Here is a 922,746-nt window from a genome sequence, read left to right on the forward strand (position 1 = left end):
AGATTCTACATTTAGCATATCAATATCCTTCATTATTTTATATCTATTAACCCCATAATTTAGGCATACAAAAATAGATAGAAGCAAACACAGAAAAATAGGTTTGAAAATAGGTTGGCACTTAATAATTATTTTAAAGAAATTATTATACTTACCGCAGAGAAGATTAACATCAGTATGAGCGACATTTTCAGCCATAACTCGGAGCACATCGCAATATTGTGTTGATTGCCAATTGATAGCTTTACTGCTAGCCGGATAAAAGGTATTTATATGAACAGATGACAACCTTGAAGCATATATTTTTTCTAATATTTCACTACAAATTGAAAAGCCTGACATTTCACTATCTCTGATCAACCATTCATGGTCTAATTTTACCGCAAACCATTGTCCAAGACTAAATGGTAGAGCCAATACATCAGGCACAATAGTTTTTGCAGTGATATCAGCATCCTTTAACCATCCTATCCAGCGATTCATTAATTGATGTTCGACAGCGGCTACATAACAGAAATCATCATTACATTTTAAATTAATAGTATGAAATTTATCTATATCATCCACAATTGATTTCTCAAGTAAAAAAGAAATAACTTTCATATTTTTACTTGTTGCCACTCCTTTGATATCAATTCGTCTGAATATTATACAACTTGCTGGAACTAATATTTTAACGGTATATTTAGGATCTAATTTTAGATTTTTAATTTCAGTATGACTCTTGAGCTTACCATAACTACTCTTTTTACCATCATGCGTTTTGATATACCAATAAACAGAATCGTGCTCATAATTCCCGAGTCTAATCAGTAGAGTAGCCCGAGAGGCAACACTATTCATTATATGGTTCGCCAATACCATACATCCGCTGCAATACCGTAACTTGTTTCTTTTTAATATGAAGGAAGTTACTTAATTGATAATATTCATCCTTACCATCAAGACCAAATGATAATGAGATAAAATACTCATCTGTTGCAAAGTTTGACATGGAAATATCTCTTATCTTTTGTCTATCATTGATTGCCACCACTGAATTATTTAACATCGAATCAAAGAAACTTTCAACATTACCCCAGCCAGTTGCTGGTTTGGATAATATAACCCTGACAATATCTTCTTCACTAAGAGTATTCATGAGCATTGCCTGAACGAGCTTGGCATGTTGTATTTCAAGCGTATTTATATTAACTAATAATACGTTGTCATTTCTAGTACAGATCAGTGGTGTCAGTTGTAAAAGTAACTTATTACTATAATCGGGTAAAAAAACAGCTAAGTCATCATTGGAATTAGTATACTTTGGCCTAAGTATTGAACCAGTATAGATATTATATTTGTTATTTTCGCAACAATCACGGTTAATAAAACCAGAGATATATTCCATAATATTATTTATTTCTTCTTTTCCTCCCCCTGAATTAATTAACATATTTTTAAAAACCGTCCTGGCATAAGATTCCACTGTATTATTGCATGACTTATATTTAATAGAGTAAATATTTAAGCAGTTAGTTCTATCAACCAAATTATAATATATATCATTCTCGTTTATTTTAATGGTTTTGGGATGGGTCAAACTGTGACCTAACTCATCACCTATATATTTAGAATTTAATAGAGGCCCAATGATTCTGTTTAACATCTCACCTTCACTTTCTAATAATATCCATTTCTGTGACTTTCTTATTTCACTTATCTTAAATAGATTATATAAATCAGACCAGTGATAAAGTGACGTGAAAGCCATTGCGCTAATCAATAATAGAATAGATAATACTAGCAATAGTGCAGCACCATGCTGTGTCTCTAAACTATCCACAATTATAAAACTCCACTATTCAATAAAATAATAACTCGTCTTACCATGCCAATACCTTCCAATTCTATGGTAAATTCAACGGCGTAAGGTAAGACAACGTCGCTCCGCCACTCATTTAGCCATTTTCTTTCATGATATATCTGCATTCTAAATGCTGAGACTCCATCTATAGCATCTAAAATCTTGTATTCCGGATCTGCTATGCAACCAATTTTAGTATAAGATAATTTTTGTAAAACTTTATTTTTCAACCTATAGCCTATACTTTCTGGCATATAGTCAAAATCGTATTTTAAATTATCATTATTATTTAGTAAGAAATAAACCCCAAAATCATCACTTCCCAAAAGCCCCTTCCCTATTTGGAAGGAAACGCCTTGGTAATCATTTGAAATAAAATTTTGATATGTTATCGCGTGAGATATATCATCTTGAAGTTTTTCTATTACTTGGTATATTCTATATAATATTTTTTCCTTACTACTCGCGGCGGCACTTCCTTTCGCAATAACAATAACAGCCTGATAGATAGTTAAACTCATCATGGTAAAAATAATAACAGCAAGTAGTACCTCTAACAATGTAAAGCCATAAGATAAACGTTTAGTCATTAGTAATCCGGTGTCTTTGTACTATATAATTAGGATGTTCGCTATTTTCCTGACTACGAATTTCAACGATAACTTCATGATATCCTTTACTATGATTATATACTTCCTTCGTTTGCCAATACCAAAATTGGTTAAGCATAAAATGACGTCCCTTCGCCAAATCTCCGCTTTGTGTAACATTCATTATTTTAATTTCAGCTAAAACGTTATCTGCAACCCAAGAAGATGCCATCTTATCTTCTAACGCTTTGGTCAAAATTAATTGTTCACTAATATTTTTCATAATGCTGATACCCGCAATAGCAAAAATAGCTAATGAGATCATAACCTCTAACAATGTAAAACCTGTATAATATCGCAAGTAATTACCTATGCGTTGTCGGGACTCAAGTTACTACGTATATCTGTTTTAATTATGATGATACACTCCAGTTGCCAATATCATCTTCACTACCTATTTCTCTATCCGGTCCTGCAGAAAATATATCTATCTCTCCATTCTTTCCGGGATTACTCATTTGGTAAGCGTTTCCCCACGGATCTTGCGGTAATCGCCGAATATAACCATATTGAGGATAAATTCTCGGGATGGGTACCTCTGTTGGTTTGACAACCAATGAATGAATACCTTGTAACTCTGTAGGGTAATGGCCATTATCCAACTTATACATGTCCAATGCATTTTCTAAAGCAACAATATCGCTTAATGTCTTTTGCCGGTCAGCTCGGTTTTTATTAGACATCAGACTGGGTATCGTTAAGCTAGCCAAAACACCCAAAATCATGATAACCACCATAATTTCCAGCAATGTAAATCCATCCGATTTCGTCTCCTTCATCATCCATCCTCGATATATATTATGAAATTAGGCTGTTAATCTGCAATATTGGTTGAAATATTGACAAAACAATAAAAAAGATAAATGCAGCCATGAAAATCATTATTGCTGGCTCTAGTATTGTTATAAATATATTTATCTTAACCATCAGTTCATCTTCTTGGACAGCAGTCACTTTTTCCAACATAACATCCAATGTCCCAGTTCGTTCACCTGATGCAATCATATGTATTATCATAGGTGAGAATACTCGGCTAATAGTTAAAGAAGACGATAGACTACTGCCTTCGTTAATTAACTTAGCGGTGCTTTTTAACTGTGATTTAATATATTCATTTGTCAATGCAGAGTTGCTTATTTTTATTGCCTGGATTAAATCAACGTTATTGCCGTTTAAAATAGTTAATGTTCTTAAATAACGGGATATGTTCAACCTAATAATTACCTCTCCAACCAGAGGGATCTTCAAATAATAATATTCAAAGAGTTTATTTACCTTCTTTATTTTCAATATTCTATTAATTACAATTAACACAGAAGAAATTAACATTAAAATAGTCAATATGTTATTTTTTATCACGTTGCTAACTGTCATGAGAACTTGTGTAGAAAAAGGCAATGCATTACTCTCTAAGTAAAACTGCTCTACTATATTAGGGACAACTACCGATAAAAGGATAATAATCACACTGAGAGACATTAAAATTAGAACAATCGGATATATAAGTGTTTGTCCAAGTTTTCGTTTCACTTTCTGCGCTTGTTCTATATGGTCTGCAAGTCGAGACAACACCATACCTAAATGCCCCGATAGTTCACCAGCAGTGATCATTGACCTATATAATGGATTAAAAACATTTGAAAAATTTGAAAGTGAATCTGAAAATGAATAGCCTTCTATAATCTTCATCCTTATGTCATATATTATACTATTCATTACATTCATTTTATTTTGCTTCTCGATAATTGCCAATACTTCGTCTAATGGTATTGCTGCATTCACTAATGTCGACATTTGTCGAGTAACTAACACAAGATCATCATTATTAACAGTGTTAAAGTACTTCATTACTCTTGTAAAATAATTTAATTTTATGATATTAATCTTTAATAAATACCATCTTCTTTGATAGATAATATTCCTGGCAGCCAACATACTTTCGGCATCAATATTACCTTTTATTTTCACTCCGTCATTATTGATAGCGACATATTTAAATACAGGCATGCTTGTCCTCTAAGCTTATCCTGACCACTTCTTCAATTGTTGTTAAGCCAGTCATAACTTTATCCACCCCATCTTGTTCAATGCTGCGTATAGTTTGCTGCGCCAACTGGACAAGATCATGCTCACTATAGCCTTTATAAATACCTTCCCGTAAGCGATTATCAACAACTAAGAGCTCATGCAAAGCTATTCGCCCGCGATAACCGGCCGCATTACATTTGTCGCAACCTATCGCACGATGCGTATTTCCTGCTATGGTCATTCCATAATTTATGCCCAAGCTGTTTAGTTGCTCCGGCATAAATGTATACTCTTGCCGACACTCGATACATAGTCGGCGCACCAAACGTTGAGATAATACTGCCAATAATGAGCTTGATAGCATAAAGGGTTCGATCCCCATATCTCTCAGCCTGGTTACAGCACCAACAGCACTGTTAGCATGTAACGTTGATAAAACTAAATGGCCGGTTAAAGAGGCTTGTACTGCTATTTGTGCAGTTTCCACATCTCGTATTTCGCCAATAAGAATAACATCAGGGTCCTGTCGCAGTATTGCTCTTAGGCTTCGAGAGAAAGTCATGCCAATTTTTGAATGAACCTGTGTCTGAGATATACCATCAATATCAAACTCGATGGGATCCTCGACAGTCATAATGTTCCTTTCACCTGAATCTATTCCCATTAGAGCTGCATAGAGTGTAGTACTTTTGCCTGCACCCGTAGGGCCAACAATCAATATAATACCATGAGGCTTGAGCACCAGTTTTTTCATCAAGCCATAGTTTTTTGCTGACATATCTAAAGATTGTAAGTCCAACTTAATACTGCTTTTGTCCAGTAAGCGCATAACTACGCGCTCACCATGATTTGACGGTAGAACAGACACGCGAACATCTAAAACTCGCCCGGCCAAGTTCAGTGCAATACGTCCATCTTGGGGAATACGCTTCTCTGCAATATCTAATTTCGCCATAACTTTAATCCGAGAAACTAATAATAGTGCTACACTGTGTTTCAGTTCTAATATATTTTTTAATACTCCATCAATACGAAATCTGATAGCCAGTTTTTTTTCGAAAGATTCTATATGGATATCTGACGCTAAATTTTTAATTGCTTCTGTTAAAATGGTATTGATTAGTCTTATTACTGGAGCCTCATTATCTGAGTCAAATAGGTCTTCACTGTCAGACAATTCACTAGCAAATGAATAAATCGCGATCTCATCACTTATTGCATTCATTATTTTATGTGACTGCATTGAACTATTTTGATACGTGGCCGTCAGAGTATTATTAAACTCATCATCAGTAACAAAATCAAGGCCCATAGGTTGATAGGCGACTCTATTCCCTTCAAGTATTGCCTCAAGCGAAGCTGAATGGCGGCATATAATTTGATATCCATTTTCTACTGGGAGTAAGATAACACCATTATCTTTAGACCAATTCAATGTTAATGGTACTAACTTCTTCTCATCTTGGTTCATAACTCAATCCCTACGTCACGGTAAAATGCCCTTATATCCTTTTTAAGTTTATTGAAATCATCATGATTTCTTTTTTCTCCCCCCCTCTCCTTATAATACTTTAGAGCACTATTTATAAAAGGCTTATTTGTATTCCCATGATTATATTCAGTGTATTTCTCTGCGGTCACCAAGTTATAGTCATTTGTTTCCCTGAGTATTGTTGGCTTAATGAATAAGATAAGGTTACTTTTTTCAATTTTCTCTTTTTTCTGCCTAAAAAAACCACCAATAAAAGGAATATCCCCCAAGATAGGAACTTTATTTACTGTTTTATTTATCTTTTTATCTAATAGCCCACCCACAACAACCGTCTCACCACTTTTTACCAGAACTGCATTATTAACGACTCTCTTGTTAAAAATAGAGCCTAAATTATTAGCAGTGACGTCAGAACCGTCAGCAATACTTGATACCTCCTGCCGGATTTCAAGAAGAACCGAATCACCTTTGTTTATCTGTGGTTTCACTTTCAACATGACACCAACATTTTGCCTTGAGATTGAGTTATAGACCCTATCTGTAGATGTTGTTTGTGTCGATGTCAGTACAGGAACCTCTTGACCTACATTAAACTCAGCCTCCATATTATCCAACGTGACAATACTCGGTGTTGCCAGAATATTATTATTTGAATTAGTTGCCAGGGTAGTAAATAAACCACTCCAGTTACCTTTATAAAAGCCTGCAGTTAATCCTGTAATTGCCATGGGCAGTAGACCGTCACTATTATTTCTTGTCCTTCCTGAGTTTGGGATAAAGTTGACCCCACCAGAAAATTTATTTTCCCATTGTATGCCAAGGTTTAATCCCTCTCCATTTTGGGTCTCAACTATGATGGCCTCGACCAAGACTTGAACTCGTCTGATATCTAACTTTTCGATAACCAAGTCTAACTCTCTCATCATTTTCGGTTCAGCTGTAATGACCAAAGCATTTGTTTGATCATATGCCTTGATGGCAATATTTCCACTCTGTTTCTTGCCTGTCGAGTTTGTTTTTTTGTTACTGAGAAAACCTTGGCTAATGCCAGTTAGCACCTCCAAAAGTTTCGATGCTTGAGCATATTTCATATATATAACTTTTGTGTTTCCATAACTATTCTGTTGATGGTCAAGCTCCTTTATCATTTTAATGGCTTTTTTTCTGATATGGCTATCACCACTCACCAATACAGAGTTAGTCCTATCATCAGCAATCATTCTTCCTAAATTGAATGGCTCTTGTTTGTTGGAAGTTGTTTGATTTATGATTTCATTGACTAGTTTAGTCACATCAACAGCATTAGCATGTTTCAATTTATAGTATTCAACATCTATATCTCCGGCTTGGTCGAATGTATTGATTATCGAGTACAAGCGGTTTACTACAGCAGCGCGTCCCGTAATTAATATAGTATTTGATGGCTCATAGTGAATAATATTACCAGATTCAGAATTATCATTTAATTGGCGCAATAGTGGGGCAAGACTCTTGGCAGAGATATGTTTAAGTGGGAATATTCTATTGATAAGTTCATCCCCATAAGTTTCCCCCGATTCTCTTAGTGTAGGAACAACTGAACCTTTAGCTCGTTTTGATGGTATTACTTTCAAGATATTATTAGGCATTTCCACTACGGTATATCCGTAAACATCGAGTACATTAAGAAAGAATTGATAGTATTTATCTTGATCTAATAGTTCATAACTACGGACGCTAACCAAACCTTGAACTTTAGGATCTATTATTATAGTTTTATTGATATTCTTGCTTACTGTATTAATAAACTCTTTTATATCTGCATCTTTGAACAGCGCAGAGAAACTTTCACTATTTACACCTAGTGGTAAGAAAACTAGCACTATAGTTATTTTTGATAGTGTCAGTGATGTGATTTTAATAAAATAACAAAATATACGACCATATGCCAAGAAGACATTATTGATATGCATTCACACTCCCCTTACATTTTAATTCAGGGCGTACTCACTCCAATATAACCAGTGAATAATAAACCTCATCATCACTAATAATTACTTTATCCTTAAGTATTTTTACAATAATAACACTATTAGTACCGGCTACTTTATCATGAGTAAAGTAGGTTTCTTGTGCCACGCCAGAGTCTATTATGGCGATAGATTTTGACTCGTCTGCATGTTCGAGTATACCAACCAGTTTCAGCCTCCCCATATACAAAGGAGCATTAGCTATATCGTTAGTAACATTGTTTTTTTGTATGTTATCTTTAATGCCCTTGCTAAATAACTTTAACCTTTTGATCTCTTTTATCATTATTTCTTTATTTTTTACCTTATCATTCTCACCATTGTAACCTTTATATAATATTGGAACTGGCATTTCATTTTGACTTGACACTGCATTAATAAGCATTCCTAGGAAATATAAAATAAGTAAGATTAAGAGCACATCTAGCAAATTTATTTTATTACTAAACAGAGTTTGGCTGGGTGTTATAACTATCTTCTTAAAAAATGATAACACCCTAACCTCTCATTTATAATGAGGAAAACACAGATGTGACAAGTCTATTTTAGTAGCCAATAAACCTATCATTCATTTTGTTTGATACCATATTTTTTAATATCCCTGCATCTAATCTAAGACCGTATCTGTTTATGGTTTTAACAATGCCATCAGGTATCCCTGCACTTTTTAAATGTGCTCTAAACTTATGTATTAATTGATGATAATTATTATCTGAAATACTTTTATGATTTTCATACCATACTACTTTTATGATATCTTGTTTACGGTTGACATCACTAAATAAACACATTACCAATCTCTTTTGTTTTTCATTAATATCAATTGTTAGCTTTTTAGTATGAAAATGAATCTTGTTCATACAGCAATCCAGTGATATCTCTTTTTCATAATCAATCACTCCTTTCCCATTGACATCAATAAATTTACTGCCAGAGACAACAGAGACTGTATCGACATACATAAATAACCCCTCAAATACATTCACTCGGTTAATAAAGACCAATCACATACAACATTGATGTGATAAGAAAACAAGTGATTATTATTACTTTTGTTTAATGAATAAAACAAATTAAATTATATATTATAATTATATTTTATATTAAACGATAATTTAATACATATATATAATTCTTAACGAATAAAGTCACCAGATAATAATTGATCAAGTCAATAATTAGACAAAAACCATTAATCATGAAAATGCATTATTCATAGTAATAAGATAATACAGCATCATGATGGTATCATTCTTATTGAAAATGTTTGAAACTTGTTTTATTCATCCCAAAAGAAACATGCAACCACAGAGGTTAAAATACAATAAAGGCGAAAAACTTCAAGAGATAAATACTATTTAACAATATGAAAGCAAGTTATTTACTTAAAAACAAAATTATAACAATTATATGCTTTGCCTTTACAAATATTCATATACTTATTTTATTCACCCGCGATTCAATTTAAAAAAATAATCTTTACTAGACACTCTGCTATCAGACGTTGATTATAACACCGTCTCATTTATATAAGCATAAATACTATTCTTAGCCAAGCAGGTGTGTGTAATAAAAAAAATAACAGGATATCTAATTTAATACCCTATCAGAAGTAATTATTATTCCCCTTGACGTTTATCAAGGGGAATGGGATAGAATTAAAGCAAACATATTACATAATGAACTCGACCACACCACCATTTAAGTTGTACATGCTACCTACTATTTTTACTTTCCCTTCTTTTTCTAAGTTTCTAATTATTTCGCTATTTTTACGTATCTCATCTATGGTGTGTTTGACATTATTCTTCGCTACAGCATCGACGTATTTTTCATTTTTACTGCTTTTCTCTCCATCAAATTGCGTCGACTCAATTGCTGGCTTAATCTTATTAAGCAGACCAGTCAGGTTGCCAAGTTCAACGTTATCAATAGCTCCCTTGATTGCACCACAAGCCGTGTGCCCCATAACCAGGATGACTTTAGCTCCCGCAGCAGCACAAGCAAATTCCAGGCTACCTAATAAATCATCATTAGAGATGTTACCGGCAATTCTGGCATTAAAGGTTTCACCGATCCCCGTATCCAGCACTATCTCTGCTGGTGCGCGGGAATCAATACAACTCAAAATGACAGTGGTAGGGAACTGCCCTTCTGCACTACTGCGTTTTTGTGCAAGATAATCATGTTGTTGCATTTTACCAGAAACAAACCGCTTATTGCCCTGTTTTAAACTCTCAACTATTTGATCTGGCGTTAACTTATCACGTTCTTCTCTGGTCATAGCCGCTGCATATGATATTTGGGGTAGCCCCAAACCAATCCCACCGATGACGCTCGCAGCAGTGATACCCAATGCAGCTTTTAGTACATTCCGTCGGCTATTCGGGTGGTTATCTTCTGAACAACAACTTGGTATTTTACTCATACTCTCTCCTTGAAACTATTGTTGCCATTTTTGTTACTGCCGAATTAGTGAGCAGTCTTTTAAATGTAGTACATACAACTTGTATTACGCGACTGCCAATAGCGGAATTGAGAAAAAATAGGATCTTCTTGGCACGACAATAATCCTAGTCACTCCTTGCCCTTGAGGGCTTGATGATGGTCTCTCATCCATTGGGCCAACGAATCCAATGTTGGCTGTAATGTTTTGCCCAATGACGTAATTTCATATTCAACACGTGGGGGAACTTCGGCATAGATCTTGCGATAGACCAAACCGCGTTGTTCAAAAGCACGTAATTGCCGGGTAAGCTCTTTTTGGGTGATAGGCGCAATTGCCCGCTGCAACTCACCAAATCGGATAGGAGCCGCAGTGACGATCAAACGATAAAGAATTGGGATAGCCCACTTCCCCGCGATAAGTTCGACAAATTGCACCATCGGACACTTTTCTTCCACAATCGAATTGCCCGGCTCTAATTTATTTTTTGCTGTCAGCGGCTGATAGGTTGTCATTGCTTTCCTGTTGCATCATTAGTATCCAATTGGTACCTACTATACTTTAGATACTTTTGTATTAAAAATGGTCTTCCATTGTTATTAATGAGAAGACTCACCATGAATCGTTTAAATGATAAATATGCACTAATTACAGGAGGAACCAGTGGCATCGGGCTGGAAACTGCTCGTCAATTTCTGGCTGAAGGTGCAACCGTAGCAATCACGGGTAGAAATAGCGCAGCCTTGCAGGCCGCATATGAAGAGCTTGGCGACCAAGTTTTGCTGCTAAATAGTGATGCCAGTAATATTGCCGATCAATATCAGCTAGCGACAAAACTTACCCTGGTTTGGCCACGTCTCGATATCGTCTATATCAACGCAGGCGATGTTACTCATCGTTCGATAGAAGAGTGGGATGAAGAAAGTTTTGAGCGAGTATTATCAACTAATCTGAAAGGCCCTTTCTTCCTGTTACAAGCACTGTTGCCACTGCTGGCTAACCCTGCCTCGGTGATTCTTTGTGGCTCCGCCAGTGTTCATATCGGTTTACCGCAAAGCAACGTTTATGCCGCCAGCAAGGCGGGGTTACTCTCTCTTGCGCGAACCTTGTCAGGCGAGTGGGCAGACAGAGGAATCCGGGTCAATGGCTTGAGTCCTGGGCCGACACAGACGCCGGCACTGCAAAAACTGGGATTATCCGGCAGTGAACAAGAGCACCTTGCTGAACAAATCCGCCAACTGGTACCGATTAAGAGAATGGGAACATCTAGTGAGATTGCACATGCTGCGGTCTTTCTCGCCTCAGATGAATCCAGTTTTATCGTCGGAACAGAATTACGGGTAGATGGAGGCGTCAGCAGCCTTTAAATACCTTATCTAACAAGAAAATTAGTCACTTACTGGGCATATTGTCTTCATAATAAATTGGGTGCAGATTGGTGACTATTGCTAAATAGCACACTAATGTGAGGTGACACGATGAAGGCTGCAATAGTAGAGGCATTGGGTGAAGCGCCGGTTGTGAGGCAGTTTGTGGAGCCAACACCGCTGCACGGTGAAACGGTGATAAATGTTGCGGTTGCTGGTATCAAACAACTTGATCGCGGTATCGTTAAAGGCACCCATTATTCCAGCCCGAAAACATTACCTATCGTTCCTGGTACTGATGGTATCGGGCATTTACCTGATGGTTCACGTGTTTATTTTGCTTCATTTCGCCAACCTTTTGGTGCCATGGCCGAACGCACAGTAGCATCCTGGTATGTTCCGGTTCCGCCAGAAGTTGACAATGCGACTGCGGCAGCCTTGATTAACCCGGCATTGGCTGCCTGGTTACCGCTTTCCTGGCGGGCCAAGATCCAACCGGGTGAATCCGTGCTTATCCTTGGTGCGACGGGCACCTCAGGCAAACTGGCCATCGCAGCAGCACGTCATTTAGGGGCAGGCAGAGTCATCGCCGCCGGGAGGCGTCAGGATGTATTGGCAACACTGGGGGCCGATGCCACAGTAGACCTGACATTGCAGGGTGCGGAATTGACGCAGGCATTTACTCAAGCGGCGGGTCCCGCTGGGTATAACGTGATTGTGGATTATATCTGGGGGCCTGCTACCGAGGCTCTCTTCGCCGCACTGACCCATCATGACCTTGCCTCTCATGCTGGTGGCTCTGATCAAGGCATACGTTTAGTCAATGTTGGTTCCATGGCATCTCCAACACTACAACTCCCCGCCGCGGTGTTACGCAGCGCAAATTTGCACATACTGGGTAGTGGTACAGGTAATTTCCCAGCGATCCCTGAATTAAAACAAATTGTTTCAGATATTTTCGTTCTGGCGGCACAACAAAAGCTCGCTATTGAGACCCAGCTTCATTCACTGGATGATGTCACGGCAATCTGGGATATCAATAAAAACAGCGATATCCGCTCGGTGCTATCCATCGGATAATATCTGAGATAGAAAGAGCAAAATACGGGTTGGCCGAAATGGGCACAACCCGTGCTATCGCATTAAGATATCTGCAAGAAACGATCGAGCTGCCTGCGCAGTTGGTCATTTTCTTTCTTTAGCTGCTCAACCCTTTCCAGCAATGTTAGGGTCATTGCTACACCAGACCAGTCCAGATCCAACTCATTTTGTAGCCGCTGGGCGCGTTGAAGGCAACTCAGTGCATCAGCGTCAAAAATCCAGACGCTGTCAGCAGGCTCAAGTGGCACAATCACACCCAACCCGACCACCTCGACCAGTTCATCCTGCATTATTCCTGTTGACTGACATAATTCAGTCACGGTATAGGTGATTTCTATTTCAGCCATAATCTGTTACTCCCACCCGGTGCGAGGATTAAACGATGCCTGATCTGACAGTTGTTGCCAGAGCGCTCGCATTTTCTCGTCCGGTTTTGGCGGCATCACTACCTTGAGGATCGCGTACAGATCGCCGGTGCCTTTTTTGCTGACTAGCCCCTTGCCTTTGATACGCAATTTCTGACCACTTTGGCTACCTGCCGGGACCGTTAACGTTATTTTGCCCGTCAGTGTTGGCATCTCGACATTGGCACCTAATGCTGCTTCCCATGGGGCTAACGGCACCACTATTTGCAAATTCTGACCATCAACATCAAACAATGGATGCGGCGCAATACGAATAACCAGGAATAAATCGCCATTGGCTCCCCCGGCAAAACCCGGTGCACCCTGCCCTTTAAGACGAATACGCTCGCCATCTCCCACACCCGCAGGAATTTTCACTTTTAGCGTTTTGGCGGTCTCCGCTCCCGGATACCCCGAAGCATCAACTGTCGGTATTTTATAAGAAATAGAACGCGTCTGTTCCGCTAAAGTCTCTTCTAAAAAGATGGGTAACTCCATCTCAAGATCCTGGCCGCGTACACCGCGAGGTGATCGCTGAGAGGTGTGATGAGCGGAAGCACCACGGTTGGCAAAGAAAGATTCAAAAAAGTCTGAGAAATCTTGGGAACCGGCACCCGCACTGCTGTGCCATTGTTGATTACCTGAATTATAGGCAGCCTGTTGCTGTGTAAAACGCGGGTCATTACGGTGTAGCCTTAACTCGTCGTATTCGGCGCGCCGTTCAGTATCTTTTAATACCTCATAGGCCTCAGCGACCTCTTTGAACTTACTTTCAGCATCGGGTTCAGAGCTGACATCCGGGTGGTATTTACGCGCTAACTTGCGATAGGCCGTTTTAATATCTTTCAGGGAAGCGGTTGGTTCTACTCCCATCACGGCATAATAGTCTTTAAATTCCATGCGGTAATATCCTTAAATTCAATGTGCTATACCCAATAGATTTCAAGGTGCAGGAAGGTGGCAAGAAAAAGACAAATCGGTGGTGAACCGATTTGAACAACGTTGATACTCGCCCCGTCAGGTGAGCCTTAATCAGGCTCACTAATCCCGATCATGCTCACTCACGACAACTCAGTGATTAGGGGGACAAATCTGTCGGGAGCAGATTTGAACGCTGCTTGCAGCGGCCCAGAGGCAAGCCCATGAATGGGCCAAGTAACGGGAACAGCCAACCCACCTGCATTCTGAAAGATGACGGGTAAGATATAAGATATCCCCATCTGACTTATATAAAACTCATTTATGCATATTTCTCTCTTTGCCCGCCGTAAACAGTGCAAAGCTAACTGTAAACTATAGCGGTAATTGCTATTTTATGAGATAGACATTGATGATTTTCCATACTAAGAATTACAAATCATATAACTGATCCAATGGCTTATTTGCCGTAGACATCACTCTTTTCTGATTGACCTGCTTGACCGAAGCACGAGCCACTAATTTGCCCTGCAATAAGGTATTACTGAAGGGCGCATCTGGGCGTAATAAGCGTCGTTGCAATAACTGTATAGCTTCAGCCCCCAACTCATCTCGGGGAACATGCACCGCCGTCAGTGGAACATCATGAATCTCTGCCAGATTAAAACCATCCATACTCATAACGGATACGTTATCAGGCACGTTCATGTTCAGTTTATTCAATGCATTAACCGCACCAACCGCCATATAGTCCCCCCCGGCTAAAATGGCTGTCGGCAGTTGGCTCTTATCTTCACAACCTATGATAAAAGCGGTTAACGCTTGCTCAGCCTCTTCCGCGCCAAAGCCATGAGTGGTAATCAGATGCTGCCCATCATCAAAGCGCATATTGTTATCGGCGAAAGCCTCTTTTATTCCCACCAAGCGCAGTTCCATTGTGTTGCGGCGTAAACATTGCAGGGTCAGAATGCGCCGATGCCCTTGCTGTATCAAGTAGTTGGCAGAAAACTCACCAATCAGTTGGTGGTCTGGCGACACACTATCCAATGACATTTCTTTGTCACGGCAATTAATTAACACCGACGGCTTATGCACCCCAGCGGCTAATGTATGAATGCGTGGATCGTCGATACCAATAATGATTGCTGCTTCGGTTTGAGGATGGGTTATTTTTTCCAAAAATAACCCAATATCACAGTGAGTTTCAGATAATCCACAGTAGCGAATCATGACTTCATGTTGGCTGACCGCCTCAATAATCCCCTGAATAACTTTGTAGTAAAAAATATCGGTACGTACATCAAAGGCGCGATGAGGAGCAAATACCATAATATTATTTAGCATCAACCGCCCGCTGGACAAATTCTGCAATATCCCCTGCGACTGCGCATACGCCATTACCTGCTGTTTTGCTTTCGCACTGGTATTGGCTTTACCGGCTAATACTCTCGATACCGTGCTAATTGAAAGGCCAGTCTGATTAGCAATTTCTTGTATTTTTAGCTTTCCATTCATTTTGTGATCTCTCTCAAATTAGCAAATGAAAAAATTCTCATAGCCGGTGAATAGCTTATTCAGGCCGTTATTCAATATAAATGCTGAAATATTGCCCAGCTTATGAAAATCCTTTCAAAAAAATGCGTATTAAAGCCAATTTAAGCTAGCTACCTTGTTTTGGTAAACCAATTTTAAAAACTTATCAGTCCGGTTAACTTTGATTAAACATACAAAAAACAAATATTATCAATAAGTTGAGTTTTTTAAATCGAGTTTAATGTGAACGGAGTCACATTAAAACTCAGCGTAATCTTAATAACCGAGAATAGATCATACCAAAACAATAAGTTGGTCCGGTTAATTTACTGCCGACTAACATCAGGAGGCTGGGATGAGTGTTGAGATTAATCAATCCGCTAAAGTTGTCGAGCGGCGAAAAATAAAATCATTACGCTGGTGGATGCTGGCACTATTTCTACTCGGGGTCACCGTTAACTATATTACCCGTAACTCTCTGGGTATTCTGGCCCCTGAGTTAAAAACCAGCCTGAATATGACCACTGAACAATACTCGTGGATTGTGGCGTCTTTTCAGTTGGCTTACACCGTCTTCCAGCCACTCTGCGGTTGGCTGATTGATGTCATCGGCTTGAAAATGGGGTTCCTGATCTGCGCCAGTGTCTGGGCGGTGGTATGCATGATGCACGCAGGGGCTGGTACCTGGTTCCAATTGGCGGTGCTGCGCTTCTTTATGGGTAGTGCTGAAGCGGCGGCAACACCGGCAAACGCCAAAGCGATTTCTGACTGGTTCCCGAAAAAGGAACGCCCCATTGCTGCTGGCTGGGCGGGGGTGGGGTTCTCTATTGGTGCGATGTTAGCCCCACCAATTATCGTATTGGCTCATGTGGCTTTCGGCTGGCAAGGTGCATTCTTATTCTCCGGTGCTTTGGCTATGGTTTGGGTTGTGCTGTGGTGGCGTTTTTATCATTCACCTGACACCCATCCAAACCTGAGTAAGGAAGAGTTTGAACTGATTCACCAAGACAATGAACCGGTACTCCCTCGACTGCCTTTCCTTAAATCATTGGCTATTCTGAGTAAGAATAAGAAATTTTACGGTATCGCTATCCCGGCATTTTTAGCCGAGCCAGCATGGGCAGTATTTAGCTTCTGGGTTCCACTTTATTTGGCAACCGAGCGGGGCATGGATCTGAAACAGATTGCCATGTTCGCCTGGCTCCCCTTCCTGGCGGCAGATATCGGCAGTGTTGCCAGTGGCTATTTAACCAAACTCTACCAAAAATGGTTCGGTTGCAGTCGTATCAACTCAGTAGTTGCCAGCTCCGTAACCGGTGCCTTTATGATGGTTTCACTGGCCTTTGTTGCCATCACCAAAGACCCTTATCTGGCTATTGCTTTAATCTCTATTGGTGGCTTCGGTCATCAGGTTATCTCTTGCATGCTCAGTGCGTTAGTAGTTGATTCTTTTGATAAAAACCAAGTGGCCACCGTCAATGGTCTGCGCGGCTCTTCCGCCTGGATTGCCAGCTTCCTGTTTACTTTATTGATTGGGGCCGTATCCGACACCATTGGCTTTAACCCGCTGTTTATTGCTATGGGTTTCTTCGATTTGATTGGTGCTGTGTTCCTGGTTGCCCTGTTTGCTGAGCGCCGCAATAAAACACAACCGGTTGCCTGATGCTATTAACCCGGCAACGGTGCACCCGTACTGTTGCCAGAAAAAAGATGAGCTGTGATGAAAATATTAAAAAACTGGCAGTTAATAAATCAATATCCCGACCATTTGGAATTACTGGTCGATGATCATCATATATTTTGTCTGTATATATTAGAGCCAAACCTCTGCCGTGTGCTGATTAAAAAGAATGGTGAGCTGGCCTTAAACCGCACCTGGAGCATTGCCCCACAAGGCGACGTGCCATGGTCTGGCCGTGACCGACTTAGCCTGGACGGTTTCTCCATCCCAGGTTATCAATTGGAACACCATGAACAACAGTTGATAGTCACCACTGAATGTTTGCGAGTGACCATTTATCAACCGCTATATCTGGCATGGGAATATAAAAATCAGCACGGCGAGTGGCAGCCACTGGCGGCGGATCGGCCCACCAGCGCTTATTTACTCAGCCCCCATGGAGAAGCTATTGCTCACTATCAGCGGCGATATCCCAATGAGCAATATTACGGATTAGGTGAAAAGGCCGGTGATCTTAACCGTGCGGGTCGCCGCTTTGAAATGCGCAATTTAGATGCTATGGGTTACAACGCCGCCAGTACTGACCCACTCTACAAGCATATCCCGTTTACCATCACTCGCCGTGATGATGTCAGCTTTGGTCTTTTTTATGACAATTTAAGCAGTTGCTGGTTAGATTTAGGGAATGAGATTGATAACTACCATCTGGCCTATCGCCGCTATCAGGCTGAAGCTGGCGATCTCGATTACTATATGTTCCTCGGCCCGAAAGTGTTGGATGTCACCAAGGCATTTGTCCGCCTGACCGGCAAAACCAAATTTGGCCCCAAATGGAGCCTTGGGTACAGCGGTTCAACCATGCACTACACCGATGCTCCCGATGCACAGGTGCAATTGCAAAAATTCATTACACTCTGTCAGCAGCATGATATTCCTTGCGACTCTTTCCAGCTCTCATCGGGCTATACCTCAATCAACAACAAGCGTTATGTTTTTAACTGGAATTACGACAAAGTGCCGCAGCCCAAGGTGATGAGTCAGGCTTTCCTGCAAGCGGGCATTAAGTTAGCCGCCAATATTAAACCGTGTCTATTACAAGATCACCCACAATATCAGCACGTTGCCGAACGCGGATTATTTATTCGTGATGGCGAAAGCGGGTTGCCAGAGCGCTCTTCATTCTGGGATGATGAAGGCTCCCACCTTGATTTTACCAATCCGGCAACCGTGGATTGGTGGCAGGAGAATGTGACCAAACAACTGCTGGAGATGGGGATCGGTTCTACCTGGAATGATAATAATGAATATGAAGTGTGGGATGGTGAAGCGCGCTGCAATGGATTCGGTGAATCTATCGCTATCAAACATATCAGACCGGTAATGCCTTTGCTGATGATGCGTGCCTCAATGGAGGCTCAACAAGCATTTGCACCAGATATACGCCCGTATTTAATATCACGCTCTGGTTGTGCCGGTATGCAACGCTACGCCCAGACCTGGAGTGGTGACAACCGTACCAGTTGGCAAACGCTGCGCTATAACATCCGCATGGGGCTGGGGATGAGCCTGTCAGGGTTATACAACCTCGGCCACGACGTCGGTGGTTTTTCGGGTGACAAACCCGAAGCCGAGCTATTTATTCGCTGGGTACAAAATGGCGTGATGCATCCACGATTTACTATTCACTCATGGAATGACGACCACACGGTAAACGAGCCCTGGATGTACCCTGCTGCCACGCCGATGATTCGTGATGCTATGGCGCTGCGTTATCGGTTACTGCCCTATTTTTACACCTTACAGTGGCAGGCCACCCATGATGATGAGCCTATGTTGCGCCCTACTTTCCTCGATCATGAGCACGATAGTGGCACGTTTACAGAAAATGACGACTTTATGCTGGGTCGCGACTTGTTAGTTGCCAGTGTGGTAGAAGCCGGACAACGCCTGCGGGAAGTGTACTTACCTGATAATAGCCAGCCTGATAATAATGGCGGCTGGTATTGTTTCCACACCGGCCAATGGTATGGCGGCGGGCAAAAGATCATCCTTGATGCGCCACTGGAGCGTTTGCCACTATTGGTACGAGCCGGCGCAGCGCTGCCGCTGTCACGCCGCATCGCCTTTGTTAATGCCAAGTTGGACTCACAACGCGAGTTGGCACTCTACCCCACCAAGGGCGCGGGGCGATCGAGTGGAATGCTGTTTGAAGATGATGGCGAAAGCCACCGCTGGCAGCAGGGCCATGCATTGTGGCTGAGTTGGCAGGTGACTACCGATAATCACCGTATTGATATCACCTTTGCGCGCACCGGCAGCTATCAACCGGCGTGGCGTGAATTATCCGTTAGCCTGCCCGCAAATGAATATCGCAAGTTGTATATCAATGGTGTCGCCGGTAACGTATTGCAATTAAGCCAGTTAACTTAACCCACTGATAGCCAATAAAGAAACGGGTTCCATGCCAGAACCCGTTTCTTTTCCATTGATAACCTACCTGACTAGCGCAGCAGTTTTAACGCGCCAGTCAATGAACGAATCCATTTTTCTGGCCCGACCAATCCCAAACCATCGAGCTGTTCATCACAGAGAGAGTGTTGCGGGAACGCATCTGCATAATCCTGAAAGCTGTGCATTGCACGCGCAAATGCCGGGAAAGGCACAATTGCCCGTTCATTGGTCGCCGCCAATGCTTTCAACAGCACCTCTCTCATCTGCGAAGCATTTGCCTGTAAAATAGGTACCGGTAATTTTGAGCTAACATCAATTTCTTTCCCCCCTGAATCGGACAACATTGTCCCCGCCAGTTGCGGAAATTTTGCTGCTAAACCAATCCCTACCGCGCTGGTGGTATTGGCAATTAAACCAACAGGGAGTTCAGGGTTAACCATAATCGCGATCCGCATTTGCTCTGCCACAGCCACTGTCCTTTTACCGATAATATTTGCTCATAATCATATCCCTCGCTGGCAGGTAAGTGCTTTCTTTTATCACCTGAATTCAGCTAATATTGGTAATACATTCCCAAATAAAATAACAATCAGGTAGAAAATGCCATCATCAATCATAACACCGGCAGATATTAAAATACTGAAACAGTTACAGCATGCTGGCCGTATGACGAACCAGGAGCTGGCCGATAAAGTCGGGATGGCAACCTCCCCCTGCTGGCGGCGGGTAAAGCAATTAGAAGAGAGCGGAATTATTACCGGTTATCAAGCCAATATCGATCGACGAAAAATTGGTTTGGGAATCTTGGCATTTATTCGGGTGAAAATTGACAGCCACAGTGAAGAAGAAGCCAAGCTATTTGAAATGCAGGTAGGGGAGTTAACGCCGGTTATCGCTTGCTATGCTGTCGCTGGAGATGCTGACTTCCTGCTGCAAGTGGTCGCGGAAGACCTCGATAGTTTCTCCACTTTCGCCATGTCAGTTATCCGCCGATTATCGGGCATTAAAGAGATGCAAACCACCTTCGTCCTGCGCGAGGTAAAACCACTCGATCATTTGCCGCTGGAATAGATAAATGCTACGACCAGGCTATGGTGTTCGTATAGCGGCTAGTTATCGGTAAAGAGAGGTCAGCTAATCCCCCACTTATCGGCCTATGCCGCCAACACCCTATTTCGCCCTGCCGCTTTTGCACGGTAAAGAGCCTCATCCATGCGTTTGAATAAGCTATCAGTATCTTCGCCAGCCTGATGTTGTGCTACACCAATGCTTACAGTGAGTCGCGGCATATTGGGTTGACAGACTAACTGAACAGCCTCACGAATAGACTCCGCCACTTGTAATGCGCCCGCTAAATTGGTTGAAGGAAGCAGAATGGCAAACTCTTCGCCTCCCCAGCGGAAAATCATGTCACTTTCACGAATGCGAGATTCCAGGGTTCTTGCCAGTAATATCAAGACTTCATCACCCTTATGATGCCCGTGCAAATCATTTACTTGCTTGAAATGGTCTGCATCAACCAACATCAAGCTGAAGCCTTGTGCATAACGTTGGCTTTGCGCATTAGCATGTTCAACAAGATTAAAGAATTGCCGCCGATTCCCCAAGCCAGTCAGTGGATCCCGTAAGGCCGCATCTTCTAATGCCTGTTCAAGGCGTTTTTGTTCAGTAATGTCATGAATGATACAAAGCATTAACCGCATACCATCCAACTCAACGGGGCCGGCGTAAGTTTGCACGTGACGGGTATTTCCATCGGCTAATTTATGGATGAAGTTGAGAGGCTTGTGCCCACCAGGTAGCTTGGCCACTTCACGCATTACGGGCAAAACATCCTTACCCATGGTATTAATTTCCCAAGTATGTTTCATACACATCTCATCCCGGGAATAACCATAGAAACGGGTTGCTGCTTGATTAGCATCCACAATTTGGCCATCGTCCGATGGATCAATCAATAACATCGGGGCGGTGTTGGTGTCGAAAAATTGCTCATAAAAACCCCGTTCGTCGCGACAGTAGGGTTTAGAGCACAATCGACCGACATTGGGGCGAGTAACCTCCGCACCTGCAATATAAAGCCCTTCGAAAACAATAACGTCTCCGTGCGGTTCCAATTGTGTCAAAGAGAGCCGACAACTCAGGGGAAAGCTATTGCTTGCTGTTTGAATAGTCCAGATTTCAACGATTTGATCTTCTTCTGCCAAAGCCGGCAGGTATGCATCCAAATGCTGCTGTGCATGTGCTGAAAACCGGCCATTGCGCAGTAACTGGAGTGGGCTATCACCTGCAATTGTTCGGGCTTCCTTGTTAGCAAAAAGTATTTCCTGATTTTTGGGTAAAACGACCCAAACAGGCGTGCTCAAAATATTTAACGCATCTAAGTAGGCTATCAACATAGGGAATACCGATAGATATTTGGCATAAGAACAGAATACAGTTAATTACTTTGGTTTCACTACTTTTTAACGGCCGGCAAACAAACAGATCAGAGAGAATCACACTTCCTTCTTTTGTAGGTTATTCAGCGTAAAAACAATCACCTTCTAGCCGTAAATAGCGAGTGAATGTGATCTTTAAGCGATCTGATTCGTCACAGGTTAGTACCAACAGAACTGAACGTATCGGGTGTTTTATCGTTCCTAGTGTTTTGGCTGGTTTTGAAGTGAGGAGCATAAAGAATCGCTCCTTTCAGTATGGCGATATCTGCGTTAACGTGCTCACGGTATCGAGCGTAATTTCATATTCCGAGAAGAGGTTTATAAAATAAAACAATAAGTTAAAAATAAAAAATACAATCGAATCAGATTAATAATGCGTTTTCTCTCACATCTTTTCCAGAAAGTGCTCGCGTAGGCCCCTCTCCGTTGCCAAACTCGCTGAATATCCCAACAACTAGGGAGGGAATTCTCATGGGTGTGCCACAAACCAAATTAGAACTCCTATTAGCAATAGACAAAAACTTTAATAAATTGTCAGGTTATCTCGCATCAATTCCGCCCGAATCAGCATCAGATGAATCAATGGAAGGACATGCGAAAGACACTGTAATGAGCGTTTGCAATCTTGTCTCCTACTTACTTGGCTGGAACAATTTAGTTATCAAATGGATAACGCTTGATGAAAAGGGAAAGCCTGTTGATTTCCCGGAAACGGGTTATAAATGGAACCAACTGGGTCTTCTCGCCCAACGGTTTTATCGCGACTATAGCTATTTGGATTTACGCTCGCTAAGCAGCCAACTACAGAACGCTAAAAGCGAAATCGTTGAATTGATCAATAAGCGATCTGACGATGACCTGTATGGAAAAGCTTGGTATGGCAAATGGACCATGGGAAGAATGATTTCTTTCAATACATCTTCCCCCTACTCCAACGCCTGCGGCAGGTTAAGAAAATGGGCAAAGGAAAACAACCTCAAGCTATGAGGGAAGCTGCCGGGAAAGTGGGGCGCGGGAAGTGGTTCTTCTGGGTTTGGTACCTCCTCTCAGGTATAGCGTTCAAAAACTGCGACGACGTCCTTATCTCTGCACGACAAACTGGTTACCAGACTCAACCAGACGGCTATGTGCGCTTTGACTGGCGCGGTAAACCTATGGAAGGGGAGTTTTACCGGTATGAGTCGTTTGGCGCTGAAATTGATCCTAAACTTGGATATGTCCGGCCATTTGGTAAAGAGTTCAGACAGCAACTGGTTGATAATTTGCAGGTAACTCAGAGATAGCCTTAACTCCACACCATGACTTTTCATTACCCGGAATTAAAAACGTGCCAGGGAGGCTCCCGGCGGCGTTTGGTGCATGTCATGGGTTATGTCTGCAACGTGCATTGACGATATCTCCTCATCCGGCCCCTGCCAGAAAGCGGTGATGAAAATAGGATGGCCTGCCAGAAAAGCCAAGGCTAATTTTCCAACAGTGTGAAAACGAGCGATTGGAAGGTGCCGGAAAACGGTCGTTTGTTGGCATGACTTGCCCCACCGTATATGCAATAAACGATTGGGTTCCGTAAAAAACCACGGCTTACGAGTAAGTTGTATTACGCAGGAGGATTTTGTGTTGGAGATAAACGCTCCAACAAACTCTCAAGCGGAGAACCATCAAACACGAACTCAATAACGTTTCTGAGGCGGCCAGATTGCGGATCTTGCACTATGTTATTGCAAGCTTGAATAAAGTTATCCATAGCTGACCCGAACTGTTTCTCATATAATTCTTTATTGATGCAGATATCCATCATTTTTGAGATGAAAAAGCGCATATCTGGAATCGCACGATTTTTAATCGTAGCCTCCATGTCCTGCACTGTTGCTGACTTAAATGCAATGTTTTGACGCTCTCCCCAAGCATTGTGTTCAGCTAGATAGCAACAGGCGTCGTATACAGATGTCTTAGCTTGCACCACGCATTTAACCTTTTCGAATTCAGCTCGGATCAAAGGATGAAGATTGTTACCCTGATATAAATAGGGGAGTTCAGCGTCCTCTGAATTCTTGCGTCGGAAAGCCGAAATCCACTCAGTCAAGGTCTTATCCACTAGGGTAAGACCACCAGGAAGTTTCGAAATAGTTTCGCAAAGCGAGCTGACCACATTGGCAGCCATCAAATGTGATTTACTGGAAAGTTCTGTCGCTTCGGCGAACAGTTGTTCTTCTGTTAAATCACGGTCCCATACAAATCGCTCTAAGAATGTGTAGACCGCATGTTCGGCATTCATTACGTCAGTTTTCGCGATATAGTCACCAATAATTTCAGAAAGTTGGGAAGTATCGAATAAACCAGACTGCAAAAATTCGACCACCAAAAGTTCGAAATCATCACACTGTGAAATTTTGAGTTCATGAGTAAGTTGCCGCCATCTCGCATACTGCTTAATGTCTTCCGTTTTTTCGTTCGCTTTTTGTGTGTTGAAAAAGTTCCCTATGTTCCCAGTGCCTTGGTTGAGCACAAAGTCGAAGTCCGGGCCATCCTCGATACCCTTATAGTGGATTGCTGTGAGGAGGACAGTCGAAGGGATCACTCGCCAGAGCACAGCCTCTGTCAGTTCTTGTCTACCATCTAAGATGCTGTTGATTATTCTAATAACCTTTCGAATAATACGAATGTTGGTCAGACCGCAGGATATAACTGCGGGTCGAATTTGCTTTGCATAATCCGAAGTGGTCAATCCAATCGCGATGTCAAAAGCTTCAGATGTTGATGTTGTTAGCCTAAGCTCTTGATCGACAACCTTCTCACGAAGCAAGTCCCACACATCCCGTTTGGCGAGTTGGTCGCTATTGAGAATGAGCACAAAGCGACACTCATGTTGCTGGGTGAACTCATCGATAAAACCTAACACCTCGTCAATATTTAGTTTTTCATGCTTTCGTTCGATATCATCGAGGACAATCAACTTTTGCCGAAGTATCGCAGGGGCAAAGACCAGGCCGATATCATTCAGAGCACCAAATCCTTTGTGAAACCCTTCTAGCACCTTAACGCCCGACTTTACGGTTTGCTGCGCACTAGCCCACAATCCCGGATTGGCCTCGATCGCTGGCACTGCACTTTGAATTAGCTTCATTTTGACTTGATCCATCTCGGTTAAGCCAAAGAGAGAGGCATAAAGCGCCCCCTTGACCGTCTCATCGACGGACGATGTTTTGACCTGCTCCCACATGTAGCTCTTGCCAGTGCCCCATTTACCCGACAACGCAATGACCTTGTTGTCCTTTATCGCAAGCAAGTGCGTCAACCGTTCCTTTGTCGATTTCAATGACATATACCCCTCCCAAAACTGCGCTTTCCTTTCAAGATACATCAGGCGCACGGGGCTATACAGCGCACTAATTACCGTGCGATTTAGTGCGTTCAGAATATGAACGCAGTTATATGATATATGAAGCTTTTATTGAAATTCAGCGTGTGCTATGTTGGGCCTGACACCTACCTCATACGGTAAACCGGTCCGGGTTGGTGGAGCTTTACCGCGCATCTGCGGAAAACGTCAGGACGGGAACTCTGCAAAACGTTGATTGTGGTAGGTAGGGCGCGCAAGCGTTTGATGCAGCCAAGCAGAGGGTGAAAGTAGCTATCGGCGGATTCTTGAGTAACTACTTTTGCGCATAATGCATCTTTCAAGAAAGGTCGTCACACCACGAGGAAGACTTGTTCTTCATCTGGCGGGGGAACCGAGCAACCTACAGGCTATCTTCTCAGATGGCCTAAGGGTTGGTATGTCCGGCTTCCCCCCCGAGGAAGGGTTAACATCTTAAAGAACAATTTATGTTTTAATATTTTTAACAATTACGCTTTTCTCATTCTCGTTGTATTAAACCTTTCCCGTTAAAAGTAAACTTGCCGTTTTCCCACCTTCGCAACACACAAACCTGAACCGATAGCTGCTAACCAGAAACTGGTTCGCGGTGTAAACATAGCCAGATTAGCTGGACGCGGAAAAGTGGATCTCCTAGGGTTGCCAGCGCCCCTCTCAGGCATTGCGTTCAAAAACTTCGGCGGCAGCAGAATCATCCTTATAGTGGCATAATGGCTCGGATGATAGATTCTTTTAGTGGCAGGTGTTCTATGGAAAAAACGGTTATTTTTCTAAAAATCATGACCTTTTGCGTTGTCTTAATGTGCATTGGAGTTGCAATAGGCCTTTTTGTGGGCTTTCACTACGGTTTTAAGCCAACCGTTTCCGTTGTTGTATCCATGTCCATTTTCTCTATGTATTTAGGGTATTGGATCTACAGTAGCGAACGACGCGCGGATAAGAACTTTGCAAAGTTTAGGCATATGCAAGTCAAGCATGAGATGACAACCCTGCTATTGAACGAAGCGCTCAAAAACACAAATAGGGAATTAATTGACAAGGTTGCACCAGATGCACCTGACAGCACTTTAAAACAGCAATACCAGAGTCTAAAGAGGATGGAACAACTCTGGGGTTCAGAGAGTGAGGGCTAAAACTACAATATACTCAAACAGTAGTCGGCATATGTTTGAAGTGGTCAACAAAAACTGGCCACCGCGTTAGAGTTTTTCCAGTATCGATTTTCTGATTCGTTTGGTGGCAACCCACCGTTATATTCGTGCGGCCTGAGTGCGCTGTAATATCCAACGATATAGTCCGTTATGGCGTGAGTCGCATCGCTGAAGCTTACGTAACCTGTCACTGGCACCCATTCGTTTTTCAGACTCCGGAAGAAGCGTTCCATTGGGCTATTATCCCAACAGTTTCCACGCCGGCTCATACTCTGTCTGATCCGGTAGCGCCACAGTAACTGCCGGAACTGCCTGCTCGTATAATGACTGCCCTGATCGCTGTGGAACATCACTCCTGCGGGCTTACCCCGAGTTTCCCATGCCATTTCCAGTGCTTTCATGGTGAGTCTACTGTCCGGCGAGAACGACATTGCCCAGCCCACTGGCTTTCTTGCAAACAGATCGAGAACAACAGCGAGGTATGCCCAACGTTTGCCTGTCCAGATATAGGTCACATCACCGCACCACACCAGGTTTGGCTCTGTTACGGCGAACTGTCGCTCAAGGTGATTCGGGATAGCAACGTGTTCATGACCGCCACGCTTATACCGGTGAGTCGCCTGCTGGCAACTGACCAGCCCCAGTTCTTTCATGAGCCTGCCAGCAAGCCAGCGCCCCATCTGGTAGCCTCTCTGCGTTGCCATTGTGGCGATGCTTCTTGCTCCGGCCGAACCGTGGCTGATGCCATGTAGCTCAAGTACCTGACTTCGTAACACAGCCCGTCTGCCGTCTGGTTTTTCAGGACGGTTTTTCCAGTATTTATAGCTGCTGCGATGAACCCCAAACACATGGCAGAGAGTGGCCACAGGATAACGCGCTCTGAGTTTCCCGATTATCGAGAACTGTTCAGGGAGTCTGACATCAAGAGCGCGGTAGCCTTTTTTAATATTTCGTTTTCCATTTCAATACGTTGTAGCTTTTTCTTCAGCTCACGTATTTCGATTTGTTCCGGTGTTATCGGAGAGGATTTTGGTGTTTTGCCCTGACGCTCTTCACGCAGTTGCTTGGCCCATTTTGTCATCGTGGAAAGACCGACATCCATAGCCTTAGCGGCATCAGAGACGGTGTAGTTTTGATCGACAACCAACTGAGCGGATTCGCGTTTGAATTCAGGACTAAAATTTCTTCTTTTCATTGGAGCACCTGTGTTGTTCTGAGGTGAGCATATCACCTCTGTTCAGGTGGCCAAATTCAGTAAACCACTTCAGACAGATCATCCAACTTATAAGCAATCTTCAGACCTACTTCATCCGAACACTCTCTATTTTTAATAACCTGACCATTAGCGTTTGCAAATATAGTGTACAACTTATAGAAATCATTTATATTTTCATCGAGTTTACAATTTTCTAATACATCCGGCATAGGGAGAAGTTTAGAATTATCTATTTTAAAATTTAGACCTGCAAAAGCAGTTGAAGATAAAATGATATAGCATATTCCGCTCAGGAACATAATTTTGAGTCTATCTTTGCCCATATACTTAATTCCCTATAAATATTAGGCATTAAATATAGCTTATATCCCCATATAATTGGTACTAAATAAACGGATGCAAATCACAATTATCTAAACAAGATTTCATGACGAAATCCTCTACAGCCCCCGCCCTATCTGGCCTACATAATACCGCAACGGAATAGTTTCTTAACAGGATTACCCCTTAACCCCTCAAAACCATGCAAAAATGAAACTGCGACAACATTTTTTATTTGATTATCATTATTGTTTGTTGTTGATATGCATTCTCACTTACATATACATAACACCTAACCACCTCTTTGCTATCTGTTATGTCTGTTTATCATTTGGGTACACCCCAACGATAGGTTAGAAGTCATAGTGAAAAACCTATCATTTAGACCTTGATATAACCTATTTGATAAATTATCATTGAGATAACTTAAATGATAAATGAAGGTGTGATATGAAATATGGATACGCCCGTGTCTCTAGCAAAGGTCAAAATCTAGCACGACAGCTAGCCGTACTTGAGCCACTGTGTGACGAGGTAGTCACCGAGACTGAATCTGGCAAGACGACTAAAGACAGACCAGAGTTAAAGCGTCTCATGGCCTTGCTACGTTCTGGTGATGAGTTAACAGTTAAATCAATTGATCGACTTGCAAGAAACACCAAAGAACTCTTACAACTAATTGATGTGCTAATCGAGAAAAACGTTAAAGTCACTTTTATTGATAACAATCAGACGTTTGATAATAGTCCTACATCAAGATTGATACTCACTATGATGGGTGCTGTAGCAGAGTTTGAACGAGGGATTATTGCTGCTCGCCGTGATGAAGGGATTGCGATAGCGAAAGAAAAAGGGAAATACAAAGGCAAGCAGGCAAACAAAGAACTGCATGCAAAGGTCTTACGGTTACTTGCAGCAGGTAACAACACGATTGAAGAAATAGCCAAAATTGCACAGTGTGGTGTTGCTACCGTTTACCGTATCAAGAAGACTATGAATAACTAATCACACAATGCTAGCGCCTTGATAACCCTTGCATTAAGGCCCCTTGCGGGGCTTAGTCATACAAACCTACAGCTATACACAAACTCTTCTCTACAGCCTTTCTACGCGCTGTAAACAGCTATCGATATTTTGATATTATAAATGCGAATGATTCGCGTCTGGTTGAAGTGCTTAACAGTGCGGACACTTAGCAGGCAATATTTTAAGGCAAGAAAAGATAGAAAGTAGTCCCTTTTAAAAGAGGCCAGAATGGGGGGGAAGTAGAACTGTGGGCAATAGAAGCCATAAAGCCCCGTTGGTGATACAACAACCATAAGCGGAGCGTAGCGACTTCATCAGTATTCTCATTACACAATAACTTATCAGGATGCCTTGTGTACCATAATCGGAGCGTGGGCGAGACGCAGACAGAGCTTGCATAAGGTGTGCAAGTACCATCACCATAAACCTGTTTTGGCTATCATAGACAGCACATCGGGCTTAAATGCTTATTGTGTAGTGTTTTGGGTAAAGTTTAGAGCCTACATGGTTTGTGCGGCATAGATTTCTTGTTGTACTGTCGCGGTAAGACTCTGGAAGAACCGCCAGTGTATTGATATGCTACCCAAATTAACCACACACCAAAACGCGACAGGTGTTCGTGTAGTTCAATGGCAACAATTAGAGAGACTATGGATTTCTAACTTGTTGATTTAGCTGCGTAGTGTAGCTAAATGAGACAGTGGAGCGGGTGAAGGGAATCGAACCCTCGTATAGAGCTTGGGAAGCTCTCGTTCTACCATTGAACTACACCCGCTTCGGTGTGCGGTTTGCATTATAACCGGTTCTTTCTCGTGGGCAAGCGAAGATATGGTCTAAGCGCCGGTATTTTAAGCGATTAGATTAAACCAAGTATAACTATGGCGGTTTTTGCTTAGTAAAAAGGGTGCCGTAGCACCCTTATAGATTACCGCTACCACAATAAACTTATTTAACCGGACGCATCGCTGGGAACAGGATAACGTCACGGATGGTGTGGCTGTTGGTAAACAACATCACCATACGGTCGATGCCGATGCCCAAACCAGCAGTTGGCGGCAAACCATGTTCCAGCGCGGTGACGTAGTCTTCATCGTAGAACATCGCTTCATCATCGCCAGCTTCTTTAGCACTAACCTGATCAGCAAAACGCTGAGCCTGATCTTCAGCATCATTCAACTCTGAGAAACCGTTACCAATCTCACGGCCACCGATAAAGAACTCAAAGCGGTCAGTGATAAACGGATTATCATCATTACGACGTGCCAGCGGAGAAACCTCTGCTGGATATTCAGTAATGAAAGTAGGCTGAATCAGGTGGCTTTCTGCGGTCTCTTCGAAGATCTCGCATTGAACGCGGCCCAGGCCCCAGCTCTTCTCAACTTTAATGCCTAATGACTCGGCGATAGCCAAAGCTTTGTCCATATCGTCCAAATCTGCCACATTGGTTTCAGGGCGATATTTGCAAATGGCTTCTTTCATGGTCAGTTTGGCAAAAGGCTTACCGAAATCGAATGTCTGCTCACCATACTGCACCACACTGCTACCCAATACGGTTTCAGTCAGAGTGCGGAACAGCTCTTCAGTCAGCACGATCAGATCTTTGTAATCCGCATACGCCATATAGAGTTCCATCATGGTGAACTCTGGGTTATGACGCGGGGAAACTCCCTCATTACGGAAGTTACGGTTGATTTCGAATACACGTTCAAAACCACCAACAACCAGGCGTTTCAGATACAGTTCTGGCGCGATGCGCAAGTACATATCGATATCCAGCGCATTGTGATGAGTCACAAACGGACGCGCTGAAGCACCACCAGGGATCACTTGCATCATAGGGGTTTCGACTTCCATGAAGCCTTTTTCCACCATGAAACTACGAATACCAGACATCACCTGCGAACGAACTTTGAAAGTATGGCGAGATTCATCGTTAGCGATCAGATCCAAATAACGCTGACGGTAACGGGTTTCCTGATCAGCCAAGCCGTGGAATTTATCCGGCAGCGGACGCAGCGCTTTAGTCAACAGGCGCAGTTCGCTACAGTGGATAGACAACTCACCGGTTTTAGTTTTAAACAGCTTGCCACGAGCACCCAGAATATCGCCCAGATCCCACTTTTTGAATTCTTCGTTATAAACGCCTTCCGGCAGATCATCGCGGGAAACGTACAACTGAATACGGCCACCGACATCTTGTAGTGTGACGAATGATGCTTTACCCATAATACGGCGAGTCATCATACGGCCAGCCACGGTGACTTCGATATTCAGCGCTTCTAACTCTTCATTCTCTTTACTGCCGTACTCAGCATGTAGCTGGTCAGAGAGGTGCTCACGACGGAAATCATTAGGGAACGCAATTCCCTTTTCCCGCAGCAAGGCCAGCTTTTCCCGACGAGCTTGTAACTCACTATTGAGTTCTGGTTCTTGCGCTTGCTCAGCGACTTGTGGTTTTTGCTCTGACATCTCAGTTCCTCATAGCCCGGCTTTCAAACTTGCTTCAATGAATTTGTCCAGATCACCATCCAGTACCGCTTGCGTGTTACGTGTTTCCACGCCGGTACGCAAATCTTTGATACGGGAGTCATCCAGTACATAAGAACGGATCTGGCTACCCCAACCGATATCAGACTTATTGTCTTCCAGAACCTGTTTATCAGCATTTTTCTTTTGCATCTCAAACTCATACAGCTTCGCCTTCAACTGTTTCATCGCTTGATCTTTGTTCTTATGCTGAGAACGGTCATTCTGACACTGAGTCACGATATTGGTCGGAAGGTGGGTAATACGTACCGCAGATTCCGTTTTGTTGACGTGCTGACCACCCGCACCGGATGCGCGGTAAACGTCAATACGCAGATCTGCCGGGTTGATTTCGATATCAATATCGTCATCAACTTCTGGATAGACAAAAGCAGAACTGAAAGAGGTATGACGACGGCCACCGGAGTCAAATGGGCTTTTACGAACTAGGCGATGAACGCCAGTTTCAGTACGTAACCAGCCAAAGGCGTAATCGCCGATGATCTTAATGGTGGCAGACTTCAGGCCTGCAACATCACCATCAGATTCTTCGATGATTTCAGTTTTGAAGCCTTTTGATTCAGCCCAGCGCAGGTACATACGCAGCAGCATGCTGGCCCAGTCTTGGGCTTCAGTACCGCCAGAACCCGCTTGTAAATCCAGGTAGCAGTTGGCGCTATCATATTCACCAGAAAACATGCGGCGGAATTCGAGCTGGCCCAGCTTGCCGTCAAGGATCTCTAACTCGGCAATGGCTTCGTTAAAAGTCTCTTCATCGTCAGCTTCAATCGCCAATTCCAGCAAGCCGGAAACGTCTTCCATACCTTGATCCAATTGATCAATGGTCGAGACAATCTCTTCTAGCGCAGAACGTTCTTTACCCAGCGCTTGCGCACGCTCAGGTTCATTCCAGACGTCGGGCTGTTCCAGCTCGGCGTTTACTTCTTCCAGTCGCTCTTTCTTGGCATCATAGTCAAAGATACCCCCTGAGAACGTCTGTCCGATCAGACAGGTCCTGAATTCGGTTTTTTACCGGGTTTATTTCAAACATGGTTTTGAGTCTTACGTTGAGTCGTAGATGACGGAATGTCATTATACCCGTCATACTTCAAGCTGCATGGGTGTTGGCTGTCTTCGTTCACCCGGATCATTGACTGACGTCAACTCATCGGAATTTACTCAGTTGCCGCCTTCCTGCAACTCGAATTATTTAGGGCACAGAATTGGTAATTCTAACGGATCTGTCCGGCGGTTTATAGCTCGTTGACTATATTTCCTGCTTACTTGAAATCACAGTGGCGTTAACGCGACTTATTCACCCGAATCACTGGCCTGAGCCAGCTCATCGGGCTTCATTGGAATGTTGCCTAATAAGGCCACAAATGCTGGACCAACAACTGAACACTACGATTACCACGATATTCATTGATATCGAGTTTGTAAGCCAGCTTAACCTCACGCACACTGCTGTCCGGCCATAAGGTGGTATCGATATTAAACGCAATACCATCGAGTAGCGGACCGCCATTTAGCGGCTCAATCATCAGTTTTAGATGACGCTCCCCCACCAGCCGTTGCTGCAAAATACGGAATTTGCCATCAAATGCCGGTTCTGGGAAAGACTGCCCCCAGGGGCCACCATCACGCAACAACTCCGCCGTTTCCAGCGATAATTCGTTGCCTTTCAGTTCACCATCGGACCAAATAACGCCTTCCAATTGTGAGGCATCCATCCATTCACCGACTAAATCGGCAAAACGCTGACGGAACTCATCGAATTTATCTTGTTCCAATGATAATCCCGCCGCCATTGCATGGCCGCCAAACTTCAGCATCAATCCTGGGTTCAATGTATCCAGTCGCTCAAGAGCATCGCGCATATGTAACCCAGCCACACTGCGCCCCGACCCCTTCAGTAACCCCTCACCCGCTGGGGCAAAAGCAATGACTGGCCGATGAAAACGTTCTTTGATGCGCGAGGCTAAAATCCCTACCACACCCTGATGCCATTCTGGATGGTACATCGCAATGCCGTAGGGCAATGTCGTGCTGGTACGTTCCAGTTGGTCGCACAGTTGCAGCGCCTCAACCTGCATCCCCTGCTCTATCTCTCGGCGCGCCTGATTAAGAGCATCCAAATCGATTGCTAAAGCTCTGGCCTGAGCGATATCGTCAGTGAGAAGAAGTGCAACCCCAATAGACATGTCATCGAGACGACCAGCAGCATTAAGCCGTGGGCCAAGGGAGAAGCCGAGATCATTGGCAGCCAATTGACGGGCATCACGGTTGGCGACTTCCAATAGTGCACGGACCCCTGGACGGCATTTCCCCGCACGAATACGGCTTAATCCCTGATGGACCAGAATCCGATTATTGGCATCCAGTGGCACCACATCCGCAACCGTCCCCAGCGCCACTAAATCCAATAGTTCAGCCAGATTGGGCACGGCTAAAGCTCGTTGCTCAAACCAACCACTCTCTCGCAAACGGGCGCGCAATGCCAACATCAGATAGAAGGTAACACCCACCCCAGCCAGTGATTTGGAGAGAAAATCACAACCAACCAGATTCGGATTAATGATAGCTTCAGCCGCTGGCAAGGTTTCACCCGGCAGATGGTGGTCGGTAACCAGCACCTGAATGCCCAAGGCATGGGCCAAATCCACCCCGGCATGAGAAGAAATACCGTTATCAACCGTGACGATCAATTCCGCACCACGGGCAGCGACCTGTTCAACCACTTCCGGGCTAAGCCCGTAGCCATCGTCAAAGCGATTGGGCACCAGGTAATCAACATTACTGCCACCCATGCTGCGCAAAGCCAGTACTGCCAGTGCAGTGCTGGTGGCACCATCGGCATCAAAATCGCCGACAATCACGATACGCCGTTTGTCAGCCAGTGCTTGCTGTAACAGGGTAACCCCGGCATCAATACCATCGAGTTGCTGCCAGGGCAATAGACCTTTTACGCCTCGTTCCAGTTCTGTCGCAGTTTTAACCCCACGACTGGCATAGAGGCGGCGCAGCAACGGATGCAATTGCGCCGGTAAATGGTTGTCATCCGCCGCCTCACGACGACGAAGTTGAGTTTTGAGTGTCACGGGTGATTAACCCGCCGCTTTTAAGGAAGCCTGATGCTTATTCAGCATTGCCAACATCTCTTTCGGCTCCAGATAACCGGGAACGATAGTGCCGTTTTGCAGCACAATCGCAGGCGTGCCCTGAATACCAAACTGCACGCCGAGCTGGTAATGCTTGCTAATGTCTGTTTTACAGGTAGCCGGTGATATCTCGGTACCTTTCATTGCTTCATCGAACGCTTTATTACGATCAGCCATACACCAGATGGATCGCATATCTTTTTCTGCCTGAGAACTTAAGCCCTGACGTGGGAACGCCAGATAACGCACAGTAATGCCCAGCGCGTTATAGTCTTTCATCTGCTCATGCAACTTATGGCAGTAACCACAGGTGATATCGGTAAACACCGTAACAACATGTTTTTCCTGCGGTGCTTTATACACAATCATTTCACTGCTTAATGCTTCAAGTTTTTTCACCAACATCTGATTGGTCACATTGACTGGCTGGCTACCGCTCACATCATACAGTGGCCCTTGCAACAGATGCTGACCGTCGGCTGAGATATAAAGCACTCCGTTTTCGGTCATCACCGTGCTCAAACCTGGGATCGGCGAAGGCTGGACATCAGCTTGCTGAATATCTAATTTTTTTAGCGTCTGTTGGATAGCGGCATCATCTGCGTTAACCGGGCCGGCGAATGCGGCGATGAACACCGGCAGTAACAATAAACTTTTTCTCATTTATGAATCCTATCTCTTTCCACACAACATCGTTTTTCTACAAAACAATCATGCACGTGGATGATGCTGTTGATGTAGCTGTTTCAAACGTTCCGTAGCTACATGAGTATAAATCTGGGTTGTCGACAAATCGCTGTGGCCCAGTAACATTTGTACCACACGCAGGTCAGCACCGTGATTCAGTAGGTGCGTGGCAAAAGCGTGCCGTAATACATGGGGTGAAAGCCGTTCACTATCAATACCTGCAAGGATCGCATAGTGTTTGATGCGATGCCAGAAAGTCTGTCGGGTCATTTGCTGGCTACGATTGCTGGGGAACAGCACATCTAGTGACTGGCCATTAATCAACCATGGACGCCCATGCTCCATGTAGTTTTCAATCCAGTACACCGCTTCTTCGCCCAATGGCACCAGCCGCTCTTTATTTCCTTTACCAATAACTCGCACCACACCCTGATGCAGGCTGACATCACTGATGGTCAACCCCACCAGCTCCGATACCCGCAAGCCCGTGGCATAAAGCACTTCCAGCATGGCTTTATCGCGCAATTCTAGCGGAATATCAACATTGGGTGAGTTGAGCAGCCTATCAACCTGTGCCTCACTTAAATCTTTAGGTAAGCGTTGCGGCAATTTAGGTGATGAGAGCAGAGCCGTCGGATCATCTTCACGCAGCTTTTCGCGGTATAAATATTGGAACAGACGACGCATCGCACTGAGTAAGCGTGCCGAACTGGTCGCTTTATAGCCGCCTTCAATGCGCTCAGCAAGAAAGGATTGCAAGTCCTGCGAACCTGCACGCAATAAATCACTGCCGTGATGTTCTAACCATCCGGTTAATGCATGTAAATCCAGACGATATGACGCTAGTGTATTCTCAGCCAGGTTTCTTTCCAGCCATAAGGCATCAAGAAACTGTTCAATCAGCGGGTTATTTTGCTGTTGCATTGTTGTTTCTCTCTTTGATTGAACTCAAGCGCCATTATGCCTGATGACGAGACAAATCTGGTACACTCGATGCTATTCCTTATTAGTAATGCTATGGCTATACATCATGAAGATTGGTCTCTTTTACGGCTCCAGCACCTGCTATACCGAAATGGTGGCAGAAAAAATCCGCGATATTCTTGGCGAAGATTTGGTTGATTTGCACAACCTGAAGGATGCCAGCCCCCAGTTAATGGAAGCCTATTCCATCCTGATTTTAGGTATCCCTACCTGGGATTTCGGCGAATTACAGGAAGACTGGGAAGCCATCTGGCCACAGTTAACGCAGCTTAATCTGAAGGGAAAGATTGTCGCCATGTATGGCATGGGCGATCAATTCGGATATAGCGAATGGTTCCTGGATGCTCTTGGTATGCTGCACGATCATATCGCCCCACTGGGAGTGGAGTTTATCGGTTTTTGGCCGACGGAAGGGTTTGAATTTACTAGCCCAAAACCACTCAGCGCCGATGGTAAACACTTTGTTGGTTTAGCATTGGATGAGGTCAATCAATACGATTTGAGCGAAGAGCGCATCGAGCAATGGTGTGATCAAATTCTCTTAGAGATGGACGCGCTGCTGTAGTCAGCCAAACGGGCACCTGATGTGCCCGCTTCTGTATCCCTTGCGTTATATCAATCCCATAAGCGAAACGCGTCGGTACTGCTGCCCTCTACTGCTACCGGTTTATTCACCGTCTTATCGGTATTGGCTTCGGTCGATTTCTGCCCGGTCAATAGCTGTGGGTTAGCCACTTGATACCAGTCTAAATGCCGGGTTAACACCATCACTGCGGCCAGAATAATAAATAGCAACCCTGCGCCGAGTAACAATGCATTGTCTTCCGATTGCAGCAAGCCAAACAAAACCCCGTACAACAGCAATAAACCACCAGCAAACAATCCGCCTCGCCGCCACCCGCCCAGCACCGCACTCAGGTAGATAGCGATCAACAAGCTGCAACTCAAACTGGCGATAGTATAAGCCAGCGTGAAGCCAAGATGTTCAGAGAACGCCAGCAACATTAGGTAGAACAGCACCAGGGCGGCCCCCACCAGCAGATATTGAATTGGATGCACACGCAGTGAGGTTAGACTTTCAAACAGGAAGAAGCTGAAGAAAGTGAGGCCAATAAACAAAATGGCATACTTAATGGCTCGTTCGGTTAACTGGTAGTGATCGACCGGTTCAATCAAGCTGGTGCTAAAAGCGGGTAACTCATTGAAGTCGACATGTGGGTCATCACCCGCAAAGTTGATATTTATGTTGTTGGCCAGCCAGTCAGTGCTCCAATGGGCACGAAAGCCTTTTTCGTCCACCTTGCGCTGCAACGGTAAAAACTCGCCGACAAAATTAGGATGCGGCCAATTGCTTTGTAAGGTTAGCTCACTGCTACGCCCGATAGGGACTACCGACAGACTATTGGTGCCAGTCAGCGTCAGTGTAAAGCTAATATCAAATTTTTTCTGTTGAATTTGCGCTAATGAAAGCTCTGCATGAACACCTTGCGCAGTCCGCCCCAGGAAAGCACCGGGTTCGAAGTTAATTTTTTGGCTGCCCACCGTGAGTGGCGAAATTTGCTGTATACCCCGCGAATCGCTCAGCGCCACCACCAGTGACGGTCTGCCGATAGTGACGCCGTCATGTATCAAGTCGTCCAATGCCGTAGCGTCAAATTGCGCGTTGAAATTAAGCGCCCCCTGATAAACTTGCGCTTTATAAATACCCAATCGCCGCACATCAACATCCGGCGCACCGCTAACGGTCATGACCTCCGGCAGTATGTAGCGACTGCGATTAACCCACTCTCTCTTTTTTTTGCCATCAACTTCGCTTTCTACCCATTCGCTATAAGGCACCACAATTAGTGGACCAAGGATCTTCTGCGATCGGCTGGTGCTATCACTGACTTTATCGATAACACTTTGCCGATAACCACTGCGTTCAGAGATAACGTTCAGTAACATCTCTTTCGGGATCATCATCAATAGAATTAAGCCCAGCAATGTGGCTATTTTCCAAAACAGTACGGACTTGAACATGACTTGCGCTCCTTTTAAGGTCAGGAGAGCAGCTTAAGTCAGTGAAGTGAAAGCAGAATGAGGCTATGTGAAGTGAAGGTGAAGTCAGCCAATCATGTGGCATCCAGCGGCAACGTTAAATAGGCACTCACCCCTTGTGGCAAGCGGTTCTCCAGCGAAATCCACCCGCGATGAATAGCGGCCACCTCGCGCACAAAATTCAGCCCCAAGCCAGTACTTTTCGGGCTATCGGCCCTTGGTAATGAATAAAAACGGTCGAAAATTCTCTCTTGAGCGTAATCGGGAATACCGCTGCCATTATCTTCAACCGTTATCAGATACTCCCCCTCATGCCGATCGCCACTGAGTATCACGGCCCCGCCCAAAGGCGTGAAATCCAGTGCATTATCAATCAGATTGGTCAGCGCCTGACTGAGTAATAACCCATCCCCGGTTAATATTGCGCTATCGGCGCTTTTTAGTTGCAGGCAAATACCGCGGCTGACAGCCTGTGCCTCTTTCGCACTGAAGGTTTGTTTAAGTATGTGACTGATATCCAATGGTGAAAACTGTAAGTCAACCCGGCTCTCGAGCCGTGCCTGCACCAACATTTTATCTACTAGTTGCCGGATGCGTGCACTTTGCTGCTCAATATTAACAATAAACCGCTGGGCGGTGGCTGGCGGGGGCGACTCACGTAGCAGTTCAGCTGCACCGGTAATGGCGGCTAATGGGCTTTTCAGCTCATGAGTCATGGTGTGAACATATTGTTCGATGTAGGCTTTGCCATCCAATTTAAGACGCATACTTTCCAGTGCGCGGGCCAAATCATTCAACTCGCTACTGCCGATCGCTGGCAGCGCCACAACCTGCCCCTCGGCCACCCGCTCAGCGTAATCTACCAATTTGCCGATAGCGCGGTTTATCCACCATACGAAGCCCAAGCCAATCAGCAGAGCAATACCGAGCAAGACACCACCAGCCAACAAGATCTTACGCTCACTGCGTTTGATAACGGGCGCCATGGAAATATTGGGTTTACCCACACTGAGCACCCCAATGATTTTGTTTTCAGCAATGACCGGTGCCGCCACATACATTACCGAACTTTGTTCATCTGCGGGATTGGTACGGGTGCTGCGTGCGCCATATTCACCGCGTAGCGTCAGCCAAACATCATTCCAGCGCGAATAATCTTGCCCTACCGCTTTACCCGATGAATCAAAAATCACCCGTCCGTCGGTATCCGTCAGATAAACGCGATATTCGTTACGATCCTTGCGAATACCTTCAATATTGGCACCTATTGGCCGCAAATTTAGCGAAGCAAACGCTTGTGCCAATTGACCACTGGCAACGTTATCCAGCAGCATATCTTGCCGGGCAAACTGTGCCAGTAGTGTGGCGGTATCCACTAATGTGCCTTCGGTGGCGCGCCGGACGCCAGGTTTCACCTCTTGTACGAAAATACGAATAACAAAATAACCGGCAATGGCCACTATCAGAAAGTAACCTAGCAGTAAGCGCACGCCGATTTTCATCGCTGACTCTTCATCATCGGTAACTCAGACTATAGCCCAACCCACGATGAGTGCGGATTGGTGACTCCTCATCGTAAGCCATACGCAATTTTGAGCGCAGGGTTTTAATGTGGGTATCGACAGTACGGTCCTGACTCTCTTCTGCCTGCGCCCAAACAATATCCATCAGTTGCTGACGTGAAAATATGCGCTCGGGGGCCAGTAATAAGGTTTTCAGTAACAGATATTCATAGCGGGTGAGCCAGAGAGGCTGCTGATGATAGGTCACCCGCGCGCCGGCCTCATCCAGGGTGAAATCACCGAATTGATGCACCATAGCAGAGGCGGCCAGAATTTGTGATTTTTGTAAGCGCCGCAATACCGTGCGCACGCGGGCACTCACTTCACGGGGTGAGAAGGGCTTAGCAATATAATCATCGGCACCAATCTCCAGCCCGACAATGCGATCCAGTTCTTCACTACGGGCGGTAAGAAATACCACCGGCAGCGCGGGTTCGCGCGCCAATAGACGGCGGCACAGGTCAAAACCATTGATATCAGGTAAGCCAACATCCACTATCGCTAAAGCGGGCCGGCCATCCGCCAGTGCTGCCAGCGCCGGTTCCCCCCGGTCAAACCACCGGAGGGTAAAACCTTCGCTTTCTAAGGTATAAATCAGCGTATCAGCGATACTTGGTTCATCCTCTACCAGCCAGATTAAGGGTTTCATTGATTCATCCCCTCATCTGAGCCAAATGAATGCCGCAATAGCTGACATAATTGCCGCCACTCATCTTCTGACATACTGTCGGCGGCCAGCCACAACCGCTTACGGGCTGAACGGCTGCTCGACTGCTGTAGATTTAATAACACGCCATAACGGGTAATCCATGGCTGTTTGGCCACGATCCATTCGAGCCTTTTCCATAGTACCAAATTGCCGGGTTTCAACCGGATCTCGCCTTGACAGGACGTAATATTTTTCTGGCTGCGGATACACTCAAACACTACCAGCGTCAGCAATACCAACCACAATGCGGTATACCCTTGAGGCCAAGGCGCAACCAAGGTAAGTATCACTAAAACACCATGAGACAATAAAGAGAAGAGTTGAGTGTGCCAGGATACCCGCAAATCACATCGCCACTGGGCCACGGGCTTTATTTCGTGTTTGAATCAGTTTGACCATCTGACGCAGCTCGCTATCCTGCGGCTCCCCGTGATTCATCAGCCAGTTGAATAAGTCTGGGTCATCGCACTCAAGTAAGCGAATAAATGCCTGCTTCTCGTTATTACTCAAGCCATCATACTCATGTTCAAAAAACGGCATGATAGAGATATCAAGTTCACGCATACCACGACGGCACGCCCAGTGAATACGGGCCTTATTATCGATTTCCATGTCCTGATTGACTCCTCAGTGAAGGATATTATCCGAACCCGGCCGCCAATAAGCGCCTGATTCGGTGCGTTGCTAGAGTAACAATTTGATACATCCAACGGGAAGATTATCACCGTTGAATTGTCATTTTAAGATGCTAAATGCTCAGCAAATGCTGTTTTTTTCAAACACCTTTAACATGCTGTTGCAGAATCTGCGGTCATTGTACCTCAGATGTCGGTTAATTTAGATATTGGATAATAATGACCAATCCGTGGAATAACTGCTTGCAAAGCTACTCCGCTATTTTACCATTGGGACATAAGCTCACGGCACCGCCTTGGCAGGTGCTATTCATTGGCAGATACTTTTCATTTGCAGGTAAGCATGGCACATAACACTCCGTTCTCTGCACAACCACCGGTCGCCTCTTCCGGGCTGCCATTAACACTCATCTCGCTCGATGACTGGGCGCTCATTACCTTAACTGGCGCTGACCGAGTGAAATATCTGCAAGGGCAAGTTACTGCGGATATCGATGCTCTGTCCACCGACCAGCATATCCTGTGCGCCCATTGTGATGCTAAAGGGAAAATGTGGAGCAACCTGCGGCTATTTTATCGTGGCGAGGGGTTGGCATTTATTGAGCGCCGCAGCCTGCTGGATAACCAGTTAAGCGAACTCAAGAAATATGCCGTGTTCTCTAAAGTGGCTATTGCTGCACAGCCTGACGCCGTTCTGTTAGGCATTGCAGGGGCAGAGGCGAAAACTGCGCTGGCTGAGGTTTTTGCCGAATTACCGAGTGCCGAGCATCCGGTGACCCAGCAAGGTAATAACACACTGTTGCATTTCTCACTCCCCGCCGAGCGTTTTTTGCTGGTAACTGATGCCGCGCAAGCCCAGCAACTAGTAGAAACACTGGCCGACCGCGCGCAGTTTAACAACAGTAAACAGTGGCTGGCGCTGGATATTGAAGCAGGCTTGCCAATTATTGATACTGACAGCAGCGCGCAGTTTATTCCTCAAGCCACCAATATTCAGGCGTTGAATGGCATTAGCTTCAGTAAAGGTTGTTACACCGGGCAGGAGATGGTGGCCAGAGCCAAATACCGCGGAGCCAACAAACGCGCGCTGTACTGGTTAGCGGGTGCTGCCAGCCGTGTACCGGCAGCCGGTGAAGATTTAGAGTGGCAATTAGGTGAGAACTGGCGTCGTACCGGTTCCGTGTTAGCCGCAATTCAACTCAGTGATGGCACTGTGTGGGTGCAGGCGGTGTTGAACAACGATCTGGCGGCAGACAGTGTGCTACGAGTGCGCGATGATGTTGGCAGTGTGCTGACTATTCAGCCGTTGCCCTACTCACTGAGTGATGAGAAGTAGTCTTACTCGAACCAGAGGCCGGTTATCCGGCCTCAATTTATGCATGTGGCTACAGCATCAAACGTACAAATAGATCGCCATAAAGTGGCAGACACTGCCACCCAACACAAAACCATGCCAGATAGCATGACCGAAACGGATACGCTTAGAGGCGTAGAAAACCACCCCTAAAGTGTAAAGCAAGCCGCCAATAGTCAGTAATGCCAACCCGCCAATTTCAAGTTTCACCGCCAGCTGATAAATCACAATCAGTGATAACCAGCCCATCGTTAGGTAAGTCACGAGCGACAACACCTCAAATCGATGAGCAAAAGCCAGCTTAAATATCACACCGAACAGCGCCAGCCCCCAAATGACCGCCATTAACCCTCTGGCCAGTGGCGAATCCAATCCCACCAGCAGAAAGGGGGTATAAGTGCCGGCAATCAAAATATAAATGGCACAGTGGTCAAACTTCTGTAGCCAGAGCTTCGCCTTACGGTGTGGCACGGCGTGATACAGTGTTGATGCCAGAAAAAGCAAAATAATACTGCCGCCATACAAGCTATAGCTGGTTAGCGCTTTGGTATCAGCACCACTGTCTACTGCCTGCACCAAAAGCAACACCAGCCCGATAATTCCAAACACCACACCAATACCATGGCTAATGCTATTAGCTATCTCTTCTGCCCATGGATAGGCTGGGGTCGTTGTGGCCGGTGACAATATCGAGGGGGCCGCAGAAGTAGGTGGTGTAACTGTAGCAGAGGGTGTAACTGATTTATTATTCAATACTTATTATCCTGAATATTAGCTGTTGTATACCCAAAGACATTGGCGTTGCAGTCAAGCTGCAAGGTAATCAATCCCGATGAGCGGCACGGTAGGTAGCCAATTGCGCAAATATACTGCACTCAGGTTAACTGAGAATGATTCCAGTGTACACGTGTAAGCTTAAATATTCTGTCAATACATGTAACTCGCCATGTCTATCGCCAGATGAAGCAAAAAGAACAGAGTAATTGCAGATAATCAGGTAACGTATTACCGGTCTACCTTTATCTGATTTGAGGGTTGTTTGTTATGTCATTAACACTGCCAGTTCTGGATTTTGGCCCCCTGACCGAGACTGTCCAGTTTCTGATGGAAGTTGATAAGCTAAAAGATATACAGCGCCGCACCAAAGTGATTGCCAGCTTACGGCAGGAAAACTCCGCTGAGCACAGTTGGCATTTTGCGGTGGCGGCAATGAGTCTGGCCCCCTATGCAGGCCCGGATGTTGATATCAACCGCGTAATTCAAATGGCACTGCTGCACGATATTGTTGAAATCGATGCCGGTGATGTCATCGTTTATGATTTGGCCGCCAGAGCCGCCATTCATGAACAAGAAGTGGCCGCGGCTAAACGGTTATTCGGTATGCTCCCTCCCGCTTTAAACGCGCAATTTACCGCGCTGTGGGACGAATATGAAGCAGAAGAAACCGCCGATGCGTGCTTTGCGACCGTGCTGGACCGCATTTTGCCAATGCTGATTAACCTGCATACCGAAGGGCAAAGCTGGATAGAAAATGGTATCCGTTTGCAACAAGTGCTGGATCGCAACCAACGAGTCGCTGAGCGCTATCCTCAGATCTGGCAATATTTACTGCCCCAGTTACAGGCTGCGCAGCAAAAGGGCTGGCTGAAATAATCATGTTGAAGTACATGCGGTTAGGCCAGCTATGTCAATCGACTGGCAAACCGCATCTGTTTTATTTTCCGCCCGCCAGGTCCAATACACTGCCGGTGACATAAGAGGCACAGTCTGACAGCAACCAAACAATCGCCTCAGCAACTTCATGTGGGTGACCACCCCGTTTCATGGGTAACAAGCTTTGGATCCGGTCAACCCGCCCGGGTTCACCACCACTGGCATGGATATCGGTATAGATAACACCTGGCCGTACCCCGTTAACCCTAATCCCCTCAGCCGCCACCTCCAGCGACAAACCGATGGTCAGTGTATCAATAGCCCCTTTGGAGGCCGCATAATCCAAATATTCCCCCGGCGCACCAAGGCGGGACGCGGCAGAAGAAACATTAACAATTGCCCCACCATGGCCACCATGGCGCATAGCCATGCGTTTAACCGCCTCGCGACTGCATAAGAAATACCCTGTCACATTGGTCGTTAGCACTCGGTTAATACGTTCGGCGGTCAAGCCTTCAATACTGGTTTGTGGGAACAGAATACCGGCATTATTCACTAATGCACTGATTGGCCCCAGTTGCGCCTCAAGTTGTTCAAACAGCGCCACAACCTGTGATTCATCAGCAATATCCGCCTGTAACGCAATCGCCAACCCTCCCGCAGCCGCTATCTCCGCCACCACCTGCCGCGCGGCCTGCTGGTCATTGATATAATTGACCGCCACCCGATAACCATGTTTTGCCAACAGCAATGCGGTCGCACGACCAATTCCCCGGCTGCCGCCCGTCACTAATGCAACTTTCTTATTCATATCCCGGTTCCCTATGCTGCGATAAAGAGTTGCCAAACTAGCATGCCAATACTGGCGAGATAATCAACATAGCAAAAGGGCCGCATACGCGACCCTCAGATTCATGCACAACTTATCTCTATTTTAAATTACTCATAATCAGCAATTGGGACACATGAGCAGAACAGATTACGGTCGCCGTACACATCATCCAAACGTTTCACCGCTGGCCAGTATTTGTTCTCCATCACACCTGCAACCGGGAACACAGCCAGCTCACGGCTGTAAGGGTGCTGCCAGTCCCCCACCAGCTCCGCCTGAGTATGAGGCGCATTCACCAGCGGGTTGTCTTCCAGCGGCCATTCGCCTTGGGCCACTTTGTCAATCTCGCTACGAATCGCTAACATCGCATCGATAAAGCGGTCCAGTTCCACTTTGCTTTCTGATTCTGTCGGCTCCACCATCAGTGTTCCGGCAACCGGGAACGACATGGTCGGCGCGTGAAAACCGAAATCGATCAGGCGTTTAGCGATATCCATTTCACTGATACCGGTCGCCTCTTTTAGCGGACGAATATCCAGAATACACTCATGTGCCACACGGCCATCGTGACCGGTATACAACACCGGATAGGCGGCTTTCAGGCGGGTAGCGATGTAGTTGGCATTCAAAATAGCCACCTGACTGGCTTGCTTCAAGCCATCAGCGCCCATCATGCGAATATACATCCAACTGATAGGTAAAATTGATGCACTACCAAATGGCGCGGCTGAAACGGCACCTTGCTGAGTGGTCATACCGTCGATTTGCACCACACTGTGACCGGGCACAAAAGGTGCCAAATGGGCTTTGACGCCAATTGGCCCCATGCCTGGTCCGCCACCGCCATGTGGGATACAGAAAGTTTTGTGCAAGTTAAGATGCGATACATCAGCCCCGATATAACCCGGCGTAGTGATGCCAACCTGCGCATTCATGTTCGCGCCATCCAGATAAACTTGCCCGCCAAACTGATGAACGATTTGGCAAACTTCACGGATGGTTTCTTCATACACGCCGTGGGTTGACGGGTAGGTCACCATAATGCAAGACAACTCATCACCCGCGTCTTCTGCCTTTTGGCGCAAGTCATGTAAATCGATATTGCCTTGCTTATCACAGGCTACCACCACCACCGACATACCGGCCATTTGTGCTGACGCGGGGTTAGTGCCGTGGGCTGAGCTTGGTATTAAGCAGATATGGCGACTCGCCTGATTGCCACTTTCGTGGTAACGGCGGATAGCCAGCAAACCGGCATACTCTCCCTGCGCACCTGAGTTTGGTTGCATACACACTGCGTCATAACCCGTCAGTTGCACCAACCATTGTGACAGTTGACCAATCATCTGCTGATAACCGGCCGCTTGCTCCGGCGGGCAGAATGGGTGTAACTCAGCGAATTCCGGCCAGGTAATCGGGATCATCTCGGCGGCAGCGTTCAACTTCATGGTACAAGAACCCAACGGGATCATCGCCTGATTCAGTGCCAAATCTTTGCGCTCTAAACGATGCATATAACGCATCATTTCGGTTTCGCTGTGGTAACGATTGAATACCGGATGGGTCAGAATCGGCTCTTGGCGCAGCATCGTAGCCTGTATCGACTGGCTGCTCTGGCTGACTTTTGCGTCAAGCTGGTCAATATCCAGGCCGTGGCTATCACCGGCTAACAGGGCAAAAAGGGCCTGAATATCTTCGCGGGAGGTGGTTTCATCCAGCGTGATACCCACAGCGCCATGAATGTCAGTACGCAGGTTAATACCAAAACTCAATGCACGAGCCAATACCGTAGCTTTGTCTTTGACTTCAACTGTCAGGGTATCGAACCAGTGCTGGAAACGGAGACTCAGGCCTACTTGTTGCAAACCCGCAGCCAGGATATCGGTCATCCGGTGAATACGGCCAGCGATACGCTGCAAGCCCTGCGGGCCATGATAAACCGCATACAGGCTGGCAATATTGGCCAGTAGCACCTGTGAGGTACAGATGTTGGAGTTAGCTTTCTCGCGGCGAATATGTTGCTCACGGGTCTGCATCGCCATACGCAACGCAGTATTACCGGCAGCGTCGCGTGATACCCCAATAATGCGGCCCGGCATCGAGCGTTTAAATTCGTCACGGCAGGCAAAGAATGCAGCATGTGGGCCGCCATACCCCATCGGCACACCAAAGCGCTGAGCGGAGCCAAATACCACATCGGCACCTTGTGTCCCCGGCGCAGTCAACAGCACCAGCGCCATAATATCGGCAGCCACGCTGGTAATGATTTTACGTTTTTTCAGTTCAGACAGCAGCGCGCTGTAGTCATGCAGTTCACCAGTGGTGCCTACTTGTTGCAGCAACACACCAAAAACACCATCCAGCTCCAGCACTTTTTCAGCGCGGTCGACAATCACTTCAAAACCAAAAGTTTCAGCGCGAGTTCGCACCACATCCAGCGTTTGTGGATGAACATCATCAGCCACAAAGAAGCGATTAGCGTCCTTCAGCTTACTGGCTCGCTTGGCTAATGCCATCGATTCTGCCGCAGCAGTAGCCTCATCCAGCAAAGAGGCAGAAGCCAGATCCAACCCCGTCAGGTCTTGTGTCAATTGCTGGAAATTCAACAGCGCTTCAAGGCGGCCCTGAGAAACTTCGGGCTGATAAGGTGTGTAAGCGGTGTACCAGCCTGGGTTCTCCAGCATATTACGCAGGATAACCGGCGGGGTCAGTACCGGGCTGTAGCCCATGCCGATGTAGGATTTATAGCGCTGATTCTGGCTGGCAATCCCTTTAAGTTCCGCCAGCGCCTGGTGTTCAGTGGCGGCATCACCCACTTGTGGTGGGCTTGGCAATTGGATATCTGCCGGAACAATCTGCTGGATCAATGTACTTAACGAGTTGGCACCAATGGCGGCCAACATCTGTTGCTGTTGTTCAGCAGAGGAGCCGATATGGCGCTGAATAAAAGCATCGTTATGTTCAAGCTGGCTGAGATTCTGAGTCATTTGCTACACATTCCTGAATAGGGCATGGGACGGGAGATATTTGAGATTAACCGCGCCTTGGAGAGGTTTTAGAGATACTCACAAAGCCGAACTAAGGGGAAACACGTCGTTCGGGTCGTAGTGGCGTAAGCCACCGGAACGCCCGTAGACGTGGTCAACCCTTAGCTCATTGCACTTCACTCACCTCAGGCTTTTTTTCATTTATTCTTCAATGGTCGCCAAATACGCCTCGGCATCTAACAAACCTGCCAGCTCACCTTCATCAGAGGCTTTGATGCTGAACAGCCAACCATCGGTATAAGGTGCGCTGTTGACCAGTTCTGGTGAGCTTTCCAGCTCAGTATTAACCGCAACAATTTCGCCGCTGATCGGGGCATAAATGTCGGAAGCCGCTTTAACTGATTCAGCAACAGCACAATCACTACCAGCTGAAACTTCACTGCCCACTTCAGGCAAATCAACAAACACCATGTCGCCCAGTAGCTCTTGCGCATGCTCAGTGATACCGATGCTATAGATGCCATCGCCATCGGCACGAACCCACTCATGAGATGACGCATATTTTAACTCTGCTGGTACATTGCTCATTGCTGCTCCTTAAAAAGAGATAGAGCCAAAAGTTTAGGCTCTTATAATTCGGAAGACTTACAGCGCGACCGGCTTACCCGCCCGCACAAAACCGGGTTTTGTGACCCGCACTGGCATTTCACGGTTGCGGATTTGAACCACCGCACTCTCACCAATTCCCGCAGGCACACGGGCCAGCGCAATGCTGAAACCCAATGTAGGCGAGAATGAACCACTGGTTATCACACCGACATGTGAGTTACCCAGCGCATCAGAAAAATGCACGGGCAACTCATTACGTAATACGCCTTTTTCGGTCATGATCAAGCCGACCAGTTGCTCAGTTCCGTCCGCACGTTGCTTTTCCAGTGCTTCGCGGCCGATAAACTGACGGTCTTCTGGCAACCAGGCTACCGTCCAGCCCATATTGGCGGCTAACGGAGAAACACCTTCATCCATTTCCTGACCGTAAAGGTTCATACCCGCTTCCAGACGCAAAGTATCACGCGCACCAAGACCCGCAGGCTTCACCCCAGCGGCGAGCAATTGCTGCCAAAATTCAACAACTTGCTCTTTTGGCAGTGCGATTTCATACCCTGATTCACCGGTATAACCGGTAGTCGCGATAAAGAAATCACCCGTTTGAATACCAAAGAATGGTTTCATGCCCGCGATCGCCTGCTGCTGCTCAGGAGTCAGTAAAGTAGCCACTTTCTGTTGAGCCGTTGGGCCTTGTACCGCCACCAGGGCAAGATCGTCACGCACCGTCACTTCAACCTGGTAAGGTTCAGCATGCTGGATTATCCAGGCCAGATCTTTGTCACGGGTAGCGGAGTTAACCACTAAGCGGAAATAGTCTTCTTGCAGGAAATAGACAATCAAGTCATCGATAACACCGCCGGACGCATTCAGCATCCCGGTGTAAAGGGCTTTGCCCGGTTGGGTTAGTTTGGCAACGTCGTTGGCTAACAGGTAACGCAGGAACTCACGGGTACGGGCACCGTGCAGATCAACGATAGTCATATGAGAGACATCGAACATACCGGCATCTTGACGCACGATATGGTGCTCGTCGATTTGGGAACCATAATGCAATGGCATCATCCAGCCATGAAAATCTACCATGCGCGCACCGCACGCTACGTGCTGATCATACAGCGGGGTCTGCTTAGCCATCTACTCTCCCTCAATATACCCTTCGCACTTGAAGCCGTAGGGGCGTTGGCTACGTTCATTCACCCGAATCACTTACTGGTGTAAGCTCATCGGGAATTCATTCGCTTGCCGCCTACCTACAACTCCAATTGCTTTGGCTATAACATGTCATGAGTGTTTTATACCGGCTTCACCCCCCTAATAAACAGGCATGAATACCGTTACGCAAACGATACCTTTTGCCCAACGTTATCACCGAACTCATCAGGTAACCATAAGCTAAAATAGGCAATAGCACGCCCTAAGAGGACAAAAGGCAGGGGTATTGTGCAGAGTTTTCCACTGAAAAAATGCGCACAGAGGCACATTATTAACAATTAATCAGTAAAAATTGCGATGTTATATAACCAAATAACCAAAACCCTGTCAGTTTCAACTTTTCAGGCTTTGGTTATCAGTGAGAAAAACTAATGCGAAAATAGGGCTGAAATTAGATTATTTCAACTGAGGGAGGTTTAGTGACTCACAAGACTACTCATCTAGCCAATCGGGTAAATCATGTAATCCCATGGCCTGCCGCACTAACGGTGGTTTTATCCCCGGCAAGTTATCAGCCAGCGTTAAGCCAATATCACGCAGGAGCTTTTTGGCAGGGTTACTGCCCGCAAACAGGGAGCGGAAACCCTGCATACTGGCAAGCATCACCGCAGCACTGTGCTTGCGGCGACGTTCATAACGCCGCAGATAGAGATGCTGACCGATATCTTTGCCTTGGCGCTGTAAACGGCGCAGCTCAGAGACTAACTCAGCGGCATCCATAAAGCCCAGATTGACGCCCTGCCCGGCCAACGGATGCACAGTATGGGCAGCATCCCCCACCAGCGCCAACCGGTGTGCCGCGAAGCTACGTGCATAGCGCCCCATCAGCGGGAAGGTCTGGCGCTCACTCTCAAGCCGGCATTGCCCCAAACGCATATCAAACGCCATGCCCAGTTCGCGGTTGAATTGCTCGGCAGGTAGCGCAGCTAACTCGGCAGCACGCTCAGGAGGAAGTGACCAGACTATCGAACTCAAGTGTGGGGAGCTAAACGGCAGGAAAGCCAGAATACCATCACCATGAAATACCTGACGCGCCGTTGCCTGATGTGCTTCTTCCGTGCGGATGGTCGCTACCAGCGCATGGTGGGCATAGTCCCAAAAAGTCAGCGGGATATCCGCATGCTGGCGCAACCATGAGTTAGCGCCATCGGCCCCAACCACCAGCCGCGCACTGAGCATACGGTCATCAGTTAGCGTGATAAAAGCTTCGCTTTCACCCCATGCCACCTGTTTGAGGCTGGCCGGTGCCAACAGCGTAACCTCAGCTAATTGGCTGGCACGCTGCCATAGCGCCTGCTGAATCACTCGGTTCTCAATGATATGACCGAGATGGCTGAAGCCATATTCATCAGCATGAAACGCTATTTTGCCAAAACTGTCTTGGTCCCACACTTCCATGCCGCCATAGGGGCTGGCCCGTAGCGCCAAAATGCTGTCCCATACCCCTATTTTTTTCAATAAGCGCTCACTGGCAGCATTGATCGCCGAGACACGTAGCGCCAACTCATCAGTCAGCGGTGCAGTGAGAGGTTCTGGTGCGGGCTGATGCTCCAGAATAGCGATGCGCAAGCCACTGCCCTGTAAGCCACAGGCCAGCGCCAGACCGACCATTCCGCCACCGGCGATTACCACGTCATATGATTGCATGCCAATATATTCCCATTAAATACTAACGCTCTACCCATCCCAATGTCTGCCGGGCGAAAGTATCACGTATTGCAGGCATCAGCTCCATTGACATCAGAGCAAGGTTACGCCCAACCACCAGTGGCCCATAGCGATTGGCAAACAGACGAATTAAACCATCAGTGACACCAATAGTCGCCTGTTGATCCCCTTGTCGCCGCTGCTGATATTGGCTGAGAACCGCATACTCACCGGGGTCGCCCTCCGCCTGCGCGATAGTTTCAGCCAGCGACATCACATCACGCAGCCCTAGATTGAAACCCTGCCCGGCAATGGGATGCAGTGTTTGCGCCGCATTACCCACTAACGCCAGACGGTGACTGATATGGCGCGAAGCCGTCAATAATTGCAGCGGGTAGCTGTAGCGCTTACCCGCATGGAGAATTTTACCCAACCGCCAACCAAAAGCTTGCTGCAATTGCGCCACAAAACGGGCGTCATCCCAACTATCGACCTGCTGCTTTTCGTGTTTAGCGTGACACCAGACCAGCGAGCTACGCCCTTCAGACATCGGTAATAATGCCAGCGGCCCATTGCGGGTAAAACGCTCAAAAGCCCGACCTGCCGGTAGTTCGGAAGTCGTAATATTGGCAATCACGGCGATCTGTTGATAGTCCTGCTGCTGCCACTGAATATTACAAGCCCGCGCCAGTGCCGAATGAGATCCGTCGGCTGCCACTAGCAGCTTTGCACTCAGTTGTTGGCCGTTATCCAGCGTCACACCGGCTGATGCAACAGTACGAACCACATCTACCACTTTAGCCGGGCAATGCAGCGTCACTCCCGGCGCTTTCTGCAATAAGGCAAACAGCCTTTTACCGGCATCATGTAGCTCAATAACATTACCCAGTGCCGCAACACCATAATCAGCGGCGCGTAAGTTAACAAAACCCGAATGACCGCTATCACTAACATGAACATGTTCAATGGCGGTGGCACAATCAACCAGATGCGCCCAGATACCAATGCGCTCCAGTTGTTGGCAGGTGCCTTGTGCCAAGGCAATCGCTCTGGCATCAAAACCCGGATGCTGCCTGCTATCAGGAAGTTGTGCTTCAACCAAAGCAACCGGTACCCGCCCTTTGGTGAGGGATGAAATAGCCAGCGCCAGAGTTGCTCCGGCCATACCACCACCAACAATGATTACGCTCATCAGTTATCTCGCTGCCGCCATCAGGACTTCAATGGCATCGGGATCTTTCACCACACCGGCGGTCAGATTTTCATTGCCGTCAGCAGTAATCACGATGTCATCTTCGATACGAATACCAATACCACGGTATTCTGGCGGTACATCAGCATCTGGGGCGATATAGAGACCCGGCTCAATGGTCAGCACCATTCCCGGTTCCAAAATGCGGCCACGGTCACTATTGGTATAATCACCGACATCATGCACATCCAATCCTAACCAGTGGCTTAAACCATGCATAAAGAAGGGGCGATGCGCTTTTTCAGCGATCAATTGCTCGATATCACCTTTTAGAATGCCCAAACCAACCAGACCCGTAATCATAATGCGCGCCACCTCCTCGGTGACTTCGCGGATACTGGTACCCGGGCGGAACAATTCTATTGATTTATTAATCGAGGCCAGAACGATGTCATAAATCTCACGTTGTGCTGGCGTGAATTTGCCGTTAACCGGGAAGGTGCGGGTGATATCACCGGCATAGCCACGGTATTCACAACCTGCATCAATCAGCACTAACTCACCATCCTGCAATTCACTCTCATTTTCGGTGTAATGCAAAATGCAGCCATTCTCACCACCGCCAACGATAGTGTTATATGCCGGGTAACGCGCGCCATGGCGGGTGAACTCATGCAGAATCTCCCCTTCCAACTGATACTCAAACATACCTGGGCGACATTTTTCCATCGCGCGAGTATGGGCTAGCGCACTGATTTCACCGGCGCGGCGCATCACAGTAATTTCTTCAACTGACTTAAACAGGCGCATTTCATGCAACCATGGACGCCAGTCAGTTAGCGTGGCCGGTGCACGTAAATTTTTACGAAAACCGTTACGTAATCTTTCCAGCGCGGCAAAAACAATTTTATCTGCATAAGCATATTGCCCCTGCGCGTGATAAATCACATCAAGGCGATTGAGCAACAAATAGAGCTGTTCGTCGATTTCATCGAAGGATAATGCGCGGTCAACACCTAACTTGAGGGGGGCCGCATCTTGCCCTAAACGGCGGCCAAACCAGATCTCGGCGGTTAAGTCCCGCACCCGGTTAAACAACACGCTGTGGTTATGGGTCTCATCGCTTTTTACCAGAATCAACACCGCCTCCGGTTCATTGAACCCCGTCAGGTAGCTAAAATCGCTATTCTGACGATAAGGGTATTCGGAATCCGCACTGCGCGTAGCCTCCGGTGCGGCGAAAAACAGTGCTGCACTGCCCGGGGCCATCTTCGCCAACAGCGCCTGACGGCGGTTCTGGTATTCTTGCTGAGTCATCACACCCTCCTGGAACATCCGATTTAATCGACTTAATTCAACATATTACACCATATCATTTAATGTAGTGTTGGCTTACGCATCTCTGGTGCAGTCGGCTTCTGTTGAGTAAATTCGATATGGCACAAAATAGCCGCCACACGCACATACTCAATAACTTCTTCTAATGATTGAGCCAGCTCTCCTTGATCTTCATCTTCGTCGTAGCCTAATTGGGCAATATTACGTAAATCATCAATGGCTTCACCCACTTCATCTTTCACCTGCGCCAATTTCGGTTGCAACATACCCAAACCTAACAGGAAATGGTTGACCCAACCTGATAATGCGTCAGCACGGTCAAAAACCGAGATATCGTCCCCTTCAGGGATAAGCAACTGGAACATAAAACCTTCGTTCTCCAGCGCTTCTTGTGTTGCTTCATGTAACTGTTGTAACGGCAATCCCAACGCTTGTGAAAAGGCAACGCCCTCATTGGTCAGGTCATGTACCAGCGTGCGCCAGCCATTGTCTTTACTGCCACCACAGAGCATGCCGCTGATCAGGCCATGCATTTCTGCGGGGGTTAATGCTACCGCTTGCTGGCTTAACGCCAAGGCAAGTGATTGGTAAGTTGGTAATGTATTCTCTATAGACATGCGTATTGGTCATCGTTGGCAGGATAAGTTCGTGTTATGCTACCACCAAGAAAGGTCGCTATACCAGAAAACGCAACGCGCTAGACCCTAATACCCAACGGGTATTAGGGGTTGAATCTTGGTATCGAGATATATATAGTGACGCCCGCTTTGCAACTACGAGCATTTTGCCTCTGGTTTACAAGGTTGGCGCGAAAATTAGTCAGGAAGGTGGCATGTCTGCACAACCGGTAGATATTCAAATTTTTGGTCGCTCGTTAAGAGTCAATTGTCCGCCAGAACAACAAGACGCGTTGAACATGGCAGCAGAAGATCTTAACCAACGGTTGCAAGATCTCAAAGTTCGCACTAGAGTCACAAATACTGAGCAGTTAGTTTTTATCGCAGCATTGAATGTCTGTCACGAATTAGCTCAGGAAAGGTTGAAAACCCGTGACTATGCATCCAATATGGAGCAACGTATTCGGATGTTACAACAGACCATTGAACAGGCGTTGCTTGAACAAGGTCGCATCTCTGAACGTCAGGATGCACAGTTTGAATAAATCTCTGTTGAATGATAGATTCAGCAGTGAGTAAAAAATTTCTCTGAGGTGTTTGCCAGCGGGCCAGTCCCCTGAGCCGATATTTAATACCAACAGAATGTAGTGACTCCGTAACTGGTGCGCATGCTCGGTCCGCCGAGAAGCCTTAAGGTTGCGACGCTGCGTTCACCTTGAACCATGGGTTCAAGGGTTACAGCCTGCGGCGGCATCTCGGAGATCCCCTCTTTATCGATTAACCAGCATTTGGGGTTATCACGTTCGTTTTACATTGGCTGTCTACTGGCATCAGCAATATATCTTCCGAATCAATAAAATGTCTTTTTAATCAAAAAATTATCCTTTAAATTAACAACATATTTTTGAATAAATAATATGCCTTTGACTGCGCAATATGCCCTTGAGCGACAAAAGATTCGTAGTGAGATTCGTGAACGTCGGCGTCTGTTGACTGCGGAACAACAGCATCAGTCAGCGCATCTGGCGGCAAAGCATATCGCTGAGCATGACAGAATCCGTCAGGCTAACACCATTGCCGTGTTCCTCTCCTTCGATGGTGAACTCAATACCCGCCCCATTATTGAGCTGCTATGGCAGCAACAAAAACAGGTTTATCTGCCGGTTTTGCACCCTTTCAGCCCCGGTAATTTATTATTTCTGCGTTATCGCCCTGATAGCACGCTTATCCGTAATCGCCTGAAAATCCTTGAACCACAATTAGATGTGCGAGAAGTTCTGCCACTAAACCAATTGGATATGGTAATAACCCCGTTAGTGGCGTTTGATAGCCTCGGGCAACGTTTAGGTATGGGTGGTGGCTTTTATGACCGTACGCTGCAACACTGGCAGCAAGGGCGCCCTTATCCTATTGGCCTGGCCCATGATTGCCAATGGGTAGAGCACTTGCCCTGTGAGCTTTGGGATGTACCATTGCCAGAGATAGTGACACCAACAAAAGTGTGGCAGTGGTAAGAGATAATCCTGCAAAATAAAAAAACACCCGATATTTTATAGATAGCGGGTGTTTAGTCATTCAATACAAATAGTTATTAGTAAAGCAAACGAGCACGGATAGTTCCCGGGATCGCCTTCATCGCCTGCAATGCTTTTTCTGCATTTTCCGCATCATCAGTCTCAACATCAATGACGACATAACCGATTTCAGCACTGGTTTGCAGATACTGTGCCGCAATGTTGACATTCTGTTCGGCAAAGATTTTGTTAATGCTGGTCAGGATGCCTGGGCGGTTCTCATGGATATGCAACAGACGGCGGGTATTATCGCCGTGAGCAGGCAGAGAAACCTCAGGGAAGTTGACCGCAGACAGCGTTGAGCCGTTGTCGGAATACTTCGCCAGCTTACCTGCCACTTCATCACCGATATTTTCCTGCGCTTCCTGAGTGGAACCACCAATATGTGGTGTTAGCAACACATTATCAAACTCGCACAAGGGTGAATTGAACGGGTCCTTATTAGTTGCAGGCTCTTCAGGGAATACGTCGATTGCCGCGCCTGCCAAATGATTGCTGGCCAACGCATCACATAAGGCCGGGATATCGACCACGGTACCGCGTGAGGCGTTAATCAGCATCGCACCCGGCTTCATCAGAGCCAACTGTTCAGGGCCAATCATGTTTTTAGTGGAGTGGTTTTCCGGCACATGCAGGCTAATCACATCACTCATATTCAGTAGATCAGACAGGTGACGCACCTGCTGTGCATTCCCTAACGACAGTTTATTTTCGATATCGTAGAAAAATACTTTCATCCCGACACTCTCTGCCAGAATCCCGAGTTGGGTACCGATATGACCATAACCGATAATGCCCAGCTTCTTGCCACGGGCTTCATAGGAACCCACCGCCAGCTTGTTCCACTCACCACGGTGAGCTTTGGCGTTAGCCGATGGAATGCCTCGGAACATCAGCAGTAACTCGCCCAGTACCATTTCAGCTACCGAACGGGTATTGGAGAAAGGTGCATTGAATACCGGCACACCGCGTTTGGTAGCCGCTTTTAAATCAACCTGATTGGTACCGATACAGAAACAACCTACCGCGACTAATTTTTCTGCTGCCGCAAAAACTTCTTCAGACAGATGCGTACGCGATCGAATGCCGATGAAGTGAGCATCTTTGATCGATGCTTTCAGTGATTCGGTGTCTAAGGCACCTTTATGATATTCAATATTGCTATATCCGGCAGCACGCAGATTATCAACCGTGCTCTGGTGCACCCCTTCCACTAACAGAAACTTAATTCTGTCTTTCTCCAGTGATACTTTTGCCATGTCCCCGACCCTATTTTCAGACTTCAGATGTGGCTGCCGCTATCGAATGAATCCGGTCAGCACCCTGTCAACATAACAAATATTACGCGGGCAGCAATACAAACGATTGCCTGCCAGCCAGCATAACAATCAGTGTCAATGTTAATTTATGGAATAAAAAACTGGCGTGAAGAGGGTTAATGGCAGGTTAATAAAACGAAATGAAGAAATGTGATATATATCACCAAATTTAGCGATTTTAAGAAAAGATATTTAAAGGCAAAAAAACTTTCAGGATGAAGTAGCGAACCTCATCCTGAGAGCGAGTTAACCGATCACTTTAATTTTATGGTCTTAACGCCGTCGGCGGTGCCAATCAGTGCCACATCAGCCCCCCGATTAGCAAATAGGCCGACCGTAACGACACCGGCAATACCATTGATTTTATTTTCTAACGCAATGGCATCCAAAATACTCAGATTGTGGACATCCAAAATAACGTTGCCGTTATCAGTCAGGACGTTCTGACGATACTCCGGTAAGCCACCCAGCTTAACCAGTTCACGAGCCACATAAGAGCGGGCCATTGGGATAACTTCAACCGGCAGCGGGAACTTACCCAGTATAGCAACCTGCTTGGACGCATCCGCGATGCAGATAAACTGACGAGCAATAGCAGCAATGATTTTCTCGCGGGTCAGCGCAGCACCACCGCCTTTGATCATCTGCATCTGGTCGTTAATTTCATCAGCGCCATCAACATAGATATCCAATACATCCACTTCATTACAATCGAATACGTGGATGCCGTAACTTTTCAGTTTGGCAGTAGAGGCATCAGAGCTGGAAACCGCCCCCTCTATCTGGCCTTTGATGGAGCCAAGTGCGTCAATAAAATGTGCTGCGGTCGAGCCAGTGCCGACCCCAACGATGGTACCAGGTTTTACATAATCTAATGCTGCCCAGCCCACTGCTTTTTTAAGTTCATCCTGAGTCATGGTAAGTTCACGCCTTGATGTGAAAGAAAACCTGAGGTCATTATAGAGCATCCGCAGTGGTGATTGTGTGAATAAAGCCAACTCGCGTGGTAGTTAATTCTAGCCGGATCACAGTTATGCCGGTTTATTTGTGGCTGACACCTTGGCATCCTGTCATAACAAACTGGCTAAAATGTGGCATAGTGCTGTATCGACTTAATATTTGGAGAGATGACTCCGATGAAACGCCCAGACTACCGTACGCTACAAGCGCTGGACGCGGTGATCCGTGAACGCGGTTTTGAACGCGCTGCACAAAAACTTTGCATCACCCAATCGGCGGTATCTCAACGCATCAAGCAGTTGGAGAATCTGTTTGGACAACCGCTGCTGGTGCGCACCGTGCCACCACGGCCTACCGAACAAGGGCAGAAACTGCTCGCGTTACTGCATCAGGTTGAGTTACTGGAAGAAGAGTGGCTGGGCAATGATAATGGCGGAGATACACCATTGTTATTGTCGCTGGCAGTGAACGCCGACAGTTTGGCGACCTGGTTGCTACCGGCATTGAAACCGGTGCTGGCTGATTCCCCTATCCGGCTGAATTTACAAGTCGAGGATGAGACTCGAACTCAGGAACGGTTACGTCGCGGCGAGGTTGTGGGTGCTGTCAGTATCCAACCTCAACCGCTCCCCAGTTGTCTGGTTGATCAACTCGGTGCGCTGGATTACCTGTTTGTCGCCTCCAAACCTTTCGCTGAGCGTTATTTCCCTAATGGCGTAACCCGCTCGGCATTGTTGAAAGCGCCAGCGGTGGCGTTTGACCATCTGGATGATATGCATCAGGCGTTTTTACAGCAGAACTTTGATTTATCACCGGGCAGCGTGCCCTGCCATATTGTTAACTCTTCCGAAGCTTTTGTGCAGTTAGCGCGACAAGGAACCACCTGTTGTATGATCCCGCATCTGCAAATCGAGAAAGAGCTAGCTTCAGGCGAATTAATCAATCTGACGCCAGGATTACTGCAACGACGAATGCTGTTCTGGCACCGGTTTGCACCGGAAAGCAGAACCATGAGAAAGGTGACTGACGCCCTGTTGTCTTATGGGCGTCAGGTATTACGGCAGGATTGATTTATTTAGCGGTACTGGTCGCAGTTTGGAGTTCAAACACGACATCAACCTGATCATCAAAATGGATGGTCTGCTGTTCGTAAGTTTGTGCGGCATCGGTGGCTGGTGCCGCTTCAGCGCTTTTAAACATGCGTGCTACCGGCATAGGCTGGTAGTTAGCGACGTGGTAACGAATGCTGTAGACCGGCCCAAGTTTAACTTTGAATCCATCAGCCAATGATCCTGCCTGGCTGATAGCATTTTCAATGGCTTTTTTACGCGCCTGCTCACGGTATGTGTCCGGGTTTGCTACCCCGAGTTCCACCGCACGGATCTCGTTTAGACCAGACTTCAGCGCACCATCTAGCAGCTCATTCAACTTATCCAGTTGGCGTAATGTTACCTGAACCTGGCGCACGGCACGGTATCCCTTCAAGACCGCTTCACCGCTTTTCTGGTAATCGTATTCAGGTTGAGTACGAATATTGGCAGCATTGATATCTTTCTTTTCAATGCCACTTTTACGTAAGAAATCAAAATATTGCGCGACCCTGGTATCCGCCTGTTTTTTGGCATCTGCCGCATCTTTGGCAGATACACTGACTTCAATAGCGATAGTGGCAATATCCGGTGTCGCATCAACACTGGCGGTACCGGAGGTGACAACATGCGGCCCTTCTGGCACTTCGGCTGCCTGAACTTGTAGCGCCAAAGGTAACGTCCCTAATCCCATCATTGCGGCCAAAGCCAATGTCTTCAACTTCACAGTGCCTCCTAAGATATACATGGCAAATTATTTATGACAACTCAGTCGACCTCAGCTAGATAACCAGTGAATTCAATCAGCGACAAATACATTTGCAGTTAATTACACTCACTCGAATCTCATTGGCAGCGTGATTAATTTGCTGTCGGTAACCGGATTAACACATCAACCGTAGCATATCTTATGAATCATGGGATTCGGATTAATGATAAAAACTCACAGATTTAGTGCTTGTTGCGCTAGCTGAAAAGCAATAAACCACATTACCCCTCCGACCAACAGATTAATCACCCGCTGCGACGTTGGGCGGTTAAGCCACGGTGATAACCACGCAGCCAATAGCGCGAGGGCAAAAAACCAGGCAATAGAGGCACTCACGGCTCCCAAAGCGAACCAAGGCCGGGAGTCGGGTAATAACTGGCTGCCAAGGCTACCGAGCACCACAAAGGTATCGAGATAGACATGCGGATTGAGCCAGGTTACCGCCAGTAGGGTTATAACTATTGGCCAACGCCCTTGCGCGCCGGTTGCGGCTGCAGATGAGGAGCCCCCCCCACGCCAGGCTGCCATCAATGCGCCCCAACCGTACCACAGCAGGAAAGCCACACCGCCCCATGTGACCAGTGCCAGTAACAATGGCGAACGACTCAGCAAGGCACTGCCGCCAAAGATCCCCGCACAAATCAAGATAATGTCACTCAGCGCACAAAGTGAGGCACTCATCAAATGGTGCTGACGCTTAATCCCCTGGTTCATCACAAAGGCATTTTGTGGCCCGAGGGGTAAAATCATCGCAGCACTGAGGGCGAAGCCCTGTAAATAGACAGCTAACATACTGTTACCTTTAAATAATACTCAAAACGGGCCGAGAGAATTGGAGAGGAATTAGCAGCATATTACGGGGAGAGCGGCATCAGAGGAAATTGATATTTCTTATCAATAATAAGTAAAACTAATAATGGCTAAGCAAGAGGGAAAACAAGGATGGAAAAAGGAAAAAACGGGCCGATAACGACCCGATTTGACATGGCTATAGCCAAATTGTAAACAACACTACAGCTTCAGGTACGCAGACTAATCTGCCTCAGTTTTTGCTACCTGATGCAAATGCACGTCCATCTGCGGGTAAGGAATGCCAATTTTGTTAGCATCCAACGCACGCTTGAAGTTTTCCATCAGATCCCAATACACATCCATCGCGTCGCCATTGGTAGTCCAGACGCGCACCGTGAAGTTAAGGGAAGAGGCAGCCATCTCATTCAAACGTACGGTAACCCCTTTGTCATGCATGATACGTTTATCTGCGGCAATGATGTCACCCAGCACTTTCTTTACCACATCAATATCAGCATCATAGGCAACACCGATGACCATATCGGTACGGCGATTCGGTTCACGGCTGGTATTGATGATGTTATTAGCAATAATTTTGCCGTTGGGTACCACGATGATTTTGTCGTCGACCGTCCGTAGGGTCGTTGAGAAAATTTGCACCTGAACCACAGTACCGGCTACACCGCCCAGATCGACATATTCACCTGCCTTAAATGGACGGAAGGCCACCAGCAGCACTCCGGCGGCAAAGTTTGATAGCGAGCCTTGTAGCGCCAAACCAACAGCTAAACCCGCGGCACCGATAACGGCAATCACCGATGCAGTCTGCACACCCAAACGTCCCAGCACCGCAACGATAGTGAAAGCCAGAATGCTGTAACGCGCCATTGCTGCCAGGAAGTCTGCGACGGTGACATCAATGCCACGTAACTTCATGACCCGACCAAGCATCCGTGACGCAATTTTGGCGATGATTGAACCGACGGTTAAGATAAGTAATGCTGCGACCAGATTAACCGCGTATTGAATCAGCAAATCTTGGTTATTCACCAACCAGGTACTCGCTTCATTGATACCATCAACTACGTTTAATTCTTCCATTTGAATCATCCTACAAAAAGCTCCCTGCGGGAGAGATTACGCAAAAAAATCACCGCAAAATGCTGACGGCTACAACTGACAGCCTGTTTAGGGTAACTAACAATGAGCCTGTTGCCAATTTTGGCAGAGAAATTTACGCTGAAATATCAGACTACTCAGTCAATCAAGGCGGCGGAAATGAGGTTAGATTCGTTTTTTGCAAAGAAAAAAGGCCCCAAGGGGCCTTTTAAGTCGGTCAAAGCAGTATCGAATTACAGAACGTCTTTGGCGTTCAGTTCTTCAAAGGCTTTTTCCAGACGAGCAACCATAGTCACCTGTGCAGCACGCAGCCACGCACGTGGGTCGTAGAATTTCTTGTTCGGCTTGTCAGCACCTTCTGGGTTACCCAGTTGGCCTTGTAGATAAGCTTCGTTCTTTTTGTAGTAGCCCAGAATACCTTCCCACGTTGCCCATTGGGTATCGGTGTCGATATTCATTTTAACTACGCCATAGCTAACCGCTTCTTTGATTTCAGCAGCAGTAGAACCTGAACCACCGTGGAATACGAAGTTCAAGCTGTTGTGCGGCAGATTGTGCTTCTTGGAAACATAATCCTGAGAATCACGCAGAATAGTTGGGGTCAGTTTCACGTTACCTGGCTTGTAAACACCGTGTACGTTACCGAAAGAGGCAGCGATGGTGAAACGTGGGCTGATAGCGTTCAGTTTTTCGTAAGCGTAATCAACATCTTGTGGCTGAGTATACAGAGAAGATGCGTCCATATGGCTGTTGTCCACGCCATCTTCTTCACCACCGGTGCAACCCAGTTCGATTTCCAGCGTCATACCCAGTTTCGCCATGCGAGTCAGGTATTTGCTACAAATTTCGATATTTTCTTCCAGGGACTCTTCAGACAGGTCGATCATGTGAGAAGAGAACAGTGGTTTGCCGGTAGCCGCAAAGTGTTTCTCACCTGCGTCCAACAAGCCGTCTAACCATGGCAGCAATTTCTTGGCGCAATGGTCGGTGTGCAGAATAACAGGAACACCATAGTGTTCAGCCATCTGATGGACATGATGTGCACCAGAGATAGCGCCCAGGATTGCAGCACCCTGACCTTCTGCTTTAACGCCTTTACCTGCGATAAATGCTGCACCACCGTTAGAGAACTGAACGATAACTGGCGCACGCACTTTGGCTGCTGTTTCCAGCACTGCGTTAATAGAGTCGGTGCCGACACAGTTAACTGCTGGCAGAGCAAAGTTGTTCTCTTTGGCTACTGCGAACACTTTCTGAACGTCATCACCTGTGATGACACCTGGTTTTACGAAATCAAAAATTTTAGACATGTACGTTGTCCTGTTTCGTCGACTGAAGATAGCAGCTATCCGGTGAGGATAGGCCCTAAATGTAAATCGCCTATACCCGTCATACTTCAAACTGCATGTGCGTTGGCTGCCATCATTCACTCAAGTCATTGAGTTATCTCAACTCCTTGAGTTCATTTCGTTGCCGCCTTCCTGCAACTCGAATTATTTAGGGTATAAAGCCCGCGAGCTTCATTAGCTAAAAGCGAAACGGGCGGCTTTCGCCCCCCGTTATCTAAATTACTGCTTAGCGCGCTCTTCCAGCATCACCACCGCTGGCAGTTTTTTCCCTTCTACGAACTCAAGGAATGCACCACCGCCGGTAGAAATGTAAGAGATTTGGTCAGCAATACCGAACAGATCGATTGCTGCCAGAGTGTCACCACCGCCCGCGATAGAGAATGCGTCACTCTCTGCGATGGCACGAGCGACTATCTCGGTCCCTTTACGGAAATTAGGGAACTCGAATACACCAACCGGGCCATTCCACAGAATGGTTTTGGCATTTTTCAGGATCTCAGCCAGACGTTGTGCAGACTCGTCGCCCAGATCAAGAATTTGTTCGTCATCTTTGATTTGGTTAGCTGGTTTCAGTGTCGCAACAGCAGTTTCAGAGAATTCGGTTGCAACACGCACATCGGTAGGAACCGGGATATCACAGGTTTCCAGCAGGCGCTTGGCCTCTGGAATCAGGTCTGCTTCGTACAGAGATTTACCGACATTGTTGCCTTGAGCTGCAACGAAGGTATTGGCGATACCACCACCAACAATCAGTTGATCGGCGATTTTAGACAGTGCGCCAAGCACGGTCAGTTTGGTTGATACTTTAGAACCACCCACAATGGCAACCATTGGGCGTGCTGGGTTACCCAGCGCTTTACCCAGTGCTTCCAGTTCTGCTGACAACAGCGGGCCGGCACAGGCGATAGGGGCAAATTTACCCACACCGTGAGTAGAAGCTTGTGCACGGTGAGCAGTACCAAACGCATCCATCACATAGACGTCACACAGTGCCGCATATTTCTTAGACAGCGTTTCGTCGTCTTTCTTCTCGCCTTTGTTAAAGCGAACGTTTTCCAGCACAACCAACTCGCCTGCTGCAATTTCAACGCCGTCCAGATAGTCTTTCGCCAGACGTACCGGAGAAGACAGTTTGTCTTTCAGGTAGTTAACTACTGGCAGCAAGGAGAACTCTTCGTTGTACTCGCCTTCGGTCGGGCGACCCAAGTGAGAGGTAACCATTACTTTAGCGCCTTGCTTCAGTGCCGCTTCAATCGTCGGCAGAGATGCACGGATACGCGCATCAGAAGTCACTTTGCCATCTTTTATCGGAACATTGAGGTCCGCACGGATCAGCACGCGTTTGCCAGCCAGATCCAGATCGGTCATCTTAATTACAGACATGGTGAATCCTCTTGTTGATTCTCTTTAAAGTTGCATAAGCTGCACATCAACGCTGATATAACCGCAGTAAAACTGCGGAAAAACAAGACGTTAGCATGCCATACTAGAAACCACTTCGGGCCATCGCCAATGTCGTATCCAACATTCTATTGGCGAAACCCCATTCGTTATCGCACCATACCAAGGTCTTAATCAGGTGCTGCCCACTGACCCGAGTCTGCGTGCAATCGACAATTGCACTGTGCGGATCATGGTTAAAATCGGTCGACACCAAGGGTAATTCCGTATAGTCAACTATACCACGAAATGAACCTCTTGCTGCCTTTTGAAAAAGCTGGTTAACCTCAGCGACACCAACCGGGTTTGTCACGCTAACGCTTAAATCGATAGCGGTTACGTTGATGGTTGGCACCCGTACCGAGATAGCTTCAAACCTGTCACAAAACTTCGGAAAAATACGGGTAATCCCTGCCGCCAGTTTAGTATCAACCGGGATAATTGACTGACTTGCTGCCCGGGTACGGCGTAAATCCTGATGATAAGCATCGATAACGGGTTGATCATTCATTGATGAATGAATGGTGGTCACAGTGCCAGACTCGATGCCATAAGCGATATCCAACAACTGAATAATAGGAATAATGCAGTTCGTGGTACAGGAAGCGTTGGAAACAATCCGGTGCTCCGCCAGTAAATCTTGATGGTTTACACCATAGACTACTGTTGCGTCTAAATCATTGCCGCCAGGATGGGCAAACAGTACCTTTTTGGCACCGGAGGCAATATGAGCCTCGCCATCGGCACGGCTGCCATACACGCCGCTACAATCTAGAACAACATCAATTCCTAACTCACCCCAAGGTAACTGCTCTATTTCTGGCTGATGTATCAGCCGGATGATATCGTCACCGACGTACAAATTGTCACATTCCTGACGAACATCCCAGGCAAACCGGCCATGGCTGGAGTCATACTTCAGTAAATGGGCCATCCCTTGTGCATTAGCCAACTCATTAATAGCAACTACTGAAATTTCTGCCCGGCGACCCGATTCATACAATGCGCGTAAAACGCTACGGCCAATACGGCCAAAGCCATTTATCGCTATGCGGATTGTCATGTTACTCCCTGTTTCTGGTTATTATCATGCAACCCCATAGCGTACTGCACCGTACCCTAAGATGTTAATCGTCTTATCACAATTCAGCCAGAATACTTCCGGCTTTTTCCTCAGCTAATTTTACTGAAACTGAAAATCAATCATGACTGAAACGCTTCAGCCAGAATAAACCAAACTAATCATAAAAGGAATATCTGCCTGATAAAGGGCACAATACATCCATCAATTGGCGAAAAAAAAGACCGCAGAAGCGGTCTTTTAACAGGTGTATTACCGGGATTGTCATCACCGTTTACACCCGGTATACCCTTTGGCTTGGAACTGCTGGAATGCTAGCGGCACCACCAAGTTTTTTGGGCATATTTCATAGTAACGCAGTCTCTTATTTCAATAGCGCCTGAGCTTTCGCTACCACGTTTTCAACAGTGAAACCAAATTCTTTAAACAGCAATTCTGCTGGTGCAGATTCACCGAAGGTGGTCATACCAACCACCGCGCCATTCAGGCCAACGTATTTGTACCAGTAATCGGCAATACCGGCTTCAACGGCAACGCGCGCGCTAACCGCTGCTGGCAATACAGATTCACGGTAAGCGGCGTCTTGTTTGTCGAATGCATCAGTTGATGGCATAGAAACAACACGCACTTTGTGGCCTGCGCCGGTCAGTTGATCTGCTGCTGCCACTGCCAGTTCAACTTCAGAACCGGTAGCAATGAAGATCAGTTCAGGCTGGCCTGCACAATCTTTCAGTACATATGCGCCTTTAGCGATATTGGCTAACTGCTCAGCAGTACGTGGCTGTTGTGCCAGATTCTGACGGGAGAAGATCAGTGCACTCGGGCCATCTTTGCGTTCCAGCGCATACTGCCATGCCACCGCAGACTCAACCTGGTCACAAGGACGCCAGGTGCTCATGTTTGGTGTTACACGCAGGCTGGCCATCTGCTCAACCGGCTGATGGGTTGGGCCATCTTCGCCCAGACCAATAGAGTCATGGGTGTAAACGAATATGCTGCGGATTTTCATCAGAGCAGCCATACGCACCGCGTTACGGGCATATTCCACAAACATCAGGAAGGTTGCGCCGTAAGGAATGAAACCACCGTGCAGAGCAATACCGTTCATGATGGCAGACATACCAAATTCACGGACACCGTAGTGAATGTAGTTACCCGCCAGATCATCGCTCAGTGATTTAGAACCAGACCAGATAGTCAGGTTACTCGGTGCCAGGTCAGCAGAGCCGCCCAAGAATTCAGGTAATACTTTACCGAAGGCTTCCAGCGCATTTTGTGATGCTTTGCGGCTGGCAATCTTGGCAGGATTAGCTTGCAATTGTTCGATGAAATTCTTGGATTCAGTCGCCCAGTTAGCAGGCAATTCACCGCTGACACGACGTTTGAATTCAGCAGCCAGTTCTGGATAAGCTTTGGCATAAGCTGCGAACTTCTCGTTCCAGGCAGCTTCTTTTGCCTGACCGGCTTCTTTAGCATCCCACGCAGCATAGATATTTTGTGGGATTTCAAATGCAGGGTATTTCCACCCCAATGCTTCACGGGTAGCAGCAACTTCATCAGCACCTAATGGTGCACCGTGTGAGTCATGCGTACCGGCTTTCTTCGGTGAGCCAAAACCGATAATGGTTTTGCACATCAGCAGTGAAGGTTTGTCGCTAACTTTGTGAGCTTCTTCGATAGCCGCTTTGATTGAATCAGCATTATGGCCATCAACACCACGAACCACATGCCAACCGTAAGCTTCGAAACGAGCCGCCGTGTCGTCAGTGAACCAGCCTTCAACGTGACCATCGATAGAGATACCGTTGTCGTCATAGAAAGCGGTCAGTTTGCCCAGCTTCATGGTGCCAGCCAGAGAGCACACCTCGTGGGAGATACCTTCCATCATGCAGCCATCACCCATAAATGCGTAGGTGTGATGATCAACAACGTCATGGCTTGGGCGGTTAAACTGTGCGGCCAGCGTGCGTTCTGCAATGGCGAAACCAACAGCATTCGCAATGCCCTGACCCAGCGGGCCGGTGGTAGTTTCTACGCCAGCGGTATAGCCATATTCAGGGTGACCAGGCGTTTTAGAGTGTAACTGACGGAAGTTTTTCAGCTCTTCCATCGGCAAATCATAGCCAGTGAGATGCAGCAAGCTATAGATCAACATGGAGCCGTGACCATTCGATAACACGAAACGGTCGCGATCAGCCCAGTGTGGGTTGGTTGGGTTATGGTTCAAATAGTCACGCCACAAAACTTCGGCGATATCTGCCATACCCATAGGGGCGCCGGGGTGGCCGGAATTCGCTTTCTGCACTGCGTCCATGCTTAGTGCGCGGATCGCGTTGGCAAGCTCTTTACGAGAGGACATGTTTTACTCCAGGTCGGATTAAAAAAAAGCGTTCAAGTTTACCATTTTCTCAGACTCAGCATTGAAACGGCAATCACTAAAACTAAATGAGCTAAAACTTCCATATTTTCAGAATAAAGCTATAGCTGTAACGATTGAGTCGCGTTACCCTCGCTGCGTTTTTAGCCACACAATGAGTGTATTAACCACTCTGTCGGCTGGCAGTGTTCGTTTTTGCAAACAAACCGATATAAACCATACGTTGCCACGAATATTTCGGGCAAGACCTATTGCCGACAGAGTAGAACAACCGTCGTCGATTCAACAGCGATTAATGCAATAGTTAATAAGAATGCAACAGTGACTGTTGGCGAATAATGATGGATAGATAACGCAACTGATACGTTATCATCACGAAGAGAACGGTCCTCTCCAATAATAAAATGGCATAACCACAGGAAGAAAGTGTTATGAAAATTCGTACCTCAATGATTGCACTGAGCCTTACAGCGCTGCTTAGCGGCTGCCAGAATATGAATACTGATGGCTTAATGCAGTCAGGCGCACAGGCATTTCAAGCGGCAACCTTGAATGATGCTGATGTAAAAATGCTCAGCGAAAAATCTTGCGCTGAAATGGATCAGAAAGCGCAGATAGCGCCAACAGACAGTACCTATGCCAAACGGTTGGTGAAAATTTCAGCCGCATTAGGCGATAACATTAATGGTACGCCAGCTAACTATAAGGTGTATGTCACAAAGGATGTGAATGCCTGGGCCATGGCAAATGGTTGTATTCGTGTTTATAGCGGGCTGATGGATATGATGACCGACAATGAAGTGGAAGGTGTACTCGGTCATGAGATGGGCCATGTGGCATTGGGGCATACCCGTAAAGCGATGCAAGTGGCTTATGGCACAACTGCCCTGCGCACTGCGGCCAGTTCCGCTGGCGGGATTGCCGGGCAGTTGTCTCAGTCTCAGTTAGCAGATATTGGCGAGAAATTGGTTAACGCTCAATTTTCACAGAAACAAGAAAGCGAAGCGGATGATTACTCATTCGATTTGTTGAAAAAACGCGGTATCGATCCAAATGGTTTAGTCACTAGCTTTGAAAAATTGGCAACCATGGAAGCAGGCCGTACCAGCAGCATGTTTGACGATCATCCGTCATCACAAGCGCGGGCTGATCATATTCGCCAACGTATTGCTGCTGAGAAGTAAACCCCGTCAATTATCACTGTATAACGCCCGTGATTTTTGCGGGCGTTACTCTCTTATTACTAAATATTACCCGCCACTATCTACGTCCAGATTTACCTCAATCTGATCACCTTTAATGCGCACTGGATAGGTTGCTAAATCCCTATCGCCTGGCTCACGCAAGCACTGACCGGTCCGCACATCAAACAATGCACCGTGTAATGGGCACTCAACGGTTTCTCCATCCATAAAGCCCTGACTTAACAATGCATTGGCATGAGGGCAAATGTCTTCCATCGCAAAATACTCACCATCAATGACATAGACGCCAATCCTTTTATCATCAATCTGCGCTGAGAAAGGAAAATCGGGCTTGACGTAATTTACCTTACAAACACTGACCCATCCCATTCAAGCACCTCTCAGATAAGCATCATAAATGACCAATATTAGTGTGGTTGATATTTGGACAATCACCAGTGACAGGGGCAAACAAAAAGGGCAAACCTGAGTTTGCCCTTAATATAGAGAGACTTCTTGCGTTGAAAAAGCAGCCGTTAGCCGTTATTCATCTTCGAGATAAGTATAACCGTACAGACCTGCTTCGAACTCTTCCATAAACTGCGCCTGCAACTCGGTATCTAGATCAGTTTCTTTCACCTGATCACGGAATTGGTTCAACAATTTCTCTGGGTTCAACTGAACATATTCCAGCATATCTGCGACGGTATCACCTTCGTCAGTCTGCTCAACTTCAACCGTGCCGTCTGGGAATACATACACATCAACCGCGGCAGTATCACCAAACAAGTTATGCATATTGCCCAGAATCTCTTGATAGGCACCAACCATAAAGAAGCCCAACAATGGCGGGTTTTCAGCATCATATGGCGGCATCGGCATGGTGGTTGCTACCCCATCGCCGTCAATATAATGGTCGATAGTACCGTCTGAGTCACAAGTAATATCCAGCAATACCGCGCGGCGTTCTGGTGGCTTATCTAACCCTTCCAGTGGCAACACTGGGAATAACTGATCGATACCCCAGGCATCCGGCATAGATTGGAACAGCGAGAAATTCACGTACAGCTTGTCGGCCATACGCTCTTGCAGCTCATCAATGATTGGCCGGTGTGCACGATTGCTTGGGTCCAGTTGCTTCTGGATATCATTGCAGATACTCAGGTACATCTGTTCCGCCCAGGCACGTTGTGTCAGGTCCAGTATCCCATGGGCATATTGACTATGCACATCATGTAAATCCATTTGACTGTCGTGCAGCCATTCGCGCAGAGAGCGGCGGTTTTCCGGCTCTTGCATTTCCAGCCAGGTATCCCACAGGCTTATCAGCGCACGAGGTGCATCTTCTTCCGGTGGCTGTGGCTCATTAAATTCATTGCGTTCTACGCCGATCACATTGGAAACCAGCACGGTATGGTGCGCGGTGACTGCGCGGCCCGATTCCGTAATCACGGTAGGATGCGGCAGGCCATGTTCATTACAAGCATCACCAATACCCCAGATAACGTTGTTGGCATATTCATTCAGGCCATAGTTTACTGAGCAATCGGACTGAGAACGCGTCCCTTCGTAATCCACCCCCAAACCACCACCCACATCGAAGCACTGGATATTGACACCCAGCTTGTGTAATTCCACATAGAAACGTGCGGACTCACGAACCCCGGTGGAGATATCACGGATGTTGGATAGCTGAGATCCCAAATGGAAATGCAGTAATTGCAGGCTTTCGAGACTATTGGCGTCACGCAGCATATCAACCAATTGCAGCACTTGGGTGGCAGACAAACCAAATTTAGATTTCTCACCACCGCTGGCCTGCCATTTACCGGAACCTTGTGATGCCAGGCGCGCACGAACACCCAGGCGCGGAACCACATTCAAGCGTTCGGCTTCTTCCAATACCATTTTGATTTCTGACATCTTTTCGATGACCAGATAAACCTTATGGCCCAGTTTTTCGCCGATTAATGCCAGACGAATATATTCACGATCTTTATAGCCGTTACAAACGATAACCGAACGGGTCATACCTGCATGGGCCAAAACCGCCATCATTTCAGCTTTAGAGCCAGCTTCCAGCCCCAACGGCTCACCAGAATTGACTAAAGACTCAATAACCCGGCGATGCTGGTTTACTTTAATCGGGTAAACCAGGAAGTAGTCGCCTTCATAGCCAAATGACTCACGCGCACGTTTAAATGCACCGTTAATTGAGCGTAGGCGATGTTGTAAAATTTGTGGGAAACAGAATAATGCAGGCAGACGTTGCCCCTGCTCGAGCTGCATTCCTTTGACCAGTTGCGCCAGATCGACACGCGCCTCACGAACATCTGGATCAGGGCAAACGCTGATATGACCCAACTCGTTGACGTCATAATAGTTGCCACCCCAATAGGCGACGTTATACGTGCTCAGCATCTTGCTGGCATTACGGTCATTCATGGCAACCTCCTGCATAGAGCGTAAAGAAACATGTGCGCCCGCTGCTGACGGACGGCCAATCAAGTTATCATCAGACATAATTCGCCTCTATTGCGATACTGACGATAAAGTCAGCCACTATCGCAGCTACAACCAGCAAGGACAACCCACGTGGACGCCGAATCGGCAGAATATTACGCTGCAAAGCGCTATCCACAAGTGGTTTATCACTCAGCTATTCATTACCCAAAAGGGTAAAACACGTTTAAATGGAAAATACGTCCGACTGTAAATACGTATTGAGATTTTGTGAATCGGATTAGCCGCAAAGTGGTCAGGCTAGCCAAATTCAGTGCTTCAGGCGGCTGTTAACCTGCCCGCGAATCCTGAGACGCACCCATGTGGGTGTAACATCGCCTTGATGGAGTACAAGAAAGGAAGGTTGCAAAGGGGGATTGAACGTCAGAACGACGTAGCTGTTGATGTGCAGCAACCAGTTGACAACGGATCATTAATCCAACCACCTCCACGCATGCCGCTCAGATTGAACGGACAAGACTTTAAATAAACCCGTCATCTTTCAAGTTACAGGGGAAATAGCTGCATATTGAAATCTATTGGGTATAGACAGATTAAGTAACAGTTTGATGACGCCGCTATTTTCATGCCCATTCACGGTTAAACACCTGAGTGCAAAACTCTGCAAATGTAACAATGAGCTAATGTCATCCTCTGCCATCTTCATCATTGCATATCAAATAAGCTGCGCGCGCAGTTTATACCTATAACGCGAGCAAAATGCAAAATGAAAATAGCGTGTATACCCTAAATAATTCGAGTTACAGGAAGGCGGCAAGCGAGATAATCCCGATGAACTTACTGTCGCAAGTGATTCGGGTTATTGAGTGTAGCCAACGCACATGCAGCTTGAAGTATGACGGGTATAACTGTATCAAGCGGTAAATAAACACCATGACAACCAAAGCAAGAAATATCTTGATGCAAAAAGGGCTGGCATTAAGAGTAAAAGCTGACCTAAAATAGACGTCCAGATGTTAATACATCCAAACATTTTAATTGCTAGAATGCTACGTGTGCGACAAATCATGCAAGGCTTCTAAATTTATACGCCCAAAAAACTTGGCGTTGCGGGTGGGCAGCAGACGAACCAGCCCGATGAGCTTACTCAAATGAGTGGTTCGGAGGACTGCGTGCAGCTAACAACCAGGCGGCTTCAAGTACGAATGGGATCGACTGCTAAAGGCTTTGCCTAAAGAGGCGTTGTAAAACGTCAACGTATCAGAAGACCTAACCAAACGTAGGCTTCTGTTGCCTGGCACCCAACGCTATGCAGTGACTTTTCACTTGTATTCAAGGTAAAGAAAATAATGGCTAAACACTTATTTACGTCGGAATCTGTTTCTGAAGGGCATCCAGACAAAATTGCTGATCAGATTTCAGATGCGGTACTGGACGCAATTCTTGAGCAAGACCCAAAAGCGCGTGTTGCCTGCGAGACCTATGTCAAAACGGGTATGGTATTAGTTGGCGGTGAAGTTACCACTAACGCATGGGTAGATATCGAAGAGATCACCCGTAAAACCGTGCGCGAAATCGGTTATGTTAATTCTGAGATGGGTTTTGATGCTAACTCTTGCGCCGTTTTAAGTGCGATTGGGAAGCAGTCACCTGATATTAATCAGGGTGTTGACCGTTCAGACCCCTTAGAACAAGGCGCGGGTGATCAGGGCCTGATGTTCGGCTATGCCACTAACGAAACCGACGTTTTAATGCCTGCACCTATTACCTATGCACACCGTTTGGTAAAGCGTCAGGCTGAAGTGCGTAAAAATGGCACCTTGCCATGGCTGCGCCCGGATGCAAAAAGCCAGATTACCTTCCAGTATGATAACGGCAAGATTGTCGGTATTGATGCGGTTGTTCTGTCGACGCAGCATTCAGAAGATATCAGTCTGAAAGATTTACAAGAAGCGGTGATGGAAGAGATTATCAAGCCGGTTCTACCTGTTGAGTGGCTCACCGCAGCTACCAAATATCATATCAACCCGACAGGCCGTTTCGTTATCGGTGGCCCAATGGGCGACTGTGGTCTGACTGGGCGTAAAATCATTGTTGATACCTACGGCGGCATGGCTCGTCATGGGGGCGGTGCATTCTCCGGTAAAGATCCATCCAAAGTTGACCGCTCAGCAGCATATGCTGCCCGTTATGTAGCGAAAAATATTGTTGCGGCTGGCCTGGCTGACCGTTGCGAGATTCAGGTTTCATACGCCATTGGTGTGGCAGAACCTACCTCCATCATGGTGGAAACATTCGGCACGGGTAAGGTCTCTGAGGATCAATTGATTACCTTGGTACGTGAATTCTTCGAACTGCGCCCTTATGGCTTGATTCAGATGCTGGATCTGTTGCATCCGATCTATCAAGCAACCGCAGCTTATGGTCACTTTGGTCGTGAAGAATTCCCTTGGGAAAAAACCGACAAAGCCGCCTTGCTGCGTGAGGCTGCTGGCTTGAAATAAGTTTCAACCGTTAAGCGCTGAACAGCAAAAACCCCGCCTGGCGGGGTTTTTTATATCTAACGAGCACGCTCTAGTAGGCTAAATATTGCCATTCCCGCCACCATCGCGGCGACAAAGATAACCCCTTTGAACATCCCTGCGCCCAGCAATACCAGTGCCGGCCCAGGGCATATCCCCGCCAATCCCCAACCGACGCCAAACAACAGGCTACCGCCAATTAACCGCCGATCAATACGATTAGAGGTTGGCAATTGCAAGGGTTGCCCCAGCAAACTGACTTTACGTTTTTTGGCCCAGGTAAAACCGAGTAGCGCGATAGCCACTGCGGCTGCCATCACCAATGCCAATGACGGGTCCCATAAACCTCTAATGTCGAGAAAACCTAAGACCTTGGCAGGGTTGGCCATACCTGCAACTATCAGGCCCAAACCAAATATCAGCCCGGCCAACAGCGAGAAAAATAGATTCATATTCTGTTCCTAAGCAAATAGATGGCGAACCAGCCCCACAGTGATAAAGCCGGTAAACATAAAGCTCAATGTCGCCACCAGTGAACGTGGCGAGAAACGAGCTAGCCCACAGACGCCATGCCCACTGGTACATCCGGCACCATAGCGCGTCCCAATTCCTACCAGCAATCCGGCTAAAATCAGAGTGGGCAAAGCTGCATCAATTTGGATAACCGGTAACGCGGTAAACAGCGAATAAACCAAAGGTGAAATAACCAAACCAATGATGAATGCCATACGCCAGCCGCGATCCCCTGCTTTTGGCGAAAGTAAGCCCCCCAAAATGCCACTAATACCAGCAATCCGGCCAGTGGCTAACAATAGAAACGTTACTGCAACGCCCAATACTGCCCCTCCGGCCAGTGCACTGTAAGGGGTAAAGTTAATCCAATCGATAGTCATATTGCCTCCTTCTCTTGTGGGCAATAAAGCTGATAGAGCAGCTCCAACAGTGCCAAAACTTTACTATCGGCGATTGAGTAAAATATCCGCTTACCGTCGCGGCGAGTGTTCACTAGCCCATCACTACGCAGCACACCAAGCTGTTGTGATAACGTTGGTTGATGAATCCCCAATGCGGCTTCTAATTCACCTACTGCTTTTTCTCCCTGGCTCAATTGGCACAGTAAGAGCAAACGATCCTCATTTGACAGCACCCGTAATACATCACCAGCCGCTGCTGCCGCTTGCCTCATAAGATCCATGCTGATCATTTGATGGTTATTCATAAGCCCTTCGGATAACTAGATTTCATTATATATTTTTATATTATATGTTTTTATATAATAATCTACTCAAAATAGTCCTGCCTACTGGCTTGCATCTGCTTATCGACCGTTTTATTCTTCGGCGATATGAGTACACAACGAATCCCAATCGCGTTACAGCAAGCCGTTATGCGCTGCCTGCGCCACAAATTGCAGTTAGCGAATCAACATCTTGGCACCGCCTACTCGGAGCCGAAAATCAATTATCATCAACGCGGCACTAGCGCGGGTAGTGCCTATCTGCAATCCTTCGAGATTCGTCTTAACCCTGTATTGTTACTGGAAAATCAGCAGGACTTTATCGAGGAAGTGGTGCCGCACGAACTGGCTCACTTGCTGGTTTATCGCCAATTTGGCCGAGTTGCTCCCCATGGTAAAGAGTGGCGCTGGATGATGGAGCAGGTATTGCAAGTCCCCGCCAGCCGCACCCACCAGTTTGAAGTCGCCTCGGTGCGCAGTAAGACCTTCAATTATCAGTGCAAATGCCAGCAACATGCATTAACCATTCGTCGCCACAATAAAGTACAGCGCGGCGAGAGCGAATATCGCTGCCGCCACTGTGGTGAAAAGCTGCAATTTAACGCGCTAAAAAGCTGTTAGGAATTGGTGTTACTTGTTATAAAACAGCATGTTAATTTGCTATCCATCAGTATTATCTATAACCTGCCTGCTTTTCATCATCGGGCTGTTTTGAGATATGTTACGCAATATTCTATTCTTGCTGGTTTTATCCTCCTCGTTGCTTCCTCTGGTCAGTCACAGTCAAAGCATTAATAACTTTTCTCAGGCCAAAGCGGTCGCTGTAAAAATTAATCAGGATGCCCCCAGCAGTTTTTACTGCGGATGCAAAATTGATTGGCAAGGTAAGAAAGGTATTCCTGACCTGAAAAGTTGTGGCTATCAACCAAGAAAAAACGCCCAGCGAGCAGCAAGGATCGAGTGGGAGCATGTGGTTCCGGCTTGGCAATTTGGCCACCAGCGCCAATGCTGGCAACAAGGTGGCCGCAAAAACTGCACTAAAGATCCCATCTATCGTCAAATAGAAACTGATCTGCATAATCTGCAACCGGCTATTGGCGAAGTGAATGGTGACCGCAATAACTTCATGTATTCCCAATGGAATGGCGGCCAGGGCCAATACGGTCAATGTGATATGAAAATTGATTTTAAAAATAAACTGGCAGAGCCGCCAGCGCGTGCTCGCGGAGCAATTGCCCGCACCTATTTTTATATGCGCGATCAATATCAACTGCGACTTTCCAGCCAACAAAGCAAGCTGTTTGAGGTCTGGAACCGCCAGTACCCTGTCACCAACTGGGAATGCCAACGTGATGAGCGGATAGCGAAAGCTCAGGGTAATCATAACCCTTATGTACAACGGGCTTGCCAGCAGCAAAAAGGCTAATCTAGTATATGGGTTGATACTTCCCTGCCTCTGGTCTCCTTAGGCACTTATTTATTTCGCGTGGCACCACTCGCTGCGCGGTATGTTTTCGTTTCAGGACTTAGAGCAACCCATGCGCATACCCCGCATTTATCATCCACAGCCTTTGCAGGCGAATACCGAACTGGCGTTGAGCGATGAGGCAGCCAATCATGTAGGCCGCGTGCTCCGTATGGTTGAGGGGCAAAGCCTGCAACTATTTGATGGTAGCAATCAGGTCTTCGCTGCCGAAATTGTCCGCTCAGATAAAAAAAATCTGCGGGTTCGGCTTGGTGAAGGGCAATTGGAAGACCGTGAATCACCACTGAGCTTACATTTGGGTCAGGTGATCTCCCGGGGCGAGAAAATGGAATTTACCGTGCAGAAATCGATTGAGCTGGGTGTCAATGTGATTACTCCGCTGTTTTCTGAACGTTGTGGGGTTAAGCTCGATGGCGAGCGTTTAGTGAAGAAACTCCAGCAGTGGCAGAAAATTGCTATCGCTGCCTGCGAGCAGTGTGGCCGCAATAGGATCCCGGAAATCCGCAACGCCATGCAACTATCAGACTGGTGTGCTGAGCAGGATGATAGCCTGAAACTGAATCTGCATCCGCGCGCCAGCAACAGCATCAATACCCTTCCCCCTACACTCAACAACGTGCGTTTGTTGATTGGCCCGGAGGGCGGCCTCTCTGCCGATGAAATTGCCATGACCTCGCGCCTTGGATTTACTGATATCCTGCTAGGTCCACGAGTTCTACGTACCGAAACTACAGCTCTTACCGCAATCACTGCTTTACAGGTGCGGTTTGGTGATCTGGGATAAAATTCGTTCCCATTAGGAGAGAAGAATGATCAAGCTCGGCATCGTAATGGACCCAATCTCGTCCATTAATATCAAGAAAGACTCCAGCTTCGCCATGCTGTTGGAAGCACAGCGCCGCGGTTGGGAACTGCATTACATGGAGATGGGCGACCTGTACTTACAGGGTGGTGAAGGCCGAGCCAGTACCCGTCTACTCAGCGTAAAACAGGATAAAGAGAGTTGGTTCAGTTTCGGCGCTGAACAGGATATTCCCCTGCACGACCTTGATGTCATCCTGATGCGCAAAGATCCGCCGTTTGATACTGAATTCATCTACGCCACCTATATTCTGGAGCGCGCAGAAGATAAGGGCACACTGGTAGTGAACAAGCCGCAGAGCCTGCGTGACTGTAATGAGAAGCTGTTTACCGCCTGGTTCCCTGAATTAACGCCGGATACTCTGGTCAGCCGCAATAAAGACCGCATTCGTAAATTCCATCAAAAACACGGTGATATCATTCTGAAACCGCTGGATGGGATGGGAGGGACCTCAATCTTCCGTGTGAAACAAGATGATCCTAACCTGTCGGTGATTATTGAAACGCTGACCGAATTGGGCAGCCGATTCTGCATGGCGCAGAACTTCCTGCCCGCCATTAAAGAAGGCGATAAACGGGTCTTGGTGGTTGACGGCGAGCCGGTGCCTTACTGCCTGGCACGTATCCCGGCGCAAGGTGAAACCCGTGGTAATCTGGCGGCCGGCGGCCGAGGCGAAGCTCGTCCACTTAGTGAGAGCGACTGGGCGATTGCCCGCGCTGTCGCACCGGTACTGAAGCAGAAAGGCTTAATTTTCGTCGGGTTAGATATTATCGGCGATCGTCTGACTGAAATTAACGTCACCAGTCCGACCTGCATCCGTGAAATTGAAGCTGCCTTCCCGGATGTGTCCATTACCAAAATGCTGATGGATGCAATCGAAGCGCGGTTAGCTAATAAATAAACCAGATACCCTCCCCAAAGTCATTGGAGTTGCAGGTAGGTGGCAAGAGAGTAACAAATCGGTCAGGAACCGATTTGAACAGTATTTATGCTAGCCCGCAGGGTGAGCCTCAAGGATGAGGCTCATTAATCCCGATGAGCTTACTCAAGTAAGTGATTCGGGTGCGTGAACGCAGCCAACCCCCCTGCGGCTTCAAGGACGAAGGGGATCCGTGACTTTATTGGCATTTATCCGCATACTGACAAAAGTTCACCCCTTAACTCAGCGAATCCCCTATATAACATAATGAATTTACAGCATCATTTTCTTATCGCTATGCCTTCACTCCAGGACCCCCTATTTATGCGCTCGGTTATTTACATCTGCGAGCATAACCAAGAGGGCGCAATGGGCTTAGTGATAAACAAACCTATGGAACAGTTCACGGTAGAAACTGTGCTGGAAAAACTGAAAATCAGCCCTTCACCACGGGATCCAGCGATACGTCTGGATAAACCGGTATTAACCGGTGGGCCACTGGCAGAGGATCGGGGGTTTATCCTGCATTCACCACGGGAGGGATTCGGCTCCAGTATTCCTATCTCAGCCGATACGATGATAACCACCTCCAAAGATGTATTGGAGACTCTAGGGACGCCAGAACAACCTAAAAATCTACTGGTGGCATTGGGTTATGCAGGCTGGCAAAAGGGGCAACTAGAGCAGGAATTGCTGGATAACACCTGGTTGACGATTGAGGCTGATACCAACATTCTGTTCCACACGCCAATTGCAGAACGTTGGCAAGCTGCGGCCAACAAGTTGGGTATCAATATCTTTAATATTGCTCCGCAAGCAGGACACGCCTAATGGCTAATCGCACGATTGTTGCCTTTGATTTTGGGACTAAAAGTATCGGCGTAGCCATTGGCCAAGAAGTGACCGGCACTGCCCGCGCGCTAACGTCATTTAAAGCGCAGGATGGCACGCCAGACTGGCAGAAAGTCGAAAAACTGCTGAAAGAGTGGCAACCTGATTTAGTCGTTGTCGGACTGCCGCTGAATATGGATGGCACCGAGCAACCCCTAACTACCCGCGCGCGCAGGTTTGCCAACCGCTTACATGGCCGCTTTGGTGTACAAATAGCCTTACAGGATGAACGCCTCAGCACCGTAGAAGCCCGCGCCAACTTATTTGACAGTGGCGGCTACCGTGCTTTGGATAAAGGCAGTGTCGATGCTGCATCTGCGGTCATTATTCTGGAAAGTTGGTTTGATGAACAGGCTGGCTGAATAGGTTTTTATTCAGCTTCAGATACGGTTACCCAGATTATGTTTCCACCGTCTGGTTTGGCAATCCCCCGCATATCGTGACACCTGTACCCACAGGATTGTATACTGAACCTATGCCAATCAGCGGCTCAAATATTGCACACCCCATGCGGGTGTTTTTTACATTTATTGAGGTTTTCTCATGACAAAAGTGACTGTTGCTGCGACCCAAATGGCTTGCTCTTGGGACCTACCTAAGAACATTGAAAATGCCGAGAAACTGGTACGTCAAGCGCATGCCAAAGGTGCACAGATCATCCTGATTCAGGAGCTGTTTGCCGCACCTTATTTCTGTATTGATCAAAGCCCGGAACACTATGCACTGGCCCAAGAGCTGGATAGTAGCCCGTTAATTAAGCACTTCGCCAAGTTGGCAGCCGAGCTGGAAGTAGTGTTACCGCTGAGCTTCTTTGAGAAAGCCAACAATGCTTATTATAACTCGCTGGTTATGATTGATGCTGATGGCTCGGTGTTAGATGTATACCGTAAGACCCATATTCCTAACGGCCCGGCTTATCAGGAAAAACAATTCTTTATTCCGGGCGATACCGGTTTTAAAGTCTGGCAAACTCGTTATGCCAAAGTAGGCGTTGGCATCTGTTGGGATCAGTGGTTCCCGGAAACGGCCCGTAGCCTGGCACTGCTTGGTGCGGAAATCATCTTCTACCCGACCGCGATTGGTTCTGAACCTGCCTATCCTGAAATCGATAGCCAACCACACTGGACCCGCGTACAGCAGGGCCACGCCGCTGCAAACCTGGTGCCCGTAATTGCATCTAACCGTATCGGTACCGAGAAAAGTAAATTTATAGCGGGCCTGGAAATGACCTTCTACGGATCTTCGTTCATTGCTGACCAGACTGGCGCTCTGCTGGCTCAGGCCAACAAAACGGATGAGGCTGTTTTGGTACATGAATTTGATTTACAAGAAATCGCTGCCCAGCGCGCTTCATGGGGCTTGTTCCGCGATCGCCGCCCAGAAATGTATCAAGCTTTAGCCACTTCTGACGGCAAGACCCGGAGATAATTTATGTCTGCACAAGATGCGATTTTACAAGCTTCAGCTTCACAAGCCCTACCCGGCACACCACAGCAGGATGGCTTCTTTATGCCTGCCGAGTGGGCAAAGCAGGATGCGGTCTGGATGCTGTGGCCATACCGTCAAGATAACTGGCGTGGCAAGGGGGCTCCCGCTCAGCAGACGTTTGCCAAAGTTGCTGAGGCCATCAGCGGTACAACCCCCGTATTTATGGGCGTGCCAGCTGAATTTATGGCTCAGGCTAAAGCAACCCTGCCTGCTAACGTAACATTGGTCGAAATGGCCAGTGATGATGCCTGGATGCGTGACACCGGCCCGACGATGGTGATTAACGGTAGCGGTGAACGCCGCGCTGTGGATTGGCAGTTCAACGCATGGGGCGGCCTTAACGGTGGCCTGTATGCCAACTGGCAACAAGATGAGAAAGTTGCCGTTCAAGTGAGTGACTTCCTGCATAACGCCTATTACAGCGCCCCACTGGTATTAGAAGGTGGTTCGATTCATACCGATGGTGAAGGCACTTTGCTAACCACCGCTGAATGTTTGCTGAATCCAAACCGCAATCCGCATCTGAATCAAGCGCAGATTGAACAGTTATTGCGTGAATACCTGGGTGTTACACACTTCATCTGGTTGCAAGATGGCGTCTATAACGATGAAACTGATGGTCATATCGACAATATGTGCTGTTTTGTTCGCCCGGGTGAAGTTGCCCTACATTGGACCGACGATCAACAAGATCCACAGTACGCACGATCAGTTGCTGCTTTTGATGTGTTATCCAATGCGGTTGATGCCAAAGGCCGCAAGCTAAAAATCTGGAAACTACCGGCTCCCGGCCCACTGTATAACACCGAAGAAGAGACTTTCGATGTGCTATCCAGCGATGCGGTTCCCCGTACCGCTGGTGAACGACTGGCTGGCTCTTACGTCAACTTTTTGATCAGTAACCAACAAATCATTTACCCGTTGTTAGATTACCGTACCGATGGCGTGGCGCAAGATCTGTTGCAGCAGATGTTCCCAGACTTTGTGATTACCGGTGTTCCCGCCCGAGAGATCCTGCTCGGTGGGGGGAATATTCACTGTATTACTCAGCAGATCCCGTCAGCATAATTACCCTTCTTACTTGGAGCCGTGGCAGTGTTAGCGGCTCTCATTCACCCGAATCACTTACTGTTGGTTAGCGGCGCTATGTTAATTGGCTAACATTATTCTCTGCCAATATCCCCTGCCTCTCCCGCCGCACCATCCCTTGCTCAAAGGTTTGCATCCCCCATTGCGCGCCAGCTTGTATCACATTCGGGAGCTGATAGGATTTACCTTCACGAATCAAATGGCTGACGGCAGTGGTTTGTATCAGAATTTCAAAAACGGCAATGCGCCCACCGGCTGTTTTATTACATAACTTTTGTGCGATAACCGCACGTAAGCTCGCTGCCAATTGTGCCTGAATAGTGGCTTTCTCTGCCGCAGGGAAAACATCTACCAGCCGATCAATTGCCTGTGTTGCTGTACGAGTATGTAGCGTAGCCAGCACCAAATGCCCCGTTTCAGCGGCAGTCAGAGCTAAACGAATCGTATCCAGATCACGTAACTCACCCAACAAAATGATATCGGGATCCTGACGCAATGCTCCAGTTAAGGCATGACTAAAAGATTGGGTATGGCTCCCCAGCTCCCGTTGCTGGATCAAACATGAAAGACTGCTATGAACAAACTCAATCGGATCTTCAAGCGTAATGATATGACGAGCCTGATGCTGATTGATGGCACTGATCATCGCGCTTAATGTCGTGGACTTACCACTGCCTGTCGCACCAGTAACCAGAATCAACCCATTATCTTGCTCAACGAGTTGGTGAATAATCGGTGGGACATCCAACTCTTCCAGTGATGGGCATGCCGCAGAGATAATACGAAAAGCTACCGATTGCCCCTGCTGTTGCTGAAAAATATTAGCCCGTAGCCGTTGTCCACTAATTGTCGTATAAGCACAATCCACCTGCCCCATTTCCCGCAATCGGCGATACTGCGCCTCGCTTAATAAGTGCCGACTGAGCTTATTGAGCCAGTTGACACTCACCCGTGGCCAGTGAGTGAAGGTTTTCAGTACGCCATCAATACGTAATACCGGGTGATAACCGGTACAAAGGTGCAGATCCGATGCGTTATGATTTACACTAGCCGCCACCTTATTCGCGAAGTCCTGTTCATCAAAGCCATCATCGGTATGTTCGGGGCTTTCTAAGTCAATGCATTTAGCTGTGCCATCGCTAAATACAGGGTTATCCTGGTCTGTGTTTTTATCATCCAGACTGGTGAAATCCATATCAAACTCCTGGGTCCATATGAGCACAATTGAGCAGAATCTACAGGATGTCAGAGCGCGGATCGCAACAGTTGCACACAATTGCGCACGCTCTCCAGAAGAAGTGACATTGCTTGCAGTTAGTAAAACCAAACCTGTGAGCGCTATCGAAGAGGCCATCGTGGCAGGGCAATATGCTTTTGGCGAAAACTATGTGCAGGAAGGGGTAGATAAAATCCACTACTTTGCCAATAGTGCCGATCTTGAATGGCACTTTATTGGCCCGCTGCAATCCAATAAAAGCCGATTAGTGGCAGAAAATTTTGCCTGGTGTCATACCGTTGATCGGCTGAAGATAGCGCAGCGCCTAAGCACTCAGCGCCCAGCAGCAATGCCCGCACTGAACGTACTGATTCAGGTCAATATCAGTGATGAGCAAAGTAAATCCGGGATTGCCTTAACAGAGCTACCCGCATTAGCAGCCAGTATTAGTGAGCTGCCTAACCTGAATTTACGCGGATTGATGGCTATTCCGGCACCGGAAAGCGATTACCCGCGACAACTGGCGGTATTTGAGCAAATGCATCAGGCTTTCTTGACTTTAAAAGCCAGCTACCCTCAGATGGATACGCTTTCTATGGGCATGACAGATGATATGGCAGCCGCTATTAGTGCCGGAAGTACATTAGTGCGTATTGGTACCGCCATTTTTGGTACCCGCGCTTAACCCCCAAAGTCAGTAGCGTCAGAGCCGCTAATGTTAATTAACACCTTCGGGCTGCGGCTTTAAGTACCAAGGGCATAGGAGAAATTGATGCAACATCGCAACATAACATTCATTGGCGCTGGCAATATGGCTCGCGCAATTATTGCAGGGTTGGTTGCCGGTGGTTATCCCGCTAAAATGATCAGCGTTTGCGCACCTTCAGCTAAAAATCGTGATGCTCTGGCCGCTGAATTTGGTGTCATCAGTAGTGATGATAATAACACTCAAGCACAAAAGGCTGGGGTGATCGTCTTAGCGGTTAAACCTCAATTAATGGCCGATGTATGTCAGGCATTGCGAGATAATGTCGATTTCACCGGCAAACTAGTGCTTTCCATTGCTGCAGGTGTTCAGGTTGCACGTTTCTATGCGCTATTGGGGGATAAACTCAATTTGGTGCGTATTATGCCTAATACCCCATCTCTGGTGGGTAAAGGGATGAGCGGCCTATATGCACCAGAGCAGGTTTCACAGGACGATCGTAACTTTACCGCCTCGCTGATGAGCTCGGTAGGAAAAGTCTGTTGGGTGAATGATGAAAACGGCATCAACAACGTTATTGCCGCAGCAGGCAGTGCACCGGCCTATTTCTTCCTGTTTATGGAAGCAATGCAACAGGAAGCCGAACGGTTAGGTTTTGATAGTGAAACCGCACGCCTACTGGTGCAACAAGCCGCCTCTGGAGCGACTGCACTCGTGGAAGCTAACCCGCAATTGCCACTTTCGACACTACGTGAACAGGTGACCTCGAAAGGAGGGACGACGGCCGAGGCAATTAGGGTATTTAACGAGCAGCATTTACCAGAAACTGTTGCCAGCGCCATGCAAGCCGCTATCAAACGGGCGAAAGAAATGGAAAAGCTGTTCTAACTACGACAAAATTTACAAAATCCGACACTACCCTTATTGCTTTCTCGTTAAGATAGGGGCTTATAAAGTACGCTGATAGATTCTCTATTTGTGTATATCCAATATTAAGGATAAGGACTAAAGCAACTCATGCTAACGCTGACTTTTTTGGCCAAAACGGTCATTGACCTGTATGTGATGGTACTGCTGTTGCGTATCTGGATGCAGTGGGTTCACAGCGATTTCTACAACCCATTCTCACAATTTGTGGTGAAAATTACCCAGCCGATTATTGGTCCATTGCGTCGGATCATTCCTTCCATGGGGCCAATCGACAGCGCATCACTGCTGCTGGCATACCTGCTGATGACCATTAAGTTCCCACTGTTGCTGCTGATTGGTAGCGGTGCTATCTCACTCAACCCTTATAATCTGCTGTTTGGTGTTATTGCACTGTTTAAAGCTGCCGGTTACCTGATTTTCTGGGTAATGATTATCCGTGCATTGATGAGTTGGGTAAGCCAAGGCCGTAGTCCGATGGACTATCTGCTGTATCAGTTGACTGAGCCTTTAATGGCTCCGATTCGCCGCATCTTGCCTGCCATGGGCGGTATCGATTTTTCGGCGATGATCGTTATTCTTATCCTGTATCTGATCAACTTCTTAGGTATGGATATGTTAGGCGAGCTTTGGGTTATGCTGTGAGTGCAGTAACACCCTTGCTGGACGGGCTGGTTCTGAGGCTATATATTCAGCCCAAAGCCAGCCGTGATCAGATAGTCGGTTTACATGGCGATGAACTGAAAATCGCCATTACCGCCCCACCGGTAGATGGCCAAGCTAATACCCACTTGATCAAGTTTATCGCTAAACAATTTCGGGTAGCGAAAAGCCAGGTAGTTATCGAAAAAGGTGAACAGGGGCGGCACAAACAGATCAAAATTGTTAATCCGCAACAGATCCCGCCAGAAGTTGCGGCACTGCTCGAGTGATAGAGACTTCCGCAAGAATAACTGTCAGCTCTAATAAAATTCAGGATCCCTCCATGCAAAAAATAGTATTAGCCACCGGTAACCCCGGCAAAGTGCGTGAGTTGGCAAATTTGCTGGCCGATTTTGGTTTGGATGTGGTCGCACAAACCGAACTAGGCGTAGAGTCCGCCGATGAAACTGGCTTAACTTTTATCGAAAATGCCATATTAAAAGCGCGCCATGCCGCACAAATTACCGGTTTGCCTGCTATCGCCGATGACTCGGGCCTTGCTGTTGATGCGCTAGGTGGCGCACCAGGGATTTACTCCGCACGCTTCGCGGGTACTGATGCCAGTGATCAAGATAACCTCGAAAAACTGCTAGTGGCGTTGAAAGATACCCCTGATGTACAACGTGGTGCCCAATTCCACTGCGTGCTGGTTTACATGCGCCATGCAGAAGACCCAACACCTTTAGTATTTCACGGCCAATGGCCGGGTGTGATTGCCCATCAACCTGCTGGTGCGGCTGGATTTGGTTATGATCCTATTTTCTACATCCCGGCGTTGGGTAAAACCGCCGCAGAATTAACTCGTGAAGAAAAACACGCAGTATCACACCGTGGTCAGGCGCTGAAACTGATGTTGGATGCGCTGCGTAATGCTTAAGTTACCGCCGCTCAGTCTCTATATTCATATTCCCTGGTGTGTGCAGAAGTGCCCTTACTGTGACTTTAACTCTCATGCACTGAAAGGTGATGTTCCTCATCAGGAATATGTAGAGCACTTATTAGCGGATCTTGATGCCGACGTACCACTGGCCAGTGGTCGTGAAATTAGCACTATTTTTATTGGTGGTGGCACCCCGAGTTTACTCAGTGCCGCAGCGATGCAACAACTGCTTGATGGTGTGCGTGCCAGATTACCCCTTACAGCCGGTGCTGAAATCACCATGGAAGCAAACCCAGGCGCTGTCGAAGCTGACCGCTTCAGCGGCTATCAACGCGCCGGTATTAACCGTATCTCCATCGGCGTACAAAGCTTTAGCGCACAGAAATTAACGCGTCTTGGGCGGATTCATGGGCCAGATGAAGCTAAACGAGCCGCAGAGCTGGCAACCTCACTGAACTTACGTAGCTTTAATCTGGATTTAATGCACGGCTTGCCTGATCAAACACTGGAAGAGGCGCTGGATGATTTGCGCCAAGCTATCGCACTGGATCCGCCACATTTATCTTGGTATCAACTGACGATTGAGCCTAATACTGGTTTCAGTTCACGCCCGCCGGTTTTGCCAGATGACGATGCACTGTGGGATATTTTCCAGCAAGGACATCAATTACTTAGTGATGCCGGATATCAGCAGTATGAAACCTCGGCCTATGCCAAACCGGGCTACCAATGCCAACATAACCTCAATTACTGGCGCTTTGGTGATTATCTGGGAATTGGCTGCGGGGCGCACGGTAAAGTCACGTTTAGCGATGGCCGCATCCTACGGACGATAAAGACCAAACATCCCCGTGGCTTCATGCAGGGTAAATATCTGGATAAACAGTATGAAGTGGAAACGGCTGACCGGCCTTTTGAGTTCTTTATGAACCGTTTCCGGTTATTAGAAGCCGCACCACGGGCAGATTTCTACCACTTCACTGGTCTGGCTGAAAGCACTATTCGCCCACAGTTAGACGAGGCATTGGCCAAAGGGTATTTAATCGAAACAGAGGAGTACTGGCAAATTACCGAGAAAGGAAAATTATTCCTTAATTCACTGCTAGAACTGTTTTTGTAAATCTATGCGTAAAAAGCAGGTTCAGGCGAAGCCTACAACCTAAACCTGCTTTAGCTAACCCACAATGGATTGAATATCAAGGGGATTTAGTTCAGCGCCTTAAGTAAATCCTTACGCTGCTGCTCCAGTGTCGTCACCCGCCCACAGACTTCATGGCCAAACTGCTGGAACTCCTGTTCCTGATTATTCCATTCGTTCTGAATAGCCTGTTGTAACCCACCCAGATTGCCCATAATGGCTTGCAACGGATTATTACCACCACTACCACTAGTCGCCTGCTTAACCCCCATCTCGTTCAAGCTATCTTGCAACACACCGCCCATACTTTGCTGCACCAACTGGCGACCATCTTTTTCTACCTGATCGATGGCCTGATGATGGAAGGTTAAACCATCGCTACGTTTCTCAATGATACGGTTCATCTGTTGCTTTAGTTGATCATTCAATGTGGTGAGTCGGTTGCGCACATTACTGCTGCTCCCCAGTTGTTGAACAATCACTTTATCCAAAGAAACTCGTGCTTTTTCAAGATGCTGTTGCGCACCCTGATCTATCCACGGCAAATCTTTGCGCAACGCAGTCTGGTAGCGGAACGCCTGTTGGCGCTGCGCATCGGTCAGCGTCAGTGTTTTACCATTACGGGTAACATCGCCATCAGGCGAAATCTGCAAATTACCGCTGGCTCCCACTATCTGCACAGATTGCGGGCTGATAATCACATCATCCTGCGGTTTTACACTACACTGATATTCAGCTTGCACCTGTCCGGCAGTCAGCATCAATACCGTCAGGGCTGCCGTTCGTAATGCTTTCATTTTATGTAACATAAGACTCCTGAAGCGCTGTTTTAAAAAATGGAGCGGCCAATCCGCTGTGCCAATAGCTCTAAGGCAGCAGTTCCGGCAAGAGAGTTCCCCGCATGGTCCAATTCTGGTGACCACACCGCAATACACAGCTCATCCGGCACAATGGCGATAATGCCACCACCTACCCCGGATTTGCCCGGCATACCAACGCGGAAGGCAAATTCACCCGCCCCATCGTACATGCCACTGGTAATCATCAAGGCATTAATTTGCCGCGCCTGTATCGGCGTAATCAGCGGGCTATGCCTACCAATACTGCGCCCCTGATTCGCCAGATAGACAAAACAGCGAGCCAGTTCGACACAGCTCATGCGCAGGGCGCAGTAGTGGAAATAGGTCTGCAGTACCGTCAGCACATCGTTATCAAAATTATCAAAAGACTTCATCAGATATGCGATAGCCGCGTTACGATCTGAATGTTCAAACTCAGAACGAGCCACTCGAGGATCGTAGCTGATGCTATCATCGCTCACGAGCTGGCGCACCACTTCCAACATCCGCTGTTTCGGCGCACTCAAGCGGCTTTGTAACATATCGCATACCACCAGCGCCCCTGGATTAATAAAAGGATTGCGTGGTTTACCTTTCTCTAATTCTAGCTGAACCAGTGAGTTAAAGGGCTGGCCGGAGGGCTCTTTGCCTACCCGCTGCCACACCTCTTGCTCGCCGTAACGGGATAATGCCAGAGTCAGACTTAACACTTTCGAAATCGATTGGATAGAGAAGCGTTCATCAGCATCTCCGGCTTGAAAAATCTCGCCATCCAGAGTACACACAGCAATGCCCAGCTTATCTGCCGAGACCTCCGCTAATGCGGGAATATAATCAGCAACCTTCCCCTGACCAATCAGCGGGCGAACCTGCTGTAAGATATCTGCCAGTAAGGCATTATTTAAGATTGTTGCTACCTCTAAAATTTTTGCCAAAAAAATGCTCCCAATAGAACTTAGTAACAGCTTCCACTAGCCATGCCTGATAAAAACAAAGGCGCCTGCTTAGGCGCCCTTATTAATTATCTGCCGTTAAACCGGAAGATCAATCCCACCAGATATCAAATAACTCACTGGTTTCTACATTTTTCAACTTGCGAGCTTCCAGCCATTTAGTAACCAATGCACGGTGCTCATCAGTGCAATGACCGATCTCTTGCAGGCAAATCAAACCTTCCCACTGCAAGTAGCCACTACCATCAAATGCCAGACCATTGGCTTCAATGACTTCATCGATAAAAGCATCGACAGTTTTATCAATTACATCAACACCAGTCCCTTCAGGGAAGGTCCACTGTACGGAAAAACCCAATTCCTGAAACTCGTCGATATGCATCTTCTTGCGTAAACGACGACTACGATTGTTAGCCATTATTCTTTCCTATTTGATTTTAATGGTATTTTTAAGCGCGTAGAGTAAAATCTTAATTTCAACCTACACTTTAATAACCATCTGATTTTCAGTAGCTTATCAATATCACGAGTTTAGCAGATACTAGCAGCATGCGCCTAGCTTACCCTCACTCACTTGAGGTTGCCACTGTCACCAAGCCTTGATTCCATTGGAATCAATTTTAATCGACCTCTAAGGCTTTATGGCAACACCACCTGTTAATATCTACCCAAGGACCTCACTCACCCCGATTTCTGCGTGCTCATCGCGTTACACACTGCAGTTCAGGATAAATTTGTCACATCCCCAATGGCGGAACACCCTTTTCACATCCACTGGTTGGTTGACGGGGGATTTCGAGCATGAAGGAACCCATATCACTCATAGAGAGCGGCATCTATTCCAAGGGACAGGTCAGTCATATTTGGAGCGATGCATCGCACTCATCAGTTTTGTGATCATAACTACTAATAAATTTTCTTTTTATGCATAATTGAGCGGTTTTAGTTAAGAACTCTCACTAAAATTAAATAGGCAATATTAAATATAGTGTTTTTGTTAAGAATTAAAAGGAGAATATCTCTATTAAAAAGAGACATATATTATTTATCCTTGCCGATAAATGCCTATAATTGATTACGTTTTAAAATAAAAAACAAGACTAATTTACATAAGACTCTCATATCATTATGAGATTATTCCTATCCAAGAAATTAAATTAATCTATTGATATATAAAACTTAATTGTTAGCTCCTCGTCCGCCGTGGGATTATTCCTACAAGAGTAGTCTTTCTCTCCTATATATATGTATAACCCCGTACGTTTACTATAAGTACCAATAATGCAACATCAGATTTAAAGCATTCACCAGTGGCAGTTCACCAACACACTTACTTTTGGTTAAGTGAAAAATGTTGCTCGTTAATTATAACCCAAAATAAATAGAGAAAATTGAGCGTTTTATGAATCGAGTATTTAAAGTCATTTGGAATAGTGCCTTAGGTCGCTACGATGTTGCATCTGAGTTTTCTAAATCAGGAAAAAAGATTAAGTCATTTTGCTCAGGAGCAGAAACTGTCGATACAACTTTAGGTTTAACGACACCCTCTCGCCTGAACCAGATTGCCATTACCTTGATGTTTACATTAGGGACGAACTCTGCTTTTGCTGCAGATATAAGTGTTCCCGGATTTACACCTGAAGTTCAATTTGAACAGATCTCCACAGGTTCAGGTAATACCTTGTCGGGGAGCTTTGCGAACATAGCTAAAGGCCAAAACGGTTATATAAGCACGACCTTAGGGGCACTTGATCGGTCTCTGATTACATCTGGTGCGGAATTGATCGATTTCAATCGACTCATTATTGGTGCGCAAACAACAGCTATTGAATATGTTGACCCGATCACCGGCAAAAAAGTGAGTGTCAATGTTTACGATAGCAGTAAAATGCAAAGTGCCCCTGCTTCAGCGATTAATGTTACTACTTCACTTCCAGTCGGTGTTGATGGGCAATATGTCGATCGCCGATTCTTCGTGCTGCAACCTAATAGTGATATGACTGTAAATGTGGGTAGCACCGGCTCTAACTGGACATCAGACACTGCCAACTATTTTAATGCTATCTTAAAAGGTACGCAGAAGAAAACTGACACACAACAAGCAGCAACAACAACGTCAGTGTTCCATGTTGTCTCTGATAATACTTCGGTAAGTGATACGGTTCTTAACTATGATGGGAAAACTATTGTTAGCTTAGGCAATCGTAATAACAATATTTCCGATAGTTCAAGCTATGCGGCTTCATTTGTCATTGACGATTACACAGGCGAATTCACGAGTGTTATCGGTCAGCAAAACGTCACTAATTTTGCAGAATTAAAAGCCTATAATGAAGCGCTTATTCAGGCGATTAAAGATAACAAAGTAACATTGACTGACAAAGAGTATGCAGCTCAGTTGGCACTTGCTTTAAAAAATAATAATACCGCACAAAAAGTTATCTTAGATCCTAAAATCAGTGTTGATGACGCAGTTAATTATTTAGTTAATAAAGACCAGGTTGCCTTTATTCATGGCGAGGGTAAGCACTCTATTGTTAACGTAGGCACTGACGCAAATATTCAGGCATTCTACACTGATGCATCGTTAATCCGTTTAACCAACGGCGCAACATTGAACAATAATGGGACTATCGGCTCTGCTGCAGCTACCATTTCAGGTACCTATATTGTTTTCGCAACAAACAGCACGGTCAATAATAGTGTGACCGGGATTATAGATGCGGGTACCAATGACGAAATCAAAGACTTCGCTGCAACTCAAAAACGTGATGTGACAATCGGTGATCATACTGCGATTTTAGCCAATGGTAGCTCTGTGGTCACCAATGACGGCATTATTAACGTAGCCTCCCGTACCAGCAGTGCGAGCACTGCAGTGGCACTATTAAGTGATACCACCCAATTTACCAACAACGGTACTATTAATATGGCTTCCACAGCTGAGATTGGTGATGCGGCTGGTGGCTATTATAATCGTGGTATCGTTACTCAAGGTACTTCAACGTCTAATAATAATGGCCTGATTTATATTGGTCGTGAAGCACAGCGTCAAATTGGTCAGGTGGCAGATGATCTACTGATTAAAATGCGTTCCTATGCAGTATATCTTTCTGGCAACGGTACATTTAATAATAATGCCAGCGGACATATTATTATTGGAAGCAAGACAAGTAACAGCGTTGGTATCGATGCTCGCGGTGCTAATACTACTGTAAATCAGGCTGGTACTATTACTATCAATGGTGCAAGCAGCGATCCGACTGGTATTAACATTGGTATTTCCTCTACCGAGAAGACCCGTAACGTCAATAATACCGGTAAAATTATCCTCAATGGCACCAACTCAGTCGGTATCAAGGTATTTTCTGATGCCACAAAAGTGAATGATAGTGCTTCTGCCTCAAGCTCTGGTGAGATTGATATCAATGGTGGTGTCGATGCTTCAGGTCGGGCTAATTACGGTATCTGGGCCGAAGGTAATAATGCTGTAGCGAATCTGACAGGTAACGTTAACCTATATGGCGACGGCACCATCGGCGTCCATGCCCGTAATAATGGAACAATCAATGTCAGTGCTAATGGGCAGGTAGAATTTAAAAGTGGTAAAAACCAGATTGGTTACTATGCATTTGGCGCTGGTTCAACCATTAATAATAGCGCCGTGGGTAATGAAAAAGTCTCCACTGAAGGTTCGATATTATATCGTATTGATACCGGAGCCAGTTTCGCGGGGAGCAATGCTTCTACATTAGATGCTGACGGTATCAATTCAACACTTATCCAGGTTACCGGGGAGAACAGTACTTTTAATTCGGGTGCTTTGACAATGAACATCCTGGGCGAGGGCTCTACTGGGGTAAAAGTCGAGGGTGGCGCCAGCGGCACCATCACAGCAGATGCCAGCCTAGAATTGAGCGGTGATGGGGCTACTGCCGGGATCGTCGATGGCAACTACTACGGCCTGGATGGTATTGCCACCGGTGCTACCGGAAAATCTGTCTTAACCAGTTCGGCGGTATTGACTACCGGTAACACCGCATCTGGTGCCTATGGCTATATCGCCCGTAATGGCGGTGAGCTTATCCACAATGGCTCCATTGATTTTACACAAGCAGGCAGTACTGGCGTGCTGGTAGACGGCGGGATTCTGACCAACCAAAACCTCATCACAGTCAATGGGACTGCGGTCAATATTCAGGGCGCTAACTCTACCGTGAATAACAGCGGTACCGTTAACGCAACCGACGGCACCGCCGCTTATCTGTTGGGTGCGGGTGCGAGCCTGACCTTATCCGGTAACGGTGAAACCAAAGCGGGCGGCACTGCCCATGGCGTACTGCTTGATACCGGTGCCACAGCACTGACCGTGGATGGCGCAACCATCACCATGACGGCGGGCGGCACAGGTAATGCGATTGAAAACAAAGCGGAAATTACCGGCATTCAGTTAAAAAACACCTCGCTGACGGTGGGTAATGGTGCAGGTATTCGTACCGGTGCCTCCCTGGCGGCAACCAACTCTGGCACGATCAATGTCAACGGCAGCGGTACCGGTATTCTGTTTGCCAACACCGGCGACACCATCACCGATAATACGCTGGACATGTCCGACTCGGCCGGTCTGGTGATTAACGTCAATTCAGCCGCGGGCAAAGGGATTGTCACCAACTCCCGTCAGGATCTGAAAACCGGTGCCAGCGTAAACGTCAATGATGCCGCAGGCGGTGCAGCCCTGATTGTCAAAGGCACTACCGGCCGTGTCGAGCAGTCCGGTAACCTGATATCAACATCACTCACCAGCCCGGTGGTGGACATCAATAACGGTTATGTCACCAGCTTCGTCAACAGCGGTACCATTCAAGCCAACAGCGCCACGCAGCAGGCTGTCGTAACCAATACTGGGACGGGTCTGGCATTTACCAACGCCACGGGTGGCACAATTGTTGGCAAGGTGGATCTGTTAGCGGGCAACAACACCGTGACCCTGATGCAAGGCAGTAAAGGCACTGACTTCACCACCGGCAGCGGCGATGATGCCTTCATTCTGAAAGGGCTGACATTAGCCGATACCGGCGTGTTCAGCTCACTGAACGGCGGTACCGGCAGCGATACGCTGACGCTGGACAGTTCGCTGTATACCCTGAGTGATGCTGATGCCATCCAGAATATGGAATACATCAACCTGATCAATAACTCAACGCTGACACTGGACAATGTGCTGCTGGCGCTGGGTGACAGTCAGGATGACAATGCCAACACCGGTTTTAATCTGGGTGACGGCAGTCTGTTGCAGGTTAATAACCTGAATGCCGTGAGCTTTAACAGCAAGTTGAACGGCCTCGGCACGATGGCCGTTAATACCGCCGGTAATGCCTTTGATTTTACGGCCAATGCGGCACAGAACGCCTTTAACGGGGTACTGGCATTAGGTCACGCCACCTTTGAACTGGCGGCGGATAACACCGCAGCATTAGTGAATGCCACCCTGAAACTGGGCGCGGACAGTATCACCACCGTCGGTGACGGTGTGCAAACTATCGGTGGGTTGGCCTTTGACGGCGGTACGGTGAAATTTAACACCGGCACTCCGGGTGAGACGGTGGCGAAAAGCACTATCCATACCACCAAAGAGATGAACCTACTGGGCACCGGGACGGTGGTGGTGGACATCGACAGCGTCGACAACAGCCAGACGCCGGTCAATCCTGTGCTGCCCATCATGGAGCAGGATGACGCCAATACCTTGCTGCAACTGGCGGTGAGTGATGTGGCCGTGCAAGGCAATGGCGGCAATCTGGTGCTGAAAGACCAGAATGGTAATGTCATTACCGATGCCACCACGGCCGATATTGCACAGAATGGCACCACGGTCGCCAAAGGCACTTACGATTATCGCCTGAGCAGCGGTACGGGTAACGACGGTTTGTATATCGGTTACGGCCTGACCGAAGTTGAACTGCTGGGCAGCGGTGCAGATGCACTGGCGCTGTATGCCACCAATAAAACCGGTCCTGCGGCGGATTTGAGTGCCAAAGTGACGGGCAGTGGTGAGTTGGCGATTGATACCGGTGCAGGAAATACGGTAACACTGTCCAATCTGGACAATGATTACACCGGTTCTACCGATGTACGCAGCGGTACCTTACAGATGCTGAATGATAATGTGTTGGGGAATACCTCGCTGTTATCACTGGCAGCAGATACCGCCTTTGACATGAAGGGTCACAGCCAAACCGTGGGCGAACTGAACAGTACTGCGGGCTCAACGGTTGATCTCAATGGTGGCAGCTTAACCTTGAGTCAGGGCGGTGTGTCTGAGGGTGAACTGACCGGCAGTGGCGCGCTGACAATTGCCGCCAATGTGCTGAGCGTTAAGGGTGCCAATACTGGCCTGAGCGCGGTGACTAATATTGCCAGTGGCGCACAAGCGTTACTGAACAATGCAGCGGGTCTGGGCGATGGCAATATCGTTAACGCCGGTCTGCTGACACTGAAAGGGGCTGCGGGCCAGTTAGCAAATGCTATCAGTGATGCTGGCAGTGTGGTGCTGGAAGATAGCAGCGACATCACATTGAGCGGTGATAACAGCCTGTTCAGTGGCCTGTTTGCTATCACGAACGGCAGCCAGTTAACTGCTTCTCAGGCAGAACATCTGGGGACGGCGGCGGTCACCAACGACGGCGCATTGGTGCTCAATAGTGCGAGTGACTGGTTGCTGGCCAACAGCATTAGCGGCAGTGGCAGCCTGACTAAAAACGGCAACGGTACGCTGTCATTGACTCAAACGGCGGCCTATACCGGCCAGACAGATATCAATGCGGGTGGCCTGATGTTAGGCAGCAGTGCTGACCCCATGACGCTGGCAAGCCAGCAGGTGAATATAGCCAGCGGTGCCTTTATGGGCGGTTTTGGTGGCGTAGCGGGCGCGGTTGATAACCAGGGCGTGCTGTTTGTGGGCAACCCAGCGGCACCGATGGTACCGGCGATGGGCCGTCTGGCTCGCCTGGCGCCGGCCAGTAATATCTTTACCGTTGGCACTGACTTAACCAACAGCGGCACGGTATTTATCGGTAACAAGACCAGTGACGGCTCCGGCACCACCGGTAACCAGTTAGTGGTCAACGGTAACTATATTGGCAACAACGGTCTGCTGCACTTCAACACCGCGCTGGGTGACGATAACTCGGCCACCGACAGCATGATTGTGAACGGCAACACCAGCGGCACCACCAATGTTAGTGTGGATAATGCGGGCGGTACGGGCGCTAAAACCTTAAACGGTATTGAGCTCATTCAGGTGAATGGTCAATCCGACGGTGAGTTTGTGAACCCTGGCCGTATCGTAGCGGGTGCATATGATTACTCACTCGTACGTGGGGTGGGTTCAAACGCCAGTAACTGGTATTTGACCAGCCTGAGCAATTTGCCGATTGATCCAGAAAATCCGGTCGACCCGGAAAACCCGGCGGGTCCAGGCGAGGAAACTAAACGTCCTGAAGCCGGCAGCTACACCGCGAACCTGGCCGCAGCCAACACTATGTTTGTGACGCGTCTGCACGATCGTTTGGGTGAAACACAGTATATCGACGCCCTGACTGGCGAGCAGAAAGTGACCAGCATGTGGCTGCGTAACGAAGGCGGACATAACCGTTCACGTGACACCAGTGGTCAGTTGAAAACCCAAAGCAACCGCTATGTGATGCAATTGGGTGGCGATATCGCCCAGTGGAGCAACGATGGTCTGGACCGTTTACACCTGGGTGTGATGGCCGGTTACGGTAATAGCAAGAGCGACACCCACGCGAAATCGGGCTATAAGTCGAGTGGTTCGGTTGATGGTTACACCGCCGGGGTGTACAGCACCTGGTATGCCAACGACGAAGACAAGTCGGGCTTGTATGTTGACGGTTGGGCGCAGTACAGCTGGTTTAACAATAGCGTGCAGGGCGACGGTCTGGCGACGGAAGAGTATAAATCGAAAGGGATCACCGCGTCGGTCGAGAGCGGCTACACCTTTAAGATCGGCGAGAATAAGTCTAAGAACGAAACGTACTTTATCCAGCCGAAAGCCCAAATCACCTGGATGGGTGTGAAGGCTGACGAGCACCGTGAAGCAAACGGTACTCAGGTGAGTGGTCAAGGCGACGGTAATATCCAGACCCGTCTGGGGCTGCGTTCTTATATGAAAGGCCACCACGAAAGTGATAATGGCAAGGATCGCGAGTTCCAACCGTTTGTGGAAGCCAACTGGATCCACAACACCAAAGATTTTGGCACCAATATGAACGCCGTTGAAGTGAAACAAGCTGGCGCGAAGAATATCGGTGAACTGAAAGTGGGTGTTGAGGGGCAATTGAACAAGCAACTGAATGTCTGGGGTAACGTTGGCCAGCAATTGGGCGACAAAGGTTACAGCGATACTGCAGTGATGTTAGGGGTGAAATACAACTTCTAATCGTTATTAGCTCTCATCAATAACGGTGCTTCGGCACCGTTATTGATTCATGCAGATACAATAACTGCTCAAAGAAATTCAGCATTATATAAGCGGTACTGTTGCCAATGGCGGCTTTCATTCTTTGCCTACTTAAGTGTTTGCAGTTCAGCACCAGCCTGCGCTAGCGAGATATTAGGGAAGTGACCGATCTTAACTTGGGTGAGTTTGTGAGTTATGGGGCTGGTATAGCGGTAGAAGAAAGCTTTAATGCCGCTAGCGCACAAGTGATCCGTAATGGCGATTTTCGCCGGTATCAACTGGCCTTATCACCGGGTTTCATCGCGTCGATGGCTTTAGTTGATAGTGGTTTTTTTTCTGGTTTATCCACCTATTAGCGCCATGAGTGTCACTGTTATATGACATCCATTACACCACAGGTGGATTAACGAGCTACATTCTAATCTACAGTAAAATGTAGGATATCGTGGTTTTTAGTGTGATTTGATGAGATAACAAGAAACCCCACTAAATCACTTATTAATCAACAAAATAAAATAAACTTACTGTTAATTTCATCACGAATAATCAGATTGGAAACTATAATTAGCCATTATTCTTTCCTCTCAAACATCAGATCCCAAACGCCATGTCCCAGACGCTGGCCACGTAATTCAAATTTTGTCAGCGGACGCGAGTCCGGACGAGGAACATAATCATTTTGTTCTGAAAGGTTGCGGTATCCGTTTACACCTGACATCACTTCCAACATATGTTCCGCATAATGTTGCCAGTCGGTCGCCATATGGAACACGCCACCCACTTTTAATTTACTTCTCACCAATTCAACAAAAGGTATCTGGACGATACGACGCTTATTATGGCGCGCTTTGTGCCATGGGTCAGGGAAGAATAGCTGTACCATATCCAGTGAAGCATCTGGAATCATATTTTCCAGCACTTCAACCGCGTCATGACACATAATCCGCAAGTTGCTTAGTCCCGCCTCGTGAGCAGCCCCCAAACAAGCACCAACCCCCGGAGAATGCACTTCTATCCCCAGAAAATTCTGCTGCGGATTACTGGCAGCCATGGTCACCAGTGAAGTCCCCATGCCGAAACCTATTTCCAGTACCACCGGAGCTTCGCGGCCAAACAAGGCGTTTACATCAACTGGCGTTGCTTGATATTCCACGCCCATCACCGGCCAGTAGCTATCTAGCGCCAGTTGTTGACCTTTGGTCAGCCGCCCCTGACGACGGACAAAACTACGAATACGGCGTATGGCTCGGCCGTTTTCATCAAATTCCGGGGATATGACGTCATTTATCATGGTACTTTCTGTCTGTTGATTGCGTATGTGAACGCGCATTATGCAAAGATACGGTAGTTTATCAACTCTGGGCGTCATAAGTACAAAATTAAGCAGTAAATAACGTAGATATAACCAAAGTGGCCGATTAAAGTCAGTGATTCGGGTGCGTGAGTGCGGCTAACACAGTTGTAGCTTCAAGTACGAAGGGGGTTTACAGGGTGAGAACTCTATGCTGCAATCCAGCTCTAATTTATTACCTGCCGGATATTGATACCAACTTATGATGCAAGCGCAACAGTTCGCGCACGAGGTACTTGAGTGGTACCAACGCTTTGGTCGCAAAACCTTGCCGTGGCAATTGGATAAAACACCTTATCAGGTATGGTTGTCAGAAGTGATGTTGCAACAGACTCAGGTTGCGACCGTCATTCCCTATTTCCAACGTTTTATGTTGCGCTTCCCTGATATCAGTGCGCTGGCTGCGGCACCGTTGGATGAAGTTCTGCATTTATGGACCGGGCTGGGTTACTACGCCCGTGCCAGAAATCTGCATAAAGCCGCCCAAACGGTTGTTGAACGCCATCAAGGCGAGTTCCCTACTACTTTTGACGAGATTCTCGCACTGCCAGGGATTGGGCGCTCAACTGCGGGCGCTATTTTGTCGCTCTCGTTAGGGAAACATTTTCCTATTTTAGATGGTAACGTCAAACGAGTGCTGGCCCGTTGTTACGCTGTTGAGGGATGGCCCGGTAAAAAGGAAGTCGAAGGCCGCCTGTGGCAAATCAGTGAAGATGTTACGCCAGCCAAAGGCGTAGGTCAGTTTAATCAGGCGATGATGGATTTAGGTGCCACGGTGTGCACCCGTTCTAAGCCCAAGTGTGAGCTTTGCCCACTGAATACCGGTTGTATGGCTTATGCTAATCACAGTTGGGCACGCTACCCCGGTAAAAAACCCAAACAGACATTACCGGAAAAAACAGCTTACTTTTTGTTGATGCAAAACGGATCGCAGGTATGGCTCGAACAGCGCCCGCCAGTAGGTCTATGGGGGGGGCTATTTTGCTTCCCGCAATTTTCTGAACAAGCCGAACTGGAGCGTTGGTTGCAGCAACAAAGTATTGCCAGCAGCAGTTTGCAGCAGTTAACTGCTTTTCGTCATACCTTCAGCCACTTCCATCTGGATATTGTCCCCATGTGGCTGAATACGGCGTCATCCCGTGGATGCATGGATGATGGTGCAGGTCTCTGGTATAACTTAGCACAACCACCCGCGGTAGGATTGGCGGCCCCAGTTGAACGCCTATTACATCAGTTGGCAAAACAGCCGAGTGACCAACATAGCTAACCCCCTGCAACTTCAAGTATGAAGGGTATAGCGCCATAGAAGAGGATTTAGCATGAGCAGAACAATTTTTTGCACATTTTTAAAACATGATGCTGAGGGGCAAGATTTTCAGCTCTATCCAGGTGAGATTGGCAAACGTATCTATAACGAAATATCAAAAGAAGCTTGGTCACAATGGATAACCAAGCAAACCATGCTGATTAACGAGAAAAAACTGAGCATGATGAATGTCGAAGACCGCAAACTGTTAGAGCAGGAGATGGTTAACTTCCTGTTCGAAGGGCAGGATGTTCATATTGAAGGTTATACTCCACCGAGTAAGTAACCACACGGGGTCTGCGCTGGCCCCGTTGTTATTCCTCATCAAGATATGGCTTGTAAGATGAAGAAAATTTTAGCTTTGCTGATAATTGCACCATTGTTAGTGTCTTGCTCAGGCAATAAGAATCAAACAGAAAACGAAGCCTATGTCAAAGATACCAACGGTTTTGAGATTTTAATGGGCCAATTTGCCCATAACATTGAAAATATTTGGGGATTAAAAGAAGTCTTAATCGCGGGTCCAAAAGATTACGTTAAGTATACGGATCAATATCAAACCCGCAGCCATATCAACTTCGATGCCGGTACAATTACGGTTGAAACCATTGCCACGACAGATCCGGCGGCTCACTTGCGTCAGGCGATTATTACCACACTTTTAATGGGTGATGATCCTGGCTCTATCGACCTCTATTCGGATGTTAACGATATTCAGATCAGTAAAGAGCCCTTCCTCTATGGGCAGGTGCTAGATAACAATGGCCAGCCGATCCGTTGGGAATGGCGTGCGGCCCATTTTGCTGATTATCTGCTACAAACCAGAATGCAAAAACGCACTTCCGGCCTGCATGTTATCTGGTCGGTCACCTTGCAATTAGTCCCTAACCATCTGGATCAACGTGCCCATAAATACCTGCCACTGGTGCGCCAGTCAGCGGAGCGTTATGGCGTCGAAGAGTCATTGATCCTGGCAATTATGCAAACAGAATCTAGCTTCAACCCATATGCGGTCAGTGGCTCTGATGCGTTGGGCCTGATGCAAGTTGTACAGCATACTGCCGGGCGAGATGTGTTCAAAATGAAGGGTAAAAGTGGCCAGCCAAGCCGTAGCTATCTGTTTGATCCAGAAAATAATATTGATGCTGGTACGGCATATCTGTCAATTCTGCAAAATACTTATCTAGGCGGAATTCAGAATGCCACCTCACGGCGTTATGCTGTTATTACCTCTTATAACGGCGGAGCTGGTAGCGTATTGCGGGTATTCTCCAGCGATAAGAACCAGGCTGTTAATATTATCAACAATATGGCTCCTGGTGATGTATTCCAAACGCTGACCACTAAACACCCTTCAGGCGAATCTCGCCGTTATCTGGTGAAAGTGAACAGCGCGCAGAAGAGTTATCACCGCCACTAGTTTTATTTATAGCGGATTTTATAGCCCAAGAAATTGGCGTTGCAGGTGGCTAATCCCCCCTGCAACGCCAACCAAGGGAAAACTGAAATGACAGGCTCCACCCACAGTGTCATTTTTTATGTCTAAAGTGTGATTGCCCGACAAAAGTGCACATTTGAATAACAACCATTCTCAATAAAATGTTTATAGTATCGCTAATCATCCTATCCCTACTATCGGCAGATTGAACAAATGGACTTTGGACTTACCCTGTTTGAAATGGTGGTAATCTTCTCCACTATGGTCATCGCTTATATCATCTTTGGTATTACAGGATTTGGTTCTGCATTAATTGCCAGTCCGATATTAGCGCTATTTATTCCTGTCGCTAAGATTGTCCCATTATTGGCAATTGTCGATATGTTTGCAGCCATTACCAATGTAGCTCGCCATAGCCGTCATGCCGACCTTGCTGAACTTAAGCGATTAGTCCCACTAATGATTATTGGTAGTCTGATCGGCGCGACGTTACTGCTACGTACTCGCCCTGATATTTTGCTACTGGCGCTCGGCATATTTGTCATTTTATATGCCATTTACGCCCTTAGCCGGCGTAAACCACAAGGACAATTCAAACCTGTTGCCGCCATTCCTTTTGGCTTGATTGGCGGTATTTTCAGCGCGCTATTTGGCAGCGGCGGGTTTATTTATGCTATTTATTTATCCGGCAGAATAGCCAGCAAAGATAATTTGCGGATTACCCAGACCACGCTTATCGGCCTGAGTACCCTCACGCGAGTTATTTTGTTTACGCTGGCAGGGGTCTACATGGACCTATCTATTTTATGGATGGTACTACTGTTGGTACCGGGGATGTTAGTTGGTTTGGTTATCGCCAATAAAATCAGTTTGGGGATAAGTCGCGACCAGCTTATCCGATTAATAAATATCTTATTGCTGATTTCCGGCACAGTTTTAGTCGCACGCTATTTAGGTTATTGATAAGCCTAATTTGTAATAACTTATTGTGAGACAGCCGATGCTCTCATCGGCTGTCTATCAGTACCTCAGTTTACGGCGTAATGACATAACCAAAGATACGCCGCCACTCTACATCACCTTTTTCGATATAAACGCCCTGCAATTCAGGCGAGAAGCCGGGCAATAAATTAATCCCCTCTTCCAACGCCAGGAAATAACGCTGTACCGCCCCGCCCCACATTTCACCCGGCACCACGCACAATACGCCTGGTGGATAAGGGAGTGCGCCTTCAGCAGCAATGCGCCCTTCAGCCTCGGCAATAGGGATTAGCTCGATATTATCGCGAATAAACTGGATATTGGCATCTTGAGGGTTCATTAATACCGGCGGTAAGCTGGCTTTGCGGAACATATCCTTTTGCAGTTGTTTAACATCATAGCTGACATAGAGATCATGCATTTCTTGGCATAACTGGCGTAGAGTGTAGCCGCGATAGCGCTCTTCATTCTTACGGTATATCGTCGGTAATACATCACACAATAAAGCATCTTGCTCCACGTAGCGCTCAAACTGAACCAGCATATCAACCAGATGTGCCATTTTTGCTGGATTTTCTGCCGGTGTTAGCAGGAACAAAATTGAATTCAGATCGCATTTTTCCGGCACAATGCCATTTTCACGCAAGAAGGTAGCCAGTATCGCTGCCGGAACACCAAATTGGGTATATTGGCCGCTGTTAGCATCGATACCCGGTGTCGTCAGTAATAACTTACAAGGATCAACCAGATATTGGTCTTGGTTATACCCTTCAAATCCATGCCAACGTTCATTAGGCACAAAATTAAAGAAACGTGTGTCATTGGCAATAACGTCCGTATCGTAATCTTGCCAATTTTTACCACCGACAGTGGGAGGAATAAATGGCCGCAACATTGAGCAGCGTTCTAATAATAGTTTACGCGTATCGATGCCCAACTTGACACAATCCATCCACATGCGGCGGCCACTGTCACCAGAATGAATTTTGGCGTTAATATCCAGTGCAGCAAATAATGGGTAGAACGGGCTGGTTGAGGCATGCAACATAAATGCATTATTAAAACGTTTATGATTACAGTGCCGTTTTTTCCCTTTGATATGATTATCTTTTTTATGTACCTGCGAGGTTTGGGAGAAACCAGCCTGCTGCTTGTGCACTGACTGAGTCACAATAATCCCAGGGTCATTTTCATTTAAATCCAGCAATAGCGGTGAGAAATCCTTCATCATCGGAATAAACTGTTCGTAACCTACCCACGCAGAATCAAATAGAATGTAATCACACAAATGACCAATAGTATCAACCACCTGACGTGCGTTATACACCGTGCCATCGTAGGTACCCAACTGAATGATCGCCAATCTGAATGGCCGCGCCTCTTCTGCTCTTTCTGGGGCAACCTCCCGCAATTGCTGACGTAAATAACGCTCGTCGAAACAATGAGCATCAATACCACCAATAAAACCGAACGGGTTGCGGGCCGTTTCCAAATAGATTGGTGTCGCCCCAGCCTGAATCAGCGCACCATGATGGTTGGATTTATGGTTATTACGATCGAACAATACCAAATCACCACGGGTCAATAAGGCATTAGTCACGACCTTATTTGCAGCCGATGTACCATTCAAAACAAAATAGGTTTTATCCGCATTGAAGACCTTAGCTGCATATTTTTGTGCATCTTTAGCTGCACCTTCATGGATCAGCAAGTCACCCAGTTTGACGTCTGCGTTGCACATATCTGAACGGAAAATGGTCTCGCCATAAAACTCAAAAAACTGGCGACCGGCAGGATGCTTACGGAAAAACTCGCCACCCTGATGCCCTGGGCAAGCAAAAGTTGAATTATTCATCTCGACATATTTTTTCAATGTTGAGAAAAATGGCGGTAATAGATTTTTTTGATATTCACTGGCGGCAGCTTCTACCTGAGCATTGTAAAAAGCTTTGTTTGCTTCGCCGAGCGTAATAATCCCCTTAATCAGAGGCAAATAATCGGCAGAAACCGTCTGTTGTGCCGTGACAGCAACAAAAGTAGGAATAGCAAAACCCAGATCATGCAACTTTGACAATATACCGGCATTGGCATCTTCAACCGACATCACCACAGCGGCAACATCAGTAAAATCAGTTTGATTGAGGTATACCATTCCCCGCTGGCTTTCTATATAAGAAGCCAAACGAGCACTTGTTGCTATTTTTAATAGTGTCATGTCACTTACTCTCAAACGGTCAGGTATGAGGCTGCCATTTTGGCATGTATATGACATCGCATAAGGTGAAGATTTTATGCAATGCCGGCAAATTGATATCTATTACGCACACGATCACTCGCTCAAATAGAAGCTAGAATAGTGAGTTAACTGGTCTTCGCATCGACCAATAGACATCAGTAAAATCAGAGATCCAGCTCTATTTTTAATAATGCCTAACAGTGAACGACAGATAGCCTTACCGCATGGAAGTAACAAGGAACTTAACAGCAGATAAACAGGAGAAATAGCATGAGAAGCGCTCATTATGCATTGAATAGTCTACTATTGTCATAACCGCCTCCTGCTTACTTAATCGAAATGATATGGATTAGAGGGATGAATAGTAACGCTAAATTTTCGCAATAATTGCATGTTTTGCCCACAGGTTCAACCTTGCAGGCCAATAAAAATGCACTTTTAGTGAATATCTAAGCCATTGTTATTTAACACACTAAAAAATAAAAAATCTATAAATCAAGTAGATGAAATATGTAGATGCACCATAAAAATTCACTTCCCAACAGTTTTCTCGCTATTTTTGCATGAAAAGAGAGCAACCGATCGCCTTTATAAGAGAAACTCATTGACGACTTGCCGCCAATACGGTTTAATGCGCCCCGTTGCCCGGATAGCTCAGTCGGTAGAGCAGGGGATTGAAAATCCCCGTGTCCTTGGTTCGATTCCGAGTCCGGGCACCAAATTCATAACCTGCTTGTTAAGGACTAAGATTTTTAACAGGCATGACAAAGTACCCGAATCATCATCGTGAAAGTAGGCTGTAACTGCTACACCTTGGTTGAACATAGGGGAACAATAAACCGGAGAATGTCGATGACAAACTTCGGTTTTATTGTGTCTTAAGGCGGAGGAAATTGACAGTTTTTCAGCGCACCTGTCAATATTCTGTTAAGGAAAGCGGTAATTTTTTCTTTCTGTTATGCCGATTTTTAAAAAAAACCTCTTTTCTCTCAAAAGTCTCTTCCAACGCCAGTCTGAGGCTATCTATATCGCCCTCAACATATTCCAGCGTGACCGCAATACTTGAATGCCCTAGCAGGGTCTGAACCACTTTCAGATTACGATCCGGTGATTTCATCATCTCAGTGGCGATCGTATGCCGAAATCGGTGTGGGCTAATCGTACAGCGACATTCGACTGAAAGCCTGCGGAAGAAAGAACGTAATGGCGGATTATCCATATTCTCAGTGACGGACTCTTTTCTCCCGTCAAACCGACTGATATTGAATAACTGATCCGCCTGATTAGCCCCCTTGTCTACCGGCAGAACAATTTTATCTGTTGGCCGCTATAAAAAAATAGGCAGTGCTATTTTGCGGACCTCGATCTGTTAATGCGACATAACTGATCAGAATAGTGGTGTTTTGAGCCTCCAGATCAAAGATGATTGATGAAAAATTCAGCAATACTGACATTTTCCTAGACTGCCTTGTTAAGGCTACTACCTTATAAGTTAATAAAGCTTATGAAACGCTTAAATTTTTCTGAATATTAATTAACATGATATATCATGTTAATTATAGGAGAATCCTTAAAGACAATCAATATGAATATTATACAATGTTCATATTGTAAGTTATTCCATTTTATGAAAATTAATAATTTAATTCCTCGTCTAAATAGATTGTTTTTAGATGACGTATTAATCATTGCTCTATGTTAGTAAAAACACAATATAGAGGTATGTAATTACTGATACTTTTTGTATTTATTTCAATGTCGTTGATATTATGAGGTAGTCATGTCTAAAAGGTTAGCTGCTGAGTTTTTTGGTACTTTTTGGTTAGTATTTGGTGGGTGCGGTAGTGCTGTATTGGCGGCCTCGTACCCTGAGTTAGGTATCGGCTTTACTGGTGTAGCACTGGCATTTGGTTTGTCTGTTTTAACCATGGCTTACGCCGTAGGGCATATTTCCGGAGCGCATTTTAATCCAGCCGTTACTTTAGGTTTATGGGCTGGAGGCCGATTTAAAACTAAAGATATAGCCCCTTATATTTTTGCTCAGGTCATTGGTGGTATCATTGGGGCCTCTATTCTATTTTTTATAGCCAATGGTAAAACTGGTTTTGATGCATCAGTAAATGGTTTCGCCTCAAACGGCTACGGCGCATATTCTCCCGGTAGCTTCTCTATGCAGGCAGCCATTGTTGCTGAGGTAGTATTGACGGCATTTTTCCTTATCGTTATTCACGGAGTGACCGATAAACGAGCTCCGGTTGGATTTGCTCCATTGGCAATTGGCCTAACGTTGACACTTATTCATTTAATTAGTATTCCAGTTACTAATACATCCGTTAACCCTGCACGTAGTACGGCAGTGGCTATTTTCCAGGGCGGTTGGGCATTACAGCAATTATGGTTGTTCTGGATAATGCCTATATTAGGCGGCATTATAGGCGGCCTTATTTATCGTAACTTACTTAGTGATAAAAATTAGCTATTCATTTAACTTAAAGTGATTTAACCTAATTAGAATAGGTAGCCATTACTTTTATGGCTACCTATTCTAGTTGTTGAACCATTGGGCACTGTTGCAAATATCCAGTGGTGATAAACGATTGTGTCGCATTAAGGTGCAGTCCGGTAACATGCTGTTTTTTTGTGATGTTACCTGCCCATGTCTCTAATCCGAAACGCCTTCCGTCGACTGCATTACCCCGCTGATGTTATCGCTCAGTGTGTTCGCTGGTATCTCGCTTATACCCTGATCCTGCGCAATCTCGAAGAGATGATGGCAGAGCGCGGCATTATCGTTGACCATTTCCACATTTCACCGCTGGGTTAGCTGGGTTATCCGCCTGGTGCCGTTGTTGGATAAGGCGTTTCGTCGGCATAAGCGCACAGTGGACCGTCGGTGGCGCATGGACAAAACCTACATAAAAATCAAAGGTCAGTGGAAATATATGTACCGTGCGGTCGATACTGCGGGTCAAACCATTGACTTCCTGCTGACCGCCAGGCGAGACGCCGCAGCCGCATTACGTTTCTTTCGCAAGGCCATTAGACATCACGGCGAACCGGAAGTAGTGACCATTGATAAAAGTGGCACCAACACGGCAGCGCAACTTTTGCTGACTAGCCTACGTTAATACGGCACAACCCTATACTGCACTGGGGATTGAAATGAAGGGAAAAACCGCAGAAGCTGGGCTTTGTGTCGCTGATGAAACAATTTACGAATGTAGATCCGTACCAGTGTGTACTGTGTGATAGCCGGATGGTTTTTAACAGTGCGTGGGCCGGTATCCGGGCAGAAGAGTTGTTGCCCCGACGTCGGCTGGAGTTCAAAACAGAGCGATGATTACGATAGGCAGCATAGGGAAGATCTGCCTGAAATTTGGATTGGTTATCAAAATGGTGTTTATTTAAATCAATCGTCAACCTCACGCTACCTGATCTGATGAAACTCATGGCCCAGTCCCCCTCTTTTGATTCTGACCTAAGGGAAAAAAATGGATCCAACTTCCTAACCATCAAGCGGACCCCTTCAACGACACAACAGCCGCTCAGGTAAGCAAATTCTGACAATCTGAAAGCAGATAAAAAGAGATGTGATACTGGAAAGCTATTTGAAATACCGTGATTGGGGACTTTATATAAAAGTACCAAAATTCAATGGAGTAAAGGCCTTCGTCATTGAACGATGGCCTGAAATTAAATTTTTCTATAAAACATCAGTGAATACTAAATTTGATTAGCATTTTGTACCAAATGGAATCCATTTACTTTGCTGAGCAGTATTACCATTTTTATAATATACTGTTCGATAGCACGTAATTGATATAAACCCATTCTGGACCTTTTTCCAAGGACCATAGATGGTTTTACCACCGCCTCCAGCATTGAACGGAACATTTTGTGCGTAGGCAGGGCCAGATGCAGCGATGCCAAAAATCATCCCAGAAATTAAAATGGATAACAGTTTATTTTTCATTAAAAATCATCCTTAATTAATATATCTACTTATGATGCCATAATAAATAATGGTTAACTTCGTTCAACTGTTCGTTGCTCAACAAAATTGATACATGCGTACTATTTTATTTTGTGACGTAACGTAACGGCCATTTTTGTAATAGTCGCGACTACAATATCTCATAAGTGGCATGTTTTTCGATAAAACCACTCTTTTCCAGGACGTCCAGCCAGTTTTCCCCATTTTCCCGCTACTATCAAAAGGAACGTTCTGAGCAAAAACTGGAGCCATTGTCCCCATAATTACACCAGATACTAAAAGTGATAATAAAAACCCTCTCATCCTTGCCTCTTTTTCATCCAATTAAATTGTAAAATATAAAAACCAAAAAGAACGCGACTAATTTAAAACTAGAGTTTAAATTACAAAGCTAAATTTCAGTCGTATATTACCCTCCATTGGAAAGTTAAGCACTACACTCAACATGAAATAATTTCACTTATTGATAGGATAATGGCTATTAGATAATAATTCAGACAATTCCAATCTCTGCACTAAGCACTAGTTAAACTTTTATACGTCCCGTATAAATAGCTATATTTAAGATCGACGTATTCTTATTTTCCCCACGAACTGTGGATGAGTGACTAAGTGAAGTTATGTTTTTAAACTGTTTTGGCTCTGCTGGTTAGCCCAGTGGAAGCTAAGTGGCTCTGTTGCATGAAGCTGTCGTCGGTTAACATACAGTTTTAAGGTGTTATTTGAAATGTCTCTGATAAGAAAAGCCTTCAAACGTCTGCACTACCCGTTGATATTATCGCCCAATGTGTTCGCTGGTATCTCGCTTACGCCCTGAGTCTGCGCAACCTAGAAGAGATGATGGCAGAACGCGGTATTATCGTTGGCCATTCTACCCTGTATCGCTGGGAACCCCTTTGCTATATAAGGCTTTCAGTCGGCACAAGCGCAGCGTGGGACGTCGGTGTTTACGGCCAGTGGAAATACCTGTGTCATGCTGTGGACTCCAATGGCCAGACTATCGACGCTCTATTGACCGCCAAACGTGATGCCCCCGCAGCCCTGCGTTTCTTCGGCAAGGCCATTCGTCACCAGGATAAACCCTAGGTAGTCACTATCGATAAAAGTGGTGCTAACACCGCAGCTTTGCCCACGCTCAATGCCGACAAACCCGATGAGGAAGCGATTACCGTCAGGCAAAGTAAGATCCTGAACAACCTTGTCGAGCAAGATCACCGGAATATCAAACGTCGGATACGCACGATGCTGGGATTCAACTCCTTTCGACGGGCACAGACCTTGTTGGCGGGTATTGAGCTGGTACAGATGATACGCAAAGGACAACTTCATCATCCTGCTGGCGACGGATTGTCACCGGCAGAACAATTTTATCTGTTGGCCGCTATAAAAAAATAGGCAGTGCTATTTTGCCGACCTCGATCTGTTAATGCGACAGGGCCAATTATCCCACCCATCGATGAGGAGAGTCACCGGCTCTCATTATTTGCAACAAGCCCATGGGATCGTCGCCTCTATTCTTCTGCTGTCTGAGTAATAAACCAGCGTAATGAATTCAACACTTTAGTTTCAGACATCTTGGCTCTGTTCTCATCAACCAACTTCATTAATACTAATCTTGCAGTATAAATATCCAAATGCGCTTTATCAGCCAACTCTCTGGTTTTTGGCCAACTGCCCACTGGGGGGACAGATCCACCAAACTGTTCTTTCAGAACATTACAAGTTTCTTCCAATATGCCCATGACTTCTTCTTTACGTAGATTATTAGGTTTCATTGACCTCGCCTCAAACAATATATTTATTAAAAATGCATTGTTTTTATTATTTATATTTTCTATACCCGCGCAAAACATTCCCTGTAAATTTAAAAGATAACTTTCAAATCCAGCGAGAACTTAACTTATTTACTTCGCATGGCTTTGTAATGCTTATTTAATTGTCATGATTCCCAAATCAGAATTAACAACTAAGCACAGTTTTAGTACCAGCGTACAGACCAGAGAATAATAGCACTCTGAAAATGCCGACCTGTGAATGGGGTCGTGCTTTACTCCTTCGGCCAAAATGGAGATTTATCTTACCATCATCTTATTTTTGCAATAGTGCCGTATTGGATTTAGTAACTAATTAACTTTTTGACTAATTTTGTTCGATGAAATTTTTTAGGAGGTTCACTTGAAGTTAAAAAAACAATTAACATGTTTTTAATTGTTTTTATAGATGCTGTCTTACAAAGTATACAATCAGCCACAACGGACAAATAGCTATAGCCTCCCATCTTTTCATTTTTTCTACCAAGCACTATAATAAAAGAAAGGGGACTTGACTTCCTTATTTTTTCAATGGTTTTAAATGAATCAAAAAGAGAGCTATTATCTACATCCAGGATATATATATCTCTCTCATCTTTTTTTATATATTTGTTATCTATCAATACATATTTATCTGCATTAATACTTATTTGTTTTTTTTGGATTGACATTATTTCTTTAAGGATTATCTCTAGTGAAAAGCGTGTCAAACTACAATAGCCTGAAATAATAACCCGCATAATACGACGCATCCTTTCTCTACTATTCTATCTATATTAAAAATGGACTATAACTTATTTTCGGTGGATGAATAGTGGCACCGAAGTGCCACTATTCAGCTTGTGTCACTCTTATTAGAAGTTGTATTTCACCCCTAACATCACTGCAGTATCGCTGTAACCTTTGTCGCCCAATTGCTGGCCAACGTTACCCCAGACATTCAGTTGCTTGTTCAATTGCCCCTCAACACCCACTTTCAGTTCACCGATATTCTTCGCGCCAGCTTGTTTCACTTCAACGGCGTTCATATTGGTGCCAAAATCTTTGGTGTTGTGGATCCAGTTGGCTTCCACAAACGGTTGGAACTCGCGATCCTTGCCATTATCACTTTCGTGGTGGCCTTTCATATAAGAACGCAGCCCCAGACGGGTCTGGATATTACCGTCGCCTTGACCACTCACCTGAGTACCGTTTGCTTCACGGTGCTCGTCAGCCTTCACACCCATCCAGGTGATTTGGGCTTTCGGCTGGATAAAGTACGTTTCGTTCTTAGACTTATTCTCGCCGATCTTAAAGGTGTAGCCGCTCTCGACCGACGCGGTGATCCCTTTCGATTTATACTCTTCCGTCGCCAGACCGTCGCCCTGCACGCTATTGTTAAACCAGCTGTACTGCGCCCAACCGTCAACATACAAGCCCGACTTGTCTTCGTCGTTGGCATACCAGGTGCTGTACACCCCGGCGGTGTAACCATCAACCGAACCACTCGACTTATAGCCCGATTTCGCGTGGGTGTCGCTCTTGCTATTACCGTAACCGGCCATCACACCCAGGTGTAAACGGTCCAGACCATCGTTGCTCCACTGGGCGATATCGCCACCCAATTGCATCACATAGCGGTTGCTTTGGGTTTTCAACTGACCACTGGTGTCACGTGAACGGTTATGTCCGCCTTCGTTACGCAGCCACATGCTGGTCACTTTCTGCTCGCCAGTCAGGGCGTCGATATACTGTGTTTCACCCAAACGATCGTGCAGACGCGTCACAAACATAGTGTTGGCTGCGGCCAGGTTCGCGGTGTAGCTGCCGGCTTCAGGACGTTTAGTTTCCTCGCCTGGACCCGCCGGGTTTTCCGGGTCGACCGGATTTTCTGGATCAATCGGCAAATTGCTCAGGCTGGTCAAATACCAGTTACTGGCGTTTGAACCCACCCCACGTACGAGTGAGTAATCATATGCACCCGCTACGATACGGCCAGGGTTCACAAACTCACCGTCGGATTGACCATTCACCTGAATGAGCTCAATACCGTTTAAGGTTTTAGCGCCCGTACCGCCCGCATTATCCACACTAACATTGGTGGTGCCGCTGGTGTTGCCGTTCACAATCATGCTGTCGGTGGCCGAGTTATCGTCACCCAGCGCGGTGTTGAAGTGCAGCAGACCGTTGTTGCCAATATAGTTACCGTTGACCACTAACTGGTTACCGGTGGTGCCGGAGCCGTCACTGGTCTTGTTACCGATAAATACCGTGCCGCTGTTGGTTAAGTCAGTGCCAACGGTAAAGATATTACTGGCCGGCGCCAGGCGAGCCAGACGGCCCATCGCCGGTACCATCGGTGCCGCTGGGTTGCCCACAAACAGCACGCCCTGGTTATCAACCGCGCCCGCTACGCCACCAAAACCGCCCATAAAGGCACCGCTGGCTATATTCACCTGCTGGCTTGCCAGCGTCATGGGGTCAGCACTGCTGCCTAACATCAGGCCACCCGCATTGATATCTGTCTGGCCGGTATAGGCCGCCGTTTGAGTCAATGACAGCGTACCGTTGCCGTTTTTAGTCAGGCTGCCACTGCCGCTAATGCTGTTGGCCAGCAACCAGTCACTCGCACTATTGAGCACCAATGCGCCGTCGTTGGTGACCGCCGCCGTCCCCAGATGTTCTGCCTGAGAAGCAGTTAACTGGCTGCCGTTCGTGATAGCAAACAGGCCACTGAACAGGCTGTTATCACCGCTCAATGTGATGTCGCTGCTATCTTCCAGCACCACACTGCCAGCATCACTGATAGCATTTGCTAACTGGCCCGCAGCCCCTTTCAGTGTCAGCAGACCGGCGTTAACGATATTGCCATCGCCCAGACCCGCTGCATTGTTCAGTAACGCTTGTGCGCCACTGGCAATATTAGTCACCGCGCTCAGGCCAGTATTGGCACCCTTAACGCTCAGCACATTGGCGGCAATTGTCAGCGCGCCACTGCCGGTCAGTTCACCCTCAGACACACCGCCCTGACTCAAGGTTAAGCTGCCACCATTGAGATCAACCGTTGAGCCCGCAGTACTGTTCAGTTCGCCCACGGTTTGGCTGTGACCCTTCATGTCAAAGGCGGTATCTGCTGCCAGTGATAACAGCGAGGTATTCCCCAACACATTATCATTCAGCATCTGTAAGGTACCGCTGCGTACATCGGTAGAACCGGTGTAATCATTGTCCAGATTGGACAGTGTTACCGTATTTCCTGCACCGGTATCAATCGCCAACTCACCACTGCCCGTCACTTTGGCACTCAAATCCGCCGCAGGACCGGTTTTATTGGTGGCATACAGCGCCAGTGCATCTGCACCGCTGCCCAGCAGTTCAACTTCGGTCAGGCCGTAACCGATATACAAACCGTCGTTACCCGTACCGCTGCTCAGGCGATAATCGTAAGTGCCTTTGGCGACCGTGGTGCCATTCTGTGCAATATCGGCCGTGGTGGCATCGGTAATGACATTACCATTCTGGTCTTTCAGCACCAGATTGCCGCCATTGCCTTGCACGGCCACATCACTCACCGCCAGTTGCAGCAAGGTATTGGCGTCATCCTGCTCCATGATGGGCAGCACAGGATTGACCGGCGTCTGGCTGTTGTCGACGCTGTCGATGTCCACCACCACCGTCCCGGTGCCCAGTAGGTTCATCTCTTTGGTGGTATGGATAGTGCTTTTCGCCACCGTCTCACCCGGAGTGCCGGTGTTAAATTTCACCGTACCGCCGTCAAAGGCCAACCCACCGATAGTTTGCACACCGTCACCGACGGTGGTGATACTGTCCGCGCCCAGTTTCAGGGTGGCATTCACTAATGCTGCGGTGTTATCCGCCGCCAGTTCAAAGGTGGCGTGACCTAATGCCAGTACCCCGTTAAAGGCGTTCTGTGCCGCATTGGCCGTAAAATCAAAGGCATTACCGGCGGTATTAACGGCCATCGTGCCGAGGCCGTTCAACTTGCTGTTAAAGCTCACGGCATTCAGGTTATTAACCTGCAACAGACTGCCGTCACCCAGATTAAAACCGGTGTTGGCATTGTCATCCTGACTGTCACCCAGCGCCAGCAGCACATTGTCCAGTGTCAGCGTTGAGTTATTGATCAGGTTGATGTATTCCATATTCTGGATGGCATCAGCATCACTCAGGGTATACAGCGAACTGTCCAGCGTCAGCGTATCGCTGCCGGTACCGCCGTTCAGTGAGCTGAACACGCCGGTATCGGCTAATGTCAGCCCTTTCAGAATGAAGGCATCATCGCCGCTGCCGGTGGTGAAGTCAGTGCCTTTACTGCCTTGCATCAGGGTCACGGTGTTGTTGCCCGCTAACAGATCCACCTTGCCAACAATTGTGCCACCCGTGGCGTTGGTAAATGCCAGACCCGTCCCAGTATTGGTTACGACAGCCTGCTGCGTGGCGCTGTTGGCTTGAATGGTACCGCTGTTGACGAAGCTGGTGACATAACCGTTATTGATGTCCACCACCGGGCTGGTGAGTGATGTTGATATCAGGTTACCGGACTGCTCGACACGGCCGGTAGTGCCTTTGACAATCAGGGCTGCACCGCCTGCGGCATCATTGACGTTTACGCTGGCACCGGTTTTCAGATCCTGACGGGAGTTGGTGACAATCCCTTTGCCCGCGGCTGAATTGACGTTAATCACCAGACCGGCCGAGTCGGACATGTCCAGCGTATTATCGGTGATGGTGTCGCCGGTGTTGGCAAACAGAATACCGGTACCGCTGCCGTTGACATTGATCGTGCCAGAGTTGGTTGCCGCCAGGGAGGCACCGGTACGAATACCTGCACCATTACCCACCGTCAGCGAGGTGTTTTTTAACTGAATGCCGGTAATTTCCGCTTTGTTTTCAATCGCATTACCTGTGCCGCCCGCCGTCATGGTGATGGTTGCGCCATCCACGGTCAGTGCTGTGGCACCGGTATCAAGCAGTACGCCATGGGCAGTGCCGCCCGCTTTGGTTTCACCGTTACCGGATAAGGTCAGGCTCGCACCCGCACCCAACAGATAAGCGGCGGTGCCGTCGGTTGCGTTAACGGTACCGCTGTTATTCACGGTAGAGTTAGCGCCCTGAATATTGACCGCAGTCCCATTGACTGTGATGAGGTTTTGGTTGGTCAGAATCCCGCCGTCTACCAGCACGCCAGTACTGCCTGCTTGTGTAAAATCAATGGAGCCATTGTGGATAAGCTCACCGCCATTACGGGCGATATAGCCATAGGCACCAGATGCGGTGTTACCGGTAGTCAATACCGCCGAACTGGTTAAGACAGATTTTCCGGTAGCACCGGTGGCAATACCATCCAGGCCGTAGTAGTTGCCATCGACGATCCCGGCAGTAGCCCCATCACCGCTCAATTCTAGGCTGGCATCTGCTGTGATGGTGCCGCTGGCGCCACCCTCGACTTTTACCCCAGTAGAGCCCTCGCCAGACAGGACCATATCTAACGCGCCGGAGTTAAATGTACTGCCAACACCGGTGACTTGAATAAGAGAAGAATCTTTACCGGTGGCATTCATGGTTGAGGCAGTGGTCCCGATAAAGCTGGCACCCTTATCAACGCGATACAGTGTAGAGCCTTCGGTTGAAACCGTTTCATCACCCGTGGCAATGTTATTGACGCTAGAGCCGGTACCGTAAATCAGGTAGCCCACCTGTTTGGTGCCGGAGACAAACTCAACCTGGCCGGTACCGGAGACATTAATGGTACCTTTATCTTCAGCAACCACCCCGATAGCCCCATCGCCCGCCAGCTTTACCTCACCAGAGAGATTAGCCACCGCGCCCGCACCAACCGCCTGAATACCGTAGTTCGCCAGTTTAGTGGCAGCATCAAGCCCGTTATTTACATAAACGTTACCGGCGTTAGTGGCTGAACTGTTGGTCAGTACTTTAATACCGACGGTATTGATACCATTTATAACGATATCACCATTATTGAAGATATTCGTGGCGTTAGCGCTGGAAGAGATACCGATATTCTGTCCTGCATTTTGTCCAGATACAGCACCAGCACCGTTGAGCTCAATAGTGCCGTTTTGATTGACTACTGTTCTCGCTCCTTGTGCAGCAATAGCTGTAGAGTTTTCAGTTTTGCTGCCAATCACGATTTTACCGGTCGCACTATTGGTAAAGGTGGCGATATTGCTCAAGTTAACGGTATCTTGCAGTAATCTAACGGCATAAGACTGAGTCTTAATGGCCAGGTCAGTGACCACGTCAGTTAACGAACGTTGTGATTGACGGCCCACATAGACGGTACCGTTATTTTCAAAGGTAGAGCCTTTCTGAACACTCACCCCCTCATTCAAATAACCTGCTGCAGGAGACAAATCGATAGTTGAAGCAATATTGATCGCGCCGTTATTGACGAAGGATGAGTTGCCATCGATCACCGCCGCGCGAGTATAAGCGCTTGCCCCACGAGAAGCGGTATTAATCACACCATTGTTGGTAACTGACGAAGCTCCATTAGCTAAAATAGCGGTATGACTGCCGTTAGCTATGTACAACGGCAATGTTGAGGTAGGTGTGGGCTTGAAGTCCAGCATCTCAGGATTAGTCCCTGCATCCAGTACCCCAGTAGTGTCAATAATAACCGTACTGTCAGTGGCAAAAATAATATTGGTACCACGAACTGTTGCAGAAGTTGACCCCAAAGTCCCGGCGTTATTCAGGGTTGCACCGTCTTCCAGCCGCACCAGTGAAATATCCGTATTGAACGCCTGAATATTGGCATCAGCACCAATATTCACAATGGCATGCTGACCATCACCATGAATAAAGGCAACACGGTCAGAATCGACAATGTGATTTACGGCATCATTAGCATCAATCCCCATATCAAGATAGATCGGGGTGACTTTTGGTGAAGTATTGGAACCGTTAGTGAAATAGGCCCGCGCCAGCTCGGCTTGATAACCTTTGCTGTCCAGCACGATCGCACCACTTTTAATACCTGCAATCAAGTCATTGTTGTATTTTTGGAAATCAGCAAAATTTTGAACATTTTGGGCCCCTAAATAGGGACTGGTGAAGGTACCGACGAAGTCATCAAGCACCGAATTGGCCACCGCGGTACTACTATCGCGAATGTTATTATTGTTATTACCCAGGTTGACTACAGTTTTGGCGTTATAATTTAAGACTGTATTCTGGGCCGATGTAGTAGAGTCAACATAGAATCCTGAAGAAGTTGTTGTCGCCGCTTCACTTTTCAGGCTGCCTTTAAGAATGGCGTTAAAATAGTTATTGCTGTCATTAACCCAACCTGCGGCCGTGCTACCGACAGCCACGGTCAGATCACTGCTATCCTGCACATGGAATAAGTTGCGATTCACATACTGGCCATTTTCACCAACCGCATAAGAAACAGGTACCACAAAATCGGCAAGCGGTTTAATTGACATCGCAGTACTGCTATACACATTAATAGTAATTAATGCGCCAGTGCCTTTCGGGTCAAGGAAAGTTTCAGTAACCATCTCACCTAAGTTGAAAATGTTTTTACTGATCAGATTCTCAGCACCATAGAGGAAGTTCCCCGGGGGAATATCACCCAGTTTACTGTTTTTAAAACCAATATCGCCCTTAGCGATATTGCTAAAACTGCCTACTAAGGTATTGCCAGTCCCTGTGAAGGTCTGTTCAAATTCTACATCAGGCGTAAATACCGGTACGCTAATATCTGCGGCAAAGACAGAACTCGCCCCTAATGTGAACATCAAGGTGATGGCAATTTGGCTCAGGCGAGAGGGGGTCGTTAAACCTAAAGTTGTATCGACAGTTCCTGAGCAAAGTGACTTAGTTTTTTTTCCTGATTTAGAGATTTCAGATGCAACGTCATAGCGGCCTAAGGCACTATTCCAAATGACTTTAAATACTTTATTCATGGTGTACTCTCATTAGATTTAGGCCTGACAATTAGTCATACCTATAAATAGGTATGACTAATTGTCACAGGAAAAATTAGAATATCTCATTACTGCTTTTAAGCTATTCGATATCCTGAATCTACTTAATACATATAGATATTAATATAGGCGAAAAGGATGAATTTAGTAGGAAATTTCCCACAAGATGTATTTTTTTCAAATAAATTATTAATTTATTTGGAGTTTTTGTAATAACTCTGCATTAGTTCTCACCCCAATTTTTTTCATTACCGATCTCTTTTGAGCACTTACTGTTTTTTCACTCTTGTTTAGTATTTTTGCTACAGCATGTCCGGGTAAACCACACTTAAAATAAGTGATTATAATAACCTCTTGTTTTGTTAGATTTATTTTTTTTATGTAATTACTTAATGTTAAATCACCAAGTGAAAAACTTAACTGATTGGTATACTTTTTCTTTCGCTTAAGGACTGACATGATTTTTTTTTCTAAAATAGATAATGGATCATCAAAACAGAGAAGTGTAACCTTTCCTTTTGTTTCCATCTCAATGAAAAAACGATTAAAATCATAATCATACCTAGATGTTATGATGAATACTTTATCAAATAAAATACTATTAGCTGCACTACTCAATACATTAAATCGGTCAATGTTACTGACATCTATGAATAAAAAGTCATTTTCAGAGTAAAATTGAGGTTCTACATTAACAGCACCTTCATAGCCAGATTTTTGTAATACATGATTTAACAATTCGAATAGACCTAACTCTAAGTATTTATTATTAACGACAATAGAAAAATTCTGCATACATACACCTTACCTCCTCCCTCAGATAGCAAGGAAAGAAGCTGAATTAAAACATTCAGACCAGAGATTGGTTTTTAAAAATAGTTAAGCACTATAAAACATTGTTTAAAAAAGAGATACACCGACAACTTTTTAACTTAAAAAAATTAAATCCCGAACCAATCAAAAAAAATGAATTATATAACTTTCATTTCATTCTAGAGCAGGATTTAAAACCAAAAGCAAAGCCTTTAATATTGCAATTGAACTGTTAGGCATTATGGAGTGGGAATGTTCTTAAAAATCATTGGGCACTGAAAAAGAATGGCTGCATTTGGTGATTATATTAATAAAAAATATAGTTATTATGCAAATAGAGATAAGTATATCTTATGTATAGAAATACAGAATGATTCTTATAAATCAAGTTTTTTGCATTTTATTCAGGGTATTAATACATAATACTTTAGGTGTACCGACTATGTAGAAACCATTTTATGAAACTTTATTCTGGCAGTTTCTGGAGCCTGCTTGCATCCCCTATGACCTACTCCCCGTTGATTAGTACACCCCGATGTTAGTAATGTCTTCATTTTGACCCGCTATCTCTTGAGCCAGCGATTACAACAGGAAGGTACCATTCGCGCGATGACTGCCTCCCCGAATGACTCGCGTCTCATGGAGGAGGTACTGGATACCCGCAAAGTGTGTGACAAGACGACGTGGACACTGGCGAGCAGAACGGATGGCAGTGTGCAAGTGATCTATCAGTGCTATATGCCTGTGGCCTGGTTCCAAACGATGTTCGCGCAGCAACTGGAAATTGGAAGGAACAAGGACGGCGAACGCTTGCTGACATAGTGACCAGAAATAAAGTACTGAAAGCAACTGTGCGGGAGAAGAAAAAGCGGGAACCGCTATTGCTTGCAGAAGCCAACGCATTGTTTGAGCAACTTCAGGTCCGTGGCGACCTGGACCGCTATAAATCACTGGTCAAATATGCTTCGATGGGTAATCAGAGTCTGGGAACAGTGAAGGCCTTCTTTGACAGCGAAAATGGGCAGGCGTAGCTGGATACGTATCCCAGGGCCGAGGCGGCGCTGGGCCACCACTGCCACGGAACACAGCTCTTTCGGCATTACCGGCCAATGGCAAAACATTGGCCGCCGGTTGGTTAATTCGAAGGATTTCAAACAAGTGCGGTCACATATTGTGATCTATGAGCAGGGCAGTGGCACTGCATTTAAATCCTTCCAACACGCAGACCATAGCCCTGAACGTGCGTGTCAGCTGCGCGCGGGGCAAAACCGAACTCTTCCACCTCACAATCGCTCAGCGAATGCACAGTCAAATTGGCCACAGCTCCCGCGACATCATTCAATGGGTTGCTCAGTTCAGCACCGAGATTTCTGCTATCTCCGCGAGCTTTCCACCACCACAGTTGATAACAACTCGCGTCAGGTCACGACTCATGTCAGGTACTTCAGTCTTTACCGAATGGGGTGTAATCATCTGCGATACCATCGCGTCGGCGGGCGGCGGGACGACCTTCAGTTCCATCATTACGATAGCTGGATTGAGACCAGCCCCGCCACGCTCAAGCATGACCTCATATCCACCGGTAGAAGTTTCAACCTCGCCTGACACTATAAGCCTGGGCGGCTGCGCATATACAGATGCCTTCCACTCGCCGGATGACTGGATCCGGCATCCCGCCGGTATTTCAGCCGCGACTGTCACAGCCGATGGTATATTCTGTTCAATCGCCGTGGTCGGCAAGACCGCCTGCTCGCGGGATTGTATATTTCCAACCGCAGCAGTGCTGGCACCGGAATTCTGGTTACAGGCAACCAGCATCAAGGATGCCGTCAGCGCGCTAACGCGTAATAATGCAGACTTGTCCAACATAGTCGATGTCTCCCGTGCAATCGCGAGTGATTAATTTTGCAAACATATCATGATTGAACCAAATTTATTGCAAAAAAATGGCTTTGTAATGAAAACTTAGGCTATTCATCTATTATTCAGTGATCCCCATGAAACTCGCTACAGACATGTATCCCCCAAATGGGGAGCTGCGTCCAGATGGGGAAAAATTGCTTGGCTGGGTCTGATTGTGGGTTTATATCACATTGATAACTCACCAGTCTGGGACGTGTAAAAGTCATGTCCCCCTAACCGAACCTTCAAAAAGGGATAATCTCGTGACCAAAAGCATTAGGCTCACTGTCGCAATAACACTGCTTACTGCGACACTGCCCATATTAGCTAAAATGCCAGAAAATTTTGTCTATACCAGCTCTGGCGACCTCGAAGCGGCATCAGTCATTATCGCACGTAGCGATATTGGCGGTGCGCAGATCGTTTACAATTGGCGTTCACTCGAACCTGAGAAGAACAAATACAACTTCTCGCAGATTGAGAAGGACTTGGCTCGTCTTAAGGTAGCCAATAAAAAACTTTTCATCCAGATCCAGGATCGGTTTTTCGAACAGAATGCCCGGTACGTTCCTGATTATCTGATGAATGATGCCAGATACGGTGGGGGGATATCGCCACAATTTGATAATCCTGGCGAAGGAAAGCCGAGTGGTTCGGGTTGGGTGGCACAGCAATGGGATCCTGCTGTGCGCCAACGTTATCAGGCTCTGTTGGCAGCGATTGCAGAGCGTTTCGATGGTCGAGTCTATGGTGTGAACCTACCCGAAACAGCCATTGATCTTGACGAGAAAAAGCTACCCGAGGGATTTTCCTGCGATAACTATTTTGCAGGCGAAATGGAAAATCTCACCTTTGCGCGAAAGGTGTTCACCAAATCCCATGTGGTGCAATATGTCAATTTCTGGCCGTGCGAATGGAACAACGACCACAATTACATGGGCCGGCTGTTTGAGTTCGCGAGTGCCAATAATATTGGACTTGGCGGCCCAGATATTGTTCCCAACCGCAAAGCGCAAATGAAGAACTCATATCCGTTCTTCAACAAATACAAAAGTAAGCTAGCACTCATTGCCATGGCAGTGCAGGAGCCGACCTTGACCTACAAGAACCCCAATACGGGTAAGCCATTTAGCAAGGATGAGTTTGTACAATTTGCCGACAATTATCTTGGCGCAGATATCATCTTCTGGAGCACTACATCTCCCTGGCTGACTAAGAAATAGGTATCAATCGCTAGGGACAGAAAGCCTCACTGCGAGATCATGTATAGGTTCTTTTTCCGGATAAAATCGCGCCAGCCGTCGGACAACAGCACTGATAACCCGCGTAAGTAATGGTGCAGACTGGTTCGAATGTTGGCGCATTTACACAGCGGAAATTTCTGGGGTTCCAGCTTAGGCCCCCTCCTCGGGAACTGATTGCAACATTCAGTTGGGTTCAGTATGAAAGCACCAAGGTATAAATTTAAAACCCATTTTCAGCCCTAAAAATGCCCCAAATATTTAGGGCATTGAGTTCAGTTCGTTGCGGATTTTCTTTGTTAGCTAAACGCGTTGCCCACGCATCCAGGCCACGAGCTGGTATCCGGTTCATTACCAACTGATAGGATGATGCGAACTCTTACAAATATAGTCATACAGACGTTGAGTATCTTCCAATGAACAAAGGCGAGTGCCAAGATTAAGTGTTGCCGCGCTACCTGCTGCAACACCAAAACGTACAATCTCAAACAGGTCTGCACCCTTTGCCAGTTTCAGCGTCATTGCGCCAACCATACTGTCCCCTGCCCCAACGGTACTCATCTTCTTCACCGGCGGGGGAACGATTTGTACCCAGTTATCACGATCGACTGCCAATGCTCCCTGTGGCCCAAGCGACACCACGACTCGCTCGGCAGCGCCACGGTTAACCAACTCCTTAGCAGCATGGCGTACATCATCAGGATGCTTCAACTCCCGCCCTATAAGGGCCGATAGCTCATTCTGATTAGGTTTTACCAAGGCAAGCCCCCCCAAATCTAAGCTCGCTTTTAATGCATCGCCAGAGCTATCAATGATGCACTGCAATCCCATAGCTTTAGCCTGCTGAATCAGGTGAACTAATTTTTCAATACCAGTACCTGGCGGCAAACTACCGCTAATAACCAAAATCGATCCTGAAGGGATGTTTTGCACTTGTAGTACCAGTAGATCAAACTCAGCATCACTCAATCGTGCCCCTGGCATAACAAAACGATACTGTTCACCACTGTTGTCTACGTGGACATGCATGTTCTGCCGTGTCCAATCCTGCGTTTTCAGCGTTTTCGTCTCAATACCTTCCCGATCAAGCAATTCTTTCAAGTGCTCCCCTGTAGGGCCAGCAATAGGAAAAATTGCATGAGCTTGACCACCAAGATAAACAACAGCACGAGCGACATTAATACCGCCACCACCCGGCTCAAAAATAGGTGCCGTGCAACGTAGTTTTCCTTCAGGGTAGATTTTGGGCGTCGTTGTTGCGCTGTCTAGCGAAGGGGATAATGTTAAAGTGAAAATCTGAGTCATGATAATACAACCTTCCTTTTTGGTTTTTATTTCGCAGATTCGGCAAATAAAAATAGAAATTGTGTATTGATGACGGACTTAGAACAGCCACATTAGCGACCCAAAAGCCCGATAAATAACTGACTGTAACCTCAGTAAATACAATGACTACTCTAAGTAAAGCACATAATTCAGTACGTCGTAGTATTAAGATTCAATTGAATAATAGGCTTTATTTATCATTTTATCTGACCATAACGGGGGCTATCGCTGATAAACGATGAAATTAATCGCGATGTTAACATCAGTGAAATTGAGATAATGTTATACGCTATTGAGAATAACAAACGCTCTCATCGAGATTCGTCATCGTTGTTATTTACGCGACAGGATCAATCACAACACCGTGGCGAAAATATTAATAAATTGAATCGCTCCTTTCATCGTTAAATCTCCTCTTCACATACTTTACTCGATGAATTATTGCACCCAACAACAGAACGTTAGCTTTTCTTTTCAAAAAACAGTGTCACTTTGGCGACTTCAACACCAAATTTGCGCAGTGATGTCTGGTTGAACAAATGGGTATCATCCTGGCGATATAGCCAGTCATCAAAGTGTAGTTTTATGCTGCCGTTCTCTGTTTTCACGTCCATATCATAACGCCAGTTGAAAGCATTACCTGCGGTATAACCATGGGCCACGCCAATGATATCCCCTGCCGTCCCCTGATAGCTGCCATCAGCGTTTCTGATGATGCGCCAGATTCGGGTCTGGCGCTCGCCATCAGCAAAAACAAACTTCTCGTTGAGCGTCAGGGTATTGCCGACAACATCGCCCTGGATAACCACCTCAAAACGGCGAGTCTGTTTATTCTGATAATTCTGCAACATTCCCCAGGCGCGGGTTTCACCGCTGAAGTAGCCGAACAAATCGAAAGTAGGTTTATTGTTTTGATAGTCATTGATATCTGCACTGCATCCAGCCAGTACAAACAGGAAAGCCAGTAACAGGCTTTTGATTTTCATCAGATACCTCCAGTCAATTGTTGCCGCAAGTCAGGATATTGTGTCGTCGGTGACAACCAGATAGCGAGAAATGCATCTCGGAAAGCACGGTCGAAACGATCACCAATCGGCTTAATATATGGATTAGATGGCGCGCGATAATAAAATTGTCCGCCAGTATTATCACCCACGAAAGTGAGTTGGCTGCCAGAGGTTACTGCCGGCCATATCGTCGCTATCTGCTTGAGCCAACGCTGCTGCTGTGCTGCAGACACGCTGATTTTCATGGCTTGCCATTGTTCTTGTGTAGCGTTCACCAGCTCTTCTTGGGTAATAGAACGCTGATAGTTAATACTCAGTGCCTGCGGCCATCCCCCCTCCTCATAGCGTCCGCTCGGTGTACGCAATACTGAAAAATAAATATCAAAGGGCCCCCAACGTAGCGTGGCACTGCCTACCGTCGGCCACGTGCTCCAATCGCTGGCCTGTGCCACCTGAGTACTCAGACAAAGAAGAAAAGTTAACAGCATCTTCATTCAATTCTCCTGCGTAGTATTGGCCAACTGACAACTGGCAGATAAATAGCCCACCCTAAAGATAGGGTGAGGATCATCATTTCAGGTGCGATTTGTGGGGTCATCGCATTCAATTTCCAGCCGATGACATAGGCTAGTGGGCCGGTAAGCGCACCTAACAACACAACTGTTTTCACCGTCGGGATAATCCGTCTCAGTAGCCAATAAAACCAGCTAGTGAAAGTAAGCCACAATGCGCACATCCATATGGGAACACCGCCCCCGCCAGCAAATTTAAAGATATCGAGATAGCACCAAAACGCATCCATGGTAATACCCAGTAGCGCCGCTAACAGGACCCATATACGCTGTTGCCGCGGGGTAAATATCAGTGCCAGCGCAGCGCCCAGAAGTAGAAAAAGCATTACTTGTTCACGCCAAATAATGGCCAGCGTCCAATAGGCATCAAAACCGAGCGTAGTTAGCCAAAATCCGGTGCCCAATCTCATCGACGCTCAGCACTCAGTTGTACGGTGCTGATGGATCGCGCCAGAAAACCAGCTTCGCAATAGCACAGGTAAAATCGCCACTGGCGCTGAAAACGTTCGTCAAATCCCTGATTCTGTAATAAAGGCCAATTCTGCTCAAAACGCTCACGCCATTGTTGCAGCGTGCGGGCATAGTCACGGCCAATATCGAATAGGTCACACATCACCAGATCGCTATGGCGTGTGAGGGTATCGCACAGCGCGGTTATCGATGGCAAGAAGCCTCCGGGGAAGACGTAACGCTGGATAAAATCCACATTGCTGCTGTATTGCTGATAACGCTGGTCAGTAATGGTGATCACCTGTAACACCATTTTGCCTTTAGGTTTCAGTAACTGCTGGCAACATTTGATAAATAGAGGCAGAAAACGTTTGCCTACGGCTTCGATCATTTCGACCGAGACCAGTTTGTCATATTGCCCCGTCAGCTCACGGTAATCCTCAAACAACAGAGTAACGCGATCCTCTAATCCAGCTTGCTTAATACGCTGTTGGGCATAAACGTACTGTTCCTGCGAGATAGTCGTGGTGGTGACGCGGCAGCCATACTCACGCGCGGCAAATTCCGCCAGCGCTCCCCACCCAGTACCGATCTCCAACAGATGATCTTGTGGTTGCAGATCTAACTGTTGGCACAAGCGACGCATTTTAGCCTGTTGCGCCTGTTCCAATGTCATCTCCGTTTCACTGTACAACGCGCTGGAATAAAGCATTTCACTGTCGAGAAACTGCTGATAGAAGCGGTTACCCAGATCGTAATGTGCGGCAATATTGCGCCGTGCCTGCCGCCGACTATTATCACGTAGCAGGTGCACCAGCCGATGCCAAGGGGCGGTCAGCCAACTTAAACGGGCCTCCATCTTATCGACCAACTGCATGTTACTGGCCAGCAACTGAAGCAGGCGAGTTAGATCAGGACTGCTCCAATAACCGTCAATGTAGCTTTCTCCACCAGCAATGCTGCCACCCAACAGTATTCGGCGGTAAACTCGGGGATCATAAACCTCGATTTCAGCCTGTAGCGGAGCTTGGGTATCACCAAACTGGATTTCACCGACACCTGCTTCACGCAGCAATAATCCGCCCCCTTGCAACTGCTGTAGCAAGGTAAAAATAATGCGACGAGCACCTTTATTGTGACCCGAAAAAGGGGTGCTATCGGCGAGGGTGTATTCTGAGGAACTCATCGTTCATCCTTGCCGCCGGCGGCGGGGTGAGGGTAAATAGGGGTGCGTTTCAGCCATAACTTCAGTGCTTGCCAGTAAATGGCGGTGGCAGTTTTCAGTGTCATTAGAGGCAGAAGCCATAACTGTCGGCGCAACGTTGCCCGCGTTAGAGGGTGTCGATAAAGCAGTAATGTCGCGTCAAATTCGCGGCTGACACGGTGATTTTCGATATGAATGCGCAGTCTCTGTGCGGGGGCAGAGAGCCGCCAGTGGTAGGTCATGTCCATCGGGTTAAACGGTGATACATGAAAAACTTTATCTATGGTTGAGGTACCTTCTGGATTTACGGCATAGGTATGGCGTTCATTCCACGGGGTATTACGAACTTCGGCCAACAACCAACACAGTTTGTCATCATCGTTATACAAATAGTAAAAGTTGACGGGATTGAAGTAACATCCCAGATAGCGCAACTGGCACAACAGCATAACGCGGCCATTCAACTTTTCGCCGGTCAATTGTGCAATACGTTGCTGCGCTTTGTGTTTAATATCGCCACCACCCAGATAATCGCCACGATAAAACGACGCTGGGGCAAAGCGTTCCAACGCAATACCCAGCGCGGGCAATTGTGTCAGTTCATCAAGATCAATCAACGGCATGAAGATTTGGTAATCAAAGCTGTGTTGGACCGGGCTGAAGCGACGATGGCGCACATGTCCTACATAAAGGGCGCTATTCATGCGGCGTTCTCCTGCAACAAAACCTGCGTGACGTCCAGCGCACTGCGTACCCCATCCTCGTGGAATCCGTTATACCAGTAAGCGCCGCAGAACCAGGTATTGTGCTGCCCGTTTATCAGCGAACGCTGCTGTTGTGCCAGTACAGTAGTCTGATTGAATACCGGGTGGTGATAACTAAACTGGCGCAGAATTAGCGCCGGTTCAATCGGTTGCTGTGGGTTGAGTGTGATACAAAAGGTCTGTGGCGCATCCAAGCCTTGCAGAATATTCATGTTGTAAGTCACGCTGGCGAGTTGATTCTCTGCATGCTCGTCGCTGGCTGGTAAGCGATAATTCCAACTGGCCCAGGCACGGCGTTGGCGTGGCAGCAGACGAATATCGGTATGCAGGATGACTTCATTCGCTTGATAGCCCAACTGAGCTAAAACACGTTGCTCCTGCGGGCTGGCATCGGCCAGAAGACGCAGTGCCTGATCGGCATGGCAGGCAAAAATCACCTGATCAAAATGTTGTTGCCCCAAGGCGCTATGAAGTATCACCCCTTGTGGTTGGCGTTCAACCCGCAGGACTGGCATATTCAGGTGCAATGTCAGGTTGTCTGCCATTATGGCCAACATGCGGCGCACATATTCACGCGAGCCGCCTGGCACTACAAACCATTGTGGGCGGTTGGTGATGTCTAACAGACCGTGGTGATCGAAAAAGCGCAAAAACAGTGCTAATGGAAACTGGCGCATATCAGTCATTGAAGAAGACCAAATAGCGGCCCCCATCGGTAACAAATAATGCTGGGCAAAATAGGGGGAAAAACCTTCCTGTTGCAGAAAATCGTCCACCGTTTGAGCCGCAATACCACCATTCGCCAGGTTTTTCTTACATTGGCGATTGAAACGCATAATCTCTGCCAGTAGGCGATAAAAGCGTGGATTCAGCAGGTTACGGCGTTGGGCAAATAGAGTATTGAGCGTATGGCCGTTGTACTCCAGTCCACTGCGAGGATGCGTAACCGAGAAGCTCATCTCCGTGGCTTGCCCACTGATGCCCAATTCAGCCAACAGAGCAATAAATTGCGGATAGGTCCGCTCGTTATAGACGATAAATCCGGTATCGATAGCGTAGCTGCGCCCTTCCAGCGTGACGTCCACGGTCGCGGTATGCCCACCGGGATAATCATTGGCTTCAAACAGTGTAACCTGATGTTTTTTAGCTAACTTCCATGCACAGGTTAAACCGGAAATCCCGCTGCCGATAATGGCAATTCTCATTGGATTACCTCACCAAACGCTTGGCAAGCCAGCGTTGTAGAGCTTGTGGAAGTAGAGCTGTTAGTCGTAACAGCGCGGCGAACAGTGGGGGAAAAGCAATTTCAGCGGCCCCTTTTGCCAGACCACGGCGAATATAGTGCGAAGCCTGCTTAGGGGTGATTATCATCGGCATGGCAAAATCGTTGCGGTCAGTCAGCGGTGTGGCAACAAAACCGGGTAATATCAGCGAAACATTAATACCGGATTTTGCCAAATCCACGGCCAGGCTACGGGCAAAATAGGCAAGTGCAGCTTTTGAGGCACCATAAGCTTCTGCGCGCGACATGGGGATGATGCTGGCTGTTGACCCCACCAATGCGATCCTGCTCCCGGACGACAGTTGTGGTAACAGGGCATCTAAGCAATTGATCGGACCAAGAAAATTAGTATTAAGCACCCGTGCAACCCGTTCAGCCTCTACGACACCGTTATCAAGGTATTCACAGGTTCCAGCACACAAAATAACCAGATCGGCCGGACATTGCGCCAACGCGCTACGCGTAGCAGACAAATCGGTTATGTCGAAATGACGCGCCGTAATTGCCGAATTATGCGCGCCAAGTGCCATCAACCGGGCTTCATCACGTCCACAGGCGGTCACCTGCCAGCCCTCGGCGGCATAATCGAGCGCCAATTGCTGCCCAATCCCGGAACTGGCTCCGGTGATCACCACGTGTTTCATGCTTGTAGCCTCTTCTTCAATTTGACAACAATCCCGCCGAGTAGCGGTATATGTTCATACAGCATGGCACCCAGATCGTAGTAATCACGCTGATAGATAACCCGCTGTTCAGCAAAGCGTAACTGGCTGATACCCTCTAAACTGAGCAAGCTGCCACGGCGCAGACGGGGATGGGCATAAGTCATATGCCAGCACACAGAGGCTTGTTGGTCATGGTGCTGAATGTCAGTGAGGGTAAAGCTACAAGTGCTTAAGTTACTGAGCAGCAATTGAAAATAAACTTCAAGTGAACTCAATCCCTGATGTTCTCCAACGGGATCGATAAAGTGGATATCGCGATGATAAACATCAGATAGCTCGACCAGACGTGCTGTATCCAACGTGGTATAGAATTGTGAAAAACGTGCCAGCAGTGCTTCAGCGTTACTCATGGTAGTGCTCCGAAGCAAGGATTAGCAGAGCATGGTTATCGATAAGCGTAATATTCAAGCCTGCATCGCACCAAGCTGCTAATTGCCGCCGCTTGGCAGTATTGAGTACGCCATCGGTGCAGAGAAAGTAGCGTTCGGCCTTAAACATAGCCAATTGCGGAGCTTCCAGCGATCCCGGCAAAATATCGATATGCATATTGTTTTTCGCCAGAACGATGGCGGCCATCCACAACTCGGTAGGATCGATGTTTCCCCATCCCAGTAGTAATACATTCTCGCCTGGCTTCTTGCGTGCACCCAGCATACAAAAAGTCGCGTATTCAATGATCACGCCATCCAGCAGACGACTCAGCATGTGCAGCAATTGATGTTCATTCTTAAGCTGTGAACGTAATGGTCTTAGCACATATTCAATCAGGGCCTGAGGTGGATATTCGCGCCCTAATTCAAAGATACGACTACGGAGTTTATGCGGTGCGGGAGCCTGAATCAGCGCCAGTAACTGTTGTTGCAGTGTTACCCAGTTAGTGCTGTCGCCAGGTGCTGTGCCACCGTCGAGTAAAGGTTTGATCTGGCTAACTGGGACGCCGCGTTCTATCCAGCGCACAATAGTGCGGATACGGACAATATCGTCGTCATTGAACTGCCGATGGCCACCTTCAGTACGTTGTGGTTTTAACAAGCCATAACGCCGTTGCCAGGCACGCAGTGTTACTGGATTAATACCACAAAGTTGCGCCACCTCACTGATACTGTATGTCGCCATGCCATTTACCTTGCCGAAAACACCTATAGATTAACCATAGCGGGTTAATACAAACTTGTACAAGAAAATAATAATTGTACAAGTTTGAGCAAGAAACGAAGAAAGGGATTACGGTGGTGAAATTAGGCTGATGCAGCTTTCTACATGTTAAGCCAATTCGCAGCAGAGGAAGATGTATCTGTTACCCAATAACTCTTTTAACTAGCTGAAATGAAACGTTCTATTATCAGGATTACTTGTCAGATCCGCCCTATTCTGATTTCAGCTTGTGACTGAACCAAATAGCATGCCAACCCCCGATGATACCCCCATCGCAAGCGCACTCCAGAAGGTAATTCGAATAATACCTGGCCATATTGGCGCTCCGCCTGCTTTCGCGGCAATCCCCCCCAGAATAGCCAGAGAAGCCAATGCTGACAGGCTAATGGCTGGAATTGCCCAGTCAGCCGTGACAATAAACGCCACCAACAAGGGCAGTATTGCGCCCGCTGAGAAGCTCATCGCAGAAGCCCAGGCCGCTTGTAATGGGCGAGCGGTAGTGATTTCAGATATCCCCAATTCATCACGGGCGTGAGCACCTAACGCATCATGGCTCATCAGTTTTTCAGCCACTTGCTTGGCCAGTGCTACATCAAGGCCGCGATGAACATAAATCGAGGTTAACTCACGATATTCACCTTGAAAATCGGCGTTCAGTTCTGCTTGCTCTTCCGCCAATGCGGCCTTTTCTGTATCTGACTGAGAAGATACCGAGACATATTCCCCTGTTGCCATCGACATCGCACCCGCAACCAGACCTGCAATGCCGGTCAAAAGAATACTTTGATGTGTGGCATTGGCTGACGCGACACCCAATAACAAACTTGCGGTAGAGACAATCCCATCATTAGCGCCAAGAACTGCGGCCCGCAGCCAGCCTATCTTTTCGATACTATGCCGTTCTCTGTGCATCGTGGCGCTACCTTTTAGAGTGAAACTTCAGAGTTTATCAAGTCGCTGTTGAATGTCCTGATGACGGCCTTTATCTGCCAATTCTCGGCCTGAACGTGCTGGGGCCGCCAGTGCTTTTTGTAAATAGCCTTTTGCATCCGCTTTGCGCCCTTGCTCCAACAGGAAATCACCATAGAAATAGTTGGGATCTATGCCGGTTGGATTTACCTGTAACGCTTTTTTTAACAACAGTTCGGCTTGTTTTTTATCGCCAAAACCAATAGGCCAACCAGGAACCTGATAATAGAGGGTTCCGAGGCTGGTATAAGCAGAGCCATCCAACGCATTAGCATCGAGTTTTATTGCCAGCTCCAGCTTAACTTTCGCGTCCTTAACCAAATCCAACGCTCCCAGCCCCCCCTTCTCTCCTGCCCAACTGCTTTTAACGATAGCAGACCAAATTAATAGATCAGCACGTGATCCGTTGGCTGAACTGGCCTTATCTGCAATCGTACTGAGTTTTTCCAAACAGGACTCTTTCTGTTTTGCCACCACCTGATATTGGCAAACAGCCCATTGATTTTGGATATCGACCAACTCACTTTGGGCATAAACAGCGGTACTGCCAAAAACGGTAAGTAATAATACTAACGTCTTCATGGTGAATCCTTCTTATCACTGGAAGCCTGAGCATAGCGGGCAATAATAGCGTGTTGCTTCGCGAGAGCTTTATCAACAATGCTGGGGAAAATTGCATTTAATTTGACAAAGAACCGCTCCGGCCAGCCAAGCCAGCGCCGTGTTACTTCTTGATTCAGCGCAATAACTACCTGTTTAGCCACAAACTCGGCACTGTCACTTTTTGTCCCCAATTCTGCATTCATGGCATAAACAGCCGTTGAATTAAGCGTGGTTTGTGTGGCTCGAGGCGCAAAATAAAGAACATTGATGGCCGAACCGCTTAATTCACGGGCCAGTGCCTCACTAAAGCCACGAAGGGCGAATTTACTGGCGCAATACACGCTATATCCGGCATAACCAATACTGCCAAAGCTGGAACCAATATTCATAATAATGCCGGGATTACTGATATAGGGTAGTAAAGCTCGAGTCAGTAATATCGGCGCCTGAATATTCAGTGATAACTGCTGTACTATCTGTTGCTCACTTTGATCCTCAAGCCACGCAAAGTGATTGGTGCCAGCATTATTGATTAAAATATCAATGCTGGGTTGATCCCTAAGCACTTCAACCTGTTTTGCCAATGCCGCCGAGTCACAAAGGTCGGCTACCCATACTTGATGATCCTCGGGATTAGGTAATGCATTCAAAAGCTGTGTAAGGGCAATTTCATTGCGCCCGTGCAATATCAAACACGCGCCCTGTTTCGCCAATGCATGGGCCAGTGCCCGGCCAATACCGCCACTGGCCCCGGTCAGTAGAACTCGGCTATTATTGAGTTTCATTGCGGTTGATCCATCAGGCCACGCAGCATGTCCCCATAAAGCTGGTAAACCACCTTGGCAGAATGAATAATCGCCGCACGATCTTCGACTTTTTCAACCTGGTTCATTAATGATTCAAAAAAAGTCAGATGTTCTTTATCCAGTTCACCGTGTGAACTGAGGTAGCTCGTGGCTTTTTCCGGTAACCCCAGCCCTTGTTTGAGCTGTTGGGCAACCGTTGTTGCGATAGCAACACTGGTCCCTTCCAAGACGTGCACCATACCAAAAATACCCATCGGGTTAAGGCGGGAGGCATGATCGTAGAGAAACGCTATCATTAACTCTATCGCCAATACTGGCTGACCATGACGAACGGCCTGCGCATCACCGCCACAAGTGCGAATATCATTTAATATCCATTCCTGGTGCCCATATTCTTCATCAATATATTCGGCGATAGCCCCACGAACCCACTCATACTCTGAGCTCATCCGGCCACCCGCCGTCATCAGTAAAGGGACGGTATGGCTAACGTGATAGAAAGCCTGGGTCAAAAAGGCGATATACATTTCGGCGTTAATATTCCCACTACGACAAGCCTCTATAACCGGAGCAGAAAGGAGTTTCTCTCTATCCGCCGCAGTATCATGCTGTAATTGTTGATAGAAATTCATACCCTACCCCCTGCAATTAATTGATCGATACGGAGGTGATACTCGGACAGAATTTGCTGCCTTTTCGGACGCCCGTTATTGGTTAATAACCCGTTTTCTACACTTAGCTGGGCCAGAAGATAATGGTGAACCTGTGCGTAATCAGGCAGCCGTCTATTAAGTTGAGCTATTTGATCTGCAAGACTATTTTCATAACCGGGTGTCGGTTGGATCAAGGCGACATTGGCGGTTAACCCATCACCAAAGATGACAATACGAGATATCGCCGGAAAAACTTGGGCTTCGGCTTCAACCCATTCTGGGGAAAAATTCCGACCAAATGCTGTAATCTGAACATTCTTTTTACGGCCAGTAATATGCAGAAAACCTTGGTTATCAAAATGCCCAAGATCACCAGTCGTCACAGCTTGTGCCGGTGCCGGCTCGCCCAAATAGCCAAGCATTGTTGAACCAGAAATCAGAATTTCCCCATCTTGCGCGATGCTTATCTGACAATGCGCTAATGGTTTACCCACTGAGCCGGGCAACATATCCCCCTGCGTATTTAGGGCAACCACCGAACCACATTCTGATAACCCATATCCTTCATAAACCGGCAATCCTAATTGATGTGATTTAGCCACTAAATCCGTGGCAACCTTGCCCCCGCCAACAGCAACAAAACGTAAACTCTGTGTCAGATCTGGATTTATGGCACATAACATCACCAACAAGCGTAATAGCTCGGGTACCAGTACCAAGCTGTGCGGGCGCCACTGTTGAATTGCTTGGGCAAGGATCTGATAGGAGAATTGGCTGGAGCCGGTAAAACCCACTTCAGCAAGCGGCGGTATACGGCTACATGCCCCGCTTAACAGCGGAACATACAGTCCGGTAATGTTTTCAAGTAATGTTGAAAGGGGCAGCAATGTCAGATGCTGTTCAACATTGGCAGGAGCCACTCTGTCGATAAGCGATAGACTGACTTGCATCTGATGATCCCAACTCAGGCATACCCCTTTGGGATGGCTCGTGGTCCCCGATGTATAAGTGATTTTTGCGGTATGCGGTGGTAACTCGGGCACCGCTATCGGTTGGCGGCGTTGCAGAGCGTATTCAAATGATGTGGTAGTTATCCAATCCGCGCGTGCAGGGCCAATCAAAGCATCCGCACCGCTACTATCCAGTAGCCAATTCTGCTGTTCATTACTGAAAAAAACCGGCACCGGTATCATAACAATATTGGCTAATGCGCAAGCCAAATCGATAATGGCCCAGTCAATGCCGTTATCCAGCAAGAGTGCCAGTCGCGCTATTTTCTGGTGGCGGAACCTCTCTGCCAATGCCGCTATTTTGGGCAGTAATTCACCGTAGTTAATCACCTGATAACTATCGCACAATGCAGGGCGCAGAGGGTCTTGCGCCGCCATTTTCGCCAACTGTTCAAAAAGGATCATCGTTGTGTCCTCCTTTGAAAAGTAAAAATGCTGGGCATTGGCGCAAACAAGGAAAGTAATAAGCTGGTTTTACTCAGCACTTGGCGGCCCTGATTTAAGTCCCCCACCATCACACAGGGTTGGCTCTGGTAGTATTCCCCCCATGCAAAAGCCTCTTCACCGAGACGATTTGCCAGCGCAGGGGCCAGTTCCAGTGGTTTTAAATTCAATCGGTGAAAAATATTGCGTAATTTTCGGGTACCGGTAAACACCACGTAATCAAGCTGGTTCTCACATAACAACCGGCAAATAGCCGCAAACATAATTCGTGCATTTCCCGATTCCGAACAAGCAAAATTACCTATTTCAACCAAACGATTACGTAAAACTGAATGCCCTGTTTGCGTTGCAATGACCACCTCAATAGGTGCGTCCAAATAGTGCTCAAGATAAAGTGCCCCGAAATCACCACGATTCAAGCCACAGGCACCAATAAGGACACCATCGGCACGATATAGTCCTAATAAATGAGGTAAAAAATGTGGGATAGTGGCATTGAACTCACGGCTATACTCCCGCTGAATATATTGTTGCAGTTCGTTTTCTTCTTGCTCATTCTGAGCAAATAACAACTGGTAAGGTGCCTGAATATTCATGCTCATAATCGCTCCTTTTACTGATAATAAGGAGTGTAATGATGGATACTTAAGAAAAACTTAAATTGATAACAATATTGGGTTTAGCCGTTAAATGCCTTTATATCCCCAACCCGCACACGTGGGTTTTTCTCCTTAACTCATTGATACTCATACCACAAGAAATATCTGGAAATGCTCACTATTGAGCAATAGCAAGCTACATTCATAAGCACTATTCAGCTATTCCATATAGTGTCTAAATGAAAATGTACCAAAAATCATATTTGAGGAGATAAACATGTCACAACCCCCAATCAATCAATCAGATATTAAACATTCCAAACAACGGCGCTCACTATTAAAAACTGCGGTAGGAATGTCGGTGCTTGGTATCGCCAGTGGATTAACTCTAGCCACACCAGGGATATCTTACGCAGCAGCATTAACGCGTGAAGAGCGAGATAAACTCACTCCGGAGCAAATTATTGCTGGCATGAAAGAAGGGAATATCCGCTTTAGAGCAGGCAAGATGCAACAGCATGATTATTTGGCTCAAAAACGGGCCAGTGCTGAAGGTCAATTCCCCGCGGCGGTTATTCTCAGTTGTATTGACTCACGGGCTCCGGCGGAAATTCTTTTTGATACCGGGATTGGTGAAACGTTTAATGCCCGTATTGCCGGTAACATTGCCAATAACGATTTATTGGGCAGTATGGAGTTTGCCTGTGCGGCCGCGGGAGCAAAAGTAGTTCTGGTCTTGGGGCATACTTCGTGTGGCGCAGTTCGGGGGGCAATCGACGGCGTAGAACTCGGTAATCTGACCGGCTTGTTAAATCAAATTAAGCCAGCAATTGACGCAACCCAATTTAACGGAGAAAGAACCGGTAAAAATGATCAGTTTGTCGATGCCGTTGCTAAAACCAATGTTCAGCATACGATCAATGAAATACGGAGCCGGAGTAGTATTCTCAATGGATTAGAGAAAGAGGGGAAAATTAAAATAGTTGGCGCAATGTATAATCTCAATGGCGGGGCCGTTGAGTTTATTAGCTAATAGATTACAAGCTCCGGGCTTTATCGCTCGGAGCAAATTCATAATGATATCGAGCCGCTATTTTCTGTGGTGGTAGGCAACTAATAAGTGATGCCAGATTCCATTATCTATTGTTTAAACAACATGTTATACAGAAAAGCATCACCAAAGACACAGGATAAAAGAAAGTCGTGCTACGCTTTAATTAAGCGATAACGTTAATTTAGCTATTCTTTATGCTAATAGAATTCCTACACGAAAAAGTTCCTTAGCCTCACCGTTATCAGGAGCGTCACCATGAATCCTCCAATATATGTTTGTTAGCCCTATTTAAAAAACTTAAATAACAGATCACTATTTTACCTGTGTGGGGCCTCGATATGTTTCACTTTGATGCTTATGGTACGCTCGTTGCTGCAACGCTGGTGCTATTGCTAGGAAGGCAATGTGTCCAGAATATTCCTCTACTACAAAAATATGCTATCCCGGAACCTATTGCGGGTGGTTTGCTGCTCGCATTACTGTTTCTGCTTATTCATCAGACAACCGGTTGGGAAGCCAGCTTTGATACATCACTACGTGATCCGCTAATGCTGACTTTTTTTGCCTCAATTGGCCTTAATGCGAATCTGGCAAGCTTAAGGGCTGGCGGTAAGGTATTGATAAAGTTTTTTGTGGTCGTTATTGGTTTGCTGTTACTGCAAAATATGGTTGGCATCGGTATGGCCAAAATTCTGGGGCTGGAGCCACTGATGGGGCTGCTGGTGGGAACCATAACACTTTCTGGTGGGCATGGCACCGGTGCGGCTTGGAGTGCCGTATTTGCGGAGAATTATGGCTTAAGTAATGCTACGGAAGTTGCCATGGCCTGCGCAACTTTCGGTTTGGTATTAGGTGGCTTGATCGCCGGCCCTATTGCCCTTTATCTCATTAAACATTCCGCCACTCCCAATGGCAGAGCCGAAGATGCCTTGCAACCCACAACCTTCGAGAAACCCCAGTCAGGGCGGATGATCACTGCGCTGGTATTAGTAGAAACTATCGCCATGATTGCCATTTGTTTGATGGCTGGTCGCTATATCTCGGGGTTACTGGCGGGATCTCTATTTGAATTACCGATCTTCGTCTATGTCTTATTTGTCGGGGTTATTCTTAGTAATCTACTCACTTATACCGGGTTTTATCAGGTTTTTGACCGTGCAGTCTCCGTAGTCGGTAACGTAAGCCTCTCCCTTTTTCTGGCAATCGCGCTGATGAGCCTGAGATTGTGGGAATTGGCGTCTCTGGCATTACCGATGTTGGCGATTTTATTGGTGCAGACGCTAACCATGGCTCTGTATGCCATATTTGTCACTTATCGGATTATGGGAAAGAATTATGATGCGGCCGTTCTTGCTGCTGGGCATTGTGGTTTAGGTTTGGGGGCAACTCCAACAGCAATTGCGAATATGCAAGCGATTACCGAGCGTTTCGGACCATCTCACGTTGCGTTTCTGATTGTACCGATGGTCGGCGCTTTCTTCCTGGATATCGCCAATGCAGTAGTGATCAAACTGTCTTTGTTATTACCGATGTTTACGCAACTTGGCTAAAAGCCAGTATTCATGGTGGCATCAACCGGCCAGAAGACGGAAACCCAGTATAAGCCAGCACATACCCTATAGTATGTGCCGGTGTTTATTCACCAGTGCACCTCTAACGCGCTAAATCCCCTCCCCCCTCGCGCCATGCTCTTCTTAAGTGATAACTGTTGATCTAGCATTGATTTCATAAGGTATTGCCGGTATAACTAACAGCCATTTAGAGATATAGACGTCTAAACGGATAAAATATCATGCACTCACCTGTTCCCGTCGAAGGGCAGTTCAAACGTACAATGAAGGCCCGGCATCTGGTGATGCTCTCTCTCGGGGGCGTGATTGGCACCGGCTTATTCTTCAACACCGGCTATATAATATCCACCACGGGTGCCCTCGGCACACTGTTGGCCTATATGATAGGTGCTGTGGTGGTCTATCTGGTAATGCTCTGCCTGGGTGAACTGTCGGTAGCAATGCCAGAAACCGGGGCTTTTCACGTGTATGCTTCCCGCTATCTTGGCCCAGCCACTGGCTATACCGTTGCCTGGTTATACTGGCTGACCTGGACAGTAGCCCTCGGTTCCAGTCTGACCGCCGCTGGGTTCTGTATGCAGTATTGGTTCCCTCAATCACCGGTGTGGTTATGGTGCCTTATCTTTTGTCTGGCTATTTTTCTGCTCAATGTGGTCACTACCCGCTTCTTTGCCGAAAGCGAATTCTGGTTCTCACTGATCAAGGTCGTCACCATTTTGGCGTTTATCATTTTGGGCGGTGCGGCGATGTTCGGCCTATTACCGATGAAGGACGGCACACCTGCCCCCTTCCTGCACAATCTGACCCAATCTGACTGGCTGCCAAACGGCACCTTACCGATCCTGATGACCATGGTGGCGGTCAATTTCGCTTTCTCCGGCACCGAGTTAATCGGTATCGCTGCGGGCGAAACAGAGAAACCAGAAAAAGCGATTCCGTGGGCAATCCGCACCACAGTGATCCGCCTGAGTGTTTTCTTTATCGGTACGGTATTTATTCTGGCTGCGTTGATCCCGATGGATCAGGCCGAGGTTGTCAAAAGCCCGTTTGTACTGGTATTTGAACGTATCGGTGTACCCTATGCCGCCGATATCTTCAATTTCGTGATCCTGACTGCCATCCTGTCAGCCGCTAACTCTGGTCTTTACGCCTCTGGCCGCATGCTGTGGTCATTGGCCAATCAGCGAACACTGCCTGCTTATTTTTCCCACATCAATAAACGCGGCATTCCTATTAATGCGCTGATCTTTAGCATGCTCGGCGGCTTGTTGGCACTGTTGACCAGTGTTATCGCGCCAGATACGGTGTTTGTCGCACTATCAGCGATTTCTGGTTTTGCCGTCGTCGCAGTCTGGCTGAGTATCTGCGCAGCCCACTATGTTTTTCGCCGCAACTACCTACGCAGTGGGCTGCCAATCGAGGGACTGAAGTACCGCGCGCCGGGTTACCCGCTGACGCCGATCGCAGGCTTCAGCCTGTGCCTGTTAGCCTGTATCGGTCTGGCCTTCGATCCTGAGCAACGTATCGCCCTATACTGCGGGCTACCCTTTGTTGCCTTGTGCTATATCACCTATTACCTGACCCATCGTGCCGGGAAAAACCAACCATTGGGAGAGAGTCATGCCGGTTAACAACCCTATCTCTGCGCTCTTAAGCGCTGATCGCACATTGATTTTGGATGGCGCATTAGCCACTGAACTGGAGGCGCGAGGTTGCTCTCTTAGTGATCCGCTGTGGTCCGCTAAGGTGCTAATTGAGAATCCTGAACTAATTTATCAGGTTCACTTGGACTATTTTAACGCAGGGGCACAATGTGCCATCACCGCCAGTTACCAGGCGACCCCACAGGGTTTCCTGCGCCGTGGCCTCGACCAGCAACAATCGTTGGAACTCATTGCCAAAAGCGTTCAGTTGGCACAGCAGGCACGCAACGACTTTTTGAATCAGCACCCGCAAGCTGAGCCGCTGCTGATTGCCGGTTCCGTTGGCCCATACGGCGCTTATCTCGCAGATGGATCTGAGTATCGAGGCGATTACCGGCTGCCACAGGATGAGATGATCGCCTTCCACCGGCCACGTATCGCGGCACTGGCTGAGGCTGGGGTTGACCTGCTGGCCTGTGAAACACTGCCATCGTTCGATGAGTTGCAAGCGTTGCTAACACTACTGCAACAATTCCCTACTTTGGGTGGCTGGTTCGCATTCACGCTACGCGACAGCCAACACCTTAGTGACGGTACCCCCCTGACCGAAGTTCTGGCGCTACTGCGCGGCAATCAGCAAGTACTGGCCATCGGCATAAACTGTATTGCGCTGGAAAACGTGACCCCGGCGCTACAGCAGTTTGCTGCATTGGCTGACAAGCCACTGTTGGTGTATCCAAACTCAGGGGAACATTACGATGCTGTAAGCAAAACCTGGCATGCCTGTGGTGGCGAACACAACCACCTGATTGATCTGGTTGGGGAATGGCAGCGCCTGGGAGCACGACTGATTGGCGGTTGCTGTCGTACCACACCAAAAGATATTCGCATCATCGCTGAGCACTGTAAGCCGTAATCCCCCAGTGATATTGTAGCTAAGCGCCAACAGTATCACTGGATAAGCTTTGCCGCCTGATGAACTGCGGCAAAGCCTCTAAATATGCTGCTTCACCTGAGCGGCATTATTTAGTCGCCTAATTGCCGGAGTCAGGCTGGCGGCGATAGTCGCTATCACGACAGCAACGGCTGAAGCCAGCAAAACGGCCCGGCTGCCATAATGCATAGCGAGAGGCCCCGCAGCAAGTTCCCCGATAGGAATTGCCACAAATGACCCCATCGCATCATAGGCATAAACACGCGCGAGTTTCTCGGGTGGAATATGGGTTTGTAGAGAATGTGCCCACACAACACCGAATTGCCCAAAACCGACGCCGGCAATAAAAAATGCCCCCATAAGGATGGCAGTCGAAGACACCATACTAAGGAGAGTGATAGGGACTGCACAAAGTGCAACCAGAAGGACACCAATAAACAGATCGCGTCGTGGCCGCCAGCGGAGTGCAATAAAAGAACCGGCAATCAGGCCAATACTTTGTGCGGCAACAATAATCCCCCAACTGGCACGCCCAAATGAAGCATCAGCCACTATCGGGCCAAGGATCATCACTACGCCGCTAAAAGCGGCATTAACAATAGTGAACTGGGCAACAATAGTCCACACCCACGCACGAGCAATAAACTCCTGCCAGCCATCCCGTAGATCCTGCAAGATATTGGTTTTCGATGCGAGGAGCTGTGCCGAGGCAGTGCGAATCAAGAGATAAAGCGGTGCTGAAGCGGCAAACCCCAAAGCATCGACGGCCAATCCCCAGCCAGGCCCAATGGCAGCCGTCAGAACCCCGCCCAGTGAGGCGCCAATCACCGTCCCGCCATAGATGCCCAACTGGATAAAAGCGTTTGCTTCCCTGAGGTTACGTGCTGGTACTGTTTGTGGAACCATTGCTGAAGAAGCAGGAAGGGCAATACCCGCTGCCGCGCCGTTAATCGTCCCAAGGACCGCTAACCACATAATTGTGGCTGTTCCATCCAGCACCAACCAGGCAACAATCCCTTGAGATAAGGCGGCAATAACAGATGAAGACAGCAGAACCTTACTTCGCGAGTAACGATCCGCAAGTACTCCACCAATCAATAAGAAGGCAACATTGAAAACAGAACGTGCAGCTACCACCAGACCTAAATCTGCTGCGGAACCGCCGATATCCAACACCGCGAAAGCCAGTGCAATCGGTGCGATTCCATTACCTAATACCGTGAGGAGGCGGGCAAAAAACAAGTTTCGAAACGGGGCATAGTGAAATACATGTCGGGAAGATGGGACCGTGGCGTTCGCGTTCACTCACTTTTCTCCGCACTGATTTCAATACCTTGCAGGCTCTCACTGCTATCTTTCAATGGGGCTATTTCATACTTTTTTTGTTTATTCATTTTGGGCAACTTTTCATCACATGACGCGCTTGTAGCAGGGGGGCCGCCGTGACATCCTCTGCCTTCACAAATACCATTGCCAAATATGTGTCTTTATCTGTATGAATGCCAAGATTAATTGATTTGAATGTATAAAATTATTCAAATCATCTGATGAAAACCCTAACGTTGTCAGGTAGCAGATTTATTACACCGTTACCCCTAAGTTGCTATAGGGATAACGGCGGTCTCAGCTACGGGTGCTGTTCCGTATTGGGTAACGCCAGCAACGCATAGCGGTTCAGCAGTTGACTAAACCGACTGTCAATCTGTTGGCGCAGTGCCGATGACGGAGTCTGCCCTGACTCGGACTGTACCTGATACTGACGCAACAACTCTTCCAGCGGTAAGGTTTTTGCCAGCGGCTGTTGTATCGCAAACACCACCGTTTTCAGCTCCGAAACCGTCATATAGCGTCCCTTCTTTTCATCCAATCCATTCAGTCGCTCTGCCAGTTGCCGCAAACGCTCTTGTGCCAATGCATAGTGTTTCAACTCCACCAATGGCGCAGCACCGGCTTCTCGCTGTTGTTGCCATAATGCACTCAGTCGGTTGACTTCTTGACTGGCGGGCCACAGTTGCTGCGCTTGTGATAACACCCCATCCCCCCGCATTTGTGCCCATAACGGCGGTAACTGTGTCAGTTGTTCCAACTGTGTGCCACTGCCTTGCAATACCGGGCCAGCCAATCGTGCCAACTCAGCATCTGAGGTCTGTTTTCTCAGTTCATCGATTGATTTGGCTGCCAGTGGCGCAGGTAATGGCGCGACACGGATCAGCAATGCCTCGCGCAATGGATTAGATGACAGCGACTGCCAGATAAAGAAACTGCCCGTCATCAAAACGGCCATCAGCGATAGCCCGGCGACAAAACCGTGCCCCGCTTTCCAACGTGGTGGGGGCGGCAAAGGCGGCGACAACTCCACCTCAACACGTGCCGGGGCCGGTTCGTTGACAAGATAAACCAGTGGTTCGCTGACCGCAGCCGACGAGAATGTCGGTTGTGGCTGTCGTTGTGGTTCAGAGACACCGGCATGCCGTACCGGAATACTTAATCGGTCTGGCGTATCAGCGGCGGCCTCAGCGCTCTCCAGACGTAGTGCTGCGTTATGCAACATCAGGCGCACCCCATCCAATTTACTCAGATGTTTGAGCTCTAGCGTTTGCAACTGCGTGCACAACTGTTCCAACGCACGCTCTGCCCGGTACACCTGAGCCAGGTCACCGTAGCATAACGTCATGGTGCGCCAAACTTGCTGCAACCGGTCACTCAACCAGGCCAATAACGCCACCCGGGCATGTGTTTGCGGCGGCCATAATGCACTCCACTGATGAGACAGCAAGCCCGCCAACAGCTCCAACCCTTCACACAACCCGGCAAGACCGGCAATGTGCGTACGTGCCAAGGTAAAATCTACCGTGGTCTGCAACTCAACCCCGTTCTGGCGAAACAGCGCCAAACAAAGCTGCTCGACCCGCCCCCAGTCAACATCCGGGCGAGCTGGATGATGTAATTTGCCGATTTCGTCACGTAAGGCACTAAATTCAGCAAAATGGCGGGGGTCACCGCCGGTTTTAACCGTGCGCTCAGTATTCGATATCATGTGTTTGTCTTCCCTGAATAGGCGTTAAGATGACTCACCCGGATTGAGATAATGTTGTTGTTTAAGATGACGTATCAGCACCCGGCCTTCCGGCATAAATGCCGTGCCGTAACGCACCAGTCCTAGCCCTTTCAGTTCCGCCTCAATGGCATACTCCAGATGGCCAGGAGCGGATTGTGGCAGTAGCAGCACGTTGATACTTTTCAACCGTGGCTCATATTTTAGCAACGTGGCTGAGAGCGTAGTCAGCAGCGCGTGCGCACTGCCCGGCAATCCCTGTAGGATCTCGCTCATATCCGGCAGACCATAATCGGGCAGATGACTGAGTGTACCGGCGCGGCAGTTGAGAATGCGCTGCATATTGTCGAGCACCGAGAGAATGACCTGGTTAGCTTCACTGACCTGATGTAGTTCAAGCCCGCCAGTGAAATTGCCCAGCAATTGCTCATACAGTGACGGCGAGGAGGCGTCCGGCATTACTTTGTCTCCGCCCGCAATGTCAGGCTGTTATTACCCAATTCAAGGGTCCGAGGCTTATCGGGATGCAGGTCGTCCAGCGTCAGAATCAGACGCCAGTGGTCTTTGGCCATATCTGGATGGCGGAACAGCGCTACCACCGCCACAAACCGGGTATCTTTTTCCATCGGCATATCCAATGTTACCGCACCGCCCGGTTTCACTATCACGCTGCGGCTGGCCAGCAGGTCATCTTTAAGTGCCGCCTCCCCGTCGCTCGCCAGTTGTTGATACACCGTTTTTAAGAAGGTTTTATCATCACGTAACTGATAAACCCGCACCATCACCGGCTCCGATGACGAGTTCGCTTCGTGCTCATCGGTATTCAGAGCTTCACGGGCGGTAAAATCTAAATGCAGTACCTTTATCTGCTTATAAAACAGTGATTTTGTGGCCGATACGGTGCCATCAGTCACTGCTTGCGTCAGCCCACAGCCACTGAGCAATAAAACCAATGCTGAGATGCAGATTTTATTTTTCCAGGCGGCCCAAGTTTTATTTTTCGAAGTAATAGCTAACACGTCGGTTTCCTTCTTGGTATTTCTGTGGAGTCAGTCCACTGTAGTGTCCCAGCTCCACGGTATAGTATTCAGGTATATCGTCTGACAGCGTATCGTCATCCAGCCCCAGCACCCCGGTCAGTCCCAATCTTACCGGCGTCTCATCCAACACCAACGCCGGCAGCAACCGTGTTGCGACAGTCAGTTGAATACAGGCTCGATAGCGCCAGCCCAGATACACCCGCAACAGCACCAGAAAATCGGTATACAGCGGGCCATCCGGTAACCAGTCACCGGCCTCGTCGCGGTCTGCCGTCTGCAGAGAAATCAGTAACTGACTGTTGGCATCGATGGCCTCATCGCCCAGTACGGTGTAACCGTCCAGCCAGTTGCCCCCTTCGTCGGCAAATGTCATCTGTGAGGTCAGACGAACCGTACGCAGGCAATGGGGCGTCACATCAGCCTGCGTAAAGGGGGCCAGCAGTCGGACCAGTGCCTGTACCCCTTCGGCAGTTCGCCCCGGTTGACGCATCACCCCCAGCAGGGCCAGAAAGCGTGATGTCGGGGTGGCAAAATGCTGCTGCGAACCTGGAATACCCATGCCAATCAGCCCCAACAGGCTTTGGGAGGTGCTATCTTTGCCGCCCGACTCAAAAGTGGCCGGATAGGAATATTTGCGCCAAATGCGATAAAACTGCGTCATAAAACGATGGTTGAAAATATCGAGGAATCCTTCCAGCGCCTCATGCCCTTCCCGCTGCTGGGTGATATCGTCGATATAGGCCGTCGGCAGAGGCGAATCTACACCGTACAACCCCATAAAGGTGGTGCGCGCCGTCAGCGGGGCATCAGGCTGCGCCGGATCAGTTTCCAGCGCCTTCAGCTCACTGACCGGGAAACCCATGCCCGGATGCGGACGAAAGCGCACCGGATCATCCGCTGGGTTATTGGTACTCCCCAGCGGCAAGGTTCCCGGTTGTTGCTCCAGCAACTGACAGAAGCGGTAAAAATTGATCTGTCCGATATCCCGCTTAAGCCGAGTGATCAGCCGGGAATGCGGGTCGTGTGATTCTCTTCCCATTCCAAACGTTCTCCTGTCGGTTGCAGTATCAGAGTCAGACGATTAAACAGATGAATATCGGTATACAGGGAAAAGAAGCGACTGAGCATTTCCCCGAACAGACAAATATCCCCGGTACCGGTAAAGCCGTTGCTGTCGAGAGTGATTTCAATGTGCACCCCGCGCAACAGATAGCCCCGCTCAAAGCGTTCAATCTCGCTATGTTTAACCTCGGCGATAGCCTCCAGTCGACGTCGGTTCATTTCGTTGTCCGTCCAGTCATACAGCGCCAGCGTGCCGCGCAGCACTTCAGCGTTATCCATCATCCACAAAAAACTGCTGCCCAGATGGCTCAGTACCCGCCAATGAAAACGGTCACGGTTGGGCGGATAGCACGGCAACGAAGGCGCCGACAGATTACGCACCCGAACCTGGGCACCGGTAGACTTCACCACAGTATCCAGTACCGTGCTTTGTAGCGCTTTACGCGGTAACTGCCCATTGGTGCCGGTCAGGCTCAGTGACAAGTTTTCATTATCCGGTACGCTGTGGTTATCAAACGCCTCACCCCCCAGCACCAACCAGGTATCGTGTAACCCCGAAGGCCCGCGTTTGACCCGCGTATGGTAGTAATACTCAGGCGCATCATGGCGCAACATTCCGCCCTTGTGACGGAAACTGGTGAAAGGGACATAGACCTGATGCCCACTATGGCGGGAAGAAATCACTGAATCTACCGAATAAATTTCGGTATAGCCGTCCTGAATGCGCATCGGGCGCAGCTGATATTCGGTCTGTAATGAAGAGAGCGACAGTGGGTCAGATTCCAGCGGGAACAGGTTAATCACCGGCACACAATGCAGGCGCAGATTCTTTTCGGAGAATGAAAAATCATGTTCCCAGCGTTTTTCCAGCACCACATCAATCTCAAACCAGGGCAGTTCCGCTGGTAGTTCGACCCCCTCCAACCCCTTCAACGCAACAAACATAAACTTTTCGCGGAAGGTGAAATACTCCAGCAGGAGCTGATAACCACTGAACGCGCTGTCTGCCTTCGGCCACAAGGTATCCTTCTCACCGAACCCCAGCGGGGCAAAATAGCCGTCCAGCGGCTGGCGATCAGCCTGCCCCGGCAGACGGATACAGAGTTTGGCGGTATTCAGGGTCAGCGCCTCATGCAGGGCGCAAGCCAGTGGCGCATCGGCATCAAAATAGAGCGGCAGGCGGCTCAGGTTGATACGGCTCCAGTCGGCCAGTGCGCTGCAATCAAAGCGCAGCCGGATAACCGATCGGCCATCTGGTTCGCTGTCCAATTCGGCACGGCGTAGTGTCAGCGGGAGTAAGTCCATATCCTGCGTGGTGGTGTAGCGACAGCGGGTTTCCCGCTCCCCAATGGGGCGGGAAAGCACTTCAAAACCTTTGCTCACCCCCATACGCTCTTTCATCCCCTGCCATTGTGGGGTGAACTCCACAATAGAAAGCGACGGAATGGTACGCAGGTAGTGCGGCCACAGCAGGCTGACCAACCCTTCAGTCAGCTCCGGCAGGTCGTCATCCAGTTTTTCCCGCAGTCGGCCCATCAGGAAGGCAAAGCCTTCAAACAGACGTTCCACATAGGGGTCATGCGCCCCGACTTTATCCAGATTTAATCCGGCAGCCCGATCAGGGTGCGCACGAGCAAACTCTTCGCCCGCTTCGCGTAGGTAGCGCATTTCGGCGTCAAAATAACGCAGGGTTAAGTCGTCCATAATGATATTTTTCATTGTGCTAATGGAAAGGGTGAAATACAAGAAAACAGTGTTTCAGAAACAGCGTGGAGCAAGGAAAAACACGTTTTTTATGCAATATTTTTCTTTTCGGTTATCCGCATAATACGGCCGCACGGGCCGGGTCAAGGGCAATAAGCCCACTGAGCAGGCTTTCCATTTCGACATGCAGGCGGGTTTTGTCACTGTCGCTGCGTTGTGCTTTCATCCGCAGCAGCTTCAGACTTCGGGCTTTGACTTCAAACGCCAGCCCCGGCTCCCACTGCGGCAAGGTTAGCAATGCGCCGCTGCTATCAAGGTCAATCAACAGATGCAGTGCCATATCGTTCTTGCCGTACTGCTCCGCCACGCGGGCCATCACCAAACGCAGCAGCCACTGATGGCGGGCAGTGGTAATACCCGGACGGGATTGCAACCAGTTAAGTGCGGCTTCAATCCCTTCACTGTCCGCCTGAGCCAGAGCTTCTGGCTCCAGCAACAGAATGCCATCTTCACCGGATGACACCACGGCAGCAGACTCGCTGCCCCAGCCCGACACCGACTCCAGCACCTGCTGGTTTATCCACCCCAGCGTCACCTCATCAGCAAACGGCGTGCCGTCACTCCAGCATAGCCCTTCCAGCCCTGGTAGCCGGGTCAGTAACAGACGTAAATCCTGGGTGATACAAGCTGCCCAGCCATCGAATGGGGCTCCCGCTTTACTGAGTGCCTGATGCAGATACCACTGCACATCGAGCCAGAAATGGTTGACCCCTTCGGCAAATATCGATTCCGCCTGTTCCAACAACTCCAGCCAGTTTTGTTGCAGATAAAGACGCTTGAGCAGAGCGCGATATTCCGGGCGCGGCGGTACCAGTCTGGTTCGTCCACTCACATCCAACGGCGGTGACTGGTGTACCGTATCCCAGCGCACGCTCTTGATAAGATGATGCCCGGAGAGCCATCCCTGCGGCTGGTTACGCAGGTATTTTGCTAACGTTTTAGCCTGGTCGAGCAGGTCACGCCCCGACTGGACTGGCCGCAACTCCGGTGAAACCATAGCAGTCTGGCCCTGACTCCCTGCCGATGATGACCCGCTGCTGTTTTGTGGCACCACCGCATTCGGTCCACCGGACTGCGCCAGACGATGTTCCAAGGCAAGATACAATCCACCAAACTGCGGACGGGATGCGTCATCCCAGCAGCTAAGGCTCTGTTCGATTAACGCCAGTGCGCCAACGATGCGTGCAAAATCCGCATTATCCACTTCAGGATAGAGCGACAAACTGTCCAGCACGCGAGAACTCGATAGCCATTCCAGCGCAGTTTTCCGACTGGCTGCGCGCAACGGATGCAGGGTTTCACCAAAACGGCTGATAAGCCCGGCCAGCAGTGCCAGTCCATCCGCCAGCCCAGCCTCGCCATCACGGTGTAAACGCGCCCAAATGTAATAGGTTGCCACCCGCACATCTTTGCCATGCAGGGTTAACAGTTTTTCTGCCAGCTCGCTGGCTAACGTGGTATCAGCACCTGAGAGTTTATTGACCTCTTCACGCATCTGCTGGAAGTCGTCATTGTAACTGAGGTCTTCTCCACTGTGCTGGTCAGTCGTCACCGGCTGCAACCAGCGCTCCCAAAGTGTAACCTGTTGTTCTGCCTTTAATAACAGTGAATCAGGGGCCGCGGCACAGGCAGTGATCAGGGTATTTAACGTCGCCATCATGGCTCCTGTTGGTCAATATCAGGGGGTGACAAAAGAGATTAATCCTCTGCCATATCCTCATCATCGGTCCGATCAGATGCCGCTGGAGGGGCGTTCTGTATCAGAAAAATTTGCGCAGGCAGGGTGAAGTTACGCAGTTGCAGCAGACCTAATGGGCCTTTGCCCAGCTCGGTGCGTAATATCCATTGCAGTGATTGGTTATCCATGGTGGTGAAGGTCAGTTGATAACGCCCTTCATCCAGCTTTTTCTGTTTTGCCTGTTCCAGCCAGCGGATCAATCCCCATGTCCCCTGATAATCACCGTATAAACGGGCCCCGGAATTCACGCCAGTCCAGGTCAATAGCGTACCGGGTTTGTAGGTATCACCCGGCCAGCGGAAACTCTGCCAACTTTCCATCTGGTTGAAATAATGCAATTTCTGTCCATCAATCGCTAAATTGGTTTCCACCACATTCGGAACCGGACGTGCCAGTAGCTCAAAGCGCAGCCCCTGACTGCCGTCAGTGAACAGAATATCGGAGACTTGACTCAGTTGATTAATGGCCGCCAGAAAGTCCGGGTTAAACGTCAGCCCCTGGCTGTTCACTTTACTCGGAACCCAGCGTGTCCCTTCTTTATGCAGCACGCCACCCAGCTCACGGGTCAGGAAGCTGTCGATACGCCCGCTATCCTTACGAATAAATTCGGCCAGCATCGGCAGTGAAGCATCGCTTTTACTGGCGGCAAACGGGTAACGCCCGTCAAAGGCTGATTTCCAATTGGCCACCACCGCGTTTTTCCACTGGTCGTTAAGGCTGGCCGACGAAGGTTGCAACACGGTCTCCCACGCCTGAGTCAGCGGCTGAACAAACATCGTCTGCCCAAAACTGCTCCATTCCTCTCCCAGACTGGCGGCAATCAGGCTGCCGTACTCCTGCGTGTCCGTCAGGTCGACACTTTTCCCTTGGAAAACGGTCTGGGCCAGTACCTGAGTCATCTCTTGTGGGTTCGAGGCATTAACCACTTGCTGGAGCTTAAGCCGTACCCTAGTCACGCGGGTGAGTAACGTTTGCAGGCTCAGCGAGCTGTCGGACGACATCCTGTTTTGTGCATCACCTTTGCCCATCAATGCCAATAGCGGGCCAAAGGTCTCGTCCAGCGGGCCTACTGGCCCATCGGCACTCTGGTCAATGGCCGGGGTCTGATCTTTATGCATCAGCGCCTTGGCGGACTTCACCAGAGAATCCGATAACGCCTGATTCTGCTGCCCAGTCTGTCCTTGCCACGCCAGCGTGTTCATCAGCGCAATCAGCGGCGACTGGCGTACATCACTCATCAGCGTCAGTTGGTCAATCACATCCGACAAGTTATGCGCCTCATTCCAGTGCAAACTGTTGAGAAAACTCAGCCAACTCCCAGCAAAATCGGTGAAATAACGTTCCGTCAGCCGCTTTTTCAACGCTTCCGGTGAAATGTCTTCTGATATCGCACGGCGGTTATCACTCAATACCCAGTCAATTTCTTCGCGACGGGAGGCCACCGTTTTATCTATTGCCTGCTGAATTTGCTCATCCCAGGCCTTGCGGGTAAACATACCGGGCACAGATTCCGAGGTCTGGAACAGACGCTGAGCATCAGTGTCGCCGGTCATGTCCGTCAGCGTCATGTCGGCATAGTTGCGACGCACCGATAGCAGCATGTTTTCATACAGCGTACTTTCTGCATTGCGCTGACCAATCTGCCCCAGCAAGACCTGCCGTACCTGGCTTACCAACCCGGTATCCGGTTTAATTTTCCAGTCCGGCTGAGCAGGCAGATTTTGCGCATAAAATTGCCATAAGTCTGGGGCCAGACTCTGCCACAGACCAGGAGACACACCGGCACGCGCAGGCTCGGTGGTCTGCATCACCTGTGCATAAAATGCAGCATCGGCTTTTTCCGGGCGTGACATCATCAAATAGGCCTTTAACTGGTCATAGCCTGTTTTTGCCAGTGCCGCACGTTGCGGGCTGTTAGCCGGCAGTTCCGCCAGTTCACTGAGTTTCTGATGCAGGCTTTGCGCAGTGGCATCCCTAAGAATGCGGTTGTTGGCCTGGCCATACCACGGCATCAGGACCTCAAGCAGCGGCGCATTATGATCCAGGCCAAAGCGCTGATACCAAGGTGCCCCCTGCGCCACGCGAGATTGTAAGCGCCCGATATCATTGCGCAGGGCTTGTAGGGCCATGAGTTGCTGGTCAGAGACCGCTTGCGACTGCGCCAGTTGCTGTGCCTGCTGCGCGGCAGAGACCATTTGGTGACGGTTGACCGCAAATGACACCACACTGCCCACGCCCCACAGCACTATCAGTGCCAGCAAGCTGTAGCACACTGTCTGCTCCCACGGCAGCCCGACACGGCGTCCACGGGCAGAACGACAGTCATCTAGTACCCCCTGCCAGCGGTCAGATGCAGTCCAGTTTTTCTCGTGTACACGCACCGCCGATGTTGATACCTCCGGCAAACTGAACATCAACCCACGCAGGGGAATACGCGAGGCATACTCGGTAAACCACGGCGTCAGGCGCTGTCGCCAGCGGGTGGCATCGCCCTGCTCCAGCGACTGCGCCAGGCGCAACAAAAAATCGTGGTGTGGTTCGACAGAGAGCTGCTGCATCCCCTGCTCACGTAACTGAGGCAACAGAGAGCGCAGTTGAAGCTCAACCGCCTCTGGCGTGGCTTTCGCCGGGAACACCACCCCGACTGGCTGCTCCACCCGCGTATCCTGAGCCCACTCGCTGTCGCAGACCTGCCACAGATATACCGGTGGTTGATAATGCAAGGTGGCACCCATTTTTTCCAGGGTTCGCAGGCCGTTGTCCATCCACTGTGGATGACTACTTTGCGCGGCGGTTATCGCCCAAACAATGCCATCAAACGGGCGGCCACGGCGCAGTTTACGCCACTCACTCAGCCCGGTTTCATCGGCCGGATTTTGCACGCTACCACCGTGAACCAGCACCGTACGCTGCCCTTCCAACCAGCCCTGTTCCGCCAGTTGCGGGGCCAATGCGGCGATTTCATCAGGTTCACCCACCACCATCAGCAGCCGGACTTTGTAGCGCCAGAACAGACCGTAACGGCGGCGCAGACGGGTTTTTAGCTTAATGGATTCAGAGTAGGGTGTTTTCTGTCGAGTGGCTTTAAGGGTGCGTTTGGGGCCCTGAACTTTATCTTTGATGAGCTGACGGGCGGCAATAAAACCTAATGTCAGTACGCTCAGCGAGATAATCCAGATAAAGAGACATATCATCACCAGATTGCGCACCACGTTCCAGTCGGTGGATTTTTGCTCCCCCCAGAACCACCATGCCAGCCCTCCCAGAAAGATGACCAGCGTCAGCGTAGTGATAAAGATAACAACGGTAAGGGCCACTGATATTTCAGCAGGCTTATTTTCCTGATCCATAGGGTTTAACAATTCCAAGCGCGAGTGTGTGATTAGGATCGCGAGCCAGCCAGCCACAAGGCATTGCATGGTGTTCCGCGAAGAAGGCGGCAAGCGTTTGAGCCACCATCGATTCAATCTCAGCAAGCTCACCCCAGTTGAGATCCTGAACATGCTGAGTCACATTCCACCCCGTTTCGTTCAGGTCAGGAATAGGGGGTTGTGAAAATAAAAAGCTGGTATCGGGGGGCTGAGTTAATTCACTTTGATCTAATGCTCGCTGGGCAACAGCGACGATACTCTCATCAGGGGAAGGGTTAAAAACCTCTCCACGCGAGAATTGCACTTTACCTGTCTGGCCCAGTAGCCACAAAACAGCGGCTTCCCCAGCCGGTAATCGGCTTTCATGTGAAGCCGGGAGTGAGCAGCATCCCGCACAGAGAAAGAAAGACTCAGGTGCCGAATGCGTAAGCTCATCAATGATTTCTGTCATGCTTTCCTCACCTCGCCACACGACAGGGTGCGCGGGTAACACGACGTCGGGAAAGGACAAGGCCATTTGCGTGGAAAAAACTAACCAGGACGCCGCTGAACCTGACCAGTAACAACGCAGCGGCGTTATTGCCAGTGGCCCCTGATGCTGCTCGCGCCATTGTAATACCAGGGTTTTCGCCAGATGCTTTTCTCTTTCCGTGATATCGACGGCAAACGAGTGCAGTAAGCGCAGTGCCTTACCACCGGACTCAATACGGACGTCCGGTTGACGGTGATCGCGATTAATCAGCCGTTGCCACTGGGTTAACGTTGTTCCGGCCGGCCCGATTAAGACCGCCTCGGTCAACGCGATATGCTGGCAGTGCCGCGCCCACCATTGCTGCTGAACCTGTTTCACTTCATAGTGATATAACCGCGCGTTATGCGTCGCCATACGATAAAACAGGACGCGTAGCCCCCAGACCAACGCACTTAGCACGGTAATAAAGCCAATCACCATTACCACCTGGCCGTACCCTGCTTCCGGGTGACGTAGCAGTGCAGCGATACCGCCGGTCAGCAATAACACGGTTGCCCCGGCAGCCAGCCAGCGTTTACCTGTCGGCGGGCGGGCATGACGGTAAGCGGGAAAGGTTGGCTGGGGTCTCATTGCTCTATCCCGACATCGGGGAAAGAACTCACCAGCGTGCAGCCACAGGCGCAGCGATGCCCGTGTAACGCGACAGGCTGCCCGTCAACCTCTGAGATGGCACTGCCTTCCACAATGCGGGTCATACCGTGGCGGTGACACAGGGCTGCATCTCCTTTGCAGGCGATACCTTTACCAAAGCACTGGTAATGCCCCCCCAACACTTTGCCACCGTATTCCCGCAGGCTATCGCCCTGTCGTATGATATTTTTCATGGTTTAACTCCTGACTACGACGTCAGTAATGACTCCGCCTGTGCCCAGCGCGAGGCAATCATTGTTTTTGCCTGTTCGAGCTGTTGTTCACCGAGGAGCTCTTTCTGCAGACTGGCCACGGCACCAGGTGCCTGCGTGAATGCCGTCAACAGATCGGCTTCCGGCAACATGGGGAGTGGCTCTCCGGTAATTAAATCCAGCGCTTTGGCTTCCAGAGCCATCACACCCGCGGTACCTGCCAGTCCTGACAATTTTCCCGCCAGTTTTTTCTGTTTAAAGCTAAAGACAACTCCGCCTACCAGCGTGGCCACACCCACCACATTGCCCGCGATGGTCAGCAGTGACAGTTCTTTATTGCAGTTGTCGCCGAAGTAGACCATTCGGTCGCGGAAATAGCCGCCCCAGGGCTCGCGGCTACCAAAGGTGGCGTGCAGGAACCACGCACGGGAGTCATGAACTTGATCGTCATATAAGTCACGAAGTAAGCCACTGGGTTGCTCGGCATTGCTCGCTTCGCCCTGCGGCGGGAACAGCACCTTGACATGCGCGTCGCCATCGGTTTTCATCCGTTTGAATTCTGCCCGCTCGTCATCGGTATTGATCAGGAAAATGGCCGTTTGTGGGATTTTATCCAGCACCAACTGCCAGGTACTGGTCAGGCTGCGTGATTCGCCACGATAGTCATGACCAAACTCCTGAGCGGCCTGATAGAGCTGGGTTTTGGCGATATCTGGGTCAAAATCCTTCACCCCCGGAGGTAGGAGTGGGGCTGGGTCACCAGGGCGATGTTCAGCCAGTAATTTTTTCCTTTCTTTTTCCACATCCGCCTGTTTGGCATCGCGCGCATCTTTGGAAGCTTTGAGTTGCAAAGCGGTACCATCTTTATCATTTATTTGCTGATAAAACGGGGTGTTAAGCAGAGTAGCCCCAGCATAGCGATTAATACGCCAGGCAGTGATCCACCCCATCTGGTTATCCACCGCTTTTTCAAGCGTGACGCTGGCACGCACCGGTTCAAACTGTGCAGCCTGTTCAGCGGTTAACTCTTGTGGGGCTGGCGGCAGATTTAGTGTGACTTCACGCCAGGCGTTGAAGCGGGTGATGAGATCTTGTGCGATCGCAAATTGGCCTAGAACTTCAGCATCAAACGCGCGCCAAGAGTCTTTTTGTAAGTCTTTGGGTAAAATTTCAGCCCTAACTTTAAGAGGTGCACCGGCATTAAAAGCCGATGCATACAATTCATGTAGCGCAATTTGTGATAATAAGAAACGATCATTACTTCCATTAGCTTTCCCTTGATCGCCTGGCGGATAACCACCACCTAAATCGGAATGCATCCCCGGATAGACGACTTCCACACTGTTCGAGGGGTATTTACCGTCGGTGTGACGAATAGAATCCAACGGGAAGCATAACCGCTGCTCATTAGACGAAATCAGATGCACACAACGTTTGATAAATCCGCCATAGGTGGCCTCATCGGGCAGTTCCTGGGTACCGTCGGCCCAGGCCATATGCCCTTCGGCGACCGGTGCCACATGGGCAATACCCACCGATGCCACCGTATCCAATAGCCCAAGGAACTCGATACTCAATGGGATTTTTAAATCATTTATCGCCAGACATTGTTCCGGCTGCAGGCCTTCAGCTTCTGGTTTTGGCAACAACTCACTCAGCCAGCGGACAAAGGCGCGCGCCTCGGCAGCACCACGGGAAAAACCGTACACATACAGCTTGATGCCCAGCAACTTAGCCTTGCCCGGCTCGGCCGGTGCCAACGCAGTGCGCAGCTTCGATTCAAGCTGTTTGAGCTGCTTACTGAACTCTTCATAGCGGTTATGTGACCCGCCGAATCCAAGAGATGCCCAGGAGGTATTCATTCCTTTTATCGCCGACAAGCAGGCGCTATCATCCAGTTTACCCATGCCCATGGTCCGCATCAGGGCATCAATCAGCCGCAACAACCCCCAGTTGATCCGGTCTTCACCAAAGCGTGCCCCCGCCAGTCCGGTCATGCTGTATTCAAGGTCATTAATCTCAGGGAATGGGGTACCGACGCCGGGAATATAGTATTTGAAATATTTTTTGCTGATGCTGTCGCTGCTATCCAGCGGTTCTTTTTCCGCGCCCCCGGCATAGCCGGTGCCGATGGTGGCACGAAACAGCCGGGCAATATTGGTTGGGTGTTTCGGGTCTGACAAATACTGATCGTTGTTAAGGTTATTGCCGGTACCGTCGAAGAACAGGCTGATATGCAAAGTGTTACAGCATGGCGGTTCGACCCGCCGGTCTGCGGCCAGGCACAGCTCCTGCCGATAGGCCCGTTCTTGGCTATCCTGCTGATGGCAGTTTTTCCCCACCAGTGCCGCCTGGGTCGGTAACCGCCCTTGAGCCGGAAATTGCGCCGGATACCAGGCAATATCCTTTTCTGTGCTTATTTCGGACATACTTTAGGCTCCGGCATCTTCAACGGTTCTTTTATCGGGTAATTAGGGCTGTTGTAGGTGGCACAGGAAGTGGTGACTTTTACCTCATCACAAGGCATAAAGTGCACCGTGATACCGCAGGTTTTTTGCCCGGTGTAATCAGGTACGGGTACTACCTTGCTATGTTGGCGATGACTTGCTTTTATTTTTTCCTCCCATTCTAAGTACTTAGATTCATTTTCAAATCCCGGAAAATCCTTTGTAGAGGACTCTCCTGTCTCCCAGTCAATTCTGACTGTCATTCCCGGTCGCCATGGCCCCGGTACACCATAGCAGCAACCGCCGCCCCCTCCCTGATAAGGGCCGATGGCATCAATGCCGGACTGACCATCAACACTGAAGTTGTTGATGGCCCAATGGGTGTGGTTGATGGCTTCGATGGTACCGCCCCCGCCGCCCTGTGCTTCAGCTCCGGGCTGGGTACATGCTGAGAGCAGAAAAAGCCCTGCCAGCAGGCTGAATTTGTCGAGTTTCATGTCACTGTTCCTTCCGTTGAGGTAAGACTGATGAATAACACGTGGCTTAGGATTTACCGCTCACCAAGAAATCAGGAAATCATAAGCACCGTTTTATCAGTAGGTTAATAGGATGAAGAGTCCTCTGGGATACTTATTTCGGACATACTTTTGGCTCCGGCATCTTCAGCGGTTCTTTAATTGGGTGATTAGGGCTGTTGTAGATGTAACAGGAGGTGGTAACTTTTACCTCATCACAAGGGATAAAATGTACTGTGATACCGCAGGTTTCTTGCCCGGTATAGTCCGGCACAGGTACCACTTTGCTATGCTGCCGGTTATTGGCACTCATTTTTTTTTCCAGGCTTTATATTTAACTCTGTCAGCAAACCCTGGAAATCCGTCCATTTCACCGACACCACTCTCCCAATCAACTCTGACGGTCATCCCCGGGCGCCATACCCCCGAGACGCCATAGCAGCAACCGCCGCCACCGCCCTGATAAGGGCCGATAATGTCGATGCCCGACTGGCCATCGACGCTGAAGTTATTGATAGCCCAATGAGTGTGGTTGATGGCTTCGATGGTACCGCCCCCGCCGCCCTGTGCTTCAGCTCCGGGCTGGGTACATGCTGAGAGCAGAAACAGCCCCGCCAGCAGGCTGAATTTGTCGAGTTTCATGTCACTGTTCCTTCCGTTGAGGTAAGACTGATGAATAACACGTGGCTTAGGATTTACCGCTCACCAAGAAATCAGGAAATCATAAGCACCTTTTTATCAATGAGTTAAGCGTTCAGAAGTCAACCGAGACACTTATTTCGGACAGTCTTTAGGCTCCGACATCTTCAGTGGTTCTTTAATTGGGTAGTTAGGGCTGTTGTAAGTGGCACAGGAGGTGGTGACTTTTACTTCATCACAGGGCATAAAGTGCACCGTGATACCGCAGGTTTTTTGCCCGGTGTAATCAGGTACGGGTACAATCTTGCTATGCTGACGATTCAATGCTTTGATTTTCCTTGACCATTCTTGTTTTTGTTCGAAATATTTCTGCCAGAGATCAGAATTTTGCGGAGCAGAGACGGGGCGTTTTGGTTGTGGAATCTCAGGGACATCACTCGCAAACGCGACACCACTTTCCCAGTCAACTCTGACCGTCATCCCCGGTCGCCATGGCCCAGAGACGCCATAGCAGCAACCGCCACCACCGCCCTGATAAGGGCCAATAACATCAATACCGGACTGACTATCGACGCTGAAGTTATTGATAGCCCAGCGAGTGTGGTTGATGGCTTCGATGGTGCCGCCACCACCGCCTTGCGCTTCTGCGCCAGATTGGGTACAAGCCGAAAGCAGAAAAAGCCCCGCCAGCAGGCTGAATTTGTTGAGTTTCATGTCACTGTTCCCAAGAGGCGTTGCTTGACGGAATCCTCCCTTTCGTCATCCATCAATAACCCTGCCTCCGTGGCCGCCATCATTCCCTCGTAACAAACAGAGAACACTGTTTCCTGCCCCATTATTAAGGTATCTGGAACAGTGAGGTGTCTGAGTAATAGATTCACGTCACAGACACACATTAAATTTTCCAGTTGCCTGTCGTCGAGGATCAGCATAGATATCTCCTCCTCACGTTTGAGCAATGCGCCATTCCCTGCGATTTGACGGGGTTGGTTATCTCTGTCCAGCCAGCTCCAAAAAATAGCCGGGCGCAGAAGATGAGCTTGCTGGTTGGCATCGAGAATATGCGAAAATAGCAAAGGAAAAATTCGGGAGTCATAGAACCGAAAAATCCCCTCCTGGCTGCCACAGACCACGTTAGTACAGCGAGTTAAGTAATCAGCGAGACTGGCGAAGGGCCAGACCGAACAGAGCATTAATAATTGCCCTGTCCCGGCTAACTGCATGGCCAATTCAATCATCCATTGCCGCTGTAGCGTATTGTCGAGATCGATACGGATCAACAACGGCGCATCCTCCAAAAGTATTTCTTCAGGAAGGTCTTTAAACAGAGAGTCCCATTGAATGGCAGTTTCAAAGTTTGTGAGTGTCGGGAGCAACGAAAAGTCACTTCCCGCCTGATCGATAATCATATCGATGTGTTTTATTTTTAAATCGCTACAGGATGACTCAATTAATTCAACCCACTTAATAACCTGCTCGTTATTCATTGTTATGCGCTCCTTGGCACAAAGCCTTGCGCGAGTGCCTGTGCCTTTTTAAGGCACTCTTTACACACCGAATTGGGTAATTCTGGCAATGGGAAATCCTGGCTCGCCGGGGACTCCATTTTATGCATCCCTTTGAGGCTTAATAGTCCTGGCCCGTGGATTTCAATTTCACCCTGTGGTGTTAAACGGATATATGCCCCACCGCACCCCAGTGTAATGCCGTTCTTGGCGGTCAATTGCAGATGCCCTTGAGTTGACTGGACAGTGACATCTTTTAATGCTGTCAGGGAAAGTACATCGCCGTGTGACTCAACTTCTAATGGCCCTTTGCCTGAGACCAGCCGCATCCCTTCCTGTTGTGAAAGCAGAGAGACCGCTTGGGAGGCATTTGCCGAAAATCGCTGAGAGCTGGTCAGGTTTATTTCCCCCTGACTTTGCAGATACATTGCTTTGCCACTTTGCAGCAACAGACTTTCAGGCGTAACCGCGCCAATACCTTGTGGCGCACTCATCAACAGGACAGGACCTTTAAGCTGGGTTGAGTCAGTCAACAGCTGCTTCAAACTGCTGTTCTCTGGCGGGAAATTATGATGCGTCTGAGTAATGCTTCCCCATTCCGTCATCTGGTTTAGCGCACCTTTCATCAAACTGATAGGTTGCGCCATCTCCAGCACCTGCCCCTGGGCTTTGGCCTGACCGTCGGCACTGATAAAGAGGCCCTTTTCTGCACGCAATGCACCAAAACTGTCGGTACGCAGCTCAAAACCTTCACCCCGAGGCTGTTTCTCGTTATCAACTAAATGCCCCAGATTCAACTGGCTTTTGCCGCCGTATTCGGTGCTGAGCTTGATGTGCTCTTTACCTCGTTCATCTTCAAGGCGCAGTTTATTATTCGACGGAGTGCGCAGTACGTTGCGTTTGTAATTACTGATGGTGACATGGTCGCCGTGCGCCGAGTCGTGCAACACAGAGGCAATATACGGCCGGTCCGGGTTGCCATCCTCAAACGCAATCGCCACTTCGGTGCCCGCCAGCAGCGGCAGGTGCAGGCCGTAGGTGTCACCCGCATACGGGCGAGCCTGACGAACCCACAAGCTTTCGTAACCCGGCTCCCAACTGTCACGGTCGAACATCAGATTGACACGGTAACGCCCGTCTTTGTCGATATGACCATAAGTGTCGTTCGCAGTGGTGCTGGTCACCCGCGCCGGCAAGGTCCCGGCCATGGTCGGCTTGCGGATAAGTGCTGGACGGAAGCAATAATCTTCGGAGTAAGGGATGGCCTCAAAATGCACTTCATAGCTGCGGTCACGGCGGGCATAGCTGGTGATGCGGGTGATGACCACCCCTTTACCAAACTGTGCCGGTACATCGTTTCCGGTGACTTTCAGTTCCTGACCCGGCCCCAATGTCGCCGCATTGGCCACCCCCGAAAAGCGCGCCTGATTGTTCAGGTAGCGTTCATGGCGCAGGCGGGCATAAAACGCCCCACTTTCACTTTCCGGCTCACGCCCCTCGCTGCCTGCGGTCAGGTAGTTATCGGCGTAATGATAAGCTTCGCCGTAGGTGGTGGTATCACCCCGAGTGATATCGGCCCCGGCCATCATATCGGCAGTCGCGGTGCGATAGTTGTAATCGCCGGTACTGACCGATTTTTCAACCACCTGATGAGCACTGGACAAGTCCCAGACCGACTCCACGCCGCTGTCGTGCATCCCCGAAGGTGGCACCGCTTGTAGCGTCAGCCCTGGCGGGTAAAAACGTTGGTCATCGTAAAATTCCACCACATCAATATTGAGTTTGGGGTCAGCGGTAAAACGAAACCAGATCCCCACTTCCGCCAGCAGGCGGCTGATAAAGGTCAGGTCATCTTCGCCGTATTGCATCACCTGCTCGCGGCGCGGATATTCACGGGCCAGCGTGAAGACAAAATCCTGACCGCGCATGTCATGGCGCTCACGCAGAATTTTTTCCACAATCTGCGGCACCGACATGTCCTGATAAATCCCGTTCTGATGGCTGCGCGACAACAAAGCCAAACGCGGTTGCAGACTCAGTTCGTAACGGCATTCATCTTTTGAAGCAGACAGGCGTTTAAATCCGGTCACCACGCCGTGGATCACCCGCTGGGTCTGCTGAACCGTCACGCCAAAGGCTTCGGCCACCGGGGCCGCCAATGTCAGTGACGCGTCCTGCATCAGCATCGTGGCCGGGTCAATCGCCTTGTCTGCGCTGGTGAATTGAATGTCGTAACAGAACGGCTGGCTTAAACTTTCGTGACCTTCAAAGCCCAGTACATCAACAGAGGCCGTGCTGTCGCGGACCACCAGTTTGTGGTGGCTATGGTCAAACCGAATAGCAGGGAGAGAGGTATTCATTTTTCGCCTCCTTCAAATTCAAGGGTAATGCCGTCGGCTTCATCCCAGCCCAAGGTCAGCGAGGTGGTGCGCTGTTGCTCACTCATGCGGCTTAACAGTTGTTGGCTCAGCACCGGTAAAATCTGCTGATTGAGCAGGCTATCGATGTTGCGCGCGCCAGTGTCCGGCAGCAGGCAGGCGGCGACTAGCGTGTCGTACAGGCTTTCTTCAATCGAGCAGTGCAAGCCGTAATGTTTGTTCAGGCGTTTAGCGACCTGTGCCAGTTTCATCTCGACGATGGTACGCAACGCGGTGGCATCCAGTGGGCGGTAGATCAGGGTCTGGAAGCGGGCCAGCAAGGCGGGCTGGAAGTGGTCACGTAGGATCGGGCGCAGCAGTTCATGCAGATCGCTATGGGTCGCTTCCGGTTGTTCATCCAGTAACTGCATCAGATGATCACTGCCCAGATTGGCGGTCATCAGGATCACGGTGTTACGAAAATCAATTTCGCGCCCTTCACCGTCGCGCATAAAGCCACGGTCAAATACCTGATAGAACAGGTTAATGACATCAGCGTGCGCTTTCTCAACTTCGTCAAGCAGCACCACGCTGTACGGGCGCTTGCGCACCGCCTCGGTCAGAATGCCGCCCTGACCGTAACCGACATAGCCCGGTGGCGAACCTTTCAACTGAGAAACGGTGTGCGCCTCCTGATATTCAGACATGTTGATGGTGATCAGCGATTTCTCGCCACCGAACAGTGTGTCGGCCAGTGCCAGCGCAGTCTCGGTTTTGCCCACCCCACTGGGGCCAACCAGCAGGAACACCCCCAGCGGGCCATTTTCGGACGTCAGGCCGGTTTTGGCGGCGCGCAGGCGTTGCGCCATCTCAACCAGCGCCGCATCCTGACCGACCACCCGGGTCGCGAGGTGGTTTTCCAGTTGCAATAAATCGGTCTGTTCGTCTTTCAACAGGCTGCTCAACGGCACGCCGGTCCAGTCGGCGATAACCGTCGCCACCGTGCGCACATCAACATCCAGCGACAGCAGCGGCGCATTACCCTGAATCTGACTTAACTCTTCCTGCAACCTGGCCAGATGTGCCGCGTTGGCGATATCCTGACGCGCGTCGATAATCAGGGCGGTGAGGCGTTGCTCTGCTGCATATTGCTGTTCAAGCGTTTGCTGCCCAACCAGCAGTTCTGCGCGGCGTTGGTCAATCTCAGATAAGCGGGTTGAACCGATACTCGGCAGCAGGAGCAAATCCTGTTCGATGGCCTGTTGCTCCATCGCCAATGCAGCCAGTTCGGCGTTAATTTCCATCAGCGCGACCGGTAGCGTGTCGATGCTCATGCGCACGCGGGCACCGGCAGTATCGAGCAGGTCCACCGCTTTATCCGGCAGTTGGCGACCGGTCAGGAAGCGCCGCGACAGGGTAACCGCAGCGGTAATAGCAGAATCCAGAATATGCACGCCGTGGTGCTGGGCGTAGCGGCCCTTTAAGCCGCGCAGCATCAGGCTGGCTTTGGCGTCGTCCGGCTCGTCAACTTTCACCATCTGGAAGCGGCGTTCTAATGCGGCATCCCGTTCAAAATACTGTTTGTATTCCGACCAGGTGGTAGCAGCAATGGTGCGCAGTTCACCACGCGCCAGTGCTGGTTTCAGCAGGTTGGCGGCATCTGCGCCACCGGCCTGATTACCGGCACCGATGATGGTGTGGGCTTCGTCGATAAACAGCAACACCGGTGTTGGCGATTGTTGTACCGCCTCGATAACATTTTTCAGCCGCTGCTCGAACTCGCCTTTGACCCCAGCCCCGGCTTGCAACAGGCCCAAGTCCAGGGTGCGCAGGCTGACGGTTTTCAGGCTATCCGGCACGTTACCTTCGGCAATGCGCAGCGCCAGCCCTTCAACCAAGGCGGTTTTACCCACACCCGGTTCACCGACCAGAATCGGGTTGTTTTTACGGCGGCGCGACAGGATGTCGACCATCTGGCGGATCTCGGTATCTCGACCAAAAATCGGGTCAATCTGCCCGGTTTTCGCTTTAGCAGTAACATCGAGGGTAAATTTATCCAGCGCCGCTTGCAGGGCGTCATTGAGTTGCGGCTGGCCACTGGTAGAGGTAGTAGTCGCTGCCTCATTGGTCAGATTGACCGGGCTGTCTGCCAGTGCCGCTGCCTGCTGCACCTCAGGACGTTCATCGGATTGGCTGTCCAGCAAAGGTAACAGGCGGTGTAACTGGGTGGTGCTCAGGCTGAGCAACGGCCATCCCGCCTCTGCGGTCAATAATGATGGCGAATTTATCAGAGCAGATAACAGATGAACCGAGCGCACCGCATCGGCATCTTCCTGCAACGAGGCATCTAGCCAGGCACTTTTGATCAGTTGCTGTAACGCGGCTGACAACTGGGGTTTGCCCTGCACCGTGCGCGGCAAAGTATCCAGATGGGCCAGCAACCCCTGCCACAGGCTGTCCATGTCCCACTCATAACGACGGGCAATCACCGTAATATCGCCTTCACCCTGTTCCAGCAGTTTCAACAACCAATGTTCAACGGTTATCTCGGCATGGGCACGGGTCTGACACAGGGTTGCAGCACCGGCCAGTGCCTGCGCGCAATAGGGATTTAACCGACGTAATAAGTGTGCTGAATGCGTTGTCATAAATTCTCTTCCTTGTATGCGAAACCTGATACGTTAGCCGGTTTCACTGGCGTTATTGTCGCCGTCAGTTTGAACACGGACAGCGCGCAAGGCCCGGAACGTACACGCAGTACGTGATGGCCCGAGCACTGCCCAGGTGCAAAATGGCAAGTAAAATAGCCAGATGAAGCTGGCGTCGGGCACGCTACCGCCCATAGCCATAAACCAAGGCCCATAAGGTCATCTGATAAAATGTGTGTGCGTTTGGCTGAATACCGATACCCCGATACTGAGCTAAAAACACAAAAAGCAGACGGCGAACCGCCTGCTGCTGCGGGTTACCCTAAATAATTCGTGTTGCAGGCAGGCGGCAAATGAACGAATCCCTGGGAGCATAGATAACTATGTGACCCGAGTGAGCGAACGTAGCCAACGCACCTGCGGCGCGAAGAATGACGGGTAATTACGCGGTAGTACGCTCGTTCCAGGAATCGGAATGAATGATGTTGCCGTCTTTGTAAGTCCAGGTAATTTTTTCGTAACGCAGCTCAATAGCTTCGAGGTGATTGTGTTTCTCTTTGGCCGGATCCTTGATGTCGTGCATCTTCGGTGCCACTTTCACCAGTTTCACGTTCTCAAGCTTGGTATTGAAATATTCCACTTCCTGGCCCGCATCGTTAATGCGATACCATTTGAACTCAGCGGATTTCAGGGTCTGGCCGGTGGTTACCGCTTTGTACAGGTACGGGCTGGAAGAATCGATTTCCTTGGTGAACAGGAACGGGGTATGGATACGGGTGCCGGTCAGCTTGCCCGTGTTGTTGTCTGTCGGGATATACAGGTTATGTTCCTGTGCCACGATCTCAATGCTGCCTTCGCGATCTTTAACATCTACGGAACCTTTAATGTCCGCACCGCCATCATCTTTCAGCCACAGATATACTGGAATTGCCATGGGTTACTTCTCCATTTCTAGGTTAATCACTCATCAATCATTTGATGAGTCTTGGGGGCTGGTGCTTTGCAGGCATCAACCTGCGGCACCAAACTAATATCGACACGACGGTTGAGCGCACGGCCTTCCGCAGTGTCATTTGTTGCAATCGGGCGTGTCGCCCCGTAGCCCTGAACCGCAAAGCAGGTGGGTGAGACGTCGCTGGTTGAGAGCATCCAGTCGCGTAGTGCTTCTGCGCGTTTAAGTGACAGCGTCTGATTAGCGTCGGCATCACCCGTAATATCGGTATGCCCTGCAACCACTATCAGCCAGCCGGGTTTGGCTTTGATGTCGATAAGCGCGTTGACCAGCATTTTGGTACTGCCCGGTTTGAGCTGGAACTTGCCCGTATCAAATAACGACAGCGCGTCGAGGCGCACCGTTGTTGCTACGCCCACTTCCTCTATCGCTGGCGGTGGGATATAGGCTTGAACAGCATCGAGTAGAGGCTGGTGCAGACGTTCCCCCTGATACAGCCCCAATCCCATACGCAGTGGTTCACCATTACGGAACCACTCATTGAGCTGTGCAGCATCATGGCGTAATACCTCAACAGCTTTTGCTTTTGGGCCATAATCCGTCATGGCTATGCTGTGGTAATGGCGAATATCAAAACTCACACGGTGCAACAATTGTCGGTTTTGCCAGGCACTGCTGCACAAAGCCACTATTGCCGCCAGGGTCAGTAAAGTGACGCCATGGCGCAGCACCCGGCGACGTGACGACACACCACTGCCGAGGGGAAGTGTTGAAAAGACAAAATCTGGCAAAGGCAAGACGTCATGCGCAGCCGTCGACGGTGGATGCCAACCGGACACCTGTCTCAGCGAGGTATGGGCGGTTAGCCAATGTTGCCAGAGGGAGCTTTGCTCTATATCTGGCAGACCAGCAACCTGCTGCTGAATAATCTGCTGTACAGAGACCGGTGCCACATCCTCATTGCGCGCCTGCAACACCGGGAGCACTTGTGCTTTCAGCCAGTCATGATGGCAGCTGAACAACACCGTCTGTTTCAGTCGTTCCGCCTGTACAACATTGCTTTGTGCGCGCTGCCAGTCGGCCAGAGATCCCGGCGTCGAGATGGTTGACCAGAGCGTCAGCGGCGGAGTTTGCTGTTGTGACAACCAAACCGCATCATGGGCCATCAGTGTGGCCACCGTGCTACTCACCAATAAGGGAATGCGATGGCGGCTATCGCTACACAGTTGCATCAGTTGCCAACGCAGCTCCTGTAAATCGGCTGCCAGCTGGCGTTCATCGCTGCGTTGCTGCGGGTTCACCACCATCATCACTGTCAATTGAGCAGCCCATTCAGGCCGCTGCCACAGAAGCTGTCGGGTAAACAGTTGTAGGCTGTTTATCTCATCCACTCGCAGCCAGCAGCCTTGCGCAGTCTGCAGCATCCTCTCGGTGCCAAATAATGATGCCAGACCATCACCACAGACCAGCACCACCGGTAAACGGTGGTTTTCAGGTGGAAGCGGATTTTCGGATGGTAGGGAGAATAGCGGTTCAGAGAATGCCATGTTCGGTTGACGTCTAGCCCGCCCTATTCCCACCAAGCAAATAAGGGCAACCAGCAACAGCATAAGCCAGCCGACTAACAGAGAGAAAGGCAGGAACGCCAGACACAATATGCCCGCCAGAAGACCCGCCCATAGCCATAACCCATATCGCCACAGCGGACTCATCACATTGGCCCCGGTAACAATGTCGGTAACAAACCAGATAGCCAGTGGTCAAGACCCCACCACAGCAGCGCGACCATCAGCGCAGCCAACCCCAGTCGCACTGGCCAGTAACGCAGCCAGACCCCAAGACGGTTACGGGATGAGGCAGTTGCCAAGATCCCACGTGATGGTGAAAAGCTGAACGCCGGTACCCGTGCGGTCAGTTGGCTGACCAGTTGTTCCCGTTCAGGTACCGCAATAGAGCGATATCCCCCGAGGAACCCCAACATCAGCACCCGGTGAAAACAGGTCAGTACTGCACTATCTGGTGCGGGCTCACGCAACACGGTGCGCATCTGCTCATAAAGCTGGTTACCGGCATCTAGAGTGTTGAAAAAATGCGCCTGCAAGGGCGAGTGACACCACACAAAGTAGGCATCATCCTGTACACCGCGGCCTTTCACAGTTTCATCCAGCAGAGCACATTGTGCGTACCTGATGTGCTGGCAACTTTGTTCGCTGTGGCCGGCGTCTTTCAGCGCCTGATGGACACGTTCAATGTCTGCAACACAGCGTTGCCAAAATGCCTGCCCTTCACCTTCGGAGCAGGCCATTCCCTGACGCAGGCTGATCACCTGCAGCCAGGTATCCTGTAGTAATGCATCAATATTCCCCGTAGGGGAGTGTTCAGTTATTTGATGGTTCATGCGCGCAACACCGCAAACAATTCCAGTTGGATCTCACCCAGCGTACCAGGCACATAGAACACACAAGCCCCTGCCTCCATCATCTGCTTCGCAGCAGGGTGGCTGAGATCAAGGGAGAAATACTGATTTTCCAGGCGCAAGGGGATGGCGGCAGGGACATGGCTCAGGGGACGCAATGGGATCCCGCTCAGTGCAACATTCACCACATTACCGACATCATCCGGCGCTCCGGCTTTACACAACTGCGGGAACTGGGTTTGTAACTGCGCTGAAGACAGAGTGGAACGTACCGACAGATAGAAATCGGCCCCCTCACGCAAGCGAGGATCACGCAGGGTCGCTCGCCACTGATTGATACGCGGTTCATGCTCCAGCTCAATCGCCACCACCCGAGAAGGGAGGCTGGCTTCCAGCAGAATATTCAGCAAAGCAAATAAGGGAGGAAAGACGCGGGTCAGGTGTTCATGCTGATAGGCTGGGATCGCTGTCACCTCGTGTTCAAGGGAAAACGTCAGCAAACTGCCCGCCAGTCTTGCCAGTTCCTGATACAGCCGTTCTGGGTGGATCTGTGGATAACGCTGAAAATTCCCCAGCACCGGTTCAGCGCTGTTAAGGGCATTGAGCAGCCAGAACAGCGACACATCCGCGACAGCAAAATCGGCCATTCGTGCATTGCTTTCCCGGCGCATGCCCATCAGTCGCTGTAAACGCGCCCGAAGCTGCACCATCAGTAATTCCAACTGTTCGCCACACCAGGCACTGGCCTGCAGGCTCAGCATAGGCGGGATAAAACGTGGGTCCAGTGTCCAGCGACCTTGCGCATCCCGCAGCAAACGCGCCACCGGGCAGACCTGATAATCGCCGTTTTCCTGACTGTCCAACCGCAGGGTCAGTTGGTGGTACATCACCGCGACCTGCTTTTTATCATCCCCATACTGATTTTGTACATCGCGCCAGGCCTGACGATGGCGCACGGGCCGTTCGCCCCGCTCATCGGGTTGCAGACAGTTCCCCCCGTTGGCATACAGTTGTGGCATCGCCAGCATAACCGTGGCTTCGGTGGCCTCCGGCGGCAGATTGGCGGCCAGTGTCAGTGTCGGGGGCAACACATCAGCACAATCGGTGTCCACCAGGACACCGTCCTGAAAACGAAGGTGCAAACGTTCTGCTTTCAGGCGGCCCTGAGCCAATGCATCTAATGCAAAAGTGGCCTGAAGGACTCCCCAGGGATGCATGACGCCCATTTGTGCGATGCATTCATTGGTCCAGGCCTCCCAAGAAGCCTGTTGTTGAAATTGCTGCGGGGAAATCAAAACTCCGCGAGTCCACAGAGGACGTTCAATCTTCATGGGTACTTCCTTGCGTACAATCATGCCCGATAAATTTCAAATTACGGCAAGGGCATTCACCCCGGTCATTGACTGGGGTGAATGGGCGTAGCCAACAATGCTGCAGTTTGAAAAATGATGACAATCAGGCTTTCGCCTTCGGCATCTGGGAAACCAATGACAGATTCACGTCCATACCTTCAACCTGGAAGTGCGGCACGGCATACAGCTTCACGCGGAAGAAACCGGGGTTGTCTTCGATATCTTCCACCGTGACTTTTGCATCACGCAGCGGATGGGAAGCCTGCAAGTCATCACCCGGATCAGTCATTTCCGTCACCAACCCACGGATCCAGTTATTCAGCTCCAGCTCCAACAGACGGCGGTCTTTGGTGGTGCCGATGTTCTCGCGCTGAATAAGCTTCAGGTAATGGGCAATGCGTGACAGCAAGAAGATGTATGGCAAGCGGGCATTAATACGGCTGTTGGCAGTGGCATCAGCGGTGTCATACAGCGCAGGCTTCTGGGCAGAGTTGGCCGAGAAGAAGCACGAGTAATCACGGTTTTTGTAGTACGACAGCGGAATAAAGCCCAGATTGGCAAACTCAAATTCGCGCGTTTCCGGGATCATCACTTCTGACGGGATTTTGACCTGATTACCGGTACCCAAATCGTACAGGTGAATAGGCAGGTTGGTCACCGCGCCACCGGCCTGCGGGCCACGGATCTGCACACACCAGCCGTTTTTGATGAAGCTTTTCACCATATTGGCGGCAAAGGCAAACGAGGCGTTGGTCCACAGATAACGGTCATGGTCCGGCCCTTTCACCTGCTCTACGTAGTTAAAGCTGCGTACCGGCACCGTGTCCGGGCCGTAAGGTAAGCGCCCCAGCACGCGCGGCATGGTCAGGCCGATATAGCGGGAATCATCTGAGTCGCGGAAGGCTTTCCACTTGATGTATTCGGCACGGTCAAAGTAGTTACCGATATCTTTGATGGCGGCCACTTCTTCCATGTTCTCTTTACCAAAGAACTCTGGACCCACTGAGCCAATAAACGGCATATGGGCTGCCGCGGCGACCTTGGAGATATTGCGCAATAGCGCGATATCTTGCGGGCTACGGTCGAACTCGTAGTTGGAGATAGCGGCGGCAATCGGTTCGCCACCGGGGGTGTCGTATTCCTGAATGTAAGTCTGGGTGTAGAGACCGCTTTGCACGATTTCAGGGGCGTCTTCAAAATCCTGCACCAGATGATCTTTACTGATATCCAGCAGTTCGATACGCACGTTTTGACGGAAATCGGTTTGATCGATAAGGGATTTCACGCCACGCCAGGTCGACTCCACCCGTTGGAAATCAGGGTGATGCATCACCGCATCCAACTGGCGACTGATTTGATCATCCAGCGCCGCAATGTGGCCATCCAGCAGGGTTTTATCCAGCTTTTCCACTTTTTTCGACGACTGCTTCAGCAGGTCTAAAAAGACACTGACGGCGGCAGTGACACGCTCATCAGTAGTGGCATCCGCCATGGTATCGTTGTTCTGGAAAGCATCCAGACCCGTCAATGAGGAGACTGGGCTCAGGTTGATTTTTTCAAATAAAGAGGCATAAACCCCCTGGGCTACGGGACGGTTTTTCTCTAATACGGTCGTCGCAGTACCCTGCGCACTGTTTTCCTGTACAGACATCAGCATGTTCCTTTTCTTCTTTCTACAAGCAGCCAATCCGGCGATTAACAGTCTTTGGGGGCCAATGCCGCCAGTTCAGCACGCAGCTCATCGCTCAATGCTTCGTCTTTGAGGATGTTTTCCAGCTCACGGCGGAAGGTGGCGTTGTCCAGCAAATTGGACTTGAGATCACGCAGCAGATTGCGCATTGCCAGCAAGGCACGCAGTTGTGGGATTTGACGGGCGACACTTTCCGGCTCGAAATCTTTCATGTCGTTGAAGGTCAGAGATACGGCGGTATCGGTATTATCCCCTGCCAAAGTATCAGGCACCGCTAATTTCAGGCTCGGTTGGAACTCGGCCAACACGCTGTTGAAATTATTTTTATTGATATTAAGCTTTTCACGTTCGGACAGCGGACGCTGTTCCTGACCGTTGCTGTAATCGCCCATCACCAGAAGTTTTAAAGGTAGTTCGACTTTCTTCTGGGCACCGCCGGTGTGGAGGTCTAATTTAATATTAATACGCGCTTTGGGTATCTCATTTTGGAAGCTTGACGAGGCCATTGACTTTCCTTGTTAGAGGACGGGAATTTAGGAAATCCACCCCTGAAAAGATGCGTAAAAATAATCGGCATCACCTGGAACAATAGCCATCGCTCACCAATAAACCGTGGCAATGAAATTAAGGAAAATAATTGTTCGTAGATAACCTTCGCATTCGCAGGATGGCATAACACAGTATCTGACAGGTATTTTTCACACACATAAGTATATCGATTAAATACCCAGTGGCGGCAGTGTAAAAACATTAGCCAGGTAACACCAATGGGTTAAATGTTACAAAATGTAACTATTAGCATTTCAGAAAAAATGCAACATCACATTGAAGAATAAGAAGTTTCTTGTTAGGTAAGAAAAAATCCTTGTGCCTTAGCACGTTAAAAATCATCATGAAATTTAAACCAAGACTGCACGAAATGCATTGTAGGAATGGTCCTACATTTTATTTTTTTAAGAGTGTGATCTGACGCCAGAGTATTTCACAACAAAGAGGGATAAAGAGGAACCTAACGGTTATCACAATGAATCAGTTAACTGTTAATAACGTAAAAATGACTTATCGATATATAATTTCATTGAATGATACATGCAGTACCAGAAAATAGAGGTATGTGGCAGATTTATACCGATGAGAAACTGCTGTGCAGCGAAAAATACGATTATCAACGCAGTTGGTAATACAAGTAAAAAATGATATCCGAGAACAATCCGGTTTCGGTTGTACGGAGTTGACTCTCTCCAGCGTCAGCCACGCTAAGTGTATAGCTAGGTGATAAATGTATAAAATCAATTACATAGGTCAATAAGTTGATATTGATCACTTAATCAGCTCGCCTCAGCAAGACTAATCCTATGAAAATCATCACTGGGCGATCATTTTTAATACAGCCAAACCTGGCATTTGCCAGAAAAATCCGCCCCTCACTACTCCGATACCTATCAATTTACCTCGTCAGCATAATGCTGTACGGTCCGGTGGATTCAGAACGAAGGTTAAAAGAGAGCTGTACCATCGTAGCGACAAGTCCCAAATTATCGACAAAAAAACTCTCTTGATTTTGGCACCATCTAGATTACGCCAAACACGCCTCATTAATATGAAAACGATACGATTGTATTCTTTTTCCCATTTTTATCTTTTTCATTATTGAGTTATTATGTGCATTAACCGTTTTGATGCTGAGCTTGATTATCTGGGCTATAGTCACTGGGTTAATACCTAACTTTAAATAACACATAACGGTGCGTTCCTTGCCCATGAGTGCGTTCTCACTGGCCGGGTAACTCATTGCATTACTTTCAGCTTGTAACTCTTTTCCCTCCAGTAAACCAATAGTACTCTGGATTATATCGTCAATTATATTATTACTGTAATTACCATATATAATGTCTGGGTTATTATTAGGTAATTTACCGTCGGCAGCTAAACCCTGACTATCATTCAAGAACACAATAAATAATGTATGTTTTTGTTACCCTGAGTATCCCGAACATGGCGTTCACAATAGCGTTGTGTATCCTGCTTTGAAACCAGCTTTAATACTTGTGTTTTTTAGCCAGAATAATAGATGAATCATTAAGTATTAATTCAGTTATCTTATCTAAATGCTTGGATAGTTCAGATTGCAATGCTAAAGAGAAAAAGATATTTTTTTATGAATAACCACCATAACGCATTTGTTCATAAACCCTCTTGGGAGGTCTGCTGGTATCTCGGTAATTCTCAACATAAAAATTTAAATCGTATCGATGACACCTAAACACACCTAATGACAACTACAACAAACACCCTAAAAACAGCATTTATTCTATTTCAAGATCGACAATGCGGCGACATACGCCACAAATTAGCAGATATATAGTTTTTTACTCCAAAAATTAAATAAAGGAAGATGCTATACATCTTAAAATATAGCCAATAGTAGCTTGTACATTTTTTAATTTAGGAATTCAAAAAAAACTTAAACCGCACTCAGCCATTCCCTAAAAATACAAATTGACAATAAATTATTTAAAGTTTAAATATGCGTTCACTATAACTACATTCAAAATTTATTATAACTCGCTGAGATCATCATTAATAAGAAAAGCCATGTACTTGCCGGTAGAATTGGGAAATGTATGTTGTATGTTAAGAACAACTCCACCTATCCTGCCACTGAGCAGCTAATCAACCACGTTAAAAACGATTTACATTAAGATGAAATAGACTGCAAAAATGATAATAACGAGATTTTTTATCTAAAAGGAAGTAATTATTATAAATTTAATCAACTTACCTTTATTGGTATCTGTGCAAAAAAAGAAGACAGTGATTACCCTTCTTGCAGAACGATCAGGATTAACTCGGGAGAAGCACGATGAAAAAAAGGTTACCTTACCGTGGTTTACCTGATGATATTAGCTGCCGTCGCCATTTTCTGGGTCTATCAACTATTGCCTAAAGTTGTTTTACAGTGCGATTCTGAGCTATACCTGAAAAAAACATTAATACCTATGATTCTGTTTCATTACTGGCAGATATGAGTATCTTTTTATCCCGCAATGGTGATGGTTTTATAAAACTCACCGGAACGGCGCAGGATAAAACATCATCATATATATTAAATCGCGCTCTGCCATTCAACTACACCACCTTGGATAATAACGGTGTTTATACAGTCAACTTCACCACTCAAATTATAAGAGCTATTGATGATGTTCCAGATAATGTCTGGTCGAAATTCATTCAGACAACACGTGATGATGTACAGTATTTTGTCAGTGTAAAAAATATAGATAAAAACCTCTATGTCATTAATGGGTTATCATCTCCTGTGTTAATTTGTGCAACCCCCTGAATGACATCCCCTATCGCCAAAAGAAAGCCCCTTTATTTCTATGATTAATGAAGCAACTCAAGAGGTTGTGAGGTATTTGTCATTTTACCCATCACAAAAGCCAGATTGGCAGCGGCGACCAGCGAAGCGGCGTGGGCATCGGTACTCATCTGTTGTGCATTCAACAAGCCATTGGCCGCTTCGTTAGCGACCGTGATGGTACCTACACCATTACGATAAGATTCCAGTGCAGCGTCATAGGTGATAAATGACGTTTTCACCAGATTGAGTGCCGCCTGATTAGACTCAAGTGCCGAGTGCAAAGTATCCGCCGCCACCACGATTTCACGCACCGCCAACTCCTGAGTTTTCTTAAATCCTTCCGCTGCAACTGCCGCACGAGACTCCGCCTCTTTGACCCGCGCCGCCCGTATCCCGCCATCGTAAAGAGGAACACTGACCCCCACCAAAATGCTAGAGGATGAAGTCTGCTGGCTAATCCCAGGTAGACCCTGAATATCAAAGCGCCCATCACCGCCTGCGACTGCTCCGGCAAGATAGACTTTTGGCAAAAAGTCGGCCTCAGTGGCTTTGATACCTGCCTTGGCAGCTTCTACCGCCGCATAGCTGGCTAACACATCAGGCCGCTGGGAAAGGGCCAGACGAATCATATTTTCGGTCGGCGTGCTGGCAACATCTGGCAAAGCGCGGTCTTCGGCATAAGCGATGTTGATATCTAATGAGGGAGAAACCCCCATCGCCCCCAGTAATGCCTGATAAGCATCACGTTCCGTACCTTTTGTCATCACGCGGCGCAGTTCAGACTGTGCCACCTGTTGGCGCGCCAACGCCACTTCGACGGTGGTGGCAATACCATTTTTTTGACGTTGTTCGGCAGCATCTTGAATCTTTAAGCTATTTTTCAGCGTTTGCTCTGCTATCTGCCTCTGGGTCTGCGCGGCACCATATTGGAAATAAGTCCGTGTGACATCGTAGATTAGCTTCTGATGCATCCCATTAAAGCTAACATTGGCGGCATAAGAGGTTTGTTTAGCTGCGTCAAGTAATGCACTACGCTGCCCGAAATCAAAGATAAGCCACTGTAATGCCAGCGCCGGAACAACTGCGCTCCCAGAGGTATTGACATCCTTATGGCTGCCAATCGCGTAAGGTAACGGTGTGCTGGTACTCTGGTAGCCACCAATAACACTGGCTGAAATGATCGGTAAAAATACCGCCTCCCCCATGCCGACAGCCAATGCAGCCTGTCGCGCTTGCTGCCAGGCAATGCGGGTATCTGGATTCTGATTCTGGGCAATATCAATCAGCTCAGGTAATGAGTAAAGATGTCCGCTCTTTATTGCCGGTGGCTGAGGAAGTTCTGCCACCAGCGGATTAGCTGGCACAGAGAAATTACCCGCGCCCGCAGCACTGCCCGTATTGGCATCCGCGACCCAAGGTTCGGAATAGGAGGCTGGCGCGAGGTCAAGTCGCTCAGTGGCACACCCCGTAATCAATATGCATAAGCCAGCCGCCGTGCAAATAAGGCCCATTTTGGCTATCCTAGCCATCAGTACCGCGTGAGTCGTCATGTCATCAAGTTCCCAGAAGTTCCCCGAGTCTTTTTATACGTTGCCCAATAGTCAGTTCAACTGGCGATAACCCCTGCCATGAAGATTCTCTCTCTGGCACGTGCTCGCCTTGTTGCGCGGTAATGTCACCGACAAGCGAGAGCTGACGCAGTTGTTCCACATCAGACGCCGACTTTTCAGTCGGTAGAAACAGCACTGGGCACAATTTACTCATTTCTGCCAGTATCGCGTACAAGCGTGCGCACTCTTCTCGTGAAGGGCGTAATTGTGCTGGCTCAAAGGGAACCAGTGCCAGTTCTTCTCGCGCTTGGGTAATCTCCGCCTCAATGGTTGTCGCTTCTCTTAGTGCCGCAGGCCGTGCATCAGGCGACAGCGCTGCCAAATTTGTCAGTCCCGTCAACGTGTTACTAATATGTATGCGCACCGCATCTACAATAGCCACCGGCCACAACCGGGTAAAAATCAAATACACCACCAGATTACCCAGTAAGATCCCAAGCACCCTATCGAGGGCCACCCCCAGATCTGTACTTGGCCCGAAGCCTTGCAACACCGTCAGCAGGAATGCCAGCCCAACCTGCACACCGGCATAAGCGATACGCTCGCTGCCACAGGAAACCCAAGCGGCCAATAGAATGCAGCCAAACACCAGCGCCATCAATTGACCAATATCACTCAGGTAGGGAATAATGAAAATGATCGCCAGAACCCCCATTAACGCGCCGATCAAGCACCCGATAATCCGCAGTACCAGTTTATGCACTGTCTCACCGGTGGTACCTAACGCCGCGACATAGCAGGTGATCATGGCAGTATGGATATCCTGCCAATCCAATGCGGTATAGACCAGATAGCAAATAAGGGCGGCGGCAGTGGTCTTTAGCGCAAAACGCTGATGAGCAGGATTGGTCAGTGCATCTGCGGCAAAGAATGAGGATTTCGGGGCAGCCAAATCTTGCCCATTATCCGCATTCGCCAGTGCTAGCAGTGCGTTTCTGATTTCATTGATCTCATCACCCGCATTCTCAATAGCAAAGTGAGGGGTAACAGCAAGATTGCCCGCCGCTATCGCCTGTGCCGCATCGCAACAGTAGCCCGCGAGTTCAATACGCTCATTCTCTGGTGAGCCAGCAGATAAAGCTGACGTTGCCAATAGCAGGCGATAACTGCTTTTTACGGCACTTTCCAACCAGGCTGCTTCAGACGAGGGGCGTAGATGGAAGATACGTACAAAAAGCGCCCGCTGTTGATGCTCATTTTGCCCTTCCTGTAGTAGCTCAGTTAGCTTAGCCATATTGGTGGCATCGGGTTGGCGCAATGTCTCGGCTACGGTGAAAAGTCGCTCGGCTAAACTGGCCCGCAATAACGTCTGGGGTGCCCGGCCAAAGAAAAGGTTAAAGCCAATAATCAGCAACATCGGGGAAACCGCCATTAACCAGGCATACAACAGCCCCCGCGTTGCTACCTCACCCATGGGTATATCACTGAGCAGCGTCATCACAAACGCAATAACCAGCGCAATAATACTCCCCACCGGGCCGAGCTTACTGGCTGAGCCAAGATAGAGAAACAAAAACGAACTGACAATCAAGGCTGCCATGCGCAGTGGCGCGGCTTCCAACGTGAAATGAATAAGCAGAAACACCAGACCAACCACCAGCGACACCAGAATGGTGATAGCAATCGCCATCACCATGCTTTCTACGCCATCCGGTTTCATGACGAAAATAATCAGATAGCAACTGATCGCGGATTCCGGGATGCCATACACCATGGCAACCATAGCCATCAATGCACAGAGTGCAGCAACCCGCCAGGCCATCGCCACTCGCCCAGGGAAATAGGCTAAATCCGCTTTTGCCTGACGGATTATGCCACCGAGCGTACCGTCAGCAACCGTCGTCATTGCGCACAACAACCACAGCAGTCGCCCCGATTCGCATCAGGTCCTCCGGCGGTTTTTCCAGACTGATTCTCACTGGGAAACGCTGAACAACACGTACCCAATTTAATGATTTCGGGACATAAGGCAGACCACGTGGAATATTCAGCATATCCTCAGAGCTGACACCCCAACCAATCCCCTCAACTCGCCCCTGAATCGCACGCTGTCTGTCCGCCATGACATACACGGTAGCGCAATCCCCCACGTTGATATGCTTCAATTCCGTTTCACGGAAAAAGGCCGAGGCATGCCAATGTTCAGTATTGATAAGGGTAAAAATGGCCTGATCCGGGACGATAAACTCCCCGGCCGAGACCGTCAGCCCCACCACCCGACCATCATGGGGGGCACGTACTTGTGTATTCGCCAGCTCCCGTTCAGCAATAGCCAGCGCCGCGCGCCGTGCGACTACCAACGCTTCAGCGGCCGCAGTCGTGCTGACTAAAGCCTCCGCAGCAAATGACTGTTTTAATGCCTGTTTCAGGCTGACCTCGGCGTCGTGTTTCGCCGTCGCCGCATCATCGACCTGCTGGGCGGTGACATAACCTTTAGGGAGCAGAGGTTGTAGCCGGGCCAATGTCTGAGTCGCTAACTTGAGATTGGCTTGCGCCCGTACAATTTGTTCATTGGTAATCGCGGCATTGGATTGTTCAGCGACCACCGTCCGTTGCTGGGTATCGCGAGCAGCCTCTGCCATTTGCAATTCAGCTTGCGCCTGTGCGACTTGCAGCCGATAGAGATCCGGCTCGATGGAAAACAGCAGGTCACCCCGCCGAACTTTGCTGTTTTCCACGACATTAATCGAGATAATACGGCCAGGTACCGAACTGGCAACATGCACCACACTGGCCCCTAATTCTGCATCTTCAGATAATGGATTCAGTGTAGTCTGCCGCACGGAAAGCCAGCCTGATATCACTGCCGCGACGATGATAACGCCGGCGACGATGAGCGCCAGTTGCCGCTTACGCCCACTCCCTGATAGTTTATTCATATTCATCATTCATCGTGTAAACAGTAATAGGGAACTGATAAATGCCACAGCAAGCGCCAGGCAGACATACACCAACAGCCGCCATGGCAGCACCTCATCAATACCCATCCGAATAAACAGAATGCGAGCCATCACCGCCACAACTATTCCGATAAAAGCGCACGCCATCCAGGAAGGAAAGTAAGAGCCCACCAATGAAAATGAAGGCGCCGCTACGCCGGTGCAGCCGCTCAGAGCAATAACCGATAACAGAACTAACGACCCGCGCCATAAGTTCAGGTTGGTACTCGCTAACCCCCTGAAAAAAAACCACTCTGGCTTCCTAAGGGAAGTCATATCATTCATTATTCGGCCTCAGTTAATGTGGCGTTAACAGGCAGAAAAACAGCTATTCGATCATAAAAAGTCACTACAGATCGCTGCCCAACGTATTTTTGAAGATTTGCCCATCTTTCATAATGAGCCTGAATGCTTTCTCTGGCCGAGCAATGAGTTGAATATCACTCAGTGGATCACCATCAACCAGAATCAAGTCAGCCAGTGCGTCATTCTCTACCACACCCAACTTACCGGGATACGGGTTTCTTGGACCGGAGAAGGCACAGAGTTCAGCATTAACGCTGGTGGCCATCTTGAGAATTTCAAGCGGTGAGTACCAGCGAGTCAGCTTGGCCAATTGAGCACCCTGTCGGGTTGCCAGTCGGGCATCGAATAATGTATCGGTGCCCCACGCTGTCTTGATGTTATATTTTTTCGCCAACCTATAGGCCGTATCAGTACCGGCAACCATCTCAAGCTGCTTGGCACGTGATGCCGGACTGGCCATTGGCACCGCATCCTCGTCATCAAGGAAGGGTTGCAAGCTCCACCAAATGCCTTTTTCTGCCATTAACTGGACGGTCTCCTCATCCACCAACTGGCCGTGTTCGATACATTTAACCCCACCTTTAATCGCCATGGTGACCGCCCGTGCCGTATAAGCATGGACGGTGACATAGGTACCCCAATTCTCAGCCGCCGTAACTGCCGCTTGAATCTCTGGTACCGATCCCTCGGTCACACTGATAGAGTCATACATAGAGGCTACACCACCCCCTGCCATGTATTTGAGTTGCGACGCGCCTCGCATCAATTGTTCTCTGGCACGCAGTAACACCTGATCGGCACCATCGGCAATCGCCGTCATACCTACGCGTTCGGCATAACTCAAGGGGTCTGATGGCGTATGCGGTAATTCACCAATCAGACGGAAATCGCCGTGCCCACCAGTTTGAGTGATAAATGCGCCGGAAGGATAGATGCGTGGCCCGACCGTCACCTGCTCATCAATGGCGCGTTTCAAGCCAAAAACCGGCCCGCCCATATCACGCACCGTGGTGAAACCACGCATTATAGTCGCCTGCGCCTCTGCAATTGCCAGCGCCTGGATATAATTAAAATCTGCTGTCATCGCCGTCATCATTGATGGCCGAGCCATAATGGCGTGCCAGTGTGCGTCGATCAGCCCTGGCATCAATACACCGCCACCACCGTCTATCCGTTCCACATCCGGTGGCAATGCTTTATCAGCCGGCTCTACCGACTTGATCCTGTTACCTTCCACTAATACTTGCAACCCATCGCGCAAATGGTCTGAAACACCATCAAAAAGGCGAATATTAACAAAGGCCATCACACGCACAGTATTGGCCGCGACATCTCTTCTTTGCTGAGTCGCGCCTGGGATCGCCGCAGCAACGGTTGCCGCTGTTATAGGGGCAGAATGAGCAGCTTTCTGAGCAAACACCGTATTGATACGAACGAACGCCGGACTATGGCAAAGACAACAATCAGAATGAGTGTGGGGAAGCGCTATCAAAGGCATATGAGGCATTGTGTTCTCCTTATATGAACTCTCCCTCCATCAATAACTAGAGGGCCGGTTCTCAATCATAGAACAAATTTATTACGTAACGACTTATTTTAATGGAAAAAATCAACCAGAAATCGTGACAATGCTCTGATCCTGACATGATAAAGCGGATGTTGCCGTGATGAACCGACCTAAGCACGCCCTGCAAGTAGAACGTGCTTTTTACTCATTTCTGCTGTGCCGCCCACCAGGATAATAAGCGTAAACAAGAGGAGTAATAGTCTTCTTCTGGTTGTAATACTGCCGTTAATTGAGCAGCATCACCTAAGGTAAGATCCCGTATCGCCAGCATCCCAGGTGTCAGTGCATATTCCGCGGTAGCCCCCGTAACAACATTGACCCATGCCGGTGTTTTTAAACGCGAAAAACCTTGCCAATAGCCAATAAAAGGCGCCAATGTACTGCCATTATGTCCTCCCCAACTGAGATATAATGGAATACGCACCGCATCAAAACTAAAACGTGCAGGCCAACCATTGGCTGGTGCGAAACTACCATCCGACTGCAATGACACCCAATCAGTCGGCAAATTGACTTTGCCAAGCTTCATCGCTGATAACTGCTGGATAGCATCGTCATTCAAGTCTTTCCATATTTTCAAATGACTGTATTGGTAGAATGCATTCCAGGCTGGAAATATGTAATAAGACGGGTTGATCACAACATAACTGGTATGATTAAAACTTGCAGAGCCTGGCAATAATACATGATAACCGGCAAAGTTAATGACCGTGTGCTTAATAATAGCATTCTGTATCTGATTAGATTGACTCGTATAGTCGCGATTGTGCCATTTATCCCCAGCCAGTAATAATGCCCAAGCAATCAATATATCGCCATCTGTAGCATTATTTTTATCCGCAACTTTTACTTTAGCATTCGGCTCATAACGCCATGAAAATAATCCGGTATCTGCATTGTATAATGTCTTTTGAGTCCAACCCAATAATGAATCAAAGGTAGGCCGGTCATCATTGAATACGGCAAGTAGCATACCAAAACCTTGCCCTTCGGTATGGCTGATATCATGGTTACCCGTATCAACAATTCGGCCATCGGGCTTAAGAAACCGGCTTTTAAATTGTTCCCAGCCGGGCTGATAAGCCTGTACCCCGGTGGAAAACAGTAGGCCAAATAGCACACCGGCGGTAACAACAACACGCATGACCTTCATAATTAGCATAATATGCCTCAAATGCCGTTTTTATAACGGAACACTAATGGACCTTCGGTTTTATTATCCAGCCAACGGACATTCACTTCTGACTGCCCTCCCTGCTGCCTGAGCCACTCCTTATAAATACCTTCCAAAAATGTTGCAAATGCAGTTTTCCACTGCGACTGTTCAGTCAGATTGTCCGTGTCCGGCCATGCACAGTGACTTAACTGCATTTCCTGTTCATTCGCGGCAATGCGCAAAAATCCCCAATGATATCTGGACCATAGATGATTAATTTGATCTTCAAACTCACCCACGGTATGACTTATCGGTAAGGGGTTATGCTGTGCCAGTTGAGTCCCCATGTTGCGGATAAAAGCCCTGCCATCCGCACTGTCAGCATTAGCCTGAATACCTGAAAAAAGCACTTGCACCACATTTTGCCATCCCGGCTGATGCTGCTGCTGACGGTAATAATCCTGTTGTTCCGAAAGATAGTTATTCTCTTGCATGATTATTTCCCATCCAACAAATATCTGAAGTAGACCAAGGCGGTAGTTTCGGAGTAGTCGCCAAAAGTATCATAGCCAACCTGTCCGCCGATCTGCATATTCTTCTGTAAGTTGTAACTGCCATCAGCCTTGAAGTTATATCCGATGCCATTTTTACTTTGCGCAGCATAACGGGATTCAGTGCTATAACCATCGCGCACCAATTGCTCCAGTTGAGCCTGCAACTCTGGATTATTCGGGAAATATTTACTCTCATCCTGCGAATAGGATTGATAGCCTACCGCCCCACCCAATTTATAATTCCAGTTACCATAACGTTGGCTATACTCAACCGGGAAAGAGACACTGACATAATCTTGCGGGCTGAAATAGCCCCCTTGACCGTAACTGAAATAACTGAGATTTTTAGAGAAATTCATATAACTGATATTGATGCCCGTTTTTAATTCACGGTCATCATAGCGGTAAGGACGAATATACGCGCCGACTGAAGAGTTAATTGAACCATTACTCGGAACATTATCACCGATATAATTGTAATAATTTAATCCTGCATAAAGGCCGGCATCGCCATCGTCATAGCTCAGGTTTAAGCCACCCCCATTCTTAGTGACTGCCCCCCATCGCGATCCGCTGATCTTATCGGTTGCACCCACGTATGAAAGCAAGCTATCCGTCACTGGCCGACGTTCTACTGTCATCGCCAGTTTAGCGAATTCGCCAAGCTTAGGTGCCCATTGCACGCCGCCAATAAGGGCACTCATATCTTGCCCTAACGGCGTGGTACCAATGTCGGCTTTATAATCTTCCCCCGCCAAGGCCAGGGCCAGCTCTACCCCTGACTCACTTTGTGAGCCTGGGGAGTCGGCGGTGAAATCATTTGGACTAAAGGTTTGGGCTGTGACCAGATTATTAGCCGCCAGTTGTTTAGCACTGTTGGCATCATTTTCCACTACCCTGGCATCAACACAACCTTGCGTTCCAGCACCTGCGCCATTACACGCACTTTCTCTATCCGCCTGAGCCTGCAATTGAGCAGTTGTCGCCGCCGCTAATACCGCCGCTGAGTTAGTTGCGGCAAGTGCTGATGTCTCTGTCGCATTTTTAACTTCCAAACCCTGCTGCAATGCCCCGGTACCAAAACGATTACTGCCCGTACCTGAGGTTGAACCTGCATTGAGGGATACCGGCGTGACGGTAAAACTCAGGCGGGAGGTATCAAAAGGCACACCGGCAAAGGTGAGCGGGGCTTTGGCTTCAGTCAATTGACTCAGGCCCGATTCACCATCGCGACTGCGAATACTGATATTGGCCTGCGCCCAACTGGCAGTTTTATCCTGTAAAGTATCCAGCATCTGATCAACTTGCTTCAGGGTGCCGTTTTGCGCAACGTTAGCGGTAGGTGCCAGATTATTGACGCCCCCCATGGCAGCGCCTTCTGTGCCCGCATTTTGCCACGGCAACACCGCGCCATAGCTTGAATTGGTCCGCGGCTGCGTGCGGGTGGTCTGGTTAATAAACGGATTGTCGCTAAGTTGTAAACCAGCAATATTCGCGCCACCAACACTGTCTGCCCCTTCCAGCCCAATCATTTTACCTTTGGCGGAACGTAACAAAGCCAAAGCCTGCTCATGATCTCCTTCAGCTTCCGCGACCCGGGCAGCAAGCAATAAGCGCTCAGGGGTTCTTGGCCCGCGCATGCCCAACATCAATTGTCTGGCGCTCTGGACATCACCATTAGCCAGTGCCACGTTTACCGCCCCTACCCGCGCCCCTTCATTAGTAGGATCACGTTTTAATAAATAAGCATAAACTTTACCGGCTTCATCATTCATTTTACCGGATTGGTAAAGACGCCCCATCGCCAGCATCAGGTCAATATTTTGCGGATCACTTTGTAGCGCAACAATCAACTTGTCATACGCCGCAGCATACTGGCCTTGCTCACGCAATGCATCGGCCTGATTGATAGTGGTCCCTAGTCGTAATCGACTGATCTCTATCGGCGAACTGCCACTTTGAATCGCGGGATTACTCAATAAGGCTTCCGCTTCTTGCGTCAGGCCAGATTGCGTCAAGACACTGATTTGTGCCGCATAATCGCCCGCCTTGCCATGAATGCCGTTATTGATACTTTTACGCACTAAACTAACCGCCGTGGTGCTGTCACCGGCAGCCATCAAATCTTTAGCCAGATTACCGACATCGGCAGGGGCGGTAGGCGGATTTTGTGCCAGTCCGCGCAATATTGCCGCAGCACTGGCTGAATCACCCTTTGCCAGAGCCGTTTCTGCTGTCGCTATTTTTTGATTGAACTCCATACGGTCAGCGAGCGCACGGACCTCTTTAGTTTGGCGGGCTGGCGGGATCTGATTGAGTAAAGCATTACTGGTTGCCCAATCTTTGTTTTCAGCGGCAAACAAAGCGGCAGCATATAGATTATCCGCCGGTGCGCCGGGAGCCGAAGCTTCAGCCATCAGACTTTGCGCCTGGGCTGTATTTCCTTGTTGTTGCAGAATTCTCGCCATATCCAGACGAACCCAGATATTCGATGGCTGCTTAGTTAGCGCCTGTTGTAACAGATTTAATGCCGCCGTAGGATCATTACGTTGCAGCGCTAATGCAGCCTCACGGCGAATCGGATCAACATTGATCCCAGCGGGCGCGGCGGCGGGTTTGAGATTGTTTGGCACGGTTTGTAGCACTTGCTGTGCCTCGGCATCATTCTTTTGCTGCCGCAATACATAATACAGCCCCAATTTCGCATCATTATTTTGCTGTTGCTGCGCCAGGATATTGCGGTAAGCCTGTTCAGCAGCACTCAAATCACCTTTGCGCCGCAACAAATCAGCCCGGAACAGCGCCACCGCAGTGCCTTTGTCCCCTGTGGCCTGTGCCAATGGGGCGCTCAATGCCAGCGCACCGTCAATATTCCCGCTGGCAAAGGCTTTTTTAGCTTTATCCAACTCGCCGTAGAAATGGGCATCTTGCGCTTGCGCCGCCAGTTGTGCGCTGTTTGCCCCACCTTGTTTGGCCGCCTGAGTCAGGTAGTTTTCTGCATTGGCGAAATCACCACTGCGCAAAGCGATAAATCCCAAACCCGCTAATGCATCGCCATCGTTAGGGTTGATCGCCAGCACTGACTCAAACTGGCTTTTCGCATTGGTTAAATCACCGCGATTAAGTTCACTGTAACCCTGGCCTTTTGCTGCTCCACCGATATTCTTTTTATAGTAATCGGCGACAACCTGATCATCGGGATGGCGTTGTTGATAGGCCTGATAAAGCCCTTCATCTGCCGGTTGCGGTGTTATCCACATCAGTGCCTGGCGCAAAGCAGCATCAGCTTCGCGGTTAGTCGCCGCCAGACTATTAAGCATGGCAATACCATCACGGCGGGTTGTCTGTTGGTAGGTCAGCACTTTACCCAGCGCCACGCGGGCAGCAACATCATTTGGGGACTGTGCTACACGTTGCTGTAATTCGGCGATAGCTGTTGGTAACGTCGCCGCATCCCCCGCCATGGTCAAATAATATTCTACCGCTAAATTATCCAACGGTTTATTACCGTTAAATAAATTCTGATAACTCTCAATCGCCTTGGGAATATTGCCCTGGCTGGCAAACTGGCGCGCTGCCGCTAATTGGCTCGGCGAAATGGACTGCATGACTTTGGCATTATCTAACGACTGCAAACGTGGGTCATCCGGGGAGGCCGCATTTAATTTTTTACGCCATTCAAGCGACTCGGCTTTATCCCCTTTTTCAGAGGCATAAAGGGACATTAGATATAAAGCATCAACGTTGGTAGGATCGACCATCAGGATCTTTTGCAGCGCGTTAGTCGCCAGATCATTATGGGCTTTCTCATGCCAGTAGGTGGCCTGATCTAACAATGCCTTTATCGCTGGCGTATTCTCTGCCGCCTGTCCCCAGACAGGGATTGCAGCAAATCCGACCATCCCAGTAAGCAACAGGGCATTAATCAATGGTGACTTTACATGACTTGATTTCATATCAACCCCGCTCCATACAATAGGCCCACATCATCAACAGTTTTATTATCATTCTTCAGGATCTTTGCCTAAGCGTATTGCTGCACGGCGTTTTAATAACCCAAACATGCTCACACCAATGATGACTGAGATCAGTAAAGCAAGTAACGCCAAAATCACGATATGCTGACTGGCATACCAGATAACCATTTGATACCAAGGCAGCTCACCACGAGGGAATTGCTCCCCAACACTAAAACTGCGCACACCATTTTCATTGGTAATAATTGCCAGATCGCCACGCACGCCGGCATTAACCGTCGATAACTTCAAATCGCCGTGAATACTCGCTAATTGATCATCACCTGTTGCGGTTGCCAGCACCACGACTTTCTGCGGATTCCAACCAGAACGGAAACTCAGGAAGCCGCGCCAGTTATCGGTCGATGAAAGGTAGCGATCGGCCTCAACTTGCTGGCGGAACCAAACCCCAGTGAGGTAATCCGCCAACTTTTCTAACGTCGACGGTTCTTTCACTGATAGCACACCATTTTCCAGGCCAAATGATGTCGCGGTTAATAGTGTTTGGGTGAAATCAGCATGGTCTAATGTCGACACCACCAAAATATCGTTATCAGCAAACAGTGAAATATCTTTTTCATTTGCGGACACGCCCAGCTTCACCTTGACGTGGATAACTGGCTTTCCGGTTGAATTACCGGCACGAGCCGCAAGACCAAGTAATGTACGAACTTCTGTTTTGCTTGGTTTTTCGGGCAATAATACCAAGGTTTGTGAGAAATCAGCCAAGCGGGTGAAAGGGAAGGATGCGCCGACAAAATACGAAAGATTAGGCAACAGGGTAAAGTGATGGGTGTGACTCAAGTCAATATAAGAATCAGGTTCGATACGGCTCTTAATATTATTGTTGTTTAGTAGATTACAGGGGGTTCCGGCTTTCGGATTAATCGCGAAATAGAACTCTAACTGGTTATCACCATAAATCAGATAAGGAGCCAAACGCAGGGTATAACTCTCCTGACGAGTATCGCCACCAACCGCCCGCCACAGGGACTCAATCAACCCCTTCTTATTTACCGGCAGGTTATACAAGAAAATATTGTTAATCGATACGTTAAGTTGGGAGCTATTTTCATCAATCCAGTCTTCAATCGGGAAACGGTAGCCGATATGGATGGGTATAGTTTCTCCATCCCACATAAATAGATCGGGTGCCGCCCGGAAATCAACATGAATACCGTCATGATAAATACCATTAGCAGTCAAAGCATCGAGATTTGGCACTAAAGATTTAAGTAATACGGGATGTTCAGTATTAATCCAGCGTGGAGCGTCATAGGGAATGCTACGCGGGATAGCTTGCGCTTTAACACTTAGGCTATTCGCCTCTGGCGGTAATGGCCCGGAAGTTAAACGCCATGCAGCCTGACGCAACTCCTCCTCATTATTGCCAATAACCAAGAGTAATTTAGCCACCGGATTGTGCGGGTTATCAATCAATTGCAGACTTGGGCCGGTGCTTTGCGGTAACACAAAATCACCGATATGCTCACCCGGCTTACCAAATAAAATACCATTACCTTCGGGTAGTGAATCAAATTGTACCGGGAAATCAATATCACGGTAATTAGCCTGATAACCAAACCATGAAGCAACACCGGCGGCAGCACCAATCACATCAGCACGAATATTAGCCGGGAATGCCATAACCACTTTGGTCTCTTTCATCTGCATAGCATCAAAGAATGGCCGGGGGAATAGTCCCAAATTCTTACCAATATTCAGTTGTTGCCCTTCTAATTGAATACTTGAGGTCGGTAAAATACTGACCCAAAATTTATTCAATTGATCTGTTTCACACTGCAATACCGTGTTGTCACCAGTAATACTCATACTCAGATTATTGGTCGCGACCACCATCGCCGCAGGGACATCAACTTGGTATATCGCGCTGTTTTCACTTGACGGCGTTAGTGGCAATGTCCCTAACGGCTGCCCGTTCAGCATTAACTGTAAGCTGTAATTCTTACCAGCCAGCTCTGATGATAATTTTAGCGCCAGAGATAGTTTTGCATTGGTAATCACCAAATCATTGGGTAACGTGAAGACAATGCCTGATTGCAATTGACCGCCACTTAACAGCAACCCATTGGGCTGCCCCATATCTTTAATGGTAATCGTGGTATTCACTATCGCGTTGTATGAGGCCGGGCGGGTCACCACTACCGTGTTATCAACTACGGGTGTCGGTAGAGTTGAATCATACAAAGGGCGGTTTTCAGGGGCGCTGGCGATTTGCGGGTAATTATCAACCGCAGGAGCCACTGCCCCAGCGGTTGAGTCATCACTGTTCGGCCGAGGTAATAAAGGGAAATCTCCCGCGGTGGCTGCATCTTCAGTTTGCTGTTCCTGGCCCGCGATACGATTAGTGTCTACAGCAAACCCATTGATGGGAAAAAATGCCAGAGAGCACGCGGCCACCACACCTGTAAACCACAATGACGGCAATATCTTGCTCAATATCCCTTTCATGCCGCATTTCCTTTTTTCTGGAGGGCCAGCTTTCTTTTTCTAGCCCGACGTTGCTTCCACGGCAGATAAAAGAGTTCAAACGCACAACGAATAATGCTGAGTAATGAATGTAATGGTCGATCCTGAGGATAAGGCTCGGTAATCCAGGCATCTGCACGGGCCAACACAATACGAACCAGTTCCCGACGTTTAACCAGTGGAATATCACCAAACATCAACCGCACAGCACCGAGTTCAACATCAATAAGCGTGACAGGTAGACTGACAGCACCGCGTTGTAACATCAGCTCCACCTCTTCAATACCCTCAGTTGGGAAATGTTGGTCTTTAATCGCCAGACGAACCCCGCCCATTGACAAGTCCAGGGTGTGAGTACGCAGTGATATGCCATTACTATAATGAATAATGGCCGGTAACTGGACGTCAATGCGGATCGTTTTACGTGTCTGACGAGTCTCGCGCGCAACAGAAATAGCCGCAAATAATAGAATGACACTGAAAGTAGCCCAGGCGATATTAAGTGCAATTACATTCGGATTAACACCAAAATAATCTGGCAATGCTACGCGCACTAATCCCCATATAATGCCGAGCAACATCAGAACAACTGCAATAATATGCGGTCGAACAATATTGAAATCGAAATAACTCTTATCCAGTAGGTCGCCTTTATCCGTCACGTTAAACTTGCCACGTTTTGGTGAAATCATCGTAACGATGGTTGGAATAACCAAATGGAATGCCATTACGGTTTCATAAACTTCACCCCAGAAAGAGTAGCGGAAGCGGCCATTACTGCGTGAGTTGATGGCAATAGACATAATTAAATGGGGCAAAACATAGGCGAAAATCAATTCGGCTGACGAGGCAATAATACTCTGGTTAAAGAGAAGATAGCCCAGTGGCGCGAGTAAAAAGACCACGCGTGGCAAACCAAATTGGTAATAAATCATGGCGTTGAGATAACACAAACGCTGAGGAAGGCTCAGCCCACGCCCTAACAAGGGATTATCCACACGGAAAATTTGTGTCATCCCCCGCGCCCAACGGGTCCGTTGGATCACATGTAACGCCAAACGTTCAGTCGCCAGCCCCGCGGCGAGTGGGATGGAAATAAAGGCTGAGTTCCAACCTAAACGCTGTAATTTCAGCGCAGTATGGGAGTCTTCGGTGACTGTTTCTACCGCAAAACCACCAATTTCATCTAATGCCTTACGGCGAATAACAGCACAAGAACCGCAGAAAAATGCCGCATTCCAGTTATCGTTCCCTTGCTGAATAGGGCCATAAAAAAGGGCCCCTTCATTAGGAACAGAACGGCCTGTTGATAGATTGCGCTCAAACGGATCGGGGGAGTAAAAGTAGTGTGGCGTCTGGAGCAACGCCAACCGCTTATCAACCAGGAACCCACCCACCGTGGCCTGTAAAAAACCGCGGGTAGCTACGTGGTCACAATCAAAAACGCAGATTAACTCCCCCTGCGTAATCTTCATCGCATGGTTAAGGTTACCGGCTTTAGCATGACGGTTATCATTTCGAGTGATATAACCAACCCCTACATCCGCAGCAAATACAGCGAACTCAGTTCGTTTTCCGTCATCCAATACATATATTTTTATTTTTTCTTTTGGGTAATCAATACATTGGGCTGCCAGAATCGTATCTCTAACCACATCCAGACTTTCATTATAGGTAGGAATGTAAACATCAACCGTTGGCCATAAATCGGTATTCTCAGGCAGCGGTTCAATCGTTCGTTTTAATGGCCAAATAGTCTGTAAATAACTAAGACTTAGAATAATCCAGATGTAAAGTTCTGCACTATAAAGAAGTATGCCTAATATTGTCTCGGTTACAGAACCAAAATGAAGCGTTTCAGTCGTGCGCCAATAAATATATCGGGATGACATCAAAAATGACAATACTGTCATTACTATTGTTACTTTTCTGCTTTTACTTATGCCAAGTAAAAAGAACGCAGCAATGCTGAATAATGCAAAAATGTACTGCTTCTCACTGTCCATTGGTGTAACAACAACCAAGATAGCGATTGGCAATAACAGTAACAACAGAAGATAAAATTGAATTTTCTTCATCTTGAATTCAGCCAGTATTTAATAGAAGTCATGTTTAGGCGTAGAGTAAACCTCCCCCCCGCCGATCTTTATTCCCAAAATAGCTGCAACTTTTTTACTAATAAGCTCAATATCAAATGCGGCAGCTGACACGGGGCTGAAATCAATAATTGAACGTTGAGAAGCATTCGCTTCTGGCACACATTCATCCCGATGAATCATTCCTAACAATTTATCGCCCAGACGTTGCTCAAAGAATTGTGAGACATCATGGCTGAGTTGACGACGATTATCACTTTGATTAACAACAAAATAGGTTCCCATTTTGTTATCTAAAGGGGCGCCGATAAGTTTGCCTTTCTCTATTTGAGGTAATAAAGATAAAGATGCAGTGTCTGCCAACATCACCACCAAATGCATATCCGCAATCCCTTGCATCGCTTTTAACGCCGGGCTTGGTCCCGGAGGAAAATCAGCGATAACCACTAATCCAGGATAATTGAGGACTGAATGTAGCCCCCGTTGTAAAAAATGTGGATCAGCCGTTAATTCATGCTCGAAAGCCAGACGTTTCGCTTCATCCACCTCGCCATAAGGCAAGACAAAGGTATTCGTTCCCGCTTTAAGGATAAATTGGCTCCAGTCAGATGCATTACCTGACTCAGAAACATAACCACGTTCATCCGACAAAGGGACACCAAAGTGCAAGCGCAGAGCATTTTGTACATCGAAATCAATAAGTAGAACCTTGCTACCACTACGTGCCAGTGAGTGCGCCAAATTGGCTGCAAAAGTAGTTTTACCGACACCACCTTTCGGTGAACATACACAAACTAACGGCATAAGGCGATGCTCTCTAACAACGTTTGTAAAGGAATATCCCGCGATGACTCGGCAAAAACAACCTGCTCTTTTGGTGGTTCTTTTTGTGAAAAAATGTTTTTAAATTCAGTTTTTTTACCTGATTCCAACGGGCCAGTTGGTGAGGATGAAAATTGTGTCGTAAGTATAGGTTTAGAAACCGCTTGCGGTATAGCAGGTTCGTTTAAATTGACTGGCTGCGGAGCTAGAGTATGGGCAACCGGTGGCGCAGGAAACAGTGATCGCATTGCGGCTGGCCGGTTTGTTACCTCGGTATTTAGCAGAGGATCACTATTTATAGCGTGAGGTTCACTCATCACGTTTAACACATCAGGCTCGGCGAACTCAGTGGCTGAAACAAGCTGAGGTGTCGGCTGTATAGTTCGACCATTTTCTAAAAATGAATCATTGTCTTGTGAAGCCAACTGTTTAATAAGCGGCCATGAAAAAGCATCCGCTTGAACTTCTTTTTCAGAAATTTCTTTATAATCAATATCGTGCATGTCTATTTTATCTTTGAACTGCTTAATATCATCATATTTATTCATAAATAACACACCTATTTTGATACAAAGCTCTGCAAATAAATTTGCATCATGGGTTTATTTTTTAAGGGTCGCCCACTAAAAAACTCCCCTGAATAATCTTGTTGACTCTGGAACTGATGATTGGTATCGGTTTAATACTGACATTAGCATAATGTCAGTATTTATATAGGTTATTAATACATTACGCAGTTCGTAACATCGGTGTTTGCGAGGGGGAGAGGGAGAGATATTTGAAATTGTCACTGCCCCGCCATTTTTATGACGGGGATTGAATAACTGGCCCAGAGGGGGCTAATTTTGCAGGGGCATTTGATATAGCAAATTGATTAACACCAGTACGCCATAAAGTTTACGCAAGTACGGTCCAGACAGCGTTCACCAATCAGATAGCGGCGCAAAGCTTTCACTGTTGAGGATTCAGCCGCCACCCAGGCATAGAAACTACTGGTACCTTCGGCTCGCTCCCATAACACATCACCACCCAGACTATTCTCTGCTAATGATTGTGCCGCGACTTGCGCCGCAGCCGGAATTTGTACCCATTGACGTACCGCGTCAACTAACAAGCTGCCATGGGCGGGGTGATGCGGCGTATCACGTGGCAACCAGTAAACCTGCGCAAACGGAAATCGCTCAAGATTGATGCAATCACCCACCAGCGGTACCTCAAAAAAAGCTTGAACATGTGGAGGGTTAGCTTGTAATGCCAGCTGTTCCAAAATAGCCACCGCCGCCGGTAATGCTGTTTCGTCGGCAATCAGTAACGCCTGCATCATCTGCGCTGGCGGGATCCACTCATAACCGCCACTGTCAGATTGATACTCGGCATTCGGCGCAACAACCTGAATGGCATCGCCTGGTTTGGCATGTGTTGCCCAAGCCGATGCTGGGCCGGTCACGCCGTGCAAAACAAATTCCACGTCCATCTCGTTCTGCTCAGCACGCAATGCACGCAGTGTATAAGTGCGCATTATCGGTCGCTGCTCTTTCGGGATAGTTAGGTAATTACGATACCAATCGTCGCCTTTTGATACCTGAGTAATCAGACCGTTGTCTGCGGGCAATAGCAGCTTAATACGCTGATCTGGCGCTTCAAGTTTCATACGATTGACTTCTGGCCCTTCAAATACGCAACGTAACAGTGACGGTGAGATATTTTCTTTTACTTTCAATTTGATATCGAAAACTCGGTAGCTTGATGCGCCGGACATGACAGTTACTCTCCCGCAGAATGTGCTGTGACCCGATGCTGGCACCACAGCCAGCCACTTATCCCGCCCAACAGAACGGCCATCATCAGAGCCGCAGCAATCAACTGCGACTCACCGTAAAATTTTGCTACTAACGGCACCATCAACGCACTCATGCCATAACCCAATGTATGGCTGGTCGCTATCACCCCGGAACCTTTGCCCGTGGATAATTTATCGTTCAGCATCAATTGGTAACCCGGCGTTGCCATCGCCGCACCGAAAGAAGCTAGCGCACACCCCGCATAGAATAATACCAATGGCTGGGTACACATCAATCCTAAACCACCTACCATGAATAACGCTGCCACCAACAGAAGCTGAGAGGGGCTGAAACGTTGGGGGCGTACCACCAAAAACTGAGCCAACAAGGTACAACCTGCGGCCACGCTAAGCAAAATTGCCACATGGTGGCTCACCATGGTGGCTGAATGCCTGAATAATTGGTTTAAATGCGGTGCCAGACCAAGCTGCATCAGGCTGACAACTGCCGCCAGCAGCAGTGCACAGAGTAAATAGGGTAGCATGCTGAAACGTAAATGATTTTGTTGATGTGCAACCGGCGGCAATGGCGGATCATTGTATTGGCAACAGACCACCAACAGTGCGATCAATGGTGCTATTGCCATCAACCACAGCGGTGCCATTGGGTGTATTGAGAGGGCAAGAGCGGCACAAAGTGGGCCAAGAAGACGACCACAACTCAAGCCTGAACTAATGGTAGCTAATGCAGCCATGCGCTGCTCATACACTGCGCGCTGCAAGGCCCAGGTCTGGCAGGCGGGCACCATGCCTGAGACTGTCAGGCCATAGATAATACGTGCCACAATCAGCCCACCCAGCCCGACCATCTCCGGTAACCATCCCGCTGCTAAGCCCCATACCGCCAGCGTCAACAACACAAAACTTAGCAAGTAGCCAGCCAGCGCCATGATGACCACAAATTTACACCCACGAACCTCCGATTGCCGTCCCCACCACGGTGATCCGATCAAAAACAGCATGGATCCGAGGGTAAGTAAACCGGCCCACACCGACAGTGACAGATGTGTTCTGCTAACCAATACCGGTAACATGACCAATAAACCGTTCTGCCCAATCCCCAGCAAGCCGGCACAAAAGGCTAACGGCCAATTAGAAGAAGGTATATGCCCGCTTGAACGTGTTTCAGACTGTGATGAAATTTGCATTAAAAGTGAGTTAACCGTTAATAACATAGGGGATTTATGCATATTTAATAGAAAAACTGTATCATAAGTTAATTGATAATGATAAATATTATTGATATAAGAATGATTCTCAATTGAATCAAGAGTGGCATGGAATAATGACTATCCAGTTAGAAACCGCGACAACCGATGTGGCTGCGCAATGTTTCCTCAACGCATTGATGCGTGAAACCCGGGACTGGCAAATCCTTCCGACAGCAAACAATCAACCCTATCCACAGCTCCATATCCCTCTTTCATCGTCACAAGCTATTCGTATTGCTTTACGCCATATATCCCCAACACAACATCATCACTATCTGTTCCCAGCCTATCTATATCAGCAGGACGATGGTGCGGGAACGGCACTTGGCATGGAACAGTTGGTGACCTTGTTGTTGGATAAACCCGCAGTAAAAGGTGACCTGTCAGATGAGGTGGTTACACGTTTCCGCCAGCGGGTTCTGGAAAGTCATGACAACACCCAACAGGCTATCAATATTCGTCTGGATTGGCCGTCACTGCGTGATAAGCCACTCAATTTTGCTCAGGCTGAGCAAGGCTTATTGGTCGGTCATGCCTTCCATCCAGCGCCAAAATCCCATGAACCCTTCAATGAAAAAGAGGCCCATCGCTATCTGCCAGACTTTGCCGCTCGTTTTCCACTACGCTGGTTTGCCGTGGATAAACGCTTTTTGTGCGGTGAGAGTCTCACCCTGACACTGCAACAACGTCTGCAACGTTTTGCCAGCGAGAGTGCACCACAGCTACTGGCACACTTTACCGATGATATTTGGCTGCTGCCGATGCACCCCTGGCAGGCTGATCACCTGTTGTCCCAGGAGTGGTGTCAGCAGTTGGTACAACTGAAAGCACTGCAAGACTTGGGTGAAGCAGGTGAACGCTGGCTGCCGACCAGTTCCTCGCGTTCGCTGTATAGCCCATCAAATCGCGACATGATCAAGTTTTCCCTCAGTGTCCGCCTGACCAACTCGGTACGTACGCTATCGGTAAAAGAAGTTAAACGTGGAATTCGCTTGGCCCGCTTGGCTCAAACCCCGCGCTGGCAAGCACTACAAACGCGCTATCCAACCTTCAGGGTCATGCAGGAGGACGGTTGGGCCGGTTTATGTTCCGCTGATGGCACGGTGCAAGAGGAGAGTCTGATGGTGCTACGCGACAACCTGTTGTTCAGCCAGCCAGATGCTCAAACCAATGTGCTGGTCACCTTAACTCAGGCCGCGCCAGATGGAGGCGACAGTTTGCTGGTTGCCGCAGTGCGCCGTTTGGCGGCGCGTCTAAATCTTCCGTTACGCCAGGCCACCCACTGCTGGCTGGATGCCTATTGCCAACAGGTCTTATTACCACTGTTCAGCACCGAAGCTGATTACGGTTTGGTGCTATTAGCCCATCAGCAAAACATTCTGGTAGAAATGCAACAAGACTTGCCGATCGGTATGTTGTATCGCGACTGTCAGGGCAGCGGCTTTACCCAAGATGCCACACCGTGGCTGGAAGAAATTGGCGAAGCCGGAGCGGAAAACCGCTTCACTGAACAACAACTACTGCGCTATTTCCCCTATTACTTGCTAGTCAACTCCAGTCTGGCAGTAACCGCCGCATTAGCGGCTGCCGGTTTCGACAGCGAAGAGAATCTGATGATGCGGGTGCGCGACGCACTCCATAACCTGCGGGCTACGGCTAAAAATACCCTTTGTTTAGATTACGTACTCGATAGCACGCATTGGAACTGCAAGGGTAATTTCTTCTGTTATCTGCATGACCACAATGAAAATACCATCGTTGATCCGGCAGTTATCTACTTTGATTTCGCAAACCCATTTCGTTTCCCTCACCAAGAGCGCCTGGGAGTTGCCCAATGATGCCACAAGCTAAGTTGATGCACTCCGCAGGCAGTTTTCGCTGTGAACAGTTGGAAAAAAATCTGACCCTCAGCTTAGGGTTGGACGGCAGCGCGGTATTGCACTCACCCGGACCATTGCCACCAGGCTGGCTGGTACCGGCATTGGATCAGTTGTTCGTTGCTGCACCGCAATTAACCGGTATTGCGTTGCCCTATGCAGAGTGGCGGGAAGAGCCGCAAGCACAGGCCGTGTTTGCCTTGAGCTATGGCGACTATCTGGCACGGGATCTATTTTATCAACTACCACTGTGGCTGGGAGCGGAACGCCATCGGGCGACTGATCAGATGCAGTATGACGCCGAGCGAGATATCTGGTTCCCACAACGTGCTGCGCGCCCTAACGGCGAAGTTTATCGCCGTTTCGATCCGCACATTAAACATACCCTGAGCTTCCGCTTACCGGAAATTGATCGCGACACAGAGCAGTTTACCCGCTGGATGAACTTGCCGCGCGTAGATGCTTTTTGGGAAATGAGTGGCCCGCTTGAGGTTCAGGCAGCGTATCTGCAACGTCAGTTGGATTCGCATTATTGCTATCCGCTCTTGGGTTGCTTTGACGATCAACCTTTTGGTTATTTCGAAGTTTATTGGGCAGCAGAAGACCGGATTGGTCGCCATTACCGTTGGCAGCCTTTTGATCGTGGACTACACATGCTGGTAGGTGAAGAGCGCTGGCGAGGAGCGCAATACATCCGCAGTTGGTTACGTGGCCTGACACACTATCTGTATCTGGATGAACCACGCACAACCCGGGTAGTAGCTGAGCCACGCGCCGATAACCAGCGCCTGTTCCGCCACCTGCCTGCCGCGGGCTACCACACCTTGAAAGAGTTTGATTTCCCGCATAAACGCTCGCGGCTGATAGTGAATCAGCGCGCAGATTTCTTCCAAGAGGGTACGGTATGACCACTGACAATTACGCCAACTGGCAGCGCGTTAACCGTCAGATGATCGCCAAGATCCTGGCTGAACTGGAATATGAACGCACCCTGTGTGCCGCGCCAGCAGGCCAGGCATGGATCATCACCTTACCGGGCGCGGTTTATCGCTTTAGTGCCGAACGGGGTATCTGGGGCTGGTTGCATATTGACCCCGCCTCATTGCACTGCGAAGGAGTGCCGCTGACCGCTGACCATATGCTACGCCAACTGGCGCAAGTGTTGCAGATGGACGATGCACAGGTTGCTGAACACCTGGAAGACCTCTATGCCACGCTGCGCGCAGACATGCAGTTACTCTCTGCCCGTCAGGGCATGAGTGCCGAAGATCTGATTGCCCTTGATGCTGATGCACTACAATGTCTGCTGGCTGGCCACCCAAAATTTATCTTCAACAAAGGCCGCCGTGGCTGGGGTCTAACCGCCCTGCATCACTACGCGCCAGAATATCAAGGGCAGTTCCGCCTGCATTGGATCGCCGCCAAACGTGGCAGTTTTGTCTGGTGCGCGGATGCACAATTCCCGTTGGACAGGCTGCTCGACAGTGCGATGGATAGCTCGGAACGCCAGCGATTTGAGCGCCACTGGCAGCAGCTCGCGTTGAATGACGACTGGGTACCGGTGCCCTTACACCCATGGCAGTGGCAGCAAAAAATCGCCCTGCACTTCCTGCCACAATTAGCCGAAGGTGAATTGATCGAACTGGGTGAGTTTGGTGACCACTATCTGGCGCAACAATCATTACGTACCTTAACGAATGTCAGTCGCCGCGTACCATTTGATATCAAATTGCCACTGACCATCTACAACACCTCTTGTTATCGCGGCATCCCCGGTAAATATATCAGCGCAGGTCCTGCGGCTTCGCATTGGTTACAGCAAGTCTTTGCACAAGACCCTACGCTACGAGCAAGCGGTGCTGAGATCCTCGGAGAACCCGCTGCCGGTTATATGATGCACCAGACCTATGCCACCTTGAGTAAAGCGCCCTATCGCTATCAGGAAATGCTTGGCGTGATTTGGCGAGAAAATCCGTCCTGCTATTTACAACCGGGCGAACAGGCAATTTTGATGGCCACACTGATGGAAACCGATAATCAGGGGCATCCGTTGATTGCCGCCTATATTGCACGTTCGGGGCTGAGTGCCGAAGCCTGGTTAGCACAGATGTTTCGGGTGGTCGTGGTGCCAATGTACCACCTGATGTGTTGTTACGGTGTGGCACTGATCGCCCACGGCCAAAACATCACTTTGGTGATGAAAGACCACATTCCACAACGTGTGCTATTGAAAGACTTCCAGGGCGATATGCGCCTGGTTGATAAAGAGTTCCCGCAAGCGGCCTCACTGCCCAGTGTCGTGAAAGCCGTCACCGCACGCTTATCTGCCGACTACCTGATACATGACCTACAGACCGGGCATTTCGTCACCGTGCTGAGATTTATCTCACCACTGATGCATGTGTGTGGCATCAATGAACACCAATTCTATCAACTGCTGGCACAGGTACTGCAGCGCTACATGGCACAGCATCCAGACATGGCAGAGCGTTTCTCCCTATTTGATTTGTTTAAACCACAAATTATTCGTGTAGTCCTCAACCCGGTGAAACTCACCTATTCAGAGCAGGATGGTGGCAGTCGAATGTTGCCAAATTACTTGCAGGATCTGGATAACCCTCTTTATTTGGTCACCAAGGAGCTAGCCCAATGAATCAAACTTTAGATTTCATCGGCATTGGCATAGGCCCATTTAACCTCAGTATTGCCGCCCTCGGCAGCGAAGTTTCCGGCTTTAACAGCAAATTCTTTGAGCGTAAATCGCACTTTACCTGGCATCCCGGCATGATGGTGCCTGATTGCCACATGCAGACCAGCTTTTTGAAAGATTTGGTCAGTGCGGTGTCGCCAACCAATCCCTATAGCTTCCTTAACTACTTAGTCCAAAGGAAGAAATTCTACCGATTCCTGACGACTGAACACCGAACGGTTTCACGGGAAGAGTTTGCAGACTACCTCAGTTGGGCTGCCCATGGGTTGAGTTCGCTAGAGTTCAGCCAGGATATTCAGAGTGTGGATTTTGACGACCAGCAGCGCCATTTTGTCGTGACCACAACACGCAATGTCTACCATGCACGCCATGTTTGTCTGGGGATCGGCAAACGTATCAAGTTGCCGGAATGTGTCGGCGAGCAAAACGATCGCTGTTTCCATGCCAGTGAAATGGCACTGCGCAATCCCGATCTGGCTGGTAAACGTGTCACCATCGTCGGTGGTGGTCAGAGTGGAGCTGACCTGTTCCTCAACATCTTCCGCGCAGAGTGGGGCCAACCGAAACAGTTAGATTGGATTTCACGCCGGAATAATTACAACGCACTGGATGAAGCCGCTTTTGCCAATGAGTACTTCACCCCGGAATACGTTGACGGTTTCTATACTCTGAACGACAACGCCAAGCAACATATGCTGGCTGAACAGAAGATGACGTCTGACGGCATTACCAGTGAGTCGCTACTGGCTATTTACCGTGCTATGTACCATCAGTTTGAGGTGTTACGTGAAAAGCCTTGGGCGCGCCTGCTCCCTAGCCGCTCACTGACAGCGATGCATCCGCAAGGTAACGGTTACCAATTAGTCACCCATCACCATCTCGATCAGGGCAAAGAAACCTTTGACAGCGACGTGACTATCTTCGCGACCGGTTATCAACAGGAACGTCCGGCATTCCTTAAACCACTGGCCAGCCGCCTGATGACCACTGCCGATTATCAATACCGCGTGGCTCCCGACTTCACCCTCGATTGGCGCGGCCCACACGATAACTGCTTATTTGCAGTCAACGCCGGTATGCATAGCCACGGCATTGCAGAACCGCAGCTCAGCCTGATGGCTTGGCGATCGGCGCGTATTCTCAACCGGGTTTTAGGTCGTGAACAGTTCGATTTAACATCCACCCCAGCGGTGATCCAATGGCGCAGCCAGCCGCCGGCCGTTATTCCCCGCACAGATCCCCTCGTCCTTGAAACCGCAGGGGGGTTAGCTGCACGTGCGCGCGCAAATCACTTACTTGAGTAAGCTCATCGGGATGTGTTTGCAGGCTGCCTACCTGCAACTCCAATGAGTTTGGGTTTAAAACAATCGTTAAACCAACTTTAATTTTTAACATAACCTCCAATATGGGAAAAAGAGAATAACAATGAAACGCAGACACCTCTGGGTATTAAATCCGTGCCTGTTAGCTATGCTCGCGCCCGCAGCATGGGCAGAAGATCAAATGGTGGTTTCTGCCAGCCGCTCACACCGCAGCGTGGCCGAAATGGCACAAACCACCTGGGTGATTGAAGGTCAGGAACTCGAACAACAAGTTCAAGCTGGCAAGGAAATCAAAGATATTTTGGCGCAATTGATTCCTGGCATGGATGTTAGCAGTCAGGGCCGGACCAACTACGGCATGAATATGCGTGGCCGCTCAATGATGGTGATGATCGATGGCGTGCGCCTGAACTCTTCACGCAGCGACAGCCGTCAGCTTGACTCCATAGATCCGTTTAATATTGGGCATATAGAAGTTATCTCCGGTGCCACTTCGCTTTACGGTGGGGGTAGCACTGGCGGCTTGATCAATATTGTGACCAAAAAAGGTCAGGCAGAAAAACAGGTCGAACTACAAGTTGGCGGCAAAACCGGTTTTAACAGCCATAACGATCACGATGAGAATATCGGGGCTGCGGTGAGCGGCGGGAATGAGCAAGCATTCGGTCGTTTTTCTGTTTCCTATCAACGTTATGGCGGCTTGTATGACGGTAAAGGCGATGAGGTGTTGATCGATAATACCCAGACCGGCCTGCAATATTCCGGTCGCCTTGATGTGATGGGCACAGGTACCTTCAACATTGATGACCATCAGCAATTGCAGTTAACCACCCAGTATTTCAACAGCGAATCCGATGGCAAACACGGATTATATCTGGGGGAAAACTTCTCGGCAGTGACGGGTACCGGCCAGGCATCTAACAGCGGCAATCTGAACTCAGATCGTATTCCGGGCACTGAGCGCCATCTCATCAACCTGCAATACTCCAATACCGACTTCTGGGGTCAGGATTTGGTGGCACAGGTGTTTTACCGTGATGAATCATTGACCTTTTATCCGTTCCCAACCCTGAACAAAGCAGGTACTGCGGTAACCAGTATTGGTGCATCACAGCAGAAAACCGACTTTTACGGCGGTAAACTGACGCTAAACAGTAAACCCATCGACAGCCTCACGCTGACTTATGGTGTCGACGCGGAGCATGAAAGCTTCAACGCCAACCAGCAGTTCTTCAATCTGGCACTGGCACAGCAGTCTGGCGGGATGACCTTACAAAATGCCTACAATGTTGGCCGTTACCCAAGTTACACCACCACCAATCTCGCGCCGTTCCTGCAAACCAGCTATGACATCAACCCCATCTTTACCCTGAGTGGTGGCGTGCGTTATCAATACACCGAGAACAAGGTCGATGATTTCGTCGGCTATGCGCAACAACAAGCTATTGCTAACGGCAGCGCGACCTCCGCAGATGCAGTGCCAGGCGGGAAAACGGATTACAACAACGTCCTGTTCAATGCCGGTTTGCTGGCGCATCTGGCACAAAACCAGCAGACGTGGTTCAACTTCTCTCAAGGGTTTGAGATCCCCGATCTGGCGAAATATTACGGCTCCGGGACCTATCAGTTGGTCAACGGCCACTACCAACTGCAAAAAAGCGTCAACGTAAATGACTCCAAGCTGGAGGGTATTAAGGTTAATGCTTATGAATTGGGCTGGCGCTATACGGGTGATAACCTGCGCACTCAAATCGCCGGTTACTACTCACTGTCTGACCAAACTATTGCCATCAACAAAACAGACATGACCATCAGTGTGTTGCCGGACAAACGCCGGATCTACGGGGTTGAAGGCGCAGCGGATTATTTCTTCGAAGACAGCGAATGGAGTACCGGAGCAACATTTAACCTGATTAAATCTGAGACCAAAACTGACGGCAAGTGGCAGAAACTCACTGTTGATACCGCCAGTCCGTCAAAAGCCACCGCTTATGTTGGTTGGGCTCCGGGTGATTGGAACCTGCGGGTACAATCCCAGCAGACCTTCGATGTGTCAGACAGTAAAGGCCGTAAACTTGATGGTTATAACACGATTGATTTCCTGAGCAGCTACACCTTGCCAGTGGGTAAAATCAGCTTCAGCATCGAAAACCTGCTGGATAAAGAGTACACCACCGTTTGGGGCCAGCGCGCACCAATTCTGTATAGCCCCACCTACGGAGCACCTGATCTCTATACCTATAAAGGACGTGGCCGTACCTTTGGTGTGAACTACTCTGTGTTGTTCTAATCACGGGATAAAAACGGGCGTAAATATATAGTTACGCCCGTTTTTCACCTTAACGATAATAGACCGCGATATGCTGATCTTGTACTTTTTCGATACGGATTTTTATATCGAAAATCTCTTCAAGAATATCGGGCTGCATAATCTCTGCGGGTGCCCCTCGATAAATAACCTCACCATTCTTCATCGCAATAATGTGGTCAGAATACGCAGAAGCAAAATTGATATCGTGGATAACGAGAATAATGGTTTTGTGCAATTCATCTGCGGCACGCCGCAATTGTTTCATCATCGCAACGCAATGTTTCATATCTAAATTATTTAATGGCTCATCCAGCAGGATATATTTTGTATCCTGACAAAGCACCATTGCTACATAGGCGCGTTGCCGTTGCCCCCCCGAAAGCTCATCAAGATAGCGATCCTTCAGCGGCACCAGATTAAGAAACTCCATCGCAGCATCAATATACTGACGGTCATTTTCGTTGAGCCGCCCTTTTGAATAGGGATAGCGCCCGAAGCCAACCAAATCTGCTACAGTCAGGCGGCTGGTGAAGTGATTTTCCTGACGTAAGACTGACAAAATAGTCGCCAGTTTATCGCCAGAGGTTTTCGCCACATCCAAACCATTAAACAGCACACTACCAATATCAGGCGCCAGCAATCGGCTCATAATCGACAATAACGTAGATTTGCCAGCACCGTTTGGTCCAATGATTGAAGTAACACCACCAGAAGGAATGCTCTCATTTATATTATTGAGAACCGCTGTATCCTGGTATTTTTTATTAATGTCATTAATTTCAATCATACCGGAGCCTTTTTTATTAAAAGATAAATAAACAGCACACCACCGACAAACTCAATAACCACCGATAATGTCCCAGACATATTCAGTAAGCGCTCCAAAATCAATTGCCCACCAACCAATGTAATGGTTCCCAGCAGAAAAACACCGGGTAGCAAATATTGATGGCGGAATGAACCAACAATTGGATAAGCCAAATTAGCGATAAGCAAACCTAAAAATGTCAGCGGCCCCACCAGTGCTGTAGAGATGGCGACCAACAGCGAGACCAGCAGCAAAATAGTGGTTATCTTTTTCTGATAGGCAACGCCGAGATTAATTGCGGTATTTCGACCAAGGGCGATAATATCGAGACAATGGCGCATGCGCCAAACAATAAGGCCCACAATCACAACTATCCCCGTAGAAACGGCAATAATCTCTGCTGGCGCTCGGGTAAAGGTGGCAAACACCCTCCCCTGCAATATGGCAAACTCCCCCGGCGAAAGAAGACGTTGCATCAGGCTCGATAGACTGCGGAACAACGTGCCACAAACCAAGCCAACCAGCAGCACCTTATGCAGATTGATCCCCACACCGGTCAGTAACCAACGGTAAAGAAACACCGAGAACAATAACAGCAGTGCCGACTCACAGAGAAATTTCCCCGTAATACCTAGCACTCTGAAACCATTGGCATCAACAAAAAACACCAACATGGTCTGGATGAGAATAAACAGTGCTTCTAATCCCATCACTGATGGCGTCAAAATACGGTTATTGGTTACTGTTTGGAATAAGACAGTAGCAACTCCCGCAGCAAAGGCCACCAACAGCATGGTGGCTAGAATAAGACCGCGATGCACCAGAATATACTGGATGTTGCTTCCCAGATTAATTGTCATGAAGATGACAATCGCAGCGACTGCAATAATGCTCAACAGTAACAACCGCTTTGCCGGTATGCTTAATGCCCGATTTGCGCCCTGAAGCCAATTCCCTTTTGATGAATACTCATTAACCTGCATGGCGTTTTGTCCTAACAATTAATAATAGGAAAACCAGTGCACCAATCGCGCCCAGAATAACGCTGGCAGGGATTTCAAATGGATAGCTAATTAATCGACCAATAATATCGCATAACACGACCAGACCACCGCCACAAAGACTCACCCAAGGTATGGTTCGGCGCAGGTTATCTCCCATCGCCATACTGACAATATTGGGTACAATCAAACCGAGAAAAGGAAGCACGCCAATCACGACCACAACCACGCCGCTGATGATGGCTATAATAGACATTCCCGTCAGCATAACGCGTTGATAATTTAGCCCAACATTGACCGAGAAATCCCGCCCCATGCCTGCCACGGTAAAACGATCAGCGATTAGGCAGGCAATCAGCGTTAAGGCTCCCACTATCCACAACAACTCATAGCGACCCTGCAAGACACCCGAGAAATCACCAGACTCCCAACTGCCCAACGATTGCAGGAGATCAAACTCCATCGCCACAAAGGTTGTTACTGCACTAAATACCGCCCCCAGCATAATGCCGGTCAGCGGCACCATCAGCGCTGATTTCATCCGCATTCGCGCCAACAACATCATAAAAAGTGCCGTCCCCCCCATCGCGAATACCGTAGCCACCAACATTTTCACCATCACCGGAGCTGATGGACTGAAAACCATGACCAACAATAAACCAAGGCTGGCGGACTGGGTCGTACCCGCAATAGAAGGTTCGACAAAACGGTTCTGCGTCAGCATCTGCATGATGAGGCCAGCAACACTCATGGCGCTGCCAGCAAGGACTAATGCCAACGTTCGTGGCACCCGGCTAAGTATAAAGATGTCGCGCATATCGGGATCCGACCAGACATCGGCAAAAGTGACATGGCCGGCACCGATAAACAGGCTACAGATCATCAGGCCCAGTAAAATAACCAGGCCAACTAGAAAGCTAAGATTCTTCATCAGTGAGAATTACTGCGCTGGCGCTGATTTATCCAACACAGCACTGACCTTATCCATCAGTTTTGTATAACTCTGTACGCCACCGGCAATATAGAGCGAGGAAGAGTCGAGATAGATAACCTGATCATTCTGCCATGCTTTGGTTTTATGGATCAGTGGGTTATCAAGAATCTGTTGTGCCGATTGGCCTTCAGTACGCCCAATGGCATTGTCTCTATCCAGTACAAACAACCACTCAGGATTAGCATTGAGAATAAATTCAGAGGTCACTACATTCCCATGACTACCCGTTTGTTCGAAAGTGGCCGCAGGGGTGAAACCTAACTCATCAAACACAAAACCGAAACGGGAACCCGGCGTGTAGGCCGACATTTTCCCGCCGCTGACCATCACTACCATGGCTGATCCGGCATTAGCTGATTTTTGCTTTATCTCGTTTATCTGAGATGAGAATTTGCCCAGCAGTGCCTTCGCTTCTTCTTCTTTACCAAAGATAGAGGCCAGTTGCTCAGTACGCTGAGTCAGACTCTGGGTAAAGTGCTTGGTATCGACATCAAGTGCGATAGTCGGTGCGATAGCGCTAAGTTTGTCATAAGCATCATGAGCACGGCCACCGGCAATGATCAGGTCAGGTTTAGCCTGACTTAACGCCTCGTAATCGGGTTCGAATAATGTGCCAGCATTCAGGTATTCAGTGCCGCTGTATTTGGATAAAAATGCGGGTAGATGAGTACTGGTTTGCGGGACACCTGCCACCTTAATGTTCAGGGCATCGGCAGTATCGAGCACGGATGGGTTCAGTATGATGACTTTTTGCGGGTTTAGTGGAACCTGAGTGGTTCCTTGCGCATGCTCAATACTGATTTTGGCTGATTCTTCTGGCGCGGCAGATGAATCATCACACCCTGTCATCGCAACAGTTGCGGCCAGTAATGACGAAAATAAAGCTAGACGTAATTGCATTTTCTCTCCTGAAAAGTGGGGATGTAAATATCCTTGAGTGCTAACGCTAATGATTTGCATTACTAATGTCGGAATGATACCCATCTATGCATACGATGAACAGGTTCCGTCATCAAGCTTCTGATAAATTGACAGGATTAATAGATCGCTTAGATACATTTGGCAGGATTAATACACAGAAGAAAAAATCGTAAGATATTGTATTTACTTAATATAGTTACCAAATTAAATATGTTTATCATGACCTGATTATATTATGGAGAAATTATGAATTTTCTACGCCAATGCCACCAGTTCTCTTGCCCAAGGTAGATAGAGCTGCTCATCCGCCTATTCTTATCAGCACTAAAAATGGGCGAATGTCAGGCTTATAGGTCTATATTCAACGCGCAACAGCCTCTATTATCGATACGTAACTGCCGGTATTTATGATGCGGTTTAGTTTCAGATCGGCTCCGGCGAGTATCACTTTCAGCTCAGCTTCGGGGCGTTCTCTCCCACCGTCAAAGCTCCCCATCAAGAGCAGATCCATATTTTTCCCGAAGTGAGGGATATTACCTTCAGGAATAATGGTATCCATAATGAGGACTTTTCCATTAGGAAGCATGGCCTTACGACAATTATGGAGTATTAGTGTTGTCTTTTCATCCGGCCAGTCATGAGTGATATATTTTAATAAGTAAAAATCTGCCGGAGGACATGATTCGAAGAAACTGCCAGGCTGGAGCCTCCATCTTGAGTCATCCCCCAGTTCACCAAGACGATGTCTTTCCAGCACCGGAGCTTGATCGAACAAAATACCGTGCAGTGTCGTATTAGCCTGTAATACTTTTAGCAGCAATCCGCCTAACCCTCCCGCAATATCAACAACGGTGGCATGGTCTGGGAAATGATAGCTACGTACCAGAGCCAGGTTTTCCACCGCCGACATCCCGGTGTGAAAATCATATTCAGGAGAGCGAGTCTGTGGTTGCGACCAGTATTCGAAGAACGACACACCATACAGTTGTTTAAAAGCAGAGTGGCCGCAAACGCTTTCAACGATATTCCCCTGCGGGCCCCAAAATGTCTCATCGGTTAACATCAGTACAGCAGAACGAAGCGAATGCGAGGTCGCTGCACACAAAAACTTAGCCGCTGCCCGCAGTGATGAGTTGAAAAAGATGGAAAAGCTGACAGAGGTAATCATTATAGATTAAAATTTTTTCTCTATTTATCGCGTAAAAACTAATGTTCACATGCGATTATCTGGCAGATTGAGTCATCTCACCCAATAATAATCTCTGTAGGAATATGATGGCAAAGATTGTTATGGTGATGTTTATAAATGGTTATCTTATGTTTCGCTTAGTATACTTATTGGCATGTTATTCATAATTCTGGTGTGAGCAATATGTCGACTTATGCTGTGCGTAGTGTCATTTGGGTTGGGATATACCTTTTTTTTATTCTGGCCCCTCTGTTGGCATTATTAACCGGTACATTACCCCCAGCTCGAGATTTCTGGACGGAGTTTTCGATTGCCCTTGGTTATGCCGGATTGGCAATAATGGGGCTACAATTTGGTCTGACTGCCCGTTTTCGTTATGTCACCGAACCTTGGGGTGAGGATATTATCTATCACTTCCACCGCCGAATCTCTTTGATTGCAGTCGGGCTGGTTATCGCACATCCCTTAATCCTGTTTGTTGTTCGTCCAGAGTTATTGGCACTACTAAACTCCTTCGACGCGCCGTGGCGAGCCCGTTTTGCCGCCCTATCAACCTATGCATTAATTGCTTTGGTTATTACCGCATTGTGGCGAGTTCAACTAAAAATACGCTATGAAATCTGGCATTTATCTCACATTATTCTGGCCGTAGTGGCGGTTGTTGCCGGGGTCATGCATATGGTTGGCTGGGGGTTTTACCTCGACGACCCATTAAAAAGAGCACTTTGGGTTGGCCTGATTCTATTTTGGTTTGGTTTGCTACTGTATGTGCGGATAGTCAAACCGCTGTTTATATTGCGACGCCCCTATCGCGTGGTAGCAGTACGGCAGGAACGGGGTGATACCGCCACCTTAGTAATGATGCCCGATGGCCATGACGGTTTTCGTTTCACTCCCGGACAGTTCGGTTGGTTAACCATTTGGGGTAGCCCGTTTAACATTACCGCCCATCCGTTCTCTTTTTCATCCAGCGCACAGGTGAGTGACGGGCGCGTGGAAATGTCGATCCGCAATCTGGGGGATTTTACCTCTAACATACCTAAAGTCCCCATCGGGCAACGGGTCTATTTGGATGGTCCCTATGGAGCATTCACATTAGGAAATCCGGCAGACATGCATGTTCTGGTCGCCGGTGGTGTTGGGATAACGCCAATGATGAGTATGTTGCGAACACTGGCTGATCGCGGTGACCAACGGCCAGCCCTGCTACTTTATGGCAGCAAAGATTGGGAATCGATCACCTTTCGTGAAGAGTTAGAAGCATTAAAATCACGGCTTAATTTGGTCGTGGTTCATGTGTTGTCGAACCCCGCGCCAGACTGGACAGGGGAAAAAGGATTCATTGATGCCGAGGTGTTCAAACGGCACTTGCCCCCTCCCTATGCCAGTCACGAGTATTTTATATGTGGCCCCAATGTCATGATGGATGCTATCGAGTCTGCACTGAATGAAATCGGTGTTCCTATGTCGAAGTATCATTCAGAACGCTACAGTTTTGCCTGAGGAGTTTACCGATGCGACGTCTATTTGCTGAACGTTTAGTGATTGCCACGGCTGTGGTTGTGATTATGGTGGCGCTGCTATTTGCCTGGCTGCGGGTGGCTGGGTAACAGCATAAAAGCGGTCAAGAGAGCGCACGCCACCAGATGGCAAACCGCACCTTGGCCGCACTGTATTGTTACCAAAACCCACAACTGACGTCATTGGCAGCAAAAATTGCTATAATGGGGCATGTTTAGTGTCGATATCGTCTTGCAAGTCCCCTTTATCTGGGGAATGACCTTACATCTACCCCTAACTCACCCGCGTGTAGATGTCGGTCGCCCTGCACCACAAGGTAACCCTGTTAAAACACTGCAACATCCATCAACGGGCCGTTTTATCGTCAAATGGCCGTAACCTCAAACTGTACAGACTTAAATAGGATCTAACTTACACAGAGCCAGGCCCACCCGCCTTTTCAGGTGTGTTCAACCGTCGTTGAGGCAGTTCAACGATATGGGTCTTGCCACAACTGAGATTAACTATGCTGACTCTGCTTCATCTGCTTTCTTCTGTCGCCCTGCTGGTGTGGGGAACACACATTGTTCGCACCGGTATCATGCGTGTTTATGGTGCCGATCTGCGCCGGGTTCTGAGCGCCAGTATTCAGAAAAAACCCACGGCTTTTATCGCCGGTATTGGTGTCACGGCGCTAGTACAGAGCAGTAATGCTACCGCGTTACTGGTTATCTCATTTGTATCGCAGGGGCTTATCTCCTTGTCGCCGGCCTTAGTAATTATGTTAGGGGCAGATGTCGGGACGGCGCTGATGGCGCGGGTGCTGACATTTGATCTCTCCTGGCTCTCACCGTTGCTAATCCTGGGTGGGGTTATTGTTTTCCTCGGTCAGCGCAAAAGTCGGATTGGTCAGATGGGGCGGGTAGGCATCGGTCTCGGGTTGATTATTCTGGCACTGCAACTGATTGTCACTGCCGCCGGGCCGATTACGCAAGCAACCGCCGTGCAAGCCATTTTTTCATCTCTGACCGGTGATACCATTCTGGCATTATTGATTGGCGCACTGTTCGCCATGATCAGTTATTCCAGTCTGGCCGCAGTATTGCTGACCGCCACACTGGCCGCTACCGGTTTAGTTCCACTAAATATCGCTCTCTGTATTGTGATTGGCTCTAATCTGGGCAGTGGTTTGCTGGCACTGATCAGCAGCCGTGGGCAGAATGCCATCTCCCGACAAGTGGTGCTGGGCAGCCTACTGTTTAAAGTGATCGGCTGTATTTTAGTCCTCCCTTGGGTCAATATGTTAGGGCAATGGCTCATTAGCCGTAATTTGCCCGCCGCCGAAGTCGTCATTTACTTCCACGTATTCTATAACCTGCTGCGCTGCTTGTTGATGCTGCCATTTGTTGGAGTGATGACTCGTATCTGTAGCCGATTAGTCAGCGATGACCAAACTACCCTACAACCCTCGGCCCCGCGCTACCTTGATATTACCGCCATCGATACTCCTTCGTTAGCCTTAGCAAACGCAGTGCGGGAAACCCTGCGAATGGGTGATGTGCTGGAGCAAATGCTCGTGCGGTTTAAAGAAGTACTGGAGGGGAATAAACAGCAAAAGCATGAAGTCAGTTTGTTGGAAGATGAAGTCGACATGCTGTATAGCGCCATTAAACTCTATTTAGCGCAAATCCAGCAGGATGAGTTGGGTGAGATTGATTCCCGTCGTTGGGCTGAAATTATTGATACGGCGGTTAATCTGCAACAAGCCGGCGATATTATTGGCCGCATGACTGCTGATGTGGCAGCCAAGTCACTCAATGCTCGTAAGCCATTTTCGGCCGAGGGGTTTGAAGAGTTAAATACCCTGCACACCCGTCTGGTAGCCAATCTGGATTTAGGAATGTCGGTGTTTTTATCCCGCGATATCAATAACGCCAAACGCCTACGTCGTGCCAAGCATCGTTTCCGTTTATTAAATCGCCGCTATTCTCACTCTCACGTTGAACGCCTGCATCAACAAAATGTGCAGAGTATTGAAACCAGCAGTCTGCACATGGGGCTATTAGGTGATATGAAACGTTTGAATTCACTGTTCTGCTCAACCGCATACCATGTGTTAGAAGTGCAGGAAGAGGCATTAGATTAAGGTAATAGCGGGGTTTACATTGAGGAAGGGGGCTATATACCCCCTCCCCTGATAAGCTATTTAGCGGCAAACAAGCAGATAGTTCGGGTTAACTCATACGATTTTACAAAGGAGCTAATTGGCAAAAATTCAAACGGTGAATGGAAGTTATGGGCTCCGGTGAAATAGTTTGGTGTCAATAACCCCTGAGTCGATAACGCTGCACCATCGGTGCCGCCACGCATTGGGATCACCTTAGGTTCGATATCCAACGCGGCCATGGCAGAGAAAATCAAATCAATCGCCTGGGTATCTTCACCTATAGAGTTGCTGATATTGCTGTAAACGTCGGTGACTGAATGGCTGATTTTCGCTCGTGGATACTTCGCTGCAATCTGTGTAACCACCTCACCAATTCGCTGTTTGCGTGCCTCGAATAACGCATTATCAAAATCGCGAATCGCAATCTTCAGTTTGGCGTGATTGGGGTTGGCAACCACATCAGTAAACCAGACATACCCTTCCCGCCCTTCAGTATGTTCCGGTGTTTCCTGTGGGTCGAACTGACTGATAATGTCATAAGCTACGCGGATAGGGTTGATCAGCACATTTTTGGCAGACATAGGATGAGCCGTTACCCCAACAATATCAATTTCGGCTGAGGCGGCGTTAAAGTTCTCAAATACCACCTCCCCCAGTTCGCAACAATCAATCGTGTAGGCGAAATCAACATCAAACCGTGCCAGATCCAACGCTTTGGCACCGCGCAAACCAATCTCCTCATCCGGCACAAATGCCACCACGATATCCCCATGGCAATCATCGGCACTCAGGTTCTCCAACAGCGTCATCACCACCGTGACCGCCGCTTTATTATCCGCCCCCAACACGCTGGTGCCATCACCAAAAATAATTTCTTCATCTTGGTAACGAAGGATTTCCGGGTGCTCTGATGTGCGCAGATAGATACCCTGTTCAGGATTCAGGCAGAGATCACTGCCGGTAAAGCGCAACCGCTGCGGGTGGATATCAGGCGATAAACCAACATCAACGGTATCAATGTGCGTAATGAAACCAATTCGTGGTGCGGCGGGTTGGTTGCCGGGTTTACGCGCAGTTACCGTCGCATAGGCATCAATGACGATATCTTCCAATCCTAACTGGCGCAGTTCTTCTGCTAACATTTGCGCCATCTTATGCTGCCCGACCGTGCTGGGTAGCGTCATTGACGCGCCATCACTCTGGCTGCTCACCGCCAGATAACGGAAGAAGCGTTGGGTCAGTTGTTCTGAGAGTGCCATTGTCATTTCTTATTCCTTATAGACTTAATTCATATCATCAGCATTGCAGGTAAACAGGGGATTAACTGCCAGCCGGATAGGTATACCCACTCTGGAATCCTAGCGGGATACCCAACCCCCAGAACAGATATAGCATCAGGGTTAATACAATGGTCAGCCCAAGAGTATAAGGCAACATCATGGCACAAAGCGTCCCAACCCCGGTTTTAGAGCAATACTGACGGCAATACATAATGATCAACGGATAGAAGGCAAACATCGGTGTCGAGATATTCACCGTTGAGCTAACACGGAAACTGGCCTGGGTCAGTTCAGGGGAGATACCAACTGCCATCAACATCGGGACTAATACCGGTGCCAGAATCGACCATTTGGATGAAGCCGATGTGATAATAATATCTAAGGCGCAAGACAGCAGAATCACCCCAAGAATAGTGAAACCGGCTGGCATTGCCAGGGTGCGCAGGAAATCCGCCCCAGAGATTGCCAACAACGTGCCGATATTGGAATGGCTGAATGAATAAAGAAACTGGGCGCAGAAGAAGCTGAACACTAAAAACGAAACCAATGAACGGGTAATATTTTCCATGCTGCTGGTAACGTCTTTGGTGCTTTTGAAGGTACCGGCACTAAAGCCATAAATCAGCCCGGGAATGGCAAACATAAAGAACAACAAGGGTACTATCGCCTGCATAATCGGTGCATCAGGGCGGGTCAGGCTGCCCTCGGGCGAGCGCAATAAGGAATTTTCCGGGTAAAGCGCAGCCGCCAGGCCAATCAGCATCAACAACATGGTCAACCCGGCTTTTTTAAACGCTTTACTCTCTTGAGCTGTCACTTTTTGCAGTTCATCACTGTTGTGGAGCACGCTGAGATCGTCATTTAATGGCATCGACTTAACCAGACGTGGCTCAACAATTTTCTCGGTAATAAACCAACACACCAAAATCACCGCAAAGGTACTGCCAAAGCTCAGGAAATAGTTACACAACACATTGACGTTATAACTCGGGTCAATTATATGTGCCGCACCTTGGGTGAAGCCCTGCATGATCGGATCGATAATCGATGGCGTGTAACTGGCAGAAAATCCGCCGGCCAAACCCGCGAAAGCGGCGGCGATGCCCGCCAACGGATGGCGACCACTGGCATAGAACATCATGGCAGACACTGGCATCAAAATAACATACGCCGAGTCAGATGCGACGTGACTCACCACCCCGATAAATATTACTGCGGGTGTCAAAATTCGTTGTGGCGTGACGTTAAGCATCTTTTTCAGCATCACCTGAATAAAGCCACTGCCCTCAGCAACCCCGATCCCTAACGTTGCCACAATAGTGATAGCCAGTGGTGGGAAGTTGATAAAATTTTTGACCATAGTGGTAATAAAGGTCACCAACTCAACGGGTGCCAACATATTAGTCACTTTAATCTGATCACCCGTCAGAGGGTGGTAATAGTCGAAATTGATAAATGACAATGCAAAGGAGAGCGCCCAGCACACACCCAATGCATAAATAAATAACATAGTGATATCTGGCATCGCATTACCGATACGCTCGATGGTATTCAGTATTCCGGTCTGCCGGTTTTCCTGCGGTTCTATAGCTGACATATCCTGTCCTTTCCCTGTAAAGCGGCCGAGGCCAAAACGGACAAGAAATACGCGTGACTTCCTGTCGCGAGAGAGTGATTGCGGGGTGTGGGAGAAAACAAAGCCAATATCTAACGGGGTGAAAAACTGATAAACCCTGTCAATACAAAACCAAGAGATCAAACTAACTTAATGAATAATATAATATTTTTATATTCAATTTTTTATAACAAAAATCTTAAATCGTCAATTTAATTTCATTACACATTTAATTTAATGCAATATTAAATACCATAATTTAAATAATGATATTGATTTAGCATCGTACAATACAGGAAACTCAGCTTAATAAGCTGCCAACAAAATAAATTCAAAATATAAAACCAAAAGAATCAACTACAGCCACCACTGTCATTAATATTTTTCAGTACAGCTTTAACCATAAAAAAACGGCACATACCTGATGATATGTGCCGTTAATGGCTTATAACGGCTGGTTTCAGTTAGAAATTATATTTAACCCCTAACGTGATACTGCTGTCGCTGTAGCCATTATTACCCACTTGCTGGCCGACATTACCCCACAGATTCAGCTTGTTATTGATCTGGCCTTCGACACCCAATTTCAACTCAGCAATATTGGCTGCACCCGCTTGCTTCACGGTTATACCATCGAGGGTGGTGCCAAAATCTTTGGTGTTATGGACCCAATTGGCCTCAACATATGGCTTAAATGCCGGAACGTTGGCTTTTTCAGCGGTAGGTATTGGGCTGATAAAGGCCTTCACACCCAAGCGGGTTTGAATGTTGTTATTCCCCTCGCCGGAGACTACTGTGCCATTGGTTTCTGTATGAGAATCGGCTTTCACTCCCATCCACACCACTTGAGCTTTTGGCTGAATAAAGTAATTTTGGTTAACGCTCTGGCCCACTTTGAAGGCATAGCCACTCTCGACCGCAGCAGTGAACCCTTTCGAGTCATATTTCTCGGTGGTGAGATCTTGTCCATCAACCTGATTATTAAACCAACTGTATTGCAGCCAGGTGTCAACATAAGCACCGGTATTATCCTGACTATCAGCAAACCATGTGCCATATACCCCCACACTGTAGCCATCTACCGAACCGTTGGACCGATAACCGGTTTCCTGTGCCACAGAAGAGCTGCTGCTATTGGCATAACCCGCCATAACCCCGACGCGCCACAGATCTTGTGTGTTGCGGCTCCATTGCGCCACATCACCCCCCAACTGCATCACATATCGGTTATCTTGCGTTTTCAATTCGCCACTGTCATCACGGGAACGGTTATGGCTGCCTTCATTGCGTAACCACAGGCTGGTCGTTTTCTCTTCACCCGTAAAGACATCGGTATACACTGTTTCACCGGAGCGATCAGCCAAACTGGTTACAAACATTGAGTTGGCCGCGGCCAGGTTCGCGGTATAACTTGCCGGTTCAGGGCGGCGCTCATCTGCTTGAGTGCGCAGATACCAGTCACCATCGGTCGGCGAGCTAACACCACCTTGATACAAGAAGTACTCATAGGCACCCGCCACAGCACGACCATTCAGGGTAAACTGCCCGGCAGAATCGCCACCGACATCAATGATTTTGATGCCCTCAGAGGTCCGCGCACCATTACCACCAATATTGTTCACGGTGACAAAACTTTGCCCTGCGGTATTGCCAGTAATCAACAGCCGATCGGTTACTGATGAATCACCGGCCAGAATAGTATTGAAGACCACAGTGCCGTTATCGCCGGTATAATTACCATCAATAATGAAGGTCCCGAAATCGCCGCCGGTTAAGGCATTTGGCATAATCAGGTTGCCACGGTTTTCCACATTCCCTGTCACCTGGCCGTATCCACCTAATGAGCCGGTGTTAGTAATCAACACGTCACTGACCAGATTGACGACATTGGATGCCAGTGTGGCCACCAATGTACGGGCCAATGGTGACTCATTCACCGTCAGGGTCGAGGTGGCTGTTGAACTGCCCAGTTGCAGCAAACCGTTTTCAATCGTCGTCAAACTGGCACTGACTGTACCACTATCAATTTTTACCGTGCCGCTGCCACGTTTAACCAATGTACCGCTACCGCTGATCGCGTTGGATAAATTCCAGACTGACGCCGTATCCAAGATTAGCTCACCGTTGTTTGCAACACTGCTGCTCCCCAGATTGCCTGCATTATTGGCGGTCAACACCGTCCCTGCGTCAGTGGTAAATAAGCCCGAATAGCCACTATTGTCTGCGGCCAGTTGGACATTGGCACTGTTGGAAAGTTGGACGTTGCCGCTACCCGCCAACGCGTTCAGCAGCTCCCCGCTGGTATTATCCAGATTAAGCAGGCCGTTATTGTTAATCGCTCCCGAGCCTAGCCCTTGGACCTGATACAGATGTGCTGTCGCGCCACTGGCAATGTCAGTGCTGCCAGTAAAACCACTATTAGCTTGAGTGATACTCAGTAAACCGCCGGCCAGATCCAGCTCACCAACGCCCGTCAATACGCCATCAACCTGCCCGCCATTAGTGACGGTTAACTTGCCGCTATTGAAGTCCAATGTACTGCCGGTTTCAGTGGCTAACTGACCCACCGTCTGCTGAGTCCCGTTGAGATCCACATTCGTCGCCGTGCTCATCGCCAGCAGAGAAGTTTGCCCCAGTGCTGAATCCGCAGCCAGACGGACATTGCCTGCACGCACCCATGTCGCGCCGGTATAGCTGTTGGTCGAATTCGATAACGATGCAATGCTGCCGTCATTAGCGGAAACAAAGGCCAGGTCGCCACTGCCCGTCACCTGAGCGGAGAGATCATTAGCCTGTGTACCATTGTTTGCCAAGGTTGCCGTTAATATCAGCGCGTCATTACCTGTGCTCTGCAACTCCAACGCCTTCAGCCCATAATTGACGTACAACCCATCAAAACCGGTCCCGGTGGTCATGCCGTAATTAAACGAACCCAGTGCCGCCGGTGAGAGTGCACCAGGGTTAGAAATAGACTGATAAACGGTCGCACTTAACGGGTCACCAAGTGCATCAGATAACGTCAGCTCATGCCCGGTTCCGGTCGCAGCGCCGGAGGCCAAGGTCACAATGATCTCCCCTTCATCCAGTTGCATCACCGACAAACCGCCAAGATCTGGTGTGACATTCGCTGGTAAATTAACCCGAACCTCACCGCCACCGGTGGTATCGATATTATTCGCCGTGAGGGTTCCTAAGGAGCTGATGATACCTGAGTTATCCACCAGATTATTAAACAGCAACGTACCGCCATTGAGCGCCAGCCCACCGATATTCTGTACACCGTCGGCCACGGAGGCCAGACTGCCGCTGGATAATTTCAGTGTGGAATTCGTCAACGCTGTTGTATTCAAACCATCGATATTGAAAATGGTATTTTGCAAATTCACAATGCCGCTGAACGCACCGCCCACTGAAGAGCCGAAATCAAATGCCGTGCTGGCATCATTCTTCGCCACATTCAGTGTGCCGCTGCCGGTCAGTGCATGGTCAAACAGCGCGATATCAGCCAGATTCAAGGTGGCATCCGTGATATCCACCGTGACCGCATTGTCCACACTGTTGGTGTTATTCAGGGTCACATCACTGCTGTCGGTGACCTGCAAGATACCGCTGCCGGTGACCGTATTGCCAAAGATGCCGTTAAAGCCGCTCAGCGCCAGAATATCCTGTGCGCCCGCCAGGGCCACAGAGGAAGCAGCCCCCAGATTATTGGTTGAGGCCACCGTCAATTTACTGCTGTCCGCCAGCGCATACTGACCGAGGAAGCCACTGTTATTGCCGGTCAGCGACACATTCGCACCATTGTTGATATCAACAGTTGAATCCGCCACGCCGCTGAGAGCATTGGCAACCGCGCCGCTAAGGCCGTTCAGCACCAGATTGGAGGTGGCGGTATCCAGATTCACAGTAGCGGTTGAAGCGCCGAGATTACTGGCCTGCGTTACCGTTAATGCCCCTGTGGCACCGATATGGTGTGCGCCGCTAAAGCTATTCGTGCCGGTCAGGGTCACCGCAGCGTTGGTATTGATGTCGCCCGTGCCACTCAGCACATTGGCCAGTGCCGCATTGGCCCCGTTCAGGTTTAAATCACCCAGCACATTAATGGCACTGCTGCCCAGTGTACCGGCCCCGTTCAGGGTTGCCGACGCGCCCGACGCAATCAGGGTCTGGCCGCTTAAGCCGCTGTTAGCACCACTGACTGCCAAGTCACCGCCGTTGATGTTCAGAGTACCCGCACCAGTCAAACCGCCGGTCGCGGTTGATACTCCGCCCGCCGCCAGGTTCAGTGTGCCGCCCGCAATATTCAGGCTATTGCTGTTGGTCAGCGCCCCTGTACTACTCAGTACGCCGCCCGTACCCAACGTTACCGTACCAGCATTGGTCAGTGCGCCCACGGTTTGAGTGTGACCGTTGATGTTGGCGCTGGCACCGCTGGCGATATCCAGTAATGACGTCTGACCAAAGGCACCGTTAGCCCCCAGGATCAGCTCACCGGCATTGACCGTGGTCGTGCCCTGATAGCTGTTACTGCCGTTGGCCAGCGTCAGCGCCCCATTGGTGGCATCCACCTGCAAACCACCCACCCCTGATACCAGTGCATTCAGCTCTTTATTCGAGGTCGCGCTGCTGTCTGTTGCCAGCAACAAAGCATCGGCACCGTCCGTTAACAGTTCCAGCGCGCTCAGGCTGTAATTGACATACAAACCATTACCACCGCTGCCGTTGCTGCTGGTCAGACCGTAATTATGGGTGGCATTCGCTACCGTTGTCCCGCCCTGCAAGATGGCAGAGACCACGCCTTGCGCGGTGTCCGTGACCGTCGTACCGTTGATCATCAGATTAAGACCGCTGGCCGCCCCACTCACCGTACCGGCATTAATCAGCGCCAGCATAATATCGCCCCGATCCTGATCGAGGATCGACAGATTCGGTGCCAGCACCGGATTCTGGTTAGTCCAACTGTCAGTGCCCGTCACGCTGATGGTGCCGCTGTTCAGCGCCAGATCAGTGACCGTCACCACACCGCTGGCCTGTGACTGCGGCGCTGCCCCGTCAAAAATCAGGGTGCCGCCACTCAGATCCAAGCCGTGCAACGTGCGATCATCCGTACCAACGGTGGTCACGTTATTGGCTGAGAGTTTCAGTGTGGCATTTGCCAGCGCGGCTGTGTTGCCCGCGTTTAACGCAAAGGTCGAGTTGGTCAGGTTCACAATGCCACTGAATGCGCCGCCCACTGAAGAGCCGAAATCAAATGCCGTGCTGGCATCATTCTTCGCCACATTCAGTGTGCCGCTGCCGGTCAGTGCATGGTCAAACAGCGCGATATCAGCCAGATTCAAGGTGGCATCCGTGATATCCACCGTGACCGCATTGTCCACACTGTTGGTGTTATTCAGGGTCACATCACTGCCGCCGGTGACCTGCAAGATACCGCTGCCGGTGACCGTATTGCCAAAGATGCCGTTAAAGCCGCTCAGCGCCAGAATATCCTGTGCGCCCGCCAGGGCCACAGAGGAAGCAGCCCCCAAATTATTGGTTGAGGCCACCGTCAATTTACTGCTGTCCGCCAGCGCATACTGACCGAGGAAGCCACTGTTATTGCCGGTCAGCGACACATTCGCACCATTGTTGATATCAACAGTCGAATCCGCCACGCCGCTGAGAGCATTGGCAACCGCGCCGCTAAGACCGTTTAGCACCAGATTGGAGGTGGCGGTATCCAGATTCACAGTAGCGGTTGAAGCACCGAGATTACTGGCTTGACCGACGCTCAACGTACCGGCAGCACCGATATGGTGTGCGCCGCTAAAGCTGTTAGTGCCGGTCAGGGTCACCGCAGCGTTGGTATTGATGTCGCCCGTGCCGCTCAGCACATTGGCCAGTGCCGCATTGGCCCCGTTCAGGTTTAAATCACCCAGCACATTAATGGCACTGCTGCCCAGTGTACCGGCCCCGTTCAGGGTTGCCGACGCGCCCGACGCAATCAGGGTCTGGCCGCTTAAGCCGCTGTTAGCACCACTGACTGCCAAGTCACCGCCGTTGATGTTCAGAGTACCCGCACCAGTCAAACCGCCGGTCGCCGTTGATACTCCGCCCGCCGCCAGATTCAGTGTCCCACCCGCAATATTCAGGCTATTGCTGTTGGTCAGCACGCCGCTGCTCAGCACCCCGCCCGTGCCCAACGTTACCGTACCAGCATTGGTCAGTGCGCCCACGGTTTGAGTGTGACCGTTGATGTTGGCGCTGGCACCGCTGGCGATATCCAGTAATGACGTCTGACCAAAGGCACCGTTAGCCCCCAGGATCAGCTCACCGGCATTGACCGTGGTCGTGCCCTGATAGCTGTTACTGCCGTTGGCCAGCGTCAGCGCCCCATTGGTGGCATCCACCTGCAAACCACCCACCCCTGATACCAGTGCATTCAGCTCTTTATTCGAGGTCGCGCTGCTGTCTGTTGCCAGCAACAAGGCATCGGCACCGTCCGTTAACAGTTCCAGCGCGCTCAGGCTGTAATTGACATACAAACCATTACCACCGCTGCCGTCGCTGCTGGTCAGACCGTAATTATGGGTGGCATTCGCTACCGTCGTCCCGCCCTGCAAGATGGCAGAGACCACGCCTTGCGCGGTGTCGGTGACCGTCGTACCGTTGATCATCAGATTAAGACCGCTGGCCGCCCCACTCACCGTACCGGCATTAATCAGCGCCAGCATAATATCGCCCCGATCCTGATCGAGGATCGACAGATTCGGTGCCAGCACCGGATTCTGGTTAGTCCAACTGTCAGTGCCCGTCACGCTGATGGTGCCGCTGTTCAGCGCCAGATCAGTGACCGTCACCACACCGCTGGCCTGTGACTGCGGCGCTGCCCCGTCAAAAATCAGGGTGCCGCCACTCAGATCCAAGCCGTGCAACGTGCGATCATCCGTACCAACGGTGGTCACGTTATTGGCTGAGAGTTTCAGTGTGGCATTTGCCAGCGCGGCTGTGTTGCCCGCGTTTAACGCAAAGGTCGAGTTGGTCAGGTTCACAATGCCACTGAATGCGCCGCCCACTGAAGAGCCGAAATCAAATGCCGTGCTGGCATCATTCTTCGCCACATTCAGTGTGCCGTTGCCGGTCAGTGCATGGTCAAACAGCGCGATATCAGCCAGATTCAAGGTGGCATCCGTGATATCCACCGTGACGGCATTGTCCACACTGTTGGTGTTATTCAGGGTCACATCACTGCTGTCGGTGACCTGCAAGATACCGCTGCCGGTGACCGTATTACCAAAGATGCCGTTAAAGCCGCTCAGCGCCAGAATATCCTGTGCGCCCGCCAGGGCCACAGAGGAAGCAGCCCCCAAATTATTGGTTGAGGCCACCGTCAATTTACTGCTGTCCGCCAGCACATACTGACCGAGGAAGCCACTGTTATTGCCGGTCAGCGACACATTCGCACCATTGTTGATATCAACAGTCGAATCCGTCACGCCGCTGAGAGCATTGGCAACCGCGCCGCTAAGGCCGTTCAGCACCAGATGGGAAGTGGCGGTATCCAGATTCACAGTAGCGGTTGAAGCGCCGAGATTACTGGCTTGACCGACGCTCAACGTACCGGCAGCACCGATATGGTGTGCGCCGCTAAAGCTATTCGTGCCAGTCAGGGTGATGGCAGCGTTGGTATTGATGTCGCCCGTGCCGCTCAACACATTGGCCAGTGCCGCATTGGCCCCGTTCAGGTTTAAATCACCCAGCACATTAATGGCACTGCTGCCCAGCGTACCGGCCCCGTTCAGGGTTGCCGACGCGCCCGACGCAATCAGGGTCTGGCCGCTTAAGCCGCTGTTAGCACCACTGACCGCCAAGTCACCGCCGTTGATGTTCAGAGTACCCGCACCAGTCAAACCGCCGGTCGCGGTTGATACTCCGCCCGCCGCCAGATTCAGTGTCCCGCCCGCAATATTCAGGCTATTGCTGTTGGACAGCACGCCGCTGTTCAGCACCCCGCCCGTGCCCAACGTTACCGTACCAGCATTGGTCAGTGCGCCCACGGTTTGAGTGTGACCGTTGATATTAGTATTAGTACCCGCCGCGGTTGTTAATCCAGAGGTCTGTCCCAGCGCATTATCGCTGCCCAGATTCAAGATACCGCCATTCACCAATGTGCTACCGGTGTAATCGTTCGTGGCATTGTTCAGCGTCATTTCGCTGTTATCCGCGCCAATAGCTAAATTACCCGTACCAGTCACTTTCGCCAGCAAGGTGTGATCAGCATTCACCGCGCCCTGTGACGTCAGCGTCAAACTTTGGCCGGAAAGTAACGTCAACTGAGTCAGACTTGACGTCACACTTAAGCCACCGCCATTGCCCGATAATCCGTAGTTATAAAGTGCCTCAGCAACTATATTGCTCCCCTGAGTAATATCTTCAGTTGTGCCATTACCCAGGCTATTACCCAAACTGTCTTGTAATGTCAGGAGCGCCAACTCAGGTGTAGAGAGCGTATTATTACTGCTGATTAATTGGGCTGAACTGCCAGTGTCCTGATCAAGTAAATTCCCGCCAGTGGTGAGAGCCGGATCAACTTGGATGATACTGCTATTCGTCACCGCCAACGTGTCAGTGACGATTAAGCTGCCAGAGCCAAATACTGTCGTCGCACCATTTAGGGTAAAGTTACCCAGTATCTGATTGCCACTGCCTACGGTCATCAACGTACCGCCAGAGGCCACAAACAACGCATTGCCCAATGTGCTGGTATTATCGCCACTCAGGGCAAAAACAGTGTTTTCCATATCAATCGTACCGGCGAATGCCGTGCCAGTATTAACACCAAAATTGAAAATGTTATTGGCAGTATCAATGTTCAGCGTGCCAGTGCCGGTCAGTGCATGGTCAAACAGCGCGATATCAGCCAGATTCAAGGTGGCATCCGTGATATCCACCGTGACCGCATTGTCCACACTGTTGGTGTTATTCAGGGTCACATCACTGCTGTCGGTGACCTGCAAGATACCGCTGCCGGTGACCGTATTACCAAAGATGCCGTTAAAGCCGCTCAGCGCCAGAATATCCTGTGCACCCGCCAGGGCCACAGAGGAAGCAGCCCCCAAATTATTGGTTGAGGCCACCGTCAATTTACTGCTGTCCGCCAGCGCATACTGACCGAGGAAGCCACTGTTATTGCCGGTCAGCGACACATTCGCACCATTGTTGATATCAACAGTCGAATCCGCCACGCCGCTGAGAGCATTGGCAACCGCGCCGCTAAGACCGTTTAGCACCAGATTGGAGGTGGCGGTATCCAGATTCACAGTAGCGGTTGAAGCACCGAGATTACTGACTTGACCGACGCTCAACGTACCGGCAGCACCGATATGGTGTGCGCCGCTAAAGCTGTTAGTGCCGGTCAGGGTCACCGCAGCGTTGGTATTGATGTCGCCCGTGCCGCTCAGCACATTGGCCAGTGCCGCATTGGCCCCGTTCAGGTTTAAATCACCCAGCACATTAATGGTACTGCTGCCCAGTGTACCGGCCCCGTTCAGGGTTGCCGACGCGCCCGACGCAATCAGGGTCTGGCCGCTTAAGCCGCTGTTGGCACCACTGACCGCCAAGTCACCGCCGTTGATGTTCAGAGTACCCGCACCAGTCAAACCGCCGGTCGCCGTTGATACTCCGCCCGCCGCCAGATTCAGTGTCCCGCCAGTGATATCAAGGATACTGCTGTTGGACAGCACGCCGCTGTTCAGCACCCCACCCGTGCCCAACGTTACCGTACCAGCATTGGTCAGTGCGCCGACAGTCTGGCTGTGACCATTGATATTAGTATTAGTACCCGCCGCGGTTGTTAATCCAGAGGTCTGTCCCAGCGCATTATCGCTGCCCAGATTCAAGATGCCGCCATTCACCAATGTGCTACCGGTGTAATCGTTCGTGGCATTGTTCAGCGTCATTTCGCTGTTATCCGCGCCAATAGCTAAATTACCGCTACCAGTCAGTTGAGCAGTCAGCAGTTTATTGGTATCCAATGCGCCCTGTGACGTCAGCGTTAATGTCTGCCCGGAGATTATTGCCAACCGAGTCAGCACAGAGGTTATGCTCAAGCCGCTACCGACGCCGGATAAGGTATAGTTATAAAGGGCTTGTGCTACCGTATTCGCCCCCTGAATAACACTCATTGAAGTATCAGGACCTAAACTCGCACCCGACAAATCCATGAGTGTCAGTCGCGCCAAATCTGTTGCTGATAGGGTATTGCTACTGTCAATTAATTTGACTGAGCTGCCAGTGTCTTGATCGAGTATGTTTCCGGCGGTACTCATGGCCGGATCGACTCTGATATTGCTGTCGTTTGTTACCGCCAACGTGTCGGCAGTAATTAAACTGCCATTAGAAAATGCAGAGGTACCGCCGTTGAGAATAAAATTACCTATCGCCTGATTGCTATTATCCACCGCAACCAGAGCCCCCGCAGACGCAATAAAGGAGGCATTGCTCAATGCGGCTGTATTATCACCACTCAGGGTGAAAACAGTGTTTTTCATATCAATCGTACCGGCGAATCCCGTGCCTGTATTAGCACCAAAATTGAAGGTGTTATTCGCGGTATCAATATTTAATAAACCGGTTCCCAACAGGGAGTTGTTATACGTAGCCACACCATTCAAATTCAGTGTGCCATCCAGTGAAAGGTTACTCGTCCCCAACTGATTGCTGTTGCTGACTGTTAGAGTACCGCTCTGATTCACTTGCCAATCGCCAGCAAAAGTACTGGCCTGGCTCAACGAAACATTAGCACCGTTATCAACAATGGCTAAACCATCCCCGCCGGCAACATGGCCTAATGAGGCGTTCAGTGTGCTATTGAATGTGCTGCCAAAAAGTAACTCGCTACTCGCGCTGATATTAATTGCCCCGCTACCGACGTTATCGTCAGAATTCAGGGTAATTTGGCTATCGATAAGATTGATATTAGTAAAGCCCTGTAACGACGTACCACTCGCCAGAGAATCAAATGAGTTATTGAAGTTCAGGGTATTTGAGCCACTACCGGCATTTAGAGCACCTAAATAAGTGCTCCCCAGCGTCATATTATTAAGAGTAAAAGTATCGTCGCCTGTGCCTGTTGTAATGGAGGATACCTGTGCGCCATTCTCGATAGTGACATTGTTATTCCCGTCACCCAGATTAATCGCACCATTACTTTGCGATGTGCTACCAAGAGCTAATGTATCGCTGCCGGAACCTGTGGTTAATGATCCATTCAATATCGAGTTATTATTGATTATATTTGCCGCTGTTCCGGCAAATGTCACCGCACCATTAATCGTCCCGTTATTATTCAATGTCTTTGCAGTGGTGCCTGCGAAATTAATCGCCGTTGCACCCGTTGCATTGATCAGGGTATTCGCACCAATAGTGGTCGCCGTTACTGCACCATCGGCTACTTGCAGCCCGGTGCCAGCACTGTCGGTCACATTAATGTCCAAATACGCATTACTGAGATCGACCCCCACCAACAGAATTTATCCCGGTCCCCGCACCTGTCACATTAATAATATTATTGCCATTAACACTGTTGGCAAATGTCAGACCGGCCAGGCTATTTAGCGCAGTGCCCGTCACCGTGTTGAAGATGATATGGTTTAATGCCAGATTAACACCCGCCGCCTTTGAGAAAGCGGCACCGGTACCATTCAGATTAAGAATCAAGTCAGTCAAAACATGGCTATTGCTAGTGCCAGCAAAAGTTAAAGCATTCGCCGCACCCGTCGTGGTAATCGCCCCACCGACCATATTTAGCAACGCATTGGTTAGAACATTAATACCTGTTCCAACACTGGCACTCACTGTGCCACCAGTATTATCAATATTGATTGTTTGTGCCGTGGCAGCTGAAACTGCAATCCCCGCCGTGGTGCTAGTAATCGAACCACTGTTGGTCAAACTAGCCGTGCCACTGCCATTATGGGTAAGGACTATCCCGGCAGTAGTACTGTTGATCGTGCCCGCGTTAGTGACATTAACCGTCCCACTACCGGTATCAGTGACACTGATACCGGTTGCTTTTCTGATAGTACCCTCAGCCTCATTACGAACGACCACATTGCCCGATGAGGCAGCACTGATATTAATCCCAGTACCCGCGGTGGTATTTTGCGTGCCATCAGAGATGGTCGCCGCTGAACGGATATAAATATTCCCCGTCCCTGCAAGGGTTTTGCTGGCAATAATCCCATCATTGGCCGCTCCGGCAGCAACAACAAGATTTGAACCCGCGGCCAGATTGTAGATAACATCATTAGGCGAGGCCGGACCATTGTAAATATATGAAGTTGTTGTCGTACTGGGGGCATTACTGATGACATCACCCGCCAAGTTATTCATGTTAATCACTGCACCGGAACCAAATAATCCGGTAACCGGATTATAAGAACCTATCTGTACACCATAGTTAGCCACCCCTAACGGGTTTTGGCTATCGATAGTCAGGGTTAATTTGGCACCATCATCAATCATATAGTTATACGAGGCCACGCCAACACCAACAACACCGGGTCCATTAGTGAGCCGCGTGCCCGTAATATTAACATCGGCACCATTGGCAAAATGAAGCACGCTATTCGCTGCTGTATCATTACTCCAGAATACCGCCGGATAATCAGGGCTTGTTATCCCTGTTAAGTTGAAATGTCCCGTAAATGTAATATTACTGCCTAAAACTGATTGTCTATAAGTGCCAAAATTTAAGGTAATAGGCTGGGTAATATTGCCGAATATCACTCTACCGATCTTATTGGGTGCGACCGCAGCGCTATCAACACCCATCGCAACCAGTTTTCCATTGGGTACTGACTTGATGTTATCCAAAGTGACGTCTAACCGAGTCGTGTCGTCTTGTACATACACCAGTCGGGAAACTATGCCGCTTGTGATCGCAAGCGTTGACGTAATGTCGCCAAAGTTGACGAGTTGGAACGTTGCATTTTGCGAACTCCAGGCGGCATTGTTTGTGGTTCCTGCCGCCATGAGGAAAGCATAGTTCGCGTAGTTTAAGTTATAGCCACCACCATCAATCACCAGATTTTGCCGGGCATTTGCGGCTTGGTTTACTGTGATCCCCCCAGCATATGCGGCTGCAAGATTGATATCTGCTGTCAATAGGATCGTGGTGGCAGTACTTCCCGCCCCCGCACTACTTAATGCAGCGACTAAACCTGCCGCGGTTGATACCGTCACGCAGTTTGTGCCCATAGCAGCACAATCGCCGACACTGATAGCAAAAGCAGGTTGAATACCAAACACCCCCATCACGGCGGCGGCTACAATAGCTATTTTAGGAGAAAGATGTTTACCTGATTTCTCAAGTAAAGGTGTGGCTGTGGAGCCTCGCTGGGTAGTTTTTGATTTTTGTTTTCCCTTGGCAAACTCACCGACCGCAACCCATATACTCAAGGATATATTCCAAATAACTTTAAAAATTGCGTTCATATATATCCTTAAAAGATTAAAATCTTATTGAAAGTGTATTGATGGCATCGCACCTTACAAATCAGACGAAAGAGGAAAACGTCATAAACTAATGATTCAATAAGTAAGCGATTTTCGTTTAGAGGAGAGAGAGTCCCAGGCTATCAGTCGGCGAACACACCCAAGGTGCTTCGTTTTAAATCCAGCCATCTAAAGACTAAAATAAAGTTAACATCCAACATACCTTATCTATATGTCTTTATTTATACGTATATTTAAAAAATAGAACAAGATTTGTCCCATAAGAAAATATATTGAAATGGTTATTTTTATCGGAATAAAAAACTACATCTAAAGAAAAAGTCAGCATTTAAATCTAACTTAAGAAAAATATCAAAATCAATCACCAACTAGACTTCAATTTACAGATGTATATTTTTTATTGATTATCATCAAAAAAAGATTTATCACACAAAGAAAGAGAATAATCCTACAAGGAATTAGGAATTACATTACTTTAATTACAATGCATAGTCCCATTAATCTTATATAAAATACGCCATTCGTGTTCTATGAACACAAGATTAATTCTTGATATTTCTCTATTTTAAAGATAAAAAAACATGGATGGGTGATAAGAGAAAAGAATAATATCAGCGAACCTTACCAAATCATCAGTACCGTAGACGTAATCTGGATGGTGTTTACTTATTCCTACTCATCATTTTTATCTAGTGTATCGCATCAGACTATGGGCACACATCACCTAATAAAATAGTGCTAAGCGAGTATGCCCAGAGGAATTTAATCCAGCCAGTCAGCGAGGATCTGCTGCGTCGTTTTTACTGTGATACGGTTCCCCGGAATGGACAGCTCAGACCAAACCTCATTATGTTGCGCGATAAGCTGCTGAGCCGTGGCATATTTCCGGTCCGCAGTGGTATGGGCATCAGAAGCGATGGTCAGAGCATACCCTTTACTGGCGGCAATTTTGATGGTGGTATCAACACAGTAATCCGTGGCACAACCACAAATAGTCAGATGAGTAGCCCCTAGCTGGGCAATAATAGTGTCGAGCGAGGTAAGATAAAACGAATCACACGCTGTTTTGGTAACAGAAATAGCATTCTGCGGGTAATGTAATTCCGGTAGCAGTTGCCACAATTCACTCCCTTGTGTCATTTCATCTTCTGCATGCTGTATGAAAATGACTTGGTCAGCATGGTCGATCAACTGATTAATACGAACGACGCGACCTTCACGATCAAAACGTGGATTAGCAAAAACCCCATTTTGCATATCAATGACAATAACAACATGTTCTCTGGTCACCGCCAACCTCTACAATGTATGTGGACCCGCTGTTAAGCTACAAAGGCCTTAGGGGAAAAGCCTATGCTAAGTTAAAGATCCTGACTTACACAATGGCCTAATCATACAAAACCTAATGAAAAACAACTTGATCTCGACCACCATTCTTCGCTCGGTAGAGTGCTTTGTCGGCTGACTTAATCGCATCATCAAATGAGGTGTCTTTAACATATAAAGCTGCACCGATAGATATCGTAATGTTGAGAGAGTGGTTGTCCGGTGTAATAAACAGCGTATCGCGGATATGTGTAGTTATCCGCACCAAGATCTCACTGGCAATTCTGTTATCTGCGGTATGTATTAACAGCAAAAATTCTTCACCGCCATACCGCGCCAGAAAATCATTTCCTCTAATCACTGACGTTAGTTCCTGGGCGATATCATATAAAATTTTATCACCGGCAGAATGTCCATGATTATCATTAACCCTTTTAAAAAAATCTATATCAATCAGTGCAATAAAGCAGTCCTTATGCGTTTCTCTAAAATTATCCAAATGGTGATTAATACTGAATCTATTAGGTAATTTAGTCAGTTGATCCGTCGAGGATTGGAATTGCAAAATAGAGAATTTACTAAACGTTTTTTGAAAGCGGCTAAAAATAAAATAGAGTATCGAGAGTAAAATAATGCTCATCGCGGATTTAAATATTGAACGGGGAAGGTATCCTAAAGAGATTAGCCGTTCAAAATTCAAAGCAATATTTATACATTGTGGAATGAAAACCGAAAGGAAAAAAGTAGCATATCTTTTATTATCCCAAATTTTTAGCGCTATAGATAAAAACATGAAAGACATAATGAAAATATCATAAAATGGCGATAATCCAAATACAAATACCGCATGGATAGCATAGCTTATCAATAAGGGGATTGGGCCAAAAATTAATGCTGTCAGGACAATAGGACTAATGATTAACCCATAGAGTGTCGCACTGGTTTGGTTATGAAAATCAGCAAGATAGGTTGCAGTAAAACCGGCAATCACGCCCATTAGAATTTTATAATGTAACTGATTAGGTTTTTGTCTGGTAATAATATAAAGATAAGGTAATGATATGCAAAGATAGATAATACAGACCGCATTAAAGGAACTTGTCAAAACACTCTGCATCAATTGAAACATAATATAATCTTCTACACTTAATGAACTCGGCTATAGAGACAGGTAGCCAAGTAAACAGAAAAAGGAAAGTTATAACGTATGCGGATAGGTTTCCTTTAATTTTGCGTATTTTCACCATAAAGGAGCGAACTATATCGTAAAAATAATAATTTATAAATAATTATATTTCTCTTAGTCATTTCATTTAGCATAACGTAAACTTAATATCACTTACGCCAGATATTATCCCTCGTCATAAGGAGTATAAACAGGATTTAATAATTTAAAAAACACTCGAGAGTGGCAAGAAAAACATCTATTATTACAGCCACGAGGAAATAAAAAACCAGCCGCTAAGCTGGTTATTATTATTCTATCGATTGTTAAGATTTGCCGTTAAGTCGTTTATTTTTTTAGTTGCAATGTTGTCATGCAGGTTTGGCTTTCAGCTTGGGTCGCAAAAGGTGATACAGCTTTGAGGCCTTGATAACTCACTTCGATAGTCCCTTCAGTATTGCGTGGCAACCACACACCAATAAAACCATTCTGATAGCTGGTCAGTGTATCTTGCAGGATAACTTTCCCGGCTTTATCGGTAATTTTCACATCAAATGCGGTATTCGCCAATTCACCACGACAGCCAGACAAACTGTGATTGAAGCATGGGTGAGTTTGGTTTACATAGGGGGCGAATGAGAGATAGAACTTATCACCCAAGGGAAAAGAATACCGCTGTTGTTCATCGGATAAGGTGAGTTCCGCACTCGTTACCGAAGCTGAATATGCCAAAGGGCGTTCTTGTTTGGATTGATCGATGGTCTCAATCATTTGCTCAGTAGTTTTTCCCGCTAAGCCATGTTGAGTCAAAAATTCCGTTTGTGTCGTCGCCGCGGCGAAATGGCTAAAAGTGACTGCAGCTAAAGCAACAATAGCCAGTCGGGCTGTTGTTGCAAATGTCTTTTTCACTGTCATGGTATCCTTCCAGTAAGAGGAAATGTTCTAGATAAGTTGGAATAATGACTGATAATCTAAGCCCTCCCCTTGGGGGAGGGTCAAAGACAGATTTGAATAGAAAGGTAAACCATTGTATAGAAATGAATTTTATTGATATAAATCAAATTAACACTCTGACGTACCCCTCAAAACTGATTAATTAATATCAGGATGTTGAGCGATAAGATTCTTTCTCTTTTTCTCAAGTTCGGCTATTTCTTGATCAATATCATCAATGTTGTGTTCGATATGATCATGGTGTTCCTGCAATATCTCTCTGGCCTCCGCCCGATCAGACGCGGCTGGCGTCGCCCCTTTCAGTGGCATATTGGCAGTCTCTTTCATAAATATTCCAGTAACCAAACCAATAACCGCCACCACCATTAAGTAATAAGCGGGCATAAACAGATTTTGCGTTGTTTCAACCAACCACGCTGCGGCCGTTGGTGTCAGCCCTGCAACCAACACCGACACATTAAATGCGATAGCTAATGCGCTGTAGCGGATATGGGTTGGGAACATTGCGGGTAATATTGAGGCCATCACCCCCGTAAAACAGTTAAGCAAAATAGCCAGGATCAACAAACCACAAAATATCAAACCGATGATGCCGCTATTAATCAAAATAAAGCTGGGAATAGCGAGAATAAACAGCCCAATACTGCCACAAATAACAAAAGGTCTACGGCCGAATTTATCGCTCATTAATCCCATCACAGGCTGAACGAATAACATACCCAGCATGATTGCAATGATAATCAATACACCATGATCTTCAGAATAATGCAGACTATGGGATAGGTAGCTTGGCATGTAGGTCAGTAGCATGTAATAAGTGACGTTGGTGGCAATAACCATCCCGACACAGATAATCAGGCTTTTCCATTGTTTGGTTAAAATCTCACGGAAAGAAACCTTAGGTGGCTCGGCAATATTGTGGCGTGAATCATTATCAATTTTATCGACGTGCTGTTGAAAGGTCGGTGTCTCTTCAAGTGCATGACGCAAATAGATACCGATTAATCCTAATGGCGCAGCAACGAAGAACGGAATACGCCATCCCCACTCAAGGAAACTGGCTTCACCCACAATGCTGGAAATAAGCAGAACGACTCCAGCGCCTAATACGAAACCTGCAATGGAACCAAAATCCAACCAACTACCAAGAAAACCACGTTTTCTATCGGGTGAATATTCAGCCACAAAAATAGCGGCTCCGGTATATTCGCCACCAACCGAAAAACCCTGTGCCAGTTTTGCCAATAACAATAATATCGGTGCCCAAATACCTATCGAGGCATAAGAGGGAATCAGACCAATACAGAAGGTACTGACCGACATAATAATGATGGTGACGGACAGGACTTTTTGCCGCCCATATTTATCACCTAACGCACCAAAGAATAAGCCACCAAGGGGCCGAACCAAGAAAGGAACGGAAAAAGTCGCCAGCGCAGCAATCATCTGAATACCGGGATCAGCACCGGGGAAAAATACCTGACCAAGTGCAAAAGCGACAAAACCATACACCCCGAAATCGAACCACTCCATGGCGTTGCCCAGCGCCGCTGCGGTGATTGCCTTCTTCAGTTTGGCATCATCAATGATTGTAATATCATTGAGTTGCATAGGTTTAACACTCTTTCTTCGTAGTCCCATTGTTTCTTCCTTATGTTCCCAATAGCTCCACTGCATAAAGCATGAAAATGATGACGCGGAGTAATACCTGTTAAAAAATTCAAATTTAGTGAGATATTTATAAGAATAGTTGTAAAGCGAGGCGATGTGTAGGATAGAGCGGCCTGCAACATTTAGATAGAATAACTTAACATTATCCAAAATACATGTTAAAAGGCGAATTAAAAGCACAAAAAATAGCAATTTCCGCCATTAAATCGTAAACATCCAGACATATATACTACTCATGTTATCAGTGGGTAAATTGGCCTTACCCGCCCGTGCAATGCCGAGTTATCGCTTTCGTCCTTAAGCTGCACCCCCGATAAATGCCGTTGGAAAGATTGCTCCAACAACCAGGCTAACTTAAAAGCCGCCTGAGGATAATCCAAACCCTCTGGCCGGATATTAGAAATACAATTGCGCTCGGACTCCAACCGCCGCGTGTTCGGCCCCCAAGTCATATAAACCCCCAAACTATCCGGGGAAGAAAGCCCCGGCCTTTCACCAATCAACATGACAACCGCTTTGGCTTGTAAACACTCCCCTGCATCATCCCCTAATGCTACCCGTGATTGATGAGCCAACACTATCGGGGCCAGTGATAAGCCGAGCGTTTGCAAATAAGGTCGTAAGGCCATCACCAAAGGAATTGCCTGCCGGTGTACCGCTTTCGATGACAGACCGTCACCAATAACTAACAGAATATCGGCTTGCTTATCAGGCCATGCACACAACTGTTCACGGCTTTGCGACGATAGCTTTCGGCCAAGATCCGGGCGGCGCAGATAAGTTGCACGATCCGGCGCGGCACTGTTGACGGTAAGTGTCTGTAATCCTGAATCTGCCAGTTGATTAGCAAGATCCTCGCTGATAAAAGGCTGGTGCACGGCATCCCGTGCCTGCGCATGTGCCAAACCAAATTTCAACAGCTCTTCAGTAGGTAAGCTTGCTCCTGTACGGCCAAGAGCAATACGCGCCGCCGTGAACTGGCGCAAAACCGCCCACGAATTGCGATGTAACACCCCGTTTATTATCTCATTTCCGCTCATCAGAATGCCCCCATAGGTGGCAACTGCGCTAATAACGGATGATTGGCCGTGGTATCACGCAAGCGCCCCTGAGCATCCATAATATTCATTTTTTCTAGCCACAGACCAAACTCTGGTGCATGTTTCAGACCGAGCAATTGCCGGATATACAACGCATCATGAAACGACGTGCTTTGATAATTAAGCATGATGTCATCAGCTCCCGGCACCCCCATCATAAAGGTCAGTCCAGCGGTCCCCAGTAAGGTCAGCAAGGTATCCATATCATCCTGATCCGCCTCAGCATGGTTGGTATAGCAGACATCACAACCGAGTGGGACACCCAGTAACTTGCCACAGAAATGGTCTTCCAAACCGGCACGGATAATCTGCTTACCATCATAAAGATATTCTGGCCCGATAAACCCGACGACAGTATTAGTCAGTAACGGTGAGAAGCGGCGAGCAATCGCATAAGCACGCGCTTCGCAGGTTTGTTGATCAACCCCGAAATGAGCATTACCGGAGAGACAACTGCCCTGCCCAGTTTCAAAATACATCACATTGTCACCGACAGTGCCTCGCTTGAGGCTCAATGCCGCACAGTGTGCTTCTTCCAACAAAGCCAGATTGATGCCAAAACCGGCATTTGCAGCTTCACTGCCCGCGATAGACTGGAACACTAAATCAACCGGTGCTCCGCGTTCAATCAACTTAATCGTGTTAGTAACATGCGTTAATACGCAGGATTGAGTGGGGATCTCAAAGCGGCTTATCACGTCATCCAGCATATAATTAAGTTTTTCTAACAATGGCAAGCTGTCACTGGCGGGATTGATGCCAATCACAGCATCACCGCTGCCATACAGCAGGCCGTCAAGCATGCTGGCGGCGATACCCGGCAAACTGTCCGTGGGGTGATTGGGCTGTAGCCGCACACTTAAGTGGCCGGCAAGGCCAATAGTGTTACGGAATCGGGTAATAACACGGCATTTTTTCGCCACCAGAATCAAATCCTGATTACGCATTATTTTACTTACCGCGGCGGCCATTTCTGGGGTGATACCAGCACTGACTTGCGCTAGCGTCACACTGTCGGCCTGCTCGCTGAGTAACCAGTCACGAAAATCGCCGACGGTCAGATGCGCTATTGGCGCAAAAGCCTGCGGGTCGTGGCTATCAATAATCAGCCGTGTGACTTCATCCTGCTCATAAGGAATCAGCATTTGCTGTAAAAACGTTTTTAGCGGCAGATCTGCCAGCGTCATACGGGCAGCCATGCGTTCTTCAGCACTTTCTGCCGCAACGCCCGCCAGATAATCGCCCGAACGTGCCGGTGAAGCTTTAGCCATCAAATCGCGTAAATCGCCAAAGTGGTAACTACGATGGCTCAGTGTTGTCTGGTACATACTGCGTCCCTTAGTTGTTCAGGCTGCATAAACAGCCTGAACAATGATGACATTAATAGCAAGAATGGATCACTCGGCAGCACTGAGCTGTGGATCAAATGCGGCAGTAGCGCGTGAACGGTGGGTAAGACGAAAATAAATATAACCGACCAACATCATTCCAGCGAATATCAGAGCCAGCAGCGGGTTGTAATAGATCATCGCAATCAGACAGACAACCGCCAAAACTAACGCCAATGCTGGCGCAAACGGATAGAACGGCGCGGAGAATGGGCGAGTCAGGCGTGGCTCTGTTTGTCGCAGTTTGAATAATGACAACATTGAGATGATATACATCACGATGGCACCAAACACCGACATAGTGACAATATTTGCCGTCAGTGGCATGCCGCCAATAATAATCAACGAGTCAGAAAAAATAGCACCAATCCCGACAACACCACCAGCCAAAATCGCCAGGTGTGGGGTACGGAAACGGCGGTTTACTTTGGCCAGCGGCTTAGGTAAATAACCGGCGCGGGCCAAGGCAAAAATCTGGCGGGAATAGCCCATAATGATGCCATGGAACGAGGCTATCAGACCAAACAGCCCAAGCCATACCAGCATGTGTAACCAACCGCTGTCGCTGCCAACGATAATTTTCATTGCTTGTGGCAGTGGGTCGTTGATATTAGATAGCTTAGTCCAGTCGCCCACCCCACCGGCAAATACCATCACACCTAATGCCAGTAGCACTAAGGTCAAAATACCGCCAATAAAGGCGCGCGGAATGGTACGTTGTGGCTCTTTTGCTTCCTCTGCAGCCATCGAAGCCCCTTCAATCGCCAAAAAGAACCAGATAGCAAAGGGAATAGCGGCAAAAATCCCCGATAATGACCCGATACTGAATGTATCCGCGCCAGCCCAACCGCCTCTGACAAAGTTACTGATTTCAAAGCCTGGTGCGACCACGCCCATAAATACCAGCAACTCAAAAATGGCCAATATCGTCACCAACAGTTCGAAGGTTGCAGCAATACTGACACCCAGAATATTCAATGACATAAATATCAGATAGGCCCCAACCGCCACCCACTTTGGGTCAACTGCGGGGAATTGAACATTAATATAGGCACCAATTGCCATGGCAATGGCGGGAGGAGCAAATACAAACTCAATCAACGTCGCAAGACCAGCAATAAAGCCACCCGTTGGGCCAAAAGCGCGGTGAGCGTAAGCAAACGGCCCTCCGGCATGAGGAATAGCGGTGGTTAATTCGGTAAAACTAAAAATAAATGCCGTGTACATCGCGGCCACACCCAGAGCGGTAAACAGGAACCCTAAGGTGCCCGCTTGCGCCCATCCGTAGCTCCAACCAAAATACTCGCCGGAAATCACCAACCCGACGGCAATACCCCATAATTGAAAACTGCCCAACGTACGTTTTAATTCCGGTGCTTGTTTCGCCTGTGACATACCTTATCCCTATCAAAGAAATTTAATGGTAATAGTGCGGTCTATGGCTAAAGCAATGTTTGTACCAAATGCTAGATAACCGCTGAACAACGGAAATACCCGCACTTTAAGTAATGGGAAAAGGAGATGTAACGGGAGATAGCACTGTATGTGCGCTTTCCCCGCACTTTTTAGAGGCAAATGCACGAAGATGCAGCACCGCGAGGAAGGTACGCCTCATCCAGTCAAAAAAACATCGTTTTGCTGCTGGGAGTACAGCACTCACTTTAATTTTCACAAATAATGCATTACGCAATGCCACAAACAAGACGAAAATCACAAAATCAATAATTTATTAAAATTAAATATTTGAGATTAAATTCAAATATAGACTATTGCATTTTTATACAAATACTAATTTATATAAAATAATTGTGATCACAGTTACTGTTTTTCAGTGTTTGCATTTCATTAGTATCACAGATCACATTTTTTCATCGATTTGATTAAGCGCGTCGTCAAGAATAAGCTCAATTTCAGTTAATGCCCACGAGAATGAATTAATGGGTCGCCAAGATAAAATAATAATATAAGGACTCCCTATGCAGGCGCTTATCGATTTCTTTCCTGAAAATAGTATTGCGATATATCCTTCCGCCGAGCATTGGGAACACGCTATTGATTTATCAATGGCAAGCCTAATCGATAATCATGCGGTTAAACCTGAATATAGTCAGGCGATCAAAGATGCCACACGTGAGATAGGGCCTTATTATATTTTGGCACCAGAAATAGCTATGCCGCATGCCCGCCCTGAAAATGGCGTGAACCACACCGCACTCAGCCTGACATTGCTGCGTAAAGGCGTGATTTTCGACGCTGACAGTGAACCGGTAAAATTACTAATAGGCCTGGCAGCAAAAGATGCGGACTCCCATATTTATGCTATTCAGGCATTAAGTGAAATGTTCTGTGACGATGAATCTATTACATCATTACTGAATGCTGCCAACACCGAAAATATAAAAGATATCCTTAAGCATTATTAACCTATTCCGATAATACAATAACAAGGAATTAATATGGCTAATAAATCAATACGCGCCAAAGTACAATCCTTTGGCGGTTTTCTAACAGCAATGGTAATACCTAATATTGGGGCTTTTATTGCATGGGGGTTTATCACTGCATTATTTATCCCGACTGGATGGACGCCGAACGAACACTTCGGCAAGTTGGTCGGCCCGATGATTACCTACCTGCTACCGTTAATGATTGGTTCTACCGGTGGGCATTTGATTGGGGGTAAACGCGGGGCCGTGATGGGCGGTATTGGCACTATGGGGGTTATTGTTGGTGCTGATATTCCGATGTTTATCGGCGCGATGGTGATGGGGCCACTAGGGGGTTATTTAATTAAACATATCGATAAGCGATTGGAGAAACACATTCCAGCCGGTTTCGAGATGGTAATTAATAATTTCTCCCTCGGTATCAGCGGCATGTTGCTCTGCCTACTGGCCTATGAAGTGATCGGCCCGGCGGTGATGGAGGCGAATAATCTGGTCAAACAAGGCATCGAAGCACTGGTGTCTACTGGCTTCTTACCCCTACTGGCGGTGATTAATGAACCTGCCAAAGTGCTGTTCCTGAATAATGCCATCGACCAGGGAATCTATTACCCACTGGGAATGCAGGAAACTGCTATCCACGGCAAATCAATTTACTTTATGGTCGCCTCAAATCCAGGGCCAGGGTTAGGTATTCTGCTGGCTTTCTCACTATTTGGCAAAGGTATGAGTAAGAAGTCAGCACCCGGCGCGATGATTATTCATTTCCTCGGCGGTATCCACGAGCTCTATTTCCCTTATGTTCTTATGAAACCACTGATGATCATTGCCATGATCGCCGGTGCCATGAGTGGCATATATGTCTTTGAATTATTAGGTGCTGGCCTGGTTGCAGGTCCGAGTCCTGGTTCTATCTTCGCGTATCTGGCATTAACCCCTCGCGGTGGTTTCCTAGCTACCTGTGCGGGTGTCTTTACCGGTACTGCAGTTTCGTTCTTGGTGGGTTCCATCATCTTGAAAATGGACAAAGCCACCAGCGAAGAGAGCTTTGAAGAGTCGCAAACCGCCATGAAGAATCTAAAAGCCGAGGGCATATTGGCCAATCACCTCAACAATGATCATCCGGTACGGTTGATAGCCTTTGTCTGCGATGCCGGGATGGGGTCCAGCGCCATGGGAGCAACCACGTTTAGAAAAAAACTGGAGAAAGCCGGTTACCCGATTGCGGTAAAACATTACGCCATCGAAAACATTCCAACCGATGCTGACATCATTGTTACCCACGCCAGCCTTGAAGGCAGAGCACAGGGCGTGACGGACAAGCCATTGATTCTAATTAAAAATTATCTTGGCGACCAGGCTCTGGATATTTTATTCGAGCAATTGACTACAAGTGATAAGCCAAAGGAATCAGTATGAAAACGAAAGTGGCTGCAATATACGGTAAGCAAGATGTCCGCCTACGTGAGTTTGAATTACCCCCGATCAGCGATGACGAATTACTGGTTAGCGTCATTTCCGACAGCGTCTGCCTGTCGACTTACAAAGCAGCTTTGCTGGGTAGTGAGCACAAACGAGTACCGGGTGATGTGGCGCAACACCCTGCCATTACTGGCCATGAATGTGCGGGGGTCATTGTTGAAGTCGGTAAGAATTTAGCCACCCGCTATCGTGCTGGTGAACGTTTTGTGTTGCAACCTGCGATGGGGCTACCCAGTGGCTATTCAGCAGGTTACAGCTACGAATATTTTGGCGGTAACGCCACCTACATGATTATTCCCAAGCTGGCTATTGATCTCGGCTGTGTACTGCCTTATCACGGCAACTATTTTGCCGCCGCATCGCTGGCTGAACCGATGTGTTGCATTATTGGAGCCTATCACGCCAGTTATCACACCACACAATATGTTTATGAACACCGCATGGGCATTAAGCCCGGCGGTAATCTGGCCCTATTGGCTTGTGCCGGGCCAATGGGAATGGGGGCTATCGATTATGCCATCAACGGTGATATCAAACCGGCCCGCGTGGTGGTGGTAGATATAGATGAAGTCCGTCTGGCTCGTGCTGAGCAACTACTACCAAGAAAACAGGCAGCAGATAAAGGTATCGAACTGATTTACATCAACAGCAGCAAGCTGGATAACCCCATCGATACATTACGTCAACTCACGGGGAATCAGGGTTTTGATGATGTATTTGTCTACGCAGCTGTGCCAGCAGTCATTGAATTGGGTGATGATTTGCTGGCAGAAGATGGTTGCCTGAACTTCTTTGCCGGCCCGACAGATAAGCACTTTAAAGTGCCGTTTAACTTCTATCACGTCCACTACTCCAGTACGCATATTGTCGGTACTTCTGGTGGCTCTACCGGTGACATGGAAGAGGCACTTACGCTTTCTGCCCAGCGACGCATACAACCCTCTTTTATGATTACTCATATTGGCGGTCTGGATGCTGTACCTGAAACGGTGCTCAACCTCCCCCATATACCGGGTGGCAAGAAACTGATTTATAACGGCATTACCATGCCCCTCACCGCCATTGACGATTTTGCCGAACGAGGTAAAACGGATCCATTATTTGCGCAATTAGCCGAACTGGTCGCCGAAACTCATGGGGTCTGGAATGAAAAAGCAGAACACTATCTGTTAGCGCACTTTAACGTGGATATCGGAGTCGAGAGTGAAAACACTGGCATATGATATTTTCCGCACCACCGAACAAGCAGCAATGGCGGCCTGGCCACTGCTCGGCTGCGGTAACAAAAACCTTATTGATGGCGTTGCCGTCAGCGCCATGCGCGAGGCCTTAAATCAGATGACGATGCAAGGAAGCATTGTTATCGGAGAAGGCGAAATTGACCATGCGCCGATGCTGTATATTGGCGAACAACTCGGTGCCGGTGGACCACCTGTTGATATTGCTGTTGATCCTATTGAAGGTACCCGCATGGTCGCGATGGGGCAAGCCAATGCGCTGGCTGTGATTGCTTTTGCCCCACGAGGGATGTTGTTACATGCGCCTGATATGTATATGCGAAAATTAGTGGTAGGTGCACAAGCCAAAGGTTCCATTGACTTGCGCCGTTCACTGGCAGAAAACCTGCGCTGTGTGGCGGCTAAGTTAAACAAACCTTTAAATACGTTACGCATGATTACCCTCGACAAACCGCGCCATCAGCAGGCTATCGAACAGGCCAATGCACTCGGTGTTAAAGTTTATGCTATTGCGGACGGCGATGTGGCCGCCAGCCTGATGACCTGCTTATCCAACGGGCAGGCCGATGTGATGTATTGCATCGGCGGCGCACCTGAAGGCGTTATCTCGGCCTGTGCCATTCGTGCTTTGGGCGGCGATATGCAAGCTGAATTGATCGACTTTTGTCAGGCCAAAGGGGAAAGCGTGACGAATCGGGATATTGCCCTCACGGAGCACCAACGCTGCCAGCAAATGGGGGTTAACCTTAATCAGGTCTATTCTCTGACCGAATTGGTGCGCTCCGGGCAGATTATTTTTTCCGCAACCGGCATAACTCAGGGTGATATCGTCACCGGTATTAAGGAAAAAAATGGGGGCCAACTTCAAACCCAAACACTTTTGATTAACGGGCTGGATAACACCTGTAATATCATCAACTCCCTCCACTATCGATAATGGTGTTAAGGGTAGGATGACTGCATTAACTGAAGATGACGTACTCGAAAGGCTCGCCAGCCCTGAAAATCTCAATGATTTTCTGCTGAATGCCAATGAGATCTTATTTCAGGGTATTAAAAGCCTTCTGCCCTATTTATTTATCAATAATGATGAAGATATTCAGGAATACGCCGTCAAGCCTTTATTAGCCAAGTCAGGCCCACTGGACAGTCTGGATGTTTCTTTGCGCTTAATTTATGCGTTGGGGCAAATAACAAAAGCGGTTTATGCCGATATTTTGTTATTTTCTCAGCTCAGTGAGCATTTGCAAGAAACCGGAGATATTACTGAGTTTCATGACGATATCGTTTATGAATTTATGGGTAATCTCAATGCCGTGACCCAGAATAAAACCTTATTTCAAATGATTGAAAAGATGAAGTTTTCTGACTTCACCATTTTTAATCAGACCCGCTACGGGAATATGGTGAAAACCGGGCTGACGTTGGCAGTGACGTCATTATTACAGGAACTGACTTATGAGAGTGGAACTTAACATTAATGGGCTACAGAACAGCGCGCATTTTCCCGACCGCGATATTACTCATCTGCATCTGCCACTATTAGCCTCACTGTCTCAGCAACAACAGCAGCTTCAGCGCCGCATGGTGGTTTTTTTATGCGCGCCACCCGGTACCGGTAAATCCACCCTCGCCACATTTTGGCAATGGCTTTCCCAACGTGACACCACTCTAACACCGGTACAATGTCTGCCTATGGACGGCTTTCACCACTACAATCACTACCTTGATGCCCACCAGTTACGCAGTAAAAAGGGAGCACCAGAAACCTTTGATTTGCCTAAGCTACGTCAGGCTATCCACAGCTTGCAGCAACCTGGAGCGACCTGGCCTGCCTATGACCGCCGGTTACATGACCCGGTTGAAGATGCCATTATTGTCGACGCACCGATTATCGTGCTGGAGGGCAATTGGTTATTACTGCAACAACCCGGTTGGCAGCAGTTGAAAGCACTGGCTGATTACACTATTTATATTAATGCCGCCCCAGAATTACTGCGGGATCGCCTGATTGAGCGCAAGATCCGTGGCGGTTTATCGCCACAACAGGCCGAGGATTTTTACCTCGCCACTGACGGCCCTAATGTGTTCAAGGTATTGCAGTTCAGCCAGCCCGCCGACTGTCATTTAGTGATGGATAGCGATATGAGTTACCACAAAGCCTGAGCCACAATAAGGAAAAACCCGCCAGCGGCGGGTTTTCACTTTTACACATCGGCTCAAGGTTGCGGGTCGCTGCCAGAATCCTCTTTGCGGGTTTTCACCCATTCTCGCAGTCGCTGAATATGCAGATACAGTGCGGGAATAAACAGTATCCCTACCGCAGTGGCCATCAACATGCCACCAAACACGGTGATACCGATAATTTGACGGCTCATCGCCCCGGCTCCACTGGCAAAAACCAGTGGCATCACCCCGAGGATAAACGAAATAGCAGTCATCATAACCGCACGAAAACGCTGCTTAGCACCTTCCTGTGCCGCATCACGGATACTCGCGCCCTCTTCTCTGCGGGCTTTAGAGAATTCGACGATCAAAATCGCATTCTTAGCTGCCAGCCCTATCAGCAACACTAAGCCGATTTGCGCGTACACATCGTTGGCAAACCCCATTGTCGCCAGCCCTGCTACCGCCCCGCCTACGGCAAACACCACCGAGAGGATAACCACCAGCGGAATACTCCAACTCTCATATTGGGCGACTAAAAACAGATAGGCAAAGACCAATGCAGCAAGATAGATAAACACCACTTGCCCGCCGGTTTGCTGCTCCTGCCACGACATTCCGCTCCAGCTATAGCTGTAACCTGACGGTAAATTCTGTGCCAATAACGACTCCATCGCCGCCATTGCCTGACCAGAGCTGGCACCATCAGCCGCAGAACCGCTGATGGCTACCGAAGGGAACTGGTTGAAATTACTGATAAAGGGCGCACCCACCGAGGGGGTTAACGTCACCAGATTTGCCAGACTGACCAATGCACCATTGTCACTGCGCACATTCAGACTATTTATCTGCGCGGTGCGCTGGCGGAAATCCATATCATTTTGTAATTGCACCCGGAACATACGGTTATTCAGGGTGAAATCTCCCGCATTCATTCCCCCAAGTGACGTTTGCAAGGTTTGGAAGATTCGGCTGACCGGTACCTGTAGCAGCGCGGCGCGGTCACGATCGATACTCAGATTAGTTTCAGGCACCGAAGCGCTGAAGGTGGTAAATACCCGGCTGAGTTTCGGGTCCTGATTAGCGGCAAAAATAATTCCCTGGCTCACCTGCGCCAACTCTTGCGGTGACTGGCCTAACAGCGCCTGAATACGTAAATCAAATCCAGAAGCACTGCCCAACCCGGCAATAGCCGGTGGGTTTACTGCCATGATCATCGCCGAAGGGATAGCGGCCAAATTGGTCTGAATACTGGCCAGCACGCGATCAATATGAGGCCGTTGCCCCCAAGGTTTTAGCATCACAATGGCAAATCCGGCATTGGGCGAGTTGTTGCCGCTAAGCAAACTGAAGCCGGTGATTTTTATCACATCCTCGACGGCATCATTATCAGTAACCACTTGATACATCTGGTCCATCACCGTCTGAGTCCGATTAAGCGAAGCCCCATCTGGTAGTTGTAAACTGACAAAGAAGTATCCCTGATCTTCCTCCGGCAGGAACGAGGTGGGTAAACGCGTGTAACCCCACCAGGTTGCCAGCCCCACCAGCAGTAGCGCGGCGATACTGAATACCGCTCGGCTACTGATACGGCTGGTCAATGAAACATAACCGTCGCGGGCGCGATCAAGCCCACGATTAATACCGCCGAACAGACCGGTATCTGCCAATGTGCGCCGTTTCAGCAATACCGCACACAGCGCCGGACTTAAGGTTAATGCATTGATACTGGATAAAATCACCGCCGCCGACAGTGTTACCGCAAACTGCCGGTATAGCTCACCGATAATCCCTGGCAAAATGGCAATCGGCACGAATACCGCCATCAGTACCAGGGTGGTTGCGATAATCGGCCCGGCAATTTGAGTCATTGCCTGTCTGGTTGCTTGCGCCGGTGACAGATCAGGGTCATTCGATAATAAGCGCTCGACGTTTTCCACCACCACAATAGCATCATCAACCACAATGGTTAGCGCCAGAATAATGGCAAACAGGCTCAGGGTATTGGCCGAATAACCAAAGATATACAGTACAGCGAAGGTGCCGAGCAGGGAGACCGGAATGGTAAGCGCGACGATAAAAGTTGCCCGCATACTTTGCAAAAACAGATACACCACCGCCAATACCACAATTAAGGTTAACGTCAGTGACACTGCGATTTCATGCAATGTTGCGGTAACCGGCAGGGTGGAGTCGTAATTGATTTCATACGTCAGGTCTGGCGGGAAAGAGGCTGATAGCCGAGCCATTTCATCCCGTACCCCATTAGCCACATTTAACGCGTTGGCACCCGGTACCGGATAAACTACTAAAAATGCCGATTCAGTCTGGTTTTGCGCCGCACTGACCTGATAGTTCTGCGCCCCCAGCGCCACGCGAGCAACATCACCTAACCGAATCATGCCGCCCTGAGGATTACTACGAATAATCACATTAGCAAACTGTTGTGGGTCCGTTAGCCGCCCTTGTCCACTGATGGTCAGGGTTTGCTGCTGACCGGGCACCGACGGTGATGAGCCAATCTGCCCGGCAGCCGCCTGTACGTTCTGCTGTTGTAATGCTGCGACAATATCCTGCACGCTGACATTCAGTGATTCCATCCGTTGCGGATTGAGCCAAACCCGCATGCTGTAATCACGCGCGCCAAATACCTGCACATCGCCGACACCATTGATACGCGCAATGGCATCACGCAACTGAATACTGGTGTAATTGCTGACAAACAGCGCATCATGGGTTTGTTTCGGTGAAAAAACACTGACTCCCAGCAACAAGTTAGAGGCCCGTTTGCGCACGGAAATACCGTTTTCATTCACCTCCGCCGGCAGCTGAGCACTCACCTGAGAAATGCGGTTTTGCACCTCAACCGCCGCCATATCGGGGTCGGTACCACTGGCAAAGGTAATACTTAACTGATAACTGCCGTTATTAGCACTGGTCGATTCCATATACAGCATATTGCTGACACCGTTGACCTGCGCTTCCAGTGGTGAGGCCACGGCTTGTGCAACATCGCGGGCACTGGCTCCGGGGTAGACGGCACTCACGGAAACCACCGGTGGCGTAATATCAGGATATTGTTCCACCGGAATCACATACAACGACACCCAGCCAACAATGGTTATCACCAGTGCAATAACAATGGCAAACTTGGGCCGACGGATAAAGAAATGCAGCATCTGGCCTTCCCCTTAATTTACTGTCAGTGGTGTAGCAACGCTGGCGCTAACCGTCATCCCTGGCCGGACATGTTGTAGCCCTGCCACAATCACTCGTTCGCCCACTTTCAGCCCGTCAGTCACTTCATATTGTTGTTCAAACTGCTCACCCAACGTCACTTGCCGCACATCGACCTGATCTTTATCGTTCACCACCAAAACAAAGTGTCCCTGCTTATTCTGCTGCAATGCGGCAATCGGTATGACAGTAACCGGTTTTGCCATTTCTGCTGCCAGCGACACATTCACCACCCCACCGGGCAGTAATAAATGCCGTGGATTGGCAAAACGGGTACGCAGGGTAACGGTACCGGTCTGTTTATCAATTTGATTATCAACGGACTCAAAAACGCCGCGTTCCGGGTACTGCTTACCATTCGCCAGTTGAATACGAGGAGTAAAGTTGCCAAACGGCAATGTACTGCTGTCCGCAGAGGGACCTGCAACCGACAACTGATAGGTTGCTGTAATGTAATCTCGTTCATTCACTGCGATAGCTACCCGAATCGGATCAAGTTGGACAATATTGACCAACGTGCCGCTGGCAGGATTAATTAGGCTACCGACATTAAAACGGCTGTGACCAATCTGACCGGTTATCGGCGCGTAAATACGGGTAAAACTGAGCTGTAATTGCTGGATTTGCAGGTTCGCCTGCGCCTGAGCTACCGCCGCGCGGCTGATATCGCGCTGCGCTTGTGCTTCGTCAACTTCCGCCTGGCTGACCGAGCGATTACTTCCCAAACGCTGTAAGCGGGTGAGGTTCACCTGAGCATGATTAGCACTGGCAGTCGCACTGTCTAACTGCGCCTGGGCCTGCGTTACTGCGGCCTGATGCAACGCGGGATCAATTTCATACAATAGAGAGCCCTGCTTGACCATCTGCCCTTCGGTAAACAACCGCGCAGCAATAAACCCTTCGGTACGGGTCGTCACATCCACCGCCTGAATCGCCTCCACGCGCCCCAAATACTGTAACGCAGTATCCGGTGTGATTGAGGTTACGACCGAAACAGTAACCGCAGGCAGCGGTGCTGCTGCAAAAACCTGATGTGTCACAAGACTCAACAGCAAGAGCAAATTCAGCCGAGTCCGTAGGATTCGTGGCACGTAATTGATTAGCGTGGACCAAACCAAATTCAGTGTAACCATGGTCATTCCTTACTCTCGGCAAAAAGTGATAATTTCATAAAGAGCGCGCAACCTTTTGCGGGCCAAAGAGAAGGTAACGTATTACACCTATAATGATAAGAGACTAAGATTATATTCATGTTAGTTTATATTTCTTCTGAGTCTTCACTTCCTGCTGATTAAATGGATGTTTTATCCTATTTAGGATCAGCCTAAATTTTGTAAGTGCCAAGGGAACTCACTATGACGGACTCCAGCCAGCCAGAATCACCATCACGGGCAAAAGGAGATAATGTTTTCTTTGCAAAACAAACTTTACAGGCCATGGCCTTGCTGGTTGGGGCAACCATCATTATTGCAGCGGTAGGCATTATCTATATCGCCTCGCAATTAAATGAACGAGCGACATCTCAAAGTCGTTTTCTGGTAGAAAAAGCCTGGAAAATGCGGCAAGACTCAATAAAAACCCGAATAAAAGACAATGCTTTCTGGGGTGATGCTTATGAACATTTGCATGTAAAAGTCGATCCTGACTGGGCTTTTGTCAGCCAAAATCTGGGGCCGTCACTGTATAGCGACTTTAATTATGAGGGAGTGTTTGTTGTTGATGGGCTAGGAAAAACCCGTTATTCGGTCATCAATGGGCAACTGAAAGATATTAGCCTGCCCGATTGGCTCAACAAAGATATAACCCCGTTGATTGACGCCGCCCGAGCGCGGGCAGACAAACAATATATTGCAACTGAAACCATCGACGTGGCTGGGCAACCGGCCATTGTTGCGGCTGCGGCCTTAACTACTGGTAGTGATCCACGCGTTAAAACAGTGGCTGGAGCACCCTCTGTTCTGGTGTTTATCGATTTACTGACACAGCCCGAGCTAAATACCTTGGGCGAAGATTATGGTATTCATCAACTGCGTACCCCTGAGGATGAAAAAGACGCGGCATCCAGCCCGTCAGTTCTATTATCTGCCAGTGATAACAGCGCATTGACGCTGCATTGGAATCAGGATATGCCCGGCGCGCAACTGCTCAACATATTACTCCCACTACTGACGCTGGTTGCATTGATTCTTGGGCTGACCGGCTGGTTAGTTCTGCGGCGGGCGATGTCAGAAGCACGGGTAGCGGATGAAAACAAATCTGCTTTAATCGCCAGCGAAGAACGCTTTCGTCATGTCGCCGAAGCTGCTACCGACTGGTTATGGGAAACCGATGCCGATTTACGCATCACCTACCTGTCGCAACGGTTTTTGACCATTACCGGATTAAGTGTGGAGCGCTGGCTGGGGCGTAATCTTGATTCACTGTTAAATTGCGATATTATCCCGCTGCGCTCTTGGTTACAGCACACCCATCTGACTGAATCTCGCAATGAGTTGCAATGCACTTATTTCTCCGCCAAAGGCGATAAACGCATTTGCCGTATTTATGCCAAACCTATCATCCAAAACAACGAAACCATTGGGTTCCGTGGCACCGCATCGGATATCACCCGTGAAATAGAAGCACAGGAACGGATTCAGCACCTCTCTCTACATGATGCATTGACCGGTTTACCCAACCGTCTGCGAATGAAAGAATTCCTGGAAAATAAGTTACGCCATTTAGCTGCGGCCCCCCACCCGCTGGTTATCCTCAATGTTGACTTGGATAAGTTTAAACCTGTTAACGACACTTTTGGTCATGTTACCGGTGATCTGGTACTGCATCAGGTATCTGAACGCCTAAGAAGTTGTTTGCGTGATCAAGATTTAGTCGCGCGTCAGGGGGGAGATGAATTTGTTCTAATTATCACAGGTCTTGCGTCACGCAAAGAAATTGAACAGCTTTGTACGCGCGTTATCACCCGAATCGAAAGTCCTTACGTGATAAATGATCAGGATATTTATATCGGGGCCAGCATTGGTATTGCACTGGCACCTCAAGACTCAATGCAAGCCGAAGAGCTATTACGATTTGCAGATATTGCCATGTATGAAGCTAAAAACAGTGGCCGTAACCGTTGGAGCTTCTACTCCAGTGAAATGAATGAGCGCCTGATGCAACGCAGTGAGCTAGAGCGTTTTTTACGTCAGGCCGTTAAGCACAACGAATTTAACCTTTATTACCAGCCACGCTACCGTATTGAGGGAACACAACTGACGGGTGCTGAAGCCTTGGTGCGCTGGAACCACCCGATTTTGGGGCTGCTGATGCCGGATCAATTTATTGCGCTGGCCGAAGAGACGGGGCTTATCACCTCAATTAGCGACTGGACCATGCTACAGGCATGTCAGGATGCATCGACATGGCCCTCGTCACTGATTGTTTCCGTTAATATTTCTGCGGTTGAATTCAGGAACCAGCGCCTGATAGAACGAGTGCGCCAAGTCCTGCTGCTCACTGGGCTACCTAGCCATCGATTGGAGCTGGAAATCACCGAGCGGATAATGATTGAAGATGCCGATGGTGCCTTTAAAACCATGACAGCATTGAAAACCCTGGGTGTGCGCTTATCGATGGATGACTTTGGTACTGGATATTCCTCACTGAATTATCTGCGCCGCTTCCCGTTCGATGGATTGAAAATTGATAAGAGCTTTACCGATGAACTGGCCGAGTCACATGAAGGCCAATCAATTGTCGAAGGAATCATTAACCTCGGCCATGCGCTGTCCATGACGGTGACCGCCGAAGGGGTAGAAACCGCCGAGCAGCTCGGGCAGTTACAGACTCTGATGTGTGATGAAGTTCAGGGTTATTTCTTGGGTAAGCCAATGAAACTGGATGATTTATTAGTTCTTATCCGTAATACACATTATGATTGAGGGCCGTTCAGCCGCTGGCGCTCAAGGCTATAGGGCTGAGCGGTAACGCTATTTTTAAGAGGTTAACCGGGGAGAGGCTATACCAGATCGCTTATTTTCAGTTGATAAAGGCCATCTAGAAAAGCTGGAATAAAGCTACCAGGGCCTGCCACCTGCTGAGATACCTGCCCGCCGACTTGTGACATCACCCGGCAAGCCGTTGCCACATGATGTAAACGGTCGCCTTCCAGTGCGCAAAATGCCGCTACCACGGCAGAAAGTGCGCACCCCGTCCCCACTACCCGGGTCATCAGCTTATCGCCACCGGTCACGGCAAAATCACGCAGGCCGTCGGTGATATAATCCACCTCACCGGTAACCGCAACCACAGTCTGCACCTGTAGTGCCAATTGGCGAGCAGCAGGCAGTGCACTCACCGAAGAATCGACACTATCCACCCCACGCCCCATAGTCGCCATACCGCTTAATGCCATGATTTCCGAGGCGTTACCCCGTATTGCCGCCGGTTTTAGCGCTAATAATTGATGGGCAAAATCAGTACGATAGACAAACCCGCCGACCGCAACGGGGTCCAGCACCCAAGGGGTAGAGGATTGATTTGCCGCCTGGATTGCCGCCAGCATGGATTCGGCCTGAGCGCGGTGTAACGTGCCGATATTGATAAGTAAACTGTTCGCCATTGTACTAAATTGTGCGGCCTCTTCAGCTTCAACCACCATGGCAGGAAAAGCCCCTAATGCCAGTAACACATTGGCAGTGAAGGACTGTACTACCTCATTAGTCAGGCAATGGACTAATGGCGGTGTAGTTTGGAATTGTTGCAAACAGGCCGCCGCCAGTGCATCAGGGTACGGGAGAGGAGCGATTGAAAAGTCAGAGCGAATAGTATTCATGATATCCCCCACCGGCGAAGAAGAAGGGGGACCGTTGTTTATGGACTCAACAACGATACCGCGACTTCCCTCCGCTGGTATAATCCAGATCAGGTAATACGGGTAAAATCTCAGCCATTACGCATTTAGCGGCAGGCACCCCGAGTCAACGAGCTTTATTATTAACACAATTAGCGGTAATCAAACACCATTAGCCATAATCATCACTTATGGCATTTTGACGCAGCGGCAATCAGTGCTTGCCCTAGAGCCAGCCCACCATCACCGGCAGGCAGACGCTGGGGCAGCAACAGTTGGAAATCATGCAGTTGTGCGCTAAGTAACTCACGCAGTAACCGGTTATGTAGCACCCCACCTGAAAAGACAATAGTATCAATACGATAATACTGGGCCGCCTGCCGCGCCAAAGTAGCAAATCCCTGGGCCAGAGCAAAATGGAACGCATAGGCCCGCTCCGCCGGAGTGGCATTATAAGCCAACCATTGCTGCCAGAAAGTGGCTAAGTCCAGTTGGTTATCGCACAGCGGCATCGTCACTGGCGGCACTGAAACCGCACTTTGTCGCGCCAGTGCTTCCAACTGGCAGGCGGCTTCGCCCTCCCAACTTATCGATAGCGGGGCAAGATTGAGTGCAGCCGCTACTGCATCAAATAAGCGCCCAGTTGAAGAGGCCAACGGCGCATTAATCCCCCGCTCAATCGCCCGCGCCAATACCCTACCCTCCGGCTGAGGAATCACCGCACTCTCAGGCAAATGTTGCCAATTGGGGACATAGCGCTGTAACTGGGCCAGCAGGTTACGCCACGGTTGACGCGAGGCCAGATCGCCACCGGGTAGTGCCACTGCGGGCAAGCCACCAATATATTCACAGCTCGTATAATCTACTCGTAGGCATTCACCGCCCCACAATTGACCATCAGCGCCATAACCCAGCCCATCCAATGCCACACCAATCACCGCCCCACCCTCGCGAGGCCAGCCATGCTCTGCCAGACAAGCCACCAGATGGGCATGATGATGTAGCACGTCAACACAAGGGATATTCCACTGTGCTGCCAGGGTTTTCCCTAATTGGTGGCTGACGTATCCGGGGTGAGCATCCACCGCTATCACCTGTGGTGTGAAATGGTAAATATCACAAAACAGCGCCACTAACTGCTGCTGTTGCTGTGCGATATCGCGGTCTTCCAGATCCCCCAGATGTTGACTCAACACTGCATTACCATCACGCAGCAGGCAAAACGTGTTTTTCATATCCGCACCCAGCGCCAGAACTGCTGGCTGCTGGCTAAATCCCGGAGGTAACTCGAAAGCATCTGGCACATACCCTCTGGCTCGGCGTAGCATTTCAGCACTGCTGCCGGTGAGTCGCACTAATGAGTCATCGGCCCGCTGCACAATTTGCCTATCGTGCAATAACCAGTGGTCAGCAATATCTCTCAGGGCACCTAGCGCCTGCTCATTACTCAATGCCGGGGGTTTACCACGGCCATTACCGGAGGTCATCACCAGAGGCCGTCCGACCTGTTGCAGCAGCAAATGTTGTAACGGATTGGCGGGTAGCATCACGCCAATTTCAGGTAAGCCCGGTGCCAGCGCCGTACACAGCGGGCTATCAGCCCGCGACGAAACCAACACAATCGGAGCCGCAGGGCTACGTAACACGCGTAATAACGCGGCGCTATCGTTACTTTGCACGCAGCGTGATAACCAGTCGGCGTTCGGTAACATCACCGCCAGCGGCTTGGAAGGCCGTTGCTTGCGCTGCCGTAAACGGGCCACCGCAGCAGCATTGGTGGCATCTACCGCCAGATGGAATCCTCCCAGCCCTTTGACGGCAACAATATCTCCTGCCAACAGGGCGGCTGCGGCTTGCTCTAGCGCCGCAAAGTTGTGCGCAATCGATTGTCCCTCTCGCCCCGTTAGCCACAATTGCGGGCCACAATCGGCACAGGCATTGGGTTGGGCGTGAAAACGGCGATCGGCCGGATGGTCATATTCTGCCTGACAGGCGGCACATAGTGGGAATTCGCGCATGGCGGTATAAGGCCGGTCATAGGGCATGCGGTGAATAATAGTAAAACGTGGGCCACAATGGGTGCAGTTGATAAACGGGTAGCGGTAGCGACGATTGGCAGGATGGTTCATTTCAGCCAAACAGGCGTCGCAGGTTGCAGCATCCGGTACAATTTGCGTATCCATCTGCCCGGCACCGCTGTGATGAATCACAAAATCCAGTGGCGGCTGCGCCCAATGGTAGGGCGAGGTGGTGACACTATCAATTTGTGCCAATGGCGGGCAATGACGCGGCAGTGCCTGTAAGAAATCCGCCAGCGCCGGTGATTGCCACAAGTGAATCGTCACGCCCGCACTGTCGTTACTGACATCGCCCCTTAGCGCAAAGCGGTGGGCAAGCTGCCAGATATAAGGGCGGAACCCCACGCCTTGCACCTTACCTTTTACCCGCAGGCAGAGGCCATTTTTATCCACAGAAACTCCTTCACAAGGCTGCCAGCAACCTGTTTTATAGCTCGGAGATTGCGGGGCGACTGCACCGATGGGCGCTTCGACGGCTCACGCCGTTACGACCCATTCGGCACATTTCCCCACTTATCAAATAGTTAATCGCCTGTCACTTCAAGTGCGAATGGGTTCCCAAAAGTCATTGGAGTTACAGGTAGGCAGCAAGTAAGCAAATCCCGATGAGCTGACATCAGTCAGTGATTCGGGTGAGCGAACGCAGCTAACACCCCTGCGGCTTCAAGGACGAATGGGATCAGCAAATACGGGGCAATGGCTCATCCAGAGGCAAATCCAATCTACGCGAAACACCATACGCACCGCATAAGCGCACTTGTTTATTCTCAGTCACCTGCCCGATAACGGCGGCATCCTGGCCGAGTGGATGGTTATGGAGCGCTGTTAATACCACTTCTTGTGCCTCTGGTGACACCACCAGCACCAGCTTACCTTCGTTGGCAAAGTTGAGTGCATCCAGCCCCAGCAATTCGCAAATACCCCGCACCGCCGGTTTCAGGGGGAGATCTGATTCGTTGATCTCCATGCCGCAACCGCTGGCGGCCGCAAATTCATGTAGGATCGCCGTCACGCCGCCACGGGTAGCATCACGTAACGCCCGCACTCCGGGAATAGATCGCAGCGGAGCGATCAACGGTGCCAATAGTGCACAATCGCTCACCAGCTCTGCTTCCAGCCCCAGCCCTTCACGCAGGTTCAGAATGGTCGCGCCATGATCACCTAAAGTGCCACTGACAACGATCCGATCACCAGCACGGATCATCGCGGTTCCCCAATGGATATCTGCGGGGATCACGCCTATGCCGGTGGTATTGATAAAGATCTTATCCGCCGCGCCACGCTGCACGACTTTGGTATCACCTGTAACTATCTGAATCCCCGCCTGCCGCGCGGTAGCCGCCATTGATTGCACAATGCGCGTGAGAACATCCATCGGCAAACCTTCTTCCAGAATAAAACCGCAGGAGAGATAGCGTGGCGTTGCGCCACTGACCGCCACATCATTTGCTGTGCCGCACACGGCCAACTTGCCGATATCGCCGCCGGGGAAAAAGATCGGATCAATGACATAGCTGTCGGTGGATACCGCCAGCCGATCGCCCTGTACGGTTAGATCCGTCAGCGCGATACGCGCCTGATCTTCCCGTTCATTCAGCGCCGGATTGGAAAACTCCGCCAGAAACAGTGATTCGATCAAGCTCTGCATTGCCCGGCCACCGCTGCCGTGGGCCAGAGTAATCTCTTTCTTATTCATTTAGTTGTGACCTTATTAATAACCCAAAGTCATTGGAGTTGCAGGTAGGCGCTGCAAGCGAACGCAGCTCCCCTCAGCAGCTTCAAGTACCAAGGGTTATCGATACTGATAATAAGCGGCGCAGGCCCCTTCGGATGACACCATCAGCGCGCCAAAGGCATTGTCTGGCGTACACTCACCGCCGAACAGTGAGCATTGATCAGGCTTGCAACGCCCAGTCAGCACATCACCACAGCGAGATCGTGGAGAGTCTGCCACCTGCTGCTGCTGTGGTTTGAAACGTAATTCGGCATCAAATTCGGTATAGTCAGGGCTGAGTTGTACGCCGGAATCCGCGATTTCCCCCAAACCACGCCATTCGCTGCTGGCTTTAGCAACAAAAACCTCTGTCATTGCCTGTTGTGCCAGTAAGTTGCCGCTGTCCGGCACGATACGCCGATACTGGTTCTCTACCACACAACGCCCGCTGACCATCTGTTCAAGCAGCATTACTAGCCCCTGCAAGATATCCAGCGGCTCAAAACCGGTAACCACCAATGGCTTGTGGAATTGGTCGCAAATAAAGCCATAGGGCGTGGTGCCAATCACCATACTGACATGACCGGGAGCCAGAAAAGCGTCGATACGCACATCCGGTTGTTGCAGCAAGCTACGCAAGGTAGGAATGATGGTGATGTGCTGGCAGAACACAGTGAAATTGGTCAACCCGAGCCGTTTGGCTTGTTGCAGGGTTAAGGCACTGGCAGGCATGGTGGTTTCAAAGCCGAGGCCAAAAAACACCACTTGGCGATCAGGATTATGCTGTGCCAGCGTCAGTGCATCCAACGGCGAATAGACCACGCGAATATCCGCGCCGCGCCGTTTGGCATCCAGCATCGAACCATTGCGCCCTGGCACACGCATCGCATCACCGTAAGTGCAAAAAATCACCTCAGGATGCGTGGCGATTTCCAAACAGCTATCAATGCGGCCCATCGGCAACACACACACCGGGCAGCCCGGTCCATGGACAAACTCCAACCCCTCAGGCAGCAGTTGATCAAGGCCGAATTTGAAGATCGCATGAGTGTGCCCACCGCAGACTTCCATAATTTGTAGTGGCAAGCGCTGTTGATCCGCGATCTGCGGCAATAACTGTTCGATCCGTTGCAATAATGCGCTCACTAATGCGGGATCACGAAACTCATCAACGTAACGCATCGCGTGCCTCGCTTGCGGCGCTGGCATCCCAATCCAGCCCAACTGCCTGCATATGTTCCAGCGCGGCCAGTGTCTGTTGTGCCTCTTCTTCGTCAAGCAGGCTCATGGCAAACCCAACATGCACCAACACCCACTGACCTAGCAATGCCGCTGGGGTATCGTCGCATACCAGTGCGATATTGATTTCACGCTTCACTCCGCTCACTTCCACCCATGCCAGTTGGTGAATGTCTTCACCCACCGCCACAATTTTGCCGGGAACGCCTATGCACATCGCTGTGTCTCCAGCCATTCCAGCCACAAATCCATCCCCTCTCCGCTACTGGCAGACAGCGCAATCACCTGAATATCAGGATTCACCTGACGGGCATAGGCAATGCACTGTTCAATATCAAAATCCAGATAGGGCAGCAGATCGATTTTATTGATAATCATCAGGGTGGAAGCTGCAAACATATGGGGGTATTTCAGCGGCTTATCTTCGCCTTCAGTAACTGACAATACCGCCACTTTATGGCGTTCGCCCAGATCAAAGCTAGCCGGACACACCAAGTTGCCGACGTTTTCAATAAACAGCAGGCTATCATCAGCCAGAGCTAAACGGTGTGCCGCATCGTGCACCATCTGCGCATCCAGATGGCAGCCTTTACCGGTATTGACCTGAATCGCGGGTACGCCTGTGGCGCGAATACGTTCGGCATCATGGGTGGTTTGCTGATCACCTTCAATTACCGCGCAAGGCACTTGCCCGGCCAGCAGTTGCAAGGTCGAGGTCAGTAGCGTGGTTTTGCCAGAACCGGGGCTGGAAACCAAATTCAGCGCCAGAATATGTTGTTCGACAAAATGCTCACGATTATGGTGAGCTAACTGGTTATTTTTGCTCAGCACGTCTTGCTCGATTTGCAGCAAGCGGCGCTGACCCATGCCCGGTGCATGGCTGCCAGCCTCGCCCTGTCCGTAATGCAGCCCTTGTTGATCGGCATGCACTTGTGGCGCAAAGGTTTCAGCTTCCGGCTGAGCTGATTCCGGTATCGCTACCGGTTCAGGCGTTTTACCGTGGTAGTGATGATGAACATCGCCCTGATGGTAATAATAGTGATGATGGACAATGACCGGCTGCGTGCCTTTGGCAACATATTTATGTTTATGCTGAGTTTTTTGCGGCTGGGCATCGTTGGGGTGGTCATGATGGTGATCATCATGGTGGTGGCCATCGTGATGATGGTGGCCGTGACCATCATCATGATGGTCGTGGTCATGATGGTGACTGTCGTCGCCTTCGATCTTTGTTTCGCCGCTGGCGCAACCACAAGTCGTGCACATAGGAATTCACTCCTTCAGGATTATTCCACTTCTATCTGTTTTACCTGCAAACTGTCACCACTCTCCACTTGCAGAGCATGGCTGCCACAATGCGGGCACCCGGCATCGTGCCGTTCAATCTGAACACTGGCGCTACACTCCCAACACCAGGCTTGTGCGGGTAAGTAATTGATATGCAAGTGGCAATTAGCTGCCAATGTCTCACGGCTGGCCGCGTCAAAACTAAAACGCAATGCGCTCTCCTCAATACAAGAGAGCGCACCAATCTCCAGCCATACCGCCGTTATTCGTTTGGCCCCGTTAAGCCTGGCCTGTGTTTCAATCAGCTCCAGCGTACTGAGGCATAAACTGATTTCATGCATGCTGATTCGTCATTTGACTAAACAACGCCCGCCGCCGTGGATTAGCCGGTGCATCAGCATTGCTAATGGGCAGTGAAAGCACCATGCGAGCGCTCTGTTCTGCCAGCAGCAGCGCCTGTTCCGCTTGCAGCGTAGTGTCCAATGGCGACATCAGCGAGCGGCTCAGGTACTGGCCGCAACCGGCTATTTCGCCGAGCGTAAAACTGATGGTGCCGCATGGCAGTGCCAGCATCAAGCGCTCACCCACCACCCGACGCGGCCAGCTTTGCTGCGGCCCCGGTAATACCACTAAACTCAGCATCCACGGGGTTAATAACGCGCCCACCCATTGCTGCTCAAATAACTGAAAGCCACAGGCGCGTAGCGGTATGTGGTCACGGTAGAATGGCAAGCCGCGCATCTCATCCGCGGCAATCTGGCTGAAAACCTGCTCCAGTAAAGGAGCCGGGTTTTGCGTCAGCCCGATAATGCCAGCGTCATCAAGGAAGTCAGACATGGTCTTGCTCCCGCGCGTTGAGCGTAATTCCGCTTAAGCGCAATGCGGCCAGAATCTGCTCCAATGCTGGCTCCATCGCCTGTATCACCGTCGGTGTCAGGCCAATTCCTGGCGCCAGAGATTCTGGCACCACGCCCACCAATGTCAGTTGGCGCGGGGATTCACCGGTCAGTTGCAGTGCCATCAACACATCGCATAGCCCCAACTGGTGGGGCGAGACTTTGCGGCTGAACATAGCCGGTATCTCTTTATCATGCAGCACCGCGACACTGCCCGGAGGCTGGCCGGTGAATACCGCATCAGCAACAATCAAATGTTCGCGGTTTGCCATCGCTTCCATCAGCTCTAAACCGGCGGTACCGCCGTCCAACACCTCAACACCTGGGGGTATCTCAAAGCGTTGTTCCAATGCTTCAACCAGACGTACCCCCACCGCTTCATCGCTGAGTAATAAGTTACCTATACCTAATACCAAAATCCCCATCACAGCACCTTGACTTTGGTCACTTCGTTGCCCGTTGTATCAACAATATGTACGGCACAAGACATACACGGGTCGAATGAGTGAATGGTCCGCACCACTTCGAGCGGTTTGGCCGGATCAGCAACCGGTGTACCCACCAGCGCTTGTTCGTATGGCCCGGGTTCGTCATTGTAGTTACGCGGGCCGGCGTTCCAGGTGGAGGGCACCACCGCCTGATAGTTGGCGATTTTGCCGTCTTTGATGACCACCCAGTGCGACAACATGCCGCGTGGCGCTTCTTCAAAGCCAACACCGCGGATTTCGCCAGTTAACGGAATATTCGGTTTGATAAAGGTTTCTACGTCGCCGGTACCGATATTGGCCACCAGCGCCGTCCATTGCTGAGCCAGCGTTTCATGCAGCACGCAACAATGCACTGCGCGGCCAATGATGCGACCCAGCGTCGATGGCAGTTGATCTTGCGTGATAGCCTGCCCGCTCAATTTCTGATAGGCCGCGCCAATATCGCTGAAATGCTGTTTAGTCGGCGCGTGGTCAGCCGCCAGACCGCACATCAACCATGCCAGCGGCCCAACTTCTACCGTTTTGCCGTAGAAAGTTGGCGCTTTTACCCACGAGTATTTGCCCTCTTCCTGCCAGCCGGTGTAGTTCGGGTTGGTTTTGCCCTCCCACGGTGCCAGCGGCTCGTCATCTTGATACCAGGCATGTTTGCCGCTCTCGGCAATCCCTTTGATCAGATAAGGATCGTTATGGTTGGCAATCGGCCGGAAAGTACCCTTATCCAGATAGCCGCCCGGCAGCAGGAAAGTCTCCCCTTTGCGATCGGTCGGTAGCTCCGGCACGCTGAGATAGTAATCCGCCCCTTTACCCAGATTGAGCCAACCTGGATAGTGGGCAGCGATCACCGCCGTGTCCACTTTATAAACTTGCTCGATAAAACTGCCCAGTCGGTCGATGAAGGATTTCACCAACATCAAGCGCTCCAGATTAAGCACACTTGGCATATCCAGATTGATTGGATTGGCAACGCCCCCTACAGCCAGATTCTGAATGTGCGGTGTTTTGCCCCCCAATACCGCCACAATGCGGTTGGCATCGCGCTGGCACTCCAGTGCTTGCAAATAGTGCGCTACCGCAATCAGGTTCACTTCTGGTGGCAACGCCATTGCCGGATGGCCCCAGTAGCCGTTGGCAAAAATACCTAACTGCCCACTGGCCACCAGGTCTTTGATTTTCTGCTGTACACGGCTGAACTCTTCCGCGCTGTTCAGTGGCCAGCTCGATAAGCCACTCAACATGGCGGCCGCCTTCTGTGGCGAGGCTTGCAGCGCTGAGGTGACATCCACCCAATCCAGTGCCGACAGTTGGTAGAAGTGCACGATATGGTCATGGATGCTATGCGCGGCCAGAATCAAATTGCGGATATGTTGCGCATTGACTGGGACTTCCATCCCCAATGCATTTTCCACGGCGCGCACCGAGGCGATAGCGTGGATGGTGGTACATACGCCACAAATACGCTGCACAATCATCCAGGCATCGCGGGGATCATTGCCTTGTAAAATCTCTTCCATGCCACGCCACATGGTGCCGGAGGACCAGGCTTTAATGACCTTGCCGTCCTCAATTTCGCAGTCGATCCGCAGGTGTCCCTCAATGCGGGTGACGGGATCAATGGTGATGCGTTGGCTCATGCTTTACCTCTGTCTGATTATTCTTATGTAATTGCCCGTGAGCAGGCAGCACCGGCAATAGCCGAATCAATAAAATGTAGGCGCAGACCTCAATGGCGACGAAGCCAATTGAGATCAGGATTTCACTGGTGGTTGGGAAGTAGTTGTAGCCACCGCCGGGGTTAAAGGCCAGTAGCGAGTAGTTGAGCCGCCATAGCGCCGCGCCCGCAATCATGCACAGCGCGCCGATAAACAGTAAGCGGCTATCTTCTCTGGCCCGCCGGATACGGAAGATGATGAGCGGCAAAGTCATCAGTCCGATTTCAGCCCAAAAGGCGATAGCGTAGCGGTCGAAATGCAGCAGATAATCTATTTTGTGCCGCACTACCACTTCACCCAAGCGCAGCAAGACAAATAGCAGCAGGAATAGGTCGATAATGGTGGTCAGCCGGGTAAACAGCGGTGCTTCATTGGCACCTCGCCCACGCAGCCCGGCCTGCACCAAAGAGCCTTCAAAGATGACAATAGAGAAGCCCAGAATGGCGGCGGTGAGCAATGAAAATAGCGGTAACATTTCATAGCTTTGCCACAGCGGATGAATCTTCGCACCTGCGGCAATCATCAATGAACCCATTGAGGACTGATGCATAGTCGGCAGCAGCGCACCCAATGCAATGACGAAAAACATCACTTTGTTCAGCCGCTTGAGCGAAACCTTCCAACCGAGGCGTTCAAACAGTGCGGGGGCAAACTCCAGCGCCATTACACCGATATAAATGGTCATACAGACGGCGGTTTCGAATAATACCGAATTGACGTTAAAGTAACCGGGGATAAAGAAGTAAGGCAGGTTCCAATAGCGGCCAACATCAATGGTGATCGACAATCCCCCCAGCGCATAGCCAAATAAACTGGCTAACAGCGCCGGGCGTACCAGCGGGTGATATTCGCCCCGGTTAAAGACATAAACCGCCCAGGCCAACGCCCAGCCGCCACAGGCCAAACCGGTTCCCACCAATAAGTCGAAAGCGATCCAGATCCCCCACGGGAAGCCGCCGTTCAAATCACTGACTGAACCCAGCCCGAGCACCAAACGTTTAACTATCAGCAGCGCGCATAACACAACAAAAGGCGCTAGCAGCATCACCGGCCAACTGACCAGCCGCCCACCCAATGGACTGGATTTATGCATCGTCATCTGGACCGTCCTTTTTATCGTGCGTGTCGGCATCACTGTCTTTGCGCTCATCGCGGGTATTGCGATGCACCAGCGCCGTCACACCGGCCAGTACCGCCAGCGGCAGGATCATGCCTTTGTACAGGGTGTGCTGAACATGCTCCGAACGCGCACCGGTTGCCAGTTCTGCCAACGGTGGCAAATCAAGTTTCTCGGTCGGAATACCCGCCAGTACCAACACCTGCGTACCACCGCCCTCTTTTTCGCCGTATACGTGCGGATCATAATGGGCAACCGGATGCTCGTATGTGTCGTTGGCACTGAGTGTCTGACGTGGGAAACGATAGTTCTCACCCGGTGTTAACGTCAGCCGCCGTTTGGCTTCTGACAGCAACGCTTCACGGGTACCAAATATCACCGCCCCGGTCGGACACACCTCAACACAACCAGGCAAACCGCCTTTGTCGAGCCGCTCCACCCCTTTCTGATTACACAACTCACATTTATGGATCTTGCCAAAGGGATTATCGTAATCGTATTTCGGCACATTGAACGGGCAGCCAACCATGCAGTAGCGACAGCCGGTACAGATATCCGGGTCATAGTGAACGATGCCGGTTTTGGCATCTTTGCGCAGTGCGCTGACCGGGCAGACGGAAACACAGTTGGGATCAACGCAATGCATACACTGCTTTTTGATATAGGCGTAACCATCTTCCAACTGATCTTTATGGATACCTGCACCACTGGTCCACACCTGAATAATGTTGTTGGTATAGGGGCTAAGTTTGTCGTTATTTGACCAGATAGCATCACCACCGGCGTAGGTTTCACCGTGCGCGGCAAACTCGCTGTGATTAATCTGTTGGCATTTACTGACACACGCCTGACAACCGACGCATAACGTCGAGTCATACAACATGCCAAGCGCACCGGGGATCGGTGGTCGGTTTTGGACCTCAGCTTTACTGCTGGGGGAAAGTCCCGCCAGCAAGACACCGCCCGAGGCTAATTTGAAAAAGTGACGTCGGTTCACGGCTATTCCTCCCGCGATGAGTGATCGTCATCTTTACGGCGCTGCTTCTGTTGCCGCCCCAGCTCACGCACCGTCATCAGGCTGACACCGGCAACCAATCCCACCACCCCACCCAGCAACGCGGTGGCGGTGGTAGAAACCTTGCCACCTTCCACATTATGGATCTGTGGTTTTTCAGCGCGTGGTGTTGGGTTTTCGACATTGGCTAATTGAGCAATGCTTTTGGTAAAACCAATCCCCTCTTCGTTACAGCCGTAGCACGGATGACCGATGCCGACCGGCCAGATGCCACCACCAACATCGCAGAACTCTAGGGTTGGACAGTTACCGTAGGTCTCCGGCCCCTTGCAACCAAGGTGATAGAGGCACCAGCCCTGACGATGCCCTTCATCACCAAACTGACGGGCAAAACGACCGGCATCAAAGTGCGGGCGACGCTCGCAGTTTTCATGGATCAGACGGCCATAGGCAAAGGTAGGACGGTTCTTGGCATCCAACGCCGGCGGCCGCCCAAAGGTAATGATATGAGCGACGGTTGCCAGGAAGTTATGCGGATTCGGCGGGCAGCCGGGAATATTAATCACGGTTTTCCCCGGTAGCGCCGCTTGCAAACTGACCGCGCCGGTTGGGTTGCCACCAGTGGCTGGCACGCCCCCCCAGGCAGAACAGGAGCCAATGGCAATAATAGCTGCCGCATGTTCCGCCGCTTCGCGAATATGCTCGACAATAGGTTTGCCCGCCACCATGCAGTAAATCCCACCATCTTTCAGTGGGATAGAACCATCCACCACCAGTATGTACTTCCCTTTATGCTGTTCAATAGCGCGGTGCTTATTCTCTTCCGCCTGCTCACCAAATGCTGCTGACAGCACTTCGTGATACTCCATTGATATAACACTGAGCAGCAAATTCTCCAGGGTGGGATGCGTTGAGCGCAACAGTGACTCGGTACAGCCGGTGCACTCCTGAGCACCAATCCAGATGACCGGCGGCCGTTGTGGTGAACCGACCATATTGGCAATTTCTGCGGCAGCCTTACTGCTGAGCCCCATGGTGGCAGCCAGCGCTGCACAAAGCTTCATAAAATCACGACGGTTAACGCCATGCTGGGAAAGCATGTTTTTTCCCCTGTCATTATTATTATATTGTTCACATACCCGATACTAATGATGGGTATATCCCTATAAAAAGCATGGTCTTATATCCAATAGATTTCGAAATGCTGGGCGGCCGCAAACGAAAGAACCCCGATGAACTTACATAAGTAAGTGATTAGAGTAAGTGAGAGCAGCCAACACACCTGCACTTTGAAAAAAGATGAAGGATATTCTGTTAATAGTTTGTAACTCTGCAAATATAATTAAGTTGATCTTTATCAATGGATAATTGATTGAGTCTGAAAGGGGTAAATATCTGTGAACTAAAACCGTTTCAGCAAAACATTTCATTTGCCAGAAAATAAAAAATCTGTCAGGAGGTAATGCGGAGGATGCAGATGGAATTCAATATCATTAACCCAAAATAGTAAATTAATGTAATGACTTTAATTATATATTACTTACTTTAGTTATTTAACTGGAAATGGAAATTCCATCCAACTTAAAGATGAAATGCATCATTTACCTTTTTTAAGTGAATTTAATTGATCATCAGAATGTAATTTGCCATTGAAAACGTTGAATTAACACACTTTGAAATACGGTCAAAATGCGACAAACCCTTGCGGGGCCTGACGCTTGTCGATACTCACCACCAGCGGTAAAAATCTGTACGAAAAACAATCTTTAGGTCGCCATGTTGGTATCAATTATTAACTAAAACTGATTTTTTTAACATTTCATTAGGTCATTATTCTACCTAAAAAGTGTTAAGCATTAGCCCTTCCCTGAACATTTTATAAAAAATGAAACCAACCAGACCTGCGGATATAAATCATACAAGATGATTAGTTATTAATTTAATCATTATTCCTAGTGCGAATTGTTAAATCAGCCAGAAAATCGGATTCTTATCAATTTCATTCAGTTTGAGAACTCTAACAGACTGTTTTGTCATTTTTAATGATAAATCTTAATGTTACAAAATGGATCATGGCGATGACAGTGATAGCGAATACTTGCCAGAGGGACAATCTGTTATAGGTGTATTAGGTTATAAATTTCACTTAACGCAGAGTTAAATGTGTTTCCACTGCCGTGATTTTACTTTCGCCGGTAAATTGTCGGCCAGAGAGACGATAACATGCCCTCTGATTGGGGCTAATCGTCCTATAAAATTTGAGTTAACTCTACTTTTTATCTATCTATCAATTAATAAGCAAATAAGTCGTGCTATGATTATTTTACCGGTCAATATTCAATCGGTTATAAGTTAGCAACTTCAAGTAGGAAGGGTCTTTATGATAAAACCATTCATTGTTGTAACCCTCGCCATCGCCACTCTCAGTGGTTGCGCCAATAATAATACCCTTTCGGGCGATACTTTTAGCAGTTCTCAGGCCGGCCAGGCTCAAGCTGTAACTTACGGAACCTTGGTTTCTGTCCGTCCAGTCACTATTCAGGGCGGAGATGGGAATAATGTTGCGGGTGCGGTCGGTGGGGCTGTGGTGGGTGGTTTTCTGGGTAACACCATTGGCGGCGGTACTGGTCGCCGTCTCGGAACCGCAGCAGGTGCCGTTGCCGGTGGCGTAGTCGGCCAACAAGTCCAGAGTATGATGAATCGCAGTAGTGGTGTTGAACTGGAAGTGCGCCGCGATAACGGTACCACCTTCCTGGTGGTTCAAGCTCAGGGCGTTACCCAATTCCAACCGGGGCAACGTGTCACCATTGCTACCCATGGGAATACCGTCACTATCACACCACGTTAGGTTTTGCCGCCTGAACTCAGCGTGTAGGTATGGCAACTTAAGTTAAGTCATTGTATTAAAAAGCACCGCCCAGTCCTGAAGGTTCGAGGGTAGACTGGGCGGTGAAAAGATGAACATAACTATCCGGCTTTTTTCGCTGCCGGTTTCACTACATTCTCTCCGTGGTTGCCAAAGAACTGATATAAGGTGTCTGAAGCCGTTTTGGTTAAGACCATAATTTCAATACGGCGGTTTTTAGCCGCAAGAGGTTCGACTGAGTCCAATAGCATCTGATCAGCCATCGCATTGATTTGTAATACCCGACCGTCATCCAGCCCGCCTTTTACTAGCGCTTTATGCGCCATCAAGGCCCGCTCGCCAGACAAGTTCCAGTTGTTGTACAACACCTGATCACGGTAGCGGGAAGCATCGGTATGGCCGGTAATAATGATTTTATTGTCCATCTCATTAAATGCCGGAGCCAACTCAGCCAGTAGACGGCTGAAGAACGGCGTCAGTACAGCGCTACTGCGCTGGAACATATCGCGCTGCTTATCATCCTGAATCAAAATACGTAGCCCTTGTGGCACCACTTCCATTTGCAGGTTGGATTGCGCATCGTAGGCAGAAGTAATTTGCATAATGATGCGTGATAACTCTTCCATTTCTTTACGTGATTTATCCACCACCTCTTCCAGAGATTGCTCCGGTTCCGGCACCTCAACTGCCAGATTACTTTTGGTCTCTTTCGCTTGCTCCTTACCATCAATGCTGTCAGAGAACTTGCCGCCGCCACTTTTGCTTTTAGAGGGAATTGAAATAAAGGATTGCTGCGAAAAGATGGTTTGCCCATTCAGTTGCGCCACAATCTCTTGCCGCTCCTCTTCTGATACCACCCCGACAATCAACTTTGTGGTGGTAACCAAGGGTGCTGAGCGAATTTCTGAAGTGTCGGCCCGCTTTACCTTGGATGCACTGCCGGGTAAACAGATGGCGATTGATGCCGACCTTAATGCCGGGTTAATCAATCAGGAGCAAGCGCGCTTGCGCCGTAAAGAAGTGGCCAGCGAAGCTGACTTCTACGGTGCGATGGATGGAGCATCCAAGTTTGTTCGCGGTGACGCCATCGCCGGTATTATGATTCTGGTGATCAACGTGATCGGCGGTATCTGTATCGGTATCTTTAAATACGATCTCAGCGCCAGCCAGTCGTTTCAACAATATGTATTGTTGACCATTGGTGACGGTCTGGTGGCACAAATTCCGTCCCTGTTATTAGCAACCGCGGCGGCAATTATTGTCACTCGGGTGAGTGATGGCGGTGACATGACTGATGAAATTAAAGATCAGTTGTTGGCAAAACCGACTATCTTGTATGCTGCGGCATTCGTGATGTTCATACTCGCCATTGTGCCGGGGATGCCCCATCTTGCCTTTCTCAGCTTCACCGGATTACTCCTGTTCGCCGCTTGGCAGCAAAGTAAAAAAATTCAGCAAGCGGATGCTGAGCCCGATCTTACAATCCTCGACCAAGCCATTTCTGAAGATAATGCCCTGAACCTCAACTGGGAAAATATTCCGATAGTTGAACCTATCGGCCTGAATTTGGGCTATAAGCTGGTCACACTGGTCGATGAATCAAAAGGCCGACCGCTGATTCAGCGGCTGCGAGGGGTGCGGCAAATCATCTCCGAAACCTGCGGAATTCTATTACCGGAAGTCAAAGTACGGGAAAACTTCCGCTTAAAACCGTCCCAATACACCATCAATATTAATGGTGTCAAAGTCGCCGGTGGCGATGTTTATATTGATAGACTGATGGCGATTCCAACAGCGGAACAATACGGCGAGGTTGATGGTGTACTGGCAATCGATCCGACTTACGGCCTGGCCGTGGTATGGGTAGCACCGGAAGATAAGCCCACGGCACTAAACTTCGGTTATCAGGTGGTGGATTGTGCCAGTGTGGTCGCGACCCATGTGAATAAAGTGGTACGTGACCATTTATCTGAACTGTTTAATTATGATGATATAACCCTATTACACCAACGGCTTGAGTCGCTGTCGCCACGTTTGGCTGAAGATTTGGCTGGCGGATTGAATTTTAGCCAATTGCTGAAGGTGTATCGTCAGCTATTAACCGAAAATGTGTCGCTGAAAGATATTGTCACCATCGCCACCACCTTAGTAGAAAGTGCCACTATCACCAAAGATTCACTGCTCCTCACCTCAGATGTGCGTTACGCATTACGTACCGGTATCGTCAATGGTATCAATGGCGATGACAAAAACCTGGCGGTTTATACCATTAATAACGAATTAGAAAATATGTTGCTTGGCTCGTTGAATCAGGCGCAGCAAGCGGGGAAAGTGGTATTGGATAACTTCCCAGTCGACCCAAATATCCTGACCCAGTTGCAGCAGAATATGCCGATCATTAAAGAGCAGATGAAAGCAGAGAATCACCAACCTATTTTATTGGTAACCCCGCAATTGCGGCCATTAATTGCACGCTATGCACGACTATTCTGCAATGGGTTGAATGTGTTGTCTTATAACGAAGTGCCTGATGATATGGCGCTGAATGTGATTGGTACCTTAGAGTAAAAGTAGATGAGCCTCAAGAATGAGGCTCATTAATTCCTACCGCTTCAAAGGCAAAGGGGATAATTAGTTATCCATAAAGGTCTGCTGCCATTCAACAATCGTTTTGGGTCTTTTATCTTTATCTTCAGGCACATTGGTAAAATAGTGAACCCGCAGCGTGCCATTTTTTTCAGGCGCAACATACGCGGCCCACATCAAACCGGCACGGTTATACATAATGATTGATGCACGCTTATTGGCTGCACCTCGCACCCAGGTGGATAATACTTTTGCCTCCCGGTTATCCCGGTCATTGCTATAAATATAGACGTTGGCTGAGGCGACAAACTGGGCGTAATGGTCGCCGACTAACTCACGGAAAAGTTTATCGTTGTTGGTATCAGTAAAAATACCGACCGAGAGTAAGCTCGGAGTCTCACGCGGATCTTTTTCAGCCCGAATATACTGCCCGTCAATAAAGACATCTTTAGGCATCGAAATTCGGCAACCCCAACTGCCATTGCTGTGCACCTGAATTGAACCATCTTTTATCGGGATCAGTAATAACCGGCAGCTTGCTGTATTTTCAATAAGATCAACAACCGCCAACCCTTCAATTTTACGCGCTTCAGCTCTAAAATTACCGGTATTCTCACCGGACCAGGCGCGGCTATCGATACTAAATCCCCACTCAGCAACCCGGGTTATTTTGATAACGCCCCCCCGGTCATTCCCTTTGGTGACATTCCACCACTGCCCAGCCCAGTCAAATTTTTTGTCAATATCAGACATGGAGGCAATGCCCTGAAAATAGGCGCGCTGAATACAGCTATCACTGGTACAACTGTTAAGGGATTTTTCCCATATTTGTCGTTGCTGATACACTGTTTCTGTATCATATTTAACCAACATGGACTGATAGATATCGCTAAATGTCTGATCCAGCCAGTGTAAATCCTCATTACCACATACAGTATATTCAACCGGTGTCGCTGCACGCTGGCAGTTAATGGCAAAAGATGACGATGAAATAATCATCGCCAGTAAAAATAAAATGCTGCGAAAGTAAGCAATTCTCATTGTTTAACCCGATTAAAACATGAATTTTTTTATTATTGAAAGCTAATAACAACCTAGCTCACTATATCGTTTTTGTGGCTAAATACCTAAAACTGGTAATAGAAAACCACCAGACGGCGCTGACTCTTAGCGCAATCCGGTGGCTGTTCTCTACTATTTATTACGACAATAATTGTTATTTATTAAATTGAATCAAAGCGTAACTAAGAATGAGTGGCTTGCATATTATCTGATAAATTAAAAACAGAGACCGCTTCTGTCAGTTGCCGTGCCTGTTCTTCTAACGAGGCAGCCGCAGCGGCAGACTCTTGTACCAGGGAGGCATTTTGTTGTGTGACGCCGTCCATCTCGGCGACAGCTTGCCCAATTTGACCAATACCGCGGCTTTGCTCATCAGAAGCAGAGGCAATCTCGCCCATAATGTCGGTTACATTGGCCACCGCCTGCACGATGCTATTCATCGTCTCCCCTGCTTCAGATACTTGCTGTGAGCCAATATTCACTCGGGATACCGATTCACTGATCAACCCTTCGATTTCTTTCGCCGCTTGTGCACTACGTTGGGCCAAATTACGAACTTCACTTGCTACTACCGCAAAACCGCGCCCCTGCTCACCAGCCCGGGCCGCTTCAACTGCTGCGTTCAGTGCCAGAATATTGGTTTGGAAGGCGATACTGTTTATCACACCGATAATATCCGCAATACGGCGTGAGCTTTCCGTAATACTGCTCATAGTGGCAACGACATCGTTGACAATCCGCCCGCCATTTTTCGCTGTTGCAGAGGCATTCTCAGCCAACTTACTGGCTTGATGGGCGTTTTCAGCGTTCTGTTTCACCGTTGCATTCAGTTGTTCCATACTGGCTGCGGTTTCTTCCAGTGCCGCCGCTTGTTGCTCGGTACGGGAAGAGAGATCCGCATTTCCTGCTGCAATTTCACCGGCTCCGGTATAAATCGCATCGGTACTGTTGCGAATGGTTGATACCGTATTCACCAAACTATTTTGCATTTCACGTAAGTAAGGGATCAGTTGCCCGACGCAGTTACGGCCAAACTCAGGCATTGGCCGGCCTAACTGCCCTTCAGCTAAGCGTTTAAAGTGCACCTTGATCGACTCCAGCGGACGCACCAAATAACTGACGATATAGCGATCGGTTAAGAACAGAATGATAACACCGGCAATTAATGCAGCAAAAAGCGCCCGTTGACACCAGTCGACTAATGTCTCCACCCGCAAACTGGCAGCCTCTGTTGCAGTATCAACCGCAGAATTGTACTTCTCGACGGTAGCGCCAAACTCTCGGCTTAATGGTGGATAATCTTTGTTAAACAAATTGTTATAATCTTCGAAGCGATTCTCGGCCACCGCTTTAGCCATCGGTTCAATCCCATTACTCAATAATGTTGACCAGCTTTGAATAGTTTTATCTGTCAGTAATGGATCCATCGACTCATGAGATTGCAGTTTAAATTTCGCCAAACTCTCTTGGGTATTTTTTAGTGCTACACCGGCTGAAGCCAATTCACGATCAGCATCGGCAGTTGCCCCGCTTTGACGATATGCCGCGGCACGACTTAAACGAGTAACCACACGAAAATATTGGTCATTACCCCGATTAATAATATTAATGTTTTTTTGTTGGTTAGAACTCAAATGTAATGAATGCGTCAATTGGTTAAGTGAAAATAATGTAAAGGTCGAGACGCCTCCCCAAAGCAACAAAAATATAACAAGAATAGATAATAACGCCATCCTGATGGTGATATGTTTTAGAAAATTCACGGGAATACCCCTGTGTCTTATTTTTTTAGTTTATTTCCTTGAGATTTCAAGGTGTTTATCGCTGATAATCCCCGCAGGGAAAAAGGTTAATTATCAGGACTCATCACCAAAATAGCATGAAACCAACACAAAAGATCAAGATAACCGATCAATATTAAACAACCGATTGATTTCACCTATTAAAATGTAAATAACGTTCGATAATCTTGATCGAAAACTGATTAACAACGTTCAGTAGTTTCCACATTATATGTATTTATTCTGAATATAAATACAGCGCCCCATTACCTATTAACTCTTAGAATAGTTAGCCAATCAATTAATTTACTTACAGATAGAGAATTACCTGTTTTTGCAATTGCAGAATTAAATATCTTATTAAATGCGATTGGGCGAGATAAATAAAATAATAACAAAAATCCATATCAAACCATCAGGCACGCGATACAGCAAAATTTAACTATTTATTTGCTATGGTTGATTCTGTATTTTTTTAGCAAGGAAACCAGGCTGGGGAAATAACAATTTTATTCATTGCAATATAGGCATGTGCTTAGCACGGCGACGGTGATACTAAAAGAAGAGCGGCCAACGATCACTGGCCGGTATTATACCTTAATTCGCGCTAGCCGCAGCCCCCAGAGGCCGGCTGAATTGGCTTAAACCATGCTAATGAGTCATGGCCAGCATGCGACTGATCGTCCTCTAAATGGTTTGACTGGTGCGATATTTCGCTAGGTTTCCTGTCTTGAAGATGAGCACGCCAATCCTCCCTTTCACTCACCACATTGCAAATAGTAATAGGAATAATAATTACTACCATTCATTTTATGGCATGATAAATTACGACCTAGCACCGTTAAATAGAAAGAGAAAACGCCGTTATGTCCCACTATATGCCTGCCTGTAAAACATCCCGTTCTCTGCCTGCCCTACTGGGCTTGCTGTGTCTGACATTTTGGTTATCCGGCTGCAAACCCGCGGAGGAGAACAACGCATCAGCGGCAGACGACAACTCACCAGCATGGTCCCGGACGGTGGAAACGGCTAAAGGCCCGGTCACATTAACTCAGCAACCTACACGGATTGTTTCCACCAGCATCACCATCACTGGCACCTTATTGGCGATCAATGCGCCGGTGATTGCCAGTGGAGCGACCGCGCCCAGCTCCACCGTCGCAGATAATCAAGGGTTCTTTACTCAATGGTCGGCTGTCGCACAGGCAAAAAAACTGGTACCGATATATCAGACTGAGCCAAACGCCGAAGCTGTTGCCGGCATGAACCCTGACTTAATTATTATTTCTGCCACCGGGGGGGATTCGGCAGTGAAATTGTATGAGCAGTTATCTGCTATCGCACCAACCTTAGTGATTAATTACGATGATAAAAGCTGGCAAGAGTTAGCAATGATATTGGGGCAGGCAACTGGCCATGAAACCGATGCGAAAGATGTGATTGATAAATTTGCCAACCGGCTCAATGAGGTGAAACAGAGTATTACCTTACCGCCGCAGCCAACGTCGGCTTTTGTCTATCAAGCCGCCGGTAGCACCGCGAACTTGTGGACTGAAGACTCGGCACAGGGCAAATTGTTGCAGGAGCTGGGCTTTAGGCTCGCTGAAATACCTGAAGCCGTGAAAGGTAACACCAGTATGGGACATCGTAAGGATATTATTCAGTTAGGTGGCGAGAAGCTGGCTGAAGGTCTGAACGGTGAGACTATTTTACTCTTCTCCGGTGATCAACCGTCAGTTGATGCATTGAAAAGTAATAAATTTTTAGCTCATATTCCAGCGATTGAGCACAACCGTGTTTATGCCGTGGGTTATGACACTTTCCGCTTGGATTATTACAGTGCGAGTAATCTGTTAGCCCGAATTGAAGGGATGTTTAAACCTGCTCATTGATTGGGTAAGTCCCGCTTCTGACGTTGAGCGCATTCAGGAATGTGACCGAGCAGGCTAAATTTCCCCCTGCGTTACCACAGCGATGCATTCTAACAATAATGCGTGCTAACATATCTCACCAAAATAATAATGATAATCAAATCGATAACAATAATCATTTGTTAAAGAAGAGTTACAATGCCTGCTGATTATTCTCCAGATCAATATTCAATAAAACCGCTGACACTGGTGTCGACGTCAGAGGTACCAACAGCGCGCCGACGCGGGCTGTTGCTGCTGTTCAGCATTGTTGTGTTGCTATTGGTCATGGCTGCCAGCCTGATGCTCGGTGCCAAAGCCATCCCTTTCTCCGTGGTCTGGCAGAGTTTGCTCGGCACAGAGCACAGCGCCGATAGCATTTTGATCGTTGAATCACGTCTGCCGCGAACCTTGATTGGTGTACTCGCCGGTGCAGCGCTGGGGCTATCGGGTGCAGTCATGCAAGCCCTAACCCGTAACCCACTGGCTGACCCCGGTATTCTTGGCGTCAATGCCGGAGCCAGTTTTGCCGTCGCCGTCGGGATCATTTTTTTCGGCGTTAATGCCATCCAGGGCTATATTATTTCCGCTTTTATCGGTGCGATGTTAACCACACTGGTGGTGTATTGGGTCGGTGCTCAGGGCGGCGGGCGCGTTAATCCCCTGCGCCTGACACTTTCCGGTGTCGCGATTGGCGCTGTGTTAATGGGGATTTCCTCTGGCATATCACTGACACATCCACTGGTCTTTGATCGGGTGCGCTTCTGGCAGGCAGGGTCATTGGATATCCGCAGTATGTCAGTGGTATTGGCCGTCACTCCGGCAATCCTGCTCGGCGGTGTGATCTCCCTGTTGCTGGCTCGGCCACTCAATGCGATGCATATGGGAGAGGATCTGGCGGCCGCGATTGGGGCCAGAATTATCCAAACCCAATTTTGGGCGGTCATCGCCGTCACCTTGTTGTGCGGTGCCGCTACCGCAGCCGTTGGCCCTATCGCCTTTGTTGGCCTGATGGTCCCCCATATCGCCCGTTGGATTGTTGGGCCGAATCAATGTTGGATTCTCCCATTCACATTAGTGATGACACCTATCCTGTTGCTGGTATCTGACATTATTGGCCGCTTCTTGGTGCCGGGCGAGTTACGGGTTTCCGTCGTAACGGCATTTATTGGCGCGCCTTTGCTAATCTGGCTAGTTCGACGTAACAAAAGGATGACCGCGCTATGAAGTCTGTCACCTCGCCGTGGCTATTTGGTCGCCCCGATGGCGCGATAAATTTACGCATCCGACCACGCAGTTTAGTTGTTTGCAGCCTGCTGCTACTGGCCTGTTTGTTGGGCGCACTGCTGGCATTAATGGCGGGAACTCTGGCATTAATGCCTCAACAGGTACTTAATGCCTTGTTCGGGCAAACCCGCGGTGCAGTGGATATTATCGTCAATCAATGGCGCTTACCCCGCGCAGTGATGGCGCTTATTTTTGGTGCCGCACTGGGTATCAGTGGCGCAATATTTCAGTCATTAGTACGTAACCCACTTGGCAGCCCTGACATCATCGGCTTTAATATGGGTGCCTATACCGGTGCGTTAGTGGCAATTACGCTGTTCAATGGTAACTATTTCGAGATTGCCAGCAGCGCCTTGGTTGGCGGCTTACTGGCAGCTATTGCGGTGTATCTGCTGGCATATCGACAAGGGATTCAGGGCTTTCGGCTAATTATTGTCGGCATTGCCATTGGCGCGATGCTCACTGCATTCAATACCTGGCTGACAATCACGGCATCACTGGAGTCAGCGATGACTGCCGCGGCTTGGGGGGCGGGGTCATTGAATGGTCTGAGCTGGGCTAAGGGCCTGCCATCACTGATGTTTATCTTTGCCGCGACGATAGCCGCAATGCTGCTTAGCCGCCGCATGCCACTGCTGGAAATGGGCGATGATGCCGCTGGTGCCTTAGGGGTTCCCGTTGAGAAAACTCGCCTGAGCCTGATGGCGATTGGCGTCATTCTAATGGCCGCCGTCACCGCCGCCGCTGGGCCTATCTCCTTTATTGCATTAGCCGCCCCACAAATAGCACGGCGTCTGGCGGGCACATCTTCAGTGACGTTAACCACATCGGCACTGATGGGCGCCTTATTACTGGTTGCCGCCGATCTCTGCGCCCAACACCTATTTCCACCTAATCAATTGCCGGTCGGCGTGGTTACCACCAGCATCGGCGGCCTGTATCTTATTTGGCTTTTAATCCGGGAGTCCGGGCGATCATGAGTATTGTTACCCCTGCAGCCACCCTACACCACAGCGTTTTTTCCTCCCGCTTACAAGCCGACGCCCTAACACTGGGCTACGACGGTAAGATAATCAGCCAGAACCTGAGCATCTCCATTCCTGATGGTGAATTTACGGTGATTGTCGGCCCCAATGCCTGTGGTAAATCAACGCTGCTACGCGCACTGAGCCGTTTGCTGAAACCGCAAGCAGGTCAGGTAATTTTAGACGGCAAGAATATCGCCAGCATTGATACCCGGCAGGTGGCACGTCATTTGGGTTTGTTGCCACAAAGTTCGCAAGTACCCGACGGTATCAGCGTGTTAGATTTGGTGGCGCGTGGCCGTTATCCCCATCAGAAGTTATTACAGCAATGGACACAGGCCGATAAACTGGCGGTCAATAATGCTATGCAAGCCACCGGTGTCAGTGAACTGGCTGACCGATCAGTGGACGCATTATCTGGCGGGCAACGCCAGCGAGTATGGATAGCTATGGTATTGGCACAGCAGACGCCGCTGCTGCTGCTGGATGAACCCACCACCTATTTAGATATCGCTCATCAGATTGATTTATTGGAGTTATTCAGTAACCTTAATCAGCAACATAACCATACCTTGGTTGCTGTTCTGCATGATCTTAATCATGCCTGTCGTTACGCTACCCATATTATCGCCATGCGCGACGGGCAGGTAGTTACACAAGGTCACCCGCGCGAGGTGATCACAGCAGATTTGGTCGAACAGGTATTTGGTATGCCGTGTTTGATCATTGATGATCCGGTTTCACATACACCATTGGTGATACCGAAGGGGCGATTTAAAATTTAATCCACAAGCGAGCAGAGAGCGAGTCTGCCCTCTGCTCGCCGAAGGCGGTTAAAACTCAGTCGATCAGGTTAACAGACAGCGTAATCCATCAATCAAGCCCCCCCGCCAGCATAGAGCATCATGCCCACCCGCATAGACTCGATACTGCAACCGATGCCCTGCCTGACGAAGCGCTGCACTCATGGCTTGATTGACCTGATAAATCACATCTTCACGGCGACCTGCTTCCATAAAGATATTCAATGGCTGACTCGCCCCCAATCCCTGATACACCTGCTCGGTCAGCCAGCCCTGACGTTCAGCAGTCCCCGCCGTCAGTGCCTTGAAATTATCAACATCAGGCCACCAGAACGAACCGGACTGACTCAACACACAACCAAAACGCTGTGGCCAATGTAATCCAGCGTACAACGATGCCAACCCGCCAAAACTCTGCCCGGCCACTACAGTACGAGACGCTTGTTCCGTAAAAGCCTGTTGCAATGCAATCTGCGGCAGTAATTCTGTTTGCAATGCCTGCCAGAAATCCTGATTACAAGGCAGCTCTTGCGAACGATGAGTCTGGTCAATGATGTCGATCAACACATAGACGCTAGCAGGTAAATGCCCTGCGGCGGTTTCACTATCCAATATGCCAAACACCGGCTGCCTGAGTGCCCAATATTGGCCATCCAGCAAGATAGCCAATGGGCGTTCGGCTTTATCTTCAGCACCGGTTGTCGTTGAGTAAATCCACACATTGCGACTATTGCCCAATAACTGGCTGTGCCAACTAATCAGTTGTAAACGTTGCGGTTCGGCGGGCAGAATTTTACCCGCATCGATTGGCTGCCAGGCCGTTTGCGGCAAAGCATCGGCTAAATGAACCGCAGAAAGTGACATTCCGCGATAACTGCAATGCGCGGCAATCGGGTTTAACGGATCGTTCTCAGCGAGATCCATCAATGAGATCCACCAATCGCGCTGTGCCTGACGCTGTTCTTGCGGGCTACCGGCTGGCAAATTCAAACATTTCTCTGCTGAGACGGGAATAAAGCTGTAACTGCCACGAAAATCAGACTCTACCTCTGCCTGCCAATACCAAACATCCGTCTGGCCCAGCCGAGTGAGCGATTCAGGATTAACACTATGATGATCTGTCACGCCGTTAACATCGATATACACGCAGCTATATACCGAATCACGCGCCTTTCCTTGTCGGTCGCGCCACAGGAAAGTCAGCTTTACTTTGCCAGCTGCTGCCGGTTCAGTCAGGGGCGTTCCCCATTGTGCGATGCGCTGCCACCATGATTCACTGCCCGCCGAAGGATCCTGTAATAACTGCTGACTCTCTGGATATTCGCTCGCCACTCTCACACGCTGCCCTCTTTATGTCATCACACCGGTCACGGTCTATTTATGATTACGTCTTTATTCATTGATAGCGCGGCGACTGTGCGCCATCACAAATGGATATAAGACTTAATATATATAAGGTTATTACCTAAATACAAATAATATTGAGAAGTATTATTATTTGCAATAACATAGTAAGCATTCTCTCCAGTGTGCCAGCCTATCATCGTAATTTAGATATGGCCGATGTGCTATGCGACGGTTATTGGATTGGAATATAACGTTTTTTTGTAACAACCAAGCTAAATAGAGGCAAATAAAGCCCGGTTGGCATCAAGAACCTGACGTATGAGGTTCAAATACTTTCCATTATTGTACTTCCAGGTAGGGATAAATCATGTTTGATATTTCTGGCAAGAAGATACCAACAACATTGCCATTTCGCGCAGGCTGCACAGCAAAGACCTTATTATTCACCACCACCTTGATACTGATACCGTCACTCAACGCATTAGCGGCCACTGCGGCTAAAGAAGATAAATTAGTGGTTGTCGCCAAACCGGGCAGCGGCCAACAAGATGATGGTTTCGTCGCTAAAAACAGCGCCACCGCGACTAAAACTGACACACCACTGATCCGCACCCCACAATCAGTTTCAGTTATTACCCGCCAGCAAATGCAAGATCAAGGAGCGGCTTCTGTGGCACAGGCCCTGCGCTATACCGCCGGTGTCGTGCCGGAATACCGTGGCGGCTCGAATATGAATGACGAAGTGATCATTCGTGGTTTTGGCTATGCCCCGCGTTTTCTCGATGGCTTAAGCTACAACTCATTAGGTGGTGCACGCCGTGGAGGCCAGATAGACCCCTGGCTGCTGGAACGAATTGAAGTAATCCGCGGCCCAGCATCAGTGCTTTACGGCCAAGTGAACCCCGGCGGCCTGATCAATATGGTCAGTAAACGCCCAACAGCGGAAAGTATTCATAAAGTGCAGGTGGGTGCAGGCAATAATAGCCTGGCTGAAGCAGCATTCGACTTCGGTGGCGTGTTGGATGATGAAGGTAAAGTACTCTATCGTTTGAACGGGCTTGGCAGAACACAAGATGATGCCGTAAATACCTTTAAACAGGAGCGTTTTGCTATCGCCCCGGCATTAACCTTTATCCCGAACGAAGACACCACCTTTACCTTACTGACCAGTTATCAGAAAGAACCCAAAGCCGGTTCACGTAACTTCTTGCCAGCCACTGGAACCGTGTTTGGTACTGCATACGGCCATATACCTTACGATTTTAACGTTAGCGACCCGTCATTTGATCAGTCTGAACGCGAGCAGACCTCTGTCGGTTATGCCCTTGAGCATTATATCAATGACACCTTTAAATTCCGCCAGAACCTGCGCTACAGCTATAACAAGCAAGATTACAAGTATCTGGTCTTTATGAATTTGCTGCCAGATAACCGCACCATGACTCGCCGCCCGCAAATCGAGCGCCAGACCATGGCTGAGTTTGCCGTTGATAACCAACTGCAAGCTGATTTCTGGACCGGGCAGTTAAACCATACGGTGCTGACTGGGCTGGATTACAAACGTAGCCGTATTGATAGTCAGTTCTTTATGGGCACCGTGCAGACAAAATACAATCTGGATTGGGTATCACCTGTCTATGGTCTGAATATTAAAGAGAGTGACTTGTCACTCAATAGCAGTGATCTGACCAAACTCGATCAGGTGGGGGTCTATTTACAAGATCAAATTGAACTGGATAAGTGGAATTTCCTCTTATCCGGGCGCTATGACTGGTCACAGTTAAAAACGCTAAGCCGCAAAACCGCCACTCAGGATCAACAAGACGACCATGCCTTTACCGGCCGTGCTGGTGTGTTGTATGCCTTTGATTCAGGTATCTCGCCGTATATCAGTTACAGTACTTCATTTGAACCTAGCACCGCCAAAGGCGCGCCGGGGACTGGGGCATTGGACCCGGTTACCGCGCGTCAAGTTGAGCTTGGCCTCAAATACCAGATACCGGGCAGCAGCACCTTGTTGACGACCGCATTGTACGATTTACGCCAGAAAAATATCAGCCAATACGACCAGGCACTGGCCTACAACGTCCCAATTGGTGAAGTGCAATCTCAGGGGATCGAAACGCAGTTAAACAGTGAGATTAACGACAATATCAACCTGATTGCTGCCTATACCTACACCAAAGGGAAAGTGCGTGAAACCAAAACACTGGCTGAATTAGGCAAAATGCCAGCCCGCACACCAAGCCATTCCGCCTCACTATGGGGAATGTATACCTTTGATAAAGGAGTAGTCGATGGCTTATCCACCGGTGTTGGTGTCCGCTATATCGGCACCAGTTGGGGTGATGCCAAGAACAGCTTTAAAGTCCCAGCGGTGACATTGTATGACTGGATGATGCGTTATGAACTGGGACAAGCTCTGCCAGCGATGAAAGGCACCAGTTTGCAAGTTAACGTCAACAATGTGTTCAACAAAGAATATGTTGCCAGTTGTGCACAGATGGCAGCTTGCTTCTATGGCAGTGGCCGTGTTGCCACCGCTACTGTCAGTTATGCCTGGTAAGGCTTAGGCTTATTCAGCCCACGCCGATTGATGCATAGCGGTGTGGGCTAATAACTCAGCGGGCGTTGGATAATAACTTAAAGAAAAGTAAATATTTCTTCTAATCAACCCCCATTGCGACTTCAGATATCGAAATAAATAGAATAAATTCAGCATACTAACGTTTTGGTAACCTTTCATTTCACTCAGTGCAACCCGATAAAACCATTCTAAAAACAGGGAGATGGTCCTATACTCGCTGGCAGCATTATTTAATATCACCACACATTCAGGTTAAACATGCCAGCATTTAGGGGAGTACCACAGCTTATGCACCGGATGCGCGCCAGTAAAATGCGCATGTGCGGTATGCTGCTGGTTGCCTGCTGGCTGATTCTCAACGCGCAGTTGGCCATCGCCGGCCATCAGTGTGATATTGCCCCTTCTGCCTCGCCGGTATTTACCCAGCATCAAGGGCATATACAGCCTGACCCTTTAGCAACAGAAAACCAAATGCACGACATGCCATCAATGATGGATATGTCTCATGGTCAGGCGCAAAACTCCTTATGTGAAAAACACTGCATCCCTGACTCTGTCCAGTCTGACAGCGGCATGTTGGTGCTGGCAGCCTTACCCACCAATACGGAGTTAGTATTGGCTGATAGGCAACAAACACCACGCGTCCAGCGCGTTGACTGGCATACCCCCCCCATTGTCGGCCCCCCCACTGAAATCGCTTTCTGCCGCTTTAGAGAATAGATCCAGACATAAATAACCGTTTTCTTCAGGCCACTTAATCGTGGTGTGTTGTGCTTATTCTATGTTTTGGAGTTATTGCTATGCGTATCTTATTTAGCGCTGTATCTGCTGTATTACTGTTTTCTTCTCCGCTGTTCGCCGCCAGCCCGGCCATGAGTGAAAATAGCCCGATGTCTCATGATAGTCATACAATAATGGCGGATTCTGCGCCAGCAGAGAGCTATCACTCCCAGGGCCAGATAAAAACCTGGCATGCCACCCGCGTATCTATTGCTCATAGCGCCATTCCGGCATTGAACTGGCCACCGATGACCATGACATTTGACCTGCCGGAGAGCCTGGCCGCACAGCCATTACCCGCAGGTACATCCGTGACATTCAGTTTCCACCAGACCGAACGAGGCTATCAGCTAACTGCCATTTCAGCACAGCGGCCATAAGGCGGGATAATGATGACCCCTTTACTGAATCACCCACAGCAGGTGCGCCCCACGGCTGCGCTGCCATTCGGATTTACCGCACTGTTAATGGCGGCACTTTTCACGCTGCCAGCGGTGAGCTACGCGGCAGATATCACACTGGAACAGGCGTTGGCCTCCGCTGAACGCTACTCGGCTGAGCTGTCAGCTAATCAGCATCAGGTCAATGCACTGGAGAATATGGCCAGTTCAGCCACGCAACTGCCCGATCCAAAATTGAAGTTTGGTATTGAAAACCTCCCCGTCGGCGGCAGTAATGCCCGCCGCTTCACCCGCGAGGGCATGACCATGCAGCGGGTCGGTATCATGCAGGACTATATCAGTAGTGATAAGCGACAAAGAAAGGCTGATACCCTGAGTGCTGAAGCGCGCAAAACGGCAGCAGGCAGTGAAACTATCCGCACCAGGCTGCAAAAAGAGACGGCTCAGGCGTGGCTTGATCTCGCCCTGACCGAACAGGCGGTGGGCGCAGCGCAAGTGCTGGTAAAAGAAAGCGAAAAACAGGTCGCATTGCAACGGGCCGGTGTTGCCAGTGGTGGTGCATTACCCAGCAGTGTATTGGATGCGCGCCTGACGTTATCTGCCATGCAGGATAGATTGACCACCGCACAACGTGATGTTGCCTTGGCACAAACCCAATTGACGCAGTTGACCGGTGTAGAGGTCAAGCATATCAGCGGCCCGTTGCCTCCTTTCGCCCGCCTACCGGCGGATATCACCGTGTTGCGTGATGCCATCCAACAGCACCCTGAAGTATTGCTTGCCAGCCGTGAAGCTGACGTTGCCAAAGCCCGCTCCGCACAATCAGCCATTGCCGCCACACCGGACGTTGGGATCGAAGTCTATTACGCTAAACGAGCTGACGAGTATGACGATATGGCGGGCGTCATGATCACTGTTGATTTGCCACTATTCCGCTCACAACGTCAGGATAAAGACTATGCCGCCGATGTGTCGCGCTCAATGGAAGCCAACGACCAGCTTACATTACTCACCCGCGACCACCGGGCGCAACTCGATACTCTGCTGGCGCAATATCAGGCCACACAGCAATTATGGCAGCGTCAGACTGATGAAGTTATACCACTGCAAAAACAACGGGTTAAATTGGTTATGGCGCAGTATCAGGCCAATAAAAGCGATTTAAGCAGTGTGCTGGAAGCACGGCGCTCCCTGCTCGATAGCCAGCTCAATACCAGTAATGCCGCCAGAGAGTTAGCCCGTACCTGGGCTGCCATCCGTTATCTGACCCCGCAGGAGAGCATGCGATGAAAAAGCTATCTAGTTTGACGCTGGTGGCCGTCGCCGTGATCAGTGGCGTTGCCGGTTATCTGTTGGCTAAACCCACCTCAGAACACTCCACCACGGCAGCCATAGTGGTTGAAAAAACACCAGCAAAAAATAGCCGTAAGGTGCTGTATTGGTATGATCCTATGTCCCCCGGTCAGCGTTTCGACCAACCTGGCAAATCGCCATTTATGGATATGGAGTTGGTGCCGCGCTATGCCGATGAAGCCGTAGCGCAGGGCGGCGTTAGCATCAGCCCCCGCCAACAGCAGAATTTAGGCGTGCGCACTGCCGCGGTGGAAATGCGATCACTCAACTATCGTCTTGCCGGTTACGGCACAGTGGCAACCGATGAGCGCAGCGTGCAGGTTATCGCGGCGCGGGCTAACGGCATTATTGAACAATTGTATGTACGCGCCAATCAACAACCGGTCAGTAAAAATCAGCCATTGGCGCAATTATGGGTTCCCGATTGGAGTGCCGCGCAACAAGAGTATCTGGCAATCCGCACCTTGGGTGATAGCCAATTAACGGCCGCCGCTCGCCAACGGCTACAACTGCAATTTATGCCAGAAGAGGTGATTCGCAGTGTCGAAAAAAGCGGCCAGCCGCAAACGCGGGTCACATTACGATCTCCGTCTGAGGGTTATGTGAGTAAGTTGGATATTCGGGCCGGTTCACAAGTGACTGCGACACAATCACTGTTTGAGTTAGCCAGCCTTGATCCGGTATGGATAGTGGTGGACTATCCGCAATCACAAGCCAGTTTAGTCACTATCGGCAGTACGATTGCCGCCACGACCGCCAGTTGGCCGGGTGAAACCTTCCACGGCACCGTCAGCGAGCTATTACCTAATATGGATCTCGCTACCCGCACCTTAAAAGCGCGCATCGTCCTGGAAAACCCGCAACAAAAGCTGAAACCGGGCATGTACCTGAATGTACAATCCGCGCCAGCAGATAATCTAAAACCGGTATTGGCTATTCCACAAGAAGCCTTGCTGATGTCAGGCAATAGTAACCGGGTGCTGCTGGCTGAAGCTAATGGCTACTTTAAGCCGGTGGATGTCAGTACCGGGCAAACTCAGGACGGCTGGACAGAGATAAAATCCGGGCTAAACGCCGGTCAGTTGGTGGTGACCTCAGGCCAATTCCTGATTGATTCAGAAGCCAGTCTGCAAAGCGCTCTGCCACAAATGGAGGATACCCCCGCCTTAACTGAGAATACCACGCCAACAGCGAATAACACTGCCGTAGCACCTGTTGATATCTACTCGGTGCAAGGAACAGTCACCGCTATCAACGGCTCAACAATCACCTTATCCCATGGCCCGATCGCGGCGTTGAAATGGGGAGCGATGACGATGGACTTCCAACTACCGGCAGAGCCGTTATCACCGGAAATCGTTGCTGGTAGTCAGGTTAATTTCACTTTCACTCTCAATGAACAAGGGGCACAAATCCGCCAAATCCAGCCGGTAACAAGCAATAGCAGCACCGATACCCACAGGAGCCACCTATGATTGCCGCCATTATCCGCTGGTCACTGCGCAATCGGCTGTTGGTACTGCTTGGCGCGGTGATGATGGCCGCGTGGGGAATTTGGTCACTGCAACAAACCCCGCTGGATGCGCTGCCAGACTTGTCAGACACCCAAGTGATCATCCGTGTCAGTTATCCTGGTAAAGCACCACAAGTGGTCGAGGATCAGGTGACTTATCCACTGACAACCACCATGTTATCAGTACCTGGTGCTAAAACCGTACGCGGTTTCTCGATGTTCGGCGACGCCTATGTCTATGTGCTGTTTGATGATGGCACTGATCCTTATTGGGCACGTTCACGGGTGCTGGAGTATCTCAGTCAGGTGCAGGCTACCTTGCCGGCTGAAGCCAAAGCCTCGTTGGGACCGGATGCCACGGGGGTGGGTTGGATCTATGAATATGCCTTAATCGACAGAACCGGCAAACACAGTCTGGCCGATCTGCGTGCCTTGCAGGATTGGACACTAAAATTTGAGTTGAAAACAGTACCCAATGTCTCTGAAGTGGCCAGTGTCGGGGGCATGGTGCGCCAATATCAAGTCGTTCTCGACCCGGAACGGATGCGGGCGCTGAATCTATCCCATCAACAAATTGCCAGCGCCATTACTGATAGTAATCAGGAAGGCGGTGGTTCGGTGCTAGAAATGGGGGCGGCAGAATATATGGTGCGCGCCAGCGGTTACCTGAAAACGCTGGATGATTTCAGGAATATCGTGATCACTGCTCGTGCAGGTATTCCCATTTTACTGTCCGATGTCGCTACCGTGCGGATGGGGCCAGAAATGCGCCGTGGCGTGGCGGAACTTAATGGTGAAGGGGAAGTTGCCGGTGGCATCATTGTGATGCGCTATGGCAAAAATGCACTGGAAACCATTAACGGCGTGAAGGAGAAGCTGCAACAGATTCAGCGCAGCTTACCGGCTGGGGTAGAAATCGTACCGGTATATGATCGTTCACACCTGATTACTCAGGCCATCGACAGCTTATCATTCAAATTGCTGGAAGAGTTTTTAGTGGTGGCGGTGATCTGTTCACTGTTTTTGTTCCACTTCCGCTCAGCATTGGTGGCTATCATCACCCTGCCCCTGGGGATTCTCGGGGCGTTTATCGTCATGCACTATCAGGGGGTCAATGCCAATATTATGTCGCTGGGTGGGATAGCCATCGCCATCGGGGCTATGGTGGATGCCGCGATCGTGATGATCGAAAATATGCACAAAGTGTTGGAGCAATGGCGGCGAGATAACCCGGGGAAAACACCGGTCAGTCAGGATTACTGGCGCATTTCAGAGCAGGCGGCCATTGAAGTCGGTCCGGCGCTGTTTTGCAGTTTACTGATCATCACCTTATCGTTTATTCCGGTATTTACATTACAGGCGCAAGAGGGGCGGATGTTCTCTCCGCTGGCTTTTACCAAAACCTATGCCATGGCTGTTTCGGCGGGGTTAGCCATTACGTTAGTACCGGTATTAATGGGCTATTTTATTCGCGGCAAAATCCCTGATGAGAATGCCAACCCCATTAACCGTGGGCTAATCGCCCTTTATCATCCGGTGTTAACCGCCGTACTGGCGCGACCAAAAACTACATTGGCTATCGCGGGTATATTACTGCTGGCAACCCTGTATCCATTAAGCCGTCTGGGGAGCGAGTTTATGCCCGCGTTGGATGAAGGTGATTTACTGTATATGCCTTCTACACTGCCGGGGATTTCGGTACGCGAAGCCAGCCATTTACTGCAACAAACCGATCGTTTGATAAAAACCATACCGGAAGTAGCGACAGTATTTGGTAAAGCCGGGAGAGCAGAGACGGCAACAGATCCGGCCCCTCTGACCATGATCGAAACCACCATTCGTTTTAAACCCAAGGATCAATGGCGGCCTGGCATGACCATGGACAAATTGATCGAAGAACTGGACGCCACCGTTAAGGTTCCCGGTATTGCCAATCTGTGGGTGCCACCGATCCGCAATCGGCTGGATATGCTCTCTACCGGTATCAAAAGTCCGGTTGGGATCAAAGTGAATGGCAAAAATGTGCACCAAATTGAGCAGGTGGCACAGCAAATCGAACAAGTGGTGCGCAACGTGCCAGGTGTGACCTCAGCCCTTTCGGAACGACTGGCAGGTGGCCGCTATGTGGATATTAACATTGACCGTCAACGGGCCGCTCGCTATGGCGTTTCAGTAAAAGAACTGCAATCACTGGTGGCAACCGTGATTGGCGGGCAAAACATCGGTGAAACCATTGAAGGGCGTGAACGTTATCCAATCAACCTGCGCTACCCACGGGAAATACGTGATTCACTGCAAAAATTGCGTGATTTGCCGGTAGTGACTGCCGGTGGCGGGCAAGTCGCACTGGCGGAACTGGCCGGTATCAAGGTGACAGAAGGCCCACCGATGCTGAAAAGTGAAAATGCGCGCTTATCTGACTGGGTCTATGTTGATCTGCGCGGGCGAGATTTGAAATCAGCCGTTACTGAAATGCAGCAAGCGGTGGCACAACAAGTGGAACTGCCGGAAGGCGTCTCCCTTAGCTGGTCTGGGCAGTTTGAATACCTGGAACGGGCAACAGCAAAACTGAAAATTGTGTTACCGGTTACCCTGATGATCATTTTTGTCTTGTTGTATGTCACGTTCAGCAGTGTCCGCGATGCCGCATTAATCATGGCGACGCTTCCCTTCGCACTGATTGGCGGGGTGTGGCTGCTGTATGGCTTGGGGTATAACTTTTCCGTTGCCGCCGCGGTGGGCTTTATCGCCCTGGCCGGTGTGGCCGCTGAATTTGGTGTAATAATGGTGCTGTATCTCAATCAGGCGGTGAAAAAACATCAGCAACCCGGCATTGCTATGACGGCCAGCCAGATGAGTGCAGCTATTCATGAAGGCGCGGTGCTGCGGGTGCGACCAAAAGCCATGACTGTCGCCACTATTATGGCCGGCTTGCTTCCCATTATGTGGGGCGGCGGGGCAGGGTCAGAGGTCATGCAACGTATTGCCGCACCGATGATTGGCGGGATGGTGAGTGCACCACTGCTTTCGATGCTGGTTATTCCTGCGGTGTATATGTTGCTGCATAAAAAAGATAGTCAACAGCAATAAAACTCTCATCGCCCTTACTCTTGCCAGATAAGATTGAGGGCATTCTCACACTTTCTTATAACCTCTCAAATCAGCGAGTGCGACGGAAGGTTAAGTTAATTCGATAAGCGCCGGTCGTAGCGGAAAAACCGGCTTTCAATGGCAGTACACCGTGATAGTTCAAACGGGAAGGCCCACCCCAGACCACAACATCCCCTTCCGTTAATAAGACTCTCTGGCATTTAGCCTCACGCGTCAGCCCACCAAATTGAAATACCGCAGCTAGCCCCAGCGATACCGAGACTATTGGCTGACGCAGATCCAGCTCATCTTTATCCTGATGTAATGATAATTTAGCCCCTGCCTCGTAGCGATTTATCAGGCAGGCATCTGGCTCAAATTGAGAGAAACCCGCTTGTTGCGCGGCATCAACAGCTAATGTCATAAAACTTGCCGGAATGGCAGGCCAGCTTTTCTCAGTCAAAGGATCAACCGGGCTATAGCGATAACCTTGCCTATCACTCACCCAACCAACCTGACCACAATTACTCATGGCAACCGACATCCGGTAACCGCCGGGGGTGATGAGATGGCGAAAAGGCGCGGCAGTGGTGATAGCAATAACATCAGCAAATAATAATGCGGCCTGCTGCCGTGCATAATGATGTAAAACAACCGCACCGGGCGCTAACGTTTCAATCCAGGGATCATGAGGCAACTGATCAAATAAATCCATGGTCATAAAGGTACCTACTGTAGTTATCACTGTTTAGCGATTAAGACTTTAACAGTTTACTCTTCACCCCACACACTATCACTTGCGATCAATTCATATCGGTTAGCCCAGTTGTTATCGCCCTGCCAGAGAAATTTATCCTGCTAAATCATCGTCTATTAACTTTCGCCACCAATAAAAACAAATATTATATTTAATAGAGTAAAATTATAAAAATGAAAGACTAAAAGCAAAAACAGAAGAATAATAGCAAACTAAATTTATTTAACTCTTTAAATAAAAGGAAAAGAGAAATTCAGGTAAGAATATGTAATGAAACATAATAAACAACACCACAACAAAATAAATTAACTGCTTGTTAAGAATAATTATCAAATGCAAAAATACACACAAATAGCCTTTAAAGAAGATTGAGAATTAGAATAGAGACAAAGCATGGCACTCTTAATAATCTTAAATTACTGAAAGAACACATAACGTCTTATATAGGATAGGTAACCATCAGTATGGAGACAAATGAGATTATGTTTAAATTAGAAGGAACGGTGCTATTTTCCCCTACGCAACGTTGCTTAAATGGTCCTGACGGTTCGGTGGTAATATTAACTGAAAATAACCTTAGATTTTTACAACTGCTACTTAGTGGTGTAACAGAAAAAGAGCAGATTATTAATCAGGTATGGAAAGAACAGCGCGGAGCTGTAAGTGAAAGTAGCTACTATGGGCAGCTCTATATGTTGCGAAAAGCATTTCTTCAGGTCGGGCTGAAAGAATCACTTATACATACCATCCCACGTAAAGGTGTCCGCTATACCGGTTCTGTTAGTCAGATTGTCATCAATGATGAAGCTGAACAACAAATGCACGCAGACCCCCTTATCACTGCTGCATCTAATAAGGAGCAGCTTGCGCCAGTAACCCAACCATTCAAGCCAGGGGCTAGCGTAATATCACCTATCGCGACACAACAAAGTTTTTTACACAGTTACCGTTGGAAGAAACTTATTTCTCTGTTGGCCTTTTTCTCTTTCTGCTGGCTCTCATTTCTCTCAACGCTAATTATTATTATCTTATTTAGTGGGGATAAACCGCACTTCTGATAGTGATAATAAGATGAGGGTGATTTAAAAAGATTAAATGATGGTAATAAAAAGGCCAGCAAGCGAAAAAAAACGTTAAATAGGTGTCACTACCAGCAAGGCTGATTATATCAAGTCGGATAGTAGCTAAATAAAGAGCAGTGACTCTTTACATTTAAAACTTAAAAATGGGGAATACTCCCCTACCATTTAACAGGAAAACGAACATGATGGATTTAATCAATAAAGGTTGTGTTGCTACTCGACTTAAAACCCGAGGATTTCTGAAAGATACCCGTGGTTCTATTATTGAGTACGTTATGGTGATTGCATTAGCGGGCGTATTTATTACGTTAGCAAGGCCAACCCTAATCGAGTTAGTAAATGGGGCCGTTGCTAGTGCTAGAACAGCAGTATCAGCGCCAGGGGGCTAATAGGGGTAACAGCGTCGCACCGTCATTCTAATATTTATCAGGATTTTCACATGGCAACTTATCGTTGCCATGTTTTTGTTTTAGGAAAAATGATGGATATAATAAAATCATCCTTAATACTACTGCTAGCATTACAGCTACTGTTCGTTTGTTATAGCGATATATGTAATCGAATTATCAGTAATAAATTTATCATTTCTATTATATTCAGTTCCATAGCATTGGGGTATACAACAAACAGCACGGTTAACATCACCATTCCACTTTTTTCCTTACTAATGGGCTATATAATATTTCATTTTAAACTTATCGGTGGTGGCGATGTAAAACTCATTACTGCATTGCTGCTGGCACTCACCGCAGAACAATCACTAGATTTCATTATCTATACCGCCATTATGGGCGGTGTGGTAATGATAATAGGTTTATTGATTAACAAACACGATATTCAACAACGAGGGGTTCCCTATGCTGCTGCAATTACCTCGGGTTTTACATTGTCGCTATTCACCTAAAATATCAAGCCACATTAACTTAATAATGACACAAGGTTATTTTAATGAATCGTAAGTTTCTTTTATTATTTTCAATTTTGATTGTCGCCATCGGGGCTGCCGGCATTATGATCAATACCAAGCCTGATGTGCATACACCCTATAATTTCGTCGATTTAAATAAAGAAAAAGAAGTTGAGATTGTCCTGGCACAGTCAACACATGATCTCTCTTCAGGTACCCTACTCACTCAAAACGATTATGCACTAAAAGCCATCATGGTACCTGAATCAAGTGAATTAATAAAAAGCAACATATCAGGAAAAACAGATATCAACAGTCATTTATTGAAAGTAAACCTTGTAGCGGGTTCTTATATTACACCCGTAGTTTTGGCTTCACCCGATAGTAATGAATTCAATTACCTTAATTTAAAGAAAGGTGAAATTATTTATAAATTCACTATTAGTCAGAAAAATGGGTATTTGTTAGATACATTGCAAGTAGGTGATTCCCTCTCATTTCAATTAAGAGTGCTTGAGACAGATAAAAATAAAGGCATGAGTAGTGGCACAGTCATTAACACGAAAGAATTGAGTGATAAAAAAAGTCAAACCTTTTCGTTGAATGAAATCATACCCGCCATGAGAATAATAAGAATAAAAAAGAATTCGACAGACGAATTACCAGAAAAAAACAACAAAAATCAAAAGACCGGAGAAGTCGTAACTGGTTATATATCCGTCATAATTAAAAGAGAGGAACTTGACATCATTCATATCGCAGAAAAGTCGGGAGATATCGTTCTGGCGCCGAGTATAGTTACTGGCAATAATCAATCAACAAATATATATGACATCATACCTAAACTACGCATAACAAGAGAGCTAAGAGGATGAGAACACCCAGGCCAGAATATATCAGTTGGAATAAACTGTTTTTACTCTTCGCCATTGCAACCTGCCAAATAGTTGTCAATCATGCATATGCCAAGCCTGTTTATTTATCATCAGGCGAGTCATATATAATAAAAACAGATGAGGCGATTGATACTGTTTTTGTCTCTGCCGCTGCTATTGCTGATTATGAACTGATTGGTAAAAATAGCATTATTGTTTATGCAAAAAAAGAAGGAATAGCAGAGTTTATCTTATTTAATAAAGATAATAATCCAATGATAAAAACTGCCGTCATGGTAAATGACATCATTACTTCAGCATATCAGAGAATAAAAATTGAATATCCTGATAGCAACATAGAAATCAATAAAATTGGTAATGGCTATCTGCTGACGGGTAAGGCAGAGTCAGAAGAGGCGAAAGACACTATTGCAGCTATTGTCGGTGAAGCAATAAACAAGAAAAGAGAGAAAAATCGCGAAGACCAACATTTTAATAACCCTAATTACTTAGGGATAATTAATAAGATTAAACTCCCTGAATCTAACCAAGTAAATGTGAAATTAACCATTGCAGAGGTGACTAAAGACTTTAGTGAGAATATAGGGGTAGATTGGAGCAGTATCAACGAAGCATCCGTTGGCTCCTTTCAATTTTTAAAGTTCAATGCCACCGGAATTAGTACATTAGTTCATGCCATTAATGATGACTCAATTGCACGTATTCTGGCCGAACCCAATCTATCGGTACTGTCCGGTGAAAGTGCCTCATTTTTAGTTGGTGGCGAAATACCACTTTTTAATACCACCCAAAGCAGCACCGTAATTAAATACAAAACTTATGGTATCAAGCTAAACATTGCGGCCAAGGTAAATGAGAAAAATCGTATCCGCATTAGTATGGAAGAAGAAGTCAGTAGTGTAGATAAAGTCTTTAGCGTCGAAGGGGGTAATGCTTATCCTTCATTACGCACACGTAAGGCAGCGACCACATTAGAACTTGGTGATGGCGAAAGCTTTATTCTAGGTGGATTGATCAGTAAATCAGAGCGGGAATCCCTTAAAAAGATCCCCTTCATAGGTGATATTCCTATTTTAGGGGCATTCTTTCGCAATGCACAAACGCAAAAAAATCAAACTGAACTGGTGGTCGTCGCCACCGTCAGCCTGGTGAAGCCGGTTGCCGGAAAGGATGTGGAATTACCTGATTTTATGCACACATCAACATTGGAACGCTTATTTAATTTCACTCATATAATGGAAATAAAAAGGAAAAAAGTGGCTAAGGAATTCCTACGAAAAGGAGGTTTCATAAAATGAAACTATGGATAGTTAGCAGTGTTATTTTTTTCTCTAGCGTTGTGCATGCCTCATTTATTATCGAGCCAAATGAGAATGACCAAGCCTGTTCATTAGCTAAAAGAGACTTGTTAGCAACAGATAAAAACCAGTCATTATCTACACCTGTTTTGCAAAGAGATAACGAGCGACGATGCAAATATCAACGCAATGATTATCGGATGTCCCGGGATAGCGAAGTAGGATGCGCAGTAAATAAAAATAGAATTCTTTCAAAATAACGCAATCAAAGTAATTTCCTTTAATGGTGACATATGCAATTAATTCTTAACAAAGATGCAATAAACAAAAAAAATAATAAGATAAAAAACACCATTGCTATTATTTCCAGCAGGGAATGGCTGCGCGAAGAAACCGCGGAGAAAGTCAGGCTTGCCGATATTAATGATATTAAATCATTTGATGAGAGTATTTTTCTCGTGCCAAAAATAAATTTATCCGATAAAACCATTGGTGCTATTATTGACATCGGGAGTAATGATAATATTGAAAAAACATTAGATTTAATAAAAATTCTTATCCCGCGTGACTGTTGGTGTGTTTTAGTTGGCGATATTGATTCAATTGGTATCGCCCAACAATTCATTCAGCGTGGCATATTATACTTAAATATAAAGTCGCAGTTGTCTGAATTGACGCAACATTTACTCAAAGACATCCCTATCGAGTCTGAAAGGAAAGCCTTTTTTATCAGTATATTGGGCTGTAAGGGAGGCATCGGAACCACCCTGATCAGTTATCACTTAGCAACCGCGATCACACAGATAAAGCAATCACCAACTCTATTATTACAGGGCAATAATGGATCTCAGGATCTTGATCTTGTTACAGAAAAAAAGATGGTTACAGAAATAACCGAATATCAAAATAATTTATCTCTTATGTTTGGTAAAGGGCAAGATATAGCTGAAATTGATGGACACAGAGATATAAAGCACAATTTTATTGTATTTGATCAACCGATTCATAACGTACCGAAAGAAAAACTCACTGATTATATAGAACACGCTAATTGCATTATCGTATTGCTTGATAATAGTATGATGTCAGTCCGTGTCGCTAAAACGTTTATTGATATTTATGAAAAATTTAAACGAGACAACAGGCAAGCAACCCGACTATTAGTCTGTTTAAATGAAAGCAGACCAATAACAAGAGATATGCTGGATACTTCAGATATCCCGTCATTACTTGGGCGTAAGATAGATATACGAATCCCTTTCATACATAAAACAACGGAATCATTAAGTGATAAAAATTACTTTGGCCGAAAGAAAACCATAATAACCGAATTGGCTAAATACACATTAGGCATAACCATTGATTTATCAAACAAGAGAAAATCATGGTTAAGAAAGCTTCTAAAAGGTAAAAATTAAAAATGAACATATCATTAATCATCCAAGAAGAAATACGAGAAAAAATGCTGGCTAACATTGATATCGATAAAGTAGAACATCTGGTTGATGATTATGACAAACTTTTTGGTTTACTTTCACAAACCTACGATGATTTATTTAATGACAATGAATATAGATTAAATACTCAGCAGCAAAAAGATATTATTGCAACGATCGCCGATGAGATTACCGGTTTTGGCCCGTTAAGAGAACTGATGGAAGATGAGTCTATTAGCGATATTATGGTCAATGGCCCTGAAAAGATATTTGTTGAACGTTATGGGTTGCTAACCTTAACCAACCGCCGTTTTATTAATAACAGTCAACTGACTGATATTGCCAAACGCCTGATGCAAAGAGTCAATCGCCGTATTGATGAAGGTAGACCGTTAGCAGATGCACGCCTAATTGATGGTAGCCGAATCAATGTGGCAATCGGTCCAATCACATTGGATGGCACAGCACTTTCAATTCGAAAATTCAGTACCAACAAACGAAAACTAGAAGATCTGGTTAATATGGGTGCTATGAGCAGTGATATGGCTAATTTCTTGATAATTGCAGCCAGTTGCCGGGTCAATATTATTATCTCTGGTGGCACAGGTTCAGGAAAAACAACACTGCTCAACGCATTATCAAAATATATTTCTGAAAACGAAAGAGTTATCACCTTAGAAGATGCTGCCGAGTTAAATCTTGAACAGCCCCATGTGGTACGGATGGAGACACGACTCGCCGGGCTAGAGAATACTGGGCAAATCACGATGCGGGACTTAGTAATAAACTCACTGCGTATGCGCCCCGACAGGATCATTATCGGGGAGTGCCGTGGTGAGGAAACATTTGAAATGCTTCAGGCAATGAATACCGGCCATAATGGCTCTATGTCCACCTTACATGCTAATTCTCCCCGCGATGCTATTGCCCGACTCGAAAGCATGATCATGATGGGTCCAGTTAATATGCCCATATTTACTATTCGCCGAAATATTGCCTCCGCCATCAATCTTATTGTGCAAGTTTCACGCATGAATGATGGTTCACGAAAGGTACGCCATATTAGTGAAATTATGGGAATGGAGGGGGACAATGTCGTATTACAAAACATATTCTCATTTGAACCGTCCAAAGAGCGTGACGAACAGGGAAAAATCCAAGGAGAATTTATTAATCATGGTTTATTCAGCCGATCTGCTGTGAGGGTGAATGCTGATATATACAGCTTATCAAATGAACTAAGTAGTATTTTTTCCACGGTGAAATAATGATTTACAACATAATACTTTTATCTGGGATTCTATTACTTTTACTCATTAACTTAAAATGGATAAAAATAAAGAAGACCATAATTAAAAACCCAAAAAAAACCACTACCAATGATTTTTTCCTTACGTCATTACTAAAAAAAACAGCCAATGAATGGGTGAACTATTTATTAAGCATTGATATAAACAAAAATAAAATGCATATAGCCATACCTATCGGTTATGCAATATGCATTTACATTATAAATAAAACATGGGTTGGGATAAATACTCTGGTGGTATTGACATTTATTTTGTTCAGTATCATATTTTTTCAAATACACTTTTCGCGTAAAAATAATCACACGCTATTTAAAAGAGATTTCCCAGAGGTTTTGTTGATGATTAATATGGCTGCCAGTAGCGGTGCCAGCATTAACCAAGTATTAGAACGTTGTGGGAAAGAGGTAGGTGGGCCATTAGGGAATGAATTAAGCCTTATTTGCCGCCGATTGAATGTAGGTGAGTCTCCTGAAACTGTTTTTTATGATGCCTATCAACGCTTTCGTTACCCCGAGTTTTACTTTCTTATCACCATCATTTTGCTTAACTTGCAACAAGGTGGGCAATTAAGAGAACTGACCAGTCGTTTGTCCCAAGTGATCACAAAAAGCAAAACATCCGAACAGAAGAAAGCCGTTATGACGGCACAAACACGGATGTCAGTAAATATTCTCTCTATCATACCTTTTGTATTCTCTCTTTTTCTTTACTTTATGGATCCAACGATTATTGAGTCAATGTGGAACCATCCTACTGGTAGGATTATTTTTTATTATATTATCTCCAGCGAGATAATTGGGATAGCACTGATAAGGTCAATGCTTAGGAAAGCACTATGAATATAATTTTTATTGCCATGGTACTATTTGGTTTTATCTCATTACTCATTAGCAAGAAAAAATACAATAAGAAAGAAATATATAATAAAATTAACAATGACCATATTTTATCCTCTAAACGTGAAATAAAAAAGTCAAAAAATAAAAAAGAAATAGCGCTATCTTCTTTTATAAAATTACCTTATATACTTCATAAGGTGACTTATTTAAAGATATTGATTATTTCGCTATTTCTGATAGTGATGATTATATTGGTAAAAACTAGTTTCATAGCGACTAGTAGCATGAGTTTCCTTATGATTTGTTTGCTTATGCTGATAACAACTATATATCTACCAAAAGTTATTACCAGAAATATTGTGAATAAAAAAATAAAAAAAATGTTAAATTCGCTACCCTTTTTTATCGATATTACCGCTGCCTGTGTCCAATCAGGAATGACTATAGATAGCGCACTAAGCTATACGGCTAAAAGATTCAAATTAATAAATATCGATTTAAGTTTAATCGTAGAAAAAATAACTAAGCGCGCAGAAATTAATGGGCTAGAGAGTGCGATTAAAGAATTTCAACAACTATCAACCGAAACAGAAATAAAAATGTTTTGCAGTGCATTACAATATAGCATCAGTTTCGGCTCAACCGTTTATGAACAACTAATAAAACTCTCTCAAGATATGAGAGAAATGCAATTGTTAATCACAGAAGAAAAAAACAGTAAGCTATCAACAAAACTGACTTTCCCTATGTTTCTTTTTATTCTTATTCCTTTTGTTGTGTTAGTTATATCACCTAGCGTTTTGGAGTTACTCAAATATGTACAAACAATGTAAAAAAACTATTACCGTTTCACTTTTAATTTTTATGATAAGTGGTTGCTCCACGAATAGTGGCATAAGTAATAAAGAGTTTCTATATCGTGAGAGTATCTTGCTAAAGGCAAATAATCATGCCGGATTGGTCACTTTATACCGAACCAGATTAAAACAAAAAGAAGATGATGCGATAAGATTAAAACTGGCTAACGCCTACTATCTTACCGGCGACACAAAGTCATCTTTATATTATTTACAACCGATGATTAACAAACCGAGTGAGCCTGTATATATTTTGCAAGCCAAAAACTTGATTAACAATAATGACTCGACAAATGCTATAACAGTTATAAATAAATTATTAACTATTTCTCCTAATAATGCAGAAGCTCACAACTTACACGGCATTGTATTGGCTAATAGTGGTGAAGTGCATAAAGCAGAAGTGGCTATTGAAAAGTCGCGAGCCTTATTTATTTCTGATGGGACGGCAATGAATAATCTTGCTGTAGTAGCAATGCTTGATAACCGTTATAGCGATGCAGTGAGAATATTATTACCTGATTATTTGTCGGGTAAAAAAAACTCGTTAAGGTTACATAACCTGGTCTTTTCACTGATTCAACTCGGTGATACAACCTATGCAAAAAAAATCATTATTGCTGAAAAAATGGCTAAAGACCCGGATGAGTTAATACTCGCCCTAAGTCAAGTTCAGAGCCTTCAGCAAGAGAGATTAAGTGATAAAGGTGCGTAAATGAGTAAAATAAGAGAGCAATTCTCCCGTTCGAATGAGGGGTCGGTCACTATTGATTTTACGGTAGTCTTTGTTCTATTTTTATTGACGTTACTCTCTTGTGCAGAGATAGGCCGTTTGCTCTATATCTCTGCCAGTTTAGATCTGGCGGTTTCAGAAGCGGTAAAATCGACTAAGAATAGAGAGGGCAGTAATAGTGCCATATTGAGGCAAAGTTTAAATGCTCAGAATGGTATTTTAGGTGTTGTCATAACAAATAATAATGCGATTAATACTACTGTAGAATTTAGCAATAGTATATCTGACCTCAGTAGTCAGATATATTCAGGCTCAGAAACGTCGCCACTGGCCAAATACACAGTAACTTACATCTATCAACCTCTTTTTTTTCCTATCCCCTCACGCTGGGCTAATATCCAACTATCTCGCGAGGTGATTTTTGTACAAGAAAATAAATAACATAGACTTTATTGGAAATAATAATGGTTCAGCTATTATTGAGTTTTCATTTGTCATTTTCATAATAATGCTATTAATAAAACTATTTATTTCAGTGACTGAATATCAATCAACCGTAGGTAAACTAGACCGGATATCATATTCGCTTGCCGGAATAATTCGGGAAAGGAACAGGTTATATTCTGATGATGAAATACTAACTCAAAATAATGTTAATGATTTAACAACTCTGGCGAGCAATATGCTATTAACTTCGGGTATATTCAGTGATAATTTCGCGATAACAGTTGAAACATTACATTTTAATCCCGCTGAATCGGCAGCACCTGGTAATAAGATTATTAATGATACTAAGAGTGAAGAGTTTATCGTCGGTACTTGTCACCCCATTAGGTCATTGCGTGAAATGGCCGATTTATCACCTTACAGTAATCGTGGCCGATGGGTGCCACTGTACCAGGTAACCTTATGTTTACCTGCCCCCACAGGGTATCAAGCGTTGTTTAGCCAGATAGAACCCATCCCTATATTAAGGTCATCAGCGGTAACTATCGAGCGTTAATCCTAGCGAGGATGAACTTATTTATAAAAAAGGCTATTTATGATAAAAAATAGATTTACTCACATTAAAGTACGACTATTGGTGCCATTGATAAAGAATGAGCAAGGGGCTATCTTATTTCCCTTTATTATATTTTTGCCCTTGGTTATTGGGCTAATATTTTTTTCTTTTGAGCTCACTCATTTTTTACAGAAAAAAGCCAAACTCTCAGATGCAATGGAGCAAGCAACATTAGCACTGACAGTAGAAAATAACCATAGTACTCCGAGTTTAACTCAAATAGCGCAGAATGAAGCCATAGTGAGTTCTTATGCTCATGCTTATCTGCCAGCAGAAATATTTTCAACACCGACTATAGATATAATCAATAATAATGGCAGAATTGAGTATGCGGCTGAGATCAACATGAGCTACTTGGCTAGATTTTTAACTAACAATCCAGTAACCAATTTTAGTGCGATGATAAATGCAACAGATAGAGGAGCAGCAAGAAAAAATATAATCAGTGCACCGATAGAGAATATAGATGTAGTATTTGTCGCAGATTACTCTGGTTCAATGGATGATCATTTTAATCATAATGAATCCGAGCCAAAAAAAATAGATGCGTTGAGAGACATATTTAACCGCCTCAATAATAACATATTAAAAAATGAGAATATACATACCATAGGGTTTATACCATTTTCATGGGGGACTAAACAACGTATTGGGAACGGTGCACAAACGAAGGAGTATTGCCATTTACCTTTTGTGCCAAAGCAACATAGCCCAAATGGTGATTACCTTCGTAAATATACATTATCTGGGTTAAAAAAATTCCCTGGATTGGAGGGATTAGAAAATATTGACCATATCGCATATGGGAAAGTAACCAGCGAGATATATAATGACACTAAAAATAAAATTGATGAATTAAATATTGAGGATGCAGAGTCTGCTTATACATTCCTTTCCCGCTCACAAAAGATCCTCCAACAATTATATCAACTTGAAATAATAGGAGAGAGTATTGATTACGTTGCAACGATAAACTCAATACCACGCGACAGCGCAGTGATACCACCGAAAGCAATTAACTTTCCAGTTGATGACATATTCAATAGCTACGTTTGTTTAAATCGAGCAAACTCCTATTCATTAAATGAACATGATAGTAATGAGATTATCGATGATATGATTAATATGTCCCCTTTAGGCGGTACACTAATAAGTTCAGGGATATTATCTGCTAATAATTTATTTAATGAAATCAGCTCTAACACCAATAAAAAGCTGATGATAATTCTTTCTGATGGTAATGATAGCTTTGAAAGTGCACATAAAGAAAATAAAGGTTTTTATGTCACACAAAGCCTTATCAAAAAAGGTATGTGCAAAAAAATAAAAGAGAATGGGATCACCATGGTTTTCATCGCTATTGGATATAAACCTTTATATAACACCCGTTCGCCAAGATATATCGATTGGAAAGAGTGCGTAGGTGAGGAGAATTACTACGAAGCACAAAATACTCATGAACTGGAAGGCGACCTTCTACAAGCGTTGGGGGCGGTAGATACCAGTGAAGTGGGCCGTAATACGCCGAAAGATTAATGTCAGGCGCGGCAACCGTAACCGCGCCTGTGTTACAGGCTATTTTGCCATGCCCGCTTCCATACCGACTAAGCCAACCTTGAGATAACCTGATTTGCGTAGCGCATCCATCACGCTCATCAGAGTTTCATAATCCACCACTTTATCCGCCTGGAAGAAGATAGTGGTTTCTTTATTGGATTGCGTCATTTTATCCAACGCCGCGGCCAGAGTGTCGCGGTCAACCTGCTGGTCACCGACATAAAGCTGATTATCGGCTTTAACTGTCAGGAATACCGGTTTTTCCGGCCGCGGCTGTGGTACCGCTGAAGACGCTGGTAAATCCACTTTAATATCGACTGTTGCCAATGGTGCTGCCACCATAAAGATTATCAGCAGTACCAACATTACATCGATAAAGGGTGTCACGTTGATTTCGTGTAATTCACCGCTTTCATCAAGATTGTCATTCATACGCATGGCCATAAATCACCCCGCACGCAATTGGTGAGGATGCTTAGATGACTTTGCCTCAGCGCTGCTCGCCAGATCAAGATCGCGGCTTAATAGCAGCAATACTTGGGCGGCAACGTCACCCACCTGTGCACGGTAACTACCAATTAAGCGAGCAAATATATTGTAGATAACTACCGCAGGGATTGCTGCGACCAGACCTAACGCCGTTGCCAGCAAGGCTTCTGCGATACCCGGTGCAACAACAGCCAGATTGGTGGTTTGCGAATGAGCAATACCAATAAAGCTGTTCATAATGCCCCACACGGTGCCAAACAACCCGACAAACGGTGAGATTGCACCGATAGTAGCCAGGAATCCATTGCCTTTACCCATTTGGCGACCAATGGCTGCTACACGGCGTTCCAACCGGAAAGCCGTACGCTCTTTAATGCCATTGTTATCATTGGATTCTGTCGACAATAGGCGCTCGTTTTGCGCTTCTCGTAGCAGTAAGGCACTAATGCTATCGGTGCTAAAAGCCTCCGCCCGCTCAGACGCGGTATCCATATCAGTCACAGCCCCGATAACTTCATGTTCTTGCTGCAAACGGCGGCGAGCACGGAATAATTCAGTACCTTTGGAGAACAAAATAGTCCAGGTTACGATTGAGGCTAACACCAGACCAATCATCACCCCTTTAACGACGACGTCTGCATGCTGATACATGCCCCAGACAGATAAGTCCATTGCCAACCCTTGTGGCACAGGTGCCGCCAGAGGCTGGACCATAGGTGCTGGGTTTGCAGGTGCAACAGCTTGTGCATTTGCAGCGACCGGTGTGATTTCCGGTGTAGGTAGTGGGGTTGACGTTGCAGTTGTTGGTGTAGCAACAGATGCAGCGACTGCACTGCTGTTGCCTGGCGCGGCCTGTGCATGACCTGCCAAACCGGCCACCAGCAATAATGCCATTACGCCTGCTATCATCCGGCCTTGCACGAATGATTTATCTTTAATCTCTTTGCCAGCTATTTTCACGCTGTGCCTCCACCCAATATGCATATCAATTTAAGGACGAAATCAGGTGCCGATCATATCAAACAAATCGGGAATTGATAGTAATTATCATTAGTATTTGAGACGATTTTTTAAGAATGAAAGAGAATTATTCTGATTGAAACAATTATGTAAATTAATAGAAATGATAGCGACCTTAATTATTCCATGCCGATAACATTAGATATAAAGATAAGAAGTGATTGATTGAACTAAAGAACTCTCACCAAGACTCCTTAATAAATCCCTTGTTTTGCCACTTACACAGAATTTCTCCATTACAAACCGTCAGAAAACAGCGCGTCACTCTCTTTAGTTTTTTTCATGGTGAAAGCTGCCCCCACATAACAATCATCATGCTAACGTAAGGAATATATCTCTAAAATGAATGCTGGCTCTGGAACTACAGCATATCCTATATAAAGGTGACGACACGATCATGTCTGCAAACAAAGAAACGACAGAAAAACTGGAAACAGCCTTAGTCAGTGCGGGCAGAAGTAAACGATTTACTCAAGGCTCAGTGAATACGGTGATCCAGCGAGCTTCATCGCTGGTTTTCGACTCGGTAAAAGCGAAGAAGCATGCCACTATCAATCGGGGAAAAGGCGAATTATTCTATGGCCGCCGAGGCACCCTGACTCACTTCTCGCTGCAAGAGGCGATGACAGAGCTGGAAGGTGGCGCAGGTTGCGTCCTTTATCCTTGCGGTGCCGCGGCTATCAGCAACGCAATTTTGTCATTTGTCGCAACGGGTGACCATGTGCTAATGACCGGTTCTGCTTATGAGCCGGCCCAAAGTTTTTGCGATAAAATTTTATCACGCATGAATATCACCACGACCTATTTTGATCCGATGATAGGTGCCGGGATCGACTCATTAATTACCCCAAAAACCAAAGTGGTATTCCTTGAGTCACCCGGCTCCATCACCATGGAAGTACAAGATATTCCGGCAATGGTACAAGCCATCCGGGCCGTTTCACCAGACATCATTATTATGATGGATAACACCTGGGCTGCGGGTGTGCTGTTTAAAGCACTGGATTTTGGTATTGATATCTCTATCCAATCAGGAACTAAATACATCATTGGTCATTCTGATGCGATGCTGGGGATTGCCGTTGCCAACGCGCGTTGTTGGGAGCAACTGCGGGAAGACTCTTATCTGATGGGGCAAATGGTTGATGCTGACACAGCTTATCTTGCTAGCCGTGGATTGCGCACACTGGGCGTGCGTTTAAAACAACACGAGAAAAGCAGTATTGAAATTGCTAACTGGCTGGCTCAGCGCCCGGAAGTTGCCACTGTCTATCACCCTGCCCTGCCAAGCTGCAAAGGCCATGAATTCTATAAACGAGACTTCACTGGCTGTAATGGCTTGTTCTCTTTTGAATTAAAAGAAGAGTTAAGTCAGCAACAGTTAGAGGCTTATCTCGACCATTTCACCCACTTCAGTATGGCCTTTTCATGGGGCGGTTTTGAATCCTTGATTCTGGGTTATCAACCGGAGAATATCCGTGCCATTCGTCAGTATGAAGGGGACGGGATAAAAGGCACACTGTTTCGTCTGCATATTGGTCTGGAGAATGTACAAGATTTGCAGGACGATTTGGCCGCAGGATTTGAGCGCATCAAAACAGTGCAGTAAGGGTTTCTGAACGATTGATTTGTTAATGCGCGGTAACAATATCCGCGCATTAATCCTCTCTTACACAAATAGTCTCATCGACACGTATATATCCCTCAAAAATTCGATTATTGAGGATAAGATCAATGTGGATCCGCGCCATTACGGATACACTAGACCAGTCCTTACAACAATATCCTCACACGCTAGGCAAACAGGAACAGAAATGGATGTATTACGCGAAATCCTTCATGCCTTATGGCAGCAGGATTTTAGTAAACTTGCCGATCCGAATGTGATTTGGGTCATTTACGGCATTCTCTTTACCACCCTATTTTTAGAAAACGGTTTGCTACCGGCTTCTTTCCTCCCCGGTGATAGTTTGTTGCTATTGGCGGGTGCATTAATTGCCAAGGGAGTCATGGGGTTCTTACCGACCATGATAATTTTAACCACTGCTGCCAGCTTGGGTTGTTGGCTCAGTTACCTGCAAGGGCTGTGGTTAGGCGATACTAAAATAGTTAAAAGGTGGCTGTTACAGCTACCGGTTCATTATCGGCAACGCGCCCATACTCTGTTTGTACGCCATGGTTTGGCGGCCCTGATAATTGGCCGTTTTCTCGCTTTTGTACGGACTTTACTGCCAACGCTGGCGGGTATTTCTGGCCTGAACAGTGCACGTTTTCAGTTCTTTAATTGGTTAAGCGGGCTGCTATGGGTGGGGAGTGTCGTTGGGTTAGGTTTCGCGCTAAGTCATATCCCATTCGTTAAGCACTATGAAAACCAGGTGATGACAGCACTGATGATTTTACCAATAGTGTTGTTGCTGATTGGTTTGGTCGGCACACTGGTGTTGGTGTGGTGTAAACGTAAAAGTGTCACTGAGTAACCCTGTGTTTGCCTCGTGACTCAAGCAGTTAAACGGCGCTCACTGCGCCGTTTTTTATTGCCATTATTCGCTGGGCCGTAAAATCAGTTAGTCCGCAGTTTAGCGACCTCTTCACTGGGTGTGAGACCAAAATAGCGTTTAAACTCACGGCTGAACTGTGAAGCACTCTCATACCCTACTTTGTTGGCTGCGGTACTGGCTTTTAGCCCATCGTGCAACATCATCATTCGTGCGCGATGCAACCGGTAAGATTTGAGATATTGCAGTGGCGAGGTGTTAGTGACGGCTTTGAAGTTATGATGAAACGCCGAAACACTCATGTTCACATCTGCCGCTAATTGCTCAACATTCAGATTATCTGCAAATTGATTTTCAATACGCCGCAAGGTTTTGGTAATTTGATTAAAGTGCCCATGGCGGTTAACCAGCGCCTGCAAGGCTCCTCCGCATTGACCACACAGTACATAGTAGAGAATTTCCCGCACAATTTGTGGGCCGAGCACTCTGGCATCACGGGGATTGGACATCACATCCAATAAGCGCTCGGTGGCACACAGCATCTCTTCGGTCAGCGCCGATGAATTGACGCCAGAGGTATTACCGAACGGTTTATCCAGCTCATCATCACCGATATCTATCAGCAGATCCTGTAGCATCTGGCTGTCTATATGAATCGATATTCCCGCCAGAGGTATTTCAGGGCTGGCAAAAGTTTCACATTCAAACGGCAGTGGAACCGTCAGAATAAGGTAATTTTTCGGATCATACTGAAACACTTTACTGCCCAGATAACCCACTTTGTGCCCTTGGAATATGATGACTACACTGGGGGTGTACATTACCGGAGTGCGCGGCTGGTGCACTGTGGAGTACAAAATTTTCACCCGTGGCACAGCAGAGGGCGTTAAGCCATTCCCCTTAGCCAAACGTGTAATTTTTTCGGCCATCTGTACCTGAATATCATTAACCTCAACCATATACTCTCACTTACTGGAGTTATCTGAGATAATCTAGCAACTAAAACGATCAGATATAAATTGTGCAATATTTACCGCATTTTCTACAGTGCTTTGGAGAAATAGGCAAGAGCAAGGCAGAAATGTGCATTGAGGTATCGCGCTAAGTTGCCGACAATGGCTGCCAATGGTACGGCAATAAACAATCATTGCATCACCGGCTAATACGTCGCGTTTTGATTACCATAATTGTTCATCACCCATAAGCTGGAAGACAAATAATGCAAAACTTTACCCTCCATACCCCCACTAAAGTGCTGTTCGGTACTGGTCAAATAGCACAATTGAGTAAAGAAATTCCTGCTGATGCCCGCATCTTGATTACCTATGGCGGCGGCAGCATCAAACAAAATGGTGTGCTGGATCAAGTCCATCAGGCACTGAAAGGCTTTGATTTCCTGGAGTTTGGCGGTATTGAGCCGAATCCAACCTATGAAACCCTGATGAAAGCTGTTGCGCTTTGCCGGGCAGAGAAAATCGACTTCCTGCTAGCGGTGGGAGGGGGATCAGTATTAGATGGCACCAAATTCATCGCCGCTGCCGTCAATTACCCACAAGAACCATGGCATATTCTGCAAACCACTGGCAGCGATATTAAAGAAGCACTGCCAATGGGTTCAGTGCTGACTCTGCCTGCTACCGGTTCTGAAGCTAACAATGGCGCAGTTATCAGCCGCCGTGAAACTGGTGATAAGCAGCACTTCTTCTCACCCTTTGTCCAGCCACTGTTTGCCGTGCTGGACCCGGTTGTCACTTATACTTTGCCACCGCGCCAAGTCGCGAACGGTGTTGTCGATGCTTTTGTACATACCATTGAGCAATATCTGACTTACCCGGTTGATGCAAAAGTGCAGGATCGCTTTGCTGAAGGGCTGTTGTTAACCCTGATTGAGGAAGGTCCGAAAGCATTGGCGGAGCCAGAAAACTACAATGTGCGCGCCAATATTATGTGGAGTGCCACTATGGCATTAAACGGCCTGATTGGGGCCGGTGTGCCACAAGACTGGGCGACACACATGTTAGGCCACGAACTGACCGCCCGCCATGGTCTGGACCATGCTCAGACGCTGGCGGTAGTACTGCCCGCTCTGTTAGTGGCGAAGAAGCAACAAAAGCGCGCCAAACTGCTGCAATACGCGGAGCGTGTCTGGGGCCTACGTGACGGTAGCGAAGAGCACCGCATCGATGCCGCAATTGAAGCTACCCGTCATTTCTTTGAAAGCATGGGCGTTGCTACTCGCCTGTCGGCCTACAAACTGGATGGCAGTTCTATTCCTGATTTGATTAAAAAACTGGAAGAGCACGGTATGACTCAGCTTGGCGAACACAGTGATATCACTTTAGCTGATAGTAAACGTATCTACGAAGCTGCGGTCTAATAATAGCATCAGCCCAGTTTACAGTTTTCAACACAGAAGGCATCGTTGAACAGGATGCCTTCTGTTCAACATCTACTTACTCTTTTCACTTACCGTTAAAAGGGTGCTATCGTTATTAACTGCTAGGCTTTAGCTTATTACCACGCATTTTGCTGTTCATCTCTCAGTGGCAGATCGCCGATAGATCTGTGCACATTTTGATACTTCTCACACATGATTAATCGCTAGCAAGATCATAAATAGAATGATCACGACTAAACTTACATTACGGGTAAACAGGGCAAACACAGCCCAATCAGTCAGCGAAGGAGATAGACATGGCAACACAACCCATTATCAAATTGCACGATGGCAACCTGATGCCACAACTTGGCCTTGGCGTTTGGCAAGCAACGATTGAAGAAACACAGCTTGCTGTCAGCAAAGCACTCGAGGTGGGCTATCGCTCTGTCGATACTGCGGCAATTTATAAAAATGAACAGGGTGTCGGCTCGGCACTGAAGGCGGCGGGTGTGGCTCGTGATGAGCTATTTATTACCACTAAACTGTGGAATGACAGCCAGCAGGATCCGAAAAAAGCACTAGAAGAGAGCCTGAGCAAACTTCAGCTCGATTATGTCGATCTCTATCTGATCCATTGGCCCAACCCAACACAGGATCACTACGTTAGTGCCTGGCGTGAACTGATCAAATTGAAAGAACAAGGTTTAATTCGCAGCATTGGTGTCTGTAACTTCCAGATTCCTCATCTGCAACGGCTGATTGATGAAACGGGTGTGGCGCCAACCGTCAATCAGATTGAGCTACATCCACTGCTACAGCAGCGCCAGCTCCATTCGTGGAATGCCACCCATCATATTGCAACCGAATCCTGGAGCCCGCTGGCCCAAGGTGGTGAGGGCGTTTTCGATCAAACCGTTATTCGCCAGTTAGCGCAAAAATACAATAAAACACCTGCACAGGTCGTGATCCGCTGGCATCTCGATTGTGGGTTGATCGTTATCCCGAAATCGGTAACACCGGCGCGTATCAAGGAAAACTTTGAAGTGTTTGATTTTAAATTGCATAAAGATGAACTGACGGCAATTTCGAAGTTAGACAGCAATAAACGCCTCGGGCCAGACCCGGATGTTTTCGGGTCTGACAACTGAGTTCAAGGCGATGTATTCAGTTTAATGATGCTTAGCTTTGCCCTTTGCGCCGGCAGCCGTCTGATTTGCCGGGGATTTTCTCGCCCCAGTTTTGCTTACTGACGGTTTTGCCACTGGCGTGCTACTGGCAACCTGCGGTTTTTTGCTGATAGCAGACGTTGTGCTTCGGCTACCTGGCTGACGCTGGCGGGTGATAGCAGTGTGCTTCGTCAGGGCCGGAGTATGGTGGCGCAGCGCCCGACGAGCTTCACGTTGTTCCTCGATTGTCGCTGCCGGAACCAGGCATTCCCGGCGGCCGCCAATCAGATGTTGCAACCCCATCTCCTCTAATGCAGTACGGATCATTGGCCAGTTAGCCGGATCATGATAACGCAGCAAGGCCTTATGTAACCGCCGCTGGCGATCCCCTTTCGGTACAACGACGTCTTCACTTTTATAATCCACTTTCGCCAGCGGATTTTTACCGGTGTAATACATGGTCGTAGAGTTAGCCAGTGGCGACGGGTAGAAGTTCTGTACCTGATCCAGACGGAAACGGTTTTTCTTCAGCCATAGCGCCAAATTGACCATATCTTTATCCTCAGTGCCCGGATGGGCAGAGATGAAATAAGGGATCAAATACTGCTCTTTACCTGCCTGCTTGGAATAGGTATCAAACAACTCTTTAAAGCGTTGATAGCTGCCCATTCCCGGTTTCATCATTTTGGAAAGTGGCCCTTCCTCGGTGTGTTCCGGTGCAATTTTCAAATATCCACCCACATGATGGCTGGCTAATTCTTTGATATAGCGCGGATCTTCTACTGCTAAGTCATAGCGGACCCCCGAGGCGATCAGGATCTTTTTAATCCCTTTAAGATCACGCGCCCGGCGGTACAAAGAGATAGTCGGCTGATGGTTAGTATCCATATGCGGGCAAATCTCAGGATAAACACAGGATGCACGCCGACAGGTCTGTTCTGCCCTCGGCGACTGGCAGCGCAGCATATACATGTTAGCCGTTGGGCCACCAAGATCAGAGATAATACCGGTAAAACCAGGGACTTTGTCGCGAATCTCTTCGATTTCACGAATAATAGAATCTTCAGAGCGGCTTTGAATAATACGCCCTTCATGCTCAGTGATAGAGCAGAATGAACAGCCGCCATAGCAACCACGCATAATGTTGATCGAGAAGCGAATCATGTCATAGGCGGGGATCGGCGATTTGCCATAGGCTGGGTGCGGCACACGCTGGTAGGGTAGCGCAAACACGCTGTCCATCTCTTCCGTACTCAGTGGAATAGCCGGTGGGTTAATCCAAATATAGCGATCACCATGTTTTTGCATCAAGGCCCGTGCACAACCGGGGTTGGTTTCATGATGCAAAATCCGCGAGGTGTGGGCATATAACACTTTGTCTGCCTTCACTTTTTCATAAGAAGGCAGCAAGACGTAGGTCTTTTCCCATGGTTTGGGTTTGGCGGCACGAACAGTAACCGGTTTAGCTTCGGATTCAGGAATGCTATCAGTGGCGCACGGCAGATCTTCACCGTACGGATTGGGAATGGCTTCAATACGCCCCGGTTTGTCCAGGCGAGTAGAATCAACCCCACTCCAGCCCGGTAATGCAGTTTTGCGCATCACAACCGTGTTGCGAACATCCTGAATATCGGCAATTTTCTCACCCGCCGCCAGGCGATGAGCCACTTCAACCAAAGGCCGTTCGCCATTGCCGTAGACCAACATGTCCGCTTTGGCATCCACGATAACCGAACGGCGCACAGTATCAGACCAATAGTCATAATGAGCAATGCGGCGCAAGCTGGCCTCAATACCGCCGAGCAATACCGGCACATGGCTATACGCTTCTTTGCAGCGCTGGCTATAGACTAAAGTGGCCCGATCAGGTCGCTTACCGCTTTGATTATCCGGCGTATAGGCATCATCGTGGCGCAACTTACGATCGGCTGTATAACGGTTGATCATCGAGTCCATGTTGCCAGCCGTAACGCCGAAGAACAGATTGGGTTCACCCAACCGCATGAAATCGTTTTTATTGGTCCAGTCCGGCTGAGCAATAATTCCAACCCGGAAGCCTTGCGCCTCCAGCATACGACCAATGATCGCCATGCCAAAGCTGGGGTGATCCACATAGGCATCGCCGGTGACAACAATAATGTCGCAACTGTCCCAGCCCAATATATCCATTTCCTCCCGTGACATGGGTAAGAATGGCGCGGTGCCATAACATTCAGCCCAATAAGGCTGATAGGAAAACAGGTCACGTTCTGGTTGGATCAAGCTGGTACTCATGGCAACACTCTTTGAATTGAGGAAAGTTGAGGTGGTTCGGGTTAAGAAATCATCACCGGGCGGCGATTATACGCATTTCTCCACGTAAAGAGGAAGGATATATCTTTTGATTACCAGGCTCACACCATCAAGTGAGTGAATGTAGAGTGGATTAGGTTGCGGTTGATATTCGCTCTTTGCTCATCTGAGGCCAAGTAAGCACTAATCTTATATCAACCGAACCCGGTAACCCTTAACCTAACGCCTTACCCAAGTGTTGGTGCGGCCTGTGTCACTAACTGCCCCGCAGAGCCACGATCCGCCATCTCAAGTGTCTGGCTGTAGTACAAGAACGGGAAGTGCTCAGAGGAAACCTGATTGAAATACACCAGTAGCTCTACATCACCATCAACCCAAACAGTATCCTTCCAGCCGCGATCCTCGGCCATCGCCGGCGCGCCGTTGACATTCTTCACCAGGAAGGAGACCCCTTGAATATGGAATGCCTGTGGCATGTCGGCATACAGAGTCCAGCGCTCCCAAGTCCCTTGCTGGGCCTGAGCATCCACACGGCTCATATCCCAAATAGCACCGTTAATGCCCGGTAAATCATCACCCAAACGGAACTCACGGGAACGAATCACGTTGCCGTCCAAAATCTGGTCGGCTAATAAACGCATCGGCAGATTATCGGTCACCAGCGGCAATAAACCGGTTGGTTTTAATGTTAGCACTAGCGTAGAAATCAAAATACTTGAGGGTTCGAACAGCCCACGGAGCCTATCCATGATACCGGCAGATTCACCCGCCGTGATGGAGACTTCATTGCCTTGTGACATATCAATCACCACTTCGCGCCGCTCACCGGGAGCCAGCGAAAGCTGCTGTACGGCCACGGGCGCAGGCAAGAAACCCTGATCACTGGCAACAACATGCAAAGGGCGGCCATCACTGAGTTGCAAGATGTAGCGACGAGCGTTAGAGGCATTTAATAGACGTAATCGAACCCAACCACGAGAGACTTCGACAAACGGGCTTTGCACCCCATTGACCAGCAATGTATCGCCAACAAAGCCACCTTTGGCTGGCGGGTCATATTCAGGCACGCCAAAATTATCAAGCCGCTTGTCCTGAATAATAATCGGGAAATCATCGACACCATAATGACTCGGCAATGGCATCGCTTTACTGACTTCATCTTCCACCAGCCACATCCCTGCCAGCCCGTTATATACATGAGGTGCCATACGGTTAGGGGTATTGGCGTGGTACCAACAGGTTGCGGCCGCTTGCCGTACCGGCAATACCGGCGACCAGTCAACACCAGGGGAGATCATACGTGCCGCGCCACCCATTAGAGTACCAGGAACCTGCAACCCACTGATTGTCATGGATACCGGTTCAGCCAGACGGTTGCTATAAATCAGCTTCACATCATCGCCGCTGAAAACCCTGACTGTCGGCCCCAGATACATGCCGTTAATCCCCCAGACTGCGGCTTTTTGACCGCCACTGAATGCCCAATGTGCACGCTGTAGCGTCAAAAACAGCGGTTGCCCACGACGAGACTCCAATAAGGGTGGAACCGGTAATGGGGGTTGCTGGGTACTATTAGCCTGTGCCCTCAATGGCAGCGAACCTGCGCCTAGCGCTAAGCTCGTAGCCTGAATGAACTGGCGACGACTGAGTGACATATCTTCTCCGTGAAAACCACAATCAAACCTACTGCAAAATTTTGCCTGACTGCGAATAACGCTGAAGGACGGCAAAACGCTCACGACCAGAGTCGTTTAAATGGAAATCCAAAATTTACTTTAAGCAAAACAAGCCGCGCAATAACCTATCAATAAAAGCCAATAGTATTATTTTCCCGCCGCTTGCTGCTCTGCCTGTTGGGCAATTTCGGCATCGAGCTGCTCAATTTTAGCCAGCATCAGGTTGCGGCAATGTTCCGATAATTCACGCACGCGCTCTTTGCCATAGCCACTGGTATCAACGGGCGGCATTATCTCTACAATGACTTTGCCATTTGACCAGCGGTTTAAATTGATATTATTGGTGCTGGACACGCAAATAGGCACAATAGGCACACCAGCAGCTATAGCGGCATGGAAAGCACCGGTCTTAAATGGCAATAACCCACGGCCACGGCTACGTGTACCTTCTGGGAACATCCAGATAGAAACATTTCTTTTTTTGACCTGCTCAACCACCTGAGCAATAGTGCCATGCGCCTTGGCGCGGTTATCACGATCAATCAGCAAGTTACCAGTCAGCCAATATAGCGGGCCAAACAGAGGCACCCATAGCAGGCTCTTTTTACCCACCGTGACCGTACCGGACTGAACCACATTCGACATGGTGACCATATCGTAATTATTTTGATGGTTGGCGATATAAATACAGGTACCGTAGTCCGCCGCTTCCTTGGGGATACGTTGTTCAACTGTAATCCCGAACAATACCGACATCCGACCGAACAGATGCGCAAACGTCGCAAGATTACGTGGGTTTCGCGGCCTAAACAGGCAATAAATCGAACCAAACACACACACCAGAATACAATATAAAACTGCCAGCACCGTGCGCAAAATTAATAGCATAACAACCTCTTAAACACTCACTCTTAGACATGCGATCGACGCTAGTATAACGGCTTACCCACAAAATACCGCGCAGATTCATCGCCATAATTATGTAACGCGACAACGCACGCAAATTGCGCCTGCCATCGATTACATTCACGGGGTGATGCCTGACTAACAATATAATAATGACCACCACAGCAACTCAAGCCGGGTGGTCATTCATTTCTAGCGACGATTACTCTTCGGTATTGGTTGGTACTGACGGCGCATCAACATCAACCCGATCAATACGCTGCAAGCCACGTGGTAACGGCGAACCTTTCCGACCCCGCTCTGCCCGGAATTTCTGTAAGTCTTCTGGGCGCAAGGTGAACTTACGTTTACCAAAATGAAGAGTGATGGAGGTCTGAGGTGGCAGGACAAACAACCATGCCAGACGATCTTCACCCGCAGCCGCTTGTGCCGATGGGATGGAGACTATCTTATTACCCTTACCTTTTGATAACTCAGGCAGATCCGCGACCGGGAACATCAACATACGACCGGCGGCAGTAATAGATAACAACATGTCATCCGGCCCATGAATTTCTAACGGCGTCAACGCTTTGGCATTTTCCGGCAAGGTTATCATGGTCTTACCTGCACGGTTTTTAGCAACTAAATCATTAAAGGTACAGACGAAGCCATAACCGGCATCCGATGCCATCAATAATTTCTGGTCATCCGGTGCCATCAATACCTGTTCAATGGTTGCTCCCGGCGGCGGAGTCAGCTTACCGGTCAGTGGCTCCCCTTGCCCACGCGCAGAAGGCAAGGTCAGCGGATCCAATGCATAACTACGGCCAGTTGAGTCAATAAACACCACCGGTTGGTTACTCATACCGCGAGCCGCAGCACGGAAACTATCACCCGCTTTATAACTCAATCCACTCGGATCAATATCATGGCCTTTGGCACTGCGCACCCAACCCATTTCAGACAGTACAATGGTAACCGGCTCTGAAGGGACAATGTCATGTTCGCTCATCGCTTTGGCTTCACCACGTTCGGTCAATGGTGAACGGCGATCATCACCGTAAGCGGCCGCGTCAGCTTGAATCTCTTTCTTAATCAGCGTGTTGAGTTTACGTTCTGATGCTAACAATGCCTGTAGTTGATCACGCTCTTTGGCTAATTCATCCTGCTCGCCACGAATCTTCACCTCTTCCAATTTGGCTAAATGGCGAAGTTTCAATTCGAGGATAGCTTCAGCCTGCGTTTCCGAAATGGCAAAATGCTGCATCAGCAGTGGCTTTGGCTCATCTTCGGTGCGGATGATATGAATAACTTCATCAATATTAAGGAAGGCAATCAATAAACCTTCTAAAATATGCAGCCGTTTCAGTACCTTTTCCAAGCGGTAATTCAGGCGGTTACGTACCGTTTGGCGGCGGAATACCAGCCACTCAGTCAGGATCTCTAATAGCCCTTTCACTGATGGGCGATGATCCAGACCGATCATATTCATATTGATACGATAACTTCTTTCCAGATCAGTGGTAGCGAACAGGTGGTTCATCACTTGATCCAGATCGACCCGGTTGGTACGTGGAACTATTACCAGACGTGTAGGGTTTTCATGGTCAGATTCATCGCGTAAATCCTCAACCATTGGCAATTTCTTGGCGCGCATCTGGCTGGCGATCTGTTCCAGCACTTTGGCACCAGAAACCTGATGCGGTAACGCAGTAATTACCGCGCTGCCGTCTTCTTTCTTCCACAATGCCCGCATACGGACTGAACCACGGCCATTCTGGTAAATTTTACGAATTTCATCACGCGGCGTGATAATTTCGGCTTCAGTTGGGAAATCCGGCCCTTGTACAAACTCCAGCAACTCTTCCAGTGAAGCCGTGGGTTTATCAATCAGTGCCAGTACCGCCTGTGCAATCTCACGCACGTTATGTGGCGGAATATCGGTTGCCATACCGACGGCGATGCCCGTAGTACCATTTAGCAGAATATTAGGCAGGCGCGCAGGCAGCATTTTCGGCTCCTGCATGGTGCCGTCGAAGTTTGGCACCCAGTCAACCGTCCCCTGCCCCAGTTCGCCCAGTAAAACTTCAGCGTATTTGGATAAACGAGATTCGGTGTAACGCATGGCGGCAAAGGATTTAGGGTCATCCGGTGCCCCCCAGTTCCCTTGCCCATCCACCAGCGGATAGCGATAGGAGAAAGGCTGCGCCATCAATACCATCGCTTCATAGCAAGCACTGTCACCATGTGGATGGTATTTACCTAACACGTCACCCACGGTACGAGCTGATTTCTTGAATTTGGCGCTATTGTTTAGCCCCAGCTCGGACATCGCATAGACAATACGCCGTTGTACCGGTTTCAAACCATCGCCGATAAACGGCAACGCCCGATCCATGATGACGTACATGGAATAGTTCAGATAGGCGTTTTCAGTAAAGGTGTGCAGCGGTAAGCGTTCTGCACCGTCATGAGTCAAATCACTCATTACTCAATTATCCTCAGACTCTGGGATGGCGATCACTGGCTTCAGCGGATCGGCACCGCAAGTTCATTGTCGATTTCTGCCCGCGATAGTACCTCATCTGCGGGGTTACTGTCACAACCCACAGATAAACTCAATCTTTCAGCTTTACAGCATTATCTTTCAAGCTTGCAACATCTGCCGCCCTTTCTATCAACGGGGTAACAAAACGATATCATCATGTAGCCTACCGCTTCTCTTCCCTTCATATACTGGCTATGCGCTGGACTTCCTTCCACTTTTACTTGCTCCCCCGATAACGGTGGTTGGGACGACGGCGTGCAAATCAACACACAGCGACAATGTCGTTTTTGCTTGCAGTCAATGTCGTTTCGCTTGCAATAGAAGTAGGAGAATACCCATGGCATCACCCAACATTCTGCTGTTACGCATCGATAACCGGTTAGTTCACGGTCAGGTCGGCGTGGCGTGGTCCTCATCTCTTGGGGCAAACCTGTTATTAGTTGCCGACGACGGTGTCGCGCAGGACAAACTCCAACAGCAAATTATGTCGATGACCGCCGAGTCCATGGGGTTAGGGATCCGTTTCTTCTCCATCCAGAAAACCATTGATGTTATTGGTAAAGCCTCTGCTGAACAGAAGATTTTTATCGTCTGTCGCACACCGGATGAAGCTCGCCGCTTGGTTGAGGGCGGGGTACCTATCCGCGACGTGAACGTCGGGAATATGCATTTTTCGGAAGGCAAACGTCCGCTAACCAAAAAAGTGTATGTCGATGATAACGATCTGGCCAACCTGCACGCAATTCAACAGCATAACGTAAATGTCTTTATTCAGGACACACCGAGTGACGGCAAAGATAAAGTCCAGTAAAAAGCCGCCGCATCAGGGTATAGCAATCTGAGAGTCTCGGACTTAATCCGATAATACCCTGCCCTACAACGCCTTTGGTGACGGAATTATTTATGCATGAAATAACAATGATGCAAGGTATTGGGCTGGCAATCATGGCACTGATTGTCGGGATCGATTTTTGGTTGGAAGCGTTGTATATCTTCCGCCCGCTAATCGTTTGTACCTTAACGGGTGCCATTCTCGGTGATATCCAAACGGGTTTGATTACCGGTGCATTGACCGAACTGGCCTTTACTGGCCTGACCCCGATTGGCGGTACCCAACCACCAAACCCAGTGTTGGCAGGTATTATGACGACCGTGATTGCCCACAGCACCGGTGTCGACGCGAAAACGGCCATCGGACTGGGCCTGCCCTTTAGCTTCTTAATGCAATACATCATTTTGTTCTATTACTCAGCATTTTCCTTCTTTATGCAGAAGGCTGACCGTTATGCAGAAGAAGCTGATGGCGCAGCTCTCGGGCGGCTGAACTTGTTGTTAACCGCCATTGTTGCTGTGACTTATGCCGCCGTGACATTCTTGTGCGCTTACGTTTCACAGGGCGCGATGCAAAGCCTGGTACGATCAATGCCAGTCTGGTTGACTCATGGCTTTGAGGTTGCCGGTGGTATCTTGCCTGCGGTTGGTTTCGGCTTACTGTTGAAAGTTATGATGAAAACCCCGTTCACCCCTTTCTTTATTATTGGTTTCCTGTTTGTCACCTTTATACCGGTACAGAATCTGTTGCCTGTTGCGCTACTGGGAACGGCTTTCGCTATCTACGAATATTACAACCAACAGAAAAAAGCCGCCCATGCTGCTGCCGCTCCTGAGGAGATGAATGATGGAATCTAATACCTTGCCAACAACGACAGATACCAACACTGAACCAACCACCAAGTTGACGCGCCGGGATATCACCAAATTGGGTTTTCGGTCAGCACTGTTACAGTCCGGTTTTAACTACGAACGTATGCAGGCGACTGGTTTTGCTAGTGCACAAGCCCCGTTGCTGAAGAAGATTTATGGCAATGACAAAGCCGCTCTGTCTGCCGCCATGAAAGATAATCTGGAGTTTATTAATACCAACACCAATGCGGTTGGTTTCCTGATGGGGTTACTGATCTCTCTGGAGGAACGCCACGAAAGTCGAGACCTGATCAAAGGGTTGAAAGTGGCGTTGTTCGGGCCACTGGCGGGAATTGGTGATGCTATTTTCTGGTTCACTTTATTGCCGATTGTCGCGGGGGTTTGTGCCTCTTTTGCCAGTCAGGGCAGTATTTTGGGGCCAATCATCTTCTTCGTGGTTTATCTGGCGCTATTTTTACTGCGCGTGGTATGGACCCATCTGGGCTACACCTTGGGGGTAAGAGCCATCGATAAACTGCGTGCCAGTTCGGGGGCTATTTCCAGAGCAGCGACCATCCTTGGTGTGACAGTCGTTGGTGGGCTGATTGCTTCGTATGTCCATATTACCGTGGCGGCAAAAGTCGCGGTGACCGCGGGCCACGAGGTCTCTATTCAGGAAGCCTTCTTTGACAAAGTCTTCCCAAATCTGCTGCCCATGGTCTACACCTTGCTGATGTATTACCTGTTGCGCGCCAAGAAAGTCAGCCCGGTTACGCTCATTCTGGTGACTTTTGTATTGTCTATCGCACTGTCATGGCTCGGTGTGTTGTAGCACCTCAATCAGTCTCAATCTTTAATGCGCTGGCTAACGGCCAGCGCCCAAGGACCTTTTATGGTAAGCATTATCATCACCGGCCATGGGCGTTTTGCCAGTGGATTGTATAACGCGGTGGAACAAGTCATTGGCCCACAACCGCAAATCATTGCGGTCGACTTTCCGGTCGGTATGAGTACTCAACAGCTAGACCATGCGTTACAGCAGGCACTGGATACATTACCTGTTGAGCACGGTGTGGTGTTCTTCACCGACTTGCTCGGGGGTTCCCCATTTCGCAGTGCAGTCCAATTGAGTGTGCATCAACCTCAATTTGAAGTGATTACTGGTACCAATATGCAGATGCTGGCGGAAACAGTGCTAGACCGAGATGAAATCCCTACAGCCCGCGAATTGGTTCAACAGGCACTGGCGGCGGGAAAGCGGGGAATCGTTCATTTTGTCGTTGACAGTGAAACACCCAACAATGAGGAAAATGACGAGCCGGAGGGAATTTAATAATCCCATAATTCAAAATAGATCAGGGGGCTGAAACTCAAGCGACGGATTATCTTAAGACCCTGATGATCACCCGGTTGGCTTCAGACGCCAGATAATGGCGGCGCTAAATGGTTAACCATTTAGTTCGCGGATAAAATCAATAAACGCTTTGAGTGGTGAAGGGATAAGACGACGGTCGGGATAGTACAGATATGGGCCTGAAAACTGCTGCCACCAGGGGGTTAGAATTGCTTCAAGTTCGCCACGTTCAATCGCGGGTCGCAGCCACTCTTCAAATAGATAGATTATCCCACCGCCAGCAATCGCCGTTGCCACCGCAAGGTCAACGGCAGCACCAATGCTAACCATTAGCGGGCCATTTGGCTTAACTCGCACCACCTCGCCGTCTCGCTCAAACTCCCATTCAGGCACTATGCCGCTGGCATAACGGCCACGAATACAGAGGTGGTTAAGGAGTTCGCTCGGATGTTCCGGCCGACCATGCAGGTCGAGATACTCAGGAGCTGCGGCAACAGCAAAGCGCTGCTGACGTTTTCCTATCGGAAGCGCAATTACATCCTGCTCGAGACATTCATCATAGCGGATACCCGCATCGCAGCCATCACGGAATACGTCCTGCACGTTGCTTTCGGCCACCACTTCTAACTGAATGTCTGGATAACGTTTCAAAAAAGTAGGAACAATGGCAGGCAACACCAGCCGCGCAGCACTAACAGGGACATTTAGACGTAATGTGCCCGACGGGGTATCACGAAAGCGATTAACAATATCCAGTGCAGCATCAACTTCGCTCATCGCAGGCATTAACCGCTCCATCAGTGCTCTACCTACCTCAGTCAATGCCACCGTTCGAGTGGTTCGATGAAATAGCCGGACACCCAGTTGCTGTTCCACCCGCCGCACCGCATCGCTGAGATACGAAGGATTACTGCCTATCATGCGTGCAGCCTCACGAAATCCGCCCGCTTTTGCCACCGCGACCACCGCATGAAGCAGTGCAATATCAATTTGCATTGTCCGCCACTCCGTACAACTTGTCTTCATTTAGCCAGATAGTTGCACAGCTATAAGCCAGCTACAATCATTGCGTTACTTACTCAGGAGATATCCCATGTCACAACGTACTCTTACTTATCGACTTGGCGATCGGCAGATTAATCGCCTCGGCTATGGCGCGATGCAACTGGCTGGCCCAGGTGTATTTGGCCCACCCTCGAATGAATCTCAGGCGATTCAGGTGTTGCGCGACGCCATCAAATCAGGGGTCCAACATATTGATACCAGTGATTTTTATGGGCCGCATATTACTAACCAATTAATTAAACGAGCCCTCCATCCTTATCCTAATGATCTGTGTATTGTTACCAAGGTGGGCGCACTACGCGATAAGACGGGGAACTGGCTACCGGCATTCAGCGCCGATGAACTCACCCGCGCGGTCGAAGATAATCTACGTCACCTTGGGCTTGATGTGTTGGAAGTCGTGAATTTGCGTAGCATGTTTGCTGTCCACCAACCGGCAGAAGGTTCCTTGGCCGCCCCCCTTGAGACACTGGTCAAACTGCAAGCGCGAGGGCTGATTCGCCATATTGGATTGAGTAACGTGACAGCAAAACAGGTCGCCGATGCCCAAAAAATCACCCCCATTGTCTGCGTACAGAACTTGTATAATCTGGCAAATCGCAATGACGACCTACTTGTCGACGAGCTTGCTGCACAGAATATCGCCTGGGTTCCTTTTTTCCCGCTCGGTGGCTTCACACCATTGCAGTCGACACAACTCAGTGAAGTCGCACAGTCACTGGGGGCCACGCCAATGCAGGTTGCGCTTGCCTGGCTGCTGCAACGCTCTCCAAATATCATGCTCATCCCTGGCACGTCATCACCGCAACATTTACAGGAGAACCTGGCCAGTGCTGAATTGATACTCTCCGCTGAGGTGGTGGAAAAGCTAAATAGCATTGGCTAACATTGCTAACGGTCTAATTATTTTCGCACTCTCTAATTTTGCGCGTACTGCTTTGACGCCTTGAACTTAAGATTTTACCGCGATTAAGGCAGTATTGAGCTGCTGCACAGCCTGCTGCGGAGTCTGCTCTGGATGGATAAAAAAGGAGTTCAGTACGTGGAAGAAGATCTCTTTGGTTTGTGCATCTGTCGCCATCGAATGCGCCATACTCGGCAGCAATTTACCCGAGGCCTCCGCCTGGCGGAACGCCTTGCCTGACTGCTGCGCGCAGGAGTCAAAATCCTGCAAAGAAACATCCATTCGGGCGGGGATCGAGCCTTTTAGTTTATTAAACGTAACCTGAAACTGCTTATCCATCAGTACATCAGCCAAATGGCGCTGGCCCGATACCACGACTGGATTACCGTTTTGCTGCAAAATAGCAAAGCTGTCCGTGTTATAAATAAAATAGCCCTGAGTACCGGGAGCCAGCGCACACAAAAACGCTTGGCCGGGATTATCACCATCCTGCATCATCTCGCCTTTGGCCCAGTCGCCCATAATCATCATGGCAGCTTTACCACTGCGCAGCATTTCTACCGACTCATGCCACGGACGATTGGCGGCATCGGGGTCGATATAACCTTTAAGCTTGCGAAACTTTTCCAGCACTCGCACCATCTTCTCGCTGGTGATGGCACTACTGCGCTGTTCCATAAACACCTGGCGGTAGAATTCCCCGCCTTCCATGCCTAACAGCAGATTCTCAAACACCGTGGCGTCCTGCCATGCCTGCCCGCCATGTGCCAATGGAATGTACCCGGCAGCTTGTAACTTATCGGCTACGGCAAAAAACTCATCCCATGTGGTAGGTACGGCTAATTTCAATTTGGCGAAAGGTTTCGGGTTAATCCACATCCAATTGATACGATGTATGTTTACCGGTACGGCAACATACTCACCACGATATTTAATGTTGGCTTTGATGGCGAGAGGCAAAGCCTGATCCCACTCAACGGTTTGCTCCGGCGTATAAGGGCTAGAGAGAAAACCCAGTCTGGCCCACTCCTCAATAGCCTTACCTTCTAGTAACGCCGCCCCGGGAGGGTTACCGGCAATAGCACGCGTTTGCAATACACTGTATGCACTCTCTCCTGCACCACCAGCAACAGCAAAATCTTGCCAGTTATCCCCTTTTTCGGCCAGCGCCTGTTTTACCGATAACAGTGCCGCCTGCTCACTGGATGAAGTCCAATAATGCAGGACTTCAACGTTAACGGCAGTGGCATTGGTCGCGACCAACAGCAGAAAAATAAGAGATAGTGTCTTTAACATGCGTATTAGACTCAGTTATAGCGTTGTAAACGGACTTCAACTATCAGCCCACTGGCGGGATGATTACGTAATGTCACTTCACCACCATGTGCTCTGGCAATGCTACGTGAGATAGCAAGCCCCAACCCACTGCCACGGTTATCCTGTTGCAAACGATAGTAAGGCTTAAATACTTTCTCCCACTGCTCCTCGAGAATTCCGGGGCCAAAATCACGGATAAACAGCATGATGTAATCTCGGTGATCTGACAGGATTATTTCTACTCGCTGCCCATAGTTCAGCCCATTCTCCACGATGTTATTAAGTAGGCGCTTAATCGCCAGAGGGCGGCCAAAGATCGGGCTGGCTTTACCGGAAACAGTAACATTGAGATAGGCGTCCATCGTTTGCCTTAGCAAATTCATGATATCTATGGACTCCATATTTTCATGTAAATCAGTATCCTTCATACTTTGCAGTGCGCCTTTGACCATCATTTCCAAGTCAGCGACATCCCGTTCAAATTTTTTCCCCAAAGTCTCATCTTCTAGCATTTCTACCCGCAACCGTAGGCGGGTTAGCGGGGTTTTCAAGTCATGACTGATAGCGATAAATAGCATTTCACGATTATGCAGGTAAGCGCGCAGACGGCTTTGCATTTGATTGAAAGAACGGGTCGCGGTAACCAATTCTGCACTGCCTTCCTCTGGCAATGGTTCACTGTCCAGTGAACTATTGAGTTCAAGTGCGCCATGGGCTAGCCGTGCTAATGGTTTCAGTTCACGCCGAATCAGCCACCAGGTAAAAAGTAAAACCAGAAGCAAACTACACAGAGTAAAGCCGACCTGACGCAGGCTAAACAACGGGCTTTCTAACTGATCATAAGGCGGTGGCAGTGGTGCTGCCAGAAACAGCCATTCATTGGAATTCAGTTGTAACTGAATGACTAATACTGGCGCATCTTTATGGGATGTAGTGATACCAAAACGTACCCAGGCAGGGGGGAGATTATCAACCAGAACTCCAGCGTTAAAAACTTTTAGTTGATCTGCGGGTGTCAGGGAGATAATCGCCGCCTGCCGTTCCCCTAATTGTGTTCGCAGTTCTTGTTTTGCCTGCGAGACCACGGTTCTGGCGGCCTGACTGTTCAGCAATTGCACTTCATCCAATACATGGTTATTGATCGAAATAAAAAACTGCGAGCCACCTAACGCCAATTGTTGTTGCAACACTAAATGGCGGTAGTTATACGGCAGAGATGACATAAAGTTGTAGCTAGTCAGCATCCCTTGCACCAGCCCTTTGATAGTACTTTCCAGACTGGCCTGATTGCGCAGACTAAACTGACGATACCAAATTGAACCAGAGATACTTTCTGCCAGCAGCAGGGCAATCACCAGCATGCACAGCATGCGGCTCAAAAGTGAACGCGGCCAGAGTGGCCGGAACATATCCTGTAGCCAACGGACATAACGGCCCGAATCAATATTCACGGGTAACATCACAACACAGCATGTAACCCTGATTACGCAGGGTACGCAGTAGTAAGCGCTGGCTATCTTGTAGACGCTGACGTAAGCGGCTGATTTGCACATCAATCCCCCGCTCCAAAGGGTTATTTTCCCGTCGGCGGGTTATCTCAGAGATTTGATCCCGGTCGAGGATCTGATTGGGATGACGTAAAAATAACGAGAGCAACGTAAATTCAATCCCCGACAACGGCTCACTCTGCTTTTGCGGATCAATAAGCTCCCGCCGAACTAAATCCAGTTTCCAGCCGTTAAAACACAAAAATCGTGCCTCAGTGCCGGGGCTTTGCACAATTTGATTACGGCGTAATAACGCCTTAACTCGCGCCAGCAACTCGCGGGCACTGAACGGTTTAGCCAGATAATCATCTGCGCCTAGCTCTAACCCAATCACTTTGTCACTTTCATCAGATGCCGCCGTCAACATGATGATCGGCACTGCCGATACTTGCCGTGCTTTGCGGCAAAGGGTGAAGCCGTCATCACCAGGCAACATGACATCCAAAATGACTAAATCCACGGACTCCTGCTTCAATGTTGTCAGCAAATGTTCGCCATCAGGTAGCGAAAGCACACGAAAATTCGCTTTAGTGAAGTATTCCGTCAGCAAGCTGCGGATCTCTTCATCATCATCAATCACGAGCAAAGTATGAGGGGACATAATGGCGCTGACCTGAGTAAACGAGTGTCGCTAAAAGACAAGCAGTGTACCGCTATAACTTGGTACGCAGCTATATGCTACCAGGTATTAACTTCGTTCTGAGAGCTGCCTCAAAACTGTTGTTCTGCTGTTTCTGTCATATGAAATCCAATGCGGGGAGCTTCGCACATTTACAGCTTAAAAGGTTTAAATAGAGGGCTTTGTTGCTTATTTAGCAATAGTGTTGTGCATTATTGTCCATTTTTCTCTCGCGTAAAAACCATTAGCATACTCAGCATTCCGGGTAGGCCGCTGTTTTGGGTTATTAGCCCCCCGTTTCACAAGGATTATATCAATGAGTAATGTATTAATTATTAACGCCATGAAAGCGTTTGCGCACTCCAAAGGGGCGCTTAACCTCACGCTCACGAATGTCGCTGCCGACTTTCTACGTGAAAACGGCCATCAGGTGAAAATCACCACGGTTGATGAAGGCTATGATATTGAAAGTGAAATTGAAAAATATCTGTGGGCCGATACCGTTATTTATCAAATGCCCGGTTGGTGGATGGGTGAACCGTGGATTCTGAAAAAATATATTGATGACGTCTTTACCGCAGGTCACGGCAAACTGTATGCCAGTGATGGCCGTACCCGTTCTGATGCCACTAAAGGTTATGGTTCTGGCGGTTTGATTCAGGGTAAAACCTACATGCTGTCAGTCACCTGGAACGCACCACTTGCAGCGTTCAATGACCCGAAACAGTTCTTCCATGGGGTGGGCGTTGACGGTGTTTATCTGCATTTCCATAAAGCGAACCAATTCCTTGGAATGGAACCTCTGCCAACATTTATGTGTAATGATGTGATTAAACAACCAGACATTGAAGGTGACATCAGCCGTTATCGTCAGCATTTAGCCGAAAACTTTAACTATCAGGCCGTTTGATTTCCTATCAGAGATAAATAGAGGCAGTAATGATTACCGTTTTTGCAGAAATCAAAGTCAAACCAGGGCGCCGTCAGGCAGTATTACAGGCAATTGAGAAGCTTATTCCGGCGGTACTGGCCGAGGAAGGTTGTGGCGGTTATGTGCCGATGGTTGACGTTCCCACCCAGCTTGACTGGCAAAAGAACTCGCCGGACTCTATTTTCATGCTGGAGAAGTGGCAAAGTGTGCATCATCTGGAGTTACATTTGCAGATGGAACATATGCATCAACACCGTGAAGTGATTAAGGATGATGTGTTGGATGTGAACATTCACATTTTATCTTAGCCTTCTTACTTGAAGCTGCAGCGGTGTTAGCCGCTCTCACTCACCCGAATCACTTACTTGAGTAAGCTCATCGGGATTCATTCGTTTGCTGCCTTGCTGCAACTCCAATTACTTTGGCTAATACCCTTCTGGCTTGAAGCTGCAGCGGTGTTAGCCGCTCTCACTCACCCGAATCACTTACTTGAGTAAGCTCATCGGGATTCATTCGTTTGCTACCTTGCTGCAACTCCAATTACTTTGGCTAATACCCTTCTGGCTTGAAGCTGCAGCGGTGTTAGCCGCTCTCACTCACCCGAATCACTTACTTGAGTAAGCTTCATCGGGATTCATTCGTTTGCTGCCTTGCTGCAACTCAAATTACTTTGGCTAATACCCTTCTGGCTTGAAGTTGCAGCGGTGTTAGCCGCTAATATCTGAGCCAATGGCTCCCCTGCAACTGAATCTGCTCACTCACATAATCGAGAAAACAGGTAATCCGCGCGGCAAGTTGTGTATTGCGATAATACACCGCATTGATCGGTTGCCAGGTTTCCAGAGTTTGATCCGCCATAACTTCAACCAAATGCCCCGCCAGTTGATCTTTACGCGTCATAAAATCAGAGAGTTCGACGATCCCTTCACCCTGTAAAGCCAATAAACGTAGCGTTTCGCCGCTGGAAGCCGCTAAATTCGGGATAATCGACGAATGCCCGCCTGGCAAATGAGGTAGCGACCATTGATTAAGGAATTCAGGCTGAGTGAAACCGAGCAGACTGTGATTTGCGAGGTCATCAATAGTGTGCGGGGTACCGTGACATTGCAGATAGTCGGGGCTGGCAAGAATACGCACCCGGCTGGCACCCAGCAAACGTGCATGAATAGTGGAGTCGCGCAAAGCACCAATGCGGATCGCGATATCAGTACGTTGCTCCAACAGATCGATATTAAGATCGTCGGTATTCAGTTCAAGAATGATTTGCGGATATAAGGCGCGAAAGCCGCTGATCATCGGCACGATAACGTGCTGCATAAAGGGGGCTGCTGCATTCACTCGCAACCGACCAGCAGGCTTCAACCGCCGCAGAGCAATCTGTTCCTCAGCATCATCCACCGCGCCAAGAATCTGGCGTGCATGGCTGAGAAACAGCTCGCCCTCTTCGGTCAATTCCAACCGGCGGGTGGTGCGGCGTAGCAAAGTGGTCGCTAGCTTTTGCTCCAATCGGCTCAATGCACGGCTGATACCCGATGTGGTCTGGCTACGTTGCTCTGCCGCCGCGGTAATCGAGCCGCAGTCAACTACCGAGGTAAATGCCTGCAACTCTTCTAACGTCACTTTCATCTATTAAACCCTGCCATCGATCAAACTTCGATTTCAGCGGTATCCCCTTTCTCTTGCAGCCAATTGCGCCGATCTTCGGAACGCTTTTTCGCTAACAACATGTCCATCATTGCTAGCGTTTTATCAATATCATCATCACCAATGGTCAATTGCACCAGACGGCGAGTATTCGGATCGAGGGTCGTTTCACGTAACTGCAACGGGTTCATTTCACCCAACCCTTTAAAGCGCTGAACGTTGGGTTTACCGCGTTTACGCTTCAGTTGTTCCAGAACACCGGTTTTCTCTTCTTCATCCAAGGCATAAAACACTTCTTTGCCTAAATCGATGCGATACAGTGGCGGCATCGCCACATAAACGTGACCGTTGCGCACCAACGCCCGGAAGTGACGCACAAACAGGGCGCACAGCAGGGTGGCAATATGCAAACCATCGGAGTCCGCATCCGCCAGGATACAAACTTTACCGTAACGCAGTTGGCTCAAATCTTCGCTGTCTGGATCGATACCAATGGCTACCGAGATATCGTGTACTTCCTGCGAGGCCAGCACTTCATCTGACGAAACTTCCCAGGTATTTAGGATCTTGCCTTTCAGCGGCATGATCGCCTGATATTCACGATCACGTGCCTGTTTAGCCGAACCACCGGCGGAATCCCCTTCCACCAAGAATAATTCGGTCATGCTCAGATCCTGCGAAGTACAATCCGCCAATTTACCGGGCAATGCCGGGCCGCTGGTCAGCTTCTTACGCACCACTTTTTTTGCCGCACGCATACGGCGCTGAGCACTGGAAATGGCCAATTCAGCCAGTTGTTCTGCCGCTTGTATATTCTGATTCAACCATAGGCTGAAGGCATCTTTTACCACACCGGACACAAAAGCAGCACACTGACGTGAGGAGAGCCGCTCTTTCGTCTGGCCGGCAAATTGTGGGTCCTGCATTTTTACTGACAACACATAAGCACAGCGTTCCCAGATATCATCGGCCGAAAGTTTGACACCACGGGGCAAAATATTGCGGTATTCGCAGAAATCGCGCATGGCATCCAGCAAACCCTGACGCAAACCGTTGACGTGAGTTCCGCCCTGCATGGTGGGGATCAGGTTGACGTAGCTTTCTGTCAACAGTTCACCGCCTTCTGGCAACCACAACAGCGCCCAATCAATCGCTTCAGTATCACCGGCAAAAGAGCCGACAAACGGTGCTTCTGGCAGGGTAATCAAGCCATCAACAGCTTCCATCAGATAATCGGTCAGGCCATCGGCATAGCACCAACGCTGCTCGGTATTATTCACCAGATCTTTAAAGACGATTTCTACGCCGGGGCACAACACGGCTTTCGCTTTCAGCAAATGGGATAAACGCGAAACCGAGAAACGTGGGCTATCGAAGAATGAGACATCCGGCCAGAAATGCACGCTGGTACCGGTATTGCGCTTACCGCATGTCCCGATAACTTGTAGTTCCTGCACTTTATCGCCATTTTCAAAGGCGATACTGTAGATTTGGCTATCACGGCGCACCGTGACCTCTACTCGCTTGGATAAAGCATTCACAACTGAAATGCCTACACCGTGCAAACCACCAGAGAACTGATAGTTTTTATTCGAGAATTTGCCGCCTGCGTGTAACCGACACATAATCAGTTCAACGGCGGGAACACCTTCTTCTGGATGGATATCAACAGGCATACCACGGCCATCATCAGTCACTTCCAGCGATTGATCGGCGTGCAGAATAACGTCAATACGCCGGGCATGGCCCGCCAGCGCCTCATCGACGCTGTTATCAATCACCTCTTGACCAAGGTGGTTTGGCCGCGTGGTATCCGTATACATGCCCGGACGACGACGCACTGGTTCTAAACCGCTGAGTACTTCAATGGCATCAGCGTTATAGCTGGATTCAGTCATGGTTGATTAATATTCGGCTAATGGTTGGAAGGCTGGCGGTGACATGCCTGGTGGGCCATCTCGGCCCCAGTGCAATACCCACTGTAGTAACGATACCCAACGGTAGTAATACCAAAATTGTAGTAATACCAAACCTGCTGTATCGGTGGCACATATACGGCCTGTTATCAGGCAGTCGCTAGCCCTAAAAAAGTTACAATCGGGGAGAAATAGTGATCAAAGCCAACAAAGGCATGATTTCCACCTGATTCTACTGTTTGCCGGCAAGGGGTGTAATAAGCAACCGCTTGACGGTAATCGAGGATCTCATCCCCGGTTTGTTGCAATAACCAGAGTAAATCTGGGGATTCCAACTTTTCAATTTGCATGACCTTCAGGTCGTAAATATGTCGAGACTCTAACACATATTGTTGACCTGTGTAGGGGTTCTCATTCTCGCCCAGATAATCACTGAGCAGCTCAAAAGGCCGCACTGCCGGGTTAACAACCACCGCAGGAATGCTGAAACGCTGGGAAAGCCAGGTAGCAAAATAGCCGCCCAAGGAAGAACCAACAATACCAATAGATTGCCCAGCTTTATCCATCACAATGTTTTCCAACATTTCTGCTGCTTGTGCCGGATACGGCGGTAATTGCGGTGTCAGCATCTCAATATGAGGATGGTGCTGCTGCAACCAACTTTTAAAGGTGGTTGCTTTGAGCGAACTGGGGGAGCTATTAAAGCCGTGAATATAAAGAAGCGTACTCATCAATAACCATCCGAGTCCATGTCCGGGCAGAACTCATCACTGGCTAACCGACGAACCTCAGTTTCAAGTATTCCATCAGGCAGTAAGTCGAGGTAGCGCCATCCCGGGGCCACAGTATCAAGCGTAAAATTAGTACAGTGCGGTTTGAACTGCACACAAGTAGAAGGGCTGGCCAGCAGCCGTTTACCATACCAATCGAGATCCAAATCTTGATGGATATGGCCACACAATAAGGTGGTAACACGCGGATAACGAACCAGCACTGCCGCCAACATATGCGCATTACGCAGACTGTGTTGGTCAAGCCAAGTGCAGCCGGATGGCATTGGGTGATGATGCAATAAAATCAGCGTATAGCGTTCTGGGTAAGCCACCAGACAACGCTCCATCCACTCCAACTGATAATCGCTCAGTTCACCATAAGGAACACCGAATACCTGACTGTCCAATAACAGAATTTGCCAGTTATCACCAACCAGAACCTGCTTCGAAGGCGCAATGCCTGAATCCGCCAGTGCATCTACCATCGCCGGTTGAAAATCGTGATTACCGGGTAGCCATACGCAAGGCGCCGGCAAACGGGAAATACCCTTCGCAAAATTTTGATAGGCAGCAACCGAATGGTCCTGCGCCAAATCACCGGTTGCAACAATCAGATCAAATGGATGTTGCTCAGCAATAATCGCATCCAACACAGCGCGATAACTGCGGGACGTATTCACACCCAGCAAGGTCTCATGTTCACCTGCGAAGAGGTGGGTATCTGTTATTTGTAAAATTCTGACTTTGGCCCCACTCGCCATAGGCAGTTTAAACAGGCTTTCCAAATGGTGTCCTTGTTTTTGCACCCTTCCCAACCAGAATTATCACGATTCTTCACTCTCTGTAGGCAAGGTTATAAGTCTGTCTAACAAACCGGAACTGCCACCGCTCCATGCGCCAAACAATAGCGCAACCAGTCAGCAAGAAACTGGTTAATTTGATGCTTTTCGTCCCGCTGATGCAACTTTTTATTCGGATAATCATAACTTGCTTTGAAGCGGTAGATCTGCTGACTGGCACACACTTCCGCGACCTGTGCATCATGATAAAGCCGCACCACCATCGATGGCAGGCTCCAGTGACTCACCGCAGGCTCGGTTTGCACAATCTCTACTACCGAAGTGTAGCGGGTTGACTCAATAATTGTCAGCCTATAACTGCCGCCATTAACCTGATAAGCCACGTTTTCGCCCACTTCATCGACGCGAGGTATCAAACGACGCAATTGTGCGAAGTTAGTTTCACATATCCGCATCATCTCAGGGAAATCAGGTGTATAGCGCTTACTCATTATTTTTTCTCTTTATGACTGCCATTCTGCTCTCAGCGATTGATGGTGCAACGCCAACCATTGTAATGCAATGATTGAGGCTGCGTTATCAATAGCACCTTCTTCAACCCAACGACAAGCTTGTTCACGACTAACAACATGCACTCGAATATCTTCATTTTCGTCGGCCAAGCCATGAATGCCCTTCGCCGTTGTCGCATCAACTTCGCCCACCATAATAGACAAACGTTCGCTGGTGCCCCCGGGGCTGGCTAAATAGCTGAGCACCGGCTTACAGCGGCCAATGTCAATTTCGGCTTCCTCCTGCGCCTCGCGACGGGCGACCGCCTCAACGGTTTCACCCCCTTCAATCATTCCGGCTACCATTTCTAATAACCAAGGTGACGGGCTACTGTCAATGGCGGCAATCCGTAATTGCTCAACCAATACCACTTCATCACGCACCGGATCATAGGGTAACAACACCGCAGCATGGCCACGCTCGAAAATTTCACGCTTAACTTCACCACTCATTTCACCGTTAAACAGGCGGTGGCGGAATCGGTATAAATTCAGTGAAAAAAAACCACTGTAAAGTGTTTCACGTGCAATAATTTCCACATCATTCTTGTCAAAGGTCACCGGTGAAGATTGTACTGACGTCATTAACTGTTCTCCTTACTTAAGTATCCAAGCTTAATTGTGATTTTTGATGACAGCCAAACTACACAGGCTATACCCTAAATAATTAGAGTTGCAGGAAGGCGGCAATTGAGCGACAAATTGGTTGTAAACCATTTTGCACAGCGCCTGCGCTGGCCCGTAGGGTGAGGCTCATAATCCCCCATAAGCTTACATAAGTAAGTGACTGGGGTTAACGAAAGCAGCTAACGCACATGCAGCTTGCAGTATGACGGGTATACAGGATTTTAAAATAGCAGGCATAGAGTTAGCCGATAGAAATGATTTTGATAAAGATTATTTGCCCAAGATAGCTCGATACAGATGAGTTGTCTGAATACTCATTTAGCTTTGTGATAGATTTAAGTAAATTAAGGCGAGATGGCACAATCAGCCACCTTATCCCATTGGCAGACTCTGATAGAATCGGCAACAATATCGTCTATCGACAGCTACCATAGTAAAATTGCCGCACAAATGCTGCACAACAAGGACTGCAAATGAAGAAACTGCTCCCCCTTCTTATCGGGCTGAGTCTGGCTGGTTTCAGTACCATGAGCCAGGCAGAGAACTTGCTGCAAGTTTATAAGCAAGCCAGGGATAGTAACCCGGATTTACGCAAATCGGCTGCTGACCGCGATGCTGCATATGAAAAAATTAATCAAGCTCGCAGCCCGCTGTTACCACAGCTCGGTTTGGGTGCAGGTTACAGCCATACTAATGGTTTCCGTGATGCATCCGATAGCCCGGATAGCAACGCGACATTAGGCTCCCTGCAACTGACTCAAACTATTTTTGATATGTCTAAATGGCGCGCCCTGACCTTACAGGAAAAGGCGGCGGGTATTCAGGATGTCACATTCCAGACCGACGAACAGGCACTGATCCTGAACACGGCAACAGCCTATTTCAACGTACTCAGAGCGATTGATAGCCTGTCTTACACCGAAGCACAGAAGCAATCGGTCTATCGCCAGTTGGACCAAACGACCCAGCGGTTTAATGTAGGTTTAGTCGCAATTACCGATGTGCAAAACGCCCGTGCCAGCTACGATACCGTGTTAGCAGCAGAAGTGACTGCCCGTAACAATTTGGATAACGCGTTGGAAAACCTGCGCCAGATCACCGGTGTTTATTATCCTGAATTGGCATCACTGAATGTGAGTCGCTTGAAGACTGAGCGCCCACAAGCAGTTACTAACTTATTGAAAGAAGCTGAAAAACGTAACCTTGCCTTGCTTTCTGCCCGTTTGAGCCAAGATTTGGCTCGTGAGCAAATTAAGTCAGCAGAAACCGGTTATATGCCGACGGTCGATTTGACCGCCTCATCTTCTGTAACCAATACACGTTACAGTGGGGGGTCACCAACCAGCCAGCAAGTGAATAATGATGCTGGGCAAAACCAAATTGGTGTGCAACTGAGTTTGCCACTGTATAGCGGCGGGGCCACCAATTCTGCGGTGAAACAAGCACAGTACAATTTCGTCGGTGCCAGTGAACAGCTAGAAAGTGCGCACCGTAGTGTGGTGCAAACTGTACGCTCCTCATTCAATAATATTTCAGCCTCCATCAGTAGTATCAAGGCTTATGAGCAGGTGGTCATTTCCAACCAAAGTTCATTAGATGCCATGGAAGCCGGATACCAGGTGGGTACCCGTACTATTCTGGATGTATTGACTGCAACGACTAACTTGTATCAATCCAAACAGCAATTAGCTGACGCGCGTTATAACTATCTGATTAATCAGTTAAACATCCAATCCGCGTTGGGGACATTGAATATGGACGATCTGATGCAACTGAATGGCGTATTGGACAAGCCAGTGCCAACTTCAGCCACCAGTCTCGCACCGGACAATGCCAACCAGAATGCTTATGCTGATGGCGAAAGTGCTCAATCAGCACCGCGTGCTACTTCTGTAAGCCAACCAGCTACCGCAGCACCAGCAGCGGCGCGTAGTGGCAATCCATTCCGTAACTGATTTTTACGGACTCGGACTCTCCGGGTGCAGCATCAGGCTGTGCCCGGTTTCTATGCCCTACGTCTTCGCCGCCAAGCACTTTTTGCCAATGAAAAAAGCGAAGCTACTCGCAGCATTTCGTATAGCTTTGTAAAGTCTGCCGCTGGCAAGCCCCCACGCTTTAATTTCGTACATCTTTCCCCTATTCTAGAGCGTACTTACTGGGAAAGGGCACAAAAGCCCTGAAATGAGATAAATAATGATGAAACGGACTCAAAACATCAATCAAGAGACTTTCCGTAAATCCTGGCGCAATTACCGTCTTGCGCCCGTAGCTTTAGCTGTCAGTGCTGTATTTATGCTGGCTGGCTGTGAAAAAACCGATGAAACCGTCTCTTTGTATCAAAATGCTGATGATTGCTCTCAGGCGAATCCGTCCAAGAGCGCGGAATGTACCACCGCTTACAACACGGCATTACAAGAAGCGGCTAAAACTGCACCAAAATATGCGACCCGCGAAGACTGTGTGGCAGAGTTTGGTGAATCTCAGTGTACTCAGGCTCCTGCTCAAGCTGGCATGGTACCAACATCTTCATCATCTTCTGGCGAAACCACGGCGGCCGCACCACAACAAAGTGGCAGTATGTGGATGCCATTAATGGCCGGTTATATGATGGGCCGGATGATGAGCGGTGGTGCAAGCCAGCCACTATTCACATCGAAAGCGCCAAATAGCCCAGCGAATGGCAAGTTTGTTGATGCGACAGGTAAAAACTTTGGTTCAGCCACCACTGGCCGCACCATGAACGTGCCAAGAACCGCCATGGCACCCAAGCCTGCGGTAACCAACACTATCACTCGTGGTGGCTTTGGTGAGTCCGTGGCTAAGCAGTCTTCTATGCAACGTAGTGCCGCGACATCATCTAAAACCAGCACACGCAGCATGGGTGGTTAAGGTCTGATTAATGAAACGTTTAGCGATTAGCGAACGCCCAGACTGGCGCGAGAAAGCCACTGAATTCGGTTTCCGTTTCCACACCATGTATGGCGAGCCGTACTGGTGTGAGGATGCGTATTACGAATTCACACTGGCACAGATTGAAGAGCTGGAAGAAACTACCGCAGAATTGCATCAGATGTGTCTGCAAGTGGTTGAGAAAGTGGTGAATAGCGATCAACTGATGGCAAAATTCCGCATTCCAAAACACTGCTGGGATTTTGTTCGCAGCTCATGGAAAACTCATCAGCCATCGCTCTATTCTCGCCTTGATCTGGCCTATGACGGCATCAATCCAGCAAAACTGCTGGAAAACAATGCGGACACCCCAACGTCATTGTATGAAGCCGCCTTTTTCCAATGGTTATGGTTGGAAGATCAGATCAACGCAGGCAATTTGAGTCAGGATTCTGATCAATACAACAGCATGCAAGAGAAGTTGATTGAGCGCTTTGTCGACCTGCGTGATAACCATGGTTTTAGCTTACTGCATCTGGCCTGCTGTCAGGACAGTGAAGAAGATCGTGGCACGGTGCAATATTTGCAAGATTGCGCACTGGAAGCAGGTCTGCCAACTGAATTCATGTTTATGGAAGAGATCGGCTTAGGGGAGAAAGGGCAATTTACTGATCTGGATAATCAGGTTATCAGTAATTTATTCAAACTCTATCCGTGGGAGTTTATGTTCCGTGAAATGTTCTCAACCAAGTTGGAAGATGCTGGCGTGCGCTGGCTGGAACCTGCGTGGAAGAGCATAATCTCTAATAAAGCCTTATTGCCGCTGCTGTGGGAGATGTTCCCAAATCACCCTAACCTGTTGCCTGCTTACTTTGCCGAAGATGACCATCCGAAGATGGACCATTATGTCACCAAGCCGCTGTTCTCACGGGAAGGTGCCAATATCCAGATAGTGGAAAACGGTAAAGAAGTTGCCCGAGTTGACGGGCCATACGGGGAAGAAGGCATGATTGTGCAGCAATTCCATCCGCTGCCTAAGTTCGGCGACAGCTATACCCTGATAGGTAGCTGGCTAGTGAATGATCAACCCTGTGGCATTGGTTTGCGTGAAGACAGAGAACTGATTACCCAAGATCTGTCGCGTTTTTACCCGCATATTATTTTGGGCTAAGGCTGCGCATAACTTAAGGGAAAGCACTCGCTTTCCCTCAGACTGCTGACAAGGTCAAATGAAGGGGAAACACTCCGTTGGGGCCACTTTTAGTTTCAAATACAAGTGCGTAAACCGTAGGAGTGGTCAACCCTTGGCTCGCTGACTTTATCAGTTCAAACCTTTCTTTTTATAACGTCGAACTATCCAATTCTTACCGACAACATACTGAGCGATCCCATCTCAATCCCATCAGTGGGAATCGAAATCGGCTCGACGCCGTCCCAGCTCCCCAACACATACAAAAGTGGCAGATAATGCTCTGGTGACGGATTAGATAGCGCAGCCCCTTCATGTTGCATAAAGTTCACTAAAGGATGGTTATCACCTTGATAGTTAAGGTTGTCTCGCACAAATTGATTGAAAGATTCAGCCCAAGGATAAGGACTGCTATCACCCTGCCATCTAACCATACGCAAGTTATGCACGACGTTTCCGCTGGCGACAATCATCACGCCCTGCTCCCGCAGCACTGCCAGCTTGCGACCTAACTCATAGTGATAAGCCGCCGGTTGCGTACCATCAATACTCAATTGCACCACCGGAATATCAGCCTCAGGGTACATTTTAATCAATACCCCCCAGCTACCGTGGTCCAATCCCCATTCACTGGTATCAGCCCGCACAACGATAGGTGCCAATAATTGCTGAACTTGTGCTGCCAGATCCGGTGAACCCGGCGCTGGATATTCGGTATCAAATAACGCCTGAGGGAATCCACCAAAATCATGGATAGTCCGAGGTTGCTCCATTGCCGTCACTGCGGTACCACGGGTATACCAGTGGGCGGAGACGGCCAGAATCGCCTTAGGACGCGGTAAAGTCTCACCCAACGTACGCCATGCCTGAGTGTGACTGTTTTCTTCCAGCACGTTCATCGGGCTACCGTGGCCGAGAAACAGTGCAGGCATACGAGAGCTGTTCATAAGAAATCCTTACTGTTAAGAGAGAAAATGGCGCTTGAAATCATAAGAAATACATTACGCGCTTTTTTTTCATTGCACAGCCAGATAACAGTGATGAAGATATTCAATAAAATTGAATGGGGAAAGTCAGAGAAGGGTTAACTTAGGGGTCAAGACATGATAGGAAATAACCGGGCCGCACTCTATTCAGGAAAATAGAGACAACCCGGTGTTTAAACCAACACCATCAGCAGGCAATATCCATTGATATCGCCACTCTATTAGCTGGCTTTTCTTGCCTGAGACTGGAGGTAATCAGCCAGGTCATCAATTGTCACTACCGGCATATCATGCAATTTAGCAAACTCAATAACCTCTGGCGCATGGGCCATGCTGCCATCGTCATTAGTCAGTTCACACAACACACCTGCTGGCTTGTAGCCCGCCAGTGTTGCCAAATCGATAGAGGCTTCGGTATGACCACGACGCGATAATACGCCGCCTACCTGACCACGCAGCGGGAATACATGGCCCGGGCGGTTAAGATCAGCAGGTTTAGCGTTGTCAGCAATGGCCGCACGAATAGTCGTCAAACGGTCAGCCGCAGAAACGCCGGTCGTAACACCTTTAGCCGCTTCAATTGTCACGGTAAATGCCGTCTGGAACTGGCTGGAGTTATTGGTCACCATCATCGGCAAATCAAGCTGCTGGCGGCGTTCGTCAGTGATACACAGACACACAATGCCACTACCGTGGCGGATGGTCAGTGCCATTTGTTCAACAGTCATTGCTTCAGCTGCAAAAACGATATCACCTTCGTTTTCTCGACTTTCGTCGTCTAACACCATAACGCCACGGCCGTTACGCAGCGCGTCGACAGCACGTTCTACACGCTCAACAGGCGTGCCAAAATCTGATAGAAGGGTCTGATTCATGGTAAGAAACCTCATTAAAATTATGGATTACCAGAATCAGGGCGGTCTTGAGGAGTAAAAGGCCACTCTTTCATATATAACATTGCTTCATATATAAATAGAAATAGCCGAAATAACGCAAGCGAGCTATAAGCCCGGCAGATACCGTTACTCTCTCCCATCCGGACTATAACCGTCGGCCCCGGAATCACACCGGGTCTGCTGACCTCTACCTTGCCCTCTTTAACAAGAGAAACAACGTGAGCGCTCGCGGGCTTTTGCACCACGACACAGATATGCCGCACCACAATTTACCGCCGGTGGGGACTTGCACCCCGCCCTGAGAATAAGCCCTATGACTATAGCGCTATTGATTCGTCTGGGCAATTACCAAAATGTAGATGTTTGGAGGTTTATACAATCAACGTGAGGCATTACACTAATAAGCAGTAATCCACATCTCATTAGGGAAATATCATGATTGACCCGAAAAAAATTGAACAAATCGCCCGCCAGGTGCATGAGTCTATGCCGAAAGGAATTCGCGAATTCGGGGAAGACGTCGAAAAGAAAATTCGTCTGGTGCTGCAATCGCAATTAACACGACTGGATTTGGTTAATCGTGAAGAGTTCGACGTACAAACTCAAGTGTTACTACGCACCAGAGAAAAACTGGCGTTACTGGAACAACGCGTGACAGAGCTGGAAGCCAAATTCAACAACGTCCCAGCCGTTATTGATGATAACAGCGGTGATGACAAAACCGGCGAGTAACGCTTGGTCGCATGTCAGTAGTGATAATCAGGGCGCAGTTCGATATCGCGCCCTGAGTTTACGAGGATATCGCCGCTGGCCGCATTCTGGAAAGCAGCACCCACAATAGGAAAAACATCAGTAAAGCGTATAAGCTTTTCCAACCTATCATCACCAGCAATACACAACACAGAATACTGCCAATCACCGACATCACCCGCGAGCGCCCGCTCAATAAGCGAATCCCCGCCAGCATACATAGCAAATAAATCAGCACAAAAATGCCATTGGCATAAACAATCAGCAGGTCCAGTGGCAGCGATAGCCAATAAATCAGTAACGCAAATACCAGGCAACTCCCCACCACGGCAGTAAGTGCGTTAACCGGCGTTTGCCCGGCAGAAAGCTGCGCAAGTTTGCTTTCAGGCCGAACCTGCGCCTGCGACCACACCATGCGGGCAAAACTCTGGGTATAGATATTGACGCTGGCAAAACAGGCCAGATAGCCAATAATGCACGCTATCCACAGTGCATGCTGACCAAAAAGTTGCACTACAATGCCCGGCAACGACGCCGCAGCCGCCTGTTGTTCGCCATAAGCATGGAAATGCAACACCGCCACGGTACAGCCCCAATACACCGCACCAGCAACGAGTAAGCCAACGATCAGTGCGCGTGGGAAATCACGTTCGGGATGGCGGAATTCTGTCGCCAAATGTGCAAAGGCTTCTAATCCGACAAAACACCAGAACATTACGGCCAACGCGTTGAACATATTCGGCGGAGAAATATCTTGTAGCTCTGGCCAGGGTATCTGTGATGGTTGAATCGCCCCCTGCCACCAAATAGCCACCACCAGCGCAATGACCAGCAATGCTATCAATGTCTGTACATTAGCGCTGGAACCCGCGCTACGCGTGCCCAGCAGCCAAATAACCAGCAAAGTGACCAGTTGCACCATCAGCAACCCAGTATCGCTCCAGCCGAATGTTGCCTGCCAGAAACCGGCAGCAATTTGCAAGGCGGCGGGTAAACCAACCGGAATAACAGACAAGAATAGCCAACCAGTGACATTACCCAGCTTCGGGCCAAAGGCCATTGTCACGAAGTGGGCAGCCCCTGCGGCACTAGGGAAGTCGCGGCCTAGGGCAGCAAACGCGATAGCAATCGGAAAAACCAGTATAATTAATATCGGCCAGGCCCATAGACTGTCGTCTCCGGCCAGCATCGCCGCCAATGCAGGAACGGCAAAAACGCCCGTTCCCAGCAGTGAAGTGGACAGCAACCCGACTCCCTGTGCCAGACTCAACTCCTGTTTTAGTCCACCCACCTACTAGCCTCGGCCATTCTTGATTGACTGAATAATATTGGTGGTGGAAACTCCATCTTCAAAATTCAGTACTTTAACCTCACCGCCTGCGGCCCAAACCTCGGCACTGCCCGCGATCTCATCCGGCTTATAATCACCACCTTTTACCAGCAAATCCGGCAGAATATCGGCAATTAAGCGCTGCGGCGTATCTTCTTCAAACGGCACCACCCAATCCACAGCTTCCAACGCACCTAATACAATCATGCGCTGATCAAGTGGGTTAACTGGCCGTTTTTCGCCTTTCAAGCGTTTGGTAGAGGCATCGCTGTTCACTGCCACAATCAGGCGGTCACCCAGCTTACGGGCGTTAGCCAAATAAGAGACATGACCCGCATGGAGAATGTCAAAAATGCCATTGGTCATGACCACTTTTTCACCACGCTGACGGGCCTGCGCAACGGCTTTTTTCAGTTGTTGCTCATCCATCACCCCAAAACCGGTTTCCGCACGACCACGGATGGCATTTTCCAGCTCAATCGGTGAAACCGTTGAGGTACCTAACTTACCAACAACGACACCGGCGGCAGCATTAGCCAGGAAGCATGACTCTTCAAGCGTATTACCCGCAGCCAGTGCCGCAGCCAATACCCCAATCACCGTATCACCCGCACCGGTCACATCGAACACTTCCTGCGCCTGAGTGGGTAGATGTAATGGGGGTTTCCCCGGTTGTAGCAGTGTCATCCCTTGTTCGGAGCGAGTCACCAACAGAGCTGAAAGCTCAAAGTCAGCCACCAGCTTCATGCCACGGCTGACCAGTTCTTCTTCATTTTTACAGTGACCGACGACGGCTTCAAATTCGGATAAGTTAGGGGTTAACAGTGTTGCGCCGCGATAACGCTCAAAATCGCTGCCTTTAGGATCGATAAGTACTGGAACTTTCGCATTACGTGCCAGTTGGATCATCGGCTGCACACTGTTCAATGCACCTTTGGCATAATCGGATAACACCAGTGCGCCAATCTGTGGCAGCGCCTGCTGGATGCGATCAAAGATAGGTTGCGGATCAACACCGTCAAAACCTTCTTCAAAATCCAGACGGATCAACTGCTGATTACGGGAAAGTACCCGCAATTTGGTAATCGTTGGATGGGTAGGCACCGAAACAAAGTCGCAGCGCACCTGTACTTCATTCAGCTTGTTGGTCAGCGCCCGCGCAGCATCGTCGATGCCGGTCAACCCAACTAAACGAGAGATAGCGCCAAGGGATGCGATGTTCATCGCCACGTTTGCAGCACCACCGGGGCGCTCTTCGATGGTATCAACTTTAACAACTGGCACCGGTGCTTCTGGTGAGATCCGGCTGGTTGGCCCATACCAATAGCGGTCTAACATGACATCACCAACGACTAATACACCGGCGCGGCGAAAATCAGGCAGCGTGACTTTCATACGTTAGCCCCCCAAAGTGAGCTGTTATTAACCCCGAAAACACACATCTCTTCGCTCCAATTTTGTGTTTGTTATACTCTAAATAATTCGAGTTGCAGGAAGGCGGCAAGCGAGTGAATCCCGACGAGCTTACTTATTTCTTAAGGTCAAGACCAGTAAGTGATTCGGGCGATTGAGCGCGGCCAACACACATGCAGCTTGAAGTATGACGAATATATGTGGTGCCGGATAATATCACAGACACCTTGCATACTATTAATAACCGACGTACCCAGTCATAACGGGCACTGCTGCACTTTATCTTATTCGCTGGCAACAATATCTGACGTCACCAGCCATTTTCGCCAACTGGCAGCAACTTGCTCTCTTTCGGTGATAAAACTGTCAGCAGAAACCTTACTGGATAGCTCCTGCAATGCCAGGTGATGAATCTCATCACGCATGGTGACATAAGCACGGGTCAGTGCTGCTGCCTCTTGCGGTGCCATGATGTCGTAATTAGCCATCAACTCAAAAATGCGTACATTATCTGACCAACGGGTCAACCGTGGCTCGCTGGCCGCATAGCGCAACACCAGATATTGCGCGATAAACTCAATATCGGTAATCCCCCCCTCATCAGCCTTAATATCAAAGATACCACGCTGTTTGCTGCCCAGATGGTTGCGCATTTTCTCTCGCATTTCGCGCACTTCCTGCTGCAATTGTGGGTCTTCTCGGTGGCGGCACAGAATTTGCTGGCGGATGGTATCAAACTGTTGATGCAATTGAGGATCACCATAAACGATGCGGGCGCGAACCAGTGCCTGATGCTCCCAAGTCCAAGCCTCATGCTGTTGGTAATCGGCGAAAGCTTCAACGGTGCTGACCAGCATGCCCGCCTCACCTGATGGCCGTAGGCGAGCATCCACTTCATATAAAATGCCTGACGAGGTGCGGGTGCTGAACAAATGCATCACCCGCTGAGCCAAACGCAGGTAGAACTGACGGCCGTCGATGCTACGCTCGCCATCAGTCATCACATCCAGCGGGCAATCGAGCAAGAACACCAGATCCAAATCTGAGCTGTAACCTAGCTCCCAGCCCCCCAACTTGCCATAACCAATCACGGCGAAACCACGGCCTTCTCGCTGCTGTAGATGGCTCGGCTGGCCATAGCGAGCCACCATCTGCCCCCAGGCTTGCTGAATAACCGCATCAATCATGGCCTCTGCCAGATAAGTTAAGTGATCGCTCACTTTCATTACCGGCAGTGCCTCGGTGATATCACCAGCAGCAATACGCAATTGCTGGGCTTGCTTAAATTGACGCAACGCCTCGAGTTGCTGCTCTTCGTCATCCTCCGGCACCCGCAATAAGTATTGGCGCAATTCATCGCGATAAGCACCGGGTTCCAGTGGTTGATAGAACGATTGCGGATCAAGCAACTCATCCAATAACAGCGGGTAGCGGGCCAATTGACTGGCCACCATCGGCGAGGCAGAACACAGGCGAATAACATGTTTTAGTGCCGCATGATATTCCACCAGTAATTCGAGATAAGTGGTGCGGGTAAGGATACTGAGCAGCAACTGAATCAAGCGGCTGAGGGCGACATTGGCGTCCGGGCGCGAGCAAACCTCGGAGAACAAGCGCGGCATCAGTTGATCCAGCACCTCACGGCCCCGAGGACCAATGGTGCGTTTATCAACGTCATGGCGGAAATCATTAATCGTCGTCAACAACTGCCGGCGGGCTGGTTCGTCTAAATGTGGCGTCAAAGGGGCTAAATCACTCTCTTCGAGCACATCCTGCCATAAGCTTTTATACAAACCATGACGAGGATCTTCACCGATATCGGGAGTATCATCGCCAATCAGGTCGTCAAATACCAACCGTACCGCCTGCATATGGTGTTCCAGTGCAGCACTCATTTCTATCCAGTCGGTATACCCCATGCCCCAAGCCAATCGGGCCTGATTCAGTGCATCACCGGGTAACGTTTGGGTTTGCTCATCAGCAATAGCTTGCAGCAGATTTTCCAAACGGCGCAAAAACAGATAACTGCTGCTGAGGTCGTTCACTTGTTGTGGTGGCAATAAACCCAGCTCGGCGACTGCCTGCAACGTCGGCAGTAAAGCCCGCTCTTGCAGGCGCGGTTCACGGCCGCCACGAATAAGCTGAAATACCTGCGTGATAAATTCGATTTCACGAATACCGCCGGCCCCCAGCTTAATGTTGTCTTTCAGGCCACGCCGCCGGACCTCACGGGCAATCATCCCTTTCATGTTACGTAGCGATTGGATCACGCTGAAATCGATATAGCGGCGGAAGACGAAGGGCCGCAGCATCTGGCGCAGCTCTTTACTGTAGTGGTCTTCAGCCCCGCCCATCAAACGTGCCTTAACCATCGCATAGCGTTCCCAGTCGCGCCCTTGCTCTTGGTAATAATCCTCCAGCGCGGCAAAACTCAGTACCAGCGGGCCACTGTCACCAAACGGGCGTAGACGCATATCCACCCGATAGACAAAACCATCAATGGTTTGCTGATCCAACGCTTTAATCAGCCGTTGCCCCAAGCGGGTAAAGAACTGGGCATTATCCAACTGGCGACGCCCACCCTGGGTCTGGCCGTTTTCTGGGTAGGCAAAAATCAGATCGATATCAGAGGAGAAATTCAGTTCACCGCCGCCTAACTTGCCCATGCCCAAAATCAGCAGCGGCTGCGGTACCCCCTCGGCATTAGAGGGGGTACCGAACTCACGGCAACAAGCCTGGTACAGCCAATCGCGCGCCGCCAAAATCAGGCTTTCAGCCAACCCGCTCAGTTGTTGCAAGGTCTCAGTAGTCACACTGGTTTGCTGTGTTTGTGACCAGGCGATGCGTACCATCATCCGGCGGCGAAACAGCCGCAATGCGGCTAATAATGCCGCTTCGTCATGTACCTCGGCCAACGCCAGATTTAACCATTGTGGATAAAATTGCCACTCCTGCGGTTGCGGGGGTTGCTGATGCAACTCCTCCAGCCACTCAGGGTGAATCAGTAACATATCACTGACAAAATCACTCAACGCCAGCACAGAGATATCTTCCTCGTGTAAATCTGGCGGAGCCGGTAACTCATAAAAGCGCTGTCGTATATTCTGCGCCTGAATCTGTAAATCCGAAGAGAGTGGCAACATAAAGCATTCCTCAAGCTGCTATCTATTAACTAGCAGCACCGTTCAACCAAAAGGCTGCCTGCGCAAGCGCTTCCTTACGGGCGGTATCACGCCAGTGACCCTGACGGTGCATAATCTCCTGCTGTAAACCAAACCAGCCATCGATATACGGCAACCATTCACTCTGCGGATAGAAGCCTGAGAGCAATTGGAAAGACATGATCTGCCGGTTCAAGCGAGGGAGTTGCGCCAAATAACCATCGTCATCCAGATGCTGGCCAAAAGCGTCTTTCAGATCAGCAGCGCTGCGGCTCAACATGATGTCGCAGAAGCGTTTGAATGACCCTTCAAACTTGGTCTGTGCTTTGGCATCCATAAATGGCCGCCAGCCAGAGGTAACCAGCCAAGATGTGAGCGCTAACTTACATTTTAGGTAATCACTGCTATAGCAAAGCTGCTCAGCATCGACATTCTTCGGTTCTAACTGCGGTTCAAGCGCCAGCAGCCCGGCACGCAATTCAGTACTGGCTTTGCGCGGGACCAAACCACCAAAAATAGCTAATGACTGACGCACCATTGCCAATGCTTCAATGATCATAGCTTTAGCGGCCGGTTCGCCACGTAACCACAGCTCTTCATGGTATTGCCAATGGTCCAGGGCCATCTCCAGCCCTGCGACCATACCTTGCTCAACGGTGGATTTGGCCGCTGGCTGCAACACCAGTAACGGGCGCAATTCACGAGGTGGATTGCCTTGTGCTAAATGATAGCCACGGGCTGCTTTACTCAGATTGCCCTGCCGTAAACCGCCAATTTGTGCCAGTTCTGCGGCCAATGCCAGCAAATCTGCCTGATTGCCTTTTTTCAGTTCCAGCTCAATTTCGTGCAAGGGTTCCGACAGCTCACCGGCACTGATAGTGCCTTGATCAACAGCAAGCTCTATCTCGCTCTCGCCGTAAGTAATTACCCACTTCTCTCGAGTAAAATCCGTACGGAATAGCGGCTGTAGTTCTGCTTGTAATGTCTCAATCACCCAACCGTTCGGCCAGATATCGGCAGGGAAACGCGCCAAATCCAATTGGTCACTATCAATATCAACATTGTATTCAGGGCGTTGATGTAAACCACCGACCACTTTACCGCCGGTCTTAACCGTCATTTCGTAACGGCCATCATAACCACGGATACGTAAGCCAATATCATGTTGGCGCAGCCGCTTATCGGCAGTTTCAAAATAGATATTGGTCAGCGTCTGCGGCGCAGAATGCTGGCTTTGCCAGGATGTAAGCCGCTCGGGCAAAGCGGCAATGGCCGCAGGAGTAGCAATAAATTTTAATTCTATTTCAACGGTCATAATTTCATTCACACCGGTATGTTGCGAGTTTACGGGCATTATGCCTCTTTCGCGGCGGTTTGCCTGTTTTACACAGACTTCGCTATTTTACACAAAAAAACCGCGTGGCTACCCCGAGTCAGCCTCTATTTTAACAGGTCTGCCATAAGGCTTCATAAGACAAATTTTCAGCGTGGTTAAAATGAACAACAAAGTGGCTAAAGCCGCGCTGGCTATGAGAGTAAGATAGTTCTCATTCCGGTTTATGCGTTGCGTCGGCAAACTGAACACACTACTATCGTTCCATAAATTCACTCATAAATGACTCTCTAATGCTGAAAATACGCCTAATTTGCCTCGCGATGCTAAGTCTCAGTATCTCCTGGGGCGCGCACGCTGAAGAAAAACGCTACATCTCTGATGAGCTGGATACCTACGTTCATAGCGGTCCCGGTAACCAATACCGTATTGTTGGCACGTTAAAAGGCGGAGATGAAGTCGCCCTGATAAGTGTTGATGACAGCACAAATTACGGTCAAATCCGCGACAGTAAAGGGAAAACCACCTGGATCGCGCTGAATCAATTGAGTGAAACGCCAAGTCTGCGTATTCGGGTACCGGACCTTGAACAACAAGTCAAAATCCTGACAGATAAGCTGGCTAATATTGATAATAGCTGGAATCAGCGCACTGCTGAAATGCAACAGAAGGTCGCGGCCAGCGACAGCGTAATTTCCGAGCTGCAAAAAGAAAACGAGTCACTAAAGAATCAGTTAGTGGTTGCTCAGAAGAAAGTCAGCGCTGTGAATCTGCAATTAGATGACAAACAGCGTACCATTATCCTGCAATGGTTTATGTACGGCGGCGGTGTTGCCGGTATCGGCCTGCTCCTTGGTCTGGTACTGCCACATCTGATCCCAAGCCGTAAAAAGAACAATCGCTGGATGAACTGATAGCCGTTTAATAAGACTGTAAAATCGACGCGTTTGGCTGCCCGCCAGGGTGGCCTGGTTGTTTAATCTATTCTCATCCCCAACTATACTGAAACAAGCCTTTGTCGCCAGGCGGTAAAGTGTGATTCAAGTGAGCAGCTAACAACGCTGCAACGTCAAGAACGAAGGATTTATATGAAAATCTATCTGGTCGGCGGCGCGGTACGCGACAGCTTATTAAATCTGCCGGTCACCGAACAGGATTGGGTCGTGGTGGGATCCACCCCGGAACAGTTACTCACACAGGGCTATCAGCAGGTTGGTAAAGACTTCCCCGTGTTTCTGCACCCTGTCAGCCATGAAGAATACGCACTAGCTCGTACCGAGCGTAAATCCGGCGCAGGTTACACCGGTTTTACCTGCTATGCCGCGCCAGATGTCACGCTGGAAGAGGATTTGTTGCGTCGCGATTTGACCATCAATGCCATTGCCCGTAGCGCCGAGGGGGAATTGATTGACCCCTACCACGGCCAACAAGATTTGGAAAACAGAGTACTGCGTCATGTCTCCGACGCCTTTGGCGAAGATCCACTACGTGTGCTGCGGGTTGCCCGTTTCGCTGCCCGTTTTGCCCATTTAGGTTTTAGCGTCGCCGCTGAGACTCAATCATTGATGGCAGCAATGGCACAAAGTGGCGAGCTATCGGCTCTGACGCCAGAGCGAGTATGGAAAGAGACCGAGAAAGCGCTGAAAACACAAAGCCCGCAGATCTATTTTCAAGTGTTACGTGATTGCGGTGCGCTGGCGGTGCTATTTCCAGAAATTGAACGTTTATTTGGCGTACCAGCTCCCGAAAAGTGGCATCCAGAAATTGATACCGGTATCCATACGCTGATGACATTAGCCATTGCGGCTCAACTTAGCCCTGAGGTTGATGTCCGCTTTGCCGCTCTCTGCCATGATTTGGGTAAAGGTCTGACACCAAAAGAATTCTGGCCACACCATCACGGCCACGGCCCAGCTGGAGTTAAATTGGTTGAGCAGTTATGTCAGCGCTTACGGGTACCTAATCCGATACGTGACTTGGCGAAACTGGTGGCGGAATACCATGACCTTATCCATACAGTGAATAAGCTTCGCCCCGAAACTCTACTCAAACTGTTTGATGCCATTGATGTGTGGCGCAAACCGGAACGTCTTGAGCAGATGATTATGACCAGTGAGGCTGATGCCCGAGGCCGTACCGGATTTGAAGAAAATCCTTATCCGCAGGGCGATTATTTGCGCGCCGCATTCCATATTGCCAGCAGCGTATCAGTGCAGGAAGTAGTCGCCAGCGGGTTACAAGGATTGGCCATTCGCGACGAACTTAAACGTCGCCGCCAACAAGCATTAGTCCAATGGAAACAAACTCAAGTAATTGCGTCAGAATAAAGCCATTCATAACGAAAAAGCCCTGATTAATCAGGGCTTTTTTTATATTTCGCTGCACTTTTTATACCCTAAATAATTCGAGTTGCAGGAAGGCGGCAAGCGAGAGAACCCGATGAGCTTACATGAGTAAGTGATTCGGGTGATGAACGTAGCCAACGCACATGCAGCTTGAAGTATAACGGGTATGTTACATAAACACCCAATACACGGCTGCCGCGACCACAAAGCGATAGATGGCGAAAGGTACAAAAGAGATACGTTTAATCAGTGAAAGGAAGGTTTTGATAGCAATCAGAGCCACGATAAATGCCGTGATAAATCCGACGGCAAACATCGGTAAATCACCCAGCGTCAGGAAGTGCAGGCTCTTATAAAGATCCAGTCCACTGGCCCCGATCATCATCGGCACTGCGAGAATGAAGGAGAACTCAGACGCGGCATAACGGTTAACACCGACCAACATACCGCCGGAAATGGTGGCACCAGAACGGGAGAACCCCGGCCACAACGCCAGACACTGGAAGCAGCCAATCGCGAAAGCCTGACGGTAAGTAATATCATCCAAACCAACAGATTTAGGATTTTTAGGTTTGAACCATTCTGCGACTAGCAAAAGCACCCCACCCGCAACCAAGGCATACATGACATTTCTCGGATCAAACAGCGATTTGATGAGGTCATGGAATACCAACCCCAGCCCCACGGCGGGGATCATTGCCAGTAAAATATGGCCCAAAGTCAGGTGACCGCTGGTTTTCCCCTCATGAGGTACCGCGCCGAAATGGATACCAATCAGGCCAAATAACCGCCGCCAGAACACCACGACAACCGCCAGAATCGACCCTAACTGAATGATAACTTCAAAGGTTTTTGCCTTGTCGCCGGTAAAGCCCAATAGCTCACCGACGATAATCATATGCCCAGTGGATGACACGGGTAAAAACTCAGTCAATCCCTCTACCACACCTAAAACAACAGCCACAAACAGCGAATACATATCCGTCATCTACGATACCCAATGCCATGTAATAGAAAACACAAAAAACGGCAATGTTACAAAGCATAGGATTAACAAAACCATATGCTAAAAAAACAATGCCGTTCAAACTCGATAATTATCACACCAACCAATCAGACTACATTATCTATTCAGGGTTGCACTTTTATGTCATCACAACACACAAAAAATCAGTTAGGTCGTTGACCACGTTCAATGAGCACTCCGACATTACGGGCTTGTGCCACCGCCCCTGGTTTACTGACTTTAATCCGCACCCACGGCGATTGGAAACGGACTAATAGCAGCTCGGCTATCTCTTCTGCCACCCGCTCAACCAAGGCAAAACGCTGTGACTCTACATGTTGTATCACCGCATCACTGATATCTGCATAGCTCAAGCAATCATTCACATCATCGCTGGCAGCAGCTTTACGATTATCCCAACCCATTTCGATATCGAACACCAGCTTCTGCTGGATGGTCTGCTCCCAGTCATAAACACCGATGGTGGTTATGACACTAAGTTCTTCAATAAATACGATGTCCATCACGTCATTCTCTGTTTTTGCGCCTGCCGGATACCACTTCCAGCGGAATATGCGTATTATCCACTGATGTTGCGATTAAAACGATCATTATTCAACAGGGCGGTGTTATGAGTGCTATCGCGCTTGGCATGATTATCTTCGCGTATTTGTGTGGCTCTATTTCCAGTGCAATCCTGGTGTGTCGGGTTGCTAAGCTACCAGATCCGCGTGAACATGGCTCCGGTAATCCCGGTGCGACCAACGTGCTGCGTATCGGTGGTCGAGCAGCCGCAGCAACAGTGCTGATTTTCGATGTGCTGAAAGGCATGTTACCCGTTTGGATTGCTTACCTGCTGCACGTTTCCCCGCTGTATCTTGGCTTGACCGCTATCGCTGCTTGTCTTGGTCACATCTATCCGGTCTTTTTCCATTTTAAAGGTGGCAAGGGCGTTGCTACTGCTTTTGGCGCCATCGCCCCTATCGGCTGGGATCTAACCGGTCTGATGACCGGTACTTGGTTGTTGACGGTGTTATTGAGTGGGTATTCATCTTTAGGCGCAATTATCAGTGCGCTAATTGCGCCCTTCTACGTCTGGTGGTTTAAACCTCAATTCACCTTCCCAGTCGCCATGCTCTCTTGCCTGATTTTGATGCGCCACCACGATAACATTCAACGTTTATGGCGCGGCAAGGAAAGTAAAATCTGGGATAAACTCAGAAAGAAAAAGCAGAAAACCCCGGCCGAAGAAGCCGCAGAGTTGGAAGAGAAAGAAGATTGATTCTCCTCAAAACGAGAATGACTGAACGGGAGCGAGGCAAGGCGCAAGGAATGAAAAAACGGCGTGGACTCTCATCCATGAGCATTTTGAATGACTGCGGCAACAGCGCCGCAGCCTCGCTCAGACTTTCGGCACCAATCTTAGAATGGCTGAGCGGGAGCGAGGCAAGGCGCAAGGAATTGAGAGAGCGGAGCATACATCAGTATGTGAGCATCACGAGATGACGCGGCAACACCGCCACAGCCCCACTCAGACTTTCGGCAACTCGGCTAACGGCCAGCGCGGCCTAACCGAAACACTCAACTCACTGCTCACACCACTTTTCAGCCTGATCAACCCAGCATAGGCGATCATTGCACCATTATCAGTACAAAACTCTGGCCGAGCATAGAATACTTCACCGCCCCGTTTTTGCATCATCTCCGCCAATTTTGAACGTAAAGTGCGGTTTGCACTGACACCACCGGCAATGACCAAACGTTTGAAGCCGGTCTTATCCAGCGCTCGTTTGGATTTAATCGCCAACGTATCAACCACTGCATCTTCAAATGCACGGGCAATATCAGCACGGGTCTGATCATCGGTACCGTTAGCACGGATAGTATTTGCGGCGAACGTTTTCAAACCAGAAAAACTGAAATCCAGTCCAGGGCGATCGGTCATTGGCCGCGGGAAAGTAAAACGACCCGCCGTACCCTGTTGTGCCATACGCGACAGCATCGGCCCCCCAGGATAGTCCAGGCCTAATAATTTTGCAGTTTTATCAAAGGCTTCACCTGCCGCATCATCGACAGATTCCCCTAATAGCAGATACTCACCAATACCGGTCACGCTGATTAGCTGAGTGTGACCACCAGAGACCAGCAGAGCGACAAACGGGAACTCTGGTGCGTTCTCTTCCAACATCGGTGCCAGTAGGTGGCCTTCCATATGGTGGACCGGCACCGCCGGAACCCCCCACGCAAATGCCAATGCGCGGCCGACTGTCGCCCCGACCAGCAATGCGCCAACCAAACCCGGGCCTGCGGTATACGCCACACCATCGATGTCTTTAGCGCTCAGATTGGCTTCTTTCAATGCTGCCTGAATCAGCGGTACAGTCTTGCGCACATGATCACGGGAAGCCAGCTCAGGCACTACACCGCCATAATCAGCATGCAATTTAACCTGACTGTACAGTTGGTTAGCTAACAGACCGGCTTTATCGTCATATACTGCAATACCGGTTTCATCGCAGGACGTTTCTATACCCAAAACTCGCATTACATTTCCCATCATTCACGTGCGGCCGATAGTTTAGCATAACAGCGCCGCCAGTCATGATCTCTGACGGTAAAGACGGCATTTTCACGCTTTGAGCACCTAAATGTTGTTGATAGTGGTCATATTTGAAAAGAGTGTTGATTAATTCGATCAACAGCCTTGTTTAGTATATAATCAGCGGCCGTCGCACTCTCGGCACCAACTTTCTTGTAAAGAACGAGGGCGACATCACAGGGGCGTGCCTGTTTCAATTTGCTGTGGTGCTTTACAAAGCAGCATCCATTGAAGTAAAATTCCGCACCATTTTGAGAAGGCTGGCGATTGGCCAGCAGCAAACCGATTTCTATTGAGGTGAGAGGCACATGCCGGTAATTAAAGTACGTGAAAACGAGCCATTCGACGTAGCTCTTCGTCGTTTCAAACGCTCTTGTGAAAAAGCGGGTGTTTTAGCTGAAGTTCGTCGTCGTGAGTTCTATGAAAAACCGACTACCGAACGTAAACGCGCTAAAGCTTCTGCTGTAAAACGTCACGCGAAGAAATTGGCTCGCGAAAACGCACGCCGCACTCGTCTGTATTAATTCTTCGGGGGTAACCCCACCGCGTAGTTTTTTATGTTCTAAGAACGCGCAGATCGAGTAGTTGCATACGAAGGCCGTGCTTTCCGAAAGGAATGCGCGGCTTGTTCTCGTTTATGGACTGACCGAATAGGGGCTTATGGCTGGACGAATTCCACGCGTATTTATCAATGACTTGCTAGCGCGCACCGACATCGTTGATCTTATCGACGCACGGGTAAAGCTGAAGAAGCAAGGCAAAAATTACCATGCGTGCTGTCCGTTCCATCATGAGAAAACACCCTCATTCACTGTTAACGGCGAAAAACAGTTTTATCACTGTTTCGGCTGTGGCGCACATGGTAACGCTGTTGATTTCCTGATGAATTACGACAGACTCGAATTTGTCGAAAGTATTGAGGAATTAGCCACCATGCATGGGCTGGAAGTGCCTTACGAGGCAGGAACCGGCACCACCCAGATCGAACGTCATCAACGACAAAGTCTCTATCAACTGATGGAAAGCCTTAGCGGATTCTATCAACAGTCACTCAACGGCTCGAATGCCAATCAGGCACGCGAATATCTTAAGCATCGCGGTTTGAGTGAAGAAATCATCCAACATTTTGCTATTGGTTTTGCCCCCCCAGGTTGGGACAATGCCTTAAAACGTTTTGGCCGTGATGGTGAGAGCCGTACTGCGCTGAACGATGCAGGAATGCTGGTGACTAATGATACAGGGCGGACTTACGATCGTTTTCGTGAGCGCGTCATGTTCCCTATCCGCGATAAACGTGGGCGGGTTATCGCTTTTGGCGGGCGAATTCTGGGTGACGGAGTGCCAAAGTATCTAAACTCCCCAGAAACAGAAATTTTTCATAAGGGCCGCCAGCTTTACGGCTTGTATGAAGCGCAAGTGAATCATCCCAATCCAACGCGTTTACTCGTGGTGGAAGGTTATATGGATGTGGTAGCACTCGCGCAATTTGGTATTGACTATGCCGTTGCCTCGTTGGGGACCGCGACCACTGCGGAGCATATTCAATTATTATTCCGTGCCACCGATAACGTAATTTGTTGTTACGACGGTGATCGGGCGGGCAGAGATGCGGCATGGCGAGCATTAGAAACGGCGCTGCCCTATCTAAATGATGGCCGTCAGCTACGCTTTATGTTTTTGCCCGATGGCGAAGACCCAGACACTCTGGTACGTAAAGAAGGGAAAGACGCATTTGAACAGCGGATGGAAGGGGCACAGCCACTCTCAACCTTTTTGTTTGAAACGTTGATGCCACAGGTGGATTTGAGCAGCCCCGACGGGCGCGCCAAGTTAAGCACTCTGGCACTACCTTTAATCAGTCAGGTACCCGGTGAGACATTACGTCTTTATCTGCGCCAGCAGCTCGGTAATAAGTTGGGCCTGCTCGATGATAGCCAGCTCGATAAGCTGATGCCAAAACAGGCTGAAAACACGAATACCTACCAACCGCCCCAGCTAAAACGCACAACCATGCGTATACTTATAGGGCTACTGGTACAAAACCCACAACTAGCTACACTTATTCCCTCACTACAGGGCGTCGAGCAAGCCAAGTTAGCCGGTTTACCGTTATTTATTGAGTTGGTTGAGACTTGTCTGGCTCAGCCAGGGCTGACAACCGGGCAGTTATTGGAACTGTATCGGGATAATAAATTCAGCCAACAGCTTGAAACTCTCGCAACATGGAACCACATGATTGTTGAGGACATGGTCGAACCGACTTTTGTCGACACGCTAACGAGCCTGTATGACTCCATCTTGGAGCAACGTCAGGAAACCCTGATAGCGCGTGACCGGACACATGGATTAAACGCCGAAGAACGTAAAGAGCTTTGGTCTTTGAATCTGGCATTAGCCAGAAAAAAATGAAACACCCAACGGCTTAATTGCCGATAAATGTGGGGGCGACTCCCTACAATATGCCGCCATAGCGGGCAGCGGCGACAAAAAAAGGCCCCAAATGCTATTGTTGGCGGTTTCGCCGACCGACACCAACCCAAATACTCTGAAGTGTGGATACCGTCTTATGGAGCAAAACCCGCAGTCACAGCTGAAGCTACTTGTCACCCGTGGTAAGGAGCAAGGCTATCTGACCTATGCTGAGGTCAATGACCATCTGCCGGAAGATATCGTCGATTCCGATCAGATCGAAGACATCATCCAGATGATTAATGACATGGGCATCCAAGTGCTGGAAGAAGCACCTGATGCCGATGATTTGATGCTGGCCGAGAACACCACTGATACCGACGATGACGCGGCAGAAGCTGCTGCGCAGGTGTTATCCAGTGTTGAATCCGAAATCGGGCGTACTACCGACCCGGTGCGTATGTACATGCGCGAAATGGGTACCGTTGAGCTGTTAACACGTGAAGGCGAGATTGATATCGCCAAACGTATTGAAGACGGTATCAATCAGGTTCAGTGTTCAGTTGCTGAATACCCTGAAGCGATTACTTATCTGTTAGAACAATATGATCGCGTTGAAGCGGGTGAAGCCCGTTTATCTGACCTGATCAACGGCTTTGTTGATCCAAACGCCGAAGAAGATATTGCGCCGACGGCGACTCACGTTGGTTCTGAATTATCCACCGCAGAGATGGATGACGACGACGACGAAGATGAAGACGAAGACGAAGAAGAAGACGACAACAGCATCGATCCAGAGCTGGCACGCCAGAAATTCAGCGATTTGCGCGAGCAGTACGAAAACGCACGCATGGAAATCAAGAAAAATGGTCGTAGCCACGCCAATGCTGCTGCTGAAATTCTGAAGTTGTCTGAAGTGTTCAAACAGTTCCGCCTGGTACCGAAGCAATTCGACTATCTGGTCAACAACATGCGTACCATGATGGATCGCGTTCGTACTCAAGAACGTATCATCATGAAACTGTGTGTTGAGCAGTGCAAAATGCCGAAGAAAAACTTCGTTACTCTGTTTGCCAGCAATGAAACCAGTGATACCTGGTTTGCCGCAGCAATTGCGATGGGTAAACCCTGGTCTGAAAAACTGAAAGATGTCTCGGACGATGTTCAACGTAGCTTGCAGAAACTGCGCCAGATCGAAGAAGAAACCGGTCTGACAATTGAGCAAGTGAAAGACATCAACCGCCGTATGTCTATTGGTGAAGCGAAAGCGCGTCGTGCCAAGAAAGAAATGGTTGAGGCTAACCTGCGTTTGGTTATCTCTATTGCGAAAAAATACACCAACCGTGGTCTGCAATTCCTTGATTTAATTCAGGAAGGCAATATCGGTCTGATGAAAGCAGTAGATAAGTTCGAATACCGCCGTGGTTATAAGTTCTCAACTTACGCCACGTGGTGGATTCGTCAGGCCATTACCCGCTCTATCGCGGATCAGGCGCGTACCATCCGTATTCCGGTACATATGATTGAGACCATTAACAAACTCAACCGTATCTCACGCCAGATGCTGCAAGAGATGGGCCGTGAGCCAACACCGGAAGAACTGGCTGAACGCATGCTGATGCCGGAAGACAAGATCCGTAAAGTGCTGAAGATTGCCAAAGAGCCAATCTCAATGGAAACCCCGATCGGTGATGATGAAGATTCACATCTGGGCGATTTCATTGAAGATACCACTCTGGAACTGCCGCTGGACTCTGCAACATCAGAGAGCCTGCGCTCTGCCACCCACGATGTGTTAGCTGGCCTGACCGCTCGTGAAGCGAAAGTTCTGCGTATGCGTTTCGGTATCGATATGAACACTGACCACACCCTGGAAGAAGTGGGCAAACAGTTCGACGTAACCCGTGAACGTATTCGTCAGATTGAAGCCAAGGCATTGCGTAAATTGCGTCATCCAAGCCGCTCTGAAGTATTGCGCAGCTTCCTGGACGATTAATCGTTAGCGACAGCAGCAAACACACAAAAACCCCGGCGTGCCGGGGTTTTTCTTTTTGGTCCCAAACCACCGATTCTCAAGCCTGCATCCGCACGTAATTACCTGCTATGTGCGTAAAAAACCTTAATTTTGTGCATAAAACAGCCATCTGATTTATCAGCTCTAGACCGCAGTATAAAAACTACCGTATAATCAGCGCCCAAGTCTGGCCCCTTAGCTCAGTTGGTTAGAGCACGCGACTCATAATCGCTTGGTCACTGGTTCAAGTCCAGTAGGGGCCACCAAATTTTAGCTATTAAATCAGCACATTAAGCCAACTTTCGAGTTGGCTTTTTTGTATCTGGTAACCTGTGTCGCAGCATTTTCTAGGGTGGGTTGCCATTCATGTACTAAAAATTTTATATCTTAGGCTTTGTTAGATTCACGCCATTCAGTAACCATTTCCTTGGTAACTTCTTTTTTATAGCAAATGGGGGAATAACCACCTGCCCGACTCCACGCGCTACGTTTTCCACAACTACTTCCATTGCTGGCAGAGTTAAAAGGACATGGGCAGTTGCCAGGGTACGACTCTATAGACTCGTTGATAATCATCTGTTTTACATGGTCATCAGATGAATTAGTCACTTTGGCGGAAGTAGGGAAAGAGAATAAAACAAACGCTAATGCCAGAATTGATATTGAATATTTCTTAGGGAAAAACATTATTTTGTACTTCCTTGTGAAAAGGAGAGTATTTGACTATCAGTAGAAATCCTTATTGATTTAGATTAATAAATCATCAATTTGATTATAAAATCCTTGGTTACACAAACATTAAAGTGACGCCGCGCTATATTTGCTCAACTCAATGAAGCATAACTGCACAATCTTGAATAGAGACTGTTGAATGGAATCTCACGGATACAATTACACTTTATCTGATTTTATCTGTCTCAGTGGCTAGCCAATTTAAACGAAAATTGTTCAATGCGGATTGGCTGGATATTCTAGTAGAAGAAGAGAAAAGCACCTTGAAATGGCGATAATGTCATCGATTCAGGTTATAGCAATTTACTCATCCCCCAAGCCTCTCGCTTTACCTAATTATCTTAAGATATATAGGTCATTGCTATTTTCTTGCCGAATATTCAATAGACAGTCCCTTCGTTGATGAAATGTTTTAGTCGGCTAAAATTCAACGCTACTTAACGACCTACAATAATTCTCGTACTATAAAATAGCCATCTAACTCTCCGCTGAGATCTGAAAATGTCTGTGCTTACTCACTTTGATATGCTTTTTCAATACAAGGCCTGGGCTGATAAAGAGATCCTCTCCGCTATCGCCAATGTTGATACCGCGGCTTATAAAGATAAACGTCATCTTATGATTCGCCTGATGAATCATATTTATGTAGTTGATCAAATATTTATCGCCAATATTCAGGGAGTTCCCCACCGTTATACTGCGCTGAATACGGTTGAAACACCGCCTCTAGAGGTGCTGAATAACGCCTTTGCTATCAGTGATAATCGCTATCTCGAGTATCTTCACTCTCTGGTTGAACAACAATTGGATGAAATGATTAACTTCAAATTTGTCGATGGGGGAAAAGGGGCAATGAGTAGAAAAGAGATGTTTTCCCATGTTGAGCATCATGGTGCTTATCACCGAGGCGCGGTGGGGTGGCTGCTGTCTGAATGTGAGGTGACACCACCAAAAGATGTGCTAACCCTTTTCTTACGCGACACTTATCAGGCAGAGCAATAATCAATCCCAGAGGCAATTAAATACGTTATCAGTTGATAACGTATTCAGTATAAGAATGCTATGAATTGACCAATTACGTTCTTAAAGCATCAATGGCGGCAGTTGGCATCGATATTACGGATTTGAGACTATTTTCAATACGTTCAACAATTGCCACCCGCGGGCCAGCAAGCCAGCCGTCACTGCTGTAAAAACGTGCCTCAGCATTCACTAATGCCTCTTGACTGTCAAAGGCACGCATCAGGTAATAAGCATCTGGGTCGTGCAGCGATTGACCATAAGCGACGACGTCCATCCCCTCCCTGGCGTGCAAGGGAATGCTGATCTCTTGCATAATTCGGTGGAATTCCACACCACTACCTGGCTTCAATGTGTATTGCAGTATTTCCAGTATCCGAGAATCCATTTTGCCTTTCCTGTCATTAATATCCATTGAGATTATGTTTCCCGCCGCAGATACCTTCCTTACCGCTTAATCACTTTTCCCCGATGGCATTCGCTGGCATCCAATACCTTACCTTTTTGTGAGGATACTGTCAGCTTACTGATGGGATGTCCACTCTGATTATCAACTAAAATAGAGTGCTTTTCGCCAACAGCAAACAAGTGATCTTCGCCCCATTGGCGCAAGCTGACCACAATAGGGAATAATTGGCGGCCTTTATCCGTCAACACATATTCATGGTAAGCACTGCCATCAGAGGCCGGGACTATCATCAGAATGCCGTGTTCAACCAACTCACGCAGGCGACCCGCCAAGATATTTTTTGCCAAGCCAAGGTTATTCCGAAATTCACCAAAACGGCGGATCCCATCAAAAGCATCACGAATTATCATGAGTGACCAGCGATCCCCCAAAACCTTAAGCGCTCTGGCAACCGGGCATTCTTCTGCCCCTATCTGGCCTTCACTCGTTTTAGTCATTCTTTTACTCCGATCATTTGCTGGATAAGCTGGTTGCATATTAAAACCACCTCTGTTAAAAATCAATTAAGTGGTTTCAAATAAAAACCAGAAAGGCATCAGGTATTTTTATGTCCATCAGAAAAGAATCAGCAAAGAGTCGCACCCGGCGATTACCACAAACAGCTCTGGCACCACACCTCACATCAATAGTGGTGCCACTCTTGGCGATGGTATCCGCCATGGCGGTCGCCAATGTCTATTTTGCTCAGCCCCTACTCGATACAATGGCAACGGATCTTAACGTTAGTCCGTCGGCGATCGGTCTGGTGGTTACTCTGACGCAGGCAGGGTATGCCTTGGGGCTGATATTCATTGTGCCTTTGGGTGATCTGTGGGATCGCCGAAAATTAATTATCGGGCAGTTATTGTTATCTGCTGTGGCATTGATTTCGGTTAGCCTTGCCCCCACTTTTTCACTACTTTTGGTGGCGATGCTGATTATCGGCCTGATGGCTGTCGTGGTACAGGTGATTGTGGCTTTTGCTGCGGCACTGGCTCCAGAGCAACAAAGAGGCAAAATAGTGGGTAAAATCACCAGCGGTATCGTGTTGGGGATTCTACTCGCGCGCTTTATCTCAGGTACGATGGCCGACTTTGCCGGTTGGCGTTCCGTCTATTTTTGCTCCGCAGCAGTGATGCTATTGATGGTTATTATGCTTTATCGCATTATCCCACCCGTTGCCAAACCGGCTGTATCGTCATATCGGCAGCTACTGCTGTCGCTGTGGGGGTTATTTACCCGTGAGCGCGAGTTGCGTGTACGGTCTACTCTGGCCTTACTGATATTTATGGCTTTTAGTGTGCTGTGGACCGCAATGGTGTTACCACTCAGCAGCCCGCCATACGTATTATCGCCTAGTCAGGTAGGTTTATTTGGGCTGGCAGGTATCGCTGGCGCATTCGCCGCCGCTCATGCGGGGCAGTTGGCAGATCGAGGGTTGGGAGTGAAAACAACGCAAGTCGCCTTGGCGTTACTACTGCTCTCCTGGCTGCCGATCGCTTTTTTGCCTCATTCACTCTGGTGGCTGGTTATCGGTGTCGTGATATTAGATTTTGCCGTTCAGGCGGTGCATGTAACCAATCAGACCATCATATTGGCGCTACGTCCTGATGCCCAAAGCCGCCTGGTTGCTGGCTATATGTTGTTCTATTCCATCGGTAGCGCCATCGGAGCTATCAGTGCAACGATGGTATATGCGAATGCGGGATGGTCAGGTGTTTGTATTCTGGGGGGGATGATAAGTGCCACTGCAATGCTATTTGCACATCTGGCGTACAGGAAATATTCCACAGTATAATTAGTTGAATATCATTGATTTTATTTATACATCTATTGTTCGACCTATACTCATGATAGTTATCGATAACCTAGTTCAGACTATACAGGAGTCATCGTCATGCTGAATATAGATCGGAAATACCTTATGAGCCTTGATGAAAGTACCTTAAAAAAACAACGGATTATCATGCGGGTCATCGCAATCCTGCTATTACTGGGCGGGATCTTTTGCCTTATTAACCCACTGGCCTCCAGCGTTGTTCTCAGCAAAATTATTGGTGTCCTACTGCTACTCAGTGGGATTGCAATGATCGTGGGTATGGTAACCAACCGTTCCCATAATCTTTGGCCAATGGTGACCGGTATTTTACTCGGCATCGCATATATTGTGATGGGTTATGTATTTATTACCAATCCAGCAATAGGGATGATAAGTCTGGCAGTGGTGCTGGCGGTGCTGTTTGCCTTTGGTGGAGTGATGCGGTTGATAACCGGTTTTAGAACATGGGGAATGCCGGGGGCATGGCTACAAATCTTGCTCGGCGTCTTAGATCTGATTATTACCTATCTATTGGTGAGTGCTGGCCCACTGATGTCGATCACCATGGTTACGACTCTGGTCGGGATTGAGATGCTATTTAGTTCATTTAGCTGCTTTATGGTCGCTGGTTTATATAAACAGAATTAATAACACATTATTCGCAGCGGTATCCTGAATTGCGATACCGCTGTCCTGGAAATATTCTCATGTTCGCTACTGATTATCACTACTCAGTTTGTGAACTGCCACTGTGAAATAACAACAACCGACTAATTCTCTCACCCTAGGTAGGCTGCGTGAAACTAACTGATTTTTTAATTGCTCTATGCATTACCGCAATTTGGGGGGCTAATTTTTCGGTAATAAAACTTGGCCTGATTGCCGCAGACCCGCTTATTTTAGCCGGGATTCGCTTCACGCTCTGCGCCCTACCCGCAGTCCTTTTTATCAAAAAGCCTGATACTTCATGGCGATACATAATAGGTTACGGCCTACTGTTTGGTATCGGTTTATGGGGTATCGTCAATCTGGGTATTAAAGCGGGTGTCTCAGCGGGAATCGCTTCGTTAGTGCTGCAATTCGGCGCGTTCTTCACCATGATCCTTGGCGCATTGCTGTTTCGCGAAAAACTCTCAAGATATCAATGTATTGGTATCGCCGTTGCGCTCTTAGGGCTTATCAGTATTATTTTCATCAGTGATGGTTCTGTCACGCCTACTGGCCTGATATTGGTATTGTGCGGTGCAGTGGTATGGGGGCTGGTGAGTATTATAATTAAAAAAGCCAATACCAAACAGGTTTTTGCCTTTCTAGTTTGGTCGAGCCTATTTTCCCCTATCCCACTATTTCTACTGAGCTATTTATTTAATGGCTCCAGCGGTTTTACTGAGTTAGCCACCCAGTTCGATGTAACCACGCTGTTCTCTATTCTATTTCAGGTCTATCCCAATACGCTGTTTGCCTATTGGATTTGGAATTCATTACTGACCAAATACCCGGTTTCCGTTGTCGCGCCATTATCGCTGCTAGTCCCGATTTTTGGCCTGCTAGGTTCCGTGATGATTTTTAGTGAAAGCATTCCCGCCGCGAAAATTGTCGCGATGATACTGATTATCAGTGGGCTGATTATCGGCCTCTACGGTAGGCGGCTTATCGGCTTGCTACAGAGGAAATTCTCAATGGCTCCCTAGTTTTGCTGCCACCCAGTAAAATGGCCTGACTGAAGGTGCTATAGTCAGCTTTTATACTCCGACGAGAGCTATTATGTCCCGCAGCCAGCGTCTGCTTGACCTGATTCAAGTGCTACGCCGCCATCGCTATCCCGTAACAGGTGCTGCGTTGGCGGAGGAACTGGCTATCAGTGTGCGGACACTTTATCGCGATATTGCCACCCTACAACAGCAAGGCGCTGATATTGCAGGCGAACCCGGTCTGGGCTATGTGCTGCGCCCAGGTTTTATGCTGCCGCCCTTGATGTTCTCCGAAGAAGAGATAGAAGCACTGGTATTAGGGTCGCGCTGGGTCAGCCATCGTGGAGATACCCATCTGAGTGCCGCTGCCCGTAATGCTTTGGCGAAAATCGCAGCGGTTTTACCTACAGATTTACGTGACGAATTAGATGCCTCGACACTGCTCATCGGCCCTGTCGGCCATATGCCTGACTGTGAACTGGCGCTACCGGTATTGCGCCGCGCAATCCGTGCCGAGCGCAAAGTGGATATTACCTATCAAGACCTGAAAGGGGCTAACTCATGTCGCCGCATCTGGCCTTTTGCTATCGGTTTTTTTGAACAGGTGCGCGTAGTGGTGGCCTGGTGTGAGCTACGCCAAACCATCCGTAACTTTCGCGCGGATCGAATAAGCGCTATTTCTCTTACGGATCAACGCTATCCTCAGCGCCGACAGCTGTTGCTAAAACAGTGGCGGGAAGCGGAAGGCATCGATGATCAGTCGCTGCTGTCGACACCACCAAAACCGTAGTTTTTTATTGTCACTACAAATCAATAATCACTACTGACAGAAACTGTCAGTAGACCCCGCTAGGATAGCCCCCAGTTAAGCGATATTCGGTTAACAAAAAAACTATCCATTTGATGACATACCTAAAGTATTTGGAATTTCAGGCAAGGCCGGTCGAGCGCTGCGATTTCAAGTACTAAAGGGATAAGGGGAAAAACCATGGCAGATCCGAATTTCATTATTCTTTATGTTGATAGCCCAGCCAACAGCGCGACGTTTTACGCTGACTTGCTGGCAAAAGCACCAGTAGAGCTTCACCCAACTTTTGCCATGTTTGCACTGGATTCAGGGGTAATGCTGGGCTTATGGTCAAAACATACGGTTGAACCGGCGGCGACAGCCACGGGCGGTGGCGGTGAAGTGGCTTTTGCCCTGACCGATAAAGCGGCGGTGCAATCGTTATATAATGACTGGCAACAACGCGGCTTACCTATTTTGCAACAACCATTACAGATGGATTTCGGCTATACCTTTGTGGCTTTAGATCCTGATGGCCACCGCTTGCGGGTTTTTGGTGACTGATTAATAGCCAAGTTATAAATAGCCATCGCGAGAAACGAAGGGGATATACTTTATAGGTATAATTCCTTCGTTTAATACTTCATGTTACTGCCCCTTCCCTGATGTCATATTCATGACGGCTATCACAATCAGCACACTGCGATTTCCCAAGTTGCACTGCACCGTCTAAATTTGAATAAAAAATCTCATCCGACCACTTGCTGCATTCGGCCAGAGCGGCAGAGACATAACAATAACGGTTTGGTGATATTGCGCAGATTTACGTTGCTGCAATATAGCCAGAATGCACCCGATGGAGACTGCAATGTTAGCTTACCCTCACCTGCTCGCGCCCCTTGATCTTGGCTTTACTACCCTGAAAAATCGCGTATTAATGGGTTCGATGCATACCGGGCTAGAGGAATTACCCGATGGACCTCAACGTTTGGCCGCATTCTATGCTGAGCGGGCCGCCGGTGGTGTCGCCCTGATTGTCACCGGGGGTATCGCCCCCAATAAGCAAGGCGTGGTGTATCAGGGGGCCTCAGTATTAAATGATGCGGCGCAAGTCCCCCATCATCAAATCGTGACGGATGCAGTACATCAGGCGGGCGGTAAGATCGCGCTGCAAATCCTACATGCCGGCCGTTACAGCTATCAGAAACACCCCGTGGCTCCTTCCGCATTGCAAGCGCCGATTAACCCCTTTACCCCACAGGCATTGAGTAGTGATGAAGTACGGCAAACTATTGCCGACTTTGCCAACTGTGCACAGCTTGCCAAACAAGCGGGTTACGATGGTGTCGAGGTGATGGGATCTGAGGGCTATTTGATTAACCAGTTCCTCGCCGCCAGAACTAATCAGCGCGATGATGACTGGGGCGGGGACTTTACTCGCAGAATGCGCTTTGCCGTAGAAATTGTGCGGGCAGTCCGTGAGGCGACCGGAACTGATTTTATACTGATTTACCGCCTTTCGATGCTTGACCTGGTGGAAGAAGGTTCCAGTTGGCAAGAAATTGAACAATTGGCGCAGGCGGTTGAACAGGCCGGTGCCACCCTGATTAATACTGGCATTGGTTGGCATGAAGCACGTATTCCCACTATCGCTACCATGGTGCCACGGGCCGGATTCAGTTGGGTGACGCGCAAATTGATGGGGGCAGTGGCTATTCCGCTGATCACCACTAACCGCATTAATGACCCTGCGGTTGCTGAGCAGGTACTGGTTGATGGTTGCGCGGATATGGTGTCAATGGCGCGCCCGTTCCTCGCTGATGCGGCGTTTGTCCAAAAAGCAGCACAACATCGGGCCGACGAAATTAACACCTGTATCGGCTGCAATCAGGCCTGTCTGGACCAGATTTTCGAAGGCAAACTCACTTCATGCTTAGTCAACCCTCGCGCGTGCCGTGAAAGCGAAATGCCCATACTCCCCGCAGAAACACCAAAACGGTTAGCCGTCGTCGGTTCCGGGCCGGCCGGACTGGCTTTCGCCGTTACCGCTGCCAGCCGTGGTCATCAAGTGACGCTATTTGATGCTGCAACAGATATCGGTGGCCAATTCAACATTGCCAAGCAGATCCCAGGTAAGGAAGAATTTTATGAAACGCTGCGCTATTTCCGCCGTCAGTTGGTGCTCCATGGTGTTATTCAGCAGCTAAATACCTCGGTACAGCCACAGCAGTTGGCTGATTTTGATGAAATTATCCTCGCCTGTGGTATCCAGCCACGCCTGCCAGCTATCAAGGGGATTGAGCATCCGAAAGTCCTTACTTATCTGGATGTATTGCGCGATAAAAAACCGGTCGGTGAGCGCGTGGCCATTATTGGTGCGGGGGGAATTGGTTTTGATACCGCCGAATACCTCAGCCAATCCGGTGATTCCAGCAGTCTGGACAGTGCTGCATTCAGTCGCGAATGGGGCATCGATCTACATTTGGCACATCGTGGCGGATTATCCCCGGCGGGGTCCAAAGTGCATCCGTCACCTCGACAGATTTTCTTGTTACAACGGAAAACCAGTAAAGTGGGTGAAGGCTTGGGTAAAACCACCGGTTGGATCCACCGTACCAGCCTGGCGATGCGTGGGGTGAAAATGCTTAACAGTGTGAGTTACGACAGCATTGATGATGAAGGTTTGCATATCACCCGTGCAGAACAGGCGAGCTGTTTACCCGTCGATACCATCATTATCTGTGCGGGCCAGGAACCGCGTAGGGAATTACATCAGCCCTTGCTGGATATGGGAAAAACCGTGCATCTGATTGGTGGCGCGGATATCGCCGCTGAGCTGGATGCACGCCGGGCAATTGATCAAGGGACGCGTCTGGCGCTGGTTATATAAGCAGGAATAAGCAAAACAGGGGGTGGCATGACCCCCCCCTGCGGCTTCAAGCAGGGAATACCCAAAGTAAGTGGAGTCGCAGGTAGGCAGCAAGTGAACAAACCCCGATGAGCTTACATAAGTAAGTGATTCGGGTGAGTGAACGTAGCTAACACCCCTGCGGCTTCAAGTACGAAGGGTATTTAGAAATCGCTATACGACATATCAAGACTGCCGCTACCACCACCCTCGGAACGGGATGATGCCGTTTTCACTGCTTTCAGCACCATAAATTTCTGGTTTGAATCTAATGTTTCGCAGTTACCGAACAAACGTTTAAGTTTGTGGAAATAGTCCAGATGGCGATTACCCACAATCATCAGTTCCCCCCCCACCTTCAGACAACGTTTAGCATCACAGAACATCTGCCAGGCCACATGGTCACTGACCGCATGCTGTTGGTGGAACGGAGGGTTACATAGCACCAGTTGCAGGCTCTCACGCTCAACACCGGCCAAACCATGGCTTACCATGAATTCACAGCGTGGTAAGTCTTGTGGGCGGTTATAGGTGATATTCAGCTCACTGGATGCAACGGCCATATAGGACTCATCGACAAACAGCATTTCTGCCAATGGATTTTGTTCCAATGCAATTAAACCGACGACACCATTACCACAACCCAGATCCGCGATTTTGCCCGCCACATCATACGGCAGGATCTCCATAAAGAAGCGCGCACCGATATCCAAATTATTGCGAGAGAAAACGTTAGCATGGTTATGGATGACATATTCGGTATTCGCCAGCGGCCAATCGGTGGTTTCCGGTGCATCTGCCAGTGGAATATCTGCCACTTCGCAGTGAATCAGGCGGGATTTCTTCCACGCCAACGTGGTTTTGGTCGGGCCAAGAATTTTTTCGAACAATTGCAAAGTTGAATTATGCACATCGCGGGATTTCGCCCCAGCAATAATCACCGTATCTGGGGCTACGACCAGGCGCAATGCGCGTAATTGCTGCTCCAACAGCGCCAAAGCTTTAGGGATCTTAATCACCACCAGCTTAGGAGCGGCGGGTAACGCATCAATACTGCTTAATAGGGTAACGGCATTTTCATCTAACTGATTTAACTGCACGTTATGCGTCGTCGCCAACTGGCTCATATAAGAGTCACTGACACTGAATGGACGATAAGCATGTAAAGCGCAGGCCAGCGTTCCAAACTGATCATTAAATACCAGCACCGGGCGGCCATCAATTTGGCTTAAGTCAATGTTTTGTAGCAGATATTCATCTGCTGCTTCCCACGCCTGTAGGGTATTGGAATTTTCTTGTGGTGGAAAACGCTCAAGCTCAAGGCTTTGCGTTCCCAGTAAGAGTTGGCTCATCACCGCTCCTGAATAATAAATTTGGGCTGTTTATCCCCTAAAACGGGCGATCAGTAAAATGTTTTTTTGCTTAAATGACATTTTAGCAAGGCCAAAGCTAGCTAAAAGGCAGAAATGCCAGAGGCATGACCTGATAAGCAATCTGACCAATAGCTCAACATAGCTTAATCAATGGCGTATTTTACCCTGATACCAATCATTACCAAAGCTTACTTTCATGTTAACTCATTATCAAATGACTCAAATTCTTTTGGCTCAATATAAAATACCCAACCAGACGAACTTAAACAGTTTATTAATTATATATTATTATTTATTCACATAACAAATTAAATAATTAATATATCATTATTTAATTAAATCGCATCAAAAATTATATTTATTTTAACCAAATTCAAATGCAACACATTGAGAGGAAACCAATGTTTGTCGTTGGAAAATAATATATCTCGTCATTGATAAATTTTTAACATTAATTACCAGGAAGGTAAATAAAAAATGTATATGTCAAATATTACTCAGCCCGATAGTGGCAAAGAAACACTGCAACCTACTGACGCCCATTTATCACCTTATCGTATAACGCCTTGTGCTAAAGCTATTGGCGCTCTGTTATTAGTATTGGGTAGCACAACTGCCTGGGCTGATAGTAAAGATAGTTTATTCGATGAAGTAGGTGCTGTATTTACTGAAGCCAGCGATCTCTTCCAGGCGATAAAACCCGTTGCTGCTAAAGTGCTCTCCCCAGAGCCTATTGCTCAAAAACAACAGCAGCTACAAGAGAGAAAAAAACCGAAAGCAGGCATCAATATCCCACCAGCGGATATCGTAGACAATATAGCTAAATCAACACTTGTCATTGGCCACAATCCGCAAGCCGGTAGCTATCTTGCCAACCAAATGGCTGCACAACAGATGTTTATTACTGACGACCTACAGCATCGCCAAGGAGAAACTCCCTACATTGACCCAATGACGGGCGAGCAAAAAGTTACCGGCATGTGGTTAAACACCAATGGGGCGATAACCCGCTTTAGCTCCGGTCAGGACCAACTCCACACCAAAGGCACCCGCTATTCAACTCAATTAGGGGGCGAAATAAGCCAATGGAGCAGCGGTGAACATGATCTAGGAATTCTGGGAATAACTGCCGGTATCGGTAAAGCCAGCAGTCGTAGCAATTCCACCACATCTCAGCATCAAGCTAATGGGTCTGTAGTTGGCTATAACTTAGGGTTATATAGCGTCTGGCATGCCAACAACATCAGTCAACTTGGGCCTTATATTGGTTTACTTGCACAATACGGAATGTTTAATAATCAGGTTAAGGCACCAGAAGTCGTCACCGGTGCGAATTATAAGTCTTATATATTCACCTCGGCGTTAGAAACAGGTTACAAAATTCAATTGATCGAAAAAGAGAAGGCTAAGTTATTTGTACAACCGCAGGCGAAAGTATTGTTGCAACGTAGCAGTGGGCTGCAACATAAAGAACTCACCGGGCCACAGATAAAGATAGAAGAGCACAATACGGTTACGACCAAATTAGGATTACTTACAACGCTAGAACTTGGCACTGATACTTTATCTACTACTAACACCTTAAAAATCAAACCGTTCATTGAAACTAATTGGATAAATAGCAACGGGAATAAAGGGCTATTACTGGATGATGCCCATATTACACCGCAAGGAATTAACAACATTGCTGAGTTGAAACTAGGTGTTGAGGGCAAGTTCAATAACAACCTTAAGCTATGGAGCCACCTTGGTCAGCAGTTAGGTAAGCACAATTACTCAGATACCCAAGCGACTTTGGGTATCAATTACCAATTTTAAATTAGTTAGATACTAATTTCTTAACGAAAAACCAGTACCAGCAAAGTGTAACGTGATGCTGGTACTGATACTTTTTATTTAAGTCATTAGATTTGGCCCAACTGCACAATAGGATTTTGTCTAAACGATGGGAAAACGTTATTATCGGCCCATATCAGCCATCAATTGATTGCCTAACTTAGCCAGAGCAAATACATATGCAGGAACTGACTTATCTGCAAGGTTATCCCGAAAACTTACAGTCTCAGGTACGCCAACTCATCACCGAGCAGCGTCTGGGGAATGTATTACGTCAGCGCTATCCACAATCCCATGATTACAATACGGATAAGATGTTGTATCAATACACGGTTGATTTAAAAAACCAGTATCTACGCAACGCTCAGCCGTTAAGTAAAGTGGCCTACGACAGTAAAATTCAGGTGATGAAGCATGCTCTCGGCCTGCATACCGCAATTTCCAGGGTGCAAGGTGGCAAATTGAAAGCAAAAGCAGAGATTCGGGTCGCCACTGTGTTTAAAAACGCGCCAGAAGCCTTCCTAAAAATGATAGTGGTTCATGAATTGGCGCATTTGAAAGAGAAAGATCACAACAAAGCATTCTATAGTTTGTGCTGCCATATGGAGCCGCAATATCATCAGTTAGAGTTTGACACTCGCCTCTATCTGACTCATTTGGATCTGTTTGGTGCGATTTATTAGTATTTGATTTACAAAGCCATACCGAATAGATTTCAAGGGGCAGACAGGCGGCAAGCAAGTGAACATAGCGCCCCCCTGTAACGTCAAGTACGAAGGGAATTCGCCAAGAAAATCTCCCTGTGGGTGTAACCATCTGGCGGTTCAACGTGTTTTTCTTCTGTAGTAACGGAGTTCACTATGATTCGCTTCGCTGTTATTGGCACTAATTGGATCACCGCACGCTTTGTTGATGCCGCCCACGAAAGTGGCAAGATGAAACTGGTTGCCGTTTACTCCCGTAAGCTGGAACAGGCCCAAGAGTTTGGCGATGATTACAACGTTACTGACTGCTTTGATAATCTGGAAGCCTTGGCGACGAGTGACCAGATTGATGCGGTGTATATTGCCAGCCCGAACTCCCTACATTATCCCCAGGCAAGATTGTTCCTCAGCCATAAAAAACACGTTATTTGCGAGAAATCGCTGGCATCAAATCTGGCTGAAGTCGAAGCGCTGGTTGCCTGTGCCCGCGAACATCAGGTCGTGCTATTTGAAGCTTTTAAAACTGCCTATCTGCCTAACTTTATTCAGTTAAAGCAGGCACTGCCCAAGGTGGGAAAATTACGTAAAGTCACCATTAACTTCTGCCAATATTCATCACGTTACCAGCGCTACCTGAACGGCGAAAATCCCAACACCTTTAACCCGGCCTTTTCTAATGGCTCAATCATGGATATTGGTTACTACTGTTTGGCTAGCGCACTGGCATTATGGGGCGAGCCGAAATCAGTACTGGCCAGCGCCAGTTTGCTCCCCAGTGGGGTCGATGCCCACGGCACCGTCTGTATGAATTATGGCGATTTTGATGTGGTTCTCATCCATTCAAAAGTCAGCCAATCAGATATCCCCAGTGAAATTCAGGGGGAGGATGGTTCGCTGATTATTGAAAGTATCTCTGAATGTCTGTCTATCGCCTTTACCCCAAGAGGGGGCCATTCGGTGGATCTGACGCTGCCACAGCATATTAATACTATGCTGTATGAAGCTGAGGTTTTTGCCAATTTGGTGGAAAATGCGCAGGTAGAACACGCTGGTTTGCAGTTGTCGTTGCTCACCTCGCGTATTCAAACAGATATTCGCCGCCAGACTGGGGTTATTTTCCCAGCCGATACCCAGCCACCGGCTGTAAGTTAATTTACTTTCAATGATTGACCAGCAGCCCATTTTCCATTATTTTTGCGCGGCAAAGGGGAGTAACTTCATTGCCGGTCAGCCGTCATTACGGTGCGAAAGCACCCGGTTACCGGGCAACCTCATTATGTACTAGCACCTATGGGTGTTGTTACATTATCGGTGTTGTAAGTGAGACCTTGCCGGAAGGCGAGGTTTGCTTGCAGCTCAGACATAGCGGCTAGCGTCTTCCGACGTTGGCCGTTTTTGTTTTTAAGAGGTTTATGAATGATGAATACCGTGGGTACTCCCTTATTGTGGGGTGGTTTTGCTGTTATCGTGACGATTATGCTTGCCATCGATTTACTCCTACAGGGGCGTCGTGGTGCACAAACCATGACACTGCGTCAGGCTGCCTGCTGGTCTCTAGTGTGGATTAGTTTGTCTTTACTGTTTAATGCTGGTTTTTGGTGGTATCTGGCCGAAACAGTGGGGCGTGATATCGCCGACAAGCAAGCACTTGCCTTCCTGACTGGCTATCTGATCGAGAAAGCACTCGCCGTAGATAACGTCTTCGTTTGGTTAATGCTGTTTAGCTATTTTGCTGTTCCTGCCAATTTGCAGCGCCGGGTACTGATTTACGGTGTGCTGGGTGCGATTGTACTGCGTACTATTATGATCTTCGCCGGCAGTTGGCTGGTGTCGCAATTCAGTTGGATCCTGTATCTGTTTGGTGCTTTCCTGCTGTTTACCGGTATCAAAATGGCATTGGCAAAAGAAGACGATACTCCCATCGGTGAGAAACCACTGGTTCGCTGGATTCGTAATCACTTACGCATGACGGATGAGTTACATGGCGACCGCTTTACTGTGCGTAAAAATGGCCTGCTCTATGCAACACCACTAGTGCTGGTATTAATTCTGGTTGAGCTAAGTGATGTGATTTTTGCCGTTGACAGCATCCCAGCTATCTTCGCGGTGACCACCGATCCCTTTATTGTGTTGACCTCTAATCTGTTCGCTATTTTAGGTCTGCGTGCCATGTATTTCTTACTCGCAAACGTGGCCGAACGCTTCTCAATGTTGAAGTATGGTTTATCCGTCATTCTGGTGTTTATCGGTATCAAAATGATGATTATTGACCTGTTCCATATCCCTATTGGCATTTCATTAGGTGTGGTAGCCGGTATTCTGGCACTGACATTGTTAATTAATGTCTGGGTAAATCATCGTGCAGACCGCCGTTTAGCAGCAGATAAGACTATCCACAAGTAAGCTGCCTGACGCTACAATCTATTATGCGGGGGAGTAATAACCCCGCATTTATCCCGTATATTTCGCCACTCACCAAATGTTATTACGATCACATAAATGTAAACGAAATGTTATGCAATATTGATCCGTATTGGATTTTGCTGATTGTCTTTTTCCTCGCCAATAGATTCCCTTATACTGTCAAAGCAAACACACCCAGTTACAAATAATATTAAGTTACAGGTGTGAACATAAGCGCTCAGTCCCGTTCCGGTTTGAGTGCTAAATGGGTAAAAAAATAAAACAAGTTTAACTTGGGAAGAGGCATCACTGGAAAACTATGGAAAAGACACCATCTGGATTTATCGGGTTTATCGCCCGTGGTAGTTTAGTTAAACAAATACTGGTCGGTTTGGTGGCGGGTATCATTTTGGCCGTGGTCTCTACCCCTGCTGCTACAGCCGTTGGTCTGCTCGGTACATTATTCGTTGGTGCATTGAAAGCTGTTGCACCGATATTGGTTTTGATGCTGGTCATGGCCTCCATTGCCAACCATAAACAGGGGCAAAAAACCAGTATCCGCCCTATTCTGTTTTTGTATCTATTGGGTACCTTTTCAGCCGCATTGATTGCTGTGGTGGTTAGCTTTATGTTCCCATCCACCCTTATTCTGGCGACCAATACTGCTGAAATCACCCCTCCCGGTGGGATTGTAGAAGTACTGAAAGGCTTGCTGAACAGCATAATTGCTAACCCGATTCATGCGCTGCTCAATGCCAACTATATCGGCATTCTGGCCTGGGCCGTAGGCTTGGGTATTGCCTTGCGTCATGCTGCGGATACCACTAAAGCCTTAATTAATGATATGTCTGATGCGGTGACCAAAGTGGTACGAGTGGTTATCCGTTTTGCGCCGCTGGGTATTTTTGGCTTGGTTGCCTCCACCATGGCAGAAACGGGTTTTGGCGTGTTACTGGGTTACGCACAGCTACTCATCGTATTAATTGGCTGTATGTTACTGGTGGCATTAGTAATAAACCCACTGATTGTGTATTGGAAAATTCGCCGTAACCCATATCCACTGGTCTTTGCCTGCTTGCGTGAAAGTGGTGTAACCGCCTTCTTTACCCGCAGTTCAGCGGCTAACATTCCCGTAAATATGGAAATGTGTAAGAAGATGAACCTGAATGAAGACACTTACTCAGTCTCCATTCCATTGGGTGCCACCATTAACATGGCCGGCGCGGCAATTACTATCACCGTGCTGACACTGGCGGCGGTACATACGCTGGGTATTCCGGTTGATTTACCCACAGCGCTGTTGCTGAGTGTAGTGGCTGCGGTCTGTGCCTGTGGTGCATCCGGGGTTGCCGGTGGCTCGCTGTTGCTGATCCCATTGGCTTGCGGCATGTTTGGTATTCCAAACGAAATAGCAATGCAAGTGGTCGCAGTTGGTTTCATTATCGGTGTGTTACAGGATTCAGCCGAAACCGCCCTGAACTCCTCCACCGATGTGCTGTTCACTGCCGCAGCCTGCCAGGCAGACGATGCCAGATTGGCTAATCCAGATCCACTGGCGAACCGTAAAAGCATCTGAATCAGGATAGTGTCATAACCCGTGGGGGCGATTACAGCCCCCAGTTTTATTGGGCGGCGTCTTCTTTTACCGCTTTCTTCTCAACCCGGAAAGGGTCTATTCCTTTAAGTTGCAGGCGGCGGAAACGGATAATATTAAAACCGTTTAGCAGTAAGAAACTGCCTTCAATTAATGAGCCACCAATAGAGCCCAACCATACGTTATGGATAACCCAGCAGACGGTGGAGACCCACATCACACAACGGGTGGTCAGCCCATGGGTGCGAAACAGTGCCCAAGTACTAATTACCGTGCCAAAAATGGGCAATATTTCCACCGCATGTTGCATACGCCAAATACCAAAAGTCAGCGTCAGGATGATAAAGACCATCATCGCAATATTACTGCGCGTTTTAGCGGCTACCAGATTACGTAATGCGTTAAGCATGGCACTACTGCCGGCAGCACTGGCTCCCATCAGGAAGAAGTGGCAACCAATAATGGCACTGTATGCGGAAAGTTGAAGTTTGAAACGCCGTTCATCACGGTTGAAAAACATGGTGATACCGACAAAAAATGCCAGTACACCAATGGATTGAGCAAACCAATAGAAGGTCATGGTGGGGAGTCCTGAAGTGCAGTTACCCGCACTGAGTCTGACTGTTAATAATGAACCCCCTTCGTGCTTGAAGCCACAGGATTGTTAGCTGCCCTTTACTCGGCCCATCCATGGGCTTTATCTCGTTCAGGCCACTGCAAGCAGTGTTCAAATCAGCTCGGCAGATTTGTCACCCGAATCACTTACTTGAGTAAGCTCATCGGGGTTTATTCGCGGGCGGCCTACCTGTAACTCCAATTACTTTGGGTATCGGAGCTTATTTATAAAAAATAAAACACCGTTTCATATTATTCGAAAGACATACTATTTACAAGGTTACACCACTTTTAAAGATCGCCAGTTCGCGGAAATCATTCACTTCATTGCGCGCCGGTTTACCATTGGCAATGTCGACAATCAACTCGACAAACTCAGTCAACAAGGTGTCCATTGAGGTGCCGTGAATCAACTTACCAGCATCAAAATCAATCCAATGTGGCTTTTTCACTGCCAATTCACTGTTGGTTGCCAGTTTCACCGTCGGTACAAAACCACCGTAAGGTGTGCCACGACCAGTACTGAACAGCACCATATGGCAGCCAGCACCCGCCAAAGCACTGGTTGCCACCGCATCATTGCCCGGTGCGCTGAGCAGGTTCAAGCCGGGACGTTGCAAGCGCTCGCCATATTTCAGTACATCGACCACTTTGCTCTGACCCGCTTTCTGGGTGCAACCAAGGGATTTCTCTTCCAATGTGGTGATACCGCCCGCTTTATTACCCGGTGATGGGTTTTCATAAATCGGTTGGTTGTGAGCGATAAAGTACTGTTTGAAATCATTGACCATACTGACCGTCTTTTCAAAAGTCGCTTCATCGCGGCAACGGCTCATCAGAATACGTTCCGCACCGAACATCTCCGGTACTTCGGTCAGTACAGAGGTTCCGCCATTCGCAATAACATAGTCAGAGAAGCGCCCCAGCAGAGGGTTAGCCGTAATACCGGACAAACCATCAGAGCCGCCACATTCCAGACCAAATTTCAGTTCACTCAGTTTGCCCGGCACCCGTTGGTCATTACGCATCACCTGATAGAGCGCATGTAAATGCTCTAAACCGGCTTCAACTTCATCATCCTGCTGCTGGCAGACCATAAAGTGCACGCGATCTTCATCAACCTTGCCCAGCGTAGTTTGGAAAACATCTACCTGATTGTTTTCACAACCCAGGCCAATCACCAGCACCGCACCCGCGTTAGGGTGACGTACCATGTTTTGCAGCATGGTACGGGTATTTTCATGATCCTGACCCAGTTGTGAACAACCGAATGGGTGGCTGAACAGATAAACACCATCAATACCTTCTGCATCCTGAGTCTCTTTCAGGAAACGCTGCTGGATTTGGCGGGCGATGCCATTCACGCAACCAACAGTCGGCACTATCCACAATTCGTTGCGAATCCCCACATTACCGTTAGCACGACGGTAGATTTGTACCTCACGATCTGCCATTTGTGGTGGCAGGTCACTGAATTCCGGCTGATATTGATACTCATCCAGATCACTGAGGTTAGTCTTGGCATTTTGCGAATGAATATGTTCGCCCGGTTGGATGAGAATTAATGCATGGCCAATAGGCAAACCATACTTAACGATCATCTGACCCGGTTCGATCGCTGTTAAAGCAAACTTATGGCCACGGGCCACCGGCTGAGCCAGCTTAACGCTGAGCTCACCGGTTTCAATGACTTCATCTGCGGCCAGGTCTTGCAGTGCGACAGCAACATTATCCAGCGGGTGAATTTTTATAATACTTTGCATAGTTAAACCTTTAGCTATAGGCCGCTACCGCAGCTCTCATGCCACGATCAATGATTGTTTGCAGTTGCTCTGTCACCTGGTTGGCCAGTTGTGGAACGGCGGTCAAATCCTGCCCCCAATGGGTCGCATCAGACAGTACGCTGTTAACTAACTCAGCCAGAGTGATATCACTGTGTTTTACACCACTCCACAAGGTGGAAAAGCGTTCCAGCCAGTGAGCATCATCCTGCAACGGGTAAGTTTGACCCTCACGCTCACCACGGTAAAAGGCGATAAGGGCTGCCAGAGCAAAGGTCAGACGCGGTGGTAACTTACCTTGCTGCTGCTGGTAGGTTAGCAACTGTGGCAAAATACGCGTACGGAATTTAGTCATACCATTCAAGGCGATAGACAGCAGTTGATGCTGAATGAACGGGTTGCGGAACCGGCTTAATACCGCTTGCGAGAACGACAATAATTCGTCTTCTGGTAAATCCAATACCGGTACAATCTCTTCGGTAATGGTTTTCTCTACAAAGCTGCTGATTTGTGCGTCATCCATCGTCTGGCCGACAGTGTCCAGCCCAGAGAGGTATGCCACGGGTACCAGCGCGGTGTGTGCACCGTTCAGAATGGCAACTTTGCGTTCTTTATAGGGTTTGATGTCATCAACGATACGCACGTTCAGCTCAAGCTGATCGAGGCGCAGTTCCTGAGCCAGTTCTTTTGGCCCTTGAATAACAAACAGATAGAAGTATTCTGCGGTATCCAGGAAGCTGTCCTGATAACCCAGTTCGGTCTGTAAGGCAGCCACTTCATCACGCGGATAGCCTGTAACGATGCGGTCAACCAGCGTTGAACAGAAAGTATTGTTTTCCGTTAACCACAGGGTGAAAGCGGCAGGTAACTGCCAGTGACTGGCATAACGCAACACCAGTTCGCGCAGTGCTTCACCATTGTAATCAATCAGTTCGCAAGGCAGTAACACCCAACCTTTATCTGCGGCACCGGCAAAATGCTCGAAACGTTCAAACAGTAAACGGGTCAATTTAGCCGGGAAAGAGCTTGGGGGTGCGTCACTGAATTGGTCGGCTTCATTCCAGGCAATACCCGCTTCGGTGGTATTTGAGAACATAAAGCGGATATTGGCATCGCGGGCCAGCGCCAAATATTCATCGAACTGACGGTAAATATTGATCTCACGGTTAACTGAGCGGATCAGGCGGGATTCACGCACCGCTGCGCCCTGCTCATTCAAACCACGGATCACCGCAGTGTACAGACCATCCTGAGTACTGAGTGACGGTGGAAAATCAGTATCGATCGGGCGGATCACCACGATCCCGGCATTCAGATCGGTGTGTTCATTGAGTAAATCAATCTGCCAGTCAACAAAAGCACGCAGGAAGTTACCTTCGCCAAATTGAATGATCTTGTCAGGGTGGCTACGGCCGGGAAAGTCACGACGGTTTAGAGTTTGCATCAGGGTTCACCTCATAACGCATACAGCCATGGACCGGCATTACTGACAGTCCGTGCTTTGCAGGCAATCCTTTCTTTGTAGAGAAGGTCTTTACCGCAGTGCAGCCGGGCGTTAAATAAATAATGAGTTAGAGTTATACAGAGCCGCTAACCGGCCCTGTTATTTGTTATTCAAAGCGATTACAGCTCGATGGCAAAATATTGCTTCGCGTTATCGAAACAGATGTTTTTCACCATTGAACCCAGCAGTTCAATATCTGCCGGAGCTTCGCCATCTTCCACCCAGCGACCAATCATCTGGCACAGGATGCGACGGAAGTATTCATGGCGCGTATAAGATAAGAAGCTGCGGCTATCCGTCAGCATGCCAACGAAGCGGCTTAGCAAACCAAGTTGTGCCAGTTGGGTCATTTGGCGTTGCATGCCATCTTTCTGGTCGTTAAACCACCAGCCGGAACCGAACTGCATTTTCCCCGCAGCACCTTCGCCCTGGAAGTTGCCAACCATCGTGCCGATAACTTCGTTATCACGTGGGTTCAGGCAGTAAAGGATGGTTTTTGGTAATGCATTACGCAGGCCCTGAGCATCCAACAGACGGGACAGTGGCTGCGCCAGTGGTTGGTCATTGATGGAGTCAAAACCGATATCCGGCCCCACCAGGTTAAACATGCGGCTGTTATTGTTACGCAGAGCGCCGATGTGGTATTGCTGCACCCATTCACGGCGGTGATATTCGCCAGACAGGAATAGCAACACTGCGGTTTTAAACTGGGCGATCTCTTCAGTAGTGGGCTGATTACCGGCCAGACGGCGCGCCAGAATCGCATCCAACGTGGCTTCATCTGCTTCACCGTAGACCACGACGTCCAAGGCATGATCCGATACTTTACAGCCGTGCGCGGCAAAGTGGTCCATCCGTTTGTTCAGTGCCGTGCACAGATCGGCAAAGCGGCTGATAGAGGTATCAGCGGCAGCTTCCAAGCGTTGCATGTAGTCATTAAAACCAGCGGCTTCAATGTTGAAGGCCTTATCTGGACGCCAGCTTGGCAACACTTTGATGTTGAAACTGCCATCAGCAGCAATAGCTTTATGGTGGCGTAGGTCATCAATCGGGTCATCAGTGGTACCGACCATTTTTACATTCATCTGCTGCATAATGCCGCGCGCAGAGAAACTGTCCTGAGCCAGTAATTCGTTACCGCGTTGCCAGATCTCTTCTGACGTTGCAGGAGATAATAATTTACCTGTAATACCAAATGGACGGCGCAATTCAAGATGAGTCCAGTGATACAGCGGGTTACCAATAGTATGTGGAACCGTGGCAGCCCAAGCTTCGAACTTCTCACGATCACTGGCATCGCCGGTACACAAACGTTCTGCTACACCATTAGTCCGCATAGCACGCCATTTATAGTGGTCACCTTTCAACCAGATGTCATACAGATTCTTAAAGCGGTAGTTTTCTGCGATCTGTTCAGGGGGTAAATGGCAATGATAATCAAAGATCGGCTGATCTTTTGCGTAGTCATGATACAGACGACGGGCGAATTCGGTGTCCAGCAAAAAGTCTTCGGTCAAAAACTGCGACATATTAGGTTCCTCACTTGAGTACATCTTAGAGCACTGCTCTCTGTTATCGCGAAGTTATCACACCAATTTCATCTATCGTCCAGCATTTTTTTATCGATAGAGATCGCAAAAACCTAACAAAAAGAACAAATACTCAACATTTATAATCTATTTAGCCCCTTGCGGCACTAAGTCTGTCGGGTTCTATTATTCCCTAATTGAAAAGTGGTTTTTGTGATATCACTCAACTTTTAAATCTGTATGACAAGTTATTGTTGCGTCGCCCTCAGTCATCTCATCCGCATTGCTCTATCAAATGCGCTGATTTGACCCAAGCGGGAAGACACAAGCAAGAATGAGAGCAGCTACAGCACAGTTGCTCTCAATAGGAAGGGATACCCAAAGCAGTTGAAGCTCGTGACAGCACGTAGCCTCAACGCCAATAAGAAGGTATGACCCAACGTAATTGGTGTTACAGGTCGGCGGCAAACGAGTGAATCCGGCAAAACTGATTCCAGTCAGTGATGCGGGGGAATGAGAGCAGCTAACACCGCTGTAACGTCAATTAAGCAGGGTCGGGTACCACCACATGCACAGCGATGTAGGTTGGACCAAATTGCGCCATGAGACGCCGCTACAGGTCGCGCTTCATAGCAGTAATCTTAGACTGGGAGAAAGTTATAAATGATGCGTAAAATTAAAGGCTTACGCTGGTACATGATCGCTTTGGTCACCGTCGGCACCATATTGGGTTACTTAACACGTAATGCTATTGCGGTTGCCGCACCGACGTTGCAAGAGCAGTTACATATCACGACACAGCAATACTCTTACATCATTGCCGCTTATTCTGCTGCTTACACCCTGATGCAACCGGTAGCCGGTTATGTTCTGGATGTGATGGGCACCAAAGTGGGCTATGCCATGTTTGCCATTATGTGGGCCATCTTCTGTATGAGTACCGCGTTAGCCAGCAGTTGGGGCGGTTTAGCTATCGCTCGTGGTGCGGTAGGTATGGCAGAGGCTGCTATGATCCCAGCGGGCCTGAAGGCTAGTAGCGAATGGTTCCCGGCAAAAGAACGCTCCATTGCTGTAGGTTATTTTAACGTCGGTTCCTCTATCGGCGGCATGATTGCACCACCACTAGTGGTGTGGGCTATCGTGATGCACAGTTGGCAGATGGCATTTATCATCACCGGTGTGCTCAGTCTGATTTGGGCTATTGCCTGGTTAATCCTCTACAAACACCCGAAAGACCAGAAAAAACTGACTGATGAAGAACGTGAATACATCCTCAGTGGTCAGGAAGCACAGCACTCCACTGCTAACGCGAAAAAGATGTCTGCATTGCAGATTATCCGTAACCGTCAGTTCTGGGGCATTGCGATCCCGCGTTTCTTGGCAGAACCAGCTTGGGGAACATTTAACGCTTGGATCCCGCTATTCATGTTTAAAGCCTATGGCTTTAACCTGAAAGAAATCGCCATGTTCGCCTGGATGCCAATGCTGTTTGCCGATCTAGGCTGTATTTTGGGTGGCTACCTGCCGCCGTTGTTCCAGAAACACTTCAAAGTTAACCTGATTGTTTCCCGTAAGTTGGTGGTAACAATGGGTGGTCTGTTAATGATTGCACCGGGGACTATCGGCCTGTTCACTAGCCCTTATGCCGCTATCGCACTGCTGTGTGTTGGGGGCTTTGCTCACCAATCACTGTCCGGCGCACTGATTACGCTATCTTCCGACGTATTTGGTCGTAACGAAGTGGCCACCGCCAACGGGTTAACCGGTATGGCGGCCTGGACTGCCAGTACCATGTTCGCTCTGGTGGTGGGTGCGTTGGCAGACACCATGGGCTTCAGCCCGCTGTTTGCTGCACTGGCGGTATTTGATGTGTTAGCAGTAGTGGTTATCTGGACGGTACTGCAAAACCGCCCGGCGGTTGAACCTGCAATCGATCCGATACAACAGGCACCTGCCGGACAGAACTAATCTGACTAGTCATTATTGAGCCATTGGTTCGACTCCAGCCCGGTAATCATTTACCGGGCTTTTTACTTCTTCTTTGCCCTGAGTTTAGGACGTATTTTCCATCACAACTGTGATAGCAATGACTAGAACCCAATAGGGATAAGTGGTATAACAAGTCCAATTGTATCTCGTTCGGGATATCATGCCTTCCAGACAAAATGAGCCGCAAAATTTGCTGCCTCAATTGATCCCAAGAGCCTTAATCATGGAATTCACAGAAACCAGACGGTTGTACCAGCAGTTAGCCGCAGAGTTAAAGCAGCGCATCGAAGCGGGTGTTTATCCGGTGGGGGATAAATTGCCGGCAGAACGCTACATTTCAGAAGAGATGAATGTCAGCCGCACCGTGGTCCGTGAAGCGATTATCATGCTGGAAGTAGAGGGTTACGTCGAAGTGCGTAAAGGCTCCGGCATCCACGTGATGTCGAATCAGCAAAAGCACCTCGTGATGCCCAACCACAGCATTGAATTCGCCACCGCAGGCCCCTTTGAGCTATTACAGGCCCGCCAGTTGATCGAAAGTAATATTGCTGAATTTGCCGCCACTCAGGTTACGCGGCAAGATATCGTGCAATTAATCGAGATCCAAAAGCATGCGCGCCAGGAAGATCGCTTCCGTGATTCACAATGGGATCTGAAATTCCACGTGCAGGTTGCTCTGGCCACCCAAAATACCGCCATGGCAACGATTGTCGAAAAAATGTGGAGCCAGCGGGTACATAACCCTTACTGGATCAAATTGCATGAGCATATCGATGATAAATCGATCGAGAGCTGGTGCGAAGATCACGACAGGATCCTTGAGGCACTGATGCGTAAAGATCCTTACGCCAGTAAACTTGCTATGTGGCAACATCTGGAAAATACCAAGCAGATGCTGTTTCGTGCTACTACCGATGATTTTGAATTTAATGTGGATCGTTATTTATTCACAGAAAACCCCGTTGTTCATCTCGATAATCTGATGATGAATAACAATATGGTCGCGAATAGTAAAAGCTGATCCTTGCCCGGATTGTTGCAGGCCATGGGAAGAGAAACTGATTCTTTTCTTTCTCTTCCCGGTCTGATTATGCTGCTTTGTAGTCAGTAAATGTCGACTTCTGTCAACAAACGTCAGTATCAAGCCTATTTTTAAACCATTGCTTAATAAACACCCAGTAGGTCTCTATATTTCCCTGTTTCATATCCCGCTATTTTGCTAAAGTGGCAGCACTTTTTTACTTGGGTGCTTTGGGAGCGAAACGCAAAAACATGCGCTGGTTGTTTGCTCTATTTATTGCAGTGTCTGGCTGGGCCGGTTCGGTCTCCGGCAACCTGCTATCGCCCACTCATTCTACCCCATCCGGCATGGCGCTCTCAGCGCTGAGTTCTGTTTATCATGACCACCACGATGTTAGCGACACGCCATCATCTGTAAGTGCATTTTCACCTTACCTGCACCTGCAAAATAAGGTCATCTCCTCCCAATTACGTCTGATGGGTTTGCCGGTCAAAAAAACGGCCATAAAGAATCGGCTGGGTGCCACCAAGTTTACTGGCTCAGCCAATCCGTCGTTGGCCAATAACTCATGGTCTGGGGCATATCTGCCGATGTCTCGCAACAGTCGGGCGGATGAAATATACAAACAGCCGAGGCAATCACTGCCACTGCTTAACTACTCCAACTGGATGTTCCATGTATCGACACAGCAAAATCGTGTGGGTGGCTGGAAAGAGAGTAATATTCAATATAGCGGGATGCTTACCTACCACCATGATGGTCAGTTGTCGTAGCTGTCCAGGCAGTTACAGCGAGAAGTATATTTACCTATTGATATCAGCGAATTGGTTTGTTTTTAACACATTTATCAAAACCATCGCTTAAACACGAAAAGCCATCCGTTATTTTTGCGAGTCGTGTTTATAAACTAACGAATATACCCAAAGTAATTGGTATTGCAGTCAGGCAAAACGAACGAATCCCGCCCATTGATTAGCATCTCAGTGATTCGGGTAAGAAAGCGCCGCTGCAACGTCAGGTAAGAAGGGTATACAACAATGACGTTTTAGGAATACCAGATGGATATCATTAAAGAACTCTTACATGCTCTATGGGCACAAGACTATGAGACACTCGCGAACCCGTCTCTGGTATGGGCCATTTATATCCTGCTGTTTGTCATACTTTTCCTGGAGAATGGCTTGCTGCCAGCAGCCTTTTTACCGGGCGATAGTCTGCTGATTCTGGTTGGTGTACTGATTGCAAAAGGTGCAATGAGTTTCCCTGTGACCCTCGTGGTATTGACTACTGCCGCCAGCCTTGGATGCTGGGTCAGTTATATTCAGGGTCGATGGCTGGGGAATACGAAAGTAGTACAGGGCTGGTTGTCTCATCTACCCGCTCATTACCACCAGCGCGCCCATAATTTGTTCCATCGCCATGGTTTATCAGCCCTACTGGTAGGCCGTTTCTTGGCATTTGTGCGTACCTTGTTGCCAACTATTGCCGGGCTTTCAGGCCTGAACAACGCCCGTTTTCAGTTCTTCAACTGGATGAGCGGTTTCCTGTGGGTATTGATCCTGACAACCATGGGCTTTGCCTTTGGTAAAACCCCCGTATTCCTAAAATATGAAGACGAAGTGATGTTCGTCCTGATGTTATTGCCACTGGCACTATTGGTGATTGGCTTGTTTGGTTCTTTATATGTGCTTTGGCGCAAAAAAAATACGCCGCCGGTTGCCGATAGCAATGACAATAATAAAGGTAAGCCAGAGTGATCAACCTCAGGGGCCGTTTCGGCCGCCCGGTCTGGCACTATCTTATCTTGCCAGTTACAGCGTTGTTGCTGGCAGCCCTGTTGTTTACGCCGATCATTTTGCGCACAGAAAGTGCGTTGAAAATTCGACCTAACCAACAGGGGTTGTCCTTGCCTGATGGGTTTTATCTGTATCAACATCTCGATCAACGTGGAATTCGGATAAAAAGCATCACTCCAGAGGATGATAGCCTGGTGGTGAGCCTGGAATCCCCAGAACAGCAGAAAGAAGCCATTGTCGTTTTACAGGATATCTTGCCGAGTGGTTATGTGATTGTCTCGAGCGAGTCCAAGAAACGTCAGCGTCTGTTGCCTGCATTCAGAAATACCCCACAGAAAGTGGGATAATTATTGCTGCGGGGAGCGAAATCCCCGTAGTCATCTCTTGTTTTTCGTCCATTTATTCCGCTGATATCTGATTAATCTATAAAAAATCCTGTGGTAAACTTGGGTATCACATAATTCAGCGCTATGCTTAAACATTCACGGCAACCTGTTTCGTCCCTGACTCTTGCTGTAAAAGGAAGCAATACTATGTTGTTACGTCACTCTCTCCTGTTGGTTTTACCCATTGTCGTGTTTTGTAATGTTGCTCAGGCAGTGGTAGACAATGAATGCGATATAAAAGCCAAAGAAATCCAACAACAGATAGATTATGCCAAACAACATGGCAATACCCGCCGCGCTGCTGGTCTGGCAACAGCCTTAAAAGAAGTAAAGAGCAATTGCACGGCGGAGAGCCTAAAGGCCGAACGACAACAAAAAATCAGACAAAAGCAGCACAAAGTCACTGAGCGTCAGCAAGAGTTAAAAGAGGCTCAGCAAAAAGGTGATGCTAGCAAAATTACCAAGCAGCAGAAGAAGTTAGTGGAAGCACAAGCTGAGTTAAAGCAAGCTCAGGCACAAAAGTAGCAACTCCGGTTTTAAATACGAGAATGGCGACTCATCAGGGTTATTTAAGATTATTAACCTTTTAACCTTGTAAAATATTCGCTACGTTATGTATTCACCTCAGTTATGTTAAGGAGCTATTACATGCCACAAGATAAAACCTCTGAACATTTACGCGCTGAACTTAAGTCACTGGCAGATACTTTGGAAGAAGTGCTGCAAACTTCGACCGATAAGCCGAAAGCTGAGTTAGAAAAGCTGCGAGCCAAAGCGGAAAGCGCGTTGAAAGATACTCGCGAGCGTCTGAGCGAAACCGGCGATAAAATCGCAGCCCAAACTAAAGAAATTGCTGATAAAGCAGATACCTATGTTCACGACAATCCTTGGACTGGCGTAGGCATCGGTGCTGCTGTCGGCGTGGTGTTAGGCGTTCTGTTGTCTCGCCGCTGATTATGGCTGAGCTTCCTCACACTCAGGGCCCCGGTAAAGGGGTCCTCGATACTGTTCATCGTATCGCTACCATTGTGGTAGGCATGGTTGAAACCCGTGTACGTCTGGCTGCTATTGAGCTGGAAGAGGAAAAAGCAACACTGGTTCAGTTGCTGATGATGGCAGGGATTACCTTGCTGTTTACCGCTTTCGGGTTGATGAGTCTGCTGGTATTAGTCATATGGGGTATTGATCCTGCCTATCGTTTAATGGCGCTTGGCACTACCACTGCCGTGCTATTAGCACTAGCGATAATCGGTATTATCTGGACTCTCACCAAGGCGCGCCGCTCCACACTGCTGGGTTCTACCCGTAAGCAACTGGAAACGGATCGCGAGTTATTGGAGAAAGAGCGTTGAGCCGCCGTAAATTAGCACAGGAAAAGGCCGCATTGTTACATGAGATCCAGCAGCAACGTCTGGATCTCGCCAACAGTGCCACACATTGGCTTGAGGTCACTGCACCTTATGATCGCGGTTGGGCACAAATCGTCGGTATGCGAAAATATTTGATGATTGGCTCCAGCCTGGTCGCGCTATACGGTATCCGCCACCCGAGTAAATTCATCCGCTGGTCGCGTCGGGCGGTTGGGTTATGGGGAACTATCCGATTGTTTCGTAACACTTTTCTCTTACGTTAACCTGCCGTTACTTCACTTGGTGGCATATCGGTATCTCATGCGGGCTACTGACTGCCCTTCCCCATTTCTTATGCCTAAACAGACCGTTTTTCGGCTTTAATCTGCTTACACTTCAGTTTTTTTGATAAAAACAGACAGTTTTACTTGCTAACAACTTCTCAACTTCTCAACTAACATTCTCTCATCAACTCAGGGAGTTTGCGGGATAACACCGGCAAGCGACCACACACAAGCACCTTTGATTAACCATTAACGCCCGCAGATGCCAGGCATTAATAGAACAACTTTTTGGAGAAGTCGTCGATGAACAAATTACAAGATACTGGCCTGTTGGTAGCACGCATTCTGATGCCGATTCTGTTTATTGTAGCCGGTTACGGCAAAATGGGTGATGCCTATGCTGGCACGCAACAATATATGCAAGCGATGGGTGTCCCAGGCTTCTTCCTACCATTGACCATTTTGCTGGAATTTGGCGGCGGTCTGGCAATTTTGTTTGGTTTCCTGACCCGTACCACTGCACTGTTCACCGCGGGTTTCACTATTCTGACGGCACTTATCTTCCACACTAACTTTGCGGAAGGCGTTAACCAGTTGATGTTCATGAAAAACCTAACCATCGCTGGCGGTTTCATTGTGTTGGCGGTTGCCGGCCCGGGTGGTTTCAGTATTGACCGCCTGCTGGGTAAGAAGTGGTAAGGCTATACTATAAAATGCAATCCCCAAAGTAATTGGAGTTGCAGTCAGGCAGCAAGCGAATGACAAATTGGTTTCCAATTTGAACAGCATTTATAGGCTAGCCGTAGGGTGAGCCTCAAGGATGAGGCTCATTAATCCCGATGAACTTACTCAGGTAAGTGATTCGAGTGAATAAGAGCAGCTAACAACGCTACAATTTCAAGAACACGGGGGATTGGATGGGACAGCTCGTAGACGGCATGTGGAAAGACATCTGGTACGACACAAAATCTACCGGTGGCCATTTCAAACGCAGTACCTCACAGTTCCGCAATTGGGTGACTGCTGATGGGCAGGCGGGCCCACAAGGTAAAGCTGGCTTTAAAGCCGAAGCACACCGTTACCATCTGTATGTTTCTCTTGCCTGCCCATGGGCACACCGCACTTTACTCATGCGCACACTGAAAGGCTTAGAGTCACTGATTTCAGTTTCTGTGGTACATCCACTGATGCTGGAGAATGGCTGGACCTTCGCTAATGATTTCCCTGCCGCCACCGGCGACGAACTCTATCATCTTGACTATCTCTATCAGCTTTATCTGCGCGCCGATGCAAATTATAGCGGGCGGGTAACCGTTCCGGTGTTATGGGATAAGCAGCAACAGACAGTCGTTAGCAATGAATCTGCCGATATCATTCGTATGTTCAATACTGCTTTTGATGGCCTCGGCGCCAAAGCGGGGGATTATTACCCTACAGCGTTACGCAGTAATATTGATGATATCAACGGGTGGGTTTACGATCAGGTCAATAATGGGGTGTATAAGGCGGGATTCGCCACTACACAGGAAGCCTATGACGAGGCAGTTAATACCTTATTTGATGCATTGGCCAAGCTGGAACAGATTCTGGCGAAACAGCGATATCTGACTGGAGGCCAACTGACGGAAGCGGATTTGCGTTTATGGACCACATTAGTGCGTTTTGATCCGGTATATGTCACTCATTTCAAATGTGATAAGCGCCGTATCAGCGATTATCTCAGCTTATATGGCTTTTTACGCGATATTTATCAAATTCAAGGCGTCGCTGAAACAGTAGATTTTGCCCATATCCGCAATCACTACTATCGCAGCCACGGCACTATAAACCCTTACGGGATTATCTCCATCGGCCCACAGCAAGACCTGCTGGAGCCACATGGACGAGATACACGTTTCACTTTATTAACAGATTAACGCGCAGTAGCCATAACAGCTTAAGGCGTAGCGAGCTAAGTCAGACTAAGTGCGTACAGCGCGGAAAAACCGGAGCGTACACGTAGTACGTGAGGATTGTGAGCACTGCACAATCTCAGTATGACGACGCGCAGTAGCCGTTTACTTATTAGCGAACAATCTAGGGATTTCTCGCAGGAACCACGACTTAGCCTCCCCCATACTGTCGCGCCGCCATGCCATAATAATATCGGCCTCACGGCTGAACTCTGGCCCGACAACCCGTAAACGGCCCGCTTCAATGTCTTTTTCTACCATTTCATAGGGCATGGTCGCCACACCCAAACCAGCTAATAAGGCCCGCCGCTTATCTTCGATGGTGCTGACCGTCAAACGTTGCTGTTTATCCAGCAATTGCACCGTGATAACTGGCCGCTCACGAGCGGTATCCGCTACAGCGACACCACGGTATTTCACTCGGGTCAGTTCTGACAGAGGTTCTGGTTCCAAATGAATGGGGTGGTCTGGGCTGGCAACATAGACACTGGTCACTTTGTACAGTTTACGGCTGTTAATCTCTGAAGATGCACGGAAATGCATATCGGGCGCAATGACGATATCAGCCCGCCCTTGCTCCAACCGTTCCCATGCCCCGGCCAATACTTCGGTAAATATGGAGACCTGAGTATTAGCTTTGAGCGCCAGTTTGTCGATCAACGGGAACAGTTTCCATGCCGGAGACAATGCCTCACTGACAATCGTGATATGTGTTTCCCAGCCGCGCGCCAGTGCCTCAGCATCGGTAGTCAGTTTGTCTGCGGCCTCCAGTAACACCCGCCCGCGATCCAGTAGCATCCGCCCAACATTGGTAAATTTGGTGCGATGCCCGGAGCGGTCGAACAACACCACATCAAGCTCATCTTCAAGTTTCTGCATGGTATAGCTCAGCGCAGAAGGTACCCGTCCCAATTCATCAGCCGCCGCGGCAAAACTACCACGGCGGTCAATAGCATCCATTACTCTCAATGCTTCTAACGTTAGCGCCCGATCTTTGGCCATCATTTTCTCAATCAGGAAATTTGAATATAGCGACCAGATTAACTGGCTAACAATCCGTCGTCCAGACGCTTACCATCTCTTTATCAATTAATATCAGGATAGGGCAATCATTGTCATGATCACATGCAGAACAGCAAAACAGTGCGGGCAAGCTGACTATGGTTGGCTCCAAGCCCGTTATACTTTCTCATTCGGCCACTATTTTGACCCGAAGCTATTGGGTTATGCCTCACTGCGCGTTTTGAATCAGGAAGTGTTAGCACCGGGATCCTCATTTCAACCACGAACTTATCCGCAGGTTGATATTTTAAACCTGATTTTACAAGGTGAGGCTGAGTATCGAAATAGTCTGGGTAACTATGTGCGCGGTAAAACTGGCGATGTGTTGCTCTTTTCTGCTCAATCAGGTGTCAGCTATAGCGAGCATAATTTGAGTACTGATAAGCCATTAACTCGCATTCAGTTATGGCTCAATGCCTGCCCTGAGCAGGAAAGCAATCCCGCCCAGCACCTGTCATTATGCACGCAGCCACTAAGGCTACTAGCGTCTCCTGACGGTGAGCAGGGCAGCCTGAAACTGCGTCAGCAAGTATGGATTCATCATCTGGATTTAGCCGCGGGCGAACAGTACACCATTGACCTACACGGCCCAAGGGCTTATCTGCAATCCATTCACGGAACAGTAACGGTGGATGGGCCGCAAGCCAGTGAAACTCAGCGCCTGACCTGCGGTGATGGTGCTTTTGTACAAGAAGAACGGCATCTGGTGATTAAAGCTGAAACGCCGCTGCGTGCCCTGCTCATCGATTTGCCTGCGTGAATATGGGCGAGCACGCCAGCTAAGATTTAATGGGAAAAGTGCGAGGTTCCCCCCGCGTGACTCCCAGTATAATTACGGTTTTAACGACGCCATATCGATCACGAAACGGTATTTCACATCGCTTTTCAGCATCCGCTCATAGGCGTCGTTGATATCCTGAATCTTGATCATCTCTATATCTGAAGCAATGCCGTGTTCAGCACAGAAATCGAGCATTTCCTGTGTTTCAGCAATGCCGCCAATACATGAACCGGCCACCGAACGCCGTGCCAGAATCAATGGCATGGTGTTTATCATTGGGCTAAGATCACCAAGAAAACCAACAAATACCAGGGTGCCATCCACATTCAGTGTCGGCATGTACGGGTTGATATCATGGACATAAGGCACGGTATCGATAATCAGATCGAATTGCCCTTTGGTCGCGTCCATTTGTGCATCATCGGTGGATAACACAATATGATGTGCACCTAAACGACGAGCATCAGCCTCTTTACTCGGTGAACGGGTAAAGAGCGTCACTTCAGCCCCTAATGCATTCGCCAGCTTTAATGCCATATGACCCAAGCCACCCAGGCCAACTACCGCGACTTTACTGCCTTTACCCACTTTCCAATGGCGCAGCGGCGACCAGGTGGTAATACCGGCGCACAGTAGTGGCGCGGCAGCTTGCAAATCCAAACCAGCAGGCATTTTCAGCACAAAATCTTCAGAAGCTACAATGGATTGTGAGTAGCCACCATAGGTTGGTGTATGGTCGTGACGATCAACACCATTGTAAGTTTGCACATTGCCCTCTGCACAATACTGCTCCAGACCCTGTTGACAGGGTTGGCACACTCGGCAGGAGTCCACCATGCAGCCAATTCCGGCAAAATCACCCACCTTGAATTTCGTGACACTTTTACCCACGGCAGTGACTTGCCCAACCACTTCATGCCCGGGTACCAGCGGATAGCTGCTGAACCCCCAGTCGTTACGCGCCTGATGCAGGTCTGAGTGACAGACACCGCAATAGAGCACATCCATCACCACATCATCAGGACGCGGATCGCGACGGGTAAACTCGAGTGGGGCAAGGGGAACTTGTGCGGATTTGGCTGCATAACCGAGAACTTTTATCGTCATGATGTATCTCCGGTATCATAAACACTGTGATTTGAAGCTCGATAAACCTTAAAAAACGTCGAGGGTAAACGGTTTGAGTATAGGGAAAGTTAGTTTCAAGGAAATTGCTACCTAGAGAGTATAGGCCTGTAAAGTAGCAATCCTGCCTCTATTTCTGCTCTGATATTAAGCGAACAAATTACAATCCAGTAAGCTTCTCCAATGTTTCGGGATAGCGATCACCCATTATCGTTACTTGTGCAGCCGCGTTATTAATCTGTTGCAGATCAGCAGTGGTCAACTCTACATTCACCGCACCAATATTTTCTTCTAACCGATTCAGTCTGCGCGTACCGGGGATCGGTACAATCCAGGGTTTCTGCGCCAGCAACCAGGCAAGAGCGATTTGCGCAGGCGAGCTACCCTTTTGGTGAGCGACCTGCTGAATCAAGGTGATTAACACCTGATTAGCGGCCAAGGCTTCGGGAGTAAATCGTGGTAACGTGCTACGAAAATCATCACTGGCAAACTGGGTTGATTGATTCATGTTACCCGTCAGATAACCTTTACCCAGTGGGCTATAAGGCACCAAACCAATGCCAAGTTCTTCCAGCGTTGGTATGATTTTTTGCTCCGGCTTACGCCACCATAATGAGTATTCACTTTGCAGGGCGGTTACCGGCTGAACAGCGTGAGCTCGGCGAATGGTCGCCGCCCCAGCTTCAGATAAACCAAAGTGTTTTACTTTACCCTCTTTGATTAAATCCTGTACTGCACCGGCCACATCTTCAATGGGTACATTGGGATCGACGCGATGTTGATAAAACAGATCAATAACATCCGTTTTCAGCCGTTTGAGTGAGGCTTCCGCCACTTTTTTAATATGCTCTGGTCGGCTGTTTAAACCGATCCATTTTGGCCCGCCGTTCGGATCAGCCTGAAAACCAAATTTGGTCGCAATCACCACTTTATCGCGCAGAGGTGCCAGCGCCTCACCCAATAATACTTCATTGGTGTAAGGCCCGTAGACCTCTGCGGTATCGAAGAATGTCACGCCAAGGTCCACCGCTTTGTGCAACAAAGAGATCATCTCCTGTTTATCGGCGGCCGGACCATAACTGAAACTCATCCCCATGCAGCCTAAGCCCATGGCGGACACGTCGAGATTACTGCGACCCAATGTGCGCTTTTGCATTTCTTTTACTCCTACTTGTAATTTATTTGTCATTACGAGGCATTCATTAAATAAATGTCGGTAGCAAAAAAGGTAGCAAATGTCCGAGCAGAGGATTAGATGGATAAATGCGCATGTGTATATGAATTTAACTCATAAATTTAACTATACTGGAACACACAGGCAGATAAACAGGTATAGAGACTGATGTTAAAAGAGAATTTTAACGATTTAATTTCCTTTCTTATGGTTGCCAGGGAGCGAAGCTTCACCAAAGCGGCGGCAAAACTGGGGGTTTCACAATCGGCCTTAAGTCATTCCATTCGTGGGTTGGAAGAACGACTTGAGCTTCGCTTATTGACCCGCACGACCCGCAGCGTTGCCCCGACAGAAGCGGGCGAAAGACTGGCAAATAGTCTGGGACCACGTTTTGCAGAAATTGAGAGTGAACTGGATGCCTTAGGCGAAATGCGCGAGCGGCCTGCGGGGAATATTCGCGTTACTGCTGGCGAGCATGCCGTGGACTCGACCCTCTGGCCGGTACTGAAATCATTTCTCGCCGATTACCCGGACATTAATGTGGAAATCACGGTCGATAACACCTTAACTGACATTGTCAGCGGGCGGTTTGATGCCGGCATCCGCCTTGGAGAACAGGTAGCAAAAGATATGATTGCGGTACGGATTGGGCCGGATATGAGTATGGCTGTCGTTGGCTCACCTTCATATTTGGCTAAATATGGCATACCCACCACTCCGGCAGATCTGCAAAATCATCGTTGCATCAATATGCGCTTGCCGACAATGGGTGGCCTTTATGCGTGGGAATTTGAAAAAGAGGGGCATGAATTAAGAGTTCGTGTTGATGGGCAACTGACCTTTAACAGTTTGCGACAACGCATTGATGCCGCCGTCATGGGTTTTGGTCTGGCATTCGTACCAGAGGATGCGGTAAAAGCTGAGATTGCCAGTGGCAGCTTAGTCAGGGTACTGAAAGAGTGGTGCGAGCCTTTTCCCGGTTATTACCTTTACTACCCGAGCCGCCGGCAACATACCACCGCATTTTCGTTGTTCGTGGATGCCTTACGCTATCAGCGTTAAGATAAAACAGACATCCCGCAAACCATATCGCACAAAACAAAAACCCCGCCGAAGCGGGGTCTTGTGGAATGAGTGGAGTTGACCGGTAAGCCGGGTTCTGTCGTGGACAGTCATTCCTCTAGGCCAGCAATCGCTCACTGGCTCAAGCAGCCTACCCGGGTTCAGTACGGGCCGTACCATGTGAACCCCTATTTGGCCTTGCTCCGGGTGGAGTTTACCCTGCCACGAACTGTTACCAGCCGTGCGGTGCGCTCTTACCGCACCCTTTCACCCTTACCTGATCCCACTTACGCGGGCCATCGGCGGTTTGCTCTCTGTTGCACTTGTCGTAGGCTTGCGCCTCCCAGGCGTTACCTGGCACCCTGCCCTATGGAGCCCGGACTTTCCTCCCCTTCACCTGTCTCCCCCGAAAGGGACGGCAGCGAAGCGGCGACTGTCTGGTCAACTCCGCGGCGGATTATAATCACATTACTGTTGAATGTCATCTTCCGCTTGCTCTTGAGCACCATCTTGCAGCTCAAGTGCGTACTTATAGAGCGCATTCTTTTTCACGCCATGAATCTCTGCCGCCAACGCTGCGGCTTTTTTCAGCGGCAACTCTTTTTGCAATAATGCCAGAGTACGTAACGCAACGGCCGGTAAAGCATCATCGGCTTGTACTTTATGTCCTTCGACAATCAAGACCATTTCGCCTTTGCGGCGGTTTTCATCTTCCTGAACCCAAGCCAACAACTCGCCAACCGGTGCGCCGTGGATAGACTCCCAAGTTTTGGTTAATTCTCTGGCGAGTACCACATAGCGTTGTGGGCCAAGTACGGTTACCATGTCCTGTAAACTTTCCAACAAGCGATGCGTTGATTCGTAGAAGATCAGTGTTCGAGGTTCCTCAATCAGCGCTTGCAGAGTATCCTTACGTCCTTTGGTTTTCGCAGGCAGGAAGCCTTCGTAGCAAAAACGATCCGAGGCAATACCGGCGGCAGAAAGTGCTGTAATCGCCGCACAAGCGCCCGGGAGTGGCACCACCCTGATGCCCGCTTCACGACAACGGCGCACTAAGTGGTAGCCCGGATCGTTGATAAGTGGCGTACCTGCATCTGAAACCAGTGCAATACTCTGGCCTGCTTGCAGTTTCGCCAGCAAATGATCGGCTTTTTGTTGTTCGTTATGGTCATGAAGTGCAAACAGGCGGGCGTTGATCGCAAAATGCTGTAATAACAACCCTGTATGGCGTGTATCTTCTGCCGCAATCAAATCAACGCCTTTCAGTACCTCTAACGCCCGGTGGGTAATATCCCCTAAATTACCGATTGGGGTGGGTACCACATAAAGCGTAGATGCAGAAATCACTGCTCGATCGTGTTGATTCATTGTTTCATCCGAATTACCGATTTAATATTGAGCATCTTGAAAAAAACATCACTGGATACAGTATGCTTTCCTCAACATTCGTTCGTTCCAAAGCAGGGCTTGTCCCTGTAGTTCTGGCCGCACTGATTCTGGCAGCCTGTTCAGGCAGAGCGCCACAGACGCCGCCACCCGCAAATATACAGGACGAAGCAAGCGCGAACTCTGATTATTATCTGCAACAGTTGCAACAGAGTGGTGATGATAACAAGGCTGACTGGCAATTACTCGCCATTCGTGCCCTGTTACGTGAAGGGAAAACGCCTCAGGCGGCAGAACAGCTCGGTACACTACCGGCTAATCTGAGCGATACGCAACGTCAGGAACAGCAATTACTGACCGCAGAACTGCTGATTGCGCAGAAAAATAACCCTGCTGCTGCTGATATTCTTGGTAAGTTGGATGCGACCCAACTCTCGGCTAACCAGCAAGTTCGTTTCTATCAGGCGCAAATTGCCGCCAATCAAGGTAAAGCTACTCTGCCACTGATTCGTGCGTTTATCGCTCAGGAACCCTTACTGAAAGATAAAGCCCATCAGGACAATATTGATGGCACCTGGCAATCGCTGGCACAACTGACACCACAAGAATTGAACAATATTGTGATTAATGCAGATGAAAACGTGCTGCAAGGTTGGCTGGATTTACTGCGTGTGTATCAGGATAACAAACAAGATCCCGAGCTACTGAAAGCCGCTATTAAAGACTGGCAGAACCGTTATCCTCAAAACCCGGCAGCGAAAACCCTGCCAACGGGATTAACGCAGATCAGTAACTTCAGCCAGGCCTCGACGGCGAAAATTGCACTGTTGCTGCCACTCAGTGGCCCGGCACAGGTATTTGCCGATGCTATCCAGCAAGGTTTCACTGCCGCTCAAAATGGGTTACCGGTAGCCGCACCTGCTGCTGCGCCCCCCGATACAGCAGCAACCACGCCAACTGATACCGCCGCTGCAACACCTGCTGAGGTAGCACCGATTACCACACCGGCGCCGGTAGCTGCTCCTGTTGCCGCCAACAATGCACAGGTAAAGGTCTACGACACAACAACGCAGCCTATTGCGGCATTACTGGCTCAGGCCCAGCAGGATGGCGCGACTTTGGTTGTCGGCCCACTGCTTAAACCTGAAGTTGAACAACTGAAGGCCACAACAAGTACATTGAATATCTTGGCGTTAAATCAGCCGGAAGCCAGTACTAACAGTCCCAACATCTGTTACTTCGCCTTATCGCCAGAAGATGAAGCTCGCGATGCCGCGCATCATTTATGGGGGCAGGAAAAGAGAATGCCATTGTTGCTGACCCCGCGCGGTGCCTTTGGTGATCGCATCGCCAAAGCCTTCGCTGAAGAGTGGCAGAAACAGGGTGGGCAAACAGTATTGCAGCAAAACTTCGGTTCAACTGCTGAACTGAAACAAGCTATCAACAGTGGTGCGGGTATCCGGCTAACTGGCCAGCCAGTTGCCGTTTCAGGCACGCCTGCTGCGGCACCGGCATCTGTCACCATTGCAGGTCTGACAATCCCGGCACCACCAGTAGATGCGCCCGTCGTTTCCACTTCCGCTGGTGGTAACATTGATGCAGTTTATATCATTGCGACTCCGGCTGAACTGACACTGATTAAACCAATGATTGATATGGCCACCAGCTCGCGTAGCAAACCGGCGCTATTTGCCAGTTCACGTAGCTATCAGGCCGGTGCTGGCCCGGATTACCGTTTGGAGATGGAAGGCATTCAGTTTAGTGATATTCCATTGATGGCCGGTGCTAATCCAGCACTAATGCAGCAGGCGTCGGCTAAATATGCCAACGACTATTCGCTGGTGCGTCTGTACGCCATGGGGATCGATGCGTGGACATTATCGAATCATTTTGCGCAAATGCGCCAAATTCCTGGTTTCCAGGTCAGCGGTACAACCGGTGATTTAACGGCATCAGCCGATTGTGTTATTACCCGTAAGCTGCCTTGGTTGCAATACCGTCAAGGTATGGTAGTACCGGCGGCGTAAAGTGATTCGGGTGACAAATCTGTCTGGAACAGATTTGAACGCTGCTTGCAGCGGCCTCGCAGAGGCGAGGCCCATGGACGGGCTGAGTAACGAATGTAGCTAACAACCCTGCAACTTCAAGGAAGAAGGGAATATGAGCCAACGGAACACTGGCACACATTACGAAAATCAGGCCCGCAGCTATCTGGAGCGGGTTGGTTTAATTTTTCAGGCGGCTAATGTCACCTACCAATGTGGTGAGATTGACCTTATTATGCGCGACGGGGAAACTTGGGTGTTTGTTGAGGTTCGCTTTAGGCGTAATGCCCTATTTGGTGGCGCTGCTGCCAGCGTCACTCACAGCAAACAACAGCGGTTACTCCGGGCTGCCACCATTTGGCTGGCACAGCGAGGCGCCAGTTTTGCCACAACATCGTGCCGTTTTGATGTTTTTGCCATCACGGGTAGCCAAGTAGAGTGGCTGCCTAATGCTTTCAATACGGATTAACAATTTTTCCGGTTTACTACCGGGCTATGCCCTAAGACGTTGGAGTCGCTGGTTGCCGGCAAGAGAATGACAAATTGGTTGTAAACCATTTTTAACGTCACTTGCATTGCTCCACTGGCTGAGTCGAGTAACGAACGTAGCCAACACCCCTGCGGCTTCAAGTACCAAGGGCATATTAATTTTACTGAGTGGATTAAATCAACGTGCTGGATAGAATCAAAGGCTGCTTTACAGAAAGTATTCAAACCCAGATTGCCGCGGCTGAGGCTTTGCCTGATGCCATATCCCGTGCAGCAATGACGTTGGTTCAGTCACTGCTCAACGGCAATAAAATTCTCTGCTGCGGCAATGGGACTTCAGCGGCTAACGCGCAGCACTTTGCCGCCAGCATGATAAACCGTTTTGAAACAGAACGACCAAGTCTGCCTGCAATTGCGTTAAATGCTGATAATGTTGTTCTGACCGCTATTGCCAACGACCGTTTACATGATGAGGTCTATGCCAAGCAGGTACGAGCACTCGGCCATGCTGGTGATGTTTTGCTCGCTATTTCCACTCGTGGCAATAGCCGTGATATTGTGAAAGCGGTCGAAGCAGCTGTAACCCGTGATATGACCATCGTTGCCCTTACCGGTTACGATGGCGGTGAGCTGGCTGGCCTGTTGGGTCAGCAGGATGTTGAAATCCGTATACCTTCGCACCGCAGTGCACGCGTTCAAGAATTGCACATGCTCACAGTGAATTGCTTGTGTGACTTAATTGATAACACTCTATTTCCTCATCAGGACGATTAAAGGAGCACGAATGAAGGTTGGTTATATTTTTGCCATGCTATTCAGCGCCCTGCTATTGCAAGGCTGTGTCGGTGCCGTGGTTGTCGGCAGCGCAGCCGTTGCGACTAAATCTGCCACAGACCCACGCTCTGTCGGCACTCAGGTAGACGATGGCACACTTGAGGCCAGAGTCGTCAATGCGCTGAGCAAAGATCAGCAGATAAAAAGCCAAACACGCTTTGTGGTGACCGCTTATCAAGGGAAAGTTTTGCTGACCGGGCAGTCGCCAACCGCAGAGCTGTCTAACCGCGCCAAACAAATTGCCGCAGGTGTCGATGGCGCAACGGAAGTGTATAACGAGATGCGCTTAGGCAAGCCGGTTGATCTGACTACCGCCTCAATGGATACCTGGATCACCACCAAAGTTCGTTCACAGTTACTGACCGCAGATTCAGTTAAATCTTCAAATGTGAAAGTCACCACCGAGAACGGCGAAGTGTTCTTGTTGGGTCTGGTGACTCAGCAGGAAGGGCAATCAGCGGCACAGATTGCCAGCCAGGTTAGTGGCGTTAAGCACGTCACCACTGCGTTTACTATTGTAAAATAATCAATTAGTTAGAAAGAGAAATCCTATTATGGGCCGGGAGAAATCCAGGCCCATTTTTAGCTATCCAAAACATCAAGCCATTAATCTAAATCATTCGCCTGTATGAAGTCTTTCCCACCCAACTGCCGCATCTGGCGTAAAATCCACTGCTGGCGGGAAATAACATAACCTGATGGCGCATTAACCTTAAAACGCAGTGGATTAGGCAGGACCGCTGCCAGCAAGGCGGCTTCTGAAGCACTCAATTTACTGGCGGGTTTATTAAAGAAATGGCGTGCAGCGGCTTCCACACCAAAAATGCCCTCACCAAACTCGGCAATATTGAGATACACCGTCAGAATACGGCGCTTGGTCCATATCAGTTCGATACCGGCGGTCAATCCCACTTCCAACCCTTTTCGCACCCAGCTACGCCCGTCCCAAAGAAACAGATTTTTCGCTGTTTGCTGTGACAAAGTCGAGGCACCTCGGATACGATTTTGATTGCGCTGATTATGGGAGAGTGCCGATTCGATAGCACCCACATCAAATCCCCAATGCTCGGGGAATTTTTGATCCTCAGCCGCCATCACTGCTAGCGCCATGTAAGGCGAAATTTCATCCATCGGCACCCAGTCAGAGTGCGCTACATAGGAAAAATCACCGGTCAACCAAGCACCCAGTTGCCTTTCGATCATCACCATGGAAAAAGGGACCGGCAAAAAAGCGAAAATCAAAATGCCCGCCAACCACAGTGTGACGATGCCGATCACGCCCCGTTTTCCCCAATACCATAGCTGGTTTAATCTGCGTCTGGCTAACGTCATTCGGTTAAATCCAGTACCTTAGTTACCAACTTATCAATCCCTTTAGCCGCTTCAGAAATTGATGTTGCCAACATATAGGCAGGTGTGGTGACCACTTTATTCTCAGCATCGACCACCACGTCATCGGCAGGGCAAATAACATGCTCTCCACCCATAACTTCAATTGCATCAATAGTATCGGGATCGTTACCAATTGTCAGACGGATCGGTTTACCCAACAGTTTTGGCAACATCACTGGCGCAATACACATAAAACCAATTGGTTTACCTGACTTATGCATTGATTGAATAAGTTTATATAAATCTGGGTCAATAACACATTCAGAACCTTGAGTTGCAAAATCGCAGAGGTTCTTTGCGGCACCAAAACCACCGGGTACAATCAAGGCATCCAATTGCTCTGAATTGGCTAAAGAAAGAGGCTTAATCTGGCCGCGAGTAATGCGCGCCGACTCCACTAACACATTCCGTTTCTCGACCATTTCTTCGCCGGTAACATGATTAATAACATGCAGTTGTGGTTTATCGGGGGCGAAGAACAAAACACTTGCGCCCGCACGATCTAATGCCAGGATTGTTAAGACAGACTCATGTATCTCAGCACCGTCAAATACCCCACATCCACTAAGCACTACACCGACCGTTTTCATCACACCTCTCCTTTTCTTACTCTGTCAATCGCTTAACCCGTTCTAGTGACAAAGACGAATCTCTATCACAAATTTTAATGAATCTTGTAACAAGAGCGCTTACATTTGCTATGTTGTTGCTTGTATGATGTATGGAAGAATCCTTACAACCTGCGAATCCACTCGAAATCGAAATAATATACCCTAAGTATTTCGAATTACTGGAAGGCGGTAACTGAGCGAATCCCCAGCGGCTTACATAAGTAAGTGACTGGGGTGAATGAAATCAGCCAACGCACATGTAACTTGAAGTATGACGAGTATCGCAGGTTGACGATTTCCCTGGTGTTGGCGCAGTATTCGCGCACCCCGGCCTCGGTCGGGGTTATTTTTTTTCAGCTTCCGCCGCCCACTCACGTAACACCTGCACATCATTGCGCCATTCTAATTTTAATTCATCGACCCAATCTTGCACGTTATCCCACCATGCTGGCAGTGTCGGGGTTTGGATCTGCTGTGCAAGCTGCTGGATATGACGCAAACCGACAGAACCGGCAGCACCTTTAATCTTATGCGCCTCTTCGGTAATACCCTTTTGGTCCCGTGCCGTCATGTTTGAGTCCAACACCGACAAATAGCTGGGCATCATCTGTTCAAACATTTCCAGGCTTTGATGAATTAATTGTGGGCCAACCAAATCGATGTATTGCTCCAGCATTGCAGTATCAAGTAACGATTCATGGGTTTGCATCACTTTATGCTCCTGTTTTTTCGCCGAGGTTGAGGGCTTATGATCCCAAAATTGCTTAATCATCGCCGTGAGCGCAGGAACTGACAACGGCTTGCTCAGCACGTCATCCATCCCAGCATCTAAATACTCTTTTTTGTCTTTAAGTACGTTGGCGGTCAATGCCACCAGTGGCGGTAATGACTCTGCCACATATTCCGCCCGAATTTGGCGCGCAATGTCCAACCCGCTCATATCCGGCAACTGGATATCCAACAGCACTAAATCAAAATCATCAGGTTTAAACATCGCCAGTGCATCATGGCCATTCATTGCCACCTCAACGCTGTTGCCTAATTTCTCCAATACCGAGCGCGCGACAATGACGTTCAGCTCGATATCTTCCACCAGCAATACATGCAACGCAGGCAGAGGTATGTCATCGCCTGATGGCACACTCGCGGCTTGCTGCACCGCAGGTGCTTTAATGGTCAAGGTAAAGCATGAACCGGCCCCTTGGGTACTTTTCACCGTAATATCGCCCCCCATGCTTTGTGCCAAGCGTTTAGATACCGCCAGACCAATGCCAGTACCGGTTGCCGGGCGGCCACCATTGCGATCTTTCACCTGATAATACATGGCGAAAATCTTATCCTGTTCATCTTCGGGGATGCCCATACCTGAATCTTCTACTTCAAAGATCAAACGGTCACTCCCCTCACGCCGTACCCGCACCACAATTTTACCTTGCTGAGTAAATTTCACGGCATTGCCGATTAAGTTCCACAGAATCTGGCGCAAGCGGGTGCCATCGGTAATCACTTTCTCCGGCAGCGGCAATTGCGGTTCCATAATGAACTTCAACCCTTTTGGCTGAACCAACAGGCCCGAAAGGTTCTCAAGATCTGCCATAAAACCTGTAAAATCAATTGGCTGATTATCAAGCTGGACTTTACGCCTTTCCAATTTATCCATCTCAATAATATCGTTGAAGATATTCCCAAGAGTAATAGCACTGACATGAATGGTTTTCAGATACTTTAGCTGTTCGCTGTCTAATTCGGTATCAAGCAGGATACGGCTTAGGCCAACAATGCCATTAAGCGGCGTACGCAGCTCGTGGCTGATTGTTGAGATGAAGGTAGTCTTATCCCTACTGGCGTTCTCCAGCGCATCCTGATAGCGCTTACGCTCGGTTATATCACGCCCAAACCCCATCAATCCGTGCCGTTTACCAACACGATCATAAAAGGGCACTTTACGCAGTTCAAAGCAGGCTTTGCGGCCATCGGGATAAACCAGCCACTGCTCATAGGTAAGAGAGACGTTATGGCGGAAGACTTTCTCGTCGGTTTCCATCACTTTTTCGGCGATATCCGGCGCATAGACATCTTTGGGCGTCAGCCCAACCAGCTGTTTCTCACTCTTGCCCGTCAACAGCTCCATCGCCCGGTTGCAGCCAGAGAACTCATTATCTTCATTGCGGTAATAAACCAGATCTGGCGACGCATCCAAAAAGGATCGCAATAACGCCGACTGCTGCCCCAGCTCAACCTGCGCCTGCTCACGGTGCCCCATCTCTTCTTTTAGTTTATCAACCACTTGTAGGTGCGCTTTTTCCGCTTTTTCACGCTCAACAATTTCCTGATTGAGTTGAGCAATATTTTCGGTCAGTTGTTTATTCAGCTCTAAATCGCGATAACGCATCACTTCAAGCTTTTCAACCAGACGCGATAAGCGCTGGCGCGACTCTTCCAATTGCTCAACCACTACCGACAAGAAATAGACTGCCCAAGGCGTAATCAACAAACCAAAGAAAATGGAACGTACCAGATCGAGGGTTTCAACAGAGCCACTCAGCACCAACGTCACCGCCATCTGCACCACCATGGCCAGTAACACCAGCACAGAGGCCAGTAGCAGTGAGAAGCGAACCAGTCCTAACTTAACCATTAAATCAACATAGTACTGGGCTAATACCCTGATTTGCTTCATAGCAACCCCTGTCAGTGTTTCTGAATATGCCTTGGAATCTACACCCAAAGTCATTGGAGTTGCAGGTAGGCAGCCAGCAAGCGAATCCCGATAAGCTTTTTCATGTAGGGTCAACTACAAGTAAGTGATTCGGGTGAGCGAGCGTAGCTAACAACTCTGTAGCTTCAAGGACGAAGGGTATAAATCATACCGTAAAACCGCCAAGAGATAAGATGGCTTGCTTAGAAGTGTGGAAAAGATTGCAAATCACGGTGAGAGATTGGGAAATAAGCCGATTATCTGCCAACCGGCAGCTCGCAAAGGCCAGGGCGTAGCGCGCGAAAGTAGTTTGGGTGCAGCTACCGGAGCGTACACCTGCCCTTATAAATACCAGTTACGTGAGGATGGCGAGCACAGCCTAAACCCCGAATACGCACGCGCAGTAGCCGCTCACAACCCCGAGGCCTGCCCGCCATGGGCCAGCATATAATTATTCAGCTCATTCATACCGGTCCAGCGATTCTCGCACCACAACGGGGCCAACAACGTGGGTCTGCGCGCACTGGCAGAGATCCGATGATAGACAATCTGCGCTGGAGTATGGCGGATCATTTCACCCGCAGTCACAACATATTGTTCCAACGCCAGTTCCGCCAACCGCCCTGCCCGCCATGCTTTTCCCATCGTGCTACCTTCCACGATATGGAGCGGATGCAGTTTTAACCCATCAACACCGGTTGCCACCACTTGTTCTAGCGTTGCCATATTCTGTGGCTTATCTTCGCCGGGTAAGCCGACAATCAAATGACAGCATACTTTCAGCCCACGGGCACGGGCGCGGCGGGCTGTTTGCTGATAACAGGCGAAATCATGCCCACGGTTAATACGCTTGAGCGTTTTATCATTAGCGGTCTGTAGCCCCAACTCCAGCCAGACTTCATAACCTTGCTGGTGATAACCACTCAATAAATCCAATACCGCATCCGGGACACAATCGGGCCGGGTTCCCACACACAAACCGACAATGTCAGCTTCGGCTAAAGCCTGTTCATACATCACAGCTAAAGCATTAACCTCTGCATAAGTACTGGTATAGGCCTGGAAGTAGGCCAGGTAACGTTTTGCCCGATTAGTTTTTTTTGCCTGCGCCGCTAGCTGCTGCGCAATACTCTGTTGCTGCATGTTCTCATCGGCAAATGAAGCCACCTGACAAAAGGTACAGCCCCCTCGACCGAGTGTTCCATCACGATTAGGGCAGCTAAACCCGCCGTGCAACGTGAGTTTATGCACTTTTTCACCGTAACGGCGCTGTAAATCCGCACCAAACATATTGACTAATTTCTGCAACTGCATAATCTTGGCACTGCCTGTCAAAAAGAGCTTAAGGCTACCCGCTAGCGATGCAATTCGCGATGACAGAGATCAACTCCCACGCCCTTGGGTGCAACCTCGCATAACCATTCATTATAAATGCAAATAAAATCACTTGACCAATGATTAAATTTTCTTATTTCCACCAACCTGTTAGCGCTTCTATTACAATTCAGTGAAAAATAGTTTAATAAACCAATAAATATTTAAATAGCAGAGTTTAATTCTAACATCCCCGCCAGCACTAGCATGGTGCAGAGATTTGTCGATTGCACTATAGTGAGACAGCTCACAATTTCACGCCTATCTCATTGAGTATGAGATGGGTTAAAAGTACCAATAAATATATATTTTTCATTGTGATAACCCCATTTATTACCTTAAAGATATATCTTAAGCCTATATTTGACCTGAGTATTCTTTCTCGCTAAGTTGGAGGTCCGCTGGAAGCTTTCTAGACGGGCAAACGTCTAGTCATAATTATGCAGTAATTTAAGACTCCCTCTTAAAACAAGTCTTATACCACTTGTGAGAACCGTCACAAGAGGCCATTGGCGGAGGGCGGAAAAGCAGATTTGTCGCGAAATACGCGGCTCTCAGCCCACCCCGCCTGATGTAACCATGTCCTTCTGGAGTCGGTTTGTGAGAGTCTCGCAGAGCCTGGGGAGGTTCACTGATATGTTGTACGATAAATCCCTTGAGAGGGACAACTGTGGTTTCGGCCTAATCGCCCACATAGAAGGCGAACCTAGCCATAAGGTAGTGCGTACCGCTATACACGCACTGGCCCGCATGCAACACCGTGGCGCGATACTTGCTGATGGCAAGACCGGCGACGGTTGTGGCTTGTTGTTACAAAAACCGGATCGTTTTTTCCGGATGGTCGCTGAAGAACGCGGATGGCGTTTGGCCAAAAACTATGCCGTAGGCATGATGTTTCTCAGTCAGGACGAAGAACTCGCCAAGGCAAGCCGCCGCATTGTAGAAGAAGAATTGCAAAACGAAACGCTGTCGATTATCGGCTGGCGTGAAGTGCCGACCAACCCGGATGTTCTCGGTGAAATTGCCCTCTCCTCCCTGCCTCGGATTGAACAAATTTTTGTGAACGCCCCTGCTGGCTGGCGTCCACGTGATATGGAACGCCGCCTGTTTGTGGCGCGTCGCCGTATCGAAAAGCGTATTTCAGAAGATAAAGATTTCTACGTATGTAGTTTCTCTAATCTGGTGACGATCTATAAAGGCTTGTGCATGCCTGCGGATCTACCGCGCTTCTATCTTGATTTGGCTGATTTGCGCATGGAGTCGGCAATCTGCCTGTTCCACCAGCGCTTCTCAACCAATACCGTGCCACGCTGGCCACTGGCTCAGCCGTTCCGTTATCTGGCCCACAACGGCGAAATCAATACCATCGCCGGTAACCGCCAATGGGCGCGTGCACGTGCTTATAAATTCAAAACGCCATTAATCCCGGATTTGCAGGATGCGGCTCCTTTCGTCAATGAGACCGGCTCTGACTCCAGTTCACTGGATAACATGTTGGAACTGTTCCTCAGTGGCGGTATGGACTTGATTCGTGCCATGCGTCTGTTAGTGCCACCGGCCTGGCAGAACAACCCAGATATGGATACCGACCTGCGCGCCTTCTTTGACTTCAACTCCATGCATATGGAGCCGTGGGATGGCCCGGCCGGGATTGTGATGTCAGATGGCCGTTATGCCGCTTGTAACCTTGATCGTAATGGCTTGCGCCCTGCGCGCTACGTTATCACCAAAGATAAGCTGATCACTTGTGCTTCTGAAGTGGGCATCTGGGATTATCAGCCCGATGAAGTGATTGAAAAAGGTCGCGTCGGCCCCGGTGAACTGATGGTGATCGATACCCGCAGCGGTAAGATCCTCCATTCAGCCGAAACGGATAACGATCTGAAAAGCCGCCACCCGTATAAAGAGTGGATGGAGAAGAACGTTAAGCGTCTGGTGCCGTTCGAAGATCTGCCAGAAGATCAGGTGGGCAGCCGTCAGTTAGATGATTCGACACTGGAAACCTACCAGAAGCAATTTGGTTACAGCAGTGAAGAGCTGGACCAAGTCATCCGTGTGCTGGGTGAAATTGGTCAGGAAGCCACCGGCTCAATGGGCGATGATACCCCATTTGCGGTGCTATCCAGCGGCCCACGTATTATTTACGATTACTTCCGCCAGCAATTTGCGCAGGTCACCAACCCGCCCATCGATCCACTGCGTGAAGCACACGTTATGTCACTGGCGACCAGTATCGGTCGTGAAATGAACGTGTTCTGCGAAGCAGAAGGTCAGGCGCACCGGCTGAGCTTTAAATCGCCGATCCTGTTGTTCTCTGATTTCCAACAGTTAACCACGTTGGAAGGGGAACATTATCGTGCTGATCGTGTGGATTTGACCTTTGACCCTGCCGAAACTGACCTGGAACAAGCAGTTCTGAGATTATGTGAAGAAGCAGAGCGCAAAGTCCGTGACGGTGCCGTGATGCTGGTACTGTCTGATCGTGCCATCGCCCCTAACCGCCTGCCGGTACCCGCACCAATGGCTGTCGGCGCTATCCAGACCCGCCTGGTTGAGAAAAATCTACGCTGCGACGCCAACATTATTGTTGAAACTGCCAGTGCCCGCGACCCGCATCACTTCGCCGTGCTGCTCGGTTTTGGTGCGACTGCGATTTACCCTTATTTAGCTTATGAATCATTGGCTAAATTGGTTGATAGCCAAGCGATTGATAAGAAGTATCGCGATGTGATGCTTAACTATCGTAATGGGATCAACAAGGGCCTATACAAAATTATGTCCAAAATGGGCATTTCAACTGTGGCCTCTTACCGCTGTGCCAAGCTGTTTGAAGCGGTTGGCCTGCATCGTGATTTGTCTAATCTCTGTTTCCAGGGCGTGGTCAGTCGTATCGGTGGAGCTAGCTTCAGTGATTTCCAACAGGATCTGCAAAATCTGTCTAAACGTGCCTGGCTGAAACGCAAGCCGTTGGATCAGGGCGGTTTATTGAAGTTTGTTCACAACGGCGAATACCATGCGTATAACCCGGATGTGGTCAGCACCTTACAAAAAGCGGTTCACAGTGGTGAATACAGCGATTATCAGGTTTATGCCAAGCTGGTTAATGAGCGCCCGATTGCCACACTGCGTGATCTGTTAGCCATTAAACCGCAAGGCACCCCGATCCCGGTGGATCAAGTGGAACCGGCTGAATCACTGTTTACTCGCTTTGATACGGCGGCAATGTCTATCGGCGCACTTAGCCCGGAGGCCCATGAATCATTGGCTATCGCCATGAACAGTCTGGGTGGCTTCTCTAACTCCGGTGAAGGTGGCGAAGATCCAGCCCGTTACGGTACGAATAAAGTTTCTCGTATTAAGCAGGTGGCCTCTGGTCGTTTCGGTGTGACACCGGCGTATCTGGTAAATGCCGATGTTATCCAGATCAAAGTGGCACAAGGTGCAAAACCGGGTGAAGGCGGCCAGTTACCGGGTGATAAAGTCACACCCTATATCGCCAAACTGCGCTATTCCGTACCGGGAGTAACATTGATCTCCCCACCACCGCACCATGATATTTACTCAATCGAAGACCTGGCACAGCTCATTTTCGACTTGAAACAGGTCAATCCGAAAGCTTTGATTTCGGTGAAACTGGTATCTGAGCCGGGCGTGGGTACCATTGCTACCGGTGTAGCGAAAGCTTATGCCGACCTGATTACCATTGCTGGGTACGACGGTGGTACCGGTGCCAGCCCGCTCTCTTCAGTGAAATATGCCGGTTGCCCGTGGGAGCTGGGATTAGTTGAAACGCAACAAGCGCTGGTTGCCAACGGCCTGCGCCATAAAATCCGTCTACAAGTGGATGGTGGCTTGAAAACCGGCGTCGATATTGTTAAAGCCGCGATTCTGGGTGCAGAAAGCTTCGGCTTCGGTACCGGGCCTATGGTGGCACTCGGTTGTAAATACTTACGTATTTGCCACCTGAATAACTGCGCCACCGGTGTAGCAACTCAGGATGAAAAACTGCGTCGTGACCATTATCACGGCTTGCCTGAAAGGGTGGTTAACTACTTCCAGTTTATCGCGCGGGAAACCCGTGAAATCATGGCTGAGTTGGGTGTAAGCCAACTGGTTGATTTAATTGGTCGTACTGACATGCTGCTGGAGCTGGATGGCATCTCAGCCAAACAGAATAAACTGGACCTGTCGCCGATGCTGAAAACCGCTACGCCACATCCGGGTAAGGCACTATATTGTACCGAAAGTAACCCTCCGTTCGATAAAGGCATACTGAACAAAGAGTTACTGTCGCAAGCTGAACCGCACATTGAAGCGAAACACAGCAAGACGTTCTACTTCGATATCCGTAATACTGACCGTTCCGTAGGTGCCGCGCTGTCGGGCGCGATTGCCACTAAACATGGTGATCAAGGTCTGGCAACCGACCCCATCAAAGCTTATTTCTCCGGTACTGCCGGTCAAAGCTTTGGTGTCTGGAATGCCGGTGGCGTTGAGTTAACCCTGACCGGTGATGCCAACGACTATGTCGGTAAAGGGATGGCCGGTGGCCGTATTGCAGTGCGCCCTCCTGTCGGCTCTAACTTCCGCAGCCATGAGGCCAGCATTGTCGGCAACACCTGTCTCTATGGCGCGACTGGCGGCAAATTATTCGCCGCAGGCCGTGCAGGTGAGCGTTTCGCCGTGCGTAACTCTGGGGCTATCACCGTTGTTGAAGGTATCGGTGATAACGGCTGTGAATACATGACTGGTGGTATTGTCTGCGTACTGGGTCGCACTGGGATTAACTTCGGTGCTGGTATGACCGGCGGTTTTGCTTATGTTCTTGATGAAGATGGTGAATTCCGTAAACGTGTTAACCCTGAGCTGGTGGAAGTCCTGGATGTTGATCAATTGGCAATCCATGAAGAGCATCTGCGTGGGCTGATCACTGAGCATGTTCAGTTGACCGGTTCTAGCCGTGGCGAAGAAATTCTGGCTAACTGGCCAGAGTGGGTGACCAAATTTGCTTTGGTTAAACCGAAATCCAGCGACGTGAAAGCACTGTTGGGCCACCGTAGCCGTTCCGCAGCCGAGCTGCGGGTTCAAGCGCAGTAAGGGGTTGAAATGAGTCAGAATGTTTATCAGTTTATCGACCTACAGCGCGTAGATCCGCCAAAAAAGCCGCTGAAGATCCGTAAAATTGAATTTGTTGAGATTTACGAGCCGTTTTCGGAAACCCAGGCCAAAGCACAGGCAGACCGCTGCCTGTCTTGTGGTAACCCTTATTGCGAATGGAAGTGCCCGGTTCATAACTACATTCCTAATTGGCTGAAACTGGCCAACGAAGGGCGCATCATGGAAGCGGCGGATCTGGCCCACCAGACCAACAGCTTACCGGAAGTGTGTGGCCGTGTGTGCCCACAGGACCGTTTGTGCGAAGGGTCTTGTACCCTGAACGACGAATTCGGTGCGGTGACTATCGGCAACATCGAGCGCTACATCAGCGATAAAGCCATTGAGATGGGCTGGAAGCCTGATATGTCGCATGTTCACCCGACCGGTAAACGTGTCGCGGTGATCGGTGCTGGCCCTGCCGGGCTGGCCTGTGCCGACGTATTAGCACGCAACGGCGTACAAGCCGTGGTATTTGACCGCCATCCAGAGATTGGCGGCTTGCTGACCTTCGGTATTCCAGCCTTTAAGCTGGAAAAAGAAGTGATGATTAAGCGCCGTAAAATCTTCTCCGAGATGGGTATCGAATTCCAACTCAATACTGAAATCGGTAAAGATATCACCATGGATGCGCTGCTGAAGGAGTATGACGCGGTGTTCCTCGGTGTGGGTACTTACCAATCGATGCGCGGTGGTCTGGCAAATGAAGATGCCTCGGGTGTCTATGATGCGCTGCCATACCTGATTGCCAATACCAAGCAGTTGATGGGCTTTGATGCGACCGTCCACGAGCCATATATCAATATGGAAGGTAAGCGTGTCGTGGTGCTGGGCGGCGGTGATACCGCAATGGACTGTGTGCGTTCATCGATTCGCCAAGGGGCAACAGATGTGGTGTGCGCCTATCGTCGTGATGAGGTCAACATGCCAGGTTCCAAGCGGGAAGTGAAAAACGCCCGTGAGGAAGGAGTTGAGTTTAAATTCAACTTGCAACCATTAAGCATCGAAGTTAACAACAACGGCAACGTCTGTGGTGTGAAGATGGTTCGTACCCAACTGGGCGCACCTGATGCACAAGGCCGCAGCGTGGCTGAGCAGATCCCAGGGTCTGAACATGTGCTGCCAGCAGATGCAGTGATAATGGCATTTGGTTTCCGTCCACACAGCATGGAGTGGTTGGCGGCGCATGACGTGGCATTGGATAAGCAGGGCCGCGTAGTGGCCCCTGAGAGCACTGATAATGCGTTTCAGACCAGTAACCCGAAAATCTTTGCCGGTGGCGATATCGTCCGTGGCTCTGATCTGGTGGTGACAGCCATCGCCGAAGGCCGCAAAGCCGCAGATGGCATCATGAATTATCTGGAAGTCTGACAGTAAAAGTATCCTGCCATAGACTTAACACTAGAGGGCTGGTTATCCAGCCCTTTTTACTGCTTTTTTTCCACGCACATCCACTTCAACTCAAGATTTTGTAACAATCTCAACCACCTTATTTGCAGCAATTTATAGCTGAAGCGCTATAGTAAAGGCCGAGCTCCGATAGGTTTATGCTTTCCGTACTTATACTTTCTGTATCTATGTTTTTTGGCCTGACCCCATGGCTAGCCTTATTATTACGCCTTGTTTTAAATAAAGGATTATCTGTTATGAAATCTCACTTACTTTTTATTGCTGGCGGCTTGCTGGCGATCAGCAGCAGCGCATTGGCTATGTCTTTGAATTATCAAGAAGTTGGTTATAATATTGAGGCGCGTGGCGCGCGCGCTGTGGTAGCCGAGCTGGCAAAAGCGGGGCAACTGCCTGCGGTAGAAAATAATATTAAGCTGGGTGATGACAACTGGATTGCCATGGCCCCTAAACTGGTCGATGCCGGTAATGCGAATTTCACTGCTGGGGTGAAATCGGCACTCTCTTCTGCACTGATTTATAACCCGGCCGCAGTACTAAAAGCGGTGAGCGACAGTAAAACACTGACAGTATCAGATATTTGTACCGCACCGGCAGATGTCAAAGACAGTGCAGCCAAAGCCAGCTTCCAACAGCGCGCATCTCATACCTTATCGACTATCAGAAATAGCGATATGATGAGTCAACGTGATAGTTGTCTGGCTGAGTTGAAAAAACTGTCTTAATTATTGGTTATTTGGCAGAAATAATAAGGGCGGCTAATGCCGCCCTTATTGGGTATGGTAACGCTTGGTGCAAGAGAACAGTGTTGTTCGTTACTTAACAACCCGTAATGCTGGGCGACCACCGCTACGTGGCGGTTTTGGTGGCTCATCATCCGGGGAATGACTATCGTCCTGTGATACCTGAGTATCACCAGTGACTAATGTCAGGTTCTCAGCCGGTGCCGTCTCGCTGCCTTCCTCTGTGAAAGCCTCAAAATTGCCATCAGCATCAGAATCGTAAGCTTCTTCAGGCTCAAACATAGTGCCAGAGCCGTTTTCACGCGCATAGATAGCCATTACCGCAGCCATCGGCACGGTAACTTGACGAGGAACGCCACCGAAACGGGCATTGAAACTTACACCCTCGTTACCCAGCTCCAAATTACCCACGGCACGCGGTGCTACATTCAATACAATCTGCCCATCACGGGCAAATTCCATCGGCACCGAAACACCCGGCCGGGTGACATCCACAACCAGATGCGGAGTCAGTTGATTATCAATCAACCACTCGTAAAATGCGCGCAACAGATAGGGACGGCGCGGAGACATATCCGACATCTCCATAACAGTTAACCTCGGGTTTTCAGGTGCATTTCACGTTCAGCTTCAGTCAGGGAAGCCAGGAACGCATCACGCTCAAACACACGTGTCATATAACCCTTCAACTCTTTAGAGCCAGCACCGGTTAACTCGATACCTAAGACAGGTAAACGCCACAGCAGCGGAGCCAGATAGCAATCAACCAAGCTGAATTCTTCGCTCATAAAGAAAGGCATTTCATTAAATACCGGCGCGATAGACAACAGAGCTTCACGTAGCTGCTTGCGGGCTGCTTCAGCTTCCTGAGCATTACCTTGTTCGATCTTATGCATCAGGGAATACCAGTCTTTCTCGATGCGATTCATCATCAAACGACTGCTACCACGTGCAACAGGGTATACCGGCATCAATGGAGGATGAGGGAAACGCTCATCCAAATACTCCATGATGATACGGGATTCATACAATGTTAACTCGCGATCAACCAAAGTAGGAACGGTCTGGTAGGGATTGAGGTCAATCAGGTCCTGCGGCAGATTACCAGCTTCAACCTGCTCAATCTCAACACTGACACCTTTCTCCGCCAGTACGATACGTACTTGATGGCTAAAAATGTCGGTCGGGCCGGAAAACAGCGTCATTACCGAACGTTTGTTGGCAGCGACAGCCATGAAAACCTCCAAGATTATCTAGAAAACAGTGCGAATAGCCCACGGTTAGGTTGCTATCCTGAGTCGTTTTACCGCCGGTTCGTCATCTCGACAGCTGTTGCCGTAAATAAGCCTTGGTCGAGATAGTTATTCAGCCAGGGAGATACACGGACGCCAACAGTTCGCCGAACAGGCACAAAAGTGGGTGATAGTTTACCAGATTTTGCATGTTTTGTGGGGATGGTGCTGCGATTTCGTGATTAATTGTCTATCCGACAACGGTTTAGCAACGAAAATATAATATGTGATGCTATGGAAAGTGGTTTTTCAGGCATAAAAAAACCCGGTGAGACACCGGGTTTTTGCCATTAATCTGATGCCATAAAGGCAAAAAATTAACGTTTGGAGAACTGTGGACGGCGACGTGCTTTACGCAGACCCACTTTCTTACGCTCAACTTCACGCGCATCACGCGTTACGAAGCCAGCTTTACGCAGTTCTGGGCGCAGAGTCTCGTCATATTCCATCAGTGCACGGGTAATACCGTGACGGATAGCACCAGCTTGACCAGAAATACCACCACCTTTAACAGTGATGTACATGTCAAACTTGCTAACCATATCTAGCAGTACGAGCGGTTGCATAACAACCATACGGCCAGTTTCACGACCGAAGTACTCTTCGATGCTACGTTGGTTAATAACGATATTACCGCTACCCGGCTTAAGAAAAACGCGTGCAGCAGAACTTTTGCGGCGACCAGTGCCGTAGTATTGATTTTCAGCCATTGCCATAATCCCGATTAAATGTCCAGAACTTGCGGTTGCTGCGCCGCATGATTGTGCTCAGTACCTGCGTAAACTTTAAGTTTACGAAACATTGCACGGCCCAGCGGACCCTTCGGCAGCATGCCTTTAACCGCGATTTCAATCACACGCTCAGGACTGCGGGCAATCATCTCTTCAAAGGTCGCTTGTTTGATACCACCGACGTAGCCGGTATGACGGTAATAAATCTTGTCTGTACGCTTGTTACCGGTTACAGCAACTTTTTCTGCGTTCAGAACGATGATGTAATCACCAGTATCAACGTGCGGGGTGTATTCCGCCTTGTGCTTGCCGCGTAGGCGACTAGCCAGTTCAGTAGCGAGGCGACCTAAGGTCTTACCGTTCGCGTCAACAACATACCAGTCACGTTTTACAGTTTCTGGTTTCGCTGTGAAAGTTTTCATTATAAAAGCTTACCCAATTAATAAGTTACACGTTGGTGAACACCCAAACGTTCAAAAACAGTTGAGGCTCACACGACCATCAGTCCAGCAAACCTACCCCTTCGAATAGCCAATGCCGGCACTATCAAAGTTTTTGGGAAAAAAACTTTGTTGTAACGTGGGGTCGCAAGATTATAGAGAAGTCGACGTTAAAAATCGAACTGTTTTTGACGAGAAAGGTATAAATTAAACATGTTAAGTTAGGGCGAAGGAAAATCGCCCACCACAGAATAGCATTTTAGCGGGTCAGAAGTGAATAACGGTCGTGCAGATTATCCCTATGGCAGATGCGGTAAAGAGAGATACTCTTCACTTTGCATCTCTTGTAACCGCGATAAACAGCGTTGATATTCGAATTTAAGGCGCTCACCGCAATAAATATCGAACATTGATACTTCTGCCGCAATAATCAATTTTACCCGCCGTTCATAAAACTCATCCACGAGTGCCAGAAAACGCCTGGCCGTATTCTCATCTCGCGTCTCCATGCGGTGGACGTTGTGCAGTAATACCGTGTGATAGAGTTTGGATAGCGCAATGTAATCCAACTGGCTGCGGGCTTCTTCACACAATGTATGGAAATCTACCGCCAGAACACCCTGTGCTGAACAAATAGCAGGCAATGGCCGATGATTTACTTCCAGTATCGGCGCTTGGTCCCCCTCTTTACCGGCCAGTTTGACAAAAATATCGTCCATCGCCTGTTCAGTTTGTGGATTCAAGGGCGTCAGATAAAGATTTGCCTGAGTCAGGGTCCGCAGGCGGTAATCAATCCCCGCATCGACATTCATCACATCACAATACTGTTTAATCAATTCAATGGCTGGCAAGAAGCGGGCACGCTGTAAACCGTTATGATACAAATTATCCGGTGGAATATTGGAGGTGGTAACCAACGTGATACCTCTGGCAAAGAGTGCCTCCAGCAATGTCGCCAGTAACATGGCATCAGTAATATCCGAGACAAAAAACTCATCAAAGCACAGCACATCAGTCTGCGCTTTGAAACCGTCGGCAATAATCTCCAGCGGATTTTCATGACCTTGCAGCTCAGTCAGTTCTTGATGTACCCGTAGCATACAACGATGGAAATGCAGTCGCAGCTTGCGCTCACCCGGCAAGCTGTGGAAAAACAGATCCATCAGCCAGGTTTTACCCCGCCCAACACCGCCCCACATATATAGCCCCTGGGCGGGTCGTATGGGGGTCCGGGGTACAGCTCGCCCAATCAAACGGTTCAGCCGCCCGCGCAGACTCGTGCTGGTCGGCGCTATACTCTGGCGTTGATTTAGTTCCTGATAAAGCCTATCCAACCGTGCTACAGCACGCCGTTGTACCTCATCAGGTTGGTAGTCGCCAGCATCAAGTGCCTGCTGGTAAAGTGCTGTAGGTGTACTTGGTTGCATGTTTATCAACAATCCCTGATAAAATAGTTATCTACTTTTTGCGCGACTTTGTTGCTGATTTATCGGGCAATCGCCGCATTTACCGACACTGCCACTGCGAAGAAAGCCTGATAACCATAAGCAAAGTTGCATCAGGATTCCACTCCGACAAGGTTAACGGTTATAGTGGGTATTATTAAGTGAAAAAGTCCTGCTGAACAATGAAGTCAAAAAAGGAGTCATCATGACCTGGGAGTATGCGCTTATTGGGTTGGTTGTTGGTATCGTGATTGGCGCGGTGGCTATGCGCTTTGGCAACCGCAAATTGCGTCAGCAGCAAGTGCTGCAAAATGAGCTGGAGAAAAGCAAAACTGATTTGGAAGAATACCGTCAGGAACTGGTTGGGCATTTTGCCCGCAGTGCTGAGTTGTTGGATAATATGGCTCGCGACTATCGCCAGCTCTACCAACATATGGCGAAAAGCTCCAATAACTTATTACCGGACTTGCCACTGCAAGATAACCCGTTCCGCTACCGTCTGACTGAATCTGAAGCAGATAATGATCAGGCACCGGTAAAAATGCCACCTCGGGATTACTCTGAAGGCGCATCGGGGTTATTACGCCCGGAGCATCAGACCCGCGATTAAGCACACGTTTAGCTATCATACTGACTACGGTGGGGTGTATCTCACATTACCGTGGTCAGTACATTTACACTTCTATACTTACCTCTCCTTGAATTGCTTCATAGCGAGCCTTATATCAAGCCATATCTTAGGATGCTTATATTTAGGACAGCAGTAGCCTTTTGAAATAAGTGAATTTTTTAGCTAATCCAGAGTCTTAATTTACAACGGGCCTGTAACAGCCATCCATCCTATTCATTCACCGTTAGGTATTGAGAGAGTTTAAATCAATGAAGAAAAAGTCATTATTTCTTAGTGCGCTGGCATTGAGTGTCGGCTTAGGTCTCGCGTCTGTTCCAATGGTGAACGCAGCAGCTCTCCCAGCGGCAGTAGCCGGGCAGGCAGTCCCTAGCCTGGCACCGATGTTGGAAAAAGTTTTGCCCGCGGTAGTCAGTGTTCATGTGTCAGGAACACAGGCACAACAGCAACGTTTGCCAGAAGAATTCAAATTCTTCTTTGGCCCGAATGCACCCGCCGGTAAAGAAAGCAGCCGTCCATTCGAGGGGTTAGGGTCGGGTGTTATCATTAATGCCGAAAAAGGCTATGTGCTGACAAACAACCACGTTATCAATAATGCGGATAAAATTCGCGTTCAGCTCAATGATGGTCGTGAATATGATGCGAAGCTGCTAGGACGTGATGAACAAACCGATATCGCGTTATTGCAGTTAACCGATGCCAAAAATCTGACCGCGATTAAAATGGCCGATTCCGATAACCTGCGAGTGGGTGATTTTGCCGTTGCTGTCGGTAATCCATTTGGTCTGGGGCAAACAGCAACATCGGGGATTATTTCAGCCTTGGGTCGTAGTGGCTTGAATTTGGAAGGGTTGGAAAACTTTATCCAGACCGACGCCTCCATCAACCGTGGTAACTCTGGCGGCGCGCTAGTTAACCTCAATGGTGAATTGATTGGGATTAACACCGCAATTCTGGCCCCAGGTGGCGGCAACATCGGTATCGGCTTTGCTATTCCAAGTAACATGGCGCAAAACCTCAGCCAACAATTGATTGAGTTTGGCGAAGTGAAGCGCGGGCTATTGGGCATTCGTGGCAGCGAAATGACCGCTGACATGGCCAAAGCCTTTAATATTGATGCTCAGCGTGGTGCTTTTGTCAGTGAAGTGCTACCAAAATCAGCCGCATCTAAAGCAGGCATCAAAGCCGGTGATGTGTTGGTTTCTGTTGATGGGAAACCCATCAGTAGCTTTGCTGAGTTGCGGGCCAAAGTGGGCACCACGGGGCCAGGTAAAGCCATTAAAGTTGGCATGCTGCGCGATGGGAAACCGCTTGAAGTCACCGTAACCCTGGAAAACAGCAGCCCAACGTCAACTAGCGCAGAAACCTTATCGCCATCATTGCAGGGTGCATCCCTGAGCAATGGGGAAATAAAAGGGGGCAGTAAGGGCATCAAAGTTGAGAGCGTGACCAAAGGCTCACCTGCAGCGCAATCTGGTTTGCAGAAAGATGATGTGATTATTGCTGTAAACCGTGTCCGGGTTCAGGATATTACTCAGTTGCGCAAAGCCCTTGATGCGAAACCGGCGGTAATTGCACTGAATATTGTGCGCGGTGAAGAGAATATTTACCTGTTAATACGCTAATTTGCAGAAAAATCGGACACAGCACAATGCTGTGTCCGCCAAACTCATGCTATCCTCCTGTCATCCATTCATTTACGCCTTAAACCTCATGTTTCTTAAGCTATTGCGTTCTATTATTTTGGGGCTAATTATTGCCGGTGTCTTGCTGGTCGCAATACCTATGCTCCGTAGTCCGGGCCATATCTTTTCCGGCAAGAGCAATAGCATAGATGAAGAGGCTCCAGCCAGTTATAACCAGGCGGTACGCAGAGCTGCCCCTGCGGTGGTTAATGTCTATAACCGTAGCCTAAGCTCGACACAAGATGGACTGGCTATTCGTACATTGGGTTCTGGCGTAATCATGAGTGATAAGGGATATATCCTTACCAACAAGCACGTTATCAATAATGCTGAACAGATAATTGTGGCACTACAAAATGGCCGAGTATCCGAGGCATTACTCGTGGGTTCCGATGGCTTAACTGATTTAGCGGTACTAAAAATTGATGCGGTGAACCTACCAGTAATTCCAATCAATATTAATCGTGCCCCCCATATCGGTGATGTCGTGCTGGCAATTGGTAACCCTTATAACCTTGGCCAAACCGTCACCCAAGGGATTATCAGCGCCACTGGGCGTATTGGTTTAAGTGATTCCGGGCGACAAAACTTCCTTCAGACCGATGCTTCAATCAATCAGGGGAATTCTGGCGGTGCGCTGGTGAATACCTTGGGCGAACTGATGGGAATTAACACTCTGTCCTTTGATAAGAGCAGTAACGGCGAAACACCGGAAGGGATTGGTTTTGCGATTCCGACAGCACTTGCGACCAAAGTGATGGAGAAACTTATCCGTGACGGTCGAGTGATACGTGGCTATATCGGAGTTACCGGCGAGGAATATCCGCCCTTCAATGCCAGCGGCAATAGTACGGATCGGGTGCATGGGATTAAGGTCAATGACATATCAGCTCATGGCCCCGCAGTAGATGCAGGTCTGCAAATTGGCGATATCATCCTTAGTGTTAATAATAAACCGGCGACATCCGTTATCGAAACTATGGATCAGGTAGCAGAAATCCGCCCCGGCACCACCATCCCTATCTTATTGTTACGTAACGGCCAACAGATGACGGCACAAATCACTATCAGCGAGTTAGATCAAAATGCCGTGCTAGGTCATCAGACAACCCCACAACCGTAATAGTCATCTTGAAATTCGGGTAAAAAAGCAGCCAACTGCACTTACGTCGTGATAGAAGAAGAGTTTAGCCATAAAAAATGCCAGCGCGATATCATCGGCTGGCATCTGTTTTTCTTGCGTTTTAGCGGGTTTATTCGCCTTTTATACGCTCAATCTTGGCACCCAAGGCACGCAATTTATCTTCGATACGCTCGTAGCCACGGTCGATATGATAAATACGATCAACGATAGTTACCCCGTCAGCAATACAGCCCGCTAATACCAAACTGGCTGAAGCACGCAAATCAGTGGCCATCACCTGGGCACCTGATAGTTGCTCAACACCATAACAAATCACGGTATTGCTCTCGATTTCTGCATGTGCGCCCATCCGAATAAGCTCAGGCACATGCATGAAGCGGTTCTCAAAAATGGTCTCAGTGATAACACCGGTTCCTTCCGCCACCAAATTCAATAAGCTGAATTGAGCCTGCATATCGGTTGGAAAACCAGGGTGCGGCGCAGTGCGTAGCGTAACCGCTTTCGGACGCTGCCCGTGCATATCAAGGCTTATCCAGTCGTCGCCAATCTCAATATCAGCACCAGCTTCACGCAGTTTAGCCAATACCGCATCCAGCGTATCAGGCCGAGTTTGACGGCACACAACCTTACCACCAGAGATGGCCGCAGCAACCAGGAAAGTACCGGTTTCAATGCGATCAGGCAGCACACGATAAACACCACCACCCAAGCGAGCAACGCCCTCGATGGTAATTCTGTCAGTACCTGCACCACTGATTTTCGCACCCAGCGTATTGAGGAAATTAGCCGTATCGACAATTTCCGGCTCACGGGCCGCATTCTCAATTACGGTGGTGCCTTCAGCTAATGTGGCAGCACTCATAATGGTAACAGTCGCGCCAACGCTGACTTTATCCATGACGATATGCGCGCCTTTCAGGCGGCCATCGACGGACGCTTTAACATAGCCCTCTTCCAGCTTGATTTCAGCACCCAGTTGTTCCAAACCGGAAATATGCAAATCAACCGGACGCGCACCGATAGCGCAGCCGCCGGGTAAAGAAACCTGGCCTTTGCCAAAACGGGCAACCAGTGGCCCCAACGCCCAAATAGAGGCACGCATGGTTTTGACTAAATCATAAGGAGCGCAAAACTCATCCACACCGCTGGCATCAACAAAAACTGAACCAGAGTCATTACGCTCAATTTTTGTGCCTAATTGGCTGAGCAGCTTAATGGTGGTATCAATGTCTTTTAGCTTTGGGACATTTTGCAACTCTACTGGTTCTTCAGCCAGCAATGCAGCAAACATTATTGGCAATGCGGCGTTTTTCGCTCCTGAAATAGTGACTTCACCGCTTAGGCGAGTCCGCCCCTGCACACGAAATTTATCCATTGTGACCACTCTCTGTTGTCAATTCGAATTTACTGCCCGCCTTAGAACTGTCGACGCTTCGTTAAACAGCTCCCGGGCCAACAGCATTAAAAGCCGTTTAGTTTGCGATCCCGTTGCCACTCTTGCGGCGTATAGGCCTTAATTGATAAGGCATGAATACGGTTATCAGCGATATATTCCATCAAAGGCGCATACACAGCCTGCTGTTTTTTCACCCGGCTCATATCGGCAAATAACTCACCGACAGCAATCACCTGAAAGTGGCTGCCATCACCGGTAACATGCGCTTCTTGTAATGCTAATGCTTGCATCAGCACGTCTTTAATTTCGTTAGTATCCATAAGATTCATTCTATTTTAAGAGGATCGTTATTTTTAAGTGAAGCATAGCCAGCCAAACATATTAGTGGAATACGGCGAGCTCCGAAACTAAAGAAAAGCCCCTGTTTCGTTGTTACGCACAGGGGCCTTTGAATATCTTTGGCTTTTATACCCTTCTTACCTGGGTATAGCTTTTGGTATAGACGACACAGAAAGCCGCGAACTTAACTAACGAGCCATTTCTACCGGAATGATGTGCTGGAGGTTGTACAGCTCAATTAGAGTAGACAACCGATCACTGACACCAGTAATCGTTAATGAGACACTTTGTTTGCCTGCCGGTTCATGAAGAGAATGCAGTTCGCGAAAGTGCACCAGCAATGCCAGACCGGATGAGTCGACACGCTGTAATTGGCTGACATCAATATGAGTCTTACCCGCCAATAACGCCTCACGCTGCTGCCAAAGTGGTAGCAGTGTTTCACGATCTAATTCACCTCGCAGCACCAGCGTTTCTTGCTGTGACTGCCAGCTCAATTTATCTACCATAATTATTGCTTATCTAACGTAATTGGCTGTTTCGCGGCGATCAACAACTGCTTAGTCAGGCCATCAACCCCTTGCTGACGCAGGATAGAAGCCCACTCATTTTGCTTAGTACTAATCATGCTAACCCCTTCGGCTATCATGTCATACGCCTGCCAGTTACCGGTTTGGCTATTTTTACGCCATTGAAAATCTAAACGCACAGGTGGTCGGCCATTTGGATCAAGAATAGTCACGCGAATAGCAACAATATTGGCATCACCCAGTGGTTGGTCTGGTGCAACATCGTAAGTTTGGCCGTGGTACAGCGCCAATGCCTGACCGTAAGCCTGTTCCAGATATTGACTGAACGCATTGAAGTACGCTTCGCGCTGCGCAGGGGTCGCCGCTTTATAATAGCTACCCAGGACTAACGCACCGGCGTATTTGATCTGGACAAATGGCAACAGTTCTTCACGTACGATGGTGCGCAAATAGTCTGGGTTCTGTTTGATCTTAGGTTGTTCGGTTTTTAAGCGCGTGAATGTTCTTTGCGCGGCTTCATCCATCATTCGGTATGGATTAGTTTGATCGACAGCATTCGCCAGTGGTGCTACCACCAGCAACGCAACCATAAGTAAACGTTTAAACATTCAGAGACCCTCTTAAGGATGTTGAGTTGCAGGTAAGCTGCCGTTATCTGTCGGAGTGGGCGCCGCTGCCGTTGGGGCTACTGGCTCACTTGCTGGCGCATCAGAATTACCATCCCCGCCACTCTTGTACAAGAACTGGCCGATAAGATCTTCCAACACCAGTGCAGATTTGGTGTCTTGAATTATACCGCCATCTTTCAAAATAGTGGTGCCCATATCCGGGTCTTCAAAACCGACATTTAGTGCCAGGAACTGTTCACCCAATAAGCCAGAAGTGCGTACCGCCAAAGAGCTGGTATCCGGGATATGGTTATAACGTTGCTGAATATCTATCGCCACACGTGGGCTGTAGTTTTTGGTATCCAGCGTGATGTCAGCCACCCGCCCCACCACAACACCGCCAATTTTGACCGGCGAATTGGTTTTCAGACCACCCACATTGTCAAACGTTGCATAAATTCGATAAGTCGGCTGGTTGCCTACTGATTTGATATCCGCAACCTTCAGGCAGAGAAATACGACCGCCAGAATAGCAATCAGTATAAACAAACCTACCCAGACTTCACTTTTCTTCGTTTGCATCGACTCAATTCCCAAACATCAGTGCTGTCAGCACAAAATCCAATCCCAATACCGCCAGCGATGAATGCACTACGGTACGGGTCGTTGCCCGGCTAATCCCTTCAGATGTTGGGATCGCATCATAACCATTGAACAGCGCAATCCAGGTCACAGTAATAGCAAATACCAGACTCTTAATTAGGCAATTCAGTAAATCGGTACGCCACTCCACAGCATTTTGCATCGCCGACCAGAAGAAACCGCCATCGATCCCTTTCCAGTCAACCCCCACCACAGAGCCACCCCAGATACCGACGGCAACAAAAATAGCGGTTAATAATGGCATACTGATAAGACCTGCCCAGAACCGGGGAGCCACCACTCGACGCAGCGGGTCGATTGCCATCATTTCCAAACTGGAAATCTGTTCAGTGGCTTTCATCAAGCCAATCTCCGCGGTTAGAGCAGAACCGGCGCGACCGGCGAACAACAGTGCGGTTACCACTGGCCCCAACTCACGTAGCAGTGATAAAGACACCATCATCCCAAGACTGGCTTCAGCACTGTATGTGGTGAGGATCAAAAAGCCCTGTAACCCCAGAACCATGCCGATAAACAGACCGGAAACCACGATAATCAGTAGCGATTGCACACCGACGCTATAGAGCTGTTTAACCAATAATGGCCATTGTTTTCGCGGTTCAGGCCGCCCGACAAGGGCATTGAATAACATTAAACCCGCGCGACCAAAGGATGCGCTGACATTAATGCCCCTACGCCCTAAAGACGCTAACGCCTGTACTAACATGAATACTCCATCAGCCTATCTCCTTCGTATTTAAAGCTACAGGGGGTTAGCTACGATAACTCCCGAACCACTTAACCGAGTAAGTTCATCGGGGATAGCTCGCTTACTGCCTACCTGCAACTCCAATTACTTTGGGTATAACAGCTCAGTTTTATAATCACCGGCTGGGAAACGGAAAGGCACCGGCCCGTCGGCAATACCATCAAGGAACTGGCGCACCCGCATATCGTTATTGGCTTGCAACTGTTCCGGTGTTCCTTCGGCAATAACATGCTGATCGGCAACAATATAGGCATAATCAGCAATACTAAGGACTTCAGGCACATCGTGGGAAACCACCACACAAGTCACGCCTAATGCATGATTCAGCTCATCAATCAGTTTTACCAGCACCCCCATAGTTATAGGGTCCTGACCCACAAATGGCTCATCAAACATAATCAATTCAGGATCAAGGGCAATGGCCCTTGCCAGTGCAGCACGCCGCGCCATACCGCCGGAAAGTTCGGCAGGCATCAGATTAGCCGCCCCACGCAGCCCCACGGCTTCCAACTTCATCATCACCGTACTGTGCAGCAATTCCTCCGGCAAACGGCTATGTTCGCGTAATGGGAAAGCCACATTCTCAAACACGGTCAAATCAGTGAATAACGCACCAGATTGAAACAGCATGCTCATTTTCTTACGCACATCATACAAACGCTGACGTGAAAGCGCCGGAATATTATCACCATCAAACCAGATTTCACCTGCATCCGGTACAAGTTGCCCACCGATCAGGCGCAACAATGTGGTTTTACCAATTCCTGATGGCCCCATAATCGCAGTCACTTTGCCGCGGGGGACCGTCATGTTGATATCGGCGAATATCGGACGCTCACCACGGGTAAAACTCATCCCGCGGATCTCTATCAAATTCGACGACAATTGCTTCATTATCATTCGTCCCTTTAGGCCTTTAATTACTCATCCGAGCGCCAATGCTACATCAAATGGCGGCAACGAGCACAATGGGAAGTATTTTGGCAACTTATTGTCACTTTTTCGTAGCCAAAGTTGCCATAAGTTTTACTTTTCTGGCACTCACAGTCAAAATTAGGGTTAACTCAAAAAAGAGCGTAAAACGCTGTTAGTGGTTTTTACCCATGGGCTAGCTGTTTTCCACCGAAAATGGGTTACCAACAGTCAGCTTCTACCAACGGATCGGGATTATACCTAATAAAGGACTCTGCATGCCTCTTGCGATAACACTATTAATCATCGGCTTGGTCTTATTAGTGTATGGCGCTGATCGATTAGTTTATGGCGCCGCTGTGTTATCCCGTTCTTTCGGCATCCCCCCCCTTATTATTGGGATGACCATCGTCGGTATCGGCACATCGCTACCTGAGTTGATCGTTTCGGTGACTGCAGCACTGAATAATCAAACCGATATGGCGGTTGGGAATGTGCTTGGCTCTAATATTACCAATTTACTGCTGATTGTCGGTGGTGCAGCCCTTATACGCCCATTAACAGTACGATCAGAGATTTTACGCCGTGAATTACCGTTGATGCTGGTAGTGACGGTGCTATGTGGTTTCCTGCTGGCTGATAACCATCTCAGCCGTGGAGATGGTATTATTTTGCTGGTAGCAGCAGCGGCGTTTATTATTCTGATGCTGAAAATTGCCCGTCTGGCCCATGTGGAAGGCAATGACATCCTGACTCGCGAACAGTTGGCTGAATTGCCTCAAGACAGTAGCAATACCGTCGCTCTTTTGTGGTTAGTGTTAGCTTTCATTATCTTGCCACTCTCGGCCAAAATGATTATCGATAATGCCACGGTCATTGCCCGGGTCGCAGGTGTCAGTGAACTGGTTATAGGGCTGACTGTTATTGCCATTGGCACCAGTTTGCCTGAACTGGCTACTTTTATCGCTGGCGCGCTGAAAGGGGAAGATGATATGGCGGTCGGCAATATCATCGGTTCGAACATTTTTAATATTGTGATTGTGTTAGGTGTACCTGCTCTGCTCTCCCCTGGCGATATTAATCCAGAAGCTTTCCAGCGCGACTATTGGGTGATGCTCGGTGTCAGTGTGATATTTACCCTTCTTTGCCTGGGGCGTAAACATCGCATCGGTCATATGGCAGGTGCTCTGTTATTATGTGGGTTTATCGCTTATCTAGCGGTGCTGTTTTTTGCACCCTTTAATGTGGCATAACCATGTTCATTCAATGGGAACCAAGTATGTCTTCTTATGATTTACAGCCAGCAACTGATTCACCGTCGGGTATTAACTCATTGCCAAGAGTGGATTTTCAACAGGCGGGAAAACAGGTGCTGCAGATTGAGCGCGAAGGACTGGCACAACTCGATCAATATATTAATGACGATTTTGCCAAAGCCTGCGATGCAATATTTAACTGCCATGGCAAAGTTGTGGTTATGGGGATGGGCAAATCTGGCCATATTGGTTGCAAAATTGCCGCCACCTTCGCCAGCACGGGAACACCTGCCTTTTTCGTCCACCCCGGTGAAGCCAGTCATGGCGATCTCGGCATGGTCACGCCACAAGATATTGTGCTCGCCATCTCTAATTCAGGGGAATCTAACGAGATCCTCGCTCTCATCCCGGTTCTAAAGCGCCAAAAAATTCCGCTAATCTGCATGAGCAATAATCCTGAAAGTAGCATGGGTAAAGCGGCCGATATTCATTTGTGCATCAAGGTCCCACAAGAGGCCTGCCCATTAGGGTTGGCGCCGACCACCAGTACCACGGCCACCTTGGTGATGGGGGACGCGCTTGCAGTTGCATTGTTACAGGCCCGAGGCTTCACTCAAGAAGATTTTGCTCTCTCCCATCCAGGCGGAGCACTGGGGCGCAAGTTACTGTTGCGAATCAGCGATATCATGCACACTGGTGCAGAGCTCCCGCACATCAGTCCCGATGCGTCATTACGCGATGCGTTACTGGAGATTACTCGGAAGAATCTAGGTTTAACTGTCATCTGTGACGATTTGATGATGATTAAAGGTATCTTTACCGACGGTGACTTGCGCCGAATATTTGATTTGGGTGTCGATCTGAATAACGCGAAAATTGCAGATGTAATGACCAGTGGCGGTATTCGAGTCCCTCCAACCATGTTGGCTGTGGATGCACTCAACCTGATGGAGTTGCGCCATATTACCGCCGTATTGGTCGCAGATGGCGATCAGTTGCTGGGTGTGGTGCATATGCATGACATGCTGAGAGCCGGCGTGGTCTAACCGTGGACTGTCTGGTGAATAAAACAGCTAACAACGCCGCAACGTCAAGTAAGAAGAGTTTCCCAAATTAATTGGGGTTGCAGCTAGGCTGCAAACGAATGCATCCCGATGAGCTTGCATAGTCAAGTGATTCGGGTGAAAGAGAGCAGCTAACAACGCCGCAACGTCAAGTAAGAAGGGTTTCCCAAATTAATTGGGGTTGCAGCTAGGCAGCAAACGAGTGCATCCCGATGAGCTTACACTAGTAAGTGATTCGGGTGAAAGAGAGCAGCTAACAACGCTGCAACGTCAAGTAAGAAGGGTAAAATGAGCGACACCGTATATCAGGACACATGCTATGGACCAGTAGCCGACACTGTGATGTCACGTGCGGCGAAAATTCGCCTACTGATTTGTGATGTCGATGGTGTGATGTCCGACGGCCTGATTTATATGGGTAATCAGGGCGAAGAGCTGAAAGCTTTCAACGTGCGTGATGGCTATGGTATCCGCTGCCTGATAACCTCAGGTATTGAAGTAGCCATTATTACTGGCCGTCGCGCAAAATTACTGGAAGACCGCGCCAACACCTTAGGCATTACCCACCTTTATCAAGGGCAATCTGATAAGCTGGTGGCCTATAACGAATTGTTGGTAGCATTAGCATGCCAGCCTGAGCAGGTTGCTTATATTGGGGATGACCTGATTGATTGGCCGGTCATGGCACAAGTTGGGTTATCTGTTGCAGTCGCGGATGCCCATCCGTTACTTCTTCCCAAGGCACATTATGTGACGCGAATCCATGGCGGGCGCGGTGCAGTACGCGAGATATGTGATTTGATATTATTAGCTCAAGATAAACTTGAAGGTGCCAAAGGATTGTCGATATGAGTAAAACAAGACTATGGATAACATTATCCTTGGCACTGATTGCTTTGGCATTGATTGGCTGGAATATATCCGGCTTTAATCAGCAGGACACGCAAACCGTGGCCACTGATAATGAGCCCTCTTCGCAGAGCCAGCATACTGTGACCGTGGTATTCAATCCGGTCGGGCAATTGAATTATAAATTGGTGGCTGAAGACGTACAAAACTTCAGCACTCAAGAGTTAACCTGGTTTACCAAACCGGTCATGACTCTGTTTGCGGAGAATGCAGTCGCTACTTGGACAGTGCGCGCCGACCGCGCCAAATTGACCAATGATAAGATGCTGTATTTGTATGGTCATGTTGAAGTTGATAGCCTGACACCAGACGCACAGTTACAAAAAATTAAAACCGATAACGCCCAGGTTAATTTGATCACTCAGGATGTATCCTCAGACGATGAAGTTACCCTCTTTGGTGTTGGATTCACATCTAACGGCATGAAAATGCGTGGGAACTTGCGGGACAAAACCGCTGAGCTGATTGAAAAGGTTAAAACCTCTTATGAAATCCAAAAATAAACTTCGTCATTTTTTGCTTGCCAGTTCACTTTTGGCCGCAAGCCTGCCCGCTCTGGCGTTAACGGGTGATACTGATCAGCCCGTCACGGTTGACTCCGTTAAACAAGCGTTAGATATGGAGGCCAATACTGTCACATTTACCGACAATGTGGTTATCAAGCAAGGTACCATTGAGATTAAAGCTGATAAAGTCGTGGTTACGCGCCCAGGCGGTGATCAAAGCAAAATGGTCATTGAAGGTTATGGTAATCCAGTCACTTTCTACCAGATGCAAGACAGTGGCAAACCCGTAAAAGGCCATGGGCAGAAACTGCGTTATGAAGTCGCAAATGATTTTGTGGTGTTGACTGGCAATGCTTATCTGGAGCAACTTGATAGTAATATCAAAGGTGATCGCATCACTTATCTGGTGAAAAAACAGCAGATGGAAGCCTTCAGTGATAAAGGCAACCGCGTCACCACCGTGTTATTACCGTCCCAATTACAAGACAAAGGGCCAGCAGCTTCAGGCCAAAAGAAGAGTAAGTAATCATTTATGGCAACATTAATCGCAGAAAAGCTGGCTAAGGCGTACAAAGGCCGTAAAGTGGTCGAAGACGTAAGCCTCAATGTGAAATCCGGTGAGATAGTGGGCCTGCTTGGGCCGAACGGCGCAGGGAAAACTACCACTTTTTATATGGTCGTCGGCATTGTCCAGCGTGACGCCGGGCGTATTGTGATTGATGACGAAGATATCAGCCTCTTGCCTCTCCATGAACGCGCTCGTCGCGGTATTGGTTATTTACCGCAAGAAGCCTCTATTTTCCGCCGCCTGAGTGTATTTAACAACTTAATGGCGGTGCTGGAGATCCGTAAAGACCTCTCTGCTGAGCAGCGTGAGGAACGGGCTGATGAATTAATGGAAGAGTTCCATATCACCCATTTACGTGACAACTTGGGGCAATCGCTTTCCGGTGGTGAACGCCGCCGTGTTGAAATAGCCCGTGCACTGGCGGCAAATCCTAAGTTTATTCTGCTGGATGAGCCTTTTGCCGGGGTTGATCCGATTTCCGTTATCGATATTAAAAAAATTATTGAACATCTACGCGACAGTGGTCTTGGCGTTCTTATTACCGACCATAACGTGCGTGAAACGTTAGACGTCTGTGAGCGGGCTTATATCGTAAGCCAGGGTCATTTAATCGCTCACGGTACGCCACAGGAAATCCTGGCTGACGAACAAGTTAAGCGTGTTTACCTCGGTGAAGAATTCCGTCTCTGACCTTTTTCCAATACCCAATAGATTTCAAGGTGCAGGAAGGCGGCAAACAATAAAATCGGTCATAAATCGATTTAAACAGCATTTATGCTAGCCCGCAGGTGCGGCCAAGTAACCGGCAGCCAATACCCCTGCAATTTGAAAGATGACGGATATTCCTTCATCTATAAAGGAAAATTGATACCGCATTATGAAGCAAGGTTTGCAACTCAAGTTCAGCCAACAACTGGCTATGACTCCGCAGCTTCAACAGGCTATTCGCTTGTTGCAACTTTCTACACTTGAACTCCAGCAGGAGATTCAGTTAGCGCTGGAGAGTAACCCCCTGCTTGAGCAAACTGATCTTCATGAAGAGATAGATGCAAAAGAGACCGTAGACAGTGAATCGCTTGATACCCGCGAGGCGCTGGAACAAAAAGATATGCCCGAAGAGTTGCCACTTGATGCCACCTGGGATGAGATCTACACCGCAGGCACGCCATCAGGAATGGGCAATGATTATAGCGATGATGAGTTGCCGGTTTATCAAGGGGAAACGACCCAAACGCTACAAGACTACCTGATGTGGCAAGTGGATTTAACCCCATTCTCTGATACTGATGTTGCCATTGCGACCTCTATCGTGGATGCGGTCGATGAAACCGGTTACCTTACGGTGCCACTGGAAGATATTCTGGAAAGCATGGGGGACGAGAACGTCGCACTGGATGAAGTAGAAGCGGTGCTTAAGCGGATACAACACTTTGATCCTATTGGTGTCGCGGCACGTAACCTGCGTGAATGTCTGTTGGTACAGTTGTCACAATATGACAAAGATACCCCCTATCTTGCCGAAGCACGTCTGGTGGTTAGCGATTATCTGGATTTGCTGGGTAACCATGATTTCCGTACGATGATCCGCTTGAGTCGGCTAAAAGAAGATACACTTAAAGAAGCGATCGGCCTGATTCAGTCTCTGGATCCGCGTCCGGGTCAATCCATCAATACCGGGGAGTCCGAGTACGTCATTCCCGATGTTTTGGTGCGTAAAGACAAAGATCAATGGACGGTCGAGCTGAATGCCGATAGCATTCCACGCCTAAAAATCAACCAGCAGTATGCGGCGATGGGTAGCAGTACCCGCAATGACAGTGACGGGCAGTTTATCCGTAGCAATTTGCAAGAAGCAAAATGGTTGATAAAAAGTCTTGAAAGCCGCAATGAAACACTGCTGAAGGTGGCGCGTTGTATTGTAGAGCAGCAAGTAGCGTTTTTTGAGAATGGGCCTGAATTTATGAAACCCATGGTACTGGCCGATATCGCCCAGGCTGTGGATATGCATGAGTCGACAATCTCTCGCGTGACCACGCAGAAGTTCCTGCACAGTCCACGGGGTATTTTCGAGCTAAAATATTTCTTCTCCAGCCACGTCAATACTGATAGCGGAGGTGAAGCTTCTTCCACTGCAATTCGTGCACTGGTGAAAAAATTGGTTGCAGCAGAAAATCCTGCTAAACCTCTTAGTGACAGTAAGCTGACCACATTATTATGTGAACAAGGCATCATGGTGGCACGGCGTACCGTCGCGAAGTACCGAGAGTCGTTATCCATCCCGCCGTCAAATCAGCGTAAACAGTTGGTTTGACCTGAACTGAGAAGGAAGACACTATGCAGCTCAATATTACCGGACATCATGTCGAAATAACCGAAGCATTACGCGAGTTTGTTACCACTAAATTTGCCAAACTTGAGCAATATTTTGATCGCATTAACCAGGTATATGTGGTTTTAAGTGTTGAGAAAGTAAAACAAATTGCAGAAGCAACGGTACATGTGAATGGAGGCGAGTTGCACGCAAGCTCAGAGCAGGAGGATATGTACGCCGCAATTGATATTTTGGTTGATAAACTGGCCCGCCAGTTGAACAAACATAAAGACAAATTGAAACAACACTAAGAATCCTTGCGACTGTTATACCCAAAGAACATGGCGTTGCAGGTAGGCAGCAAACGAATGACAAATTGGCCAGAAACCGATTTTAATCGTATTTCTGCAAGCAGGCTTATTCATCTCGATGAACTGACTAAAGTCAGTGATTCGGGTAAGTAAACATAGCGAACAACCCTGTAGCTTCAAGTACAAAGGGTATATTCACCCATAAAGGTTCTACACTCGCTACATAACCGTTTCCAGCGTCGGGAGTGAATCCCCGCCGGAAACGGTTTAAAACAGCGCTTAAGTGAAAGATGAGATGATCAACGATCCAGCATTGCAATTAAGCTCGGTATTAAATATCGAGTGCACCAAAAGCTCCGTACATTGCTCAAGTAAAAAACGGGCTTTGGAAATTATCAGCGAGTTGGCTGCCAAGCAACTTAACCTACCTTCACAGGTGGTTTTCGATGCTGTCTTAACCCGCGAACGTATGGGCAGCACCGGTATTGGTAGTGGTATCGCGATACCTCATGGCAAGTTGGAAGAAGACACACTGCGTGCAGTGGGTGTATTTATCCGTCTGGAACAACCTATTGCCTTCGATGCTATTGATAACCAACCGGTTGATCTGTTATTTGCCTTGTTGGTTCCGGCAGATCAATGTAAAACTCACTTACACACTTTGTCTTTAGTGGCCAAGCGATTAGCTGATAAAACAGTGTGTCGGCGTCTGCGTGCAGCACAAAGTGATGATGAGCTTTATCAAATCATTACTGAATTACCACCGGAAACGGCGTAATTGGGAAAGTGGAAACTATTTTATCCGTTATGCCCGGATCTTGTAGCCGGAATATAGGGTTCTAATGTATACCCAATAAATTTCAAGATGTGGGCAAGCGCTCAACACGCCTACAACTTGAAAGATGACGGGGATAAATACCAAGGGGAGTTACTCACATGGTGCTGATGATTGTCAGCGGCCGTTCCGGTTCAGGGAAGTCTGTTGCTTTGCGCGCATTGGAAGATATGGGCTTTTATTGTGTCGATAACTTGCCTGTGGTTCTGCTGCCGCAATTGGCGAGTACACTTGCCGATAGGAATATCTCTGCCGCAGTGAGCATAGACGTACGTAATATGCCTGAATCACCTGAGGTATTTGAACATGCCATGACTCAACTGCCGGACAGCTTTTCACCACAGTTGCTGTTTTTGGATGCCGATCGCAATACCCTGATTCGTCGCTATAGCGATACCCGTCGCTTGCATCCGTTATCGACCAAAAACCTGTCATTAGAAAGTGCTATTGATGAAGAAAGTGACCTGTTGGAGCCTCTGCGCTCACGGGCTGATCTGATCATTGATACCTCTGAAATGTCAGTGCATGAATTGGCTGAGATGCTGCGTACCCGCCTGTTGGGTAAACGTGAACGCGAATTGACGATGGTGTTTGAGTCTTTTGGCTTTAAACACGGTATCCCCATCGATGCCGATTATGTTTTCGATGTGCGTTTCTTGCCAAACCCGCACTGGGACCCTAAATTACGCCCAATGACAGGTTTGGATAAGCCAGTAATCTCTTTCCTGGATCGCCATACCGAAGTACATAACTTTGTGTATCAGACCCGCAGCTATCTGGAACAGTGGCTGCCGATGCTGGAAACCAATAACCGCAGTTATTTGACGGTTGCCATTGGTTGTACTGGTGGTAAACACCGCTCGGTTTATGTCGCTGAACAGTTGGCCGATTATTTCCGCGCTCGCGGCAAAAATGTCCAATCACGCCATCGTACTCTGGAAAAGCGTAAATAATGACAATCAAGCAGACCGTTGAGATCAAAAACAAGTTGGGGATGCACGCCAGACCCGCAATGAAATTGTTCGAACTGGTTCAGAGTTTTGATGCTGAAGTAATGTTACGCAACGATAGCGGTACCGAAGCTGAGGCCAGCAGTGTTATTGCACTGCTGATGCTGGATTCAGCCAAAGGCCGTCAGATTGAGGTTGAAGCGACCGGCCCTGATGAAATTCAGGCGCTGGCGGCAGTGATTGAGTTATTTAATTCCGGCTTTGATGAAGATTGATTTTCACCGCTCAGGTGAGCGGTGCCCAAACAATCACTAATGGCTGAAGCACACCACCTTTGCTATTCAACATTTTCACACCTATCCCCCTTAACCATCGTCCACGCTGACCGATTCGCGTGATTATCGCCTTTTGGTGTTATCCCGGTCCTTTCAATTAAATACAGCGCCCACCCCTTTTCACTGCCAGAAAACCCATGATGCTAACTGATGGCCACCACCAACAGCATGACGCCCATACCAGCACAGATACTCCTCCCTTTCAGCGGCATCGATAAATCGTGGTGTTCTTGTCTGTTGGCCGATACAACCGAGTTTCCTGTTACATCAGTGCCGGTCACACCTGTTGCCCTCTATTCCCTATTGTTCCTCCATTTATAACTCGCTCTAGCTGGATTGATGTTTATTTTTGTGAAAATTTGAATTTTAAATCCACTTTAAATCAAAGCATTACATTACCTCCTTTACCTATTGTTAACAATTGTGAGTTTAATCGCATTTACTTGCTGAAAAAACCCTTACTTTTAACTTTATTAAACATTAAATAACTAAAATTAACATCCTCTATTTCTGTACAACGCCAGCGCGATAACCAAACGGATTTTCGCTGAACCTTGTTCCCCTGCAAATAACTAAAATAAGAGGCTCCATCATGTCTGAATCACCCACTGAACAATTAGTGATACCTAACGTGGTCCCCGCGGAGAACCATGCCTATCGCAAGGCTGCGTGGCATATTTTACCCTTACTGATGCTGTGCTATGTCGTCGCTTATTTAGATCGGGTTAACGTTGGCTTCGCCAAATTGCAGATGGCGGATGACTTACAATTTTCAGAGGCGGTGTATGGATTCGGCGCCGGGATCTTTTTTATTGCCTACTTCTTTCTGGAAATCCCCAGTAACCTGATGCTGCACCGCGTAGGGGCACGGTTGTGGATTGCGCGTATTATGATCACCTGGGGCATCATCTCGGCAGGGATGGCTTTTGTCACCACACCGATGTCATTTTACGTAATGCGTTGCTTGCTGGGAATTGCAGAGGCTGGATTCTATCCCGGCGTCATTCTTTATCTTTCTTATTGGTTCCCAACTAACCGCCGTGGCCGCATGTACGCCTTATTCGCCACCGCCGTTCCATTATCCGGCGTGATAGGCGCACCGTTATCGGGTTGGATCATGGGCGCATTTAATGGATTCCATGGCTTTGCAGGTTGGCAATGGATGTTTATCCTGGAAGGTATCCCATCCGTTTTAATCGGTATTTTGGTGATTTTTAAACTGACTGACCGTATCAGTCATGCCAAATGGCTAACCGACGAAGAGAAAAAGATCTTACAGACCAACATTGATAACGACACACAACATCATGTCCACAGCAGCCTGAAAGAGATTTTCCTGCAACCCCGAGTCTGGTTGCTCACGCTTATCTATTTCTGCCTGATTGCAGGTTTCTACACTATCGGCTTCTGGTTACCGACACTGATCAAAGAGAGTGGGGTAAAAGACGTACTGAGCATTGGTTTGTTAAGTGCCATTCCTTACGGTGCCGCCGCTCTGACCATGATCGTAGTATCACGTAGTGCTGACCGTTTGCGCGAACGGCGCTGGCATCTGGCTTTAACCGCGACATTGGGCGGGATCGGGATGATTATTTCCGCCAGTTTCAGTGACAACATCGTTATTGCCATGATGGGCTTAACTCTGGGTGCCATGGGGGCATTGAGTACCTTGCCACTATTTTGGAGCCTGCCAACTGCGTTCCTCGGTGGAACCGCAGCCGCAGCCGGCATCGCTCTGATTAACTCCTGGGGCAACCTGGCAGGCTTTGTCGCACCTTATATGATGGGCTACCTGAAAGACCTGACCCAAAGCACCACTACCGGAATGCTGATTATTTCCACCATGCTATTTATTGGTGCGGCGCTCGTATTTTTAGTCCCGGCCAAGACAGTAAACCGCTAACAATGCAGATAAAGGATAAGACGATGAACATAATGGTAACAGGAGCTGCGGGCTTTCTTGGTCGTCGGTTGATTGAACATTTACTGACACAGGATTATCTAACCGACCAGCAAGGTCAGCAGCGTCGGATCAGTAAAATTATAGCCTGTGATGTGGTGCCTCTGGAGGCGATTACAGATGAACGGGTACAGGTTTTTTGCGGTGATATCGCTGATCCGCACTGGCTTGCCAGCGTTTTTAATCAACACGTTGACACCGTTTTCCACCTGGCAGCGATTGTCTCCAGTCAGGCAGAAGAAGATTTTGATTTGGGTATGCGGATCAATTTTGATGCTACCCGCAGTTTACTCGAGCGCGCTCGTCAGCTTGGACACTGCCCTAAAGTGATTATCACCAGTTCAGTAGCGGTATTTGGCGGTGAGTTACCGGCTGTCGTGCCGGATGAACAGGTATGGTCGCCTCAGAGTTCCTATGGTACGCAAAAAGCATTAAACGATTTATTGTTAGCAGACTATAGCCGCCGGGGATTTGTTGATGGTCGTAGCCTGCGTATGCCAACCATTGTGGTACGCCCAGGAAAACCAAACCGCGCGGCCTCCAGTTTTGCCAGCGGCATTATCCGTGAGCCGTTGCAAGGTATTGACGTGGTTTGCCCTGTTAGCCTGCAAACACCGTTATGGCTGCTATCGCCGAAGATGGCAATTAATAATCTTATCCATGGTCACCAATTGGATACCAGTCAACTTAAGGGTGGGCGGGTGATTAATTTGCCTGGGCTATCTATTACCGTACAGCAAATGATTGATGCATTGCGGCGTATTGCAGGTGACGCTGTCGCTGATCACATTAAGATTCAGCAAGATCCCTTAATTGAGAAAATCGTAAGCTCTTGGCCTGGGGATTTCGCAGCACATTATGCCAAAGCATTAGGCTTTAAGAGCGATAAGGATTTTGACAGTATCATCAATGATTTCATCCTCGGTAATTTACCTGGCAAGCTAGTCAAATCACTTGAATAGCGGGCGACAAAATCAGGTTGTATTCCCTCTGGTGATAATGCCATCCAGAGGGCGGCCATTGGCGTTAATCATCAGATAATTGAAACCAATCCTGATGAGTAATCGTTTGCTAATCGCAAAAATGCGGCTTTTACCCCTTGCAGAGAAACCACACGCGAGTATAATTCGCCACAATTTGCCGGGAGATATGATGGAAAGCCAAGTGCGTTTTGTTGAAAATGACCCTCTCGATGGTCGACAAAATTGCCTGCCAACAGGCAGCCAACTGCCGTTCTTTCTCCCGTTGCTAAACCGATCCCGTAAGGCCCCTCGTTGAGGGGCTTTTTTTTGTCTGCTGATCGGTGCCGAATTAAGCATTATCACCAATTAAAATATATACCCTAAATAATTCGAGTTGCAGGAAGGCGGCAATTGAGTAAATCCCCAGGAGCTTATTTATTTTAAGGTCAACGACAAGTAAGTCACCGGGGTGAGCGAAAGCAGCCAACACACATGCAGCTGGAAGTATAACGGGTCATAGAGGAGAGCGAAAAATGGCCAACACGTTGTATCACAAACATATCATCTCAATTAACGATTTATGTCGCGACGAACTGGAGTTGGTGCTGCGTACCGCCGCCAGCCTGAAAAGTAGTCCGCAACCTGAGTTGCTAAAACACAAAGTGATCGCCAGTTGCTTTTTCGAAGCCTCGACCCGCACTCGTTTGTCATTTGAAACCTCCATACACCGTTTAGGTGCCTCAGTGGTCGGTTTTTCTGATAGCAGTAATACCTCCCTTGGCAAAAAAGGCGAGACACTGGCAGATACTATGTCAGTCATCAGTACCTATGTGGATGCCATTGTCATGCGTCACCCACAAGAAGGGGCCGCCCGTCTGGCCGCTCAGTTCTCGGGGAATGTACCGGTAGTTAATGCCGGTGACGGTGCAAACCAGCACCCGACGCAAACGCTGCTCGATCTGTTCACCATCCAGGAAACCCAAGGCCGGCTGGATAACATCAATATCGCCATGGTCGGCGACCTGAAATATGGCCGTACCGTGCACTCACTCACGCAGGCGCTAGCCAAATTCACCGGCAATCGCTTCTTCTTTATCGCCCCGGATGCTCTGGCAATGCCTGCTTATATTCTGCAAATGCTGGCAGAAAAAGGTATCGAATACAGCCTGCACGAAAGCATTGAAGAAGTGGTGCCAGAACTGGATATTCTCTACATGACCCGGGTGCAAAAAGAGCGCCTTGACCCGTCAGAGTATGCCAATGTCAAAGCACAGTTTATCTTGCGGGCGGCTGATTTGAATGGCGCGAAAGAGAATCTCAAAGTGCTACACCCGCTGCCAAGAATTGATGAAATAACCACCGATGTCGATAAGACCCCTTATGCCTACTATTTCCAACAGGCAGGTAACGGGATTTTCGCACGTCAGGCACTGCTGGCACTGGTTTTAAACGCAGAATTGGCTCTTTAAGGGGGATTGAACATGACTCAGGATTACAAACTACAGGTTGAAGCGATTAAATGTGGCACTGTGATTGACCATATTCCGGCACAAATCGGCTTTAAATTGTTGTCGCTGTTCAAACTGACCGCCACTGATCAACGTATTACTATTGGATTGAATCTACCGTCTAAACGGTCAGGTCGTAAGGATTTGATTAAAATAGAAAATACCTTCCTGACAGAGCAACAAGCCAACCAACTGGCGATGTATGCACCGGATGCTACCGTTAACCGCATCGATAACTACGAAGTGGTGAAGAAACTGACCCTAAGCCTGCCAGAGCAGATCGATGGCGTTCTCACTTGCCCAAACAGTAACTGCATCAGCCACAATGAGCCAGTCGACTCCAGCTTTAAAGTAAAAGCGCAACAAGGTGAAATCCACCTTAAATGTAAATATTGCGAGAAAGAGTTTGATCACCAGGTAGTGCTGCAAGCGGATTAATGCTCGGCTTAAGCGAATATTGCTGCCCGTTAATATTTACAATAGTGGCAATATTCGCAGCAATGCAACATCGCAAATTTGATTCGCGTGGGTTGCCGTAACCCACCCCGTCTTTATAATATAGAAATAATTAAACCCAATAGATTTCATGGTGCAGGAAAGCGGCAAACGCTGGCCCGTAGGATGAGGCTTATAGTCCCGATGAGCGCAGCCAATATACCAGCAACATGAAAGATGACGGGTTCCTTCCGCATTACGTAACCAGGAGTCAACATGTCACGCAATATCAGCACTGAGCTCGCCCCTGCCGCCATCGGCCCTTATGTTCAAGGTGTCGATCTGGGTAGTATGATCCTCACGTCAGGCCAGATCCCTGTTGATCCAAAAACAGGTTTGGTCGCCGATGATGTATCAGCACAGACGCGTCAGTCACTGGAGAATGTAAAAGCTATCGTTGAAGCAGCGGGTTTGAAAGTTGCCGATATCGTGAAAACCACTGTATTTGTGAAAGATCTGAATGACTTCACCACCGTTAATGCCACTTACGAAGCTTTCTTTACTGAACACAATGCGCCATTCCCTGCGCGTTCATGTGTTGAAGTTGCGCGTCTGCCAAAAGATGTGAAGATCGAAATCGAAGCTATCGCGGTACGTCGTTAATTCTGATGTCATTGCGTCTACGGCTGGTGATTACCAGCCGTTTTTTATTGTTATCCTGCTAATATTTTCTCTGTGCCTTTCACAATGCGCTATTGCAGATCATCATGATCATGATGTGGCAACTTTCTGCTCGGTAATAATGCACTACACTCACTAATTGCACCCTAATAGGGCTGAAATCGCTCTAATCCCCTTTATTTTGCCTGTTTTACGAGCTGGCACAGTTTATGCCTGATCACCAATACAGCCTGTTCTGTTAGCGAGGTGATAATGCTGAACATCGACCTTTCCGTATCACGATTTTTCGATGAAATGTTACTGGCTGAGGGGCAACACCGAGGCCATTACGATGCCTATTGGCAATGGTTACAACAGGCCGATCAGCTAACCATTGCGCGTAAGCGTGAAGAAGCTGCACTGCTATTTCACCGGGTAGGCATTACCTTTAATGTGTATGGTGACGATGATGGCGCAGAGCGATTAATACCGTTCGATAGCGTGCCACGCATTATTCCCGCCAGCGAATGGCAAATGCTGGATCGCGGCATTCGCCAGCGCGTACAAGCGTTGAATGCGTTCTTACATGATATTTACCATGAACAACATATCCTGAAAGCGGGCATTATTCCGGCCGAACAAGTGCTGGCGAATGACCAATATCAGCCCTGTATGCAAGGGGTGAACCTGCACCGTAATACTTATGCACATATCATCGGTGTGGATATGGTCCGCAACAACGATGGTCTCTATTACGTGCTGGAAGATAACCTGCGTACCCCGTCCGGCGTCTCGTATATGCTGGAAAACCGTAAAATGATGATGCGGCTCTACCCGGAGTTGTTTGCACAACAACGCATCGCACCTGTTGAGCGCTACCCTTCTCACCTGTTACAAACGCTGCGCGAAAGCACACCGGTCAACGACCCCACCGTCGTGGTGCTAACCCCGGGGCGCTTTAACAGTGCCTATTTTGAACACAGTTTTTTGGCTCAACAGATGGGGGTTGAACTGGTTGAAAGTGCTGACTTATTTGTCAAAGAAGGGGCAGTATTTATGCGAACTACCGCAGGCCCCTGCAAAGTCGATGTTGTCTACCGGCGGGTGGATGATGCCTTCCTCGATCCGCTGGCTTTCCGCCCTGACTCCATGCTCGGTGTCCCCGGACTACTGTCGGTATATCGCGCAGGTGGGGTGGTATTGGCTAATGCGATTGGTACTGGCGTCGCCGATGATAAATCCATCTATCCTTATGTCCCTGAAATGATTCGTTTTTATCTTTCCGAAGAACCTATTCTGGCGAATGTTCCCACCTGGCAATGCCGTCAACCCACTGATCTTTCATATGTATTAGCTAATCTGGATCAGATGGTAGTGAAAGAAGTTCATGGCGCCGGGGGATATGGCATGTTGATTGGCCCTGCGGCGACACAAGCTGAAATAGCCCAATTCCGCCAATTACTCTTGGCGCGACCACAAAATTACATCGCACAAGAAACCCTCGCCCTTTCTACCTGCCCGACCTTTGTGAATAGCGGACTTGCGCCGCGCCATATTGATTTACGTCCTTTTGCCCTGTGTGGTGCAGAAATTCGTTTAGTGCCTGGGGGCTTAACCCGAGTCGCACTGGCAGAAGGGTCGTTGGTCGTTAACTCTTCGCAAGGTGGCGGAACCAAGGATACCTGGGTATTGGAGGACGATGCATGCTAAGCCGAACTGCCAGTGAGCTTTATTGGATGGCCCGCTATCTGGAGCGGGCAGAAAACATCACCAGGGTGCTGGATGTCACCAACCGGTTATCGATGATGCCAACCAGCAATCGGGTGAATTTTGATCTACTGGTGCCACTCAGCCTGAGCAACACCCAGACACTGTTTATCGAGCACTATCCGCAGGTCTCGATGACCCACCTGTTGAATTTCTTCGTGCTCGACAGCAACAACCCCAGCAGTATTTTTAGTTGTTTGCAGATGGCGTGGAACAATGCCCATGCAGTACGCGGCAGCTTATCGTCCGAGGTTTGGGAAAGTATCAATGCCACCTGGATTGAGATGAAACAGCTACGCCGCCAAGGTATCAGCGCTACCGGAATTGATGCCTTTTTTGATTGGGTTAAGGAGCGCTCACATCTATTTCGCGGTGCGGTATATGGCACCTTGCTGCGCAGTGATGCACTGTATTTTATTCGATTGGGTACCTTGATTGAACGGGCTGACAGCACCGCGCGCCTATTGGATGTGAAAAACCAATTACTGGATAGCGACGATGACCCGGTACGCGAATACTACCGGATGGACACCTTATTACGCGCCGTCAGTGCTCGGGAGGCATACCACAGTTTATATAAGCAGCAACTGAGTCGGGAGGCGATTGCTGAGTTACTGATTTTACGCAATGAGATCCCGCGTTCGCTGCTGGCTTGCATTAACGATATGGAACAGCAGTTGGCGTTGATTGGTGGCAATCGTAGCAACCAACCTCGGCGGCTGGTCAATATTTTGCTTGCTGAGCTGCGATTTAGCAGCATTACGGATGTGATGGCCGACGGATTACACAGCTATCTGATGGATTTTTTAGGCAAGATCAACGCTATCGCTGACAGCATCCGCCAAACCTATCTGGAGGTCCAATGAGACTGAATGTCGATCACAGCACCCATTACACCTATGCACAACAGGTGCAACACAGCACTCAGTATCTGCGCCTGACCCCACAGGATTCAGCCCACCAGCGCATTTTATCCTGGCAACTGACCTTACCGGAAGAGGCCATTTGTACCACGGATGCCTTTGGTAATGTGCTACATGTACTCACCCTGGATAAGCCTCATCAAGCCATCACCATTCAAGCTCAGGGCGTGGTAGAGATTGCAGACAATGTAGAAGATGACAGCGGCGACCACCTCTCTCCACTGGTCTTTCTTCGCCACAGCCCATTGACTCAGCCAGATGCCGCCATTCGCCAGTTTGCTTCAGGTTATTGTCAGGGTGCTACCCACGCCGATGCGCAATTAGACTGCCTGACGCAAATGATGGGTGAATTGCTGGCAAAAATGCCCTATAGCCCCGGTACCACCACGGTACAGGACAGTGCGGCACAAGCTTTTGCCGCCGAACAAGGGGTCTGTCAGGATCACACCCACGTCTTTCTTGCCTGTTGCCGAAGTTTAAATATTCCGGCACGCTATGTGAGCGGCTATCTTTATACAGAATCCTCCAGTCATGTCGCGACCCACGCATGGGCAGAAGTGTGGCTGAATGGACACTGGCAGAGCTTTGATGTCACCAATAATACCTGTCAACCGAACCAGCATTTAAAACTGGCGGTGGGCATTGATTATCTGGATGCCTGCCCGGTGCGAGGTATTCGCCGTGGTGGTGGCTTTGAAGATATGCAGACCATCGCAGCCGTACATATGTTATCTAACCCGCGACGCGATATGTCGCAATAAAGCGCGTTGCTGGCAAATAAAATAGCTCTAGTGAGATAGGCTCTAAGGATAATGTGTTATGACCTACTGTGTGGCCATGCGGCTGTCATCCGGGTTAGTGTTTGCCTCTGACTCCCGTACCAATGCCGGGGTGGATCATATTTCCACTTTTCGCAAGTTACACCTGTTTCAGCAAGAGGGTGAACGAACGCTGGTGGTGCAAAGTGCGGGGAATCTGGCAACCACACAGAGTATTGTCAGTTTGCTGCAACGCCGCTGTCTGGACCCGGAACAAACTAACCTGCTGAATGTGCGCTCGATGTATGAGGCCGCAACACTTCTGGGCGAGACGGTGCGCGAGGTGATTAACCGAGACAGCGGTGCGCAGCAAAACAGCGGCGGAACCGATTTTAACTGTAACCTGTTGTTAGGCGGGCAAATTAAAGGTGAAGGACTGCGGCTGTTTCATATTTATCCGCAGGGTAACTTTATTGAAGCCACGCAGGACACGCCCTATTTTCAAATTGGCGAAAGTAAGTACGGCAAACCGATTATTGATCGGGTGTTGAATTACCACACCACGTTGGATCAGGCCATGCAGTGCGCGTTGATCTCGATGGACTCAACCTTGCGCAGTAATTTATCCGTCGGTTTACCGCTAGATGTGATGATCTATTCACTCGATAGTTTCAGTACCGAACAGCAATATCGCATCACCGAAGATCACCCCTACTTTATGATGATCCGTAAGGGCTGGGGCGAGGGGCTAGTGAGTATTTTTGCGCAGTTACCCGCGCTAAAGCTGGGAGAGTGATTTAGTTTTGGTGATGGATAGGCTCTGGTTTCGGTTGATATGCATTCAGTGTTCACCTAACCATTGCGGCCTCCATCCTCGTCGGCAATATTCCTGATTGCGCTCAACGTCAAAAGAGAGTCAGAATCAAAACCATAGCGTTTTGTTTTGAATTGGCCTTTGAAGTTAAAAGCACATTTGAGCTGCCGAGCAAGGAGAGAAGCCACTGATCTGAACTGAATCATTCCCTCACCCAATAAATCCCCTCATATGCCCGCAACACCATCTCCTGCGGCTGGAAAGCACTTTCGCCGTAGCTGCTCATCAACAATTGCCAGTTACCGTCCAGCGCAATCTCCTCTGGCTGCCACTGTTGCGGTTCACCGCTCAGGTTAGCCACCACCAACAACTGTTTACCCTGCCAGTGGCGCAAGTAGCACCACAACTCTGGATGTTGCGGGCAGAGATCACGATAGTCACCAAAAGTGAACACATCATGTTGTTTACGCAGGGCTATCAGATATTGATAGGCATAAAACACCGAGTCAGCATCAGCCAGCGCGCTATCAACATTAATTTCAGCATAGTTACTGCAGGGTTCGATCCATGGGGTTCCCTGACTGAAACCGGCATTACGGCTGCGATCCCATTGCATCGGGGTACGACTATTATCACGAGATTTGGCTGCCAGAATCGCTAATAACTCGTCAGGATCGCGATCTTGTGCACTCAGCTCAGCAAACATATTCAGACTTTCGACATCACGGTATTGATTAATCGAGGTAAAATTAGGATTGGTCATGCCAATCTCTTCGCCTTGGTAGATATATGGCGTACCTTGCATACCATGCAGCACCATTGCCAGCATCTTGGCCGCTGGCACGCGCAGTGCACCTTCGTCACCAAAGCGCGATACAATGCGCGGCTGGTCGTGATTACACCAGAACAACGCGTTCCACGCACGGTTATGCATCCCCTGCTGCCACTGGTTAAATATCTGTTTGAGTTCCACCCGATCCGGCGGCATTAGCGACCATTTGGCCCCATTAAGATAATCCACTTTTAGATGATGGAAATTAAAGGTCATCGACAGCTCATCCCCGCCCAATGCGGCATAACGCTGGCAATGCTCAAGGCGGGTGGACGACATCTCGCCAACTGTCATCAGGCCGCGCGGTTGAAACACATCACGGCTCATTTCTTGTAAAAATTCGTGGATACGGGGGCCATCGGTATAGAAACGGCGGCCATCACCCGCAAAATCATCCGGGAAGTCTTGCTGTTTGGATACCAGATTAATTACATCCAGGCGCAAACCATCCACACCAATATCAGCCCAAAACTCGCACACTTTCTTCAGTTCATCACGTACCGGCTGGTGCTCCCAATTAAGATCCGCCTGCTCGGTAGCGAACAGGTGCAGATAATATTGGCCGCTTTCAGCATGCCATTGCCAGGCATTACCACCAAATTTCGAGCGCCAGTTATTCGGTAAATTATCACCCTCACCATCACGCCAAATATAGAACTGACGGTACGGGCTGTTGCGCTCCGCTGATGCTTTAAACCAGGCATGTTCAGTCGAGGTATGATTGAACACCATATCCATTACGATACGAATACCCCGCTGATGAGCAGCCGCAACCAAAGTTTTGAAATCATCTAAGCTGCCGTAAGCAGGGTCAATGGCACAGTAGTCGGCAACGTCATAGCCGTTATCCACTTGTGGCGAGACATAAATCGGTGTCAACCAGAGGGCATCAACGCCGAGTTTGTGCAGATAATCCAACCTTTGCGTCACGCCAGCCAGGTCACCATAGCCATTACCGGTGCTATCCTGAAAACTCTTCGGGTAAATCTGATAAATGACGCCGTTTTGCCACCAAGGGATAGGATTATTCATAGCAGACTCTTATTCGTAGTAAAAACAGAGAAAATTAAAGAAACAGCTCCGCCACAGGATAACCTTTGGCGGAGGAATACGATTTAGACCGGTAATTCGCCACGACTCTCTTTACGTTTGTAAACCAGTATAGTCAGCACCAATGGCACCACGATCGCCACTAACATTGCCACAGCATAAATCGCCCAGAACTGTGGTTTGATGGATAAAATACCAGGCAGGCCACCGACACCAATACCGTTCGCCATCACCCCAGTCAGACCACAAATGAGGCCCGCCAACGCAGAACCAATCATGGCGCACAACATCGGGAAGCGATATTTGAGGTTGATACCGTACATTGCCGGTTCTGTGACACCCAGATAGGCTGAAATTGCCGCAGGTACCGATATTTCGCGCTCATTGATCTTGCGGCTAATGATAATAATGCCCAATACCGCAGATGCCTGTGCGATGTTAGACAGCGCAATCAGCGGCCATACCGGTGTACCGCCCATGCTCTGAATCATCTGCATATCAATGGCTAACGTGGTTTGATGCACGCCGGTAATGACTAGCGGCGCATACAAGAAGCCAAACAGTGCGGCACCAATCGGCGCGAAGCTGCCTGTCATAACAGCTTTCACTCCCCAGGCCACACCATCACCAATCATGCGACCAAATGGCCCGATAAGCGTATGGGCGAGGAATACCGCCAGCAACAGGGAAACTACCGGCACCACCACCAAATAAAGATAGGCTGGAATAATTTTCTTCAGATTAGTTTCAATCCAACCCAGCGCCAAACCCGCCAAAATTGATGGAATGACCTGTGCCTGATAACCTACTTTCTCAATGGTAAACCAGCCAAAGTTCCAAACTTCGGGGATCTGTTGCCCCAGCAGGTAGGAGTTCATCAGTTGTGGTGATACCAAGGTGATACCCAACACAATCCCCAATACTGGGGTGCCCCCCATTTTCTTCACTGTCGACCAGCAGATAGCCACCGGTAGGTAGAAGAAGATGGCTTCGCCCAGCAACCAGAGAAAGTCGTAAATGGTTTTCCATGCCGGATACATCTGTGCCAGCGTTTTGCCATCAGACATCGGAATATCGCCAATCACATTACGGAAGCCAAGAATCAAGCCTCCGCTTATCAGCGCTGGCAGCAACGGGAAGAAAATCTCGGCAAAGTGAGAAATACCACGTTCAAACCAAGTCATGTTCTGCCGTGCAGCCAGTTTGGTCTGCTCTTTATCCACTTCATTCAGGCCAATTTTAGCAATCAGCGCTTGATAGTAATCGTCAACTTCAGGCCCGATAACCACTTGAAATTGCCCGGCATTAGTAAAGCAACCTTTAACCATCGACAGATTTTCAATTTCTTTAGGTGAAGCTTTAGAGGGGTCATTCAACACAAAGCGTAGCCGGGTAATGCAGTGGCTGACGGTGGCAATATTATCTCTGCCTCCCACCAGTACGATCAATTGATCGATATCTTGTTGTTTTACTTTGCTCATTTCAACGTACCTTTCGTAAAGGTGAGATAACGTGCGACTTATTCGTTTTTCTTAATAAAAGCAGTAGGGTCAGTCTTAAAGAAAAAATACATCGATAGCCTGTTAAATATACAGCTCATTAAAGATTAGCTATGTATTGATTTTTATGGAATGGGAACGTTCCCAACTTGCGTTAGAGATCACAATTTGACAACTTTTTATGATGTTATTGGCCGTAAACCATGGGTTCGCCCATCACGCACTCCCACCACACAGGGTGGGATTTCAGATAGCATCACGTCGAGAAAAGAAGAATCAGGCCAGTTGACCAGGAATGATAATTTGTTGAATTGATTGACTATGATTAAGTTGATCAAGTAATTGTTGGGCGGCTTTCACTCCTGCGGTGCCATAACCCAGCTCGACTGACAGGGTATTTGGGAACAAAAAGTGCAACAGCGGTGTATTACCAATGCCGCAGACCTGAATGTGTTGCAGGCTCTGCTGTTGTAAATACTTACTCACCCCCATAGCGATAGTGTCAGAGGCACACACCAGCGCCGAGGTATCGGGTTTTATCACCTGAGGTGCGAGCTGGAAGCCACTTTGATAACTCAGTTCACCCAGTGCAACTGTCGGTAGCAGGCCATGTTGTTGGCTGTAATCAAGATAAGATTGATGACGACGCATACCGGTAGTGGCATCCGACGGCTGCACGCCAATATAGCTAATATGCCGATGCCCCGCGTGACGTAATTTATCCATTAACAAGCGCACTGCCCCGTCGTCGTCGTAGCATACGGAAGAAAAACCCGCATACTCGCGCGCCAGCACCACCATTCGTTCCTGCCATGGCGAGAGCATTTCTGCGGTTAACCCAGTGAAACCAAACAAAATGACGCCATCTACATGGCGCTGTTGCAACACATGTAAATGTTCACTGACTAATTCAGGATCAAACTGGCTCTCCATCAGGATAGGGTCATAACCTTGCTGATAGAACAGTGGCAGCATCGTGCGCACCGCCTGATTTTCAGATGGCGAATCCAGACGCGAGACAATAATACCCACAACTTTATCACTCTGACCCCGCATGGCTCGGGCTGATTTGGACGGGGTAAATCCCTGCTGACGGATGACAGCTTCCACTCGTTCACGAGTTTGTGGACTGACGCTACCTTCGTTATTCAATACCCGTGAAACCGTGGATTTTCCAACTCCACTCATGCGGGCAATATCCTTTATGGTCAAACGGTTTTGCATGGTTTACCTAATGTTTAGGTTTGGAAACATATAATAAACTGATTATTTATATTACCGAAGTTGTGGGAAGTCTAGCATGCGCAGAATCAGACTCAGCGCATGATATCCCAATGACTCGCAGCATATTACTGCCCTAACGGCATATCTTACCGTCGGGGTGGTCTTTGGCGTGGCGAGAACAGTGATGCGGTTTAATGTCTGTTTAGCTGTTAGACAGCCGCTAACAATCTTTAAATAAAACCGGAGGTTAATTACCCAGTGGACCCTGTTCCCTCGACCTACACCTTTTGGTGTGTCCGGTAAGGTAATTCCCCATTCAGGGTGGCTGCTTTATCGGATAACAATCTGATAAGCGGTCACTACGCACGTCCTTGCGTTAGTTTCTGCTGATGATGTTTTTGCCCTCTCTACGGCAGATTTGCCGTGGGCGCAACATAAAGACCGTCCGACAAACGGCTTTGTGACATGACAGTAAGGCTCAAACCATGCAAGTTAAAAATTTCACCCGGCAGTTGCTCAATGTGTTGAGCCGTAACCTGCCTCGCCGCCTAATTCGCCGGGAAACCATGTTAGATGGCTTGCCGCAGGGAAGTGCGACAAAAGATTTGCCCGCAGCGCTGACTCAACAACGTTTGCAGTGCGCGAATGAAACGCCACCACAACTTTATCTGCGTTTTCAGAGCCACCCCGAAGGGTTAACGGAACAAGAAGCAGCAGCCATTCGCCTGCAAAATGGCAGTAATCTCATTGAAAATCAGCAAGCTACCAGTTGGTGGGTCCACTTATGGCACTGCTATCGCAACCCGTTTAACTTGCTGCTCACCATTCTGGCTCTGATTTCCTACGCCACCGAAGACCTCACCGCCGCATTGGTGATTGGTGCCATGGTGTTAATTTCCACCCTGATGCATTTTATTCAGGAAGCACGTTCTAACCGCGCTGCGGATGCTTTAAAAGCCATGGTCAGCAATACCGCAACCGTGGTGCGCAGTGATGCCCATACGGGCAAGAGCGAGCATCGCGAGCTACCGATCTCTCAGTTAGTGCCCGGCGATATCATCAAACTATCTGCGGGCGATATGATCCCGGCGGATTTACGTATTCTGGTGGCCAAAGATCTGTTTATCAGTCAGGCCGCCTTAACCGGTGAGTCACTGCCGGTTGAGAAAGTGGCGCAATGCCGTGAGTGTGAGGAACAAAATCCACTCGAACGAGACACGCTGTGCTTTATGGGCACCAATGTCGTTAGCGGTTCGGCACTGGCTATCGTGGTGGGCACCGGTAACCAAACCTATTTCGGTCTGCTGGCAGAGCGTGTAACGCATCAGGATGAGCAACCTAATGCCTTCCAGAGTGGCATCAGTAAAGTCAGTTGGTTGCTGATTCGCTTTATGCTAGTCATGACACCTATCGTATTGTTGATAAACGGTTTTACCAAAGGTGACTGGTGGGAAGCCGCGCTGTTTGCGCTCTCTGTTGCCGTGGGTTTAACCCCGGAAATGCTGCCGATGATCGTCACATCGACCTTGGCAAAAGGGGCGGTGAAACTCTCCAGGCAGAAAGTGATCGTCAAGCGCTTAGATGCTATTCAGAACTTTGGCGCGATGGATATTCTGTGTACCGATAAGACCGGCACCCTGACGCAAGATAAAATTGTGTTGGAAAGCCACACCGATGTGTTCGGGGCCAACTGTGAGCGGGTGCTGCACTACGCCTGGCTCAACAGTTATTACCAAACGGGATTGAAAAATCTGCTGGATGTCGCGGTGTTATCTTCCATGGCTGAGTCAAAAGATTCAAAATCTCAGGCGGCCGATACGTTGGCGGGTTACCGCAAAATTGATGAGATCCCATTCGATTTTGAACGCCGTCGCATGTCAGTGGTGGTCAGTGATAAAGCGGATTATCACGAACTTATCTGCAAAGGCGCGCTGGAAGAGATGTTGTCCATTTGCCGCCATGTCCGCCAAGGGAGTGAAATTATCCCATTGACCGACGCGCTGTTGGCACGCATCCGCCGCATTACCGATGAACAGAACCAGCAAGGACTGCGGGTGGTGGCAGTTGCCACCCGTATCATGCCGGCTTATCAGCAAAACTATGCTGTTATTGATGAATATGACCTGATCCTGGAAGGGTATATCGCCTTTCTCGATCCGCCGAAAGAGAGCACAGCGCCGGCGCTACTGGCGCTAAAACGCAATGGCGTTAACGTCAAAATTCTTACCGGTGACAACGAGTTAGTTGCGCGTAAGGTATGTAAAGATGTTGGATTATCTGTCGAGCATGTCTTGCGTGGCAGTGATATCGAACAGATGACAGAGACACAACTGACTGAAGCCACCCGCACTACCACGGTGTTCGCCAAGCTGACACCAATGCACAAAGAGCGCATCGTACAGAACCTGCGTAATGCCGGTCATGTGGTCGGTTTTATGGGGGATGGCATCAATGATGCACCGGCACTGCGTGCTGCTGATATTGGGATCTCGGTAGATTCAGCAGTAGATATTGCCAAAGAAGCCGCCGATATCATCTTGTTGGAAAAGAGCCTGATGGTGCTGGAGCAAGGGGTAATTGAAGGCCGCCGCACATTTGCCAACATGCTGAAATACATCAAGATGACTGCCAGCTCTAACTTTGGTAACGTCTTCAGCGTCCTGATTGCTAGCGCATTTTTGCCCTTCCTACCCATGCTGCCACTCCATCTGTTAATCCAGAATCTGCTGTACGATATTTCGCAGATTGCTATTCCATTCGATAACGTTGATGAAGAGCAACTGGCAAAGCCACAACGCTGGAACGCCGGCGATTTGGGGCGATTTATGGTGTTCTTTGGTCCGATAAGTTCTATTTTTGACGTACTGACTTTTTGCCTGATGTGGTGGGTATTTAAAGCCAATACACCAGAAATGCAGACGTTGTTCCAATCCGGTTGGTTTGTTGAAGGGCTGCTATCCCAGACCTTAATTGTGCATATGATCCGTACCCGTAAAATTCCCTTCATCCAGAGCCGCGCCTCTTGGCCGCTATGTCTAATGACACTGGCGGTGGTGGTCATTGGTATCGGGCTAACCTTCTCTCCACTGGCTGGATTCCTGCAATTGCAAGCGCTGCCACTCTCTTACTTCCCGTGGCTGATGGTGATCTTAACCGGCTATATGGTGACAACGCAGTTAGTGAAAGGGTGGTTTGTGAGGAGATATGGCTGGCAGTGATTTGATTATTAACCGCGTGAGTGTTGCGCCATCCACGGTGCAGCGGCTTGTCTCCTGTCACTCCGCGGTTTCACCGGAAATGGCGGTGAAACTGACGGCAGTTCTGGGAAGCACTCCGGCAATGTGGCTCCGCCTCCAGGCGGCTTACGATCTAGGGAAAGCAGAAGAGAGCATCGATATTTCAAATCTGACTAAATTGTACAAACCAGAACCCGTATCACTACATAGCTGATACGCCCCAACGCCCCTCGGTTTTTCAACGGCTGTCTACCACTCACGGATAGCCTTTTCTATTCCATCGCTAGAAATTTGCTTTGGCATAACTCAAATTCGACTCAAACAATCAATCGCTATCGCCTTGAAGCTATCAAAATGCTGACTGCTCAATAAACGGCTCATTGAACGCTCTCGCACAAAAGTAACGAACAAGTCGTAAATCGCCATCGCTTCTTCATAGTCAGTTTTACTGATAGCTAACAGGAAAATGACATGGGCTACCTCACCATCACCCCAGGCAATGCCATTGGGAGCCAACAGGGTAACCACCACGGTCTTTTTGGCTAACAGGCCGAGTGAGTGTGGCAGTGCAATCCCCTCCCCCAGCATAGTGGAGACAATCGCCTCACGCTCCACCACCGATGGGTAAAAGTCCGCATCAACGAACCCTTCCTCTTCCAACTGACTGCACACTTTTTTAAATAACTGCTCTTGTGTCATCGGCTGGTCGATAATCATAAAATGATTACTGTCGAAAAACTTTTCCAACATATAAGGGCGAGTGCGATCCACTAGCACCAACTTACCCAGTTGTTCTAACTGATATTCAGTCGGAAACGGTGACATTACTACCACCGGCTTATTCTTTTCCGCCAGACGTGAATTAGAAATAATAAAATCTTCGTCGATATGGTCGAGATTTTCGTAATCACGCAGGGAAATGGTTTGTGTCATCACGATCTGCGGATACTTACGAGCAATCTGTGCCTGAATCATTCGGGTAGTGGAGTTACCGGTATCACACACCAACATCACCTGTGGGTGACGTTGATAACCAATATTGTAATGGCGTTCCAACCCAACACCGATGTGCAGTACCAGATAGCCTATCTCATTCTCACTCAAGCTATAAGGCGTATATTTGCCCCAACTGGATACCGCCGCCAGTGTTACGTCATAAGCCATCGGATAGTGCTGTTTAATATTGGATAACAATGGATTAGGGATAGTTATTTGATACTTCACCCGCGTAATCATGGTCTTGATATGGGTGAGTAAATCAATTCGTAACTGCTTATCGCCCTGCAAATTGTAGTTATAGTGGGCGTTGATATAAGAGAGGATGTAATCCACCAATGTCTCTTCATCATCGGCGTTGATTTCACTGGGGCGACTGGTACCAGGCTGACTGACTTGCACTCGGCGGGCGGCAATATTGACCCGCAAATACGCTTCTTCTGCTGCCGAAATGTCTTTGCCCGATAATAGTTTCAACTCATTTGCCAAACGGCCGGAGGCGAGTTTGACCGCCTCATCCACATCTTCGGCATCAAAATCTGATAACGGATAACCGTCGGCGATGCGTTTTATCGCCACAGCACAGTAGAAAATAAGGTAGTGCTCACCCTCATCAGTTAGCCGTACCGCATATTGCGCCAATAGCTCATGCAGCAATCCCGTTAATTCGGGGATAGTCTGAATGTTAAGAAACTCATTTTTTAATAATGGGTTATCAGCATCTTGCAGATGTAGCTGAAACAAAAGGTCGGTCAAACACGTGCGGACAGCCAACTCGGCACCAAACAATTTCATGCCGTAGCGTGGCTTGGTTTCAATCGTCAGATGGTATCGGTTTAGCCTTTCTCTCACCTCAGCCATATCATTTTGCAATGTGCCACGGCTAACGAACCATTCATCAGCTAAATCTTCCAGCTTCAATGAAAAAGCAGAGGTCAGAAAACGGATTAACAGGTAATGCACTCGCTCATTGGCAGTTCGCGGGGTTAGGTGCATTTTGCGGTTTTGCTGCTGTAGAGCACGAAAGCGTTCAGCATCATCGATCATCAATCGGTAGCCAAAGCCACGGTTATGGATAAAGTGCGCACCATAATGTTCAAGGATCTCATTCAACGCCGTAATATCTGCCCGCACGGTACGTGTCGAAACCGCAAAACGTTTCGCCAGCTCATCCTGAGGCAGCGTTTCCGATTGCAATGCATCGAACATGTAGGCCAGACGTTGATAGGGAAATCTCACTGCTCCACTCCGTTATTCAGGGTGTATGGGCATCCCCCCGCCACCATGGCCAGAGGGGGAGCGTTATCTCACACGGCAACACAGGTCTTCACCGCTAGTGATTTTATATAAGGTAAATCAAATAATTACGGTACTATTTTTTTCACGATAGCTAATAAGGTTCGCACATCTTCTGGGCGAGTATTGCCCGTTTTGCTGTCGATTATCGAACTGTAGATATGCGGGATAATTTTCGTTACCCCAGCATCCAGTGCAATTTGTACGATTTGTTCAAAATTATCCAGACTGATGCCACCGGTGGGTTCCAACCAGAAGCCGGTAGCAGCACAAGCCTCAGCCACAAAACGGTACTCATCGATAGAGTCCAGCCCGTTCATTGGGAAAAACTTTAGCGAACTGCCGCCCATATCTTTCAACATAGCAATGGCGGTGGTCACTGGAACAATCGCTTCCTTTTGCTGTGAACTGAGTGGCCCGGTGGAGATATTTACGTAACCCACTTTGCCGGTCGGCGAAATCAGGCCGTTAACCACCGTATCATGCTGCCCCAATAAAGCACGACTTGTGCCAACACCGGTGAACACTTGATTCACATGTTGCGGTTGAACCTGCTGCGCAATCTGGCTGACCATTGTTGATTGCTTCGGGTCTCCCGCGCCCAACCCTACCGACAGGGCATTATCGATAACAGCCGCGTATTCGCGCATATCTTTGACTGCGCTATCGACATCCGAATAGTTCTTCGATAACACTCCCACCAGAACATGGCCTTCAGCGGCTTGATAAATCTCGCGTGCATTCTCTTTTGAACCGGCCAGCACATTCAGGCACACCCGGTCACGGTAATAATTCGGGGTCAATTTCATCAGTCAGGCTCCCTTAGCCAGGCGGTTAATGCAGGTATAAATAATCTCGAGTTGCAATGGCGTGACACTGCGCACATCCACTTCAATTTTGCCTTCATTAGCTTTATAGGCGCGGAAGTAGATAGCAATATCGCCATTTTTCAGCGCATCCACCAGATCCGGTGTCGAGCGCCCCATTTTAGCTTCATCAAAACTGATTTCAGTACGGGCAATATCACGCCCGGCAGCATCCCAAACCACTTTCGCAGACACGCCGTCAATGGTATTTAACTGACTGATAAATGGTGCCATTTTTTCTACCATTTGCTGGCCGGTCTCTTTTTCCAGCGTCATATAGCTTTCAATAGCACGGGTCAGGCCGAGAATACCCTCTTTACCCACTTTCATCGCCCGGCCAATACCACTTGATTGCAACTTCACCCAATCAATATAGGTTTTCTTGCCTAACACCAGCCCGCTGGTTGGCCCTTCAATAGCTTTGGCACCGCTGTAAATCACCAAATCTGCACCCATCTGGTAATAACATTGCAAGTCTTCTTCTGCGGCCGCATCAACAATTAATGGCAATTGATGCTTGCGCGCAATCACTACCGCTTGCTCAACGGATAGAATGCTTTTTTGCACACAATGGTGGGATTTTATATACAAGATCGCCGCAGTATTTGGCGTGATCGCCGCTTCCAACTGTTCCGGTAAACATTCGTTGGCATAACCGGCTTCCACCACTTTGCCTCCCCCCAGCGTCACCATGGTATCGACCGGCGCACCGAAGTTAACGTTATGGCCCTTCGGCAGAACAATTTCGTGTGGCACTGCGCGCGGGGCAGCATGTAGATTAACCAGTAAATTGGCATCATCTTTCACGATCACCGCAGCGACCGACTGAGCAATACCGGCAGAAGCACAGGAGACAACCACCGCGCTCTCAACATTCAGCAAATCAGCAATGTAAGCACCGGTCTTATTGACCAAATCTTTCATTTCGAAGTAATGGTTTAGGCCCAAATCTACCGCCTCAACCACATCCTGCCGTGGCGTTGAAACGCCCAACATCGTCATGCGACCAGAAGCATTAATTACATGTTTTAACTGGTATTTTTCATAGACTGAAGACATCTTTTGACTTCCCTTCGTCAGTTAATACTACGTCACCAGCAACGACCGCCGCCAGTGGCACCAGATATGTCTCACCGGTAACCGATTTACCTTCTGAATCACTGAATAGCTGAGGTTGCTGTTTCAGCTCAAAAATCGTCAGGTCAGCGTCATAGCCCGTTGCCAGCATCCCTTTGTGAGTCAAATGCAGGGCTTGCGCGGCATTTTCTGTCACACAAGCAATAACCTGTTTAAGGCTCAAACCGAGGGTGAAAAATTTGGACATCACCGTCGCCAGGCTGTGCACTGGCCCATTAATACGGTTGCGACAATAGATGTCGGAGCTGATGGTGTGCGGGTAAATACCTTGCTTGATGGCCAGTTCGGCAACATCAAAGCTGAAACTGGCACTGCCATGCCCAACATCCAGTAATACACCGCGTTTCAATGCACGTTGGATAGAATCACGCAAGGTCCCGGCAGGGGTCAGAATACGATTGGGCTTACCGTTATAGCAGTGAGTAATAATATCGCCTTGCGTTAACAAGTCGGCAATCTCATCCAAGTCCGGCGGGTTATTGCCAATATGTACCATCAAGGGTAGCTGATTATTTTCTTGTTGAATCTCTTTGGCTCGCACCAACGGTTTAATGCCGTTTTTACCGACCACGCTGCTGCTCATGCGGGCTTTAATACCGATAATAAAATCAGGATTACGGGCAATAGCCTGACTGACACTTTGCTTATCAATCTGCGTCATATCCGCTAATTCGTTTTGCGTCACGATGCCGGTTTTCGCAATATTCAGAAAAGCATAAACATGGGTTTTGGCGGTACGGGTTAGGCGGTAAAAATCATCCACATCATTGGCACCAGTGCTGCCGGCATCCACCACCGTCGTCACGCCACTGGCGACTCCGACCAAATCAGCTTCGTCATGATAAATAGGAGATGCGGGGTAACAATGCACATGGGAATCAATCCAGCCAGCACTGATGTAATATTTCCCGGCCAAATCCAACATTTTTTTAGCGCAAGAAACTGAAGGCTCGGCTTGATTATTATCTTCAGTGGTAATAGCCGCATCGACGGCCACAATTTTTCCATCATTAATTACGATATTAACCTGACGGCCGTCAACTAATAGTGCGCGTGTGATAATAAAGTCATACATTATCTTTATTCTCCATTATGTCCTTCTTACTTGACGTTGCAGCAGTGTTAGCAGGGTAAATATCCGGTAATTTGAATATTTACCCCTGACATCATGAAATAGCGACTGGGAAAATAGACCCTAAAATCATGGCACCCAAAATCGCCCCGCCAGTAATTGGTTTATTCCACAGATAAAACAGTAAAGCGCCACCTAAAGAACCAATCCCAATTGGAATTGATGCTGTTATGGCTGACAGGATAATCAATGGCCCGAGGAAACGGCCAGAGGAGTTACCAGCCCCCATCATAACGTCGGCACCATAAGTAGAATTACTTTGGTTAATCGTAAATTTACGCGCCAAAATAATCAGATAGCCGATAGCTAAACCAATAATCAGGCCGGTTACCAGTGAGGCGGCAAAATTAGCCACCGGGAAGACAAATCCGGCGCCCAGTAATAATGCTGGCACACCCAGACCAACACCGGTTTGAATCGCGCCACCAATATCTAAAATACCGACAAGCGAACCTTCAATAATACGGGCGAATAAGAAGCTGGCACCAAATGCCGCCACCGCACCATAAACACCGGTATCCATACCAGCACGTAGCATTGAAACAAATGCCACTTCGTTAAATGCACCGATACCATATAAATAATACATATGAGTACCCGCAAATACGCCGGAGGATAATAATCCTACAAAGATCGGAAATGACCAGTCGGCATACCAGAAATTATTCTTGGTTTGTTCATCCATCATCAAGCTCCTCTCGTTGTATTATTTTCCGCTCAATGCGTTATGAATGGTATCGAGCCAAACCGGCGCGCTCAGGCTAAATGACTCCAGGAATTTCAGATCGAATCCGCGGAAGAAACCACTGAGCACAAATAACAGAACAATCACTGTCATCATGATCTTAGTCACTTTATTCCAGCCGCTTTCCTCAACACCTTTACCAATTAAAATACCCAACACTAGACCAGGTACAGCGTTACCCATAATTAGCTGAGCCAACCCGCCAAAAATAGTGGCCCAGAAACCAGAGCGACGCCCGGCATCAATAGCCGCCAGCCAGAAAATAACCGGCATCACGGTGTTAACCAGAATATTTGCTGCTGGTACCAATACTTTAATGGCCGTAACCTGTAATGCTGCTGGTACCGCAGAAGCAGTGGTGTTTAGGAAACTGACAACAATAACCCCGATAATCCCGCAGGCAATTGCCATCTTTTTCGGGTTATGCATGGTTTCCGCTACATTACGATTTTTAATCATTAATGCGGCGGCACCCCAGTTAGGAATGATGCGGTGGTCGACGTCCTGAGTAAAGGCACCTGCTGCCACCGAAGAGGCCCAGGCGTTGAAGAAGAAACCTAATCCAAAGGAGAGGTGCGATGCAGGATCTCCCTCGCATGAGTTCAGTTCGCCCAGGGTACGAAATGCCCCCATCCCCTGTATTGTCGGTGCATGAAACATACGGGCGGCCCCAACACCTACCCCCACACCGACCAGTCCGCCGATAATAATCGACTTAAAAAGAATGATTAGAAACATCAGTATATCCTTTTCATTTAGATATGAAGACGACCTTATCCGTATTAATAATTGTCACGTTCACGGTAATATCTAATTCAACGCTATATGTCTTTCTTTCACGCGGCAGGAAAAAGAATAAAAACTTCTCATTTTTAACTGATAATTCTGCGTTTAATACTTTTACGTCTTGTGGCTCAATCCGTAACAGAATATTTTGTGTCGATTTCAACACCGTATTCTGGACATTACCGAGTGCATTAGCGAAAGCTTTTTCCTTAGTATCGCCTTTACCTTTCACTTGCACCTGAGTGGTATATTGCTCTTTCATTACGGTTGACCGTATTTCTTGATATAAGCGTCGACTAATCTCTGGCCTAATTCTTCTTTATCCATAAATCCGAAGCCCAGCACTTTGCAGCCTTCATTTATTGCCGTCACGCCTTCTTCAACAGAACGCATGCCGTATTTTGCTTTGTAACCATATTTATTTTGCGCCGTAATAGCGCCCGCACCGCCACTGCCGCAGAATGAAATGCCAAAGTCAGCTTTTTCACTGTTCATCACATCACCCAATTTCATGTCTGCGGCAACACCGGGAATAACCACTACGCGGCCACCAGCCAATTCAACACCCTGGCCCACTTTTTGGCCTTTACCTAAACGGTCGCCAATCACAACGGTAATTTGACTCATAGTCACTTCTCCAGATCACTGTTTTATGGGTTATTGTCTTTCGCTACTTCAAAATGCACCGACAACAAATAGGCTTCTTCAATGGGCAAATTGGCAAATTTATCGACCACTTGCTGGGCCATTTGCATCGAATGTGCTGAAATCTCATCAAATAATGATTTATCCACTTCAGGTAATGGCTCACCAGTTATGGAACGCAATACCATGGCACGGATATGTGATGTCAACATTTGTTGCTGAACTTTATTGGTAAAAATATTTTCACTATTTAACATTGCGGTAATTTCAGCTAATACCCGCTCAGTAATAATCATTACCTCTTCTTTTCCAGGTTCCTCGGCGGCATTTAATGCGGCTACATCATTCACGCTGGCAATCCCCTATTTTTGCTATATCCGTCATACTTCAGGTTGTAGGGCCGTTGGCTGCGTTTTCTCGCCCTAGTGATTTACTTCAGGGACTCACTCCTTTGCCGCCTACCCACAACTCGAATTATTTAAGGTCTGTAACAACTTTCTGATGATAAAGATAAGTTCAGTTATCTTCTCTCTGCGCTGTAACATCACCCTACCTGCAAGCGGAATAGCTGTGTAGCGGCTTTTTTTCCAGTTCAAAGTGGAAATGTAATGTACCGGTGGGATCACTTTCGCAAAAAACGCCTGTTAGATAGTTAACTTAATCATTAACAACAAAATAACTTTTATATAAATACGTCAGTGCGGTTTGTAGTGGAAAAAAGTTCGTGATCCTGATCTCTTTCTTTTCTAGTCAGAAGCGCCTAATATCAGATCAATATTAAGCTATTTTCTAACACCCCCTCTCCTATGGCGTGGGGGTGTTGTTTTTATGTTTTGCTGAAATTGAATTGGAGAGTGGTATGACCAAGCCAACCATCACGATTAACGAGCTGGATGCTGAACGTTTGGATGCGTTACTGGCGCAACCGGCTTTTGCCGGTACAGTGGTCGCTCAAGCGCTCAATGAAGAACTGGATCGTGCAGAAATTCTACCACCAAACGCCATTCCGGCAGATGTGGTGACCATGAATAGCCGTGTGCGTTTTCGCGATCTGAATAACCAGGAAGAGCATATCCGCACGCTGGTGTATCCGGCATCGCTACAAGACAGTAACGAACAACTTTCCGTGATGGCTCCGCTGGGCGCGGCATTGCTGGGGCTGCACGTCAATGATGAAATTAGTTGGAAGCTACCAGGTGGGGATGAAGCCCGCATTACTGTGTTAGAACTGCTGTACCAGCCAGAAGCGGCCGGTGAATATCACCGCTAACACTATTACCAAAGCCATTGGCGTTACCGCCAGGCGGTAAATGGACAAGCCCCGAATCACTGACTCAAGTCAGTGATTCGGGTGAAAGGGATTATTAACGATACTTTTTATGGTAGGTATCGCGGGTCGGTTTAAAGTCTTGCGCTGCTTTTTTAGCTTCATCGAGCTTGCCTTGATTCGCTAATGCCAGCGCACCATCAATCTGCCCGATAAATAAGTCCAAACCATGACGGAAATCCTTCACCTCCGCGCTACCCTCGCCTTTACTCTTCAACTTGGTAGGTATGCCCTTTTGTGCATCCTGCGCCGCTGCACGCATCGCCTGCAAGCCTTGCTTCATCACATCAGTAGAGTCAGCCTTCAACACTTTGCCGTAATTATCAGCAATGGTTTCCATGTTATCAGCCACGCTGGCAGCCATCGCTAAAGTGCTGGCGCTGAGTAACACCGCCGCCATTAACGCCATCATTTTCTTACCCATGCTCACATTCCTTCTATACCCTTCTAACGTGGTGTTGCAGCAGGGTTTCGCAGCAAGACCAAATTGGGGATGGGATTATTGTTATTGAAATACTGATCATTAGTACATTGCTCACACTTAACATAGGCAATAGACACTGAAACTGACAATGATTTCTTGTAATCAATTAAGAAATGAGATGAGGGCTGAATAAAAATCAAAAAAAAAGCCAGCAACCAATGCCAGCTTTAGGTGTGAAGCTACACGATGTTATTCGCCCGCAATCTTCATCGCAGGTAATAAAACAGAGCCACACTGAATGTTACTGCGGGTTTCGATATCACTGCCTACGCTGACAATATTACGCAGCATATCTTTCAGATTACCGGCAATCGTTATCTCACTGACTGGATACTGAATCTCACCGTTTTCAACCCAAAAACCTGCCGCGCCGCGAGAATAGTCACCGGTTACGGTACTGACTCCCTGGCCCATCAGTTCAGTTACCACCAAACCTTTGTCCAATTGCTTCAGCATCCCGGCGAAATCCTGCCCCTGACCGGCAATACGCCAGTTATGGATACCACCAGCATGACCGGTACTTTGCAGCCCCAGTTTACGGGCTGAATAGCTGGTCAACAGATAGGTTTGCAGTACCCCATCTTTAACGATTTCCCGTTGTAAAGTACGCACACCTTCACTATCGAACGGGGTCGAAGCCAGACCACGCAGTAAATGTGGGTGCTCTTCAATAGTTAACCACTCAGGTAAAATCTGTTTACCCAAATGATCGAGCAAGAAGGTCGATTTACGGTAGATATTGCCGCCGCTGATCGCCGAAACCAAGTGACCAAACAAGCCGGTCGCCACTTCAGCGGCAAACAGCACCGGTGATTGCATGGTCGGCAGTTTACGTGGCGATAAGCGGGATAAAGTACGACGAGCGCACTCCTCACCAACCCATTCCGGGCTGGCTAAATCTTCCATCCGTCGGCCAATGGTATAAGCGTAATCTCGCTCCATATCACCATTATGTTCAGCGATAACGCTGCTGGAAAGCGAATGGCGACTTGAGCAATAGCTCTGTAACATGCCGTGGCTGTTACCAAACACCTTGATGCCATAATGGCTGTTAAAACTGCCACCTTCGGTATTGGTAATCCGCTTATCGGCCTGCAATGCAGCCTGCTCCGCCCGGGCGGCCAGCAAGATACCTTGTTCTGCATCCAAATCGCTCGGATGGAACAGGTCCAAATCAGGCGCCTCAAAAGCCAGCAGCGATTTATCTGCCGCGCCAGCGTAGGGATCAGGTGAAGTGTAACGAGCAATATCCAGCGCAGCCTGCACCGTGCGGGCGACTGCATCTGGATTTAAATCGGTGGTAGACGCGCTACCTTTACGCTGCTGGTGATAAACAGTAATTCCCAGCGCACCATCGCTGTTGAACTCCACATTTTCCACTTCACCAAAGCGAGTGCTGACACTAATTCCGGTGGTTTTACTTACAGCGACTTCGGCCGCATCAGAACCCACACGGGCCAATTCCAAAGCCTGTGCAACCGCTTGTTCCAGCGTTTTACGCTGTTCTGCAACTTGAGTGACTACTTTCATCAGTCTGCCATAATTAATGAGATAATCGTTCAGGAAAGAGTCGTAACACGACGACTTACACGGATACAATATAGAACGCCATGGTTCTGAGTCTATCAGAGATCTTTGTACTATTTCGCAGAAAGCCAACAACCTGCTACGATTAGCCTCTTTTTAAGGAATTTGACCATGAACAAACAGCCCGAAGATTGGCTAGATGAAGTCCCAGAAGATAAAGACGAAGATGACGATGAAATTATCTGGGTCAGTAAAAGTGAAATTAAACGTGATGCCGAAGCGCTGAAAGAACTCGGCACCGAGCTGGTTGAGCTGGGTAAAAATGCGCTGGAGAAAATCCAACTGGATGAAGATCTGCTGGCAGCCGTTGAACTGGCACAGAAAATCAAGAAAGAAGGCCGCCGCCGCCAGATCCAGTTAATTGGTAAAATGCTACGTGCCCGTGATGTAGAACCTATCCAAACCGCATTGGATAAGCTGAAAAATCGCCATAACCAACAAATCTCGCTGTTCCACAAGCTGGAAATGCTGCGTGACCGTTTGGTTGAAGAAGGTGATGTCGCGATCCCTACGGTGTTGGATCTATATCCAGATGCGGATCGCCAACAACTGCGTAGCCTGATACGTAATGCCCAGAAAGAGAAAGCCACTAACAAGCCACCGAAATCATTCCGTCAGATCTTCCAATATCTGCGTGAACTGTCTGAAAAGCAGCAATAATCGGGCGGGGCCGGGTCTGACTCGGCTCCCGACTCAAGAAGGCTAATTCACACTATATTGAAACGCAGGCTGCCTGCTAACTCCTCTTCCGCTTCCTCAAGCAGCAGCACAATCGCACCGAAGCGGCGTTTGTGGCGGTGATTGAAATGAATAAATTCAATCTCTACCGGTAAGGCTATCTCACCTGTGACCACATCCCACAGAGCATCCAGATTGGCGCCAAAATCTTCGCTCAGCGCAAATTTTTGGCAAAATGCGCGGTAAAATGCAGGAAGATCGGATATATGGTCAAAATCAAATACCACTTTTACCATCTTCTCACTCCATCCGAATGAAACGCTTGTAGTGATCCTGAGTTAGATAAATCAGGCCATCATTGGAGTACAGCAAACGATCGCTACCGCGATGCCCACAACGATAATTAACATCGGCTTCACGCCAGTTACGGCCTTTCGCCTCAGGCAGTTGGCGTTCACGGTTAGAAAAACGATCGCCGCCAATCGCTCTGCCTGGCAATACTTTACACAGATTGCCGTCTTTGGGATCCCAGCCCTGCGCACGCGCCTGCTGCTTGGTAAGGTAAAAATCCGGCAGGCGATGATGCACTTGTAGGTATTTAGCCACCTGCTGGTGCTGGGTCAATTGTTCAATCGATGCAGATGCCGATAAAGGTGGGCGTTCCAGATCCGCCGATTGACCGATATCACGCGCCGTGACACCGCCAATCCCCTGCAATGCCGCCACTGCCAGCAACAGTATTGCGCCCAGAATGGCCATAAGTCGTTTATTCATGGTTCTCCTTAACCCTCAGGCTGCCAATAGCTGTTGTGCTGCTCATTGCGATAACCCATGCCCACGTTTTATTCACCAATCCAATTTATAAATTACCCAAATGCAGGGTTTTGACTTCCATAAACTCATCTAACCCCAGCACTGACCCTTCACGGCCAAGGCCAGACTCTTTAACACCACCGAAAGGTGCCAGCTCAGTAGAAACTGAACTTTCATTGACACCAATCATACCGCTTTCCAACGCATCTGAAACCCGGAATACACGTTGCAGATTCTGAGTATAGAAGTAAGCTGCCAGCCCGAACGGCGTGTCATTAGCTCGTTTGATAACTTCCTCTTCGGTTTTGAAGCGGAAGCAGGCAGCCAGTGGGCCAAATGTCTCTTCAGAGGCGACTTTCATCTGCTCATTAGCATCGGCAATAACTGTAGGCTGGAAGAAATTTCCCCCCAGTTGATGACGACTGCCCCCCGCCAGCAGGCGACCGCCCTTCTCAAGCGCATCTTTGACGTGATCCTCAACTTTCTCCAGCCCGGCGAGATTAATCAATGGCCCCATATTGACGTCTTTATCCATACCATTACCAACATTCAGTTTTTTAACCTCAGTGGCTAAACGGCTGACAAACTCGTCATACACACCATCCTGAATGTAAAAACGATTGACGCACACGCACACCTGCCCGGCATTGCGGAATTTACACGCCATCGCACCAGCAACTGCGGCATCCAAATCAGCATCATCAAACACGATATACGGCGCGTTACCGCCCAGTTCCATGGAAATTTTCTTCATGGTGGCTGCGGCATTACGCATTAAGGTTTTGCCAACTTCGGTTGAGCCGGTAAAGGAGATTTTACGCACTTCCGGGCTGGCCATGATGGCATCACTGATGGCATGCGTATCGCCCGCAACACCATTGAGCACGCCAGCAGGCACACCGGCTTGCTCTGCCAATGCCAGTAAAGCAAAAGCGGATAACGGCGTGTTATTGGCCGGTTTAATCAATCCGGTACAACCGGCAGCCAATGCTGGCCCCAGTTTGCGGGTTAACATTGCCAGCGGGAAATTCCACGGCGTGATGGCCGCCACCACACCAACCGGTTCGCGAGTAGCCAGAATGCGTGCCCCCTCTTTGGCTGGCGGAATAATCTCACCATTGGCACGTTTGGCCTGCTCACTAAACCATTGAATAAAGCTGGCGGCATAGGCGATCTCGCCTAAGGCTTCTTTCAATGGTTTACCTTGCTCAGAAACCATTATCTCAGCCAATGATTGCTGATGTTCCATAATCAACAAATACCAACGCTGAAGAATTTCCGCCCGCTGCTTGGCGGGTGTTTTTCGCCAAGCGGGGAAAGCCGCACTGGCAGCCTTAATCGCGGCTTCAGTTTCTTGGGTACCCGATTTAGCCACTTTCGCCACCAACTGGCCGGTAGCAGGGTTATGTACGTCGAAAGTGTCCTGCGCCTGATGCCATTTACCACCAACAAAATAGCCGATATGGTACACACCGTCGCTGTGTCGTTGGTTTTGTAATGGATTGTGCAATGGATCGCGTAATAGATTTTGTGCTGACATCTTGTCGACCTCCTGAGGGAAAGGATGCCCCCATCAATGGAGGGCGAGGAAGGTTGCTTCACTATGAAGTATATACCCAAAGAACTTGGAGTTGCAGGTAGGCTGCCAGTGAACACATCCCGATGAGCTGACTCAGGTCAGTGATTCGGGTCAGTGAGCGCCGCTAACAACCCTGTGGTTTCACTCTAAAGGGGATACTCAAAGTCATTGGAATCACAGGTAGGCTGCCAGTGAATGCATCCCGATGAGCTGACTCAGGTCAGTGATTCGGGTAAGTGAGCGCCGCTAACAACCCTGTGGTTTCAAGGACGAAGAGTATCGCTAGATAAGCGCACTCTGATAACGATGCAACATATCCGCCAACCGCTTTACCGGGCGGATAACAGAATCAGGCGATTGATAATCGACTAATTTTTGCTGATATTGATCTAATTCCTGTAGTAAACGGGCGAAGTAATAGCGCCGCTTCTGGTCATTTTTGGCATTAATAACCCGATCGGCGGTATAGCGGATCTGTTTGTGAAAAGCACTCAATTCAGCATTAACTGGGATCTCGGTGTTATTGAGCCGCTGATGGGCGATGATCAGCGTCAATGCCAGTCGATACTTATCAATATCACCGGGGAACATCATCAATAATTGATTCAGTTGTTGATACAACGCCGGTAGATGGTTTTCGCTGCGGCGGGCTTTATTGGTGGTCAATGCCGATACCGCACTGTAAACAAAGCGGTTTAGCAAGGTTCTGCCGGTTCGGTCCTTGGCATTATCGCGGATCAACAACAGCACAATCAGAGAAACGAAACAGCCGACAATCTGCCCCAACGCACTGTCGAGGAATATACTGACATTAAACTCCATCGGGTTGCTCAACACCATGATATTGATAGTACTGGCCAATGTTCCCAGCGAGCCAAGACGGCGCTTTTGCACTTCGATACCAATAATAAATGCCAGTAATCCCAGACTGATGCACAGCAACAGCATACTTTGCTGGGTCGCAGGGATAATAAACATAAAATAGAGCGCCCCAATAGGCAGCGCCATAATCACCCCTAGCAGGAAGTCGATCGCCACCATCCGTGGATTGGGGGTGCGCATTGCCAGTGAGGTCACCACCGCAATCATGACCATACAGCCCGCCCCAGATGTCCAGCCAGTCCACAGCCAGAATAGGCCGCCGATCGCCGTAGCAATACCGGTACGCAAGCCATTGATCATCGCATGATGACCTTCGGCTGAAACATGTTTGATTGGCTCATCGCCGTCCAGAATACCCTCTTCCACCCGGCTGATACTGCTGTTGGTATGAATCCCTTTTGATAGCAATAAATAACGTGTCGCCGCCCCCACCCAACTGCTGATGGTCGCAGGGATCGCCGCACTGTGACTGCCGCCAATATATTGACGCAATTTCTTCATCTGCTGATGAATTTCAGCCGGCGTCTCTGCCGGTTCACTCAGCATCGCCTTCAGCTCGGCACTGAGTAAGTCGGGATGATTGATCAATACCAGATAGGTTTCGCAGGCTTGAGTGATCAGGGCTAATGACGCCGTGTGCAATACCCGTAAGCGGCGGTTACAGCGCTGCCAGCGGGAAGATTCCATCATCAGATAACTACGCATCCCATTCAGGGCCGTGGTATTTTTAACCAGATCATTCCAGGCCCGATCGATATCGTTTTTTTCTGCCGGACGAATACATAACTGCAATAATTTATATTGATCTACCAGCACCTTATCGACCAGACGATCAATATCCTGCTTGATCGATCGTGGTGAAAACAGCAGATCCGCCATCACCGCGCAGACGATCCCCAGCACAATCTCGCTACAGCGCTCGACAGCAAACTGCGGTGTCAGTAATGGCGTTTCACCGGTGGTGACAATGATAATCAGCGCAGTGTAACCCGCCAGCCCGAATGCGTAAGAGTTCTCAACCCGAACCAGTGAGGAGATCCAAGTACAAACGCCAGCCCACAAACAGCAAAGCATCAGGGTTAATACTGGTGCTCTGATAGTCAGAACGATGATAACCAAACCACCAATACAGCCGATGAATGTCCCGATAATACGTAACCAGCCTCGATGACGAATCGCACCAGAGAATGGCTCACCGCCCGCAGCAAATGCCGGGCCAGCAGCAACAATGGCCGCCGTCAGCACCGACCAACGTGGTGTTTCCAATTGCAGATGAAAGCCCAGAAACAGCGCGGCCACAATGGCAAAACTGAGTTTGAACGCAAAGCGCAGGCGAATAAATGTCGGGCTGTTCATCTTAACCAAACTCACGCAGGCGATGCATCAACTTAACAATCGGTGAAGCCTGATTAGGATTGCGATCAGTCGCCCCGGTTATCACCACGGTAGCCGTCGTCCCTGCGGGATAGGGATGCTGTTGATCTTCACTGTCCAAACGGATCTTCACCGGTACTCGTTGCGCCAACCGCACCCATTCCAGATTATTGTCAATCGTCGCCAACCCTTTGCTATCGACACTGCTGCTGCTGTTGGTGACACCGGCGGAGACACTGTCGACAGTACCGTGCAAAATACGGTTACTGCCCAGTGGGGTGATTTCCGCCCGATACCCGGCTTTAACCCCCTCCAGCTTGGTCTCTTCCAAATAGGCCAAAATATAGAAAGTATCTTTTTTCACCAGTGCAACAGCGGTAGCGCCACGGTTAATAAACTCCCCGGCATGAACATTCAGATTCGTCACCCAACCTTGTGCAGGCGCACGCACGGTGGTGCGTTCCAGATCAAGTTTGGCTAAATCTCGTACCGCGATAGCTTTTGCCAACTGATGCCTGGCGGTTTGTAATCCGTTGTTGGACTGGTCAATTTCTTCTTGTGACATCGCCTGAATCCCCAAACGTTGCCGCCGGCCGGATTCACGTTGTTTCTCCGCCGCCAGTGTTTGGTAATAGGCCACATCGGCCTCGGCTTCAGCCAACGCCTGCTGGTAGCGCGGTTGGTCAATAACAAACAAAATCTGCCCTTTCTGCACCAGTTGATTGTCTTTTACCGGCACATCGGTGATCAAGCCACTGACATCCGGTGCGATAGCCACCACATCGGCAGTGAATTTGGCATCACGGGTCCAGGGTGATTCGGTATAAAAAGCCCAAACTTTGAAAATAGCGATAACCGCCAGTAAAACCACCAATAAGGTGATGCCGATACGGATTATTTTTAATGAAAAAGTACTCACGGCGACCTCAGGAAAAAAGACGGGATATTAAATAGAAAAGACAACAATACAGCGCGGTATTAAAGAGTGCTGGATGCCAGACAAACTCATAAATACCAGTAGGTTGTAGCACACGGCGCAAAACAAAGAACAGCGCCAGCGAAAGGAGCAACTCAAAAAATATTGGCGGAAAAGAGAGGCCAAATATCACCATCACCGGAAGCAACGTCATTCTGTAGATCCTTTCTATTATAGGGTGCCGGTGAACCAGCCATAAGACTAACTTGTAGGTTAAACTTAACTAAGCAACATGACTGTAACCTTAGCGAGGCGAGATAACACTTCGACAGCGTGGCTTGCAAACCTAAAACGATTCTCCCGACAGCAGTATATTAGCCTGCTTATTATCACCTTATCTACGATGTGTGATCTAAATCACTTTTAAGCTACAGTTAACAATCAAGCGTTAGCAATCAACTCAGGGTGAACCATGGAAAGACTAAAACGGATGTCAGTATTTGCCAAGGTGGTTGAGTGTGGGTCTTTTACTGGCGCCGCACGGCAGTTAGAAATGAGTGTGTCGTCGATTAGCCAAACAGTGTCAAAACTGGAAACCGAGCTGAATGTTAAGCTGCTTAACCGCAGTACTCGCCGCATTGGTTTAACTGAGGCAGGCCGAATTTACTATCAGGGTTGTCGGCGCATGTTGCAGGAAGTACAGGAAGTCCATGAACAACTCTATGCCTTTAACAACACCCCAACCGGAACCTTACGCATCGGCTGCTCATCGACGATGGCACAAAATGTACTGGCAACGATGACAGCAGAGATGTTGAAAGAGTATCCCGGCCTATCCGTTAATCTGGTCACCGGCATTCCGGCACCGGATTTAATTGCTGATGGTTTAGATGTGGTGGTCCGCGTTGGTGCATTACAGGATTCGGGGCTATTTTCACGCCGCCTTGGTTCCATGCCGATGGTGGTCTGCGCCGCCAAAAGTTATTTAGCACAACATGGTACACCAGAAAAACCCAGTGATATGACCAATTTCTCCTGGCTGGAATATAGCGTGCGACCAGACAGTAACTTTGAGCTAATCGCGCCAGAAGGTATTACCACGCAAATATCGCCACAGGGCCGCTTTGTCACCAATGACTCACAAACCATGATCCGTTGGCTTAACGCGGGTGCGGGTATCGCTTACGCACCGTTAATGTGGGTAATAGAGGAAATTAAACGCGGCGAGGTGGAAATACTGTTTAAAAAATACCATTCAGATCCGCGCCCAGTATATGCGCTCTATACCGAGAAAGATAAAATGCCACTTAAAGTTCAGGTCTGTATCGACTATTTGACCGAGTACTTTAAACGAGTGGCTGAGGTATATCAGGGATATCGCTGAATATACTATAGCTATTGGATGCCCAGTTGAGAACTAAACTGAGCATCCAACTACCAACCCCTACGCCGTGCCACCCACCGTCAGATTGTCTAACTTCAAAGTAGGTTGGCCGACGCCAACTGGCAGGCTTTGCCCCTCTTTGCCGCAAACGCCGACACCTTTATCCAGCGCCAGATCGTTGCCGACCATCGAAATCTGCTGCATGGCTTCGATGCCAGAACCAATCAAAGTGGCCCCTTTCACCGCACGGGTGATTTTACCTTTTTCGATTAAGTAAGCTTCGGAGGTTGAGAACACAAACTTGCCGGATGTAATATCCACCTGACCGCCGCCAAAGTTAGGCGCGTACAGGCCATATTCCACACTGGCGATAATCTCTTCCGGTGTCGATTTACCGGCCAGCATATAGGTATTGGTCATCCGTGGCATTGGCAAGTGCGCGTAGGATTCACGGCGGCCATTACCGGTCGGTGCAACGCCCATCAGACGCGCGTTCAACTTATCCTGCATGTAACCTTTCAAAATACCGTTCTCAATCAGCACGTTGTATTGGCCCGGCACCCCTTCATCGTCGATGGCCAAAGAGCCACGGCGACCTTGCATGGTGCCATCGTCCACCACGGTACACAGTTCTGAAGCCACCAACTTACCCATTTGGCCGCTGAAGACTGAGCTGCCACGGCGGTTGAAATCACCTTCCAAACCATGACCGACCGCTTCGTGCAACAATACACCCGGCCAACCTGCACCTAAGACTACTGGCATAGCGCCAGCAGGGGCGGCAACAGCCGACAGATTTACCAGTGCCATTCTGACCGCTTCATTGGCAAAGTTATCAGCTCGCACTTCGCCATCCACAGTTTCGAGGAAGTAGTCATAACCAAAACGACCACCACCACCACTGGCACCGCGTTCGCGTTTGCCGTTGTCTTCCACCAATACGCTGACCGACAGCCGCACTAATGGGCGCACATCTGCCGCCAGCGTGCCGTCGGTGGCCGCGACCAGGATTTGCTCATAGACACCGGTCAAACTGGCACTGACTTCCTGCACCCGCTTATCAGCAGCACGGGCCACTTTATCGACCCGATGGAGCAGCGCAATTTTATCTTCGCGCGACAAGCTTTGTAGCGGGTCTAGCAAGGGATAAAGCGCCTGATAGTGAATCTCACCCAAGGTATGCACTTTACCGTTACCGTTATCACGCACAATACTGCGTGCGGCATGAGCACTTTGTTGTAAAGCATTCAGGGTGATTTGGTCGGCATAAGCAAAACCAGTCTTTTCACCGCTGACCGCGCGCACACCCACACCCTGATCAATATTGTACGAGCCATCTTTGATGATGCTGTCTTCCAACACCCAGGCCTCGTGGTAGCTGGACTGGAAATACAGGTCAGCATAATCGAGGCGGCGTTCAGACAACTGCCCCAACACTGAGAACAAGTCCTGATGGTTCAGCTTGTTAGCAGCGAGTAACTGCTCACTGACAAACGAGAGGCTCATAGTTTTCACTCTTTAATTAGATGATGGTTTATGCGATGACGGCAACGGAGACGGCAGGAAGCGATTGTGCTGCAATACCGGCATCTGATTACGGATAATGTTCAAACCTGTGGTTTCAATTTTTACTTTTAAGGCAGCAACCGCATCTGGGTTCTGCCCTAATATTTTACCCCAGGCATCAACCGCCATAGTGTGGCCCCAGGTGCGGCGGGTGGCGCCATGACGCCCTACCTGTGCTGCGGCCAGTATCACGCACTGGTTTTCAATCGCCCGTGCGCGCAATAAAATCTCCCAGTGAGCTTCACCGGTCATTTTGGTAAAGGCCGCCGGCACCGAAATAATCTCAGCCCCCTGCGCCCGCAAAGCTTGGAATAAGCCTGGAAAACGTAAATCATAACAAACCGTCATGCCCAAGCGGCCTACCGGTGTATCAACCACCGTCAGTTGTTCACCCGGCTGATAAGTATCAGATTCACGATAGCGGCCATGCATATCGTTAATATCCACATCAAACATGTGAATTTTGTCGTAACGAGCTTTAAGTTCGCCCTGGTCATCAAACAGCAAGCTACTGGTAGTGATAAGCTCCGGTGACTCGCGGCTTATCATCGGCATGGAGCCCACTTGAATCCACACTCCGTAATGGCGTGCCATCTCGCGAATTTGCTGTTGCAGCGGCCCGTCATTATGTTGCTCGGCATGGTGTCGATAAGAGGCAGCATTGGCAAATAACAGTGCATTTTCCGGCGTCATAACCAGTTTAATACCAGAGTTTAACTGTTTGATCTGCTGCTCAATTTGAGCCAGATTGTCACGGGTATTTTCACCGCTGCATAACTGCAATAATGCAACATTGGCATTTTTCATGGCGCCTTACTCTCCTTTAGCTGGCGTAATACTTCATGGATGGTTGGTTGATCCAAGCTACCGGTAATCTGGTAACGAATCAGCGAAACCTTGCTCCATAATGGCCCTAATATCTTCGAGGCAGCAAATACCGCAGCCCCAACCACTGGGTTGATCGCAAAGGCTGTTGCGACGCCGACAGTGGCAGAAATCTCTGGTGTAATAACCGCTTCCATGGCTATCTGGCGTTTAACCAAGTCCACATTACCACTCATGGCAATATCGGCCGCCAATCCATCCACCACTAAATCATTGGTGTGCATTACACCATTTTTAATATTTGCCGTGCCCCGAATAGAATCAAACGCAAAGTCACGACTAAACGTATCACTAAAATCAAGCTGGAGCTTACGTAATAGTGCGTCAAAGCTGACCAAACGCAGTAACTGACCGGCGCGCCCACCACCGAGATCGCTCAGTTGGCCTCTGCCCAATCTACTCTTTAATGTCCCATTCAGGGTATTAATCTGTGGCTGCCACGGAACTCCACGCCAGTTAACATCGGCATTGATATCAAAAGAGGCATCTTTTATCGGTGTTGTCAGGCCGAAGAATGAAATGGTTTCATCGATCTTCGGCCCGCTCAGCGCGATATTAAGCGCGGTTTTATCGCCATTGCTGTCTTGCTGCCATTGGCCGGAAACTTTAGCCCGCCCATTGCCAGCCTCAATCAAGCCGTTAGTTAACGCCAGCACCGAGCCTTTCGGCGTCAGATCTGCGTTAATACGCCCAACATTTTGCCCCAGAATCCAACAAGATTTGCAGCGTAATTGCAGCGCAGGCCAATCACGGAACGAAATTTTACTGGCAGTTTGTGGCTCCTGCAACGCAGCTTGCGCCAGGGGATCTTGTGCTTCGTGCGTGGTCCATTGCGGGTTGTAATAAAGATAATCGATATCAGCATGCCATGGCCCATGTTCGGCCATCAGCAGGCTACCATCCACTTCCTGACCTTTTGCCGTGACGTGAGTACCGGTTAATAATGGCTCAACCAGCAGTGTCAGTTGGTGCCAAGCCTGCCCACCAACCAAAAGCTGTGGCGTCTGTAAAGTCAGCCGGGTAGGAAGTATCACATTGGATTTATTGCCTTTTATTTTTGCTGGTACTGATGCGCTAAAAGGTGTGCTGACACTGGTAAACTCCGGTGCCAGCAACGCCAACCAACTCTCACCATCCAGTGCCGGTAGTTTAAGGACCAAACCTTTATCCTCCGGCAGTGACGGGACTTTTTTGCTGTCGGATTGCCAGATAGCCCGCGCCAGCTCTACTTGTTCTTTTTGCAACAACCATTGGCTGTTGAATGTATTGTTGCTGCCAGCACTGCCGGAGAGGGTAAACGCCTCCAGCCCCCCCACCACCTGTACATGCATGGGTAATGCCTGACCACTTGTTTTATCTAGTGGAGCAGGTAAGTGACTGCTTACTTTCTTCAGGTCAGCCGTCAGATCAATTTTATAGTCTGGCTTGCCATTTTTCGGTAATTGTACGGCGACTTTGCCTTGCCAATTGGCGCTACCACTGAGCAATTTCGCGACATCAGCGGGAACGCCGGGCAACTTGGCCGGTAACCAGTCACCACGCAACCCAACATTCACCAAAAAGTTTTTTGGCTGCTCTTGCGTAGTGAAATCAACCGTCAATGGCTGCCCAAACCAGTTAGCGGATAAGGTATCGCTATCAAGATTGCCATCGTTGAAGCGGAACTTGCCACTGATGTTTTCCAGTTGGCTTTGCAATGGCTTCACCAACAAGCTGTTGTTATTGAGCGTCACTTCGCCGCTGGCGTGGGTAATACGGTCTTCTTCCAACGGAATATCCAAATGTAAGCGCCCACTAACTTTACCGCCGACTTGCAGCTCTTCCAGAGTTTCCGCCACAGAATCATGCAGTGGTGTCTCCGTAAAGTAGTCATGAATATCACGCCCTTCGCCAACCACTTCGGCGTCGACATACAGCTTTTCTTTCAGATAGTCAGGGATAATCGCGCTGATATTACTGCCAGTGACCTTACCCAACATCGCGTGAGGGGCATCCATCCATAAACCTTCGTTGAGGAAATTGAGGTCGATTGCCAAATTCTCTAACGCAGGCCAATCTGGTTGGAATTGGAAGGTGGCGTTACGCAGTGGCACATAAACCTGGAACTGGCCCTCTTTATGTTTATAAGGAAAATCATGAGGATTGCCGTTATAAATAAGTGTTGCGTTGTCTACCTGCCCACCCTGTAACGCCTCGGTCAGATAATCTGCCAACTTCTTACCCATCAGCGGTTCAGGGAAATAGCGCCATGCATCGGCCGCATCATACAGGCGGATGCCGGTCAGGATTTTCAGCCATGGCTGCCCAATATCGGGTTGCTGATAGTGGAAGCTGCCGTTGCCCCACAGCGATTTAGCTCGGACATCGAGCTGGTCACTCCACAGTTCCCAGCCTTTATCATCAATCTGCCAGTTGACTGTACCACTGGCCTGACTAACTTCCAGCGGCGCGCGGAACATATCACCATAAGGTAATAGGCTGTCTTTGAGATTGATATCCAACCGCCCACGCGCTGCGGAACCACTCAGCGCACCGGCAAAATTATTAACCCCCGGCAACAAATCCCATTGTTGCCAACTGATATTGTGCCATTTAGCCTGAAAACGGGTTTTTTCTGGTTGGCTGATAGGAATGTCCAATGCCAGTGCATCAATATTCCCTTGTGGCCGCAAATCCGCCCAACGATTCATCAGCTCAGGGGTAAAAAGTGACAAGGTCGGTAACAGTGGCCCCACCCGCTCCAACTGAATATTGGCGGCGCGAATGCGTAACTCCTGGGATTGGTCTGGGCCAATAAACTGCGTGTTCTCCGGTAACCACAGGGCAGATAAATGCCCTTTAGGCCATGCCTGACCATCGGTTTTCAGTCTTAGCTCCGGCGCATCAACCTGCCAACCATTACCCTGACGGCGGCCTTCCAACACAAAATCATCTACCGCCAACTGATGTGATTTGCCCGCGACAGTCCAATTGGCCTGCCCCTCACTGAGTAACACATTGCCACTGTAAATAGTGCCACTCTTGATACTCAGCCAGGCCGCCAGACTAAATTCCGCATTGTCCAGCCCGGTATTGGTGTGCAGCCAGCGGCTGATCCACGGTTTCAGGTCGATCTTGTCGGCCTGCATATAGACCATGCCATTATTTAGGATGCCCTGATTATCGTGTAGATCCATCCGCACCTGCACCACACCGTGCTGACCATTAATGGTCGACAGGCTGATCTGCCCCTCGGCGCGATGCCGGTTCCGGGAGTTAAGCCAAGTGAGTTGTGGAATCTCTAATTCAGCGCGCGGGCCAGATGGGGTGAGGAATGAGACACGACTGTTACGCAGATCAAAGTGATCTAATTGACGCAGGAAGATATCAGTCAGATTACTCGCTTCAAGATTGCGGCTGCTGTTTTGCTGCATATCCAGTGTGGTGTTCAAATCTAACTGTAACTGATAGAAGGTCATATCGCGGAACTGCCAGCGCCAGTGCAACAGTGACTGCCACACATCAAGCGCAAGGGTCACCCGCTGCACCTGCCAATCGGCTTTCGGCAATTTAGCGCGAATATCGCGCAATTCCAACGTTGGGCCGAACGGTTCCCACGATCCCTGCATGAACCCCACTTCCAGTGGAATACCGCTGATGGACTGAACCTTGGCCACGATTTGCAGACGATAGTCGTTGATGAGAGGCAGCATCATGCGTAGCCCACTGACCAACAGTGCCACCACAACAATCATTGTGGCGCCTGTCGCAAATATTATCCTGGGCAGTCGCCTCACACATCTCTCCTTGCTATCCGCTGCAAGTGTGGCAGCGGGAAATCTTACATCATCACCACATCAAACTGTTCTTGGTTATACAGTGGTTCAATCTGCACTTTGACCTGCTTGCCGACGAAGATCTCCACTTCAGCCAGAGCATGCGACTCCTCACCTTTCAGTGCTTCTCCTACCGCTGGAGACGCATAGACCAGGAAGCGATCAGAATCGTAAGCGTGGTGCACTCGGACAATTTCACGCAATATCTCATAGCACACGGTTTCTACCGATTTAACGGTGCCACGGCCACGGCAGGTTGGACATTCGTTGCATAAAACATGCTCGATGCTCTCCCGCGTGCGTTTGCGGGTCATTTCGACTAAGCCTAGCTGAGAGAAACCATTAATACTGGTTTTTACCCGATCTTTACTCAATGCCTGTTCTAATGAATGCAATACACGACGACGATGCTCTTCATTACTCATATCAATGAAATCAATAATGATAATCCCCCCCAAATTACGCATGCGTAGCTGGCGGGCAATGGCCTGAGTGGCTTCAATATTGGTATTGAAAATAGTCTCGTCGAGATTACGATGCCCCACAAAAGCACCGGTGTTGATATCCACGGTGGTCATGGCTTCAGTTTGATCAATAATCAGGTAACCACCTGATTTTAGCTCAACTTTACGTTCCAATGAGCGCTGGATTTCATTTTCAACATCGTAAAGATCGAAAATTGGCTGTTTGCCCGAGTACAAATCCAGCTTTGCAGTCATTTCAGGAATGTATTCGCTGGTAAATTCCACCAGCAGGTCATAAGTCAGCTTGGAGTCGATTCGGATTTTATCCAGTGCCGCACCGGCAAAATCACGCAGTACACGTTGCGCCAGTGCCATCTCGCCATACAACTTATATTTGGTGATATTGCGTTTCTTCCGCTCCTGGACTTTAGTCCACAGGCGCTTGAGGAAGGCAGCATCGGCTGATAGCTCTTCTTCGCCAATTCCTTCAGCGGCAGTACGGATAATAAAACCGCCCTGTTCATCGCAGTAAGCCGCCACGGTTTTTTTCAGGCGTTCGCGTTCGACTTCACTTTCAATTCGCTGCGACACCCCAACATGGGCCGCTCCTGGCATGAGTACCAGATAACGAGAGGGTAGAGTGATATCCGTGGTCAAACGTGCGCCTTTGGTGCCGAGGGGGTCTTTCACCACCTGCACCATTAAATCCTGTCCCTGGCGCACCAGTTCAGCGATATCGCGCACATTGAAATTTTTCTGTTCATCCCCGGCCACGCATTCGGTGTGGGGCATGATATCGGAGGCATGGAGGAAGGCGGCCTTATCCAGACCAATATCGACAAACGCCGCTTGCATGCCCGGTAAAACCCGGCTGACACGACCTTTGTAGATATTACCGACGATCCCTCTTTTCGCTTCTCGCTCAATGTGTATTTCTTGCAAGATGCCACCATCAATGTAGGCAACTCGCGTTTCAGACGGTGTGATATTGACCAGTAATTCAGCTGTCATGTATTCCTCTCACATTACGTAGCGCAATGAAATTACTTAGTAATTCATGGGTTTCTACCAACGGCAGCCCCACTACGGCATGGTAACTGCCGGTAATGGTTCTGACGAAACAACCACCTTTCCCCTGAATACCGTAAGCGCCCGCTTTGTCCATGGGTTCACCGGTAGCAATATAGTCACTGATTTCCAACTGGGATAACACACGAAATGTCACATCTGTCACCACCATGGCAGATAATACATCTTGCCGATCAGCCAGAGACACCGCAGTAATCACCTGATGTTGCTGACCGGACAGCGCATTCAATATTCGCTGCGCATCGGTTTTATCCCGTGGTTTTTCTAAAACTTGCCCATTTAACACCACGATGGTATCGGCCCCTAATACCGGCAGATCCTGTGGTGCGACCTTCACCCCAGCCTGAGCTTTCTCCAACGCTAAGCGCCGGACATACTCTTGCGCACTCTCCTCTGGATGGCGTTGCTCTTCGACCTCGGTTTTCAGTACCTCAAAAGGGACATCAAGCAGGGCCAGTAATTCACGGCGACGCGGAGAGCCAGAGGCAAGATACAGGGCAGTCATGGGTCTTAAGTCCTTATTGCACCGCAAATTGGCGGCGAATTTTACGCATTAACAAGAATAGCCAAGGCCACAAAATACCGTTAATTACACTACTCCAGAATACTTCTGGGCGGAATGAGACATTAATCACTAAAAACTCAGACCAGAACACCACGACATCCATGGTGAGTGAAAGCAGCATCACGATGAGTGCCTGCTGCCACAGTGCCATATTGCGGAATAGTTGAAACTTAAAAGCGACCAGATAAGCAATAATACTGAGTGCCAGCGCTCGAACCCCAAGTGTTGAACCCAAAATAAGATCCATAATCAGCCCGAGAACAAAGCCGGTGCCAACATTCACACGGTGGGGTAATGCCATCACCCAATAAATTAATACCAATGCCAGCCATGACGGTCGGAACATATAAATCTGTTCCGGCCACGGCATAATTTGCAGCACCATGGCAATCAGGAAGGATAACCAGATAACCCAACGGCCATTGCTGCTGTAACGGTTCATGGCGATACTCCCGGCGCAGTCACTGCTGTTGGTGTGGCGGTTGTAGCGGCCGATGGTGCCGGTGGCCCCATAGCATCTGCGGCAGGCAGCACTTGTGACATCATCGGAGCCAGTCGTTCATTGGCTACGCGGCGAACTTCAGTTGGCGGCAATGGCATCTCGCCATTACGGTCGGCCCCCCACAATAACAACAAGTAGCGTAGGCGCTGTAAATCAGCGGTTGGTCGAGCCTGAATCACGGTATAAGCCCGCTGATTATCAACTTTGACAGAAGAGACCACCGCGACCGGATAACCTTCAGGGAAACGTCCACCTAACCCGGATGTCACTAATACATCACCAACGCGAATATCTGTATTACTGGGTAAGTGCTCTAGTAATAAATCATCGGTACAGCCACTCCCTGCGGCAATCACACGAATATCATTACGCAGCACCTGAATCGGTAGCGCATGGGAGGCATCACAAATTAATAATACACGGCTGGTTAGTTTACTCACCGCGACAACCTGGCCGACGACACCACGGTCACTGATAACCGGCTGGCCTTCGTATACCCCGTTGTTAGAACCTTTATCGATAACCACCTGATCACTGTAAGGATCTGTCCCGCTGGACATCACCTGCGTGACCATTTTTTGTTCATCCTGACGCAAAGGAGAACCCAGCAATTCACGTAAGCGGTTATTTTCCTGCTTAAATTGCCCGAGCAACTGAAGATCAGTATTTTTAAGCAACAACTCTTGGCGTAATGCACGGTTTTCCAACTCTAGCTGTTCACGGGTAGCCAGAGTTTCAGAAACGTTGTCGAGAACTTTGCGTGGCCCATTGGCCAGAAAATAGAAAGGGCTAACGGCAGTGTCCATATAGGTACGTATTTTGACAAACGTGCCCAATCGGCTATCAGCGATAACCAAAACAATGGCTGCAAGAACGGCAAAGAACAGTCGCAATTGCAGGGATGGACCCCGGCTAAAAATCGGCTTCATAAATTATGCGTATTCCTCGACGACAAAAGGAGGCGCTAAATCGGACGAATTTATCCTTCTTACGTTGAGTAAGCTGGATATCGATTCATCTGATCTAGTTCTCCTCCTTTTTGGCTGACTATTATTCTTCGCTGAACAAATCGCCGCCATGCATGTCGATCATTTCCAACGCTTTGCCACCGCCGCGAGCGACGCAGGTCAATGGATCTTCTGCCACCACTACCGGAATACCGGTCTCTTCCATCAGCAGGCGGTCCAGGTTACGCAGCAATGCACCACCACCGGTCAGCACCATACCGCGTTCAGAGATGTCAGAGGCCAATTCTGGCGGACACTGTTCCAGCGCAACCATTACCGCGCTAACGATACCCGTCAGCGGCTCTTGCAGCGCTTCAAGGATCTCATTGGAGTTCAGTGTAAAGCCACGAGGTACACCTTCAGCAAGGTTACGACCGCGCACTTCAATTTCCAGAACTTCATCACCCGGGTAAGCAGAACCGATGCTGTGCTTGATACGTTCGGCAGTCGCTTCACCAATCAATGAACCGTAGTTACGGCGCACATAATTAATGATCGCTTCATCAAAGCGGTCGCCACCGATACGGACAGAAGAAGAGTAAACTACGCCGTTCAGAGAGATAACGGCCACTTCTGTGGTACCGCCACCAATATCCACAACCATCGAACCGGTTGCTTCAGAAACCGGCAGCCCGGCACCAATAGCCGCAGCCATAGGCTCTTCAATCAAAAACACTTCACGAGCGCCAGCGCCCTGAGCGGATTCACGGATCGCACGGCGCTCAACCTGAGTAGCCCCGACCGGTACGCACACCAATACACGCGGACTTGGGCGCATAAAGCTGTTGCTGTGAACCTGCTTGATAAAGTGTTGCAGCATTTTCTCGGTAACAAAGAAATCGGCAATAACGCCGTCTTTCATTGGGCGAATAGCTGCGATATTGCCGGGGGTACGCCCAAGCATCTGTTTGGCATCATGGCCCACAGCCGCAACGCTCTTCGGTGAACCGGCACGATCCTGGCGAATAGCAACCACTGAAGGTTCATTCAGTACAATGCCTTGTCCTTTAACATAAATAAGGGTATTGGCGGTACCCAAGTCGATGGACAAGTCGTTGGAAAACATGCCACGAAATTTCTTAAACATAACGAAAGGATAATCCTGCAAGCTGGGGGCGGAAAATAAAATCCGCCTACTTTACCAACCACACGAAGCAGCGACAAGGCGCAAAAACGTCCTGATTCGGTGAAAAAGTAGCTGCGTTGTTGACATCTCGTTCCATCACGAACCCATGTCGCTTGAAAAGGTTGAATAAACCCTCGGCACAACACAGATTCTGCGTAACGACCGGCGTAACACAGCACATAAAATCTAACATTTAACCTGATTCTCGTCGGAAGTAAGCGCCCACCAACGATTTACGGAAATGACTGGCACATTCTACGTTAATTTTTGCTCAACGATCAGGCTAAACATAGCCCTAATACGAATATTTTTTCTTTCCGGGGTTCAAAAGTGTTGGCGGAGCAAAAAAATTGCCCTGTCCACCATAAATCCCCTTATCCTTCAGCGTTTGCCATTCTTCACGGGTAAGCACTCCTGCGGCAAAAACTTTTGTATCCGTCCCCGCACAGGCACCGGTCAGACTTTCCACAAACAACTGATTTTCATAACGTAAATTAATGCTTCTTACTAACCCAGGATGAAGTTTAATCATTTCAACCCGCAGTGATTTGATGTAAGAGGTGCTAACAACCGTTAATCCGGCCTGCGACACCATCACCTTGCAGCCCACGCCAAGCAATAAACGCATCATCGGACGGATTTGGTCGATATGTTGACACGCATCTGCCTCTGCAAGTTCAAAGATAATTCGCTTTCTATCAGACTTTCTGCATTGTAAGAGTGTATCACGCAGCCAACGCTGGAAAGAACGCTGCAATAATGAATCAACGCAGATAGAAAATGCCAGAGTTTCGTCCGGCCATAAAGCTAATAAAGGAATTATCCGATCAATTTTTTGACGGTCATAACGCTCAGCCAGACCGAGCAACTGCACTAATGGTGTAAATTCAGCAGCCAACAACTCTTGCTCACCATCATATATACGGCTGATTATTTCACGGTGATGAATTTTACCGTCAACAGTAATCACCGGCTTCTGATAAAGCCTTGGCCCGCCGTTAGCCAGCGTCTGCTCCAGCAAAGTGCGCCATTTGACACTACCACGCCCTTTTTCTGACACTTGAGTATCGAATACATACCAGCCATTCCCCCCATACATCGCCGCATTTTTAGTCGCTTGTCCAGCATTATCCATAATCTGTTCAACGGACTCACCACTGCGATACGCCACAATCCCCATATGCAGCAATGATTCGCGGTCAATAACATGGGGTTCAGGTAACGCCCCGACCGCATGAACCAATTGGGCAGCCATAACATCGGCATCTTTCAGCGTCTTATGGGGCAGCAAAATCGCGATATCACTCTGATGGTAACGCGCTAATAGTGCAGAGGGATGACGAGCAACAAAAGAAGAAAGCAAGTTAATCAACGAATGCATCAGTTCTTGTACCTGCTGATGGTCATCCGTATCATTTAAACTATCAAAATCAGGCAACTGCACCATGATTACTACCCCATGGGCGCCCTCTTCCTCCAATTGGGTAGTGAGTTGATTATCAAAAAACTGGCGATTACTGAGACCGGTTTTGGCATCTCGGGCGGCAAAAGCGCGAATCAGTGTATCAACACGGTTACGCTCCTCCCTCACCTCTATCAATTCGGCCAATAGCCGATCAATGGCACGACTGGCGCAAGGCGGCCATTCATGTCCGTCGCTACTGATAGCATATTCACGTTCGCCGTTAAGAATACGCCTCGCTCGGCGCTCCAGTTTTTCCTGGCCTGCGGTCTGATCACGCAACCAACGAAAACTTAGCAGTAGCATCATGGCAATCACCACAACCACCAGCGATAAAACAGCCGCAGCGTACAGAGAGCGGGCGTAGCTGCTCAAAGGGTCAATATAGGTGAAATGCATCGAAGCCCCGGGTTGATGCAGCATCGGTACCACCAGGTTGCGGTGCCTGCTTTCGCTATTCCAGGGTGTATAAATTGCAGGGAGCTTGAGATGATATAGCGTGTTGGCTTGATCCTGAATGCTAAGCTCCACCACACCAACTGTTCGCATCATAATAGGCAGCCACTCTCGCGCTTTATCCGCCGGTTGCAGCAGAAGCGACTGATCATAAGCTGTCACGATACTTTGGAGACGATGCTCCATTTTTTTCTGGCACAAATAGAAGAAACTTACCGTGCTACCCAGTAGCACTAAGCACATAGCCGAGACGACCAGTAGCGTCATAAACGCAGAAAGTTTGGTTGTAAATCGCATCCCTTAGCCTTGCGAAGCGCAATTAAGTGAAGAAAAGTCCTCATTTCCCTTGAGGAGCACACTATATGACAAAAATAGGCTATAAAACTGACTTTTTACTTCATAATGCGACAATAACACAATATTTTCGCCCCTTTCCCTGATGTTCGATTAATCCCTCTTCAAAGGATAGCCATGATAAAAATCAATGAATTGATTTTTGTTCTTGATCAGGCTCGAAGGTTGCTGTTACCGCTATATTAGCTCACTCTTAACCCATCCCTTTTTTGAATTATCCACACTATTTATACCCAACGTTATTGGCGTTGCAGAAAAATATATCGGGAGAGTGATACATGCGAGCACTTGTACTTGAGCAAATTGAAGGCCGTACTGTCGCCGAAGTGCGTGAAATATCGCCCTCGCAATTGCCAGCCGGTAATGTCACGGTTGATGTCAATTGGTCCAGCCTGAATTATAAAGACGCGCTAGCCATCACCGGTAAAGGGAAGATTATCCGCGAATTCCCTATGGTTCCAGGCATTGATTTTGCTGGCACTGTTCACAGCAGTGAAGACCCACGTTTTCATATCGGTCAGTCAGTGTTACTGACCGGCTGGGGGGTGGGCGAAAATCATTGGGGCGGTTTAGCCGAGCAAGCGCGTGTTAATGGCGACTGGCTGGTCCCCATGCCTGAAGGATTGGAACCCCGAAAAGCCATGATTATCGGTACCGCAGGGTTCACCGCCATGTTGTGCGTCATGGCTTTGGAAGACGGTGGTGTCACCCCTGAAAGTGGCGAAGTGGTGGTCACCGGGGCCAGTGGTGGCGTAGGTAGCACTGCAATTGCCTTACTGTCGGCGCTCGGTTACCAGATTGCGGCGATCTCGGGTCGTGACAGCAACAGTGACTACCTGAAAAGTCTCGGTGCGCATCGGGTGCTCTCCCGCAATGATTATCTTGATGCGTCGCGCCCACTGGAAAAACAGTTGTGGGCTGGTGCAATCGATACTGTCGGCGACAAATTGCTGGCCAAAGTGCTGGCACAGATGAATTACAATAGCACCGTTGCCGCCTGTGGCTTGGCGGGTGGCTATACTCTGCCCACCACCGTGATGCCATTTATTCTGCGCAACGTGCGCTTGCAGGGCGTGGATTCGGTGATGACACCTCAACCGCGCCGCCAGCAAGCCTGGCAGCGGCTGCTGAAAATCTTACCTGACAGCTTCTATCAGCAGGCATCACAGTCCATCACGCTGGCAGATGCGCCAACTATCGCCGCACGCCTGCTGGCGAATGAAGTCACTGGCCGGACGTTGGTTAAAGTTCGCTAATTATTGATTTTACAAAAGTCACCGGGTGGATATTGCTACCACCCGGCCCTATCACTCCGCTCTCAGAAATTTCATATTTTTCCCAGCAGCCTCGCACTTGTGTCCATAAGCCGCCATGATTAATACCATAATGGTCAGTATGACTCCCCTGCCCGATGGAGTAGGTCTATGCACAACTTGTTCTCTCATTCAAAAAATAGTCTCCGTGGTAGCAGTACCAAACCACGCAAGCTGACCGAAGCTGACGTCACGCCGGAAAGTATTTTCTATCAGCGCCGCAAGGTGTTGCAGGCGTTGGGGATCACGGCGGCGTCACTGGCCTTGCCCACCGCGGCACAGGCCGACTTGTTGGCATGGTTTAAAGGCAATGATCGCCCTAAAGCGCCCTCAGGTAAGCCACTGGAGTTTACCAAATCAACGGTGTACCACCCGGATCTGGCGATGACGCCGGAAGAGAAAGTGACTGGTTACAATAACTTCTACGAATTTGGTCTGGATAAAGCTGATCCCGCCGCCAATGCTGGCACGCTAAAAACTGAGGGTTGGCAGATACGTATCGACGGTGATGTGGCTAAACCAATGACACTGGATATCGATGACCTGATAAAACGCTTCCCGCTGGAAGAACGCATTTATCGTATGCGCTGCGTCGAGGCCTGGTCCATGGTGGTGCCATGGATTGGTTTTGAGTTAGGGAAACTGCTCAAGCTGGTTGAACCGACCAGTAATGCCCGCTATGTCGCATTTCAAACGCTGTATGCACCGGATCAGATGCCGGGACAGGAAGACCGTTTTATTGGTGGTGGGCTAAAATATCCGTATGTCGAAGGCTTACGACTGGATGAAGCTATGCATCCACTCGCCTTTATGACTCTGGGGGTGTATGGCAAAGCCCTGCCACCGCAAAATGGTGCCCCGCTGCGGCTTATCACACCGTGGAAATATGGTTTTAAAGGGATAAAATCTATCGTTCATATTCGCCTGACCCATGATCAGCCGCCCACCACTTGGAACCTCAGTGCGCCTAACGAATATGGTTTTTATGCCAATGTGAATCCCCATGTCGATCATCCGCGTTGGTCGCAAGCTACTGAGCGTTTTATCGGCGCCGGCGGTATCCTTGATGTGCAGCGCCAACCTACTCTGCTGTTCAACGGTTATGCGGACCAAGTTGCATCCCTCTACCGTGGCTTGGATCTGCGGGAGAATTTCTGATGCGCCTGAGTCTACGGCAGATTAAAGGGTTAAAAGTGGCTATCTGGCTGGCAGCAGTGCTGCCTTTGCTGTGGCTTATTTTATCGGTTAATCAGGGTTGGCTCAGTGCCGACCCCGCCAAAGATATTCAGCATTTTACCGGCCGCATGACACTGAAACTATTGCTAGCTACTTTAGTGGTCACGCCGCTGGCGCGTTATGGTAAACAGCCCCTGTTGATCCGCTGCCGCCGGTTATTAGGCTTATGGTGTTTTGCCTGGGGAACCCTGCATTTAGTCAGCTACTCCTTGCTGGAACTGGGCCTGAGTAATATTGGCCTGCTGGGGCGCGAGCTGGTCACCCGCCCCTATCTGACATTGGGAATTATCAGTTGGTTATTGTTACTGTCACTGGCAGTCACCTCCACCTTATGGGCGCAACGAAAAATGGGACCCAACTGGCAAAAACTGCATAATTTGGTGTATGTTGTCGCCATCCTTGCGCCAATTCATTATCTTTGGTCGGTGAAAACGCTTTCGCCACTGCCGATTATCTACGCCGTGGCAGCGATTATATTGCTGGCACTACGCTATAAAAAATTTCGGCAATGGTGCCGTTAGTGGCCGGAACTTATCATGATTCTCCCCGTCATAAATAATGCTGAACGCACAGTTCGCACTCTTTTCTATTGAATATCTTCGCTGATAAGACCAGTATTTAGCTGCTAATTGCTACGATATCATTATAATGCCCGACCTTAGTGCCGATCGCAGTGTCAAATTCGTCGTAAAAAGGTGACAAATCGGTGACATCAGGTTATTTTTTACGATGATGGACTAATTGCCGGAGATACCAGCACAATGTCGGATAAGTTGCACATTTTGCTTCTGAATGGCCCTAACCTGAATCTGCTTGGAACGCGTGAACCGGAAAAGTACGGTTACACTACATTGGCTGAGATTGTCAGTCAGTTAGAGGCTCAAGCTCAGGGATTGGATGTGGCGCTGTCTCATTTGCAGTCAAATGCAGAACACGCGCTGATCGATAGAATTCATCAGGCACGGGGTAATACCGATTTTATCCTGATCAACCCAGCAGCGTTTACGCATACCAGCGTGGCACTGCGTGATGCATTGTTAGGTGTACAGATCCCGTTTATCGAGATCCATTTATCTAACGTGCATGCCCGGGAGCCTTTCCGTCATCATTCATATCTCTCTGATATTGCAGTTGGCGTAATCTGTGGACTTGGCGCAGATGGCTACAACTTTGCTTTACAGGCAGCGGTAAATCGCTTGTCAAAATCCAACTAATGCAACACACAAAGAGTACGGAATCACACTCATGGATATTCGTAAGATTAAGAAACTGATCGAACTGGTTGAAGAGTCCGGCATTTCAGAGCTGGAAATCTCAGAAGGCGAAGAGTCAGTACGTATCAGTCGTGCTCCCGCCGCACCAAACTACCCAATGATGCAACAGCCATATGCTTTTGCTGCACCACAGCAACAGCCCGCACTGGCTGCCGCCGTTGCACCAGCACCTGCTGAAGCGGCTGCACCAGCAGCAATCAGTGGCCATATCGTGCGCTCCCCAATGGTCGGTACTTTCTACCGCACCCCGAGCCCGGATGCTAAAGCCTTCATTGAAGTAGGTCAGAAAGTTTCTGCTGGTGACACTCTTTGCATCGTTGAAGCGATGAAAATGATGAACCAAATCGAAGCAGATAAATCCGGTACTGTAAAAGCCATTCTGGTTGAAAACGGTCAGCCGGTTGAATTCGACGAGCCTCTTGTCGTCATCGAGTAACGAGGCGTTCCATGCTTGATAAAATCGTAATCGCTAACCGTGGTGAGATTGCGCTGCGTATCCTGCGAGCTTGTAAAGAGCTGGGGATCAAAACTGTGGCAGTTCACTCTACTGCGGATCGTGATCTTAAACATGTGTTATTGGCTGACGAGACTGTTTGTATTGGTCCCGCACCTTCTGTTAAAAGCTATCTGAACATCCCGGCAATCATTTCTGCGGCTGAGATCACCGGCGCGGTGGCTATTCACCCCGGCTATGGCTTCCTGTCTGAAAATGCTGATTTTGCCGAACAGGTAGAACGTTCAGGTTTCATCTTTATCGGCCCACGTGCCGAAACTATTCGCCTGATGGGTGATAAAGTTTCAGCAATAAGCGCGATGAAGAAAGCTGGTGTACCTTGCGTACCTGGCTCTGACGGCCCATTGACTGACGACACTACCAAGAATAAAGCCTTTGCCAAACGTATCGGTTACCCGGTCATTATCAAGGCATCAGGTGGTGGTGGTGGTCGTGGCATGCGTGTGGTTCGTCATGATAAAGATCTCGAGCAGTCCATCAACATGACCCGTGCGGAAGCCAAAGCGGCTTTCAATAACGACATGGTTTATATGGAAAAATACCTTGAGAACCCACGCCATATCGAAGTTCAGATTTTGGCTGACGGTCAGGGTAATGCTATCTATCTGGCTGAGCGTGACTGTTCTATGCAGCGCCGCCACCAGAAAGTGGTTGAAGAGGCACCAGCACCGGGCATCACCAGCGAATTGCGCCGTTATATCGGTGAGCGCTGCGCGAAAGCCTGTGTAGAGATCGGCTATCGTGGTGCGGGGACTTTCGAGTTCCTGTATGAAAACGGCGAGTTCTATTTCATTGAAATGAACACCCGTATTCAGGTTGAACATCCGGTTACCGAAATGATCACCGGTGTGGATTTGATCAAAGAACAACTGCGTATCGCTGCGGGCCAACCTCTCTCCATCAAACAAGATGAAGTGAAGGTACACGGCCACGCCGTGGAATGCCGTATCAACGCCGAAGACCCGAATACCTTCCTGCCAAGTCCGGGTAAAATTACCCGTTTCCATGCGCCGGGCGGTTTTGGTGTGCGTTGGGAGTCTCATATTTACGCCGGTTATACTGTGCCACCATATTATGACTCCATGATCGGCAAGCTGATCACTTACGGTGAAAACCGTGACGTGGCGATTGCTCGCATGAAAAATGCGCTGGCGGAACTCATTATCGACGGTATCAAAACCAACGTTGAGTTACAGCTGCGCATCATGAACGACGAAAACTTCCAGCACGGTGGCACCAATATCCACTATCTGGAGAAGAAACTCGGGTTACAAGAAACCTGATATTTCGCCCTCCATGCTGTTAGTCTTTTATATCAAGGCCGGTTAATCACCGGTCTTTTTTCTTTTGAGACTTTATTTCGACTTATCTATCTGAAGTTATTGGTGTTGTAGTCAAGCGGCAATCTAATGAAATCCGATAAGTAAATTCGGGTGGGTGAGAGCGGCTAACAATGCTGTCGCGCCAAGTACAAAGGTATTATTACCCACAGTAATGGGCGTGACAGCCAGGCAGCAAACGAACACATCCCGATGAGCTGACTCACGTCAGTGATTCGGGTGGGTGAGAGCGGCTAACAACGCTGTCGCGCCAAGTACAAAGGTATTATTACCCACAGTAATGGGCGTGGCAGCCAGGCAGCAAACGAACACATCCCGATGAGCTGACTCACGTCAGTGATTCGGGTGGGTGAGAGCGGCTAACAACGCTGTCGCGCCAAGTACAAAGATATTATTACCCACAGTAATGGGCGTGGCAGCCAGGCAGCAAACGAACACATCCCGATGAGCTGACTCACGTCAGTGATTCGGGTGGGTGAGAGCGGCTAACAACGCTGTCGCGCCAAGTACAAAGATATTATTACCCACAGTAATTGGTGTGACAGCCAGGCAGCAAACGAACACATCCCGATGAGCTGACTCACGTCAGTGATTAGGGTGGGTGAGAGCGGCTAACAACGCTGTCGCGCCAAGTACAAAGATATTATTACCCACAGTAATTGGTGTGACAGCCAGGCAGCAAACGAACACATCCCGATGAGCTGACTCACGTCAGTGATTAGGGTGGGTGAGAGCGGCTAACAACGCTGTCGCGCCAAGTACAAAGGGTATGGGGAGAACAATGGAAACAAGATTCATACAAGCCCACAAAGAAGCGCGCTGGGCCTTTGGTTTAACATTGGCTTATCTGGCTGGCTGGATATTGACTGCGTATTTACCCGGTAATATCCCCGGCATGACTGGCCTCCCGGCTTGGTTTGAAGCCGCCTGTATTGCGCTGCCACTGGTGTTTATTGTGTTGTGCGCTCTGATGGTGCGTTTCGTCTTCCGCGATATTCCGTTGGAGGATGAGAATGCAAACTGATGTTGTCCTGCCATTAGTGGGCTATCTGGCAATGGTATTTGGCTTATCAATTTATGCCTATACCCGCCAAAAAACCGGAAGTTTTCTAAACGAATACTTTATCGGCAATCGCTCGATGGGAGGATTCGTACTGGCAATGACCCTGACCGCCACTTATATCAGTGCCAGTTCATTTATTGGCGGGCCGGGTGCTGCCTATAAGTATGGCCTTGGCTGGGTGTTATTGGCGATGATCCAGTTACCTGCGGTCTGGCTGTCGCTGGGTGTTCTGGGCAAGAAGTTTGCCATTCTGGCGCGCCGCTATAACGCTGTAACCCTCAACGATATGCTGTATGCCCGCTATCAGAGCCGATTGCTGGTGTGGCTGGCCAGTATCAGTTTGTTGGTGGCGTTTGTCGGTGCCATGACCGTGCAATTTATTGGTGGTGCACGTTTACTGGAAACTGCGGCAGGCATTCCTTACGATACCGGCTTATTAATATTTGGTATCAGTATCGCGTTATATACCTCTTTTGGTGGTTTCCGCGCCAGTGTATTGAACGATGCCTTGCAAGGGCTGGTGATGTTGATCGGCACTATTTTGCTATTGGTTGCAGTGATCCATGCCGCAGGCGGGTTGCATAAAGCTGTCGATACACTACAACATATTGATCCAGCGCTAGTTTCACCGCAAGGTGGTGACAAGATCCTTGATTTGCCGTTTATGGCCTCGTTCTGGATCCTGGTGTGCTTTGGCGTGATTGGCCTGCCACATACTGCCGTGCGCTGTATTTCGTATCGTGATAGCAAAGCGGTACATCGTGGCATTATCATCGGCACCATTGTGGTCGCCATCCTGATGTTCGGCATGCATTTGGCTGGCGCATTGGGCCGGGCTATCCTGCCGGACCTGAAGATCCCCGATCAGGTGATCCCGACACTGATGATCACCGTGTTGCCGCCCTTTGCTGCCGGGATCTTTCTGGCGGCACCCATGGCGGCGATTATGTCGACCATCAATGCCCAGTTGCTGCAATCTTCTGCAACCATCGTGAAAGATTTATATCTCAATCTGTGGCCAGAAGAGTTGAAGAATGAACGCAAGTTGGCGCGTATTTCCAGCTTATCGACGCTTATTCTGGGACTGTTACTGTTACTTGCTGCCTGGCGGCCGCCAGAAATGATTATCTGGCTGAATCTGTTGGCCTTTGGTGGTCTGGAAGCGGTATTCCTCTGGCCATTGGTGCTGGGGCTGTACTGGGAGCGCGCCAATGCTCACGGAGCCCTTAGCTCTATGATTGTCGGTGCGGTATGCTATACGGTATTGGCCAGTTTCAATATTAAGATAGCCGGCCTACACCCGATAGTGCCGTCACTGGTGCTTAATCTGCTGGCGTTTTATATCGGTAATCAGTTTGGCGACAGGGCTAGAGCGCGGCAGCCCGTGGTAGTTAGCGCTGATTAGAAACGATTAATTTATATCAGCTCAATTATATACCCAATAGATTTCAAGATGCAGGAAGGCGGCAAGCGAGGGCATCCCGATGAGCTTACACAGTCAAGTGATTCGGGTGGCGTGAGCACAGCCAACACCCCTGCGACTTGAAAGATGAAGGGGATTGAGCTTTTGAGAGAAAAGTCATGCCTTGGATTCAACTAAAATTAAACACCACCGGCAATCAGGCCGAATCCCTTGGGGACGCATTGATTGAAAGTGGCGCGGTGTCAGTTACGTTTCAGGATACCCACGATAATCCGGTGTTTGAGCCGCTACCAGGCGAAACTCGACTGTGGGGCGATACTGATGTGATTGGCCTGTATGATGCTGAAACGGAGATGGCCGCAGTGATCGCCATGCTGGAATACAACCCGCAACTCGGTAAAGGCTTTATCCATAAGATTGAGCAGTTGGAAGATAAGGATTGGGAACGTGAATGGATGGATAATTTCCATCCGATGCGTTTCGGTGAGCGCCTGTGGATCTGCCCGAGCTGGCGTGATGTGCCGGACCCAACCGCGGTCAACGTGATGCTGGACCCCGGTTTGGCATTTGGTACCGGTACCCATCCAACCACCGCATTGTGTCTGCAATGGCTCGATGGCCTCAGCCTGGACGGTAAAACTGTTATCGACTTCGGTTGTGGCTCTGGCATCCTGGCAATTGCAGCGCTAAAACTCGGTGCAACGCGCGCTATTGGCATCGATATCGATCCGCAGGCCATTCAGGCCAGTCGTGATAACGCACAGCGTAACGGCGTTTCAGAGCGTCTGGAGCTGTATCTCGCCAAAGACCAGCCAGCAGACTTATCTGCTGATGTGGTGGTCGCCAATATTCTGGCAGGCCCCTTGCGCGAACTGGCGCCACTGATTAGTGTACTACCGGTAACCGGCGGTCATTTGGGTCTGTCTGGGGTACTGGCGACCCAGGCTGTGGGCGTCGCACAGGCTTACGAGGATAAGTTCACCCTCGACCCAGTGGCAGAGAAAGAAGAGTGGTGCCGTATTACCGGTATCAAGCAGTAAACGCGCAAAAACCGACTCCCCTGCCAGGGCTGTTAAACCTTAGCAGGGGCCATCACATCCCTTGCTGAGTTAGCATTTCTGGCAATCCACCACACTCTCTTTTTAATCAAAATGGGAGGTCTGACTCATTTCCATCTGTGCTTTATCATTGATTTGATGAATAAATCAGCACTTTCGACCAGACAGATGTAGCATAACTAGTCGATAATTGTGATGTTTAGGAGAAAATCCTGAAGCGCACAAATTAATCAATTTTAGTTAACACCATGTTATATATGAATAAATAATTAATTAGCACAGCTTGGCGGGTATTTTATCGCTCTTTTTTCATCAATTGGTCAAAGTTTGGCCTTTCATCTGGGCGCAAAAATGCGTAATATACGCGCCCTTACGGACACAGTGTGGTCATTCTTTGTCTATGCGTATTGGACACTTCCAGCTTACAAATTGCCTGATTGCCGCCCCGATGGCTGGTATAACAGACCGCCCCTTCAGAGCGCTATGTCATGGCATGGGGGCTGGGATGACGGTATCTGAAATGCTCTCCTCGAATCCCGAGGTCTGGCGGACGGATAAGTCACGTTTGCGTATGGTTCATAGCGATGAGCCTGGGATTCGTACCGTGCAAATTGCCGGTAACGACCCGGATGAGATGGCAGCAGCAGCCAGAATCAATGTGGCTAATGGTGCACAAATCATCGATATCAATATGGGATGTCCGGCCAAGAAAGTGAATCGCAAGCTGGCAGGTTCTGCATTATTGCAACATCCTGATTTGGTTAAACAAATCCTCTCCGCGGTGGTTAATGCGGTAGATGCGCCAGTAACGCTGAAGATCAGGACGGGTTGGTCGACCGAACACCGTAATTGTATAGAAATTGCCCAACTGGCCGAAAATTGTGGTATACAAGCCCTGACGATTCATGGCCGAACCCGTTCTTGCCTGTTTAATGGTGAGGCGGAATACGACAGCATTCGGGCAGTTAAGCAGATTGTTTCCATTCCCGTTATCGCGAATGGCGACATCACTGACCCGCATAAAGCCAGAGCGGTGCTCGACTACACTGGGGCTGATGCTCTGATGATAGGACGTGCCGCTCAGGGAAGACCTTGGATCTTCCGGGAAATCCAGCATTATCTGGACACTGGGGAGCTGCTGCCACCGATGCCACTTGGCGAAGTGCAGCGCTTGTTAAACGGGCATATACGGGAATTGCACGACTTTTATGGTCCAGGCAAGGGATTTCGTATTGCACGTAAGCACGTCTCTTGGTATCTCCAGGAGCACGCCCCTAACGACCAGTTTCGGCGCACATTCAACGCCATTGAGGATGCCAGCGAACAGCTGGAGGCGTTGGAGGCATATTTCGAAAATCTTGCGTAAACAGAAAAAAGAGCTGACAGAACTATGTTCGAACAACGCGTAAATTCTGACGTACTGACCGTTGCAACCGTAAATTCACAAGATCAGGTGACTCAAAAGCCTTTGCGTGACTCGGTTAAACAAGCACTGAAGAACTATTTTGCTCAACTGAATGGTCAGGATGTGAGTGACCTGTATGAGTTGGTACTGGCTGAAGTTGAACAGCCATTGTTGGACATGGTGATGCAATACACCCGTGGCAACCAAACCCGCGCTGCCCTGATGATGGGCATCAACCGTGGCACGCTACGTAAGAAATTGAAAAAATACGGCATGAACTGATACTAGTCAGTTAACTTGTTGTTTAAAAAGGCGTACTCCACACGGAGCGCGCCTTTTTTATTACGCAATCTCTACCCGATTGCGCCCTTGCTGTTTCGCTCGATATAGGGCTTCATCCGCCAGTTTGAGCGAATCTTCCAGCATACCCTCGCCATTCCAGTACGCCACGCCTAGCGAAATCGTAATAGGGCGAATGTCCGATATCACCATCCTTTCTACATTTTGACGCAGCCGGTTGGCGACCTGTGTGGCCACATCCAACGTAGTACCCGGCAGCAACATCAGAAACTCCTCCCCTCCGCTACGACACAAGATATCCGTGTCACGGGAGCTATCGCGGATTTGGACTGCCAATTGCTTAATAACCTCATCACCAACGTCGTGGCCGTAAGCGTCATTAATCGACTTAAAGTGGTCAATATCCAGTGCAATAACCGAAAAATGCTGCCCAAGCTGTGAGATAGGCTCGAGGGTGATGGCCAATCCACGCCGGTTAAACAGGCCAGTCATGGGATCAGTTTGTGCCTCAAACTTCAATTTACCGATTTTCTTTTGCAACAAACTGATGCCAATCAATAGCGCCCGTTTGAGTTGGGTCGATTCGAAATACCAGGAAGGAATTTCCTTGATGCTGCTGGCAATATCGGGCTTATCCATATGGTTGGCACTGCCGGCGAGCAACCACAGCGGGCGGGCAATTAACCGGGATAACAGCCAAACACCCAGCAAAGTGAGTAGCGCCAATGGCGTGATATGACCAAGCCCTTTTAGCATTAAACCTTCCAGTGGCTTCAACGTTGACGCTTCGGGCCGCAAGGTAATGATTTCCCAACCGGAGGGTTCGACAATGGCATAGCCCGCTAGCATTGATTCGCCGCTAGTACTGGTAACCATCAAGCTGCCGTTAGTGGAGGTTTTTATCGCTTCCGTGATGGGTTTAGGTTCAAGTATTTCCCCGATACGGCTGGTATCTTGGTGATAAAGGATGCGCCGATCGCTGTCGAGCACCACGATATAGGAGCCATCACGATAATAATGCTCACCCAATAGCTCATTTAAAATACTTTGCTTGCGCAGGTAAATAGTACCGCCGATATAACCGCGATAACGTCCATCCGGCGTAAAGATGGGGGTCGAGATATTGATAACCAGATTATTTGCTGCCGATACATAAGGCTTACTAATTACCGGGCGACGTAGTTTTAACGCCTCCACTGACCCTGGTGATGTCAATACGTGACCTAATAACTGGAGATTGTCCGGGGATGTTGCGCGGATAACACCATGCGCATCCGTTATTACCACCGAGTTAAAACTATCGGTTTGGTATTTTAGCCGTGCGGTTTCCGCTTGCAGCGCCTCATGATCATCAAAATTCTTGGCGACAATCATACTGCTGTAATGCAGTTGCTTTTGCGCGCTTCTCAGGAAAATATCCGTACTGGATGCCAGTTTAGTCGCATAGACACGATTGGCTTCGAGTGTGTTATCAATCAGTAGCTGCCGCTGTACCCGATAACTGGCATAGAAACTGTTCGCTAGCGTCACAAAAGCGCTCATTACAGCTAGAATAAGGATTAGTCGACCTAAGTCGAGGCGGAAAATTTTGGCGGCAAGAATAGAGCGTAGCAAGACAGCCTTCCTGAGTCGATAAATGACTATGTTTAGCATGACGGTAACATGAAAATAAGGCGAGAATCCGCCTATATGTACACTGCTATCATATTTATCTCCTCAGATTAAGAGTTCTCACGCTATAGTCATTGTTAACAATTATCTATACTCAAAGTAATTGCCGTTACAGTAAGGTAACAAGCGAATCTCGTTGAGCTGACCAAGGTTCAGAGTGAAAACAGCTAACACTGCTGCAACGTCAAGTAGGAAGGGTATTGCTGACGAAGTCTGATTTGTACCGATAATAGGGGTTTGATTATGAATAAGCTGGTCATTGCCGTAGCACTTACAGCGACAGTATTAAGTGGATGTGCCAACAACAGAACTGCGTCTGGTGATACTTTCACCGCCTCTCAGGCACGACAAGTACAGACCGTAACCTACGGCACCGTTATCTCTGCACGGCCAGTCACCATTCAGGGCGGCAGTGAAAATAATGTGGCCGGTGCCATTGGCGGTGCTGTAGTCGGGGGCTTCTTGGGTAACACTATAGGTGGTGGCCGTGGTAATAGCCTGGCAACGGCAGGTGGTGCGGTAGCCGGTGGTATGGCAGGTCAAGGCGTGCAAAGCGCCATGAACCGTAGTGAAGGTGTACAACTGGAAATTCGCCGAGATGATGGCAGCAGTATCGTCGTCGTACAGGCACAAGGGCCAACGCGTTTCAGTGCAGGTCAACGCGTCATGATTGCCAGTGACCGTAGCGGCACAGTAACAGTTTCTCCCCGCTAAATTAACCAGCCGGGGGGATCCCCCTCCGGCTATGAGCGCATTAACACAAAATATTACCCCACAATTTAGCAACAACTTTTATCGGTGTAATAGGCTGTTTAGTAACATAAAAGGCATTACGTCGCACCCCATTCCAGATGAAAAAACCATTGATACTGATTATGATAGTCAAATATTGTGTTGCCACGAGGAATGTGTTGTGGTTAAATAGCCTCATCGGTTTGGAACACAGACCTTATGAAAGCAGTTTTAGTAAAGCAGTCCTCAGTTCAAGCGTTATCCATAGATATCCCTTCTCCGTGAGTCTCCTCCTAAGTGCCCAAATAAGTAATCCGCTGAAAAACAGACCACGTTCGCCGCACTATTGTGGCAAAAAATAATTGAAGGAAGTATCCCTATGTCTAATAAAATGACTGGTTTAGTAAAATGGTTTGACGCTGGTAAAGGTTTTGGTTTCATCACCCCTGCTGATGGTAGCAAAGATGTGTTCGTACACTTCTCTGCCATCCAGAGCAATGATTTCAAAACGTTAGATGAAGGTCAAAAAGTTGAGTTCTCTATTGAGAACGGCGCTAAAGGCCCATCAGCGGTAAACGTAGTCGCTCTGTAATACAGCGTGATTAGGGGAGCAGGTTGCCGATAGCGATGACGGCCAGACCCGAGCAGTGTAACCCGCTCTCCAAATAAAGTAATAAGCAGTACCCGGTTGACAGTAACATTTATGCAAGCAGTTTTAGTAAAGCAGTTCTCCGTATTAGCGTTATCAGACAGATACCTCTTCTTCGCGAAATTCCTTCTAAGTGCCCCATAAGTTGTACCCAAGCCTATCCGTTCGCCTATGGCGGCAATCAAAAATAATTGAAGGAAGTATCTCTATGTCTAATAAAATGACTGGTTTAGTAAAATGGTTTAACGCTGATAAAGGTTTTGGTTTTATCTCTCCTGCTGATGGTAGCAAAGATGTGTTCGTTCACTTCTCTGCCATCCAGAGTAATGATTTTAAAACCTTAGATGAAGGCCAAAACGTGGAGTTCTCTATTGAGAACGGCGCTAAAGGCCCAGCAGCGGTAAATGTTATTGCGCTGTAACAGCCAATAATAGATACCAAAACTATTGGAATAACGTACGATAGATGAAGGTGATAGCTCTGAGCAGTTACGTTATTCTGAATAAAAAGAACCCGCCTTGGTGCGGGTTTTTTTGTTGCCAAAAATAGAGCTACACTCAGAATAATATTCAATTGTCAGTAGGCAAAAAGTAATAAATCCAATAAGCAACGTTTATGCATTAATCTTTACCAATAGATTTAATCTGTCCGACGTTCCTCTACTCAGATTTACCCTGGCTTTACCTTCTCGTCTATTAATGCAAAATCACGTTGTTTTAACAGATAAAATCCCGCATAGGATAATTAATAAAGTAGAGTAACCGCTAAATTCCGTCTGAATTGTTCTCGCCAGAATAATATATATCTCCCGCTACGCATCCCCATCCCGAACAATATAAGAATGACTTTGATCAACATGACCACGTTATTTTGTCTATACAGTTATTTCATATAATCACCGCCTTAATCATCTCATTATTACCGTTTTTTTCACTGGCGATGATTAACACTGCACATAAAATAGCATCAGGGTAAATAATCATGTCGATATTCAAAACACGTATAGGAAGGATGTTACTTATCCTATTTATTGGGATAGGTATCTGGTTTAGCCCCGTCCCGGAATCGGTAGACCCGCGCGCCTGGCACCTGATGGCGGTTTTTGCAGCGACGGTTATCGGCCTGATCTTGTCGCCATATCCGTTAGGCGCAATGGCGATATTTAGCCTGACGGTAGTCGCGGCTACAGGTTTGCTGAGCATCAAAGAAGTGTTAGCCGGTTTTGCTGACCCGACAATCTGGATGATCGCTTGCGCCTTCTTTATCTCACGCGGCTTTATTAAAACAGGTTTTGGCCGCCGGGTCGGTTATCTGTTTATCAGTAAGTTGGGCCACAGCTCGCTAGGTCTGGCTTATGGTTTGGTGCTGACCGATTTGCTATTCGCACCGGCGATGCCGTCTACCTCCGCCCGATGTGGTGGCATCATTACGCCGCTGTTTCGCTCAATTTCTGAAGCCTATGAATCGACACCAGAACGCGGTACCGAACGCAAAATCGGGGCATTTCTGGTGCAATGTATCTTCCAGTGTAATGCCATTACCTGTGCGATGTTCCTGACCTCAATGGCCGGCAACCCAATGATTGGCAAACTGGCCGGTGAAATGGGGATTACCATTACCTGGACCAGTTGGGCATTGGCCGCCATCGTCCCTGGTTTAATCTCTTTGGCAGTAATCCCGTTGTTGCTGTATCGCTTCTACCCGCCAGAAATAAAGAAAACCCCGGAAATGCGCGCCTTGGCAATGGTGAAATTGAAAGAAATGGGGCCAATGAGCCGCAACGAATGGATTGTATTATCGGTCTTCGTCGGGCTGGTGACGCTGTGGGTATGTGGCGCAGCACTGAATATTGATGCCACCATGACCGCCTTTATTGGACTGGCAATTCTATTACTGAGTGGCGCGCTGACCTGGGATGATGTGATTGCCGAGAAAGAAGCCTGGCATACGGTGATTTGGTTTGCGGTACTGCTAACACTCGCCAGCCAACTGAATAAGCTGGGTTTTATTACCTGGTTTGGCTCATCAATTGCCGGTTCAGTGCAGGGGATGAACTGGGTGCCAATGATGGGAATCCTGCTGCTGGCGTACTATTACAGCCACTATATGATGGCCAGTGCCATCGCCCATATCAGTGCCATGTATGCCATTTTTGTCTCCATTGCTATTGCAGCAGGTGCTCCGCCAATGCTGACAGTATTGGTATTTGGTATGTTCAGTAACCTGTATATGGCAACTACCCACTACTCTGGCGGCCCGGCCCCTATCCTGTTTGGTTGTAACTTTATCCCACTGGCGACCTGGTGGAAGATTGGTTTCCTGATCAGTCTGGTGGTTATCCCTATCTGGCTGATTATCGGTAGCGCCTGGTGGAAAGTGCTGGGTTTCTGGTAATACATTGAAATATTCAGAATAAAAAACACCGCGCGATGACACTGGCGCGGTGTTTTTTATCGGTTAATTACTGCTGTTTACGTAATTCGATACCCACATCTCCACCAGGGTGCACCGCCAGTAGGGCCTGTTTGGTAAAACCTCTGCGTGCCATCAGGCAGGCACAGATAGCATCAAACAGGGCTAATACCAGAACAATAGATGTGGTTGCTAACATATTCAGCGGGTCTATCTCTTGCTTCACATGTGTTTTCAGCACCAAGGCAGATACCTGCGCGATAGCCGACTGCTCGTTTTCCGTTACACTGATAATCTGCACTTGCTTGCGTTGCAGCGTTGGCAGCAACCGGGTCAGCTCATCGGAATTCCCGCCACGAGAGATCAAAATGATGATGTCCTGTGACCCGAGGAAACCCAAATCGCCGTGCGCTGCATCAGTGGCATTCAGGTAAATCGCCGGTTGCTCTACGCAAGCCAGCATATGAGCAACCTTTCGTGCGGCAATACCTGATGTGCCCACCCCAGTTACCGCGATTTTGCCACGGCACCCAGCCAACATCTCCAGCACCTGCAACCACACCTGCGGATCGACATTATCCTTTAACGCCGCCAACTCGCGGCTATAAGTCATCCATGCGTCACTGGCTATTTGCCATTCATCACTCTGGCTCATCCTTCCTCCTGCATCAGTTCCTGATAACGCATATGGTCGTGATACATCTGGTGGAACACGCGGTATTTACGGTCGTAATAGGCTTTGATTTTGTTAGTTTGCGGTGTGACCGTTTTACCAATGCGGCTCATGGCAGCCATCGCCTCCGGCAGCGACTCAAACACACCTGCTGCGACCGTGCCCATCATGGCGCTGCCGAGCAACATGGCTTCACTCTCTTCCGGCAGTAGCATGGCACAACCCGTCGCATTAGCGTGTTCTTGTACAAAGATCGGGTTTTTAGTTCCGCCGCCGCTGGCCATCATAGTGTCAATGCAATAGCCGTTCTTATTCATGGTTTCGATGATATGCCGCGTTCCCAGCGCCAGCGCCTGAATGGTCGCCAAATAGCGTAACGCCATATCTTCAAAGGTGGTAGACAGCTTCAAGCCGGTAATAATGCCCGTCAGATTCGGATTCGCGCGCGGTGAACGATTACCGTGGAAGTACGGCAAAATGTGAATATCTTTGGTGAGGAAGGCGATATTCTCCGGTTCACCGGCAAGCTGGCGCAGAATATGATTTAGCGCCTCGTAAATAGTCTCACCTTTGCTTTTGGCCTGTGCCAACAGCTCTGGGTAACACGGATGTGTTTGAATAATATGGTCAATTAATGCTCCCGTCGCCGACTGTCCGCCCTCATTTAGCCAGTACTCCGGTAGAATAGCCGAATAATAGGGTCCCCAGATGCCGCCAATAAAATGCGCGGAACGTGACATCGCCATATGTGCCGTTGAGGTACCACCAATCAGCGCAATGCGCCGATCAAAATTGGCATTTTCGCCAGTCACACCACTGGCACCGAGGATGCCAATAGTGCCAGCATGGGCATCAATAATAGAGACACTGACCGCAGTACCAGGGATCAATCCCATTTCTGATGCCGCCCGTTGGCTAAGTCCACGGCCCAACGGCTCGCCCATCGGTTTAACGCTAGCACCGATTTTCGCCGCATTGTTGTCCAGCAAATCAGCCAGCCCGACCAATTTAAAATAGGACGGATCCCAGCGATCCTCATGGCCCAGATAAGTCCATTTACACACCGTAGAACAAAGCGAACGGGTTTCGTCTTTAGTCGCTCGCCAGGTGAGAAAATCCGGTAAATCAAACAGATGACCGACATTGCTCCACGTGGTTGGCATATGCTGTTTCAACCACAGCAGTTTTGGAGTTTGCATTTCAGGTGAAATCACGCCGCCAACAAACTCCAATACCGGATGTTTGGTGGCATTAATTCTTTCAGCCTGGGTAATGGCACGATGATCCATCCAGACAATTACATTCTGTTCGCTGCGCCCCGACGGGCTAACGGTCAACGGGTTGCCTTCTTTATCCAGCACCACCAGCGAACAGGTGGCATCGAACCCCAGCCCTTTCACTTGGATCGGGTTGATATCAGCCTGATTCACCGCATCTCGTACCGCATTACACACCGCCTGCCAGATATTATCGGAAGACTGCTCAACAAAATCCGCCTTGGGCTTAAACATGGTAATTTCACGGCTGGCCTGCCCGACCATGCGGCCCTGCAAATCGAATACTCCGGCCCTTGCGCTGCCGGTCCCTACATCTACGCCGATAAAGTAACTTGCCATTGTTGTATCCCTCAATTCTTAAGCCTTACGATTCTGTAATGCGATAAAGAGGATCAGCACCCCACCCCATAACGCCATGGTCAGGTAGCTACTCACCCCCAGCAAATTCAGGCCACTTTCCAATAGTTGTAGTACCACCAGCGCCAGGATCAAGCCGATGATGCGACCAAAGCCGCCATCCGGGTTAATGCCACCCAATACCGATGCCAGAATGGTGACTAATAGATAGGATTCGCCGTAACCGGCTTTGGCCGAGTTAAATTTCGCCATCATCAGGATAGCCGCCCCCCATCCTAATATGGCTGACAGGATATAGACCGCGACCTGTACCCGATGGGTATTCACGCCACTAAAACGGGTGGCCTGCTCATTGGAGCCGACCAGATAGATGCTACGCCCCAAGGTCGTGTGTTCCAAAAGCACCCACAGCCCAGTGGAGACCAGTAAAAACAAGATCATCGCGACTGGAATACCGGCGATATCACCACTGCCAATGTATTGAATCACCGGTGGGAAATCAGAGATCACGTCACCGTTGGACAATAAAATATTCAGGCCGGTAATCAATGTCATGGTGCCCAACGTCGCCAGAATTGGCGACACCCCGACCACTGAAATCAGTAAGCCATTCAACGCACCAATCACCACCGCCACCAGCAAGCCAGCAACTAATGCCAGTAACAGGAACAGCGGCTGATCAGGGTGGCTGACAATGATGGCAGCCATGACTAATGAGCAAGCGTTCGCTCCGGCAATAATGGATAAGTTAATACCGCCGGTCAGCATGGTCAGCCCCATCCCCAGCGCCAGCATGCCTAAAATCGGCAACTGCGAGGAAATAGACTGGAAGTTACCCAAGCTGAAGAAGCGTTGGCCCAAGGTCAATGAGAAGGCCAACATCACTGCCACCAGAATCAATAATTGCAGGCGGATAATGCGGTCGTTAGGAATAATTCGGTTTAGCCAGGTCATATCAGTGCTCCCTCAGCAATTTGCGTTTTTCATTCCATGCGGTGGTACTGATACTCACCAAAATGATTGCGCCGCTGAAAACCGTATGCCAGTAAGAGGAGACACTCAGCAGCGTCAGACCGTTTTGCAAAAATGCCAGCAACATCACGCCGAGCACGGTGCCACTGAGGGATCCACGGCCCCCCGTCATACTGGTGCCACCCAAGACCACGGCGGCCAGCACGGTCAGCTCAAACCCCATCAATGAGTTAGGTGCCACTGACTGGGAAATCTGCGCCTGTACCACCGCCGCCACCCCTGCCAGCATGCCCATGTAGCCATAGACGTAGAGATGCAAACGCAGAATATTAATGCCCAGGCGGGAAGCCGCATCCTTATTGCTGCCCATGGCAAAGATCTGCCGCCCAAGACGGGTGTAGTTCATCAATACACCTGTGAAAATGATGGTCGCCGCCAGGCAGAACAGCGGTAGTGTCAAGCCATAGTCATAGCCGTCACTGCCGGTAAACGAGAACCAGTTAATCCCGGTCATAAACCAGTCAGGGAAACCGTACAACCAGGTACCGTTGGTGAAATAAACCAGCAGGCCATAGAACAGATTCAGTGTGGCAATGGTGATAATTATCGCTGGGACTTTCAACCAATACACCAGCAACCCATTGATCAGCCCCAGCACTAAACCAACTGACATGGCCAGAACAAACGCTAGCGCGAAGCTGCCGCCATGGGTAATCACCCACGACGCCATGACATATTGCGCAATAGCCGTTACCGCCGGAAAGGAGATATCAATACCACCGGCAATCAGCACCACAAACAGGCCACAGGCCAGAATACCCAAAATGGCATAACTGGTGGCGACATCGGTCAGATTCCCTAAGGTCAGGAACTCCGGGCTTTTTACACTCAGTCCGATGACTAACAGTAATACCAATAGCCCAAGATAAAACTCATGTCGCCCCGTCAGTTGCCGCAGTTTTAGCTTATCCATTGACCACCTCGGCTACCTGTTGTTCGGTGCACTGATGCGGGTAAAACTCGGCCACCAGTTCACCTTTGCGCATCACTAATATCCGGTGACTGTTGTAGTAAGCCTCCGGGATCTCGTCACAAATCATCAATACCGCCATCCCCTGCTCTGCCAAGGCTTTGGCAATATGGTAAATCCCTTCTTTGTTGGCGATATCTACGCCGACGGTCGGAGAATCGAGGATCAAAATACGCGGTTGCGTCGCTACCCATTTAGCAATAGCGATGCGCTGTGCATTACCGCCCGATAACGTTTTGACCGGCAGGGCGGTATCGGACACTTTGATGTTCAGATCTTGCACCAGTTTTTTCACCAGCGCTGCGGCTTTGGCATGATCCAACAACCCACTGCGGGTATGTAATTTGTCAAAAACGGACACGATGGTGTTGTCATAGATCGATTGTTCCATGATCAATCCCTGTGTCAGGCGATCTTCAGAGACATAACCGATCCCGTGGCGGATCGCATCACGGTTGTTACGGAAATGCACTTGTTCACCGGCGACCCACACCTCGCCACTATCGGGTTGGGTCATGCCAAACAGGCTCAGACACAGTTCAGTACGCCCCGCCCCCAGTAACCCGGTGATCGACACAATTTCGCCCTGATGTAGGGTCAAATCGATGTTACGAAACTGCTCGCCACGACTCAGTTTTTTGATTTCCAGCAACGGCGTGGCTTCTGCCGCCAGTGGCGGTAACTGGCTGTAGGTAAAGCGCTGGCCGGTCATTAGGAACGCCAGCTCATGGCTGTCCAGCTCGCTGGCCGGCCAGGTACCAATGAGTTGGCCATCGCGCATGACACTGATTCTGTCGGCCACTTCCATCACTTCATCCAGCCGGTGGCTAACAAACACCACGCAGATACCTTGTGATTTGAGATCACGTACCACGTCCAGCAAGCCTTTCACTTCCTGACTGGTTAGCGAGGCAGTAGGTTCATCCATAATCACCAAGCGGGCATCGGCAGCGATAGCGCGGCAAATCGCCACTAACTGGCGGTCAGCAATAGAGAGCTGTTCAACTTTTTTATCAGGATCAAGGGTGACACCCACTCGCTGCATGGCGGCTAACGCACGCTCACGCATACTTTTACGCTTCACCCAAAAATCACCACCTGGTAGATAACGGTGGACGGCAATATTTTCCGAAACGGTGAGATTAGGAAATAGCGACAAGTCTTGATATATCACCTGCACGCCATAGAAGAATGAGAGTTGCGGCGTAAACTGATGGAACAGCTTGCCGTCTATCAGGATACTTGCGCCTTTCTCTGGCTGATAAACTCCTGAAATCACTTTGATAATGGTGCTCTTGCCGCAGCCGTTCTGGCCTGCCAGACAGTGCACTTCTCCTTTATTCAGTGTGAGATTCACCTGATCCAGCGCCAGCACGCCGGGGAATCGCTTACTGATATTTTCAAGAGTGATAAATGCGTTGGCCTGAGTCATGACAATACCTTCCCTAACGCCATAAGCATGGCGCTATTTTTACAGCAATTCGGTGATGATGGTGAGGGCAACGGGGATGCTCTCCCGCTGCCTGATTTACTGCCAAGCACGGCTCGTTAGCCGGTAATTCCCTGGTGTGGCGTCTGAAAATCAGAAACCTAATGTTTTCGCATTATCTTTAGTGACTTCAAGGATCTTGTTGAAACGGATCACGCCTTTCTCGCTATCCACATCGGCTTTACCCAAGCCTTCGATGGTCAAGTCTGGCGTGATTTTTTGGCCTTTCAGTAATTGATCTGCAATCTGCACCACAGCAAAACCGGCGTCTTTTGGATCCCACAACAGGGCTTTTTTGATATCACCACGCATCAGGTATGGCGCTGCCTGTGCAGGCATAGCGATACCCACTACCGCGATTTGATCTTTCGCGCGTTTCTTAGCCACTGCTTGACCGGCACCAATTGGCCCCAGTGAACCAAAACCAATGATCCCTTTCATTTTCGGATAGGTTTTCATCAGATCCAGAGTGGTGGAGTAAGACTTATCAATGTTCTCAGCCACTGGCAGGCGTGGAGTGACTTCGAACATATCGGGGTATTTTTCTTTCTGGTATTTGATAGCATAATCCGCCCAAGCGTTATGCAATGGCACAGTCAGGGAACCCACATAAATCGCATAACCCCCTTTGCCCCCCATGGCTTTCGCCAGTTCGTCCATGTTGGCCTGAGCATATTTTTCACTATCGATGGTCTCAACATCCCACTGCCCGATACGTTGATCAGGAGATTCGTGAGTTAACACCACAATGCCTTTCTCTTGCGCTTTTTTCAGTACTGGTTCCAGCACTTTGGCATCGTTCGGCACCACAATGATGGCATCTACATTTTTGGCAATAAGGTCTTCAATGACTTTAACTTGTTGCGCCGGGTCTGGCGTGGCAGGCCCAACCTGATAAGCATTAACATCCAGTTTTTTTGCTGCTTCATTTACGCCAACTTCCATACGGGTAAACCAAGGAATACCGGTAACCTTCGCGACAACAGCAATTTCATATTTTTTCTCTGCCATCGTTTGCGTAGCGAACAGCATGCATGCGGAAACAACACATGCATTCAGTAATGCGAGATTAAGTTTCATAGCAATACCTTCTTGTTTTCTTTCAGATAACGGGTTGGTTGCGAGGTGAGAAGCCCGTAGTGTGACACCGTGACTGTTTTATTTTCATGTGACTGCTTTTCACACATATGAGATTAACAAAGGAACACAATAGGCTGCGCGACGAGTCAGAGTGAATTGTGATGAAAGCCCAAAAAAGTAAAATTTAATGATTTATTATGTTAATAATTGGTTAATTAAATATAAGAAAGAATAAATGTGATCAAATACAAAGATAATAAACACAAATAAACATCAAATTAATAACATTAAAAACACAAATTGAATTTATAACTCCCTCTGTGGCACGTCAATAACCCAAAAATAGAACAACGGTAACAATAATTAATCGAAATTGAGATGAGTCTCCCATTTTCCAGCCAGTTGACTTATTTTTCCTCGATTCTAAGGCACCATTTTCTGCGATATGCCGAACAGTAACGCAGTTTATATCGCGATAATTCCGCCAGCACATCTAGCGTTGATCTTTTTCTTTCATTTATCGCGAATATGGTATAATCCTCTGAAAGCCCCCATCGCTTATAGATAGCCTGCCTTCATGACCATCCCCTACGCGACCCCGCTTTTAATGTAAAAATTATGTCAATTGTCGTATTCACCAAAACGATAGTTGACCACCGGTGTCTGAAGAAATGTATCGCTATCGAGTTACATCCATATGCGTTACAAACCCGCACTTAACGCATAACGATAGAGTTCATATGATAAAGCCGCAGAAATTCCATATCTCACTGCTCCACCCGCGCTACTGGCTGACCTGGTTTGGCCTGGGGGTATTATTTCTGTTAGTCCAACTCCCCTACCCGCTGTTAAACAAGTTAGGAATTTGGTTGGGGCGTACCTCAATGCGCTTCCTGAAACGGCGGGTATCTATCGCCCGGCGCAATCTGGAACTTTGTTTCCCTGATATGGATAAGCAGACTCTTGAACGGACTATCGTCGGTAATTTTGAATCCTTAGGCATGGGGTTGCTGGAAACCGGCATGGCCTGGTTTTGGCCCGATGCGCGCATTAAGCGCTGGTTTACCGTGACGGGTCTGGATAACCTGAAAAAAGCGCAGCAAGGACAGCGCGGCGTACTGGTGATTGGCGTCCATTTTATGTCGCTGGAACTTGGCGGCCGCGTAATGGGGCAATGTCAGCCAATGATGGCGATGTACCGCCCGCATAACAATAAAGTGATGGAATTGGTGCAGACCTGGGGCCGTATGCGCTCGAATAAGGCCATGCTGGACCGTAAAGATCTTCGTGGCATGGTGCAGGCATTGAAAAAAGGTGAGGCTGTGTGGTTTGCACCGGATCAGGATTACGGCCCACGTGGCAGTGTGTTTGCACCACTGTTCGCCGTCAATCAGGCCGCGACCACCAGTGGCACTTTTATGTTGGCCCGGCTAGCCAAACCGGCACTGTTGCCATTGGTTTTACTGCGTAAAACAGATGGTAGCGGCTATGACTTGCTGATCCAGCCGGCATTAGAAGACTATCCGCTTGATGATGAGATAGCGGCCGCCAGCTATATGAACAAAGTTATCGAAAAAGAGATCATGCGCGCACCTGAGCAATATCTGTGGCTACACCGCCGCTTTAAAACCCGCCCAGCCGGTGCGCCATCGCTGTATTAAGCATCAACAAGATCTGTCATAAAAACCCGGCCTATGTCGGGTTTTTTATTAGCTAAAATCCACTCAATATCGCGGAGCTATAACTGCGCTTCAGCTTCATCGGGATCATCTATCGCATCGTCTGGTGTGATAAGCGCACGCCCTGGCAACGTTTTGCATGCAGGCCCACCGGTAGGAGGGGCTGTAGTGGGATAACTCTCCTGCGGCGAGACATAAACTGGCGTGGTTGCCACGAAGCCATCATTGAATGTGGCCTCGATAAAGGTCGCCTGCCAACCGGTAGCTGGCGTGCTAAGTGCAACTTCAAGGGTATTACCCGGGGCCACAGCCAACGGAAATGCGCTATATCTTACATCGCACGCATAGCGGAAATCGCGAGCATCGGGGTTAGCTGCGGTCCATAACAGCACCTTTTCTGGCGTCTCTGACAGACTAACCGCGACGGTTTGCACCTTATCTTTCATTACCAGAGTGGTATTCAACTGCGGCATCGGTGTGGCTTGCCGTAAACGGTTAACAAAGGTGATCAACGACTGTTCGCTAAATGCTTTAATACCGGAGTGACTAGAGTTAGGTGCCACCCGCAACGTTTTATCACCGGGTAATTTGTCATAATAAAAATGCGTATTATCAGGCACGTAGAAATCATCACCACTGGCATTAATAATGTATTTCGCAATACTGAGCCGGGGTTGATACTCGCTCGTCAGGTACTGTAGGGGATCCATAATCTGCATCAGTTTGGCGAAGCCGGGGGTACTCAGTTTCTTATCAATCTCTTCCTGATAGTAGGGGGTGAAGGCTATAGGCCAGTTGCCACCATAAGATTGATACATATGTTCCAATGCGGCGCGGGTATCCAGCAGATCAATCACAAAAGGCACAATAGCCTCCACACGTGAATCCGCAATTGCCGTCAGCCAACTAGTCCAGCCACGCTTGGATAAACCAGTGACAATAAAACTGTCTAAGGCTTTTTCCGGCAAGGCTTGTTGCGCCATGGTCATCGCCTGAGAAATCGCCGCCACCATCGGGACATGTAGCGGTAATATTGAACGGGCTTCTGGGGCATCTATAAATAAAGTCCAACTACGTGCAACACTATAATCTTCCTTACGCGGATTCCCATCTTGTTGATATTCAAGGTACTGATTGGGAATGGTGCTAATGGCAATCACCACCGTGTCAGTCGAGCGGGCAATATTTTGCAAGGTCTCGATAGCAAAATCGCTAGGACCGGAGGGAGGAATGGTTTCAGTACCATAGTTGGTACCATTATTGATGACCACCAGCGCCTTGGTGGACGTGCTATTTTCGGGAATAAAGATCTCCACTTCATGCTGCCATGCAGCAGGGGAGACCAAGCTCTCCGGCGACCAATTCTGCGAGGTCAGTTGGTAACGGCGCCACTCCAACCCCGGCAGGTTTTCCTGACTGAGCAAGTTATAGATAAGTGGCTCTGCGGCCAGCTTTTCTCTGTAACAAGACAGAACCTGAGTAAAATCGGTATCACTGCATTTTGCAGTTTCAATATTCACCTGTGCCAGACAACTGGCGGTAAACAGCAATGGCAGCCCGCACATCAGGGCGGTTAAATAACGAGGCATAATCCTTATCCTTCTCTCTAATGTGTTTACGTTAAAACACTCCCAAGAGGATTAGATAACGGATCAGAGATTTAAAAAATCCGAATTTCACCTGTCTATGCCGCTTTTTATGTTATTACATTGACGAAATGTATACCTCAGTCTGGTTCAATTACTCTTACCTCTCGTTCATCGCTGTATATAAGAATTTTCTGCACTAAAAAGTATCAATCCACCGTTAAATGCGCCATTTAAGTGCATCCTACCCGGTCAGAAATTACCTACAAAGAGTTAACGCTAAGTAATTACTCATATCATCAATGAAATGCAACTCTGGCATCCCATTTGCTAATACCAAACTGGCTACACGCCAACAGACAGCGACGGTGCATCACTGGTGCGCTACAAAATTAAAATAGGCTCGACTTTGCCTCACAGGACGCTTTCATGAAGAAAATAATGATTTCAACACTGGTTGCCACCGCCTCATTAGTGGCATTAGCAGGTCAGGCCCACGCGGGCACTACTTTGGATGCGGTGAAGAAAAAAGGTTTTGTACAATGTGGTATCAGTGATGGATTGCCCGGCTTCTCCTATGCAGATGCCAGCGGCAAGTTCTCTGGTCTGGATGTCGATGTCTGCCGTGGCGTAGCTGCTGCCATCTTTGGTGATGCAGAAAAAGTAAAATACACCCCGCTGACCGCAAAAGAGCGTTTTACCGCCCTGCAATCGGGTGAAGTTGATATTTTGTCACGTAACACCACCTGGACTTCATCCCGTGATGCTGGCATGGGGATGTTATTTACCGGAGTGAACTATTACGACGGTATCGGCTTTCTGACCCACAATAAAGCGGGGCTGAAAAGCGCCAAAGAGCTGGACGGGGCGACGGTGTGTATTCAAGCCGGTACAGATACTGAGTTGAACGTCGCTGATTACTTTAAAGCCAATAAAATGCAATACACTCCAGTTACCTTCGACCGTTCTGACGAAAGTGCCAAGGCATTGGATTCCGGCCGCTGTGACACATTGGCCTCTGACCAATCACAACTGTACGCACTGCGTATCAAGTTAGGTAAACCAGACGAATTTATCGTATTACCGGAAGTTATCTCTAAAGAACCACTGGGGCCGGTTGTGCGCCGGGGTGATGAGGACTGGTTCGCCATCGTGCGCTGGACACTGTTTGCCATGTTAAATGCTGAAGAGATGGGTGTGACGTCGAAAAACGTCGAAGCACTGGCAGCAAAACCAACCACACCGGATATGGCACATCTGTTAGGTCAGGAAGGCAACTATGGTAAAGATCTGAAAGTGCCTAACGATTGGGTGGTTAAAATCGTGAAACAAGTGGGTAACTACGGCGAAAGCTTCGACCGTAACGTCGGTTTGGGCAGTGAGCTGAAAATAAAACGCGGCCAGAATGCGCTGTGGAACAATGGCGGTCTCCAGTACGCGCCTCCGGTTCGCTGATTACTGATTACCTCTCCGGCAGGCCCGCCCTGCCGGATGTATTATCCAGACCGAGGCCCACACTATGTCACAACGCCCAACCGTCAAAGGTGTCTTTTCGCTGACCAATCCAGCGGTACGCGCCTGGTTGTATCAAATTATCGCGCTATTGATACTGATCGGATGCGGTGCGTATCTTTTCCATAACACCATTACCAACCTGTCGACCCGGGGCATCACCTCCGGCTTTGCTTTCCTGAATAACAGCGCCGGTTTTGGTATTGTTCAGCATCTTATCGATTATGAGCAAGGTGATACCTACGGCCGGGTGTTTTTGGTCGGGTTATTCAATACCTTGCTGGTATCAGTATTATGTATTTTCTTTGCGTCGATCCTCGGGTTCTTCCTTGGGCTGGCGCGTTTATCTGATAACTGGCTGTTACGCAAACTGTCCACTATCTATATCGAGACATTCCGTAATATCCCGCCCTTGCTGCAAATCTTCTTCTGGTATTTCGCGGTATTACGCAATCTACCAGGGCCACGACAGAGTCTGGATGCCTTCGGTGTGGCTTTTCTCAGCAACCGTGGCTTGTATCTACCATCACCGGAGTTTGCTGCCGGTTTTATACCCGCCATACTCGCTGTGCTGCTGGCCGTTGTTATCATCGTGGCGCTGTATCGCTATAACCATTTCCGTCAGTTACATACCGGTCAGTTTCACCGCACTTGGCCGATTGCCTTACTACTGTTGATAGCCCTACCAGCAGCGGCCCATTTTCTGTATGGCTCGGCACTGCATTGGGATCTACCGCAGTTACGCGGCTTTAACTTTAAAGGTGGCCTGGTTCTTATCCCTGAATTGGCGGCCTTGACCTTGGCACTGTCGGTTTATACCTCGACCTTTATTGCTGAGGTGATTCGTTCAGGCATTCAGTCCGTGCCCTATGGTCAGCATGAAGCAGCCCGTTCACTGGCGCTGCCCAACACCGTCACCTTGCGCCAAGTTATTCTGCCACAGGCGTTACGAGTCATCATTCCGCCACTCACCAGTCAATACCTGAACATCGTCAAAAACTCCTCACTGGCAGCCGCTATCGGCTATCCAGATATGGTGTCGTTGTTTGCCGGCACAGTGCTGAACCAGACTGGTCAGGCGATAGAAACTATCGCCATTACCATGTCAGTCTATTTGGTTATCAGCCTATCCATTTCATTTTTAATGAATCTCTACAACCGGCGGATCGCGCTGGTAGAGCGCTAAGGGAAGCGAATGACGATGACACTAACCCGTGAACCACCCAGCACAGTACGGCCGGGCAACCCGTTAAGCCGGATGGTGTTTTGGGCGAGAAAGAATTTGTTTTCCAGTTGGACTAATAGTCTGCTGACGCTGCTGTGCCTGTGGCTGATGTGGCAATTGATCCCGCCATTACTGAATTGGACTATTTTTAACGCCAACTGGCTAGGTACATCGCGCACTGATTGTACCCGTGAGGGTGCCTGCTGGGTGTTTATTCATGCGCGCTTTGGCCAATTTATGTATGGCCTTTATCCTATTGAGCAGCGTTGGCGCATCAACACCACCTTGATCATCGGATTGCTGACGCTCATTCCATTGTTCTGGCGCGCTATGCCACATCGAGGCCGCTATTTGGCGGTGTGGATGGTAGCGTACCCACTGCTGGTATGGTTGATGTTATATGGCGGTTTCCTCGGGTTAACCCGGGTTGAAACCCGCCAGTGGGGCGGCCTGACACTGACGCTGATCATCGCCGCAGTAGGTATTGCCGGTGCGCTACCGCTGGGGATTTTATTGGCCTTGGCCCGCCGTTCGAGTATGCCAGTGGTGCGTATTCTGTCAGTGGTATTTATTGAGTTCTGGCGCGGGGTGCCGCTAATCACCGTGCTGTTTATGTCCTCGGTGATGTTGCCACTGTTTATGACCGAAGGCACCAGCATCGACAAACTGATCCGTGCCTTGGTCGGGGTGGTGTTGTTCCAATCAGCCTATGTGGCAGAAGTGGTGCGTGGCGGGTTACAGGCCTTGCCCAGAGGACAGACCGAAGCCGCCGAGTCACTGGGGCTGGGCTATTGGAAAACCCAAGGGCTGGTTATTTTGCCACAAGCCCTGAAGATGGTGATCCCCGGGTTGGTAAACACCATTATCGCCCTGTTTAAAGATACCAGTCTGGTTATCATCATTGGTCTGTTTGATTTGTTCAGCAGCGTGCAGCAAGCCACCGTCGACCCTGCCTGGTTGGGGATGTCGACCGAAGGCTATGTCTTTGCCGCCGCTGTCTATTGGGTTTTCTGTTTCAGCATGTCGCGCTACAGCCAGCATCTGGAAAAGCGCTTTCACACCGGACGTTCCACACATTGAGGCATAACATGAGCGACAATCAGCCAACTCCAGGCGATAAAATGATGATTACGCTGGAAAACGTCAATAAGTGGTACGGGCAGTTCCACGTATTGAAAGATATCAATTTACATGTGCGCCCTGGCGAACGCATCGTACTTTGCGGTCCTTCTGGCTCAGGTAAATCTACCACTATCCGCTGCATCAACCATCTGGAAGAGCATCAGCAGGGGAAAATCATGGTGGATGGCATCGAACTTAACGATGACCTGCGCAATATTGAACGGGTACGTACCGAGGTCGGCATGGTGTTCCAACACTTCAATCTGTTCCCGCACTTAACGGTGATGCAAAACTGCACGCTGGCACCAAGCTGGGTACGTAAGATGCCCAAGAAAGAGGCCGACGAATTGGCAATGCATTATTTAGAACGGGTGCGGATTGCAGAGCACGCCCATAAGTTCCCCGGCCAACTTTCCGGTGGCCAGCAGCAGCGGGTGGCAATCGCCCGTTCGCTGTGTATGAAACCCAAAATCATGCTATTTGATGAACCAACCTCGGCGCTGGACCCTGAGATGGTGAAAGAAGTGCTGGATACCATGATCAGTCTGGCAAATGAAGGCATGACCATGTTGTGTGTAACCCACGAGATGGGTTTTGCCCGTACCGTTGCCGATCGGGTTATTTTTATGGACCGTGGGGAGATAGTGGAACAAGCACCACCCGCCGAATTTTTCTCTAACCCGAAATCAGAGCGCACCCAGGCGTTTCTGGCGCAGGTTATTCATTAACTAATTCATTACGTTGGGTTTTCCATTGAGTACTTGCGGGTGAGGGTATCCTCACCCTTTTTTTGCCTTACTCTGCCACAATATCGTCAAACAGGATTCGGTCACGAGTGATATGCGATTGCGGACACAAGAATATGAACTCGACGTCGGTTTTCGCTGCCAGTTGATGCGCGGTATTAGGGTAGATGCAAAATACAGAACCTTTAGCAAAAACATCTACACGCTTATTTTTTAATTCTCCATCAATGACATCCGCAGTCCAGATAGCACCTTCACCCGAGAGAATAATATACCACTCCTCATCTTGAGCATGACTATGGCAACTCACGCGCTTGCCTTGCTCAACGCGAGTTCCATAAGCCTGCAAACCTTCTTTCTTAAACATTTCTGCAATTGAGATCCCAACGACGGGATCTTCTATAGCATTATCATAATTAAAACCGGATATATTGATCATGTAACACTTCCTTGTGGAAAATAGAGTAAATAATAAACTAGACTGCAAAGGGTAATCGTTATTTAATAACTTAACAACCCCCATTAATACTAAAACATTACCAATCATTAAATAGTAAATTAATTAAATGGTGAAATAATGAAAACTAACTTATTAGATTCACTTAACGTTTTAATTCGCTTTTGGGCACAGAGTTCAGAGCCTTGGGGAGCGAAAGATAATAATTCAATATTTATTTATGCAAATAAAAAATACCATGAATTATTATCCTTACCGGATAAATTCAACGTAGAAGGACGACTCGATGGCGAACTCCCGGCATCAACATCGGAGTTTCAAAATGAATTTCAACAACATGACCGTAAGGTAGAGTTATCGCAAGATCGTATAACGTCAGTTGAAATACATGCATTTGAGGGGCACCCCTATTTTCAACCTTGGTTTTTTGATAAATATCCATTAATTGATGAAAATGGCGTATCTGTAGGAACTATTTTTCATGGTCGAGCGGTAGATAATATGATATTAACTCATTTAAATAAAATAAAAACACCCACATCTCTTGTATTCACACCACCATCTGACTTATTTTCCAGAAGAGAGTGGGAAGTGTTATTTTATCTTCTACATTCATTTTCCCATGTGGATATCGCCAGAAAAATTCATCTATCACCCAGAACCATCAGTAATACCATCCAAAGTCTCTATAGAAAAACAGGGGTTTCCAGCAAACGACAAATCATAGAATACTGCCATGAGAAAAATATCAATAATTATATTCCTCAGAGTTTCTTTGAATACACAGGTTCCTTCCCATTAACATAAAACCAATATCGAGTGACTCGTCCTTAAGGGTTGCTATTACCATAATAGAATATTTTATTGATTAGTGCGGGCCGCAAAGTTGATTCCGTTAGATAAACCGGCCACCGAACGGCAGCCGGATTTAAGAAGCGTTAACCCTCTTTTTCGATCAGTAACGCTTCCAGCAAATCCAAATCGTGCAGCAGTTTTTGCAGCGTTTCATTGCTGATTTTCTGCGTCGCACGCAGGTGATACAGTTCCCCACGCTCGGCTCGTAATGCGGTTAAACGAAAACGCCGCTCCAGATTCTCAACCAGCAAGGTGTTCTCAATTTCATCCTTACTGCCGGTACGCCGTCGCAATGTCCCGATAACTCGTGAACTGATCTCTTTTAGCAACTCCGGGTCAATATTCTCCTCGCTGCTGGCTGCCAGCCGCTCTTCCATTTTATTCAGGCTAACAATTGCCACCTCGGCAGTCGCCGCCCGAGCGAAACGCACTTCTTCACGGCTGGCACTTTTATCTGCTACCACCACACCACGCAGCAATGGCGGCAAAGCAATCACCCCGATAATAACCGACAGCAGAATCACGCCGGTGGCGATAAATACCAACTGGTAACGGGATGGGAAGGCTGAACCATCGCTGAGGAATAACGGAATAGAGAGGACACCGGCAAGAGTAATCGCTCCCCGTACCCCTGCAAACGATGCCACCCACAGTTCACGTGTGGTGTAATTGCCAAACTCCAGTGGCCGTTTGGTCAGGATGCGTTTACTGATTTTCTTCATCGACCATAGCCAGCTAAAGCGCAGTACCAACAACGCACCATAAATAATGGCAACATCCGCGAAGAGGTTCCAGGTTTGAATGGTTGGGTCCAGTTCAGCCTGTATGATTGATGTTTCCAAAATCCCCGGTAATTGCAGCCCCAACAGGATGAACACCATGCCGTTAAACACAAACTCCAGCATCGACCACACGCTGTCGGCACGTAACCGCATCGTCAATGGTGCGTTTCGGATAACCCCGGACTGACTGATGGTCATCCCTGCCGCCACTGCGGCCAGAATGCCGGAGACGCCAATATGCTCAGCAATCAGATAAGAAGCGAATGGCAACAGCAGCAGTAAGACAATTTGTGTTGCCGGATCATCACCACTCCAGCGGCTCATCAGGCGCAGTGACTTACTGTATAGCCAGGTTACCGCCACACCAGCCAGCAGGCCACCAATCGCCACTTTTAGGAACTCAAGTGTGGCACCAGACACGGTAAAGACCATCGTCCCCATTGCCACCGCAATGGCAAACTTTAGCGCAACCAGACCAGAGGCATCATTCATCAACGCCTCCCCTTCTAATACGCCCATAATCGATTTAGGTATGCGCCCTTTCCCCACAATGCCGGATAATGCCACAGCATCGGTTGGCGACAATACCGCCGCCAGTGCAAACGCGGCTACCAGCGGAATACCCGGCACCATCCAGTAAATCAGATAGCCGATACCCACCACGGTGACCAGCACCAATGCCAGCGCCAGACCAAATATCTCCCGCCCATGGTGAATAAACTCTCGTGTCGGTGTTTTCCAGCCGTCGGCAAAGAGCAGCGGTGGAATAAACAGCACCAGGAATAATTCCGGGTCAAAATCGACATGCAAACCAAAGTGGGGAAAGGCCAACAAGGCACCACAGACAATCTGCATCAGAGGAAGGGGGATTTGAAACGGCAACATCCGAGTGACAACGCCGGAAAGCGACACCACCAGAATCAGGATGAGGATTGTAAAAAAAATTTCCATGCTTTCCTTAGACTCAACTCAACACAACTCAATATAAGATTTAACCTCACCCGCCCGTAGACAGGGCCGGAGTTTAGCTTTTGATAGTAGATCACTTTTTTGTTAAACGGGGAAAAAACCTGTAACTGATGGCAGGAAAAAACAAAGAAAATAGGGTTATTAAAAACCGCTGTGGCATCGGGACAGCGTCACCCCGATGCCAGCAAAAACTCATCGCTTAGATTGCCCAGCCACCCGCATAGAATGCCACTAACGCGATAGCGATAATCACGGTACCGATATTCAGTTTACGCCATTCACCGGAACAGATACGGCCAATAACCAGCGAGCTGAAGCCCAACATAATACCGGTGACGATATTACAAGTCAGCACGATAAACACGGCACAAAGCAGGCCAGACATCGCATCAACAAAGTCTTCGAAATCCAGTTTGGAGACGTTGCTCAACATCAGCAACCCTACATACATCAGAGCCGGTGCCGTCGCATAAGCCGGAACCAAATAGGATAGTGGCGACAGGAACAGCATCAGCAGGAACAAAATACCTACCACGGTGGCGGTCAAACCGGTTTTACCACCAGCGGCAGTACCGGCGGCAGATTCGATATAAACCGCAGCAGGCGCAGCGCCCACCAAACCAGCAAAAATGCTGCTAACGGAGTCAGATGTCAGAGCTTTACCGCCGCTGATGATCTGGCCGTCTTTATCCAACAAATTAGCCTGACCCGCTACCGCGCGGATAGTCCCGGTGGCATCAAATACAGCAGTCATCACTAATGCCAATACACTTGGCAGCACCACAGGTTTCAATGCACCCATGATATCAAGGCTGAAAATCAATGAATTACCGTTAGCATCCGCCAGGCTAGGCATCGCAAACAGCCCTTGATAGGTCACACTCGGATCAAAAATCAGGCCGATAACCGAGATGGCGATGATCACCAGCAGAATGCCACCCGGCACTCGCAGTTTTTCCAGACCGAAAATCACCGCCAGCCCTAGCAAAGTCATTATGACCGGGAAAGAGGTAAATGCACCCAGTGCAACCGGTAAACCTTCAATCGGGTTTTTGATAACCAGGCCGACACCGTTTGCTGCAATCAGCAACAGGAACAAGCCGATACCGATACCGGTACCATGTGCCACGCCCATCGGCAAATTACGCAATATCCATGAACGGATACCGGTCACAGAGATAATAGTGAACAGCACCCCCATCAGGAATACTGCCCCCAATGCCACAGGAATACTGATGTGTTGCCCCAGCACCAAGCTGAATGCCGTAAACGCTGTCAGTGATATGGCGCAACCAATCGCCATCGGCAAGTTGGCCCACAACCCCATCAACAAAGAACCAAGACCGGCAACCAGACAGGTTGCCACAAACACCGCTGTTGGTGGGAAACCCGCTTTGCCAAGCATACTTGGTACAACAATGACCGAGTAGACCATGGCGAGAAAGGTTGTCAGGCCAGCCAGCACTTCCTGGCGTACATTACTGCCGCGTTCACTAAGCTTGAAAAATGCATCAAGCGAACCTTTTGGCGTTACTGCCCGGTTCACTTGAGGGTTGGTGCTAGACATGGTTATGTCCCCTGTGTGTCATTTTAAAGTAGTCAGCAAGTCAGGCGCCCTTCCCTACGTAATCGTTTCCGTTTTTGCCGATTAACTCGACAACGCCTCCAACATCTTCATGGTGGAGAAAATAGCAAACGATTAGCTGGAAGCACGCATGACTGAAAAAAATCGAAGAAAAACTACAATAAGCGTCTTTGTTGCAGGCAGTTTGGACGCGGCCAGCGCGCAAAAACCGGAGCGTACACTCGGTACGTGAGGATTTTTAGCACTGCCCAAGTTCAAAATGGCAAATAAAATAGCCTTATTGTAAGGCAAACGATTATCTAGCTATTCGTAGCGACTAATCAACACCAGATAGCGACATTTATTGCATTTTTTTACATTAATTTGTCGGGGGAGCATTAATTTGACGGGAAACAAAAGTGTGAGTAGCCTCACACTCATTTACTTTGCGTGGCAATGATGCCGAATCATCGGTTATCAGCCTTCCAGTTTGTAGGCTCCGCCCTTCTCAATCGCCTGTTGGTAGGCTGGGCGCTGATGAATGCGCACTAAGAAATCTTGCAGTTTCGGGAACCCCTCAAGACCACCACGGGTGTTGATTGCCTCGATAGGAAAACTCATCTGAATATCCGCCGCGCTGAAATCACTGCCAGCAAACCACTGATTATTCGTCAAATGCTGTTCCAGATAATCGCGGTGAGTAGCAATTTGCTTATTCAGATAACTTTTCTGTACGCCATCACCCAGAGCCTTGGCAACCGGGCGAATAATCCACGGCACAGGCGGCCCACCCAATCGGCTAAAGATAAGTTTCATCACCAGCAATGGCATCAATGAACCTTCGGCATAATGCATCCAGTAACGGAACTGTTGACGATCATAGTGACCGGTGGGCTTAAATAGCCCCTGTGCATCATAGGTTTCCTGTAAATACTCAATAATGGCACCAGACTCCGCCAAGGTGAGATCACCGTCAGTAATCACTGGTGATTTTCCCAATGGATGGATTTTTTTCAATTCTGGTGGTGCCAGTAAGCTGCCGGGGTCGCGCTGATAGCGCTTCAACTCATAAGGAACTTGCAGTTCCTCCAGCATCCACAAGATACGTTGTGAACGTGAATTATTCAGATGGTGAACCGTGACCATGACCAAGCTCCATATGATGAACATAAGAGTATTGATTATAGTGATAAAAGAATTTTTTGGTTTGCAAAGCTGCCAATACCAATTTTAAGAAAGCAAAACAGATATATCGAGGTATAAAAATCTCATCCCTCAGGCGCGGCTTAAAACCAACAAAAAGCCCCGCCAAGGCAGGGCTTTATTTTCCTAATCAGCACTGTTGTGCTTAAAAAACAGCGCAATCAGAACGGGATATCATCATCGAAATCCATTGGTGGCTCATTGCCGCCTTGTGGTTGTGCTGCTGGTGCAGACTGGGCCGGACGTGAAGTCTGACCGCCGCTGAACTGGTTACCACCTTGTGGCTGCTGAGGTTGACCCCAACCACCTTGCGCCCCGCCGTCTTGTGGTGCACCACCACCTGCCGGAGCAGCGCCGCCCTGACGGCCACCCAGCATTTGCATGGTGCCGCCCACATTAACCACAACTTCTGTGGTGTATTTCTCAACACCAGCCTGATCTGTCCATTTACGAGTTTGCAGTGCGCCTTCAATATAAACCTGAGAGCCTTTACGCAGATATTCACCCGCCACTTCTGCCAGTTTGCCGAACAACACCACACGGTGCCATTCAGTTTTTTCTTTCTGCTCGCCGGTGGCTTTATCACGCCAGCTTTCGGAAGTGGCCAGGGTGATATTGGCAACAGCTCCGCCGTTTGGCATGTAGCGGACTTCCGGGTCTTGGCCCAAATTCCCGACCAAAATCACTTTGTTTACGCCTCTGCTGGCCATGTGAACTCTCCTGATGAAGTAAATTTTGTACAGTATAAACGAGTAAGTTTAACACGCTAACTGCTAAACGGCACAGTAGATCATAACTGCGAAATGTGTTGCAGTTTTATCATGACATCTGCCTTAATTGCACTCGAATACTGGATATCCATTCAGGTTTTTTTGTGTCATAATTATCCGTTTCGTACTGGCTGTGTCCTTTTTTGACGTTGCAAAATGCGTCTATACATTACTCAAAGTAATTGGAGTTGCAGGTAGGCGGCAAGCGAGCGAGTCCCTATAAGCTTACAGCCAGTAAGTGATTAGGGTGAGTGAACGCAGCCAACAACCCTACGGCTTCAAGTACGAAGAGTAAAAAAGGGCGCGGGAGAGGCTCAGTTTACATCCGGGAAGTGTTTGAATGGATAATATAGAAGTTCGGGGCGCTCGCACCCATAATCTTAAGAATATCAACCTGATTATCCCGCGCGACAAACTGATCGTGGTCACCGGTCTATCGGGTTCAGGCAAATCCTCACTGGCTTTTGATACCTTGTATGCCGAGGGGCAACGCCGTTATGTTGAGTCTCTTTCCGCCTATGCGCGCCAATTTCTATCGCTGATGGAAAAACCGGATGTCGACCATATTGAAGGTCTGTCACCGGCAATCTCCATTGAGCAAAAATCAACTTCGCATAACCCACGCTCGACTGTGGGTACCATCACTGAAATCCATGATTATCTGCGTTTGCTGTTCGCCCGTGTCGGTGAACCACGCTGCCCAGATCACGATGTTACGCTAGCCGCGCAAACCGTCAGTCAGATGGTGGATAACGTCATCAGTCAGCCGGAAGGCCGCCGCTTGATGTTACTGGCTCCGGTGGTAAAAGATCGCAAAGGCGAACATACCAAAACGCTGGAAGGTCTGGCTATGCAGGGCTATATCCGGGCGCGGATCGATGGCGAGGTGTGTGATCTGTCTGATCCACCGAAATTAGAACTGCAAAAAAAACATACCATTGAAGTGGTGGTCGATCGCTTCAAAGTGCGTGAAGATCTGGCTCAGCGTCTGGCTGAATCATTTGAAACGGCACTGGAGCTTTCTGGTGGTACTGCCGTCGTTGCCGATATGGACGACCCTCACGCCGAAGAGTTGCTGTTCTCCGCCAACTTTGCCTGCCCGATTTGCGGCTACAGTATGAGTGAGTTGGAACCACGCCTGTTCTCCTTTAACAACCCGGCGGGGGCCTGCCCAACTTGTGACGGCTTAGGGGTACAGCAGTTCTTTGATCCAGACCGTGTATTACAGAATCCAGAGCTGTCGCTGGCGGGTGGTGCCATCCGTGGTTGGGATCGCCGCAACTTCTATTACTTCCAGATGCTGCGTTCACTGGCAGATCATTATAAGTTTGATATCGAAACGCCATTTAACTCGCTCGATAGCGCGATACAGCACGCCGTTTTATACGGTTCTGGCAAAGATACCATTGAATTCAAATACATTAACGATCGGGGTGATACCACCGTTCGCCGCCACCCATTTGAAGGGGTGTTGCACAATATGGAACGTCGCTATAAAGAGACGGAGTCCAGTGCAGTACGTGAGGAACTGGCCAAATATATTAGCAATCGCTCCTGTGCTTCATGCCACGGTACTCGCTTGCGCCGCGAAGCGCGTTATGTGTTTGTCGAAAACACCACTCTGCCCGAGATTTCTGAACTGAGCATCGGCCACGCACTGACCTTCTTCCAAAACATGAAACTAAGTGGTCAGCGGGCGCAAATTGCTGAGAAAGTGCTGAAAGAGATTGGCGATCGGCTGAAGTTCTTGGTTAACGTCGGGCTGAATTATCTGTCGTTGTCCCGTTCGGCGGAAACACTGTCTGGTGGTGAAGCGCAACGTATCCGTTTGGCCAGTCAAATTGGCGCCGGCTTGGTGGGTGTCATGTATGTACTGGATGAACCGTCCATCGGTTTGCACCAACGTGATAATGAACGGTTGCTGGAAACATTGATTCATCTGCGCAATCTGGGTAACACCGTGATTGTAGTGGAACATGATGAAGACGCTATCCGCGCAGCCGACCATGTGATTGATATTGGCCCGGGTGCGGGTGTGCATGGTGGTGAGGTGGTGGCCGAAGGGACCGTTGAGGCCATCATGGCTGAACCTAAGTCACTGACCGGTCAGTTCCTTAGCGGCAAACGAGAAATCGCCATACCTGCGCAACGCGTGCCGGGGGACCCAACCAAAGTGTTAAAACTGATTGGCGCCAGCGGCAATAACCTGAAAGATGTCACGCTGACACTGCCGGTCGGGCTGTTTAGTTGTATTACCGGGGTTTCTGGCTCAGGTAAGTCAACGCTGATCAACGACACCTTATATTGTATCGCCCAGCGCCAGTTGAACGGCGCGACCAGCAACGAACCGGCGCCATTCCGTGAAATTCAAGGCTTGGAGCATTTCGATAAAGTCATCGATATTGACCAAAGCCCGATTGGCCGGACGCCGCGCTCTAACCCGGCGACTTATACCGGTATCTTTACCCCCATTCGTGAGCTGTTTGCCGGTGTTCCTGAATCACGTACCCGTGGTTATACGCCAGGCCGCTTCAGCTTTAACGTCAAAGGGGGCCGTTGTGAGGCCTGCCAGGGCGACGGGGTGATTAAAGTCGAAATGCACTTCCTGCCCGATATCTATGTGCCATGCGACCAGTGTAAAGGTAAGCGTTATAACCGTGAAACGCTGGAAGTAAAATACAAAGGTAAAAGTATCCACGAAGTGCTGGCGATGACTATCGAAGAGGCTCGCGAGTTCTTTGATGCGGTTCCGGCATTGGCGCGTAAGCTGCAAACACTGATGGATGTGGGCCTGTCCTATATCTGTCTGGGGCAATCTGCGACTACGCTGTCGGGTGGTGAAGCGCAACGGGTGAAACTGTCGCGTGAATTATCAAAACGCGGCACCGGTCAGACGCTCTATATTCTGGACGAGCCGACTACCGGCCTGCATTTTGCTGATATTCAGCAACTGCTGGCGGTGTTGCATCAGCTGCGCGATCAGGGCAATACCATTGTGGTCATTGAGCACAATCTGGATGTGATTAAGACTGCTGATTGGATTGTCGATCTGGGGCCAGAAGGCGGTAGTGGCGGTGGCGAGATTCTGGTCGCCGGTACACCAGAGACTGTTGCAGAATGCGCCGCGTCACATACCGCACGCTTCCTCAAGCCAATGCTGCAACGTAAGTAGAGCATCAAATAATCTATCAGCATCCAAAATCATTGGAGCTGCAGGTTGGCAACCCGTGAACAACAAATCAGCCAGGCCCAAGGATGGGCCAAAATAATGAACCTGGCTAACAACCCCGCAACTCCAAGTACCAAGGGGGTATCAAACAGCCAGCTCCTGTCGCCTATGTTCCGGTAACCCCTGCAATACCAATTGATAAGAGCGGTCAATTAACGAGTAAAATTGTGAGTTCGGTAATTGTCCATCCAGAAACACCGTGTTCCAGTGCGCTTTATTCAAGTGTTCACTCGGCACGATCTCCGGATGTTGCTCTCGCAAACTCTCCGCCAACTCAGGGCTGGTTTTTACCGAAATAGAGGGCCGCCCACCAATTTCACCCACCATCGCAAACATCACATCGGCTACTTTAATCTGATTGGTCTGCCATTCCTCATGATCACTCTGCTCTGCCCCCGGTTTAGACATGCAGTATTCCAATAATGCTGAATTATTCATTGGGTTATCTCCTGTAATGGGCCAGTGCCGTCTAGCGAAAGGGCCTCATAGCGTATTCATTCCATCGGATACAGCAACATGCTGAAGTATTAGCTTGCACTTATAACAGAAGATTTACTGTGAGCGATGAATGATCATTGGGCATGGGTCTGCCACCTTATTTAGTATATTCTTTAATCGATTTACAGCCATTGGCGGAGGGCTAACCAGACAGGTTATGTAGATAAGTGACGGAAAGATGGTGGAAAAAATAAAGCAAAAAGGCGATATTTCTATCGCCTTAAACAGTTCGTCGTGTTAGATAACGCGATAACTAATTACTGTACTGCCGCAAACGCAGCCGCTACTCGCTGAACATTACTGTGGTTGACACCTGCCATACACATCCTGCCGCTGGCAATCAGATACACGCCAAACTCGTCACGCAGACGATCCACTTGTGCAGCACTAAAACCGGTATAGCTGAACATGCCACGCTGTTGCATTAAGTAATCAAAATTGCGATTGGGTAGTGCCGCCTTCAAGGCTTCCACCAACGTGCTGCGCATTTCAATAATACGCCGACGCATCTGCTCCACTTCAGCCTGCCATTGCGCCCGTAACTCGCTGTCATGCAGTACTTTTGAAACAACCTGTGCACCAAAGTTTGGCGGGCTGGAATAGTTACGCCGCACCGTGGCTTTCAGTTGCCCCAATACCCGACCAGCAGCTTCTTCACTTTCACATACCACGGAAAGGCCACCGACCCGTTCGTTATACAGAGAGAAGATTTTAGAGAAGGAGTTACTGACCAGACAGGGTAATTCCGCTGCCGCCATGGCTCGAATCGCATAAGCATCTTCATTCAGCCCAGCACCAAAACCCTGATAGGCAATATCCAGGAACGGGATCAGATCCCGGTCTTTAGCCACGCCAATAACCTGATCCCACTGTGCATTCGTCAGATCAGATCCAGTTGGGTTATGGCAGCAAGGATGGAGCAAAACAATGCTTCTGGCTGGTAACTGCTGCAACGTTGCCAGCATTTGATCGAATTTTACGCCCAGCTTGTCATTATCAAAGTACGGGTAGGTATTCACCTTAAACCCTGCGCCACTGAAAATAGCGACATGGTTTTCCCACGTAGGGTCACTGACCCACACCTGAGAATCTGGGAAATAGGAATGAAGGAAATCAGCACCCACTTTCAATGCACCGGAGCCACCAACAGTTTGGATAGTCGCTACTCGTTGCTGAGCCAGCATAGGGTGATCGCTGCCGAATAGTAGCTGCTGAATAGCAGTACGATAAGATTGCAGACCTTCCATCGGCAAGTAAACCGGTGTCCCATGTGGCTGAGCATTCAATTGGGTTTCAGCGGTATCCACTGCCTGCATTTGCGGGATCTCACCCTGCTCATTGTAATAAAGCCCGATACTCAGATTCACTTTATGTGCTCGGCTATCGGCTTTAAAACTCTCCATCAATGACAGGATCGGGTCACCTGCATAGGCATCAACATTTTGGAACACGGCGCTGCTCTCCTAGATTGATAATAATTGTCTATACCTTGATTAGTCAGCTTACCTTATTCCCCTAAATATTCCATCGCTACACGGGAGGTCAGCTTGGTGATCAATTCATAGGCACTGATACCGGTGTAAGCTGCGATCTTCTCAACCGGTAAATCCGCCCCCCACAACAGCACTTCATCACCGACTTTGTCGCTGCTATCTGGCCCAAGATCAACTGAAATCATGTCCATCGATACCCGCCCCACAATGTGCACTTCGCGGCCATTGACCCACATCGGCGTACCCGATGGTGCGCTGCGCGGATAACCGTCACCGTAGCCAATCGCCACTACACCCAAGCGCGTATCATGCTCACTAACCCAAGTACCACCGTAGCCCACTGGCTCACCAGCTTTATGTTCACGCACAGCAATCAGGCTGGATTTTAATGCCATCGCTGGCAGTAGATCAAAATGACTGGCATAAGGTTCATCCATCGGCGAAACGCCATACAGTATGATACCGGGACGAACCCAATCACGATGCGCTTGTGGCCACAGCAAAATACCGCCAGAGGCAGCAATAGACTGTTTACCCGGTTTGCCAATAGCAAAGGCGTCAAAGCAAGCAAGTTGCTGATGGGTGGTCTCCACTTCAGGCTCGTCGGCACGGCTGAAATGGCTCATAATATTGACGGGCTGAATAACGTTGCGGCAAGCACATAGGCGCTGGTAGAAAGCGTCGGCCTGCTCAGGGCGCACACCTAAACGGTGCATACCGGTATCGAGTTTCATCCAAACATTGATCGGTGCCGGGAGATCCGCCGCTTCCAGCGCTTCTAATTGCTCAATACTGTGTACTGCGGTTTCAATCCGGTTAGCCACCAGAATAGGCAAATCCTCTGCGGCAAAAAACCCTTCCAGCAGTAGAATAGGTTTTACGATCCCGCCGGAACGTAGCATCAGAGCTTCACCGATGCGCGCGACGCCGTAGCAATCGGCATCCTGCAAAGTATGCGCTGTTTCTAATAACCCGTGGCCATAAGCGTTTGCTTTCACAACAGCAATCAGGCGGCTTTGTGGCGCCATGCGCCGTACCTGTTGCAAGTTATGTCGCAGAGCGCGGCGGTCGATTACTGCTGTTGCCGCTTTCATTTCTTATCCTTAATAATTAATAGATGTTATGCCCAAAGTCATTGGCGTTGCAGCAAGGCAGTAAGCGAGAGGTGCCGCATGGGTCACCGCCGCTAACAACCCTGCAGCGTCAAGGACTAAGGGGAAACTATTCGTCGTCGTACTGTGGACCAGCATAGTTATCAAAGCGCGACCATTGACCGTTAAATTTCAGCCGGACAGATCCGATCGGACCGTTACGCTGTTTACCCAAAATAATCTGCGCGATCCCTTTCTCATCACTGTTCTCGTGATACACCTCGTCACGATAGATAAACATGATTAAGTCCGCATCTTGTTCGATAGAGCCGGATTCACGTAAGTCGGAGTTAACGGGCCGTTTATCAGCGCGTTGCTCCAAACTACGGTTAAGCTGTGATAACGCCACTACCGGGACTTGCAACTCTTTCGCCAGTGCTTTGAGTGAGCGCGAAATCTCGGCGATTTCCAACGTTCGGTTATCAGAAAGAGACGGCACCCGCATCAATTGCAGGTAGTCGATCATAATCAGACTCAAACCACCATGTTCGCGGAAAATACGCCGCGCGCGGGAGCGCACTTCTGTCGGTGTCAGACCGGATGAGTCATCGATGTACATATTGCGTTTTTCCATCAATATGCCCATGGTGCTGGAAATACGCGCCCAATCCTCATCATCGAGTTGGCCGGTTCGGATACGGGTCTGGTCAACATGTGACAGCGACGCCAGCATACGCATCATGATCTGATCGCCGGGCATCTCCAAACTGAAGATCAATACCGGTTTTTCCTGCATCATCGCGGCGTTTTCACACAAGTTCATCGCAAACGTGGTTTTACCCATTGATGGACGCGCGGCGACAATGATCAAATCTGATTTCTGTAAACCGGCGGTTTTTTTATCAAGGTCGGTAAAGCCGGTTGAAACACCGGTCACCCCATCATGGGGCCGCTGATAAAGTTGCTCAATTCGCGCGACCGTGGCTTCGAGGATTTGATCGACACTTTTCGGCCCTTCATCTTTACTGGCGCGGCTTTCAGCTATCTGAAACACTTTGGATTCAGCCAAATCCAGCAAATCTTCACTGCTACGCCCTTGGGGATCATAACCGGCGTCAGCTATCTCATTGGCGACCGAGATCATTTCACGAACTACCGCACGTTCGCGCACAATATCAGCATAGGCACCAATATTCGCCGCACTTGGGGTGTTTTTCGATAACTCTGCCAGATAGGCAAATCCCCCCACCGAATCCAGATCGCCTTTTTGCTCTAGCGACTCAGACAAGGTGATCAAATCGATAGGTTTGCTGTTTTCCAGCAAACGCTGCATTTCAGTAAAGATTCGGCGGTGCGGGCGGCTGAAGAAGTCATTGCTGGCAACGCGTTCTGACACATTATCCCAGCGTTCATTATCCAGCATCAAACCGCCCAACACGGACTGCTCTGCCTCCAGCGAATGAGGCGGGAGTTTCAGCCCTTCCATCTGGCGGTCTCGTGGCTCTGCCATATTGTTGGTTGGTTTTTTTGCGGCCATGAAGAGTGTTCTTTACCTTTGTTGCGATAGGAAAATATCGAATAGAAAATATAACGGCCTAGTATATACACAAAGTAATTGGAGTTGCAGGTAGACCGCAAATGAATGGAGCTGATGAGTTCAGAAAGTTCGCTGATGAGGAAAAAAAATGCCGCCCACATTGCCGCACCGTCTTATTCGCAGAGGTAATAATATTCCCTATTACATATCGGTATTAGCCAGATCTTGGCACTCCGTGCAGAACCCTGTAGGGTGAAAATACACCTATCTATAGGAGCTACCATGGCAAAGCATATCCAATTCAGTACCACTGGCGGGCCGGAAGTGTTGCAATACCTTGACTTTACCCCTTCTGACCCTGCAGCACATGAAGTTCAGGTAGAAAACAAAGCGATCGGTATTAACTATATCGATACTTATGTTCGCAGTGGGCTTTATTCACCATCACAGTTTCCCAGTGGGTTGGGAACAGAGGCGGCGGGAATTGTCACTAAAGTTGGTTCGTCGGTTAACACAATCAATGTCGGTGACCGGGTGGTATATGCCCAATCAGCTCTCGGGGCTTACAGCGAAGTGCATAATGTTGCGGCAGAGAAGATTGCCATACTTCCTGACAACATCTCTTTCGAGCAGGCCGCAGCATCATTCCTCAAAGGGCTGACCGTCCACTATCTGTTGCGCCAAACCTACGAGATAAAACCGGGTGAGGTATTCCTATTCCATGCGGCGGCGGGTGGTGTCGGACTAATTGCTTGCCAGTGGGCGAAAGCGCTTGGTGCTAAGCTTATCGGCAGTGTTGGCTCTGATGAAAAGGCCGAATTGGCAAAAGCCGCTGGCGCCTGGGCCACGATTAACTATCGTACAGAAAATATCGCCGAGCGGGTGGCAGAGCTGACTAATGGCGAGAAAGTGGGTGTGGTGTATGACTCGGTTGGGAAAAGTACCTGGCTGGATTCGCTTAATAGCCTTAAGCGCAGAGGCTTGATGGTGAGTTTCGGTAATGCCTCCGGCCCAGTGACAGGAGTAGATCTTGCCATCCTGAACCAAAAAGGCGGGCTATATGTTACTCGCCCCTCCCTCAACACTTATGTCACCAATCGGCAAGAGTTAGCAAGTGCCAGCCACGAACTGTTTTCACTGATTGCTGGCGGAGCCATTAATGTCGATGTGGCAAAAGCACAGCAATTCCCGTTGCGTGATGCTCACCGTGCCCATCAAACCCTAGAAAGCCGCCAGACCACAGGATCCAGCTTGCTGATACCCTGAGTTGTTTGGCCATTCCTAAGGTAATATTGTTGAAAAAACAAAGGGCTCCGATTAGGGAGCCCTTCTTTACAACGCTTTCTTTGATGCACATGTAGGGGTACAGCAGCGTATTCTGTCAGAGCTAACTGCCGTTTATACGGCTATTTTTACCTCTGGCAGGGATGAAAATGCGATACCAAATCGTATCGGTTAGCATCCTAGCAAGCACGCCCGAGAAAAAATACGTTTTCCCTCTGATTCGCCCCACTAATCTTTCAGGCTGTGATCGCTACCGCAAGAAAGGGAAATTTTAGTAACGCCGGACTATCGGTTTCTGCATCGAACGCCATATCCAGACGGCCACAACCGCCAGAATCAACCAAGGTAGCAGCTTAATCATCATGACGAATAAGCCCCCTACCATCATAAAAGCAGCAGCCACCAGTAATGCAGCGAAGATCCCTAACAGGGAAATACCGGTTACCATCAGCATGATAAAAAAGCCGATAACAAAGAGAATTTCAAACATGGCTGGCTCCTTAATAATTGTGTATGTCCCACAACCACATCATTAAATATAACGAACAAATCGGGGATTTTATAAGAAGTATTACAAGAAGCATGCCAACTTTAACATATCAGCTAATTCATTGAATTTAATGATTAAGTAATATTAACATCTACCAGAAAAATGGATATGCATGGTCAATTTGACTAACTTATAGCTAATTTACTATTCTATTATACTCAAAGTAATTGGCGTCGCAGGTAGGCAGCAAGTGAACGCATCCCGATGAGCTTACACAGTCAAGTGATTTGAACGCTGCAAGCAGCGGCCTCGCCTTGCGAGGCCCACCGGATGGGCCGAGTCACTAGCGTAGCTAACAACCCTGCGACTTCAAGGACGAAGGGTATAAGGCCGAGTGACCAGCGCTAAGGCTTGCTCTACTACAGCAACGCCAGCACCAGGCTTATGGGCATTTTCGCTTAGATGGCGACGCCATTGACGCGCACCAGGAATTCCCTGAAAAATCCCAAGAATATGCCGGGTGATGTGGCCCAAATAAGCGCCGCGAGACAACTCCTGTTCGATATAAGGATAAAGCGCTTCAATCGCCTTAATGCTATCGACCACTGGGGCATTTACATCAAATAGTTCGCGATCCACTTGGGTCAAAATGCTTGGATTTTGGTAGGCTTCACGGCCCATCATTACCCCATCAAGATGTTTAAGATGCTCTTTGGCTTCAGCCAGCGTTTTCACACCACCATTAATGGCAATAGTCAGTGTTGGGAAATCACGCTTGAGCTGATAAACCCGCTCATAATCCAGCGGTGGCACTTCACGGTTCTCTTTCGGGCTAAGCCCTGAGAGCCAGGCTTTGCGAGCATGAATGGTAAAGATATCGCATTCGCCACGGTCCGCCACCGTTTGCACAAACTCGCATAAGAACTCATAGCTATCCAGTTGGTCAATGCCGATACGAGTTTTAACGGTGACAGGAATAGAAACCACATCGCGCATAGCTTTAATGCAGTCAGCAACCAGTTCAGCCTCACCCATCAGGCAAGCGCCAAAACGACCATTTTGTACCCGATCAGACGGGCAACCCACATTTAGGTTTATTTCATTGTAGCCGCGTTGTTCAGCCAATTTGGCACAATGGGCCAGCGCCTGCGGGTCACTGCCTCCAAGTTGCAGTGCCACCGGATGATCCTGTTCGCTATAAGCCAGATAGTCAGCTTTACCATGAATAATGGCACCGGTGGTGACCATTTCGGTATATAACAAGGTCTGCTTGGTTAACAAACGATGAAAATAACGGCAATGACGATCGGTCCAATCGAGCATCGGCGCGACGGAAAAGCGTTGTAGAGGGTAGTGTGGCTTATTGGCCGGGGTGCTGGAAAAAGTCTGGGCTGCGTGCATTTACGGTGATTTCATCGGTTATTATTTCATCAAATACCCTTTAAAGTTGCCCGCCGAGCGAACCCTACAAAGGGATGGAATGAGTAATTATACCATAGAAGCTGACCATAGCTGCCTGTGTGATAATTGAACTCTACGACTGATCGTTCTGTCATCGAATCCTGTGAATTAACAAAAGTGTGATACCCACCTTCCCCTCGTTTTTTCACCTATCGGCGATTAACGCTAAATATGGTAAAATCATTTCAATTCAAATGCTGCGGGATGGATATCATGAAACCTATCGATGAGGAAAAGCTGCTGGCTCAGGCTGAAAGTCTGTGTCAACAACGTAACGTCCGGCTGACACCGCAACGTCTTGAAGTACTACGCTTAATGGCACAACAACCTGGCGCAATCAGTGCCTATGACCTGTTGGATTTGTTGCGTGTGTCTGAGCCACAAGCCAAGCCTCCAACTGTTTATCGCGCATTGGATTTTTTGCTGGAGCAAGGGTTTATTCACCGCGTCGAGTCAGCTAATAGTTATGTGCTATGTCATCATTTTGAAGAGCCAACCCATACTTCAGCTCTATTTATCTGTGATCGGTGCAAAATAGTCACTGAACGCACCACCGTGGGCATTGAAGAGGCATTGTCACAGTTAGCAAAACAATCAGGTTTTGTGCTGCGTCACAGTGTGGTTGAAGCGCACGGTTTATGTGCTGAATGCGGGGAAGTTGAAGCATGCGAAAGCCATGAGCATTGTGACCATGACCACTCTATTGTTACTAAAAAGAAATAGCTGCGTACCTAATTGAAGTTGCAGCAATGTTAGCTGCTCTCCAATTACTTTTGCCTTATACCCGTCATACTTCACGCTGCATGTGTGTTGGCTGCTCTCAATAACCCGAATCACTTACTCATGTAAGCTCATCGGGATTAATGAGCCTCATCCTTGAGGCTCACCCAGCGGGCTAGCATAAATGCTGTACAAATCGGTTACCGCCTTCCTGCAACTCGAATTATTTAGGGTATAGATAGAGATCCCTGGTGGGTATATATCGGTTAGCAAAAAGTAGACTGCCGCGAGCAATGCGACAGGGTAATAATTAATAATAAGGCACGTCCTTGTGCAGATGTAGATATAAATACAGGTGAGCTAGAATAGCTTTTATTAAAATAACCTCACCGCTTCAATATAATTGGAGTTGATACACCAATAACTAGACGGGGTTGATTAACAATGCATATTCTATGAAACGAGAGACCCGATTAATTTATATCAATATCAGTTTAATTCCATTTAATGCTGTTACCAGCGATATTTGCTGTGGTCTTCCCAGGCTTTGACTTCTTTCTCGGCTTGCTCTTTCTGATAGCCGTATTTCTCCTGGATTTTACCCACTAGCTGGTCACGCTTACCTTCGATTACCGTTAAGTCATCGTCAGTCAGCTTGCCCCATTTTTCTTTCACTTTACCTTTAAACTGCTTCCAGTTACCGTCGGCTTGATCTTTATTCATAATATCTCCGTTACCTTGGGATTAGTCAGTTTATTTAATTCAATACGATAAACATTCTCTATTGATAAAAACAACCACATTTAAATTAGTCACTCACAGTCATAATTTAAAATTAAACTTCGTTGTTTCGCTTACCGTACGAATAACTATAGCAGAGGATACTAGCAATTAAAGTCAGGATAATATTAATCACTGAGATTATAGCTATAAAGTAAAAATAAGCACTGATATTATTCAGTTAAAACAGTAGGTAATAACTTATTGTCGGAATCGTCTCAATCTAAATAACTTTTCCATACTTGGAGCTGTAGCAGGCTAGCTGTACTTGTTACTTGGCCCCTTCCCAGACATCACCTCTGAGAGGCCGCAGCAAGCAGCATTCAAATTTTCTCCCCGCAGATTTGTCATCCAAATCATCTACTTGTCGTTAGCATTGATCGGAATTAGCGAGCTTCTTTGCGGCTGCCTGCCTGCAACGTCAATTAATTTGGGCGTCTGAATCGTTTAATGGGGTCATTAATAATAAAAAGCCGCTCCTGAGCAGGAACGGCTTATCAGTTCAATATAAAACGCTAATGTTAGATCCAGTCACCATTACGGATAACACCGACGGCCAATCCTTCAATGGTGAAGCTTTGTTCGCGCAGATCGACAATAATCGGTTGGAACTCACTATTTTCTGGCAAAAGCTGTACGATATTACCTTGTTTTTTCAAGCGTTTTACCGTCACTTCATCATCAATTCGTGCCACTACAACTTGCCCGTTACGCACATCTTGCGTTTTATGCACCGCTAATAGGTCGCCATCCAGAATACCGATATCTCTCATCGACATCCCATTAACCCGCAACAGAAAATCTGCACTCGGTTTAAACATTGATGGGTCTACTTTGTAGTGCCCTTCAATATGCTGCTGTGCCAGCAAAGGTTCACCTGCGGCAACCCGACCAATCAGTGGCAGGCCATCTTCTTCTTCCATCAGCAAACGAATGCCACGGGAAGCGCCAGAAACAATCTCAATGACGCCTTTACGGGCCAGTGCTTTTAAATGCTCTTCAGCGGCGTTAGGAGAGCGAAACCCCAGACGCTGCGCAATTTCGGCACGGGTCGGTGGCATGCCGGTTTGCGCTAAGTGATCGCGAACCAGGTCATAAACCTCTTGCTGTCTGGTAGTAAGTGCTTTCATTCCACCCCCTGTTTGTTTATACAGTCTTGCTGTGAGTATATACAGGTAAGCGGGTGTTGGGAACCAAAGAGTGAATAAAAACAGGGATTAATCACAGCTTATTTCTGCGGCATTGTTCGTCATAACATTAACCGGCATGCTGGCAAAGTACGGTTATCCAAACAAATAACGCTAACAAGATAGCGAGGAATACCGCCGCGGACCCCATATCTTTGGCGCGCCCCGATAGCTCATGGAACTCACTGCCAATCCTGTCCACTACCGCCTCAATCGCACTGTTAATGACTTCGATAATTATGACTAAAACCACGCTACCAATTAATAAAAGGCGTGCGATAGCATCTACATCCAGCCAGAAGGCCAGTATGATAGCGATTATGGCAGCAACAGCTTCCTGACGAAATGCCGCTTCGTTTTTCCAGGCAGCCGTTAAGCCTTTCACAGAATAACCGGCCGCTTTATAGACTCGGGCCAGCCCTGTTGATTGATTCGCCATGTTTTATTGCCTTTATCTTAAGTTAATGATGATTTTTGCCGCTTTCTGTTGTCTTATCACCACAGATCTCAAAACCAGTTTCTGGTATCCTTGCGACGAATTGCTAACAAGAGGCTTCATGTAGTTATGTCAGGTTGGCGTAAAATATATTATAAGTTATTGAATTTACCACTTAAAATGTTGGTAAAAAGCAAGGTTATTCCGGCAGACCCTGTGACTGAGTTAGGGCTAGACCCCTCTCGTCCTATTCTGTACGTTTTGCCTTACAATTCTAAGGCTGATTTGCTGACTTTGCGAGCGCAGTGTCAAGCACAAGACCTGCCCGACCCATTGATTCCATTGGAAATCGATGGAGTGCAACTGCCCAGCCATGTGTTTATCGATAATGGCCCGCGGGTCTTTCGCTACTACGCGCCTAAACAGGAATCGGTAAAGCTGTTCCACGACTATCTGGATTTGCACCGCAATAATCCCGAGTTAGATATCCAGATGTTACCGGTTTCCGTGATGTTTGGTCGTTCGCCGGGGCGTGAAGGCCACGGAACACCCCATCTGCGCGTGCTTAACGGAGTGCAAAAATTCTTCGCGGTATTGTGGCTGGGTCGCGATAGTTTTGTGCGTTTCTCTACCACAGTTTCACTGCGCAGGATGGCCAGCGAGCACGGTACCGATAAAACTATCGCCCACAAACTGGCTCGCGTAGCGCGGATGCACTTCTCCCGTCAACGCCTGGCAGCGGTTGGCCCTAGTCTGCCTGCCCGGCAGGATCTGTTCAAAAAGTTGCTGACATCAAAGGCGATTGAAAAGGCTGTCGCCGATGAAGCGCGGACCAAGAAAATCTCCCATGAGAAAGCACAGCAAAATGCCATTACGCTGATGGAAGAGATCGCAGCCGACTTCTCATATGAAGCCGTGCGCCTGTCTGACAGAGTATTGAGCTGGACGTGGAACCGTTTGTATCAAGGTATTAACGTCCATAATGCAGAACGGGTGCGGCAGTTGGCGCAAGATGGCCATGAAATCGTCTATGTGCCTTGTCATCGCAGCCATATGGATTATCTGCTGCTCTCCTACGTGCTTTATCATCAAGGGCTGGTGCCGCCGCATATTGCCGCCGGGATTAACCTTAACTTCTGGCCTGCCGGGCCTATCTTCCGCCGTTTGGGCGCGTTCTTTATTCGTCGCACCTTTAAAGGCAACAAACTCTATTCAACGGTTTTCCGCGAGTATTTAGGTGAACTGTTCACCCGTGGTTATTCAGTTGAATACTTTGTTGAAGGAGGCCGCTCACGTACCGGCCGCCTGCTGGAGCCAAAAACTGGCACACTGTCGATGACCATTCAGGCGATGTTGCGTGGTGGCTCACGTCCAATCACTTTGGTGCCGATTTATATCGGTTACGAACATGTGATGGAAGTGGGTACCTATGCCAAAGAGCTGCGTGGTGCGACCAAAGAGAAAGAGAGCCTGTTGCAGATGCTGCGGGGCTTGCGTAAGTTGCGTAACCTCGGTCAGGGCTATGTCAACTTTGGTGAACCGATCCCGTTGACCACCTATCTGAACACCAATGTACCGCAATGGCGTGATGCCATTGATCCGATTGAAGCTCAGCGCCCAAGCTGGCTGACACCGGCGGTAAATGATTTGGCCGGTAAGATCATGGTGAGAATAAATAATGCGGCAGCAGCGAATGCCATGAACTTGTGTTCTACCGCATTGTTAGCCTCACGTCAGCGTTCACTCACCCGCGAGCAGTTGCTTGAGCAACTTGATTGCTATCTGCAACTGATGCGTAATGTGCCTTATGCGAAAGATGTCACTGTGCCGGATAAAACACCGGAAGAGTTACTTAATCACGCCTTGAATATGAATAAGTTTGAGGTGGAGAAAGACAACATTGGTGACATTATCATCCTGCCACGGGAACAAGCCGTGCTGATGACCTATTATCGCAATAATATCCAGCACTTACTGATGCTACCGTCACTGATAGCCAGCATGGTGATGTACCACCGCCGCATTACCCGTGACGAATTGTTGCGCCAAATCAGTATGATTTATCCGATGTTGAAAGCTGAACTGTTCCTGCATTACAGCAAAGAGCAGTTACCACAGACGCTGGACACGCTGATAGATGAACTGGCCCGCCAGCAGTTGATTTGTGACAAAGGGACCGAACTAGTGCTGAATCCGGCCCGAATTCGCCCACTGCAATTACTGGCCGCCGGTGTGCGGGAAACCCTGCAACGATACGCGATTACCCTGTCGCTGCTCAGTGCCAATCCGAGCATTAACCGTGGAGCGCTGGAGAAAGAGAGCCGTATCATGGCGCAGCGATTGTCTGTTCTGCACGGGATTAACGCACCAGAATTCTTCGATAAAGCGGTATTTTCAACACTGGTCGGTACCTTGCGTGAAGAGGGATATATCAGTGACAGTGGTGACGCGGTTCAGGAACATACGTTGGAAGTTTACAATATGCTGAGTGCGTTGATGACGCCGGAAGTGAAACTGACTATCGAGAGTGTCAGTATGCCAGCCGAAACCAGCAATCAACGGCCAGAATCCGAGGCAGAGGATAAATCAGAAGATTGATTCCTCAAGCCGCTAAACAAAAATGGCCGGATTCATCATCTGGCCATTTTTTTGACTGTTTTCCAGAAACGTATTTACTGCCAATAACTAATCAGAATCCCTAAAAACAACACCAGCCCTACGTAATTATTATTCAAAAACGCACGGAAGCAGGCGTCGCGGTCACGCTGCACAATCATCTTTTGTTGGTGGATAAACAAGGCACCCGCCAGCAGGATTGACCAATAGAATGCGCCGCCCAACCCCATCAGCCAGCCGATAGCAACCATCAACACCAGTGTAGCCAGTTGCAGTAAACCTATAATCAGCTTGTCATGTTGACCAAATAAAATCGCCGTGGACTTAACTCCAATTTTCAGGTCATCGTCGCGATCAACCATTGCGTATTGCGTGTCATAAGCGACGGTCCAGCAGATGTTCGCCAGCAATAACAGCCAACAAACCAAGGGTAAGCTCTCACTCACCGCAGCGAATCCCATCGGAATTGACCAACCAAAAGCTGCGCCTAATACCACTTGGGGTAGATGAGTGACCCGCTTCATAAACGGATAAATCCAGGCTAACGCCAGTGCTGCCAATGATAACCAAATGGTCATGCTATTAAGGGTTAACACCAGACCAAACGAGAGCAGTACCAAAACGACAAACAGGATTTTGCTCTCTCGTTCACTGATAATGCCACTGGGTAACGGGCGGGATGCGGTGCGTTTTACAAAGCCATCAATATTTCGGTCAGCATAATCATTGACGACACAACCAGCCGCACGCATAAAAAACACACCCAACACAAACACAATCAGTATTTTGGTTTCTGGGATACCCTGCCCTGCCAGCCATAATGCCCACAGCGTCGGCCACAATAGCAATAACGAGCCAATAGGCTTATCAATCCGCATTAAACGGCAATAAGCCTGCCATTTGGTCTGAACAGTACTTCCCTTCAATTTATCCATCTCCAAAATCTTACTACGGCTTAAACCGAATACAGTGGCGAGGCCGGTAAAAAAACTTCCGTCAGTAACAGGGGTTTGCCTGACAGACGCAGCAACGAGCGGCGCGCCCAAAGTTCATTCTGCCGCCCTACTTGAATATAATCACGGCTTAAATTGTCCCCACCAAATAAATAGCGCCCGAGTGGGAGGGTGCCCAAATCCACCAGCGCCCTATCCGGCCCAGACAATGTCTGCTCGGGGATAACCGTGCGACCAAGCAGCCAAGGCTCATTATCACCACACAAAATGATTTCCCGCAGCCAATAGCGTTCGCTTACAGGTAAGTGCTCCGCATCTTCCCCTAACTCATTACGCGTAATAAAGCATTCTCGCTGGGGTTCGACATGAACCCGTTGGCAATGCTGCTCAAAACGCCGGGTCATCGACCCCAACTCCATCAACCAATCAGCGATAGCAGTTGGTAAATTCGGCTGCTCAATGGCACACCATTGGATAGGTTTTATAATTGATGCATCGCCGGTAGACATGCAGTTTGCTCCCTGCTGGGAAGAAAATATCGCCCCCCGCTAATTCGTAGATAAGGGGGCATTGTAGCGCAGATTAGCTCCCCAGCGACATCAGGTTGCTTTTTTTAATACGGCTAACAAACTAAACTCTTCAATATGTTCAAAGATAAATCCAGCCCGCATTTTTATACCCCGATCTGGCTTGCCACTGTTCGGTTCACTTAGTGAATAATACCCATCCTCAGCATCACCGAAATCGATAGGGTAGAAAGTGTTGGTTTTTTCATCATATAAAACATTATTAAAATTCAAGTCATTATGGATGATATTGCAATAGCCTAAATTGTCCAGCATACGTAAAAAGCTTTCCTTCGCACCTGGCGGGAAAACTTTAGTATTAATCTCTGCCAACGTTTTGCCTGGCACTCGGTACATTCTTATATAATGTATATCACCCTTGCTAATTAACTCCGCAGCGCCTTCGCCGTAGTATCGATTAAAAAACTCAACTTCTTTCTTGAATACCTTATCTATAAGGTATGGATCTTTCGTACCTATTTTCTTGAGAAGAAAACCGGGGTTATTGGCATCAAGATAGATTTCAGCTGTCAATCCGCTGCCAATTTTCTTGCCTAATTTAATGGCAGGATTAAATTCAGGATTAGTCGCTTTTGATAGCGTTGGCCCGCCCCCTGGTAACCTGCCCTGCCGGCTAAATTCAGGGCCTTGTTTCAAGACAACACCCACGTCCTTACCGGTGGTTAAGTCGACTTCCCAATAGGTCGCGCCGCCCCCCTGTCTGACCCAAGCTTCACGCATTCCACCAGAGACGAGTGGATCTTTTAGCTCAACCCATTGCACTTCAACTGGCTTTCCAGGCGGGCTTGGTATCGTCTGACGCGTTGGTATCACTTCGCCTTCCGCAACCGGCAAACGGGAAGGTATAACAGGCCGTGACGGAGGAGCCAAAGGACCCGATGGCTTTACGCCAAGTGGCGAATTTTCAATCAATTTCACCCCGCGTTCCATTCCCCTGAGCTGACCCGCCTCCATCACCATAGCCACCATACCCGCTGCCATATTTTCATTTTCGTTACGGGAACGCGGACCTTCGACTCTGGCGATAGTACACATCGGGTTAGGTAGTGGGAGTTTACACACCCAACTCTCTTCTAACGATGTCCAGGCCGTGCGCCAAAAACGCGAATTTTCAGTTTCTGGCCGATAGTCCTTGGCAAGGGCATTGATTTTATCTTGTAGCGCACCACTCTCTGGCCGCTGACCTTTCTCAATTAATGTTTTGATTGCCTGAGAGCGGACTGCCGGATGCGATTTTATCCACTCATGGTATTCAGTTTTTTTCGCATCTAGCGTCTTATAAACATCAATCGACCTACCGTTCTTACCAGGCATCGACATATTGGCGACAAAGCGATTGCTTGCATCCCGACGCCGTTTAAATTCATTAACAGGTGAATCATTTTGCTTATGCGGGTCGCTATAACGGTAATAATAAGCTCTGGAATCATCGACTTTTTCCACCCCAGCCTCTGTCAGGATCTCTCTTATCGCCTGATCGTCATCAAAAGCGGCGGGAAGATGGCGATAGGCTAGACGCATATCGAGATAAGCGAGTTGTCGCTCTATTTTTTCTTGCGCTGTTTTATAAAGTCGATAATGCGCCAAAATATATAAGGGGTGGCTTTGCTCAGTAAGTTGAGCCAGCGATTTAAGGTCCGATACAAATCTTTCATGTTCCACGTCAATGGCTGTACCGGCAACGACGTTGTCTACCATTAGATTTATTCTATTAAAGGTGACTTGAGCTGACTCAGACAAATGGGACACATCGATTGATCCGGCTATTCTTTTGATGACACCAGCCGTTTGCTCTACGGTCAGAGGCTCGACTTCATTAGATTGGCTGAAGTGAGATAAGAAGATTGCCGTCGGACTGTAGCGCGCTCCACCGCTCTTATGTAATTGCTCTTCTTCCTGAAGTAATAATGTATACAGTTGCTCGGTATTCTTATCTACCAACTCATCAAAAGCCCTACCTTGCAATTGATAATGTAACTTAAGTGTAGTTTTGAGCGAAAACGCCAAACTGCCTACTGCGTGTTCGAAATCGATAAATTGAGTGAAATCCTGTTGGCTACAGGCATCAAATCCAATCTGTCCGCATCCGGTTAAAATCATTTCCCCCAATTCCAGCGACTCCTTTTTCAGATAGCTGCCCTGGGCATTTTTCGGTGCAAATCCATTAGCAAGATAGGCCTCTGGTGCTTGCAATATCGTAGGCTGAGCATCCATCCCTTCATGGATAACCCTTAACACCCTGACCGCTCTGGAAACCGCTAGTTCCGGCGAATCTAGATGCTCCAGCCCCCAATCGTTTAAATCCGCAGTGGAAATTCCTGCTGTTTCACCATAGCGATTGCCATAATGGGAATGGTTATAAAGTATCGCCGCCTGAAGCTTGGTCTCTTTATTTTCAGGCCGATAAACTGCCATGGATAATTCAGCCAGCGTGGGCTGATACTCTTGATTCAACCACCAGGCAAGACTCAGGGCGGCGAGTGGCGTCAGTTTTTCTGCTGTGGATAGTGTCAGGCTCTTTTGGCATAACTTAAACAGGATATCCCGCTCCAGGCTGATAACACGAGCTTTTTCATACCCTTGAGCCGCGGTTAACCCAGGCCTTAAATGTGATAAATCATCTAAACTATTTGCAAACTCCAATCCCTCTACAGCATGGAGTTGTAGATAAAAATCCACAATTCGCCCGACTCGGGCGTCACTGATTGCTGGAAATTGTTGCGTCCACGTTTTCTGATCCAGGACTCTGGCACTATCAATTAACTGCATCGCCTGACTGAAAACAGGATCCGACGTCGAACTTACATTGGGCAGCTCTTGTGCCATCTTTTCTAATAACTCATGGTCTCTTGCCGTCACCTTTAATGGCAATATCTTCTCTTCCTGAAGGGATGTAAACTGAGCCATGATAGAACTCATAGTTAACAATGAAAGATTATCTTCTGTGATCGGCGGGGCCCACGGTTGCGCCATAAATGGAATCGGCCACGACTGTAGCGTGGCCGATAGGCAGAGTTGGTTTTCCTTCGGCATCAATAGCACCTTAATTTGAATGGATAAACAATAAACCGTCATTCAATTTATGATATCGGCGCAAGCTCAATCGCATGCCTTTTAAATTCTCATTTAATCTTTTTCTTTCTAGCAAAAAACTAAATAAGTGAGTTTGAGATTTAAAGCAGAATTAACCAAAACAAGGTGTCGCGAAGATAACCAATAGCAAAACGAGGCGTTGCGAGCGGCAGTAGCTGTATATAAGACCCAACGAAAAAAGGTGCGCCAAAGCGCACCAACCATCTAGCCATATTCGGCAGTGCCGGGATTTAACCCTTGCCTTTTACACTACCAATAAAGGTTTTTCGGGCTGAAGTTGAGCCCAAATGTTCCGCCTCGTTCAACAATTTCAGCGCCTTATCGACATCACCGGCTTTCACCGCATCTTTAATCGCCTGGTTGAAGTAGTTTTCAGTGTCGCTCAGCATTGGCTCCGCAGGTTTTATCGGTGCGGGTACTGCGGCTGGCGTAGGTTGAACCGCACTGCCGACCACGACTGGAGCCGAAGCCGGTGCTGACTGTATTAAGCCAATCATAACGTTGCCCATCCCCTGCTCAGTAGTTGCCTTGATTTTCAGGTTGCCTGTCGGGGTGTGTTTCGCAATAGGATCTGGGATATCCGGTACCGCATTGCCGACACCCATGGCATAAGCTTTAGCCGGATCAAGTAACTTGGTGGTTTTTGCTAAATCGTCACGGGTGGTATAAACCAGCAGATAAATTTGTTTCTGGCCCAGTGCCGGGGTCAGTTTCATCACCCCTTGCAGACGATCACTGGTCATAATGCCCGCTTTTTCATAAGTGAAATAGCTGGATGGATAGTAAGCCGCTGGGCGCATTTGCTCGTCCAGCACTAAAACGCTAGGGGAAAAGAGCTGATTATCAGTCACTAAACTGCTAAGTGTAATCTCCATCGATCCACGATCGGCGGGTAAAGCAAAAGCGGCAACAGCCCCTTCAACATTCCCTTGAGAGATTTGTGGACTCGCCGCAGTCAGTTTGATGTCCTGCGTAGTCGGTGGCACTAATGGCTGCCATGGTAACTGCTGTAAGGTGGCGGTACTGATCGTCGGCGCGATAGAAACATTCGCCGGAGAAATAGTTGACTCTGCTTGCACCGCCAGAGGTGCTGTAACCCCTAAAGCCAATGCCAGACAAAGTGACAGTAGATTCTTTTTCATTGTTATTACCCTCATACATTGAGCGTCAGCGCTAACTGTGCACAGGCAAGGTCGGCAGAGTTAACCAAATCCCCGTCATACTTCAAGCTGCATGGGCGTTGGCTGCAACTCGAATTATTTAGGGCATCTCACTTTTCTTGTTTAAACAATCAAACAGCCGCCCCAAAGGGCGGCTGCATCATGCTGTTACCACCAAGCTTCGAATTGCGCACCAAAGGTGACTTCGTTGCTCTTACCGCGGCTATCAGTACCGATAGTCCCGTTTTGTGCCAGACCGTTGTCCGCGCTACCGCTGACATCGTTATAGCCCCACTTCTCATCCCAGTTGGCATAAGTTGCGAAGACACGAATTGCCGGGCGTGACCAGATGCTATCGCCTGCCTGCCACTGTTGTGCCAGAGTCAGTTTGTACTGGCCGTTACGGTCACCGGTACGTTGTGACTTAACATTATCGTAGCCCGCTTCCAGCAAGGTACTCATGATTGGGGTCCATTTGTACATCGGACGCACCCCCACGCTGTACCAAGTGGTGCCGTTTTGGTTGTCCCAGTCAGTGTCCTGATACAACGCGACGTACATCATGTCCCACTTCTCAGCCAGGTTGATGGCACCGTGGTCGATAACACGTAATCTGTTACCGTTGTTATTAACGTTTGCACCTTCAGAGTGACCTGATTGTGATGATGTCATTGAATCTGTTGCGTATTGCACCACGAACTTGTTAAAGCCACCCATCATGCTTTGGGTATGTTCAACCGTCAGCATGACACCATCTTTAGAGGCATCAGGAGCTAACGCGTAGTCGTCCTGAGTATTGGCGCGGCCATAATCCACACCAAACTCCAAAGTGCCGCCTGGGTTAGTTTCTAAACCGGCTAAACGCACATCGAACACATCATTAGCAGTGTGGTCAGCATCTTTACGGGCATTATCGATCCAGGCACTTGAACCACCCGCTTCTGAGTTACGGGTTGCTGCCAGAGATAACTTACCGAAGCCCAGATCAATAGCTTCTACACCTGCACCTGGACCTGAGATATCCCAGTAGTAGAAGTCAATCATATGGACGTCATGACGTTGATAGAAGCGTTTACCGGCCCACATGGTGGAACCCGGTAACCATTCGATCAGGTTTTTACCCTGCACGTTAGCCTCACGGAATGCAGGAGATGTTGACTCCCAGTCATTCTGTTGTGAAACGGAATACGCCACGTTGGTATCGAAGTAGAAGCTCTTGTCGCCTTCTTTCCACAATTCCTGGCCTAATTTAATTTCCGCATACGTTTCACACTCGTTACCCAGACGGTATTTACTTTGGGCGCCAGTGGCTTTGAAACATTGCTGTTCGCCACCGCTTCCTGTCCAACCGATACCGGAACGTGCATACCCGTGGAAATCAACAGCCATAGCTTGAGTAGAAAGAACACCAGCGGCAACAGCCAGTGCTATCGGTAACTTGCGCAGAGTAGTCATCAGTAATCTCCTGTTATATTTGCCTGTCGGCATGCGTGCTTTACATTCTGCTTTGGCTAGACGCCCAGTTCCTGGTACAACCGCTTACACGCAGTGCCGTCCTCACGGAACAGATGACAGCGTTGCGGCGGCAGGCCAATAGCGAATGTTGCACCTTCTTCTACCAGCACCACGTCGTTCTGGCGGTAGACCAGGTTCTGACGTATTGCCGGGATTTGGATGTGAATTTGAGTTTCATTACCCAGTTGCTCTACCACCTGAATCTCACCTTCCAGCGTGACTTCAGAGGCACTGCTTGGCAGCAGATGTTCCGGGCGAATACCCAAAGACATATTTGCACCGACCTGAACCTGAGTACCTTCCACCGGCAGCCACACTAACTGGCCATTTGGATTTGGCAGTTCAATCTGTACCTGACGAGGTTCAACGGCGGTCACTTTAACCGGTAAAAAATTCATTTTTGGCGAGCCAATAAAGCCCGCGACAAAGCGATTAGCTGGGTAGTGATACAGCTCCAGCGGCTTGCCGACCTGCGCAACATTGCCGGCATCCAGCACCACAATCTTGTCTGCCAGCGTCATCGCTTCCACTTGGTCATGGGTGACGTAAATCATGGTGCGTTGCAGACGCTTGTGGAGGCGCGAGATCTCAATGCGCATCTGCACCCGCAGTGCCGCATCCAGGTTGGACAGGGGTTCATCGAGCAGGAATACATCCGGCTCAGCGACCAGTGTCCGGCCAATTGCCACACGCTGGCGTTGACCACCGGATAGCGCTTTTGGCCGCCGGTCCAGCAGGTGAGCCAGTTGCAGCACTTCGGCTACCTGATTCACCCGTTGGTTAATTTCGGCTTTCTTCGCACCCGCCAATTTCAGACCGAACGACATGTTCTCTGCTACCGACAGATGGGGATAAAGTGCATATGACTGAAACACCATGCCAATACCGCGTTCAGATGGCGGCACTTCGTTCATCCGTTTGCCACCAATCAGCAACTCACCCGAGGTTATGTCCTCAAGACCGGCAATCATCCGCAGCAGCGTTGACTTTCCACACCCTGATGGGCCAACAAACACCACAAACTCACCGTCATCGATTTCCAGATTGATATCTCTGGAGATCACCGCCTCACCAAAGGCCTTATAAACGCCGCTCAGCGTTACATTAGCCATCTGTTACTCCTTTGCTTACGCAAACAACTTTTCATATGAACCTGAATGAAGAAAAATGGCGGAAGCAAACCCCGGCATAACCCATCCATTACTCCCAGCCCCTGATGACTCTCGCACTACGCGTCGTACCGCCATGCTTAGAGCAGGTTGCCTCGGACGACGTCGCGGCCTGAGTATAGGGCTGCACATTGCTTAACGCTTCAAGGTGCTGATCTGTCTGGGTGATAATTAACCGAACAACCACATTTTGTTGGCGACGGTGTTTCAATGCTGCCGATAGTGCGCGAGTGGCACTATTTGGTAATCATCCGTAACAAAGTTTTTCATGGGGGAGGAGATGGGAGGATGAGGGAACGACCCGCGTGGGCAGAAGTTCCACTGGAAAGACAAATACGTGATCTGGCTTGCAAATTTCGACCTGCATTAATGTGTCTGACACCACAGAATAGCCAGCAGTGTTAACTGGGTCACAATAACCTACTGGGGGGCGTAGAGGGGGGGAGGATGATGGTGTATCCGGTTGTGACTCAATATGTCGGCGTAGTGTTTTGGTCAGTGTAATAAATAATTTGCAGCCCAACATTTTTTGCAGCGCTGCCACACCCTCCTCACTTAGTGATTCACGGCTACACCAGCCTGAAAATGGGCTACAGAATTCGCAGCTAATGATTCACAAGAAAGTCGATACCCACAAAATTGGATAAAAGGATTGGATTATGACTCGCAGCTTCACAAAATCCGGCATTGGTAAGACCGCACGTGTTTTGGCTCTTTCAGCATTAGCCACGCTGGTGCTCTCTTCCTCTGCTTTTGCCAAGATTGAAGAAGGTAAACTGGTTATCTGGATCAATGGCGATAAAGGTTATAACGGGTTGGCGGAAGTCGGTAAGAAGTTCGAGAAAGATACCGGCATCAAAGTCACTATCGAGCATCCAGATAAATTGGAAGAAAAATACCCGCAAGTGGCTGCCACTGGCGATGGCCCGGACATTATCTTCTGGGCTCATGACCGCTTTGGCGGTTACGCACAATCCGGTTTACTGGCTGAGCTACACCCTTCTAAAGCCTTCCAAGACAAACTGTTCCCGTTCACTTGGGACGCCGTTCGCTTTAATGGCAAACTGATTGGTTACCCGGTCGCGGTTGAAGCACTGTCTCTGATTTACAATAAAGACTTAGTGAAAGAAGCACCAAAAACGTGGGAAGAAATCCCAGCGCTGGATAAAACCCTGCGTGCCAATGGCAAGAGCGCCATCATGTGGAACCTACAAGAACCGTACTTCACCTGGCCGGTTATCGCCGCTGACGGTGGCTATGCCTTCAAACTCGAAAACGGTGTATATGATGTGAAAAACGTTGGCGTGAACAATGCTGGCGCGAAAGCGGGTCTACAATTTATTGTCGATCTGGTGAAGAACAAGCACATCAATGCCGATACAGATTACTCCATTGCAGAAGCGGCCTTCAACAAAGGCGAAACAGCAATGACCATCAATGGCCCATGGGCATGGTCCAACATTGATAAGAGCAAAATCAATTACGGTGTGACCTTGTTGCCAACCTTCCACGGCCAGCCATCCAAACCGTTCGTCGGCGTGTTGACTGCCGGTATTAACGCCGCCAGCCCGAATAAAGAACTGGCAACTGAATTCCTGGAGAACTACCTGTTAACTGATCAGGGTCTGGCTGAAGTGAATAAAGACAAACCTCTGGGCGCAGTGGCACTGAAATCATTCCAGGAACAACTGGCAAAAGATCCACGCATTGCTGCAACCATGGATAACGCCACCAAGGGTGAAATCATGCCAAATATTCCACAAATGGCGGCTTTCTGGTATGCCACCCGCAGTGCGGTACTGAACGCCATCAGCGGGCGTCAGACAGTTGAAGCGGCATTGAACGACGCAGCAACGCGTATTACCAAATAACAGTTTCACCTGCAAAAGGGCACGATTCGTCGTGCCCAGCACCACTTGCTGTAACACTATAACAATACTCAAAGTACGAAGGGAATATTATGCAGTTATCCCACACCGAGTTCGAAAGTCGTAAAAAGAAAACCGCCTGGTGGCAGAGTGATGTGCTTAAATGGCTGATTATCGGCACATTAAGTCTATTCACCTGCTACTTGATCGTCTTGATGTATGCTCAGGGTGAATATCTTTTTGCCATCGTGACGCTAATTTTGGTGAGTCTGGGGCTGTATGTCTTTGCCAATCGTCGCGCCTATGCCTGGCGCTATGTTTATCCCGGCGTGGCAGGTATGGGGCTGTTTGTGCTGTTCCCACTGATTTGCACTATCGCTATCGCTTTTACCAACTACAGCAGTACCAACCAATTAACCTTTGAGCGTGCCCAATCAGTATTAATGGATCGGCAGTTTCAGACCGGTAAAACCTTTACCTTTGGCCTTTATCCCAGTGATAACCAATGGCGTTTGCAGCTTACCAACCCTGATGACAGCTCTGTTCTGATTTCCGCACCTTTCAGCCTTGATACGACGGGTGAGAAAAAAATCACAGTCGCCCCCACCAGCACTGAACAGACCGGCGAACGCGCGTCACTGCGTATCATTACTCAGAATCGCCAGGCACTCGCTGAGTTGGTGGCACTGCTGCCCAGTGGTGGCGAACTGCGCATGAGTTCACTGCGGCAGTTTTCAGCGACCAGCCCGCTCTATAAACTGGGCGCTGACGGTAAAGAGCTGCTCAATCAGCAAACCGGGGTTATCTATCGGCCAAACCCTGATGTCGGTTTTTACCAAGCCATTAACGCCGACGGCCAGTGGCAAAACGAAAAACTCAGTCCCGGCTTTACTGTCACTATCGGCTGGAAAAACTTCCTGCGGGTGCTGCATGATGAAGGGATACAGAAGCCTTTTATCTCCATCTTTATCTGGACCATTATTTTCTCGCTACTGACCGTGGTACTGACCGTTGCCGTCGGTATGGTTTTAGCCTGCGTGGTGCAATGGGACTCGTTGAAAGGCAAAGCGGTTTATCGCGTGCTGTTAATACTGCCCTATGCGGTACCGTCGTTTATTTCAATCTTGATTTTCAAAGGGTTATTTAACCAAAGCTTTGGTGAAATCAACCTGATGCTAAGTAGCCTGTTTGGCATCAAGCCCGCCTGGTTCAGTGACCCTATTACCGCGAAAAGCATGATTTTGATCGTCAACACCTGGCTCGGCTATCCCTACATGATGATTCTGTGCATGGGGCTACTCAAAGCGATTCCCGAGGACTTATATGAAGCCTCGGCAATGGATGGCGCAGGCCCGTTCCAGAACTTCTTCCGTATCACGTTGCCACTGCTGATTAAGCCGCTGACACCGCTGATGATTGCCAGCTTCGCCTTTAACTTTAACAACTTTGTGTTGATTCAGTTATTGACCAATGGCGGCCCGGATATGATTGGCACCACCACGCCAGCAGGCTATACCGACTTGCTGGTCAGCTACACCTACCGTATTGCCTTTGAAGGGGGCGGCGGCCAGGACTTTGGCTTGGCGGCAGCGATTGCCACCCTGATTTTCATTCTGGTCGGCGCGCTCGCGATACTGAATCTGAAAGCCAGCAAAATGAACTTTGACTAAGGAGGAGATGCAAATGGCAATGGTTCAACCTAAATCCCAGCGTTTGCGTCTATGGGGCACTCATTTTCTGATGTTGTGCTTTATCGCGCTGATTATGTTCCCGTTACTGATGGTAATTACCATCTCGCTGCGGCCCGGCAACTTTGCGACCGGTAGCCTGATCCCAGATCAGATTTCATGGGAACACTGGAAACTGGCGCTGGGTATGAGTGTGACTCACGCTGATGGTAGCGTAACCCCACCGCCGTTCCCGGTGATGTTGTGGTTATGGAACTCCATCAAGATTGCGGTCATTACCGCCATTGGGATTGTCACGCTCTCCACTACCTGCGCTTACGCCTTTGCCCGCATGCGTTTTCGCGGTAAAAGCACCCTGCTGAAAGGCATGTTGATCTTCCAGATGTTCCCCGCAGTGCTGTCACTGGTGGCGTTATATGCTTTATTCGACCGTATCGGACAGTATCTGCCATTTATCGGGCTGAATACCCACGGCGGGGTGATTTTTGCTTATATGGGCGGCATCGCCCTGCACGTCTGGACCATCAAAGGCTATTTTGAAACCATTGATAACTCACTGGAAGAAGCCGCGGCACTGGATGGCGCAACCCCATGGCAAGCTTTCCGACTGGTGCTGTTACCCCTGTCGGTACCGATTTTAGCCGTGGTGTTTATTCTGTCGTTTATCGCTGCTATCACCGAAGTCCCGGTGGCATCACTGCTATTGCGTGATGTGAACAGCTACACGCTGGCGGTGGGTATGCAGCAATATCTGAATCCGCAAAACTATCTGTGGGGCGATTTCGCCGCTGCTGCGGTACTGTCTGCCATTCCCATCACCGCAGTCTTCCTGCTGGCACAACGCTGGCTGGTAGGTGGCTTAACGGCCGGTGGGGTGAAGGGTTAACGATATCATCATTCTAAATTTCATCACCCAATACCCAAAGTAATTGGAATTGTAGCAAGGCAACAAACGAGTGAAGCCCGATGAGCTGACTTAGGTCAGTGATTCGGGTGAGAGAGTGCAGTAAACAAAGCTACAATTTCAAGTAAGAAGGGTATTTTTTCCCTCTGGTACTGTGTCTTTAGGGCGGCCGTAATGGCCGCCATTTTTATTCTCTTTTTAATCTTTCGGTATTCGCCAAATACAACGTCACCACCAGCAACAATATCGAACCAGAATAAATTAATGTATCGATTGGGTTTTCATGATCAACGATGATCAAGCGGATAATCGCGGTGATGCCGATATAGATAAAATAGCGCAACGGGAAGTGATAACCCGACTCAAAATACTTAACAATCAAAGCAATAAACTCAAAGTACAGGAAATAAATTACAATCCCTTCAATCAGCATGTAAGAAGATGCATCCTGATTATTGACGAATAAGACCTTACCAAGATGGAAGGTTTCTTTTATCAAAAAGACCACCAAAATAGCGGCCAATGCAATCAACCCCACATTCAGTAAACGCTGTAGATTTTTGGCTATCCATTGAGAACGCGAATTTTTGGCCATAAATACTCCCATTGAAAGTAGGTGAAATAATCCGGGCCGAAAAAAAGCCCCTTACTGGGTAAGGGGCTAATAAGCACGGATCAAAGAGCTTAAGCCCGCAAGCTTAACGCCAGTTCTTGAAACGGTTAATCAACGCATTGGTAGAACTGTCATGACTAGTTACGTTTTTATCATCTGCCAGTTCTGGCAAGATGCGATTAGCCAGTTGTTTACCCAGCTCAACACCCCATTGGTCGAAGGTATAGATATTCAGGATAATCCCTTGGGTGAAGATTTTGTGTTCATACAACGCAATCAATGCACCCAGGCTGAACGGCGTAATTTCACGCAGCAGGATGGAGTTGGTTGGGCGATTGCCTTCAAACACTTTAAATGGCGCGACATGAGCCACTTGCTCAGGGGTTTTGCCTGCCGCAGCAAATTCAGCTTCAACTTCTGCCAGTGATTTGCCAAATGCCAGTGCTTCGGTCTGGGCAAAGAAGTTCGACAGCAGCTTCGCGTGATGATCACTCAGTGGGTTATGACTGATAGCCGGTGCAATAAAGTCACAAGGAACCAATTTGGTGCCCTGATGGATCAACTGATAGAACGCATGTTGGCCGTTAGTACCTGGTTCACCCCAGATAATAGGGCCGGTCTGGTAATTCACTGGGGTACCGTTACGATCCACATACTTACCATTAGATTCCATATTGCCCTGCTGGAAGTAAGCTGGGAAACGGTGCATGTACTGATCGTAAGGCAGGATAGCTTCGGTTTCTGCACCGAAGAAATTGTTATACCAGATGCCGATCAATGCCAGCAGGATAGGCAGGTTGTGCTCCGCAGACGTTTCGGCGAAGTGTTTATCCATGGCATGCGCACCACTCAGCAGTTGTTCGAAGTGTTCGAAACCAACCGACAGCGCGATAGACAAACCAATGGCGGACCACAGCGAGTAACGGCCACCAACCCAATCCCAGAATTCAAACATATTGTTGGTATCAATGCCAAACTCACCCACAGCTTTGGCATTGGTCGACAATGCAGCAAAGTGTTTGGCGACATGTTCCACAGAAACCGCAGTAGACAGGAACCAGTCACGCGCACTGTGGGCGTTGGTCATGGTTTCTTGGGTGGTGAAGGTTTTTGATGCCACCAGGAACAGCGTGGTTTCTGGGTTCAACGGTTTCAACGTTTCAGCAATATGGGTGCCGTCAACGTTTGAAACGAAATGCATATTCAGATGATTTTTGTACGGGCGCAGTGCTTCAGTCACCATGTAAGGGCCGAGATCTGAGCCGCCGATACCGATGTTCACCACATCAGTAATCGCCTTGCCGGTATAACCTTTCCAGTCACCGCCAATCACGCGGTCACAGAACTGTTTCATTTTAGCCAGCACCGCATTCACTTCTGGCATCACATCCTTGCCATCCACCACAATCGGGGTGTTAGTGCGGTTACGCAAAGCAATATGCAGTACTGCGCGGTCTTCAGTACGGTTGATTTTTTCACCGGAAAACATGGAGTTAATCGCACCGGCCAGATCAGTTTCCTTCGCCAGAGCTTGCAGCTTTTCCATAGTTTCGCTGGTAATGCGGTTTTTGGAGAAATCCACCAGCATTTGATCATCAAAAGTGGCTGAAAACTTGCTAAAACGCTGGTCGTCCTCGGCAAACAGACTGCTGATGGTGACATCTTTCATCTGCTCAAAGTGTTGCTGTAACGCTTTCCAGGCAGCGGTTTGACTAGGATTAATATTTTTCATAGCGGCGCTCTTCTAGGCTTAAGGATAATGAAACGAATGGGTTAATTGTATCCTGTTCGGGTGTGATTGAGATCTCTTTTCTTGCGATAGGTGCTATCTCTCGAAACAACACTTGATCTCATCCCTGTTTTCGCAGTGTGTCATTGTCTAACAGTATCTATTGCCAAAGTAATGGTAGTGGCAGGTAGGCAGCAAGCAAACGCATCCCGATGAGCTTACTCGGGTAAGTGAACGTAGCTAACACTCCAGCAGCTTCAAGTACCAAGGGAATAGTCAATTTAGTGATATCACAGCGCATATTATTAAAGATGAAAATACCTCATAGCCATTTCATTGACAGAAAGTCGATAACCCGTTATTTCCTTGTACAGAGATAAATACTGATGCCCTCCAAGATGGCATCCCTGATACGAGGTTTTTTTAGATGATTCAAGCAGCACCCCAGCAGAGCCGCAGCGCCCCTTCTGCGACCGTGGTTGCCAAATTTGGTGGCACCAGCGTGGCAGATTTTGCTGCCATGAGTCGCAGCGCCGATGTGGTTTTATCGAACCCGGACGTTCGTTTGGTTATCTTGTCAGCTTCGGCTGGCATTACCAATCTGTTGGTCGCCCTTGCCGATGGCTGTGAGCCTGAAAAGCGTGAACTTCATTTAGCAGAAATTAGTCGAATTCAATCCGATATTCTAGCCAAACTCGGCAATCCGGTGGTTATCCGCGATGAAATTGAACGCATGCTGGAAAACATCGCCATGCTGTCTGAAGCGGCCAGTCTGGCAACGTCTGCGGCGTTAACCGATGAACTGGTGAGTCACGGCGAATTGATGTCTACACTGCTGTTTGTCGAGCTAATACGCCAGCGTCAGGTGGCAGTGGAATGGTTTGATGTACGTAAAATCATGCGAACCAATGACCGTTTTGGTCGTGCTGAACCGGATACCCAATTGCTGTCTGAATTAGCTCAAACGCAATTGGCCCCGCGTATCGCGCAGGCCATTGTTGTCACACAAGGCTTTATCGGCAGTGAAAGCAAAGGGCGCACCACTACCCTTGGCCGTGGCGGTAGCGATTACACCGCCGCGTTACTGGGTGAAGCACTGAATGTTGGCCGCATTGATATCTGGACAGATGTCCCTGGGATTTATACCACCGATCCACGGGTGGTTCCGGCAGCAAAACGCATCGATAAAATTGCTTTCGAAGAAGCGGCTGAAATGGCGACATTTGGTGCCAAAGTCTTGCATCCGGCCACCCTGCTGCCAGCCGTGCGCAGTGATATTCCAGTGTTTGTCGGCTCAAGCAAAGACCCAGCGGCTGGCGGCACCTTAGTCTGTAATGAAACCGAGAGTCCACCACTGTTCCGTGCCTTGGCATTGCGCCGCAAACAGACGCTGCTGACCTTACATAGCCTGAATATGTTGCATGCACGTGGTTTTCTGGCGGAAGTATTTAATATTCTGGCGCGCCACAATATTTCAGTTGATTTGATAACCACCTCTGAGGTGAGTGTCGCACTAACTCTCGATACTACAGGCTCGACATCAACGGCAGGCAGTCTGCTGACTACCTCACTGCTGACTGAACTCTCCTCACTATGTCGGGTTGAAGTGGAAGAGAATCTGGCGTTGGTAGCGATTATCGGCAATAACCTGTCACAAGCTTGTGGCGTCGGTAAGGAAGTATTCGGTGTCCTTGACCCATTCAATATCCGCATGATTTGCTATGGCGCCAGCAGCCATAACCTGTGCTTCCTAGTGCCAGGGAATGATGCTGAAAAAGTGGTGCAAACCCTGCATCACAATCTGTTTGAGTAACAATTTATTTGAATAATACGCTGTTTGAATAACACGGCTTGAGTCAGAGTAAAAACTAACTATACACTGCTAACAACAACAAGCTGATAACACTGACCGGGCGATTTCGTCCGGTTTTCTTATATCTGACACTGACGACTAAGGACTTTCGCTTCATGTTAGTAAAAATCACCCGGCTGTTCCCGCTGTGGGCGCTGCTGCTGTCAGTCGCGGCCTATTTCCGCCCGACCACCTTTATCGGTATCGGGCCTTATGTCGCCCCGTTACTAATGTTGATCATGTTTGCTATGGGGGTCACTCTGCGGCTGGATGATTTCAAGCGTGTACTCTCGCGCCCAGCACCGGTAGCCGCGGCAACTTTCCTGCATTATCTGATTATGCCGCTCACTGCCTGGATTCTGGCGATACTATTCCGTATGCCACCGGACTTGTCTGCCGGTATGGTACTGGTAGGCAGCGTTGCCAGTGGGACAGCATCTAATGTGATGATTTATCTGGCCAAAGGAGATGTCGCGTTATCAGTGACCATCTCTGCGGTTTCTACCCTGGTGGGGGTTTTTGCCACGCCATTACTGACCCGTTTATATGTCGACGCCACCATCAGTGTTGACGTCGTGGGAATGCTGAAAAGTATTCTGCAAATCGTGGTCATCCCTATTAGCGCAGGGCTGATTATCCATCACACCTTTACTAAAACGGTGAAACGCATTGAGCCTTATCTACCGGCGATGTCGATGGTCTGTATTGTCGCTATCATTAGTGGCGTGGTCGCCGGTAGCCAGAGTCATATCGCTTCAGTGGGTTTCGTGGTGATTATTGCGGTTATCCTGCATAACGGTATTGGCCTGTTAAGTGGTTACTGGGGCGGGAAACTGTTCGGCTTTGATGAATCTACCTGCCGCACACTGGCCATTGAAGTCGGTATGCAAAACTCAGGACTCGCGGCTACGTTGGGTAAAATTTACTTCTCGCCACTGGCTGCCCTACCCGGCGCATTGTTCTCGGTCTGGCATAACCTCTCCGGTTCACTACTGGCGGGCTACTGGTCAGGTAAACCAGTAGAGAAAGATAAAAAGTAATACCAAAGAGTATAAATGCCCGAACCATTCGGGCATTTTCAATTTTTCTGTTTCTTTTTATTCCCCGCTTTAGACAGAAAAACAACATCAATAACACCCAGCATTACCCTGATAATATTTAAAATAATTCTGAAAACAGTCACTCAATAACCGCTTAATATTAAAAAATTATTATCTTTCCCTTCTCTCTGAATATTCCTTAATTATTATCCTCAATCCGCCGTCTCTACTCTTTAGGGACGGTAATAGTGCTGCCCGTAAATTTGACTCAAGGACGGAAAGGACTGGGTCCACTCATCGCGTTATACCCAGGAAATTCCCCCCACAAACATCATGATAAAAAAACGTACCGCATTATGTTTTTTATTGAGCACGGGCGCTCACGCTAACATGACTCCGGGGGTAGATATTCCCTCTCCGATCAATGAGTCACGCCAGAACTTACAGAACAGCAGCACTGAAATTAATCACTTAATAGAAGAGCGTCGTCTGCCTCATGTTAAACAGCCTGAGGCAGAGATAGAAACGCCCGAAAATAGTGCACCTGAATTAGATGATAACGCGCAATGTCTTCCCATTAGCGGCGTCTATATTCAGGGTATTACCTTATTGACTGAGGCGGATTTAGAGACTTTAAGCCCAATACCGGAGCAATGTATTGGTAGCGAAAACATTAATCTGTTGGCGCGTGAACTCACTCAACTTTATCTTAACAAAGGTTATATTACCGCCCGCGTCCAGTTTATTCCTCCCGATAACGAGGGCGAATTGGGTTTCGATGTAACTGAAGGTTTTATTGAGAGCATCGAAAGTGTTGACCCAGAATTAAACGGTGAAAATGTTTTCCCCAATATGATCGGGGAACCATTAAATATTAAACAACTCGACCAAGGGCTCGATCAAGCTAACCGTTTACCCTCCAATAAAATAACTGTTGATATTTTACCAGGAAAAGAGGCGGGCGGCTCAATTCTCAGATTGAGTAATATCCGGTCAAAACCCTGGCATCTGACAACATCCCTGGATAATTATGGTAATAAAAGTACCGGTAAATGGTTAAGCCGCAATGCATTTTCTTTCGATAACCCCCTTGGGTTATCAGATTCTCTCAGCTTAAATATCAGCAGTACCACCGATAATCCACAGAAAAACCATAGCCGCGCCTATTCACTGTTTTATTCCGTTCCTTATGGCGCATTGACCTTTAGTGGGTTTGGCAGTTATTCCGAATACCTTTATCCGGTGCAGTTACAATTCAATACCATCGAACTACAAGGTAAAACCCAGCAGCATGGCTTACGCACCGATTATGTTTTCTATCGCGACCAAGACCAAATTAATGGCTTAAGCGCACAACTAACCTATAAACAGGCTGAAAACTACTTTAACGAACAGAAAATCGCCGTCAGCAGCCCGACACTGACGGTATTTGAATTAGGTATTAATCATCTGCACATCCTGCCCACCGGCATATTCAATGTGAATGTCAGCATTGAACAGGGATTATCCTTATTGGGTGCAGATCAAAACATATCAGCCAGCTATCAAGACAGCCAATTCACCAAAGCTAAAGCCGCTGTGACTTCCAATCAATATTTCAAACTGTTTGATGATTTCTATCTGTTTAGCAATCAGTTCTATGGCCAATACACCCGTGACCGATTACCGGGCGTTGAATGGTTGAGCGTCACCGACAGCAACGCTATTCGTGGCTTTAGTCGCAATACCTTATCGGCGGATCGAGGCTGGTATCTCCAGAATACCTTGTCGCGCAACTTTACACTCGGCAACACCACCCTAACCCCGCGGTTAGGGGCAGATGTGGGTCGTATACAACAATCATCGCCAGGCTGGAGCAGTGCTATGGGGTTAAGTGCCGGCATCAATCTCAGTTACCGCGATATCAAACTGGATATTGAAGCCAGCCGTGGCCACTTATTGTCCGGTAAAACAGAGAATAAAGACCCTACTCAGATTCTGGCGCGCTTCTCTTATTCCTTTTAATTAATCCGCTGCCAGCGAAAGCCAATTTTTATCAATACCAAACTATATGACAAAAATGGAGAAGTAAAAATGAAACAAAATAAGTTCAAGCTCTCCCCGGCAGGAAAGCTGGCGGCAGCCGTTGCTATTATTTCAGTATCAGTGGCCACCTGTTATGCTGCTGGGATTGTCGGTGCCGGTGATCCTGCCCACAATCCAGCAATTAATACGGTAAATGGCGTCCCAGTCATCGATATCGTAAAACCCTCAGCATCGGGGTTATCACATAACCAATATAATGAATTTAACGTTAACAAAGCGGGAGCCGTGCTTAATAACTCTCTCAGTACCGGTCAATCACAACTTGCCGGGCAATTATCTGCCAACCAGAACTTAAATGGTCAAGCAGCCAGTATTATTTTGAATGAGGTTATCAGCCGTAACCCTTCATTATTATTAGGTAAGCAGGAAGTCTTTGGCATGGCAGCTGACTATATTCTGGCTAACCCTAATGGAATTACCTGTAATAGCTGTGGTTTTATTAATACCAATCGAAACTCACTGGTAGTCGGTAATCCGCTAGTAGATCAAGGTAATTTACAAGGCTTTGATACTCGCAATAACACCAATTTATTAAATATAACAGGTTATATATCAACAGTTGGGCCAATAGACTTAATTGCGCCACGTATTAATATGCTGGGAGCTGTAGACTCCAGAGAGAGCATTAACATCATCCTCGGGCAAAATAAAGTTAGCGTTGACGGGGAGATATTAGAATCACAAAAATATGTGGATTCAGCATACGACAGTAAAATATTTGGTGGTATGCAGGCCAATAGAATTCGTATTGTTAACACCGCAGAAGGTAATGGGGTAAATATGTCAAGTGGGTATTCTGCCCGTGACTCGATAGAAATTTTAACACCGGGAAGATTGAATCTTGATGTTGATTCCGATCCAAATTTGAATTATAACCCGACCCCCGCCAACTTAAGCGGTAAAGATATCACAGTCAGCGCCGGTGATATCTTTACTTCAGGCGATATTATTGAATCATCTTCTGGCGGTTCGACAACACAGACACTCAAACGCACCAAAATTAAAGGCGCAAATATTTCAATTATTGCCAAGAAAAAAAATCATCTTAGTGCCGCCATCATTGATGGTAAAAACATCACTATTCAAGGTGGGGATATTAAACTGGATACAGAGAAACTCACTAATACACAGGCCAATGGCTATTCAGAAAAGGGTGGGTGGGGGCTACATAACTGGAGCAAATCTGAAGATAATAAAAACCAACAACAAACAGTTATTGGAACCACTATTATTGCGGAGAATAACATCTTTCTTAAATCAACCAAAGGGGATATAAAATTATCAAGCTCTTCTGTAAGGGCAGGCGATAATCTTTCAGTCAAAGCGGAAAAAGATTTACAACTCAAAGGCCAGATTGAACAAAGCTCAAAGCATGAAAAAGGCCATAACTATGTGCAAATGAGAGAGGATAAATCTTGGGACAATAAAGAAAACACTCAAACACTCAATAAAACCATGCTACAAGCCGATGGGAATTTGGGTTTAACGGCAGAAGGAAAAATTACCGGCAATGGTGTTAAGGCATCAGCTGGCGGCGATTTATTAATCAATGCCAATGAAGTCAAGATTGATGTGGAAAAGACCAAAAATCAGAAAACAACAAATGGTAAAAATGAACAAAATTTAGGGCTAGGGGGTATCGATCATAATAACAACAATAAGAATGCAGAAACCAATCACCGTTCTGAAATAATCGCTGATGGAACAATTCTAGTTATAGGTAATAAAGGTGTTTCCATTACCGGCAGTCAAGTCAAAGGTACCAAAGATGGTTATATTCAGGCAGATCAAGGCGGCATTAAGATTGATAACGCCATTAGTACCACCACCACTAAAATTGATGAGCGTACCGGTGTCGCCTTTAATATTACTGGCAGTTCCCATAAAGCCAATAATAGCGATGAAAAAGTTATCGGCAGCGAATTAGCGTCAGATGCTAATCTCAAAATAATCAGTAAAGATAATGTTGATGTTATTGGCAGTATGGTAGCAAGTGCCGGTGAACTGGGTATTGAAACGCTAGGTGAAGTTAATGTTAAAGCCGCTCAAGCCCAACAGAAAATTGATGAGCAGAAAAGCAAACTTACTATCTCGGGCTTTACCAGCGATGATGGTAACAACCAATACCAGGCAGGTTTGAAACTGAATCACAGCAGTGAGAGCGAAAAAACTGACAGCATCAAAAATCACGCTGCGTCACTGCAAGGTGGCACAGTCAAACTGGACGCCCAAAAAGACATCACATTTATCGGCTCTAACATCACTGCCACCAAAGGCGATGCAGAAATTAAAGGCGAAAATGTTTCATTTGTCGCTACGCAAGACACTCTCTCCAGCAATAAAACCAAAGAAACCGTTGGGGTTGATTTCCACTACACCGGCGGCATGGATAAAGCCGGCAGTGGTGTAAACGTAGGCTACGAAGATACCCAAACCAGCACTGACAAATCAACCTCCGTGGTCTCGGGTTCACAGGTAGCGGGTAATCTGAATATCACCGCAACACAAGACGTCACCAATCAGGGAACGGACCATAACGTCGGTGGCGCTTATCAGGCTCAGGGCAATAATATCCATAATCTGGCCGCTGAGAATAGTGAAAAAACGCATACCAAAACCACCAAGGTTGATGTCGGTTATGAGGCCAATATTGCTTATGGCGAAGTGACCCGCCCGGTTGAAAAAGTGATAGCCGATGGGCAAAAACTGGATATTGGCGGCATGGTTGAAGCGGTAGGCGAAGTGGGCGCGCCTAACGCTGGGATAGATCTTGCGGCTAAAGGTGGAACCAAAGAGACCCACCTCAACAGTAACCAATCTGTCGTAACATCAATCAAAGGCGGTAACATCGCGCTCAATGCCAACGGCGAAGTCAAAGATCAAGGCACAAAATATCAAGCGGACAAAGGAGCCATTACGCTGGATGCATCGCGTCATACCTTTGAAGCTACCGTTAATCGTGTTGACCAACATGTTACAGAAACCTTCGGCGAAGCAGATATTCGAGTTTACACCTCTACAGGCAAAGACATTACCCTTGATGGTAAGGGCAAAGGGGGATCGACAGATCAGCATATAAAAGGTGAAATTGCGCAAGTTGGTAGCATGAACGCAGCAAATGGTGTCAATATCAATGTGAAACAGGATGCGAGCTATCAAGGCACAAATATCAATGCAGGTAGTGGCAAAACTACGGTTAGCGCAGGCGGTAATATTGTTTTTGATCAAGTCACTAACCACACCAGTGAAAACCATAATAACGTTGAGGCTAATGCCAAAGCGAACCTTGGTACTAACGTCGGCAGTAAAAACTTCGGTGCCGGTTTAGGTGGCGGTAACAGTAAGGGGCAAAGCAGTACCTCCGTTGCCCAAGTCAGTCATCTGCAAGGCCAGCAAGGTATTGAGCTGAATGCAGGGAAAGATTTGACACTCACCGGCACCTCGTTCGGCAGTAAAGAACAAGCTACCGGTGATATTCTGCTGGCAGCCGGTGGCAAAGTCGATATTCTGGCCGCGCAATCACAGGGGTCGAAGCAGGATATGACCTGGTCAGCCAGTGCCAATGCGGGTATGAGTACAAGCAGTGGTACCGATAAAAATGGTAAAGGGATAAAGGCAGGCGCAGAAGTTAACGTTGCTAATAAAGACGAGTCAGCCACCAAACATCAAGGCAGTGTGATTAACAGCAATGGCGCAGTCAACATTAAAGCTGGCGGTCACGATAACCAAGCCATCCATATGCAAAATGCCAATATCACCAGCCAGCAAACCACACTGACGGCAGATAATGGCGGCATCATGCTGGAGTCAGCACAAGACCAGGAACACAAAAACAACTGGAACTTCACAGCCGGCGCCAATGGCAACCAAAATAGCTCTTTCAATAAAGATGATAAAGGGGTGGTCGACAAGCAAAGTAGCGAAAAACTCCATAATATCAGCGCTAAATTGGATGTCGGTGTTGAAAAACTGAATGCTGTAATGCAACAAAACACCCATATCAATAGCAACAATATCGCCCTGAATAGCGTCAAAGACACTGCTCTGGCGGGTGCTATGCTCAAAGCTAATGATATTACTGGCACTATCGGCGGTAACTTGAAAGTGCAAAGCCGTGAAGATGTCCGACAGGAAGTTAATGTCAACACTGGCTTGAGTTTCAATCACAGTAACGAGAAACAAGACAGTATGATTAATCAGGTAGCCGATGCGACCCCAATCGGCTCGGATAAAGTGAAAAAAACCCTGACCACTAAATCCAATAAGTTATTCGATAAAGTTAAAAAGCAATATGACCAAGTTTCAAGCTACTTTGGTTCTAAAGAAGAAGATAACGTACAACCCCTCAGCTATACCAAAAAGGGGAGCAATGAAACGCTAACCGAGTCTAAGGAAGAAGCAGAAACCGAAGATAAATGGTGGCAGAAAGGTGCCAAAGCAGCAGGCAAAAAAATCAAAAGTAATGTTCAGGATGAACAAGTCAAAGGTGGCAGCGGCAAAGCTAAAGTTGAAGTGGAAGTCGTTGAAAATAAAGCGGTTGAAGAACAATCAGCCATTAGCGGTACACAGTCAGTTAATTTGAACGTAGCCGGTAAAACTGAACTAATCGGTGGAAAAATAACCAATAGAGACAGCGATGTAAACTTACAAACCAATGGTCTGGAATTACAGGATATCAACGGCAAACACACCCAGGGCGGAGCGAGAGTAAATGCATCGTCTAAAGTTACCGAGATAATTGGTGGTGGCGTCAGTGAAATGATGGAAGGCAAAACACCGCTGCTAGGCGCTCATGGTGGCTCCGAACAGAAAAATGCCGTAGCCGGTGTGATGCGAGGCTAAAGCGCGCAAACCACTTGGTTAAAGAGCATTAAAAAAGGAGATAGTCATCACTGCTATCTCCTTTCATTTTACTTAACAACTAACTTAACTATCAGTCGGCATCATAACCCAAGTTCGGGGCTAACCAGCGCTCAACCTCCGCTACCGGCATCCCCTTACGGGCGGCATAATCTTCCACCTGATCACGCTGAATCTGTGCCACCGCAAAGTATTTACTGTCTGGATGGCTGAAATACCAGCCTGATACCGAGGCACCCGGCCACATGGCGTAGGATTCGGTCAACTTCATGCCAGTGTGAGTTTCTACATCCAGCAACTGCCAGATTTGGCCTTTTTCAGTATGTTCCGGGCAAGCCGGATACCCCGGTGCTGGGCGAATCCCTTGGTAGTTCTCGCGCACCAATTCCTCGTTGCTCAGGTTTTCATTCGGTGCAAAGCCCCAATACACCTTACGTACCCGCTCATGCAGATATTCTGCAAAAGCTTCTGCCAGACGGTCTGACAAGGCCTTAATCATGATTTTATTGTAATCATCATGCTGAGCATCATAAGCCTCGGCCAAGGCATCTTCTTCCAAGCCACCAGTGACAGCAAATGCTCCGTAGTAATCAATCTTGCCACTAGATTTAGGTGCAACATAATCTGCCAGGCAATAGTTCGGGAAGTCGGTCTTCTCGGTTTGTTGGCGCAGATGATGGCTGACCACCAGCACATCCTCACGCCGCTCATCGCGATAAACTTCGATATCATCGCCAACGCTGTTAGCTGGGAATATCCCCACCACGCCTTTCGGATGCAGCAAGTTTTCTGCCGACAATTTATCCAGCAGTTCATTGGCATCGGCAAATAGGCGTTTAGCCTCTTCGCCGACCACCTCATCTTCCAAAATACGTGGGTATTTACCCGCCAACGACCAGGTCATAAAGAATGGCGTCCAGTCGATATAATTGCGCAGAGTTTCGATACTGGCCTCGACAGGCTGCACACCTAATTTATGGGCAACTGGCGGCGTATAACTTTCCCAATCGATTACGGTTTGGTTATCCCGCGCGATTTGTAAACTGACCGGCGGAGTTCGCGGTTTTTTACGTGCATGCTGAATACGGACGGTTTCATATTCTTTGCGCGTTTTTGCTACGAAATCATCACGCTGCGTGTCAGATAACAACGCTGAAACCACGCCAACGCTGCGTGAGGCATTGGAGACGTAAGTGGTGGAACCACTGTAGTTCTGTTCGATTTTAACCGCGGTATGGGCTTTCGAGGTGGTCGCGCCGCCAATCAATAACGGCAAGGTAAAACCCTGTCGCTCCATCTCTTTGGCAACGTTAACCATTTCATCCAGCGACGGGGTTATCAGGCCGGACAAGCCGATGATATCGACCTTTTCCTCCCGCGCCGTGCGCAGGATTTTTTCGGTCGGCACCATCACACCCAGATCGATGATCTCATAGTTATTACACTGTAAAACCACACCCACAATGTTTTTGCCGATATCGTGCACATCACCTTTAACCGTTGCCAGCAGGATTTTGCCCGCGGTAGTGCCTTTCTGCTTACTGGCTTCAATATAAGGTTCGAGATAGGCTACTGCCTGTTTCATCACTCGGGCAGATTTTACCACTTGTGGCAGGAACATTTTCCCTTCACCGAACAGGTCACCAACCACATTCATCCCGGCCATCAATGGCCCTTCGATAACCTCGATTGGCCGCTCAGCCTGCTGACGGGCTTCTTCGGTATCCAGCTCGATAAACTCAGTGATGCCTTTAACCAGTGAATATTCCAGCCGTTTTTTTACATCCCAGCCACGCCACTCCGCTTGTTGAATTGCCACTTCACCACTTTTGCTGCTGCGATATTTTTCGGCCAGATCCAACAACCGCTCAGTGCTGTCGCTACGGCGATTAAGGATCACATCTTCCACCGCATCACGCAGCTCATCCGACAGATCATCATAGATCGCCAGTTGGCCAGCGTTGACGATCCCCATATCCATGCCATTACGGATAGCGTAATAGAGGAAAACAGCATGGATCGCCTCACGTACCGGATCATTACCGCGGAATGAGAAGGAGACGTTGGAGACACCACCTGAAATCATGGCATGAGGGAGCTCGGCTTTGATATCGGCGCATGCCTCAATAAAGTCGACCGCATAGTTGTTATGCTCTTCAATCCCCGTCGCCACGGCGAAAATATTGGGATCGAAGATGATGTCTTCCGGCGGGAAGCCGACAGTTTCGGTCAATATCTTATAAGCGCGGCGACAGATTTCGATTTTACGCGCACGGGTATCCGCCTGCCCGGTTTCATCAAATGCCATCACAACCATGGCAGCACCATAACGGCGCACCAGCTTAGCGTGATGGATAAAGGCAGCTTCGCCCTCTTTCATCGAAATAGAGTTAACAATTCCTTTGCCTTGAATACATTTCAGGCCTTTTTCGATCACATCCCACTTAGAGGAGTCGATCATGATTGGCACCCGGGCGATATCTGGCTCACCGGCAATCAGATTGAGGAAGCGCACCATCGCGGCTTCTGCGTCCAACATCCCCTCATCCATATTGATATCGATGATCTGCGCGCCGCTTTCAACCTGTTGGCGGGCTACATCCAGCGCTTCATCATATTTATCTTCTTTTATCAGCCGCTTAAAACGAGCCGAACCGGTGACGTTGGTGCGCTCGCCGACGTTAACAAATAGCGAGTTAGCATCGATAGTCAGCGGTTCCAGACCAGCCAGACGGCAAGCCACTGCAATATCCGGCAACGGGCGCGGAGTGACGCCAGCGACGGCTTTAACCATCGCCGCAATATGTCGTGGTGTGGTACCACAACAACCACCGACAATATTCAAAAATCCAGCCCGTGCCCACTCACCAATCTGTTCGGCCATCTCTTTGGCTTCCAGATCGTATTCACCAAAAGCATTAGGCAAACCGGCATTCGGGTGCGCACTGACATAATATTCAGAGATACGGGATAACTCCGCCACATATTGACGTAATTCATCCGGCCCCAACGCGCAGTTCAGGCCAAAAGAGAGCGGTTTAACGTGGCGCAGCGAGTTATAAAAAGCTTCTGTGGTTTGGCCTGATAATGTCCGGCCCGAGGCATCGGTAATAGTGCCGGAAATCATCACCGGCAACAGCACACCCATGGCTTCAAATTCAGACTCAACAGCAAAGGTAGCCGCTTTCGCATTAAGGGTATCGAAGACCGTCTCGATCATAATCAGATCAACACCACCTTCAATCAAGGCGCGGGTAGACTCCCGATAAGCCTCAACCAACTGATCAAAACTGACATTACGGAACGCCGGATCATTAACTTTAGGCGAGATCGACGCGGTACGGTTGGTCGGGCCAAGAACCCCGGCAACATAGCGCGGCTTTTCTGGGGTACGGGCGGTCCATTCATCAGCGCAAATCCGAGCCAACCGAGCAGCTTCATAGTTAATTTCGGCTGACAGCGACTCCATCTGATAATCCGCCATCGCAATGGTGGTGGAGTTAAATGTATTGGTTTCGAGAATATCAGCGCCCGCTTCAAGGTAGGCATTGTGAATGGCGATAATGACTTCCGGTTTAGATAGCACCAATAAGTCGTTGTTGCCTTTCAGATCACTTGGCCAATCAGCAAAGCGCGCTCCACGATAATCAGCCTCTTCCAGCCGATAGCTCTGGATCATCGTGCCCATACCACCGTCCAGCACCAGGATCCGTTGTGCCAGTTGCTGATGCAATTGCTTAACCTTATTGTTTAATACTGTGTCCACCACTGTCTGTCGCCTCTTTACCCTGTTGCTTTGCCATTACCCGACGCATCTTGGTTGTTTATTTGTATCAGACATGCTGAAAAATTCATCCCTATATACCCAATAGATTTCGAGTTGCAGGTCGGCGGCAACGAAATGAACCCAAGGAGTTGAGATAACTCAATGACTTGGGTGAGTGACGGCAGCCAACAACCCTGCATCTTGAAAGATGACGGGTATAAACCCGTCTGTCATCCTAGCACAAGTTATCAATGTAATGAGTCCGCTAGCAGTTGAGACTTTTTCAGGTAGAGAAACCGACTCATCGGATGAGCGTTTTCTATCGTTTGCATGCATAATTGAAAAACGAAAATGAATTCCATAAAAATAGATGAGAGGTGGATTTATGGCGTTACCGATTCCGATTAAACGGGGGAAAAAACCCAAGGCAGCTGCACAAACCACCCCGACAGCAACCGGTCAGGTTCAGTCATTAACGCGCGGGCTTAAATTACTGGAATATATTTCCGAATCACAAGGCAGTGTCGCCCTGACGGATTTAGCACAACAGGCGGGGTTGCCGAATTCTACCACTCATCGCCTGCTGACAACCATGCAACAGCAAGGTTTTGTCCGTCAGGTGGGGGATTTAGGGCTTTGGACCATGGGGGCTCACGCCTTTATTGTCGGCAGTAGCTTCCTGCAAAGCCGCAATTTGCTGGCCATGGTGCATCCGATGCTACGCCGTTTGATGGATGAATCAGGCGAAACCGTCAACCTGGCGGTACTCGACCATAGCGACTACCAGGCCATTATTATCGATCAAGTACAATGTACTGCGCTAATGCGCATGTCAGCCCCCATTGGTGGCAAACTGCCAATGCATGCTTCCGGTGCGGGTAAAGCCTTTCTCTCTACCCTGACAGATGATCAATTAGTGCAGTTGTTACATAAGAAAGGGCTGCACGCATATACCCAACATACCCGTACCAATCCAGCCAGCCTGAAAGAGAATCTGGCACTGACTCGCAAGCAAGGTTATTCATTTGATGATGAAGAACATGCCCTCGGCTTGCGTTGTATCGCCGCTTGTCTGTTCGATGAACACCATGAAGCCTTTGCCGCAATCTCTATCTCCGGCCCGGTATCACGCATTACCGACGACCGCGTCACCGAACTTGGCGCACTGGTTATTCATGCTGCGAAAGAAATCACTCAATCCTATGGTGGCGGGAATCGTAATTAGTTAAAAAATCGAATGCATAAAAACTTTTTCGTTCGGTGAGAACAGGCAGATGGTAAAGACGCCGTAGATTAAGCGCAATGATCAACGGGTTTACCGCGCCTCGGGGCGCTCCGGTCGCTTACGCGCTTGTATTCAATCAAGGCGTAGCGAGCGAAAGGAGTTTGGGTACGCCCTGCGCGCAGAACCCGGAGCGTATATGTAATACGTGAGGAGTTCGAGCACAGCGCAAACCCAAAATCCGCACGCGCAGTAGCCGTTAATTTAACGTCCGCTGGGAGAAGCGCTGCTTACGGCGATAGGCAAAAACATCCTCCACATGCCCGTCCTTAATACGCTGCTGCAACCCACGCCAATAGCTGGCGTGAAACAGGTCGCTGTGCATCTCCTCAAAAAAATGCCGTATTTTCAGATCAGTGCATAAGAAATGACGAAACTCTTCAGGGAATACATCATTGGGCGATACGCTATACCACGGCTCGCTGGCCATCTCATCTTCCGGGTAGCGCGCTGGCGGAATATCGCGGAAATTCACCTCTGTCATATAGCAAATTTCATCGTAATCATAGAACACCACGCGACCATGGCGGGTCACACCAAAGTTCTTAAATAACATATCACCGGGGAAGATATTTGCCGCAGCCAACTGCTTAATGGCATTACCATACTCCTCGATAGCATCCTTTAGTTGCTGATCATTGGCCTGCTCCATATAAAGGTTCAATGGCGTCATCCGCCGCTCCATATAGAGATGCTTAATAATGATTTGGTCGCCTAAATCTTCTAACTTTTCCGGCACTTCCCGTTGTAGTTCGGCCAGTAACTCCGGGCTTATCCGCTGCTTATCAATAACAAAATTCTCATACTCTTGAGTATCCGCCATGCGCCCGACGCGGTCATGCTCTTTAACCAATTGATAGCACTCTAAAACTCGTGCCTGGCTGACCTCTTTTTGCGGCGCAAACTGATCCTTAATGACCTTAAATACCCGATCAAATGACGGTAGGGTAAACACCAGCATCACCATGCCTTTAACCCCTGGGGCGATAATAAACTGTTCACTGGATTGATGAACAAAGGTGAGGTATTCACGATAACTTTCAGTTTTGCCGTGTTTCTGGCAACCAATTGCCATATACAGCTCAGCTGTCGATTTACCCGGTAATATTTCCCGTAGCCATTCCACCATTGCCGCTGGCAGCGGGGCATAAACCATAAAGTAAGAGCGAGCAAAACCGAACACAATGCTGGCCTCCGCTTTACCGGTGAGGCAAGTATCAATAAATAGGGCGCCAGATTCATTGTGATGGATGGGGAGCAGGAAGGGATAAACCCCTTCAGCCAACCGCAACTTACCGACTAACCAAGCCGCTTTATTGCGATAAAACAGTTCATTAGCGATTTGAAACCGTGCGCCTATCAGTTGCTCATCAGGGAATGCTTGCCGAAGAGCCTCTGTGATATAGCCGATATCACGCGGCAGATCTTCCCACGGCAAACGTAGCGGCAAATCACTAAGAACCATCTGCAACATGCCACTCAGATCCCCTTTTGGGGAAAAATCGCGCGCTAACGGGCGGGGGATCTCACGAAAGCGCCGCTCCGGTTGCGAGCTGAAAACAAACAGCTTATCCGGCGTTAAATCACGGTGCTTAAACAAGCGGCAGTAAACAGAATTAAAAAAACTCTCCGCAATTTCAAAACGCGGGTAATCCGGCAACAACTCGGTGTAGATCTCTTTTACCCGTGCCAGAAATTCTGCATCAAAACAGCGCTGATCGGTGATGTGCTTTAGTTGCTCAACCACCAGACCGACATGGTGGTCATAGAGGTGAATACGCTTCTTCATCGCCTGCTGAACGGCATGCCAGTCCGCCTGCTCAAAACGGTGTTGAGCGCTGGCAGTAACCTCTAGAAAGCGACCATATTGTGCATCGAAGCCCTGCAAGATTGTCTGAGCGATTAATCGTTCCAGTTTTACCGCCATACTCACCCCCGCCATACGGAACAGAGCCTGCATATGCAGGCTCCTGAAAGACTCGCGTTCAATCAAACCGCATTTAGAATTGCTGTTCTTCCGTCGAGCCAGTCAATGCCGTCACCGATGATTCGCCACCCTGAATGATATTGGTGACTTTATCAAAGTAGCCCGTACCCACTTCTTGCTGATGGGATGCAAAGGTATAACCGCGCTCAGCTGATGCAAATTCTGGCTGCTGCACTTTCTCAACATAGTGCTTCATGCCTTCGCCCTGCGCATAAGCATGGGCTAAATCAAACATGTTGAACCACATGCTGTGGATGCCTGCAAGGGTAATAAACTGGTATTTGTAACCCATCGCCGACAGATCATCCTGGAAGCTGGCAATCTGCTGGTCGGTCAGATTCTTTTTCCAGTTAAATGATGGCGAGCAGTTATAAGCCAATAATTTACCAGGGAATTTCGCATGAATCGCCTGCGCGAAGCGTTTAGCCAGTTCCAGGTCCGGCGTAGAGGTTTCACACCAGACCAAATCAGCATAAGGGGCATAAGCCAAACCACGGCTGATCGCTTGCTCAATACCGGCATGTGTGCGGAAGAAGCCTTCGGCTGTGCGCTCGCCGGTCACGAATTCACTGTCATATGGGTCGCAATCAGAAGTCAGTAAATCAGCCGCATCAGCATCAGTACGGGCAATCAACAAGGTTGGCACACCCAGAACATCGGCGGCTAAACGGGCAGCAACCAATTTTTGAATCGCTTCTTGAGTCGGCACCAACACCTTACCGCCCATATGACCACATTTCTTCACCGCAGCCAGTTGGTCTTCAAAATGCACCCCCGCCGCGCCAGCTTCAATCATAGCTTTCATCAATTCAAAAGCATTCAGCACACCACCAAAACCGGCTTCAGCATCAGCCACAATCGGCAGGAAATAGTCGGTATACCCTTTGCTACCCGGTTCAATATTATTCGACCACTGAATCTGATCCGCGCGGCGGAAGCTATTATTAATTCTTTTAACCACCGCAGGGACCGAGTCGACTGGATATAACGACTGATCGGGATACATGCTAGAGGCAGTATTCGCATCGGCGGCAACCTGCCAGCCCGACAGATAAATTGCCTCAACACCGGCTTTCGCTTGTTGCAGAGCCTGACCACCGGTTAACGCACCGAGACAGTTGATATACCCTTTGCGCGCACCACCATGCAGTAATTCCCACAGTTTATGTGCTCCGTGCTGCGCCAGCGTGCATTCAGGATTTACTGAACCGCGCAGTTTAATCACTTCTTCTGCGCTATATGGTCGGGTGATACCTTTCCAGCGCGGCGATGTCCATTCCTGTTCCAACTGCTGAATTTGTTGAGTACGAGAGGTAGTCATGGCGATATTCCTTATTATTCAATTTTGTAGGGTTAAATAGGGTGTGATACCCAAAGTCATTGGAGTTGCAGGTAGGCAGCAAGCGAACGAATCCCGATGAGCTGACACAAGTCAGTGATTCGGGTGAACGAACGTAGCTAACACCGCTGCGGCTTCAAGGACGAAGAGTGTTTTAGGCCAGTAATGCATAGCCTGGTAGCGTCAGGAAGTCGATAAGCTCGTCTTGTGTTGTAATTCGCTCCATCAGACGCGCGGCTTCTTCAAACCGCCCGCCATCAAAGCGCTCTGCGCCAAGCTCAAGCTTCACTACCTGCATTTCTTCACTCAACATGCTGCGGAACAGTTCTTTGGTCACCGTCTGGCCATTACTCAAGCTTTTCTGGTGATGGATCCATTGCCAAATAGAAGTACGCGAAATCTCTGCTGTTGCGGCATCTTCCATCAGGCCATAAATTGGTACGCACCCATTGCCAGAGATCCATGCCTCAATATATTGCACTGCCACCCGAATATTGGCTCGCATCCCTTCTTCAGTACGATCGCCAGTGCAAGGCTCCAATAACTCAGCAGCCGTGATCGGTTTATCCTGATCACGCGTGACCTCTAACTGATTTGGCCGTGAACCTAATACCCGATTGAAGACCTCCATCACGGTATCTGCCAGCCCTGGGTGCGCAACCCAAGTACCGTCATGGCCATTGCTGGCTTCCAACTCTTTGTCAGCACGAACTTTATCCAGTACCAGAGCATTCTTTTCTGCATCTTTATTCGGGATAAAGGCCGCCATGCCGCCCATCGCCAACGCACCACGCTTATGACATGTCTTGATCAGCAGGCGAGAGTAGGCACTGAGGAAAGGTTTCGTCATCGTCACTGACTGGCGATCCGGTAATACACGATCACTGTGATTCTTCAGCGTTTTGATATAACTAAAGATATAGTCCCAACGGCCACAATTGAGAGCAACAATATGATGGCGCAGGTGGTAGAGGATCTCGTCCATCTGGAATACTGCGGGTAATGTTTCAATTAATACCGTGGCTTTGATGGTGCCTTGTGGTAAATCGAAACGTTGCTCAGTAAAGTTGAAAACATCACTCCACCAGGCGGCTTCCTGATAGGATTGCATTTTTGGTAAATAAAAATAAGGGCCGCTACCTTTGGCCAGTAATTGCTTATAGTTATGGTAGAAATACAATGCGAAATCGAATAAGCCTCCGGGGATTGCTTCCCCTTGCCATTTAACATGTTTCTCTGGCAAGTGCAGGCCGCGAACCCTGGCAATCAATACGGCAGGATTAGGTTTTAACTGATAAATTTTGCCAGATTCATTTGCATAAGAAATTGTGCCTTTTACCGCATCACGCAGGTTAATTTGACCCTCGATAACCTTATCCCAGCTCGGTGCTAATGAATCTTCAAAATCGGCCATAAAGACTTTCACATTGGCATTGAGGGCATTAATCACCATCTTGCGCTCAACCGGCCCGGTGATTTCCACTCTGCGGTCACGTAAGTCTGTAGGAATACCTTGAATCTTCCAGTCACCATCACGAATGGAATTGGTTTCCGAAATAAAATCAGGTAAAGCACCCTGATCAATGGTCTGTTGCCACGATGCCCGTGCAGCAAGGAGTTTGTTCCTCGGCTCAGCAAACTTCACCACCAATTCGGTCAAAAATTCGATGGCCTCATCTGGCAAAACTTGCCGCTCAGCAGCATTAAAATGCGGTGTGAAAACTAACTCCGTGCCAACTAACTGTTGTGTCATTACCCTTCCCCTTACCAATCTCACTTCATTCACATCAACGCTAACGTAGCGTCACTCTTGGATTCTTATCGGGTAATGCCTTCCGGCTGGAAATTTAAGGCTGGATTTCATGGTTATTTTTCACCCCGACAGGACTAAGAATAATCAATTAATCATTAAAATCAAAAACGATTTCCATTTTTATTTAAAATATTTTTTTAATCTTTATTTATCATATTGTTAACATAGGTATGTGTTATAGACAGATAGGAATAGGCTTCCATTACTAGCGTTTTTCGAAGATAACTCATTGTTTAGCAAAGAGATCAGACCAGTTTATCGAAGGGGAATAAGCTTTTTTACTGGGGAATAATAGACAGGCGGCATCGATTCAGCCGCCTTTATTAACATTTGAGGTGATAAAAAGTCAGTCGAGCGTAGGATTCATATGGCGCAAATCAAATGGGGTGATTTGGTACACGTAGTAGTTCAGCCAGTTCGCAAACAGCAGATGACCGTGGCTACGCCACGATGCTTTTGGTGGTAAAGAAGCATCGTCATCAGGGAAGTAATTGAGTGGAACTTGTGGGTTAAGACCGGCGGCCACATCACGCTGATATTCACCCGCTAGCGTGTCGACGTCGTATTCAGGATGACCGGTAACAAAAGCCACTCGCTTATCTTTACTGGCAAACAAATAAGCTCCAGCCTCTTCTGATGAGACCAGGATATCCAAATCTGTATATTGCTTAAGCACCTCAAGTGGGAAATCGGCATAGCGAGAATGAGGTGCCAGGAATGTTTCATCAAACCCTCGGGTGAGCAGTGCCAGTGGCTCTCGAGTTTGGTGCTGGTAAATACCAGAGAGTTTGGCCTCGCGAGTCATCTTAGGAATGCCATACAGGATATTTAAGGCCGCCTGTACCGCCCAGCATACGAACAAGGTTGAGGTCACGTGGTCCTTTGCCCAAGCAATAATACGCTCGATCTGTGGCCAGTATGCGACGTCACAAAAATCAACTAAACCGAGAGGTGCGCCAGTCACGATCAACCCATCAAAATTCTGATCCTGGATATCTTCAAAGTCACAGTAGAAGTTATTCAGATGCTCTGCTGGCGTATTTTTTGACTCACGGCTATCAATGCGCAGCAATTGGATATCAATCTGTAAGGGTGAGTTAGAGAGTAAACGTAGGAATTGATTCTCCGTCTCAATTTTTTTAGGCATTAGATTCAGAACCAACACCTTCAGGGGACGAATTTCCTGAGTTTTCGCGCGCGATGAGGTCATCACAAAGACATTCTCATTGCGTAAGAAACTCACTGCGGGTAATTCATCAGGAACCCTAATTGGCATGCCTATATCCTCAATATATCCGTTTATACGTTTAGACTTCTAGATGCCTGAAGATAGCGGGTTTTCAGTAAAAAGTCGAGTGATCTGCCACAACCTGAAAATGTTTCATTACCACCATCTCAATAGCACTTAGTGCAGTGAACAGTCGGCATATATTTTCGATACTGCCAAAATGCAAAAACCCTCTACAAATGCAGAGGGTTATCATTTTCTATGACTCTATTTTTGAGGGCTATCTGTGATTTAGCTACATTTTCAGCATACAACAAACTCGTCACTAACATCTATTTTCGGATAGCACAAAAGCAAAAACCCCACGCTTTTGGCATGGGGTCTTTACTTGATTTGATACCTGGCAGTGTCCTACTCTCGCATGGGGAGACCCCACACTACCATCGGCGCTACGGCGTTTCACTTCTGAGTTCGGCATGGGGTCAGGTGGGACCACCGCGCTATTGCCGCCAGGTAAATTCTTTTCTACTACTACCGAACTTTAGCCCATGTAACTGGTGCTGATACCCAGAGTCGAACTGGGGACCTCACCCTTACCAAGGGTGCGCTCTACCAACTGAGCCATATCAGCACAACTAAATTTGATGCCTGGCAGTGTCCTACTCTCGCATGGGGAGACCCCACACTACCATCGGCGCTACGGCGTTTCACTTCTGAGTTCGGCATGGGATCAGGTGGGACCACCGCGCTATGGCCGCCAGGCAAATTCTGTCTAAACTAACCCGCTATGCAATCCTGCACACAGCCAGCCAGCCCAATCTCGGAACTTCGCTGAAAATTTCTATCTCTCAAATCTAAAACACCTTTGGTGTTGTAAGGTTAAGCCTCACGGATCATTAGTACTGGTTAGCTCAATGCATCGCTGCACTTACACACCCAGCCTATCAACGTCATAGTCTTTAACGTTCCTTCAGGGGGCTTAAAGCCCCAGGGAAGACTCATCTCGAGGCAAGTTTCCCGCTTAGATGCTTTCAGCGGTTATCTCTTCCGAATTTAGCTACCGGGCAATGCCATTGGCATGACAACCCGAACACCAGTGATTCGTCCACTCCGGTCCTCTCGTACTAGGAGCAGCCCCTCTCAATCTTCCAACGCCCACGGCAGATAGGGACCGAACTGTCTCACGACGTTCTAAACCCAGCTCGCGTACCACTTTAAATGGCGAACAGCCATACCCTTGGGACCTACTTCAGCCCCAGGATGTGATGAGCCGACATCGAGGTGCCAAACACCGCCGTCGATATGAACTCTTGGGCGGTATCAGCCTGTTATCCCCGGAGTACCTTTTATCCGTTGAGCGATGGCCCTTCCATTCAGAACCACCGGATCACTAAGACCTACTTTCGTACCTGCTCGAGCCGTCACTCTCGCAGTCAAGCTAGCTTATGCCTTTGCACTAACCTCACGATGTCCGACCGTGATTAGCTAACCTTCGTGCTCCTCCGTTACTCTTTGGGAGGAGACCGCCCCAGTCAAACTACCCACCAGACACTGTCCTCACCCCGGATCACGGGGCCGAGTTAGAACATCAAACATTAAAGGGTGGTATTTCAAGGTTGGCTCCATGCAGACTGGCGTCCACACTTCGATGCCTCCCACCTATCCTACACATCAAGGCTCAATGTTCAGTGTCAAGCTATAGTAAAGGTTCACGGGGTCTTTCCGTCTTGCCGCGGGTACACTGCATCTTCACAGCGAGTTCAATTTCACTGAGTCTCGGGTGGAGACAGCCTGGCCATCATTACGCCATTCGTGCAGGTCGGAACTTACCCGACAAGGAATTTCGCTACCTTAGGACCGTTATAGTTACGGCCGCCGTTTACTGGGGCTTCGATCAAGAGCTTCGCCTTGCGGCTGACCCCATCAATTAACCTTCCAGCACCGGGCAGGCGTCACACCGTATACGTCCACTTTCGTGTTTGCACAGTGCTGTGTTTTTATTAAACAGTTGCAGCCAGCTGGTATCTGCGACTGGCTTCGGCGCCGGGAGCAAGTCCCATTACCTAATGCCAGCGTGCCTTCTCCCGAAGTTACGGCACCATTTTGCCTAGTTCCTTCACCCGAGTTCTCTCAAGCGCCTGAGTATTCTCTACCTGACCACCTGTGTCGGTTTGGGGTACGATTTAATGTTACCTGATGCTTAGAGGCTTTTCCTGGAAGCTTGGCATCAACTACTTCACCACCGTAGTGGCTCGTCATCACACCTCAGCGTTGATAAGCAACCGGATTTACCAAGTCGCTCCGCCTACATGCTTAAACCGGGACAACCGTCGCCCGGCTAGCCTAGCCTTCTCCGTCCCCCCTTCGCAGTAACACCAAGTACAGGAATATTAACCTGTTTCCCATCGACTACGCTTTTCAGCCTCGCCTTAGGGGTCGACTCACCCTGCCCCGATTAACGTTGGACAGGAACCCTTGGTCTTCCGGCGTGCGGGTTTTTCACCCGCATTATCGTTACTTATGTCAGCATTCGCACTTCTGATACCTCCAGCAACCCTCACAGGTCACCTTCAACGGCTTACAGAACGCTCCCCTACCCAACAACACCTAAGTGTCGCTGCCGCAGCTTCGGTGCATGGTTTAGCCCCGTTACATCTTCCGCGCAGGCCGACTCGACCAGTGAGCTATTACGCTTTCTTTAAATGATGGCTGCTTCTAAGCCAACATCCTGGCTGTCTATGCCTTCCCACATCGTTTCCCACTTAACCATGACTTTGGGACCTTAGCTGGCGGTCTGGGTTGTTTCCCTCTTCACGACGGACGTTAGCACCCGCCGTGTGTCTCCCGTGATAACATTCTTCGGTATTCGGAGTTTGCATCGGTTTGGTAAGTCGGGATGACCCCCTAGCCGAAACAGTGCTCTACCCCCGAAGATGAGTTCACGAGGCGCTACCTAAATAGCTTTCGGGGAGAACCAGCTATCTCCCGGTTTGATTGGCCTTTCACCCCCAGCCACAAGTCATCCGCTAATTTTTCAACATTAGTCGGTTCGGTCCTCCAGTTAGTGTTACCCAACCTTCAACCTGCCCATGGCTAGATCACCGGGTTTCGGGTCTATACCTTGCAACTAGACGCCCAGTTAAGACTCGGTTTCCCTACGGCTCCCCTATTCGGTTAACCTTGCTACAAAATATAAGTCGCTGACCCATTATACAAAAGGTACGCAGTCACCCAACAAAGTAGGCTCCCACTGCTTGTACGTACACGGTTTCAGGTTCTATTTCACTCCCCTCGCCGGGGTTCTTTTCGCCTTTCCCTCACGGTACTGGTTCACTATCGGTCAGTCAGGAGTATTTAGCCTTGGAGGATGGTCCCCCCATATTCAGACAGGATGTCACGTGTCCCGCCCTACTCATCGAGTTCACAGCAAGTGTGTTTTGGTGTACGGGACTATCACCCTGTACCGTGCGACTTTCCAGACGCTTCCACTAACACACAAACTGATTCAGACTCTGGGCTCTTCCCCGTTCGCTCGCCGCTACTGGGGGAATCTCGGTTGATTTCTTTTCCTCGGGGTACTTAGATGTTTCAGTTCCCCCGGTTCGCCTTGCATGGCTATGTATTCACCATGCAATAGTGCAACGAATTGCACTGGGTTTCCCCATTCGGGTATCGTCGGTTGTAACGCTTCATATCAGCTTACCGACGCTTTTCGCAGATTAGCACGCCCTTCATCGCCTCTGACTGCCTAGGCATCCACCGTGTACGCTTAGTCGCTTAACCTCACAACCCAAAGGTGTTTCTTCTGTTCAAGTCGGTTGCGCGTCGTGAATACAGCGTTGTGCGGTACTCGGAATGCTCATGAACATGAAGTTCACTCCGCTTCCTCCGTGCCGTACGCCTTGCCTTCACTTAGCTCACGCGACTCTCTTCATCAGAATACACATTGGCATTGCGATTATTTGAGAGACTCTAATACAGGTTAATCCTTACCTCAGTAATTCTACGGAGAGATAAGTTTCAGCTGTATTGTTTCAATTTTCAGCTTGTTCCAGATTGTTAAAGAGCAATATTTCACAACACACTGTGCCTTACGGCCGCAGTACGTTTTGAAATAGTTTTTTTATATGGTGGAGCTAAGCGGGATCGAACCGCTGACCTCCTGCGTGCAAGGCAGGCGCTCTCCCAGCTGAGCTATAGCCCCATATAAAAAGCAAAATACCTTATCGGCATAACTCATTCTCAGACAAGGTGCAGTCACGCGACGTTTATGGGTATAAACGAGTGTGTCTGTAACGCACTATGAGGATGAGTTGGTGGGTCTGAGTGGACTTGAACCACCGACCTCACCCTTATCAGGGGTGCGCTCTAACCACCTGAGCTACAGACCCAACAAGGTACTAAAGCCCGACTAATCTCTCAGTCCGGCCTTATTTGCTCGTTACTTTCTATCAGACAATCTGTGTGGACACTGCGCAATGCGTATCGTTAGGTAAGGAGGTGATCCAACCGCAGGTTCCCCTACGGTTACCTTGTTACGACTTCACCCCAGTCATGAATCACAAAGTGGTAAGCGCCCTCCCGAAGGTTAAGCTACCTACTTCTTTTGCAACCCACTCCCATGGTGTGACGGGCGGTGTGTACAAGGCCCGGGAACGTATTCACCGTAGCATTCTGATCTACGATTACTAGCGATTCCGACTTCATGGAGTCGAGTTGCAGACTCCAATCCGGACTACGACAGACTTTATGTGGTCCGCTTGCTCTCGCGAGTTCGCTTCACTTTGTATCTGCCATTGTAGCACGTGTGTAGCCCTACTCGTAAGGGCCATGATGACTTGACGTCATCCCCACCTTCCTCCGGTTTATCACCGGCAGTCTCCCTTGAGTTCCCACCATTACGTGCTGGCAACAAAGGATAAGGGTTGCGCTCGTTGCGGGACTTAACCCAACATTTCACAACACGAGCTGACGACAGCCATGCAGCACCTGTCTCACAGTTCCCGAAGGCACCGAAGCATCTCTGCTAAGTTCTGTGGATGTCAAGAGTAGGTAAGGTTCTTCGCGTTGCATCGAATTAAACCACATGCTCCACCGCTTGTGCGGGCCCCCGTCAATTCATTTGAGTTTTAACCTTGCGGCCGTACTCCCCAGGCGGTCGACTTAACGCGTTAGCTCCGGAAGCCACGCCTCAAGGGCACAACCTCCAAGTCGACATCGTTTACAGCGTGGACTACCAGGGTATCTAATCCTGTTTGCTCCCCACGCTTTCGCACCTGAGCGTCAGTCTTTGTCCAGGGGGCCGCCTTCGCCACCGGTATTCCTCCAGATCTCTACGCATTTCACCGCTACACCTGGAATTCTACCCCCCTCTACAAGACTCTAGCTTGCCAGTTTCAAATGCAGTTCCCACGTTAAGCGCGGGGATTTCACATCTGACTTAACAAACCGCCTGCGTGCGCTTTACGCCCAGTAATTCCGATTAACGCTTGCACCCTCCGTATTACCGCGGCTGCTGGCACGGAGTTAGCCGGTGCTTCTTCTGCGAGTAACGTCAATCAACCGTGCTATTAACACGATTGCCTTCCTCCTCGCTGAAAGTGCTTTACAACCCGAAGGCCTTCTTCACACACGCGGCATGGCTGCATCAGGCTTGCGCCCATTGTGCAATATTCCCCACTGCTGCCTCCCGTAGGAGTCTGGACCGTGTCTCAGTTCCAGTGTGGCTGGTCATCCTCTCAGACCAGCTAGGGATCGTCGCCTAGGTGAGCCATTACCCCACCTACTAGCTAATCCCATCTGGGCACATCCGATGGCGTGAGGCCCGAAGGTCCCCCACTTTGCTCTTGCGAGGTCATGCGGTATTAGCTACCGTTTCCAGTAGTTATCCCCCTCCATCAGGCAGTTTCCCAGACATTACTCACCCGTCCGCCGCTCGCCGGCAAAGTAGTAAACTACTTCCCGCTGCCGCTCGACTTGCATGTGTTAGGCCTGCCGCCAGCGTTCAATCTGAGCCATGATCAAACTCTTCAATTTAAGATTTGTTTGATTTGCTGCTAATAAAAGCAGCGATGCTCAAAGATTACTTTCTGCAAATAAGCATTCGAACCGAAGTTCAAATGTGTACTGCTTTGGTCACTCTTCAAGACTTTGATATTTCTTCTGCCTGCCGAAACAGGCTTCGATATCGTCTTGCGAGTGCCCACACAGATTGTCTGATAAATTGTTAAAGAGCAGTGCGTTAGCAACCGGTGGTTGGTAACGCGAGGTGCGCATATTACGCTTTCCTCATTCAGAGTCAACTACTAATTTCGTTGAATTTCTCTGTTCTCTTTGCCGGTCACTTAACTACTTGATTCGTTGTGTGCCGTCTCGATGGATGCGCATTATAGGGAGTTCCGCGCCGCCCGCAACCGCTAATTTCAATAAAAATGACTGTTTGCTGCATTCCACAGCAAAACCCCGCTTTATACCCAGTTGTGCACAAACTTATCCACAGATTGAATCTGCACTCAAAATTGACGAGCATCACGCAATCGTTTTCGCTACAATTCCCCGCGGCGAAAAAGAGTGACCTTGTCGGCAAAATATCGATGACATGATGTGATTTTTTATAAAACTGGGGAATACCACTCAGGATAAAGCGTATTTTATTGTGGTAGAGGATGAATCGCCCTGCTGAAAGCAGCAAAGAGTGGCATTGCTCCCTATTTGGGACGTTATCTGAGTTTGTTCCTCTCTATATAGTTATCTATATAAGAAGGTAGGATTCAGATAACGCTCTATTGAATGATTGCGAAGAATAACTGCGACTCCAAAGCCAAGGGATAAAACCATGCAACAACGCCGCCCAATCCGCCGTGCTCTACTCAGTGTGTCTGACAAAGCCGGTATCATCGAATTCGCCGCCGCACTTTCTCAGCGTGGCATCGAGTTACTTTCCACCGGTGGAACTGCCCGCCTGCTGGCCGATGCGGGTCTGCCCGTCACTGAGGTTTCTGACTATACCGGTTTCCCGGAAATGATGGACGGACGCGTTAAAACGTTGCATCCAAAAGTGCATGGCGGCATTTTGGGCCGTCGTGGTCAGGATGATGGCATCATGGCTCAACATGATATTCAGCCAATTGATATTGTTGTCGTGAATCTATATCCGTTCGCTCAGACAGTTGCTCGCCCGGATTGCTCACTGGAAGATGCAGTTGAGAATATCGATATCGGTGGCCCTACCATGGTGCGCTCCGCCGCCAAGAACCATAAAGATGTCGCTATCGTGGTCAAGAGTAGTGACTACCCCGCCATTATTACTGAGCTAGATAATAATGAGGGTTCGTTGACGTATCCAACCCGCTTTGATCTGGCTATCAAGGCGTTTGAACATACCGCCGCCTACGACAGCATGATCGCCAACTACTTCGGCGCGCTGGTGCCAGCTTATCATGGTGACACAGAGCAACCATCAGGCAGCTTCCCACGCACACTGAATCTTAACTATATAAAGAAACAAGATATGCGCTACGGTGAAAACAGCCACCAGCAAGCGGCTTTCTATATAGAAGAAGAGGTTAAAGAGGCATCTGTGGCTACCGCACAGCAATTACAGGGTAAAGCGCTCTCCTATAACAACATCGCAGATACCGATGCGGCGTTAGAATGTGTGAAAGAGTTCAGTGAGCCTGCCTGTGTGATCGTCAAACATGCCAACCCATGCGGCGTGGCGATTGCTGATTCTCTGCTCGCCGCTTATGAAAAAGCCTATAAAACTGACCCAACCTCTGCTTTCGGCGGCATTATTGCCTTTAACCGTGAATTGGATGCCGAAACCGCCAGCGCCATTATCAGCCGCCAGTTTGTTGAAGTCATTATTGCACCCGCGGTCAGCACTGAAGCACTGGCATTGCTCGCCGCCAAACAAAATGTCCGTGTTCTGACCTGTGGCCAGTGGCAGGAGCGTGCTACCGGTCTGGACTTCAAACGCGTCAATGGTGGTTTGCTGGTCCAAGACCGCGATTTAGGTATGGTGACTGCAGCCGATCTGCGTGTGGTGTCCAAGCGCCAGCCGACGGAGCAAGAACTGCGTGATGCACTGTTCTGCTGGAAAGTAGCCAAGTTCGTAAAATCCAATGCCATTGTCTATGCGCGCGACAATATGACTATCGGTATAGGCGCAGGCCAAATGAGCCGTGTCTATTCTGCCAAAATCGCTGGTATCAAAGCAGCGGATGAAGGATTAGAAGTGGCCGGTTCTGCCATGGCCTCCGATGCTTTCTTCCCGTTCCGTGACGGTATCGATGCTGCTGCATCTGTCGGGATCAGTTGTGTTATCCAACCGGGCGGTTCAATCCGTGACGATGAAGTCATTGCTGCGGCTGATGAGCATGGCATCGCTATGATCTTTACCGACATGCGCCATTTCCGCCATTAATTAACCCGCTTAACGGAGTCATCTGATGAATATTTTGATTATTGGTAATGGCGGGCGTGAACATGCGCTGGGCTGGAAAGCAGCACAGTCGCCTTTAGCGGGCAAAATTTATGTCGCACCGGGCAATGCCGGCACAGCGCTAGAATCTGGTTTAGAAAATGTCGATATCGCGGCAACGGATATTGCGGGTCTGTTGGCCTTTGCCCAGAACCATGATATTGGCCTGACCATTGTCGGCCCGGAAGCACCGTTAGTTATTGGTGTGGTTGATGCTTTCCGCGCAGCCGGTTTGACCATTTTTGGACCAACGCAAGCCGCGGCTCAGTTGGAAGGATCTAAAGCTTTCACGAAAGACTTCCTGGCGCGCCACAATATCCCAACTGCGTTTTACCAGAACTTCACCGAGGTGGAGCCTGCTTTAGCCTATGTTCGTGAAATCGGTGCACCGATCGTGATTAAGGCAGATGGGCTGGCCGCCGGTAAAGGCGTGATTGTTGCGATGACGTTGGAAGAAGCAGAAACCGCCGTTCATGACATGCTGGCAGGCAATGCCTTTGGTGATGCAGGCCACCGTATCGTGGTGGAAGAGTTTCTCGACGGCGAAGAAGCCAGCTTTATCGTGATGGTTGATGGTGAAAATGTATTACCAATGGCCACCAGCCAGGACCATAAGCGGGTTGGCGATGGTGATACCGGCCCGAATACCGGTGGTATGGGGGCATATTCCCCGGCACCGGTAGTCACTGATGAAGTTCATCAGCGAGTGATGGAAAGTGTTATCTGGCCGACAGTGCGCGGTATGGCGGCAGAAGGTAATGTCTATACCGGCTTCCTCTATGCCGGTCTGATGATTTCCGCTGACGGGCAACCAAAAGTGATTGAGTTCAACTGTCGCTTTGGTGACCCGGAAACTCAACCCATCATGCTACGCATGCGTTCAGACTTGGTTGAATTGTGCTTAGCCGGTGCGCAAGGCAAATTGAATGAGAAGACCTCTGACTGGGATGAGCGTCCATCGCTGGGTGTGGTGTTGGCCGCTGGCGGTTATCCGGCAGATTATCGCCACGGTGATGTCATTCATGGATTACCACAGCAGGAGGTAGCTGACGGTAAAGTGTTCCACGCCGGAACCAAACTGAATGGCAATAATGAAGTCGTCACTAGCGGCGGTCGCGTATTGTGTGTAACTGCGCTGGGTGCCACCGTCGCCCAGGCACAGCAAAACGCGTATCGGTTAGCTGAAAATATTCAGTGGGAAGGGGCTTTCTACCGTAAAGACATTGGTTATCGGGCGATTGCTCGCGGTAAATAAATCTACCCTTGTATTCTACGGGCGCAGCTTGCTGTGCCCTGCTTCTTATCAGGTCTTACAAACTACCGGCTGTCGGCTCCCAGCGGCAGAAGTCCTGATTGGCAACCAACAGCAATTGCTGACCCTCCGACGAATCCAACCACGCGACGCCCAGAGGTTGCGCACTGCCCTCTCCCCGTTTGCTCAGCCATGCCTGTGAGTTATCGTCAACTTTCAATCGCAACGTCTTCTTATCACAGGTGGTAACCACACCATCTCGCCACTGTCCCTGAATTAACCTGACATTTCCGGCGCGCAGTGCACTGCTCTGTTCGAGAATTCGTTTCGCTTCCAACTGATAGACCGCGATATTATCCGCAGAGAGCTGCTCACGCCGTTCGGCCAACTGGCGCTGCATAAAACTCACCTGTCCTTGTTCATCAAAACGCAGCTCGACGCTCTGCGGGTTATGACCCAAATCGTTGCGCCGAATTTCCCGCAAAATGCCATTTTGATATTCGTAGAAGGTTACGCGAGTGTTGTCCCCGGAATAGGGGCTGTAGACGCTCATCAGCACTTGTGGCTGCTGCTGCGCATTATCCTGACGCCATAAACGAACGACACCGCTATCGGCGATATATCCGCTGGCACTAAATTGAGGGGAACCTGACTGACTGCTACAGGCGCTGAGACCAAAGGCTAAACCGAGGGTCATCAGCACCCGCTGCATAAACAAAAGGGGCTTTGCCACCCCCCTGCTTATTATTTTCACTGACACACTATTAAGATTTAACAGAATCTTTCAGTGCTTTACCAGAAACAAACGCTGGCACATTAGCTGCAGCAATTTTGATTTCTTTACCAGTCTGTGGGTTGCGGCCAGTGCGCTCATTACGATGGTTTACCTTGAAAGTACCAAAACCAACCAATTGTACTGGATCACCGTCTTTCAGAGATTCGGTAATTGCAGCCAGTGTGGATTCCAAAGCAGCTTTAGCTTGTGCTTTAGAAAGGTCCGCTTTGTCCGCGATTACGTCAATCAGTTGAGTCTTATTCATAAGTTATCCTTACAGTGTGTTTATCGTTTGCAAAGCATCGAGTGCGACGGATATGCCGATGGACAGCACTCTCCTGCATACACGCACCGATAGCCACTTTTTTTCGCCCCCCAAATGTAGAACAGACAGGGGGCAGATGTGAAGCCTTAAGACGTGACAAATCAGGCGTTAAATCACGTTTTCTTGCCTTATTGCGTTAAATTTATGCCAATGTTGCTAACAGCCGCTTCCCGCAGGTCAGATCGTAGCCCTTTTATCAGATCTAAGTCGCGCTCTTCACAGTCAGCTAACAGACGGAAAATCTCCCATTGGATATCCCATTCTTCTTCAATCGCAGGCAAAATTTTCAGTTCTTCATCGGTCATTTCTTTACCGGCCAACGTCATTTCCAACATTGCAACGGTACGAATTGATGCTTCGCTGATAGCGACAGCATGTTCCAGTGTTTCACCACTCAAACGCGAATGGATGGCCTCGCCCAATGCAATACAGGCATCGATGGCAGGATAAACACCGTAGATAGCATAGTCATCGGCTGAAGGAATTGCCTCTTCCAGCTTCTCTAACTGGCTATCAAAGTTAACTTTTGCGTCTTTTACGACCAAAGTTTCCCAGATCAGGTCCAGAATGCGCCGGTAAACAGCCGGGTCGCCAAATTCAGTTTCCAGACAAAATTGCTGATAGTTGGGATACATCCGCTCGCATAAGCAAGCCATGAAAGTCAGGTGTTGCCAACTTTCCAGCTTCTCGAGACGTAGATGAATCGGATTACGTATCATTATAAGTTCTCATTATTCATTATCTGCGCGGCAGTGTACCCGAAATTAAATCATATCCCTATGGTTGCCAAGTAAATCAGGATTTTTCCGCACCCAACGCTGAAATTGCGGGCGGTTTGAGGCGATAGCATCAGCCCAACGGGTTGGCTCAGGCAAACGGTAGCCCGCCATGCAAGCCTGTACCCACGCCAAAGCACTGCTAACACTGACCCGATGACCGGGCGAGATAAACAGTGGATTGCAACGGACTTTGCTACGCCACACCCAGCCAAGTTGCTCATCACCATCAATGAGTGGTTGTAATGCGCCGTTATCGCTCTCTAGCGGCAGAGAGTGCCCACACAGGCGACTTTTGGCGACACCAATGGTCGGGACATCAACCAACAGCCCAAAATGGCTGGCAACGCCTAAACGACGCGGATGTGCGATACCTTGCCCATCAACAAACACCAGTTGAGGCCGTTGCTGCAACTGCCCCCAGGCGGCTAATAATGCAGGATATTCACGGAAAGAGAGTAAACCGGGGATATACGGCAGTGAAGTTGCCACGCGGGCAACCTGATATTCCACCAGTTCTAGCGAGGGATAACGCAAAATCGCGATAGCAGCACGGGTAATCTCCCCCTGCTGCTCAAAACCAACATCCGCACCGGCAATAAAGTGCACTGACCCACTATCAAAATCATCGTGAAGAATAATTTCAGATGCTCGTTGTAACTGTTCTGCCCGTAACGCTTTGGTATCTATCATCGGCCAACCTCCCTCGAGCTTGAAGCTACAGTACGGTTACCTGCCGCCCCAATGACTTTGGGTATAAGCGATTAGTTTTGATGATAAGGCTTTGATAATGTATGCACTGCATCAACAAAAGCCCCTGCATGTTCTGGCGGGACATCCTGATGAATGCCGTGCCCCAGATTAAACACATGCCCTTCACCCTGGCCAAAACTTGCGAGAATAGTACTCACTTCCTGCTCAATACGGGCAGGTGGTGCGTATAGCACAGAGGGGTCCATATTGCCTTGCAGAGCGACCTTATCACCCACCCGACGGCGCGCATCGCCGATATCCGTGGTCCAATCCAACCCTAATGCATCACAACCGGTAGCAGCCATTGCTTCCAGCCATTGCCCGCCACCTTTGGTGAACAAGGTCACCGGCACCCGACGCCCGTCGTTTTCACGGATCAGGCCATCGACGATTTTATGCATGTAGTTCAAGGAGAATTCAAGATAATCACGCCCAGTCAGTACCCCGCCCCAAGTATCAAACACCATCACAGATTGAGCGCCAGCTTTGATTTGCGCATTGAGATACAAGATGACGCTATCGGCCAGTTTATCCAGTAGCAGATGCAGAGTTTGCGGCTCGGCATACATCATTTTCTTCAGTTTGGTAAACGCTTTGCTACTACCACCTTCAACCATATAGGTTGCCAGCGTCCATGGGCTGCCGGAAAAACCAATTAATGGCACCGCACCTTTCAGCTCACGGCGAATGGTTCTTACCGCGTTCATCACATAACCTAATTCCTCTTCTGGGTCGGGAATGGGTAACTTTTCGACGTCGGCGCGACAAGTAATCGGGGATTGGAAGCGTGGGCCTTCACCGGTTTCAAAATAGAGCCCCAGCCCCATAGCATCGGGGATGGTCAGAATGTCTGAAAACAGAATCGCGGCGTCCAATGGATAGCGACGTAATGGCTGCATCGTCACTTCACAAGCCAGTTCCGCATTTTTGCACAGCGACATAAAATCCCCGGCAACCCCACGGGTAGCTTTATATTCCGGCAAATAACGGCCCGCCTGACGCATCATCCATACCGGCGTTACATCTACCGGTTGACGCAATAAGGCTCGCAGATAGCGATCGTTTTTCAACTCATTCATGGTGGAGCTCCCTTAATTATCTGGCGGCCATCTTTTAGCGGACCATATTGTAGCATGTCAGATAATACTTTCCTGCTAACTGCCGCCGCTATTAAGGGCGTGATAATGACTCACTCTCGTGGGGTTTAAACTGCGTCGGCTATGAGGTTAGCGCTTCAGCACTCCCTTCTGATTAGATCAACTCACGGTGCTCGCGGCATAACACCACGGTATCTTCAATTAATCGTCGTGCTACGGTGCCTGGCGGCGGCAGTAATGGCAATTGGTCATAACGATACCAACCGGCATTTAGCAGCTCTTTAGGGTCATGTCGCAATTCACCACTGTCATACTCGGCCATAAACGCCATCATCAGTGAATGGGGGAACGGCCAAGGCTGTGATGTTACGTAGCGCAGATTTTTAATGTGAATATTACTTTCTTCTAAAACTTCACGGGAAACCGCCTGCTCCAGAGTCTCACCCACTTCGACAAAGCCTGCCAATACGGTATTAATGCCGCCACGATGCCGTACATGCTGCGCCAATAAAATTTCATCATCACGGCGAATGGCAACAATCACACAAGGGGCGACTTGTGGGTAATAGCGCTCACGGCAGTGATTACACAGACAAGCCCACTCGGAACGGCTGGCCTGCATTTGGTGACCGCAATAACCACAAAAACGGTGAGAACGATAAAACTCTGCCAGTTGCACACCACGCCCAGCCAATTGGAACAAGCCGCGATCCACATCCAGTAATTGCCGCACGGAACCCATATCAGTAGACATCATCTGACGGATCAACCATACCGCCTGCCCTTGCCATTCACCGATTTGCCTTGCCGCTGCGCCCTGCAATGACCAATTAGCGGCATTACCTTGTGGTAACTCCCCTTTCGGCAACCATAATTTGTTTTCATGACTGACAATCCACCAGCCACTTTCTTTACCTGTAAGTTGTAGTTCCATATCGTTGTTGCACAACCTCGACTTCACTGGCAATCTAGAATCCGGCTTGTTACATTTTTGTAACCCACTATTACTTTTCCTTACTCACGGAGTCGTTCATGCTCAACCGACTAGAAAGCCTGACTCAACGCGTTGGCGGCAGTAATGAATTAATTGATCAATGGCTTCATGCGCGTAAAGAACTGTTAGTTTCATATTGCACAGTGATCGGTATTAAGCCGCAAAAAGAAAAGCATACCCCGCTTAACGAAAAAGCGCTGGAGAACTTTTGCCATAATTTAGTGGATTATCTCTCTTCCGGGCATTTTCATATCTATGACAGAATTATCAAACAGGTGGAAGGCGCGTCTAGCCCAAAAATGGCGCTGACGACCAAAGTGTATCCTGCGTTAAAAAATAATACTCAAACGATCATGACATTCCATGATCGTTATACCAACATTGAGATCGATCAGGACAGTTGTATCGAGTTTCAACAAGCATTATCTGATATCGGCGAAGCCCTTGATGCCCGTTTCCGCTTGGAAGATCAATTGATTCAATGGGCAGCCGAGTCATGGCAAGCCGCCCAGCCAGTTATTCAAACAGGGCCGGTAAAATAGCCCGCTGAACAGCACGGGCTTGTAGTTTTAATTCAACCTCATATACTGGGGTTTCTTGTCGGAGTGCCTAGCACCTGTTTTCTTAGGAAAGCAAACGCAGGCTGAGACCGTTAATTCGGGATCCGCGGAACCTGATCGGGTTAATACCCGCGAAGGGAACAAGAGTAATTTATCGCTACAGGCCCGGTCTTTATCCTTACAGGTAGCTGCCGGTTACTGGCCAACATCGTTACTCCCGCCAAGCTCCAGACAAGCAATTTTCCCTATAAACCACACTGGTAGGAATTGCTATGTCTAATAATACAACCACTAAAAGTTCATCACGCCCACGTAAACCTATTCCACGTAAACAACTTCCACGTAAACAACAACGTGAACAAGCTCAACAGTTTATTGATACTTTGCAAGGTGTCACTTTCCCCAACTCCCAACGTATTTACCTACAAGGCTCACGGCCAGATATTCTGGTACCGATGCGCGAAATCCAGCTCAGTCCGACACTGATTGGCGGTGGCAAAGACGCACCACGCTATGAAGATAACGAAGCCATCCCGGTGTATGACACTTCCGGCCCATATGGTGACTCAAATGCCAAACTGGATGTTCACAGCGGGTTACCCAAATTACGCGATAGCTGGATAGCTGAACGCCAGGATAGCGCCGCACTGACCTCTGTCAGCTCTGGCTTCACCCAACAACGTTTGGCCGACGAAGGCTTGGATCATTTGCGTTTTGAGCATCTGCCACACCCGAAGAAAGCCATCACAGGCAAATGCGTCACCCAACTGCATTACGCCCGTCAGGGTATCATCACGCCAGAGATGGAGTTTATCGCGCTGCGAGAAAATATGGGCCGTGAACGTATTCGTGGTGAGGTACTACGCCAGCAGCATCCAGGACAGGCTTTTGGCGCTAACCTGCCAGAAAATATCACTGCCGAATTTGTACGTCAGGAAGTGGCGGCGGGCCGAGCTATCATTCCCGCCAATATAAACCACCCAGAATCTGAGCCGATGATTATTGGTCGTAACTTTTTAGTGAAAGTGAACGCCAATATCGGTAACTCTGCGGTGACCTCCTCCATCGAAGAAGAAGTAGAAAAGCTGGTGTGGTCAACCCGCTGGGGTGCCGATACCGTGATGGACCTGTCCACTGGCCGCTATATCCATGAAACCCGTGAATGGATCCTACGTAACAGCCCGGTCCCTATTGGTACCGTTCCTATCTATCAGGCATTAGAAAAAGTAAATGGTGTGGCTGAGAACCTAACCTGGGAAATGTTCCGTGACACGCTGTTGGAGCAGGCCGAGCAAGGGGTGGATTACTTTACTATCCATGCCGGTGTGTTGCTGCGTTATGTGCCGATGACTGCCAAACGCTTGACCGGTATCGTCTCCCGTGGCGGTTCAATTATGGCGAAGTGGTGCCTTTCCCATCATCAGGAAAACTTCCTGTATCAGCATTTTCGCGAAATCTGCCAGATCTGTGCTGCCTATGATGTCTCACTGTCACTGGGTGATGGTCTGCGCCCTGGTTCCATCCAGGATGCCAATGATGAAGCCCAGTTCGCTGAACTGCATACCTTGGGTGAATTGACCAAAATCGCCTGGGAATATGATGTGCAGGTGATGATTGAAGGCCCCGGTCATGTGCCGATGCAGATGATTCGCCGCAATATGACGGAAGAGTTGGAACACTGCCATGAAGCACCATTCTATACCTTAGGCCCGCTAACCACGGATATTGCGCCGGGTTATGACCATTTCACGTCAGGTATTGGGGCGGCCATGATTGGCTGGTTCGGTTGTGCCATGCTGTGTTACGTCACACCGAAAGAACATCTTGGCCTGCCTAATAAAGAGGATGTGAAACAAGGACTTATTACTTATAAAATCGCCGCCCATGCCGCAGATTTGGCCAAAGGCCACCCCGGTGCGCAGATCCGCGATAATGCCATGTCGAAAGCGCGCTTTGAATTCCGCTGGGAAGATCAGTTCAATCTGGCGCTTGATCCAGAAACCGCACGAGCCTATCACGACGAAACCCTGCCGCAGGAGTCCGGCAAAGTGGCCCACTTCTGCTCAATGTGCGGGCCGAAATTCTGCTCGATGAAAATCTCTCAGGAAGTCCGCGACTATGCCGCTACGCAAGAACAGGCTGTGACGCAAGAGCTAGCAGCGACACAAGAAACAGCAGCCCAACCGATCGAAATTTTACAATCAGGTATGGAACAGATGTCAGCGGAGTTCCGCTCTCGCGGCAGCGAGCTGTATCACAGCCCCGTTAACCTCAAGAGCGAGGCCAATAATGAACCTGTCTAATCATGCCTCATTTTCTGCAAAGAAAGGTTTCCCTGCGACGGTACAGCGTCTTGGTCTCTATCCCGTCGTCGATAGCCTACTTTGGATAGAGCGCCTGCTTGCCGCAGGTGTAACCACAATACAACTACGTATCAAAGAGTTAGATGATGCGCAGGTAGAACAAGACATTGCCGCTGCCATAGCGTTAGGCAAACGCTATCAGGCACGCTTATTTATCAATGATTATTGGCGGCTGGCGATTAAGCATGGTGCCTATGGTGTTCATCTGGGTCAGGAAGATTTGGAAACAGCCGACTTGGCCGCGATTCAGCAAGCTGGATTACGGCTGGGCGTATCAACCCATGATGAGCAGGAACTGGCGATAGCTAAAGCTGTCCGGCCCTCTTATATCGCCATGGGCCACATCTTCCCCACACAAACCAAGCAAATGCCGTCATCACCACAAGGGTTGACGGTACTCAAGCAGATGGTCGACAACACGCCAGGCTACCCGACCGTTGCCATCGGCGGTATCAGCATTGAGCGCGTACCGGCGGTCCTGGCCACGGGTGTCGGTAGTGTAGCGGTCGTCAGTGCCATTACCCTGAGTGACGATTGGCAGCAGGCAACAGCACAATTACTGCACCTGATTGAGGGCAAGGAGCTGGCTGATGACAAACAAGTATGAGTTGAGTGACAGCGAATTCTTGCGCTACAGCCGCCAGTTATTACTGGAGGATATCGGCCCTGAGGGCCAGTTGAAGCTGAAAAGTGCCTGTGTGCTGATTATCGGCCTTGGCGGCCTTGGTTCGCCTGCTGCGCTCTATTTGGCGGCAGCCGGTGTCGGTAAGCTATTACTGGCTGATGATGACCAACTGGAACTGACCAATTTACAGCGCCAAATCCTGTATCGCACCACAGATATCAGCCAAACATCCTCAGCTAATCAAAGTAAAGCACGGTTAGCCCAACGTCATTTGCAAAGCCTCAATCCGTTGATTGAAATTGTCCCATTTGATACGCGGCTGCTAGGTGCGGCATTGGCCGATGCGGTAGCTAACGCTGATTTGGTGCTGGATTGCAGCGACAACATGGAGACGCGCCATCAGGTAAATTCAGCCTGTATCACTGCACAAAAACCATTAATTAGCGGTAGTGCCGTGGGATTCAGCGGGCAATTGCTGGTGATTGAACCGCCTTATTCTCAAGGCTGCTACGCCTGTCTATATCCCGATAAAGAATTACCACAACGTAACTGCCGTACTGCTGGCGTATTGGGGCCGGTGGTCGGCGTCATTGGTACCTTGCAAGCACTGGAGGCCATCAAGATGTTGGCAGGACTGCCGTCGGCACTGAGCGGGAAATTACGCTTATTCGATGGCAAGCAGCAGAGCTGGAGCACCCTGCAACTGACTCGGGCCAAGCATTGCCCTGCCTGCGGAGGTGCACAGTGAAAACGGGTTATATACAGATTGTGCTCAATGATCAGCCATTAGAAGTGGTGAGCAATATCACTGCGGCAATGCTGCTCAATCAGCTCAAACGCCACCAGCCGGGTACGGCTCTGGCAATTAATCAGGTCATCGTCCCCCGCACTGACTGGGAAAAATGCCAGTTACACGCGGGTGATAACATTTTGCTATTCCAAGCGATTGCCGGGGGCTGACATGCTGAAGATCGCCGATACCACTTTTACCTCACGTTTATTTACCGGTACGGGAAAATTCTCCACCCCGGAACTAATGCTGGAAGCATTGCGCGCCTCGGGGTCACAACTGATTGCTATGGCGATGAAACGGGTTGATTTACGGGCAGGGAACGATGCAATTCTTGCGCCCTTGCAACAATTAGGTGTGCGTTTGCTGCCTAATACCTCGGGGGCCAAAACTGCGCAAGAGGCTGTATTTGCCGCCCGTCTGGCGCGTGAAGCGCTGGGTACCCATTGGATAAAATTGGAAATTCATCCCGATGTGAAGTATTTACTGCCTGACCCAATAGAAACCCTGAAAGCCGCCGAAATACTGGTGAAAGAGGGATTTGTTGTTTTGCCTTACTGTGGTGCGGACCCGGTATTGTGCAAGCGGCTGGAAGAAGCAGGCTGCGCTGCCGTCATGCCATTGGGTGCACCGATTGGCTCAAATTTGGGCTTACGTACCCGCGACTTTCTGCAAATCATTATCGAGCAGGCCAAAGTGCCCGTGGTAGTCGATGCTGGAATTGGTGCGCCAAGCCATGCGCTTGAGGCAATGGAATTGGGAGCTGATGCCGTGCTGGTCAATACCGCAATTGCCGTGGCACGCTCACCCGTACACATGGCGCATGCTTTCCGTTTGGCGGTTGAATCCGGTGAATTGGCGCGTCAGGCGGGGCTTGGCAACCAACAGTTTGGCAAGGCCATTGCCACCAGCCCACTGACTGGCTTTCTCAGCCAGTTAGAGGAGGAGCATCATGTCTGAAGATTTCAGCCAACACTGGCAACAATTAGATTGGGATGATATTTCTCTGCGTATTAACAGTAAAACCGCCGCTGATGTTGAACGGGCCATTAATGCCGTCAAACCGAATCGCGGCGACTTAATGGCGTTGATTTCGCCCGCAGCACTGGCTTATCTCGAACCGATGGCGCAGAAGGCTCAACAATTAACCCGCCAGCGTTTTGGTAACACGGTGAGTTTTTATGTGCCGCTCTACCTTTCTAATCTGTGTGCTAATGATTGCACTTATTGTGGTTTCTCGATGAGCAATCGCATCAAGCGCAAAACCTTAGATGAAGCAGAAATCATCCGTGAGTGTGATGCTATCAAAGCGCTAGGCTTTGAACATCTGCTACTGGTCACTGGTGAACATCAGGCAAAAGTAGGAATGGATTACTTTCGTCGTCACTTCCCAGTCATCCGTAGCCGATTCAGTTCACTGATGATGGAAGTTCAACCATTGGCGCAAGAAGAGTATGCGGAGCTAAAAACGTTGGGATTAGACGGTGTGATGGTTTATCAGGAAACCTATCACCCAGCGACTTACCAGCAACATCACTTGCGCGGGCACAAGCAAGATTTTCACTGGCGACTGGCAACCCCAGATCGTCTCGGTCGGGCTGGGATCGACAAGATCGGACTAGGTGCGTTGATCGGGCTGTCTAATAGTTGGCGCACGGACTGTTATATGCTGGCGGAGCATCTGTTTTATCTGCAACAGACCTATTGGCAAAGTCGCTACTCTATTTCGTTTCCACGACTACGACCTTGTGCGGGCGGTATCGAGCCTGCATCTCTGATGAGTGAGCCGCAACTGCTGCAATTGATCTGTGCTTTTAGATTGTTTGCCCCGGATGTGGAACTGTCGCTATCTACCCGTGAATCACCTTTCTTCCGCGACAATGTCATTCCGGTCGCGATTAATAATGTCAGTGCGGGTTCCAAAACTCAGCCTGGTGGGTATGCAAATAATCATCCAGAACTTGAGCAATTTGCTCCGCATGATAATCGCACACCGGAGCAGGTAGCACTGGCATTGACACAGGCGGGGTTACAGCCGGTGTGGAAGGATTGGGATCGCCATTTAGGGCGTTCTCTGCAATAAACCGGCCGTTTAAATCCTAAAAAAAGCAAAAAAAAACCGCCCCGTAAGGAGCGGTTTTTACGTTGGTGAACAACAAAGAGATTAGTCTTTGCTGTTACCAAAACCGGCATTAAGCAATTCAGCCAGGTTAGCCGTTGCTTCATCCGCGCTAACTTGCGGTACAACGGGAACTTCACCCAGAGCTTTACGGCGTGCACGATCCTGATGATAAGCGTAACCGGTACCGGCTGGGATCAGACGGCCCACGATTACGTTTTCTTTCAGGCCACGCAGTTCATCACGTTTACCGGCAACTGCCGCTTCAGTAAGAACGCGCGTGGTTTCTTGGAACGAAGCCGCAGAGATGAAGGACTCGGTCGCCAAGGATGCCTTGGTGATACCCAGCAGGTCACGCGTGAACGTAGCCTCGATTTTGCCTTCGGCTGCCAGCTTACGGTTAGCGATTTTAACGCGAGACATTTCTGCCTGCTCGCCTTCCAGGAAGTCAGTGCTACCTGAATCAACGATGGTGCCTTTACGCAACATCTGACGAACGATAACTTCGATGTGTTTATCGTTAATCTTAACGCCTTGCAGACGGTAAACTTCCTGCACTTCGTTAGTGATGTAACGGGTAACTGCGTGAACGCCACGCAGACGCAGAATGTCATGTGGAGATTCTGGGCCATCGGAGACCACGTCACCGCGTTCTACAATTTCACCTTCGAACACGTTGAGCTGACGCCATTTCGGAATCATCTCTTCGTATGCATCGCTACCATCCAACGGTGAGATAACCAGACGACGTTTGCCTTTGGTCTCTTTACCGAACGAGATGATCCCGCTGATTTCAGCCAGGATTGCAGGCTCTTTCGGACGACGTGCTTCGAACAAGTCAGCAACACGTGGCAGACCACCGGTAATATCCTTGGTACCGCTTGATTCCTGAGGAATACGCGCCAGGGTATCACCCGCACCGATCTGAATGCCGTCTTCCAGCTGTACAATCGTTTTACCTGGCAGGAAGTATTGAGCAGGCATATCAGTACCTGGGATCAATACATCGTCGCCTTTGGCGTCAACGATTTTCAGTGCCGGACGCAGGTCTTTACCGCTACCGGTACGCTCTGCACTATCCAGTACTACCAGAGAAGACAAACCAGTCAGTTCGTCGGTCTGGCGGGTAATGGTCTGGCCGTCAACCATGTCCGCGAAGCGAATGAAACCGCTCACTTCGGTCACAACTGGCATGATGTGCGGATCCCAGTTAGCAACGGTTTCGCCGCCCTGGACTTCTGCGCCATCGCCTTTAGCCATTACAGCACCGTAAGGCACTTTGTAGCTTTCTTTAGTACGGCCGAATTCGTCGATCAGCTTCAGCTCGGTATTACGAGAAGTAATAACCAGCTTGCCCGCTGCATTGGTAACGAACTTGACGTTGCTCAGTTTCAAGCTGCCTTTGTTCTTAACCTGAATGCTGGACTCTGCTGCCGCACGAGATGCCGCACCACCGATGTGGAACGTACGCATCGTAAGCTGGGTACCCGGCTCACCGATTGACTGCGCTGCAATAACACCAACTGCTTCACCTTTGTTGATGATGTGACCACGTGCCAGGTCGCGACCATAGCAGTTTGCACACACACCAAAGTCAGTTTCACAGCTTACTACTGAACGAACTTTAACGCTGTCGACGGAGTTTTCTTCTAACAGATCACACCATTTTTCGTCCAATAGGGTGTTACGCGGAACCAGAATATCAGCCGTACCCGGCTTGATAACTTCTTCTGCGGTCACACGACCCAGAACGCGATCGCGCAGTGGCTCTTTAACATCACCACCTTCGATAACCGGGGTCATCACGATACCGTTATGGGTACCACAATCGTCTTCGGTTACCACCAGATCCTGTGCCACGTCAACCAAACGACGGGTCAGGTAACCGGAGTTCGCAGTTTTCAATGCGGTATCCGCCAAACCTTTACGCGCACCGTGGGTTGAGATGAAGTACTGAAGTACGTTCAAACCTTCACGGAAGTTCGCAGTGATTGGCGTTTCAATGATCGAACCATCTGGCTTGGCCATCAGACCACGCATCCCTGCCAGCTGACGAATCTGTGCAGCAGAACCACGCGCACCGGAGTCGGCCATCATAAAGATGCTGTTGAATGACACTTGCTGTTCGACAACGCCGTCACGGTTGACAACATCTTCTACAGACAAGTTATCCATCATCGCCTTGGCAACACGTTCGTTAGCCGCGGCCCAGATATCGATCACTTTGTTATAACGTTCGCCTGCGGTTACCAGACCAGATTGGAACTGCTCCTGGATCTCGGCAACTTCAGTTTCAGCTTCTTCGATGATCCCTGCTTTCGCTTCTGGGATAACCATGTCATCGATACCTACAGAGGCGCCTGAGCGTGCTGCGTAAGCAAAACCGGTGTACATGATCTGGTCAGCAAAGATAACCGTTGGCTTCAAGCCCAGGATGCGGTAACAGGTGTTCAGCATCTTGGAGATAGCTTTCTTGCCCAGCGGCTGGTTCACGATAGAGTAAGGCAGGCCTTTCGGGACGATCATCCACAAAATAGCACGGCCAACTGTCGTATCGATGATGCTGGTACGCGTAATGCTTTCGCCTTCGACATTACGAATTTCTTCAGTAATACGCACTTTTACGCGAGCATGTAGCGATGCCAGGCCACCACGATAAATACGTTCAGCTTCTTTCGGGCCAGTCAGAACCATGCCTTCGCCTTTGGCGTTAACACAGTCGCGGGTCATGTAATACAGACCCAATACAACGTCCTGAGAAGGAACGATGATTGGCTCGCCGTTCGCTGGTGACAGGATGTTGTTGGTAGACATCATCAACGCACGCGCTTCTAACTGAGCTTCCAGTGTTAGCGGTACGTGAACAGCCATTTGGTCACCATCGAAGTCGGCGTTATATGCCGCACAAACCAATGGGTGCAACTGGATTGCCTTACCTTCGATCAGAACCGGTTCAAACGCCTGGATACCCAAACGGTGAAGGGTTGGTGCACGGTTCAGCAGCACTGGGTGTTCGCGGATAACTTCATCCAAGATATCCCAAACCACAGCTTCTTCACGCTCAACCATCTTCTTGGCGGCTTTAATGGTGGTAGCAAGACCACGCAATTCCAGCTTGCCGTAGATGAACGGTTTGAACAGCTCAAGAGCCATTTTCTTAGGCAGACCGCACTGATGCAGACGCAGGTATGGACCAACGGTGATAACCGAACGACCTGAGTAGTCAACACGTTTACCCAGCAAGTTCTGACGGAAACGACCTTGCTTACCTTTGATCATGTCAGCCAGTGACTTCAACGGACGCTTGTTAGAGCCGGTAATCGCACGACCGCGACGGCCGTTATCCAGCAATGCATCTACTGCTTCTTGCAGCATACGCTTTTCGTTACGTACGATGATGTCAGGAGCCGCCAAGTCCAGCAGGCGCTTCAGACGGTTGTTACGGTTGATCACGCGACGATACAAATCGTTCAGATCAGAAGTCGCAAAACGACCACCATCCAACGGAACCAATGGACGCAAATCTGGCGGCAACACAGGCAGCACGGTCAGGATCATCCACTCTGGCTTATTGCCAGACTGTACGAACGCTTCCAGCAGCTTGATACGCTTAGTCAGCTTCTTACGCTTGGTTTCAGAATTTGTTTCGTTCAATTCTTCACGCAGGATCTCGCACTCAGCTTCCAGATCCATGTTTTTCAACAGGGCCTGAATCGCCTCGGCGCCCATTTTCGCGTCGAACTCATCACCAAACTCTTCCAACGCGTCCAGATACTGCTCTTCAGTCAGGATCTGACGACGTTCCAGGTTGGTCATACCGCCTTCAACAACCACATAGGATTCGAAGTACAGTACACGTTCGATGTCACGTAATGGCATATCCAGCAGTAAACCGATGCGGGATGGCAGCGATTTCAGAAACCAGATGTGCGCAGTTGGAGAAGCCAGTTCGATGTGACCCATACGCTCACGGCGCACTTTGGTTTGAGTCACTTCAACGCCGCATTTCTCACAAATAACACCACGGTGTTTCAAACGCTTGTACTTACCGCACAGGCATTCGTAATCTTTTACTGGGCCAAAGATACGGGCACAGAAAAGGCCGTCACGTTCTGGTTTGAACGTACGGTAGTTAATGGTTTCCGGCTTTTTAACTTCACCGAACGACCATGAACGGATCATGTCTGGCGATGCCAGAGCAATTTTGATCGCATCAAACTCTTCGGTCTTAGTTTGCGCTTTCAGAAACTTTAATAAGTCTTTCACGGATTGGCTCCTGTCGGAGTTAGACCTGATAGGCGCTCAAAACGAAATTTGAGCGCCCCTGTGACCAGTGCGAACCACCAGCAGACTCCCGGCTGTAAGAGTCTGCCGTCTGGCGAAGAGTTACTCTTCTTCCAGCTCGATATTGATGCCCAGCGAGCGGATTTCTTTCAACAATACGTTGAAGGACTCCGGCATGCCTGGTTCCATACGGTGATCGCCATCCACGATGTTTTTGTACATCTTGGTACGGCCGTTTACATCGTCGGACTTGACGGTAAGCATTTCCTGCAATGTGTACGCGGCGCCATAAGCTTCCAACGCCCACACTTCCATCTCACCGAAACGCTGACCACCGAACTGAGCCTTACCACCCAGCGGCTGCTGAGTAACCAGGCTGTAAGAACCGGTAGAACGCGCATGCATCTTGTCATCAACCAAGTGGTTCAGTTTCAGCATGTACATGTAGCCGACAGTAACCTGACGTTCAAATTGCTCGCCGGTACGGCCGTCAAACAGAGTAATCTGACCAGAAGTTGGCAGACCACCTAGCTGTAACAGTTCCTTGATCTCTTTCTCTGTCGCGCCGTCGAAGACTGGTGTTGCAATTGGCATACCTTTTTTCAGGTTCTCAGCCAGACGCAATACTTCGTCATCGGTGAAGGTGCTCAGATCAACTTTCTGACAAACGTTGTCGCCCAGATCGTAGGCTTTCTGGATGAACTCACGCAGTTTGGCAACTTCTTCCTGCTTCTTCAGCATGGCGTTGATTTTCTCGCCAATGCCTTTCGCTGCCATCCCTAAGTGGGTTTCCAAAATCTGACCGATGTTCATACGCGATGGTACGCCCAGCGGGTTCAGAACGATGTCTACCGGCGTACCGTTTTCATCGTAAGGCATATCTTCGATCGGGTTAATTTTGGAGATAACACCTTTGTTACCGTGACGACCGGCCATCTTGTCACCCGGTTGAATCTGACGTTTAACCGCCAAATACACCTTGACGATCTTCAGCACGCCTGGTGCCAAATCATCACCTTGGGTGATCTTACGACGCTTGGCATCCATCTTCTTCTCGAATTCGGATTTCATTTCGTCGTACTGCTCTGCCAACTGTTCCAGTTGGTTTTGCTTGTCTTCGTCGGTCAGGCCCAGTTCGAGCCAACGATCACGTGGTAACTTGCTCAGCTTGTCAGCTTCGATGCCACCAGAAACCAGTACTGCATGGATACGTGCAAACAGGCCCGCTTCCAGGATCTGCAACTCTTCAGTCAGGTCTTTCTTAGCCTGCTTCAGTTGCATCTCTTCGATTTCTAACGCACGTTTATCTTTTTCTACACCGTCGCGAGTAAAGACTTGTACGTCAATAACCGTACCGGAAACACCGTTTGGTACACGCAGAGAAGAGTCTTTAACATCAGACGCTTTCTCACCGAAGATCGCACGTAACAGCTTCTCTTCTGGCGTCAGTTGGGTTTCACCTTTAGGTGTTACCTTACCAACCAGAATGTCGCCGCCAGTCACTTCAGCACCGATATACACGATACCGGACTCATCCAGTTTGGACAGTGCAGCTTCACCCACGTTCGGGATATCAGCCGTTATCTCTTCTGGCCCCAGCTTGGTGTCACGGGACACACATGCCAGTTCTTGAATGTGGATGGTGGTGAAGCGATCTTCTTGTACCACGCGCTCGGAGACCAAGATGGAGTCTTCGAAGTTGTAACCGTTCCAAGGCATGAACGCTACGCGCATGTTCTGACCCAATGCCAGTTCGCCCAGATCTGTTGATGGGCCATCTGCCAGCACGTCGCCGCGCTCGATTGGCTCACCCAGATTCACACACGGCATCTGGTTGATACAGGTGTTCTGGTTTGAACGGGTGTATTTGGTCAGGTTATAAATATCAATGCCTGCTTCGCCCGGATACATTTCGTCTTCGTTAACTTTAATAACGATACGGGATGCATCTACGTATTGAACCGTACCGCCACGTTTGGCTACAGAGGTTACCCCTGAGTCAACCGCTACTGCACGTTCCATACCAGTACCCACCAGCGGCTTATCAGCACGCAGAGTAGGAACCGCCTGACGTTGCATGTTCGCACCCATCAATGCACGGTTGGCGTCATCGTGTTCCAAGAATGGAATCAGAGAAGCACCAACAGACACCACCTGTTGAGTGGAAACGTCCATATAGTCTACTTGGTCGCGGCTAAACAGGCTTGATTCGCCTTTGCTACGACAAGTGACCAAGTCTTCAATGAAGCGGCCGTCTTCGTCCAGGTTGGAGTTCGCCTGAGCGATAACGAAATTGCCTTCTTCAATAGCAGACAGGTAGTTAATTTCATCGGTCACCACACCATCGCGTACGCGACGATAAGGTGTTTCCAGGAAACCATACTCGTTGGTCTGTGCGTAGACAGACAAGGAGTTGATCAGACCGATGTTTGGACCTTCTGGCGTTTCGATTGGACATACGCGACCGTAGTGAGTCGGGTGTACGTCTCGAACTTCAAAGCCAGCACGTTCACGGGTCAAACCGCCCGGGCCCAATGCAGAGATACGGCGTTTATGCGTAATCTCAGACAACGGGTTGTTCTGGTCCATAAATTGTGACAACTGGCTGGAACCGAAGAACTCTTTCACCGCCGCCGAAATCGGCTTGGCGTTGATCATGTCCTGAGGCATCAGAGTGTCGAGGTCACCCAGAGACAAACGCTCTTTAACTGCACGCTCAACACGAACCAGACCTACACGGAACTGGTTTTCAGCCATTTCACCAACGGAACGAATACGACGGTTGCCCAAGTGGTCGATATCATCCACTTCGCCGCGACCATTACGGATATCGATGAGCTTTTTCATCACTTCGGTGATGTCTTCTTTGCTCAGGATACCGGAACCTTCGATTTCGTCACGCAGCAGGGAACGGTTGAACTTCATCCGGCCAACCGCTGACAAATCATAGCGGTCTTCAGAGAAGAACAGGTTCTCAAACAGATTTTCAGCAGCTTCACGTGTTGGTGGCTCACCAGGACGCATCATGCGGTAGATCTCAACCAAGGCGCTCAAACGATCGCTGGTTGGGTCAACACGCAGGGTCTCGGAGATATAAGCACCGTGATCCAGGTCGTTGGTGAACAATGTTTCGATATGCTTGTGGCCAGACTGGCTCAGTTTAGCCAGTAAATCCAGTGACAGCTCCATGTTGGCTGCACAGATAAGCTCACCGGTGTTCGTATCGATATAGTCTTTTGCAACCACTTTACCGGCAATGTATTCAACCGGAACTTCGATGCGATCAATGCCGTCTTTTTCAAGCTGGCGAATATGACGCGCAGTAATACGACGCGCTTTCTCGACGTAAACTTTGCCATTCGCTTCAATATCAAAGGATGCCGTTTCACCGCGCAGGCGCTCTGGAACTAATTCCATCTGCAGCTTGTTGTCACGAATCTCAAAGACCACTTTCTCGAAGAACAGATCCAAGATCTGTGCAGTGGTGAAACTCAATGCGCGCAGAATGATGGTTGCAGGCAATTTACGACGACGGTCAATACGGACAAACAGGTTGTCTTTCGGGTCAAACTCGAAATCTAACCATGAACCGCGGTAAGGGATGATACGTGCGTTGTACAGCACTTTACCCGATGAATGGGTTTTACCCTTATCACTGTCAAAGAATACGCCAGGGCTACGGTGTAGCTGAGATACGATAACCCTCTCAGTACCGTTAATGACAAAGGTACCGTTTTCGGTCATGAGTGGAATTTCACCCATGTAGACTTCTTGTTCTTTGATGTCTTTGACCGTACCTTCAGGAGCTTCGCGCTCATAGATTACCAGACGCAGCTTAACGCGTAGCGGTGCGGAATAGGTCACACCACGGATCTGGCACTCTTTAACATCAAATACAGGTTCACCAAGACGGTAGCTAACGTATTGCAGCTCCGAATTGCCACTGTAGCTCTGAATTGGAAAAACAGAACGGAATGCTGCTTCCAGACCGTGCTGCCCTTCGGGATCTTGCTCGATGAATTTCTGGAACGAGTCAAGTTGGATAGAAAGGAGATAAGGTATGTCCAGAACTTGTGGACGTTTACCAAAATCCTTACGAATACGTTTTTTCTCGGTATAGGAGTAAACCATAGGGTTCCTCAGCTCGCTGAAAAGTCGACCCACTCTGTCTGCCCCGAACATAGGACAGTTCATGCAACACTATTATTTAGAATGAGAAGTTGAAACACTTCTCGAAATACTCTTTTCTATCACTCTTAAACCATTTCATCGCGTTACTTTGACTACCGAGCTACCCGAGTGGGTCGTAGCTGAGAACGCAGTATATTAAGTCGTAAATAGAAAGGAATATTGGGGGGTTAGTCAGCCGCTAAACAGTGTGAAATGCGACTAACGCCCTACAGCGCAAAAAGGCTGATGACTAAAAAGTCACCAGCCATCAGCCTATAAGTTAGGCTGCGAACTCAAAGCTAAACTTACTTGATCTCAACAGAAGCACCAGCTTCTTCCAGAGATTTTTTCAGAGACTCAGCTTCGTCTTTGTTCACGCCTTCTTTCAGAACTGCAGGTGCAGACTCAACCAGATCTTTAGCTTCTTTCAAGCCCAGGCCAGTTGCGCCGCGAACAGCTTTGATTACTGCAACTTTGTTGTCGCCGAATGAAGCCAGAACAACGTTGAATTCAGTTTGTTCTTCTACAGCTTCAGCAGCAGCAGCAGGACCTGCAGCAACAGCAGCAGCTGAAACGCCGAATTTCTCTTCCATAGCAGAGATCAGTTCAACGATTTCCATTACAGACAGAGCTGCAACGCCTTCCAGAATTTGGTCTTTAGTGATAGTTGACATAACAAGTGTTCCTAAAATACAGAAATAGTTTATACGTTAAAAAGCAGTGACTGACAAAAGTGAGGGCGATTAAGCCGCTTCAGCTTCTTTCTGATCACGCAGCGCAGCCAGAGTACGAACCAATTTGCCAGCAGCGGCTTCTTTCATGGTTCCCATCAGACGTGCGATTGCTTCTTCGTAGGTTGGCAGAGTTGCCAGGCGGTCGATCTGAGCCGCAGGGATTAACTCGCCTTCAAAGGCTGCTGCTTTAACCTCAAATTTTGCATTATCTTTAGCAAATGCTTTGAACAGACGAGCAGCTGCGCCCGGGTGTTCAGAAGAGAATGCGATCAAGGTTGGACCAACAAACGTGTCTTTCAGGCATTCGAATTGAGTGCCTTCAACAATGCGGCACAGCAAGGTGTTACGAACAACTTGCATGTGAACGCCAGCTTCACGACCTGCTTTACGCAGTTCAGTCATTTTGTCAACGGTAACGCCACGAGAATCCGCAACAACCGCAGACAGCGCACCTTTGGCTACTTCTTTAACTTCAGCAACAATCGCTTGTTTGCCTTGAAGATTTAGTGCCATTAGTTCTTGCTCCTGGATTAACCGGAGAGTAATTCCCCGGAACTCACGTCACCCAATCCACTACAAAATGCAATGAACGGGCGTTGAAACACGGTGAGCAGAATTCAGCAAGGACAATTCTTTATAGGAAAGAAAAAATGCTTTAGGTTCTGTCACCGTCTACGCAGGAAATTAAGTGTCTTACGACACACCTGCGGTCTTGGACGGAGGCTTGGATAAGGCCAAGCTCCAACCGAAAATTCTGGTGTTCTGCTGATAAGTAACCCCATCAACAGAAGCATGGGCGTAAGATTCTAGACAAACCTTACGCCCACGTAAAGCGATAAAATCAATTCGTGATTAGATCACTACTGCTGACAGACCGCTTTGATCGATTGCAACGCCAGCACCCATGGTGGTGGAGAGGCTGATTTTCTTGATATAAACGCCTTTCGCTGTAGCAGGTTTAGCACGCTTCAGCGCAACAACCAGAGATTCTAAGTTTTCTCTCAACTTATCTGAGTCGAAATCAACTTTACCAATGGTAGTGTGGATAATACCGTTTTTGTCGTTGCGATAACGAACCTGACCTGCTTTAGCATTCTTAACTGCTTCAGCAACGTTAGGAGTAACAGTACCCACTTTAGGGTTAGGCATCAGGCCACGTGGACCCAAGATTTGGCCCAATTGACCTACAACGCGCATTGCATCTGGGGAAGCAATAACAACGTCGAAGTTCATTTCGCCTTTCTTGATCATATCAGCCAGATCTTCCATACCTACCAATTCAGCGCCTGCTTCTTTCGCAGCTTCAGCGTTTGCACCCTGAGCGAAAACAGCAACGCGTACTGAACGGCCAGTACCATGTGGCAACACAGTTGCACCACGAACGTTCTGGTCAGATTTACGTGCGTCGATACCGAGGTTAACGGCAACGTCTACACTTTCTACGAATTTAGCAGTAGCCAGCTCTTTCAGCAGGGCAACAGCTTCGTTGATATCGTATTGCTTAGTCACATCAACTTTGTCACGGATCACGCGCATGCGCTTGGTCAGCTTAGCCATTTATTAACCCTCCACTACCAGGCCCATGGAACGAGCAGTACCTTCGATTGAACGCATCATGTCGTCAATTGAAGCACCAGTCATATCCGCAGCTTTGGTTTCTGCGATTTCACGGACCTGAGCACCGGTCACAGTCCCTACTTTGTCTTTGTTCGGCTTGCCAGAACCAGACTTAATACCTGCCGCTTTTTTCAGCAGAACTGCTGCTGGCGGGGTTTTAGTAACGAAAGTGAAAGAGCGATCAGAATAAACAGTAATAACAACAGGGATCGGCAGGCCTTTTTCAATGCTTTCAGTCTTAGCATTGAACGCTTTACAGAATTCCATGATGTTAACACCCTGCTGACCCAAAGCTGGACCAACTGGTGGACTTGGGTTCGCCATACCAGCTGCTACTTGCAGCTTGACATAGGCTTGTACTTTCTTAGCCATTTACGATTTCCTCGATTTGGGTAGTATCGCCTCGCGTTCGAGGCTCCCCGTGTTTTGTCTCGCTATTATTTACGATGAAATAAGTTGCCACGGATGACAAAAAGCAAGACATCTAAAAACAAAAGGCGCGAAATTATATTTTAATTTCGCGCCTAAGACAAGACTCAAATTTCAATCACTGCTGAAAAATGAATCAGCCTTTTTCTACCTGACTGAAATCCAGCTCGACCGGTGTTGCACGGCCAAAGATAGAAACAGATACTTTCAGGCGGCTCTTCTCGTAGTCCACTTCTTCAACAACACCGTTAAAGTCGGCAAATGGACCATCGCTGACACGCACCAGTTCACCTGGTTCAAACAGTGTTTTAGGACGTGGTTTATCACCCACTTGTTGAAGACGATTCATAATCGCATCAACTTCTTTATCACTGATTGGTGCAGGGCGATCGGATGTACCACCGATAAAGCCCATTACACGTGGCACGCTACGCACTAAGTGCCAGCTGGCATCGTTCATCACCATCTGGACCAGTACATAGCCTGGGAAGAATTTGCGTTCACTTTTACGACGTTGACCACCACGAATTTCGACGACTTCTTCCGTTGGAACCATGACTTCGCCAAACAGCTCTTCCATGTCATGTAACTTGATATGCTCACGCAGCGATTGAGCTACGCGGCCTTCAAAACCGGAAAACGCCTGAACGACGTACCAACGCTTTTTTGGTGCTTCAGACATCTTAGAACCTCAGGCCAGTAATAAATGATACCAGGCGGACTAGGATACCATCTAGCCCCCATAGAATCAGTGACATTACAGCAGTTACCGCAGCAACGATTAACGTTGTATGCAGAGTTTCCTGACGGGTAGGCCAAATCACTTTACGCACTTCCGTGCGTGCTTCACGAGCAAACGCTACAGTGGCTTTACCTTTTGCCGTCATCAATGCAACAGCACCGGCAACAGCGATAATTACTACAACTGCCAACGCACGCAACGGCAGGCTGTAATCACGGAAATAATAGTTACCAACAATAGCTGTAACTAATAATACAGCAACGATTAGCCATTTAGCCGTTTCCAGGCCGCGTCCGCTCCCTGGAGCCTCGGTATTCGCACTCATAAACCAACCTGTCACTATGATTCAGAACAACAACTTTGCTTCGCATCGCAAAGCAAACCAAGCCGAAGGATGCTCTAGAGACTCTCTAATCGGCACCACTCGGCACTATTCGCCGTATTTCCAGAGCCCATCTCACCAGTAATTATGATGAAAAAACCACTGATGAGATAGGTTCTAGCATGACAACGTAGAAAAAGGGCATCAAATGATGCCCTTTTATCGCATGTCGCGTCAAATCTTATTCAATGACTTTAGCAACAACGCCGGCACCTACCGTACGGCCGCCTTCACGAATTGCGAAACGCAGACCATCATCCATTGCGATAGGCGCAATCAGGTTAACAATCATTTGAATGTTATCACCTGGCATCACCATCTCAACGCCGTCTGGCAATTCAATAGTACCGGTTACATCCGTTGTACGGAAGTAGAACTGAGGACGGTAACCTTTGAAGAACGGAGTATGACGGCCGCCTTCGTCTTTGCTCAGAATATAAACTTCTGATTCGAATTTAGTATGTGGCTTGATAGAACCTGGCTTAGCTAATACCTGTCCACGCTGTACGTCATCACGTTTAGTACCACGCAGCAGAACACCAACGTTCTCACCCGCGCGGCCTTCGTCCAGCAGTTTGCGGAACATTTCAACGCCAGTACATGTTGTTCTAATGGTATCGATAATACCAACGATTTCAACTTCTTCACCAACTTTAACAATGCCACGCTCTACACGGCCAGTGACAACTGTACCACGGCCTGAGATAGAGAATACGTCTTCGATTGGCAGCAGGAATGGTCTATCGATTGCACGCTCAGGCTGTGGGATGTAGCTATCCAGTGCCTCAGCTAATTCAATAATTTTTGCTTCCCATTCTGGCTCGCCTTCTAACGCTTTCAGCGCTGAACCACGGATAACGGGAGTATCGTCGCCAGGGAAATCGTATTGAGACAGAAGTTCGCGGACTTCCATTTCTACCAATTCCAGCAATTCTTCATCGTCAACCATGTCACACTTGTTCAGGAAGACCAGGATATAAGGAACACCAACCTGACGACCTAACAAGATGTGCTCGCGAGTCTGTGGCATCGGGCCATCAGTTGCAGCAACAACCAAAATCGCGCCGTCCATCTGAGCAGCACCGGTTATCATGTTTTTAACGTAGTCGGCATGCCCTGGGCAGTCAACGTGCGCATAGTGGCGCGACGGGGTGTCATATTCAACATGTGACGTGTTGATGGTGATACCACGCGCTTTCTCTTCCGGAGCGTTGTCGATCTGGTCGAATGCACGAGCACTACCGCCGTAGGTTTTAGCCAGTACGGTGGTGATTGCAGCAGTTAGGGTAGTTTTACCATGGTCAACGTGGCCAATAGTACCCACATTAACGTGCGGTTTTGTACGTTCAAACTTTTCTTTAGACATCGATTGTCCCTCTAAGACACGGAATCGGTGGTTTCACCACATCAACCAAGCGCATGCTTGCTGAATCCATAACACAGAAAGAAAATCAGGGGACGAGAGAATGAGAAATGGTGCTGATAGGCAGATTCGAACTGCCGACCTCACCCTTACCAAGGGTGCGCTCTACCAACTGAGCTATATCAGCACATCTTGGAGCGGGCAGTGGGAATCGAACCCACATCATCAGCTTGGAAGGCTGAGGTAATAGCCATTATACGATGCCCGCATCTTAGAACTCGGCTACCTGACTTAATCTGCAGAAATTTGAAAGGAAGGGCTTGGCCACTTCACTCTTCATCGAGAGCGGTGCTCTCGCCTTGAGTGTGTATTAGGAGTTCGATCTTCTGAATCACCCTGAGACTCAAGGTTAAATATGGTGGTGGGGGAAGGATTATTCGTCACTTCGCTCCTCACCCTTCGGGCCGCCGCTGCGCGTCGTTGACTCGCTACGCTCGGCTCGAACCTTCGTCGAAGGTTTTCACCTTCCCCTTAAGTAACTCATTTAGATTCATGACACTGAATCGGCTTGAGACTCAAGAGTAAATATGGTGGTGGGGGAAGGATTCGAACCTTCGAAGTCGATGACGGCAGATTTACAGTCTGCTCCCTTTGGCCGCTCGGGAACCCCACCTAAATTTTAGTACTTGAATGGTGCCGGCACCAAGAGTCGAACTCGGGACCTACTGATTACAAGTCAGTTGCTCTACCAACTGAGCTATGCCGGCATCAAGTGCAGCGCATTCTAGGTAGAGCGAGCTTATGATGCAACAAAAAAATTGCATAAGTCGACCTTTCGCTCACAAAACAGCCACTTTTTAAAAGCCAGATGTATTATTAACCATAGTTAGCTCATTTCACATCCAGCACACCCGCTTTTGTAATCAACGCCATGAATGAAAAATTCCCCCTTAAATGAGTTCACCTCTCATTGTGCCACCAATTTTAGTACCACTGACTGAGTATAAATTTAGTTTTGCGCCTCAAAAAAGGGAGAGTGCCCCAATTGAGTGCATCTCGTCTAAAAAAATATTGCTCCAATGAGGGTAATCACACTACTCATATTTGGCTTGTTTATTGCTTAAACATAGACATAAGCATAGACCAGCAGCGGTTGAGGAGTTTTATCATGAAGATAGTTTTACTTAATGCGGCAACATTGCCTATATATCGCAGTGAGCTGGCAAGTTTACTGATTGATGCCGTAGCTCATGGGGCATCTGTAGGCTATGACTCCCGCTCTCTGTCGCAGAAAGAAGCTGAGAGCTATTACGATGGTCTGCGCCCGGCCATCGCCAAAGGAGCATTACTATTATGGATAGCACGCGATGAGATGGGGATTACTGGAACTATCCAATTAGACCTTTGCCAAAAGCCAAATGGTTTAAATCGAGCCGAAGTGCAGAAATTATTGGTGCATAGCCGTAGCCGTCGTACTGGTATTGGGCACAAATTGATTCTCGCGATGGAGAGTACCGCGGTTCAACTACGCCGTGGATTGCTATATCTCGATACTCAAGCAGGTTCTCCTGCTGAATCTTTTTACCGTGCACAAGGTTATCGTTGCATGGGAGAAATTCCGGATTATGCCTGCACACCCGATGGCAGCTATCATCCGACCGCAATCTATTTCAAACGTTTATTTTCAGTAAATCAATCACATACTGCCATAGCCAGTTGATGACCGTGATTGTTATCTATAAAAAGGGTAGAACCTACCATCTGTGTTCTTAATTGATTGGAATAGCAACGTACATCAAATAAATCACTCACTAAGCACAAAAATGTCTACGCCAAAAAGCAAGCTGCCTATAATATGCAGCTTGTTTCTTATCTGGAGTTGGCGTCCAGCGCCTTTCCCAACCTGCGTTAACAGGCAGAATTTGGCTTATGACAAAAAGAGATCAATCTTTAGCGACGCCTTATCTACAGTTCGATCGTACTCAGTGGGCAGCCTTGCGCGACTCAGTACCATTGACACTAACAGAAGAAGAAATCGTTAAACTCAAAGGGATTAACGAAGACCTTTCATTAGATGAAGTGGCACAGATATACCTGCCACTTTCGCGCCTGCTTAACTTTTATATTAGTTCTAATTTGCGGCGACAGGCGGTTCTGGAACAATTCCTTGGAACTGATGGCCAGCGTATTCCCTATGTCATTGGCATTGCAGGCAGTGTTGCTGTCGGTAAAAGCACCACCGCGCGCTTACTGCAAGCGTTACTGAGCCGCTGGCCGGAACATCGCAGTGTAGAACTGATTACAACAGATGGTTTTCTTTATCCCAATAAAGTCCTGAATGAGCGTGGGCTGATGAAGAAAAAAGGATTCCCACAATCCTATGATATGCATAATCTGGTGAAGTTTGTCTCAGAAGTAAAATCAGGGACAGGTTATGTTACGGCGCCGGTTTATTCTCATTTAATATATGATGTTGTCCCTGACGGTAATAAGATCATCAAGCAACCTGACATTCTCATATTAGAGGGCTTAAATGTTCTACAAAGTGGAATGGATTACCCTCATGATCCGCACCATGTATTTGTCTCTGATTTTGTAGACTTCTCTATATATGTCGATGCCCCTGAAGATTTACTTCAAAGTTGGTATATAAACAGGTTCCTTAAGTTTAGACAGGGTGCATTTTCCAATCCTGATTCTTATTTCCATAATTATGCTAAATTGCCTGAAGCAGAGGCAATCAAGATTGCCACTCAATTATGGAAAGAGATTAATGGATTGAATTTAAAGCAAAATATACTACCAACGCGTGAGCGTGCCAGTCTGATAATGACTAAAAGTGCCAACCATGCCGTTGAGAGTGTACGTTTGAGAAAATAGCCAAAGTGGGAGGTTCTAGCCTCCCATCTATTATAAGATTAAACGCCACGTAGAGATATTTCACCGCCAATATAAGGTTTTACATTGCCATTTTGCTCTAATAATAATGCACCTTGTTGGTCAATACCTCTAGCAATACCAAATATCTCTTGATTGCCAATAATCAATTTCACAGGGCGATCAAGGTAATTGTCCATTTCTCGCCAACGAGAAATAAAAGCAGATAAGCCTTCGTTTTCAAATTTAACGACTGCAAGTCGTAATTCAGATAACAGTTCAGCCGTCAGTTTATTACGATCAATATTAACACCCGCTTCCTGTAAGTTGATCCAATCCTGACTGATGACGTTAGTCGTTGATTCACGCATTGTTAAATTAATGCCGGCACCAATTACCAACTGAGCAGCATCTCCTGTTTTCCCTGTGAGTTCTACCAATATACCTGCCAGTTTTTTATCATTTAAATACAGGTCATTTGGCCATTTTACACGAACCTGCTCAGCTCCGAGTTTACGTAGAACCTCAGCCATAACAATCCCAACCACCAGGCTTAATCCCATTGCAGCAGCAGGGCCTTGCTCCAGCCGCCAGAACATAGATAAATAGAGATTCGCACCAAAGGGAGAGATCCACTGACGTCCCCGTCTTCCTCGCCCTGCATGTTGGTATTCAGCCACACAAGCATCGCCAGACTTCAATTCAGTAATGCGGTCTAATAAATATTGATTCGTCGAGTCGACGACAGGCAAGATAGCCACCTGGCCTGCGGGGAGATAATTTAATATTGTTTGTTCATTAAGCAGTTGAATAGGTGCAGGTAAACTATAGCCCTTACCAGGGACAGTAAAGACATCTAGTCCCCACTCTCTGATAGTTTGCATATGCTTGTTAATTGCGGCACGACTCATCCCAAAGGTTTCGCCTAATTGCTCTCCTGAATGGAAAGCACCATCAGCTAATATGCCAATCAACCGTAAAGGGATTTTAATATCTTTCACGACAAACACTCCACAGCATTAACCTCACCATTACTTGCGATAAATCGCACTTCTGGTTCCAACCAGATTGCAAATCTCTTAGCAACTTGCTGACGGATATAACTGGCAAGGCCTATCACATCCTGACCTGTCGCTTCTGCTAGGTTAATCAACACTAGCGCCTGCTGCTGATGCACCGCCGCACCGCCAATCTGATATCCCTTAAGCGCACATTGATCGATAAGCCAACCAGCAGCCAGCTTAACAGACCCATCGGGTTGCAGGTAATGGGGCGCATTGGGGTAGCGCTTTACAATCTCTTCAGCTACAGCGGCATCCACAACTGGATTCTTAAAAAAACTGCCTGCATTGCCGGTCACTGCGGGATCGGGTAGCTTACTACGCCGCATGGTACAAATTGAGTTGAATATCTCTTCTGCTGTAACTGTCGATGGATCCATTCGCGTTAGATCACCATAGCCCAATGTTGGGATCCATGATTTTACCAATTTAATGCCTACGGCTACGATGGCAAATCCATGACCATAGTGATGCTTAAAAATGCTGTCGCGATAGCCAAATTGACAATCTTTAGCGGAAAGGCGTAGCACTGTACCCTTATCCATATCAAGTAAATCAACGTATTCGCATACCTTTTGCAGCTCAACACCATAAGCACCAATATTCTGAATGGGTGCAGAACCGACACAACCTGGGATTAACGCCAGATTTTCTAGGCCTGGCATGTTATTTAGTAATGAATAACAAACCAATTGATGCCAATTTTCTCCAGCCCCAACATGCAGGTGCCAGGCAATATCATCCTCAGTAGAAGTGATACCCTTAATCCGATTAAGTAATACTGTTCCTGAATAGTTTTCAATAAACAGCACGTTGCTGCCTTCGCCAAGTAAAAGCACTGGCTGATGCTTAGAAACAGACTCATGCCAAGCATTAATCAATTCTTCAGGTGAGTTAACGCTAATTACTTTGCTCGCATAAGCTGCTAATGCAAAAGTATTGAGATGTTTTAGCGGGGAATGTTGATTCGACATGACATTGGATACTCATTCTAACTAGTTCTGGCGCTAGTCTAACCGATCATAATACTCATATTGTATTTTGTTTTAACTGAAGGTAAAAAAAGCCACCTATCAAGGTAGCCTTTTATTTTATTCATCGCTGTGACCGCCGGATTTGACTCACCTGCCCCTGCAATATTTGACTCGTCTGACTATGAGCCCTGCGACGCAACCACTCTAAGGTCACTATTTATACCTATTTCACTATTCTGCCCATAGCAAAAACCCCACGCTTTTGGCATGGGGTCTCGGCTTTATTTGATGCCTGGCAGTGTCCTACTCTCGCATGGGGAGACCCCACACTACCATCGGCGCTACGGCGTTTCACTTCTGAGTTCGGCATGGGATCAGGTGGGACCACCGCGCTATGGCCGCCAGGCAAATTCTGTCTAAACTAACCCGCTATGCAATCCTGCACACAGCCAGCCAGCCCAATCTCGGAACTTCGCTGAAAATTTCTATCTCTCAAATCTAAAACACCTTTGGTGTTGTAAGGTTAAGCCTCACGGATCATTAGTACTGGTTAGCTCAATGCATCGCTGCACTTACACACCCAGCCTATCAACGTCATAGTCTTTAACGTTCCTTCAGGGGGCTTAAAGCCCCAGGGAAGACTCATCTCGAGGCAAGTTTCCCGCTTAGATGCTTTCAGCGGTTATCTCTTCCGAATTTAGCTACCGGGCAATGCCATTGGCATGACAACCCGAACACCAGTGATTCGTCCACTCCGGTCCTCTCGTACTAGGAGCAGCCCCTCTCAATCTTCCAACGCCCACGGCAGATAGGGACCGAACTGTCTCACGACGTTCTAAACCCAGCTCGCGTACCACTTTAAATGGCGAACAGCCATACCCTTGGGACCTACTTCAGCCCCAGGATGTGATGAGCCGACATCGAGGTGCCAAACACCGCCGTCGATATGAACTCTTGGGCGGTATCAGCCTGTTATCCCCGGAGTACCTTTTATCCGTTGAGCGATGGCCCTTCCATTCAGAACCACCGGATCACTAAGACCTACTTTCGTACCTGCTCGAGCCGTCACTCTCGCAGTCAAGCTAGCTTATGCCTTTGCACTAACCTCACGATGTCCGACCGTGATTAGCTAACCTTCGTGCTCCTCCGTTACTCTTTGGGAGGAGACCGCCCCAGTCAAACTACCCACCAGACACTGTCCTCACCCCGGATCACGGGGCCGAGTTAGAACATCAAACATTAAAGGGTGGTATTTCAAGGTTGGCTCCATGCAGACTGGCGTCCACACTTCGATGCCTCCCACCTATCCTACACATCAAGGCTCAATGTTCAGTGTCAAGCTATAGTAAAGGTTCACGGGGTCTTTCCGTCTTGCCGCGGGTACACTGCATCTTCACAGCGAGTTCAATTTCACTGAGTCTCGGGTGGAGACAGCCTGGCCATCATTACGCCATTCGTGCAGGTCGGAACTTACCCGACAAGGAATTTCGCTACCTTAGGACCGTTATAGTTACGGCCGCCGTTTACTGGGGCTTCGATCAAGAGCTTCGCCTTGCGGCTGACCCCATCAATTAACCTTCCAGCACCGGGCAGGCGTCACACCGTATACGTCCACTTTCGTGTTTGCACAGTGCTGTGTTTTTATTAAACAGTTGCAGCCAGCTGGTATCTGCGACTGGCTTCGGCGCCGGGAGCAAGTCCCATTACCTAATGCCAGCGTGCCTTCTCCCGAAGTTACGGCACCATTTTGCCTAGTTCCTTCACCCGAGTTCTCTCAAGCGCCTGAGTATTCTCTACCTGACCACCTGTGTCGGTTTGGGGTACGATTTAATGTTACCTGATGCTTAGAGGCTTTTCCTGGAAGCTTGGCATCAACTACTTCACCACCGTAGTGGCTCGTCATCACACCTCAGCGTTGATAAGCAACCGGATTTACCAAGTCACTCCGCCTACATGCTTAAACCGGGACAACCGTCGCCCGGCTAGCCTAGCCTTCTCCGTCCCCCCTTCGCAGTAACACCAAGTACAGGAATATTAACCTGTTTCCCATCGACTACGCTTTTCAGCCTCGCCTTAGGGGTCGACTCACCCTGCCCCGATTAACGTTGGACAGGAACCCTTGGTCTTCCGGCGTGCGGGTTTTTCACCCGCATTATCGTTACTTATGTCAGCATTCGCACTTCTGATACCTCCAGCAACCCTCACAGGTCACCTTCAACGGCTTACAGAACGCTCCCCTACCCAACAACACCTAAGTGTCGCTGCCGCAGCTTCGGTGCATGGTTTAGCCCCGTTACATCTTCCGCGCAGGCCGACTCGACCAGTGAGCTATTACGCTTTCTTTAAATGATGGCTGCTTCTAAGCCAACATCCTGGCTGTCTATGCCTTCCCACATCGTTTCCCACTTAACCATGACTTTGGGACCTTAGCTGGCGGTCTGGGTTGTTTCCCTCTTCACGACGGACGTTAGCACCCGCCGTGTGTCTCCCGTGATAACATTCTTCGGTATTCGGAGTTTGCATCGGTTTGGTAAGTCGGGATGACCCCCTAGCCGAAACAGTGCTCTACCCCCGAAGATGAGTTCACGAGGCGCTACCTAAATAGCTTTCGGGGAGAACCAGCTATCTCCCGGTTTGATTGGCCTTTCACCCCCAGCCACAAGTCATCCGCTAATTTTTCAACATTAGTCGGTTCGGTCCTCCAGTTAGTGTTACCCAACCTTCAACCTGCCCATGGCTAGATCACCGGGTTTCGGGTCTATACCTTGCAACTAGACGCCCAGTTAAGACTCGGTTTCCCTACGGCTCCCCTATTCGGTTAACCTTGCTACAAAATATAAGTCGCTGACCCATTATACAAAAGGTACGCAGTCACCCAACAAAGTAGGCTCCCACTGCTTGTACGTACACGGTTTCAGGTTCTATTTCACTCCCCTCGCCGGGGTTCTTTTCGCCTTTCCCTCACGGTACTGGTTCACTATCGGTCAGTCAGGAGTATTTAGCCTTGGAGGATGGTCCCCCCATATTCAGACAGGATGTCACGTGTCCCGCCCTACTCATCGAGTTCACAGCAAGTGTGTTTTGGTGTACGGGACTATCACCCTGTACCGTGCGACTTTCCAGACGCTTCCACTAACACACAAACTGATTCAGACTCTGGGCTCTTCCCCGTTCGCTCGCCGCTACTGGGGGAATCTCGGTTGATTTCTTTTCCTCGGGGTACTTAGATGTTTCAGTTCCCCCGGTTCGCCTTGCATGGCTATGTATTCACCATGCAATAGTGCAACGAATTGCACTGGGTTTCCCCATTCGGGTATCGTCGGTTGTAACGCTTCATATCAGCTTACCGACGCTTTTCGCAGATTAGCACGCCCTTCATCGCCTCTGACTGCCTAGGCATCCACCGTGTACGCTTAGTCGCTTAACCTCACAACCCAAAGGTGTTTTTCGTTATTGGTGTGGCTGTGAACACACTCGGCTATGTTGTGCAGTGCGCGCAATCCTCATGAACGTTAAGTTCACTCCGGTTGCTGTGCGCTGTACGCCTTGCTGAGTGTCTTCTCGCTCACACTGCAACAATGATTACCCATTGGCATTGCGATTATTTGAGAGACTCTATTACAGGTTACTCTTTATCTCAGTACATCTACGGAGAGATAAATTTCGGCTGTAATGTTTCAATTTTCAGCTTGTTCCAGATTGTTAAAGAGCAATATCTTAAACACGACTCGTTAAAGTCATCTTTAAGATATTCAGTTGATAATGTCTTTCACACATTATCGGAGTGGCGTCCCCAAGGGGATTCGAACCCCTGTTACAGCCGTGAAAGGGCAGTGTCCTAGGCCTCTAGACGATGGGGACACAAAAATTTCTACTGAATCACTGATTCAGTATTTTTGTGTAAAGGTGAGAATGTGGTGACACATTCGAACGACTGATGCAGTAAAAACTCGATACCGAGGTCTTATTGCACAATCATCACCCTCATCAACAGGTGCTCTTGCTCATTTACATTCATCAGACAATCTGTGTGGACACTGCGCAATGCGTATCGTTAGGTAAGGAGGTGATCCAACCGCAGGTTCCCCTACGGTTACCTTGTTACGACTTCACCCCAGTCATGAATCACAAAGTGGTAAGCGCCCTCCCGAAGGTTAAGCTACCTACTTCTTTTGCAACCCACTCCCATGGTGTGACGGGCGGTGTGTACAAGGCCCGGGAACGTATTCACCGTAGCATTCTGATCTACGATTACTAGCGATTCCGACTTCATGGAGTCGAGTTGCAGACTCCAATCCGGACTACGACAGACTTTATGTGGTCCGCTTGCTCTCGCGAGTTCGCTTCACTTTGTATCTGCCATTGTAGCACGTGTGTAGCCCTACTCGTAAGGGCCATGATGACTTGACGTCATCCCCACCTTCCTCCGGTTTATCACCGGCAGTCTCCCTTGAGTTCCCACCATTACGTGCTGGCAACAAAGGATAAGGGTTGCGCTCGTTGCGGGACTTAACCCAACATTTCACAACACGAGCTGACGACAGCCATGCAGCACCTGTCTCACAGTTCCCGAAGGCACCGAAGCATCTCTGCTAAGTTCTGTGGATGTCAAGAGTAGGTAAGGTTCTTCGCGTTGCATCGAATTAAACCACATGCTCCACCGCTTGTGCGGGCCCCCGTCAATTCATTTGAGTTTTAACCTTGCGGCCGTACTCCCCAGGCGGTCGACTTAACGCGTTAGCTCCGGAAGCCACGCCTCAAGGGCACAACCTCCAAGTCGACATCGTTTACAGCGTGGACTACCAGGGTATCTAATCCTGTTTGCTCCCCACGCTTTCGCACCTGAGCGTCAGTCTTTGTCCAGGGGGCCGCCTTCGCCACCGGTATTCCTCCAGATCTCTACGCATTTCACCGCTACACCTGGAATTCTACCCCCCTCTACAAGACTCTAGCTTGCCAGTTTCAAATGCAGTTCCCACGTTAAGCGCGGGGATTTCACATCTGACTTAACAAACCGCCTGCGTGCGCTTTACGCCCAGTAATTCCGATTAACGCTTGCACCCTCCGTATTACCGCGGCTGCTGGCACGGAGTTAGCCGGTGCTTCTTCTGCGAGTAACGTCAATCAACCGTGCTATTAACACGATTGCCTTCCTCCTCGCTGAAAGTGCTTTACAACCCGAAGGCCTTCTTCACACACGCGGCATGGCTGCATCAGGCTTGCGCCCATTGTGCAATATTCCCCACTGCTGCCTCCCGTAGGAGTCTGGACCGTGTCTCAGTTCCAGTGTGGCTGGTCATCCTCTCAGACCAGCTAGGGATCGTCGCCTAGGTGAGCCATTACCCCACCTACTAGCTAATCCCATCTGGGCACATCCGATGGCGTGAGGCCCGAAGGTCCCCCACTTTGCTCTTGCGAGGTCATGCGGTATTAGCTACCGTTTCCAGTAGTTATCCCCCTCCATCAGGCAGTTTCCCAGACATTACTCACCCGTCCGCCGCTCGCCGGCAAAGTAGTAAACTACTTCCCGCTGCCGCTCGACTTGCATGTGTTAGGCCTGCCGCCAGCGTTCAATCTGAGCCATGATCAAACTCTTCAATTTAAGATTTGTTTGATTTGCTGCTAATAAAAGCAGCGATGCTCAAAGATTACTTTCTGCAAATAAGCATTCGAACCGAAGTTCAAATGTGTACTGCTTTGGTCACTCTTCAAGACTTTGATATTTCTTCTGCCTGCCGAAACAGGCTTCGATATCGTCTTGCGAGTGCCCACACAGATTGTCTGATAAATTGTTAAAGAGCGTTCGTTACCCGTTTGCCTTTCGGCGAATCTTACGGTAACGCGGGAGGCAGATAATACGCTTTCCCGCTGAAGAGTCAAGAATTTCTTTGGTTTCTTTCGAAGTCAAAATCATTCTTTTCGCTTCCTGACCCGGCGAAGTCTGTTTCGTTGTTCCCGGTCAGTGGAGGCGCATTATAGGGAGTTCCTGACAGCCTGCAACCCCTAATTTGAAAAAACTTTTCAACCGCGTTTTATTTCAACGATTTGCCGTGATAAACGGCATTATTGCTATTTTTTGTACTGTAGCGCCAAGAAATCCTGAGAAAAACTGCTTACCTGTTGCCAATCCGTATATTCAACTTCTTTACTGGTATCCGTTTCGCCGCCCGTCATACGCATAATAAGTTGAATCATCACCCGGTCTATCCAGCGATAACGGGGATAACGCAAAGCGCCCGCAAATACCGTACATAGCGTTGGCTGCCACGGGGTACTGAGTAAGAACTTACGCACATAGGCATTGGTTTGCGGGGATCGCTTTTCCGGCTTGCGTGCTGTCAGATTCACTGCAAAGAACGCACTCGGCATCTGATTAAGTTGTTCAACGTGTTTGTTGACGAATTTACTCAATACTGGGCTGAAGTGCCCATAACGCACCGACGCACCAATCATGACTTGCTGGTATTGATTCAGATCGATTTGCCCTACCTGCGATAAGTCCTGTATTTCACAGGTAGCTGCCGCTGATAACTGTTTAGCTATATAAGAAGCAATAGTCTGTGTTTGGCCATCTCGGCTGGAGTAAAGAATCAGAACTTTCATTGCAATGTTCCTTATGCAGAATTACTCACGCCAGAATGTTGGAGTGAATAGAACCAGCAGGGTGAAAACTTCTAACCGACCAAATAGCATGGTGATCACCAATATCCACTTAGCGGCCGGGTTCATCGACGTGAAGTTATCAGCTACCACCCCCAGACCAGGGCCAAGGTTATTCAGCGTCGCAGTCACCGCTGCGAAAGCAGAGAACTCATCAACACCGGTCGCGATAATAGCCAGCATGCTAATAATAAATACCAGAGCATACGCGGAGAAGAATCCCCAGACCGCCTCCAGGATTCGTTCCGGCAGCGCCCGCCGCCCCAATTTGATGGTATAAACCGCATTCGGGTGGACCAGTCGCTTTAACTCACGCGAACCTTGCAGGTAGAGCAACAGAATACGGATAACTTTCAGGCCGCCACCGGTTGAGCCCGCACAACCACCAATAAACGCAGAACATAATAAGAGTATCGGCAGGAACAACGGCCATTTTGAAATACTGTCAGTGGTGAAACCCGCAGTAGTAGCCATTGATACTACTTGGAAAAATGCCTGATTTATCGTCTCCAGACCGGATTTATAGACATTATGATACCAAAGCACCAAGGTACACACGGCGACCAGTGTCAATTGGACAAAGATAAACATACGGAATTCAGGGTCACGCCAATAAACTTTTAAACTGCGCCCACTCAATACCGCGAAGTGCAAACCAAAGTTACAACCAGAAATCAGCAAGAAGATAGCGATAATGGTGTTAATAGTTGGGCTGTTGAAGTAACCGATACTGGCGTCATGGGTCGAGAAGCCGCCAATCGCAATTGTCGAGAAGCTGTGGGAGATTGCATCAAATACCGACATCCCTGCCCCCCATAAAGACAGCGCGCAAGCAATGGTCAGTAAGACATAGATAAGCCACAGGGTTTTAGCTGTCTCCGCAATGCGGGGCCGCATTTTATTATCTTTCAATGGGCCAGGCATTTCCGCCCGATAGAGCTGCATTCCCCCGACCCCCAAGATAGGCAGGATAGCCACCGCTAACACGATTATCCCCATACCGCCGAGCCATTGCAGCATTTGGCGATAAAATAGAATGGCTTTCGGCAGTGAATCTAACCCTACTAATGTGGTCGCGCCAGTAGTAGTCAGCCCGGAGAATGATTCAAAGAATGCATCCGTTAATGAAAGATTAGGCCGCTCTGAGAATAAGAAAGGTAATGCCCCTACACTGCCCAGCACCGTCCAGAACAGAACCACGATGAGAAAGCCCTCACGAGGCTTTAACTCATGCTTCTGTTTTCGGTTCGGCAACCAAAGAAAGAGGCCAATTGCCAGAGCAACAAAAAAGGTTTCGCTGAAGGCACGGCCGGCACCATCACGATAGATCAATGCCACCAGTCCGGGAATAAACATTGTTCCAGAGAATAAGATGACCAGCAGACCAACAATACGGGTTATGGCACGAAAATGCATTCCGGCACGTTCCTTAGCAATTCACTTGGATGGGGATTATTGCGAAATGGGCGTCAATTGCAACGTACCACGACTGAGATCACGCAATTTGTCCCCAACCTGACTGGCTTGAGTTGCTGGCAAAGAGAGATGAAGCGTTACGAATTGTGCGTACTCACTCCGTATAATCTGGCCTTCAACCTGCTGTAACAAGGTTTCTACTATGGCAAGCTGCCCATAGTCACACTGCAAAGTATATTCTACCTGTGGGACTTTATATTTTACTTCGATCTGTTTTAACGCTTGTTGAACACCGCTACCATAAGCCCTTACTAACCCACCAGTACCGAGTTTGATGCCACCATAATAGCGCACAACTACTGCGGTTATCTCACCAATGCCACTCCCCATCAGTTGAGCCAAGATAGGTTTACCCGCAGTACCTGAGGGCTCACCATCATCAGAAAAACCTAATTGCTGCGAATCCGTCGGCTTGCCGGCAACAAAAGCCCAGCAATGATGCCGGGCGGTGGGATGCTGCTGCTTAACCTGCTGAACAAAATCTTTCGCTTCACTCACCCCACTGGTATGGGCCAGCAAGGTGATAAAACGACTTTTTTTGATCTCTTCGCTGATAGTCACCGGACTTGCAGGGATTAGATAAGGCTGCATCAGGCCAGTTTCAGGTCACGTGTCATGTTCTCAACCCGGTTATCGTGAATAACGATATTATCTTCTATACGAATACCGCCATAAGGCTTCAGCGCATCAATACGTTCCCAATTGAAATACTTGCTGAACTCACCGTTACGCCAAGGTGCCAGCAGAGATTCGATGAAGTACAGACCCGGCTCAATAGTCAGTACCATACGCGGTTGTAAAATACGCGTACAACGCAAGTAAGGATATTTGGATGGTGCGCCAAGATGGGTGCCTTTATCATCTTGCATAAAACCAGCAGTATCATGCACTTGTAGCCCAAGAGGATGGCCTAACCCGTGCGGCAGGAATGGGCAGGTAATGCCTTGTTCGACCATGGCCTCTTCACTGATACCGGTAACCAGATGATGCGTACGCAATAACTTCGCAATGCGCTGGTGCATCTGGATATGGTAATCGGTATAGCGCTCACCACTTTTAATGGTTTTGATCAGTTCAAGCTGCTCGGTATTAAGGTCATTAACCAACGCGGCAAAATCGCTATCACTGTTTGCGGCGTAAGTGCGAGTCAGATCTGCGGCATAACCGTTATATTCCGCACCGGCATCCATCAAGAAACTACGCATTTCTGCCGGAGGCTGATGTTCGAACGTGGTGTAATGAAGTACCGCCGAGTGTTCATTCAGCGCAACAATATTATCGTAAGGGACATCAGTATCACGATGACCGGTAGCCATCAGATAGGCCAGATTGATATCGAACTCACTCATACCGGACTGGAATGCTTCATGTGCTGCACGATGACCGACAACTGCCGTCTTCTGTGCTTCACGCATACAAGCCAGTTCATAATCCGTTTTATAAGAACGATAGAAATGCAGGTAATCCAATACTGGTTGCGGGTTAATGTTTTCAGCACTAAACCCCAGCGCCTGCGCACGTTGTTGGGCATAACCGATATAGGCCACACGCTCCCGTTGCACCGGTAATTGCTGGGCAATATCATCTGCATTGGCTAATGGCTGGATATCGATAGCCTTGGTCCAGAAGCTATCTGGTAATGGCTCAACACTGTGCCAATAATCAACTGGGGAATAAAACCATAATTTTGGTGTATTAACCCCATCGACCCATAACCAACAGTTTGGTACTTGAGTGACCGGCACCCAAGCTTTGAACTGCGCATTGGCTTTAAAAGGATAGTCGCGGTCATCGAGAAAAATACGTTGTAACTCACCGGAATGAATCAGTAAAGCGTCTAACTGATGGCGTTCCAGCACATCGCGGGTGCGCTGTTGTAGAGTGGATAAATGTTCGTTATATAAAGAAGCCAGCGTTTCCATCACAGTACCCTTTGCTATTAGAACTTAATTTTTTTCATCTTATCATAGTCGCCAGAATCATGTTTTAGCGACCGCTTATCTGCCTATCAAATACATTACCCGCCCCCCAAAACTGAATATTTCCCCCTCCAATCCACTGCGAATAAATATGATAGAAATCAATTACCCCATCTGAATGACTGTGATCTTCACTGCAAAAAATCAATCTCTTATTTGCAATTCGTTAACAAAATATCCACACTTCCTGAATATCTGGTCATACCAGATCACATGCGCTTATTCAGGAGATAGATATGCTCTACCAAAGCGAAACACTACAGCTTCACTGGTTGGAAAACGGCATTGCCGAGTTGGTGTTTGATGCACCGGGTTCAGTAAATAAGCTGGATACTAAAACTGTAGCCAATCTGGGTGAAGCCCTAACGGTGTTAGAGAAACAAAGCGAACTCAAAGGGTTGCTGTTGCGCTCCGCCAAAGCGGCCTTTATCGTCGGTGCCGATATCACCGAATTTTTATCCCTGTTTAATGCCCCACCAGAAAAGCTGCACCAGTGGTTGGTTTTTGCTAATGATATTTTCAACCGTCTGGAAGATTTACCGGTTCCGACCATTTCTGCGATCAATGGATATGCATTAGGTGGTGGCTGTGAATGTATTCTGGCCACAGATTTCCGTGTTGCCTCGCCAGAAACACGGATCGGTCTGCCGGAAACCAAGTTGGGCATCATGCCAGGCTTTGGCGGTTCTGTGCGGTTACCACGTTTGTTAGGTGCGGACAGTGCATTAGAAATTATTGCCGCAGGCAAAGATGTGAATGCCGCTGAAGCATTAAAAATTGGTTTGGTTGATGCCGTTGTCACCCCCGAAAAACTGGCCGATGCCGCCCTAATCATGCTGAAACAGGCGATTGACGGCAAGCTGAACTGGAAAGCCGCGCGTCAGCCGAAACTTGACCCACTGAAACTCAATTCAACTGAAGCGGCCATGTGCTTTACCATTGCTAAAGGCATGGTGATGCAAGTCGCCGGGAAGCACTACCCAGCACCACTGGTTGCAGTAAAAACCATCGAAGCTGCCGCTAAACTTGGCCGAGCTGAAGCATTGAAACTGGAAACCAACAGTTTTGTCCCGTTGGCAGGTTCCAATGAAGCACGCGCGTTAGTTGGGATATTCCTCAACGACCAATTTGTGAAAGGGCAGGCGAAAAAACTGTCGAAAGGTGTTAGTGCACCGAAACAAGCAGCAGTTTTGGGCGCCGGGATTATGGGGGGTGGGATTGCCTATCAGTCAGCACTGAAAGGTGTGCCAGTCATTATGAAAGATATTAATGACAAATCCCTGATTCTGGGGATGAACGAAGCGGCCAAATTACTGAATAAACAGTTGGAACGCGGCAAAGTGGATGGCCTGAAAATGGCAAACATTTTAGCGACTATCCAACCCACTCTGGATTACACCGGCATTGAGCGTGCTCAGGTCATTGTGGAAGCGGTAGTGGAAAATCCCAAAATCAAAGCTGCGGTGCTGGCAGAGGCTGAAGCACTGATCGGCGAAGATACGGTACTTGCTTCTAATACCTCTACAATCCCTATCGACCAACTCGCAAAATCACTTAAACGCCCTGAGAATTTCTGCGGTATGCACTTCTTCAACCCCGTGCACCGCATGCCGTTGGTTGAAATCATTCGTGGCAGCAAAACCTCAGATAAAACCATCGCTGCGGTGGTGGCATACGCCACACAAATGGGTAAAACACCAATAGTGGTTAATGATTGCCCAGGCTTCTTCGTTAACCGCGTGTTATTCCCTTATCTGGCTGGCTTTGGCATGTTGGTTAGAGACGGTGCTGACTTCCGCCAAATTGATAAAGTGATGGAAAAACAGTTTGGCTGGCCGATGGGACCAGCCTATCTGCTAGATGTCGTGGGTATTGATACCGCACACCATGCACAAGCCGTGATGGCCGTTGGCTTCCCTGATCGGATGAACAAAGATTATCGCGATGCGGTTGACGTGATGTTCGATAACCAACGATTTGGCCAAAAAAATGGCCAAGGCTTCTACCGCTATACCCAAGATGCAAAAGGTAAGCCGCGTAAAGAAAATGACGAAATTGTGGATAACTTGCTGGCAACAGTTAGCCAACCGATTCAGAAATTCAGTGACGACGATATTATTGCCCGCACCATGATACCGATGATCAATGAAGTGGTGCGATGCCTGGAAGAAGGCATTATTGCCAGCCCAGCCGAAGGTGATATGGCGTTGGTATATGGTCTTGGCTTCCCTCCTTTCCACGGGGGCGTGTTCCGTTATCTCGATACTATCGGCAGTACAAACTATGTCGAAATGGCCCAGCGCTATGCTCACCTTGGCGCGCTGTATCAAGTCCCCGCAGGGCTGAGAGCCAAAGCTGAACACAACGAAAGCTATTATCCTGTGGCAGCAGCGCTGCTTGATGTTTCTACCAGTCAACCGGCATGAGGTCTGAAAATATGGAAAATGTAGTCATTATTGATGCCGTCCGTACACCTATGGGCCGCTCCAAAGGGGGCGCATTCCGTCAGGTTCGGGCTGAAGATCTCTCCGCTCACTTAATGCGTGAGGTTCTGAGCCGTAATCCTGGGCTAAACGCGGCCGAAATTGACGATATCTATTGGGGTTGTGTGCAGCAGACATTGGAGCAGGGTTTTAACATCGCTCGCAATGCTTCTTTACTGGCAGAAATCCCCCATAGCGTACCAGCCGTTACTGTTAATCGCCTGTGTGGTTCATCAATGCAAGCTTTACATGATGGTGCCAGAGCCATCATGGTGGGTGATGCACAAATCAGTTTGATTGGTGGCGTAGAGCATATGGGTCATGTGCCAATGAATCACGGTGTGGACTTCCATCCAGGTATGGGCCGAACTGTGGCTAAAGCCGCCGGAATGATGGGATTAACTGCTGAAATGCTGGCAAAAATCTACAATATCAGCCGCCAATCTCAAGATGAATTTGCTGTTCGCTCTCACCAACGCGCTTATGCCGCGACTCAGACGGGCCATTTTGCCAGTGAGATTGTCGCCACCAATGGGCATGATGCTGATGGTATCCTGAAACGTTTTGATTTCGATGAAGTTATTCGCCCGGAAACTAATCTCGCAGGTTTGGCAGCATTGCGCCCAGCCTTTGATCCGGTCAATGGCACGGTGACTGCCGGAACATCATCTGCATTATCCGACGGCGCTTCTGCCATGCTTATCATGAGTGAATCCCGAGCTAAATCATTAGGTTTAAAACCGCGAGCCCGTATTCGCTCAATGGCCGTGGTGGGTTGCGATCCGTCAACCATGGGTTATGGCCCCGTGCCCGCTAGCCAATTGGCATTAAAACGTGCCGGGCTAACCTTGGAAGATATTGGTTTATTTGAATTAAACGAAGCGTTTGCAGCTCAGTCGCTGGCTTGCATGAAAGGGTTGGGTCTGCTGGAAAGCATGGATGACAAAGTGAACCTGAATGGGGGCGCTATTGCATTAGGCCATCCACTGGGTTGTTCAGGTGCTCGTATCTCTACCACCTTACTTAATCTGATGGAACGCCGTGACGTGCAGTTCGGTTTGGCAACCATGTGTATCGGTTTAGGCCAAGGCATTGCGACCATTTTTGAACGCGTATAACCTCCAAACGAATTAATCTGAAAAATATTAAGGGCCTGAATACAGGCCCTTATAACCGCTGTACCTGGTGTTTAGTTGCCGTTTTCCCGCCTGTCAGGGGCGGGCTTTTTTTATCCGCGATACAAACAACAATATGGATAAAATTTTAATATACCCAAAATAATTGAAGTTGCACTAAGGCAGCTAACACCGATGCAGCTTCAAATATGACTGGTATATTAGATAAAGGCGAAAGCATCACCATAGATATGCGCTTCCTGAGCGCCGCGCTCAGCACAAAAACGCTCACGAGCAATTTTAGCCATTTCAAAACGGCCAGCGATATAGATATCTTGCTCAGCAAGAGAGCCATAGTCTTGTAATACAGCACTCAATACCGTTCCTGTGCGGCCACGCCACCCATCTTCCGGCTGCTCTACCACTGGGATAACTTTCAACTGTGGATACTTAATTGACAGCGCTTCCAGCTCGTTTAGATCATATAAATGCACGGCTTCGCGCCCACCCCAATAGATAGATACTTCACGGTCAGGTTGCTCGGCTAATGCCGCCAATAAAATTGAACGCACATAGGAAAAACCAGTGCCGCCAGCAATCAGGACCAATGGACGTTCACTACCCTCACGGAACCATGCTTCTCCGTGAGGAATATCCACATCCAGCGTTTTCTCTTTCAGAATACGGTCCATCACTGCCATGGCGTACAGATTCAGTTCCGACGCCCCGATATGCAGCTCGATAAAGTCTTGCTGCAACGGCGTGGATGCCATAGAGAATGGGCGCTTATCACGCTCGTCCATTACTACCATCAAATACTGCCCAGCACGGAAAGAAAACGCAGATGCAGGCACCAATTGCACCCGGTACACCGTATCGGTAATGGCCTCTACGGAGGTTACTTTACAGCTTAAAGTTGTCATGCCTTCCCTCTGTCGGGTCATCAAATGCAAAACCAAGGACAAAATCGACGCCGGTTAGCGTTTCGTCTCTTTGTCACTGAAAATGGCGAGCTCATCCCAAATAGCATCAATACGGGCGCGAACGTCTTCATCCATTTTAATTGGACGCCCCCATTCACGCGAAGTCTCAGCAGGCCACTTATTGGTGGCATCCAGCCCCATTTTCGATCCTAAACCGGAAACCGGTGAAGCGAAATCCAAATAATCTATTGGTGTATTTTCAATCAACACCGTATCGCGGGATGGGTCCATTCGGGTCGTAATTGCCCAAATGACATCATTCCAATCACGAGCATTAATATCATCATCACAAACAATAACAAATTTTGTATACATAAACTGACGTAAAAACGACCAAACCCCCATCATTACGCGTTTAGCATGCCCTGCATATTGTTTCTTGATGGTTACAACAGCCAGCCGGTATGAGCACCCCTCGGGCGGAAGATAGAAATCAACAATTTCCGGGAATTGCTTTTGTAAAATAGGAACAAACACTTCATTCAGCGCAACCCCCATCACCGCAGGTTCATCCGGTGGACGACCCGTATAAGTGGAATGGTAAATTGCATCTTTGCGCTGAGTAATATGTGTGACCGTAAAAACAGGGAAGCTATCTATCTCATTATAATAACCCGTATGATCACCATAAGGGCCTTCTGGCGCCATATCACCCTGCTCAATATATCCTTCCAATACAATTTCTGCACTCGCAGGAACTTCAAGTGAGTTGGAAAGGCACTTTACGACCTCTGTTTTATGCCCGCGCAACAAACCGGCAAAAGCATATTCAGACAGCGTATCGGGAACCGGGGTTACCGCAGCCAGAATAGTCGCAGGATCTGCGCCCAAGGCGACGGCGACGGGGAAACGTTCACCGGGGTGTGCTTCACACCACTCTTGATAGTCCAAAGCGCCGCCACGATGGGATAACCAGCGCATAATTAATCTGTTTTTACCCAACACTTGTTGGCGGTAGATACCCAGGTTTTGTCGTTCTTTATGCGGGCCACGCGTAATAGTCAGCCCCCACGATACTAACGGAGCTGCATCCTCAGGCCAGCAATGCATAACTGGAATGCGGCTAAGATCGACATCATCGCCCTGCCAAACTTGCTCCTGACAAGGAGCCGAACTCAAGCATTTCGTTGGCATATTCAACACTTGCTTAAATTTCGGCAGTTTATCGAATAAATCACGGAAACCTTTCGGCGGATCCGGCTCTTTCAGGAAAGCCAACAACTTGCCAACATCTCGCAGGGCGCTGACATCTTCTTGCCCCATGCCCATGGCAACCCGTTTGGCCGTACCAAACAAGTTACACAATACGGGCATTGTGTAACCCTTAGGGTTTTCAAACAGTAATGCAGGCCCACCGGCGCGTAAGGTACGGTCGGCAATTTCTGTCATTTCCAGATAGGGATCAATGGGCTGGCTAATACGTTTAAGTTCACCCCTCTGTTCCAGCAACGAGAGGAAGTCACGTAAGTCACGGTATTTCATGCTGATCATTTCGGCGGCTATGTGATGCGCCATTATAGGCTGTCTTTATAGCAGTTGCTGTCTTTTTGTTAAAAATGAATACAGGCTCACTCAAAAAAATATCATGCTGCAATTTATCGCTAATTATCATCAGTACAAATATGATTTTGTCGATATAAAATAGACTAAATCTTTGTATAACAAACTATATATCCTGACTGATGTATTCTTCCTCTCTATATATATCCTTCTACTTTTGTTATGCTGCCAAGTAGTACTTAAAGGCATGTGAAATTATGAAACACTGGCATTTATTATATTGTAAACGTGGTCAGCTTTTGCGCGCCAAAGAACATTTAGAGCGGCAAACTGTGGATTGCTGGACACCGATAGTGACTATCGAAAAGATAGTGCGAGGGAAACGCATTGAGGCGACTGAGCCCTTATTCCCTAACTATCTGTTTGTGGAGTTCGATCCTGAACATATTCACACCACAACAATCAGCGCAACACGTGGTGTAAGCCACTTCGTCCGTTTTGGCGCACAACCCGCTGTGATCCCAGCAATTGTTATTGCCGAGATGCAATCTCATACAACGGATAAAATCATTGCTCCAGAGGTGCCGGTTCCAGGCGATATCGTGACGATCACTGAGGGTGTTTTTGCTGGGTTACAGGCGATTTATACTGAACCAGACGGTGAAGCGCGCTCAATGTTGTTACTGAACATGCTTAATAGCCAAGTGATGCAAAGTTTGGATAATCGTCAATTCGAAAAGCAATAATATATCTGCCAAGGTAGGCACGCTCGGTACCTACCTTATCAACAACCATCCCCATGGCTTAACGTTGCATATGATCGTCATGTAACCATTGTGCGACTTGCTTGGCGAAATAAGTTAATACCCCATCAGCACCGGCACGCTTAAAGCACAACAGAGACTCCATAACGGTTGGTTTCTCTTGCAGCCAGCCATTCTGGAAGGCAGCCATATGCATAGCATATTCGCCTGACACCTGATAGGCGAAGGTCGGCACACCAAAGGTATCTTTCACCCTACGTACCACATCCAAATATGGCATCCCCGGCTTAACCATTACCATATCAGCACCTTCCTGCAAGTCCTGAGCAATCTCTTGTAAAGCCTCATCACTGTTGGCCGGGTCCATCTGATAGGTTTTCTTATTCCCACCTTTCAGATTACTGCTAGAGCCAATGGCATCACGGAATGGGCCATAGTAGCAAGACGCATATTTCGCTGAATAGGCCATAATTTGCGTATTCACCAACCCTTGTAGCTCTAGTTGATCGCGCACTGCACCGATGCGTCCATCCATCATGTCGCTTGGCGCGACAATCTCGGCACCAGCCTCGGCGTGTGATAACGCCTGACGGACTAAAATCTCTTTAGTTATGTCATTAATGACATAACCATCGGTATCAATTACCCCATCTTGCCCGTGGGTTGTATAAGGATCGAGAGCAACATCAGTAAGGATACCTAACTCTGGTACTGCGTCCTTTAACGCACGCACGGTTCTTTGTACTAAGCCATTCGGATTATAGGCTTCTTCGGCATGTAATGATTTCAAGCTAGATTCAATAACTGGAAACAGCGATATGACCGGCACACCTAGCTTAGCTATGGCCTCAGCTTCTTTCACTAGCAGATCGATCGTCATACGTGAAACACCCGGCATTGACGGGACGGCTTGCTGCTGGTTGGTCCCCTCCATAACAAACACCGGATAGATCAGATCATTGACTGTCAGCTGATTCTCTGCGACCAGACGACGACTGAAATCATGACGGCGCACACGGCGCATACGGCGACCAGGGAAGGTGCCCGGAAATGCATAGCTCATCTTGTTCTCCTAACTCAAACCAACCGGAAAATCCGGCGGGCGTTTTCATCAGTTTTCTGCCCCAGCCATTTAGGGTCTTCTTGTCGCCAGACAGCAACCTGCTGGACGATATGGGGTAGAAAGCAGGGTTCATTGCGGCGGGATGCCGGCTTAGGATGTAAATCCCTTGGCAATAAATAGGGGGCATCTGTTTCTAGCAACAATTGCTGAACAGGAATACGTGGCAGTAACGCCCGCAGCTCAAGACCACGACGCTCATCGCACACCCAACCGGTAATACCAATAGATAAGCCTAATGCCAGACAAGAGTCCAACTCATCAGCCGTGCCAGTAAAACAATGCACAACCGCAGCGGGGAGCTTATCTAGCCAAGGCGCAAGCAAGGCAATGAAACGTTCGTGGGCATCGCGGCAATGTAAAAATACCGGCAGTTCGAGTTCGGCAGCCAGCGCCAGCTGTGCAGTAAATGCGACTTCTTGTGCTACTGGAGTAGAAAAATTGCGGTTAAAATCCAGTCCGCATTCACCAATAGCGACTACTGCCGCATTCGCTGCTAATAATCTGATTTGCTGTTCAACATCTATTTGCCAACAACTCGCCTGATGGGGATGAACACCCGCAGTTGACCAGCAGTAGCCGGGATAGGCAAGGGTAAGCTCCAGTGCCGCCTGACTTTCTTCAGCATCAGTACCAGTAATAAGCATACCGGTAACTGCAGCAGTTTTGGCTCTGTTGACCACTTGATCGTAATCTTTGGCAAATTGCGCGCTGGTTAAATTCACACCAATATCAAACATGAACGTTCCAAAACAGAAGCCGCCTCAAAGGGCGGCTAAAATATCCAGGCATATACCCACAGATTTAAGGTACTTTCGGATGGCTATCCGCTTCTTCATCCTCTTCGTCAATATCTACCCGGCGTTGCTTACCCGTATAAAAACGAGCAAAGAACACCCCAACCTCAAAGAGCAGATACATCGGGATCGCCAATAATGTCTGAGACAGTACATCTGGCGGGGTGAGAAGCATGCCGACAACAAAAGCGCCGACAAATACATAAGGGCGTTTTTTCTTCAATGCCTCGGGCGTTGTAACCCCTGCCCAGCACAGTAGAATTATCGCAATTGGGACTTCAAAAGAAATACCAAAAGCCATAAAGAGCGCCATAACAAAATCAAGGTATTTAGTGATATCCGTGGCAATCAGCACGCTTTCCGGTGCTGTTTTGGCAAAAAAACCAAAAGCTAACGGGAAAACCACAAAGTAAGCAAATGCCATACCCAGATAAAACAATAGGCTGCTGGAGATAAGCAGCGGCACCATCAGACGGCGTTCATGCTTATATAACGCTGGGGCAATGAAAGCCCACACCTGATAAAGGATCATCGGTGCGGAAACAAACACCGAGACCATCATGGTCAATTTAATCGGGGTAAAGAAAGGTGATGCAACATCTGTTGCGATCATACTGGCACCGGCGGGCAACTGTTTGATTAACGGTGCTGATACCAAGTGATAAATATCATTGGCAAAAAATACCAATACCAGAAAAACCACCAAAATAGTGATTATGCAATTCAATAGCCGCTTACGCAGTTCTATCAAATGAGTGATTAAGGGTTGGGTATCATCAACAGCCATGTTTACCGATCGCCGCCAGGTTGGTGAGTTCGAGATTGTTCAGTACTGAATGAATCAGTGCTATGGGAGTCAGTTGCGGTAGTTTGGACCTTGGTTACGGATGGATTCGTAACAGTCACAAGATCCCCGGCTACAGTAGGAATAGGCTTAACAGATTCCTCAACCTGAACTACGGGTTTCTCAACGCCAGCAGGCACAGTTTCAACAGTTGGTTTAATTGTCACCAACGCGCCCGCATTATCGACATCAGGAATTTGCGGTGATGCCGAAACTTGAGTTGCGGACTCCGCAGGCGTAACACCATCATGAATCGCTTCCGGCTCAGTCACCAGTGGATTATGGATAGTATGCGGTGCCTGGGAGCTAACGTCTGAGTGATAAGAACGTTTCAGCGCTTCTGCGGCTTCCTTAAGTTCATCCATCGAAGCTTTCAACTCCGGTGTCAGATTCTGCAAGCCAGCCTGTTCTGCTTTTTTCAGGCTGTCTTGCAACTCTTGAATCTTAAGTTCTTGTGCCAACTCGTTTTGTACGGTTGCCGCCAGTGAACGTAGTGTACGAATCCAACCGGCAACCGTTCTTACAGCAACCGGTAATCTTTCCGGCCCAAGCACGACTAGGCCGATCACAAGTACCAGCAGCAGTTCACTAAACCCGATGTCGAACACAGCTTATCCCTGCTCTTTGTCGTGACTCTTAGACTCTTCAGCTTTAACTACCGGCTGCTGTTTTTCAGTAATCGATTTTGCAAAATCAGCATCATTGCTGGTTTTATCAGTGTTAGTTGGAGGAGTCTGTGGATCATCACCAATTGCCTTTTTAAAGCCTTTGATGGATGCACCCAGGTCTGACCCCAAAGTCCGCAGTTTGTTCGTGCCAAACAGCAGAACGACAATCACGGCAATGATTAACAACTGCCAAATACTTATACCGCCCATCACATTCACCTCTATATTACAGGGGTTATTCCACAGAGGGCCGCATTATACGTCATACTGCCTCTTTGGATACTAATCTAACTTACCGCATTTTGAACTCGCGCATAGCGTTTTTAACTGATGAATGACTTCTTGAACAACTTTTACATAACACTCATACATAACGCCCAAGCTATGCTCTCGCCCATTAACCGGCACTCTTAGCAATAAACAAATTAACTGGTTCGTCGCCAACCGATAAACCAAGCCAATGCGCCTGCGATAATACATCCCGTAGAGATTTCTACCGCATCCGCCAAAAATAAAATGGTACCACTGACTAATAGTGTAGCGCCAACACCGAACAAATACCGTGACTGACCCTGACGTTGTTGCTGACCTTGCATCTGGGTGGTTAGTTTATCAACACTTTGCTGTAATAATTTATGTTGCTGCAAGCTGTCGTAAACCAATTCCGGCAACTCAGGAAATTTTTCTGCCCAAAAAGGTGCCTTTTCTTTCAATGCCCGGATAACAGCAGGCAGACCGACTTGATCCCGTAGCCAGCTTTCCAGGAACGGTTTCGCTGTTGTCCAGAGATCAAGCTGAGGATACAACTGACGACCCAAGCCTTCGACATACAATAAGGTTTTTTGTAGCAGAACCAACTGTGGCTGCACTTCCATATTAAAGCGGCGCGCAGTGTTAAAGAGATTCAACAACACATGTCCAAACGATATTTCGGCCAGTGGTTTTTCAAAAATGGGTTCACAAACAGTGCGAATAGCGAACTCAAAATCCTCAACATTGGTATCACGGGGAACCCAGCCTGAATCAACGTGCAGTTCCGCAACCCGCCGATAATCCCTATTAAAGAAAGCAATAAAGTTTTCAGCCAAATAGCGCTTATCTGCTTTGTTCAATGAGCCTACAATACCGCAGTCAATACCGATGTAAAGTGGATCATGAGGATGCTCATAGCTGACAAAAATATTCCCCGGATGCATATCTGCATGGAAAAAACTGTCACGAAAAACTTGGGTGAAGAAGACTTGAACCCCACGTTCGGCCAGCAACTTCATATTGGTACCTTGGCTTTCTAAAGCCGTAATATCAGATACCGGAATGCCGTAAATACGCTCCATCACCAATACACTTTCCCGGCAATAATCGGAATAGACTTCGGGAATATAGAGCATTGGGCTGTTTTCAAAATTACGACGTAATTGGATAGCATTAGCTGCCTCACGCAGCAGGTTCAGCTCATCAAGCAGGGTTTTTTCGTATTCACGCACCACTTCGCGTGGCCGTAATCTACGTCCATCAGGCAACAACTTAGGTACCCAGCCAGCCAGCCGGTACATCAAGCGCACATCTGCTTTGATAATCGGCAAGATATCAGGGCGAATCACTTTCAGGACCACTTCCTGACCGTTCTCTTTTAAACGCGCCGTATGTACCTGAGCAATTGAGGCGGAGGCCAAAGCTTGCTGATCAAAATCGTCAAACCAGGTTTCTAATGGCCCACCCATTGCTATTTCAATATACTTTCGTGCGAGTGCGCCATCAAATGAAGCAACCCGGTCTTGTAATAGGGCAAGTTGATCGGCAATTTCCGGTGGGAAGAGATCACGGCGAGTAGACATCATCTGACCAAATTTGATCCAGACTGGTCCTAATTCTTGTAAGGCAAGGCGTAAACGCTCACCCAATGGCTTATCTTTATGTCGATTCGGCAACCAGAAAAACAGATGACGGCCAATACGTAGTGGTAACGTCAAACGGATATTCGGGATTAACTCATCTAACCCGTAGCTCAAGAAAACCCGAATAATTAGATACAGGCGCCGAAGTTCTCCTGGCGTCATTATTTTTTCTCCATGGTTGCCAATCTGGCATTCAATGCCTCAGTTGCACGGGCTGTGGCATCAACCTCTTCGTTAAACCACACCACTTCCAGCGGTGCTGGAGCCACTTTCCATTCTTCGGTTATTGCTTCAGCCAGATAGTGTTGTTGCTGCTGCAATTGTCCACTCAGAAAATAGCTACTTTTATGCGCAACCTGCCCGATGGTTTCCGCGGCAATATCACCGATATAGGGCGCCAGCCACTCAGCCGGATCCCACTCAGCAAGATCCAAAAGCGCGACAACTTGCTGAACCACTTGTATATCGCCTTCAACAATCAGTTTACCGCTACGCATCAAAGGTGAAAGTTGCTGGCGATCCCGCAGTTTTGCCAACACAGCAACTTCCGTTTTAACTATGCAATCCGCATCACCATCCCATTGACTTAACACGTCAACCTGCCGTTCACTAAATACCAACAGCAAAGGAAAATTGATCTCACGTAACTCGATCCGCAGGACTTTCCCTACCAAGCGTAAACGTGCAGCCTTCATGCTTTTATCGCGAAACAGCACACTGTTTAATGATGTTTCTATCGCAGCAGTAATGAGTTGCGACAGCAACATAGGTTTCAGTGAGAAGGATTTAGATATCAGTGATTTTAGCGGCATAGCCATATTCCTGTTAAAACTTAAAGCCCCGATGTAACGCAACAATGCCACCGGTTAAATTGGAATAGGTTACGTTTTCAAACCCGGCATCTACCATCATGCCTTTCAGCGTTTCTTGATCGGGGTGCATCCGAATAGACTCCGCTAAATAACGGTAACTTTCAGAGTCCTGGGCCACAAGTTCGCCAATCTTGGGCAAAATATGGAAGGAATAAGCATCGTAGGCTTTGCTCAAAGGTTCCAGAAGTGGTTTGGAGAATTCGAGAACCAACAAACGACCACCGGGCTTTAATACCCGAAACATAGAGCGTAAGGCTTTTTCTTTTTCGGTTACATTTCGCAGGCCAAATGAAATGGTAATACAATCAAAGTAATTATCAGGGAAAGGTAAAGCCTCAGCATTAGCCTGCACATAACTGACATTACCTACAATACCTTTGTCACGTAGCTTTTCTCTACCCATACGCAACATCGATTCATTGATATCAGCCAGAACCACTTCACCCTGCTCACCCACAAGGCGAGAGAACTTGGCCGTTAAATCTCCGGTGCCACCCGCCAGATCTAATACCCGTTGACCGCGCCGAACACCACTACAGTCAATGGTAAAACGCTTCCAAATACGGTGAACACCGAACGACATCAGGTCATTCATCAGATCGTATTTGGCGGCTACGGAATGAAAAACTTCTGCCACCATGCCTTCTTTCTGTTCTTTGGCTACGGTGCGGAAACCAAAATGAGTGGTTTCCTTCTCCTGATCTACCATTTTCTGTGCCTGCTTTTCAGTCAATCTTTCGAGGAAGTGTACCAGAACTCCGATGAAAGCCCCACCTCACCTGGTATTAAGGTAACTGCTTATTCGCAGTATTCTCAACATCATACAGAAGAGGACCATGCAACTAACCCTGATACTTCAGCGGTGCCGAATCATTTATATCCTTCTTACACAAAACTACAGCGGCATTAGTAGCTCTCATCCGCGTCACTGATTATAAGCTAACTCAGCGGTGCCACTCATGTTGCCTTACTGCAATCCTGATTGCTTTGGATATGTCTCTGACTCAGCATCATCAGATAGCGCTAAATCGCCTTCTGGTTGATGCTCAGCGCTGGCTCTTTCTGCCAGTAATGGGCTAATAGGCCGTTTTACCTCGACCCCCAGAGTGCGAAAACTTTCTACTTGCCCAATCAGGTTACCACGGCCTTGCGACAGTTTGTTCATTGCCTGACGATAACTTAGGTGCGCTTTATCGAGGCTTTGCCCCAACGACTCCATATCATCAACAAATAAGCGCAACTTGTCATAGAGTTTGGCTGCCCTATCGGCAATACGCTGTGCATTCTGGCTTTGATGCTCGTAACGCCATAAATTAGTAATCGTCCGCAAAGCCACCAGCAATGTTGTCGGGCTAACCAACATAATATTGTGCTGTAGTGCTTCACTTATCAACTCTGGCTGGCGATCAATGGCCACCAGAAATGCAGGTTCCACCGGAATAAACATCAATACATAATCAAGCGACCGCAACCCCGGAAGTTGTTGGTAATCCTTACGGCCTAACATTCTAATATGGGCGCGCAGCGATGATAAATGCTCATTGAGTGCTACTTCTCGCTCAGCGTCATCTTCGCTATTAAAATAGCGCTCATATGCAACCAACGACATTTTAGCGTCAATCACCACATCTTTACCCTGTGGTAAGCGCACAATGACATCTGGCTGCATACGACTGTTGCTATCAAGCTTTACACTTACCTGAGTTTGATACTCATAACCTTCACGCAGCCCAGAAGCTTCAAGCACTTTAGCCAGAACGACTTCCCCCCAGTTCCCCTGCGTTTTATTATCACCTTTCAGTGCTTTAGTCAGGTTTAGTGCTTCTCGCGCCATTTGAGCATTCAATTGTTGCAGACTGCGTATTTCATGGGTCAGCGTGTGGCGCTCTCTGGCTTCTTGTCCAAAGCTATCCTGAACCTGACGGCGGAAACCATCCAACTGTTCCCGTAAAGGCAGTAATAAGCGGTCCAGACTTTGTTTATTTTGTTCGTCCGCACGACGGCCAGTTTGTTCAAAGATGCGGTTCGCCAGATTTTCGAATTGTGTGGTCAGCCGCTGTTCACTGTTAATGAGAAGTCGCTGTTTTTCCTCGCCAGTCAGACGTGTTTCTTCCAAACGGATAGTGACTTCGCGCAGTTCCGCCTCTTGGGCGCTATTCACTTCTCTTTGAGCACGGAGTTCTTGATTGAGTTGATCACATTCATTACGCCAATGAGCTAACTGTTGCAGTTTTTCAGCATTTGCTGCCAATTGGCTGTGCAAACTACGTTGTTCCAATTCATCTTGCCGTAATTGCTGCTCATTGCGCTGTAAAGCAGTTTGTAGCTCGACAATATTCTGCTGCGCCTGCTGTAAGGACTGCTCTAGTAATCGCCGTTCTATATCCTGTTGCGCTTTATTCCGTTGCTGGTACAAGCTGGCAATTAGCCAACCAATAAGTCCACCGATAAGGCAGCCTGCCAGTCCATAAAATAAACTGATATCCACGGTTATCTCCCCATTAACCTATTGTCAGTCAAGGTAAGGGGATACTGTATGGATGTCCAGAGTGTTTTTCCGTTACATGCTATCTTGCGAAGCTGTGCGCATAAATAACACACAGTCCAAAAAACGCTCACCTTGCGACCCCAAATAGGTTAAAACAGCTATCCATTGACGAACGGCGTGCCACTTACGTACTTAATCTATCCAGTGAGATAGCCATTGAATGCCGAACGCGCCCGGAGCCAGAATACCGAAGGCCCAAATTAGAGCGGAAGTGATGTTGGCTAACTGAAAGTAGAACTTTGGCATAGCACAGATCCCGGCAACCAAAGGAACAACTGCGCGTAGTGGGCCAAAGAAGCGGCCAATAAACGCGCCAAAGAATCCCCAACGCTCAAAGAATGCATGGCCACGAACGAGTAACTGAGGATTGCGAGAAAGTGGCCACAAAGTGCCTACTCGGTCTTTGTAATGGACACCAACCCAATAGGAGAGCCAGTCGCCAAAGAAAGCACCTGCCGCAGCAGCGGCCCAAATGGGCCAGAAAGAGATACCACTTTCACCAATTAGCGCCCCCAATCCGAGCAAGATGACCGTTGCAGGTAGCAGTAAAGAAAGAAAAGCTAGCGACTCACCAAAAGCCAGGATAAAGACGATAGGAATCGCCCATGCTTCGTGTTCACGAACAAAATCGATAACGATAGTAATGACATCATTCAGGGTCACATGCATTTTCCTGTTAGCAACATAGTTGCTATTAGCATACCCAATGTGTCGTGATCTTTGTTTAACAAAAAATAAACGGCCGGAAGATTCCGACCGTTTATAGACTCAAGATCATTGCCGTTACAGCAAGGCTGCCAACGAACGAATCCTAATAATCTGACTCAAGTCAGTGATTCGTTTAAGCCGGAGCCACTAGCCACACTGCAACTTCGAGTAAGAAAGAGTGCAGGTTAATGCAATGAATCAAAGATATCAGGCGTTAGCCGTCACTACTTTATTGCCAGCTATTTCAGCAGAGCGGCGGATCCACAATTCACGCCATTTTTTCAGTGCTGATATCAGGATAATGACGCCCAGTGTCATCATAATAATCGAGATGATGCCATTGAACAGATTGTAGCCCTTAGCTGCTGAGTTGAAATACACGTGAGTGATCATCCAGTAACCAGCATAGTTTACGGTTACAAACAGATAGGCCAGTGGAATAACACAGGTCAGCATGTAAATACGTTTGGTTGCCAACCGCAGAATAATAGTGGCACCAATGATTAAACCAACAGAAGCCATTAATTGGTTTGATACGCCGAATAACGCCCAGACAGAGTTGATATCACCTGAGTTAAGCAGGTAACCCCACAGTGCGCAGGCAATAACACTGCATGCCAATGTACCTGGTAACCAATCAGTACGTTTCAGTGGTGCCCAAATATCACCTAAGAAGTCTTGCAGCAGATAACGAGCAACACGCGTGCCGGAGTCAACAGCGGTCAGAATAAATACCGCTTCAAACATAACAACAAATTGGAAGAAGTAAGCCGCCAGACTGCTGAACCATGGCACACGAATGAAGATATCCGTCATACCAACAGCTAAGGTTACCGCACCACCGGTACGACCATAGAGATCCAGGCCAATTTCCTGACTCAGTTTTGGCAAGTTCACCACTTCCATACCGAGCATGCTCCAGGCTTCAGCGGAAGAGTTAATCGCAAAGTAGTCAGCAGGATGCAAGGAGGTTGCCGCGATCAAGGCCATAACCCCAACCATACATTCGGCCAGCATCGCACCAAAGCCGACGGGTAAGATATCACTCCATTTGTCGATCTGTTTTGGTGTTGTCCCTGAGCCGATAAAGGCATGGAAACCAGAAATGGCACCACAGGCAATGGTAATAGAGATAAACGGCCAGACTGGGCCTGCCAACACCGGGCCTCCACCATGAATAAACTGGGTCAATGCCGGGAATTGAATTTCAGGGTTAATAAATACAACTCCAACAATCAACGCACCGAATACACCGATCTTCATAAAGCTGGAAAGATAACCACGAGGGGTTAATAGCATCCACACAGGGAGGGCGGTCGCAAAGAAAGCATACATTGGCAGGATGATACTGACGGTATCCGCTTTCAGCATTAACCAATCGCCCAGCCAGGTTCCTTCAATATAAGGGCCGACAAATACGCACACCATGATAGCAGCGATACCGACATAAGAAGCGCCCTTCATGCTGCCAGTCATGCGCTCCCATAAGCCAACGCAGATAGCGATAGGGATTGTCATGAACACGGCGAAAGTACCCCAAGGGTTACGTTCCAGTGCATGTACCACCACCATCGACAACCCGGCCATGGTAATAGTAATGATGAACAACATTGCCAGACCAGTACACCAGCCAGCAACCGGACCAAGCTCTGATTTTGCCACTTCCGACAGGGATTTCCCCTGATGTTTCATGGAAGCAAACAGCACAACCGTATCGTGAACCGCGCCGCCGATCACACAACCGATCAGCAACCACAGAAAACCAGGTAAATAACCATATTGGGCTGCCAGCACAGGGCCGACCAATGGACCAGCCGCAGCGATTGCCGCAAAGTGGCTACCAAAGTTCACCCATTTTTTAGTTGGAACGTAATCTTTACCATCTTCGAAGGTGTGGGAAGGTGTTACTTCACTGTCATCGACGCGCAAAACCTTACGAACAAAAAAGATACCGTATAAACGGTAGCAGATCATAAGGATACACGCTGAAGCGATAACAAAGGTAATCGCATGTTGCATGAGCATTCTCTCCAGGGAATTTGTCAGGCGTTAACATACGCCTGACCCCTAAGAGAAATATCAGCGATCTGGTTAAGCGGTAGTTTGTATCATTAAGCGGTTAAAAAGAGCCACCCAGTGGTGACTCAATATCATAAAGATCAGAAAGAGTGCGGGTAGATAAACCACTACTCTAAAAAATAGGACTGTAACTTTTTGCGCTCAGCGCTACCCAGGCCGAACTCCTGTTGCAACCACTGTTCACGACTACCATAACGCTGTTGAATACTACGCAGAGCAGTTTGAATAAACTCTTCTTTGGCCGATAAGACAAAAGCGAATTGCCCTAACGCTTGGTCATTCAGTTTGAGTGCCAACTCTGCCAGCATATGCTCACGGAAAGGGGCCAGAGTGGTTTCAGTCAACAGATAATCTTCCAATACCGTCGATTCATCGGCACCCAAGGCAAATAACACCAGTGCAGAACCAATACCAGTACGGTCTTTCCCGACAGCACAATGTTGTACCACACCCGCAGCAGCATGCTCCGAAGATGCGCAATTTTGCAACAATCCAACCAGTTGTTTATAGGCTTGATTATTAAAAGGCAGCCGGCGATAAAGCTCTAACATAAAACCACGGGCATCAAATGCCGCTAATGTCTCGTTAGTCAGTTTTTCCAAATTGGCATTGACTTCACTGCTCAGCGGGTTGGCCGGAATATTGTGATAACTGGCGCCAGTCCACACCACATCTGGTTTAGCCTGAACTTCATCGGCATCGCGATAATCAAGAATTTGAGCGACGGAGCCACTACTGAGGAAATCACAATCTCTGGTACTTAAGCGGTCGAGTGAACCTGAGCGGAACAGCAATCCGCGCTTGATACACCGCCCATCAGCAGCCTGATTACCGCCAAGGTCACGAAAATTAATACCGCCATCAAGTGCGATTAGGGAGGGATGGGATAGAGCAGTTTTCGTCATATTTTCCTCTTATTATTGTTCTTTATAAGAGTGATGACCTTAGCAGATAAACCGGAAAAATAAAAAACGGGCCAGAAGACTGACCCGATAACAGACAGTTTGTTGACTCGCCAATCGTCGCTATTAGCTCAGACGGCGGGCCTAGATCAAATGACGAGCTGCTTCTACCACAATTTTCACCGCGTCACTTTCAGTCGCTTTCATAGTTTCTTCGTTTGGGATCTCTTGCTGGGTGCGATTTACAATTACCCCTGCGACCATGCCGGCGCGCAAGCCCTGGCTGGCACACATGGTGAGCAAGGTTGCAGATTCCATTTCATAATTCATCACGCCCATAGATTGCCATTCTTCCATGGAGCCTTTAAAACGGCTGACAACACGACCAGAGAAGGTGTCATAACGCTCCTGCCCCGGATAGAAGGTATCGGAAGAGGCGGTCACACCAATATGAGTAGTCGCCCCCACTGATTTGGCAGCATTAACTAATGCAGTGGTACAGGTAAAGTCAGCCACTGCTGGGAACTCCATCGGCGCAAAGTGCAGGCTGGCTCCGTCTAAACGCACAGCGGCGGTGGTAACCAACACATCACCAACATTAATATGTGGCTGAATAGCACCAGTGGTACCAATACGTAGGAAAGTCCGTACACCAAGCTGTGCCAGCTCTTCAACCGCAATAGAAGTCGATGGGCCACCGATACCCGTTGAGCAGACGATCACTGCTTTGCCATCCAATTCGGCGCGCCACGAAGTAAATTCACGATGAGAGGCCAAATGTACTGGGTTATCCATCAATTTAGCGATTTTCTCAACACGCTGTGGATCACCCGGAACGATAGCCAGAGTCGCCCCTTGCAGATCATTTTTAGTCAGGCCCAAGTGAAAAACGTCAGATTTAGCCATGTGTGAGAGTCCTCTTTCATGAGAGATGTTGTAGGGAGGTGCAAAGAAATACTTTACTCAAAATTATCACTTTATTTCGTGATGACAGTCACCTTGCCAAAAGAAATGAATTACACGATACATTTTAAATGTGACAAAAATCACATTTAATGGCAGTTAAGACTATTTTTTAGACAAAGCTGGCGAGAAATGACAATTATACCCAAGCTGATTACAGTTGCAGCTAACACCACTGCAACGCCAAGTACGAAAGGTATATTTCTCTATAAGCAGGAATGATAGACCAATATCCTGCTATCAATTGCTAACTGCTATCAATTGCTAACTTCTATCGATTGTTAAACTCTATCAACTATTAGTCTGAGTTATAAAATTCAAGATATGAATCACCAAAAATTATAATTACAAAAAACCTGATCTCATTAATCTCAAAGATTACCTATAGTTAAACTCGGCAATAGCAAAAATCGGGGAGTAATGGGTAATTCAACTCGGTAATTTTTTCTCATATCGCAAGGAGACTACAGTGAAAACTGATCAACTTATGACTCCCAGGCAGGCGGCAGACGGTTTCACCTCTGCGGTAGGCCCACTGGCCTCGACGACCCGCCATACCGATCAACAAGGTATTCACTGCACAGAAACCACCATTCCGTCTCAGGGCGATGAATTACCGGCCTATATTGCCAAACCGGCCCAGCAAAACGGGTCATATCCGGTGGTTATTGTCGTGCAAGAAATCTTTGGCGTACATGAGCATATTCAGGATATCTGCCGCAGACTAGCTAAACAGGGGTATCTGGCCATTGCACCTGAGCTGTTCTTCCGCCAAGGCGATGCCAAAGAATATGATGACATCAATGCATTAGTGAAAAATCTGGTGGGTAAAGTGCCAGACCGTCAGGTTATGGTGGATCTTGATCATGCAGCGCATTGGGCATCACGCCATGGTGGGGATACCAGTAAACTGGCCATTACCGGATTTTGCTGGGGTGGACGGATTGCGTGGTTGTATGCGGCCCATAACCCACAGTTAAAAGCGGCAGTGGCTTGGTATGGCAAACTGGTCGGTGAAAAAACCTTACTGTTACCCAAATCTCCGGTTGATGTCGCGATTGATCTCAATGCTCCGGTGCTAGGGTTGTATGGCGGCAAAGATGGCAGTATTACGCAAGAACATATCGATACTATGCGTCAGGCATTACGTGCAGCAAATGCCGATGCAGAAATCATTGTTTATCCAGATGCTGGGCATGCTTTTAATGCTGACTACCGCCCAAGTTATCACGCCGAATCCGCACTGGATGGCTGGCAGCGGATGCTCGATTGGTTTGATCAACATGGTGTTGCCGCCAATCCCATATCTGAATAAGTGAAATAACGGCAATAAAAAGGGCGCGAGATGCGCCCAGAATTTAACGATTAGACTGAGATAGCATCAGAGTTGTTCTGCACGCAAACGCTGCGCAGCCAGTACCATGTTTGCCAGTGCCTGACGGGTTTCTGGCCAACCACGGGTTTTCAAACCACAATCCGGGTTAACCCACAAACGTTCTGCCGGGATACGTTGAGCGGCTTTACGTAGTAATGCTTCAATCCACTCCACACTTGGCACATTCGGTGAGTGAATATCATAAACGCCGGGCCCAATTTCATTCGGATAAGCAAAATCTTCGAATGACTCGAGCAATTCCATATCGGAGCGAGAGGTTTCAATGGTAATCACATCGGCATCCAGCGCAGCAATGGAATCCATGATGTCATTAAACTCGCAATAACACATATGAGTATGAATCTGGGTGTCATTCTGCGCGACAGCCGCATTCAGTTTAAAGGCATCGACGGCCCATTGTAGATACGCTTGCCAATCGGCACGGCGCAGGGGTAAGCCTTCACGCAGCGCAGGTTCATCAATCTGGATGATACCAATACCGGCTTTCTCCAGATCTTCCACTTCATCACGCAGCGCCAGTGCAATTTGTTTGGCGATGGTTTCACGGCTAACATCTTCGCGCGGGAATGACCAACACAGGATAGTGACCGGGCCGGTCAACATGCCTTTTACTGGTTTGTCCGTCAGCGATTGAGCATATTTGGCCCATTCAACCGTGATAGCTTGCGGGCGGCTGATGTCACCAATAATCACTGGCGGCTTAACACAACGGGAACCGTAGCTCTGCACCCAACCATTTTGGGTAAAAACGAATCCATCCAGATGTTCGCCAAAATATTCAACCATATCATTACGTTCTGCTTCACCATGAACCAATACGTCCAGACCTAAACGCTCCTGTTCAGCAATGGCTTGCTTGATATGTTCGCTGATACCTGTGCGGTAGTTTTTCCCATCCAAACGGCCTTGCTTGAAGTCCAGACGCAGGCCACGGATCTCAGTAGTTTGCGGGAATGAACCGATAGTGGTGGTTGGCCAGGCTGGTAAGTTAAAGCGCTTACGCTGCGCTTCAGCTCGGCCTTCATAAGGCAATTGACGTTCAATATCCTGCGCAGTAATGGCCGCCAGACGTTGTTCCACCTGCGGATTATGTACACGGCTGGAGGATTGACGGACACGGATCGGTGCACTGTACGCTGCCAGTTCGGCCAATTTGGCTTCGCTCGGCGTGTTTAACGCTTGTGTTAATAATGCCAGTTCAGCGCATTTTTGCAGCGCAAAGGCAAACCAGCTTTTCACTTCTGCATCAAGACGTGTTTCTTCACTTAAATCAATCGGGCTGTGTAATAAGGAGCAAGAGCTACCCAACCATAATGGGCGACCATTAACCTGTGGTTGCAGGCGCTCGAACCAGTTGCTAAGGTCAGCACGCCACACGTTACGGCCATTAATCACCCCCAGCGAGAGCAGCCACCCTTTTGGCAATTTTGTATCCAGAACAGCAATATCATCTTTGCCTGCAACCACATCAACATGCAGACCTTGCACTGGCAACTCACGGATAACGTCAAGGTTATGGCCGATGCTGTCGAAATAGGTGGTCAGCAACAATTTAACCTTGCCTTCCAGCACCTGATAAGCCGACTGATAAGCGTCCAGCCACTCTGGTGGTAACTCCAGTACCAGTGCAGGTTCGTCAATCTGTACCCACTCAATGCCACGTTTCGCTAATTCAGCCAGCACTTGTTGGTACACCGGGAGGATATCTTGCAGCAGAGAGAGACGGTCAAACTGCTCGCCTTTAACTTTACCCAGCCACAGATACGTTACCGGGCCCAGCAATACTGGTTTGATTTTGTGACCTAATGCCAGCGCTTCGTCCACCTCATCCAGCAGTTGAATCCAGCCCAGTTTGAACTGCTGACCTAGTTGGAACTCTGGCACCATGTAGTGATAATTGGTGTTAAACCATTTAGTCATTTCCGCCGCTGCCGCAGGCTTACCGGTTGGTGCACGGCCACGGCCAATACGGAAGAGCGTATCCAAATCAATAGAACCATCCGTATTTTGATGGCGCTCTGGGACGTTGCCCAACAGCAGGCTGGTGGTCAATACATGGTCATACCACGCGAAGTCACCGACCGGCACCAAATCAATACCTGCTTGCTGCTGCTGTTGCCAATGGCGGGCGCGCAATTCACGACCCACATTGAGCAGTTCTTCTTGCGTGGAGTTGCCTGCCCAGTAACTTTCTTGTGCTTTTTTCAGTTCACGTTTCAGACCTACACGCGGAAAACCCAGTGTGTGATTTAAAATTGTCATCGTCATATTTCCCATTTAGCCATCCAGATGTTTACACATCCATAATCAGCAGGTACTGTATAATCCACAAGCGCATTTTGTTCACTGTCACTGTGAAGGACTCTCATGATCGAACTGAAACACTTACGCACCCTGCAAGCTTTGCGTAATACCGGCTCGCTGGCGGCGGCGGCAACGCAACTTCATCAGACACAATCGGCCTTGTCTCATCAATTCAGCGATCTGGAACAACGTCTGGGCTACCGTCTGTTTGTGCGTAAAAGCCAGCCGCTACGTTTCACTACGCAGGGAGAGATCTTGTTACAACTCGCAGAACAAGTGCTGCCACAAATTAAACAGGCACTGCAAACCTGCAATGAGCCGCACCAAACTGCGCTGCGCATCGCCATCGAATGCCATAGCTGTATTCAGTGGCTGGCACCTGCCTTGGATAACTTCCACAAAAACTGGCCGCAAGTGGCGATGGACTTCCAATCAGGCGTGACTTTCGATCCTCAACCCGCCTTGCAGCAAGGGGAGCTGGATCTGGTGCTGACATCAGATATCTTGCCGCGCAGTGGTCTGCACTATTCGCCAATGTTTGATTTTGAGGTGCGTCTGGTGCTGGCACCAGACCACCCATTAGCCAATAAGGCCCGCATCGAGCCGGAAGATTTAGCGCAAGAAGTGTTAATGATTTATCCGGTACAGCGGCAACGGTTAGATGTCTGGCGGCATTTCCTGCAACCCGCGGGGGTAAATCCGCCGCTGAAGAATGTGGATAATACTTTGCTACTGATTCAAATGGTGTCAGCACGCATGGGGATCGCCGCCCTACCACATTGGGTGGTAGAGAGTTTCGAACGTCAGGGATTGGTCGTCACTAAAACGCTGGGAAATGGTTTATGGAGCCGGTTATACGCGGCCGTCCGTGATGGAGAGCAGCGCCAACCGGTTACTGAAGCTTTTATTCGTTCGGCCCGGCAACACGCTTGCGAGAGTCTGCCGTTTGTAAAGAATGCGGAGCGACCCAACGCCGGTGTACCCATAGCGAAGCCATTATCACAATGGCCCCAATGATAAAACTGGGCCAATGGGGCTTTTCTTGCCAAATCGCCAGATTCACCAGCAGCCCAGCCGGAACATGCACGTTATTCATGATCCCCAAGGTGCCAGCATCGACTTGTGTCGCGCCATAGTTCCACATGAAATAACCTAGCGCAGAAGCCCCGACGCCCAGCCACACCAACACGCCCCACTGCAATTGCGTCGTGGGTAGTTTTTGTGGGTTACCAAAGGCAAACCAGGCAACAACCGCGACGGCGAAAGCACCAATATAGAACCATGAGAATGCCACATGCTGTGGGATCGGGTGGACTTCCATCAAGCGTTTGTAGCCCACTTGTCCGATGGCAAAACAGAGGTTTGCCGCCTGAACCAGCAGTAACCCCCACCAAAAATGCTCGCTCAAATGGTCGTAGCGAATGATAGCCGCCCCGACTACTGCCAGTAACGCACTCAGAGCATAGCCCCAGCGCAGACGCTGGCGGCGCAGTAAATCATAGATCAAAGTGACATACAGCGGGGTCATCACCGTGAACAGCAAGAATTCCGGTACCGTCAGGTAGAGATAGGCACGGAAGCTGAACAAGTACATGATACCTAACTGAATTGAGCCCACGGCCATGTACAGCAGAATCACCCGCCAGTGGATGTTTTTCCAGCGCAAGAACGGCAAAAAGACCAGCGCGGCTAGCCCAACCCGCATTAGCACAGAGAACCAACTATCCACCTGTCCTGCCAGATATTCGCCAATCAGGCTAAATGAAAATGCCCATAAAATGGTGGTAACGACCAGTAACAACACGATAGTTTGGCTCATTGAGAATGATAAAGTGCAATTGTAGCGGAAGCCACAACGCAACTTTGCACAAACTAGGTTTACATCTGCTCGTATTTAACCCAGTCGAACTATCTTCATCTCAGGTACTATTCCAATAATCACCTAAGAGTTACATTCCCACGCCGATAATGGTCAGGATTAACGGTGTTGTGACCGCGGCAAGCACTGTAGACATCACCAAACTGGCGGCGGCTGGGCCAGTCAGTACATTAAACTGGCGTGACATCAGATACACATTCACGCCGGTAGCCATTGACCCCAGTAATACCACCACCTGCGTTTCCAGCGCTGGCAGGCCCATCGCCCATGCCAATGCCCAGATCACCATCGGCTGAACAATCAATTTGAGAAAACAGATCGCACTGCTGATTTGCCAGCCTTCCGTGACGCGATATTCCGCCAGCCCCATTCCCAATACAATCAGCGACAACGGCGGTGCTACCTGCCCTAACATGGTTACAGGTTGATCAATAAACTGCGGTAATTGCAGACCAGTCAGGCTGAATAAAGTGCCGGAAATAATTCCTATAATCAGAGGGTTAGTCAGCACGCTACGAGCAGTTTTCGCAAAGCCCTCCAGTGTTGGCGAGCCATTGCGCGCCCACTCCACCGAGATGGTGACTAATGTCCAGAGGATCAGGCCGTTAAACACCAAAACCAGCGCCACTGCTGGGATAGATTTCTCCCCCAACATAATGGTGGCAATAGGCAGGCCCAGCATCACGTTATTAGAGAAAATGCCGCCGAGGGCAAAAACGGAACCGGACACGCCATCCAGATGAAATATCCGGCTGGCAACAATCCGCCCGATAACAAACACCACTAGACAACTACCAAAAAAGGCAATCAGCAGGCGTGCATCCACCGCTGGGCGCTCAGAGAAATCGCACATCATACGAAACAGCATAGCGGGCAATGCGAGGGAGAAAACAAAGCGGGTCAGGCCATCAGTTATGGCAGAGGGCCACTTACCAAATCGTACCAAACAGTAACCCAGCGCAAGCAGCACAAATAACGGTGAAGACAACACAATCTGGTGCCAGAGCGAAATAACAAAGGCGGGCATGGTTCACTTCCTGTCAAGCCGGGCCAGACCAGCCCGTAAATGTAAGAATGGCTGACCTACTCTGTTTCCTGTTTTATTTATATCAAAGTCATTGGGGTTACAGGTAGGCAGCAAGCTAACGCCCCTGTAGCTTCAAGGACGAGGGCATATCAAATCTATACGGTCAGTACAGATACAGTCAACGCCCCACTTTAACAATTCCTGCGCACGCGCTGGTTGGTTGACGGTATAGACCAAAATACGCAGCCCGGCGGCTTTGAGTAACGCTACTCGCTCCGCGGTCAACTGTTTGTAGTTAATGTGCAAAGAGACACAATCCAACTGACGGGTCATCGCCTGCCAGTTGTCATCCCATTTATCCAACAATAAACCACGTGGCAGCTCAGGTGCGGCCTGCTGGGCTGCAGCTAATGCATCAAACGAAAAAGAGGACAATAACGGCGGTATCGCCTGACCTTGCCACAACAAGCGGGCAGCCAGTGCAATAGCTCGGCCAGTGGCTATTTCAGTGCCAGTGGTGGGTTTAATCTCGATATTAGCAGCCATATCATGCTGTGCACAGCGAGCTGCCACTTCGGATAAAAGAGGCAGGCGCTCACCACGAAATGCTGTGCTATACCAGTCTCCGGCATCTAATTGAAAAAGTTTTTCCCATGACAAATCACCGGCAACTCCCCAGCCATTACTGGTGCGTTCCAGCGTATCGTCATGCAATAGAAATATCTGGCCGTCGTGCGATAATTTTACGTCAAACTCAATCATCTTGTGGCCATAACGAGCGCCAACATCAATGGCTGCTAAGGTGTTTTCCGGTGCCAGTGAACCACCACCGCGGTGAGCGACGATCGAAGGGTAAGGCCAGTTTTTACTCATGATTCCATCCGTAGTCCGCTATCTGAATCAAAAAAGTGCAGCGCCGTTGGTGGTAAATATAAATGTAATGTACTGCCCACCACAGGCATTTCCTCGTGGGATAGGCGGGCAATAACACTCTGTCCACCCCACTGACCATGTGCCAGATTATCTGCACCCAACAATTCCAGCGTCAATAGTGGCATCGGTATACCCTGCGCCGAAGTTACCTGCTGAATATGCTCCGGGCGAATGCCGAGGGTCAAGCGCCGATCCGCCCATTGTGGCCGAGGCTGTTCCAACGGCAGAGTTAGGCTATCAGATAAAATAAAGGCGTGCCCATCTGGGCTGACAGTGCCAGCTAACAGGTTCATCGCCGGTGAACCGATAAAACTGGCCACAAACAGTGTCGCTGGCCGTTGGTAAACCTCGCTTGGCGTACCAATTTGTTCGGCAACCCCTTTATTCATCACAATCACCCGCTGAGCCAATGTCATCGCCTCAACCTGATCATGGGTCACATATAGACTGGTGGTTTTTAGTCGGCGGTGCAACTGTTGCAGCTCAAGGCGCATCTGCACCCGCAGTTTGGCATCCAGATTGGAAAGTGGCTCATCAAACAAGAAAACCGCCGGTTCACGCACAATGGCCCGCCCCATTGCCACCCGCTGCCGCTGGCCGCCAGATAGTTCACGCGGTTTACGTTTTAGTAGCGGTTGCAGTTCCAGAATACGTGCGGCTTCATCCACTCGCTGGCGGATCTGCTCTTTGCCAAAACCACGAATTTTTAGGCCATAAGCCATGTTGTCAAACACACTCATGTGGGGATACAGCGCGTAGTTCTGAAACACCATCGCGATGCCACGATCTTTGGGTTCCATATGGGTAACCCGCTGATTATCAATATAGATATCACCACTGGTGGTGCGCTCCAATCCAGCAACCATACGCAGCAGCGTCGATTTACCGCAGCCAGAAGGGCCAACCATTACGATGAATTCACCGTCGGCGACATCTAAATCAATTTGTTTAATCACTGGCGTGACGCCGTCATAAGATTTGGTTACTGCCTGAAGTTTTAAACATGCCATATCAGATTACTTCTCACTGTCTACCAGGCCGCGTACAAACCAACGCTGCATCAGAAGGACCACCGCGACCGGTGGAATTAAAGTCAGGATCATCGCTGCCATCACCTGATTCCATTGGGTTGGCGCACCTGAGCTAGAGATCATGCTCCTTATCCCAGCCACCGCGGTGCCCATAGAGGTATCGCTGGTAATCAAAATTGGCCAAAGATATTGGTTCCAACCATAGATAAAAGTGATCACAAACAGCGCGGCCAAATTAGTTTTAGATAGTGGCAATACGATATCCAAAAAAAAGCGCATCGCCCCGGCACCGTCAATGCGCGCCGCTTCCAATAGCTCATCGGGCAGGGTCATAAAGAACTGGCGGAATAAGAACGTTGCAGTGGCTGACGCCATCAGCGGCAGGGTCAACCCGGTATAACTGTCGAGCATATTCAGGTTCGCAATCACCTGAATTGTTGGGAAAATACGCACTTCCACCGGCAGCATCAGGGTCAGGAAAATCAACCAAAAAAACAGGTTACGTAGCGGGAAGCGAAAGTAAACGATGGCATAAGCAGACAACATCGACACGGTGATTTTGCCAACAGTAATCGCAAACGCCATCACGAAACTGTTAAACAGCATCAACCCGAAAGGCGCACTGTTATTCCCCACCCCGACATGCCAGATGTGGCTAATGTTCTGCCACAAATAGGGCCCGGGGATCAGGGTCATCGGCACCTGAAACACTTGGGTGTCATCCAGCGACGCGGCAACAAAAGCCACATACAGTGGGAATAAAATCAGTAACACGCCGATAATCAGCATGACGTGACAAAAAATGTCCAGCCCACGACGATTCTCAATCATTGGTAACGCACCTTACGTTCAACAAAACGGAACTGGATAACCGTCAGGCCAATCACCAGTAACATCAGCACCACCGACTGAGCGGCAGAGCTAGATAAGTCCAGGCCAGCAAAGCCTTCGCGATAAATTTTATAAATCAGGGTCGTCGTGGCTTGCATCGGCCCACCGCCCGTCGCCGCATCGATAACGGGGAAAGTATCGAAGAAGGCATAGACCAGATTCACCACCAGCAGGAAGAAACTGACCGGTGAAATCAGCGGCAGCACCAGATTAAAGAAGCGGCGTACTGGTCCGGCGCCGTCAATTGCAGCGGCTTCAACCAATGAGCGCGGAATGGATTGCAGCGCGGCAAGGAAAAACAGGAAGTTATAACTGATTTGCTTCCATACTGAAGCCAACACCACCAAGAACATGGCCTGCCCGCTGTTTTGCGCGTGGTTCCAGTTGTAACCCAATGTGGCAAGGAAATGTGTTATCAACCCCAGCCCCGGATTAAACAGGAAAATCCACAATACAGCAGCGATAGCAGGGGCCACCGCATACGGCAGAATCATTAAGGTTTGATAGATACGGCTGCCGCGCAGAACGTAATCCACCATGGCGGCCAGAAACAGCGAAACAATCAAACCAATACCAGCCACCAACGAGCTAAAAATCAGCGTGGTATAAAACGAAGCCAAATAGTATTCATCCTGAAAAAGCTGAATAAAGTTACTCAGCCCGACAAATTTATTGGAGAGGCCAAAAGGGTCCAACATTTGTACCGAGTACCACAGCGCCTCCCCGGCAGGCCACAGGAAGAAAACAGCGGTAATGGCCAGTTGGGGCAATACCAACAGGTAAGGCAACCAACTACAGGAGAAACCGGGACGGGAAGGTGACATAAAATTAACCGTTTCTCAGATGTGATATTGATTACACCAGCGTGCTAATTGAAAACGTGACGCCCTAATTTAATACCGCACAGCACTATTTGTTGGCGTTATTGGCGCAGGCAGTTTGGGTGCGAACAGTGCACCCAAACTGGCAAGTAGAGTAGCCAAATAACCTTATTGATTAGCTTGTTCAAAGCGGCGTAGTAACACATCACCACGTTTAACGGCGCTATCCAACGCTTCTTGAGCTGTCTTCTTACCGGTCCACACCCCTTCCAACTCTTCATCTACCACGGTACGGATCTGTGGCATGTTGCCCAGACGCAAGCCTTTGGTGTACGGCAATGGCGGTTTGTTCAACATCTGGCGAGTCGCCACGTCAGCACCTGGGTTCTTATCATAGAAACCTTGCTGTTTAGTCAGCTCATAGGCTGCCGTCGTAATCGGTAGATAACCCGTCTTCTGATGCCATTCAGCAGCAATTTCCGGTTGAGCCAAGTATTGCAGGAATTCAGCGACACCTTTGTAAGTATCTTTATCTTTGCCATCCATCACCCACAGACTGGCACCGCCGATAATGGCGTTTTGTGGTACATTTTTCTCGTCAGAATCGTAAGGCATCATGCCAACGCCATAGTTAAATTTGGCGTAATGGCGAATATCCGCAAGGGAACCTGAAGAAGCAGTGGTAATGGCACAATCACCGTTATAGAACTTGGCAGTGGACTCATCTTTGCGGCCAAAATAGGTGAAATCGCCTTTTTTATTCATATCTGACAGCAACTGGATGTGCTTAATCTGTACTGGCTTATTGAATTCCAGTACCGCATCGGTGCCATCAAAGCCATTGTTACGGCTGGCAATAGGTTGGCCGTGCCAGGCACTGAAGTTTTCAATTTGAATCCAACCCTGCCAGCCGCTGGCGTACCCACAGCTTGAACCCGCAGCGCGCAGTTTTGCAGTATCGGCCGCCAATTCCTGCCATGTTTTTGGCGGTTGATCCGGGTTCAGCCCTGCTTTCTTAAAGGCATCTTTGTTGTAGTACAACACGGGAGTGGAACTGTTAAATGGTTGAGATAATAAGTGACCGGTTTTGGCATCGGTGTAATAACCGGCCACTGTTGGCACAAACACCGATTCATCAAATTTGATATTGGCATCTTTAAATACTTGGAATACCGGCTTAATCGCCTTGCTGGCCATCATGGTGGCAGTGCCCACTTCATACACCTGCAAGATTGCGGGGGCTTTACCCGAGCGAAACGCGGCTATCCCTGCCGCCAGGCTCTGTTCGTAGTTCCCTTTATATACAGGTACGATTTTATAGTCGCTATGGGACTGGTTAAATCGGTCAGCTAATGAATTAACCTCGACACCTAACTCCCCTTCCATCGAATGCCAAAAAGGAATTTCAGTCACTGCCATCGTATTGGCACTAAATGCCAATGTCAGCGCAATACCAAGCGATGTCTTACGAATGATTTTATTAAACATATTGGCCCCTGAATAAATCCGTATAGCTCACATCAATGAATTACTGTGGACAAGTGAGCGAAATAAATCAGTTTTTGTTCGCAAGCAAACATGACACCCTTTCATGACGGAAATATAACAATTACATGACATAAAAATAAACAAGACATGTCAACATCATTAATTACCCCAATAACACAAACCATTATAAAAATAAAATTACCACCATTTAAAAAACAATATTAAATTAAAAAAACTTAAAAACCCACACGTAAACACTAAAAATTCCATCAAGAATAAATATTAATAATATTACACCAGCCATCCATAACAATATTAAATGAAATATAATCAGCACAATAAAATAGGACTAACTCTTACTTGAAAAAATACCATTTAAAATGTTAGTGTTCTTTCCGGCTTATGTGGAAGTGTATTAACATGACTTTTAACACCCTCATTATCATCACCATAAAAGCCACAAGCATCATTAATCCCTTTCCAGTTGGATAAGGATTTTATATATAACGGACTATCAGGTATTTAATAATGAAAAAGACGCTACTTTCTATTATTACTATGGCGATATTAACCACCAGTGTTAGCGCCAATGCGAATGTAATGACAAGTTTACAATCTGGTATAAATAACGCTCAAATTCAAGGTATTCAGAGTATGAATCAGTCTGATCAGAGTGTATATTTCAAACCTGCATTAACGAAAGAGATTACGGTTGAATTAGAAGTACCTCAAATAGTCAAATTTTCCAAATCAAATGGTGACGAACTGAGTTTAATTAAACTTAGCATGAACTCCACCATGAACTCATACAAGGCGACAGAGAACATCCGAGTAGAATCTAATGGCGACAGTAAAGTTCGTATTGGCCTTGGAAAACCATTTGATTTAGTGTCTAACAATGGTTCAAGAATACAATCTACCCCTACCGTAATGATAGGTAATACGATGCTGAGTAGAGCTGCTAATGTTGGGCTTGGTGGTCATATGGCAACATTCCCCTTAACTAACTCAGTACTCGATACCACTCTAGACATTAGCGTAAACGGCAACGGACTTAAGTCTGCCGAAGTATACACTGGCACACTTAATCTAGTTATTGAAACGGCTGCATAACTCAGTAAAACATTATAATTTCCTTATTATTAACACATACAGTCAGGGGGTAAACTCCTGGCTGCATGCTCCTTTGAACCAAAAACATAACGTAATGGTGTAACCAGAACCATTACCATAGAAATATATTATTCAAAGGGAGAAGGCATATCGCAATAGTAGTTAACAGTGGAATGGAATCCTATGACAAACAATCTAATAATTAATAAGGCCACTTTACTTTTTTTATTACTTGCTACAATTATTTCAGCACAGGCAGAAGAGATAACGATCGAACAATTAATACCTGTTGGTTTTTCCGCTGTGGAAGAAAATAACACACTACAATTACTGGGTATATTAGAGGGCAAAACATTACCCAGTCCATTTTTTTTCTCGGAAAAAAAACAGCAGTTAAGTTTTGATCAACAACAATATCGCAACAACCATATTGATGAACAATCAATTATTCTATTAGAAAATATTTTACCCCAAATACCTTATTTGCAATGCCAGAATGGCTGCGATTATATCTTATCTAATCATCGCGTCACCGTAGATAAGGTCAATAATGTAGTAACGGTAACCAATAACAGCAACCGTTATTTAATGCCTGTCACCACTTGGGGATTGGTCCATAATCAATCCTTTGACCTGCGTATGACTGCAGAAAATTACCGCGCTATTTCAGGCCGAGGGCAAGGATATATTGGTCTACCCTTGCAATCTTTTGGCTTCGCTAATTGGTTTTATAACACTAGCCGTTCAAAAAACAGTTATCACGCCACACACCAGCCCCAATATCAACAGCAAACTCAAATAGGTATCGATAGTTGGTATTTGCAAAAGAACTTCCAAGCACACTACCTACGGGCAGGTAAACAAAATAATCTGGATAACAGTGCTGGCAGCATTCATACCCTGATTAACCCTGCTTTAGACCAATTCGTGACGCTGGGTAGCCAAAGTTACTTAACTATTAATAAGCCCTCCGCGGGCAGCTTAGTGCTATATGCCACCAGCGATGGCGATTTCGAAATCTATCGCGATAACCAACTTATCCGCCGAATCCCTGCCCAACTGGGCCGTAATGAAATTGATTACAACCAACTTCCCGGCGGCTATTACAACGTTGAGGTCCGGTTAGTCGACCGTACAGGGAAAGTCGTCAGCCAGGAAAGCCAAACCATCAGTAATATTAACACTCAAACCAATAATGGCTGGTTCCTGACTATGGGTAAAGGAATAGCGCGTAGCCATAGCTCTCCCCACCTGATGCAGTTTGGCCGCAGTATGAACCTGCAAAGCGTGCAAGCTAATATCACGCTACTCAAAGATAGCGCCAGCCACTGGGCAGCAGAAGGGAATATTTCGCGCCCCTTTATTTTTTCTGATCTCGACCTTACCCCTGCTCTGGGCGTGATGTCTGGCGAAAAACGTGATGGCGGATATCTGCGCATAACCGGTGGAAGCACCGTACTAGGATATGCCTCTGTATCCCGTTATCAAACACCAGGTGTGTCTATATACGCACCAAATGCGGGTAGCACATCAGCTTCTTATAGTCGCCAATTGGGGCCAATCCAACTGAGCTATCAATTCAATCAATTTAGCACCAGCCAGCAGCACCGTATCCAAAGCCGCTGGGACTGGCGACGGCCGCAATATAACCTTGCGCTGTCCCTTGGTGTACAAAAAGGCGGGCAATGGAACAACCAGAATAATTACGGTGTATTTCTTAATACCACACTCTCCTTTCTCAAAAGCAGCGCCAGCATCAACAGTGCCTATGATCAGCAGCAGTTGGTTACCAGTGCCAGTTATCAAAAAGAATTTAACGATAACTATGGCAACAGCACCTTGGGTATTGATGGCAGTGCCAGTGGGAAAACATCCAGCATCGGCAGCTTTGCTCATCGCAGTGGCAGCCGTGGTGATGTATCGGCACGAATGGGAGTTGATAACAAGATAGCCAATGGCAGCATCAGTTATAGCGGCATGCTGGCTATCAGCCCGCAAGGCATGGCATTAGGCCGCAGCAGCTACAGCGGAACCGCATTACTGATAGAGACACCGGACTTAGCTGGCACGCCATATAGCTTCAATGCGGAAGGCCATCCGATAACCGGCGCGGGTACTTACGCTATACCGATTCCACGGTATCAGGACCGTTTCTTTGTGCAAACACATATCGAACGCAATGACCTGGATATGAATATTCAGTTACCCGTCAATATTGCTCGCGCCCATCCTGGGCAAGTTTTTTCCAGTAAGGCCGATATCACATTGAACCTGCTTTACAGCGGTTTTCTCAAGGATGAGCACGGGCAACCTGTTAGCGGGGTTATTCAGGAAACTGGAGATACCGTCCACCCCAATGGACTATTTTCTATTCACTCTCGTGCCAAGCTGAAAAATATTCAGGTTCAAAACCACTTAGCCCGTTACCGCTGCAATATGAGCCAGCAACGCGATCATATTTATCTTTGTCACTTAGATTAATACCAACAGGAATTGTTATGAAATATGCCTATTTACTCTCCACTATCGCCTTCTTGTTGGTACCGATTACCGCCACTTATGCGCAGTTAGTGGCTATCCCTACCCGTACCACAGTGGAATCACTGGACCAACACCGGACAATCCAAGTCTATAACAGCGGTGATAAGCCACTGTATCTGGATATCACACTACAACGAGTAGATAACCCTGGGGTGCATCCTGAACAGAAAACACTGATAAGTGATATCTCGCAGCCTGAAATGATTTTTAACCCCAACCGGATTACTTTAGGACCGAAACAGAAGCGTAATATTAGACTATTGCCCTTAAAATCTCCGACGCAGGAAACGCTGTATCGGCTGTATATCAACCCGGTAGTCGATATCAAAGCTGTCGGTCAGCATGAGGACAAAAGCAAAATCCATGCTCCCATGACCATCAGTATTGGTTATGGTGTGTTGATTCATCATGTACCCCCTTTAACTGCACAGGCTCGTCACTGGCAGCATCAATGCTTGCCGGGCGGTCATCTCATGCTTACCTCCAGCGGCACGGTTCATAGCAAATTTGAGCAACTGAACTCCGGCGACAAGACAGATAGCCTGAATCTATATCCCGGAACCCCCATCACCCTGTCAACCAAACGACTCAGCGGTAAGGTAGATAATGAAACGTTTACTGTTCATTGCGGCTAGCCTCCTGCCGCCCTCGGTTTTCAGTGCCATAGATATTCAGCCACATGTGCTGGAAATAGAGCAGGAAAGTACAGTGGTGACAGTAACTAATTACGGTTTAGACCCTGAGTACGTGACAGTTCAACTGTACCAGCTTAATAACCCAGGTGAGTCGCCAGAACAAGAATCACTAACCTCGGTAGGCGAACAGCAACATCCCGCACTGTTTGCATTCCCAGCAAAACTGACTCTGGGACCAAAGCAGAGTGGGAGAATATTTCTTAAAGCACTTAGCACGCCGGATAAAGAGCAGGTATATCGACTCGCAGTAGTACCGGTTAATAACTTGCAAGTTACCGGTGGCCATACTGCCGTGTTGGGGGTGCAGTTAAGTTATATGGGATTGGTCAGGCATCTGGCGGCATCACCGCAACCCCAGTGGGCACACCGCTGTCTTGACGGGGGGATGGTGTTGGAGAATACCGGTAACACCCGCCTACAGTGGCGTCAGTTGAAAACCCAGGAACAGGATATAGAGGACTTTAATCTCTATCCCGACCAACATCGGCAGCTGGCGGTCAGTGATGTACGAGGAATGATCGAGGATAAGCCCTTCAACTTGCGATGTATCGCAGGGTAAAGATAAGGAACATTATGAATATCATAAAAATCATCGCCCTATCCCTATTACTCCCCTCACAGGCAAGGGCAGATTCAATTCCTCTGGGGAATATCGATGTCAGGTTAGAAGTGACAGCACACCCCAGGATCGAGGTTGAAAAGCCACAAGGGGGTTGGTATAGCAGTATAAAACTGGAAAGTAGCCCCGAAAATCACTTGCTGTATCAAAAGGAACTCCCAGTAGTCGTCAAGCTACGCAGGCAAGAAGGATTTCGAATTTCGGTGAAAAATCCACTGATACTGACTCGTCACTCTACTGTATTGACGGGAGCAGATCAGGCATTCTCCCCCGCGCAAGTGCGCTGGGGCACGGATCGCGCCAACCTGCGCGTGTTATCAGCCATCCCTGAGACATTCAACATAACCCAGGGTAGAACCCGCCAAACCAGTACCGACTATATATTACATATTTCAGCATTAGCGCCCAGTGGGCCAAATTCCGCAGGGAAATATCATGGGCAGCTAACATTAATATTTGAAACGAATAGCTGAAATAAATAACTGATAGTCATGGAGAGATAATCAAGTGAATGTTAAATACAGACTATTCCTTATGGGGCTATTATTGCTAATAATTCAGCCTATAGCTATGGCAAACCTCTATTTTTATCCCTACACCCAACAATACTCTAATTGCAAAATCAAACTAAACGCTGATGACAGCGTGGAGGTTTATTTTCGGGCGATGCTGAAAGATTTATATTCCTCATCAGGAACAATGGTAAATGGAAAGCATATATTAGCCTGGGGAAAATTACTAAATATCCCAACTGATGAGATGAGAAATATCGGGTTACCTAACCGGCGTGCGCTCCTGTCACTTTATTTCTATAAAGCTGATGGTTCACGAGATTTCAGTATTCAATTTAATGATATCACTAATCTTTCGCTCAATGGCGAAGCGCCCTCAGATTCGAATGATAATACTCAGGAAATACTGTTCAACCGTGATCTCAAATCATCACCCTTTGACAAGAAGTATTACTATGTTTCATTCAAGGTTGCCGCACATGTCCTCAAGGATATCAGAATCGGTGCAACTGTAGGAGGTGCGATCCATTACAAAGGGCAATATCACTCATTAATGTCATCTACTGGCGTTTCCTTTGGTCAGAATGGCAAACAATGCACACTCTTTAATCCTCAGGCAGACGTGGCACCAGAAGCCCTTAAAATTGATCCTAAATTCCGTATGGACGCAAAAACATGGCAATTGAAGTCTTTCGATTTAGATGAATTACTTGAGAAAATTGAGCACGGCGCTAAAGGGAAAAGCGTACACGCGCCATTGATTAATCCAGTAGGTAACCGTTTTTGTATCCGCTATCGCGCCACCGGGATTCAACGGACGCGTTATATGATTAGCGCCACCAACCGAAATGGATTAGCAGCAAACACTGTACATTTTCAGTTAAAGGAAGCTGAGAGTGATAAGACCATCGGTTATACCGTGGAATTTCAAAGCCAAGCAGGTAATACGAAAAACTTTTTACTGCCAAAAGAGAAAAAGTTTATTCAGTTGAGAAATGATAATAACGGTGAGATGTGCTGGTCACCACGCATACGGCTTTATAATACCAAGACAACCGATAAAGGAAGTTATAGCGATACACTCAATTTCACTATTACACCACAGGCATGATGCCGAACAGCTAGAAGCTAGCTTTATGATTAGCTAATAACTAAGGCCCGGAAACGGGCCTTCATAGATAATGAAAAACGACGATTTAACCGCCCAGATAAGCTGAACGCACGGCTTCATTAGCTAACAACGCAGCCCCCGTGTCTTCCAGAACAATACGACCATTCTCTAGTACATAGCCACGATCTGCTAACTTCAAAGCCTGATTCGCATTCTGCTCAACGAGGAAAATAGTCATTCCTTCTTCTCGTAATTGTTGAATAGTATCAAATATTTGCAGAATAATTATCGGTGCTAATCCTAATGAGGGTTCATCCAGTAACAGTAATTTTGGCTGGCTCATCAGGGCACGGCCTATCGCCAACATCTGTTGCTCGCCACCAGACATGGTTCCTGCTCGCTGAGCCCGACGTTCAAATAATCGCGGGAACAAGTCGTAAACCCGTTCAATACGTTGCTGATATTGCTGACGATCAGCGAAAAATCCCCCCATCGCCAGATTTTCTTCAACCGTCATCCGGGAAAATACCCGTCGGCCTTCAGGAACAATCGCAATCGCCTCACGCATAATGCGTGCGGTCTGCCAATCCGTAATATTCTGCTCACCAAAAACAATACTGCCCTCGGTCGCACGAGGCTCACCACACAATGTCCCCAACAGTGTGGTTTTACCCGCACCGTTAGCACCAATCAGTGTAACGATCTCACCTTGTTGAATATGCAGGCTAACCTGATGCAATGCCTGAATTTTGCCGTAATGGGCTGAAACGTTATTAAATGACAACATGTTATGTTTATGCCTCGCCCACTTTTTATTTACCCAAAAATACTTCTACTTAAAAATAAGTTATTCGCCCAAATAGGCCCGGATCACATCCGGGTTATTACGGATTTCGCTGGGTGTGCCTTGTGCTAACGGCGTTCCCTGATTGACCACATAAATGCGATCAGAAATTCCCATCACCAGTTTCATATCATGTTCGATTAACAATACCGAGACTTGGTGTTGGTCACGTAACTCCATAATCAACTGATTCAGTTCATCAGTCTCTTTGGGGTTCAATCCCGCAGCGGGCTCATCTAACATCAATAGCTCAGGGCGAGTCACCATGCAGCGGGCAATTTCCAGACGACGCTGCTGACCATAGGCCAAATTCCCCGCCTGTCGGTTTGCCAGCTCTAATAGGCCGACACGCTCCAACCAAGTGGCTGCACGCTCCAACGCGTCGGCCTCTGCTCGCCGAAAACCGGGGGTTTTCAGCAAACCGGCAAAAACCCCACTTTTAAGGTGCTGATGCTGAGCCACCAGCAGGTTCTCCACCACCGTCATTTCACGGAACAGACGCACATGCTGGAAAGTACGAATCACCCCCATTCGGGCAATCATCTGGCCGGGCAGCCCTTCAAGATGACGATCACGTAACTTAATCGTGCCGCCAGTCGGGCGGTAAAAACCGGTTAGGCAGTTAAAAATTGTGGTCTTACCTGCCCCATTAGGGCCAATCAGCGAGACAATCTCACCCTGATTGAGGGTCAGACCCACATTGTTCACCGCCAGTAACCCACCAAAACGCATGGACAGCCCTTCAACTGCTAACAAAGGTTGCGTATTCATACCTGCTCCCCTTTTTTAGCTTTTATCTCTGCGACTTTTAGCTTTAGCTGTGGCCGTTTCATTGGCAGCAACCCTTGTGGACGCCAAATCATCATCAGTACCATCAATGCACCTAACAGCAACATACTGTAAGCATTGAGGTCACGCATTAATTCCCGCGAAACCACCAGCAATACCGCCGCCAGGATGACCGCGAACTGCGACCCCATGCCACCTAACACCACAATCGCTAGCACGAAAGCCGATTCAACAAAGGTGAAGGATTCAGGACTAACGAAACCCTGTCGGGCGGCAAACAAAGTACCGGCAAAACCAGCAAACGCGGCACTGATAGTAAATGCAGTCAGTTTGATTTTGGTTGGGCTAAGGCCCAATGAGCGGCAGGCGATTTCATCTTCACGCAATGCTTCCCATGCTCGGCCCAGCGGCATACGCAGCAGTCGATTGATCACAAACAAGGTCAGGATCACTAATAACAACGCCACCATATACAAGAAAATGATACGGTCACTAGGATCATAAGTCAGGCCAAAGAAGTTGTGGAAAGTATCCCAACCGCCATCCTTCGCAGTGCGGCTGAACTCTAAACCAAATAGTGTTGGTTTTGGAATTTGGCTAATCCCATTCGGGCCACCGGTGATTTCCGTATTATTGAGCAGCAAAATACGTACAATTTCACCAAAACCCAAAGTGACAATCGCCAGGTAATCCCCCCGCAAACGTAATACTGGGAAGCCCAACAAGAAGCCAGACAGTGCTGCGACTATGCCAGCCAGCGGTAAACTCTCCCAAAAACCTAAACCGTAATAGTGATTCAACAGCGCATAGGTATAGGCACCAATGGCATAAAATCCACCGTAGCCTAGTACCAGCAGGCCAGATAGCCCCACGACAACGTTCAATCCCAACCCCAACATGACATAAATCAACGTCAGGGTCGCAATATCCACTGAACCTCTGGAGACCAGGAACGGCCAGGCGATTGCGGCGATAATAATTGCTGCGGCTAATAGTTTTTGACGGGGGCTGGTGCCATCAAAACTAGGCAATACCCATGCCGGACCAGAGACTTTTTTAATACCTTGCTGGATGTACGGGCGCACCAGTTGGAAGAAAAACACCACGATACAACCCGCGCCAATCCACAGCCAGCGGACTTCTGCCGCCCCTTGCACAATGAGTTTGGTGCCGTCTAACTGCAACTGCAAACCCATTACAAACGAGGCAAGGACGAAGAGCACAAAACTGGAAATAATGGCATTAACAAAGTTGAGTTGTTTCATACTTTTTCAACCTCTGGACGGCCTAAGATCCCAGTAGGCATAACAAGCAGCACCACAATCAGCAATGCGAATGAAACTGCATCTTTGTATTCAGTGCTTAGATAAGCAGAAGTTAATGCTTCAGCCACACCCAGAATCAAGCCACCGATCATCGCGCCAGGAATACTACCAATGCCACCCAATACGGCTGCGGTGAAGGCTTTCATACCGGCCATAAAACCAATATATGGGTTGATAACCCCATAGAACTGGCCAAGTAATACCCCTGCCACGGCGGCCATCAATGCCCCGATAACAAAGGTCAGCGAGATAACCCGGTCAGTATTAATACCCAGCAGGCTCGCCATTTTTAAGTCTTCAGCACAGGCACGGCAGGCACGCCCCATACGGGAATAGCGGATAAATAAGGTTAATGCCAGCATCGCCAAGAAAGTGACTACCCAGATGGTCAGTTGCATGGTGCTGATGGTCGCGGCAAACCCATTGGTTTCTGCCAAAGTCCATTGCCCAGTAACCAAACTCGGTAGTGCTAAATCCCGTGAGCCTTGCGTCAGGCTGACGTAGTTTTGCAGGAAGATTGACATCCCAATCGCCGAGATCAGTGCAATCAAACGCTTGGAGCTACGAACCGGCTTATAGGCCACCCGTTCAATACTCCAACCATAAGCACTGGCGATCACGATAGAGACGAGAAAAGCAGAGCCGATCAATAACCAGCTAGCGTCGATCCCCATCATCATCAATGCGGCGATCACGATAAACGAAACGTAGCTGCCGATCATATACACTTCGCCGTGAGCAAAGTTGATCATGCCGATAATGCCGTACACCATGGTATAACCAATGGCGATCAGCGCATACGTGCTGCCCAACGTAACACCGTTGAACATCTGTTGCAGAAAATAAAGAAACTGCTCTGACATACCCTAACCCTTTGATTCACTTGCCTGGCTGCCCTAGCCAACTGCGCCAAATCTACTGTGTGCAGAGAGGAAAATCCCCCCGAAACATGGGGGGGATGCAGTTGGTAAAAGGGGCCGGGTTGCTGCGGGAGCAACCCTACAACTTAATGATTCTAATATTATTGTTATTTGACCGCAGTTGAAGAACCATCTGCGTGCCATTCAAAAATACCGAATTCAAACCCTTTCAAATCGCCTTTTTCATCCCAACTCAATGGCCCCATCACTGTTTCAACCGGCTTACCGGTTTTCAGATCTTTGACCAAATCAGCCGGCTCTTGGCTGCCGCTACGTTCCATTGCTGTGGTTAGCGATTGCAATGCAGCATAGGTTGTCCAAACAAACGGACCGGTTGGGTCAAGTTTCTTCGCTTTCAGCGCATCAACAATAGGCTGGTTAGTTGGCACCTGATCATAACGTTTCGGTAATGTCACCAGCATGCCTTCAGAAGCGTCACCAGCGATATTAGATAGTGAGGAGTTACCAACACCCTCTGGCCCCATAAAGCGAGCTGTCAGACCTGCTTGCTTCGCCTGACGCAGGATCTGCCCCATCTCTGGGTAGTAACCACCAAAGTAGACGAAATCGACATTCTCTTTCTTCAGACGAGCCACCAACGTAGAGAAATCTTTATCACCCGCGGTCACGCCTTCAAACAGCACCACTTCGGTACCTTGCTTTTTCAAGCTGTCACGTACAGAACGCGCCAAGCCTTCACCGTACTGCTGCTTATCGTGTACCACTGCAATACGTTTAGGCTTAATAGTCTCAATGATATATTTGGCAGCGGTTGGGCCTTGATCAGAATCCAAACCGGTGGTGCGCATGATCATTTTGTAACCACGCGTGGTCAGATCGGCATTGGTTGCAGCAGGAGTGATCATAATCACACCTTCATCTTCATAAATGTCTGAAGCAGGCTGAGTTGAAGAAGAGCACAGATGGCCGATAACATAACGAATACCGTCGTTAATGACTTTGTTGGCAACGGCGACAGCTTGTTTCGGGTCGCAGGCATCATCGTACTCCACGCCAACCAGTTTATCGCCTTTGATTCCACCTTTGGCATTGATATCAGCAATAGCCTGACGTGCGCCGGTAAATTCCATGTCACCATATTGGGCAACCGGGCCTGACATCGCGCCAACAATGGCGACTTTAATGTCTTTAGCCAGTACAGAGTGGCTCATCGCCATTGCTATACACCCAGCCAGCAACACTTTACCTTTTGTTAATTTCATCCGCGAATTCCCCATCTGTCATTGTGAACGTGCTTGTTGTGTCGGTCTTAACGTTTTATCGAATGTAACGTTTTATTCATAAGTAATAATGATTTAGTCTCAAAAGTAATAGATTTCTCTAATAAGACTTTATTTTTCATGTCATTAAACAGGAGTTTTATGCTGCAAATCAACTAGGACAAGCAGAAACAAGCGGTGTAAACAGCATAAAATTAGGATTAAATTGAATGGGTTTTACTCAAATGATAGTGGGTTGTGCTGGTTATGTGATCTTTTACTCCGGTAAAACTCGGAAAATGCAGTAGCGAAAAAACATTTTCCGCCGTGAACGTACAGAAAAACTTACACAACGCTCTGGTCTGTGATCTAGTACAATAAACCACAGCCCCATTACCCTTACTTTTTTGTGGTCTCTCGACGATGAAACTGACTATTGAACGATTAACAACCCTTACTCATCAGGATCTTATCGATTTAGCGAAGATCTGGCCTGAACAACAGCCAACGCTCTGGCAGCAGTGGATTAACGATGGTAAGCCGCTGTTTGGCGCGCGTTTTAACGAGCGTCTATTAGGTGCAGTCAAAATCACGGTGAATGGTCAGCAGGCTGAGTTTCAGGATTTGTATGTCAGAGAGGTGACTCGTCGCCGTGGCGTGGGATTATATTTGATCGAAGAAACGCAGCGTCAGTTACCGACAGTACAGCACTGGCAACTTAAGGATGAGCAGGTTATAGCCGAACAACATGAGGCGATGGATGGTTTTATGCACGCCTGTGGTTTTAGCCGTGGCACACAAGGCTGGCACAAATAGCCAGTATCAATAAAATAGCGATCTCAGCTCATTTGGTTTTGCTAGATAAAGCGGGTTTTGCTAAATAAATTTTGTTGATGAAGAGTGCCAAAAAAGCAAAAGGGCGACATTAATAAATAATATCGCCCTTCATGTTACGTCATATCCCGTTGTAACCTAACATCACAGTTGTGTTTAGCTGCAATGCTAATGGTTTTGGGTATATGTATTAGGCTTCAATCGCCATGCGTAATTTTTTCATCGCGTTTTTTTCAAGCTGACGCACACGTTCAGCAGATACACCGTACTGATCGGCCAGTTCCTGCAACGTTGACTTGTTGTCATCGTCCAACCAACGGGCGCGAATAATATGCTGGCTCCGCTCGTCCAATCCTTCCAACGCATAAGACAATTTATCTGCCGCATGGTTATCCCAGTTATCCTCTTCAATGCCATCAGCAAAATCAGAGGTTTTATCCTGTAAATACAGGACCGGCGCCATGGATTGGCCATCACGTGCTTCGTCATCTGGAGATGGATCAAATGTCATATCCTGTGCGGACATGCGTGATTCCATCTCGCGAACATCTTTACTGGTCACACCCAGTTCTTTGGCAACCAGCTCGACTTCATCCTGATTAAACCAACCCAGACGCTGCTTGGTTTTACGCAGGTTGAAGAACAATTTACGCTGAGCTTTGGTGGTTGCGACTTTGACAATTCGCCAGTTACGCAGAACATATTCGTGAATTTCTGCTTTGATCCAATGTACCGCAAAGGACACCAGACGTACCCCGACTTCAGGGTTAAAACGGCGAACCGCTTTCATCAAGCCAATATTACCTTCCTGAATAAGGTCAGCCTGTGGCAAACCATACCCGGAATAGTTGCGGGCAACATGAGCGACAAAGCGCAGGTGAGACAGGATAAGCTGTTTAGCCGCTCCCAGATCGCCCTGGTAATGCAGCCGTTCAGCCAGCTCCCGTTCTTCCTCTGCGGTCAGCATCGGATAGGCGTTGGCGGCCCGAATATAGGCTTCCAGACTACCTTGGGGTACTAAGGCTAAAGTTTGCATTTCTTTGGTCATTCAAAACCCTCTCATTGCATGTTTAGTGCAGTTTTGTCTCAGCGCAGATATTTTAGCATCTGCTTAAACAGATTCAAGCGCTGGGCACATTATCATTTCACTGTGTTATTGGACTGGTTATTGCCGTAAAAGTTCATACTAGATCACACTTTTTGACTCTGGATCTTAGCAGATAACCGGTCAAGCGGATCAAGAAGTGTAGATGGAATTCACTACAGCAAATACCTCTTTCCCTGCTTTAGTTCAACACCGCAGGGAAAGAGTATAACAAACATTCTTTACTGCGGTGTAAATCGACGTAAATGTTGGACCGTTGCCAGCCACGCTGCAATCCAGCCGATCATGGCAGAGATCAACACCAGCAACAGGCACTCATCCCAGCTCAAGCCATGTAAGGTAAATTGGGTACCGAACACCGCTGCCACCTGCGTAACCACCGAGCCAAGCTTCCATACCAGCCCTTCTGATAGGATCAGAGATAACACCGCACCACCAAATCCCAGCATTGCCCCGCCGTTCAGGAACGGCCGCAGAATGAACCCATCCGTTGCACCAATCAACTTCATAACATTGATAGTATCGCGGCGGCTAAAGATACTCAGACGCACACTGTTACCAATTACCAGGAACACGGCAACCACCATCAAAACACCAATCATGGCCGCGACCTGCCCGACCAGGCCTGTCAGCGCGGCCAAACGGGCAAACCAGCTATCATCCATGCGGACTTCAGCCACCCCTTCCACCTTACTAACCCGATCACGCAGGGTATCCAGCGTCCCTGAGCTTTGGAAATCCAATTTAGGGGTGATGATGGCAACAGCGGGCAGCGGATTTTCTTCCAGCATATCCAGCGCTCCACCAAAACCGGACCAGTTGCGGAACTCACCCATCGCTTCTTCCCGCGACAGATAATTAACCTTCTCCACACCTGCTTCCGCTTTCAGCGTAGTCACCACGTTCTCAGCTGCGTTATCGTCCAGTGCTTTATCTAAATAGACCGTCAGTTGTGGGGTTGGATACCATTGATCTGCCGCCTGACTGACGTTCTTCCACACGATATAGCATACGCTTGGCAGTGTTAACGAAATGGCAATCACCATCACCGTTAACAGTGTCGCCAATGGCTGGCGCATCATATCGGCAATGGCATTAACCCACGAATAGCGCCACTGTTCACGCCAACCGCCTTTTAGCGCTTTGGTTTTTGCTTTCTGTGCGTTATTCGCCATGATGCGCTCCTAACATCCGCCCCTGACTCAATGTCAGAATCGGGTAGCGCCGCCGGGCAATCAACGACGTATCGTGGGTTGCCATCAACACGGTAACGCCCACACGGTTAAATTCTTCAAACAAACGCAAAATACCTTCGGATAATGCATCGTCCAGGTTACCCGTCGGTTCATCAGCCAGTAATACTGCCGGTTTATTCACTACCGCCCGAGCAATGCCTACACGCTGTTGCTCACCGCCGGAAAGTTGAATTGGGAAGTTTTTCGCCTTATCCAACAACCCTACTTTATCCAGTGCTGCGGATACTCTGCGGCGAATATCTTCAGTGCTGGCACCAGCAATAATCAATGGCATAGCGACATTGTCATATACCGTTCTGTCCAACAACAGGTGATGATCCTGGAAGATCATCCCGATCTGGCGACGCAGGAAAGGTACTTCTCGGTTTTTCAAGCGACTTATATCGTGACCACCAAACCATATATGACCGGCACTGGGGCGCTCGATACCACAAATCAGTTTCAGCAGGGTGCTTTTCCCTGCACCGGAATGGCCGGTCAGAAACGCCATTTCCGCTGGGCGCAGATGAAAATCGACCCCTTGGAGCGCCTGTCGTCCGCCCAGATAAGCTTTACTGACCTGTTCAAAGCGAATCATCCGTATTAGTCCTCTCGGGCAAAAAGAGCCTCAATAAAATCGTCAGCCTTAAATGGCCGCAAATCTTCTATACCTTCCCCAACACCGATATAACGGATTGGGATTCCGAACTGATCTGCGATGGCAAAAATCACCCCGCCCTTGGCGGTACCATCCAGTTTAGTTAGGGTAATTCCGGTCAGACCGACTGCTTCATTAAACAGTTTCGCCTGACTCACCGCATTTTGTCCGGTACTGGCATCTAACGTCAGCATAACCTCATGGGGGGCGTCGCCGTCCAGCTTTTTCATCACTCGGACAATCTTCTTCAACTCTTCCATCAGGTGGGCTTTATTTTGTAAACGCCCGGCAGTGTCCGCCAGCAGCACATCAATACCTCGGGCTTTCGCTGCCTGAATAGCATCGAAAATCACCGAAGCAGAGTCTGCACCGGTATGCTGTGCCACCACGGCAATCTTGTTACGATCCCCCCAAACTTGCAGTTGTTCTACCGCAGCCGCGCGGAAAGTATCACCCGCCGCCAGCATGACAGATTTACCTTCAGCCTGGAATTGACGCGCCAGTTTCCCGATGGTGGTAGTTTTCCCCACACCATTAACGCCAACCATTAAGATAACAAAGGGATTTTTGCCACTGACATCCAATGGCTTGTCTACTTTAGACAGAATTTCAGACATTTCCTCTTTAAGCTTGCCATATAACGCTTCGGCATCTTTTAGCTGCTTACGACTGGCATGTTCGGTTAGAGAGGTAATAATTTTACGGGTAGTTTCGACGCCAACGTCGGCGATCAGGAGCTGTTCTTCTAACTCTTCAAACAGATCGTCGTCGATTTTCTTACCACTAAACAGCCCCATAAAACCGGAGCCAAGATTCTGCTTGGTTTTAAGTAAGCTGCGTTTTAAACGAGCAAAAAAACCTTCTTTGGTTGGGCGTTCTTGTTCCTGAACCGCTACCGGCACAATTTCGTTTACCGCTTCAAGCTCTGTTTGTGACTCAAATTCTTCTTCAATTACTGCTGTTTCGCCGCTAACCTCGACCCACGGCTCTTCCACAATAGCTTGTGGCGTAGAGACATCGAGAACCAGGTTATCTTCTGTCAATGGCAGTTCTGGCGCACTGACGGTGCCTTCATCCCATTGAGCAACATTATCGTCTTCATTCTCATGTTGTGAGAAATGATGTTGTAAATACTGAGGATCAGAAGAGAAATCTATCGGTTCTTCAACCCCCTGCGCTGTAGGGTCTACATCCAGCTCAGGCAGAATTTCAGCCGCGGCTTCACTGACAACGGCGCTATCCCATTCACCCGGTGCGGCAGTGACATGCTCTTCTACCTCAACAGGTGGGTGCTCAGATGCTATCTCAATCTGTTTCTCACTGATGGCTTGCTCTTCAGCATGCTCAGCAACACCTTCTTTTTCAGTAGCCAATGGCTCTGTTGGTTGTTCTTCATTCTGACGGCCAAGGCCCAGCCAGGAAAAAAAACCACGTTTTTTTTCTTTTGCCATTTGCGACTACACTCCTCGCGGTTTAATCATGGCTTTACCCTTATGACTTCGGGTTTGCATAAAATAAGATAATAGTTTGCAAGTCTATCACTTTCCCCTGAACAGCAACACGCGCACGATGCTGGTTTCTATTGTGAATTCAGTCAACAAAGGTTTAACGTTTCCCCCACACAGCAGTCGTAGGTAGAATAGCGATTAACTCTTTTATTCAGCGCTGCAATACTGACCAACTTTCAAGCAAAGCAATCTATGGCAAAACGACCTACAACACGATCGACAACCCAACGATCTAGCGCAAAACCGGCAGTACATCAGGCAGCGGGGCAGATCCGCATCATTGGTGGCAAATGGCGAGGCCGTAAATTGCCCGTGCCTGATAGCCCAGGGCTACGCCCAACCACTGACCGGGTCAGAGAGACACTGTTTAACTGGCTGGCACCGATGATTCAGGGTGCCCGGTGTCTGGATTGCTTTGCTGGCAGCGGCGCATTGGGGCTGGAAGCGCTATCCCGTTATGCCGGTGAAGCCATATTATTAGAAGCCGATCGGCATGTCGCCAAGCAACTTGGCAGCAATCTGGCATTATTGAGTGCCGAGAATGGTCAAGTAGTGAATACCAATTCTTTGCAGTGGCTGGCTCAACCGGGGCAGCCTTTTGATCTGGTATTCCTTGATCCCCCTTTCCGTAAAGGCTTGTTAGCTGAAACCATCACACTGCTGGAGCAATATAACTGGCTGGCAGAACAGGCTTGGATTTACGTTGAAGCTGAGGCTGAAAGTGCCGCTGCGGATGTTCCCGGCAGTTGGCAGTTACATCGCGAGAAAATTGCCGGTCAAGTGGCCTATCGTCTCTATATTCGTAATGAACAGACTCACCAACACGCTGTATCAGCGGAAGAACTGGAGCAACACCATGTGGATTAATCTCGGCCGGTTATTGATGTTAGGGGTATGGTTTTTCTTACTGCTAAATCTGTTCCAACCCTTCCCTAAACCATTGAGATACTTTATTAATGTTGCCATGATATTTATGGTTTTGATGCATGGTTTGCAACTGGTTCTACTCAAATCTACACAACCTAAAGATCAACCGATCAGTGGCTTGCAGCAACTTAAAATCTTTGTGTTCGGTGTCTTTGAATTACTGGCCTGGCAAAAGAAGCAACCATCATTGCCTAAAAAATAAACTTATCTGCCGCCTGCAACTTCAAGTCTATTGGATATACCTTGGTTGTAGCGGCAAATTGTTGATTGCAGGCTGACTTATTTGGCGACAGATTTAGTCGGGGACTGACGTCGGGGTAAAACCAATATAGCGGGAGCCTTGTAAACGTAACGTTCCCTGTGCGCCTTGTACAATACTATTATACGCCTGCTGTGGCAGTATCACTTTGATTTCACGGTTACTTTTCACCTCAATACTACTGATAAGTGGCTGGAAAGTAACTTCATAGCGTTTTTCTTCTGCGACAATTTCTTCGCGCTGCCGTGAGCGACGATTGGGCGCTAATACTTCTCGTTTATTAATGACTTCAACTTGTAAACTGCGCACCAGCGCTCGGTTATTTTCTGTATCCTGCCGTTTTTTTTGCCAATACTGACGGGTCGCCAATACGGCTATCAGTACCACCACAGCAATCAATAATAACGGAGGTTTATTCATACACTACCCATCAGGACTTATTGCCCGGCAGATAGGGGAAACTCATCACATTACTGCCCAATTCAGAGATCCGAGCGCTGCCCTTTTCCGTCACGGCATCGATACGAATCACCGAATGAAGAGGAATATAGCTGCGGTTAACACCTGAAAATTCTGTTTTCAGTTTTTCAGTTGAAGGGTCCACCAGCAATGTTGATTGACTATCAAAGACAAAATCAGCAATTTCAATAAACCCAAACAAGTTACTCGGGCCTACCTCACGGACATAGAGCTGATAATTCTTACCGTTATTTATAAATTGAATACGATAAAGCAATTGTTCATTGGCCATGGCGCTACTGCCTCTATCCCTTGATTTAGCGAAAGGAAATCGGCCTTAACATAACATGTGGGCCAAACAACACCAAGATCTCCGCTGGCGGATGGTGCCGCTAAATCTGATTATGCGGACTGTTACGCATTAAGTGGCACAAATCATGCAAATCACAATAGCGTCGCTATCGCTCTTGGCTTCCATCCCTTACACTTGATGAATGTATACTCGGAGTCATTAGCATTACGGATTATCATTACAACACAGGTACTTTCACTAAAACCTGCATAGAAAAAAGGATAAATAATGAGCTGGCCATTCCTTGCCGTATTTTTTTCTGGTTGGTTGTTTGTTGATGCAACTTACCGAGGCCCACGCTGGCAGCGTTGGGTATTCAAACCTGTCACCCTGTTACTTTTACTGTTACTTGCCTGGCAAGCACCTATTCTTGGTCCTGTCGGCTATCTCATTGTCTTGGGCTTACTTGCGACTCTGGTAGCTGATGCATTATTACTGCTACCCAGTGAGCGCTTACTTTATGCTCTGGGCGCATTCTTCCTTTCCCATTTACTCTATACCATCAGTTTTGCCAGCCAGATGACATTCACGCTGTTCTGGCCTCTTCCGTTGGTGTTGATCGTGATTGGCGCATTACTGATAGCCACTATCTGGACACGGCTGGAAGATATGCGCTGGCCAGTGATCGCTTTCGTTGGCATGACGTTACTGATGGTCTGGATGGCGGGCGAACAATACTTTGCCCGCAGTACAGATTTAAGCTTCTCTCTGCTGGCAGGTACCGTGTTACTGCTGGTTTCGCATAGCATTTGGCTACTGAATCGCTATCGTTTTTCATTCCGGGCTTCAGATGCAATTGTCGCTGGCTGCTACTTTGTCGGGCATTTCCTGATTGTCCGGTCGCTGTATTTGTAACTAAATCAGTACCGCAATACGTTTTTAGCCGTTTGAGCTGCGTGCTCCACCAAAGGGGCGCGCATTTCAATGCGCTGGATACGCTCACTTTAGTCATACCCTGCCAGGTAGCAAAAATCCCATTTAGCAATTACTCTCATTTCCCTCTTGACTCTGGAGTTGACTCCAAGGTGTAGAGTGCTGCAATACCTGTTACATGCTTTCCAGGAGGCACCATGCATTCACATTCTGAACATCAGCATCCAACGGATACACACAACAACTGTGGCTGTGGTCACACTCATGCCAAACAACAAACCGGTTGCAGCAGCCAGAAAACAACCAGTGCCAGCAATGACAGCTCAGACTCAGTGAGTGAACACTCACATAATGATGGGGGTTGCTGTAGTCAGGGCCAAAGCGATGAGGGTGATGACGAAAGCGACATACTCGCGCCAGAGATATCTGCAGATAACCAGCGCTTCAGTTGGCAGGTCAAAGGGATGGACTGCCCAAGCTGTGCCCGAAAAATTGAAAATGCCGTCAGTAATCTGGTCGGGATTGAAAATGTAAAAGTCCTCTTTGCCACAGAAAAATTAGTGGTTGATGCACGCATAGATATCCGCCCTCAAGTCGTGAATGCAGTCACTCAGGCTGGATTCACTCTGGTCGATACCCAATCAAGCGCAGGAAGTAAAGCCGCTGCGCCAGAATCACGCCTGCGCGAATACTTACCTATCGCATTATTAACCACACTGATGCTTATCAGTTGGGGGATCTCGTTATTCAGCCTTGAACTAAGTGAGTTTGCCTTCACTGCAACCACCATTGTCGGTCTGATCCCGATCATCGCCAAAGCCTGGAAGCTTATCCGCTCTGGGACTCCCTTCGCCATTGAAACCTTGATGAGCGTGGCAGCTATCGGGGCGATGTTTATTGGCGCAACCGCTGAAGCGGCCATGGTATTACTGCTGTTTATGGTCGGCGAACTGCTCGAATCTTATGCCGCAAACCGTGCACGCCGTGGGGTAACTGCCCTGATGGCACTGGTGCCAGAAGAGGCACTGTTGTTAAAAGACGGTGAGCGTAGGCAGGTTCCTGTCGCCAGTTTGCGCCCCGGCGATATCATCGAAATCTCGCCCGGTGGCCGCTTACCCGCAGATGCCGAACTAATGACCCCTTTTGCCAGTTTCGATGAAAGCGCCCTCACCGGAGAATCTATCCCTGTTGAGCGTCAGCAAGGCGAAAAAGTTGCGGCCGGGAGCTTATCGGTCGATCGCGCCACTGAAATGCGAGTTATCTCAGAACCCGGCAATAATGCTATTGACCGTATTCTGCAACTAATTGAATTAGCAGAAGAACGCCGAGCACCCATTGAGCGTTTCATTGACCGCTTCAGTCGTATTTATACGCCAGCGATCATGCTGCTTTCAGCGCTGGTCATGTTAGTACCGCCTTTGGCTTTCGCCGAACCTTGGGAAACCTGGCTGTACCGCGGCCTGACACTATTACTGATAGGTTGCCCATGTGCGTTGGTTATCTCCACACCTGCGGCAATTACATCTGCATTAGCGGCGGCAACCCGCCGTGGTGCATTGATCAAAGGGGGAGCAGCACTGGAGCAGTTGGGCCGAATTCAAACGGTTGCCTTTGACAAAACCGGCACCCTGACCGAGGGCAAACCTAAAGTTACCGATATTCTGCCTATAGCCGGTGTGAGTGAAACCCGCCTGTTAGCGTTGGCCGCCGCCGTTGAAGCTGGCTCCCACCATCCGTTAGCGATCGCTATTATGCAACGCGCACAGCAAAACACCCCAATATTGCCACTGGCGAGTGAGCGTCGAGCTCTGGCGGGGGTGGGTGTTGAAGGTGTGGTTAATGGTCTGACGGTGCGCGTCAGCGCCCCCAGTAAGTTGCCCCCACAGTTATTGACTGCTGAGTGGCAAACACAGCTCGACCAGTTGGAAAGCAGCGGTAAAACAGCCGTCGCCGTGCTGGAAGATGAAACGCTAATTGGTTTATTGGCATTACGTGACACGTTACGAACTGATGCCAGGCAAGCCATTGATGCGCTGAAGAAGTTAGGTATTCAGGGGGTGATGCTCACTGGCGATAATCCACGAGCCGCAGCGGCAATTGCCGGTGAATTGGGGATTGATTACCGCGCCGGATTACTGCCCGCCGATAAAGTGCAAGCGGTTATGGCATTGAATGCGGCACAACCTACGGTGATGGTCGGTGATGGCATCAATGATGCTCCGGCGATGAAAGCAGCCAGTATTGGTATTGCCATGGGTAGTGGCACCGATGTGGCATTGGAAACAGCCGATGCCGCGTTGACCCACAACCGGTTAACCGGATTAGCAGAAATTATTCTGTTATCACGGGCGGCCAACGCCAATATCCGCCAGAACATTACTATCGCACTGGGCCTAAAGGGAATCTTCCTGGTTACCACACTACTGGGCTTAACCGGTCTCTGGTTAGCAGTATTAGCAGATTCCGGTGCTACCGCCTTAGTAACAGCCAATGCGTTACGGCTACTGCGCAAGCGGGATGTTTGAATCAAGCATCGGTTCTGATAATTGGGGCAGAGGCGGGTGTTACTGCGCTTTTGCCCCTTTCTTGACTAAATACCGATACGGCGTCTGCCCGATATCTTGTGCCAACAACTGATGGTCCATAAAACGGCAAAAACCGGGAATATCGCGGGTGGTGGCAGGGTCGTCAGCAATAATCAGTAGAGTTTGGCCATCTTCCATGTGCCGGACCGTTTTTCGCACCATCATCACCGGCTCAGGGCAGCGCAGGCCCAGTGCATCAAGTGTTTTGTCTGGATTGGCAAAAATATCGGTCATGGTGAGTCTCTTGTTGGTCGTTATGGGTTTGCTAGCAGTATAAAGATAAAATATAAGCCCGTGTGCGAAGGCGGATAGTTTACCCCGTCGATTTTTAGGCGCAAGCGACGCTAACGTTTGCGTTAAAATTAGCCATTGCATTCGTTGCGCAAACGCGTATTATGCCGCCGCGTCGCAGAAATTGCGGCACATTCTGTTTGGGTTCCCTCACCCCAATAACCAAAAAGGTCACATTTATGTTTTCGTTTACTGCCCAACAGCGGATGACCGCTTTGGTATGGCTGTCGCTATTCCATATTGTCATCATTACCTCCAGCAACTACCTGGTGCAATTACCGATCGCTATCTTCGGTTTTCATACCACTTGGGGCGCTTTTACTTTTCCGTTTATCTTCCTTGCCACTGACCTGACTGTACGGATTTTTGGTGCTCCTTTGGCGCGCCGGATCATTCTGTCGGTTATGGTGCCAGCGTTGCTGATTTCATATCTGATTTCAGCCCTGTTTTATCAGGGGAGTTGGCAGGGGTTACCGGCATTAACCAGCTTTAACTTGGTGGTAGCCCGTATCGCGATTGCCAGCTTTATGGCCTATGTACTCGGCCAGATTCTGGATGTTCAGGTATTTAACCGCCTGCGTCAGCGCAGTGCCTGGTGGGTTGCCCCTACTGCTGCCATGTTCTTTGGCAATATCAGTGACACCATGGCGTTCTTCTTTATTGCGTTCTATCGCAGTACTGACCCATTTATGGCTGCAAACTGGGTAGAAATCGCTTTGGTGGATTATAGCTTTAAGCTGCTGATCTGCATGTTGTTCTTCCTACCCGCCTATGGCGTGATGCTCAATGTATTGCTGAAATATTTTGCCCGACAGACCGAACAGCAAGCACTAAAGCAGGCTACTGCCACTGAACAATAGATTGCTTTTAGCGTCTGAATAAGGTGCGATAAGGCCATACCCAGATTAGTTGGCGTTGCAGGGGTGTCACTAACCCCCTGTAAGTTCAAGTAACAAGGGGATATTAATCATCAATAAAGGGATTCCCATGCATAAAATAACCAAATTTCTTGCTGTCGGTCTGTTGGTTGCAGGATTAAGTGCTTGTGATGGCAACAGCAATAGTAACGTGGGCCAACCGGTCAGCCTGCTGGAAGGCAAAGTGGCCTTCAGCTTGCCGGCAGACTTGTCTGATCAAAGCGGAAAGATGGGCAATCAAGCGAATAACATGCACGTTTACGCCAATAAAACCGGCGATAAAGCAGTTATCGTGATTTTAGGTGATAACACCAATGAAGAACTGGAAGTACTGACAACGCGTTTAGCAGACCAGCAACGCGCCCGTGATGCTAACCTGCAAGTCGTCACCAATAAAGCCATTAAAATTGACGGACAACCGTTCCAGCAGTTAGATAGCATTATTACCAGTGGCGGCCAGAAAGCCTATTCGTCTGTGTTGATGGGTAAAGTCGATAACCATTTGATGACAATACAAATTACGCTGCCCGCAGATAATCAGCAGCAAGCTCAGACTGAAGCCGAATCGATTATTAGCACGCTCAAGCTAAAATAGTATTCCTTAACAGAGCGCGGCTCATCAGCGCTCTGCCTGCATTATCCTTTTCCAAAATTAAGCTAAAGCCAGTGCCAATAAAGTGATGGGATGTTCGCATTTTTTGCTGGTCGACATTTCAATCTGCCACTTACAGGTTTCACAATCGGTAATCACCAAATCAACCCCACTCTCCTCGATTTGCTGGAACAGTGAGGCACCAATCCCTTGCGATGTTGCGTAGTTCTCTGATTTAAAACCGTAAGTTCCGGCAATCCCGCAACACTGCGAATCCAATACCACCAGCTCAATACCGGGGATACGCTGTAGCAAAGCCAGGGTATAGGCCGTCCAGCCCATTTTCTCCATATGGCAAGGTGTGTGATAGGCAATACGCAACGGCGTATTGTTTGCCGAGAACAGCGCTTTCAACGGTAAGTCGCGCCCCTGATCCAATAAGCGGTAGAGATAGCGTGTCGCCAACTCCACTTTGTCGCGCACGGGTGCAGTATCAACATCTAACAAGTGCGGATACTCATCACGCAAGGTAAAGGTGCAACTTGATGAAGTTGCTACTACCGGGATATCCCGCCCGATAACCGCATCAGTCAGGGATTCCAGATTCACCCGTGCCTGTTTTTTCGCCTGCTCAATAAATCCATTAGCAATCAGGGGTACGCCACAGCATTTTTCCCGTTTAAGTAATTGAACGCCAATGTTCATCGCATTGAATACACTGACTAAATCTTTACCTAACTGGGGATGATTGTAATTTACGAAGCAGCCATGGAAAAATGCCACCTGTTCGCTATATTGCTGCTGTTTTTCAGCTTGTTTACGATACCAGCGGCGAAAGGTACCAAACGAGTATTTTGGTAATTCACGCCGATGATCAATTTTCAGCGCTTTATCCAACAAGGCACGCACCGGTTTCAAACCGGTGACCGCATTCACTACCGGTGCAAACGGTGTTGAGAGGGTGCCCATGATATCGGTATGACTGAGGATCGCATCGCGCAGTTTGGGTTTATTGCTGCTGTAACTGGCTTTAGCACGTTGGATGATGTCGCCGATTTTAACATCGGACGGGCATGCCACTTCGCAACGTTTGCAGTTCGTGCAATATTTCAATGCATCGTCATACAGTGCCGGATCTTTCAAACGTAAGCGCTCACCATCAGGGCCAGCCTGCTTCGGCCCCGGATAAAGCGGGTTAACCTTGGCGACCGGGCAATAAGTGGTGCACACCGTACACTTAATACAACTTTCAAAACTGTTATCCCGTGCCAAGTGTTTATCCTGCGGCAAATGTTGATTCTGAGAAAAAGTGTTGCTGTCTCCGTTCTGCGGTAACCACGTCATAATGTCACCTCCATTGCGTTGACAATCTGCTCTGCAACAAACAGTGCGCTGGTTAGTGAAACCCCTGCGCCACAGCCTTGTTGCAACGGATCGTATCCCCCCAGTACCGCACCGATAACATGTAGATTATCCAGTGCAATACCCCCACGTAGCGCCCGTAACCGGTTATCAGTGTTAACCCCAAATTGCAGATAAGGCTGGGGCGCAAACATATTGCTGCGGCTCCAGTCGGCACGGTTCGGTAGCGATAAAATATCCAGATCCAGTATCGGTTCGTAAACATGCTCAAAAGTGGCCACTAACCCATTGCTAAAGAAGCTACCGCTGGCCAGCACCATCTGGGCGGCACGCAACGGAATATCGCCATGGTTACGGCTATAAAGCCCAGTAATCCGGTCCCCCACCAGCTCAGCACGTAATACCGCATCACCGGGCATGACAATGCCCCCCAATTGCTGGAAGCGATGGCGCAGAGCCTGATGTAATCGCATACCAAGTAACGACGGTGGTAGCGTCGGCAGCAGTTGAATGGGTTTCCCGACTGCGGCTCGCAATGCTTCCAGTGGCGCAGACACATCCAGCCCGATACAAGCTGGCAGCAAAATCATTTCTGCTGCTGATGACAGACGGGATAACTCATCCGCCAGCGGTTGCAGGTTTTCTGGTAAATCCAGCACACGAGCAATATTGACCGCACGAAATTCGCTAGGGTTATCCCGCAGACGATCAAGCGCCGGTAAATGCAGATAATCTGGCGTCGCATCAACACCTTGCTCTTGTAAGGCGCTGGCAACCATTTGTGGTTGGAAATCGAGGAAACCTTCAATACCAATTACCGCGACTTTTTGCCACGGCAGCGGGCCTTCCAATGGTGCAACCGGGATATCCGCCGGGCTGAGCCAGGTTGGCCGGCAACTGCCCAACGGCGTAAGCCGCAGGTGGTTCTTCGCCGCGCTGCCCACCAATTTCAGGCCGCACCGCTGTAAAAGAGATTCAGCTTCTTGTGCTAATTCACCCACTTGTGCCACTTGCCCCATCTTGCTATAGGGGTGTTCAGGCGCTAATTCAGCCAAGGTCGCGAGTGCGGATAACGGCTGGCTGACTGCCTGCCCATCCGGTAATTTTGCCAATAGATCCAAAGAGCCGGAGGAAAAGTGCAGCGCATTTTGCCCAGCGCTGACAATCGCACAATATTTGCCTTGCTCAGCCAGGCGGATACCGCACGCCAGACCAGCCAAGCCACCACCGATGATAATGACATCAAATTTCATCTGGTTTCTCCTGAACGTTGGCCGCAGGCGGGGTGTCATCCAGACCACACAGCCCTTGATAGACCCAGTGCGTAAATTCACTCTCCCGCAAAGCATCGCCCCAAGCTATCGGGCGCACACCTTTCCAACGCTCATTAAGAAATTGCACCAGCTGTTCACGGGATTGCTGCGGCGTGGTCACTTTAAAGCGGCTGAGTAAACCCGCGGCCCGGCAGGCACAGAGTTCACCCTGACAGGTCCCCATGCCAACACGGGTACGACGACGTAAATCCAGTAGGTTATTGACCGATAGCGATTCAATCGCATAGCGCACTTCGCCGGCAGTCACTGCCTCGCATTCGCACACCAGGCTATTATCCAGCCGGTTTCCGGCCAATAGTTGTGTCGCGCGATCCCCATGGCGATAAACCGCTGAGCCACGAATACTGGCAGGCAGAGAAATGACTTTGCTGAGAGTTTGCTCCGCTGATTGCTGTGAACCGGGTAGTGGCGCTTGGGCGGTGGTACAGGCTGCGGTAATACCTAATTTTTCACACACTTTATCTGTTGCCCACTCCGCCATCAGACGGTAGGTCATCAGCTTGCCACCGGTAATGGTGATAAAACCTTCCAGACCATCGCGGTTAGCATGATCCAGTAACACAATGCCACGGCTGACATTGCGCCCCGACGGGTCATCATCACTGGCAACCAGCGGCCTGACACCGGCGTAAGCACGTAAGATGCGCGTTTGCGCCAACTGGGGTGAAAGTTTTGATCCTTCGCGGATTAAGGTATCCACCTCTTGTGCCGTTACTACCATATTATCGATTTGATCGTATTCAATATGGGTTGAGGTCGTCCCGATCAATGAGATGGTGTCGCCCGGAACCAAAATATCAGCATCAGCCGGTTTACGACAGCGGTTGATCACCATGTTGTTGATCCGATGACCCAAGATCAACAGAGCACCTTTTGCCGGAAACATGCGGATACGAAGATCAGCATATTCAGCAATATGTTGCCCCCAGATCCCCGCAGCGTTGACCACTATTTGTGCATGAATATCATACTGGCGCTGATTCTTATGATCGAAAACGCGCACGCCGCTCACCCTATCACCGTGGCGTAGCAAGCCAATAACTTCGTGATAAGTCAGTACATTCGCACCGTGCTCACGCGCATCCAGCATATTCGCGGCAGTTAAACGGAAGGGATCGACGGTACCATCTGGCACGCGGACGGCAGCAATCAACGTCGGATTAGCAGCAGGCTCCAGCCGTAAGGCCAGCTTTGGATCAATGGCTTCGGCCTCGATACCGGCGTCCTGGCAGCGCGCGATAAATTGCTGCTGATATTCCAGCGAGTCTTCCGGCAACGTGATAAACAGGCCATCCGTTTGCTCAATACAATGGCGTGCAATACGTTTCAGAATACGGTTTTCTTCAATACATTCGCGGGCAGATTCGCCATCAGTTACCGCATAGCGTGCGCCGCTGTGTAGCAAGCCATGGTTACGGCCAGTCGCACCAGTGGCAATGTCATGCCTCTCCAAGAGCGTACAGGCTAAACCACGGCGAGCGCAGTCACGGGCAATCCCGGCACCGGTCGCACCACCACCAATGATGATGACATCCGTTTCTGTGTAAGGAGAACTGTTCGTCATGAAGGACCCCACATTATCAGACAGCCGCCTGGCGGCTAATTATGCGTCTATTGAGCCACAATCTTTAAGGTTATTGTTTGATAAGGAACAAAAACGAACGAAAAACGAAAGCAATGTGGTGTTTAAAAACCATGATTGTGATCAAAGTCACAGGTAATTTGTCATTGTGGGTTTCAAAATGTTAACCAATCGCTCAAAATTGCCGCCGCTTTCATATAACTGTAACAAATGAGCCATCACTCACAGATAAGTTATGCGAATTTATCTAGCATGGCGCTCGTTATGGAACATAAACGACAGCAAGTTAGCCGTTTAACTACCGGGTAGATACCAGGCTATACCGGGGTCAAAAACTACAAAAAAGCCATCGGAGGCACTCATGTTGAGTATTTTTAAGCCCGCGCCGCATCAGGCCCGGCTTCCAGCAGAACAGATTGATCCCACCTACCGCCGCCTACGCTGGCAAATCTTTATGGGCATCTTTTTCGGTTACGCCGCCTACTATCTGGTGCGTAAAAACTTTACTCTCGCCATGCCGTATTTGATCGAACAAGGGTTCTCTCGCGGGGATCTGGGCTTCGCGTTATCGGGTATTTCTATTGCCTACGGTTTCTCAAAATTCATCATGGGTTCGGTTTCTGACCGGTCTAACCCACGGATATTCCTCTCTGCCGGTTTGATTCTCGCCGCCGCCGTGATGCTGTTTATGGGCTTTGTGCCTTGGGCAACATCTAGTATCGCCGTGATGTTCGTGCTGCTGTTCTTATGTGGCTGGTTCCAGGGTATGGGTTGGCCGCCATGTGGCCGTACTATGGTGCACTGGTGGTCGAAGAAGGAACGCGGCAGTATCGTGTCAGTCTGGAACTGCGCCCATAACGTCGGTGGTGGCTTACCACCATTACTGTTCCTGCTGGGGATGGCGTGGTTTAACGACTGGAAAGCTGCACTCTACATGCCTGCTTTTGGTGCCATTCTGGTGGCATTGATTGTCTTTGGTCTGATGCGTGATACCCCTCAATCCGTGGGCTTGCCGCCGATTGAAGAGTACAAAAACGACTATCCAGATGACTACAGTGAAGAAGCAGAAGAAGAACTGACCGCTAAACAGATCTTCATGCAATACATATTGCCCAACAAACTGTTGTGGTACATCGCGATTGCTAACGTTTTTGTTTATTTACTGCGTTACGGCATCCTCGACTGGTCACCGACCTACCTGAAAGAAGTGAAACACTTCGCACTGGATAAATCCTCATGGGCTTATTTCCTGTATGAATACGCTGGTATTCCAGGGACGCTGTTGTGCGGTTGGATGTCCGACAAAGTGTTTAGAGGTAACCGCGGGGCCACCGGTGTGTTCTTTATGACTCTGGTGACTATCGCTACCATCATTTACTGGCTGAACCCGGTCGGTAACCCAGGTATCGATATGGCCTGTATGATCACCATCGGCTTCCTGATCTATGGCCCGGTAATGTTGATTGGCTTACATGCGCTTGAATTAGCACCGAAAAAAGCAGCAGGGACCGCAGCGGGCTTCACCGGCTTGTTCGGTTATCTGGGCGGCTCGGTAGCAGCGAGTGCCATCGTCGGTTATACCGTGGACTACTTCGGTTGGGACGGCGGCTTTATGGTCATGATCGGCGGCAGTATCTTGGCTGTTCTGTTACTGATCGTTGTGATGTTTAGTGAGAAAAAGCATCACGCAGAGCTGGCTAGAAAACAGGGCTTATAAGTTCATCTAGTTACGTTTTTTCAGGCTGTGTCGTTATTGATGGATTTATAGCGACATAGCCTTTTTCATACCCTGAGATTGATAAATGGAGCACTATCAATGCAAACCCACATCAAAACCCTGTTGGCGAGTATTATTCTGGCATCCTCAGTTACCGGTATGGCTCAGGCCACCGAGCAGTCATCAGTAGTCACCAAACCGTCGGCAAGCAAAGTTGTCATCGCACATCGTGGTGCCAGTGGTTATCTGCCGGAGCATTCACTGCCCGCTAAAGCCATGGCCTACGCACAAGGTGCGGATTATCTTGAACAAGATTTGGTGATGACCAAAGATAATGAGTTGGTGGTTCTGCACGACCATTATCTGGATCGCGTGACCGATGTGGCTGAGCGCTTCCCCGATCGCGCACGCAAAGATGGCCGCTATTACGCCATTGATTTTACGCTACCAGAAATTAAATCACTGAAATTTACCGAAGGCTTTGATATTGATAAAGACGGTAAGAAAGTGCAGAGCTATCCGGGCCGTTTCCCGATGGGCAAATCTGACTTCCGTGTACATACCTTCCAGGAAGAGATTGAATTTGTTCAAGGTTTGAATCATTCGACCGGTAAAAACGTTGGGATTTACCCAGAAATAAAAGCACCGTGGTTCCATAAACAAGAAGGGAAAGACATCTCAACCAAGGTGTTGGAAGTACTGAAACAGTACGGTTACACCACCAAGGGCGATAAAGTTTATCTGCAATGCTTTGATGCCAATGAATTAAAACGCATCAAAAACGAGCTGGAACCGAAGATGGGTATGGACCTGAAACTGGTCCAACTGGTGGCTTATACCGACTGGAATGAAACCTACGAACAGAAACCTGATGGCAAATGGGTCAATTACAGTTACGACTGGATGTTCAAGCCAGGAGCGATGAAGCAAGTAGCACAGTATGCCGATGGCATCGGCCCTGACTACCATATGCTGGTGGTTGAAACCTCTACGCCGGATAACATCAAGCTGACCAATATGGTCAAAGATGCGCATGCCAACAATATGATGGTTCACCCGTACACCATCCGTGCGGATAAGCTGCCGAAATACGCGACTAACGTCAATCAGCTATTCGATATTATCTACAATCAAGCGCAGGTTGACGGGGTGTTTACTGACTTCCCGGATCAAGGTGTGCAGTTCCTGCAAAAACAGGGGCAACACCAGTAAGTTGATGCTCTGAGATAACGGAATAAACCAGTGGCGCAATTATGTTTAATGCGCCACTTTTTCGTTTACGAAAAATTTAATTTACTTCGGTAAATCAGTTAGTTATCTGTTCCTAAAAACATCTTACGCAAATAGTGTGGTACTGCATCATCGGCGTTTGAACCTATCACTTCCAGATTCGGTAACATGTCTTTTAGCCGTTGATGCGCATCACGCATGATGCAGCCTTTGCCAGACATCGACAGCATTTCCAGGTCATTCATACCATCACCAAAAGCGATACATTCTTTCAGTGAATAACCGATAATTTTGGCAACTTGATCAAGCGCATGCCCCTTAGAGACACCGCCGCCCATCACTTCCAGACAGGTTGGGAAAGAAAAACTGACATTAACTCGATCGCCCCAACGTGCATTGATGGCTTCTTCTAAAATCAACAACTTGTCATGATCTTCACAGGTGAAGTAAACCTTACACACACCATCGGTTGGCAGTAATGCAGGTTCAAATACCTGATAATTAAATACCGACTCACGGAAAAATTCTTTCTGTGCCGGGCTTTCACGGTTCATAAACCATTCGTCGTTCAGGTAGACGTTGGTCAGGATATCCGGGTTATTGTGCTCAATATTGTACAAATCACGCGCAATATCTGCATCAAGGTTATGACTAAAAATCAGCTCTCCCGCCGTGTTGTGCACCCGTGCGCCGTTGGAGGTAATCATGAAGGCACTGATTTCCAAGCTATCGCGGATTTGTGCCACATCGATATGATGGCGACCAGTGGCAAACACAAAATGCACGTCGCGCTGCGTCAGCAACTTGAGTGTTTCTTTAGTATATGGCGTTAAAAGATGATCAGGTGATAGCAGGGTGCCATCTAAATCGGAAGCAACAACATGATACATAGCGGTATGTTCTAACCTCTGGTGGCGTCGGAGCCATAATGGCCGACTGATGATTGATGTTGCGCGAAAAAGCGCAATATGGCGCTCAGCGCCTCGGCACGAAGCTGGTCCCGCTCGAACAGGATCTCATGGCGTGCACCTTGAACTCTCTTAGGTTGTCCCCCTTCGCAAGGGTGTCCTGCCAAAGTCATTGCCTGAGAAAAAGCATCATGAGCCGGGTTATGTACTACCCGATCCTCACTGGCTTGTAATAATAGAACCGGCGTGGTTATCTTTTCTGCTTGCGCGATAATTTGCTCGCCCACCAGCAGACTTTCTCGGATCCAATGATAGGTTGGCCCACCAAGACGTATTTCCGGTGTATCCGCATATTGGCGTAAATAGCGGCGATATCGCTCACGGCTATGGGTTAACACATTGACCAGATAGGGCAGTGGCCGCCACTGGCCGGTACCAATAGCATAATAGTCGCGCAGCGTTTGATGCCTTTCGGCCCAGTCGACAATGCGGTGAGCCAACCAGCCGGGCATCGGTAAGTGGATACCAAACATCGGAGCACATAATGCTACCGCATTAAACACATCCGGTTCTCTGGCCAGAAAACGCGTTAGAATTGCACCACCCATTGAATGAGCCAGGGCAAATCGCTGCTGATAATGGCTATCAGTTATTTCGCGCTGCACTAACTGCGCAAAATCCTCAATATAATCATCAAACTTAATCACATGACCACGGTTACCATCCTCAAGCAAGCGACCCGACCGCCCTTGCCCACGATGATCCAGCACTATCACATCATAGCCTTGCTGAAACAGATCATAAGCCACTTCAGGATATTTAACGTAACTTTCAATGCGGCCGGGCACCACCACCACCACTCGAGTGTGTTGTGGTGCACGAAAGCGGACATAGCGAATCGGAATATCATCGACGCCGATAAACTCATCCTCATCTCGCTGTTGCCAAAAATCTAACAGCGGCCCGTTAACAAAAGCAGCAAACTGCTCTTCACGCGTTAACCAGCTATTGTCTAACGGCATAGCGTGGCTCGATATAGCATGACCTTGTAAATCATGACTGATGACATCCTTTGACCGGAATTGCTCAATGTTCAATACACCTGATATTCTGGTAAACCCAGTCGTTCTGTGAGCCATAGCACAACTATTAGCAATAGAGTATTGTGGCATAAATTTATGCATTCAGGGAGCTTTGCCGATGACCTTAGACTGGTGGTTAACCTATCTACTGACCACATTGATCCTCAGCCTGTCCCCTGGTTCTGGGGCCATTAACACCATGAGCACCGCCATCAGCCACGGTACGCGCGGGGTTGTGGCCTCAATTTGCGGGCTGCAATTGGGATTAGCCGTGCACATTGTATTAGTTGGCGTGGGGTTGGGTGCACTGATTTCACAATCCTTGCTGGCATTTGAAATACTAAAATGGCTTGGTGCGGCTTACTTAATCTGGCTTGGGATTCAGCAATGGCGCGCTGCCGGTGCGCTGGATCTGCATGCGCTAGCCAACAGTATGCCGCGGCGAAAACTGTTTAAACGCGCGGTGTTTGTTAACCTTACCAACCCAAAAAGCATCGTTTTTCTAGCGGCATTATTCCCACAATTTGTGCTGCCACATCAACCGCAAGTGGCGCAATATCTGATTCTCGGCACCACCAGCGTGGTGGTTGATATTATTGTGATGATTGGTTACGCCACCCTCGCTACCCGAATTGCTGGCTGGATTAAATCACCACAACAAATGAAATTACTGAACCGGATATTTGGTGGCTTATTTATGCTGGTAGGCGCGTTATTGGCAACCGCCAGAAAAGTGTAATGCTAATTCAAACAAATGATTACCCAACCGGCATCATCTGCCAGTTGGGGCATTAATTAGCGCGATAAGATCAAATGGATACCAAAACCGGCAAACAGTACCCCCGCCAGTCCATCAATCCATTTTGATAAACGCTGATAGCCACGGCGCATCACCGGCAAGGCAAATACGCAGGCGACAATAGTGAACCAAACGAAGGTTTCACCAACAATCAGCACAAACAAGCCCCAGCGCGCACCCGCACTGACGTCATCGCCAACAAATAGTGAGAACACACTGCCGAAATAGATAACGGCTTTCGGGTTCGATAGATTAGTCAGGAAGCCGCGCAGGAAGGTCCGACCACGGGCGGGTAATGCAACTTGAACCTCCCCCTCGCTACCATGACGTTTGGCTCGGGCAGATTTCAGCAGTTGCCACCCCATCCAGCACAGATATAGCCCACCACCGACCATAATAATCTGATGTAACCACGCCATTTTCTGCAAGATAAGGTTCAACCCCATCAGCGCCACACCAGCCCAGATAACAATTCCCAGCGAGATCCCGACCACCCCCATCATCGCCTCACGGCGCGAACGGCTGGCTGCAGTTTGCGAGACAAAAAAGAAATCCGGCCCTGGGCTCATTAATGCAACCAGATGGACCAGCGCAACGGTAAGGAATAGCATCAACATGATAGATTCTCATATACCCTGCGAACCGAAAATCGCAGCGGCGTTAGCGAAAGGCGACCGGTTAGTCGTCGTTGTTGTCTACATGGTCGCGGATCATCGCCATAAACGGCGCGCCAAAACGCTCCAGTTTGCGTTGCCCAACACCATTGACGCTCAACAGCTCGCTGGCAGTAATCGGCATCTGTTCCGCCATCTCCAGCAAGGTAGCATCGTTAAACACCACATAAGGCGGAATATTGCCTTCGTCAGCGATAGATTTACGCAACTTGCGCAATTTGGCGAACAACTTGCGATCATAATTGCCGCCATAAGATTTTTGATTAGCGCTACTGCGCACTTTCAGGCTCTGAATACGCGGCACTGCCAATTGTAACGGCAATTCAGCACGCAGAATCGGGCGAGCGGCCTCAGTCAGTTGTAACGCTGAAAACATTGCGATATTTTGGCTCAGCAACCCGAGATGGATAAGCTGGCGCAATATACTGACCCAGTGTTCGTGGCTTTGTTCGCGGCCAATCCCATACACTGATAACTTGTCATGACCCATTTCACGGATACGCTGGTTATTCGCCCCGCGCAGTACCTCGACAATATACCCCAGACCAAACCGCTGTCCGACACGATAAACACACGAGAGGGCTTTTTGTGCATCAGCCAGCCCATCGTAGCGCTTCGGCGGATCGAGGCAAATATCACAGTTACCACACGACTGCTGTTTACCCTCACCAAAATAGTTGAGCAGCACCAGACGACGACAAGTCTGCGCCTCCGCAAAAGCGCCCATAGCATTTAATTTATGCCGTTCAATATCTTGCTGTGCCCCTGCTGGTTTCTCTTCCAGACAGCGACGTAACCACGCCATATCCGCCGGATCGTACAGCAACATGGCTTCAGCAGGCAGGCCATCACGCCCGGCACGGCCGGTTTCCTGATAATAAGACTCGATAGTGCGCGGGATATCAAAATGCACCACAAAGCGGACGTTGGGTTTGTTAATCCCCATACCAAAGGCCACGGTCGCGACCACCACTTGCAGATCATCGCGCTGGAATGCTTCCTGCACCTGTCCCCGACGCTCGTTATCCAGCCCGGCATGGTAGGCCGCCACACTTAAGCCACGGCTCTGCAAACGGGCGGTGGTGTCTTCCACTTTTGCCCGGCTGTTACAATAGATAATGCCACTTTTGCCGCGTTGGTCTTGCACAAAACGCCATAATTGATCGAGCGGTTTGAACTTCTCTACCAAGGTGTAACGGATATTGGGGCGGTCAAAACTGCTGACTTGAATCAGTGGCTGATCCAGATTAAGCAGACGAACAATATCCCCCCGCGTCGCGTCATCCGCCGTGGCAGTGAGCGCAATAACCGGTAAATCAGGGAAACGTTGCTTTAACTGGCCTAGAGCACGATATTCCGGGCGGAAATCATGACCCCATTGAGAAATACAGTGCGCCTCATCCACCGCCAATAAAGCTGGCCGCCACTGATACAATTGATCGAGGAAACTCTCCATGACCAAGCGTTCTGGAGCAATATACAGCAGCTTAATCTGACCGCTACGGCAACCGTCCATCACGGCTAACTGTTGTTCACGCGTTTGCGACGAGTTTAAGCACCCCGCACCAACGCCGTAGGCCAGCAGTTGGTCGACCTGATCCTTCATGAGCGAGATCAACGGAGAGACTACCAGCGTCAACCCATCCGTCACCAGTGCCGGAATCTGATAACACAAGGACTTACCACCACCGGTAGGCATCACTACCAGACAGTCTTGCCCTGATAGGGTGGCGTTGATAATTTCCTGTTGTCCGGGCCGGAATTGCTGATAGCCGAAAGTATCTCGCAATACCTGCACTGCCAGTAATTCCCTATTTATCACTGCTGCGGTCGACACACTCTTCCCCAACTATAAGATCTGCACAGGCCGGTTAACCGGCCTGTGTCTGAAACTTTTCTAACGCCGGATGACGTTAAAGGACATCGTTTAACATGATACCCACACCCACCCGTGTTTGCCTAAAGTTATAGTCAATCATTGACTCACCATAGCCACTGAACACTTGGGTATAGAAACGAACATGCTTGGTGATAGGATAGCTCCAGCCCATTTCTGCGCCGCCGTAACCGGTATTCCAGTTATAATGGCCATCCACGCTGAATACACTGTCACCCAAGGCATAACCGACTTTCAGACGATAATAACCCATGTATTTATTGATATCCGGGTTGTCATCTTTCTCGTCGCTTTCTGGCAGACGATACCAAGGCTTCAAGTCAATTTCTAAATTGCCACGCTGTGCCATCACACGGGTGTATACACGATCCCAGCTACGTGAGGTTGGATCCGCTTTACCGTTAGACTGGTGGTTATAACCAAACTCTACTTCACGGAAAGTCCAGCCCGCCAACTCGTAATCAGTTGCCCATGCCAGGAACAGTTGCGGTTCATAGTTTGTTTCGCGGAATGGCGAGGACTCATCACTATTGGATGCCTGCCACCAAGAACGTTGCGTATAAGAAGCACCCAGTAATGAGTTATCACCGGCAATACCACGCCAAATAGGGAAACCTAAACTCAGTTGGAATTTAACTTCATCCCTCTTGGCATTTTCAGCCCAATCATAAGAGCTGATAGCATCTTTATTGATATTACTGGTATAGGTATATAACAGATAGTTTGTTTCATATGGATAAAGCAGAAACGGATTATCGTGATCCTGCAACATTGCCGCAATAATACTACCACGCACCTCAGGTGCATCATGAATCTTCTCAACCGTTGCAGCTTCTGCCTGTGCCAACGTTGGCACCAGTAACAGCGCTATCAGTATCCGCCAAAATCTTCCCATTATTCCCCCATCACCTTACGGATTATTTCTATTTGTAATGAAAACAGCTCATTCTACACACAAATGTTATCTGATATTAGTGTTGTTTATATTTATGGCTTAACGGCTGGAAAACAACAAAACAGAAGCATAAAATAAACAATTCGTTAACTTGCACTATGATTGCTTATCGGCAACCAAGAAGAGAATAGGGAAAAATGCCAGTAACAACTTTAACGTTAGAGGATGCTCGCCGCGTGATTGGCGAAGTATTTGTGTATCACATGCCATTTAACCGTGAGCTTGGTCTGCGATTAACCCGTTTCGAGCAAGATTACGCCGAGATTGCTTTCGATAATAATGACAAGTTAGTTGGCAATATTGCACAACGAATTTTGCATGGTGGCGTTATTGCCGCAGTGCTGGATGTTGCTGCCGGACTGGTGTGCGTTGGGAATAGCCTGGTACGCCATGAACCGCTCATTAAAGAACAATTGCAAATGAAGCTGGCTAAAATGGGCACTATCGATCTGCGTGTTGACTATCTACGCCCCGGCCGAGGCGAGCATTTTATTGCCAGCAGCAGTATTTTACGCAGTGGCAATAAAGTGTCGGTTGCCCGGGTTGAGCTGCATAATGAAAGCCAAATGCATATCGCTAGTGCAACGGCAACTTATCTGGTTGGCTGATTTGCCCGTCAGCGGTGATGATTCGTAACGCGAAGTTAAGTACACTCACCGCATCTCCTTTCTTGTCCCGAGCTACACCATGGATAAACAACGAACCCGTCAGGGCATTTTATTTGCTCTGGCAGCCTATTTTATTTGGGGTATTGCCCCAGCTTATTTCAAGCTCATCCAGCAGGTGCCGGCTGATGAAATTTTGACTCATCGGATTATCTGGTCATTTTTCTTTATGTTGATTCTGCTAACTGTTAGCCGCAATTGGCCACAGGTACGCAGTGCCTGTAGAAACGGCAAACGCCTGTTATTGCTAGCAGTTACTGCTGTGTTGATTGCCAGTAACTGGCTGTTGTTTATCTGGGCGGTAAACCACAATCATATGCTGGAAGCCAGTTTGGGCTATTTCATTAACCCGCTAGTAAATGTGTTATTCGGCATGTTGTTTCTGGGTGAGCGCTTTCGTCGCATGCAGTGGGTTGCGGTGGCATTAGCGTTCGGCGGGGTATTGATTCAATTATGGCAGTTTGGCTCGCTACCGATAATCGCCCTGGGACTCGCGATAAGCTTTGCTTTATACGGTCTGATTCGTAAAAAACTCGGGATAGATGCCCAAACCGGCATGCTGGTGGAAACTATGTGGCTATTGCCGATAGCAGCGGTGTATCTGTTCTTTATTGCCGATAGCCCAACCAGCCACATGAGCACCAATGCGTGGTCGCTTAACCTGTTATTGGCAGCAGCCGGGGTGATTACCACTATCCCGCTACTGTTCTTCACCGCCGCCGCCACTCGCTTAAAACTATCGACATTGGGCTTTTTCCAATACCTCGGGCCAACGTTGATGTTTATTCTGGCGGTAACCTTCTACGGCGAAACCATTGGCAACGATAAAATGGTGACTTTCGCCTTTATCTGGGCGGCACTGTTGCTGTTCACATTGGATGCGCTCTACACCCAACGTAAGCGCCGCGCCTAGATAGCAAGCCGACAAAAATGCCCGGTTACTCATCGAGTTATGATATTGGTAACCAAATAACTTGAAGTTGCAGGTAGGCTGCCAGTGAACTCATCCCGATGAGCTTACACAGTCCAAGTGATTCGGGTGCGTGAACGCAGCTAACATCCCTGCAGCTTCAAGGGCGAAGGTTAGGTTAGGTTAGAGCCAGTTCTTGCGTTTGAAATACAAGTACGGTGCTAAACCCGCGATAATCATCAAACTGATCGCGCCCGGATAGCCAAATGACCAGCGCAATTCCGGCATAAACTCAAAGTTCATCCCGTAGCTGGATGCCACCAGTGTTGGCGGCAGGAACACCACCGATACCACCGAGAAGATCTTGATAATCCGGTTCTGCTCGATATTGATAAAGCCCATTGCTGCCTGCATCAGGAAGTTAACCTTCTGGAACAGGGATTCATTGTGTGGCAATAGGGATTCAATATCGCGCAATACCTCACGGGCTTGCTCCAGTTGACCACTCGGCAAGCGGGCTTTACGTACCAAGAAATTCAGTGCTCGCTGGGTATCCATCAGACACAAGCGCACTTTCCAGCCGATATCTTCCTGTTCCGCTAAGGTAGACAACGCGGCGTCATATTCATCACCTTGCTGCCCTTCCATAATGACGCGACTTAAGGCTTCCAAATCGCTATAAATGTTTTCGATTTCATCGGCTAGCTGCTCAATTTTGGTTTCGAACAGATCCAGCAACAGCTCATAGGCATTGCCATCAACCAGTGTTTGGTTACGCGCCCGCATCCGATATAAACGAAAAGCCGGTAACTCGCGCTCACGCAGGGTATACAGGCGACCATCACGGATGGTAAATGCCACGGTTGAGTTACCCGCATGGTCTTCAGCATCTTCATAATAGAAGAAGGAGTGGATATGTAGGCCATCCTCATCTTCAAAGAAGCGGGCGGAAGCCTCGATGTCGTCCAACTCTGGCCGGGTCGCCAGGCTTTGCCCTAACTCAGACTGGACGCGTTCGCGCTCCCCTTCTTCCGGTTCAACTAAGTCGACCCAAATTGATGAGGTCAGATCATCTGACTCATCTGATTCATCCAGCTCCAAACGGGATAAGCGATTGTTACTTAATTTAAATGCGCTCAGCATGTGCCAAAACTCCCTTGCGGTGATGGATAGGGATAACGCATTGAAGCACAGAAACAGCGAGGTATTGATAAATACTCTATGTTTCAGACCATAAGGAGATCTGACTCACAGCGACGGCTTAGCGGGGCCGCTGACAACCACGAAGGCTATCAGCAAATATGAGGATAGCCTTAGAAGTTGCACCATATGAACAGGTTATTGAGCCAGTATCTACTGGGTGTGTCCAAGGCGAATGTCCTCATCAAGAATAGTGCGCGCATGTTACGCCGAGAAGAAAAAGACTGTCAACCGGTTAAAAGTAGTTAATAGGTGAGCTTTATTTTTAGTTGTTACAGACACAACAGGCGATAACACATCTTGGCGGCAGCTATCTGGCATGAACTGGCTAAAAAGCAAAAAAAAACCGAAGCCAACATCGACTTCGGTTTTGTGTATCCTGCATCTTCATTTAGCCAAAAACCGGCAAAATTCACAAAACAGGCTTTCCCTTTGGTATTGGCAAAATATCAACGCTTTATATTTTTAAACTGTTTGGTGGTGTCCGTTAGTGCAATTTCAGTCGGCAGACGTTCCATCGAACTGGCACCATAAAAACCGTCACATTGCGGGCAGTTATCCATAATGTATTGGGCATCTTCTGGTGAGGAAATTGGCCCGCCGTGACACAGCACAATGATATCTTCACGTACCGCTTTTGCCGCCGCAGCCCAGTCATTAATCAGAGGCACACAGTCCGCCAGTTTCAGTGCCGTGTCCGCACCGATGTTACCGCCAGTCGTCAGCCCCATATGTGGCACAATAATGTCAGCACCCGCTTGTGTCATGGCAACCGCATCGGCGGCACTGAAAACATATGGGGTGGTCAGTAAATCTTTTTCGTGAGCCAGGCGGATCATATCCACTTCCAAGCCATACCCCATGCCAGTCTCTTCCAGATTGGCACGGAAGTTACCGTCAATTAACCCAACGGTTGGGAAGTTCTGCACGCCAGAAAAACCCAATGCTTTCAATTGGTCCAAAAAGTGATCGAACTGACAGAATGGGTCAGTACCATTCACTCCCGCCAGCACTGGCGTATTTTTGACTACCGGCAACACTTCTTTGGCCATATCGACCACGATTTCATTGGCATTCCCGTAGGCCAGCAAACCTGCCAGCGACCCACGCCCCGCCATACGATAGCGGCCTGAGTTATAGATAACGATAAGATCAATTCCACCAGCCTCTTCACATTTAGCTGACAGCCCTGTGCCCGCACCGCCACCGATAATCGGCTCACGGCGGGCAATCATTTCCCGAAATTTGGCTAAAATGGCCTGGCGTTGAAATTTTGGCATATATCTCTCCACGAATAAAATGGCCCTAATGGGATGGGCTCTTTGTTATTTCTTTAAAGTTTTCTACTGCGGCCTGGGCAAATTCTGGGTCATTGATGTTGAACGGATAGTGCACTAAGCGGCGTTTATCAGTTTGAATGACGGTCTCTTCCAGCGTATCAATAAAGGCTTTCAACGCTTTTTCATCCCAGAATGGCTGGCCCGGCGCATCCAATGCTGAGAATCCGCCGGCTGGAATTAAGAAGCGCACTTCACCCTGACAACGATTGAGCTTTTCACCAATCCAGCGTGCCATTTGAATATTCTCTTGCTCGGTGGTGCGCATCAGTGTCACTTGGGCGTTATGTTTATAGAACAAGCGATCGGCATATTTAGCCGGAATAGTTGCCGGGCTGCCGAAGTTGACCATATCCAATGCACCGCAAGAGCCGACATACGGGATGTTGCTGTGAGCAATAGCATCGAAGCGTTCCGGCCCACAGGCCAATACCCCGTCAAATAACAGGTCGCAGACCTCGGTGGTGGTCAGATCAAGTGCCCCCGCCAGCAATCCACTTTCGGCCAGTTTTTCCATAGCTTTGCCGCCGCTACCTGTGGCGTGGAACACCAAACAGTCATATTCGTCTGATAATGCGGCACTGACGGCCTGAATACAGGGAGTTGTCACACCAAACATGGTCAAGCCCAGCGCCGGTTTATCATCAACCAGTAACTCTTCTTTGGCGAAATAGACTGCTCCGGCAATCTGGTGAGCGGCATTACTCAGTACACGACGAGAAATGCGGTTAAGCCCGGCAATATCGGTGACGGAATACATCATGGCGATATCACTGGCACCGATGTAACCTGAAACATCACCAGAAGCCATGGTAGATACCATCAGTTTAGGAATACCAATCGGTAAGCTTTGCATCGCCGGTGTAATCAGCGCGGTGCCGCCGGAACCTCCCAGACCTAATAACGCGGCCACATCATCACGGCTGGCAATAAAACGCTCAAAAGCGACGGCCATTGCACTTATCGCCCGCCCCCTATCACCACAGAACACCGCCTGACGCCCATCGGGGTGATGGCCCGCTACTGTCTCGGCAGAGATATCTGCGCCACTGGCTCGTTGTCCTTCTTTAGTCGATAAATCCACCGTGACCGTTGTTAGCCCGGTTGCTTTAATCAATTCACTGACATATGTCAGCTCTTCGCCTTTGGTATCTGTGGTAGTCGCGATAAAAATATGACGAGGCATCTGAACATCCTTCTATGAATGCGCGTGTAGCTCACTTCTTTTTATTGGAAGTTTATTTTCTACTTACAGCCGAACAACGAAGCGAGTTGGTTAAGATAGAATCATATTGAGACTAGAGTATCATTTTCGCAAAGGATACTGCTGATTTTTGAGACTAGAGTCTCAAAATTAGTTTGCAGGTGAAATGCATTCATGGCGATTTGTGCGGTCGGTTTGTTATAGTGAGCGCAGATACTCGTTATTGACCATGGAGTGACCGTGCATAATCAGGATAAACAGGAGCGCGTCTCTCCATCACTGACCACCATCAAAGCCAGAACCCGACGGTTACTGATCGATACGGCGATGTCGATGTATGAACAAGGGACATTTCCGTCGATAACAGACGTAGCAAATGCGGCGCAACTCTCGCGCGCTACGGCTTATCGTTATTTCCCGACGCAAAGTGCGTTGGTTTCTGCCATGGTCGATGAAAGCCTTGGGCCGATATTGGCATGGCAGCCTACCCAACCAGATGCTCGGCAACGCATTGCAGAACTACTCTCTTTTGCTTATCCACGCATGTTGCAACACGAAGGTGTACTTCGTGCCGCGCTGCATCTGTCATTGCAACAATGGGCGGCTGACCGCAGCAATCCTAACAGTGAAGAAAAGTTGGTGCGTGGTAACCGTAAGCGGTTATTGAAGCTGGCTGTCGAGCCGCTGGAAGGGAAGTTGTCACCGGAGGCCTTGCAACGGGTGATCTATGCTTTCTCGTTAATCTATGGCTCAGAAGTGTTTATGGTGCTGAAAGATATTTGGCATTTGGATGATGCGGGTATTCAGGATGTGACGCAGTGGATGGGGAAAGCGATTTTGTTGCAGGCTGAAACCGATGCCAAGCAAGCGCCTCAGGATGAGAGCCGCTAATGCCGCGGCTACATTAATTACCCAAAGTTATTGGCGTTGCAGCAAGACAGCAAATGAACGCATCCCGATGAGCTTACACAGTCAAGTGAGAGCCGCTAACACCCCTGCGGCGTCAAGACCGCAGGGTAAATTTATACGGCTTCTAATCGGGCGTAAGCCGCGACCAACCACTTAATCCCCTCTCCGGGGAAAGCAATTTGCAACCGGCTGTGTTCGCCGCTACCTTCCAGATTAACCACGGTACCTTCACCAAATTTAGGATGACGCACCCGCTGACCCAGTGAGAAACCACTGTCATTTTCATTCATCGGCGTCCCCATATTGCGGTGGTTAACCGGGCGAGAAACCGTTGCACGTAGCCGTACTTCTTCGACGCATTCCTGCGGCAGTTCGCCGATAAAGCGGGATGGCCGATGATTCACTTCTTTGCCGTACAGACGGCGGCTCTCAGCATAGCAAAGTGTCAGTTTCTGCATCGCGCGGGTGACCCCGACATAGGCCAGTCGGCGCTCTTCTTCCAAGCGGCCACCTTCATCCAGTGACATCTGGCTCGGGAACATCCCCTCTTCCATACCCACAATGAACACCTGTGGGAACTCTAAGCCTTTCGCGGAATGGAGAGTCATTAATTGCACTGCATCCTGATAAGCATCGGCCTGCCCCTCTCCCGCTTCCAGCGCTGCATGAGACAAAAATGCCTGTAGTGGCATCAGGTCCTGATCTTCATCCTGATAACTGTATTGGCGGGTCGCATTGACCAGCTCTTCAAGGTTCTCAACGCGCGCCTGACCTTTTTCACCTTTTTCCTGTTCGTACATCGACCACAAACCGGAATCACGAATTACTCGGTCACTTTGGACATGCAACGGCATATCCGCCGTTTCATGAGCCAGGGAGTCGACCAGCTCAACAAACCGTTGCAGCGCAGAGGCTGCACGGCCTGCCAGCACTTTTTCCTGCAACATGGCACGGGTTGATTGCCACAGCGTTAGCTGACGGTCACGGGCGGTTTGGCGCACCACATCTAAGGTGCGATCGCCAATACCGCGAGTAGGTGTATTGACCACTCGCTCAAAAGCCGCATCATCATTGCGGTTGGAAATTAGCCGCAGATAAGCCAGTGCATCTTTAATCTCTTGACGTTCGAAGAAGCGCTGACCGCCATAAATACGGTACGGCATCGCGGTCTGCAATAGTGCTTCTTCCAAAACACGCGATTGGGCGTTGCTACGATACAAGATGGCACAATCATTCAGAGCACCACCGTTGTCCTGCCAGGCTTTGATGCGGTTAACCACAAAGCGCGCTTCATCCAGCTCGTTAAAGGCGCAATAGAGTGAGATCGGTTCGCCTTCGGCACCGTCCGTCCACAGGTTTTTCCCCATGCGGCCATCATTATTGGCAATCAGAGTATTTGCTGCCGTCAAAATATTGCTGGTAGAACGGTAATTCTGCTCCAACCGGATGGTTTCAGCGCCGGGGAAATCTTTCAAGAAGCGCTGGATATTTTCCACCTGCGCCCCACGCCAGCCATAGATTGATTGGTCATCGTCACCGACAATCATCACATTAGAACGGTCACCTGCCAGCAGACGGATCCAGGCGTATTGGATATTGTTGGTATCCTGAAACTCATCCACCAAAATGTTGGTGAAGCGTTCACGATAATGATTAAGAATATGGGGTTTGTTTAGCCACAATTCGTGTGCTCGCAGCAACAGCTCGGCAAAATCTACCAGACCGGCGCGGTCACAAGCTTCCTGATACGCCTGATAGATACGCAGCCAGGTGGCTTCAACCGGATTGCCATAGCTCTCAATATGCTGTGGCCGTAATCCTTCGTCTTTTTTGCCGTTGATGTACCACATCGCCTGACGCGGTGGCCATTGTTTATCATCTAAATTCAGTGCTTTAACCAAACGTTTTAATAACCGTAGCTGGTCGTCGCTGTCGAGAATCTGAAAATCCTGCGGCAAGTTAGCATCCATATGGTGAGCGCGCAGCAAGCGGTGCGCCAACCCATGGAAAGTCCCAATCCACATTCCGCCCTGACTGGTGCCAATCAAGTGTTCAATACGGTGGCGCATTTCGGCCGCCGCTTTATTGGTGAACGTCACTGCGATAATTGAGTACGGAGACGCATTTTCTACTGATAACAACCAGGCAATGCGATGAACCAGCACCCGGGTTTTGCCACTGCCTGCACCGGCCAGGACCAACAGGTTGCAGCGTGGCGCAGCCACGGCTTCGCGTTGTTTTTCATTCAGGCTGTCGAGCAGATCAGAAACGTCCATAGGCACCGTTTATCGGGTAAGGGAAAATAGCTAAATCGCCGAGTATGCGGGTATTTTGCCACCATTCCACTGTGAATTTATACAGATTTATTGCAGGGGATTATAGCAATGCTGTCAGGGAAGCCAACTGAGAAATCTCAATATGTGGCAATAAGCGGCTATCACTGGCCGTCATCAGGTTCTGTTGACGGTCATTAATCCAGCAAGCCTGCATACCGCAACGTAGCGCACCAGCGACATCGGTGGTCAAATCATCACCCACATGCAGAATCTGTTTGAGTGGGATATCCAGATGGTTTGCCGCTTTATGGTACATATCGCGGAAAGGCTTGGCACGGCCATGGGGGCCGGAGCGCAGCACAAACTGGAAGTATCGATCCAGACCACAGGCTTTAGGGTCGGCATTACCATTGGTGATAGCCACCAGCGGATAATGCTCCGCCAGCGCGCTCAAAGTGTCATGGGTGGCCGCTGGCACATAAATACGGCTACGCCATAGGGCAAAGTTCTCCATGGCTGCATCAGCGCCACATTGCGCCTCAGACTTACTTAAGCCATGACGTATCAAGCCCAGTTCAATCGCATGCCAACGCCACTGGGTAACATCGTGATAGATGCCCGGGTCCTGCGCCAGCAATTCAGCGCGAAAACGGTGAAAATCAGCAGCCTGTAACTGCGCCAGATTGGGATGATACTGCTGTAAGAATGCCACCGACTCTTGTTCAGTGCGGGTAATCACTGGCCGATTATCATACAGGGTGTCATCCAAATCGAAGCTAATGGCGGAAATACTCTCGAGTGGGCGATAAAAATGCATCAGGATTTGCCTCGTTTGGCGCGTGGATGAGCAGCATCATACACTGTCGCCAGATGTTGAAAGTCGAGATGAGTATAAATTTGTGTGGTCGTCAGATTGGCGTGGCCCAGTAGCTCCTGCACCGCACGCAAATCACCACTGGATTCCAACATGTGAGTGGCGAAAGAGTGGCGCAATTTGTGTGGGTGAATATGGCTGCTGACACCTTGCTTTACACCCCATTCGGCAAAGCGTTTTTGCACATTGCGCGCTGAAATTCGCTTACCGGTATTGGCTAAAAAGATAGCATCGTCACCAGGTTCAAATAACTCGCGCAGTTCCAGCCAATGCTCTAACCAGGTCACTGCGGTCCTGCCAATCGGCACTTTACGCTCTTTACTGCCTTTCCCCATCACCCAGACTTCACCGCTGGCTAAATCTACGTGTTTGCAGTTCATGCCAACCAGTTCGGATAGACGCAAACCCGCGCCATACATCACTTCCAGCATCGCCCGATCACGGACTGCCAAGGGATCATTGAGGTCGATATCCAACAGTTTATCGACCTCATCGACATCAATATTTTTTGGCAGATGGCGGCCTGAACGTGGTGTACTCACCCCTTTTGCGGGGTTGGCCTGCAATACGCCCTGACTCACCAGCCAATCAAGAAAGCTGCGCAAAGCTGAGAGGCGCAGCGCAAGGCTTGAGGAATGTAAACCGGCACGTTTACTGCGAGAAACCAGTGACCGCACCTGAGCCGCGTCAAGCTGCTGCCAGTGCACCAGGCCCATTTGCTCGCCCATTTCCATCAGTGCCTGTAGCTGGCGTCGATAACTGGTAATAGTCAATGGACTGAGCTGACGCTCAACTTTGAGATAACGCAAGAAAGCCTCTACCTGCGGGGCAAGTGAGGCACTGAATTCGGTCATACCGGCTCTATCCAACGCTCCAGCAGGCTCGGCAATAACGTTGATAACTGATTCAGCATCACGGTACCCATGCCCTGCTGATAATGTTGCGTATCACGGCTGCTGAAGATAATGACACCTAGATCGCCATCTTTGCCCAGTAACGAGAGTGCGACCGACCCTACCTGCTTGGCCTGAGGCAATAACAACAGCAGTTCCGGCCCGTTCAAACCGCCCAGATAATGGTTATCGCTCCCCAAACGCTGAATGCGTAGTGGCTCGAAGGCGTGACGGGCAAGTGCCAAATGGGTGAAATCAGACGGCGCTCCAATATGCCAGCGGTCACTGAATAAGCGCACATTAGCACCTGCCAAGCCGAAGTCGCGTGCCCAGCGCTGCAAGCGATTAAGCATATCTTGCAAGCTGCTGGCCGCAGCCAAATTGCTTTGTAGTTGCAGCAAGCGATTAAACAACACTTCATTCAAGCCCGCCTGCTCCATTAGCAAGGTGATCTCTTCTTCCAACTGACCAATCTGATTACGTTGTCGCCCTAGCTGCCACTCCACCAGCGAGACACTGCCGCGAACAGGATGAGGAATATGCATCTGTTCGACCAGACGGGCATTGCGGATAAAAAAGTCAGGGTTTTGCAATAAGTACTGCATGACAGCATCGTCGTCCAACTCGATGCCAGCTAACGCCTGCTCCTCATAACTTTTCATTTAACACCCGTTCCTATAGCCAACGTAATTGGAATTGCAGGTAGGCAGCCAGCAAGCGAATCCCGATGAACTTACTTAAGTAAGTGATTCGGGTGAGTGCGCGCAGCGAACAACCCTGCAGTTTCAAGTACGCAGGATATTATAAATGAATGAAGCCATCATATACATGTGTTGCCGGCCCGGTCATATACAGTGGGTGGCCCGGCCCTTTCCAACTGATATGCAAACTGCCGCCTGGCAGTTCAACATGAACCTCTTCAGCCAACAACTCTTGCTGGATCCCCACCGCCACTGCTGCACAAGCACCGCTACCACAGGCTTGCGTTTCGCCAGCACCACGCTCATACACCCGTAAGCGAATATGCTCGCGGCTAACCACCTGCATAAAACCAATATTAGCCCGTTCGGGGAAGCGTTCATGGCTTTCCAATACTGGACCCAGCAAGGCAACATTAGCAACCGAAACATCATCAACCTGCATCACACAGTGAGGATTGCCCATTGATACCACGCCGCACAACACCGTATGTTCCGCCGCGCGTAAAATGTAGGTTTTCTCTGCTTTAGTTGCTCTGAAAGGCACCGTTTGCGGGTCAAAATTGGGCTCGCCCATATTGACACAAACCAGCTCGTCTTCAGTAACACTCAATATCATGCGGCCAGTTTGGGTACTCACACTGATATCACGTTTATTGGTCAACCCTTTCAACCGAACAAACCGAGCAAAACAACGTGCACCATTGCCACACTGAGAAACTTCGCTGCCATCGGCATTAAAAATACGGTAGTGAAAATCCAGCTCAGGATCATAAGGCGGTTCAACCACCAGCATCTGATCAAAGCCCACGCCAGTGTGCCGGTCTGCTAATCGACGAATTAACTCCGGCGAAAAGTAAACATTTTGGGTAACTGCATCGACAACCATAAAGTCGTTGCCAAGACCGTGCATTTTGGAGAACTGCATTTCATACTCCGCTGACTTTCATTTACCGGCTAAATTTGGCACGGGCAAATTAAATACTGACTCAATCTGGCTGCGATAAAAATAATTACTGCGGCCCGGCAATAGATTTTGTCTGGTTGGTACCTGACAGGTCCTGCTGGTTTCGCTCTACCTGACCACTATCCGGTTGCGCGGTTTCTACTTTTGGTTTGTCAGCGGGTGGAAAATATAACGGGCCTTTCAAGCCACAACCCGCCAGTGCGAATACCATCATCGCCGCCAGCGGCCAACATAATTCTTTTTTCATTTTTAACGCCTGTAAATTGTTTTAGCACCTATTATACCCAAAGAATCTGGCGTTGCAGGTTGGCCGCAAACGAATCCCAATGCACTTACATCGGTAATTGATTCGGGTGAGTGCACACTGCTAACCCCTGCGGCTTCAAGTATGAAGGGTATAATCGCATTAATACTTGTGATTCATGCGTCCATGCTCTCTATAATCGCAGGTGGATCATGAAAAGCAATAGGAATTGAATATGAACGATAGCGAGTTTCATCAGTTAGCCGATCAATTGATGCTTTACATTGAAGAGACACTGGATGGTTTTAGCGGCGATAGTGATGTCGATTATGAAACTAATGGCGGAGTGATGACCCTGACATTCGAAAATAGCAGTAAGATTGTTATCAACCGCCAAGAGCCACTGCATCAGGTATGGTTGGCGACTAAAGCGGGTGGTTACCATTTCAATTATCGTGAAGGCCACTGGTATTGCTCACGCAGCGGCGAAGAATTCTTCGCCAAATTATCGCAAGCGGCTAGTGCGCAGGCGGGTGAAGAGGTGAGTTTTATCTAGGCGCATGCGGCTTCAAGGACACAGGTCATTCCCCAAAGTCATTGGAGTTGCAGGTAGGCAGCCAGCAAACGCATCCCGATGAGCTGACTCAAGTCAGTGCTTCGGGGGACAAGTCTGTCGGGAGCAGATTTGAACGCTGCTTGCAGCGGCCTCAACGAGGCGAGGGCCACGGATGGGCCGAATAACTAGCGCAGCTAACACCCCTGCGGCTTCAAGGACACAGGGGAAATTAATGTAACTGCAACTGCTGCGCAGGCTGGCTTGGCTCTTTGTCGACGATATATAGATGGGATAACGTGTTGCTGCGAAAAGGGATCACTTGGGTACGGCCATCTAATTGCACAATTTGGTAGAACTGCGGCAGGTTGAAGTTAATAAAGCTGGAGCCGTAGGTAAAACGGTCGTGAGACGATGAATAAAAACGGCTGACATCTCGCACCAACTCCTCTTTACTGCCCTCACAGTGGTGATAAACCTCAACGCGGTTTGATTCATCCAAAATATAAATGTTAAAGCCTTTTTCATCTGCGGTGCCTTCGAAGAAGAACTGAATGATCCCTTCGCTGGCAAAACCGTCCACCACTGGCGGCAGATGAATTTGATCGGTTTCTACCTGAATCGATAACCCATGCAGTTTGTTATTAGAAATCGCACCGTAAAATTCGACCGCATTTTCCAATTTTTGAACGGAAACACTCAGGCGTTCAAAGAACAAACCCCAGGTCTGGCCGGAAACTCGTACCGCTTTAAAACGGCCCGGTTCCTGACGGGTACTGGATAAGCGCAACTCAATACACTCGGAAACCAACTGCTGAATGCGGGTACGAATCAAACCACGCAAATGCTGGCTGTAACAGAACACATCCACTGACTCCGGCGGAGCCGCATCCTGATGCATTTTGCCTAAAATGGTTTTCAATGCTTCCAACACTGCCTGCTCACCACTGAAATGCAAGGTTCGAACTTCATTCCAGGAGTTGCGATACAGCAAATCGATACTGCCCACCAGACACTGCTGCTGCTCGCCAAAACTGAATACATCCAGTTTACGGAAATCAAAATGCACCACCTGATTGCGGAAAGCCGCTGTCGGGTCATGCTCTAAATTGACGATAATCGCCAAATGGCGAATCTCACACGGGCTATAGAGTGCTTTAGGTGTCGGTGCAGGCAAGCGCAACGGGAAGTGGTGAGAGATATCCGTCACCAATTCTTGCAATTTCACCGTATCGCACAGATTGGCGCTTTTAATATGTAGCCGTGTCTTGCTGGTCAACAGGCCGTTGAAATAGGCCCAGGACACCAGTTTGTTCAGGTAACGGTTATATTCCAGCGGCTGGTGACTCACAATCGCATCCATAGAGGGCGCTTGATTATATAAGTACCAACCCGCGCGGTTAGCACGACCGGCCGGAACATGAATGAAAGTCAGATGTTCTTCCGATAAATCCGGTGAAATTTGCGGGTTAACCAGCGTCACTTTGCCAGGTAAAGCTTCAAATGCCGCGTACAGTTTACGGGTCAAAACGCCGATATCCTGCGGACTGGCACTGACACTCAGATTGTTGCGCCGCGCGAAACGGATCAAATTGCGATAACTCTGCATCATCGCATCCAACAGCTCGTTATGCGCTTCACGTACCCGCTCAATCTTCCAGTTAGCACGGTTATCCAGCACCGCCAAACTCTCGTCACTCCAACCCCATTCACTGACCAGTTGGCTGAGGATTTCACGCCGCCAGCCGACACTCGCCGGGCTACGGGACAGTTTTTCGCACACTTTCAGATAGAAACAACGCCGCACCAAATTCAGACGGGTAGTGTCATTGATTTGGGTCAGATAGCGAGTGACGCGATCAAGCATCATGCAATAAGCATCAAGACCGAAGGCCACAATTTCACCGGCATGCAGGCGCTGTTTGATCTCCATCGCCAGCAATTGAGAATTGGGGTATTCCCACGAATACGCTTCCAGCAATAAGGTTTTCAGCACCGCCTTATAGGGCGAATCGATACTTTTATACAATTGCCACAAACTGGCACCGAAATACTCTTCGGCTGACAGGGTGCTCAAACCGCCCAAATCCAGCCACTCATTCGGTGTTAATACGCCCTGCGCATAGAGCGACAGTACGTAATCGTCATAATTATTTTCTTCTTCAACCGGAACCATATTCCACAGAATACGTTTCCCTGCCAGACGAACCGCGCTGCGGTAAAACTCATCCAGCAATAATATGTGTTGGGTTGAACCGCAATCTTCGCCCCCCAAGCTGCCACTGGCATTATGGCGGAAACGGTTTTCATCTATCAGGAAGAAGCTGACTTCAACACCCATTGATGCAGCCCATTTTTCCAGCAAACTGCATTTTTGTTGCAAGCGGTTACGCTCTTCAGAATCGAGCCAGGCCTGATGGCACACCCAAACATCAAGATCTGAAGTATGGCATTGCCCAATAGAGGAAGTGCTACCCATAGAATAGACGCCGGTAATCGGCAGTTCGCCGCCGACACTCTGTTGCAAAGGTTCGCCCCACTTGGCTTCAACCTCAGACAGATAATCCTGTTGCGTTTCATTGGACGTAAAAAGGCAGACGCCATGGGGAACGTTACCATCAAGGTAACCCGGCATCAGTGGATGATGATGATGTAGTAGGGTCGGTAGCAGACTGTAGACCTTTTGGAAGGCTGGCCCCATAGCCGCCAAGGCGCGATCGACTCGTAATTGGTTGATCGCATCCAGTCGCTGTTTCAGTGTCTCGATGTAGAGGTACAAGACGTCTCGCCTGGTTATTCCGGTGCTTAGAATTGTTCCGGTGCTTAGAAAAAAACCCGCGTCCCAGATTCGTTTATTACTTTTTTTGACTTTCAGCGAAAAATGTACTTTTTGTTGTACTGACCAAAAAACATTTTGTTTGAAGACATTTTGTTTGAATAACAATTAACGAATTATTGCTGGAAACGTGATCAATCTAACACCTTGCCGATTGACCGTAAAGCTATCCCTACAATTGTAATGTCTATCTATCCCTTTCTTAGCTGACATTCACAGGTAGCTTGGCTGATAACGACGCCGTGGTATTAAGGAAGAAGTTATCCCGCCATGTATTTGTTACAATAGCTGCTTTCTTGTGCTCTTATCCGTCGTCTTTATGTGGCTATCGCACTGACAGCATTCACTGGTCAATGATAGGATGGGCCGCAAAATATAAAACGGTAACAAGCAATGTTAGACAAAATTATTCGAATTGCCACGCGACAAAGCCCGCTCGCCTTATGGCAAGCACATTATGTTCAACATTTACTGCAAGCCAATCACCCCGGCTTGCAGGTTGAGTTGGTCCCAATGGTTACCCGTGGGGACATCATTCTGGATACCCCACTGGCAAAAGTCGGTGGTAAAGGCTTGTTCGTCAAAGAGTTAGAGCTGGCCCTACTGGAAGACCGTGCGGATATCGCCGTCCACTCCATGAAAGATGTGCCTATCGCCTTCCCTGAGGGCTTGGGTCTGGTCACCATTTGTGAACGCGATGATCCGCGTGATGCTTTTGTATCGCCACATTTTGCTCATCTCGATGATTTACCTGCGGGCAGCATCGTCGGCACCTCCAGCTTGCGTCGCCAGTGCCAATTGCGCGAGCGTCGCCCGGACCTGATTATCCGCGACCTGCGGGGTAATGTAGGCACTCGCCTTGCCAAGCTTGATAACGGCGATTACCACGCGATTATACTGGCGGTTGCGGGCCTCAATCGCCTGGGATTGGCATCGCGGATTCGCTACGCCATGCCCGCCGAGGAGTCGTTACCGGCTGTCGGTCAGGGTGCAGTTGGCATTGAATGCCGCCTGGATGACGATTTTACCCGCCAACTGCTGGCACCACTCAATCATCGTGCAACCGAGCTGCGAGTGTGTGCCGAGCGAGCCATGAACACCCGTCTCGAAGGAGGCTGTCAGGTGCCGATCGGCAGCTATGCTGAGTTAGAAGGCAACACGCTGTGGCTCCGTGGATTAGTCGGTGCGCCGGATGGTAGTGAGATCATTCGCGGTGAGCGCCGTGGCCCTGCTGAGAATGCAGAGCAAATGGGGATTGAGCTGGCCGATGAGTTACTATCACGTGGTGCGCGCGCAATATTGGCCAATGTTTATCAGGATAACCCCCCACTATGACCATTTTGGTAACCCGTCCATCTCCTGCTGGAGAGCAGTTAGTCAGTCGCCTGCGTGCGCTGGGCCGGGTTGCCTATCATGCGCCATTGATTGATTTCTCTCCGGGGATAGACCTGCCTAAACTACCGGCATTGCTCCAAGATATGCAAGCTGGCGATCTGGTATTTGCGTTATCACAGAATGCTATCCGCTACGCTAACCCACTGTTAAAAAGAAATAACCTGTTATGGCCAGCACAGTTATCTTATTATGCTATTGGCCGTACCACCGCATTGGCATTGCATACTGCCAGCCGTTTGCATGTCACCTTCCCCCCGATGGGGGAGACCAGCGAGATGCTGTTATCATTACCAGACCTGCAAACACTGTCCGGTAAAAAGGTGCTGTTACTGCGCGGTAACGGCGGGCGGGAACTGCTAGGCGAAAGCCTGGCACAGCGAGGAGCGGCAATTACCTACTGTGAATGTTATCAACGCAGCCCCATCTTTTATGATGGCAGTGAGCAAAGTGCGCATTGGCAACGTGCGGGGGTCAATATTCTGGTAGTGACTAGCGGCGAAATGTTACAACAGATCTATACTTTAGTTCCTGATTACTATCGTTCTTCGTGGCTGCTACGCTGCCGCCTGGTTGTAGTGAGTGAGCGTTTGGCTGCCCTGGCCGCCCAAATGGGCTGGCGTGATACCCGGGTGGCAGAAAATGCGGATAATGACGCGCTGATCCGCGCGCTACAAGACTTTCAATAAACCTGAAACCTGACTATGGGATGCCCAATATGACGGAACAAAATACCCCATCCGCACCAGTGGAAGAGACAACCACTGCGGTTGAGAGGCACCAACAGCCAGAACCTGAAGGCCGCCGGGAGAAACGAACCGGCCCAATTCTGGGTGCCATTGCTATTGCATTGGCTATCGCGCTGGGTGCCGGGCTTTATTATCACGGACAGCAGCAGGCTCAGTTACAAGATGTGGCGAATATCGCGCTACAAGAACAGTTGGCTGAACTAAAACAGAGCCAATTGCAGGAAAAACAGCAGCTTGAGTCATTACTACAACAGCAAGGCAAAGCGCTGGAAGCAGCAGATCGTCAGCAAACCTCGCTGATCCGCCAACTTAATGAATTACAGGAAAAAGTCGCTACTATTTCGGGTAGCGATGCCAAAACATGGCTACTGGCCCAGGCGGATTTTCTGGTGAAAATGGCGGGGCGCAAACTGTGGAGTGATCAGGATGTCGCCACCGCAGCGACTTTACTGAAAAGTGCCGATGCCAGTCTGGCTGACATGAATGACCCAAGTCTTATCGACGTACGCCGCGCACTCACCGAGGACATCAGTACCCTTTCGGCGGTAAGCCAGGTGGATTTTGACGGCATTATCCTCAAACTGAATCAGCTGTCGAATCAGGTGGATAATCTACGTTTGGCTGATAATAATACCGATGATTCGCCGATGGATGCCGATAGCGATGAGCTGTCCAGTTCATTAGCCGAATGGCGTCAGAATCTGACCAAAAGCTGGCACAGCTTTATGTCTGATTTTATTACTATCCGCCGCCGTGATAGTAGCGCAGAGCCACTGCTGGCACCGAATCAGGATGTTTATTTACGTGAGAATATTCGCTCCCGCTTGCTGGTCGCGGCTCAGGCAGTCCCTCGCCATCAAGACGAAGTGTACAAACAGTCACTGGAGACTATCTCCACTTGGGTTCGCGCTTATTTCGATGTGAATGACCCGAGCACCAAAGCTTTTCTGGATGAGCTAGAGAGCCTGAGTCAACAGTCAATCTCAATGGACGTACCTGATCAATTGAAGAGCCAGCCAATGCTGGAAAAATTGATGCAAACCCGGGTTCGTAACTTACTGGCACAACCGCCAGTTGCCGCTCAGGGGGAATAAGTATGCTGCGAGTTTTACTGTTATTCCTTATCCTGACCGCTGGCATCGTCCTCGGCCCCATGTTGGCTGGGCACCAAGGCTATGTATTGATTCAAACTGACAACTATAACGTTGAGACCAGCGTGACCGGTCTGGTGATTATATTGGTGCTGGTATTGGTCGCGTTCCTTATCATTGAATGGATACTGCGCCGTATTTTCCGCACCGGTGCCCGTACCCGTGGTTGGTTTATGGGCCGCAAACGCACCCGCGCTCGTAAGCAAACCAAAGCTGCATTGATCAAACTAGCCGAAGGGGATTTCAAGCAGGTTGAAAAGTTGCTCACCCGTAATGCCGATCATGCTGAACAACCGATGGTGAACTACCTGCTGGCTGCGGAAGCTGCCCAACAGCGTGGCGATGAATTCCGTACCAATCAATATCTGGAACGAGCAGCAGAAGTTGCTGATACAGATCAGTTGCCGGTAGATATCACCCGAGTGCGCATTCAACTGGCGCAAGGCCACGTTCATGCGGCCCGCCATGGGGTGGATCGTTTATTGGATCAAGCTCCACGTCACCCAGAAGTGCTGCGTCTGGCTGAACAGGCTTTCCTGCGTACCGGTGCTTACAGTTCATTGCTGGAAATTTTACCCGCGATAAGCAAAGTGCAGGTCCATACGCCAGAAGAAATCGCCGCATTGGAGCAGCAAGCTTATATTGGCATGATGAATCAATGTATGGCGGAAGAAGGCAGTGATGGTCTGAAACGCTGGTGGAAAGATCAAAGCCGTAAAGTCCGCAATGAGATCCCGCTGCAAGTCGCACTGGCAGAACATCTAATTGAGTGTGACGATCATGATGTCGCCCAGCAAATCATTCTGGATGGCCTGAAGCGTCAGTATGATGAGCGCTTAGTACTCCTGATCCCACGCTTAAAATCAGGTAACCCAGAGCCGCTGGAGAAAGCATTGCGCCAGCACATCAAGCAGCATGGCGCGACCCCGCTACTTAATAGCACCTTGGGCCAACTCATGCTAAAACACGGTGAATGGGAGAAGGCCCACGAAGCCTTTAAAGCAGCGCTTGAGCAGCGTCCAGACGGTTATGACTATGCATGGCTAGCTGATGCCCTGGATAAACTGCATCGCCCTGAAGATGCAGCGCAGGCGCGTCGTGAGGGGTTACTGTTGACCTTGCGGCAGAATGGTGAATCGCTCTGACCATTAGCAAAACAGCAATCTAAAGGCTCCTACGGGGCCTTTTTTCTGCTCCTGATTCGGGGGACAAATCTGTCGGGAGTAGATTTGAACGCTGCTTGCAGCGGCCTCAACGAGGCGAGGCCCACGGATGGGCCGAGTAACTAGCGCAGCTAACAACCCCGCGGCTTCAAGTAGCAAAGAATACCCAAAGTAATTGGAGTTGCAGGTAGGCAGCCAGCAAACGCATCCCGATGAGCTTACTCAGGTAAGTGATTCGGGTAAGTGTGCGCAGCTAACAACCCTGCAGCTTCAAGTACGAAGGGTATGCAAAAAAAAACGCTTGCCGGAAAGGCAAGCGTCTAAAATTTTCAGGTCTACAGACAACAATGTCGGCGCCTCACTCAACGTTATGCCCGGTATGTGATGAAGATATTCGACATCGTTTACATGGACAATAGGCACCCTAAAATCGGCTCTGCATCATCTCTGGGTTTATGAAGCTAATTTGGCTATAAACACCACGCTATCATAATAAGTGAGATGAGCATCTACAGGGTAGATATTGCACTTAGCGTGCCAACTCCATCTAACCGAGAGCAATTTCATCTAATTACCCGCAAGTAAGCGTTTAATTGACTGATAAATAATAAATTTATTTTCATCCTAATAGATGATGCGATACAACGCACCAGCCATCGCGCGACCAATACTGTCTAAGTGATCTGTCGCTACAAAACGACGTTATAACTCATCATTGTTTTTCTTTATGTTTATCATAATCTTATATGTCTCTGTTTGGAGACAAAGCCTCTGCCTTTTGTCGCAAAAAACCAACACCTATTCTTTTACCTGATAAATCACCAGTCTGGTCACCCTATAGGACTAATTTGATCAAAGGGTGCCAACAAAGGTTCTAATACAAGGAGGACAGACTGTGAGGTCGGATTAGCGACCGTCAATACAACAGGATGAAAAAAGAGGGCTATGATGGGGAATCGATATTATACCGACGAAAAAAAACCCCGCATTTCGGGGTTTCTTCTGAAATTGGTCGGCGAGAGAGGATTCGAACCTCCGACCCACTGGTCCCAAACCAGTTGCGCTACCAAGCTGCGCTACTCGCCGATTTCTTACTGTTGACTCTACATGGTCTTTCGACCTATGTCCATGTAAATATTAATGAATATCTACATGTTTGTGTGGTGCGAAGGGAGGGACTTGAACCCTCACGTCCGTAAGGACACTAACACCTGAAGCTAGCGCGTCTACCAATTCCGCCACCATCGCATGTTCCACAAAATTTGGGGTGGCTAATGGGGCTCGAACCCACGACAACTGGAATCACAATCCAGGGCTCTACCAACTGAGCTATAGCCACCATAACTTCTTTACAGCTTACTTCGTCGTACGCGGCAATCTTACCACCGCAGCTCTTGCACACAAAATTAATGGTGCGCCCGACAGGATTCGAACCTGAGACCTCTGCCTCCGGAGGGCAGCGCTCTATCCAGCTGAGCTACGGGCGCTTAGCGCCGTTGCGGGTGAGGATACTACGGTTTTAATACTTGGCTGTCTAGTGCTTTTTTAGAAGAAATGGTGTGTTTGCTTACGCTTTGCACACTCTGCCGCAAAAGTTAGCCATTAATAGCCCCCCCTTGCCTTGTTCGCTGGTTTTATAGACGTTTTATCCCCTTCATACTTGAAGCCGCAAGGATGTTCACTGCTCTCGGTACCCGACCCTTCCATGGACCGGGCCTCTACAAGACTACTTACTGCAAACAGCATTCAAATCGGTTCCCAGCAGATTCGTCATTCGCTTGCGGCCTACCTACAACGCCAATTACTTTGGAGATGTTTCAGCAACGTTGTGTTTATGCATTCTCAGTCCGAAATAACATGCCGACACCAATCCAAGGAAAATCACCCCGACTAACAAAGATAAACGGGTATCAGGGTTAATCCCCATCCCGACCAGTACACATATCAAGAAAGCGATAGTTAGATAGTTTACATACGGGAACATGATGGATTTAAACGGATGCTGCTTTAACGCTTCTTTATGTACCTGGCGGAAACGCAGCTGGCTAACGAGGACCACAAACCACGGCACCATGCCCGGTAATACACTGGCACTGTAAACATAGACAAACACCTGCTGTGGATTTGGAATAATGTAATTAAGGCTTGACCCCACCAGCAGACACAGAATCGTCACCGCAATACAGTAAACTGGCACACCGCTGGCCGACAGCTTAGTCAGGCAGGCCGGTAACTGGCGGTTTTTCGCCAGTGCATACAACATACGCCCGCCGCTATACATACCACTGTTACAGCCTGACAGTGCCGCAGTCAGCACCACGAAGTTAATAATACCCGCAGCTGAAACTATCCCAATCTTGGCAAATGTCAGGACAAACGGGCTGCCTTCCGTGCCGATACCATTCCACGGGAAGATAGTGACAATGACAAATATCGCGCCAACATAGAAAATCAGGATGCGCCATAAAATATTATTAATGGCTCGCTTTAATGTCACTTGCGGGTTTTTAGCCTCACCGGCGGTGATACCCACCAGCTCAACCCCCTGATAGGACGCCACCACAATACACAAAGCAAACATGAATCCTTTCCACCCGCCGGCAAAAAAGCCGCCATGGGCTGTCAGGTTATCAAAACCAATCGCTTGTCCGTGATTACCAAAACCGAAGAAGATAACCCCCAACCCCACCAGAATCATCACAATGATGGTGGTAACCTTGATCATCGCGAACCAGAACTCCAGCTCACCATATAATCTGACCGCCGCCAGATTAGCCAGCGCCACTATGGCCACCCCGGCAATCGCAGGTAGCCATTGTGGAATTTCTGGGAACCAAAACTGAACGTATACCCCAATCGCGGTAATTTCTGATATCCCTACCGCTATCCACATAAACCAATAACCCCAAGCCGTTAGATAGCCGAAATAGGGGCTAAGATACTTATGGGCATAGACGGCAAAGGAGCCGGCAACCGGCTCCAGATAAAGCATTTCGCCCATGGCCCGCATAATAAAGAATACAAATAAGCCAGCAATGATATAAGCCAGCAATACCGAAGGCCCGGCCCATTTTAGGGTGCTGGCGGACCCCATAAACAACCCGACGCCAATTGTCCCACCTAACGCTATCAGTTCGATATGCCGGGCTTCCAACCCACGGTGTAATCCTTTTTTCTCTTCGTTATCTGCCATATATCCTCTGTGAACTGATGATGTGTCTGCTCCGGCTTTCCCGGTTGTTTTTATTAATTAATCTATTGTTTTTATTAAAAATAGACGTTTTTCACACAAAAAAATCTAACGACTGCACCAACGTGTTCAGCCTAATGATGACTACTTTAATTTATGCAAGTTAACGAATAGGGAAACCACCCACAATAAAAGGCGATTATGAGCACATAACCCTAACCGGCCGGTATCCTTCCGTATCTGGGTCAGATTAGCAAACAGGAAACTAAAACTTTATGGAATAAAAATTAAAGAATCGATTCCAAAATGGAATTAAGGCGTGATGATATTGGTAGAAGGAATAAATGCGAGAGGTTTTATAACAGCAGGGTTGGTGAAACCCTGCCCAAAAGACAATATTACAGACGGCCGCTGTAATAATAACCAACAAACTTAAGCAACTTGAACTGACGCCGGATACGACTTGGTTGCGCCAGCAGGCGATAAAGCCACTCCAGCCCCATGTTCTGCCATATCTTAGGTGCACGTTTGACATGACCGGTAAAGACGTCATAGGTGCCACCAACGCCCATATACAGTGCATCGGGATAGAACTTACGGCAGTCACGCATAAACATTTCCTGTTTAGGCGATCCCATGGCGACAGTCACTATCGCCGTGCCACTAGCCGCTATTCTCGCAAACAGGGCTTCGCGCTGCTCTGGTGTAAAATAGCCATCCTGGCTACCCACCAGATTCACATTCCATTGCGCGCGTAATTTAGCTTCAGTTTCTGCCAACACGTTAGGTTTACCGCCCACCAAAAAGACCGGCGTCCCTTGCTGCCCGGCACGCTGCATGAGTGCTTCCCACAAATCTGCACCCGCTACCCGTGACAGCTTCGCCTGTGGGTATTTACGACGAATCGCACGCACCATACTGATACCGTCGGCATACAGATATTCAGCCTCGGTGATCAACTCACGCAACGCCGCATCATCCTCAGCTTTGAGCAGTTTCTCTGCGTTCATTGCCACCAGCGTTCCGGTCTTCACCGGGCCGCTGCTTAGCAAATGATCCAGCGTTTGAGCCATATCACGAAAGCCCCAAATCTCGAAACCACGGACATTATATTTTGGAATAACAGTATTCGGTTCCATTACGATCCTTACAGTTGGCGGCCCGTTTCAGGAGTGGATGAACGCTTCGGCTTGTTAACCCGACGCTGTAACTGTTGCGTTATCAAACCCGCGGTATCGAACAACCAATACAACAATTTTGCCAGTACCAGACAGGCACCAAAAATCACGCAGAAAAACACCACGCGTGACACAAACGAATCTAATCCTTCCCGTGCCAATACAATGATGTTAAATACCGCACCAAAACAGAAACTTTGCAGAATTGCCGCTTTATAACGGTTGTTTTCTGCTTTGCCTTGTTCGTAGAGCCAATCGAACCATTTAATGATTAATCCTACGACAATAGCACCCAGTGGAATAAACAGCACCCCGCCCATTACCACCAAAGAACCGATCAGGGTTGGAGAGATAGCCAGCCCGGAGTGATTATCCAGCACATCCCAAGTAAAGTAATTGGCGGTATTAAGTACCAAGTCTGGACGCTCCGGCCAAAGCGAACTGGGAATAAAGACATAAAAATCACGAATAATCGGTGCCAGCCCTTGGAAATCTATTTTGTCGTAGTTTTGTAGCAGCAGCCCTAGGTTTTCCCACGGCGAGAAGGTATCCCGTGTCAGGTAGAGGAAAGTGTAAAACGCCTCTGCGCCGTTCACATCCAAACCATAGCGTTTCAGGGCCAGCCAGAACATACCAACAATCCCAAAGACACCTGCCGCAGCCAACATCCACAAGGTTATCCAACCGCGAACGATACCGATAAACAGGAATAATGAGAACGCGATAATGATATTAGCGCGGGTACCGCCGACGATAACATAGGTCAGGATGCCAAACGCCACCGTGCTTGCCAGGAAGAAAAACCAGGCGCGCATATCTTGTTTCAAGAAATAGACCACCAACATCGCCGGGATAAAGAAGTAGAAAAAGCGCTTCAGTGCCACACCCGAAACATCACTGGAGAAGATTTTGCTGTAGGAATCGAGCTTAAACAACAGGAAACCATTTTGCATAAAGAAGATGCCGACAGTGCCAATAGCCACCAGTGCCAACAGTATCCAGGTCAGATTAGTTTCCACCCGATTCATGGTGAATACCGGCGCCCGTGGCTGGCTGCGCGGCTTAGTCAGGCGAGTTTTGTAACTCACATAATAAATGCCATAAAAGGCCGTGGCCGACAGCATTGCATACAATAAGTACTCAACCGGCACCACCGCGACCCCGAACTGAAACACCAGCATACAAGTCAATGGGAAGCCAAAATAGAAAGTCAGCAGGTAAAGCATTGAAAACAGCACATTGAAGTTAAAACGAACCCGCCGAAACTCCTGATAGGTTAATGTCAGGATAAAAATAACTGCCATCAGATAGACGCAGAAAAGACCACCAAATTGCCCCAGCGTCATGGGTGTTCTCCTGCGGCCAACGCCAGCGCCTGCTGCCAACCTTCGATATAATTTGGATTAAAGAAAGCGATAGATTGCTTATCCAGCCCGGCTAATTGGCGTTGTGCCTCACGGATCAACGGCTCATCCAATGAGTCACCATAGAAAAGTACCGGAATATGCTGCTCAGCCAAGTCTTGCCAGAAAGGGTTTTTGCGACTCAAGACAAAAGGCACACCAAATTGCGTTAATAAACATAAGGTGCCGATACCTTGCTGCCGATTAAAAATAAAATAGCCCAAATCGCATTCACGCAGGATATTCAGATAATCATCGAACGGGATCTGTTCTGTCAGGAGACGCAGATTTTCTGCGGCAAACAGCGCCAGCCCAGCTTGCCTGACCTGCTCGATATACAGCTCATTATTAGCCGGATACCCCATCGGCAGAATAACCCGGGCATCAGGGCCAAATTGCTGATGAATGGCCTGCAACGCCTCGATATGACGATTGGTGGTATCACCAGAGTTCCCCACCAGAATAGTCATCGGGCCAGCTAACGACTTTTCGATGTTAACCCCCGTCAATGCCGGATCCATACGGGTTGGGAAATAGAGCAACGATGCGGGCACCCGAGGATGACGCTGCTGAAAATGGATTAAGTCGCCACGGGTCGCAAAAACATGACCAACCCGCCCTTGAGCAATACGGCGCAATAGGTAAAACAGGCGAAACTTCCAGCTTTTGGCATCTTCATATAAATCAGCGCCCCAAATATGCCAGTAAACCTGGCGTGGCTTGATTTTGCCACTCAGTAGGGCCAGCCACAGGGTGGCATTAAACTGACCATGCCAGAAGAAGCGCGTGCTGCGATCAGCTTGTGCACGGGCGATAACCGCATCTGCCAACGCTTTCTTATTGCTGTGCGTTTCGATATCCAACTGAGGGAATGACGAAAAAGGTGCTGTCTCTTTTGCCGCGACCATAAAATGCCGCACCTGTTCTATCGGCGCACGCGTTGCCAGCACGTCATTAAAGAAGCGCAGCACAGTCAGATTATGGTGCGGGATATCAGATCCCAGTACATGAATCAGGGTTGTCATTTTTTTCTACTGTAAAGAGTGTCTACGGTGATGAATGTCTACGATACATAATGAATACGCAGCTACAGAGCGCAAAATAGACGATATAAGTTGCCATATAGGCCTGTGCTGCACCTAAAGAGCCATTCATTGGAATTAACCAATGGGCAAACCCGGTCAACAGTAAGAACTGACTCACTTCCGTCAGAATGTAAAAGCGCAAAGAGGCTTTGGCAATCACCAGATAGCCAAACACATACGACCCGACTTTCAACACATCGCCCACCAACTGCCAGGCAAAAAGGTCACGCATAGCGGTAAACTGGTGCGAAAACAGCAGCCAGATAGCAAAATCACGTAACAGCCACACCATCAAACTGGCGGTCGCCACTGCCGGTAAGACAAACTTCAGTGAGCGCAGGATTTCACGAGAGATATCCGCTTTAGCTTTGAGCCTTGAGAGTGTGGGTAGCAAATAGACCGTAAATGAGGCCGTAATAAATTGTAGATAAGCATCTGAAATACTGCTTACCCCCTGCCAGATCCCGACGGCATCCCAACCATACTGATCTGCCAGCAAGTTACGCATCATCACATAGGCGACTGGCAAGGTCACTGAGGTAATCAGTGCCATGATGGTAAACTTACCTAAATGGCTGGCTAATGCCTTGTCCCAGCTAAGTTTAAGATAACTTAGGGGGATAGTCTTGCGGCGAATCAGCATGGCTGCCGCAGGTATCACCACCAGCGCGGGGACTAATGCCAACCCCACTAATGCGCCGGGATAACCGCCGATACGAAAGCAAAGATAATACGCCACGACACCAATCAGACTGCCGCCTATCACCGCCAGCGCATTACCCATGGCGTCGCGATAGCCTTTGAGGATCGCCAGAAACAGGTTGGCGTAGGCAATACCCATCTGGATAAGCGCCACTGCGCGCACCACATTCTGGTAATCCCCATGGCCGAATAACGCAAAACTAACAGGTTTAGCTGCCAGCAAAAAAATTAACGCCAGCAGAGTGGAGAACCCCAACACTATCGCTGAAGAGGTACCCAGCACCGCACGTAAACGTTCAGGTTGTTGATGATATTCAGCAACATACTTAGTAATACCGTTAAAGATACCCGCGCCGGAGAGCACGCCTAATACCGTAATTAGCTGGCGAAAATTACCTGCCTGCCCAACGCCGCTGGGACCAAAGGTCACCGCCAGCAGCTTAACCACTAACAACCCTACGCCGATTTTAATCAGCGTAGAGCCAGCAGTCCAAATCGATGCTTTTGCCAGAGACATATCAGGCGAAGAAACTCAGAACAGTATTAATGACCGTTTTCTGATTCACATCAGTCAGGTTAAAGAAGATAGGCAAGCGAACCAGACGCTCACTCTCCTTGGTGGTAAAGCGGTCTTCACCCGCCATACGGCCAAATGCCTCACCTGCCGGGCAACCATGCAACGGAATATAATGGAATACCGCCATAATCTCAGCTTCTTTTAAGTAGCTGATAAAATTAGAACGATCGTCAATATCGCGTAGTTTGATATAAAACATATGCGCATTTTGCACCACATCACCGGGGATCACTGGCAAATCAATGCGCCCAGCATCAGCCAACGGTTTGAAAGCATCATAATAGGTCTGCCACAGCGCCAAACGGCGTTGGTTAATCTGTTCTGCGGCTTCCAACTGGCCCCACAGATAAGCAGCCTGTAAGTCAGACATCAGATAGCTAGAGCCGATATCACGCCAGGTATATTTATCTACCAATCCACGGAAGAACTGACTACGGTTGGTGCCTTTTTCGCGAATCACTTCAGCACGATCTATCAGTGACGGGTCGTTAATTAGCGTCGCGCCACCTTCACCGCCAGCCGTGTAATTCTTGGTTTCATGGAAACTAAAGCAGCCGATATGGCCAATAGTCCCCAACGCTTTGCCTTTGTAGGTGGACATCACACCCTGAGCGGCATCTTCTACCACAAACAGATCATGCTTTTTCGCCAATGCCATAATGGTATCCATCTCACAGGCAATACCTGCATAATGGACCGGTACGATAACCTTGGTTTTATCAGTAATCGCGGCTTCAATCTTGGTTTCATCGATATTCATGGTATCTGGGCGGATATCGACAAACACCATTTTTGCTCCACGCAGCACAAAGGCATTCGCGGTGGAAACAAAGGTGAAACTCGGCATGATCACTTCGTCGCCGGGTTTGATATCCAGTAACAACGCAGCCATTTCCAGTGAGGCGGTGCAAGAAGGCGTCAGTAAAACTTTCGGGCAACCGAAACGCTGCTCCACCCACTGCTGACAGCGACGGGTAAAACCGCCATCACCGCATAATTTACCGCTAGCCATCGCGGCCTGCATATAACCAAGTTCGGAGCCTACTACTGGTGGAGCGTTAAATGGAATCATCTCATCCCCTGCATAACCAATACGCGGTGCTCTCAATAGCAGCACCACTGCGAATATAAAGACGTAAAGCAGCAATATTGCTCATCTGTGTGGCTACCCGTAACCGCTGTAACCCATGACTATGGCACCACTGCTTTGCCGCCGACATTAACGATGAACCAACACCTTTACCCTGTGCCTCGGGGAATACCGCCAACAAGCCAATACGCGCACTGCCATCTTGCAGGTCTCGTAGCGTCACAAACCCCGCTAGCTGGCCCAACGTATCAGTCACCAATAAACATTGATGGTCGAACGTACCCAATACGGCTTTTTCTGCCCACAATGCATAAAATCGGCCGCTGTCCTGCGGGTCATACCACGGCGCACGGAAACGACTTAATGCAAAGGCATTGGTGGCGACGCTGCGCAATTGCGGGATATCCGCCGCCGTTGCAACTCGGTGTCTGGATACAGTGACATCTGCCTCAGATAAAGCATTTTCCGTGCCAATTACATTTTTTACATCAATGGCTAACGAGAGATCGACTTCTCCTTCCACCAGATGGAAATCAAGTTGACCAAGAGAATCAATGAGATCAAGGCGATGGGTAGGTACTTTAGCTTGGGTAAGCGTAAAAGCTTCCAACTCAGCCGAATTAAGCAGCGGGGCTGAGTCGGAGAAAATCAGTTTTGCACTGTGGCGCTGGAAAAATTCACTTTCCCAGGCCAAGGGTTCAATACTGGCGTGGACGGGCATGTAACAGATCCAATAGATATTTGCCGTAACCGGTTTTGGCTAGCGCAGTCGCCGCACGCCTGACACCCTCATCATCCAACCAGCCATTGCGCCAGGAGATCTCTTCCAGACAGGCAATTTTGAAACCTTGCCGTTTTTCAACGGTTTGCACAAAGGTACTGGCCTCAATCAGGCTGTCATGCGTCCCTGTGTCCAGCCAGGCAAAACCACGGCCCAATAACTCAACCGTCAATTCACCACGTTCCAGATACATCTGGTTGATACTGGTAATTTCCAGTTCACCACGCGACGATGGTTTAACTTGTTTAGCAAAATCAACAACTTGATTATCATAAAAATAAAGCCCGGTCACCGCCCAATTGGATTTAGGCTGGCTTGGCTTCTCTTCGATAGATAACGCGCGGAAATTGTCGTCAAATTCCACTACGCCAAAGCGCTCGGGATCCATCACCTGATAACCGAAAACGGTTGCCCCTTTGGTCCTTTCCGCTACATGTCTCAATTTCGGACTAAAGCTTTGACCAAAGAAGATATTATCGCCAAGAAGCAAACAGCAAGACTGATTATCGATAAATTCTTCCCCGATAATAAATGCCTGTGCCAGCCCGTCGGGACTCGGTTGTTCGGCATAACTTAGATGAATACCAAACTCATCGCCATTGCCCAGTAAGCGCTGAAATGATGGTAAATCCTCTGGGGTGGAAATAATCAGGATGTCACGGATCCCTGCCAGCATCAGCACTGACAGCGGATAGTAAATCATTGGTTTATCATAGACGGGAAGCAGTTGCTTAGAGACGCCACGGGTGATGGGGTGCAAGCGGGTACCGGAACCACCAGCCAGAATTATGCCTTTCATACGATCTCCTGAAACATACAATCTCCTGAAACTATCAGGCAGACGTTATACACAGGCAAAACATCATGCAAACTACTGGATGACGTTATCCCAATGTTTAATAGACTTCAAACCTATCGTCAGTCGCTTAAGCCCAAACGCTCACCGGCATAAGAACCATCCTGAACCCGCCGCCACCACGATTCATTATTCAAATACCACAATACGGTTTTGCGGATGCCGCTTTCAAAGGTTTCCTGTGGCCGCCAGCCTAATTCCCGCTCAATTTTGCCGGCATCGATGGCATAGCGCATATCATGGCCTGGACGGTCTTTGACATAAGTAATCAGGTCACGGTAATGCACAATTCCGGCCGGTTTGGCGGGGATAAGTTCATCCAGAAGTGCACAAATGGTCTCAACCACTTCAATATTTTTGCGCTCATTATGGCCGCCAATATTGTATGTCTCGCCCACCACACCTTCGGTAACCACCTGATACAAGGCCCGCGCGTGGTCTTCGACATACAACCAGTCGCGAACCTGTGCACCATTGCCATACACCGGCAACGGTTTACCCGCCAGTGCATTCAGAATAACCAGCGGTATCAACTTCTCAGGGAAATGATATGGACCATAGTTATTTGAGCAATTAGTTACCAGCGTCGGTAGGCCATAAGTCCGCAACCAGGCACGAACTAAATGGTCACTGGACGCCTTAGACGCTGAATAAGGGCTGCTTGGCGCATAAGGTGTAGTTTCAGTAAACAGATCATCCGTACCATGCAGATCGCCATACACCTCATCAGTTGAGATATGGTGGAAGCGAAATGCTAATTTCGCCTCAGCGTGCAGTTGCTGCCAATAATGGCGCGCCGCTTCTAACATAGTGTAAGTGCCCACCACGTTAGTTTCGATAAAATCTGCTGGACCATCAATCGAGCGGTCCACATGGCTTTCTGCTGCCAGATGCATCACCACATCCGGCTGATAGTGCGCAAAAACCCGATCCAATTCGGCGCGATCGCAGATATCTACCTGTTCAAATGCATAACGTTCGCTCTGGGCGACAACAGCCAGTGACTCCAGATTACCGGCGTAGGTGAGCTTATCCACCACCACTACGCTGTCTGAGGTACCATCGATAATATGTCTTACCACTGCAGAGCCGATAAAACCGGCCCCACCAGTAACTAGGATACGTCTCAACGCCATACTCCTTTAGTATCAACAATCCACAATTGCTTCACATCTTCAGGTTTAATTGCTTTGAATTGGCGGTGATCGACCAACATCACCAGCACATCCGCTTGCTGCAACGCAGTCGCGGTGTCTTTCAGTGTCACGTGACCTGCCAGTGATTTTGGCAGTTGCTCAACATTAGGTTCAACTACTAATGTTTCGCCGATATGCCATTCGGCGATCAAATGGGCAATTTCGACTGCCGGGCTTTCACGCAGGTCATCAATATTGGGTTTAAATGCCAAGCCAAAGCAGGCAATTTTCACTTCAGAAGCACGTTTATTGGTGGCTGCCAAACAATCAGCAACGGCGGCTTTAACCCGATCCACCACCCACAATGGTTTGCCGTCATTCACCAAACGTGCCGTGTGGATCAAGCGTGCCAATTGTGGATTCTGTGAAACGATAAACCATGGATCAACCGCGATACAGTGACCGCCCACACCTGGACCTGGCTGCAAAATATTTACGCGTGGGTGACGGTTCGCCAGGCGAATCAGTTCCCACACATTGATGCCCTGCTCATCACAAATCAGTGACAACTCATTGGCAAAAGCAATGTTAACGTCACGGAAGCTGTTTTCCGTCAGCTTACACATCTCAGCGGTGCGGGAGTTAGTCACCACACATTCGCCTTCGAGGAAGATTTTATACAACTCACTGGCACGGGCGGAGCATTTCGGCGTCATACCACCGATAACACGGTCATTCTGAATCAGTTCAACCATGACCTGACCGGGTAACACACGTTCAGGGCAGTAGGCGATGTTGATATCAGCATCTTCACCGGCTTGCTGTGGGAAGCTCAGGTCCGGGCGCACTTCAGCCAGCCATTGGGCCATTTGTTCAGTCGCACCAACTGGAGAGGTGGATTCCAGAATGACCAGATCACCTTTTTTCAATACTGGGGCGATAGATTTAGCGGCTGATTCAACATAAACCATATCCGGTTCGTGATCGCCTTTAAACGGTGTCGGTACGGCAATAAGAAACGCATCAGCTGCCAGCGGTTTGGTCACCGCTTGCAGGTAACCGCCTTCAACAGCAATCTTCACCACTTTATCTAAATCCGGCTCCACGATATGGATAGCACCGCGATTAATGGTTTCAACAGCATGGGCGTTGACATCAACCCCAATCACTTTCTTCTTGCGCGACGCGAAAGCAGCAGCAGTTGGCAGACCAATGTACCCAAGACCGATAACAGAAATAGTTTCAAAACTCATAACGTCACCTGATGATTCTTTAAAGCTTCAAGGATGCGTTGACAGGCATGCCCGTCACCGTAAGGATTATGCGCCCGTGTCATTTGATGATAGGCAGTTTCATCAGTGAGCAAGCGGGTCACTGCATCGACAATTTTATTAATATTAGTGCCAACCAACAGAACCGTACCGGAATCGACTGCTTCCGGGCGTTCGGTGGTATCACGCATCACCAGCACCGGCTTACCTAATGAAGGCGCTTCTTCCTGAATACCGCCAGAATCGGTCAGGATCAGGTAAGCGTGGTTCATCAGATAAACGAATGGCAAGTAATCTTGCGGGTCAATCAGAATGATATTATCAATACCCTTCAAGATACGATTGACCGGCTCACTGACATTCGGGTTGAGATGCACCGGATAAACCACCTGCACCTCGGGGTGCTTAAGGGCAATTTCAGCTAACGCACTGCAAATCCGCTCAAAACCACCACCAAAGCTCTCACGACGGTGACCCGTGACCAAAATCATCTTCTTACTGGTATCAAGGAACGGGTAGCGTTGCGCCAGGCTGGAGCGTAACTCCGGGTTATTCATCACCCGATCCCGCACCCAGAACAGCGCATCGATCACCGTATTGCCGGTGACAAAAATGCGGTTCGCCGGCACCATCTCACGGAGCAGGTTTTGGCGGGAATTCTCGGTCGGCGCGAAATGGTACATAGCAAGATGCCCCGTCAGTTGACGGTTGGCCTCTTCCGGCCACGGAGAATAGAGATTCCCTGTGCGCAATCCAGCCTCGACGTGGCCGACAGGAATACGGTGATAAAATGCTGCCAGGCTGGTTGATAGTGTCGTGGTCGTATCGCCATGAACCAAAATAACGTCTGGCTTAAATTCTGCTAGAACAGGCTTTAACCCTTCCAAAATACGGCAGGTTATTTCCGTCAATCCCTGTCCCGGTTTCATGATATTTAAATCATAGTCCGGTTGAATCTCAAATAAGCGTAACACTTGATCCAGCATCTCGCGATGCTGGGCCGTCACGCAGACTCTCGATTCAAAGGCTTCATCCTGAGCCAAGGCATGCACCAGAGGAGCCATCTTAATGGCTTCAGGCCGGGTGCCAAAAACAGTCAACACTTTCACAGTGAATCTCTTTAAGGTCAGTTAGCCGCAGACAACGCCTGCAAGTTGGGCGCACAATGCGCCCATTAACGATTTATACTCTTTTTACCTGGCGCTGCTACATGGCCGTTTTACCCGACGGCAACGCCAATGAATTACGCTGGTATACTGGTACGACGAACCAACACCACCCCAGCCCCAACCAGTGCACCAATCGCACCCCACATAATCAGCAGGAAAATACGGCGCGGACTATCACGGGTAACTGGATCTTCCGGTGTACGTAAGTAGCGATATGTCTGGAACGTTTTATCCAACGTTGGACCGACGTTCAATGTTGCCAGCATGGCACGGTTCTGATCGTAATCAATATCAAAACTTGGTCCGGTAGCCTGTAATGTTTCCAAACGGGCTTCAAGCATCGGTTTACCCAGCATAAACATCTTGGAATCTGGTAACTGCTCTGCCGGAGTATCTGTTTGGTTTCGGTTAATTCCTTGCTGACCTGCGACTTTCAATGCTTGCTTAACTGCCGTCACTTCACGATCAAACACCGCTTGAGCGACCGCTTCTTGCCGTTTAACTTGTGCTTTCATCGATTGAGTACGAGCCGCCCATGCCCCTTGAATCTCATCATTCAAATGGCTAGCTGCACGCTGACTGGCAAAATCAATATAACCACGGAGTAATTTATTGGAATCACTGGCCGTTTCTGCCGTCAATTTAATGCTGTCATTCAGCATTTTCTTGTCATCGCGTGGGGTGAAAACAATATTGTTTATCAGCTCATCCAGTAATGCGGCATCAGCCTTGGCATCACCTTCCAGACGCTGTTTGTAGTAATCACTTTGCAGCCAGAAATCACGACGGGTATCGTAAGCCGCAAGTTGGGTAATAAACTCACCATAAGCTTCGTCAGAGATACCGGGTTGCTCACTGGCAACTCCGCTATTGATGCGAGTATCCAGATTACGTAAAAACTGCTGCTGAGAATAAAAACCACCCAAATTATTGACTGTTGGCCGGTCAGTAATGGCTGTTGCACTCCACTGTTGTTTCACCAGATAGGAAACACCCAGCGCGATTGCAGCAAAAAGAATTGCCATACCGATAATCCACACCTTACCGCGCCAAAGAGTACGGAACAGGCTGCGGATATCTAATTCGTTATCCACAGTAGGCTCATTATGGGTAGACCCTGTTTTATCAGTCGACATCGATTCTGGTTTCATCACTGCCTAAAAGCCTCAGGTTAAGATTCATGCTTATTTTGCGATGCACGACGCATCCGACGCTTCATCCGTTTGATAAAACGTGCCACACGCCATGCTCGTTTAATGCAGTAGCCATACAACAGAAATGCAAGCAAGAATAATGCCAACATCACCCATTCAGGGACAAATGTCAGCCTTTCGCCAATAACACCAATCGCCGCTAACAACGCTGCCGCCAGTGTAATTAAGACAAATGCCTGCCGTGAGGTAAAACCGGCACGCATAATCAAGTGGTGGATATGTTGACGGTCTGGTGAGAAAGGACTCATTCCTTTACGTAAACGTCGGTACATGATGGCAATCATATCCATCAATGGAATTGCAATAATCCATAATGCAGTCACCGGGTTAATCGGATGGGAATTCCCTTGTGTGGTTTGCAGCAACATCCAAATAGCGGTGAAGCCAATTAGCGTACTGCCCGCATCACCCATAAAGACTTTATAGCGACGCCCTAATAACCCAAGGTTTAACAGAATATAAGGCAAGATAGCGGCTATCATGGCAAAGCACCATAATGCCAATGCCATCAGCCCGCTTTGATACAATAGAATACCCATGGCACCGAAAGAGACACAAGACAACCCCCCCAGTAAACCATCAATACCATCCACCATATTGAAAGCATTTATCGCTGCCCACACCGCGAACAGTGTGACGACATAGCCAAATGGCCCTAATGACATCTCCCACGGACCAAAAGCATGTCCCAGGCTCCGCAAATAGAGCCCTGCGACTACCATCATGGCGATACCCACCAATGCCTGAACAAAGGCACGGATTTTTACACTGATATCAAAGCGATCATCTAAAGCACCAATGAACACCAATAAACCGGCGCAACCGAGATAGAGTCGGAAATGAGGGATCTGCTGATTGGTTATCAGAAAGGTAAAACAAATACCCGCAAACACAGATATTCCGCCCACTAATGGAATCAACCCTTGGTGGCGTTTGCGGTAATTAGGTTTATCAACAAGTCCGATTTTCTTGGCAACTTTGCGAGCAACAAATAAAAATGCCAGAGAAAACAGGAATATAACAAATATCTCAGTACTCATAGTGAGTAAGTTCACGTTTAACCGCTCTCTGCAAAAATGATACGACAGCTTAGCATGCGGCTTGGCACATACCATGCCTTCCCCACGCTTTCAGTTATTTCCGAATATGATGACAGCCTTGCTTGTTATTCCCAACTCTATTTTTTGCTATTTTCTCATTGGTAATGAGAATAACTACCAAAATAGCCATAAATTATGGAATGCCCATCACTTAATGGATAACAAACCCAACTATCGTATATTCCAAAAGCAAAAAACGCCACGACTGTGCGTGGCGTTTTGACTGATTTTACTCGACTTACGAACGTCTCATATTATCGAAGAACTGATCGTTAGTTTTCGCTGTTGCCAGTTTACTGATGAGGAACTCCATCGCATCGATTTCACCCATTGGATGAAGAATACGGCGCAAGATCCACATTTTTTGCAGCTCTTCAGTGGTGGTCAGCAGCTCTTCTTTACGTGTACCAGAGCGGTTGAAATCGATGGCTGGGAACACACGTTTTTCGGCAATTTTGCGCGATAAATGCAGTTCCATGTTGCCGGTACCTTTAAATTCTTCATAGATAACTTCATCCATTTTAGAACCGGTATCAACCAATGCCGTGGCAATGATAGTCAGGCTACCGCCCTCTTCAACATTACGTGCAGCACCAAAGAAACGCTTAGGACGATGCAAGGCGTTAGCATCCACACCACCTGTCAGCACTTTGCCTGAAGCAGGAACTACGGTGTTGTATGCTCGGGCCAGACGAGTAATGGAGTCCAGCAAGATGATAACGTCTTTTTTGTGCTCAACCAGACGTTTCGCTTTCTCGATAACCATTTCAGCTACCTGAACGTGACGGGATGCTGGCTCATCAAAAGTGGAAGCGATAACTTCACCCTTAACCAGACGTTGCATCTCAGTCACTTCTTCAGGACGTTCGTCAATCAGCAATACCATCAAGACGCAATCAGGGTGATTGTAAGCAATGCTGGTAGCGATGTTCTGCAACAGCATAGTTTTACCCGCTTTAGGCGGTGCCACAATCAGACCACGTTGACCGCGACCGATTGGCGAGGCCAAATCAAGTACACGGGCAGTTAAATCTTCCGTCGAACCATTACCACGTTCCATGCGCAGACGAGAGTTGGCATGTAATGGGGTTAAGTTTTCGAACAGGATTTTGTTACGGGCGTTTTCCGGTTTGTCGTAGTTAACTTCGTTAACTTTTAACAATGCAAAATAACGCTCACCCTCTTTCGGCGGACGAATCTTACCGGCAACGGTATCACCAGTGCGAAGGTTGAAACGGCGAATTTGGCTTGGGGATACATAGATGTCGTCGGGACCGGCGAGGTAGGAGCTGTCTGCAGAGCGGAGGAAACCAAATCCATCCTGCAATATCTCCAATACACCGTCACCGAAGATATCTTCTCCACTTTTCGCGTGCTGCTTAAGAATAGAGAAAATAATATCTTGTTTACGCATCCGGGCCAGGTTTTCCAGCCCCATATTTTCGCCAAGTGTTATCAGATCAGAAACCGGCGTGTTCTTTAATTCGGTAAGATTCATAATGGTGGGTTCTTAAACTCGGGGTATGTCTCGAACTATGGTCGTGAATGGTATGGCAGCGTCATCCGTGCCTGTTTAATGGGACATTCAATCACCGGTCTTGAACAAACTACGCAAGTAATGACTTACGCGAGATTTGCGCGACACAACGGTCAAAAGATTGAAGGTGCCTTAGACTGATTTGTAAAACCGTTAGACTGTCAAAAAACTGATTGAGTTCATAATCATTCTCAACACACATTGTTTCGACATAGAGTAATGCTTTAGATTCAAACTATTTAGGTGCTACAGACTATTTATTAGATGCTAAAGAGTAAATTAGATACTAAAGAATAAGCTAGATGCTATAAACCCGGACACGATACACAGGAATGTTCTATATGCAGTGGAGTAAACTTAACACGCTTCTTTGCAGGCGTCTAGCGGTCAGTGTGAGAAATCACAACTGCCGCTAAACATACCCTACAGCCTTGGAGCCGCAGCTATGCTAGTGGCTCTTCTGACCCGAATAACTGACCTGCGCCAGCTCATTGGGTGAATGAGCCTCATCCTTGAGGTTCAGCCTGCGGGCAGGCATAAATGCTGTAACGCCAATGACTTTCATCATTGACGGCTAATACCGCTTACAGATTTGCATCCAAGAAGGCTTTAAGCTGGCCTTTAGACAAGGCACCCACTTTGGTGGCCACTACTTCACCGTCACGGAATAACAACAGTGTAGGGATACCACGGATACCGTATTTCGGTGCCGTGCCCTGATTATCATCAATATTCAATTTAGTGATGGTCAGTCTGCCTTCATACTCTTCAGCAATTTCATCCAAAATCGGAGCAATCATCTTGCACGGACCACACCATTCAGCCCAGAAATCGACCAGAACCAGGCCGCTGGCTTTCAGCACGTCAGTGTCGAAGCTGTCGTCACTCAGGTGAATAATTTTATCGCTCATGTTCTACTCCAAAGGATTGTGTCTACCTCGTTGGTGTAGCATTAACCAACAATAGGATGACTTTATTTCACCGGATACGCTTTCGTAAAGCAATAGTTAGCTGATATTCTACCACACTATGAGCAAAACACACTTGACCGAACTGAAGTTTTCCGACTTCGCCCTGCACCCGCTAGTTATAGAAGCTCTTGAAAACAAAGGGTTTCATAACTGTACGCCGATCCAGGCGTTAGCATTGCCACTCACCCTCTCTGGGCGTGATGTAGCGGGTCAGGCGCAAACAGGTACCGGCAAGACGCTGGCATTCTTAGCGTCTACTTTCCATTATTTGCTTTCTCACCCGGCTGAAGAGGGTCGCCAGACTAATCAACCACGCGCATTGATTATGGCACCAACGCGTGAATTAGCAGTACAAATTCACTCCGATGCGGAATCACTTTCCCAGATGACTGGCCTGAAATTAGGCTTGGCTTATGGTGGTGACGGCTACGATAAACAGCTTAAAGTGCTGGAAAGTGGCGTTGACATTCTGATCGGTACTACTGGCCGTTTAATCGACTACGCGAAACAAAATTATATTAACCTCGGTGCGATTCAGGTTGTGGTTCTGGATGAAGCTGATCGGATGTACGATCTGGGCTTTATTAAAGATATCCGCTGGCTGTTCCGCCGTATGCCTTCCGTTGATAAACGTTTAAACATGTTGTTCTCTGCCACACTCTCGTACCGGGTACGTGAATTGGCATTCGAACAAATGAATAACGCTGAATATGTTGAAGTGGAACCGTTACAAAAAACCGGCCACCGCATTCAGGAAGAGCTGTTCTACCCTTCAAATGAAGAAAAAATGCGTCTGCTTCAGACGTTGATAGAAGAAGAGTGGCCAGACCGCTGTATTATTTTTGCCAATACCAAACATCGTTGTGAAGAGATCTGGGGTCACCTGGCTGCTGATGGTCATCGTGTTGGTTTACTGACCGGTGATGTGGCACAGAAAAAACGCCTTCGTATTTTGGAAGATTTTACCAAAGGTGATTTGGATATTCTGGTTGCTACCGATGTTGCCGCCCGTGGCTTGCACATTCCACTGGTCACCCATGTGTTCAACTATGACCTACCTGACGACTGTGAAGACTATGTTCACCGCATTGGCCGTACCGGTCGTGCTGGCGAAAGTGGTCATTCTATCAGCCTGGCATGTGAAGAGTACGCGTTAAACTTACCGGCTATCGAGACCTACACCGGTCATAGCATTCCGGTAAGCAAATATAATAGCGATGCGCTATTAACTGATTTGCCGGCGCCAAAACGTCTGGCCCGTACCCGTACCGGGAATGGTCCACGCCGTAACTCTGCCCCACGTCGCAGTGGTGCACCACGGAATAACCGTAAGCGACCGAGCTGATAAATGATGCTAAGTTCCACCTCACTTTATGCTGCCATCGATCTTGGCTCCAACAGTTTCCATATGTTGGTAGTACGTGAGGTGGCAGGCAGTATCCAGACGTTGGCCCGAATCAAGCGGAAAGTCCGTCTGGCTGCGGGTCTGGATAGTCAAAACCATTTATCACAAGAAGCGATGGAACGCGGCTGGCAATGTCTGAAGCTCTTTTCAGAACGTTTGCAGGACATTCCTTTGGACCAGATCCGGGTGGTTGCAACTGCAACCCTGCGTCTTGCCTCAAATGCTGAAGAGTTCCTGCAAACTGCAATCGACATTCTTGGTTGTCCGATTCAGGTCATCAGTGGCGAAGAAGAAGCTCGTCTGATTTATCATGGTGTGGCACATACCACTGGTGGGCCGGAGCAGCGGCTGGTGGTGGATATCGGCGGTGGTAGCACCGAACTGGTCACCGGCAATGGTGCTCAAGCGAACATTCTCGTCAGTTTATCAATGGGTTGCGTCACCTGGCTGGAACGTTATTTTAGCGATCGCAATCTGGCAAAAGACAATTTTGAGCGTGCGGAACTGGCTGCTCGTGAGATGATCAAACCGGTCGCGAACCGTTTTCGTGACCATGGCTGGCAAATTTGTGTTGGAGCATCGGGTACGGTTCAGGCCCTACAAGAAATTATGGTTGCTCAGGGCATGGATGAACTGATCACGCTGGCCAAATTACAACAGCTCAAGCAGAGAGCCATTCAGTGCGGCAAGTTGGAAGAACTGGAGATTCCCGGTTTAACACTAGAGCGAGCGCTGGTTTTCCCCAGTGGTTTGTCTATCTTGATTGCGATATTTCAGGAACTGGCAATTGACAGTATGACACTGGCTGGCGGCGCGCTGCGCGAAGGGCTAGTCTACGGCATGCTTCATTTACCGGTCGAGCAAGATATTCGTAGCCGGACAGTGCGCAATTTGCAGCGCCGTTATTTACTCGATATCGAACAAGCCAAGCGCGTGAGCAAGTTGGCCGATAATTTTTTGCTACAGGTAGAAAAAGAGTGGCAACTCGATAGTCGATGTCGGGAGTTATTGCAAAATGCCTGTTTGATTCATGAAATTGGTCTAAGTGTCGATTTTAAACATGCTCCCCAACATGCTGCTTATCTGATCCGCAATCTAGACCTACCCGGTTTTACCCCCGCGCAAAAGCTATTACTGTCCGCATTGTTGCAAAACCAGAGTGATACTCTCGATTTGTCCCTGTTGAATCAGCAGAATGCATTGCCGGTGAATATGGCACAGCGTCTGTGTCGAATCCTGCGTCTGTCGATTATTTTCTCCAGCCGTCGGCGGGATGATACCTTACCAGCCGTCAGGCTTCGGGCCACGGGCGAGGTTCTTTATGTGCTGCTACCCCATGGCTGGTTACAACAGCACCCTTATCGAGCAGAGGCGCTGGAACAGGAAAGCCATTGGCAAAGCTATGTCCAATGGCCACTGTCATTAGAAGAACTTAATTAAATTCTTTGCTGTTGGGCGGCCTGAGTCGCCCTATCCCCTCATCCTTCACACTGAAATCTCTACAAAACCATCAGATTGTGATCATCCTCAGCTTAAAAAAGAAACATTGTGTGTATTTTTATAAAACGACGTTTCTTTTTTGGAAGAGGTAACAATGCGAGCACAGCTTCAACGTCCACATAGCTTGGCTATGTTGGTAATGATGTCCAGTCTGATAGCCAGCACCCCAACGGCAATTGCAGCTAAAACAAGTGCCCACGATGCCCCTCAACAGCTTCAGGTTCCTACTCTCGCTTATGATGAGAGCACTATTGTATTAGTGTGGAAAGCACCAGAAGACACAGGTAAAATTGTCGATTATCAAATTTATTCTGCTGGAAAGCTGCTGGGTAAAGCCAGTGATAACAATAATAAATTCTCTCCCGCCAAGCCCTATATCGATCACTTTTATGCCAATGATAAAGATAATTTCCAGCATAAGATTGTGCTACAAAACTTCACCGTTGATGGCCTGAAACCCGATACCCGCTATCAATTCACGGTAAAAGCCCAATATGCTGATGGCTCGTTATCCGCTGCCAGTAATCTTGTTACGGCAAAAACCAGCGCCAAACCACAAATCGTCAACGTGCGCGACTTCGGCGCAGTTGATGATGGCAAGACATTGAATACCAAGGCGATCCAACAGGCAATCGATAGTTGTAAGCCAGGCTGCCGGGTTGAAATCCCCGCGGGTACTTTCAAAAGTGGCGCGCTGTGGCTAAAAAGTGATATGACCCTCAACCTGCAAGCAGGTGCAACACTATTAGGCTCAGAGAACCCTGATGATTATCCAGCGGGTTACCGTTTATATCCCTATTCCACCATTGAGCGCCCAGCCTCACTGATCAATGCCATTGACCCGAATAAAAGCACACCAGGGACTTTCCGCAACATCCGTATTACCGGTCCGGGGGTGATTGATGGTAATGGCTGGCAACGGGCAAAAACGGCTGAAGTGACCGATGAGCTAGGTCATCCATTGCCACAATATGTGGCGAGCAAAAACAGCAAAGTGCATGAAGATGGGATTCTGGCTAAAAATCAGGTTGAGAAGGCTGTTTCTGATGGTATGGATTTGAAAAATGCCTATGGTCAACGTCGCTCCAGCCTGATGACATTGCGCGGTGTAGAGAACGTCTATCTGGCAGGTTTTACCGTACGTAACCCCGCATTCCACGGCATTATGAATCTGGAAAACCACAACGTGGTCGCCAACGGTTTAATTCATCAAACCTATGATGCAAACAACGGTGATGGTATCGAGTTTGGTAATAGCCAAAATGTAATGGTGTTTAATAACTTCTTTGATACTGGCGACGACTGCATCAATTTTGCTGCCGGTACTGGAGAAAAAGCACAGCAGCAAGAGCCGATGAAAGGTGCATGGCTGTTTAATAACTATTTCCGTATGGGCCACGGTGCCATTGTAACCGGTAGCCATACCGGTGCCTGGATTGAGGATATTCTGGCGGAAAACAACGTGATGTATCTGACCGATATTGGCCTGCGTGCCAAGAGCACCAGCACCATTGGTGGTGGCGCCCGTAACGTGACATTCCGTAATAATGCCATGCGCGATTTGGCCAAACAGGCGGTAGTGATGACGCTGGACTATGCCGACAGTAATGCCAATATCGACTATCCACCAGCTAAAATACCGGCTCAATTCTATGATTTCACAGTAAACAATGTGACATTAGATAATATAACCGGCAAAAACGCTGCGATTGAAATCAAAGGCGATACGGCAAACCAAGCCTGGCACCGTTTGGTACATGTCAACAATGTGCAATTGAAACAGGTAAACCCAACCGCTATCAGTGATTTACGTGACAGTGAATTTAATAACGTGGTCTTTACTGAGTTACGGGGTGATACCCCTTGGCACTTCAGCGACGTGAAAAACGTGACTGTCGATGGCAAACCCGTAACGCCTTAGCGGGGTAAAAGCGGGCAGACCAAGACACTGCCCGTTACTGTTTTCGCCTTCGTGGCAATTCTTAGCTTTCACTACTGTTTCTTCGCATTCGCTAATTGCGCACGAATATTGGCCAGATGACTCTGGCCTTTCTGCATCCGCTCTTCCGGGCTAACAGCTTTGCGCTCATCTTCCCATTTCAAGTCGTCTTGCGGTAACTCCATCAGAAAGCGACTGGGTTCCGGCCGAATCAGCTCACCATACTGCCGCCGCTCTTTGCACAAGGTAAAGAACAACTCACGCTGGGCGCGGGTGATACCCACATAGGCCAAGCGCCGCTCTTCATCTACATTATCTTCATCGATACTGCTTTGATGCGGCAGCAAGCCCTCCTCCATGCCAACCAAAAACACATAAGGGAACTCCAGCCCTTTGGAGGCATGCAAGGTCATTAATTGCACTTGATCCACTTCTTCATCACTTTCTCCCCGCTCCATCATGTCGCGTAGGGTAAAACGTGTAACGACCTGAGTGAGTGTCATCGGCTCATTCAGCTCAGAGCCTTCCAGCATTTCAGTCATCCAACTGAATAAGAGATTAACGTTCTTCATCCGCATTTCTGCTGCTTTTGGGCTGGGAGAAGTTTCGAACAACCAACTTTCATAATCGATGCCGTGAATCAGATCGCGTACTGCCGCCACTGGCTCACGTTCTACCAACCGAATAATACTATCTATCCAGTGCGTGAAACGCTGCAATGACTCCAGACCACGGCCTTTCAGATGCTCGCCTAATCCCAAATCAAAACTGGCTCGAAACAGGCTTTTATTACGTAAATTGGCCCATTCCCCCAGTTTTTGCACGGTCGTTGAACCAATCTCACGCTTGGGTGTATTCACGATACGTAAAAATGCACTGTCATCGTCCTGATTGGTCAATACCCGCAAATACGCCAATAGGTCTTTGATCTCTGGCCGCGAGAAAAATGAATCGCCTCCCGAAATACGATAAGGGATACGGTTTTGCATCAGTAGCTTTTCGAACAACCGCGACTGATGGTTACCGCGATACAAAATGGCGTAATCACTGTATTGAGTCTTTTTGACAAAGTGATGGGCGATAAGCTCACCGATCACTCTTTCCGCCTCATGATCTTCATTATTGGCAGTGATCACTTTCAGCTCATCGCCATAACCCAGCTCAGAAAAGAGTCTCTTTTCAAAAACATGGGGGTTATTGGCAATCAGAATATTTGCCGCCTTTAGAATACGGCCCGAGGAGCGGTAATTTTGCTCCAGCTTGATCACCTGCAATTGCGGGAAATCTTCATTCAATAAGACTAAGTTCTGTGGTCGCGCTCCGCGCCATGAATAGATAGATTGGTCATCATCACCGACTACGGTAAAACGCGCCCGGTTGCCCACCAGTAATTTAACCATTTGATATTGGCTGGTATTGGTATCTTGGTATTCATCGACCAGTAGGTATCGCAGACGATTTTGCCAGCGTTCGCGCACGTCCAGATTGTTTTGCAGCAGCAGTGTCGGCAGGGTGATAAGGTCGTCGAAATCCAACACATTGCAGGCTTTCAAATGGGCGTCATATAAGCCGTAGCAATGCACAAACAGCTTATCACGCTCGGATCGCGCCAGTGCCGCAGCCGCCGCTGGCGAGAGCAGATCATTCTTCCAGTTGGAGATCTGGGATATCAATTGTTGCAGTAACGTTTTATCGTCTTCCAACCACTTGTGGGTCAGATCTTTCAATAGCCCCAATTGGTCCTGTGCATCAAACAGCGAGAAGTTGGATTTCATCCCCAACGCCACATACTCTTTTTTGATAATCTCTAATCCCAGAGTATGGAAGGTTGCTATCATCAAGCCACGTGCTTCTTTACGCCCCAATGTTTGCGCCACACGTTCTTTCATTTCACGCGCCGCTTTATTGGTAAAAGTCACCGCCGCAATATGTTTCGGTTGATAGCCACACTGGCGGATCAAATGGGCAATCTTGTTAGTGATAACTCTGGTTTTGCCCGATCCCGCACCGGCCAACACCAGGCAGGGGCCAGTAACGAATTCGACGGCTTGTTGTTGGCTGGGATTTAATCGCATGGCACTCGGAAGCTCAGTGGGTTAACGGGGGAACAGGATTGTAGCAGAAAGCGGTCGGCGAAAAAAAACCACCTGCTGTTTTTGATTTGTAAAACGCTCGCCGCAGTGGCCCCATTACGACCAAAATACGCTACACTGGCGCGCTTCAAGCCCTATTGAAGATAACCTTCGTTCAAATAACTATGTAGTCTAAATAACTTAGTGGTGATTGTTACTATGGCAAACAAAGCTTCTGCACTGCACATTTTGGTTGATGATGAAAAGCAGGCAAACGATATTCTGGCGCAATTGAATAACGGTGCAAATTTCCAAGAGTTAGCGAAAAAATTCTCTAACTGCCCGTCAAAACGTAATGGCGGCGATTTGGGCGAGTTCAATAAAGGGGATATGGTCCCAGCTTTCGATAAAGCGGTATTTAGCTGCGAACTGCTGCAACCTTATGGACCGGTTAAGACCCAGTTTGGATATCACATTATTAAAGTGTTATATCGTAACTAAGTTAGTGATGCGCCACCTTTCTGGCGGCGCAATAACTCAGTTTTAGTCCAGTGGCTCTCATCTGACGTAATCCTCATGCTATAAGGTTATTTTTAATAAATAATATTATGGATATTATATCCCTCATGATTTTATCTATACTTTCTATACAAATACTCCACTAAACTTTACAAAATAACCAGTAAAATTATATTGAAAAGCTATTTTTAGGTGCTAGAAAACAGCAAAACCAAGATTTTTTAACAAAAACAACAAGAAAGATCCCATTAGTTGTTTTATTTTAAATAAAAAAACCATTTAAATACAATAAGTTGAGATATAATTTATAGATACACAGTTTTTGTAGGAATATTCCCACATAGATTGGTTCGTTTATCTGATGTGAAGTTAAGACAGCTTTCTATATTATCTCCCTCATCAAGTAACAGACGTGGCGGAATAATTACCACCGATTTACTTAAACGAAAAGAATGTGGAAAGCTGACAAGTATAATCGAATAACATTCGCACATATAGTCATTAACCCACTTCATATCTATTAAGTTAAGTATTCATTCATATTTAAATTCGAATGAATGCTCACCCACATTTAATTATTATATTGGAGTTTTAAATGAACAAGTTAACTTTGGCTATGGCGTTATTCTCAGCATCTACAACTATTGCAATGGCAGCAAGTAATAATACAATTACTTTCCAAGGTGAAGTCACAGCACAAACCTGTTCTGTTACCGTCAACGGCGTTGATGCCAACCCAATGGTATTGCTGCCAACTGTATCCAGCAGCGATTTGGATGCTTCAGGGAAAACAGCAGGTAAAACGGCCTTTACCCTGGGTGTATCTGGTTGTGCAGTTGGCCCTGATGATATTGATGTCAAAACTGTTTTCGTCGCTAACCAAGTCACAGCTTCCGGTAACTTAAAAAATACCGGCACAGCAGCAAACGTTGAGCTTCAATTGCTGAAAGACACAACAACGACTTCGGGTATCGATCTGAATAGTGGTTTGGCGCAAGATGGTATAGTGTTAAAGGCTGGTGATACAGCAGCAGAGCATGATTTTGCAGTTCAATATTTTGCAACTGGACAAGCAGGCGCTGGTTCTGTGATAGCATCAGTACAATATGCAGTTTCTTACCTGTAATACCTGCTTTGCCGAATAGGATATACTTTAACTAATTGGCGCTGCAATCAGGCAAAGTAAATGACAAATCGGTCATAGACCTTTTTGAATAGCATTTATGCTAGCCCGCAGGGTGAGCCTCAATGAGGCTCATTAATCCCGATAATCTTCACAATAGTGATTCGGGTAAAGTTCCCCGATGTGTATTCAGCAGCTTCAAGCACCAACAAAATAGCTATTCGGCCAGTTTCATTCAGAGGGTATCCCCATGATGGTTAACATACATAGCTACAGTTATCGTTATCTGTTCATCGCGTTATTAATTCTTATGGGCATCTCTTCTGCTAAAGCCAGCGTCATCATGACGGGTAGCCGAATTATATATTCGGCGGGCGAAAAAGAGCACAGCGTACAATTAACAAATAAAGACAACTTCCCCAATGCGGTTCAGGTCTGGCTAGACAGTGGTGATGCCCAATCAACACCAGAAACAGGCAAAGCACCCTTTATCGTCACACCACCGTTCTTTCGCATGGAAGCCAATGCGGGACAAACATTGCGGCTGAAATATACCGGTAGCGGCCTGCCAACAGATAGAGAATCCGTGTTCTATCTTAATTTTTTACAGGTGCCTCCCGTCAACAAAGCAGAAAAAAGTAATAAAATGTTAGTGTTGATGCGTAACCGCATTAAAGTATTTTATCGACCTGAAAGTATTACTGGCCGTGTTGATCAGGTCTCCAGCGCACTGACTTTCAGTGTGCGCCAACGTGGTAAAGATGTTGTTGTAACAGGGAAAAACCCAACAGGATTCTATGCCACTATTGCCAGTGGTGAAGTTGTTGGCAGTGGTAAAAAACTTAAAATGAAATCCGAGATGATTTCACCGATGTCTCAAGCAGAATGGGTTATCCCAAATTCATCTGTACCTTCTAATGCTATTGTTAATTTCCTGATAGTGAATGATTTCGGCGGGCAAGATACCGGAAGTTATCGTATTTAGCCGGTAAAGGAAGATTTATGAGGCTTGCACGCGCTTCTGTGAAGAGAAAATTCTTTGGACGCAAGAAAGCATTAACACTATGTATTGCTTTAATCTTACATGTTGATACGGCTTTGGCTCAGGATGAGCCACAAAACCTCGAGTTCGATGAATCTCTGTTTTTAGGGACCAATTTTGCTTCAGGTTTGAATCAACTCAATAAAGAGAATTCTGCCACAGCCGGAAATTACGATGCTGTCGATGTCTTGGTTAATAACAAACCGTTTAAACGCACTACCATTGAATTTATTAAGAACGCTGACTCATCAGAGGTTTACCCCTGCCTGAGTGATGAATTCTTAACTGCGGCTGGCGTTGTTCTTACTGGCAAAGACAGTACTGCAACCAAAGAACCTAATACGCTCAAAACAGAATCCGCCCCCTCGGATACTGCGGCTTCGTCTACAGAACAATGCAAGCCGCTGGCTGAGCGGGTAAAAGGTGCCTCTTTTCACTTTGACCAAGCCAAACTTCGTCTAGAATTGTCGATCCCACAAGCTTTGTTGCAAAACCGGCCCAGAGGTTATATCGAGCAAAGTGAATGGCAGGAAGGCGAAAAGCTCGCATTCATTAACTACAGTTCCAACTTTTATCGCAGTGAGACGCAGTCTCAGCAAAACAACACCTCTGATTACGGCTTTGTTGGCTTAAAAAGTGGCCTCAATCTCGGATTATGGCAACTGCGTCAACAATCAAACGTACGTTATTCCAGTAATGATAATAGCAGCGATACCCAATGGAATAATATTCGTACTTATGTCCAGCGCCCTATCCCCCAATTGGATAGTCAATTAACGCTGGGCGAAACCTTCACCGACAGTACATTATTTGGCACCATGTCGTTTCGTGGCGTTAAAATGGCAACCGACCAACGTATGTGGCCAGAATCCATGCGTGGCTTTGCCCCTGAAGTTCGTGGTGTTGCCAGTACCAATGCGCGGGTGGTTGTTAGCCAGAATGGGCGTGAAATTTATGAAACTACGGTTGCGCCTGGCCCATTCGTTATTAACGATTTATATAGCACCACCAGTCAGGGTGACCTCAATGTTGAGGTGATTGAAGCGAATGGTAGCCGTTCGACATTTACCGTGCCATTCAGTGCCGTCCCGGACTCAATGCGCCCAGGTGTTAGCCGTTATAATGCGGTGGTCGGCGAATCTCGTGATTTCACCAATATTGATAACTATTTCACTGACTTCACCTATGAGCGCGGTCTTACCAATCAGTTAACTGCGAACAGTGGCCTGCGTTTAGCGCAAGACTATACGGCACTCCTTGTCGGTGGCGTATTAGGTACCCCCATCGGGGCCTTTGGCCTCAATACTACCTACTCTCATGCTAAAGTTGAAAATGATGACACGCAGAATGGCTGGCGGATGCAAGCAACCTATAGCCAGACATTTAATCAAACCGGGACCACATTTTCATTGGCCGGATATCGCTATTCAACCAAAGGATATCGCGATTTAAATGACGTTTTTGGTGTGCGCTCAACGCAAAAAAATGGCGGGACATGGGATTCAACAACCTATAAACAACGCAGCCAGTTTACAACCTCAATTAACCAGACGTTGGGCAATTATGGTCAACTCTCTGCATCAGCGTCGACCAGTGATTATTATAATGATACGCAACGAGATACGCAGTTACAGCTAAACTATTCAAATAGCTACCAAGATGTCAGTTATAACCTTGCCATTAGCCGTCAGCGCACTGTTTATACCTCAACCCAATATAATTGGGATGACGATACGACGAATCAGACGACAACGCGCTACGGTAATACTGAAAATATTGCGACGCTAACGGTGTCTATCCCACTCAATATTGGAAATAAAAATCAATATTTATCGATGTCCGCTAGCCGTAATCCCAAAAGTGGTAATAGCTATCAGACGTCATTATCAGGTACCGCCGGTGAACGAAACAGCTTTAACTATTCAGTGAATGCCGGCTATGACGACAGCAATATCAGTAGCAGTTCAAATAACTGGGGGGCAAATGTGCAAAAACAATTCCCTAATGCGACCGTCAATGGCAGCTATTCCCGCGGCAATAATTACACCCAATATGGTGTTGGTGCTCGCGGAGCCGCAGTAATACATAGTAAAGGTATGACACTCGGACCTTATTTGGGCGAGACCTTTGGTTTAATTGAAGCGGATGGTGCTCAGGGTGCAACAGTACGAAATGCACAAGGGGCGAGAATTGATAATAACGGATTTGCCTTGGTGCCATCATTAACACCCTATAATTACAATACGGTGGGTTTGGATACTAAAGGTATTAATCGCAATACTGAACTGAAAGAGAATCAAGGCCGCGTCGTTCCTTATGCCGGGGCCGCAGTGAAAGTCAAATTCGAAACTCTGAAAGGCTATGCTGTGTTAATTCAAACCCAAACCAATGACGGCGGAGGGTTACCACTGGGTGCCGATGTTTATAACAGCAAAAATGAAATTGTCGGGATGGTAGGTCAAGGGAATCAGATCTACGTACGTGTAAAAGACGACAAAGGCTTACTTTATGTGCGCTGGGGTGAGAACAGCAGTGAGCAGTGTGAATTACCTTATACTTTTGATGGTCAAGATACCGAGCAGGATATTATTCATATAACAGGCAGTTGCCACCGTTAACAATTATGAGAAAAATAATGTTAAGAACAACAGAGCAGTTAATATCTTGCAAACTATCACGGCCAACAGCCACTGCCGGTCACCGCCGCCAGCGTATTGCGGCTGGAATGATATTATTTATAGGGTTATGCAGCACCTCAGCATGGTCAACCTGTACCCGGATTACGATACAAAGTCAGCTTGGTGTTGGCGATGGTACGGCAAGTGACTGGGCGGGTTCTCTGGATTATAATAATGGCTCACTCGGCTTGCCGGGCCTTATTGACCTTAGCACGGCGGCGAATTTTCAACCCGATGGGACATTATTAGCCGCAGGTACCTCTGACTTCACCACCTTTGCCCTGAACACCGGTTATGACCCTAATCGGGTGCTATTTCGCTGCGCTGCGGCCGATGTTGATCAACTCTTCGAAATGTATGCTACTAACGGAGATAATGACTTTGGTGGTAAAAATGAAGATGGTGCCATTGCCGGTAATGTTCCCTCTGGTTTTGCCACCTATGTCCGCAATGTTGTTATCAGGCTTACAAATCTATCCACTGGCGAGTATTACTCGCGCTTATGGAAAGGGCGGCGCTTAACCGACCTGGATAAAGACAGCAGTGGCCGTATTTTAGTCAAAGCCAAGAATTTCAGTAACCTGTATACCGAGCTGTTTCGTATTGATTATGCCCGTGCCAGCACTAACAATGCAGCCTCTTACCTGTATGCCTATACCCAACCCAATGCTTATATCGCGTTTAAAGGGCCAGGGATTAGTGGCCCTATTGAAGGAACTGACTCAGTATCAAACTGGCCCGGCTGGTATGCTACCTGGCCTGCCTCTATTGGATTGTACAATTATGTCACTTTCCGTCGCACCACGATTTGTGCGGTAACCAACTTTACCCCCACAGTGATATTACCGAGAATTTCTGTGGCAGAGCTGAACAGTGGCAGCACCACTTCTGCTGAATTTAAAGTAGACTTTCAGTGCCAGACCGGTGTGACATCAGGTGTCACTGCTGGCACGGTAGCGATGGGCTTTCTGGTACCAGCAGCAAATGCCGCTAAAGCGCAAGCTTTGGGATTAATGAACGGCAGTGGCGGGATCAGCCACTTGGTGTCAGATAGTTATGGTTCTGCCGGAACAGCAAGCGGTGTAGGCATCCGTATCTACCGCAATAATAGCCCGATTTATCTGCTATCAAAGAATGTAACTCAAACCGGTAATAACGCCGGCTGGTATGGCATCTTCCAGGGCGCCCAAGAAATAACCGGCACGGTGAGTGGGGGTAACAGTTACACTGAGAACTTTCGGGCTGAGTTAACTAAAATCAGCGGGCAAACTGTGACACCAGGAGCGGTGAATGCACATGCGCAAGTGGTTATACGTGTCCAATAATATGTTTTTCAGACACATAAATAGTGGGATTGGTGGGTTACTTTTGTTGCTTATGGTTACCAGTATACCGGCCACGGCAAGTGTCATTGCGGAAAGAACACGTATTATCTTCAGTGAAGGTAGCACCGAAGAGTCACTACAACTGGTTAACAGCAATAGCTATCCGGTGGCAGTGCAGGTCTGGGTGGATGACGGTGATTTGACCGCAACACCAGAGAAGTCTATTTCACCGGTATTAGTGTTGCCTCCGCTATTTCGGCTACAACCACAGGCACAACGTAGCCTGCGATTGATCTTATCGGGGGCCAGTAAATTACCCGTTGATAGGGAGTCTGCATTTTGGCTCAATGTTTACGAAATTCCACCGAAGGTGACCCCTAAAACTGAGGATGAATCTTTCGTCACGCTGGCCTTGCGCATGCAATACAAAGTATTTTACCGCCCTAAAAACTTACCAGCCCCAGGAGATACTTTAGGTAAGGCGTTAACCTTTACTCTTGAGACAAAAAGCGATACCGCCCTGATTCAAGTTGATAACCCGACGCCTTATTATGCATCATTAGCCTCACTGACATTAGGCTCAACTGAAAGCCTGCCAGATATGGTTGCTCCTTTTTCGAAGCTCGATTTTTCGCTCAATCGTTTACCCCCAGCAGGCAGCAAGACGGTCAATTTTGTCTTAATTGATGATTTAGGTAACCGAAAGGCATTTAGCAGCAATTTAAAATAAAAAATTAATGAATATAAACTGTCGCAGAGACAGTTTATATTCTGGTTTCTAATTACCACAACCAGTCATATGCCTTGCCCCGCCCTATTCCACGTCTGATTCAAGTCTAATTACCGATAATAAGATCTATTCTTGATTGCTCTATTCTATTAAAGCTTATCATGTTTATAAAAAATCACTCCACCTGCATTTCCAGTGAAATACCCAATTGCATTATGCATCCTTCAATAAAACTTTCAGCAACTTGTAATTGACGTCGAATCTCCCGTTCATTACATTTTTTCAATCGGGCAATAGAGGCTTTAGATTGCCCATACACATAATGTCGAAGGATAAGCTCCAGTTCTTTTTCTCGCGAGGCCCGCTGTAAATTTCCTATTGTTTTATCAATGGCTAATCCGTCATTATCGCAACATGACTCTACCTGTCTATTGCTCGTCACCAATCCCTTAAACCCGCTAGCGATATGAGGATAATCCAGATGAGAGTTATCCCTAGCCCATACACCCCAACGCGTCAAAACAGTTTGGATATCACTCATTACTGCTCTCCTTTTATATTTAAATGCCTTTTCATTTATTTGATTAATATCACCCACAAAAAAGACCTCACTAATTAGCAAGGTCTATTAATTAATAATATTGAGAAACAATAGATATACCCATAATGTGTATAACCACGATTAACACCTTACAAGATTTTTTTCGGGCCGGGATAGGATTAATTTAATAAATCTCACTCCCATGAAATACATAGGCATTAAGATAGAAAAGTTAACACATCCTCATCCGAACTTAGAGCTATTTATATCATATAACCGACTCATTAATTACAGAATTATAAATCATGCAAATATAAACCACCATAAAGACGGCCCATATTATTAATTAACGATATAAGTTACTCTTTGAATCCAGGCTTGCCGTTCTCGGCTCGCCATTTTTTTATCGCTTTTAGAAGCCCCTCAGGGCTATCTTCCTGATCTGGACTAGGATAAAAAATGATATCTGTACCGTCAGGATGTTCTGATAAGCGAACAAATTCACGCACGGCCTCATTGGCCTCAGCTTCAGTTTCATAATCTGCGTTACATACTTTCTTGGCAAATTCTAAGAAATCAGCCTCAGTGTAATCTTCTAATTTATGTTTTGATGTCATCCTACACTCCCTTTTTTGAATGGATTTCAATATGTCGCTTCGGTGTTACTACACGCAAATTATCTACATCGTAAACTGCCCCGCTATCCTTAATTGGATTGACATGATGAAGTTCAAACTTACCCCGATTACCGATCTGTTCTTTCCGTTGAGGATACGGGGCATAACCTTTATGAATAAATGCTGCATTACGCAAATTAAACTGCCCAGATAGCTCAGGATCATTCGCAACCTCCTGCCAAAACGCTGCCCTAAATCTATCAAAACTACTGAACGTCCTGCCACGTAATTTATCGGCAATCTGTACTGGGATCGGAGCTCCCAGCCACTAATAATCTGAGGACCAAATGATATAATAAATGAGTGTTTATATTTTATTAACTAATTAATAAAATATAAACCGCCAGAAAGGCGGCCTATATTTTTACTTAACGATATAAGTTACTCTTTGAATCCAGGCTTGCCATTTTCGGCTCGCCATTTTTTAATGAACTCAAGAATACCTTCGGGACTATTATCAACGTCTGAATCGGGATAAAATAGCAATCCATTCCCGTGAGGATGCTCAGTGAGCATTACAAAATGATGAATAAGAGCATCATGTTCCTTCTCTGAAACATCTACGGCCCAAATTTTTTTTAAAAAAGCTAAAAATTCCAACTCAGTATATTCACTTATACTATTTTTTAATTCCATTACTCGCCTCCAGTCTTTGAGTGAATATTTACATGTCGTTTTGGTGTCATTACCCTTATATTTTCAATGTCATAAACTGCACCATCATCACGAATAAATTTAATATGATGAAGCTCAAATTTCTCTCTTCCTCCTACTTGCTCAGTTGGTATTGGATATGGAGCATAACCACGTTTCATTCTATTCTGGTTTAAAGGTGAGAACTGCCCAGATAGCTCAGGATCATTCGCAACCTCCTGCCAAAACGCTGCCCTAAATCTATCAAAACTACTGAACTTCCTGCCACGTAATTTATCGGCAATCTGTACTGGGATGGGTGCTCCCAGCCCCTTACCCGCCTCTGCCAACCAAACGCCTGCAACTTGCTGCCCACGACCGGTTACTTCACCCGGCTCATCCCGTGGCGTTTTAAGATAAATATACACCGGTTCCAGCCCCGACGCTGCCGGGAACCAAATGATGTAATCGTGGAAATCACCCTCTTCCAGAGCCAGAAATATTAAGCTCGGCTTGGTAGCCAGGAAGGTGATATCAGCCCCAGTATGCGACGGAACAACCGGTGCACTGGGCGGTTGTGGCAATACCGAGCTGATATCCATGCCTGGCGGTTTTGCTGGTGTAAAAATAAAGGTGCGTGGCGGCTGGCTGTCGGTGGTAAAAGTATAAACACCTTTTGATTGATCAAATTGGGCAGTGGCAACCTTTACCTTAGCGGCAATATTTGCGGCACCGGTTTTTACTGCATAAACATCCGTCCAATCATCCTGATCCGTCATCAGCATTCTGACAGGAAGATCAATTTCACCTTGCTGCGGTAGCGGTGTTGCAGGGGGTAACCCCATTTCGCTAAGCGGGAAGCTACCCACAAGTGCAGGTTTATCTGGCCCTCCCCCTACCTTGGTTGGGTAGAAACCAGAACCAACAGTCATTGCTATTGGTCTAGCTAACAAGGGGGGAGCAATCGTACTGAATCTCGCCAATGCTGTCCGTAACGTGGCGCTAAATCCTCTGGCTACCGGGGAACTTAAGGCAATCGTCCCCATTCCTACCCCGGCAAAACCAGGCGTCTGGGTACTTCCTTTCGGATGAGCGGGTAAAGAAAAGCTATTGTGGCGAATAGCTATTTGCTGTTTAGCAAAGCCGTCTGCCGCTTCTGCCGCCAGTTGCTCACGTTCAACGCGCTGTTGCCATTCAGCTATCTCTATTGCCCGCTGCTCATCTTTAATTTGCCACCGTTCTGTTACTTCGGCATTCCATTGCTCAAACTCAGCAGGTCGCAGCCATTCTGCGGTTTCTGCCGTCAAAGATGCATTCTCAACATTAGCTCTAACCTGAGTTAAATGCTGCTCAGCATTATTGACGGCATTTATAGCCATATCTAATTGGTGTTGAATAGAATCTAAAGCCAACTGAGCCGTGTTAATATTAGCCTGATAAGCCAACAGGTGTTTACGCAACAGATCATAATGCCCAATCGTTAACGCCTGCATGAGCAACCCAGCATGATATCCATAGTATTCCATCTCTTCTGGACTCATGCCATCAGGGAAGGGATCAAAGGCTTCACCGCCAATATTTAATAGATTCTCCAGCTCCTGGCGGTTCTTTATCTCAATGTCGAACATAAAACGGTATCTAGAACTACTCGATATAGAGATGAATTCTTCGATTTCATCTCTAAAAGGGTATCGATCAGGATCGTCTAAAAGACGCCCTTCCCAGGTCCCCTTAAGCTCATCCAGTGCCGCCTGATAGGGTACAATATTATTCTGTTCCAGGGCCAAAGCGTCATTCGCTTGGCTTACCTGGTATTCCGCCGCTTCAACCGGATAATTGGTATCCCATTGTGCTTGTTTTTGCCGATTTTCCTCCTCCACCTGTTTAATCTGCTCTGGTATTAGCACTGTCGTGACTGAAATATAGACAGGGTCAGTGTTCGCTTCTGCGGGGAAGTAGACAATCGCGTCATGGCTGTTACTTCCCAGTGGAGAAAATACCGGTGTTACAGGGCTATCCCTCACCTCACTGACACCGCTTGGTTGCGTTGCCGTGGGAGGGGAAGAACTCGTATCAATATGGATGTGGATAGGTGGCATCTCATTGAGGATCTGAGCGGTAAATACCCCTGTCCGATCAGTGGGTTTAGCCTGTACTACTGGCACCGTAATCGGCACATGTTTGGATTTCACTACCGCGATTTTCTGCACACCATCCTGTACCACATCATGCAGCCGGACATTAGCCACTACTGCTGATTGTGTGGGTAATTGTGCCAATGGCACGCTGATGATGCGCTCGGCAGGCAGGGTGACGACCGTGCGCCGGGTCACTGACATATCATCTTTCGCGATTTCAGAGGGTGCCAGCAACATGCCAACTACCCCGGCGAACCGCCCGGCATAAGGTGCCGCATCCACGGCAAACATCGCCATTCGCGTCAGAGCCAGATCAAGTGCCGCAGCAACTACCTTTGGTTTAAGCAGCGTAAACCCCCATTCACCAGCAACCAGTGATAGGGGAACGGCAACACCAGGGACTATTGCTACTTGTAGCTCTGGCCTTTGTGCCAGATTAGGGGGACTTGGAGGATTGCCGCGATGACGTGAACGGTTATTGCCACCTCGATTACCGCCAGAACGGCTACCGAACTTGCTTGGATTATAATTGCGAAGAGGTCCGTAGGGTGTTTGTGATACTCCCCATCCCTTGCCACTATTGGGGTTTCCGCCACCAAATCCTGTCGAGCCGCCCTTGACACCACCGGTTGGGCCACGAGCACCGTGGCCTGTGGTATTACTGTGTCCTTCTCCCATATCTTATTTCCTTATTTAAGGTTTTTATAATTAACGAGAATATTTACTGCTAAATCTATTGGTCTTTTCTCACCTCCTTAACATTATTTAAATGCCATTATTTTTTATTATTCAGCTTTGCCAGACCCACAAATAAAAACACCTCGCTAATTAGCGAGGTGCGTGATTACCTTCATAAGAATATTGTGATTGATAGCGTTTAATACTGCATTTGTCTGCGATGTGTTAAACCACGATTAACACCTTACTGGATTTTTTTCGGGCCGAGATAGCATTAATTTAATTAATTTTTGTATTCGAGAAATGTACTAAATTTGAGATAAAAAAAAGCCGCTGCCATTATTTAATGGCAGCGGCCTGTTTCACGCAGAGTTAAACGCCGCTAACAATGCCGCGGCGTCAAAGACAAAAGGGACTTAGCCCGCAACTGCAATACGCTTCATATCGGTCATATAGCCACGCAGTTTGTGACCTACGGCTTCAATTGGGTGGTTACGAATGGCTTCATTCACATCACGCAGTTGCGCGTTATCAACCGCAGTACCGGCAACGCTCTTACCCAAATCCCCTGCTTGCAGTGAATCCATGAATTTGCCTTTCAGCAACGGAACCGCCGCGTTCGCGAACAGATAGTTACCGTATTCAGCCGTATCAGAAATAACCACGTTCATTTCATACAAGCGCTTACGGGCAATGGTGTTGGCGATCAATGGCAGCTCATGCAGTGATTCATAATATGCAGACTCTTCGATGATACCGGAGTCAACCATAGTTTCGAATGCCAACTCAACACCGGCTTTCACCATGGCAATCATCAATACGCCGTGGTCGAAATATTCTTGCTCAGAGATTTTGCCTTCAAACTGTGGCGCATTCTCGAATGCTGTTCTGCCGGTCTCTTCACGCCAGCCCAGCAATTTAACATCGTCTTGCGCCCAATCAGCCATCATACCGCTGGAGAAAGCACCGGAGATGATGTCATCCATATGCTTTTGGAACAACGGAGCCATGATTTCTTTCAACTGTTCAGACAGCGCATAAGCCCGCAGTTTAGCCGGATTGGACAGACGGTCCATCATCAGCGTAATCCCGCCTTGTTTCAGCGCTTCGGTAATGGTTTCCCAACCGAACTGAATCAGTTTCTCAGCATAAGCCGCGTCAGTACCTTCAGAAACCAGCTTATCGAAACACAGCAATGAACCGGCCTGCAACATACCACACAGGATAGTCTGCTCACCCATCAGATCAGATTTTACTTCCGCAACGAAAGAGGACTCCAACACACCCGCGCGATGGCCACCGGTTGCTGCCGCCCAAGCCTTGGCAATCGCCATGCCTTCGCCTTTAGGATCGTTTTCCGGGTGAACCGCGATCAGCGTCGGCACACCAAAACCACGTTTGTATTCTTCACGAACCTCAGTGCCAGGGCATTTCGGCGCTACCATCACAACGGTGATGTCTTTACGAACTTGCTCACCCACTTCAACGATATTGAAGCCATGAGAGTAACCCAGTGCTGCACCATCTTTCATCAGTGGCTGAACTGCCTGAACCACTGCGGTGTGCTGTTTGTCTGGTGTCAGGTTAACCACCAAATCAGCCTGTGGGATCAACTCTTCGTAAGTGCCTACTTTGAAGCCATTTTCAGTCGCTTTACGCCATGAAGCACGCTTCTCGGCAATCGCTTCTTTGCGCAGAGCGTAAGCCACGTCCAGACCAGAGTCACGCATGTTCAAGCCTTGGTTCAGACCTTGTGCGCCACAACCGACGATCACCACTTTTTTACCGTTCAGGTAGCTTGCTTCATCGGCAAATTCGTCACGTGCCATAAAGCGACACTTACCTAATTGCGCCAACTGCTGACGCAGGTTCAATGTGTTGAAATAGTTAGCCATGGTATTACTCCGTTCGGGTTCTGTTTTGTGGGTGCAGCTATTTATTTTGGTTACTGCAAACGAATATTGTGTTTGTGTAGCTAATGTTGTGTGTTGCTGTTTTTCACATCCCCTGTCTGGTCCGGGGATTATCTTGGATTCACTATATGACAGGAAACACATTGCTGAAATTGATATATTAACAATGTGACGTTGCAAATTCTGCAATACAGTTTATTTCTTATGCAATACAATAGCTCTTCTCACCTAAGAGGCTGTCTGTTATGGATTTACGTGACCTGAAATTGTTTCTGCATTTGGCTGAAAGCCGCCACTTTGGCCGCACGGCTAAAGCGACACACGTCAGTCCATCCACCCTATCGCGCCAGATTCAGCGGCTGGAGGAGACGCTCGGACAGCCCCTGTTTTTACGAGACAACCGCACGGTGCAACTGACCGATGCCGGTACACAGCTCAAGGCTTTTGCTCAACAGACATTGCTACAGTACCAACAGCTGCGCCATGCCTTGGGTCAGCACGGGCCATCACTCAGTGGCGAACTGCGGCTATTTTGTTCAGTCACCGCCGCCTATAGCCATTTACCCCCCATTCTCGATCGTTTTCGCGCACGTCATCCGTTGGTTGAAATCAAACTCACTACCGGTGATGCCGCCGATGCGGTAGATAAAGTGCAATCGAATGAGGCTGATCTCGGTATTGCTGGTCGCCCTGAAGTGCTCCCCACCAGCATCGCCTTTACCCAGATTGGCGAGATTCCGCTGGTTTTGATTGCGCCAGCCCTGCCTTGCGCAGTGCGTTCACAGGTCTCGGTGGAACAGCCCGATTGGGCCACGGTCCCCTTTATTTTGCCTGAGCATGGCCCATCACGAAAACGCATTGATTTGTGGTTCCGCCGCCAGCGCATCAGTAACCCATTGATTTATGCTACGGTTTCCGGCCATGAAGCAATTGTATCAATGGTAGCATTGGGCTGCGGTGTGGCACTGATCCCATCAGTGGTGGTGGATAACAGCCCGGAACCGGTGCGCAACCGCATTTCCTTGCTGGATGATATCTCGTTGGTCGAGCCATTTGAGCTGGGTGTGTGTGTGCCCAAAAAACGGCTCAATGAGCCGTTGATCGAAGCATTTTGGGGGCTGCTGTAGTTTACAATCGTGAAGCGTAATTTATGGCGGGAACAAGATTCCTCGGCCCCAGAGTTAAAGGATTACACATAGTCGCCTCCACAGGAGCAGGAGCGCTCTCTTTGGTAGGGAAACTGTTTATCGAATCGGTCAGTTGGCAGGTGTCGCTTTGCAAGTTGTTGGTAATGTTTACGTTGGGATAGGTATCAACCAGGTTATAAGTGATTTCACCAGCAGCATTAGTTTTCTGTTCAGCGCGGTGCGTTATATTATTTTTAGCATCGAAACTTTGTTTTACTACCACTGTTTCGCTCAATTGTACTGCCTTTTTAACTGGGTCATAACTAAAACTTTCAACGACCCTCTTAGTCATATTATTGTTAGAATCAAAGTGCTCGATAGCCTGATTTATCGTATTGGTAGCTGCATCAAAGGTTTTCATTTTAACCGTCTTATTGCTTGCAGCATCAATGTATTCTCTTGTTACAATTTGCCTAACGATCTCCCCTTTGCGACGCGTTGTTTCAATTGTTGTCGTCCCATCACGCATTGAATAAGACCGAATTGAGTTTTGCAGGGGATTCAAACGGTTACTTAGCGGTGTAGGGGGGATGTAGTCAGGCGCCGATGATTTAATTGATGCTTTAATCAAGGCTAATGTTTCACTCATATAAAAACTCCATATATTATTCAAACCATGAAAAATAATCATTCAACGACATGGTTATTAACTGCGATATTATTCATCTCAATTAATAAATCCACAGATGATATTACACTGCACTAATACTGAATTTCATTTGGAATGCTTATTTTTGAGAATATATAAGAAGATTAAATATAACTAAGTGGAAATAAAAAACTCAGCGCTTATTAGCCCTGAGTTTTATTGTGGTTGATAGGTATTCACCGCCACTTCATCCAGCCAAAACTTAACCCGCCAAAAAGAACTTAAACGCCGGGTTGTTGGTTTCATCATGGCAATCATAGCCCAAAGCGGCCAAGTGCTCTTCAAATTGCGGCTCAGAATCTGACAACTCAAACCCTGCCAATACCCGACCAAAATCAGTGCCATGGCTACGATAGTGGAACAAAGAGATATTCCAGTGCGTACCTAATGTATGCAAGAACTTCAGCAATGCGCCCGGTGATTCAGGGAATTCAAAGCTGTACAGCCGCTCACGCAATGGTTTGGAAGGTCGACCACCCACCATATAACGCACATGCAGTTTGGCCATCTCGTCGTCAGATAGGTCCACCACCTGATAATCTTTTGCCTGTAGCTCAGCCAATATCTCTGCCCGCTCGGCATAGCCGCGCGTCAAACGTACCCCTACGAAAATGCAGGCATTATCGGCATCCGCATAACGGTAGTTGAATTCAGTGACCGAACGCCCCCCCAGCAACTCGCAGAAACGGAGAAAACTGCCTTTTTTCTCGGGGATAGTTACGGCCAGCAAAGCTTCACGCTGCTCGCCCAGCTCACAACGTTCTGACACATAGCGCAGGCCGTGGAAGTTCACGTTAGCACCGGACAGCACATGGGCCAGACGTTCGCCTTTGATATTATGCTGCTGAACATACTTTTTCAGGCCCGCCAGCGCCAAAGCACCAGAAGGTTCGGCGATGGCACGCACATCTTCAAATAAATCTTTTACTGCCGCACAGATAGCATCACTGTCGACGGTTATCACCTCGTCCAAATACTCTTGGCACAGGCGGAATGGCTCATCGCCAATACGTTTAACGGCGACACCCTCGGCAAATAACCCAACACGGGCCAGGTCAACCGGCTTGCCCGCATCCAGTGCGGCACGTAAACAAGCTGAGTCTTCCGCTTCAACCCCGATCACTTTAATCTGCGGCATCAGTTGCTTGATAAGCACCGCCACACCGGCCACCAGCCCACCGCCACCGACCGGGACAAAAATCCGATCAAGGTGTGCGTCTTGCTGGAGTAACTCCATCGCCAGCGTCCCCTGCCCGGCGATAACGGCCGGATGGTCAAACGGCGGCACAAAGGTATAACCCTGCAGCTGAGATAACTCGATAGCTTTGCCTTTGGCTTCATCGAAATTGGCACCGAACAGCAGCACCTCACCACCAAAACCGCGCACGGCATCCACTTTGATGTCAGCGGTTGCTACCGGCATCACGATAAGTGCCTTGATACCCAGCTTACTGGCTGAGAGGGCGACACCTTGCGCATGATTACCGGCAGAGGCGGTTATCACACCACAGGCTTTCTGCTCTTCTGTCAGACCCGCCAGCATCGCATAAGCACCACGCAGCTTAAAACTGTGCACTGGCTGGCGATCTTCACGTTTAACCAAAATAGTATTAGCCAGGCGGGAAGAGATTTTTTCCATCACTTGCAACGGGGTGACTTGCGCCACCTCATACACCGGCGCGCGCAATATCGCCCGCAGATATTCTGCCCCGCAAGGGGCAGCAGATAAGGGTTGTGATACCGCCATGGGTATTAGCCTCCCAGCTTACTTTTGTCGCGCACAGCACCTTTGTCGGCGCTGGTTGCCAGCAGAGCATAAGCGCGCAGTGCATAAGAAACCTGACGTTCGCGGGCTTTAGGCGACCAGGCAGCATCGCCACGGGCTTCTTCAGTTTCACGACGAGCGGTCAGCTCAGATTCGCTCACATCCAACACAATGCCACGGTTCGGGATATCGATATCAATGAAATCGCCATCCTGCACCAGACCAATCAGGCCGCCACTGGCCGCTTCTGGTGAAACATGACCAATCGACAAACCAGACGTCCCGCCGGAGAAACGGCCATCAGTCAGCAAAGCACAGCTCTTGCCTAATCCCATGGATTTCAAATAGGTGGTCGGATAGAGCATTTCCTGCATCCCCGGCCCACCTTTTGGCCCTTCGTAACGGATAACGACCACGTCACCCGCCACAACTTTACCGCCGAGAATCGCTGCTACCGCATCATCCTGACTCTCATACACTTTTGCCGGGCCACGGAAGGTCAGGCTCTCTTTATCCACACCGGCGGTTTTAACAATACAACCGTTCGCGGCGATATTGCCGTACAGCACAGCTAAACCGCCGTCTTGGCTGTAAGCATGTTCGCGAGTACGGATACAACCCTCTTCGCGGTCAGTATCCAGTGATGGGAAGCGGCAATCCTGCGAGAAGGCTTTAGTGGTACGAATACCCGCCGGGCCCGCGGCGTACATCTGCTTGACCCCTTCGTCACCGGTAAGCATCACGTCATAGGTTTCCAGCGTATCGGTCAGATTCAGCCCCAACACATTACGCACCTCGCGGTTAAGCAAGCCAGCCCTGTCCAGTTCGCCTAAAATACCCATAACCCCACCTGCACGGTGCACGTCTTCCATATGGTATTTCTGCGTGCTCGGCGCGACTTTACACAAATGAGGCACCTGACGAGATAAACGGTCGATATCGCTAATATCGAAATCAACCTCCCCTTCCTGTGCTGCGGCCAGTAAGTGCAGCACGGTGTTGGTCGAGCCGCCCATCGCGATATCCAGCGTCATAGCGTTTTCAAATGCGGCTTTGTTCGCGATGCTGCGCGGCAAGGCACTAACATCATCCTGTTCGTAATAACGTTTAGTCAGCTCAACAATGTGCTTACCAGCATCGAGGAACAGTTGTTTACGGTCAGCATGGGTCGCCAACAGTGAACCGTTACCCGGCAGCGCCAGACCCAGCGCCTCATTTAAGCAGTTCATCGAGTTGGCAGTAAACATCCCCGAGCAGGAACCACAGGTCGGGCAGGCAGAGCGTTCAATCTGCTCACTGTCGGCATCACTGACATTCGGGTTTGCGCCCTGGATCATGGCATCCACCAGATCCAGTTTGATGATTTTATCGGACAGCTTGGTTTTACCCGCTTCCATCGGGCCGCCGGACACAAAGATCACCGGAATATTCAAACGCAGAGACGCCATCAGCATCCCTGGGGTAATTTTGTCGCAGTTAGAGATACACACCATGGCGTCCGCGCAATGAGCGTTAACCATGTATTCTACGGAGTCGGCAATCAATTCACGTGAAGGCAGTGAATAGAGCATGCCGCCGTGGCCCATCGCGATCCCATCATCCACCGCAATAGTGTTGAACTCTTTAGCCACGCCGCCAGACGCTTCAATTTGCTCCGCTACCAGCTTGCCTAAGTCGCGCAAATGAACGTGGCCCGGTACAAACTGGGTAAATGAGTTAACCACTGCAATAATCGGTTTGCCGAAGTCATCATCGGTCATACCGGTAGCGCGCCACAGTGCACGAGCGCCGGCCATATTGCGGCCATGAGTGGTGGTATGGGAACGGTACTTAGGCATTGTCTCTTCACTCCAATGTATTCTGTGTTGCAGGTGGCGAACGAACCACCTGCTGATTCTGTCTGTCAGTTTTTATTGATTATTGATTGATTGGATCCAGCCAACCGTACTTATCTTCAGTTTCACCGGTGAACAGGCCAAAGAATGCTTGTTGGATCTTGGTGGTAACCGGGCCACGTTTACCAATACCGACTTGAATACCATCCACGCTGCGTACCGGGGTAATTTCTGCCGCAGTACCGGACATAAAGACTTCATCCGCCAAATAGAGAGATTCACGTGACAACACTTGCTCACGCACTTCCAGACCCATATCTTTCGCCAGTTTGATAATCGCATCACGGGTGATACCCGGCAGGGCTGAAGAGGTAAACGGCGGCGTGAACAGGATGCCATCTTTTACTTCAAATAGGTTTTCACCCGCACCTTCAGACAAGAAGCCATGAATATCCAGCGCAATCCCTTCCTGATAACCGTGACGGCGTGCTTCGCTGCCCACCAACAAGGAGGACAGGTAGTTACCACCGGCTTTTGCCGCAGTTGGAATGGTATTTGGTGCCACACGGTTCCATGAGGACACCATGGCATCAATGCCTTGCTCCAACGCTTCCGCACCCAGATAAGCACCCCATGGGAACGCGGCGATTATCACATCTGTTTTATAGCCATCTGGCGGGTTCACACCCATACCGACATCACCAATAAACACTAACGGGCGGATATACGCGCTGGTCAGATTGTTTTTACGCAATGTCGCACGGCAGGCTTCCATCAGCTCATCAACCGACTGGGAAACCGGCATACGATAAATTTTAGCTGAGTCATGTAAACGCTGCATATGTTCGCGGTGACGGAAAACTACCGGCCCTTTGTGGGAGTCGTAGCAACGGACACCTTCGAAGACTGACGTGCCGTAGTGTAACGCGTGAGACATCACGTGAACTTTAGCCTCTGCCCACGGAACCATGTCACCGTTAAACCAAATAAAATCAGCTTTCTTCGTCATTCTTTTCTTTCCTTGTGGCGCATCAGGCGCGTATCTGTAATGTATTAGGTTGTAGGATCTCGACGCAGGCGACATCCATAAGCTTACTTAACTGAGAAGACAGTAAATCGACAGGTCGCCCGCTGGCAACGGTCAATTCAATATTAATATTCTCAGCATTAATCATTGGCGACATATTCATAGCACAAACCTGGAAGCCACGGTGCCGCACAACCCGCAATACACGCTCTAACATTTCAGGGCGGAAGCGGGCTTGGATAGAGATTTGATGTTGGATAGAGGATTGATGGTGCATCATGAGATTTTCTCCAGCATGGTTTCATTACCTGCGCCTGGCGGCACTAACGGCCAAACGTTTTCGAGTTCGTCGATGGAAACCTGGAGCAGATAAGGGCCTTCGCTGTTAAACAGCGCATCCAGAGCGGCGTCGACTTGGTCTTTGCGGGTGATACGTTGGCCGGGGATATTAAACGCACTGGCCAGTGTGATGAAATCGGGGTTATCAGAAAGATTGGTTTCGCTATAACGTCCATCAAAAAACAGTTGCTGCCACTGTCGAACCATACCCAATCGCTGGTTATCTAATAATACGATTTTCAGCGGTAACTGTTTTCGTTTTATCGTGCCCAACTCCTGAACATTCATCATAAACGAACCGTCACCGGAGATACAGATAACCATGTCATCAGGACGGGCCATTTGTGCGCCAACCGCGGCCGGCACACCAAAACCCATCGTGCCCAAACCGCTGGATGTGATGAAATTCTCAGGTCGGGTAAAGTTCATATGCTGCGCCGTCCACATCTGGTGCTGGCCCACATCGGTAGTCACTACCGCTTGTGGTGCTTTGCGTTCAGATATCTGCTTCAGTAACAACGGAGCATAAATTGCCTGGCCAGGGTGATCGTAGCGCCAGCTATGCTGGTGTTTCAATGCCATGACCTCATCACGCCACGGCTGGATATCCAACGGTTGCTGTAATGCGGGCAGCAATACTTTCAAATCGCCCTGCAACGCGACATGCGCCTGACGCAATTTACCCAATTCAGCCGGGTCGATATCCATATGGATAACTTTTGCTTTTGCGGCGAATGTATTCAGCTTGCCGGTGACACGGTCATCAAACCGCGCGCCAACCGCTATCAATAAATCGCAATCCTGCACCGCAAAGTTTGCGGCTTTAGTGCCATGCATCCCCAGCATACCCAGATAGCACGGATGATTAGTATCCGGTGCGCCTAAACCCTTCAGAGTGGCAACCGCAGGAATACCCGTTACCTCGATAAAAGCACGTAAAGCAGGAACGGCCTGTGCCATGCCAACCCCGCCACCGACATACAACATCGGTTTTTGCGCGGTTGCCAGCATATCCCAGGCTTGTTGTAACTCGGCAGCAGAATCAACAAGATGCTCTTCAACTGGCATCAGGTGCGGGGTTAAATCACCCACAGCTAACTGAATATCCTTCGGAATATCGATTAAAACCGGTCCAGGACGGCCACTGGTAGCAATGGCAAACGCCTCCGCCATGATACCAGGCAACGCCTCTAATGATTCAACCAGAAAACTGTGTTTGGTACAGGCAAGTGACAAACCCAATACGTCAATCTCCTGAAAAGCATCAGTACCGATTAAAGCAGACCCCACCTGACCGGTGATAGCAATGACCGGCACTGAATCCAGCAATGCATCAGCCAAACCGGTGATCAGATTAGTGGCTCCAGGTCCAGAAGTGGCAATACACACCCCGACTTTACCGGTTGCACGGGCATAGCCAATGGCAGCAATCGCAGCACCTTGCTCATGGCGGCAGAGCAAATGCTCGACACCACCATCATACAAAGCATCGTAGACAGGCATTATTGCTCCACCCGGATAGCCGAATACCGTATCAACACCCTGCGCACGCAACGCTTGAACCACCCACTGAGCACCATTCATAGTTATTTCCCCGACCTTTTGCGGGAGGCACAGGATTTTATTCTGTTGTGCATTTTATGTTCCTCGCGTCTTTAACGTACCAATAAAAAAACCCCCGGACCTTTCGGTGCGGGGGTTCTCTTGAGATTAAGGCTTGATTTTTATGCCTTTATTCGTCCAAGTGCAGCCCCGCACGGTGGGATAATAATCACCACCACGCTAATTAGGACTAGGTTAATCACTTGGACAATCGCTTTCATAATTAGGTTGTTCATCTGTCAGTGTCGAACGAATACCTACAGAGTTATCACAGTTATTGGTTATCTGACAATATTTATTTAAATTATTATTCTGTGAGCCGCTACACGATATGACACAAATATATTATTTATCAATTAGTAATACTCATATCAGTAGTTTGGCCATTTTTTGCGTACCGTATCGCAATTTTTAATTTTGATACTTCCCTTGCATCGAAATTTCTCGCGAGCGTTCGCAAATCAATTCTTTTTCGCTGTACTCAAAAAAGACCTAGGGCACACTGCTGCGGCTACCTCATATCTCAGCCCGGTCGATTAATAAAAGTCCCGGTAGCCCTAAGGACACATCACGGCAAAGGAAAGCAGCATGTCACTGGCAACCATTCATACCCGCGCCACATTAGGCATTCAGGCCCCACCGGTTACAGTAGAAGTTCATATCAGCAATGGGCTCCCCGGATTGATTTTGGTCGGATTACCGGAAACCACCGTAAAAGAGGCTCGAGATAGGGTTCGGAGCGCATTAATCAACAGTGGATTCACCTTTCCGGCGAAACGTATCACTGTTAGTTTGGCACCGGCAGACTTGCCGAAAGAGGGTGGCCGCTATGATCTCCCTATCGCTTTAGCAATACTGGCAGCGTCAGAACAGATTCCTGCGGATAAATTAACCCACTATGAGTTCTTGGGTGAGTTAGCCCTATCAGGGGCGCTAAGGCGGGTTAGCGGCGCAATTCCGGCAGCACTCGCCAGTAGCCAAGTTCAGCGGCAATTAATTCTTCCGGTCGCGAATAATCTTGAGATAGGTCTTATTCCACAAGGTAACAGCCGGGTTGCCGATCACTTGTTAGCCGTGTGCGGTTTTTTACAGGGTGAAAATACCCTTGCTCAGGGCCAGCTAGTTGAATCTACACCAGAGTGGGATAGCAGCCTCGACCTGCAAGATATCATTGGGCAGTCACAGGCTAAGCGAGCCTTAGAAATTGCTGCGGCGGGGGGCCATAACCTGCTATTACTCGGGCCACCAGGAACGGGCAAAACGATGCTGGCAAATCGGTTAACTGGATTATTGCCGCCGCTGACGGATCAAGAGGCATTAGAGGCCGCGGCCATTAACGGTCTACTGCACAGTAACGTGCTACCCGCCCAATGGCGTTGCCGGGCTTTTCGCGCCCCCCACCATAGCGCCTCAATGGCGGCACTGATTGGCGGTGGTTCTATTCCACGCCCCGGTGAAATCTCATTGGCGCACAATGGTGTACTCTTCCTGGATGAATTACCTGAATTTGAACGTCGGGTGCTGGATTCACTGCGCGAGCCACTGGAATCAGGCGAAATTATCATTTCTCGTGCAGCGGCTAAAGTGTGCTTTCCTGCCAAAGTGCAACTGATTGCCGCAATGAACCCCAGCCCCAGCGGCCATTATCAGGGTGTCCATAACCGTACACCGCCACAACAGATTCTGCGCTATCTGGCAAAATTGTCGGGGCCGTTTCTGGACAGGTTTGATTTGTCGATAGAGGTGCCATTGCTGCCATCAGGTATGCTGGGGGCTCAGAAACATCAAGGGGAAAGCAGTGAAACGGTCAGGCTACGAGTATTGCAGGCAAGGCAGAGGCAATTGGATCGAGCAGGGAAGATAAATTCTCAGCTTAATAGCCAAGAAATTGCCGAATATTGCTCCCTCACTCCTGAGAATGCGGCCTTTCTGGAGCAAGTCCTGCTGACGCTGGGTTTGTCGGTACGCGCCTGGCACCATATTTTAAAAGTAGCGCGGAGCATTGCCGATCTCGCTCAGGAGAATTACATCCAAAGAAATCATCTTTCGGAAGCACTGAGCTATCGTTGTATGGACCGGCTGCTGTTGCAGTTACACAAGAGCCTGATGTAAATAGGGGAGAAAAAAATCCACTATTATCAAACACCTCTCTGATATCCAAAGTCATTGGAATCGCAGGTAGGCAGCAAGCAAACGCATCCCGATGAGCTTACTCAAGTAAGTGATTCGGGTAAGAGCGCGCCGCTAACACCCCTGTGGTTCCACTAACGAAGAGTATTATCCAAAGTCATTGGAATCGCAGGTAGGCTGCAAGCAAACGCATCCCGATGAGCTTACTCAAGTAAGTGATTCGGGTAAGAGCGCGCCGCGAACACCCCTGCGATTTCAAGGACGAAGGATAAGAGGGGATTAATCGTCGCTATCGGTATAATCTTCCACCGCATCCATCTGCGGCTTGCCGCCTGATAGAGTATGGAATCGTTTAGGACGACGAGTTCGGGTCACATATTTGGACCAGACTTTCTCCTCGGCACTGACGGGCTCACGTTCGCCGCGACAAACAGCAACAAACAACTGTTCTTCTTCCGTTACAGGCTGGCGTTTTCCGAGATCGAGTTCGTTGAAGGCGTAGCCATGGCGCTCTAGTAATTGCGCCTCTTTAATGGTGAAATCGCCGTGGCGCGAGAACCCGCGAGGATAATGCTTATTATCAAAAAAACGATTGGTCGTGATGAAGCTATCCGCCATCTGACACGCTCCTAATTCTCTCATGGTCGTGCTGTTTATGGCGCGGAGTATTAGATAGGCTTGACAGCGTGTAAAACAAAACATTTAAATCTTAACGACAAAAAAAATTGGAGATGGGTTTGGATACCGAATTACTGAAAACCTTTTTGGAGGTCAGTAGGACTCGCCACTTTGGTCGCGCTGCTGAATCTTTGTACTTAACACAGTCGGCGGTAAGTTTTCGTATCCGTCAGTTGGAAAATCAATTAGGTGCAAATTTATTCACTCGTCATCGCAATAATATTCGTCTGACACCTGCGGGAGAACGTTTGGTGCCTTACGCAGAAACACTGATGAGTACCTGGCAACTAGCCAAAAAAGAGGTTGCTCACTCACTACAGCATACCGAGTTGTCCATTGGTGCAACCGCCTCACTGTGGGAGGCATACCTCACTCCGTGGTTGCAACAATTATATAAACAACGAGAGGCATTGCGCCTTGAGGCGCGGATTGCACTGCGGCACTCGCTGGTGAAACAGTTGCACGAGCGGCAACTGGATTTATTGATAACGACCGAACCGCCTAAAATGGATGAACTGGCAAGCCAACTGTTAGGGCATTTTTCGCTGCGACTATTTTCTTTTGAGCCGATTGATTTATCGAAAGAAACTGAGCCAGACGCCGAGCATAAAAATGCAAATGAGGCACCTTACATCAAGCTTGAGTGGGGAGCTGATTTTCATCAGCAAGAGAATAGATTGCTGGAGAGCGAGCAAATGCCGGTATTAACGACCACATCGGCACATTTGACCCGGCAGCTATTGGAAACCACCGGTGGCTGTGCTTTCCTGCCCGAACACTGGCAAAAAGAATACCCTCAATTGGCCATGAACGCTGATATGCCAGCTATTGTGCGGCCACTGTATGCTGTTTGGTTGCAAAACAGTGACCAGCAAACATTGATTCGACAACTGTTAAAAACACCGATGAATAACGCAGCTCAGAGCGCTATACGGGATTAAGTGGCGGCGACTGAGGGCGAGCACGCCGGTTCAGATAAAAAGCACTCATCGCCTTCTGAATCGCAATAAAGCTAAATAATAATATTCCGATGACAATTTTGGTCCACCATGAGCTAAGTGTGCCATCGAATGTGATATAGCTCTGAATCAACCCCTGAATCAAGACGCCAAACAGCGTGCCGAAAACTGTCCCGATACCACCGGTAAGTAATGTGCCACCGATAACGACTGCGGCAATGGCATCTAGCTCAACACCACTGGCTGCTAATGCATAGCCAGCAGAGGTATAGAGTGAGAAAACGATTCCCGATAGCGCGGCTAACGTGCTCGATAACATATAAATTTTAATTGTCGTTTGCCTGACAGGAACACCCATCAGTCCAGCAGAAACGCTATTACCGCCAATGGCATAAACATTATGACCAAAGCGGGTTCGATGAGCCAACAGAATGCCAAATGCCACAACCATTAGCATGATGAAGGCTAATAATGTGAATCGCCCGCCACCAGGAACTTTCCAGGCATAATTCGCCAGCGTGGCATAAAGTGGGTGATCAATAGGTATCGACTCTTCAGAGACGATAAAACTCATACCACGAACGAAGAACATCCCAGCCAGAGTAATAATAAACGCAGGGAGTTTCAGAGAATCAATAATCCATCCCATCAATGCACCAAACATCGCCCCCATAACTAAGACAATGGCAAAAGCATACATTGGGTGAATACCATAAGTTCCGATTAACTTAGCCAATAACACGCCGGTAAATGCAATTACCGACCCAACCGATAAATCGATGCCGCCCGATAGAATAACGAAAGTCATCCCTACAGCGACGATGCCCAGAAAAGCATTATCAGTCAGTAAATCACACCACACTCGGGTGGAGGAGAAACTGGGGAACTGACTGAGACAAAAAGCGTATCCCAGAATAAAAACGGCGATAGTAATCAGCAAAGGAATATTGCGCTTTAACATTATTTTCGCCTCGTGAAGATATGGCTAAATGAGATCATCGGTGACTGCACAATCAAGACGGCTAATACCACAATAGCTTTAAGGACCAGGTTAAATTCTGGCTGATAGCCTGAAAGTAAGATCCCTGTATTCATCCCTTGAATAATCAAAGCGCCAATAACCGAAAGCAAAAGATTAAACCTCCCTCCCATTAAAGATGCACCACCAATGACTACCGCCAGAATTGCATCCAGCTCCAGCCATAAACCAGCATTGTTAGCATCGGCACCACGAATATCTGCCGTCACAATAATGCCAGCGACCGCTGCACAGATACCACAAATCACATACACGGCAATCAGCACCAAGCGAGTACTCACTCCCGCATTACGTGCTGATCGTAAGTTGATACCAACGGACTCAATGAATAGACCCAGTGCTGTTTTTCGGGTCAATAACCACACTATAATCAACATACTAAATGCGATGACTACTGACATCGGCAAATACATCAGCGTGCTGCTACCCAACTTCGCCAAGCCACCTGTATCAAATGTAACAATCTGCCCCTCAGTAATAAGCTGGGCTATCCCCCGTCCTGCCACCATTAACATTAAGGTGGCCACAATCGGTTGGATTTGTAATACCGCCACTAAGAAACCGTTCCATAAACCACATAACGCGCCAACCGCAAGGGCGGCGACTAATACCGTGGGTAAAGGATATCCAGCACTGGTCAGTGTGGCTGCAGTTGCACCGGCTATTGCCATTACCGCACCAACCGACAAATCAATGCCGCCAGTAGCAATGACCAGTGTCATACCTAATGCCAGTAAAGCAACGGGAGCACCGCGATTTAGAATATCGATGACACTGCCAAACAACCGTCCATCCTGAATATGGATCGAGAAAAAGTTCGGGGCGACTAAACTATCAATCAATAAAATGACCGCCAGAGCACCAAATTGAGTGGCACCTTTCGGCAAGACCCATTTAACTTTGCGCGGTCGTTGCGGCATTGACAGGCTCCTATTAACCATGAAGTAACTCCTTATTGCACCGCGATCGCCTGCATGATGGCAGGAACGGAAATCTCATCGTGACCGAGTTGTGCAATATGTCGACGGTCACGCAGAACAATGACGCGATCGGCATAACCTGCCAATTCCTCTAATTCGGAAGAGATAATTAACAGTGCCAGCCCTTCATCACACAGTTTCTCAATCAGCCGAATAATTTCAGCATGCGCCCCCACGTCAATACCGCGCGTTGGCTCATCTAAAATCAAAAATCGAGGTTTTGTGGCAAGCCAGCGCGCTAATAAAACTTTTTGCTGGTTTCCACCGGAGAGATACTGAATTTGTTGCTCAGGGCCAGGAGTACGAATACCAAGCTGCTGAATGAATTGCTCAGCAATTTGCGTTTGTTCCCGCATTGAAAGTGGCCTTAGCCATCCGCGCTGGGCCTGTAAGGCCAGAATAATATTCTCCCGAACTGTTGCAGCACCGACGATGCCATCAGTTTTACGATCTTCTGGGCAATAGCCAAAACCGAATTTTGATGCCGTGCGTGGTGTTCGGATCTTAACGGGCTTGCCTTGTATTTTGGCCTCCCCAGTATCCGGTGTCGTAACACCAAAAATTAATTGCGCAGTCTCGGTGCGCCCAGACCCCAATAGTCCAGCAAGTCCGACAATTTCACCAGGAGAAACAGCCAAATCGAAGTTTTCCACCACACCCCGCCGACCATAGTTTTTAAACTCAACCAGTGGGTTGCTTGCCACAATATTATGTTCACCACGTTTGAGTAATTGCTCATCAAAGCTATGACCCAACATCATCTGAACCAATTCGATACGGGGAAGTTCTGCGGTTGTTTTAGTGCCAACAAGTTTGCCATTGCGTAAGACAGTAATACGATCACTGATCCGATAAACCTGATCGAGGAAATGCGTCACGAATACCATACCGATACCCTGATCTCGTAACTGACGCAAAATATCCAGCAACATACTGACTTCTTTAGCATCTAAACTTGCCGTTGGCTCATCCAGAATAAGTACTTTTGCTGATAGATCGACCGCACGAGCAATGGCGACAATCTGTTGTATTGCAATAGAAAAGTTAGCTAACGGTTGCTGCACATCTAATGTAAGACCATAGCCCGTTAGCAGCTTTTCTGCCTGTAGATTCATTGTGCGATGGTCAATTAGCCCCCAACGTAATGGCTCACGGCCAATGAATAGATTTGCCGCAACAGATATATTGGGCAGCAAGTTGACCTCTTGATAAACAGTGCCAATCCCCAGTTTCTGGGCATCCGCAGTATCAAGGGGACAAATGGCCTTACCATCTAAATAAACTTCACCGGCGGCCCGCTTATAGACCCCAGTTAATGCTTTGATTAAAGTCGACTTTCCTGCACCATTTTCCCCTAACAATGCGACAACTTCACCGCGAAGCAGAGAAAAATCGACAGAGTCCAATGCCTTAACACCAGGAAATTCAACTGACAAGCCACGGACTTCTAGCAGTGTTTCCATCAGATGTACCCACGTTCAAAAACGACTCAGATATTGCCCAAATACAGGTGACGAAAGCAGGCGGGGCAAGCCCCGCCATTTGAATCAATAACCAAGGCTCTTCTTGGATTCGTATTCCTGTTTAGCCGTATCAGGCTGTAACAGACGAGATTCTGTCTGGATAAACTTAGGCGGTTGGGTGCCATCTTTCTTCAGCGCAATTAATGCATCGAAAGCAGGGCCTGCCATATTCGGTGTCAACTCAACAGTAGCATTAGCCTCTCCGCTACTCATCGCTTTAAAAATATCAGGAACGCCATCGATGGATACAATTTTGATCTCTGAACCCGGCTTCAACCCGGCTTCTTTAATGGCTTGAATGGCACCTATCGCCATATCATCGTTATGTGCATAGACAGCACAGATGTTCTTACCGTTTTGCTCCGCTTTAATGAAACTCTCCATTACTTCTTTGCCTTTACTCCGTGTGAAATCCCCGGACTGAGAGCGAATTATTTTTACGTTAGGTGCCGACGCTATCCCGTCAGCAAAACCTTTCTTACGGTTAATAGCCACACTCGAGCCAACAGTGCCTTGTAGTTCAACAACATTACAAGGTTTACCTGCCACATCTTTCAGTAGCCACTCACCAGCGACTTTACCTTCATATACACTGTCTGAAGCCACTGCGGCGGTGTACAGGGAGGGGTCATTCACCTCTATCATTCGGTCAAGCAGGAATACCGGGATTTTAGCTTCTTTCGCTTCCTGCAAAACCGGTGTCCAACCCGTTGCAACCACAGGAGCAATAAAAATGGCATCAACACCCTGAGCAATAAACGATCTAACAGCCTTGATTTGGTTCTCTTGTTTTTGTTGAGCATCCGCGATTTTTAATGTAATACCGCGCTTTTCAGCCTCTTGTTTAGAAACCTTAGTTTCCGCAGAGCGCCAACCGGACTCTGAACCAATTTGAGAAAAACCCACGACTAGCGGAGCCGCTTGGACTGCACTACACATTGCCGCTGTTACAGCTGCTGCTAACAGTAAACGCCTGTACATATTTCTCTCCTCACTTGTCATCGTCGAGCCGCTGACTCACTACCATTCCGAAGAACAGTTAAGGTAATCATTCAGGTCATTTACTGTCCTGAGCATCGGCCAATTTGCAAATTATGTTGTTCTAAAAGCATATGATGTTTTTTAAGGTGAGCTTCCTGATAGCTAAAATGTTAATTAGTTTTAGTACATTTTGTAAAAGTAATAATGAGCAACGTCACACCACAGAATAACAATCGTTTTGTACATAAATTCAGCTAAATAGGTATGCATTGGGAACGTTACCTTTTAAAACTTTGTCAGGTTTAAAAAAGAACTGTTGTTAATGGCAGAATATTGTTCGAACAAAAAGATCTTTTCGGAATTGGTAAAATGGATGGAAAATATGAGGGAATAGAGGCCAGAACAGAGGTCAAGATAAAAGCAGAACTATGTTAAAGAAGTAGTGTAAGTGTATCGACGTATCATAAATGTACTAATTACGATTTTTGGGCATAAAAAAACCCCTCGCTTTCGCGAAGGGCTATTTATATGGCAGGGGCGGAGAGACTCGAACTCGCGACACCCGGTTTTGGAGACCGGTGCTCTACCAACTGAGCTACGCCCCTAAATTATGCTTAACATTATGCCTGCTAAGATAAGCAGGCATAATTTAAATAAGTGGCGGAACGGACGGGGCTCGAACCCGCGACCCCCTGCGTGACAGGCAGGTATTCTAACCAACTGAACTACCGCTCCACCGATTCTTTTACGCGTATCTTCCCGATACTTACCCTTGACAGGGCCAGCGCTCCGCGCTGTGCAAAACCGCTCTAAGCGATTTTGTTAGTTACCAGATGTCACTCTGGTAACTCGTGTTTGATGCCTGGCAGTGTCCTACTCTCGCATGGGGAGACCCCACACTACCATCGGCGCTACGGCGTTTCACTTCTGAGTTCGGCATGGGATCAGGTGGGACCACCGCGCTATGGCCGCCAGGCAAATTCTGTCTAAACTAACCCGCTATGCAATCCTGCACACAGCCAGCCAGCCCAATCTCGGAACTTCGCTGAAAATTTCTATCTCTCAAATCTAAAACACCTTTGGTGTTGTAAGGTTAAGCCTCACGGATCATTAGTACTGGTTAGCTCAATGCATCGCTGCACTTACACACCCAGCCTATCAACGTCATAGTCTTTAACGTTCCTTCAGGGGGCTTAAAGCCCCAGGGAAGACTCATCTCGAGGCAAGTTTCCCGCTTAGATGCTTTCAGCGGTTATCTCTTCCGAATTTAGCTACCGGGCAATGCCATTGGCATGACAACCCGAACACCAGTGATTCGTCCACTCCGGTCCTCTCGTACTAGGAGCAGCCCCTCTCAATCTTCCAACGCCCACGGCAGATAGGGACCGAACTGTCTCACGACGTTCTAAACCCAGCTCGCGTACCACTTTAAATGGCGAACAGCCATACCCTTGGGACCTACTTCAGCCCCAGGATGTGATGAGCCGACATCGAGGTGCCAAACACCGCCGTCGATATGAACTCTTGGGCGGTATCAGCCTGTTATCCCCGGAGTACCTTTTATCCGTTGAGCGATGGCCCTTCCATTCAGAACCACCGGATCACTAAGACCTACTTTCGTACCTGCTCGAGCCGTCACTCTCGCAGTCAAGCTAGCTTATGCCTTTGCACTAACCTCACGATGTCCGACCGTGATTAGCTAACCTTCGTGCTCCTCCGTTACTCTTTGGGAGGAGACCGCCCCAGTCAAACTACCCACCAGACACTGTCCTCACCCCGGATCACGGGGCCGAGTTAGAACATCAAACATTAAAGGGTGGTATTTCAAGGTTGGCTCCATGCAGACTGGCGTCCACACTTCGATGCCTCCCACCTATCCTACACATCAAGGCTCAATGTTCAGTGTCAAGCTATAGTAAAGGTTCACGGGGTCTTTCCGTCTTGCCGCGGGTACACTGCATCTTCACAGCGAGTTCAATTTCACTGAGTCTCGGGTGGAGACAGCCTGGCCATCATTACGCCATTCGTGCAGGTCGGAACTTACCCGACAAGGAATTTCGCTACCTTAGGACCGTTATAGTTACGGCCGCCGTTTACTGGGGCTTCGATCAAGAGCTTCGCCTTGCGGCTGACCCCATCAATTAACCTTCCAGCACCGGGCAGGCGTCACACCGTATACGTCCACTTTCGTGTTTGCACAGTGCTGTGTTTTTATTAAACAGTTGCAGCCAGCTGGTATCTGCGACTGGCTTCGGCGCCGGGAGCAAGTCCCATTACCTAATGCCAGCGTGCCTTCTCCCGAAGTTACGGCACCATTTTGCCTAGTTCCTTCACCCGAGTTCTCTCAAGCGCCTGAGTATTCTCTACCTGACCACCTGTGTCGGTTTGGGGTACGATTTAATGTTACCTGATGCTTAGAGGCTTTTCCTGGAAGCTTGGCATCAACTACTTCACCACCGTAGTGGCTCGTCATCACACCTCAGCGTTGATAAGCAACCGGATTTACCAAGTCGCTCCGCCTACATGCTTAAACCGGGACAACCGTCGCCCGGCTAGCCTAGCCTTCTCCGTCCCCCCTTCGCAGTAACACCAAGTACAGGAATATTAACCTGTTTCCCATCGACTACGCTTTTCAGCCTCGCCTTAGGGGTCGACTCACCCTGCCCCGATTAACGTTGGACAGGAACCCTTGGTCTTCCGGCGTGCGGGTTTTTCACCCGCATTATCGTTACTTATGTCAGCATTCGCACTTCTGATACCTCCAGCAACCCTCACAGGTCACCTTCAACGGCTTACAGAACGCTCCCCTACCCAACAACACCTAAGTGTCGCTGCCGCAGCTTCGGTGCATGGTTTAGCCCCGTTACATCTTCCGCGCAGGCCGACTCGACCAGTGAGCTATTACGCTTTCTTTAAATGATGGCTGCTTCTAAGCCAACATCCTGGCTGTCTATGCCTTCCCACATCGTTTCCCACTTAACCATGACTTTGGGACCTTAGCTGGCGGTCTGGGTTGTTTCCCTCTTCACGACGGACGTTAGCACCCGCCGTGTGTCTCCCGTGATAACATTCTTCGGTATTCGGAGTTTGCATCGGTTTGGTAAGTCGGGATGACCCCCTAGCCGAAACAGTGCTCTACCCCCGAAGATGAGTTCACGAGGCGCTACCTAAATAGCTTTCGGGGAGAACCAGCTATCTCCCGGTTTGATTGGCCTTTCACCCCCAGCCACAAGTCATCCGCTAATTTTTCAACATTAGTCGGTTCGGTCCTCCAGTTAGTGTTACCCAACCTTCAACCTGCCCATGGCTAGATCACCGGGTTTCGGGTCTATACCTTGCAACTAGACGCCCAGTTAAGACTCGGTTTCCCTACGGCTCCCCTATTCGGTTAACCTTGCTACAAAATATAAGTCGCTGACCCATTATACAAAAGGTACGCAGTCACCCAACAAAGTAGGCTCCCACTGCTTGTACGTACACGGTTTCAGGTTCTATTTCACTCCCCTCGCCGGGGTTCTTTTCGCCTTTCCCTCACGGTACTGGTTCACTATCGGTCAGTCAGGAGTATTTAGCCTTGGAGGATGGTCCCCCCATATTCAGACAGGATGTCACGTGTCCCGCCCTACTCATCGAGTTCACAGCAAGTGTGTTTTGGTGTACGGGACTATCACCCTGTACCGTGCGACTTTCCAGACGCTTCCACTAACACACAAACTGATTCAGACTCTGGGCTCTTCCCCGTTCGCTCGCCGCTACTGGGGGAATCTCGGTTGATTTCTTTTCCTCGGGGTACTTAGATGTTTCAGTTCCCCCGGTTCGCCTTGCATGGCTATGTATTCACCATGCAATAGTGCAACGAATTGCACTGGGTTTCCCCATTCGGGTATCGTCGGTTGTAACGCTTCATATCAGCTTACCGACGCTTTTCGCAGATTAGCACGCCCTTCATCGCCTCTGACTGCCTAGGCATCCACCGTGTACGCTTAGTCGCTTAACCTCACAACCCAAAGGTGTTTCTTCTGTTCAAGTCGGTTGCGCGTCGTGAATACAGCGTTGTGCGGTACTCGGAATGCTCATGAACATGAAGTTCACTCCGCTTCCTCCGTGCCGTACGCCTTGCCTTCACTTAGCTCACGCGACTCTCTTCATCAGAATACACATTGGCATTGCGATTATTTGAGAGACTCTAATACAGGTTAATCCTTACCTCAGTAATTCTACGGAGAGATAAGTTTCAGCTGTATTGTTTCAATTTTCAGCTTGTTCCAGATTGTTAAAGAGCAATATTTCACAACACACTGTGCCTTACGGCCGCAGTACGTTTTGAAATAGTTTTTTTATATGGTGGAGCTAAGCGGGATCGAACCGCTGACCTCCTGCGTGCAAGGCAGGCGCTCTCCCAGCTGAGCTATAGCCCCATATAAAAAGCAAAATACCTTATCGGCATAACTCATTCTCAGACAAGGTGCAGTCACGCGACGTTTATGGGTATAAACGAGTGTGTCTGTAACGCACTATGAGGATGAGTTGGTGGGTCTGAGTGGACTTGAACCACCGACCTCACCCTTATCAGGGGTGCGCTCTAACCACCTGAGCTACAGACCCAACAAGGTACTAAAGCCCGACTAATCTCTCAGTCCGGCCTTATTTGCTCGTTACTTTCTATCAGACAATCTGTGTGGACACTGCGCAATGCGTATCGTTAGGTAAGGAGGTGATCCAACCGCAGGTTCCCCTACGGTTACCTTGTTACGACTTCACCCCAGTCATGAATCACAAAGTGGTAAGCGCCCTCCCGAAGGTTAAGCTACCTACTTCTTTTGCAACCCACTCCCATGGTGTGACGGGCGGTGTGTACAAGGCCCGGGAACGTATTCACCGTAGCATTCTGATCTACGATTACTAGCGATTCCGACTTCATGGAGTCGAGTTGCAGACTCCAATCCGGACTACGACAGACTTTATGTGGTCCGCTTGCTCTCGCGAGTTCGCTTCACTTTGTATCTGCCATTGTAGCACGTGTGTAGCCCTACTCGTAAGGGCCATGATGACTTGACGTCATCCCCACCTTCCTCCGGTTTATCACCGGCAGTCTCCCTTGAGTTCCCACCATTACGTGCTGGCAACAAAGGATAAGGGTTGCGCTCGTTGCGGGACTTAACCCAACATTTCACAACACGAGCTGACGACAGCCATGCAGCACCTGTCTCACAGTTCCCGAAGGCACCGAAGCATCTCTGCTAAGTTCTGTGGATGTCAAGAGTAGGTAAGGTTCTTCGCGTTGCATCGAATTAAACCACATGCTCCACCGCTTGTGCGGGCCCCCGTCAATTCATTTGAGTTTTAACCTTGCGGCCGTACTCCCCAGGCGGTCGACTTAACGCGTTAGCTCCGGAAGCCACGCCTCAAGGGCACAACCTCCAAGTCGACATCGTTTACAGCGTGGACTACCAGGGTATCTAATCCTGTTTGCTCCCCACGCTTTCGCACCTGAGCGTCAGTCTTTGTCCAGGGGGCCGCCTTCGCCACCGGTATTCCTCCAGATCTCTACGCATTTCACCGCTACACCTGGAATTCTACCCCCCTCTACAAGACTCTAGCTTGCCAGTTTCAAATGCAGTTCCCACGTTAAGCGCGGGGATTTCACATCTGACTTAACAAACCGCCTGCGTGCGCTTTACGCCCAGTAATTCCGATTAACGCTTGCACCCTCCGTATTACCGCGGCTGCTGGCACGGAGTTAGCCGGTGCTTCTTCTGCGAGTAACGTCAATCAACCGTGCTATTAACACGATTGCCTTCCTCCTCGCTGAAAGTGCTTTACAACCCGAAGGCCTTCTTCACACACGCGGCATGGCTGCATCAGGCTTGCGCCCATTGTGCAATATTCCCCACTGCTGCCTCCCGTAGGAGTCTGGACCGTGTCTCAGTTCCAGTGTGGCTGGTCATCCTCTCAGACCAGCTAGGGATCGTCGCCTAGGTGAGCCATTACCCCACCTACTAGCTAATCCCATCTGGGCACATCCGATGGCGTGAGGCCCGAAGGTCCCCCACTTTGCTCTTGCGAGGTCATGCGGTATTAGCTACCGTTTCCAGTAGTTATCCCCCTCCATCAGGCAGTTTCCCAGACATTACTCACCCGTCCGCCGCTCGCCGGCAAAGTAGTAAACTACTTCCCGCTGCCGCTCGACTTGCATGTGTTAGGCCTGCCGCCAGCGTTCAATCTGAGCCATGATCAAACTCTTCAATTTAAGATTTGTTTGATTTGCTGCTAATAAAAGCAGCGATGCTCAAAGATTACTTTCTGCAAATAAGCATTCGAACCGAAGTTCAAATGTGTACTGCTTTGGTCACTCTTCAAGACTTTGATATTTCTTCTGCCTGCCGAAACAGGCTTCGATATCGTCTTGCGAGTGCCCACACAGATTGTCTGATAAATTGTTAAAGAGCGTTCGTTACCCGTTTGCCTTTCGGCGAATCTTACGGTAACGCGGGAGGCAGATAATACGCTTTCCCGCTGAAGAGTCAAGAGTTTCTTTGGTTTCTTTCGAAGTCAAAATCATTCTTTTCGCTTCCTGACCCGGCGAAGTATGTTTCGTTGTTCCCGGTCAGTGGAGGCGCATTATAGGGAGTTCCTGCCAGCCTGCAACCCCTAATTTGAAAAAACTTTTCAACCGCTGAATCTTTAGTCAAAACGCCTTTAAATTGGCAGTTTTTGCAGCACCGGGAAGCCATAACCCTGCAAAACGGGTAATAAAACGTCAGTATCTGCATTCAACGCCATGCAGTAAGCAATATTATCTTCCTGAGAAGAAACTACATTTTCTTGAGAAGAGATGAGCCAGGCAGTGCGACGAGCAATTGCGGCACCGGAATCGACCATGCGAGTACCTTCAGGCAACACTTGCGCCAACTCTTCTACTAATAGAGGGAAATGAGTGCACCCCAATACAATGGTGTCCGGCGGCTCACGCATTGCCAACCATGGGTGGAGGATTTTCTTTAATGTTTCGATAGGTACAGCACCACCATGCAACTTGGACTCTGCCAGTTCCACCAGCTCAGATGAACCCAGCAATTCAATTTTGCAATCGGTAGCAAAGCGCTCAATCAAGTCCCGTGTATAGGAAGCATGTACCGTGCCACGGGTAGCCAATAAGCCAACAACACCATTGCGGGTTAATCGCACCGCCGGTTTGATAGCAGGAACAACCCCAACCACAGGGAATGCAAAGCGTTCACGTAAAGCAGGAAGTACTACTGTGCTGGCGGTGTTACAGGCAATGACGACGATTGCCAGCGGATGGCGCTGCTGCACCGCAGTGACAATTTCCAGAACGCGTTCAACGATAAACTCACCGGACTTCTCCCCATAAGGGAAAGCGACATTGTCGAAAGCATATATATAGTGGAGATCCGGCAACAACTGCCGAATCTCTTGATAGACAGATAGCCCGCCAACACCTGAGTCAAAAATCAGTGCTGTCGGGCGAGGGGCAGTATCAGCCTTAGAAGTTATAGCTTCCGGTGAGGTAATACTCTCGTCCAGCGGTTTTATAGCCATAAGCCGTTTCGTAATCTTTATCAAACAGGTTAGCAATTCTACCACGAACTGTAAGATGAGAAGTAACCGGATAACTCGCTGAAACATCTACCGTGCTATAACTCGGTAATTCACGTTGAGTCGAGCTATAGGCTGAGGTGCTATTGTCATAGCGTTTACCGTAGTACTGATAAGAAACGTCCATATCCAGATTGAACATTGTCCAATCTAATTGATACTTGGCTTGCTGTTTAGAACGACGGGCTAAAACTTCATTATTCTTATCATTACGCGGATCCATATATTGCAATGTGATCTGGTGATTGAAAATGCCGGTATCGACGCTACCTGTCCATTCAACCCCTTTTATCGTTGCCGAATCAACATTGTAATACTGCCCTTTGTATGTATTTGGGTCGGAGAAGTAATCGATCAGGTTTTCAATTTTGTAGCGATAAGCAGACAAACGCCAATCAAGTGGGCCAGTCAATCCTTCCAGACCTGCCTCCCATTGGCGGGACTCCTCAGGTTTCAAATCACTGTTTGATATGATATCAAAGCGCTGCGAACCATACTGCTGACCCAGTGACGGGGCCAAAAATCCTGTTCCATAGGATAGTGTCGCACGATAATCGGGGATAAATTCCCAACCTGCGGCGGTTTGCCAGGTCTCATGCCAGCCAAACTGCTCATCTTTATCTTCACGGCCCGAGGCTTCCAGCGTCACACTACCTATCTTCTGCTGCCCGCTAAGATACAAACCGGTATTATCCCGCTTATATGTATCAGAGATAGTGGTACTCGATGAGGTCAAACGCTGTTGCTGCCAGTCAACGCCAGCACTCAGCGTTGCACTCTCAAAACTGTATGTATTACCCCATTGCACGTTACGCTGATCCATATCGTCCAGCGTAGTCGCCTCGCCATAACGCCCATATTGGCTGCTGTAGTTATAATCTTTGTATTTCTGATAGCTACCGATTAATTGAGAGGAGAAAGCCCCCGCAGCATAACGTAGCCCTGCGTCATAAGTATGGTTATATAATCGCTCCTCATCGCCACTGTAAGCAGGGGAAGAAATACTGCCAACATCGTAATCAGTATTGTTGGTGTAACCATAACCTCTGACGAAACCGGATATATCTTGGTTGAACTGATGCTCTAGCCCTGCCCAAAAATTTTTATTACGAAAACCATCCCGATCGCTATCCACTGGATTAGGTGAGTCGGGTTTAATGTTAAAACCGTTCGTGGTTTGATAGCCGCCCGCTATCGTCGCTAAAGTATCACCAAAACGTTGGCGAACGCTGCCGTCATATTGCTGGTAACCTTTAGAACCAACCCCGGCATTAATCTGCCCACCTTCCTGGTCTGACTGTGTAATCACGTTAATTACACCACCAATCGCCCCAGAGCCATATACGGCAGAGCGAGGCCCGCGAATATATTCAACACGTTGCACCAGAGAGAGAGGTATTTGATTAAAGTCGACACTATTGATGATACCGGTTCGCGCCAGAGGAATGCCATCGATCAGCACTAATACATGGCGGGCTTCGGTACCACGGATATACATAGAAGAGCCTTGGCCTAGCCCCCCGGTTTGGGCAATATCCACGCCAGGTAGCCGGCGCATCACTTCATTGAGGCTTTTTGCCTGCCAGCGGTCGATATCATCACGCGTTACTACATCGGTGGGTGCCAATACCGTGGAAACTGGCTGTTTGAAACGGTTGGCGGTAACCACCATTTCGTCTTTATTACCTGTTGTGGTGCTGTCCTGGGCCCATCCAGAAAATGCCGTCACAGAAAGGGCTGTGATCAGCGTATATTTTTTAATTGTCATGAATACAAGCATCCAAACTCAATTGGCGGATGCCGCAGTGCCATGGCCGATAGTTCGCGACGACCACGCATATTGCGACGTAATACCGGCAGGTCTTCGGGCTTGGGATCTCTGATGTCACGTCTTCTTCATTACTTAAATGAATTAATACCGTGAAATAGAGCTGGCGATGACTTCCCGCCCTTGCGGACAGTGTCTGGTTGAAACCTATCGCCGTAACTTCCCCTTACCGCTGCGCGTCAGCTCCGGATTTACACCGGATTCCCTTTTAACTCGTAGGTGTTTAAGTAACAGCATGAGGCCGGACCGCAATGCTACGATCAAGTAAAATAGATGTCTAGACTTCCATCCTCGTTATAGGGAATAAACACAACAAAACTGGACATCACTCCCACTTTCCCTACAATCCGCAGCAATACCTCTCTTTTATAATGGCCAGACGAGAAGAAACATGACTCCCGACATCCTGCCAACAGACAGTTACGACCAACAACTGGCGGAAAAATCTGCCCGTATTCAGACGATGATGTTGCCGTTTCAGGCACCTGCTGCGGAAATATTCCGTTCTCCGGCAGAGCATTACCGCATGAGAGCCGAGTTTCGCGTTTGGCACGATGAAGATGACTTGTACCACATCATGTTTGACCAGCAGACCAAACAGCGTATCCGTGTTGAACAGTTCCCGGTGGCAAGTTTGTTGATCAATCGTCTGATGAGTGCGCTGATGACGGCCATCAGGGCCGAACCGATTTTGCGGCGTAAACTGTTCCAGATTGATTACTTATCTACCCTAAGCGGTAAATTGATCGCCTCTTTGCTGTATCACCGTCAATTAGATGAAGAGTGGCAGCAGAAGGCGCTGGAATTGCGTGAAAAGCTACGCGAACAAGGTTTTGATCTGCAACTGATTGGCCGGGCATCGAAAACTAAAATCATGCTAGATCACGACTATATCGATGAAGTGTTACCGGTTGCTGGGCGTGAAATGATTTATCGTCAGGTGGAGAATAGTTTCACCCAACCGAATGCAGCGGTGAATATTCATATGCTGGAATGGGCGATTGATGCCACTAAAAACGCCAGCGGTGATTTATTGGAGTTGTATTGCGGTAATGGTAATTTCTCGTTGGCGCTAGCACGCAATTTTGCACGGGTGTTGGCAACAGAAATCGCTAAACCCTCAGTGGCAGCAGCACAATACAATATCGCGGCAAATAATATCGATAACGTGCAAATTATCCGCATGTCGGCTGAAGAGTTTACCCAGGCAATGCAAGGTGTACGCGAGTTTAACCGTTTGAAGGGTATTGATCTGAGCAGTTATAACTGCGAGACCATTTTTGTCGATCCCCCGCGCAGCGGGCTGGATAGCGAGACAGTCAAGCTGGTACAAGGTTATCCGCGTATCCTTTATATCTCCTGTAACCCTGAAACGCTGTGCGCCAATCTGGAACAGTTACAACAGACACATAAAATCAGCCGATTAGCACTGTTCGATCAGTTCCCCTACACCCATCATATGGAGTGTGGGGTATTGCTGGAAAAGCGCGGCTGACAGGCAATAGATAAGTAAAAGGGCAACGCGATGTTGCCCTTTTTCGTTTTAAAACATATCGCTTTCAGGTTATTGCGGCTGCTGGTTATCCGAATTATCTGGCTCAGATTCTGATTGCACCAACTTACGTGCTTTTAGCTTAAACAAGATCCAGAACACCAACACGACACAGAGAATAGAAGGAACGAAATTAGAACCAATTGCCGGATGCTCAACCCGAACAATCGCGCTATACAGCAAAATCCCGAGCAGGAAACACGCGGAGGCCAGTACTGGCAAGCCATGTGGCATGGCGAAATTGAGGTAGCGCTGATGCAAACAATATACGGCTAATATTAACGTTAGCAGCGGAAAAACTGAAAAAGGCACAAACGCGCTGAATAACGTGTTAAATGAACCATTTATTGCCAGGCCAGTAATCAACGCCAGCAGCAGGGTGCCGATTTCACGGCGAGACTGTTCCATCATTTTCCTTACCTTATTAAGTGCGAGATACGGCGAGTTTTTCCTGCTCGCGGCGATACCAATAATAAGCGCCCTTGGAGATCATCCGCAGTTGTAAGACCAAGCGTTCCTCTAACTGTCGCCGTTGTTCAATATCCACGTCCAGCACTTCTGCACCAGCACTGAAGACAATTGTCACCATGGCCTCAGCCTGAGCTTCAGTGAAGCTGCGTGGCATGTGGTTTTCCAATTCGAGGTAATCTGCCAGCTCAGCAATAAAATGCTGAATTTCACGTGCCACTGCGGCACGAAATGCGGCGGACGTGCCGGAACGCTCGCGCAGCAATAAGCGAAATGCATTCGGGTTATTACCGATAAATTCCATAAATGTAGATACGGAGGTACGGATAACACTGCCGCCCTTGGCAATCCGCTGGCGAGCCTGACGCATCAGTTGGCGCAACATCAGGCCGCTTTCATCGACCATTGTCAGGCCAAGTTCGTCGACATCGCGAAAATGCCGGTAGAAAGAAGTCGGTGCGATACCAGCTTCGCGAGAGACTTCCCGCAAGCTAAGGCTGGCGAAACTCCGCTCAGCGCTCAGTTGGCTGAACGCCGCTTCGATAAGGGAACGACGAGTCCGCTCTTTTTGTTGTGCTCTGACGCCCATAATCGTGCCCAAGGGATATCCAAATTCTCAATCTAAGATATATAGTCAGCAATATACCAAACTTTATAGTAACAACCGTTATACAAACGTATCATCCCAATACTGAATTGCCGCTTTACAACACACATCACGGTGATTTACCCATGGTTGATTGATTTATACCTGTCATCTTTCAATTTACAGATGTGTTGGCTGCATCTTGAAATCTATTGGGTATCTGGTTGGGATGATGTTAATGTATCGTTGTAATTTTGTATAAGAATAGGTCTCTCCTACATGCAACAGCACTTCCATTTTGATGCCATTGTTATTGGCTCGGGTCCTGGCGGTGAAGGTGCCGCTATGGGGTTGGTCAAGCAAGGTGCCCGTGTTGCCGTAATTGAACGGTATAATAATGTGGGCGGTGGATGTACCCATTGGGGCACTATCCCTTCCAAAGCTTTGCGCCACGCCGTTAGCCGTATTATCGAATTCAACCAAAATCCACTCTACAGCGACAATGCCCGAACCATCAGTTCTTCTTTCGCTGATATTTTAAACCATGCTGATCGTGTTATTAATCAACAGACACGTATGCGTCAGGGTTTTTACGATCGCAATCACTGCCATATGTTTTCAGGCGATGCCAGCTTTATTGATGCCAATACTATCAACGTGCGTTATGCCGATGGCACCAACGATACACTACGCGCTGATAACATTGTTATTGCTACAGGTTCACGCCCCTATCGCCCGGCGAATGTTGATTTTAGCCATGAACGGATTTACGACAGCGATACCATTTTACAGCTCAGCCATGAACCTCAGCACGTCATTATCTATGGCGCAGGGGTTATTGGTTGTGAATATGCTTCAATCTTCCGTGGTTTGAGCGTCAAAGTTGATTTAATCAATACCCGCGACCGCCTACTGGCCTTCCTTGATCAGGAAATGTCAGATGCCCTCTCTTACCACTTCTGGAATAACGGTGTCGTTATCCGTCACAACGAAGAGTTTGAGCAAATTGAGGGAACCCTTGATGGGGTTATTGTCCATCTGAAATCAGGTAAAAAGGTCAAAGCAGACTGCTTGTTGTATGCCAATGGTCGTACCGGTAATACCGGCGGTTTAGGGTTGGAAAACATCGGCCTGGAAGCTGATAGCCGTGGTCTGCTGAAGGTCAATAGCATGTACCAGACAGCGCTGCCCCATGTGTATGCGGTGGGTGATGTGATTGGTTATCCGAGCCTGGCCTCTGCGGCCTATGATCAGGGGCGTATCGCGGCACAAGCGATGATCAAAGGTGAAGCCAACGTTCATTTGATTGAAGATATTCCGACAGGTATTTATACCATCCCGGAAATCAGTTCTGTTGGTAAAACCGAGCAAGATTTGACCGCGATGAAAGTGCCCTACGAGGTCGGCCGGGCGCAATTTAAACATCTGGCGCGCGCGCAAATCGTCGGGATGGATACCGGTAGCTTAAAAATCCTGTTCCATCGAGAAACCAAGCAGATCTTGGGTATTCATTGCTTTGGCGAACGTGCAGCGGAAATTATCCACATCGGACAGGCGATTATGGAACAGAAAGGAGAAGGCAATACTATCGAATATTTCGTTAATACGACCTTCAACTATCCGACGATGGCTGAAGCCTATCGTGTGGCAGCACTGAACGGTTTAAATCGCCTGTTCTAGCTTTTCCTTGATAACATCTGGATTCATACGCGGTTGCATGTGTTCACGTATCGCCTCCGCCAGTTGCTCATAGCGGCCACGCAGTGGGGAACCGGGGCGGTACACCAACGCGATAGTGCGTTTAGGCACAGGCTTGTAGCACTCCAGATAGCATACACCATCACGCTTGCGCTCATTCGGTACCGCCAACGACGGCAGCAAAGTAATGCCGCTCCCCGCAGCCACCATATTACGCAGAGTTTCCAAACTGGTGGCGCGGAAATGGGTGTCTTCCTCTGCACCGGCCTGGAAACAGAAGCCCATCGCCTGATCGCGCAGGCAGTGGCCATCTTCCAACATCAATAATTTCTCACCCGCCAGCTCATGCATTTGCACTCTGTCACGATCGGCCCATGGATGATCGGCATAAATAGCCAGGCTCATCGGCTCATCAAATAGCGGAACTTCGATAAAAGCTTCGGTCTCTTTGACCAGTGCCAGAATGGCACAGTCCAGCTTGCCACTGTCCAACTGAGCCAGAAGATTCTGGGTTTGTGCTTCATGCAGATACATTTCCAGTTTCGGGAATGCCTTATGCAACATGGGAATGATTTGCGGCAACAAATAAGGCCCGACAGTAGGTATCAGGCCGATATGCAGTGGACCGGACATGCTTTCGCCCTGCAAGCTGGCCATCTCTTTCAGTACCTTTACTTCTCGCAATATAGTTCTGGCTTGTTCCACTAGCAACAGCCCAGCCTGCGTAAACAAGACCTTACGGCTAGTGCGCTCCAGCAACATCACGCCCAACTCATCTTCCAGCTTACGAATCTGACCACTTAATGTGGGTTGGCTGACATGGCAAGAGTCGGCAGCACGCCGGAAATGCCTGAATTCAGCCAGCGCCACCAAGTATTCTAAATCACGAATATTCATCTGTGCTCCGCTTTATGATAGCCATTGACGATAGATAAGATAGCAATCAGTGATTAGATCTATCAAGTGATAAAATGAATAATGTGCCCCAACGAAAAGATATTCATAAAAATTTAAATATTTTATTTTTTAATTAAGGAGTTACAGATGTTTACTAGCCAAGAAGGTAAAAAAATCCCACAAGTAACTTTCCATACCCGTCAGGGGGACCAGTGGGTTGATGTAACCACTGACGATTTGTTCAGCAATAAAACAGTGATTGTATTTTCACTACCGGGTGCATTTACCCCGACTTGTTCTTCCAGCCATCTGCCACGCTATAACGAACTGGCCGCTGTGTTTAAACAGCACGGTGTTGATAGCATTCTGTGCGTATCAGTCAACGATACCTTCGTGATGAATGCCTGGAAAGCTGATCAGCATGCTGAAAATATTACTTTCGTTCCAGATGGTAACGGCGAATTCACCAAGGGCATGAACATGCTGGTTGAGAAAGCTGATCTGGGCTTCGGTCCACGTTCATGGCGTTACTCGATGCTGGTGCGTAACGGTGTGGTTGAGAAAATGTTTGTGGAGCCAAATAAGCCGGGTGACCCGTTTGAAGTGTCCGATGCCGATACCATGCTGAAATATCTGGCACCCGACTTTAAAGTACAGGAATCGGTATCTGTCTTTACCAAACCGGGCTGCCCATTCTGTGCCAAAGCGAAACAAATGCTGCAAGAACGCGGGATTCAGTATGAGGAGATCGTGCTGGGTAAAGATGCGACAACCGTCAGCTTGCGTGCTGTCACTGGTCGTGGAACTGTGCCACAAGTATTTATCGGTGGCCGTCATATTGGTGGCAGTGATGATTTGGAAAATTACTTATCTGCTTAATAATATTAATAGAGTGAAGATAATGTGAATACCCAAAGTCATTGGAGTTACAGGTAGGCGGCAAGTGAACTCATCTCGATGAGCTTACTTATTTTTAAGGTCAAGACCAGTAAGTGATTCGGGTGACAAATCTGCCGGGAGCAGATTTGAACGCTGCTGGCAGCGGCCTCGCAGAGGCGAGGCCCAAGGATGGGCCGAGTAACAAATGTAGCCAGCAACCCTGTAGCTTCAAATACGAAGGGTATACTTGGTAGGCTTCGGCCTACCCTTTTTATGTTAGGAGCAGACATGAAAACCTTAAACGTTGATGTCGCCGTAATTGGCGGCGGCACTGCCGGACTTGGCGCTTATCGCGCTGCCAAACTGTCAACCCCAAGTGTGGTGATGATTGAAGGTGGCGAATACGGTACCACCTGTGCACGCGTTGGTTGCATGCCATCCAAACTGCTGATTGCAGCAGCCGAAGCCGTACATCATATTGAAAAAGCGCCTAAATTTGGTATTCACCCGCAAGGCGATATTCTGATTAATGGCCGTGAAGTGATGAGTCGTGTTAAACGTGAGCGCGACCGGTTTGTTGGTTTTGTGCTGGAGGGTGTAGATAACATTCCAGCCGCGGACAAAATTCAAGGCTATGCCCGTTTCATTGATGATAATACGCTACAAGTTGATGATCATACGAGTATTGTTGCGCAGCGTATCGTGATTGCGACTGGCTCCCGCCCAACCTGGCCCACAGCCTGGGATGAGCTGGGTGACCGACTGATAGTTAATGATGATGTGTTTAGCTGGGATGACCTACCCGAATCTGTTGCGGTATTCGGACCTGGTGTTATTGGTCTGGAACTCGGTCAGGCACTGCACCGGCTGGGCGTTCAAGTAAAAATGTTCGGTGTCGGTGGTGGTGTTGGCCCACTGACTGACAGCATTGTACGTAATTACGCCGCGAAAACCTTGGGTGAAGAGTTCTATCTTGACCCAGACGTGAAAGTGGAAGTCATGCAGCGTGAGGGGGATAAAGTCTTTATCCGCTATCTGGATAAAACCGGTAAACCGCAAGAGACCATGGTTGATTACGTGTTAGCTGCCACTGGTCGTCGCCCTAATGTGGATAAACGGGGTCTGGAAAATACGTCCCTCATTCTGGACGAACGAGGGGTTCCGCAAGCTGATCGACTTACCCTGCAAACCAGCGTGCCACATATCTTTATCGCCGGTGATGCCAGTAACCAATTACCATTACTGCATGAGGCTAGCGATCAAGCCCGTATCGCCGGAGTGAATGCAGGTGGATTCCCTGAAGTGGTTCCCGGCTTACGTCGCAGCCCTATCTCGGTTGTTTTCTCTGACCCACAAATTGCGATGGTAGGCTCAACCTTCCGTGAGTTATCACAAAAATTCAGTGCATGTGGTTGTTTTGAAATCGGTGAAGTCTCTTTTGAAAATCAGGGGCGCTCGCGTGTCATGCTGAAAAACAAAGGTATTTTGCGCGTTTATGGCGAACAGGGAACCGGCCGTTTCCTCGGCGCCGAGATGATGGGGCCGAGTGCCGAACATATCGCACATCTGTTAGCTTGGGCACATCAACAACAGATGACCATCAATCAAATGCTGGATATGCCATTTTATCACCCAGTCATTGAAGAAGGCTTGCGTACTGCGCTGCGTGATTTACAGTCCAAGTTAAGGTTGGGTACCGATGAGGCTGAACGCTGCCTGCGCTGCCCAGGTGACTAATTTAACTCGCGGAAGTTTTTTTGTTTTCCCACACCGGGCTTTATGCCCGGTTTTTTATTCCTTATTTTGCGCACTGCTTCCATGAATTGAATCATCCCGCTTGGCATCTGAAGCCGTAATGCCCACTATTTGTTCAATTCTAGTCGTTTTAAAACGGCACTAGTGGGTCTATCACTATTGATTTGATACCACTAATGATACTAAAATGGAGGCACTATGAAAGACATGGACAGTCGGGTTGCTCAGATTAAAGCTAACCCCGCTGGGGTTAAATTCCGCGAACTCGTCAAAATCTGTAATTTTTACTTTGGCTTTCCCAGGCATTACTCCAGTAGTCATCATGTCTATGGTACTCCCTGGCAAGGAGACCCTCGGATCAACATTCAAAAGGACAGCAGCGGAATGGCCAAATTTTATCAGGTAAAACAGGTGATCGCTGCATTGGCTAAACTCGAGGAAATGGATAATGGTTAACATCGAACACTATACGTATCGGATTACTTGGTCGGCAGAAGATAATGAGTTTGTTGGTTTGTGTGCGGAATTCCCTGGCTTGTCATGGCTTGCAAAAGAGCGCTTCGAAGCCTTGGCAGGTATCACTGCGTTGGTTGCCGATATTCTGCGCGACATGCAGACTCATGGTGAAATACCACCACAACCCTTGGCAGAAAAGCATTATAGCGGGAAACTGGTTCTTCGCTTACCACCGGAACAGCACCGGCGTCTGGCAATTAATGCCTCGGAGGAAGGAATTAGTCTAAACCGCTATCTGTGCGCTCGGTTGGCTATCTGAATAAGACTAAACAGGGCGAAGTTTATCCCCTGTTTAGCCAAACTACTCGCCTTATAGATTGCCGTGCTCGTTACCGCTATTACTCGCGTTTATTTTTTAAATCAAAACCAATGGGCAGAGCTAATGTTATTTGCCCATGCAATAACAACTCGGCAGGTGGTTTAGGTAATGGCTGAGCACGTTTAATAAGTGCCAATGCTTCATGATCTAAAATAGCGGCCCCACTGCTTTTTATAAGCTGAGCAGATAGAACATGCCCATCTTTATTGACCACAAAACGGATAGTGGCGATGCCTTGTTGTCGCTGTTTTCTGGCTCTGGGTGGATAGCGTTTAAACTCCACCAGATGCCCTTGCAAGCGGCTTCGCCAATTCATTTTAACCTTTTGTTTATGCACGGAATCACTATTTGCTGCGGCAGCAATTTGATGGCTCTCGCCAGATAGTGTTGTGCTGGCTACGGCTGCTGGCGGAGAAGGCTTATTGCGGTTTTCTGGTGTTTCCTCAATGACAGGTTTACGCGGTTTCATTACTTGCTGTTGTGGACGTTTTATTTTCACTGGTTCTTCTACAGGTTCTTCTTCAGTGATTTCCACCTCTTTCTCAACTAGCAGTACAGCATTAGGTTGCTCAGGTGCTGTCAGCAAATTACTCACGTCTTCTGGTTGAGCTTCCTGTTGTTCAACCTGCGGTTCGTTAAAAGTCTGTTGTATTCCCACCACCGGATTTTGTTCCACGTTTTGGGTGAACTGCGTTTCTGCCGACAAGGTAAGCATCACTGCCGCCGGGGCGTCATCAGGATGTTTAACCAGTACAGATTCGGTACTCAGCAACCAGAGCAGGTACATATGGGTGCTGCTGGTAAACATGGCACTCCCCCACCAAAGAAGAGTGCGGGTATTATTTTTTCTTATCATCATGAATTAAATCGCCATATTCCTTTATCTTCCATGAGTTACCAACAGTGACTCGCCAAAAGCGTTATTCTTCAGCAAATGCTACATGCAGGCGATCCGCTAACGGTTTAAACAGATAATTGAGTAATGATCTTTCCCCGGTTCGGATAAAGACATCAACAGACATACCGGGCCGGATGGCCAACTCGGTTTGAGACATATCAATAGCGACGGTTAAAGGGTAATAAGGCTGTGAGGTTTGCGGATGCTGTATACGGTCGGCCCCAACATGTAATACAGAACCGTATAATTTAGGGGTATTACTCTGATTAAAAGCAGAAAAATTGAGATCAACGGGTAAGCCTGCTCTGGCCTTATCAATTAGCTCTACTGGTAACTGGGCTTCAACTAATAATGGTTGCCCACTGGGGACCAGTTCCATTAATGTTTGCCCGCTACTCACCACGCCTCCCACCGTATGCTGAGCCAGAGCAATAACCGCACCACTGACTGGGGCATATATCCGGGTATTATCCAACTCATATTCTGCTATGCTCAAACGCTGCTTCAAGTCTTGGGTATTTTGCTGCGCTTTCGCTAATTGCTCACGATTCTCACTTTGATACTGTTCACGCCGTTGTGAAATATGCTGTTCGGTTTCATCAATTAGTTTATGAGCCTCTTCAATATCACTGGTATCCTGCTCTACCCGTGCATGGAGTGATATCGCCTGACGCTCCATATCCAGTAACTGATTGTTAGCAACATGACCATTTTTCGCCAACAGTTGAACACCTTGTAATTGTCGTTGGAATAAGTCCGATTGACGCTGATTATTACGCCGCATCGCCTGCAAGCCATTCAACCGGTCTTGATGACGCGTAATTTGCGCAGATAGCCGAGCAATCTCACTCAATTGAGCCTGGCGACGGTGATGGAAAAGTTGTTGCTGCAAGACAATATTACGTTCAACCAGCGGTTGGGTTGGATGCAGGAGTAATGTTTCAGGAAAAATAATTTCACTCACACCATCCTGCTCAGCGGTTAAGCGAGCCTCCTGCGCCAAAGCACTTAAGTACTGATTTTTCAGGCTATCCCGCTGACTACGAATCACTGAATCATCCATGGTGATGAGTAATTGCCCTATGGTTACCTCTTCCCCTTCAGCAATATGTAACTGTTGGATACGCCCCCCTTGCAGGGGCTGGATAACTTTGCGATTTTCAGCAACCACAACCTGGCCAATAACCGCAATCCCTTTATCCAGTGGTGCCAGCGCAGCCCAAAGTAAAAAACCAATAAAACCACCGACAACCAGTAACCCACCAAGATTTAGATAGTAGCAACTATTTATCTGTGGCCGTAATCGGTTTTGCTGCTGATGGTTTTCATCAGTAACTGGAAAACGGCTTGATTCAGGTAGCATTGTTTTATCTCCCTCCGTGGTGTTTATTTTTGTGATGCGGTGCGAATGGGAGCAACGTCATATGACACCCCACTACCCCAGCCATTACGCGTGTTAAATGCTTTGGTCTCAGGTTCAACTGCTGCTTTATCTTTTATTTTCAATATGCTCTGAGTACGATCAAACAGCTCTATTTGCCCACTTTTTAAAAACAATAAGTAATCACTACCCGATAACAGTTCTGGTTTATGGGTGACCATCACAATCGTGCTGCCCTGCTGTTTTAGCTGGCAAATGCCAGCTAATAAGGCTTTTTCACCTTCTTTATCCAAACTGGCATTTGGCTCATCTAATACGATAAGCCTTGGTATCCCATACACAGCCCGCGCCAAGGCGATTCGCTGCCGCTGGCCGCCGGATAACCCTTCGCCTTCGTCTCCTAGCTGAGAGTCATAGCCTTGCGGTAGATGCAGAATCAAGTCATGCACATCGGCTAATTGTGCGGCAGCAATAACTTTTGCATTATCAATCGGGCCAAAACGCGCAATGTTTTCAGCAATTGAACCGCGAAATAGCTGAATATCTTGGGGTAGATAACCAATAAAGGCCCCTAAATGGCTTTTATCCCACTGAGAAATGTCTGCACTGTCTAGACGAACCGAGCCACTGAATGCAGATTGGCTTGCGACCAACAACTTCGCCAGAGTGGATTTACCACTGCCTGACGGCCCCAAAATGCCAAGCACATCACCGGGTTGCAGTTCAAAGTTGATAGATTGCAATACCGGAATATGTGTTCCCGGTTTGCAAACTGTAAGTTGTGTGACGCTTAATTTGCCCTGTGGAGGCGGCAAAATCATACCAGTAGCGGGTTGAGGCTGTTGCGCCAACAGATAAGAGAGACGTTGGTAGGCCAGTCGCGTGTGACTCCACTGTTTCCAAACCGCAATCAGTTGATCAATTGGCCCTAACACCCGACCGACCAAGATAGAGCCAGCAATCATCACACCTGCGGTAATAGCACCATCGATTACCAACAACGCGCCTAGCCCCAACATCATAGATTGCAACGCCTGACGGCTAGATTTGGATAAAGCCGTCACGCGGCTGCTTTTATCGCTGGCAACATTTTGCTGATAGAGAAATTGAGAGTGTTGCCTCAGCCAGCGTTCACGTAAGGCTTTTAACATCCCCATTGCTTGGATGGCATCTGCATTGCGCAAATTCGCATTAGCATGCTGTGTTGCTTGTGCCGTGATTATTGAGGCTTCTTTTAGCGGCTTTTTACATATCCAATGATTGAGCCAAGCCAAAAATATCAATATACAAGCGCCGGCGGCTGCCAGTGCCCCCAGCCAAGGGTGGAGGAGAAAAATCACCAGCAAATACAACGGGAACCACGGCGCATCAAAAAAGGCAAACAAAGCACTGCCCGTCGCGAACTGGCGCAGAGAAGTTAAATCATTCAATGCCTGAGCCGCAGGTGTTTTATGGCCCATAAGTTGGGAAGCAAAAGCAGCATTAAAGACTCGTTGATTAAGCTGCATATCAATACGTGTGCCCAGCCGAATAACTACCGCACTGCGAATCCATTCTAATAGTCCAATAAAGGCAAATATGCTCAATACTAGAATCGTCAGCATTAATAGCGTCATGGTATTCGCTGAAGCGAGAACACGATCATAAACTTGTAGCATGTAGATTGCGGGTGCCAACATCAGCAGATTGATTACAGCAGTAAATAGCCCTATACCCCAGAGACTTTTTTTATGATGGGCCAGAGCTGAGAATATCGTTGGCGATGCCGACGAAGAGCTAGCGTTTTTGCTTGATTCCATGGCATCAATTTCCATACAGAATGTATATTCTTCGTAATAATTCCTGCGACTGATATTAAATTAAAGTAATATATATTTATCAGAACAGATTGATGTTCAAAAGAAAGTCATTTTCAGAAAAGCAACAAAATGAACTACCGCCTATATAGTAATAAAAAGTGAATTAGAGAATATGGCGGTAGTATTATTTTTCTAACCAGAAAGTCATTTGTCGGTTGTCTTTATTACGCGGCTAATAATATGTCACTCCCGTCAGTTACACCAATAGTGTCAATAACCGGCATATCAACAATAACGTCAAACTGAGTGGCAGTCGCCATATCGTTAAGTGGTATGTTTACATCAATACCTTGGGCTTTGAGGAGTTCCAGCATAGGGGTAGCATTACCTCTCAATAAATTGTAAATGCCTTCACCCTCGCCACCTTGGTAAGGTTTTCCTGGCTCTGCATGCATCGTTCTGGACAATGAACATACCGAATAATAAAAATCACCGTCAATACTTAAACCATCTAGTCTCAACTGTACTTGATCAAGCTGCTTAGGGGTATTAGAGGTGTTATCTGCATTAGGAACAAATGAATTACCAAATTCTAAGGATTGGATGTAATTCCCCCGTTCCATGAAGCCATTATCACCCAATAGAGTTCCACCAATAATTAGCGCGGCTGGCCCATCTGGGTTTTGAAATTCAGCCAGAGCGATTCTATTATTATCCATATCAGTGCCGCTGGAAAAAGTATAATTATCATGGATGTTGGGTATGTTAATTAAGTCACCATAAGCCGCAGCCCACTGGTGAGCATAAGAGGAAATAGTTTCATATTTAATTGATTCATTGTATTTTAGAGTTACTGTCATAATGATATCCTTTTAATTTTAAATAATACTTTATCATTGAACAATCTTTACTACTGAATAAATTATTTAATCCACTTAAATAATTTTAAAGTTAATATACAACACTAACTTTGTTAAACGTTAAGCGGCTAATAATAGCTCACTGCTATCAGCCACGGTGTCAATGACGGGTATATCAACAATAACGTCAAACTGACTGGCAAGCGCCAAATCTTTGAGTGGCGTGTTTACATCTACACCTTGGGATTCGAGTATTTTTAGTATGGAAGCGTTATTGCCCCTCAGCAGGCCATAGACACCAAGATCCATATCACTCGGATAGCTATTATCTCTAAGCATTGCATAAAGGATCTCTAAAAAAGAGATATCAATATCATTTGAGATATCTAATCCGCTGAATTTCAGTTGCACTTGCTGGAGTTGAAGCTGATGAAACTGAGGATCCTCTAAGTTAATATCAGGAATAGGAATTAAATTCGCACCAAATTGCAGACTTTCGTTTTCACCGGGAATGATGGGAGACACTTCGGATAACTTCACTCCGTGAGCTTCCATAACCATCGCCGCGTGTACTCCCTTAGATTCCATCACTATTGCAGCTTTACTTTGAGGGGAGCTATTTTGAATCGCGAGTTTTATACCAACGGTGGGCGAATTTGGACCAGCCGAGTAAATACTATATCCTCCGTCACCCGACTTTTGAGCTATATCACCAAAATCAGTGGCCCACCAGTAGGTATAAGAAGAGATAGTTTCATTTTTAAATTCTTCATGATACTTAATCGTCACAGTCATATTAAAATCCCTTTAATTAAAAATATCACTCATCATTAAGTTATATTATTCTGTAGGTAAATTAATCTGCGAATTTTAATCTAATATTTAAAATATCAATATGAACCACCGCCGCAGCCAAGAAGAAACCAGATCTACCAGAGTACGGTGGTGGCGCACTTATACTCATTACAAATACACTGACACATATTACACAGCAGCGAGAATCAACCAGAAAATCCTTTCCCGGCGGTTCTATTTATTAAGCGGCTAACAACATATCGCTGCTTTCAATCACACCAACGGTATCAATCATTGGTGCATCTGACGCCATAACGTCAAATTGGCTGGCGATTGGCATATCCTTCAGTGGGGTATTCACATCAATACCCTTAGCGGCGAGGATTTCCAACAATGGTTCTGCATTGCCTCTCATCAAACCGTAGGTGGCTTTATGCATATCCCCTTGATGGTTTTCTACCATTGTTTTGGTAGGGTCAAATTCACCGGTCAGATCTATGCCACTCAATTTCACTTCCACTTGGTCAAGCTGTTTACCAGTGATATCTGAGTTATCTTTCAAGTTTTTACCCAACTCCAAGTTTGCCATTTTCCCGTGGAAGGTATGGTGGGCCATATTATAGTTCAAATCACCCTCTACGATCATTGCAGTACTAGCACCACTATGAGAGCTGCCAATTGAATATTGGTTACCACTAAACCACCCCCCGCCAGAAAATTGACCAACGTCCTTGGCATAGCCTGGTGCCTGCGTGTCTTTTATATCACCATGAATGGTAGCCCACTGCTGAGTATAAGAGGTTAGAGTGTCGTTACTGAATTGGCTTTGATATTGGATCGTTACTGTCATGATAAATTTCCTTATTGTTAACAACCATTATATGACTCATCACTGAGTCAGTGTGACTACAGACGAAGTTATTATTCCATCTGAAGATTTTAAATTCATATTTAGTATGTTTATTTAAGGCTTCATATTTAACATTGATAACTAAAATTTATATTCAAAACCGCCCTGAATAGTTCGACCACGATTTGGCGCAAAAGAAAGTGAATCACCATAACTGACTATATAAGCGCGATTAGTTATATTTTCTATTGTGCTACGCAAAGTTAAATTATTAGTTACCTTATAACTAGCATAAAGATCAAATAAGGTATATTTCGGCCAATCCGCAACATAAGCGGTATTAGCGTGGCCGTAGCTATTAATAACCGATGCGTCTTGATGTCCTTTGTTATAGCGAATAATGGTGCCGAGATCTAGCTTTTTATCAAATAATCTTCCACCTAAAGTTAAACTGCCACGATCACCGGGCAAATAAGCAGAAGAACCAAATAAGTTATTCCCCGCCAAGCAATCAATCATATTGTTCATGTTATCATTTTCGAGAGGATAAATACCATCCTTATTAGATGTAAAGGTTTGCGCTCCACCTAACCAAGCCCTTTTAGAACAAAAGTTATTAACACCAATCATTCTGGTATAATTTAAACTGGTATAAAAAAAACCCATGTCATAGCTTAATTGATATTCAAGACCACGAAAACGGGCTGCCAATAAATTATTAATGTAGGTAGCATTTGCAAAGGAACCGTAACCTAGCAGTGGTTTGGTCTTGGATAATTCAAGATTAATATAATTGCTGACGCGGGTATCAAAGTAGGCCATTTTGGCCACCAGGCGGTCTTGTTCACTAAACAGATTACTGTGTTGAATATTAATGCCCGCTTCCCAGGCTTTGGAATGCTCTGCGGCCAGAAACGGATTGGGCAAAATCCAGCCGTGACCATGTGCACTGCCGGTCGCCAGCACTTCGGTAATCGCCGGTGGCCGCCAGGATTTGCCGTAATTACCAAAAAACTCCAGCCACTGCACACCAGGTTTGATACCGATAGCCAAGGTGGGCGAAAGCTGTTGTTCACGGCGATCCACATCCCAGGTCATTTTGACCGTGTTATTATAGGAGCACCGCCTGTTTTCAGCGAGATGTTGCTCATGTATCTTTGTGTTGCATGGGTTTTCACGGGAATAGTTGCTAAGGAAAGATTTGCTCTGCATCCAGGTATTACCCTTTAAGCGAAATTGATCATAACGCAGGCCACCTTCCAGCCGCAGCCAGTCTGCATGTTCGTAATTCAACTGGGCAAAGGTGCTGGTCATGGTGCGCTTGCCGGGTGGGGTGACACCCAGCATTGTTTCTTGAGTTGAGTTGCCGGTGGAGCGGTCACTAAACCACTCGAGGCCATATTTGACTTGTAATTGATGGTGGTCGGCGAAGGTAAAGTAATTGGTATTTTGCAGTTGTAAACCACGGGTGTTCAAACGGGTTTGAGTCCAAAACTTTTTACAAAAAACGGCATCAGAACACAGGGTATCGGTTTCATCATTGGTATCAACGTAATAGATTTTAGCCGCCACATCCAGCCAGGCAATATGTTCAGGCTTGAGGCTATAATCCAACCCTATACTACGGTTCAGCACATCACTTACGCTGCTCTTTTTCCAGCCCATTTTAATTCTACGGTAGGGATCTGACTTATCGACAATCTGCGTTAACATACTGGCATTGGGGCTATTTATTTGCGTTTGCAAATAGCTGAGTACCAGCCGTTGGTCGGCGGGCAAATTCCAGCCCAGTTTAGCGAGCCGTGAGCTCATTTTATAGTTGGCAAATTCAACTTTGTTATTTGTAATTTCTCTGCCTAAAACTGGGGCGGCTTCTCTGCCAAAACGAAGAGCACCAATATCCCCTTTATTGCCGGGCCAATAATCTTTTAGATTGCGCTCACTGGCAGCAATTAATAGATCACCATATTCATTACCCAGCGCCAGGACACCACCACCAATAAACTGAGTGCCATTATCACCGGTCATGGCACGTATTTGCCCCCCCAGTTCTTTGCCCGGTTCGAGGAAATCACTGGCATTGACTGTATTAAAGGTGGCAACCCCACCAATGACGCCAGCACCGCCCATACCGCTGGTGGCCCCCTTTTCAATCACAACACTACTCAATATTTCTGGATCGATATACATCACACCATGGCGCTGACCATGACCGCTTTTCATAAAGTTTTGCCGCATGCCGTCAATATTCATATTGACGCGGCCGTAGTCTTGGATACCACGGATATTCACGGAAAGCGCGGGGTCTTGCTGGCTGACGCTGGAATAGACACCGGGAGTTTGTTCCAATATATCTGCCGCATGGCGGGCAGGGCGATTATCCAATTGTTCGCGAGAGATTTCACTGACTGAGTGCAGCTCATCATATACCCAGTCACCGTCCTGGGAGTTATTCGCTCCTTCTACCTTGAGTTTATCCAATAGCATATCATTTTCAGCCGAAGGGGTTACCGTTGCCTCCGCACGAACTTTGCCAGAATAGCCTTGCGCTGTTGCCAGAGCTATAAATATACCAAGGGCAATTTTATTCATTGAGGTTATTATTTTTCTTTTATCTCTCACTATATTGTCCATTTATTAGATTTCATCCTTACGATATGAATATAATTAACCTGTTAACTATTTTAGTTCTTGAATAGCAGACGTGATAATGGCCAGCAATAAATCTAATGCCGGATAACCAGAGATGTTTGAACAAAGGAAAGTCATTATCTATTAACGATATGACTGACCTTTTTCAAAATAGAAAAATCATAAAGAATTAAATCTAATAGCAGCCCAGCCACTTTATTAATGGATCAGGTAATGCAGGAATAAAATAGGTTTTCGGCTATTTTGAATTATATGTCTCTATTTTTAATCTTAGTAGAGGTTTCACTACAACGCCACTGGTTGATAATGATTATCATAATCACTAAGAGGTATAAACTCAACTGAATATTAAAATTAAAATCTTATTAGGCTGAAAATATTGGTTTTATAACGTAGATTAAATAAGAAAAATAATCGTTAGAGTAACGTCAATCAAAATAAAACAATATGAAAAATAACATGTAAATTATTTCAAATACGTTTAAATGTAAAATGGGCCACTATAAAGCGGCCCATTATCAATATTAATAGCTAACTAATTAAATTAGGCGTGCTTTCGCTTCGACAATAGCAGAAGCCACTTGCTGTGGTGAGACCCCACCTTTAGCAACACGTTTATCCAGGCAAGATTGCAATGCCAGAATCGGATAAACATCATCGCCAATCACTGCGCTGAACTTCTGCAAATCAGCCAGCAAGAGTGCTTCCAGCGCTTTACCCTGACGAATAGCTTCAACGACCGCTTCACCAACAATATGGTGCGCCTCACGGAAGGGTACGCCCTTGGCGACCAGATAATCAGCCAGTTCAGTGGCATTGGCGTAACCCTGTTCTGCCGCTTCTTTACAACGTGGCCGTTTTACCTGAATACCGTCTAATACCAGCGCCGCCATATGCAGGCAATCGAGCCAGGTATCCAACGCATCAAACAGCCCTTCTTTGTCTTCCTGCATGTCTTTGTTATAAGCAAGAGGCAAGCCTTTCAACGTCATCATCATTCCGGTCAATGCACCTTGTACCCGGCCACATTTACCACGGATTAATTCCAACGCATCTGGGTTTTTCTTCTGTGGCATCAAGGAAGAACCGGAGGTCACACGATCCGATAAATCAACAAAAGCCGCTTCGCCACTGTTGAAGAAGATCAGATCCTCAGCAAAACGAGACAAATGCACCATGCCGATGCTGGCATCAGACAGTAGCTCTAAGACGTGGTCGCGGTCTGAAACACTGTCGAGGCTGTTGCGAGTGGCAGAGGCGAAACCTAACCAGCTAGCCAGTTGTTCGCGATCGATGTCATAGGCAGTACCTGCCAATGCCCCACTGCCCAATGGGCTGACATCCAAGCGCGTCAGGGTATCTTGCAGTCGGCTTTGGTCACGCGACAGCATTTCTGCATACGCCAGACACCAGTGAGCAAAAGTCACCGGTTGAGCACGTTGCAAGTGGGTATAACCCGGCATGACGGCATCCTGATTCGCTTCGGCTGTGGCAACCAGCGCCTGCTGCAACTGCTTAACCGCAGTTTGTAATTCAGTAATCTGGAATTTGCACCACAATTTCAGATCGGTCGCCACCTGATCATTACGGCTACGGCCGGTATGCAGTTTTTTACCTAAATCGCCAACTTTATCAATCAGTTTGGTTTCGACCCAACTGTGAATATCTTCAGCATCACTGTGCAAGATAGCCTGCGGATCGGCCTGCACTTCTTTTTGCAATGCATCAAGTGCCTGTTCCAGTTGTTGCTGTTCGGTAGCCGTTAATACCCCAACCGTCACTAGCGCTTTCGACCAGGCAACAGAACCGATAATATCCTGCTCCGCCAGCCGATAATCAAACCGCAGTGAATCGTTGAATTGCTTGAAACGCTGATCTGCCGCCTGACTGAACCGCCCGCCCCACAATGCCATAATCTTTCTTCCCTAGTTTCAGAATAAAAACTCATAATATACCCAAAGTAGTTGGAGTGGCAGCAAGGCAGCAAACGCACGAATCCCGTTGAGCTGACTCAAGTCAGTGATTCGGGTGAGTAAGAGCCGCTAACAGCGCTGCAACTTCAAATAAGAAGGGTATTTAGGCCAGAATACGTGTGCCAATTGGCTCACCATTAAACAGTGCCGGTAACTGATCCGCATGACGCCAACTGGCAATATCTACCGGGCGGCCTAGTGAGCGTGCTGCATCCAGTGCTGCGTTCACTTTAACTACCATACCATCGGTGATGATGCCTTGAGCAATGAGTTGCTCGGCCTTTTGCGCCGTCATTTCAGCAATCCGTTGGCCTTTACCATCCAGTATGCCACTAACATCAGACAACAAGATCAAATCTGCCCCAAGGGTGGCGGCTAACGCGGTGGCTGCCTGATCGGCATTCACATTCATCAGTTGGCCGTCGGCAGTAATACCAATGGAGCTGATAATGGGCATGTAATCCGCAGCCAGCAAGGTATTCACCAAAGTAGGTGATCCCGGCTGAGCATTACCCACATGCCCCAGCTCGGCATCCAGTAGCGTTACCGAGACGGTTCCACCATCGCCCAGACACAAGCCAACAGCATTAATATTATGTTTCACCGCCCAAGACAGCAGGGTTTTGTTAGCGGTGCCAGCCAGTGCGCCGGTAATGATATCAATCTGATCAGCAGGGGTGACGCGTAAGCCGTTTTTCTTCACTACTGGCAAAGCGAGTTTTTTCATCAGAATGTCAACCAGACAACCGCCACCGTGCATAATCACTAGCGGGCGCTCATGCTTTTCGCGATAAGTCACCAATGCAGTAAACAGGCGTTCCAGCGCTTCTTCGCTGTCGAGCAACACGCCACCTAATTTAATGACTAACGGATTCATCATTTTTGCGCCTTATTTAATCGGGTAAAATTTATGGGTTTACAGGCATGACCGCAACCAGCAATTTCGGCTAGTGACTTACCTTGCCCCACAACAGAGACTCGGTTTCTGTAAAACCAAAACGTATATTCATGCATTGTACAGCCTGAGCTGCCGCACCTTTCAGTAGGTTATCTTCAGTAGCGACAATAATTAAATGTTCGCCTTGCACCGAGAAACCAATATCGCAGAAAGGCAAACCAACCACCGCTTTCAACGCGGGAACACCCTGCTGATACAACCGCACCAGCGGTTTATCCTGATAAGCATGGTGATACGCGTCGGCAATATCTTGCGCCGTAATACCCGCGTTCAGACGGCAGGTAATGGTCGCCAAAATGCCCCGGGCGAAATTACCCAAGTGCGGGGTAAAAATAACTGGCGTGCCAAGGTGAGCCACAATTTCTGGATGATGACGATGATTAAACAAGCCGTAGGGCTGTAAACTCACTTCACAGAAACTGTTGCCGATACTGGCCTTACGCCCTGCGCCGCTGACGCCACTGACCGCATTAATCACCGGCCACTGTGCTTCATTCAATAATTTGCTATCAACCAACGGCTTAAGCGCTAATTGCGATGCGGTTGGATAACAGCCTGGTACCGCGATCAACTGTGCCTGCTTAATCTCTTCTGCCTGCCATTCAGCAAGCCCATAGACGGCTTTATCCAGCCAATCGGGATGTTTATGTTCAAAACCATAATACTGACGGTAAAACGCCGTATCTTTAACCCGAAACGCACCGGAGAGATCGAATACTACACAACCGGCAGCTAAAAATTGCGGCGCTAAATCATGGCTGACCTCGTGGGCGGTAGCGAGGAACACAACATCAACCCCTTTTGCCGCCTGAGCCACATCCACCAAGGGTTGCAGCGGGAGATCAATAATGCCTTTTAGCTGCGGATGCAGGTCAGAAAGTAATTTTCCTGCATCTGCACTTTGCGCTGAAACCGTTAAACCGGTTATGTTCATATGTGGGTGACGACTCAGGTAAGCCGTAAGCTCCGCTCCGGCATAACCACTGGCACCAACAATTAGCGTATTCAACATGGGTTCAGTTCACCTTACCCTGCTTACTTGACGTTGCAGCAGTGCTTATTACTCACTTGCCGCCTACCTGCAACTCCAAGTACTTTGGGTATAAAAATGTAATTCGGTATAAAGACATAAGTAGTCAAAACCGGTATTTGGGTTTTCAGCAAGGTTTTGCTGTTCCCCTCGTGATTGAGCGTTGACATTTTCGTAAATTTAAGGGTGTTTTTCGGTTCCCTTACGCTCAAGCTTAATGTATTTTTATTCATAATTACTGCATGAATATTGATACTATCCTAACCAAAGGCTGTCAACAGTGAAGATGAAATTACCTCCATTTATTGAGCTGTATCGGGCGTTAATCGCGACGCCATCGATCAGCGCAACCGATAGCGCTCTCGATCAAAGTAATGAGGCGTTAATCAACTTGTTGGCCGGATGGTTTGCAGACTTGGGTTTTCGTGTCGAGATCCAACCCGTGCCCGATACACGCCACAAATTTAATCTGCTTGCCAGCATTGGAGAAGGCAATGGTGGATTATTGCTGGCGGGTCATACCGATACAGTGCCTTTTGATGAAGGGCGTTGGACGCGCTCACCGTTCACCCTGACCGAACATGACAATAAGTTGTATGGTTTGGGTACCGCCGACATGAAAGGCTTTTTCGCCTTTATTCTGGATGCGGTGCGCGATATCGATGCCAGCAAACTGAGCAAGCCGCTGTATATTCTGGCAACCGCCGATGAAGAAACCACCATGGCAGGCGCGCGCTACTTTGCCGCCTCCAGCCAGTTGCGCCCAGATTTTGCCATTATCGGTGAGCCAACCTCGCTGCAACCGGTGCGGGCGCACAAAGGGCATATTTCCAATGCTATCCGAATTACCGGTCAGTCTGGGCATTCTAGCGATCCGGCACGTGGGGTGAATGCCATTGATTTAATGCATGAATCTATCACTCAATTGATGAAGCTACGCACCAAGTTGCAAGAGCGTTATCACAATCCGGCGTTTACTATTCCGTATCCCACCATGAATTTTGGTCATATTAACGGCGGTGATGCGGCAAACCGTATCTGTGCTTGCTGCGAATTGCATATGGATATCCGCCCGTTGCCGGGCCTGACATTAAGTGATCTGAATGAGTTAATGACCGAAGCGCTGACACCGGTAAGCCAGCGCTGGCCAGGCCGTTTGAGCATTGACGAACTGCATCCACCGATCCCAGGCTATGAATGCCCAACCGATCACCATATGGTAGGGGTTATCGAGAAATTATTGGGTGAGCGTACCGCGGTGGTGAACTACTGCACCGAAGCGCCGTTTATCCAGCAAGTGTGCCCAACTCTGGTGCTGGGACCCGGTTCGATCGATCAAGCCCATCAGCCAGATGAATTTATCGATATGGCCTTTATCGAGCCAACCCGCGAGCTGATTGGTCAGTTGGTTGACCATTTCTGCCAGCAGTAATTACCTCTTATGGGGTAGGCGATCAATTTTGCCTATTAGGAAGACTGATAACCTGACCTTGGTAATTAAATTTCAGCAATATCCCTAAAATTGATGTTTTTTTGCTAAAAATAGTGTCAATTGGAGTATGGAATTGAACGTGGCGAGTGGAATTGTCCATCTCGGCCTTTTGGGTGAAATTAATTTACAAAAAGAAACCATAAAAGTTTATACCCAAAGTCATTGGCGTTGCAGGTAGGCAGCAAGTGAAAGACAAATCGGTTGAAGACCGATTTGAACAGCATTTATGCTAGCCCGCAGGGTGAGCCTCTTTGAGGCTCATTAATCCCGATAAGCTGACACCGGTCAGTGATTCAGGTGAGTAAGCGTCGCTAACCACCCTGCGGCGTCAAGGGCGAAGGGGATATGGGTCAGGGGTCATATGAACGAACAATATTCCGCAATGCGAAGTAACGTCAGTATGCTCGGTACGCTACTCGGGGACACCATCAAAGAAGCGCTTGGTGAACACATCCTTGAAAAAGTAGAAACCATCCGTAAATTATCCAAATCTTCGCGTGCTGGTAATGAAGCGAGCCGTCAGGAACTGCTGACCACGCTGCAAAATCTGTCCAACGACGAGCTGCTGCCGGTAGCCCGTGCTTTTAGCCAATTCCTCAATCTGACGAATACGGCAGAGCAATATCACAGTATTTCACCACACGGTGAAGCCGCAAGTAACCCAGAAGCTCTGGCCCAGCTTTTCACTCGCTTAAAAGATAAAAAGCTGAGTGAGAAAGATATGCGCAGCGCGGTTGATGAGTTATCCATTGAGTTGGTGTTAACCGCTCACCCAACCGAAATTACACGTCGCACCCTGATCCACAAACTGGTGGAAGTGAATACCTGCCTGAGCCAGTTGGATCACAATGACTTAGCCGATTACGAACGCAACAAGATCATGCGTCGTTTGCGCCAGTTAGTTGCACAATCGTGGCATACTGACGAAATTCGTAAAATACGCCCTTCCCCAGTAGATGAAGCCAAATGGGGCTTTGCCGTGGTTGAAAACAGCCTGTGGGAAGGTGTGCCCGCATTCCTGCGTGAGTTTAACGAGCAGTTACAAAACTCGCTCGATTACCGCTTGCCTGTAGAGGCCGTGCCAATACGCTTCACCTCTTGGATGGGGGGGGACCGTGACGGTAACCCGAACGTTACCGCTGAAATTACCCGCCATGTGCTGTTACTCAGCCGTTGGAAAGCCACCGACCTGTTCTTGCGTGATATTCAAGTGTTGGTATCAGAGCTGTCCATGTCGGAATGTACCCCGGAACTGCGTGAATTGGCCGGTGGCGAAGAGGTGGTCGAACCTTATCGCGAATTAATGAAACGCGTCCGTACCCAGTTGACCAATACTCAGGCTTATCTGGAAGACCGTCTGAAAGGCGAACGTGTCTTGCCACCGACTGATTTGCTGGTGAGTAATGACCAACTGTGGGACCCACTTTACGCCTGTTATCAGTCTCTGAAAGCCTGTGGCATGGAGATCATTGCTAACGGCCAACTGCTGGACACCCTGCGCCGCGTACGCTGTTTTGGTGTGCCATTGGTGCGTATCGATGTACGCCAGGAAAGTACCCGCCACACCGATGCCATCGCTGAACTGACCCGTTATCTGGGCCTCGGCGATTATGAAAGCTGGTCTGAGGCGGACAAACAAGCCTTCCTGATCCGCGAGCTGAACTCCAAGCGCCCACTGGTTCCGCTGAAATGGGAACCGAGTGCTAATACACAAGAAGTGCTGGAAACGTGCCGGGTGATTGCCGAAGCACCACAAGGCTCTATCGCCGCTTACGTTATCTCCATGGCTAAAGTGCCATCAGACGTGCTGGCAGTACATTTACTGCTGAAAGAAGCGGGTTGCCCATTCACGCTGCCAGTTGCGCCATTGTTCGAAACCCTTGATGACCTGAACAATGCCGACGAAGTAATGACCCAGTTGCTAAATATCGACTGGTATCGCGGCCTGATCCAAGGCAAGCAGATGGTGATGATTGGCTATTCCGACTCGGCAAAAGATGCCGGCGTAATGGCAGCATCCTGGGCGCAATATCGTGCGCAAGATGCGTTGATCAAAACCTGTGAGAAGGCCGGTATCTCTCTGACACTGTTCCACGGTCGTGGCGGTTCTATCGGCCGTGGCGGTGCGCCTGCACATGCAGCCCTGCTCTCTCAGCCTCCGGGTAGCTTAAAAGGCGGCTTACGCGTCACTGAACAAGGCGAGATGATCCGCTTTAAATTTGGGCTGCCGGAAGTCACTATCAGCAGTCTGGCGCTGTATGCCGGAGCGATTCTGGAAGCCAATCTGTTACCGCCGCCAGAGCCGAAGAAAGAGTGGGTTGAGGTGATGGACATTCTATCGGACGCTTCCTGCGATATGTATCGCGGCTACGTGCGTGAGAATCCTGAGTTTGTCCCTTACTTCCGCGCCGCGACCCCAGAGCTGGAATTAGGTAAGTTGCCATTGGGTTCTCGCCCGGCAAAACGCCGTGCGGATGGCGGAGTCGAGAGCTTACGTGCCATTCCATGGATTTTCGCTTGGACACAAAACCGCCTGATGCTACCTGCCTGGCTGGGTGCAGGGGCCGGTTTGCAAAAAGCGATTGATGCCGGTAAGAAAGAAGTATTAGCCACGATGTGTCGTGACTGGCCATTCTTCTCTACCCGTATCGGGATGCTGGAAATGGTGTTCGCCAAAGCTGATTTGTGGCTGGCGGAGTATTACGACCAACGTTTAGTGGATAAATCACTGTGGCCGTTGGGTCAGCAATTACGTGACCAGTTAGCCGCGGATATTAAAGTGGTGCTGGCTATCGCCAACGATGACCACTTGATGGCTGATTTACCGTGGATTGCGGAATCGATCGCGTTGCGTAATGTGTATACCGATCCACTGAACGTGCTGCAAGCTGAGCTGTTGCACCGTTCGCGCCAGCATGAGCACCCAGATGCCCGTGTTGAGCAGGCATTGATGGTGACTATCGCCGGTGTCGCTGCGGGCATGCGCAATACAGGTTAACCATTGATTTTGGGGGAAGCGATTCCCCTGATTATCTTTTGTTTACTTGATGATTATGATGAAAAGGGGCCAGCGCCCCTTTAACAACTTACGGCCTCACCCCAAGAGTATGGCAAATCGCATAACTCAACTCTGCCCGATTCAAGGTATAGAAATGGAAATCCTTCACCCCTTCACGGCTTAAAATCTTCACCATATCCATCGCCACTGAGGCACCCACCATTTTGCGCGTCTCAGGATCATTATCCAGCCCTTCGAAAATACTGGTCATCCAGTGTGGTACCCGCACGTTGGTCATGGTGGCAAAGCGCTGAAGCTGTTTAAAATTGGATACCGGTAAAATGCCCGGCACGATTTCAACGTCGATGCCGGTAGCCACACAGCGGTCGCGAAAACGCAGATAGCTCTCAACATCAAAGAAGAACTGGGTAATTGCCCGGTTAGCACCCGCATCAATCTTACGTTTGAGGTTGATCAGGTCAGCTTGCGCGCTTTTAGCTTCAGGATGGACTTCTGGATAAGCCGCCACCGAGATATCAAAATCCCCTACGTCTTTCAGCAAGGTCACCAAATCAGATGCGTACATTTCTGGTTTACCACTATCCGGTGGCAAATCCCCTCGCAGAGCAACGATATGACGGATACCGCTGTTCCAGTAATCGGTAGCAATATCACGTAACTGAGTCGGTGAAGCATCAATGCAGGTCAGATGTGGTGCGGCTTCCAGGCCAGTGCGCTCTTTTATCCCTTTGATGATGCTGTGGGTACGATCGCGCTCGCCAGAGTTCGCGCCATAAGTCACCGAGACAAACTTGGGTTTCAGGGTGCTCAGACGATCAATCGAACTCCACAGGGTCTCTTCCATCTCGCTGGTGCGCGGCGGGAAAAACTCAAAAGAAACATTAATCTGACCCTGCAACTCTGACAGACTTTGATTCAGCGCTTCCCGCTGGTTGGCGTGGAAAAAACTCATACCCTGTTACTCCATTGTCGTTATGACGACTTATGTTATCTGTTACCGCTCATTTATGAGCGTCTATACGTTTAGACGGCTAAATAGAAAATGACGGAAGTTGGCTAAAGAGTCAACTTTTAAATAAGTTTAGGGTGATGATTAATCTTCACACGCCATACGCGGAAAATTCATGTAGACCTCTAACCCTTGAAGTTACAGGGGTTCGCGGTATTCGCTTACAGCCTGTCAGCAATATGCGCTCTTGGGGACCGGCATTAAAGAGGGGATGGGTTAAAGAGGCAGTTTCGCCTCCTCCGCTTAAGCAGAAGAGGCGAGTTAATGCAAATTACAGCAATTGAGACAGGCGGTTTAAATCAGACTGAATTGCACCAGCAGTAACATCACGCCCGGCACCTGGGCCACGAATGACCAGTGGGTTATCGCGATACCAACGGCTCTCAATGGCAAAGACGTTATCGCACGGCAGCAATGAGGCCAGCGGATGGTCAGCACGGACTGCTTCAACGCCCACTCGAGCCTTACCATTAGCATCAAAGCGTGCCACGTAACGTAACACCAACCCCATCTCATTCGCGGCTTCTAAGCGCTGAATCATTTGCTGATTCAATGCTTCGCCATTTTCAAAGAACTGATCTACCGACCCCACATCAGCACCAGCAGGCACCAGCGACTCCACCCGCACCTGATTCGGTTCAATGTCATAACCCGCTTCACGGGCCAGAATCACCAGTTTACGCATCACATCCTGGCCTGAAAGATCCACCCGTGGATCTGGCTCAGTCAGACCTTGTTGCCAGGCTTGATCTACTAATTCGGTAAAGGGTACCGTGCCGTCAAATTGCAGGAATAACCACGACAGCGTGCCGGAGAAGATACCACTGATCGCCAAGATACTGTCGCCGCTATCACGTAGATCACGCACCGTGTGGTTAACCGGTAAGCCAGCGCCCACCGTGGCGTTGTACAGCCAGTGGCGGCCGGTTTTGGCAAAAGCATCGCGAATTTGGCGGTAGTTATTGCTACTGGATGCTCCGGCCAGTTTGTTGGCGCTGATAACGTGGAAACCGTAGCTGGCGAAATCCAGATATTGTCCGGCCAGCGACTCACTAGCGGTCACATCCAGCACCACCAAATCATCAAACGGGTGTGCTCGCATCCATAAAAACAGCGACTCTTCATCCTGCTCTTTGGCTTCGTCATCATAAAATGCCAATGTCCGACTGGCATCCAGCCCATCGTAACTTAACAGGCTGCGGCGGCTATCCACCACACCTGCTAGCACAAACTCAAAACCACTGCGCGCCGAGATATTCTTCTGCTCGCGGGCGAACAGTTCCAGCCAGCGGGCACCAATATTACCTTTGCCAAACAGCATCAGACCAATGCGTTTTTCTGCACGGAACAGTGACTGGTGCAAGCCCTGAATCAGGTGTTCAGTCGGACCAAGGCGCAAAACGGCCACCATGCTGATCCCATCTTCTGCCTGCCAAATAAACTCAACTGGCTGATCTTTTAACTGTTGGTAGAACCGGTGGCTGTGCAGTGGGTTCTTGCAAACCCCCGCGCCCACCAGTGCGACCAGTGCCAGCCCTTCGCGTAGGGATAATTTACCCGGCAGCGCGGCATCTTCCAGCACTCTTAGTGCACTGTTAACTACTTCGGAGGTATAGCAGAGTTGCAACAGATTGCGATCGGGATGAATACCGGTGGCTAGCGGTTTGATTTGCGCACGTTTGAGTAGCAAATCAATCTCTTTCTGCGCCAGCGAGAAATCGTGATGACCGGCAATCTGCAATTCGATCAGGCAGACATCATCATGGCTGGTAACGATTTTCGCCCCCGAACCTGATGCCAGTACGCGCTCAATGCGGGTTGAACCCTGCTCTGGCTGATAACTACAACGCAGTTGTAAATCGATATCGCTGCCTGAAACCGGCTGTAGCGTGCGGGTATGCAGCACCGGTGCTGCCAGACGGGCCAATTCACTGGCTTCATCCAATCGTAGCAACGGTAACAGACAGGCATCTTTTACTTTGCGTGGGTCAGCACTGTATACCCCAGCAACATCACTCCAGATGGTCACGCGCTCGACACCCGCCAGCGCCCCGACTTGTGTCGCCGAGTAGTCACTGCCGTTACGCCCCAGCAGCACGGTTTCACCGGAATTACTGCGCGAGATAAACCCTGTCACCACCAAACGTTGATGTGGGTGCTGGGCCATTAATTGTTGTAACAGCGGGTAAGAACGGCCTTCATCGATTTGTGGTTGTGCCGCACGCTCTGCACGCAGGAAACTACGGGCATCCAGCCAGGTGGCGTTCATATCCTGCTTGTTCAAAACCGCCGCCATCAAACGGGCGGACCAAATCTCACCGTGCCCCACCACTTCGGCGTAAATTGCATCGTCGACTTTGTTATCCAGCAGGCCCGCCAGACGCTCCAAATCATGGATAAACTCACTAATCAGCGGTTCGGCCATTTCTGGAGACAATAAACCACTGATCAGATCATGTTGATAACGACGTAAATTTTGTTGCACCTGATGAGCAGAAAGACGATCACTTTGGCTCAGTTTCAACCAGCTAATCAGTTGGTTGGTGGTACTGCCTGCCGCAGACACCACCATCAGATCACCAGGATGACTGTAATTGGCCATAATATTGGCCACCCGCAGGTAACACTTCACATCCGCAAGGCTACTACCACCAAACTTATGCAGTTGACGGCCGGTCACCGCCGCTGCTACCGCTGTTGCATTCATGCTTACCTCGTTCCCGCCAACTGGAAAGCATTTTCCAAATCGGCAATCAAATCTTCGCTGTCTTCAATACCCACGGAAATGCGCAACAAGCTGTCAGTAATACCTGCGGCAATGCGCGCTTCTGGTGCCATACCGGCATGGGTCATGGTCGCTGCATGGGAAATCAGACTTTCCACACCGCCCAAAGACTCCGCCAGAGTAAATAACTCAAGGGCTGAGAGGAAGCGACGCAGTAGCTGTTCATCACCATCAAGCTCAAAACTGAGCATCGCACCGAAACCAGACTGCTGACGGCAGGCAATTTCGTGGCCGGGATGTTGTGGCAGAGAAGGATGATACAGCTTTTTCACCAAAGGCTGCTGCTGTAAATAACGAACAATCTCATCCGCGTTACGTTGCTGCTGAGCCATACGTGGCGACAAGGTACGCAAACCGCGTAATAACAGGTAGCTATCAAATGCTGCCCCCGTTACCCCGATATTATTCGCCCACCATGCCAGCTCAACCGCCAGCTCAGGATCTTTGGCAATTACCGCACCAGCGACCACATCAGAGTGACCATTTAGGTATTTAGTACAGGAGTGAACCACCAAATCCGCCCCTAAAGAGAGTGGCTGCTGCAAGGCAGGGCTGAGGAACGTGTTATCACAAACCGTCAGAGCACCTACTGCATGTGCCGCCTTGCAGATAGCGGCAATATCTACCACCCGTAGCAGCGGATTACTGGGTGTTTCAATCAATATGAGCTTGGGTTTTTCCGCCAAGGCCCGGCTCAATGCCGTTTCATCACCCTGATCGACAAACAGCACCCGATAAGCACCGCGCTTGCTCAGACTATCGAATAAACGATAACTGCCGCCGTAACAGTCGTGTGGGGCGACCAGCAAGTCACCCGGTTTTAGGAATGTGGTGCAAACCAAATGAATCGCCGACATCCCGCTGCTGGTCATGACTGCACCCGCACCACCTTCCAGTTCCGCCAGTGCACGCTGTACCACATCGCGCGTCGGATTCCCGCGACGTGAATAATCATGTGCGCGCGGCTGATTAAAATCGATAAAATTATAGGTACTGGAGAGGTGAATCGGGGGGACAACGCAGCCGTATTGCTCGTCATCGTTCAACCCGCTACGGACTGCTATTGTTGCCTGTTTACGCGTCATATGGATTTCCACCAGCCGGTTATCAAGAAAATGTTACGCCAGATTAGACGCACAAATTACGGACGTCAATACATCTGGACATCTAAACTTCTTTGCGTATAGATTGAGCAATGGAATAATAACCGCTAAAATTGTAGAGGCTTTAACTATCTTAATGATGTCAGTGAGTTTTCGGTGGTGTTTTGTTTAACCGCAAGGACCGTATCGAAAGGTAACGGCTATCAATAAGTAGTAAAATGATTAAATGGGTGATGTTGCTCTAGTAAAATCGACATTTATTTAGTGAGAACAGCGAAGATCGGGCATAATTGGCCGGTTTTCAGAATTTTGTATTTTCCCGACAAATTTAAGGTGTCCCATGGCTGAGTGGAACGGCGAGTATGTCAGCCCTTACGCTGAACACGGTAAGAAAAGCGAACAGGTCAAAAAAATTACGGTATCCATTCCGCTGAAGGTGTTAAAAATCCTCACCGATGAACGGACCCGCCGTCAGGTGAACAACCTGCGCCACGCCACCAACAGTGAATTGTTGTGTGAGGCCTTTTTGCATGCATTTACCGGCCAGCCGCTACCGAATGACGAAGACCTGCGTAAAGAACGTAGCGATGAAATCCCGGAAGCCGCGAAAATTTTAATGCGTGAGTTGGGTGTTGACCCCGATACCTGGGAATACTAATCCCCAGCGACCACTCGGTTCATTAGTCATAGTGAACCTGAAATGTAGAAACAAAAAAGGCACCCGAAGGTGCCTTTTTCATCTGACGGGCAATAATTACTTCTTAGCGCCCGGCATGCTGAAACGCTTGTTAAAGCGGTCAACACGGCCACCGGTAGCAACATCACGCTGCTTGCCAGTGTAGAACGGGTGGCATTCGCCGCACACGTCCAGATTCAGGTCATGACCAACAGTAGAGTTGATCTTGATAACGTTACCGCAAGAGCAAGAAGCAGTAACTTGTTCGTATTTAGGGTGGATACCTTGTTTCATGGAAAACCTCTATATTTAGGCCGTGTCGCTATCCAGCCCTGTTCCGCCAGACACCACACGATTGATAAATAACAATTTGATTGTTAACGAACAGCTGCGGATAAAGTAAGCAACGGTTGTTAACAGGATTTGATATCGAATTATACCAAAGGCGGCGAATCATACAGAATTTGACCAAACCGCGCAATCGAATCCGCACATTGTGAAGCACTCAGTGTAAACTGTTCAATCTTTATTTAGACCCGTCATACTTCAAGTTGCATGTGCGTTGGCTGTGCTCAATAACCCGAATCACTTACTCATGTAAGCTCATCGGGATTTTCTCGCTTGCCGCCTTCCTGCAACTCGAATTATTTAGGGTATAGGCCAATTGTACTTATTTAGACCAATTTTAGTTATCAGGATGAAAACACATGTCCGTTGTTCAAGTGGCATTACCCGTACCGTTGGCCCGTAGCTTTGATTACCGTTTAGACAGCGCCATGGCCTGCCCGGTGGTCGGTGCTCGCGTTAGTGTGCCATTTGGTAAACGCAAAGCCATCGGAATTGTGGTGGGTATCAGTGATACCAGCACATTCCCCCTTGAACAACTGAAAGCCATTGACGCCGTTCTGGATGAGCGCAGCTTATTCCCACCCAGCTTGTGGCGCATTCTCTGCTGGGCAACCGAGTATTATCATTACCCGATAGGTGAAGTGCTGTTCCATGCTCTACCTATTCTGTTGCGCCAAGGGAAGCCTGCCCAATCTGCGCCGTTGTGGCAGTGGTTCGCAACCGAACAAGGGCGAGCCACACCACCGGAAAGCTTAAAACGCGCCCCGAAGCAGCAACAAGCGCTTGCCGCATTATTGCAAAAACCGGTCTATCGCCATCAAGTTAATGAAATGGCACTCACCGAAAGCGCATTGCAGGCATTACGCAGTAAAGGGCTAATTGACCTGCGGGCACAGGAAATCGCGACTACCGATTGGCGCAACGGCTTCGCCGTTCTGGGTGAGCGCCTGCGGCTGAATACCGAGCAGGCAACCGCCGTTGGGGCGATTCGCAGTGAAGATACCCAGTTTGCAGTCTGGCTGCTGGCTGGGGTGACCGGCTCCGGTAAAACAGAAGTTTATCTGAGCGTGCTGGAAAATATTCTGGCACAAGGCCGCCAGGCGTTGGTTTTAGTCCCTGAGATCGGCCTGACCCCACAGACTATCGCTCGTTTTCGCGAAAGGTTTAACGCCCCCGTTGAGGTGCTCCATTCAGGTTTAAATGACAGCGAACGTTTGTCCGTCTGGCTACGGGCGCGTAACGGCGAAGCCGCAATTGTTATTGGTACCCGCTCGGCACTGTTTACGCCGTTTTCCCGCCTCGGGGTCATTATTATCGATGAAGAGCACGACAGCTCTTATAAACAGCAAGAAGGCTGGCGGTATCATGCCCGGGATTTAGCCGTATTTCGGGCCCGTGAAGAAGGCATTCCTATCGTGATGGGCACGGCGACCCCGGCGCTTGAGACCCTGCACAATGTGCAAATGGGTAAATATCGCCAGTTGACGCTATCTAAACGGGCGGGGAATGCCAAACCCGCCGTACAGCATTTGCTCGATTTAAAAGGCTTACCGCTTAAAGTTGGCCTCTCTCAGCCACTGCTAAAACGGATGAAAACCCATTTACAGGCCGATAATCAGGTAATTTTGTTCCTGAACCGCCGTGGCTATGCTCCCGCGCTACTGTGCCATGAGTGTGGCTGGATTGCTGAATGCCAGCGTTGCGACCACTATTACACCTTGCATCAAAATCACCGTCAGTTGCGCTGCCACCATTGCGACAGCCAGCGCCCGGTGCCTCAGCAATGCCCAAAATGTGGTTCAACCCATCTGGTCTCTGTCGGTGTTGGCACTGAACAGTTAGAGAACGAACTGGCTCCTCTGTTCCCGGATACTCCCATCACTCGAATTGACCGCGATACCACCAGCCGCAAAGGCTCGCTGGAACAGCATTTGGCTGATGTCCATCAAGGGGGAGCGCGCATCTTGATTGGTACCCAAATGTTGGCTAAAGGGCATCACTTCCCTGATGTCACGCTAGTGGCCTTGCTGGATGTCGATGGCGCACTGTTCTCGGCAGATTTCCGTTCGGCAGAACGGTTTGCCCAGCTTTATACACAAGTTTCAGGTCGTGCCGGGCGCGCGGGTAAGCAAGGTGAAGTTATTTTACAAACACACCACCCTGAGCATCCACTGCTGCAAATTTTGCTGCAACAGGGCTACGATGCCTTTGCCAAACAGGCCCTAGAGGAACGTAAAAGCGTATTTTTACCGCCTTATACCAGCCATATCATCGTGCGCAGTGAAGATCACGATAACCAGCAATCCGCGCTGTTCCTGCAACAATTGCGTAATTTACTGGAAGCCAGCCCACTCAAAGATGATGCATTGTGGATTATGGGGCCAGTGCCCGCATTGCAGGCCAAACGCAGTGGACGCTTCCGTTGGCAATTGCTGTTACAGCACCCTTCACGGCAATTGCTACAACGGCTGATTAAAACCTCTCAGCCGCTAATCAATACATTGCCGCAGGCACGTAAGGTTAAGTGGACGTTGGATGTTGACCCAATAGACAGCTAATTCCCCGCCTTAATTAATGCCAATAACGTTGAGTACTCTCTCTTTCACTTGGGGAATTTATTGTTTGATCTGTGCCACAAAGCAATCGATTACCCCGCTTTCTGCGAGCCAGTTCGAAAAAACCTACTTATGTCACACTTTTTATGCAAATTAGGTAACAAATTACCCCCACTATCTGTATAGAATGACGGAAAGCCTGCATTAAGCATCAGTGCTGGCTCGGAGCCAGAGCAAGGAGAAAGGCGTTGGAACATAAGAAAGAATTCACGATGGCTACCATGAAAGACGTTGCTGAAATGGCAGGTGTTTCAACTGCGACGGTGTCACGCGCACTGATGAACCCGGAAAAAGTGTCAACAGTAACCCGGCAAAAAGTGGAGCAAGCTGTTCTGGCGGTGGGTTATTCTCCTCATGCTTTGTCCCGCAATATTAAACGTAATGAATCGCGCACGATTCTGGTTATTGTACCGGATATTAGTGACCCGTTTTTTGCTGATATCATTCAAGGGATTGAGTATGCGGCAGCCCAGCAAGGTTATCTGATCTTAATTGGCGATTGCGCACAACAAACCCAGCAAGAGCGTAGCTTCGTTAACCTGATCATTACCAAGCAAATTGATGGCATGTTGTTGTTAGGTTCCAATCTGCCTTTTGATGCCAGCAAAGAAGAGCAGCGCAATTTGCCGCCAATGGTGATGGCAAACGAGTTCGCTCCTGAACTGGAACTGCCAACGGTACATATCGATAATCTGACTGCCGCTTATGAAGCGGTTAATTATCTACATGAATTGGGGCACAAACGTATTGCCTGTGTTGCCGGGCCGGAAAGTTTGCCGCTAAGTCATTATCGGCTCCAGGGCTATATTCAGGCACTGCGTCGTAATGGTATCGCTGTCGACAGTGACTATATTATGCGCGGTGACTTTAGCTATGAAGCTGGCGCAGAAACCTTTGCGGTGCTGATGGCATTACCTCATCCCCCAACAGCAATATTTTGTCACAATGATGTGATGGCGATAGGCGCGATGTGGCAGGCAAAGAGAATGGGACTACGTATCCCGCAGGATGTCTCGCTGGTAGGCTTTGACGATCTGAAGTTGTCACAGTATTGTGATCCCCCTTTGACCACCGTGGCTCAACCACGTTATCAAATTGGTCAGCAAGCCATGTTACTATTACTTGAGCAGCTACAAGGGCATTCAGTACAAAGTGGCTCCCGGTTGTTAGACACCGAGTTAATTGTCAGGGAAAGTACTGCTGCGCCTAAACGCTAGGCAAATATTCAGGGGTTCAGTAACATGACGGACTTATTCCATCATCAAGACGCAGCGAAACGATAGTGGCACAAAGAGATTATGTAAGCCGAGGGCGCTCAGGAGCGCGGCGCAAAAGCACCAGCCGGAAAAAACGCAGTGCTCCAGCAGTATCTAAAACCGTGGTGGCGCTGGCCGTCGCGCTATTAGTGGTATTTGTTGGTGGCCTCTATTTCATCACCCATAATAAGCCGGGTGAGCTTCCGTTATTGCCCAGCCATGATCCTCGTACCGGTAATGGGTTACCGCCCAAACCCGAAGAACGCTGGCGTTATATTAAAGAGCTGGAAAACCGTCAGATTGGCGTCCCAACACCTACAGAGCCCTCTGCTGGTGGCGAAGCCAATTCTAAAACGCAACTGACTAATGAGCAGCGCCAATTGCTAGAGCAGATGCAGGCAGATATGCGCCAGCAGCCAACGCAGTTATCAGAGGTTCCGTATAACCAAGGGATGACGGTGCCACGCTCTGCTGTGACCATCAAACCACCGGTCACGACCCTGCAACAGCAGCCGCTAACACCGCCGCGCCAGACTACCGCGCCGGTACAGCAGCAGACGCAGGTACAATCGCCTGTGGCTACCCCACAACGCGCGCAACCGGCAGCTCCGGTAACACCGGCCGTTACACCGCCGAAACCGGAAAAAGAGAAAGAAAAAGCACAACGTTGGATGGTGCAGTGTGGTTCATTCAAAGCCATCGATCAGGCCGAATCTATCCGCGCCCAATTGGCATTTGGCGGTATCGAAAGCCGCATTACCAGCGGTGGTGGCTGGAATCGTGTGGTCCTTGGCCCTTACAGTACCAAAGCAGCCGCTGATAGTACCTTGCAACGTTTGAAAGGCGCGGGTCAATCAGGATGCATTCCCCTCGCTGTAGGGGGTTGAAAAGTCGCAATCCTCCCCCATTTATAATCTCAATATACCCCGTGCTGTTTTTTGACAGGCAGTACGGGGACTCATTCAGTCTGCAACGAGGGTCCGCTCGTGACAACAATTGTAAGTGTACGTCGTAATGGTCATGTCGTTATTGGTGGTGATGGCCAGGTCACTCTGGGTAATACCGTAATGAAGGGTAATGCCAAAAAAGTACGCCGCCTTTATAACAATAAAGTGATTGCGGGCTTTGCTGGCGGTACTGCCGATGCCTTTACGCTGTTTGAGCTGTTTGAGCGCAAACTGGAGATGCATCAAGGCCACCTGACTAAAGCGGCTGTCGAGTTAGCCAAAGACTGGCGTACTGATCGTATGTTACGCAAGCTTGAAGCACTACTGGCTGTAGCGGATGAAACAGCATCACTCATCATTACCGGCAACGGCGATGTTGTTCAACCAGAAGACGACCTGATTGCTATCGGTTCCGGTGGGCCTTATGCCCAATCTGCCGCGCGCGCGCTGTTAGACAATACTGAATTAAGTGCCAAAGATATCGTTGAGAAGTCTCTGAGCATTGCGGGGGATATCTGTATCTATACCAACCGCTTCCAAACCATCGAAGAATTAACGTATAAAGCGTAAGGATAGAGTGACATGTCTGAAATGACCCCACGCGAAATCGTCAGCGAACTTGATAGCTACATCATCGGCCAGGATAAAGCTAAACGTGCGGTGGCAATTGCCCTGCGTAACCGCTGGCGCCGTATGCAGCTCAATGAAGAGTTGCGTCACGAAGTTACCCCTAAAAACATTCTGATGATCGGTCCAACCGGTGTCGGTAAAACTGAAATTGCTCGCCGTCTGGCAAAATTGGCCAATGCGCCATTTATCAAAGTTGAAGCGACCAAATTCACCGAAGTGGGTTATGTTGGTAAAGAAGTGGATTCTATTATCCGCGATCTGACCGATGCGGCTGTGAAAATGGTTCGCCATCAATCAATTGAGAAAATGCGTTACCGGGCTGAAGAGTTAGCCGAAGAACGTATTCTGGACGTGTTGATTCCACCGGCCAAAAATAACTGGGGCCAGCCGGATGAAACACAAGAGCCATCCGCTACCCGCCAGGCTTTCCGCAAAAAATTGCGTGAAGGGCAACTGGACGACAAAGAGATTGAAATCGATCTGGCTGCTTCGCCGATGGGGGTTGAAATCATGGCACCTCCTGGCATGGAAGAGATGACTAACCAGTTACAATCTATGTTCCAGAACATCGCCGGTCAGAAACAAAAACCGCGTAAAGTCAAAATCAAAGACGCATTCAAACTGCTGATTGAGGAAGAAGGCGCGAAACTGGTCAATCCAGAAGAACTGAAACAGCAAGCGATTGATGCCGTTGAACAACACGGGATTGTGTTCATCGATGAAATCGATAAAATCTGTAAACGCGGTCAAACGTCAGGCCCGGATGTGTCCCGTGAAGGGGTACAGCGTGACTTGCTGCCATTGGTCGAAGGTTGCACCGTATCAACTAAACACGGCATGGTGAAAACTGACCATATCTTGTTTATTGCCTCCGGCGCATTCCAGGTGTCCAGCCCGTCAGATCTTATCCCGGAATTGCAAGGCCGCCTGCCAATCCGCGTTGAATTGCAGGCGCTGACCACCGATGATTTCGAGCGTATCCTGACCGAGCCAAGTGCCTCATTAACCGAGCAGTACAAAGCGCTGATGGCTACTGAAGGGGTTACCGTTGAATTTACTCGCGAAGGTATCCGCAAAATTGCTGAAGCAGCATGGCAAGTTAACGAGCGCACCGAGAATATCGGCGCACGCCGCTTGCATACCGTGCTGGAGCGTTTGATGGAAGATATCTCCTATGACGCTAGCGAAAGTAATGGTCAATCCATCACTATTGATGCTGTATATGTTGGTAAGCATCTTGATGAGCTGGTAGCAGATGAAGATCTGAGTCGTTTTATCCTATAATTCGCTTTATATCTTTATGCTGGATAAAATAGTCCGCCAGGACAATATCGAGTGGGAGGCATCGCCTCCCACTGTTGTTTTTTGACAGACATAATGTTTTTAACACGCCGATATGGGCGGACCAGACTCCTAATATAATAAAATGAAGCGAAACATGAGCCTATCAACCAACACCAGCCAGACCCAGGCTTGGCTGGAAAGCCTGCGACCACGAACCCTGCCACTGGCCTTTGCCTCAATCGTTACCGGTTCAGCCCTTGCTGTCTGGCTCGATAGTTTTAAACCTGCCGTAGCACTCCTCGCCTTATTAACTGCTGGCCTGCTGCAAATTCTATCTAATCTGGCTAATGATTACGGTGATGCCATCAAGGGCAGTGATACTGAAGAGCGTATCGGGCCATTGCGCGGGATGCAAAAAGGGATGATTACCCGCCAGCAGATGAAAGTGGCGCTGATTGTCACCGTTATTCTGACGATTATTTCCGGTATCGCACTCATTGCTGTGGCCTGTGAAAAACCCAGCGATGTTTTAGGCTTTTTATTGCTTGGGTTAATGGCAATTGTGGCAGCTATTACCTATACCGTCGGTAGCAAACCCTATGGTTATATGGGGCTGGGTGATATTTCAGTACTGGTCTTCTTCGGCTGGCTGAGTGTCGCGGGGACTTACTATCTCCAGGCTGGGCACTTTGACACTATCGTGATGTTACCCGCCACGGCCTGCGGTTTACTGGCAACGGCGGTTTTGAATATTAATAATTTGCGCGATATTGAAAACGACGCAGCTAATGGTAAAAACACGTTGGCAGTGCGTTTGGGGCCGGTGGTCGCACGTTATTATCATGCCATATTAATCGCGGCAGCAATTTTGTGCCTGGCAATATTCACACTTCAGAATTTGCATAGCTGGGCCGGCTGGATCTTTATTCTAGCCGTTCCGTTACTGGTCAAACATGCGCTGTTTGTACTGCGTGAGCCTACTGCTGCGGGTATGCGCCCAATGCTTGAGCATATGGTTAAAGCCGCATTACTGACCAACGTTCTGTTTGCTGTCGGTCTGGTATTCAGTTAATCCCAGCGGTTTGTTCTTCAAACCTTCTCCGGGCCACACCCCATAAAGGCCAGCCCGGATAAATTTAACAATTGATGATTTTGCCAACAGCAGCCAGAAAGGGATATACTTAATCTCCCAGCCGCAACCAGACGTTAATCCTATGAAATATGATACTTCCGAACTCTGTGATACCTATCATGAAGAGGTAAATGTGGTAGAACCACTGTTCTCCAATTTTGGGGGGCGCACTTCATTTGGTGGCAAGATTACTACTGTAAAATGTTTCGAAGATAACGGCTTGTTGTTCGACCTGCTTGAAGAAAATGGTCTGGGCCGTGTTCTGGTCGTCGATGGCGGTGGCTCAGTGCGCCGTGCATTAATCGATGCTGAGTTAGCTGAATTAGCATTGAAAAACGAGTGGGAAGGCATTGTGGTTTACGGTGCTGTGCGTCAGGTAGACGATCTGGCGGAGTTAGATATCGGTATTCAGGCAATGGCTGCAATTCCGGTAGGTGCGGCAGATGAAGGCATTGGTGAGAGCGACATCCGTGTGAACTTTGGCGGTGTAACATTCTTCTCTGGTGACCACTTGTACGCAGATAACACTGGGATCATCTTGTCAGAAGAACCACTGGATATTGAATAATATCCCTCTGATTTTCATAAGAAAGGGCGATATTGATATCGCCCTTTTTGCTACTTCGTATTTGCAGTAGCTACGTGACAAGCCGCCTTCAACAACCGATTACGGTTGCGTTAAGCCAGCTAGCACTTAGACTTCTTCCATCTTTCCCAACAGTGCCCGCAGACGATCCTGCCAAACATGCTGCTCTTGTTTTAGTTGCTCATTTTCGCGCACTAAGGCTTCACGGCCACCAGCAGCATCCTGAACTTCTTGGGACAGGGTGTTATTCTTCTCTTTCAGCTCTTCAATTTCCATCTGTAGCAAAGTGATGGTATCAATCGCCTGCTGAACTTTAACTTCCAATTTCTCAAATACTTCAAATGACATTCTTCGGTCCCCTTATGGTAGCAAGGCGTACATCTTTTGGTCGCAGTCATCATTCTTAGCCGACGTCGCCGTATTAACTAAGTCACCGTATCTACTGAGCTGACACTCGGCAGATGAAACTGCTGTGAATACTTATCGCGCTATATATCCATCGAACTAGGTGTAACAAGCGCTATGTTCTAACGCGTTCCTTTGCAGAGGCAACGCAGCTTGATAAAAACGATGCTCTTGATAAACCGATTGTATGTAGCCAGCCCCCCCCTGTCTAGCGCCATACCGGTACAAACCACACTCTGTAGCAATTTCGTGTCAGTAACTATCAGCAAAAACCGAAAAACCGCTATGACCCATCCTGTAAAATTATACATGCCTTTAACAACTGATAGCGAAACCACTGGTCTGATCACACTTTCAAAGTCCCTTAACAGCCGTGAATAACGCGAAATCGCTCATTTTTATGACACACCACACACATTTTGATTTCGCTATTTCTCGTTTGTGCTCGTTAACGATAAATTTACATCACTCCCTTCGCGGTTCGAAGGGCAAAAATAAGAAATACCCTATAAATCTCTGTCTGTAGGACATCTACTATGAGCCAAACCGCTAGTTCGACGTTGAAGGGCCAGTGCATTGCGGAGTTTCTCGGTACCGGTCTGCTGATCTTTTTTGGTGTAGGCTGCGTTGCTGCATTGAAGTTGGCTGGAGCCAGTTTTGGGCAGTGGGAAATCAGTATCATTTGGGGCCTGGGTGTTGCCATGGCCATCTATTTGACAGCAGCAATCTCAGGTGCACATCTTAATCCGGCCGTAACCATTGCATTGTGGTTATTCGCTTGTTTCGATCGCCGTAAAGTTCTCCCTTACATTGTGGCGCAGGTTGCCGGCGCATTTTGCGCTGCCGCGTTAGTGTATGGCCTCTATTACAACCTGTTTGTCGATTTCGAACAAACGCACCAAGTGGTTCGCGGTAGCGCCGAGAGCCTGAATCTAGCCGGAATCTTCTCAACTTATCCAAATCCACATATTTCTGTGTTCCAGGCCTTCCTGGTTGAAACAGTGATTACTGCCATTCTGATGTGTCTGATTCTGGCACTGACCGATGATGGTAACGGTATTCCACGCGGCCCACTGGCTCCTCTACTGATTGGTATCTTGATTGCCGTTATCGGTGCATCTATGGGTCCATTGACTGGGTTTGCATTGAATCCAGCACGTGACTTTGGTCCAAAGGTATTCGCTTATCTGGCAGGTTGGGGCGAAATTGCCTTCACTGGCGGGCGTGATATTCCTTACTTCCTGGTCCCTATTTTCGGGCCTATCGTCGGTGCATTACTCGGTGCTTTCGGTTATCGCGCCCTGATTGGCCGCCATTTACCGTGCGATGTGTGCGTGGTTGATGATGAAGAAACCACGGTAACGACCACAGAACGTAAAGCATAAATAATAGATACTACCCAATAGATTTACGGCAACTTAAAAGTAGGCTAACTATGACAACTGAAAATACTACTCAAAAGAAATACATTGTCGCGCTTGATCAGGGAACCACCAGCTCCAGAGCCGTGGTGCTGGATCATGATGCCAATATCGTGAGTGTTTCTCAGCGCGAATTCACTCAAATTTACCCTAAAGCCGGTTGGGTTGAACATGACCCGATGGAAATCTGGGCGACGCAAAGCTCAACACTGGTTGAAGTACTGGCAAAAGCCGGTATCAGTTCTGACGAAATCGCCGGTATCGGTATTACCAACCAACGTGAAACCACCATTGTTTGGGATAAAGTAACTGGGAAACCAGTGTATAACGCCATTGTTTGGCAATGCCGTCGTACTGCTGATATCTGCGAAAAACTGAAAAAAGAAGGGCTGGAAGAGTACATCCGTTACAACACCGGCCTGGTGGTCGACCCTTACTTCTCCGGCACCAAAGTGAAATGGATCCTTGATAACGTCGAGGGTGCCCGTGAGCGCGCTGAACGCGGTGAGTTACTGTTTGGTACGGTGGATACCTGGCTGGTATGGAACATGACCCAAGGCCGCGTACACGTTACGGATTACACAAACGCATCACGTACCATGATGTTTAATATCCGTACCAAAGAGTGGGATGACCGTATGCTGAAAGCGCTGAATATTCCGCGCGCTATGCTGCCTGAAGTCCGTCCATCCTCAGAAGTTTACGGCCAGACCAACATTGGTGGTAAAGGCGGGACCCGTATTCCAATCGCAGGGATCGCGGGTGACCAGCAAGCGGCCTTGTTCGGTCAGCTTTGTGTACAACCCGGCATGGCTAAAAATACCTACGGAACCGGCTGTTTCTTGTTGATGAATACCGGTACAGAAGCCGTTCAGTCTACTCATGGCCTGCTGACTACTATTGCCTGCGGCCCACGAGGTGAAGTTAACTATGCACTGGAAGGCGCGGTATTTATTGGCGGCGCATCTATCCAGTGGCTGCGTGATGAGCTAAAACTGATCAGTGATGCTACCGACTCCGAATATTTCGCCACTAAAGTGAAAGACAGCAACGGCGTATACGTAGTGCCAGCGTTCACCGGCCTCGGTGCACCTTATTGGGACCCGTATGCCCGAGGTGCGATTTTCGGCCTGACACGTGGGGTTAACAGTAACCACATTATCCGTGCAACCCTTGAATCGATTGCTTACCAGACGCGTGATGTACTGGATGCGATGCAGGCAGATGCCGGCGAACGTCTGAAATCACTGCGTGTGGACGGTGGTGCGGTGGCGAATAACTTCCTGATGCAGTTCCAGGCCGATATTCTGGGTACCCGCGTTGAACGCCCAGCGGTTCGTGAAAGTACCGCTCTCGGTGCTGCGTTCCTGGCAGGTCTTGCGACTGGCTTCTGGAGTGATCTGGATGAAGTGAAAAGCAAGGCAACGATTGAGCGCGAATTCCGCCCAGGGATTGAAACCACTGAACGTGATGTTCGCTACCGTGGCTGGAAGAAAGCCGTGGCGCGTGCCCAGGCATGGGAAGAGCACGAAGAGTAACGGCCCGCTTGTTTTACACTGTTTTTTGTAAACCAAAGGCGCCATCATTCCTGATGGTGCCTTTTTATTGTGAAAAATCTCATCCCGCCAAAAGACACCCCTACGGCTTTACTTCGCAAAGATGGTAGAATTCCTGCTTACATCCTTCTTCTATTACCCTAAATAATTCGAGTTGCAGAAAGGTGGCAAGCGAGAAAAGCCCCAAGAGCTTACATTAAGTAGGTGACTGGGATGAAAAATCTGCTTGCAGCGGTCTCGCCTTGTGAGGCCCATTGACGAGCCAAGTAACGAGCGTAGCCAACGCACATGCAGCTTGAAGTATGACGGGGATACAGGTCTAACCATGAAACGTGAACTAGCCATCGAGTTTTCCCGTGTCACCGAAGCTGCCGCGCTGGCAGGCTATAAGTGGCTGGGCCGGGGCGATAAGAATGCCGCCGACGGCGCTGCCGTACGGGCCATGCGTATTATGCTCAATCAAGTCAATATTGATGGGCAGATTGTTATCGGTGAAGGTGAAATCGATGAAGCACCGATGCTTTTTATCGGTGAAAACGTGGGGACCGGTCAAGGTGATGCGGTTGATATTGCGGTTGACCCGATTGAAGGCACCCGTATGACCGCCATGGGCCAGGCAAATGCGCTGGCGGTGCTGGCGGTGGGAGATAAAGGGACATTTTTACATGCCCCGGATATGTACATGGAAAAGCTGGTAGTTGGACCAGGAGCCAAAGGGGCTATCGACCTTAACCTACCGCTGGAACAAAACCTGCGCAATATCGCCATCAAGCTCAATAAACCCTTGAGTGATTTAACTGTTATCACACTGGCTAAACCACGCCATGACGGTATCATCGCTGAAATGCAGCAACTTGGGGTGAAAGTGTTTGCCATTCCAGATGGCGACGTGGCAGCGTCCATTTTGACCTGCATGCCAGAAAGCGAAGTCGATGTGATGTACTGCATCGGTGGTGCGCCTGAAGGTGTCATTTCTGCTGCGGTGATCCGTGCACTGGATGGCGATATGCAAGGCCGCTTGTTGCCACGCCATCAAGTTAAGGGCGATAACGAAGATAACCGCCGTATGGGTGAACAAGAATTGATTCGTTGCAAATCCATGGGTATTGAAGCAGGTAAAGTGCTGTTATTGGGGGATATGGCCCGTAATGACAATGTGATTTTCTCTGCAACCGGTATTACCAAAGGCGACTTGCTGGAAGGGATTTATCGTAAAGGCAACATGGCGACCACTGAGACACTGCTGATCCGGGGTAAATCCCGCACTATCCGCCGTATCCGTTCGACCCATTTCCTTGATCGCAAAGACTCAGCATTACACGAGTTCTTGCTGTAAACCGCCCCGTGAATCTTTTTCGTCCTCTTTGAGCAAAAAATAAAACGGGTACCGCATTAAATCAGTACCCGTTTTTATCTGCCGACTTAAGCATGATGCTCTTGTGGTTGCATCCGATGAGATAACGGCCACCAACACAGCAAAATCAGAATTGCCATGGCAAACATCAGTAGCCCCAAACTAAATTGCCCGGTTTGTGGCAGCATAGCTGACAACCAGGTAGCCAATCCTGATCCCATATTCTGCAATCCCCCCACTAATGCCCCTGCCGCACCGGCCAGGTATGGAAACGGCTCCATGGCACCGGTAGTTGCCAGTGGGAACAGCATTCCGGCGCCAAAGAAGAACAACGCTGCCGGTATCAGCAGTGTCCAGATATTCATGATGCCGAACCAACCAGGGATCCACATCATCAACCCGGCCAGCAGGCAACTGATAACCGAATGCCACATCAGGCTGTGAAAGGTTTTACCTTCGCGCCCGGCATACCATGCACCGAAAAATGCGGCTGGGATCGGCAAAATAAACAGAATACTGACCATCATACCGCTCAGCCCCAGCACCCCCCCCATCAACACGCCGGCACTGGCTTCAAATACGGCAATCCCGGCCAACGCTCCAATCAACATGATTAAATAGCAGCTAAAGGCCCGGTCAGAGAGTAACAGGCGGAAGCTGGCCAACATTCGCCGCTTTTCAGTTTGCTGTGGCCGAGTCTCCGGCAACCAGCGGAACATACAAAACGCCACACCACCACACAGAAATAGCAAGAACGCATAGCAAGCGCGCCAGCCAAATAGACTGGCCAGCACTCCACCGATAACCGGTGCCATTAAAGGGCTGACTAAAATACCCATATTTAACATACTGTTGGCGTAGCGTAGCGCCGTACCGGCATATAAATCCCGTGGCATGGTGCGTGCCATCACACCTGCAACTCCCGTCCCCATCCCCTGCAAAGCGCTGGCAGCAACCAACATGGTCAGGCTATCCGCCAGCCAAGCCCCAAGCGCCCCCAACATGAATATCATCATACCAACCAGAATCACCGGCCGGCGACCAACCCGGTCTGATAGCGGGCCATAAATCAATTGTGAAAAACCATAGGTCAATAGATACGCTGCCATCACGCGCTGCACCACTCCGGTGCGAACCGATAAATCACGGGCGATATCCGAGATAACCGGCACATAAATGGTTTGCGCCATCTGACCAACGGCAACCAGGAGGATCAACATAACCAGCAGGTGGAAATTTTCTATTTTTCTCATTGTCTTAACTAGTCTATTAGCCGGACTACGTGCCACATTGATATTGAAAAAGTGACACACCTCACTATTGGCGCATAAGCTAACAAATCTAGAAATTTTAGCGAGCCAGCACGACATATTGCCAAATAGCCAACTGGCAGATAAAAACACCATGGCCGTAAAGTAAACTGTCCAGATGAACCTTGATGGAGAAGAGATGTGTTTAAATATTGGAAAATAATTATACGATAAGCCTGTTTTTTGAACAGAACAGATCGTTATATTAGGGTGCTCCAGCGCAGTAAAGCATTTATGCGGCAATCGTGAATAATGGCATAACCTAAAAGCAATACATGGAGAGAGATAATTTAAAAGCGGTAATCATTGACGCTAAATAAATCTGTTGCGTATCGATAGTGGTTAAATAATGTTCTAAACGTACAATAATTTCCGTTTCCTGAGCGGACCTCAAAATTAGCAATTGTATTAATAGAGTTCTGAATAAAAATGTGACTAAAAAATACTATAAAGACCCCACAAAATAGTCTATACCAATTAATATCCCCCCGGTATCATTCAGCGAGTTTTATATTTACTGATACACTTTGTTTTTTATTAAATTATTTTTCATACAATAACATCATATTATGAGTAACAGGATTTAAAATCACCGGTTGAATAAGCCAAATCATCAATATAAGATTTATTTGCACCACTCATGGCTAATAAAGTCGATGGGTGAAATCTCAACCTAAAGAGGTGATATATGTCTAACTGGAATGATATAGCAAGTATATATAAATTAAGTATTTATATTTCCAATGGTGAGAAATCGACTTCTATCTATGCCAATGGTAATAATCAAATACCCGTAGATATAATTATTGAAGCTAGAGATAAAAAAAATAACCCAGTATTTTTATCCAGCGATGAAATATACGACCATATTAATCTCGTCGATTATAAAAATACGCCTATTCCCAGCAGGATATTAACCAAATCAAAAGTGGCTAGGGAATATGTTTATCCTGTTCTCAAGCAAATATCACGAGACAATCCCGGTAACCCTTGTCACTTCTATTTATCTGTTCCTAAAGTTTCAGAGTCCCCACTCAAAGTATATGTTCAGGTTTTCATTAACGATCCCAATACTGAGACCAAAATAGAGTATACAACGGCACAAATAAACAATAATAACAATGCAATACCTGACTATATATCAATGAGAATTCTCCCGGCGAGAATATTCACTGATAATGATTTGGACATTTTGACTAAACAAGAAAACCGTGTTGACGGCTATAACAGTATCTTGAGAAAGTATTACGTCCGATTTAAATCGACAGATAATACCATTACCCATGATGCTTTATGTGATCAGAGATACTGGTTCTATTATAGACAGCAAGGCAACTATAAAGGCTGTTCTACCTCAACTGATAGCTCAATTGATATTAGCTCAGCTAACTATACTGCCAAATTTCAAGTGTCGAACTCCTGGACCATTAGCGTTACCTCGAAAAATCATGAGGAACGCGGTATCTGTTTCTGGTCTTATCGCCTATGGTACGGTGCGCTATGGTCTTATAACGATTGGTCTAAATCTCTGCATTTCTTCTTACATGACCAATACGGTAACAGAGCTGATATTGACGTAAAATCTAATGGCGACCAGGACATATCCTTCCATGTCTTGGCTTAGTTCACCTTGCATTCATCCCATTGCTTAACCGTGATTTATTATTAAAAGTAGTTTCAGTTTTACCGACTGGGCTACTTTCATTTCAATATTAAAAAAACTCAATGGAGGTCATTTATATGACTCAAGTGGCTAACTATTTCACTCAGAGTGGTAATTTCATCAGTGCAGCCTTAGGCGGCGTTGACCCGAGAACCGGTTTATATTCATTTTCTTTTCCTATTGCCAGTGTGGTGGCTAATAACAATTTAGGGCCGGAAATAGATGTATCACTACATTATAATATGTTTGATAATAATAACATTGGCCTTGGCATGGGGTTTTCATTTTCTTTCTCACAGTATGATGCACTAAATAAAGTTTTGTATTTATCAACAGGTGATAAATACCATATTTATGAAAGTGCTAACGGCGTAGAAATTGAGCAAAAAAAATTAAGCTCTTTTAAATTCGAGCGTAATAATGATAACTATATTATTACTTATAAATCAGGTGTGGTCGAAATATTAGAAGGCAGGAATTCAGGTCAAAATATTAAAAATGTTATTTCAGTAATTTCTCCGTTAGGGCATGAAGTTCATTTTAACTGGATATTTAAAGGTTTCAAGCGTCTAGCCAGCATCCGAGATGCCAATAGAGAATTACTTAAAATAAATTACGACGATGCGATATTCCCTGAAATTACTATTTTTTCAGGGACGCAGGAACAGCGCACGCTACAATTTCAGTTGTTCAACAAACGATTGCAAAAAATAACCTTAGTTGATAATAAGTATCAATGGGTTATGGCCTATACTGGCGAGGGTTATATTGAACAGGTGACTTATCCATCCGGCTTAATTGAAAACGTTGATTACCAAAATAACTTGATGCGCTTTCCTGAGAATGCCGTGCCCGCGTTGCCTGCCGCCGTCAGACACACTATCACCCCCGGAACTGGGCAGCAAAAGTTGGTCACCCTCTACGAATATACCAACACGAACTATTTAGGCTTTGCCAGTGGCGTGAATTTCTTACCAAATAGCGATAATGCTTATCGGATCCTGACGGATTACCAATATGGATCAACGGAAACTCAACTCGGTGATAAGCACAATATTGTTATTACCCGTAGATACAATAATTTCCATCTGATTACGCGGGAAAGCACCCAACAGGGCAGCTGTTCATGTACCGTAGAAACTGAGTATTATGCCAAAAAAGGCATCCCTTTTGGCCAACAGCCCGCACAATTTCAGCTCCCCAAACAAACCACAACGACGTTTCTTGATACCAGCAAACCAGCAACCGAACAACGCCGCGTTGAAATAACGAAAACTGAATTTGATCTCTGGGGCAACCCAACGAAGGAAGAAAATCCTGATGGTTCGGTGGTAGTGACCCGTTGGTACGCCAACCAGGGGGAGGAAAACTGCCCAGCGGAACCCAATGGTTTTGTGCGATTTATGAAACAACAAAAACTCATCCCTGCCGAATCCGCTTATACCACGCCAATCCGGACCTGCCGTTTTACCTACCAAAGACTCGGCAATACTCCGTATGTGGTGCAAGAGAAGAAATTCTTTTATCGCGACGACCAGTTGTTGTCGCAACAGAACCTAATGTCAATAAGTGACGCTAATGACGCCGAGTTTGGGCGAATTATTGCCATTAACGAGGACATGTATGAGCTGTCAGATAGCGGCAAGCAATTCACCAGCACTCAGCGTTTTACAACTCAAATACAAAGTGGTTTATTAACTCAAATAGCAAAATTTATCGGCTCTGACGGTGTAACCAGTACGGTAACTCACACTCGCTCCGCTTATACTGGGCTGTTGTATGCAAAAACCGATGCTCAAGGTATTACTATGCATTATCAATACGATGAAATGGGCCGTCTTACCTCCAGAGTTACCTGCCCTGGCACTCGCTATGAAAATACGACCCGTTGGGACTACCTGATCGATGGCGAAGGGAAGCTTTCCACTACTGAAACAGATGCCGCAGGTAATAAGCTTCGCACCTATTTTGATGGTCTGGGTCGCACATTACGCCAACAGCAGTCGAATGCGGGAGAGACACCTTCTTGGTATGAAATTCAGTCTTATAGCTATAACCTGTTAAATGAAATCACCGCAGAGAAAAGCAGTGATTGGTGGATAGCGAAAAATCAGCGGCCTGAACAATATGCCATTAACTCGGCTCATACTTATGATAATTGGGGGGAAATAACTAAAGCCGCTGGCAGCGACGGCATTACGCGTTGGCAAGTGAATGACCCTATTCAGCTTACCCAAACTCTCCACCAGAGTGGTAACAACAATAACCGTGAGATCGACAGTGGTAGCAGCAAAATTCAATACGATATCAATCTACGCCCTCTGAGCACGACCCGTATTGACACTGCCGGAAAGCCACAGGGAGTGTGCCACTATGCTTACGATGGACTGGGCCGCTTATGCCGAGAAGAAGATGAACTTGGGCATGTCACTTTACATACCTATGATGCTTACGACCGGCTAGTCAGCCAAACTACAGCAGACGGCAGCATAGTAACCCGCACCTACCCCGGCTATTTAAAGGGCAATTGTGTAGCCTCACTCACCCTTACGGGTAAGAATTCAGCAGGAAAAACCCAGCATTGGCTACTAGGTACTCAGAATTTTGATAGCCTGGGGCGGCTGATCGAAAGCTCCAGCTGTGGCCGAACTACGTCCTATCGCTATCAGGAAGCATCACCCGTTCCGTTCAGTATCATCACCCCTGAGAAGGAAGTGATTAATCTATCTTACATTCCCGAACTGAATAATTCGGTGCAATCTCTCAACGCAAACGGTGTCACCCAAGAGTTTAGCTATGACCCTATTAGTGGCCGGCAGTTGGACGCCAAAGAAACTGACAGTGTCGATACTCAATTTTCCTGGCACCCTTCCGGCAGTTTGAAAACCGAAACAGTGATCCATCACCAAGATTCCCCCCGTGCCAGTCATTATCGCTGGACGCTGCGTGGTAGCAACACCACTTTTACCGATATCACCGGCGCACAAACCCGCTATAACCGAAATACTGACGGCAGAATAATTGAAGTTGCGGATGATGATCTGAATGCACGGCTAAGTTATAACCCGTTAGGCTACCTTGCCAGCTTGCTGATTACCGATGGAACAACGCAGAACAGCCTGAAAACTCAGCTAGCTCACGATGATTTTGGCCGGGAAACATCCCGTAAGGTGACTGATAGCAAAGGCATAGAAATCATCATATTACAAACATGGCTGGCAAACGATCAGTTGGCTACTCGTATCACCAAACACAATAATATCACCATTCACACTGAAAATTACGGCTATGATAAACGTAATCGTTTGGTCAGCTATGTCGCGACCGGAAGCAACCTGTCACCCGCGCCTAATGGCATGATGTTATCTGCACAACGCTACGCTTATGATGCTCTGAATAATCTGACCCACCTGGAAACCACTTTCTCCGATGGCACTACCGACAGTGTAGTGTACCGATATCTCAATGATGACGATCCCACACAATTAACCTCAATAACTCATACGCATCCTAATTATCCCGCCAGTATTACCCTCGACTATGATGCCAATGGGCGCATGATTAAAGATGAATCGGGCCGCACGCTCACCTACGACGTAACCGGTCGTCTTATTGGCATAAACGGAGAGAATATCGCAGGCGGTAGCTACAGTTACGATGCACTGAACCGACTGGTGGCCCAGAACGTCAGTGATGGCGATAAGCGAGTGTTGTATTACCAAGGAAATGAGTTAGTCAACGAAGTCATAACATATCAGGCAAGTAATAATCGATTGATTAAACTGGGTCATGCCTGTCTGGGGGTAAAAGAGCTCAGCCATCTTACCCTGACGGCCACCGATAACCATGATAATTTGCTCTGGTCACGAGAGGTAGCTAACAGCAGCGGTACTCTCAACACTTGGTCACCCTACGGCTATGGCTACACGCCTTCCCCGTTACCGGGGTTTAATGGCGAACGCCTCGATCCGGTTAGTGGAAGCTACCATTTAGGTAACGGTTATCGTGCCTACAACCCTTTACTAATGCGATTCAACTGCCCGGATAGCCTCAGCCCGTTTGGCGCTGGCGGCATTAATCCATATGCTTACTGCGCAGGAGATCCTATTAATCGCCTAGATCCAAGCGGTCACCTGAGCGGAAGCGCCATTGCTGGGATCGTGTTGGGCTCTCTGGGATTATTGGCAGCTATATTTAGCGCCGGTGCATCAATAATTGCCGCTGGCAGCGTGATGACAGCAATCAGCTCAGCTTCAGCAATATCACTGGTGGTTGGCTCGATGGGCGTTGCTTCAGATGTAATATCTATTGTGAGCAACGCTATTTCCGATAGTAATCCCGAAGCATCCTCAGTATTGGGATGGATATCACTGGGAACAGGGATTTCCGGGCTGGCAGGAGGCGTGGGCCGTGGCGTTTATAAAGGTATCTCCCGCGCCACATCGGGGCTGAGAACACGAACTGCTAATATTCTGGAAAAAGGCTTATCAGGCCGTGGTAGCCCAGTTGCGGCCAGAACATGGGCTTCTGAAGATCTGATGACGTTTTATCGCGGTGACGATCGTTCACCGGAGGCCATCAGAAAAGCGGGTGGATTCTACCCCAGAAGCGGTGATTCCTCGAAAGACGTGCTTACGCGATTTAAAAAAGCCTTTAGTGAAGACGCCGCTGGGCATTCCCAGGCGCATGTACGTCAAGGCAATCCTGATTATATTTCCTTTGGTACCGATCTCGATTCAGGCGGCTATGCTGACACCCGCAGCTATTTTTATGAAGTTAAAATTCCAGGCATGCGTCAGCAAAACATTACCGCTGAGGTGATCGGCACTCAATCGGTTAGAACCGGCCCCAAAGTCAGTGCGCCGCGATTGCTGCTTGACGGTCATTCGGTGGATACGTCTAATTTTGTTGCCATGTTACCAGCACGTACCGTCGAGGCCACTTTCGTAACACCAGTACCGATACAATTCATTAGCCGTTATCGAATGAAAGGTGGTAGTTGGATGAGTTTTTGACCTGAGATAGTAATATGATGCCCCTATCAATTTGGATGAAACGGCAGTTCCTGCAAGACAAGGGGGACGCGATGATAATACCAGTAGAAATCATAGCCCAGTGTCATTTTCAGAATGATGACAGAGGTCCAAGGACGAAAGGCATAACATTTTATCGATAATGTTTTTCAACCAAATGCTCTAAAATATCGCCATCGCTTTAGGCATCACTTCAGATAAGTATATGATGGGAAAGAATTATGGCTGAATGGGTTAGTGGCAAAATTACTCACATCGAACACTGGACCGACTCGTTGTTCAGTATTCGGGTCAATGCGCCAATTGACTCCTTTACCGCCGGTCAATTTGCCAAGCTGGCATTAGATATCAACGGCGAGCGGGTACAGCGGGCTTATTCTTACGTTAATGCGCCAAGTGACGACAATCTGGAGTTTTATTTGGTCACAGTACCGGAAGGCAAACTCAGCCCACGGCTGGACCAGTTGCCCGTAGGCGGTGAAGTGATGGTTACCAAGCAAGCGGCGGGCTTCTTTGTGCTAGAAGAGATCCCCGATTGCGATACCTTGTGGATGTTAGCCACCGGCACCGCGATCGGCCCCTATCTGTCAATTTTACAGGAAGGGCGTGATTTAGAACGCTTCAAAAATCTGGTGTTGGTCCATGCGGCACGTTTCGCCCGTGATCTCAGCTACCTGCCACTGATGCAACAACTTGAACAGCGCTACAACGGCAAGTTACGTATCCAAACAGTGGTGAGCCGTGAAGAGTCCCACGGTTCATTGACCGGCAGAGTTCCGGCCTTGATTGAGAATGGCTCACTGGAAGCCGCTGTCGGCCTGAAAATTGACGCGCATGACAGCCATGTAATGCTATGCGGTAACCCGCAAATGGTACGAGACACCCAGCAATTGCTGAAAGAACAGCGTGAGATGCGTAAACATTTACGCCGCAAACCGGGGCATATGACCAGCGAGCAATATTGGTAATAGACAGTATCGTCAAAGCTAACTAACTGATAATAAAGGGCCACATGGCCCTTTTGGCTTTATCAAACCCTATTCACTGTGGTGTTTTATCAGCCAGAAACTTCACCGGTACCGCTTCTGGGCCAAAACGATTGTCACCCTCGGTACCGAGAAATGCGCCACAATCAATAAACATCATGACAATAATTAGTGTGGGAATAAACCGCCCAACACCCCATTGCCAGATGGGCGCTAGCATCTGCCAGTTACCGGCCATCAGCATCCAGGCCAGTACCACCAAAAATGCCCACCAACCGGCTTTATTACGGTCATGAAGCCGTTTAACCACCACTGCCGCCGTTGGCCACAGCAAAAAAACAATCGCAAAAGCCGCAGTCTGAATGGGTAACCAATCCTTACCTGCCAGCGTAAAAACAACCAGCATCGCCAACAGCCACAAACCAATCCAGATCCAAAAGTCCCGCCGCCCGATACGGCCTTTAAACGAGAAACACCACTGCTGTATTGTCATCAATGAACCGATCCATTTACCTGATATAATTTACAGTTGATATATACTCAATAGAGTACCCCAATGCCGCAACTAACCTATAATCTTTGCAGTGAATTTTGACAATCACACTCAATTACCGCTTTAATCCCCTACACACACTTCTAACGACGGCATAAGTCATGAGAAAAGAGAGAGTCGCGATACTGGCAATACTGCTGCTAATAGCAACAGTTAGCCGCGCTCATGCCGACCCCGCAGACGACAGCGGTCAGCCAACGGAAGAGGCTCAGCCGACCGCGCCTTATCTACTTTCTGGCGCGCCAACTTTTGATTTAACACTGGTCAAATTTCGTGAAAGCTATAACCGCACGAATCCAACACTGCCTCTCAGTGAGTTTCATGCGATTACAGTAAAAGATGATCTGCCCCCACTGACTCGGGCTGCCAGTAAGATTAATGAGAATCTCTATGCTTCAACCGCACTGGAAAAAGGTACCGGTAAGATTAAGACCTTACAAATTACCTATTTGCCGATAAAAGGGAGTGAAGAGAAAGCGGCCCGACTAGTGGCTGTCAATTATATGGCAGCCCTGATGCGCCAGTTTGAGCCCACACTCACGCTCCAGCAAAGTCTTGATAATGTGCAGCAACTGCTGACACAAGGTAAAGGTTCGCCTTTCTATGCCCATCCGGTTGGCGCAATTCGCTATGTGGTAGCGGATAACGGCGAAAAAGGGCTAACTTTCGCTGTTGAACCGATTAAGCTGTCACTATCTGAAGCATAGTCTTGCCGCAATTAATGACGAAAAGCAAAGCCATTGCCACTAATCATCTCTATACTGTTGGACAGGTAAACTGCCTGTCGGGCAGTCATTATTATTGACCCTCGCGTCCCCTTGTTGGAGGAAGAAACATGCGTCATCCATTAGTTATGGGTAACTGGAAGCTGAACGGTAGCACTAACATGGTCAAAGAGCTTATCGCTGGCCTGCGTACAGAACTGAGCACCGTTGACGGTTGTGGTGTTGCTATTGCCCCACCGACTATCTATCTGAATCAAGCTAAGCACGAGTTGGCAGGTAGCCGCATCGCTCTGGGTGCACAGAATGTTGATGTGAACCTGTCTGGTGCATTTACCGGTGAAACCTCTGCTGACATGCTGAAAGATATCGGTGCGCAATACATCATCATCGGTCACTCTGAGCGCCGTACTTATCACAACGAAAGTGATGAATTCATCGCCAAGAAATTTGGTGTATTGAAAGAAGCCGGTCTGATCCCCGTTTTATGTATTGGTGAATCCGAAGCAGAAAACGAAGCGGGCCAAACTGAAGCAGTCTGCGCCAAACAACTGGATGCCGTGCTGACTACTTTGGGCGTAAAAGCGTTCGAAGGCGCAGTCATTGCTTATGAACCAATTTGGGCAATCGGTACTGGCAAATCAGCCACTCCGGCACAGGCTCAGGCAGTTCATAAATTCATCCGTGACCATATCGCGAAACAAGATGCCGCGGTTGCAGCACAAGTTATCATTCAGTACGGCGGTTCTGTTAACGACAAAAACGCAGCAGAGCTGTTCACCCAGCCTGATATCGATGGCGCACTGGTTGGCGGTGCATCACTGAAAGCGGATGCTTTCGCGGTTATCGTGAAAGCAGCAGCGAAAGCTAAAAAAGCCTAATTCAGGTTCTAAGTTACTGATTAAGCTGGGGCAGATGATGCTCCGGCTTTTTTATTAAAATTTTCATGAAACTCTTTTTTATATAAATCAATTCCGTCAGTGCCAATTGGGCCAAGAAATTTGCTTATCTCCGCGCTTTTTCCTGCAATATTATTAAGGTGACATTCAACATAAGTCTTTTTCTGCGCATCAAAAAAATGAATAATATTACTGCCTTTAAATTTAATCACATTACAGGCATGCCCTTGTGTCGCCCCCGGTAACATGCGCAACATAGCTGGCCGATGAATCACAAGGACACCATTTAACTCGTCAGTGGGTTGATATTGCTGTAGCTGAGTCAACAGTTCATCAACAGACTTAGCACTCTTATCTAGCAACCCCATATTCCCTTTGACATCCCCACCTCTCAGTTCGGGTATTGCAAGATAAACCGTATTCTTCTCAAATGTTTCAGCCACGGCGGTGGCACAAGAAGCACAGTTAGTTTGCCCAAAACCATGAATGCCGAAGTATGCCAGCAAAGCAGCGAGTGGTCGTAGTAACAGAGGCGGCTTACCCTTACTATTGCCTATATTTAACAAATAGCCTGTTAGATAATTCTCTTTGGTACCAAAAATGGAGTAGTTACTGGGCTTAATGCCAAAGGAGGCTTTCTCATTTGTTATGGCTAATGTTGGTGGTGTATAGCTCTCAGTGATAACTGCTGAAGCGGCATCCCATTCATCAGGTTCACATATAATTGACACGTTACTATACAGTGATTCAGTACTCCCACCCCTCGATAATGCCCTCAATGGCGGACTTAATGGGTCCAAACCTGGATTATCTATCAAGCTCGTACTTGAAACGCCACGAATGCTCATAATTCTCTCCGCATAATTTGCCACATTTATTAGACCAAATAACTCAATAGCGCATTTAACACGTGCTGGCGAATTACGCGGTTTTTATCTGTAAGAAAGAGATGAATTGTGAAAATAATCAGAGGGTTAAAATGGTTAATAAAACAAAGCGCCCGCAAGCATTAACCTACGGGCGCTGAGTCTACTACGGCTATAAAAATGTTATTATTTTATCGTTTACTTATTTCATCAAACACGCCACCAGTGGCGAAATGTGTCTGCTGTGCTTTGGTCCAGCCACCGAACACTTCATCGATAGTAAACAACTTCAATTTCGGGAACTCGTTGGCGAATTTAGCCGCCACTGCCGGATCCCGTGGCCGATAGTAATTCTTGGCAGCAATAGTCTGGCCTTCTGGCGAATAGAGGTATTTTAAGTAAGCATCCGCCACTTCCCGGGTACCACGCTTATCAACCACTTTATCCACTACAGATACCGTCGGTTCAGCTAAAATAGAGACACTTGGCGTGATGATATCAAACTTGTCTTTACCTACTTCATTCACCGCCAGCAGAGCTTCGTTCTCCCAGGCAATCAGCACATCGCCAATACCGCGTTCAACAAAGGTATTCGTGGCACCACGCGCGCCGGAGTCCAACACTTCCACATTCTTATACAGCGTTTTAACGAATTCCTGCGCTTTAGCCTGATCATTATTGTTGTGTTCTAACGCATAACCCCATGCCGCCAGATAGTTCCAACGCGCGCCACCCGAGGTTTTCGGATTAGGTGTAATGACCGAAATTCCTGGTTTCACTAAATCTGACCAGTCATGAATCTGTTTCGGGTTCCCTTTACGCACCAAGAACACGATAGTTGAGGTATACGGCGCAGAGTTATCAGGCAGGCGCTTAATCCAGTTTTTATCAATACGACCACGCTCAGCAATAGCATCGACATCATATGCCAGTGCTAATGTCACCACATCAGCTTCAATACCATTAATAACCGAGGTCGCCTGCTTACCGGAACCGCCATGTGATTGACGCACCGTCACCTTATCACCGGTTTGCTGTTGCCAATGCTTACTGAATGCCTGGTTATATTCCTGATAGAATTCACGTGTCGGATCATATGACACATTCAGTAGTTGGATATCTTTTGCCATGGCACCTGATGCCAGCAGCAGTAATGACAGACCTACACCCCATTTACGCATTGACCCGCTCCCATAAATATTGTTATTAATTAAATAGTTATTAACCTATACCCTAAATAATTCAAGTAGCAGGAAGGCGGCAAGGGAGATAATCCCGATGAGCTTACATAAGTAAGTGATTAGGGTTATTGAGTGTAGCCAACACATACGCAGCTTGAAGTATGACGGGTATAAATTGTAATCAACTAAATTGGTTGACCTGATACTGAGCGTGCCAGAAACTTCCCGCGCAATTAAAGAATAAAAAAGTTTTGATTATATCAATACGAAATATACAGGCAGCACGACCAATAAATATCAAGCAATCGACACACCGGTGGTCTGAGAAATAGCAGGCATAAATGCAAAAAGCCCCCGGCATGCGGAGGCTTTTATATTGGATAGCAGACTGTTTTAGAACAGTTTTTTAGCTGTGTCGTACCAATCTTCTTTAAATTTACTTTTCTTGTTCTCTGGCGCGATACAAACAGAGATAAGTTCATGCACCATTTTCTCGTTTTGTACGCCAACGCAGAAACCACCTTGCGTATAGTCGTGGTCTTCCAACAACAAGTCGACGGCATAAGCACCCATACGGGAAGCCAGAATGCGGTCATAGGCTACTGGTGCACCACCACGCTGAATGTGGCCTAATACGGTGCCACGGGTTTCACGGCCGGTTTCTTTCTCGATATATTTAGCCAATTCGTCGATATCATCCAGTTTTTCAGTAATAGCAACGATAGCGTGCTTTTTACCTTTCGCGATGCCAGCTTTGATTTCATCAACCAAATCATCACGTTTGAATTCGACTTCAGGAATAGCAATAAACTCACAACCACCAGCAATGGCAGCCGCCAAAGTCAGGTCACCACAATAACGACCCATCACTTCAACGATAGAGATACGTTGGTGTGAAGAGGAGGTATCACGCAGACGGTCAATCGCTTCAACCACGGTCCCCAGTGCGGTGAAGAAACCGATGGTATAGTCAGTACCGGCCACATCGTTATCGATGGTGCCCGGTAAACCTACACAGTGGATACCACCCTCTTTGGTCAGCAAGTCTGCACCGGCATAAGAACCGTCACCACCGATAACCACCAGGCCATCGATACCCCGGTCTTGCATGTTCTTCAGGGCCACTTTACGTTTTTCTGGATCACGGAACTCAGGAAAACGTGCAGAACCCAGGAAGGTACCACCACGGTTAATCATATCGGACACGCTATAGCGGTCCAGTTTTCTCATGCGATTTTCATACAAGCCCAGGTAGCCATCTTCAATACCGTAAACTTCTAATCCTGCTGACAAAGCGGCACGAACAACCCCACGAATGGCTGCGTTCATACCTGGCGCGTCACCGCCGCTTGTTAGTACACCGATTTTTTTGACCATGACTACCTCTAAACTTGTAGATGCGATTTTTAAAATTCTTTATTTGCTAATTTTGTCTTGCACAAGAGACCCGTACAGAAAACCAGCTTTATGAGATTAATATCGGATATTATAGCAAAAACACCAAGCTGAATTGATTCAAGTCATGCCATCTGGCGGTATTTTCTTCAACACTGAACCATAATGTAACCACAGTTTACCTGTCGTTAATGAAGAAATTATAACTCCCAATGCGCATGGCGCTCTTTCGGCACCACAGAGCAGGGATCTTGATGGATAAGTACATCGGCACCGGGGAATCGGTGCAACAGTGCGCGTTCAACTTCCTCAGCTAAGATATGTGCTTCCATCAATGGCATCATATCTTCCATTTCAAGATGAAGTTGAATAAACCGTGTTGGCCCCGATTGGCGGGTACGCAGGTCATGAGCACCAATCACGCCCGGCCATGACATCACAATATCAATAATCTGCTGGCGCTCGTCATCAGGCAATGCCCTGTCCAGCAAGGCTTGAACCGCTTCATATCCCATACGTAACGCACTATAGAGAATATAAACACCAATACCCAATGCAAACAACGCATCAGCCCAGTGAAAACCATACCAACTTAATGCCAATGCAATAAGAATAGCACCATTCATCATGACGTCAGATTGATAGTGCAACATGTCGGCGCGAATGGCCTGGCTGTGGGTTTTTCGTATCACCCACCGCTGAAAAGTGACTAATATCAATGTACTGAATAATGCAATTAAGGTGACCCAGATACCTATACCTGGATCTTGCACTGGTTGCGGTGACGCCAAATGCTGAAAACCCGTCAGGAACAGGAATAACGCCGAGCCGGAAATAAACATGCTTTGTGCCAGTGCGGCCAGTGACTCAGCCTTGCCATGACCAAAAGTGTGCTCTTCATCGGCGGGTTGCAGAGAGTAACGCACCACAAAAAGGTTTGTCAGAGAAGCGGCCAGATCCACCAGAGAGTCAACCAACGCCGCCAACAAACTTACCGAACCGGTATGCCACCAGGCAAAAATTTTAATAATCAGTAAGGTTGATGCCAGCCCTGTCGCACTGAGCGCGGCAGCTTTAACCAAACGCGCATATTGCGGATCCATAACTTATCCTAAATGATATTTTAGAATTATGAGTATACGGAAATGGAATAAAAAAAGCCCTCCATCATGGAGGGCGAAAGACAGGGATGGTGTCTATGGCAAGGAAAACAGGGTATTACAGGGTACTACTTACTTCTGGGCAGAAGAGGGTTGTGCTGCTGGCGCCTGCTGCATTTTCTCAATGCGCTGCTGGTGCTTTTGGTTCAAGACAGCTTTTTGCTCTGGAGTGAGCAAGTTAAACATTTGGTTACGAACTTTGGCCATTTCGACCTGACGTTCAATCTGGTCCTTGGACATTTTCTCAGCCTGCGCTCTTACCGCAGCTTCATCGAATTTATCGGCGGTAATCAGCTTGTGCATTGCGTCTCTGTCCGCCATATCAAGGCGTGGCTGGCCTTGGCGAGACTGGCGCATCAGGTCACGCATTTGCTGACGCTGTTGTTCTGTCAGATTGACGCCGTCAAACATGTTATGGTGACCGCGACCATCTTTCTTGTTCATCATCGCACTATCACCGTGGCACCAGCTATCAGTGGCCCCGGTCTTATCGGCGGCGAAGGCGGCTTGAGAGCCTAGAACTAACATTGACGCCATGATTAACGTTGTTACTTTAGTTACTTTGCGCATTATTAACTCCTGGGTTCTGTCTGCTAAGCGATTTGCTGCTATGCGATTCAATGTGAAGCAGTCTATCGCTCCTGCTGCAAACAAGCGTCAGCGCATGTAAAACTGGGGTCAGTGCATGTAAAGCTAAGTAAAGTCATGGAATACCGGCAATTGTTAACGTATTTTGCGTCAAGAGGAGAAATAACCATGCATAAAATCCTATTAGTTGATGATGATCGTGAATTGACGTCGCTGTTGAAAGAATTACTGGAAATGGAAGGCTTTAATGTTGTTGTTGCCTATGATGGCGAACAGGCGTTAAACCTGCTAGATAACTCTATCGACTTGTTATTGCTAGATATTATGATGCCGCGTAAAAACGGTATCGAAACTTTGAAAGAATTACGTCAACATCACCAGACCCCTGTCATTATGCTGACTGCTCGTGGCAGTGAATTGGATCGGGTGCTTGGCCTTGAGCTGGGCGCTGATGATTATCTGGCAAAACCGTTTAATGATCGTGAGCTTGTGGCGCGTATCCGTGCCATTTTGCGCCGCTCGAACTGGAGCGAACAACAGCAAAATGTCGATCAAGGTGCGCCAACACTGGACGTTGATTGCCTGCAATTGAATCCAGGCCGTCAAGAGGCTACCTTTGAAGGCCAATCGCTGGAATTGACCGGGACTGAATTTACCTTGCTCTACCTGCTGGCTCAGCATCTCGGTCAGGTAGTCTCGCGGGAGCATCTCAGCCAGGAAGTGCTGGGGAAACGGTTAACACCTTTTGACCGTGCTATTGATATGCACATTTCAAACCTGCGCCGTAAGCTGCCGGATCGCAAAGACGGGTTACCTTGGTTTAAAACTCTGCGTGGTCGCGGATATCTGATGGTATCAGAAACATGATTAACAGTTTAACGACGCGAATTTTTGCTATTTTTTGGTTCACCTTAGCACTGGTATTAATGCTGGTATTGATGGTGCCAAAGCTCGACTCGCGTCAACTGACTGCCTTGCTCGACAGTGAACAGCGCCAGGGAACAATGCTCGAGCAACATATCGAAGCTGAACTGGCCAGTGACCCCGCCAATGACCTGATGTGGTGGCGCAGGCTTTATCGCGCCATCGAAAAATGGGCACCACCGGGCCAACATCTCGTGTTAGTCACCACTGAGGGCCGTGTCATTGGCGCTCAACGTCACGAAATGCAAATTGTCCGTAATTTTATCGGCCAGTCTGATAACTCAGATCAGCCGAAAAAGAAGAAATATGGCCGTGTCGAGATGGTCGGCCCCTTCTCTATCCGCGATGGTGAAGATAACTATCAGCTCTATCTGATACGCCCGGCCAGTAGCCCGCAATCTGATTTTATCAATTTGATGTTTGACCGCCCGCTGCTGCTATTGATTGTCACCATGCTTATCAGTGCGCCACTGCTGCTATGGTTGGCTTGGAGTCTGGCAAAACCGGCTCGTAAGTTGAAGAATGCCGCCGATGATGTGGCGCGGGGTAATTTGAAACAGCACCCTGAGCTGGAGTCCGGCCCACAAGAGTTTTTGGCCACCGGTGCCAGTTTTAATCAGATGATCAGTGCGCTCGATAGAATGGTTGTGGCCCAACAACGGCTGATTTCTGATATCTCCCATGAGTTGCGCACGCCACTTACCCGCCTGCAACTGGCGACCGCGTTGATGCGACGTCGTCATGGTGAGGGGAAAGAGCTGGAACGTATCGAAATGGAAGCACAGCGACTGGATAGCATGATCAATGATTTACTGGTGTTATCCCGTAGCCAACATAAAAACGAGCTACATCGCGAACCCATTAAAGCGAATGATTTATGGTCTGACGTGCTGGAAAATGCCCAGTTTGAAGCAGACCAAATGGGCAAAACTCTGGAAGTCACCGCACCTCCCGGGCCATGGACCCTATTTGGCAATCCCGCAGCACTTGATAGCGCGCTGGAGAATATCGTGCGTAACGCACTGCGTTACTCTCATCATCACATTGCGGTGGCATTCAGCTCTGATAATCAGGGTATTACTATCACTGTCGATGATGATGGCCCCGGTGTTAGCCCGGAAGACCGTGAACAAATATTCCGGCCGTTCTACCGCACTGATGAAGCGCGGGATCGCGAATCAGGTGGTACGGGTTTGGGATTGGCGATTGTCGAAACAGCCGTCAATCAGCATCGCGGATGGGTGCGGGCTGAAGATAGCCCATTAGGGGGCTTGCGCTTGATACTGTGGTTGCCGCTGCATCCACTTAAGTCTTAATCTATCGTACCTCTGCCCGATCATCTGGGATCGGGCAGATCTCTGCTATCACGGTTTGCTGACCTCTTCTCCCTGCCCCTCTTTTTCCAGCAACAGCTTTTTGCGCTCAATACCCCAACGATAGCCTGACAACGTGCCATCCTGGCGAATAACCCGGTGACAAGGAATAGCAATCGCCAGCATATTGGCAGCACAGGCACCAGCTACCGCACGCACCGCTTTGGGCGAACCTATTCTGGCGGCGATATCAGCATAACTGGCGGTCTCACCTACCGGTATTTCCCGCAGTGCCTGCCACACCCGCTGCTGAAAAGCGGTGCCCTGAATATCCAGTGGCAAATCTAGCCCGAGCTGAGGAGCCTCAACCAACCCCACCACCTGCGCGAACCATTGCTCAAACTCAGCATCGCCGCCAATTAACTCTGCTTGTGGAAACTTATCCTGTAGCTGCTGCACCAACAGCGCTGGGGAGTCACCCAGCAAGATGGCGCAAATACCCAGCTCACTTTTTGCCATCAGAATCGCACCGAGAGAACTTTCTCCGACGGCAAAATGCAACGTGACATCACGCCCGCCACTGCGGTAGCGGGTCGGTGTCATCCCCAACAACTGATTCGATTGCTCATAAAATCGGCCATTAGAGTTATAACCGGCTTCAAAGATAGCGTCAGTTACCGAGCCTTGCCCCGCTAATTGTGCACGAATACGCGCACTGCGCGTTGCACTGGCATATGCCTTAGGGGTCAACCCGGTAATGGCTTTAAATAAACGATGGAAATGAAAAGCACTGAGATTCACCTGCGCCGCTAGCTCATCAAGCTTAAGTGGCGTTTCGGCCTGCTCAATTAAGCGACATGCCCGACTGATTTTGTCTGCATGCTGCTGTGACAGTGGTAATTCAGTGGGCTGACATCGTTTACAGGGCCGATAACCGGCCTGTTCAGCAGCATGATTATCGGCAAAGAATTCAACATTCTCTGCTTTAGCCTGACGGGACGGGCAAGAGGGGCGACAATAAACACCGGTCGTTTTCACTGCATAAACGAACTGGCCATCGGCTGTTTTATCCCGATTAACGATCGCATCCCAGAATGTATCTTTCGTCCGGATCATGGTAAATACCCCGTTGGTAGTGACTGTGGTAATCAGCATATAAAACCGCCACTGCTTACACTCTCCGCTGCTTGCTTTTAAATTATTGTGCGTGCTACTGACATTAGCAACCGCTGCACAGAGGGGAGGTTTCTGATATCCTGCGCCCCTCATTATTGGGGGACATATGCTTAATATCGTTTTATTTGAACCTGAAATTCCGCCCAATACCGGTAATATCATCCGGTTATGTGCGAATACCGGCTGCCAGCTCCATCTGATTAAACCTTTAGGTTTCACCTGGGATGACAAACGCTTACGCCGTGCAGGTCTTGATTATCATGAGTTTGCCAGTATTAAGCATCACCATGATTATCAGGCCTTTTTAGATTGTGAAAATCTCGACAGTGCGCAGCCTGCCCGATTATTTGCACTAACCACCAAAGGGACGCCAGCCCACAGTGCAGTAAGCTATCAAGCTGATGATTACCTGTTGTTTGGCCCTGAAACCCGTGGCTTGCCCGCCAGTGTTTTGGATGCGTTACCTGCTCAACAGAAAATCAGGATTCCGATGCAAGCCGATAGCCGTAGCATGAATCTGTCAAACGCGGTGTCAGTGGTGGTGTATGAAGCCTGGCGGCAATTAGGTTATCCGGGTGCGTTACTGAGAGAGTCGTTGTTTTAGCCAAAATGTGTCGGTGATCAGCTAGCAACCCAATAGAAAGGTGTATATCCAAAGTAATTGGAGTTGTAGCCAGGCAGCAAACGAACTCATCCCGATGAGCTGACATAAGTCAGTGATTCGGGTGAGTAAGAGCAGCTAACACCGCTACAGCTTCAAGTACGAAGGAGATGATCAGATGCCGTCGCCGTACTCAAACCCATGGGTAATCCCATTGAAATGCTGGTCCATATCCAATGACGGCTTATCACTTTCGGGTTTACCAACGATGCGGGCAGGTACCCCTGCTGCGGTGGTATGAGCGGGAACCGCCTGCAATACAACGGACCCGGCACCAATTTTCGCACCGCGTCCAACCTCGATATTCCCCAAAATTTTTGCCCCAGCCCCAATCATCACACCTTCACGGATCTTCGGATGACGATCACCGCTGGTTTTACCGGTCCCCCCTAAAGTAACCGATTGCAGGATCGATACATCATTCTCAACTACTGCCGTTTCGCCAATAACAATACCGGTCGCGTGGTCCAACATGATGCCGCAACCAATGGTAGCCGCAGGGTGGATATCAACCCCAAAAGCAACAGAGACTTGATTTTGAAGGTAAATAGCTAACGCTTTACGATCCTGCGCCCACAACCAATGACCGATACGATAAGCCTGTAAAGCGTGGAAACCTTTGAGATACAGCAGTGGTGTAGAGTATTTATCAACGGCCGGGTCACGCAGCCGCACCGCCAGAATATCCCGCGCGGCCGAAACTATCATCTGAGCATCTGCACGATAAGCATCCTCAACCACCTCACGGATGGCAATAGCAGGCATGATCGGATTAGCCAGTTTATTCGCGAGAATATAACTCAGGGCACTGCCTAAATTCTCATGCTTCAATAATGTCGCGTGAAAAAAGCTCGCCAGCATGGGTTCACACTCAGCCAGTGCTCTTGCTTCTGATTTAATGCTACTCCAGACCAGTTCTAACTCTTCTGACGACATTACCTACTCCTGCCCATAAAAAATTGCCCAAGGGAACGACCAAGGCAACTATACCCATATTCGTTGAGGTCACCGCAGTGTTAGCGGCAACACCAATGACTTTAGGTATGTAGTTATTATTTTATTCCGCCAAACCCGCGTAACCGATCAAATGCCGCTTTTCTCATCTTTTTTGGTCCGACCCAATAAGGTCAATGCCGCTTCACGGGCATTTTTGTGACAATAGAGCACTTGATAGATCTGTTCAGTTATCGGCATTTCAACACCATGGCGCTGGGCTAATGCCAGAACTTCTTTGGTATTGCGGTAACCTTCAACCACCTGACCAATCTTGTCCTGCGCTTCTTGTACCCCTAACCCTTGGCCCAGCATAATACCAAACCGGCGGTTACGAGATTGGTTATCTGTGCAGGTTAGCACCAAATCACCCAAGCCTGCCATGCCCATAAAGGTGGAAGGGTCGGCACCCAATGCAGAACCCAGCCGCGTCATTTCGGCCAAACCTCGGGTTATCAGTGCAGTACGGGCATTCGCACCAAAACCAATGCCATCGGACATCCCGGCACCAATCGCAATCACGTTTTTCACCGCACCGCCAAGCTGCACCCCGATAAAATCAGCATTACTGTAAACCCGGAAGCTTTTGCCACAGTGCAATAACTGTTGCAGGTCTTCGCTAAATTGCGCATCGGTTGATGCCAGCGCAATTGCCGTCGGTAACCCTGCTGCCAACTCTTTAGCAAAGGTTGGGCCAGACACCACCGCCAGCGGGATAGTTTCACCCAACACTTCGCGCGCCACATCCGCCAGCAAGCGGCCAGTTTCGGCCTCAAGCCCTTTGGTCGCCCAGACGATACGTGCATCTTTGCGTAAATGTGGTTTCAACTCATGCAATACCGCACCGAAGACATGGCTAGGTACCACGACTAACACATCGCGGCTGGCTGCCAGCGCACGTGCCAGATCGGTTTCCAGTAATAAGGTATCTGGGAAAGGAACATCGGGTAGGAAAGCTTGGTTACAACGATCACGTTGCAAAACCTGAATATGCTTAGGGTCATGACCCCATAACACGACTTGATGGCCATTACGCGCCAGCGTAATGGCTAATGCGGTGCCGTAAGATCCGGCACCGATTACAGTCATTGAAGCATTGATGGTGTTCATCAGGCATCCTGACGTTGTTCAGCACCTTCGCCGTCAGCCTGCTGTTGCAGATAGTTCATGAACAGGGCATCAAAGTTAACCGGTGCCAAATTAAGCTGTGGGAAAGTACCACGAGAAACCAGGCTGGTGATGCATTCGCGAGCATACGGGAACAAAATGTTCGGGCAGTATGCACCTAAGCAATGCGCCAACTGGGTACCATCGATACCCGCGATGGAGAAGATACCACCCTGCTGAACTTCACACAGGAATGCAGTTTCTTCACCCAAAGAGGCGGTTACCGTCACTCGCAGTACCACTTCATACACATCTTCAGCCAGTTGACTAGAAGCAGTATCAAGATCAAGTTTAACTTCTGGTTGCCAATCCTGCTGGAAAACCTGCGGGGCATTTGGTGCTTCGAAAGAGATATCTTTGGTGTAGATACGCTGGATCTGGAAAGCCATCTCTGTGTTGTTTTGTTCGGACATGTGTATAAATACCCTAAGTTAGACGTCTGTATTAAATAGCACTGCCGCCGTGGGCTCTGTCCATCAAATTAATGGGACCCACTGACGAGTTAAAGCAGCGGATCAAGCCCACCGCGCGCATCCAGGGCGTGTAAATCATCACAGCCACCGATATGCTGCCCATCAATAAATACCTGAGGCACAGTCGTCCGCCCACTCCGAGCAATCATCTCTTCGCGTTTGGCCGGATCACTATCAATTGCGATTTCATGGAAAGCAGCACCTTTGTGGTTCAGCAGTGCTTTGGCACGATGGCAGAACGGGCAGGTTGCTTTGGTATAAATCTCAATCTTCGCCATGGATACACCTCAGTTAACATTATAATTTATTGATATAGCGAATTTTTATAACAAATACGGGTACAGCTCAATACTCATATCACTAAAACGCAGGCAATATGATTACTTGCCGCGCGCCAGTGGTAGATTCTCGCCACTCCAACCGGAGATACCTTCTTTCAAGGTAAATACGCGTTCAAAGCCTGCTTTGTTCAGCAGTTCAGCCGAAGCACGAGAGGTTGTCCCAGTAGCACAAACCACAATGATAGGCTGTGTTTTGTGTTTTTCCAATTCAGCCAAATTACCGTTTTTAATGTCGCTTGGCAGCAAATTAATAGAACTGGCGATATGGCCTTTGCGATAATCATCACGTGTGCGGATATCAACCACAACCGCATCTTCTTTGTTAATCAGACGCGTCGCTTCACCACGGGTAATCTCTTTCACTTTAGAGAGAGAGGTTTTAAAGCTGGTGAAAATTACGGCGACGAACAACGCCACCCAAGCCAGACTCAAAACCGGATGCTGGCTAATGAATTGCATAATTTCTTGCAACATGGGGGTAAAAACTCCCGTTAGTTAGGGGATAATATTCAAGGTCACAGAGTATACCTGCGCGTTGCGGCAAATACAGCCAATATGCAAGTGCTATTGCAGAAACTGCGAGCCATTTCGGAAACTTTTGTCGTCTAAATGATGACAATTACGCAAAACCCCACGCCAATGTTGATCTCTTTGGGCTATTTTTAACCGGTTTTGTAGTAAATTACCGCCTTCGTTCTGGCGGTGTAAATACGTTAACGTAAATAGCCGAGTGTACATAGCCGCGCATATCGTTGGATGTTCGCTGCTATTTGACACTTGGACTTATAAGAAAGAGGTTATGCAATGTCGAGCACTAAAAAACCACTGGTACTGACTATTCTTGATGGCTATGGTCACCGCGAAGAGCAGCAGGATAATGCCATTCTGAATGCTAAAACGCCGGTTATGGACCGTTTATGGCAGCAACAGCCTCATACTTTAATTGCCGCGTCCGGTCTGGATGTTGGCCTGCCAGATGGGCAAATGGGTAACTCTGAAGTGGGCCACGTCAACCTGGGAGCTGGTCGCATTGTTTATCAGGACTTGACCCGTCTCGACAAAGAGATCAAAGACGGCGACTTTTTCACTAACTCAACCTTAACAGCAGCGATTGATAAAGCGGTTAAAGCAGGCAAAGCGGTCCACATTATGGGTCTGTTATCTGCCGGTGGTGTACACAGCCACGAAGACCACATTCTGGCGATGGTTGAACTGGCCGCCAAACGCGGTGCGACGGCTATTTATCTGCACGCATTCCTCGATGGACGTGACACTCCGCCGCGCAGTGCGGAATCTTCACTGAAACGATTCACTGAGAAATTTGCCGCGCTGGGTAAAGGTCGCATCGCTTCTATTATTGGTCGTTACTATGCGATGGACCGTGATAACCGCTGGGATCGCGTACAACTGGCTTACGATTTGCTGACTCAGGCAAAAGGTGAATTCACCGTCGATAACGCCGTCGCAGGTTTGCAAGCAGCTTATGCCCGTGATGAAAACGATGAATTTGTCCGACCAACTGTCATTCAGGCGGCTGGCGAAGCCGATGCGGCGATGAACGATGGCGACGCGCTGATCTTCATGAACTTCCGCGCTGACCGCGCCCGTCAAATCACCCGCAGCTTTGTTAATGCCGATTTTGACGGTTTCAAACGCGATAAAGTAGTTAATTTCGGCGATTTCGTTATGCTGACCGAATATGCAGCGGATATTAAAGTGGCCTGCGCTTACCCACCAGCATCACTACAGAATACCTTCGGTGAGTGGCTGATGAAGCATGACAAAACCCAGTTACGTATTTCCGAAACTGAAAAGTATGCTCACGTCACTTTCTTCTATAACGGCGGCGTTGAAGAACCATTTAAAGGCGAAGACCGTATCCTGATCAACTCACCGAAAGTTGCCACTTATGACCTGCAACCGGAAATGAGTTCAGCAGAACTGACTGAGAAACTGGTCGGCGCTATCGGCAGTGGCAAATATGATGTGATAATTTGTAACTATCCGAACGGCGATATGGTTGGTCATACCGGTGATTACGATGCTGCGGTGAAAGCAGTAGAAACACTGGATAATTGTATTGAACAAGTGGTTGCTGCCGTAAAAGCCGCCGATGGCCAATTGCTTATCACCGCCGACCACGGCAACGCTGAGCAGATGCGCGACCCGGCAACCGGTCAGGCCCATACCGCCCATACCAGCCTGCCAGTGCCACTGATTTATGTCGGCAATAAAGGGGTTAAAGCGGTGGAAGGTGGCAAACTTTCAGATATCGCACCAACCATGTTGTCACTGATGGAAATGGAAATCCCGCAAGAGATGACTGGTAAGCCGCTGTTCATCGTGGAATAATCCTTCGTTATGAAGGAAAAGGCGTCATTTGCAAAATTAATGGTTACGGAAGATGCCATTACCACCAGCCGAGATACAGTTTCTCGGCTGTCCGGTCAGTTGGTGCGTCGCCCGTGGTCAGCACTGTACGCCAGCGTTTTTTGCGCTGGCGTATTGCTATTGCCATTATCCGGCACGGCAGCAGATGCCCCCGTTACAGCAAAAACCGCACAAAGCAAAGACCAGTTGAAGACCATTCAGCAGGATATTGCCGAAAAAGAAAAAAGTGTTCAGCAACAAAAGCAGCAACGCAGTTCATTGCTGGATCAGTTGAAACAACAGGAAAATACCATTGCTCAGGCCAGCCGCAGCCTGCGTGACACCCAAGGTACCCTGACTGAGTTAGACCAAGAAATATCCCGTCTCACCTCCTCGATTGAGAAACTCGAGAGTAAACAATCCCAGCAACAAAATATTCTGTCTAAACAACTTGATGCTGCCTTTAAACAGGGCCAACACAGTGGTTTACAGCTTATTTTAAGTGGCGAAGAGAGCCAGCGCAGTGAGCGTATTCTGGCTTATTTCAGTTACCTCAATGAAGCACGACAGCAATCTATTGAAGAGCTGAAACAGACTCGTACCCATCTCTCTGCCGAGAAAAAAACGCTGGAGCAAAAGCAAAATCAGCAAAAAACCGTGTTGAATGAGCAGAAAACTCAGCAGCAAAAACTGGAACAAGCACGTACCGCACGCAAGAAAACCCTGACCTCGCTGGAAGCTTCACTGGAAAAAGATCAGCAAGGCCTGGCTGAGTTAAAACTAAACGAAACCCGCTTGCGTGATCAAATAGCCAAAGCAGAACGAGAAGCGAAAGCTCGCGCCGAACGAGAGGCCAAAGAAGCCGCTCGGGTACGCGAACAGATAAAAGTTAAAGAACAACAAGCCAAGAAAACCGGTTCTAGCTACAAACCAAGTGAAAGTGAGCGCTCATTAATGGCACGCACTGGCGGCCTTGGTCGCCCGGATGGGCAAGCTGTCTGGCCGGTCCGTGGTAATGTAACTCATCGTTTCGGTGAAGCCTTACAAGGTGAACTACGCTGGAAAGGCATGGTTATCTCTGCACCAGAAGGCAGTGAAGTAAAAGCGATCGCCGATGGCCGTGTCTTATTGGCTGACTGGCTGCAAGGCTATGGTTTGGTTGTGGTTATCGAGCATGGTAGAGGGGATATGAGTTTGTATGGCTACAATCAGAGTGCACTAGTCAATGTGGGTGCTCAGGTGAAAGCTGGTCAACCGATCGCCCTTGTTGGTACCAGTGGCGGCCAAGGTGAGCCATCACTCTATTTCGAAATCCGCCGTCAGGGACAAGCTGTTAACCCACAACCTTGGTTAGGACGATAGCGAACAACCTTAGGGAACTTGTATTGCACTATTTCAACACACGTCGATTGATCATCGTAAGCACCCTACTCATCTCTAACGCCGCACAGGCGGGCAAACTTTCTATTGTGATTGATGACTTTGGTTATCGCCCCCAGAACGAAAACAAGATTTTACAGATGCCACTGCCTATTTCGGTGGCTATCCTGCCGAATGCACCTTATGCCAGAGAGATGGCCGTCAAAGCTCATAATCAAGGGCGCGAAATACTGATTCATTTGCCGATGGCTCCCCTAAGCAAACAACCGCTGGAGCGCGATACATTACAGCCATCAATGAGCAGCGAAGAGATTCAGCGCATCATGCGCCAGGCGGTGAATAATGTCCCCTATGCCAAGGGCATGAATAACCATATGGGCAGCGCAATGACCTCCAGTTTCTCCGGCATGCAGAAAGTGATGCGGGAGCTGGACCACTATCAGCTCTATTTCCTCGATAGCGTGACCATCGGTAATAGCCAAGCGAGCCGTGCCGCAGAGGGGACTCAGGTTAAGGTCATTAAGCGCAAAGTCTTTTTGGATGACTCACAAAATGAAGCGGCGATCCGCCAACAGTTTAACCGTGCGGTAGAACTGGCTCGTCGTAATGGTTCGGCTATTGCTATCGGGCACCCCCATCCGGCCACCATTAAAGTGTTGCAACAAATGTTGCCTCAGTTACCTGCTGATATCGTATTAGTCCGGCCAAGTGCACTTCTCAATGAGCCGGTACAAAACAATACGCAAAATAACAGTGGCGGCAGGTTGTCGGGTAAAACCAAACTACCTGGCTCAACCCAAGGCGATCGCCTGAAAGCTATCAAGCAATGCAAAGCGAAAGAGGGCTATGTAGCGGAGAAAATCTACGCAGACAGGATGTTTAGCATCATAGGTGAGAGCTTGATGCAAAGCCCTGCGGTGGTCTTTGTTCAGCGGCATTGGCAGCAATACTTCCCGCCAGTAGCGCCAGTTATTCCGGTGGATAAACCAAAATCGAATAACCAAGACGGCGATAAACCGAAAGCGGATAAGCCTTAATAAAACGGGGCAATCATCACCTGACTGCCCCGCTCTCAATCCTGCAGCTTCAAGGCCGAAGGGAATTCCCAAAGTCATTGGAGGTGCAGGTAGGCGGCCAGCAAACTCATCCCGATGAGCTTATTCATGTAAGGTCAACTACAAGTAAGTGATTCGGGTAACAAATCTGTCGGGAGCAGATTTGAACGCTGCTTGCAGCGGCCTCGCAGAGGCGAGGCCCATGGATGGGCCGAGTAACGCGCGCAGCCAACACCCCTGCAACTTCAAGGCCCGAAGGGAATATTTTAGTCCCAGCTTAAAACCACCTTACCCGACTTACCCGAACGCATCGCATCAAACCCTTGCTGGAACTCATCAATAGAGAAACGATGAGTGATTATCGGGGTTAAATCCAAGCCAGATTGAATTAGTGCTGCCATTTTGTACCAGGTTTCAAACATTTCACGGCCATATATTCCTTTGATAAACAGCCCTTTGAAGATCACCTGATTCCAGTCGATAGACATATCAGAGGGAGGTATCCCCAGCATTGCGATACGCCCACCATGATTCATTGAGTTAAGTAATGAACGGAACGCCGGTGGCGCACCTGACATTTCCAGACCGACATCAAACCCTTCAGTCATGCCCAGTTCAGCCATCACATCCGTCAGATTCTCTTTACTAACGTTAACGGCACGGGTTACACCCATTTTACGCGCCAGATCCAGGCGATATTCATTCACATCAGTGATAACAACATGGCGAGCGCCAACATGCTTACACACGGCTGCAGCCATGATACCAATCGGGCCAGCACCGGAAACCAGCACATCTTCACCCACTAAATCAAAGGATAACGCGGTATGCACCGCATTACCGAAGGGGTCAAAAATAGCGGCTAGCTCATCAGAAATATTGTCTGGAATTTTGAACGCATTGAAGGCAGGAATGACCAAATACTCAGCAAAAGAACCAGGGCGGTTAACCCCAACCCCCACGGTATTACGGCACAAATGAGTACGACCACCACGGCAATTACGGCAATGACCGCAGGTAATATGACCCTCGCCAGACACCCGATCACCAATATTAAAGCCTTTCACTTCCTGACCAATGGCGACAACTTCACCAACATATTCGTGGCCAACCACCATTGGGACGGGGATCGTTTTTTGCGACCATTCATCCCAATTATAAATATGCACATCGGTACCACAGATAGCGGTTTTGCGAATTTTGATCATGATATCGTTGTGCCCCAGCTCTGGTGGCGGCACATCGGTCATCCAGATACCTTCTTCGGCCTTCAGTTTAGACAATGCTTTCATGAACATTCCTTACGCAATAACGTTAAGTTGTTTGCCGATACGCACAAAGGCTTCAATAGCCCGCTCGACTTGCTCTGTCGTATGATCCGCCGACATTTGGGTACGGATCCGCGCCTGGCCTTTCGGTACCACCGGATAGAAGAAGCCGGTAACGTAAATACCCTCTTTCAGCAAGGCATTGGCAAATTTTTGCGCAAGTGCCGCATCACCGAGCATGACAGGAATGATGGCATGATCAGCGCCAGCCAATGTGAATCCGGCGGCACTCATTTTCTCGCGGAATAAACGCGCATTCGACCATAAGCGATCACGCAGTTCAGCGCCGTCTTCCAATAGCGATAACACTTCAATAGAAGCCGCTACTATTGCTGGAGCCAATGAATTTGAGAACAAGTAAGGCCGTGAACGCTGGCGCAACCACTCAACCACTTCTTTGCGGCCAGCGGTATAACCGCCTGACGCCCCACCCAGTGCTTTACCCAAAGTACCGGTGATAATATCAACGCGATCCATTACTTCGCAGTATTCATGAGTGCCACGACCATTAGCCCCCACAAAACCCACAGCATGGGAGTCATCGACCATCACTAATGCCTGATACTCATCCGCCAAATCACAAACACCTTTCAGGTTGGCAATGACACCATCCATGGAGAACACACCGTCAGTGGCAATCATAATATGACGCGCACCATCTGCTTTGGCTTGTTTGAGTTGGACTTCCAGTTCGCTCATATCGTTATTGGCATAACGGTAGCGCTTGGCTTTACATAACCGTACACCATCAATGATTGAAGCATGATTCAGCGCATCAGAAATAATGGCATCTTCTGGCCCCAGCAGGGTTTCAAACAAACCGCCGTTAGCATCAAAACAAGAAGAGTAAAGAATGGCATCTTCCATACCGAGGAAACTGGCTAGCTTCTGCTCTAACTCTTTATGTGTGTCTTGGGTACCACAAATAAAACGAACCGACGCCATACCAAAACCATGAGTATCCATGCCTTGCTTAGCGGCTGCGATCAACCTTGGGTGGTTGGCCAGGCCCAAATAGTTATTGGCGCAGAAATTAATAACACGGCTTCCATCAGCTACAGCAATGTCTGCTTGCTGGGCGGTGGTGATAATTCGCTCGTTTTTATACAACCCTTCAGCACGGGTAGTTATGAGTTGTTGTTCTAATTGCTGATAAAAAGGGTGTCGATTAAATGGCTGGGACATTCAGTTATCTCCAAGATGGGCAATTTCACAGTACATTTTACTGATTAGTGAGTGAACTGACGAGGAACCTTGTCTTATATTATAAAAAATGCAGTACATATCACGGTGAACAATCCTAAAGCGCATAGAAACCGTGAGATTAAGCCCCTTGCGGCTGTGCGCTATCCTATGAAATGTTATGATAACGCCAACTAGAGTGTGGGGCATTGTGCCCGACCAAGAAGATTAGCAAGGGTGAACCTGATGATTATCGTCACTGGCGGCGCCGGTTTCATTGGCAGCAATATCGTTAAGGCACTGAATAATATCGGTTATAAAGATATTCTGGTTGTTGATAACCTGAAAGACGGCACTAAATTCGTCAATTTGGTTGATCTGGATATCGCTGATTACATGGATAAAGAAGATTTTGTCGCCAGTATCGTTGCCGGTGATGACATGGGTGATATTGATGCTATTTTCCATGAGGGTGCCTGTTCTTCCACCACCGAGTGGGATGGCAAGTACATGATGGATAACAACTATCAATACTCTAAAGATATCCTGCACTTCTGTCTGGATCGCGGCATTCCGTTTTTATATGCCTCTTCTGCTGCCACTTACGGTGGGCGTACCGATAATTTCATCGAAGATCGTCAGTACGAACAACCACTTAACGTTTATGGTTATTCCAAATTCTTGTTTGATCAGTATGTGCGCGAGATTCTGCCGCAAGCTGATTCGCAAATTTGTGGTTTCCGTTATTTCAACGTTTATGGCCCACGCGAAGGGCACAAAGGCAGCATGGCAAGCGTTGCCTTCCACCTGAATAACCAGATCAATGCGGGTGAGAATCCTAAACTCTTCTCCGGCAGTGAAAACTTCAAACGCGATTTCATCTATGTGGGTGATGTGGCTGACGTTAACCTGTGGTTCTGGCAAAACAATGTCTCCGGCATTTTCAACTGTGGTACCGGTCGCGCAGAATCTTTCCAGGCTGTTGCCGATGCGGTAGTAGACTTCCACCACAGTGGACCTGTGGAATACATTGAATTCCCTGAAAAACTGAAAGGTCGTTATCAGGCATACACCCAAGCTGACCTCACCAAGTTACGTGCTGCGGGTTACGAAAAGCCGTTCAAAACCGTCGCTGAAGGCGTCAACGAATACCTGGCCTGGCTCAATCGCTCAGTCTAAATTACTTGCTGCAAGGAATTGATAAACGGTATGAAAATACTGGTCATCGGCCCTTCTTGGGTTGGCGATATGATGATGTCGCAAAGTCTTTACCGTACCCTGAAGGCCGAATATCCGGCAGCAGATATTGATGTGATGGCACCTGCGTGGTGCCGTCCGCTTTTGGCCAGAATGCCAGAAGTGCGTCATGCAATCCCCATGCCCTTAGGCCATGGGGCTTTTGCTTTTGATGAACGTCGTCGCTTGGGTTTAGCCTTACGTGAAACCGGCTATGACCGTGCCTATGTGCTGCCAAACTCATTTAAATCCGCCCTGATACCTTATTTTTCAGGGATTAAGCAACGCATTGGCTGGCGTGGCGAAATGCGCTACTTCTTGCTCAATGATATGCGTATCTTGGATAAACAAGCCTTCCCTATGATGGTTCAGCGCTATGTCGCACTGGCCTATGATAAAGAAAAAATCCATTCAGCCGACGATTTACCGCAACCTTTGCTATGGCCGCAATTGCAGGTTCGGGATGAAGAAATTGCCGAGATTACTGCGTCATTCAATTTGACTGATAACCGGCCAATCGTGGGTTTCTGCCCAGGCGCTGAGTTTGGTCCGGCAAAACGCTGGCCACATTATCACTATGCTACGCTGGCCCAGAAACTGATTGATACCGGCTATCAGGTCGTCTTATTAGGTTCAGCTAAAGATAACGAAGCCGGTGAAGAGATCCGCCAGACTTTGGGCGAAAATTCCCGCGAATTCTGCCTCAATCTGGCGGGGCAAACCTCGCTGGAACAAGCGGTGGTATTGATTGCAGCCTGTAGTGCGGTAGTCAGTAATGACTCCGGTTTAATGCATGTTGCTGCTGCATTAAATAAGCCATTAGTGGCCTTATATGGCCCAAGCAGCCCGGATTTCACCCCACCACTGTCCGATAAAGCTACGGTCATTCGCCTCATTACCGGCTATCACAAAGTGCGCAAAGGCGATAGCGCGCAAGGCTATCATCAGAGTTTGATTGATATCCAGCCAGAACAAGTGATGGCGGCCCTTGAGAAACAATTATCGGCTCGCCAAAGCACTGTCAGTGAGGCCGATTAATGCATGTATTGATCGTTAAAACCTCTTCAATGGGCGACGTTTTACACACGTTGCCCGCACTGACCGATGCGATGAATGCTATGCCAGAGATTCGCTTTGATTGGGTGGTAGAGGAAGGGTTCAGCCAAATACCCAGTTGGCACCCGGCGGTGGATCGAGTGATTCCGGTTGCCATCCGCCGTTGGCGTAAGAATTGGTTTGGTAGTGATACCCGGCAGGAACGCTGTGATTTTAAACGTGTTGTGCAGCAGCGCCGTTATGATGTGGTGATTGATGCTCAGGGGCTAATTAAAAGTGCCGCACTGATTACCCGTATCGCCAAAGGGGTTAGACATGGCCCAGATTGCAAAAGTGCCCGCGAACCCTTTGCCAGTTGGTTTTATAACTGCCGTCATGAGATTGATACTAAACAACATGCTGTTGAGCGCATACGCCAACTGTTTGCCAAAAGCCTTGGCTATGACAAACCTGACAGCTATGGCGATTATGCTATCGCGCAGCGCTTTTTAAGCCAATTACCCAGCGATGCTGGCCAGTATTTGGTTTTTCTGCACGCAACAACCAGAGACAGCAAGCACTGGCCTGAAAGCCATTGGCTGCAATTGATCGAGCTGGTTGCACCCACCGGTTTAAAAATCAAGTTACCATGGGGGGCGGAACATGAGTATCAACGCGCGTTACGATTAGCGGAGCATTTTCCGCATGTTGAGGTCTTGCCTAAACTCAGCCTCCAGCAGGTGGCAGAGGTTCTGGCTGGTGCAAAAGCCGTCGTTTCCGTTGATACCGGCCTCAGCCACCTAACCGCAGCGTTGGATCGCCCCAATATTACCCTGTTCGGTCCAACTGACCCTGGGTTAATTGGTGGCTACGGGAAAAACCAGATTGCGGTGATTTCCGAACAAAAAAGCATGGATACTATTACGGCTGAAACTATTATGGCGCGATTGGAAGCACTGATTTCATAAGCGACTATTGTTTGTTTTCCGTGATTTATTCATGCCAGGAATTCTATCTGCCAGTATTTATCATGTAATAACAAGCGACTCTGGTAATTATCAGATTCGCTTGTTATGGGTTGTCTGATTATCTTTCTAACCTATTATCCAACAAGAGATGGCGGCTAATACATAGCTTCAATTAACATCAACACCTGACTGTTAAGAATTTCTAATTAATTATTTAAATAATTAATAACGCGACTCACTGATATCCTCCAAATAACGGCTCACCAATTTATCGGTCACACCATTAATTACTAAATATCATTCCATCAAAGTAGAGGCTTCAATAAATAGCGATATACCGCCAAAAATAGGAATATTTCCAGATAAAAATATCGCCAAATAATAACTTACTGGTATCTATGGCTATACATTTAAGCGCAACAAGAAATAATGATAATCACTCTCATCTTTAAGCACGCAAAATCAATTTTATCGCTGCCCAATTACTGAAATTTGTTAAAAATTATATTCTTTTTTATGAATAGTCTGGCCCTACTCCGGCTATCAGGCTGGCCCAGTTGAAAAGAGCCTTTCTTGCTCAAATATGGTATTATTCTTAATAATCCATATTAATGAAATTGATAGAATGTTGCTGCGTTTATATCAGGTACTGCTCTACCTTATTCAACCTTTGATTTGGCTGCGGTTGCTGTTACGTAGCCGTAAAGCCCCCGCTTATCGCAAGCGTTGGAGGGAACGCTATGGTTTTTGTGCCGGTAAAGTTGTCGCTGGCGGTATCATGCTGCATTCAGTTTCAGTCGGTGAAACACTGGCCGCGATCCCTTTAGTCAGGGCATTACGTCATCGCTACCCATCACTGCCCATTACCGTGACCACCATGACACCTACCGGTTCTGAGCGTGTCCAATCTGCGTTTGGTAAAGATGTTCACCACGTTTATCTGCCTTACGACCTCCCCGGCTCGGTGAACCGTTTTCTTGATCAGGTCAATCCTAAGCTGGTCATTATCATGGAAACAGAACTGTGGCCGAATCTTATCAATGCGCTGCATCGTCGCAAGATCCCACTGGTGATTGCCAATGCACGTCTTTCTGCCCGTTCTGCCGCTGGCTATAAGAAAATCGGTAGTTTTATCCGTAATATGCTGCAACGCATCACACTGATTGCTGCACAAAATCAAGAAGATGGCGACCGTTTCATCGAACTGGGCCTAAGACGTTCTCAGTTGACGGTAACGGGCAGCCTGAAATTTGATATTTCCGTCACCCCTGAATTAGCAGCCAGAGCCGTAACATTACGCCGCCAATGGGCACCGCATCGCCCGGTGTGGATTGCAACCAGTACTCATGACGGCGAAGAAGCCATTTTGCTGGAGGCTCACAGCCAATTGCTGCAACACTTCCCGACATTATTGTTGATTTTGGTACCTCGTCATCCCGAACGTTTCCCGAAAGCGGTTGAACTGACACAGAAAGCAGGGCTGAGTTATACCTTACGTAGCAAAGGTGAAATCCCTTCTGGCAGTACACAGGTTGTGATTGGCGATACCATGGGTGAACTGATGCTGCTATATGGTATTGCCGATCTGGCCTTTGTCGGTGGAAGCCTGGTTGAACGTGGTGGTCATAATCCATTGGAAGCCGCGGCCCATGCCATTCCGGTGTTGATGGGGCCACATACATTTAACTTTAAAGACATCTGTGCCAAGCTGGAACAGGCTGAAGGGTTGATAACCGTAACAGATACCCTATCGCTGGTAAAAGAAATCACCGTGCTGCTAACAGATGAAGATTGCCGCCTCTATTATGGTCGCCATGCAGTTGATGTGTTGCATGAAAACCAAGGTGCACTACAGCGGCTATTACACTTGCTGGAGCCTTATCTGCCGCAACGGAGCCACTAAATGAGTGCAAGAAAACGCCTGTCAGTGGTGATGATTGCCAAGAATGAAGCCTCATTGCTGGCGGATTGCCTGGCATCAGTGAGCTGGGCTGATGAAATAGTGGTATTGGATTCAGGCAGTGAAGATGAAACCATCGCGCTGGCTCAGCAATATGGCGCTAAAGTCTACTGTAACGAGCAATGGCCGGGTTATGGTAAACAGCGGCAATTAGCTCAACAGTATGCCAGTGGTGATTATATTCTGATGCTGGATGCCGATGAACGAGTAACCCCTGAGCTTAAAGCAGCTATTGAAGCGGTACTTATCGCACCGGAGGAAGGCGCGGTTTATAGCTGTGCACGGCGGAACCTGTTTTTAGGCCGTTTTATGCGCCACAGTGGCTGGTATCCAGATCGAGTAACCCGGTTATATCCGCATCATCAGTTCCAATATAACGATAATTTGGTGCATGAATCGCTCAATAGCGGCTCAGCAAAAGTTATCCCGTTGAGCGGTGATTTATTGCATCTAACTTGCCGTGATTTCTTTGCTTTTCAACGTAAACAACTGAGTTATGCAAAGGCGTGGGCCACTCAGCGCCATCAGCAAGGTAAGAGTTGCAGCTACTTCTCTATTCTCAGCCATACTCTTGGGGCTTTCTGTAAAACATGGTTATTACGTGCAGGTTTCCTCGATGGTAAACAAGGGCTATTGCTGGCAGTCGTAAACGCGCAATATACCTTTAATAAATATGCGGCTCTGTGGGCATTGAGCCACCAATATCAGAAAAGCGAGAACTCATGACCACCAAAGCCATCTATCCGGGGACATTTGATCCCATAACCAATGGGCATTTGGACTTAGTGACACGTGCCGCTGCCATGTTCAGCCATGTCATCCTGGCTATTGCCGACAGTTCCAGCAAAAAACCGATGTTTACACTGGCAGAACGCGTGGCATTGGCCAAAGAAGTGACCGCACCTTTGAAGAATGTAGAGGTTTTAGGATTCAGTGAACTGATGGCTGAGTTCGCCAGAAAACACGATGCTAATATTTTGGTACGAGGCTTACGCTCAGTATCAGACTTTGAGTATGAATGGCAACTGGCCAATATGAACCGTCACCTGATGCCAAAACTGGAAAGTGTGTTCCTGATGCCATCAGAAAAATGGTCGTTTATCTCTTCCTCATTGGTGAAGGAAGTGGCGCGCCATGGGGGAGATATCACGCCGTTCCTTCCGGTACCGGTCACCAAAGCGCTAATGAGTAAACTGGCCTGACTCTTTATTTACGCGATACCCTATATAGCCAAAGTTAATTGGCGTTACCGGTAGGTGGTAAGCGAACATAGCTCACAACCCAGCGGCTTCAAATACGAAGGGTATACGATTAATGCTGGCAGTGGCGGCAAAAAAACGTGCTGCGCTGCCCATGTTTCGCAATTTCAATCAGATGCCCACAACGGCGACATGACTCGCCTGCCCGCCCGTACACCTGCAACTCCTGCGCAAAGTAACCAGGCTTACCGTCTGACTGTAGAAAGTCGCGCAATGTAGTGCCCCCCTGCTCAATGGAATGCAGCAACACGGCTTTTATTGTGGCCACTAGCAGTACAATTTCAGCGTTGGTTAATGAACCGGCGGCACGGTCAGGCAAAAGACCCGCGGCAAACAAGGATTCACTGGCGTAAATATTGCCAACACCAACTACCACTTTATTATCCATCAGCCACTGTTTAATCACGGTGCGCTTATTACGTGATTTATCAAACAGATATTGGGCAGAAAATTCATCGCTCAGTGGTTCTGGCCCTAAATGCGCTAATACATTGCTGGTTTCAAGGTCTTTTGCCCACAACCAGGCACCAAAGCGCCGTGGGTCGGTATAACGCAATATTTTGCCATTACTGATCACCAAATCGACATGATCGTGTTTTTCAGCTTCAGTTTCGTCAGACAATATCCGTAAGCTACCTGACATTCCCAGATGGACGATAATCCAGCCAGTTGGCAGTTCTATTAGTAAATACTTGGCCCTACGCTGAACACTGAGCACCGGCTGATCACTCAAAGCCAGAATTTCATCGGATACCGGCCAACGCAAACGGGCATTTCTAACCACCGCGTAAAGAATAGTTTGGCCGACAAGATAAGGTTCGATCCCGCGTCGGCTGGTCTCAACTTCTGGTAATTCAGGCATGTAACCTCCCTAAACGTATCTCACTGAACTTTATATAATAAAAAACCCGGCCGAAGCCGGGTTTTCATAATCCACCAAAATTAAAATTATTTAATTTTAGCTTCTTTATAGATCACGTGTTGACGGACAACTGGATCGAATTTCTTCAATTCCAATTTTTCCGGCTTAGTACGCTTGTTCTTCGTAGTGGTATAGAAGTGACCAGTACCAGCAGAAGAAACCAGCTTGATCTTCTCGCGAACACCTTTAGCCATGATTCAGTTCCTTAATACTTCTCACCGCGGGCACGAATTTCGGCCAAGACCGTTTCGATACCCTTCTTATCAATAACACGCATACCTTTAGCAGATACACGCAGAGTTACAAAGCGCTTCTCGCCCTCAACCCAAAAACGGTGAGAGTGAAGGTTCGGCAGAAAACGGCGTTTGGTCGCGTTCATTGCGTGGGAACGGTTGTTACCGCTCACCGGGCGCTTGCCAGTAACTTGGCAGACTCGGGACATGTCTATTCTCCAAAAATCAAATCAGCTCGAGCTTCGTATAGGATTTGGCCGCCTCGTCAGGCTTTAGAGCCCATCTCAGCAAATTCACTGAGAAGACTCACTGTCATCAGGTCAGAAACCCCTGCCACCAGGCTATAAACCTGCTGAGATAGGCTCTTCACGCCAAACCCAAGATTCTCAAAGGTGGCGTAGTATACGCTCTGAAGCGTAAGTGCTCAAGTCCCGAACAGCTAAAGATCCTGAAAGGATCAATTATTATTGCTCTAAAGCCATCCCCGTTCAGCAAATGAGACACATTCACCCCGGCCAACCACTAAATGATCGAGCACACGAATATCTAATAATGAGCAGGCTTTTATCACCTGCGTAGTAATCAAACGGTCGGCTTGGCTCGGTTCAGCCTTACCCGAGGGGTGATTATGCGCCAGAATCAGCGCGGCGGCATTAACCTTCAGCGCTTCACGCACAATTTCTCTCGGATGGACCTCAACGCTGCTAATGGTACCAGTAAACATCTCCTCATGGCGAATAACACGATGCTGGTTATCCAAAAACATGACTAAAAAAATCTCTCGTTCGCGGTGGGAAAGAATATTTTGTAGAAACTTTTGGGTAATTTCGGGATTTTGCAGAACACTTTCCCGCATCAGGTGGGATGAAAAACAACGGCAGGCTAGTTCTGCAATAGCTTGAATTTGGCTGTATTTAGATGCACCAATCCCTTTTTGAGCACATAACGTCTGATAATCCGCCGACATCAGCCCATGAAGTGAGCCAAACTCTTCAATCAGATATTCAGCCATCTGCATTACGTGTACTCCCGGAATACCGGTACGCAGAAAAATAGCGAGTAACTCGGCATCGGTCAGCATGGCTGCACCGTATTTCAGTAATTTCTCCCTTGGGGCTATCTGCCCATACCATTCATCCATCCTTTGGCTCCTGTAATCCCAGAACAGCACATGCAGCATGACAGAAGGCTTTCTGCCTGGCGAACTCATGATTAAGTGCATGCGAAACGCTTCGCAAATTTGATGATTGATGACATCAAGCGACAGCCCGATAGCTAATCTACTCAGTGGTTATGCTAAAATATTGCCTCTTACAGCTTTCATTCGGACAATCATGATGACGGGACTTTCCGGCAAACATATTGTGCTCGGGATTAGCGGAGGTATTGCCGCGTATAAATCTCCTGAGCTGGTACGCCGCTTGCGCGACAAGGGCGCAGAAGTGCGTGTGGTGATGACGACCGCCGCCAAAGCGTTCATTACGCCGCTCACGTTGCAGGCAGTCTCGGGCTATCCCGTCTCAGATGATTTACTCGATCCGGCGGCAGAAGCCGCCATGGGCCATATTGAGTTAGGTAAATGGGCTGATCTGGTCATCATGGCTCCGGCTACGGCTGATTTGCTGGCCCGGGTTGCTGCGGGGATGGCAAATGACCTACTGACCACGGTTTGCCTGGCCACGGCAGCCCCTATTGCGGCTGTTCCGGCCATGAATCAACAGATGTACCGTGCTACGGCCACCCAAGCGAACTTGCAGACTCTCGCTAATCGCGGAATGTTGCTGTGGGGGCCGGACAGCGGCAGCCAGGCTTGTGGTGATGTGGGGCTGGGAAGAATGCTGGACCCGCTGGAAATCGTCGCACTGGCAGACAGTCATTTTTCTGCAAAACAAGACCTGCAACATTTGAGTGTCATGATTACCGCAGGGCCAACGCGTGAAGCACTTGATCCGGTGCGCTTTATCAGTAATCAAAGTTCGGGCAAGATGGGCTTCGCAATTGCTCAGGCCGCCGCCGCGAGAGGCGCTAAAGTCACGCTGATTGCAGGCCCGGTGAATCTCTCCACGCCGACGGGTGTTAATCGCATTGATGTTGTCAGTGCTCTTGAGATGCAGCAGGTCGTGCAGAACACCGTAGCCCAGCAGAATATTTTTATTTCTTGTGCTGCGGTAGCAGATTACCGTGCAGAGCAAGTTTCTGATGAGAAAATAAAAAAACAGGGTGATGAAATCACCCTTAAGTTGGTGAAAAACCCGGATATTGTTGCTGGCGTGGCTTCGATGGCTAAAAATCGACCATTTGTGGTTGGATTTGCTGCCGAAACCCAGAATGTGGAAGAATACGCGCGACAAAAACTAGTGCGAAAGAAGCTGGATCTGATTTGCGCTAATGATGTATCGCTCGCAGAGCATGGTTTTAACAGTGATACCAATGCCTTGCACCTTTTTTGGCTGGCTGGAGAGAAACGTTTACCGCTCAGCGATAAACACCTCCTCAGTCAGCGTTTAATAGACGAGATTGTCAGCCGTTATGATGAAAAAAATCGACATTAAAATTCTGGACCCACGTGTTGGCAATGAATTTCCTTTACCAACCTATGCTACAGAAGGTTCTGCCGGGCTGGATTTACGTGCCTGTCTGGACGAGGCAGTTGATTTACTGCCGGGGCAAACCACATTGTTACCTACCGGCTTAGCCATACACATCGGTGATAGTGCTTTAGCCGCCGTCATTCTGCCGCGCTCCGGTTTGGGGCATAAGCATGGCGTGGTATTAGGTAATCTGGTGGGACTGATTGATTCCGATTATCAAGGGCAATTGATGGTGTCAGTCTGGAACCGTGGTCAACAGGCTTTTACCATCGAACCCGGTGAACGCATCGCTCAGATGGTATTTGTTCCCGTAGTACAAGCAGAATTCAATTTGGTTGAGGATTTTGACCAAAGTGAACGTGGTACCGGTGGTTTTGGTCATTCTGGGCGCCAATAACCTACCCTAGACCTCAATATCGTAAAAAAGCTATCACATAAGCCGCCGGGGCTTGGTACCCAGTGCGGCCGATATTTGGGTTTTTGTTATTAAGTCATTTTTAGCAAGGGTCTACTCGGACATGGCAGAAAAACAGAATACGAAAAGGAACAGGCGCGAGGAAATTTTGCAGGCTTTAGCGCAGATGCTGGAATCCAGTGATGGTAGCCAACGCATTACTACCGCTAAACTTGCCGCCAATGTGGGGGTTTCTGAAGCAGCGCTTTATCGACATTTCCCCAGTAAAACGCGGATGTTCGATAGCCTGATCGAGTTTATTGAAGATAGTCTGATGTCCCGCATTAATTTGATTCTGCAAGATGAAAAAGAGACGTTTAATCGCCTCCGGCTAATCCTGCTACTGGTATTAGGGTTTGCAGAACGCAACCCCGGCCTGACCCGAATCATGACCGGGCATGCACTGATGTTTGAACAAGATCGTCTGCAAGGGCGGATTAATCAACTATTTGAACGTATTGAAGTGCAATTGCGTCAAGTTTTGCGCGAGAAAAAACTGCGTGATGGGCAAGGTTTTATACATGATGAAGCGCTATTGGCGACTCAACTACTGGCATTTTGTGAAGGGATGCTTTCGCGCTTTGTCCGTTCAGAATTCCGCTACCGGCCAACACAAGAGTTTGACGCCCGCTGGCCACTGATTGTGGCGCAGTTGCAATAAGCTCAGTCGCGGCAGTCAAAAAACCTATAAAAAAAGGGCCTGATGGCCCTTTTTGCTGGCTTAGCAATAGAGTGGCTAGATACCGTACTCCTTGCGATATTCACGCACCGCGGCCAGATGATCAGCCATTTCTGGTTTTTCTTCCAGATAACTTATCACATCACTCAACGTCACAATCGCAATCACTTTGCAGTGATAATCACGTTCAACTTCCTGAATCGCTGAAATCTCACCACGGCCACGTTCCTGACGGTCCAATGAAATCATTACGCCAGCCAGGGTCGCGCCCTGTGCATTGATAATCTCCATTGATTCACGAATAGCAGTACCAGCGGTTATTACATCATCCACCAGCATGACTCGGCCTTGTAACGGGCTACCTACCAGACTGCCGCCTTCCCCGTGATTTTTCGCTTCTTTACGGTTAAAACAGTAAGGCACATCGCGTTCATGATGCTCTGCCAATGCAACAGCCGTCGTCGTCGCAATTGGGATACCTTTGTATGCTGGCCCGAACAACAGATCGAACTCCACACCACAATCTACTAAGGCAGCGGCATAAAAACGCCCGAGTTTTGCCAGATCCAGCCCGGTATTAAACAATCCGGCATTAAAGAAATAGGGGCTAATCCGCCCAGACTTCAGGGTAAATTCGCCAAACTTCAACACCTGCTTGTTAAGCGCAAACTCGATAAAATCGCGCTGATAGGCTTTCATGGGTACTTCTCCTCTCCAGATTGTGACTGTTCTTGTTAACTGCTTTATTAACTGACTCGATATCTAAATTGCAGGCAAAAAAAAGGCGACTAGCAAGTCGCCTTAATCAATTATTGTGCTAACACTGCTTTCTGCGCCTGGAAAATAGTCTCTATTCCCCCACGGGCCAGAGCCAGCAACGACAAGAGTTCTTCGTGACTGAATGGTTCGCCTTCTGCGGTGCCCTGCACCTCAATCATCCGGCCATCTTCCATCATCACCACATTCATATCCGTTTCTGCGGCAGAATCTTCTACATATTCCAGATCGCAAAGGGCCTCGCCTTTAACGATACCGACAGAAACCGCAGCAACCAGACCTTTCATTGGGTTCGCTTTCAATTTACCCGCCGCGACCAGTTTATTAAGTGCATCGGCCAGAGCCACACAAGCACCACTGATTGAAGCAGTACGGGTACCACCATCAGCCTGCAACACATCGCAGTCTAAGGTGATAGTGAACTCACCTAATTTTTTCAAATCAACCGCAGCACGTAAAGAACGGGCAATCAGGCGTTGAATCTCTAAAGTACGGCCACCTTGTTTACCTTTCGCGGCTTCACGGGCATTACGGCTATGAGTAGCACGCGGCAACATGCCATATTCAGCAGTTATCCAGCCCTGCCCTTGGCCTTTGAGAAAGCGCGGAACACCCTCTTCGACCGTGGCGGTACACAATACTTTGGTATCGCCAAACTCAACCAATACTGAACCTTCAGCGTGTTTCGTGTAATTACGGGTCAGGGTGAGTGGGCGGACTTGTTGTGCTGCTCGGTCTGCTGGACGCATGGGCTTTCTCCGGCTTTAAATCGATATTGGTCGCGCATTATACGGCCTTAGTGATGTAATGCCTATCCTGCCTGCGCCTCGGAGGCTATAATCGCTGCATCTTTTCTTTAAAACGGGTACGCAACAATGATCCGCAGCATGACCGCTTACGCTCGGCGTGACATTAAGGGTGAATGGGGTAGCGCAGCCTGGGAGCTGCGTTCCGTTAACCAACGCTATTTAGAAACCTATATTCGCTTACCTGAACAATTTCGCAGTCTGGAACCAGTTATCCGCGAACGCATCCGTGGCCGCTTAACGCGCGGCAAAATTGAGTGCAACCTGCGTTTTGAACTGGATGCTAACGCACAAAGCTCTCTGATCCTTAATGAAAAACTGGCAAAGCAGTTAGTTGAGGCCGGTAACTGGGTCAAAATGCAAAGTGATGAAGGCGAGATAAATCCGGTGGATATTCTGCGCTGGCCGGGTGTCATGGCCGCTGAAGAGCAGGATCTGGACGCAATCAGTACCGAGCTAATGCAAGCATTGGATATCGTGCTGGATGACTTTATCGTTTCCCGCGAAACAGAAGGTGCGGCACTGAAAACCCTTATCGAACAGCGCCTTGATGGTGTTAGTGCGGAAGTGATTAAAGTCCGTGCGCATATGCCAAATATCTTGCAGTGGCAACGTGAACGCTTGCTCAATAAGCTGGAAGAAGCGCAAGTCCAACTGGAAAATACCCGTCTGGAGCAGGAATTGGTGCTGATGGCGCAACGTGTCGATGTTGCCGAAGAGCTAGATCGCCTGGAAGCGCACGTTAAAGAAACGCACAATATTCTGAAGAAGAAAGAAGCGGTAGGCCGTCGCCTTGATTTTATGATGCAAGAATTTAACCGCGAATCGAATACGCTGGCATCAAAGTCTATCAATGCCGACGTGACCAACTCCGCTATCGAACTGAAAGTACTAATCGAGCAAATGCGCGAGCAGATTCAGAATATCGAGTAAGCCTTCACAAGCTATCACTAGAACGCAAAAAACCAGCAAAGCCCGCATATATACGGGCTTTTTTATTATCATGAGCTATCATAAAGACGCATTAAAGCGCATTATTACCGTGTACACAAAGGTGTACCCAATGCGTTTTGTGTACATCACTTTGGGTACACCATTCTATTAAATGTTCAGGTAGTCGTTATGGCAAAACTCACAGACATGCAGATTCGGGCTTGGATAAAGGCCGGAGAACGATTTGAAGGCCGGGCAGATGGCAATGGGCTGTATCTGCGATACAGGGAAGCTGACAGATCACCAAGCTGGCGTTTCCGCTATAAGTTCTCTGGTAAGTCCCGCATCATGCTCATTGGTTCATATTCTGAAATATCACTGTCCAAAGCCCGTGACATAGTAAAAGAGCTATCAGCACGTGTATCGCTTGGCTATGACGTTGCCGGAGAGAAACAAGAGCGGAAAACGGAAGCGCTGGCGAAGATGGAAGCCGAAAAGAACGCCATGCGCGTTTCAGAGCTTGCCGCTGAATACTTTGAGCGCCAGATCCTTCCTCGCTGGAAGCACCCAGACATTTTGCGCCGCCGTATCGACAAAGATATAAACCCGCATATTGGCAGCATGAAGGTAGAAGATGTAAAGCCACGACACATTGACGACATGCTAAAGGCCATCGTAGACCGTGGAGCACCAACCATAGCCACAGATGTTTTACGTTGGACGCGGCGCATATTCGATTACGGTATCAAGCGTCACGCATTAGAAGTCAACCCATGCTCAGCCTTTGAGGTGGCAGACGCTGGCGGGAAAGAAGTGAGCCGCGATCGCTGGCTAACTCGTGATGAATTAATCCGGTTATTCCAAGCTATGCGCATGGCTAAAGGGTTCAGCCGTCAGAATGAAATAACATTTAAGTTATTGTTGGCTCTATGCGTGCGAAAAATGGAGCTATGCGCCGCCCGTTGGGAGGAATTCGATCTCGACGCTGCTATATGGCATTTACCAGCAGAGCGTAGTAAAAATGGTGACGCTATCGATATTCCATTACCACCACCAGCGGTTGAGTGGCTTATAGAGCTTCATACATTCTCATGCAACAGCGCATGGGTACTGCCAGCCAGAAAAATGCAAAACAGGATGATTCCCCATATCCAAGAAAGCACATTACCCGTGGCGCTAGCTAAGGTTCGGGCAGAAATGCCGGACGTTGACAATATCACTATTCACGACTTCCGACGCACTGCCCGTACACATTTAGCCGCGCTAGGTGTTGACCCTGTAGTAGCTGAACGGTGCCTAAATCACCGCATAAAGGGCGTTGAGGGCATTTACAACCGGCACCAATATTTTGATGAGCGTAAGGCAGCACTGTCACAGTGGGCAGCGTTACTGACAGCCTTAGAGCGCGGCGAAGAATATAACGTAACTCCAATTAAGAAAGTGAAGTAACCGAACAGATTGAGTCTAGCTCGACGGAGCGAAAAGCGGAAAACCTTACCGCCTGGCTCAATCTACTATTTAAGGTATAGCGTAAAAGGTGACGCTGTGAAATTACCAGAACATAGATATTACACATTAGAAAAAGCGGCAAAGACTGTAGGGTGTGATGTATCAGACCTAATTCATTTTGCCGCTATTGGTGTCCTGCAAATTTGTATAAAAATGCCTATGATTGATTTCTTTTTTAACCTGAAAGATAAGGGTGAAGAAGATGCTGATCCAGAATTACTAAAAGTAGAGTCAACTAGTATATTGTTGATAAATGAAGTCGAGTTACAACAAGAAAAAACAAATAAAGACAAGATTCCCGACATCCATTGGCTTAGATTCTCATATAAATCTGATTATTTTTCTATTACTGAGAGATATGAAGTTAATAAGAGAGAGAAAGATATAGAAAAATGGAGTGGCATGTTGGCTATTCCACAAGAATTTATTGAACATGAAGAACAAGAGCTATCGCTATGGGATGATTGGGATATTTCCATCTGTGAACTATACCCACCTCGATGCGATATGGTATCCCATGATCCCAAATACCTAATTGGCGATTTTTATATTGATGGTTGGTATGAAATAAATCGTAGGGGTATGTATATAACCAGCTATGAGCTAGGTTTACTTTCTACTGGTGGGAAAAATATAAATGCTGAAGGCAATACGAGCGAAAAACTCAAGTCAGAGCCCGCTAATGTTGTCAGCCTACAGGTAAACAAAAGATCAGAAAGACACGCGGCGAATAGAGAAAACTTACTTAAATCCGCCATATATATACTAAGTCATTATCCTGAAGAGTGCCGTGGTGAAAGAAAGGAGATTAGCCCTGAGAAATGGCGAGACTGCTTACTTAAGCGAAAAAATGAAGTTCCTCCATTAATGATCACAAATGAAGAAGTAATTCTAAAACACCTACGAACAGCTGTTAATGGGAAAGGGTAGAGTTAACTTATTGTAAGGGTACAGTGAGTTAACTCTCCCTTATGCTTTCATGTTTACAGAATTAATCTTGCCCGTAACGACGCATAAACCATCAACAAAAGGTTACGGGCCATATGAAAATAGAACAAGCAGCACAAGCTACCATTCCCCAATCTGGGTATATCCGGCGCTTTCGCCTTGCAGAAATGCTAGGCGTTAGCGTTTCAACAATAGACCGTAAAGTTAAAGATGGATCGCTACCACGACCTATTAAGCTGGGCGAGAAAATCACAGCATTCAGCGCAGTAGAGATTAATAACTGGCTGGCAGCGCAAGGCGGGGAGGCTGCATAATGAAAAAGAAAACCCGCGCAGAGGCGGGCATTATCGGACAGGTTAGCTCCAACGATAATACCGCCGTTCATCATATTAAGCCATCGCCGAAGAAACACCGCGCGCGCTGCTACATGATGCGTACCGGCGTTAATGGCTTCACTGAAAATGAAATACTCTATTATTGCCATCTCGCTTCAGGCCGTAATTATGCAACTGAATTAGAGCGCCAGCTTGATATTCAGTTAGAACGTATTGATGAACCTAACCCTGATGGTATTGGTAGCCACTTCCGTTATCGCTTTATGGGCCGTGGTGATGTACTCCGTGTCATTCAGCTCGTTAATCACAATGCTACCGCTGGTGGTTATTCACCGCTATCACAGTGGCAGATTAACGACATCTTGAGCCTTTACCCAGATATCTCTACCGCCGCATAACGGAGCATAAAAATATGACCATTCAAAACATGGCAAATAGCCGTGACGGATACCCCTACGCCAAAAACATGGCGAGCGATATTAACGGTAATGACTTTGCCGCTATTGTGCCGGTTATTCCCGGTCAGATTGGCGGGCGTGAAAGCAATATCGTGAGCGCAAAGGCATTACATAAAGCGCTAGGCGTGGGCAATGACTTCTCCACCTGGTTAAAACTCCGCATTGATGAATATGGCTTCGTGCTTGGCACTGACTATGCAATTTTTGATTCCTCAAATTACAGGAATCAAAGCGCAGATATTGACCAACAGGAAAGCGGATGGGTATCCAAGCGCGGGGGAGATCGTCGCAGTAAGGATTACGGCTTATCATTGGGGATGGCTAAAGAGCTGGCGATGGTGGAGCGTAACGAACAGGGCCGCGCCGTTCGCCGTTACTTCATCGAGTGCGAAGAAGCATTACAGCGTAGTGCGCCAGAGATAGCCTCTCGCCTGCGCCGCCAGCTTAAAGCTCGCATTGGTGCCGCCAATATGTTTAAGCCGATGTGCTCCGCCTTAGATGTTGCCCGCGCAGAGCAAGGCAAACAGACACTGCCACGACACTACACCAACGAAAGCAATATGCTAGCCCGCATTGTCTTGGGTGGGCTAACAGCCAAGCAGTGGGCGCAGGTAAATAATATTGACGGTGAGCCGCGCGACAGCATGAACACCGACCAACTAGATCACCTGGCCTATTTGGAAAGCACCAATATCACACTGATTGATATGGGGATGGACTATCACCCACGAAAGGCTGAACTTGAGCGCCTCTCTCAGCGCTGGTTAGCTAAACGCTTAGGGGTAGGCCATGTATAACCTCACCGTCCAGAATGAAGCTCTTACCCTGGCTGGCTACTTGTCAAAAGTTGACATTGAGAATGCCTGTAACCTGTCAAAACCTGACATTGAAAGCGCTATTGCTCGTAGCTCTACTCATATTAACGAAGGTTTTATTGGGGTCACTACGCGAGACGGATTGAGTTTCGCGACAAGTACGCGCGATGAGTTTTCGGACTCCATAAAAAAGAGTAGCACTGCGAATGCTACCCTTTGGCCCTACGTTGAAAAGGTTCAGTCTTTTGGCTTTTTACGTTGGCGTAGTTTGATTTCACTCTGCGCTACATCAACGATGGCTCTGATATTTCCCCCTGCTTTTGTACCGATATCTTCGATACGAGCCAGTGCCTCTAGTGCGCTATTGAGGTTGGACAGCAACTTATTTTCATCGCTCTCTTTGAGCTGGCGGCGGGCTATCTCACCCTGCATAGCTGTAACGATAAAACCGGCATTACTTTCACCGTCAATTTTTACCGCTTCCATTTCGTCTAGCACTTCATGTGGTATGCGTGCGGTTACTGATTGCGATTTTGCATTACTTGAACCTGTAGCCATTAATCTACCCTCAGTCAATTGGTGTATTACAGTATACATAAAAAGTAATTACACAAAAGAGTTGATATGTAAGACACTTGTATTTATATTTAATTACACCTTATCCACAGGTAAAGCACAGGAAGCAAAAATAACAACGCCTCGGACTGTTGAAGCAGTTCCGAGGCGTCTCACCACCAACGTTAACGTAAGTAACGAGGTAGCTATGTTAAATCATACCCCAACTCGCTTTAAATTTCTCTTTCTCGCCGTGTGCCGTTCTGACCTGAACGCCAAGCCGCACCGTGAATCAGTCACTGCCCATTCTGAACAAGATGCCCGCCGCTCTCTGGCTGGTCAGTTCGTACTTTCCTTTGCTGGTCGAATCCCCAACCGGAGGGTAATGGCATGAGTAGTAAGAAAATCACCCTAGATGATGTCATGTGCCGCATCCAGCAGGCGCAAACCGTGCTTCACCTCTGGCTAGGAACCTTAACCACAGATGATGGAAATACCCCCGATATGGTTGATTCAGTTCTGACCATTCTGGATAACCTGCCTGATGCGATAGCTAATCAAACGGAGCGTAAATAATGGCGCATGAAATCACATTAGAAAAAGCGGCAGAAATGGCACGTCAGGCTGAGTTAGTTTGTCTCTTGCTTGAGAGTCATCCCCATGAATTACAAGACAGTGATGTAGTAGATATTGCAAGCCTAGTAGCCAAGCTGGCTGGTCATGTTGCTGGGTGGCTAATCGAGGAGCAAGCGCAGCGGGTGGCGAATCATGACTAAGGTAAACGTTTTGGAGCTATCAGCAATCTTTGATGATATTGCCAATTTATTAGACGCCTCAGAAAGGCTCCGTATCCGTGGTGGTAGTGATGGTGAGTCATTAGCTAATGAGATTACAGCCTATGTAATCAATCTTGCTGCTGTTGCCGTACGTGAATCAGAAAGGGCCGATCATGAAATCTAACCAACTGGAAGATGTCACCTGTCAGGTAAAGCAAGCGCAAGCGGTCTTAGCAATGTGGCTTGAACTTGCCACCAGCAACAAGAACGACATCTCTGACAAAATCGGCGCAGTTATAACTCTGTTAGACGGTGTGCCAGAAGTCATGATCGAGGCCAATAATAATCTATGTGATTACGCCATGCGGGACTTTCGGGAGGATAAACAATGATCAAGCCTAGTGTATCCGTGATGTTGGGTTCGGCTGAATGTCTCGCTGAGCAAGTAGACGCTGTTTTAACTATGTGGTTGGAGTTGTGTAAAGACAAAGATGAGTCGGCGGCTCTAGGCGCATTAGTTACGATCAACCACGAAACGTTAAAGACTATTCGTGCAGCAATGCTAGAGGTGGCTGCGTGAACAATATTATTCCATTCACTAAAAAGCCGGAGCAATCCGGCAAATATTACGCAGAAGCCACCCCAGACGGTATCAACTTCATGACCCGCAATGACGAAGGCAATTACCAACATTCGCGGCTGGTGGGTTACTCCGCGAGTATTCAGCAACTAGATACCGGGCAATTCGATAGCAAGCTATCTGATGGTTTGCGGGTAATGGCTGAAATCTATCAGGGCAACGTTAACGGCTGGTTCAGGCAATCAGATGAGCAAGCTGTAACGTGCTGGCGCTGGATAGTTGCCACGCTGTTTATTAACGAGCAGTTGGCGCAGCACGGCACCATTGAAGCGACCAAAGAGGACGGCACAACAGAACGCGCAGCCGTTTACCGTGGTCAGCATGGCGGCATTGTTATTTACCCAGCAACAGAACGTTTTGCACTGGCTAATAACGTGGAGGGACTGGCATTCGAGAAGTTTGGCGCTGACGCTCATAGAAAGGCGGTCATGATTTATCAGTCCATGACTGTGGCAGACAGCAACGGCGGCAATCTGAGGCTATCACCGTGGGGGCGTGACTCTATGGCACTGCTACATGATGGCTTTATGAAAGCCTACATAACGGAGGGTTTGCCCGATGAAACACATCATTAATCAGGAAAGCGAAGTCACAATCAAAGATGCTGATGAGGTATTGATTAGTGGTGTACCTGTTAACTCGATCCCTACTCGCGTGTTGTCTGGTGAATGGCCGGTATTCATTGCTGGTGAGCTTATCAGCGCATGGGCTGGATCTCATGGCTGGGATAACCCCCAAAAGATGGTAGAGCTTTACCGCTGGCGTACAGGGGCGTTATGGCTGGAAACCTTGCCTGACAACGGTAAGGGCCGCGCGTTTACTCATGCGGGGCAAATCTGGTTAATCAGCCTTGATATGGTACTCATGATACTCATGGAGGGTGTGGAGTCAGCGGTATATGCCAAATTGGGTGCTGACCGCCACGCAGAGGTGGAGATTGCGATGATCTACAATCGCAGCCTTAAGTTTTTGGATTACTCAAGAGTAACAGGGCTGACAGAGGAAGCCACTAGCCACATCAACTACCTATTTAAAATGGCTACAGAACATCTTACACAGCAAGGCAATGCCGAGCCAATAACGCACTGAGGAATATATGAAAATTATCACTAAGAATTTCCGACTCAATGCGCTGGCTAACCAGTATTCGGCAGCAGTGTATGACCATGTGACGCAACAGAACGGCGGCGATTTCTTCATTGTGGACTCTGGCGGGCTTTCCCTCCGAATTGACATTGTAGGCGGCGTGTCCGGTGTCCGTGGGCTGGTAGATGCCTACTATCTGGAAGCCTTAAGGCTGAATTACCCTCAATGGGAAAAACTGGCAATCGAAGTGCTGACTAACTGCCTGAAAGAAAACAACGCTGTCACAGATGTAGGCATTGAAATCTGGCAAAGCATGGGTTCCGACATCGGTTCGACAGTGACAGGCAACGGAGGCCCTTTCAATGCGTAACATTGACCTTATACGCGAAGTAACCACCTCAGCCGCTGGGCGCTGGCCTGATGTGCTATCACTAGCGGGCATTACTGTACCGCATTCACCCCGCCAACATTCTGAATGTCCGGCGTGTGGTGGCACTGATCGCTTCCGGTTCGACGATGGCGGGCGCGGTTCCCATTTCTGCAATCAGTGTGGCGCGGGTGATGGGCTGGATTTAGTGGCGAAGGTCAATCATTGCGATACCACCGAGGCCGCCCGTTTAGTGGCTAATGTGTTGGGTATTGATTACCGGACAACAACGGAAACGGCCCCCCAGCCCACCAGCCAAGATAAGGCTGTAATGGAGGCAGAGCGGCAGCACCGCAAACAGCAGGTCGCAGCGGAACAGGAACAGAAGCGCCAGCAGTTCAATCGTCGTTATACCACGTTATACAACAGTGCTACGCCGGGCGAATCGGAATACCTCACCGCCAAGGGGTTGACCGGCTTCACATTCCCTATGTTGACAGATGGGCGCTTGCTGGTGGCATTAACCGACGAAACCGGCACCGTGACGGCGGCGCAGACTATTACAACCACTGGAGAGAAACGGCAGGTAACGGATGGCACTAAGCGGGGCGCATTCTATGCTGTAAACGCGTCAGAACAGCCGCAGGTGGTGATTATTAGCGAGGGGCTGGCAACCACGCTAACCGCTCACTTAATGCGCCCTGATGCGTTGACAGTGGCGGCTATTGATGCCGGTAATTTGTTGCCCGTTGCGGAGGTGATGCGCCGCCGATATTCAGAGGCACAAATCATCATTGCCGCAGATAACGACTGGCACGAACCGGGCGAATGTGACGAAAAAGGCAAACCCAAGCAGAATATTGGCGTTATTTCCGCTGAAAAAGCCGCTATTTCCGTTTCTGGCTGGGTAGTCACGCCACCGACTCACCATAAAGCCGACTGGGACGACTACCGCCAACAGAACGGTACGGAAGCCACTACACGCGCCTTTACTCAATCACTGTACCAACCAAAGGGGGCGAGTATGTCCGTTCAGCTCAAGGCGATAGAGGGCGGCAAAAAAGACCGACCACAGACTGACCCGCTCAAGCCTCATATTATTAGCCGGAAAGACGGCGTTTACTGGATCACGCCAAAGGTGGACAAAGAAAGTGGCGAGATTATCAGCAATGAAAGTTGGTTATGTTCGCCGCTGGAGGTGATTGGCACTGGTAGGGACGATAAAGACCAATACCTGATTATCCGCTGGCTGCCGATAGGTGAAGATATACCGACTACAGCAGCGATTCCCCTGGCTGATATTGGAGAGCGTGAGGGCTGGCGCACTCTAAAGGCTGGAGGGGTGAACGTGACCACCAAAAGCACACTCAGGGCGATATTGGCCGACTGGCTACAGCGTAGCGGCTCCCTTGAGATATGGCGTGTGGCTCAGGCTACCGGTTGGCAGTGCGGCGCGTACATCATGCCAGACGGTGAAATCATCGGAACACCCGAAAAACCGGTACTGTTCAATGGTCGCAGTGCTGCCGCTGCCGGGTACACAGTGAAAGGAACGCCGGAAAGCTGGCGTGATTCGGTAGCAAGGTTGGCGCGGGGCAATCCGTCCATGATGGCGGGGATAGGTGCCGCACTTGCCGCACCGTTAATTGGCCTTGCCGGTGCTGATGGGTTCGGTATTCACTTTTATGAACAATCGAGTTCAGGAAAAACCACCACGGCCAATATTGCCAGCAGCCTATACGGTGAACCGGATGCCCTGCGTTTGACATGGTTCGGAACGGCTTTAGGTATTGCCAATGAAGCCGCCGCACACAATGACGGGCTGATGCCGCTGGATGAGGTAGGGCAAGGCGCTGATCCTGATAGCGTGGCTAAGTCCGCCTATACGCTGTTTAACGGTGTTGGCAAGCTCCAAGGGGCCAAAGAAGGCGGCAACCGTGATTTAAAACGCTGGCGAACGGTAGCAATCAGCACCGGGGAAATGGACTTAGAAACGTTTATCGCCAGTTCAGGACGCAAGGTGAAAGCCGGTCAACTGGTTCGCTTGCTAAATATCCCACTGGAGAAGGCGCACCAGCATCATGATACACCCAACGGCAAGGCCCACGCTGACGCTCTGAAAGATGCCTACCAGCACAACTATGGAGCCGCAGGGCGTTACTGGATTAAGCACCTTGCAGACCACCAGCAACAGGCCGTAGCCGCTGTTAGAGAAGCGGAAAGCCGTTGGCGCTCATTGATACCGGCTGATTATGGGGAACAGGTTCACCGTGTAGCGGCTCGTTTTGCAGTTCTTGAAGCAGCATTGCTGTTTGGGCGGGTTGTCACGGGTTGGGATAAGCAAGAGTGCCGGGATGCGGTACAGCATAATTTCAATGCCTGGATAAAAGAATTCGGTACCGGCAACAAAGAGCACCAGCAGATTATAGAGCAAACAGAGGGATTTCTGAACGCTTACGGCCTGAGTCGGTTCGCGCCACTGCCTTATGACCCGCAGAGCCTCCCTATTCGCGATTTGGCGGGGTATCGGGACAAAGGCAAGCATGACCGTGACGCAATGGTGTTCTACACCTTCCCGGCTGCGTTCGAAGATGAGATAGCACGGGGCTTCAATGTAAAACACTTTGCCAAAGCATTAGCGGGCGCAGGGATGTTAACCCCACCAGCAAGCGGGCGAGGTTATCAGCGTAAGTCACCGCGTATTGATGGCCGTCAGATTAATGTTTACGTGATCCAACACATGCCGGAAAGCAGCCAGCCAGAAGAATAATATTTATCACATGCGAGGTTTTTATGTTGGTTCAGTTAGTTCAGTTGGTTCAATTTGTAAATATGTTTGTTTTATAAGGAATTTAATTTCCATTTTGAACCAACACTGAACCAACAAACAGGGCTTTTGAACCAACATTAGAGGCTGCGAACTGTGAGATGTCTTCACTGGCTGGCTAAGAATTATACAGGGCGCCCACTGAACCAACACGAAAGTAGCGTTTGTTGGTTCAAAAATGGCATTTGTTGGTTCAGGGATTCATATTTTTTCTTTTAAAAACAAGTGTCTTTACAAATTGAACCAACTGAACCGACTGAACCAACACCCTTTTGCTTATATACATAAAAAATGACAATCAAGAGATAATAAATTGGGCACATTACAGGCGCGTCCGTAACGATAATTATTTTTTACTTACGCTGCGCTTAATAGAAAATAATTCCCTTAAAAATACAATTTGGAGAAATTTATTGGTGTGTTTTGTGTGCAAGTGCGATAATGGATAAAATCACAGCACTGAGTATATGCACATGAAAACACCTCGCCTTAACCCCAAGCCGATCCTTATCGATAATGATTGTATTGAAGCCATGAAACGAATTCAGGAACAGGAACGCAACAAATCCGCTATTGGCGTAGCACCATCCCTCCAAGAAATAGCCCGTGGACTGATACGAAAAGCCCTAACGATTAACGGAGCACAATGATATGAAACTTAATCTAATGATTGATACCCGCACTATTGGTAGACCAGGCGAGCGAAAAGCGGAGGCATTCAGAAATGACCTTATTGAAGCGCTCAAACACCGCTTTGGCGGTGAGTTACCTGATAGCCTAGGCGCACGTCTTGAGGCTGTATCGGTTGAGGTAGGAGACTATTCCCACATCGACATCGAAGGCCATACCACCAGCAACGAAGCCATAATTAAGCGGGTGGTTCACGATGTAATTAAAAGCACTACCGCCCAAGCTGATTGGCAGCGTTAATCACCACTAAAGGAAAATAATATGACGGTATTTGCACAAGAAATAATGACACCGATTGAATTTAGTGGGCCGCTAGCTAAAAAGTTTGGACGTAACCATCAGCGGTTGATTAGCCATTCAAAAGAGGTATTTAAAGCGTTGGGGACAATACCCGAATTTGAACAATACATGATGCATGCTCACAAGCGAGGGCTAACCTTTGCAATATTCAAAGGCAAGCGTAACGTAGGCATGGATGAACTTGAGCTTGCCAGTGGTGGCCAGGTAATTCGTATTGTCCCTGTAATCATCGGCAGTAAACGCGCTGGACTATTTCAGACTATTTTGGGCGTTGCGCTTATTGCTGTAGCAACATTCGCTACCAGTGGATTTGCGGCCGGATTTGCAGCAAGTGGAATGTGGGGATCGGCGGCAATGGCGGGCGGAGCAATGGCTGCTGGTGGTGTAATCCAGATGATATCACCTCAGCAGAGTGGGTTAGCCATGAGGCAATCACCGGACAACAAGCCGAGCTATGCATTTGGTGGCCCTGTTAACTCCACGGCTCAGGGTAATCCGGTGGGTGTGCTGTACGGCAAGCGTAGAATTGGCGGGGCGGTTATCTCTGCTGGTATCTATGCCGACGATGCACAATAATTATCTTTCTCTTTGTTTAAAGGAATTAGACGTGAAAAAGTTTCTGCTTGTTGCCTCGGTGGTGTTGGCGGGGTGCGCTTCCAGCCCTCAAAAGCTCAAATCACAGCCGCCTTATGCTGATTTTAAATCAACAAAAACCGTTAATGATTTAACAAGTTGTATCTCCAGCAAGCTGGAAGAGCGGAGCTATGGGCTAAGCCCCCTGCAAACGTTTATTAAGCCTGTTGCTCACGGGCAAGCTATAACAACCGTAGGGAACGCTGAAATTATCGAAGTGAAACAGCAAGGACAAAATTCCAAGATTAACTATTATTCAGTTTTCCCCGGCAGACTTGGGGCTAACCAAGATAGAGTTGATGGTATTAAAAGTGATATTGAATCTTGCCTATAGTTACTCATATCACGATTATCCTTATCTACAGAACTGCGCAAAACGGAATAAAATAACTTTGTGTAATGCGCAGTTCTGATTCGCAGTTGATAAAGCATAAATATTTAATTGAAAGTCTTACTGTAGGCCGCCTCCATCTCTGAAAGAAGCCTTTTCCCTGGCTGGCGCTGCCCCTCACGAAACCTCACGCTTAAATACGAAATAAACTGCGAATTGCGCAGTTATAAAAATCCCCCGAAAACGAAACCCGAATCCAATGCGCAAAATAGCCTGTAACCGTTGCCAGCTCTGCTATCACGGTACGCAATTCGCAAAATAAATTCACAATTCGCAGTTAAATACGCATATTATTTCGTATTCAGTTTGCGCACGATTCGCAGTTTATGCGCAATGATCCGCAGGAGTAACGCCAGTGAGAGACAGAACGCGCAGCTATACAACGGATTTACCCCGTATCGGTCTGCCATTCCTGGCTAATATGCGGCGCAGTTTGGCAGATACAGCACCGGGTACGCAGATTAGCTGTCAGACTGAGAGTGGAACGCTTTATTCATTCCGTCAGGCAGATGGCTACGCTATGACCATTAACGGCGTTACGCGGGCAATCCGAATCACCACTACACAGGCAGGTTACGGCATCCGGCAATGGTATGTTTGCCCTCACTGTATAAAGCGAGTGGCAAAGTTGTATATCGGTTCAAAAGACATTGGCTGTCGTGAATGCTGGAAACTCCACTATAAAAGCCAGAGCGGGGACAGGTTAGACCGTATGCGGATGAACATACGCCGCCAGCGTGTCGCGATATGGGGCGGCGGTGAACGGGTTCTGAACCTGTTTAATCACCCGGAAACACTCCCAAAGCCAAAGGGAATGAGATTGGAAACGTTTGAGCGAAAGCTAGCCCGGTTGATAGCAAGTGAGCAGGTATATTGGCGGGCGTTCAGTCCATTAGTGGATAGGATAACCGGGCGTATACGGTAAAAGTCTTTTATGAAATGTTCGATATCAACTAATATCGATGACTAGTCAGTCAGTTTTATCCCATAACACTATATTCCAGCCGATGGTGATACATGTGAATATTATTAATGCTCGGAACATTAAGAACTTACCTTTATCTAATTATCTGAACTTCAAAATTAAAATTGTAGGCATATCCAATCGTAAAGGCACCAGCAACAGCACTAATTGTTCGGGTTTCAATATCAATAAATACATCAAAGATGGTATGACCGTTCAGGAATACCAGGATATGGTAGAGCAGCGATTTGATCATGATAATGACCGTCAATACTCACTGACAAAGCACTTAAGATACGATATTGAAAAAGGGCATATTGAGCTTCATAGTTCTGTAATCTAAGATAGATTGACGAACATTTTGCATTCTCATATTACCGAAATATCTGACTGGTAATACAATACCGATATTATCGGTGGAAGGAGTCATGTATGACCCCACGCGAGATAGAGTTGCTCACCATTGCCAAGTTAGAGCATGAAGGCCACCAGCTCACCCAGGCAGACCAACGAGAGATACACCGCTCAATACAGAGCAGTATCGCGTACAGCGCTAAATACCGCAGCATGATGACCAGCCCAGCCTACCAGTGGAAGAAGCCTGCTCTGAGACGCTGAGGTGAAATACTTAATTCTACTCTTCTTAACATTTAAGATGGATTCATAAAAAATTTGAATGTACTATTTTTTATGAAGAAGTCAGCCGTAATGTATATTTCGCCCAAAAAACGACTTGATCTTGTGTCAATTGGGAGTTAGTGTATTAACTGAACCCTGACTCCCGAGCTTCATGTTGTACGACATGCGGCGCTCTTAAGGAGGCAGGGTTTTTTATGGGATAAAGCTATGGCAAAGTATCAAATTTTTGCTGATGAGGCATGGACTCATGGCACACCTCCGCCCAACCGCTATCACTGTTTTTTTGGCGGGATTTTAGGTTCGGAATCAGATGTAGATAGACTACAAACTGATCTAACTAAAATAAAAATGAGAAATGGAATAACTCAAGAGGTGAAGTGGTCTAATGTTTCACCTGAAAACGTGACTTACTATCGTGAGTTAATTGATTGCTTTAAATATCATATATTGAACCACAATATTAAGTATCGCCAAATGTTTAGGGATAGAGCACATCATCCCGTCCATGACCCATTGCAACCACCTCAGACCGAGTTAGATGTACAATTTCTTATTTACTATCAATATCTAAAACACTCGTTTGGTTGTAAGCATCTCCCTATCGATCCTGCTGGTACGACTATATTAGTCAGGTTGGACGGGCACTCAAGTGAGCGTCACAAAACCACCCTAACTGAATTTTTGGAGCGCCTGCCAGATACTTGGGGGAGAAAGGATATTACGGTTAACGTAACTTATGAAAACAGCAAGAACTCAATTCGATTGCAAGTATGCGATCTATTTATGGGGGCCGCTGGTTACTATGGTAATAAATTTCATTTGCGTCGCCCAAACAATAGGCGTGGCATGTCAAATAAGCAAAAAATAAAATATGAAATGTCATCATATATTTATAATGCCATAAGAGAAATTGATAAAATTTCTAGAGGTTCTAAAGCATTCAACTGGTTTGAGTCTACAGGAGCATCTGGTGACACAAAGAATTATTTTGATCATTGCCTAAGGATTTGGAAGTTTATACCAGAGAGGCATGTGATAAATAAAGGTTGGCAAAATGACAACCTTGACAAGCAAGGCCGTTTTGTTAGGGATAATTTTTAAATATAAACTTTAATTTTAATAGTTTGTTGGGTTTACATTAAAGCATTAGCCCGCCGGATGGGCTGGTGCTTTATAGATGCCATGCTGTGTCGCACAAAATCGTTATTTATTATTAGCTTTCTGACGCTTCCAAGCGCTGTAAATGTCCTTATCCCACGCCTTGCCCGCTTTAGTCTGATAACCAGCCTCATTGAGCCGTTCAGCAATAACACGGCCATTGTCGAATCCTTCCCGTATGGTGCCAGTGACTATCTGGATCACCGCCGCTTCATTGTAGGGACGTGGGGGAATGCCCTGTTTACCGCCAACCAGCGCAGCAGCAGCCGTCTCCATGCGTTCTACCAACGCCAGCATACGCGAATCAGGATTGTTACCTTGCAGGCTAAGTTTCTGGCGTACAGCATCAATAAGCCACGCCGTTTTATCTGAGCCGGAATCGCTCACGGCAATAGTAAATGATTCAACCAGCTCAGGGGGAAGGCGAAAGGTTAACGATTGGGATTTACTCATAATAACCACCAGCATCAAGGGAATATAAAACCATTTTACTGCTGTAAGACAATGTAAGACAGCATTGATATGCTACATGTGGGATTATCCCGTATGTAGACTTTGCAAGTCAGCAATACTGACACACAAATGTTAAAGCTCAGTCTGGTAAGAGGGGCATATCTACGGCGAAGCTGAATAAAGACCGCGAGAAGTACGGGTGTTGTGATATCGCAATACCTTACCGAGAAGGTGAAGAGCGTGCTGAGGATTTGGTACGCAAAGAAGAGGTACGCAAGCAGGTACGCAGCAAAATCATGCTTTTGAGTGCGTCACTTAAAGCGGGCAACCGTCATGAATTTAAGACTGTTTAGGACGGATTAGAATCCTAAACTTACGCAAACCTGCATACACCAAGGTTTTGTTGCAAACTGACGATAACTCACGTCTTAAATTTTATGTGGGTTATTGTAGCGGTTCATTGCCGCATGATTAGTTATATTAAGATTGTCATTTCGAAAGCATCAATAACCTGCCGCCTATTGGTGCGCATGGCTTTAATGGGAATTTCTACTAGCATGACAGCAAACTAAAATCGGTATCCATTGGCGAGGTATCCAAACTGGTATCCACCGAAATGCATAGTTTCCACTGGTGAGGTTTCCACGGAGGTTTCCAGCAAAAAGCACCATTAAAACCTGCAACCTCAATTCAGGTTTGGCTACCACGGTTAATCAATCCGCACCACTTCCCCCTCAATGGCTTCACGCTTCCCACCATCATCACGCATAGCCACACAGGAGCCAGGCAAGGCATAACGCGAGACGTTACACCATACGCCTTTCCCATCACCAGACTGAGTTGTGTCCTGTCTTTGCTCATAGCTCGTTATCTTTTCCAACAAGCCAGCCTTAACCATTGATTCCAGCGTTCGCCGGGTTGATTCGAGCTGGTGGCGCTTATCGAATGACGTCATGCCATTAATCAAATAGGCCACACCGGAAACATCAAGTGGAGGTGCGCCAATCTCACCCGTTACCCATTCGAGGTTGCCCGGTTCGTAATAGCTCAATATCTCTTTTTTGCGGCTGGTCATTCTCATGGCGGGATAATTCCTTAATGTGGGATACATCTATCCTACATTAATATTATCGACGGAGAGGTAACAATGTTGGTAGCTGTTATACATATAGAATTCCGCAAAGAAGTAAAGCTATCAAATTCACTATAGAATGATATTTTATGAATATTCATGCTTCCTCTTAAGGCGACGGATATGGCTAAAGACCTAACTACCTCCGAACATGATAGGCAGAACATCCTTAATAACTCCTATGCACTAACTCATGCAGCGAAACACATGTCTTTAGGAGGGATTGAATTTAATGGTGAACGGCTATTCACCAAAAGTCAGTTAATGGAGATATTCGGCATTAGTGATGCGACAGTTGAAAGGTATATCTCAAATTATAGTAGTGAGTTGAAGAACAATGGTTACCGGCTCATAAAAGGAAAAGAGCTTAGAGAATTCAAAAACTTACACCATGTCTCCCTCATCAGTGAGGGTAACAAAGCACCCACTATCGGAGTGTTTAATTATCGGGCCGTTCTCAATTTCGCAATGTTACTTGTAGAGAGTGAGCAGGCGAAAATCATTCGAACACGATTACTTGATATCGTAATCGATACCCTAGCGGAGAGGGCTGGCGGACATACCAAATACATTAATCAACGGGACGAAGATTATCTGGTTGCGGCATTTAAAGAAGAAAGCTACCGCAAAAAATTTACAGACGCTCTCGATGAGTATGTTGAAGATAACGGCTGGAAGTACGGGAGGTTAACAAACTTAATTTATCAGAGCATCTTTCACGAAAACGCGACTGAGTACCGTAGAGTCTTGAAGCTTCACCAGCATGATAAAATTCGCGACACAATGTATTCAGAAGTGCTGACCCTAATTGCCAGCTTTGAAGCGGGTTTAGCACATGAAATGAAGCAAAAATGTACCAGTTTAGGGCGAAAAATAACCTGCAAAGAGGCAGAGTCAATTTTAGGTGTAATGGAAAAACACCCTCTTTACGAACCAATGCTTGTAGATGTCAGAACTAAAATGGCAAGTCGTGACCTCTGCTTTCGCGACGCATTACACGAAAAACTAGAAGCATATGTAAAAGCCGTACCAGCTGGTGACTTCGAGCGTTTTCTTGGAGAGAAAAGTAAATCTTTGGAAGAACGATTGAATGACCCCGAAACACTTGAAGTCTTTAAAAGACTGAAAGATCGCTAGGGATAACCATGGACGAAATACAGCTTAATTACTTTGAAATTAACCATGCAATTCAAGTGCATGATTGGATTATAGAAAACTCTGGCGGACTTCATGGAATAAAAGATATTGGTGTGCTGGATAGTGTTTTAGAACACATACAGAATGATTGGTACTATCCAACTTTCGTTGAAAAATTGAGCCATTTGTTTTTTGCCATCAACAAATTTCATGCTTTTAACGATGGCAACAAACGATCAGGAATTGCCCTATCAACATATTTCTTAGAAATTAATGGGTTTGAACACTGCGTTCAGCTATTTGTAAGAGAAATGGAGAATATCGCTGTCTGGGTAGCTGACGGTGCGATAGGTAAAGACCTGCTTAATCAGATAATCCATGACCTGATCCTTTGTGAAGAGATGATGGAAGGAACTAAGTTAGAAATAGCTTTAGTTGTATCTGCTCATCAACGCTAATTAACTAGCACTCTGTTTTATCGTGTACACAAGGGTGTACCTAAAGAAAAATCGCATTATCACAAACCAATATACCACAAGACATATAGCCACCTACTCTACAAACAGATTCAATATCGAGTAAGTTATCACGCTAGCACTCACTAAGTCTCACTGCCCCTCGAAGTACACCTCAAGCCCGTGTCACTACGGGCTTTTTTAGCGCTATAAATTTTTATGGTCGAATACTTTCTACAACCATATATTCCCCCTGGGGTTGATTGAATTTTCAGCAATGGAAATGTAAATTTAAGAAGTAACAACATGCGTACATATGCCTCAATCCAAGCCAGAGCCAATACTTCAGAAGTTCTGAACTCTGCAACTCACGATGAACCGATGGGAATTGCTTGCAAAGAGAGTAGCGCCGTAGTGGTGAAAAGGTTATTTAATGGTTTGTGATATACACTAACCACAGCTCATGCTTAGTATCACCCGTCCTAGGTTACTATTCAGTCTGAGTCAGGTGAATCAATGGGAAAGGTTTCCCCTCGCCATCCAATTCTGAGCGACCGATTTTTATAAATCCGCATTTTAGATAAAAAGTTAATGCCGCTGGATTTTGCTCATTCACATCCACACGCAACTTTCCCTTTAAATGCTGAGCATGAACCAGCAACGCTTTACCAATACCTTTACCGTGATAAGCGGGATCAATAAACAACGTTTCTACTTTGTTACTATCCAGGCCGATAAATCCTACGATCTCGGTACTATTTTCAAATAACCACACCTCCAGAGCAGGTAAATAGATATCCCGCACCTGTGGCAAATAAAACTGAATATCAGTTTCGGTTAAGAATAAATGTGTTTCTCTTACTGCGAGTTCCCAAACCTCAACCAAACGGGATATATCCGCAAGTGTCGCCTTTCTTATCATCTATACCTCAAATTTTCACCTCAGAGACAAGCGTAATTATCACTGACCGTAGAAGGATGAAACAAGACCGTATTTGTTCCAAACAACGCGAGGTGAGCACTTTTTTCCCTAGCCATCAGGTGTATGTTGAATAAATATAATCAGTTACTGATTAATCGCTTAACGATAGTCGCAAATAATACTCATGTCAGTGTAGAGTATGTAGGTAAGGAGAAAACATGCAGTTAACCGTATTAGTTGATAATAATACCTTGATAGATAAGTACCTTACCGCCGAACCTGGTGTCTGCTATCACTTACGAATTGACGAAAAATCATTTCTTTTTGATACCGGTTACTCCGATGTTTTTCTGAGTAATGCGGCCATTTTAGGCATTAACCTGACTGAGATAGACAGTATTGTCCTTTCTCATGGGCATAACGACCATAGCTGGGGGCTAAACCACCTTGCACAGCATCTTGATCGGGTAAACCATCAATATGCCAAGAAAATAAAGATTGTTGCTCATCCCAATGCTTTTCTGCCGAAATACTATGAAGATAAATCTATAGGGGCTAATTTACCGGCGGATGGTTATCCGATGCTTTTCGAACGGGTCGAACAGCCTGGGGTATATTACCTTACCGATAATTTACTCTTTTTAGGGGAGATTGCGCGTAACAACGATTTCGAAGGGCTAGAGCCTATTGGCGAAACTGTCGATTGCTGCGGCCATAAAGTTGAAGATTTTGTTACCGATGATAGTGCAATGGTTTATACCAGCCCTGAAGGTATCGTAATAATCACAGGCTGCTCTCACTCTGGTATCTGCAATATTATCGATTATGCTATTAAAGTTACCAACGATAAACGTGTGCGTGCAGTTATTGGCGGCTTTCATTTATTAAATGCCAGTAGTGAGATTCTATCCAGAACATCTGACTATTTTAAACAACTCAATGCTAAAGCAGTTTATCCCTGCCACTGTACTGATCTTAAAGCCAAAATAGCCCTAGCTAATACAGTTAATATTGAAGAAGTCGGCGTTGGCATGATACTGAACTTTTAGTAATTAAAGTGCCCAATTTGAGCAGTAATAACGAGAATCATCTGATTATTATAATTCCATAATATTTGTAAGTGTTTGTGTATGGCAAGAGGTTTAAAGCTAATGCATAATCCCTGCTGGAATTTTAACGCTCAAATAAGAAGGATTTCGTAATGCTTAAGAATGTACTTTTTTTCGATGCTTTGCTAACACCAAAAATTCTTACTGGTTTATATTGGCTTTTACTGGTGCTCATCATTATTTCCGGCGTATTTGTAATGATAAATACCAGCGTCATCGGCGGCTTTTTTAGCATCCTTGCTGGTGGCCTTACTTCTCGAATCTGTTTTGAAATGATCATGATCGCATTCAAAAACAATGAATATCTGAAAAGAATCGCAGAAAAACCATAATTGGGATTTGGGTATTCTTACTTCATTTGAAATGGAATACCCTAATTGCTCACCATTTTGCTGTTGTAGTGATGTTAACCCGCCCAAAGTCACACTTCTCTCCCTCGAACAAGCGGCTCTTCTTCATTATTTTATCAATTAAAATATTTTGTACAAATCAATGTAACAATATAAAAAATATGATGTTTTTTTATTTTTTCCATGCTTACCTTTCTTCTTATGCCACAATTTGAGAGCAGAAAGGGCATTTAATATGTTTATGACTACTATCTAATATCAGGTATGAAGAAATTACACATATACTTTATTGGTTGGTCGGTCTAGACAGGGTCGTTTTATAAGGGCCAGAATTACCACCATCACAGGGTAAGCCAGAAATAGCGTTGCTTAAATTTTCTGGCTAAGGTAAGTAAAAGACACATATACACTTTTAGGGGATCGCGTATGTTCGAAGACCAAAACACATCGATCCTTGATACCTATTTTGGTACCCATAGCCCTTTTTGGCGACTGGCTTTTGATAGTCAAGCTTTAGAGTTGTCAGCGATTAAAGGGACTACAAATATTGCTATTCCCCTTAATTCAGTTCAAACAATGAAAATTCGGGGCTTAACCGGCATTACTGCCAGTTTAGATATTGAAATCGAGATTTATGGTAATCCACTTCATTTACATCTGGTGGGCCGTAAAGTTAATGACAAAGAATGGGGCGGAACGGCTTCCGCGTACGCGGATACTGAATCAGTAGCGCGCGATTTAGTAATGGGGCTTTCCTTTGCAGAACAAGTGGTTTCTGAAGCTAACTCAGTCATTGTGATTCTCGATAAAGATGGTTATGTACAGCGTTTCAATCACCTTAGCGAAGAATATACCGGTAAAAAAGAACAAGATGTCATTGGTAAAAATGTTTACGACTTGTTTATGACAGCCAAAGAGGGAGCCTCATCACGTAAAAATATTGAGGGCTTCTTCCAGCGCGGTGCATCTTACGAAGTTGAGCGTTGGGTTAATACCGTAAAAGGAAAACGTCTCTTTTTATTCCGCAATAAGTTTGTTCACAGTGGCAGTGGCAAAAACGAGCGTTACCTTATCTGTTCTGGTACCGATATTACTAAAGAAAGGCGTGCTCAAGAGCGTTTGCGGATTTTGGCTAATACCGACATGATTACTGGCCTGCCTAATCGCCACGCTATTCATGAACGTATTAATAGCGCGATCCTAACTCGTGGTGATTCTTCGGTGGGGATTATTTACCTCGATCTCGATAATTTTAAAAAAGTGAACGACCATTACGGTCATATGTTTGGTGATCGCTTACTGAAAGATGTCTCACTCGCCATTTTAAGTTGTTTGGGTGAAAGTGAAATGCTTGCCCGGTTAGGCGGTGATGAGTTTATTGTTCTGGTCGAGAATGCCTCGATGAGCTTACTGGAGGCAACTACACAGCGTATTCTCAACCGCATGAAATTGCCCTTCCGAGTAGGATTGATTGAAGTATATACTGGGTGCTCTATCGGGATAGCACTGTGCCCTGAACATGGCGATACACTAGAGAATATTATCCGTAGCGCAGATACTGCCATGTACACCGCAAAAGAACATGGAAAACAGACCTATTCGATTTTTTCACAAGAGATGAATAAGAAAGTATCTGAATACGTCTGGCTAGATACCAATTTACGTAAGGGTTTAGAACAACATCAATTACAAGTTTTTTACCAACCCAAGATATCTGCCAAAACGGGTAAAGTTCATAGTGTCGAAGCATTAGTCCGATGGTTATCACCTGAGCGTGGTTTAATCGCCCCACTTGAATTTATCTCCTATGCCGAAGAATCCGGGTTGATCGGACCATTGGGAAAATGGGTACTGCAAACCTCAATGCAACAAGCGGTAAATTGGAAAAAACGTGGAATTAACTTGCGGGTGGCAGTCAATGTGTCAGCCAGGCAATTAATTGATGAAGCTATCGTAACCAGCTTTATTGAGTCTCTTGAATCCAGCGAATTAGAATCAAGTTTGGTTGATGTTGAATTAACCGAAAGTTGCTTAATTGATGATGAAGATGCAGCTATCAATATCATGAAACAACTACGTCACTTGGGTGCTCAGGTTCATTTGGATGACTTCGGCACTGGCTATTCTTCACTTTCTCAATTGGCCCGTATCCCTATTGATGCCATTAAATTGGATCAAAGTTTTGTTCGTAATATTGATAATAATCCTATTTCACAATCTCTGGTTAAAGCCATTATCGTTGTCGCTGAGGCACTTAAAATGCGGGTGATTGCAGAAGGTGTGGAAACTAAAGGGGAAGAAGAATTCCTAGATTCTATTGGCATTGATGAAAAGCAGGGATTTCTTTACGCCAAACCAATGCCCGCAGATGAACTGGAGCATTGGCTGGTAACACAACACCCTCACCTTTCATTGGATTAGGTGCATAACGTTATATTGCTTTTGGCATTGCCGAAGTATGCCGGTCTTGTAACGTAACCAACCGTTCGATATAGGCAATATCTTTCGGCTCAATAGAAAATGCAGAATCAACCCAATCCTCAGTGATATCCATCAGTTCTGAACGCGTTAATTGTAAAACACGTTGCCGGACCCTAATCATCGCTCTCATACCATTTAACTTCGGCCTGATCGTATCTATAAAGGTGCGAGTAGCAAGATAAGCATCTCCCGGCTGAAATAACTTATCAACTAAGCCACGACTCTCATACCATTCCGCTGCATGAGACTCACCCGTCCAAATCAATTGTTCAGCTACCCTCATTCCTGCTTTTCTGGCAACAAGCGAATACCCCCCCATGCCAGGAAATAGATTAAATGCAATTTCTGGGAATCCCATTCTGGCTGTAGTTTGTGCCAGAACAAAATGATGGGCTAATGCTGCCTCAAAGCCGCCACCTAACGCGCTGCCCTCAATCATCGCAATAGAGATAGCACCAGTATCAAAGCCACGGGAAGCCGCATGAACACAATCTACGCATGCACGCGCATATGCCATTAACGCTTCTCGTTTGCGGTTTTTGATCATATGCGCGAAAAAGTTTAAGTCCCCCCCTACATTAAACATATTGGGCACCACCGAACCCGTCACCCAAAAATCAAAAGGTAACTTTGATTCTTTAGCAGCTTGCGCGAGTGTCATAATATTTTCAATTAACTCCAGATTAAAACAAGGGCGCGGATGAGCGCGCAACAACATCCACATGGTATTACGCTCTTCTTCGTAATAGGCCGATATTTGAGATAAGTGGCCAGCCTCAGTAAAAGGGCGGCAGCTAGGAAGATTAATCATATTCATATTCCATCCAATGAGTTAGTTAAACACAAATAGTGCTATTTCTGCCGGATCCTCCTTGAGGACGCGCTAAACTTGCCGGAGTGATGGCAACTTAAGCTGGCAGATAAATAGTGAGTCACTCAATGGATAAATGATGAGAAAAGCAGTAAAAATTTTAACAATACGCATGTTTAGAGCTGTGTTAAGGCGCTAAATAGAATATATATTGCCAAGGCGGTAGAATTTCAGATGAAAAAAGCCTGCCGTTATGGATAAAATACTGGCTGAACTTTATCCCTGACGGATTTTTTATGCTGCAAATTCTGCACTTTCTTTTAGCGTTGATGACTATTGCAATACTGGCGTTGTTAGCCAGTCGTGACCGAAAAAATATTAGACTGCGCTATATTTTTCAGTTATTGGTTTTAGAAATTGCACTGGCTTATTTCTTTTTACACTCAGAAAATGGCCTGGGTGCGATAAAGTATTTTGCTGGATTATTCGAAACACTGATGAAATTTGCCTCAGTCGGTACTAGTTTTGTTTTTGGGGGAATGAACGAACAAGGCTTAGCATTTATATTCATGAACGTTCTTTGCCCGATCATTTTCGTTTCGGCACTGATTGGGATTTTACAGCACTTTCGTATATTGCCACTCATCATACGGGTGGTGGGCACGTTGTTATCCAAAGTAAATGGCATGGGGAAACTGGAGTCTTTCAATGCCGTAAGTACATTGATTTTAGGACAATCAGAGAATTTTATTGCTTACAAAGGGATTATTGCTGATATATCACCACGTAGAATGTACACCATGGCAGCAACGGCGATGTCAACAGTGTCCATGTCGATTGTAAGCGCTTATATGACTATGCTTGAGCCAAAATTTGTAGTAACTGCATTAATATTGAATATGTTTAGTACTTTTATTGTTCTTTCTATTATTAATCCTTACCCTGTTACTGAAGAACCCGAATTAAAGCTAAACAAACTTAATGAAGACCAAAGTTTTTTTGAGATGTTGGGGGAATATATTCTGGCTGGTTTTAAAATCGCTATGATTATAGCCGCGATGTTAATCGGGTTTATTGCCATAATTTCTGCTATTAATGCTTTATTTAGTAGCTTATTCAATATCAGTTTCCAAGAAGTGCTGGGATATCTATTTTATCCGCTTGCTCTGCTGATTGGCATTCCTACTCAGGATGCGTTACAGGCGGGGAGTATTATGGCTACCAAACTGGTGGCAAATGAGTTCGTTGCCATGATTGAATTAAAGAAAGTAGCAGCCGAAATGTCTCCACGTGGCTTAGGCATTCTTTCTGTCTTTTTAGTATCTTTTGCTAACTTTGCCTCAATTGGTATTGTTGCTGGTGCCATCAAAGGGCTGAATGAGCAACAAGGGAATATCGTTTCACGATTCGGATTAAAATTAGTCTATGGTTCAACCTTGGTCAGTTTACTTTCTGCCGCCGTTGCAGGACTTATTTTGTAATAAGGCAAGCTTTCATTCTAAGCCAAAAATAGTGCTATCAGCCTTTTATCTCTCGTAAATTGGAGATAAAAGGCTTGAAATGAATGTTAGAAATCTACGCACACAGTAGTATCAACTCGCATGACAGATTCTTGTGAAAACTGCTGTTTATAGCGGGAGCGCAGAGCTTCAATGGCGTCTTCTTTGCCATCTTTATGAATAAGGACTAATGCCTTACTGCTTTCTTTGGCAACTTTCCCATCATTTCCCAACCATTGCCCCTTGGCATCAATTACGGTCAAGCCTTCATCGAAGCGGCTAGTCACATCATTATCGACAAAAGACTGCCATTCAGTGATAGAAATAGCGGGGCCATGAGGCCGATTCAAACCGAAGTAGAGTGTGGTTTGTGTCATTGACTCACCTTTAATACAGGTCGGAGGTACAACTTTCACCGCTACAGTGTTTGCATGACCAGCGTTATCAACACAACCGCCCAGTAATACCCCGATAGCAACCATACCGGCAAACAATGCCCCACGATAACGCAACGGATTAACACGATTGTCCATGAACAAATCTCACTGAAATAAAAGATAAAAACTACCATCCCCTGAATGACTCTGCAATCACGCAAGAGGATCATACAAGCGTACTAATGTACTCTCACAGAGCTTTAACCTACTATTTTTACCCTACAATTATTCATGCCTAATTATTAATACATTCTTTTTTTATTTATATTTATTAGATATATAATTAATAAATTGATTAGTTAAAGTAATCTTAAATATATGACTTAGAAAATCTCAGTCGCGACAACCAGCCTTAGTCACTACTCTGCGGCCTTTACTGCCCTTAAGAAATTTGATTCATTATGCTACTCAGTGTTCTTTATATTATTGGTATTACAGCTGAAGCCATGACCGGGGCACTGGCTGCGGGCCGCCGTCAAATGGATATGTTTGGTGTCATTATTATTGCATCTGCAACGGCAATTGGTGGTGGTTCAGTCCGAGATATGCTGCTGGGCCATTATCCGCTGGGTTGGGTTAAACACCCGGAATACATTGTTATTGTCGCCGTTGCTGCAATCGTCACAACTTGGATGGCACCACTAATGAAGCATTTACGCCATTTGTTTTTGGTGCTTGATGCAATTGGGCTGATTGTTTTCTCTATTATTGGGGCACAAATCGCTCTTGATATGGGCCACAGTACGATAATTGCCGCCATTGCGGCCGTCATTACCGGCGTTTTTGGCGGCGTCCTGCGCGATATGTTCTGTAACAGTATCCCCTTGGTATTCCAGAAAGAAATCTATGCTGGTATCTCATTCGCTGCCGCCTGGATCTACATTGCTCTGCAATACACACAACTGTCACATAATTGGGTTGTTATCATTACACTCGTCACCGGGCTAAGTGCACGACTGTTAGCATTACGATTCCGGCTGGGCCTGCCAATCTTCAAATATGACCATTCAGAGCATTAAGTCAGGTACGTGAAGGTTTACTCCTCAAGTTGGAACCCGCTAATATTCTGTTGCGATAAAAAGTCAGCCATAGCTTGCACCTCTGGGTGGTGTAAGAAATGAGTAATCTGTTTTGCTCGAATCGGCCCAATACCCGGTATTAAACTCCACTCGGCGATACTGCGTTGTTGTAGTGACCGCCATTGAGAATTGACAAGTGTACCCTGCGCAAAACCCAATGCCTGTAGCCATTGGGAAAAGGGTTTTTCCCTTGTGCTTTGAAATTGCTGATAAATATTTTCAGCACGGGCTATCCCTATGCCAGGAACATCCGCTATTTGGTCTTTCGTGAGAGATAGCCACCCCACCAAATCATTGATCAGCCCATGATGGATCAGCTCTCGCCAATATCCACTACTAACACTTTGTATATCTAGTCCTTTTTGGCCACTAAGCCATGTCAAACGAGAGAGAAGTTGCGGCTCACATTCAGGAGGGATAAGGCGAAAACAGCTCAATTGATGAAATTGATCCTCTGCTGGAGGAGTGAACGTCTGCCGTTGGCTTACCCGCCAAACAACACTATCCAACCGTGGAATACCATGCCCGGCCAGTGCGATAACGATTTGATCGCCAGATGTAATATCCCACTGCCGCCAACGCGCGACCGAGCCAACATTCACTCGCCGAATCCATTTGTCATCAATTTTTACTGGTGAAACCTGTAAAACGACTGTCACTCTACCAGTGCGGCCTATCGTGAAATGTATATCTTTAATTTCAGCAAGTTGCTGCTGTGGTGGGTATTTCCACGCCACAACCCAGTGCCCCGGAACGGCCTGCCAGTAGCGTCCGGCTGGCTCCTGTTCCTGACGGATAACAACGCCATCAGTTACAAAAGGCAGCGGTGTTTGCAACCAGTGTTTGCGAAAGTGTGCAACATCGCGACTTGATACTATTGGTTTGCTGTATTTAGCGGTCAAGGGGAAGCCCATCGCTTGCAATAGTGTCCCTTTCTCCACCATGCTGCTTGGTCCATCAGGCCATGCCCATATAAAAATGCCCAATTGGGGTAGTAATGCCGCTGGAGACTTACGCATAAGTGCGCCAGCAACTGTCGCCCTGGCATTGGCACCACCAGACGATGCTTGTTGATGGTCGTCCATTTGCAGGAATAGCTCCCCTTGCAGCGTTAACCAGGGAGGAGCGGTAGCAATATATTGAGGAATAGCAGTAATAAATGGTGCTTTGTCAGTCCAGTTCTGGCCTTTCAAACCATTTCCTCGACTGAGAAGTTGCATCAGTTTTCCATCCTGATACACCAGTGTTACTGCAACGCCATCTATTTTAGGCTGCACCCAGAGATTTTTCCGCCCCACCATCCAATCAGCCAGTGCAACTTCATTTTTAAGTTTTTTTAGTCCGGTATGCGCAACCGGATGAAGAAACTTCCCATTACCAGGAGTAAGTCTGTTTTCCTGTTTGTCCGGCAATAAATGGCATGACTGCCATAACTGCAATTTTTCCTGCAATTGATCGTAAACATCATCGGCATGCACGCTAATACCTTGCTGATGGTAAGCCACATTCCACTTATCCAGTTGTTTCTTGAGTGAGTTAATTTCAACCGACATTCTTTCTGGCGGCCATTCAGGGCAGATAGCTTCCGCTCTGGAGGACCAATGTATAAAACTGACTATCAACAGAACAAATATTTTTAAATTCAGCATGCTCATAAGTCCCTTTCCTTGGTGGCCGGAAGTAAAACCTGAAATGTCTTATCCGTCGAAGACCAAAAAAATTAAATGCGGGCGCTACCGAAAAATAGTTTTCTGCTTACAGCAACAAATGAAAATTACGCAATCTTCGCCGCAAAATCAGAAAATCGAGCTGTTTACAGACGAAACATTCAGGTGAAATGTGTTGTAACGCTGCATGACGCGTAGCAGCCGTGTATACTGTGCGGAGATTCACACTTCTGCTTTCTATATACACCCAAAGTAATTGGTGTTGCGGATAGGTAGCAAGCGAGCAAATCCTGATGCGCTGACTAAAGTCAGTGTTTTTGGAGAGAGGGCTGCTAGCGCCGTTGCAACGTCAAGTAAGAAGGGTATATCAACCTAATCAACTGAAACGTCATCATGGTCCAAGGCACGCTATACATCGTTTCCGCGCCCAGTGGGGCAGGGAAATCAAGCCTGATTCAGGCTTTGTTAAAAACACAACCGCTGTACGACACGCAGGTTTCTATTTCCCATACCACGCGTGCAATACGTCCGGGTGAGAATCACGGTGAACATTACTTCTTCATTTCTAAAGAAGAGTTTTGCCAGATGATTGATGACGATGCTTTCCTTGAGCATGCCAAAGTATTTGAAAATTACTATGGCACCTCACGTTTGGCGATTGAGCAGGTTCTTGCAACCGGTGTCGATGTATTTTTAGATATTGATTGGCAAGGTGCGCAGCAAATTCGCGCAAAAATGCCCACTGCACGCAGTATTTTTATTTTGCCGCCATCCAAGGAAGAATTGGATCGCCGCTTGCGAGGCCGTGGGCAAGATAGCGAAGAGGTTATCGCTAAGCGAATGGCGCAAGCTGTCGCCGAGATGACCCATTACGCTGAATATGATTATTTAATCGTAAATGATGATTTCAATCTGGCTTTATCTGATCTGAAAACCATTATTCGCGCAGAACGACTGCGTTTAGGCCGCCAGAAACAGCGGCATGACGCTTTAATCACCAAATTATTGGCAGACTGAACCGAGTTTCAGTATCATGCCCCGTCATTTCGTCACCTGTGGAGTAGCAGAATTATGGCACGCGTAACTGTTCAAGACGCTGTAGAGAAAATTGGTAACCGTTTTGACCTGGTGTTGGTCGCTGCTCGTCGGGCACGTCAAATCCAGTCCGGCGGTAAAGACGCACTGGTTCCAGAAGAAAACGATAAAGTTACTGTGATTGCGCTGCGCGAGATTGAAGAAGGCCTGATTACTAATCAGATTCTCGATGTTCGTGAACGCCAAGAACAGCAAGAGCAGGAAGCCGCAGAGATCCAAGCGGTAACCGCGATTGCTGAAGGTCGTCGTTAATTAGACAGCGAGTCTGCCTTGTACCTGTTTGAAAGCCTGAATCTGCTGATTCAACGTTACCTGCCAGAGGAGCAGATTAAGCGCCTCAAACAGGCATATCTTGTTGCACGTGATGCTCACGAGGGTCAGACACGCTCCAGTGGTGAGCCTTATATCACTCATCCTGTTGCTGTGGCCTGTATTCTCGCGGAGATGCGGCTCGATTACGAAACCTTAATGGCGGCGTTATTACATGACGTCATTGAAGATACTCCTGCTACATATCAAGATATGGAGCAGTTGTTTGGGAAAAGCGTAGCCGAGCTGGTCGAGGGTGTTTCTAAACTCGATAAACTGAATTTTCGTGACAAGAAAGAAGCTCAGGCGGAAAATTTCCGCAAAATGATCATGGCGATGGTGCAGGATATCCGCGTTATTTTGATCAAACTGGCTGACCGCACACATAACATGCGAACGCTGGGTTCCTTACGCCCAGATAAACGTCGCCGCATTGCACGTGAAACCCTTGAAATATACAGCCCACTGGCCCATCGGCTGGGTATCCATCATTTAAAAACCGAGCTGGAAGAGCTGGGTTTTGAAGCGCTCTACCCCAATCGCTATCGCGTAATTAAAGAAGTGGTGAAAGCCGCACGTGGTAACCGCAAAGAGATGATTCAGAAAATCTTGGCGGAGATTGAAGGGCGTCTGACTGAGGCCGGTATTCCTTGCCGAGTCAGTGGTCGTGAAAAGCATCTCTATTCCATTTATTGCAAAATGAACCTGAAAGAGCAGCGTTTTCACTCCATCATGGATATCTATGCTTTTCGGGTAATAGTCAAAGAAGTCGATACTTGCTACCGCGTGTTGGGTCAGGCTCACAGCCTGTATAAGCCACGCCCCGGTAGAGTGAAAGACTATATTGCCATCCCTAAGGCTAACGGCTATCAATCGTTACATACCTCATTAATCGGCCCTCATGGGGTTCCGGTCGAGGTACAGATTCGTACTGAAGATATGGATCAGATGGCCGAAATGGGGGTTGCTGCACACTGGGCTTATAAAGAGCAGGGTGAGTCTGGCACCACCGCACAAATTCGCGCTCAGCGCTGGATGCAAAGCTTGCTGGAGTTACAGCAAAGTGCAGGCAGCTCATTTGAATTTATTGAAAGCGTAAAATCTGATTTATTCCCTGATGAGATTTACGTTTTCACCCCAGAAGGGCGCATCGTTGAATTACCCGCCGGTGCGACACCTGTCGACTTTGCCTATGCCGTGCATACCGATATTGGCCATGCCTGTGTAGGTGCGCGTGTTGACCGTCAGCCCTACCCGCTTTCTCAGTCACTGAACAGTGGCCAGACCGTTGAGATTATTACCGCTCCGGGTGCTCGGCCAAATGCGGCCTGGCTGAACTTTGTTGTCAGCTCGAAAGCGCGAGCTAAAATTCGCCAGTTGCTGAAAAACCTGAAACGTGATGAATCGGTGAGCCTTGGCCGCCGGTTACTGAATCATGCGTTAGGAAATGGTCGAAAACTGTCTGATATTTCTGAAGATAATATCAAACATGAACTGGACCGTATGAAACTGGCGACGCTAGATGATTTGCTAGCAGAAATTGGCTTGGGTAATGCGATGAGTGTGGTAGTGGCCAAAAACCTGTTGGGTGACCTATCAACGCTGGCTACCTCTGGCACCCGTAATCTGGCAATCAAGGGTGCCGATGGTGTCCTTATTACCTTTGCCAAGTGCTGCCGTCCTATTCCTGGTGACCCGATTATCGCTCATATCAGCCCAGGCAAAGGTTTGGTTATCCATCATGAGTCTTGCCGTAATATCCGTGGCTACCAGAAAGAGCCTGAGAAATTTATGGCGGTTGAGTGGGATCAAGAGACTGAACAAGAGTTCATTGCTGAAATTAAAGTCGATATGTTCAATCAGCAAGGTGCTTTGGCAAATCTGACTGCGGCAATCAATGCAGCCGAATCTAATATTCAGAGCCTGAATACTGAAGAGAAAGATGGCCGGGTATACAGTGCCTTTATTCGCCTGACTACCCGTGACAGGGTCCATCTGGCTAACATAATGCGTAAGATTCGTATCATGCCAGATGTGGTTAAAGTCAGCCGTAATCGTAACTAACGCCTATGAATCCTCAACGCTATGCGCGGATTTGTGAAATGCTGGCTACCAGGCAGCCGGACCTAACGGTTTGCCTGGAGCAAGTACATAAACCTCATAATGTATCCGCTATCATTCGTACAGCTGATGCTGTCGGTATCCATCAAGTACATGCAATTTGGCCAACGACTCAGATGTATACACGACTCTCTTCCGCGGCCGGCAGCAACAGTTGGGTACAAGTCAAAACACACACTCATATTAGCGATGCCATTGCTCATCTGAAATCACAGAACATGCAAGTTCTGGCAACGCATCTGTCTGATAATGCTGTCGATTTTCGTGAAATAGACTATACCCGCCCAACCTGTATTTTGATGGGACAAGAGAAGACCGGTATATCTGAGGAAGCGTTAGCACTCGCGGACCAAGACATCATTATTCCGATGATCGGCATGGTGCAATCACTCAATGTTTCTGTCGCGTCTGCGTTGATTTTATATGAAGCCCAACGGCAGCGGCAAAATGCAGGTATGTATCAGCGAGCAAAAAGTGTCTTGTCCGGAGATGAGCAGCAACGGTTACTGTTTGAGGGGGGCTATCCGATATTGGCACAAGTCGCCAAACGGAAAGGGCTACCTCAACCACATATTGATGAGCAGGGTCAGGTTATTGCCGATGCACAATGGTGGTCTGCCATGCAAGCCACGGAGTCTTAAATGAAAGGCCGCCTGCTGGATGCAGTACCCCTCAGTACACTTTCCGGTGTTGGCGCAAGTCAGGCTGGGAAGCTGGCTAAAATGGGGTTGGAAACCATCCAAGACCTACTGCTTCACCTCCCACTGCGTTATGAAGATCGTACTCGCCTGTATCGTATTGGCGATTTAATGCCTGGCCTCTCGGTTAATGTTGAGGGCGAGGTTCTACGTTCTGATATCACCTTTGGCCGCCGCCGCATGATGACCTGCCAAATCAGCGACGGTAGTGGTGTTCTCACTCTGCGTTTCTTTAACTTCAACGCTGCGATGAAAAACAGTTTGTCTCCGGGCAAGCATGTTATCGCCTACGGCGAAGTCAAACGGGGCAATACCGGGGCGGAAATCATTCACCCTGAATATCGGGTGCATGGCGAGAACATTGGCGTTGAATTACAAGAGTCCCTGACACCCGTTTATCCCACCACCGAAGGGATTCGTCAGGCGACCTTGCGCAAACTTATCGATCAAGCGCTGGCGATGCTGGATACTTGTGTTATTGCCGAATTATTGCCGATTGAGTTAAGCCGCTCACTCATTAGCTTGCCAGAAGCTATTCATACCCTGCATCGCCCACCAGCAAATATTCAGTTGACTGATTTAGATCAAGGCAAGCATCCTGCACAGCGGCGATTAATCATGGAAGAGCTAGTCGCTCATAACCTCAGTATGTTGGCTGTCCGGGCCGGCGCGCAAAGCTATCGGGCATTACCGCTATTGGCAGAGCAACAGCTCAAACAACGTTTTCTGGCCGCGCTACCTTTCAGCCCCACGCATGCCCAGCAACGGGTAGTGGCGGAGATTGAGCAGGATATGACCCATAACTTCCCGATGATGCGATTGATTCAAGGGGACGTTGGCTCAGGAAAAACATTGGTTGCAGCCCTGGCCGCGCTACGGGCAATTGCTCACGGCAAGCAGGTTGCTTTGATGGCACCCACCGAATTACTGGCAGAACAACATGCCTCCACTTTCCGCCAATGGCTAGAACCGTTGGGGCTGCAAGTGGGCTGGCTGGCTGGCAAGCAAAAAGGTAAAGCCCGTATAGCACAGCAAGAAGCTGTCGCCAGCGGTCAGGTTGCAATGGTTGTTGGCACCCATGCGATGTTTCAAGAACAGGTGCAGTTCTCTGGACTGGCGCTGGTTATTATTGATGAACAACATCGTTTTGGTGTTCATCAACGGCTCGCTTTATGGGAAAAGGGCGAGGAGCAAGGTTTCCATCCACATCAACTCATTATGACCGCGACCCCAATTCCAAGAACGCTGGCCATGACTGCCTATGCAGATCTTGATACCTCAGTGATTGATGAGCTTCCGCCAGGTAGAACACCGGTGACTACAGTGGCAATCCCTGATACCCGCCGCAGTGATGTTATCCAGCGAGTTAAAAATGCCTGTCTGGAAGAGGGTCGGCAAGCTTATTGGGTCTGCACACTGATTGAGGAATCGGAAGTCCTGGAAGCGCAGGCCGCCGAAGTAACTTGTGAAGAACTGAAAATTGCTTTGCCGGAAATTAAAGTCGGTTTAGTTCATGGGCGCATGAAAGGACCAGAAAAACAGGCAGTTATGCAGGCATTTAAACAGGGTGAGTTGCAGCTATTGGTGGCAACCACAGTGATCGAGGTTGGGGTCGATGTGCCTAACGCCAGCCTGATGATAATCGATAACCCGGAACGCTTGGGGTTAGCGCAATTACATCAGTTACGAGGCCGTGTCGGCCGTGGTGCTATCGCCTCTCATTGTGTATTACTCTATAAAACGCCGTTGAGTAAAACCGCCCAGATGCGTTTGCAAGTGTTGCGTGATAGTAATGATGGCTTTGTCATTGCCCAGCGAGATTTAGAAATCCGTGGACCGGGCGAATTGTTGGGAACACGGCAAACTGGAAGTGCGGAGTTCAAAGTGGCTGATTTACTGCGCGATCAGGCGATGATTCCCGAAGTCCAACGGGTAGCTCGCCATCTGCACCAGCAATATCCTGAACATGCACGCGCATTGATTGAGCGCTGGCTACCAGAGCGAGCGCGTTACACTAACGCTTAATAAATAAGGGGCAGGTAAACCCACCCCTAAGTGCAGTTACCCTACCACCGCTGGGAATATTGGCAGTAAAAGATACAGCTTAATCACGATCGCATTAGCGATATCAATAAAGAATGCGCCAACCATTGGTACCACTAAGAACGCCAGATGAGATGGGCCAAAACGGTCAGTAATCGCTTGCATATTGGCGATTGCAGTCGGTGTTGCACCCAGACCAAAACCACAGTGCCCCGCCGCCAGTACCGCTGCATCATAGTTTTTTCCCATGATGCGATAAGTGACAAAGATAGCGTACAACGCCATCGCCAGTGCCTGAACTGACAAAATTACCAGCATCGGTAATGCCAGTGAAGCCAGCTCCCAGAGCTTCAAACTCATCAGTGCCATTGCCAAAAACAGTGACAGACTGACATTGCCCAGCACTGATACCGCACGATCAAAGACTTTATAGAAGCCGATTGCCGACAACGTGTTACTGAGGATAACCCCGACAAACAGTACACAAACAAAGATTGGCAGTTCAAACATCGTGCCCTGCAACCAACCCGCAATCACATTGCCTGCCATCAGGCAGATAGCTATCATGGCGATGGTTTCAACTAACACCAACGAGGTGATCATGCGCCCCGCCGAAGGCTTTTCAAATGCGGAAGGGACTTCGCTGTCCTCCGGCGTACCATCGGGTGTGGAAGAGCGCTTCACCAGGTAGCGGGCTACCGGGCCACCAATCAATCCCCCCAGCACCAAACCAAATGTTGCACAAGCCATAGCAACTTCTGTTGCATTTTCAAAGCCATAGCGTTCAGAAAAGAGTTTACTCCACGCAGCACCAGTACCGTGCCCACCTGATAAGGTAATTGAGCCAGCTAGTAACCCCATCAACGGGTCTAGCCCCATCAATTTAGCAAGCGCAATACCAATTGCGTTCTGCATGAGCAACAAACCAATGACCACAAACACAAATACGCTCAAAGCTTTGCCGCCAGCACGTAAGCTAGCCAGATTGGCATTCAAACCAATAGTTGCAAAGAATGCCAGCATCAAGGGATCTTTGAGCGACATATCAAAACTGATTTCCCAGCCAAGAGTCTTTTGCATCAGCAACATCAAGAAGGCAACCAACAAACCGCCGGCTACTGGTTCAGGAATAGTGTATTTTTTCAGGAATGGGACAGTTTGTACGAGTTTTCGGCCTAATAATAAAACCAAGCAGGCCGCGACTAGCGTGCCATAGGTATCGAGATGAAACATCTTGGTACTCCATGCGATTGAAATATCGATTAAAAATATGACGTTAGACAGTTCCTTAAAAACGCCAAAACAGTTAAGGAAGGGATTAGAAGAAAAAACGCCGCCCATTACAAGTTTAGTAATAGAAAAATGCAGGTGAGCACCGAATAGAATTATTTTTAAAAACGCAGCGCAACCGATTGCTTTTGTGAGCCGGATCATTAAAATGCCCTCTTTGCCGATCCGGGAATGCCACTCCATGTCTACGCAATCCGCCGAGCTTGATACTCCACAGCAAGCAGCCACTCGCCCCAGCGAATTGATTTACCGTTTAGAAGACCGCCCCCCACTCGCCCAAACATTGTTCGCTGCTTGCCAGCATTTATTGGCGATGTTTGTCGCAGTGATAACCCCTGGCTTATTAATTTGTCAGGCGCTGGGACTACCAGCGGAAGATACCCAACGCATTATTAGCATGTCGCTATTTGCCTCCGGCTTGGCATCGTTACTGCAAATTAAAACTTGGGGGCCAGTTGGCTCTGGCCTATTATCGATTCAGGGCACCAGTTTTAACTTTGTTTCGCCATTGATTATGGGTGGCCTGGCGCTAAAAAACGGCGGCGCAGATATCCCAACCATGATGGCGGCACTGTTTGGTACGCTAATGGTGGCGTCCTGCACCGAAATTATACTTTCCCGCTTCCTGCATCTGGCGCGCCGCATTATCACCCCACTAGTATCTGGTATCGTGGTGATGATCATCGGTTTGTCATTGATTCAGGTTGGGCTGACATCAATTGGCGGCGGTTATGGTGCAATGAGTGACCATACCTTTGGCGCACCGAAAAACCTGCTATTAGCGGGTGCCGTATTAGTCGTGATTATTCTACTGAACCGCCAGCGCAACCCGTATTTGCGTGTGGCCTCTTTAGTCATTGCGATGGCCGTGGGTTACTTGCTGGCCTGGTCGTTGGGTATGTTGCCAGAGAGCCGCCCGGTGGTAGATACCGCGCTGATCACTATCCCAACACCACTCTATTATGGCCTCTCCTTTGATTGGAATCTGCTGGTACCACTGATGTTAATCTTCATGGTGACCTCACTGGAGACCATTGGTGATATCACCGCGACCTCGGATGTCTCTGAACAACCTGTTCATGGCCCGTTGTATATGAAACGCCTGAAAGGTGGTGTGCTGGCGAATGGTTTGAACTCCATGCTGTCGGCAGTGTTCAACACCTTCCCTAACTCCTGCTTCGGCCAGAACAATGGCGTGATCCAGTTGACCGGTGTTGCCAGTCGTTATGTCGGTTTCGTTGTCGCACTGATGCTGATTGTTCTGGGCTTGTTCCCGGCGGTTGCAGGTTTCGTGCAACATATTCCTGAACCAGTGCTGGGGGGCGCCACGCTGGTGATGTTCGGTACCATTGCAGCTTCCGGCGTGCGTATTGTCTCTCGTGAAATACTCAATCGGCGCGCTATTATGATTATGGCTCTGTCATTGGCAGTTGGTATGGGTGTGGCACAACAGCCATTGATTCTACAATTCGCGCCAGATTGGGTAAAAACGCTGCTTTCTTCCGGGATTGCTGCCGGTGGTATTACTGCCATTGTGCTTAACTTACTCTTCCCACAAGAAAAATAATCTTTACATCAACACGTCAATGAAATGGCCGGTCGTAAACGATCCCGGCCATTTTTTTATCGCCGGATAACTGATTGTCTATTGAGCTCATGGACAAATTACGGCATAAACAGGGTTCCGTATCACCGACAGGCGTGGAAAGACCGGATGAAATTTCTCGGGAAAGTGCTGCTAACGTTATTACTACTACTGGTGCTGTCCGTAGTGCTGTGTTACGTATTGCTCCAAACCAGTTGGGCTGCCGGTTGGCTGAGCCGTTGGGTTAGTGATAATAGTGAATATCGCCTCTCTCTGGGTAAAATAGACCACTCATGGTCCCAACCGGGACAAATCAGTTTCAGTGATATCACTCTGGGCCGGGCCAATCAGCCTCCGTTTCTTGTTGCCCAACAAGCGCTGTTTGGCCTGAGTTGGCGGCAACTGACCGAGCCTCGTCACCTTCTCAGTCTCAATCTGCAAAATGGTCGTTTAATCCTCAGTAACAGCCCATCACCGCTGCCATTACAGGCTGATACCTTGCAGTTGACTAATATGGCCCTCGATACCACTCTTGAGGCGAAAAACTCAGCAACTCAGTGGAAGATTGCGGGTCAGCAAGTGACTGGCGGTTTGGTGCCTTGGCAGCCACAACCGGGTAATAGCCTTGGCGAAAATGCTCAATTTCAGTTTAGTGCCGGTTCTTTAACCATTAACGGTATTACCGCGCAACAACTTTATCTGCAAGGCTCGATACAGAAAAATGCCCTGACCCTAACCAATTTTGGGGCAGATATCGCGCAGGGTGAATTGACCGGTAACGCCAGCCAAGCGGCTGATGGCAGTTGGCTGGTCGATCGCCTGCGGCTCAGCAATATTCGCCTACAAACACCAGCATCGATAGATGATGTTTGGAATACATTCTTACAACTCCCGCCGATTACGCTAAAACGGTTTGATTTAATTGATGCGCGAGTAGAAGGGAAAAGCTGGGCATTTAATGACCTCGATTTGACGCTAAAAAATATCACGTTTAAACAAGGCGATTGGCAAACAGAGGATGGCGAACTGTCCTTCAATGCCGGTGATATTATCAAGGGTAATATTCATCTGATTGACCCAATAGCAACATTTACTTTATCTCCGGCTGGCGTCGCAATTAATCAGTTCTCAACCCGCTGGCAGGATGGTCTATTAAGAACTCAGGGGAATTGGGCGCGCGATACTCATCGCCTGCAATTGGATGAACTGACACTGGTCGCGCTGGTTTACACTCTGCCTGCCGATTGGAAGCAACAATGGCAACAAACATTGCCAAACTGGCTATCCGAGGTGTACGTCGGCAAGCTTAGTGCTAATCGTAACTTGTTGATTGATATCAGCCCTGACTTCCCCTTCCAGATTACATCGCTGGACGCCGCAGGCACTAACTTACTGTTGGCAAAAAACCATCAGTGGGGTGTATGGTCTGGCTCATTAATGTTGAATGCAGGTAATGCGACATTTAATAAAAATGATATTCGCCGTCCGTCACTGGCCCTCAATGCCAATGAACAACAGATTACATTTAGTGAGTTAAGCGCATTCACCAAAGAGGGCTTACTGGAGTCCACCGCCAGTATTGACCAAACGCCTGCCCGCGCCTTATCACTGGCGCTGACCGGCCGTTCTGTCAATCTGGATATCTTGCAAAACTGGGGTTGGCCAGCATTACCGTTGCATGGCCTGGGCAACCTAAAATTACAGATAAAAGGAAGTCTGGCTGCCGATACACCATTGAAACCTACTGTTAGCGGCTCTCTACAAGCTACTGACAGCAATGGGCAACAAGTCAATCAAACTATGCAGCATGGTGAAGTGCATAGCGTAGCGGGGCAATAAGGGCGTTTTACACTGCCCTACCAGATTGCTGCTGGGTGACAACGCCGATTACATGATATTTTTCATGTAATCGGCACAGAAGTTTGTCCTACATAAGAGGGAACGAACCCGAATATTCAAAGAAACTCTGCGGCACATAATTATTAATCTTATTTTCATAACAATACTCTATAACCTGCCGTTTACTGGTTACACCGGCTTTTCTATAGATGCTTTGGATTATATTGCAGACTGACTTGGTTGATAAATGGATTTTTTTAGCAATCTCTTTACTTGAGAAAGCATGTAAAATATAAAACAACACCTCCCATTCTCTTTTAGTAAATAATTCTGATGGCGGGGTAAAGATAAGTGAGGTGGGGACTTTTATTTTACCTAAATTTGTTAACAACATATCATGCACAGGTCTTACATGGAAAATAACACCTTGCGATATCCCATCGCTATCTATTAACGGATATTTGTCACAGAAATTAGGCTTAAAATAGGAAAGGCCATCCCACTCATGTATTTCAACCGCTGTTATACGATCCTGCAATAGCTCTACCTTACGGTCATGCTCTTGAAACTCAACCTCAAAATCTGATATTGGAGTGGGAAGTTCGCCATCAGACCGCCCCTCTACACAGTATTTATCCGGTAAAGCTAATAATTTATTGAATCTGTTATTTGCATAAATAAATCTTGATTGATTATCTTTAACCCCCCAAGGTTCTGAACTATGCTCCCAAAACCGTATTAATACCTCAAGCGAGTTTAGTAATGTCTTATCCATCATTACTTTCCCCTTAAATTTACGTTACCTTTCCCCGCAAGCGGAAAAGAACCTGAGTATTCAAAGAAACTTTGTGGTACATAGTTATTAATTTTCTTCTCATAACAATATTCTATAACCTGTTTTTTACTGGTCACACCGGCCTTTCGATAGATATTTTGAATTATATTGCAGACTGATCTGGTTGATAAATTAAGCTTTTTAGCAATGTCAGGGCTTGAAAAAGCATGTAAAATATAAAATAACACCTCCCACTCTCTTTTGGTAAATGACTCTGATGGCGGGGTAAAGATAAGTGAGGTGGGGACTTTTATTTTATTTAAATGCGTTAATATTATATCTTCTACTGGCCTGGCATGAAAAATAAGCCCCTGTGAAATGCCGTTTTTATCTATTAATGGATACTTATCACAAAAGTAAGGTTGAAAATAGGAACGTCGCTCAAATGCATGGATTTCAATCGTTGTCGCACGTTCTTTCGATAATATCGCCTGACGGTCATGTTCCTGAAATTCAGTCTGAAACTCTGCCGTTGGCGCAGGAAGTTCGCCATCTAATCGCCCTTCCACACTAAATTTATCAGGTAAGCCTAATAATGTACCAAACCTATTATTTGCATAAATAAACACTGACTTGTTATCCTTAACCCCCCAAGCTTCCGAACTATTTTCCCAAAATGGTATTAACATTTTAAGCGAGTTTAGTAGTTTTTTATCCATTTGAACCACCCTCTTAACGTTAGTTTTGCCTTACTCTTCGAATAATCATCCGCCCTCGATAATCGATGAACCTACTGGGCCATATCTCTCGAGGGGAAACACCGATAGCGTCTGCAATAATTACTTCTCCCTTGGGCCACGGACGTGTTAGCGTGTTAGCTAATGTACTTGGCGAAAGCCCGCTCTCTCTTGATAATGCTGCTAGTGAGCCTTTTGCTTTCCGTATTGCAGCTAAAATATCTTGTCTATGCCAATCTCTATCCATTTTAATTCACTCCCATTAAAAAATTTATTATAAATTCCTTAATTAAATGACTCAGACCAGTTTAGATTTATCTATAGTTAGCTATTTAATAAATAATATTAAGGGTTGATTTATATTTATAAATAGCAAACAGCAGATGTTAATTTATTAAATAACGATTACGCTGTATGATCCAGTGCATTAGTTACTCTTTTTTAAAAAAACCAAATAAAACAACCCTGCATTATTTAGCTAAACATAGATTATAGATAATTTAACGATGATAAATTAAAGAAAAGGTTAAGAAAGGAGGTTTATAAAATCACACTAAAAAATATTGAAGTAAACCGATAAACAACTCGATAGCACCGTTTATCGGTTTACTATTTCAAATTACTCATTAATTAACTAATAACTAGCCATAAACCAACAAATTCATAGCCACTGAGTTGTTCAAAGAGTTCAGCTGTTGGATTACCCCAATCATTATCACGAACTCCGGTGGCGGGATCGTAATAAAGTCCGTCGGAACCACGAGCTAACATGTGAAGAGCTTGCGGGCCGGAAGCCACACAAATCAATTGTACTTGCCCATGAGCCGGCTCTACATAAACAGCATCCGTATGTACATTTGGCTCCCCTACCACCGCCACACAGGCAGCTTGCTCAGCTGGATACAACGCCCCCAAGGCATATAAGCCAGCAGCGGTGATATTCACCGATACCACCCGTGCGAAATCTATCGCCACAGCAGCCATTGCCGCAGGTGAGTTATATCCGCCACCCGCAACGTTTGCCCCACCATCGGGGTTAAGTATCCCAGTCAGACCATAGATCTTATCCTTAGCGTTAATAAAATCATCGTCTTGTTGAATGACATTATTATTTTCTCCATAAGTGATAATGGTACTTTCCGGCCACAGTGCAAATGCAGCCAATGTGGCAGTTAATGCATAAGCACCACACTCATTACTGAGCGGTGGCTGAGTCAGTTGACTAACAGGATTCGGAAATTGGCCCAATAATAGATTTAGCGAAATACTGGTTGTTAGATTAGGCATATAGCCTCCTCATAGAAATAATAAATAGGGGAGTACAGGTACGGCACTGTTGATCAGGCAGGCCGTACACGCGTGTTTTTATCAAGCAGCGCTAACCGTCCAGGTGCCCTGAGGGTTATAAGTAACATTGAATGCGGTCACACCTTGGGTGGTATCACATATCGCGGACCCAACTGAAGACGTAGAGAAGTTAATAACCGTCCCCGCCTGATAGGTACCCGTTTGGACATAAAAACTCAGCACTGGCTGACAATCGATATTTTTGCTTGGTTCTGCATTGATGAAACTCGACAGTACGCTACTGCCACTGGCACTTTGCACCGCCAACCCCGCGTTAAATACATCTGTGACGGGGTTAAATGCAGGAGTGACAATACGATAAGCACCAGGTTGCACCCCCTCGGTATAAGTCGCAGGAGACAGACCAAGAGAAGGATCAACCGACATTACCGTGGTGTTTGCTGTTTGTACTCCAGCGGTAATAGAGGTCAAATCGACAGGCTGGCTTGAGGTGATATATCCTGAATCTTGCCCAACCAACAAGCTTGGTAGTTGAGATTGCGCTCCAGCATAAAATTGCATTAAACATTCAAAGGTCAGTACAGAACCCGAGCTGGCAAAAGGTGATAACACTTCCTGATAAATACTGTTGGAGTAAACTTTAGCGCCACCGGTATAAATCGCCGGTTTTTGGAAGAAAAAGAAATCCTGCGCTGTCGGGCTGTTATTGATTACGTTAATTGTATATAGAGTACTCATAGTGTGTTCCTTATAAATAAGAGGGAGACATCATTAGGTAGTACATCCGATATTCGCTCTACCCACAGTACAAATTGCAACCTGTGTGCCAACTAGATAATCAATTGATTTTTAATAATTAATTAAAATCTAAGGGGTTTAAAAACACCTAGGATGGACGATACTGTCCAAGTGAGAGACGGTGATTGGTCGAAAACGTCCATGCCCCAGAATGCCGCTTCACTCCGGCTTATCCAGTTCAGCCAGCAACTGAATTGCCCGGCTGACAAAAGGTGGAACATGGTGAGAGTCGATGCTTTTCAGAATGGAAGACAGCAAGGCAACCGCTTCAGCTTTTCGTCGCGATTGCCCTAACAAACGAGCCAGTTCACTGGTAGCAATAATTTGTGCGGGAATAATACCCAACGTTTGCGCACTCGCGATGGCGCAGCGAAAGCCTTGTTCAGCGCCAACAATGTCATTCAATGCCAGTCTGGCACGGGCTTTGACGACCATCAACTCACTAAGATAGGCGCGTTCTTGATACTTAAATGCCAAGTCCAATGCCTGTGACATCAGTACATCACATTGTTGCGGCTCACCTGATTGCAGCAATAACTCGCCACGTTTCCATGCCTGGAAGGAGTGAAAAAGCTTTCCTCCTTGGCACAACAGATGGCTATCATAACCCTCAATCATATGCTGTTCAGCCTGAACATAGTCATGCTGCATGAGCAAATAACACCCCTTCAGTACCTTCCCTAACCCCTGATAAAAAGTAAATCCATATTGCTGCGCCTGCACTGCTAATTCGTGGGTCAAGCGACCTAAACTGTCACGGTCTTCGAACAAGCAAGCAAGCCACGCCGCGCCCCGTAAGGAGATAACCCGATGAAAAGCAATAATGTCTTCCCCCATAGCACGTGAGGCCAGTTTTTGGGCTACCTCTCTGGATTTTTTAAATTCACCTAGTTGAAATAAAGCCAGCCCTTTCAGGGTCAGTGCCATGCCAACCAAATCCAATCCTTGTTGATCAGCATACTCGCAAGGGGTAGTCAGTAACTTACTGCGAGCTAAACATGTTAAGACTTCTTGATTATCCCCCAACCAAAATAGGGTACTGGCAAGAGCGATATGTGCTTCACTCCATATTGACGCGGTTTTTTCAGTCAGGCCCCATTGCAGTAACTCCTGAGCCAGAGTGCGGACATGCGGTAAATCAAGGGTCACCAACTGGGCCGACCAACGCCAAAAGAGTAATCCTGCCAGCTCAGACTCATCACCTGCTTTTTTACCTAGCGCGATGGCATCATTATGATATTTAAGCGCATCATGGCTTAACCAACCATAAAGTATTTGATAGCTGATACTGAGTTGGCGATAGAGCTTGTAATGAAGCTGTCGAACCTCTTCATCCAAGGCGATTCCCAGCAGTAGTTGTAACCCTTTCTGTAAATCAACGATGGCTTCATGGTAGGCGGAGCAATTCATTAACCGCATACCTTCCTGCAAGTGTTGTAATGCTATTGGCCGTTTATCCATCCGGCCATGAATTCGCCGTTCCACTGACTTACGACTAATCCCTAATAGTTGTGCCGCTGCTGTTTTATTACCGGTAGTACGCTGCAACGCTCGGTCTATCAATAACTGCTCCACCGCAACGAGCTTATCAGCCCCCGGCAATGCCAGCATGGCATCAGCAAGCAGGTCAGATGACACTTTCACTTCGAGTTGTGAGGTTGGCATAAAGGTATCCAACACCTCACGCGTAATTAAATGGCTATCAGATAATGCCGCAAGCCTGTCGACCAGATTGCGCAACTCCCGCACATTACCCGGCCAAGGATACTGCTGTAAGTAAGACATAGCCTGGGAATTGAAAACTAACGGGTGAGTTTGTAACCCTGAGAAATAGTCAATTAATGCGGGGATATCCTCCCTTCGCTGGCTGAGAGCAGGAATATCCAGAGTAATGACACCTAAGCGGTAATAAAGGTCTTCCCTAAAAACACCACTTTTTACCTGAGCAAGTAAATTTCGGTGAGTGGCAGCGACCACTCGCCCATTAAAGTGGCGAATGTCGCTGCTGCCGATAGGCCGGAAAGTACGAGTTTCCAATGCACGCAATAACTTAGGCTGTACTGACAAAGGCATTTCACCTATTTCATCTAAAAACAGCGTGCCATTACCGACCATTTCCAGATGACCACGCCGATCGCCAGAGGCACCAGTAAACGCACCTTTAACATGACCAAATAGCTCAGCTTCAACCAAATGCTCAGGGATTGCGCCACAGTTGAGATCAATAAATGGAGCTGAAGGATTTTTGCTACGTTGGTGTATCAGTTGGGCAATAACTTCTTTTCCACACCCAGTAGGGCCACAAATCAGCAAAGTTTGTTGTGATGGCGCAACCCGGTCAACTAAACGTAAAAGTTGCTTAAATGCTGCGGATGAACCAATAACATTAATTGATGTTTTCTCATTACATACCATCATAACTCCCTCCTTGACACCAAGGATGGGGAATCAAAATCGAACCATCTGGAGGTGATTGCTGTGATTCAAAAAGAAATAAGACAAGTATCTACGCATGATTTTATTTAATTATATCAATCATATTTAGTATATTGGTCAGTGGGTAACACTGAGAAAATTACTTTTTGATTCGCCTCCAAAAAATGATCAATCAGAAACATGAATATATAACTGTAAGTTATCTATTGAATATTGCACATACCACAGCAAAGAATTCGATAAATTAGTGCGAGGGGTCACAGGAAAAGAATGTATAGATAGAAAGCGGGAGGATAAAAGAAAGTTATAAATGTACACCCGCTCATCTGTTATCAGTAAAGCGGGCATAGCGGAGGGCGTGAATTAACTCACGGCATCCTCTCCAGCAGCAACTGGCAACACCATGTAAGTTCCTGAAAAAACAGCACCAGCATCTTCATCACCGAATAGATTCACGTCTAACTGCACTCTGGCACGACGGCCACGGGCCAATCTATCCAGATCACCACTCAGGGAGCTTAGCTCAGCCACTGCCCGGGGCCGACCAGTAACCGGCGCACTGTAACGAATGTGGGCATCAGCGAGAATAATCGTGCCGCCCAAATGGCGCTCACGCAATAATAGCCAAATCAAGCCCCAGCCCGTCAGGGTCGCCAACGAAAAAAGGCTACCAGCAAATAAGGTATGGTGAGGATTTTGATTACCCGCCTCTGGCATGGTAGTGACAAAACGCTGGCCGGTATATTGGCTGATGCGCACCCCCATTTTTTCACTAAGCGGAATATGGTCGTACCAGGCTTGCTGCAACTGACCGCACCAATCAGGGCGATGCAGAATATCGTCCATGGTCACAACCGGTTTTATCATTAAAAAGTGGCGCACAGGTGTGGTTTGCGGGGCGGTTATTTCCCCCTGGCTGACAAAGCCCAGCTTGGCGAAGAAATCTACCGCATCTTCACGCGCGCTACACACAACTCGCTTCACCCCCTCCTGCCGCGCAACTGACTCTAAGGTCATTGCCACCAGCGTTCCCAAACCTTTGGCGCGCACTGATGGGTCAACGGCCAAAAAACGAATCGCAGCCTCATTATCTGCATTGATATATAACCGCCCAATAGCGACAGGTTTACCCTGCTCATCCACCACCATTTGATGATGGGCCATCGCATCATAAGCATCTTTCTCTGAGCCAACCGGTTGGTGCAACGGCTTGCGTAACATTTCCCAGCGGAATTGATAATAATCTTTGAGTTCTTGTTCTGTTATGGGCACACGCAAGTGATACATAGAAGCATTCTCTCTTTAAAATTATCAATAAAATAACCCTCAGTTTTGGGCACTATTCTGCCTCTAGACCTGTAACCAGAAAGTCACTGGGCCATCGTTTACCAAACTGACTTTCATATCTGCGGCAAATAATCCCGTTTCCGTTTTTACACCACGCTCACGACACTGGGCAACAAAATACTGATAAAGCCGATCAGCTTCTGCCGGAACTGCACCACGGGAAAAGCTTGGTCTCATGCCTTTTTGCGTATCTGCCACTAGTGTAAATTGCGAGACGACTAGCACACTGCCACCAGCTTGAAGGACGTTGAGATTCATTTTATCGTTCTCATCGCCAAAAATCCGGTACCCCAAAACCTTTTCACATAGACGCAGTGCTTTTTGCTCGGTGTCCTCTTGTTCGACCCCCAGCAATATCAATAATCCAGGCCCAATCTCACCGACAATATTCCCATCTACCACAACACTGGCGCTAAGCGCCCGTTGAATCAACGCAATCATAATGCCTTACATCTCCTGACTCTGGTTTTCCTCAATGACCACTTTAGACCGCTGTGCTCGATACTCACCCAAGGTCACGGTGATTTCTGCCCCCAGTAACACGATGCACCAACTCCAGTAAACCCAAAGGAATAAGATGGGGATAACCGCCAGCACCCCGTAAATCAACTGATAAGACGGAAACAGCGTGATATACATCGTGAATCCTTTCTTACCCAATTCGAAGAGCAATGCAGCCACCAGCGCACCAATAAGTGCATCCCGGGCAGGCACCCGTACTGTCGGAACCACACTGTACAATAACCAAAAAGAAACCCAGGAAATCAAGAGAGGAAATAGCCGTAATGTCTCATCAATCATGCTGTCTACCTGGGCATTTGCCAGCCATTGCAATGAAAGCAGGTATGAGCTGATCACCATACTGGCCCCGACGAGAATTGGCCCTAATGTCAGTACCATCCAATAAACGGCAAATGAAAACACCAGTGACCGGTGAACCTTACTGCGCCAGATAATGTTAAGCACACTGTCGACGGAGTAAATCAGCAGCAGTGCTGTCACAATCAAGCCGCAGGTGCCCACCACCGTCATACGATTTGAGTTGGCAACAAACTGCTCAAGGTAGTTTTGGATAATATCGCCAGTGGCAGGCATAAAATTGGCAAATATGAAGGCTTTCAATTTTATGCTGATATCAGCAAACATGGGAAAAGCCGCGAACAGAGCAAAAATCACAGTGACCAATGGCACTAGAGAAAGTAATGACACATACGCCAGATGCCCAGCCAGCATGGTTAACCCATCTTTATCTATTCGGGTGTAAAGCATTCGCCCGAACGTAATGTAGGGTTTTAAAGATGCAGATAAGCGAAAACGCAGAAAACTCGCCATGTTTATCTCTCAGTCAATACCGGTGTTTAGGCTCGGTTATGGGTTAGCGTGATATTTAAGGCTAACCCATTAACGTCTGGAGTAAGAACTTATCAGGGAAAATAAGCAGGAATAACCTTTCGGTCTATGACATGAATTGCGGTGATACCTACAATTCTGGCTGCAACAACATTTGCTTCAACATCATCAAAGAATACCGCCTGCTCCGCCGGGATGTTTTCCGCACTCAGCACATGCTGATAAATTCTCGCTTCCGGCTTGCGCATGCCCAAATCCTGGGACAGATACATATGGTCAGCGGCAGCCACCACTTCAGGGTAATGTTGGGGCCAGTGATTACAATGCAGCCGGTTAGTATTGGATAACACCACCACCCGATGCCCTTCCTGACGCAACTTTTGCATAATGGCGATCACTTCCGGGCGCAAAGCGACAAATACCGCCTGCCAGCCTTCGGCAAACTGTTCAAAACTTAGAGATAGCCCCATCTCATCACTGAGCTGGTGAGCAAACTCTTCATCGCTAATTTCACCGCGCTCATGCTGCTGGAAGACCTCGCCCATGGTAAACCGCTCACTCAACGTCGCCAGCGGGACACTGCTTAATTTGCTCCAAACGCCCAATACGCGTTTGAAGTCGATATCAACAATCACATTCCCTAGATCAAAGATATACAGCATAGCGCTCTCCCAATTAGATGGTGAGTTTTACTGTAACGGGAAAAGAGAAAACTGAACAGGGAGAGGAAGAAAAAGGAGGGGCCAGTCAGGAAAAATAATATTTTTATAACAATGGCAAAAAAATAGGATGTATCCTCAAAAACCTTGGAGTTGCAACAAGGCAGCAAGTGAACTTATCCCGATGAGCTTACTCAGGTAAGTGATTCGGGTTAGTGAGCGAAGCTAACACAGTTGCAGCTTCAAGGGTGTGGAGGATAGAACTCAGGGCGCAGCTAGCGCCCTAAGTATCAGCAGTACCAAGAAGAATTAACCTTCTTTAGGACCACGACCTGCACGCTTACGATCGTTTTCCGTCAAGTGACGCTTACGGATACGAATTGATTGCGGGGTAACTTCTACCAATTCATCGTCATCGATGAATTCCAGTGCCTGTTCAAGAGTTTTCTTCAAGAAAGGAACCAGAGTGGTTGCTTCGTCAGTACCGGATGCACGCATGTTGGTCAGTTGCTTACCGGTCAGGCAGTTTACAGTCAGGTCGTTAGAACGTGAGTGAATACCGATGATCTGGCCTTCATACACTTCAGTCGCGTGACCAATAAACAGCTTGCCGCGGTCTTGCAGTTTGTACAGTGCGAATGCCACAGCTTTACCCTGACCGTTAGAGATCAGTACGCCGTTTTGACGTTGGCCGATCTCGCCTGGACGCACATCATCGTAGTGACTGAATGTGGAGTACAGCAGACCAGTACCAGAAGTCATAGTCATGAATTCAGTACGGAAGCCAATCAGGCCACGGCTTGGGATCATATAATCCAGACGAATACGACCTTTGCCGTCTGGAACCATGTCCTTCACGTCACCCTTACGCTCACCCATGGCTTGCATTACTGCGCCCTGGTGCTGTTCTTCGATATCCAGAGTTACGCTTTCAAATGGTTCTTGATTACGGCCGTCGATAACACGGTTGATAACTTTAGGACGGGAAACAGCCAGCTCGAAACCTTCGCGGCGCATGTTCTCGATCAGAACCGACAGGTGAAGTTCACCACGGCCTGATACGCGGAATGCGTCAGCATCTTCAGTTTCTTCAACACGCAGTGCTACGTTATGAATCAGCTCTTTGTTCAAACGGTCAAGGATCTGACGTGAAGTCACGTACTTGCCTTCTTTACCACAGAACGGAGAGGTGTTAACGCAGAAATACATGGTAACAGTTGGTTCATCAACAGACAGTGCTGGCAATGCTTCAACAGCATTCACATCACAGATAGTGTCAGAGATGTTCAACTCGCCCAAACCGGTGATAGCAACGATATCACCAGCTTCAGCCATAGTTGCTTCGATACGTTCCAGACCCATATGGCCCAGTACTTTAGCGATTTTACCGTTGCGGGTCTTACCTTCGCTATCGATAACAGTAACTTGCTGGTTAGGCTTAACAACACCACGTTTGATACGGCCGATGCCGATAACACCTACGTAGTTGTTGTAGTCCAACTGGGAGATTTGCATCTGCAATGGACCAGTGCTGTCTACGTCTGGTGCAGGCACATGGTCGATGATTGCCTGATACAGCGGAGTCATGTCTGCCGACATATCATTGTGGTCTTCGCCCGCAATACCCATCAATGCTGATGCGTAAATGATAGGGAAGTCCAGTTGTTCGTCAGTGGCATCCAGGTTTACGAACAGGTCGAACACCTGATCGACAACCCAATCTGGACGCGCGCCAGGACGGTCAACTTTGTTGATAACCACGATTGGTTTCAGACCATGAGCAAAGGCTTTCTTGGTCACGAAACGGGTCTGCGGCATCGGGCCATCCATTGCATCGACGACCAGCAGCACAGAGTCAACCATAGACATTACACGCTCAACCTCACCACCGAAATCGGCGTGTCCTGGGGTATCCACGATGTTGATGCGGTAGTCTTTCCAGTTAATGGCGGTATTTTTCGCGAGGATGGTTATCCCACGCTCTTTCTCCAAATCGTTGGAGTCCATTACACGTTCAGTTGCTTCAGCACGTTCACCGAACGTACCAGATTGTTGTAGCAACTTATCAACCAGGGTAGTTTTCCCATGGTCAACGTGCGCAATAATGGCGATGTTACGCAGATTCTCGATCACAGCTTTTTTGCCTCAGGCATTTAGAAATAGCGCGCTATTGTACACGTATTAAGCGAGGGACTAAACAAGATCACAAACTTCTCTTATAAACAACCTGACGGCGGTTAGTTTGTGATCTCTTTCACGGTGCAAAAATAGCCTCTCGGCCCACCTTTGCACCAATACAGTGCCCAACGACGCAAATGAAGCACCAAAATAGTGCAATATAACTATCCTGGTGCATACTGAATATCAGCAGACCCCTATGATATGGCATAAACGGGGCGTTTGGAAAGTTGGCATAGATTTCGCAACAGACTTTATGACGCAGTTTAGCATGAATAACGGTCATGAAAAATCAGCATGAGCGTTAGCCTGAATAAAAAGATAACTGAACACCCAAACGATAATCGTTCCACGACGACTATGACAAATCCAGGAGATATAAGTATGTCCGCTGAACATGTTTTGACGATGCTGAATGAGCACGAAGTGAAATTTGTTGATTTGCGCTTCACCGATACCAAAGGGAAAGAGCAGCACATCACTATTCCGGCTCATCAGGTCAACGCTGACTTCTTCGAAGAAGGCAAAATGTTTGATGGCTCCTCGATTGGTGGCTGGAAAGGCATTAACGAATCCGACATGGTACTGATGCCAGACGCCAGCACCGCTGTTATGGATCCGTTCTTCGAAGATTCCACACTGATTATCCGTTGTGACATTCTTGAGCCAGGTACCCTGCAAGGCTATGATCGCGACCCACGTTCAATCTCAAAACGCGCAGAAGAATTCCTGAAATCTTCAGGTATTGCAGATACCGTGCTGTTTGGGCCAGAACCAGAATTCTTCCTGTTTGACGATGTTCGTTTTGGTAGCAGCATCCGTGGCTCTCATGTCGCTATCGATGACATCGAAGGCGCATGGAACTCCAGCACCAAATACGAAGGCGGCAACAAAGGCCACCGTCCGGCAGTGAAAGGCGGTTACTTCCCAGTTCCTCCGGTTGATTCTTCACAGGACCTGCGTTCTACCATGTGTCTGACCATGGAAGAAATGGGCCTGGTAGTAGAAGCGCATCACCATGAAGTGGCTACCGCAGGTCAGAACGAAGTGGCTACTCGCTTCAATACCATGACCAAGAAAGCCGATGAAATTCAGATCTACAAATATGTGGTGCACAACGTGGCACACGCATTCGGCAAAACTGCGACCTTTATGCCAAAACCAATGTTTGGTGATAATGGTTCAGGCATGCACTGCCATATGTCGTTGTCCAAGAACGGTACTAACCTGTTCGCCGGTGACAAATATGCTGGCCTGTCTGAAATGGCGCTGTTCTACATCGGCGGTATCATCAAGCACGCAAAAGCAATTAACGCCTTGGCTAACCCAACGACTAACTCCTACAAGCGTTTGGTCCCAGGCTACGAAGCTCCGGTCATGTTGGCATACTCTGCCCGTAACCGTTCAGCTTCTATCCGTATTCCAGTGGTTGCCAGCCCGAAAGCGCGTCGTATTGAAGCACGCTTCCCGGATCCAGCCGCTAACCCATACTTGTGCTTCGCAGCACTGCTGATGGCTGGCCTTGATGGCATCATCAACAAAATTCACCCAGGTGATGCGATGGACAAAAACCTGTATGACTTGCCACCGGAAGAAGAAGCAGAAATTCCAAAAGTTGCAGGTTCACTGGACGAAGCTATGGCTGCACTGAACGAAGACCGCGAGTTCCTGACCCGTGGTGGCGTGTTCACTGACGACGCTATCGATGCTTATATCGAACTGCGTAAAGAAGAAATGGACCGCGTTCGTATGACTCCGCACCCAGTTGAGTTCGAACTGTATTACAGCGTTTAATTTTAGTTTACCCAATAGATTTCAAGGTGTAGGAAGGCGGCAAGCGAGAGAATCCCGATGAGCTTACACCAGTAAGTGATTCGGGTGAGTGAGAGCAGCCAACACACCTACAACTTGAAAGATGAAGGGTTGTTGCCGTGGAAACTTTTGGCCCATC

General features: G+C 48.2%; 771 protein-coding genes, 19 tRNA genes, 10 rRNA genes, 3 other RNA genes, 7 pseudogenes and 4 riboswitches (1 of these 814 running past the window's edge). Of the genes and pseudogenes, 337 read left to right on the forward strand and 473 right to left on the reverse strand.

The window, feature by feature from the left end; translation table 11 throughout:
• The 12 genes from gspL to Q2T72_RS17650 form a co-directional block, all read right to left on the reverse strand.
• Window positions 1–843 carry the 5' portion of a type II secretion system protein GspL gene (gene gspL / locus Q2T72_RS17595; RefSeq protein WP_372569567.1) on the reverse strand. The gene continues 342 nt to the left of window position 1, outside the view, so the window shows 843 of its 1,185 coding nt (coding positions 1–843); the start codon lies at window positions 841–843; its stop codon lies beyond the left edge, outside the window.
• Window positions 836–1,825, reverse strand: coding sequence for a type II secretion system protein GspK (locus tag Q2T72_RS17600; RefSeq protein WP_372569568.1), 990 nt, complete (start codon window positions 1,823–1,825; stop codon window positions 836–838). Before Q2T72_RS17600 ends, gspL begins: the two co-directional genes overlap by 8 nt.
• A gap of 2 nt (window positions 1,826–1,827) precedes the next feature.
• A complete protein-coding gene (gene gspJ / locus Q2T72_RS17605) occupies window positions 1,828–2,436 on the reverse strand; it encodes a type II secretion system minor pseudopilin GspJ (RefSeq protein ID WP_372569569.1) in 609 nt (202 codons plus the stop codon).
• Window positions 2,429–2,797 (reverse strand): type II secretion system minor pseudopilin GspI, encoded by a 369-nt coding sequence (gene gspI / locus Q2T72_RS17610; RefSeq protein WP_083162809.1) that lies wholly within the window; start codon window positions 2,795–2,797, stop codon window positions 2,429–2,431. Before gspI ends, gspJ begins: the two co-directional genes overlap by 8 nt.
• A 52-nt stretch (window positions 2,798–2,849) precedes the next feature.
• Window positions 2,850–3,275: a type II secretion system major pseudopilin GspG gene (gspG, locus tag Q2T72_RS17615; RefSeq protein ID WP_083162807.1), complete on the reverse strand. Its 426-nt coding sequence runs from the start codon at window positions 3,273–3,275 to the stop codon at window positions 2,850–2,852.
• A gap of 19 nt (window positions 3,276–3,294) precedes the next feature.
• The gene (locus Q2T72_RS17620) at window positions 3,295–4,503 is read right to left on the reverse strand and encodes a type II secretion system F family protein (protein WP_372569570.1); all 1,209 of its coding nucleotides are present in this window, start codon (window positions 4,501–4,503) and stop codon (window positions 3,295–3,297) included.
• Window positions 4,490–5,995 (reverse strand): type II secretion system ATPase GspE, encoded by a 1,506-nt coding sequence (gene gspE, locus Q2T72_RS17625; RefSeq protein WP_372569571.1) that lies wholly within the window; start codon window positions 5,993–5,995, stop codon window positions 4,490–4,492. The genes Q2T72_RS17620 and gspE overlap by 14 nt, the downstream gene beginning before the upstream one ends.
• A complete protein-coding gene (gspD, locus tag Q2T72_RS17630; RefSeq protein ID WP_372569572.1) occupies window positions 5,992–7,968 on the reverse strand; it encodes a type II secretion system secretin GspD in 1,977 nt (658 codons plus the stop codon). Before gspD ends, gspE begins: the two co-directional genes overlap by 4 nt.
• Before the next feature lie 34 nt (window positions 7,969–8,002).
• Window positions 8,003–8,521 carry a type II secretion system protein N gene (locus Q2T72_RS17635; protein ID WP_372569573.1) on the reverse strand — a complete coding sequence of 173 codons (519 nt, stop codon included), beginning with the start codon at window positions 8,519–8,521 and terminating at the stop codon, window positions 8,003–8,005.
• 49 nt (window positions 8,522–8,570) lie between these two features.
• Entirely contained in the window at window positions 8,571–8,987 is a 417-nt protein-coding gene (locus Q2T72_RS17640) for a helix-turn-helix domain-containing protein (protein WP_083162799.1), read from the reverse strand.
• Window positions 8,988–9,697: 710 nt separating this feature from the next.
• The gene (locus Q2T72_RS17645; RefSeq protein WP_083162797.1) at window positions 9,698–10,453 is read right to left on the reverse strand and encodes a carbonic anhydrase; all 756 of its coding nucleotides are present in this window, start codon (window positions 10,451–10,453) and stop codon (window positions 9,698–9,700) included.
• A gap of 149 nt (window positions 10,454–10,602) precedes the next feature.
• The gene (locus Q2T72_RS17650; RefSeq protein WP_083162795.1) at window positions 10,603–10,986 is read right to left on the reverse strand and encodes a helix-turn-helix domain-containing protein; all 384 of its coding nucleotides are present in this window, start codon (window positions 10,984–10,986) and stop codon (window positions 10,603–10,605) included.
• Between the two features lie 102 nt (window positions 10,987–11,088).
• Between Q2T72_RS17650 and Q2T72_RS17655 the strand changes: the two genes are divergently transcribed.
• Complete coding sequence (locus tag Q2T72_RS17655) at window positions 11,089–11,838, forward strand: SDR family oxidoreductase (RefSeq protein WP_083162793.1); 750 nt, start codon at window positions 11,089–11,091, stop codon at window positions 11,836–11,838.
• A gap of 111 nt (window positions 11,839–11,949) precedes the next feature.
• A complete protein-coding gene (locus Q2T72_RS17660) occupies window positions 11,950–12,918 on the forward strand; it encodes a zinc-binding alcohol dehydrogenase family protein (protein WP_372569574.1) in 969 nt (322 codons plus the stop codon).
• Window positions 12,919–12,980: 62 nt separating this feature from the next.
• On the opposite strand, the gene cbpM is transcribed toward Q2T72_RS17660, so the two are convergent.
• The 3 genes from cbpM to Q2T72_RS17675 all read right to left on the reverse strand — a co-directional run bounded on the left by cbpM (window position 12,981) and on the right by Q2T72_RS17675 (window position 15,776).
• Window positions 12,981–13,286, reverse strand: a complete 306-nt coding sequence (gene cbpM / locus Q2T72_RS17665; RefSeq protein ID WP_083162789.1) for a chaperone modulator CbpM — start codon at window positions 13,284–13,286, stop codon at window positions 12,981–12,983.
• Between the two features lie 6 nt (window positions 13,287–13,292).
• Window positions 13,293–14,243, reverse strand: a complete 951-nt coding sequence (gene cbpA, locus Q2T72_RS17670; RefSeq protein WP_083162787.1) for a curved DNA-binding protein — start codon at window positions 14,241–14,243, stop codon at window positions 13,293–13,295.
• Window positions 14,244–14,693: 450 nt separating this feature from the next.
• Window positions 14,694–15,776: a LacI family DNA-binding transcriptional regulator gene (locus Q2T72_RS17675; RefSeq protein ID WP_102970537.1), complete on the reverse strand. Its 1,083-nt coding sequence runs from the start codon at window positions 15,774–15,776 to the stop codon at window positions 14,694–14,696.
• Window positions 15,777–16,149: 373 nt separating this feature from the next.
• On the opposite strand from Q2T72_RS17675, the gene Q2T72_RS17680 reads away from it, so the two are divergent.
• Entirely contained in the window at window positions 16,150–17,457 is a 1,308-nt protein-coding gene (locus tag Q2T72_RS17680) for an MFS transporter (protein WP_083162785.1), read from the forward strand.
• A gap of 57 nt (window positions 17,458–17,514) precedes the next feature.
• Complete coding sequence (locus Q2T72_RS17685) at window positions 17,515–19,905, forward strand: TIM-barrel domain-containing protein (RefSeq protein WP_372569575.1); 2,391 nt, start codon at window positions 17,515–17,517, stop codon at window positions 19,903–19,905.
• 71 nt (window positions 19,906–19,976) lie between these two features.
• On the opposite strand, the gene Q2T72_RS17690 is transcribed toward Q2T72_RS17685, so the two are convergent.
• Window positions 19,977–20,399 (reverse strand): DUF2000 family protein, encoded by a 423-nt coding sequence (locus Q2T72_RS17690; RefSeq protein ID WP_372569576.1) that lies wholly within the window; start codon window positions 20,397–20,399, stop codon window positions 19,977–19,979.
• Window positions 20,400–20,526: 127 nt separating this feature from the next.
• Between Q2T72_RS17690 and Q2T72_RS17695 the strand changes: the two genes are divergently transcribed.
• Window positions 20,527–20,997 (forward strand): Lrp/AsnC family transcriptional regulator, encoded by a 471-nt coding sequence (locus Q2T72_RS17695; protein ID WP_372569577.1) that lies wholly within the window; start codon window positions 20,527–20,529, stop codon window positions 20,995–20,997.
• Between the two features lie 83 nt (window positions 20,998–21,080).
• Here the strand turns inward: Q2T72_RS17695 and Q2T72_RS17700 are convergent, their stop codons facing one another.
• Window positions 21,081–22,325: a diguanylate cyclase gene (locus Q2T72_RS17700; protein WP_372569578.1), complete on the reverse strand. Its 1,245-nt coding sequence runs from the start codon at window positions 22,323–22,325 to the stop codon at window positions 21,081–21,083.
• Between the two features lie 513 nt (window positions 22,326–22,838).
• Here Q2T72_RS17700 and Q2T72_RS17705 point away from each other — a divergent pair.
• Together Q2T72_RS17705 and Q2T72_RS17710 are read left to right on the forward strand one after the other, a co-directional pair.
• Entirely contained in the window at window positions 22,839–23,354 is a 516-nt protein-coding gene (locus Q2T72_RS17705) for a ClbS/DfsB family four-helix bundle protein (protein ID WP_372569579.1), read from the forward strand.
• Window positions 23,324–23,650 carry a hypothetical protein gene (locus Q2T72_RS17710; RefSeq protein ID WP_372569580.1) on the forward strand — a complete coding sequence of 109 codons (327 nt, stop codon included), beginning with the start codon at window positions 23,324–23,326 and terminating at the stop codon, window positions 23,648–23,650. The genes Q2T72_RS17705 and Q2T72_RS17710 overlap by 31 nt, the downstream gene beginning before the upstream one ends.
• 314 nt (window positions 23,651–23,964) lie before the next feature.
• Here Q2T72_RS17710 and Q2T72_RS17715 read toward each other — a convergent pair whose 3' ends face one another.
• Window positions 23,965–25,689 (reverse strand): hypothetical protein, encoded by a 1,725-nt coding sequence (locus Q2T72_RS17715; protein WP_372569581.1) that lies wholly within the window; start codon window positions 25,687–25,689, stop codon window positions 23,965–23,967.
• Window positions 25,690–26,492: 803 nt separating this feature from the next.
• Here Q2T72_RS17715 and Q2T72_RS17720 point away from each other — a divergent pair.
• A complete protein-coding gene (locus tag Q2T72_RS17720; protein ID WP_372569582.1) occupies window positions 26,493–26,876 on the forward strand; it encodes a hypothetical protein in 384 nt (127 codons plus the stop codon).
• A 44-nt stretch (window positions 26,877–26,920) separates the two neighbouring features.
• Here the strand turns inward: Q2T72_RS17720 and Q2T72_RS17725 are convergent.
• Together Q2T72_RS17725 and Q2T72_RS17730 are read right to left on the reverse strand one after the other, a co-directional pair.
• Window positions 26,921–28,089 (reverse strand): IS3 family transposase gene (locus tag Q2T72_RS17725; protein ID WP_372568609.1). Its coding sequence is split into 2 segments (ribosomal slippage): window positions 26,921–27,840 and window positions 27,840–28,089, totalling 1,170 coding nucleotides; the frame shifts between segments, so codons are not numbered across the junction.
• Window positions 28,090–28,145: 56 nt separating this feature from the next.
• Window positions 28,146–28,433, reverse strand: coding sequence for a hypothetical protein (locus tag Q2T72_RS17730; protein WP_372569583.1), 288 nt, complete (start codon window positions 28,431–28,433; stop codon window positions 28,146–28,148).
• 448 nt (window positions 28,434–28,881) lie between these two features.
• Between Q2T72_RS17730 and Q2T72_RS17735 the strand changes: the two genes are divergently transcribed.
• Window positions 28,882–29,436, forward strand: a complete 555-nt coding sequence (locus Q2T72_RS17735) for a recombinase family protein (RefSeq protein WP_038633110.1) — start codon at window positions 28,882–28,884, stop codon at window positions 29,434–29,436.
• Between the two features lie 722 nt (window positions 29,437–30,158).
• On the opposite strand, the gene Q2T72_RS17740 is transcribed toward Q2T72_RS17735, so the two are convergent.
• The 6 genes from Q2T72_RS17740 to xerD all read right to left on the reverse strand — a co-directional run bounded on the left by Q2T72_RS17740 (window position 30,159) and on the right by xerD (window position 36,755).
• Window positions 30,159–30,232, reverse strand: a tRNA-Gly gene (locus Q2T72_RS17740).
• A 170-nt stretch (window positions 30,233–30,402) separates the two neighbouring features.
• On the reverse strand, window positions 30,403–31,926 hold the full coding sequence (gene lysS, locus Q2T72_RS17745; protein WP_083162773.1) for a lysine--tRNA ligase: 1,524 nt from the start codon (window positions 31,924–31,926) through the stop codon (window positions 30,403–30,405).
• Window positions 31,927–31,935: 9 nt separating this feature from the next.
• Window positions 31,936–33,034 (reverse strand): peptide chain release factor 2 gene (gene prfB / locus Q2T72_RS17750; RefSeq protein ID WP_102970535.1). Its coding sequence is split into 2 segments (ribosomal slippage): window positions 31,936–32,958 and window positions 32,960–33,034, totalling 1,098 coding nucleotides; the frame shifts between segments, so codons are not numbered across the junction.
• Window positions 33,035–33,350: 316 nt separating this feature from the next.
• Window positions 33,351–35,084, reverse strand: a complete 1,734-nt coding sequence (gene recJ, locus Q2T72_RS17755; protein ID WP_372569585.1) for a single-stranded-DNA-specific exonuclease RecJ — start codon at window positions 35,082–35,084, stop codon at window positions 33,351–33,353.
• A gap of 6 nt (window positions 35,085–35,090) precedes the next feature.
• Complete coding sequence (gene dsbC / locus Q2T72_RS17760; protein WP_083162767.1) at window positions 35,091–35,807, reverse strand: bifunctional protein-disulfide isomerase/oxidoreductase DsbC; 717 nt, start codon at window positions 35,805–35,807, stop codon at window positions 35,091–35,093.
• 48 nt (window positions 35,808–35,855) lie between these two features.
• Entirely contained in the window at window positions 35,856–36,755 is a 900-nt protein-coding gene (xerD, locus tag Q2T72_RS17765) for a site-specific tyrosine recombinase XerD (protein ID WP_372569586.1), read from the reverse strand.
• 106 nt (window positions 36,756–36,861) lie between these two features.
• Between xerD and fldB the strand changes: the two genes are divergently transcribed.
• The gene (gene fldB, locus Q2T72_RS17770) at window positions 36,862–37,380 is read left to right on the forward strand and encodes a flavodoxin FldB (protein ID WP_083162765.1); all 519 of its coding nucleotides are present in this window, start codon (window positions 36,862–36,864) and stop codon (window positions 37,378–37,380) included.
• 50 nt (window positions 37,381–37,430) lie between these two features.
• Here the strand turns inward: fldB and creD are convergent, their stop codons facing one another.
• From creD to sdhE, 5 genes are all read right to left on the reverse strand, one after another.
• Entirely contained in the window at window positions 37,431–38,837 is a 1,407-nt protein-coding gene (gene creD / locus Q2T72_RS17775) for a cell envelope integrity protein CreD (RefSeq protein WP_372569587.1), read from the reverse strand.
• A gap of 92 nt (window positions 38,838–38,929) precedes the next feature.
• A complete protein-coding gene (gene creC, locus Q2T72_RS17780) occupies window positions 38,930–40,357 on the reverse strand; it encodes a two-component system sensor histidine kinase CreC (protein WP_372569588.1) in 1,428 nt (475 codons plus the stop codon).
• 13 nt (window positions 40,358–40,370) lie between these two features.
• Complete coding sequence (creB, locus tag Q2T72_RS17785; protein WP_083162759.1) at window positions 40,371–41,066, reverse strand: two-component system response regulator CreB; 696 nt, start codon at window positions 41,064–41,066, stop codon at window positions 40,371–40,373.
• The gene (locus tag Q2T72_RS17790; protein ID WP_083162757.1) at window positions 41,063–41,491 is read right to left on the reverse strand and encodes a protein YgfX; all 429 of its coding nucleotides are present in this window, start codon (window positions 41,489–41,491) and stop codon (window positions 41,063–41,065) included. Before Q2T72_RS17790 ends, creB begins: the two co-directional genes overlap by 4 nt.
• Window positions 41,472–41,738 carry an FAD assembly factor SdhE gene (gene sdhE, locus Q2T72_RS17795; RefSeq protein WP_083162755.1) on the reverse strand — a complete coding sequence of 89 codons (267 nt, stop codon included), beginning with the start codon at window positions 41,736–41,738 and terminating at the stop codon, window positions 41,472–41,474. Before sdhE ends, Q2T72_RS17790 begins: the two co-directional genes overlap by 20 nt.
• 366 nt (window positions 41,739–42,104) lie before the next feature.
• On the opposite strand from sdhE, the gene ygfZ reads away from it, so the two are divergent.
• Complete coding sequence (gene ygfZ / locus Q2T72_RS17800) at window positions 42,105–43,097, forward strand: tRNA-modifying protein YgfZ (RefSeq protein WP_083164102.1); 993 nt, start codon at window positions 42,105–42,107, stop codon at window positions 43,095–43,097.
• Between the two features lie 57 nt (window positions 43,098–43,154).
• On the opposite strand, the gene Q2T72_RS17805 is transcribed toward ygfZ, so the two are convergent.
• Entirely contained in the window at window positions 43,155–43,868 is a 714-nt protein-coding gene (locus Q2T72_RS17805) for a hemolysin III family protein (protein WP_372569589.1), read from the reverse strand.
• 291 nt (window positions 43,869–44,159) lie between these two features.
• On the opposite strand from Q2T72_RS17805, the gene Q2T72_RS17810 reads away from it, so the two are divergent.
• On the forward strand, window positions 44,160–44,768 hold the full coding sequence (locus tag Q2T72_RS17810; protein WP_083162753.1) for an HD family hydrolase: 609 nt from the start codon (window positions 44,160–44,162) through the stop codon (window positions 44,766–44,768).
• A gap of 61 nt (window positions 44,769–44,829) precedes the next feature.
• Here Q2T72_RS17810 and Q2T72_RS17815 read toward each other — a convergent pair whose 3' ends face one another.
• The 8 genes from Q2T72_RS17815 to Q2T72_RS17850 form a co-directional block, all read right to left on the reverse strand.
• Entirely contained in the window at window positions 44,830–45,579 is a 750-nt protein-coding gene (locus Q2T72_RS17815) for an SDR family oxidoreductase (RefSeq protein ID WP_083162751.1), read from the reverse strand.
• Window positions 45,580–45,707: 128 nt separating this feature from the next.
• Complete coding sequence (gene gcvP / locus Q2T72_RS17820; RefSeq protein ID WP_372569590.1) at window positions 45,708–48,587, reverse strand: aminomethyl-transferring glycine dehydrogenase; 2,880 nt, start codon at window positions 48,585–48,587, stop codon at window positions 45,708–45,710.
• 201 nt (window positions 48,588–48,788) lie between these two features.
• Entirely contained in the window at window positions 48,789–49,175 is a 387-nt protein-coding gene (gcvH, locus tag Q2T72_RS17825; protein ID WP_005193111.1) for a glycine cleavage system protein GcvH, read from the reverse strand.
• A gap of 57 nt (window positions 49,176–49,232) precedes the next feature.
• Window positions 49,233–50,330, reverse strand: a complete 1,098-nt coding sequence (gcvT, locus tag Q2T72_RS17830) for a glycine cleavage system aminomethyltransferase GcvT (RefSeq protein ID WP_083162747.1) — start codon at window positions 50,328–50,330, stop codon at window positions 49,233–49,235.
• 510 nt (window positions 50,331–50,840) lie between these two features.
• A complete protein-coding gene (gene ubiI / locus Q2T72_RS17835; protein WP_372569591.1) occupies window positions 50,841–52,055 on the reverse strand; it encodes an FAD-dependent 2-octaprenylphenol hydroxylase in 1,215 nt (404 codons plus the stop codon).
• Between the two features lie 22 nt (window positions 52,056–52,077).
• Entirely contained in the window at window positions 52,078–53,247 is a 1,170-nt protein-coding gene (ubiH, locus tag Q2T72_RS17840) for a 2-octaprenyl-6-methoxyphenyl hydroxylase (protein WP_083162743.1), read from the reverse strand.
• Between the two features lie 3 nt (window positions 53,248–53,250).
• Window positions 53,251–54,564: a Xaa-Pro aminopeptidase gene (gene pepP, locus Q2T72_RS17845; protein WP_372569592.1), complete on the reverse strand. Its 1,314-nt coding sequence runs from the start codon at window positions 54,562–54,564 to the stop codon at window positions 53,251–53,253.
• 59 nt (window positions 54,565–54,623) lie between these two features.
• Window positions 54,624–55,202, reverse strand: a complete 579-nt coding sequence (locus Q2T72_RS17850) for a YecA family protein (RefSeq protein WP_372569593.1) — start codon at window positions 55,200–55,202, stop codon at window positions 54,624–54,626.
• Between the two features lie 215 nt (window positions 55,203–55,417).
• On the opposite strand from Q2T72_RS17850, the gene zapA reads away from it, so the two are divergent.
• The 3 genes from zapA (at window position 55,418) to Q2T72_RS17865 (ending at window position 56,716) form a co-directional block, all read left to right on the forward strand.
• Window positions 55,418–55,747 (forward strand): cell division protein ZapA, encoded by a 330-nt coding sequence (gene zapA / locus Q2T72_RS17855; RefSeq protein WP_004706812.1) that lies wholly within the window; start codon window positions 55,418–55,420, stop codon window positions 55,745–55,747.
• A gap of 37 nt (window positions 55,748–55,784) precedes the next feature.
• Window positions 55,785–55,968: non-coding RNA, 6S RNA (gene ssrS, locus Q2T72_RS17860), on the forward strand.
• A gap of 151 nt (window positions 55,969–56,119) precedes the next feature.
• Entirely contained in the window at window positions 56,120–56,716 is a 597-nt protein-coding gene (locus Q2T72_RS17865) for a 5-formyltetrahydrofolate cyclo-ligase (RefSeq protein WP_372560647.1), read from the forward strand.
• Between the two features lie 77 nt (window positions 56,717–56,793).
• Here Q2T72_RS17865 and serA read toward each other — a convergent pair whose 3' ends face one another.
• Together serA and rpiA are read right to left on the reverse strand one after the other, a co-directional pair.
• Window positions 56,794–58,035, reverse strand: a complete 1,242-nt coding sequence (serA, locus tag Q2T72_RS17870; RefSeq protein WP_083162735.1) for a phosphoglycerate dehydrogenase — start codon at window positions 58,033–58,035, stop codon at window positions 56,794–56,796.
• Between the two features lie 314 nt (window positions 58,036–58,349).
• The gene (gene rpiA / locus Q2T72_RS17875) at window positions 58,350–59,012 is read right to left on the reverse strand and encodes a ribose-5-phosphate isomerase RpiA (protein ID WP_083162733.1); all 663 of its coding nucleotides are present in this window, start codon (window positions 59,010–59,012) and stop codon (window positions 58,350–58,352) included.
• A gap of 219 nt (window positions 59,013–59,231) precedes the next feature.
• Here rpiA and Q2T72_RS17880 point away from each other — a divergent pair, with 219 nt between their 5' ends.
• A complete protein-coding gene (locus tag Q2T72_RS17880) occupies window positions 59,232–60,125 on the forward strand; it encodes a LysR family transcriptional regulator ArgP (RefSeq protein ID WP_005163344.1) in 894 nt (297 codons plus the stop codon).
• A gap of 1 nt (window position 60,126) precedes the next feature.
• Here the strand turns inward: Q2T72_RS17880 and Q2T72_RS17885 are convergent, their stop codons facing one another.
• From Q2T72_RS17885 to tkt, 7 genes are all read right to left on the reverse strand, one after another.
• Window positions 60,127–60,870: an oxidative stress defense protein gene (locus tag Q2T72_RS17885; protein WP_083162731.1), complete on the reverse strand. Its 744-nt coding sequence runs from the start codon at window positions 60,868–60,870 to the stop codon at window positions 60,127–60,129.
• 216 nt (window positions 60,871–61,086) lie between these two features.
• On the reverse strand, window positions 61,087–61,704 hold the full coding sequence (gene argO / locus Q2T72_RS17890) for an arginine exporter ArgO (protein ID WP_372569594.1): 618 nt from the start codon (window positions 61,702–61,704) through the stop codon (window positions 61,087–61,089).
• A gap of 240 nt (window positions 61,705–61,944) precedes the next feature.
• Window positions 61,945–62,805: a small-conductance mechanosensitive channel MscS gene (gene mscS, locus Q2T72_RS17895; protein ID WP_083162727.1), complete on the reverse strand. Its 861-nt coding sequence runs from the start codon at window positions 62,803–62,805 to the stop codon at window positions 61,945–61,947.
• A 251-nt stretch (window positions 62,806–63,056) separates the two neighbouring features.
• Window positions 63,057–64,133, reverse strand: a complete 1,077-nt coding sequence (gene fbaA / locus Q2T72_RS17900; RefSeq protein ID WP_005192802.1) for a class II fructose-bisphosphate aldolase — start codon at window positions 64,131–64,133, stop codon at window positions 63,057–63,059.
• Between the two features lie 258 nt (window positions 64,134–64,391).
• Window positions 64,392–65,555, reverse strand: a complete 1,164-nt coding sequence (gene pgk, locus Q2T72_RS17905; protein ID WP_050086390.1) for a phosphoglycerate kinase — start codon at window positions 65,553–65,555, stop codon at window positions 64,392–64,394.
• A 103-nt stretch (window positions 65,556–65,658) separates the two neighbouring features.
• Window positions 65,659–66,675 carry an erythrose-4-phosphate dehydrogenase gene (epd, locus tag Q2T72_RS17910; protein WP_083162725.1) on the reverse strand — a complete coding sequence of 339 codons (1,017 nt, stop codon included), beginning with the start codon at window positions 66,673–66,675 and terminating at the stop codon, window positions 65,659–65,661.
• Window positions 66,676–67,057: 382 nt separating this feature from the next.
• Window positions 67,058–69,052 (reverse strand): transketolase, encoded by a 1,995-nt coding sequence (gene tkt / locus Q2T72_RS17915; RefSeq protein ID WP_083162723.1) that lies wholly within the window; start codon window positions 69,050–69,052, stop codon window positions 67,058–67,060.
• A gap of 449 nt (window positions 69,053–69,501) precedes the next feature.
• On the opposite strand from tkt, the gene Q2T72_RS17920 reads away from it, so the two are divergent.
• A complete protein-coding gene (locus tag Q2T72_RS17920) occupies window positions 69,502–70,254 on the forward strand; it encodes a M48 family metallopeptidase (RefSeq protein ID WP_083162721.1) in 753 nt (250 codons plus the stop codon).
• Window positions 70,255–70,320: 66 nt separating this feature from the next.
• Here the strand turns inward: Q2T72_RS17920 and Q2T72_RS17925 are convergent, their stop codons facing one another.
• Window positions 70,321–70,644 carry a non-heme iron oxygenase ferredoxin subunit gene (locus tag Q2T72_RS17925; protein ID WP_083162719.1) on the reverse strand — a complete coding sequence of 108 codons (324 nt, stop codon included), beginning with the start codon at window positions 70,642–70,644 and terminating at the stop codon, window positions 70,321–70,323.
• A gap of 153 nt (window positions 70,645–70,797) precedes the next feature.
• On the reverse strand, window positions 70,798–72,777 hold the full coding sequence (gene speA / locus Q2T72_RS17930) for a biosynthetic arginine decarboxylase (protein WP_083162717.1): 1,980 nt from the start codon (window positions 72,775–72,777) through the stop codon (window positions 70,798–70,800).
• 1,289 nt (window positions 72,778–74,066) lie between these two features.
• Between speA and metK the strand changes: the two genes are divergently transcribed.
• On the forward strand, window positions 74,067–75,221 hold the full coding sequence (gene metK / locus Q2T72_RS17935) for a methionine adenosyltransferase (protein ID WP_083162713.1): 1,155 nt from the start codon (window positions 74,067–74,069) through the stop codon (window positions 75,219–75,221).
• A 56-nt stretch (window positions 75,222–75,277) separates the two neighbouring features.
• On the opposite strand, the gene Q2T72_RS17940 is transcribed toward metK, so the two are convergent.
• Genes Q2T72_RS17940 through Q2T72_RS17950 form a run of 3 tightly spaced genes read right to left on the reverse strand, consistent with a single transcriptional unit; the run spans window position 75,278 to window position 76,458 of the window.
• On the reverse strand, window positions 75,278–75,691 hold the full coding sequence (locus tag Q2T72_RS17940; protein WP_083162711.1) for a DUF6691 family protein: 414 nt from the start codon (window positions 75,689–75,691) through the stop codon (window positions 75,278–75,280).
• A 9-nt stretch (window positions 75,692–75,700) separates the two neighbouring features.
• A complete protein-coding gene (locus Q2T72_RS17945; protein WP_372569595.1) occupies window positions 75,701–76,132 on the reverse strand; it encodes a YeeE/YedE family protein in 432 nt (143 codons plus the stop codon).
• Window positions 76,129–76,458 carry a metalloregulator ArsR/SmtB family transcription factor gene (locus Q2T72_RS17950; RefSeq protein ID WP_193784784.1) on the reverse strand — a complete coding sequence of 110 codons (330 nt, stop codon included), beginning with the start codon at window positions 76,456–76,458 and terminating at the stop codon, window positions 76,129–76,131. Before Q2T72_RS17950 ends, Q2T72_RS17945 begins: the two co-directional genes overlap by 4 nt.
• A 126-nt stretch (window positions 76,459–76,584) precedes the next feature.
• Here Q2T72_RS17950 and Q2T72_RS17955 point away from each other — a divergent pair, with 126 nt between their 5' ends.
• From Q2T72_RS17955 to aguA, 8 genes are all read left to right on the forward strand, one after another.
• On the forward strand, window positions 76,585–77,097 hold the full coding sequence (locus Q2T72_RS17955; RefSeq protein ID WP_083162707.1) for a SprT family zinc-dependent metalloprotease: 513 nt from the start codon (window positions 76,585–76,587) through the stop codon (window positions 77,095–77,097).
• A gap of 97 nt (window positions 77,098–77,194) precedes the next feature.
• Window positions 77,195–77,902 carry a deoxyribonuclease I gene (gene endA / locus Q2T72_RS17960; protein WP_372569596.1) on the forward strand — a complete coding sequence of 236 codons (708 nt, stop codon included), beginning with the start codon at window positions 77,195–77,197 and terminating at the stop codon, window positions 77,900–77,902.
• Between the two features lie 112 nt (window positions 77,903–78,014).
• Window positions 78,015–78,746, forward strand: coding sequence for a 16S rRNA (uracil(1498)-N(3))-methyltransferase (gene rsmE / locus Q2T72_RS17965; RefSeq protein ID WP_083162699.1), 732 nt, complete (start codon window positions 78,015–78,017; stop codon window positions 78,744–78,746).
• Between the two features lie 25 nt (window positions 78,747–78,771).
• Complete coding sequence (gshB, locus tag Q2T72_RS17970; protein ID WP_372560631.1) at window positions 78,772–79,725, forward strand: glutathione synthase; 954 nt, start codon at window positions 78,772–78,774, stop codon at window positions 79,723–79,725.
• 285 nt (window positions 79,726–80,010) lie between these two features.
• Window positions 80,011–80,574, forward strand: a complete 564-nt coding sequence (locus tag Q2T72_RS17975) for a YqgE/AlgH family protein (protein ID WP_083162695.1) — start codon at window positions 80,011–80,013, stop codon at window positions 80,572–80,574.
• Window positions 80,574–80,996 carry a Holliday junction resolvase RuvX gene (ruvX, locus tag Q2T72_RS17980; RefSeq protein ID WP_083162693.1) on the forward strand — a complete coding sequence of 141 codons (423 nt, stop codon included), beginning with the start codon at window positions 80,574–80,576 and terminating at the stop codon, window positions 80,994–80,996. Before Q2T72_RS17975 ends, ruvX begins: the two co-directional genes overlap by 1 nt.
• A gap of 181 nt (window positions 80,997–81,177) precedes the next feature.
• A complete protein-coding gene (aguB, locus tag Q2T72_RS17985) occupies window positions 81,178–82,062 on the forward strand; it encodes an N-carbamoylputrescine amidase (protein ID WP_083162691.1) in 885 nt (294 codons plus the stop codon).
• A gap of 3 nt (window positions 82,063–82,065) precedes the next feature.
• Window positions 82,066–83,190, forward strand: coding sequence for an agmatine deiminase (gene aguA, locus Q2T72_RS17990; protein ID WP_083162689.1), 1,125 nt, complete (start codon window positions 82,066–82,068; stop codon window positions 83,188–83,190).
• Between the two features lie 76 nt (window positions 83,191–83,266).
• On the opposite strand, the gene Q2T72_RS17995 is transcribed toward aguA, so the two are convergent.
• On the reverse strand, window positions 83,267–84,406 hold the full coding sequence (locus tag Q2T72_RS17995) for a type IV pilus twitching motility protein PilT (protein WP_193784783.1): 1,140 nt from the start codon (window positions 84,404–84,406) through the stop codon (window positions 83,267–83,269).
• A 19-nt stretch (window positions 84,407–84,425) separates the two neighbouring features.
• Here Q2T72_RS17995 and Q2T72_RS18000 point away from each other — a divergent pair, with 19 nt between their 5' ends.
• The 6 genes from Q2T72_RS18000 to hemW all read left to right on the forward strand — a co-directional run bounded on the left by Q2T72_RS18000 (window position 84,426) and on the right by hemW (window position 88,762).
• Window positions 84,426–85,112 carry a YggS family pyridoxal phosphate-dependent enzyme gene (locus Q2T72_RS18000; RefSeq protein ID WP_372560628.1) on the forward strand — a complete coding sequence of 229 codons (687 nt, stop codon included), beginning with the start codon at window positions 84,426–84,428 and terminating at the stop codon, window positions 85,110–85,112.
• A gap of 87 nt (window positions 85,113–85,199) precedes the next feature.
• Window positions 85,200–86,021: a pyrroline-5-carboxylate reductase gene (proC, locus tag Q2T72_RS18005; RefSeq protein WP_372569597.1), complete on the forward strand. Its 822-nt coding sequence runs from the start codon at window positions 85,200–85,202 to the stop codon at window positions 86,019–86,021.
• A 129-nt stretch (window positions 86,022–86,150) separates the two neighbouring features.
• A complete protein-coding gene (locus Q2T72_RS18010) occupies window positions 86,151–86,705 on the forward strand; it encodes a YggT family protein (RefSeq protein WP_083162683.1) in 555 nt (184 codons plus the stop codon).
• Window positions 86,702–86,992, forward strand: a complete 291-nt coding sequence (yggU, locus tag Q2T72_RS18015; RefSeq protein ID WP_083164094.1) for a DUF167 family protein YggU — start codon at window positions 86,702–86,704, stop codon at window positions 86,990–86,992. The genes Q2T72_RS18010 and yggU overlap by 4 nt, the downstream gene beginning before the upstream one ends.
• Window positions 86,993–87,045: 53 nt before the next feature.
• Window positions 87,046–87,639: an RdgB/HAM1 family non-canonical purine NTP pyrophosphatase gene (gene rdgB / locus Q2T72_RS18020; RefSeq protein ID WP_083162681.1), complete on the forward strand. Its 594-nt coding sequence runs from the start codon at window positions 87,046–87,048 to the stop codon at window positions 87,637–87,639.
• A complete protein-coding gene (hemW, locus tag Q2T72_RS18025) occupies window positions 87,632–88,762 on the forward strand; it encodes a radical SAM family heme chaperone HemW (RefSeq protein WP_372569598.1) in 1,131 nt (376 codons plus the stop codon). The genes rdgB and hemW overlap by 8 nt, the downstream gene beginning before the upstream one ends.
• Window positions 88,763–88,848: 86 nt before the next feature.
• Here the strand turns inward: hemW and Q2T72_RS18030 are convergent, their stop codons facing one another.
• The 3 genes from Q2T72_RS18030 to Q2T72_RS18040 all read right to left on the reverse strand — a co-directional run bounded on the left by Q2T72_RS18030 (window position 88,849) and on the right by Q2T72_RS18040 (window position 90,990).
• A complete protein-coding gene (locus Q2T72_RS18030) occupies window positions 88,849–89,589 on the reverse strand; it encodes a DUF2884 domain-containing protein (protein ID WP_372560623.1) in 741 nt (246 codons plus the stop codon).
• A gap of 20 nt (window positions 89,590–89,609) precedes the next feature.
• Window positions 89,610–90,554 (reverse strand): glutaminase B, encoded by a 945-nt coding sequence (glsB, locus tag Q2T72_RS18035; protein WP_193784782.1) that lies wholly within the window; start codon window positions 90,552–90,554, stop codon window positions 89,610–89,612.
• Between the two features lie 109 nt (window positions 90,555–90,663).
• Window positions 90,664–90,990: a YggL family protein gene (locus Q2T72_RS18040; RefSeq protein WP_083162675.1), complete on the reverse strand. Its 327-nt coding sequence runs from the start codon at window positions 90,988–90,990 to the stop codon at window positions 90,664–90,666.
• A 984-nt stretch (window positions 90,991–91,974) separates the two neighbouring features.
• On the opposite strand from Q2T72_RS18040, the gene Q2T72_RS18045 reads away from it, so the two are divergent.
• Both Q2T72_RS18045 and Q2T72_RS18050 read left to right on the forward strand, forming a co-directional pair.
• A complete protein-coding gene (locus Q2T72_RS18045; protein ID WP_372569599.1) occupies window positions 91,975–99,030 on the forward strand; it encodes an autotransporter outer membrane beta-barrel domain-containing protein in 7,056 nt (2,351 codons plus the stop codon).
• 182 nt (window positions 99,031–99,212) lie between these two features.
• Window positions 99,213–99,407, forward strand: coding sequence for a hypothetical protein (locus Q2T72_RS18050; protein ID WP_083162672.1), 195 nt, complete (start codon window positions 99,213–99,215; stop codon window positions 99,405–99,407).
• Window positions 99,408–99,622: 215 nt separating this feature from the next.
• Here the strand turns inward: Q2T72_RS18050 and trmB are convergent, their stop codons facing one another.
• Complete coding sequence (trmB, locus tag Q2T72_RS18055; RefSeq protein ID WP_083162671.1) at window positions 99,623–100,342, reverse strand: tRNA (guanosine(46)-N7)-methyltransferase TrmB; 720 nt, start codon at window positions 100,340–100,342, stop codon at window positions 99,623–99,625.
• Window positions 100,343–100,604: 262 nt separating this feature from the next.
• Between trmB and mutY the strand changes: the two genes are divergently transcribed.
• The 4 genes from mutY to Q2T72_RS18075 all read left to right on the forward strand — a co-directional run bounded on the left by mutY (window position 100,605) and on the right by Q2T72_RS18075 (window position 104,109).
• Window positions 100,605–101,669 (forward strand): A/G-specific adenine glycosylase, encoded by a 1,065-nt coding sequence (gene mutY, locus Q2T72_RS18060; protein ID WP_372569600.1) that lies wholly within the window; start codon window positions 100,605–100,607, stop codon window positions 101,667–101,669.
• Window positions 101,670–101,721: 52 nt separating this feature from the next.
• Window positions 101,722–101,994 (forward strand): oxidative damage protection protein, encoded by a 273-nt coding sequence (locus Q2T72_RS18065; protein WP_083162670.1) that lies wholly within the window; start codon window positions 101,722–101,724, stop codon window positions 101,992–101,994.
• Window positions 101,995–102,051: 57 nt separating this feature from the next.
• A complete protein-coding gene (mltC, locus tag Q2T72_RS18070; protein WP_372569601.1) occupies window positions 102,052–103,128 on the forward strand; it encodes a membrane-bound lytic murein transglycosylase MltC in 1,077 nt (358 codons plus the stop codon).
• Window positions 103,129–103,359: 231 nt separating this feature from the next.
• Window positions 103,360–104,109, forward strand: a complete 750-nt coding sequence (locus tag Q2T72_RS18075) for a sulfite exporter TauE/SafE family protein (RefSeq protein WP_083162668.1) — start codon at window positions 103,360–103,362, stop codon at window positions 104,107–104,109.
• Between the two features lie 70 nt (window positions 104,110–104,179).
• Here the strand turns inward: Q2T72_RS18075 and speF are convergent, their stop codons facing one another.
• Window positions 104,180–106,342, reverse strand: a complete 2,163-nt coding sequence (speF, locus tag Q2T72_RS18080) for an ornithine decarboxylase SpeF (RefSeq protein WP_372569602.1) — start codon at window positions 106,340–106,342, stop codon at window positions 104,180–104,182.
• A 664-nt stretch (window positions 106,343–107,006) separates the two neighbouring features.
• On the opposite strand from speF, the gene Q2T72_RS18085 reads away from it, so the two are divergent.
• A tRNA-Phe gene (locus Q2T72_RS18085) sits at window positions 107,007–107,082 on the forward strand.
• A 197-nt stretch (window positions 107,083–107,279) separates the two neighbouring features.
• On the opposite strand, the pseudogene Q2T72_RS18090 reads toward Q2T72_RS18085, so the two are convergent.
• Window positions 107,280–107,663 (reverse strand): annotated as a pseudogene (locus Q2T72_RS18090) (site-specific integrase); the annotation flags it as partial.
• A 480-nt stretch (window positions 107,664–108,143) separates the two neighbouring features.
• Between Q2T72_RS18090 and aqpZ the strand changes: the two are divergent.
• The 3 genes and pseudogenes from aqpZ to Q2T72_RS18105 all read left to right on the forward strand — a co-directional run bounded on the left by aqpZ (window position 108,144) and on the right by Q2T72_RS18105 (window position 109,703).
• Window positions 108,144–108,839 carry an aquaporin Z gene (gene aqpZ, locus Q2T72_RS18095; RefSeq protein WP_083162652.1) on the forward strand — a complete coding sequence of 232 codons (696 nt, stop codon included), beginning with the start codon at window positions 108,144–108,146 and terminating at the stop codon, window positions 108,837–108,839.
• Between the two features lie 180 nt (window positions 108,840–109,019).
• Window positions 109,020–109,482: pseudogene (locus Q2T72_RS18100) on the forward strand (IS6 family transposase); the annotation flags it as partial.
• Window positions 109,483–109,565: 83 nt separating this feature from the next.
• The gene (locus tag Q2T72_RS18105) at window positions 109,566–109,703 is read left to right on the forward strand and encodes a hypothetical protein (protein WP_193784780.1); all 138 of its coding nucleotides are present in this window, start codon (window positions 109,566–109,568) and stop codon (window positions 109,701–109,703) included.
• 393 nt (window positions 109,704–110,096) lie between these two features.
• Here Q2T72_RS18105 and Q2T72_RS18110 read toward each other — a convergent pair whose 3' ends face one another.
• Window positions 110,097–110,336, reverse strand: coding sequence for a hypothetical protein (locus Q2T72_RS18110; RefSeq protein WP_083162650.1), 240 nt, complete (start codon window positions 110,334–110,336; stop codon window positions 110,097–110,099).
• A gap of 748 nt (window positions 110,337–111,084) precedes the next feature.
• Between Q2T72_RS18110 and Q2T72_RS18115 the strand changes: the two are divergent.
• Window positions 111,085–111,752, forward strand: a pseudogene (locus tag Q2T72_RS18115) (IS6 family transposase).
• Between the two features lie 116 nt (window positions 111,753–111,868).
• On the opposite strand, the gene Q2T72_RS18120 reads toward Q2T72_RS18115, so the two are convergent.
• The 4 genes from Q2T72_RS18120 to Q2T72_RS18135 form a co-directional block, all read right to left on the reverse strand.
• Entirely contained in the window at window positions 111,869–112,132 is a 264-nt protein-coding gene (locus tag Q2T72_RS18120; RefSeq protein ID WP_083162648.1) for a faeA-like family protein, read from the reverse strand.
• A gap of 341 nt (window positions 112,133–112,473) precedes the next feature.
• Window positions 112,474–112,920, reverse strand: a complete 447-nt coding sequence (locus tag Q2T72_RS18125) for a hypothetical protein (RefSeq protein ID WP_127891219.1) — start codon at window positions 112,918–112,920, stop codon at window positions 112,474–112,476.
• 102 nt (window positions 112,921–113,022) lie between these two features.
• Window positions 113,023–120,102, reverse strand: coding sequence for an autotransporter outer membrane beta-barrel domain-containing protein (locus tag Q2T72_RS18130; protein WP_372569603.1), 7,080 nt, complete (start codon window positions 120,100–120,102; stop codon window positions 113,023–113,025).
• Between the two features lie 210 nt (window positions 120,103–120,312).
• Window positions 120,313–120,918, reverse strand: a complete 606-nt coding sequence (locus Q2T72_RS18135; RefSeq protein ID WP_083162642.1) for a LuxR C-terminal-related transcriptional regulator — start codon at window positions 120,916–120,918, stop codon at window positions 120,313–120,315.
• Window positions 120,919–121,757: 839 nt separating this feature from the next.
• Here Q2T72_RS18135 and Q2T72_RS18140 point away from each other — a divergent pair.
• From Q2T72_RS18140 to Q2T72_RS18150, 3 genes are all read left to right on the forward strand, one after another.
• Window positions 121,758–121,967: a hypothetical protein gene (locus Q2T72_RS18140; RefSeq protein WP_083162638.1), complete on the forward strand. Its 210-nt coding sequence runs from the start codon at window positions 121,758–121,760 to the stop codon at window positions 121,965–121,967.
• 401 nt (window positions 121,968–122,368) lie between these two features.
• Window positions 122,369–122,839, forward strand: coding sequence for a hypothetical protein (locus tag Q2T72_RS18145; RefSeq protein WP_127891218.1), 471 nt, complete (start codon window positions 122,369–122,371; stop codon window positions 122,837–122,839).
• A gap of 331 nt (window positions 122,840–123,170) precedes the next feature.
• Complete coding sequence (locus Q2T72_RS18150; RefSeq protein WP_372569913.1) at window positions 123,171–124,061, forward strand: hypothetical protein; 891 nt, start codon at window positions 123,171–123,173, stop codon at window positions 124,059–124,061.
• A gap of 369 nt (window positions 124,062–124,430) precedes the next feature.
• Here the strand turns inward: Q2T72_RS18150 and pfkB are convergent, their stop codons facing one another.
• From pfkB to Q2T72_RS18230, 16 genes are all read right to left on the reverse strand, one after another.
• Window positions 124,431–125,384 carry a 6-phosphofructokinase II gene (gene pfkB, locus Q2T72_RS18155; protein WP_083162632.1) on the reverse strand — a complete coding sequence of 318 codons (954 nt, stop codon included), beginning with the start codon at window positions 125,382–125,384 and terminating at the stop codon, window positions 124,431–124,433.
• A gap of 482 nt (window positions 125,385–125,866) precedes the next feature.
• Window positions 125,867–126,391 (reverse strand): DUF3833 domain-containing protein, encoded by a 525-nt coding sequence (locus Q2T72_RS18160; protein ID WP_372569604.1) that lies wholly within the window; start codon window positions 126,389–126,391, stop codon window positions 125,867–125,869.
• Window positions 126,391–126,906 (reverse strand): hypothetical protein, encoded by a 516-nt coding sequence (locus Q2T72_RS18165; protein WP_193784779.1) that lies wholly within the window; start codon window positions 126,904–126,906, stop codon window positions 126,391–126,393. Before Q2T72_RS18165 ends, Q2T72_RS18160 begins: the two co-directional genes overlap by 1 nt.
• A complete protein-coding gene (locus Q2T72_RS18170) occupies window positions 126,903–127,394 on the reverse strand; it encodes a DUF2878 domain-containing protein (protein ID WP_083162628.1) in 492 nt (163 codons plus the stop codon). Before Q2T72_RS18170 ends, Q2T72_RS18165 begins: the two co-directional genes overlap by 4 nt.
• Entirely contained in the window at window positions 127,391–128,620 is a 1,230-nt protein-coding gene (locus tag Q2T72_RS18175; RefSeq protein ID WP_083162626.1) for a cyclopropane-fatty-acyl-phospholipid synthase family protein, read from the reverse strand. Before Q2T72_RS18175 ends, Q2T72_RS18170 begins: the two co-directional genes overlap by 4 nt.
• Window positions 128,617–129,342 (reverse strand): DUF1365 domain-containing protein, encoded by a 726-nt coding sequence (locus tag Q2T72_RS18180; RefSeq protein WP_083162624.1) that lies wholly within the window; start codon window positions 129,340–129,342, stop codon window positions 128,617–128,619. The genes Q2T72_RS18175 and Q2T72_RS18180 overlap by 4 nt, the downstream gene beginning before the upstream one ends.
• Window positions 129,339–130,607 (reverse strand): NAD(P)/FAD-dependent oxidoreductase, encoded by a 1,269-nt coding sequence (locus Q2T72_RS18185; protein ID WP_083162622.1) that lies wholly within the window; start codon window positions 130,605–130,607, stop codon window positions 129,339–129,341. The genes Q2T72_RS18180 and Q2T72_RS18185 overlap by 4 nt, the downstream gene beginning before the upstream one ends.
• A gap of 4 nt (window positions 130,608–130,611) precedes the next feature.
• Window positions 130,612–131,328, reverse strand: a complete 717-nt coding sequence (locus tag Q2T72_RS18190) for an SDR family NAD(P)-dependent oxidoreductase (protein WP_372569605.1) — start codon at window positions 131,326–131,328, stop codon at window positions 130,612–130,614.
• A complete protein-coding gene (locus tag Q2T72_RS18195; protein WP_083162619.1) occupies window positions 131,325–131,759 on the reverse strand; it encodes a nuclear transport factor 2 family protein in 435 nt (144 codons plus the stop codon). Before Q2T72_RS18195 ends, Q2T72_RS18190 begins: the two co-directional genes overlap by 4 nt.
• Window positions 131,752–132,525 carry a MerR family transcriptional regulator gene (locus Q2T72_RS18200; RefSeq protein ID WP_083162617.1) on the reverse strand — a complete coding sequence of 258 codons (774 nt, stop codon included), beginning with the start codon at window positions 132,523–132,525 and terminating at the stop codon, window positions 131,752–131,754. Before Q2T72_RS18200 ends, Q2T72_RS18195 begins: the two co-directional genes overlap by 8 nt.
• Before the next feature lie 261 nt (window positions 132,526–132,786).
• On the reverse strand, window positions 132,787–133,476 hold the full coding sequence (locus tag Q2T72_RS18205; RefSeq protein ID WP_083162615.1) for a VIT family protein: 690 nt from the start codon (window positions 133,474–133,476) through the stop codon (window positions 132,787–132,789).
• Between the two features lie 27 nt (window positions 133,477–133,503).
• The gene (locus Q2T72_RS18210) at window positions 133,504–134,115 is read right to left on the reverse strand and encodes a tetratricopeptide repeat protein (protein ID WP_083162613.1); all 612 of its coding nucleotides are present in this window, start codon (window positions 134,113–134,115) and stop codon (window positions 133,504–133,506) included.
• Window positions 134,112–134,921, reverse strand: a complete 810-nt coding sequence (locus Q2T72_RS18215) for an SDR family oxidoreductase (RefSeq protein WP_083162611.1) — start codon at window positions 134,919–134,921, stop codon at window positions 134,112–134,114. The genes Q2T72_RS18210 and Q2T72_RS18215 overlap by 4 nt, the downstream gene beginning before the upstream one ends.
• Window positions 134,918–135,574 carry a TenA family transcriptional regulator gene (locus tag Q2T72_RS18220; RefSeq protein WP_083162609.1) on the reverse strand — a complete coding sequence of 219 codons (657 nt, stop codon included), beginning with the start codon at window positions 135,572–135,574 and terminating at the stop codon, window positions 134,918–134,920. The genes Q2T72_RS18215 and Q2T72_RS18220 overlap by 4 nt, the downstream gene beginning before the upstream one ends.
• The gene (locus Q2T72_RS18225) at window positions 135,571–137,010 is read right to left on the reverse strand and encodes an AMP-dependent synthetase/ligase (protein ID WP_372569606.1); all 1,440 of its coding nucleotides are present in this window, start codon (window positions 137,008–137,010) and stop codon (window positions 135,571–135,573) included. The genes Q2T72_RS18220 and Q2T72_RS18225 overlap by 4 nt, the downstream gene beginning before the upstream one ends.
• Window positions 137,007–137,651, reverse strand: a complete 645-nt coding sequence (locus tag Q2T72_RS18230; protein WP_083162605.1) for a thermostable hemolysin — start codon at window positions 137,649–137,651, stop codon at window positions 137,007–137,009. Before Q2T72_RS18230 ends, Q2T72_RS18225 begins: the two co-directional genes overlap by 4 nt.
• Before the next feature lie 274 nt (window positions 137,652–137,925).
• On the opposite strand from Q2T72_RS18230, the gene Q2T72_RS18235 reads away from it, so the two are divergent.
• From Q2T72_RS18235 to mmuM, 4 genes are all read left to right on the forward strand, one after another.
• Window positions 137,926–138,681, forward strand: a complete 756-nt coding sequence (locus Q2T72_RS18235; protein ID WP_083162603.1) for a carbonic anhydrase — start codon at window positions 137,926–137,928, stop codon at window positions 138,679–138,681.
• A gap of 359 nt (window positions 138,682–139,040) precedes the next feature.
• The gene (gene gltS / locus Q2T72_RS18240) at window positions 139,041–140,252 is read left to right on the forward strand and encodes a sodium/glutamate symporter (RefSeq protein WP_372569607.1); all 1,212 of its coding nucleotides are present in this window, start codon (window positions 139,041–139,043) and stop codon (window positions 140,250–140,252) included.
• 242 nt (window positions 140,253–140,494) lie between these two features.
• Complete coding sequence (gene mmuP, locus Q2T72_RS18245; protein ID WP_083162599.1) at window positions 140,495–141,904, forward strand: S-methylmethionine permease; 1,410 nt, start codon at window positions 140,495–140,497, stop codon at window positions 141,902–141,904.
• Window positions 141,894–142,832, forward strand: a complete 939-nt coding sequence (gene mmuM / locus Q2T72_RS18250; RefSeq protein WP_372569608.1) for a homocysteine S-methyltransferase — start codon at window positions 141,894–141,896, stop codon at window positions 142,830–142,832. Before mmuP ends, mmuM begins: the two co-directional genes overlap by 11 nt.
• A gap of 78 nt (window positions 142,833–142,910) precedes the next feature.
• On the opposite strand, the gene Q2T72_RS18255 is transcribed toward mmuM, so the two are convergent.
• The 25 genes and pseudogenes from Q2T72_RS18255 to Q2T72_RS18375 all read right to left on the reverse strand — a co-directional run bounded on the left by Q2T72_RS18255 (window position 142,911) and on the right by Q2T72_RS18375 (window position 174,723).
• Window positions 142,911–144,155 (reverse strand): MFS transporter, encoded by a 1,245-nt coding sequence (locus tag Q2T72_RS18255; RefSeq protein ID WP_372569609.1) that lies wholly within the window; start codon window positions 144,153–144,155, stop codon window positions 142,911–142,913.
• Between the two features lie 322 nt (window positions 144,156–144,477).
• A complete protein-coding gene (locus Q2T72_RS18260) occupies window positions 144,478–145,887 on the reverse strand; it encodes a VasL domain-containing protein (protein ID WP_372569610.1) in 1,410 nt (469 codons plus the stop codon).
• Between the two features lie 24 nt (window positions 145,888–145,911).
• The gene (tssE, locus tag Q2T72_RS18265) at window positions 145,912–146,364 is read right to left on the reverse strand and encodes a type VI secretion system baseplate subunit TssE (RefSeq protein WP_083162591.1); all 453 of its coding nucleotides are present in this window, start codon (window positions 146,362–146,364) and stop codon (window positions 145,912–145,914) included.
• The gene (tssJ, locus tag Q2T72_RS18270) at window positions 146,364–146,915 is read right to left on the reverse strand and encodes a type VI secretion system lipoprotein TssJ (protein WP_372569914.1); all 552 of its coding nucleotides are present in this window, start codon (window positions 146,913–146,915) and stop codon (window positions 146,364–146,366) included. Before tssJ ends, tssE begins: the two co-directional genes overlap by 1 nt.
• On the reverse strand, window positions 146,899–147,984 hold the full coding sequence (gene tssG / locus Q2T72_RS18275; protein WP_372569611.1) for a type VI secretion system baseplate subunit TssG: 1,086 nt from the start codon (window positions 147,982–147,984) through the stop codon (window positions 146,899–146,901). The genes tssJ and tssG overlap by 17 nt, the downstream gene beginning before the upstream one ends.
• The gene (gene tssF / locus Q2T72_RS18280; protein ID WP_372569612.1) at window positions 147,948–149,711 is read right to left on the reverse strand and encodes a type VI secretion system baseplate subunit TssF; all 1,764 of its coding nucleotides are present in this window, start codon (window positions 149,709–149,711) and stop codon (window positions 147,948–147,950) included. The genes tssG and tssF overlap by 37 nt, the downstream gene beginning before the upstream one ends.
• 112 nt (window positions 149,712–149,823) lie before the next feature.
• Window positions 149,824–151,428: a type VI secretion system protein TssA gene (tssA, locus tag Q2T72_RS18285; RefSeq protein ID WP_372569915.1), complete on the reverse strand. Its 1,605-nt coding sequence runs from the start codon at window positions 151,426–151,428 to the stop codon at window positions 149,824–149,826.
• 41 nt (window positions 151,429–151,469) lie between these two features.
• Window positions 151,470–154,859: an ImcF-related family protein gene (locus Q2T72_RS18290; protein ID WP_372569613.1), complete on the reverse strand. Its 3,390-nt coding sequence runs from the start codon at window positions 154,857–154,859 to the stop codon at window positions 151,470–151,472.
• Window positions 154,843–155,982: a hypothetical protein gene (locus Q2T72_RS18295; protein WP_372569614.1), complete on the reverse strand. Its 1,140-nt coding sequence runs from the start codon at window positions 155,980–155,982 to the stop codon at window positions 154,843–154,845. The genes Q2T72_RS18290 and Q2T72_RS18295 overlap by 17 nt, the downstream gene beginning before the upstream one ends.
• Window positions 155,979–156,236: a PAAR domain-containing protein gene (locus Q2T72_RS18300; RefSeq protein ID WP_025377078.1), complete on the reverse strand. Its 258-nt coding sequence runs from the start codon at window positions 156,234–156,236 to the stop codon at window positions 155,979–155,981. Before Q2T72_RS18300 ends, Q2T72_RS18295 begins: the two co-directional genes overlap by 4 nt.
• Window positions 156,237–156,250: 14 nt before the next feature.
• Window positions 156,251–158,683: a DUF2235 domain-containing protein gene (locus tag Q2T72_RS18305; RefSeq protein ID WP_372569615.1), complete on the reverse strand. Its 2,433-nt coding sequence runs from the start codon at window positions 158,681–158,683 to the stop codon at window positions 156,251–156,253.
• Window positions 158,671–159,198: a DUF3304 domain-containing protein gene (locus Q2T72_RS18310; protein WP_372569616.1), complete on the reverse strand. Its 528-nt coding sequence runs from the start codon at window positions 159,196–159,198 to the stop codon at window positions 158,671–158,673. The genes Q2T72_RS18305 and Q2T72_RS18310 overlap by 13 nt, the downstream gene beginning before the upstream one ends.
• Before the next feature lie 133 nt (window positions 159,199–159,331).
• Window positions 159,332–159,858: pseudogene (locus Q2T72_RS18315) on the reverse strand (DUF3304 domain-containing protein).
• Window positions 159,859–159,990: 132 nt separating this feature from the next.
• Window positions 159,991–160,569: a DUF3304 domain-containing protein gene (locus Q2T72_RS18320; protein WP_372569617.1), complete on the reverse strand. Its 579-nt coding sequence runs from the start codon at window positions 160,567–160,569 to the stop codon at window positions 159,991–159,993.
• Window positions 160,566–161,342, reverse strand: coding sequence for a DUF4123 domain-containing protein (locus Q2T72_RS18325; protein ID WP_372569618.1), 777 nt, complete (start codon window positions 161,340–161,342; stop codon window positions 160,566–160,568). Before Q2T72_RS18325 ends, Q2T72_RS18320 begins: the two co-directional genes overlap by 4 nt.
• Before the next feature lie 2 nt (window positions 161,343–161,344).
• Window positions 161,345–163,720: a type VI secretion system tip protein VgrG gene (gene vgrG / locus Q2T72_RS18330; protein WP_372569619.1), complete on the reverse strand. Its 2,376-nt coding sequence runs from the start codon at window positions 163,718–163,720 to the stop codon at window positions 161,345–161,347.
• On the reverse strand, window positions 163,717–166,365 hold the full coding sequence (gene tssH / locus Q2T72_RS18335) for a type VI secretion system ATPase TssH (protein WP_372569620.1): 2,649 nt from the start codon (window positions 166,363–166,365) through the stop codon (window positions 163,717–163,719). The genes vgrG and tssH overlap by 4 nt, the downstream gene beginning before the upstream one ends.
• A 33-nt stretch (window positions 166,366–166,398) precedes the next feature.
• Window positions 166,399–166,566 carry a hypothetical protein gene (locus Q2T72_RS18340; protein ID WP_372569621.1) on the reverse strand — a complete coding sequence of 56 codons (168 nt, stop codon included), beginning with the start codon at window positions 166,564–166,566 and terminating at the stop codon, window positions 166,399–166,401.
• A 241-nt stretch (window positions 166,567–166,807) separates the two neighbouring features.
• Window positions 166,808–167,299, reverse strand: a complete 492-nt coding sequence (hcp, locus tag Q2T72_RS18345; protein WP_004711812.1) for a type VI secretion system effector Hcp — start codon at window positions 167,297–167,299, stop codon at window positions 166,808–166,810.
• A gap of 26 nt (window positions 167,300–167,325) precedes the next feature.
• Window positions 167,326–169,029, reverse strand: a complete 1,704-nt coding sequence (locus Q2T72_RS18350) for an OmpA family protein (RefSeq protein WP_372569622.1) — start codon at window positions 169,027–169,029, stop codon at window positions 167,326–167,328.
• The gene (gene tssL, locus Q2T72_RS18355) at window positions 169,029–169,715 is read right to left on the reverse strand and encodes a type VI secretion system protein TssL, short form (protein ID WP_083162569.1); all 687 of its coding nucleotides are present in this window, start codon (window positions 169,713–169,715) and stop codon (window positions 169,029–169,031) included. The genes Q2T72_RS18350 and tssL overlap by 1 nt, the downstream gene beginning before the upstream one ends.
• On the reverse strand, window positions 169,712–171,064 hold the full coding sequence (gene tssK / locus Q2T72_RS18360) for a type VI secretion system baseplate subunit TssK (protein WP_050292348.1): 1,353 nt from the start codon (window positions 171,062–171,064) through the stop codon (window positions 169,712–169,714). Before tssK ends, tssL begins: the two co-directional genes overlap by 4 nt.
• A gap of 124 nt (window positions 171,065–171,188) precedes the next feature.
• Window positions 171,189–172,742: a type VI secretion system contractile sheath large subunit gene (gene tssC / locus Q2T72_RS18365; RefSeq protein WP_004876065.1), complete on the reverse strand. Its 1,554-nt coding sequence runs from the start codon at window positions 172,740–172,742 to the stop codon at window positions 171,189–171,191.
• A 38-nt stretch (window positions 172,743–172,780) separates the two neighbouring features.
• Window positions 172,781–173,281 (reverse strand): type VI secretion system contractile sheath small subunit, encoded by a 501-nt coding sequence (tssB, locus tag Q2T72_RS18370; protein ID WP_372569623.1) that lies wholly within the window; start codon window positions 173,279–173,281, stop codon window positions 172,781–172,783.
• 1,070 nt (window positions 173,282–174,351) lie between these two features.
• Entirely contained in the window at window positions 174,352–174,723 is a 372-nt protein-coding gene (locus Q2T72_RS18375; protein WP_372569624.1) for a LuxR C-terminal-related transcriptional regulator, read from the reverse strand.
• Window positions 174,724–175,800: 1,077 nt separating this feature from the next.
• Between Q2T72_RS18375 and Q2T72_RS18380 the strand changes: the two genes are divergently transcribed.
• On the forward strand, window positions 175,801–176,118 hold the full coding sequence (locus tag Q2T72_RS18380; RefSeq protein ID WP_083162563.1) for a FidL-like protein: 318 nt from the start codon (window positions 175,801–175,803) through the stop codon (window positions 176,116–176,118).
• Between the two features lie 44 nt (window positions 176,119–176,162).
• Here Q2T72_RS18380 and Q2T72_RS18385 read toward each other — a convergent pair whose 3' ends face one another.
• The 14 genes from Q2T72_RS18385 to Q2T72_RS18450 all read right to left on the reverse strand — a co-directional run bounded on the left by Q2T72_RS18385 (window position 176,163) and on the right by Q2T72_RS18450 (window position 196,683).
• Window positions 176,163–177,689, reverse strand: coding sequence for a TolC family protein (locus Q2T72_RS18385; protein ID WP_083162561.1), 1,527 nt, complete (start codon window positions 177,687–177,689; stop codon window positions 176,163–176,165).
• 4 nt (window positions 177,690–177,693) lie between these two features.
• Window positions 177,694–179,595: an FUSC family protein gene (locus tag Q2T72_RS18390; RefSeq protein WP_193784777.1), complete on the reverse strand. Its 1,902-nt coding sequence runs from the start codon at window positions 179,593–179,595 to the stop codon at window positions 177,694–177,696.
• On the reverse strand, window positions 179,579–180,628 hold the full coding sequence (gene mdtN / locus Q2T72_RS18395; RefSeq protein ID WP_372569625.1) for a multidrug transporter subunit MdtN: 1,050 nt from the start codon (window positions 180,626–180,628) through the stop codon (window positions 179,579–179,581). The genes Q2T72_RS18390 and mdtN overlap by 17 nt, the downstream gene beginning before the upstream one ends.
• Before the next feature lie 9 nt (window positions 180,629–180,637).
• Complete coding sequence (locus Q2T72_RS18400; protein WP_193784776.1) at window positions 180,638–180,973, reverse strand: YtcA family lipoprotein; 336 nt, start codon at window positions 180,971–180,973, stop codon at window positions 180,638–180,640.
• A gap of 64 nt (window positions 180,974–181,037) precedes the next feature.
• Window positions 181,038–182,501, reverse strand: a complete 1,464-nt coding sequence (locus tag Q2T72_RS18405) for an amidohydrolase family protein (RefSeq protein ID WP_083162559.1) — start codon at window positions 182,499–182,501, stop codon at window positions 181,038–181,040.
• 205 nt (window positions 182,502–182,706) lie between these two features.
• Complete coding sequence (locus tag Q2T72_RS18410; protein ID WP_083162557.1) at window positions 182,707–183,723, reverse strand: glycosyl hydrolase family 8; 1,017 nt, start codon at window positions 183,721–183,723, stop codon at window positions 182,707–182,709.
• A gap of 8 nt (window positions 183,724–183,731) precedes the next feature.
• On the reverse strand, window positions 183,732–184,211 hold the full coding sequence (bcsD, locus tag Q2T72_RS18415; protein WP_372569626.1) for a cellulose biosynthesis protein BcsD: 480 nt from the start codon (window positions 184,209–184,211) through the stop codon (window positions 183,732–183,734).
• A gap of 2 nt (window positions 184,212–184,213) precedes the next feature.
• Window positions 184,214–188,227, reverse strand: a complete 4,014-nt coding sequence (locus Q2T72_RS18420; protein ID WP_372569627.1) for a cellulose synthase subunit BcsC-related outer membrane protein — start codon at window positions 188,225–188,227, stop codon at window positions 184,214–184,216.
• Between the two features lie 48 nt (window positions 188,228–188,275).
• Window positions 188,276–190,759, reverse strand: coding sequence for a cellulose biosynthesis cyclic di-GMP-binding regulatory protein BcsB (bcsB, locus tag Q2T72_RS18425; RefSeq protein ID WP_372569628.1), 2,484 nt, complete (start codon window positions 190,757–190,759; stop codon window positions 188,276–188,278).
• The gene (gene bcsA, locus Q2T72_RS18430; protein ID WP_083162545.1) at window positions 190,756–192,855 is read right to left on the reverse strand and encodes a UDP-forming cellulose synthase catalytic subunit; all 2,100 of its coding nucleotides are present in this window, start codon (window positions 192,853–192,855) and stop codon (window positions 190,756–190,758) included. Before bcsA ends, bcsB begins: the two co-directional genes overlap by 4 nt.
• Window positions 192,856–192,873: 18 nt before the next feature.
• On the reverse strand, window positions 192,874–193,677 hold the full coding sequence (gene bcsQ, locus Q2T72_RS18435) for a cellulose biosynthesis protein BcsQ (protein WP_083162544.1): 804 nt from the start codon (window positions 193,675–193,677) through the stop codon (window positions 192,874–192,876).
• Entirely contained in the window at window positions 193,668–194,243 is a 576-nt protein-coding gene (gene bcsO, locus Q2T72_RS18440; protein WP_083162543.1) for a cellulose biosynthesis protein BcsO, read from the reverse strand. Before bcsO ends, bcsQ begins: the two co-directional genes overlap by 10 nt.
• Window positions 194,244–194,569: 326 nt before the next feature.
• Entirely contained in the window at window positions 194,570–195,454 is an 885-nt protein-coding gene (locus Q2T72_RS18445) for a siderophore-interacting protein (protein ID WP_372569629.1), read from the reverse strand.
• A 5-nt stretch (window positions 195,455–195,459) separates the two neighbouring features.
• Window positions 195,460–196,683, reverse strand: coding sequence for an MFS transporter (locus Q2T72_RS18450; RefSeq protein WP_083162539.1), 1,224 nt, complete (start codon window positions 196,681–196,683; stop codon window positions 195,460–195,462).
• Between the two features lie 137 nt (window positions 196,684–196,820).
• Here Q2T72_RS18450 and Q2T72_RS18455 point away from each other — a divergent pair, with 137 nt between their 5' ends.
• The 5 genes from Q2T72_RS18455 (at window position 196,821) to Q2T72_RS18475 (ending at window position 204,945) form a co-directional block, all read left to right on the forward strand.
• A complete protein-coding gene (locus Q2T72_RS18455) occupies window positions 196,821–198,584 on the forward strand; it encodes an IucA/IucC family siderophore biosynthesis protein (RefSeq protein ID WP_372569630.1) in 1,764 nt (587 codons plus the stop codon).
• The gene (locus tag Q2T72_RS18460; RefSeq protein ID WP_372569631.1) at window positions 198,581–199,531 is read left to right on the forward strand and encodes a GNAT family N-acetyltransferase; all 951 of its coding nucleotides are present in this window, start codon (window positions 198,581–198,583) and stop codon (window positions 199,529–199,531) included. The genes Q2T72_RS18455 and Q2T72_RS18460 overlap by 4 nt, the downstream gene beginning before the upstream one ends.
• Complete coding sequence (gene iucC / locus Q2T72_RS18465) at window positions 199,528–201,276, forward strand: aerobactin synthase IucC (RefSeq protein WP_372569632.1); 1,749 nt, start codon at window positions 199,528–199,530, stop codon at window positions 201,274–201,276. The genes Q2T72_RS18460 and iucC overlap by 4 nt, the downstream gene beginning before the upstream one ends.
• Window positions 201,273–202,637 (forward strand): lysine N(6)-hydroxylase/L-ornithine N(5)-oxygenase family protein, encoded by a 1,365-nt coding sequence (locus Q2T72_RS18470; RefSeq protein ID WP_083162531.1) that lies wholly within the window; start codon window positions 201,273–201,275, stop codon window positions 202,635–202,637. The genes iucC and Q2T72_RS18470 overlap by 4 nt, the downstream gene beginning before the upstream one ends.
• Window positions 202,638–202,758: 121 nt before the next feature.
• On the forward strand, window positions 202,759–204,945 hold the full coding sequence (locus tag Q2T72_RS18475) for a TonB-dependent siderophore receptor (protein WP_372569633.1): 2,187 nt from the start codon (window positions 202,759–202,761) through the stop codon (window positions 204,943–204,945).
• A 49-nt stretch (window positions 204,946–204,994) separates the two neighbouring features.
• Here the strand turns inward: Q2T72_RS18475 and Q2T72_RS18480 are convergent, their stop codons facing one another.
• The 5 genes from Q2T72_RS18480 to Q2T72_RS18500 form a co-directional block, all read right to left on the reverse strand.
• Entirely contained in the window at window positions 204,995–205,753 is a 759-nt protein-coding gene (locus tag Q2T72_RS18480; protein WP_083162527.1) for an ABC transporter ATP-binding protein, read from the reverse strand.
• Window positions 205,750–206,757 (reverse strand): iron chelate uptake ABC transporter family permease subunit, encoded by a 1,008-nt coding sequence (locus Q2T72_RS18485; protein ID WP_372569634.1) that lies wholly within the window; start codon window positions 206,755–206,757, stop codon window positions 205,750–205,752. The genes Q2T72_RS18480 and Q2T72_RS18485 overlap by 4 nt, the downstream gene beginning before the upstream one ends.
• Window positions 206,747–207,706 carry an ABC transporter permease gene (locus tag Q2T72_RS18490; RefSeq protein ID WP_083162523.1) on the reverse strand — a complete coding sequence of 320 codons (960 nt, stop codon included), beginning with the start codon at window positions 207,704–207,706 and terminating at the stop codon, window positions 206,747–206,749. The genes Q2T72_RS18485 and Q2T72_RS18490 overlap by 11 nt, the downstream gene beginning before the upstream one ends.
• 9 nt (window positions 207,707–207,715) lie before the next feature.
• The gene (locus Q2T72_RS18495; RefSeq protein ID WP_083162521.1) at window positions 207,716–208,669 is read right to left on the reverse strand and encodes a siderophore ABC transporter substrate-binding protein; all 954 of its coding nucleotides are present in this window, start codon (window positions 208,667–208,669) and stop codon (window positions 207,716–207,718) included.
• A gap of 382 nt (window positions 208,670–209,051) precedes the next feature.
• Window positions 209,052–209,858: a methyltransferase gene (locus Q2T72_RS18500; RefSeq protein WP_372569635.1), complete on the reverse strand. Its 807-nt coding sequence runs from the start codon at window positions 209,856–209,858 to the stop codon at window positions 209,052–209,054.
• Window positions 209,859–210,062: 204 nt separating this feature from the next.
• On the opposite strand from Q2T72_RS18500, the gene Q2T72_RS18505 reads away from it, so the two are divergent.
• From Q2T72_RS18505 to Q2T72_RS18515, 3 genes are all read left to right on the forward strand, one after another.
• Window positions 210,063–211,382, forward strand: coding sequence for a ferric reductase-like transmembrane domain-containing protein (locus Q2T72_RS18505; protein ID WP_083162517.1), 1,320 nt, complete (start codon window positions 210,063–210,065; stop codon window positions 211,380–211,382).
• A 228-nt stretch (window positions 211,383–211,610) separates the two neighbouring features.
• A complete protein-coding gene (locus Q2T72_RS18510) occupies window positions 211,611–211,778 on the forward strand; it encodes a hypothetical protein (protein WP_193784775.1) in 168 nt (55 codons plus the stop codon).
• 127 nt (window positions 211,779–211,905) lie between these two features.
• Window positions 211,906–213,525, forward strand: coding sequence for a Na/Pi cotransporter family protein (locus Q2T72_RS18515; RefSeq protein ID WP_083162515.1), 1,620 nt, complete (start codon window positions 211,906–211,908; stop codon window positions 213,523–213,525).
• 56 nt (window positions 213,526–213,581) lie between these two features.
• Here the strand turns inward: Q2T72_RS18515 and pepT are convergent, their stop codons facing one another.
• The 11 genes from pepT to eat all read right to left on the reverse strand — a co-directional run bounded on the left by pepT (window position 213,582) and on the right by eat (window position 238,937).
• Window positions 213,582–214,811 carry a peptidase T gene (pepT, locus tag Q2T72_RS18520; protein ID WP_083162513.1) on the reverse strand — a complete coding sequence of 410 codons (1,230 nt, stop codon included), beginning with the start codon at window positions 214,809–214,811 and terminating at the stop codon, window positions 213,582–213,584.
• A 55-nt stretch (window positions 214,812–214,866) separates the two neighbouring features.
• Window positions 214,867–216,423, reverse strand: a complete 1,557-nt coding sequence (locus Q2T72_RS18525; protein WP_083162511.1) for an AbgT family transporter — start codon at window positions 216,421–216,423, stop codon at window positions 214,867–214,869.
• A gap of 482 nt (window positions 216,424–216,905) precedes the next feature.
• Window positions 216,906–227,903 carry an autotransporter outer membrane beta-barrel domain-containing protein gene (locus Q2T72_RS18530; protein ID WP_372569636.1) on the reverse strand — a complete coding sequence of 3,666 codons (10,998 nt, stop codon included), beginning with the start codon at window positions 227,901–227,903 and terminating at the stop codon, window positions 216,906–216,908.
• A 19-nt stretch (window positions 227,904–227,922) separates the two neighbouring features.
• On the reverse strand, window positions 227,923–229,881 hold the full coding sequence (locus tag Q2T72_RS18535; protein WP_372569637.1) for a beta strand repeat-containing protein: 1,959 nt from the start codon (window positions 229,879–229,881) through the stop codon (window positions 227,923–227,925).
• A gap of 819 nt (window positions 229,882–230,700) precedes the next feature.
• Window positions 230,701–231,228, reverse strand: a complete 528-nt coding sequence (locus Q2T72_RS18540; RefSeq protein WP_083162507.1) for an isochorismatase family protein — start codon at window positions 231,226–231,228, stop codon at window positions 230,701–230,703.
• A gap of 112 nt (window positions 231,229–231,340) precedes the next feature.
• A complete protein-coding gene (locus Q2T72_RS18545) occupies window positions 231,341–232,393 on the reverse strand; it encodes a GGDEF domain-containing protein (protein ID WP_227746581.1) in 1,053 nt (350 codons plus the stop codon).
• Window positions 232,394–232,777: 384 nt separating this feature from the next.
• Window positions 232,778–233,338, reverse strand: coding sequence for a copper-binding periplasmic metallochaperone CueP (cueP, locus tag Q2T72_RS18550; protein WP_193784774.1), 561 nt, complete (start codon window positions 233,336–233,338; stop codon window positions 232,778–232,780).
• Between the two features lie 183 nt (window positions 233,339–233,521).
• Window positions 233,522–235,024, reverse strand: a complete 1,503-nt coding sequence (proP, locus tag Q2T72_RS18555; RefSeq protein WP_083162503.1) for a glycine betaine/L-proline transporter ProP — start codon at window positions 235,022–235,024, stop codon at window positions 233,522–233,524.
• Between the two features lie 263 nt (window positions 235,025–235,287).
• A complete protein-coding gene (gene eutC / locus Q2T72_RS18560) occupies window positions 235,288–236,094 on the reverse strand; it encodes an ethanolamine ammonia-lyase subunit EutC (protein ID WP_083162501.1) in 807 nt (268 codons plus the stop codon).
• Window positions 236,094–237,482 (reverse strand): ethanolamine ammonia-lyase subunit EutB, encoded by a 1,389-nt coding sequence (locus Q2T72_RS18565; RefSeq protein ID WP_372569638.1) that lies wholly within the window; start codon window positions 237,480–237,482, stop codon window positions 236,094–236,096. The genes eutC and Q2T72_RS18565 overlap by 1 nt, the downstream gene beginning before the upstream one ends.
• A gap of 69 nt (window positions 237,483–237,551) precedes the next feature.
• The gene (eat, locus tag Q2T72_RS18570; RefSeq protein ID WP_083162497.1) at window positions 237,552–238,937 is read right to left on the reverse strand and encodes an ethanolamine permease; all 1,386 of its coding nucleotides are present in this window, start codon (window positions 238,935–238,937) and stop codon (window positions 237,552–237,554) included.
• Between the two features lie 581 nt (window positions 238,938–239,518).
• Between eat and Q2T72_RS18575 the strand changes: the two genes are divergently transcribed.
• Genes Q2T72_RS18575 through Q2T72_RS18600 form a run of 6 tightly spaced genes read left to right on the forward strand, consistent with a single transcriptional unit; the run spans window position 239,519 to window position 244,872 of the window.
• Window positions 239,519–239,965: a PTS sugar transporter subunit IIA gene (locus tag Q2T72_RS18575; protein ID WP_372569639.1), complete on the forward strand. Its 447-nt coding sequence runs from the start codon at window positions 239,519–239,521 to the stop codon at window positions 239,963–239,965.
• A gap of 33 nt (window positions 239,966–239,998) precedes the next feature.
• Window positions 239,999–241,405, forward strand: coding sequence for a PTS mannitol transporter subunit IICB (locus Q2T72_RS18580; protein ID WP_102970533.1), 1,407 nt, complete (start codon window positions 239,999–240,001; stop codon window positions 241,403–241,405).
• The gene (locus tag Q2T72_RS18585; RefSeq protein ID WP_372569640.1) at window positions 241,402–242,691 is read left to right on the forward strand and encodes a zinc-binding dehydrogenase; all 1,290 of its coding nucleotides are present in this window, start codon (window positions 241,402–241,404) and stop codon (window positions 242,689–242,691) included. The genes Q2T72_RS18580 and Q2T72_RS18585 overlap by 4 nt, the downstream gene beginning before the upstream one ends.
• A gap of 28 nt (window positions 242,692–242,719) precedes the next feature.
• A complete protein-coding gene (glpX, locus tag Q2T72_RS18590) occupies window positions 242,720–243,643 on the forward strand; it encodes a class II fructose-bisphosphatase (protein ID WP_372569916.1) in 924 nt (307 codons plus the stop codon).
• 16 nt (window positions 243,644–243,659) lie between these two features.
• Entirely contained in the window at window positions 243,660–244,181 is a 522-nt protein-coding gene (locus Q2T72_RS18595; protein WP_372560541.1) for an MltR family transcriptional regulator, read from the forward strand.
• Complete coding sequence (locus Q2T72_RS18600) at window positions 244,165–244,872, forward strand: nucleoside/nucleotide kinase family protein (protein WP_083162487.1); 708 nt, start codon at window positions 244,165–244,167, stop codon at window positions 244,870–244,872. Before Q2T72_RS18595 ends, Q2T72_RS18600 begins: the two co-directional genes overlap by 17 nt.
• A 53-nt stretch (window positions 244,873–244,925) precedes the next feature.
• Here Q2T72_RS18600 and Q2T72_RS18605 read toward each other — a convergent pair whose 3' ends face one another.
• The gene (locus Q2T72_RS18605; RefSeq protein WP_372569641.1) at window positions 244,926–248,051 is read right to left on the reverse strand and encodes an efflux RND transporter permease subunit; all 3,126 of its coding nucleotides are present in this window, start codon (window positions 248,049–248,051) and stop codon (window positions 244,926–244,928) included.
• 12 nt (window positions 248,052–248,063) lie between these two features.
• Window positions 248,064–249,242, reverse strand: coding sequence for an efflux RND transporter periplasmic adaptor subunit (locus tag Q2T72_RS18610; RefSeq protein WP_372560538.1), 1,179 nt, complete (start codon window positions 249,240–249,242; stop codon window positions 248,064–248,066).
• A 222-nt stretch (window positions 249,243–249,464) separates the two neighbouring features.
• Here Q2T72_RS18610 and Q2T72_RS18615 point away from each other — a divergent pair, with 222 nt between their 5' ends.
• Entirely contained in the window at window positions 249,465–252,032 is a 2,568-nt protein-coding gene (locus Q2T72_RS18615) for an EAL domain-containing protein (RefSeq protein WP_193784773.1), read from the forward strand.
• 77 nt (window positions 252,033–252,109) lie between these two features.
• Here Q2T72_RS18615 and thiM read toward each other — a convergent pair whose 3' ends face one another.
• The 13 genes and pseudogenes from thiM to hybO all read right to left on the reverse strand — a co-directional run bounded on the left by thiM (window position 252,110) and on the right by hybO (window position 265,603).
• Window positions 252,110–252,925 carry a hydroxyethylthiazole kinase gene (gene thiM / locus Q2T72_RS18620; RefSeq protein ID WP_372569642.1) on the reverse strand — a complete coding sequence of 272 codons (816 nt, stop codon included), beginning with the start codon at window positions 252,923–252,925 and terminating at the stop codon, window positions 252,110–252,112.
• Window positions 252,926–252,974: 49 nt separating this feature from the next.
• Window positions 252,975–253,078: riboswitch (TPP riboswitch) on the reverse strand.
• A gap of 50 nt (window positions 253,079–253,128) precedes the next feature.
• Entirely contained in the window at window positions 253,129–255,414 is a 2,286-nt protein-coding gene (gene hypF, locus Q2T72_RS18625) for a carbamoyltransferase HypF (RefSeq protein ID WP_372569643.1), read from the reverse strand.
• Between the two features lie 286 nt (window positions 255,415–255,700).
• Entirely contained in the window at window positions 255,701–256,717 is a 1,017-nt protein-coding gene (hypE, locus tag Q2T72_RS18630) for a hydrogenase expression/formation protein HypE (protein ID WP_372569644.1), read from the reverse strand.
• A gap of 96 nt (window positions 256,718–256,813) precedes the next feature.
• Window positions 256,814–257,917, reverse strand: a complete 1,104-nt coding sequence (gene hypD / locus Q2T72_RS18635; protein WP_083162473.1) for a hydrogenase formation protein HypD — start codon at window positions 257,915–257,917, stop codon at window positions 256,814–256,816.
• Window positions 257,904–258,191, reverse strand: coding sequence for a hydrogenase maturation factor HybG (hybG, locus tag Q2T72_RS18640; protein WP_083162471.1), 288 nt, complete (start codon window positions 258,189–258,191; stop codon window positions 257,904–257,906). The genes hypD and hybG overlap by 14 nt, the downstream gene beginning before the upstream one ends.
• Window positions 258,182–259,240: a hydrogenase nickel incorporation protein HypB gene (gene hypB, locus Q2T72_RS18645; protein ID WP_372569645.1), complete on the reverse strand. Its 1,059-nt coding sequence runs from the start codon at window positions 259,238–259,240 to the stop codon at window positions 258,182–258,184. The genes hybG and hypB overlap by 10 nt, the downstream gene beginning before the upstream one ends.
• 20 nt (window positions 259,241–259,260) lie before the next feature.
• Window positions 259,261–259,602, reverse strand: a complete 342-nt coding sequence (gene hypA, locus Q2T72_RS18650) for a hydrogenase maturation nickel metallochaperone HypA (protein ID WP_372569646.1) — start codon at window positions 259,600–259,602, stop codon at window positions 259,261–259,263.
• On the reverse strand, window positions 259,595–260,098 hold the full coding sequence (gene hybE, locus Q2T72_RS18655) for a hydrogenase-2 assembly chaperone (RefSeq protein WP_372569648.1): 504 nt from the start codon (window positions 260,096–260,098) through the stop codon (window positions 259,595–259,597). The genes hypA and hybE overlap by 8 nt, the downstream gene beginning before the upstream one ends.
• Complete coding sequence (locus tag Q2T72_RS18660) at window positions 260,091–260,582, reverse strand: HyaD/HybD family hydrogenase maturation endopeptidase (RefSeq protein WP_372569649.1); 492 nt, start codon at window positions 260,580–260,582, stop codon at window positions 260,091–260,093. The genes hybE and Q2T72_RS18660 overlap by 8 nt, the downstream gene beginning before the upstream one ends.
• The gene (hybC, locus tag Q2T72_RS18665) at window positions 260,582–262,276 is read right to left on the reverse strand and encodes a hydrogenase 2 large subunit (RefSeq protein WP_372569650.1); all 1,695 of its coding nucleotides are present in this window, start codon (window positions 262,274–262,276) and stop codon (window positions 260,582–260,584) included. The genes Q2T72_RS18660 and hybC overlap by 1 nt, the downstream gene beginning before the upstream one ends.
• Window positions 262,254–263,453, reverse strand: coding sequence for a Ni/Fe-hydrogenase cytochrome b subunit (gene hybB / locus Q2T72_RS18670; protein ID WP_372569651.1), 1,200 nt, complete (start codon window positions 263,451–263,453; stop codon window positions 262,254–262,256). Before hybB ends, hybC begins: the two co-directional genes overlap by 23 nt.
• Window positions 263,440–264,468 (reverse strand): hydrogenase 2 operon protein HybA, encoded by a 1,029-nt coding sequence (hybA, locus tag Q2T72_RS18675; protein ID WP_050086541.1) that lies wholly within the window; start codon window positions 264,466–264,468, stop codon window positions 263,440–263,442. Before hybA ends, hybB begins: the two co-directional genes overlap by 14 nt.
• Window positions 264,469–264,470: 2 nt before the next feature.
• Window positions 264,471–265,603: pseudogene (hybO, locus tag Q2T72_RS18680) on the reverse strand (hydrogenase 2 small subunit).
• Between the two features lie 1,263 nt (window positions 265,604–266,866).
• On the opposite strand from hybO, the gene Q2T72_RS18685 reads away from it, so the two are divergent.
• A complete protein-coding gene (locus tag Q2T72_RS18685; protein WP_083162455.1) occupies window positions 266,867–267,334 on the forward strand; it encodes a glycine zipper 2TM domain-containing protein in 468 nt (155 codons plus the stop codon).
• 119 nt (window positions 267,335–267,453) lie between these two features.
• Here the strand turns inward: Q2T72_RS18685 and lafU are convergent, their stop codons facing one another.
• Entirely contained in the window at window positions 267,454–268,254 is an 801-nt protein-coding gene (gene lafU / locus Q2T72_RS18690; protein WP_372569917.1) for a putative lateral flagellar export/assembly protein LafU, read from the reverse strand.
• Between lafU and Q2T72_RS18695 the strand changes: the two are divergent.
• Window positions 268,217–269,920 (forward strand): annotated as a pseudogene (locus Q2T72_RS18695) (flagellar biosynthesis protein FlhA); the annotation flags it as partial. The gene lafU and the pseudogene Q2T72_RS18695 overlap by 38 nt on opposite strands.
• 63 nt (window positions 269,921–269,983) lie before the next feature.
• Here Q2T72_RS18695 and Q2T72_RS18700 read toward each other — a convergent pair.
• Together Q2T72_RS18700 and Q2T72_RS18705 are read right to left on the reverse strand one after the other, a co-directional pair.
• Complete coding sequence (locus Q2T72_RS18700; protein WP_372569652.1) at window positions 269,984–270,979, reverse strand: lysozyme inhibitor LprI family protein; 996 nt, start codon at window positions 270,977–270,979, stop codon at window positions 269,984–269,986.
• Window positions 270,980–271,182: 203 nt separating this feature from the next.
• A complete protein-coding gene (locus tag Q2T72_RS18705; protein ID WP_372569654.1) occupies window positions 271,183–272,763 on the reverse strand; it encodes a methyl-accepting chemotaxis protein in 1,581 nt (526 codons plus the stop codon).
• An 884-nt stretch (window positions 272,764–273,647) separates the two neighbouring features.
• Between Q2T72_RS18705 and fepB the strand changes: the two genes are divergently transcribed.
• The 4 genes from fepB to Q2T72_RS18725 all read left to right on the forward strand — a co-directional run bounded on the left by fepB (window position 273,648) and on the right by Q2T72_RS18725 (window position 277,788).
• On the forward strand, window positions 273,648–274,673 hold the full coding sequence (gene fepB, locus Q2T72_RS18710) for a Fe2+-enterobactin ABC transporter substrate-binding protein (protein ID WP_372569656.1): 1,026 nt from the start codon (window positions 273,648–273,650) through the stop codon (window positions 274,671–274,673).
• A 177-nt stretch (window positions 274,674–274,850) separates the two neighbouring features.
• Window positions 274,851–275,918 carry a Fe(3+)-siderophore ABC transporter permease gene (gene fepD, locus Q2T72_RS18715; protein ID WP_083162446.1) on the forward strand — a complete coding sequence of 356 codons (1,068 nt, stop codon included), beginning with the start codon at window positions 274,851–274,853 and terminating at the stop codon, window positions 275,916–275,918.
• Window positions 275,915–276,958, forward strand: coding sequence for an iron-enterobactin ABC transporter permease (gene fepG / locus Q2T72_RS18720; RefSeq protein WP_372569657.1), 1,044 nt, complete (start codon window positions 275,915–275,917; stop codon window positions 276,956–276,958). The genes fepD and fepG overlap by 4 nt, the downstream gene beginning before the upstream one ends.
• Complete coding sequence (locus Q2T72_RS18725) at window positions 276,955–277,788, forward strand: ATP-binding cassette domain-containing protein (protein WP_153046288.1); 834 nt, start codon at window positions 276,955–276,957, stop codon at window positions 277,786–277,788. Before fepG ends, Q2T72_RS18725 begins: the two co-directional genes overlap by 4 nt.
• 63 nt (window positions 277,789–277,851) lie before the next feature.
• Here Q2T72_RS18725 and fes read toward each other — a convergent pair whose 3' ends face one another.
• Window positions 277,852–279,144 (reverse strand): enterochelin esterase, encoded by a 1,293-nt coding sequence (gene fes / locus Q2T72_RS18730; RefSeq protein ID WP_372569658.1) that lies wholly within the window; start codon window positions 279,142–279,144, stop codon window positions 277,852–277,854.
• Window positions 279,145–279,520: 376 nt separating this feature from the next.
• Between fes and Q2T72_RS18735 the strand changes: the two genes are divergently transcribed.
• From Q2T72_RS18735 to Q2T72_RS18760, 6 genes are all read left to right on the forward strand, one after another.
• A complete protein-coding gene (locus Q2T72_RS18735; protein ID WP_372569659.1) occupies window positions 279,521–281,719 on the forward strand; it encodes a TonB-dependent siderophore receptor in 2,199 nt (732 codons plus the stop codon).
• A 309-nt stretch (window positions 281,720–282,028) separates the two neighbouring features.
• Window positions 282,029–282,460: a hypothetical protein gene (locus Q2T72_RS18740; protein WP_005188166.1), complete on the forward strand. Its 432-nt coding sequence runs from the start codon at window positions 282,029–282,031 to the stop codon at window positions 282,458–282,460.
• Between the two features lie 80 nt (window positions 282,461–282,540).
• The gene (locus Q2T72_RS18745; RefSeq protein ID WP_372569660.1) at window positions 282,541–282,900 is read left to right on the forward strand and encodes a copper-binding protein; all 360 of its coding nucleotides are present in this window, start codon (window positions 282,541–282,543) and stop codon (window positions 282,898–282,900) included.
• Between the two features lie 12 nt (window positions 282,901–282,912).
• On the forward strand, window positions 282,913–284,211 hold the full coding sequence (locus Q2T72_RS18750; protein ID WP_372569918.1) for a TolC family protein: 1,299 nt from the start codon (window positions 282,913–282,915) through the stop codon (window positions 284,209–284,211).
• Window positions 284,208–285,749, forward strand: a complete 1,542-nt coding sequence (locus tag Q2T72_RS18755) for an efflux RND transporter periplasmic adaptor subunit (protein WP_372569661.1) — start codon at window positions 284,208–284,210, stop codon at window positions 285,747–285,749. Before Q2T72_RS18750 ends, Q2T72_RS18755 begins: the two co-directional genes overlap by 4 nt.
• Window positions 285,746–288,877 (forward strand): efflux RND transporter permease subunit, encoded by a 3,132-nt coding sequence (locus tag Q2T72_RS18760; RefSeq protein WP_372569662.1) that lies wholly within the window; start codon window positions 285,746–285,748, stop codon window positions 288,875–288,877. The genes Q2T72_RS18755 and Q2T72_RS18760 overlap by 4 nt, the downstream gene beginning before the upstream one ends.
• A 70-nt stretch (window positions 288,878–288,947) precedes the next feature.
• Here Q2T72_RS18760 and alkB read toward each other — a convergent pair whose 3' ends face one another.
• A complete protein-coding gene (gene alkB, locus Q2T72_RS18765) occupies window positions 288,948–289,598 on the reverse strand; it encodes a DNA oxidative demethylase AlkB (protein WP_372569663.1) in 651 nt (216 codons plus the stop codon).
• Between the two features lie 500 nt (window positions 289,599–290,098).
• Here alkB and Q2T72_RS18770 point away from each other — a divergent pair, with 500 nt between their 5' ends.
• The 14 genes from Q2T72_RS18770 to Q2T72_RS18835 all read left to right on the forward strand — a co-directional run bounded on the left by Q2T72_RS18770 (window position 290,099) and on the right by Q2T72_RS18835 (window position 301,591).
• Window positions 290,099–290,692: a transcriptional regulator gene (locus tag Q2T72_RS18770; RefSeq protein ID WP_372569664.1), complete on the forward strand. Its 594-nt coding sequence runs from the start codon at window positions 290,099–290,101 to the stop codon at window positions 290,690–290,692.
• Between the two features lie 206 nt (window positions 290,693–290,898).
• Window positions 290,899–291,105 (forward strand): pilus assembly protein, encoded by a 207-nt coding sequence (locus Q2T72_RS18775; RefSeq protein ID WP_372569665.1) that lies wholly within the window; start codon window positions 290,899–290,901, stop codon window positions 291,103–291,105.
• A 92-nt stretch (window positions 291,106–291,197) separates the two neighbouring features.
• On the forward strand, window positions 291,198–291,620 hold the full coding sequence (locus Q2T72_RS18780) for a prepilin peptidase (protein WP_083164057.1): 423 nt from the start codon (window positions 291,198–291,200) through the stop codon (window positions 291,618–291,620).
• Between the two features lie 44 nt (window positions 291,621–291,664).
• Window positions 291,665–292,498 (forward strand): tight adherance operon protein, encoded by an 834-nt coding sequence (locus tag Q2T72_RS18785; RefSeq protein WP_372569666.1) that lies wholly within the window; start codon window positions 291,665–291,667, stop codon window positions 292,496–292,498.
• Window positions 292,495–293,817, forward strand: a complete 1,323-nt coding sequence (locus Q2T72_RS18790) for a type II and III secretion system protein family protein (RefSeq protein WP_372569667.1) — start codon at window positions 292,495–292,497, stop codon at window positions 293,815–293,817. Before Q2T72_RS18785 ends, Q2T72_RS18790 begins: the two co-directional genes overlap by 4 nt.
• Window positions 293,814–294,077: a hypothetical protein gene (locus tag Q2T72_RS18795; RefSeq protein ID WP_083162429.1), complete on the forward strand. Its 264-nt coding sequence runs from the start codon at window positions 293,814–293,816 to the stop codon at window positions 294,075–294,077. Before Q2T72_RS18790 ends, Q2T72_RS18795 begins: the two co-directional genes overlap by 4 nt.
• Before the next feature lie 33 nt (window positions 294,078–294,110).
• Complete coding sequence (locus Q2T72_RS18800; RefSeq protein WP_372569668.1) at window positions 294,111–295,235, forward strand: pilus assembly protein CpaE; 1,125 nt, start codon at window positions 294,111–294,113, stop codon at window positions 295,233–295,235.
• Between the two features lie 2 nt (window positions 295,236–295,237).
• Window positions 295,238–296,521: a CpaF family protein gene (locus Q2T72_RS18805; protein WP_372569669.1), complete on the forward strand. Its 1,284-nt coding sequence runs from the start codon at window positions 295,238–295,240 to the stop codon at window positions 296,519–296,521.
• Window positions 296,521–297,402, forward strand: a complete 882-nt coding sequence (locus Q2T72_RS18810) for a type II secretion system F family protein (protein WP_083162423.1) — start codon at window positions 296,521–296,523, stop codon at window positions 297,400–297,402. The genes Q2T72_RS18805 and Q2T72_RS18810 overlap by 1 nt, the downstream gene beginning before the upstream one ends.
• Window positions 297,399–298,235, forward strand: coding sequence for a type II secretion system F family protein (locus Q2T72_RS18815; protein WP_372569670.1), 837 nt, complete (start codon window positions 297,399–297,401; stop codon window positions 298,233–298,235). The genes Q2T72_RS18810 and Q2T72_RS18815 overlap by 4 nt, the downstream gene beginning before the upstream one ends.
• Entirely contained in the window at window positions 298,219–298,974 is a 756-nt protein-coding gene (locus tag Q2T72_RS18820; protein WP_193784771.1) for a tetratricopeptide repeat protein, read from the forward strand. The genes Q2T72_RS18815 and Q2T72_RS18820 overlap by 17 nt, the downstream gene beginning before the upstream one ends.
• Entirely contained in the window at window positions 298,975–299,433 is a 459-nt protein-coding gene (locus Q2T72_RS18825; protein ID WP_372569671.1) for a TadE/TadG family type IV pilus assembly protein, read from the forward strand. It abuts the gene before it with no gap.
• Window positions 299,414–299,995: a tight adherence pilus pseudopilin TadF gene (tadF, locus tag Q2T72_RS18830; RefSeq protein ID WP_372569672.1), complete on the forward strand. Its 582-nt coding sequence runs from the start codon at window positions 299,414–299,416 to the stop codon at window positions 299,993–299,995. Before Q2T72_RS18825 ends, tadF begins: the two co-directional genes overlap by 20 nt.
• 39 nt (window positions 299,996–300,034) lie before the next feature.
• On the forward strand, window positions 300,035–301,591 hold the full coding sequence (locus Q2T72_RS18835; RefSeq protein WP_372569673.1) for a pilus assembly protein: 1,557 nt from the start codon (window positions 300,035–300,037) through the stop codon (window positions 301,589–301,591).
• 39 nt (window positions 301,592–301,630) lie between these two features.
• Here the strand turns inward: Q2T72_RS18835 and exbD are convergent, their stop codons facing one another.
• A complete protein-coding gene (gene exbD, locus Q2T72_RS18840; RefSeq protein WP_083162417.1) occupies window positions 301,631–302,056 on the reverse strand; it encodes a TonB system transport protein ExbD in 426 nt (141 codons plus the stop codon).
• Window positions 302,057–302,059: 3 nt separating this feature from the next.
• A complete protein-coding gene (gene exbB, locus Q2T72_RS18845) occupies window positions 302,060–303,061 on the reverse strand; it encodes a tol-pal system-associated acyl-CoA thioesterase (RefSeq protein ID WP_083162415.1) in 1,002 nt (333 codons plus the stop codon).
• Window positions 303,062–303,518: 457 nt separating this feature from the next.
• Here exbB and metC point away from each other — a divergent pair, with 457 nt between their 5' ends.
• Complete coding sequence (metC, locus tag Q2T72_RS18850; protein ID WP_083164051.1) at window positions 303,519–304,730, forward strand: cystathionine beta-lyase; 1,212 nt, start codon at window positions 303,519–303,521, stop codon at window positions 304,728–304,730.
• Between the two features lie 205 nt (window positions 304,731–304,935).
• Complete coding sequence (locus Q2T72_RS18855; RefSeq protein WP_083162413.1) at window positions 304,936–305,598, forward strand: DedA family protein; 663 nt, start codon at window positions 304,936–304,938, stop codon at window positions 305,596–305,598.
• Window positions 305,599–305,681: 83 nt separating this feature from the next.
• On the opposite strand, the gene Q2T72_RS18860 is transcribed toward Q2T72_RS18855, so the two are convergent.
• The gene (locus tag Q2T72_RS18860) at window positions 305,682–306,575 is read right to left on the reverse strand and encodes an AraC family transcriptional regulator (RefSeq protein WP_083162411.1); all 894 of its coding nucleotides are present in this window, start codon (window positions 306,573–306,575) and stop codon (window positions 305,682–305,684) included.
• Window positions 306,576–306,835: 260 nt separating this feature from the next.
• On the opposite strand from Q2T72_RS18860, the gene yqhD reads away from it, so the two are divergent.
• Both yqhD and dkgA read left to right on the forward strand, forming a co-directional pair.
• The gene (gene yqhD, locus Q2T72_RS18865) at window positions 306,836–307,993 is read left to right on the forward strand and encodes an alcohol dehydrogenase (protein WP_083162409.1); all 1,158 of its coding nucleotides are present in this window, start codon (window positions 306,836–306,838) and stop codon (window positions 307,991–307,993) included.
• 317 nt (window positions 307,994–308,310) lie between these two features.
• Complete coding sequence (dkgA, locus tag Q2T72_RS18870) at window positions 308,311–309,144, forward strand: 2,5-didehydrogluconate reductase DkgA (protein WP_083162407.1); 834 nt, start codon at window positions 308,311–308,313, stop codon at window positions 309,142–309,144.
• 21 nt (window positions 309,145–309,165) lie between these two features.
• Here dkgA and Q2T72_RS18875 read toward each other — a convergent pair whose 3' ends face one another.
• The 4 genes from Q2T72_RS18875 to parC form a co-directional block, all read right to left on the reverse strand.
• Window positions 309,166–311,436: a YgiQ family radical SAM protein gene (locus Q2T72_RS18875; protein ID WP_083162405.1), complete on the reverse strand. Its 2,271-nt coding sequence runs from the start codon at window positions 311,434–311,436 to the stop codon at window positions 309,166–309,168.
• A gap of 245 nt (window positions 311,437–311,681) precedes the next feature.
• Window positions 311,682–313,109: a cell division protein FtsP gene (gene ftsP, locus Q2T72_RS18880; RefSeq protein ID WP_083162403.1), complete on the reverse strand. Its 1,428-nt coding sequence runs from the start codon at window positions 313,107–313,109 to the stop codon at window positions 311,682–311,684.
• 168 nt (window positions 313,110–313,277) lie between these two features.
• Window positions 313,278–314,018 carry a 1-acylglycerol-3-phosphate O-acyltransferase gene (locus Q2T72_RS18885; RefSeq protein ID WP_083162401.1) on the reverse strand — a complete coding sequence of 247 codons (741 nt, stop codon included), beginning with the start codon at window positions 314,016–314,018 and terminating at the stop codon, window positions 313,278–313,280.
• 220 nt (window positions 314,019–314,238) lie between these two features.
• Complete coding sequence (gene parC, locus Q2T72_RS18890; protein WP_372569674.1) at window positions 314,239–316,506, reverse strand: DNA topoisomerase IV subunit A; 2,268 nt, start codon at window positions 316,504–316,506, stop codon at window positions 314,239–314,241.
• 397 nt (window positions 316,507–316,903) lie between these two features.
• Here parC and agaB point away from each other — a divergent pair, with 397 nt between their 5' ends.
• The 4 genes from agaB to agaF all read left to right on the forward strand — a co-directional run bounded on the left by agaB (window position 316,904) and on the right by agaF (window position 319,582).
• On the forward strand, window positions 316,904–317,377 hold the full coding sequence (gene agaB / locus Q2T72_RS18895) for a PTS galactosamine transporter subunit IIB (RefSeq protein WP_004390117.1): 474 nt from the start codon (window positions 316,904–316,906) through the stop codon (window positions 317,375–317,377).
• 92 nt (window positions 317,378–317,469) lie between these two features.
• Window positions 317,470–318,255 (forward strand): PTS galactosamine transporter subunit IIC, encoded by a 786-nt coding sequence (gene agaC, locus Q2T72_RS18900; protein WP_083162397.1) that lies wholly within the window; start codon window positions 317,470–317,472, stop codon window positions 318,253–318,255.
• Window positions 318,245–319,081, forward strand: coding sequence for a PTS galactosamine transporter subunit IID (gene agaD / locus Q2T72_RS18905; RefSeq protein ID WP_193784865.1), 837 nt, complete (start codon window positions 318,245–318,247; stop codon window positions 319,079–319,081). Before agaC ends, agaD begins: the two co-directional genes overlap by 11 nt.
• Before the next feature lie 60 nt (window positions 319,082–319,141).
• The gene (gene agaF / locus Q2T72_RS18910; protein ID WP_083162393.1) at window positions 319,142–319,582 is read left to right on the forward strand and encodes a PTS galactosamine/N-acetylgalactosamine transporter subunit IIA; all 441 of its coding nucleotides are present in this window, start codon (window positions 319,142–319,144) and stop codon (window positions 319,580–319,582) included.
• Between the two features lie 114 nt (window positions 319,583–319,696).
• Here agaF and Q2T72_RS18915 read toward each other — a convergent pair whose 3' ends face one another.
• A complete protein-coding gene (locus Q2T72_RS18915; RefSeq protein ID WP_083162392.1) occupies window positions 319,697–320,599 on the reverse strand; it encodes a LysR family transcriptional regulator in 903 nt (300 codons plus the stop codon).
• Between the two features lie 97 nt (window positions 320,600–320,696).
• Here Q2T72_RS18915 and Q2T72_RS18920 point away from each other — a divergent pair, with 97 nt between their 5' ends.
• The gene (locus tag Q2T72_RS18920) at window positions 320,697–321,554 is read left to right on the forward strand and encodes an aldo/keto reductase family oxidoreductase (RefSeq protein WP_372569675.1); all 858 of its coding nucleotides are present in this window, start codon (window positions 320,697–320,699) and stop codon (window positions 321,552–321,554) included.
• Between the two features lie 66 nt (window positions 321,555–321,620).
• On the opposite strand, the gene Q2T72_RS18925 is transcribed toward Q2T72_RS18920, so the two are convergent.
• The 3 genes from Q2T72_RS18925 to Q2T72_RS18935 are packed head-to-tail and all read right to left on the reverse strand — an operon-like array spanning window position 321,621 to window position 325,037.
• Window positions 321,621–322,868, reverse strand: coding sequence for an ABC transporter substrate-binding protein (locus Q2T72_RS18925; RefSeq protein ID WP_083162390.1), 1,248 nt, complete (start codon window positions 322,866–322,868; stop codon window positions 321,621–321,623).
• Window positions 322,869–322,879: 11 nt separating this feature from the next.
• Window positions 322,880–324,349 carry an ATP-binding protein gene (locus Q2T72_RS18930; RefSeq protein WP_372569676.1) on the reverse strand — a complete coding sequence of 490 codons (1,470 nt, stop codon included), beginning with the start codon at window positions 324,347–324,349 and terminating at the stop codon, window positions 322,880–322,882.
• A complete protein-coding gene (locus Q2T72_RS18935) occupies window positions 324,330–325,037 on the reverse strand; it encodes a response regulator (protein WP_050086662.1) in 708 nt (235 codons plus the stop codon). Before Q2T72_RS18935 ends, Q2T72_RS18930 begins: the two co-directional genes overlap by 20 nt.
• 334 nt (window positions 325,038–325,371) lie before the next feature.
• Here Q2T72_RS18935 and Q2T72_RS18940 point away from each other — a divergent pair, with 334 nt between their 5' ends.
• Complete coding sequence (locus Q2T72_RS18940; protein WP_083162389.1) at window positions 325,372–325,965, forward strand: NAD(P)H-dependent oxidoreductase; 594 nt, start codon at window positions 325,372–325,374, stop codon at window positions 325,963–325,965.
• 29 nt (window positions 325,966–325,994) lie between these two features.
• Window positions 325,995–326,294: a putative quinol monooxygenase gene (locus Q2T72_RS18945; RefSeq protein ID WP_083162388.1), complete on the forward strand. Its 300-nt coding sequence runs from the start codon at window positions 325,995–325,997 to the stop codon at window positions 326,292–326,294.
• Window positions 326,295–326,700: 406 nt separating this feature from the next.
• Here the strand turns inward: Q2T72_RS18945 and Q2T72_RS18950 are convergent, their stop codons facing one another.
• The 6 genes from Q2T72_RS18950 to nudF form a co-directional block, all read right to left on the reverse strand.
• The gene (locus tag Q2T72_RS18950) at window positions 326,701–327,612 is read right to left on the reverse strand and encodes a LysR family transcriptional regulator (RefSeq protein WP_083162387.1); all 912 of its coding nucleotides are present in this window, start codon (window positions 327,610–327,612) and stop codon (window positions 326,701–326,703) included.
• Window positions 327,613–327,632: 20 nt separating this feature from the next.
• The gene (gene parE / locus Q2T72_RS18955; RefSeq protein ID WP_083162386.1) at window positions 327,633–329,528 is read right to left on the reverse strand and encodes a DNA topoisomerase IV subunit B; all 1,896 of its coding nucleotides are present in this window, start codon (window positions 329,526–329,528) and stop codon (window positions 327,633–327,635) included.
• A 167-nt stretch (window positions 329,529–329,695) separates the two neighbouring features.
• Window positions 329,696–330,277 carry an esterase YqiA gene (gene yqiA, locus Q2T72_RS18960; protein ID WP_372560484.1) on the reverse strand — a complete coding sequence of 194 codons (582 nt, stop codon included), beginning with the start codon at window positions 330,275–330,277 and terminating at the stop codon, window positions 329,696–329,698.
• Entirely contained in the window at window positions 330,277–331,104 is an 828-nt protein-coding gene (gene cpdA, locus Q2T72_RS18965; RefSeq protein WP_083162384.1) for a 3',5'-cyclic-AMP phosphodiesterase, read from the reverse strand. The genes yqiA and cpdA overlap by 1 nt, the downstream gene beginning before the upstream one ends.
• 80 nt (window positions 331,105–331,184) lie before the next feature.
• Window positions 331,185–331,610, reverse strand: coding sequence for a DUF1249 family protein (locus Q2T72_RS18970; RefSeq protein WP_050086674.1), 426 nt, complete (start codon window positions 331,608–331,610; stop codon window positions 331,185–331,187).
• A 12-nt stretch (window positions 331,611–331,622) separates the two neighbouring features.
• Window positions 331,623–332,255, reverse strand: a complete 633-nt coding sequence (gene nudF, locus Q2T72_RS18975; protein WP_372569677.1) for an ADP-ribose diphosphatase — start codon at window positions 332,253–332,255, stop codon at window positions 331,623–331,625.
• A 515-nt stretch (window positions 332,256–332,770) separates the two neighbouring features.
• Between nudF and tolC the strand changes: the two genes are divergently transcribed.
• The 3 genes from tolC (at window position 332,771) to Q2T72_RS18990 (ending at window position 336,357) form a co-directional block, all read left to right on the forward strand.
• Window positions 332,771–334,252: an outer membrane channel protein TolC gene (gene tolC, locus Q2T72_RS18980; RefSeq protein ID WP_372569678.1), complete on the forward strand. Its 1,482-nt coding sequence runs from the start codon at window positions 332,771–332,773 to the stop codon at window positions 334,250–334,252.
• A 241-nt stretch (window positions 334,253–334,493) separates the two neighbouring features.
• The gene (locus Q2T72_RS18985; protein ID WP_372569919.1) at window positions 334,494–335,186 is read left to right on the forward strand and encodes a DUF1190 family protein; all 693 of its coding nucleotides are present in this window, start codon (window positions 334,494–334,496) and stop codon (window positions 335,184–335,186) included.
• Between the two features lie 10 nt (window positions 335,187–335,196).
• Complete coding sequence (locus Q2T72_RS18990; protein WP_083162380.1) at window positions 335,197–336,357, forward strand: glutathionylspermidine synthase family protein; 1,161 nt, start codon at window positions 335,197–335,199, stop codon at window positions 336,355–336,357.
• Between the two features lie 182 nt (window positions 336,358–336,539).
• On the opposite strand, the gene ygiD is transcribed toward Q2T72_RS18990, so the two are convergent.
• Both ygiD and ribB read right to left on the reverse strand, forming a co-directional pair.
• Window positions 336,540–337,322, reverse strand: coding sequence for a 4,5-DOPA dioxygenase extradiol (gene ygiD / locus Q2T72_RS18995; RefSeq protein ID WP_083162379.1), 783 nt, complete (start codon window positions 337,320–337,322; stop codon window positions 336,540–336,542).
• Window positions 337,323–337,582: 260 nt separating this feature from the next.
• Window positions 337,583–338,236, reverse strand: a complete 654-nt coding sequence (gene ribB / locus Q2T72_RS19000; protein ID WP_083162378.1) for a 3,4-dihydroxy-2-butanone-4-phosphate synthase — start codon at window positions 338,234–338,236, stop codon at window positions 337,583–337,585.
• Between the two features lie 145 nt (window positions 338,237–338,381).
• Window positions 338,382–338,567, reverse strand: a riboswitch (FMN riboswitch).
• Between the two features lie 125 nt (window positions 338,568–338,692).
• Between ribB and Q2T72_RS19005 the strand changes: the two genes are divergently transcribed.
• Window positions 338,693–338,989 (forward strand): accessory factor UbiK family protein, encoded by a 297-nt coding sequence (locus Q2T72_RS19005; RefSeq protein ID WP_083162376.1) that lies wholly within the window; start codon window positions 338,693–338,695, stop codon window positions 338,987–338,989.
• Window positions 338,990–339,047: 58 nt separating this feature from the next.
• On the opposite strand, the gene yjeH is transcribed toward Q2T72_RS19005, so the two are convergent.
• The 4 genes from yjeH to Q2T72_RS19025 form a co-directional block, all read right to left on the reverse strand.
• A complete protein-coding gene (gene yjeH / locus Q2T72_RS19010; protein WP_372569680.1) occupies window positions 339,048–340,298 on the reverse strand; it encodes an L-methionine/branched-chain amino acid transporter in 1,251 nt (416 codons plus the stop codon).
• A gap of 3 nt (window positions 340,299–340,301) precedes the next feature.
• Window positions 340,302–341,732: a bifunctional D-glycero-beta-D-manno-heptose-7-phosphate kinase/D-glycero-beta-D-manno-heptose 1-phosphate adenylyltransferase HldE gene (gene hldE, locus Q2T72_RS19015; RefSeq protein WP_050086680.1), complete on the reverse strand. Its 1,431-nt coding sequence runs from the start codon at window positions 341,730–341,732 to the stop codon at window positions 340,302–340,304.
• Between the two features lie 302 nt (window positions 341,733–342,034).
• Window positions 342,035–344,893, reverse strand: a complete 2,859-nt coding sequence (gene glnE, locus Q2T72_RS19020) for a bifunctional [glutamate--ammonia ligase]-adenylyl-L-tyrosine phosphorylase/[glutamate--ammonia-ligase] adenylyltransferase (RefSeq protein WP_372569681.1) — start codon at window positions 344,891–344,893, stop codon at window positions 342,035–342,037.
• Window positions 344,894–344,918: 25 nt separating this feature from the next.
• Complete coding sequence (locus Q2T72_RS19025; RefSeq protein ID WP_372569920.1) at window positions 344,919–346,226, reverse strand: inorganic triphosphatase; 1,308 nt, start codon at window positions 346,224–346,226, stop codon at window positions 344,919–344,921.
• A gap of 311 nt (window positions 346,227–346,537) precedes the next feature.
• On the opposite strand from Q2T72_RS19025, the gene Q2T72_RS19030 reads away from it, so the two are divergent.
• Together Q2T72_RS19030 and Q2T72_RS19035 are read left to right on the forward strand one after the other, a co-directional pair.
• Window positions 346,538–347,158 (forward strand): TIGR04211 family SH3 domain-containing protein, encoded by a 621-nt coding sequence (locus Q2T72_RS19030; protein WP_083162370.1) that lies wholly within the window; start codon window positions 346,538–346,540, stop codon window positions 347,156–347,158.
• Between the two features lie 174 nt (window positions 347,159–347,332).
• The gene (locus Q2T72_RS19035; RefSeq protein ID WP_083162368.1) at window positions 347,333–348,571 is read left to right on the forward strand and encodes a multifunctional CCA addition/repair protein; all 1,239 of its coding nucleotides are present in this window, start codon (window positions 347,333–347,335) and stop codon (window positions 348,569–348,571) included.
• A gap of 187 nt (window positions 348,572–348,758) precedes the next feature.
• Here the strand turns inward: Q2T72_RS19035 and bacA are convergent, their stop codons facing one another.
• Window positions 348,759–349,577 (reverse strand): undecaprenyl-diphosphate phosphatase, encoded by an 819-nt coding sequence (gene bacA, locus Q2T72_RS19040; RefSeq protein WP_083162366.1) that lies wholly within the window; start codon window positions 349,575–349,577, stop codon window positions 348,759–348,761.
• A 182-nt stretch (window positions 349,578–349,759) separates the two neighbouring features.
• On the reverse strand, window positions 349,760–350,119 hold the full coding sequence (folB, locus tag Q2T72_RS19045; protein WP_050086684.1) for a bifunctional dihydroneopterin aldolase/7,8-dihydroneopterin epimerase: 360 nt from the start codon (window positions 350,117–350,119) through the stop codon (window positions 349,760–349,762).
• Window positions 350,120–350,226: 107 nt separating this feature from the next.
• Between folB and plsY the strand changes: the two genes are divergently transcribed.
• The gene (gene plsY, locus Q2T72_RS19050) at window positions 350,227–350,877 is read left to right on the forward strand and encodes a glycerol-3-phosphate 1-O-acyltransferase PlsY (RefSeq protein ID WP_032911234.1); all 651 of its coding nucleotides are present in this window, start codon (window positions 350,227–350,229) and stop codon (window positions 350,875–350,877) included.
• A gap of 249 nt (window positions 350,878–351,126) precedes the next feature.
• Here plsY and tsaD read toward each other — a convergent pair whose 3' ends face one another.
• On the reverse strand, window positions 351,127–352,140 hold the full coding sequence (gene tsaD / locus Q2T72_RS19055; RefSeq protein WP_083162364.1) for a tRNA (adenosine(37)-N6)-threonylcarbamoyltransferase complex transferase subunit TsaD: 1,014 nt from the start codon (window positions 352,138–352,140) through the stop codon (window positions 351,127–351,129).
• 362 nt (window positions 352,141–352,502) lie between these two features.
• Between tsaD and rpsU the strand changes: the two genes are divergently transcribed.
• The 4 genes from rpsU (at window position 352,503) to Q2T72_RS19075 (ending at window position 356,883) form a co-directional block, all read left to right on the forward strand.
• The gene (gene rpsU, locus Q2T72_RS19060; protein ID WP_001144069.1) at window positions 352,503–352,718 is read left to right on the forward strand and encodes a 30S ribosomal protein S21; all 216 of its coding nucleotides are present in this window, start codon (window positions 352,503–352,505) and stop codon (window positions 352,716–352,718) included.
• A gap of 136 nt (window positions 352,719–352,854) precedes the next feature.
• A complete protein-coding gene (gene dnaG / locus Q2T72_RS19065; RefSeq protein ID WP_083162362.1) occupies window positions 352,855–354,603 on the forward strand; it encodes a DNA primase in 1,749 nt (582 codons plus the stop codon).
• A gap of 157 nt (window positions 354,604–354,760) precedes the next feature.
• Window positions 354,761–356,599 carry an RNA polymerase sigma factor RpoD gene (rpoD, locus tag Q2T72_RS19070; RefSeq protein WP_005190373.1) on the forward strand — a complete coding sequence of 613 codons (1,839 nt, stop codon included), beginning with the start codon at window positions 354,761–354,763 and terminating at the stop codon, window positions 356,597–356,599.
• Window positions 356,600–356,806: 207 nt separating this feature from the next.
• A tRNA-Ile gene (locus tag Q2T72_RS19075) sits at window positions 356,807–356,883 on the forward strand.
• 121 nt (window positions 356,884–357,004) lie between these two features.
• On the opposite strand, the gene Q2T72_RS19080 is transcribed toward Q2T72_RS19075, so the two are convergent.
• The gene (locus tag Q2T72_RS19080; protein ID WP_083162358.1) at window positions 357,005–357,304 is read right to left on the reverse strand and encodes a hypothetical protein; all 300 of its coding nucleotides are present in this window, start codon (window positions 357,302–357,304) and stop codon (window positions 357,005–357,007) included.
• A 546-nt stretch (window positions 357,305–357,850) separates the two neighbouring features.
• Between Q2T72_RS19080 and Q2T72_RS19085 the strand changes: the two genes are divergently transcribed.
• Window positions 357,851–358,351 carry a DinB family protein gene (locus Q2T72_RS19085; protein WP_083162356.1) on the forward strand — a complete coding sequence of 167 codons (501 nt, stop codon included), beginning with the start codon at window positions 357,851–357,853 and terminating at the stop codon, window positions 358,349–358,351.
• 73 nt (window positions 358,352–358,424) lie between these two features.
• On the opposite strand, the gene Q2T72_RS19090 is transcribed toward Q2T72_RS19085, so the two are convergent.
• Entirely contained in the window at window positions 358,425–358,757 is a 333-nt protein-coding gene (locus Q2T72_RS19090) for an NIPSNAP family protein (RefSeq protein WP_083162354.1), read from the reverse strand.
• A 59-nt stretch (window positions 358,758–358,816) separates the two neighbouring features.
• Window positions 358,817–359,275: a helix-turn-helix domain-containing protein gene (locus Q2T72_RS19095; protein ID WP_083162352.1), complete on the reverse strand. Its 459-nt coding sequence runs from the start codon at window positions 359,273–359,275 to the stop codon at window positions 358,817–358,819.
• Window positions 359,276–359,385: 110 nt separating this feature from the next.
• Between Q2T72_RS19095 and Q2T72_RS19100 the strand changes: the two genes are divergently transcribed.
• From Q2T72_RS19100 to Q2T72_RS19125, 6 genes are all read left to right on the forward strand, one after another.
• Complete coding sequence (locus Q2T72_RS19100; protein WP_102970529.1) at window positions 359,386–360,615, forward strand: MFS transporter; 1,230 nt, start codon at window positions 359,386–359,388, stop codon at window positions 360,613–360,615.
• Between the two features lie 99 nt (window positions 360,616–360,714).
• Window positions 360,715–361,284 (forward strand): HdeD family acid-resistance protein, encoded by a 570-nt coding sequence (locus tag Q2T72_RS19105; protein ID WP_032907485.1) that lies wholly within the window; start codon window positions 360,715–360,717, stop codon window positions 361,282–361,284.
• Window positions 361,285–361,433: 149 nt separating this feature from the next.
• Window positions 361,434–362,327 carry an EamA family transporter gene (locus tag Q2T72_RS19110; protein ID WP_372569682.1) on the forward strand — a complete coding sequence of 298 codons (894 nt, stop codon included), beginning with the start codon at window positions 361,434–361,436 and terminating at the stop codon, window positions 362,325–362,327.
• Between the two features lie 73 nt (window positions 362,328–362,400).
• Window positions 362,401–363,117 carry a YafY family protein gene (locus Q2T72_RS19115; protein WP_083162348.1) on the forward strand — a complete coding sequence of 239 codons (717 nt, stop codon included), beginning with the start codon at window positions 362,401–362,403 and terminating at the stop codon, window positions 363,115–363,117.
• Window positions 363,118–363,315: 198 nt separating this feature from the next.
• A complete protein-coding gene (locus tag Q2T72_RS19120; RefSeq protein ID WP_372569683.1) occupies window positions 363,316–363,678 on the forward strand; it encodes a VOC family protein in 363 nt (120 codons plus the stop codon).
• 304 nt (window positions 363,679–363,982) lie between these two features.
• A complete protein-coding gene (locus Q2T72_RS19125; RefSeq protein WP_372569684.1) occupies window positions 363,983–366,004 on the forward strand; it encodes an FAD-dependent oxidoreductase in 2,022 nt (673 codons plus the stop codon).
• A 182-nt stretch (window positions 366,005–366,186) separates the two neighbouring features.
• Here Q2T72_RS19125 and rlmG read toward each other — a convergent pair whose 3' ends face one another.
• Window positions 366,187–367,374: a 23S rRNA (guanine(1835)-N(2))-methyltransferase RlmG gene (gene rlmG / locus Q2T72_RS19130; protein WP_372569685.1), complete on the reverse strand. Its 1,188-nt coding sequence runs from the start codon at window positions 367,372–367,374 to the stop codon at window positions 366,187–366,189.
• 498 nt (window positions 367,375–367,872) lie between these two features.
• On the opposite strand from rlmG, the gene Q2T72_RS19135 reads away from it, so the two are divergent.
• From Q2T72_RS19135 to sstT, 5 genes are all read left to right on the forward strand, one after another.
• Window positions 367,873–369,213: an autotransporter outer membrane beta-barrel domain-containing protein gene (locus Q2T72_RS19135; protein WP_372569686.1), complete on the forward strand. Its 1,341-nt coding sequence runs from the start codon at window positions 367,873–367,875 to the stop codon at window positions 369,211–369,213.
• 197 nt (window positions 369,214–369,410) lie between these two features.
• On the forward strand, window positions 369,411–369,914 hold the full coding sequence (locus Q2T72_RS19140) for a M48 family metallopeptidase (RefSeq protein WP_005192896.1): 504 nt from the start codon (window positions 369,411–369,413) through the stop codon (window positions 369,912–369,914).
• 177 nt (window positions 369,915–370,091) lie between these two features.
• Entirely contained in the window at window positions 370,092–371,087 is a 996-nt protein-coding gene (locus Q2T72_RS19145) for a Gfo/Idh/MocA family protein (protein ID WP_083162340.1), read from the forward strand.
• A 264-nt stretch (window positions 371,088–371,351) separates the two neighbouring features.
• On the forward strand, window positions 371,352–372,338 hold the full coding sequence (locus Q2T72_RS19150; protein WP_083162338.1) for a TerC family protein: 987 nt from the start codon (window positions 371,352–371,354) through the stop codon (window positions 372,336–372,338).
• A gap of 319 nt (window positions 372,339–372,657) precedes the next feature.
• Window positions 372,658–373,914: a serine/threonine transporter SstT gene (sstT, locus tag Q2T72_RS19155; protein ID WP_083162336.1), complete on the forward strand. Its 1,257-nt coding sequence runs from the start codon at window positions 372,658–372,660 to the stop codon at window positions 373,912–373,914.
• A 46-nt stretch (window positions 373,915–373,960) separates the two neighbouring features.
• Here sstT and Q2T72_RS19160 read toward each other — a convergent pair whose 3' ends face one another.
• The 4 genes from Q2T72_RS19160 to uxaC all read right to left on the reverse strand — a co-directional run bounded on the left by Q2T72_RS19160 (window position 373,961) and on the right by uxaC (window position 379,361).
• Window positions 373,961–374,512 carry a YgjV family protein gene (locus Q2T72_RS19160; RefSeq protein ID WP_083162334.1) on the reverse strand — a complete coding sequence of 184 codons (552 nt, stop codon included), beginning with the start codon at window positions 374,510–374,512 and terminating at the stop codon, window positions 373,961–373,963.
• A 307-nt stretch (window positions 374,513–374,819) separates the two neighbouring features.
• Window positions 374,820–376,310, reverse strand: a complete 1,491-nt coding sequence (locus Q2T72_RS19165) for a UxaA family hydrolase (protein ID WP_372569687.1) — start codon at window positions 376,308–376,310, stop codon at window positions 374,820–374,822.
• Window positions 376,311–376,320: 10 nt separating this feature from the next.
• Complete coding sequence (locus tag Q2T72_RS19170) at window positions 376,321–377,772, reverse strand: tagaturonate reductase (protein ID WP_372569688.1); 1,452 nt, start codon at window positions 377,770–377,772, stop codon at window positions 376,321–376,323.
• Window positions 377,773–377,951: 179 nt separating this feature from the next.
• Entirely contained in the window at window positions 377,952–379,361 is a 1,410-nt protein-coding gene (uxaC, locus tag Q2T72_RS19175; protein WP_372560459.1) for a glucuronate isomerase, read from the reverse strand.
• A gap of 663 nt (window positions 379,362–380,024) precedes the next feature.
• Here uxaC and Q2T72_RS19180 point away from each other — a divergent pair.
• The 11 genes from Q2T72_RS19180 to Q2T72_RS19230 all read left to right on the forward strand — a co-directional run bounded on the left by Q2T72_RS19180 (window position 380,025) and on the right by Q2T72_RS19230 (window position 388,102).
• Window positions 380,025–381,329 carry an MFS transporter gene (locus tag Q2T72_RS19180; RefSeq protein WP_083162326.1) on the forward strand — a complete coding sequence of 435 codons (1,305 nt, stop codon included), beginning with the start codon at window positions 380,025–380,027 and terminating at the stop codon, window positions 381,327–381,329.
• Window positions 381,330–381,573: 244 nt separating this feature from the next.
• Entirely contained in the window at window positions 381,574–382,371 is a 798-nt protein-coding gene (gene exuR / locus Q2T72_RS19185) for a transcriptional regulator ExuR (RefSeq protein ID WP_083162325.1), read from the forward strand.
• 251 nt (window positions 382,372–382,622) lie between these two features.
• Window positions 382,623–383,144: a hypothetical protein gene (locus tag Q2T72_RS19190; protein WP_193784768.1), complete on the forward strand. Its 522-nt coding sequence runs from the start codon at window positions 382,623–382,625 to the stop codon at window positions 383,142–383,144.
• 285 nt (window positions 383,145–383,429) lie between these two features.
• Window positions 383,430–384,128, forward strand: coding sequence for a DedA family protein (locus tag Q2T72_RS19195; protein ID WP_083162324.1), 699 nt, complete (start codon window positions 383,430–383,432; stop codon window positions 384,126–384,128).
• Entirely contained in the window at window positions 384,125–384,514 is a 390-nt protein-coding gene (mzrA, locus tag Q2T72_RS19200) for an EnvZ/OmpR regulon moderator MzrA (protein WP_083162323.1), read from the forward strand. The genes Q2T72_RS19195 and mzrA overlap by 4 nt, the downstream gene beginning before the upstream one ends.
• A gap of 186 nt (window positions 384,515–384,700) precedes the next feature.
• Entirely contained in the window at window positions 384,701–385,078 is a 378-nt protein-coding gene (locus Q2T72_RS19205; RefSeq protein WP_102970527.1) for a DUF1090 domain-containing protein, read from the forward strand.
• A gap of 123 nt (window positions 385,079–385,201) precedes the next feature.
• A complete protein-coding gene (locus Q2T72_RS19210) occupies window positions 385,202–385,507 on the forward strand; it encodes a YqjD family protein (RefSeq protein WP_083162322.1) in 306 nt (101 codons plus the stop codon).
• Window positions 385,508–385,509: 2 nt separating this feature from the next.
• Complete coding sequence (locus Q2T72_RS19215; RefSeq protein ID WP_083162321.1) at window positions 385,510–385,905, forward strand: phage holin family protein; 396 nt, start codon at window positions 385,510–385,512, stop codon at window positions 385,903–385,905.
• Window positions 385,902–386,186: a YqjK-like family protein gene (locus tag Q2T72_RS19220; RefSeq protein ID WP_372569689.1), complete on the forward strand. Its 285-nt coding sequence runs from the start codon at window positions 385,902–385,904 to the stop codon at window positions 386,184–386,186. The genes Q2T72_RS19215 and Q2T72_RS19220 overlap by 4 nt, the downstream gene beginning before the upstream one ends.
• A gap of 303 nt (window positions 386,187–386,489) precedes the next feature.
• Window positions 386,490–386,885, forward strand: coding sequence for a DoxX family protein (locus Q2T72_RS19225; protein ID WP_004714887.1), 396 nt, complete (start codon window positions 386,490–386,492; stop codon window positions 386,883–386,885).
• 218 nt (window positions 386,886–387,103) lie between these two features.
• Entirely contained in the window at window positions 387,104–388,102 is a 999-nt protein-coding gene (locus Q2T72_RS19230) for a glutathione S-transferase family protein (RefSeq protein WP_372569690.1), read from the forward strand.
• Between the two features lie 141 nt (window positions 388,103–388,243).
• Here the strand turns inward: Q2T72_RS19230 and Q2T72_RS19235 are convergent, their stop codons facing one another.
• A complete protein-coding gene (locus Q2T72_RS19235) occupies window positions 388,244–389,140 on the reverse strand; it encodes a LysR family transcriptional regulator (protein ID WP_083162318.1) in 897 nt (298 codons plus the stop codon).
• A gap of 115 nt (window positions 389,141–389,255) precedes the next feature.
• On the opposite strand from Q2T72_RS19235, the gene Q2T72_RS19240 reads away from it, so the two are divergent.
• The gene (locus tag Q2T72_RS19240) at window positions 389,256–389,960 is read left to right on the forward strand and encodes a pirin family protein (protein ID WP_083162317.1); all 705 of its coding nucleotides are present in this window, start codon (window positions 389,256–389,258) and stop codon (window positions 389,958–389,960) included.
• Between the two features lie 72 nt (window positions 389,961–390,032).
• On the opposite strand, the gene Q2T72_RS19245 is transcribed toward Q2T72_RS19240, so the two are convergent.
• Both Q2T72_RS19245 and Q2T72_RS19250 read right to left on the reverse strand, forming a co-directional pair.
• Window positions 390,033–391,088 carry an NAD(P)-dependent alcohol dehydrogenase gene (locus Q2T72_RS19245; protein WP_083162316.1) on the reverse strand — a complete coding sequence of 352 codons (1,056 nt, stop codon included), beginning with the start codon at window positions 391,086–391,088 and terminating at the stop codon, window positions 390,033–390,035.
• A gap of 178 nt (window positions 391,089–391,266) precedes the next feature.
• Window positions 391,267–392,262 carry an aldo/keto reductase gene (locus tag Q2T72_RS19250; protein ID WP_372569691.1) on the reverse strand — a complete coding sequence of 332 codons (996 nt, stop codon included), beginning with the start codon at window positions 392,260–392,262 and terminating at the stop codon, window positions 391,267–391,269.
• Between the two features lie 186 nt (window positions 392,263–392,448).
• Between Q2T72_RS19250 and Q2T72_RS19255 the strand changes: the two genes are divergently transcribed.
• On the forward strand, window positions 392,449–393,342 hold the full coding sequence (locus Q2T72_RS19255) for a LysR family transcriptional regulator (protein ID WP_372569692.1): 894 nt from the start codon (window positions 392,449–392,451) through the stop codon (window positions 393,340–393,342).
• 70 nt (window positions 393,343–393,412) lie between these two features.
• Here Q2T72_RS19255 and rnpB read toward each other — a convergent pair.
• Window positions 393,413–393,791: RNase P RNA component class A (rnpB, locus tag Q2T72_RS19260), an RNA gene on the reverse strand.
• Between the two features lie 19 nt (window positions 393,792–393,810).
• A complete protein-coding gene (rsmI, locus tag Q2T72_RS19265) occupies window positions 393,811–394,710 on the reverse strand; it encodes a 16S rRNA (cytidine(1402)-2'-O)-methyltransferase (protein ID WP_083162310.1) in 900 nt (299 codons plus the stop codon).
• A gap of 62 nt (window positions 394,711–394,772) precedes the next feature.
• Here rsmI and Q2T72_RS19270 point away from each other — a divergent pair, with 62 nt between their 5' ends.
• From Q2T72_RS19270 to dolP, 4 genes are all read left to right on the forward strand, one after another.
• A complete protein-coding gene (locus Q2T72_RS19270) occupies window positions 394,773–396,755 on the forward strand; it encodes a penicillin-binding protein activator (protein ID WP_372569693.1) in 1,983 nt (660 codons plus the stop codon).
• A 133-nt stretch (window positions 396,756–396,888) separates the two neighbouring features.
• Entirely contained in the window at window positions 396,889–397,242 is a 354-nt protein-coding gene (locus Q2T72_RS19275) for a YraN family protein (protein WP_083162306.1), read from the forward strand.
• A 203-nt stretch (window positions 397,243–397,445) separates the two neighbouring features.
• Entirely contained in the window at window positions 397,446–398,036 is a 591-nt protein-coding gene (gene diaA / locus Q2T72_RS19280; RefSeq protein ID WP_004710884.1) for a DnaA initiator-associating protein DiaA, read from the forward strand.
• 10 nt (window positions 398,037–398,046) lie between these two features.
• Window positions 398,047–398,622, forward strand: a complete 576-nt coding sequence (dolP, locus tag Q2T72_RS19285; protein WP_005166550.1) for a division/outer membrane stress-associated lipid-binding lipoprotein — start codon at window positions 398,047–398,049, stop codon at window positions 398,620–398,622.
• 80 nt (window positions 398,623–398,702) lie between these two features.
• Here the strand turns inward: dolP and mtgA are convergent, their stop codons facing one another.
• The 4 genes from mtgA to Q2T72_RS19305 all read right to left on the reverse strand — a co-directional run bounded on the left by mtgA (window position 398,703) and on the right by Q2T72_RS19305 (window position 404,111).
• Window positions 398,703–399,428, reverse strand: coding sequence for a monofunctional biosynthetic peptidoglycan transglycosylase (gene mtgA / locus Q2T72_RS19290; RefSeq protein WP_083162304.1), 726 nt, complete (start codon window positions 399,426–399,428; stop codon window positions 398,703–398,705).
• Window positions 399,425–400,078 (reverse strand): isoprenoid biosynthesis glyoxalase ElbB, encoded by a 654-nt coding sequence (gene elbB / locus Q2T72_RS19295; RefSeq protein WP_083162302.1) that lies wholly within the window; start codon window positions 400,076–400,078, stop codon window positions 399,425–399,427. Before elbB ends, mtgA begins: the two co-directional genes overlap by 4 nt.
• A 364-nt stretch (window positions 400,079–400,442) precedes the next feature.
• Window positions 400,443–402,779: an aerobic respiration two-component sensor histidine kinase ArcB gene (gene arcB / locus Q2T72_RS19300; RefSeq protein ID WP_083162300.1), complete on the reverse strand. Its 2,337-nt coding sequence runs from the start codon at window positions 402,777–402,779 to the stop codon at window positions 400,443–400,445.
• Window positions 402,780–403,208: 429 nt separating this feature from the next.
• Window positions 403,209–404,111 carry a TIGR01212 family radical SAM protein gene (locus Q2T72_RS19305; protein WP_372569694.1) on the reverse strand — a complete coding sequence of 301 codons (903 nt, stop codon included), beginning with the start codon at window positions 404,109–404,111 and terminating at the stop codon, window positions 403,209–403,211.
• Between the two features lie 696 nt (window positions 404,112–404,807).
• Here Q2T72_RS19305 and gltB point away from each other — a divergent pair.
• From gltB to Q2T72_RS19320, 3 genes are all read left to right on the forward strand, one after another.
• Window positions 404,808–409,268, forward strand: a complete 4,461-nt coding sequence (gene gltB, locus Q2T72_RS19310; RefSeq protein WP_083162296.1) for a glutamate synthase large subunit — start codon at window positions 404,808–404,810, stop codon at window positions 409,266–409,268.
• A gap of 9 nt (window positions 409,269–409,277) precedes the next feature.
• Complete coding sequence (locus Q2T72_RS19315) at window positions 409,278–410,696, forward strand: glutamate synthase small subunit (RefSeq protein WP_372569695.1); 1,419 nt, start codon at window positions 409,278–409,280, stop codon at window positions 410,694–410,696.
• A gap of 275 nt (window positions 410,697–410,971) precedes the next feature.
• On the forward strand, window positions 410,972–411,457 hold the full coding sequence (locus tag Q2T72_RS19320) for a hypothetical protein (protein WP_083162292.1): 486 nt from the start codon (window positions 410,972–410,974) through the stop codon (window positions 411,455–411,457).
• 90 nt (window positions 411,458–411,547) lie between these two features.
• Here the strand turns inward: Q2T72_RS19320 and sspB are convergent, their stop codons facing one another.
• From sspB to zapE, 5 genes are all read right to left on the reverse strand, one after another.
• The gene (gene sspB / locus Q2T72_RS19325) at window positions 411,548–412,063 is read right to left on the reverse strand and encodes a ClpXP protease specificity-enhancing factor (protein ID WP_083162290.1); all 516 of its coding nucleotides are present in this window, start codon (window positions 412,061–412,063) and stop codon (window positions 411,548–411,550) included.
• A 5-nt stretch (window positions 412,064–412,068) separates the two neighbouring features.
• Entirely contained in the window at window positions 412,069–412,710 is a 642-nt protein-coding gene (sspA, locus tag Q2T72_RS19330; protein ID WP_083162288.1) for a stringent starvation protein SspA, read from the reverse strand.
• A 374-nt stretch (window positions 412,711–413,084) separates the two neighbouring features.
• Window positions 413,085–413,477 (reverse strand): 30S ribosomal protein S9, encoded by a 393-nt coding sequence (gene rpsI / locus Q2T72_RS19335; protein WP_049612534.1) that lies wholly within the window; start codon window positions 413,475–413,477, stop codon window positions 413,085–413,087.
• Window positions 413,478–413,491: 14 nt separating this feature from the next.
• The gene (rplM, locus tag Q2T72_RS19340) at window positions 413,492–413,920 is read right to left on the reverse strand and encodes a 50S ribosomal protein L13 (protein ID WP_049612536.1); all 429 of its coding nucleotides are present in this window, start codon (window positions 413,918–413,920) and stop codon (window positions 413,492–413,494) included.
• A gap of 317 nt (window positions 413,921–414,237) precedes the next feature.
• Window positions 414,238–415,365 carry a cell division protein ZapE gene (gene zapE / locus Q2T72_RS19345; protein WP_083162286.1) on the reverse strand — a complete coding sequence of 376 codons (1,128 nt, stop codon included), beginning with the start codon at window positions 415,363–415,365 and terminating at the stop codon, window positions 414,238–414,240.
• A 223-nt stretch (window positions 415,366–415,588) separates the two neighbouring features.
• On the opposite strand from zapE, the gene zapG reads away from it, so the two are divergent.
• The 3 genes from zapG (at window position 415,589) to degS (ending at window position 418,819) form a co-directional block, all read left to right on the forward strand.
• Window positions 415,589–415,993, forward strand: coding sequence for a Z-ring associated protein ZapG (gene zapG, locus Q2T72_RS19350; RefSeq protein ID WP_004714934.1), 405 nt, complete (start codon window positions 415,589–415,591; stop codon window positions 415,991–415,993).
• A gap of 269 nt (window positions 415,994–416,262) precedes the next feature.
• A complete protein-coding gene (gene degQ, locus Q2T72_RS19355; protein WP_083162284.1) occupies window positions 416,263–417,636 on the forward strand; it encodes a serine endoprotease DegQ in 1,374 nt (457 codons plus the stop codon).
• 88 nt (window positions 417,637–417,724) lie between these two features.
• Window positions 417,725–418,819 (forward strand): outer membrane-stress sensor serine endopeptidase DegS, encoded by a 1,095-nt coding sequence (gene degS, locus Q2T72_RS19360; protein WP_083164037.1) that lies wholly within the window; start codon window positions 417,725–417,727, stop codon window positions 418,817–418,819.
• 130 nt (window positions 418,820–418,949) lie between these two features.
• Here the strand turns inward: degS and murA are convergent, their stop codons facing one another.
• The 7 genes from murA to mlaF all read right to left on the reverse strand — a co-directional run bounded on the left by murA (window position 418,950) and on the right by mlaF (window position 424,018).
• Window positions 418,950–420,215 carry a UDP-N-acetylglucosamine 1-carboxyvinyltransferase gene (gene murA / locus Q2T72_RS19365; protein ID WP_372560438.1) on the reverse strand — a complete coding sequence of 422 codons (1,266 nt, stop codon included), beginning with the start codon at window positions 420,213–420,215 and terminating at the stop codon, window positions 418,950–418,952.
• An 86-nt stretch (window positions 420,216–420,301) separates the two neighbouring features.
• Window positions 420,302–420,556: a BolA family iron metabolism protein IbaG gene (gene ibaG, locus Q2T72_RS19370; RefSeq protein WP_004710915.1), complete on the reverse strand. Its 255-nt coding sequence runs from the start codon at window positions 420,554–420,556 to the stop codon at window positions 420,302–420,304.
• Between the two features lie 207 nt (window positions 420,557–420,763).
• Complete coding sequence (mlaB, locus tag Q2T72_RS19375) at window positions 420,764–421,084, reverse strand: lipid asymmetry maintenance protein MlaB (protein ID WP_083162280.1); 321 nt, start codon at window positions 421,082–421,084, stop codon at window positions 420,764–420,766.
• Window positions 421,085–421,086: 2 nt separating this feature from the next.
• Window positions 421,087–421,713: a phospholipid-binding protein MlaC gene (gene mlaC, locus Q2T72_RS19380; RefSeq protein ID WP_372560437.1), complete on the reverse strand. Its 627-nt coding sequence runs from the start codon at window positions 421,711–421,713 to the stop codon at window positions 421,087–421,089.
• A 12-nt stretch (window positions 421,714–421,725) separates the two neighbouring features.
• Window positions 421,726–422,295, reverse strand: a complete 570-nt coding sequence (gene mlaD / locus Q2T72_RS19385) for an outer membrane lipid asymmetry maintenance protein MlaD (protein WP_083162276.1) — start codon at window positions 422,293–422,295, stop codon at window positions 421,726–421,728.
• 4 nt (window positions 422,296–422,299) lie between these two features.
• Window positions 422,300–423,082, reverse strand: coding sequence for a lipid asymmetry maintenance ABC transporter permease subunit MlaE (gene mlaE, locus Q2T72_RS19390; protein ID WP_083162274.1), 783 nt, complete (start codon window positions 423,080–423,082; stop codon window positions 422,300–422,302).
• 126 nt (window positions 423,083–423,208) lie between these two features.
• Window positions 423,209–424,018, reverse strand: coding sequence for a phospholipid ABC transporter ATP-binding protein MlaF (mlaF, locus tag Q2T72_RS19395; RefSeq protein ID WP_372569696.1), 810 nt, complete (start codon window positions 424,016–424,018; stop codon window positions 423,209–423,211).
• A gap of 296 nt (window positions 424,019–424,314) precedes the next feature.
• Between mlaF and Q2T72_RS19400 the strand changes: the two genes are divergently transcribed.
• The 20 genes from Q2T72_RS19400 to Q2T72_RS19495 all read left to right on the forward strand — a co-directional run bounded on the left by Q2T72_RS19400 (window position 424,315) and on the right by Q2T72_RS19495 (window position 442,850).
• On the forward strand, window positions 424,315–425,289 hold the full coding sequence (locus Q2T72_RS19400) for a calcium/sodium antiporter (RefSeq protein WP_102970525.1): 975 nt from the start codon (window positions 424,315–424,317) through the stop codon (window positions 425,287–425,289).
• 26 nt (window positions 425,290–425,315) lie between these two features.
• The gene (kdsD, locus tag Q2T72_RS19405) at window positions 425,316–426,338 is read left to right on the forward strand and encodes an arabinose-5-phosphate isomerase KdsD (protein ID WP_227746579.1); all 1,023 of its coding nucleotides are present in this window, start codon (window positions 425,316–425,318) and stop codon (window positions 426,336–426,338) included.
• A gap of 306 nt (window positions 426,339–426,644) precedes the next feature.
• On the forward strand, window positions 426,645–427,208 hold the full coding sequence (gene kdsC, locus Q2T72_RS19410; RefSeq protein WP_083162270.1) for a 3-deoxy-manno-octulosonate-8-phosphatase KdsC: 564 nt from the start codon (window positions 426,645–426,647) through the stop codon (window positions 427,206–427,208).
• Entirely contained in the window at window positions 427,205–427,768 is a 564-nt protein-coding gene (lptC, locus tag Q2T72_RS19415; RefSeq protein ID WP_083162268.1) for an LPS export ABC transporter periplasmic protein LptC, read from the forward strand. Before kdsC ends, lptC begins: the two co-directional genes overlap by 4 nt.
• On the forward strand, window positions 427,752–428,297 hold the full coding sequence (gene lptA, locus Q2T72_RS19420) for a lipopolysaccharide ABC transporter substrate-binding protein LptA (protein ID WP_050087620.1): 546 nt from the start codon (window positions 427,752–427,754) through the stop codon (window positions 428,295–428,297). Before lptC ends, lptA begins: the two co-directional genes overlap by 17 nt.
• Before the next feature lie 6 nt (window positions 428,298–428,303).
• Complete coding sequence (gene lptB, locus Q2T72_RS19425; RefSeq protein WP_372560432.1) at window positions 428,304–429,029, forward strand: LPS export ABC transporter ATP-binding protein; 726 nt, start codon at window positions 428,304–428,306, stop codon at window positions 429,027–429,029.
• A 187-nt stretch (window positions 429,030–429,216) separates the two neighbouring features.
• Window positions 429,217–430,650 (forward strand): RNA polymerase factor sigma-54, encoded by a 1,434-nt coding sequence (gene rpoN, locus Q2T72_RS19430; RefSeq protein ID WP_083162264.1) that lies wholly within the window; start codon window positions 429,217–429,219, stop codon window positions 430,648–430,650.
• A gap of 23 nt (window positions 430,651–430,673) precedes the next feature.
• Window positions 430,674–430,961 carry a ribosome hibernation promoting factor gene (hpf, locus tag Q2T72_RS19435; RefSeq protein ID WP_004392031.1) on the forward strand — a complete coding sequence of 96 codons (288 nt, stop codon included), beginning with the start codon at window positions 430,674–430,676 and terminating at the stop codon, window positions 430,959–430,961.
• Between the two features lie 295 nt (window positions 430,962–431,256).
• Window positions 431,257–431,739: a PTS IIA-like nitrogen regulatory protein PtsN gene (gene ptsN / locus Q2T72_RS19440; RefSeq protein ID WP_032906970.1), complete on the forward strand. Its 483-nt coding sequence runs from the start codon at window positions 431,257–431,259 to the stop codon at window positions 431,737–431,739.
• Window positions 431,740–431,897: 158 nt separating this feature from the next.
• Entirely contained in the window at window positions 431,898–432,749 is an 852-nt protein-coding gene (gene rapZ / locus Q2T72_RS19445) for an RNase adapter RapZ (protein WP_019212425.1), read from the forward strand.
• Window positions 432,749–433,021, forward strand: a complete 273-nt coding sequence (npr, locus tag Q2T72_RS19450; RefSeq protein WP_019212424.1) for a PTS phosphocarrier protein NPr — start codon at window positions 432,749–432,751, stop codon at window positions 433,019–433,021. Before rapZ ends, npr begins: the two co-directional genes overlap by 1 nt.
• A 652-nt stretch (window positions 433,022–433,673) precedes the next feature.
• Complete coding sequence (locus Q2T72_RS19455; RefSeq protein ID WP_083162262.1) at window positions 433,674–434,984, forward strand: MFS transporter; 1,311 nt, start codon at window positions 433,674–433,676, stop codon at window positions 434,982–434,984.
• A 23-nt stretch (window positions 434,985–435,007) separates the two neighbouring features.
• The gene (gene denD, locus Q2T72_RS19460; RefSeq protein ID WP_083162260.1) at window positions 435,008–436,003 is read left to right on the forward strand and encodes a D-erythronate dehydrogenase; all 996 of its coding nucleotides are present in this window, start codon (window positions 435,008–435,010) and stop codon (window positions 436,001–436,003) included.
• Window positions 436,004–436,536: 533 nt separating this feature from the next.
• On the forward strand, window positions 436,537–437,472 hold the full coding sequence (gene pyrB / locus Q2T72_RS19465) for an aspartate carbamoyltransferase (protein WP_083162258.1): 936 nt from the start codon (window positions 436,537–436,539) through the stop codon (window positions 437,470–437,472).
• 12 nt (window positions 437,473–437,484) lie between these two features.
• Window positions 437,485–437,949: an aspartate carbamoyltransferase regulatory subunit gene (pyrI, locus tag Q2T72_RS19470; protein ID WP_083162256.1), complete on the forward strand. Its 465-nt coding sequence runs from the start codon at window positions 437,485–437,487 to the stop codon at window positions 437,947–437,949.
• Between the two features lie 273 nt (window positions 437,950–438,222).
• Window positions 438,223–438,609, forward strand: coding sequence for a 2-iminobutanoate/2-iminopropanoate deaminase (gene ridA / locus Q2T72_RS19475; protein WP_083162254.1), 387 nt, complete (start codon window positions 438,223–438,225; stop codon window positions 438,607–438,609).
• A gap of 270 nt (window positions 438,610–438,879) precedes the next feature.
• On the forward strand, window positions 438,880–440,316 hold the full coding sequence (locus Q2T72_RS19480; protein ID WP_372569697.1) for a circularly permuted type 2 ATP-grasp protein: 1,437 nt from the start codon (window positions 438,880–438,882) through the stop codon (window positions 440,314–440,316).
• Window positions 440,310–441,239: an alpha-E domain-containing protein gene (locus Q2T72_RS19485; protein ID WP_083162250.1), complete on the forward strand. Its 930-nt coding sequence runs from the start codon at window positions 440,310–440,312 to the stop codon at window positions 441,237–441,239. Before Q2T72_RS19480 ends, Q2T72_RS19485 begins: the two co-directional genes overlap by 7 nt.
• Window positions 441,236–442,057 (forward strand): transglutaminase domain-containing protein, encoded by an 822-nt coding sequence (locus Q2T72_RS19490; protein WP_372560426.1) that lies wholly within the window; start codon window positions 441,236–441,238, stop codon window positions 442,055–442,057. Before Q2T72_RS19485 ends, Q2T72_RS19490 begins: the two co-directional genes overlap by 4 nt.
• 58 nt (window positions 442,058–442,115) lie before the next feature.
• Complete coding sequence (locus Q2T72_RS19495; protein WP_083162246.1) at window positions 442,116–442,850, forward strand: proteasome-type protease; 735 nt, start codon at window positions 442,116–442,118, stop codon at window positions 442,848–442,850.
• 220 nt (window positions 442,851–443,070) lie between these two features.
• Here the strand turns inward: Q2T72_RS19495 and treC are convergent, their stop codons facing one another.
• The 3 genes from treC to treR form a co-directional block, all read right to left on the reverse strand.
• Window positions 443,071–444,732, reverse strand: a complete 1,662-nt coding sequence (treC, locus tag Q2T72_RS19500; RefSeq protein WP_372569698.1) for an alpha,alpha-phosphotrehalase — start codon at window positions 444,730–444,732, stop codon at window positions 443,071–443,073.
• A gap of 83 nt (window positions 444,733–444,815) precedes the next feature.
• Complete coding sequence (treB, locus tag Q2T72_RS19505) at window positions 444,816–446,231, reverse strand: PTS trehalose transporter subunit IIBC (RefSeq protein ID WP_083162242.1); 1,416 nt, start codon at window positions 446,229–446,231, stop codon at window positions 444,816–444,818.
• Window positions 446,232–446,525: 294 nt separating this feature from the next.
• Window positions 446,526–447,473 (reverse strand): trehalose operon repressor TreR, encoded by a 948-nt coding sequence (gene treR / locus Q2T72_RS19510; protein ID WP_083162240.1) that lies wholly within the window; start codon window positions 447,471–447,473, stop codon window positions 446,526–446,528.
• A 485-nt stretch (window positions 447,474–447,958) separates the two neighbouring features.
• Here treR and mgtA point away from each other — a divergent pair, with 485 nt between their 5' ends.
• Both mgtA and Q2T72_RS19520 read left to right on the forward strand, forming a co-directional pair.
• Entirely contained in the window at window positions 447,959–450,691 is a 2,733-nt protein-coding gene (gene mgtA, locus Q2T72_RS19515; protein ID WP_372569699.1) for a magnesium-translocating P-type ATPase, read from the forward strand.
• Window positions 450,678–450,923 carry a HigA family addiction module antitoxin gene (locus tag Q2T72_RS19520; RefSeq protein ID WP_372569700.1) on the forward strand — a complete coding sequence of 82 codons (246 nt, stop codon included), beginning with the start codon at window positions 450,678–450,680 and terminating at the stop codon, window positions 450,921–450,923. The genes mgtA and Q2T72_RS19520 overlap by 14 nt, the downstream gene beginning before the upstream one ends.
• A 92-nt stretch (window positions 450,924–451,015) precedes the next feature.
• Here the strand turns inward: Q2T72_RS19520 and Q2T72_RS19525 are convergent, their stop codons facing one another.
• From Q2T72_RS19525 to Q2T72_RS19565, 9 genes are all read right to left on the reverse strand, one after another.
• Window positions 451,016–452,944 carry a transcription antiterminator gene (locus tag Q2T72_RS19525; RefSeq protein WP_372569701.1) on the reverse strand — a complete coding sequence of 643 codons (1,929 nt, stop codon included), beginning with the start codon at window positions 452,942–452,944 and terminating at the stop codon, window positions 451,016–451,018.
• Between the two features lie 125 nt (window positions 452,945–453,069).
• Window positions 453,070–453,810 carry a KDGP aldolase family protein gene (locus tag Q2T72_RS19530; RefSeq protein ID WP_372569702.1) on the reverse strand — a complete coding sequence of 247 codons (741 nt, stop codon included), beginning with the start codon at window positions 453,808–453,810 and terminating at the stop codon, window positions 453,070–453,072.
• A gap of 3 nt (window positions 453,811–453,813) precedes the next feature.
• Window positions 453,814–454,926: a DgaE family pyridoxal phosphate-dependent ammonia lyase gene (locus Q2T72_RS19535; RefSeq protein ID WP_372569703.1), complete on the reverse strand. Its 1,113-nt coding sequence runs from the start codon at window positions 454,924–454,926 to the stop codon at window positions 453,814–453,816.
• Window positions 454,910–456,079 (reverse strand): amidohydrolase/deacetylase family metallohydrolase, encoded by a 1,170-nt coding sequence (locus Q2T72_RS19540; RefSeq protein WP_372569704.1) that lies wholly within the window; start codon window positions 456,077–456,079, stop codon window positions 454,910–454,912. The genes Q2T72_RS19535 and Q2T72_RS19540 overlap by 17 nt, the downstream gene beginning before the upstream one ends.
• A 91-nt stretch (window positions 456,080–456,170) precedes the next feature.
• On the reverse strand, window positions 456,171–456,821 hold the full coding sequence (locus Q2T72_RS19545) for a DUF4310 family protein (RefSeq protein ID WP_032896643.1): 651 nt from the start codon (window positions 456,819–456,821) through the stop codon (window positions 456,171–456,173).
• 21 nt (window positions 456,822–456,842) lie between these two features.
• On the reverse strand, window positions 456,843–457,619 hold the full coding sequence (locus tag Q2T72_RS19550; protein WP_372569705.1) for a DUF4311 domain-containing protein: 777 nt from the start codon (window positions 457,617–457,619) through the stop codon (window positions 456,843–456,845).
• 13 nt (window positions 457,620–457,632) lie between these two features.
• Window positions 457,633–457,929: a DUF4312 family protein gene (locus Q2T72_RS19555; RefSeq protein ID WP_083162226.1), complete on the reverse strand. Its 297-nt coding sequence runs from the start codon at window positions 457,927–457,929 to the stop codon at window positions 457,633–457,635.
• Window positions 457,929–458,294 carry a glycine-rich SFCGS family protein gene (locus Q2T72_RS19560; protein WP_083162224.1) on the reverse strand — a complete coding sequence of 122 codons (366 nt, stop codon included), beginning with the start codon at window positions 458,292–458,294 and terminating at the stop codon, window positions 457,929–457,931. Before Q2T72_RS19560 ends, Q2T72_RS19555 begins: the two co-directional genes overlap by 1 nt.
• Window positions 458,295–458,317: 23 nt before the next feature.
• A complete protein-coding gene (locus tag Q2T72_RS19565; protein WP_083162222.1) occupies window positions 458,318–458,662 on the reverse strand; it encodes a PRD domain-containing protein in 345 nt (114 codons plus the stop codon).
• A gap of 509 nt (window positions 458,663–459,171) precedes the next feature.
• Here Q2T72_RS19565 and rnk point away from each other — a divergent pair.
• Window positions 459,172–459,582: a nucleoside diphosphate kinase regulator gene (gene rnk, locus Q2T72_RS19570; protein ID WP_083164033.1), complete on the forward strand. Its 411-nt coding sequence runs from the start codon at window positions 459,172–459,174 to the stop codon at window positions 459,580–459,582.
• 94 nt (window positions 459,583–459,676) lie between these two features.
• Here rnk and cybC read toward each other — a convergent pair whose 3' ends face one another.
• Both cybC and pmbA read right to left on the reverse strand, forming a co-directional pair.
• Window positions 459,677–460,063, reverse strand: a complete 387-nt coding sequence (gene cybC / locus Q2T72_RS19575; protein WP_083162220.1) for a cytochrome b562 — start codon at window positions 460,061–460,063, stop codon at window positions 459,677–459,679.
• 249 nt (window positions 460,064–460,312) lie between these two features.
• A complete protein-coding gene (gene pmbA / locus Q2T72_RS19580) occupies window positions 460,313–461,653 on the reverse strand; it encodes a metalloprotease PmbA (protein WP_083162218.1) in 1,341 nt (446 codons plus the stop codon).
• A 168-nt stretch (window positions 461,654–461,821) separates the two neighbouring features.
• Between pmbA and yjgA the strand changes: the two genes are divergently transcribed.
• Window positions 461,822–462,370 (forward strand): ribosome biogenesis factor YjgA, encoded by a 549-nt coding sequence (gene yjgA, locus Q2T72_RS19585; protein ID WP_083162216.1) that lies wholly within the window; start codon window positions 461,822–461,824, stop codon window positions 462,368–462,370.
• 47 nt (window positions 462,371–462,417) lie between these two features.
• Here the strand turns inward: yjgA and Q2T72_RS19590 are convergent, their stop codons facing one another.
• From Q2T72_RS19590 to aaeX, 6 genes are all read right to left on the reverse strand, one after another.
• A complete protein-coding gene (locus Q2T72_RS19590; RefSeq protein ID WP_083162214.1) occupies window positions 462,418–462,684 on the reverse strand; it encodes a barstar family protein in 267 nt (88 codons plus the stop codon).
• A 4-nt stretch (window positions 462,685–462,688) separates the two neighbouring features.
• Window positions 462,689–463,162, reverse strand: a complete 474-nt coding sequence (locus Q2T72_RS19595; RefSeq protein WP_193784767.1) for a ribonuclease — start codon at window positions 463,160–463,162, stop codon at window positions 462,689–462,691.
• A gap of 85 nt (window positions 463,163–463,247) precedes the next feature.
• A complete protein-coding gene (locus Q2T72_RS19600) occupies window positions 463,248–464,741 on the reverse strand; it encodes an NAD-dependent succinate-semialdehyde dehydrogenase (RefSeq protein ID WP_372569706.1) in 1,494 nt (497 codons plus the stop codon).
• Between the two features lie 321 nt (window positions 464,742–465,062).
• Window positions 465,063–467,018: a p-hydroxybenzoic acid efflux pump subunit AaeB gene (gene aaeB / locus Q2T72_RS19605; protein WP_372569707.1), complete on the reverse strand. Its 1,956-nt coding sequence runs from the start codon at window positions 467,016–467,018 to the stop codon at window positions 465,063–465,065.
• A 1-nt stretch (window position 467,019) separates the two neighbouring features.
• Window positions 467,020–467,955, reverse strand: coding sequence for a p-hydroxybenzoic acid efflux pump subunit AaeA (aaeA, locus tag Q2T72_RS19610; RefSeq protein WP_050087662.1), 936 nt, complete (start codon window positions 467,953–467,955; stop codon window positions 467,020–467,022).
• Window positions 467,956–467,962: 7 nt separating this feature from the next.
• Window positions 467,963–468,166 carry a p-hydroxybenzoic acid efflux pump operon protein AaeX gene (aaeX, locus tag Q2T72_RS19615; protein WP_083162208.1) on the reverse strand — a complete coding sequence of 68 codons (204 nt, stop codon included), beginning with the start codon at window positions 468,164–468,166 and terminating at the stop codon, window positions 467,963–467,965.
• 258 nt (window positions 468,167–468,424) lie between these two features.
• Between aaeX and aaeR the strand changes: the two genes are divergently transcribed.
• Window positions 468,425–469,336: an HTH-type transcriptional activator AaeR gene (aaeR, locus tag Q2T72_RS19620; protein WP_050087664.1), complete on the forward strand. Its 912-nt coding sequence runs from the start codon at window positions 468,425–468,427 to the stop codon at window positions 469,334–469,336.
• A 60-nt stretch (window positions 469,337–469,396) separates the two neighbouring features.
• Here the strand turns inward: aaeR and tldD are convergent, their stop codons facing one another.
• From tldD to csrD, 9 genes are all read right to left on the reverse strand, one after another.
• Window positions 469,397–470,842, reverse strand: a complete 1,446-nt coding sequence (gene tldD, locus Q2T72_RS19625; protein ID WP_083162204.1) for a metalloprotease TldD — start codon at window positions 470,840–470,842, stop codon at window positions 469,397–469,399.
• A 12-nt stretch (window positions 470,843–470,854) separates the two neighbouring features.
• Window positions 470,855–471,709 carry a deaminated glutathione amidase gene (gene nit1 / locus Q2T72_RS19630; protein ID WP_372569708.1) on the reverse strand — a complete coding sequence of 285 codons (855 nt, stop codon included), beginning with the start codon at window positions 471,707–471,709 and terminating at the stop codon, window positions 470,855–470,857.
• Complete coding sequence (yhdP, locus tag Q2T72_RS19635) at window positions 471,706–475,563, reverse strand: AsmA2 domain-containing protein YhdP (RefSeq protein WP_372569709.1); 3,858 nt, start codon at window positions 475,561–475,563, stop codon at window positions 471,706–471,708. Before yhdP ends, nit1 begins: the two co-directional genes overlap by 4 nt.
• Before the next feature lie 44 nt (window positions 475,564–475,607).
• The gene (gene rng / locus Q2T72_RS19640; protein ID WP_102970524.1) at window positions 475,608–477,077 is read right to left on the reverse strand and encodes a ribonuclease G; all 1,470 of its coding nucleotides are present in this window, start codon (window positions 477,075–477,077) and stop codon (window positions 475,608–475,610) included.
• Complete coding sequence (locus Q2T72_RS19645; RefSeq protein WP_083162198.1) at window positions 477,067–477,660, reverse strand: nucleoside triphosphate pyrophosphatase; 594 nt, start codon at window positions 477,658–477,660, stop codon at window positions 477,067–477,069. Before Q2T72_RS19645 ends, rng begins: the two co-directional genes overlap by 11 nt.
• A gap of 13 nt (window positions 477,661–477,673) precedes the next feature.
• The gene (gene mreD, locus Q2T72_RS19650) at window positions 477,674–478,162 is read right to left on the reverse strand and encodes a rod shape-determining protein MreD (RefSeq protein ID WP_032906981.1); all 489 of its coding nucleotides are present in this window, start codon (window positions 478,160–478,162) and stop codon (window positions 477,674–477,676) included.
• Window positions 478,159–479,151, reverse strand: coding sequence for a rod shape-determining protein MreC (gene mreC, locus Q2T72_RS19655; protein WP_083162196.1), 993 nt, complete (start codon window positions 479,149–479,151; stop codon window positions 478,159–478,161). The genes mreD and mreC overlap by 4 nt, the downstream gene beginning before the upstream one ends.
• A gap of 121 nt (window positions 479,152–479,272) precedes the next feature.
• Entirely contained in the window at window positions 479,273–480,316 is a 1,044-nt protein-coding gene (mreB, locus tag Q2T72_RS19660) for a rod shape-determining protein MreB (RefSeq protein ID WP_002228205.1), read from the reverse strand.
• Between the two features lie 334 nt (window positions 480,317–480,650).
• The gene (csrD, locus tag Q2T72_RS19665; RefSeq protein ID WP_372569710.1) at window positions 480,651–482,570 is read right to left on the reverse strand and encodes an RNase E specificity factor CsrD; all 1,920 of its coding nucleotides are present in this window, start codon (window positions 482,568–482,570) and stop codon (window positions 480,651–480,653) included.
• A 335-nt stretch (window positions 482,571–482,905) separates the two neighbouring features.
• Between csrD and Q2T72_RS19670 the strand changes: the two genes are divergently transcribed.
• From Q2T72_RS19670 to fis, 11 genes are all read left to right on the forward strand, one after another.
• On the forward strand, window positions 482,906–483,883 hold the full coding sequence (locus tag Q2T72_RS19670) for an MDR family oxidoreductase (protein ID WP_372569711.1): 978 nt from the start codon (window positions 482,906–482,908) through the stop codon (window positions 483,881–483,883).
• Between the two features lie 168 nt (window positions 483,884–484,051).
• On the forward strand, window positions 484,052–485,098 hold the full coding sequence (msrP, locus tag Q2T72_RS19675; protein ID WP_083162192.1) for a protein-methionine-sulfoxide reductase catalytic subunit MsrP: 1,047 nt from the start codon (window positions 484,052–484,054) through the stop codon (window positions 485,096–485,098).
• Complete coding sequence (gene msrQ, locus Q2T72_RS19680) at window positions 485,098–485,697, forward strand: protein-methionine-sulfoxide reductase heme-binding subunit MsrQ (protein ID WP_372569712.1); 600 nt, start codon at window positions 485,098–485,100, stop codon at window positions 485,695–485,697. The genes msrP and msrQ overlap by 1 nt, the downstream gene beginning before the upstream one ends.
• A gap of 240 nt (window positions 485,698–485,937) precedes the next feature.
• Window positions 485,938–486,390, forward strand: coding sequence for a type II 3-dehydroquinate dehydratase (gene aroQ / locus Q2T72_RS19685; protein ID WP_083162188.1), 453 nt, complete (start codon window positions 485,938–485,940; stop codon window positions 486,388–486,390).
• Between the two features lie 31 nt (window positions 486,391–486,421).
• Window positions 486,422–486,886, forward strand: a complete 465-nt coding sequence (accB, locus tag Q2T72_RS19690) for an acetyl-CoA carboxylase biotin carboxyl carrier protein (protein ID WP_004701474.1) — start codon at window positions 486,422–486,424, stop codon at window positions 486,884–486,886.
• A gap of 11 nt (window positions 486,887–486,897) precedes the next feature.
• Window positions 486,898–488,247, forward strand: coding sequence for an acetyl-CoA carboxylase biotin carboxylase subunit (accC, locus tag Q2T72_RS19695; protein WP_083162186.1), 1,350 nt, complete (start codon window positions 486,898–486,900; stop codon window positions 488,245–488,247).
• 838 nt (window positions 488,248–489,085) lie between these two features.
• Window positions 489,086–489,328, forward strand: a complete 243-nt coding sequence (locus Q2T72_RS19700) for a YhdT family protein (RefSeq protein WP_083162184.1) — start codon at window positions 489,086–489,088, stop codon at window positions 489,326–489,328.
• On the forward strand, window positions 489,318–490,772 hold the full coding sequence (panF, locus tag Q2T72_RS19705; RefSeq protein ID WP_372560387.1) for a sodium/pantothenate symporter: 1,455 nt from the start codon (window positions 489,318–489,320) through the stop codon (window positions 490,770–490,772). The genes Q2T72_RS19700 and panF overlap by 11 nt, the downstream gene beginning before the upstream one ends.
• Window positions 490,773–490,948: 176 nt before the next feature.
• Window positions 490,949–491,830: a 50S ribosomal protein L11 methyltransferase gene (gene prmA, locus Q2T72_RS19710; RefSeq protein ID WP_083162179.1), complete on the forward strand. Its 882-nt coding sequence runs from the start codon at window positions 490,949–490,951 to the stop codon at window positions 491,828–491,830.
• A gap of 418 nt (window positions 491,831–492,248) precedes the next feature.
• Complete coding sequence (gene dusB, locus Q2T72_RS19715) at window positions 492,249–493,214, forward strand: tRNA dihydrouridine synthase DusB (RefSeq protein ID WP_083162177.1); 966 nt, start codon at window positions 492,249–492,251, stop codon at window positions 493,212–493,214.
• 24 nt (window positions 493,215–493,238) lie between these two features.
• Window positions 493,239–493,535 carry a DNA-binding transcriptional regulator Fis gene (fis, locus tag Q2T72_RS19720; RefSeq protein ID WP_002210061.1) on the forward strand — a complete coding sequence of 99 codons (297 nt, stop codon included), beginning with the start codon at window positions 493,239–493,241 and terminating at the stop codon, window positions 493,533–493,535.
• A gap of 60 nt (window positions 493,536–493,595) precedes the next feature.
• Here fis and Q2T72_RS19725 read toward each other — a convergent pair whose 3' ends face one another.
• Window positions 493,596–495,155, reverse strand: coding sequence for a sensor domain-containing diguanylate cyclase (locus tag Q2T72_RS19725; RefSeq protein WP_372569921.1), 1,560 nt, complete (start codon window positions 495,153–495,155; stop codon window positions 493,596–493,598).
• 312 nt (window positions 495,156–495,467) lie between these two features.
• Between Q2T72_RS19725 and Q2T72_RS19730 the strand changes: the two genes are divergently transcribed.
• From Q2T72_RS19730 to Q2T72_RS19745, 4 genes are all read left to right on the forward strand, one after another.
• Window positions 495,468–495,938 (forward strand): glycine zipper 2TM domain-containing protein, encoded by a 471-nt coding sequence (locus Q2T72_RS19730; protein WP_083162175.1) that lies wholly within the window; start codon window positions 495,468–495,470, stop codon window positions 495,936–495,938.
• Between the two features lie 397 nt (window positions 495,939–496,335).
• The gene (gene cspA, locus Q2T72_RS19735) at window positions 496,336–496,548 is read left to right on the forward strand and encodes an RNA chaperone/antiterminator CspA (protein ID WP_005163090.1); all 213 of its coding nucleotides are present in this window, start codon (window positions 496,336–496,338) and stop codon (window positions 496,546–496,548) included.
• A 265-nt stretch (window positions 496,549–496,813) separates the two neighbouring features.
• Window positions 496,814–497,026 (forward strand): RNA chaperone/antiterminator CspA, encoded by a 213-nt coding sequence (gene cspA, locus Q2T72_RS19740; RefSeq protein ID WP_083162167.1) that lies wholly within the window; start codon window positions 496,814–496,816, stop codon window positions 497,024–497,026.
• A 560-nt stretch (window positions 497,027–497,586) separates the two neighbouring features.
• Complete coding sequence (locus tag Q2T72_RS19745; RefSeq protein WP_042568990.1) at window positions 497,587–498,999, forward strand: anion permease; 1,413 nt, start codon at window positions 497,587–497,589, stop codon at window positions 498,997–498,999.
• A gap of 67 nt (window positions 499,000–499,066) precedes the next feature.
• Here the strand turns inward: Q2T72_RS19745 and Q2T72_RS19750 are convergent, their stop codons facing one another.
• From Q2T72_RS19750 to Q2T72_RS19775, 6 genes are all read right to left on the reverse strand, one after another.
• On the reverse strand, window positions 499,067–499,672 hold the full coding sequence (locus Q2T72_RS19750; protein WP_083162165.1) for an SIS domain-containing protein: 606 nt from the start codon (window positions 499,670–499,672) through the stop codon (window positions 499,067–499,069).
• The gene (locus Q2T72_RS19755; protein WP_083162163.1) at window positions 499,669–501,306 is read right to left on the reverse strand and encodes an FGGY-family carbohydrate kinase; all 1,638 of its coding nucleotides are present in this window, start codon (window positions 501,304–501,306) and stop codon (window positions 499,669–499,671) included. The genes Q2T72_RS19750 and Q2T72_RS19755 overlap by 4 nt, the downstream gene beginning before the upstream one ends.
• A gap of 18 nt (window positions 501,307–501,324) precedes the next feature.
• The gene (locus Q2T72_RS19760; RefSeq protein ID WP_083162161.1) at window positions 501,325–502,278 is read right to left on the reverse strand and encodes an ABC transporter permease; all 954 of its coding nucleotides are present in this window, start codon (window positions 502,276–502,278) and stop codon (window positions 501,325–501,327) included.
• 1 nt (window position 502,279) lies between these two features.
• A complete protein-coding gene (locus Q2T72_RS19765; RefSeq protein ID WP_032907665.1) occupies window positions 502,280–503,269 on the reverse strand; it encodes an ABC transporter permease in 990 nt (329 codons plus the stop codon).
• Complete coding sequence (locus tag Q2T72_RS19770; RefSeq protein WP_050073816.1) at window positions 503,262–504,758, reverse strand: sugar ABC transporter ATP-binding protein; 1,497 nt, start codon at window positions 504,756–504,758, stop codon at window positions 503,262–503,264. Before Q2T72_RS19770 ends, Q2T72_RS19765 begins: the two co-directional genes overlap by 8 nt.
• Window positions 504,759–504,908: 150 nt before the next feature.
• Window positions 504,909–505,895, reverse strand: coding sequence for an autoinducer 2 ABC transporter substrate-binding protein (locus Q2T72_RS19775; RefSeq protein WP_372569713.1), 987 nt, complete (start codon window positions 505,893–505,895; stop codon window positions 504,909–504,911).
• Window positions 505,896–506,635: 740 nt separating this feature from the next.
• Between Q2T72_RS19775 and lpxP the strand changes: the two genes are divergently transcribed.
• Window positions 506,636–507,556: a kdo(2)-lipid IV(A) palmitoleoyltransferase gene (gene lpxP, locus Q2T72_RS19780; protein ID WP_083162159.1), complete on the forward strand. Its 921-nt coding sequence runs from the start codon at window positions 506,636–506,638 to the stop codon at window positions 507,554–507,556.
• A gap of 77 nt (window positions 507,557–507,633) precedes the next feature.
• Here the strand turns inward: lpxP and Q2T72_RS19785 are convergent, their stop codons facing one another.
• Entirely contained in the window at window positions 507,634–509,163 is a 1,530-nt protein-coding gene (locus Q2T72_RS19785) for a PhoPQ-activated pathogenicity-related family protein (protein ID WP_372569714.1), read from the reverse strand.
• Window positions 509,164–509,589: 426 nt separating this feature from the next.
• On the opposite strand from Q2T72_RS19785, the gene Q2T72_RS19790 reads away from it, so the two are divergent.
• The 4 genes from Q2T72_RS19790 to Q2T72_RS19805 all read left to right on the forward strand — a co-directional run bounded on the left by Q2T72_RS19790 (window position 509,590) and on the right by Q2T72_RS19805 (window position 513,747).
• Window positions 509,590–510,615, forward strand: a complete 1,026-nt coding sequence (locus tag Q2T72_RS19790; RefSeq protein ID WP_372569715.1) for an amino acid ABC transporter substrate-binding protein — start codon at window positions 509,590–509,592, stop codon at window positions 510,613–510,615.
• A 64-nt stretch (window positions 510,616–510,679) separates the two neighbouring features.
• Window positions 510,680–511,858, forward strand: a complete 1,179-nt coding sequence (locus tag Q2T72_RS19795) for an amino acid ABC transporter permease (RefSeq protein WP_372569716.1) — start codon at window positions 510,680–510,682, stop codon at window positions 511,856–511,858.
• Window positions 511,859–511,873: 15 nt separating this feature from the next.
• Window positions 511,874–512,977: an amino acid ABC transporter permease gene (locus Q2T72_RS19800; RefSeq protein WP_193784861.1), complete on the forward strand. Its 1,104-nt coding sequence runs from the start codon at window positions 511,874–511,876 to the stop codon at window positions 512,975–512,977.
• An 8-nt stretch (window positions 512,978–512,985) separates the two neighbouring features.
• The gene (locus Q2T72_RS19805) at window positions 512,986–513,747 is read left to right on the forward strand and encodes an amino acid ABC transporter ATP-binding protein (RefSeq protein WP_042568985.1); all 762 of its coding nucleotides are present in this window, start codon (window positions 512,986–512,988) and stop codon (window positions 513,745–513,747) included.
• Window positions 513,748–513,814: 67 nt separating this feature from the next.
• On the opposite strand, the gene Q2T72_RS19810 is transcribed toward Q2T72_RS19805, so the two are convergent.
• A complete protein-coding gene (locus tag Q2T72_RS19810) occupies window positions 513,815–514,204 on the reverse strand; it encodes a cupin domain-containing protein (RefSeq protein ID WP_083162151.1) in 390 nt (129 codons plus the stop codon).
• A gap of 138 nt (window positions 514,205–514,342) precedes the next feature.
• Here Q2T72_RS19810 and Q2T72_RS19815 point away from each other — a divergent pair, with 138 nt between their 5' ends.
• Window positions 514,343–515,029, forward strand: a complete 687-nt coding sequence (locus Q2T72_RS19815) for a helix-turn-helix transcriptional regulator (protein ID WP_372569717.1) — start codon at window positions 514,343–514,345, stop codon at window positions 515,027–515,029.
• A 131-nt stretch (window positions 515,030–515,160) separates the two neighbouring features.
• On the opposite strand, the gene Q2T72_RS19820 is transcribed toward Q2T72_RS19815, so the two are convergent.
• The 4 genes from Q2T72_RS19820 to Q2T72_RS19835 form a co-directional block, all read right to left on the reverse strand.
• On the reverse strand, window positions 515,161–516,810 hold the full coding sequence (locus Q2T72_RS19820) for a Na+/H+ antiporter (protein WP_083162147.1): 1,650 nt from the start codon (window positions 516,808–516,810) through the stop codon (window positions 515,161–515,163).
• 217 nt (window positions 516,811–517,027) lie between these two features.
• Window positions 517,028–518,395: an NCS2 family permease gene (locus Q2T72_RS19825; protein ID WP_083162145.1), complete on the reverse strand. Its 1,368-nt coding sequence runs from the start codon at window positions 518,393–518,395 to the stop codon at window positions 517,028–517,030.
• 474 nt (window positions 518,396–518,869) lie between these two features.
• The gene (locus Q2T72_RS19830; protein ID WP_083162143.1) at window positions 518,870–519,538 is read right to left on the reverse strand and encodes a glutathione S-transferase family protein; all 669 of its coding nucleotides are present in this window, start codon (window positions 519,536–519,538) and stop codon (window positions 518,870–518,872) included.
• Between the two features lie 218 nt (window positions 519,539–519,756).
• On the reverse strand, window positions 519,757–520,305 hold the full coding sequence (locus Q2T72_RS19835; RefSeq protein WP_083162141.1) for a single-stranded DNA-binding protein: 549 nt from the start codon (window positions 520,303–520,305) through the stop codon (window positions 519,757–519,759).
• A gap of 400 nt (window positions 520,306–520,705) precedes the next feature.
• Here Q2T72_RS19835 and uvrA point away from each other — a divergent pair, with 400 nt between their 5' ends.
• Window positions 520,706–523,537 (forward strand): excinuclease ABC subunit UvrA, encoded by a 2,832-nt coding sequence (gene uvrA / locus Q2T72_RS19840; RefSeq protein ID WP_083162139.1) that lies wholly within the window; start codon window positions 520,706–520,708, stop codon window positions 523,535–523,537.
• Window positions 523,538–523,678: 141 nt separating this feature from the next.
• Here the strand turns inward: uvrA and Q2T72_RS19845 are convergent, their stop codons facing one another.
• The 4 genes from Q2T72_RS19845 to dnaB all read right to left on the reverse strand — a co-directional run bounded on the left by Q2T72_RS19845 (window position 523,679) and on the right by dnaB (window position 528,213).
• The gene (locus Q2T72_RS19845; protein ID WP_083162137.1) at window positions 523,679–524,032 is read right to left on the reverse strand and encodes an MmcQ/YjbR family DNA-binding protein; all 354 of its coding nucleotides are present in this window, start codon (window positions 524,030–524,032) and stop codon (window positions 523,679–523,681) included.
• A 317-nt stretch (window positions 524,033–524,349) separates the two neighbouring features.
• Window positions 524,350–525,543 carry an amino acid aminotransferase gene (locus Q2T72_RS19850; RefSeq protein WP_083162135.1) on the reverse strand — a complete coding sequence of 398 codons (1,194 nt, stop codon included), beginning with the start codon at window positions 525,541–525,543 and terminating at the stop codon, window positions 524,350–524,352.
• A gap of 56 nt (window positions 525,544–525,599) precedes the next feature.
• Window positions 525,600–526,679 carry an alanine racemase gene (alr, locus tag Q2T72_RS19855; protein ID WP_372569718.1) on the reverse strand — a complete coding sequence of 360 codons (1,080 nt, stop codon included), beginning with the start codon at window positions 526,677–526,679 and terminating at the stop codon, window positions 525,600–525,602.
• A gap of 127 nt (window positions 526,680–526,806) precedes the next feature.
• The gene (dnaB, locus tag Q2T72_RS19860) at window positions 526,807–528,213 is read right to left on the reverse strand and encodes a replicative DNA helicase (RefSeq protein WP_372569719.1); all 1,407 of its coding nucleotides are present in this window, start codon (window positions 528,211–528,213) and stop codon (window positions 526,807–526,809) included.
• Window positions 528,214–528,495: 282 nt separating this feature from the next.
• Between dnaB and Q2T72_RS19865 the strand changes: the two genes are divergently transcribed.
• Window positions 528,496–529,479 (forward strand): quinone oxidoreductase, encoded by a 984-nt coding sequence (locus Q2T72_RS19865; RefSeq protein ID WP_372569720.1) that lies wholly within the window; start codon window positions 528,496–528,498, stop codon window positions 529,477–529,479.
• A 289-nt stretch (window positions 529,480–529,768) separates the two neighbouring features.
• Here the strand turns inward: Q2T72_RS19865 and pspG are convergent, their stop codons facing one another.
• Window positions 529,769–529,987 carry an envelope stress response protein PspG gene (gene pspG, locus Q2T72_RS19870; RefSeq protein ID WP_083162129.1) on the reverse strand — a complete coding sequence of 73 codons (219 nt, stop codon included), beginning with the start codon at window positions 529,985–529,987 and terminating at the stop codon, window positions 529,769–529,771.
• A gap of 369 nt (window positions 529,988–530,356) precedes the next feature.
• The gene (gene dusA, locus Q2T72_RS19875; RefSeq protein WP_372560374.1) at window positions 530,357–531,388 is read right to left on the reverse strand and encodes a tRNA dihydrouridine(20/20a) synthase DusA; all 1,032 of its coding nucleotides are present in this window, start codon (window positions 531,386–531,388) and stop codon (window positions 530,357–530,359) included.
• A gap of 273 nt (window positions 531,389–531,661) precedes the next feature.
• On the opposite strand from dusA, the gene zur reads away from it, so the two are divergent.
• Window positions 531,662–532,171 (forward strand): zinc uptake transcriptional repressor Zur, encoded by a 510-nt coding sequence (zur, locus tag Q2T72_RS19880; RefSeq protein WP_083164027.1) that lies wholly within the window; start codon window positions 531,662–531,664, stop codon window positions 532,169–532,171.
• A gap of 510 nt (window positions 532,172–532,681) precedes the next feature.
• Here the strand turns inward: zur and Q2T72_RS19885 are convergent.
• From Q2T72_RS19885 to Q2T72_RS19895, 3 genes are all read right to left on the reverse strand, one after another.
• Complete coding sequence (locus tag Q2T72_RS19885) at window positions 532,682–532,891, reverse strand: CsbD family protein (protein WP_004391853.1); 210 nt, start codon at window positions 532,889–532,891, stop codon at window positions 532,682–532,684.
• Window positions 532,892–533,469: 578 nt separating this feature from the next.
• Complete coding sequence (gene lexA, locus Q2T72_RS19890) at window positions 533,470–534,078, reverse strand: transcriptional repressor LexA (protein ID WP_005191485.1); 609 nt, start codon at window positions 534,076–534,078, stop codon at window positions 533,470–533,472.
• 127 nt (window positions 534,079–534,205) lie between these two features.
• Window positions 534,206–534,574 (reverse strand): diacylglycerol kinase, encoded by a 369-nt coding sequence (locus Q2T72_RS19895; protein ID WP_372569721.1) that lies wholly within the window; start codon window positions 534,572–534,574, stop codon window positions 534,206–534,208.
• 126 nt (window positions 534,575–534,700) lie between these two features.
• Here Q2T72_RS19895 and plsB point away from each other — a divergent pair, with 126 nt between their 5' ends.
• Window positions 534,701–537,169 carry a glycerol-3-phosphate 1-O-acyltransferase PlsB gene (gene plsB / locus Q2T72_RS19900; RefSeq protein WP_372569722.1) on the forward strand — a complete coding sequence of 823 codons (2,469 nt, stop codon included), beginning with the start codon at window positions 534,701–534,703 and terminating at the stop codon, window positions 537,167–537,169.
• 74 nt (window positions 537,170–537,243) lie between these two features.
• On the opposite strand, the gene ubiA is transcribed toward plsB, so the two are convergent.
• The 7 genes and pseudogenes from ubiA to Q2T72_RS19935 all read right to left on the reverse strand — a co-directional run bounded on the left by ubiA (window position 537,244) and on the right by Q2T72_RS19935 (window position 545,851).
• Window positions 537,244–538,113, reverse strand: a complete 870-nt coding sequence (gene ubiA / locus Q2T72_RS19905; protein WP_083164025.1) for a 4-hydroxybenzoate octaprenyltransferase — start codon at window positions 538,111–538,113, stop codon at window positions 537,244–537,246.
• 29 nt (window positions 538,114–538,142) lie between these two features.
• Window positions 538,143–538,649, reverse strand: coding sequence for a chorismate lyase (gene ubiC, locus Q2T72_RS19910; protein ID WP_083162109.1), 507 nt, complete (start codon window positions 538,647–538,649; stop codon window positions 538,143–538,145).
• 90 nt (window positions 538,650–538,739) lie between these two features.
• Complete coding sequence (locus tag Q2T72_RS19915) at window positions 538,740–541,760, reverse strand: hypothetical protein (RefSeq protein ID WP_372569723.1); 3,021 nt, start codon at window positions 541,758–541,760, stop codon at window positions 538,740–538,742.
• Window positions 541,761–542,050: 290 nt separating this feature from the next.
• Window positions 542,051–542,962, reverse strand: coding sequence for a maltose operon protein MalM (gene malM, locus Q2T72_RS19920; protein ID WP_372569724.1), 912 nt, complete (start codon window positions 542,960–542,962; stop codon window positions 542,051–542,053).
• Window positions 542,963–543,148: 186 nt separating this feature from the next.
• On the reverse strand, window positions 543,149–544,435 hold the full coding sequence (locus Q2T72_RS19925; RefSeq protein WP_083162103.1) for a maltoporin: 1,287 nt from the start codon (window positions 544,433–544,435) through the stop codon (window positions 543,149–543,151).
• Window positions 544,436–544,491: 56 nt separating this feature from the next.
• Entirely contained in the window at window positions 544,492–545,607 is a 1,116-nt protein-coding gene (gene malK, locus Q2T72_RS19930) for a maltose/maltodextrin ABC transporter ATP-binding protein MalK (protein WP_005191494.1), read from the reverse strand.
• Window positions 545,608–545,622: 15 nt separating this feature from the next.
• Window positions 545,623–545,851, reverse strand: a pseudogene (locus Q2T72_RS19935) (hypothetical protein).
• Window positions 545,852–546,323: 472 nt separating this feature from the next.
• On the opposite strand from Q2T72_RS19935, the gene malE reads away from it, so the two are divergent.
• The 3 genes from malE to malG all read left to right on the forward strand — a co-directional run bounded on the left by malE (window position 546,324) and on the right by malG (window position 550,106).
• Window positions 546,324–547,535, forward strand: coding sequence for a maltose/maltodextrin ABC transporter substrate-binding protein MalE (malE, locus tag Q2T72_RS19940; protein ID WP_083162101.1), 1,212 nt, complete (start codon window positions 546,324–546,326; stop codon window positions 547,533–547,535).
• A gap of 89 nt (window positions 547,536–547,624) precedes the next feature.
• Complete coding sequence (malF, locus tag Q2T72_RS19945) at window positions 547,625–549,202, forward strand: maltose ABC transporter permease MalF (protein ID WP_083162099.1); 1,578 nt, start codon at window positions 547,625–547,627, stop codon at window positions 549,200–549,202.
• A gap of 13 nt (window positions 549,203–549,215) precedes the next feature.
• Entirely contained in the window at window positions 549,216–550,106 is an 891-nt protein-coding gene (malG, locus tag Q2T72_RS19950) for a maltose ABC transporter permease MalG (protein ID WP_032907691.1), read from the forward strand.
• 205 nt (window positions 550,107–550,311) lie between these two features.
• On the opposite strand, the gene psiE is transcribed toward malG, so the two are convergent.
• Complete coding sequence (psiE, locus tag Q2T72_RS19955; RefSeq protein WP_004705335.1) at window positions 550,312–550,719, reverse strand: phosphate-starvation-inducible protein PsiE; 408 nt, start codon at window positions 550,717–550,719, stop codon at window positions 550,312–550,314.
• 103 nt (window positions 550,720–550,822) lie between these two features.
• Complete coding sequence (pgi, locus tag Q2T72_RS19960) at window positions 550,823–552,469, reverse strand: glucose-6-phosphate isomerase (RefSeq protein WP_372569725.1); 1,647 nt, start codon at window positions 552,467–552,469, stop codon at window positions 550,823–550,825.
• A gap of 424 nt (window positions 552,470–552,893) precedes the next feature.
• Here pgi and lysC point away from each other — a divergent pair, with 424 nt between their 5' ends.
• The 4 genes from lysC (at window position 552,894) to Q2T72_RS19980 (ending at window position 562,285) form a co-directional block, all read left to right on the forward strand.
• Window positions 552,894–554,279 carry a lysine-sensitive aspartokinase 3 gene (lysC, locus tag Q2T72_RS19965; protein ID WP_083162095.1) on the forward strand — a complete coding sequence of 462 codons (1,386 nt, stop codon included), beginning with the start codon at window positions 552,894–552,896 and terminating at the stop codon, window positions 554,277–554,279.
• Window positions 554,280–554,434: 155 nt separating this feature from the next.
• The gene (gene panS, locus Q2T72_RS19970; protein WP_083162093.1) at window positions 554,435–555,358 is read left to right on the forward strand and encodes a ketopantoate/pantoate/pantothenate transporter PanS; all 924 of its coding nucleotides are present in this window, start codon (window positions 554,435–554,437) and stop codon (window positions 555,356–555,358) included.
• Between the two features lie 333 nt (window positions 555,359–555,691).
• Complete coding sequence (locus Q2T72_RS19975; RefSeq protein WP_083162091.1) at window positions 555,692–557,362, forward strand: ShlB/FhaC/HecB family hemolysin secretion/activation protein; 1,671 nt, start codon at window positions 555,692–555,694, stop codon at window positions 557,360–557,362.
• 69 nt (window positions 557,363–557,431) lie between these two features.
• Window positions 557,432–562,285, forward strand: coding sequence for a hemagglutinin repeat-containing protein (locus Q2T72_RS19980; protein ID WP_372569726.1), 4,854 nt, complete (start codon window positions 557,432–557,434; stop codon window positions 562,283–562,285).
• 91 nt (window positions 562,286–562,376) lie between these two features.
• Here the strand turns inward: Q2T72_RS19980 and metH are convergent, their stop codons facing one another.
• Complete coding sequence (gene metH / locus Q2T72_RS19985; protein WP_372569727.1) at window positions 562,377–566,072, reverse strand: methionine synthase; 3,696 nt, start codon at window positions 566,070–566,072, stop codon at window positions 562,377–562,379.
• 382 nt (window positions 566,073–566,454) lie between these two features.
• Between metH and iclR the strand changes: the two genes are divergently transcribed.
• The gene (gene iclR / locus Q2T72_RS19990; protein WP_083162085.1) at window positions 566,455–567,294 is read left to right on the forward strand and encodes a glyoxylate bypass operon transcriptional repressor IclR; all 840 of its coding nucleotides are present in this window, start codon (window positions 566,455–566,457) and stop codon (window positions 567,292–567,294) included.
• A 256-nt stretch (window positions 567,295–567,550) separates the two neighbouring features.
• Here the strand turns inward: iclR and aceK are convergent, their stop codons facing one another.
• From aceK to Q2T72_RS20050, 12 genes are all read right to left on the reverse strand, one after another.
• Window positions 567,551–569,278 (reverse strand): bifunctional isocitrate dehydrogenase kinase/phosphatase, encoded by a 1,728-nt coding sequence (gene aceK / locus Q2T72_RS19995; protein WP_083164023.1) that lies wholly within the window; start codon window positions 569,276–569,278, stop codon window positions 567,551–567,553.
• A 73-nt stretch (window positions 569,279–569,351) separates the two neighbouring features.
• The gene (gene aceA, locus Q2T72_RS20000) at window positions 569,352–570,659 is read right to left on the reverse strand and encodes an isocitrate lyase (RefSeq protein ID WP_083162083.1); all 1,308 of its coding nucleotides are present in this window, start codon (window positions 570,657–570,659) and stop codon (window positions 569,352–569,354) included.
• Window positions 570,660–570,831: 172 nt separating this feature from the next.
• Complete coding sequence (gene aceB / locus Q2T72_RS20005) at window positions 570,832–572,430, reverse strand: malate synthase A (RefSeq protein WP_372569728.1); 1,599 nt, start codon at window positions 572,428–572,430, stop codon at window positions 570,832–570,834.
• 406 nt (window positions 572,431–572,836) lie between these two features.
• Window positions 572,837–573,766, reverse strand: coding sequence for a homoserine O-succinyltransferase (gene metA / locus Q2T72_RS20010; RefSeq protein WP_083162079.1), 930 nt, complete (start codon window positions 573,764–573,766; stop codon window positions 572,837–572,839).
• A 350-nt stretch (window positions 573,767–574,116) separates the two neighbouring features.
• Window positions 574,117–574,232, reverse strand: a 5S ribosomal RNA gene (gene rrf / locus Q2T72_RS20015).
• 41 nt (window positions 574,233–574,273) lie between these two features.
• Window positions 574,274–574,349: transfer RNA gene (locus tag Q2T72_RS20020), tRNA-Thr, on the reverse strand.
• A gap of 15 nt (window positions 574,350–574,364) precedes the next feature.
• Window positions 574,365–574,480 (reverse strand): 5S ribosomal RNA (gene rrf, locus Q2T72_RS20025).
• 113 nt (window positions 574,481–574,593) lie between these two features.
• Window positions 574,594–577,501: ribosomal RNA gene (locus Q2T72_RS20030) — 23S ribosomal RNA — on the reverse strand.
• A 345-nt stretch (window positions 577,502–577,846) separates the two neighbouring features.
• A tRNA-Ala gene (locus Q2T72_RS20035) sits at window positions 577,847–577,922 on the reverse strand.
• A gap of 110 nt (window positions 577,923–578,032) precedes the next feature.
• Window positions 578,033–578,109: transfer RNA gene (locus Q2T72_RS20040), tRNA-Ile, on the reverse strand.
• Between the two features lie 102 nt (window positions 578,110–578,211).
• Window positions 578,212–579,754: ribosomal RNA gene (locus Q2T72_RS20045) — 16S ribosomal RNA — on the reverse strand.
• The 16S, 23S and 5S rRNA genes sit together here with 3 tRNA genes alongside, the layout of an rRNA operon.
• 99 nt (window positions 579,755–579,853) lie before the next feature.
• On the reverse strand, window positions 579,854–579,994 hold the full coding sequence (locus Q2T72_RS20050; RefSeq protein ID WP_162484277.1) for a hypothetical protein: 141 nt from the start codon (window positions 579,992–579,994) through the stop codon (window positions 579,854–579,856).
• A 559-nt stretch (window positions 579,995–580,553) separates the two neighbouring features.
• On the opposite strand from Q2T72_RS20050, the gene purH reads away from it, so the two are divergent.
• Window positions 580,554–582,143 (forward strand): bifunctional phosphoribosylaminoimidazolecarboxamide formyltransferase/IMP cyclohydrolase, encoded by a 1,590-nt coding sequence (purH, locus tag Q2T72_RS20055; RefSeq protein WP_372569729.1) that lies wholly within the window; start codon window positions 580,554–580,556, stop codon window positions 582,141–582,143.
• 25 nt (window positions 582,144–582,168) lie between these two features.
• Window positions 582,169–583,455 carry a phosphoribosylamine--glycine ligase gene (gene purD / locus Q2T72_RS20060; RefSeq protein ID WP_083162073.1) on the forward strand — a complete coding sequence of 429 codons (1,287 nt, stop codon included), beginning with the start codon at window positions 582,169–582,171 and terminating at the stop codon, window positions 583,453–583,455.
• A 55-nt stretch (window positions 583,456–583,510) separates the two neighbouring features.
• Here the strand turns inward: purD and Q2T72_RS20065 are convergent, their stop codons facing one another.
• The 6 genes from Q2T72_RS20065 to nudC all read right to left on the reverse strand — a co-directional run bounded on the left by Q2T72_RS20065 (window position 583,511) and on the right by nudC (window position 588,112).
• Window positions 583,511–584,164, reverse strand: a complete 654-nt coding sequence (locus Q2T72_RS20065; protein WP_102970519.1) for a DUF1481 domain-containing protein — start codon at window positions 584,162–584,164, stop codon at window positions 583,511–583,513.
• Window positions 584,165–584,216: 52 nt separating this feature from the next.
• On the reverse strand, window positions 584,217–584,492 hold the full coding sequence (gene hupA, locus Q2T72_RS20070) for a nucleoid-associated protein HU-alpha (protein WP_004876782.1): 276 nt from the start codon (window positions 584,490–584,492) through the stop codon (window positions 584,217–584,219).
• A gap of 188 nt (window positions 584,493–584,680) precedes the next feature.
• A complete protein-coding gene (locus Q2T72_RS20075) occupies window positions 584,681–585,271 on the reverse strand; it encodes a YjaG family protein (RefSeq protein WP_005192306.1) in 591 nt (196 codons plus the stop codon).
• A 45-nt stretch (window positions 585,272–585,316) separates the two neighbouring features.
• Complete coding sequence (gene nfi / locus Q2T72_RS20080; protein WP_372569730.1) at window positions 585,317–586,021, reverse strand: deoxyribonuclease V; 705 nt, start codon at window positions 586,019–586,021, stop codon at window positions 585,317–585,319.
• A gap of 71 nt (window positions 586,022–586,092) precedes the next feature.
• Window positions 586,093–587,160 (reverse strand): uroporphyrinogen decarboxylase, encoded by a 1,068-nt coding sequence (hemE, locus tag Q2T72_RS20085; RefSeq protein WP_372569731.1) that lies wholly within the window; start codon window positions 587,158–587,160, stop codon window positions 586,093–586,095.
• A 172-nt stretch (window positions 587,161–587,332) separates the two neighbouring features.
• Window positions 587,333–588,112, reverse strand: coding sequence for an NAD(+) diphosphatase (gene nudC, locus Q2T72_RS20090; RefSeq protein WP_083162067.1), 780 nt, complete (start codon window positions 588,110–588,112; stop codon window positions 587,333–587,335).
• 98 nt (window positions 588,113–588,210) lie between these two features.
• Between nudC and rsd the strand changes: the two genes are divergently transcribed.
• The 7 genes from rsd (at window position 588,211) to thiH (ending at window position 594,593) form a co-directional block, all read left to right on the forward strand.
• Window positions 588,211–588,714, forward strand: coding sequence for a sigma D regulator (gene rsd, locus Q2T72_RS20095; protein ID WP_083162065.1), 504 nt, complete (start codon window positions 588,211–588,213; stop codon window positions 588,712–588,714).
• 49 nt (window positions 588,715–588,763) lie between these two features.
• A riboswitch (TPP riboswitch) is annotated at window positions 588,764–588,889 on the forward strand.
• A 115-nt stretch (window positions 588,890–589,004) separates the two neighbouring features.
• Entirely contained in the window at window positions 589,005–591,035 is a 2,031-nt protein-coding gene (gene thiC / locus Q2T72_RS20100) for a phosphomethylpyrimidine synthase ThiC (RefSeq protein WP_372569732.1), read from the forward strand.
• Window positions 591,022–591,702: a thiamine phosphate synthase gene (gene thiE / locus Q2T72_RS20105; protein WP_083162063.1), complete on the forward strand. Its 681-nt coding sequence runs from the start codon at window positions 591,022–591,024 to the stop codon at window positions 591,700–591,702. The genes thiC and thiE overlap by 14 nt, the downstream gene beginning before the upstream one ends.
• Window positions 591,686–592,468, forward strand: a complete 783-nt coding sequence (locus Q2T72_RS20110; protein WP_372569733.1) for a ThiF family adenylyltransferase — start codon at window positions 591,686–591,688, stop codon at window positions 592,466–592,468. Before thiE ends, Q2T72_RS20110 begins: the two co-directional genes overlap by 17 nt.
• Window positions 592,465–592,680 carry a sulfur carrier protein ThiS gene (gene thiS, locus Q2T72_RS20115; RefSeq protein ID WP_083162059.1) on the forward strand — a complete coding sequence of 72 codons (216 nt, stop codon included), beginning with the start codon at window positions 592,465–592,467 and terminating at the stop codon, window positions 592,678–592,680. Before Q2T72_RS20110 ends, thiS begins: the two co-directional genes overlap by 4 nt.
• Window position 592,681: 1 nt before the next feature.
• Window positions 592,682–593,470 (forward strand): thiazole synthase, encoded by a 789-nt coding sequence (locus tag Q2T72_RS20120; RefSeq protein ID WP_372569734.1) that lies wholly within the window; start codon window positions 592,682–592,684, stop codon window positions 593,468–593,470.
• On the forward strand, window positions 593,463–594,593 hold the full coding sequence (gene thiH, locus Q2T72_RS20125) for a 2-iminoacetate synthase ThiH (RefSeq protein ID WP_372569735.1): 1,131 nt from the start codon (window positions 593,463–593,465) through the stop codon (window positions 594,591–594,593). Before Q2T72_RS20120 ends, thiH begins: the two co-directional genes overlap by 8 nt.
• Before the next feature lie 81 nt (window positions 594,594–594,674).
• Here the strand turns inward: thiH and rpoC are convergent, their stop codons facing one another.
• The 14 genes from rpoC to Q2T72_RS20195 form a co-directional block, all read right to left on the reverse strand.
• Window positions 594,675–598,895 carry a DNA-directed RNA polymerase subunit beta' gene (gene rpoC / locus Q2T72_RS20130; RefSeq protein ID WP_005192331.1) on the reverse strand — a complete coding sequence of 1,407 codons (4,221 nt, stop codon included), beginning with the start codon at window positions 598,893–598,895 and terminating at the stop codon, window positions 594,675–594,677.
• Window positions 598,896–599,015: 120 nt separating this feature from the next.
• On the reverse strand, window positions 599,016–603,044 hold the full coding sequence (gene rpoB / locus Q2T72_RS20135) for a DNA-directed RNA polymerase subunit beta (RefSeq protein WP_083162047.1): 4,029 nt from the start codon (window positions 603,042–603,044) through the stop codon (window positions 599,016–599,018).
• A gap of 344 nt (window positions 603,045–603,388) precedes the next feature.
• The gene (gene rplL, locus Q2T72_RS20140) at window positions 603,389–603,757 is read right to left on the reverse strand and encodes a 50S ribosomal protein L7/L12 (protein ID WP_004876762.1); all 369 of its coding nucleotides are present in this window, start codon (window positions 603,755–603,757) and stop codon (window positions 603,389–603,391) included.
• A gap of 69 nt (window positions 603,758–603,826) precedes the next feature.
• Window positions 603,827–604,330 carry a 50S ribosomal protein L10 gene (gene rplJ, locus Q2T72_RS20145; RefSeq protein WP_083162045.1) on the reverse strand — a complete coding sequence of 168 codons (504 nt, stop codon included), beginning with the start codon at window positions 604,328–604,330 and terminating at the stop codon, window positions 603,827–603,829.
• Window positions 604,331–604,669: 339 nt separating this feature from the next.
• Window positions 604,670–605,374, reverse strand: a complete 705-nt coding sequence (rplA, locus tag Q2T72_RS20150; RefSeq protein ID WP_049614735.1) for a 50S ribosomal protein L1 — start codon at window positions 605,372–605,374, stop codon at window positions 604,670–604,672.
• Between the two features lie 3 nt (window positions 605,375–605,377).
• A complete protein-coding gene (gene rplK, locus Q2T72_RS20155) occupies window positions 605,378–605,806 on the reverse strand; it encodes a 50S ribosomal protein L11 (protein ID WP_004712403.1) in 429 nt (142 codons plus the stop codon).
• A 193-nt stretch (window positions 605,807–605,999) separates the two neighbouring features.
• Complete coding sequence (nusG, locus tag Q2T72_RS20160; RefSeq protein ID WP_002210671.1) at window positions 606,000–606,545, reverse strand: transcription termination/antitermination protein NusG; 546 nt, start codon at window positions 606,543–606,545, stop codon at window positions 606,000–606,002.
• A 1-nt stretch (window position 606,546) separates the two neighbouring features.
• On the reverse strand, window positions 606,547–606,930 hold the full coding sequence (gene secE, locus Q2T72_RS20165) for a preprotein translocase subunit SecE (protein ID WP_005192343.1): 384 nt from the start codon (window positions 606,928–606,930) through the stop codon (window positions 606,547–606,549).
• A 238-nt stretch (window positions 606,931–607,168) separates the two neighbouring features.
• Entirely contained in the window at window positions 607,169–608,353 is a 1,185-nt protein-coding gene (gene tuf / locus Q2T72_RS20170) for an elongation factor Tu (RefSeq protein WP_042568960.1), read from the reverse strand.
• A gap of 108 nt (window positions 608,354–608,461) precedes the next feature.
• Window positions 608,462–608,537, reverse strand: a tRNA-Thr gene (locus tag Q2T72_RS20175).
• Window positions 608,538–608,543: 6 nt separating this feature from the next.
• A tRNA-Gly gene (locus tag Q2T72_RS20180) sits at window positions 608,544–608,618 on the reverse strand.
• A gap of 148 nt (window positions 608,619–608,766) precedes the next feature.
• Window positions 608,767–608,894, reverse strand: a non-coding RNA gene (locus Q2T72_RS20185) — RtT sRNA.
• Between the two features lie 44 nt (window positions 608,895–608,938).
• Window positions 608,939–609,023 (reverse strand) — tRNA-Tyr (locus Q2T72_RS20190).
• Between the two features lie 18 nt (window positions 609,024–609,041).
• Window positions 609,042–609,117, reverse strand: a tRNA-Thr gene (locus Q2T72_RS20195).
• A 401-nt stretch (window positions 609,118–609,518) separates the two neighbouring features.
• Here Q2T72_RS20195 and Q2T72_RS20200 point away from each other — a divergent pair.
• Together Q2T72_RS20200 and coaA are read left to right on the forward strand one after the other, a co-directional pair.
• Window positions 609,519–610,070 (forward strand): GNAT family N-acetyltransferase, encoded by a 552-nt coding sequence (locus tag Q2T72_RS20200; RefSeq protein ID WP_083162043.1) that lies wholly within the window; start codon window positions 609,519–609,521, stop codon window positions 610,068–610,070.
• A gap of 209 nt (window positions 610,071–610,279) precedes the next feature.
• On the forward strand, window positions 610,280–611,230 hold the full coding sequence (coaA, locus tag Q2T72_RS20205) for a type I pantothenate kinase (protein WP_083162041.1): 951 nt from the start codon (window positions 610,280–610,282) through the stop codon (window positions 611,228–611,230).
• Window positions 611,231–611,268: 38 nt separating this feature from the next.
• Here coaA and birA read toward each other — a convergent pair whose 3' ends face one another.
• From birA to pepQ, 10 genes are all read right to left on the reverse strand, one after another.
• Window positions 611,269–612,228, reverse strand: coding sequence for a bifunctional biotin--[acetyl-CoA-carboxylase] ligase/biotin operon repressor BirA (gene birA, locus Q2T72_RS20210; protein WP_083162038.1), 960 nt, complete (start codon window positions 612,226–612,228; stop codon window positions 611,269–611,271).
• On the reverse strand, window positions 612,225–613,262 hold the full coding sequence (gene murB, locus Q2T72_RS20215) for a UDP-N-acetylmuramate dehydrogenase (RefSeq protein WP_372569736.1): 1,038 nt from the start codon (window positions 613,260–613,262) through the stop codon (window positions 612,225–612,227). Before murB ends, birA begins: the two co-directional genes overlap by 4 nt.
• Window positions 613,263–613,552: 290 nt before the next feature.
• Window positions 613,553–613,668 (reverse strand): 5S ribosomal RNA (gene rrf, locus Q2T72_RS20220).
• A 113-nt stretch (window positions 613,669–613,781) separates the two neighbouring features.
• Window positions 613,782–616,689, reverse strand: a 23S ribosomal RNA gene (locus Q2T72_RS20225).
• A gap of 358 nt (window positions 616,690–617,047) precedes the next feature.
• Window positions 617,048–617,123 (reverse strand) — tRNA-Glu (locus tag Q2T72_RS20230).
• Between the two features lie 198 nt (window positions 617,124–617,321).
• Window positions 617,322–618,864, reverse strand: a 16S ribosomal RNA gene (locus Q2T72_RS20235).
• A 467-nt stretch (window positions 618,865–619,331) separates the two neighbouring features.
• Window positions 619,332–619,865: a menaquinone-dependent protoporphyrinogen IX dehydrogenase gene (gene hemG, locus Q2T72_RS20240; RefSeq protein WP_083162034.1), complete on the reverse strand. Its 534-nt coding sequence runs from the start codon at window positions 619,863–619,865 to the stop codon at window positions 619,332–619,334.
• A 21-nt stretch (window positions 619,866–619,886) separates the two neighbouring features.
• Entirely contained in the window at window positions 619,887–621,338 is a 1,452-nt protein-coding gene (trkH, locus tag Q2T72_RS20245) for a Trk system potassium transporter TrkH (RefSeq protein WP_083162032.1), read from the reverse strand.
• A 36-nt stretch (window positions 621,339–621,374) separates the two neighbouring features.
• Window positions 621,375–621,989: an IMPACT family protein gene (locus Q2T72_RS20250; protein WP_083162030.1), complete on the reverse strand. Its 615-nt coding sequence runs from the start codon at window positions 621,987–621,989 to the stop codon at window positions 621,375–621,377.
• On the reverse strand, window positions 621,989–623,320 hold the full coding sequence (pepQ, locus tag Q2T72_RS20255; protein WP_083162028.1) for a Xaa-Pro dipeptidase: 1,332 nt from the start codon (window positions 623,318–623,320) through the stop codon (window positions 621,989–621,991). Before pepQ ends, Q2T72_RS20250 begins: the two co-directional genes overlap by 1 nt.
• 293 nt (window positions 623,321–623,613) lie before the next feature.
• Between pepQ and fadB the strand changes: the two genes are divergently transcribed.
• Complete coding sequence (gene fadB / locus Q2T72_RS20260; protein WP_372569737.1) at window positions 623,614–625,803, forward strand: fatty acid oxidation complex subunit alpha FadB; 2,190 nt, start codon at window positions 623,614–623,616, stop codon at window positions 625,801–625,803.
• 11 nt (window positions 625,804–625,814) lie between these two features.
• The gene (gene fadA / locus Q2T72_RS20265; protein ID WP_372569738.1) at window positions 625,815–626,978 is read left to right on the forward strand and encodes an acetyl-CoA C-acyltransferase FadA; all 1,164 of its coding nucleotides are present in this window, start codon (window positions 625,815–625,817) and stop codon (window positions 626,976–626,978) included.
• Window positions 626,979–627,196: 218 nt separating this feature from the next.
• On the opposite strand, the gene fre is transcribed toward fadA, so the two are convergent.
• A complete protein-coding gene (gene fre, locus Q2T72_RS20270) occupies window positions 627,197–627,898 on the reverse strand; it encodes an NAD(P)H-flavin reductase (RefSeq protein ID WP_083162022.1) in 702 nt (233 codons plus the stop codon).
• Between the two features lie 54 nt (window positions 627,899–627,952).
• On the reverse strand, window positions 627,953–629,449 hold the full coding sequence (gene ubiD, locus Q2T72_RS20275; RefSeq protein WP_083164017.1) for a 4-hydroxy-3-polyprenylbenzoate decarboxylase: 1,497 nt from the start codon (window positions 629,447–629,449) through the stop codon (window positions 627,953–627,955).
• A 266-nt stretch (window positions 629,450–629,715) separates the two neighbouring features.
• On the opposite strand from ubiD, the gene rfaH reads away from it, so the two are divergent.
• Window positions 629,716–630,204, forward strand: coding sequence for a transcription/translation regulatory transformer protein RfaH (gene rfaH / locus Q2T72_RS20280; protein WP_083162020.1), 489 nt, complete (start codon window positions 629,716–629,718; stop codon window positions 630,202–630,204).
• 58 nt (window positions 630,205–630,262) lie between these two features.
• On the opposite strand, the gene hemB is transcribed toward rfaH, so the two are convergent.
• From hemB to udp, 13 genes are all read right to left on the reverse strand, one after another.
• Window positions 630,263–631,285: a porphobilinogen synthase gene (gene hemB / locus Q2T72_RS20285; RefSeq protein WP_083162018.1), complete on the reverse strand. Its 1,023-nt coding sequence runs from the start codon at window positions 631,283–631,285 to the stop codon at window positions 630,263–630,265.
• Between the two features lie 14 nt (window positions 631,286–631,299).
• Window positions 631,300–632,082 (reverse strand): 3'-5' ssDNA/RNA exonuclease TatD, encoded by a 783-nt coding sequence (tatD, locus tag Q2T72_RS20290; protein ID WP_372569739.1) that lies wholly within the window; start codon window positions 632,080–632,082, stop codon window positions 631,300–631,302.
• Window positions 632,083–632,146: 64 nt separating this feature from the next.
• The gene (gene tatC / locus Q2T72_RS20295; RefSeq protein WP_083162014.1) at window positions 632,147–632,926 is read right to left on the reverse strand and encodes a Sec-independent protein translocase subunit TatC; all 780 of its coding nucleotides are present in this window, start codon (window positions 632,924–632,926) and stop codon (window positions 632,147–632,149) included.
• 2 nt (window positions 632,927–632,928) lie between these two features.
• Window positions 632,929–633,591 (reverse strand): Sec-independent protein translocase protein TatB, encoded by a 663-nt coding sequence (tatB, locus tag Q2T72_RS20300; protein WP_083162012.1) that lies wholly within the window; start codon window positions 633,589–633,591, stop codon window positions 632,929–632,931.
• Between the two features lie 3 nt (window positions 633,592–633,594).
• Window positions 633,595–633,861 carry a Sec-independent protein translocase subunit TatA gene (tatA, locus tag Q2T72_RS20305; RefSeq protein WP_083162010.1) on the reverse strand — a complete coding sequence of 89 codons (267 nt, stop codon included), beginning with the start codon at window positions 633,859–633,861 and terminating at the stop codon, window positions 633,595–633,597.
• 215 nt (window positions 633,862–634,076) lie between these two features.
• Window positions 634,077–635,708, reverse strand: coding sequence for a ubiquinone biosynthesis regulatory protein kinase UbiB (gene ubiB, locus Q2T72_RS20310; protein ID WP_083162008.1), 1,632 nt, complete (start codon window positions 635,706–635,708; stop codon window positions 634,077–634,079).
• Window positions 635,708–636,358, reverse strand: a complete 651-nt coding sequence (locus tag Q2T72_RS20315; RefSeq protein WP_372569740.1) for an SCP2 domain-containing protein — start codon at window positions 636,356–636,358, stop codon at window positions 635,708–635,710. Before Q2T72_RS20315 ends, ubiB begins: the two co-directional genes overlap by 1 nt.
• 13 nt (window positions 636,359–636,371) lie before the next feature.
• Window positions 636,372–637,127: a bifunctional demethylmenaquinone methyltransferase/2-methoxy-6-polyprenyl-1,4-benzoquinol methylase UbiE gene (gene ubiE, locus Q2T72_RS20320; RefSeq protein WP_083162004.1), complete on the reverse strand. Its 756-nt coding sequence runs from the start codon at window positions 637,125–637,127 to the stop codon at window positions 636,372–636,374.
• A 258-nt stretch (window positions 637,128–637,385) separates the two neighbouring features.
• Window positions 637,386–638,906 carry a DNA recombination protein RmuC gene (gene rmuC, locus Q2T72_RS20325; RefSeq protein ID WP_193784764.1) on the reverse strand — a complete coding sequence of 507 codons (1,521 nt, stop codon included), beginning with the start codon at window positions 638,904–638,906 and terminating at the stop codon, window positions 637,386–637,388.
• A gap of 192 nt (window positions 638,907–639,098) precedes the next feature.
• Entirely contained in the window at window positions 639,099–639,629 is a 531-nt protein-coding gene (locus Q2T72_RS20330; RefSeq protein WP_083164014.1) for a DedA family protein, read from the reverse strand.
• 252 nt (window positions 639,630–639,881) lie between these two features.
• A complete protein-coding gene (locus tag Q2T72_RS20335) occupies window positions 639,882–641,693 on the reverse strand; it encodes a carbon starvation protein A (protein ID WP_372569741.1) in 1,812 nt (603 codons plus the stop codon).
• Between the two features lie 167 nt (window positions 641,694–641,860).
• Window positions 641,861–642,658: a tyrosine-protein phosphatase gene (locus Q2T72_RS20340; protein ID WP_372569742.1), complete on the reverse strand. Its 798-nt coding sequence runs from the start codon at window positions 642,656–642,658 to the stop codon at window positions 641,861–641,863.
• 141 nt (window positions 642,659–642,799) lie between these two features.
• Window positions 642,800–643,561 carry a uridine phosphorylase gene (gene udp / locus Q2T72_RS20345; protein WP_005187884.1) on the reverse strand — a complete coding sequence of 254 codons (762 nt, stop codon included), beginning with the start codon at window positions 643,559–643,561 and terminating at the stop codon, window positions 642,800–642,802.
• 526 nt (window positions 643,562–644,087) lie between these two features.
• Here udp and Q2T72_RS20350 point away from each other — a divergent pair.
• Window positions 644,088–644,933, forward strand: a complete 846-nt coding sequence (locus tag Q2T72_RS20350; protein WP_372569743.1) for a dienelactone hydrolase family protein — start codon at window positions 644,088–644,090, stop codon at window positions 644,931–644,933.
• Between the two features lie 66 nt (window positions 644,934–644,999).
• Here the strand turns inward: Q2T72_RS20350 and metE are convergent, their stop codons facing one another.
• A complete protein-coding gene (gene metE / locus Q2T72_RS20355; protein WP_372569744.1) occupies window positions 645,000–647,276 on the reverse strand; it encodes a 5-methyltetrahydropteroyltriglutamate--homocysteine S-methyltransferase in 2,277 nt (758 codons plus the stop codon).
• Between the two features lie 105 nt (window positions 647,277–647,381).
• Between metE and metR the strand changes: the two genes are divergently transcribed.
• The gene (gene metR / locus Q2T72_RS20360) at window positions 647,382–648,335 is read left to right on the forward strand and encodes an HTH-type transcriptional regulator MetR (protein ID WP_083161998.1); all 954 of its coding nucleotides are present in this window, start codon (window positions 647,382–647,384) and stop codon (window positions 648,333–648,335) included.
• Here metR and Q2T72_RS20365 read toward each other — a convergent pair.
• The 7 genes from Q2T72_RS20365 to ugpB form a co-directional block, all read right to left on the reverse strand.
• Entirely contained in the window at window positions 648,223–649,122 is a 900-nt protein-coding gene (locus tag Q2T72_RS20365; protein WP_032906902.1) for a carboxylate/amino acid/amine transporter, read from the reverse strand. The two genes, metR and Q2T72_RS20365, sit on opposite strands and share 113 nt — an antisense overlap.
• Before the next feature lie 145 nt (window positions 649,123–649,267).
• The gene (locus Q2T72_RS20370; protein ID WP_083161997.1) at window positions 649,268–650,224 is read right to left on the reverse strand and encodes an AEC family transporter; all 957 of its coding nucleotides are present in this window, start codon (window positions 650,222–650,224) and stop codon (window positions 649,268–649,270) included.
• Between the two features lie 132 nt (window positions 650,225–650,356).
• The gene (gene ugpQ, locus Q2T72_RS20375; protein WP_083161996.1) at window positions 650,357–651,097 is read right to left on the reverse strand and encodes a glycerophosphodiester phosphodiesterase; all 741 of its coding nucleotides are present in this window, start codon (window positions 651,095–651,097) and stop codon (window positions 650,357–650,359) included.
• Entirely contained in the window at window positions 651,094–652,167 is a 1,074-nt protein-coding gene (locus Q2T72_RS20380) for a sn-glycerol-3-phosphate import ATP-binding protein UgpC (protein WP_083161994.1), read from the reverse strand. The genes ugpQ and Q2T72_RS20380 overlap by 4 nt, the downstream gene beginning before the upstream one ends.
• Before the next feature lie 6 nt (window positions 652,168–652,173).
• A complete protein-coding gene (gene ugpE, locus Q2T72_RS20385; RefSeq protein ID WP_372569745.1) occupies window positions 652,174–653,019 on the reverse strand; it encodes a sn-glycerol-3-phosphate ABC transporter permease UgpE in 846 nt (281 codons plus the stop codon).
• Window positions 653,016–653,903 carry a sn-glycerol-3-phosphate ABC transporter permease UgpA gene (gene ugpA, locus Q2T72_RS20390; protein WP_083161990.1) on the reverse strand — a complete coding sequence of 296 codons (888 nt, stop codon included), beginning with the start codon at window positions 653,901–653,903 and terminating at the stop codon, window positions 653,016–653,018. The genes ugpE and ugpA overlap by 4 nt, the downstream gene beginning before the upstream one ends.
• A gap of 165 nt (window positions 653,904–654,068) precedes the next feature.
• Entirely contained in the window at window positions 654,069–655,388 is a 1,320-nt protein-coding gene (ugpB, locus tag Q2T72_RS20395; RefSeq protein ID WP_083161988.1) for a sn-glycerol-3-phosphate ABC transporter substrate-binding protein UgpB, read from the reverse strand.
• A 528-nt stretch (window positions 655,389–655,916) separates the two neighbouring features.
• On the opposite strand from ugpB, the gene Q2T72_RS20400 reads away from it, so the two are divergent.
• From Q2T72_RS20400 to Q2T72_RS20425, 6 genes are all read left to right on the forward strand, one after another.
• Window positions 655,917–656,501 (forward strand): CS1 type fimbrial major subunit, encoded by a 585-nt coding sequence (locus Q2T72_RS20400; protein ID WP_083161986.1) that lies wholly within the window; start codon window positions 655,917–655,919, stop codon window positions 656,499–656,501.
• 183 nt (window positions 656,502–656,684) lie between these two features.
• Window positions 656,685–658,982 (forward strand): TcfC E-set like domain-containing protein, encoded by a 2,298-nt coding sequence (locus Q2T72_RS20405; RefSeq protein WP_372569746.1) that lies wholly within the window; start codon window positions 656,685–656,687, stop codon window positions 658,980–658,982.
• A gap of 17 nt (window positions 658,983–658,999) precedes the next feature.
• On the forward strand, window positions 659,000–659,677 hold the full coding sequence (locus Q2T72_RS20410) for a pilus assembly protein (protein WP_372569747.1): 678 nt from the start codon (window positions 659,000–659,002) through the stop codon (window positions 659,675–659,677).
• Complete coding sequence (locus tag Q2T72_RS20415; protein ID WP_372569748.1) at window positions 659,649–660,296, forward strand: hypothetical protein; 648 nt, start codon at window positions 659,649–659,651, stop codon at window positions 660,294–660,296. Before Q2T72_RS20410 ends, Q2T72_RS20415 begins: the two co-directional genes overlap by 29 nt.
• A 14-nt stretch (window positions 660,297–660,310) precedes the next feature.
• Entirely contained in the window at window positions 660,311–660,829 is a 519-nt protein-coding gene (locus Q2T72_RS20420) for a fimbrial protein (protein WP_083161978.1), read from the forward strand.
• Window positions 660,830–660,863: 34 nt separating this feature from the next.
• Complete coding sequence (locus tag Q2T72_RS20425; protein ID WP_372569749.1) at window positions 660,864–661,979, forward strand: hypothetical protein; 1,116 nt, start codon at window positions 660,864–660,866, stop codon at window positions 661,977–661,979.
• An 85-nt stretch (window positions 661,980–662,064) separates the two neighbouring features.
• Here the strand turns inward: Q2T72_RS20425 and livF are convergent, their stop codons facing one another.
• The 5 genes from livF to Q2T72_RS20450 all read right to left on the reverse strand — a co-directional run bounded on the left by livF (window position 662,065) and on the right by Q2T72_RS20450 (window position 667,080).
• Complete coding sequence (gene livF, locus Q2T72_RS20430; protein WP_083161973.1) at window positions 662,065–662,766, reverse strand: high-affinity branched-chain amino acid ABC transporter ATP-binding protein LivF; 702 nt, start codon at window positions 662,764–662,766, stop codon at window positions 662,065–662,067.
• 60 nt (window positions 662,767–662,826) lie between these two features.
• Window positions 662,827–663,594 (reverse strand): high-affinity branched-chain amino acid ABC transporter ATP-binding protein LivG, encoded by a 768-nt coding sequence (gene livG, locus Q2T72_RS20435; RefSeq protein WP_083161971.1) that lies wholly within the window; start codon window positions 663,592–663,594, stop codon window positions 662,827–662,829.
• A complete protein-coding gene (locus Q2T72_RS20440; RefSeq protein ID WP_083161969.1) occupies window positions 663,591–664,877 on the reverse strand; it encodes a high-affinity branched-chain amino acid ABC transporter permease LivM in 1,287 nt (428 codons plus the stop codon). Before Q2T72_RS20440 ends, livG begins: the two co-directional genes overlap by 4 nt.
• On the reverse strand, window positions 664,874–665,800 hold the full coding sequence (livH, locus tag Q2T72_RS20445) for a high-affinity branched-chain amino acid ABC transporter permease LivH (protein WP_083161967.1): 927 nt from the start codon (window positions 665,798–665,800) through the stop codon (window positions 664,874–664,876). Before livH ends, Q2T72_RS20440 begins: the two co-directional genes overlap by 4 nt.
• Window positions 665,801–665,964: 164 nt before the next feature.
• Window positions 665,965–667,080 (reverse strand): branched-chain amino acid ABC transporter substrate-binding protein, encoded by a 1,116-nt coding sequence (locus tag Q2T72_RS20450; RefSeq protein WP_083161965.1) that lies wholly within the window; start codon window positions 667,078–667,080, stop codon window positions 665,965–665,967.
• A gap of 420 nt (window positions 667,081–667,500) precedes the next feature.
• Here Q2T72_RS20450 and panM point away from each other — a divergent pair, with 420 nt between their 5' ends.
• Window positions 667,501–667,893, forward strand: a complete 393-nt coding sequence (gene panM / locus Q2T72_RS20455; protein ID WP_083161963.1) for an aspartate 1-decarboxylase autocleavage activator PanM — start codon at window positions 667,501–667,503, stop codon at window positions 667,891–667,893.
• Window positions 667,894–668,101: 208 nt separating this feature from the next.
• On the opposite strand, the gene rpoH is transcribed toward panM, so the two are convergent.
• The 4 genes from rpoH to ftsY all read right to left on the reverse strand — a co-directional run bounded on the left by rpoH (window position 668,102) and on the right by ftsY (window position 672,360).
• On the reverse strand, window positions 668,102–668,959 hold the full coding sequence (gene rpoH / locus Q2T72_RS20460) for an RNA polymerase sigma factor RpoH (protein WP_004391342.1): 858 nt from the start codon (window positions 668,957–668,959) through the stop codon (window positions 668,102–668,104).
• Between the two features lie 278 nt (window positions 668,960–669,237).
• Window positions 669,238–670,191, reverse strand: coding sequence for a permease-like cell division protein FtsX (gene ftsX / locus Q2T72_RS20465; RefSeq protein ID WP_083161961.1), 954 nt, complete (start codon window positions 670,189–670,191; stop codon window positions 669,238–669,240).
• Window positions 670,181–670,849: a cell division ATP-binding protein FtsE gene (ftsE, locus tag Q2T72_RS20470; RefSeq protein ID WP_019213191.1), complete on the reverse strand. Its 669-nt coding sequence runs from the start codon at window positions 670,847–670,849 to the stop codon at window positions 670,181–670,183. The genes ftsX and ftsE overlap by 11 nt, the downstream gene beginning before the upstream one ends.
• A gap of 5 nt (window positions 670,850–670,854) precedes the next feature.
• Window positions 670,855–672,360, reverse strand: coding sequence for a signal recognition particle-docking protein FtsY (ftsY, locus tag Q2T72_RS20475; RefSeq protein ID WP_083161959.1), 1,506 nt, complete (start codon window positions 672,358–672,360; stop codon window positions 670,855–670,857).
• Window positions 672,361–672,609: 249 nt separating this feature from the next.
• On the opposite strand from ftsY, the gene rsmD reads away from it, so the two are divergent.
• Entirely contained in the window at window positions 672,610–673,284 is a 675-nt protein-coding gene (gene rsmD / locus Q2T72_RS20480; RefSeq protein WP_083161957.1) for a 16S rRNA (guanine(966)-N(2))-methyltransferase, read from the forward strand.
• Window positions 673,274–673,546, forward strand: a complete 273-nt coding sequence (locus tag Q2T72_RS20485) for a DUF1145 family protein (protein WP_032906890.1) — start codon at window positions 673,274–673,276, stop codon at window positions 673,544–673,546. The genes rsmD and Q2T72_RS20485 overlap by 11 nt, the downstream gene beginning before the upstream one ends.
• A 93-nt stretch (window positions 673,547–673,639) precedes the next feature.
• Here the strand turns inward: Q2T72_RS20485 and Q2T72_RS20490 are convergent, their stop codons facing one another.
• Entirely contained in the window at window positions 673,640–674,023 is a 384-nt protein-coding gene (locus Q2T72_RS20490; protein WP_372569750.1) for a DUF2500 domain-containing protein, read from the reverse strand.
• A gap of 10 nt (window positions 674,024–674,033) precedes the next feature.
• Window positions 674,034–674,354: a DUF1820 family protein gene (locus Q2T72_RS20495; RefSeq protein ID WP_083161953.1), complete on the reverse strand. Its 321-nt coding sequence runs from the start codon at window positions 674,352–674,354 to the stop codon at window positions 674,034–674,036.
• Between the two features lie 288 nt (window positions 674,355–674,642).
• Between Q2T72_RS20495 and Q2T72_RS20500 the strand changes: the two genes are divergently transcribed.
• Both Q2T72_RS20500 and Q2T72_RS20505 read left to right on the forward strand, forming a co-directional pair.
• A complete protein-coding gene (locus tag Q2T72_RS20500; RefSeq protein WP_083161950.1) occupies window positions 674,643–675,269 on the forward strand; it encodes a lysoplasmalogenase in 627 nt (208 codons plus the stop codon).
• A 215-nt stretch (window positions 675,270–675,484) separates the two neighbouring features.
• A complete protein-coding gene (locus Q2T72_RS20505) occupies window positions 675,485–677,812 on the forward strand; it encodes a zinc/cadmium/mercury/lead-transporting ATPase (RefSeq protein ID WP_372569751.1) in 2,328 nt (775 codons plus the stop codon).
• Between the two features lie 39 nt (window positions 677,813–677,851).
• On the opposite strand, the gene tusA is transcribed toward Q2T72_RS20505, so the two are convergent.
• A complete protein-coding gene (gene tusA, locus Q2T72_RS20510; protein WP_083161945.1) occupies window positions 677,852–678,106 on the reverse strand; it encodes a sulfurtransferase TusA in 255 nt (84 codons plus the stop codon).
• Between the two features lie 236 nt (window positions 678,107–678,342).
• Here tusA and Q2T72_RS20515 point away from each other — a divergent pair, with 236 nt between their 5' ends.
• Entirely contained in the window at window positions 678,343–679,023 is a 681-nt protein-coding gene (locus Q2T72_RS20515; protein ID WP_372560056.1) for a 7-cyano-7-deazaguanine/7-aminomethyl-7-deazaguanine transporter, read from the forward strand.
• Window positions 679,024–679,150: 127 nt separating this feature from the next.
• On the forward strand, window positions 679,151–679,675 hold the full coding sequence (locus Q2T72_RS20520; protein WP_083161941.1) for a DcrB family lipoprotein: 525 nt from the start codon (window positions 679,151–679,153) through the stop codon (window positions 679,673–679,675).
• A gap of 57 nt (window positions 679,676–679,732) precedes the next feature.
• On the opposite strand, the gene glpC is transcribed toward Q2T72_RS20520, so the two are convergent.
• Genes glpC through glpA form a run of 3 tightly spaced genes read right to left on the reverse strand, consistent with a single transcriptional unit; the run spans window position 679,733 to window position 683,932 of the window.
• Window positions 679,733–681,016, reverse strand: coding sequence for an anaerobic glycerol-3-phosphate dehydrogenase subunit GlpC (glpC, locus tag Q2T72_RS20525; RefSeq protein WP_102970517.1), 1,284 nt, complete (start codon window positions 681,014–681,016; stop codon window positions 679,733–679,735).
• The gene (glpB, locus tag Q2T72_RS20530; RefSeq protein ID WP_083161939.1) at window positions 681,013–682,287 is read right to left on the reverse strand and encodes a glycerol-3-phosphate dehydrogenase subunit GlpB; all 1,275 of its coding nucleotides are present in this window, start codon (window positions 682,285–682,287) and stop codon (window positions 681,013–681,015) included. Before glpB ends, glpC begins: the two co-directional genes overlap by 4 nt.
• Complete coding sequence (glpA, locus tag Q2T72_RS20535; protein WP_372569753.1) at window positions 682,277–683,932, reverse strand: anaerobic glycerol-3-phosphate dehydrogenase subunit A; 1,656 nt, start codon at window positions 683,930–683,932, stop codon at window positions 682,277–682,279. Before glpA ends, glpB begins: the two co-directional genes overlap by 11 nt.
• Before the next feature lie 379 nt (window positions 683,933–684,311).
• On the opposite strand from glpA, the gene glpT reads away from it, so the two are divergent.
• Together glpT and glpQ are read left to right on the forward strand one after the other, a co-directional pair.
• Window positions 684,312–685,667 (forward strand): glycerol-3-phosphate transporter, encoded by a 1,356-nt coding sequence (gene glpT, locus Q2T72_RS20540; protein WP_083161935.1) that lies wholly within the window; start codon window positions 684,312–684,314, stop codon window positions 685,665–685,667.
• A 99-nt stretch (window positions 685,668–685,766) separates the two neighbouring features.
• Window positions 685,767–686,879 carry a glycerophosphodiester phosphodiesterase gene (gene glpQ / locus Q2T72_RS20545; protein WP_372569754.1) on the forward strand — a complete coding sequence of 371 codons (1,113 nt, stop codon included), beginning with the start codon at window positions 685,767–685,769 and terminating at the stop codon, window positions 686,877–686,879.
• Between the two features lie 98 nt (window positions 686,880–686,977).
• On the opposite strand, the gene yigL is transcribed toward glpQ, so the two are convergent.
• Entirely contained in the window at window positions 686,978–687,787 is an 810-nt protein-coding gene (yigL, locus tag Q2T72_RS20550) for a sugar/pyridoxal phosphate phosphatase YigL (protein ID WP_083161931.1), read from the reverse strand.
• An 11-nt stretch (window positions 687,788–687,798) separates the two neighbouring features.
• Entirely contained in the window at window positions 687,799–688,827 is a 1,029-nt protein-coding gene (pldB, locus tag Q2T72_RS20555; RefSeq protein ID WP_083164008.1) for a lysophospholipase L2, read from the reverse strand.
• A 178-nt stretch (window positions 688,828–689,005) separates the two neighbouring features.
• On the opposite strand from pldB, the gene rhtB reads away from it, so the two are divergent.
• A complete protein-coding gene (gene rhtB / locus Q2T72_RS20560; RefSeq protein WP_005188003.1) occupies window positions 689,006–689,626 on the forward strand; it encodes a homoserine/homoserine lactone efflux protein in 621 nt (206 codons plus the stop codon).
• A gap of 56 nt (window positions 689,627–689,682) precedes the next feature.
• Here the strand turns inward: rhtB and rhtC are convergent, their stop codons facing one another.
• From rhtC to pldA, 3 genes are all read right to left on the reverse strand, one after another.
• A complete protein-coding gene (gene rhtC / locus Q2T72_RS20565; protein ID WP_372560063.1) occupies window positions 689,683–690,303 on the reverse strand; it encodes a threonine export protein RhtC in 621 nt (206 codons plus the stop codon).
• Between the two features lie 61 nt (window positions 690,304–690,364).
• Window positions 690,365–692,197: an ATP-dependent DNA helicase RecQ gene (gene recQ / locus Q2T72_RS20570; RefSeq protein ID WP_083161926.1), complete on the reverse strand. Its 1,833-nt coding sequence runs from the start codon at window positions 692,195–692,197 to the stop codon at window positions 690,365–690,367.
• Window positions 692,198–692,273: 76 nt separating this feature from the next.
• Entirely contained in the window at window positions 692,274–693,152 is an 879-nt protein-coding gene (gene pldA / locus Q2T72_RS20575) for a phospholipase A (protein ID WP_083161924.1), read from the reverse strand.
• Between the two features lie 197 nt (window positions 693,153–693,349).
• Here pldA and Q2T72_RS20580 point away from each other — a divergent pair, with 197 nt between their 5' ends.
• Both Q2T72_RS20580 and rarD read left to right on the forward strand, forming a co-directional pair.
• Window positions 693,350–693,820 (forward strand): thioesterase family protein, encoded by a 471-nt coding sequence (locus tag Q2T72_RS20580; RefSeq protein ID WP_372569755.1) that lies wholly within the window; start codon window positions 693,350–693,352, stop codon window positions 693,818–693,820.
• Window positions 693,821–693,899: 79 nt separating this feature from the next.
• On the forward strand, window positions 693,900–694,790 hold the full coding sequence (rarD, locus tag Q2T72_RS20585; RefSeq protein ID WP_083161919.1) for an EamA family transporter RarD: 891 nt from the start codon (window positions 693,900–693,902) through the stop codon (window positions 694,788–694,790).
• A gap of 180 nt (window positions 694,791–694,970) precedes the next feature.
• On the opposite strand, the gene corA is transcribed toward rarD, so the two are convergent.
• The 3 genes from corA to Q2T72_RS20600 all read right to left on the reverse strand — a co-directional run bounded on the left by corA (window position 694,971) and on the right by Q2T72_RS20600 (window position 698,510).
• Window positions 694,971–695,930, reverse strand: a complete 960-nt coding sequence (gene corA / locus Q2T72_RS20590) for a magnesium/cobalt transporter CorA (RefSeq protein ID WP_005188027.1) — start codon at window positions 695,928–695,930, stop codon at window positions 694,971–694,973.
• A 506-nt stretch (window positions 695,931–696,436) separates the two neighbouring features.
• Complete coding sequence (locus Q2T72_RS20595) at window positions 696,437–697,267, reverse strand: phosphoenolpyruvate hydrolase family protein (protein ID WP_083161917.1); 831 nt, start codon at window positions 697,265–697,267, stop codon at window positions 696,437–696,439.
• 25 nt (window positions 697,268–697,292) lie between these two features.
• Window positions 697,293–698,510 carry a Tm-1-like ATP-binding domain-containing protein gene (locus Q2T72_RS20600; RefSeq protein ID WP_083161915.1) on the reverse strand — a complete coding sequence of 406 codons (1,218 nt, stop codon included), beginning with the start codon at window positions 698,508–698,510 and terminating at the stop codon, window positions 697,293–697,295.
• A gap of 258 nt (window positions 698,511–698,768) precedes the next feature.
• Between Q2T72_RS20600 and Q2T72_RS20605 the strand changes: the two genes are divergently transcribed.
• Window positions 698,769–699,419, forward strand: coding sequence for a TetR/AcrR family transcriptional regulator (locus tag Q2T72_RS20605; RefSeq protein ID WP_102970516.1), 651 nt, complete (start codon window positions 698,769–698,771; stop codon window positions 699,417–699,419).
• Window positions 699,420–699,550: 131 nt separating this feature from the next.
• On the opposite strand, the gene uvrD is transcribed toward Q2T72_RS20605, so the two are convergent.
• From uvrD to Q2T72_RS20635, 6 genes are all read right to left on the reverse strand, one after another.
• Window positions 699,551–701,713, reverse strand: coding sequence for a DNA helicase II (uvrD, locus tag Q2T72_RS20610; RefSeq protein WP_050073972.1), 2,163 nt, complete (start codon window positions 701,711–701,713; stop codon window positions 699,551–699,553).
• 100 nt (window positions 701,714–701,813) lie between these two features.
• On the reverse strand, window positions 701,814–702,530 hold the full coding sequence (gene yigB / locus Q2T72_RS20615) for a 5-amino-6-(5-phospho-D-ribitylamino)uracil phosphatase YigB (RefSeq protein ID WP_083161913.1): 717 nt from the start codon (window positions 702,528–702,530) through the stop codon (window positions 701,814–701,816).
• Window positions 702,530–703,441 (reverse strand): tyrosine recombinase XerC, encoded by a 912-nt coding sequence (gene xerC, locus Q2T72_RS20620; RefSeq protein ID WP_372569756.1) that lies wholly within the window; start codon window positions 703,439–703,441, stop codon window positions 702,530–702,532. Before xerC ends, yigB begins: the two co-directional genes overlap by 1 nt.
• On the reverse strand, window positions 703,438–704,142 hold the full coding sequence (locus tag Q2T72_RS20625; protein WP_083161909.1) for a DUF484 domain-containing protein: 705 nt from the start codon (window positions 704,140–704,142) through the stop codon (window positions 703,438–703,440). The genes xerC and Q2T72_RS20625 overlap by 4 nt, the downstream gene beginning before the upstream one ends.
• A 139-nt stretch (window positions 704,143–704,281) precedes the next feature.
• Window positions 704,282–705,106: a diaminopimelate epimerase gene (dapF, locus tag Q2T72_RS20630; protein ID WP_372569757.1), complete on the reverse strand. Its 825-nt coding sequence runs from the start codon at window positions 705,104–705,106 to the stop codon at window positions 704,282–704,284.
• An 85-nt stretch (window positions 705,107–705,191) separates the two neighbouring features.
• Window positions 705,192–705,392 (reverse strand): lipoprotein, encoded by a 201-nt coding sequence (locus Q2T72_RS20635; protein ID WP_083161905.1) that lies wholly within the window; start codon window positions 705,390–705,392, stop codon window positions 705,192–705,194.
• Between the two features lie 232 nt (window positions 705,393–705,624).
• Between Q2T72_RS20635 and cyaY the strand changes: the two genes are divergently transcribed.
• The gene (gene cyaY, locus Q2T72_RS20640) at window positions 705,625–705,945 is read left to right on the forward strand and encodes an iron donor protein CyaY (protein ID WP_372569758.1); all 321 of its coding nucleotides are present in this window, start codon (window positions 705,625–705,627) and stop codon (window positions 705,943–705,945) included.
• A gap of 229 nt (window positions 705,946–706,174) precedes the next feature.
• On the opposite strand, the gene Q2T72_RS20645 is transcribed toward cyaY, so the two are convergent.
• On the reverse strand, window positions 706,175–708,721 hold the full coding sequence (locus tag Q2T72_RS20645) for a class I adenylate cyclase (RefSeq protein ID WP_083161901.1): 2,547 nt from the start codon (window positions 708,719–708,721) through the stop codon (window positions 706,175–706,177).
• Window positions 708,722–709,171: 450 nt separating this feature from the next.
• Between Q2T72_RS20645 and hemC the strand changes: the two genes are divergently transcribed.
• From hemC to hemY, 4 genes are read left to right on the forward strand one after another with little or no spacing between them, the layout of a single operon-like run.
• Window positions 709,172–710,113 (forward strand): hydroxymethylbilane synthase, encoded by a 942-nt coding sequence (gene hemC / locus Q2T72_RS20650; RefSeq protein WP_372569759.1) that lies wholly within the window; start codon window positions 709,172–709,174, stop codon window positions 710,111–710,113.
• Window positions 710,110–710,859 carry a uroporphyrinogen-III synthase gene (gene hemD / locus Q2T72_RS20655; RefSeq protein WP_083161896.1) on the forward strand — a complete coding sequence of 250 codons (750 nt, stop codon included), beginning with the start codon at window positions 710,110–710,112 and terminating at the stop codon, window positions 710,857–710,859. The genes hemC and hemD overlap by 4 nt, the downstream gene beginning before the upstream one ends.
• Before the next feature lie 29 nt (window positions 710,860–710,888).
• A complete protein-coding gene (gene hemX / locus Q2T72_RS20660) occupies window positions 710,889–712,013 on the forward strand; it encodes a uroporphyrinogen-III C-methyltransferase (protein WP_083161894.1) in 1,125 nt (374 codons plus the stop codon).
• Between the two features lie 2 nt (window positions 712,014–712,015).
• A complete protein-coding gene (hemY, locus tag Q2T72_RS20665) occupies window positions 712,016–713,215 on the forward strand; it encodes a protoheme IX biogenesis protein HemY (protein WP_372569760.1) in 1,200 nt (399 codons plus the stop codon).
• A gap of 1,027 nt (window positions 713,216–714,242) precedes the next feature.
• Here hemY and Q2T72_RS20670 read toward each other — a convergent pair.
• The 19 genes from Q2T72_RS20670 to trxA form a co-directional block, all read right to left on the reverse strand.
• Window positions 714,243–714,319: transfer RNA gene (locus tag Q2T72_RS20670), tRNA-Pro, on the reverse strand.
• 75 nt (window positions 714,320–714,394) lie between these two features.
• Window positions 714,395–714,481, reverse strand: a tRNA-Leu gene (locus Q2T72_RS20675).
• Between the two features lie 15 nt (window positions 714,482–714,496).
• Window positions 714,497–714,572: transfer RNA gene (locus Q2T72_RS20680), tRNA-His, on the reverse strand.
• 71 nt (window positions 714,573–714,643) lie between these two features.
• Window positions 714,644–714,720 (reverse strand) — tRNA-Arg (locus tag Q2T72_RS20685).
• 314 nt (window positions 714,721–715,034) lie between these two features.
• On the reverse strand, window positions 715,035–716,426 hold the full coding sequence (locus Q2T72_RS20690) for an amino acid permease (protein WP_083161890.1): 1,392 nt from the start codon (window positions 716,424–716,426) through the stop codon (window positions 715,035–715,037).
• A gap of 395 nt (window positions 716,427–716,821) precedes the next feature.
• Window positions 716,822–717,562 (reverse strand): lipopolysaccharide N-acetylmannosaminouronosyltransferase, encoded by a 741-nt coding sequence (gene wecG, locus Q2T72_RS20695; RefSeq protein ID WP_372569761.1) that lies wholly within the window; start codon window positions 717,560–717,562, stop codon window positions 716,822–716,824.
• Window positions 717,563–717,570: 8 nt separating this feature from the next.
• Window positions 717,571–718,947, reverse strand: a complete 1,377-nt coding sequence (wzyE, locus tag Q2T72_RS20700; protein ID WP_083161886.1) for an ECA oligosaccharide polymerase — start codon at window positions 718,945–718,947, stop codon at window positions 717,571–717,573.
• Window positions 718,944–720,029 (reverse strand): TDP-N-acetylfucosamine:lipid II N-acetylfucosaminyltransferase, encoded by a 1,086-nt coding sequence (locus tag Q2T72_RS20705; protein WP_372569762.1) that lies wholly within the window; start codon window positions 720,027–720,029, stop codon window positions 718,944–718,946. Before Q2T72_RS20705 ends, wzyE begins: the two co-directional genes overlap by 4 nt.
• 22 nt (window positions 720,030–720,051) lie before the next feature.
• Entirely contained in the window at window positions 720,052–721,308 is a 1,257-nt protein-coding gene (wzxE, locus tag Q2T72_RS20710; protein WP_083161882.1) for a lipid III flippase WzxE, read from the reverse strand.
• Between the two features lies 1 nt (window position 721,309).
• Window positions 721,310–722,440: a dTDP-4-amino-4,6-dideoxygalactose transaminase gene (gene rffA, locus Q2T72_RS20715; RefSeq protein WP_372569763.1), complete on the reverse strand. Its 1,131-nt coding sequence runs from the start codon at window positions 722,438–722,440 to the stop codon at window positions 721,310–721,312.
• A 1-nt stretch (window position 722,441) separates the two neighbouring features.
• The gene (gene rffC / locus Q2T72_RS20720; RefSeq protein WP_372569764.1) at window positions 722,442–723,179 is read right to left on the reverse strand and encodes a dTDP-4-amino-4,6-dideoxy-D-galactose acyltransferase; all 738 of its coding nucleotides are present in this window, start codon (window positions 723,177–723,179) and stop codon (window positions 722,442–722,444) included.
• Window positions 723,157–724,038, reverse strand: coding sequence for a glucose-1-phosphate thymidylyltransferase RfbA (gene rfbA / locus Q2T72_RS20725; RefSeq protein WP_372569765.1), 882 nt, complete (start codon window positions 724,036–724,038; stop codon window positions 723,157–723,159). The genes rffC and rfbA overlap by 23 nt, the downstream gene beginning before the upstream one ends.
• A gap of 119 nt (window positions 724,039–724,157) precedes the next feature.
• Window positions 724,158–725,231: a dTDP-glucose 4,6-dehydratase gene (rffG, locus tag Q2T72_RS20730; RefSeq protein ID WP_372569766.1), complete on the reverse strand. Its 1,074-nt coding sequence runs from the start codon at window positions 725,229–725,231 to the stop codon at window positions 724,158–724,160.
• Window positions 725,222–726,484 carry a UDP-N-acetyl-D-mannosamine dehydrogenase gene (wecC, locus tag Q2T72_RS20735; protein WP_372569767.1) on the reverse strand — a complete coding sequence of 421 codons (1,263 nt, stop codon included), beginning with the start codon at window positions 726,482–726,484 and terminating at the stop codon, window positions 725,222–725,224. The genes rffG and wecC overlap by 10 nt, the downstream gene beginning before the upstream one ends.
• The gene (gene wecB / locus Q2T72_RS20740; protein WP_083161872.1) at window positions 726,481–727,611 is read right to left on the reverse strand and encodes a non-hydrolyzing UDP-N-acetylglucosamine 2-epimerase; all 1,131 of its coding nucleotides are present in this window, start codon (window positions 727,609–727,611) and stop codon (window positions 726,481–726,483) included. Before wecB ends, wecC begins: the two co-directional genes overlap by 4 nt.
• A gap of 134 nt (window positions 727,612–727,745) precedes the next feature.
• A complete protein-coding gene (gene wzzE / locus Q2T72_RS20745; RefSeq protein ID WP_193784859.1) occupies window positions 727,746–728,822 on the reverse strand; it encodes an ECA polysaccharide chain length modulation protein in 1,077 nt (358 codons plus the stop codon).
• Between the two features lie 20 nt (window positions 728,823–728,842).
• The gene (gene wecA / locus Q2T72_RS20750) at window positions 728,843–729,940 is read right to left on the reverse strand and encodes a UDP-N-acetylglucosamine--undecaprenyl-phosphate N-acetylglucosaminephosphotransferase (protein ID WP_083164000.1); all 1,098 of its coding nucleotides are present in this window, start codon (window positions 729,938–729,940) and stop codon (window positions 728,843–728,845) included.
• A 283-nt stretch (window positions 729,941–730,223) separates the two neighbouring features.
• Window positions 730,224–731,483 (reverse strand): transcription termination factor Rho, encoded by a 1,260-nt coding sequence (gene rho / locus Q2T72_RS20755; protein ID WP_004704159.1) that lies wholly within the window; start codon window positions 731,481–731,483, stop codon window positions 730,224–730,226.
• Window positions 731,484–732,106: 623 nt separating this feature from the next.
• Window positions 732,107–732,433 (reverse strand): thioredoxin TrxA, encoded by a 327-nt coding sequence (gene trxA, locus Q2T72_RS20760; protein ID WP_004714235.1) that lies wholly within the window; start codon window positions 732,431–732,433, stop codon window positions 732,107–732,109.
• A 118-nt stretch (window positions 732,434–732,551) separates the two neighbouring features.
• Between trxA and rhlB the strand changes: the two genes are divergently transcribed.
• The 3 genes from rhlB (at window position 732,552) to Q2T72_RS20775 (ending at window position 737,319) form a co-directional block, all read left to right on the forward strand.
• Window positions 732,552–733,838, forward strand: a complete 1,287-nt coding sequence (gene rhlB / locus Q2T72_RS20765; protein ID WP_005190253.1) for an ATP-dependent RNA helicase RhlB — start codon at window positions 732,552–732,554, stop codon at window positions 733,836–733,838.
• A 6-nt stretch (window positions 733,839–733,844) separates the two neighbouring features.
• Window positions 733,845–735,338, forward strand: a complete 1,494-nt coding sequence (gene ppx / locus Q2T72_RS20770; RefSeq protein ID WP_372569922.1) for an exopolyphosphatase — start codon at window positions 733,845–733,847, stop codon at window positions 735,336–735,338.
• 154 nt (window positions 735,339–735,492) lie between these two features.
• Complete coding sequence (locus Q2T72_RS20775; protein ID WP_083161868.1) at window positions 735,493–737,319, forward strand: glycosyl hydrolase family 28 protein; 1,827 nt, start codon at window positions 735,493–735,495, stop codon at window positions 737,317–737,319.
• A 71-nt stretch (window positions 737,320–737,390) separates the two neighbouring features.
• Here the strand turns inward: Q2T72_RS20775 and rep are convergent, their stop codons facing one another.
• On the reverse strand, window positions 737,391–739,412 hold the full coding sequence (gene rep / locus Q2T72_RS20780) for a DNA helicase Rep (RefSeq protein WP_083161866.1): 2,022 nt from the start codon (window positions 739,410–739,412) through the stop codon (window positions 737,391–737,393).
• 216 nt (window positions 739,413–739,628) lie between these two features.
• Between rep and ppiC the strand changes: the two genes are divergently transcribed.
• From ppiC to Q2T72_RS20810, 6 genes are all read left to right on the forward strand, one after another.
• A complete protein-coding gene (ppiC, locus tag Q2T72_RS20785; RefSeq protein WP_004704164.1) occupies window positions 739,629–739,910 on the forward strand; it encodes a peptidylprolyl isomerase PpiC in 282 nt (93 codons plus the stop codon).
• A gap of 613 nt (window positions 739,911–740,523) precedes the next feature.
• Window positions 740,524–741,054: a fimbrial protein gene (locus Q2T72_RS20790; RefSeq protein WP_372569768.1), complete on the forward strand. Its 531-nt coding sequence runs from the start codon at window positions 740,524–740,526 to the stop codon at window positions 741,052–741,054.
• A gap of 250 nt (window positions 741,055–741,304) precedes the next feature.
• On the forward strand, window positions 741,305–742,036 hold the full coding sequence (locus tag Q2T72_RS20795; protein WP_193784857.1) for a molecular chaperone: 732 nt from the start codon (window positions 741,305–741,307) through the stop codon (window positions 742,034–742,036).
• 17 nt (window positions 742,037–742,053) lie between these two features.
• The gene (locus Q2T72_RS20800) at window positions 742,054–744,711 is read left to right on the forward strand and encodes a fimbria/pilus outer membrane usher protein (RefSeq protein WP_102970513.1); all 2,658 of its coding nucleotides are present in this window, start codon (window positions 742,054–742,056) and stop codon (window positions 744,709–744,711) included.
• Between the two features lie 107 nt (window positions 744,712–744,818).
• A complete protein-coding gene (gene stbD / locus Q2T72_RS20805) occupies window positions 744,819–746,096 on the forward strand; it encodes a fimbrial usher protein StbD (RefSeq protein ID WP_193784856.1) in 1,278 nt (425 codons plus the stop codon).
• The gene (locus Q2T72_RS20810) at window positions 746,062–746,826 is read left to right on the forward strand and encodes a molecular chaperone (protein WP_102970512.1); all 765 of its coding nucleotides are present in this window, start codon (window positions 746,062–746,064) and stop codon (window positions 746,824–746,826) included. The genes stbD and Q2T72_RS20810 overlap by 35 nt, the downstream gene beginning before the upstream one ends.
• Before the next feature lie 175 nt (window positions 746,827–747,001).
• Here Q2T72_RS20810 and Q2T72_RS20815 read toward each other — a convergent pair whose 3' ends face one another.
• The 6 genes from Q2T72_RS20815 to ilvC form a co-directional block, all read right to left on the reverse strand.
• Window positions 747,002–747,367 carry an antiterminator Q family protein gene (locus tag Q2T72_RS20815; RefSeq protein WP_083161860.1) on the reverse strand — a complete coding sequence of 122 codons (366 nt, stop codon included), beginning with the start codon at window positions 747,365–747,367 and terminating at the stop codon, window positions 747,002–747,004.
• Between the two features lie 359 nt (window positions 747,368–747,726).
• Window positions 747,727–747,984, reverse strand: coding sequence for a bacteriocin immunity protein (locus tag Q2T72_RS20820; protein ID WP_372569769.1), 258 nt, complete (start codon window positions 747,982–747,984; stop codon window positions 747,727–747,729).
• Between the two features lies 1 nt (window position 747,985).
• Window positions 747,986–748,309: an HNH endonuclease signature motif containing protein gene (locus Q2T72_RS20825; RefSeq protein WP_372569923.1), complete on the reverse strand. Its 324-nt coding sequence runs from the start codon at window positions 748,307–748,309 to the stop codon at window positions 747,986–747,988.
• A 116-nt stretch (window positions 748,310–748,425) separates the two neighbouring features.
• Window positions 748,426–748,680 (reverse strand): bacteriocin immunity protein, encoded by a 255-nt coding sequence (locus tag Q2T72_RS20830; protein WP_050136300.1) that lies wholly within the window; start codon window positions 748,678–748,680, stop codon window positions 748,426–748,428.
• On the reverse strand, window positions 748,680–751,493 hold the full coding sequence (locus tag Q2T72_RS20835) for a colicin-like bacteriocin tRNase domain-containing protein (protein WP_372569770.1): 2,814 nt from the start codon (window positions 751,491–751,493) through the stop codon (window positions 748,680–748,682). The genes Q2T72_RS20830 and Q2T72_RS20835 overlap by 1 nt, the downstream gene beginning before the upstream one ends.
• Before the next feature lie 416 nt (window positions 751,494–751,909).
• Entirely contained in the window at window positions 751,910–753,388 is a 1,479-nt protein-coding gene (ilvC, locus tag Q2T72_RS20840) for a ketol-acid reductoisomerase (protein ID WP_083161846.1), read from the reverse strand.
• Window positions 753,389–753,651: 263 nt separating this feature from the next.
• On the opposite strand from ilvC, the gene ilvY reads away from it, so the two are divergent.
• Entirely contained in the window at window positions 753,652–754,533 is an 882-nt protein-coding gene (gene ilvY, locus Q2T72_RS20845; protein ID WP_005190304.1) for an HTH-type transcriptional activator IlvY, read from the forward strand.
• A gap of 1 nt (window position 754,534) precedes the next feature.
• Here the strand turns inward: ilvY and Q2T72_RS20850 are convergent, their stop codons facing one another.
• The 7 genes from Q2T72_RS20850 to ilvL all read right to left on the reverse strand — a co-directional run bounded on the left by Q2T72_RS20850 (window position 754,535) and on the right by ilvL (window position 762,031).
• Window positions 754,535–755,182 carry a hypothetical protein gene (locus Q2T72_RS20850; protein ID WP_372569771.1) on the reverse strand — a complete coding sequence of 216 codons (648 nt, stop codon included), beginning with the start codon at window positions 755,180–755,182 and terminating at the stop codon, window positions 754,535–754,537.
• Window positions 755,183–755,444: 262 nt separating this feature from the next.
• Window positions 755,445–756,989, reverse strand: a complete 1,545-nt coding sequence (ilvA, locus tag Q2T72_RS20855) for a threonine ammonia-lyase, biosynthetic (RefSeq protein ID WP_372569772.1) — start codon at window positions 756,987–756,989, stop codon at window positions 755,445–755,447.
• 5 nt (window positions 756,990–756,994) lie between these two features.
• A complete protein-coding gene (gene ilvD / locus Q2T72_RS20860) occupies window positions 756,995–758,845 on the reverse strand; it encodes a dihydroxy-acid dehydratase (protein WP_083161840.1) in 1,851 nt (616 codons plus the stop codon).
• Window positions 758,846–758,924: 79 nt separating this feature from the next.
• The gene (locus Q2T72_RS20865; RefSeq protein WP_083161838.1) at window positions 758,925–759,851 is read right to left on the reverse strand and encodes a branched-chain amino acid transaminase; all 927 of its coding nucleotides are present in this window, start codon (window positions 759,849–759,851) and stop codon (window positions 758,925–758,927) included.
• Window positions 759,852–759,873: 22 nt separating this feature from the next.
• On the reverse strand, window positions 759,874–760,146 hold the full coding sequence (gene ilvM / locus Q2T72_RS20870; RefSeq protein ID WP_372560674.1) for an acetolactate synthase 2 small subunit: 273 nt from the start codon (window positions 760,144–760,146) through the stop codon (window positions 759,874–759,876).
• Window positions 760,146–761,792, reverse strand: a complete 1,647-nt coding sequence (gene ilvG, locus Q2T72_RS20875) for an acetolactate synthase 2 catalytic subunit (protein ID WP_083161836.1) — start codon at window positions 761,790–761,792, stop codon at window positions 760,146–760,148. Before ilvG ends, ilvM begins: the two co-directional genes overlap by 1 nt.
• A gap of 140 nt (window positions 761,793–761,932) precedes the next feature.
• Complete coding sequence (gene ilvL / locus Q2T72_RS20880) at window positions 761,933–762,031, reverse strand: ilv operon leader peptide (RefSeq protein ID WP_071817873.1); 99 nt, start codon at window positions 762,029–762,031, stop codon at window positions 761,933–761,935.
• A 367-nt stretch (window positions 762,032–762,398) separates the two neighbouring features.
• Between ilvL and Q2T72_RS20885 the strand changes: the two genes are divergently transcribed.
• Window positions 762,399–763,922: a YifB family Mg chelatase-like AAA ATPase gene (locus tag Q2T72_RS20885; protein ID WP_372569773.1), complete on the forward strand. Its 1,524-nt coding sequence runs from the start codon at window positions 762,399–762,401 to the stop codon at window positions 763,920–763,922.
• Between the two features lie 297 nt (window positions 763,923–764,219).
• Here the strand turns inward: Q2T72_RS20885 and Q2T72_RS20890 are convergent, their stop codons facing one another.
• Window positions 764,220–764,558 (reverse strand): DUF413 domain-containing protein, encoded by a 339-nt coding sequence (locus Q2T72_RS20890; RefSeq protein ID WP_005190326.1) that lies wholly within the window; start codon window positions 764,556–764,558, stop codon window positions 764,220–764,222.
• Window positions 764,559–764,677: 119 nt separating this feature from the next.
• Between Q2T72_RS20890 and hdfR the strand changes: the two genes are divergently transcribed.
• A complete protein-coding gene (gene hdfR / locus Q2T72_RS20895; protein ID WP_083163991.1) occupies window positions 764,678–765,559 on the forward strand; it encodes an HTH-type transcriptional regulator HdfR in 882 nt (293 codons plus the stop codon).
• Here the strand turns inward: hdfR and yjfF are convergent.
• From yjfF to btuB, 13 genes are all read right to left on the reverse strand, one after another.
• Window positions 765,546–766,538: a galactofuranose ABC transporter, permease protein YjfF gene (yjfF, locus tag Q2T72_RS20900; RefSeq protein ID WP_083161832.1), complete on the reverse strand. Its 993-nt coding sequence runs from the start codon at window positions 766,536–766,538 to the stop codon at window positions 765,546–765,548. The genes hdfR and yjfF overlap by 14 nt on opposite strands.
• Complete coding sequence (ytfT, locus tag Q2T72_RS20905; RefSeq protein ID WP_083161830.1) at window positions 766,538–767,557, reverse strand: galactofuranose ABC transporter, ATP-binding protein YtfT; 1,020 nt, start codon at window positions 767,555–767,557, stop codon at window positions 766,538–766,540. The genes yjfF and ytfT overlap by 1 nt, the downstream gene beginning before the upstream one ends.
• 11 nt (window positions 767,558–767,568) lie before the next feature.
• Window positions 767,569–769,059, reverse strand: a complete 1,491-nt coding sequence (gene ytfR / locus Q2T72_RS20910; RefSeq protein WP_083161828.1) for a galactofuranose ABC transporter, ATP-binding protein YtfR — start codon at window positions 769,057–769,059, stop codon at window positions 767,569–767,571.
• 84 nt (window positions 769,060–769,143) lie between these two features.
• Complete coding sequence (gene ytfQ, locus Q2T72_RS20915; RefSeq protein WP_005162730.1) at window positions 769,144–770,100, reverse strand: galactofuranose ABC transporter, galactofuranose-binding protein YtfQ; 957 nt, start codon at window positions 770,098–770,100, stop codon at window positions 769,144–769,146.
• Between the two features lie 529 nt (window positions 770,101–770,629).
• Window positions 770,630–770,705 (reverse strand) — tRNA-Trp (locus tag Q2T72_RS20920).
• A gap of 53 nt (window positions 770,706–770,758) precedes the next feature.
• Window positions 770,759–770,835: transfer RNA gene (locus Q2T72_RS20925), tRNA-Asp, on the reverse strand.
• A gap of 125 nt (window positions 770,836–770,960) precedes the next feature.
• Window positions 770,961–771,076 (reverse strand): 5S ribosomal RNA (gene rrf, locus Q2T72_RS20930).
• 113 nt (window positions 771,077–771,189) lie between these two features.
• A 23S ribosomal RNA gene (locus tag Q2T72_RS20935) occupies window positions 771,190–774,097 on the reverse strand.
• 345 nt (window positions 774,098–774,442) lie between these two features.
• Window positions 774,443–774,518: transfer RNA gene (locus tag Q2T72_RS20940), tRNA-Ala, on the reverse strand.
• A 110-nt stretch (window positions 774,519–774,628) separates the two neighbouring features.
• Window positions 774,629–774,705: transfer RNA gene (locus Q2T72_RS20945), tRNA-Ile, on the reverse strand.
• Between the two features lie 102 nt (window positions 774,706–774,807).
• A 16S ribosomal RNA gene (locus Q2T72_RS20950) occupies window positions 774,808–776,350 on the reverse strand.
• 449 nt (window positions 776,351–776,799) lie between these two features.
• A complete protein-coding gene (gene murI / locus Q2T72_RS20955) occupies window positions 776,800–777,663 on the reverse strand; it encodes a glutamate racemase (protein ID WP_083161826.1) in 864 nt (287 codons plus the stop codon).
• Window positions 777,608–779,488, reverse strand: a complete 1,881-nt coding sequence (gene btuB, locus Q2T72_RS20960; RefSeq protein WP_083163990.1) for a TonB-dependent vitamin B12 receptor BtuB — start codon at window positions 779,486–779,488, stop codon at window positions 777,608–777,610. Before btuB ends, murI begins: the two co-directional genes overlap by 56 nt.
• Before the next feature lie 69 nt (window positions 779,489–779,557).
• Window positions 779,558–779,809, reverse strand: a riboswitch (cobalamin riboswitch).
• Between the two features lie 130 nt (window positions 779,810–779,939).
• Between btuB and trmA the strand changes: the two genes are divergently transcribed.
• Window positions 779,940–781,043: a tRNA (uridine(54)-C5)-methyltransferase TrmA gene (gene trmA, locus Q2T72_RS20965; protein WP_372569774.1), complete on the forward strand. Its 1,104-nt coding sequence runs from the start codon at window positions 779,940–779,942 to the stop codon at window positions 781,041–781,043.
• Between the two features lie 69 nt (window positions 781,044–781,112).
• Here the strand turns inward: trmA and Q2T72_RS20970 are convergent, their stop codons facing one another.
• A complete protein-coding gene (locus Q2T72_RS20970; protein ID WP_083161822.1) occupies window positions 781,113–781,511 on the reverse strand; it encodes a YijD family membrane protein in 399 nt (132 codons plus the stop codon).
• A 13-nt stretch (window positions 781,512–781,524) separates the two neighbouring features.
• A complete protein-coding gene (fabR, locus tag Q2T72_RS20975; RefSeq protein WP_005192099.1) occupies window positions 781,525–782,157 on the reverse strand; it encodes an HTH-type transcriptional repressor FabR in 633 nt (210 codons plus the stop codon).
• A 276-nt stretch (window positions 782,158–782,433) separates the two neighbouring features.
• Here fabR and sthA point away from each other — a divergent pair, with 276 nt between their 5' ends.
• Window positions 782,434–783,834: a Si-specific NAD(P)(+) transhydrogenase gene (gene sthA, locus Q2T72_RS20980; RefSeq protein ID WP_083161820.1), complete on the forward strand. Its 1,401-nt coding sequence runs from the start codon at window positions 782,434–782,436 to the stop codon at window positions 783,832–783,834.
• Here sthA and oxyR read toward each other — a convergent pair.
• Entirely contained in the window at window positions 783,817–784,749 is a 933-nt protein-coding gene (gene oxyR / locus Q2T72_RS20985) for a DNA-binding transcriptional regulator OxyR (protein ID WP_372569775.1), read from the reverse strand. The genes sthA and oxyR overlap by 18 nt on opposite strands.
• A gap of 147 nt (window positions 784,750–784,896) precedes the next feature.
• Here oxyR and Q2T72_RS20990 point away from each other — a divergent pair, with 147 nt between their 5' ends.
• The 4 genes from Q2T72_RS20990 to Q2T72_RS21005 all read left to right on the forward strand — a co-directional run bounded on the left by Q2T72_RS20990 (window position 784,897) and on the right by Q2T72_RS21005 (window position 788,158).
• Window positions 784,897–785,628, forward strand: a complete 732-nt coding sequence (locus tag Q2T72_RS20990; protein ID WP_083161816.1) for a glutathione peroxidase — start codon at window positions 784,897–784,899, stop codon at window positions 785,626–785,628.
• A gap of 288 nt (window positions 785,629–785,916) precedes the next feature.
• Window positions 785,917–787,365, forward strand: a complete 1,449-nt coding sequence (locus Q2T72_RS20995; protein WP_372569776.1) for a dihydrolipoyl dehydrogenase — start codon at window positions 785,917–785,919, stop codon at window positions 787,363–787,365.
• Window positions 787,366–787,581: 216 nt separating this feature from the next.
• Window positions 787,582–787,839, forward strand: a complete 258-nt coding sequence (locus Q2T72_RS21000; RefSeq protein ID WP_083161812.1) for a toxin HicA — start codon at window positions 787,582–787,584, stop codon at window positions 787,837–787,839.
• Window positions 787,832–788,158, forward strand: coding sequence for a type II toxin-antitoxin system HicB family antitoxin (locus tag Q2T72_RS21005; RefSeq protein ID WP_083161810.1), 327 nt, complete (start codon window positions 787,832–787,834; stop codon window positions 788,156–788,158). The genes Q2T72_RS21000 and Q2T72_RS21005 overlap by 8 nt, the downstream gene beginning before the upstream one ends.
• A 79-nt stretch (window positions 788,159–788,237) precedes the next feature.
• On the opposite strand, the gene Q2T72_RS21010 is transcribed toward Q2T72_RS21005, so the two are convergent.
• From Q2T72_RS21010 to argC, 10 genes are all read right to left on the reverse strand, one after another.
• Complete coding sequence (locus Q2T72_RS21010) at window positions 788,238–789,077, reverse strand: energy transducer TonB (RefSeq protein ID WP_193784761.1); 840 nt, start codon at window positions 789,075–789,077, stop codon at window positions 788,238–788,240.
• Window positions 789,078–789,138: 61 nt separating this feature from the next.
• Complete coding sequence (locus tag Q2T72_RS21015) at window positions 789,139–790,479, reverse strand: HlyD family type I secretion periplasmic adaptor subunit (RefSeq protein ID WP_372569777.1); 1,341 nt, start codon at window positions 790,477–790,479, stop codon at window positions 789,139–789,141.
• Window positions 790,480–790,502: 23 nt separating this feature from the next.
• Complete coding sequence (locus Q2T72_RS21020; protein WP_083163988.1) at window positions 790,503–792,296, reverse strand: type I secretion system permease/ATPase; 1,794 nt, start codon at window positions 792,294–792,296, stop codon at window positions 790,503–790,505.
• 224 nt (window positions 792,297–792,520) lie between these two features.
• On the reverse strand, window positions 792,521–793,156 hold the full coding sequence (locus tag Q2T72_RS21025; RefSeq protein WP_372569778.1) for a heme acquisition protein HasA: 636 nt from the start codon (window positions 793,154–793,156) through the stop codon (window positions 792,521–792,523).
• A 120-nt stretch (window positions 793,157–793,276) separates the two neighbouring features.
• Complete coding sequence (locus Q2T72_RS21030; protein WP_372569779.1) at window positions 793,277–793,951, reverse strand: heme acquisition protein HasA; 675 nt, start codon at window positions 793,949–793,951, stop codon at window positions 793,277–793,279.
• 241 nt (window positions 793,952–794,192) lie between these two features.
• A complete protein-coding gene (locus Q2T72_RS21035) occupies window positions 794,193–794,801 on the reverse strand; it encodes a heme acquisition protein HasA (protein WP_083161802.1) in 609 nt (202 codons plus the stop codon).
• Between the two features lie 141 nt (window positions 794,802–794,942).
• On the reverse strand, window positions 794,943–797,435 hold the full coding sequence (locus Q2T72_RS21040; RefSeq protein WP_193784759.1) for a TonB-dependent hemoglobin/transferrin/lactoferrin family receptor: 2,493 nt from the start codon (window positions 797,433–797,435) through the stop codon (window positions 794,943–794,945).
• Between the two features lie 557 nt (window positions 797,436–797,992).
• On the reverse strand, window positions 797,993–799,366 hold the full coding sequence (gene argH, locus Q2T72_RS21045) for an argininosuccinate lyase (RefSeq protein ID WP_083161800.1): 1,374 nt from the start codon (window positions 799,364–799,366) through the stop codon (window positions 797,993–797,995).
• Between the two features lie 163 nt (window positions 799,367–799,529).
• A complete protein-coding gene (gene argB / locus Q2T72_RS21050; RefSeq protein ID WP_083163986.1) occupies window positions 799,530–800,303 on the reverse strand; it encodes an acetylglutamate kinase in 774 nt (257 codons plus the stop codon).
• Window positions 800,304–800,373: 70 nt separating this feature from the next.
• Window positions 800,374–801,396 carry an N-acetyl-gamma-glutamyl-phosphate reductase gene (gene argC, locus Q2T72_RS21055; RefSeq protein WP_083161798.1) on the reverse strand — a complete coding sequence of 341 codons (1,023 nt, stop codon included), beginning with the start codon at window positions 801,394–801,396 and terminating at the stop codon, window positions 800,374–800,376.
• Window positions 801,397–801,700: 304 nt separating this feature from the next.
• Here argC and argE point away from each other — a divergent pair, with 304 nt between their 5' ends.
• Both argE and ppc read left to right on the forward strand, forming a co-directional pair.
• Complete coding sequence (gene argE / locus Q2T72_RS21060; RefSeq protein WP_193784854.1) at window positions 801,701–802,846, forward strand: acetylornithine deacetylase; 1,146 nt, start codon at window positions 801,701–801,703, stop codon at window positions 802,844–802,846.
• 421 nt (window positions 802,847–803,267) lie between these two features.
• On the forward strand, window positions 803,268–805,904 hold the full coding sequence (gene ppc, locus Q2T72_RS21065) for a phosphoenolpyruvate carboxylase (RefSeq protein ID WP_083161794.1): 2,637 nt from the start codon (window positions 803,268–803,270) through the stop codon (window positions 805,902–805,904).
• An 88-nt stretch (window positions 805,905–805,992) separates the two neighbouring features.
• Here ppc and metF read toward each other — a convergent pair whose 3' ends face one another.
• The 3 genes from metF to metB form a co-directional block, all read right to left on the reverse strand.
• Window positions 805,993–806,877 carry a methylenetetrahydrofolate reductase gene (gene metF, locus Q2T72_RS21070; RefSeq protein WP_083161792.1) on the reverse strand — a complete coding sequence of 295 codons (885 nt, stop codon included), beginning with the start codon at window positions 806,875–806,877 and terminating at the stop codon, window positions 805,993–805,995.
• Between the two features lie 328 nt (window positions 806,878–807,205).
• Window positions 807,206–809,641: a bifunctional aspartate kinase/homoserine dehydrogenase II gene (locus Q2T72_RS21075; RefSeq protein WP_083161790.1), complete on the reverse strand. Its 2,436-nt coding sequence runs from the start codon at window positions 809,639–809,641 to the stop codon at window positions 807,206–807,208.
• A gap of 2 nt (window positions 809,642–809,643) precedes the next feature.
• Window positions 809,644–810,804, reverse strand: coding sequence for a cystathionine gamma-synthase (metB, locus tag Q2T72_RS21080; RefSeq protein ID WP_083161788.1), 1,161 nt, complete (start codon window positions 810,802–810,804; stop codon window positions 809,644–809,646).
• Between the two features lie 358 nt (window positions 810,805–811,162).
• On the opposite strand from metB, the gene metJ reads away from it, so the two are divergent.
• Window positions 811,163–811,480 carry a met regulon transcriptional regulator MetJ gene (gene metJ, locus Q2T72_RS21085; protein WP_004392248.1) on the forward strand — a complete coding sequence of 106 codons (318 nt, stop codon included), beginning with the start codon at window positions 811,163–811,165 and terminating at the stop codon, window positions 811,478–811,480.
• Between the two features lie 96 nt (window positions 811,481–811,576).
• Here the strand turns inward: metJ and rpmE are convergent, their stop codons facing one another.
• Entirely contained in the window at window positions 811,577–811,792 is a 216-nt protein-coding gene (rpmE, locus tag Q2T72_RS21090) for a 50S ribosomal protein L31 (protein ID WP_083161786.1), read from the reverse strand.
• 413 nt (window positions 811,793–812,205) lie between these two features.
• Between rpmE and priA the strand changes: the two genes are divergently transcribed.
• From priA to rraA, 7 genes are all read left to right on the forward strand, one after another.
• Window positions 812,206–814,404 carry a primosomal protein N' gene (gene priA, locus Q2T72_RS21095; RefSeq protein ID WP_372560120.1) on the forward strand — a complete coding sequence of 733 codons (2,199 nt, stop codon included), beginning with the start codon at window positions 812,206–812,208 and terminating at the stop codon, window positions 814,402–814,404.
• Window positions 814,405–814,649: 245 nt separating this feature from the next.
• Window positions 814,650–815,678 carry a DNA-binding transcriptional regulator CytR gene (gene cytR / locus Q2T72_RS21100; protein WP_083161782.1) on the forward strand — a complete coding sequence of 343 codons (1,029 nt, stop codon included), beginning with the start codon at window positions 814,650–814,652 and terminating at the stop codon, window positions 815,676–815,678.
• 65 nt (window positions 815,679–815,743) lie between these two features.
• Window positions 815,744–816,604 (forward strand): cell division protein FtsN, encoded by an 861-nt coding sequence (gene ftsN / locus Q2T72_RS21105; RefSeq protein ID WP_083161780.1) that lies wholly within the window; start codon window positions 815,744–815,746, stop codon window positions 816,602–816,604.
• Between the two features lie 99 nt (window positions 816,605–816,703).
• Window positions 816,704–817,234, forward strand: coding sequence for an ATP-dependent protease subunit HslV (hslV, locus tag Q2T72_RS21110; RefSeq protein ID WP_005190517.1), 531 nt, complete (start codon window positions 816,704–816,706; stop codon window positions 817,232–817,234).
• A 12-nt stretch (window positions 817,235–817,246) separates the two neighbouring features.
• Window positions 817,247–818,578: an HslU--HslV peptidase ATPase subunit gene (hslU, locus tag Q2T72_RS21115; protein ID WP_083161778.1), complete on the forward strand. Its 1,332-nt coding sequence runs from the start codon at window positions 817,247–817,249 to the stop codon at window positions 818,576–818,578.
• 154 nt (window positions 818,579–818,732) lie between these two features.
• Complete coding sequence (locus tag Q2T72_RS21120; RefSeq protein ID WP_083161776.1) at window positions 818,733–819,650, forward strand: 1,4-dihydroxy-2-naphthoate polyprenyltransferase; 918 nt, start codon at window positions 818,733–818,735, stop codon at window positions 819,648–819,650.
• Window positions 819,651–819,792: 142 nt separating this feature from the next.
• On the forward strand, window positions 819,793–820,278 hold the full coding sequence (gene rraA, locus Q2T72_RS21125) for a ribonuclease E activity regulator RraA (protein ID WP_083161774.1): 486 nt from the start codon (window positions 819,793–819,795) through the stop codon (window positions 820,276–820,278).
• Window positions 820,279–820,404: 126 nt separating this feature from the next.
• Here the strand turns inward: rraA and zapB are convergent, their stop codons facing one another.
• Window positions 820,405–820,644, reverse strand: a complete 240-nt coding sequence (zapB, locus tag Q2T72_RS21130; protein ID WP_004704796.1) for a septal ring assembly protein ZapB — start codon at window positions 820,642–820,644, stop codon at window positions 820,405–820,407.
• 593 nt (window positions 820,645–821,237) lie between these two features.
• On the opposite strand from zapB, the gene Q2T72_RS21135 reads away from it, so the two are divergent.
• From Q2T72_RS21135 to glpX (Q2T72_RS21145), 3 genes are all read left to right on the forward strand, one after another.
• A complete protein-coding gene (locus Q2T72_RS21135; RefSeq protein ID WP_083161772.1) occupies window positions 821,238–822,086 on the forward strand; it encodes an MIP/aquaporin family protein in 849 nt (282 codons plus the stop codon).
• A 50-nt stretch (window positions 822,087–822,136) separates the two neighbouring features.
• Complete coding sequence (glpK, locus tag Q2T72_RS21140) at window positions 822,137–823,660, forward strand: glycerol kinase GlpK (RefSeq protein WP_083161770.1); 1,524 nt, start codon at window positions 822,137–822,139, stop codon at window positions 823,658–823,660.
• 343 nt (window positions 823,661–824,003) lie between these two features.
• Window positions 824,004–825,014: a class II fructose-bisphosphatase gene (glpX, locus tag Q2T72_RS21145; RefSeq protein WP_083161768.1), complete on the forward strand. Its 1,011-nt coding sequence runs from the start codon at window positions 824,004–824,006 to the stop codon at window positions 825,012–825,014.
• Between the two features lie 86 nt (window positions 825,015–825,100).
• Here glpX (Q2T72_RS21145) and emrD read toward each other — a convergent pair whose 3' ends face one another.
• The gene (emrD, locus tag Q2T72_RS21150; RefSeq protein WP_372569780.1) at window positions 825,101–826,285 is read right to left on the reverse strand and encodes a multidrug efflux MFS transporter EmrD; all 1,185 of its coding nucleotides are present in this window, start codon (window positions 826,283–826,285) and stop codon (window positions 825,101–825,103) included.
• A 745-nt stretch (window positions 826,286–827,030) separates the two neighbouring features.
• Here emrD and Q2T72_RS21155 point away from each other — a divergent pair.
• From Q2T72_RS21155 to fpr, 3 genes are all read left to right on the forward strand, one after another.
• A complete protein-coding gene (locus Q2T72_RS21155; RefSeq protein WP_102970508.1) occupies window positions 827,031–827,966 on the forward strand; it encodes a transferase in 936 nt (311 codons plus the stop codon).
• A gap of 116 nt (window positions 827,967–828,082) precedes the next feature.
• Window positions 828,083–833,020, forward strand: a complete 4,938-nt coding sequence (locus Q2T72_RS21160; RefSeq protein WP_372569781.1) for an RHS repeat-associated core domain-containing protein — start codon at window positions 828,083–828,085, stop codon at window positions 833,018–833,020.
• Between the two features lie 239 nt (window positions 833,021–833,259).
• On the forward strand, window positions 833,260–834,006 hold the full coding sequence (gene fpr / locus Q2T72_RS21165) for a ferredoxin--NADP(+) reductase (protein ID WP_083161762.1): 747 nt from the start codon (window positions 833,260–833,262) through the stop codon (window positions 834,004–834,006).
• A gap of 73 nt (window positions 834,007–834,079) precedes the next feature.
• Here the strand turns inward: fpr and Q2T72_RS21170 are convergent, their stop codons facing one another.
• Window positions 834,080–834,517, reverse strand: a complete 438-nt coding sequence (locus Q2T72_RS21170) for a DUF805 domain-containing protein (protein ID WP_372569782.1) — start codon at window positions 834,515–834,517, stop codon at window positions 834,080–834,082.
• A gap of 161 nt (window positions 834,518–834,678) precedes the next feature.
• On the opposite strand from Q2T72_RS21170, the gene Q2T72_RS21175 reads away from it, so the two are divergent.
• The gene (locus Q2T72_RS21175; protein WP_102970506.1) at window positions 834,679–835,284 is read left to right on the forward strand and encodes a DUF1454 family protein; all 606 of its coding nucleotides are present in this window, start codon (window positions 834,679–834,681) and stop codon (window positions 835,282–835,284) included.
• A 128-nt stretch (window positions 835,285–835,412) separates the two neighbouring features.
• Complete coding sequence (gene tpiA / locus Q2T72_RS21180) at window positions 835,413–836,180, forward strand: triose-phosphate isomerase (protein ID WP_083161756.1); 768 nt, start codon at window positions 835,413–835,415, stop codon at window positions 836,178–836,180.
• A 20-nt stretch (window positions 836,181–836,200) separates the two neighbouring features.
• Here the strand turns inward: tpiA and Q2T72_RS21185 are convergent, their stop codons facing one another.
• The 5 genes from Q2T72_RS21185 to cpxP all read right to left on the reverse strand — a co-directional run bounded on the left by Q2T72_RS21185 (window position 836,201) and on the right by cpxP (window position 841,370).
• Window positions 836,201–837,046: a hypothetical protein gene (locus Q2T72_RS21185; RefSeq protein ID WP_372569783.1), complete on the reverse strand. Its 846-nt coding sequence runs from the start codon at window positions 837,044–837,046 to the stop codon at window positions 836,201–836,203.
• Window positions 837,047–837,255: 209 nt separating this feature from the next.
• Window positions 837,256–838,245 carry a sulfate ABC transporter substrate-binding protein gene (locus Q2T72_RS21190; RefSeq protein WP_083161754.1) on the reverse strand — a complete coding sequence of 330 codons (990 nt, stop codon included), beginning with the start codon at window positions 838,243–838,245 and terminating at the stop codon, window positions 837,256–837,258.
• A gap of 393 nt (window positions 838,246–838,638) precedes the next feature.
• Window positions 838,639–839,622: a 6-phosphofructokinase gene (pfkA, locus tag Q2T72_RS21195; protein ID WP_083161752.1), complete on the reverse strand. Its 984-nt coding sequence runs from the start codon at window positions 839,620–839,622 to the stop codon at window positions 838,639–838,641.
• A gap of 218 nt (window positions 839,623–839,840) precedes the next feature.
• Window positions 839,841–840,743: a CDF family cation-efflux transporter FieF gene (gene fieF / locus Q2T72_RS21200; RefSeq protein WP_083161750.1), complete on the reverse strand. Its 903-nt coding sequence runs from the start codon at window positions 840,741–840,743 to the stop codon at window positions 839,841–839,843.
• 129 nt (window positions 840,744–840,872) lie between these two features.
• Window positions 840,873–841,370, reverse strand: a complete 498-nt coding sequence (gene cpxP / locus Q2T72_RS21205) for a cell-envelope stress modulator CpxP (RefSeq protein ID WP_083161748.1) — start codon at window positions 841,368–841,370, stop codon at window positions 840,873–840,875.
• A 186-nt stretch (window positions 841,371–841,556) separates the two neighbouring features.
• Between cpxP and cpxR the strand changes: the two genes are divergently transcribed.
• Window positions 841,557–842,255, forward strand: a complete 699-nt coding sequence (cpxR, locus tag Q2T72_RS21210) for an envelope stress response regulator transcription factor CpxR (protein WP_005190576.1) — start codon at window positions 841,557–841,559, stop codon at window positions 842,253–842,255.
• Window positions 842,252–843,628: an envelope stress sensor histidine kinase CpxA gene (gene cpxA / locus Q2T72_RS21215; RefSeq protein ID WP_372569784.1), complete on the forward strand. Its 1,377-nt coding sequence runs from the start codon at window positions 842,252–842,254 to the stop codon at window positions 843,626–843,628. Before cpxR ends, cpxA begins: the two co-directional genes overlap by 4 nt.
• A 48-nt stretch (window positions 843,629–843,676) precedes the next feature.
• Here cpxA and ada read toward each other — a convergent pair whose 3' ends face one another.
• A complete protein-coding gene (gene ada, locus Q2T72_RS21220; RefSeq protein ID WP_372569785.1) occupies window positions 843,677–844,780 on the reverse strand; it encodes a bifunctional DNA-binding transcriptional regulator/O6-methylguanine-DNA methyltransferase Ada in 1,104 nt (367 codons plus the stop codon).
• A 127-nt stretch (window positions 844,781–844,907) separates the two neighbouring features.
• On the opposite strand from ada, the gene trmL reads away from it, so the two are divergent.
• Window positions 844,908–845,405, forward strand: coding sequence for a tRNA (uridine(34)/cytosine(34)/5-carboxymethylaminomethyluridine(34)-2'-O)-methyltransferase TrmL (gene trmL / locus Q2T72_RS21225; RefSeq protein WP_083161744.1), 498 nt, complete (start codon window positions 844,908–844,910; stop codon window positions 845,403–845,405).
• Window positions 845,406–845,576: 171 nt separating this feature from the next.
• On the opposite strand, the gene cysE is transcribed toward trmL, so the two are convergent.
• The 5 genes from cysE to Q2T72_RS21250 form a co-directional block, all read right to left on the reverse strand.
• Window positions 845,577–846,398, reverse strand: a complete 822-nt coding sequence (gene cysE, locus Q2T72_RS21230) for a serine O-acetyltransferase (protein WP_005190588.1) — start codon at window positions 846,396–846,398, stop codon at window positions 845,577–845,579.
• Between the two features lie 147 nt (window positions 846,399–846,545).
• Window positions 846,546–847,565: an NAD(P)H-dependent glycerol-3-phosphate dehydrogenase gene (gpsA, locus tag Q2T72_RS21235; RefSeq protein ID WP_372569786.1), complete on the reverse strand. Its 1,020-nt coding sequence runs from the start codon at window positions 847,563–847,565 to the stop codon at window positions 846,546–846,548.
• Window positions 847,565–848,035 carry a protein-export chaperone SecB gene (gene secB / locus Q2T72_RS21240; RefSeq protein ID WP_032907531.1) on the reverse strand — a complete coding sequence of 157 codons (471 nt, stop codon included), beginning with the start codon at window positions 848,033–848,035 and terminating at the stop codon, window positions 847,565–847,567. Before secB ends, gpsA begins: the two co-directional genes overlap by 1 nt.
• A gap of 89 nt (window positions 848,036–848,124) precedes the next feature.
• Entirely contained in the window at window positions 848,125–848,373 is a 249-nt protein-coding gene (gene grxC / locus Q2T72_RS21245; protein ID WP_083161740.1) for a glutaredoxin 3, read from the reverse strand.
• 102 nt (window positions 848,374–848,475) lie between these two features.
• Window positions 848,476–848,910, reverse strand: coding sequence for a rhodanese-like domain-containing protein (locus Q2T72_RS21250; RefSeq protein ID WP_083161738.1), 435 nt, complete (start codon window positions 848,908–848,910; stop codon window positions 848,476–848,478).
• Window positions 848,911–849,240: 330 nt separating this feature from the next.
• Here Q2T72_RS21250 and gpmM point away from each other — a divergent pair, with 330 nt between their 5' ends.
• The 3 genes from gpmM to Q2T72_RS21265 are packed head-to-tail and all read left to right on the forward strand — an operon-like array spanning window position 849,241 to window position 853,223.
• Entirely contained in the window at window positions 849,241–850,788 is a 1,548-nt protein-coding gene (gene gpmM, locus Q2T72_RS21255) for a 2,3-bisphosphoglycerate-independent phosphoglycerate mutase (RefSeq protein WP_083161736.1), read from the forward strand.
• Between the two features lie 9 nt (window positions 850,789–850,797).
• Window positions 850,798–852,168: a murein hydrolase activator EnvC gene (envC, locus tag Q2T72_RS21260; RefSeq protein ID WP_372569787.1), complete on the forward strand. Its 1,371-nt coding sequence runs from the start codon at window positions 850,798–850,800 to the stop codon at window positions 852,166–852,168.
• 23 nt (window positions 852,169–852,191) lie between these two features.
• Window positions 852,192–853,223, forward strand: a complete 1,032-nt coding sequence (locus Q2T72_RS21265; RefSeq protein ID WP_372569788.1) for a divergent polysaccharide deacetylase family protein — start codon at window positions 852,192–852,194, stop codon at window positions 853,221–853,223.
• Between the two features lie 284 nt (window positions 853,224–853,507).
• Here Q2T72_RS21265 and tdh read toward each other — a convergent pair whose 3' ends face one another.
• Window positions 853,508–854,533 (reverse strand): L-threonine 3-dehydrogenase, encoded by a 1,026-nt coding sequence (gene tdh, locus Q2T72_RS21270; protein WP_083161728.1) that lies wholly within the window; start codon window positions 854,531–854,533, stop codon window positions 853,508–853,510.
• 9 nt (window positions 854,534–854,542) lie between these two features.
• On the reverse strand, window positions 854,543–855,754 hold the full coding sequence (gene kbl, locus Q2T72_RS21275) for a glycine C-acetyltransferase (protein WP_083161726.1): 1,212 nt from the start codon (window positions 855,752–855,754) through the stop codon (window positions 854,543–854,545).
• 243 nt (window positions 855,755–855,997) lie between these two features.
• On the opposite strand from kbl, the gene rfaD reads away from it, so the two are divergent.
• From rfaD to coaD, 6 genes are all read left to right on the forward strand, one after another.
• Window positions 855,998–856,930, forward strand: a complete 933-nt coding sequence (rfaD, locus tag Q2T72_RS21280) for an ADP-glyceromanno-heptose 6-epimerase (protein ID WP_372569789.1) — start codon at window positions 855,998–856,000, stop codon at window positions 856,928–856,930.
• Between the two features lie 30 nt (window positions 856,931–856,960).
• On the forward strand, window positions 856,961–858,025 hold the full coding sequence (rfaF, locus tag Q2T72_RS21285) for an ADP-heptose--LPS heptosyltransferase RfaF (RefSeq protein ID WP_083161722.1): 1,065 nt from the start codon (window positions 856,961–856,963) through the stop codon (window positions 858,023–858,025).
• Window positions 858,025–858,990 carry a lipopolysaccharide heptosyltransferase RfaC gene (gene rfaC, locus Q2T72_RS21290; protein ID WP_083161720.1) on the forward strand — a complete coding sequence of 322 codons (966 nt, stop codon included), beginning with the start codon at window positions 858,025–858,027 and terminating at the stop codon, window positions 858,988–858,990. Before rfaF ends, rfaC begins: the two co-directional genes overlap by 1 nt.
• 625 nt (window positions 858,991–859,615) lie before the next feature.
• Entirely contained in the window at window positions 859,616–860,893 is a 1,278-nt protein-coding gene (waaA, locus tag Q2T72_RS21295) for a lipid IV(A) 3-deoxy-D-manno-octulosonic acid transferase (RefSeq protein ID WP_372569790.1), read from the forward strand.
• On the forward strand, window positions 860,894–861,676 hold the full coding sequence (locus Q2T72_RS21300; protein ID WP_372560142.1) for a glycosyltransferase family 2 protein: 783 nt from the start codon (window positions 860,894–860,896) through the stop codon (window positions 861,674–861,676).
• A complete protein-coding gene (coaD, locus tag Q2T72_RS21305) occupies window positions 861,673–862,152 on the forward strand; it encodes a pantetheine-phosphate adenylyltransferase (protein ID WP_083161716.1) in 480 nt (159 codons plus the stop codon). Before Q2T72_RS21300 ends, coaD begins: the two co-directional genes overlap by 4 nt.
• 109 nt (window positions 862,153–862,261) lie before the next feature.
• Here the strand turns inward: coaD and mutM are convergent, their stop codons facing one another.
• The 4 genes from mutM to radC all read right to left on the reverse strand — a co-directional run bounded on the left by mutM (window position 862,262) and on the right by radC (window position 864,505).
• The gene (gene mutM / locus Q2T72_RS21310) at window positions 862,262–863,071 is read right to left on the reverse strand and encodes a bifunctional DNA-formamidopyrimidine glycosylase/DNA-(apurinic or apyrimidinic site) lyase (RefSeq protein WP_372569791.1); all 810 of its coding nucleotides are present in this window, start codon (window positions 863,069–863,071) and stop codon (window positions 862,262–862,264) included.
• Between the two features lie 86 nt (window positions 863,072–863,157).
• On the reverse strand, window positions 863,158–863,325 hold the full coding sequence (rpmG, locus tag Q2T72_RS21315; protein WP_004392084.1) for a 50S ribosomal protein L33: 168 nt from the start codon (window positions 863,323–863,325) through the stop codon (window positions 863,158–863,160).
• 11 nt (window positions 863,326–863,336) lie between these two features.
• Window positions 863,337–863,573, reverse strand: coding sequence for a 50S ribosomal protein L28 (gene rpmB / locus Q2T72_RS21320; protein ID WP_005164747.1), 237 nt, complete (start codon window positions 863,571–863,573; stop codon window positions 863,337–863,339).
• 263 nt (window positions 863,574–863,836) lie between these two features.
• The gene (gene radC, locus Q2T72_RS21325; protein WP_083161712.1) at window positions 863,837–864,505 is read right to left on the reverse strand and encodes a DNA repair protein RadC; all 669 of its coding nucleotides are present in this window, start codon (window positions 864,503–864,505) and stop codon (window positions 863,837–863,839) included.
• 193 nt (window positions 864,506–864,698) lie between these two features.
• Between radC and coaBC the strand changes: the two genes are divergently transcribed.
• From coaBC to slmA, 3 genes are all read left to right on the forward strand, one after another.
• Window positions 864,699–865,916 (forward strand): bifunctional phosphopantothenoylcysteine decarboxylase/phosphopantothenate--cysteine ligase CoaBC, encoded by a 1,218-nt coding sequence (gene coaBC / locus Q2T72_RS21330; RefSeq protein ID WP_372569792.1) that lies wholly within the window; start codon window positions 864,699–864,701, stop codon window positions 865,914–865,916.
• Window positions 865,894–866,352 (forward strand): dUTP diphosphatase, encoded by a 459-nt coding sequence (gene dut / locus Q2T72_RS21335; RefSeq protein ID WP_042568893.1) that lies wholly within the window; start codon window positions 865,894–865,896, stop codon window positions 866,350–866,352. Before coaBC ends, dut begins: the two co-directional genes overlap by 23 nt.
• Before the next feature lie 121 nt (window positions 866,353–866,473).
• On the forward strand, window positions 866,474–867,070 hold the full coding sequence (slmA, locus tag Q2T72_RS21340) for a nucleoid occlusion factor SlmA (protein WP_005191076.1): 597 nt from the start codon (window positions 866,474–866,476) through the stop codon (window positions 867,068–867,070).
• Between the two features lie 75 nt (window positions 867,071–867,145).
• Here slmA and pyrE read toward each other — a convergent pair whose 3' ends face one another.
• Complete coding sequence (gene pyrE / locus Q2T72_RS21345; protein WP_083161707.1) at window positions 867,146–867,787, reverse strand: orotate phosphoribosyltransferase; 642 nt, start codon at window positions 867,785–867,787, stop codon at window positions 867,146–867,148.
• Between the two features lie 110 nt (window positions 867,788–867,897).
• The gene (rph, locus tag Q2T72_RS21350) at window positions 867,898–868,614 is read right to left on the reverse strand and encodes a ribonuclease PH (RefSeq protein WP_083161705.1); all 717 of its coding nucleotides are present in this window, start codon (window positions 868,612–868,614) and stop codon (window positions 867,898–867,900) included.
• A gap of 126 nt (window positions 868,615–868,740) precedes the next feature.
• Here rph and Q2T72_RS21355 point away from each other — a divergent pair, with 126 nt between their 5' ends.
• The 6 genes from Q2T72_RS21355 to Q2T72_RS21380 all read left to right on the forward strand — a co-directional run bounded on the left by Q2T72_RS21355 (window position 868,741) and on the right by Q2T72_RS21380 (window position 873,651).
• Complete coding sequence (locus tag Q2T72_RS21355; RefSeq protein WP_005191086.1) at window positions 868,741–869,604, forward strand: YicC/YloC family endoribonuclease; 864 nt, start codon at window positions 868,741–868,743, stop codon at window positions 869,602–869,604.
• A 189-nt stretch (window positions 869,605–869,793) separates the two neighbouring features.
• Window positions 869,794–871,053, forward strand: a complete 1,260-nt coding sequence (locus tag Q2T72_RS21360) for a tyrosine-type recombinase/integrase (RefSeq protein ID WP_372569793.1) — start codon at window positions 869,794–869,796, stop codon at window positions 871,051–871,053.
• 96 nt (window positions 871,054–871,149) lie between these two features.
• A complete protein-coding gene (locus tag Q2T72_RS21365; RefSeq protein WP_049647104.1) occupies window positions 871,150–872,043 on the forward strand; it encodes a hypothetical protein in 894 nt (297 codons plus the stop codon).
• 113 nt (window positions 872,044–872,156) lie between these two features.
• The gene (locus Q2T72_RS21370) at window positions 872,157–872,375 is read left to right on the forward strand and encodes a helix-turn-helix transcriptional regulator (RefSeq protein WP_372569794.1); all 219 of its coding nucleotides are present in this window, start codon (window positions 872,157–872,159) and stop codon (window positions 872,373–872,375) included.
• The gene (locus tag Q2T72_RS21375; protein WP_099466256.1) at window positions 872,375–872,794 is read left to right on the forward strand and encodes a hypothetical protein; all 420 of its coding nucleotides are present in this window, start codon (window positions 872,375–872,377) and stop codon (window positions 872,792–872,794) included. Before Q2T72_RS21370 ends, Q2T72_RS21375 begins: the two co-directional genes overlap by 1 nt.
• A 14-nt stretch (window positions 872,795–872,808) precedes the next feature.
• Window positions 872,809–873,651 (forward strand): antA/AntB antirepressor family protein, encoded by an 843-nt coding sequence (locus tag Q2T72_RS21380; RefSeq protein WP_372569795.1) that lies wholly within the window; start codon window positions 872,809–872,811, stop codon window positions 873,649–873,651.
• A gap of 255 nt (window positions 873,652–873,906) precedes the next feature.
• On the opposite strand, the gene Q2T72_RS21385 is transcribed toward Q2T72_RS21380, so the two are convergent.
• Entirely contained in the window at window positions 873,907–874,227 is a 321-nt protein-coding gene (locus Q2T72_RS21385) for a YlcI/YnfO family protein (RefSeq protein WP_049647107.1), read from the reverse strand.
• Between the two features lie 205 nt (window positions 874,228–874,432).
• On the opposite strand from Q2T72_RS21385, the gene Q2T72_RS21390 reads away from it, so the two are divergent.
• From Q2T72_RS21390 to Q2T72_RS21470, 17 genes are all read left to right on the forward strand, one after another.
• Window positions 874,433–874,618: a host cell division inhibitor Icd-like protein gene (locus tag Q2T72_RS21390; RefSeq protein ID WP_050916145.1), complete on the forward strand. Its 186-nt coding sequence runs from the start codon at window positions 874,433–874,435 to the stop codon at window positions 874,616–874,618.
• Entirely contained in the window at window positions 874,615–874,800 is a 186-nt protein-coding gene (locus tag Q2T72_RS21395) for a hypothetical protein (RefSeq protein WP_372569796.1), read from the forward strand. Before Q2T72_RS21390 ends, Q2T72_RS21395 begins: the two co-directional genes overlap by 4 nt.
• Window positions 874,800–875,000 carry a hypothetical protein gene (locus Q2T72_RS21400; protein ID WP_050916147.1) on the forward strand — a complete coding sequence of 67 codons (201 nt, stop codon included), beginning with the start codon at window positions 874,800–874,802 and terminating at the stop codon, window positions 874,998–875,000. Before Q2T72_RS21395 ends, Q2T72_RS21400 begins: the two co-directional genes overlap by 1 nt.
• Window positions 874,993–875,184, forward strand: a complete 192-nt coding sequence (locus Q2T72_RS21405; RefSeq protein ID WP_226716444.1) for a hypothetical protein — start codon at window positions 874,993–874,995, stop codon at window positions 875,182–875,184. The genes Q2T72_RS21400 and Q2T72_RS21405 overlap by 8 nt, the downstream gene beginning before the upstream one ends.
• Entirely contained in the window at window positions 875,174–875,392 is a 219-nt protein-coding gene (locus tag Q2T72_RS21410) for a hypothetical protein (protein ID WP_050916149.1), read from the forward strand. Before Q2T72_RS21405 ends, Q2T72_RS21410 begins: the two co-directional genes overlap by 11 nt.
• Window positions 875,393–875,576: 184 nt before the next feature.
• Complete coding sequence (locus Q2T72_RS21415) at window positions 875,577–876,215, forward strand: hypothetical protein (protein ID WP_050916151.1); 639 nt, start codon at window positions 875,577–875,579, stop codon at window positions 876,213–876,215.
• Window positions 876,199–876,729, forward strand: coding sequence for a hypothetical protein (locus tag Q2T72_RS21420; protein ID WP_050916152.1), 531 nt, complete (start codon window positions 876,199–876,201; stop codon window positions 876,727–876,729). Before Q2T72_RS21415 ends, Q2T72_RS21420 begins: the two co-directional genes overlap by 17 nt.
• 13 nt (window positions 876,730–876,742) lie before the next feature.
• Complete coding sequence (locus Q2T72_RS21425) at window positions 876,743–877,096, forward strand: hypothetical protein (protein ID WP_050916159.1); 354 nt, start codon at window positions 876,743–876,745, stop codon at window positions 877,094–877,096.
• Window positions 877,089–879,863, forward strand: a complete 2,775-nt coding sequence (locus Q2T72_RS21430; protein ID WP_372569797.1) for a DUF927 domain-containing protein — start codon at window positions 877,089–877,091, stop codon at window positions 879,861–879,863. The genes Q2T72_RS21425 and Q2T72_RS21430 overlap by 8 nt, the downstream gene beginning before the upstream one ends.
• A gap of 530 nt (window positions 879,864–880,393) precedes the next feature.
• Complete coding sequence (locus Q2T72_RS21435) at window positions 880,394–880,570, forward strand: hypothetical protein (RefSeq protein ID WP_176393635.1); 177 nt, start codon at window positions 880,394–880,396, stop codon at window positions 880,568–880,570.
• Between the two features lies 1 nt (window position 880,571).
• Window positions 880,572–880,850, forward strand: a complete 279-nt coding sequence (locus Q2T72_RS21440; protein ID WP_050160164.1) for a hypothetical protein — start codon at window positions 880,572–880,574, stop codon at window positions 880,848–880,850.
• A 21-nt stretch (window positions 880,851–880,871) separates the two neighbouring features.
• Window positions 880,872–881,486, forward strand: coding sequence for a tail assembly protein (locus Q2T72_RS21445; protein WP_046694596.1), 615 nt, complete (start codon window positions 880,872–880,874; stop codon window positions 881,484–881,486).
• Window positions 881,487–881,517: 31 nt separating this feature from the next.
• Entirely contained in the window at window positions 881,518–881,877 is a 360-nt protein-coding gene (locus Q2T72_RS21450) for a hypothetical protein (RefSeq protein ID WP_049647109.1), read from the forward strand.
• 412 nt (window positions 881,878–882,289) lie between these two features.
• Window positions 882,290–882,859 (forward strand): hypothetical protein, encoded by a 570-nt coding sequence (locus Q2T72_RS21455; RefSeq protein WP_049647110.1) that lies wholly within the window; start codon window positions 882,290–882,292, stop codon window positions 882,857–882,859.
• A gap of 94 nt (window positions 882,860–882,953) precedes the next feature.
• Window positions 882,954–883,241, forward strand: coding sequence for a hypothetical protein (locus tag Q2T72_RS21460; RefSeq protein WP_229694763.1), 288 nt, complete (start codon window positions 882,954–882,956; stop codon window positions 883,239–883,241).
• 89 nt (window positions 883,242–883,330) lie between these two features.
• The gene (locus tag Q2T72_RS21465; protein WP_049647111.1) at window positions 883,331–883,516 is read left to right on the forward strand and encodes a hypothetical protein; all 186 of its coding nucleotides are present in this window, start codon (window positions 883,331–883,333) and stop codon (window positions 883,514–883,516) included.
• A 228-nt stretch (window positions 883,517–883,744) separates the two neighbouring features.
• Window positions 883,745–884,638, forward strand: a complete 894-nt coding sequence (locus Q2T72_RS21470; RefSeq protein WP_372569798.1) for a DUF3800 domain-containing protein — start codon at window positions 883,745–883,747, stop codon at window positions 884,636–884,638.
• A gap of 102 nt (window positions 884,639–884,740) precedes the next feature.
• Here the strand turns inward: Q2T72_RS21470 and Q2T72_RS21475 are convergent, their stop codons facing one another.
• Window positions 884,741–885,148, reverse strand: a complete 408-nt coding sequence (locus Q2T72_RS21475) for a hypothetical protein (protein ID WP_049647274.1) — start codon at window positions 885,146–885,148, stop codon at window positions 884,741–884,743.
• Between the two features lie 709 nt (window positions 885,149–885,857).
• On the reverse strand, window positions 885,858–886,229 hold the full coding sequence (locus Q2T72_RS21480; RefSeq protein WP_049647113.1) for a hypothetical protein: 372 nt from the start codon (window positions 886,227–886,229) through the stop codon (window positions 885,858–885,860).
• Between the two features lie 174 nt (window positions 886,230–886,403).
• On the opposite strand from Q2T72_RS21480, the gene Q2T72_RS21485 reads away from it, so the two are divergent.
• From Q2T72_RS21485 to Q2T72_RS21495, 3 genes are all read left to right on the forward strand, one after another.
• Complete coding sequence (locus Q2T72_RS21485; RefSeq protein ID WP_049647275.1) at window positions 886,404–887,417, forward strand: hypothetical protein; 1,014 nt, start codon at window positions 886,404–886,406, stop codon at window positions 887,415–887,417.
• An 8-nt stretch (window positions 887,418–887,425) separates the two neighbouring features.
• Window positions 887,426–887,875: a type II toxin-antitoxin system death-on-curing family toxin gene (locus Q2T72_RS21490; protein ID WP_049647114.1), complete on the forward strand. Its 450-nt coding sequence runs from the start codon at window positions 887,426–887,428 to the stop codon at window positions 887,873–887,875.
• Window positions 887,876–888,178: 303 nt separating this feature from the next.
• A complete protein-coding gene (locus Q2T72_RS21495) occupies window positions 888,179–888,316 on the forward strand; it encodes a hypothetical protein (RefSeq protein WP_193784755.1) in 138 nt (45 codons plus the stop codon).
• 46 nt (window positions 888,317–888,362) lie between these two features.
• Here the strand turns inward: Q2T72_RS21495 and Q2T72_RS21500 are convergent, their stop codons facing one another.
• Window positions 888,363–888,794: a GNAT family N-acetyltransferase gene (locus Q2T72_RS21500; RefSeq protein ID WP_083161676.1), complete on the reverse strand. Its 432-nt coding sequence runs from the start codon at window positions 888,792–888,794 to the stop codon at window positions 888,363–888,365.
• 218 nt (window positions 888,795–889,012) lie between these two features.
• Between Q2T72_RS21500 and Q2T72_RS21505 the strand changes: the two genes are divergently transcribed.
• The 3 genes from Q2T72_RS21505 to pdeR all read left to right on the forward strand — a co-directional run bounded on the left by Q2T72_RS21505 (window position 889,013) and on the right by pdeR (window position 892,674).
• A complete protein-coding gene (locus Q2T72_RS21505) occupies window positions 889,013–889,843 on the forward strand; it encodes an MBL fold metallo-hydrolase (RefSeq protein ID WP_083161674.1) in 831 nt (276 codons plus the stop codon).
• A 152-nt stretch (window positions 889,844–889,995) separates the two neighbouring features.
• Window positions 889,996–890,235: a DUF4282 domain-containing protein gene (locus Q2T72_RS21510; protein WP_083161672.1), complete on the forward strand. Its 240-nt coding sequence runs from the start codon at window positions 889,996–889,998 to the stop codon at window positions 890,233–890,235.
• A 444-nt stretch (window positions 890,236–890,679) separates the two neighbouring features.
• A complete protein-coding gene (gene pdeR / locus Q2T72_RS21515; protein WP_083161670.1) occupies window positions 890,680–892,674 on the forward strand; it encodes a cyclic di-GMP phosphodiesterase in 1,995 nt (664 codons plus the stop codon).
• 10 nt (window positions 892,675–892,684) lie between these two features.
• On the opposite strand, the gene Q2T72_RS21520 is transcribed toward pdeR, so the two are convergent.
• Window positions 892,685–893,551, reverse strand: coding sequence for a crotonase/enoyl-CoA hydratase family protein (locus tag Q2T72_RS21520; RefSeq protein WP_102970503.1), 867 nt, complete (start codon window positions 893,549–893,551; stop codon window positions 892,685–892,687).
• A 290-nt stretch (window positions 893,552–893,841) separates the two neighbouring features.
• Between Q2T72_RS21520 and Q2T72_RS21525 the strand changes: the two genes are divergently transcribed.
• Window positions 893,842–895,026 carry a NupC/NupG family nucleoside CNT transporter gene (locus Q2T72_RS21525; protein WP_372569799.1) on the forward strand — a complete coding sequence of 395 codons (1,185 nt, stop codon included), beginning with the start codon at window positions 893,842–893,844 and terminating at the stop codon, window positions 895,024–895,026.
• 86 nt (window positions 895,027–895,112) lie between these two features.
• Here Q2T72_RS21525 and Q2T72_RS21530 read toward each other — a convergent pair whose 3' ends face one another.
• Complete coding sequence (locus tag Q2T72_RS21530; RefSeq protein WP_372569800.1) at window positions 895,113–895,577, reverse strand: DUF3574 domain-containing protein; 465 nt, start codon at window positions 895,575–895,577, stop codon at window positions 895,113–895,115.
• Window positions 895,578–895,882: 305 nt separating this feature from the next.
• On the opposite strand from Q2T72_RS21530, the gene Q2T72_RS21535 reads away from it, so the two are divergent.
• Window positions 895,883–896,500 (forward strand): trimeric intracellular cation channel family protein, encoded by a 618-nt coding sequence (locus Q2T72_RS21535; RefSeq protein ID WP_083161663.1) that lies wholly within the window; start codon window positions 895,883–895,885, stop codon window positions 896,498–896,500.
• 17 nt (window positions 896,501–896,517) lie between these two features.
• Here the strand turns inward: Q2T72_RS21535 and ligB are convergent, their stop codons facing one another.
• Entirely contained in the window at window positions 896,518–898,215 is a 1,698-nt protein-coding gene (gene ligB / locus Q2T72_RS21540; protein WP_372569801.1) for an NAD-dependent DNA ligase LigB, read from the reverse strand.
• A gap of 405 nt (window positions 898,216–898,620) precedes the next feature.
• Between ligB and gmk the strand changes: the two genes are divergently transcribed.
• From gmk to recG, 5 genes are read left to right on the forward strand one after another with little or no spacing between them, the layout of a single operon-like run.
• Window positions 898,621–899,244: a guanylate kinase gene (gene gmk / locus Q2T72_RS21545; protein ID WP_005191120.1), complete on the forward strand. Its 624-nt coding sequence runs from the start codon at window positions 898,621–898,623 to the stop codon at window positions 899,242–899,244.
• 54 nt (window positions 899,245–899,298) lie between these two features.
• Window positions 899,299–899,574, forward strand: coding sequence for a DNA-directed RNA polymerase subunit omega (rpoZ, locus tag Q2T72_RS21550; RefSeq protein WP_004392061.1), 276 nt, complete (start codon window positions 899,299–899,301; stop codon window positions 899,572–899,574).
• A gap of 18 nt (window positions 899,575–899,592) precedes the next feature.
• Entirely contained in the window at window positions 899,593–901,695 is a 2,103-nt protein-coding gene (gene spoT / locus Q2T72_RS21555) for a bifunctional GTP diphosphokinase/guanosine-3',5'-bis pyrophosphate 3'-pyrophosphohydrolase (protein WP_083161661.1), read from the forward strand.
• 5 nt (window positions 901,696–901,700) lie between these two features.
• Window positions 901,701–902,393, forward strand: coding sequence for a tRNA (guanosine(18)-2'-O)-methyltransferase TrmH (trmH, locus tag Q2T72_RS21560; protein ID WP_372569802.1), 693 nt, complete (start codon window positions 901,701–901,703; stop codon window positions 902,391–902,393).
• Entirely contained in the window at window positions 902,394–904,475 is a 2,082-nt protein-coding gene (gene recG / locus Q2T72_RS21565) for an ATP-dependent DNA helicase RecG (RefSeq protein WP_372569803.1), read from the forward strand.
• A 36-nt stretch (window positions 904,476–904,511) separates the two neighbouring features.
• Here recG and gltS (Q2T72_RS21570) read toward each other — a convergent pair whose 3' ends face one another.
• Window positions 904,512–905,726 carry a sodium/glutamate symporter gene (gltS, locus tag Q2T72_RS21570; protein WP_083163981.1) on the reverse strand — a complete coding sequence of 405 codons (1,215 nt, stop codon included), beginning with the start codon at window positions 905,724–905,726 and terminating at the stop codon, window positions 904,512–904,514.
• A gap of 238 nt (window positions 905,727–905,964) precedes the next feature.
• On the opposite strand from gltS (Q2T72_RS21570), the gene Q2T72_RS21575 reads away from it, so the two are divergent.
• Window positions 905,965–907,350, forward strand: a complete 1,386-nt coding sequence (locus Q2T72_RS21575) for a uracil-xanthine permease family protein (RefSeq protein ID WP_372569804.1) — start codon at window positions 905,965–905,967, stop codon at window positions 907,348–907,350.
• Between the two features lie 147 nt (window positions 907,351–907,497).
• Complete coding sequence (locus Q2T72_RS21580; RefSeq protein WP_372569805.1) at window positions 907,498–909,207, forward strand: AsmA family protein; 1,710 nt, start codon at window positions 907,498–907,500, stop codon at window positions 909,205–909,207.
• 88 nt (window positions 909,208–909,295) lie between these two features.
• On the opposite strand, the gene Q2T72_RS21585 is transcribed toward Q2T72_RS21580, so the two are convergent.
• The 11 genes from Q2T72_RS21585 to typA form a co-directional block, all read right to left on the reverse strand.
• Window positions 909,296–909,982, reverse strand: coding sequence for a helix-turn-helix transcriptional regulator (locus Q2T72_RS21585; RefSeq protein ID WP_372569924.1), 687 nt, complete (start codon window positions 909,980–909,982; stop codon window positions 909,296–909,298).
• 2 nt (window positions 909,983–909,984) lie between these two features.
• Window positions 909,985–910,701: a helix-turn-helix transcriptional regulator gene (locus Q2T72_RS21590; RefSeq protein ID WP_083161649.1), complete on the reverse strand. Its 717-nt coding sequence runs from the start codon at window positions 910,699–910,701 to the stop codon at window positions 909,985–909,987.
• Between the two features lie 19 nt (window positions 910,702–910,720).
• On the reverse strand, window positions 910,721–910,966 hold the full coding sequence (locus Q2T72_RS21595) for a helix-turn-helix domain-containing protein (RefSeq protein WP_372569806.1): 246 nt from the start codon (window positions 910,964–910,966) through the stop codon (window positions 910,721–910,723).
• Window positions 910,967–911,349: 383 nt separating this feature from the next.
• The gene (locus Q2T72_RS21600; RefSeq protein ID WP_083161645.1) at window positions 911,350–912,006 is read right to left on the reverse strand and encodes a hypothetical protein; all 657 of its coding nucleotides are present in this window, start codon (window positions 912,004–912,006) and stop codon (window positions 911,350–911,352) included.
• Between the two features lie 81 nt (window positions 912,007–912,087).
• The gene (locus Q2T72_RS21605; RefSeq protein WP_083161643.1) at window positions 912,088–912,765 is read right to left on the reverse strand and encodes a hypothetical protein; all 678 of its coding nucleotides are present in this window, start codon (window positions 912,763–912,765) and stop codon (window positions 912,088–912,090) included.
• Between the two features lie 219 nt (window positions 912,766–912,984).
• Window positions 912,985–915,243: a sigma-54 interaction domain-containing protein gene (locus Q2T72_RS21610; RefSeq protein ID WP_372569807.1), complete on the reverse strand. Its 2,259-nt coding sequence runs from the start codon at window positions 915,241–915,243 to the stop codon at window positions 912,985–912,987.
• 381 nt (window positions 915,244–915,624) lie between these two features.
• The gene (fabY, locus tag Q2T72_RS21615) at window positions 915,625–916,548 is read right to left on the reverse strand and encodes a fatty acid biosynthesis protein FabY (protein ID WP_083161639.1); all 924 of its coding nucleotides are present in this window, start codon (window positions 916,546–916,548) and stop codon (window positions 915,625–915,627) included.
• Window positions 916,549–916,611: 63 nt separating this feature from the next.
• A complete protein-coding gene (dtd, locus tag Q2T72_RS21620; protein WP_372569808.1) occupies window positions 916,612–917,049 on the reverse strand; it encodes a D-aminoacyl-tRNA deacylase in 438 nt (145 codons plus the stop codon).
• A 6-nt stretch (window positions 917,050–917,055) separates the two neighbouring features.
• Entirely contained in the window at window positions 917,056–917,940 is an 885-nt protein-coding gene (locus tag Q2T72_RS21625; protein ID WP_083161635.1) for a virulence factor BrkB family protein, read from the reverse strand.
• A gap of 92 nt (window positions 917,941–918,032) precedes the next feature.
• Window positions 918,033–918,620 (reverse strand): glucose-1-phosphatase, encoded by a 588-nt coding sequence (gene yihX, locus Q2T72_RS21630; RefSeq protein WP_083161633.1) that lies wholly within the window; start codon window positions 918,618–918,620, stop codon window positions 918,033–918,035.
• 306 nt (window positions 918,621–918,926) lie between these two features.
• Entirely contained in the window at window positions 918,927–920,750 is a 1,824-nt protein-coding gene (gene typA / locus Q2T72_RS21635; protein WP_042568870.1) for a ribosome-dependent GTPase TypA, read from the reverse strand.
• Window positions 920,751–921,179: 429 nt separating this feature from the next.
• On the opposite strand from typA, the gene glnA reads away from it, so the two are divergent.
• Window positions 921,180–922,589 (forward strand): glutamate--ammonia ligase, encoded by a 1,410-nt coding sequence (glnA, locus tag Q2T72_RS21640; protein ID WP_004392048.1) that lies wholly within the window; start codon window positions 921,180–921,182, stop codon window positions 922,587–922,589.
• The last annotated feature ends 157 nt before the right edge of the window (window positions 922,590–922,746 follow it).

This window comes from Yersinia sp. 2466 StPb PI (genome assembly GCF_041538325.1).
In the GTDB taxonomy this organism is placed as follows: domain Bacteria; phylum Pseudomonadota; class Gammaproteobacteria; order Enterobacterales; family Enterobacteriaceae; genus Yersinia; species Yersinia enterocolitica_E.

What these genes read in the sequence shown, in the direction of transcription:
- agaC (WP_083162397.1), top strand. Translation starts at nt 317,470, where the DNA reads ATGCATGAAATAACAATGATGCAAGGTATTGGGCTGGCAATCATGGCA.
- Q2T72_RS18030 (WP_372560623.1), bottom strand. Translation starts at nt 89,589, where the DNA reads ATGTTACATAAAATGAAAGCATTACGAACGGCAGCCCTGACGGTATTG.
- pepT (WP_083162513.1), bottom strand. Translation starts at nt 214,811, where the DNA reads ATGACAATGGCACTCTCAGAACAACTGACCCAACGCTTCTTCCGTTAT.
- ygfZ (WP_083164102.1), top strand. Translation starts at nt 42,105, where the DNA reads ATGGCACATAACACTCCGTTCTCTGCACAACCACCGGTCGCCTCTTCC.
- Q2T72_RS20380 (WP_083161994.1), bottom strand. Translation starts at nt 652,167, where the DNA reads ATGGCATGTTTAAAACTTCAGGCAGTAACCAAATCTTATGACGGCGTC.
- ugpB (WP_083161988.1), bottom strand. Translation starts at nt 655,388, where the DNA reads ATGTTTAATAAAATCATTCGTAAGACATCGCTTGGTATTGCGCTGACA.
- fepB (WP_372569656.1), top strand. Translation starts at nt 273,648, where the DNA reads ATGTCCCACTATATGCCTGCCTGTAAAACATCCCGTTCTCTGCCTGCC.
- cbpA (WP_083162787.1), bottom strand. Translation starts at nt 14,243, where the DNA reads ATGGAATTTAAAGACTATTATGCCGTGATGGGAGTAGAACCAACCGCT.
- ilvA (WP_372569772.1), bottom strand. Translation starts at nt 756,989, where the DNA reads ATGGCGGTATCACAACCCTTATCTGCTGCCCCTTGCGGGGCAGAATAT.
- Q2T72_RS19165 (WP_372569687.1), bottom strand. Translation starts at nt 376,310, where the DNA reads ATGCAAAGTATTATAAAAATTCACCCGCTGGATAATGTTGCTGTCGCA.
- Q2T72_RS19090 (WP_083162354.1), bottom strand. Translation starts at nt 358,757, where the DNA reads ATGGATTCTCGGATACTGGAAATACTGCAATACACATTGAAGCCAGGT.
- mlaD (WP_083162276.1), bottom strand. Translation starts at nt 422,295, where the DNA reads ATGCAAACGAAGAAAAGTGAAGTCTGGGTAGGTTTGTTTATACTGATT.
- endA (WP_372569596.1), top strand. Translation starts at nt 77,195, where the DNA reads ATGTTACGCAATATTCTATTCTTGCTGGTTTTATCCTCCTCGTTGCTT.
- glpT (WP_083161935.1), top strand. Translation starts at nt 684,312, where the DNA reads ATGTTGAGTATTTTTAAGCCCGCGCCGCATCAGGCCCGGCTTCCAGCA.
- recG (WP_372569803.1), top strand. Translation starts at nt 902,394, where the DNA reads ATGAAAGGCCGCCTGCTGGATGCAGTACCCCTCAGTACACTTTCCGGT.
- agaD (WP_193784865.1), top strand. Translation starts at nt 318,245, where the DNA reads ATGGAATCTAATACCTTGCCAACAACGACAGATACCAACACTGAACCA.
- corA (WP_005188027.1), bottom strand. Translation starts at nt 695,930, where the DNA reads ATGCTGAGCGCATTTAAATTAAGTAACAATCGCTTATCCCGTTTGGAG.
- tssE (WP_083162591.1), bottom strand. Translation starts at nt 146,364, where the DNA reads ATGCCGGACGCCTCCTCGCCGTCACTGTATGAGCAATTGCTGGGCAAT.
- Q2T72_RS19400 (WP_102970525.1), top strand. Translation starts at nt 424,315, where the DNA reads ATGCCTCTTGCGATAACACTATTAATCATCGGCTTGGTCTTATTAGTG.
- Q2T72_RS18545 (WP_227746581.1), bottom strand. Translation starts at nt 232,393, where the DNA reads ATGTTTCAATTGATGCAGAGTGTTTTGACAAGTTCCTTTAATGCGGTC.
- tdh (WP_083161728.1), bottom strand. Translation starts at nt 854,533, where the DNA reads ATGAAAGCATTGTCTAAACTGAAGGCCGAAGAAGGTATCTGGATGACC.
- Q2T72_RS19095 (WP_083162352.1), bottom strand. Translation starts at nt 359,275, where the DNA reads ATGACTAAAACGAGTGAAGGCCAGATAGGGGCAGAAGAATGCCCGGTT.
- ibaG (WP_004710915.1), bottom strand. Translation starts at nt 420,556, where the DNA reads ATGGATACTAACGAAATTAAAGACGTGCTGATGCAAGCATTAGCATTA.
- Q2T72_RS18145 (WP_127891218.1), top strand. Translation starts at nt 122,369, where the DNA reads ATGTCAGGTACTTCAGTCTTTACCGAATGGGGTGTAATCATCTGCGAT.
- dnaB (WP_372569719.1), bottom strand. Translation starts at nt 528,213, where the DNA reads ATGGCCGCAAAAAAACCAACCAACAATATGGCAGAGCCACGAGACCGC.
- Q2T72_RS20600 (WP_083161915.1), bottom strand. Translation starts at nt 698,510, where the DNA reads ATGCCTCGTCATATTTTTATCGCGACTACCACAGATACCAAAGGCGAA.
- Q2T72_RS19490 (WP_372560426.1), top strand. Translation starts at nt 441,236, where the DNA reads ATGAGACTGAATGTCGATCACAGCACCCATTACACCTATGCACAACAG.
- rplJ (WP_083162045.1), bottom strand. Translation starts at nt 604,330, where the DNA reads ATGGCACTAAATCTTCAAGGCAAACAAGCGATTGTTGCTGAAGTTAAA.
- malF (WP_083162099.1), top strand. Translation starts at nt 547,625, where the DNA reads ATGCAGTTATCCCACACCGAGTTCGAAAGTCGTAAAAAGAAAACCGCC.
- glpX (WP_372569916.1), top strand. Translation starts at nt 242,720, where the DNA reads ATGGCGGCCTGGCCACTGCTCGGCTGCGGTAACAAAAACCTTATTGAT.
- cpxA (WP_372569784.1), top strand. Translation starts at nt 842,252, where the DNA reads ATGATTAACAGTTTAACGACGCGAATTTTTGCTATTTTTTGGTTCACC.
- Q2T72_RS21485 (WP_049647275.1), top strand. Translation starts at nt 886,404, where the DNA reads ATGGCTAAAGACCTAACTACCTCCGAACATGATAGGCAGAACATCCTT.
- Q2T72_RS19980 (WP_372569726.1), top strand. Translation starts at nt 557,432, where the DNA reads ATGAAACAAAATAAGTTCAAGCTCTCCCCGGCAGGAAAGCTGGCGGCA.
- treR (WP_083162240.1), bottom strand. Translation starts at nt 447,473, where the DNA reads ATGCAAAACCGTTTGACCATAAAGGATATTGCCCGCATGAGTGGAGTT.
- Q2T72_RS21535 (WP_083161663.1), top strand. Translation starts at nt 895,883, where the DNA reads ATGCTACTCAGTGTTCTTTATATTATTGGTATTACAGCTGAAGCCATG.
- hybG (WP_083162471.1), bottom strand. Translation starts at nt 258,191, where the DNA reads ATGTGCATAGGCGTTCCCGGCAAAATTGTGGCGGTGGGTGAAGACATT.
- Q2T72_RS18165 (WP_193784779.1), bottom strand. Translation starts at nt 126,906, where the DNA reads ATGAAGATGCTGTTAACTTTTCTTCTTTGTCTGAGTACTCAGGTGGCA.
- Q2T72_RS21470 (WP_372569798.1), top strand. Translation starts at nt 883,745, where the DNA reads ATGGCAAAGTATCAAATTTTTGCTGATGAGGCATGGACTCATGGCACA.
- ygiD (WP_083162379.1), bottom strand. Translation starts at nt 337,322, where the DNA reads ATGAACAGCTCTCGTATGCCTGCACTGTTTCTCGGCCACGGTAGCCCG.
- Q2T72_RS17620 (WP_372569570.1), bottom strand. Translation starts at nt 4,503, where the DNA reads ATGCCTGTATTTAAATATGTCGCTATCAATAATGACGGAGTGAAAATA.
- ubiH (WP_083162743.1), bottom strand. Translation starts at nt 53,247, where the DNA reads ATGAGCGTAATCATTGTTGGTGGTGGTATGGCCGGAGCAACTCTGGCG.
- aqpZ (WP_083162652.1), top strand. Translation starts at nt 108,144, where the DNA reads ATGTCTAAAAGGTTAGCTGCTGAGTTTTTTGGTACTTTTTGGTTAGTA.
- ytfT (WP_083161830.1), bottom strand. Translation starts at nt 767,557, where the DNA reads ATGGTTAATAGGAGCCTGTCAATGCCGCAACGACCGCGCAAAGTTAAA.
- Q2T72_RS21495 (WP_193784755.1), top strand. Translation starts at nt 888,179, where the DNA reads ATGCGTACATATGCCTCAATCCAAGCCAGAGCCAATACTTCAGAAGTT.
- folB (WP_050086684.1), bottom strand. Translation starts at nt 350,119, where the DNA reads ATGGACATCGTATTTATTGAAGAACTTAGTGTCATAACCACCATCGGT.
- Q2T72_RS21035 (WP_083161802.1), bottom strand. Translation starts at nt 794,801, where the DNA reads ATGACAGTAACGATCCAATATCAAAGCCAATTCAGTAACGACACTCTA.
- Q2T72_RS19150 (WP_083162338.1), top strand. Translation starts at nt 371,352, where the DNA reads ATGATGAATACCGTGGGTACTCCCTTATTGTGGGGTGGTTTTGCTGTT.
- Q2T72_RS20505 (WP_372569751.1), top strand. Translation starts at nt 675,485, where the DNA reads ATGCATTCACATTCTGAACATCAGCATCCAACGGATACACACAACAAC.
- eat (WP_083162497.1), bottom strand. Translation starts at nt 238,937, where the DNA reads ATGTCACAGGCGAAACAAGCACCGGAATTAAAACGTACGTTGGGCAGT.
- fabY (WP_083161639.1), bottom strand. Translation starts at nt 916,548, where the DNA reads ATGTATCACTTGCGTGTGCCCATAACAGAACAAGAACTCAAAGATTAT.
- alkB (WP_372569663.1), bottom strand. Translation starts at nt 289,598, where the DNA reads ATGACCATGGATTTATTTGATCAGTTGCCTCATGATCCCTGGATTGAA.
- bcsQ (WP_083162544.1), bottom strand. Translation starts at nt 193,677, where the DNA reads ATGCCGTTAGTTTGTGTATGTTCACCGAAAGGTGGTGTCGGTAAAACT.
- pfkA (WP_083161752.1), bottom strand. Translation starts at nt 839,622, where the DNA reads ATGGTCAAAAAAATCGGTGTACTAACAAGCGGCGGTGACGCGCCAGGT.
- proP (WP_083162503.1), bottom strand. Translation starts at nt 235,024, where the DNA reads ATGGGACTACGAAGAAAGAGTGTTAAACCTATGCAACTCAATGATATT.
- tssC (WP_004876065.1), bottom strand. Translation starts at nt 172,742, where the DNA reads ATGCTGATGTCTGTACAGGAAAACAGTGCGCAGGGTACTGCGACGACC.
- Q2T72_RS18175 (WP_083162626.1), bottom strand. Translation starts at nt 128,620, where the DNA reads ATGAGTTCCTCAGAATACACCCTCGCCGATAGCACCCCTTTTTCGGGT.
- Q2T72_RS18950 (WP_083162387.1), bottom strand. Translation starts at nt 327,612, where the DNA reads ATGAAAGTGACGTTAGAAGAGTTGCAGGCATTTACCTCGGTAGTTGAC.
- coaBC (WP_372569792.1), top strand. Translation starts at nt 864,699, where the DNA reads ATGATGACGGGACTTTCCGGCAAACATATTGTGCTCGGGATTAGCGGA.
- Q2T72_RS18770 (WP_372569664.1), top strand. Translation starts at nt 290,099, where the DNA reads ATGGAGACAAATGAGATTATGTTTAAATTAGAAGGAACGGTGCTATTT.
- Q2T72_RS20490 (WP_372569750.1), bottom strand. Translation starts at nt 674,023, where the DNA reads ATGAATAAACCTCCGTTATTATTGATTGCTGTGGTGGTACTGATAGCC.
- tssF (WP_372569612.1), bottom strand. Translation starts at nt 149,711, where the DNA reads ATGGACGACTTAACCCTGCGTTATTTTGACGCCGAAATGCGCTACCTA.
- mreD (WP_032906981.1), bottom strand. Translation starts at nt 478,162, where the DNA reads ATGAACCGTTACAGCAGCAATGGCCGTTGGGTTATCTGGTTATCCTTC.
- fadB (WP_372569737.1), top strand. Translation starts at nt 623,614, where the DNA reads ATGCTCTACCAAAGCGAAACACTACAGCTTCACTGGTTGGAAAACGGC.
- tuf (WP_042568960.1), bottom strand. Translation starts at nt 608,353, where the DNA reads ATGTCTAAAGAAAAGTTTGAACGTACAAAACCGCACGTTAATGTGGGT.
- Q2T72_RS21465 (WP_049647111.1), top strand. Translation starts at nt 883,331, where the DNA reads ATGACCCCACGCGAGATAGAGTTGCTCACCATTGCCAAGTTAGAGCAT.
- Q2T72_RS19030 (WP_083162370.1), top strand. Translation starts at nt 346,538, where the DNA reads ATGCTGAAAATACGCCTAATTTGCCTCGCGATGCTAAGTCTCAGTATC.
- Q2T72_RS17810 (WP_083162753.1), top strand. Translation starts at nt 44,160, where the DNA reads ATGTCATTAACACTGCCAGTTCTGGATTTTGGCCCCCTGACCGAGACT.
- Q2T72_RS20690 (WP_083161890.1), bottom strand. Translation starts at nt 716,426, where the DNA reads ATGGCAGATAACGAAGAGAAAAAAGGATTACACCGTGGGTTGGAAGCC.
- xerC (WP_372569756.1), bottom strand. Translation starts at nt 703,441, where the DNA reads ATGACCGAATTCAGTGCCTCACTTGCCCCGCAGGTAGAGGCTTTCTTG.
- rffA (WP_372569763.1), bottom strand. Translation starts at nt 722,440, where the DNA reads ATGATTCCATTTAACGCTCCACCAGTAGTAGGCTCCGAACTTGGTTAT.
- aguA (WP_083162689.1), top strand. Translation starts at nt 82,066, where the DNA reads ATGTCTGCACAAGATGCGATTTTACAAGCTTCAGCTTCACAAGCCCTA.
- Q2T72_RS18615 (WP_193784773.1), top strand. Translation starts at nt 249,465, where the DNA reads ATGACGGACTCCAGCCAGCCAGAATCACCATCACGGGCAAAAGGAGAT.
- Q2T72_RS18485 (WP_372569634.1), bottom strand. Translation starts at nt 206,757, where the DNA reads ATGCAGGTTAATGAGTATTCATCAAAAGGGAATTGGCTTCAGGGCGCA.
- Q2T72_RS17850 (WP_372569593.1), bottom strand. Translation starts at nt 55,202, where the DNA reads ATGTCTATAGAGAATACATTACCAACTTACCAATCACTTGCCTTGGCG.
- Q2T72_RS19085 (WP_083162356.1), top strand. Translation starts at nt 357,851, where the DNA reads ATGTCTGTGCTTACTCACTTTGATATGCTTTTTCAATACAAGGCCTGG.
- glpQ (WP_372569754.1), top strand. Translation starts at nt 685,767, where the DNA reads ATGCAAACCCACATCAAAACCCTGTTGGCGAGTATTATTCTGGCATCC.
- Q2T72_RS18935 (WP_050086662.1), bottom strand. Translation starts at nt 325,037, where the DNA reads ATGTCCCCTCATACTTTGCTCGTGATTGATGATGATGAAGAGATCCGC.
- mlaF (WP_372569696.1), bottom strand. Translation starts at nt 424,018, where the DNA reads ATGAAGCAATTGTCGTCGAATTTGATAGAGATCCGCGGGATGAGTTTT.
- yihX (WP_083161633.1), bottom strand. Translation starts at nt 918,620, where the DNA reads ATGCTGTATATCTTTGATCTAGGGAATGTGATTGTTGATATCGACTTC.
- pepQ (WP_083162028.1), bottom strand. Translation starts at nt 623,320, where the DNA reads ATGGAAACGCTGGCTTCTTTATATAACGAACATTTATCCACTCTACAA.
- Q2T72_RS20795 (WP_193784857.1), top strand. Translation starts at nt 741,305, where the DNA reads ATGGTTAACATACATAGCTACAGTTATCGTTATCTGTTCATCGCGTTA.
- Q2T72_RS21390 (WP_050916145.1), top strand. Translation starts at nt 874,433, where the DNA reads ATGTTAAATCATACCCCAACTCGCTTTAAATTTCTCTTTCTCGCCGTG.
- Q2T72_RS18790 (WP_372569667.1), top strand. Translation starts at nt 292,495, where the DNA reads ATGAGAACACCCAGGCCAGAATATATCAGTTGGAATAAACTGTTTTTA.
- metF (WP_083161792.1), bottom strand. Translation starts at nt 806,877, where the DNA reads ATGAGTTTTTTCCACGCCAACCAGCGGGAAGCGCTGAATCAAAGTCTG.
- fadA (WP_372569738.1), top strand. Translation starts at nt 625,815, where the DNA reads ATGGAAAATGTAGTCATTATTGATGCCGTCCGTACACCTATGGGCCGC.
- Q2T72_RS21430 (WP_372569797.1), top strand. Translation starts at nt 877,089, where the DNA reads ATGCGTAACATTGACCTTATACGCGAAGTAACCACCTCAGCCGCTGGG.
- thiC (WP_372569732.1), top strand. Translation starts at nt 589,005, where the DNA reads ATGTCTAATAATACAACCACTAAAAGTTCATCACGCCCACGTAAACCT.
- Q2T72_RS20065 (WP_102970519.1), bottom strand. Translation starts at nt 584,164, where the DNA reads ATGCAGCGGGTGCTGATGACCCTCGGTTTAGCCTTTGGTCTCAGCGCC.
- lysC (WP_083162095.1), top strand. Translation starts at nt 552,894, where the DNA reads ATGATTCAAGCAGCACCCCAGCAGAGCCGCAGCGCCCCTTCTGCGACC.
- tatC (WP_083162014.1), bottom strand. Translation starts at nt 632,926, where the DNA reads ATGGCTGTTGATGATACCCAACCCTTAATCACTCATTTGATAGAACTG.
- dnaG (WP_083162362.1), top strand. Translation starts at nt 352,855, where the DNA reads ATGGCTGGACGAATTCCACGCGTATTTATCAATGACTTGCTAGCGCGC.
- Q2T72_RS19145 (WP_083162340.1), top strand. Translation starts at nt 370,092, where the DNA reads ATGATTCGCTTCGCTGTTATTGGCACTAATTGGATCACCGCACGCTTT.
- Q2T72_RS21040 (WP_193784759.1), bottom strand. Translation starts at nt 797,435, where the DNA reads ATGGACAATATAGTGAGAGATAAAAGAAAAATAATAACCTCAATGAAT.
- Q2T72_RS18235 (WP_083162603.1), top strand. Translation starts at nt 137,926, where the DNA reads ATGTCACAACCCCCAATCAATCAATCAGATATTAAACATTCCAAACAA.
- Q2T72_RS17720 (WP_372569582.1), top strand. Translation starts at nt 26,493, where the DNA reads ATGGAAAAAACGGTTATTTTTCTAAAAATCATGACCTTTTGCGTTGTC.
- speA (WP_083162717.1), bottom strand. Translation starts at nt 72,777, where the DNA reads ATGTCTGATGATAACTTGATTGGCCGTCCGTCAGCAGCGGGCGCACAT.
- kdsD (WP_227746579.1), top strand. Translation starts at nt 425,316, where the DNA reads ATGTCTTCTTATGATTTACAGCCAGCAACTGATTCACCGTCGGGTATT.
- ilvD (WP_083161840.1), bottom strand. Translation starts at nt 758,845, where the DNA reads ATGCCTAAGTACCGTTCCCATACCACCACTCATGGCCGCAATATGGCC.
- Q2T72_RS17975 (WP_083162695.1), top strand. Translation starts at nt 80,011, where the DNA reads ATGAATTTACAGCATCATTTTCTTATCGCTATGCCTTCACTCCAGGAC.
- Q2T72_RS18820 (WP_193784771.1), top strand. Translation starts at nt 298,219, where the DNA reads ATGTACAAACAATGTAAAAAAACTATTACCGTTTCACTTTTAATTTTT.
- Q2T72_RS20520 (WP_083161941.1), top strand. Translation starts at nt 679,151, where the DNA reads ATGCATAAAATAACCAAATTTCTTGCTGTCGGTCTGTTGGTTGCAGGA.
- Q2T72_RS20405 (WP_372569746.1), top strand. Translation starts at nt 656,685, where the DNA reads ATGACAAACAATCTAATAATTAATAAGGCCACTTTACTTTTTTTATTA.
- Q2T72_RS18190 (WP_372569605.1), bottom strand. Translation starts at nt 131,328, where the DNA reads ATGAAACACGTGGTGATCACCGGAGCCAGTTCCGGGATTGGGCAGCAA.
- Q2T72_RS18460 (WP_372569631.1), top strand. Translation starts at nt 198,581, where the DNA reads ATGATGCCACAAGCTAAGTTGATGCACTCCGCAGGCAGTTTTCGCTGT.
- Q2T72_RS21505 (WP_083161674.1), top strand. Translation starts at nt 889,013, where the DNA reads ATGCAGTTAACCGTATTAGTTGATAATAATACCTTGATAGATAAGTAC.
- parC (WP_372569674.1), bottom strand. Translation starts at nt 316,506, where the DNA reads ATGAGTGATTTGACTCATGACGGTGCAGAACGCTTACCGCTGCACACC.
- gspD (WP_372569572.1), bottom strand. Translation starts at nt 7,968, where the DNA reads ATGCATATCAATAATGTCTTCTTGGCATATGGTCGTATATTTTGTTAT.
- Q2T72_RS20810 (WP_102970512.1), top strand. Translation starts at nt 746,062, where the DNA reads ATGCACATGCGCAAGTGGTTATACGTGTCCAATAATATGTTTTTCAGA.
- agaF (WP_083162393.1), top strand. Translation starts at nt 319,142, where the DNA reads ATGGTAAGCATTATCATCACCGGCCATGGGCGTTTTGCCAGTGGATTG.
- metJ (WP_004392248.1), top strand. Translation starts at nt 811,163, where the DNA reads ATGGCTGAGTGGAACGGCGAGTATGTCAGCCCTTACGCTGAACACGGT.
- Q2T72_RS21185 (WP_372569783.1), bottom strand. Translation starts at nt 837,046, where the DNA reads ATGAGCATTCGTGGCGTTTCAAGTACGAGCTTGATAGATAATCCAGGT.
- Q2T72_RS17700 (WP_372569578.1), bottom strand. Translation starts at nt 22,325, where the DNA reads ATGTTGATAGCCTACTTAGATGCGTTAAATATTTTGAGCACGCCTGTT.
- Q2T72_RS21590 (WP_083161649.1), bottom strand. Translation starts at nt 910,701, where the DNA reads ATGGATAAAAAACTACTAAACTCGCTTAAAATGTTAATACCATTTTGG.
- ugpQ (WP_083161996.1), bottom strand. Translation starts at nt 651,097, where the DNA reads ATGAGTAAAAACTGGCCTTACCCTTCGATCGTCGCTCACCGCGGTGGT.
- rhtC (WP_372560063.1), bottom strand. Translation starts at nt 690,303, where the DNA reads ATGTTGATGCTATTCCTTACCGTTGCGCTGGTCCATCTGGTTGCATTA.
- Q2T72_RS18490 (WP_083162523.1), bottom strand. Translation starts at nt 207,706, where the DNA reads ATGAAGAATCTTAGCTTTCTAGTTGGCCTGGTTATTTTACTGGGCCTG.
- hcp (WP_004711812.1), bottom strand. Translation starts at nt 167,299, where the DNA reads ATGGCAATTCCAGTATATCTGTGGCTGAAAGATGATGGCGGTGCGGAC.
- gltS (WP_372569607.1), top strand. Translation starts at nt 139,041, where the DNA reads ATGTTTCACTTTGATGCTTATGGTACGCTCGTTGCTGCAACGCTGGTG.
- rfaD (WP_372569789.1), top strand. Translation starts at nt 855,998, where the DNA reads ATGATTATCGTCACTGGCGGCGCCGGTTTCATTGGCAGCAATATCGTT.
- Q2T72_RS18480 (WP_083162527.1), bottom strand. Translation starts at nt 205,753, where the DNA reads ATGATTGAAATTAATGACATTAATAAAAAATACCAGGATACAGCGGTT.
- glpA (WP_372569753.1), bottom strand. Translation starts at nt 683,932, where the DNA reads ATGACGAACAGTTCTCCTTACACAGAAACGGATGTCATCATCATTGGT.
- sstT (WP_083162336.1), top strand. Translation starts at nt 372,658, where the DNA reads ATGGAAAAGACACCATCTGGATTTATCGGGTTTATCGCCCGTGGTAGT.
- ptsN (WP_032906970.1), top strand. Translation starts at nt 431,257, where the DNA reads ATGATCAACGATCCAGCATTGCAATTAAGCTCGGTATTAAATATCGAG.
- rep (WP_083161866.1), bottom strand. Translation starts at nt 739,412, where the DNA reads ATGCGATTAAATCCCAGCCAACAACAAGCCGTCGAATTCGTTACTGGC.
- Q2T72_RS19105 (WP_032907485.1), top strand. Translation starts at nt 360,715, where the DNA reads ATGCTGAATATAGATCGGAAATACCTTATGAGCCTTGATGAAAGTACC.
- Q2T72_RS19770 (WP_050073816.1), bottom strand. Translation starts at nt 504,758, where the DNA reads ATGACTCAGGCCAACGCATTTATCACTCTTGAAAATATCAGTAAGCGA.
- Q2T72_RS18420 (WP_372569627.1), bottom strand. Translation starts at nt 188,227, where the DNA reads ATGAAATCAAGTCATGTAAAGTCACCATTGATTAATGCCCTGTTGCTT.
- nudC (WP_083162067.1), bottom strand. Translation starts at nt 588,112, where the DNA reads ATGGAACTACAACTTACAGGTAAAGAAAGTGGCTGGTGGATTGTCAGT.
- Q2T72_RS18495 (WP_083162521.1), bottom strand. Translation starts at nt 208,669, where the DNA reads ATGCAATTACGTCTAGCTTTATTTTCGTCATTACTGGCCGCAACTGTT.
- Q2T72_RS17680 (WP_083162785.1), top strand. Translation starts at nt 16,150, where the DNA reads ATGAGTGTTGAGATTAATCAATCCGCTAAAGTTGTCGAGCGGCGAAAA.
- Q2T72_RS18380 (WP_083162563.1), top strand. Translation starts at nt 175,801, where the DNA reads ATGAGTATCTTTTTATCCCGCAATGGTGATGGTTTTATAAAACTCACC.
- zur (WP_083164027.1), top strand. Translation starts at nt 531,662, where the DNA reads ATGAAACCTATCGATGAGGAAAAGCTGCTGGCTCAGGCTGAAAGTCTG.
- mscS (WP_083162727.1), bottom strand. Translation starts at nt 62,805, where the DNA reads ATGGAAGAATTAAACGTAGTTGATGGTATCAATGAAGCGAGTACCTGG.
- ftsY (WP_083161959.1), bottom strand. Translation starts at nt 672,360, where the DNA reads ATGGCAAAAGAAAAAAAACGTGGTTTTTTTTCCTGGCTGGGCCTTGGC.
- hypE (WP_372569644.1), bottom strand. Translation starts at nt 256,717, where the DNA reads ATGAATAAGAAAGAGATTACTCTGGCCCACGGCAGCGGTGGCCGGGCA.
- yjgA (WP_083162216.1), top strand. Translation starts at nt 461,822, where the DNA reads ATGAACAAACAGCCCGAAGATTGGCTAGATGAAGTCCCAGAAGATAAA.
- Q2T72_RS18350 (WP_372569622.1), bottom strand. Translation starts at nt 169,029, where the DNA reads ATGAGTCCGCTGTGGCGATATGGGTTATGGCTATGGGCGGGTCTTCTG.
- pyrI (WP_083162256.1), top strand. Translation starts at nt 437,485, where the DNA reads ATGACTCAGGATTACAAACTACAGGTTGAAGCGATTAAATGTGGCACT.
- hupA (WP_004876782.1), bottom strand. Translation starts at nt 584,492, where the DNA reads ATGAATAAGACTCAACTGATTGACGTAATCGCGGACAAAGCGGACCTT.
- metA (WP_083162079.1), bottom strand. Translation starts at nt 573,766, where the DNA reads ATGCCAATTAGGGTTCCTGATGAATTACCCGCAGTGAGTTTCTTACGC.
- Q2T72_RS18990 (WP_083162380.1), top strand. Translation starts at nt 335,197, where the DNA reads ATGAAACGTTTAGCGATTAGCGAACGCCCAGACTGGCGCGAGAAAGCC.
- Q2T72_RS19315 (WP_372569695.1), top strand. Translation starts at nt 409,278, where the DNA reads ATGAGTCAGAATGTTTATCAGTTTATCGACCTACAGCGCGTAGATCCG.
- Q2T72_RS21440 (WP_050160164.1), top strand. Translation starts at nt 880,572, where the DNA reads ATGAAACTTAATCTAATGATTGATACCCGCACTATTGGTAGACCAGGC.
- Q2T72_RS18800 (WP_372569668.1), top strand. Translation starts at nt 294,111, where the DNA reads ATGCAATTAATTCTTAACAAAGATGCAATAAACAAAAAAAATAATAAG.
- Q2T72_RS18340 (WP_372569621.1), bottom strand. Translation starts at nt 166,566, where the DNA reads ATGGCTATGGGCGGTAGCGTGCCCGACGCCAGCTTCATCTGGCTATTT.
- Q2T72_RS21525 (WP_372569799.1), top strand. Translation starts at nt 893,842, where the DNA reads ATGCTGCAAATTCTGCACTTTCTTTTAGCGTTGATGACTATTGCAATA.
- Q2T72_RS17730 (WP_372569583.1), bottom strand. Translation starts at nt 28,433, where the DNA reads ATGGGCAAAGATAGACTCAAAATTATGTTCCTGAGCGGAATATGCTAT.
- Q2T72_RS19590 (WP_083162214.1), bottom strand. Translation starts at nt 462,684, where the DNA reads ATGGTAAAAGTGGTATTTGATTTTGACCATATATCCGATCTTCCTGCA.
- Q2T72_RS18405 (WP_083162559.1), bottom strand. Translation starts at nt 182,501, where the DNA reads ATGCCTCATATGCCTTTGATAGCGCTTCCCCACACTCATTCTGATTGT.
- rnk (WP_083164033.1), top strand. Translation starts at nt 459,172, where the DNA reads ATGACCAAGCCAACCATCACGATTAACGAGCTGGATGCTGAACGTTTG.
- plsB (WP_372569722.1), top strand. Translation starts at nt 534,701, where the DNA reads ATGTCAGGTTGGCGTAAAATATATTATAAGTTATTGAATTTACCACTT.
- Q2T72_RS18785 (WP_372569666.1), top strand. Translation starts at nt 291,665, where the DNA reads ATGAATCGTAAGTTTCTTTTATTATTTTCAATTTTGATTGTCGCCATC.
- mtgA (WP_083162304.1), bottom strand. Translation starts at nt 399,428, where the DNA reads ATGACGTTAGCCAGACGCAGATTAAACCAGCTATGGTATTGGGGAAAA.
- rraA (WP_083161774.1), top strand. Translation starts at nt 819,793, where the DNA reads ATGAAATATGATACTTCCGAACTCTGTGATACCTATCATGAAGAGGTA.
- Q2T72_RS19825 (WP_083162145.1), bottom strand. Translation starts at nt 518,395, where the DNA reads ATGTCTAGCACCAACCCTCAAGTGAACCGGGCAGTAACGCCAAAAGGT.
- tssG (WP_372569611.1), bottom strand. Translation starts at nt 147,984, where the DNA reads ATGGGAAGAGAATCACACGACCCGCATTCCCGGCTGATCACTCGGCTT.
- pspG (WP_083162129.1), bottom strand. Translation starts at nt 529,987, where the DNA reads ATGTTTGAAATTCTCTTTGTTATCGGCTTTTTTATCATGCTGATGGTA.
- Q2T72_RS18045 (WP_372569599.1), top strand. Translation starts at nt 91,975, where the DNA reads ATGAATCGAGTATTTAAAGTCATTTGGAATAGTGCCTTAGGTCGCTAC.
- pfkB (WP_083162632.1), bottom strand. Translation starts at nt 125,384, where the DNA reads ATGACTCAGATTTTCACTTTAACATTATCCCCTTCGCTAGACAGCGCA.
- bacA (WP_083162366.1), bottom strand. Translation starts at nt 349,577, where the DNA reads ATGACGGATATGTATTCGCTGTTTGTGGCTGTTGTTTTAGGTGTGGTA.
- udp (WP_005187884.1), bottom strand. Translation starts at nt 643,561, where the DNA reads ATGGCTAAATCTGACGTTTTTCACTTGGGCCTGACTAAAAATGATCTG.
- Q2T72_RS20705 (WP_372569762.1), bottom strand. Translation starts at nt 720,029, where the DNA reads ATGACAACCCTGATTCATGTACTGGGATCTGATATCCCGCACCATAAT.
- Q2T72_RS19745 (WP_042568990.1), top strand. Translation starts at nt 497,587, where the DNA reads ATGTCGATATTCAAAACACGTATAGGAAGGATGTTACTTATCCTATTT.
- aguB (WP_083162691.1), top strand. Translation starts at nt 81,178, where the DNA reads ATGACAAAAGTGACTGTTGCTGCGACCCAAATGGCTTGCTCTTGGGAC.
- Q2T72_RS21000 (WP_083161812.1), top strand. Translation starts at nt 787,582, where the DNA reads ATGAAAGACATGGACAGTCGGGTTGCTCAGATTAAAGCTAACCCCGCT.
- Q2T72_RS18940 (WP_083162389.1), top strand. Translation starts at nt 325,372, where the DNA reads ATGAGTAATGTATTAATTATTAACGCCATGAAAGCGTTTGCGCACTCC.
- Q2T72_RS17685 (WP_372569575.1), top strand. Translation starts at nt 17,515, where the DNA reads ATGAAAATATTAAAAAACTGGCAGTTAATAAATCAATATCCCGACCAT.
- Q2T72_RS19190 (WP_193784768.1), top strand. Translation starts at nt 382,623, where the DNA reads ATGCGCTGGTTGTTTGCTCTATTTATTGCAGTGTCTGGCTGGGCCGGT.
- Q2T72_RS18260 (WP_372569610.1), bottom strand. Translation starts at nt 145,887, where the DNA reads ATGATATCGAATACTGAGCGCACGGTTAAAACCGGCGGTGACCCCCGC.
- exuR (WP_083162325.1), top strand. Translation starts at nt 381,574, where the DNA reads ATGGAATTCACAGAAACCAGACGGTTGTACCAGCAGTTAGCCGCAGAG.
- Q2T72_RS20970 (WP_083161822.1), bottom strand. Translation starts at nt 781,511, where the DNA reads ATGATGGAACAGTCTCGCCGTGAAATCGGCACCCTGCTGCTGGCGTTG.
- Q2T72_RS18105 (WP_193784780.1), top strand. Translation starts at nt 109,566, where the DNA reads ATGAAACAATTTACGAATGTAGATCCGTACCAGTGTGTACTGTGTGAT.
- hemW (WP_372569598.1), top strand. Translation starts at nt 87,632, where the DNA reads ATGCTTAAGTTACCGCCGCTCAGTCTCTATATTCATATTCCCTGGTGT.
- thiE (WP_083162063.1), top strand. Translation starts at nt 591,022, where the DNA reads ATGAACCTGTCTAATCATGCCTCATTTTCTGCAAAGAAAGGTTTCCCT.
- ruvX (WP_083162693.1), top strand. Translation starts at nt 80,574, where the DNA reads ATGGCTAATCGCACGATTGTTGCCTTTGATTTTGGGACTAAAAGTATC.
- Q2T72_RS18930 (WP_372569676.1), bottom strand. Translation starts at nt 324,349, where the DNA reads ATGTTACCCGTGAATATTGATTCGGGCCGTTATGTCCGTTGGCTACAG.
- hemG (WP_083162034.1), bottom strand. Translation starts at nt 619,865, where the DNA reads ATGAAAGTTCTGATTCTTTACTCCAGCCGAGATGGCCAAACACAGACT.
- gspG (WP_083162807.1), bottom strand. Translation starts at nt 3,275, where the DNA reads ATGAAGGAGACGAAATCGGATGGATTTACATTGCTGGAAATTATGGTG.
- Q2T72_RS20450 (WP_083161965.1), bottom strand. Translation starts at nt 667,080, where the DNA reads ATGAAATTAACAAAAGGTAAAGTGTTGCTGGCTGGGTGTATAGCAATG.
- Q2T72_RS19005 (WP_083162376.1), top strand. Translation starts at nt 338,693, where the DNA reads ATGATTGACCCGAAAAAAATTGAACAAATCGCCCGCCAGGTGCATGAG.
- Q2T72_RS21190 (WP_083161754.1), bottom strand. Translation starts at nt 838,245, where the DNA reads ATGCGTAAATGGGGTGTAGGTCTGTCATTACTGCTGCTGGCATCAGGT.
- Q2T72_RS18470 (WP_083162531.1), top strand. Translation starts at nt 201,273, where the DNA reads ATGAATCAAACTTTAGATTTCATCGGCATTGGCATAGGCCCATTTAAC.
- hemE (WP_372569731.1), bottom strand. Translation starts at nt 587,160, where the DNA reads ATGAATGAGTTGAAAAACGATCGCTATCTGCGAGCCTTATTGCGTCAA.
- rpsU (WP_001144069.1), top strand. Translation starts at nt 352,503, where the DNA reads ATGCCGGTAATTAAAGTACGTGAAAACGAGCCATTCGACGTAGCTCTT.
- zapB (WP_004704796.1), bottom strand. Translation starts at nt 820,644, where the DNA reads ATGTCATTTGAAGTATTTGAGAAATTGGAAGTTAAAGTTCAGCAGGCG.
- glpC (WP_102970517.1), bottom strand. Translation starts at nt 681,016, where the DNA reads ATGACGTGGTTACCGCAGAACGGAGACAGCAACACTTTTTCTCAGAAT.
- hemX (WP_083161894.1), top strand. Translation starts at nt 710,889, where the DNA reads ATGACGGAACAAAATACCCCATCCGCACCAGTGGAAGAGACAACCACT.
- Q2T72_RS20075 (WP_005192306.1), bottom strand. Translation starts at nt 585,271, where the DNA reads ATGATACGTAATCCGATTCATCTACGTCTCGAGAAGCTGGAAAGTTGG.
- Q2T72_RS20315 (WP_372569740.1), bottom strand. Translation starts at nt 636,358, where the DNA reads ATGCCGCTAAAATCACTGATATCTAAATCCTTCTCACTGAAACCTATG.
- Q2T72_RS21075 (WP_083161790.1), bottom strand. Translation starts at nt 809,641, where the DNA reads ATGAATGCAACAGCGGTAGCAGCGGCGGTGACCGGCCGTCAACTGCAT.
- aceA (WP_083162083.1), bottom strand. Translation starts at nt 570,659, where the DNA reads ATGACTACCTCTCGTACTCAACAAATTCAGCAGTTGGAACAGGAATGG.
- tssA (WP_372569915.1), bottom strand. Translation starts at nt 151,428, where the DNA reads ATGGCGACGTTAAATACCCTGATCACTGCCTGTGCCGCGGCCCCTGAT.
- hypD (WP_083162473.1), bottom strand. Translation starts at nt 257,917, where the DNA reads ATGCGTTACGTTGATGAGTTTCGTGATCCCGCATTAGTGAGCGCATTA.
- rpiA (WP_083162733.1), bottom strand. Translation starts at nt 59,012, where the DNA reads ATGACTCAGGATGAACTTAAAAAAGCAGTGGGCTGGGCAGCATTAGAT.
- Q2T72_RS21135 (WP_083161772.1), top strand. Translation starts at nt 821,238, where the DNA reads ATGAGCCAAACCGCTAGTTCGACGTTGAAGGGCCAGTGCATTGCGGAG.
- yjfF (WP_083161832.1), bottom strand. Translation starts at nt 766,538, where the DNA reads ATGTTAAAGCGCAATATTCCTTTGCTGATTACTATCGCCGTTTTTATT.
- Q2T72_RS18390 (WP_193784777.1), bottom strand. Translation starts at nt 179,595, where the DNA reads ATGACGACGGTTGCTGACGGTACGCTCGGTGGCATAATCCGTCAGGCA.
- dkgA (WP_083162407.1), top strand. Translation starts at nt 308,311, where the DNA reads ATGGCAACACAACCCATTATCAAATTGCACGATGGCAACCTGATGCCA.
- rfaC (WP_083161720.1), top strand. Translation starts at nt 858,025, where the DNA reads ATGCATGTATTGATCGTTAAAACCTCTTCAATGGGCGACGTTTTACAC.
- lptA (WP_050087620.1), top strand. Translation starts at nt 427,752, where the DNA reads ATGAAATCCAAAAATAAACTTCGTCATTTTTTGCTTGCCAGTTCACTT.
- parE (WP_083162386.1), bottom strand. Translation starts at nt 329,528, where the DNA reads ATGACTGAATCCAGCTATAACGCTGATGCCATTGAAGTACTCAGCGGT.
- uvrA (WP_083162139.1), top strand. Translation starts at nt 520,706, where the DNA reads ATGGATAATATAGAAGTTCGGGGCGCTCGCACCCATAATCTTAAGAAT.
- Q2T72_RS18760 (WP_372569662.1), top strand. Translation starts at nt 285,746, where the DNA reads ATGATTGCCGCCATTATCCGCTGGTCACTGCGCAATCGGCTGTTGGTA.
- Q2T72_RS19115 (WP_083162348.1), top strand. Translation starts at nt 362,401, where the DNA reads ATGTCCCGCAGCCAGCGTCTGCTTGACCTGATTCAAGTGCTACGCCGC.
- Q2T72_RS18160 (WP_372569604.1), bottom strand. Translation starts at nt 126,391, where the DNA reads ATGAAAATCAAAAGCCTGTTACTGGCTTTCCTGTTTGTACTGGCTGGA.
- Q2T72_RS19730 (WP_083162175.1), top strand. Translation starts at nt 495,468, where the DNA reads ATGAATAAGCTGGTCATTGCCGTAGCACTTACAGCGACAGTATTAAGT.
- Q2T72_RS20995 (WP_372569776.1), top strand. Translation starts at nt 785,917, where the DNA reads ATGAAAACCTTAAACGTTGATGTCGCCGTAATTGGCGGCGGCACTGCC.
- wzzE (WP_193784859.1), bottom strand. Translation starts at nt 728,822, where the DNA reads ATGAAACCAGAATCGATGTCGACTGATAAAACAGGGTCTACCCATAAT.
- Q2T72_RS18660 (WP_372569649.1), bottom strand. Translation starts at nt 260,582, where the DNA reads ATGGGGATTTTGGTATTAGGTATAGGTAACTTATTACTCAGCGATGAA.
- Q2T72_RS18875 (WP_083162405.1), bottom strand. Translation starts at nt 311,436, where the DNA reads ATGAGTACCAGCTTGATCCAACCAGAACGTGACCTGTTTTCCTATCAG.
- Q2T72_RS21625 (WP_083161635.1), bottom strand. Translation starts at nt 917,940, where the DNA reads ATGGCGAGTTTTCTGCGTTTTCGCTTATCTGCATCTTTAAAACCCTAC.
- yigB (WP_083161913.1), bottom strand. Translation starts at nt 702,530, where the DNA reads ATGCATTTTTATCGCCCACTCGAGAGTATTTCCGCCATTAGCTTCGAT.
- bcsB (WP_372569628.1), bottom strand. Translation starts at nt 190,759, where the DNA reads ATGAAAGGGATATTGAGCAAGATATTGCCGTCATTGTGGTTTACAGGT.
- Q2T72_RS19230 (WP_372569690.1), top strand. Translation starts at nt 387,104, where the DNA reads ATGGGACAGCTCGTAGACGGCATGTGGAAAGACATCTGGTACGACACA.
- zapA (WP_004706812.1), top strand. Translation starts at nt 55,418, where the DNA reads ATGTCTGCACAACCGGTAGATATTCAAATTTTTGGTCGCTCGTTAAGA.
- Q2T72_RS17650 (WP_083162795.1), bottom strand. Translation starts at nt 10,986, where the DNA reads ATGACAACCTATCAGCCGCTGACAGCAAAAAATAAATTAGAGCCGGGC.
- accB (WP_004701474.1), top strand. Translation starts at nt 486,422, where the DNA reads ATGGATATTCGTAAGATTAAGAAACTGATCGAACTGGTTGAAGAGTCC.
- Q2T72_RS17925 (WP_083162719.1), bottom strand. Translation starts at nt 70,644, where the DNA reads ATGGGATGGGTCAGTGTTTGTAAGGTAAATTACGTCAAGCCCGATTTT.
- mreC (WP_083162196.1), bottom strand. Translation starts at nt 479,151, where the DNA reads ATGAAGCCGATTTTTAGCCGGGGTCCATCCCTGCAATTGCGACTGTTC.
- aceB (WP_372569728.1), bottom strand. Translation starts at nt 572,430, where the DNA reads ATGACACAACAGTTAGTTGGCACGGAGTTAGTTTTCACACCGCATTTT.
- Q2T72_RS18325 (WP_372569618.1), bottom strand. Translation starts at nt 161,342, where the DNA reads ATGAATAACGAGCAGGTTATTAAGTGGGTTGAATTAATTGAGTCATCC.
- gcvH (WP_005193111.1), bottom strand. Translation starts at nt 49,175, where the DNA reads ATGAGCAATGTACCAGCAGAGTTAAAATATGCGTCATCTCATGAGTGG.
- Q2T72_RS19125 (WP_372569684.1), top strand. Translation starts at nt 363,983, where the DNA reads ATGTTAGCTTACCCTCACCTGCTCGCGCCCCTTGATCTTGGCTTTACT.
- dtd (WP_372569808.1), bottom strand. Translation starts at nt 917,049, where the DNA reads ATGATTGCGTTGATTCAACGGGCGCTTAGCGCCAGTGTTGTGGTAGAT.
- Q2T72_RS21585 (WP_372569924.1), bottom strand. Translation starts at nt 909,982, where the DNA reads ATGGATAAGACATTACTAAACTCGCTTGAGGTATTAATACGGTTTTGG.
- livG (WP_083161971.1), bottom strand. Translation starts at nt 663,594, where the DNA reads ATGAATACGCAACCTTTGTTAGCAGTTGAAGGGCTGTCCATGCGTTTT.
- Q2T72_RS19755 (WP_083162163.1), bottom strand. Translation starts at nt 501,306, where the DNA reads ATGGCAAGTTACTTTATCGGCGTAGATGTAGGGACCGGCAGCGCAAGG.
- bcsA (WP_083162545.1), bottom strand. Translation starts at nt 192,855, where the DNA reads ATGAAGAAAATTCAATTTTATCTTCTGTTGTTACTGTTATTGCCAATC.
- ilvM (WP_372560674.1), bottom strand. Translation starts at nt 760,146, where the DNA reads ATGCACCATCAATCCTCTATCCAACATCAAATCTCTATCCAAGCCCGC.
- Q2T72_RS20890 (WP_005190326.1), bottom strand. Translation starts at nt 764,558, where the DNA reads ATGGCGGATAGCTTCATCACGACCAATCGTTTTTTTGATAATAAGCAT.
- ubiI (WP_372569591.1), bottom strand. Translation starts at nt 52,055, where the DNA reads ATGCAATCATATGACGTGGTAATCGCCGGTGGCGGAATGGTCGGTCTG.
- Q2T72_RS20335 (WP_372569741.1), bottom strand. Translation starts at nt 641,693, where the DNA reads ATGCAACATGCGATTACCTTTGTTATCGCTTCAGCGTGTATCCTTATG.
- oxyR (WP_372569775.1), bottom strand. Translation starts at nt 784,749, where the DNA reads ATGAATATTCGTGATTTAGAATACTTGGTGGCGCTGGCTGAATTCAGG.
- Q2T72_RS19595 (WP_193784767.1), bottom strand. Translation starts at nt 463,162, where the DNA reads ATGAATAAACGACTTATGGCCATTCTGGGCGCAATACTGTTGCTGGCA.
- Q2T72_RS19885 (WP_004391853.1), bottom strand. Translation starts at nt 532,891, where the DNA reads ATGAATAAAGATCAAGCCGACGGTAACTGGAAGCAGTTTAAAGGTAAA.
- Q2T72_RS19215 (WP_083162321.1), top strand. Translation starts at nt 385,510, where the DNA reads ATGGCTGAGCTTCCTCACACTCAGGGCCCCGGTAAAGGGGTCCTCGAT.
- cspA (WP_083162167.1), top strand. Translation starts at nt 496,814, where the DNA reads ATGTCTAATAAAATGACTGGTTTAGTAAAATGGTTTAACGCTGATAAA.
- Q2T72_RS17940 (WP_083162711.1), bottom strand. Translation starts at nt 75,691, where the DNA reads ATGAATCTATTTTTCTCGCTGTTGGCCGGGCTGATATTTGGTTTGGGC.
- rpsI (WP_049612534.1), bottom strand. Translation starts at nt 413,477, where the DNA reads ATGGCTGAAAATCAATACTACGGCACTGGTCGCCGCAAAAGTTCTGCT.
- Q2T72_RS18120 (WP_083162648.1), bottom strand. Translation starts at nt 112,132, where the DNA reads ATGAAACCTAATAATCTACGTAAAGAAGAAGTCATGGGCATATTGGAA.
- Q2T72_RS21020 (WP_083163988.1), bottom strand. Translation starts at nt 792,296, where the DNA reads ATGGAATCAAGCAAAAACGCTAGCTCTTCGTCGGCATCGCCAACGATA.
- Q2T72_RS18815 (WP_372569670.1), top strand. Translation starts at nt 297,399, where the DNA reads ATGAATATAATTTTTATTGCCATGGTACTATTTGGTTTTATCTCATTA.
- Q2T72_RS21610 (WP_372569807.1), bottom strand. Translation starts at nt 915,243, where the DNA reads ATGATGGTATGTAATGAGAAAACATCAATTAATGTTATTGGTTCATCC.
- Q2T72_RS19495 (WP_083162246.1), top strand. Translation starts at nt 442,116, where the DNA reads ATGACCTACTGTGTGGCCATGCGGCTGTCATCCGGGTTAGTGTTTGCC.
- zapG (WP_004714934.1), top strand. Translation starts at nt 415,589, where the DNA reads ATGACCTGGGAGTATGCGCTTATTGGGTTGGTTGTTGGTATCGTGATT.
- Q2T72_RS20775 (WP_083161868.1), top strand. Translation starts at nt 735,493, where the DNA reads ATGCGAGCACAGCTTCAACGTCCACATAGCTTGGCTATGTTGGTAATG.
- aceK (WP_083164023.1), bottom strand. Translation starts at nt 569,278, where the DNA reads ATGGCGGTAAAACTGGAACGATTAATCGCTCAGACAATCTTGCAGGGC.
- Q2T72_RS21380 (WP_372569795.1), top strand. Translation starts at nt 872,809, where the DNA reads ATGACCATTCAAAACATGGCAAATAGCCGTGACGGATACCCCTACGCC.
- Q2T72_RS20110 (WP_372569733.1), top strand. Translation starts at nt 591,686, where the DNA reads ATGACAAACAAGTATGAGTTGAGTGACAGCGAATTCTTGCGCTACAGC.
- slmA (WP_005191076.1), top strand. Translation starts at nt 866,474, where the DNA reads ATGGCAGAAAAACAGAATACGAAAAGGAACAGGCGCGAGGAAATTTTG.
- Q2T72_RS19205 (WP_102970527.1), top strand. Translation starts at nt 384,701, where the DNA reads ATGTTGTTACGTCACTCTCTCCTGTTGGTTTTACCCATTGTCGTGTTT.
- Q2T72_RS18725 (WP_153046288.1), top strand. Translation starts at nt 276,955, where the DNA reads ATGAGTATTGTTACCCCTGCAGCCACCCTACACCACAGCGTTTTTTCC.
- coaD (WP_083161716.1), top strand. Translation starts at nt 861,673, where the DNA reads ATGACCACCAAAGCCATCTATCCGGGGACATTTGATCCCATAACCAAT.
- mlaC (WP_372560437.1), bottom strand. Translation starts at nt 421,713, where the DNA reads ATGTTTAAACGTTTACTTATGGTTGCGTTGCTGGTGGTAGCACCACTG.
- rsd (WP_083162065.1), top strand. Translation starts at nt 588,211, where the DNA reads ATGCTCAACCGACTAGAAAGCCTGACTCAACGCGTTGGCGGCAGTAAT.
- Q2T72_RS18945 (WP_083162388.1), top strand. Translation starts at nt 325,995, where the DNA reads ATGATTACCGTTTTTGCAGAAATCAAAGTCAAACCAGGGCGCCGTCAG.
- Q2T72_RS20835 (WP_372569770.1), bottom strand. Translation starts at nt 751,493, where the DNA reads ATGGGAGAAGGACACAGTAATACCACAGGCCACGGTGCTCGTGGCCCA.
- Q2T72_RS19195 (WP_083162324.1), top strand. Translation starts at nt 383,430, where the DNA reads ATGGATATCATTAAAGAACTCTTACATGCTCTATGGGCACAAGACTAT.
- Q2T72_RS18135 (WP_083162642.1), bottom strand. Translation starts at nt 120,918, where the DNA reads ATGCAGAATTTTTCTATTGTCGTTAATAATAAATACTTAGAGTTAGGT.
- lptC (WP_083162268.1), top strand. Translation starts at nt 427,205, where the DNA reads ATGAGTAAAACAAGACTATGGATAACATTATCCTTGGCACTGATTGCT.
- tssB (WP_372569623.1), bottom strand. Translation starts at nt 173,281, where the DNA reads ATGGCCTCGTCAAGCTTCCAAAATGAGATACCCAAAGCGCGTATTAAT.
- Q2T72_RS20500 (WP_083161950.1), top strand. Translation starts at nt 674,643, where the DNA reads ATGAGCTGGCCATTCCTTGCCGTATTTTTTTCTGGTTGGTTGTTTGTT.
- Q2T72_RS19530 (WP_372569702.1), bottom strand. Translation starts at nt 453,810, where the DNA reads ATGAAATTGACCCCGAATTATTACCGTGACCGGGTGTGCCTGAATGTG.
- dusA (WP_372560374.1), bottom strand. Translation starts at nt 531,388, where the DNA reads ATGCACGCAGCCCAGACTTTTTCCAGCACCCCGGCCAATAAGCCACAC.
- rpmG (WP_004392084.1), bottom strand. Translation starts at nt 863,325, where the DNA reads ATGGCTAAAGGTGTTCGCGAGAAGATCAAGCTGGTTTCTTCTGCTGGT.
- hldE (WP_050086680.1), bottom strand. Translation starts at nt 341,732, where the DNA reads ATGAAAGTCACGCTGCCTGATTTTCGCCGCGCCGGTGTATTAGTCGTT.
- plsY (WP_032911234.1), top strand. Translation starts at nt 350,227, where the DNA reads ATGAGTGCTATCGCGCTTGGCATGATTATCTTCGCGTATTTGTGTGGC.
- Q2T72_RS18835 (WP_372569673.1), top strand. Translation starts at nt 300,035, where the DNA reads ATGATAAAAAATAGATTTACTCACATTAAAGTACGACTATTGGTGCCA.
- gpsA (WP_372569786.1), bottom strand. Translation starts at nt 847,565, where the DNA reads ATGAACACCATCAATGCTTCAATGACTGTAATCGGTGCCGGATCTTAC.
- xerD (WP_372569586.1), bottom strand. Translation starts at nt 36,755, where the DNA reads ATGCAACAGCAAAATAACCCGCTGATTGAACAGTTTCTTGATGCCTTA.
- Q2T72_RS19785 (WP_372569714.1), bottom strand. Translation starts at nt 509,163, where the DNA reads ATGCCTCGTTATTTAACCGCCCTGATGTGCGGGCTGCCATTGCTGTTT.
- Q2T72_RS18915 (WP_083162392.1), bottom strand. Translation starts at nt 320,599, where the DNA reads ATGCAAATTGATATTGCACTGCTTCATGCGGTGGTCGCGGTGGCAAAA.
- hybE (WP_372569648.1), bottom strand. Translation starts at nt 260,098, where the DNA reads ATGTCTGACTTCCTTGATGACGCTGGCATTATCGGGCTGACGCAAAAC.
- Q2T72_RS19560 (WP_083162224.1), bottom strand. Translation starts at nt 458,294, where the DNA reads ATGAGTCAAATTACCGTTGTGATTGGCGACCGTTTAGGTAAAGGCCAA.
- aaeR (WP_050087664.1), top strand. Translation starts at nt 468,425, where the DNA reads ATGGAAAGACTAAAACGGATGTCAGTATTTGCCAAGGTGGTTGAGTGT.
- Q2T72_RS17640 (WP_083162799.1), bottom strand. Translation starts at nt 8,987, where the DNA reads ATGTATGTCGATACAGTCTCTGTTGTCTCTGGCAGTAAATTTATTGAT.
- waaA (WP_372569790.1), top strand. Translation starts at nt 859,616, where the DNA reads ATGTTGCTGCGTTTATATCAGGTACTGCTCTACCTTATTCAACCTTTG.
- tatD (WP_372569739.1), bottom strand. Translation starts at nt 632,082, where the DNA reads ATGTTTGATATTGGTGTGAATTTAACCAGCGCGCAATTTGCCAAAGAT.
- argH (WP_083161800.1), bottom strand. Translation starts at nt 799,366, where the DNA reads ATGGCATTGTGGGGCGGGCGGTTCAGTCAGGCGGCAGATCAGCGTTTC.
- metR (WP_083161998.1), top strand. Translation starts at nt 647,382, where the DNA reads ATGATCGAACTGAAACACTTACGCACCCTGCAAGCTTTGCGTAATACC.
- purH (WP_372569729.1), top strand. Translation starts at nt 580,554, where the DNA reads ATGCAACAACGCCGCCCAATCCGCCGTGCTCTACTCAGTGTGTCTGAC.
- Q2T72_RS18125 (WP_127891219.1), bottom strand. Translation starts at nt 112,920, where the DNA reads ATGCGTCGTATTATGCGGGTTATTATTTCAGGCTATTGTAGTTTGACA.
- aroQ (WP_083162188.1), top strand. Translation starts at nt 485,938, where the DNA reads ATGTCGGATAAGTTGCACATTTTGCTTCTGAATGGCCCTAACCTGAAT.
- Q2T72_RS18205 (WP_083162615.1), bottom strand. Translation starts at nt 133,476, where the DNA reads ATGCACAGAGAACGGCATAGTATCGAAAAGATAGGCTGGCTGCGGGCC.
- cspA (WP_005163090.1), top strand. Translation starts at nt 496,336, where the DNA reads ATGTCTAATAAAATGACTGGTTTAGTAAAATGGTTTGACGCTGGTAAA.
- Q2T72_RS21580 (WP_372569805.1), top strand. Translation starts at nt 907,498, where the DNA reads ATGAAATTTCTCGGGAAAGTGCTGCTAACGTTATTACTACTACTGGTG.
- Q2T72_RS19235 (WP_083162318.1), bottom strand. Translation starts at nt 389,140, where the DNA reads ATGGCCAAAGATCGGGCGCTAACGTTAGAAGCATTGAGAGTAATGGAT.
- pldB (WP_083164008.1), bottom strand. Translation starts at nt 688,827, where the DNA reads ATGCCGTTAGACAATAGCTGGTTAACGCGTGAAGAGCAGTTTGCTGCT.
- tsaD (WP_083162364.1), bottom strand. Translation starts at nt 352,140, where the DNA reads ATGCGAGTTTTGGGTATAGAAACGTCCTGCGATGAAACCGGTATTGCA.
- Q2T72_RS18970 (WP_050086674.1), bottom strand. Translation starts at nt 331,610, where the DNA reads ATGAGTAAGCGCTATACACCTGATTTCCCTGAGATGATGCGGATATGT.
- rng (WP_102970524.1), bottom strand. Translation starts at nt 477,077, where the DNA reads ATGACAGCTGAATTACTGGTCAATATCACACCGTCTGAAACGCGAGTT.
- argC (WP_083161798.1), bottom strand. Translation starts at nt 801,396, where the DNA reads ATGTTGAATACGCTAATTGTTGGTGCCAGTGGTTATGCCGGAGCGGAG.
- Q2T72_RS19485 (WP_083162250.1), top strand. Translation starts at nt 440,310, where the DNA reads ATGCTAAGCCGAACTGCCAGTGAGCTTTATTGGATGGCCCGCTATCTG.
- Q2T72_RS20515 (WP_372560056.1), top strand. Translation starts at nt 678,343, where the DNA reads ATGTTTTCGTTTACTGCCCAACAGCGGATGACCGCTTTGGTATGGCTG.
- Q2T72_RS18455 (WP_372569630.1), top strand. Translation starts at nt 196,821, where the DNA reads ATGACTATCCAGTTAGAAACCGCGACAACCGATGTGGCTGCGCAATGT.
- murB (WP_372569736.1), bottom strand. Translation starts at nt 613,262, where the DNA reads ATGTCGAATCAACATTCCCCGCTAAAACATCTCAATACTTTTGCATTA.
- Q2T72_RS19975 (WP_083162091.1), top strand. Translation starts at nt 555,692, where the DNA reads ATGATAAAAAAACGTACCGCATTATGTTTTTTATTGAGCACGGGCGCT.
- Q2T72_RS18000 (WP_372560628.1), top strand. Translation starts at nt 84,426, where the DNA reads ATGAGCACAATTGAGCAGAATCTACAGGATGTCAGAGCGCGGATCGCA.
- psiE (WP_004705335.1), bottom strand. Translation starts at nt 550,719, where the DNA reads ATGGCCAAAAATTCGCGTTCTCAATGGATAGCCAAAAATCTACAGCGT.
- Q2T72_RS21025 (WP_372569778.1), bottom strand. Translation starts at nt 793,156, where the DNA reads ATGACAGTAACTCTAAAATACAATGAATCAATTAAATATGAAACTATT.
- Q2T72_RS21490 (WP_049647114.1), top strand. Translation starts at nt 887,426, where the DNA reads ATGGACGAAATACAGCTTAATTACTTTGAAATTAACCATGCAATTCAA.
- Q2T72_RS19545 (WP_032896643.1), bottom strand. Translation starts at nt 456,821, where the DNA reads ATGGATGAACAAACCAAGAATAATTTCTGGTATGCCGACTGGTCATTT.
- mreB (WP_002228205.1), bottom strand. Translation starts at nt 480,316, where the DNA reads ATGTTTAAGAAATTTCGTGGCATGTTTTCCAACGACTTGTCCATCGAC.
- hpf (WP_004392031.1), top strand. Translation starts at nt 430,674, where the DNA reads ATGCAGCTCAATATTACCGGACATCATGTCGAAATAACCGAAGCATTA.
- argO (WP_372569594.1), bottom strand. Translation starts at nt 61,704, where the DNA reads ATGTTAGCTGTCTATTTACAGGGCTTCGCCCTCAGTGCTGCGATGATT.
- rlmG (WP_372569685.1), bottom strand. Translation starts at nt 367,374, where the DNA reads ATGAGCCAACTCTTACTGGGAACGCAAAGCCTTGAGCTTGAGCGTTTT.
- Q2T72_RS20120 (WP_372569734.1), top strand. Translation starts at nt 592,682, where the DNA reads ATGCTGAAGATCGCCGATACCACTTTTACCTCACGTTTATTTACCGGT.
- Q2T72_RS18040 (WP_083162675.1), bottom strand. Translation starts at nt 90,990, where the DNA reads ATGGCTAACAATCGTAGTCGTCGTTTACGCAAGAAGATGCATATCGAC.
- rpmB (WP_005164747.1), bottom strand. Translation starts at nt 863,573, where the DNA reads ATGTCCCGAGTCTGCCAAGTTACTGGCAAGCGCCCGGTGAGCGGTAAC.
- cpxP (WP_083161748.1), bottom strand. Translation starts at nt 841,370, where the DNA reads ATGCGCAAAGTAACTAAAGTAACAACGTTAATCATGGCGTCAATGTTA.
- Q2T72_RS20595 (WP_083161917.1), bottom strand. Translation starts at nt 697,267, where the DNA reads ATGCCAAAATTTCAACGCCAGGCCATTTTAGCCAAATTTCGGGAAATG.
- dsbC (WP_083162767.1), bottom strand. Translation starts at nt 35,807, where the DNA reads ATGAGAAAAAGTTTATTGTTACTGCCGGTGTTCATCGCCGCATTCGCC.
- malK (WP_005191494.1), bottom strand. Translation starts at nt 545,607, where the DNA reads ATGGCTAATGTAACGCTGAGCGGCGTTTATAAGGCCTTTGGTGAGGCG.
- fbaA (WP_005192802.1), bottom strand. Translation starts at nt 64,133, where the DNA reads ATGTCTAAAATTTTTGATTTCGTAAAACCAGGTGTCATCACAGGTGAT.
- Q2T72_RS21475 (WP_049647274.1), bottom strand. Translation starts at nt 885,148, where the DNA reads ATGAGTAAATCCCAATCGTTAACCTTTCGCCTTCCCCCTGAGCTGGTT.
- epd (WP_083162725.1), bottom strand. Translation starts at nt 66,675, where the DNA reads ATGACAATCCGCATAGCGATAAATGGCTTTGGCCGTATTGGCCGTAGC.
- Q2T72_RS18985 (WP_372569919.1), top strand. Translation starts at nt 334,494, where the DNA reads ATGAAACGGACTCAAAACATCAATCAAGAGACTTTCCGTAAATCCTGG.
- Q2T72_RS19750 (WP_083162165.1), bottom strand. Translation starts at nt 499,672, where the DNA reads ATGAGCCAGAGTGATGAATGGCAAATAGCCAGTGACGCATGGATGACT.
- rhlB (WP_005190253.1), top strand. Translation starts at nt 732,552, where the DNA reads ATGAGCAAAACACACTTGACCGAACTGAAGTTTTCCGACTTCGCCCTG.
- Q2T72_RS19080 (WP_083162358.1), bottom strand. Translation starts at nt 357,304, where the DNA reads ATGTTTTTCCCTAAGAAATATTCAATATCAATTCTGGCATTAGCGTTT.
- Q2T72_RS19135 (WP_372569686.1), top strand. Translation starts at nt 367,873, where the DNA reads ATGTATATGTCAAATATTACTCAGCCCGATAGTGGCAAAGAAACACTG.
- Q2T72_RS18225 (WP_372569606.1), bottom strand. Translation starts at nt 137,010, where the DNA reads ATGATCCTTTTTGAACAGTTGGCGAAAATGGCGGCGCAAGACCCTCTG.
- Q2T72_RS18320 (WP_372569617.1), bottom strand. Translation starts at nt 160,569, where the DNA reads ATGAAACTCAACAAATTCAGCCTGCTGGCGGGGCTTTTTCTGCTTTCG.
- Q2T72_RS18595 (WP_372560541.1), top strand. Translation starts at nt 243,660, where the DNA reads ATGACTGCATTAACTGAAGATGACGTACTCGAAAGGCTCGCCAGCCCT.
- Q2T72_RS18010 (WP_083162683.1), top strand. Translation starts at nt 86,151, where the DNA reads ATGCTAACGCTGACTTTTTTGGCCAAAACGGTCATTGACCTGTATGTG.
- Q2T72_RS20440 (WP_083161969.1), bottom strand. Translation starts at nt 664,877, where the DNA reads ATGAAACAACTCAACTTTGTTAATGCCATTATTTCCAGTTTTGTGCTC.
- Q2T72_RS18305 (WP_372569615.1), bottom strand. Translation starts at nt 158,683, where the DNA reads ATGTCCGAAATAAGCACAGAAAAGGATATTGCCTGGTATCCGGCGCAA.
- Q2T72_RS19550 (WP_372569705.1), bottom strand. Translation starts at nt 457,619, where the DNA reads ATGTTTCTAATCATTCTTTTTAAGTCGATTATTATCGGCGGACTGGTC.
- Q2T72_RS21030 (WP_372569779.1), bottom strand. Translation starts at nt 793,951, where the DNA reads ATGACTGTGACGATTAAGTATCATGAAGAATTTAAAAATGAAACTATC.
- fepG (WP_372569657.1), top strand. Translation starts at nt 275,915, where the DNA reads ATGAAGTCTGTCACCTCGCCGTGGCTATTTGGTCGCCCCGATGGCGCG.
- hypA (WP_372569646.1), bottom strand. Translation starts at nt 259,602, where the DNA reads ATGCATGAAATCAGTTTATGCCTCAGTACGCTGGAGCTGATTGAAACA.
- Q2T72_RS21300 (WP_372560142.1), top strand. Translation starts at nt 860,894, where the DNA reads ATGAGTGCAAGAAAACGCCTGTCAGTGGTGATGATTGCCAAGAATGAA.
- Q2T72_RS21595 (WP_372569806.1), bottom strand. Translation starts at nt 910,966, where the DNA reads ATGGATAGAGATTGGCATAGACAAGATATTTTAGCTGCAATACGGAAA.
- Q2T72_RS18180 (WP_083162624.1), bottom strand. Translation starts at nt 129,342, where the DNA reads ATGAATAGCGCCCTTTATGTAGGACATGTGCGCCATCGTCGCTTCAGC.
- ilvL (WP_071817873.1), bottom strand. Translation starts at nt 762,031, where the DNA reads ATGAAAGCGATTGTCCAAGTGATTAACCTAGTCCTAATTAGCGTGGTG.
- Q2T72_RS19255 (WP_372569692.1), top strand. Translation starts at nt 392,449, where the DNA reads ATGTTAAAAGAGAATTTTAACGATTTAATTTCCTTTCTTATGGTTGCC.
- Q2T72_RS19895 (WP_372569721.1), bottom strand. Translation starts at nt 534,574, where the DNA reads ATGGCGAATCAATCAACAGGGCTGGCCCGAGTCTATAAAGCGGCCGGT.
- tkt (WP_083162723.1), bottom strand. Translation starts at nt 69,052, where the DNA reads ATGTCCTCTCGTAAAGAGCTTGCCAACGCGATCCGCGCACTAAGCATG.
- Q2T72_RS21500 (WP_083161676.1), bottom strand. Translation starts at nt 888,794, where the DNA reads ATGATAAGAAAGGCGACACTTGCGGATATATCCCGTTTGGTTGAGGTT.
- ytfR (WP_083161828.1), bottom strand. Translation starts at nt 769,059, where the DNA reads ATGGAAACACTGCTAGAAGTCCGTGGCTTGTCAGTTGAATTTCCTGGT.
- Q2T72_RS20635 (WP_083161905.1), bottom strand. Translation starts at nt 705,392, where the DNA reads ATGAAAAAAGAATTATGTTGGCCGCTGGCGGCGATGATGGTATTCGCA.
- Q2T72_RS21120 (WP_083161776.1), top strand. Translation starts at nt 818,733, where the DNA reads ATGAGCCTATCAACCAACACCAGCCAGACCCAGGCTTGGCTGGAAAGC.
- sthA (WP_083161820.1), top strand. Translation starts at nt 782,434, where the DNA reads ATGCAACAGCACTTCCATTTTGATGCCATTGTTATTGGCTCGGGTCCT.
- hybB (WP_372569651.1), bottom strand. Translation starts at nt 263,453, where the DNA reads ATGACGATGCATAAATCCAGTCCATTGGGTGGGCGGCTGGTCAGTTGG.
- ppiC (WP_004704164.1), top strand. Translation starts at nt 739,629, where the DNA reads ATGGCAAACAAAGCTTCTGCACTGCACATTTTGGTTGATGATGAAAAG.
- pyrE (WP_083161707.1), bottom strand. Translation starts at nt 867,787, where the DNA reads ATGAAAGCCTATCAGCGCGATTTTATCGAGTTTGCGCTTAACAAGCAG.
- Q2T72_RS18410 (WP_083162557.1), bottom strand. Translation starts at nt 183,723, where the DNA reads ATGCTAATTATGAAGGTCATGCGTGTTGTTGTTACCGCCGGTGTGCTA.
- Q2T72_RS18825 (WP_372569671.1), top strand. Translation starts at nt 298,975, where the DNA reads ATGAGTAAAATAAGAGAGCAATTCTCCCGTTCGAATGAGGGGTCGGTC.
- dolP (WP_005166550.1), top strand. Translation starts at nt 398,047, where the DNA reads ATGAAGGTTGGTTATATTTTTGCCATGCTATTCAGCGCCCTGCTATTG.
- Q2T72_RS20815 (WP_083161860.1), bottom strand. Translation starts at nt 747,367, where the DNA reads ATGAGTGATATCCAAACTGTTTTGACGCGTTGGGGTGTATGGGCTAGG.
- hypB (WP_372569645.1), bottom strand. Translation starts at nt 259,240, where the DNA reads ATGTGCACGACTTGTGGTTGCGCCAGCGGCGAAACAAAGATCGAAGGC.
- livF (WP_083161973.1), bottom strand. Translation starts at nt 662,766, where the DNA reads ATGTTGTCATTTAATAACGTTTCAGCCCATTACGGCAAAATTCAGGCA.
- ligB (WP_372569801.1), bottom strand. Translation starts at nt 898,215, where the DNA reads ATGAGCATGCTGAATTTAAAAATATTTGTTCTGTTGATAGTCAGTTTT.
- iclR (WP_083162085.1), top strand. Translation starts at nt 566,455, where the DNA reads ATGGCGTTACCGATTCCGATTAAACGGGGGAAAAAACCCAAGGCAGCT.
- Q2T72_RS21370 (WP_372569794.1), top strand. Translation starts at nt 872,157, where the DNA reads ATGAAAATAGAACAAGCAGCACAAGCTACCATTCCCCAATCTGGGTAT.
- msrP (WP_083162192.1), top strand. Translation starts at nt 484,052, where the DNA reads ATGCACAACTTGTTCTCTCATTCAAAAAATAGTCTCCGTGGTAGCAGT.
- Q2T72_RS18385 (WP_083162561.1), bottom strand. Translation starts at nt 177,689, where the DNA reads ATGACGACTCACGCGGTACTGATGGCTAGGATAGCCAAAATGGGCCTT.
- pepP (WP_372569592.1), bottom strand. Translation starts at nt 54,564, where the DNA reads ATGACTCAGCAAGAATACCAGAACCGCCGTCAGGCGCTGTTGGCGAAG.
- Q2T72_RS19830 (WP_083162143.1), bottom strand. Translation starts at nt 519,538, where the DNA reads ATGGTCACGGTTCACCATCTGAATAATTCACGTTCACAACGTATCTTG.
- fpr (WP_083161762.1), top strand. Translation starts at nt 833,260, where the DNA reads ATGGCTGAATGGGTTAGTGGCAAAATTACTCACATCGAACACTGGACC.
- rho (WP_004704159.1), bottom strand. Translation starts at nt 731,483, where the DNA reads ATGAATCTTACCGAATTAAAGAACACGCCGGTTTCTGATCTGATAACA.
- Q2T72_RS19520 (WP_372569700.1), top strand. Translation starts at nt 450,678, where the DNA reads ATGGCTGGCAGTGATTTGATTATTAACCGCGTGAGTGTTGCGCCATCC.
- purD (WP_083162073.1), top strand. Translation starts at nt 582,169, where the DNA reads ATGAATATTTTGATTATTGGTAATGGCGGGCGTGAACATGCGCTGGGC.
- Q2T72_RS19835 (WP_083162141.1), bottom strand. Translation starts at nt 520,305, where the DNA reads ATGGCCAGCAGAGGCGTAAACAAAGTGATTTTGGTCGGGAATTTGGGC.
- ftsE (WP_019213191.1), bottom strand. Translation starts at nt 670,849, where the DNA reads ATGATTCGCTTTGAACAGGTCAGTAAAGCTTATCTGGGCGGACGACAG.
- rsmD (WP_083161957.1), top strand. Translation starts at nt 672,610, where the DNA reads ATGGCAAAACGACCTACAACACGATCGACAACCCAACGATCTAGCGCA.
- livH (WP_083161967.1), bottom strand. Translation starts at nt 665,800, where the DNA reads ATGTCAGAGCAGTTTCTTTATTTTCTGCAACAGATGTTCAACGGTGTT.
- glpX (WP_083161768.1), top strand. Translation starts at nt 824,004, where the DNA reads ATGAAACGTGAACTAGCCATCGAGTTTTCCCGTGTCACCGAAGCTGCC.
- Q2T72_RS20415 (WP_372569748.1), top strand. Translation starts at nt 659,649, where the DNA reads ATGAAACGTTTACTGTTCATTGCGGCTAGCCTCCTGCCGCCCTCGGTT.
- Q2T72_RS21015 (WP_372569777.1), bottom strand. Translation starts at nt 790,479, where the DNA reads ATGCTACCTGAATCAAGCCGTTTTCCAGTTACTGATGAAAACCATCAG.
- Q2T72_RS21175 (WP_102970506.1), top strand. Translation starts at nt 834,679, where the DNA reads ATGAGAAAAGAGAGAGTCGCGATACTGGCAATACTGCTGCTAATAGCA.
- btuB (WP_083163990.1), bottom strand. Translation starts at nt 779,488, where the DNA reads ATGACAATTAAAAAATATACGCTGATCACAGCCCTTTCTGTGACGGCA.
- serA (WP_083162735.1), bottom strand. Translation starts at nt 58,035, where the DNA reads ATGGCAAAAGTATCACTGGAGAAAGACAGAATTAAGTTTCTGTTAGTG.
- metE (WP_372569744.1), bottom strand. Translation starts at nt 647,276, where the DNA reads ATGACAATTTTAAATCACACACTGGGTTTTCCGCGTGTAGGTCTGAAA.
- Q2T72_RS18565 (WP_372569638.1), bottom strand. Translation starts at nt 237,482, where the DNA reads ATGTACCAGACAACACTGAGCCATCGTAGTTACCACTTTGGCGATTTA.
- Q2T72_RS18925 (WP_083162390.1), bottom strand. Translation starts at nt 322,868, where the DNA reads ATGTTAAAGACACTATCTCTTATTTTTCTGCTGTTGGTCGCGACCAAT.
- fis (WP_002210061.1), top strand. Translation starts at nt 493,239, where the DNA reads ATGTTCGAACAACGCGTAAATTCTGACGTACTGACCGTTGCAACCGTA.
- iucC (WP_372569632.1), top strand. Translation starts at nt 199,528, where the DNA reads ATGACCACTGACAATTACGCCAACTGGCAGCGCGTTAACCGTCAGATG.
- Q2T72_RS19865 (WP_372569720.1), top strand. Translation starts at nt 528,496, where the DNA reads ATGGCAAAGCATATCCAATTCAGTACCACTGGCGGGCCGGAAGTGTTG.
- yqiA (WP_372560484.1), bottom strand. Translation starts at nt 330,277, where the DNA reads ATGAGTACGCTTCTTTATATTCACGGCTTTAATAGCTCCCCCAGTTCG.
- mgtA (WP_372569699.1), top strand. Translation starts at nt 447,959, where the DNA reads ATGCAAGTTAAAAATTTCACCCGGCAGTTGCTCAATGTGTTGAGCCGT.
- Q2T72_RS21600 (WP_083161645.1), bottom strand. Translation starts at nt 912,006, where the DNA reads ATGCCTAATCTAACAACCAGTATTTCGCTAAATCTATTATTGGGCCAA.
- Q2T72_RS18400 (WP_193784776.1), bottom strand. Translation starts at nt 180,973, where the DNA reads ATGAATGATATGACTTCCCTTAGGAAGCCAGAGTGGTTTTTTTTCAGG.
- rfbA (WP_372569765.1), bottom strand. Translation starts at nt 724,038, where the DNA reads ATGAAAGGCATAATTCTGGCTGGTGGTTCCGGTACCCGCTTGCACCCC.
- Q2T72_RS19760 (WP_083162161.1), bottom strand. Translation starts at nt 502,278, where the DNA reads ATGACCTGGCTAAACCGAATTATTCCTAACGACCGCATTATCCGCCTG.
- ubiB (WP_083162008.1), bottom strand. Translation starts at nt 635,708, where the DNA reads ATGACGCCAGGAGAACTTCGGCGCCTGTATCTAATTATTCGGGTTTTC.
- Q2T72_RS19320 (WP_083162292.1), top strand. Translation starts at nt 410,972, where the DNA reads ATGAAATCTCACTTACTTTTTATTGCTGGCGGCTTGCTGGCGATCAGC.
- Q2T72_RS17675 (WP_102970537.1), bottom strand. Translation starts at nt 15,776, where the DNA reads ATGAATGGAAAGCTAAAAATACAAGAAATTGCTAATCAGACTGGCCTT.
- gspE (WP_372569571.1), bottom strand. Translation starts at nt 5,995, where the DNA reads ATGAACCAAGATGAGAAGAAGTTAGTACCATTAACATTGAATTGGTCT.
- Q2T72_RS18200 (WP_083162617.1), bottom strand. Translation starts at nt 132,525, where the DNA reads ATGGCGACATACAGTATCAGTGAGGTGGCGCAACTTTGTGGTATTAAT.
- tssH (WP_372569620.1), bottom strand. Translation starts at nt 166,365, where the DNA reads ATGACAACGCATTCAGCACACTTATTACGTCGGTTAAATCCCTATTGC.
- Q2T72_RS19160 (WP_083162334.1), bottom strand. Translation starts at nt 374,512, where the DNA reads ATGACCTTCTATTGGTTTGCTCAATCCATTGGTGTACTGGCATTTTTT.
- pgi (WP_372569725.1), bottom strand. Translation starts at nt 552,469, where the DNA reads ATGAAAAATATTAATCCTAGTCAAACCGCTGCCTGGAAAGCGTTACAG.
- Q2T72_RS17645 (WP_083162797.1), bottom strand. Translation starts at nt 10,453, where the DNA reads ATGAGTAAAATACCAAGTTGTTGTTCAGAAGATAACCACCCGAATAGC.
- creC (WP_372569588.1), bottom strand. Translation starts at nt 40,357, where the DNA reads ATGAAAATCGGCGTGCGCTTACTGCTAGGTTACTTTCTGATAGTGGCC.
- trmH (WP_372569802.1), top strand. Translation starts at nt 901,701, where the DNA reads ATGAATCCTCAACGCTATGCGCGGATTTGTGAAATGCTGGCTACCAGG.
- Q2T72_RS19270 (WP_372569693.1), top strand. Translation starts at nt 394,773, where the DNA reads ATGCTTTCCTCAACATTCGTTCGTTCCAAAGCAGGGCTTGTCCCTGTA.
- dapF (WP_372569757.1), bottom strand. Translation starts at nt 705,106, where the DNA reads ATGCAGTTCTCCAAAATGCACGGTCTTGGCAACGACTTTATGGTTGTC.
- Q2T72_RS18300 (WP_025377078.1), bottom strand. Translation starts at nt 156,236, where the DNA reads ATGAAAAATATCATACGACAGGGCGATAGCCTGCGGGAATACGGTGGC.
- Q2T72_RS18750 (WP_372569918.1), top strand. Translation starts at nt 282,913, where the DNA reads ATGACCCCTTTACTGAATCACCCACAGCAGGTGCGCCCCACGGCTGCG.
- mlaB (WP_083162280.1), bottom strand. Translation starts at nt 421,084, where the DNA reads ATGGTAGATAAATTGAGCTGGCAGTCACAGCAAGAAACGCTGGTGCTG.
- ada (WP_372569785.1), bottom strand. Translation starts at nt 844,780, where the DNA reads ATGCTGATTACCACAGTCACTACCAACGGGGTATTTACCATGATCCGG.
- Q2T72_RS21395 (WP_372569796.1), top strand. Translation starts at nt 874,615, where the DNA reads ATGAGTAGTAAGAAAATCACCCTAGATGATGTCATGTGCCGCATCCAG.
- kbl (WP_083161726.1), bottom strand. Translation starts at nt 855,754, where the DNA reads ATGTCCCAGCCATTTAATCGACACCCTTTTTATCAGCAATTAGAACAA.
- gcvT (WP_083162747.1), bottom strand. Translation starts at nt 50,330, where the DNA reads ATGGCTAAGCAGACCCCGCTGTATGATCAGCACGTAGCGTGCGGTGCG.
- panM (WP_083161963.1), top strand. Translation starts at nt 667,501, where the DNA reads ATGAAACTGACTATTGAACGATTAACAACCCTTACTCATCAGGATCTT.
- Q2T72_RS17865 (WP_372560647.1), top strand. Translation starts at nt 56,120, where the DNA reads ATGCCTTTGACTGCGCAATATGCCCTTGAGCGACAAAAGATTCGTAGT.
- yqhD (WP_083162409.1), top strand. Translation starts at nt 306,836, where the DNA reads ATGCAAAACTTTACCCTCCATACCCCCACTAAAGTGCTGTTCGGTACT.
- ilvG (WP_083161836.1), bottom strand. Translation starts at nt 761,792, where the DNA reads ATGAATGGTGCTCAGTGGGTGGTTCAAGCGTTGCGTGCGCAGGGTGTT.
- ppc (WP_083161794.1), top strand. Translation starts at nt 803,268, where the DNA reads ATGAACGAACAATATTCCGCAATGCGAAGTAACGTCAGTATGCTCGGT.
- hemY (WP_372569760.1), top strand. Translation starts at nt 712,016, where the DNA reads ATGCTGCGAGTTTTACTGTTATTCCTTATCCTGACCGCTGGCATCGTC.
- rfaF (WP_083161722.1), top strand. Translation starts at nt 856,961, where the DNA reads ATGAAAATACTGGTCATCGGCCCTTCTTGGGTTGGCGATATGATGATG.
- Q2T72_RS18605 (WP_372569641.1), bottom strand. Translation starts at nt 248,051, where the DNA reads ATGCTGCATTTCTTTATCCGTCGGCCCAAGTTTGCCATTGTTATTGCA.
- bcsD (WP_372569626.1), bottom strand. Translation starts at nt 184,211, where the DNA reads ATGCAAGAGAATAACTATCTTTCGGAACAACAGGATTATTACCGTCAG.
- sdhE (WP_083162755.1), bottom strand. Translation starts at nt 41,738, where the DNA reads ATGGAAATCGATAATAAGGCCCGTATTCACTGGGCGTGCCGTCGTGGT.
- cyaY (WP_372569758.1), top strand. Translation starts at nt 705,625, where the DNA reads ATGAACGATAGCGAGTTTCATCAGTTAGCCGATCAATTGATGCTTTAC.
- bcsO (WP_083162543.1), bottom strand. Translation starts at nt 194,243, where the DNA reads ATGAATAAATATGATGATATTAAGCAGTTCAAAGATAAAATAGACATG.
- lpxP (WP_083162159.1), top strand. Translation starts at nt 506,636, where the DNA reads ATGATAAAGCCGCAGAAATTCCATATCTCACTGCTCCACCCGCGCTAC.
- trmA (WP_372569774.1), top strand. Translation starts at nt 779,940, where the DNA reads ATGACTCCCGACATCCTGCCAACAGACAGTTACGACCAACAACTGGCG.
- tssL (WP_083162569.1), bottom strand. Translation starts at nt 169,715, where the DNA reads ATGAACCATCAAATAACTGAACACTCCCCTACGGGGAATATTGATGCA.
- Q2T72_RS19845 (WP_083162137.1), bottom strand. Translation starts at nt 524,032, where the DNA reads ATGAATAATTCAGCATTATTGGAATACTGCATGTCTAAACCGGGGGCA.
- fieF (WP_083161750.1), bottom strand. Translation starts at nt 840,743, where the DNA reads ATGGATCCGCAATATGCGCGTTTGGTTAAAGCTGCCGCGCTCAGTGCG.
- pyrB (WP_083162258.1), top strand. Translation starts at nt 436,537, where the DNA reads ATGGCCAACACGTTGTATCACAAACATATCATCTCAATTAACGATTTA.
- Q2T72_RS18450 (WP_083162539.1), bottom strand. Translation starts at nt 196,683, where the DNA reads ATGCAAATTTCATCACAGTCTGAAACACGTTCAAGCGGGCATATACCT.
- Q2T72_RS19250 (WP_372569691.1), bottom strand. Translation starts at nt 392,262, where the DNA reads ATGCAAAAGCGCACATTGGGTCGCAGTAATCTCGACGTGTCCGCCATG.
- nit1 (WP_372569708.1), bottom strand. Translation starts at nt 471,709, where the DNA reads ATGAAAAATGCCAATGTTGCATTATTGCAGTTATGCAGCGGTGAAAAT.
- Q2T72_RS21160 (WP_372569781.1), top strand. Translation starts at nt 828,083, where the DNA reads ATGACTCAAGTGGCTAACTATTTCACTCAGAGTGGTAATTTCATCAGT.
- Q2T72_RS20800 (WP_102970513.1), top strand. Translation starts at nt 742,054, where the DNA reads ATGAGGCTTGCACGCGCTTCTGTGAAGAGAAAATTCTTTGGACGCAAG.
- Q2T72_RS18805 (WP_372569669.1), top strand. Translation starts at nt 295,238, where the DNA reads ATGAACATATCATTAATCATCCAAGAAGAAATACGAGAAAAAATGCTG.
- fre (WP_083162022.1), bottom strand. Translation starts at nt 627,898, where the DNA reads ATGACAACTTTAAGCTGTAAAGTAACCTCCGTAGAGGCCATTACCGAT.
- Q2T72_RS18500 (WP_372569635.1), bottom strand. Translation starts at nt 209,858, where the DNA reads ATGATTACCTCTGTCAGCTTTTCCATCTTTTTCAACTCATCACTGCGG.
- Q2T72_RS19800 (WP_193784861.1), top strand. Translation starts at nt 511,874, where the DNA reads ATGACACTAACCCGTGAACCACCCAGCACAGTACGGCCGGGCAACCCG.
- Q2T72_RS18065 (WP_083162670.1), top strand. Translation starts at nt 101,722, where the DNA reads ATGAGCAGAACAATTTTTTGCACATTTTTAAAACATGATGCTGAGGGG.
- metK (WP_083162713.1), top strand. Translation starts at nt 74,067, where the DNA reads ATGGCTAAACACTTATTTACGTCGGAATCTGTTTCTGAAGGGCATCCA.
- Q2T72_RS21155 (WP_102970508.1), top strand. Translation starts at nt 827,031, where the DNA reads ATGTCTAACTGGAATGATATAGCAAGTATATATAAATTAAGTATTTAT.
- Q2T72_RS21405 (WP_226716444.1), top strand. Translation starts at nt 874,993, where the DNA reads ATGACTAAGGTAAACGTTTTGGAGCTATCAGCAATCTTTGATGATATT.
- Q2T72_RS17995 (WP_193784783.1), bottom strand. Translation starts at nt 84,406, where the DNA reads ATGGATTTCACCAGTCTGGATGATAAAAACACAGACCAGGATAACCCT.
- Q2T72_RS19170 (WP_372569688.1), bottom strand. Translation starts at nt 377,772, where the DNA reads ATGCAAACTCTAAACCGTCGTGACTTTCCCGGCCGTAGCCACCCTGAC.
- ftsP (WP_083162403.1), bottom strand. Translation starts at nt 313,109, where the DNA reads ATGTCACTCAGTCGTCGCCAGTTCATTCAGGCTACGAGCTTAGCGCTA.
- Q2T72_RS18735 (WP_372569659.1), top strand. Translation starts at nt 279,521, where the DNA reads ATGTTTGATATTTCTGGCAAGAAGATACCAACAACATTGCCATTTCGC.
- Q2T72_RS21480 (WP_049647113.1), bottom strand. Translation starts at nt 886,229, where the DNA reads ATGAGAATGACCAGCCGCAAAAAAGAGATATTGAGCTATTACGAACCG.
- Q2T72_RS21435 (WP_176393635.1), top strand. Translation starts at nt 880,394, where the DNA reads ATGAAAACACCTCGCCTTAACCCCAAGCCGATCCTTATCGATAATGAT.
- cbpM (WP_083162789.1), bottom strand. Translation starts at nt 13,286, where the DNA reads ATGGCTGAAATAGAAATCACCTATACCGTGACTGAATTATGTCAGTCA.
- trmB (WP_083162671.1), bottom strand. Translation starts at nt 100,342, where the DNA reads ATGATAAATGACGTCATATCCCCGGAATTTGATGAAAACGGCCGAGCC.
- Q2T72_RS18610 (WP_372560538.1), bottom strand. Translation starts at nt 249,242, where the DNA reads ATGGTTACACTGAATTTGGTTTGGTCCACGCTAATCAATTACGTGCCA.
- rhtB (WP_005188003.1), top strand. Translation starts at nt 689,006, where the DNA reads ATGACCTTAGACTGGTGGTTAACCTATCTACTGACCACATTGATCCTC.
- envC (WP_372569787.1), top strand. Translation starts at nt 850,798, where the DNA reads ATGAAGGAAAAGGCGTCATTTGCAAAATTAATGGTTACGGAAGATGCC.
- Q2T72_RS19180 (WP_083162326.1), top strand. Translation starts at nt 380,025, where the DNA reads ATGATGCGTAAAATTAAAGGCTTACGCTGGTACATGATCGCTTTGGTC.
- Q2T72_RS21360 (WP_372569793.1), top strand. Translation starts at nt 869,794, where the DNA reads ATGGCAAAACTCACAGACATGCAGATTCGGGCTTGGATAAAGGCCGGA.
- Q2T72_RS20850 (WP_372569771.1), bottom strand. Translation starts at nt 755,182, where the DNA reads ATGAGTGAAACATTAGCCTTGATTAAAGCATCAATTAAATCATCGGCG.
- Q2T72_RS21530 (WP_372569800.1), bottom strand. Translation starts at nt 895,577, where the DNA reads ATGGACAATCGTGTTAATCCGTTGCGTTATCGTGGGGCATTGTTTGCC.
- Q2T72_RS17815 (WP_083162751.1), bottom strand. Translation starts at nt 45,579, where the DNA reads ATGAATAAGAAAGTTGCATTAGTGACGGGCGGCAGCCGGGGAATTGGT.
- panF (WP_372560387.1), top strand. Translation starts at nt 489,318, where the DNA reads ATGCAAACTGATGTTGTCCTGCCATTAGTGGGCTATCTGGCAATGGTA.
- rplL (WP_004876762.1), bottom strand. Translation starts at nt 603,757, where the DNA reads ATGTCAACTATCACTAAAGACCAAATTCTGGAAGGCGTTGCAGCTCTG.
- rarD (WP_083161919.1), top strand. Translation starts at nt 693,900, where the DNA reads ATGGATAAACAACGAACCCGTCAGGGCATTTTATTTGCTCTGGCAGCC.
- coaA (WP_083162041.1), top strand. Translation starts at nt 610,280, where the DNA reads ATGACAAAAAGAGATCAATCTTTAGCGACGCCTTATCTACAGTTCGAT.
- pdeR (WP_083161670.1), top strand. Translation starts at nt 890,680, where the DNA reads ATGTTCGAAGACCAAAACACATCGATCCTTGATACCTATTTTGGTACC.
- nudF (WP_372569677.1), bottom strand. Translation starts at nt 332,255, where the DNA reads ATGACGTCAGTACAATCTTCACCGGTGACCTTTGACAAGAATGATGTG.
- Q2T72_RS19815 (WP_372569717.1), top strand. Translation starts at nt 514,343, where the DNA reads ATGAAAACTAACTTATTAGATTCACTTAACGTTTTAATTCGCTTTTGG.
- Q2T72_RS19240 (WP_083162317.1), top strand. Translation starts at nt 389,256, where the DNA reads ATGATCACATGCAGAACAGCAAAACAGTGCGGGCAAGCTGACTATGGT.
- rpmE (WP_083161786.1), bottom strand. Translation starts at nt 811,792, where the DNA reads ATGAAACAAGGTATCCACCCTAAATACGAACAAGTTACTGCTTCTTGC.
- Q2T72_RS18195 (WP_083162619.1), bottom strand. Translation starts at nt 131,759, where the DNA reads ATGAGTAACGCTGAAGCACTGCTGGCACGTTTTTCACAATTCTATACC.
- glnA (WP_004392048.1), top strand. Translation starts at nt 921,180, where the DNA reads ATGTCCGCTGAACATGTTTTGACGATGCTGAATGAGCACGAAGTGAAA.
- Q2T72_RS20865 (WP_083161838.1), bottom strand. Translation starts at nt 759,851, where the DNA reads ATGACGAAGAAAGCTGATTTTATTTGGTTTAACGGTGACATGGTTCCG.
- malE (WP_083162101.1), top strand. Translation starts at nt 546,324, where the DNA reads ATGACTCGCAGCTTCACAAAATCCGGCATTGGTAAGACCGCACGTGTT.
- speF (WP_372569602.1), bottom strand. Translation starts at nt 106,342, where the DNA reads ATGACACTATTAAAAATAGCAACAAGTGCTCGTTTGGCTTCTTATATA.
- rph (WP_083161705.1), bottom strand. Translation starts at nt 868,614, where the DNA reads ATGCGTCCAGCAGACCGAGCAGCACAACAAGTCCGCCCACTCACCCTG.
- grxC (WP_083161740.1), bottom strand. Translation starts at nt 848,373, where the DNA reads ATGGCGAAGATTGAGATTTATACCAAAGCAACCTGCCCGTTCTGCCAT.
- Q2T72_RS18230 (WP_083162605.1), bottom strand. Translation starts at nt 137,651, where the DNA reads ATGAGCATGAATATTCAGGCACCTTACCAGTTGTTATTTGCTCAGAAT.
- Q2T72_RS18780 (WP_083164057.1), top strand. Translation starts at nt 291,198, where the DNA reads ATGGATATAATAAAATCATCCTTAATACTACTGCTAGCATTACAGCTA.
- Q2T72_RS19555 (WP_083162226.1), bottom strand. Translation starts at nt 457,929, where the DNA reads ATGAAAGAGCAATATACCACTCAGGTGCAAGTGAAAGGTAAAGGCGAT.
- ridA (WP_083162254.1), top strand. Translation starts at nt 438,223, where the DNA reads ATGTCACGCAATATCAGCACTGAGCTCGCCCCTGCCGCCATCGGCCCT.
- mmuP (WP_083162599.1), top strand. Translation starts at nt 140,495, where the DNA reads ATGCACTCACCTGTTCCCGTCGAAGGGCAGTTCAAACGTACAATGAAG.
- eutC (WP_083162501.1), bottom strand. Translation starts at nt 236,094, where the DNA reads ATGAGCGGAAATGAGATAATAAACGGGGTGTTACATCGCAATTCGTGG.
- Q2T72_RS18130 (WP_372569603.1), bottom strand. Translation starts at nt 120,102, where the DNA reads ATGAATAAAGTATTTAAAGTCATTTGGAATAGTGCCTTAGGCCGCTAT.
- tssK (WP_050292348.1), bottom strand. Translation starts at nt 171,064, where the DNA reads ATGAAGATTGAACGTCCTCTGTGGACTCGCGGAGTTTTGATTTCCCCG.
- priA (WP_372560120.1), top strand. Translation starts at nt 812,206, where the DNA reads ATGTCCGTTGTTCAAGTGGCATTACCCGTACCGTTGGCCCGTAGCTTT.
- npr (WP_019212424.1), top strand. Translation starts at nt 432,749, where the DNA reads ATGACAATCAAGCAGACCGTTGAGATCAAAAACAAGTTGGGGATGCAC.
- treC (WP_372569698.1), bottom strand. Translation starts at nt 444,732, where the DNA reads ATGAATAATCCTATCCCTTGGTGGCAAAACGGCGTCATTTATCAGATT.
- Q2T72_RS21575 (WP_372569804.1), top strand. Translation starts at nt 905,965, where the DNA reads ATGTCTACGCAATCCGCCGAGCTTGATACTCCACAGCAAGCAGCCACT.
- stbD (WP_193784856.1), top strand. Translation starts at nt 744,819, where the DNA reads ATGATATTATTTATAGGGTTATGCAGCACCTCAGCATGGTCAACCTGT.
- Q2T72_RS21355 (WP_005191086.1), top strand. Translation starts at nt 868,741, where the DNA reads ATGATCCGCAGCATGACCGCTTACGCTCGGCGTGACATTAAGGGTGAA.
- murA (WP_372560438.1), bottom strand. Translation starts at nt 420,215, where the DNA reads ATGGATAAATTTCGTGTGCAGGGGCGGACTCGCCTAAGCGGTGAAGTC.
- Q2T72_RS18310 (WP_372569616.1), bottom strand. Translation starts at nt 159,198, where the DNA reads ATGAAACTCGACAAATTCAGCCTGCTGGCAGGGCTTTTTCTGCTCTCA.
- Q2T72_RS20580 (WP_372569755.1), top strand. Translation starts at nt 693,350, where the DNA reads ATGCCAGTAACAACTTTAACGTTAGAGGATGCTCGCCGCGTGATTGGC.
- Q2T72_RS21420 (WP_050916152.1), top strand. Translation starts at nt 876,199, where the DNA reads ATGAAACACATCATTAATCAGGAAAGCGAAGTCACAATCAAAGATGCT.
- cysE (WP_005190588.1), bottom strand. Translation starts at nt 846,398, where the DNA reads ATGTCGTCAGAAGAGTTAGAACTGGTCTGGAGTAGCATTAAATCAGAA.
- radC (WP_083161712.1), bottom strand. Translation starts at nt 864,505, where the DNA reads ATGGATGAATGGTATGGGCAGATAGCCCCAAGGGAGAAATTACTGAAA.
- Q2T72_RS19700 (WP_083162184.1), top strand. Translation starts at nt 489,086, where the DNA reads ATGGAAACAAGATTCATACAAGCCCACAAAGAAGCGCGCTGGGCCTTT.
- malG (WP_032907691.1), top strand. Translation starts at nt 549,216, where the DNA reads ATGGCAATGGTTCAACCTAAATCCCAGCGTTTGCGTCTATGGGGCACT.
- emrD (WP_372569780.1), bottom strand. Translation starts at nt 826,285, where the DNA reads ATGAGAAAAATAGAAAATTTCCACCTGCTGGTTATGTTGATCCTCCTG.
- Q2T72_RS20410 (WP_372569747.1), top strand. Translation starts at nt 659,000, where the DNA reads ATGAAATATGCCTATTTACTCTCCACTATCGCCTTCTTGTTGGTACCG.
- prmA (WP_083162179.1), top strand. Translation starts at nt 490,949, where the DNA reads ATGCCTTGGATTCAACTAAAATTAAACACCACCGGCAATCAGGCCGAA.
- rpoN (WP_083162264.1), top strand. Translation starts at nt 429,217, where the DNA reads ATGAAGCAAGGTTTGCAACTCAAGTTCAGCCAACAACTGGCTATGACT.
- Q2T72_RS19225 (WP_004714887.1), top strand. Translation starts at nt 386,490, where the DNA reads ATGAACAAATTACAAGATACTGGCCTGTTGGTAGCACGCATTCTGATG.
- Q2T72_RS17695 (WP_372569577.1), top strand. Translation starts at nt 20,527, where the DNA reads ATGCCATCATCAATCATAACACCGGCAGATATTAAAATACTGAAACAG.
- Q2T72_RS17955 (WP_083162707.1), top strand. Translation starts at nt 76,585, where the DNA reads ATGAGTACACAACGAATCCCAATCGCGTTACAGCAAGCCGTTATGCGC.
- Q2T72_RS18170 (WP_083162628.1), bottom strand. Translation starts at nt 127,394, where the DNA reads ATGAGATTGGGCACCGGATTTTGGCTAACTACGCTCGGTTTTGATGCC.
- Q2T72_RS21445 (WP_046694596.1), top strand. Translation starts at nt 880,872, where the DNA reads ATGACGGTATTTGCACAAGAAATAATGACACCGATTGAATTTAGTGGG.
- Q2T72_RS18445 (WP_372569629.1), bottom strand. Translation starts at nt 195,454, where the DNA reads ATGTCCGGCGCATCAAGCTACCGAGTTTTCGATATCAAATTGAAAGTA.
- Q2T72_RS18600 (WP_083162487.1), top strand. Translation starts at nt 244,165, where the DNA reads ATGAGAGTGGAACTTAACATTAATGGGCTACAGAACAGCGCGCATTTT.
- treB (WP_083162242.1), bottom strand. Translation starts at nt 446,231, where the DNA reads ATGAGCAAAGTAAAACAACAAGATATCGATCAATTGATCGTACTGGTG.
- Q2T72_RS21510 (WP_083161672.1), top strand. Translation starts at nt 889,996, where the DNA reads ATGCTTAAGAATGTACTTTTTTTCGATGCTTTGCTAACACCAAAAATT.
- Q2T72_RS18795 (WP_083162429.1), top strand. Translation starts at nt 293,814, where the DNA reads ATGAAACTATGGATAGTTAGCAGTGTTATTTTTTTCTCTAGCGTTGTG.
- lptB (WP_372560432.1), top strand. Translation starts at nt 428,304, where the DNA reads ATGGCAACATTAATCGCAGAAAAGCTGGCTAAGGCGTACAAAGGCCGT.
- ilvC (WP_083161846.1), bottom strand. Translation starts at nt 753,388, where the DNA reads ATGGCTAACTATTTCAACACATTGAACCTGCGTCAGCAGTTGGCGCAA.
- Q2T72_RS19600 (WP_372569706.1), bottom strand. Translation starts at nt 464,741, where the DNA reads ATGTCAGCACAAAATCTATTACGCGATCCATTGCACAATCCATTACAA.
- tldD (WP_083162204.1), bottom strand. Translation starts at nt 470,842, where the DNA reads ATGAGCCTCTCGTTTGTCAGTGAGCAGTTACTCGCTGCTAACAAGCTG.
- Q2T72_RS18505 (WP_083162517.1), top strand. Translation starts at nt 210,063, where the DNA reads ATGTCGACTTATGCTGTGCGTAGTGTCATTTGGGTTGGGATATACCTT.
- Q2T72_RS18745 (WP_372569660.1), top strand. Translation starts at nt 282,541, where the DNA reads ATGCGTATCTTATTTAGCGCTGTATCTGCTGTATTACTGTTTTCTTCT.
- Q2T72_RS18685 (WP_083162455.1), top strand. Translation starts at nt 266,867, where the DNA reads ATGATAAAACCATTCATTGTTGTAACCCTCGCCATCGCCACTCTCAGT.
- Q2T72_RS18185 (WP_083162622.1), bottom strand. Translation starts at nt 130,607, where the DNA reads ATGAGAATTGCCATTATCGGCAGCGGGATTTCCGGTTTAACCTGTGCA.
- tpiA (WP_083161756.1), top strand. Translation starts at nt 835,413, where the DNA reads ATGCGTCATCCATTAGTTATGGGTAACTGGAAGCTGAACGGTAGCACT.
- Q2T72_RS19805 (WP_042568985.1), top strand. Translation starts at nt 512,986, where the DNA reads ATGAGCGACAATCAGCCAACTCCAGGCGATAAAATGATGATTACGCTG.
- Q2T72_RS20370 (WP_083161997.1), bottom strand. Translation starts at nt 650,224, where the DNA reads ATGCCCGCCTTTGTTATTTCGCTCTGGCACCAGATTGTGTTGTCTTCA.
- Q2T72_RS18855 (WP_083162413.1), top strand. Translation starts at nt 304,936, where the DNA reads ATGGATGTATTACGCGAAATCCTTCATGCCTTATGGCAGCAGGATTTT.
- glpK (WP_083161770.1), top strand. Translation starts at nt 822,137, where the DNA reads ATGACAACTGAAAATACTACTCAAAAGAAATACATTGTCGCGCTTGAT.
- ribB (WP_083162378.1), bottom strand. Translation starts at nt 338,236, where the DNA reads ATGAATCAGACCCTTCTATCAGATTTTGGCACGCCTGTTGAGCGTGTA.
- secE (WP_005192343.1), bottom strand. Translation starts at nt 606,930, where the DNA reads ATGAGTGCGAATACCGAGGCTCCAGGGAGCGGACGCGGCCTGGAAACG.
- Q2T72_RS17920 (WP_083162721.1), top strand. Translation starts at nt 69,502, where the DNA reads ATGAAAATTCGTACCTCAATGATTGCACTGAGCCTTACAGCGCTGCTT.
- Q2T72_RS20485 (WP_032906890.1), top strand. Translation starts at nt 673,274, where the DNA reads ATGTGGATTAATCTCGGCCGGTTATTGATGTTAGGGGTATGGTTTTTC.
- Q2T72_RS18075 (WP_083162668.1), top strand. Translation starts at nt 103,360, where the DNA reads ATGGACTTTGGACTTACCCTGTTTGAAATGGTGGTAATCTTCTCCACT.
- Q2T72_RS18740 (WP_005188166.1), top strand. Translation starts at nt 282,029, where the DNA reads ATGCACCGGATGCGCGCCAGTAAAATGCGCATGTGCGGTATGCTGCTG.
- mdtN (WP_372569625.1), bottom strand. Translation starts at nt 180,628, where the DNA reads ATGAATAAACTATCAGGGAGTGGGCGTAAGCGGCAACTGGCGCTCATC.
- rpoB (WP_083162047.1), bottom strand. Translation starts at nt 603,044, where the DNA reads ATGGTTTACTCCTATACCGAGAAAAAACGTATTCGTAAGGATTTTGGT.
- mutY (WP_372569600.1), top strand. Translation starts at nt 100,605, where the DNA reads ATGATGCAAGCGCAACAGTTCGCGCACGAGGTACTTGAGTGGTACCAA.
- Q2T72_RS17715 (WP_372569581.1), bottom strand. Translation starts at nt 25,689, where the DNA reads ATGTCATTGAAATCGACAAAGGAACGGTTGACGCACTTGCTTGCGATA.
- Q2T72_RS18515 (WP_083162515.1), top strand. Translation starts at nt 211,906, where the DNA reads ATGCTGACTCTGCTTCATCTGCTTTCTTCTGTCGCCCTGCTGGTGTGG.
- mltC (WP_372569601.1), top strand. Translation starts at nt 102,052, where the DNA reads ATGAAGAAAATTTTAGCTTTGCTGATAATTGCACCATTGTTAGTGTCT.
- glpB (WP_083161939.1), bottom strand. Translation starts at nt 682,287, where the DNA reads ATGAAATTTGATGTCATTATCATCGGTGGTGGCTTGGCTGGTCTGGCG.
- Q2T72_RS21410 (WP_050916149.1), top strand. Translation starts at nt 875,174, where the DNA reads ATGAAATCTAACCAACTGGAAGATGTCACCTGTCAGGTAAAGCAAGCG.
- rsmE (WP_083162699.1), top strand. Translation starts at nt 78,015, where the DNA reads ATGCGCATACCCCGCATTTATCATCCACAGCCTTTGCAGGCGAATACC.
- Q2T72_RS17655 (WP_083162793.1), top strand. Translation starts at nt 11,089, where the DNA reads ATGAATCGTTTAAATGATAAATATGCACTAATTACAGGAGGAACCAGT.
- Q2T72_RS21400 (WP_050916147.1), top strand. Translation starts at nt 874,800, where the DNA reads ATGGCGCATGAAATCACATTAGAAAAAGCGGCAGAAATGGCACGTCAG.
- ubiC (WP_083162109.1), bottom strand. Translation starts at nt 538,649, where the DNA reads ATGTCTACCGGCGATGCATCAATTATAAAACCTATCCAATGGTGTGCC.
- Q2T72_RS20885 (WP_372569773.1), top strand. Translation starts at nt 762,399, where the DNA reads ATGTCACTGGCAACCATTCATACCCGCGCCACATTAGGCATTCAGGCC.
- Q2T72_RS18220 (WP_083162609.1), bottom strand. Translation starts at nt 135,574, where the DNA reads ATGAATTTCTATCAACAATTACAGCATGATACTGCGGCGGATAGAGAG.
- lysS (WP_083162773.1), bottom strand. Translation starts at nt 31,926, where the DNA reads ATGTCAGAGCAAAAACCACAAGTCGCTGAGCAAGCGCAAGAACCAGAA.
- gltS (WP_083163981.1), bottom strand. Translation starts at nt 905,726, where the DNA reads ATGTTTCATCTCGATACCTATGGCACGCTAGTCGCGGCCTGCTTGGTT.
- nfi (WP_372569730.1), bottom strand. Translation starts at nt 586,021, where the DNA reads ATGATAGATACCAAAGCGTTACGGGCAGAACAGTTACAACGAGCATCT.
- rffG (WP_372569766.1), bottom strand. Translation starts at nt 725,231, where the DNA reads ATGGCGTTGAGACGTATCCTAGTTACTGGTGGGGCCGGTTTTATCGGC.
- Q2T72_RS17735 (WP_038633110.1), top strand. Translation starts at nt 28,882, where the DNA reads ATGAAATATGGATACGCCCGTGTCTCTAGCAAAGGTCAAAATCTAGCA.
- ugpA (WP_083161990.1), bottom strand. Translation starts at nt 653,903, where the DNA reads ATGTCACCTTCCCGTCCCGGTTTCTCCTGTAGTTGGTTGCCTTACCTG.
- dut (WP_042568893.1), top strand. Translation starts at nt 865,894, where the DNA reads ATGATGAAAAAAATCGACATTAAAATTCTGGACCCACGTGTTGGCAAT.
- murI (WP_083161826.1), bottom strand. Translation starts at nt 777,663, where the DNA reads ATGGCTATAAAACCGCTGGACGAGAGTATTACCTCACCGGAAGCTATA.
- rsmI (WP_083162310.1), bottom strand. Translation starts at nt 394,710, where the DNA reads ATGAATCAACACGATCGAGCAGTGATTTCTGCATCTACGCTTTATGTG.
- tusA (WP_083161945.1), bottom strand. Translation starts at nt 678,106, where the DNA reads ATGACCGATATTTTTGCCAATCCAGACAAAACACTTGATGCACTGGGC.
- hybC (WP_372569650.1), bottom strand. Translation starts at nt 262,276, where the DNA reads ATGAGCCAACGCATCACCATTGATCCCGTCACCCGCATTGAGGGACAC.
- Q2T72_RS19535 (WP_372569703.1), bottom strand. Translation starts at nt 454,926, where the DNA reads ATGTCTTCAGTCTATGAAAAATACCAGTTAAAACATGTAATTAATGCT.
- gcvP (WP_372569590.1), bottom strand. Translation starts at nt 48,587, where the DNA reads ATGACTCAGAATCTCAGCCAGCTTGAACATAACGATGCTTTTATTCAG.
- Q2T72_RS19025 (WP_372569920.1), bottom strand. Translation starts at nt 346,226, where the DNA reads ATGACCGTTGAAATAGAATTAAAATTTATTGCTACTCCTGCGGCCATT.
- Q2T72_RS18150 (WP_372569913.1), top strand. Translation starts at nt 123,171, where the DNA reads ATGCCAGAAAATTTTGTCTATACCAGCTCTGGCGACCTCGAAGCGGCA.
- hslU (WP_083161778.1), top strand. Translation starts at nt 817,247, where the DNA reads ATGTCTGAAATGACCCCACGCGAAATCGTCAGCGAACTTGATAGCTAC.
- Q2T72_RS19915 (WP_372569723.1), bottom strand. Translation starts at nt 541,760, where the DNA reads ATGCCGAAGGAAAACCAACTCTGCCTATCGGCCACGCTACAGTCGTGG.
- Q2T72_RS19480 (WP_372569697.1), top strand. Translation starts at nt 438,880, where the DNA reads ATGCTGAACATCGACCTTTCCGTATCACGATTTTTCGATGAAATGTTA.
- metC (WP_083164051.1), top strand. Translation starts at nt 303,519, where the DNA reads ATGTCTGCAAACAAAGAAACGACAGAAAAACTGGAAACAGCCTTAGTC.
- dusB (WP_083162177.1), top strand. Translation starts at nt 492,249, where the DNA reads ATGCGTATTGGACACTTCCAGCTTACAAATTGCCTGATTGCCGCCCCG.
- degQ (WP_083162284.1), top strand. Translation starts at nt 416,263, where the DNA reads ATGAAGAAAAAGTCATTATTTCTTAGTGCGCTGGCATTGAGTGTCGGC.
- Q2T72_RS19820 (WP_083162147.1), bottom strand. Translation starts at nt 516,810, where the DNA reads ATGGAAATTTTTTTTACAATCCTCATCCTGATTCTGGTGGTGTCGCTT.
- rapZ (WP_019212425.1), top strand. Translation starts at nt 431,898, where the DNA reads ATGGTGCTGATGATTGTCAGCGGCCGTTCCGGTTCAGGGAAGTCTGTT.
- fldB (WP_083162765.1), top strand. Translation starts at nt 36,862, where the DNA reads ATGAAGATTGGTCTCTTTTACGGCTCCAGCACCTGCTATACCGAAATG.
- Q2T72_RS20340 (WP_372569742.1), bottom strand. Translation starts at nt 642,658, where the DNA reads ATGACGAAAACTGCTCTATCCCATCCCTCCCTAATCGCACTTGATGGC.
- Q2T72_RS17880 (WP_005163344.1), top strand. Translation starts at nt 59,232, where the DNA reads ATGAAACGCCCAGACTACCGTACGCTACAAGCGCTGGACGCGGTGATC.
- tatA (WP_083162010.1), bottom strand. Translation starts at nt 633,861, where the DNA reads ATGGGCGGTATAAGTATTTGGCAGTTGTTAATCATTGCCGTGATTGTC.
- arcB (WP_083162300.1), bottom strand. Translation starts at nt 402,779, where the DNA reads ATGAAGCAAATCAGGGTATTAGCCCAGTACTATGTTGATTTAATGGTT.
- Q2T72_RS20990 (WP_083161816.1), top strand. Translation starts at nt 784,897, where the DNA reads ATGTTTACTAGCCAAGAAGGTAAAAAAATCCCACAAGTAACTTTCCAT.
- Q2T72_RS21010 (WP_193784761.1), bottom strand. Translation starts at nt 789,077, where the DNA reads ATGATGATAAGAAAAAATAATACCCGCACTCTTCTTTGGTGGGGGAGT.
- Q2T72_RS19275 (WP_083162306.1), top strand. Translation starts at nt 396,889, where the DNA reads ATGAGCCAACGGAACACTGGCACACATTACGAAAATCAGGCCCGCAGC.
- Q2T72_RS21385 (WP_049647107.1), bottom strand. Translation starts at nt 874,227, where the DNA reads ATGGCTACAGGTTCAAGTAATGCAAAATCGCAATCAGTAACCGCACGC.
- Q2T72_RS18475 (WP_372569633.1), top strand. Translation starts at nt 202,759, where the DNA reads ATGAAACGCAGACACCTCTGGGTATTAAATCCGTGCCTGTTAGCTATG.
- Q2T72_RS20495 (WP_083161953.1), bottom strand. Translation starts at nt 674,354, where the DNA reads ATGGCCAATGAACAATTGCTTTATCGTATTCAATTTATAAATAACGGT.
- Q2T72_RS21250 (WP_083161738.1), bottom strand. Translation starts at nt 848,910, where the DNA reads ATGTTGCAAGAAATTATGCAATTCATTAGCCAGCATCCGGTTTTGAGT.
- Q2T72_RS20250 (WP_083162030.1), bottom strand. Translation starts at nt 621,989, where the DNA reads ATGCAGCCTTATCTAATCCCTGCAAGTCCGGTGACTATCAGCGAAGAG.
- secB (WP_032907531.1), bottom strand. Translation starts at nt 848,035, where the DNA reads ATGTCCGAACAAAACAACACAGAGATGGCTTTCCAGATCCAGCGTATC.
- wzyE (WP_083161886.1), bottom strand. Translation starts at nt 718,947, where the DNA reads ATGACGCTGGGGCAATTTGGTGGTCTTTTCTGCGTCTATCTGATGGCA.
- rpoZ (WP_004392061.1), top strand. Translation starts at nt 899,299, where the DNA reads ATGGCACGCGTAACTGTTCAAGACGCTGTAGAGAAAATTGGTAACCGT.
- nusG (WP_002210671.1), bottom strand. Translation starts at nt 606,545, where the DNA reads ATGTCTGAAGCACCAAAAAAGCGTTGGTACGTCGTTCAGGCGTTTTCC.
- trkH (WP_083162032.1), bottom strand. Translation starts at nt 621,338, where the DNA reads ATGCATTTTCGTGCCATAACCCGTATTGTTGGTCTGCTGGTCATCTTA.
- denD (WP_083162260.1), top strand. Translation starts at nt 435,008, where the DNA reads ATGAACATAATGGTAACAGGAGCTGCGGGCTTTCTTGGTCGTCGGTTG.
- Q2T72_RS20050 (WP_162484277.1), bottom strand. Translation starts at nt 579,994, where the DNA reads ATGCGCACCTCGCGTTACCAACCACCGGTTGCTAACGCACTGCTCTTT.
- Q2T72_RS18510 (WP_193784775.1), top strand. Translation starts at nt 211,611, where the DNA reads ATGTTTAGTGTCGATATCGTCTTGCAAGTCCCCTTTATCTGGGGAATG.
- Q2T72_RS18885 (WP_083162401.1), bottom strand. Translation starts at nt 314,018, where the DNA reads ATGCTATTAATTTTGCGCACGGTGCTGGCAGTTTTATATTGTATTCTG.
- msrQ (WP_372569712.1), top strand. Translation starts at nt 485,098, where the DNA reads ATGCGCCTGAGTCTACGGCAGATTAAAGGGTTAAAAGTGGCTATCTGG.
- cpxR (WP_005190576.1), top strand. Translation starts at nt 841,557, where the DNA reads ATGCATAAAATCCTATTAGTTGATGATGATCGTGAATTGACGTCGCTG.
- ppx (WP_372569922.1), top strand. Translation starts at nt 733,845, where the DNA reads ATGCTAAGTTCCACCTCACTTTATGCTGCCATCGATCTTGGCTCCAAC.
- csrD (WP_372569710.1), bottom strand. Translation starts at nt 482,570, where the DNA reads ATGCGATTTACAACCAAACTTTCTGCGTTTATGACGCTACTGGTCGTC.
- Q2T72_RS18775 (WP_372569665.1), top strand. Translation starts at nt 290,899, where the DNA reads ATGATGGATTTAATCAATAAAGGTTGTGTTGCTACTCGACTTAAAACC.
- sspB (WP_083162290.1), bottom strand. Translation starts at nt 412,063, where the DNA reads ATGGAGATGTCGGATATGTCTCCGCGCCGTCCCTATCTGTTGCGCGCA.
- creD (WP_372569587.1), bottom strand. Translation starts at nt 38,837, where the DNA reads ATGTTCAAGTCCGTACTGTTTTGGAAAATAGCCACATTGCTGGGCTTA.
- proC (WP_372569597.1), top strand. Translation starts at nt 85,200, where the DNA reads ATGCAACATCGCAACATAACATTCATTGGCGCTGGCAATATGGCTCGC.
- rfaH (WP_083162020.1), top strand. Translation starts at nt 629,716, where the DNA reads ATGAAACACTGGCATTTATTATATTGTAAACGTGGTCAGCTTTTGCGC.
- ftsX (WP_083161961.1), bottom strand. Translation starts at nt 670,191, where the DNA reads ATGGCGAATAACGCACAGAAAGCAAAAACCAAAGCGCTAAAAGGCGGT.
- rffC (WP_372569764.1), bottom strand. Translation starts at nt 723,179, where the DNA reads ATGCCCGTCCACGCCAGTATTGAACCCTTGGCCTGGGAAAGTGAATTT.
- Q2T72_RS21375 (WP_099466256.1), top strand. Translation starts at nt 872,375, where the DNA reads ATGAAAAAGAAAACCCGCGCAGAGGCGGGCATTATCGGACAGGTTAGC.
- Q2T72_RS21520 (WP_102970503.1), bottom strand. Translation starts at nt 893,551, where the DNA reads ATGAATATGATTAATCTTCCTAGCTGCCGCCCTTTTACTGAGGCTGGC.
- fepD (WP_083162446.1), top strand. Translation starts at nt 274,851, where the DNA reads ATGCCTGCTGATTATTCTCCAGATCAATATTCAATAAAACCGCTGACA.
- Q2T72_RS19795 (WP_372569716.1), top strand. Translation starts at nt 510,680, where the DNA reads ATGTCACAACGCCCAACCGTCAAAGGTGTCTTTTCGCTGACCAATCCA.
- Q2T72_RS19540 (WP_372569704.1), bottom strand. Translation starts at nt 456,079, where the DNA reads ATGTATGACTTTATTATCACACGCGCACTATTAGTTGACGGCCGTCAG.
- Q2T72_RS17660 (WP_372569574.1), top strand. Translation starts at nt 11,950, where the DNA reads ATGAAGGCTGCAATAGTAGAGGCATTGGGTGAAGCGCCGGTTGTGAGG.
- Q2T72_RS17705 (WP_372569579.1), top strand. Translation starts at nt 22,839, where the DNA reads ATGGGTGTGCCACAAACCAAATTAGAACTCCTATTAGCAATAGACAAA.
- Q2T72_RS18810 (WP_083162423.1), top strand. Translation starts at nt 296,521, where the DNA reads ATGATTTACAACATAATACTTTTATCTGGGATTCTATTACTTTTACTC.
- uxaC (WP_372560459.1), bottom strand. Translation starts at nt 379,361, where the DNA reads ATGTCGCAGTTTTTGACCGAAGACTTTTTGCTGGACACCGAATTCGCC.
- glnE (WP_372569681.1), bottom strand. Translation starts at nt 344,893, where the DNA reads ATGTTGCCACTCTCTTCGGATTTACAGATTCAGGCGCAGAATATACGA.
- wecC (WP_372569767.1), bottom strand. Translation starts at nt 726,484, where the DNA reads ATGAGTTTTGAAACTATTTCTGTTATCGGTCTTGGGTACATTGGTCTG.
- aaeX (WP_083162208.1), bottom strand. Translation starts at nt 468,166, where the DNA reads ATGACGTTGCTTCCGGTGATGGTGATATTTGGCCTCTCTTTTCCGCCA.
- gshB (WP_372560631.1), top strand. Translation starts at nt 78,772, where the DNA reads ATGATCAAGCTCGGCATCGTAATGGACCCAATCTCGTCCATTAATATC.
- ugpE (WP_372569745.1), bottom strand. Translation starts at nt 653,019, where the DNA reads ATGATTGAGAATCGTCGTGGGCTGGACATTTTTTGTCACGTCATGCTG.
- Q2T72_RS18110 (WP_083162650.1), bottom strand. Translation starts at nt 110,336, where the DNA reads ATGAAAAATAAACTGTTATCCATTTTAATTTCTGGGATGATTTTTGGC.
- cybC (WP_083162220.1), bottom strand. Translation starts at nt 460,063, where the DNA reads ATGGGTAAGAAAATGATGGCGTTAATGGCGGCGGTGTTACTCAGCGCC.
- Q2T72_RS18700 (WP_372569652.1), bottom strand. Translation starts at nt 270,979, where the DNA reads ATGAGAATTGCTTACTTTCGCAGCATTTTATTTTTACTGGCGATGATT.
- argE (WP_193784854.1), top strand. Translation starts at nt 801,701, where the DNA reads ATGAAATTACCTCCATTTATTGAGCTGTATCGGGCGTTAATCGCGACG.
- wzxE (WP_083161882.1), bottom strand. Translation starts at nt 721,308, where the DNA reads ATGTCTCTGGCAAAAGCATCGATTTGGACTGCTGGCTCTACGCTGATT.
- Q2T72_RS20420 (WP_083161978.1), top strand. Translation starts at nt 660,311, where the DNA reads ATGAATATCATAAAAATCATCGCCCTATCCCTATTACTCCCCTCACAG.
- ytfQ (WP_005162730.1), bottom strand. Translation starts at nt 770,100, where the DNA reads ATGTACAGGCGTTTACTGTTAGCAGCAGCTGTAACAGCGGCAATGTGT.
- trxA (WP_004714235.1), bottom strand. Translation starts at nt 732,433, where the DNA reads ATGAGCGATAAAATTATTCACCTGAGTGACGACAGCTTCGACACTGAC.
- gltB (WP_083162296.1), top strand. Translation starts at nt 404,808, where the DNA reads ATGTTGTACGATAAATCCCTTGAGAGGGACAACTGTGGTTTCGGCCTA.
- pgk (WP_050086390.1), bottom strand. Translation starts at nt 65,555, where the DNA reads ATGTCTGTAATTAAGATGACCGATCTGGATCTGGCTGGCAAACGCGTG.
- vgrG (WP_372569619.1), bottom strand. Translation starts at nt 163,720, where the DNA reads ATGAATACCTCTCTCCCTGCTATTCGGTTTGACCATAGCCACCACAAA.
- Q2T72_RS20200 (WP_083162043.1), top strand. Translation starts at nt 609,519, where the DNA reads ATGAAGATAGTTTTACTTAATGCGGCAACATTGCCTATATATCGCAGT.
- rpoD (WP_005190373.1), top strand. Translation starts at nt 354,761, where the DNA reads ATGGAGCAAAACCCGCAGTCACAGCTGAAGCTACTTGTCACCCGTGGT.
- lexA (WP_005191485.1), bottom strand. Translation starts at nt 534,078, where the DNA reads ATGAAAGCACTTACTACCAGACAGCAAGAGGTTTATGACCTGGTTCGC.
- tolC (WP_372569678.1), top strand. Translation starts at nt 332,771, where the DNA reads ATGAAGAAACTGCTCCCCCTTCTTATCGGGCTGAGTCTGGCTGGTTTC.
- pldA (WP_083161924.1), bottom strand. Translation starts at nt 693,152, where the DNA reads ATGGGAAGATTTTGGCGGATACTGATAGCGCTGTTACTGGTGCCAACG.
- gpmM (WP_083161736.1), top strand. Translation starts at nt 849,241, where the DNA reads ATGTCGAGCACTAAAAAACCACTGGTACTGACTATTCTTGATGGCTAT.
- Q2T72_RS19765 (WP_032907665.1), bottom strand. Translation starts at nt 503,269, where the DNA reads ATGGATAAGCTAAAACTGCGGCAACTGACGGGGCGACATGAGTTTTAT.
- Q2T72_RS20790 (WP_372569768.1), top strand. Translation starts at nt 740,524, where the DNA reads ATGAACAAGTTAACTTTGGCTATGGCGTTATTCTCAGCATCTACAACT.
- agaB (WP_004390117.1), top strand. Translation starts at nt 316,904, where the DNA reads ATGGCATCACCCAACATTCTGCTGTTACGCATCGATAACCGGTTAGTT.
- sspA (WP_083162288.1), bottom strand. Translation starts at nt 412,710, where the DNA reads ATGGCTGTCGCTGCCAACAAACGTTCGGTAATGACGCTGTTTTCCGGC.
- kdsC (WP_083162270.1), top strand. Translation starts at nt 426,645, where the DNA reads ATGAGCGACACCGTATATCAGGACACATGCTATGGACCAGTAGCCGAC.
- Q2T72_RS18290 (WP_372569613.1), bottom strand. Translation starts at nt 154,859, where the DNA reads ATGGATCAGGAAAATAAGCCTGCTGAAATATCAGTGGCCCTTACCGTT.
- ilvY (WP_005190304.1), top strand. Translation starts at nt 753,652, where the DNA reads ATGGATTTACGTGACCTGAAATTGTTTCTGCATTTGGCTGAAAGCCGC.
- Q2T72_RS19925 (WP_083162103.1), bottom strand. Translation starts at nt 544,435, where the DNA reads ATGACTACTCTGCGCAAGTTACCGATAGCACTGGCTGTTGCCGCTGGT.
- Q2T72_RS19210 (WP_083162322.1), top strand. Translation starts at nt 385,202, where the DNA reads ATGCCACAAGATAAAACCTCTGAACATTTACGCGCTGAACTTAAGTCA.
- panS (WP_083162093.1), top strand. Translation starts at nt 554,435, where the DNA reads ATGTTAGTAAAAATCACCCGGCTGTTCCCGCTGTGGGCGCTGCTGCTG.
- Q2T72_RS20830 (WP_050136300.1), bottom strand. Translation starts at nt 748,680, where the DNA reads ATGGAATTAAAAAATAGTATAAGTGAATATACTGAGTTGGAATTTTTA.
- Q2T72_RS19775 (WP_372569713.1), bottom strand. Translation starts at nt 505,895, where the DNA reads ATGAAACTTAATCTCGCATTACTGAATGCATGTGTTGTTTCCGCATGC.
- thiH (WP_372569735.1), top strand. Translation starts at nt 593,463, where the DNA reads ATGTCTGAAGATTTCAGCCAACACTGGCAACAATTAGATTGGGATGAT.
- argB (WP_083163986.1), bottom strand. Translation starts at nt 800,303, where the DNA reads ATGAATCCGTTAGTCATTAAATTAGGTGGCGTGTTGCTCGACAGCGAA.
- ubiD (WP_083164017.1), bottom strand. Translation starts at nt 629,449, where the DNA reads ATGATCAGCATGAAATACCGTGACTTACGTGACTTCCTCTCGTTGCTG.
- accC (WP_083162186.1), top strand. Translation starts at nt 486,898, where the DNA reads ATGCTTGATAAAATCGTAATCGCTAACCGTGGTGAGATTGCGCTGCGT.
- elbB (WP_083162302.1), bottom strand. Translation starts at nt 400,078, where the DNA reads ATGAAAACGGTCGGTGTAGTGCTTAGTGGATGTGGGGTATTTGACGGT.
- rplK (WP_004712403.1), bottom strand. Translation starts at nt 605,806, where the DNA reads ATGGCTAAGAAAGTACAAGCCTATGTCAAGCTGCAAGTAGCAGCTGGT.
- fabR (WP_005192099.1), bottom strand. Translation starts at nt 782,157, where the DNA reads ATGGGCGTCAGAGCACAACAAAAAGAGCGGACTCGTCGTTCCCTTATC.
- Q2T72_RS19305 (WP_372569694.1), bottom strand. Translation starts at nt 404,111, where the DNA reads ATGCAGTTGCAGAAATTAGTCAATATGTTTGGTGCGGATTTACAGCGC.
- mutM (WP_372569791.1), bottom strand. Translation starts at nt 863,071, where the DNA reads ATGCCTGAATTACCAGAAGTTGAGACCAGCCGACGCGGGATCGAACCT.
- rplA (WP_049614735.1), bottom strand. Translation starts at nt 605,374, where the DNA reads ATGGCTAAGCTGACCAAGCGCATGCGCGTGATCCGTGACAAAGTTGAT.
- Q2T72_RS20400 (WP_083161986.1), top strand. Translation starts at nt 655,917, where the DNA reads ATGAAAAAGACGCTACTTTCTATTATTACTATGGCGATATTAACCACC.
- Q2T72_RS18755 (WP_372569661.1), top strand. Translation starts at nt 284,208, where the DNA reads ATGAAAAAGCTATCTAGTTTGACGCTGGTGGCCGTCGCCGTGATCAGT.
- uvrD (WP_050073972.1), bottom strand. Translation starts at nt 701,713, where the DNA reads ATGGACGTTTCTGATCTGCTCGACAGCCTGAATGAAAAACAACGCGAA.
- Q2T72_RS19645 (WP_083162198.1), bottom strand. Translation starts at nt 477,660, where the DNA reads ATGACTGCCCTGTATCTTGCCTCTGGCTCTCCGCGTCGCCGTGAATTA.
- alr (WP_372569718.1), bottom strand. Translation starts at nt 526,679, where the DNA reads ATGAAAGCGGCAACAGCAGTAATCGACCGCCGCGCTCTGCGACATAAC.
- Q2T72_RS18295 (WP_372569614.1), bottom strand. Translation starts at nt 155,982, where the DNA reads ATGAGACCCCAGCCAACCTTTCCCGCTTACCGTCATGCCCGCCCGCCG.
- Q2T72_RS18585 (WP_372569640.1), top strand. Translation starts at nt 241,402, where the DNA reads ATGAAAACGAAAGTGGCTGCAATATACGGTAAGCAAGATGTCCGCCTA.
- Q2T72_RS19455 (WP_083162262.1), top strand. Translation starts at nt 433,674, where the DNA reads ATGTCTGAATCACCCACTGAACAATTAGTGATACCTAACGTGGTCCCC.
- Q2T72_RS18210 (WP_083162613.1), bottom strand. Translation starts at nt 134,115, where the DNA reads ATGAAGACGTTAGTATTATTACTTACCGTTTTTGGCAGTACCGCTGTT.
- creB (WP_083162759.1), bottom strand. Translation starts at nt 41,066, where the DNA reads ATGAAACCCTTAATCTGGCTGGTAGAGGATGAACCAAGTATCGCTGAT.
- thiM (WP_372569642.1), bottom strand. Translation starts at nt 252,925, where the DNA reads ATGAATACTATTCGCTCTGACTTTTCAATCGCTCCTCTCCCGTACCCT.
- Q2T72_RS18580 (WP_102970533.1), top strand. Translation starts at nt 239,999, where the DNA reads ATGGCTAATAAATCAATACGCGCCAAAGTACAATCCTTTGGCGGTTTT.
- Q2T72_RS18575 (WP_372569639.1), top strand. Translation starts at nt 239,519, where the DNA reads ATGCAGGCGCTTATCGATTTCTTTCCTGAAAATAGTATTGCGATATAT.
- Q2T72_RS17950 (WP_193784784.1), bottom strand. Translation starts at nt 76,458, where the DNA reads ATGAATAACCATCAAATGATCAGCATGGATCTTATGAGGCAAGCGGCA.
- Q2T72_RS19100 (WP_102970529.1), top strand. Translation starts at nt 359,386, where the DNA reads ATGTCCATCAGAAAAGAATCAGCAAAGAGTCGCACCCGGCGATTACCA.
- Q2T72_RS20820 (WP_372569769.1), bottom strand. Translation starts at nt 747,984, where the DNA reads ATGACATCAAAACATAAATTAGAAGATTACACTGAGGCTGATTTCTTA.
- hemB (WP_083162018.1), bottom strand. Translation starts at nt 631,285, where the DNA reads ATGAGCTATGCATTTCCGGGCACCTTCCCTGGTCGCCGTATGCGCCGT.
- trmL (WP_083161744.1), top strand. Translation starts at nt 844,908, where the DNA reads ATGCTTAATATCGTTTTATTTGAACCTGAAATTCCGCCCAATACCGGT.
- pmbA (WP_083162218.1), bottom strand. Translation starts at nt 461,653, where the DNA reads ATGAAAGTAGTCACTCAAGTTGCAGAACAGCGTAAAACGCTGGAACAA.
- Q2T72_RS17945 (WP_372569595.1), bottom strand. Translation starts at nt 76,132, where the DNA reads ATGACTATCGATTGGATTAACTTTACCCCTTACAGTGCACTGGCCGGA.
- hemC (WP_372569759.1), top strand. Translation starts at nt 709,172, where the DNA reads ATGTTAGACAAAATTATTCGAATTGCCACGCGACAAAGCCCGCTCGCC.
- mmuM (WP_372569608.1), top strand. Translation starts at nt 141,894, where the DNA reads ATGCCGGTTAACAACCCTATCTCTGCGCTCTTAAGCGCTGATCGCACA.
- zapE (WP_083162286.1), bottom strand. Translation starts at nt 415,365, where the DNA reads ATGCAACCAAGTACACCTACAGCACTTTACCAGCAGGCACTTGATGCT.
- ubiE (WP_083162004.1), bottom strand. Translation starts at nt 637,127, where the DNA reads ATGGTAGATCAGGAGAAGGAAACCACTCATTTTGGTTTCCGCACCGTA.
- Q2T72_RS19140 (WP_005192896.1), top strand. Translation starts at nt 369,411, where the DNA reads ATGCAGGAACTGACTTATCTGCAAGGTTATCCCGAAAACTTACAGTCT.
- Q2T72_RS19120 (WP_372569683.1), top strand. Translation starts at nt 363,316, where the DNA reads ATGGCAGATCCGAATTTCATTATTCTTTATGTTGATAGCCCAGCCAAC.
- Q2T72_RS18920 (WP_372569675.1), top strand. Translation starts at nt 320,697, where the DNA reads ATGTCACAACGTACTCTTACTTATCGACTTGGCGATCGGCAGATTAAT.
- Q2T72_RS19035 (WP_083162368.1), top strand. Translation starts at nt 347,333, where the DNA reads ATGAAAATCTATCTGGTCGGCGGCGCGGTACGCGACAGCTTATTAAAT.
- Q2T72_RS19670 (WP_372569711.1), top strand. Translation starts at nt 482,906, where the DNA reads ATGCGAGCACTTGTACTTGAGCAAATTGAAGGCCGTACTGTCGCCGAA.
- hemD (WP_083161896.1), top strand. Translation starts at nt 710,110, where the DNA reads ATGACCATTTTGGTAACCCGTCCATCTCCTGCTGGAGAGCAGTTAGTC.
- Q2T72_RS18215 (WP_083162611.1), bottom strand. Translation starts at nt 134,921, where the DNA reads ATGAAACTCAATAATAGCCGAGTTCTACTGACCGGGGCCAGTGGCGGT.
- rdgB (WP_083162681.1), top strand. Translation starts at nt 87,046, where the DNA reads ATGCAAAAAATAGTATTAGCCACCGGTAACCCCGGCAAAGTGCGTGAG.
- gmk (WP_005191120.1), top strand. Translation starts at nt 898,621, where the DNA reads ATGGTCCAAGGCACGCTATACATCGTTTCCGCGCCCAGTGGGGCAGGG.
- Q2T72_RS18525 (WP_083162511.1), bottom strand. Translation starts at nt 216,423, where the DNA reads ATGTCAGCTATAGAACCGCAGGAAAACCGGCAGACCGGAATACTGAAT.
- Q2T72_RS19790 (WP_372569715.1), top strand. Translation starts at nt 509,590, where the DNA reads ATGAAGAAAATAATGATTTCAACACTGGTTGCCACCGCCTCATTAGTG.
- malM (WP_372569724.1), bottom strand. Translation starts at nt 542,962, where the DNA reads ATGAAAAAGAATCTACTGTCACTTTGTCTGGCATTGGCTTTAGGGGTT.
- Q2T72_RS21605 (WP_083161643.1), bottom strand. Translation starts at nt 912,765, where the DNA reads ATGAGTACTCTATATACAATTAACGTAATCAATAACAGCCCGACAGCG.
- Q2T72_RS19245 (WP_083162316.1), bottom strand. Translation starts at nt 391,088, where the DNA reads ATGACGATAAAAGTTCTCGGTTATGCAGCCAAATCCGCACAAGTTCCC.
- Q2T72_RS21005 (WP_083161810.1), top strand. Translation starts at nt 787,832, where the DNA reads ATGGTTAACATCGAACACTATACGTATCGGATTACTTGGTCGGCAGAA.
- Q2T72_RS18860 (WP_083162411.1), bottom strand. Translation starts at nt 306,575, where the DNA reads ATGGTTGAGGTTAATGATATTCAGGTACAGATGGCCGAAAAAATTACA.
- wecG (WP_372569761.1), bottom strand. Translation starts at nt 717,562, where the DNA reads ATGGAACCGAATACTGTTATTCCAAAATATAATGTCCGTGGTTTCGAG.
- Q2T72_RS19810 (WP_083162151.1), bottom strand. Translation starts at nt 514,204, where the DNA reads ATGATCAATATATCCGGTTTTAATTATGATAATGCTATAGAAGATCCC.
- rpoH (WP_004391342.1), bottom strand. Translation starts at nt 668,959, where the DNA reads ATGACCAAAGAAATGCAAACTTTAGCCTTAGTACCCCAAGGTAGTCTG.
- mlaE (WP_083162274.1), bottom strand. Translation starts at nt 423,082, where the DNA reads ATGTTAGTACAGGCGTTAGCGTCTTTAGGGCGTAGGGGCATTAATGTC.
- exbD (WP_083162417.1), bottom strand. Translation starts at nt 302,056, where the DNA reads ATGGCCATGCGTATGAATGACAATCTTGATGAAAGCGGTGAATTACAC.
- Q2T72_RS17710 (WP_372569580.1), top strand. Translation starts at nt 23,324, where the DNA reads ATGGGCAAAGGAAAACAACCTCAAGCTATGAGGGAAGCTGCCGGGAAA.
- yigL (WP_083161931.1), bottom strand. Translation starts at nt 687,787, where the DNA reads ATGTATCATGTTGTTGCTTCCGATTTAGATGGCACCCTGCTATCACCT.
- Q2T72_RS21170 (WP_372569782.1), bottom strand. Translation starts at nt 834,517, where the DNA reads ATGACAATACAGCAGTGGTGTTTCTCGTTTAAAGGCCGTATCGGGCGG.
- degS (WP_083164037.1), top strand. Translation starts at nt 417,725, where the DNA reads ATGTTTCTTAAGCTATTGCGTTCTATTATTTTGGGGCTAATTATTGCC.
- metB (WP_083161788.1), bottom strand. Translation starts at nt 810,804, where the DNA reads ATGACGCGTAAACAGGCAACAATAGCAGTCCGTAGCGGGTTGAACGAT.
- aaeB (WP_372569707.1), bottom strand. Translation starts at nt 467,018, where the DNA reads ATGAACAGCCCGACATTTATTCGCCTGCGCTTTGCGTTCAAACTCAGT.
- gspJ (WP_372569569.1), bottom strand. Translation starts at nt 2,436, where the DNA reads ATGACTAAACGTTTATCTTATGGCTTTACATTGTTAGAGGTACTACTT.
- rplM (WP_049612536.1), bottom strand. Translation starts at nt 413,920, where the DNA reads ATGAAAACTTTCACAGCGAAACCAGAAACTGTAAAACGTGACTGGTAT.
- Q2T72_RS20625 (WP_083161909.1), bottom strand. Translation starts at nt 704,142, where the DNA reads ATGAAAAGTTATGAGGAGCAGGCGTTAGCTGGCATCGAGTTGGACGAC.